The sequence below is a fragment of the Novosphingobium sp. BL-S-34 genome (assembly GCF_056857015.1).
In genome coordinates, this window is the sequence record NZ_JBXEPV010000003.1 from 1 (window position 1) to 838,471 (window position 838,471).

General features: G+C 61.0%; 697 protein-coding genes and 48 pseudogenes. 364 read left to right on the plus strand and 381 right to left on the minus strand.

Annotation, left to right across the window (positions count from 1 at the left end; all coding sequences use genetic code 11):
* Nucleotides 1-6: 6 nt before the first annotated feature.
* The 4 genes from AC1VV3_RS22895 (at nt 7) to AC1VV3_RS22910 (ending at nt 2,626) form a co-directional block, all read left to right on the plus strand.
* Nucleotides 7-486 (plus strand): hypothetical protein, encoded by a 480-nt coding sequence (locus AC1VV3_RS22895; RefSeq protein ID WP_482963379.1) that lies wholly within the window; start codon nt 7-9, stop codon nt 484-486.
* A gap of 192 nt (nt 487-678) precedes the next feature.
* A complete protein-coding gene (locus tag AC1VV3_RS22900) occupies nt 679-828 on the plus strand; it encodes a hypothetical protein (RefSeq protein WP_482963380.1) in 150 nt (49 codons plus the stop codon).
* Nucleotides 829-999: 171 nt separating this feature from the next.
* Nucleotides 1,000-1,260: a hypothetical protein gene (locus tag AC1VV3_RS22905; protein ID WP_482963381.1), complete on the plus strand. Its 261-nt coding sequence runs from the start codon at nt 1,000-1,002 to the stop codon at nt 1,258-1,260.
* Between the two features lie 322 nt (nt 1,261-1,582).
* Nucleotides 1,583-2,626, plus strand: coding sequence for an IS30 family transposase (locus AC1VV3_RS22910; protein ID WP_482963382.1), 1,044 nt, complete (start codon nt 1,583-1,585; stop codon nt 2,624-2,626).
* A gap of 26 nt (nt 2,627-2,652) precedes the next feature.
* Here AC1VV3_RS22910 and AC1VV3_RS22915 read toward each other — a convergent pair whose 3' ends face one another.
* Entirely contained in the window at nt 2,653-3,000 is a 348-nt protein-coding gene (locus AC1VV3_RS22915; RefSeq protein WP_482963383.1) for an alcohol dehydrogenase catalytic domain-containing protein, read from the minus strand.
* Between the two features lie 12 nt (nt 3,001-3,012).
* Here AC1VV3_RS22915 and AC1VV3_RS22920 point away from each other — a divergent pair, with 12 nt between their 5' ends.
* Nucleotides 3,013-4,863, plus strand: coding sequence for a HipA domain-containing protein (locus tag AC1VV3_RS22920; protein ID WP_482963384.1), 1,851 nt, complete (start codon nt 3,013-3,015; stop codon nt 4,861-4,863).
* A 278-nt stretch (nt 4,864-5,141) separates the two neighbouring features.
* On the opposite strand, the pseudogene AC1VV3_RS22925 reads toward AC1VV3_RS22920, so the two are convergent.
* The 3 genes and pseudogenes from AC1VV3_RS22925 to AC1VV3_RS22935 form a co-directional block, all read right to left on the minus strand.
* Nucleotides 5,142-6,032, minus strand: a pseudogene (locus tag AC1VV3_RS22925) (IS256 family transposase); the annotation flags it as partial.
* Between the two features lie 293 nt (nt 6,033-6,325).
* On the minus strand, nt 6,326-7,489 hold the full coding sequence (locus AC1VV3_RS22930; protein WP_482963385.1) for an IS110 family RNA-guided transposase: 1,164 nt from the start codon (nt 7,487-7,489) through the stop codon (nt 6,326-6,328).
* 78 nt (nt 7,490-7,567) lie between these two features.
* A pseudogene (locus AC1VV3_RS22935) lies at nt 7,568-7,879 on the minus strand (transposase); the annotation flags it as partial.
* A gap of 544 nt (nt 7,880-8,423) precedes the next feature.
* On the opposite strand from AC1VV3_RS22935, the gene AC1VV3_RS22940 reads away from it, so the two are divergent.
* The 3 genes from AC1VV3_RS22940 (at nt 8,424) to AC1VV3_RS22950 (ending at nt 14,858) form a co-directional block, all read left to right on the plus strand.
* Nucleotides 8,424-9,656, plus strand: a complete 1,233-nt coding sequence (locus tag AC1VV3_RS22940) for an exonuclease SbcCD subunit D (protein ID WP_482963386.1) — start codon at nt 8,424-8,426, stop codon at nt 9,654-9,656.
* Nucleotides 9,656-13,366, plus strand: coding sequence for an AAA family ATPase (locus AC1VV3_RS22945; RefSeq protein WP_482963387.1), 3,711 nt, complete (start codon nt 9,656-9,658; stop codon nt 13,364-13,366). Before AC1VV3_RS22940 ends, AC1VV3_RS22945 begins: the two co-directional genes overlap by 1 nt.
* 1,234 nt (nt 13,367-14,600) lie before the next feature.
* On the plus strand, nt 14,601-14,858 hold the full coding sequence (locus AC1VV3_RS22950) for a hypothetical protein (RefSeq protein ID WP_132270440.1): 258 nt from the start codon (nt 14,601-14,603) through the stop codon (nt 14,856-14,858).
* 2,791 nt (nt 14,859-17,649) lie between these two features.
* Here the strand turns inward: AC1VV3_RS22950 and AC1VV3_RS22955 are convergent.
* Nucleotides 17,650-18,849, minus strand: a complete 1,200-nt coding sequence (locus AC1VV3_RS22955; protein ID WP_482963388.1) for an MFS transporter — start codon at nt 18,847-18,849, stop codon at nt 17,650-17,652.
* A gap of 1,355 nt (nt 18,850-20,204) precedes the next feature.
* Between AC1VV3_RS22955 and AC1VV3_RS22960 the strand changes: the two genes are divergently transcribed.
* A complete protein-coding gene (locus tag AC1VV3_RS22960) occupies nt 20,205-20,654 on the plus strand; it encodes a hypothetical protein (RefSeq protein ID WP_482963389.1) in 450 nt (149 codons plus the stop codon).
* A 540-nt stretch (nt 20,655-21,194) separates the two neighbouring features.
* On the opposite strand, the gene AC1VV3_RS22965 is transcribed toward AC1VV3_RS22960, so the two are convergent.
* Nucleotides 21,195-21,464, minus strand: coding sequence for a hypothetical protein (locus tag AC1VV3_RS22965; protein ID WP_465128296.1), 270 nt, complete (start codon nt 21,462-21,464; stop codon nt 21,195-21,197).
* A gap of 593 nt (nt 21,465-22,057) precedes the next feature.
* Between AC1VV3_RS22965 and AC1VV3_RS22970 the strand changes: the two genes are divergently transcribed.
* The 5 genes and pseudogenes from AC1VV3_RS22970 to AC1VV3_RS22990 all read left to right on the plus strand — a co-directional run bounded on the left by AC1VV3_RS22970 (nt 22,058) and on the right by AC1VV3_RS22990 (nt 28,884).
* Nucleotides 22,058-25,387 carry a S41 family peptidase gene (locus AC1VV3_RS22970; protein ID WP_482963390.1) on the plus strand — a complete coding sequence of 1,110 codons (3,330 nt, stop codon included), beginning with the start codon at nt 22,058-22,060 and terminating at the stop codon, nt 25,385-25,387.
* A gap of 810 nt (nt 25,388-26,197) precedes the next feature.
* Nucleotides 26,198-26,572 carry an IS66-like element accessory protein TnpA gene (tnpA, locus tag AC1VV3_RS22975; RefSeq protein WP_482963391.1) on the plus strand — a complete coding sequence of 125 codons (375 nt, stop codon included), beginning with the start codon at nt 26,198-26,200 and terminating at the stop codon, nt 26,570-26,572.
* A pseudogene (gene tnpB / locus AC1VV3_RS22980) lies at nt 26,569-26,915 on the plus strand (IS66 family insertion sequence element accessory protein TnpB). The gene tnpA and the pseudogene tnpB overlap by 4 nt, the downstream one beginning before the upstream one ends.
* A 62-nt stretch (nt 26,916-26,977) precedes the next feature.
* Entirely contained in the window at nt 26,978-28,588 is a 1,611-nt protein-coding gene (gene tnpC / locus AC1VV3_RS22985) for an IS66 family transposase (RefSeq protein ID WP_482963392.1), read from the plus strand.
* Nucleotides 28,588-28,884 carry a hypothetical protein gene (locus tag AC1VV3_RS22990; RefSeq protein ID WP_482963393.1) on the plus strand — a complete coding sequence of 99 codons (297 nt, stop codon included), beginning with the start codon at nt 28,588-28,590 and terminating at the stop codon, nt 28,882-28,884. Before tnpC ends, AC1VV3_RS22990 begins: the two co-directional genes overlap by 1 nt.
* Here AC1VV3_RS22990 and AC1VV3_RS22995 read toward each other — a convergent pair.
* From AC1VV3_RS22995 to AC1VV3_RS23010, 4 genes are all read right to left on the minus strand, one after another.
* Nucleotides 28,862-29,980 carry an amidohydrolase family protein gene (locus AC1VV3_RS22995; RefSeq protein ID WP_482963394.1) on the minus strand — a complete coding sequence of 373 codons (1,119 nt, stop codon included), beginning with the start codon at nt 29,978-29,980 and terminating at the stop codon, nt 28,862-28,864. The genes AC1VV3_RS22990 and AC1VV3_RS22995 overlap by 23 nt on opposite strands.
* Nucleotide 29,981: 1 nt before the next feature.
* Nucleotides 29,982-31,955 (minus strand): S9 family peptidase, encoded by a 1,974-nt coding sequence (locus tag AC1VV3_RS23000; protein ID WP_482963395.1) that lies wholly within the window; start codon nt 31,953-31,955, stop codon nt 29,982-29,984.
* An 86-nt stretch (nt 31,956-32,041) separates the two neighbouring features.
* The gene (locus AC1VV3_RS23005; protein WP_482963396.1) at nt 32,042-34,777 is read right to left on the minus strand and encodes a TonB-dependent receptor domain-containing protein; all 2,736 of its coding nucleotides are present in this window, start codon (nt 34,775-34,777) and stop codon (nt 32,042-32,044) included.
* 428 nt (nt 34,778-35,205) lie between these two features.
* Nucleotides 35,206-35,565 carry a PilZ domain-containing protein gene (locus AC1VV3_RS23010; protein WP_482963397.1) on the minus strand — a complete coding sequence of 120 codons (360 nt, stop codon included), beginning with the start codon at nt 35,563-35,565 and terminating at the stop codon, nt 35,206-35,208.
* 205 nt (nt 35,566-35,770) lie between these two features.
* Between AC1VV3_RS23010 and AC1VV3_RS23015 the strand changes: the two genes are divergently transcribed.
* Nucleotides 35,771-35,959 carry a hypothetical protein gene (locus AC1VV3_RS23015; RefSeq protein ID WP_132269420.1) on the plus strand — a complete coding sequence of 63 codons (189 nt, stop codon included), beginning with the start codon at nt 35,771-35,773 and terminating at the stop codon, nt 35,957-35,959.
* Nucleotides 35,960-36,249: 290 nt separating this feature from the next.
* Here AC1VV3_RS23015 and AC1VV3_RS23020 read toward each other — a convergent pair.
* Nucleotides 36,250-36,612 (minus strand): annotated as a pseudogene (locus AC1VV3_RS23020) (transposase); the annotation flags it as partial.
* A 449-nt stretch (nt 36,613-37,061) separates the two neighbouring features.
* Between AC1VV3_RS23020 and AC1VV3_RS23025 the strand changes: the two are divergent.
* Nucleotides 37,062-37,859 carry a hypothetical protein gene (locus AC1VV3_RS23025; protein WP_482963398.1) on the plus strand — a complete coding sequence of 266 codons (798 nt, stop codon included), beginning with the start codon at nt 37,062-37,064 and terminating at the stop codon, nt 37,857-37,859.
* The gene (locus tag AC1VV3_RS23030; RefSeq protein WP_465128825.1) at nt 37,859-38,605 is read left to right on the plus strand and encodes a class I SAM-dependent methyltransferase; all 747 of its coding nucleotides are present in this window, start codon (nt 37,859-37,861) and stop codon (nt 38,603-38,605) included. The genes AC1VV3_RS23025 and AC1VV3_RS23030 overlap by 1 nt, the downstream gene beginning before the upstream one ends.
* Before the next feature lie 116 nt (nt 38,606-38,721).
* On the opposite strand, the pseudogene AC1VV3_RS23035 reads toward AC1VV3_RS23030, so the two are convergent.
* From AC1VV3_RS23035 to AC1VV3_RS23055, 5 genes and pseudogenes are all read right to left on the minus strand, one after another.
* A pseudogene (locus AC1VV3_RS23035) lies at nt 38,722-38,802 on the minus strand (DUF2274 domain-containing protein); the annotation flags it as partial.
* 737 nt (nt 38,803-39,539) lie between these two features.
* Nucleotides 39,540-40,142, minus strand: coding sequence for an ankyrin repeat domain-containing protein (locus AC1VV3_RS23040; RefSeq protein ID WP_132269542.1), 603 nt, complete (start codon nt 40,140-40,142; stop codon nt 39,540-39,542).
* 215 nt (nt 40,143-40,357) lie between these two features.
* Nucleotides 40,358-40,570, minus strand: a complete 213-nt coding sequence (locus AC1VV3_RS23045) for a hypothetical protein (protein WP_465128823.1) — start codon at nt 40,568-40,570, stop codon at nt 40,358-40,360.
* A 387-nt stretch (nt 40,571-40,957) separates the two neighbouring features.
* The gene (locus AC1VV3_RS23050; RefSeq protein WP_482963399.1) at nt 40,958-41,422 is read right to left on the minus strand and encodes a hypothetical protein; all 465 of its coding nucleotides are present in this window, start codon (nt 41,420-41,422) and stop codon (nt 40,958-40,960) included.
* A gap of 293 nt (nt 41,423-41,715) precedes the next feature.
* A complete protein-coding gene (locus tag AC1VV3_RS23055) occupies nt 41,716-44,073 on the minus strand; it encodes a TonB-dependent receptor plug domain-containing protein (RefSeq protein WP_482963400.1) in 2,358 nt (785 codons plus the stop codon).
* A gap of 326 nt (nt 44,074-44,399) precedes the next feature.
* On the opposite strand from AC1VV3_RS23055, the gene AC1VV3_RS23060 reads away from it, so the two are divergent.
* Nucleotides 44,400-45,056, plus strand: a complete 657-nt coding sequence (locus AC1VV3_RS23060; protein WP_465128820.1) for a DsbA family oxidoreductase — start codon at nt 44,400-44,402, stop codon at nt 45,054-45,056.
* A gap of 602 nt (nt 45,057-45,658) precedes the next feature.
* On the opposite strand, the gene AC1VV3_RS23065 is transcribed toward AC1VV3_RS23060, so the two are convergent.
* On the minus strand, nt 45,659-46,720 hold the full coding sequence (locus AC1VV3_RS23065; protein WP_465128848.1) for an SDR family oxidoreductase: 1,062 nt from the start codon (nt 46,718-46,720) through the stop codon (nt 45,659-45,661).
* Nucleotides 46,721-46,824: 104 nt separating this feature from the next.
* Between AC1VV3_RS23065 and AC1VV3_RS23070 the strand changes: the two genes are divergently transcribed.
* Nucleotides 46,825-47,205 carry a winged helix-turn-helix transcriptional regulator gene (locus AC1VV3_RS23070; protein ID WP_132269424.1) on the plus strand — a complete coding sequence of 127 codons (381 nt, stop codon included), beginning with the start codon at nt 46,825-46,827 and terminating at the stop codon, nt 47,203-47,205.
* A 45-nt stretch (nt 47,206-47,250) separates the two neighbouring features.
* Here the strand turns inward: AC1VV3_RS23070 and AC1VV3_RS23075 are convergent, their stop codons facing one another.
* Together AC1VV3_RS23075 and AC1VV3_RS23080 are read right to left on the minus strand one after the other, a co-directional pair.
* Nucleotides 47,251-48,441: an FAD-dependent monooxygenase gene (locus AC1VV3_RS23075; protein ID WP_482963401.1), complete on the minus strand. Its 1,191-nt coding sequence runs from the start codon at nt 48,439-48,441 to the stop codon at nt 47,251-47,253.
* 254 nt (nt 48,442-48,695) lie between these two features.
* Complete coding sequence (locus AC1VV3_RS23080; RefSeq protein ID WP_465128818.1) at nt 48,696-50,414, minus strand: alpha-L-fucosidase; 1,719 nt, start codon at nt 50,412-50,414, stop codon at nt 48,696-48,698.
* 679 nt (nt 50,415-51,093) lie between these two features.
* On the opposite strand from AC1VV3_RS23080, the pseudogene AC1VV3_RS23085 reads away from it, so the two are divergent.
* The 3 genes and pseudogenes from AC1VV3_RS23085 (at nt 51,094) to AC1VV3_RS23095 (ending at nt 55,627) form a co-directional block, all read left to right on the plus strand.
* Nucleotides 51,094-51,380: pseudogene (locus tag AC1VV3_RS23085) on the plus strand (co-chaperone GroES).
* Nucleotides 51,381-51,441: 61 nt separating this feature from the next.
* The gene (gene groL, locus AC1VV3_RS23090) at nt 51,442-53,043 is read left to right on the plus strand and encodes a chaperonin GroEL (RefSeq protein ID WP_482963402.1); all 1,602 of its coding nucleotides are present in this window, start codon (nt 51,442-51,444) and stop codon (nt 53,041-53,043) included.
* A 1,018-nt stretch (nt 53,044-54,061) separates the two neighbouring features.
* On the plus strand, nt 54,062-55,627 hold the full coding sequence (locus AC1VV3_RS23095) for a hypothetical protein (RefSeq protein ID WP_482963403.1): 1,566 nt from the start codon (nt 54,062-54,064) through the stop codon (nt 55,625-55,627).
* 394 nt (nt 55,628-56,021) lie between these two features.
* Here the strand turns inward: AC1VV3_RS23095 and AC1VV3_RS23100 are convergent, their stop codons facing one another.
* From AC1VV3_RS23100 to AC1VV3_RS23110, 3 genes are all read right to left on the minus strand, one after another.
* Entirely contained in the window at nt 56,022-56,861 is an 840-nt protein-coding gene (locus tag AC1VV3_RS23100) for a transporter (protein WP_482963404.1), read from the minus strand.
* Between the two features lie 1,139 nt (nt 56,862-58,000).
* A complete protein-coding gene (locus tag AC1VV3_RS23105; RefSeq protein WP_482963652.1) occupies nt 58,001-58,288 on the minus strand; it encodes a transposase in 288 nt (95 codons plus the stop codon).
* 199 nt (nt 58,289-58,487) lie between these two features.
* The gene (locus AC1VV3_RS23110) at nt 58,488-59,078 is read right to left on the minus strand and encodes a hypothetical protein (RefSeq protein WP_482963405.1); all 591 of its coding nucleotides are present in this window, start codon (nt 59,076-59,078) and stop codon (nt 58,488-58,490) included.
* Between the two features lie 731 nt (nt 59,079-59,809).
* Here AC1VV3_RS23110 and AC1VV3_RS23115 point away from each other — a divergent pair.
* Entirely contained in the window at nt 59,810-60,814 is a 1,005-nt protein-coding gene (locus tag AC1VV3_RS23115) for a SphA family protein (protein WP_482963406.1), read from the plus strand.
* A 55-nt stretch (nt 60,815-60,869) separates the two neighbouring features.
* Entirely contained in the window at nt 60,870-62,045 is a 1,176-nt protein-coding gene (locus tag AC1VV3_RS23120; RefSeq protein WP_482963407.1) for a BamA/TamA family outer membrane protein, read from the plus strand.
* A gap of 469 nt (nt 62,046-62,514) precedes the next feature.
* Here AC1VV3_RS23120 and AC1VV3_RS23125 read toward each other — a convergent pair whose 3' ends face one another.
* Entirely contained in the window at nt 62,515-63,210 is a 696-nt protein-coding gene (locus tag AC1VV3_RS23125; RefSeq protein WP_465128809.1) for a DUF3313 domain-containing protein, read from the minus strand.
* 203 nt (nt 63,211-63,413) lie between these two features.
* Here AC1VV3_RS23125 and AC1VV3_RS23130 point away from each other — a divergent pair, with 203 nt between their 5' ends.
* Entirely contained in the window at nt 63,414-64,283 is an 870-nt protein-coding gene (locus AC1VV3_RS23130) for a Na+-dependent transporter (RefSeq protein WP_465128808.1), read from the plus strand.
* Nucleotides 64,284-64,571: 288 nt separating this feature from the next.
* Here the strand turns inward: AC1VV3_RS23130 and AC1VV3_RS23135 are convergent.
* Nucleotides 64,572-64,823 (minus strand): annotated as a pseudogene (locus AC1VV3_RS23135) (SUMF1/EgtB/PvdO family nonheme iron enzyme); the annotation flags it as partial.
* Between the two features lie 29 nt (nt 64,824-64,852).
* Between AC1VV3_RS23135 and AC1VV3_RS23140 the strand changes: the two are divergent.
* Together AC1VV3_RS23140 and AC1VV3_RS23145 are read left to right on the plus strand one after the other, a co-directional pair.
* Nucleotides 64,853-65,197: a hypothetical protein gene (locus tag AC1VV3_RS23140; RefSeq protein WP_482963408.1), complete on the plus strand. Its 345-nt coding sequence runs from the start codon at nt 64,853-64,855 to the stop codon at nt 65,195-65,197.
* 141 nt (nt 65,198-65,338) lie between these two features.
* Nucleotides 65,339-65,497 (plus strand): annotated as a pseudogene (locus tag AC1VV3_RS23145) (DUF2092 domain-containing protein); the annotation flags it as partial.
* Between the two features lie 338 nt (nt 65,498-65,835).
* Here the strand turns inward: AC1VV3_RS23145 and AC1VV3_RS23150 are convergent.
* On the minus strand, nt 65,836-66,759 hold the full coding sequence (locus AC1VV3_RS23150) for an SDR family oxidoreductase (protein ID WP_482963409.1): 924 nt from the start codon (nt 66,757-66,759) through the stop codon (nt 65,836-65,838).
* Between the two features lie 96 nt (nt 66,760-66,855).
* Between AC1VV3_RS23150 and AC1VV3_RS23155 the strand changes: the two genes are divergently transcribed.
* Together AC1VV3_RS23155 and AC1VV3_RS23160 are read left to right on the plus strand one after the other, a co-directional pair.
* Nucleotides 66,856-67,692, plus strand: a complete 837-nt coding sequence (locus AC1VV3_RS23155) for a helix-turn-helix transcriptional regulator (protein WP_482963410.1) — start codon at nt 66,856-66,858, stop codon at nt 67,690-67,692.
* Nucleotides 67,693-67,828: 136 nt separating this feature from the next.
* Complete coding sequence (locus AC1VV3_RS23160) at nt 67,829-68,152, plus strand: hypothetical protein (RefSeq protein WP_482963411.1); 324 nt, start codon at nt 67,829-67,831, stop codon at nt 68,150-68,152.
* Nucleotides 68,153-68,385: 233 nt separating this feature from the next.
* Here the strand turns inward: AC1VV3_RS23160 and AC1VV3_RS23165 are convergent, their stop codons facing one another.
* Nucleotides 68,386-69,954, minus strand: coding sequence for an amidase (locus tag AC1VV3_RS23165; RefSeq protein ID WP_482963412.1), 1,569 nt, complete (start codon nt 69,952-69,954; stop codon nt 68,386-68,388).
* 132 nt (nt 69,955-70,086) lie between these two features.
* On the minus strand, nt 70,087-71,136 hold the full coding sequence (locus AC1VV3_RS23170; protein WP_482963653.1) for an ornithine cyclodeaminase: 1,050 nt from the start codon (nt 71,134-71,136) through the stop codon (nt 70,087-70,089).
* Nucleotides 71,137-71,277: 141 nt separating this feature from the next.
* Here AC1VV3_RS23170 and AC1VV3_RS23175 point away from each other — a divergent pair, with 141 nt between their 5' ends.
* Together AC1VV3_RS23175 and AC1VV3_RS23180 are read left to right on the plus strand one after the other, a co-directional pair.
* Nucleotides 71,278-71,718, plus strand: a complete 441-nt coding sequence (locus tag AC1VV3_RS23175; RefSeq protein ID WP_465128804.1) for an Lrp/AsnC family transcriptional regulator — start codon at nt 71,278-71,280, stop codon at nt 71,716-71,718.
* A gap of 145 nt (nt 71,719-71,863) precedes the next feature.
* A complete protein-coding gene (locus AC1VV3_RS23180; protein WP_482963413.1) occupies nt 71,864-75,118 on the plus strand; it encodes an amidohydrolase family protein in 3,255 nt (1,084 codons plus the stop codon).
* Between the two features lie 211 nt (nt 75,119-75,329).
* On the opposite strand, the gene AC1VV3_RS23185 is transcribed toward AC1VV3_RS23180, so the two are convergent.
* Complete coding sequence (locus AC1VV3_RS23185) at nt 75,330-78,089, minus strand: TonB-dependent receptor domain-containing protein (protein WP_243654437.1); 2,760 nt, start codon at nt 78,087-78,089, stop codon at nt 75,330-75,332.
* A gap of 223 nt (nt 78,090-78,312) precedes the next feature.
* On the opposite strand from AC1VV3_RS23185, the gene AC1VV3_RS23190 reads away from it, so the two are divergent.
* Together AC1VV3_RS23190 and AC1VV3_RS23195 are read left to right on the plus strand one after the other, a co-directional pair.
* The gene (locus tag AC1VV3_RS23190) at nt 78,313-79,941 is read left to right on the plus strand and encodes an amidohydrolase (RefSeq protein ID WP_482963414.1); all 1,629 of its coding nucleotides are present in this window, start codon (nt 78,313-78,315) and stop codon (nt 79,939-79,941) included.
* Nucleotides 79,938-80,540: an FMN-binding negative transcriptional regulator gene (locus AC1VV3_RS23195; RefSeq protein WP_482963415.1), complete on the plus strand. Its 603-nt coding sequence runs from the start codon at nt 79,938-79,940 to the stop codon at nt 80,538-80,540. Before AC1VV3_RS23190 ends, AC1VV3_RS23195 begins: the two co-directional genes overlap by 4 nt.
* Nucleotides 80,541-80,556: 16 nt before the next feature.
* On the opposite strand, the gene pdxR is transcribed toward AC1VV3_RS23195, so the two are convergent.
* Nucleotides 80,557-82,017 (minus strand): MocR-like pyridoxine biosynthesis transcription factor PdxR, encoded by a 1,461-nt coding sequence (gene pdxR, locus AC1VV3_RS23200; protein ID WP_465128799.1) that lies wholly within the window; start codon nt 82,015-82,017, stop codon nt 80,557-80,559.
* Nucleotides 82,018-82,496: 479 nt separating this feature from the next.
* Complete coding sequence (locus AC1VV3_RS23205; protein ID WP_132269462.1) at nt 82,497-83,399, minus strand: LysR family transcriptional regulator; 903 nt, start codon at nt 83,397-83,399, stop codon at nt 82,497-82,499.
* Nucleotides 83,400-83,514: 115 nt separating this feature from the next.
* Between AC1VV3_RS23205 and AC1VV3_RS23210 the strand changes: the two genes are divergently transcribed.
* The 7 genes from AC1VV3_RS23210 to AC1VV3_RS23240 all read left to right on the plus strand — a co-directional run bounded on the left by AC1VV3_RS23210 (nt 83,515) and on the right by AC1VV3_RS23240 (nt 89,156).
* Nucleotides 83,515-84,315, plus strand: coding sequence for a type 1 glutamine amidotransferase domain-containing protein (locus tag AC1VV3_RS23210; protein ID WP_482963416.1), 801 nt, complete (start codon nt 83,515-83,517; stop codon nt 84,313-84,315).
* Nucleotides 84,316-84,386: 71 nt separating this feature from the next.
* A complete protein-coding gene (locus AC1VV3_RS23215; RefSeq protein ID WP_482963417.1) occupies nt 84,387-84,680 on the plus strand; it encodes a putative quinol monooxygenase in 294 nt (97 codons plus the stop codon).
* Between the two features lie 10 nt (nt 84,681-84,690).
* Complete coding sequence (locus AC1VV3_RS23220; protein WP_279388337.1) at nt 84,691-84,825, plus strand: hypothetical protein; 135 nt, start codon at nt 84,691-84,693, stop codon at nt 84,823-84,825.
* Between the two features lie 124 nt (nt 84,826-84,949).
* Nucleotides 84,950-86,095 (plus strand): alkene reductase, encoded by a 1,146-nt coding sequence (locus AC1VV3_RS23225; RefSeq protein ID WP_482963418.1) that lies wholly within the window; start codon nt 84,950-84,952, stop codon nt 86,093-86,095.
* A gap of 50 nt (nt 86,096-86,145) precedes the next feature.
* Entirely contained in the window at nt 86,146-86,904 is a 759-nt protein-coding gene (locus tag AC1VV3_RS23230; protein ID WP_482963419.1) for an alpha/beta fold hydrolase, read from the plus strand.
* A gap of 56 nt (nt 86,905-86,960) precedes the next feature.
* Nucleotides 86,961-87,701, plus strand: a complete 741-nt coding sequence (locus tag AC1VV3_RS23235) for an SDR family oxidoreductase (RefSeq protein WP_482963420.1) — start codon at nt 86,961-86,963, stop codon at nt 87,699-87,701.
* A gap of 39 nt (nt 87,702-87,740) precedes the next feature.
* Nucleotides 87,741-89,156, plus strand: a complete 1,416-nt coding sequence (locus tag AC1VV3_RS23240; protein ID WP_482963421.1) for an NAD-dependent succinate-semialdehyde dehydrogenase — start codon at nt 87,741-87,743, stop codon at nt 89,154-89,156.
* Between the two features lie 204 nt (nt 89,157-89,360).
* Here the strand turns inward: AC1VV3_RS23240 and AC1VV3_RS23245 are convergent, their stop codons facing one another.
* The 3 genes from AC1VV3_RS23245 to AC1VV3_RS23255 all read right to left on the minus strand — a co-directional run bounded on the left by AC1VV3_RS23245 (nt 89,361) and on the right by AC1VV3_RS23255 (nt 93,478).
* Entirely contained in the window at nt 89,361-90,299 is a 939-nt protein-coding gene (locus AC1VV3_RS23245) for an HAD family hydrolase (RefSeq protein ID WP_482963422.1), read from the minus strand.
* A 43-nt stretch (nt 90,300-90,342) separates the two neighbouring features.
* On the minus strand, nt 90,343-91,905 hold the full coding sequence (locus AC1VV3_RS23250; protein ID WP_465128792.1) for an arylsulfatase: 1,563 nt from the start codon (nt 91,903-91,905) through the stop codon (nt 90,343-90,345).
* Between the two features lie 343 nt (nt 91,906-92,248).
* Complete coding sequence (locus AC1VV3_RS23255; protein ID WP_482963423.1) at nt 92,249-93,478, minus strand: MFS transporter; 1,230 nt, start codon at nt 93,476-93,478, stop codon at nt 92,249-92,251.
* Nucleotides 93,479-93,584: 106 nt separating this feature from the next.
* Here AC1VV3_RS23255 and AC1VV3_RS23260 point away from each other — a divergent pair, with 106 nt between their 5' ends.
* The 6 genes from AC1VV3_RS23260 to AC1VV3_RS23285 all read left to right on the plus strand — a co-directional run bounded on the left by AC1VV3_RS23260 (nt 93,585) and on the right by AC1VV3_RS23285 (nt 99,881).
* On the plus strand, nt 93,585-94,199 hold the full coding sequence (locus AC1VV3_RS23260; protein WP_482963424.1) for a TetR/AcrR family transcriptional regulator: 615 nt from the start codon (nt 93,585-93,587) through the stop codon (nt 94,197-94,199).
* A 486-nt stretch (nt 94,200-94,685) separates the two neighbouring features.
* Nucleotides 94,686-96,869 (plus strand): arylsulfatase, encoded by a 2,184-nt coding sequence (locus tag AC1VV3_RS23265; RefSeq protein WP_465128789.1) that lies wholly within the window; start codon nt 94,686-94,688, stop codon nt 96,867-96,869.
* Nucleotides 96,870-96,936: 67 nt separating this feature from the next.
* The gene (locus AC1VV3_RS23270; protein ID WP_465128788.1) at nt 96,937-98,340 is read left to right on the plus strand and encodes a DUF1254 domain-containing protein; all 1,404 of its coding nucleotides are present in this window, start codon (nt 96,937-96,939) and stop codon (nt 98,338-98,340) included.
* 76 nt (nt 98,341-98,416) lie between these two features.
* Complete coding sequence (locus AC1VV3_RS23275) at nt 98,417-99,178, plus strand: SDR family oxidoreductase (RefSeq protein ID WP_482963425.1); 762 nt, start codon at nt 98,417-98,419, stop codon at nt 99,176-99,178.
* 101 nt (nt 99,179-99,279) lie between these two features.
* Nucleotides 99,280-99,564, plus strand: a complete 285-nt coding sequence (locus AC1VV3_RS23280; RefSeq protein ID WP_482963426.1) for a hypothetical protein — start codon at nt 99,280-99,282, stop codon at nt 99,562-99,564.
* Between the two features lie 32 nt (nt 99,565-99,596).
* The gene (locus AC1VV3_RS23285; RefSeq protein WP_482963427.1) at nt 99,597-99,881 is read left to right on the plus strand and encodes a hypothetical protein; all 285 of its coding nucleotides are present in this window, start codon (nt 99,597-99,599) and stop codon (nt 99,879-99,881) included.
* Here the strand turns inward: AC1VV3_RS23285 and AC1VV3_RS23290 are convergent.
* The gene (locus AC1VV3_RS23290) at nt 99,844-100,512 is read right to left on the minus strand and encodes a cation efflux transmembrane domain-containing protein (RefSeq protein WP_482963428.1); all 669 of its coding nucleotides are present in this window, start codon (nt 100,510-100,512) and stop codon (nt 99,844-99,846) included. The two genes, AC1VV3_RS23285 and AC1VV3_RS23290, sit on opposite strands and share 38 nt — an antisense overlap.
* Nucleotides 100,513-100,578: 66 nt before the next feature.
* Here AC1VV3_RS23290 and AC1VV3_RS23295 point away from each other — a divergent pair, with 66 nt between their 5' ends.
* On the plus strand, nt 100,579-100,983 hold the full coding sequence (locus AC1VV3_RS23295) for a MerR family transcriptional regulator (RefSeq protein ID WP_482963429.1): 405 nt from the start codon (nt 100,579-100,581) through the stop codon (nt 100,981-100,983).
* 113 nt (nt 100,984-101,096) lie between these two features.
* On the opposite strand, the gene AC1VV3_RS23300 is transcribed toward AC1VV3_RS23295, so the two are convergent.
* Nucleotides 101,097-102,077, minus strand: coding sequence for an aldo/keto reductase (locus AC1VV3_RS23300; RefSeq protein WP_465128782.1), 981 nt, complete (start codon nt 102,075-102,077; stop codon nt 101,097-101,099).
* 69 nt (nt 102,078-102,146) lie between these two features.
* On the opposite strand from AC1VV3_RS23300, the gene AC1VV3_RS23305 reads away from it, so the two are divergent.
* The gene (locus tag AC1VV3_RS23305; RefSeq protein WP_465128781.1) at nt 102,147-102,545 is read left to right on the plus strand and encodes a MerR family transcriptional regulator; all 399 of its coding nucleotides are present in this window, start codon (nt 102,147-102,149) and stop codon (nt 102,543-102,545) included.
* On the opposite strand, the gene AC1VV3_RS23310 is transcribed toward AC1VV3_RS23305, so the two are convergent.
* The 6 genes from AC1VV3_RS23310 to AC1VV3_RS23335 all read right to left on the minus strand — a co-directional run bounded on the left by AC1VV3_RS23310 (nt 102,533) and on the right by AC1VV3_RS23335 (nt 107,290).
* Nucleotides 102,533-103,579, minus strand: a complete 1,047-nt coding sequence (locus tag AC1VV3_RS23310; protein ID WP_465128780.1) for an NAD-dependent epimerase/dehydratase family protein — start codon at nt 103,577-103,579, stop codon at nt 102,533-102,535. The two genes, AC1VV3_RS23305 and AC1VV3_RS23310, sit on opposite strands and share 13 nt — an antisense overlap.
* 43 nt (nt 103,580-103,622) lie before the next feature.
* A complete protein-coding gene (locus AC1VV3_RS23315; RefSeq protein WP_132269493.1) occupies nt 103,623-104,177 on the minus strand; it encodes a TetR/AcrR family transcriptional regulator in 555 nt (184 codons plus the stop codon).
* Nucleotides 104,178-104,533: 356 nt separating this feature from the next.
* The gene (locus AC1VV3_RS23320) at nt 104,534-105,544 is read right to left on the minus strand and encodes a tetratricopeptide repeat protein (RefSeq protein WP_482963430.1); all 1,011 of its coding nucleotides are present in this window, start codon (nt 105,542-105,544) and stop codon (nt 104,534-104,536) included.
* Between the two features lie 17 nt (nt 105,545-105,561).
* Nucleotides 105,562-106,455, minus strand: a complete 894-nt coding sequence (locus AC1VV3_RS23325; protein ID WP_482963431.1) for a surface-adhesin E family protein — start codon at nt 106,453-106,455, stop codon at nt 105,562-105,564.
* 37 nt (nt 106,456-106,492) lie between these two features.
* On the minus strand, nt 106,493-106,834 hold the full coding sequence (locus AC1VV3_RS23330) for a hypothetical protein (RefSeq protein WP_482963432.1): 342 nt from the start codon (nt 106,832-106,834) through the stop codon (nt 106,493-106,495).
* A gap of 6 nt (nt 106,835-106,840) precedes the next feature.
* On the minus strand, nt 106,841-107,290 hold the full coding sequence (locus AC1VV3_RS23335) for a lysozyme inhibitor LprI family protein (RefSeq protein WP_465128776.1): 450 nt from the start codon (nt 107,288-107,290) through the stop codon (nt 106,841-106,843).
* Nucleotides 107,291-107,409: 119 nt separating this feature from the next.
* Here AC1VV3_RS23335 and AC1VV3_RS23340 point away from each other — a divergent pair, with 119 nt between their 5' ends.
* Nucleotides 107,410-107,793, plus strand: a complete 384-nt coding sequence (locus AC1VV3_RS23340) for a hypothetical protein (protein ID WP_482963433.1) — start codon at nt 107,410-107,412, stop codon at nt 107,791-107,793.
* 281 nt (nt 107,794-108,074) lie between these two features.
* Here the strand turns inward: AC1VV3_RS23340 and AC1VV3_RS23345 are convergent, their stop codons facing one another.
* From AC1VV3_RS23345 to AC1VV3_RS23355, 3 genes are read right to left on the minus strand one after another with little or no spacing between them, the layout of a single operon-like run.
* A complete protein-coding gene (locus tag AC1VV3_RS23345) occupies nt 108,075-109,391 on the minus strand; it encodes an oxygenase MpaB family protein (RefSeq protein WP_482963434.1) in 1,317 nt (438 codons plus the stop codon).
* Between the two features lie 23 nt (nt 109,392-109,414).
* The gene (locus tag AC1VV3_RS23350; RefSeq protein WP_465128774.1) at nt 109,415-110,257 is read right to left on the minus strand and encodes an oxygenase MpaB family protein; all 843 of its coding nucleotides are present in this window, start codon (nt 110,255-110,257) and stop codon (nt 109,415-109,417) included.
* Nucleotides 110,257-111,321 carry a cytochrome P450 gene (locus AC1VV3_RS23355; RefSeq protein ID WP_482963435.1) on the minus strand — a complete coding sequence of 355 codons (1,065 nt, stop codon included), beginning with the start codon at nt 111,319-111,321 and terminating at the stop codon, nt 110,257-110,259. Before AC1VV3_RS23355 ends, AC1VV3_RS23350 begins: the two co-directional genes overlap by 1 nt.
* A 154-nt stretch (nt 111,322-111,475) precedes the next feature.
* Between AC1VV3_RS23355 and AC1VV3_RS23360 the strand changes: the two genes are divergently transcribed.
* Nucleotides 111,476-112,054, plus strand: coding sequence for a hypothetical protein (locus AC1VV3_RS23360; RefSeq protein WP_465128772.1), 579 nt, complete (start codon nt 111,476-111,478; stop codon nt 112,052-112,054).
* 257 nt (nt 112,055-112,311) lie between these two features.
* Here AC1VV3_RS23360 and AC1VV3_RS23365 read toward each other — a convergent pair whose 3' ends face one another.
* A complete protein-coding gene (locus AC1VV3_RS23365) occupies nt 112,312-113,349 on the minus strand; it encodes a serine hydrolase domain-containing protein (protein ID WP_482963436.1) in 1,038 nt (345 codons plus the stop codon).
* A 17-nt stretch (nt 113,350-113,366) separates the two neighbouring features.
* A complete protein-coding gene (locus AC1VV3_RS23370) occupies nt 113,367-114,071 on the minus strand; it encodes a GntR family transcriptional regulator (protein ID WP_165921526.1) in 705 nt (234 codons plus the stop codon).
* A gap of 177 nt (nt 114,072-114,248) precedes the next feature.
* Here AC1VV3_RS23370 and AC1VV3_RS23375 point away from each other — a divergent pair, with 177 nt between their 5' ends.
* A complete protein-coding gene (locus AC1VV3_RS23375; protein WP_482963437.1) occupies nt 114,249-116,618 on the plus strand; it encodes a TonB-dependent receptor in 2,370 nt (789 codons plus the stop codon).
* 16 nt (nt 116,619-116,634) lie between these two features.
* Nucleotides 116,635-117,927, plus strand: coding sequence for a hypothetical protein (locus AC1VV3_RS23380; protein ID WP_482963438.1), 1,293 nt, complete (start codon nt 116,635-116,637; stop codon nt 117,925-117,927).
* Between the two features lie 128 nt (nt 117,928-118,055).
* Here AC1VV3_RS23380 and AC1VV3_RS23385 read toward each other — a convergent pair whose 3' ends face one another.
* From AC1VV3_RS23385 to AC1VV3_RS23395, 3 genes are all read right to left on the minus strand, one after another.
* Entirely contained in the window at nt 118,056-119,654 is a 1,599-nt protein-coding gene (locus AC1VV3_RS23385; RefSeq protein WP_482963439.1) for a bifunctional AfsR/SARP family transcriptional regulator/alpha/beta hydrolase, read from the minus strand.
* A 792-nt stretch (nt 119,655-120,446) separates the two neighbouring features.
* Nucleotides 120,447-121,103 carry a DUF6766 family protein gene (locus AC1VV3_RS23390; protein WP_465128845.1) on the minus strand — a complete coding sequence of 219 codons (657 nt, stop codon included), beginning with the start codon at nt 121,101-121,103 and terminating at the stop codon, nt 120,447-120,449.
* 177 nt (nt 121,104-121,280) lie between these two features.
* The gene (locus AC1VV3_RS23395) at nt 121,281-121,406 is read right to left on the minus strand and encodes an isochorismatase family protein (protein WP_465128766.1); all 126 of its coding nucleotides are present in this window, start codon (nt 121,404-121,406) and stop codon (nt 121,281-121,283) included.
* Nucleotides 121,407-122,048: 642 nt separating this feature from the next.
* Between AC1VV3_RS23395 and AC1VV3_RS23400 the strand changes: the two genes are divergently transcribed.
* Together AC1VV3_RS23400 and AC1VV3_RS23405 are read left to right on the plus strand one after the other, a co-directional pair.
* Nucleotides 122,049-122,753: a murein L,D-transpeptidase catalytic domain family protein gene (locus AC1VV3_RS23400; RefSeq protein WP_482963440.1), complete on the plus strand. Its 705-nt coding sequence runs from the start codon at nt 122,049-122,051 to the stop codon at nt 122,751-122,753.
* 61 nt (nt 122,754-122,814) lie between these two features.
* Nucleotides 122,815-124,266 (plus strand): L,D-transpeptidase family protein, encoded by a 1,452-nt coding sequence (locus AC1VV3_RS23405; RefSeq protein WP_465128764.1) that lies wholly within the window; start codon nt 122,815-122,817, stop codon nt 124,264-124,266.
* A 225-nt stretch (nt 124,267-124,491) separates the two neighbouring features.
* Here the strand turns inward: AC1VV3_RS23405 and AC1VV3_RS23410 are convergent, their stop codons facing one another.
* Together AC1VV3_RS23410 and AC1VV3_RS23415 are read right to left on the minus strand one after the other, a co-directional pair.
* Complete coding sequence (locus AC1VV3_RS23410) at nt 124,492-126,057, minus strand: sulfatase family protein (protein ID WP_482963441.1); 1,566 nt, start codon at nt 126,055-126,057, stop codon at nt 124,492-124,494.
* Between the two features lie 12 nt (nt 126,058-126,069).
* Nucleotides 126,070-129,072 (minus strand): TonB-dependent receptor, encoded by a 3,003-nt coding sequence (locus tag AC1VV3_RS23415; RefSeq protein ID WP_482963442.1) that lies wholly within the window; start codon nt 129,070-129,072, stop codon nt 126,070-126,072.
* 367 nt (nt 129,073-129,439) lie between these two features.
* Here AC1VV3_RS23415 and AC1VV3_RS23420 point away from each other — a divergent pair.
* Both AC1VV3_RS23420 and AC1VV3_RS23425 read left to right on the plus strand, forming a co-directional pair.
* Nucleotides 129,440-129,925: pseudogene (locus AC1VV3_RS23420) on the plus strand (site-specific integrase).
* 213 nt (nt 129,926-130,138) lie between these two features.
* The gene (locus AC1VV3_RS23425) at nt 130,139-130,516 is read left to right on the plus strand and encodes a hypothetical protein (protein WP_482963443.1); all 378 of its coding nucleotides are present in this window, start codon (nt 130,139-130,141) and stop codon (nt 130,514-130,516) included.
* A 658-nt stretch (nt 130,517-131,174) separates the two neighbouring features.
* On the opposite strand, the gene AC1VV3_RS23430 is transcribed toward AC1VV3_RS23425, so the two are convergent.
* Together AC1VV3_RS23430 and AC1VV3_RS23435 are read right to left on the minus strand one after the other, a co-directional pair.
* Complete coding sequence (locus tag AC1VV3_RS23430; protein WP_482963444.1) at nt 131,175-131,642, minus strand: hypothetical protein; 468 nt, start codon at nt 131,640-131,642, stop codon at nt 131,175-131,177.
* A 653-nt stretch (nt 131,643-132,295) separates the two neighbouring features.
* Nucleotides 132,296-133,030, minus strand: a complete 735-nt coding sequence (locus AC1VV3_RS23435) for an SDR family NAD(P)-dependent oxidoreductase (RefSeq protein ID WP_482963445.1) — start codon at nt 133,028-133,030, stop codon at nt 132,296-132,298.
* A gap of 87 nt (nt 133,031-133,117) precedes the next feature.
* Here AC1VV3_RS23435 and AC1VV3_RS23440 point away from each other — a divergent pair, with 87 nt between their 5' ends.
* Nucleotides 133,118-133,492, plus strand: coding sequence for a winged helix-turn-helix transcriptional regulator (locus AC1VV3_RS23440; protein ID WP_482963446.1), 375 nt, complete (start codon nt 133,118-133,120; stop codon nt 133,490-133,492).
* A gap of 486 nt (nt 133,493-133,978) precedes the next feature.
* Here the strand turns inward: AC1VV3_RS23440 and AC1VV3_RS23445 are convergent, their stop codons facing one another.
* Nucleotides 133,979-134,875, minus strand: a complete 897-nt coding sequence (locus AC1VV3_RS23445; protein ID WP_482963447.1) for a LysR family transcriptional regulator ArgP — start codon at nt 134,873-134,875, stop codon at nt 133,979-133,981.
* Nucleotides 134,876-134,947: 72 nt separating this feature from the next.
* Between AC1VV3_RS23445 and AC1VV3_RS23450 the strand changes: the two genes are divergently transcribed.
* Nucleotides 134,948-135,568: a LysE/ArgO family amino acid transporter gene (locus AC1VV3_RS23450; protein WP_482963448.1), complete on the plus strand. Its 621-nt coding sequence runs from the start codon at nt 134,948-134,950 to the stop codon at nt 135,566-135,568.
* 448 nt (nt 135,569-136,016) lie between these two features.
* Here AC1VV3_RS23450 and AC1VV3_RS23455 read toward each other — a convergent pair.
* The 5 genes and pseudogenes from AC1VV3_RS23455 to AC1VV3_RS23475 form a co-directional block, all read right to left on the minus strand.
* Nucleotides 136,017-136,935, minus strand: a pseudogene (locus AC1VV3_RS23455) (carbohydrate porin).
* A 253-nt stretch (nt 136,936-137,188) separates the two neighbouring features.
* Nucleotides 137,189-137,956: an SDR family NAD(P)-dependent oxidoreductase gene (locus AC1VV3_RS23460; RefSeq protein WP_482963449.1), complete on the minus strand. Its 768-nt coding sequence runs from the start codon at nt 137,954-137,956 to the stop codon at nt 137,189-137,191.
* A gap of 11 nt (nt 137,957-137,967) precedes the next feature.
* Nucleotides 137,968-138,753 carry an SDR family NAD(P)-dependent oxidoreductase gene (locus AC1VV3_RS23465; protein WP_132269672.1) on the minus strand — a complete coding sequence of 262 codons (786 nt, stop codon included), beginning with the start codon at nt 138,751-138,753 and terminating at the stop codon, nt 137,968-137,970.
* 5 nt (nt 138,754-138,758) lie between these two features.
* Nucleotides 138,759-140,063 (minus strand): acyl-CoA dehydrogenase family protein, encoded by a 1,305-nt coding sequence (locus AC1VV3_RS23470; RefSeq protein ID WP_482963450.1) that lies wholly within the window; start codon nt 140,061-140,063, stop codon nt 138,759-138,761.
* 44 nt (nt 140,064-140,107) lie between these two features.
* Nucleotides 140,108-141,172 (minus strand): phosphotransferase family protein, encoded by a 1,065-nt coding sequence (locus AC1VV3_RS23475; RefSeq protein WP_482963451.1) that lies wholly within the window; start codon nt 141,170-141,172, stop codon nt 140,108-140,110.
* A 137-nt stretch (nt 141,173-141,309) separates the two neighbouring features.
* On the opposite strand from AC1VV3_RS23475, the gene AC1VV3_RS23480 reads away from it, so the two are divergent.
* Nucleotides 141,310-142,191 (plus strand): helix-turn-helix domain-containing protein, encoded by an 882-nt coding sequence (locus AC1VV3_RS23480; RefSeq protein ID WP_482963452.1) that lies wholly within the window; start codon nt 141,310-141,312, stop codon nt 142,189-142,191.
* Between the two features lie 425 nt (nt 142,192-142,616).
* The gene (locus AC1VV3_RS23485; RefSeq protein ID WP_482963453.1) at nt 142,617-143,561 is read left to right on the plus strand and encodes an alpha/beta hydrolase; all 945 of its coding nucleotides are present in this window, start codon (nt 142,617-142,619) and stop codon (nt 143,559-143,561) included.
* A gap of 91 nt (nt 143,562-143,652) precedes the next feature.
* On the opposite strand, the gene AC1VV3_RS23490 is transcribed toward AC1VV3_RS23485, so the two are convergent.
* Together AC1VV3_RS23490 and AC1VV3_RS23495 are read right to left on the minus strand one after the other, a co-directional pair.
* On the minus strand, nt 143,653-143,853 hold the full coding sequence (locus AC1VV3_RS23490) for a hypothetical protein (protein WP_482963454.1): 201 nt from the start codon (nt 143,851-143,853) through the stop codon (nt 143,653-143,655).
* 108 nt (nt 143,854-143,961) lie between these two features.
* Entirely contained in the window at nt 143,962-144,921 is a 960-nt protein-coding gene (locus AC1VV3_RS23495; protein WP_482963455.1) for a hypothetical protein, read from the minus strand.
* 515 nt (nt 144,922-145,436) lie between these two features.
* On the opposite strand from AC1VV3_RS23495, the gene AC1VV3_RS23500 reads away from it, so the two are divergent.
* Nucleotides 145,437-145,640 carry a helix-turn-helix domain-containing protein gene (locus AC1VV3_RS23500; protein ID WP_482963456.1) on the plus strand — a complete coding sequence of 68 codons (204 nt, stop codon included), beginning with the start codon at nt 145,437-145,439 and terminating at the stop codon, nt 145,638-145,640.
* Nucleotides 145,641-145,892: 252 nt separating this feature from the next.
* A pseudogene (locus AC1VV3_RS23505) lies at nt 145,893-146,171 on the plus strand (HU family DNA-binding protein); the annotation flags it as partial.
* 369 nt (nt 146,172-146,540) lie between these two features.
* Here the strand turns inward: AC1VV3_RS23505 and AC1VV3_RS23510 are convergent.
* The gene (locus AC1VV3_RS23510) at nt 146,541-148,037 is read right to left on the minus strand and encodes a carbohydrate porin (protein WP_482963457.1); all 1,497 of its coding nucleotides are present in this window, start codon (nt 148,035-148,037) and stop codon (nt 146,541-146,543) included.
* 597 nt (nt 148,038-148,634) lie between these two features.
* On the opposite strand from AC1VV3_RS23510, the gene AC1VV3_RS23515 reads away from it, so the two are divergent.
* Nucleotides 148,635-149,237: a nitroreductase family protein gene (locus tag AC1VV3_RS23515; RefSeq protein WP_482963458.1), complete on the plus strand. Its 603-nt coding sequence runs from the start codon at nt 148,635-148,637 to the stop codon at nt 149,235-149,237.
* Nucleotides 149,238-149,350: 113 nt separating this feature from the next.
* On the opposite strand, the gene AC1VV3_RS23520 is transcribed toward AC1VV3_RS23515, so the two are convergent.
* The 7 genes from AC1VV3_RS23520 to AC1VV3_RS23550 form a co-directional block, all read right to left on the minus strand.
* Complete coding sequence (locus AC1VV3_RS23520; protein ID WP_482963459.1) at nt 149,351-150,976, minus strand: sulfatase family protein; 1,626 nt, start codon at nt 150,974-150,976, stop codon at nt 149,351-149,353.
* A 52-nt stretch (nt 150,977-151,028) separates the two neighbouring features.
* A complete protein-coding gene (locus AC1VV3_RS23525; protein ID WP_482963460.1) occupies nt 151,029-154,151 on the minus strand; it encodes a TonB-dependent receptor domain-containing protein in 3,123 nt (1,040 codons plus the stop codon).
* A gap of 56 nt (nt 154,152-154,207) precedes the next feature.
* Nucleotides 154,208-155,272, minus strand: coding sequence for a FecR family protein (locus AC1VV3_RS23530; protein WP_482963461.1), 1,065 nt, complete (start codon nt 155,270-155,272; stop codon nt 154,208-154,210).
* Nucleotides 155,269-155,787 carry an RNA polymerase sigma factor gene (locus tag AC1VV3_RS23535; RefSeq protein WP_482963462.1) on the minus strand — a complete coding sequence of 173 codons (519 nt, stop codon included), beginning with the start codon at nt 155,785-155,787 and terminating at the stop codon, nt 155,269-155,271. Before AC1VV3_RS23535 ends, AC1VV3_RS23530 begins: the two co-directional genes overlap by 4 nt.
* Nucleotides 155,788-155,866: 79 nt before the next feature.
* Complete coding sequence (gene def / locus AC1VV3_RS23540; RefSeq protein ID WP_482963463.1) at nt 155,867-156,406, minus strand: peptide deformylase; 540 nt, start codon at nt 156,404-156,406, stop codon at nt 155,867-155,869.
* The gene (locus tag AC1VV3_RS23545) at nt 156,403-157,314 is read right to left on the minus strand and encodes a TauD/TfdA dioxygenase family protein (protein ID WP_482963654.1); all 912 of its coding nucleotides are present in this window, start codon (nt 157,312-157,314) and stop codon (nt 156,403-156,405) included. The genes def and AC1VV3_RS23545 overlap by 4 nt, the downstream gene beginning before the upstream one ends.
* On the minus strand, nt 157,311-158,255 hold the full coding sequence (locus tag AC1VV3_RS23550; protein ID WP_482963464.1) for a choline sulfate utilization transcriptional regulator: 945 nt from the start codon (nt 158,253-158,255) through the stop codon (nt 157,311-157,313). The genes AC1VV3_RS23545 and AC1VV3_RS23550 overlap by 4 nt, the downstream gene beginning before the upstream one ends.
* Nucleotides 158,256-158,344: 89 nt before the next feature.
* Here AC1VV3_RS23550 and betC point away from each other — a divergent pair, with 89 nt between their 5' ends.
* From betC to AC1VV3_RS23615, 13 genes are all read left to right on the plus strand, one after another.
* Entirely contained in the window at nt 158,345-159,886 is a 1,542-nt protein-coding gene (gene betC, locus AC1VV3_RS23555; RefSeq protein WP_482963465.1) for a choline-sulfatase, read from the plus strand.
* 59 nt (nt 159,887-159,945) lie between these two features.
* Nucleotides 159,946-162,261 carry a TonB-dependent receptor gene (locus AC1VV3_RS23560; protein WP_482963466.1) on the plus strand — a complete coding sequence of 772 codons (2,316 nt, stop codon included), beginning with the start codon at nt 159,946-159,948 and terminating at the stop codon, nt 162,259-162,261.
* A gap of 4 nt (nt 162,262-162,265) precedes the next feature.
* Nucleotides 162,266-163,468: an MFS transporter gene (locus AC1VV3_RS23565; RefSeq protein WP_482963467.1), complete on the plus strand. Its 1,203-nt coding sequence runs from the start codon at nt 162,266-162,268 to the stop codon at nt 163,466-163,468.
* A gap of 619 nt (nt 163,469-164,087) precedes the next feature.
* Nucleotides 164,088-164,762: a GntR family transcriptional regulator gene (locus AC1VV3_RS23570; protein WP_482963468.1), complete on the plus strand. Its 675-nt coding sequence runs from the start codon at nt 164,088-164,090 to the stop codon at nt 164,760-164,762.
* Between the two features lie 208 nt (nt 164,763-164,970).
* Nucleotides 164,971-167,118, plus strand: a complete 2,148-nt coding sequence (locus AC1VV3_RS23575) for a TonB-dependent receptor (RefSeq protein ID WP_482963469.1) — start codon at nt 164,971-164,973, stop codon at nt 167,116-167,118.
* 49 nt (nt 167,119-167,167) lie between these two features.
* Nucleotides 167,168-168,268, plus strand: coding sequence for an ABC transporter ATP-binding protein (locus AC1VV3_RS23580; RefSeq protein WP_482963470.1), 1,101 nt, complete (start codon nt 167,168-167,170; stop codon nt 168,266-168,268).
* Nucleotides 168,265-169,347, plus strand: coding sequence for an extracellular solute-binding protein (locus AC1VV3_RS23585; protein WP_482963471.1), 1,083 nt, complete (start codon nt 168,265-168,267; stop codon nt 169,345-169,347). Before AC1VV3_RS23580 ends, AC1VV3_RS23585 begins: the two co-directional genes overlap by 4 nt.
* On the plus strand, nt 169,344-171,041 hold the full coding sequence (locus AC1VV3_RS23590) for an ABC transporter permease subunit (protein ID WP_482963472.1): 1,698 nt from the start codon (nt 169,344-169,346) through the stop codon (nt 171,039-171,041). The genes AC1VV3_RS23585 and AC1VV3_RS23590 overlap by 4 nt, the downstream gene beginning before the upstream one ends.
* A complete protein-coding gene (locus tag AC1VV3_RS23595) occupies nt 171,038-172,372 on the plus strand; it encodes an MmgE/PrpD family protein (RefSeq protein WP_482963473.1) in 1,335 nt (444 codons plus the stop codon). Before AC1VV3_RS23590 ends, AC1VV3_RS23595 begins: the two co-directional genes overlap by 4 nt.
* Nucleotides 172,369-173,079, plus strand: a complete 711-nt coding sequence (locus tag AC1VV3_RS23600; protein ID WP_482963474.1) for an NAD(P)-dependent oxidoreductase — start codon at nt 172,369-172,371, stop codon at nt 173,077-173,079. Before AC1VV3_RS23595 ends, AC1VV3_RS23600 begins: the two co-directional genes overlap by 4 nt.
* Nucleotides 173,076-173,597 (plus strand): nuclear transport factor 2 family protein, encoded by a 522-nt coding sequence (locus AC1VV3_RS23605; protein WP_482963475.1) that lies wholly within the window; start codon nt 173,076-173,078, stop codon nt 173,595-173,597. The genes AC1VV3_RS23600 and AC1VV3_RS23605 overlap by 4 nt, the downstream gene beginning before the upstream one ends.
* On the plus strand, nt 173,597-174,121 hold the full coding sequence (locus tag AC1VV3_RS23610) for a nuclear transport factor 2 family protein (RefSeq protein WP_482963476.1): 525 nt from the start codon (nt 173,597-173,599) through the stop codon (nt 174,119-174,121). The genes AC1VV3_RS23605 and AC1VV3_RS23610 overlap by 1 nt, the downstream gene beginning before the upstream one ends.
* Nucleotides 174,118-174,753 carry a short chain dehydrogenase gene (locus AC1VV3_RS23615; protein WP_482963477.1) on the plus strand — a complete coding sequence of 212 codons (636 nt, stop codon included), beginning with the start codon at nt 174,118-174,120 and terminating at the stop codon, nt 174,751-174,753. The genes AC1VV3_RS23610 and AC1VV3_RS23615 overlap by 4 nt, the downstream gene beginning before the upstream one ends.
* Before the next feature lie 129 nt (nt 174,754-174,882).
* Here the strand turns inward: AC1VV3_RS23615 and AC1VV3_RS23620 are convergent, their stop codons facing one another.
* Nucleotides 174,883-175,230 (minus strand): winged helix-turn-helix transcriptional regulator, encoded by a 348-nt coding sequence (locus tag AC1VV3_RS23620; protein WP_482963478.1) that lies wholly within the window; start codon nt 175,228-175,230, stop codon nt 174,883-174,885.
* Between the two features lie 103 nt (nt 175,231-175,333).
* On the opposite strand from AC1VV3_RS23620, the gene AC1VV3_RS23625 reads away from it, so the two are divergent.
* Entirely contained in the window at nt 175,334-176,365 is a 1,032-nt protein-coding gene (locus AC1VV3_RS23625) for a zinc-binding alcohol dehydrogenase family protein (RefSeq protein WP_482963479.1), read from the plus strand.
* On the plus strand, nt 176,358-176,657 hold the full coding sequence (locus tag AC1VV3_RS23630; protein ID WP_482963480.1) for a putative quinol monooxygenase: 300 nt from the start codon (nt 176,358-176,360) through the stop codon (nt 176,655-176,657). Before AC1VV3_RS23625 ends, AC1VV3_RS23630 begins: the two co-directional genes overlap by 8 nt.
* 10 nt (nt 176,658-176,667) lie before the next feature.
* Here the strand turns inward: AC1VV3_RS23630 and AC1VV3_RS23635 are convergent, their stop codons facing one another.
* Complete coding sequence (locus AC1VV3_RS23635; protein WP_482963481.1) at nt 176,668-177,609, minus strand: GlxA family transcriptional regulator; 942 nt, start codon at nt 177,607-177,609, stop codon at nt 176,668-176,670.
* A gap of 112 nt (nt 177,610-177,721) precedes the next feature.
* On the opposite strand from AC1VV3_RS23635, the gene AC1VV3_RS23640 reads away from it, so the two are divergent.
* The 6 genes and pseudogenes from AC1VV3_RS23640 (at nt 177,722) to AC1VV3_RS23665 (ending at nt 184,366) form a co-directional block, all read left to right on the plus strand.
* A complete protein-coding gene (locus AC1VV3_RS23640; protein ID WP_482963482.1) occupies nt 177,722-178,528 on the plus strand; it encodes an SDR family NAD(P)-dependent oxidoreductase in 807 nt (268 codons plus the stop codon).
* Between the two features lie 27 nt (nt 178,529-178,555).
* A complete protein-coding gene (locus AC1VV3_RS23645) occupies nt 178,556-179,098 on the plus strand; it encodes a carboxymuconolactone decarboxylase family protein (protein ID WP_482963483.1) in 543 nt (180 codons plus the stop codon).
* Between the two features lie 29 nt (nt 179,099-179,127).
* Nucleotides 179,128-179,893 (plus strand): annotated as a pseudogene (locus AC1VV3_RS23650) (SDR family oxidoreductase).
* Nucleotides 179,832-181,787, plus strand: a complete 1,956-nt coding sequence (locus AC1VV3_RS23655; protein ID WP_482963484.1) for a sensor histidine kinase — start codon at nt 179,832-179,834, stop codon at nt 181,785-181,787. The pseudogene AC1VV3_RS23650 and the gene AC1VV3_RS23655 overlap by 62 nt, the downstream one beginning before the upstream one ends.
* 82 nt (nt 181,788-181,869) lie before the next feature.
* Nucleotides 181,870-182,250 (plus strand): response regulator, encoded by a 381-nt coding sequence (locus tag AC1VV3_RS23660; RefSeq protein ID WP_482963485.1) that lies wholly within the window; start codon nt 181,870-181,872, stop codon nt 182,248-182,250.
* 478 nt (nt 182,251-182,728) lie between these two features.
* The gene (locus tag AC1VV3_RS23665) at nt 182,729-184,366 is read left to right on the plus strand and encodes a Na/Pi cotransporter family protein (protein ID WP_482963486.1); all 1,638 of its coding nucleotides are present in this window, start codon (nt 182,729-182,731) and stop codon (nt 184,364-184,366) included.
* Here AC1VV3_RS23665 and AC1VV3_RS23670 read toward each other — a convergent pair.
* Nucleotides 184,306-184,806, minus strand: a complete 501-nt coding sequence (locus AC1VV3_RS23670; protein WP_482963487.1) for an NUDIX hydrolase — start codon at nt 184,804-184,806, stop codon at nt 184,306-184,308. The two genes, AC1VV3_RS23665 and AC1VV3_RS23670, sit on opposite strands and share 61 nt — an antisense overlap.
* A gap of 761 nt (nt 184,807-185,567) precedes the next feature.
* On the opposite strand from AC1VV3_RS23670, the gene AC1VV3_RS23675 reads away from it, so the two are divergent.
* From AC1VV3_RS23675 to AC1VV3_RS23685, 3 genes are all read left to right on the plus strand, one after another.
* A complete protein-coding gene (locus tag AC1VV3_RS23675) occupies nt 185,568-186,599 on the plus strand; it encodes a TIR domain-containing protein (protein ID WP_482963488.1) in 1,032 nt (343 codons plus the stop codon).
* 568 nt (nt 186,600-187,167) lie between these two features.
* Nucleotides 187,168-187,494, plus strand: coding sequence for a helix-turn-helix domain-containing protein (locus AC1VV3_RS23680; protein WP_482963489.1), 327 nt, complete (start codon nt 187,168-187,170; stop codon nt 187,492-187,494).
* Nucleotides 187,454-188,422: a reverse transcriptase family protein gene (locus AC1VV3_RS23685; protein ID WP_482963490.1), complete on the plus strand. Its 969-nt coding sequence runs from the start codon at nt 187,454-187,456 to the stop codon at nt 188,420-188,422. Before AC1VV3_RS23680 ends, AC1VV3_RS23685 begins: the two co-directional genes overlap by 41 nt.
* 51 nt (nt 188,423-188,473) lie before the next feature.
* Here AC1VV3_RS23685 and AC1VV3_RS23690 read toward each other — a convergent pair whose 3' ends face one another.
* Entirely contained in the window at nt 188,474-189,010 is a 537-nt protein-coding gene (locus AC1VV3_RS23690; RefSeq protein ID WP_482963491.1) for a hypothetical protein, read from the minus strand.
* A gap of 469 nt (nt 189,011-189,479) precedes the next feature.
* Here AC1VV3_RS23690 and AC1VV3_RS23695 point away from each other — a divergent pair, with 469 nt between their 5' ends.
* From AC1VV3_RS23695 to AC1VV3_RS23715, 5 genes and pseudogenes are all read left to right on the plus strand, one after another.
* A complete protein-coding gene (locus AC1VV3_RS23695) occupies nt 189,480-189,761 on the plus strand; it encodes a hypothetical protein (RefSeq protein ID WP_482963492.1) in 282 nt (93 codons plus the stop codon).
* Complete coding sequence (locus tag AC1VV3_RS23700) at nt 189,754-192,228, plus strand: AAA family ATPase (RefSeq protein WP_482963493.1); 2,475 nt, start codon at nt 189,754-189,756, stop codon at nt 192,226-192,228. Before AC1VV3_RS23695 ends, AC1VV3_RS23700 begins: the two co-directional genes overlap by 8 nt.
* Nucleotides 192,229-192,323: 95 nt before the next feature.
* Nucleotides 192,324-194,642 (plus strand): nSTAND3 domain-containing NTPase, encoded by a 2,319-nt coding sequence (locus AC1VV3_RS23705; RefSeq protein WP_482963494.1) that lies wholly within the window; start codon nt 192,324-192,326, stop codon nt 194,640-194,642.
* A 135-nt stretch (nt 194,643-194,777) separates the two neighbouring features.
* Nucleotides 194,778-195,002, plus strand: a pseudogene (locus AC1VV3_RS23710) (iron permease); the annotation flags it as partial.
* 38 nt (nt 195,003-195,040) lie between these two features.
* Nucleotides 195,041-195,340, plus strand: coding sequence for a hypothetical protein (locus AC1VV3_RS23715; protein ID WP_482963495.1), 300 nt, complete (start codon nt 195,041-195,043; stop codon nt 195,338-195,340).
* Nucleotides 195,341-195,726: 386 nt separating this feature from the next.
* Here the strand turns inward: AC1VV3_RS23715 and AC1VV3_RS23720 are convergent, their stop codons facing one another.
* The 5 genes from AC1VV3_RS23720 to AC1VV3_RS23740 all read right to left on the minus strand — a co-directional run bounded on the left by AC1VV3_RS23720 (nt 195,727) and on the right by AC1VV3_RS23740 (nt 204,573).
* Complete coding sequence (locus tag AC1VV3_RS23720) at nt 195,727-199,779, minus strand: hypothetical protein (protein ID WP_482963496.1); 4,053 nt, start codon at nt 199,777-199,779, stop codon at nt 195,727-195,729.
* 544 nt (nt 199,780-200,323) lie between these two features.
* Entirely contained in the window at nt 200,324-201,148 is an 825-nt protein-coding gene (locus tag AC1VV3_RS23725; protein ID WP_482963497.1) for a hypothetical protein, read from the minus strand.
* A 122-nt stretch (nt 201,149-201,270) separates the two neighbouring features.
* Nucleotides 201,271-202,074, minus strand: a complete 804-nt coding sequence (locus tag AC1VV3_RS23730) for a hypothetical protein (protein WP_482963498.1) — start codon at nt 202,072-202,074, stop codon at nt 201,271-201,273.
* A 151-nt stretch (nt 202,075-202,225) separates the two neighbouring features.
* A complete protein-coding gene (locus tag AC1VV3_RS23735) occupies nt 202,226-202,726 on the minus strand; it encodes a hypothetical protein (protein WP_482963499.1) in 501 nt (166 codons plus the stop codon).
* Between the two features lie 389 nt (nt 202,727-203,115).
* Nucleotides 203,116-204,573, minus strand: a complete 1,458-nt coding sequence (locus AC1VV3_RS23740; protein ID WP_482963500.1) for an SEFIR domain-containing protein — start codon at nt 204,571-204,573, stop codon at nt 203,116-203,118.
* 249 nt (nt 204,574-204,822) lie between these two features.
* Between AC1VV3_RS23740 and AC1VV3_RS23745 the strand changes: the two genes are divergently transcribed.
* The gene (locus AC1VV3_RS23745) at nt 204,823-205,254 is read left to right on the plus strand and encodes a hypothetical protein (protein ID WP_482963501.1); all 432 of its coding nucleotides are present in this window, start codon (nt 204,823-204,825) and stop codon (nt 205,252-205,254) included.
* Between the two features lie 126 nt (nt 205,255-205,380).
* On the opposite strand, the gene AC1VV3_RS23750 is transcribed toward AC1VV3_RS23745, so the two are convergent.
* The 13 genes from AC1VV3_RS23750 to AC1VV3_RS23810 all read right to left on the minus strand — a co-directional run bounded on the left by AC1VV3_RS23750 (nt 205,381) and on the right by AC1VV3_RS23810 (nt 217,538).
* Nucleotides 205,381-205,614, minus strand: a complete 234-nt coding sequence (locus tag AC1VV3_RS23750) for a helix-turn-helix domain-containing protein (RefSeq protein ID WP_482963502.1) — start codon at nt 205,612-205,614, stop codon at nt 205,381-205,383.
* Entirely contained in the window at nt 205,611-205,829 is a 219-nt protein-coding gene (locus AC1VV3_RS23755) for a DUF2274 domain-containing protein (protein WP_482963503.1), read from the minus strand. Before AC1VV3_RS23755 ends, AC1VV3_RS23750 begins: the two co-directional genes overlap by 4 nt.
* Nucleotides 205,826-207,100: a TraB/TrbI/VirB10 family type IV secretion system protein gene (locus AC1VV3_RS23760; protein ID WP_482963504.1), complete on the minus strand. Its 1,275-nt coding sequence runs from the start codon at nt 207,098-207,100 to the stop codon at nt 205,826-205,828. The genes AC1VV3_RS23755 and AC1VV3_RS23760 overlap by 4 nt, the downstream gene beginning before the upstream one ends.
* Nucleotides 207,097-207,927: a P-type conjugative transfer protein TrbG gene (gene trbG, locus AC1VV3_RS23765; protein WP_482963505.1), complete on the minus strand. Its 831-nt coding sequence runs from the start codon at nt 207,925-207,927 to the stop codon at nt 207,097-207,099. The genes AC1VV3_RS23760 and trbG overlap by 4 nt, the downstream gene beginning before the upstream one ends.
* Nucleotides 207,924-208,766 (minus strand): conjugal transfer protein TrbF, encoded by an 843-nt coding sequence (trbF, locus tag AC1VV3_RS23770; RefSeq protein WP_482963506.1) that lies wholly within the window; start codon nt 208,764-208,766, stop codon nt 207,924-207,926. The genes trbG and trbF overlap by 4 nt, the downstream gene beginning before the upstream one ends.
* Before the next feature lie 3 nt (nt 208,767-208,769).
* On the minus strand, nt 208,770-210,074 hold the full coding sequence (gene trbL / locus AC1VV3_RS23775) for a P-type conjugative transfer protein TrbL (RefSeq protein WP_482963507.1): 1,305 nt from the start codon (nt 210,072-210,074) through the stop codon (nt 208,770-208,772).
* A 154-nt stretch (nt 210,075-210,228) separates the two neighbouring features.
* Nucleotides 210,229-210,975, minus strand: a complete 747-nt coding sequence (gene trbJ / locus AC1VV3_RS23780; RefSeq protein WP_482963508.1) for a P-type conjugative transfer protein TrbJ — start codon at nt 210,973-210,975, stop codon at nt 210,229-210,231.
* Nucleotides 210,976-211,004: 29 nt separating this feature from the next.
* Nucleotides 211,005-213,449, minus strand: coding sequence for a conjugal transfer protein TrbE (gene trbE, locus AC1VV3_RS23785; RefSeq protein WP_482963509.1), 2,445 nt, complete (start codon nt 213,447-213,449; stop codon nt 211,005-211,007).
* Nucleotides 213,443-213,715 (minus strand): VirB3 family type IV secretion system protein, encoded by a 273-nt coding sequence (locus AC1VV3_RS23790; protein WP_465128841.1) that lies wholly within the window; start codon nt 213,713-213,715, stop codon nt 213,443-213,445. Before AC1VV3_RS23790 ends, trbE begins: the two co-directional genes overlap by 7 nt.
* Before the next feature lie 8 nt (nt 213,716-213,723).
* The gene (locus AC1VV3_RS23795) at nt 213,724-213,993 is read right to left on the minus strand and encodes a TrbC/VirB2 family type IV secretion system protein (RefSeq protein ID WP_482963655.1); all 270 of its coding nucleotides are present in this window, start codon (nt 213,991-213,993) and stop codon (nt 213,724-213,726) included.
* 76 nt (nt 213,994-214,069) lie between these two features.
* Nucleotides 214,070-215,020 carry a P-type conjugative transfer ATPase TrbB gene (gene trbB / locus AC1VV3_RS23800; protein WP_465128840.1) on the minus strand — a complete coding sequence of 317 codons (951 nt, stop codon included), beginning with the start codon at nt 215,018-215,020 and terminating at the stop codon, nt 214,070-214,072.
* A gap of 44 nt (nt 215,021-215,064) precedes the next feature.
* Nucleotides 215,065-215,463: a CopG family transcriptional regulator gene (locus AC1VV3_RS23805; protein WP_482963510.1), complete on the minus strand. Its 399-nt coding sequence runs from the start codon at nt 215,461-215,463 to the stop codon at nt 215,065-215,067.
* A 2-nt stretch (nt 215,464-215,465) separates the two neighbouring features.
* The gene (locus AC1VV3_RS23810; protein WP_482963511.1) at nt 215,466-217,538 is read right to left on the minus strand and encodes a conjugal transfer protein TraG; all 2,073 of its coding nucleotides are present in this window, start codon (nt 217,536-217,538) and stop codon (nt 215,466-215,468) included.
* A 269-nt stretch (nt 217,539-217,807) separates the two neighbouring features.
* On the opposite strand from AC1VV3_RS23810, the gene AC1VV3_RS23815 reads away from it, so the two are divergent.
* Nucleotides 217,808-221,242: an AAA domain-containing protein gene (locus tag AC1VV3_RS23815; RefSeq protein ID WP_482963512.1), complete on the plus strand. Its 3,435-nt coding sequence runs from the start codon at nt 217,808-217,810 to the stop codon at nt 221,240-221,242.
* A 136-nt stretch (nt 221,243-221,378) separates the two neighbouring features.
* Complete coding sequence (locus tag AC1VV3_RS23820) at nt 221,379-222,539, plus strand: Ros/MucR family transcriptional regulator (protein WP_482963513.1); 1,161 nt, start codon at nt 221,379-221,381, stop codon at nt 222,537-222,539.
* Between the two features lie 114 nt (nt 222,540-222,653).
* Here AC1VV3_RS23820 and rlxS read toward each other — a convergent pair whose 3' ends face one another.
* The 9 genes from rlxS to AC1VV3_RS23865 form a co-directional block, all read right to left on the minus strand.
* Nucleotides 222,654-224,621, minus strand: a complete 1,968-nt coding sequence (gene rlxS / locus AC1VV3_RS23825) for a relaxase/mobilization nuclease RlxS (RefSeq protein WP_482963514.1) — start codon at nt 224,619-224,621, stop codon at nt 222,654-222,656.
* Between the two features lie 279 nt (nt 224,622-224,900).
* Nucleotides 224,901-225,260, minus strand: a complete 360-nt coding sequence (locus AC1VV3_RS23830) for a hypothetical protein (RefSeq protein ID WP_482963515.1) — start codon at nt 225,258-225,260, stop codon at nt 224,901-224,903.
* A gap of 326 nt (nt 225,261-225,586) precedes the next feature.
* Complete coding sequence (locus AC1VV3_RS23835; RefSeq protein WP_482963516.1) at nt 225,587-226,228, minus strand: lytic transglycosylase domain-containing protein; 642 nt, start codon at nt 226,226-226,228, stop codon at nt 225,587-225,589.
* Nucleotides 226,216-226,800, minus strand: coding sequence for a S26 family signal peptidase (locus AC1VV3_RS23840; RefSeq protein WP_482963517.1), 585 nt, complete (start codon nt 226,798-226,800; stop codon nt 226,216-226,218). The genes AC1VV3_RS23835 and AC1VV3_RS23840 overlap by 13 nt, the downstream gene beginning before the upstream one ends.
* Entirely contained in the window at nt 226,797-227,027 is a 231-nt protein-coding gene (locus tag AC1VV3_RS23845) for a DNA-binding protein (RefSeq protein WP_482963518.1), read from the minus strand. Before AC1VV3_RS23845 ends, AC1VV3_RS23840 begins: the two co-directional genes overlap by 4 nt.
* Before the next feature lie 129 nt (nt 227,028-227,156).
* Nucleotides 227,157-227,363 carry a cold-shock protein gene (locus AC1VV3_RS23850; protein WP_482963519.1) on the minus strand — a complete coding sequence of 69 codons (207 nt, stop codon included), beginning with the start codon at nt 227,361-227,363 and terminating at the stop codon, nt 227,157-227,159.
* A 128-nt stretch (nt 227,364-227,491) separates the two neighbouring features.
* Nucleotides 227,492-228,391, minus strand: coding sequence for a HEPN domain-containing protein (locus tag AC1VV3_RS23855; protein ID WP_482963520.1), 900 nt, complete (start codon nt 228,389-228,391; stop codon nt 227,492-227,494).
* A gap of 74 nt (nt 228,392-228,465) precedes the next feature.
* Nucleotides 228,466-229,371, minus strand: a complete 906-nt coding sequence (locus tag AC1VV3_RS23860) for a HEPN domain-containing protein (protein ID WP_482963521.1) — start codon at nt 229,369-229,371, stop codon at nt 228,466-228,468.
* A 97-nt stretch (nt 229,372-229,468) separates the two neighbouring features.
* Nucleotides 229,469-229,789, minus strand: a complete 321-nt coding sequence (locus AC1VV3_RS23865) for a DUF736 domain-containing protein (protein ID WP_482963522.1) — start codon at nt 229,787-229,789, stop codon at nt 229,469-229,471.
* Between the two features lie 880 nt (nt 229,790-230,669).
* On the opposite strand from AC1VV3_RS23865, the gene AC1VV3_RS23870 reads away from it, so the two are divergent.
* Entirely contained in the window at nt 230,670-230,900 is a 231-nt protein-coding gene (locus AC1VV3_RS23870) for a hypothetical protein (protein ID WP_482963523.1), read from the plus strand.
* A gap of 227 nt (nt 230,901-231,127) precedes the next feature.
* Here AC1VV3_RS23870 and AC1VV3_RS23875 read toward each other — a convergent pair whose 3' ends face one another.
* The 5 genes from AC1VV3_RS23875 to AC1VV3_RS23895 form a co-directional block, all read right to left on the minus strand.
* Nucleotides 231,128-231,352: a hypothetical protein gene (locus AC1VV3_RS23875; protein ID WP_465127135.1), complete on the minus strand. Its 225-nt coding sequence runs from the start codon at nt 231,350-231,352 to the stop codon at nt 231,128-231,130.
* 157 nt (nt 231,353-231,509) lie between these two features.
* Nucleotides 231,510-233,417: a ParB/RepB/Spo0J family partition protein gene (locus tag AC1VV3_RS23880; RefSeq protein ID WP_482963524.1), complete on the minus strand. Its 1,908-nt coding sequence runs from the start codon at nt 233,415-233,417 to the stop codon at nt 231,510-231,512.
* A gap of 98 nt (nt 233,418-233,515) precedes the next feature.
* Nucleotides 233,516-233,923 carry a DUF2958 domain-containing protein gene (locus AC1VV3_RS23885; RefSeq protein ID WP_482963525.1) on the minus strand — a complete coding sequence of 136 codons (408 nt, stop codon included), beginning with the start codon at nt 233,921-233,923 and terminating at the stop codon, nt 233,516-233,518.
* A complete protein-coding gene (locus AC1VV3_RS23890; RefSeq protein WP_482963526.1) occupies nt 233,920-234,960 on the minus strand; it encodes an ArdC family protein in 1,041 nt (346 codons plus the stop codon). The genes AC1VV3_RS23885 and AC1VV3_RS23890 overlap by 4 nt, the downstream gene beginning before the upstream one ends.
* A 535-nt stretch (nt 234,961-235,495) precedes the next feature.
* Nucleotides 235,496-236,380: a DUF6771 family protein gene (locus AC1VV3_RS23895; protein ID WP_482963527.1), complete on the minus strand. Its 885-nt coding sequence runs from the start codon at nt 236,378-236,380 to the stop codon at nt 235,496-235,498.
* Nucleotides 236,381-236,626: 246 nt separating this feature from the next.
* On the opposite strand from AC1VV3_RS23895, the gene AC1VV3_RS23900 reads away from it, so the two are divergent.
* Entirely contained in the window at nt 236,627-237,217 is a 591-nt protein-coding gene (locus AC1VV3_RS23900; protein ID WP_482963528.1) for an SOS response-associated peptidase, read from the plus strand.
* 160 nt (nt 237,218-237,377) lie between these two features.
* On the opposite strand, the gene AC1VV3_RS23905 is transcribed toward AC1VV3_RS23900, so the two are convergent.
* Nucleotides 237,378-237,758, minus strand: a complete 381-nt coding sequence (locus AC1VV3_RS23905) for a hypothetical protein (RefSeq protein WP_482963529.1) — start codon at nt 237,756-237,758, stop codon at nt 237,378-237,380.
* A 275-nt stretch (nt 237,759-238,033) separates the two neighbouring features.
* Here AC1VV3_RS23905 and AC1VV3_RS23910 point away from each other — a divergent pair, with 275 nt between their 5' ends.
* The 4 genes from AC1VV3_RS23910 (at nt 238,034) to AC1VV3_RS23925 (ending at nt 240,068) form a co-directional block, all read left to right on the plus strand.
* Nucleotides 238,034-238,354, plus strand: a complete 321-nt coding sequence (locus AC1VV3_RS23910) for a hypothetical protein (protein WP_482963530.1) — start codon at nt 238,034-238,036, stop codon at nt 238,352-238,354.
* A 266-nt stretch (nt 238,355-238,620) separates the two neighbouring features.
* Nucleotides 238,621-238,929: a hypothetical protein gene (locus AC1VV3_RS23915; protein ID WP_482963531.1), complete on the plus strand. Its 309-nt coding sequence runs from the start codon at nt 238,621-238,623 to the stop codon at nt 238,927-238,929.
* A gap of 164 nt (nt 238,930-239,093) precedes the next feature.
* Entirely contained in the window at nt 239,094-239,393 is a 300-nt protein-coding gene (locus tag AC1VV3_RS23920; RefSeq protein WP_482963532.1) for a hypothetical protein, read from the plus strand.
* A 357-nt stretch (nt 239,394-239,750) separates the two neighbouring features.
* Complete coding sequence (locus tag AC1VV3_RS23925; protein ID WP_482963533.1) at nt 239,751-240,068, plus strand: MucR family transcriptional regulator; 318 nt, start codon at nt 239,751-239,753, stop codon at nt 240,066-240,068.
* Here AC1VV3_RS23925 and AC1VV3_RS23930 read toward each other — a convergent pair.
* Nucleotides 240,046-240,387, minus strand: coding sequence for a DNA -binding domain-containing protein (locus AC1VV3_RS23930; RefSeq protein ID WP_482963534.1), 342 nt, complete (start codon nt 240,385-240,387; stop codon nt 240,046-240,048). The two genes, AC1VV3_RS23925 and AC1VV3_RS23930, sit on opposite strands and share 23 nt — an antisense overlap.
* A 196-nt stretch (nt 240,388-240,583) precedes the next feature.
* A complete protein-coding gene (locus tag AC1VV3_RS23935) occupies nt 240,584-240,832 on the minus strand; it encodes a transcriptional regulator domain-containing protein (protein WP_482963535.1) in 249 nt (82 codons plus the stop codon).
* A gap of 203 nt (nt 240,833-241,035) precedes the next feature.
* Between AC1VV3_RS23935 and AC1VV3_RS23940 the strand changes: the two genes are divergently transcribed.
* From AC1VV3_RS23940 to AC1VV3_RS23970, 7 genes are all read left to right on the plus strand, one after another.
* Complete coding sequence (locus AC1VV3_RS23940) at nt 241,036-241,809, plus strand: autoinducer binding domain-containing protein (protein ID WP_482963536.1); 774 nt, start codon at nt 241,036-241,038, stop codon at nt 241,807-241,809.
* A gap of 53 nt (nt 241,810-241,862) precedes the next feature.
* A complete protein-coding gene (locus AC1VV3_RS23945) occupies nt 241,863-242,489 on the plus strand; it encodes an acyl-homoserine-lactone synthase (protein ID WP_482963537.1) in 627 nt (208 codons plus the stop codon).
* Nucleotides 242,479-242,727 carry a hypothetical protein gene (locus AC1VV3_RS23950; protein WP_482963538.1) on the plus strand — a complete coding sequence of 83 codons (249 nt, stop codon included), beginning with the start codon at nt 242,479-242,481 and terminating at the stop codon, nt 242,725-242,727. The genes AC1VV3_RS23945 and AC1VV3_RS23950 overlap by 11 nt, the downstream gene beginning before the upstream one ends.
* Nucleotides 242,724-243,314: a GntR family transcriptional regulator gene (locus AC1VV3_RS23955; protein WP_482963539.1), complete on the plus strand. Its 591-nt coding sequence runs from the start codon at nt 242,724-242,726 to the stop codon at nt 243,312-243,314. The genes AC1VV3_RS23950 and AC1VV3_RS23955 overlap by 4 nt, the downstream gene beginning before the upstream one ends.
* A 107-nt stretch (nt 243,315-243,421) precedes the next feature.
* Nucleotides 243,422-243,541, plus strand: coding sequence for a benenodin family lasso peptide (locus tag AC1VV3_RS23960; RefSeq protein ID WP_465128701.1), 120 nt, complete (start codon nt 243,422-243,424; stop codon nt 243,539-243,541).
* Nucleotides 243,542-243,606: 65 nt separating this feature from the next.
* Entirely contained in the window at nt 243,607-244,278 is a 672-nt protein-coding gene (locus AC1VV3_RS23965) for a lasso peptide biosynthesis B2 protein (RefSeq protein ID WP_482963540.1), read from the plus strand.
* A complete protein-coding gene (locus AC1VV3_RS23970; protein ID WP_482963541.1) occupies nt 244,275-246,020 on the plus strand; it encodes an asparagine synthase-related protein in 1,746 nt (581 codons plus the stop codon). Before AC1VV3_RS23965 ends, AC1VV3_RS23970 begins: the two co-directional genes overlap by 4 nt.
* On the opposite strand, the gene AC1VV3_RS23975 is transcribed toward AC1VV3_RS23970, so the two are convergent.
* The 5 genes from AC1VV3_RS23975 to AC1VV3_RS23995 all read right to left on the minus strand — a co-directional run bounded on the left by AC1VV3_RS23975 (nt 246,007) and on the right by AC1VV3_RS23995 (nt 253,445).
* On the minus strand, nt 246,007-248,145 hold the full coding sequence (locus AC1VV3_RS23975) for an Atxe2 family lasso peptide isopeptidase (protein WP_482963542.1): 2,139 nt from the start codon (nt 248,143-248,145) through the stop codon (nt 246,007-246,009). The genes AC1VV3_RS23970 and AC1VV3_RS23975 overlap by 14 nt on opposite strands.
* Nucleotides 248,139-250,643, minus strand: a complete 2,505-nt coding sequence (locus tag AC1VV3_RS23980; protein ID WP_465128697.1) for a TonB-dependent receptor domain-containing protein — start codon at nt 250,641-250,643, stop codon at nt 248,139-248,141. Before AC1VV3_RS23980 ends, AC1VV3_RS23975 begins: the two co-directional genes overlap by 7 nt.
* A 216-nt stretch (nt 250,644-250,859) precedes the next feature.
* Nucleotides 250,860-251,768: a HEPN domain-containing protein gene (locus tag AC1VV3_RS23985; RefSeq protein ID WP_482963543.1), complete on the minus strand. Its 909-nt coding sequence runs from the start codon at nt 251,766-251,768 to the stop codon at nt 250,860-250,862.
* Nucleotides 251,769-251,860: 92 nt separating this feature from the next.
* Nucleotides 251,861-252,835 (minus strand): FecR family protein, encoded by a 975-nt coding sequence (locus AC1VV3_RS23990; RefSeq protein ID WP_482963544.1) that lies wholly within the window; start codon nt 252,833-252,835, stop codon nt 251,861-251,863.
* Between the two features lie 28 nt (nt 252,836-252,863).
* Nucleotides 252,864-253,445, minus strand: coding sequence for an RNA polymerase sigma factor (locus AC1VV3_RS23995; RefSeq protein ID WP_465128694.1), 582 nt, complete (start codon nt 253,443-253,445; stop codon nt 252,864-252,866).
* Between the two features lie 1,051 nt (nt 253,446-254,496).
* On the opposite strand from AC1VV3_RS23995, the gene AC1VV3_RS24000 reads away from it, so the two are divergent.
* A complete protein-coding gene (locus AC1VV3_RS24000) occupies nt 254,497-254,724 on the plus strand; it encodes a DUF7079 family protein (protein WP_482963545.1) in 228 nt (75 codons plus the stop codon).
* Between the two features lie 201 nt (nt 254,725-254,925).
* Here the strand turns inward: AC1VV3_RS24000 and AC1VV3_RS24005 are convergent, their stop codons facing one another.
* Nucleotides 254,926-255,678 carry a hypothetical protein gene (locus AC1VV3_RS24005; protein WP_482963546.1) on the minus strand — a complete coding sequence of 251 codons (753 nt, stop codon included), beginning with the start codon at nt 255,676-255,678 and terminating at the stop codon, nt 254,926-254,928.
* A gap of 69 nt (nt 255,679-255,747) precedes the next feature.
* Here AC1VV3_RS24005 and AC1VV3_RS24010 point away from each other — a divergent pair, with 69 nt between their 5' ends.
* Nucleotides 255,748-256,866, plus strand: a complete 1,119-nt coding sequence (locus AC1VV3_RS24010) for an alpha/beta fold hydrolase (protein WP_465128691.1) — start codon at nt 255,748-255,750, stop codon at nt 256,864-256,866.
* Between the two features lie 210 nt (nt 256,867-257,076).
* On the opposite strand, the gene AC1VV3_RS24015 is transcribed toward AC1VV3_RS24010, so the two are convergent.
* The gene (locus AC1VV3_RS24015; RefSeq protein ID WP_465128690.1) at nt 257,077-257,982 is read right to left on the minus strand and encodes a LysR family transcriptional regulator; all 906 of its coding nucleotides are present in this window, start codon (nt 257,980-257,982) and stop codon (nt 257,077-257,079) included.
* Nucleotides 257,983-258,096: 114 nt separating this feature from the next.
* Here AC1VV3_RS24015 and AC1VV3_RS24020 point away from each other — a divergent pair, with 114 nt between their 5' ends.
* Entirely contained in the window at nt 258,097-258,849 is a 753-nt protein-coding gene (locus tag AC1VV3_RS24020) for an SDR family NAD(P)-dependent oxidoreductase (RefSeq protein WP_482963547.1), read from the plus strand.
* Between the two features lie 346 nt (nt 258,850-259,195).
* On the opposite strand, the gene AC1VV3_RS24025 is transcribed toward AC1VV3_RS24020, so the two are convergent.
* From AC1VV3_RS24025 to AC1VV3_RS24045, 5 genes are read right to left on the minus strand one after another with little or no spacing between them, the layout of a single operon-like run.
* The gene (locus AC1VV3_RS24025) at nt 259,196-259,648 is read right to left on the minus strand and encodes a universal stress protein (protein ID WP_465128688.1); all 453 of its coding nucleotides are present in this window, start codon (nt 259,646-259,648) and stop codon (nt 259,196-259,198) included.
* Nucleotides 259,638-260,093, minus strand: a complete 456-nt coding sequence (locus AC1VV3_RS24030) for a hypothetical protein (RefSeq protein WP_482963548.1) — start codon at nt 260,091-260,093, stop codon at nt 259,638-259,640. Before AC1VV3_RS24030 ends, AC1VV3_RS24025 begins: the two co-directional genes overlap by 11 nt.
* Nucleotides 260,090-261,658, minus strand: coding sequence for an efflux transporter outer membrane subunit (locus AC1VV3_RS24035; protein ID WP_482963656.1), 1,569 nt, complete (start codon nt 261,656-261,658; stop codon nt 260,090-260,092). Before AC1VV3_RS24035 ends, AC1VV3_RS24030 begins: the two co-directional genes overlap by 4 nt.
* A 26-nt stretch (nt 261,659-261,684) precedes the next feature.
* Nucleotides 261,685-262,755: an HlyD family secretion protein gene (locus AC1VV3_RS24040; RefSeq protein ID WP_482963549.1), complete on the minus strand. Its 1,071-nt coding sequence runs from the start codon at nt 262,753-262,755 to the stop codon at nt 261,685-261,687.
* Between the two features lie 11 nt (nt 262,756-262,766).
* The gene (locus AC1VV3_RS24045) at nt 262,767-264,344 is read right to left on the minus strand and encodes an MFS transporter (protein ID WP_482963550.1); all 1,578 of its coding nucleotides are present in this window, start codon (nt 264,342-264,344) and stop codon (nt 262,767-262,769) included.
* A gap of 298 nt (nt 264,345-264,642) precedes the next feature.
* Between AC1VV3_RS24045 and AC1VV3_RS24050 the strand changes: the two genes are divergently transcribed.
* The 4 genes and pseudogenes from AC1VV3_RS24050 to AC1VV3_RS24065 form a co-directional block, all read left to right on the plus strand.
* Nucleotides 264,643-265,554: a LysR family transcriptional regulator gene (locus tag AC1VV3_RS24050; protein WP_482963657.1), complete on the plus strand. Its 912-nt coding sequence runs from the start codon at nt 264,643-264,645 to the stop codon at nt 265,552-265,554.
* 518 nt (nt 265,555-266,072) lie between these two features.
* Nucleotides 266,073-266,384 (plus strand): annotated as a pseudogene (locus tag AC1VV3_RS24055) (transposase); the annotation flags it as partial.
* A 78-nt stretch (nt 266,385-266,462) separates the two neighbouring features.
* The gene (locus AC1VV3_RS24060; RefSeq protein WP_482963385.1) at nt 266,463-267,626 is read left to right on the plus strand and encodes an IS110 family RNA-guided transposase; all 1,164 of its coding nucleotides are present in this window, start codon (nt 266,463-266,465) and stop codon (nt 267,624-267,626) included.
* A 293-nt stretch (nt 267,627-267,919) separates the two neighbouring features.
* A pseudogene (locus tag AC1VV3_RS24065) lies at nt 267,920-268,810 on the plus strand (IS256 family transposase); the annotation flags it as partial.
* A gap of 317 nt (nt 268,811-269,127) precedes the next feature.
* Here AC1VV3_RS24065 and AC1VV3_RS24070 read toward each other — a convergent pair.
* The 8 genes from AC1VV3_RS24070 to rpiA form a co-directional block, all read right to left on the minus strand.
* Nucleotides 269,128-270,417: a glycoside hydrolase family 130 protein gene (locus AC1VV3_RS24070; RefSeq protein ID WP_482963658.1), complete on the minus strand. Its 1,290-nt coding sequence runs from the start codon at nt 270,415-270,417 to the stop codon at nt 269,128-269,130.
* Nucleotides 270,418-270,499: 82 nt separating this feature from the next.
* On the minus strand, nt 270,500-271,342 hold the full coding sequence (locus AC1VV3_RS24075; RefSeq protein WP_482963551.1) for a Cof-type HAD-IIB family hydrolase: 843 nt from the start codon (nt 271,340-271,342) through the stop codon (nt 270,500-270,502).
* A 4-nt stretch (nt 271,343-271,346) separates the two neighbouring features.
* Nucleotides 271,347-272,813 (minus strand): glucose-6-phosphate dehydrogenase, encoded by a 1,467-nt coding sequence (gene zwf / locus AC1VV3_RS24080; protein WP_482963552.1) that lies wholly within the window; start codon nt 272,811-272,813, stop codon nt 271,347-271,349.
* Nucleotides 272,810-273,790 (minus strand): phosphogluconate dehydrogenase (NAD(+)-dependent, decarboxylating), encoded by a 981-nt coding sequence (gene gnd, locus AC1VV3_RS24085; protein WP_482963553.1) that lies wholly within the window; start codon nt 273,788-273,790, stop codon nt 272,810-272,812. The genes zwf and gnd overlap by 4 nt, the downstream gene beginning before the upstream one ends.
* Nucleotides 273,791-273,805: 15 nt before the next feature.
* Nucleotides 273,806-276,580: a bifunctional transaldolase/phosoglucose isomerase gene (locus tag AC1VV3_RS24090; protein WP_482963554.1), complete on the minus strand. Its 2,775-nt coding sequence runs from the start codon at nt 276,578-276,580 to the stop codon at nt 273,806-273,808.
* Nucleotides 276,577-278,664, minus strand: coding sequence for a transketolase (gene tkt, locus AC1VV3_RS24095; RefSeq protein ID WP_482963555.1), 2,088 nt, complete (start codon nt 278,662-278,664; stop codon nt 276,577-276,579). Before tkt ends, AC1VV3_RS24090 begins: the two co-directional genes overlap by 4 nt.
* Nucleotides 278,665-278,995: 331 nt before the next feature.
* Nucleotides 278,996-279,667: a ribulose-phosphate 3-epimerase gene (rpe, locus tag AC1VV3_RS24100; protein WP_482963556.1), complete on the minus strand. Its 672-nt coding sequence runs from the start codon at nt 279,665-279,667 to the stop codon at nt 278,996-278,998.
* On the minus strand, nt 279,652-280,362 hold the full coding sequence (gene rpiA, locus AC1VV3_RS24105; RefSeq protein ID WP_482963557.1) for a ribose-5-phosphate isomerase RpiA: 711 nt from the start codon (nt 280,360-280,362) through the stop codon (nt 279,652-279,654). The genes rpe and rpiA overlap by 16 nt, the downstream gene beginning before the upstream one ends.
* 830 nt (nt 280,363-281,192) lie before the next feature.
* Here rpiA and AC1VV3_RS24110 point away from each other — a divergent pair.
* Together AC1VV3_RS24110 and AC1VV3_RS24115 are read left to right on the plus strand one after the other, a co-directional pair.
* Entirely contained in the window at nt 281,193-282,317 is a 1,125-nt protein-coding gene (locus AC1VV3_RS24110) for a Fic family protein (RefSeq protein WP_465128676.1), read from the plus strand.
* A 188-nt stretch (nt 282,318-282,505) separates the two neighbouring features.
* Entirely contained in the window at nt 282,506-282,790 is a 285-nt protein-coding gene (locus tag AC1VV3_RS24115) for a hypothetical protein (protein WP_465128675.1), read from the plus strand.
* A gap of 754 nt (nt 282,791-283,544) precedes the next feature.
* Here AC1VV3_RS24115 and AC1VV3_RS24120 read toward each other — a convergent pair.
* Nucleotides 283,545-283,835, minus strand: coding sequence for a helix-turn-helix domain-containing protein (locus AC1VV3_RS24120; RefSeq protein WP_482963558.1), 291 nt, complete (start codon nt 283,833-283,835; stop codon nt 283,545-283,547).
* 644 nt (nt 283,836-284,479) lie between these two features.
* Nucleotides 284,480-284,818, minus strand: a complete 339-nt coding sequence (locus tag AC1VV3_RS24125; RefSeq protein WP_132269607.1) for a response regulator — start codon at nt 284,816-284,818, stop codon at nt 284,480-284,482.
* A 387-nt stretch (nt 284,819-285,205) separates the two neighbouring features.
* Here AC1VV3_RS24125 and AC1VV3_RS24130 point away from each other — a divergent pair.
* The 5 genes and pseudogenes from AC1VV3_RS24130 to AC1VV3_RS24150 all read left to right on the plus strand — a co-directional run.
* Nucleotides 285,206-285,412, plus strand: a pseudogene (locus AC1VV3_RS24130) (transposase); the annotation flags it as partial.
* A 1-nt stretch (nt 285,413) separates the two neighbouring features.
* Nucleotides 285,414-286,067: a PDDEXK nuclease domain-containing protein gene (locus AC1VV3_RS24135; RefSeq protein WP_482963559.1), complete on the plus strand. Its 654-nt coding sequence runs from the start codon at nt 285,414-285,416 to the stop codon at nt 286,065-286,067.
* On the plus strand, nt 285,970-286,659 hold the full coding sequence (locus AC1VV3_RS24140; RefSeq protein WP_482963659.1) for a PDDEXK nuclease domain-containing protein: 690 nt from the start codon (nt 285,970-285,972) through the stop codon (nt 286,657-286,659). The genes AC1VV3_RS24135 and AC1VV3_RS24140 overlap by 98 nt, the downstream gene beginning before the upstream one ends.
* A gap of 308 nt (nt 286,660-286,967) precedes the next feature.
* Nucleotides 286,968-287,162, plus strand: coding sequence for a hypothetical protein (locus tag AC1VV3_RS24145; RefSeq protein ID WP_482963677.1), 195 nt, complete (start codon nt 286,968-286,970; stop codon nt 287,160-287,162).
* Nucleotides 287,163-287,429: 267 nt separating this feature from the next.
* Complete coding sequence (locus AC1VV3_RS24150) at nt 287,430-288,698, plus strand: MFS transporter (protein ID WP_482963560.1); 1,269 nt, start codon at nt 287,430-287,432, stop codon at nt 288,696-288,698.
* Nucleotides 288,699-288,755: 57 nt separating this feature from the next.
* Here AC1VV3_RS24150 and AC1VV3_RS24155 read toward each other — a convergent pair whose 3' ends face one another.
* The 8 genes from AC1VV3_RS24155 to AC1VV3_RS24190 form a co-directional block, all read right to left on the minus strand.
* Complete coding sequence (locus AC1VV3_RS24155) at nt 288,756-289,649, minus strand: substrate-binding domain-containing protein (protein ID WP_482963561.1); 894 nt, start codon at nt 289,647-289,649, stop codon at nt 288,756-288,758.
* Nucleotides 289,650-289,666: 17 nt separating this feature from the next.
* Entirely contained in the window at nt 289,667-291,220 is a 1,554-nt protein-coding gene (locus AC1VV3_RS24160; protein ID WP_482963563.1) for an acetolactate synthase large subunit, read from the minus strand.
* 2 nt (nt 291,221-291,222) lie between these two features.
* The gene (locus AC1VV3_RS24165) at nt 291,223-292,080 is read right to left on the minus strand and encodes an HpcH/HpaI aldolase family protein (RefSeq protein WP_482963565.1); all 858 of its coding nucleotides are present in this window, start codon (nt 292,078-292,080) and stop codon (nt 291,223-291,225) included.
* 127 nt (nt 292,081-292,207) lie between these two features.
* On the minus strand, nt 292,208-293,206 hold the full coding sequence (locus tag AC1VV3_RS24170) for a DODA-type extradiol aromatic ring-opening family dioxygenase (protein ID WP_482963567.1): 999 nt from the start codon (nt 293,204-293,206) through the stop codon (nt 292,208-292,210).
* Nucleotides 293,207-293,337: 131 nt separating this feature from the next.
* The gene (locus AC1VV3_RS24175; RefSeq protein ID WP_482963568.1) at nt 293,338-294,636 is read right to left on the minus strand and encodes an MFS transporter; all 1,299 of its coding nucleotides are present in this window, start codon (nt 294,634-294,636) and stop codon (nt 293,338-293,340) included.
* Between the two features lie 45 nt (nt 294,637-294,681).
* Entirely contained in the window at nt 294,682-295,536 is an 855-nt protein-coding gene (locus tag AC1VV3_RS24180) for an amidohydrolase family protein (RefSeq protein WP_482963569.1), read from the minus strand.
* Between the two features lie 296 nt (nt 295,537-295,832).
* Nucleotides 295,833-296,858 (minus strand): amidohydrolase family protein, encoded by a 1,026-nt coding sequence (locus tag AC1VV3_RS24185; RefSeq protein ID WP_482963570.1) that lies wholly within the window; start codon nt 296,856-296,858, stop codon nt 295,833-295,835.
* A gap of 192 nt (nt 296,859-297,050) precedes the next feature.
* Complete coding sequence (locus tag AC1VV3_RS24190; RefSeq protein WP_482963571.1) at nt 297,051-298,040, minus strand: ABC transporter substrate-binding protein; 990 nt, start codon at nt 298,038-298,040, stop codon at nt 297,051-297,053.
* Between the two features lie 452 nt (nt 298,041-298,492).
* On the opposite strand from AC1VV3_RS24190, the gene AC1VV3_RS24195 reads away from it, so the two are divergent.
* On the plus strand, nt 298,493-299,737 hold the full coding sequence (locus tag AC1VV3_RS24195) for a LysR family transcriptional regulator (RefSeq protein ID WP_482963572.1): 1,245 nt from the start codon (nt 298,493-298,495) through the stop codon (nt 299,735-299,737).
* Nucleotides 299,738-299,821: 84 nt separating this feature from the next.
* Here the strand turns inward: AC1VV3_RS24195 and AC1VV3_RS24200 are convergent, their stop codons facing one another.
* On the minus strand, nt 299,822-301,693 hold the full coding sequence (locus tag AC1VV3_RS24200) for a hypothetical protein (RefSeq protein WP_482963573.1): 1,872 nt from the start codon (nt 301,691-301,693) through the stop codon (nt 299,822-299,824).
* A 327-nt stretch (nt 301,694-302,020) separates the two neighbouring features.
* Between AC1VV3_RS24200 and AC1VV3_RS24205 the strand changes: the two genes are divergently transcribed.
* Nucleotides 302,021-304,300, plus strand: coding sequence for a TonB-dependent receptor (locus tag AC1VV3_RS24205; protein WP_482963574.1), 2,280 nt, complete (start codon nt 302,021-302,023; stop codon nt 304,298-304,300).
* A 36-nt stretch (nt 304,301-304,336) separates the two neighbouring features.
* Here the strand turns inward: AC1VV3_RS24205 and AC1VV3_RS24210 are convergent, their stop codons facing one another.
* Together AC1VV3_RS24210 and AC1VV3_RS24215 are read right to left on the minus strand one after the other, a co-directional pair.
* Entirely contained in the window at nt 304,337-304,705 is a 369-nt protein-coding gene (locus AC1VV3_RS24210; RefSeq protein ID WP_482963575.1) for a glutathione S-transferase N-terminal domain-containing protein, read from the minus strand.
* 11 nt (nt 304,706-304,716) lie between these two features.
* Nucleotides 304,717-305,862, minus strand: a complete 1,146-nt coding sequence (locus AC1VV3_RS24215) for a lactonase family protein (RefSeq protein WP_482963576.1) — start codon at nt 305,860-305,862, stop codon at nt 304,717-304,719.
* A 298-nt stretch (nt 305,863-306,160) separates the two neighbouring features.
* Here AC1VV3_RS24215 and AC1VV3_RS24220 point away from each other — a divergent pair, with 298 nt between their 5' ends.
* The 3 genes from AC1VV3_RS24220 to AC1VV3_RS24230 all read left to right on the plus strand — a co-directional run bounded on the left by AC1VV3_RS24220 (nt 306,161) and on the right by AC1VV3_RS24230 (nt 312,734).
* The gene (locus tag AC1VV3_RS24220; RefSeq protein ID WP_482963577.1) at nt 306,161-309,025 is read left to right on the plus strand and encodes a TonB-dependent receptor domain-containing protein; all 2,865 of its coding nucleotides are present in this window, start codon (nt 306,161-306,163) and stop codon (nt 309,023-309,025) included.
* A 158-nt stretch (nt 309,026-309,183) separates the two neighbouring features.
* Nucleotides 309,184-310,443, plus strand: coding sequence for an alpha/beta hydrolase family protein (locus AC1VV3_RS24225; protein ID WP_482963578.1), 1,260 nt, complete (start codon nt 309,184-309,186; stop codon nt 310,441-310,443).
* On the plus strand, nt 310,341-312,734 hold the full coding sequence (locus AC1VV3_RS24230) for a carboxylesterase family protein (RefSeq protein ID WP_482963579.1): 2,394 nt from the start codon (nt 310,341-310,343) through the stop codon (nt 312,732-312,734). The genes AC1VV3_RS24225 and AC1VV3_RS24230 overlap by 103 nt, the downstream gene beginning before the upstream one ends.
* A gap of 349 nt (nt 312,735-313,083) precedes the next feature.
* Here the strand turns inward: AC1VV3_RS24230 and AC1VV3_RS24235 are convergent, their stop codons facing one another.
* The 5 genes and pseudogenes from AC1VV3_RS24235 to AC1VV3_RS24255 all read right to left on the minus strand — a co-directional run bounded on the left by AC1VV3_RS24235 (nt 313,084) and on the right by AC1VV3_RS24255 (nt 319,099).
* Nucleotides 313,084-313,716, minus strand: coding sequence for a tyrosine-type recombinase/integrase (locus AC1VV3_RS24235; RefSeq protein WP_482963580.1), 633 nt, complete (start codon nt 313,714-313,716; stop codon nt 313,084-313,086).
* Between the two features lie 464 nt (nt 313,717-314,180).
* Nucleotides 314,181-316,190: an alkyl/aryl-sulfatase gene (locus AC1VV3_RS24240; RefSeq protein WP_482963581.1), complete on the minus strand. Its 2,010-nt coding sequence runs from the start codon at nt 316,188-316,190 to the stop codon at nt 314,181-314,183.
* A gap of 132 nt (nt 316,191-316,322) precedes the next feature.
* Nucleotides 316,323-318,026 (minus strand): arylsulfatase, encoded by a 1,704-nt coding sequence (locus AC1VV3_RS24245; RefSeq protein WP_482963660.1) that lies wholly within the window; start codon nt 318,024-318,026, stop codon nt 316,323-316,325.
* Nucleotides 318,027-318,570: 544 nt separating this feature from the next.
* Nucleotides 318,571-318,858, minus strand: coding sequence for a BrnA antitoxin family protein (locus AC1VV3_RS24250; RefSeq protein ID WP_482963582.1), 288 nt, complete (start codon nt 318,856-318,858; stop codon nt 318,571-318,573).
* Nucleotides 318,855-319,099, minus strand: a pseudogene (locus AC1VV3_RS24255) (BrnT family toxin). Before AC1VV3_RS24255 ends, AC1VV3_RS24250 begins: the two are co-directional and overlap by 4 nt.
* Nucleotides 319,100-319,610: 511 nt before the next feature.
* Here AC1VV3_RS24255 and AC1VV3_RS24260 point away from each other — a divergent pair.
* Nucleotides 319,611-321,299, plus strand: coding sequence for a GH35 family beta-galactosidase (locus AC1VV3_RS24260; protein WP_482963583.1), 1,689 nt, complete (start codon nt 319,611-319,613; stop codon nt 321,297-321,299).
* Between the two features lie 211 nt (nt 321,300-321,510).
* Here the strand turns inward: AC1VV3_RS24260 and AC1VV3_RS24265 are convergent, their stop codons facing one another.
* Nucleotides 321,511-321,963, minus strand: a complete 453-nt coding sequence (locus tag AC1VV3_RS24265; RefSeq protein ID WP_482963584.1) for a carboxymuconolactone decarboxylase family protein — start codon at nt 321,961-321,963, stop codon at nt 321,511-321,513.
* A gap of 170 nt (nt 321,964-322,133) precedes the next feature.
* Between AC1VV3_RS24265 and AC1VV3_RS24270 the strand changes: the two genes are divergently transcribed.
* The 4 genes from AC1VV3_RS24270 to AC1VV3_RS24285 all read left to right on the plus strand — a co-directional run bounded on the left by AC1VV3_RS24270 (nt 322,134) and on the right by AC1VV3_RS24285 (nt 325,693).
* On the plus strand, nt 322,134-322,895 hold the full coding sequence (locus tag AC1VV3_RS24270) for an SDR family oxidoreductase (protein ID WP_482963585.1): 762 nt from the start codon (nt 322,134-322,136) through the stop codon (nt 322,893-322,895).
* Nucleotides 322,892-323,335 (plus strand): hypothetical protein, encoded by a 444-nt coding sequence (locus tag AC1VV3_RS24275; RefSeq protein ID WP_482963586.1) that lies wholly within the window; start codon nt 322,892-322,894, stop codon nt 323,333-323,335. Before AC1VV3_RS24270 ends, AC1VV3_RS24275 begins: the two co-directional genes overlap by 4 nt.
* Nucleotides 323,277-324,221, plus strand: coding sequence for a sigma-70 family RNA polymerase sigma factor (locus AC1VV3_RS24280; protein WP_482963587.1), 945 nt, complete (start codon nt 323,277-323,279; stop codon nt 324,219-324,221). The genes AC1VV3_RS24275 and AC1VV3_RS24280 overlap by 59 nt, the downstream gene beginning before the upstream one ends.
* A 1,043-nt stretch (nt 324,222-325,264) precedes the next feature.
* Entirely contained in the window at nt 325,265-325,693 is a 429-nt protein-coding gene (locus tag AC1VV3_RS24285) for a twin-arginine translocation pathway signal protein (protein ID WP_482963588.1), read from the plus strand.
* A gap of 89 nt (nt 325,694-325,782) precedes the next feature.
* On the opposite strand, the gene AC1VV3_RS24290 is transcribed toward AC1VV3_RS24285, so the two are convergent.
* From AC1VV3_RS24290 to AC1VV3_RS24300, 3 genes are all read right to left on the minus strand, one after another.
* Nucleotides 325,783-326,310 (minus strand): hypothetical protein, encoded by a 528-nt coding sequence (locus AC1VV3_RS24290; RefSeq protein WP_482963589.1) that lies wholly within the window; start codon nt 326,308-326,310, stop codon nt 325,783-325,785.
* Nucleotides 326,311-326,502: 192 nt separating this feature from the next.
* Nucleotides 326,503-327,486 (minus strand): sensor domain-containing diguanylate cyclase, encoded by a 984-nt coding sequence (locus AC1VV3_RS24295; RefSeq protein ID WP_482963590.1) that lies wholly within the window; start codon nt 327,484-327,486, stop codon nt 326,503-326,505.
* A gap of 561 nt (nt 327,487-328,047) precedes the next feature.
* Nucleotides 328,048-328,323: an HU family DNA-binding protein gene (locus tag AC1VV3_RS24300; protein WP_482963591.1), complete on the minus strand. Its 276-nt coding sequence runs from the start codon at nt 328,321-328,323 to the stop codon at nt 328,048-328,050.
* A gap of 723 nt (nt 328,324-329,046) precedes the next feature.
* Between AC1VV3_RS24300 and AC1VV3_RS24305 the strand changes: the two genes are divergently transcribed.
* From AC1VV3_RS24305 to AC1VV3_RS24315, 3 genes are all read left to right on the plus strand, one after another.
* Nucleotides 329,047-329,622, plus strand: coding sequence for a DedA family protein (locus AC1VV3_RS24305; RefSeq protein WP_482963592.1), 576 nt, complete (start codon nt 329,047-329,049; stop codon nt 329,620-329,622).
* Nucleotides 329,623-329,922: 300 nt separating this feature from the next.
* Nucleotides 329,923-331,434: an ATPase domain-containing protein gene (locus tag AC1VV3_RS24310; RefSeq protein WP_482963593.1), complete on the plus strand. Its 1,512-nt coding sequence runs from the start codon at nt 329,923-329,925 to the stop codon at nt 331,432-331,434.
* A gap of 1 nt (nt 331,435) precedes the next feature.
* A complete protein-coding gene (locus AC1VV3_RS24315) occupies nt 331,436-334,813 on the plus strand; it encodes a PAS domain S-box protein (protein WP_482963594.1) in 3,378 nt (1,125 codons plus the stop codon).
* 529 nt (nt 334,814-335,342) lie between these two features.
* On the opposite strand, the gene AC1VV3_RS24320 is transcribed toward AC1VV3_RS24315, so the two are convergent.
* Nucleotides 335,343-335,492 (minus strand): hypothetical protein, encoded by a 150-nt coding sequence (locus AC1VV3_RS24320; RefSeq protein WP_482963595.1) that lies wholly within the window; start codon nt 335,490-335,492, stop codon nt 335,343-335,345.
* Between the two features lie 90 nt (nt 335,493-335,582).
* The gene (locus tag AC1VV3_RS24325; RefSeq protein WP_482963596.1) at nt 335,583-336,572 is read right to left on the minus strand and encodes a cation diffusion facilitator family transporter; all 990 of its coding nucleotides are present in this window, start codon (nt 336,570-336,572) and stop codon (nt 335,583-335,585) included.
* A 328-nt stretch (nt 336,573-336,900) separates the two neighbouring features.
* On the opposite strand from AC1VV3_RS24325, the gene AC1VV3_RS24330 reads away from it, so the two are divergent.
* Complete coding sequence (locus tag AC1VV3_RS24330) at nt 336,901-337,131, plus strand: hypothetical protein (RefSeq protein WP_482963597.1); 231 nt, start codon at nt 336,901-336,903, stop codon at nt 337,129-337,131.
* 225 nt (nt 337,132-337,356) lie between these two features.
* On the opposite strand, the pseudogene AC1VV3_RS24335 reads toward AC1VV3_RS24330, so the two are convergent.
* From AC1VV3_RS24335 to AC1VV3_RS24345, 3 genes and pseudogenes are all read right to left on the minus strand, one after another.
* Nucleotides 337,357-337,578, minus strand: a pseudogene (locus AC1VV3_RS24335) (UBP-type zinc finger domain-containing protein); the annotation flags it as partial.
* 69 nt (nt 337,579-337,647) lie between these two features.
* Nucleotides 337,648-339,285: an FAD-dependent oxidoreductase gene (locus AC1VV3_RS24340; protein WP_482963598.1), complete on the minus strand. Its 1,638-nt coding sequence runs from the start codon at nt 339,283-339,285 to the stop codon at nt 337,648-337,650.
* 96 nt (nt 339,286-339,381) lie between these two features.
* A complete protein-coding gene (locus AC1VV3_RS24345) occupies nt 339,382-340,218 on the minus strand; it encodes an alpha/beta fold hydrolase (RefSeq protein ID WP_482963599.1) in 837 nt (278 codons plus the stop codon).
* A 185-nt stretch (nt 340,219-340,403) separates the two neighbouring features.
* Here AC1VV3_RS24345 and AC1VV3_RS24350 point away from each other — a divergent pair, with 185 nt between their 5' ends.
* From AC1VV3_RS24350 to AC1VV3_RS24365, 4 genes are all read left to right on the plus strand, one after another.
* Nucleotides 340,404-341,042, plus strand: coding sequence for a sensor histidine kinase (locus tag AC1VV3_RS24350; protein ID WP_482963600.1), 639 nt, complete (start codon nt 340,404-340,406; stop codon nt 341,040-341,042).
* A 77-nt stretch (nt 341,043-341,119) separates the two neighbouring features.
* The gene (locus AC1VV3_RS24355; RefSeq protein WP_482963661.1) at nt 341,120-342,679 is read left to right on the plus strand and encodes a sensor histidine kinase; all 1,560 of its coding nucleotides are present in this window, start codon (nt 341,120-341,122) and stop codon (nt 342,677-342,679) included.
* Nucleotides 342,676-343,302, plus strand: coding sequence for a response regulator transcription factor (locus AC1VV3_RS24360; RefSeq protein WP_482963601.1), 627 nt, complete (start codon nt 342,676-342,678; stop codon nt 343,300-343,302). Before AC1VV3_RS24355 ends, AC1VV3_RS24360 begins: the two co-directional genes overlap by 4 nt.
* 61 nt (nt 343,303-343,363) lie before the next feature.
* Nucleotides 343,364-343,726: a response regulator transcription factor gene (locus AC1VV3_RS24365; RefSeq protein WP_482963602.1), complete on the plus strand. Its 363-nt coding sequence runs from the start codon at nt 343,364-343,366 to the stop codon at nt 343,724-343,726.
* A 107-nt stretch (nt 343,727-343,833) separates the two neighbouring features.
* Here AC1VV3_RS24365 and AC1VV3_RS24370 read toward each other — a convergent pair whose 3' ends face one another.
* Nucleotides 343,834-344,361, minus strand: coding sequence for a Dps family protein (locus AC1VV3_RS24370; protein ID WP_482963603.1), 528 nt, complete (start codon nt 344,359-344,361; stop codon nt 343,834-343,836).
* Nucleotides 344,362-344,532: 171 nt separating this feature from the next.
* On the opposite strand from AC1VV3_RS24370, the gene AC1VV3_RS24375 reads away from it, so the two are divergent.
* Complete coding sequence (locus tag AC1VV3_RS24375; protein WP_482963604.1) at nt 344,533-345,573, plus strand: cupin domain-containing protein; 1,041 nt, start codon at nt 344,533-344,535, stop codon at nt 345,571-345,573.
* Between the two features lie 351 nt (nt 345,574-345,924).
* Here AC1VV3_RS24375 and AC1VV3_RS24380 read toward each other — a convergent pair whose 3' ends face one another.
* The 8 genes and pseudogenes from AC1VV3_RS24380 to AC1VV3_RS24415 form a co-directional block, all read right to left on the minus strand.
* Nucleotides 345,925-346,329: a thiol-disulfide oxidoreductase DCC family protein gene (locus AC1VV3_RS24380; protein ID WP_482963605.1), complete on the minus strand. Its 405-nt coding sequence runs from the start codon at nt 346,327-346,329 to the stop codon at nt 345,925-345,927.
* On the minus strand, nt 346,326-347,558 hold the full coding sequence (locus AC1VV3_RS24385; RefSeq protein ID WP_482963606.1) for an FAD-dependent oxidoreductase: 1,233 nt from the start codon (nt 347,556-347,558) through the stop codon (nt 346,326-346,328). The genes AC1VV3_RS24380 and AC1VV3_RS24385 overlap by 4 nt, the downstream gene beginning before the upstream one ends.
* Before the next feature lie 143 nt (nt 347,559-347,701).
* Nucleotides 347,702-347,965: pseudogene (locus AC1VV3_RS24390) on the minus strand (transposase); the annotation flags it as partial.
* A gap of 419 nt (nt 347,966-348,384) precedes the next feature.
* Complete coding sequence (locus AC1VV3_RS24395; protein WP_482963607.1) at nt 348,385-349,965, minus strand: serine hydrolase domain-containing protein; 1,581 nt, start codon at nt 349,963-349,965, stop codon at nt 348,385-348,387.
* Nucleotides 349,966-350,002: 37 nt separating this feature from the next.
* Nucleotides 350,003-351,307 (minus strand): MFS transporter, encoded by a 1,305-nt coding sequence (locus AC1VV3_RS24400; protein WP_482963608.1) that lies wholly within the window; start codon nt 351,305-351,307, stop codon nt 350,003-350,005.
* A 92-nt stretch (nt 351,308-351,399) separates the two neighbouring features.
* Nucleotides 351,400-353,607, minus strand: coding sequence for a TonB-dependent receptor (locus AC1VV3_RS24405; RefSeq protein WP_482963609.1), 2,208 nt, complete (start codon nt 353,605-353,607; stop codon nt 351,400-351,402).
* Nucleotides 353,608-353,945: 338 nt separating this feature from the next.
* On the minus strand, nt 353,946-354,623 hold the full coding sequence (locus AC1VV3_RS24410; RefSeq protein ID WP_482963610.1) for a helix-turn-helix domain-containing protein: 678 nt from the start codon (nt 354,621-354,623) through the stop codon (nt 353,946-353,948).
* 91 nt (nt 354,624-354,714) lie between these two features.
* Nucleotides 354,715-355,728 carry a dipeptide epimerase gene (locus AC1VV3_RS24415; RefSeq protein ID WP_482963611.1) on the minus strand — a complete coding sequence of 338 codons (1,014 nt, stop codon included), beginning with the start codon at nt 355,726-355,728 and terminating at the stop codon, nt 354,715-354,717.
* Nucleotides 355,729-356,076: 348 nt separating this feature from the next.
* Here AC1VV3_RS24415 and AC1VV3_RS24420 point away from each other — a divergent pair.
* Nucleotides 356,077-356,457: pseudogene (locus AC1VV3_RS24420) on the plus strand (tyrosine-type recombinase/integrase); the annotation flags it as partial.
* A pseudogene (locus tag AC1VV3_RS24425) lies at nt 356,450-356,779 on the plus strand (transposase); the annotation flags it as partial. The pseudogenes AC1VV3_RS24420 and AC1VV3_RS24425, both read left to right, overlap by 8 nt.
* A 673-nt stretch (nt 356,780-357,452) precedes the next feature.
* Here the strand turns inward: AC1VV3_RS24425 and AC1VV3_RS24430 are convergent.
* From AC1VV3_RS24430 to AC1VV3_RS24445, 4 genes are read right to left on the minus strand one after another with little or no spacing between them, the layout of a single operon-like run.
* The gene (locus AC1VV3_RS24430; protein ID WP_482963612.1) at nt 357,453-358,133 is read right to left on the minus strand and encodes an isochorismatase family protein; all 681 of its coding nucleotides are present in this window, start codon (nt 358,131-358,133) and stop codon (nt 357,453-357,455) included.
* Nucleotides 358,134-358,135: 2 nt separating this feature from the next.
* Nucleotides 358,136-359,059 carry an alpha/beta fold hydrolase gene (locus AC1VV3_RS24435; RefSeq protein WP_482963613.1) on the minus strand — a complete coding sequence of 308 codons (924 nt, stop codon included), beginning with the start codon at nt 359,057-359,059 and terminating at the stop codon, nt 358,136-358,138.
* Nucleotide 359,060: 1 nt separating this feature from the next.
* Complete coding sequence (locus tag AC1VV3_RS24440; protein ID WP_482963614.1) at nt 359,061-359,753, minus strand: alpha/beta fold hydrolase; 693 nt, start codon at nt 359,751-359,753, stop codon at nt 359,061-359,063.
* Nucleotides 359,754-359,804: 51 nt separating this feature from the next.
* Complete coding sequence (locus tag AC1VV3_RS24445; protein ID WP_482963615.1) at nt 359,805-360,779, minus strand: alpha/beta fold hydrolase; 975 nt, start codon at nt 360,777-360,779, stop codon at nt 359,805-359,807.
* A 255-nt stretch (nt 360,780-361,034) separates the two neighbouring features.
* On the opposite strand from AC1VV3_RS24445, the gene AC1VV3_RS24450 reads away from it, so the two are divergent.
* On the plus strand, nt 361,035-364,121 hold the full coding sequence (locus AC1VV3_RS24450; RefSeq protein ID WP_482963616.1) for a sensor histidine kinase: 3,087 nt from the start codon (nt 361,035-361,037) through the stop codon (nt 364,119-364,121).
* A complete protein-coding gene (locus AC1VV3_RS24455) occupies nt 364,118-364,732 on the plus strand; it encodes a response regulator (RefSeq protein WP_482963617.1) in 615 nt (204 codons plus the stop codon). The genes AC1VV3_RS24450 and AC1VV3_RS24455 overlap by 4 nt, the downstream gene beginning before the upstream one ends.
* Here the strand turns inward: AC1VV3_RS24455 and AC1VV3_RS24460 are convergent.
* The 5 genes from AC1VV3_RS24460 to AC1VV3_RS24480 form a co-directional block, all read right to left on the minus strand.
* A complete protein-coding gene (locus AC1VV3_RS24460; protein WP_482963618.1) occupies nt 364,719-365,267 on the minus strand; it encodes a winged helix-turn-helix domain-containing protein in 549 nt (182 codons plus the stop codon). The two genes, AC1VV3_RS24455 and AC1VV3_RS24460, sit on opposite strands and share 14 nt — an antisense overlap.
* A 206-nt stretch (nt 365,268-365,473) precedes the next feature.
* Complete coding sequence (locus AC1VV3_RS24465; RefSeq protein WP_482963619.1) at nt 365,474-366,457, minus strand: proline iminopeptidase-family hydrolase; 984 nt, start codon at nt 366,455-366,457, stop codon at nt 365,474-365,476.
* A 523-nt stretch (nt 366,458-366,980) separates the two neighbouring features.
* Nucleotides 366,981-367,211, minus strand: a complete 231-nt coding sequence (locus AC1VV3_RS24470; RefSeq protein ID WP_482963620.1) for a DUF924 family protein — start codon at nt 367,209-367,211, stop codon at nt 366,981-366,983.
* A 122-nt stretch (nt 367,212-367,333) separates the two neighbouring features.
* Nucleotides 367,334-367,951: an isochorismatase family protein gene (locus AC1VV3_RS24475; RefSeq protein WP_482963621.1), complete on the minus strand. Its 618-nt coding sequence runs from the start codon at nt 367,949-367,951 to the stop codon at nt 367,334-367,336.
* A gap of 55 nt (nt 367,952-368,006) precedes the next feature.
* Complete coding sequence (locus AC1VV3_RS24480; RefSeq protein ID WP_482963622.1) at nt 368,007-368,825, minus strand: pirin family protein; 819 nt, start codon at nt 368,823-368,825, stop codon at nt 368,007-368,009.
* Nucleotides 368,826-368,921: 96 nt separating this feature from the next.
* Here AC1VV3_RS24480 and AC1VV3_RS24485 point away from each other — a divergent pair, with 96 nt between their 5' ends.
* On the plus strand, nt 368,922-369,800 hold the full coding sequence (locus AC1VV3_RS24485) for a LysR family transcriptional regulator (RefSeq protein WP_482963623.1): 879 nt from the start codon (nt 368,922-368,924) through the stop codon (nt 369,798-369,800).
* 223 nt (nt 369,801-370,023) lie between these two features.
* On the opposite strand, the gene AC1VV3_RS24490 is transcribed toward AC1VV3_RS24485, so the two are convergent.
* Together AC1VV3_RS24490 and AC1VV3_RS24495 are read right to left on the minus strand one after the other, a co-directional pair.
* Nucleotides 370,024-370,830 carry an SDR family NAD(P)-dependent oxidoreductase gene (locus tag AC1VV3_RS24490; RefSeq protein WP_482963624.1) on the minus strand — a complete coding sequence of 269 codons (807 nt, stop codon included), beginning with the start codon at nt 370,828-370,830 and terminating at the stop codon, nt 370,024-370,026.
* A 74-nt stretch (nt 370,831-370,904) separates the two neighbouring features.
* Nucleotides 370,905-371,666, minus strand: a complete 762-nt coding sequence (locus AC1VV3_RS24495; protein ID WP_482963662.1) for an SDR family NAD(P)-dependent oxidoreductase — start codon at nt 371,664-371,666, stop codon at nt 370,905-370,907.
* Between the two features lie 133 nt (nt 371,667-371,799).
* Here AC1VV3_RS24495 and AC1VV3_RS24500 point away from each other — a divergent pair, with 133 nt between their 5' ends.
* On the plus strand, nt 371,800-372,675 hold the full coding sequence (locus tag AC1VV3_RS24500; RefSeq protein ID WP_482963625.1) for a LysR family transcriptional regulator: 876 nt from the start codon (nt 371,800-371,802) through the stop codon (nt 372,673-372,675).
* A 536-nt stretch (nt 372,676-373,211) separates the two neighbouring features.
* A complete protein-coding gene (locus tag AC1VV3_RS24505) occupies nt 373,212-373,418 on the plus strand; it encodes a DsbA family oxidoreductase (protein ID WP_482963626.1) in 207 nt (68 codons plus the stop codon).
* 15 nt (nt 373,419-373,433) lie between these two features.
* Here the strand turns inward: AC1VV3_RS24505 and AC1VV3_RS24510 are convergent, their stop codons facing one another.
* From AC1VV3_RS24510 to AC1VV3_RS24520, 3 genes are all read right to left on the minus strand, one after another.
* Nucleotides 373,434-373,802, minus strand: a complete 369-nt coding sequence (locus AC1VV3_RS24510) for a nuclear transport factor 2 family protein (protein ID WP_482963627.1) — start codon at nt 373,800-373,802, stop codon at nt 373,434-373,436.
* A gap of 40 nt (nt 373,803-373,842) precedes the next feature.
* A complete protein-coding gene (locus tag AC1VV3_RS24515) occupies nt 373,843-374,478 on the minus strand; it encodes an SRPBCC family protein (RefSeq protein WP_482963628.1) in 636 nt (211 codons plus the stop codon).
* A 130-nt stretch (nt 374,479-374,608) separates the two neighbouring features.
* Nucleotides 374,609-376,102, minus strand: coding sequence for an aldehyde dehydrogenase family protein (locus AC1VV3_RS24520; RefSeq protein ID WP_482963629.1), 1,494 nt, complete (start codon nt 376,100-376,102; stop codon nt 374,609-374,611).
* 125 nt (nt 376,103-376,227) lie between these two features.
* Here AC1VV3_RS24520 and AC1VV3_RS24525 point away from each other — a divergent pair, with 125 nt between their 5' ends.
* Nucleotides 376,228-376,692 (plus strand): GbsR/MarR family transcriptional regulator, encoded by a 465-nt coding sequence (locus AC1VV3_RS24525; RefSeq protein WP_482963630.1) that lies wholly within the window; start codon nt 376,228-376,230, stop codon nt 376,690-376,692.
* A gap of 394 nt (nt 376,693-377,086) precedes the next feature.
* On the opposite strand, the gene AC1VV3_RS24530 is transcribed toward AC1VV3_RS24525, so the two are convergent.
* The 6 genes and pseudogenes from AC1VV3_RS24530 to arsC form a co-directional block, all read right to left on the minus strand.
* The gene (locus tag AC1VV3_RS24530; RefSeq protein ID WP_482963631.1) at nt 377,087-379,831 is read right to left on the minus strand and encodes an exo-rhamnogalacturonan lyase family protein; all 2,745 of its coding nucleotides are present in this window, start codon (nt 379,829-379,831) and stop codon (nt 377,087-377,089) included.
* A gap of 14 nt (nt 379,832-379,845) precedes the next feature.
* Nucleotides 379,846-380,532 carry a DUF6250 domain-containing protein gene (locus tag AC1VV3_RS24535; RefSeq protein WP_482963632.1) on the minus strand — a complete coding sequence of 229 codons (687 nt, stop codon included), beginning with the start codon at nt 380,530-380,532 and terminating at the stop codon, nt 379,846-379,848.
* A 23-nt stretch (nt 380,533-380,555) separates the two neighbouring features.
* Nucleotides 380,556-383,393 (minus strand): TonB-dependent receptor, encoded by a 2,838-nt coding sequence (locus AC1VV3_RS24540; RefSeq protein ID WP_482963633.1) that lies wholly within the window; start codon nt 383,391-383,393, stop codon nt 380,556-380,558.
* 930 nt (nt 383,394-384,323) lie between these two features.
* Nucleotides 384,324-384,829, minus strand: a pseudogene (locus AC1VV3_RS24545) (NAD(P)H-dependent oxidoreductase); the annotation flags it as partial.
* A 27-nt stretch (nt 384,830-384,856) separates the two neighbouring features.
* A complete protein-coding gene (locus AC1VV3_RS24550) occupies nt 384,857-385,393 on the minus strand; it encodes a GNAT family N-acetyltransferase (RefSeq protein WP_132269829.1) in 537 nt (178 codons plus the stop codon).
* Nucleotides 385,390-385,804, minus strand: a pseudogene (gene arsC, locus AC1VV3_RS24555) (arsenate reductase (glutaredoxin)). The gene AC1VV3_RS24550 and the pseudogene arsC overlap by 4 nt, the downstream one beginning before the upstream one ends.
* A 703-nt stretch (nt 385,805-386,507) precedes the next feature.
* Between arsC and AC1VV3_RS24560 the strand changes: the two are divergent.
* Together AC1VV3_RS24560 and AC1VV3_RS24565 are read left to right on the plus strand one after the other, a co-directional pair.
* A complete protein-coding gene (locus AC1VV3_RS24560; protein ID WP_482963663.1) occupies nt 386,508-387,608 on the plus strand; it encodes an ATP-binding protein in 1,101 nt (366 codons plus the stop codon).
* A gap of 3 nt (nt 387,609-387,611) precedes the next feature.
* A complete protein-coding gene (locus AC1VV3_RS24565) occupies nt 387,612-387,791 on the plus strand; it encodes a hypothetical protein (RefSeq protein ID WP_482963634.1) in 180 nt (59 codons plus the stop codon).
* 93 nt (nt 387,792-387,884) lie between these two features.
* On the opposite strand, the pseudogene AC1VV3_RS24570 reads toward AC1VV3_RS24565, so the two are convergent.
* Nucleotides 387,885-388,366, minus strand: a pseudogene (locus AC1VV3_RS24570) (integrase); the annotation flags it as partial.
* Here AC1VV3_RS24570 and AC1VV3_RS24575 point away from each other — a divergent pair.
* Together AC1VV3_RS24575 and AC1VV3_RS24580 are read left to right on the plus strand one after the other, a co-directional pair.
* Nucleotides 388,301-388,831, plus strand: a pseudogene (locus AC1VV3_RS24575) (type IV toxin-antitoxin system AbiEi family antitoxin domain-containing protein); the annotation flags it as partial. The pseudogenes AC1VV3_RS24570 and AC1VV3_RS24575 sit on opposite strands and share 66 nt — an antisense overlap.
* A gap of 418 nt (nt 388,832-389,249) precedes the next feature.
* Entirely contained in the window at nt 389,250-389,684 is a 435-nt protein-coding gene (locus AC1VV3_RS24580) for a hypothetical protein (protein WP_442045117.1), read from the plus strand.
* 13 nt (nt 389,685-389,697) lie between these two features.
* Here AC1VV3_RS24580 and AC1VV3_RS24585 read toward each other — a convergent pair whose 3' ends face one another.
* From AC1VV3_RS24585 to AC1VV3_RS24605, 5 genes are all read right to left on the minus strand, one after another.
* Nucleotides 389,698-390,657, minus strand: a complete 960-nt coding sequence (locus AC1VV3_RS24585) for a hypothetical protein (protein WP_132269820.1) — start codon at nt 390,655-390,657, stop codon at nt 389,698-389,700.
* Nucleotides 390,654-393,149, minus strand: a complete 2,496-nt coding sequence (locus AC1VV3_RS24590; protein ID WP_465128611.1) for a fimbria/pilus outer membrane usher protein — start codon at nt 393,147-393,149, stop codon at nt 390,654-390,656. The genes AC1VV3_RS24585 and AC1VV3_RS24590 overlap by 4 nt, the downstream gene beginning before the upstream one ends.
* A 4-nt stretch (nt 393,150-393,153) precedes the next feature.
* Nucleotides 393,154-393,924 (minus strand): fimbrial biogenesis chaperone, encoded by a 771-nt coding sequence (locus tag AC1VV3_RS24595; RefSeq protein ID WP_465128610.1) that lies wholly within the window; start codon nt 393,922-393,924, stop codon nt 393,154-393,156.
* Between the two features lie 80 nt (nt 393,925-394,004).
* Complete coding sequence (locus AC1VV3_RS24600) at nt 394,005-394,619, minus strand: hypothetical protein (protein WP_132269814.1); 615 nt, start codon at nt 394,617-394,619, stop codon at nt 394,005-394,007.
* Between the two features lie 155 nt (nt 394,620-394,774).
* The gene (locus tag AC1VV3_RS24605; RefSeq protein WP_165921546.1) at nt 394,775-395,419 is read right to left on the minus strand and encodes a hypothetical protein; all 645 of its coding nucleotides are present in this window, start codon (nt 395,417-395,419) and stop codon (nt 394,775-394,777) included.
* Between the two features lie 563 nt (nt 395,420-395,982).
* On the opposite strand from AC1VV3_RS24605, the pseudogene AC1VV3_RS24610 reads away from it, so the two are divergent.
* Nucleotides 395,983-396,420: pseudogene (locus AC1VV3_RS24610) on the plus strand (IS110 family transposase); the annotation flags it as partial.
* A 219-nt stretch (nt 396,421-396,639) separates the two neighbouring features.
* Here AC1VV3_RS24610 and AC1VV3_RS24615 read toward each other — a convergent pair.
* The 3 genes and pseudogenes from AC1VV3_RS24615 to AC1VV3_RS24625 form a co-directional block, all read right to left on the minus strand.
* A pseudogene (locus tag AC1VV3_RS24615) lies at nt 396,640-397,771 on the minus strand (IS3 family transposase); the annotation flags it as partial.
* Nucleotides 397,772-398,398: 627 nt separating this feature from the next.
* On the minus strand, nt 398,399-398,716 hold the full coding sequence (locus AC1VV3_RS24620; protein WP_465128607.1) for a type II toxin-antitoxin system RelE/ParE family toxin: 318 nt from the start codon (nt 398,714-398,716) through the stop codon (nt 398,399-398,401).
* A complete protein-coding gene (locus AC1VV3_RS24625; RefSeq protein WP_132270574.1) occupies nt 398,713-398,961 on the minus strand; it encodes a ribbon-helix-helix domain-containing protein in 249 nt (82 codons plus the stop codon). Before AC1VV3_RS24625 ends, AC1VV3_RS24620 begins: the two co-directional genes overlap by 4 nt.
* A 372-nt stretch (nt 398,962-399,333) precedes the next feature.
* Between AC1VV3_RS24625 and AC1VV3_RS24630 the strand changes: the two genes are divergently transcribed.
* Nucleotides 399,334-399,738, plus strand: coding sequence for a winged helix-turn-helix transcriptional regulator (locus AC1VV3_RS24630; RefSeq protein WP_482963635.1), 405 nt, complete (start codon nt 399,334-399,336; stop codon nt 399,736-399,738).
* 134 nt (nt 399,739-399,872) lie between these two features.
* Nucleotides 399,873-400,244, plus strand: coding sequence for a cupin domain-containing protein (locus tag AC1VV3_RS24635; protein ID WP_482963636.1), 372 nt, complete (start codon nt 399,873-399,875; stop codon nt 400,242-400,244).
* 43 nt (nt 400,245-400,287) lie between these two features.
* Here AC1VV3_RS24635 and AC1VV3_RS24640 read toward each other — a convergent pair whose 3' ends face one another.
* On the minus strand, nt 400,288-401,181 hold the full coding sequence (locus AC1VV3_RS24640) for an AraC family transcriptional regulator (protein WP_482963637.1): 894 nt from the start codon (nt 401,179-401,181) through the stop codon (nt 400,288-400,290).
* Nucleotides 401,182-401,315: 134 nt separating this feature from the next.
* On the opposite strand from AC1VV3_RS24640, the gene AC1VV3_RS24645 reads away from it, so the two are divergent.
* Genes AC1VV3_RS24645 through AC1VV3_RS24660 form a run of 4 tightly spaced genes read left to right on the plus strand, consistent with a single transcriptional unit; the run spans nt 401,316 to nt 404,032 of the window.
* Entirely contained in the window at nt 401,316-402,059 is a 744-nt protein-coding gene (locus AC1VV3_RS24645) for an SDR family NAD(P)-dependent oxidoreductase (protein ID WP_482963638.1), read from the plus strand.
* 14 nt (nt 402,060-402,073) lie between these two features.
* On the plus strand, nt 402,074-402,469 hold the full coding sequence (locus tag AC1VV3_RS24650; protein ID WP_482963639.1) for a VOC family protein: 396 nt from the start codon (nt 402,074-402,076) through the stop codon (nt 402,467-402,469).
* A 1-nt stretch (nt 402,470) separates the two neighbouring features.
* On the plus strand, nt 402,471-403,460 hold the full coding sequence (locus AC1VV3_RS24655; RefSeq protein WP_482963640.1) for a saccharopine dehydrogenase family protein: 990 nt from the start codon (nt 402,471-402,473) through the stop codon (nt 403,458-403,460).
* Nucleotides 403,461-403,480: 20 nt separating this feature from the next.
* Nucleotides 403,481-404,032 (plus strand): DNA-3-methyladenine glycosylase I, encoded by a 552-nt coding sequence (locus AC1VV3_RS24660; RefSeq protein ID WP_482963641.1) that lies wholly within the window; start codon nt 403,481-403,483, stop codon nt 404,030-404,032.
* 13 nt (nt 404,033-404,045) lie between these two features.
* Here AC1VV3_RS24660 and AC1VV3_RS24665 read toward each other — a convergent pair whose 3' ends face one another.
* The 8 genes and pseudogenes from AC1VV3_RS24665 to AC1VV3_RS24700 form a co-directional block, all read right to left on the minus strand.
* The gene (locus AC1VV3_RS24665; RefSeq protein ID WP_482963642.1) at nt 404,046-404,477 is read right to left on the minus strand and encodes a nuclear transport factor 2 family protein; all 432 of its coding nucleotides are present in this window, start codon (nt 404,475-404,477) and stop codon (nt 404,046-404,048) included.
* A gap of 68 nt (nt 404,478-404,545) precedes the next feature.
* Nucleotides 404,546-405,022: a nuclear transport factor 2 family protein gene (locus tag AC1VV3_RS24670; RefSeq protein ID WP_482963643.1), complete on the minus strand. Its 477-nt coding sequence runs from the start codon at nt 405,020-405,022 to the stop codon at nt 404,546-404,548.
* Between the two features lie 112 nt (nt 405,023-405,134).
* Nucleotides 405,135-406,049, minus strand: a complete 915-nt coding sequence (locus AC1VV3_RS24675) for a LysR family transcriptional regulator (protein WP_482963644.1) — start codon at nt 406,047-406,049, stop codon at nt 405,135-405,137.
* A 279-nt stretch (nt 406,050-406,328) separates the two neighbouring features.
* Nucleotides 406,329-406,631, minus strand: a complete 303-nt coding sequence (locus AC1VV3_RS24680) for a type II toxin-antitoxin system RelE/ParE family toxin (protein WP_132270567.1) — start codon at nt 406,629-406,631, stop codon at nt 406,329-406,331.
* A 2-nt stretch (nt 406,632-406,633) separates the two neighbouring features.
* The gene (locus AC1VV3_RS24685) at nt 406,634-406,879 is read right to left on the minus strand and encodes a type II toxin-antitoxin system ParD family antitoxin (RefSeq protein ID WP_482963645.1); all 246 of its coding nucleotides are present in this window, start codon (nt 406,877-406,879) and stop codon (nt 406,634-406,636) included.
* Between the two features lie 327 nt (nt 406,880-407,206).
* A pseudogene (locus AC1VV3_RS24690) lies at nt 407,207-407,311 on the minus strand (IS110 family transposase); the annotation flags it as partial.
* Between the two features lie 53 nt (nt 407,312-407,364).
* Complete coding sequence (locus tag AC1VV3_RS24695; protein ID WP_243654516.1) at nt 407,365-407,748, minus strand: response regulator; 384 nt, start codon at nt 407,746-407,748, stop codon at nt 407,365-407,367.
* Nucleotides 407,749-407,888: 140 nt separating this feature from the next.
* The gene (locus AC1VV3_RS24700; RefSeq protein WP_482963646.1) at nt 407,889-410,243 is read right to left on the minus strand and encodes a PAS domain-containing protein; all 2,355 of its coding nucleotides are present in this window, start codon (nt 410,241-410,243) and stop codon (nt 407,889-407,891) included.
* 647 nt (nt 410,244-410,890) lie between these two features.
* Here AC1VV3_RS24700 and AC1VV3_RS24705 point away from each other — a divergent pair.
* Both AC1VV3_RS24705 and AC1VV3_RS24710 read left to right on the plus strand, forming a co-directional pair.
* The gene (locus AC1VV3_RS24705) at nt 410,891-411,178 is read left to right on the plus strand and encodes a hypothetical protein (RefSeq protein WP_482963647.1); all 288 of its coding nucleotides are present in this window, start codon (nt 410,891-410,893) and stop codon (nt 411,176-411,178) included.
* A 68-nt stretch (nt 411,179-411,246) separates the two neighbouring features.
* Nucleotides 411,247-412,027, plus strand: a pseudogene (locus tag AC1VV3_RS24710) (IS5 family transposase).
* Nucleotides 412,028-412,039: 12 nt separating this feature from the next.
* On the opposite strand, the gene AC1VV3_RS24715 reads toward AC1VV3_RS24710, so the two are convergent.
* A complete protein-coding gene (locus AC1VV3_RS24715) occupies nt 412,040-412,708 on the minus strand; it encodes a hypothetical protein (RefSeq protein WP_482963648.1) in 669 nt (222 codons plus the stop codon).
* Between the two features lie 594 nt (nt 412,709-413,302).
* On the opposite strand from AC1VV3_RS24715, the gene AC1VV3_RS24720 reads away from it, so the two are divergent.
* Nucleotides 413,303-415,726, plus strand: a complete 2,424-nt coding sequence (locus tag AC1VV3_RS24720; RefSeq protein WP_482963649.1) for a TonB-dependent receptor — start codon at nt 413,303-413,305, stop codon at nt 415,724-415,726.
* A gap of 9 nt (nt 415,727-415,735) precedes the next feature.
* Here the strand turns inward: AC1VV3_RS24720 and AC1VV3_RS24725 are convergent, their stop codons facing one another.
* Nucleotides 415,736-416,770 (minus strand): FecR family protein, encoded by a 1,035-nt coding sequence (locus AC1VV3_RS24725; protein WP_132270350.1) that lies wholly within the window; start codon nt 416,768-416,770, stop codon nt 415,736-415,738.
* Nucleotides 416,767-417,234: an RNA polymerase sigma factor gene (locus AC1VV3_RS24730; protein WP_482963650.1), complete on the minus strand. Its 468-nt coding sequence runs from the start codon at nt 417,232-417,234 to the stop codon at nt 416,767-416,769. The genes AC1VV3_RS24725 and AC1VV3_RS24730 overlap by 4 nt, the downstream gene beginning before the upstream one ends.
* A gap of 229 nt (nt 417,235-417,463) precedes the next feature.
* Between AC1VV3_RS24730 and AC1VV3_RS24735 the strand changes: the two genes are divergently transcribed.
* From AC1VV3_RS24735 to pip, 5 genes and pseudogenes are all read left to right on the plus strand, one after another.
* Nucleotides 417,464-419,815: a TonB-dependent receptor gene (locus AC1VV3_RS24735; protein ID WP_482963651.1), complete on the plus strand. Its 2,352-nt coding sequence runs from the start codon at nt 417,464-417,466 to the stop codon at nt 419,813-419,815.
* A gap of 81 nt (nt 419,816-419,896) precedes the next feature.
* On the plus strand, nt 419,897-421,360 hold the full coding sequence (locus AC1VV3_RS24740; protein WP_482963178.1) for an amidohydrolase: 1,464 nt from the start codon (nt 419,897-419,899) through the stop codon (nt 421,358-421,360).
* Between the two features lie 90 nt (nt 421,361-421,450).
* Nucleotides 421,451-422,701: a dicarboxylate/amino acid:cation symporter gene (locus AC1VV3_RS24745; RefSeq protein ID WP_482963179.1), complete on the plus strand. Its 1,251-nt coding sequence runs from the start codon at nt 421,451-421,453 to the stop codon at nt 422,699-422,701.
* A 309-nt stretch (nt 422,702-423,010) separates the two neighbouring features.
* A pseudogene (locus AC1VV3_RS24750) lies at nt 423,011-423,125 on the plus strand (IS110 family transposase); the annotation flags it as partial.
* A gap of 307 nt (nt 423,126-423,432) precedes the next feature.
* The gene (pip, locus tag AC1VV3_RS24755; RefSeq protein ID WP_465128829.1) at nt 423,433-424,389 is read left to right on the plus strand and encodes a prolyl aminopeptidase; all 957 of its coding nucleotides are present in this window, start codon (nt 423,433-423,435) and stop codon (nt 424,387-424,389) included.
* A 167-nt stretch (nt 424,390-424,556) separates the two neighbouring features.
* Here the strand turns inward: pip and AC1VV3_RS24760 are convergent, their stop codons facing one another.
* The 7 genes from AC1VV3_RS24760 to AC1VV3_RS24790 form a co-directional block, all read right to left on the minus strand.
* On the minus strand, nt 424,557-425,189 hold the full coding sequence (locus tag AC1VV3_RS24760) for an SOS response-associated peptidase family protein (protein ID WP_482963180.1): 633 nt from the start codon (nt 425,187-425,189) through the stop codon (nt 424,557-424,559).
* A 104-nt stretch (nt 425,190-425,293) separates the two neighbouring features.
* A complete protein-coding gene (locus tag AC1VV3_RS24765) occupies nt 425,294-425,554 on the minus strand; it encodes a hypothetical protein (protein ID WP_243654493.1) in 261 nt (86 codons plus the stop codon).
* A gap of 31 nt (nt 425,555-425,585) precedes the next feature.
* Nucleotides 425,586-428,849: an error-prone DNA polymerase gene (locus AC1VV3_RS24770; RefSeq protein ID WP_482963181.1), complete on the minus strand. Its 3,264-nt coding sequence runs from the start codon at nt 428,847-428,849 to the stop codon at nt 425,586-425,588.
* Nucleotides 428,846-430,381 carry a Y-family DNA polymerase gene (locus AC1VV3_RS24775; RefSeq protein WP_482963664.1) on the minus strand — a complete coding sequence of 512 codons (1,536 nt, stop codon included), beginning with the start codon at nt 430,379-430,381 and terminating at the stop codon, nt 428,846-428,848. The genes AC1VV3_RS24770 and AC1VV3_RS24775 overlap by 4 nt, the downstream gene beginning before the upstream one ends.
* A 187-nt stretch (nt 430,382-430,568) precedes the next feature.
* Complete coding sequence (locus tag AC1VV3_RS24780) at nt 430,569-431,330, minus strand: ImuA family protein (protein WP_207913161.1); 762 nt, start codon at nt 431,328-431,330, stop codon at nt 430,569-430,571.
* A 689-nt stretch (nt 431,331-432,019) separates the two neighbouring features.
* Nucleotides 432,020-432,787 (minus strand): VC0807 family protein, encoded by a 768-nt coding sequence (locus AC1VV3_RS24785; protein WP_482963182.1) that lies wholly within the window; start codon nt 432,785-432,787, stop codon nt 432,020-432,022.
* The gene (locus tag AC1VV3_RS24790) at nt 432,765-434,216 is read right to left on the minus strand and encodes an 8'-apo-carotenoid 13,14-cleaving dioxygenase (RefSeq protein WP_482963665.1); all 1,452 of its coding nucleotides are present in this window, start codon (nt 434,214-434,216) and stop codon (nt 432,765-432,767) included. The genes AC1VV3_RS24785 and AC1VV3_RS24790 overlap by 23 nt, the downstream gene beginning before the upstream one ends.
* A 22-nt stretch (nt 434,217-434,238) precedes the next feature.
* On the opposite strand from AC1VV3_RS24790, the gene AC1VV3_RS24795 reads away from it, so the two are divergent.
* Nucleotides 434,239-434,811, plus strand: coding sequence for a TetR/AcrR family transcriptional regulator (locus AC1VV3_RS24795; protein WP_279388349.1), 573 nt, complete (start codon nt 434,239-434,241; stop codon nt 434,809-434,811).
* Nucleotides 434,812-434,964: 153 nt separating this feature from the next.
* On the opposite strand, the gene AC1VV3_RS24800 is transcribed toward AC1VV3_RS24795, so the two are convergent.
* Nucleotides 434,965-435,228 carry a hypothetical protein gene (locus AC1VV3_RS24800; protein ID WP_482963183.1) on the minus strand — a complete coding sequence of 88 codons (264 nt, stop codon included), beginning with the start codon at nt 435,226-435,228 and terminating at the stop codon, nt 434,965-434,967.
* Between the two features lie 1,238 nt (nt 435,229-436,466).
* Here AC1VV3_RS24800 and AC1VV3_RS24805 point away from each other — a divergent pair.
* Nucleotides 436,467-437,591 carry a dipeptidase gene (locus AC1VV3_RS24805; protein WP_482963184.1) on the plus strand — a complete coding sequence of 375 codons (1,125 nt, stop codon included), beginning with the start codon at nt 436,467-436,469 and terminating at the stop codon, nt 437,589-437,591.
* A gap of 233 nt (nt 437,592-437,824) precedes the next feature.
* Here AC1VV3_RS24805 and AC1VV3_RS24810 read toward each other — a convergent pair.
* From AC1VV3_RS24810 to AC1VV3_RS24830, 5 genes and pseudogenes are all read right to left on the minus strand, one after another.
* A pseudogene (locus AC1VV3_RS24810) lies at nt 437,825-438,654 on the minus strand (IS5 family transposase).
* A 197-nt stretch (nt 438,655-438,851) separates the two neighbouring features.
* Nucleotides 438,852-439,184, minus strand: a pseudogene (gene mazF / locus AC1VV3_RS24815) (endoribonuclease MazF).
* Nucleotides 439,184-439,425, minus strand: a pseudogene (locus tag AC1VV3_RS24820) (AbrB/MazE/SpoVT family DNA-binding domain-containing protein). The pseudogenes mazF and AC1VV3_RS24820 overlap by 1 nt, the downstream one beginning before the upstream one ends.
* Before the next feature lie 802 nt (nt 439,426-440,227).
* Nucleotides 440,228-440,788: a helix-turn-helix domain-containing protein gene (locus tag AC1VV3_RS24825; protein WP_482963185.1), complete on the minus strand. Its 561-nt coding sequence runs from the start codon at nt 440,786-440,788 to the stop codon at nt 440,228-440,230.
* A gap of 215 nt (nt 440,789-441,003) precedes the next feature.
* Nucleotides 441,004-441,600 (minus strand): RNA polymerase sigma factor, encoded by a 597-nt coding sequence (locus tag AC1VV3_RS24830; protein WP_482963186.1) that lies wholly within the window; start codon nt 441,598-441,600, stop codon nt 441,004-441,006.
* A gap of 247 nt (nt 441,601-441,847) precedes the next feature.
* On the opposite strand from AC1VV3_RS24830, the pseudogene AC1VV3_RS24835 reads away from it, so the two are divergent.
* Nucleotides 441,848-442,079: pseudogene (locus AC1VV3_RS24835) on the plus strand (recombinase family protein); the annotation flags it as partial.
* Here the strand turns inward: AC1VV3_RS24835 and AC1VV3_RS24840 are convergent.
* Together AC1VV3_RS24840 and AC1VV3_RS24845 are read right to left on the minus strand one after the other, a co-directional pair.
* On the minus strand, nt 441,980-442,276 hold the full coding sequence (locus AC1VV3_RS24840) for a type IV toxin-antitoxin system AbiEi family antitoxin domain-containing protein (RefSeq protein WP_482963666.1): 297 nt from the start codon (nt 442,274-442,276) through the stop codon (nt 441,980-441,982). The pseudogene AC1VV3_RS24835 and the gene AC1VV3_RS24840 overlap by 100 nt on opposite strands.
* Nucleotides 442,277-442,339: 63 nt before the next feature.
* Nucleotides 442,340-442,708: an AbiEi antitoxin N-terminal domain-containing protein gene (locus AC1VV3_RS24845; RefSeq protein WP_482963667.1), complete on the minus strand. Its 369-nt coding sequence runs from the start codon at nt 442,706-442,708 to the stop codon at nt 442,340-442,342.
* A 294-nt stretch (nt 442,709-443,002) separates the two neighbouring features.
* Here AC1VV3_RS24845 and AC1VV3_RS24850 point away from each other — a divergent pair, with 294 nt between their 5' ends.
* Nucleotides 443,003-444,670 carry a glycosyl hydrolase family 79 N-terminal domain-containing protein gene (locus AC1VV3_RS24850; protein WP_482963187.1) on the plus strand — a complete coding sequence of 556 codons (1,668 nt, stop codon included), beginning with the start codon at nt 443,003-443,005 and terminating at the stop codon, nt 444,668-444,670.
* Nucleotides 444,671-444,842: 172 nt separating this feature from the next.
* A pseudogene (locus AC1VV3_RS24855) lies at nt 444,843-445,320 on the plus strand (IS110 family transposase); the annotation flags it as partial.
* Between the two features lie 821 nt (nt 445,321-446,141).
* Here AC1VV3_RS24855 and AC1VV3_RS24860 read toward each other — a convergent pair.
* Entirely contained in the window at nt 446,142-446,615 is a 474-nt protein-coding gene (locus AC1VV3_RS24860) for a hypothetical protein (protein WP_482963188.1), read from the minus strand.
* Between the two features lie 478 nt (nt 446,616-447,093).
* Nucleotides 447,094-448,491: a Na+/H+ antiporter NhaA gene (nhaA, locus tag AC1VV3_RS24865; protein WP_482963189.1), complete on the minus strand. Its 1,398-nt coding sequence runs from the start codon at nt 448,489-448,491 to the stop codon at nt 447,094-447,096.
* 374 nt (nt 448,492-448,865) lie between these two features.
* On the opposite strand from nhaA, the gene AC1VV3_RS24870 reads away from it, so the two are divergent.
* The 6 genes from AC1VV3_RS24870 to AC1VV3_RS24895 all read left to right on the plus strand — a co-directional run bounded on the left by AC1VV3_RS24870 (nt 448,866) and on the right by AC1VV3_RS24895 (nt 455,128).
* A complete protein-coding gene (locus AC1VV3_RS24870; protein WP_482963190.1) occupies nt 448,866-449,972 on the plus strand; it encodes a PAS domain-containing protein in 1,107 nt (368 codons plus the stop codon).
* Nucleotides 449,969-450,418: a response regulator gene (locus tag AC1VV3_RS24875; RefSeq protein ID WP_132270472.1), complete on the plus strand. Its 450-nt coding sequence runs from the start codon at nt 449,969-449,971 to the stop codon at nt 450,416-450,418. The genes AC1VV3_RS24870 and AC1VV3_RS24875 overlap by 4 nt, the downstream gene beginning before the upstream one ends.
* A gap of 349 nt (nt 450,419-450,767) precedes the next feature.
* Nucleotides 450,768-451,352 carry a DUF4142 domain-containing protein gene (locus AC1VV3_RS24880; protein WP_482963191.1) on the plus strand — a complete coding sequence of 195 codons (585 nt, stop codon included), beginning with the start codon at nt 450,768-450,770 and terminating at the stop codon, nt 451,350-451,352.
* Nucleotides 451,353-451,430: 78 nt separating this feature from the next.
* A complete protein-coding gene (gene amyA, locus AC1VV3_RS24885; RefSeq protein ID WP_482963668.1) occupies nt 451,431-452,918 on the plus strand; it encodes an alpha-amylase in 1,488 nt (495 codons plus the stop codon).
* Between the two features lie 558 nt (nt 452,919-453,476).
* A complete protein-coding gene (locus tag AC1VV3_RS24890; RefSeq protein ID WP_482963192.1) occupies nt 453,477-454,244 on the plus strand; it encodes a histidine phosphatase family protein in 768 nt (255 codons plus the stop codon).
* Nucleotides 454,241-455,128, plus strand: a complete 888-nt coding sequence (locus AC1VV3_RS24895) for an NAD(P)H-hydrate dehydratase (RefSeq protein ID WP_482963193.1) — start codon at nt 454,241-454,243, stop codon at nt 455,126-455,128. The genes AC1VV3_RS24890 and AC1VV3_RS24895 overlap by 4 nt, the downstream gene beginning before the upstream one ends.
* Before the next feature lie 331 nt (nt 455,129-455,459).
* Here the strand turns inward: AC1VV3_RS24895 and AC1VV3_RS24900 are convergent, their stop codons facing one another.
* Together AC1VV3_RS24900 and AC1VV3_RS24905 are read right to left on the minus strand one after the other, a co-directional pair.
* Nucleotides 455,460-456,275 carry an alpha/beta fold hydrolase gene (locus tag AC1VV3_RS24900; protein ID WP_482963194.1) on the minus strand — a complete coding sequence of 272 codons (816 nt, stop codon included), beginning with the start codon at nt 456,273-456,275 and terminating at the stop codon, nt 455,460-455,462.
* Nucleotides 456,276-456,892: 617 nt separating this feature from the next.
* Complete coding sequence (locus AC1VV3_RS24905; RefSeq protein ID WP_482963195.1) at nt 456,893-459,010, minus strand: histidine kinase dimerization/phosphoacceptor domain -containing protein; 2,118 nt, start codon at nt 459,008-459,010, stop codon at nt 456,893-456,895.
* A 459-nt stretch (nt 459,011-459,469) separates the two neighbouring features.
* Between AC1VV3_RS24905 and AC1VV3_RS24910 the strand changes: the two genes are divergently transcribed.
* The 5 genes from AC1VV3_RS24910 to asd all read left to right on the plus strand — a co-directional run bounded on the left by AC1VV3_RS24910 (nt 459,470) and on the right by asd (nt 463,708).
* Nucleotides 459,470-459,910: a Ros/MucR family transcriptional regulator gene (locus AC1VV3_RS24910; RefSeq protein ID WP_482963196.1), complete on the plus strand. Its 441-nt coding sequence runs from the start codon at nt 459,470-459,472 to the stop codon at nt 459,908-459,910.
* 105 nt (nt 459,911-460,015) lie between these two features.
* Entirely contained in the window at nt 460,016-460,447 is a 432-nt protein-coding gene (locus tag AC1VV3_RS24915; protein ID WP_132270464.1) for a DUF488 domain-containing protein, read from the plus strand.
* Nucleotides 460,448-460,833: 386 nt separating this feature from the next.
* Entirely contained in the window at nt 460,834-461,094 is a 261-nt protein-coding gene (locus AC1VV3_RS24920) for a hypothetical protein (RefSeq protein ID WP_465128573.1), read from the plus strand.
* A 167-nt stretch (nt 461,095-461,261) separates the two neighbouring features.
* Complete coding sequence (locus tag AC1VV3_RS24925) at nt 461,262-461,420, plus strand: hypothetical protein (protein WP_482963197.1); 159 nt, start codon at nt 461,262-461,264, stop codon at nt 461,418-461,420.
* Nucleotides 461,421-462,856: 1,436 nt separating this feature from the next.
* The gene (asd, locus tag AC1VV3_RS24930) at nt 462,857-463,708 is read left to right on the plus strand and encodes an archaetidylserine decarboxylase (protein WP_465128867.1); all 852 of its coding nucleotides are present in this window, start codon (nt 462,857-462,859) and stop codon (nt 463,706-463,708) included.
* A gap of 213 nt (nt 463,709-463,921) precedes the next feature.
* Here the strand turns inward: asd and AC1VV3_RS24935 are convergent, their stop codons facing one another.
* Entirely contained in the window at nt 463,922-465,778 is a 1,857-nt protein-coding gene (locus AC1VV3_RS24935; protein ID WP_482963198.1) for a glycoside hydrolase family 15 protein, read from the minus strand.
* A complete protein-coding gene (locus AC1VV3_RS24940; RefSeq protein ID WP_482963199.1) occupies nt 465,775-466,890 on the minus strand; it encodes a Gfo/Idh/MocA family protein in 1,116 nt (371 codons plus the stop codon). The genes AC1VV3_RS24935 and AC1VV3_RS24940 overlap by 4 nt, the downstream gene beginning before the upstream one ends.
* A 374-nt stretch (nt 466,891-467,264) precedes the next feature.
* On the opposite strand from AC1VV3_RS24940, the gene AC1VV3_RS24945 reads away from it, so the two are divergent.
* The 3 genes from AC1VV3_RS24945 to AC1VV3_RS24955 all read left to right on the plus strand — a co-directional run bounded on the left by AC1VV3_RS24945 (nt 467,265) and on the right by AC1VV3_RS24955 (nt 471,415).
* Complete coding sequence (locus AC1VV3_RS24945) at nt 467,265-468,347, plus strand: catalase family protein (RefSeq protein ID WP_482963200.1); 1,083 nt, start codon at nt 467,265-467,267, stop codon at nt 468,345-468,347.
* A 55-nt stretch (nt 468,348-468,402) separates the two neighbouring features.
* The gene (locus AC1VV3_RS24950; RefSeq protein ID WP_482963201.1) at nt 468,403-470,688 is read left to right on the plus strand and encodes an FdhF/YdeP family oxidoreductase; all 2,286 of its coding nucleotides are present in this window, start codon (nt 468,403-468,405) and stop codon (nt 470,686-470,688) included.
* A gap of 274 nt (nt 470,689-470,962) precedes the next feature.
* Entirely contained in the window at nt 470,963-471,415 is a 453-nt protein-coding gene (locus AC1VV3_RS24955; RefSeq protein WP_465128568.1) for a PA2169 family four-helix-bundle protein, read from the plus strand.
* On the opposite strand, the gene AC1VV3_RS24960 is transcribed toward AC1VV3_RS24955, so the two are convergent.
* Together AC1VV3_RS24960 and AC1VV3_RS24965 are read right to left on the minus strand one after the other, a co-directional pair.
* Nucleotides 471,393-472,793, minus strand: a complete 1,401-nt coding sequence (locus AC1VV3_RS24960) for a glycosyltransferase family 4 protein (RefSeq protein WP_482963202.1) — start codon at nt 472,791-472,793, stop codon at nt 471,393-471,395. The genes AC1VV3_RS24955 and AC1VV3_RS24960 overlap by 23 nt on opposite strands.
* 746 nt (nt 472,794-473,539) lie before the next feature.
* Complete coding sequence (locus tag AC1VV3_RS24965) at nt 473,540-473,881, minus strand: DUF1488 family protein (RefSeq protein WP_132270385.1); 342 nt, start codon at nt 473,879-473,881, stop codon at nt 473,540-473,542.
* A gap of 366 nt (nt 473,882-474,247) precedes the next feature.
* On the opposite strand from AC1VV3_RS24965, the gene AC1VV3_RS24970 reads away from it, so the two are divergent.
* A complete protein-coding gene (locus AC1VV3_RS24970) occupies nt 474,248-474,670 on the plus strand; it encodes a hypothetical protein (RefSeq protein ID WP_465128566.1) in 423 nt (140 codons plus the stop codon).
* Between the two features lie 145 nt (nt 474,671-474,815).
* Here AC1VV3_RS24970 and AC1VV3_RS24975 read toward each other — a convergent pair whose 3' ends face one another.
* The 3 genes from AC1VV3_RS24975 to AC1VV3_RS24985 all read right to left on the minus strand — a co-directional run bounded on the left by AC1VV3_RS24975 (nt 474,816) and on the right by AC1VV3_RS24985 (nt 475,855).
* Nucleotides 474,816-475,142 carry a hypothetical protein gene (locus AC1VV3_RS24975; protein ID WP_465128565.1) on the minus strand — a complete coding sequence of 109 codons (327 nt, stop codon included), beginning with the start codon at nt 475,140-475,142 and terminating at the stop codon, nt 474,816-474,818.
* Between the two features lie 87 nt (nt 475,143-475,229).
* Nucleotides 475,230-475,622, minus strand: coding sequence for a GFA family protein (locus tag AC1VV3_RS24980; RefSeq protein WP_132270382.1), 393 nt, complete (start codon nt 475,620-475,622; stop codon nt 475,230-475,232).
* A gap of 5 nt (nt 475,623-475,627) precedes the next feature.
* Nucleotides 475,628-475,855 (minus strand): DUF3072 domain-containing protein, encoded by a 228-nt coding sequence (locus tag AC1VV3_RS24985; RefSeq protein WP_132270380.1) that lies wholly within the window; start codon nt 475,853-475,855, stop codon nt 475,628-475,630.
* Nucleotides 475,856-476,608: 753 nt separating this feature from the next.
* On the opposite strand from AC1VV3_RS24985, the gene AC1VV3_RS24990 reads away from it, so the two are divergent.
* The 3 genes from AC1VV3_RS24990 (at nt 476,609) to AC1VV3_RS25000 (ending at nt 480,533) form a co-directional block, all read left to right on the plus strand.
* Nucleotides 476,609-478,051, plus strand: coding sequence for a DUF7125 family protein (locus tag AC1VV3_RS24990; RefSeq protein ID WP_482963203.1), 1,443 nt, complete (start codon nt 476,609-476,611; stop codon nt 478,049-478,051).
* A gap of 46 nt (nt 478,052-478,097) precedes the next feature.
* Nucleotides 478,098-478,451 carry a response regulator gene (locus tag AC1VV3_RS24995; protein WP_243654498.1) on the plus strand — a complete coding sequence of 118 codons (354 nt, stop codon included), beginning with the start codon at nt 478,098-478,100 and terminating at the stop codon, nt 478,449-478,451.
* Nucleotides 478,452-478,532: 81 nt separating this feature from the next.
* Nucleotides 478,533-480,533, plus strand: coding sequence for a PAS domain-containing sensor histidine kinase (locus tag AC1VV3_RS25000; protein WP_482963204.1), 2,001 nt, complete (start codon nt 478,533-478,535; stop codon nt 480,531-480,533).
* A 195-nt stretch (nt 480,534-480,728) separates the two neighbouring features.
* Here the strand turns inward: AC1VV3_RS25000 and AC1VV3_RS25005 are convergent, their stop codons facing one another.
* Nucleotides 480,729-481,073 (minus strand): hypothetical protein, encoded by a 345-nt coding sequence (locus AC1VV3_RS25005; protein WP_482963205.1) that lies wholly within the window; start codon nt 481,071-481,073, stop codon nt 480,729-480,731.
* 488 nt (nt 481,074-481,561) lie between these two features.
* Between AC1VV3_RS25005 and AC1VV3_RS25010 the strand changes: the two genes are divergently transcribed.
* Both AC1VV3_RS25010 and AC1VV3_RS25015 read left to right on the plus strand, forming a co-directional pair.
* Nucleotides 481,562-483,661 carry a bifunctional diguanylate cyclase/phosphodiesterase gene (locus AC1VV3_RS25010; protein WP_482963206.1) on the plus strand — a complete coding sequence of 700 codons (2,100 nt, stop codon included), beginning with the start codon at nt 481,562-481,564 and terminating at the stop codon, nt 483,659-483,661.
* Nucleotides 483,662-484,117: 456 nt separating this feature from the next.
* On the plus strand, nt 484,118-485,194 hold the full coding sequence (locus AC1VV3_RS25015) for a YihY/virulence factor BrkB family protein (protein ID WP_482963207.1): 1,077 nt from the start codon (nt 484,118-484,120) through the stop codon (nt 485,192-485,194).
* A gap of 709 nt (nt 485,195-485,903) precedes the next feature.
* Here the strand turns inward: AC1VV3_RS25015 and AC1VV3_RS25020 are convergent.
* From AC1VV3_RS25020 to AC1VV3_RS25065, 10 genes are all read right to left on the minus strand, one after another.
* Complete coding sequence (locus AC1VV3_RS25020; protein WP_482963208.1) at nt 485,904-486,785, minus strand: glycosyltransferase family 2 protein; 882 nt, start codon at nt 486,783-486,785, stop codon at nt 485,904-485,906.
* Nucleotides 486,767-487,354 (minus strand): SAM-dependent methyltransferase, encoded by a 588-nt coding sequence (locus AC1VV3_RS25025; protein WP_482963209.1) that lies wholly within the window; start codon nt 487,352-487,354, stop codon nt 486,767-486,769. The genes AC1VV3_RS25020 and AC1VV3_RS25025 overlap by 19 nt, the downstream gene beginning before the upstream one ends.
* Complete coding sequence (locus tag AC1VV3_RS25030) at nt 487,351-488,031, minus strand: PIG-L deacetylase family protein (RefSeq protein ID WP_132270369.1); 681 nt, start codon at nt 488,029-488,031, stop codon at nt 487,351-487,353. The genes AC1VV3_RS25025 and AC1VV3_RS25030 overlap by 4 nt, the downstream gene beginning before the upstream one ends.
* Nucleotides 488,025-489,152, minus strand: coding sequence for an acyl-CoA dehydrogenase family protein (locus AC1VV3_RS25035; protein ID WP_482963210.1), 1,128 nt, complete (start codon nt 489,150-489,152; stop codon nt 488,025-488,027). Before AC1VV3_RS25035 ends, AC1VV3_RS25030 begins: the two co-directional genes overlap by 7 nt.
* Nucleotides 489,152-490,210 (minus strand): glycosyltransferase, encoded by a 1,059-nt coding sequence (locus tag AC1VV3_RS25040; protein WP_482963211.1) that lies wholly within the window; start codon nt 490,208-490,210, stop codon nt 489,152-489,154. The genes AC1VV3_RS25035 and AC1VV3_RS25040 overlap by 1 nt, the downstream gene beginning before the upstream one ends.
* The gene (locus AC1VV3_RS25045; RefSeq protein WP_482963212.1) at nt 490,207-491,163 is read right to left on the minus strand and encodes a glycosyltransferase family 2 protein; all 957 of its coding nucleotides are present in this window, start codon (nt 491,161-491,163) and stop codon (nt 490,207-490,209) included. Before AC1VV3_RS25045 ends, AC1VV3_RS25040 begins: the two co-directional genes overlap by 4 nt.
* Nucleotides 491,156-492,274, minus strand: coding sequence for a glycosyltransferase family 4 protein (locus tag AC1VV3_RS25050; RefSeq protein WP_482963669.1), 1,119 nt, complete (start codon nt 492,272-492,274; stop codon nt 491,156-491,158). The genes AC1VV3_RS25045 and AC1VV3_RS25050 overlap by 8 nt, the downstream gene beginning before the upstream one ends.
* Before the next feature lie 76 nt (nt 492,275-492,350).
* The gene (locus AC1VV3_RS25055) at nt 492,351-494,603 is read right to left on the minus strand and encodes a catalase (protein ID WP_465128553.1); all 2,253 of its coding nucleotides are present in this window, start codon (nt 494,601-494,603) and stop codon (nt 492,351-492,353) included.
* A 289-nt stretch (nt 494,604-494,892) separates the two neighbouring features.
* Nucleotides 494,893-495,171, minus strand: coding sequence for a hypothetical protein (locus AC1VV3_RS25060; RefSeq protein WP_482963213.1), 279 nt, complete (start codon nt 495,169-495,171; stop codon nt 494,893-494,895).
* A 16-nt stretch (nt 495,172-495,187) separates the two neighbouring features.
* Nucleotides 495,188-495,550 (minus strand): nuclear transport factor 2 family protein, encoded by a 363-nt coding sequence (locus tag AC1VV3_RS25065; protein WP_132270509.1) that lies wholly within the window; start codon nt 495,548-495,550, stop codon nt 495,188-495,190.
* 248 nt (nt 495,551-495,798) lie between these two features.
* Between AC1VV3_RS25065 and AC1VV3_RS25070 the strand changes: the two genes are divergently transcribed.
* Both AC1VV3_RS25070 and AC1VV3_RS25075 read left to right on the plus strand, forming a co-directional pair.
* A complete protein-coding gene (locus tag AC1VV3_RS25070) occupies nt 495,799-497,034 on the plus strand; it encodes a sulfotransferase family protein (protein WP_482963214.1) in 1,236 nt (411 codons plus the stop codon).
* Between the two features lie 238 nt (nt 497,035-497,272).
* Nucleotides 497,273-497,449, plus strand: a complete 177-nt coding sequence (locus AC1VV3_RS25075) for a hypothetical protein (RefSeq protein ID WP_165921592.1) — start codon at nt 497,273-497,275, stop codon at nt 497,447-497,449.
* Nucleotides 497,450-497,517: 68 nt separating this feature from the next.
* On the opposite strand, the gene AC1VV3_RS25080 is transcribed toward AC1VV3_RS25075, so the two are convergent.
* The 4 genes from AC1VV3_RS25080 to AC1VV3_RS25095 all read right to left on the minus strand — a co-directional run bounded on the left by AC1VV3_RS25080 (nt 497,518) and on the right by AC1VV3_RS25095 (nt 502,525).
* Nucleotides 497,518-498,300 (minus strand): SDR family NAD(P)-dependent oxidoreductase, encoded by a 783-nt coding sequence (locus AC1VV3_RS25080; protein WP_465128551.1) that lies wholly within the window; start codon nt 498,298-498,300, stop codon nt 497,518-497,520.
* Nucleotides 498,301-498,311: 11 nt separating this feature from the next.
* The gene (locus AC1VV3_RS25085; protein ID WP_132270504.1) at nt 498,312-499,502 is read right to left on the minus strand and encodes a zinc-dependent alcohol dehydrogenase; all 1,191 of its coding nucleotides are present in this window, start codon (nt 499,500-499,502) and stop codon (nt 498,312-498,314) included.
* Nucleotides 499,502-500,062: an SRPBCC family protein gene (locus AC1VV3_RS25090; protein WP_132270502.1), complete on the minus strand. Its 561-nt coding sequence runs from the start codon at nt 500,060-500,062 to the stop codon at nt 499,502-499,504. Before AC1VV3_RS25090 ends, AC1VV3_RS25085 begins: the two co-directional genes overlap by 1 nt.
* A gap of 207 nt (nt 500,063-500,269) precedes the next feature.
* Nucleotides 500,270-502,525, minus strand: coding sequence for a hypothetical protein (locus tag AC1VV3_RS25095; protein WP_482963215.1), 2,256 nt, complete (start codon nt 502,523-502,525; stop codon nt 500,270-500,272).
* Between the two features lie 143 nt (nt 502,526-502,668).
* On the opposite strand from AC1VV3_RS25095, the gene AC1VV3_RS25100 reads away from it, so the two are divergent.
* The 11 genes from AC1VV3_RS25100 (at nt 502,669) to AC1VV3_RS25150 (ending at nt 514,413) form a co-directional block, all read left to right on the plus strand.
* Complete coding sequence (locus AC1VV3_RS25100; protein WP_132270498.1) at nt 502,669-503,553, plus strand: 3'-5' exonuclease; 885 nt, start codon at nt 502,669-502,671, stop codon at nt 503,551-503,553.
* Between the two features lie 59 nt (nt 503,554-503,612).
* Nucleotides 503,613-503,870, plus strand: coding sequence for a hypothetical protein (locus AC1VV3_RS25105; RefSeq protein ID WP_243654511.1), 258 nt, complete (start codon nt 503,613-503,615; stop codon nt 503,868-503,870).
* Nucleotides 503,871-503,969: 99 nt separating this feature from the next.
* The gene (locus AC1VV3_RS25110) at nt 503,970-504,227 is read left to right on the plus strand and encodes an OB-fold nucleic acid binding domain-containing protein (protein ID WP_243654510.1); all 258 of its coding nucleotides are present in this window, start codon (nt 503,970-503,972) and stop codon (nt 504,225-504,227) included.
* A 341-nt stretch (nt 504,228-504,568) separates the two neighbouring features.
* Nucleotides 504,569-505,240, plus strand: coding sequence for an SOS response-associated peptidase (locus AC1VV3_RS25115; protein ID WP_482963216.1), 672 nt, complete (start codon nt 504,569-504,571; stop codon nt 505,238-505,240).
* Nucleotides 505,241-505,500: 260 nt separating this feature from the next.
* The gene (locus tag AC1VV3_RS25120; RefSeq protein ID WP_465128545.1) at nt 505,501-505,911 is read left to right on the plus strand and encodes a response regulator; all 411 of its coding nucleotides are present in this window, start codon (nt 505,501-505,503) and stop codon (nt 505,909-505,911) included.
* Nucleotides 505,912-506,267: 356 nt separating this feature from the next.
* Nucleotides 506,268-507,950, plus strand: a complete 1,683-nt coding sequence (gene kaiC, locus AC1VV3_RS25125; protein ID WP_465128544.1) for a circadian clock protein KaiC — start codon at nt 506,268-506,270, stop codon at nt 507,948-507,950.
* The gene (locus AC1VV3_RS25130) at nt 507,947-508,228 is read left to right on the plus strand and encodes a circadian clock KaiB family protein (RefSeq protein WP_465128543.1); all 282 of its coding nucleotides are present in this window, start codon (nt 507,947-507,949) and stop codon (nt 508,226-508,228) included. The genes kaiC and AC1VV3_RS25130 overlap by 4 nt, the downstream gene beginning before the upstream one ends.
* Complete coding sequence (locus AC1VV3_RS25135; RefSeq protein ID WP_482963217.1) at nt 508,225-509,685, plus strand: sensor histidine kinase; 1,461 nt, start codon at nt 508,225-508,227, stop codon at nt 509,683-509,685. The genes AC1VV3_RS25130 and AC1VV3_RS25135 overlap by 4 nt, the downstream gene beginning before the upstream one ends.
* 365 nt (nt 509,686-510,050) lie before the next feature.
* The gene (locus AC1VV3_RS25140; RefSeq protein WP_132270493.1) at nt 510,051-510,629 is read left to right on the plus strand and encodes a PAS domain-containing protein; all 579 of its coding nucleotides are present in this window, start codon (nt 510,051-510,053) and stop codon (nt 510,627-510,629) included.
* 38 nt (nt 510,630-510,667) lie between these two features.
* Nucleotides 510,668-514,066, plus strand: coding sequence for a chemotaxis protein CheB (locus tag AC1VV3_RS25145; RefSeq protein ID WP_465128864.1), 3,399 nt, complete (start codon nt 510,668-510,670; stop codon nt 514,064-514,066).
* An 11-nt stretch (nt 514,067-514,077) separates the two neighbouring features.
* Nucleotides 514,078-514,413, plus strand: coding sequence for a response regulator (locus AC1VV3_RS25150; RefSeq protein WP_465128541.1), 336 nt, complete (start codon nt 514,078-514,080; stop codon nt 514,411-514,413).
* A gap of 202 nt (nt 514,414-514,615) precedes the next feature.
* On the opposite strand, the gene AC1VV3_RS25155 is transcribed toward AC1VV3_RS25150, so the two are convergent.
* On the minus strand, nt 514,616-516,760 hold the full coding sequence (locus AC1VV3_RS25155; RefSeq protein WP_482963218.1) for a catalase: 2,145 nt from the start codon (nt 516,758-516,760) through the stop codon (nt 514,616-514,618).
* 1,235 nt (nt 516,761-517,995) lie between these two features.
* Between AC1VV3_RS25155 and AC1VV3_RS25160 the strand changes: the two are divergent.
* The 4 genes and pseudogenes from AC1VV3_RS25160 to AC1VV3_RS25175 all read left to right on the plus strand — a co-directional run.
* Nucleotides 517,996-518,827, plus strand: a pseudogene (locus AC1VV3_RS25160) (IS5 family transposase).
* A 366-nt stretch (nt 518,828-519,193) separates the two neighbouring features.
* Nucleotides 519,194-519,949, plus strand: a complete 756-nt coding sequence (locus AC1VV3_RS25165; protein ID WP_482963219.1) for a Crp/Fnr family transcriptional regulator — start codon at nt 519,194-519,196, stop codon at nt 519,947-519,949.
* Nucleotides 519,950-520,539: 590 nt separating this feature from the next.
* Nucleotides 520,540-520,875 (plus strand): hypothetical protein, encoded by a 336-nt coding sequence (locus tag AC1VV3_RS25170; protein ID WP_465128538.1) that lies wholly within the window; start codon nt 520,540-520,542, stop codon nt 520,873-520,875.
* 357 nt (nt 520,876-521,232) lie between these two features.
* Nucleotides 521,233-521,772, plus strand: a pseudogene (locus AC1VV3_RS25175) (IS5 family transposase); the annotation flags it as partial.
* 20 nt (nt 521,773-521,792) lie between these two features.
* Here the strand turns inward: AC1VV3_RS25175 and AC1VV3_RS25180 are convergent.
* Nucleotides 521,793-521,996 (minus strand): ComEA family DNA-binding protein, encoded by a 204-nt coding sequence (locus AC1VV3_RS25180; protein WP_465128863.1) that lies wholly within the window; start codon nt 521,994-521,996, stop codon nt 521,793-521,795.
* A gap of 148 nt (nt 521,997-522,144) precedes the next feature.
* Here AC1VV3_RS25180 and AC1VV3_RS25185 point away from each other — a divergent pair, with 148 nt between their 5' ends.
* The 3 genes from AC1VV3_RS25185 to AC1VV3_RS25195 all read left to right on the plus strand — a co-directional run bounded on the left by AC1VV3_RS25185 (nt 522,145) and on the right by AC1VV3_RS25195 (nt 524,301).
* Nucleotides 522,145-522,432 carry a hypothetical protein gene (locus AC1VV3_RS25185; RefSeq protein WP_482963220.1) on the plus strand — a complete coding sequence of 96 codons (288 nt, stop codon included), beginning with the start codon at nt 522,145-522,147 and terminating at the stop codon, nt 522,430-522,432.
* Between the two features lie 940 nt (nt 522,433-523,372).
* Complete coding sequence (locus AC1VV3_RS25190) at nt 523,373-523,609, plus strand: hypothetical protein (RefSeq protein WP_482963221.1); 237 nt, start codon at nt 523,373-523,375, stop codon at nt 523,607-523,609.
* Between the two features lie 182 nt (nt 523,610-523,791).
* Entirely contained in the window at nt 523,792-524,301 is a 510-nt protein-coding gene (locus tag AC1VV3_RS25195; protein WP_482963222.1) for a DNA-deoxyinosine glycosylase, read from the plus strand.
* A 648-nt stretch (nt 524,302-524,949) separates the two neighbouring features.
* On the opposite strand, the gene istB (AC1VV3_RS25200) is transcribed toward AC1VV3_RS25195, so the two are convergent.
* Both istB (AC1VV3_RS25200) and istA (AC1VV3_RS25205) read right to left on the minus strand, forming a co-directional pair.
* The gene (gene istB / locus AC1VV3_RS25200; RefSeq protein WP_482963223.1) at nt 524,950-525,693 is read right to left on the minus strand and encodes an IS21-like element helper ATPase IstB; all 744 of its coding nucleotides are present in this window, start codon (nt 525,691-525,693) and stop codon (nt 524,950-524,952) included.
* A gap of 10 nt (nt 525,694-525,703) precedes the next feature.
* Complete coding sequence (istA, locus tag AC1VV3_RS25205; protein ID WP_482963224.1) at nt 525,704-527,230, minus strand: IS21 family transposase; 1,527 nt, start codon at nt 527,228-527,230, stop codon at nt 525,704-525,706.
* Between the two features lie 813 nt (nt 527,231-528,043).
* On the opposite strand from istA (AC1VV3_RS25205), the gene AC1VV3_RS25210 reads away from it, so the two are divergent.
* From AC1VV3_RS25210 to AC1VV3_RS25235, 6 genes and pseudogenes are all read left to right on the plus strand, one after another.
* Nucleotides 528,044-528,244, plus strand: a complete 201-nt coding sequence (locus AC1VV3_RS25210) for a hypothetical protein (protein ID WP_482963225.1) — start codon at nt 528,044-528,046, stop codon at nt 528,242-528,244.
* Nucleotides 528,245-528,320: 76 nt separating this feature from the next.
* On the plus strand, nt 528,321-529,046 hold the full coding sequence (locus tag AC1VV3_RS25215; protein WP_482963226.1) for a hypothetical protein: 726 nt from the start codon (nt 528,321-528,323) through the stop codon (nt 529,044-529,046).
* Nucleotides 529,047-529,246: 200 nt separating this feature from the next.
* Nucleotides 529,247-529,495, plus strand: coding sequence for a DUF6894 family protein (locus AC1VV3_RS25220; protein WP_465128531.1), 249 nt, complete (start codon nt 529,247-529,249; stop codon nt 529,493-529,495).
* Between the two features lie 144 nt (nt 529,496-529,639).
* A pseudogene (locus AC1VV3_RS25225) lies at nt 529,640-529,931 on the plus strand (transposase); the annotation flags it as partial.
* A 97-nt stretch (nt 529,932-530,028) separates the two neighbouring features.
* On the plus strand, nt 530,029-531,192 hold the full coding sequence (locus AC1VV3_RS25230; protein WP_465128521.1) for an IS110 family RNA-guided transposase: 1,164 nt from the start codon (nt 530,029-530,031) through the stop codon (nt 531,190-531,192).
* Nucleotides 531,193-531,485: 293 nt separating this feature from the next.
* Nucleotides 531,486-531,670: pseudogene (locus tag AC1VV3_RS25235) on the plus strand (transposase); the annotation flags it as partial.
* Between the two features lie 654 nt (nt 531,671-532,324).
* Here the strand turns inward: AC1VV3_RS25235 and AC1VV3_RS25240 are convergent.
* Entirely contained in the window at nt 532,325-533,341 is a 1,017-nt protein-coding gene (locus AC1VV3_RS25240; protein ID WP_132270555.1) for a ParB/RepB/Spo0J family partition protein, read from the minus strand.
* Nucleotides 533,342-535,349: 2,008 nt separating this feature from the next.
* Complete coding sequence (locus AC1VV3_RS25245; protein WP_279388353.1) at nt 535,350-536,531, minus strand: AAA family ATPase; 1,182 nt, start codon at nt 536,529-536,531, stop codon at nt 535,350-535,352.
* Between the two features lie 713 nt (nt 536,532-537,244).
* Between AC1VV3_RS25245 and AC1VV3_RS25250 the strand changes: the two genes are divergently transcribed.
* Nucleotides 537,245-538,618, plus strand: coding sequence for a replication protein RepA (locus AC1VV3_RS25250; RefSeq protein WP_165921597.1), 1,374 nt, complete (start codon nt 537,245-537,247; stop codon nt 538,616-538,618).
* Between the two features lie 1,196 nt (nt 538,619-539,814).
* Here the strand turns inward: AC1VV3_RS25250 and AC1VV3_RS25255 are convergent.
* Entirely contained in the window at nt 539,815-540,291 is a 477-nt protein-coding gene (locus AC1VV3_RS25255; protein ID WP_482963227.1) for a Crp/Fnr family transcriptional regulator, read from the minus strand.
* 506 nt (nt 540,292-540,797) lie between these two features.
* Nucleotides 540,798-541,064 carry a GlsB/YeaQ/YmgE family stress response membrane protein gene (locus tag AC1VV3_RS25260; protein ID WP_132270146.1) on the minus strand — a complete coding sequence of 89 codons (267 nt, stop codon included), beginning with the start codon at nt 541,062-541,064 and terminating at the stop codon, nt 540,798-540,800.
* Nucleotides 541,065-541,452: 388 nt separating this feature from the next.
* On the opposite strand from AC1VV3_RS25260, the pseudogene AC1VV3_RS25265 reads away from it, so the two are divergent.
* The 4 genes and pseudogenes from AC1VV3_RS25265 to AC1VV3_RS25280 form a co-directional block, all read left to right on the plus strand.
* Nucleotides 541,453-542,372, plus strand: a pseudogene (locus AC1VV3_RS25265) (NAD(P)/FAD-dependent oxidoreductase).
* A gap of 782 nt (nt 542,373-543,154) precedes the next feature.
* Nucleotides 543,155-543,466, plus strand: a pseudogene (locus AC1VV3_RS25270) (transposase); the annotation flags it as partial.
* A 78-nt stretch (nt 543,467-543,544) separates the two neighbouring features.
* Nucleotides 543,545-544,708: an IS110 family RNA-guided transposase gene (locus AC1VV3_RS25275; protein WP_465128521.1), complete on the plus strand. Its 1,164-nt coding sequence runs from the start codon at nt 543,545-543,547 to the stop codon at nt 544,706-544,708.
* 293 nt (nt 544,709-545,001) lie between these two features.
* Nucleotides 545,002-545,892: pseudogene (locus tag AC1VV3_RS25280) on the plus strand (IS256 family transposase); the annotation flags it as partial.
* A 1,406-nt stretch (nt 545,893-547,298) separates the two neighbouring features.
* Here the strand turns inward: AC1VV3_RS25280 and AC1VV3_RS25285 are convergent.
* Nucleotides 547,299-547,871 carry an opacity protein gene (locus AC1VV3_RS25285; RefSeq protein ID WP_465128862.1) on the minus strand — a complete coding sequence of 191 codons (573 nt, stop codon included), beginning with the start codon at nt 547,869-547,871 and terminating at the stop codon, nt 547,299-547,301.
* Nucleotides 547,872-548,633: 762 nt separating this feature from the next.
* Entirely contained in the window at nt 548,634-548,846 is a 213-nt protein-coding gene (locus AC1VV3_RS25290) for a hypothetical protein (protein ID WP_482963228.1), read from the minus strand.
* Nucleotides 548,847-549,255: 409 nt separating this feature from the next.
* Here AC1VV3_RS25290 and sciP point away from each other — a divergent pair, with 409 nt between their 5' ends.
* The 3 genes from sciP to AC1VV3_RS25305 all read left to right on the plus strand — a co-directional run bounded on the left by sciP (nt 549,256) and on the right by AC1VV3_RS25305 (nt 552,002).
* Nucleotides 549,256-549,564 carry a CtrA inhibitor SciP gene (sciP, locus tag AC1VV3_RS25295; RefSeq protein ID WP_132270138.1) on the plus strand — a complete coding sequence of 103 codons (309 nt, stop codon included), beginning with the start codon at nt 549,256-549,258 and terminating at the stop codon, nt 549,562-549,564.
* 727 nt (nt 549,565-550,291) lie between these two features.
* Nucleotides 550,292-550,474, plus strand: coding sequence for a hypothetical protein (locus tag AC1VV3_RS25300; RefSeq protein WP_482963229.1), 183 nt, complete (start codon nt 550,292-550,294; stop codon nt 550,472-550,474).
* Nucleotides 550,475-551,633: 1,159 nt separating this feature from the next.
* Nucleotides 551,634-552,002, plus strand: a complete 369-nt coding sequence (locus tag AC1VV3_RS25305; RefSeq protein WP_132270128.1) for a hypothetical protein — start codon at nt 551,634-551,636, stop codon at nt 552,000-552,002.
* A 255-nt stretch (nt 552,003-552,257) separates the two neighbouring features.
* On the opposite strand, the gene AC1VV3_RS25310 is transcribed toward AC1VV3_RS25305, so the two are convergent.
* The 3 genes from AC1VV3_RS25310 to AC1VV3_RS25320 form a co-directional block, all read right to left on the minus strand.
* Nucleotides 552,258-552,593, minus strand: coding sequence for a hypothetical protein (locus AC1VV3_RS25310; protein ID WP_482963230.1), 336 nt, complete (start codon nt 552,591-552,593; stop codon nt 552,258-552,260).
* Nucleotides 552,594-552,822: 229 nt separating this feature from the next.
* Nucleotides 552,823-553,032: a hypothetical protein gene (locus tag AC1VV3_RS25315; RefSeq protein ID WP_465128519.1), complete on the minus strand. Its 210-nt coding sequence runs from the start codon at nt 553,030-553,032 to the stop codon at nt 552,823-552,825.
* 667 nt (nt 553,033-553,699) lie between these two features.
* Nucleotides 553,700-553,885: a DUF6771 family protein gene (locus tag AC1VV3_RS25320; RefSeq protein ID WP_132270126.1), complete on the minus strand. Its 186-nt coding sequence runs from the start codon at nt 553,883-553,885 to the stop codon at nt 553,700-553,702.
* A 519-nt stretch (nt 553,886-554,404) separates the two neighbouring features.
* On the opposite strand from AC1VV3_RS25320, the gene AC1VV3_RS25325 reads away from it, so the two are divergent.
* Nucleotides 554,405-554,983 (plus strand): PAS domain-containing protein, encoded by a 579-nt coding sequence (locus AC1VV3_RS25325; RefSeq protein ID WP_465128861.1) that lies wholly within the window; start codon nt 554,405-554,407, stop codon nt 554,981-554,983.
* A 101-nt stretch (nt 554,984-555,084) separates the two neighbouring features.
* Here AC1VV3_RS25325 and ispH read toward each other — a convergent pair whose 3' ends face one another.
* Nucleotides 555,085-556,956: a 4-hydroxy-3-methylbut-2-enyl diphosphate reductase gene (ispH, locus tag AC1VV3_RS25330; RefSeq protein ID WP_482963231.1), complete on the minus strand. Its 1,872-nt coding sequence runs from the start codon at nt 556,954-556,956 to the stop codon at nt 555,085-555,087.
* Nucleotides 556,957-557,088: 132 nt separating this feature from the next.
* Between ispH and AC1VV3_RS25335 the strand changes: the two genes are divergently transcribed.
* Nucleotides 557,089-558,561: a phytoene desaturase gene (locus tag AC1VV3_RS25335; RefSeq protein WP_482963232.1), complete on the plus strand. Its 1,473-nt coding sequence runs from the start codon at nt 557,089-557,091 to the stop codon at nt 558,559-558,561.
* Between the two features lie 282 nt (nt 558,562-558,843).
* Nucleotides 558,844-559,242, plus strand: a complete 399-nt coding sequence (gene uraH, locus AC1VV3_RS25340; RefSeq protein WP_132270120.1) for a hydroxyisourate hydrolase — start codon at nt 558,844-558,846, stop codon at nt 559,240-559,242.
* A 369-nt stretch (nt 559,243-559,611) separates the two neighbouring features.
* On the opposite strand, the gene AC1VV3_RS25345 is transcribed toward uraH (AC1VV3_RS25340), so the two are convergent.
* Together AC1VV3_RS25345 and AC1VV3_RS25350 are read right to left on the minus strand one after the other, a co-directional pair.
* On the minus strand, nt 559,612-559,788 hold the full coding sequence (locus tag AC1VV3_RS25345) for a hypothetical protein (RefSeq protein WP_165921562.1): 177 nt from the start codon (nt 559,786-559,788) through the stop codon (nt 559,612-559,614).
* A gap of 699 nt (nt 559,789-560,487) precedes the next feature.
* Nucleotides 560,488-561,210, minus strand: coding sequence for a YegP family protein (locus tag AC1VV3_RS25350; RefSeq protein WP_482963233.1), 723 nt, complete (start codon nt 561,208-561,210; stop codon nt 560,488-560,490).
* Nucleotides 561,211-562,637: 1,427 nt separating this feature from the next.
* Between AC1VV3_RS25350 and AC1VV3_RS25355 the strand changes: the two genes are divergently transcribed.
* On the plus strand, nt 562,638-562,994 hold the full coding sequence (locus tag AC1VV3_RS25355; protein WP_482963234.1) for a hypothetical protein: 357 nt from the start codon (nt 562,638-562,640) through the stop codon (nt 562,992-562,994).
* Nucleotides 562,995-563,810: 816 nt separating this feature from the next.
* Here AC1VV3_RS25355 and AC1VV3_RS25360 read toward each other — a convergent pair.
* Complete coding sequence (locus tag AC1VV3_RS25360) at nt 563,811-565,352, minus strand: ArnT family glycosyltransferase (RefSeq protein ID WP_465128514.1); 1,542 nt, start codon at nt 565,350-565,352, stop codon at nt 563,811-563,813.
* Nucleotides 565,353-565,812: 460 nt separating this feature from the next.
* Between AC1VV3_RS25360 and AC1VV3_RS25365 the strand changes: the two genes are divergently transcribed.
* Nucleotides 565,813-567,669 (plus strand): AsmA family protein, encoded by a 1,857-nt coding sequence (locus tag AC1VV3_RS25365; RefSeq protein ID WP_482963235.1) that lies wholly within the window; start codon nt 565,813-565,815, stop codon nt 567,667-567,669.
* Between the two features lie 35 nt (nt 567,670-567,704).
* Here AC1VV3_RS25365 and AC1VV3_RS25370 read toward each other — a convergent pair whose 3' ends face one another.
* Complete coding sequence (locus tag AC1VV3_RS25370) at nt 567,705-568,919, minus strand: DUF2252 family protein (RefSeq protein ID WP_465128860.1); 1,215 nt, start codon at nt 568,917-568,919, stop codon at nt 567,705-567,707.
* A 222-nt stretch (nt 568,920-569,141) separates the two neighbouring features.
* On the opposite strand from AC1VV3_RS25370, the gene htpG reads away from it, so the two are divergent.
* The gene (gene htpG, locus AC1VV3_RS25375; protein ID WP_482963236.1) at nt 569,142-571,028 is read left to right on the plus strand and encodes a molecular chaperone HtpG; all 1,887 of its coding nucleotides are present in this window, start codon (nt 569,142-569,144) and stop codon (nt 571,026-571,028) included.
* A 635-nt stretch (nt 571,029-571,663) separates the two neighbouring features.
* Nucleotides 571,664-572,887 carry a hybrid sensor histidine kinase/response regulator gene (locus AC1VV3_RS25380; RefSeq protein ID WP_465128511.1) on the plus strand — a complete coding sequence of 408 codons (1,224 nt, stop codon included), beginning with the start codon at nt 571,664-571,666 and terminating at the stop codon, nt 572,885-572,887.
* Between the two features lie 449 nt (nt 572,888-573,336).
* On the opposite strand, the gene AC1VV3_RS25385 is transcribed toward AC1VV3_RS25380, so the two are convergent.
* Together AC1VV3_RS25385 and AC1VV3_RS25390 are read right to left on the minus strand one after the other, a co-directional pair.
* Nucleotides 573,337-573,465 (minus strand): hypothetical protein, encoded by a 129-nt coding sequence (locus tag AC1VV3_RS25385; protein WP_465128510.1) that lies wholly within the window; start codon nt 573,463-573,465, stop codon nt 573,337-573,339.
* Between the two features lie 372 nt (nt 573,466-573,837).
* The gene (locus AC1VV3_RS25390) at nt 573,838-575,976 is read right to left on the minus strand and encodes a TonB-dependent receptor (protein WP_465128509.1); all 2,139 of its coding nucleotides are present in this window, start codon (nt 575,974-575,976) and stop codon (nt 573,838-573,840) included.
* A gap of 783 nt (nt 575,977-576,759) precedes the next feature.
* Between AC1VV3_RS25390 and AC1VV3_RS25395 the strand changes: the two genes are divergently transcribed.
* Nucleotides 576,760-579,072, plus strand: a complete 2,313-nt coding sequence (locus tag AC1VV3_RS25395) for a TonB-dependent receptor (protein WP_482963237.1) — start codon at nt 576,760-576,762, stop codon at nt 579,070-579,072.
* 81 nt (nt 579,073-579,153) lie between these two features.
* Entirely contained in the window at nt 579,154-580,638 is a 1,485-nt protein-coding gene (locus tag AC1VV3_RS25400; protein WP_465128507.1) for a flavin monoamine oxidase family protein, read from the plus strand.
* A 73-nt stretch (nt 580,639-580,711) separates the two neighbouring features.
* Here the strand turns inward: AC1VV3_RS25400 and AC1VV3_RS25405 are convergent, their stop codons facing one another.
* From AC1VV3_RS25405 to AC1VV3_RS25425, 5 genes are all read right to left on the minus strand, one after another.
* Nucleotides 580,712-583,039, minus strand: a complete 2,328-nt coding sequence (locus AC1VV3_RS25405; protein ID WP_482963238.1) for a TonB-dependent receptor — start codon at nt 583,037-583,039, stop codon at nt 580,712-580,714.
* Between the two features lie 206 nt (nt 583,040-583,245).
* Entirely contained in the window at nt 583,246-584,631 is a 1,386-nt protein-coding gene (locus AC1VV3_RS25410; protein ID WP_482963239.1) for an MFS transporter, read from the minus strand.
* A gap of 30 nt (nt 584,632-584,661) precedes the next feature.
* Entirely contained in the window at nt 584,662-585,243 is a 582-nt protein-coding gene (locus AC1VV3_RS25415) for a cupin domain-containing protein (RefSeq protein ID WP_465128504.1), read from the minus strand.
* Nucleotides 585,240-586,106 carry a phytanoyl-CoA dioxygenase family protein gene (locus AC1VV3_RS25420; RefSeq protein WP_465128503.1) on the minus strand — a complete coding sequence of 289 codons (867 nt, stop codon included), beginning with the start codon at nt 586,104-586,106 and terminating at the stop codon, nt 585,240-585,242. The genes AC1VV3_RS25415 and AC1VV3_RS25420 overlap by 4 nt, the downstream gene beginning before the upstream one ends.
* Before the next feature lie 154 nt (nt 586,107-586,260).
* Entirely contained in the window at nt 586,261-587,223 is a 963-nt protein-coding gene (locus tag AC1VV3_RS25425) for a LysR family transcriptional regulator (RefSeq protein WP_482963240.1), read from the minus strand.
* A 164-nt stretch (nt 587,224-587,387) separates the two neighbouring features.
* On the opposite strand from AC1VV3_RS25425, the gene AC1VV3_RS25430 reads away from it, so the two are divergent.
* The 3 genes from AC1VV3_RS25430 (at nt 587,388) to AC1VV3_RS25440 (ending at nt 590,504) form a co-directional block, all read left to right on the plus strand.
* A complete protein-coding gene (locus AC1VV3_RS25430) occupies nt 587,388-588,575 on the plus strand; it encodes an LLM class flavin-dependent oxidoreductase (RefSeq protein ID WP_482963241.1) in 1,188 nt (395 codons plus the stop codon).
* Nucleotides 588,576-588,590: 15 nt separating this feature from the next.
* Nucleotides 588,591-589,142, plus strand: a complete 552-nt coding sequence (locus AC1VV3_RS25435) for a cupin domain-containing protein (protein ID WP_465128500.1) — start codon at nt 588,591-588,593, stop codon at nt 589,140-589,142.
* A 141-nt stretch (nt 589,143-589,283) separates the two neighbouring features.
* The gene (locus AC1VV3_RS25440; RefSeq protein ID WP_482963242.1) at nt 589,284-590,504 is read left to right on the plus strand and encodes an alpha/beta hydrolase; all 1,221 of its coding nucleotides are present in this window, start codon (nt 589,284-589,286) and stop codon (nt 590,502-590,504) included.
* Nucleotides 590,505-590,556: 52 nt separating this feature from the next.
* Here AC1VV3_RS25440 and AC1VV3_RS25445 read toward each other — a convergent pair whose 3' ends face one another.
* Nucleotides 590,557-592,770 carry a beta-glucosidase family protein gene (locus tag AC1VV3_RS25445; RefSeq protein WP_482963670.1) on the minus strand — a complete coding sequence of 738 codons (2,214 nt, stop codon included), beginning with the start codon at nt 592,768-592,770 and terminating at the stop codon, nt 590,557-590,559.
* Nucleotides 592,771-592,996: 226 nt separating this feature from the next.
* On the opposite strand from AC1VV3_RS25445, the gene AC1VV3_RS25450 reads away from it, so the two are divergent.
* The 4 genes from AC1VV3_RS25450 (at nt 592,997) to AC1VV3_RS25465 (ending at nt 597,036) form a co-directional block, all read left to right on the plus strand.
* A complete protein-coding gene (locus AC1VV3_RS25450; protein WP_482963243.1) occupies nt 592,997-594,397 on the plus strand; it encodes an MFS transporter in 1,401 nt (466 codons plus the stop codon).
* A gap of 70 nt (nt 594,398-594,467) precedes the next feature.
* Entirely contained in the window at nt 594,468-595,517 is a 1,050-nt protein-coding gene (locus AC1VV3_RS25455; protein ID WP_482963244.1) for a DUF3089 domain-containing protein, read from the plus strand.
* A gap of 188 nt (nt 595,518-595,705) precedes the next feature.
* Nucleotides 595,706-596,107: a c-type cytochrome gene (locus tag AC1VV3_RS25460; protein ID WP_482963245.1), complete on the plus strand. Its 402-nt coding sequence runs from the start codon at nt 595,706-595,708 to the stop codon at nt 596,105-596,107.
* Nucleotides 596,108-596,139: 32 nt separating this feature from the next.
* Complete coding sequence (locus AC1VV3_RS25465; RefSeq protein ID WP_482963246.1) at nt 596,140-597,036, plus strand: alpha/beta hydrolase family protein; 897 nt, start codon at nt 596,140-596,142, stop codon at nt 597,034-597,036.
* A 67-nt stretch (nt 597,037-597,103) separates the two neighbouring features.
* On the opposite strand, the gene AC1VV3_RS25470 is transcribed toward AC1VV3_RS25465, so the two are convergent.
* Nucleotides 597,104-598,663 (minus strand): FAD-binding oxidoreductase, encoded by a 1,560-nt coding sequence (locus AC1VV3_RS25470; RefSeq protein WP_482963247.1) that lies wholly within the window; start codon nt 598,661-598,663, stop codon nt 597,104-597,106.
* Between the two features lie 180 nt (nt 598,664-598,843).
* Here AC1VV3_RS25470 and AC1VV3_RS25475 point away from each other — a divergent pair, with 180 nt between their 5' ends.
* From AC1VV3_RS25475 to AC1VV3_RS25490, 4 genes are all read left to right on the plus strand, one after another.
* Nucleotides 598,844-599,434, plus strand: a complete 591-nt coding sequence (locus tag AC1VV3_RS25475) for an ureidoglycolate lyase (protein WP_482963248.1) — start codon at nt 598,844-598,846, stop codon at nt 599,432-599,434.
* A gap of 19 nt (nt 599,435-599,453) precedes the next feature.
* On the plus strand, nt 599,454-599,798 hold the full coding sequence (locus AC1VV3_RS25480; RefSeq protein WP_482963249.1) for a hypothetical protein: 345 nt from the start codon (nt 599,454-599,456) through the stop codon (nt 599,796-599,798).
* Between the two features lie 86 nt (nt 599,799-599,884).
* On the plus strand, nt 599,885-601,069 hold the full coding sequence (locus tag AC1VV3_RS25485; RefSeq protein WP_465128491.1) for a class I SAM-dependent methyltransferase: 1,185 nt from the start codon (nt 599,885-599,887) through the stop codon (nt 601,067-601,069).
* A 122-nt stretch (nt 601,070-601,191) separates the two neighbouring features.
* Nucleotides 601,192-602,286, plus strand: coding sequence for an LLM class flavin-dependent oxidoreductase (locus AC1VV3_RS25490; RefSeq protein WP_482963250.1), 1,095 nt, complete (start codon nt 601,192-601,194; stop codon nt 602,284-602,286).
* A gap of 63 nt (nt 602,287-602,349) precedes the next feature.
* Here the strand turns inward: AC1VV3_RS25490 and AC1VV3_RS25495 are convergent, their stop codons facing one another.
* The 8 genes from AC1VV3_RS25495 to AC1VV3_RS25530 form a co-directional block, all read right to left on the minus strand.
* Nucleotides 602,350-603,315 (minus strand): alpha/beta fold hydrolase, encoded by a 966-nt coding sequence (locus AC1VV3_RS25495; protein ID WP_482963251.1) that lies wholly within the window; start codon nt 603,313-603,315, stop codon nt 602,350-602,352.
* Nucleotides 603,312-603,713, minus strand: coding sequence for a Cap15 family cyclic dinucleotide receptor domain-containing protein (locus AC1VV3_RS25500; RefSeq protein WP_482963252.1), 402 nt, complete (start codon nt 603,711-603,713; stop codon nt 603,312-603,314). Before AC1VV3_RS25500 ends, AC1VV3_RS25495 begins: the two co-directional genes overlap by 4 nt.
* On the minus strand, nt 603,710-604,690 hold the full coding sequence (locus tag AC1VV3_RS25505) for an alpha/beta fold hydrolase (RefSeq protein WP_465128487.1): 981 nt from the start codon (nt 604,688-604,690) through the stop codon (nt 603,710-603,712). The genes AC1VV3_RS25500 and AC1VV3_RS25505 overlap by 4 nt, the downstream gene beginning before the upstream one ends.
* A 68-nt stretch (nt 604,691-604,758) precedes the next feature.
* Nucleotides 604,759-606,174 (minus strand): MFS transporter, encoded by a 1,416-nt coding sequence (locus AC1VV3_RS25510; protein ID WP_465128486.1) that lies wholly within the window; start codon nt 606,172-606,174, stop codon nt 604,759-604,761.
* 2 nt (nt 606,175-606,176) lie between these two features.
* The gene (locus tag AC1VV3_RS25515; protein WP_465128485.1) at nt 606,177-607,184 is read right to left on the minus strand and encodes a phosphotransferase enzyme family protein; all 1,008 of its coding nucleotides are present in this window, start codon (nt 607,182-607,184) and stop codon (nt 606,177-606,179) included.
* Complete coding sequence (locus tag AC1VV3_RS25520; RefSeq protein WP_465128484.1) at nt 607,162-607,995, minus strand: alpha/beta fold hydrolase; 834 nt, start codon at nt 607,993-607,995, stop codon at nt 607,162-607,164. The genes AC1VV3_RS25515 and AC1VV3_RS25520 overlap by 23 nt, the downstream gene beginning before the upstream one ends.
* Before the next feature lie 71 nt (nt 607,996-608,066).
* Complete coding sequence (locus tag AC1VV3_RS25525; protein WP_482963253.1) at nt 608,067-609,467, minus strand: MFS transporter; 1,401 nt, start codon at nt 609,465-609,467, stop codon at nt 608,067-608,069.
* Nucleotides 609,464-610,336 (minus strand): alpha/beta fold hydrolase, encoded by an 873-nt coding sequence (locus AC1VV3_RS25530; protein WP_465128482.1) that lies wholly within the window; start codon nt 610,334-610,336, stop codon nt 609,464-609,466. Before AC1VV3_RS25530 ends, AC1VV3_RS25525 begins: the two co-directional genes overlap by 4 nt.
* Nucleotides 610,337-610,456: 120 nt before the next feature.
* Between AC1VV3_RS25530 and AC1VV3_RS25535 the strand changes: the two genes are divergently transcribed.
* The 8 genes from AC1VV3_RS25535 to AC1VV3_RS25570 all read left to right on the plus strand — a co-directional run bounded on the left by AC1VV3_RS25535 (nt 610,457) and on the right by AC1VV3_RS25570 (nt 619,185).
* Nucleotides 610,457-611,758, plus strand: coding sequence for a M24 family metallopeptidase (locus tag AC1VV3_RS25535; protein WP_465128481.1), 1,302 nt, complete (start codon nt 610,457-610,459; stop codon nt 611,756-611,758).
* The gene (locus tag AC1VV3_RS25540) at nt 611,755-612,603 is read left to right on the plus strand and encodes an LLM class flavin-dependent oxidoreductase (protein WP_465128480.1); all 849 of its coding nucleotides are present in this window, start codon (nt 611,755-611,757) and stop codon (nt 612,601-612,603) included. The genes AC1VV3_RS25535 and AC1VV3_RS25540 overlap by 4 nt, the downstream gene beginning before the upstream one ends.
* A complete protein-coding gene (locus tag AC1VV3_RS25545) occupies nt 612,603-613,829 on the plus strand; it encodes an LLM class flavin-dependent oxidoreductase (protein ID WP_465128479.1) in 1,227 nt (408 codons plus the stop codon). Before AC1VV3_RS25540 ends, AC1VV3_RS25545 begins: the two co-directional genes overlap by 1 nt.
* Nucleotides 613,826-614,821, plus strand: coding sequence for an alpha/beta fold hydrolase (locus AC1VV3_RS25550; protein WP_482963254.1), 996 nt, complete (start codon nt 613,826-613,828; stop codon nt 614,819-614,821). The genes AC1VV3_RS25545 and AC1VV3_RS25550 overlap by 4 nt, the downstream gene beginning before the upstream one ends.
* A 140-nt stretch (nt 614,822-614,961) precedes the next feature.
* Entirely contained in the window at nt 614,962-616,170 is a 1,209-nt protein-coding gene (locus tag AC1VV3_RS25555; protein WP_482963255.1) for an FAD-dependent oxidoreductase, read from the plus strand.
* 50 nt (nt 616,171-616,220) lie between these two features.
* Nucleotides 616,221-616,511: a DUF1330 domain-containing protein gene (locus AC1VV3_RS25560; protein ID WP_465128476.1), complete on the plus strand. Its 291-nt coding sequence runs from the start codon at nt 616,221-616,223 to the stop codon at nt 616,509-616,511.
* A 118-nt stretch (nt 616,512-616,629) separates the two neighbouring features.
* Nucleotides 616,630-618,093 (plus strand): MFS transporter, encoded by a 1,464-nt coding sequence (locus tag AC1VV3_RS25565; RefSeq protein ID WP_465128475.1) that lies wholly within the window; start codon nt 616,630-616,632, stop codon nt 618,091-618,093.
* 30 nt (nt 618,094-618,123) lie between these two features.
* Nucleotides 618,124-619,185, plus strand: a complete 1,062-nt coding sequence (locus AC1VV3_RS25570; RefSeq protein ID WP_465128474.1) for an LLM class flavin-dependent oxidoreductase — start codon at nt 618,124-618,126, stop codon at nt 619,183-619,185.
* Between the two features lie 73 nt (nt 619,186-619,258).
* Here AC1VV3_RS25570 and AC1VV3_RS25575 read toward each other — a convergent pair whose 3' ends face one another.
* Together AC1VV3_RS25575 and AC1VV3_RS25580 are read right to left on the minus strand one after the other, a co-directional pair.
* Nucleotides 619,259-619,633 carry a hypothetical protein gene (locus AC1VV3_RS25575; RefSeq protein WP_465128473.1) on the minus strand — a complete coding sequence of 125 codons (375 nt, stop codon included), beginning with the start codon at nt 619,631-619,633 and terminating at the stop codon, nt 619,259-619,261.
* A gap of 5 nt (nt 619,634-619,638) precedes the next feature.
* Nucleotides 619,639-620,868, minus strand: a complete 1,230-nt coding sequence (locus AC1VV3_RS25580; RefSeq protein WP_465128472.1) for a class I SAM-dependent methyltransferase — start codon at nt 620,866-620,868, stop codon at nt 619,639-619,641.
* A 191-nt stretch (nt 620,869-621,059) separates the two neighbouring features.
* Between AC1VV3_RS25580 and AC1VV3_RS25585 the strand changes: the two genes are divergently transcribed.
* Both AC1VV3_RS25585 and AC1VV3_RS25590 read left to right on the plus strand, forming a co-directional pair.
* The gene (locus AC1VV3_RS25585; RefSeq protein ID WP_465128471.1) at nt 621,060-622,091 is read left to right on the plus strand and encodes a DUF1838 family protein; all 1,032 of its coding nucleotides are present in this window, start codon (nt 621,060-621,062) and stop codon (nt 622,089-622,091) included.
* A 159-nt stretch (nt 622,092-622,250) separates the two neighbouring features.
* Entirely contained in the window at nt 622,251-623,306 is a 1,056-nt protein-coding gene (locus AC1VV3_RS25590; protein WP_482963256.1) for a Gfo/Idh/MocA family protein, read from the plus strand.
* Between the two features lie 111 nt (nt 623,307-623,417).
* Here the strand turns inward: AC1VV3_RS25590 and AC1VV3_RS25595 are convergent, their stop codons facing one another.
* The 9 genes from AC1VV3_RS25595 to AC1VV3_RS25635 form a co-directional block, all read right to left on the minus strand.
* The gene (locus AC1VV3_RS25595) at nt 623,418-625,673 is read right to left on the minus strand and encodes a TonB-dependent receptor (protein ID WP_482963257.1); all 2,256 of its coding nucleotides are present in this window, start codon (nt 625,671-625,673) and stop codon (nt 623,418-623,420) included.
* Nucleotides 625,639-625,905 carry a hypothetical protein gene (locus AC1VV3_RS25600; RefSeq protein WP_482963258.1) on the minus strand — a complete coding sequence of 89 codons (267 nt, stop codon included), beginning with the start codon at nt 625,903-625,905 and terminating at the stop codon, nt 625,639-625,641. Before AC1VV3_RS25600 ends, AC1VV3_RS25595 begins: the two co-directional genes overlap by 35 nt.
* Nucleotides 625,906-626,344: 439 nt before the next feature.
* Nucleotides 626,345-626,662 (minus strand): SDR family oxidoreductase, encoded by a 318-nt coding sequence (locus AC1VV3_RS25605; protein ID WP_482963259.1) that lies wholly within the window; start codon nt 626,660-626,662, stop codon nt 626,345-626,347.
* Between the two features lie 445 nt (nt 626,663-627,107).
* Nucleotides 627,108-627,743: an isochorismatase family protein gene (locus tag AC1VV3_RS25610; protein ID WP_482963260.1), complete on the minus strand. Its 636-nt coding sequence runs from the start codon at nt 627,741-627,743 to the stop codon at nt 627,108-627,110.
* On the minus strand, nt 627,740-628,369 hold the full coding sequence (gene leuD / locus AC1VV3_RS25615; RefSeq protein WP_482963261.1) for a 3-isopropylmalate dehydratase small subunit: 630 nt from the start codon (nt 628,367-628,369) through the stop codon (nt 627,740-627,742). Before leuD (AC1VV3_RS25615) ends, AC1VV3_RS25610 begins: the two co-directional genes overlap by 4 nt.
* Entirely contained in the window at nt 628,369-629,775 is a 1,407-nt protein-coding gene (leuC, locus tag AC1VV3_RS25620; protein ID WP_482963262.1) for a 3-isopropylmalate dehydratase large subunit, read from the minus strand. Before leuC ends, leuD (AC1VV3_RS25615) begins: the two co-directional genes overlap by 1 nt.
* Nucleotides 629,776-629,860: 85 nt before the next feature.
* Entirely contained in the window at nt 629,861-630,862 is a 1,002-nt protein-coding gene (locus tag AC1VV3_RS25625; protein WP_482963263.1) for an alpha/beta fold hydrolase, read from the minus strand.
* 79 nt (nt 630,863-630,941) lie between these two features.
* The gene (locus AC1VV3_RS25630) at nt 630,942-631,799 is read right to left on the minus strand and encodes an alpha/beta fold hydrolase (protein ID WP_482963264.1); all 858 of its coding nucleotides are present in this window, start codon (nt 631,797-631,799) and stop codon (nt 630,942-630,944) included.
* Between the two features lie 109 nt (nt 631,800-631,908).
* The gene (locus AC1VV3_RS25635) at nt 631,909-632,586 is read right to left on the minus strand and encodes a hypothetical protein (RefSeq protein ID WP_482963265.1); all 678 of its coding nucleotides are present in this window, start codon (nt 632,584-632,586) and stop codon (nt 631,909-631,911) included.
* A gap of 91 nt (nt 632,587-632,677) precedes the next feature.
* On the opposite strand from AC1VV3_RS25635, the gene AC1VV3_RS25640 reads away from it, so the two are divergent.
* The 5 genes from AC1VV3_RS25640 to AC1VV3_RS25660 all read left to right on the plus strand — a co-directional run bounded on the left by AC1VV3_RS25640 (nt 632,678) and on the right by AC1VV3_RS25660 (nt 638,613).
* On the plus strand, nt 632,678-633,262 hold the full coding sequence (locus AC1VV3_RS25640) for a VOC family protein (RefSeq protein ID WP_482963266.1): 585 nt from the start codon (nt 632,678-632,680) through the stop codon (nt 633,260-633,262).
* A gap of 209 nt (nt 633,263-633,471) precedes the next feature.
* On the plus strand, nt 633,472-634,881 hold the full coding sequence (locus tag AC1VV3_RS25645) for a flavin monoamine oxidase family protein (RefSeq protein WP_482963671.1): 1,410 nt from the start codon (nt 633,472-633,474) through the stop codon (nt 634,879-634,881).
* A 140-nt stretch (nt 634,882-635,021) separates the two neighbouring features.
* On the plus strand, nt 635,022-635,945 hold the full coding sequence (locus AC1VV3_RS25650) for a polysaccharide deacetylase family protein (RefSeq protein ID WP_465128460.1): 924 nt from the start codon (nt 635,022-635,024) through the stop codon (nt 635,943-635,945).
* 44 nt (nt 635,946-635,989) lie between these two features.
* Nucleotides 635,990-637,114 carry an FAD-dependent monooxygenase gene (locus AC1VV3_RS25655; RefSeq protein WP_482963672.1) on the plus strand — a complete coding sequence of 375 codons (1,125 nt, stop codon included), beginning with the start codon at nt 635,990-635,992 and terminating at the stop codon, nt 637,112-637,114.
* Entirely contained in the window at nt 637,111-638,613 is a 1,503-nt protein-coding gene (locus AC1VV3_RS25660) for an aldehyde dehydrogenase family protein (RefSeq protein WP_482963267.1), read from the plus strand. The genes AC1VV3_RS25655 and AC1VV3_RS25660 overlap by 4 nt, the downstream gene beginning before the upstream one ends.
* Before the next feature lie 82 nt (nt 638,614-638,695).
* Here the strand turns inward: AC1VV3_RS25660 and AC1VV3_RS25665 are convergent, their stop codons facing one another.
* The 5 genes from AC1VV3_RS25665 to AC1VV3_RS25685 all read right to left on the minus strand — a co-directional run bounded on the left by AC1VV3_RS25665 (nt 638,696) and on the right by AC1VV3_RS25685 (nt 645,681).
* Nucleotides 638,696-639,490, minus strand: a complete 795-nt coding sequence (locus AC1VV3_RS25665; RefSeq protein WP_147220805.1) for an IclR family transcriptional regulator domain-containing protein — start codon at nt 639,488-639,490, stop codon at nt 638,696-638,698.
* 222 nt (nt 639,491-639,712) lie between these two features.
* Nucleotides 639,713-640,831, minus strand: coding sequence for an alcohol dehydrogenase catalytic domain-containing protein (locus AC1VV3_RS25670; RefSeq protein WP_465128455.1), 1,119 nt, complete (start codon nt 640,829-640,831; stop codon nt 639,713-639,715).
* A gap of 3 nt (nt 640,832-640,834) precedes the next feature.
* Nucleotides 640,835-641,707 carry an isocitrate lyase/PEP mutase family protein gene (locus AC1VV3_RS25675; protein ID WP_482963268.1) on the minus strand — a complete coding sequence of 291 codons (873 nt, stop codon included), beginning with the start codon at nt 641,705-641,707 and terminating at the stop codon, nt 640,835-640,837.
* A gap of 22 nt (nt 641,708-641,729) precedes the next feature.
* The gene (locus AC1VV3_RS25680) at nt 641,730-643,619 is read right to left on the minus strand and encodes a hydantoinase B/oxoprolinase family protein (protein WP_482963269.1); all 1,890 of its coding nucleotides are present in this window, start codon (nt 643,617-643,619) and stop codon (nt 641,730-641,732) included.
* A 13-nt stretch (nt 643,620-643,632) separates the two neighbouring features.
* Nucleotides 643,633-645,681, minus strand: a complete 2,049-nt coding sequence (locus AC1VV3_RS25685) for a hydantoinase/oxoprolinase family protein (protein WP_465128452.1) — start codon at nt 645,679-645,681, stop codon at nt 643,633-643,635.
* 180 nt (nt 645,682-645,861) lie between these two features.
* On the opposite strand from AC1VV3_RS25685, the gene AC1VV3_RS25690 reads away from it, so the two are divergent.
* The 3 genes from AC1VV3_RS25690 (at nt 645,862) to AC1VV3_RS25700 (ending at nt 649,576) form a co-directional block, all read left to right on the plus strand.
* Nucleotides 645,862-647,367 carry an aldehyde dehydrogenase family protein gene (locus AC1VV3_RS25690; protein WP_482963270.1) on the plus strand — a complete coding sequence of 502 codons (1,506 nt, stop codon included), beginning with the start codon at nt 645,862-645,864 and terminating at the stop codon, nt 647,365-647,367.
* 202 nt (nt 647,368-647,569) lie between these two features.
* Nucleotides 647,570-648,787, plus strand: a complete 1,218-nt coding sequence (locus AC1VV3_RS25695; RefSeq protein ID WP_465128450.1) for an FAD-dependent oxidoreductase — start codon at nt 647,570-647,572, stop codon at nt 648,785-648,787.
* A 45-nt stretch (nt 648,788-648,832) separates the two neighbouring features.
* Nucleotides 648,833-649,576, plus strand: coding sequence for a maleate cis-trans isomerase family protein (locus AC1VV3_RS25700; protein WP_482963271.1), 744 nt, complete (start codon nt 648,833-648,835; stop codon nt 649,574-649,576).
* A gap of 86 nt (nt 649,577-649,662) precedes the next feature.
* Here AC1VV3_RS25700 and AC1VV3_RS25705 read toward each other — a convergent pair whose 3' ends face one another.
* The 9 genes from AC1VV3_RS25705 to AC1VV3_RS25745 form a co-directional block, all read right to left on the minus strand.
* On the minus strand, nt 649,663-650,862 hold the full coding sequence (locus AC1VV3_RS25705; protein WP_482963272.1) for a CaiB/BaiF CoA transferase family protein: 1,200 nt from the start codon (nt 650,860-650,862) through the stop codon (nt 649,663-649,665).
* Entirely contained in the window at nt 650,859-651,779 is a 921-nt protein-coding gene (locus AC1VV3_RS25710; protein ID WP_482963273.1) for a hydroxymethylglutaryl-CoA lyase, read from the minus strand. Before AC1VV3_RS25710 ends, AC1VV3_RS25705 begins: the two co-directional genes overlap by 4 nt.
* The gene (gene leuD / locus AC1VV3_RS25715; RefSeq protein ID WP_465128446.1) at nt 651,776-652,381 is read right to left on the minus strand and encodes a 3-isopropylmalate dehydratase small subunit; all 606 of its coding nucleotides are present in this window, start codon (nt 652,379-652,381) and stop codon (nt 651,776-651,778) included. Before leuD (AC1VV3_RS25715) ends, AC1VV3_RS25710 begins: the two co-directional genes overlap by 4 nt.
* Nucleotides 652,378-653,745: a 3-isopropylmalate dehydratase large subunit gene (locus AC1VV3_RS25720; protein WP_482963274.1), complete on the minus strand. Its 1,368-nt coding sequence runs from the start codon at nt 653,743-653,745 to the stop codon at nt 652,378-652,380. The genes leuD (AC1VV3_RS25715) and AC1VV3_RS25720 overlap by 4 nt, the downstream gene beginning before the upstream one ends.
* Nucleotides 653,746-653,773: 28 nt before the next feature.
* Nucleotides 653,774-654,796: a zinc-binding dehydrogenase gene (locus AC1VV3_RS25725; protein ID WP_465128444.1), complete on the minus strand. Its 1,023-nt coding sequence runs from the start codon at nt 654,794-654,796 to the stop codon at nt 653,774-653,776.
* Nucleotides 654,793-656,430 carry an FAD-binding oxidoreductase gene (locus tag AC1VV3_RS25730; RefSeq protein WP_482963275.1) on the minus strand — a complete coding sequence of 546 codons (1,638 nt, stop codon included), beginning with the start codon at nt 656,428-656,430 and terminating at the stop codon, nt 654,793-654,795. The genes AC1VV3_RS25725 and AC1VV3_RS25730 overlap by 4 nt, the downstream gene beginning before the upstream one ends.
* 95 nt (nt 656,431-656,525) lie before the next feature.
* Nucleotides 656,526-657,935, minus strand: coding sequence for an FAD-dependent oxidoreductase (locus tag AC1VV3_RS25735; RefSeq protein ID WP_482963276.1), 1,410 nt, complete (start codon nt 657,933-657,935; stop codon nt 656,526-656,528).
* On the minus strand, nt 657,932-658,291 hold the full coding sequence (locus AC1VV3_RS25740; RefSeq protein WP_465128441.1) for a hypothetical protein: 360 nt from the start codon (nt 658,289-658,291) through the stop codon (nt 657,932-657,934). Before AC1VV3_RS25740 ends, AC1VV3_RS25735 begins: the two co-directional genes overlap by 4 nt.
* Complete coding sequence (locus AC1VV3_RS25745; RefSeq protein ID WP_465128440.1) at nt 658,288-659,532, minus strand: class I SAM-dependent methyltransferase; 1,245 nt, start codon at nt 659,530-659,532, stop codon at nt 658,288-658,290. The genes AC1VV3_RS25740 and AC1VV3_RS25745 overlap by 4 nt, the downstream gene beginning before the upstream one ends.
* A 101-nt stretch (nt 659,533-659,633) precedes the next feature.
* Here AC1VV3_RS25745 and AC1VV3_RS25750 point away from each other — a divergent pair, with 101 nt between their 5' ends.
* The 7 genes from AC1VV3_RS25750 to AC1VV3_RS25780 all read left to right on the plus strand — a co-directional run bounded on the left by AC1VV3_RS25750 (nt 659,634) and on the right by AC1VV3_RS25780 (nt 665,418).
* On the plus strand, nt 659,634-659,942 hold the full coding sequence (locus tag AC1VV3_RS25750; RefSeq protein WP_482963277.1) for an REDY-like protein HapK: 309 nt from the start codon (nt 659,634-659,636) through the stop codon (nt 659,940-659,942).
* Nucleotides 659,939-660,760, plus strand: coding sequence for an SDR family NAD(P)-dependent oxidoreductase (locus tag AC1VV3_RS25755; protein ID WP_482963278.1), 822 nt, complete (start codon nt 659,939-659,941; stop codon nt 660,758-660,760). Before AC1VV3_RS25750 ends, AC1VV3_RS25755 begins: the two co-directional genes overlap by 4 nt.
* A 34-nt stretch (nt 660,761-660,794) precedes the next feature.
* Complete coding sequence (locus tag AC1VV3_RS25760) at nt 660,795-662,138, plus strand: MmgE/PrpD family protein (RefSeq protein ID WP_482963279.1); 1,344 nt, start codon at nt 660,795-660,797, stop codon at nt 662,136-662,138.
* Nucleotides 662,139-662,269: 131 nt separating this feature from the next.
* Nucleotides 662,270-663,160 carry a VOC family protein gene (locus tag AC1VV3_RS25765; RefSeq protein ID WP_465128436.1) on the plus strand — a complete coding sequence of 297 codons (891 nt, stop codon included), beginning with the start codon at nt 662,270-662,272 and terminating at the stop codon, nt 663,158-663,160.
* A 2-nt stretch (nt 663,161-663,162) separates the two neighbouring features.
* Nucleotides 663,163-664,008, plus strand: a complete 846-nt coding sequence (locus tag AC1VV3_RS25770; RefSeq protein ID WP_482963280.1) for an alpha/beta fold hydrolase — start codon at nt 663,163-663,165, stop codon at nt 664,006-664,008.
* Between the two features lie 3 nt (nt 664,009-664,011).
* Nucleotides 664,012-664,674: a hypothetical protein gene (locus AC1VV3_RS25775; protein WP_482963281.1), complete on the plus strand. Its 663-nt coding sequence runs from the start codon at nt 664,012-664,014 to the stop codon at nt 664,672-664,674.
* 15 nt (nt 664,675-664,689) lie between these two features.
* Entirely contained in the window at nt 664,690-665,418 is a 729-nt protein-coding gene (locus tag AC1VV3_RS25780) for a DUF3108 domain-containing protein (RefSeq protein ID WP_465128433.1), read from the plus strand.
* A gap of 38 nt (nt 665,419-665,456) precedes the next feature.
* On the opposite strand, the gene AC1VV3_RS25785 is transcribed toward AC1VV3_RS25780, so the two are convergent.
* Genes AC1VV3_RS25785 through AC1VV3_RS25795 form a run of 3 tightly spaced genes read right to left on the minus strand, consistent with a single transcriptional unit; the run spans nt 665,457 to nt 670,056 of the window.
* Nucleotides 665,457-667,037: an FAD-binding oxidoreductase gene (locus AC1VV3_RS25785; RefSeq protein WP_482963282.1), complete on the minus strand. Its 1,581-nt coding sequence runs from the start codon at nt 667,035-667,037 to the stop codon at nt 665,457-665,459.
* Nucleotides 667,034-668,365: an MFS transporter gene (locus AC1VV3_RS25790; protein ID WP_482963283.1), complete on the minus strand. Its 1,332-nt coding sequence runs from the start codon at nt 668,363-668,365 to the stop codon at nt 667,034-667,036. The genes AC1VV3_RS25785 and AC1VV3_RS25790 overlap by 4 nt, the downstream gene beginning before the upstream one ends.
* The gene (locus tag AC1VV3_RS25795) at nt 668,362-670,056 is read right to left on the minus strand and encodes an alpha/beta fold hydrolase (protein ID WP_482963284.1); all 1,695 of its coding nucleotides are present in this window, start codon (nt 670,054-670,056) and stop codon (nt 668,362-668,364) included. Before AC1VV3_RS25795 ends, AC1VV3_RS25790 begins: the two co-directional genes overlap by 4 nt.
* Before the next feature lie 276 nt (nt 670,057-670,332).
* On the opposite strand from AC1VV3_RS25795, the gene AC1VV3_RS25800 reads away from it, so the two are divergent.
* Nucleotides 670,333-671,496 (plus strand): MFS transporter, encoded by a 1,164-nt coding sequence (locus AC1VV3_RS25800; RefSeq protein ID WP_482963673.1) that lies wholly within the window; start codon nt 670,333-670,335, stop codon nt 671,494-671,496.
* 11 nt (nt 671,497-671,507) lie between these two features.
* On the plus strand, nt 671,508-672,305 hold the full coding sequence (locus tag AC1VV3_RS25805; RefSeq protein ID WP_482963285.1) for a GntR family transcriptional regulator: 798 nt from the start codon (nt 671,508-671,510) through the stop codon (nt 672,303-672,305).
* Between the two features lie 55 nt (nt 672,306-672,360).
* Here the strand turns inward: AC1VV3_RS25805 and AC1VV3_RS25810 are convergent, their stop codons facing one another.
* From AC1VV3_RS25810 to AC1VV3_RS25835, 6 genes are all read right to left on the minus strand, one after another.
* Entirely contained in the window at nt 672,361-673,374 is a 1,014-nt protein-coding gene (locus tag AC1VV3_RS25810) for a zinc-dependent alcohol dehydrogenase family protein (protein WP_465128427.1), read from the minus strand.
* The gene (locus AC1VV3_RS25815; protein WP_465128426.1) at nt 673,371-674,285 is read right to left on the minus strand and encodes a polysaccharide deacetylase family protein; all 915 of its coding nucleotides are present in this window, start codon (nt 674,283-674,285) and stop codon (nt 673,371-673,373) included. The genes AC1VV3_RS25810 and AC1VV3_RS25815 overlap by 4 nt, the downstream gene beginning before the upstream one ends.
* Nucleotides 674,282-675,172: a polysaccharide deacetylase family protein gene (locus AC1VV3_RS25820; RefSeq protein WP_482963286.1), complete on the minus strand. Its 891-nt coding sequence runs from the start codon at nt 675,170-675,172 to the stop codon at nt 674,282-674,284. The genes AC1VV3_RS25815 and AC1VV3_RS25820 overlap by 4 nt, the downstream gene beginning before the upstream one ends.
* Complete coding sequence (locus tag AC1VV3_RS25825; RefSeq protein WP_465128424.1) at nt 675,172-675,852, minus strand: isochorismatase family protein; 681 nt, start codon at nt 675,850-675,852, stop codon at nt 675,172-675,174. Before AC1VV3_RS25825 ends, AC1VV3_RS25820 begins: the two co-directional genes overlap by 1 nt.
* Before the next feature lie 119 nt (nt 675,853-675,971).
* Entirely contained in the window at nt 675,972-678,188 is a 2,217-nt protein-coding gene (locus AC1VV3_RS25830) for a TonB-dependent receptor (RefSeq protein ID WP_465128423.1), read from the minus strand.
* A gap of 93 nt (nt 678,189-678,281) precedes the next feature.
* On the minus strand, nt 678,282-679,562 hold the full coding sequence (locus AC1VV3_RS25835; RefSeq protein WP_482963287.1) for an MFS transporter: 1,281 nt from the start codon (nt 679,560-679,562) through the stop codon (nt 678,282-678,284).
* 177 nt (nt 679,563-679,739) lie between these two features.
* Between AC1VV3_RS25835 and AC1VV3_RS25840 the strand changes: the two genes are divergently transcribed.
* A complete protein-coding gene (locus AC1VV3_RS25840) occupies nt 679,740-680,033 on the plus strand; it encodes a DUF1330 domain-containing protein (RefSeq protein ID WP_465128421.1) in 294 nt (97 codons plus the stop codon).
* Nucleotides 680,034-680,083: 50 nt separating this feature from the next.
* On the opposite strand, the gene AC1VV3_RS25845 is transcribed toward AC1VV3_RS25840, so the two are convergent.
* On the minus strand, nt 680,084-680,608 hold the full coding sequence (locus tag AC1VV3_RS25845) for a DUF3598 domain-containing protein (protein ID WP_465128420.1): 525 nt from the start codon (nt 680,606-680,608) through the stop codon (nt 680,084-680,086).
* A gap of 560 nt (nt 680,609-681,168) precedes the next feature.
* Nucleotides 681,169-681,380 (minus strand): annotated as a pseudogene (locus AC1VV3_RS25850) (hypothetical protein); the annotation flags it as partial.
* A 516-nt stretch (nt 681,381-681,896) separates the two neighbouring features.
* On the opposite strand from AC1VV3_RS25850, the gene AC1VV3_RS25855 reads away from it, so the two are divergent.
* From AC1VV3_RS25855 to AC1VV3_RS25895, 9 genes are all read left to right on the plus strand, one after another.
* On the plus strand, nt 681,897-682,634 hold the full coding sequence (locus tag AC1VV3_RS25855; RefSeq protein ID WP_465128419.1) for a DUF1838 family protein: 738 nt from the start codon (nt 681,897-681,899) through the stop codon (nt 682,632-682,634).
* A gap of 913 nt (nt 682,635-683,547) precedes the next feature.
* Nucleotides 683,548-683,814 carry a translation initiation factor IF-1 gene (gene infA / locus AC1VV3_RS25860; protein WP_482963288.1) on the plus strand — a complete coding sequence of 89 codons (267 nt, stop codon included), beginning with the start codon at nt 683,548-683,550 and terminating at the stop codon, nt 683,812-683,814.
* 258 nt (nt 683,815-684,072) lie between these two features.
* Entirely contained in the window at nt 684,073-684,273 is a 201-nt protein-coding gene (locus AC1VV3_RS25865; RefSeq protein WP_482963289.1) for a hypothetical protein, read from the plus strand.
* 197 nt (nt 684,274-684,470) lie between these two features.
* Nucleotides 684,471-684,680 (plus strand): cold-shock protein, encoded by a 210-nt coding sequence (locus AC1VV3_RS25870; RefSeq protein ID WP_465128416.1) that lies wholly within the window; start codon nt 684,471-684,473, stop codon nt 684,678-684,680.
* 77 nt (nt 684,681-684,757) lie between these two features.
* Nucleotides 684,758-684,970, plus strand: a complete 213-nt coding sequence (locus tag AC1VV3_RS25875; protein ID WP_482963290.1) for a hypothetical protein — start codon at nt 684,758-684,760, stop codon at nt 684,968-684,970.
* Nucleotides 684,967-685,224 carry a hypothetical protein gene (locus AC1VV3_RS25880; protein WP_482963291.1) on the plus strand — a complete coding sequence of 86 codons (258 nt, stop codon included), beginning with the start codon at nt 684,967-684,969 and terminating at the stop codon, nt 685,222-685,224. The genes AC1VV3_RS25875 and AC1VV3_RS25880 overlap by 4 nt, the downstream gene beginning before the upstream one ends.
* A 1,130-nt stretch (nt 685,225-686,354) precedes the next feature.
* Complete coding sequence (locus tag AC1VV3_RS25885; RefSeq protein WP_482963292.1) at nt 686,355-687,677, plus strand: MFS transporter; 1,323 nt, start codon at nt 686,355-686,357, stop codon at nt 687,675-687,677.
* Complete coding sequence (locus tag AC1VV3_RS25890) at nt 687,674-688,486, plus strand: alpha/beta fold hydrolase (protein WP_482963293.1); 813 nt, start codon at nt 687,674-687,676, stop codon at nt 688,484-688,486. Before AC1VV3_RS25885 ends, AC1VV3_RS25890 begins: the two co-directional genes overlap by 4 nt.
* A 46-nt stretch (nt 688,487-688,532) precedes the next feature.
* Nucleotides 688,533-689,441 carry a LysR family transcriptional regulator gene (locus AC1VV3_RS25895; RefSeq protein ID WP_482963294.1) on the plus strand — a complete coding sequence of 303 codons (909 nt, stop codon included), beginning with the start codon at nt 688,533-688,535 and terminating at the stop codon, nt 689,439-689,441.
* Here the strand turns inward: AC1VV3_RS25895 and AC1VV3_RS25900 are convergent.
* The 6 genes from AC1VV3_RS25900 to AC1VV3_RS25925 form a co-directional block, all read right to left on the minus strand.
* Entirely contained in the window at nt 689,438-690,373 is a 936-nt protein-coding gene (locus AC1VV3_RS25900; RefSeq protein WP_482963295.1) for an alpha/beta fold hydrolase, read from the minus strand. The two genes, AC1VV3_RS25895 and AC1VV3_RS25900, sit on opposite strands and share 4 nt — an antisense overlap.
* A 30-nt stretch (nt 690,374-690,403) precedes the next feature.
* Nucleotides 690,404-691,774 carry an LLM class flavin-dependent oxidoreductase gene (locus tag AC1VV3_RS25905; protein ID WP_465128409.1) on the minus strand — a complete coding sequence of 457 codons (1,371 nt, stop codon included), beginning with the start codon at nt 691,772-691,774 and terminating at the stop codon, nt 690,404-690,406.
* Nucleotides 691,775-691,792: 18 nt separating this feature from the next.
* Nucleotides 691,793-693,136: an MFS transporter gene (locus AC1VV3_RS25910; protein WP_482963296.1), complete on the minus strand. Its 1,344-nt coding sequence runs from the start codon at nt 693,134-693,136 to the stop codon at nt 691,793-691,795.
* Nucleotides 693,126-694,298 carry a M24 family metallopeptidase gene (locus AC1VV3_RS25915; RefSeq protein ID WP_465128407.1) on the minus strand — a complete coding sequence of 391 codons (1,173 nt, stop codon included), beginning with the start codon at nt 694,296-694,298 and terminating at the stop codon, nt 693,126-693,128. Before AC1VV3_RS25915 ends, AC1VV3_RS25910 begins: the two co-directional genes overlap by 11 nt.
* A gap of 17 nt (nt 694,299-694,315) precedes the next feature.
* The gene (locus tag AC1VV3_RS25920) at nt 694,316-696,052 is read right to left on the minus strand and encodes an N-acyl-D-amino-acid deacylase family protein (RefSeq protein WP_465128406.1); all 1,737 of its coding nucleotides are present in this window, start codon (nt 696,050-696,052) and stop codon (nt 694,316-694,318) included.
* Between the two features lie 89 nt (nt 696,053-696,141).
* Nucleotides 696,142-698,622, minus strand: a complete 2,481-nt coding sequence (locus AC1VV3_RS25925) for a TonB-dependent receptor (RefSeq protein ID WP_482963297.1) — start codon at nt 698,620-698,622, stop codon at nt 696,142-696,144.
* A gap of 336 nt (nt 698,623-698,958) precedes the next feature.
* Here AC1VV3_RS25925 and AC1VV3_RS25930 point away from each other — a divergent pair, with 336 nt between their 5' ends.
* The 3 genes and pseudogenes from AC1VV3_RS25930 to AC1VV3_RS25940 all read left to right on the plus strand — a co-directional run.
* On the plus strand, nt 698,959-700,311 hold the full coding sequence (locus tag AC1VV3_RS25930) for an LLM class flavin-dependent oxidoreductase (RefSeq protein WP_465128405.1): 1,353 nt from the start codon (nt 698,959-698,961) through the stop codon (nt 700,309-700,311).
* 5 nt (nt 700,312-700,316) lie between these two features.
* Nucleotides 700,317-701,543 carry a M24 family metallopeptidase gene (locus AC1VV3_RS25935; protein WP_465128857.1) on the plus strand — a complete coding sequence of 409 codons (1,227 nt, stop codon included), beginning with the start codon at nt 700,317-700,319 and terminating at the stop codon, nt 701,541-701,543.
* Nucleotides 701,544-701,734: 191 nt separating this feature from the next.
* Nucleotides 701,735-702,055: pseudogene (locus AC1VV3_RS25940) on the plus strand (autotransporter domain-containing protein); the annotation flags it as partial.
* A gap of 134 nt (nt 702,056-702,189) precedes the next feature.
* Here the strand turns inward: AC1VV3_RS25940 and AC1VV3_RS25945 are convergent.
* Nucleotides 702,190-702,387 (minus strand): hypothetical protein, encoded by a 198-nt coding sequence (locus AC1VV3_RS25945; RefSeq protein ID WP_482963298.1) that lies wholly within the window; start codon nt 702,385-702,387, stop codon nt 702,190-702,192.
* Between the two features lie 112 nt (nt 702,388-702,499).
* Here AC1VV3_RS25945 and AC1VV3_RS25950 point away from each other — a divergent pair, with 112 nt between their 5' ends.
* Complete coding sequence (locus AC1VV3_RS25950; protein WP_132270106.1) at nt 702,500-703,816, plus strand: NAD(P)/FAD-dependent oxidoreductase; 1,317 nt, start codon at nt 702,500-702,502, stop codon at nt 703,814-703,816.
* Nucleotides 703,817-703,866: 50 nt separating this feature from the next.
* Here the strand turns inward: AC1VV3_RS25950 and AC1VV3_RS25955 are convergent, their stop codons facing one another.
* Both AC1VV3_RS25955 and AC1VV3_RS25960 read right to left on the minus strand, forming a co-directional pair.
* The gene (locus AC1VV3_RS25955; protein ID WP_165921560.1) at nt 703,867-704,031 is read right to left on the minus strand and encodes a hypothetical protein; all 165 of its coding nucleotides are present in this window, start codon (nt 704,029-704,031) and stop codon (nt 703,867-703,869) included.
* 34 nt (nt 704,032-704,065) lie between these two features.
* The gene (locus tag AC1VV3_RS25960; protein WP_465128856.1) at nt 704,066-704,218 is read right to left on the minus strand and encodes a DinB/UmuC family translesion DNA polymerase; all 153 of its coding nucleotides are present in this window, start codon (nt 704,216-704,218) and stop codon (nt 704,066-704,068) included.
* Between the two features lie 521 nt (nt 704,219-704,739).
* Here AC1VV3_RS25960 and AC1VV3_RS25965 point away from each other — a divergent pair.
* The 12 genes from AC1VV3_RS25965 to xdhC are packed head-to-tail and all read left to right on the plus strand — an operon-like array spanning nt 704,740 to nt 718,339.
* On the plus strand, nt 704,740-706,104 hold the full coding sequence (locus tag AC1VV3_RS25965) for an AtzE family amidohydrolase (protein ID WP_465128403.1): 1,365 nt from the start codon (nt 704,740-704,742) through the stop codon (nt 706,102-706,104).
* Nucleotides 706,105-706,112: 8 nt separating this feature from the next.
* Entirely contained in the window at nt 706,113-707,693 is a 1,581-nt protein-coding gene (locus AC1VV3_RS25970; protein WP_482963299.1) for a gamma-glutamyltransferase family protein, read from the plus strand.
* Nucleotides 707,687-708,991, plus strand: a complete 1,305-nt coding sequence (locus tag AC1VV3_RS25975) for an allantoate amidohydrolase (RefSeq protein WP_465128401.1) — start codon at nt 707,687-707,689, stop codon at nt 708,989-708,991. Before AC1VV3_RS25970 ends, AC1VV3_RS25975 begins: the two co-directional genes overlap by 7 nt.
* A gap of 4 nt (nt 708,992-708,995) precedes the next feature.
* On the plus strand, nt 708,996-710,219 hold the full coding sequence (locus AC1VV3_RS25980; protein ID WP_465128855.1) for a pyridoxal-phosphate-dependent aminotransferase family protein: 1,224 nt from the start codon (nt 708,996-708,998) through the stop codon (nt 710,217-710,219).
* Nucleotides 710,216-711,115: an allantoinase PuuE gene (puuE, locus tag AC1VV3_RS25985; RefSeq protein ID WP_132270098.1), complete on the plus strand. Its 900-nt coding sequence runs from the start codon at nt 710,216-710,218 to the stop codon at nt 711,113-711,115. Before AC1VV3_RS25980 ends, puuE begins: the two co-directional genes overlap by 4 nt.
* Nucleotides 711,112-711,492, plus strand: coding sequence for an AtzH-like domain-containing protein (locus AC1VV3_RS25990; protein WP_482963300.1), 381 nt, complete (start codon nt 711,112-711,114; stop codon nt 711,490-711,492). The genes puuE and AC1VV3_RS25990 overlap by 4 nt, the downstream gene beginning before the upstream one ends.
* The gene (gene uraD, locus AC1VV3_RS25995; protein WP_132270094.1) at nt 711,489-711,929 is read left to right on the plus strand and encodes a 2-oxo-4-hydroxy-4-carboxy-5-ureidoimidazoline decarboxylase; all 441 of its coding nucleotides are present in this window, start codon (nt 711,489-711,491) and stop codon (nt 711,927-711,929) included. Before AC1VV3_RS25990 ends, uraD begins: the two co-directional genes overlap by 4 nt.
* Nucleotides 711,926-713,368: an FAD/NAD(P)-binding protein gene (locus tag AC1VV3_RS26000; RefSeq protein WP_465128399.1), complete on the plus strand. Its 1,443-nt coding sequence runs from the start codon at nt 711,926-711,928 to the stop codon at nt 713,366-713,368. The genes uraD and AC1VV3_RS26000 overlap by 4 nt, the downstream gene beginning before the upstream one ends.
* Entirely contained in the window at nt 713,365-713,694 is a 330-nt protein-coding gene (uraH, locus tag AC1VV3_RS26005) for a hydroxyisourate hydrolase (protein ID WP_132270090.1), read from the plus strand. The genes AC1VV3_RS26000 and uraH (AC1VV3_RS26005) overlap by 4 nt, the downstream gene beginning before the upstream one ends.
* A gap of 7 nt (nt 713,695-713,701) precedes the next feature.
* On the plus strand, nt 713,702-715,126 hold the full coding sequence (gene xdhA, locus AC1VV3_RS26010; protein ID WP_482963301.1) for a xanthine dehydrogenase small subunit: 1,425 nt from the start codon (nt 713,702-713,704) through the stop codon (nt 715,124-715,126).
* Nucleotides 715,119-717,428, plus strand: a complete 2,310-nt coding sequence (gene xdhB, locus AC1VV3_RS26015; RefSeq protein ID WP_132270087.1) for a xanthine dehydrogenase molybdopterin binding subunit — start codon at nt 715,119-715,121, stop codon at nt 717,426-717,428. The genes xdhA and xdhB overlap by 8 nt, the downstream gene beginning before the upstream one ends.
* On the plus strand, nt 717,425-718,339 hold the full coding sequence (gene xdhC / locus AC1VV3_RS26020) for a xanthine dehydrogenase accessory protein XdhC (protein ID WP_132270085.1): 915 nt from the start codon (nt 717,425-717,427) through the stop codon (nt 718,337-718,339). The genes xdhB and xdhC overlap by 4 nt, the downstream gene beginning before the upstream one ends.
* A 424-nt stretch (nt 718,340-718,763) precedes the next feature.
* On the opposite strand, the gene AC1VV3_RS26025 is transcribed toward xdhC, so the two are convergent.
* The 3 genes from AC1VV3_RS26025 to AC1VV3_RS26035 form a co-directional block, all read right to left on the minus strand.
* Nucleotides 718,764-718,964, minus strand: a complete 201-nt coding sequence (locus AC1VV3_RS26025) for a hypothetical protein (protein ID WP_132270083.1) — start codon at nt 718,962-718,964, stop codon at nt 718,764-718,766.
* Nucleotides 718,965-720,581: 1,617 nt separating this feature from the next.
* A complete protein-coding gene (locus AC1VV3_RS26030; protein WP_482963302.1) occupies nt 720,582-720,767 on the minus strand; it encodes a hypothetical protein in 186 nt (61 codons plus the stop codon).
* A 1,749-nt stretch (nt 720,768-722,516) separates the two neighbouring features.
* On the minus strand, nt 722,517-723,056 hold the full coding sequence (locus AC1VV3_RS26035) for a lipocalin family protein (protein WP_482963303.1): 540 nt from the start codon (nt 723,054-723,056) through the stop codon (nt 722,517-722,519).
* A gap of 171 nt (nt 723,057-723,227) precedes the next feature.
* Here AC1VV3_RS26035 and AC1VV3_RS26040 point away from each other — a divergent pair, with 171 nt between their 5' ends.
* Nucleotides 723,228-723,446 carry a hypothetical protein gene (locus tag AC1VV3_RS26040; protein ID WP_482963304.1) on the plus strand — a complete coding sequence of 73 codons (219 nt, stop codon included), beginning with the start codon at nt 723,228-723,230 and terminating at the stop codon, nt 723,444-723,446.
* Between the two features lie 35 nt (nt 723,447-723,481).
* Here AC1VV3_RS26040 and AC1VV3_RS26045 read toward each other — a convergent pair whose 3' ends face one another.
* The 5 genes and pseudogenes from AC1VV3_RS26045 to AC1VV3_RS26065 form a co-directional block, all read right to left on the minus strand.
* Complete coding sequence (locus tag AC1VV3_RS26045; RefSeq protein ID WP_482963305.1) at nt 723,482-723,742, minus strand: hypothetical protein; 261 nt, start codon at nt 723,740-723,742, stop codon at nt 723,482-723,484.
* 28 nt (nt 723,743-723,770) lie between these two features.
* A pseudogene (locus tag AC1VV3_RS26050) lies at nt 723,771-723,974 on the minus strand (Gfo/Idh/MocA family oxidoreductase); the annotation flags it as partial.
* Nucleotides 723,975-724,126: 152 nt separating this feature from the next.
* Nucleotides 724,127-725,161 carry a zinc-binding dehydrogenase gene (locus tag AC1VV3_RS26055; RefSeq protein WP_482963306.1) on the minus strand — a complete coding sequence of 345 codons (1,035 nt, stop codon included), beginning with the start codon at nt 725,159-725,161 and terminating at the stop codon, nt 724,127-724,129.
* A complete protein-coding gene (locus AC1VV3_RS26060) occupies nt 725,158-725,667 on the minus strand; it encodes a nuclear transport factor 2 family protein (RefSeq protein WP_482963307.1) in 510 nt (169 codons plus the stop codon). The genes AC1VV3_RS26055 and AC1VV3_RS26060 overlap by 4 nt, the downstream gene beginning before the upstream one ends.
* Nucleotides 725,664-726,470: an SDR family NAD(P)-dependent oxidoreductase gene (locus AC1VV3_RS26065; RefSeq protein ID WP_132270299.1), complete on the minus strand. Its 807-nt coding sequence runs from the start codon at nt 726,468-726,470 to the stop codon at nt 725,664-725,666. The genes AC1VV3_RS26060 and AC1VV3_RS26065 overlap by 4 nt, the downstream gene beginning before the upstream one ends.
* 114 nt (nt 726,471-726,584) lie before the next feature.
* Between AC1VV3_RS26065 and AC1VV3_RS26070 the strand changes: the two genes are divergently transcribed.
* Nucleotides 726,585-727,499, plus strand: coding sequence for a LysR family transcriptional regulator (locus AC1VV3_RS26070; RefSeq protein ID WP_482963308.1), 915 nt, complete (start codon nt 726,585-726,587; stop codon nt 727,497-727,499).
* A gap of 398 nt (nt 727,500-727,897) precedes the next feature.
* On the opposite strand, the gene AC1VV3_RS26075 is transcribed toward AC1VV3_RS26070, so the two are convergent.
* The 3 genes from AC1VV3_RS26075 to AC1VV3_RS26085 are packed head-to-tail and all read right to left on the minus strand — an operon-like array spanning nt 727,898 to nt 731,674.
* Nucleotides 727,898-729,922 carry a M3 family metallopeptidase gene (locus tag AC1VV3_RS26075; protein WP_482963309.1) on the minus strand — a complete coding sequence of 675 codons (2,025 nt, stop codon included), beginning with the start codon at nt 729,920-729,922 and terminating at the stop codon, nt 727,898-727,900.
* Nucleotides 729,915-730,730 carry a transglutaminase-like domain-containing protein gene (locus AC1VV3_RS26080; protein WP_482963310.1) on the minus strand — a complete coding sequence of 272 codons (816 nt, stop codon included), beginning with the start codon at nt 730,728-730,730 and terminating at the stop codon, nt 729,915-729,917. The genes AC1VV3_RS26075 and AC1VV3_RS26080 overlap by 8 nt, the downstream gene beginning before the upstream one ends.
* Before the next feature lie 5 nt (nt 730,731-730,735).
* Nucleotides 730,736-731,674, minus strand: a complete 939-nt coding sequence (locus tag AC1VV3_RS26085) for a transglutaminase family protein (RefSeq protein WP_465128391.1) — start codon at nt 731,672-731,674, stop codon at nt 730,736-730,738.
* Nucleotides 731,675-731,688: 14 nt separating this feature from the next.
* Between AC1VV3_RS26085 and AC1VV3_RS26090 the strand changes: the two genes are divergently transcribed.
* From AC1VV3_RS26090 to AC1VV3_RS26145, 12 genes are all read left to right on the plus strand, one after another.
* Nucleotides 731,689-732,531: an N-formylglutamate amidohydrolase gene (locus tag AC1VV3_RS26090; protein ID WP_132270308.1), complete on the plus strand. Its 843-nt coding sequence runs from the start codon at nt 731,689-731,691 to the stop codon at nt 732,529-732,531.
* 392 nt (nt 732,532-732,923) lie between these two features.
* Nucleotides 732,924-734,009, plus strand: a complete 1,086-nt coding sequence (locus tag AC1VV3_RS26095; protein WP_482963311.1) for a serine hydrolase domain-containing protein — start codon at nt 732,924-732,926, stop codon at nt 734,007-734,009.
* A 13-nt stretch (nt 734,010-734,022) separates the two neighbouring features.
* Nucleotides 734,023-734,499 carry a nuclear transport factor 2 family protein gene (locus tag AC1VV3_RS26100; protein WP_465128854.1) on the plus strand — a complete coding sequence of 159 codons (477 nt, stop codon included), beginning with the start codon at nt 734,023-734,025 and terminating at the stop codon, nt 734,497-734,499.
* 542 nt (nt 734,500-735,041) lie between these two features.
* On the plus strand, nt 735,042-735,269 hold the full coding sequence (locus AC1VV3_RS26105) for a hypothetical protein (RefSeq protein ID WP_465128388.1): 228 nt from the start codon (nt 735,042-735,044) through the stop codon (nt 735,267-735,269).
* Nucleotides 735,270-735,297: 28 nt separating this feature from the next.
* Nucleotides 735,298-735,738 carry a nuclear transport factor 2 family protein gene (locus tag AC1VV3_RS26110; RefSeq protein ID WP_482963312.1) on the plus strand — a complete coding sequence of 147 codons (441 nt, stop codon included), beginning with the start codon at nt 735,298-735,300 and terminating at the stop codon, nt 735,736-735,738.
* A 530-nt stretch (nt 735,739-736,268) separates the two neighbouring features.
* Nucleotides 736,269-736,769 carry a helix-turn-helix transcriptional regulator gene (locus tag AC1VV3_RS26115; RefSeq protein ID WP_482963313.1) on the plus strand — a complete coding sequence of 167 codons (501 nt, stop codon included), beginning with the start codon at nt 736,269-736,271 and terminating at the stop codon, nt 736,767-736,769.
* Nucleotides 736,766-738,061 carry a HipA domain-containing protein gene (locus AC1VV3_RS26120; protein WP_482963314.1) on the plus strand — a complete coding sequence of 432 codons (1,296 nt, stop codon included), beginning with the start codon at nt 736,766-736,768 and terminating at the stop codon, nt 738,059-738,061. Before AC1VV3_RS26115 ends, AC1VV3_RS26120 begins: the two co-directional genes overlap by 4 nt.
* 342 nt (nt 738,062-738,403) lie before the next feature.
* Nucleotides 738,404-738,697: a hypothetical protein gene (locus AC1VV3_RS26125; protein WP_482963315.1), complete on the plus strand. Its 294-nt coding sequence runs from the start codon at nt 738,404-738,406 to the stop codon at nt 738,695-738,697.
* A gap of 221 nt (nt 738,698-738,918) precedes the next feature.
* Nucleotides 738,919-739,506, plus strand: coding sequence for a hypothetical protein (locus tag AC1VV3_RS26130; protein ID WP_482963316.1), 588 nt, complete (start codon nt 738,919-738,921; stop codon nt 739,504-739,506).
* 632 nt (nt 739,507-740,138) lie between these two features.
* Nucleotides 740,139-741,383: a hypothetical protein gene (locus tag AC1VV3_RS26135; protein WP_482963317.1), complete on the plus strand. Its 1,245-nt coding sequence runs from the start codon at nt 740,139-740,141 to the stop codon at nt 741,381-741,383.
* A 136-nt stretch (nt 741,384-741,519) separates the two neighbouring features.
* A complete protein-coding gene (locus AC1VV3_RS26140; RefSeq protein WP_482963318.1) occupies nt 741,520-744,348 on the plus strand; it encodes a hypothetical protein in 2,829 nt (942 codons plus the stop codon).
* Nucleotides 744,349-744,357: 9 nt separating this feature from the next.
* Nucleotides 744,358-745,380: a cellulase family glycosylhydrolase gene (locus AC1VV3_RS26145; protein ID WP_482963319.1), complete on the plus strand. Its 1,023-nt coding sequence runs from the start codon at nt 744,358-744,360 to the stop codon at nt 745,378-745,380.
* Nucleotides 745,381-745,473: 93 nt separating this feature from the next.
* Here AC1VV3_RS26145 and AC1VV3_RS26150 read toward each other — a convergent pair whose 3' ends face one another.
* Complete coding sequence (locus AC1VV3_RS26150; protein ID WP_482963320.1) at nt 745,474-745,677, minus strand: HU family DNA-binding protein; 204 nt, start codon at nt 745,675-745,677, stop codon at nt 745,474-745,476.
* A 139-nt stretch (nt 745,678-745,816) separates the two neighbouring features.
* On the opposite strand from AC1VV3_RS26150, the gene AC1VV3_RS26155 reads away from it, so the two are divergent.
* On the plus strand, nt 745,817-749,215 hold the full coding sequence (locus AC1VV3_RS26155) for a DEAD/DEAH box helicase (protein ID WP_482963321.1): 3,399 nt from the start codon (nt 745,817-745,819) through the stop codon (nt 749,213-749,215).
* Between the two features lie 559 nt (nt 749,216-749,774).
* On the plus strand, nt 749,775-750,965 hold the full coding sequence (locus AC1VV3_RS26160) for a GAF domain-containing sensor histidine kinase (RefSeq protein ID WP_465128376.1): 1,191 nt from the start codon (nt 749,775-749,777) through the stop codon (nt 750,963-750,965).
* A gap of 392 nt (nt 750,966-751,357) precedes the next feature.
* Here AC1VV3_RS26160 and AC1VV3_RS26165 read toward each other — a convergent pair whose 3' ends face one another.
* The 8 genes from AC1VV3_RS26165 to AC1VV3_RS26200 all read right to left on the minus strand — a co-directional run bounded on the left by AC1VV3_RS26165 (nt 751,358) and on the right by AC1VV3_RS26200 (nt 759,471).
* The gene (locus AC1VV3_RS26165; RefSeq protein WP_482963322.1) at nt 751,358-751,945 is read right to left on the minus strand and encodes a flavodoxin; all 588 of its coding nucleotides are present in this window, start codon (nt 751,943-751,945) and stop codon (nt 751,358-751,360) included.
* The gene (locus tag AC1VV3_RS26170) at nt 751,945-754,203 is read right to left on the minus strand and encodes a molybdopterin cofactor-binding domain-containing protein (RefSeq protein ID WP_482963323.1); all 2,259 of its coding nucleotides are present in this window, start codon (nt 754,201-754,203) and stop codon (nt 751,945-751,947) included. The genes AC1VV3_RS26165 and AC1VV3_RS26170 overlap by 1 nt, the downstream gene beginning before the upstream one ends.
* The gene (locus AC1VV3_RS26175; RefSeq protein ID WP_482963324.1) at nt 754,200-755,153 is read right to left on the minus strand and encodes an FAD binding domain-containing protein; all 954 of its coding nucleotides are present in this window, start codon (nt 755,151-755,153) and stop codon (nt 754,200-754,202) included. The genes AC1VV3_RS26170 and AC1VV3_RS26175 overlap by 4 nt, the downstream gene beginning before the upstream one ends.
* A complete protein-coding gene (gene paoA, locus AC1VV3_RS26180) occupies nt 755,150-755,788 on the minus strand; it encodes an aldehyde dehydrogenase iron-sulfur subunit PaoA (RefSeq protein ID WP_482963674.1) in 639 nt (212 codons plus the stop codon). Before paoA ends, AC1VV3_RS26175 begins: the two co-directional genes overlap by 4 nt.
* A 17-nt stretch (nt 755,789-755,805) precedes the next feature.
* Nucleotides 755,806-756,972: a (R)-mandelonitrile lyase gene (locus AC1VV3_RS26185; protein ID WP_482963325.1), complete on the minus strand. Its 1,167-nt coding sequence runs from the start codon at nt 756,970-756,972 to the stop codon at nt 755,806-755,808.
* A 33-nt stretch (nt 756,973-757,005) separates the two neighbouring features.
* A complete protein-coding gene (locus tag AC1VV3_RS26190; protein WP_207913077.1) occupies nt 757,006-757,542 on the minus strand; it encodes a nuclear transport factor 2 family protein in 537 nt (178 codons plus the stop codon).
* Nucleotides 757,543-757,609: 67 nt separating this feature from the next.
* Nucleotides 757,610-758,467: an aldo/keto reductase gene (locus AC1VV3_RS26195; protein WP_132269073.1), complete on the minus strand. Its 858-nt coding sequence runs from the start codon at nt 758,465-758,467 to the stop codon at nt 757,610-757,612.
* A 20-nt stretch (nt 758,468-758,487) separates the two neighbouring features.
* On the minus strand, nt 758,488-759,471 hold the full coding sequence (locus tag AC1VV3_RS26200) for an aldo/keto reductase (RefSeq protein WP_132269204.1): 984 nt from the start codon (nt 759,469-759,471) through the stop codon (nt 758,488-758,490).
* A gap of 142 nt (nt 759,472-759,613) precedes the next feature.
* Here AC1VV3_RS26200 and AC1VV3_RS26205 point away from each other — a divergent pair, with 142 nt between their 5' ends.
* Nucleotides 759,614-760,510: a LysR family transcriptional regulator gene (locus AC1VV3_RS26205; RefSeq protein ID WP_482963326.1), complete on the plus strand. Its 897-nt coding sequence runs from the start codon at nt 759,614-759,616 to the stop codon at nt 760,508-760,510.
* A 485-nt stretch (nt 760,511-760,995) separates the two neighbouring features.
* On the opposite strand, the gene AC1VV3_RS26210 is transcribed toward AC1VV3_RS26205, so the two are convergent.
* A complete protein-coding gene (locus tag AC1VV3_RS26210) occupies nt 760,996-761,514 on the minus strand; it encodes a lysozyme inhibitor LprI family protein (protein WP_482963327.1) in 519 nt (172 codons plus the stop codon).
* 164 nt (nt 761,515-761,678) lie between these two features.
* Here AC1VV3_RS26210 and istA (AC1VV3_RS26215) point away from each other — a divergent pair, with 164 nt between their 5' ends.
* Nucleotides 761,679-763,205 (plus strand): IS21 family transposase, encoded by a 1,527-nt coding sequence (istA, locus tag AC1VV3_RS26215; protein WP_482961681.1) that lies wholly within the window; start codon nt 761,679-761,681, stop codon nt 763,203-763,205.
* 10 nt (nt 763,206-763,215) lie between these two features.
* On the plus strand, nt 763,216-763,956 hold the full coding sequence (gene istB, locus AC1VV3_RS26220) for an IS21-like element helper ATPase IstB (protein ID WP_482963328.1): 741 nt from the start codon (nt 763,216-763,218) through the stop codon (nt 763,954-763,956).
* A 470-nt stretch (nt 763,957-764,426) separates the two neighbouring features.
* On the opposite strand, the gene AC1VV3_RS26225 is transcribed toward istB (AC1VV3_RS26220), so the two are convergent.
* The 3 genes from AC1VV3_RS26225 to AC1VV3_RS26235 are packed head-to-tail and all read right to left on the minus strand — an operon-like array spanning nt 764,427 to nt 766,071.
* The gene (locus tag AC1VV3_RS26225; RefSeq protein ID WP_482963329.1) at nt 764,427-765,059 is read right to left on the minus strand and encodes a hypothetical protein; all 633 of its coding nucleotides are present in this window, start codon (nt 765,057-765,059) and stop codon (nt 764,427-764,429) included.
* Entirely contained in the window at nt 765,019-765,588 is a 570-nt protein-coding gene (locus tag AC1VV3_RS26230; RefSeq protein WP_482963330.1) for a hypothetical protein, read from the minus strand. Before AC1VV3_RS26230 ends, AC1VV3_RS26225 begins: the two co-directional genes overlap by 41 nt.
* Before the next feature lie 15 nt (nt 765,589-765,603).
* Entirely contained in the window at nt 765,604-766,071 is a 468-nt protein-coding gene (locus tag AC1VV3_RS26235; protein ID WP_482963331.1) for a hypothetical protein, read from the minus strand.
* Nucleotides 766,072-766,253: 182 nt separating this feature from the next.
* Here AC1VV3_RS26235 and AC1VV3_RS26240 point away from each other — a divergent pair, with 182 nt between their 5' ends.
* Nucleotides 766,254-767,453, plus strand: a complete 1,200-nt coding sequence (locus AC1VV3_RS26240) for a tetratricopeptide repeat protein (protein WP_465128363.1) — start codon at nt 766,254-766,256, stop codon at nt 767,451-767,453.
* 115 nt (nt 767,454-767,568) lie between these two features.
* On the opposite strand, the gene AC1VV3_RS26245 is transcribed toward AC1VV3_RS26240, so the two are convergent.
* Nucleotides 767,569-767,796 carry a hypothetical protein gene (locus AC1VV3_RS26245; RefSeq protein ID WP_132269060.1) on the minus strand — a complete coding sequence of 76 codons (228 nt, stop codon included), beginning with the start codon at nt 767,794-767,796 and terminating at the stop codon, nt 767,569-767,571.
* The gene (locus AC1VV3_RS26250) at nt 767,793-768,290 is read right to left on the minus strand and encodes a lysozyme inhibitor LprI family protein (RefSeq protein ID WP_482963332.1); all 498 of its coding nucleotides are present in this window, start codon (nt 768,288-768,290) and stop codon (nt 767,793-767,795) included. Before AC1VV3_RS26250 ends, AC1VV3_RS26245 begins: the two co-directional genes overlap by 4 nt.
* Nucleotides 768,291-768,337: 47 nt before the next feature.
* Here AC1VV3_RS26250 and AC1VV3_RS26255 point away from each other — a divergent pair, with 47 nt between their 5' ends.
* From AC1VV3_RS26255 to AC1VV3_RS26280, 6 genes are all read left to right on the plus strand, one after another.
* Nucleotides 768,338-768,835: a hypothetical protein gene (locus tag AC1VV3_RS26255; RefSeq protein ID WP_482963333.1), complete on the plus strand. Its 498-nt coding sequence runs from the start codon at nt 768,338-768,340 to the stop codon at nt 768,833-768,835.
* 49 nt (nt 768,836-768,884) lie between these two features.
* Nucleotides 768,885-769,376: a hypothetical protein gene (locus tag AC1VV3_RS26260; RefSeq protein WP_482963334.1), complete on the plus strand. Its 492-nt coding sequence runs from the start codon at nt 768,885-768,887 to the stop codon at nt 769,374-769,376.
* The gene (locus AC1VV3_RS26265; protein ID WP_482963335.1) at nt 769,373-769,906 is read left to right on the plus strand and encodes a lysozyme inhibitor LprI family protein; all 534 of its coding nucleotides are present in this window, start codon (nt 769,373-769,375) and stop codon (nt 769,904-769,906) included. The genes AC1VV3_RS26260 and AC1VV3_RS26265 overlap by 4 nt, the downstream gene beginning before the upstream one ends.
* 13 nt (nt 769,907-769,919) lie before the next feature.
* The gene (locus tag AC1VV3_RS26270; protein ID WP_482963336.1) at nt 769,920-770,288 is read left to right on the plus strand and encodes a hypothetical protein; all 369 of its coding nucleotides are present in this window, start codon (nt 769,920-769,922) and stop codon (nt 770,286-770,288) included.
* 166 nt (nt 770,289-770,454) lie between these two features.
* The gene (locus AC1VV3_RS26275) at nt 770,455-770,868 is read left to right on the plus strand and encodes a hypothetical protein (RefSeq protein ID WP_465128355.1); all 414 of its coding nucleotides are present in this window, start codon (nt 770,455-770,457) and stop codon (nt 770,866-770,868) included.
* A 4-nt stretch (nt 770,869-770,872) separates the two neighbouring features.
* The gene (locus AC1VV3_RS26280) at nt 770,873-771,538 is read left to right on the plus strand and encodes a hypothetical protein (protein WP_465128354.1); all 666 of its coding nucleotides are present in this window, start codon (nt 770,873-770,875) and stop codon (nt 771,536-771,538) included.
* 5 nt (nt 771,539-771,543) lie between these two features.
* Here AC1VV3_RS26280 and AC1VV3_RS26285 read toward each other — a convergent pair whose 3' ends face one another.
* The gene (locus AC1VV3_RS26285) at nt 771,544-772,317 is read right to left on the minus strand and encodes a hypothetical protein (protein ID WP_132269044.1); all 774 of its coding nucleotides are present in this window, start codon (nt 772,315-772,317) and stop codon (nt 771,544-771,546) included.
* 131 nt (nt 772,318-772,448) lie between these two features.
* Here AC1VV3_RS26285 and AC1VV3_RS26290 point away from each other — a divergent pair, with 131 nt between their 5' ends.
* Complete coding sequence (locus AC1VV3_RS26290) at nt 772,449-773,132, plus strand: lysozyme inhibitor LprI family protein (RefSeq protein WP_482963337.1); 684 nt, start codon at nt 772,449-772,451, stop codon at nt 773,130-773,132.
* On the opposite strand, the gene AC1VV3_RS26295 is transcribed toward AC1VV3_RS26290, so the two are convergent.
* From AC1VV3_RS26295 to AC1VV3_RS26320, 6 genes are all read right to left on the minus strand, one after another.
* Nucleotides 773,119-773,874, minus strand: a complete 756-nt coding sequence (locus tag AC1VV3_RS26295; protein WP_132269040.1) for a hypothetical protein — start codon at nt 773,872-773,874, stop codon at nt 773,119-773,121. The genes AC1VV3_RS26290 and AC1VV3_RS26295 overlap by 14 nt on opposite strands.
* 37 nt (nt 773,875-773,911) lie before the next feature.
* A complete protein-coding gene (locus AC1VV3_RS26300) occupies nt 773,912-775,684 on the minus strand; it encodes a DUF4153 domain-containing protein (RefSeq protein WP_482963338.1) in 1,773 nt (590 codons plus the stop codon).
* A gap of 102 nt (nt 775,685-775,786) precedes the next feature.
* A complete protein-coding gene (locus AC1VV3_RS26305) occupies nt 775,787-776,239 on the minus strand; it encodes a hypothetical protein (protein WP_132269035.1) in 453 nt (150 codons plus the stop codon).
* A 10-nt stretch (nt 776,240-776,249) separates the two neighbouring features.
* Nucleotides 776,250-776,657: a hypothetical protein gene (locus tag AC1VV3_RS26310; protein WP_465128350.1), complete on the minus strand. Its 408-nt coding sequence runs from the start codon at nt 776,655-776,657 to the stop codon at nt 776,250-776,252.
* 29 nt (nt 776,658-776,686) lie between these two features.
* The gene (locus AC1VV3_RS26315; protein WP_482963339.1) at nt 776,687-777,520 is read right to left on the minus strand and encodes a hypothetical protein; all 834 of its coding nucleotides are present in this window, start codon (nt 777,518-777,520) and stop codon (nt 776,687-776,689) included.
* A 7-nt stretch (nt 777,521-777,527) separates the two neighbouring features.
* Nucleotides 777,528-778,013 (minus strand): hypothetical protein, encoded by a 486-nt coding sequence (locus AC1VV3_RS26320; RefSeq protein ID WP_482963340.1) that lies wholly within the window; start codon nt 778,011-778,013, stop codon nt 777,528-777,530.
* A gap of 294 nt (nt 778,014-778,307) precedes the next feature.
* Here AC1VV3_RS26320 and AC1VV3_RS26325 point away from each other — a divergent pair, with 294 nt between their 5' ends.
* The 7 genes from AC1VV3_RS26325 to AC1VV3_RS26355 all read left to right on the plus strand — a co-directional run bounded on the left by AC1VV3_RS26325 (nt 778,308) and on the right by AC1VV3_RS26355 (nt 783,690).
* On the plus strand, nt 778,308-778,865 hold the full coding sequence (locus AC1VV3_RS26325; protein WP_482963341.1) for a TetR/AcrR family transcriptional regulator: 558 nt from the start codon (nt 778,308-778,310) through the stop codon (nt 778,863-778,865).
* Between the two features lie 115 nt (nt 778,866-778,980).
* A complete protein-coding gene (locus AC1VV3_RS26330; RefSeq protein ID WP_482963342.1) occupies nt 778,981-780,120 on the plus strand; it encodes a 3-oxoacyl-[acyl-carrier-protein] synthase III C-terminal domain-containing protein in 1,140 nt (379 codons plus the stop codon).
* Nucleotides 780,117-780,794 (plus strand): iron-containing redox enzyme family protein, encoded by a 678-nt coding sequence (locus AC1VV3_RS26335; RefSeq protein ID WP_482963343.1) that lies wholly within the window; start codon nt 780,117-780,119, stop codon nt 780,792-780,794. The genes AC1VV3_RS26330 and AC1VV3_RS26335 overlap by 4 nt, the downstream gene beginning before the upstream one ends.
* Before the next feature lies 1 nt (nt 780,795).
* Nucleotides 780,796-781,689 carry a DUF6999 family protein gene (locus tag AC1VV3_RS26340; RefSeq protein WP_165921514.1) on the plus strand — a complete coding sequence of 298 codons (894 nt, stop codon included), beginning with the start codon at nt 780,796-780,798 and terminating at the stop codon, nt 781,687-781,689.
* Complete coding sequence (locus AC1VV3_RS26345; protein WP_482963344.1) at nt 781,686-782,117, plus strand: hypothetical protein; 432 nt, start codon at nt 781,686-781,688, stop codon at nt 782,115-782,117. Before AC1VV3_RS26340 ends, AC1VV3_RS26345 begins: the two co-directional genes overlap by 4 nt.
* Nucleotides 782,114-782,752, plus strand: coding sequence for a hypothetical protein (locus AC1VV3_RS26350; RefSeq protein ID WP_482963345.1), 639 nt, complete (start codon nt 782,114-782,116; stop codon nt 782,750-782,752). Before AC1VV3_RS26345 ends, AC1VV3_RS26350 begins: the two co-directional genes overlap by 4 nt.
* Before the next feature lie 41 nt (nt 782,753-782,793).
* The gene (locus AC1VV3_RS26355) at nt 782,794-783,690 is read left to right on the plus strand and encodes a hypothetical protein (RefSeq protein ID WP_482963346.1); all 897 of its coding nucleotides are present in this window, start codon (nt 782,794-782,796) and stop codon (nt 783,688-783,690) included.
* A gap of 61 nt (nt 783,691-783,751) precedes the next feature.
* Here the strand turns inward: AC1VV3_RS26355 and AC1VV3_RS26360 are convergent, their stop codons facing one another.
* Nucleotides 783,752-783,997 carry a hypothetical protein gene (locus AC1VV3_RS26360; protein ID WP_132269014.1) on the minus strand — a complete coding sequence of 82 codons (246 nt, stop codon included), beginning with the start codon at nt 783,995-783,997 and terminating at the stop codon, nt 783,752-783,754.
* Between the two features lie 63 nt (nt 783,998-784,060).
* On the opposite strand from AC1VV3_RS26360, the gene AC1VV3_RS26365 reads away from it, so the two are divergent.
* The 3 genes from AC1VV3_RS26365 (at nt 784,061) to AC1VV3_RS26375 (ending at nt 785,196) form a co-directional block, all read left to right on the plus strand.
* Nucleotides 784,061-784,201: a PepSY domain-containing protein gene (locus AC1VV3_RS26365; protein WP_132269202.1), complete on the plus strand. Its 141-nt coding sequence runs from the start codon at nt 784,061-784,063 to the stop codon at nt 784,199-784,201.
* Between the two features lie 76 nt (nt 784,202-784,277).
* Nucleotides 784,278-784,667, plus strand: coding sequence for a hypothetical protein (locus AC1VV3_RS26370; RefSeq protein WP_482963347.1), 390 nt, complete (start codon nt 784,278-784,280; stop codon nt 784,665-784,667).
* Nucleotides 784,668-784,770: 103 nt separating this feature from the next.
* Nucleotides 784,771-785,196: an ATP-binding protein gene (locus tag AC1VV3_RS26375; protein ID WP_482963348.1), complete on the plus strand. Its 426-nt coding sequence runs from the start codon at nt 784,771-784,773 to the stop codon at nt 785,194-785,196.
* Here AC1VV3_RS26375 and AC1VV3_RS26380 read toward each other — a convergent pair.
* The 3 genes from AC1VV3_RS26380 to AC1VV3_RS26390 all read right to left on the minus strand — a co-directional run bounded on the left by AC1VV3_RS26380 (nt 785,174) and on the right by AC1VV3_RS26390 (nt 786,804).
* Nucleotides 785,174-785,608: an NUDIX hydrolase gene (locus AC1VV3_RS26380; protein WP_132269008.1), complete on the minus strand. Its 435-nt coding sequence runs from the start codon at nt 785,606-785,608 to the stop codon at nt 785,174-785,176. The two genes, AC1VV3_RS26375 and AC1VV3_RS26380, sit on opposite strands and share 23 nt — an antisense overlap.
* Nucleotides 785,609-785,692: 84 nt before the next feature.
* The gene (locus AC1VV3_RS26385) at nt 785,693-786,496 is read right to left on the minus strand and encodes an acid phosphatase (protein WP_482963349.1); all 804 of its coding nucleotides are present in this window, start codon (nt 786,494-786,496) and stop codon (nt 785,693-785,695) included.
* 122 nt (nt 786,497-786,618) lie between these two features.
* On the minus strand, nt 786,619-786,804 hold the full coding sequence (locus AC1VV3_RS26390; protein WP_482963350.1) for a hypothetical protein: 186 nt from the start codon (nt 786,802-786,804) through the stop codon (nt 786,619-786,621).
* A 313-nt stretch (nt 786,805-787,117) separates the two neighbouring features.
* Between AC1VV3_RS26390 and AC1VV3_RS26395 the strand changes: the two genes are divergently transcribed.
* Entirely contained in the window at nt 787,118-788,485 is a 1,368-nt protein-coding gene (locus AC1VV3_RS26395; protein ID WP_482963351.1) for a CoA transferase, read from the plus strand.
* Between the two features lie 83 nt (nt 788,486-788,568).
* Here the strand turns inward: AC1VV3_RS26395 and AC1VV3_RS26400 are convergent, their stop codons facing one another.
* A complete protein-coding gene (locus AC1VV3_RS26400) occupies nt 788,569-790,029 on the minus strand; it encodes a carbohydrate porin (RefSeq protein WP_132269002.1) in 1,461 nt (486 codons plus the stop codon).
* Between the two features lie 67 nt (nt 790,030-790,096).
* Entirely contained in the window at nt 790,097-791,410 is a 1,314-nt protein-coding gene (dctA, locus tag AC1VV3_RS26405) for a C4-dicarboxylate transporter DctA (protein ID WP_482963352.1), read from the minus strand.
* A 301-nt stretch (nt 791,411-791,711) separates the two neighbouring features.
* Here dctA and AC1VV3_RS26410 point away from each other — a divergent pair, with 301 nt between their 5' ends.
* Nucleotides 791,712-792,986, plus strand: coding sequence for a LysR family transcriptional regulator (locus tag AC1VV3_RS26410; protein ID WP_465128335.1), 1,275 nt, complete (start codon nt 791,712-791,714; stop codon nt 792,984-792,986).
* Between the two features lie 873 nt (nt 792,987-793,859).
* Here AC1VV3_RS26410 and chrA read toward each other — a convergent pair.
* Complete coding sequence (gene chrA, locus AC1VV3_RS26415; RefSeq protein ID WP_482963353.1) at nt 793,860-795,053, minus strand: chromate efflux transporter; 1,194 nt, start codon at nt 795,051-795,053, stop codon at nt 793,860-793,862.
* Nucleotides 795,054-795,576: 523 nt separating this feature from the next.
* Here chrA and AC1VV3_RS26420 point away from each other — a divergent pair.
* Nucleotides 795,577-796,353, plus strand: a complete 777-nt coding sequence (locus tag AC1VV3_RS26420) for a hypothetical protein (RefSeq protein WP_482963354.1) — start codon at nt 795,577-795,579, stop codon at nt 796,351-796,353.
* 987 nt (nt 796,354-797,340) lie between these two features.
* Complete coding sequence (locus tag AC1VV3_RS26425) at nt 797,341-797,796, plus strand: hypothetical protein (protein WP_132268993.1); 456 nt, start codon at nt 797,341-797,343, stop codon at nt 797,794-797,796.
* A gap of 684 nt (nt 797,797-798,480) precedes the next feature.
* Here AC1VV3_RS26425 and AC1VV3_RS26430 read toward each other — a convergent pair.
* Nucleotides 798,481-798,861, minus strand: a pseudogene (locus tag AC1VV3_RS26430) (transposase); the annotation flags it as partial.
* Nucleotides 798,862-799,213: 352 nt separating this feature from the next.
* Here AC1VV3_RS26430 and AC1VV3_RS26435 point away from each other — a divergent pair.
* Nucleotides 799,214-799,888, plus strand: a complete 675-nt coding sequence (locus AC1VV3_RS26435; RefSeq protein WP_482963355.1) for a DUF6088 family protein — start codon at nt 799,214-799,216, stop codon at nt 799,886-799,888.
* Nucleotides 799,888-800,938 (plus strand): annotated as a pseudogene (locus tag AC1VV3_RS26440) (nucleotidyl transferase AbiEii/AbiGii toxin family protein). The gene AC1VV3_RS26435 and the pseudogene AC1VV3_RS26440 overlap by 1 nt, the downstream one beginning before the upstream one ends.
* A gap of 663 nt (nt 800,939-801,601) precedes the next feature.
* Here the strand turns inward: AC1VV3_RS26440 and AC1VV3_RS26445 are convergent.
* Entirely contained in the window at nt 801,602-801,784 is a 183-nt protein-coding gene (locus tag AC1VV3_RS26445; protein WP_132270602.1) for a hypothetical protein, read from the minus strand.
* A 712-nt stretch (nt 801,785-802,496) separates the two neighbouring features.
* Here AC1VV3_RS26445 and AC1VV3_RS26450 point away from each other — a divergent pair.
* Nucleotides 802,497-802,706: a cold-shock protein gene (locus AC1VV3_RS26450; RefSeq protein WP_482963356.1), complete on the plus strand. Its 210-nt coding sequence runs from the start codon at nt 802,497-802,499 to the stop codon at nt 802,704-802,706.
* A 977-nt stretch (nt 802,707-803,683) separates the two neighbouring features.
* On the opposite strand, the gene AC1VV3_RS26455 is transcribed toward AC1VV3_RS26450, so the two are convergent.
* Nucleotides 803,684-803,833 (minus strand): hypothetical protein, encoded by a 150-nt coding sequence (locus AC1VV3_RS26455; protein ID WP_207913195.1) that lies wholly within the window; start codon nt 803,831-803,833, stop codon nt 803,684-803,686.
* Between the two features lie 351 nt (nt 803,834-804,184).
* On the opposite strand from AC1VV3_RS26455, the gene ligD reads away from it, so the two are divergent.
* From ligD to AC1VV3_RS26475, 4 genes are read left to right on the plus strand one after another with little or no spacing between them, the layout of a single operon-like run.
* Nucleotides 804,185-805,870, plus strand: coding sequence for a DNA ligase D (gene ligD, locus AC1VV3_RS26460; protein ID WP_482963357.1), 1,686 nt, complete (start codon nt 804,185-804,187; stop codon nt 805,868-805,870).
* Nucleotides 805,867-806,676 carry an exodeoxyribonuclease III gene (gene xth / locus AC1VV3_RS26465; protein WP_482963358.1) on the plus strand — a complete coding sequence of 270 codons (810 nt, stop codon included), beginning with the start codon at nt 805,867-805,869 and terminating at the stop codon, nt 806,674-806,676. The genes ligD and xth overlap by 4 nt, the downstream gene beginning before the upstream one ends.
* Nucleotides 806,673-806,918 (plus strand): cupin domain-containing protein, encoded by a 246-nt coding sequence (locus AC1VV3_RS26470; protein ID WP_207913194.1) that lies wholly within the window; start codon nt 806,673-806,675, stop codon nt 806,916-806,918. The genes xth and AC1VV3_RS26470 overlap by 4 nt, the downstream gene beginning before the upstream one ends.
* 50 nt (nt 806,919-806,968) lie before the next feature.
* A complete protein-coding gene (locus AC1VV3_RS26475) occupies nt 806,969-807,184 on the plus strand; it encodes a hypothetical protein (RefSeq protein ID WP_482963359.1) in 216 nt (71 codons plus the stop codon).
* Nucleotides 807,185-808,496: 1,312 nt separating this feature from the next.
* Here the strand turns inward: AC1VV3_RS26475 and AC1VV3_RS26480 are convergent.
* Entirely contained in the window at nt 808,497-808,868 is a 372-nt protein-coding gene (locus tag AC1VV3_RS26480; RefSeq protein ID WP_482963360.1) for a DUF6950 family protein, read from the minus strand.
* A 139-nt stretch (nt 808,869-809,007) separates the two neighbouring features.
* Here AC1VV3_RS26480 and AC1VV3_RS26485 point away from each other — a divergent pair, with 139 nt between their 5' ends.
* The 4 genes from AC1VV3_RS26485 to AC1VV3_RS26500 all read left to right on the plus strand — a co-directional run bounded on the left by AC1VV3_RS26485 (nt 809,008) and on the right by AC1VV3_RS26500 (nt 811,042).
* Complete coding sequence (locus AC1VV3_RS26485; RefSeq protein ID WP_482963361.1) at nt 809,008-809,439, plus strand: DUF2213 domain-containing protein; 432 nt, start codon at nt 809,008-809,010, stop codon at nt 809,437-809,439.
* Nucleotides 809,385-809,765 carry a major capsid family protein gene (locus AC1VV3_RS26490; RefSeq protein ID WP_482963362.1) on the plus strand — a complete coding sequence of 127 codons (381 nt, stop codon included), beginning with the start codon at nt 809,385-809,387 and terminating at the stop codon, nt 809,763-809,765. Before AC1VV3_RS26485 ends, AC1VV3_RS26490 begins: the two co-directional genes overlap by 55 nt.
* A 67-nt stretch (nt 809,766-809,832) precedes the next feature.
* Nucleotides 809,833-810,201 carry a hypothetical protein gene (locus tag AC1VV3_RS26495; RefSeq protein ID WP_482963363.1) on the plus strand — a complete coding sequence of 123 codons (369 nt, stop codon included), beginning with the start codon at nt 809,833-809,835 and terminating at the stop codon, nt 810,199-810,201.
* Nucleotides 810,202-810,877: 676 nt separating this feature from the next.
* Nucleotides 810,878-811,042, plus strand: a complete 165-nt coding sequence (locus AC1VV3_RS26500; protein WP_165921594.1) for a hypothetical protein — start codon at nt 810,878-810,880, stop codon at nt 811,040-811,042.
* 750 nt (nt 811,043-811,792) lie between these two features.
* On the opposite strand, the gene lysC is transcribed toward AC1VV3_RS26500, so the two are convergent.
* Nucleotides 811,793-812,047: an Rz1-like lysis system protein LysC gene (lysC, locus tag AC1VV3_RS26505; RefSeq protein WP_482963675.1), complete on the minus strand. Its 255-nt coding sequence runs from the start codon at nt 812,045-812,047 to the stop codon at nt 811,793-811,795.
* A 1,231-nt stretch (nt 812,048-813,278) separates the two neighbouring features.
* Here lysC and AC1VV3_RS26510 point away from each other — a divergent pair.
* Nucleotides 813,279-814,172 (plus strand): SDR family oxidoreductase, encoded by an 894-nt coding sequence (locus tag AC1VV3_RS26510; RefSeq protein ID WP_482963364.1) that lies wholly within the window; start codon nt 813,279-813,281, stop codon nt 814,170-814,172.
* A gap of 241 nt (nt 814,173-814,413) precedes the next feature.
* On the opposite strand, the gene AC1VV3_RS26515 is transcribed toward AC1VV3_RS26510, so the two are convergent.
* Both AC1VV3_RS26515 and AC1VV3_RS26520 read right to left on the minus strand, forming a co-directional pair.
* Nucleotides 814,414-817,548, minus strand: a complete 3,135-nt coding sequence (locus AC1VV3_RS26515; protein ID WP_482963365.1) for a DEAD/DEAH box helicase — start codon at nt 817,546-817,548, stop codon at nt 814,414-814,416.
* A complete protein-coding gene (locus AC1VV3_RS26520) occupies nt 817,545-818,102 on the minus strand; it encodes a PRC-barrel domain-containing protein (protein ID WP_132270529.1) in 558 nt (185 codons plus the stop codon). The genes AC1VV3_RS26515 and AC1VV3_RS26520 overlap by 4 nt, the downstream gene beginning before the upstream one ends.
* 590 nt (nt 818,103-818,692) lie before the next feature.
* Here AC1VV3_RS26520 and AC1VV3_RS26525 point away from each other — a divergent pair.
* From AC1VV3_RS26525 to AC1VV3_RS26545, 5 genes are all read left to right on the plus strand, one after another.
* Entirely contained in the window at nt 818,693-819,220 is a 528-nt protein-coding gene (locus AC1VV3_RS26525; RefSeq protein WP_482963366.1) for a hypothetical protein, read from the plus strand.
* Nucleotides 819,221-819,395: 175 nt separating this feature from the next.
* Nucleotides 819,396-819,587 carry a hypothetical protein gene (locus AC1VV3_RS26530; RefSeq protein ID WP_132270524.1) on the plus strand — a complete coding sequence of 64 codons (192 nt, stop codon included), beginning with the start codon at nt 819,396-819,398 and terminating at the stop codon, nt 819,585-819,587.
* A 505-nt stretch (nt 819,588-820,092) separates the two neighbouring features.
* Nucleotides 820,093-821,133 (plus strand): AI-2E family transporter, encoded by a 1,041-nt coding sequence (locus tag AC1VV3_RS26535; protein WP_465128322.1) that lies wholly within the window; start codon nt 820,093-820,095, stop codon nt 821,131-821,133.
* Nucleotides 821,134-821,532: 399 nt separating this feature from the next.
* On the plus strand, nt 821,533-824,124 hold the full coding sequence (locus tag AC1VV3_RS26540) for a GAF domain-containing protein (protein WP_482963367.1): 2,592 nt from the start codon (nt 821,533-821,535) through the stop codon (nt 824,122-824,124).
* 181 nt (nt 824,125-824,305) lie between these two features.
* A complete protein-coding gene (locus AC1VV3_RS26545; protein ID WP_482963368.1) occupies nt 824,306-825,148 on the plus strand; it encodes a type 1 glutamine amidotransferase in 843 nt (280 codons plus the stop codon).
* Nucleotides 825,149-825,394: 246 nt separating this feature from the next.
* Here the strand turns inward: AC1VV3_RS26545 and AC1VV3_RS26550 are convergent.
* The 5 genes and pseudogenes from AC1VV3_RS26550 to AC1VV3_RS26570 all read right to left on the minus strand — a co-directional run.
* Nucleotides 825,395-825,728 (minus strand): annotated as a pseudogene (locus tag AC1VV3_RS26550) (transposase); the annotation flags it as partial.
* A 193-nt stretch (nt 825,729-825,921) separates the two neighbouring features.
* Nucleotides 825,922-826,794, minus strand: a complete 873-nt coding sequence (locus AC1VV3_RS26555; protein WP_482963369.1) for an SGNH/GDSL hydrolase family protein — start codon at nt 826,792-826,794, stop codon at nt 825,922-825,924.
* 308 nt (nt 826,795-827,102) lie between these two features.
* A complete protein-coding gene (locus tag AC1VV3_RS26560) occupies nt 827,103-827,711 on the minus strand; it encodes a class I SAM-dependent methyltransferase (RefSeq protein ID WP_482963370.1) in 609 nt (202 codons plus the stop codon).
* A 151-nt stretch (nt 827,712-827,862) separates the two neighbouring features.
* Entirely contained in the window at nt 827,863-828,651 is a 789-nt protein-coding gene (locus AC1VV3_RS26565; protein ID WP_482963371.1) for an SDR family oxidoreductase, read from the minus strand.
* Complete coding sequence (locus tag AC1VV3_RS26570; protein ID WP_482963676.1) at nt 828,648-828,977, minus strand: Cif family virulence factor; 330 nt, start codon at nt 828,975-828,977, stop codon at nt 828,648-828,650. Before AC1VV3_RS26570 ends, AC1VV3_RS26565 begins: the two co-directional genes overlap by 4 nt.
* Nucleotides 828,978-829,073: 96 nt before the next feature.
* On the opposite strand from AC1VV3_RS26570, the gene AC1VV3_RS26575 reads away from it, so the two are divergent.
* Together AC1VV3_RS26575 and AC1VV3_RS26580 are read left to right on the plus strand one after the other, a co-directional pair.
* On the plus strand, nt 829,074-829,979 hold the full coding sequence (locus tag AC1VV3_RS26575; RefSeq protein ID WP_465128316.1) for a LysR family transcriptional regulator: 906 nt from the start codon (nt 829,074-829,076) through the stop codon (nt 829,977-829,979).
* Nucleotides 829,980-830,064: 85 nt separating this feature from the next.
* The gene (locus AC1VV3_RS26580; protein WP_482963372.1) at nt 830,065-831,177 is read left to right on the plus strand and encodes a DNA alkylation repair protein; all 1,113 of its coding nucleotides are present in this window, start codon (nt 830,065-830,067) and stop codon (nt 831,175-831,177) included.
* Between the two features lie 143 nt (nt 831,178-831,320).
* On the opposite strand, the gene AC1VV3_RS26585 is transcribed toward AC1VV3_RS26580, so the two are convergent.
* Nucleotides 831,321-832,232: an AraC family transcriptional regulator gene (locus tag AC1VV3_RS26585; RefSeq protein ID WP_482963373.1), complete on the minus strand. Its 912-nt coding sequence runs from the start codon at nt 832,230-832,232 to the stop codon at nt 831,321-831,323.
* 114 nt (nt 832,233-832,346) lie between these two features.
* Between AC1VV3_RS26585 and AC1VV3_RS26590 the strand changes: the two genes are divergently transcribed.
* On the plus strand, nt 832,347-833,174 hold the full coding sequence (locus AC1VV3_RS26590; RefSeq protein WP_482963374.1) for an oxidoreductase: 828 nt from the start codon (nt 832,347-832,349) through the stop codon (nt 833,172-833,174).
* A gap of 319 nt (nt 833,175-833,493) precedes the next feature.
* Here the strand turns inward: AC1VV3_RS26590 and AC1VV3_RS26595 are convergent, their stop codons facing one another.
* Both AC1VV3_RS26595 and AC1VV3_RS26600 read right to left on the minus strand, forming a co-directional pair.
* Nucleotides 833,494-833,985 (minus strand): MarR family winged helix-turn-helix transcriptional regulator, encoded by a 492-nt coding sequence (locus tag AC1VV3_RS26595; RefSeq protein ID WP_465128312.1) that lies wholly within the window; start codon nt 833,983-833,985, stop codon nt 833,494-833,496.
* Entirely contained in the window at nt 833,982-835,163 is a 1,182-nt protein-coding gene (locus AC1VV3_RS26600) for a serine hydrolase domain-containing protein (protein ID WP_482963375.1), read from the minus strand. The genes AC1VV3_RS26595 and AC1VV3_RS26600 overlap by 4 nt, the downstream gene beginning before the upstream one ends.
* Before the next feature lie 482 nt (nt 835,164-835,645).
* On the opposite strand from AC1VV3_RS26600, the gene AC1VV3_RS26605 reads away from it, so the two are divergent.
* The 3 genes from AC1VV3_RS26605 to AC1VV3_RS26615 all read left to right on the plus strand — a co-directional run bounded on the left by AC1VV3_RS26605 (nt 835,646) and on the right by AC1VV3_RS26615 (nt 838,327).
* Nucleotides 835,646-836,404 carry a hypothetical protein gene (locus AC1VV3_RS26605; RefSeq protein WP_482963376.1) on the plus strand — a complete coding sequence of 253 codons (759 nt, stop codon included), beginning with the start codon at nt 835,646-835,648 and terminating at the stop codon, nt 836,402-836,404.
* A gap of 336 nt (nt 836,405-836,740) precedes the next feature.
* The gene (locus AC1VV3_RS26610) at nt 836,741-837,595 is read left to right on the plus strand and encodes a hypothetical protein (RefSeq protein ID WP_482963377.1); all 855 of its coding nucleotides are present in this window, start codon (nt 836,741-836,743) and stop codon (nt 837,593-837,595) included.
* Nucleotides 837,596-837,646: 51 nt separating this feature from the next.
* Nucleotides 837,647-838,327, plus strand: a complete 681-nt coding sequence (locus tag AC1VV3_RS26615; RefSeq protein WP_482963378.1) for a hypothetical protein — start codon at nt 837,647-837,649, stop codon at nt 838,325-838,327.
* Nucleotides 838,328-838,471 lie beyond the last annotated feature (144 nt).

Genomic DNA, 838,471 nt, shown 5'->3' on the forward strand with positions numbered 1-838,471 from the left:
GCGCGGATGACCATCAGTCCCTCGGTGGAAATGGTGTATCGGGGACCCCTACAGCAGGGCGGCTGCTCTGCGCCCATTGTCGCCATGGCGACCTCCGCAAGCGTGCGAGCGCTCCGTTTTCGCGCCGCTTTGCGAGGTGGTCATAGTCACGTGCGCACGCAGCATGACCTCAACCTCGTCAGCATCACGATCACGGGTCAACGCAAGATCGGCGTAAATGGCAACGCCCTGCTGGCCGGTCCGCGTAGTTCCTACCCCGTCACGCGGGGCTGGGCGGAAAAAATTCACGTTGTCTGCCCGTCCGCCGAAGGTCTCTATTATACGTCCTACCAATATGGTCCCGAGTTCGCGGTGCTCCTGTTCGGCGATCGTGTGCCGGATGATATCCTCGAGGGCTTGAGCAAGCGCGATATCGCGGATCCCATCTGCCATGGTGAAATCCAGAAGCTCGCGGTCAGCCTCTCGATCGACTACGAAGGTGTCTGAGCCGCAGCGGGAAGAAGGACGATGACGTCCGGTTCCGACCGACTATGATTCAGTGCGGGCCGCGCTGGCGCTGCTGATCCCGATCGCGATGACCGACACCGGGCAGTCGAAACGCGTCGCCGATTTACTGATGGCCTAGTGGAGCGGGCCCGACCTTGGGCACTCCAGATAGCCGACATCTTCGGGCTCGACGTGGCGATCGCCAATGACATCACGACCGTCATCGGCTTCCTGGGCCAGACCGATCGCGGTGCAGTCTATATCGACAGCCTCGGATTTGCCGAGGAGATGCAGGACATCATCGCCCTGTGGCGCTCGCCGGCGGCACGGCCAGGGGCCTGATACCCCGGGACAGCTCAAAGATGACCCAAAGCCAACCGACGGTGCCGCAGTGGCGCCCGTTGGAGCGGCGCTGGCGCGCCTTACTGGGCCGAACGGCCGAGGAGAGGAGGGGGGTGGCTGTGCGACGCGCCTGTGCCGATGGCGCGGCGGGATGCTCGCCGTCGATCGACCATGGAGGCGGTCCGCGCGGAGCTAGCCGAAACACTTCCGATCGATCTGGCGGAAGCTGACAGAGTCCTCGAAAAAAAGGTTCGTGAGCGGATGCGGCGCTCCGGACGGTGCAACGTGAGCCGTGCGGTTTCGGATCTCTGCAGGGTCGGGCTACTGCGTCGCAATTGTCAGGGCTTCCGCGTCGATCATCAGAACCGCGGCGCGCAGCGTGAAGCGGTCTATACCGTGATGCCCGAGGCGCTCGCGGTGCTCCGCCGCTGATCGTCAGCTGGCAAGAGAGCCGGCTTCCAATCCGCCGCTGCGACGATAGCTTCAGCTTTGGCCGGAAAGGATTCCGCCGAGCTGATGGAAACGCCGTTGGGCAGCGCAATCCTTGCCTGAAATCCATTGCCCTTGGGCGCGGCGCTCAATGGGACTTCCATTTACCGTCTCCGCAGCGATATCAGGCTCCGCATCGGCATAAATCATCGTTATTTAACATAATTCCTATTATCTGTTTTTTACGGTTGTAAGCCGGTGGGGTCTAGATTGAAGTGAGAATTCCGAGGATTTCTGGGCTTTGTGCCCTCTCGGAGGAAAGTCTATGACGAACAGCTATCGCCATCTACGTTACGATGAGCGTGAAGCTTTGGCGAAAATGAGGGATGCCGCCGTCCCGGTTTGCGAGATTGCAGCTCGGCTCGGACGGCATCGATCTACTATTTACCGGGAGCTGCGCCGCAATTTCATGCACGATGAGGAAGCGTGGTATCGTGGCTATTTCCCCAACGTCACACACAAAAGAGCCCGCCGTCGCCGGGCTGCTGGTCGTAAGCTTGAACGCAACATGGAGTTAGCCGCGGATGTCGTCCAAGGCCTTCGGCCGCGTTGGTCTCCAGAGCAAATTGCTGGACGGATGCGCCTGTCCGCCCAGCAACCGCGCGTCAGCCATGAGACAATCTACCAATACTTCTATGGGAGGGAAGGTCGACGCCTAGGGTTATCCCGATTGTTGCCGTGGGCGCGTCGTCGTCGTCGCCCGCGTGGTGGCCGCAAGCCTCAAGGGGTGCAAATCCCGCTGGTCAACGGTATCAAGCACCGCCCCCCCGACATCGCGCTGCGCGCCGCATTTGGCCATTGGGAAGGCGATCTCGTTGCTTTCCGCCAGATCTACGGCAAAGCCAACCTCACCTCCCTGGCCGAGCGAACGAGCCGGTTCGCGGTGCTTTGGCGAAATCCGGATAGGGGCTCAGTTGCGATCATGGGAGGGATTTGTCCCCAACTTGGCCCCCTTCCCTCTACGCTTCGTCAGACTATCACTTTTGATCGAGGCACGGAGTTTGCAGCCTACAGGAGGCTCCGGACCGAGCTCGGAATCGAAAGCTATTTCTGTGATCCGAAGACCCCTTGGCAGAAAGGCAGCGTTGAGAACTTCAATGGCCGTCTGCGACGATATCTGCCATCAGATACGGACATTGCGGCGATGGACGAGATGGTGATCCAGGCGGTCTGTCACCAGCTGAACAACACTCCGCGGAAATGCCTGTCCTATCGGACACCCCAAGAAGTTTTGACGGAACAGATCGGGCTATGGGCGCCGGGGTCGGATGTTCCTTGGGTGGCGTTCGCCCCACCCAAGGAACAATGATACTCAGCGCCAAGGAATGTCGCGCTTCAACTGGAACTCGCAGCCCCAGATAGAAATGACACCCCTCCGCTAGATAGAAATGACACTGCCTGGTGTGGTGTGCGGAATGTCGGCTCGGGGCCCAAGACTGCCGGCAGCGGGGTGCCGAAATCCGCCTCGGCGAGATGGAGGTCGGAATGGCACAGGCCGCTAGCCTTCACCTGGACGAGGACCTCGCGCCCCTTGGGCCTTTCGATCGCAATTTCCTCGATGTCGAAGCGACCCTCTGGGCGATCCAACGCCCCCATACCTCGGTTGAAATTTTCACGCATTTCAAATGCGTCATAATGGTTGACATAACGACGCTTTCGTATGAAATTATCCGCATCTGACATGCGGAATAATTTATGACCCTCTATCTGGTTGGCGAGAATATAGATGCTCAGACCGCCTTTCGACGGGGGCGAGACGGCGATATCCTCCAAGTCTATCGCGGTATCTACGTGGATGCAGAAGCGAACGCCGACGCCCTTCTGCGTGCGCACGCTGTCCGTATAGCCCATTACCTGTACCCCGCCGCCTATCTGAGTTCCGCCAGCGCGGCCTTGCTTGGCCCGACCCTCGACGGCCGACTTTTCCTGGGAGGTCGGCGCAACCAGCGAACGCGGCTGCGCTCGCTCGAAATCATCCAGACTCAGGCACCACCCAGGCCCTCGCTCGACAGGGCAGTCATCGGCGACTCGCTTGGCGATTTCACCCTTTCGGTCTCCTCGCCCGAGCAGCGCATGCTAGAAGCCTTCCGGCTGCGCAGCGAGCAGGCAAATGCACTCAATGAGGAGCAGCGCCGCGCGACGGCCGAGCGGCTCATCGCGGAATATGGTTCGAACGACGCAGTGGCAGACGCTCTGTGGGTGCTAGCACGCGCAAATGATTGGTTCCGCGAGGGTGAGAGTGCCGAGCGCTATCTGCGAGGGGGCATCGATAGCGCGGCTCCTGCGATCAACCACGCCGCGTTCTCTCTGCTCGTGGCCTGGCACGGTAGCCCCCTCGGCATGCTCGCTCATGACGGCCATGAATGGCGCTGGTCGCCCGGCAAGATTACGACCCCACCGCTCATCCGCGAAACGCTACCCGGTACGCTGCCGCCATTTATCGAATCCCTGTTGCCCGAGGGGTGGCTCGCCCACGTGTTGCGTGATGAAGACCAACGCTCGACTCTGCGTCACGGCAAACGGTACATGTCGAATATCACCATTGGCGTAGACGCTCATGAACTGGCCTCACTGCCAGCGGATATTCTTGCGGGGCGCCTTGGTGACTTCAAGGAGCACGGCATGTTCACCGGAACCTACGGCGGCCCTTCCCGCGGAGCGTTCGAGGAAAGCTTCGAGACCAATCTCGCACGGATTTTCGCCACCGGTACAACGCCGCGCTTGTCGGGAGTCCAGATCAAGGCACCGATGCATCTGCGCCACGACGGTACACTGCTGCCCGCGACCGATCTACCCTTCACTCATATTCTCAAACCCGCTGGCACTTCGGGATTCGAACAGATGCCGGTAGTGGAATGGTTATGCATTGAGCTTGGACGAATGGCTGGCTTCACGTCAGCCGAGGCCGCGCTCACTGTCATGCCGGACGGGATGGCACCGGCGCTGGTCGTCGAGCGTTTCGACATTCGTGAGAATGGCAGCGATCCGCGCCGGCTCGCCATGGAGGATTTTTGCTCGATCTTGGGCGTACCCGCGGAAGACAAGTACAAAGGTACTATCGAGCGCATGGCACGCGCGCTTCGCGCCCTGTCGACGGATCCCACCGAAGACATCGCGGAGCTTTTCGGGCGCGCGCTTTTTTCTTGGCTGATTGCCGACGGTGACATGCACTTGAAGAATATCGCGATGCTCAAAATCGCGGCACCGCGCGCACGGGTGTTTGAGAGTGTCCGGATGGCACCGCTCTACGATGCCCTTACCACGCGCGTCTTTCCGGGGCTGCACAACGATCACATGGCCTTGAAGCTCGCCGGCAAGGACGACCGGTTGCATCTGGCTGACTTCGAGACGTGCGCGCGAACGATCGATCTCCCGCTCCGCAAGGCCCGCGAAATCATCGAAAATTTACTGGCGGCGCTTGGAGAGGCCATGGACGTGATCGCATTGCCACCGATAGTGCAGGAGTCCGCATCGGCGAGCGAAACGGCCGAGGCAGTTCTCCAGATTGTGCGATCGCGTCATGCTGCACTCGCTGCCGAACTATGATGAACCTGCGCGACCAAGGCGAAGGCGCCAAAGACCGCTACAATTTCAGCTTATCAGAAGGCGGTCTGGCAGCACACGCTGGAACCGGTCCTTCGCCAGTCGTACGGCTGCCGGTCGGCTACGCGCCCATTCGCAACCTTCAGCGGTCGTTTTGGCATTCCGAGATCCGGCTTTGCTTACCAGGTTCGTTCGCGGCTGAGAGGGGTGGTTAGATCGTGTCCCGAGAGGTGGTGTAGCTTTTCTGGACCACCTTGCTTTTCGGCCTCAGCCTGAGCCGATCATGAGCCGGGTACTGCCGACAGCATGACAATGGGATTGTCGCTGAGCGGGGCCATCGTTTCAAGCGTCATGTACCGCGCGCGCTGGACGGCCCATTCGTCGGACTGTTCCATGAGGATGGCTCCGACGAGGCGGGTGATGGCGGCTTCGTTCGGGAAGATCCCAACGACCTCGGTCCGCCGTTTGATTTCGCCATTAAGGCGCTCGATGGGGTTTGTGCTGTGTAGTTTGGCGCGATGCTCGCGCGGGAATGTCATGTAGGCCAACACATCGGGCTCAGCGTCGTCCATCAGCGTGGCTAGCTTGGGCAGTTTGGGCCGCACTTGGTCGGCGATCGAACGCCACTGCTGGCTCGCAGCTTCTGGAGTTTCCTGGGCGAAGGCGGTGGCGATGAAGGCGGAGACGACGCGCCTGCCGCTCTTGCCGGCATGGGCGAGTGCATTGCGCATGAAGTGGACGCGGCAGCGCTGCCAGGTCGCGCACAGCAGTTTGGAGACCGCCGCCTTAATGCCTTCGTGCGCATCGGAGATGACCAGCTTAACACCGCGCAGTCCTCGGCGCGTCAGTTTGCGCAGGAAGGCGGTCCAGAACGGCTCGGCCTCGGAAGGACCGATATCCATGCCTAGCACCTCGCGGCGGCCATCGCTGTTGACGCCCACCGCGACGATCACCGCCACCGAGACGATACGCCCGTTCTGCCGGACTTTCACGTAGGTGGCGTCGATCTATAGGTACGGCCAGTCGCCTTCGATTGGGCGCTCGAGGAAGGCACCGACCTTCTCGTCGAGTTCCTCGCACAGCCGGCTGACCTGGCTCTTCGAGATCCCATCCATACCCAGCGCCTTTACCAGGTCATCTACCGAGCGGGTGGAGATGCCCTGGATATACGCTCACATGACGAGGACGTCGGTCAAGGTTTAATGTCGTGACAGCATTGGCCGTCTCCTTGGCAATCGGATCCAGGCTTTGCCCGTTGTATGACGCGGACCGACGAATCGACCCATATCCAGCTCACATGCGGTCGCCGTCCGGAACGGCTGCACCATTATCCCGCTTACGGCGGGACGGGCTGAGGTAAGCGAGACCAGTCTTCCTGGCGGCGGTGAACGCCAACTTATATCTCGGTTCGCTTCCTGGATCCGCGGAGCTGATCAGGCTCCAGGGATTGGTGTAGGGTGTTGCGTCAGGCGGCCTTCACTATGGCTCCCTCGATCACCACGCCCGCAGTCGCATATTTCCACAAGGCGACGAGGAGCTTGCGGGCGAGTGCTACAATCGTCGGCTTTTTGAGACGGCCGCCGTTGTGTTGCACGCGTTCATGGAACCAGCGCGCAAGCGCGGAGTCCGGCTGGTATCGCAGCCAGAGCCAAGACAACTCGACCATGGTCGATCGCAGCCGAGCATTCCCGGTCTTGGAGACGCCCTGCTCGCGTCGGATTGATCCGCTCTGCCATGGTGTGGGCGCCAAGCCAGCATAGGCAGCAAGCTGTCGTCGATTGTCAAAATGCCGGAATAGACCTTCCGAACACAGAACGGCGGCGAACTCCGGTCCGATGCCCTTGACGTGCATGAGCATCGTGACCGGAGTGTCGGTTGCTTCCTCTTTGACCAAAGCATCGCGTTCCACCTCGACGGCTTTGATCTGTTGCATGATCAGCTCGAGGCGATCGAGTTCGCGGTGAATCTGCCCTTCGACATGCCGAGCGAGGGGCCGGCCATCGCCCGTTTGCATATCCTTGAGCCGATCGCGTCGATCGCGACGCATCGGCTCGTAACCCGTGATGCCTTGCGTAAAGAGCAGACCTTTGATCCGATTGACGTGGCAGGTGCGCTCGTTGATCAGAACCTTGCGCTCACGACAGACGCGGCGCCGGTCCTCCTCTTCCACACTCGGCGGCCGAACCATCGCGCACACCCGTGGTTCGCCTCTCTTATACGCGAGCAAGGCGCGCACCAGCGCTTCGCCGTCGATCTTGTCGGTCTTCGCTCTCCGCCGTCGCCGTGACGTCGCGATTGATGCGGGATCGACGACATGGCTTTCGATGCCCTCCCGTTCGAGTACGCGGTGAATCCAGAATCCGTCGAGACCGGCCTCTTGGATGACGATTACGCCAAAATCCTGGCCAGTCCTCTGGGCCGCCTTCGTGCGAAGCTGCGTGAACCGGTCCATCAGGCCGGCGATGTCGCCAGCGCGCACGACATGTTTCGACATCCGCTCGCTAGCACCTGGTGACAGCGACGTAATTAGCCACGTCGATTTACTCAGTTCCATCGAAACGAAGATGGCGCCAAGATCAATACGGATAGCGGCCGGCGCATGGGGTCGATCAGTTGTAGCTGCAAGCATGGTTGCCTCCACGGAGTTAGGGTCAGCAACCGCACTCTGCCAGAGCGCCAGCCGCTATCCACCTCTCGCCATGGGATCTTCCTGGATCACTGCGGTCAGCGCCCGCTCGGCCATGCGACGGGGTTCGAGGAAGCCGGGGAAGTAGCTTCCCTTCCTGAGCTTGGGGATGCGTAGTTCGACCGTCCCCGCTCGCGTCTGCCAGTCGCGCTCGCGGTAGCCGTTGCGCTGGACCAGCCTCGCCGCAGATTTCTCGCCGTGGCCGGCTCCGGTCAGGTTGCCGACTTCCATCTCCATCAGCCGCTCGGCGGCAAACGAAATCATCTCGCGCAGAATATCTGCATCGGGGGCCTTCTCTACCAGCGAACGCAAGTGCATCATCGGATCGGTCATCGTGATTCCTTCCGTCAGGTTTGAGCTTCACAACCCAAACCTACCCGAAAATCACGGTGACCACCTCAGCCTTCAGCTACACCACGTCCTGGGACACGATCGTCTGCGACGATATCTGCCATCAGATACGGACATTGCGGCGATGGACGAGATGGTGATCCAGGCGGTCTGTCACCAGCTGAACAACACTCCGCGGAAATGCCTGTCCTATCGGACACCCCAAGAAGTTTTGACGGAACAGATCGGGCTATGGGCGCCGGGGTCGGATGTTCCTTGGGTGGCGTTCGCCCCACCCAAGGAACAATGATACTCAGCGCCAAGGAATGTCGCGCTTCAACTGGAACTCGCAGCCCCAGATAGAAATGACATCCTCCGCTAGATAGAGATGACACTGCCTAGTACTACTTGACATACGGTTTTCCGAAGGTGGATCGCAAGCACGTTTCAATCTGAAAACCCTTACCGGCGGCAGCCAGATGGCTTAGCACCGAGTTCTCCCAATCTGGCGCTTGCCTCGGGCCTAAGCGCAGGCAATGAGCAAATGATGTCGCAACGCGCCCAAACGCTCACCATTTGTCATACATCCGACTGGCACCTTGGCCACGAACTCAATGGTCACGCCCGCGAAGCGGAGCACGATCTTTTCCTCCAATGGCTGCTTGATCGCCTCGAAGCGGAGGCTGTGGATGTGCTGCTCGTCACGGGGGACGTATATGACGTCGCCAATCCGCCAGTATCTGCGATGCGCCGGCTTTTCCGGTTCCTCAACCTGGCGACCACGCGGCTCTCTGGACTTCAAGTGGTAGTCATTGGCGGCAATCACGACAGTGCAGCTCGGATCGACCTTCCCGCCGCACTACTCGGGGAAGGCCGCGTGCATTTCATCGGCGCCTTGCCGCGAAAGAATGGAAGCCCCGACTTCGAGCGCCTGCTCCTGCCGCTGTTTGGCCCTTCCGGCGATATAGGGGCATGGCTTGCCGCGGTACCCTTCTGCCGTCCCGGCGATCTCGGCTCCCACGACCTCCCCTCGCTTTACGACGCCGTCGCGGAAGCGGGCAAAGCGCAAGCTGGTGATTTGCCGATGATCCTCACCGGCCATCTCCATGTCGCCGGCGGCGAGGTCTCGGAGCTATCCGAGCGCCGCATCGTAATCGGGGGCGAGGAGGCGCAAGCAGCAACGCTTTTCGACGCGAGGGCGGCCTATGTCGCACTCGGACATCTCCACCGCCCTCAAGCGGTCGCCGCGGAGACCACGGTTCGGTACGCCGGCTCACCCTTCCCACTCTCGAGCGCCGAACGCGACTACCGCCATTCAGTGGTGATCGTTAAGGTTCAAGGCAGCGAAATGCCGTGCCAGGTCGAATTGCTGCCGATCCCGCGTCCCGTCGACTTTCTTGCGGTCGGGCCCGCCCCATTGGATACCGCCCTGGCCGCCATCGAAGCGCTGCAACTCGACGCCGAACTGTCGGCCGCCAGCTGGCCTTTCATCGAAATCGCAATTGAGATCGACGGACCCGAGCCGGACCTTCAGTCGCGCATCCTCGCGGCGATCGAACCGTTGCCAGTGCGGCTCGTGCGCATTGCAACCATTCGCCCACAAGACGCCGGCAGTAGCTGCGATCCCCTCGTCGGCGCTGAACTTGCCGATCTCGATCCCGAAACAGTGTTCGCGGCGCTCTTCAACCGTGAATATGGCGGTGACGGCCCTCCGGACGACCTCGCGCGCGCCTTCGCCACGCTCCTGATCGAAACCCAAGCTGCCGAGGAACCCGCCTGATGCGCATTCTTGCGATCCGGGGCAGCAACCTCGCCAGCCTGACCGGCGAATTTGAAATCGATTTCGAGGCGGAACCGCTGGCCGGCTCGGGCATCTTCGCCATTACCGGGCCGACCGGCGCTGGAAAATCCACGCTTCTTGACGCCGTTTGTCTCGCGCTCTTCGCGGAAATCCCTCGCTTACGCGCTGCCCCGACAAGCGGCAGCGTTGGAAACGACGAAAACGGGATCGCCGCGCGCGACCCGCGTTCGATCCTTCGTCATGGCACCGCCGATGGATACGCCGAAGTCGATTTCGCAATGCCTGCTGGCGGCGTCTACCGCGCTCGCTGGAGCGTGAGGCGGGCAAGAGGCAAAGCAGAAGGTCGCTTGCAAAACCACGAGCACGCTTTCGAACGCCTCGACACCAGTGAGCGGATGGGCGGCACTCGCACGGAAACTCTGCGCGCCATCGCAGCCGTGATCGGATTGACCGCCGAGCAATTCACGCGTGCGGTGCTGCTTGCCCAAGGCGATTTTGAGGCATTCATTCGTGCTGACGCCAATGAGCGGGCTGCGCTCCTGGAACGGCTGACCGGGTCCCAAATCTACACCCGCCTGGGCCGGGCTGCCTACGAGAAGGCGCAAGGTCTGCGCGCCGGGCTGGACTCGATCCGCCAACGCATTGCCGCGCTCCACGGTCTCGATGACCAAGGCCGCGCCGTTGCCGAAGCCGAATTGGCGGAGGCAGAGGCGGCTCATGCGGCTGCCTCGGAGGCTCTCGAGGCACTGGGAGCCCAGAAGCGCCGGGCGGCACGCGCACGCGAGTTGGCAAATGAAATCTCGACCGCCGAGCAAGCGCTCGACGCCGCAAAAAATCTTCAGGCCCTCGCTGCGGATCGACGCGACGCGCTAGCCCGCAATCGTGCCTTGCTGCGGTTCGTGCCACTCTGGACGGCCCGCGAGAATGCCAGGTCTGTATTGCAGGAAGCCGACGACAAGCGCACCGCAGCGCAGAATGCGCTTTCTAACGCCAATGCGCAGCTCGAGATGTCCGCAGCAGCAGCACGGACCGCAGCGAATGCCTTGAAGCAACAGGAGCGGGAAGCCGAAGCTCTCACCCCTGTGTTGGCGGCCGCACGCGCCCTCGACCGCCAACTTGCAGACACCAGCGAAGCGCTCATGCATGCTTCGCGAGAAGCAGATGCGCTCGCCAAGCATGCCAATGAGGCAGAGGAATCCGCCGCGGCGGCCGAAGGATCCTTCGCACAGGCGCAAACCCGGATCGCCAATGCCGCTGCGTGGTGCACCAGCAACGCCGCACTTCGCACCCTCCATGAACGCGAAGAGGAGCTCTCCGAGCTCATCGCCGCCCGCGCATCGTCGCATACCCAATCCCAAGAGGCGCAGGGCCGCCTTGTCGAACTGGAGCGCGAAGAGACACTCGCCCTCGCCCGGCATGCGACAACGCTAGACGCTGTGCGCATAGCGCGCGAAAACCTTGGCGCGGCAACACGGCATCGCACGGAAGCCGAAGCCGAAGCCCCCGCCGAAGCGGCTCTTGACGCACTCTCGCGGGAGATCGACTTGCTGGCTACAGCCGAGCTGCGGTCGGTGGAATTCGCGCAGGCCAGCCGTGATGTCACGCAGGCCCAAGCCGCATTGAAGGAAACGCGCGCCGCACAAGCCGACGCGGCTTCGCGTCGTACGACCATCGTCCAACGCTTGGCGGAATACGAAGCCTCGCTTCCGGATCTGGAGACGCAGGTCCGGCAAGCCCGTCACGTTCTGGCGCAGTCTGTTGCGGCGTCGGGCAAGGCCGCCGAATTCATGCGCGCGGAGTTGGTGGACGGTGAGCCCTGCCCGGTCTGCGGCGCGCAAGAGCACCCGCTCTCCGCCCTCGAAACGCTGCTCGGGACACATTTGGAAAGCAATCGTAGGCACGCAGAGGCCCTCGAGCAGGAACTCTCCCGGCAACGAAGCGAACAGCAATCCCTTACGCGCGAACGCGAAACGCTGTCCGCGCGCGAAGAAGCGCTAACCCAGGAGGAGAGTTTGCGCGCCGAAGCGCTGATGCCTCTGCAGGATAAGGCCGGTGAGGCAAATCGGACCTTGCGCGCTGCGTTGCTGGATGTTGGTCTCGATAGCTCCGCCCTTCCCAGTCGTGAGGACCTCGCCCGCCACCGCGATGAACGGGTCCAGAAGCGCCAGGATGCTCTCTCCGCCCGGCAGATCGCGTCTCAAAGCCGTGATGCGCAGGATCTCGCGCGCAAGGCGCTTGATGATATGCAGCAGAGCGAGGACGCCGCGCGCATCGCGCTGGCGGCTCGTGCCCAGGCTCTCAGCGAAGGTCGTGCCATGACCGACCGGCAGAACGCAGAAATGCAGAACAACGATCGCGCGCTCGATCGGGCCCTCGCGGCGTTCTCGGAATGGCGGCAATTGCCGGACGCAGGAAGTTGGCTGCGTAAGCAGGCAGAAACTTGGCGGTCCTACACGGCCGAGCAGAGCGAAGCTGAAACTGCCCTGCCCGGCCTCGATGCGCAACGACACGAGGCCGTACGTACGCACGATCTCGCGCGCCTACAGGCTAAGGCTGCTGCCGCAACAAAGCTCAATCTTGCCAATACACGTGCCCTCAAGAGCGCCGAACGCTCTGAACTGCTCGAAGGGCGCAGCGTCGCAGAGGTCGAGGAAACAACAGCGCGGGCCTCGGGCGAAGCGCGACAGGCGAATGAGGTGGCTCGACAGGTTAGCGAAAATGCGGCGCGGCTTTTTGCCGGAAGCGAAGCTGCGCTGAAGAGCGCGGTTGGAAACCACGATGAGGCCGACGTTAAATATTCGTCCGCATCGGCGGCGCTCGACGCGTCACTTTCCAGCATGGAAGTCGCCGAGCATCAACTCGCTCAGCTTGCCAAAGCCGGTCAGGAGTCCATTGATGCGGAGGCACAGGCGCTCGCGGCGCTGGACACCGGCGTCGGTGAAGCCTTGGCTGTCCTGAGCAAGTGCCATGCCGACCTTGAACGTCACACCGCCGAAGCACCGGAGAATGAAGAGCTCACGCCCGAGTTGCTCCCTGACGCTCTGATGCAAGCGAAGGGCGAACTCGAGGGCGCCAATGCCGCGCGAGAACAGGCACGCCTGCGCATTCTGCAGGACGATCAGGTCCGGGCGCGCACCTCGTCATTGCGCGCGGAGCTTGAGGCGGCCACGTCCCAAGCCGACGTCTGGCTGCGTCTTTCCGACCTCATCGGCGACCGAGAGGGCAAGGCATTTCGACGCTTTGCGCAAGGGCTGACACTCGATCGACTGCTCGAACACGCCAATACCCGGCTTGCAGAGCTGAAGCCGCGCTACGCTCTGGAGCGAGGGACCGGCGGCGAAATGCTCGTCCAGGTCGTGGACAATGACATGGGAGGGCAAGTGCGTGGACTACACAACCTGTCCGGAGGCGAGCGCTTCTTGGTCAGTCTCGCCCTCGCCCTAGGTCTCGCCGAAATGTCGAGCGGACGCGGGGTCAAGATCGAGAGCCTGTTCATCGACGAAGGCTTCGGGGCGCTCGATCCAGCCAGTCTCGGCCAGGCCTTGGCGCTCCTCGAACACCTTCATGCGAGTGGCCGCCGGGTGGGCGTCATCAGCCATGTGGAGGAGTTGAAAGAGCGCGTGCCGGTCAAGATCGAGGTGACGCCTACTGGGCGCGGCACCAGCACCATCGGGATTGCATACGGGTAGAAATGCCCGATTTGCGTTTTCTCACCCCAGACAGACCAGCGATGGCATTGCGCCTTCTTTGAAGACGCAATGCTATGCTTAGGCCCCGCAGGCTAGGCACTGCCCGTCAACCTTCTCGCGGCAAGCCTATACAGTGCTAGCTCGCGTTGACAAAGTGTGGCAGCCATTTGCGGATTGCGGCGAGGTTTAGGAAGCTGGCGAAGGATAGGGCAGTTTTGTCGTAGCGGGCATAGACGCGTTGCAGCACGCTCTGACTGACCTTGATGTTAAGGGGATACGGCCTATCGCTAGGCGGTCTTCCCCGCCGGCGGAACACCATCGGATATGTGCTTGCAGCACTTTGACCCTGAGCGCTCATCGACATGGATGGGGCCGAGGCCTGTGGTATTGGGACGGTCTCTACGTGCTAAAGCGATGGCGCTTCAGGCTGCGGGGCTGCAACCGGTGGGGCAGAATCCGTCTGTGGTGCCGCGAGGTCGCCCCCCGCCCCTGTCCCGGCCGGTTCGGCCGGATCGCGGGACAGAAAGCCGTGCTCTTCGCTAACGTTGTGCAACTCGTCGAGATTGGGTCTCGGACGCTTTGGTCGCACTGCCAGGTCATCGAATTGCAGCTTCGTGCGTTCGCTCATGCGGCTTCCTCCTTGTCCGCTTGCTGACGATACCTGCCATCAGATAAAGACATTGCGCTGAACGAGATGGCGACCCAAGTGGTCTGTCACCAGCCAAACAACACCTAGCGCAAAATGCCTATCCTATCGGACACCCCAAGAATTTTTGACGAAACAGATCGGACTATGGGCGCCAAGGAAGGATGCCTCTTGAGTAGGCTCGCTCCACACATGGAACAATGAAACTCAGCGTCAAGGAATGTCGCGCTTCACTGGAACTCCCGGCGCAAATTAGAAATGTCCCATAGCGATAGGCATTCGTAGTTGGCGATGATCGGCGGGATCCGTAGCGCCGAAACTTGGTGGCCTGCTAAACCTGTCGAGCGCTTTGGTACCAGTTTGATGAGGCGGTCCGGTCCAAATTCGCAGAGCCTTCCTCGAGGCTCATCCTTCGCGCGTCTCCGAGCCGATTTCACGGAACCTCGCAGCTGCTCAGGACTTCAGGTTAACTCCACCAAACTGCATCGCCGTGCGACGCATCCAGCTTGGAGTTTCGAATGCCCCGTTACCTGAAACTTGGAGTGGCCCTCTTGATGGTCGCCAGCACCGGACTTGCCGCGTGCACTGATGACCGCCCAGGCCGCTACCGCCCGCCGCACGGAGACCGGTATGATCGTCATGATCGGGATCACGACCGGGGCCGTCACCGCGGCGATCATCGTCGTGATGGTGATCGCGACCGGGGGGAGTGGAATCGCCCGCGCTGAGGGCGGTATTACCGGGGCGGCGGATGATTTGGCGCCGCCCGCTCTTTGTGACAATCAGTTCGATCAGCATTTGTCAGTGTTTTTCTTGACCGCGTCAGCAGCTGCAATCGGCTCGTGAAGCCCAGCGAACCGGCACGGCCATGCAGTGACCCAGCCCTTTGTGTGTCATTTGTGGTGAATTGCGCGCTCGCCAGGATCAGCGTCTGGGATTCGGTCAAGTGGTTCGCTCTTCAGCGGCGTGCCAAGGCGAGCGGCTTAGCAGTGCCATCGCGCGTACATGCGAAGTACTGACAGTTCTCAGAGTGCCTCGCCGGCTGCGGTCAATGCGACTGTTCGTCATTGTCAGGTCACGACGCCAGCGGTATGCCACTGACAATACACAGAATTTCCACTATGGTTGTCCCTTACAGGCATACCGTTTTCGCGCTCAGGGATCAAAGTACCGCGGCAAGGGCGGGGCTGCTTTGTTGAGATCATCTCGCAATTATGAGAAACGCGCAACTTCCGCCCTTCGCAAGCGCTATCCTCCCACTCGGGTGAGAACGACCCACGTCTCATGCAAGGAGGCGCACCCGATCCAGTTGATGGATTGCTTTGAAAAGCCATCAGTCTGCTTCGGCCAGACCCATCACGCTGAACCTCAGGTCCCGCGGCCGAATACACCTCTGCGGGACCTCTTTTATTATGCGCGCTTTACTCCAGGCCGGGTTTCTCACCGGCTGTCATATATTTCTGACGAAGCCAGACTCACCGTAGTCGTTACGTGAACGGCATCTGTGCTGCCGCCGCCGGCGGTGATCGTATTGCGTTGGCACCGCGGGACTAACCCATCCCTCGAGATTAGCTTTAAGCATATTTGTATCCTGTAAATACAGCCGATTTACAGCCCACCCCGGTTATCGAGATTGCGTCCCGTCCGGGAGGCGGATGTTTTAACAGGTAGCGATCGCGCAAGCTTCGCAATCGGAGTCTTTCTTCCCACTCTACGCTTAGATCGCAGGCGTCGAAGCTTTTTAAGTCAGTCAAAACCTGATGAACGCCGATCGACAGCATCGGCCCGATGCAAGTAATATTGGCGCGCAATCCAATCTATTGGACGGCGTGTTTTTTCGCAACCTATTGCCCAGGATATAGAGTTCCGATCTTTGTCGTGCTGCGTTGAAGCTATTTCGCTTTTTCTCTAGGAACCGATGCCAATCTAGCCTCGTTGCCGTAATCGGATCTGTAGACGGATCAAGTTCGGCGGCATGGCTCTCTCCCAAGTTGCCCTATGCCGAGCGGTGAGAAGGGGGCGTTTCTCGATATCGAGAATATGCCCCCTTCGATCTGATCCTGTTCCGTAAGGACTTTGAGATGTATGGCGTACCGATATTCGAAGATCGCCAGATGATTGGTAAAGAAGCATGGATTGGCCGTCCACTCGAAGGCGTGATTAGGCTTGTCCATAACACCTGATTGGCGGGCATATAATCAGGGCTGTGACTGTCCGCAGGCATGATGGCCGCATCGTCTTCAGAGCTCCATCGCTTATCTCGTCGATGTCCCTTAAAGCGCTTGCAAGTTAGGAACTATGCAAGGCGGCGCTGCCGGAAAACCGATCTTATCTATCGAGGGGTTGGTGACAGCGCCAATGCTCCTGATGCCTAATCAATATCGGCCAGCACACAAGTTCTCGCGGGGGCGGCCTGGCCAACGAACGCACTGCGATTGAGCCGGGACCCTGCCGCTCCTTTGGCGATCAAATCCGGATAACATCTGCGATTGACAGGTTAACGCGCCCTGCCCTTTTGATCGTTGCGGACGTGCGGCACGGCAATAACCGGTGGGTTGCTTGGTGAGTTGCCGCGTCTGCCATCACTTTGATTGCTTGGGAAGCGTCCGCTAAGTTAGCGCTTGAAGTTTGCGAGCGTTGAACGAGTAGAATGCCTTACGTTCTTACTGCTGCGAATATGACAACGGCCGATAGTCTTGAACCGAACGACAAGCCGTGGTCCGCAAGCGGCGAGGAACCAAATGCCATGAAGGCCGGACCTTTGACAGCCCGACCCTCCTTTAGACAACCACATCTGGACTGAGTTTAGCGGCAGACACGGACCTTGTGGTGATGGCGCCATTCCGTCCAACAGCGCCGATCATTTCCGCGATAGCGGTGGCCGCTCCAATGCCGCTGGCGATCATAGCGGCGGTGATCGCGATAGTGATCGCGTCGCTCCTCGTACCGGTGGTGATCGCGAGGGTGTGCGTCTGCCGTCGCTGCCGCGCCGAGGCTACCGGCCACTCCTGCAAGTACCAGCAATAATTTAAAAGTTTTCATAGTCGCCTCCTTATGCGTGAGGCCATGAGACGGTTCGCTGGATGAATTGCCGATGTACGCTGCGACGACCTGTGGCAGGTGCGCTGCAACAAGCGGCGTTGGGCCTCAGTTCGGGGATCGCTTTTACCCGCCTCCCCAAACCATCACCGCGACCGGATCAACTTGACCTCAAGGCGCGCGGCAACGCGTGGGCTAAACTCTAGGCCGAGCTCGCTCGCAGCAACGCGGCCATGGTCCGTTCGGCGTCTCGGGCAGATTTGCGCTCGTGCTGGTAATGCGTCTGCGGCGGCGGGGATTCTGGTCAATAGCTCCGAACGCATGCGACATGATGGTCCCGCGCAATGGCTCGTTTGCGTGAGCGCGGACAAGATCGCGCTGGTCAACAAGCTCATTCGCCAGCTGGCCGATCAGCAGCGTCTGCGCGGAAAGCCGATTTTGGAAATCCGTCGACAGAGGTCGCCTAGGTCGGCCCCATTGCCGCCGCCCTCCACCGAGAGTTCACGAGACAAAACGGCGTAGGAGGCTGAACTGGTAAATGGAGGGAAGGTAGGTTGGATAAGGATTCCTTGGTTTGATCTGAAATCCGGTGGGTAATTCACCTAGCCCTATACCTGCCCAATGAGGCGATCAGCGCCTGGACGCCGATTAATCCAAGGCCACAGACCAGCAACCCCAGATCAGCGCTGCCGGTCGAGTCAATGGCTGCTCCGAAAAGCGGCGGCCCGAACGCTGCGCCCAAGCTGAACAAACCCAGCACTAAACCGTAAGTGGCCCCGTAATTCTCCAACGCGGCATAGCGACTGGTGAAATAGGCTAGCATGTCGACTTCCGCGCCTGCGGCAAGGCCCAGCATAAGCGCGGCAGGAACAGCAGGGCCTTCCATCCAGAGAATGACGCATGCGATGATGGGTGATGTCAGGAACAGGCAGGCCACTCGCGGAGCGTGAAAACGATCGAACAGCCAGCCGACCACCAACCGCGAGACCAACACTGCCATCCCAACGAGGGCCGCCATGCGCGCGGCCTGCGCGGGGGAGGTACCCCGGTCGATCAGCATCGGCACGAGATGGACGATCAGCGCTGCCACGATCACACCCAGCAGAAACCCAACCAGCGCAATGCGGCCAGTGGCAAAGTTGATTTCTATCTTTCCGCGATCGTGCGCTTGCGCCCTAAGGTCGGACGCGGGCTCCTCGCGACCGGTCAACAAGCTGACAGGAATGCCGATGGCCGCCACGATTGCGGCGAGCGCCGTCAGCCCGGCGCGCCAACCATGGGCGGCTATGAACGGGCCGAGCAGCGCAGGGGCGAGCATCGCCGCCGTTCCAGTGCCCATCAGCATCAGTCCCAGAGCCAGACCGCGATGGTGGTCGAACCGCAACGAAACCACGCGAGCCCATATTGCGGGCGTTGTACCACAGCCCGCCAGCGACACGAGCAGCCACAGAGCATACCATGCGGTCAGCGAAGGGCCGGTTTGAGCCAGCGCCAGAAAAGCCAACGGAGTTGCAATATAACTGGCAATGGCGATGGTACGGTTGCCAACGCGATCGGCCAATCTTCCAATGATCGGCGCAGACATGAAGATGCCTAACTGTTGAAACGTCGCCGCGCCGGAAACCTGCGCTCGCGTCCAGCCGAACTCTGCCTGAAGCGGGGTCACAAACAGGCCCAAAGAATAGAAGCCAACGCCCATCATGCCTACGCCAATTGCCAGCGCCGCGCCCAGGATCGTCGGCCACCCGCCTCCAAATTCAGAGTGAGCGGAAAAACGTGTGGTTGTAACTTTTGTCATCCTTTCACGCTGACACAGCTATGCCCGGTGCGCACTCGCCAGAATGAGCGCATTCGCAGGACGGATATCAGCCCGCTCTTGATATATCGGATCGCGTGTAGCCGCCCCCTTCCCGTCGTTCAGCGGTCAATTTTATGGTTCAGGGTTCAGCCTGTACGCTTTCCTCCTCTGCGTGATCGACTAGCCAGATCTCCGGTTTTCGATAAGGTCGGATGGCGGATCACTTCGACCTTTGCGATGCCTGTCCGGTCAAGGGCCGGTTAGCGTAGCTCGTGCCTGCAATATCTCCATGATGCGTGCCGCCGCCATTTGCGCAGAATTCACTATCCCCAGAAGGGCGAAGGTACCGCCGAGCATGAAGATGCAGTAGCTGCGGACGGTGGCGACAAGCGAACTGGTCAGCCGCCCGCAAGAACGGGTATGCGCCAAGGTTTCTGAGTGCGGTCGACTCGGTCTTCCAGCCCATCGCACCGGTGCCGGAAGGCCTGCGCTCCGATCGGCATCACCATTTCGCAGACGTTGAGAATTTATAGATCAATTGTCTTAGAAACAAATTCGGAGGGTAATGAAATTTACCTGGAATTGAAGCTATCTTTTTTAGTAGACAGGTTTATATAAAAAATCCCGGAAGCGTATTGACGTTTATTGGCGCTTTGCGGCTCCTGTTAATCGGCCCTCGATGTGCGCCGTCTATGGCAAGCGTTTGTAGCTGCCACCGGGTTGGAGAACATACTCATGGCCGTCAAAGACGATTATCTTGCACGTGCCGCCGCTGCGCTCGCAGAAGCGGAAATGGCTGGCCTTCAGAACGTGAAGGAAAGATGCTTGCGCTCTGCCGAGGCATGGAACGCGATGGCGACAAGGGGCGAGCATACCTGGTCGCTTCGCTCTAACCGGGAAGCATAGCCTCACGGCCACAGCTCGCATGGCCGAGCTCTTGGTAGCGGATAAGGCTTCGGCACTGTCGGCATGTAATGGCTAAGGGTCAGGTTCGAGGCAACAAGGTAGCGCACAAACCGAAAAAGCCCTTCCTCCCAAACAGGATGCCGCGAAACCTTCCACAAAAGAATTGGCAGTATCTTCAGAACCGAAGCCATAGTGAAGTGGGCTCAGCGGACTGCCTGTATTGGAGGCTTTGATGCATCTGGTGTCCGTTCAAAGACGGGCTTCTGGCTCCTGCTCACGCAGTCTCGACCGGCGCGGCCCCAAGTTTCGTTCACTCGTGTTCTAGCGGAGAAGCGCTTCGTGAAAGGTATTGGGAAAAGTTCAACGGTGCAAGGTACGCTCACTGTCGTCAGAAGCAGTCTCTTCGCCAGTAAATGACCGGGTAATTCCGACAAAAAAAGGATTCTGCGATGAAAATGTCTGGCAAGGAATTTGCGTCAAGCTCGAATGGTGACCGCTGGCTCCTGGCGCGAGACGATATGGACGGCGCAGGCTATGTGATACATGAGGCTAACAAACCCTCAGGCGGGGCTGTCACGCGCATCGAGATTGGTGATTTTCTCAAAAGCTCACCAGCAGCGTCTGAGCATTTGGCTCTGCTCAGTCTGATCGGCGCGGTGGCAGCGCACGGTCCGTCAATCCTCAAAGACGAGCATATCGGCATGAAGATGCTTCGCCGCGCCTCGGAGGATGACGCGGATAAAGCCCTGTTTGGCGCAAAAGTGGCATTGCCCCTGACGACGAGCTACGAAGCGCTCGAGTTCTTTAACTGCATGCTGGATGTGCTGTCGGGTCAGCGAGAGAGCGACGAAGCCGCCGACGCCTTGCGCATGCCGGTGGGTTTTGGCAGCACTCACTGAGTCGCTGCCGGTCCGAGTAGCGGCTCTTCACGAAATTCCAGACCTGACAAGCATGGATTTGCAGACAGCTAATTCGCACATCGGTTTCCGGTTCTGCACGACCTGGCTTTCGCGATTTGGCTGGCGTGACGTGCAAAATCCCATTCAGTTCGAGCCTTCGCTGGATCGGATAGCCGTTATCTCCTGAGAAAGGCTCCAGTCAGGACGCAGCCGAACTGGTAATCGGGATGTCAATGCGGGAGGCGGGGACCTCCTTAAACCGCTTATTGGGAAATCGGTCTTACCCGGCACCCTCCTTCGCGCTCTTTTTCTAACGAGATGAACCGGCCGCCCCAGCTACGGAGATCAGAGCTATAGCGACGTTATACCACCCAACGTAGTCACTGGGGGCCTGGCGTCTGCGATGCATGTGGCAAGGAAGTCCGGGAGGCTTCGGTATCCTACCGTCTCGGCCTGCGCGGGCGAACAGCCGCATAAACTCTCCATGCATGGCCTTGAAGTATTTATCATCTTTCAGCGCCGAAGACAGCAGCCATCCTATCAGTGAATGGTGGCCGAGCCGCCATTATCATCGTCGAGAAAGGCTTCGATCCCCTCCTGCTCAACTGCGCGCTTAAACGCGTTTAAAGCTGTCATGTCGCTATCGAACGGCTCTTCCCAAACGGTGGAAGTGCCAGCTTCATTGACCACCTCCAAGGTCCAGCCCTCGTCCTCCTCAAGTTTGAAGATCACTACTCTGAGAGTAACGCCGTCCTGGATAAAGGTCTGCGAATGCGGGGAATCTATGATGGGAGGGTCAATTTCAAACATGTCCGTCTCCATGGGCGTTCAAGATGGTATACGCCAGCCCGCAGCTCGTTGGTAGGCAAAACGCGAAAGGTCCCCTCGGGGCGGCTGAAATCAAGCACGAACAAGCAGGAGAGTTCATTAGCTCCAGTTCCAACACGCGATGAGGTGGTAGGACACTGATCTTGGTGCGGTGCACTGTGCCTTCATGAGCGTGCCAAGCTGACGCGGCCCTTCGGCTCCGGCGTGGTCGATGGGCACGGCTTCTGAGCGGGCGGTATACCTGAAAATAAACATATTGCTTGGAGACTTATGTCTCGGTGAGGCATAGACGGTTCTGCCTATGGTCCGTGGCCCAGCGGAAGGCTTATAGCGGCCATCCCAATCAACAGTACAGTCCGACAAAAATCCGGAACTTGACCCCGCGGTACATAAGCAATCAGCACCCCCGGCAGAACTCGCGGTAATCCTGCGAACCGGCTGCAGACCTTTCTATACCGCTTAGACCAGCAACCGAAACGGATATAACTTCGCTGCTGATGATCGCCGCGCAGGTTGCGCTGCGCTCCCCAGATGGGCCATGATCGCTTCAGGTGTTCGACCAGGGGCTCTCTAATATGAATCGTTTTCGCGCGATCGCGACCAGCTTGTTCGCTCTGGCGTCTTCTGCTGCCTACGCAGAACAAGGCTACTATCAATATCCGAGCGCTCGCGCGGACGTGCTTGTTTTTGCCAGCGAAGGCGATCTTTGGCGCACCAACCGAAACGGCGGGACTGCCACCCGACTGACGAACCATGTTGCCGAGGAAAGTGACGTTCATATCTCACCGAACGGCACATTGGTAGCTTTCACTGCCAGTTATGACAGTGACCAGGACGTCTATGTCATGCCGATCGGCGGCGGAGCGCCCCGCCGCCTTACGTTTGAGGGAGGTATGCTGCGCACGGTAGGTTGGACGCCCGAGGGCAAGGTTATTTACGCCTCTCGCATCACTGGTGCGGGTCAAGGGGAAATACTCTACACCGTCGATCCAGCTGGCGGAGAAGCCACCCCTATTCCGCTTTGGCGCGCCAACGATGCGACATACGGTCAGGACGGCCAGACCCTGTTCTTTAGCCGCCGGGGCTTGACCGCCCGCGCGCGTGACAATGCCGTTCTCTACAGGGGCGGCGGAATGGAACAACTTTGGCGTTGGCGGACCGGCACGGCTGTGGAGGCAGTCCAGCTGCTGGCGGACTTCGATGCACCAATTCGCTTCCCGATGGCTTATGCTGGCCGGGTTTACTTCATTTCGGACAAGAGCGGCGCCGATGCTGTCTGGTCAGTGAACGAGGATGGCAGCGGTGTAACCAAGCTCTCCGCCGAAATGCCGTTCCCCGTGCTTCAGGCCAGTCTCGATACAGGAGATATCTTTCTACAGAACGGGGCGGACATTCATGTCTTCTCCTTGCGGGACAATAGTCTGCGCAAGCTCTCCATCGACATTGTTACCGATCGCGAACAAACGCGACTGCGTTCGATCGGCGCACCTTTGAGCCAGTTGGAGGGCGCCCGGATATCGCCGTCGGGCGAAAGCGTGGCTGTAACGGCGCGCGGGCGGGTAGCACTGGGTGCGCCCAAACAGTTGCGCCGGGTGGACTTCTCGGTGCCGCTGCAGGCTCGCGCCCGGCAGGCGGTTGCAGGGCCTAAAGGCGAGCGCGTATTCATGGTCCTGGACCAGGGAGAGCGCGGCGACATCTACACCATGCGATCGGACGGTTCAGGAGAACCCGCCGCGATCACGCACGGCTATGACGCCTACATTTGGTCCTTTGCGCTCTCGCCCGATGGGAAGGCGTTAGTCTTGTGGGACAAGCAGGCCCGATTGCAAAAGGTGGATATCGCCACCGGCCGCGTCACCCTGCTTGCTACAAGCGATGCCGGCGATGACGAGCCCTTTCATAACCTCGTCTTTTCGCCAGATTCAACGCACATTGCTTATGCGGAGGTCTCTCGCCGCAACAATGCCAACACCACCGACATTTTCCTGCAAAATATAAATAGCGGTGCGCGCGTGAAGGCGACCTCAGGCAAGTACAACGACTATGCGCCTACCTTCGCTCATGACGGGGCATGGCTCTATTTCCTGTCCGACCGCAATTTCGAACCGACACCGGGCAGCCCTTGGGGCGATCGCAACATGGGTGTGGCATTCCCAAATCGCGGTGAAATCTATGCGCTCCAGCTCGATCCAGCGTCGGAGTTCCCTTTTCGCGAGGACAACGAGCTAAGCCGAAAGCCCGACGAAGAACCCGAAAGCGATGAGGAACCTTCTTCGGACAAGGAAAAAAAAGGGGATAACGGAAAGAAGGACGAGAAACCGAAGGCTGCGCATATCGTAATCGATGGGGTATCGGAACGTCTTTACAAAATTCCGACCGAGCCGGGGATGAGCGAGATGCTGCTCGCTTCCAAGGACTTTTTGTATAGCCTGAAAGATGACAAGCTTGTCTCGATCGCGATCGACAAGAGCGATCCAAAAATTGAGACTTTCGCGGACAAGGTCCAAAGTGCCGATATTTCCGCAGATGGCAAAACTCTCCTGGTGGTCGCAGGGCCCGCGAAGAAACCGGCGCTCATGCTGGTGCCCGCCAAGAGCAAGTTACCTGAAAAGACCGAGCCGGACACCGTTAGGCTGGACGACTGGCGTCTTACGGTTGATCCCGCCTCGGAGTGGAAACAGATGTTCGTCGACGCCTGGCGGCTTCACCGTGACTTTGCCTACGATCCGGCCATGCGCGGTGTCGACTGGATTGCGGTGCGGACGCGGATGGAACCTCTTCTGGCCCGCATCGGGCACCGGGCCGAACTCAATACGATCCTCGGCCAGATGGCCTCACAACTGGGCATCCTGCACAGCCAGGTGCGCCCCGGTGACTTGCCAAAGGATGACGAGAACAGCGCCATGGCTTTTCTGGGCGCGCGTTACACCGCTGTTGCGGGAGGGCTGCGCGTGGACAGTATCTTCCGGGCAGAGGCAGACCTCGTTTCCAGACGTCCTCCGCTCAGCCGGCCAGGCGTCGATGTTCGGGTTGGGGACGTGATTCGCCGTGTCGACGGCCGACCCGTTGCCTCACTTAGCGCTCTCCGGCTCGAACTGGCGTCGAAGGCCGGCCAGGAAGTTCGCCTTGATGTCACACGAGGGACCCGTGCTCTGAGCGCTATCGTCGAGCCGATGACCTTTGATGGCGAAGTAACCGCCAGCTACCAAGACTTCGTTGAAGGTAGGCGCCTTGCTGCGCAGAGACTGTCGGGAGGAAAAATCGGGTATTTGCATCTTCGCGCCATGGGATCGGACGACGTCGCCAGTTTCGCGCGCGACTACTTTGCACAGCTCGACAAGGACGGCCTCATCATCGATGTGCGAAACAACAACGGCGGCAATATCGACAGTCTTATCATCTCGATGTTGATGCGCCGCCCATGGGCATTCTGGGCCAAGCCCGATGGCACCGGCGTTCCAACGACGAACATGCAGAATGCCTATCGTGGCAAAGTCGCCGTTCTTATCGACGAGAGGACCTACTCCGATGGGGAGACTTTCGCCGCCGCGATCAAGTCGCTCGGCATCGCTCCGCTGATCGGCAAGCGCACGGCGGGGGCAGGCATCTGGTTGTCCGATCGCAACCGGCTGAGCGACGATGGGGCAGTCAGAGTGGCCGAGAACGCGCAATATGCAGCCGACGGTACCTGGATTGTGGAGGGACACGGCATAGGCCCGGACGTCGAAGTGGAGAACGGACCGCATGCGACTTTCGAAGGCCGGGATGCCCAACTTGAAGCGGCAGTTTCGCTCCTTCAGCAGGAGATCGCAAAGGACCCTATCCACCCCCTCATACCCAAGCCATTACCGCCATTAGGCGTGCCGGCAAGCGACGTGACCCGGTCGAATTCAGACCTGCGGTAAATGCCGCTGCCGGCGGCGCCTTTTCCGCTGCCGGCAGCACACGTGATGCAGCCCCTGTTTATGCGGACAGGCAAAAGGCGTTTTACAGGGGCTATGAAATAAATTGCGAATGGGCGAATAAAGTATGGTTTTAGCGACCGATGCCGCGGCAGGGTCACACTGTCAGCACGGCAGAAAGGCAGGTGTGAATACCCGTGGCTATTGCCCGCCTGAGCAGTGCACGGTGGCCAATCCTGTGGGACGCCGCTGATATTTTTCTCTTGTGGAACTATTTTTCTCTTGTGGAACTCAGGGGTAATGCCGGGACGGGGGGGATGTCTTTATCGCATGGGCAGCGCTTGCGCCGGATTATTCGCAAATATTGCGGTATTGCTCTTTGGTTTTAGTTCAATTCTGTCGTCCAAAACTAATATAGTTTACTTATAAATCCAGTCGAATTTTCTTTTACCGATATCTCGTCATATCTATTTTATTCAATAACACCTCCGCAAACGCGGCGAACATCCTGAAACGTCCTATGATTGGCGGGCCTGGTGCGCAGGGCGCCTCCTAGTTTACACTTGGCCAAGCCAGCGATGGCGGCGTACCTGCATCGTCAGCTTCATCAAGGCTGGTGAGCCAATTGCAAGTTTGACTGGTCACGCATTTGCATCTTGGGGGATACCTCGCACAAAGCCGGTGTCTTGAAGAGATGACGCTTATCGAACGAGCGTAACCGTCCGATCGGGACCGCCTGCCTGATGGCGCGATAATCTCTTAAGAGACGGTCATAGCGACGTCGCTAACGACGTCTCTTGATCGGGGATTGCAATGAGGGCGGAGATACTGGGTCAGGAACGTCGGCGCCGGTGGACCGATCAGCAGCGGCTGGAGATCATCAGTGCCGTTGGCGTGAATGGCGCGACGCTGGCAGAGGTAGCCCGGCGCCACGATGTAACTCGACAACAGATTTATACGTGGCGACATGATTTGAAGAAGCGCGGGTTCTTGCTAGCCCCACCGGAGCCAGTCTTTCTGCCTGTGGAGATGCCTGCCGCTCGGAGCCCTGAAGTTGCCCACAGCGCTAGCCCAGGCGGGACGTGCATGGTTGAGCTGCGCCTGACGCAAGGCCGGACTTTGCGATTTGGAAGCGACATCGAGGCCATCGCCCTGACCGGGCTCATCCGCTGCGTGGAGGCGGCGTGATCGGGCCGGGAACTGGCGTGCGGGTTTATCTGGCCTGCGGCGTCACTGATATGCGCAAAGGCATCTCTGGCCTTGGTCAGCTGGCCCAGACGGTGCTGCGACAAAAACCGACAAGCGGCGCGGTGTTCGCTTTTCGAGGACGTCGCGGCGACAGGGTGAAGCTCCTGTACTGGGATGGGCAGGGATTTTGCCTGTACTACAAGGTCTTGCAGCGTGGCCGTTTCCTTGGCCCTCTGCGGCGGACGGGACTGCGCGGCTGACCTCGGCGCAGCTCGCGATGCTCTGGGAAGGCATCGACTGGAGGCGCCCAAATTGGGGCGCACCGCCTAGCCATGTGGGCTGATTTTTCTTCCTGAATCTGGCTGTTTTCATGGATATTCCTGCCGCTGGCTGGTAAGCAGGATCATGCTGAGCGCGGCGCAAAACCTTCCCGAAGACCCAGCTTTGCTGAAGGCGATAATCGCCGACTTGCAGGCGGAAAACGCGAAGCTGGCGGCAACGGTCCGTGCACATGATCTGGTGGTTCAGGCCCTGCGTCTGCGCATTGCAAAACTGAAGAAACAGGCCTTCGGTAAATCCTCGGAAAAGATCGAACGCGAGATCGAGCAGCTGGAACTGGCCCTAGAGGACATTCTGGTCGCCGCGGCACAAACCGTCGCTTTGCCGAGTGATGTCGAAGAGGATGAGGCCACTGCGCACGTAGACAGCGCACGGGCCATGGCCCGGCGCCCGCGTGTTGCGCCTGACACCCCGCGCGAGCGAAAAGAACTCGACCCGGGCGCCGCTTGTCCCGATTGCGGGGGCGAGTTACGCCTTGTCGGCGAGGACGTGAGCGAAATCATCGAAATGATTACCGCCAAGCTGAAGGTGATCGAGGTAGCGCGGCCGAAGAAGTCCTGCCGCTGCTGTGAGAAAATGGTGCAGGTGCCGGCTCCGAGCCGCCCGATCCCCGGCAGCATGGCCGGAAGCAGCCTGCTTGCCTACGTGCTCGTCTCAAAGTTCGACGATCACTTGCCGCTGTACCGGCAGAACGAAATCCTTACCCGCATGGGCGCTGACATTCCCCGCAGCACGCTGGCTGACTGGTGCGGCAAGGCGATGCGAACCCTGCAGCCCCTGATCGAGCGTATTGAGGCATCGGTCCTGGCCAGCACCGTCATCCACGCCGATGATACACCGATCCAAGTGCTGGATCACACAAGGCGGGCCCAGGGGCTCGGTAAGGGCGTGAAGCAAGGCAGGATCTGGGGTTATGTCTGCGATCAGCGCCCGTGGAATGGGCCGGCACCGCCGGGTGTGGTCTATCGCTTTGCCTCCAACTGGAAGGCGGAGCACGTGCAAAACCACCTTTGCAAAGCGAGCGGCATTCTCCAGGCCGACGCCTACAAGGGATATGCGAAGCTCTATGAGCCCGGCGCAGACGGCGAACCGCGCTTCCGGGAAGCTGCCTGCTTCGCCCATTGGCGGCGTGACTTCCACGACATCTGGAAAGCGAACAAATCCCCGATAGCGCGAGAAGCCCTCGATCGCGTCGGCCAGTTGTACGACATCGAGCGTGAAATCGCCGGGAAGCCTGCCGATGTTCGGCGTGCCGTGCGCCAAGAGCATAGCAAACCCAAACTCGAGGCATTGCGCGCCTGGGCCGAGCAGCAACTCACCCGCATCCCCGTCAAGGGCGACCTGGCCAGCGCCATTCGTTATGGCTTGGGTCGCTGGCACGCCTTCTCACTGTTCATCGAAGACGGGCGTGTCGCCATTGATAACAATGCCGCTGAGCGAGCCGTGAGACCTATCGGTCTTGGAAGACGCAACTGGCTCTTCGCGGGCTCCGAAGCAGGCGCTGAAACCCTGGCACGGGCCATGACGCTTATTGAAAGTGCCAAGATGAGCGGACTCGATCCGCAGGCTTATCTCGCCGACGTGCTCGGCCGTATCCATGATCATAAGATCAACCGGATCGAGGAATTGCTGCCTTGGCACTGGGTGCCCTTGGTGACGTTGGCGGAGGTAGCCTGATGGCCACGATCACCCATATGCACACACTGGCCTATGCTGCCGAAATGCTCGGCGAGGACGTGGAGCTGTTGCAAGCCATCATCTGGAGCGGCGACAATCTGACATACGGAGCGATCATCAGCGTTTACACTGGCCCGGATGAGACCATTACGGCGCTCACCGACCATGGCGTCGACGAATTGTCAGATATGCTTCGAGAAGCGCGCCGCACCACCCAGACCTGGCACTGCTTCCTCGATGACTTCGTTGACGATCCCGAACTCGCCACTCGCTTCAAGGCCCAACCACCGCGGTAACAATCGGACGGTTACGAACGAGCAATCTTTGTTTGTAATAATCCGCTTGGGCGTAAGCGGGTTGGTTGGACTGGATCACAGCCCATTCAGCCGGCGTCAAAGGGAGGCGGGGGTAGAGCGCCCCGTAATAGCGGGCAAGGTCGCCGCTGAATGGGTAATCTGAGGCTGGCACGAAATGAGAGAGGCCGATCCGGCGCATCACGGTAGCCATGGCCACCAGGTTGGCGTCAGAGGTGTCGGCCCCCCAAACTTCGGCGAGATCGAATGTCAGATGCTCGGCGAGCAAGGGTTGCGTCTCGAGCGCCTTGGCGAAGGCAGCAAGGGCAGAAAGGGTCTGCGGGTCCGTCCCCCCCCACCCCGCAGCGTGAGCGATCTGCACTGGGGTATTGCCGGCCGCCGGCAGAACCACACGTACAAACGATTCTACGTCCCTTGCCCCGTAATCCGGTGCCCGGGTTCGCATGTGGATCGTGATCGCGAGGTGGGAGCGAGCAGCAGCACGCAATACCTTCGCTAGTTTGTGGGCCTGGGCGGGATCGCGCAAATCCACGCCTGAGTTGGTGAGATGGATCTTCACTCCTGTCACATTGGGGTCTGCGCCCCAATACGCGATCTCCGACAAGGCAGTGTCGGTCATCGGGTTCACGCCGATATAGACGCCGAAGCGCCCCGGATACTTTCGGGCTTCGGCCACAGTCCATGCATTCGCCGCGTGCAAGATATTGGCGTGATCCGGATTCTCCGGCACCATCATCGGGCTTTCCGCAAGGTAAGCCGTGGACATGATAAGACCCCGCCGAATTCCGGCTTTGTCCATCTGCGCGATGAGTTCGGCCATTCCATAGGCCCGGGTAAACGCTTCAGGGCACTTGCCAATCCTGCCGGGACTGGAGCAGTAGCCCGGCAGGAACGCGAGGATCGCGGGAGAATGAACATGAAGGTGATGGTCCACTGCCACCGACACCTGCGATCCGGCTGCAGCAACAGTGGGGGCCGAAGCGGGCGGCGTCGACCGCGCGCGGGCAAAGCCGGGGTCCACTGCCGGCAGCACTGAGGCGGCCAGGAGGATCACGGCGATCAGGCGCCCGCTTCGCATCCTACTGCCCTTCCGAAAGCAGTGTACGCTTCCAAAATTCCACGCTGGCCTGGAAGTAATATTCCTCGTTTTCCTTCTTGTGGAACCCGTGCCCTTCGTTGGTGGCATTTAGGTACCAGGTGGGATTACCTGCCGCCCGCAGAGCCTTGGCAATCTGCTGGCCTTCGGAGGCGGGAACGCGCGGATCGTTGCCGCCCGTCGCAATGAACAGCGGGATGTGGATTTTCGAGATGCTGGTGAGCGGCGAGATCTCCATTAGCTTGGTACGCTGCTTGGGATCGCGCTCGTCCCCATATTCCGGTCGACGCAAGTCACGCCGATAGCTCTGGGTGTTCTCAAGGAACGTCACGAAGTTTGATATTCCGACATAGCAGCTCGCACTTTTCAGCTTGTCGGAGAAGTGTGTCGAGGAGGCATAGCACATGTATCCGCCATAGCTGACGCCTGTCACTGAGAAGCGGCCGGCATCGAGCGTGCCGTCTTTTGCGAAGTGATCGAGGAAGGCTCCGACGTCCTTGACCGAATCCTCCCGCTTGAAGGGACCATTGTCGAGATTAACGAAACGCTTGCCGAAGCCCGAGGAGCCCCGAACATTAGGAAAGAACAGTGCGATGCCCAGTTCGTTCAGGTAATAGTTTTCCGCTCCAAGGAAATCAGGGCGGGTCTGCCCTTCGGGCCCCCCATGGATGTCGAGCAGTAGCGGGCGCTTGCCGGGGAATTTGGCTTGATCGGGACGGTAAAGGAAGCCGGTCACGGTCTCGCCGTCGAAGCTCTTGATGGTGACGAGTTCGGGCTCTACATTTTTTGCTGCGTCAAGCCCGCCTGTCTCGCTTGCGGTCCAGCGGGTAACCGCCAATGTCTTGGGGTCGACTGAAAAGGCATCGCCCGGGACTTTGGCGGAGGACAGGCTGAAGCCAATGGGTCCCCAAGGCGCGATCTGAATGGCAGGGCCGATCGCCCAGGGGATGACCCCCGTCGGCAGCCCTGTGACCTTTCGGATTGTGCCGCCGGGCATGTCCATCACATGAAGTACGCTTACGCCCGCCTCGTTTGTCGCATAGGCGATAAAGCTACCATCTCCGGCCAGCGCGTAGTCGCTGACGTCCCACTTTTCCCGGGTAATCGGCGTGAATTTGCCGCTCTTGGAATCGAGCTTGCCGAGCTGCGTGAAATCGCTTCCGCCAGCATCGCTCAGCACCCAGATGGTGCCGTCAGCGGCGTATTGCGGGTCGATAAACGAGGCTTCTGCCTTGGCATCGGTCAGCGCGTTGAGCTTGCCCGAGGCAAGCTCCACTTTGTAGACCACGGATTTGTTGATCGACAGGCGATTGACGGCCAGCGCGGTTCTGCCGTCGGGCGCAAAAGCGGCAAAGGTGAAGCCACCGCCGCTAACCTGCGCAACGAGGCGGTCGCTCTTCGGCTCCCGCGGATCGATGACATAGAGGTCCATGTCGGTACCGTTGCGGCGTGTGGAGGTGTAGCCCATCGTTTTGCCATCCGCGCTCCAGGCACCGAGCCAGTTCCGGCTCTTCCCATCAGTTATGCGCTCGAGCCGCCCATCCGCGAGACGATAAAGCTGATAGAATTCATCCCCTCCGCTATCCTGCATGACCACCGTGAGGTGGTCCTTCGCAGGCGACATCGAGGAGGCCAACACTGGTTCCTTGCCGAAGCTGATCTGGGTCCGCGCGCCGCCCGGCGCCTTCACGACGTGAAGCTGGTTAGTCGCACCGAATCGAGTCTTGACCAGCATAGAGCGGTCGGTGGTATTCCAACCGAGGAAATCGGCACGGCGGGATTCCAGGTAGGGGCGGGTCGCAGAGACCACAGAATCGGGAATTGCGGGAACGTCCTCGATGTCTATAGCGGCCGGCTTTTCGGCATCGGCGTAGGCGGGGGTGCCAACCAGGGCCAGCAGCGCCAATGCGCAAGCGGAACCTGCGGAAAGGCGATGGAGCGCGGCAGGTGATTTCATCAGGCGGTCCTCATGGGAAATTGGGGAAATGACAGGAAGGATCGGCGCGGTCCTTCGCGGACCGCGCCGAAGTGATACCACAAGCCTTACAGCGCGACGCGGGCGCCGATCGTCACGTAGCGTCCCACCACGTCATAGTAAGGCGAGTAGAGCGAGCCGACTGGCGGATCTTTGTCGAAGAGATTGTTGACATTGGCATAAAGCTCGAGCTGCGGGCCGGTATCATTCTTGATCCTCACCTTCATCTGCGCATCGAAGTAGGTATAGGCTTTGATGTGGTTGTTCGAGATCGCCAGCGTCGAGTTGTACTCGCCGGGCGAGATATAGCGAGCGCGCACGAGACCCGACAGGGCCTGGCTCTCATAACCAACCGTGGCATTTACACGCCACTTGGGCACGCCGAGACCGAAGGAATAGCCCTGCGAACGGACATATTCGATCTGCGAGACACCGTCGTTGGTAGTCAGACTGTCGATCCAGGTACCGACGAGACCGAGCCGGACCTGTCCCTTGCCAGAGCCGAAGACTTGGTCAAGCGGTAGGACGTAATCAACCTGGGCATCGATACCGTTGGTCTTGTAGTTCGACAGATTGACGTAACTTGACACGGTGCGGGTGATTTGCCCAGCTGCGTTGCGCTCAACGCGGCCGCACAGTTCGTTATTGCCGTTGTAGCACCGCGTCACCAGATCTTGAGCCGAGATTGTGGTGATCACGTCGTCGATAGTGATGTCGAAGTAATCGAGCGAGAGATTTAGGCGGGGGATCGAGGGCGGGTTCCAGGTCGCCCCGAAGGTCCAGGTATCGGCCTTCTCCGGATCGAGATCCGGATTGCCGCCACCGTTGCTGAGTACGTATTCGGTTTGCCCGTTCCAGGGGTTTACGATATTATTGTAGCCCGTCGTCGACTGCGTGAAGAGTTCCGAAAGATTGGCCGAGCGGATGTCTCGCGAACGCGTGATGCGGCCACGGAAGCCTGGAAAGAATTCGTTCGTTGCGCCCAGCTTCCACGACCAGATTGAGCCAGAGGTATTATAGTCCGACAGGCGGACTGCGCCGTTGAAGTCAAACCGGCGCAGAAGCGGGGTGTCGTGGACCAGCGGAACCAAAACTTCAGCGAAGGCTTCCTTCACGTTGAAGCTGCCAGATAACGGTGAGAAGCTGAACGTTCGATAGGCGCCAGCGGCATCGAGGTCGCTCACGGTCTGCCGAATCGATTCCTTGCGCGCTTCGGCGCCAATAGCGATCGAGACTGGGCCCGCAGGAAGTTGGAACGGCTCGCCGCGAAGGCTGATGCCGCCGACATCAAGCTTGGACTTCGCGCGCATCGAAGGGGTGCCGGTGACGTAATCGATGGCATCCTGTGAGGGGGAGCCTTCTCCGAACAGGTTAAGCGGTGCGCAGCCGGAGTTTGCATTGGTCAGGGCCACGCGGCACACGGCAGCGCCACTGGCCGGATCGATAACAGCATCAACAGCGTTCGCGAAATTTTGCGTAAGCAGGAAACCGGGGGTGTCGATGTTGTTCTGGTACTCACCGTGGCTGTAGTAAGCGCTGTAGCGCCAATCTCCGCCGAAAGTCCCATCAACCGCGAGCGTACCCTGCGTAGTCTTGCGCTCAAAATCGATGCGAGAGAAGGACAGGTCGTTGTTGAAGCGGCCCATGTAAAAACCGGTCTGGCCTGCGCTTGCCAAGGTGTCCTTGATGCCCTGCGACAGGAATGCGTTTTCTGCACTGATATAGACGCCAGAGCTTGCCGAACCCTGCACGTTATCACCGAACCAGGTGTAGTTGTTGTACATGCGCGAGTGCCGCAGTTCAGCCGTAACAGTCAGTGCGGGGCTGACTTCATAGCTGAGGCTGGCCATGCCCGAATAGCGGCGCTGCGGTGTGACAAGTGGGCTCAGGTCGTCGTTCGAAGGACCCTCGCCGCCGGCCGAATAGCTCCCCGAGACGGCATTGCCATAGTCATAAGGACGCAGCGATCCGTTCGAATTGAAGGCTTGCCCCCTCAGCGCGCCCGACGTGATGAGGCCGCCGTAGGCCATGTTCGCATAGCCAACATCCGGCGTCATCGTTCCGTTGAAGACCGCCCAGCGGCCCACGTTCGGGCGGCTGACCTTGGGCACCACGCCTTCACTGTCGTAGAATTCGCCGCCTACCACGAAGTGACCGCGACCGTCTCCAAAGGATACCCCCGCCTTGCCTTCGAAGCGATATTCGAAATCGTCATTGTAGCGCGACAGGCCGGCAGAGGCTCCCAATGTAGCGCCGGTGTACTTGCTGTCAGTCTGGAGATTGACGACACCAGCCACTGCGCCCGAACCCCAGGCCGCCGAAGCGCCGCCGGTGACAACGTCGACGCCCTTCAGCATGATCGATGGCACAGTATTCAAGTCGTTTTCGCTAGAGAAGCGGCGACCATTCATGAGCACGAGCGTGCGGTTCACGCCGAGTCCGCGAAGATCGACCGGTGCTTGTCCAGCGCCTGTATTCGTGCCGGTCGTCTGGGGCGAGGTGGTTGCGCGAAACTGCGGCATGTCGTTCAGCGCCGCAGCAACGTTGGCGCGCTGGCCGACCGAAAGATCGTCGGCGCCGAGATGCAGTGTCGGCGTAGGCGCGTCGAAGCCGGAGGCATCAATGCGGGTGCTGGACACGACGATCTCACCCAATGGCTCGTCGGGGGCAGCCGTGTTGTCCTGTGCTAGTGCCGGGAGCGCGAACGCCATGGCGGCGGCAAGCACACTGGCGCTGCCGGTCAGCCGGTTACGAAAAGATTTCATTAAGAAGCTCTGTTGCTGAGCCTCATTTCCTGAGGCCATTTATGTTGGTGGCCTCCCCCATGAATATCTATCAATGAGTGTTTGAACGCGCTCCGCTGTCACCGCCAAGTATAAGGCCGCGATCGATGGATATTGCGTTTATGTTGAGGTGCGACCCTCTAGTGTCTCATTTTTATTGCAAAGGTTTGTAACAATGGCGCCGCGATACACAACAACAATTTTTGCACTTGAGCAGACGCAAAAATGTTGCACCCTAGTGCAGCCCTTCCACGCTTCGCACCCTATCGATAAGATCTGCACTGTGAAATGCTGCCGATTGCCGCGATATACGGCCTGAAGATGATCAACGGATTGTGCAAACGTCCAAAGCGGCTGACCACATGTCGATCCGCCATAGACACCATTTGTAACTCATCGCACGGGCCCCGAAGAAGTCTAGTCGATCCTGTCTAAAGTTCATCGATCCATCAAATGGCTTGCGGTCGCTCTGCGATATCTGCAAGCAGTTGATTCAAGTCTTTCTCTCGGATTACTCTCTCGAACTGAAATCCCGCCTGGTGTCCATGTTGCCAGACTAAATGGGCATCGATCCGGCCAATGAACGGAAGGAGAAGCTCAACACGTTCGCCGAGCTCAAGAGCAATCGTGCCCTCGTTCATGAAGCCTTGCGCTGAAAGATTAATAATATGCAAGGCCATGTCGCCCAGCCGGCGATTGGTTCCAACCGTCTGAAAATCGACCCGGTGTCGCAGGGCTTTCCGTGCATCCCTCACCGACAATTTAGCTCGCATTGTCACTGCGCCAATTCTCCGCACTTCGACGACCAAATTAGACACAGATAGTTAAATTTATGCTAAGTCCAATCACCATATTCGCGGAGCGCTAATTAAATACACGTCAAAATGATGAACTTTCATTCATCTCATATCCATTTTGAGGGATGATTTTATTTTTCGCGTAAGGGATGCCGATAGCTCTCAATGACAGCATTGTAATGGCGAGCGGCGTCGATTTGCGGTGTATGTTAAACAGATGCAGAAAAATCTCAATTCTTCAGTGCAACTTTTTTCAGCCGTCCCGGCTCCTCGCATCGAGCATGTTTTCATGACCTTATCAACCGCAGGTTTTTCTCAATGGCCTCAAGACGAGGAAGACCTTTTAAGGTTTTTCACGTTTATGCTTGATTTACTTCAGGCTGGTGATTCAACGCCGAATCATTGAGTTACCCAATCCCGGGCTGTCTGCGAAAATCTGGGCAGCAATTGTTTGGAACTAAGGCGTGGTAAGGAAGGTCTGTCGGGATGTGCACAGACTGCTCGGCGCGTCATTTGGCGGGCTTCACCAGCCCGTCCTATTCATGGAGCGCCTGCATTCCCGAGCGCGCACCTGCTTGCGGATTTTCCACGTAATCAGGTCGAGCGGGATCGTAGCGTCTTTTTCATCGCGTGGGATCGAGAGGTTTGCTGGGTTGAAGGGCGGGGTGTGAGCGTTCTGCGGCATGGCCGCCCAAGCTAAGTCGGGGTTATCCTGAGCGCGGCGGCCATGGCCTGGAACACGGCGGCGTCGGGACAGGCGGAAGCGAAGGCGACACGAATGCGGGTGGCGGTTTCGATGACGCGGGCGGCGACCTTGAGGAGCCGCAGGCGCAAGGTGGCGAACTCGGCGGTGGCAAGAGCGGAGGCCCTTGGGATGGCCCGCCGGATGCGCCACATGATCCAGAACGCGGCGGTGTGCAGGATGAGCTGCATTTGGTTTGCGTTGGCCGAGCGGCACGAGGTGCGATCGCTGGCGAGTTGCGTCTCGTGCAGTTTGATGAGGTTTTCGGCTTGGCCACGGGCACAGTAGAGGCTGTCGTAGATATACTCGGCGGAGCCTTATCCAGCCTCTAAAACAACCTTCAGTCGAGAACGCTTGGATGTAACGAGATGAACAGCCTTGTAGCGTGCCAGATGCTTTGATCATTCGCTGTTCCGAGCTATCGCCGACGTTCCAAGCTAGCCGGATCAACTCAATCGTCAGGGCTTATTTACTCGATATGGCATTAATTACAATAACATAGCTAAGAGATGGCACCGCCTTTCCCTTAACGACTTCTTACCATAAATCAGTACCCAGACGCGCAGACTAACGGCAATCGCGCACGCTATCTCCTACCCATTCTGGATAGATTGACCGCGAATTTTTATTCTCTACCTTTTTGGTTGAAAAGGTGGCGCTTGCGGAAGCGCGCCTGTTTCGAAGCCTTGGCGCAGCCAAGCTCTAAACCTCCTGGCTCAAGGATGTGAAGGTGAAGCACCTATCCATTCCCAATGCAGTGCCGCCCATGGCGATATCCTCGGTCTTTCCCGGATCCGAGCGGCAAGTCGAATTCGTCGGTCCTCCGGGAGTTGGAAAGTCAGCTATCTATCAAGCGGTGCATGCTCGATTGGGGCGGCAGCGAGTCTATCGCACGGTACAGGAAGGCAGGTTTCTGGCGGCGATGGCAAACCTGGATCGCGTTAGTCCATTGCGCCGTATCTCCTATCGATCAGCCTTCCGGCTCCCACGAATAGGGGACGTATACGCCCGGCGACTGGCGATAACTGCTTCGGAAGTTTCATTCCGGCAGACTTTGCACGATCAAAGCGCCTTCCTGGAGTGCTGCATCGAATTGGCCCGGACAGGGTTTGGAGATGCGTTCTCCCAATTCTCCAGGCTACCGATCATGTTGGAACATCTGCGCGACCTGCACCTTTGGAACCGTCTTCCTCCTGCCGTACAAATTCTCCAACAGGACGCCCTTGTTCAAAAGGGATGGGCCTGTGACCGCCCGCTGAGAGAGGCGTATTTTTCTTCGGTGCCAAAGCCCGGAGCGGTCGTAGTGGTCGCGGCGCGGCCCGACGTGATTGTGGAACGCCTCCGCAGCAGGGACCGACGGATCAATGCCCACATCGATCTAAGCCCGAGCGAGCTTCATGCCGCCACCGTAAACGCCGCAGAAGCCTTCGATCTTGCATCTGACATCATGACGCGCCGTGATGTCCCCGTGCTCGAAGTGGACGGCGAGGCGGACCTTGCGGATGCGGCAGAGCAAGTTGCAGGTTTCCTGCAAGACAGGATGCTTCAACAGGAGATCAATTGATGGATTTTCAGACATTAAGCACCGCATACACGGGCGCGGCAGCAACAGGATATGATGCCCGCCGCGCGCCGACCACGAAGTGGCTTGGAGAAGACAGCGCGGTTGACGAACTTCTGCGGGTCGTCACTGCCGGCTCCACCGTGCTTGACATGCCGGTTGGAACCGGGCGCTTTCTCAAGCTCTACCGCAAGCGCGGCATGACCATCGTTGGACGCGACATTTCTCCCGACATGCTGAAAGCCGCGCGCGCCAAGCTGGAAGAAGTCGACGAATTGGAAGAACTGCACGGAAACGGCGAAGCGGGCTGGACGGACTGCACGCTCCAACTCGGAGATATCCGCGCCATTCCGGATGATGATGACACTTACGACTGCGCACTCAGCAGTCGTTTCCTCAACTGGGTCGACGCTCGCGGTCTTGAGGAAGTCCTGGGCGAATTGCGCCGCGTTTCAAAGCGCTACCTGATCGTGGGCATCCGCCACCAGGTTCCAACCCGAGACTTGCTGCTTAACGGGCCAAAAGGCTTGCGGCGTTTCGTGACAAGATATTTGCTCGATTTCAGGCGATCCCTGAGGCGACTGTTGAGACACCCCAAGGCGAACGCCCCTCACACGATCCAGCATGACAGGGATGTGATATTCCAAACTTTCCGTAAGCTGAAACTTCGCATCGATACCCGAATACTTGTCGAGCACGGGCGTGACGGCACGGATTACTACTTCTACCGCCTCATAAAGGAGGCATAACGCCAGCATAACCGCCAACGGCACGTTCGTCGGCCTAGCTAGCTAGATGCCGTAATTGCATTGCACTGTCACGCGTGTCACAAAACGCGTGACGGGCGCGCACCTCACGCAACGCATTATTTCCCACTACGGCCGCGCGATCTAGAGAACGCGCGATCGCTGCTCAGAAATGCTTCGAGCATCGCTGGAACTAGAGTAGAAAAAGCCTCTTTGCCCTAATCCTTCGCATCCCCAGGTTTAGCGGCAGACATGGAACTTGTGGTGGTGGCGCCATTCGGTTCAGCAGCGTCGATCGTTTCAGCGATAGCGGTGGCCGCTCCAATACCGCGGGCGATCATAGCGGCGATAATCATGATATTGGTCGCGTCGCCCTTCGTAGCGCTGGTGATCGCGAGGGTGTGCGTCGGCCGTAGCGGCTATGCCGGGCCGCCAGCTATTGCCGAAAGTACAAGAGGTTATTTAAGAATTTTCATAGTGGCCTTCTTATGGTGGAAGCCATGAGATGGCTCGGTGGATGGATTGCCGATGTACGCCGCGACGACTTGTGGCTCGTTCACTGCAACTAGGGGTGTGCGCCCTTATGTCCGGGATCGGGCATCTCCCCCCTCAACCGGGCGATTAAGGTTGACCTCGCCGTCGCCGAAACCAGTCGATGCAAAGAGCATCATCTGTTCGGCCTTTCACCCGACGTGAGCGATCTCTCCCGAGGCCGCTTCGAGCTTTAAGAAATGGGAGCACCGCCGGTTTCGCCGCAGTCTTCGGGAAGATGTGGCCCACCTGGCGGCTTATCATGAATACGCATCGCTGTGTTCAGCGGAAAGCCTCTTTCGACAAGAGACGCAGGTCATCATCGCCGGGGCATTCGTAGGCCATCGTAATTGGTTGTGCATGGTTCGCTTCATATCGCGAAGTCGCAGGACGCTCCGAAACCTCCCTAAGGTCCGAGTTCCAAGAGCCAGGACGCCATCTCTTCGTTGCCTTGGGCCCGGGCTAAGCTGACAGCATCGTTTCCCGCAGCGTCAATCGCTCGCAGATCCGCGCCGTTGGAAACAAGCAAATCGATAATATCGCGGTGACCAAAAAGTGATGCCATCATCAGTGGCGTTTGACCGGCGGAATTGCGCTGGTTGGCATCAGCTCCTGCATCAATGAGTTTTTTCGCAATCCTGAGGTGGCCCTTAAAACACACTCCCATTAACGGGCTCCCGCTCACCGTGTCACCATCGGCCGCCGCGCCCAGCTCGAGGAGCAATCCGGTTGTGCTCTCGTGACCATTGTACGTTGCGAGTACCAGCGCCGTATGGCCTTTGATATCGTGGGCTTCCAGATCCGCGCCTGCGTCGATCAGGGGGGTGATCATATCGTCCCGTCCGATTCGCGCTGCTTCAAACAGCAGCTCTTGGATCCTTTCGGGCGATGGCAGGGACGAGTCATTTACAGATCCCGGGGGGCCTTGGTCATGGCGCTGGTCGTCAACGGATTGTTGATCGGGGCGGTTCGCATTGGCTTTCCCGCGAGTATCGTTCGATCCTGTCATGTGCCAAGCTCCGGCGTTCCCAAAAAGGGACATTGTTTGGGCCCGCGCCCATTCATTCACCACAACATCGGTTGTATCGATGAGTTCCGAAAGTTTCGCGAACGCTATCAAGCGATCGGTTAATGGCAGCCGAGGCGGAGCAATCCAGCGGGTGTAAGCGGTAACCGCGAATCGCGGACGTCGCCAGGTTGTGGTGCCCTCCCCTTCCTGTTGGGCTATTCCCTGCTTTGTCGGGCTGCTTGTTGTTCGCTGTCATCGCCGCCGAGATCGAGTGACCATTTGATTATCTGCTCTTCGGTGATCCGGGCTAACAGGTTCAATTTCTGAGCTTCTGCCGGGTCAGAAGACGGCGCTGTTTGCAGCAGGTCAATCTTTTGCAAGAGGCGGCTTCGCTCGATATTAAAATACTTAAGGCATTTTTCGAGCATGTCCCCGGACCCCCAAATATATGGACTTACGTGCCCGGTGGATTTCGAAGAAAACGCCGAGATTGTTTGCGGATCGCCGCAACGAAGCGGACTGAACTGGCGGTTCTAGGCAGGAGTGCTGGCGGTTATCGAAAAAATTAGCAATAGGCGGGATGATCATTGTTCACATCCGGTCTACAATGCTTTTCTCCCTGCGAGAATGCCACCGCGGTTTAAGTTAAGGCTGTAGATGGGAATATTCAATTCGCCTGACGATGTCGGCCAGCGGCAAGGCTCACCCCGCGCGAGCATCGCAAGATGAGCCCGAGTCTGTTCAAAAATAGAATGATACTTGCAGGTCGGGAAATCAAGAATTGTGCGGCGGCTAAAATTAGCCGCCGCATAGTTTCATTCTTCGTTATCTAGGCCTTCGTCCTCGACCATGCCTTCGATCGATTCATCATCGTCTTCAACATCTACATACTCCAACGGATTGAGACCGAGCTCAGCAGCAACCTCGAGTTCGGTCGCAACCACCTCAATCTGGTCTCCATTTTCGAGTTCGATTATCGTCACTTCCGGTTCCTCACCGGCCGCAAGATGCACGACATCATCGCTGTCGATCTCAACGTCATCACCATCGACATTCTCGAACGTTGCTTTTGGCATAAAGCTCACTCCATGGGGGTCAAGCCACAACACCGTGTCCATTGATTTGGTTTCGGTTCCGGGGTTTTTTGCTGTTCCGCTGGGCTTTCGAGGGCCTGGGCTTAATCGAGATTGATAAGCTCCAAGCTGGCAACGTAGCGAGCCGCCGGATATCGGAGATGGGTTCTTTGAAAGGTTTGGGAGTTCCGCGCGGATTGGCGTCACGCAAAACTCCCAGCGACACAAATCCGATGGTGTGCACCGGTTCTGCGGAGCCCATTCGAGTCTTCCAAGGATGCTACGCCAAGTTGGGCGGCGCTATCGGGAAAAACCCGGACCCAGCAATGGAATACATATCTTAGAATGGCGCGCCGTCCATCCGCTGACAGAAAGATCATAAAGCCAAGAGTCCGACGGTTCGCGCCGCGGAAAGTCTGCTGTCGCCGATTTGAACGAGATCGAAACAGAGAAGACCGGAGATCTTAGAATCCTCCGGTCTTCCCATTTGGAATAATGATCTACCAGTTTAGGCCGGCCCGAATATAGAGGTAACGCCCATTGAAGCCAAACGGCGAGTAGTACGGGAATGCGGTCACGCCCGTACTGTTGAGAGCTGCCGGAGTTTGTCGGGGATATACGTCGAAGAGGTTGCTAGCACCAACTGCCAGATCTAAAGCAGAAGCATGGGGCTGATAGCGTACTTCCAGATCGGTGATTGCACGCTTTCCGGTATTAAGATCGCTCGTGGCCACAGTGCCGGGTTGCAGCACATCGCCGTAATATGTGACGCGCGCCGTCGCCCCGAGATTGTTGCCAGTCCAGACGAGCGTGCCTGACACCTTTTCACCAGGGGTGCCGTCTTCGATCGTCAGGATCCGGCTACGAGCAAACAGGGTCGACAGCTCGCTGGTGGGGACCTTGGTGACTTTGATGTTGTTGAGGTTGCCCGCAACCGTGAAATCGAAAGTGCCTGCGGCGTCTGTAAGCACCTTGTAGCTTGCGACCGCGTCAACACCTTTGGTGGTCGTGGCCAGTCCGTTGAGGAAAAAGCGGGCAGCGGACACGCCCTCGATACCGGTGACCGGGATATTTTCCGAAAGCCCGATCTGGTTGCGAACGTGGATGCGGTAGCCGTCCACGGTGAGCGAGAAGCCGCCGGCACGCACAACGAAACCGGCCGACAGGTTGGTGGACTTTTCTGGTTCCAGCGGTTGACCCCCCAGCGATACGGCTTGGGAAGAAGTGGAAGGGTAGGTTCCTGTGCTGAGCGGATTACCGTTCTGCACGACCGTAGTGATAGACGTATAATACTGCTGGATGAGACTGGGAGCACGGAAGCCGGTCGAGGCCGTGCCGCGAATAGCGAACGCGGGAGCAATGTCATATCGCACTGAGAGCTTGCCGGTTCCGGTCGTGCCGAAATCCGAATAGTCCTCCCCGCGACCCGCTAATCCGATCAAGAGCTTATCGGTGACTTGAGCTTCGAGGTCTAGATAGACGGAACCGTTCTGACGGTGCCTGTCAACCACGTTCTGCGGCCCGAATCCGGGGAAGCCCTGTGCGCCAGGTGTTGCGCTGGGAAAGGCCGTGCCATAGCCATAAGAAGCGGGTTCGCCGGCCTTTATCTGGTAGCTTTCGCGGCGCCCCTCTGCGCCCCATGCCACGTTTAGCGACTTGAAGACATCAAATTGCCTGGAAAAGTCTACCCCAGCGACCCATTGGTCATAGATCGACGCACCGTCGTAGAAGTCGGTCGGACTATCCGCGCCGTAGGTATAATTCGCGGAATCGCGCGTCCAGTAATCGATGCGGTTGCGGCCATAGCTGGCGTTGAAGTCGGCTTTCCAGCCAGCGATTTCGCCGCGCAGCCCGCCGGTCACTGTCAAGTCTTTGGAATGAGTGTTGATCTTTGGAAGGAACCCTTCAAGGCCGTAAGCCCCCGCTCCCGTGGTGCCTTGTGTCAGGCGCGGGAACGCGGCCGAACTGGTGTCACGGTACTGATAGCCACCGAAGGCGTAGATTTCCCAGGTCTCGCTAAGCGGCTTAGCCGAGTTGACGTAGATGGAGTAGCTGTCGACCTTTGGATCGCCGAAGCGGTTGTCCACGACCGGGATGGCCAGGCGCGGGTCGACGTCGCCGCGGCTGGTTGGATTGCGGTGGGTATATTCGCCCGACACCGTCAGGAAGCCATCTTGCCCAAGCTTGATGCCCTGCCATCCCGCTGCAGTGACAATACTTTCACCAATGACGTGGCGGCTGTCCCGCGCGGTGTCCACCTGCGTATCGTAGAGACCGTAAGTCACCGTGCTGCCGCCGCCGTGATCGGCTTCGCGAAGGCGCAAGTTCACGACGCCGGCGATGGCATCCGAGCCGTATTGTGCAGAAGCGCCGTCTCGCAGCACCTCTATGGAACTGAGCGCAGTGGATGGAATCGTGTTGAGATCCACCGCCGCGGAACCGCGCCCGACCACCCCGTTGACGTTGAGAGAGGCCGAAGTATGAGCCCGCACTCCGTTTATAAGCACAAGCGTCTGGTCAGGGCTCATCCCGCGCAAGATCGCTGGGCGGATCGCGTCGGTGCCGTCGTTTGCGGCAGGGCGCGGGAAGGAAATCGAGGGAACCGAGCTCGCAAGTGCCGTTGCCAGTTCTGTCGTGCCTTGCTGTTTAAGCTCTTGGGCCGTCACCACGTCCACTGGCGAGGCACTATCAAGCTTGGAGCGTCCCGCGGCACGTGTACCGGTCACGACAATATCATCGCTGCTGCTGTTATCGACCGCTTCCGTATCGGCGGCAGCTTGCTGTGCAAACGCGGTCCCGCTCGTGACCAGTGCACCGCCGGAAACGGCAGCAAGTAACAGAGCAGTTTTCAACGTCATCATATTCTCCTCGCGCGTGAAGACGGGACGTTCTTCTCGCGGTATGTCCTGAACCTTGTTGTGCTGTCTCCCGCAGCTGGTGGTACCAGCGCGGAAGGATGCAGCATCACCGCCTGGTCTTCGTTGATGACGGAAATGGCACGAAAGCGTGGGATGTGTCTGTTTAGTTTTTGAAATATGACACGAAGTTCTTCTTGCAGAAGGAATGTGCGCCGCCCCTTTTTAGCCCAATGTCGGCCGCGCCCCCTCCCCGCGCAGCGACACCTCTCCTATTTATACCCAGATCGAATGGTTGAGCCGGCCAAAAGCACAAGAAGGATTTGTCGATGACGCAGCGTATCAAAATCGACTTCGTTTCCGACATTGCCTGTCCTTGGTGCATTATCGGCTTGAAGGGGCTTCAGATCGCGCTTGACCGCCTCAAAGGCGAAGTTTTGGCAGACATCCAGTTTAGGCCCTTCGAACTCAATCCGACGATGGGCCCCGAAGGTCAGGATCTGGGAGAACATATTGCAGAGAAATATGGATCGACACCCGAGCAATCGGCCGCCAATCGTGCTGCGATCCGCGACCGCGCGCAAAGCGTCGGCTTCGCGATCAAGATGACGAATGACAGCCGTATCTTCAACACTTTCGATGCCCACCGGCTTCTGCACTGGGCAGGCGAGCTTGGAGATCAAACCGCACTGAAACTTGCATTGTTCGAGGCCTATTTCACGCAGGGTGCCAATGTTTCGGATCATCATGTGCTAATGAGGGCGGTCCAGGCGGCGGGCTTGGACAGCGAGCGCGCGCGCGAGGTTCTCAAGAGTGAGCATTATGTGGAAGCGGTTCGGGAGGAGGAAGCTCTCTGGCAGTCGCGCGGGATAAACAGCGTTCCGGCAATCGTGGTCGACGATCGTTATCTGATCAGCGGAGGGCAGCCGCCTGAGGCGTTCGAGCAGGCACTTCGCAGTATTGCAGCTCAGGCGCCGACCGAGTGAGCATCACAGCGTGGGGGTTAAAACTGATCGCGCGGGGGAAACGCCAGAAGGTCGATGCAAGAGGCGTTTCGTTTGGGACACCGCCCTTCCGGTGTATTCGCCCATTACCCGTTGCCCGTTGCCCATTGCGCCCGCTGCGGCGCGATAGCCCAGCTGGCGAGCGTGATAAACAAAACAATACCGATCCCGCTTGCCAGCACGCTGTGTGGCCGGCGCAAGCGTCGGCGGGCGTACGCCCGAGCAAACCTACTTTGACAATCTGCCGCAGGCCGTGGCAGCGTGAATTGGCCGCGACTTGCGGGGCGTCGCTCCGGCCAGCTACGCTCGCCCTCCATGACGCAGCGTGAACAACCAACCCGCAGACGATCAGCCTATCAGGCGTCAAGGCTGTTGAGACAAACCCGGGCACTTCTCAGAGCCGAACAAGTTGGGCCAGGATAATATCTTCGTTCATGTAGCTTAAGGCTGATGGCAGTTCCCGTGGAAGCTGCCAGCAGCGGCCGGCGTTGGGAATGGCTTTGATCCGACCAATTGGCGTTTAGCCTTGGAATACCCGCGCTTCCCCAATTCAAGACTTGAATGTCTCTCTTTCGGGCGATGCCCTAGGGAATGAGACGATCCAAACGAAGCCGTTCGAATAACGCGAAAAAGGCGTCATCGGTGGGTTGATAGGACGTAAAGCCAAGTCGCCGGCTTTTCGACATGTCTGTCACCACCTCGATCGGTCGGCCAAGATCTGCGTCGGTGTGCCAAGGAGATGCGAGACGGGACAAATCAGGCTCGGCCAAGCCTTCCCGATCGGCAATCTTGCGCCAGACCTTGGCATCATCCGCCATCTGCATTTCCAAAGGCCGCACAATCCCATCGAAAGGTACAGGCTCGATGCCGAACCAATCTGCAATGCGGCCCCACATCCACTGCCAGCGGAATACATCGCCATCGACCACGTTGAAGTCTTCGTTGTGCGCAGGTTTGGTCTCGCTCGCCCAAAGGAGATGGCGCGCCAGCTGCCGAGCATCAGTCATGTCGGTCAAGCCGCTCCACTGGGCCGCGGAGCCCGGGAAGGTGAATGGGCGTCCCAACTCCCGGCACAAAGCCGCGTAAACCGCCAGGGTCGTTCCCATGTTCATGGCGTTGCCGACCGCCTTACCTATGACGGTATGGGGACGATGAATGCTCCAGGTAAAACCATCGCGCCGAGCCGCGGCGAAAAGCTCATCTTCTTGAGCATAGTAGAAGTTTTCGACATCGAGCCGGCCTTGCTCCTCGCGGAAAGGCGTCTGGGGCAGGATGCCTTTTCCGTAGGCCTCGAATGGGCCAAGGTAGTGTTTGAGGCCAGTAACCAGCGCTACGTGACGGGAGCCGGACGCCCTCGGTAAACTGGCGAGCAGGTTACGAACCATGTTCGCATTCACCCGTATGTTTTCCGCCTCGCTGTCTTGGCGTAGCCAGGTAGTGATGAAGATTGCGTCAGGATCAATATCCGCAAGCGCGGCACCGGTCGCTTGCTCGTCCTGCAGGTCGGCGGCAATGGGGATCACGCCGTCCTGTTCGATCGGCCGCCTGGCCAGCCCATATAACTTCCAACCTTGCTCGACTAATAATGTCGCCGTTGCGTTTCCAACGATCCCGCTTGCCCCCACTACCAAGGCCGTTTTCACCATCTTCATTTCCTTCGTCTCGTGCATGGGCAAATCAACTAGGCACGAAGCGCGTTTGCTTCTAGACGGCACCAAATAGGTCACTAGGCACCAAAAGGTTACCAGCTATGTTCCCAGGTACGGCTGAAGAAGAGTGGCGCGAAGACTGCGCCCCGCGCCGGGTGCTCTCGTTGTTCGCAACCAAATGGACCAGCATGGTGCTGCACACCTTGCACGCTCGTCATGGTGGCACTTGCCGCACTGGCGTACTGCAGCGAAGCCTTCCAGGCATCTCGAAGAAGATGCTGACGCAGACCCTACGAGATATGGAAGAGATCGGCTTGATTAGCCGCCATGTCCAAAGCGATATGCCGCCAGCGGTGGAATACCGCCTTACAGAACTGGGCGTGCGTTTCGTTGAGCCGGTTGAATTGCTCTACGCATGGGGCCGCAGCAATCCCGATGCTCTCGAGCAACTTGGCACCAGAGCAACGAGCAGAAGACGCTGACATGCCCGGCCGCTTTTCGAGCGACGCCGCGTTGGAACTTGCCGATCACACTTCGGGGTAGCGAGATAGGTCGACTTCCTTGCCTGGGCCGCTGAACATCTTGGCGGAGAGATTGCGGACCGGGTCAAGACTAGCGAGACCGAGCATGCCATGCAACAACCGAATACCCAGGCGGGTTTGAGGATGCATCAAACGCGGTCCGATCTTGGGGACGCCCTGTCCATCCTCCACCATCGGCCGCATCTGCGTTTCATAGGCAGCGAAAGCTTCTGCCACGGCATCTGCGCGCGCAAGTTCTCCGGCAAGAACATAAGCGCCGGTCACGGCAAGTGTAGCTCCTATCCCTGCCAGTGGGGTTGCACACCAAGCCGCATCGCCCGTCAACACCGCACGTCCTGAAGACCAGCGCGGCATCTTCACTTGGCGCAGCGCATCGAAGTAGAAGTCTTCGGTGTGGTCCATGGCTTCGAGAATGCGCGGTGTTTCCCACCCGGCATCCGCAAAGCAATCGCGCAGGAAGGCTTTCTGACGCTTTGTATTCCAATCCTGCGCGCCATCGGCTTCTTTAAAGATCGACAACATCGCGCGTGCCGTGCCGTGGCGGTCTGGGCGCAGTGATACGCTGCGTTTGCCAGGCGCATTGTACCACCGCCACATTCGATCATCGTCCGGCGTCCGGGGAATAGTGAAATAGGCGATAGTCAGGTCCATCCAGCGCGGCTCGTTCTCACCAGGAAAGACCAGTTCTCGCGTGCCTGACCCAACGCCCTCCGCGATAATCAGCGCATCAAAATCGCCGGTTGCGCCACTTGCGAATGTAACTGAAATGGCCTGATCAATCTCGTCAACCCTGACAATATGATCGCCGAAGCGGAAGCGCGCGTCATGTCTGGCTGCATCGTAAAGCAAGCGAGCCAGGTCGCCCCGCAGGATTTCCATTTCAGCCGTTGGGCCGTCTCCTTCGATCTCGCTGACAAGGAAGCGTGCAGCCTCGCTCCCGTCAGCATTGACCCATGCTGTCCCTTCCTCACCTGTACCTTTCTTTAGCGCCTCGGCCTCGAGACCCATCCGCTGAAGTACCTCGCGCCCGACCCCGCGAATATCAATGTTCTGGCCTCCATCACGAAACTCGGGTGCGCGCTCCACAACGGTTATATCGAACCCACGCCTCATCAATGCGAGGGCGGCTGCGTTACCAGCGATGCTCGCGCCGGTGATCAGTAGGTGCTGTGGCATAAGGTCGCTTCGGCCATGATCCGGTCCTAAGGTTCATTCCAAGAAACCCATGCATCTTGGTAGCGTTCCCCGTGGATTTATGGCCCCCGCTCCGCGAAGTCTCCGCTACATCTCACGAAACCTTGAATCGTGTTCCGTGGCCGATTCAGGCGCGCGACTTTCTGCCCTCCAATCCGGGAAGCGGAAGTTCGTGGAAGACTTCGGTCAAAGGCATAGGGAAACCGGATGCTTCGAGCGCCATTCGCAGCTCTCAATTACGTTGCCAGTCCGGTGCCGTTGATGACAAGAGCGAGTCCGATAGAGTTGCGGCAGGTATCGGGCACACGAACTTCGAGCGCGTCGGCCGATCGCGTGAATGGAAGAGGTAGCTCGCTGCCAGGCAGCGTCACGCGAGATACTTCGCCTCTACCAACGGGATTACTGCTTCCAAGCAGCGTTAGGCGCACTCTGCCTTCCTCAGGCCAACCCAGGATCAGTGCGTGAACCGCACCATTGCGCGTCACATATCGCACGTCTTTTGCCGTATAGATGGAGGTCTGACCACCCTCCGAGAAAGCTCCGCCGCCGTTCACCGCTGATCCCTCTCCATGCAAACGCCACGGGCGGGTGCCGTAGATTGCCTCTCCATACCGGCCCATCCACGTCGCGATCTCTTCGACGATCTGCCGCTCCTTTTCATCGATAGTACCATCCCCCCGGATTGGCACGCTCAGCATCAAGTTACCGTTCTTTGAAACTACATCACACAAGGTATGAATGACCTTGGCTGGGGTCTTGTATAGGTTTTTGCGATAATATTCCTCGCCGTAGAACCAGTTTCCGAGGCATGTTTCCGTTTGCCAGGGAAACTGGTCGATATAGCTCTTCTGGCCCCGCTCGACGACATCGACGAGACCCATCCGCCGCTGCGGAGGCGTTTCCTTGGCTGTGACCACACCCTCGAGGTGCCCGCCGTTCCACTCCATGTTCCGGTTGTAAAAATACGCGGCCATGTCGAGCCCAGCCTGTTGCAACGGCAGGTCATGGTTGTCGAAGTAAAGCATATCGGGCCGATACTTGTCGATCAGCTCTTGGCATCGCAGCACCCACCGCCGCACAAACTCAGGATCGGGCGGCACGCCCTCATTCCACAATCCATCTGTCGCGGCATGCCACGCGTCCGCCTCAGCAATTGAAGTGATGCCATCTGGCATCGCCATGCTCGCCCGCGTGTAGAGTTGCTGCGGATCCAGTCCCTCCCACCAAGTACCGCGCCCGGAGGCCTTTGTCAGTCTGGCGGCATCGTAACGCTGTCCCTGCCGCGATCCCTCGGCATCATAGCCGTAAGCCGCCTGGTTCCAGTGCCAGGCATGGCCGGAATGGTTTGATACGGCAAAACGCAGCCCACGCTCACGCGCAAGCTTTTCCCACGTACCAATGACATCCTTGCGCGGTCCTATTCGAACCGAATTCCATTCATGGTGAGAGGAGGCGAAGCAATCGAGATTGTCGTGATGATTGGCGATTGCCATAAAATATCGAGCGCCGGCTCGCTTGTAGAGATCAAGAAGTTCCGCTGGATTCCAACGCTCTGCTCGCCAACGGTTCTGGATTTCCATGAACCCGCTATCTGCAGGATGTCCGTAATTCTTCAGATGGTGTTGATATGATGGATGCCCCTGAAGGTACATGTCCCGGGCATACCAGTCGTCGCCTGCGGCCGGCACGGATGCAGCACCCCAATGCGCCCAGATACCGAATTTCGCGTCACGGAACCAGTCGGGTGCGCTATATCCTGCCGTTAACGAAGCCCAGTCCCCTACGAATTTTTGCGGGGGCGGCACCTTCACCGACCGCACCGTCGATGCCGCATTTGAAATTCCGGTAAACAGCGATGCAGCCGTTCCGGCAAGGCCTACACCCAGGATCGTCCGTCTCGTCGGCCGCATGTTCTTCCCCCCCAACAACGTCGATGTACCGATACCGTCTTTCATTGGTAAAGGTTACTTCCACCAATGCCAGAGCCTAATTCGAGCATCGTGTTTTTTTTCGGTTTTGACCGGCGTTCCAAAGGCTCTCGTTTTGGGGATGGCGACAGCGCTTCGGAATTTGGCTATCGTCATCCCCCAAAGCGGCGCCTCGGCCTTGAGCATTGCAGAGGTTGCTAGCGACTGATCTCTGATAATAGCATGGAATATCTTCTGTAGCCCTGCTGGCCATCGCAATGATGTTTCGGAGGAAGCGCGCGGATTCCGGGGTTGTCCCGGCCACACGGGGGGAGTGAGGAGCCGCAGTAACGATTAAATTCATGCAAGCTTCACTCTGAAAGCTTTGTTGCGAATATTCCGCAATCGGAAGCCTTAGAGGCAACCTATAGCTTTATTGGGGCCCTGAAAGATGAAACAGGTCCGGCTCATGCGGGCGAGATTGGTGAAAAGCTATGGGATGGTTCAGGGAAAATGCGCCTAATCGTCCGAAATTTCTGATCTCATCCGCCAGAATGGTCGCTCTGAGCTTCGGCAGAGCGAATGCCATACTTGATTTGAAATCCGCCCTGCCCATATACAAACAACTGGCACTCTTTCATCGTGACTGCCAGATCGCAACGCGCGGCGCTGGCCTCTCTTGTGAAAGCGACGCCTAGTCGCGGCCCAGCGACAGGATCGCTCCATCATGACATTGCGCCCCTTGGATGACCGCGTTCTCGGACGCCGGCTAAAAGCACCCAAGAGGGCCGCCGTCGGCATCATCGTTCCTGACAATGCCCGTGAAAAGCCGCAGGGAGGCGAGATCGTGTCCGCTGGCTCGGGCACCAGAGGGGAAGACGGGACGATTATTGCGCCTGACGTCGAGGCGGTTGCCGCATCTTGCTCGGCAAATGGTCCCCCACTGAGTTCAAGGTGGGCGGCGAAGACCCCGTTATCATGAAGGAAAGCGACGCGCTCGGCATTCTGGGCTGAGTTGTCAGCGGGCCGGCGCTTCCCGGCGAAGTCGACATCTCCACCTAGAAGGATAACGACCATGACCGCCAAAGATGTACGATTTTCGCGCGATATCCGCGAATCTCTCAGCCGAGGCGTTGATACTCTCGCCAATGCTGTGAAAGTGACGCTTGGCCCCAAGGGCCGCAACGTGCTGCTGGACAAAAGCTACGGCGCGCCCCGTATCACCAAGGACGGCGTCACCGTCGCCAAGGAAATCGACCTCGTCGACAAGTTCGAAAACATGGGCGCGCAGCTGATGCGCACTGTGGCATCGCGGACCAACGATCACGCGGGCGATGGGACGACCACCGCCACCGTGCTCGCGCAGGCGATCGTCCGCGCGGGCATGAAATCGGTCGCTGCACAGTCCAATCCGATCGACCTGAAGCGCGGCATCGACATTGCGGTCAAGGCAGTGGTCGCCGAACTCAAGGCCCGGTCCAAGCCCGTGGCGGGAACGGACGAGGTCGGGCAGGTCGGTACCATTTCGGCCAACGGAGATGAAATCATTGGCCGCAAGATCGCCGAAGCTATGGAAAAGGTCGGCAAGGAAGGCATCATTGCGGTCGAGGAAGGCTCCGGCGTCGAATTCGAGCTCGATGTCGTCGAGGGCATGCAGTTCGACCGCGGCTACCTTTCGCCCTATTTCGTGACCAACCCCGCGAAACTGACGGTTGAACTGGCCGATCCGCATATTTTGCTGTTTGAGAAGAAGTTGGGAGCGCTTGCCCCGATCCTTCCCTTGCTCGAAGCCGTCGTCCAGTCCGGACGGCCGCTGCTCATCATCGCCGAGGACGTCGAGGGCGAGACTTTGGCAACGCTAGTCGTCAACAAGCTGCGCGGTAGCCTGAATGTTGCCGCGGTAAAGGCACCAGGCTTCGGTGATCGCCGCAAGGCCATGCTGGAGGATATCGCGGTCCTGACGGGCAGCGAAGTCGTCTCAGAAGATCTCGGGATCACGCTTGAAAACATCACGCTCGCCATGCTGGGCACGGCCAAAAAGGTGACGATCGACAAGGATACCACCACCATCGTCGATGGCGCCGGCACCGCCGATGCGATCAAGGGACGCATCGCGGCGATCCGAGGGCAGATAGAAAACACCGCCAGCGAGTACGACCAGGAGAAGCTTCAGGAGCGCCTGGCCAAACTCACTGGCGGCGTCGCGATCATCAGGGTCGGCGGCTCAAGCGAAGTCGAAGTGAGGGAGCGCAAGGACCGGGTCGACGACGCCCTCTTCGCGACGCGTGCCGCCGTCGAGGAGGGGGTCGTGCCGGGCGGCGGCACCGCACTGCTCTACGCCTCCAAGGTGCTGGCCGGGATGAAGGGCGCGAACGACGACCAGACCCGCGGCATCGAGATCGTACGCCGCGCCTTGCAGGCTCCGGTCCGCCAGATCGCGGAAAACGCCGGACACGACGGCAGCCTCGTTGCCGGGCGGCTGTTTGAGGGTGGCGATGAAAACATTGGCTTCAATGCCCAGACGGAGCGCTATGAAAACCTGTTTCAATCCGGCGTCATCGACCCCACCAAGGTTGCCCGCTGCGCCATTCAGGATGCGGCATCAGTCGCGGGAATGGTGATCACCGCAGAAGCGGGTATTGCCGACCTAGTCGAAAATACGTCATCGAAGGCCTGATCTACCTGTCACCATAATTCTCCGTCCTCGAACATCGATTATCCTTCCGAGGTTACAAAGGTAATTTCAATTTCATTCTGGTGATCGGTAGGTTCCTCTAGAACAGGCCGCTCGCCTAAATGATAAATGCCGTGAGCTAGTTGGAATTCGACGCCGCAGGAACGTCGGACATGCTCGCATTTCCATTCTGAAGCGGACATTCGTCAATCGGCCATCTTTTGTGTGTGGAAGGGAAAGGCGGACGGGCAACAGCTGCGACCGGAATATTGGTGGCTGATCGTCTGTGAATGATAACGTGACGGCTCTCGAACCCTCCCGCAGGATGACCAGCGGATGAGGCGGAAGAGAGCCGGGATGGGAACAGCCATGACGATAGGTTTGGATCTGGCGAAGAACGTGTGCCATTGCACGGTGTGGATGCTGATGGTGCAGCGGTACTGCGCCAGCAATTGACGCGCAGTCGCGTCCTGACATTCTTCGCGAAACTGCCGCTTTGCTTGATCGGAATCAAGGCGTGCGCATCAACAGACTTCTGAGCGCGTACAACTCATCGCCCTCGGTCATGATGAAGAGTTGATGCCCGCGCAGTAATGTGACCGTTCGTCAAACGCGGGAAGAAAGATGCAGCGAACGCTGAGGCGATCTGCGAAGCAACGCGGCCGACCATGCGGTTCGTTGGAATTAGGTCACCAGAGCAACAAAGTGCGGTGATGCCGCATCGTGTTCGCCTAATACTTAACCGTCAGCGAACCCAGTTATCGACCGCCTTGCGGGCGCACATAGCGGAGTTCGGCATCGTCGCCCCAATCGGCAGGGAAGGTGGCCGACTGGCGACTGTCAGGTTCGGAGCGATTAACGGCGATCAGCCGCCCTTCCCGAAAATCTGATCGAGCGATTGCGATCGTTCAATGCCCCGCGCTTTCCTCCACATGGGGAAGCCCCCTCGGCTTTTACCGTAAATACCCGATGGTGGTCAGAGAGAATCTCGTCAATCGTCATCCTCAAATGGAGGCGCCCTATGTCAGACACTCATGAAAAGCTTGCAGCGAATATGCCCGCACCCAACCCGTGGCTGACGCCGAGCGTCTATCCTACATCCCACTTCAACCCAGGCGCGACGGATTCCGTGGCCATTGCAGGCCCGATACAGGGAAAGACCCTCGTAAAGGGCGACGATGCAAAATTCGTTCGCAACTTCATGGCTTCGAACCCCACTTTGAAGAAGATCGGGAGCGATACGGTTGCGTTCGCCAGCGGCATGTTCGGCCTGCGAAAGCTATTCCTCACTGGCAAGGCGATCGAATCGATTTCCTACATGGCCTATCCCGGCTTCGAAGAGGTGTTTGAAGGTGCCGACGAGGCAACGGTCGAAGGTCTACTCGCGGAATGGGACAAGGCGCGCCGAGAGGGCGACGATGCGAAATTGATGGAGGCCATCCGCGGCGTCGACGACATCGGCTTCACTCACGCCATCGGTATTAACGGCGTCTACAACCTGTTCGACCGGGACGGCTTCCACTATTGCGTATTCGGCGGCACGCGAGTGCTAAAATGCACTGATGACAACGAGGTCCGCTCGCCCGCCCGCATCGTGAAGGTGGCCGACGTGGCAGCGGCCGTGCCCCCAGACGTCGCACAGTCGGTCAGCCGCATCATCGCGCTGAGCATGACGTATGACGGCTTCCTGGTCGCCGCCGCTCCCGGCGCGGTGATCATTCTCGATCGCGATCTTGCCGTGAAGTCGTACGTGGCCTTCTCGGGCGAAGCCGTCGACAATGCCGTCCCTGTCGACGAGTACGGCGGCATCTACGTCGTAACCTCGCGCAGGATGCTCAAGGTCGTCTGGAACGGCAAGAACCTCTCTTCCGAAGAGGAGGATGGCGCCTGGGAATCCGGCTACGAATGGATGCCTGACGAAAAAGCCTTCGCGCTGGGATCGATCTCGCGAGGATCTGGGACGACGCCCACTCTGATGGGATTCGGCGACGACCCGGATAAGCTCGTTGTTATCGCGGACGGAGCAGAGGGCGGCACCAACCTCGTCGCCTTCTGGCGCGACGACATTCCCGAGGATTTTGAGCAGAAGCCGGGCACTAAGTCGCGCCGCATCGCGGATCAGGCCAGGATCGAGATTTCGAAGGCTACCATCGAACCGTCGCCCAACGTTCTCGGCTACGGCGTGGCCGTCGTCAACAGCACTTATCCCGAGCCGTTCCCCGAGCCAGGCTTCCATAATGGCTTTATGGCGGGGGTCACCCGCCCGGCCCCAAAGGGCATCCAGAAGTTCAACTGGAATCCTGCGACGCGCCGGTTCGAACAAGACTGGCTTAACGCCGAGATCGACAACAGTGATATCATGGTGCCAGTCGTATCGGCAGCGACAGGCCTGCTGTATGCCGCCAACAAACGCGGCCTAACCTACGAATATGCCGGTCTCGACTGGGTGACAGGCGAGGTCAAGGCACGCTGGGTGTTCCCGGACGACAGCGCCATGTGGAATGCTTTCGGCGGCATCACCACCATCCTTGAAGACGGTGACCTTCTAATAGGCGGGGCCTTTGCAATCAAACGTATCATCGGCTGAAAACCCGTTATCGCCCGCATTCACCCTTGGATCGCGATATTCGGACGGTTCCGGAGCGAATCCGTGCCCACCAGCAGCTTTTCTCTCGCTAGGTTTGGGGGTCTTGAAGGAACGACCAATTCCAAATATTTGAGTTGGGCGGCCGCACGGCGATAATGGGCGTCGAGCCACTGGCATACACCGCTGCTTGAGAATAATGCGCTCGTCAAGCAACCCCGCCCCATAAACACCACGGTCACCGTAGCCGAGGTTGTCGGCGAGGATGAAGAGGATGTTGGGGCGCGAAGCGCGAGGTCATGTGGGGACGGGCATCGGTGCCCCCATCATCAGGCCCGCCAAGCCTCCGGCTGCCAGCAGAGCGAGGACGTTGCAGCCACTTGAGACCATTTTATGGTCAGAAAAAGAAGCCGATGCGCAACTCTAGTTGCCAGTCGTACTGTTTGTAGTCGTTCACCAGCGCCACATCGCCTTGCAGCGACATCACCGTCGTCGGATTGATCTTCTTGCCGATGGTGGCGTCGAGCGGGAGGAAAAGCCGCCAGTCGTCCTTGGTGTTCAATTTCGCCTCGGGACTGAACGTGACGAACCACTTCTCCGGCAACTGCCAGTTGAAGATCGGTTGCACGCTGACCACGTTGATGTCGGCCCGGTCGTCCTTCCCCGCAAAGCTGAAGGTATCCCGTACAATCAGGCCGACAAAGGTACCGCGGCTGATGTCGGGGAGTTGGTAAATGATGGCGGCTGTCGGAACGAGCTGCCACTTGCCAGTGGTGAACCGGTCGTCAGTCCCAGTCGGGATGATTAGCTGCGTCCCAAGGGCCATGGTCGCAGGTCCGCGCGGGGGCGCGATGAAAAGGGCTTGTGTCAGGACATCACCCAGGCCGACCTTGTGATTGCCGTCAGGATCGGCCAGCGTCAGTGCTTCGTTACGGACGATGGGTATGTCGCCGCGCGTGCTGAGCTTCCAGCCTCCGCCAAGCATGAACGGTTTGTCCGCGCGAAGGGTCAGTGTCTCCGCATCAAGGCCATTGGGCTGGTTCTGGTATTTCAGACGAACGTCGAACCTGGTGACCGGCCTGGTGGGGTCTTGTCCGCTGTTTTCTTCGTGTTCGTCTGCAGCTTGAGACGCCGTAGCCTGTGCTGATGCTGAAAGCGGGACCGCGACGGCGGCTAAGCATCCAAGCAGGCTCCAGGCTCGATATGTCCACGATGGTACCGTCTTTTCACGAAACACACGATTCCCCAACATGAATGCGCACTGCATAGAGGTGCTAGTGAGGAGGACGCTAGGCCGCGCTTAACCCGGTTAGGATCGGGAAAAACTGAGTATCATTGGCGATTGTCTCAAGGACGTGATCCACAGCTTGCCTACCTTCAGACTTTCGGGATAGCGCGCGCACGGGGCTCCGCGCCCCATTCCGCATGTCCTCGTACGCGGATCCCGGTCGGCCGTTGCTGGCTATCTATTTCAACTTCGATCTCCTCTCGGTGCCGAGATAGCCGACGCAATCAACATGCCGGACATGCCGCATCGCCGTGAGCAAGCGCTTAGTCTGGTGTCGAGTCCGATGGACCCATCCGTCCGCGATGTTTTTCGACGATTGCTGGAGAAGCTTTAGGCGCCGCAGGAATGCACTGTCCTAGGCCGAGGCCTCCTTCGCGAACTGCCGTTCCCCGCGATGTTATGGCCGCAATCCAGGCCATTTGTGGCTGCCTTATAGCGCGCGGGAACGGCAGGTCGGATCGTGAAGAGTTTGTCCATGATCCGCGAACGCAACCACGAAGGACTTACCGCGCGCGCCCTCGTTCAGGCAGCGGGGACGAGCGTGGCTTCATACAATATTGAATTCTAAGCCCTTACCGAAGGTTCGGCCATGCAGTACATCAAAGCCGTGCCCTTGCACGAGGATCGCACGTAGTGAAACGTCCACCACGGCAGTCTCAATGCAGGTTGCTATGCCAGGCCAGCGCCGTTCAGCCGCAACTTCAAACGCCATTTCCGTCGCAGTCTTAGCGATGAGGCCCACTGGCCTCGCCCGGGCCTCGGCGAGTTTTCGTAAAGGGCGTCGCTGCTATCGATCTTCGATCCGATGCGGTGGTTTTAGCACTTGCAGAAACATCTTCGCACTTGCAGCATGCTCTAGCCTTTCAGGCATCTTTTCCAAACTATCAGGCCGATCTTGACTCGGCCTTTTTTCGTGATTGGCGAAGGTTTCTCGCGCTGATCTATCTCCCGCAAAATCCACCCGGGCCCGTTCCATGCGTCCGACATCGACCGTCCAGCATTTGGGAAAAAAGAGACGTAAGTCTCATCACGGGAACCTCTCTCGACGCCAGGATCACCGAAAGGAGAGACTGACAGTTCGAGGTCTTTCAGAATTCAAAGACATATTGCGCCGCGACGCCAACCGCGTAATCGCCCTTCTTCGATAATGCGGCATCGTCAATCACCACATAGGTCGCGTTGTCTGCCGCCAAACGATCAACTTCCTGCAGACGAACGGCCTGTAGTGAAGGGCTGCTCCAAAGCCCTTCTGTAACGAAATGATGAATTTGATCAAAGCCAAACTCGCCATCGCGAGCCGCCATCGGTTGCACGCTCTTGCGATCCGCGGGCCTGATCAATCCTGCGATATAGCCCGGACAGACCCGCTGACGCACCTTATGGCGTAGCGGAGACAAAAATGGCGCCTGCTCGTCGCCCTCGAGCTGCGCTAGTCACACAACCATGGCAGGTAGAGAAAGTTGAATTTTAATTCGTCTACGGCCGAATGACAAGCGGACGATTACGTCGTTCGATGCCCTAATGCTGAGTTGGCGCACCGCAGCGCAAAACAACCTTCGGATAATAGGCGGCGCATCAGTGGTGCCTCTGCCTAGCAGCCTCCGCCAAGGCAGAGGAGAGATCGGAATACACGTAGGGTCCGACGGAATATACGTTCGTGGTTCTCTTCGTAACGCCATGCGGCAGTCCAGTCGCAGGGGCGTCCAAATGCCCTCCCTCATTTTCCCAGCCGTCCACGTCTTGTGTGTTGCTTAAATCCGGCGAACCGTTTTGCTCCGTGATATCTTGCTGAGAATGGGCATCGATAGCCAGTAGGTCGGCATGGATAAGAAGCAGTTGATCGGCGATCATTTCCAACGCCAGGACCTTCCGCTCTTCCGTGGTTCCGCCATGTCTGGCAGCGGCAAGACTGATCATTTCAACTTCCTCGAGTGAAAGCGCTGCCTCGTCGGCTTTGACGGCGGCGTGAGCTAAAGGCGATCTCAGCTCATCCGCGACCATAGTTTCAGAATACTGCTGGATATGGCGACGACTGCGATAAGCGTGCAGTCTTGCTGCGTAATGGGCTACGATCCTAGAATAGGCTTCCCGATTCTCACCGGGATGTGAAGCCCTCGCGTTTATAAGCGCCAGCTGATGCTGGTAGAGTAACTCGTTGAGGTCCATGGTTTAATTTCCAAATAGGAGTAAGATGTCTCTTGATATTTCTCCGGCTTATGGATTTATCAATATTTTATCTTAACACACCTGCAATTGATAAAGTATTTTATTTGGCTGTATCGAGAGGAAATTGCCTCTTCTTGGCAAGCGAGGCCGGTACCCTTGATGGCCGAAACACCCGAGTCGAAGAGTGGTCTCCTCGGCCCGGCCCAGGATGAGTGTAGGGGTGCAGCCGCCTAGAGCGGCGAGCGAATGGGAGGTGGTACAGGCTCAGCACCGGGCCGGTATTTGTCAGTGGGTTTAGACCATGGATCGCAGCAAAGGAGAAAGCGGTGGCGACAAATGACCCCCTTGACCCTGAACTCCTCATGTGAGGAGGGTATGGCACAACAGTCGGCGAGACGGGGCTGGAAGAACCAGTGAACGGCAGAGCGCAGTGGGCAAGGCGCCGGCGTCTCTCGGCAAAGGTAATCAAAGCGGCCCCATGCGCACGCCCTTGGCACGCCTCGTGACGTCAGTGCAGGATGGCCTAGCCGAATTCTGAGGCGATACTTCGGGCGCCGCTAGGCTGCCTGACGGGCGTGAGACCATTCGGCGGTCCCCAGCTTGTTCCGGAATAACCCGCAGGTCCGACCGGCCATGCGGATAGCCCGAAGCGAATCCGCGGGAAATCACCAGTTCAGCCCCGTCCCCCCCTGTCGCAATCTGTCCGCTCCAGCAGCGGACCGAGAGCCCCCATGAACAAAAGGATATCGAAGCGTGGCATGCTGAACGTCATGGCCGTGGCCGCCTTGAGCGGCCTGGCGTTCCTTAGCCAACCAGCGAATGCCGCCGAGGGTGGCAGCTCCGTCTACCTGCTGGGATCGGGAGGGCCGGAGGCGGCCCTGCTGCCTCCGGTGGAGGGATTGTTCCTCGACAATACCTATTACTACTACGACGGCGACATCGGGGCGGATCGCAGCTTGGTGGTGGGCGGCAAAGTCGTTCTGGGCCTCGATGCGACGATCGTGGCGCAGTTCACCACCGCCTTGTGGGTTCCTTCGACAAACTTTCTTGGCGGGACGGTAGCATTGGGCTTGGCCCTGCCCATCGGCGCTCCCATGGTCGATGCCTCTGCCGTCCTGAGCGGCCCGCGCGGGCAAGTTTTGGAAGTGTCCCGGCACGACAGCACACTGACAGTAGGCGACCCGCTCGCCACAGCTGAACTTGGCTGGAAATGGGACAACCTGCACGTCACCGCCAGCACCCTCGTCAACGTGCCCGTCGGCCATTACCGCGAGGATCAGCTCGCCAACCTCTCGTTCCATCGCTGGGCTGCCGACGTCTCGCTGGCGGCGAGCTGGCACGACACAAAGTCGGGCTGGGACGTCAGCGCCAAGGCGGGCGTGACCTTCAACGGCACTAACAGGTACACCGACTACGACAGCGGCAACGAATTCCATGTGGAAGCGGCGATCGAAAAGACCTTCTCGCCTAAATTTTCTGCCGGCGTGCAGGGCTACTACTATAACCAGATCAGTGCCGACAGCGGCCCCGGCGCAGTGCTCGGCCCCAACGAAGGCGAGGTGACAGGCGTTGGTGTCACTGCCGCCTACAACACCGTCATGGGCCGCAGCCCCGCCACGTTCCGTGTCCGGGCCTTCAAGGAATTCGACGCCAAGCGCCGGCTCGAAGGGAGCGCGGTAATGGTCAGCCTTTCGCTGCCGCTGAAGATGATCATGCCTCCGCACGGGGCCGAATGACAAAGGGCCGGAGCGATAACGGCTGGAGCGCACGCGCACTGTAAGGAGAAAACGAATGTCCAAGGTCGCGCACACGAGTTCGGCCCGATTGGGTGTACTTCTTCCCATCCTCGCGATGGGCCTGCCGACGTCAGCTCTGGCGCAGAACCAGGTCGCGGAGATGGCTACTGGCTCCGTCACCGCTTCTACCGCGCGAGCCGCCGCGGAAGAAGACCCGGAAAAGCTAAAGACGATGAAGCCCGAGCTGCTGGTTGTGCCGATCCCGCTAACAAATCCAACCTTGGGCGCTGGTCTGATGGGAGCGGCCGTCATGTTCTACAATCCGAACGGAAGCGACTCGCCCTGGGTCACGGGTGCGGGAGGTCTCTACACCAGCAACAAGAGCTGGGGGGGCGCTGCCTTCCACAGCATGTCACTCGCGGATGACCGGTTCAAGGTCCTGCTGTTTGGGGGCTATGCCAACATCAACATCAATTTCTACGGCATCGGTGGATCGGCCGGTGACCGTGACGTGTCGATTAAACTGGTCGACAAAGGTATCATGGGACTGGCGCAAGGCCAGTACCGCGTCGCGCCTTACCTTTATGTCGGCGGGCGGTACCAGGTGATGGACCTCGACAACGAGATACGGCGCGAGAACCCACTGTTTCCCGATGCCGACCTGCCACTCCCCGAGTTCAAGAGCATGATTTCCGGAATCGGCCCCTCGATCACTTACGACAGCCGGGACAATCAGTTCGCCCCCCGCACCGGAACCGACATCACGCTGGTCGGCACATTTAACTTCAAGGACCTTGGCAGCGATTTCACGTACAACAAGTGGCAGTTCGCGGCGAACGGCTACTTCCCGGTGACCTCGACGGGGACCTTGGCGGTCAATGGCACGGTATGTGCGGTATCGAAGGGCGGACCATTCTACGACTTGTGCATGTACGGTCAGGCTGGTGAACTGCGGGGCTACGAGATGGGACGCTACCGCGACCGCGCCTCCTGGGCGGCGCAGCTTGAATGGCGCCAGAAGCTCAACGAGAAGTTCGGGGCGGTATGGTTTGCCGGTGTCGGCGGCATCGCCAAAAGCCTCGGTGATCTGGCGGATACCACCATGCTACCCAGTGCCGGCATGGGCGTGCGCTATAAGGCGTCAAAGGAAACTGGCATCAATCTGAGGCTGGACTTGGCGATAGGCAAAGACTCGCAGGCAATCTATTTCGGCATTGGCGAGGTCTTCTGAAGCCGGTTTGGTCCAATTTTGCGTTCGTCATTCCATTGATGGCGCGGGGTGCGAGCGCAAGGTCATACCTATGCCACCCATGCAGCTCAATCGCACCGTTCGCTGGTGGCCGTGCTTCACATTCAGTTTCCCGAGACGTTTCCCATATGTCCCAGGCCGATGATCGTCGCGTGCCCCGTTCTAGTGAACCATTGATCCTTGAAACTCAACATTGAGGAGGCGGATCCTAGGCCGAGGCACTGCAGCGCAGTGCACAGCCGCTGCCTCGCCAGCGATCCAGCATCGCCTTCGGTCCTCGCGCATCCGCCACGGAACGAGGCTCATTCTCACCTGCTCGCTTCGCGTGTCCGCGATCTTGGCCGCCGCAAAGGCATGGAACGGTGGCCATTTATTTTTCGGCCCAACGGGGCAAATATCCCTCGAGCGCATACCAAGAATTTTCTTCGCTCATTTCCTTGTTTAGGAAGGGTTAGCGACCTCCAGGGGCGGCGGACTTCGCCGCAGCCAGTCGCGCGCGCAGCTTGTCAGCCACTGCCGAGGCGACCGCCTTTACGGTGTCAGTGGTGGAAAGCGTGGCGGTGATATCGAGAGCGTCGGGTGCTTCGCGCCGTACGGCGGCGGCCAGCAACTCTCCAGTCTTGGAATCGAACAGCTCAAAGGCCAGTAAGACCGAGCCGGAGAAGCTGCCTTTCTGCCCGGTGATGCTCTTGTAGGCATTGGTCAGCGCACCGATCGGCATGACCGAGGACACGGTGCCCACCCCCGTGGTCGTCTTTGTTGCCCCGACAATGGTGAACTTAAGACGCATTGCGTCGGCCGCGGGTGCACCCACGACCTTGAACGACTTCACCATCTTCTCCTTCAGCGCCTCGGTCAGGATGCCAGCGAACTTCTCGCGCTCCGCCATCGGGATGTTGTCGAACTGCGCATCGGGCCCCTGATAAACTTCTGTGGGCACGATTTGGATGGCATCGTACTTTCCAAGGCTTAGGTCGGGCTTGATGTAGGTCCACGACTCCTTCTTGTCGTGTTTCAATTCCTCGGCCGATTTTAGCTCTGCTGGTGCATGGTCGTTAGTTTGCCCCCACGCACTCGAGCCTGGTGAACTACCGCTTATGGCCACGAGCGAGACCCCTAGGGCTACGCTGACCGCTATTTTTTTCATGACTGCCTCCTTGTCCGGGCATTTGTGTAAACCGGTCAGGAAGCGTGCACCGAGTAGCCGAACCCCGCCACTGGGGATGTTCCTGATGGGGAATAAAGGATTATCCGATCTGCAGGCATTTCGCGGCCATGCTGCGGGGTTTCCCCGATGAAAACCCGGCGGCGGAACCCGGATGATGGCGCCTTCTCGAAGAGGAGCCGCCCATGGAGATTCTCAAGCACCTGCTGCCCATCCTACTGACTGTGAGCCTGGCCCTACTCGTCGTCGCGGCGGGAATCGCGTCCTCGCGCGGGGACTTCGCTTCCGTCGTGGCCCACCCCTCCCTGCTGGCCCGCGCTTTCGTGGCCATTGTCGTCATCCCGGTAATTACTGCGATCGCGACCGTGTCGGCCTTTCCGATCTCCAATGCCGCCAAGGCCGGCATCTTCCTGATGGCGATCTCCCCGGTTCCGCCGCTGATGCCCGGAAAGGCGATGAAGTTGGGCGGCAACGCAGGCTACATTTACGGACTGCAGGGCGCCGCCGCGCTGATGGCGCTTCTAACGGTGCCGGCGCTCGGCGCGCTGGGCGCCCGGCTCTACGATGTCCACGCACAGTTCCCCATCGGCATCGTGGCGCGCAACATCTTCGTCGGGCTGGTGGTACCGCTCGCGATTGGCCTCGCCATCGGTCGCTGGCTGTTTCCGAAGGCCTCGCCCGCCCTGCCGCGCACTGTCCTCCTTGTCGCCAACGTCCTGCTGGTGGTTGCATTCGTGCCCCTGCTGATTGGCGTGGCCCCCGAGATGGGCAAGCTGATCGGCGACGGCACGATGGTTGCAATGGCCATCGTCGTCGTCATAGCGCTGGCAGGAGGACACTTCCTGGGAGGGCCAGCGGACGAAGACCGGCCGACGCTCGCCGTCGCCGCCTCGCTGCGCCACCCCGGCATCGCTTTGGCGCTGGCGGGCGCCAATCACGCGGCCAAGCCGGTGACGGCGGCCGTCCTCCTGTTCACGCTGGTGGGGATGGTGGTGCTGATCGTCTACCAGTTGGCAATGAAGACGCACCGCCCGGCACCCGCCTCTCAGGATTAGGCGGCCGGCCTTGCCTCGCACCGAAAGCGGATATGCGACGTGGACGTATCGACTGGATGTGCGAGGCGGACCGACGGGCGGGAACGCCGCCGAGAGCTGGGAGCGCACAGGTTTGACCCGCCCTTCAGAACGTGGCGGGAGATGGCGGGGGGATCGGCAGGATCGACGCTGATCGCCTCGCCGCCGTCGCCGGGCCTCTGGCCACCGCAGCAACTCCCACCGTAGGCTTTCCCGCCGCCGGGGCTGCGACCACCAGTCGACGGTCCATTCCCATACGTTGCCGATCATATCAACAAGGCTGTAGCCGTTGGCCGGATAGCTCCCCACGGCGGAGGTTCGCAGCCAGCCGTCGTCCCATGTATTGGCGTAAGGGGATTGCCCCTGCCACACGTTCGCGTGATGGACGTCGGGGACGAGGTCGTCGCCGCAGGCAAGTTCGGTCCCCTTGCCGCCGGCGCGAGCCGCGAACACCCACTCCGCCTCGGAGGAGAGCGACAGGCCCGTCCATGCGGCGTATGCCTCGACGGGCGAGTGCGACATGGCGGACCGGGTGGTCTGGGAGGGCGTCGATGCGGCTGGCGGACCGGCGGGACGAGGTCAGTCAGCACCGGCGCGATAATCCCAAGGCGCCGCACTCACCGTTCGTGATGCGCGAATACGCCCCTCGCCTCGCGGTCGAGGCCGCGGCGCTTGACAAGCGCGCCGACGAACAGTTCGAGCGGGGCCAGCGCTTCAACGACATCAGCGACGCCTATGTCGCCGCGACGGTGATCTTCGCGCTGAGCCTGTTTATCGGCGGCATCGCGCAGACTTTCGACCGCAAACATCTGGCCGGCGCACTGACGCTGCTGGGCGCCGCCGCCTGCGTATACGGGCTGCTACGCATGGCGATCCTTCCGACCATGTCCTTGTAGCGGCGCCCCCTTCGCGCCCCGCCCTTTCACGGCCTTTACTCACGGACCAAGGGGTTCCCCGGATTTCGTACCAAGGGGTCCGTTGGGATAGACATAGAGGAGAGACTTCATGCACGCCCGTAGGGTCACGGTGACTTCGCGCAGCAGTTCGCATTCCAGGGTCCCGACCTCGACTGGCAGCTCTGGATCGCGCGCGGCAAGATCCCGCTGCCGCTTGAGATCGTCATCACCGACCGCGTTGACAGCATGCATCCTTCATATTCGGCGGAGCTGACATGGAACACCGCGCTGGCGCTGTAGATTTCCGACTTCAAGTTCACGCCCCCCGCCAAGACGATGTCGATCCAGACGTCCAAGATTACCCAGGACCAGTGACATCGAACACGCCAGCAGAGTGACCGTCCTGCTCGGAACCAGTGCGCTGGTCCTGAGCAGTGTCCTCGCCGCGCTAGCCGAGGCGCAGCACCACTTCGGCGGCGGGGCTGCTTTTGAGGTTTTTTAGGTCCATGCTCGATCGCCTTCTGTTCAGTGATGCCAGGATGCCTCCCTGAGTAGGCTCACCGCGGGCTGTCTCGATGGGGACAGACCGCTGGGCGATTAAGCTGCCAGCTTCCATAGGAGCCGCGAAGGAGTGCCTTTCACATTCCAGCGATCGGGGCAATCCTTTCAACAGGCAAGGCATAATCCATGACAGCTAGGTCGGACAACAGGTCTACGCCGTTGGGATTCCATCCAAGACGCTCCCGGGTCCAGGCATTCGTCCCTATCATGTCCAATCCTGCGAAAGGTGCCATCCAGCCAAAGTATCGATTGACTTCCTCGGGCCCAATCGAGCGGACCGGCAAACCGACGCGCAGTCCGATCGCCTCGGCAATCGCCCGCGCAGTGACACCCTCTTCCACTGACGCATTATATCGCGCGCCCGGTTCGCCCTTTTCCAACGCGAGAACATAGAGCCTCGCGACATCGCTGACGTGCGCTGCAGCCCACCGGGTTTGACCATCTCCAAGATACGCTGCCGCTCCCGCCCTGCGCGCTTCGGCCGCCAGCGGCGTGACCAAGCCGGCCTTGAGGGTATTATGCACCTGCGGCAGCCTGATCGTGCGCACGTCGATTCGCTGCGCGGTCAGCGCCGCACCGGCCAGCTCCGTTGCAATGCGAGGATTGGCGTGGCGCGGATTTAGTATGTCTTCGGTCGCTGGGCCGCCGTTCAGCGGGGTACCAATGCCAATTCCCGACGTGATCAGGATAGGCTTGTACGTCCCCTCCAGCGCCGTGCCGATCGCAGCTATATTGCGCGCGTCCTTTTTGGCATTCTCCGCAAAGGTTTCGAAATTATGATCGAACGCGCAGTGGATCACTGCATCGGCCGATGCCGCGCCCTTGGCAAGCGTCTCGGGCTGCTCCAGATCACCACGATGAACCGCTGCGCCGGCCGCCTTAAGCTGGCCGGCGCCAGCGTCCGTACGGGTGAGACCAAGCACCTCATGCCCGGCGCCGAGAAGTTCAGGAATTATGTGGGAGCCAATGAACCCCGTCGCACCGGTCAGAAATACACGCATGATAAGTCTCCTGATTGCCGAGACAGTCTGTGGAAGTTAGATTGAACCTGTTAAAGTAGTGACTTTATCATGGTATAAACGGCAACAGGATCGTTCATGGCCGGCGACAGGTCGAACCGACTAGGCATCTATCTTCGGGATCGCCGCGCGCGTCTCGATCCAGCGGCCTTTGGCTTGGGCGGCGGGCGAAGGCGTACGCCTGGACTGCGCCGTGAAGAAGTTGCAAGCCGGGCAAACATTAGCCCGACTTGGTACACCTGGCTGGAGCAAGGTCGGGGCGGAGCCCCCTCTGCCGACGTGCTGGACCGGATCGCCAGAAGTCTCATGTTGACGGAGCCTGAGCGCGAACATCTGTACATGCTGGGTCTCGGGCGTCCGCCCGAGGCGCGCTATCAGGCGGTCGACGGGATTTCCCGGCGATTGCAGCGAGTGCTCGATGGAATGGCGCTAAGTCCGGCGATCATCAAAAACGCGATCTGGGATGTGTTGGGTTGGAACCGAGCTGCAGCGGCGCTGCTCACGGACTATTCGCTGTTGCCATCGGACCAGCGCAACATCCTGCGTCTGATGTTCACGAATGGCAAAGGCCGGACCCGCAACGAGGATTGGGACAGCGTTGCGCGTTTCGTCGTCGGCGCCTTCCGGGCTGACGTGGCAAGGGCCGGGGCGCAAGAAAGCGTGGATGCCGCCAGGTTGGTCGAGGAGTTAAGTCGGCTCAGTTCGGAATTCCAGATGCTTTGGCAGGATAACGACGTCGTCGCCCACAGCGAGGGCGTGAAGCGGATCCGCCATCCGGTGGCAGGGCTTGTGAAACTAGAGTTTTCGTCTTTTGCCGTCGAGGGCAGGCCGGAGCTCGGAATGATCGTCTACAATCCGGCAACCCAGGCCGACGCGAAGAAGCTTCGAGCTCTAGTAGGTATAGTAGAGAAGTGATCACCGGCCCCTTCCGGTCCTCTAGCGGCGCTTTTTACGCCAAGGTGCTTACGCTCTGTTATCCTGACGGGCTTGCCCTCGATCGCCGCCCTGAAGGTCAAGATCGGGGCTCGGGTAGTGGAAATACAAACGCTGCTTGAGCCAACTCGGCCCGGCCATGGCATCGGCAAAAGCTGTACGCCTCAGGCCTGCGGTGTCGTCCTTCAACGCGGGGCTCGACTGGCGCGCGCCGCGCTTGATCGCAGCGATACCCACTCGCAAGTTCGCCTTCTATGGCGATCTCATGTCGTTTAACGCCGCCGCCGATGTGGCCGGGAAGCTGACCGGTAAAGCGTTCGAGCGCCGGTCGTTTGCCACAGAGGCCAATCTCCGAAGCGTCACGGCGAAAGCCCATCCCGACACCCAGGTCATTGCTCGCCTACTCGACGCGTTCGATTCGACAAATCGTGGAAGCCGCTGAACGAAGCAGCCGCATACCTGCTAAGCACCGAAAAGTTCTTTCCCACGAAGCAAAGGCCGCTTGTTACAAATATATTAGTTGCAGCCTGCTTATCCGCCTCCGCCTAAAGCGCCATGTATAGGATTAGTCTCTTTGAGAACCGTTCTAGAGCGGATCGCAGCGCTTACGTGAGCTGGCTCCAACAGCCTCGACATCTCGATCCTCCGGCGATCAAGTTTGATCTTGATTTGGAATTACCTCGAACCGTTTAGCACCGAGGGCAAGCTTTGCGCGATCCACGGCGACGCCTTCTCGTAAGCATTGCCCACTTGCAGAACAGCCAGATCGGCATGTCGCCTGCCGATGATCTGAAGGCCGATAGGCAGCTTTAGCGCGCCGCCGAAGCCCGCCGGCACCGCCAGCGCAGGAAGCCCGGCCATCGTCGCTGGCAGAGTTACTTCCATCCACCGGTGATAGCTGTCCATGGCCTTACCCGCGATCTGTGTCGGCCAGTGCTCGCTCACGTCGAAGGGAAAGACTTGTGCGGTGGGCAGCACCAGAAAGTCGAAGTGCTCGAACGCGGCATCGAATGCGTTGTAGATGCGGGTGCGGCCTTCGGAGGCAGCGGCCAGCTGCGGGCCGGTCAACTTCATGCCGCCCTCAACTTCCCAGATCGCTTCCGGCTTCATCTGCGCACGCTTAGTGGGATCGTCGTAGAATGCCTGGAGGTCTGCTCCGACCGACCACAGGCGCAAAGTCTTCGCGGTTTGCCACATGTCTGCGGCAGGCTCGGCCAGCCTCGCGGCTTCCACTTGCATGCCGATCGCGTCGAACGCCTTGAGCGCCTTCGTGCAGGTTTCCATGATGCCTGCTTCCATCGGCAGCTCGCCGCCGAGATCCCCGAGCCATCCGATCCTGCCGCCCTTCCAGTCCCGATCGAGAGATCCCGCGAACAGGGCTGGATCGTCTCCAAGCGAAAACGGCGCTCGGACATCGCCCCCGGCTTGCACGGACAGTAGCATGGCAAGGTCGGCCACAGTGCGGCCCAGCGGACCGGAAGTGGCGAAATTCTGCCAGAACAGGTCGCTGTTGGGAACGGATGGAACGCGGCCGAACGAAGGGCGCAGGCCGAAGACATTGTTCCAGCCCGGCGGGTTGCGCAGCGATCCGCCGAAATCGCTGCCATCGGTCACTGGAAGCATACGAAGCGCCAGTGCCACTGCGCCGCCACCGGTGCTGCCACCTGCTGCCTTGCCGTGAGCATAGGCATTGTGGGTCGTGCCGAAGAGCGGATTGTAGCTATGTGAGCCGAGCGCGAATTCAGGAACATTGGTCTTGCCGACGAAGAGCGCGCCCGCCTTGCGCATCCGCGACACGACTAGGCTGTCGGCAGCCGGAATATTGTTGCGCAGGATCGGCGATCCCTGCGTGCTGGCGATGCCTTTTACCGGTGCAGTATCCTTCACAGCATGGGGAAAGCCATGAAGCGGCCCATGGAAGCGACCGGCGGCGGCATCCTCGTCCATTGCAGCTGCCTGTCGCAGCAGGGAATTGCTGTCCACGCGCGAGACGATGGCGTTGAAGCGCGGGTTTAGCCTCTCGATTTGCGCCAGATGGGCCATCATAACCTCGCGGCTTGACAGGTCCTTGCGGTGGATCGCGTCGGATAAGTCGGTCGCGGTCATCATGACGATTTCGTTGCTGACGGCAGCGGAAGCGGCTTTCGCGAAAGCGGGCGCGGCGGCAGTCGTCAGCGCGACGGGCGCCGAGGCCAGAACCTTGCGGCGGCTTACCGTCACGCAGTCAAGGATCGTTTCGCCCATCGTAGTCGTCTCCAATCTCAGGTCAGCCGCTTCTTCACTGCGACAGATGCACCGTAAAGGTCCAAGTTCGTATGGCGGCGCGGGACCATGCCAGCTTATTCCATTCTTTGCCGGCCAAGCCCTGTGGTCAGGTCAGGCCGCGCGCTGCAACATGCCGAACAAGTCGCGCGGGTCGTCGGGATCGGCGATGATGTCCAGTTGCTGGAAGAAATCCGTGCCGTCCAGCTTGCTTAGGAGGTAGCGCAAGGCGGAGAAGTCTTCGATCGCGAAGCCGACGCTGTCGAACAGGGTGATCTGGCGGGCGTCGGTCCGGCCCTGCGCCTGGCCGGACAGAACCTTCCAGAACTCGGTTACCGCGTAAGAGGCATCCATCTGCTGGATTTCGCCCTCGATGCGGGTCTGCGGCTCGAACTCCACGAACGTGGCCGCGCGCCCTAGGATGTCCTGGTGCAACTCGGTCTTGCCGGGGCAGTCTCCACCGATCGCGTTGATGTGGATTCCGGCGCCGACCATGTTGTCCGACAGAATCGTGGCATAGGCCTTGTCTGCCGTACAGGTAGTAATGATCTGCGCGCCTTCGATTGCCTCCTGGGAAGATGCGCAGGCGACAATCTTCAATCCCGCCCCGGCGAGGTTACGCACGGTCTTGCTGGTAGCCTCGGGGTCGATGTCGTAAAGGCGCACTTCGCCGATGCCGACGATTGCCTTCATGGCCAGCGCCTGAAATTCGGCCTGCGCGCCATTTCCGATTATCGCCATAACGCGCGAATCGGCGGGAGCGAGGTGGCGTGCCACCATTGCCGATGTAGCGGCGGTACGCAGCGCCGTCAGCAGCGTCATTTCGGTCAGCAGCAGCGGATAGCCGGTGTCCACACGCGCGAGCAGGCCGAAGGCCGCTACGGTCTGCAGGCCTCTGGCGGTGTTTCTGGGGTGGCCGTTGACGTACTTGAAGGCATAGGCGTCGCCGTCGGAAGTCGGCATCAGCTCGATCACCCCTTCCTGCGAGTGAGAGGCCAGCCGGGGCGTCTTTTCAAACAGCGACCAGCGCAAATAGTCGGCTTCGATCTCCGCGGAGAGGTCACGCAATACATGCTCGATTCCGAAATGATGGATGAGCCGCATCATGTTCTGGACGCTCACGAAGGGAATGTAGGCAAGCGGTGAAGGGGGCGGGGCCATAATCTGTCCTTTGCTGGAATAAGCGAGGCCAGCCTAGACCGGGGTTATGCTGGTAAAAATCGCAAGGATGGCTTGCAGACTGCAAGTTTTTGAGCAATTTTTATCGTATCTTTGCGCAACCTGCGTAGACGGAACCCTCTCGCCTTGTCCTCCCCCGCCAAGTTTATTCCCGACGACCTTGATCGGCGGATCATCGCTCATTTGCGCGCGGATGGCCGCGCGTCGGTGTCCAAGCTGGCAGACGCCTTGGGCGTGGCGCGCGGTACGGTGCAAAACCGGCTCGACCGCCTGACCGACACGGGAACGCTGCTTGGCTTCACGGTGCGCGTGCGCGACGACTATGAGGATCTGTCCGTGCGCGCGGTGATGATGATCGAGATCACCGGCAAGTCGACCACCCAAGTCATTCAGAAGCTGCGCGGTATTGTCGAGATCCAGACGCTGCACACCACTAACGGCAACTGGGATCTGGTGGCGGATATCCGCACCTCCAGCTTGTCCGAGTTCGACCGGGTGCTACGGCAGGTGCGCATGATCGAGGGGGTGCTGAACAGCGAGACCAGCCTCTTGCTAAGCACGGTCTGACACTGGCGCGGCGACTGGACCCGTCACGCTTTCGCCAACTGGATGTTTCGCAAAAGGCGCGGCAACGCGAAAGAAAGCCAGAGCATAAGGCGCGAAAGGTAATGCAGTGAAAACATGGCTGGCGGATACGGCGCTTCTAGCAAGTATGGCACTGTCTGCCAGCATCTTTGCGGCAGGAACCGCGGCGGCGGACACATTGCCGCCGCTGACCGGCCGGGTGATCGAGTACGATACCCGACAAGTCACCTGGCCCGCGCTTGACGTATCACCCGATGGGCGCACCATTCTGTTCGATCTGCTGGGCGACATCTACGCGCTTGCCTCGGAAGGCGGGAAGGCGCGCGCGGTTTTTACAGGCGATGCCTTCGAGACGCAGCCTGTATTCTCTCCCGATGGCCGCCAAATCGCTTTCGTCAGCGATCGGGACGGCCGCGAAAATCTCTGGATTGCCGATGCCGACGGCACGAATGCCCGGCGGATCTCCCAGGAAGAATACGGCGCGCCGCACTACGGCTCGCCTGCGTGGTCGCCGGACGGCAGGAGGCTCTACGTGTCGCGCATGATCTGGGGCGTGCTGGCGTTCGAGCTGTGGTCCTTCGATGTCGCGAGCGGCCAGCACGAAGTGCTGGTGAAAGCGCAGCCTAACGGTGACGACCCCCATCCGCTGCGGCGTAATGCGATGGGCGTTGTCGCTTCGCCGGACGGCAAAAGCCTCTACTACGCCACCAAGGCGGGAACGACGTGGAGCAGCGGCGCCCTGCCCCATTGGACCATTGCGCGCTTCGACCTTGCCACCCGTACGCAGCACGCTGACTTGACGATCCCCGGCGGGGGGATGCGTCCAGTCCTCTCCCACGATGGCCGCCTGCTCGCTTACGTCACTCGCGAGCACGAGCGTACCGTGCTGCGTCTGCACGATCTGAAGACAGGAACCGATCGGAAACTGCATGGCCCGCTCGATCCCGATGGGCAGTCCGGCGGTTACTACGTCGACCTGATGCCGCGCATGGCTTTTGCTCCTGACGACAAGGCCATCTACGTCGGTCTTGACGGCGGCCTGAAGCGGCTCGACGTCACCTCGGGCGCTATCGCAGACATTCCGTTCGAGGCCCATGTGCGGCATGAGATGCCGCTGCCGCTGCGCCGCCAGTATCGGGTGAACACAGGGCCCGTCCACGTCCGGGTGATCCAGACGCCCCGCCTTTCGCCAGACGGCCGACAAGTGGTCTTCGGAGCCGTGGGCCGCATATATGTCGCCGCCAACCGAAAAGGTGCAAAGCCGCGCCGTCTCAACGTGCCGGGCTCCGCGTGGCAGCCAAGCTGGTCGGACGACGGGCGCTTCATCACGTACGTCACCTGGACCGCGAAGGAAGGCGGGCATGTCTGGATCGCGGCGGCGGATGGCAAGACCCTGCCCCGCCGGATCACGACGCAGACGGCATTCTATTCCGAACCCCTGTTCCTGGCTGGCGGCAGGGACGTGGTCGCATTTTCGGCCAGCCAGCGCGACCGCCTTTACCGCACCGCCGAAAGCCTCGGTCCCTTGCCCTCGACGCTGGTGCGGGTACCGGTTGACGGCGGCGAAGCAACCACGCTGGGCGAAGTCGGCGCCGCGATGGACCTGCGGCGCGACCCCGATCCGGAGCGCGTGCGCTATTACTCGGACGGCTGGATATCATCCCGTCCAGTCGTCGGGCAAGGCGGGGCAAGGCATTTGGCGAAGCTGGTGGCCCGTCCCGACAGCCAATATTTTGATGCGCCTGCTCCCCTAAAGAACGCGCAATTGAGCGCCGACGGCCGCACGGCGCTAGTACGCCTCGCCTCGCAGCTATATCTGGTACCCGTACCGCCGGCGCAGAACGGCGCGGCGCCGACTGTAAACGTCAGCGACCCGGCGTCGAAGGCGCGGCGGATCACTGCTATCGGCGCGGACTACATGGACTGGGCTCCTGACATGCGCTCGCTGCTATGGTCCGTCGGCGCCACGGTGCGGCAACTACCTGTGGATGCTGCCCGAAGTGGCGGCCCCGCCGTCATCGAGCAGCGCGCCGGCGGCCATGTCCTGGATGTGGTGTTGCCGCGCGATGTGCCCAGGGGCAGGTTGCTGCTGCGCGGGGCGCGGATCGTCACGATGAAGGCCGAAGAGGTCATCGACAATGCCGATCTGCTAATCGAGAACAACCGAATTGCCGCGCTCGGTCCGTGCGGGACCCTCAAAATACCGGCGGGCACGCAAGTGCGCGACGTGACCGGCAAATTCATCATTCCGGGCTTCATTGATGCACATGCCCACTGGTTCGAAACGCGCCGCCGCATCCTGGACATCGGCCATTGGGATTTTGCTGCGAACCTCGCCTACGGCGTGACGGCAGGACTGGACGTGCAGACCTTTGACCCTGACGTGTTCGGCTATGCCGACATGATCGACGCGGGGCTGATGCCGGGTCTGCGTGCCTTCTCCACCGGCGAAGGCGTGTTTCGCAACAGCCCGATGGACAGCCGAGAGGATGCCATTGCTACGCTGCGACGCTATTCTGATTACTACAAGACGCCCAACATCAAGCAGTACATGGTCGGCGACCGGGCACAGCGCCGCCACTTGATCGAAGGCGCACAGGCGCTCGGCCTCATGCCCACCACCGAGGGCGCCAGCGATTACCGGCTCGACGTCACGCAGATGCTGGACGGCTATGCCGGCAACGAACATAGCCTACCGATTGCACCGCTCCATGACGACATGGTTCAGATGCTGGTGCGCTCCCGGTTGTCAACGGTGCCGACGATGCTTGTGCTCTACGGCGCACCGAGCGCCATGGGCGCGATGGCGGCAGGGCATCAGCAGGATTTCGACGGCAAGCTGGGGCGGTTCGTCCCCGAATTCGCTTTCGCTGCGAAGCGCGATTCCGTTACGTGGAACCGGGCGGACGGGCAAGGCTTCGCACTTTTTGCCAGGCAGGCCAGCGATATCGGCAAAGCCGGCGGGTTGCTCGGTGTCGGCGCGCACGGCGTCGTGCAGGGGCTGTCCTTTCATTGGGAGCTGGAAGCGATGGCCTCCGGCGGCGCAAGCCCCTTACAAATCCTGCACGCCGGAACCATTGGTTCGGCCGAGGTAATCGGGCGGGCACTGGACCTGGGCTCTATTGAGCCCGGCAAGCTGGCGGACCTTCTGGTGCTGGACGATGACCCCACCACTGACATTCGCAACACCCGATCCCTGTCGCTGGTGATGCAGAACGGCCGCCTCTACGATGCCGCGACGCTTGACGAGGTATGGCCGCGTTCCCGCAAGCGCGAGGCGCAGTGGTTCGAGGAGATGAGCCAGCACGATGTCGCTCTCGCGGTTCGCACCGCTGCCGACTTCGATGAAAAGCAGGGCAACGCGGCGTCCTTCGAATACTGAGGCCGCTCCCCTCCTGATATGAGGGGATCCATGCTTAAACGGCGGAGCTGCGCAGGCGAATAGCCGCGTATTGTATGGCGATGCTGGGCGCGCTTGGCCTGCTTCAAGGCCCGTCCATGACGGGGCACGCGATCTCCCGCGTGCCCCGATCCCACATCTTGCAGGCGGCCCCCTCCCCATTTGCGGCGGCGAAAGCGAAAAGCGTGCGGCCTCAGAATTCCAGGCGCGCGCCGATCGTCATGTAGCGTCCAATCACGTCGTAGTAAGGCGAGAAAGCGGAACTAAGCGGAGGATCCTTGTCAAACAGGTTGGCCACGTTGCCGTAGACCTCGAAGGATTTGCCCCCATTGCCGAACGGCACTTTCTGGCTCAGTTGAAGGTCGATATATGTATAAGCAGGAATGCGGTTGTTGGTGATCGGCGTGGCGCTGGTGCGGTTCCAATAGCCCGACGAGATGTAACGCGCACGCACCAGCCCGCTGAATCCATCGCTGGAATAGCCGATCGAGGCATTGGTACGAATGCGCGGCACGCCGTTGACGAAGGCATAGCCTTGCGATTTCACGTACTCGATCTTGGTCGTCCCGTCGTCGGTCGTGAAATGATTCACCCAGGTGCCGACGAGGCGGAAGATCACTCGGCCGCTCGCCTCGTTCTCGACCGGCAGGGTATAGGCAATTTCAGCGTCGACCCCGTCGGTCCTGAACTGCGACAGGTTGACCTGCGAAGACGCGACGCTGGCTATCCGGCCGGTCGCGTCGCGTGTGATGTAGTCGCAGAGGCTGGTGTTACCACCCTGGCAGCGGTCGACAAGGACTTGCGCGCCGATGCTGGTGATGACGTCCTTGATCTTGATATTGAAGTAGTCGACTGAAGCAGTCAGGCCGCGCAGGGGAGCAGTGGTCACGCCGGCGGTCCAGGTGTCCGACTTTTCGGGCTGGAGAGCGGCGTTGCCGCCGCCGTAGACGAGCACGCTGCGGCTGCCTTCATCCGCGAATTGCGGATCGACGACGTTGACGTAGCTGACCGTTCGGTTCGAGTAGAGTTCGCTAATGTTGGGCGCGCGGATGTCCCGCGAACGGGTGACGCGGCCGATCACGCCGGGAAGGAACTCGTTGGTGGCGCCCAGCTTCCACGACCATACCGTGCCGCTGGTGCTGTAGTCCGACACGCGCACGGCTCCGTTCAGCTCCAGCTTTTGAAGCACCGGAACGTCCTTGATCAAAGGCACGATGATTTCGCCGAACGCTTCTTTCACGTCGTACTTGCCGCGAAGTGATGTAAAATAGAACGTCGAGAACGCGCGCGCGGCGTCAAGTTCCCCGACCTTGGTATTCGTCGAAAGGCTGCGTCCTTCTGCGCCGATCGCGATCGAGACGGGCCCGGCGGGGAGGTCGAAGGGCTCCCCGCGCAGCGAGACCCCGTATGTATCCAACTTGTTGAGACTGTTCGAACGCGGCGTGCCTGTGACGTAGTCGATCGCTGCTTGCGACGGCGCGCCTTCTCCGAACAGGTTCAGTGGCACGCAGCCTGCCGCGCCTGAGCGGCAAACGGCATTTCCCGTCAAAGGGTCAACCACTGCGTCGACTGCGTTCGCGAAGTTCTGTGTCAGCAGGAAACCGGGAGTGTTGATCTTGTTGCGGTACTGCCCATGGCTGTAATAGGCCGAGTAGCGCCAGCGCCCGCCACCGAAGCTGCCGTCAAGGGCGAGTGTGCCCTGCACGCTGCGGCGATCGAGATCGATGGTGCTGTAGGCCAGGTCCGCATTATAGCGCGCCATGGTGAAGCTGGTCTGCCCGGCGGCGGCCATTGCCTGCCGGATGGATTCGTTCAAGAACGCGTTGTCCGAACGGATGGTGACGCTGTTCGTGTGGTCACCAAACCAAGTGTAATTGTTGTAATAGCGCGAGTAGCGGAAGTCCGCGCTGAGCTTGAGCGTGTCGGCCAGCTCATAGGAAACCTTGGCAAGTGCGGCGTAACGCTTCTGCGGGGTGATGAGCGGGCTGCGCTCATCGTCCGAGGGGCCCTCACCGCCAATCATGTTAGTACCGACCACAGTGCCGATATCCGGCACGCGCAAAGTGCCATCGGGGTTGAAGCCGTACCCGCGTAGTGCGCCCGAGGTGATGTAGCCGCCGATCAGGCGCGTGGCATGGCCAACGTCGGGGGTCAGCGCATTGCGCACGGTAGCAAAGCGCCCGGTGTTCTTGCGGTCGGTCTTCTTGAGGACGCCCTTGTTGTCGACGAACTCGCCCCCGATCACAAGGTGGCCGCGACCGCCTGCGAAACTTGTGCCGTACTTGCCTTCGTACCTCACCTGCCCGGCATCGCCGCGCGACGAAATTCCGCCTTCCGCGCCGAGGCGGATACCTTCGTAATCCCCATCGACAATCATGTTGACCACGCCCGCAACCGCGTCCGATCCCCAAGCCGCGGAAGCACCCCCAGTCACGATGTCCACGCTTTTGACCATGATCGAAGGGACGGTGTTAAGATCGTTGTCGCTGACAAGCCTGCGACCGTCCACGAGAACAAGCGAGCGAGTCTCGCCCAGACCGCGGATGTTGATGGGAAAGCGGCCCGCCTGCGCGTTGGTCCCAGAGGTCTGCGGTGACTGCGAGGCCTTGAACTGGGGGAGGTCAGCCAGAGCTGCACCAATGTTGGGCCGGCTGACGATCTGCAAGTCTTCCTGAGTTACATGGAGCAGCGGCGTAGGCGATTCATAGCCCGGGCGGTCGATGCGCGATCCGGTGACGACGATGTCGCCTTGTCCGGAAGCGGCACTTTCGCCGGAGCCAGTCTGCGTTTTGGCCTGCGCGAATACCGGCGTGGCAGATGCACTGAGTGCGATGAGAGCCGTACCAGCCAGAATCGACCGGCGGCGTGCGCGGAGAAGCTGTTCCATTATTTGAGATCCCTGATCATGCGGTCGCCCTCGGGAGCGATCTGACTTTGCCTCGCGGCACGACAAAGGATGAAGCGCAAGCGCGGCCCCTGCGGAACATCCACTTTCGTGAAGTCGATGGGTCCAATGCTCCGGGCCCGTCAGTCCCGTTGGACCCTTGGTCCTGTCCGATGTTGGATGTTGGCGGTAGCGAGCCGAGAAGGGATGAGAATGCTCACATGGAAATGGCAAGGGGAACACCATGTTCGATCGTCGTCGGTTTATTGGATCCGGCGCTGCTCTCGCGGCGATGGCCACGCCGTTCGCGCGGCAAGCCTTCGCTGCAGATGCGCCGTTGGACTGCGCGCTGGTCGGCGGCACGGTCTGGACAGGAACCGGCGCCCGCTCGGACGCCATCGGCATCATCGGCGACCGCATCGTCGCGGTAGGGGCGGGAGCGGTGAAGGCGCGCACTGGCGCTTCCACCCGGATTGTCGGCCTGCAAGGCGCCTTCGCCTTGCCAGCTTTTACCGACAACCACACGCACTTCCTGATCGGTTCCAACACGCTGTCACGCCCGGACTTGCTCAATGTGAAAGACCGCGCCGAGTTCGTGGCCCGCATCGGTGCGGCGGTGAAGGCCCATCCCGGCCAATGGCTGCTTGGCGGATCGTGGGACGAACAGCGGATCGGAGGCGACCTGCCCACACGCGAATGGATTGACGCGGTCAGCCCCAACACCCCGATTGCCGTACCGCGCACTGACCTGCACAGCTATCTTTGCAACTCGCTGGCCTTGCGCCTGGCGGGTGTAACGCGTGAAACGCCGGATCCGGCAGGCGGGGTCATCGTACGGGATGCAATGGGCCAGCCGACCGGCGTCCTGAAGGACAACGCCAAGGCGCTCGTCGACCGCGTGGTTCCGCCGCTGACACCCGCCCAACTCGAAGCCTCGCTGCGCGGCGGGATTGCCCATGGCCTGGCGCACGGGGTCGCGCAGGTCCATGTTCCTGATCCGTTCGACTGGCACTGTTTCGACGCTCTGCGCCGCCTGCGCGCCAAAGGCGAGACAGACATGCGCTTCTACAACTTCGTACCGCTACATGACTGGGAAAAAATCGCCGAGCTGGTAAAGGCCGAAGGTCGCGGCGACGACTGGCTGCGCTGGGGCGGGGTGAAAGCACTGGTTGACGGCTCGCTCGGTGCACGCACCGCGCTGTTCCACGATCCCTATACTGATGATCCGCGAACACGCGGTGTTAGGGTGATGCCGCTTGCCGAACTTCGCGAAGCGGTGCTCGCCGCCGATCGCGCGGGCCTCCATGTCACGGTTCACGCCATCGGTGACGAGGCGAACGACGATATCCTTGACGTCTACGCCGAAGTGGAGGCGCTGAACGGCGCGCGCGACCGCCGCTTCCGCGTCGAGCATGCTCAGCATGTGGCACCCACCACTATTCCGCGCTTCGCGAAGCAGAAGGTGATTGCTTCTGTCCAGCCCTATCACGCCATTGACGATGGGCGCTGGGCTGTGAAGCGTATCGGCGAGAAACGTCTGAACGGCACTTATGCCTTCGGCTCACTGATCAAGAGCGGAGCGACGGTGACATTCGGTTCCGACTGGCCGGTCGCCCCTCTCAGCCCCCTGGCAGGCATCCATGCCGCCGTCATGCGGCAAACCATCGATGGCGCCAACTCGGATGGCTGGCTGCCTGACCAGAAAGTTACGGTAGAACAGTCGCTTACTGCCTACACTTCTGCAAATGCCTACGCCGGCTTTCAGGAGGACCGGCTCGGGCGGATCGCGCCAGGTTTCCTGGCTGACATCACGGTGCTCGACAGCGATCCAACCATCATCGATCCGAAAAGGTTGCCGGACGTGGAAGTATTGCGCACGATTGTCGGCGGCCAGGAACGCTACACAGGAGCCGGTGCATGAGCCGTTGGTCCCCGCGCAATGCCGGCGAGATAGCAGCGCTGGTTGCGCGTCACCCTCTTGCATGGATGGTCTCCGCAGCGCCCTCGTTCCACGCGACGCCGTTGCCGCTGGTCGCGGATCTGGCGAGCGACGGAAGCATCGCTGCACTTGTTGGCCACTTTGCCCTGGCCAATCCTCAGGTCGCGGCGCTGCGAGATCAGCCACGCGCGCTTGTCCTGTTCCAAGGAGCCCAGGGGTATATCTCGCCTGAATTGGTGACGCAGCCGCAATGGGCTCCGACCTGGAACTACGCTGTGGCACGCTTCGAGGTAGATGTATGCTTCGCGCCCGAAAGGAACGGCGAGGCTCTCGATCGCCTGATCGCGCACATGGAAAACGATCACCCCGGCCGCTGGACGGTGGCGAGAATGGGTGAGCGCTATGAACCGATGAGCCGCCATATCGTCGCATTCCGGGCCACTGTGCAATCCTGCGATGCGACGTTCAAGCTCGGCCAGGACGAACGTCCGGAAAGTCTTGCCCAAATTATCGCCGCGCATCCCGATGCGGGACTGACGGCGGCGATGCGGGAGGCGAACGAGCCGCCTTCTACATGCTAACCGACGACGAGCTTCCTTAGTCCACCACCGAGCGCATTACATCCAGCGCCCGGCGTGCTTCATGCTGGTCCAGGCTGGCGAATCCGATCCGCAGGCCGCGCGGCGCGCCCTCACGGGTCTTGAACGAGCGAGATGAGGCAAACCGAAGGCCCGCTGCTGCTGCGCCAGCCTCGATCCGGTCCAGCATCGCTTCCGAGGCGAAGCGCAACCAGAAGGCAAGACCGCCAGGCGGCATGTCGTAGCTCACCCGTTCGCCTAGCGTGGCGTCAAGCGTTGCGGCGAACGTGGTGCGCCTTTGGGCGTAGATTTGGCGCACTTTGCGTGCATGTCGACTGAGTTCACCGCTGACGATCAGTTCGGCAGCGGCGGTTTCGGTCAGGGTATTGCCCATGCCGTCTACTAATGAAACCACATGGGCCAACGCCTCGATCACCTCGACGGGCGCGGCGATGTAACCGATGCGCAGCGCCGGCAAAAGCAGCTTGGACAACGATCCCGCATAGATCACACGCCCCGGCGCATAGGCCGCCATCGGCAACAGCGGCTGCGAGGCAAAATGAAACTCGTGATCGTAATCATCCTCTATCACCGCAAAACCGAACTGTCGGGCCAAGTCCAGCAGGCGCAGCCGCCGTTCCGGTCGCAGGGCCACGGTAGTCGGGAATTGGTGATGCGGCGTCACGAACACCGCAGCCACCCGATTGCGACGGCAAGCCAGTACCACGTCTTCAAGGCATATGCCGTCTCGATCAAGGCCCACCGGCACGATCTTCGCGCCGCGAGCGGCGAAGGCCGCGACGGCAGGCTCGTAAGTCAGTTCCTCTACGATCACCGCATCTCCGGGACGGATGAGCAGGCTGGCGGCGAGGAATATGCTGTTCTGGCTGCCGCGCGTGATGCAGATGTTTTCGGCCGTTACCGGCAGACCCCGCTGGCTTTTGAGCATTTCGGCCACGCTTTGGCGCAGCACCGGGGCGCCGCGTGGGTCGCGGTACTGCAGGCCGTTCGTGCGTACTAGCCGCTGGGCGGCCGCGCGATATGCGCGGGAGAGGAGCTCCACCGGGAACAACCGTCCATCTGGCGCGCCCTCGTCCAGCTTCAGACCCGGACCATCAGGCAGTGCCAGAGGGTGCTCTGGACCGCCGATGAAGCGGTACTCGGCGCGGGCGGTCTCGCCGCGGCCCTGGGGAGCAAGGGAATGACCCAGATCAGGCAGCGCGGTTGACACCATCGTACCACGCGTTCCCGCCGACGAGAGCCAGCCCTGAGCGATAAGATCCTCGTAAGCCAAAACCACCGTCTTGCGGTTGATGCCTAAGCTGACGGCCAACTCGCGGCTGCTGGGCAAGTAGCTGCCCGACGTCAGCCGACCGCTTTCGATATCCCTGATCACCGCTTGGATGATCTGCATGTAGATCGGTTCGTTACGTCCGGCGTCGATGCGTTGACTGAGGCTTATTTGCCAAGGACGGAGCATGGTCAGCGGGCGGCAAGCGGACGATTATTCATCCCGAAGGTTTAGCCAAGCCACGCGGCTCTTGGCAACTGTCTGCTCGGCGCAGTCTTGATGGCCTTCGGGTCAAATGCATAGCCTGCCCCGAACATCTGCCATGGAGATCTGGCCCTGAAGAGAATGGACGAAGGCGGCGGGCTTTATCGGAGCCGCACCGCTACTGTGGTGATTTCGCGTGTGAACGGAAGGTCCTAGTCGTGGCGCGACTTGCACGTTGGTTCGATAAATGCTTCGCAATCAACGCGTTCGCGACTACTTCATCGTTGCTTTCCAAGAGCTGTTTTCGGTTCACCAAATTGCGAATGAACCTGAACGACCTAGGTTGGGACAGCTCCGTCGTTCCCACCATGATTTGCGGATGTCGGCTTACGACCAAGGCGGGACACGCACACGAATACCCGTCACATTGATCAGACTGGAGAGGAGCGCTGTAAGGGGGCAACCTAGGCTGACAACTCTCGCACGATCTCGGCGATTAGCCCTCTCAACCAGCGATGGGCCGCGTCCTGTCGGTACCGGACATGCCAGGCCATCTCGACCGGGAACGTGCCCAGATCTACCGGTGCGGGAAGGATCTTGAGGCGATGATCCTGTTGCAGCCGCCTGCAGATCAGAGACGGGAGCGTTGCACAGTAGTCTGTAACGGCCACCATCTCGGCGACCGCGAAGAAGTTGGTCACTGAGATCGCGACCTCACGCTTGAGTTCCTGCTGTGCGAGCGCTTGGAATAGCCCCGCCCGCATCCGGCCTGGCGGTATGATGTTGACGTGCTTGAGCGTCTCGAACTGCACGCGGGTCATCGCATCGCCTACAGTGGGATGATCCGCCCGCACCGCACAGGCGAGGCTCTCGTCCATAAGGTGCTGGACGACGAGATTGTCGGGGGGATCGACAATGCGGCCGAGTACCAGCGCGGTGGTGCCTGACACGATGCCGGTCTCAACCAGATCGTTGCCATAGGGCGTCAGACGAAGCTTGATGCCGGGTGCGACCTGCTGAAGCCGGGCGACAATAGCGGGCACGAGGACGAACTCGACGTAGCCGTTGGGCGCTATCGTGAAGACCCGCTGCGCCTTGGCGGGATCGAAGCCCTGCTGGCCCAGCACCGTATCATCGAGCTTCGCCAGCGCATCGGCGATCGCGGGTGCGAGTTCCAGTGCGACGGCAGTGGGCTGAATCCCGTACCGCTCGCGGATGAACAGTTGATCCTGGAGCATTAGGCGCAGCCTCGAGAGCGCGTTGGATAGCGCCGGTTGCGTCATCCCGACGCGTTCGGCTGCGCGCGTCACGCTGCGCTCCTCCATCAGGGCGACGAAGATCGGGAGCAGGTTGAGGTCGTATCGCATACAGACATGCTCTAGAGCGTATATCTGAAATCAAGACAATAAACTTCTGGAATATGTCGGAATGGGCCACTTTGCACTCGTCCGCAGCGAATGCGGTGAGACAATGGAGGCTCAGATGACCAAGACGAAAGTGCTCTTCCTCGGATCCAACGCCACGCAGATTGAACTGCGCGGCGGGGGCTCGGCTACGATCGGCCAGTACCTCAACGAGACGGTGGTGCCCGCAATGGCGCTGATCGAGGCCGGTTACGATGTCGTGCTCGCCACACCCGACGGCACCAAGCCTCACATCGACGAAGCATCGGATACGGTGCAGCATTTCGGAGGCGACCAAGCCGCCTATGAGCGCGGCCGACACTTCTTTGCCGAGCACCCGGCCATGAACGAGGTTCGCACCTTTGCCTCGGTCATCGAACAGGGGCTGGACAAGTTTGCAGGCGTGTTCGTCCCCGGCGGCCATGCTCCGGCGGTCGACGTAATGCAGAGCGGCGAGGCGGGCGCCATCCTGCGCCACTTCCATGCGGCGGCCAAGCCGACCGGTCTGCTCTGCCATGGCCCTGTCGCGGTCGTTGCCGCCCTGCCCGACCCGGCAAAGTACCGGGCGGCCCTGATCGAGGGCGACGGCGCCAAGGCGGCCGACCTTGCGAAGGACTGGATCTACGCGGGCTACCGCATGACGGTCTTCTCGGCGAGCGAAGAGAAGATCGCCGAAGAGCACCTGCTGAAGGGCGAATTGTACTTCGACATGCCCAAGGCCCTGAGGCTGGCAGGCGGCGAGGTTTCGGCCGCTTCTGAAGATTTTGCCGCCAACGTGGTCGTCGATCGCGAACTGATCACGGGCCAGAACCCGGCCTCCGATCACGCGGTCGCAAAGGCCATGATCGCGGCGCTCGGCGGCCCGCAGACGGCGGCATGAGCACGCGCATGACAGGTGGCGCGCTGCGGATGCGCGCCACCAAGTCCACCCATTCATCAAGGATTATCCCTATGACCAACCCTGTGAAGATCGTCGCCGTCCTGACCGCCCGTCCTGGCGCTGCCGATCAGCTCCGTACCCTGCTCGACGGCATGCTCGTCCCGAGCCGGGCGGAAGCCGGCAACTTGCGGTATGATCTCTGGCAGGACCAGAACGAGCCCACGCGTTTCGTGCTGGACGAGCTCTACGCCAGCTCTGAGGCGGTTGCCGCGCACCGCGCGACCCCGCACTTCCAGGCTTATCTCGCCGCGATCGGCGATCTTGCCGAGCGGACTGCCTTCGTCCTCGATCCCGTTTCGGCCTGAGAAGGCCGCGATGCGCAACCTGAAGCACTGGATCGGCGCCGCGCTGCTCGCGCAGCCCTTCTACGCACAGGAAATCCAGTTGATTGGATTTCTGGCGCAGACATGGCGCCTCGGGTTACCGCAACGCCTGCGATCACGGCGTTAACCGCGCCACCATCCAGCGAGACCGCAACAACCTATCGCCTCCGTCCCGCGCTGCCGGACTGGAAGGAGCAATGCCGCGCGCCTGCGAAAGGCACCGGTTGATCCACGTATTCCAGGAGATCATGATGACCCGCCACCCCGCTCTGTTCACCCCTGTCCCGCTCGGCCGGCACACCTTGCGCAACCGCATCGTGCTGCCGCCTCTGACTCGCCAACGCGCCGCCCAGCCCGGAGACGTGCCGACCGCCCTGATGGCGCGCTATTATGCCCAGCGCGCCGGCGCGGGCTTTATGGTCAGCGAAGGCACGCAGATCGAACCGCGCGGCCAAGGCTATGCCTGGACCCCTGGCATCTACAGCGAAGCCCAGATCGCAGGGTGGCGCGAAGTGACCAAGGCCGTCCATGCCGAAGGTAGCGTAATCTTCGCCCAACTCTGGCATGTCGGACGTGTTTCGCACGCCCAGTTGCACGGCGGAGTGCCGGTCGCCCCGTCGGCAATCCCGGCCGAGAAGGTCAAGGCCTTCATCGAAACAGCGCCCGGCACCGGCGAACTGGTCGCGCCATCTCTGCCCCGCGCGCTCGAGGTTGCTGAAATCCGCGAATTGGTGTCGCTCTACGTTCAAGGCGCCCGCAACGCGATCGCGGCCGGCTTCGACGGCGTCGAGATCCACGCCGCCAACGGCTATCTGGTCAACCAGTTCATCTCGGCGCACGCCAACCGACGCGAGGATGCTTATGGCGGCTCGATCGAGAACCGCTTGCGCTTCCTGCGCGAGATCGTCGCTGCGGTTTCCGACGCGATCGGTGCGGATAGGCTGGGCGTGCGCTTCACCCCGCTGTTCGAAAGCACCGATGTCGATCGCGTCTACATCGGGTTGGTCGAGCCCGATCCGCATCAGACCTATATTGCCGCGATCAAGCTGCTGGAAGAGTTCGGCGTCGCCTATCTCTCGATTGCGGAAGCGGATTGGGACAACGCGCCGGACCTCCCGTTCTCCTTCCGAGAGGCGGTTCGCGCGGCCTTCAGCGGGCGCATCCTCTATGCGGGCCGCTACACCGCGCAGCGTGCCGAGGATCTGATCGCTAGCGGTCTCGCCGATCTCGTCGCCTTCGGCCGCCCGTTCATCGCCAATCCCGACTTGCCAGCGCGGATCGCCCATGACTGGCCGCTCAATCCGCTACGTCCCGAGACGCTCTACGGCGGCGGGGCGGAAGGACTCACCGATTATCCTGCCTACGTTCCGAGCGGCGTCCGTTCGGTCGCCGCCTGATCCTTACCACAGTCAGCCACTCGCAAGATCGGGTGCACCGGAGATGTACGATGAAGAATATCCATGCCTTGCTGGGCGCCGCTGCGTTGATCGCATTCCCGGGCCTCGCCGCCGCCGCACCTGCAACCCCCGCCGTGCACAACGTGGTCCTCGTCCATGGCGCCTTCGCGGACGGATCGGGCTGGCAGCCAGTCGCCGAGATCCTGGAGAAGGACGGCTACACCGTCAGCATCGTCCAGGAGCCCGAAACCTCCTTGGCCGATGATGTCACCGCGACCAACCGTATCCTGGACCGTGTTCAGGGCCGCGCCGTGCTGGTTGGTCACAGCTATGGCGGCGCGATCATCACCGAGGCGGGAAACAACCCGCACGTAGCGAGCCTGGTCTATGTCGCCGGCTTCGTGCCTGACGAGGGCGATACGATCCTCTCGCAGATCCAGAAGAACCCGCCCGCCGCGACGAGCATCGCACCGACCTCTGACGGCTATCTGCTCGTCGACCCGGTCCGCTTTGCCGCCGATTTTGCCGCCGACCTGCCGCCGGCCCAGTCCCGTTTCATGGCAATCTCGCAAGTGCCGTGGAACAAGGCGATCCTGTCCACGCCCATCTCCGCTCCGGCGTGGAAGTCGAAGCCGGCCTACGGGATCGTCGCGCAGCAGGACCGCATGATCAATCCCGACCTTGAGCGCGCGATGTACCGCCACGCCGGCGTCAGCGTGACCGAGATAAAGGGCAGTCACGCCGTCTTCATCTCGCAGCCGCGCGCTGTGGCCGACGTGATCGAACAGGCGGCCCGCGCGAGCCGCTGATCGAACAGCGTGCGGCGAACAGCCGCCCGCAACCCCCATGCAGAGAGGAAAACGACATGAGTGAGGGTATCGCAAACAAGGTCATTCTCATCACCGGTGGCAGCACCGGGATCGGCGCGGAGACCGCGCGCCTGCTCGCAAGCCGCGGCGCCAAGGTGGCGATCGCCGCGCGCCGCAAGGACAAGCTCGACACGGTGGTCGCCGAGATCGCGGCGCAAGGCGGCGAGGCCCGTGCCTACACGCTCGACGTCACCGACAAGGCGCAAGTGGCAACGGTCGTGGCAGATATCGTGGCCGATTTCGGCCGGCTGGACGTGCTTATCAACAATGCCGGGCTGATGCCGATCCGCCCCATGGCCGAGGCCAATACCGACGAGTGGGACGCGATGATCGACGTCAACCTCAAGGGCACGCTCTACGGAATCGCGGCGGCGCTTCCACGCTTCCTTGCCCAGAACAGCGGCCACATCATCAACCTGAGTTCGGTCGCGGGCATCAAGGTCTTCGCGCCGGGCGGCACGGTCTATTCCGGCACCAAGTTCGCGGTCAGCGCGATCACGGAAGGGCTTAGGCAGGAAGTGGGCGAAACGGTACGCGTCACCGCCATCGAGCCCGGCGCAGTGGAAAGCGACCTCAAACTCGGCACCTCGGGCACCGCGACCGATACGGTGATGGACTTTTACCGGCAGGCGATCCCAGCCAGTTCGGTCGCGCGCGCCATTGCTTATGCGATCGAGCAGCCCGCCGATGTTGGCATCAACGCTATCGTCATCCGCCCCACTCGCCAGAATTTCTGACAGCCCTCGCAGCCCTGCCCCCGTCCTCAGGAGCCCACGATGTCCGACACACTGACCAACGCCGCCCAGATCTTCGCATCCGAAGCCGTATCCCGCGACCCCGCCACAGAAGCGCTGATCGCGCGCTACCCCTATCAGAACCCTGATGAGGTCGAGGCCGTCCTCCAGGCCGGCGGCGCCGCTTATCGGCTGTGGCGGGATACCCCGATGAAGGAGCGCGTTGTCACCTATCACCGGCTTGCTGCGACGCTGCGCCAGCGCTCGGAGACGCTGGCCGCTCTCATCACGTCCGAAATGGGCAAGCCGATCGAAGCGGCCCGCGCGGAAGTCGAGAAGTGCGCTGCGACGATCGAATGGATCGCAGACAACGGCCCCGCCATCCTGGCCGATGAGCCCGTGTCAATCGAAGGAGGCGATCTGGTCCACATTTCCTACCTGCCGATCGGCACGATCCTGGCCGTCATGCCCTGGAATTTCCCGCTATGGCAGGTAATCCGGGCGTCCGGGCCGATTATGCTCTCGGGCAACGGCTTCCTCGTCAAACACGCGCCCAACGTGATGGGATCCGCCTTTGCCTTGGAGCAGGCCTATGAGGCGGCCGGCTTTCCGAAGGGGCTGTTCGCCCATCTCAGCACCGATAACGAGACGGTGGCTCGCGTGATCGAGGATCCGCGCATCGCAGCCGTCACGCTGACCGGCAGCATGCGGGCGGGCGCAGCCGTGGCCGCCACCGCCGCGAAGGCACTCAAGAAAAGCCTGCTCGAACTGGGCGGCAGCGACGCCTTCATCGTGCTGGCAGACGCGAACATCGATCTGGCGGTGGAGGCGGCGATCCAAGCCCGGTTCCAGAACACGGGTCAGGTCTGCCTCGCGGCCAAGCGCTTCATCCTGGAACGACCCATCGCCGAAGCCTTCACGGCGAAGTTCGTGGCAGCCGCGCGGGACCTGAAGATGGGCGATCCGCGCGATCCCGCCACGAAGATCGGCCCCATGGCGCGTAAGGATCTTCGCGCGGAACTTCACGGCCAGGTCCAGCGCACCCTTGCACAAGGCGCGACGCTTCTGCTGGGCGGGTACGAAGTCGAGGGAACGGGGAACTTCTACGCCCCGACCGTCCTCGCCGATGTAGCCCCCGGAATGGCAGCGTTCGACGAGGAGACGTTCGGCCCGGTCGCGGCGCTGACGATCGCCGATGATCTTGAGCATGCCATCCTGCTCGCCAACAGCAGCGACTATGGCCTGGGTGGCAATCTGTGGACCGCCGATGTCGCCAAGGCGCAGCGGATCGCCCGTCGGCTCGAAACCGGCGGCGTGTTCATCAACGGCTTCAGCGCTTCAAATGCCCGGATCCCGGTCGGCGGTGTCAAGAAAAGCGGATACGGACGCGAACTGTCGCAATTCGGCCTGCGCGAGTTCACGAACGCCCAAACCGTCTGGGCGAAAGCCCATCGCTGAGGATTGAAGCGTCCCGGGTTTTCCGGAGGCTCCGAACTGTGAGAAGGAGCATCCGGTATGAGCAAGATGGGAAACAGATCCCGCCTGAGTTCCATGACGGCGCGGTGCGAATGGTCGGTGCGGCGTCGTGGGACTTAGACGAGGTTCATTGCCGAGAGCGGAATGGCAACTTAACGCAGCATGCCGAACATGGGACTCTCGAATTCATTCTTCCCGAAACGAACATTGTTCAGCGTAAACTTCGTTCCAGTCATTTTTGAGACTGACCACCGTAATCCCGAACTCTTCCGCGCGATCGAGAGCCTCTGCTAAAGGGCTGACGGCAAATTCCCGATCGTAAGCAAACTCCCGCTCCCCATCGTCGTGGTGAAGCAGGAGAGCCAGTCGCAGGCCGCTTCCCGATAAGGTGTATCTAAGCATCGCGAGATCGCCGTCGGAGTTCCCAAATGCGAAGATAGGCCGGCGTCCTATATGAAGAGCGATGTTCTGCACTTTAGCTTCCCGGTCATCAAAGCTTTGCAGTTCAGCGAGTTTCAGCAAACTCACTTTCCCGTCGGAGACTTCCATTCGGGTCCTGACGCTGGAGCCAACAACCTGCGAGCGAGCGATCCCGTAGACCTCTTCAGAGAAAGCACGAATGAGGTCGATCCCCCCTCCTGACACGATAAAAACGCGGAAGCCATTCTGCCGTAGATATTCCATGAGCTCCAGCTGCGGGCGATACACCAGATCGACGAAGCGTTGCCCGTTTGCCGGATTGCGGGCGTGAACCAGCCAATCGCGCGCATGCGAATGGAAATCGTCTTCGGTCATGCCCGCGTGTGCGATTGACGCGACTTCAAAAAAGCCTTGCTTTCCAAGCTCCTTGATTGTGCCAATATCGTGTTCGAGGAACGCTTTGTATGGCTGGCGCGCTTTCAGGTCTGGATCTTCGTCCGCCATCTTTTGAAGCTGATCCCGCCCAAAAAAGAATTGGGTTTGAAGGGGCTGTTCGCACCACAGAGTGCCATCATTGTCGAACGTCGCGATCCGATCTTCCGGCGGGACAAATTCGCTTCCATCCGGGTTGGTCACGCATGCAATGAACTGAAGGATTGCAGTCTTCGCCGCTCCGTCAGCCCAAGTGGAAAGAGGAGTTGTCATTGGTTTTCTCCAGCCCCGGCTAAAGTGCTAACAGCGGCTGGGGCTAGCCTTGTGCAGCTTCCCCCCCCGCGGCGCCGGCGCCGGCCGAGAGTTTTGCCAAGGCGTCGTCGATAGTGAAGCTGTCAGGGTGTTGGGCGGGAGGGAACTCCGCGAAGGTCATCGCGAATTTCGCCGCAACGTCTTTGATATAGTACATGAAATAGACGTGACGAATGAACCATTCGTAGTAGGTGTTGGATGTCACATCCGCAAATTCAAACGGGTCCGTGCGCAAATTGTAGAGCTTCGGTACGCGCAGCTCGGTGAATGGCTCTGCCCAAAGCTGCATCGTACCCTTGCACCGCTGCTCGAGGAACACGGCCTTCCAATTGTGCGCACGCATGGCAACGATGTGGCCGTCGTCGTCGAAGTAGACGAAGTGCTGGCGTGGCGACTTTTCCTCTTCGCCGGTAAGGTAGGGCAGGAGATTATAACCGTCGAGATGTGCCTTGAACGTTTTTCCGTTGGCCTCAACGCCGCCTTCCTTGAGCTTTTCCTTGATATCAGGATCGCCTGCAGCAGCCAGGAAGGTGGGCAGCCAGTCGTTGTGGCCAACGATCTCGTTGGAAATCGTGCCGGCGGCGATCTTGCCGGGCCAGCGGATCAGTTTGGGAATTCGAAAGGCGCCTTCCCAGTTGGTATCCTTTTCCGACCGAAAGGGCGTCATGCCGCCGTCCGGCCAAGAGTTGCGATGGGGACCGTTGTCGGTCGAATACATGAGCAGCGTATCGTCAGCGAGACCGAGTTCATCGAGGAGGTCGAGCATCTGCCCAACGTTCTTGTCATGGTCGATCATGGTGTCGTGATAGGGCGACTGCCACAATCCCGCCTGGCCCAGGCTCTCCGGCTTAGTGTGCGTGTAGAGATGCATGTGGGTGGTGTTAAGCCAGACGAAGAATGGCTCGTCGGCCTCCTTGGCGGCGCGGATGAACGCGGAAGCCTTGTCGACGAAGTCGTCGTCGCAGGTTTCCATGCGCTTGATGTTCAGCGGGCCGGTATCCTCGATCTTCTGCTTGCCGACCCGGCCGAACCGCTCGTCCTCTGTGGGATCATCGATCTCGGTGGCGAAGGAATGCAGGACACCGCGCGGGCCGTACTTCTTGGCGAAGTTTGGGAACTGCTTGGGATCCGGATAATCGTACATCTCCGGCTCCTCCTCGGCGTTGAGGTGATAGAGGTTGCCGTAGAACTCGTCGAAGCCGTGGACTGTCGGCAGGTATTCGTTGCGGTCGCCGAGATGATTCTTCCCGAACTGGCCGGTGCGATAGCCATGGTTCTTGAGCAGTTCTGCAATGGTGGGGATTTCAGCCTTCATGCCTGCCTTGGCACCCGGGATGCCGACCTTGGTCAGGCCAGTGCGATAGCCGCACTGGCCGGTGATGAACGAGGCGCGGCCGGCTGTGCAGCTCTGCTCGCCGTAGCTGTCGGTAAAACGAATGCCCTCGTTGGCAATGCGGTCGATGTTGGGCGTGCGGTAGCCCATGACGCCGTCGCTATAACAGCTGAGATTGCTGATCCCGATGTCGTCACCCCAGATAACGAGGATATTGGGCTTTCCCTTGGGCATCTCGCAAATTCCATTCGAGTTGTGGCGCTCAATGGAAAGGTGCCCGCCTACCTCGGCTAAAAACATCAAGGAAACCCCTGATGCCCGGCAATGATAATCCTTACATCGATACTACCGGGCGCTGAAGCCCTGGTTGGTCGGCAAGGCAAGCGTATAATTCGGCCCAAGGGACGCTTGCGGTGCGCCGCCTGTCGACTGTTGTAATGTGTTGGAAGCTTAATGGCGACGCACAGCCCCACGTGGCTTCCGCAGCCTCCTATATGGCCGCAATCGACGGGACCTGACACTCAGCACGGCGGGCCGTAACGGCGACAATAGATCGATGGGAGCCGGCGCCGACCGGTCAGTGTCCCGAGGCTGCGCCGGAATGACGGCGCGGCCCTCCGGGGAACCCGTAACCACGCGCCGACCAGGCAATCACCAGCCCGCCGATCAACAGCGTAAGCATCGCCCAGGGGAAACTTGCAGCGCCCAAGTGATCAAGCAGCAATCCGCCCAGCACGCCGCCGCCGGCGATCGCCAGGTTCCATGTCACGACGTTCATAGACAGCGCGACATCGGCCTGATCGCCCGCGGTGTCGGCCAGCGCGGTCTGGAGCAGGGTCGCGGCGCCGCCAAAAGTCAGTCCCCAGATCGCAACCCCAGCGACAATGATGACTGGCTGCGGCGTCACCAGACCAAAAAGCAGCGCAATGATGGCAAAACCGGCCAGGCTGGCAAGCACGGTGGTGCGCAGATGACGATCGACCAGACGACCCGTCATCCAAATTCCTGCAAGGGCGGCGATGCCGAAGACCAGCAGCACGAGATCGACTCGTTCCGCCAAGCCCGCCGGTGCCACGAACGGCGCGACATAGGTATAGAGGATGTTGTGAGCCAGCATCCACGTCATCACTACGCCAAGGACGGGTCGGATGCCGGGCGCTGTAAATACCTTGCCGATCGAAAGGCGCGAGGATGCCTTCCGCCCGGGGTAGTTCGGCACCTTGAGCAAGACCCATCCGACGAGCAGGAGTGCCAGCAGCGACATGATGCCGAATGCCGCGCGCCAACCGACAGCGCCGCCAAGCCAGGTGCCGAGCGGGACGCCCAGCGAGAGAGCGATCGGCGTGCCGACCATCGCGATCGCCATCGCCTTCCCCTGCTGGCTTGGCTCAACCATCTGCCGGGCGAAGGCCGCGAGAAGACCCCAGCCAAGTCCCGCCGCGCAACCCGCAAGGAAACGGGCCGCCAGCGTTACGCGATAGTCCGAGGACCACGCGGTGATCCCGTTGAACAACAGGAAGCCGAAGACGGTCAGCAGCAGCACATGGCGACGGGGCCAGGCGCTGGTCAGGATCGTCAAAGGGATCACTGCCAGCACCGAACCAAGCGCGTAAGCCGTCACGAGTTGACCCGCCAGTGCGGACGAAAGTGCCAGGCTTGCGGAAATCTGCGGCAGGAGGCCGGCGGGTAAAGTCTCCGTCGCGATGCAGATGAAGCCTGTCATCGCCAGAGCCGACAGCGCGCCGACGGGAAGCCTTTCGTCAGCGCGGCTCGGTGAAACAGGCGGGTTATCAATGCTAGAAGCCATGGCCCAACTCGAATTATGGATGATTCGATCCAGAAATCATCGAAAGCGCGGCGCTTGTCAACGACTTCTGGATCGAGTAGTTCAGATCTCAGATTGGAGGAGAAACATGGCCCGCACGGGACGGCCCCGCAGCTTCGATCGTGATGCCGCCGTCACAATCGCCACGCATCTGTTCTGGCAACACGGTTATGAAGGCGTGTCGTTGGACCAGTTACGCACCGCGATGGGCGGCATCTCCTCAGCGAGCTTCTACGCCGCGTTCGGTTCGAAGGAGGCGCTCTATCGTGAGGCCCTGTCGGTTTATCTGGCCACCTACGGCCGGGTAACGGACGCGTTGCGCGACCAGACGCTGCCGCCGCGCGAGCGGATTGAGCATGCCTTGCGCCGCTCGGCCATGATGCAGACGACACCGGGTCATCCCACCGGCTGCATGGTCACGTTGTCGGCAACCATCGGTTCGGATCAGACGACCGCTCTGAAAGGACTGACGGCGGCGGAGCGCCAGGGCAATCGCGAAGCGATCGTTCTTTGCGTGACCAGCGCGATCGAGAACGGGACATTGCCGGCCGATGTGGACACAGTCGGCCTTGCCGCGATGTTCGACGGGCTCCTGCTCGGTATTTCCCTGCTCGCACGCGATGGAATGACAGGGGACGTACTCAATGGCGCAATCTCGAATGCGATGCGCGCATGGGACATGCTGGCTATCGCGCCGCGTTGACCGCCATATTACGCATGAGCATTCGCAGTGAGGTCAGCATGCTTGAGCATCCCGGGATAGCTCTTCCATAGCTGCCGATGGCATGGCGCCGTGGCAGATTACGTGAGGCTAGAGGATGCTTATGGCTCTGCAATAGGCATTCGTTTGGTTTGAGCGTGAGCCGACATTCTTCTCTACGCCGGAACGACGGGTCGTTGTCGCCGGCAGGGTGCCGCCAAGCCGGCTGAGATATTCTTGGCTCGTGCCGGTTCGGACCGCGCTGCGCAATTTTGGGTTAAGTTTTTATCGGGGAGAATCTGACTGATTCTCAGGTGTTACCCTAGTTTGCCTGGGTGTGCGGCCCTTCTAGCGTTGTGCTGAACGTGAAGGAGGTCACCCGTGCCCAGCGAAACAACCCCGGATATTCTCCCTCGACCTGATTTCCATTTCGCAGGGGAGGTTGGGCGAACGTTCAAGGATTCGGATCCCGCTACCTTCCCCCAGCCGGTGGAACCGCCGAAGGGTGCGCCGAACATCGTACTGATCCTGCTGGACGATGTGGGTTTCGGCCAGTTCGCCACATTCGGCGGCGGCGTGCCTTCGCCCACGATGGACCGCCTGGCGGAAGAAGGCCTGCGCTACAACTATTTCCACACCACCGCACTGTGCAGCCCCACGCGCGCGGCGCTGATTACCGGGCGCAATCACCATTCCGCCTCCTTCGCGGGCATCACAGAATTGGCGACCGGCTATGACGGCTATTGCTGCATCCTGCCCCGCAACTGCGGCACTGTGGGCGAAGTGCTTCGCCAGAGCGGCTACATGACCGCGTGGGTCGGCAAGAACCATAACACACCTACCTGGGAAACCAGTGCGGCCGGGCCGTTTGATCGCTGGGCTAATGGGCTGGGGTTCGATTACTTCTACGGCTTCAACGCCGGCGACATGAACCACTGGAACCCCATACTTTACGAGAACAAGAACCTTGTCCCTGCATCGGACGATCCGAACTATCACTTGACCGAGGATCTGGCGGATCGCGCGATCACCTGGGTGCGGCAGGTGAAGAGCATTGCACCGGACAAGCCCTATTTTCTCTATGTCGCGCCGGGCGCCACCCATGCGCCTCATCAGGCGCCGAAAGAGTGGATCGACCAGTTCAAGGGCAAGTTCGACATGGGCTGGGATGTCTATCGCGAACAAACGCTGGAACGGCAGAAGAAGCTGGGCGTCATACCCGCCGATACCGAACTGACCGTGCGTTCCAAGGGGCTGCCGGCCTGGGATAGTTTGAACGACGACCAGAAGCGGCTTTATGCGCGAATGATGGAAGTCTTCGCCGGGTACGGTGCGCAAGTGGACTCGGCAATGGGCCGGGTGATCGATGCGGTGAAGGCGATGCCAGATGCCGACAACACGATCATCATCTACATCGCCGGCGACAACGGATCGAGCGCCGAAGGCGGCCTGGAAGGCTCTCTATGCGAGAATATGTTCTTCAACGGCTTCCCGGAGAAGTGGGAGGACAATATCAAAGCCATCGACGAACTCGGTGGGCCAAAGCATTTCAACCACTTCCCTTCGTCCTGGGCGCACGCGATGAATACGCCGTTCCAGTGGACGAAGCAGGTGGCAAGCCATTTCGGCGGCACGCGCAACCCGATGATCATCTCGTGGCCGGACCGCATCAAGGACAGGGGCGGCTTACGCGATCAGTTCATCCACACGATCGACATCGTGCCGACGCTCTACGAGATCTGCGGCGTAACCGCGCCTCGCGAGCTGAACGGCGTCCAGCAGAAGCCGATCGAGGGCGTGAGCTTCGCGGCGACGTTCGATGACGGCACCGCCGAAAGCAAGCGCAAGACACAGTACTTCGAACTGGGCGTCAACCGCGGGCTCTATCACGAAGGGTGGATGGCTTCCGCTCCGTCGTTCATCCCTTGGGAACCCAACCGTGACGAGGACTGGAGCCCGGACAATCAGGTCTGGGAACTCTACAAGCTGGATGAGGATTTTTCTCAGGCGAAGGACTTGGCCGACCGGCACCCCGACAAACTGCGCGAGTTGCAGGACCTCTGGTGGGTGGAAGCGGCCAAGTACAACGTGCTGCCGCTAGACTGGCGCGGCACGATCCGCATGAATTCCGAACTGATGGGCCGACCCAACATGGTGGGCGATCGGACCAAGGCGATCTACTACGAAGGACAAGTGGCGCTGCCCGATGCGGCGTGCCTGCACATGCTCAACAAGAGTTGGACGATCACGGCGGAGATAGAACTGCCCGACGACAAGGCGGAGGGCATGATCGTGACCCACGGCGGACTAGAGGGCGGCTATGGCCTCTATCTGCGAGGGGGAAAGCCCGTCTTTGTCTACAATTTCCTCTCGGTGGACCGTTCAACTTTTACGGCGGAAGCAGCACTGCCAAAGGGCAGAGCGACCCTCGTGGTCGATTTCAAGTACGACGGCGGCGGCATGGGCAAGGGAGGCACTGTTACCCTTTCTGCAAATGGCGCGAAAGTTGCCGAAGGACGTCTTGAAAAGACGGTACCTATCCAGTTCTCGCTGGGCGAAGGGCTGGACATCGGCATGGATACCGGCTCGCCCATCGACTTCACCTATAAAATGCCGTTCCGGTTCACTGGAAGGGTGCAGCAGGTCGAGATCGAAGTGAAACCCGGAGCTTAGGCCGCCGTCGCGTTCGCGAAAAGCCACATCACCTTGCCACAGAGCATCTTCCTTCAAGGGGCTAATCATGCCGATCAGACTTCCCGCGCTTAGCCTTACCCCGCCTGCAGGCCCCATCGTCGGCACCAAGCTTCCCAAGCCCTATGTTGAGGCGTTGGCGAAGCTGGCGTTCATCTGGGCCTGGCCCATGGTCAACATCCACAACCGGCATCTCGTCTTCTCCAAAGTGCCGGAATGCGGCCTTGGTGACGGTGTGCTCCCGGTTGCGCCGCTCAATCGGCTAACCATGCTTACCGACTACATCAAGCCGGAGGAGCGGGCCGTCGCCACGCCCAACCAGGATGTCGCCTATGGCTTCGGCATATTTTCGCTGGAGCAGGATGCGGTCGTCTTCCAGGTGCCCGATTTCGGTGACCGTTTCTGGGTCTATCAGCTCGGTGACCAGAGGACGGATACACTGGGCGGCGCCGGCAAGATGTACGGCACCCGGCCCGGCTTCTATCTCGTTGCCGGACCCGACTGGGCGGGTGACGTGCCGCAAGGGATCGCCGGGATCTATCGGTCGCCGACCAATATTGCTTACATCATCCCGCGCTGCTTCCTTGACGATACCGATGCCGATCGTGCTGCTATTCGGCCGATCGTAAGTCAGGTGATGGCCTACCCGCTCAGTGAATACGACGGGCGATTCAAGACCAAGGACTGGACTGCAATCCCGGTCCTCGCAGACCCTGCCGGCGGCAGCCAGGGCAGCGGTGGCGAAACGCAATGGGTGCGAGCCGAAAGCTTCTTCGAAGAACTGCCAGCCATACTGGAGGAGGTGCCCCCGCAACCGGGGGAAGAGGCACTTTATGCCTGGTTCGGCTCGCTGCTCGCTGCTGCCAAGGCGGATGCCGCCATTGCCACCGTGATCCGGCAAGTCGCCGTAGACAGCGATGCGGAGATCATGAAGGTGATCCACAGCTACGATTACGCCGGCGTTCCCGTCGGCAATGGCTGGGTTGCACCGATGAACGGAGCCGAATTCGGCACCGATTACTTCAGCCGGGCGGCGGCGGCCAAAGCGAACATATTCGTAAATCCACGGCGTGAATCGGCCTATTTCTCTCAAGAACACGACAACGAGGGCAATCGCTTCGACGGTGGCTCCGCCTACACCCTTACCTTCCCGAAGGGGCAACTGCCGCCAGTGGACGGTTTCTGGTCACTTACCCTTTATGACGAAGCACACTTCTTCGCCCCGAACGCGATCAATCGCTACTCGCTCGGCACTAAGAACAAAGATTTGAAGCACAACGACGATGGGTCGTTGACTATTCATGTTCAGCATGTGCGCCCAATAGAGGACAAAGTATCTAACTGGCTTCCGGCTCCCGAAGGCCCATTTGAACTTTTCCTCCGCGCCTATTGGCCCAGTGTCGCGATACTGGACGATAGCTGGTCGGTGCCGTCCGTACTGAAGGTTGACTGATTTAGCTGTGATGCAATAAAGCGCCGATCCGCAAAGGCTGCTCCAACACGTCAGATCGCGTTCTGGTAACTATGCGGTGGACATCGCTAAGCGCACGCTTTCGTCGAGTGATGAGGCAGGTCAGGGCAAACCTGAACGGCATTTATGCCAAGCCTGCATGCTGCAGCCGTCGTTTCCGAAGGGCCATGAGGTCGTCACCGCTTCACCGAGCACCGGAATCGATGCGCTAACCGGCGCCTGGCTGGCACAAGCGCTGACGGATGCCGCGGTCGTGGTCGATGTCAGCAATGCCCCCTCGTTCGCGGACGCGGCCGCTATCGCTTTCTTGCGCGGCACGACAACCAACTTGCTGGAAGCAGCACGCGACGCAGGCGTGCACCACGTCGTCGCACTTTCGGTGGTGGGGACCGATCGCCTTCAAGCCTCGGGTTATTCTCGCGCCAAGCTGACACTGGAGCAATTTATCGCCGCCGGCGGCATACCCTACGCGATCGTGCGCGCCACGCACTTCTTTGAATTCCTGTTCACCATCGCGGAGGGCTATACGCGGGGCGATACTGCATACCTGCCGGGCATCTCGCTCCAGCCGGTCGCCGCAGCCGATGTCTCGGCGCTGCTTGCCCAGATAACCACCGGCTGCCCCGGCCGGTGGCATCATCGAAGTGGCAGGACCGAAGCGCGGACAGTTGGCCGAGTTGACCGCCAGCTGGCTCGGGGCACGCGGCGATCCGCGCCGGATCAGCGTTACCGCCGAACGCGACTATTTCGGCGCGCCCGCCGACGACCGGACGCTGGTCCTAGGCGACAATCGACAAATTGCGCCCACGCGCTTCGATAAGTGGCTTGCCGCTCAGTCGTAAGAGGGCACAGCACGAGCCGGAATCTTCCGCTCGCGCTGGCCGCAGTGCTGGGTCTCGCGTCCGCTGTGAAAGGCCTTTCATGCTGATCTCACCAGCGAACTGGTATTTTGCTGTGCCCGGCGTGACCACCACCTGCCCGTTCAACCTGCGTTTCATCCGTGACATGGGTTCGATTTTCCTGCTTGTAGCGATCGCAATTCTCATTGGTGTCGCGCGACCGGCATCGCGCGTTCCCCTATGGTGCGCCGCCGCTCTCTGGCTGGCCGGCATGCATTGGTCCATTTCTGGGTGGCGGCGGCCGGCATATGTGAAAAAGGTGCGCTGTCCCGGAATTTTCCTGCTGTGTCCTTACCGGCTATATTGACGGCCGCTCTTTCCATGCATGGGCGCGGCCGCATGGGTATCGAAGCCTATTATACCGGTCGCCAGTCGCTGGACGACAATCCCTATCTTATCCGCAGCCGAGCTTATGTCCAGCTTGGTGCCATGGGCGAACTCGTCCTTGGCAAGGTCAGCTTGTTCGTGAACGCGGAGAACCTGCTCAATGTCCGGCAGACCCATCACCATCCTCTACTTCTCCGTAGTCGCGCGCCGACAGGTGCGTGGATGGTCGCTGCTCGGGCGCCGACTGACGGCTTCGTTCTCAATGGGGGCGTACGGTTCCGGTTTGGCGGGGAGTAGCATGACTGTGGTCAAGGCTTTTTAACTCCAGCCATGCCTGGCGAATGATCTGCCAACCGCCCGAGACGCCAAGACCGGCCAGCACTGCCGCGACGGCGATGTCGGGCCAAGCCGTTCCGGTGCCGAAGACGCCCAGTGCAGCCGCAACCACTGCAATGTTGCCGATCGCGTCGTTGCGCGAGCATATCCAGACCGATCTGCGGTTGGCGTCGCCTTCCCGGTGCCGCCACAGCATGACGGCGCAGATCAGGTTGGCGACGAGCGCGACAACGCCGATGATGCCCATGGTCTCGGCCGTAGGCAGCGTTCCGTGTGCTGCCATCCACGCCGTGCTGGCGATGATCCAGATGCCCAGAAACAGTAACGACAAGCCTTTGGCGAGCGCTGCGCGGGCGCGCCAGCGCAGCGCAAGTCCGGCGACACCGAGGCTGATGGCATAGTTGGCCGCGTCGCCCAAAAAATCGAGCGCGTCAGCCTTGAGCGATGCTGACCCAGCCGTGACGCCAGCGACGATTTCGACGCCAAACATGCCAACGTTGATGATCAGCGCGATCCACAGGGCCCGTCGCCAGACGCGATCGTCTGTCTGTCCGCCATTTTCTGATGTTCCGCTGCAGCAGCCGCCAGCCATGTGCCATCTCCTTTTCTTCTCGATGACAGGCTATATGAGGCCTGTAGCAACTACAGGGTCAAGAGCATGGCGTTGACGATCGGGGAAATGGGCAAGGCGACCAACACGAAGATCGAGACGATCCGCTATTATGAGAAGATCGGCCTGCTACCTAAGCCCTCCCGCACGTCGAGCAACTACCGGGACTATGGGCAGGCTGAACTTGGCCGCCTGTCTTTCATACGACGATCCCGTGACCTCGGCTTTTCACTGGATAAAGTGCGCGCGCTCCTTGGCCTTTCCGACGAAAAAAGCTGCAACTGCGCTGGAATCGACCGGATTGCCAGCCAGCACCTGCTGGAGGTGGATCGCAAGATTGCGGACCTCCGTGCCCTGCGGCGCGAGCTGAAGGCAGTGATCGATTCCTGCGATGGCGGCACTGTCGCTGAATGCCGGATCATTGAAGCTTTGGGGCCAGTCGCATCTACATAATTGTAGGTTTTCGCGCCAAAAGCTGAGGCCATCGCCCGGATTGCCACGTCCGGAGTTGGTCGGGCACTGTCAGCCGCCAAGCGCCCAGATCGGGCGCTTGGCGATAATTTTGATCAGATGGCAATTCCCGCGACTTCGCATGCGAGCGGTTCCAATTCCGCCATGGCGGTCTGATCGAGCGTCAGAGACGCGGCCGCCACGTTCTCCTGCAGGCGCCTGGGGCTCCGCGTTCCGGGTATTGGCGAGACAGCGGCCCCAAGTTCACCGGCCTTGGCATAAAGCCAGGCGATCGCGAGCTGCGCCGAAGTGACGCCCTGCCCTGCGGCGATCCCTTCGATCTTGGCGACAAGGCGCATGTTCGCCTCCCGATTCTCTGCGGAGAAGCGCGGGAAGTAGGAGCGTGCATCTCCTGCGCTCAGGTTTTCGGCAAGGGTCTGGCCGGTGAGCATTCCTCGTCCGAGCGGCGAATAGGGTACGAGCGTGATCCCAAGATTTACAGCCGCAGGCACGATTTCTGCCTCGATATCGCGGGTGAAGATCGACCATTCCGACTGAAGCGCGGCGATTGGGTGAACGGCGTGCGCCTCGCGCAGCTCTTGCGCGCCGACTGCGGAAAGACCCAAGGCACGCACTTTGCCCTCCGCAACGAGGTCCGCCATTGCTCCGATCGATTCCGCGAGCGGCACATCGGTGCTGCGGCGATGCATGTAGTAGAGATCGATGACCTCGATGCCGAGGCGTTGGAGCGAGTTCTCGGCTGCTTGGCGGATGAATTCCGGGCGATTGTCGAGGCTCCAGTTATCCGGCCTCTCAGGCGTCCGGGCATAGCCGAACTTAGTCGCGATCACCGCCCGCCCCCGGTTTGCCTGAATGAAGGACGCCAGGAAGCGCTCGTTCTCACCCATACCGTAGACGTCTGCGGTGTCGAACATCGTGACGCCCAGTTCGAGCGCCAGCTCCAGTGTGGCAAGGGATTCGGTTTCATCGGTATCGCCGTAGAATTCGCTCATGCCCATGCAGCCCAGGCCCTGGATGCCGATGGCGGGACCGCCGCAACCGAGCGGGATCTGCGGAAGACGATTTATGCCAGTCATTGAAGAACTCCAGATATTGACAGGCAGGACCTATAAGTGTGGAGTATGGTCAATGGTCAAGACACCTTCATGCTGATTTCGCAGTTCGCCAGGACGGCCGGACTATCGGTCGACACGGTGCGGTTCTACATCGCCAAAGGTCTCCTGAAGCCCGAGCGCAGTGCGAAGAAGGGCGGCGCCAATCCCTATCAGGTGTTTAGCGCGGACGACGTTACCGCTGCACAGATGATCCGGCTTCAACAGTCGCTGGGATACTCACTCGCGGAGATCGGCGCGCTGGCAGAGGAATACCGCCGGGGCGCCGGCTCGCCGGAGCGGACCGGGGAAGTCCTGCGCAAGCAGATCGTCAGGCTTGAGGAACGCCAGCGCGAACTCGATGCCGCATTGGCGTTCCTCAAGGGCAAACTGGCATGGGTGGAAGCGGGCCAGCCCGGCACAGCCCCCCAGCCCAACACCTACCTTTGCTGATCCCCGCCGGCGGAAGCGAGGCGCTTGAGTTCCGCCATGCCTTCGTCGACCGAAACCACAGGGGTATATCCGAGATCGCGCTTGGCCTTGGTGATGTCGAGCGTCACCTCGACGGCCATCGTCGCCAGATCCTGCCGTGTCACAGGCGGCTTGATACGGCCCCCGGAAAGCCGTGCCGCGAACTCGCCCACACGGGCTACGGTGCCGACCAGCCAGGACGGCACTACCTTTTCGGGGGGATCGATCCCCTGCGTTTCCAGCAAGCGGGAGACAAAGCTGCGGAATGTCGTGGGTTCTCCATCGGTGATGAAGTAAGCCTCGCCCGCCCGGCCCTTCAGCAGCGCCAGTTCGATGCCATGGCAGGCATTGGCGACATGCGTGGCTGACGTCAGGTATTCGCCGCCGTTGATCCAGGCCATCTGCCCCGAACGAGCGGCTTGTGTCAGGATCGGCAAGGCGGTCGTGTCGTCGCGCCCCCAGACGAAGCGCGGCCGCACGATGACAGCCTCGAAGCCATTACCGCTCTGCGCCCGTACGATCCGCTCCGCTTCGGCCTTGGTACGCGAGTAGGCCCCGGGAAAGCGCGAAGGCACCGCCAGGTTCTCATCGACGTTGATCAGCGCCCGGCCGCCCAGAAGAACCGATTCCGTGCTGACATGCACTGCCCGCCGCACACCTGCCTGCCGGGCCATGGCAAATATGGCCCGGGTTCCCTCAACATTGACCTGGACATGCTCGGGCGTCTCTGGACCGTGGCTCGTATGGGCCGCAGCGTGGACCAGCGAGCGGCATCCTTTCATCGCCTCGGTCACGGCCGGGCTGGAAAGCTGGGCGACAATGGGCCTTGCGCCGAGCGCGCGGACCACATCGGCGGACTGCTGCGAGCGAACGAGGGCGACAACCTTGAAGCCCTTGGCGACGAAATGGCGGGTCAGGTTCCGCCCGAGATAGCCGTTGCCCCCGGTCACAAAGAGCGGGGACAGCAGTTCTGGATCGGAGGCGCGATCACCTCCGATGGCTTGAAAGTCTTTCATGGAATTTTCTGCCTTGTAGGTTACGGGCAAAGGCCCGGCACGATCAGCCCGGAGGGCCGGATGCAAGCCAGCGGATATCCTCGAGCAGCGCTTCGCGCTCTTCGATGGACCATTGGTGGTAATCTAAGGTTTCGAGCAACTTGAGGCCCTCGAGCGCGAGATAGGCGAGCATCGGGCCTCTGGACGGCCCCGCCTCCTCGCAAATGCGGTCGATCACGGCGGTCTGGTTCTTCTGGATGGCAGCGCGCAGCGAGCGGTCCTGAGCCAGCGCCGCGCAGATGTTTAGCGCGACCGCGCGAAACTCGTCGGGAAATGGCTGGCTTGCTGCGGATATCCTCCCCTTCATCGTCGCATTGTCACTGCCCTCGAAGGGTTCTGCCGCTGCCTGGTTGAAGGCATTGTCGCGCACGACCGCGCGTTCGACCATGGCCTCTATCAGGGTCTGCTTGGTGCCGTAGTCGTACACCACGCTACCCTTGCTGATCCCAGCCTCCTGAGCGACGCCGTCCAGCGTCAGGCGCGCCGCACCTACCCTTGAAACGACGACTTCGGCCGCATCGAGAATGCGGTTCTGATCGATACTCTTCTTGCGGCCCATTGGCGTCGTCCATTTATATCTGACCGGACGGATATAAATGGACGACGCTCGACCGTCAATTGCAGATTGTCCTGTTTAGGCATCCGGAGGCCCAGTGGCAGCAGGTCAGTTAAACAGCCATGGCCGTAGCACCCTGCTCTCACCGTTCGGAGGCCTGGACAGTTGCCGCTGCTGGATCCAAAGTAGCCGGTCTCCCCTAGAGGTGAAAAATCGGGGATTAAATGACCGATAAGGGTTGGCTGTGGTGGGCAAGGCCCGGGACGTTGCTACAGCTAGCCGCCACTACAGGAAAGTCTGGAAACCCCGAAACCGGTCGTGCGTGTAGACTGCTGTAACGACGGATTCGACGATGAACGTCAGAGACCAGGCTGCCTGGAGCTGTCTATTGCTTTTGAGGCGGTCGCTGCAGCGTACGCATTGGCGAGTGCCTTCTTCGCCTTGCCGGCAAAGGATGCCTGCGGGTCGAGCTTCAGTGATCGTTCAAACAAGGCGATCGCGCGGACATAGTCGCGATCGCGACCACTCCCCTTTTGATAGGCCTTGCCCAGCATGAGGCAGCTCTCCGGATCGCCGAGGCTGCATGCCTTGTCGAACAGGTCGAGGGCATAGCCCCGGTCTTTGGTCACTCCATGGCGCTGATGGATCATCATGGCCAGGTTCCCGCAGGCGCTGGCGTCGCCAGAGCTGCATGATCTGTCGAACAGCGCAGCCGCCTGCCCATAATCGCGAGAGACACCCTGGCCGTCGCGATAGAGGACGCCAAGATTGTAGCATGATTTTTCATCGTCGCCGTCGCAGCCCCGCATGAACAATCGGGCGGCCTCTTTCTGGTCACGAGGCAGACCCTTGCCCAGCGAGAGGGCGGCGCCCAGGTTCATGCATCCATCCGGCGACCCGTTGTCGCAGGCTTGCCTGAAGAGGGCGGCAGCACGGTGCTCATCCTTCGTGACCCCGTCCCCGTGAATATAGGCTAGGCCGAGGTTTGAGCAGCCGTTGGCATTGCCGCCGTCGCAAGCTTGGGCATAATAAGCAGCCGCCCGGTCCATCGACAGCGCAACACCCTGTCCTTGCCCATAGGCGAACCCGGCCATGGAGCAGCTTGCCATATTGCCGAGCTTGCATGCCTTTATGGTCAGGTCTGTTGCCCGAACCAAGTCACGCGCGACATCTCGACCTTCACGGTAGCGGCTGCTTAGTTCGAAACAGCTGCCGGCATCATTCTCTTCGCAGCGGGTGGCGAGGTTCGACGCGGAAGCCGGGGCTTCATCGAGTGGCAAATCGGGATCGGCTTCCTGCGTCGCTGCGGCGGCCTCCTGCGACCGCACAGGATGCGCCGTGGATACGACAGCCAGCGTCAGAACGATCATGGGCGCTATGGCCCACCTCAACCGCCTTCCCCATTAGCTCCGTCGCGGACGAGCCGCGCCTGAAAGCGCAGCGATTGCGGTGTAGCCTGCAGCACTTCGATCATGAAGTCGCCGATTGTGACCGTCTTTTGCGTCTGCGGAAAGCGCATCGGTTGGCCGGAGCCGGCGTGGACAAGGTCGTCGATGCTGTAGCCGCGCTTCTCGAACACCAGCTCGCCCTCCTTCACGCCGAGATAGGCGATGTCGTAGATCTCGCCCACCACATCCGTGTCGTAATCGCTGGACGCCGGAATCTGAACGCCCTTCGCATAATCGCGTGGCGGGACGATCGCATTGCCTGCTAGCGCGGTCTGCGCCGTGCCGAAGGTGTCGACGCCCGGCGCCTTGGAGCGGATGACCGGCACTTTAGGGTCGAGGCGCATCCGTTCATGGAGCGCCGCCGGACTCTCGGAAGCCTGGGTATCAGCGATCAGCGCTTCGGCAAACGCTACCTCGTCGATCTGCAGCGGAAATCCATCGGCTGCCGTGCGGTCGTCGGCGCAAACGAACTGCCATTGCGCCTCCCCGACCGTGCCGGGCACGACTGCCTCCGGCGCATACGAAACCGCGGCCTCGTCGAGCCGCTTGTCATCGGTATCATAGCGCATGGCCAGATCCCACGTCTCGGTGCGCTTCTTGCAGTCCGCCTTCATGTAGACACGAATGAGCGCCGCCGGATTGGCCGGGTCGCGGATCACCTGGCTCGCTTGATAGCGAACGACATCGCCATCGCGCTGGATAGACCCTACATCGACGAACAGTACCCGGTCGGAGCCCTGTGCGACGAACCACCATTGCGAGGATCCCGCCTGTACCGCCGTCGGCGCAGCGCCAAGCAGACCGCATAGGAGTGTACCGATCGTCCTGCTCACCAGATGCTCTCTCCTCGTTGTCATGCGCCTGAGCCTATTATGCATTCGGGGCACCTAATGGCTCAATCGATTTGCTATCTTTCGTACAAGTGAAGCGCGATGCGCGCAGCGGCGCTTTTACGCTGACCGCATCGGCCCGCCAAATCTGCCCCAGGCTCGGGCTGGACGTCGTCGCGCTGCGGTCGATCCTCATCCCCGCCTGAGGGGCCAGCTCGCGCTCGAAAAAGCGGATGCATGCCTGAACGTCGGCATCGGTGATCCCGGGAATCGTGACCTCATCGTCCCGGATGCCGGCCGGCAGCATTCCCGGGATCCGATCGGCCTTCACCACGTCGTGCGGGAGGGGCGTGGCGGCGAGAAGGAATGCTGTTACGATCATGTCGCTCTACCCTTCGATGCGCAGAATTTGCTGCAGATGCTCAAGTTCAATCGCGCGGTCGCGCACTGTGGCGGTTTGACTGGCCGCCTGCATCGGTACGTACATCGTTCCCTTTCGGGTTTCGAACAGGGCCGAAGTCGCCTTGGCATTGGTATCCCGAAACAGGAGCCATGCGCGCTGGGCATCGCGCAGATGGGCGGCGGCGTTGGCGGGAAGATCCCGCATCAGCGTCGCATAGGCCGCATTCATTCGGCGATCATAGGCATTTGCCGCATTGTCTTGGCAGCCAGTCTGACCGGCGGTCGATGCATTCTCAGCATCGTCGAGGCAGCGCTGAAGCTGGCGTTCGGTAGAGTCCATAGCCTCCGCTGCTGAAAGCGCCGCGGGGAACAGCGTTGCACCGAGGAGGATGACACCAAGAGCAAGCCGGGCTTTTGACTGATCGGATAGCCACATAGCGTGATGATCCCTCAGGGCGTTACTGTTTTCAACAACTGTCTTCTGTTCCCGATGTATCGGGGCTGCGGCATTCGACCGTGGCAGGATCCGGCTACCTCATGGGTAACGGGCTTTGCATGACGATCGCCATCCTCCTCTTCGTGACAATCGCACCGCTGCTGTTTTTGGGTATGTTTGTTCTTTCGGGCAGGCTGGACCTCAGGATCGCAGAGCGGATACTTGACTGGACGATCGCAGCGCTGGCTATTCAGTGGCGGCGGGGCAGTGTGCTCAAGTGTCGCAGGCGGCGCAGCACTGGCCGCAGGCGGCGCCTTGTGCGCGCTTGGTTTCGATCACCAGACGCGTTGGATCGCGGCGATCGTGCTGGTCCCTGTCGGCTTACGGCGCATCGGGCGCGGTCTGGGGGCGTGGACCGTTTCGACCCCGATCGCCGTGAACTCGCGCCGGGCATTCACATGAGCGGCGCTGACGATCGCTCGCCTCGGCTGCAGCGGCGCTGACTCGGGTGTTCATATTCGTTGCTGTCGTGTTTGCGACAGGGGTGGTGGCTGTCTTAGCATGGGATAGTCCGGGCATTTAACAAGCGAGCTGAGAGCGACAGGTGCTCGTCGCCTACTGCCGGTTAGCGAACGGAACGCACCAAGAAACGAAAAATTGGCTGCTGAACAAGGGACAAGAGTCGAGACCAACCTCCGGAACAACCCTTGGTAACACCGCCGTGCGGCATATTGACTTAAAATGAAACCACGCGTTTCCAAGCCCCTGCCGTCAAGAGGCAGGCTTATCCGTGGCTCAGCGTTTTCCCGTCGCTTACGAACTCGGCATGTCCATAGCGCTTCAACAAGCCGGACAGCCGACGAACCAGATGCCGATCGGCCACCTCGCGGATCACCGGCACTTCGGCCAGGACATCGAACAGCCTTAGCTGCGTGGTGATGCGCACCGCAGCAGCCAAAGCCAGCTTGCGGTCCAGCACGGTATAGCGGATTCCCATCGCGGCAGCGCGGCCGACGTCTCCCTTGAGGAAATGGCGAATGAAAAAGGCCTTGGCGAAGCTGCGCTCCAGCCGGCTATCGACAAGACCGCGCGGCGTCGGTTCGTGCGGGAGCCGAGCGGCCAGCGTACCTCTTACTAGTGCGCCGCACGTTTCGTCGTCGAAGGCGGGGCGTAATGTGGCCTGACGCGCCACCATCAGTCGCACGATCTCCTCCGGCGTCTCGCCCAGCAGCGTGCGCGGTAGGCCGAGCAGGAAGCAGCGATAGCGCGCGATCTCGATACGCGCTCGCTCCTGCCTGGTGAAAGGGCGCTCTTCACGCAACGCCTGGGCAGCGATGAGCAGCGACCCGATCTGGCCGGCCGGCATTTGATCCACCTGCGGGATCGGCACGCCGTAGATTGCAGGATTCCACTTGTCCGGGCGGCGCGTCACGTTCACGCGCACCATGGAATGCATCAGGCGCACCATTGCCGCGGCGTGGAAGGCCGCGCCATGGCGCTCAAGCGCGCTGGGCATCACCGTCAGCGTGAAGAAAGTGGCTGTCTCGTTCACCCGCTTGGCGGCCAGCGCGTCCGAGAGATTGCCAGTCAGCGCCATCGGCAGCGCCGAATAGCGGTTCATGAACGTCGCCAGAAATGCCCCCCGAATCGCAAAGGGTACCAGATGCGCGTAGTGATTGCGCTCAATCCGGGCCCCTTCGTTCACCAGATCCATGTCGATCCAGTCGGGGCGCTCCTCCATCGCTGCAAGGAACGCGGCCAATTCGGGGGGCGCCTCAGGCACTGAATCGATCCCTTGCGCGCAGGCGGTGCACAGCCATTGCACGAGCTGCCGAAAGCCATGTTCGTCCATGCGCGCGGCATAGGCATCGGCCACGGGATCGCCGGTCAGCGTGTAAGCTGCCATCAACGCCACCAGCGGTTCGTCCGCTCGTACTTGGCCATCCATTGCGGAAAACCCGGGAATGGTATCGCCGGAGTCGCCGAATGCGAAACGTTCCGGCATCGAGGTCAGGTCCAGCCCACCGTAGATTTCGGGCACAAGCTTGGCTTGGCGATCGACGTCCTGCCACAGCTGCGGATGGTGGTTGCGCTGATGCATCAAAATGCTCCTTGGAAGGTTCCTCAAGCGGTCAGACGGCGCCGGGCCTGCGCCGCAGGCATCGTCGGTAGCGGGATGAGGCCCGAAGCGCCGGCCATGGCGCGAACCGCCAGTGCCTCACCGGGGCGAAGCCCCCGACCCCGAAGCTGCGCGAACCTGCGCACGGGTTCGGGCACGATAGAGACGGCAGCGCGCAGCAGCAGTCTCTGGAGCGGGCGCAGTGGAGCGGAAAGGATCGCGGCATCGTTCATGATCGCGAGAAATTCGCTCAGCACATCGGATGGTTCGAGACGCCAGGCGGTGCGGCTAAGGAGCGCTTCCCACCCCGCCGCCGACACGGGCGCATCGCGGGCGCCGTAAAGCTTCGCTGCCGGAGCGCCCTCGGCAAACGCGGCGTCCCACTCCCGTGCGGAAAGCAGACGGACGTAGCGATCGTAAGCGGCAGTGAAGCCGAAAGTCGCGGTGGCCTGCACCCAGTCCAGCAATTCGGGGTTGTTGGCGCGGTAGGCGTCACCATGCACATTCGTGCCGCTTACCCGCTCATGCATGGCGACCACCTGCGCGATCATCTCTCGGGCTTGGGACTGCGGGCCGTAAATCGTCATCATCGCGGCGAACCCGGTCCGGCGCAGGCGCATGGCGGGATCGCGCCGAAAGCTGGAGTGGTCCCACACGCCCGCCCGCACTGAAGGCTCTGCCAGTTCGAGCAGAACCGCCGCCACGCCGCCGATGAACAGCGAAACCGGGTTGGCGAAGACTTTCCAGGCGACGCCGTCCTTTGGTGCCAGCGCGGGTTCCCCGGCCGGGCGGGTGAAATCGAAATCCATGCCCGGCGGCGGGCGAAGCAGGTCGGCAAGCGGTGCCATCACACTGCCCCCTTGTCGATCGCCATGCGGCAGTCGCGCAGTTCATAGCCGGTAACCAGCGGGTTCCAGCCCACTGTGGGCGCCTGCACCAGTTTGATGCCAGGAACGGACAGCAGCCGCCTCAGAAAGATTTCCGCCTCGGCCAGCGCCACGCCAGCGCCGGGGCAGCGATGCTCGCCGTCGCCAAAGGACATTCCCGCACCGCCGACGCGATCGGCGCGCTGGCGGTCAGGGTCGAGGTTGAACGGGCAGGCCCCGACTGCTCCGGGATCGGCATTGGCAGAACGTATGTCGAGCTCCAACGGAGGGCCATCCTCCACCGGGCTGCGATAAAGGTAGCCTACCACCGGCTCTAAGCGCAGGATTTCCTCCAGAATGCCCAGGCGTTCCTGGCGATCAACTGCCAGAAAGCGCGCACGCAATGCGGCATCGTCCAGCAGATGCCAGCCGGCCATGGTGATGAACTCCCGGGTGGTGACCATGCCCGCTGCCCCGTAAGTAAAGCACTCGACCAAAATGTCGCGGTCGCAATAACCTTCCGCGATGAGGTGGGAGATCACGTCCTGGCGCGGGGCCATGCGACGGGCGGCAATTGCAGGGCGCACATCGGCGAAGTGGAAGTGCAGCATGTGCCACTGGCCTTGCAGGAAGGCGGACAAGCGGGCCAGCCACCCCTCGCGCGTGGCCGCTCCGACCGAAAAGAAAGCATCGAGCCTGCGTGCCATGGCAGGCCTGTCGCTCTGCGTCAGCCCCACGATTTCGGCAGCGACGGCCACCGCCAGATCCAGCGCCATCGCATCGAGCTTCGCGGAGCCATCCTGCTTCAGCCGCTCTATCAACCGGTCTGCCTGGTTTTCGATCAGGGGGCGGTGCTGCTCTTCAACCACGCGCGGCGCGAAGAAGCGGGCGGTGGCTGCGCGCTGGCGACGGTGCGCCTCGCCCGAGAGGAACAGGATTGGCGGACGAGTAAGGCTGCCGGATCGCTTGATCAACTCCGCCTTGAAACCGGCCTGCCGCATCCCTTGCTCCCGCAGGACCTGTCGAACGGCATTGAACCCGGTCACCTGATTTGCCGCGGTTACGGCAAGCGCGCTACCTCCAGGAATTGAGCGGCGCCGATCCGCGTCGGCTTGCAAATTATTATGGACCGGACAGAAAGCACTTGGCATCTTTCGTCTCCATATATGACAAGTAACTCGTCATAACGTAGGATCGATCATGCAAGTTGCAACCAGCCCTAAGCGACAAGACGCCCGCGCAGTGCGGTCGCGCGCGGCCATGCAAGGCGCTCTCATCAAATTGCTGCGCGATTTACCGCTTGCCGAGGTCACCGGGGCGATGGTCAGCGAAACAGCGGGAATTGGCTATTCCACCTTCTTCCGACACTATGCCGACGTTCGCGCCCTTTTGGTGGATGCGGTAGGAGAACTGGCTAACGACTTGGCGCAAAAGATGCTGCCCGCCCTGCTCGATGGCCAGGCAGGGCCGGCAGCGCTGGCGCTGATCCAGGAGATAGACCGCCGTCGCGCCGAGGTAACCGCCCTGATGGCCGGTGCGGGCGAGGCCATGCGCGTTGAACTGGCAAGCAGCATCGTGGACCGCTTGGCCGCACTGCCTGACATTTCGCCTGACTGGCTCCCCCAGCACCTCGCCCTGCGCGTCGCTGTGGCCGCCACGATTGAACTGTGCGACTGGTGGTTACTTGAACAACCCGCTACCCCGATAGCGGTGGTAGCGGACATGCTGGACAGGCTAGTCGTCGCGCCCATGACGGCCCACGGAACCGGTACCATTTAAGGCCCGGACCATGGTGCCCGGTAGTGCTCAGTCTCGCTTTTTCATTCCAGTCATCCTGCCACCACAGTCTATTCGTTTATTAGTCGATCTCACCGTTACCCCGATCGAGAAATGGTGATTTCAGTAAGGACCCGATGGTCGTCGGCGCTGTTGTGTGTGCGACAGGATCTGGTCGACACTTGCCACGATTGCGGACCGTCCCACCGAGAGATCGAAAAATAACGGCTGAGCGGCCGATAAGGGTCGTCTGCGAAATCTCATGAGCCAAGCAGAGCTGCGACGCGCCGCCAAACCTCATCGTCAAAATTTGTGTCGCTGGCCGCTGCGCCCGTACGCACGACTATCAGCTTTTTGCTGGGAATGATATAAAGTCGGCGGTCCAACGCCCCGAATGCAGCGACCATGTCCGCCGGTGCAGCGCCTATCAAAGGCCCATCTTTCCGGCCAGAAGCTCGGACTGTGAATGCGCTGCCGTTGAGCCACCACAGCCGTCCATAGGCCGGATTGGCGCCAGACGGCATGAACATCGCGTTGAGCCCGGCCTGCGACACGACGCGCCGGCCATCGGCGCCAATGCCGCCCTTGAGGATCATGGTCCCGAGTGCCGCGAGGTCGCGCGGCGATGTGACGAGGCCCGTGGCATTCCCGACACCCGCAAGCGCACCTGGACGTTGGCGCCATTCGGTATCCTCCATCCCGGTCGGCACCGTCAGCCAATCTTTCGTAATGGCGTCGAGGGGCTGCCCGGAGGCTGACGTCAATATCCGCTTCGTGACGGCGTAGACAGGGGTATTGTAGAAGAACTGCCTCCCCGCAGGCGCGACATAGGCGAACCCTTCGTCCAACCCCGAACTCATGGTGAGAACGTCCAGCACGCGGATGCGCGCTTCCTGATCGGGGGCGGCTCTGGACCACCCCGTCCCCAGATAAGCCGAGACCGGCTTTTCGACATCGATCAGGCCCTTGTCGACGGCGATCGCGACCAGCACCGACACGAAGCTCTTCTGCGCCGAGGCAACGTCTTCCAGAAGACTTCCCTCTTTCGTTCGTTCGTAGACGAAGGATGCAAAAACCTTATTCCTTTCCGGCGCGGGCCAGTTTTGCTCGACGAGAACATGTCCGTCCTGGATCAGAAGAAACCCGGTCGTGTGCTGACTCTCCAGATAGTTAATGAGTTCATGCATCGGGCCTGACATGCCGTGCTCCGTTTTGTCCTGAGTGGCCGGTTGCGGGGCCCGGGCATGCACGAGGCCGCCCGCACAGAGCAGACCGACGAAAAACAGGCCTATCGTCATCTTGCACTTAAACATCGTTACTTTCTCGTGGTGGATACCGCAGTTCGGCCGAACCCGCGAGCAAGCAGGATACGGGACACCGCGTCCTGCATGAAATTGATGAGCCCACGCGCGCCTTGAGCCGCTTTCTCGGCATCACGGGTCAAAAGCGCGGCACGAATGTCATGCCAAAAACTGTACGGACCGCTTCCATTCGCGTTGATGGCCAATGCCACGTAGGAAAAATGCCACCGCGTCTTGCGGCGAATGGATTCGATCATGCGCTGTGCATCCGCGCTGGCGTTGGCCGTCATGTCAGTGAAGATCGCTTCGCTGATGTCCATGATCTCTTCCGCTGCCGCGCCCTGATCGGCGGCCATGAGAAGGCTATCGATCTTGGCCAGCATCTGCGCGATCGCTGTATCCGAGGCTCGCAGGCAGGCGAAACGCGCGGCAAGCCCATAAAGCGCGGCCCTCACTTCATAGAGATCGAAGACTTCCTCGACGGTGGTTTCCGCTACCCGAGCCCCGCGATTTTCCTCCAGTTCGATCAATCCGTCATCTGCGAGCGTGCGCAGAGCCCGGCGCGCCACCGAACGACCGATGCCGAATTCGGCGCAAAGCTTCGCCTCTCGAATCCATTCTCCCGGCGTAATCTCGCTACGTTGAATGCGCAGCCGCAGCGCCTGCGTCACATCGCCGGCGGTAAGCCCGGAATCCGGTTTGGCGGCATCTAATTCCAAGCGTTTCCCTTCCTGCGACATGCCTCAGCGATCGCCGAATGAAGCGCGAGTTTATGGCCGCTCGTAAAGCGCTGCAAGTTTGATTGTCCAGACCACAACCAAAAATTGTCGTACAATAAATTTGACATTGTCCCTCGATATGCGGATGACGCCTTTAGTCAACTGATTTGGTAGAGAATGCAGGGTGGACAGGATTTAATGGGGAATTTGCTCGTCACGACCACAGGATTGGCGCTGCTGGCAGCGACGCCCGCCTTCGCGGAAACCGCCGCGAGCGCTCCCAATACGGCACAGGCGCAACGCGGCGAAAATGACATCACCGTCACGGCGCGAAGGAGAGAGGAAAGCATCAAGGACGTTCCCGGGACCATCGCGGCGGTCACGGCTGAGCAGCTCGATGCCAAAGGCCCGATTGTCGGAACCGCGGATCTGCTGAACACGACGCCCGGGGTCCGGTTCAACGATGTGGCCGCGGAAAACCTTGCCGAACTCTCGATCCGTGGATCGGGCACACAGCGTGCGACCAGTGCCGATTCAGGCGTTGGGCTGTTCGTCAACGGCGCCTATGTCGGCAGCAGCACGCTAGGCGGCCGCAATTTCAAGACGCTCGATTACTTCGACCTTGAACGATTGGAGGTGCTTCAAGGTCCGCAGGGAGGCCTTTACGGACGCAACTCGGAGTTCGGCGTCGTCAATATCGTGCTGGCCAAACCGCGGTTCGAAAACTCCGGTTATGTCCGCGACACGTTCACGGCGGAATCGAACCAGAACCGTCTGGCTGCCGTGGTCAACCAGCGCCTGAGCGACGATATCGCGGTACGCATCGGCGCGGAGACGTACGGCCAGTCGAAGGGCTTCTACTACGATCCCACCAATCGCAAATATTACGACCGTACCAGCGGCTGGACGGCGCGCGGCCAGATTCGCTATCGGGCCGGGCCGCTGGACGCCACATTGCTAATCGACGCGCAGGACCTCGATTTGCCGAGTTTTGTGAACAGCCTTGTCGTTCCCGGCGGCGGCGTCAACGCCCAGTTGCCGCAAGGGTTCACGCAGTCCCGCTTCACGATTGCGCACAGCGGCCAGGATGGGCTGCAGCAAAAAGTCCAGCGCGTGATGCTGCTGGCCGAATACGATCTGGGATGGGCAAAGCTGTCCTCGACGACGATGGGAACGCGCTGGCGTTCAAGCCAGCAATTCGCCGCTGCCGTCGATCTGGCAACCGAGATCGCGTTGCAGCAGTCCGGCCAGCTCGGGATCTATCCCTTCGGCCAGACCACCACCGACGTGAAGGACCGCACCTTCTACCAGGATCTGCATCTGGCGGGCGAGGCGGACGGAGGGCGGCTAACATGGCTGGTCGGCGCGGAAGGGCTGGTCCAGCGCGACACGTATCGCCGTACGGCAGCAACGTCGCCCTGCGTGTTTCGCCTCGGCAGTAGCCTGTGCACCGGCACCCCGACCGAGCCGGTATGCATCAAGCCGCTGCCGACATCGACCAACTGCCCCACACCCTTTCCGAACGCCTTCGGCACCGACAACAATACGCGTCAGCGCGTGAACTCTTTCGCGGCCTATGCGTCGCTTCAATATTCGCTGGGGCCCGTCACGCTTTCCGGCGAAGGGCGCTTCACGCATGACTACAAGCGCTCTGCGCTGACGGTCTATTCGCTTTACACGGACCGGATTGTCGGCACGCCAACGGAATTCTCGTTCAAGGCCGACCAGCCCACCTGGACCTTCACGGCCAGCTACAAGATGCCCGACGCCTCACGCACGCTGCTCTACGCCAAAGTGGGAACCGGCTACCGCGCGGGCGCCGTCAACAACGGCACGTACAACGCGGCCGCGCCCAATCCGTTCGTTGATACCTACGACAACGAAAACACGGTGAGCTACGAGACCGGGGTGAAGTCCAGCATCCTCGATACCGTGTTCGTGCGGGCGTCTGCCTACTTGTCGCGAACCACGGATGCCATCACCAGTATCAACGATGGATGCACCGTCACCAATGCCTGCGGCACGGCGCAGCAGATCTTCAACGTGAACGGCGGGACGATCCATGCGCGCGGTTTCGAGGTCGCTCTGGACGGGCGCTTCGACATTGGGTCCGGGCGGCTCTCGATCGGTCTCAACGCGGCCAATCAGCGCGCCCGCTTCAGCGACGTTCCCACCGGCCTTTCGGGCCTGCCAGTGCAAGGTTCGACGGTGGCGCAGATCCCTGACTGGACGATGTCCGCCAGCGCCGATTTCAGGCAGCCGATCACCGATGAGGTCAAGGGCTTCGTCAATCTGAGCTATTCGGGGCAGCGCGGTGGCGGTCAGGACACGGTGACGATCGCGACGCCTTACATCCCGATGTCCGACTTCGACAATTTCAGCGCGCGTACTGGCCTGGATTTGGGCAATGTCCAGGTCGCATTCTTCGTGCGCAACCTGACCGACCAGCAGGTGGAGGTCCTGAAGTTCCAGCAGGCCGGTTATCCGCTGTCGGTTCGTTACAACAAGCCGCGCACTTTCGGCGGCAGCGTCAGCTATCGCTGGTAATCCGAGGAGAGACATGATGCACAAGACCGACAGGCGCAGCTTTCTTTCGGCAAGCGCTGCACTTTCCCTTGCCGCCTCCACGTCACCGGCCCTCGCTGCGCCGGCCCCGTCGCAGGAAAGCAGGGTCGCAGCGGATCTTGAGCGATACATAGGCTTCGGCAGCAAACAGGCAGGCGGCCGCGGCGACATTGCTTGTGGTAAATGGCTGCTGTCCGAACTCGCAGGGCTCGGCTTCGCCATCGAACGGCAGAGCCTGTCGGTGCCCTATTTCGAAGCACAGCGCAGCGAACTCGTCTGCGGCGAGGCGAGGGCCGCGGTATGGCCGCAGCCGATCGTCACGCAGACGGGGGCTGAAGGGATTACCGGCAGGCTGGTGCGGGTGGATTCCGAAGGGCGAGCGTTCGCCGCCCTTGAAGGGGCGATCGCTCTTGTCGAACTGCCTTTCGGCCGCTGGTCCACGGCGCTCGCCAAGCCGGTGATCACCCCCGTCAGGGCCGCCTTCGCCGCCGGGGCTGTGGCTGTGGTCGCCATCACCAGCGGCCCTACCGGCAAAGTGATCGCCCTCAATGCCGATGGTCGCAAGCCTATGTTCGCCGGACCCGTCGCCCTGATCGCTCCGGAAGACGCGCGCGGTTTCCTTGACGCTGCACACACAGGTGCAAACGGAACGCTATTCATGACCGGGACCGGCGGACAGCGCCCTACGTTTAATTTCATCGGGCGTATCGATCGCGGCAAGCCACAGTGGCTTGCCGTTTCCACGCCCCGCTCTGGCTGGTACGGCTGCGCAGGCGAACGGGGGCCCGGCGTTGCGGCCTGGCTTTGGCTGGCCCGCTGGGCGAGTGCGGCGATCAAGGACTACAACCTGGCCTTTGTCTGCAACAGCGGACACGAGTACGAAAATCTTGGCGCGCTGGAATCGCTAAAAGCCCTTGCCCCCAAACCCGAGGTAACGAAGCTCTGGCTGCACCTTGGCGCGAACGTCGCGGCGCAGGACTGGCACGAGGGAACCGGCCAACCCCTCCCCAGCGTCGACCCCCAGCGGTATCTTTCCGTGAGCCGTTCTTTGCTTCCACTCGCCCGCACTACCTTCGCCGGCCTTGTCGGGCTAGAAGCCCCTTATGCCAGCGATGTCCTGTCGGCAGGAGAATTGAGCGAGGTTATTGCGGCAGGTTATGGAACCGTTGCAGGGGTCTTCGGTACCCATCGCTTTCATCACGTTTCCGGAGACGATGCCCGATGTGTGACGACTGCTAATGTCGTTGAAACCGCCGCGGCGTTTCAACGGTTCCTGACGCAGACGACATGAAGCTGGAGCATTTGTGCGACCAAGCCTGAATGATACGGCAGCCGCTAGCGAGAAAGCAAACAGGCCGCACCTGGCGAAGAGAAAATTGGCGATGAGCGTCTGGGAAGGGTCGGTAGTGCCTTATCTGTCTAGGCATCAGCTTCCAAGAAGGCCCTGATCGCAGCAGCCGCGCGCGGCCAAGCGTGTTCTTCCTCCAGAACCAAGTGGTTTCGAGTATCGAGTTGCACAAATTGGGAATCCGGAATCGCCGCGGCTAATCCTCTTCCCGAGGAAAACGGAATGACCGCATCTTTGTCCGCATGGAGCACCAGCGTGGGTCTTGAGACTTTGGGCATCAGATCTCGAACATCGATCTTGCCGAATGCCTCTTGAAGCCGCACGGCATTCTCGGGCGAGGCGGAAATCCTCTGCAGTTCGTTGAACCAATCTGCAGCCGGCGGCGGCATGTCGGGAAAGAATAGCGAAGTGAACATTTGTCGAAACGCGGCATTGTTCCTGCCCCAACCCGTTCCGGTCAAGGTGATCATGGCCCGGCGCATCGCTACCTCTTGCGGCGTGTCGCGCAATTCCCATCCCAGCGAATAGCCTCCGTAGAGTACCAGCTTGCGAACCCGCTCCGGGTTGCGGACCGCATAGGCGATCGCCACGCTGCACCCTTGCGAGACCCCGAACAGATCGAAGCGCTCCAACCCGGCCGCATCCACCACGCTGGAAAGATCGTCGACGAATGCCTCAAAGCCGATATCGCGGACATTCCAGTCGGACAGTCCGTTGCCCCGTTCGTCGTAGCGGAACAAGGTGCGATATTGTGCTAGATTCCGTATCCAGTGGCTCCACACCGGACTGTCGAAATCGTGCTCGAGATGGTTGAGCCAGTTGGCCGTCTTCACAAGAGGGGGGCCGCTGCCGACGCTTGAATAGGCAAGGCCGGTGCCATCCCTCGCCGCGCAAAAACGCACCTGCTGATACAGCTCTTCGCTGCGCGCGACGGCAGCCGTGCTGGCCGCCGGTCCGATCGGGCCGCGAAGCCCGTTGGGAATGGCGATCTCGGCCGCTTCGAGCGCTCTCACCGCCGCCCCGCGTTGCTGCTCAGCCTCTTGCACGCGCCCGCTTGAACGCAGCAGGTCGATCACGGCTGTACGGGCAATCGCGTCGTAAGGATCAAGCTCGCACCAGCGCCGCGCGAGCGAGAGGGCCTGCGCACGCTTCTCGTCCTGCTCCGCAAACCGGCCGACCAGTTCGCGCAGGATCGTCACCTGCCAGCGCCGGGTATCCTCGCGCATCGCCACAAGCCACGCCTGGAACGCCTCACTGGCGCGGATCTCGGCGCCTTCAAGAAATTCTCCTTCTTGCAGGACACAGGCCTCCAGCAACTCGGCCTTGATCGTGCAGACATTTGCGCCGGCCAAATCGCGCAGGCGGAACCAATCCCCTTCGATATCGGAGCCGTCCAGCGACACGTTCTCCCCTTCCGCGATCAGCCGGACACGATGGACATCGTCTACCAGCGGACGCAGCTTGGAGAGGCTCCAACGCAGCGCACCTCGAGGATCGTCGGGAACCTCCCACAGCAGCGAACACAAGTGTTCGCGGCGCAACGGCCTTTTGGCGATGGCCAGATACGCCAGCAAAGCCCGCGTCTTGCGTGAAGAAGGAAGCGATACCAATTGCCCCTCGCGCCTGAGCGCCAGGGGGCCGACAAGATCAAGGGCAATCCGAGCCTTCATCCACCCTCCATCGCTCGCGCTTCCGATCGCCCCACCGGCGCTACCTTGCCGTGGTAAATTACCAGATGCGCCTTCAAACGCCAATTTCCACGCCGCCTTCCACGCTGGTTCCCATGCAGGGGGCCCACAAGGATCCCACCGGCCCAATCAAGGGCGGCGGGATTAGAGTGAAAGGCACATACTCATGAACAAGTCTCTCCATGCATTCGCACATTGCTTCGCCCTCGCGGTGCTCGCAGCGCTGACGTCAAGCTTCGCCATCAGCACGGCCGTGGGCCCGATCGCACTGGCCTGACCGCAGGCGCGGCCTATTACCGGAAGGCAATCGTATGGACCGAACGTTCTCCTACGGCGATGTGCTCGCATCGTCGCAGCGGGCAGCCTTTCCGCTCGGCGATGTGCTACCGCCCGATGCCGAGCTTGAAATCAGCTCTCCGTGCCTACTCGGAGTGCTGGCTCAAACCGCTTATTCCGGCCTCGCTTCCGGCGAGTGCAGGCATCGCGTTGACCTTTCTTGGATCGGGCATGGCCCATCCACGATTGCGCGAGACGCTTGCCAGGCTCTCGCCCAACGGGGCTGGGAACCCCAGGGAATGGGGGAGCTCTTGCCAAGCGCGCAACGCTGTAATGGATCCGGTCCGCGAACTCCCACGCTGGCCGGCGGCATATGGCGCAGCTTATCGAGACCGGACAGGTGATAGCATATCACGACGTGCCCACATGCCCGATTTACTGCTTGCATCCGAAGGGGCGTCAGATGCTGTTCATTCATCTCCCCGCTCGTTCGATTATTTAATCTCCAGTCTGCGAGTTTGGCGCTGCTACCGGCTTTGATTCAGGGGATCCTCGCTGACGCAGAAATATCGAGAGAACCACCAGCACTGCCGTCGAAAGAAACTCGCTCTGCCAGTTCTGGAACGATTCAAACCACAGCTGCGCATCACCCAGGTACGCAAGCACGGTCTTAGGCGTTTCGCCATGTTCCAAGGCCTCCTGCGCCGAGGCGTGCGCGCTATTGATCCAATGCATTGCGAATGAGGCGACGAACAGGAGGATCAAGGTCAGGCCAAGCGAGCGAGCGTAAAGTGCGCGCCATGGCGAACCTTTGCGCAAGATAGACGGCGCGCCGTCTTCATGGGCCTGCTGGTCCAAATCATTGTCTCGGGGCGGAGCATCCGGATCCTTGGATTCTGCCGATCCACGCTGGACCAGGAAGGCTGTGAGCAGGACGTAGGCCGCCATCTGCAGGAACTCGCTTTCCCAATTCTCGAACACCGAGGACTGGAATTGAGGGCTGACGGCATAGGCAAAGAGTGTCAGCTCGGGTTGGGCATGGCGCCGGGCATCCTCCAGTTCCACATACCAGCCCGAGATCCACTGGCCGAGAATGCAAAAGGCGAAAAGCGCCATGAGGGCGATCGTAAGTCCATTGTCTTTCAGCAGTCGCATCAAACGCCTCTCACCGGATTTCGCCTTGAATTGAAACGCCCGAGAAACAATTGTGTTCGGCAGCCCCTCGTCTACCAGATCAGGCTGGCGAGCCCTTGGTCGGAGCGTTGCTGTCATGAGGCGGCCGTATCTGCCCCCCTGCTCTGCGCCATAATTTCAAGGGCCCATTGTCCCCGTTTATCGCTTTTCCGCAGCGAGAGCATCGTTCGGCACCCACGGGTCGTAATCGCGCATTTGAGCGTCTGCGGCGATAACCAGAACGCAGATGTCAGTCGCAATCCCGGTCAGAACCAGCTTGCTCACGCCCAGCTACGGCTTCAAACGTCCGGTGCATCCAGAGCTGAAGTCGGGCGTTATGCGGTGATCATCTAATAATTTAGGGGATTTTCCATGCGAAACCGCGAGAAACTAGCAGACCTAGTCGCCGGCCAATCGGGTCGGCAGCAGCGTAAGCAGTTCGTTCGATCACTGAAAGAAACTGCAGTTCGCGCGGTGGTGACAGCGTCAGTTACCTTCGCGGTAGGCTGGGTCCTCAAACGGATGTTCGAAAATTCGGTTGCCGACGCAGCGAAAGAGGGTGCGGCGGAGGGCGCTCAGCAAGACGTGGCGGAACAGAATACCGCCGGCAAGGCTTCGCACCCCTAGTTTCAGGCGCTAACATTGCCGCAGGGTGAAAATCGCCCTCTTGCTGTCAAAGGTTTACCTTCTATCAAAGCTCTGTCGCGGTTCGCACCGCGAGAGATCTTTGGGATCTTGTGACGGGATAGTGGACCTACGCAAAGCGTATTCAATGTTGACCGTCAGAAGATTTGTTCCACTCCCAGCGCAGCATTTTGAACATCCGGCCGCAACTTTAGAGCAGTTCACCGCTTAAGTGCAGAAGTGCTCCAACAAGGAGGCGCAGAAACTATTTAAATACAGCTTCATATGCCCATTATAAAAGGCATGCCTAAGCTCAATTTCCGACCCGACCGGCGCGCCGTAATGATTTCAAGTGCGGGGATCGCGCTCGCCGCGCTTTCCGGGCCGGCCGCCAGGCCGTTTTTAAGATCTTCACACCCGGGCCGCCCGACCGCAGTTCCCGCTAGCGCCCGCAATGCCGCGGGTATGCCGCAGACGGCGCTGGATGCAGCGCGCTTTTCTGTGGAGCCGGAGCTTCTGCGCCGGGCTCTCGCCGCGCTCGACCATCACTCCGTTTCGGTCAAGGCGCGCGACCGGATGGCCATCGTCGATTTCACCGCGCCATCTTCCGATCCCCGGCTGCACTTCCTAGATGTAGTGAGCGGCAAGGCTTCGCGCCTACTGGTCGCGCACGGCTCTGGCTCCGACCCAGGTCATACCGGGTTCCTCGAGCGGTTCTCCAACGCCTTGGGCTCCAATGCCTCGAGTGAGGGCGCCTTTCTGACGGGCGATTACTATACCGGCAAGCACGGTCGGTCGCAGCGTCTGGTGGGGCTCGACCCGACCAACAACAATGCGCTCAGCCGCGCCATCGTAATCCATAGCGCTTGGTATGCGAACGACGAGATGATCCCCGTCCATGGCAAGCTGGGACGCAGTCAGGGGTGCTTCGCGGTGGGCGAAAATAAGCTCAGCGATGTGTTCAGTTTCCTCGGCGAAGGGCGGATGGTCTTTGCTGCCCGCGCCTAGGGCAGCATGAAACCTACGAGATTTCCATTAGTTATCATACGGGTCTTACCAGGAGATCCGTGTGCATAGAAGTGTGATCGCTTGCTCGTTGCTGGCCCTGACGGTCGCGCTGCCCGGGTGCCATTCGAAGCCCGACAATACATCCCAGACCAACGAAGCGCCGCCGATCAACATGGACCAGGTGCACTGGAGCGACGGGGCGGTCCGCCAGTTGCGCGACGCAATCGGCCGCCGCGCTGCGCATGGCCTGGACCGGGTGCAGTTCGCTGTGGATGGTCAGCCGGGCAATGCCGAAGGCGACCGCGCCCTGACCCAAAGTGCGTTGCTTTACGCCTCGGCTCTGGCCCGAGGGGTGTCGGATCCGGCCAAGCTCTATGAGGTCTATACCATCGCCCGCCCCAATCCGAACCTGCTGAATGGTCTGGGCGCAGCTCTCAAAGATGGGAACCTAGATAAATGGCTAGATGGGCTGGCTCCGCAGGACGACGGCTACCGCGCGCTGTCGAAGTCCTATCTCGCGCTGCGTAAACAGGGCAATGCGCCCGCTTCCGCGATCCCCGACAAGGGCGAGCCGCTGAAGCCTGGCGCTGCCGACACCCGGGTTCCCGCGATCGCGCGCCAGTTGGTCGCCTCCGACTACCTCGATCGATCTGCTGAGCAGGGTGGCAGCTACAGCCCAGCAATGGTCCGCGCGGTGCAGCGCATGCAGGCCGACTACGGGATCAAGCCGGATGGCGTCATCGGCGCCGACGCTCTCGAAATTCTCAACCTGTCGAATGCGGACCGGGCGCGGACGATGGCCGTGGCGATGGAACGGCTTCGCTGGCTCGACCGCAATCCCGCCCCTACGCGCATCGATGTCAACGTCGCCGCTGGACGGCTGCTCTACTGGCGCGACGGCAAGGTCGCCGACAGTCGCAAGGTGGTCGTCGGCGAGCCTGACAACGAGACACCGCAGTTGGGATCGCCGATCTATCGCCTCGTCGCGAACCCGACGTGGACAGTGCCGCGCTCGATCCAGACCAAGGAGATCGCAGGCAAGGGCAACGCTTACCTTCGCCGCAACAACATGGCTTGGAAGGACGGGTGGGTTGTCCAGCAGCCCGGCCCCAAGAACTCGTTGGGACTCGTAAAGTTCGACATGAAGAACGAGCACCAGATCTACCTGCACGACACGCCCGCCAAGCAGCTGTTCCAGGAAATCCAGCGTCAGCGCAGTCACGGCTGCGTACGGGTAGAAGATGCGTTGGGATTTGCCGAGATGCTTGCGAAGGACGAGGGCATTCTCGGTGAATGGCACCGAGCACGTGCGACCGGCAAAGAGACGTTCGTCAAGCTACCGCACGAGATTCCGGTCAGGCTGCTTTACCAGACGGTGGTGCTCGGCGAGGACGGCGAGCCCGTCATCCGCGCCGATCCCTATAGTTGGAACGACCCCGTAGCGACGGCGCTGGGCTTTTCGTCCGGCCACGCCTACCGCCTGCGCACTTCGGGATCCGACGTAGGGCCTTAAGCCAATACCGACGAAGGATCTCCCGCATGCGGGTACTGGCGGTCCCAAACCGACCGCCCCGTTACGCCTGCGCCCGGCAGTGTCCGCGTTAGTGCTTGCGTGCGTTCGAAAATCAGGAATCACGAAAGGAAACCTGCCATCAACTGGCCGACGGTCGGATCCTGGCAGCAACAGCTGAGGATCTCGGCGCAGAGATGGCAGGTAGTCTATTGCTTCAGACTTTCTTCAAGCTCCACGCTTCTTCTGCGGCACAAAGAACGAGGGCGGGAATGGTGCCTGTCCGGCGCCCGAAGGACTACGCAGTTCGTTACGCCCTCCAGCATCGACGCTGAGCGGTATCTGCATTCCGTCGGTTTCCTCCAGGAGCGCAAAGAGCTTGCCGCTCAACCGTTCGACCAGCGCTTCATGTCCCGGTTGGGCGAGGAGGTTGTTGTTCTCGGCGGGATCATTGGACAGGTCGTAGAGTTCGTCCAGATCCCAGATGCCGTGGAAGTGGACGTATTTGTAGCGGTCCTCGCGAATGGCATGCACCGTCGGCGTCTGCGGGAAATTCCGCTCCCAATAGTATTCGTAGAGCAATTCCTGGCGCCAGGGCGCTTGCTTGTCACGCGCTAGCGGCAGCATGTTGGATCCCGCCATGTAGCTCGGCGCCTCCAGGCCCGCTGCTGCCAGGATGGTCGGTGCGATATCGATATTCGCCACGACGTTCTCGACCGTGGTTCCCGCGTCAAACAGGGAAGGGCATCGTGCGAGCAAGGGAACCCGCATTGATTCTTCGTAGGCGGTGCGCTTGTCGATCAAACCATGCTCGCCGAACATGAAGCCGTTGTCGCCCATGTAGATGATCAGTGTATCGTCCAGTTCGCCGCGCTCCTCGAGCAAGTCCATGATGCGCGCCAAGCCTTCATCAACGGCCAGCAGCGTTTCCATGTAGCGCTTGTAGTAGTCGGCGATGTCGAGGTTGCCATGATAGGCATAGTCCACCCCGTGCCAGCTGTTGCGCTGGTTTTCGACCCACATGGGTCGTCCTGGCACACCCGCCTTCATGTTCTCGGGATAGCGGAACACTTCCTTGTCATAACGCCCCTTGTGCCGTTCGGCGGGCAGGAACTCCGCGTGGACCGCCTTATGCGCGAGGTGCATCATCCAGGGCTTGGATGGATCGCGCTTGTCGATCCAGTCGATCGCGTAGTCGGTCAACTCGTCGGTGATGTAGCCCTTTTGCGGCACCTTGCGGCCATCTACATTCAGGCCGTTCTCGCTGGGCAGGTAGGTCCCCTGCCCCTTGAAGCTCACCCAGTGATCGAAACCCGGCTGGGGGGCGTCACCTTCTGTGCCCATGTGCCACTTGCCGATGAAGGCCGTATCGTAGCCGGCCTTCTGCAGGAACTGCGGGTAGAAGATCAGGTCCGGCGGGATCGGGTGGTTGTTGTCAACGACCTTGTGCTGGTGGGCATAGAGTCCGGTCAGGATCGAGGCGCGCGAAGGCGAACACAGCGCTGTCGTCACGAAGGCGTTGCGGAAATGGCTACCTTCGCGCGCCAAGCGGTCGAGCGTCGGCGTTTCGCCAAAATCCTGAGCCTTCATGAAGCCCATCGCATCATAACGATGATCGTCGGTCAGGACGAACAGGATGTTCTTCGGCTTCACCCCGGGACGGCGTTGCAGACGAAGATCTTGCGCAGCGACGGGCAGGCTCGCCGTCTTGGCACCTGCTGCCCAGGAGTAAAGCCCGAACGCCCCCCCGGTCCCTCCCAGTAATATGCCGCGGCGATCGAAGCTGTCAGCCATGTCGTGTCTCCCTTAGAAAGTCATGCGGACGCCGCCAAAAAGGCGCCGTCCGGAATCGAGGTAGTTCGCTGGCAGTCCCGTGGTGTATTCCACGATCTCGTCGCGATCGAGCAGGTTCACCGCTTCGAACACGATCGACGCCTGCGGGGTCACTCGGAAACTGACGCTCGCATCGAGGGTGCCGAACGCCCGGTTGATCCGTCCCATGGCCGGCGCCACGGCGGCCAAGGCGAGATACTTGCTGCGCCAGGAATAGGAAAGGCGCGCTGCCACGGGCCCTTTCTCGTAGTAGCCGATCAGATTGTAGTTGTGCTTCGATGCGGCCGTAAGCTGCGTGGGATCGCTGTTGTCGATGAAAGTGTAGTTGGCGATCACCCCCAGGCCGTCCAGGGGACCGGGCAACCAGGTGAAGGCCTGCTGGAAGTAGAGTTCCACGCCCTTCAGGTCGACGCCCGATCCGTTGACAAGCTGGCTCACGGTGAAATCCGTCTGGATCGTCGTCGTACCCGTCGTGCGAATGTAGGAGACAGGGAGCGACTGAATGCTGATTTCGCGACGAATCAGGCTTTCGAGGTTCTTGTAGAAGATGGAAGCGCCGACCAGCGCATCCTGCCCGAAGTAGTATTCCACCGTGGCATCGACATTGTTCGCCCTGAAAGGATCGAGATAGGGATTGTTGCGGGTAACGGTCAGGCCGTTGCCATTAGCCGTCGTGGTGGGAGAAATGTCGGCAAGGTTGGGGCGTGTGATCGTGCGGGAGGCGGAGAAACGCAGTTGCAGTTTGTCCGTCACCTCGTACTTCAGGTTCAGGCTGGGCAGGAAATCCCAATAGGAACGCTTGACGACCAGCGGTGCCGCGGCGGGAACACGAGTGGTCATACCTGTTTCCACCTCAACGGTGATGCCGTTGAGATCGGGGCTGACCCCGGACGTGGTCTGGCTGGTCCGGACCGCGCGCAGGCCGATGTTGCCGCTCAACTTGCCGAAAGCCAAATCTGCCCGCCCGTAAAGAGCAAGCGTCTTTTCCTTGACGTCGAGGATCCCGGTAGCGTCGTTTGTGTAGTTGCCAGCTGCGATCAGCTGTTCCTTGCTGAAATTCTTCACAAAGCTTCTGGCATCGGAGCCCAGCCAGTATTGCGGAAACGAAGCGTCGCCGTTGTAGCTTCCCAGGAACGAGCCCGAACCTGCACGGATCGGGATCATAAAGGGAGCTGCGCTGAAGGAGCCTGCCAGCGGTCCTGCCGGAAGGCCGCCATAGAGCTGGGACACGCCGGCAGCGGTGATCGTCAGAGTCTTGTTGTCGGCATAGACGGCGCGGTCGCTGTATTTCACGCCCGCTCGTAGCGACGTCACGCCGCGGTCACCAAGATCGCGGCGTACATCAAGTTTCACATCCCGAAGCCGGTCGCTTGTAACGCGATCGAGTTCACCGTTCAGGCTGAGCAGTCGGAAGTTGTTTGCGTCGAGTTTACGCGTATCGAAGCCGTCGAGATAGGTGATGCTTGGGATCGAATCTCCGGGATTGGCAACGACGCGCACGGTGCCGGTGATGCTGTCGGCAATGTTGAGGGTGTTGCGAACCTGGCGGGAGCGCTGTTCGGAGCCGTCGAGGATCACGGTCCAGCCCTCGCTCTCAAACTTGCCGCCGAAGACGAGGGAGCGGATATAGCCATTGCGATCCTGGTAACGTCCACCATCGCGCAGATCGATATTGCTGACCGTGAAGTCGGTTGCCGTTTCCACGCCGTCCAGAACCTGCGTTTTCGAGGCGATGACCCCGCCCGATCCCGCGAAGTTCTGCCAGTTTTCCTGCCGCACCGCCTCGACCTTGACCCGGGTGTAGAAAGCGTCAGCATAGAGTTCGAGCTGGTCGGTAGGCCGGAACTGTACCGAGGCGATGCCGCTCAGGCGTCGGTTCCGCTCGGTGAACATATCGTGGATAATGAGGCCGGGAATGCGCACGAGTAGGCCTGGATCGATCCGGCCGTCACCGTTCAGATCGTCCGCGCCCCCGCCGAGCGGCACGCCCTGCGCTTCGGTCACGGTGTTCCAGCCGGTCTCGACCTGATGGGTCTGGGGTCGCCGCTCGGTATAGGACCCGCCGAGCGTGATCCCGAGCCTGCCGTCCAGGAAGCTGTCAGCGAACAGTCCCGAAACGCGCGGAGATGCCTTACCGGAGTTGCTCTCGTGCTCCGCCTGCGCCGAGAGCGTGAGCACGCGGCGACCGACATCCAGCGCGCGCGGCGTGCGGACATTGACGGTGCCGGAAAGGCCGCCGTCCTCCAGATCGGCAGTCGGAGACTTGTAGACTTCCAGTGTGCGCACGAATTCGGGTGGCAGGGCCGAGAAGTCGAAGGACCGCGAGAAGCCCGCGAACAGATCGTTGAGCGCATTCGGCACGCTGCGGCCGTTGAGCGTGACCAGTGTAAATGTGTCCGGCAGGCCGCGGATGTTCACGCTGCGCCCTTCGCCGCGCGTGCGGTTGATCTGCACGCCGCTGATACGCTGGACCGATTCCGCGACGTTCACGTCCGGGTAGCGACCGATGTCTTCCGAGCTGATGACGTCGACGATACTGTCGGCATTGCGCTTGATGCGAACGGCCTGTTCGATTCCGCTGCGAATGCCGGTGACAACGATGTCCTGCCCCGGCGCATCGTCCGTGGGGGGTAGCGTTTCCGCGGTTCCCTCAGGAGTCCAAGTCCGCTCGTCGATGGCGTCGGCATTTGCCTCGACTGGGGGCAAGAATAGCAGCGCCGAGACGGCCGCTCCGATCAGCAACCGCGATTGCCGGATCGATTTCACGGCGAAATCGCTGTGCATAGTGCCCAAGCTGGAGCGCGCGGGCGATTGCCTGTATGTGACGGGCGCTGACCAGCGCCCGGCGCGGCGAGCCGCGACGACGGAAAAAGACATGGCTTTCCTTTTGCACGCACCAGGACTCCGGCTTGGAGCCTGCTGTCCAGTTAAGCTGAAGGGAGGAATGTCTGACGCTGTCGTCTCGACAAGCGCCACAGATATCGCAGGAAAATTTCAACTCACCACAGGAATTCTTGTCTTGCGGGAAGCAGTTCTTCCAGCTGGCGATCAGCGATTGAATGACGTGTTTTTACCCGAGCCCAGCTAGATGACCGGGGGAAAGGCGATAGCTTAGGCTGGTTTACATCTGCCGAAAAAGCAGACCGCCAGAGCGTTAAGATCGAAAATCAGGTGCTCGGCATCCAGAAAGGGCGGCCTGCGCTGAAGCGCTCTACCTGTGGCGGTCAGGGCCACAGGTAGATGTGTCATGGGATAATCAGAGTTTGATCCCGCCGCTCGCGAGCGGGTACCTTGGAACGCCGGACGCGAGGTTGAAGCAACCCGGGCGCTCAAATCCCGTCAGATATGGGCAATTCGCTTCTTTCTCGACCAGCATGGGCGGGTCCGCGACCTGCCCTTTTTGACCCCGCCATCGACAGCAAGCTTCGCGGATACGATCTGATGCAGATCAGAATAAGTGTATCGTTTGCGATCGGAAAATTCGAACACGGGCAACGGGTCGTACAGCAGAAGAACGGCTGGCCGGTTCAGTTCGAGGTGATGACCGATGCTCGCGCGAGCCTTCTCAAATGGCTCAAACTCCGAGGTGGATCCTTGGAGGACTTTGCTTTTCCTAGCCGCACCTATCCTGCAGCCCACATTAGCACCAGGGAATATGCTCGCCCTTGCCGATGAATGGGTGACCCGGATCGGGCCGGCCCGGCGAAGACTATGGGACCCACTCTCGGTCCGAATTTTGCTTGGGCACACCAAGATTGAAAGCACGGTCGGATACCTTGGGTTGGACGTGGAGGACGCCTTTACGCTCGCAGAGGGCACTGAAATCTGAAATTGGTTGGCACTTGCCCTGACCCCCAAAAGCGTGGCGGCTGCTCAGCGCTCATTGCCCCCGGACAGGGCGTCGTTCCATTTGTTCGGAAACGGTCATTCGTTCAGGTTGGAGACGCCCATCTGACCCGAGAAAAGCTGCCGTTCTCGAAACGCCCCGTTGCAGACATAAGGTTACGTTGAAGGATTACCCGAAAGCTGCCATGAGGGAGCCATGTTTGAGCGCGTGCTGGCCCAGCAATATGGTAAAAGGCTTCGATTGACGGGGCTATTGCTTATCTGGGCTTCTTCGACGTGGATTGTCGGCCATTTCGCCAACGAATTGAGCAACCCGGCGCATTTTGCAGCGGTGATCCCCTTATGCGCGATCTACATTCTAGAAAAAGCTGGATTGATTTCGTGGTTCTCGGGGATGACGCTTCCCACTTTAGCCTTGGTCATCTCCTCTCACCTGTTCCTTTGGACTGGGCACAAAGTCCCCAATAGCCCAACTTGGGTCATTGTCGGAACGAGCATCGCTATTGCTATATCTCTCTGCTTCCTGATCGTCCGCCTATGGACATGGGGCAGCAGAAACCAGACCGTCTCCTAACCACCCTCGATAGTCGCTCCAGGCGGTCAACGGCATGAGCCACAGCGCATAGCAGCCGGACCGGTTTTAGGTCGCCCGAAACGACGGCCGCCACGACTGCGATGGGTGGTTTGCGGCCGTTCCTTGTGCATGAACAAGCGGCAGCTATTGGGCTTGCTGTGAACGGTCCGTTTCGGCAGCAACGTCGGGGTTAGCTGCCACTCTACCTCGGGCGAGCATACCAACCGATTCCCGATGCACACGCGGCAAGCGCTAAGAACCAAACTATGTAGCCAGCGGTGAATGCAAAACTCAAAGCCCAGGGAATAGTCGTGAAGCCGGCTAGCAACAGAGTTCCGGGGAGCCACCATGCAGCGCGGACAATCAGAACGATGAGCGAAGCCAATGCAAAGACCACGAACAGTACTAGAGCGATTGGAACCCTCGCTAGATCCGGGCGCCAGTCAAGGTTTAAGTAGAATACCCAGACGCTTACCGCCACCAGTGCGGCATAGGTGACGAGGAGTGCTATCCGCTTCATCCAACGATCATTGCAGCCTATCCTAGCGTCCGCAATGTCGGCGGGTCCGGACAGGCAGCTTTTGGATTAAAATCGTGCAATCTTGCCATTCCGGTTTCGGCAGCGCGGCTGCGCGCCGCCTATGACCGAGATGGGTGGTTACCTGATATACGGAGCGATGGGCTGACCATCCCATTGCGAACGGCTCGTAAACGGCCATACACTTAGATCACCGTGTGCTTCCATGGCGGCGTCCATCTTGGCGTTCCTCGCCTTGATGATCCGGTCAACTGGCTTCAACAAGCCCAATGAAAGCGGCACTAAAGCGCCAAGGCCCTCAATACGAATGAAGCTGTCTTCGGGCCATTCGTATGGCAAATCACATTGCAAATAGGCTTGGTATCGAGCGAAAAGCGTCAGTTCGTCTGGACTTGCCGCATCTTTACCCACCGCAAGACGCGGTTTGTGATCATCGTAATGAAGCCATAGCATTGAACCGACAGCGTCCAACGCCCGATCCTCTTTGGATGTGGGCCAGTCCGATTCCAAGTCGTCGCTGTCGATCTCACCGCTGGCAAAGCGTGCGATCAGAGCGGCGGCCTCATCTCTTTTCTGTCGGTCGATCATCACCACATAATGCGCGGTGTTTCTTCGTCTGCAATGGGGCGCTTTCCGCTGGTCAGCTTTGCCGATTAAAATATTGAAAGGCCGTCGTTCCGGTTCCGAGGACCGGCTCGGCATACGCCAATGACCGGGAGGGGAGGGAAGCGGACCTTGACCAGCCCCTCCCGTTCGTTCACCCCATGGCGATGTTCTACGCGGCGTTCGCGATCCTTCTCGGGCTGATCCTGCTCACTTGGGCACGAGAGATAGTTGCTTGGACGACGCGCAGGAGAGCTAACCGGCTTCGCGAGTTGCAGAATGGCCACCCCGAAGAGTTCTTTGAAGAGCGGCGTTCCCTCGAAACATACTCCCTGCGTGTCCCCCCTTCAGCAGTACGCCTTCTTGGCGGCGCATGGGTGATCTTGGGAATCGTGTGGGTGGTGCGCGGGGGGCATTAACGTCCGCTATGGGGCGACTGCCGACCGGCAGGTTTTTCATCCTGCCAACATCAACGCGCGGCACAACGGACAGGCAGCTATTGCCCGTGTCCCAGTGATGAGGCGACAGTCGCCTACCGGCCCAAACCCGTCGCTCGTCTCAAGGCCGCAACTCCCAATTGTCGACGTCCGACACCTATCGGATGGCCGGACGATTAAAGAGGAAAAGCGAAACGCTGCTCAGATCTGCGCGAGCCCGCCGTCGGCGAACACTTCGCTGCCGGTCATAAAGCTGCTGTCCGACGACGCGAGAAAGGCCGCGACCGCTCCGATCTCTGACGGATCACCGACATGGCCGATCGGCGTACCGGCTCCCATCTCGATCATCGCTTCCTTGCCGACTGCCTCGCTCGCAAGCTCGGTCAACGTCGGTCCGGGCGAGAGCACGTTCACCCGGATGCCGGTCCCGCGCAGATCCTGCGCCCAGCTCCGCGCGAGATTGCGCACCGCCGCTTTGCTCGCAGAATAGACGCTGAAAGCTGGCGTTCCCATGACCCCCGTGGTCGATCCGGTCAGGATAATCGAGCCACCCGGTCCCATCAGCGGCAGGCCGGCCTGGACGGTGAAGAGCACGCCCTTAACGTTGACGTCGAAGGTAGCATCATATTGCGCGCGAGTGATCTGCCCCAGCGGCACCAGCTCACCGAACCCGGCATTGGCGACAAGGATGTCGAGGCGGCCATGCTCGGCCCTCACCGCCCCGAACAGCCGATCGAGATCGGACTGCTCGGTCACCGATCCTTGCACCCCGCGGGCCTTGGGTCCGAGCTTGGCGGCCGCCTTGTCCAACGTCTCCTGCCGGCGGCCGGTGATGTAGACGAAGGCGCCTTCCTCGATGAAACGCTGCGCGGTTCCGAACCCGATGCCCGTACCTCCGCCCGTCACCACAGCAACCTTGCCATCCAATCTGTTCATGCTCGTATCCTCTTCGTGATGAAGTTGACCGTAGCTGGCATCTCACCTACCTATCGACAAGTATGCACCTTTTGGTAAGTATTAATTATGGCAACGATACTCGATAGCGTCCCCGGGTTCTCCTGCGGCCTCGACGCGACGCTTAAAGTGATCGCGGGCAAGTGGAAGCCGCTGATCATCTACTTTCTGATCCAGGGGCCTAACCGCTATGGCGAACTCAAACGCGCGGTGCGGGGGGTCAGCGACAAGATGCTTATCCAGCAGCTCAAGGAGCTGGAAGCGGACGGCATTGTCACGCGAAAGGACTATCAGGAGTTGCCCCCACGCGTCGATTATACACTGACGCCGCTCGGGCACAGTCTGGCCAAGGCCCTGGAGCCGCTCTGCAATTGGGGCAGCGACAATATGGGCGCGGTCGCGCAGATCCTCGCCGAGCGCGCGAGCTGGAGCCAGGGCGGCTGACGCCCCGCAATCCTCACAGGTTTGCAGGCGCAACGCCTCGAGTAGCAGCGTGAAGGCGGGCGTCGGGTTCCGCGGGCCCGGCTAATAGAGATGATACCCGAGATCGGGTGCTACCAATCAGCGCGGATGCGCTGGCTTTAACGCGGACGTTGTTCCTTGGCCCCGCTTTTTCGAGTTCCTACACAATAAACAGTTTTAGAGTAAACTGACGTACCTGCTATGGTGCCGGAATGGATAAAATTGCTGCGATCTGCCTTACCTCGAGCGCACGGAAGTAAGACAAAGCAGTTGATACGAAAGCAGCTCCTAAACGACGGCATTCGACAAATCCGGTCGTCTACGTTCTCCCATAAGCAAGCGGAGGCGAGTTATGGAGTTCGGTCGCTGAAGAAGTTAGCGCTGTACCTCTTGCCCGCCGCGCCCGAGATGGAACGTAGGGATACTCCGCCCGATTTCTCAATGATAAAATTCAGCGTGTCAATGTCATCAGGCCTGAAACAGCCGCTCTTTCGCTGTTCCGCGAACGGTGTCTGTAAATGTCTGAAGCGCGGAAGCGTGCAACCGCGTGACGGTCCAGTATAGCTTCACGTTTAGCGGCGTACCAGGTGTCAGTTCGACAAGCAGACCCTCGGCTATTTGAGGTTTTGCTAAAATTTCCGGTTGCAAGCCCCACGCCATGCCTGCAAGTCCGAAGTTCAGGAAGCCGAAGGTCGATGGCACCCAATGCATTGGCCCATCGAGTTCGATCCTGTGCGTTTCGCTAGCCCAACGCGCCTGTAAGCCATCCCTGCGATCGAAACGCAGGCACGGTGCGCGGCGAAGGCTGTCTTCGGAGACGCCATCGGGAAAGTGCAGCTGCGCAAATTCAGGACTGCAGCAAGCCAGATATTGGAGGCTGCCCAATTCGATCGTCTTGCATCCCTGGACAGTGCCTGGATCTGACGAAACAGCGGCAATAACCTCACCGGAACGAAGCCGGTCCGCCGTTTGGGCCTCGTCTTCGATGAGGAACTCCAAAAGATAGCCTGTATCGCGGGCGAACTTGGCAGCCGCCTCGGGAAACCATGTTGCGATGCTGTCTGAGTTGACCGCTACTTTCAGCGTGACGGGGGTCCCCAATTGATCGCCTGCGATCGATAAAACGGGGGCTAAATCCGCTTCCAGAAGCTGCACCTGATCCACATGGGCGCAGAGCTTGCGGCCAAGATCGGTAGGCAGGCAAGGATGCCCTCGCACGATAAGGATAATGCCCAAACGTTCCTCAAGTGCGCGGATCCGCTGGGACACTGCAGACGGCGTAACACCGAGCCTTTCAGCCGCCCGCTCGAAGGTTCCTTCGCGTACGACGGCGGAGACAGCGGCAAGAGCGGGATAATCAAGCATGGATTAGCTATGCTTCATCCGATTAAGAAGAACAAGTTTCCCTTAAACGCATGAAATCGGCATGTGTCTCCAATGCACAGCATCCTGGCAACATTCCTTACCGGCTTCGCCATATCGGCAGCTTTGATTATGGCCATTGGCGCGCAGAACCTTTTTGTTCTGCGCCAAGGCCTGAAACGCGAGCATGTTGGCCCCATCGTTTTGTTCTGCGGTTGCGCTGATGCTCTGTTGATCGCCGCGGGCGTTGGCGGCGTTGGGGCGCTGCTAGGTGCCGTGCCAAAACTGACCATGGCTTTGACCATCGGCGGCGCCGCGTTCCTGGCCTGCTACGGCATCAAGGCGTTTCAGCGAATGATGGCTCCAGAAGCCTTGTCTGTAACGGCGCCGGTGCGGATCACCCTCGGGAGCGCGCTGGGCGCGACGGCAGCATTCACATTCCTCAATCCGCACGTCTACCTAGACACAGTCCTGCTGATGGGCGCTGCTGGCTCCGCGCAGCAGCCCGAACTGCGGCCAGTCTTTGTGGTGGGTGGAGCGACCGCCAGCATCAGCTGGTTCGCGGCTCTCGGATATGGCGCCCGCATCCTGACGCCGATCTTTTCACGCCCTGTGGCTTGGAAGGTTCTCGATGCCATCGTTGGCGTCGTCATGCTGGTGCTCGCAGCATCTCTTGTTGGAAGAATCGTTCCATAACCCAGATCATCTCAGGGACATGCACCTCGTCATCGCTTATCGATCTTCTGGAAGCAGCTTTTGGTCGTGTTCGAAGTTTCGGTAAAGCATCAGTACACTCCTTGGAAGTCCACTGACCGTAGACCCATCTCTCCTTAATCGGAAACGCCAGAATAATCTATGGCGTAGGGCCTCCCGGCATGGCAGTCATCACTGAGATTGCGCGGCGCCCAGCATGAAGCTGGCCACAATCAACGGCACTGGACCAGTGCTTCGACTTTCTTGATAAGCCGATCGACTGCAGCTGGGGACTGAAACTTGCGAGCCGAGCGTCTTATAAGGGTCGGCTGCAGTACTCAGGGGTCATATAAGCCGCTCCGCAGGCCAGATGCCGTTTCGAAGTGTGGGGTCCGACCCCATAGGCGGAGACTGAGGAATATACGGACTAGCAAGGTCGAAGCCCTTAAACTCATTTTGCGGCCGGCAAGCGCACGCCGAACGCCACTATATCCCCTGAGCGGTGCACGGCGGCGGGCCGAGGCAGATTGTCGGGATTCTTTACGTACTGGACGTTCGGATTGATCCTCATCCCCGGCGCTGCTGCGAAACCGTAGTTCATCTCGAACACACCTTCTCCGTCAAGTGCCCGATCGGTTCGCCCCGCCCGCAAAACGAGAGGCCTGAAGAAAGTCGACCTGCCGCGAGCCGAGACGAATGTAGCTGCCGACGAGACCCAAGGTGTCCTTGGGCCGAGAGGCAAAAGGACCGGTGACGATGATGCCCGCGATCGCCTGCTCCTTGAAGGGTAGGTAGCCGTTCGTAGACGCGATGACGCCGCCGAAAACGGTCACCGGCCGCTTGGCATTGCCGCCCATGTGCGCCGCGACGGCATCGCCCATTACATACCGCCCTTCCTGACCGTCATGGACCAGAGCGCTCCCACCCGCCGTAATGCGCGGCCGACCCTCGGGGTTGCGATAGGGATCGGCGGCGTCGGAGGTGTTGTGATAGCCGCCTATCCGCAAGTGAGTTTCGCGCCTTGGGGTCAGACGACTGGGAGCCAGTTCGAATGCCGTCTGATGGCCGGTTGCGTTGCGGGTCGACCAGTCGAACCCGTTGGTTACGTTGAGAGACGGGTTGGCCTCGAAGATACCGGCCTGGGCGTAGACCCCCTTGGTCAGCGCAACCTTGAGGCGTCCGCCCCGGGTCCCATAAGGAAAGAAGCCCAAAGCCCGGTCCTGGATCGGAACGACCGCCAGGTGGAAGCAGACCGAACTGTTCTGGAACGTGCAGTATAGGTTCGACTGATTAAAATAGGTCTGTGGCGATACCCGGCCGCACGGGGGGCAAAGCGCACTGACTGCAACAAGGCATTGGATTGGGCGCATCGGTAGCGGGCGCCTCGGATTGAGAAAGCTGACCGTCTACACCTAAGGATCTAAAACCGGCGGTTGAACGGCCATAATGGGTCGAGGCTGTGTAAAAACGCGGTCGCGGAACGCGCTATTTCTGGGCAAGACGGTCGACCGAGATCGGCCGATCAAGCTCCGATTGCCTCGAAGCGCGGTCGAACGCCGTTGAGACATGGCAGAAGGGGGCCGGGCCGACCTGTCAGACGCCCCTCATCCACGCTATCTCAGGTTATCCGCGTGCGATCAAATGCCCGCCGTCCACTGCAAGACAGGCCCCGGTAACATAGGACGCAAGATCGCTGACCAGATAGACCACGGCGCCAACGATCTCCGCCGGTTCCCCGCCCCGCCCCAGCGGCTGGTTCTTGCGGGCGTGTTCAGCAAAGCCTTTGGAGCGAGACCAAGTCTTAGTCCCGTCGGTATGAAAAGGCCCCGGCATCACCGTGTTGACGCGCACCGTGGGGCCATATTCCTTGGCGAAGCTCTCGGTCAGCGTGTTGAGCCCGGCCTTGGCGGCAGCATAAGGCGCAAAGTATGGCTCCGCCTTGCGTGATCCGCTGGAACTTACGTTGACGATCGCCCCGCCACCGCGCGCCACCATCTGCGCGCCGAACAGTGCCGAAAGCCGAAACGGCGAACGCAAGTTGATCGCAAGGATGACATCGAACGCGGCCTGAGAAGTTTCCAGCGAGGACGGTTCCACCGGCGACTTTCCGGCATTGTTCACCAGAATATCCGCCCCGCCCCAGCGCTCGGTCACTTCGGCGAAAAGGCGGTCGCAGTCTTCCCAGGATGCCGCATCGAAAGCATGGGCCGAGGCGCGACCGCCCAGCGCCTCTATCTCCGCGACCAGCGCCGCGCAGCTTTCAAGTTTCCGGCTGGCCACCGCAACCGCCGCGCCGGCCTCCACCAGCCCGAGGGCGATCGCCCGGCCCAGCCCCCGGCTGCCGCCGGAAATGACGGCCACGCGGCCAGTAAGATCCATGGTAATCGGCATAATTCCCCCCGTCAGACGTTGCGCACGAGCCGGCCGCCATCGATCACCAGCGTATCGCCACTCTGGAATCGGGACGCGTCGGAGGCGAGATAGGCCGCCGGCCCCTCGATATCGGATAGTTCGCCCGGGCGGCCCAGCGGCGTGATCGCGGAGAAGCGCTCTATGATCTGCTTCGTCTCCGGTTTGTCGTCGGTCAGGCCGGTGAGAATGAAGCCCGGCACCAGCATGTTGGCCCGCACGCCGAACGGCCCCATCTCCACGGCTAGCCCCTTGATCATCGCCTGCAGAGCGGCCTTGGCGGCGGCGTAGTGCTCCATGCCCGGCAATCCGTGATAGATCGACAGGCTGCCGCAGGCGACAATGGAACCACCCCGATCACCCTGCCGCGCCCTGGCCTTCATGTGCCGAACCGCCGCGCGCAGGGTGTAGAAGGCACCGTGGAGGTTCACGTCCAGCAGGCGGTGATAATCCGCACTGTCCAGATCGTCGAACCCCGGTGCGCGGTGGCTAATCCCGGCATTGGCGAAAACGCAGTCGATCCGGCCCAGCGCGGCGACGGTGCCTGTGAAAGCGGCTTCCACCGCCGCCTCATCGGTCACGTCCACCGTCTCCACATGGACCCGGCCCGCGCCCAGCGAACGCAGATGTGAAGAGACGGCATCCGCCTTCGCGGCATCGCGGTCCAGCACCGCCGCCGACGCGCCCTGCCGTGCGCAGCCTTGCAGGAAGGCAAGGCCGATCCCGCTCATGCCGCCGGTAGCCAGCACCACCTTGCCGGTAAGATCGAACAGAGACATCGGGCTCAAGCCGCCAGTTCGCGCTCGATCTCGGCCAGTTCGGCGGCATAGCGGGCCTCCGCCTCGGCCGTGCGGGTGGGAATGTGCTCGCTGGGGAACAGACCCTGCGCCGGCGTGGTCTGCTTCAGCAGCGCATTGGCGATCTGCACCTGATGCACTTCGGTCGGCCCATCGGCTACGGAAAGCATCGGCACGCCCATCCACATGCGCGCCAGCGGCGTCTCATGCGTGGTGCCAAGCGCGCCGTGAAGGTGAACGGCCCGCCGCACGATGTCGTGATAGACGCGCGCCATCGCCACTTTGGCCATAGCGATATGCGTCCGCGCGGCGCCGTGCGGCTGAGTATCGATGATCCACGCCGCCTTCAACACTAGCAGGCGGTACATCTCCAACTCCAGTGCGCTGTCCGCGATCATCGCCTTCACCAGTTGGTGATCGCCAAGCTGGCGGCCCTGCGTGCGGCGGGAGACGGCGCGTTCCTGCATCATCTCCAGCGCGCGCTGACACTGGCCGACCACGCGCATGGCATGGTGGATACGCCCGCCGCCCAGTCGCGCCTGCGCCAGCTTGAAGCCTTGCCCGGGTCCGCCCAGCATGGCGTCCAACGATACCCGAACCTGATCGAACCGAAGATAGGCGTGATGGCCGTGATCGACCGGATCGTTCATCCCCGCCACGTCCCGGATATCGACCAGCCCCGGTGTATCCGAGGGGATCAGGAACATCGACATGCGCTCATGCGGCGCGTTTTCGGGATTGGTGACGACCATCGCGATCACGAAGGAGGAAACCTTGAAGTTGGAGGCGTACCACTTCTCCCCCTCGATCACCCATTCGTCGCCCTCCCGCCAGGCGTGGCAGGTAAACTCCTTGGGATCGGCGCCCGCTTGAGGCTCCGTCATCGCGTAAGTCGAGAAGATTTCGCCATCGAGCAGCGGCTGGAGGAAGCGCGCCTTCTGCTCGGGCGTACCGAACATGGCGAGGATTTCGGCATTGCCGGTATCGGGCGCCGCGCAGCCGAATATCACCGGGCCCCATGACGTGCGACCAAGGATCTCGTTCATCAGCGCCAGCTTCACCTGCCCATAGCCCTTGCCGCCCAGTTCCGGCGTCAGGTGGCAGGCCCAGAGCCCCTGCGCCTTCACTTGCGCCTGAAGCTTCTTCGCCATGGCGCGTGCCTTGCGATTGCGGATGTTGAACTGCTCGCTGCCTCGCGAGAACAGAAGGTCCATCGCCTCCACTTCCTCGCGCACGAAGTGGTTCATCCAGTCGAGCTTTTCCTGAAATTCAGGATCGGTAGAGAAGTCCATGTGTGATCCTCATCCTCAAATGTCGTGATTCTGTCGCGCGGGTTTCAAGCCGCGATGATTTGGCGCGCCTTGGTCATTAGCCAGGTGGCATAGCCGTGGACTGATTCCCCCACATTGGCGGGTACCTTTCCGGCCTTGGAAGCGGCGTATGTACCTTCCAGCAGGCAGGCGAGCTTGTAGCAGGCAAGCGCGAAGAACCACGGCATCTCGCTCATGTTCCGTCCGCTTAAAGCGCCGTAGAGTTCCACCATTTCCCGCCGCGACAGGAAACCGTCCCAAGGCCGCACCATCGGCGCCTTGCCTTCGGGATCGCCCGCTTCCGACCAACTGGACAGGATCCAGCCCAGATCCAGCAGCGGATCCCCCAGCGAAACCAGTTCCCAGTCGAGCACACCGGAAATCTTCGGCACCTTCAGCGAAAACATGACGTTGGGAAACTGCATGTCGCCATGGACCAGGCCGATCCGGCGATCGGTCGGCAGGTTGTCGGCCAGCCAGCGGCTCACGTCGGCGACGTGCGGCAGTTCGCCCGGATCGTAGTCTGGCGTTATGGCATAGCCTTCAAGCTGGGATCGCCAACGCTCGACCTGCCGTTCATGCCACTGGTCGGGCCTGCCTAGATCGGCAAGGCCCGCCCTGACGTGGTCGACCGCCCCCAGTGCCGCCGCCGCCTTGACCAGTTCCTCCCCCATGGCACGCCGCCAGCCGGCATCGGTGGCATATTGGCCCGGCAGCTGGCCCGACTGCGCAAATCCTTCCAGCGGTTCCATCAGGAAGAAGCATGCCCCGATCACCTCCGGATCGGCGCACGTCGCCAGCACGCGCGGATGCGGTACGGTGCTGCCTTCCAGCACCGTCAGCACGCGGGCCTCACGCAGCATGGTCTCATTGCTCTTCGGCTTCAGATGCTTGCCGGGGCGACGCAGGATCAGGTCTTCGCCGCCCCGCGTTATCAGGAAGACGCTATTTTGAAGGCCGCCCGCTAACTTGCGGACGGCCGTTACGGGGCCGGTTCCCGGCACATCCTGCGTCGCCATCCATTCGTTGAAGCGTGGCCAATTGATCTGGCCGCCAAAGTCGTCGAGCGTTTCGGCTATCTGCTGCGGCATGGCACCCTCCAGTGTTCTGTCTTGCCGCCAGTCTGGGGATCACGATGCCCCTCCGCAATCGGGTCATGCATCCCGATCTGGACGGGAGGCGGATATTTAGCCAAATTGCGACGCGGTATTAGGCGGGATTTGAGAGCATGGACCAAGCGGCCGAGAAAAGAGGACGATCAAGGGCGGGGGCCGACCTCAGCTTTTCCTCGGCCGAAGTCACCATTGTCCGCGGAAGCCTGTCGAGCGGCGGCGCGGCAACACTGGCAAGCGATCATGCGCTGCTCGACCTCTGCATTACCCCGCGCCCCACCAATGCGCGGGGGGCATTCGCGCCGGACGGATTTGAGAGGCACCGTTTCGAAAGGTTGGGCGATATCGTCTTCGTGCCGCCCGGTCATCCGCTGCGGTTGCGATGGGACGGGGCGGAATCGCAGCATTCGATCCGCTGCGAACTCCGTGGACGGCTGGCACAAAACCGTTTCGGGGAGCGCATGGAATGGACCGGCCCCCGCCTAACCGCCGCGCTGGACATCGCCAGTCATACCGTGCGCCTCCTCCTGCGCCGCCTTGCCGAAGAAGCGCGCGCGCCGCGTCGGGATTCCAAACTGCTGGTCGGCTCGATCGCTACCCAACTGACCATCGAGCTATGCCGTTATTTCGAAGAGATCGCCGAAGAAACCGCGCAGGGCGGCCTTGCCCCCTGGCGCCTGCGCGTGATCGACGAGCGGCTCGAGCGCGATGCCACGCCGCCTTCGCTGGAGGAACTCGCCGCGCTATGCAGTGTCTCGGTCCGCCAGCTTACACGCGGATTTCTGGGCAGCCGAGGCTGCACCGTGGGGCAATATGTCCATCACCACCGGCTGGAAATGGTGAAGCGTCTGCTCGCCACGCAGGAAAGCATCAAACAAGTGGCCGATGCAGTCGGATTCGCCTCGACCTCCAGCCTTGCCCACGCCTTTCGCCGCGCCACTGGCCTCACGCCGCGCCAGTATCAGCAAAGAATCTGGCGTTCGAAAGAAAACGTCTAAAACATTCGCGATCGTAGCGGCGTGCGTCACAACGTTCGGCGATCACAGCGCTGAAGAGTTGCCAGCTTGGTCGACGATTCACTGACAATCTGTACGAAATCAGCGGATTACAAACAACAGCTGACGGTCACCCCGCGGATATAAATATTCAAACTTCAATGCCGCGAAAAGGTCGTTGCTGATCGCTCTCGGCACCCTTCTTAACCCAATCATTCTAATTCCGCTGAACACTCTTGATGGCGACAAAAATGCCAATCCGGATTGGGAAGAGCCATAAGCGATGCGGCGAAACGCCTTTCCTCAGGGTTGGCATGACCGAGACAGCGATCTGATCCACTGCTAATGCTCTGTCATGGCTATATATTCTGACAGCTGAGAGCTGGCGGGATCTAAGTTCGAAATCGTTTAGCCGGGGGGCAGCATTGATGAAGCAATTCCTTTTCATCGGCCTTTGCGCCACCGTGCTCACCGCCTGCACCGATGCGTCTACGGGACAGGCCCAGGCAGAAGAGACGCCCGGCGTTGCGGTGCAACGAGGGGGCGGGCTGCCCTACGAGGTTACGGAAAGCGAGGTGTGGGACGTACCCGATCCCGCATCGCAGCGGAGCTATCAGGTCTTCGTGGCCCTGCCGCCGTCCTATCACACGCAGTCTGAGCGTCGATATCCGGTAATCTATGCTACGGACGCCGATTATGCGTTTTCACTGCTCAAGCAGATCGGGCGCCGTCTCAATGTCGAGGGGCCGACCGTCGAAGAGTTCATCCTCGTCGGGCTCTCCTATGCAAAGGGAGAAGGCGGAATGGAGAGCCGCCGCCGCGATTACACGCCGACGGAAAACGGCCCTGCGGGATCGCCGAAGGGGACGGTACACGGTCAAGCGAGGGCCTATCAAACCTATGTCCGAGACCAAGTCGTGCCTTTCGTAGCTCAGCGCTACCGGACGGACGAGAAGCGGCGGATTTTCCTGGGGCATTCATATGGCTCACTGCTCGGCATGCAGATCCTGCTGAGCGAACCTGGCCTGTTTGTTGGCTACGTTCTAGGAAGTCCCTCGTTCTGGTATGACCAACATTATATGATGAATCAGGCACGTGCCTATACGGCCAGCCATGGCGACTTGCCCGCACGAGTCTACATGTACATCGGCGAATACGAAGAGACGCGCCGAGGCGATGCGCGCTTTTCCAAATCCGCGAATATGGTGACTGATACCAAGGAAATGGATCAGATTCTGCGATCCCGCAAGTATCCCTCCCTGCATTTGCAGACGGAAGTTCTCAATGACGAAGATCACGTCAGCGTCGCGCCGCGCGGCTTCACCCACGGGTTGAAGTACCTGCTTCCAGTCACTGCCGCGCGCCGCCATTAGGATAGCGGCCAGTTGGCTACTGGGAAGGAGAGTTTTAACGCCGAGCGTCTGGAATGGGTCAGCCGCAGAAGCGATGTCGGCGCAGCCTTGCTCAGGCAACTTCGGGTTTGATGAATTTGGCCGCGGTGCTTACCGCCGCGGCAACGTCGCTGACTTCCAGCGCTACGCGCTGGCTCGTCATCACTCTGCCAAGCAGAAAATGAGGGAGCTCGGTGCGCCTGTAGGCCATCGGGAGCAGCCGAAAATTTTGCTGCATTTCATCCGAGGTGGGCAACGCCGTAATAGCCCTCACTTTGCCCGCTGAAAGTCCCGCAGAGAAGCACCGGCAATTTGATCGAATTCCGACTGCACGAGCATCAGTTTAGCCCGCGCGGACAAGGCCCGCGACGGGTTCTACAGCCTAGGCCATGTTATGTGGGAAAGCTCGGTCGCTCTTTTGCTTACGGGCTGCTGCAAGACAGCAGCCCGTACATGCTTCGATCAGAACGTGACCGAAACGCGGCCGCGCACGGCATTGTCTCGCCTGTCCGAGAATCGCTCGCCCTGCCGAAACCGCAAGGTCGAACTTGCGTGAGCCCCTGTGCCTGCTGCGCAGCTCTGCACCTCCAATGGTCTCAAAAAGATCAAGGCTCCGCGGTTTCGTCAGCCGATCGAAGAAATTTCGCGCGGTGGGCCGCCACCAGCTTGCAGCGTCGATCGCAAGTTTAGCGCCAAGATGATCGAGGAAGTTCGCACCTGTTTGCCCGTGGGGAACGGCATGCAGGGTCCGGGCAACGGCCCAGCCTAGCCAAGCCCTCCGCAGGCTTTCTTCCAGGCCGCTGAAGGCGTCATAGCGCTCGCTCAAGGTTTCATGGGCTTGCCAGCTACGGTCCAGCCCTTCGGTGAGCGCCGCCCATTCTGCCGCCGCCTTCGTTTCGCTTTCGAACCCATGGACGCGCGGGCCAGCAGATGAAGCGCTGAGTTCGCTCGGCATCCCTGTCCAGCCCACCAGGGACGACCGATCCGTCATGATGAAAATGGCTCGGTCCAGCGCGAACTGGGGATCATTGGCGACATGCACGGGAAGAAGTTCGGTTTTCATACTGGCAAGTTCGTCAAGCAGGCGCTGGCTGTACGTCTCATGCGCCCCATCATTTGCACGGAGGGCGGCAGCGTCATCATCACAAGTCCCATCGTCCTCGCCTCGGATCCTGTCGCCGGCGTCATCGCTATCGGTTTCTTCGGCATCATCAACGGCTTCGATTGCGAAGTACTCATGATGGAGCTGTGGGCAGCCTGCGCTATTGATAATGAGGTAGGCGATGGCCCCGGCCTTCTGCTCTTGCGTGAGTTCCAGGGATGCCTCGACGAGATTTTCCATCTCCTCGTTGAGCGCGTCGAGTTCTTTGCTCTGCTCTTGCGTATAATTAGCGCTCCATGTTTGCGTCGAGACGGTTTTTAGGTGAGACGATTGAGATTATTGTCTATTTTTAATAGTTTATGAAATTCGTGCAGAATCAACAGCGACGCCAAAAGAGAGCTGGGAGCCATATAGGAGCCACGCGTGGGAATACCCAGGCGTTCTCTTGCGCAAAGGACTAAGGTACCTGCTGTTGGCGCTCATCGCTGCCTCAGGCGCTCCCGCAATCGTCAGCTCCGGGGAGATGGTTAAAATTCTTCTCGACCCTTGCCCATGAATTCCATGCCAAAAAAAGCGCGGGCATGAGTTTCGGGCTCGCCTAGCCATCTGCTCGCCTGAACACACCAAAATCTTGATCCTGTCGTGTTCAATGCATCAGAAAGGCGGCTTGGTGCACTCGAACGTATATTTCCCAAGTGGCTGTCCGGTGACAGCTTAGCGGTTCGTCTTGTTTCGCGGAAGAAAGCTCTTGAACTATGACGAAGCCAGCCAACGTGCATTTGACAAATTCTGAGGCCGCCGAGTATCTACGCCTTTCACCGCGCATGCTTGAAAAGCTGCGGGTTGTCGGTGGCGGCCCACCCTTTCGGAAATTCGGGCGACGCGTCGTCTATACCTTCTCCGAACTTGAAGCATGGGCTAACGACCGATCATTTGACAATACAAGCCAAGTGCATTGACCCCTGAGTTCGCCTGGCAAAACCGAGAACTGCAAATCTGCCGGATCTTAGAAGCTCAAAGCGCGGGCTGGATTTGGCCGATCACGACATTCGCTTACTGCCCAGATCTAGCCATCTTGGGCCTCAATGAGACAGGTCCGGCCAACGAGCGTGGGTGAACTGTGCACAGGCGTTGGCGACATGACATTGCCGACCTGTATGGCCAGCTATAATTCTCTCGGCAGAATTCAATCATAACCGCAGGAGAACACGACAATGAACAATTCTGACCTCGCCGAAAAGCTGGCTTCTGAAACCGGCGTAACGAAGGCTGATGCCAAGAAGGCGGTCGATGCGGTGTTCGCAGCAATTGCCGAAGCAGCGGCTGCCGGCGACGAAATTTCGCTGAACGGTTTCGGGAAGTTCAAAGTGAAAGATTCTCCGGCTCGCGAAGGCCGCAATCCTTCGTCCGGCGAGACCATTCAGATCGCGGCCTCGAAGAAGCTCACGTTCGCACCCGCCAAAGCCATCAAGGATAAGTTGAACGGCTAAGACAGCACTTCGAAATTGGATGGCGCGCCGATATCGGTGGCGTGCCGTCCTATTCCATTGGCTTGCGGCATCGGCACCACGGAATCTTGTCGTGAAATTCACCTTGCCGTCGTCAAACTCCCTAAGATTTCGACGCTCGACAAGCTTGCCCGGCGGTTACTCGCGGAAATAAACCTCGCTGTCGTGAGCTTTCGCCGACATGGCGGTCGCAGACCACGTCATCTCGCCCCCTGACGGCTGCCGTCGGTTCACCGAATTATGGCTGAACCTAAACGCCGTGTCGTGGGACGATCCCGCCGTTTCCGATGCAACCGTAAATGACAGGTTCCGCCGGAATCCGTCATTGGTAGATACGCTCTACAACACAGATCAGCGTTGCGCCGGCATTCCCAACAACGACGCGAAATCAACCGACAACCTTGCGCCAAAAACCAGGATATCCTTCGACTGCCGAACCGCACGAGGACGAGGCAAATTGTCTGGGTTCATGACGTACTGGATGTTGGGGTTGAGCCTAATTCCCCTTGATATTGCAAATCCATAATTCAGCTCGAAAACGCCTTCTCCACCTCGCACGCGATCTGTCCCCCCTGCCGCGGTCCGTGATGCCTGCAGGAAATCCACTTGGCGGGAACCAAGTTCGATATAGCTGCCGACAAGACCGAGCGTGTCGTTCGGGCGACTTGCGAATGGGCCGGTGATGATCGCCCCGGCAATGGTCTGCGCCTTGAAGGGAACATAGTTCTCGGTAGATCCGATCGCACCCCCAAATAGCGTGATCGGACGCTTGGGATTACCACTCATGTGGCCAGCGACCGCGTCACCCATTACGTACCAGCCTGCCTGCCCCGCATGTGTCAACGCTTCTCCGCCGTTCGCCAGGCGTGGTCGCCCGGCAGCATTGAGGTATGGGTCAGTGACGTCGGCTGTGTTGTGGTATCCGCCAATGCGCAAATGCCAGGGGTATTTGGCCTTGGGTGATGCCGACTGGAAACCGAATTCCACTGCGGTCTGGTGCCCGGTAGCGCCACGCGTCGACCAGTCGAATCCGTTGGTGGAGTTCAGAGATGGGTTGGCCTCGAACACGCCGGCCTGAACGTAAAAGCCTTTGGTTGGGGCGAGTTTGATGCGCCCACCCCAGGTCCCATACGGGAAGAAGCCGAGCGCCCGGTCCTGAATGGGCACCACCGCCGGATTGAAGCAAACCGAATTGTTCTGGAAGGTGCAGTAGATATTGGATTGGTTGAAGTACGTCAGCGGTGACACCCGCCCGCCGGAAATATTCATTTTCCCATCGAACAAGTTCTGTTCAATCGCCAGCGCAGCAAGCCGCAGGTTTTGAAACGCCTTGTAGCGAGTCTGGAAACTGATCGCATTACCCGTATGGTCTGCCGTCAGTGACGTTCCTTTGGACACGTTCATCGATACATGCACAAATGCGCCTTTCAGGCCCACCATATTGCCCAGATCCACATCCGCCCCAAAGGGTAAGGCATAAGAATTGCCGACCCCTCTGCCTTGGCCGCCTGTCACGTTTCCGGCAAATTCATCGACGGCAAGAACCCGCAGATAAAGACCGTGCTCCGCCAAGGTTTTACCGAAAGCGCTCAGCGGACCATTCGCAGATGGTCCTGCCTTGCCGATGAACGGCGGCTGGATCAGTTCGACCTGCGGCTTTGGCCCGTTGGCTGAGGTTATCCTTATAGGCACTGCAACAGGTTTTGGTACCGGATTTGACGCCATCGTCACCGGAGCCGGTGCTTGCGCTTCCTTCTCCGAGCTGGTCGGCCCAGCTTCCTGCGCTTCCACATTTGCGGTAACGACCCACGAGGCAGCCACCAGCGACCAAGCAATCTGCTTGCGCATTTTCTAACATCCTCTTTGCGAAGGGCGGCATCTGTCGTGCCGCTTCTTCAATGTTGTCGTAAGGAGAATGGGTCGGCGACGCAGCAGGGCGTCGCCGACCACTAGAGTATCAGGGCGAAAGCTCTTCCAGAGCCTTGCCGCTGGTTTCCGGAGCCCAGCGCAGGACAACCAGACCTGTGACGCCAGCGACGACTGCAAAAGCGAGGAACACCGGCGCAATCGACCCGCCCCCTTTTTCGCGCCACGCTTGCCCGTCTTCGTCCGCCAGAATGGTCGACCGTCTCGGTGGCGGTGATCATCGCGGTCGGCGTCAACAGCGATGTGGTCTGAGAACACCGGTTACCCGTTCTCAGCGAACTGCATCGATAAACGGCCGATAAAGGGCTTTCTCGAGTTTGCCTGAGAATTCTCAATCATTTCAGTAGACATTCAGACCGATAAAATCGATGAGGGATCAGAGGCCCCGCCCCGAGCAGACCAACTGCAGGGACACTGGAACCAATTCTGGTCACCGGTACTGCTGTCATCGCAAGGTTCGCCCTGTCCCGGGCGGCGTAGCGGCAGGCCCGCATGTCCGCTGCTTGAAATGAATTCTGCATGACGATCCATGTCCTTGACAGGAACACCACACATCCCATCGATCACGACATACTCGCGCGTTGGTCTCCGAGAGCGTTCGACGGAACAGATCTCGACCCAGCGACAGTGAACAGTGTGATAGAAGCCGCCCGGTGGGCACCATCCGCTTACAATGCGCAGCCCTGGCGGTTCGTCTACGCGCTGCGCGGCACGTCTTTCTGGAGAGAATTCCTCTCCGCTTTGCTCCCTTTCAACGCGGCTTGGGCGCAGCGTGCATCCGCCCTGATTTTCGTCCTTTCCGATACATTGATAACGCCGCCCGGCTCGGCGGAGGCTGTACCGGCTCGTTTCAACAGCTTCGATGCCGGCGCCGCGTGGAGTCTTCTGGCTCTCCAGGCCACCAAGCTCGGGCTTCATACGCACGCCATGGGCGGCTTTGACGCTGCCCGCGCTGCCGAGGTCATGGGAAGCGGTGAACGCTTCAGGATCGAGATCGCCGTCGCTTTAGGACGGCTCGGAGATCCAGACCTCCTGCCCGATACCCTGCGCGCCCGCGAAGGGCCCAGCGAAAGGCTGCCGCTTCATAGCATCGCATTCCAGGGGCGGATTACCCCAGAGTAAAACCCTTCTTATTGCGCGTGTCCGGTCGAACGTCCGGAAAAACCCCGGCCCTCGCGATGCCGACCGTGAGAGCCGGCGCCGCGCCCCTAAACGAACGCCTGACCGGCTCTGTGTTACGGACGCTCGGGATCGGGCGTTTCGCGGAATGCATCGGTCGCAAAGGGCAGGTAATCGTGGCTTAGCGCCATCCACTTGTCGAGTTCCTCGCGCAGGCGGGTTTCGATAGCGTTGTACTGCGGCCGCCCAGCCAGGTTCTCCAGTTCGTAGGGATCGAGTTCGATATCGTAGAGTTCGAAAATCGGTCGTGGGCGCTTGAAATAGAGGCGTTCGTGAAGCGCCGACAGCGTCCTCTGCTGGTGAGCGGAAACCACCGCCTTCCACGCCCCCAGCGCCCGATCCAGATCGGTGCGGGCCAGCGCAGGCAGGATCTGCGGTCCCGGCGCCTCGGGCGCAAGGAAACGCCCCCCCTGATCGACAGGCGAATAGGGCTGACCCGGCTGTGCATTGTAGATCAGTTTGTACCGCCTGCCCGTGATCGCGCGGGCAAAGTCGACGCCTTCCGATACCGTCAGCGATCCGGGATGCTCGCCCCTCTCGGTAAAGACATACTCATGCCCCGCTCCGCGGCTACCGCGCAGGATGGGAACCAGGCTCGTCCCGGTCATGCGCGGATCGGGTTGCTGCCTCGCCGCTTCGAGGAACGTCTCTGCCAGGTCGATCCCGCTCACGAGTGCCGAACTGCGCGATCCGGGCTGCACGACACCGGGCCAGCGCACGATCAGCGGCACACGGTTGCCACGTTCGTAGAGCGTGCCCTTGCCGCGATACATCGCCTCCCCGTTGTCGCCCATGAACACGATCAGCGTATTGCGATCGAGCCCGCGGGCCTTGAGCGTCGCCATCAGCGCGCCGAACTGCCGGTCCATGCTGCGCAGGTCCGACAGCAGGTTGGCATAATCTTCGCGTACCTCGGGCATGTCCGGCCAGTCCGGCGGCAAGTGCAGCCGTGCCGACTTTATGTCGCTGTGATCGGTCACGAAGGGGCGGTGGGTCTGGTTGAAACCGAAATAGAGGAAGAACGGCTTGTCCTTGGGGATCGTGTCGAAGGTCTTGTCGAGCCGGCCGACCAGTTGCTCCGGCGACAGTTCCTTCGTACCGAACACGTGCACATAGTCGAAGCGGTCGGAAAGGCGGCTCATCCCGCTTTCAAGGAGTGCCTGCTTGACGTGCGGCGGATCGCCCTCCCGGCCGCCAAGGTGATGGAGGCGCCCCTCAAGCCCCACCCAATAACCCGAAGCACGCAGGATGTCCGAGAAATAGCGAACGTCGAGGCCCGCAGGCTCGGCAAAACGGGTGATGCCGATATCGACCGGATTGCGACCCGCGAAGATCGAGCCGCGCGACGGCGCACATTGCGGCGAAGTATCGTAAGCCCGATCGAAGCACATCCCCTGCCGGGCGAAAGCCTCGAAGTTCGGAGTGACGGCATTGGCCCTCAGATCCTCGGAGGGATGGCAACCGTCATGCGGTGCGCTGTTGTCGTCGGACAGGATGAGGATGATGTTCGGCCGGCCATCCGCAGCGTTCGTTCTGCCTCCGGGATTGGCCGGGATGGTCTGTGAAGCCTGGCTCGGGGCCGGGGCTTGCGCGCGGGCCGGAGCCTGGGGAAGCACCCCGGCAAGCGCCAGTGCCGACAGACTGGCCAGGAGCCTAGCCGCGCGCCTCGATTTGAAATGCATGTGAGACCTTTCACGAATTCCAGGGCGATCCGACGGGACCGGCATTGAGCGCTCAGAGTCCATCGAAGCGCAGTCCAACGGTGAAGTAGCGTCCGATCTGGTCGGCAAAGGGCGCGGCCGGATAGATCAGCCCCGGATTCGACGAACTGGGTTCATAAAGTCCGCCATGCACATTGAAGACGTTGTTGACGTTGGCGAACAGCGTCACCGGAACATCCCGTACCGAGAAGTCCTGCGAGAGGTTGAAGTCGGTCTGGACATAGGCCTTGGACGCCGGATCCGCGACCACCAGCGTCGGATCGGCGCTGTAGCGGAAGCTGGAGAAGTACCGCACCGTCACCGCAGCGTGTGTGCCACCCACCCCATAACTCGCCACGGCGGTGATGCGGTCGGCCGGTGCCAGCGCAGTTCCCGCGGCATTGGTGATCACCGCACCGGGCAAACTCTGGGTCTTGAGAACGGGCTCGTGGGTCCAGCGCACGGCAAGCCCGGCCTTGCCGTCCAGCGCCCGCGTCAGCCCCGCAAGATCGAAGCCGTAGTCCAGGCCCACCACGAAGCCCGAGGAATGCACTTGCGCCACGTTCTCGTTCTGCTTGTAATTCGCCGTCGGGGTGTTGGCGAGGCTAGTATCGGTGATGGGACCCGGCCGAGCGACCAGGTCGCAGAGCGGCGACGATCCGCCCGAGGCTATGCAGATCTTCTCGACCGAAGTGGTCAGGCCCGAAAGCGCGGCGATCGCATCGCGAATCCGGATGTCGTAGTAATCGAAGGACAGCGAAAGCCCCGGGACCGCCGGCGGTTGGTAGCTACCCCCGACCGTAATGTTGCGCGCGACTTCGGGCTTCAGATCGGGATTGCCCTTGCTGATGTTGAGGATCTGCCCGTTGGCGCCGGTGAGATAATCCGTATAGCCGGAAATCGTCGCGGTCTGGCCCTGGTAGAGTTCGTAAAGCGTTGGCGCGCGGATGTCGCGCGAACGTGTCGCGCGCAAATTGAGGCCGGGCAGCGGCTGCCAGTCGAGGCCGACCCGCCAGGTCCCGACCGATCCGCTGGTGCTGTAATGCGTGAAGCGCCCGGCCGCGCTGATGGAGGCCGTGCGGACCAGCGGAAGGTCGCGCAGGATCGGTACGTTCAGCTCCAGATTGCCTTCGTAAACCGACTGGACACCGCGGGTGGCGGCCGCGACGTTCTTCGTCCAGAGCTGGGTGCCGACTGCGGGTGTAGTACCGTTAAGACCGACACGCAGGCCCGTCGCATCGAAGCCGTTGTCCTCGACGGAGGTGGTTTCGTTCAGGCGCTGGTGGCGATATTCCAGACCCGCCGCGAACTTGACCGGCCCGGCCCAGCCGTCGAACAGCGTTCCGCTCAGGTTGCCGCCGAGGTCATGCATGGTGTTCTTCGCCGACCAGCTGGTATTGCCGGTAATGTAGTCGATCGCCGCCTGCGAGGAATTGCCCTCGCCCAGCACGTCGAGCGGCTGGCACCCCGCAAACGCGGCAGGCGAAACGAGGCTGGAGCGGCAGACGACATTGCCGCTCGCCGGATCGACCACGGCATCGAGGGCGGCATAGAAACGTTCGGTATTGACGTTATTCGTGGTGAGCTGTGATGTCTTGCCCTCCCCGTAAGTGTAATATACCTCCCAGTCGAGATCGGCGAAGAGCTTGCCCTGCAATCCAGCCTGTGCCGAAAAGGCAGACGTCCGATTGCGCAGGCCGAGGATATTGCCGAAGTCCTCGTTGTAGCGGTTGAGGTTGAAGCTCGACGTCCCAGTCTGTTCGAGAAGCCCCTGATATTGGGGCAGCAGGTAGGCATTGCCGCTGTAGATCGTGATCGGCGTCGACGAATTCGTGCTGATCAGGTTCTGCTCATGCGAAAGCGTCCGGGTCTGTGCATAGCTGGCCTGAACCCAGGCCTTCGTGCTCCCGCCGAGATCGTAATCGAACCGGCCGAACAACTGGGCGGTCGTCAGCGAAGGCAGCAGGTTGTTGTTTCGCCGGTAGGACCCGTCCCCACCGACCGATATGCCGGAGGTTCCAGTGACCGCGCCCTTGTCGAAGGCAGTCAGGGTCCCATCGGGCAGGAACTGCTGGCCGGCGAAAGGCCCGGTGGTGACAAGACCGCCGAAGGTGGAATTGTTGAGCCTTGAATCGCTCACCTGGCTGAGCGGATTGGCGGCCGTACCGCTTCCCACGATCGAGACCGCGGAATCGCCGTAAGCCCTGTCCGCCGCGGAGATCCCGGCCCTGTGGAAGTATTCCGCGCTCCATTCGAAGTGGCCGCGATCGCCGACCTTGAAACCATGCGCCACGCCCGCTCGGAGGGACTCGCCGTCGCCATGCGTGGACAGTCCGCCCTGGACGAGGCCCTTCACGCCTTCCAGATCCTTGTCGAGAATGAAGTTGGCCACGCCTGAAACCGCATCGGAACCATAGACCGCCGAAGCGCCGCCGGTCACGACTTCGACCCGCTGCACGAGCAATTGCGGCAGAGTGTTGATATCGACATTGCCATCGTAATACGTCGCCGGAACCCGGTGCCCGTCCTGAAGGATCAGCGTGCGGATCGGCCCCAGGCCCCAGAGGTCGAGATAGTTGCCGGTCGGCTGGTATCCCCCGTCCGAAGCGCTGTCGCTGCTCTTGATCGGCGAGAACACCGGCAGTTTTGCAAGCGCCGCCGGAAGGCTCTGTGGACTGAGCTGCGACAGCTCCCGCGCCGTCACGCGCGTCACCGGGTTGGGGCCGCCGGCCTTGCTGCGGATGCGGGTGCCGGTCACCACGATATCGTCGGCGACCTCCACCGCGTTGACGGCCGGATCAGGCGCCGCGTCCGCCTGCGCCGAATGCGGCGCGACGATGATGATGCCGTTAGCACCGGTGCGAGAGGCGAACCGCGTACCTTGCAGCAGCCGGGAAAGCGCCGCCTCACGGGACATGCGGCCCCTGATGGCAGGACTGGTCACGCCTTTCACGCTACCCGCGTCGAAGACGATCTGTTGGCGGGTGACGCGGCCGTAGTCCCGCAGCGCCTTGTCCAGCGGCTGCGCGGGGATGTCGAAATCAAGCGAAGGCCGGGCCTCCTGCGCAATGGCCGCAGGAACCAGACAGCCGGCAGACGCCCCGGAAAATACCAACCCGCCGGCCAGCAATAGCCCGGACTTTCGCAATCTCTTCACGTACTTTCCCCTGAATGGATCGTTCTCAGGAAAATACGCATGAGGATTGGAATACCTCAGTTGCTGGATGGGATAGAACTGCTTCGTCTCCGCAAATGGAAACTTCCATCGGGCATTCTCTCAGCAACGACTGGGGAAACACTGGTAATACCGTCAACGAAGGCTTCGATATCGCCAGCTTCGAACACACCGCTGACCGGTATCGCCGCCGCATCCTTGGCGATGGAGAGCCCAGATCCGGAAAAATAACGGTTCATGCGCGCGGCGACCAGACCAAGCGGCTCGGCGGCGGCCTCGATCCGGCCCTGTTCCCAGGCGCTTGCCGCAGCTGGATCGGGCACGTCTTTGAGCTGAAGCGGCAGCTCTCCCGACGGCACGACAAGTTCGCGCCCCGGAACAAGGCCCGCCTCCGCAAGTTCGCTGCCATGTGGCCCCGGCAGTGTCCCCGGCACGAAGCGCCCGCCAAGCTCGCGCAGGATCGCGACATGGCCCTGATAGAGCAGGACCCGCGTCTGGCCGCCCAGCCGTTCGACGGAGAAACGCGTTCCCGTCGCCACGACCATGCTGTCCTGGCTGGCGACGGAGAACGGCCGCAACGGGTCCTTGGCCACCGCGAATGTCGCCCGCCCCTGTTCCAGCGTCAGCTGGCGCGCGTGATCGCTATAGGCAACGCGCAGGCTCGTCCGTCCATCGAGCGTCACCCGCGATCCATCGGCCAGGACCACGACCCGCCGCTCGCCCGCACCCGTCCGATAGGTTTCCGGCGCATTCCAGAGATAGCCGCCAACTCCGAACATCACGGCAAGCACCAGGCTTGCCGCGATAGCAAAACCGCGCAGTCCCATCCGCGCCGCAGGAGGGGTATCCGCCTGAACCTTGCGCAATGCGTCCAGCGCCTCGCAGCGCAGAGCGACGAGCGAAGGATCAAGCGGCGGACCGTCCATCATGTCCCAGGCCGCCATTGCCTCATCGAAAGCCGCACCGTTGCGCGCGTCCATGCCCAGCCACGCCGCGAAAGCCTCGATCTCCGGGAAGGTCATGTCGCCATGCTGGTGACGCAGCGCCCAGCCGATGGCACCGTCTTCGCCTGTCACGGCCGCCTCGAATGGTGCCCCGCTCACCGCCATTCCTCCCGCAGCGAGACCAGCGTCCGCATGGCCTTGGCGATATGCTTCTCGACAGCGCTGACCGACAGTCCGAAGCTGCCCGCGATATCCTTCCGGGACATGCCCTCGATCCGGTAGAGCACGAAGATCACCCGCGTGCGCTCTGGCAAACCGTCGAGAGCGCCGCGAATCTTGGCCAGCATCTGCTGCCCGGCCAGGACGCGCTCGGGGTCGCGGCTTTCCACGAGCGTATCGTCCGCTTCCAAATCGCGCCGATAGGCAGCCCGGACGCCTTCACGCCGCGCGCGGTCGTGCAGCAGGTTGGCGGCGGCACGAAAGATATAGGCCGAGGCGGTCTGACGCTCGATGCCCGGCGTCGCATACAGACGCGCAAAGACCTCCTGGACCATGTCCTCCGCTTCGGCCGGGTTGGTCGACCGGCGGCGGAAGAATGCCAGGAGGGAAGACCGGTATTGCCGATCGAGGTCCGTCAGCCATTCGGCCGGTCGCAATGAAGCGCTTTGTGCCATCGGTTGGTCAATACGCACGAGTGGACGGGATGCTCACCGGATGCCGGGAAATGAATTTTGGCCGCAGGGCGCGCGGCCGTCAGTCGGCTTCAAGTGCAGCCAGGGGGCTGTCCGGGAACAGTGCCTCGATGAAACCGAACTGCGTCATATCCCTGATCCGGCGAGGATAAAGGACACCGTCGAGATGATCGAACTCATGCTGGAAAACCCGCGCATGAAAGCCGCGCGCCTCCCGTTCGACCTGGGTGCCGTCTTCCTGCGTACCGCCGTAGCGGATATGCGTGAAACGGGGCACGAGTCCCCGCATTCCGGGGACCGAAAGACACCCTTCCCAGCCGTCCTCGACCTGTTCGGTCAGCACTTCGAGCCAGGGATTGATGAGCGTGGTAACCGGCACCGGAGGCTCGCCCGGATAGCGCGGGTTGGCCTCGAAGCCGAAGATCATGATGCGAAGGTCCACGCCGACCTGCGGCGCGGCCAGCCCGACACCGCTGGCGGCATGCATGGTCTGGTACATGTCGGCGATAATGCCGCGAACAGAGGGATCGTCGATGTCCGCCACCGGCCGGGCGACTTTCAGAAGGCGCGGATCGCCCATTTTCAGGATATCGAGGATCATGCACCGGCTTCCTCACCCGTGACCCACCGGCTGGGCGCGCCGTCTATACCGAGCGGCCGCTCCCCGGCGAGCGTGACCCGGCGCATGACGCGGTGCGCGTCGCCGTAGTCGTCGATCGCATAGTGCTGGGTTGCGCGGTTGTCCCAGATCGCCACGTCACCGGCACGCCAACGCCAGCGCACGGTATTTTCCAGCCGCGTGATGTGGGCCTGGAACACCTCGTAAAGCCTGCGGCTTTCCTCCAGTCCATGGCCGACGAACCGCTTGAAGAAGCTGCCCAGGACGAGCGCGTGCTCGCCCGTTTCCGGATGCACGCGGACCAGAGGATGCTCCGCTTCCAACACGCGCGCGGCAAACGTCGCCTGATAGGCATCGAGTTCGGGGTCGGCTGCGGTCTGGTTGGCCGCATAGTCGTAATCGTTGCTGTGCACGCCGCGAAGCGTCCGCGCAAACGCGGAAAGCGATGGCGGCAGGTGCTCACAGGCCCAGACGCAGTTGGCCCAGACCGTATCACCGCCCGCCTTGGGCACAACGACGGCACGCAGAACCGAAATCGCCGGATAGTCGGGAACGAACGTCACGTCGGTATGCCAGCTGTTCGCCTTGCCGCCGCGATGCGAATCCAGCTCCAACAGGAAGTCCCCGCCATCGCCGGGAAGCGTCGGATGGCCTACCGCAGTACCCAAGGTCCGGGCAAAGTCCTCGTGCGCGGCGTCGTCGAGATGCGTCTGCCCCCGGATGAAGACGACCTTGTGCCGGAGCAGCGCAGCACGGATTGCCGCGACCCCGGCCGGATCGAGACTGCCGCCCAGTGTCACACCGGAAACTTCCGCGCCGATGCGGCCGCTGACAGGCTCAACTATAATGGCTTCACGCAACGCTGCTTGCGGACTGTTCATGCTTGTCATTGCCACGTCGATCCCTTGCTGCATTCGCTCCACTCATGGCCAAGCAGCCAGGCGGCAATGGTCTCCACCAGCGGATTGGCGGCTGCGGCCCTCTGCGGGCGAACGATGTGATAGCCGCGTTCGCTCGACAGCGGCGTGTCGCAGAGCCGCACGAGGCTTCCCTCCGCGACCAGATCGTCGATCAAGGGCGCCCAACCGATGCCGACCCCCTGCCCCAGCAACACCGCCTGAAGCACGATCTGGTAATTGCTGAAGACGAGATCCTGGTGCGGCCCGGGTGACGGCACGCCCACACCGGCAAACCATTCATCCCAGTCAAACCAGCGCTGTGGTGCATTGCTGCTGAGGTGTAGCAGGCGCATCTGCGCGATTTCCGCAGGCGTCAACGGCAATGCGCGATCGCCCAGGAAAGCTGGTGAACAGACCGGATAAACCTCCTCGCGAAAGAGCATATTCGATTGGCACCCGGGCCATTCGCCGCGCCCGAAGAGAACGGCAAGGTCGAAATCTCCTGCAGCGGAATCGATTTCGGACTGGGTGGTAACCAGCCTGATCTCCACATCCGACATCAGTTCCGAAAGCGCGGAAATACGGGGCATCAGCCACCATGCGGCAAAGCCGAAGTCGGTAAGAATTTCGATTTTCCGCTCTCCGACCAGGCTTCTGACAGAAGCGACACCTTCCGACAGGGTACGAAGACCGCGCTCCACGCTGTGCCGGAATTGCGCACCGGCGGATGTCAGCGACACGCCGCGATGGCGCCGCGTGAACAGCGCGACGCCAAGGTCGGCTTCAAGCTGGGAGATGTGCTGGCTGACGCCGGCCTGGGTCATCAGCAGTTCCTCGGCAGCCGCCGAAAACTTGCCGTGCCGCGCTGCCGCCTCGAACACCGCGAGGCTCTTCAGAGGCAGCCGGGAGAAGCGCTCAGATATCAGTCCCACTTATCTCACCCTTAAGCAACGAGCGGGTTCACGCCGCCTGCCGCTTATTCCTATCTAATCTCAACCAAATCACTAGACAATTAGAGTCGATGACGAAGAAGCAAAACTTTCTGCTGATCCAGGCTGACCAGCTTGCCGCCCAGGCGCTGCCTTTCCTGGCAAGCTCGCCGGTCAAGGCGCCCCATCTCAGCCGCCTCGCGCGGGAGGGCGTGCTGTTCTCCTCGGCATATTGCAACAGCCCGCTCTGCGCCCCCTCGCGCTTCTCGATGCTCTCGGGCCGCCTGCCTTCCCGCATCGGCGCCTACGACAATGCCTGCGAGTTCGCGGCCAGCACCCCGACCATCGCACACCACCTGCGGCTCGGCGGCTACCGCACCATCCTGTCGGGCAAGATGCACTTCGTCGGCCCCGATCAGCTCCACGGCTTCGAGGAGCGGCTGACGACGGACATCTACCCTGCCGACTTCGCCTGGACCCCCGACTGGACCCGGTTCGAGGAGCGTCCGACCTGGTATCACTCGATGGACTCGGTTCTTTCCGCAGGGACGGCGGCGCGCACCAACCAGCTCGATTTTGACGAGGAAGTAGTCTTCATCACGCGCCGCAAGCTCTATGACATCGCTCGTGGGCGCAGCAGCGATGGCTCCAGTGAGGGCGACGACCGGCCGTTCTTCCTCGTCGCCTCGCTCACCCATCCGCACGATCCCTTCGCAATTCCGCGCAAGTACTGGGACCTCTACGAGGACGCGGATATCGAACTGCCGCGCGTTTCGCTGCCCCTTGACGAACTGGACGCCCACTCGCGCCGCCTGCGCCATGTCTGCGGCAACGACCTCGATCCGGTAACGGAAGACCAGGTCCGCGCTGCGCGGCGGGCCTACTATGCCGCCATCAGCTTCTTCGACGAGCAAGTCGGGCAGATTCTCGAAACGCTCGCGGAAACGGGGCTGGCCGAGGACACCGCCGTCATCATTTGCAGCGACCACGGCGAAATGCTTGGCGAGCGGGGCCTCTGGTACAAGATGAACTTCCTGGAAGGCGGATCGCGCATCCCGCTGATCGTCCATTCTCCCGGCCGCTTCGCCCCGCACGAGGTGGACGCCAGCGTGTCGTTGCTCGACCTGTTCCCGACCCTGCTGGACCTGGCGGGAATCGACGCGAACGAAGCCGCCCCGTTCGACGGACACAGCCTGTTGCCGCATCTCGAAGGCCGCAGCGGCCATGACGAGGCTATCGGCGAATACCTGGCCGAAGGCGCGATCGCGCCGGTGGTGATGATCCGCCGCGAGAACTGGAAGTTCATCCATTCGCCAGTGGACCCCGATCAACTCTACGACCTTTCGAACGATCCGGACGAACTGCGCAATCTCGCGCAGAATCCCGAATATTCCGAACACCTTTCCGCATTCCGCGCCGAAGTGGCGCGCCGCTGGGACCTCACCGCCATCGAGCGCGAGGTCATCGACAGCCAGCGTCGCCGCCGCATCGTCGCCGCAGCCAACGCCACGGGGCGACTCCAGTCCTGGGACTGGAACCCACCGCGCGATGCCTCGCGCGAATACATCCGCAGCCACCTGGACCTCGAAAAGCTGGAAGCGATCGCCCGCTTCCCGAGAGTCCACCCAGTTTGAACAGATACACCGGCCTGAACAGAGAAACGGGCCTGACCAGATAAACGGGGGGAATTTCCATGACACCGACCATCCGCACATCCACCGCCCTTAACGGCAGCCTTGCCGTACTGGCGATCCTGCTGGCCACACCCGCGCTTGCCGAAGACGCCGCGCCCGCCGATACCGACACCCGTGGCGGCGACATCGTCGTCACCGCCACCAAGCGTTCGGCCAATCTCCAGGACGTCCCGCTGTCGATCACCGCGATCGGCGGTGCCGACATCGCCGAAAAGCAGATCCGCGACGGCATCGGGCTGGCCCGCCAGACCCCGAACTTGGCCGCCGAATCCGCGATGGGCGCCGCCATGCCGCGCTATCGCCTACGTGGTATAGGCACCAACGACTTTACCCCCACCGCGACCTCCGCCGTCGGAGTCTACGAGGACGAGGTGTTCATCTCGGCGGGCTCGGCGCAAAGCGAGCCGCTCTACGATCTCGACCGCGTCGAAGTGCTGCGCGGGCCGCAGGGTTCGCTGTGGGGCAAGAACACCACCGCCGGCGCCATCCACTACGTCACCACCAAGCCGAGCGATACGCTGACCGGCCAGGGCCGCGCCGTCTACGGCAGCGACAACACGGTAGAGCTGGAAGCCGGCGTCGGCGGCCCCCTCGCAGACAAGCTGAACTTCCGCGTGGCCGGCGTCTACAAGAGCCGCGACGGCCAGTACCACAACGATTACACCGACAAGAAGGCCGGCGGCTACGACATCTGGGACCTGCGCGGCCAGCTCGGCTACGAATTCACCCCCGATGCGACCCTGCTGGTCAAGGTTCATGGCGGCGTCAGCAAACAGCGCCAGCCGCTCCAGCACGTCGGCCTGTTGGCGGGCGGCGCGGACTCCGACGGCTATGTCGAGCGTGACAGCGAAACCGCGCTCAGCAACAACGGCTCGGACTTCACCCGCGCCCGCCGCTTCGGCACCGACGCCCGGCTCGACGTAAACCTGGGCGGCGTTCGCCTGATCGACATCGCCTCCTACGAGAAGTCCAGTTCGCTGATCTACTCGGACGACGATGCCAACCCGATCTCCAAGTATCACGAGCGCTACGGCGGTTCGTCGGACACCTTCACCAACGAACTGCGCATGGAATCGCCGGATGGCGAGCGCTTCGGCTGGATCGTCGGCACCTATTTCCTGCACGACAAGACCAACAGCTTCGGCCAGCTCGGCCTCTACAGCCCGATCAACTTCGGGGTGGACGGCGCCGCCTACGACTTCGAAACCAAGACCGACAACGTCGCCGGCTTCGCCAGCGTCAGCTACGAAGTGACCTCCAGGCTGAAGCTGACCGCGGGTGGCCGCTACACCTGGGAAAAGAAGTCGATCGACGGCGTGGCCTACGACTATGCGACGCAGGCCGATGACGTCTTCGACACCAGCGTGGTCAAGAACCTCTACATCGACACCGCCAACGGCATCTACCGCAACGGCGGCGTCGGCAGCACCCCGCTCGATCCGGTGCCGGGCAGCCGCTCGTGGAAGAAGTTCACCTGGGACGCCTCGGCCGACTACAAGGCGACCGACGATATCCTGCTGTTCGGCCGCGTCGCGCGCGGCTTCCGTTCGGGCGCGTACAACACCTATATCGCCAGCCCGGGAGACCTGAGCGTCTACAACCCGGAAACGCTCACCTCCTACGAGGCGGGCATCAAGACCAGCTGGCTGGACCGCAAGGTGACCTTCAACGCCACCGCCTTCCACTACGACATCGACGACATGCAGGTCACCGTGCTGCAGACCGTCGGCGCGCAGACCCAGAACGCCGCGACCGCACGCGTCAACGGCTTCGAGATCGAGGCAGCCGCACGGCCTTTCGCGGGGCTTTCACTCAGCGCGGGCTATGGCTTCCAGGATTCGAAGTACAAGAACTTCACCAATGCCTCGGTGCCCACCCCGATCAACCAGGGCAACGAACTCGATCTCTCCGGTCAGTCGCTGGAACGTGCGCCGCGCAATACCCTGAACCTTGCCGGCAGCTACGAGATCGCCGTGGGTTCGGGGACGCTGACGTTCAGCACCGACTGGCGCTACACCAGCCGCTACCGTTTCCACACCTGGTCGGATGCCACCAACAACAACCCCGCCCCGTTCCTCGCCGACCCGGCAACGCGCCAACTGGTGCGCGATACCTTCAGCCAGGACGCCCTGTGGCTGGGCGATGCCCGCCTCGCCTACCGCACCGAAGGCGGCATCGAAGTCGCTGCCTGGGTGAAGAACCTGACCAATGCGTATTATCGCACCAACACCTTCGGGATGTTCTTCAACCGCTCGATGAGCACCTACCCGGGCGAGCGCCGTACTTACGGCCTCTCGGCCGCCTACAGGTTCTGATCCCATGACCCAGGCGCCGCGCAGATCCCTCGCGCTCACGCTCGCCGGCATCGGCGCGGCGACCGGCGCGGCGCATATCGGCAACAATTTCACGACCTATCTGGTCGGAGGCCTCATCGACCGCTTCGGTTTCTCACCGATCCAGATGGGTGTGTGGAGCATGAGCGAAACACTCGCCTATGCCGCCGCCATGTTTCTGGTCGCCCCGCGCGCCCGAGCCGCTAGCGCGCGAACGCTGGCCATCGTCGCGACCCTGCTCGTCGTCGCTGCGCAAGCCGCATCCTCCGGCCTTTCGGGATATGCTCCCCTCCTGATGGGACGTCTGTTCACCGGCTTCGGCTTCGGACTGATGAACAGTGCGGTCAATCTGGCGGCCGGGCGCACCGAACACCCGGCGCGGGCGATATCGGCCGGGATCGCGGTGCAGACGATGCTGTTTGCCGTCATCAACATCGGCCTGCCGATCGTGGGAGTCCGGCACGGCGTCGGCGGCATGTTCGTAGCTCTGGCGGCGCTTTCCTCCGTGTTGGGCCTCGGTTCCCTGCTGCTGCCTGGCTCCACCGGCACCTCGGCGGCAACGGTGCGGAACGTAGCCCCTGGTATCTCCGGGCGGCCGAAGCTGGGCCGGGACGGCTGGCGCGTGCTCCTGGGCATGGCGCTTTTTGCGTTCGGAAGCCTTGCGATCTGGCCCTTCATGGAACGCGCTGCCCATGCGATCGGCCTGCCAGCGACAACCTTCGGACGCTATCAGAGCCTAGCCTCGCTGCTCAGTGCTGCCGGCAATCTAGGCCTGGTCGCTGTGGTCGCACGGTTACGGCGAACGTTGCCGCTCGCGCTCGCCCTCGGCGCTTGCGGCCTTTCCTGCGCTCTTCTCACGACGGTCGCAGACGCCGGCATCTTCGCCGCCGCGCTGGTGCTGTACAACGTCAGCTGGTTCCTGACCTACCCCTTGCTGCTCGGTCTCGCCTACTCGTCTGACCATACCGGAAGGCTTGCGGTCATGACCACAGGTACCTGGCTGCTGTTCCAATCGCTGGGCTCGCTTGGAGCCGGAATCATAGCCGAGGTGTTCGGAAGCTATCAGCTGATCGGCCCGCTCGGCTTGCTGGCCTGCCTGCTCGCGATCGCCGCCACCTGGCCCTTGGCATCGCGGTTCGACCGCCAGCGAACTTCCCCGACGACCACGCACACCGCTGCCGCAATATGATGAAATACTGCAGGGCGTTGAAGTTTGCTCGTGGAATATGGTCGGGTGCGATAACCAGGATGCAAACACTTCGGAGATCGACGGCGAAGTTCCGCGATCCTGGCGAGGAGTTTAGCCGTTTCCCCTAATCCGAAAAACCGCTGACCTCCGAATGCCAGTTTCGTCGCAGTTGATAGGCGGCCGCCAATGAAGCCTCTGGCTCGACGAACGTGCAATCATTCGCTTGAAAAATTTTAAACGAAAGAATGGCGCATATCCGGAAAGGCGGGAGTCGACACCGATAGGGAATTACCGGGAAAAGTCTAATTATATCACGCATTATCAATGATATAAATATTCAGACTGGCGGCTGAGCGACGCGCTTTGAGGCTCACTTCCGCCTTCAATCTATTAGCATGGCAAGTTAGTAGAGAAACTTCTTCAAGCCGGACTATCGCGATCGTCGCGCCCAATCTCAGGGAAAGCGGAGAGCGAAACGCTTGCGCTGGCGGCGCGAGCCTTAGCCTTAGGAGAAGGCCAAAAGCGAATCTTGCATGCACGAAAGGTCTTTTTGCATACACGACCTTTACTCAACCGAATTGGTTGAGTATCAGGATCTCGCAACAGCAGAGGCCAATCCGTGACCGACCGCGATTCCAGGATATCCCAGGCAGACCTCGTCCGATCCGGGATCGAGGCCCGCATCTCGCAGGGCCTGCTCGCCCCCGGCCAACGGATCGAGGAAGTGGAAATCGCCGAACTGTTCGGCACATCGCGCACGCCGGTGCGTGAGGCGGTCTCTCAACTCGTAGCCGCCGGACTGCTGCACAAGACGCCGCGGCTCGGCGCGGTCGTGCCGCGCTTCGATCTGCGCCAGACGCTGGACCTGATGGACTATTCGGCGGAACTGGCAGCGTCGGCAGCGCGCTTCGCGGCACGCCGCCTGCGCTCTGACGAAATCGCCGCACTGCGCGACCATTGCCAGCGGCTGGAAGACTACATCTCCGCCAACGATGTGGCGAACTATGCGTCCACCGCATCGTCGTTCCACTCGATCATCATCGCCGCCTCGCGCAATACCTATCTGATGGAAGCCCTGGAACGCTCGGTCGTCCATCTCGCCCGCTATTTCCGCTACTGCCTGACATACCCAGGGCAGATGCGCGCCGATCTCGACGATCACTGGAAACTCATCGAAGCCTTTGAAAGCCGCGACATAGAGGGCGCCCGCGCGCTGATGCGCCGCCATGCCCTGATCGACCCCGATATCATTGGAGACTACGTTGCCGACATGGAGCACGGGAAACCTGAATAGCATTCTGCCAAGTTTTTGATTTTCCGCGTTTTCCGAGCCATCAGCCAAATCGGCCTGATCGGAAGGCGCTCCCAGAAGTTCGTCTAACAAAGAAACCAAGCGCTGGACACCTCGAGGTGACAGGCTTTCCTCAACAGTAACGCCGCAGCCGCTCCTCCCCCGGAGAGCGAACCAATTCATGCGGCCGTCATTCCCGAAAGGAAACCTGATGATCACCATCCGTGGTGGGCAATCGCCCTCCCCTGTCCGCCGCTACGCTGCCGCGCTGCTCCTGTCCGCCAGCATGCTGACCTCGGTTATCGCGGCGCCCGCCGCCGCGCAGGAGAGCGGTCAGGACTACACCCAGACCAACAAGGACGCGCGCCCCGAAGACAACTCCATCATCGTCACCGCCGCGAAGCGCGGCCACGGCGCGCCGATGGTGCTGTCCAACAGCCCGGCAGCGAACCCCGCCTCGGTCACCGTCATTACCCAGGACGATATCGCCAACAAGCTGACGACGACGGCGGGCGACCTGCTGCGCGGCAGCAACGGCGTGCAGGTATCTGACTATGGGCAAGTCGGCGAAACGCAGGGTATCACCATGCGCGGCTGGTCGAACGGCTACGATTCCGCCTTTCTCGCCTATTATCAGGACGGTATCCAGCGCAACGCCCCCTCGCACATCAGCGTCAACGGCTATGTCGACCTGAACCCGCTGATCCCCGAGACGATCAACCAGTTCACCATCGTGCGCGGGCCCTTCGACACGCGCTACGGCGGCAATTTCGCGCAGGCCGGCTCGGTCGTCGCCACCACGCGCGACTACATTCCTTCGGGCTTCGCATTGACCGGCGGTTCCTACGGCTTCGTGCGCGCCGTCGCCTCGCTGGGGACGCAATGGAACGAGGGCCGGAGCAGCTTCTACACGATCGTCGACGGCCAGCGGCAGGACGGCTACCGCGATCGCAGCGGCGGCAAACTGGTCAAGACCTTCACCAAGTTCGCCACCCCGCTCGGTGCCGGGCGTTTCACACTCGGCCTCGAAACCTACAACAACAAGTTCCAGCAGCCCGGTTACATCGATCTCGGCCTCATCAAGGACCGCTCGATCAGCGCCAAGTCCGCGATCAGCGACAGCGATCACGGCTCCGCCCAGACCTACACGCTAATCGGCAACTACCTGCTGGGCGATTACGACCAGGGCCTGGAGGCAAGCGCCAGCGTGGGCCACAGCGCGCTCAATCGCACCTCGACCACCTATCCCTATCCGCAATACTATCGCCGCGACGCGCGCTGGAACTATGCAGGCAGCCTGGAGGCACATCGCCGCTTCGAAGTGGCCGGTATCGATGCCCTGCTCCTGGGCGGGGTCAGCGTCCAGCGTGCCGACATCGCCCTCACCGAGCTTCCCTCCGAAGATGGTGACAAAATCACCGGCCTCGACCCGCTGGACGCCTACTTCTACCAGCGCGAACAGGTGAACGAGACTACCAGCTCGGTCTACGCCTCGCTTCAGCTGAAGCCTGCAAGCTGGCTGAAGATCACCGCCGGCGGCCGCTACGACCACTTCACCATCGACGTCGACAACCAGGATTACGACGCGGCGGCGAACGCCTATTACGAGCAGTCGTTCAAGACCAAGACCGGACGCTTCAGCCCCCAGATCGGCGCCGCCATCAACCCGGTGCCGGACGTGACGATCTACGCCAACTACGGCGAGAGCCCACGCTCCCCCAGCGCGTTCTCGGAACTGACCACAAACCCGGACCTCAATGTCTCGCACCTGTCGAGCAAGGAAGCGGGCATCGCCTACGATCCATGGGGCCGTCGCCTGCACTTCCAGGCGAACTTCTACAAGACGGTGAACTCGAACGAGGTCGGTCAGGTCGGCTATACTTACGTCAACCTCGGCACATCACGCCGCAAGGGCCTCGACCTCGAGACCTCGCTGGAACTGGTGAAGAGCGAAACGGTCGACCTCAAGCTGACCGGCAACTACTCGGTGGTGAAGGCCCGTCTCGCCGATGGCGGCTATGTACCATACGTCGCCAAGTGGCTCGCCGCCTATGGCGCACGGGTAGACTACCGCCTGCCCGGCAGCGACGGCGAAAGCCTGCGCTTCGATCTCGATCACGAGTTCTTCGGACCGCAGAAGCTGGATTCGCTCGGCACCTACAGCGCCGGCACCTACAACCGGCTGTCCGGCAAGGTCCGCTGGGTTCTGCCCGAGAAGAACAACCTGAACCTTTGGGCAGGCGGGATCTGGTATCCGGGCTCGGCCTACAACGAGTTCGGCTTCGCGCTCAGCGACCGCATCTACGTGGCCCCCAAGCCCAAGCTTCAATTCCAGGTCGGCGCTTCGGTCAACTTCTGATCGTGTGATCCGGGGGCGGACTTTCCATCATGCACAAGGACGACCTGACATGATCCTTTCCAGGCAGGCCCGCCCCGACCCGGCCTCCATTCCTGCTCCGCTCGATATACAGGCGGTAAGCAAGAGCTTCGCCGGCTCGGCAGTGCTGAACGGCGTGTCGCTGGCGATCGAGCCGGGCGAGCGCATCGCCCTGCTCGGCCCCAGCGGCTCCGGCAAGTCTACGCTCCTCAATCTGGTCGCCGGGTTCGAGCAACCGGATCAGGGTGATATCCGCATCGATGGGCACAGCATCGTCGCGCTGCCCGTCCATGCTCGCCAGATCGGCATGGTGTTTCAGCACTATGCGCTGTTTCCGCATCTTAGCGTGGCTGAGAACATCGCCTACCCGCTGGTCCGCCGGCGCGCCTCCCGTGCGGAAATCCGCGATCGGGTGGATCGCTTGCTTGCATCGGTCCGCCTTCAGGGTTTTGCGGATCGACGCATTCACACCCTGTCGGGCGGCCAGCAGCAGCGCGTGGCGATCGCCCGGGCACTGGCGGCCGAACCCACCGTCCTGCTGATGGACGAGCCCATGGGTGCGCTCGACCGCGCGTTGCGTGAGCAATTGCAGATCGAACTCAAGCTGCTGCTACAGCAAACCCGCTCCACCGTCATCTACGTGACCCACGATCAGCGCGAGGCATTGGCTCTGGCAGACCGGATCGCGATCATGAATGAGGGCCGTCTCGAGCAGGTGGGCGCCGTGGAAGACATCTACGGCAATCCTGCCAGCGCCTTTGCCGCAGAGTTCCTTTGGGCGGGGGCCAACCGCCTTGGCGCCAGGACGGGTCAAGGCGGAAAGGTTCACCTGTGCGGCGTGCCCCTCGACGCGCGCTGGCCCGGACTGCCGCCGCTGGCGGGTTCCAACGCCGCCCTCGTAGTCCGTCCCGAGGATCTCTCGCTCCACGAACCTCGCGAGGGAGCGCTGGCCGCCACGGTGCTCACCGCGCTGTTCGCCGGCACGCATCGCATCGTGCAATTGGAACTGCCCTCGGGCGAACAGCTCAACGCGGTCCAGCCGATCTCCGACCTCGCACCGACACCCGGGACGGCAGTCGGCGTGACGATCCACCCCGGCGCCGCCTGCGCCTATCCGGTGGGCGCACGATGAGCCGCCGCTTCGATCGGCGCGGCGCGCTTGCTTTCGGGCTGGCAGCGGCCACAACTGCCTGCGCGCCATCGCGCAAGGGCGCCGAGGTCATTCTCTGCGACGGCGGCAGTTTCTGGGGCCGCGCCCAACGACGGGCCTTCTACAAACCGTTCGAGCAGGAGACGGGCATCCGCGTGCGCACCGTGCCCTTCGTCATGGCGGGCAAGCTGCGCACCAGCATCGAACAGGGCCGCCCGGTGATCGACGTGGCCGACATGTCCGGCGCCGACCTTCCCCGCTTCGAGCGCGACGGACTTCTCACGCCCATAGACTTGCGCGGTTTCGATCCGCAGGACATCGCCGCACTCAGCCCCCGCAAGCCGCGCAAGCATGCGCTGCCCTCGTTCTACGCCTCGACCGTGCTGGCCTATCGCCAGGAACTCTTCCCCGATCGTGAGCCCACGGGCTGGGCGGACATGTGGGACACCGGGCGCCATCCGGGCGAACGCATGCTCGGCTCTGGCCTGATGGGGCAAATGGCAGCGACTTTCGAGATCGCCCTGCTGGCCGACGGCGTCCCCGCAGACCGCCTTTACCCCCTCGATTGGGACCGTGCGATCCGCGCCCTGCGCCGCATCCGCCCATCCATTGCGCGTTACTGGCTGTCGAGCGGCGATGCCTTGCAGATGCTGAACGAGCAGAACGTCGTCATCGGCAATATCTGGAACGGCCCGGTGGACACGCCGGAGGCTCGGGACGCCGGATCCCTGTTCACATGGAATCAGGGCATACTTCAGGGCGGCTATTGGGCCATCCCGCGCGGCGCGCACAACCATGCCAATGCACTGCGCTTCATGGCCTTTGCGCTGCGGCCCGACCGGCAGGCGCATTTCGCCCAGCTTATCGGCTACAGCCCCGCCAACCAGCGGGCCCTTTCCCTTCTGCCGCCGGATAGGGTCGCGCACCTTCCCACCGCGCCGCAGAACCTGCCAAGGCAGATCATGCAGGACGACGACTGGTGGGCGAAAGAAGACCGCCCCGGCCTCAGCAACGTCGCGCTCAGCGTCAAGCTGTGGGAAACCGAGGTGGTGGGCAAATGAGCGCCGCCGCATCGCCGCGCACCAGCGCACTCATCTGGCTGGCGTGTCTTCCGGCGCTGGCGATCAGCCTCGGCCTGCTGTTCGCGCCTTTCGGGCTTTCGCTGTGGCGATCGGTGTTTCCGGGCGGCGCGTTCGACCTTTCGGCCTACGCCGGCATCCTCGACAGTTCCTTCCGCGCCGTGCTGGGCCACACCCTGCGCTTTGCGGCGCTGGTGACGCTCGCCTGCCTGCTTCTGGGCACGCCCACCGCCTATGCGCTGGTGCGCTACTCCGGATGGGAACGACGGGTGATGTTGGTGGCGATGGGCCTGTCCTTCACCATCGGCACGCTGATCCGCAGCTATGCCTGGCTCGCGATTCTGGGATCGCGCGGGCTCGTCAACTCCGCACTGCACGTGCTGGGCTGGGCGCATCCGGTGAAGCTGGCCTTTACCGACGGCGCGATGCTGCTGGCCAGCGTGCAGGTTACACTGCCGCTGTTCATCCTGCCGCTCTACGGGGTGATGCAGGGCATCGACTTGCGCATGTCGCGCGCCGCACGCAGCCTGGGCGCGGATCCGGTAACAGCCTGGTTCACCGCCGTCCTGCCGCTGGCCCTGCCCGGCATCGGTGTCAGCTGCGCGCTGGTCTTTCTCACCTGCCTCGGATTCTACGCCATCCCGACGCTGCTCGGCGCGCCCGACAGCTATCTGCTCTCGCAGGAATTGGAAGTACGGATCAACACGCTGGGCGACGATGCCGGAGCATCCGCCCGGATCGTCGTCATGTTCGCGCTGGTGCTGCTCTCCTGCGGCCTGGCCACGATCCTGCACGGCCATGCGCAGCGGGCCGGTGCGGGCCGCCTCTCAGCCCGTCTACTGCGCGGCCTTGAACCGCTGGCGCGCGCGGTTGCACCGTGGCGCTGGGTTCCGGTCGGTATGATCTTCGTTTTCGTGTTGGCACTGCTGCTGGTGCCGCTGGTGATCCTCGCGCCGCTTTCACTCAGTAACGACTTCTACTTGCGCTTCCCGCCGCGCGCCTACTCGCTGCGTTGGATCGAGACCTTTCTCGGCGATCCTGACCTGCTCGGGTCGGCCGCGTTCACGCTGCGCATTGCCATAAGCGCCGCCGCGATCGCCAGCCTCACCGGCGCCATGGCCGCACTCGCGTCGCTGCGCCTGCCTGCCCGCCGGGCGCGACTGGTAACGCTGGCGGTCGCCGCGCCGCTGGTCGTTTCGCCCATCACGGTGACGGCCGCGCTCTACCTTGTGGCGCTGCGCTGGAGCGGCATCGAACCGTCGGCGCTGTTCGTGGTAATCTACGCGGTGACTGGCTTGCCCTACGGCTTCCTGCTGGTCGGAGCCGCCGCCCGCCGCCTGGATCCCCACCTTGCTCGCGCCGCAGCCACCCTCGGCGCCGGGCCGCTGACAAGCGCGCGCACGGTTACCATGCCGCTGCTTGCCACCGCCTTTGCGAGCGCCTTCGTGTTCGCGTTCCTGTTGGCGGTGGACGATATCAGCGCAGGCCTGTTCCTCAGTTCATCCGACGCGATGCCGCTGGCGCTGCGCCTCTGGGAAAACCTGAAGGCCGCGATCACTCCGCTGCCCGCCGCCATCACCATGCTGGCCGCGCTCATCGCCATGGCCATCTATGGCCTGGCGCGACTGGCAGCCGCCATGTCCCGCCGCGCGAAACGCTGGGATGCTGCCGTATGAACGCCCTGACCATAGCCCATTTCGCCGCATCCTTGGATTGGCACGATCTGCCCGCTGTCGTTCAAGAGCGCGCCGAAATAGCATTGAGGGACACGCTGGGCTGCCTTCTCGCGGGCACCAGCAGTACAGCATTCGCGGCGGCACGGCGCGCGATTGTACTGGATTCAGCAGGCTCCGACGTATCCGCCGCGATGCGCGCCTTCGCCTGGGCCATTGCCGCATCCGCCTTCGACCATGACGATGGCCATTACGAAGGCGGCGGCATCCATCCGGGCTCGACCATCCTGCCTGCACTTCTCGCCACAACCCGGGGCCACGAAACCCGCGAGGATCTGCTCGCTGCGCTGGTCGTCGGCTATGAAGTCGCGATCCGCGCCGGCTATCTGCTCAAACCGGAGATCAGCAGCGGCCCCTATCGCTGCACCGGCGCGGCAAGCGCCATCGGCGCTGCAGCGGCGGTCGCCAGCTACCGAGGCGCCACAGCCGACACTATTCTGAGCGCCATCCATATCGCCGCCGCCCATGGTCCAATGGCCAGCCTGCAACTGCCGATGGTCAAGGAATCGATCGGCCCGGCCGCCGCTGCGGCCGTCACCGCCGCGCTTCTGGCCGAAGCCGGTTTCGGCGGCGCGCCAGCGGAGCCTTTCCTCGGCATCGCGCCCAGCCCATTCGACACCGCACAGGCTGCAAACACGTTCGTATCCAGCATCGGCGAAGCCTGGCACATTCTCGCCACCTACACGAAGCCCTGGCCCTGTTGCCGCGCCATCCACCCCGCCCTCGCCGCGATCGAGACCATCCTCCACGAACAGGAGGAAAATTGGGGGCAGGAATGGAATGCCGGGATGATCCAGCGCATCGAAGTCGAGGTCATGCCTGGCCTAGAAGCGCTGGCCTTTCTGCCGCCACAATCCGCCGACCATGCCCAATTCAGCTTTCCCTTCGCCATCGGCTGTCTGCTGGCAAAGGGTGCCGTCCTGCCGGAGCATTTGCTGGGCATTGGCCTGACCGACCCGGCCGTCCTCGCCGCTGGAGCCAAGGTCACGCTGATCGCCTCGCCCGAAATCACCCAGCTTGCCCCGGATCGCAGCTATCCCGCCGCCGTGACAGTCCACGCGGCCGGCCGATCGCAGCGCCTGCGCATTGACGACGCACCGGGAAGCCTCCGCAATGCGCTCTCGCCCGCCGCGATCGGCAGGAAATATGCCGCCAACGCAGCCCTGGCCGGCCTCGACGGTGAGGAAGCGCGCCAGCTTCCGAACAAATCTCCAGCCGCACTCGCCTCAGCGCTCACCCCTTTCCTCGTTTCCCCCGATAGGAGCATATCATGAAAATCGCTGTCCTCGGCGCCACCGGACGTACCGGCCAGGTCATCGTCGAACAGGCGCTCGCCGCCGGGCACCAGGTCTCCGCCCTCGTGCGTCGGCCCGAGGGTCTGCCGATCCGGGGCGAGAACCTCGAAGTCGTGATCGGCGACGCCCGCGACCCGGCCATCATCGAGAAACTGGTTTCGGAGAACGACGCCGTCATCTGCAGCCTGGGCATTCCCGCCGCAGGCAGGAGCCGAGCGGAGATCGACGATTCCGCCTCGGTCGACGTCTGCCTCGTCTCCACCCGCCTGCTGTTCGATGCCCTCCCGCGCCACGGCAAGCGCCGCATCGTGCTGATGAGTACCCATGGTGCCGGCGGCAGCAACGATGGTTCGCCTTATGTCACCTGGCTGCGCGATCTGGTGAAGAACCGGGTGCTCGACAAGGACTATACGGAGGAGTTCATTGCCGCCAGCGATGCGCCGGTGGACTGGACCGTGATCCGCAATCCTGCCATTTACGAGGGCGAACTGGGCCGCCCCCACCAAGTCTACACCCGCATCGAACTCGACCGTTCCTCTTGCGTGACCTACCAGGACCTTGCCGCATTCGCGCTATCCGAAGTGGTGGCACCCCGCCATGTCGGACAGTTCCTGACGATCACCGAGCCGCTGGAAAATCGCGCGCTGATAGAGGCTGCCGAGATCGCACCGGAAGTTGCTGCATGAGCCTCACGTGGAAGGCACTGCGTGACCGTGCCGAATTACAGGACTGTATGACCCGCTATGCGCATGGCGTGGATCAACGGTCATGGCCGCTCTACGACAGTGCCTTCCACTTGGATGGCCTGGTCGAGGTTCCCGGCTACATGGACGGCGCACTCGGCTTCGTCGCCTTCCGCGAGATGCTGGCCGCAACGTTCGACCCTCTGCGGCTGTCCGGCCAGCACCTGCTCGGCAATCTGCACGCCGAAGTCGATGGCGACAGTGCCCGCACCGTCACCGAATTTCTCGCCACCACGCTCGAACAGGCAGCCGGCGGCGCTTCGCGCGAAGTGACGCCGGGCCTCTATATCGACGACTTTCGGCGCGAAGGCGGCGAATGGCGCATCGTGCGCCACGTCATCGTCCGTAAGGCCGCGAACGGCACGGTGCTGCCCTTCGTGTCGCCCATCGCCGAGGCCGTGCGCACCACACTTGCCACCGCCTGGCTGCCGGGTGCCACTCTCCATCCAGGACATTCCTAATGCCCAAGATCACCGACGATGAACTGCTCGCCCGCGCCGAGATCTCCGACCTGCTGGTCCGCTACGGACAGGCCCAGGACCAGGACGAATGGCGCCTGTACGAAGGTATCTTCACCCAAGACGCGACGATCCACTTTCCCGGTATGCCCATGGAAAGCCGCAGCGCCGCCGAATTCGGGCGCTTCTTGCAGGATTTCAACAAGACGCGCATCTCCGGCCAGCACCTTATCGGCAATACGTTCTACCGCTTCGACGCGGATGGCGAGAGCGCCCATGTGGTAAGCGAGGTGATCTACATCACCCTTCACCCCACCGATACGCCGGGCCGGGTACGCCGCATTCGCGGCAATGCGCTCTATTCCGACCGTGCGGTCCGCACCCCCGAAGGCTGGCGTATCGCGCGGCGCGACATCGCGCAGAAGAATGTCGAGATCGACGAGGGTGACTATGACCCGGCCCTCCTCGCCGCCATCGAAAATGCCGCCGCCGCCCGCTGGTTCGACATTACCGGAGCCACCGCATGACCATCGCATCGAAGCGCGTCTTTCTCATCGGTACGTCCGGCACGGTGGGCAGCGCCGTGCTCCACATGCTACGCGAACGCGGGCATGAGGTGTTGACTGCCGATTACGATGCCGATCCTGACAAGGGCGAACTCCGAATAGACATAACCGACACCGCCTCCATCGCTGCTGCCTATGCCGCAGTCGGCGCGGTCGATGCAGTGGCCTGCACCGTCGGCGTGGTGCCGCTACTTCCACTGCATGATACCACGCTGGCGCATATCGACGAAGCAATCAGGGGCAAGCTCTCCTCACAGATCGACATCGTTCTCCAAGGCTTGCCCCATGTGCGGGAAGGCGGGTCGTTCACGCTGATTTCGGGCATCATGTCCCGTATGCCGTGGCTAGGCGGTATCGGCGCCAGCATCGTCGATGGCGGCATAGAATCCTTCGTGATCGGCGCCGCCGCCGAAATCGGCCGCGACCGAAGGATCAATGCAATAAGCCCCACTATCCTGCAGGAGTCCGTGGACAAAATCGGCACCAACCTGTTGCCCGGCCATCAACCTGTGCCGGCCTCCCACGTAGCAGGCGCCTATCTTCGCTCAATCGAAGGAATCGAAACTGGCCAGACCTTCCAGGTGGGCCATTGATCGACCTTTGGGTGTTGTCTGCCGATAATGCCCTGCCCTTATTTGGGATTCGCCGACGAAACCGACATTTCGCGCGACCAAATGGCAACCCAAAAGCGGTCGTTCCTTAAGCGCCGTCTCAAAACCCTCTTACCTGCGGCCGAACAAGTCCATGTTGGCATCCCCCCAGTCCTTCAGCGCGGTGATGATCGGCGTAAGCGATTGGCCGCGCTCTGAAAGGCTGTACTCCACGCGCGGGGGCACTTGCGGAAAGACCTCCCGCTCGATCAAGCCGTCAGCCTCCAGTTCGCGCAGCTGGTTGGTGAGCATGCGCTGCGTCACTTCGCCGGAGCGTCGGCGCAGTTCGTTGAAGCGGATCGGGCCGTTCTGTAGATGGTAGAGGATCACGGCCTTCCACTTGCCATCGATCAGGCTGACAGCCGCTTCCACCGCACAGCCTGGCGTGCAGTCGAGCCGGGAATGACGGGCCTTGACCATTTCACAGTATCCTTTTTGACACTATATGCGTTTTTTGTGCTTATGACATGAATCGCCCCTGCACTTACATCGAACTTGTCTCTCAATCCAAGGAGCAAGATCCATGCATGCCATTGCCTATCGCCAGCCAGGCCTGATCGACCGCGCCGACGCCCTGATCGATATCGAACTTCCCCGCCCCGTCCCGGCCGGTCATGACATTCTGGTTGCGGTGAAGGCGGTTTCGGTCAACCCGGTGGACACCAAAGTCCGCGCCGCCGCCGCACCTTTCGAAGGCAGCAATGAGCGCATTCTGGGCTGGGATGCATCGGGAATCGTCGAGGCCGTCGGCCCCGAAGTCACCCGTTTCAAAGTCGGCGATGCCGTGTTCTACGCCGGCAATATCGCGCGGGACGGCAGCAATGCGCAGTACCACCTCGTCGATGAACGGATCGTCGGCCCCAAGCCGCAGTCCCTGGATTGGGCCCAATCCGCCGCTCTGCCGCTGACAAGCATCACCGCATGGGAAGCCCTGTTCGACCGGCTTCGCGTGCAGCAGCCGGTGGCAGGTGGGGTTAACGCCATAGTCATCGTCGGCGGGGCCGGCGGCGTCGGCTCTATCGCAATACAGCTCGCCCGCGCGCTGACCGACCTGACCGTGATCGCCACCGCATCGCGTGGAGAAACGCAGGACTGGGTTCGCGAACTCGGCGCCCATCATGTGATCGACCATCGCCAGCCGCTCGCCGCACAAGTAGAGGCTCTGGGCATCGGTGCACCGGCCTTCGTATTCTCGACCACCCACACCGACCGGCATCTGCGCGAAATCGCCGAGCTGATCGCGCCACAAGGCCGCTTCGTCCTTATCGACGATCCGGACAGCCTCGATATCGTGGCGTTCAAGCGCAAGGCGGTTTCGGTTCACTGGGAGCTGATGTTCACCCGTCCCCTGTACGATACACCGGACCTGATCGAACAGGGCACCCTGCTCGACAAGGTGGCCGGGCTGGTCGATAGCGGCAAGATCAGGACCACGCTCACGCAGACCCTCTCCCCTATCAACGCCGCCAACCTGATTGCGGCGCATCGCCAGATCGAAAGTGCAACCACGCGCGGCAAGATCGTGCTGGAAGGATGGAACCCCGCCCATGACTGATCCCGTCGTTCACCTCGTCGCCCGGCTCGTTCCCCAGCCCGGAAAGGCGAAGGAACTTGCCGCCGCCATCACTGCCATTCTCGACGAAGTCCGCAAGGAATCGGGCTGCCTGGCCTACACGGCCCATGTCAGCCGCGACGCGCCGGGGGTCATCATCATGGTTGAGGCGTGGGCCGATCAGGCCGCGCTCGACACCCATGCGCAAGCCCCTGCCTTCACCGCATTGGCCGCCCGCTTCGGTGATCTTCTGGCACAGCCGCCGACGCTGGAACGACTCCAGCTTCTGGGCTGATGCATACCCCTCAGGCGACGCGCGCCATGCGGCGCACGGCCTGCGGCGGCTGCCCGTACTGCCGGATAAAAGCCTCGCGCATACGCCGCAGGTCGACGAAGCCGGTTTCTCGCGCCACGGCCTCAAGGCTGTGGCGCGTATCTTCCAACAGAAGCCGCGCCGCTTCCAGCCGCAACTGCTCGACCGCCTTGGCCGGTGACTGTCCCGTCTCGGCGCGGAACGCCCGGCTGAACTGACGCGGAGACAGCGCCGCCACGCCCGCCAGCTCTTCGACCGTCAGCGGATTGGCGAGATGCCCCCGCGCGTGGATCAGCGCCTTCTGAATACGATCGCTTCTCGGCGCCAGTTCCAGCAGTTCGGAATGCTGCGACTGGCCGCCCGCGCGGCGATGGTGCATCACCATCCGCCGCGCGACCGCTTGCGCGATGTCTGCTCCCAGATCCTTCTCGACCAGCGCCACCGCAACATCGAGGCCGGCCGTCAGCCCTGCCGAAGTCCAGACCGCCCCCTCGTTGATGAAGATCCGGTCATCCTCCACGCGGACCCCGGGGAATTCTTCGCGAAGCTGCCGGGCATAGGACCAATGGGTCGTGGCCCGCTTGCCCTCCAGCAAACCCATCTGCGCCAGCAGGAACGCGCCGGTACAAAGCCCGGCCACCCGGCGCGCAGATTGCGCCGCCTCCCGCAGAGTCTCAAGCATTGCCGCGTCCTGCACGGGCGGCGGCACCAGCCCGGCCATCAACAGTAGCGTATCGACCTGCCCAGCCTTGGCGAGAGGTTCGGTCGGCACGGCAAATCCGCTGGACGACATCATCGGCACACCTTCGGCCGAATAGAGGCCGAGCGAATAGAACGCCTCACCGGCAACCGTGTTCGCGAGTTCGAAGGCAGCCTGCGCGCCCAGAGCGAGAAACTGGAACCCCGGCGTGAGCACCATGGCGACTTGCGGCATCCGAAATCCTTCATGTCCTGAATGCGTAATTTATACGTCATTTGAGACATTGGGCAATGCGATCATATCCGGCCTGCCACCCGGCAACACGCATCGCAAAGGGCATTCGACCATGACCACGCAGACTCCCGGCACCGCTCTCATCACCGGCGCATCCGGCGGCATCGGCGCCATTTACGCCGACCGTCTCGCCCGCCGCGGCCACGACCTCATCCTTGTTGCCCGCAATGGCGACAAGCTTCAGCGCCTCGCCTCCAGCCTGTCCGACCGGACCGGACGCGCAGTCGAAGTTGTCGTTGCTGACCTCGAAAATGCGCAGGATCTGGCCCGCGTCGAAGCCATTCTGCGCAGCGATGCCAGCATCACCACTCTGGTCAACAATGCCGGCGTCGGCACCCACACCGCGCTGCTGGACAGCGACGTCGACCGGATGGAAGCGATGGTCCGCCTGAACGTGACCGCGCCGATGCGCCTCGCCTACGCCGCAGCGCCTGGTTTCGTCGCACGCGGACGCGGCACCATCATCAACATCGCCTCGATCGTCGCGATCACGCCGGAAACGCTCAACGGGGTCTATGGCGGCTCCAAGGCGTTCGTGCAGGCCTTCTCAGCCTCGCTACATCACGAACTGGCGGTCAAGGGCATCCGCATCCAGTCCGTCCTGCCCGGTGCCACCGCCACCGACTTCTGGGAAACCGGCGGGCTACCTCTGGACCATCTGCCGGAAAGCATCGTCATGCGCGCCGAAGACATGGTCGATGCCGCGCTCGTCGGCCTCGATCGCGGCGAAACGACGACTATCCCGGCGCTCGAAAACGCCGGCCTCTGGAGCGATTTCGAAGCCGCTCGCGCCGCCCTCGGCCCTGAGCTTTCGGCCAGCCGCCCCGCCGCCCGCTTCGGCATCGTTCACGCCCACTGACTTCCCCAGACAAACAAGGAAACCATGATGTCCACGATCCCTCTCATTGCCAACGCCGATGCCACAGCGGATTCTGCCGCCATCTTTCGCGAAGCCCGCGCCCGCATGGGCAAAGTGCCCAATTTCCTGCGCGTAATGGCCCAGGCCCCGGCCGTGCTCGATGTCTACTGGGATGGCCGCGCCGCCCTTGCCGACGGCGTACTTCCCGCCCCTGTCCAGGAGCAGATTGCCATCGCCGTCGCTACGGCCAACGGCTGCGACTATTGCCTTGCCGCACATACCGGCGCGGGCCGCTTTGCGGGCCTTTCGAGCGTCGATCTGGCAAAAGCCCAGTCCGGAGAAGCCGCCGATCCGCACGTCGCCGCCATTCTGGCACTCGCCCTGGAGGTCAACGCCGACCATGGGCGCGCTGGCCCTTCCGTGCTTGACCGCGCCCGTTCGGCCGGGCTCGCGGATGCCGAAATCCTCGAAACCATGGCCCACGCCGCGATGAGCATCCTCACCAACAGCATCAATACGATCGTCGGCACCGCGCTCGACTTCCCCCGCGTCGAGCGCGTGGCCGCCTGACCGTTTTGCCCTCTCGAAGGACACGAACCATGAAGCTTACCGGAAACACCATCTTCATCACCGGCGGCACCAGCGGCATCGGCCGGGGCCTTGCCGAGGCCCCTGCACGCGCTGGGCAACAAAGTGATCGTTTCAGGACGCAGGCGCGCCTTGCTCGATGAGGTCACCGCCGCCAACCACGGCATGGCCGCGATCGAACTCGACATAAATGACCCCGCCAGCATCGAGCGCGCTGCCGCGATCATTCGCCGCGATTTTCCCGAAACCAACGTGCTCTTCAACAACGCCGGTATCATGCCCTTCGACGACACATCGGCGCCTGTCGACGATGCCGCCGCGCAAGGTGTGATCACCACCAACCTGCTCGGCCCGATCCGCATGACCTCGGCGCTGATCGAGCACCTTAAGACCCGGCCCGAAGCGACAATCCTCTATACGAGCAGCGTCTTGGCATTCGTTCCGTTGGCCACCAACGCGGTCTATTCGGCGACCAAGGCCGCGCTGCATTCCTATGCCCTGACCCAGCGTTTCCAGCTGCGCGACACCAGCGTGCGCGTGCAGGAAATCGCGCCGCCGTGGGTGGACACCGACCTCATCTACAAGAGCGGCGATCCGCGCGCCATGCCGCTCGGTCCTTTTGTCGAGCAGACCATTACCCCGCTTGCCAAAGACGATCCTGAAGTGATCGTAGACGCCATCCGCCCGCTGCGCGACAACCCGGGTGCTGACGAACATGCCCTGGTTCACGCCTTCAATCAAAGCATTGTCGACAACCCCATTCCCATCGGTCACTAAAAAACTGAAGGAGGCTGTGGGCATCGCAGCCTCCTTCTTCGCCGACAGACCGGTCATTCGCAACCGTGTTGCCAGATCCCGAGAGCAGCCGTTCGTTCAGCCTTTCTCGATGAAGCTCACGCTGACGGAAAATGCGATGAAGCGAGACAGGTGCCCAAGATCAATTGGTACATTCAAAGCGCAGGGTAACTCCCGCTGTGATACATGGCCACGTCTATCCTACCTTGAGGCTTCTTTGGACTCGCTTCTCCTTCCGCTAGATCGCGCTGCCGAAATCATCATCACCGAAGAGCTCGCTCTCCGTGCTGATCGAATGCCTGATCTTCGTCGCGAAGCCGAAGCCTTCCACCGGATCAGCGCTGAGATTATCGCAGATCCACGCTCCGCCATTCAGCGTTTCCTCGAAGCAGCCATCGACCTTTGCAGCGCCGACGCCGCTGGGCTCAGCATGCCCGAGAACGATCGCGGCAAGCCCGTCTTCCGCTGGGATGCATTGGCCGGTGTCTACGCAGACTTCGTCGGCGGCACGGTCCCGCGTGACGACAGCCCGTGCGGACTGGCTCGAAGCCGACAGCAGAGCATTGTCGTGTCCAGGCCAGGCCGGGTCTTTCCCGAATTCGCCGCCGTCGATCCGGCGATCGAAGAGGGTTTGATCGTTCCCTTCTTCGACAATGGCCATCAGTTTCTCGGCACCATCTGGGTCGTGCATACCCGCCTTGGCCGGCAGTTCTGTGCCAATGACCTGCGGGTGATGGAGCAGCTTGCCGTGCAGATGGTTCTGGCCATCAAAATGCTGGGCGAGCAGTCCGGAGCGCAAAAGATCCAGCAAATGCTGACGCGATCACTGGATGAGCAGTCTTTCGGCGAATTCGAGGCCCAGACCGCAAGGCCTGACGATGCCTCGCTGTCCGCCATCGAAACGCTGCGCAACGATGTGTCCCATCTGGTCGAAGCCAGCGCCTTCCTCAACAGCGTGCTCGCCTCATCGAGCGACTGCATCAAAGTTCTCGACCTCACCGGGCGGATCGAGTTCGTGAACGAAGGCGGCCTGCGCTTGCTCAAGGCGCCGGATATCGACGCGATGCGCGGCCGGATGTGGCAAGATGCGTGGACCGGGAAAGAGAACTTGGTCGCGCAGGATGCCGTCGATTCGGCGTGTGAAGGCAAGACAGTTCGTTTCCTTGGAACCTCACCGACTTTTGCCGGAGAGGAGAAGTTCTGGGACGTGCAGCTCACGCCGATCCGTCACAATGGAAATGGCATCAGCCATCTTCTGGCCGTCTCTCGCGACGTCACCGACCAGAAGCGCGTCGAGCAGCAACGCGAGATCCTCGCAAACGAGCTCGACCACCGGGTCAAGAACATTCTCGCCATGGTCACGGCCATCGCATACCAGACACTGCGCGAACCCGCGACGCTCAAGAGCGCCGCTGAAGCCTTCTCGGCCCGCATTGCGGCACTGGGACAGGCGCAATCGATCCTGACCAATTCGAGCTGGGAAAGTGCTGAGCTTCGGGTTGTCGTCGAAGGCGCGCTCGCCGCACATCGCGCCGATGACAGCGATCCACGCTTTGAACTCGATGGACCACCGATCCAGCTTTCTGCCAGCAAGGCCTTGTCGCTCGCGCTCGCTATCCATGAGCTGGCGACCAACGCTGCCAAATACGGCTCTCTATCCAAGGACGGCGGAAAGGTCGTCATCCACTGGGCGGTCGCTGACGGTGAGCTGCGGTTCGAGTGGACAGAGTCCGGTGGTCCGCCCGTGGTCGAACCGAAACGCCGCGGCTTCGGCTCCAGATTGGTCGAAAAAGCGATGGCCTCGGAATTTCGTGGCCAAGTGAGGATAGAATACGCCAGCGAAGGCGTTAAATGTAGACTAGCCGCGCCCATCTAGGGATCTTCCTTCGCGACTGCCTGAGTTTGGGACGTGCCTGTCCAATCTCCCGAACGCTTCTTCAGGCATTTGGAACTGAAGCGTGGCCTCCGAAATGGTAGAAGACAGCCGAGCTGTCCTTGTCGTCGAAGACGAAGCGATAATCCGCATGACGGCGGTATCGCTTGTGGAAGATGAAGGTTTCCGCGTTTTCGAGGCGGCCAGCGCTGACGAAGCTATGGTAATCCTGGAAGCCCACCCGGGAATTCGGTTAATATTCACGGATATTCAAATGGCGGGATCGATGGATGGTCTCCAACTGATCGCCTATGCGCGCCGGCGGTGGCCACCTCTGCAGTTCATTGTCGTATCCGGCGAGAAGTCGCCCACCGCCCTCGAGATGCCTGAGGGATCGAGGTTTTTCTCAAAACCCTATGATGTGGCGCAGATCACCGGCACGCTGCAAAAGATGATGGCAGCGTAAGGCAATCTCCGCTGACAAAGCCGTCATAGCCCGCCCTGACGGACCGAATGCCGACTGAAATGTGGGATCGGGCGAGCTTCGTGTCAAAAATGCTGGGTATCAGGCGAAAATCTTGTCACTGACTTGTGACAGATTCACCCTATGTCCCGGCTAATCTTGCCCGCTGTGACAAAAGTTTGCCCGCGCCGAGCTGTGCAGGCTGCTCTCACGATCTCCCCTCATCAACGCTAGCAAGTCAAAACCCCGATGTCAGAGCCCCTGTCCGAGGCCGAGATTATGGCGTGAAGTGGGAACCGTCCGTTCATGAGCGGATCAATTAGCGGCAGGTATTGGTCAAAACGGCCGTTTGCCAATCTGTAAAGGGCAGCGACAGGACGACACCCAGTTCGTTGCAAAGGGTGACATTCGACGATCGGCGGCCTAAAATCCGCGGCCAGACTGAATAGTAGGGAGATGCAAAACGAGCATCACACTGACTTTGCTCGATCTGGCGGGAACCGTGGCGCTCCTTTTGTGGGGCGTACATATGGTGCAAAGCGGCGTGCTTCGCGCGCTGGGTCCCCAATTGCGCTCGTTCCTTGCTCGGCGTCTGTCTAACCGCTTTTCAGCGTTTGCCGCGGGCCTTGGGATCACGGCGCTGCTTCAAAGCAGCACCGCGACCGGTCTCATGGCGACCGGTTTCGCTGCGGACGGCTTGCTGACGCTCGGTCAGGGACTGGCAATCATGCTTGGGGCCAACGTCGGCACTACTCTAATCGTCCAGCTTCTTTCATTCGATGTCGCGGTTGTTGCTCCTATCCTTGTGCTGGCAGGTTATCTGCTCTTCCGTCGGGCGCGGGCGGGAGCCCGGGATTTCGGGAGGGTCTTCATCGGGCTGGGCCTAGTCCTCTTTGCACTTCACCAATTTCTGGTCCTCTTGGAACCGCTCACGGCAAACGAGGCCGTGCGCGCATTTCTGACAGGCCTGTCGAGTCATATCGTCTTCATCGTTCTGATCGGCGCGATCCTGACCTGGACAGCCCATTCGAGCGTGGCTGTGGTGCTACTGGCCATGTCCCTCGTGTCCAACGGCGTGCTGACGGTTCCAGCGGGAATTGCTCTTGCCTTGGGTGCCAATCTCGGCACGTCCCTCAATCCGGTTCTCGAGGGAGCGGCGAAGGACACAGCAGCCAAACGGCTACCACTGGGTAACCTCCTTGGCCGCATTGGGGGGGTACTGCTAGTCCTGGCCGTCTACCCTTTCGTCGCCCCTTTGACACAGGCAATCGAAGCAACTCCTGCGCGCGCGGTCGCCAATTTCCACTTCCTGTTCAATGCAGGGCTGGCCATTCTGCTTTTCCCGTTGCTCTCACCTTACGCACGGATTCTTGAGCGGCTCATGCCCGTCCGCCCCGAAACGGATCAGCCAGGAGCGCCAAAATACCTGCCTTTGGTTCGCGACGACGCTCCGTTGGTGCAACTGCTCGCTGCTGCGACACGTGAAGCCCTACGCCTCGCGGATGTCCTGGAGGCGATGCTGACGGGTCTTCGCGCGGCCCTCGAAAATCCCGATCGACGGCTTATCGAGGATTTGCGCAGGCTCGATGACCAACTCGACCAGCTCAACAGGGCCATCAAGGAAAAGCTTGTCGCTATCAACCCGGCCGCGGTGGATCAGTCGATCAACGAAAAGGCGGGGCGCATCCTCGCCTTCTCCATAAATCTTGAACAGGCAGGCGACCTGGTCGACCGCAGCTTGCTCGGCATCCTTCGCCGGGCCGCAAAACGTGGAGTTCCATTCTCCCGCGAAGGCAAGGCTGAGCTCATTGCGCAGATCGACCAGCTGATCGAAACCTTGCACATCTCGACCTCTGTCTTTCTGGCTGAGGATCGCGAGGGCGCACGCACGCTGGCAGCCTCCAAGGAGAAATTTCGCCGGATGGAGGAAGAGGCGACCGCCACACATTTCGAAAGGCTGCGCTCTGGCAACATCGAATCCTCGGAGAGCAGCGCGCTTCATCTCGATGCGCTCCGCGATCTGAAGCGCGTTAGTAGTCACCTTATTGAGGCGTCAGCCTATCCGATCCTCAAGCAGGAGGGCGATCTTCTGCCTTCGCGGCTGAAGGTTGCCACATGAGCCGGTGAACAGGCTACAGAATTACAAGTTCGGGCCTCTGACACCTCGAGCTCGTTGGCATTGCAGCAATAGGCCTCGGCGAAGAGCATGAGCAGCTCCTGTAGTAGCTTACCGGTCACCTCACTTGCTGCATCACCCGCGATTACCCAGCGCCGACGACGAAAGTTCTTTTCGGGCCAGACATCGAGTTCGGTGCGCACGCGCAGTGGGTATGCGTGGATCGGGATTGCTATGGAATCGCGGTCCTTGACCCTCTTCAGCTGATGATACACCCCGAATGGTGATGGACTGATATCGCCCAAGACCCCAGCTTCCTCCAAGGCTTCGCGCGCTGCGGATGCGTTAGGCAACATTCCGCTTACGGTCCCCTTCGGCAGCACCCGACGTCCCTTGCGGCGAGAGGTGACGAGTAGAATCTCAAGTCCGTTCTCGCGTTGCACCGGTACGGTATCGCTGCGGATTGCACTTTCTTCATTTGCAACCTCGGTGCCAAGGCTCCCTCATCGAGACGCGGATGGGAGGTGCGCCGTCCTTCAGGAGTCCTTGCGTTATCGTAGCGGACTTGGTGACAAAAATGCGGCCCTTATTCCATTCGAAATCGATGAAATGCAGTGCCTGCGAGTTTCAGGTTTCGACACGAAGGGCTGGTTTCGCCACGAGCCGTCATTCCGATTGACAGAGGGGAACGGCTTATGTTGGGTCGCGACCTGCTGCCACCGCCCTCGCCCAATTCTCGCCGACATAGCTGCCATAGAGCACCTCAACTCAGCCTCCTGATAGCTGCCCTCAGTTTACCGGGGTTCGGGTGAACCTGAACGACTTGTCGTGGGACTTTACGGTCATTCCTGCAGCAGGGGCTAAGTGGCAGCTTCCGACAGAAGCCGACGCTTGACCTGCTGCCCGTCTCATGGACACCGGGTTAGGCTACATGAGCCTGCTTCTCGAAGTCCATGGGGCTGAGATAGCCCAGGGTCGAGTGCCTGCGTATAGGGTTGAAGAAGCGCTCGATGTAAGGCCGGCAGAGCACGCTCCGCTGTCTCCGCGTTCCTTTCAGGGCGTTGCGGGGTCGAAGACCTGCGGAAGAGGGCCGGGGTTGACTATCGGCTCACCGGCGGGGGAACATCCCCGACATGAGGAGGTTCAGCGATGTTAATTCCGTCGAGGGTGGACACCGAATTGCCGGCGCGCCAACAGTCATGGCATGGCATCTATCTTCATCAGTCACGCGGTGGCGGACAAGAAGCTGGCAGAGCTGCTGGCAGACTTCCTCAAGCAAGCAATCGGTGTCCCGGTTGCCGAGATATTCTGCTCCAGCCTTGCGGATAATGGCATTCCGTTCGGGACCGATTTCAACACCTATATCCGCGAGCAGATCGAGGCGCCGAAGCTAGTCCTGCTTCTCCTGACCCCGGCGTACCTCGAGAGCGCCTTCTGCATGATGGAACTCGGTGCCGCTTGGTCGCGCGAACACCGCACGCTGCCCATCGTCGTGCCGCCTGTGGCGTTCGATACTGTGACCAGGACCCTGGGCCTCAGGCAGGCATGGGACATTACCAAGAAAGAGGGCCTGATTGATCTGCGGAAAATGATCGTGCCGTTGATCACGCTTGAACCACGCGGCGAGCACGCATGGGATGACAAGCGGACCGCGTGGAAAACCGATCTCAAAAAGGTGCTCCGGTCGCTTGTCCCCGCGCGCAAGATCGATGCGGCAGCGCATCAGGTAGTTACTGAACGGGTCGCCGAGCTCGAGGAAGAGGTGTCCGACCTTGAAACGCAGCTTGACCGTCAGAAGGATCTCGTGGCGGCGCTGGAAAAGGCCAAGGACAGGAAAGAGATAAAGGCTATCAAGGCTGCGCACGCCGGTGAGGACGGTCTGCAGGAACAGTTCGACGATCTGCTCGACGAGGTGAAGTTTGCGCGCCCGGACGACACGCCCAATGTCGTTTTCCGCCATCTTCTGATGGCGCACTATGACAAGGAGGGCACGATCGACTGGCAGGGCGCCGACGCCGAGTTTACGGCCGCCGTCCACCGCAATCTCCTGCGCGCTGACGATGGCTACCCGGTTCGTTGGGATTCAAAAAAGCTGCGTCCGTTGGCAAAGGCGCTTGATAATATCACCGCGTTCCTCGGCAGCGAGGACGGCCGTGAGCTAACCGAACAATGGGACGACAGCATGCCCTGCGAGCCGGATGACATTGATTTCTGGAAGCACCATCTTCCGATCTGATCTGTGCCTCGGCCCCGCCTCGATGTAGGCCATGACGGAACGATATTCGCTGTCAGCGAATATTTGTTGACTCCTGACGACGAATCAGGCAGGTAAGCTGCAGGCATTCGGGACAAAGGCAACATCCCACTAAACTCTGGGTGAGAAATCACCTGCGGGGCAGACCTCGGTCAGTCCTCACACTTGTCAGGAGCTTGAGGCCCCCCGCACGGGGACCGCCCGCGGCACCGATAAGGCGCGTCCCTGTGGACGGGACGCGAAGGGTTTCGGGGGGATGCTTCTTCTCTCGTTGTGATCCTGCTTGTGGAGCTGGTCCCAATTCCGGGGCGAGTGTGCAGGAGAACTACCTATGGGAATCATTCCCTCACCGGATGTCGGGAAGAAGCGTGCGAAGACTAGCCGACGGGGTCATCCAATCCGGGATGCCCTTCTGAAGCCGACGACCTGGAAGGCCGCTGCGGCCGCCTTAGATTTCATTCTGAAGGCGGTGCGTGTGGGCGCGAAGGTCTGGGACATGTTGACGTAATCCCCCCTTAACTCTCCCGGCGGAGGTTGTGGAGGAGACATCATGTACGACAGAGCTTTGAAGACAATAAGACAATATCATCGACTTTCGCAGGCTGATCTGGCCGACCAGATCAATATATCGCGATCCTATCTCAACGAGATTGAGCGCAACCGGAAAGAACCGAGCCTCGATGTCCTCAAAAAATATGCGGAACGGTTTGAGGTTCCATTGTCGTCCCTCATGCTGTTCGCGGAACAGGGACCCGGGACGACGTTCGACAAGGCCCGTGTCTTTGTTGCCGACAAGGTGCTGAAGATGCTGGAATGGGTTGCTGAAGGGGAAGACAGTGAGCGCAGCAAAGAAAGCGAAGCAGCGCATTCCGATTGATCGGTGCCACCTTTACGGGCTCCGGTCGCCGCATGCGCTAGCGAACCGTCTGGGGTGGGACCTGAACAAGCTTGATCAGCTCGCCCGACATGGCGGCTACAGGGTCTACAAGCACAAGGCCACCGGACGTGAGATCCAGGAGCCGGGCGCAGCGCTGCAAAGCCTTCACCGGCAGCTTCACCGATACCTCGCGCGCGTGGAGGTGCCGGAATATCTGCATTCCGCGGTCAAGGGCAGATCCTATCTGTCGAATGCGCGCGCGCACGTCTGTGTCGGAAGCCTGATCAAGATCGACATCGCGAAATTCTATCAGTCGGTGCCGCAGCACAAGGTGATGCATTTCTTCCGGGATGTGCTGTGCTGCGCTCCGGACGTTGCCGGGCTGATTGCGAACCTCATCTGCTACCGCGGCGTGCTGGCCACCGGCAGCTCGATCAGTCCGATCATATCCTACTACACGTTCAAGAGTTTCTTCGACGATCTTGCCGCGCTGGCGGACGGTCATGGCCTGAATATGACCTGCTATGTCGACGACATCACCATGTCGGGCGCAGGCGCGACACGTGCGGTCCTGCACGAGGCGCGCTCCATGATCTTCCGTGCCGGGCTACGGGCGCACAAGGATCGCTCGTTTGGAGAGGACGGGGCCAAGATTGTCACCGGGGTTGTCGTCGGACCACATGGTATAGGACTGCCGTTCGCACGCTGGCAGAAGATCCGTCAGGCGACACGCGAGATTTCAGTCTGCACCGATGTGGCGGAGAAACTGGCTCTGTACCCGAAACTGGTATCCCGTCTCTATGAGGCCTCGCAGATCGATGCCCGTTGCCGCCCGCGCGCCGAGTTTCACCACGGACAGTGGCGCGAGCTCAAGCGAACGGTTGCCGCGCAGGTTCTTCCGGTCGCCTGGATCGAGGAAGCGGCTTAGCGATCGGCGCGTGACACAGCATGGCGTCCAGCCGGCATCGCGCGACACGGTTCACCCGGCGTCGTAACGCGCTGCTGCAATCATCCTTTCGTAGAGCATCTGGATCTCGGCGAAGAGCGCCTTGCGCCCTTCCTCGGCATCAGCGCGGCGTTGAACGAGCGTGTCGTCCTGGGGCATCCCGATCGACCGGACGAGCGGTAGCCTCAGGTTATGATGCTCGACCTGCTTCAGCCAGGTGGCCTGAAGCAGGTCGCCGATCTCGTCGCCGAAAACAGTGCGTCCATCGACCAGGACATGAAAGAGCTGGTCGTTCCGGTCATCCAGTCCGCTGCCGTCATGGTTATAGCGGGCGAGAACGCCTCCGACCGTGCGGATGATTTTCTGGCGGTCCTCAAGCATTTTGATCTGTTGCGCCTGCCGCTCCATGCGGAGCTGCTTGCTCGCGTGCTGGCGCATCCACCGGTTCTGCTGGATGCTGAAGTAAAGGACGGCCGCCGCCACGATGGTAGGTGATGCTACCTTGACCAGCTCGATAAACTGCGGCCAGGTCGGGGCTGCTGCAATGATCGCATTGATAAATCCGTTCATACGGCAATATATCAACGCGTGGCCGCCCCCTCAACGTCACCCGGCAAGACAACGCTCACCAAGCAAACCGGTCGGCTTTGCGAGAGCGCAATGACGGGTTACATCAGCAGCCGACATCCACATCAACCAGGCTGAATGTCTTAAGTTGGTCGGGAGCCGCCGGAAGGTCGTGAGACATTACTGCCGATTGGCGTCGCAGTTGGGAACGCCTAATCACGCTTAAACCGGCCATATGTGGAGCTGCTTTAGCCCCTTCTCTCAGGTCCTGCCTCATGAACTTTTGGGACTGTCCGGACTTCGGCATCAGAAGCGCATAGCGACCCTTCGTACAGCACCTCCCTGCCCGACCGGATTGCTGCGGATACCAAGCGCTTTCGCTTCGCCCCAAATTAACTAGTCTTCCCGCTAGGTTGGAGAGGCGGCACGGTGGTGTCGTGCCTGATTCGCAGGTGACCAGGAGGGGGAATTGGTGGACGAGGACGAGACAGCAGCACCAGAGGAGGCGGTGGCGCTCGACATGATCGCGGCCCCTGCCGCGCCGGAAACGGATGTAGTGGAAACGCCAGAAGGGTTTCTGACCGGCGTCGCCGCTTCGCTCAAGGCCTCCGATGATGCCGATTTGGCCGCGATTCTGACGGATCATCTGCTGACCGTCATGCCGCACGACAATGTCATCGCCAATGCCAAGGCGGCGATCCTGACGCTGGCCGCCGAGCGCGCGACCCCGGCCGAGGGACAGGCTGATGGCTGATCCGACGTTGTTCCACTCGCTGACGCTCGAAGGCTTTCGCGCCTATCTCCAGCCCAAGACCTTCGATTTCAGCAAGAAGCCGAGCCTCGCGATCTTTGCGCCCAACGGCCTCGGAAAGTCGAGTATCATCGATGCGCTCGAATTCCTCTTCTCCGAACATGGCACGCTAGATCGGCTCGGGCAACGTGCGCTTAATAACCAGGCCGGCCCGTCCGCCCTGATGCATAATGGCGCGCAAGCGGCGGGGATCGCGCCAGAGGTCAAGTTCACGACCATCACCGGCAAAGCCACTACCGCGGGAAGCCGCACGGCGGTCGGCAATTCGCGTCCGATCCATGCAGCGGCCACCGCGATGAAGGCCGGGTTCGTTGTCGCGCCGATCATCCGCGGCTATACGCTGCGGACCTTCGTCGAGGAGCAGAAGGCGGAGACCCGCTACAGCGACGTGGTGAGCTGGCTGCAGCTCTCGCCGCTGGTCGAGGTCCAGAAGAATCTCCGGCTGCTGCGCCGCGAGGTCAAAGCCGCGGCCGAGAGCATGAGCGAACAGGTTCGTCTCGCCGGGCTACTGCGCATCGAGACCAAGCAGGCCGTGCAGGTGTGGAACGACGCTGCCGTGCTCGACTTCGTCAACACGAACGTCATTGCGCCGCTCGACCCCGCGTTGATGATGGCGGCGCTCGATGCCGCGGACGCCGGCTTTGTCGATATCGCAAAACGTGTCGCGGCCGAGGAAAACAGCATCGGCCTTGCCGGGCTGCGACAGGTTCGCAACTCGGTTATCGCGCTGTGGCGTAAGACCGTGCCCGAAGACGGCGGCGAGCCGGAATATTCGGGCGCCATTGCCGCATTCGATGAAACGCTGGCGGTGCTGACCGATGCTATGGATTTAGAAGCAGATGAGCGCGACAAGGCGGCGGGCACGGTCTTTCGGTCGGTGTGGAAGGAGGCCGAGAAACTGTTCGCCGAAGATGCAGAGGCTCCTGACGAATGTCCGGTCTGCGCGACGGCGATCGGCGATACCGCCGCCGGAAGCGTCCCCGCTATCCGCGATCTTCTGAAGACCCATCTCGACGATCTGCAGAGCTACAACGATGCCAAAACCGCGCTAGATAACGCCGACAAGGCCAGCACGAAAGCGCACAACCAGTTGATCGCGCGGCTTCCCGCGATGATCGATCATCTGTCCGAGGATGATCCCGACGGCTTCAGGGCAGCACTCATAGCATATCAGGCCGGGGCCGCCGCGTGGCCGGCCGCCGCCGCCCCTGCGTCCGCCGCGATCACCGCCGAGCTGGAGGCGCGCCTTACCTGTCTCGATCAGGAGATCGCCGACATCGAGGACAAGCAGGGCGAACATACCTGGGTGAAGGCCAAGGCGAACATCGACCGGCTGCTGAAGCTCCAGACGGACGTGGCGCTGGCGACACGAACCTCCCAGGAACTCGCCGCACTGCACGAGGCGCTCGGCACCCAGGCCACGCTCGTCTCGGGCAAGATCCGCGAGAAGGTCCAGTCGCTGCTCGCCCCCCTCGCGGCGCCGATGAACGACATCTACAAGGAAATCCAGGGCGACAAGGCGAGGCCGATCCGGCTCGAGCTGCCTAGCGAGGACGAAACTAATCAGCAGCGCATGCAGCTGGTCATCGACTTCGCCGACAATCGTCAGGGCGTAGCGCCAGGCGGCTATCTGGGCGACTCCCAGATTCACTCGGTGGCGCTGGCGCTGCGCCTCGCGGCGATCAAGAAGTTCAATAGGGCCGCCCCGGTGATCGCGCTCGACGATGTCGTTACCTCCTATGACGCTGACCATCGCCGCGCGATCGGCGCGCTGCTCGCCAAGATGTTCACCGATTGCCAGATCATTCTCGTCACCCATGATGAGCGATTCTTCAATCACTTGAAGGATCAGCTCGCAGCGAAGGACTGGCAGTTCACGCGCATCATCGGGCTAGACCCGGCATACGGTCCGCGCTTCGCCGACCATAAGGTGACAGACGAGATGATCGCCGATCGCTGGGACAAGGGCGAATCCGCTGCCAACGAGATGCGTCAGGCCGAGGAGGAATGGCTGCTAGGCATCGCTCGAGGCTTCGGCGTCAACGTTCGCATCCGTCAGCTCGAAAAGGCCTATGCCTACGAACGATCCGAATTGGCCTCTGCGATCGGCGGCTTCCTTAGCGACATTAAATTGACGCCGGCCGACGTACCCGGCGTCAACAATCGCTTCATCGCCAGCTTGGTGAAGGGCGATATCGAGAATTTCGGTAGCCATTTTCAGGACGCCCCCTATGGCGACGGTTCGATCGGCGACGAGAAGACGCGCTGGGATGAATTTAGGGCGTTCCGGAGGCAATTCGAATGCGTGTGCGGCCGAACGAAATATCAGAGGCCATTCGGTCTTAGCAAGCCCCTCTGTGCTCACAATAAATGCGAGACACAATTCGAGTTCAAGCCGCTTGTCGTGTGAGGAAAGCGAGATTGGAACGCTCCGCTATTGATGAGGAAAATCCAGGGAATGCCGAACTATTTCTTCACTGGGGGCATGGTTAGGGTGTGAGAACCGTGCACGGTCAAATTGAAACTGCGGAACGCGACCCACGTCGCGCGCATGGCCCTTGGAGCGATCTCGCGCTTCACACGATCGGTTGGCGCGCCTTTCAGGACCTTTGCTCGCAAGTCTGCGAAGTGGTCTTGGGGCGTCCTGTAGAAATATTCCGAGAGGCGCAGGACGGCGGTCAGGACGCGGTCTTTCTCATCCCCTCGCCAAATGGCGAGCAGCCTATCGGCACGATCCAGTGCAAGCACACGTCGGACGCCGGCAAAGCGTTGAAGGTCAGCGACCTCTCCGCTGAAATCGGTAACGTCGAGGAACTCGTCAAAGGCGGCCAGGCAGACACATACGTCTTCATGACCAACATGAGCGTGGATGCGCCGGTTGCGGCCGCCATGCGTGCCAAACTGCGCGATTTCGGCGTTCGCAAGCCGCATATCCTGGGCCGCCAATACATCGTTCGGGTCATCAAGAGCAACGCACGCCTCCGCGCCCTCGTCCCTCAGGTTTACGGTCTAGGGGATTTGACCGCGATCGTCGATGAACGACTCAGCGAGCAGAGCCGCGCGCTGCTCGATAGCTGGATTCCGAAACTTCGTACTTATGTTCCAACTCAGGCGCATCGCAACGCCGTCAACGCCATCTCGGACCACGGCGTGGTGCTTCTGCTCGGCAATCCTGCGAGCGGCAAATCGGCGATCGGTGCGATCGTTTCAACGATCGCTTCGGAAAATCCCGACAACACCGTACTTGCGCTGACCAGTCCACGCGATTTCGAGGCTGGCTGGAATCCCAACGATCCCGGCCGCTTCTTCTGGATTGATGACGCTTTTGGCTCGAACGTGCTGCGCGACGACTACGTACAGGATTGGGCGTCGGCCTTTTCGAAGCTGCGCGCGGCGATCAAGCACGGCAACCGCTTCCTGCTGACTTCACGCAAGCATATTTACGAAGCAGCTCGGCGCCGACTGGGTCAGCGTAATCTAGCCCAATTCACCGATGGCAGCGCCGTGGTCGACGTTGGTGAACTGACCTTCGAAGAGAAGGCACAAATCCTCTACAACCACATCAATTTCGGCGAGCAGAGCCAAAGCTGGCGATCGAACGTCAAGCCGCATCTAGCCGCCGTCGCCGCCGTCGACGAGTTCCTGCCCGGAATCGCTGAGCGGCGGCTGGGCGACCCGAACTTTACCAAGGGACTGGCGCCGCGCGAAGGTTCGCTCGTCCGCTTTATGAAGGAGCCGACCGAGCACCTTATCGACACGGTCAGCGCACTGGACGAGCAACTCCAGGCCGCGCTCTACCTTGTCTATGTCCATCAAGCGAGCTTCGATCCTAGCGATCATGATGCGGCGGCAGCGCAGGCGGTTGCGGACTTGACTGGTTTCACGCTGGCCAAGATCCAAGATTGCTTCGCCGAATTGAAGGGGTCCTTTCTCAAGCTGTCCGGTGCCAAATGGACCTTCGCGCATCCGACAATTTCGGATGCACTGACGGAAGTTCTTCGGCAAAAACCCCACATGATGGCCGCACTCATCCGCGGCGCACCAATCGACACGATCCTCGGCAGCTTCACCTGCGAGGGATCGCCGCTCATTCGCGATGCGTTGGTGATTCCGCACACGCTGGACGAAGCCTTGGTAGCGCGCCTCAGCTACACGCCGGACGAAAATCATCGAAATTGGATGCTGTTTCACTTCCTGTCCTACAGGGCGAACGACGCGGTTTTCGCCAAAGTAATCGGACAGTTTCCGGAGCTACTTCGACGCTATTGCTGGCAGACCGATCCCCTCGCCAATGACCCTCGGTTTCATACCTACGCCCGCGCCCATCAATTTGGTCTGCTCCCGGATGACTTGCGGCGCGAAGCCAGCACTAAACTCGAGTTTGCCGCGCTCACAGACCTCGACATGTCCTTCTTTGCCGAAAAGGGGATGCTCGCACTCATATCGCCGCTTCATCTCGTCGGATTGGGCCTGGCGCTGCGAACCAATGTCATGCCGACGCTTGAGGAGAAGATTGACGAGATCGCCGCAGATGCCGACTTGGACGAAGAGCCCGACAGCCACTTCAAGAAATTGCTCGGTGCCCTCGATTGCATCGAGGAGATCGGAGTAGAGCTGGATGACGATGCGGTTGGCTTGGTCGACGACGCGCGGGATCAGGTGAAGCGAGCGGTCGACGAACTTGAAGAACGCAAGCGGGAGCGCGACGAGGAGACTGAAGACGACACCGACTGGACCCATATCGTCACGCAGAAGAAAGAAGAGCCGTCCCCGCCCGAAGCTGCGGCTACGAAGCGGTCGGTCTTCGACGATGTCGACAAGTGACGATCACAGAGGGTTCGATCGGATACAAGCGTGAAGCATCCACAACGTCGGCGGCTCCCCCCTACCTCGTTCGTGTCCGCGTATACCTGCTGTAGGTTCTGCGGACTGGCCACCCTGTCGGGAGCGACCAATGGCAAGCGGACGATCGGACAATTCTTCACCTACAGCTCTTGGCTGATGGCCGTGCTGACGGTGGTGCTGGCCGGCAAGGGCGTCTCGGCGCTGCAAGAGGCCGGCATTATCGACATAGCACCGTGGTCGGCTGTTCCCCGCTTCGAGCTGCTGGGCCTATTCCCGGCCGTTCAGACCGTCGCCGCACTGTCGGTCATCGTGTTTGCGATCATGGTGGGGTTCAACTAGAACCGGCGCAAGGCGGGCGCGGGCATGGGGGAGCCGGCATGACGCCCGTGATGCTGCGCCATCACCGCGAAGGCGGCCAATTCGCGATCTGCTTCGCGGCCGTGGTGCTAGGCGTGATCGTCGCGCTGTTCCTGCCCGGCACGTCCTTATGGGACGCGGTGCCGCTACTGCTGGCGGTGATCGTCGCGCAGACGCGGGTTGAGCTGGTTGCGGAGCTGGCGTTCATTCGCGTGCTGCCCGGCTTGATGCGCGATCCGTGCCGAACCGATCCCTCATCATCCCTTCCAGATAAGGGACATGTTGCGAGACGCCCGGTGCCAGTGCGCGCGGCAGGTTGAGCTTGACCCGAAACCTGCTCCCCATCTTGATTTCTAAATGGAATATCGGAGATGGAGAAGCGGGACGGCCGCGCATTCCCATAACGCCCTGTTTCGGGAAGCCATGGCGATCGATTGAACGATAATGTCTGGGCGGCTGCCGACCGGCGACTTTATGATGCTCGACCGGCGGCTCCTGTCAGATCCGGACGTTCAGTTTACCACCGGGGAACGGCGATAACTGGGTCGCAACCTGCCTAAGCCGTCGTGCCCCGCCAGGGGATTCCGCCGACATAGCGGACCTTACAACACCTCATCTCGGCTCCCCGATGGCGGCCCTCGGTTCACCGATTTGCGGTTGAACCTGAATAGCTTGTCGTGGGACAAACTTGATGGGTTGGACTCTTTCATGCTTTTGGCTCCGTGGGGTTGAGCCAGCGCAGGACCTCTTGGCAGACCGCCGGGTCGCCCAGATCCTTGATGAGCTCATCATTGGCAATCGTCGCGGGGCCGCTCCGAAGCCAGGCGATCGCTGCATGGTCTGTGGGTAGGAGCACCTCCAACGCCTCAGCCAATTCGGGGCGCTCTTCGCGAGTTACCCAGATCGCAAGTAGGACGAGCACACGCCGCTTGGGGCGGGCTGCTAGGTACTGGGCGAACTCGATGACGAATTCGCTCGGGCCACGACAGGCCGCGACAAGCACGAGCGAAGCCGCAACGCTCGGCATGCGAGTCGCGACTGTCGCCGCGTCGATGTCGGCGACAACGGCCGCATCTAGGCTCTCGGATTTGAAGACGAGGGCATGGGCAGCCGCACGTCTCACCGGCGCGCGACCTGGCGAGTAGGCGCGATCTAGCAGGCGCTCCTGCATCGCTCGCCCGCCATGCGTCACGAGCAATTCAAAGATGTCGTGGCGAAGTGTGGGATCCGTGGTCTCGATCCCAAGCGCGTCGAGACGCTCGAGATCATCGTCTGCCAGGCTTCTCAGAGCCGCAAGCGCGGCAATCGCCTGATGGGCGATGGGGAAGTGATCGTCTTCTTCGTACAGCCGATAGGAAGCAGACCACTGGTCGTGAGCCAGCGTCATCAGCGTCGGAACGTGGTCGGGGTGTGGCTTTGCAACCAAAAGCGCCACTAGAGCTTTGCGGACCGGACTTCCCTCCGCCTTTGCCAGTTCGAGCAAGCCCGCAGGCAGTGGGGCCTCCAAGGGATCACCGACCGCTTTGAGCGCTGGTGCGACGACATCGGCGAACATGTTATCCAGCGCGTCCTCAACGATCGGGGTAAGACCAAGCGCGATTGCAGCGGCTATCGCCTCGGCACACGGATGCGCATCCTCCCAGGTGACCCTGGCTTCAGCAAGCGTTGCCTCAATGTCTCGCGCGACATCGGCTCCCAACACCGCGTGCTGCTTGATCCGCAGCCGCCTAACGTCGGGGCGTGTTCCGGGCGTAGCGGTCAGCAACGCGGCCGCTGGCGGCGGAAGCGGAACGATCTCGGCCGCATTGCTTCGCAGCGCGCGAGCCGCGTATGCGATAGCCGCATAGTCCGCAGGCAATAGGTTCTTGGCGGCGTCGGCTTCATCTTCTTCCGGGTTCGGAGCGTCATCGTCCGGCTCATGGAAGGGCCCGCGCCTGGCACGCTGAGCGAGAATGTGGCCGAGATCGATTGCGAGTTCGACCGCTCGCTCCTGTTCACCCGCAGCGATCAGGCCATCGAGAATTCGCGGCAACTCTTCCCGGTGATGGGCGATCAGACATGACAGTGCCGCCGTCCTGACATCCCTGTCGTCGAGCCCCTTCCGGATTCGCTCGATAAGGCGATCATGATAGGCATCGTCCCAATGATGACGAAGCGCATGCCAGATCGCATCTTCGTTCTCGCCGTCTCGGACGATTGACCAGGCACCACTAAGCTCCTCCGAGCTGGGCGGCGTTCCTTCGCGGGCGTCGGCCGCGAGCGATCGCATCCAGTCCGCCTGAAGGGCTTCAGCCTGAGGATGCTGGGCCAGCCGCTGCCAGCCTTTGACCTCACGCACCTTATCGACATAGGCGTGCAGGAGTTGCTGAGCAGTGTGTCCGTCGCCTCGATCGGCGAGATGCTCCATATATTCGTCGGAATAGACGCTGTTGATGTAGGCGAGGCGTTCCTTGCGGTCCGTCTCGGGATCGCTCGGCGTGGGCGCAAGCTCAGCGACAGCGGCGTCAACGATGGTTTCGAACCCGTCGAGATCGCGCAAGGCTCCTTCGGCCAGCGTATCGACGACCGGATCGAACCCATTTCGAACGATCCCGGCGGTCGCCTCGAGATAAACAGGGGTCAGATCGGGCGCGAAGCGCTCGAGATCGGCCACGAGCGTGGGACCGTAGCCGTTTCGATCATTCGGCAGCATATCGCGGACAAACCGTGTCGCGATCGTCGGCATCTGCGGTGCATGAGCCATTCGATCGTACCAATCCTGGCCGTGCCCCGGCGAACTCCAGTGCATCAGGTTGGCGAAGGTCCTGTCGGGGCGATGATTGATGTATCGCGCGAATTCCGCGCCAACCGACGCCTCCGATCCGACAGCGGCTGCGATCCGAAAATGTTCAGGAATGCGCGTTGTGGGATCTGAGAATTGTTGATCGATCCAAGTGTCGATCGCTTTTTGCGCGGCTGGTTTCGCCGATACAGCCAACTCCTCCACGCGACCCGTCGCTTCCAGGATGCGTGCCGCGATCCCCGATCCCCAGGCAGCCCCAGGGCCGTCTGGATCCGTCAACACGTCGATAAGGGCCCGAAGCGCGACGGAGGAAGGAACGGGCTCGCGCTTCAGCGCTGCCTGAATGCCGGCTTCCACGCGAGGGTGATAATAGGTCGCATCACCTTCGCCGACGCGCAGATTGCGTGCAGCCGCGAAGAAATCGATAAGGGGTTGGACTCCCTGGTCGAAGCGGTCACTGCGTTCCGCCAGATCGACTTCAAGCGATCGAACGATCCGGATCGACAGCTTCTCGCTCGCCTTCAGGAGCCCCCAAATCACGGCTGCGGCTGCGACGTCTTTCCGTTCCCGAATCTGCTCGACGACCGTTAGCTCAATCGACTCCTCATGCGCGCGACCCATCGCCGCTTTGATGAAGCCACCGCCATTATTGGGCTCGGACCGCCCGGACGTTCGCATGGCATCAAAAAACTTTTCGATTTCGAGCGGTGAGGCGAGCTCGTCGAGCACCTGCTTTTCAGCATCGGCGGCGAGCATTTGCACATCGCGAGGCAACGTGCTGATCCGGGTTCGATAGAGCTTACTGCGCTCCTTTGGGCCGTAATGCTCGACCTCTAGCGGTACCAACCATGGTTCGATGGTGCTCAGTGCGCCCGCCGACACACCCACGTCGCGCCGGGTCGTGACGACGATACGCCGATCATGCGTGGCTCCGGCTAGAAAGCGGGCAAGCTGGTCGTTCCAGGGCCGGCTGGCTGGCTCGAAATCGAAACGGCCCCACGGGTCCTCGATGTCGTAGAGGACGGGACGATCGGTCTTGTCGTCGCGAAGTTGTTGTGGGCCTTGCCGAATCGGCTTTGACGCCATGCCGGGATTCTCAGCTCGCAACTCCTCGTAGAGCTTTTGTGTCGCGAGTGTCTTGCCGGTTCCCGACTGGCCGATGATTACGGCGGCGTATCGGGGCGAGCCCATCGCCTCGCGCAGCGCCGCCCAGTTCTTGGGATGGACATAGTTTTCCAGCTGCAGCGATGTCGCGAGATAGCCGTCATGTTCCCGGATGATGTGTGCCACTTCGTCGCGCTGCCATCGGCCACCGCCGACCCGCCGAACGCGCATGCGCGCTTCCTCACGCAGCTTGTGGAGGCACTCTATCCAGCGGGAATAGGGAACCCCAAAGCGTTCGATCAGCAGACGCTTGATCTCCCCGACTACCTTGTCCTCGTCGTGGTTGGCTATGATGCCCACCCGTCCGGCAGCTTTGGCGGGAAGGCTCGAAACCGTTGTCGCTGGCATCCCACCTGGTTTGGGCCAGCTCCCTGCTCGGCCGACGCGGAGACCTCGCGTTTGACCGTTCAGGCCAGCGCTGGTGATCAGAAGGTACCGAACATCGGAGTCCGCGAGGCGTCGTGCCGCGGAGAGCCGGCGCACGCCCCCATGCTTCAATAGCGCATTGATACCTGCAACCGTCCAAGCATCGCCGCCACGAAGCTTTGCCTGCACGACAAGCTTGTAGCCGTCGGCGGAAACTTTCGTCGACAGGCGGCCGGGTTCGTTATCAATGAGCTCTGCCTCGATATCCTCCTCAGTGGCGGGCTCAAGCTCGATTGATTGCGCAATCTTGTTCGCCAGCAGGAGATCCAGCGCGAGCCATACTGACACGTCGACCTGGTAATCATATCCAGCAAGGGAGTGGGCTCCCGATCCGGCGCCGTCATCGCCTTCTTCGACCGGATGCGAGAGCGTTTCGCCGTCAGTCATGCAGGTGGCCCTCGCCATTCATGGCAACCAGCCCAATAGAGTTTGAGTATGCGCACTTCATGCGAAACAATCTGCCATCTGGTTCAGGCTTAGCCAATCTGAGATGCGCGATCGGAACGTCGGATTTCAAAAAAAATCAACTCTCGCATCAATGACGCTGAATGGCTTGAATTGGTCGCGACGAGGCATTGACGAGGCTTTATCGCCCTGTCCCGCCAAGGAATTCTGCCGACATAGCCGTCATCGAGCATGTCATTGCGGCTCCCTGATAGCCGCCATTCATTCACCAACCCTCGGGTAAACCTGAACGACTTCAAGGGGGGACATACCCGCCGTTCACAATTGCATTTAGGAATGGTTGGTTTCGGTCGGAGCGGACATTCGCGCAGCTGAGCAGATCGCCTATCGTTCGAGTACGGTCGATCACGACAACATGCGTGAGCGTGGCGCCCGGCGAACCCCGACCAGCCTGCTTTCGCGTTCTGAAGCCTGGAAAGTTGCGCTTCCGCTCGAAGTGCAGGCTCTTGCTATCTGGTGAGGTCCATCAGAACTTCTGCTTTTGTTCGGCAAGGGCGATCATTTCCGACGTGATTACCAGCGGTCCGGCATCATACCACCCGGCGATCTTTTCCAGGTTCTGGATGGCCATTTCGTCGAGCGTGAAGGTTACGCCGAAATCGCGCTCGAATGCCTGGGCTGCTATCCGGGCATCCGCAATGAGCGCTTTCGGCACGTTGCGTTCGGCCATGTCCTGCAACATGTCGCTGGTTTCGAAGGTGATAGCGCGCTGCTGAGCCAGCCGCGCGCTATGTCCGGCGGAATCCCTGATCGGATTTGGATGCTCCCGCTGGATCATCTTGTAGACCTCAGAGTTGGCCGTCTGGAATGCCGACCTCAGTATTGATGCCTGCGCGTAAGCCATGTCGAACAGAAAAACCCTGTCGACCTGCTTTTTGAGGTTGCTGAAATCGATCGCCTGCCCGAGCTCACCGTGCTGGGCGACGAGTTCATTGAAGAGGGCCCAATTGTTTTGCCAGTTGGGTCCTTTGCTCATCCGGCCTCGCATGACCTGGCTCATCACCACTTCGCGCGAATAGATCGAAACGACGTTCTTCAGCCGGTCGATCAGATCCGCAGCTTCCTTCTGCTTGTCTTCCCACAGCTCGGCTTCGAACCCGAGGCCCTTGAAGCGCTTGAAGCGCGCAAGGTTGGAATAGAAAAAGCTGAAGAAAGCGAGTGCAAACACAGCGGATGCGGCTGTGACGTTTCGCGCTGACAGGAATGTGAAGCCGAAGCCAAGGCACGCCAGGCCAACAAGCGCGAAGAGCATGCGTTCCCAGTTCTTCGCAAGATATTTCAATCCGGTCATGGCTTTAGGTCCCGCATTGCTGGACGGAATGCAACAGGGATTCGTGAAGCACAGGAAGGGTCCGGACAGCGCGATGCTGCTGCCCGGAGGGCTGGCTTACGAGACTTGCGAGCTCTTGAGGGCTATGTGCGCTGCGTCTGCGCGACCTTGGCATTTTCCAGCTGGATGATCGCTTGCATGTCGGAAAGACTGTCAGCCATCGCTTTCGATCCCGACATCACCCGCGTCGCCTCGTGAAGGAATTCCCCTTCGATGCGCGAGAGAGTGGCGGCAAGCCCTCCGATTGAAGCTTTTCCGAGCCTGGCAATTTCATCGGCTGGCAGGACGCTCGAGAGAAGGTGGTCGATGCCTTTGTCGGTGCGCCAGTTCTGGTAAGTTTGCTGGCGATAGGATTCTGTGATCAGGTAGGCAGCGCGAAATGTGACGGCGCGGTAGATATAATACAGCAACCAGGGCCGATCGCCGCAGAAAAGCCGATGATTCTCGGGCTTCTCCGCCGCATATTTTTGCAGGAGCCGGGGGCCGTACGTTTCGTCCTCGAAATCTTGCACATACCGCAGAGCTTTGGCGGCTTCGCGAGCAGAAAACATGTCCTGCGCTTCTTCCGCCAGGATGATCGAATCGAAACCGATTACCCCGGAGCAATCCTCCCGCATCCTGTTCATCTGATCCCAGAGCGCAGTGACCGCCTCGATGATGTGCGGGCGCATGCCGGAATTGCTGGCGTTCAGGGTATCGACCGATGTTTTTACCGACGAATAGGCGCTCTGCAGCTCGGCCTTCAGGGCTTCGAGTTTCGCGTCGCTGCGGCGATCGATCTCCTTCTCGACGTACCGAGTGAGCGAGGCTGGCAGGAGTTTCAGAACCAGCCATGAAGCAACCGGAGGCCAGGCGATGGTGAGGGCGGTGAGGGCGACATTCTCCATTGGCGGAGCCTAGCGGTCGCCGCCCTTCGCGGACAAGGCAATTTCCGTGCTGGCGCGGGTATTTGAGCCTAGTAGTCCTGGGTTCACTCCATTCCGCCAAGGGCGGCCTGCGGTCCCCGCTGAAGGTCCTGCAAGCCGCTCCGCCGATAGCTTACTCTACCTCCTGCAAAACCTTTTCCTTTTCCGGCGTGTCGGTCGAAGTTTGCTCTACCGGCTCTGGTTCCTCCAATGTCTTATCAGCCCTGGTGATGTGCTCGCTCGGGCGGGCGATTTCGGAGATCTTGAAGATCCTGTCGACGACCGGGACGTCATTGCGGTTGGTGAAGTGCGTCCGCACCTCTTCCGCACGCCTCACGGTCCTCCTGCTCTGCAAGCAGCACAGCATGCCTGCTGCGAAGAGCACCAGCGATATGCCGCAGAAGTAGTAGAACCTGTAGGTATCGTCAGGGTTTTCGATCAGATCGTGGAGAGAATTGGCAAGCCCTGCGCCCATTGCGAGCATGCCGGCAAGGCAGGTCATCATGACGGCACGCAAGTCGCGCGCGCGGCTGTCGAGGGTGGCGTAGATCTGTGACCAGGACATCTCTTCATCGGGTGCCGGCTGGCTTGGAAGCAGTTCTGACATATCTTCTCCGCTTTTGACTTCGGTCATCAAGTGGCTGAAACGTTGAGATAAGAATTATAGAACGAGTGTGCCCTGCGTGGTCGGTAACGCTTGGGTCTGGGGCCCGTCCTGGGGGCGGTGTCCCGCCCTTGGCATTGGGGCCGGGAGCTTGGCAGGAGGGCAATGTCCGGGGCCCACCGGCGCGGCCGCGCTCCATGCCGCACGGCCGACGGGCTGATCGCCCCTGGGTCCTCGCGCGAGACACCGCGCCCCGTACGGGTCTCAGCCTGTCGGCCACGATCGCTGGCGCCGGGAGCTACAGGCGACGCCGCTTACGGCACCAAGACGGTGCGGATCTATTCGCTGGAAGTCGCCATAAGGTAAAACAAGAGCTTTAAACCAAGCTGCCTGGCTGGCGTGAATTCAGTGACGCCAGCTCAGGGCCTCACACCTAGATGTTTGACATTGGCGAGCGAATTGACAGGGAGTCCGCCCCGTCGAAACAGCCCGTAGCCAGGTTGTCTGCCTTGCAGTTTTGCGAGACTCGTCGTGAATGCGTGAAGGTCGGGCTCGCCGATCGCGACCAGAACACGGTCGAGGAATTGGCTGGATTCAGCGCGGGCAAAAATTGGAAACGGCGCAAATCGGTTCGTCGCGTAGATAAGCATTTCCGGATACCAGTAGCTGTATTCGCCGAGCGTCGTCCCTCGAATATGACAGAGGAAGTCTGCCTGCATCACACTTTCGAATTCGGGCAGTGCGCCATTGTCATGCGCTTCCTTCACAAGGTCGGCAAACAGGCTCATACGGTTCAAGCTTAGCCGACTGTTGCGGTGATCAAGTGACTCGATATGCTGCGCGAATGCAGTGAAGTCCGAGGTCGAGCGCTCGTTGGGCGCCCCATAAGGGTTGCTGACCAGCCAGACGCGCTTGAACAGGCGATCGGCAAGGTCAAAACGTTCTTCATCGAGCGCGATAGCCAGGGTCGAGAGAAATGCATCGTGCGCTGCCATTTTGACTGAATCGAATTGCCAGGGGTGCCAGCTACGGGTGCCCCGCGGTGGAACTGTAAGTTGCAGGAGCTGCTCCAGAATTCCAAGCAGGCGTTCCCAGGTTTCGGTATCCCTGCCAAAGCGAGCAACGGAACGCGTCAGCTCGGCAAGTTGATGAAGGTAGGGCCGGATCGAGGCGGAAGTGGCGAGGATCGTTTCGTCAATCTCCTCGCCGCTCTCCAATACCGGCAGAAGCCCGCCCAGTTCGCCAATGAGCGTCTCACCGAAACCCCTCACGTGTGCGGCCGCCTGCGGGACGCCGTCCTCGACTGCCCGGATTGCGCGTTGGTGCGCCGAACGCGTGCCCGTGGCCGCCGGGCGCGTTTCCATGATGTGATCTGGCAGCTTTCCGAGCTTCGGCTTCACGAACTGGGGCCTGTCTGCCAGCCAGCGCAGAAGCTGTTCATAGCTCTCTTCGTAGCGATCGCCCGATCGAAAATCGAAGAATATGCGGCCGCGGTAGAACACAGGGACATGAGCGTTCCCGTCCTCGTCCTGATCGGTCATCGCGGCAGCGTATTTGTCCTGACTGGTCTTACCGTAAAGCTCGGGCGAGATGATCTGGCTTTCGGTGCCGACGCCGCCCGCGCGCTTGTCGGCCTTCGCAGCGTAGACCTTGTCACAGACCATCAGCACCTTCGTGACCGCCGGGTCTGTGACCATCGATTCCATGAAGGCGTAGGAATCGTGTCCGGCAAGCAGGTTCCACTTGTCGAGCTTTACGTCGATTCCGTCCTCCACCAGCCGTTCCGCCAGTTGCAGGACCCAGGCCTCATGCGTTGGCGTGCTCCAGGAGTAGGAGATGAAGACGCAGGGTGGTTGCGGTGCTGGATTGCTCGACATTCCAGAGATATGAGAGACCGCTGAAGCATCTGCAAGCGGGTGGAACATGATTGGATAGCGGCCTGTGCGTAACTGCGCGTTCGTGCGAGTAATTACCTGTCACAGGTGAGATTACGACGAAAAACCCTAAATCAAAGCGATCCAGTTTTCCGGGATCAGATCACTCCCTTCTTCATCCACCCTGAGGGCGGATCCAACCGTGACTACTGGTTACTTCACCTCTCGAAGCACCACGCTGCCCGTGAGGAAATGGGTAAGATTCATTGGTCGATGGAAAACACGTTTGAGCATTTCGGGCGCGCGGGCTTCAATTCGCTCGGTTTCGATCCGGATGAGGACGTCCGGAAGGATATGCTGGAATTCGATTTCAACGATAATGCCCGCATTAGATCAGAGAGTGCGGTTGTCGATCAGCTTGCTCGGGTGCTTCACTCTCGTGCAGCCGCCGATTTGAGGCCTTTAACGAAGAAAGAATTGTTTGCGTCACACTGCAATGAGACTCCGGTTATTGGCGACATCGTGGATGCTGCGTTGGTTGAACTGCGCGCGGCCAAAGATGTGGTCATAACTGCCCCGGACGGAGCTCTGAGACGATCGATCAAGAGTTTCACTTGGGACGATGGAATCAAGTTATCACGCGAGCCAGGCTTTTTTTCGATCTTCGATCAGCACGCTGCTTAAACGCCCTGCTCTAAGGCAGGCGCGCTAGGGTATGAACGAACATCAGCTTAGGCACAACCGGCTCGCGGAAGGAGACGTTCCGGATCGTCCGACGAAGCCGCCGAGATCGATGCGGCTGCCCGCTCTTCAGGAGCGCGCCCGGATATGACGAGTTCGTTTTGACCCAACAAATTCTCGCAAGCTGGACGCAATGATGACGGTAGATCGGCCGATCTTTGCGACCTCCAGATCACCATGCGAGATCAGCTGATAGAGTTTGGTGCGGCTGAGCCCGGTCAACCGCACAGCATCTGAAATTCGAACGCGGATCTGCTCCATCCCAGCAGCCGGCCCTCGCGCGTCATACTCATGCTCGATCATGACTTACCCTTCCGTTGCTGCTGAAATCCACGATCTCCATCGAGAAAGGCAGCCAGGATAGCTGGCACCAGTTCCGGGATAGGCACATCCGCGCCGTAGACGGCGGCGTACATCTGCGCATAGTCCTGCAGATTCTGATGGAGATCAGGCGTCACAGTGACGGCCAGTTTTACCGGGGTCTTGTCGGGCAGCTTTGCCAGTTTGATCGAGATCATCGGGCGTTCCCTCCTTTCCATGGCTCAAGAAAGAGATCCTGACGCACAACCAGTCTGACCGGCGCCCCGGGCCGCACCGTGATCGTTGGCTGGATGTCGAGATTGCGCTGGGTGATCTGATCGCCTGCCCGTGAAGCGCTGGTCTGCGAAGACTCCCGGATTGCTTGCACCAGATCGCTCTCGCCGTTGATCGATAGCTCCGTACCGACGCCTAGCAATGTCGCGATCGCCACTCCCTTCAGCAATCGGCCGGTATGGTAGTCGACTTTGTCCACGAGACCTCCGTATCCCGACGGATCCGCCGCCGGCATGTTGTCGAGGCGCAGCGACGACCCGTCAGGCATCACCAGTCGCTGCCACACGACCAAGGCCCGGCTTTGGCCGTAGGCAACGACACTGTCGTAATTGCCGATCAGCCGCGTGCCCTGTGGGATAAGCAGCACTCGTCCGGTCGCGCTGTCGAACACGCTCTGTGTTACCTGGGCGACGACCATCCCCGGAACATCGGAATTTAGCCCAGTGATCAGGCTGGCGGCGATAACGCTGCCAGCCATCAACACGCTTGTAGATGATGGCGGCGTGACACTGTGAGGGTTGATGTCGCCCGTCCCGTCCAGCTTTTCGGCGAACTGTTTTTTGCGGTCCGTGGCCGACGCATCCAAAGCCGGGGCATTGCCGCCGGCTACCGGCCCGAGCACCGGCACAGGGCTTTCGACCCCAGGCGATGCCGTCGTGACGAATCGAACCCCTTGAGCAAGCAGCGCCGACTGACGAGCGTTTTTGAGCTCGTCGGAATGCCGTTGCCGATCCTGGTCGACCACGCTTGCGTGCTGGTTCTCGGTCGGGGCAGTTACGCCAAGGTCTCGCTGCTGCGCACGCAGGATCGGACGCCCAAGATCTCCAGGAAGCGGAGGCCCCAGTTTGGGAACATCGCCATACCCCTTCGGCAAAGCATTCAGCGCATCGTTGGTGGCCTGTTTGCCGGGCTGGGCCAGATCACTTGGCTGGACCGTACGCCCGGTTAGCCGCGGGGACAGCGCAAACCACGCGATGCCAAGAAGGGCGAAGGTAGCGACGGCCGTGCCGCCGATAATTACCTCATTTCTAAAACGTGTCGCGCGCGGAGGCCTGGCGCGAATGGCGAGAGTTTCCGGGTCGACTTTCTTGACCGGGCGCGCGGGAGCTTGCGCTGCAGGCTCATTCGCTGGGTCATCCGGGTTCGGCTGTCGCAAAGGCTGCGCTCGCCCGCCCTCGTTCATCTCCTCGCTCATGACCGCCCCCTCCCCTTGCCGCCGCCACGCGTGATCCGCACGACCTGTTGCTTCCTGGTTCCGAGCCGCAGCTCGGCCACATCGAAGATGCGATCGACGACGTAGAACCGCCCGCGCATGCGGTAATTGACCAGTTCCGCCGCACCGTCGGTTCCGATCAGGAACAACGGCGGCGCCTCGTCGACACCGATCGTCGCCGGAAACTCGATGAAGGTCTGGCGACCGTCATCGAAAGCCCGCACCGGTCGCCACGTCGGCTGATCGCCGGTGATCTGGTAGCCGAAGTACATCTGCTCGATCCCGAGCCCCGCAGCGACGGGCTTGGCCGCCTCGGCGGCGGCCCCGGCGCGCTTGACCGCGACCATTTCGTCGAGCGGGTAGTTCCATGCCAGCGCAGCCATTCCGCCCATCGGGCCGCTCGACAACACGAGATGGTAGGTTCGCTTGTCGGTGGTGATGACGAGATTGGTCGAGAGCCCTGTGCTGAACGGTTTCACCAACACGTGCGTGCGCTTGTCCTCGCCGCTTCCGCTTGTGGTATCGCCGATCACCCACCGCGCGGTATCGCCGGCGGCGACCGCGATCAGCGCCTCGCCCGGCTGCAGGGCAATGTCGGTGATCATGCCAGGCTGCGTATAGACGTGATAGATCGCCCCATCCGACCACAGGAACACCTGTCGCGCGTTCACCCACGAGGATGGCGACGGCTCAACCGAGCCGCGCTGGCCCAGCGAAGCGGTCGGCCCGGACCGCACGGCATGCGCCGCTGGCAGGATCGGATGGGCGCCGACGGCAAAGGCCGCGGCGGTCAGCAGCACTCCATTCATGGCAGAAATTCCTTGGATGCGAGGGGATCGGAAAGCGGGATGGTTGCAGCGCTCGCGGAAGCAGGCGTGGTTGCGGAGCCGCTTGCAGAAGTGGACTCGGCCCCGGCCTGCCCCGATTGTCCGGCGGTAGGCAGACTGGCGGATGACTGGTCCTGAGGCTCAAGCTCGCGGCTCCAGTCGATGGCGTCGACGTAGATGCCGAGCGGGTTTTTCCGCAGCGTGTCGGCGTCCCGCGGTGCCTTTTCGACAAGCGTCACCATCGCGGTCCACTGCGTGGTGCCCACCGCGCTGCCGCGCTCGAAGGCGTTCTCGATCCATTTGACCTGGAAGCTGGTGTCCGAAGCGCGCACCACGCTTGTCACTTGAACCGAGACGGTACGCTCGCCGATCTGGCTGAGAGCACCCGAGGCCCGCGCATATTCGCTGAGGAAGCGCGAGCCGCGCTGCGTCGTGAAGTCATAAGCCTCGAGCCAGCCTTCCCGCATCACCACGGGGTCGAGCGAGACCCCGCGGACATGGCCGATGAATTTGGAGAGCGCCCAGGCAATCTGCGGATCTGTTGGCCGATAGCTCGTTTCCGCTTCGCTGAGCGCACGCGGCTCGCCAAGCTTGTCGACCGCCACGACATAAGGGACGACACGGCTCTGGAGCGATTGCCATAGGAGACCGCTCGCCATCGCGCCGGCGAGGCCAAGGCAGCCGAAGGCCATGATCCGCCAGTTGCGCGCCTGGACACGGGCGGAGCCGATCCGATCGTCCCAGAGCTGCCCTGCCCGCTGGAACGGGGTTTCGGGTTCGGGTGTGCGCCCGTAAGCCTGGACGCTGCGTTTAAATCGCATGGGTCAGTCGTTCCTTTCGCTAATGTCGGGGGAAGCGCCGCTGCCACCGCGGTCGCCTTGCTGGACGGCATGGATCGCAAGTTGCTGGCGATGGCGGGCGGTCTGCTCAGCGCGTAGGGCTTTGGCCCAAGCCGGTGGTCCGTCGCCGTCGCTACTTTCGCCGCCGTGAGCCGATTGTGTTTCGGGGGTGGCCTCGTGAGTAGCCCGCGCATGGTTCGTCCCCCCGCTGGATGGGTGCGAGGCATGATCGGTATGGGGAGCCGCACCGGCTCCGCCTGAACCGCCCTGCCCGCCGCTGCTGCTGCCGCCGCTTCCGGGAGATGGATGGCCACCGTGACCGCCAAGACCTTCGGCAGCCGAGGCTCCGCCACCCATCGAGCTTCCGGCACGCACACTGGCAAGCGCAGTTCCGGCAAGCCGCGCACCGCCGACGGCAGCGCCGCCGACAAGCATGGCGGCGCCGCCGGCGCCAACTACAGTTCCCACCGCCGCGCCGGCGCCGAGCTGCGGCGCGCCCGACCCAAGGCCGCTGGCGACCGAAGGCGCAAAGATGCCGAGCCCGAGCAGCGCGAGGCTGGCCAGCACCAGGCTCATGGCCTGCCCGACATCGGGTTCCTGGCCCTGAAGCGCGGCGATGAACTGGTCGAAGAAGTTCGATCCGATGCCGACAATGACTGCCAGCACCATGACCTTGATGCCTGAGCTCACGACATGGCCCAACACACGCTCGGCAAGGAAACTGGTTCGGTTCCACAGCGCAAAGGGCACGAGGATGAAACCGGCAAGGCTGACGAGCTTGAACTCGATGATGCAGACGAACATCTGCACGGCAAGGATGAAGAACGCGAGGATCACCAGCAGCCAGGCGATCAGCAGCACCGTGATCTGCAGGGCGTTCTGGAAGAAGCTGGTGACCGTAAGCAGCTTGCCCGCCTGTTCGAGCAGCGGCCAGGCTGCCGAGAAACCGGTACCGGCCAGACGTCCGGGCTTCAGGAGATCGTCGGCCGTGAGGACCCCGCCCCCGGCGGTAAGGCCAGCCTGCGCAAACGATCGGTAGATGATGTCGGCGAGCGTCTGGAAGCTGTTGATGATGAAGGTGAAGGCACCGACGTAGAGGATCTTGCGGATGAAGCGGCCGAGCACATTGTCCTCGCCTGCCAAGGTCCAGAACAGCGCCGCCAGGGTCACATCGATCGCGATTAGCGTTGCCGTCAGGAAGCGCACATCGCCGCCCAACAGGCCAAAGCCGCTGTCGATGTAGCGGATGAAGGCAGTCATGAACTGATCGATGATGTTGAGGTCACTCATGTACGGGTTCCTCGAAAACAGGCGCGCGTCAGGGTGCCGCGGGGCACGGCCGGGGATGGAGCACGTGCCCCGCGGCGCGGCGGCCGGGTGACCAGTCCGCCGCCGCAAGCCGCCTCGAAGAGACAGAACCCGAGGCGGAAGCGATCGAGTGAAGCTAATTCGGCGTGTAGGCCGTTCCGGTGCCAAGGAACTTGGCGGTTGCCACCTGTGCTTCGGCGGCAGCCTGCGCACGATTGGCCTCGGTGATCGCCTGCGCGCGGTACTGTGCGGCCATCAGCTGCTGGATCTGGAACTGTTGCTTGGCCGTCAGCGCCAGGAGCTGGTTGGTTGCCTGCTGGGCCTGGAGCGATCCCTCGGCGCCCTGGCTGCGCTCGACGAGCGCATTCAGCGTCGTCATGTCCGCCTCTACGTTTTCGGCGATCTGCGCCTGCATCGTCACGGTATGCTGGTAGGAAGAAACCTCGGTATCGAGCCGCGTGCGCGCAGCGGTAACCTGCTCGTTGAGCTTGAGCGACTGGCTGAAGGCGTCGGGGTAGAGCGCTGCGTACTGCTGGCTTGCGCTCGAGACCTTGAACTGGATGCCTTGTGCCTGCCCCATCAGGACGTCGATCTTCTGGAGCGTCTGGGTCAGCGCCTGAAGCTCGGGAAAGCTCACTTTCGTGAGGTTCTTCGCCTGGTTGGCCAAGCTGGTCGCCTGGTTCTGCAGCGACTGGATCTGGTTGTTGATCTGCTGGAGCGCCCTCGCCGCCGTCAGCACGTTCTGCGCATAGTTCGAGGGATCATAGACGATGAGGGCCTGCGCCGGCTGGCTGCCGAGCGTCAGGTCTGCAGCGATCCCGCCAGCAGCCAGGACGGCAAACGCTGCCAGGCCGGGCATGGATTTACGAAACTTCTCCTTCATGGTGCTTCTCCTCAGTTTGAGAGGGATATTCAGACGGCGAGCTGTGCTTCAGCGCCCGGGAATGAGCTGATGAAATCGGTCGCCCATCCGGCCGGCGTGCCGGCCAGGAAGTGGGCGAGGAAATCGTCCGGTCCATGCTCGGCCAGGATCGCGTCGATCCGCTTCTGGGCCGCAGGATCGGACGATCCGCACAGAGCCAAGGCAAGCGGCCCCAGGCCGAGCTCGAACAGCCGGTTTCCACGCGCGGATTGCAGGTAGTAATCGCGCTTGGGCGTCGCGCGGCTGATGAGCTCGACCTGCCGGGCATTCAGACCGAAACGCTCGTAGATCTCTCGGATCTGCGGCTCGATCGCGCGATCATTGGGGAGCAGGATGCGCTGCGGGCAGCTTTCGAGGATGGCCGGCGCGATGGGAGAATTGGCAATGTCGGACAGGCTCTGGGTGGCAAACAGCACCGATACATTGCGCTTGCGCAGGACCTTGAGCCATTCCCGGATGCGTGCCGCGAACAGTGGATGGTCGAGGAATATCCAAGCCTCGTCGAGCACCAGCAGTGTCGGCCGGCCATCGAAACGCTCCTCGAGCCGGTGGAACAGGTAGGTCAACACCGGCGCGACAACACCGGCATGGCCCATCAGCGCCTCGGTCTCGAAGCACTGGACATCGGCGAAATGGAGCGCGCTTTCCGAGGCATCGAGCAGGCGGCCGTATGGTCCCTCGATCGTGTAGGGCGAAAGCGCCGTGCGCAGCGCATTGGATTGCAGCAGCAGGACGAGGCCGGTGATGGTCCGCTCGCCGCCCGGCGCGGTCGAGAGGTTGGTGAGCGCCGACCAGACCTGATCCTTGACGTCGGGAGTGACGATGACGTTTTCCTGCGTCAGCAGGGCGACGATCCATTCGGACGCCCAGGCACGCTTCGCGACGTCATCGATCTCACGCAGCGGCTGGAAGGCGAGACCCTGCCCGGCATCGGTACCAAGCCCGAGCGCATGGTGAGCACCGCCGCAGGCCAGCACCGCTGCGCGCGCTGACAGCCCTTTGTCGAAGATGTAGACCTGCGATCCGGCATAACGGCGGAACTGGAGGATCATCAGCGCCAGCAAAACCGATTTGCCGGCGCCGGTTGGCCCGGCGACAAACATGTGGCCGACATCGCCGACATGAGTGGAGAGCCGGAACGGGGTCGAGCCCGACGTCCGCACATGGAGCAGCGGGCTCCCGCGCAGATGGGCATTCTCCGCGGGTCCTGCCCAGACCGAGGAGAGCGGCATCAGATGGGCAAGGTTGAGCGTATGAACCAGCGGCTGACGGACATTGGCGTAGACCTGCCCCGGCAGCGAGGACAACCATGCCTCGACCGCGTTGACGCGTTCGCGAATGGTGGTGAAACCGAGGCCGCCGAGGATCCGCTCGATCTGCCGCATCCGGCCCTCGACCACATCGCGGCGCTCGTCGCTGACCGTGATCGTCGTCGTCAGATAACCGAAGGCGACATGATCGCCGCCCAGCGCCTGAAGCGCGAGATCGGCATCGACGACCTTGTTGTCGGCATCGCTGTCGAGGAGCTGGGCCGGGCTGTTGTAAAGCACCTCTCGCAACATGGCGGTCAGCGACTTGCGCTTGTTGAACCATTGCCGGCGCAGCGAGGTCAGGACCTTGGTCGCCTCAGCCTTGTCCATGGCGATGAAGCGGCTGACCCAGCGGTAGGGAAAGTTCTGCTGATTGAGGGCATCGAGCAGCCCCGGGCGGCTGAGCGGGGGAAAGCCCAGCACCGAGATCGTGCGCAAGTGCCGGTCGCCGAGCATTGGCTCGAGCCCGCCGGTGAGCGGCGTGTCGACGATCAGGCCGTCGAGATACATCGGGGTTTCAGGCACGCGGACCGGATGCCGGCGGTCCGAGATAGTCGCGTGCAGGAACGTCAGCAGTTCGCCGCTGCCCAGCCCGCGAACCTCCGGCATGAAGCCCGCAAACAGATCGAGCGCCCTATCCGTCTCGCCAATGAACCCGCCGAGCGCCTCGCGCCAGTCGCGGCCCTTGGCCTCGTCGGCGCGGTCGACCAGCCGCCGCCCCGCCGCGTCCTGGCTGTCAGCAGGCGGCATCCAGGCGAGCGTCAGGTAAAAGGCGCTCTCAAAATGCTGGCCCTCGGCCAGGAAGGCCGCACGGCGCTCGCGATCGACGAGCCACGAGGCCGGATCGGGAAAGGCATCGTCGGGGTAGGCCATCGCCTCGCGGCGCTCTGCCTCGAAGAACAACGCCCAGCCCGATCCGAAGCGGCGCAGCACATTGTTCGCGCGTGCTGCGATCGAAACGAGCCCGGCTTCAGTCGAGGATTCGAGATCGGGTCCGCGGAAAGCCAGCACCCTGAGGAAGCTGCCGTCCTTGTTGAGCATCACGCCCGGCGCCACGAGCGCGGCCCAGGGCAGATGGTCGGCCAGGCGCCCTGCCCGGCTGCGGTACTCGGAAAGGTTCAGCATGAAAGGTATCCCCGCTGGCGCAGATGGCGCAGGAGCACGGGCGCGAAATCGGGATCGCGCCGGGCTGCAAGGACGGCGAGGCTGTGCCCCGCCGCCCAGATGACAAGGCCGGCCAGCCATTGCTGGAGCCCGAGACCGACCGCCATGGCGAGCGTGCCGTTGACGATGGCGATCCCGCGCGGCGCACCGCCGAGCAGGATCGGCGCGCCGAGGCTGGCATGGATCGGGACCTCGAAGCCCTCGATGGGCTGGCCGGCGCCCATCATCGAGATGGTCATGCGATCAGGGCTCCGCCGCCGAAGCTGAAGAACGAGAGGAAGAAGCTCGAGGCGGCAAAGGCGATCGAAAGACCGAAGACGATCTGGATAAGCCGCCGGAACCCGCCGGCGGTCTCGCCAAAGGCCAGCGTGAGGCCAGTGACGATGATGATGATGACCGCCACGATCTTGGCGACGGGCCCCTGTACCGATTCCAGCACCTGCTCGAGCGGCTGTTCCCAGGGCATGCCCGAACCCGAGGCCCAGGCAGAGGTCGTAAGCGACATCGATGCAGCGACCAGCACCGCCAAAGCGAGCGGGGTATCCTTCGGAAATCGGCTAATCTGAAACGACTTCATGGCGTCATTCTCCTTCTGGCAGTGAGGGGGCAAGAAGCTGGGTGAGCCGGTATTCGCCGCTGGCGGCATCGAAGCCTTCGACGCGGGCGATCTCGGCAATGCGTCGGGCAAGACCGCGTCCGGAAATGAAGACGATGAGATTGATCGACTCGCCGATCAGCCGGTGTGGGACGGTAACGACCGCCTCCTGGATCAGGCTCTCGAGACGGTGCAGCGCTGCCGCTGCCCCATTGGCGTGGATCGTGGCGATCCCGCCGGGATGGCCGGTATTCCAGGCCTTGAGCATATCGAGCGCTTCGGGCCCGCGGACTTCGCCCACGATGATCCGATCGGGCCGCAGACGCAGCGTCGAGCGCACGAGATCGCCGATCGTCACGTGCCCCGCCCGCGTGCGCAGCGCGACGGTATCGGGCACCGGGCTCTGGAGTTCACGCGTGTCCTCGATCAACACCACGCGTTCGTCGAGCTCGGCCATCTCGGCGAGGAGCGCATTGGCAAGCGTGGTCTTGCCGGACGAAGTTCCGCCGACCACCAGCAGGTTGAGCCTGCCCAAGACCGCGCCGCGCAGCAGCCTCGCGGCGCCCTCATCCATGATGCCGTCGGCGACATAGTCGGCGAGCGTATGAATGCGCGCAGCAGGCTTGCGGATCGCAAAGCATGGGGCATGCGCCACCGGGGGAAGCACACCCTCAAAGCGTTCGCCGCCGCCGCCTTCATGCGCAGGAAGTTCAGCCGAGACGATCGGCCGGTCGCCATGGACTTCGGCGCGGGTGTGACTGGCCACGAGCCGGACAATCCGCTCGACCTGATCGGCGGGCATGCGGATCTCAGTGTCGACCCGACCCCCGCCCAGGATATCGACACGGAGCTTGCCATCGGGATTGACCATGATCTCGATGACGCGGGGATCGCCGAGTGCCGCCTCGATCGCCGGCCCCAGCGCGGTGCGCAGCATTGCATGCTTGCGGGCGGCGGCTTCTGCGCCGTGTGTATGGCCGCTCACAGCACGCTGTCCTTGTCGAGCGTGCGCTTGCCGATCGCCAGCTGACGCGCGACCTGAGAGAGGAAGGCTTCGAAGCGCGCCGCAGCAGCAGCCCGGCCGGCGGCATCATTATCGGCAAGCGGCGGATTGATCGCCAATTCGTAGCGGATGAAAAGCGCCAGCGTCTCAAGCTCGATATGGCTGTCGCGCAGGAGCCGGTCGAGCAGTTCGGCGATCCGATCGAGGCGCCGCGCAAAACGGTCCTCGAGTTCGCCTTTGCCGCGCTTATCGAGCCAGACCGTCAGCGCCTGCACGAGGATGTCGGATTTGGTGACACCGGGCCGGCTTGCCTCTTCAAGGAGGCGCGCGCTGAGCGATTGCGGCAGGAATAGCTGATAGCGAACTTTGTCCGTCATGATCAGAGCTCCAGATCGAACTGGTCGGCGCGCTGCACCGAGCCGAGGGCATATGTGACGCGCACGAGCCGCTGCTGCGCGGCCTGGTCGATGACGCGCTTGTCCGCGGCCGGATCGTCGACATCGGCAACCAGACCGAGCGGATCGGTGGCAACTTGAGGCTCCTGTGCGGGGACGTCGCCCTGGACGTCGGCCTCGACGGCGGGCGCCTGATCCATTCCGCCCGTAGCAACCGGCTTGCCCGTCGTCTCATCGTCCTCGGCCTCAAGATCGGCGGTCGGCGGCGCCAGCCTGTCGTCGACTCCGCGAACCTGACCGGACCAGTCGTTCTTGCGGGCAGCCGGCGCATCGGCGTAGCCCTTTGTGCTGAGCTTCGGCGGCTCGATTGCTCGCTCGGCAAAGACCGGTTCTTCGAAATAGCGCAGCTTCGTCGCCCTGATCGGCGGTGCACCGGATGCGAGCACCAGTTCTTCGCCGGGATTGAGCTGCATGACTTCGCCCGGCGTCAGCAAGGCGCGGGCTGTTTCCTGCCGGCTGACCATGACGTGCGACAGCCAGGGCGCAAGGCGGTGCCCTGCATAGTTGCGCATGGCGCGCTGCTCGGTCGCCGTGCCCAGAGCATCGGAGAGCCGCTTGGCGGTCCGCTCGTCGTTGGTAGCAAACGCCACACGCACGTGGCAATTGTCGAGGATCGAGTTGTGCTCGCCGTACGCCTTCTCGATCTGGTTGAGGCTTTGGGCGATGAGGAAAGCACGAACACCGTAGCCGGCGAGGAATGCGAGGCTGGTCTCGAAGAAGTCGAGCCGGCCGAGCGCGGGAAACTCGTCGAGCATCATCAGCAAACGGTGGCGACTTGCACCCGCATGCCCGGTGCCGTCCTCGAAACGCAGTTCCTCGGTGAGGCGCCGACCGATCTGATTGAGGATCAGGCGGATCAGCGGCTTTGTGCGGCTGATGTCTGAGGGCGGCACGACCAGGTAAAGCGATGCCGGGTGTTTTCCGTCAACCAGATCAGCGATCCGCCAGTCCGATGCAGACGTTACGGCGGAGACGGTGGGGTCCCGGTAGAGGCCGAGGAACGACATGGCCGTGGAGAGTACGCCCGATCGCTCGTTGACGGACTTGTTGAGGACTTCGCGCGCTGCCGAAGCCACGACCGGATGAACCAGCGGTGCTTCCATCGTGCCGAGGTGGTTCGTCGACATCATGGCATGGAGCGTGTTGGCAAAGCTGCGCGCCGGATCGGACAGAAACGTCGCGACCCGGGCGAGCGTCTTTTCTTCTTCGGCATAGAGGATGTGCAGGATCGCGCCGACCAGCAGCGAATGGCTGGTCTTTTCCCAATGGCTGCGCCGCTCAAGCGCGCCTTCGGGATCGACAAGGATGTCGGCGATATTCTGGACGTCGCGGACTTCATGAACGCCACGCCGCACTTCGAGGAGCGGATTGTAGCGCGCCGACCGCGCATCGGTCGGGTTGAAAAGCAGGCAATGCGAGAAGCGCGCGCGCCAACCGGCCGTGAGTTGCCAGTTCTCGCCCTTGATGTCGTGAATGACCGCAGAGCCGGACCAGCCCAGCAGCGTCGGAACGACCAGGCCCACGCCCTTGCCCGAACGTGTCGGCGCGAATGCCATGATATGCTCGGGCCCGTCATGGCGCAGGTAGTCGTCTCCGAACCGGCCGAGGAATACGCCCTGCTCCGCCAGGAGGCCGGCTTTGCGAACATCCTGACGCGTTGCCCAACGGGCAGAGCCATATGTGGTTACATTGCTGCGCTGACGCGCGCGCCAGACTGAACCGGCGATTGCCGCGCCGCAGCCGACGAGGCCGCTGGACGCCGCGATACCACCGGCCTTGTCGAAGACGATCGGCGCATAGGCGTCAAATTCGAACCACCAGACGAAGATCGCCCAGGGCGCGTAAACGCGAAGGCCCGCGACTTCGCACCACGGGTCACCCAGTTCAGGCTGGTAGGCAAGCTCGGCCGCCGCCCACTGCGTTGCCAGCCAGACACCGGCGAGGACGATCGCAAACACGATCGCCATCTGTCCGATGAGGAGTTTGGTCGGTGTCATGAAGGTCTCCGCCCGCCCCGGGACGCATCCTCGGGCGCTCGGCGAAGACTCTCGAAAAAGGGCGCCGGTTCACAGACCCCGTCTGGTGCACCGAGATGTCTATCGGATGCATTTCAAATTGGAGAGCAAGACTTTCGCGCTCCTGTTACCGACTAAACGAGCGATGAAGACGGCCAAACTCAAACCACATCGGACGATTCGTTGGACGGGCGATTGATTACTCGATTTTAATCATGACAATGCCGCCCTCCAAAGGCATGCGGCACATCATGACGAGCGATACTGAGAAGGTTACGAAGTACTGGCGCAACTCGCTGGCGGATGGAGAACTGGGCCGCGGCACCTTCCGTCTGGATGATCTGAACAAGTTTCGAACCGTCGATCACGACAGCCTCAATGCCGGCCGCCTGCCTCATGAGCTCGCTGCAGCCCTGTTTTCACGCGATGGCGGCCCCGACGACACGCGCGCCACTATTCTGCGCCCGTTCGCCTTTGCTTCGCGTACCGAACGGGGCCAGAAGCGCGGCAGCCTTCCCGAAGTAGTGACGCCGATCGCAACGCGCATGACCGTCACCCGCGACGGCCGGCTCATTCGCCCCGTCAGCAGCGTGGTCCCGCGAGACATTCTCGAACCGCTGCATCGCATGGCCTTTACGGTCAGCACGGTCGACGCGCTCGACACGTTCATCACGACGAACCCGCTCTCCGACGATTGCGAATGGCAGGACTATGCCGCGCATTGCGAAGCGCTGATGGAAACCGTGGCGTCAGCGCTGGAGGAGGATCCGCGCTTCGAGCTGCTCCCGCACGGATATGTCCAGGAGTCGAACGGACACGGCAGCATATCGGCCAATGTCCTGGCGCTCTATGACCAGATCGAGCGCGACGGTGCGCACGGGCCGCTTCTTGCCACTTTTGCCGGGCAGAAGGACCAGCAGACCGAGCCATGCCTTCCGGAAAACGCGCGCTTTGCCGACCGGCTCGGACACTCCAGCGATACCTATGCATTGGCGCCGGCGCAGCGTGACGCGCTCGCCCATCTAACGGTATCGCAGGACGGTGAAGTTCTCGCCGTCAACGGCCCGCCCGGCACAGGCAAGACTACGATGTTGCTCTCGGTCATCGCCACGCTCTGGGCAAAAGCCGCGCTCGAACAGGGCGATGCGCCGCTGATCGTCGCAACCTCGACCAACAATCAGGCTGTGACCAACATCCTCGATGCTTTCGGCGCCGACTATGCAAGGGGCAAAGGGCCCTTCGCCGGCCGGTGGCTGCCGGCGCTCCGCAGCTTCGGAAGTTACTTCCCCTCCAAGCTGCGCGAGGCAGAGGCCGCTAGGAGCTATCAGACCGCAGCCTTCTTCGACCGCCTGGAGGAAGGCGATCAGGTCGAGCAGTGCCGCCTTTCCTACCTCGACGCGGCAGCGAAGGCATTCCCTCACCTCGAACACATGACTGTCGGCGCCGCGGTGGCGGCACTGCACCAGCGCCTGGTCGAGCAGGCCGGCATGCTGAGTAGGATCGAGCAGGCTTGGCAAGATCTCGTCGAGAAGCGAGCCACGCTGCATGCGGAACTGGGACCCGACCCCCGGCAAACGCGCGCCGACCGCGCCAGCGCTCTCGAAGGCGCGGAAAGCGAGTTGCACAGGGTCGAAGCCCTCTCGAGCCTGTGGGATCAGCATCAGGCATCCGAGTCCATGCTCCTTGCCCTGCTTGGCTGGCTTCCCGCGATCGCAAAACGCAGGCTCGCCGGAGCCAGAGCGGCTCTGGGATCAACCTGGCCTGGCCCACTGCCGGAATGGGAACATTTGAGCGAGATCACGGCATCGGTGAGGAAGCATGTCACTGAGGCGCAATCTGCAGTGAGCGACAGCCTTGCATCGCTCAGCCACGCCGATGCCTTGGTCTCGCAGGAGTCCTCCGCGCTCGGGAGCTGGGCCGAGGCGCTGTCCGTTCTCTCCGTCACTGCGGAAACAGCGGCGAGCATGACGCTCGCCGATGCCGACGAGGCAGCGGACCGCTTGCTCCGCTTCCCGATCTTCCTGACCACGACGCATTACTGGGAAGGTCGCTGGCTGCTCGACATGGCAGCCGATCCGGATATCCCGGCCAAGCAGAAGAAGACCGGCAGGATCCCCATGACCGCGCGGTGGGCGCGCCGCATGAAACTGACGCCCTGCGCCGTCTCCACATTCTACATGCTGCCACGGCTGCTCTGCGCGAGCCGTTTCCACGACGGCGATTTCTTGCCGGACTACCTCTACGGTCAGATCGATCTGCTGATCGTGGATGAGGCGGGCCAGGTCACCCCCGAAATTGCCGGAGCATCGTTTGCCCTGGCCAAACGCGCTCTCATCATTGGCGACACCGCACAGATTGAACCGATCTGGAGCGTGCCGAGCCGGATCGACGTTGGCAACCTGCGCCAGGTCGGGCTCATCGGCGCCGATGACAATGGCGCGGATGTTGCAGCGTTCCTCGAGACCGGGCGCGCCTCCTCTTCCGGCAGCGTCATGCGGATCGCCCAGCACACGTCCCGCTACCACCAGGATGAAGACCTCGAACGAGGGTTGATGCTCTATGAGCATCGACGGTGTTTCGACGAGATCATCGGCTACTGCAACGACCTCTGCTACCGCGGAAAACTGCAGCCAAAGCGCGGCCTGAAATCAGAAGCGCGCGCAAACGACGGCCTACCCGCGATGGGATATCTCCATATCGACGGGCGCTGCGATACCATTCCCGGCGGCAGTCGGCGCAATGCCCTAGAGGCCGAAACGATTGCCCGCTGGCTGGCCGAGCGTCATGCGGAACTGCTGGCGTCATACCCCGGCAAGCGTCTGGGCGAGATCGTCGGCATCGTAACGCCGTTTGCGGGACAGGCCCGGGCGATCACATCGGCGCTGGGACGCCAGGAAAGCCTGGCGGGTGCCGACATCACGATCGGCACGATCAATACCTTTCAGGGCGGCCAACGGCCGGTAATCCTGTTTTCGCCCACATACTCCAAGCATGCCGATGGTAATTTCATCGATGGCAAGGCCAGCATGCTCAATGTCGCGGTATCGCGGGCCATGAACAGCTTCCTGGTGTTCGGCGACATGGACTGCTTCTCATCAGCGACACCGGGCAGCCCGCGCGGCCGCCTGAGGCACCGGCTTCTCGCCCATGACGGTAATCGCCTATACTTCGATGCGCCTGCACGCCCCGATCTTTCGCGCGAGGCCGGGCTAGTCCACCTCACCGATCTCGATGCGCACGATGGCTTCCTCCGCGATGTTCTCGAAGAATGCCGCAAGGACATTCACATCGTCACGCCCTGGCTGACCGACCGCGGTCTGCAGGGCGCAAGAATTGTCCCCCTCATCGAAGCTGCGGCAAACTCAGGGATTGCGGTCACGGTCTACACCGATCGCGCCTTGAACGAATGGCGCGGCAAACAGGACAAGGGCGCTCTGGCCAGCTTTGCCAGTGCCAAGCAATACCTCGAAGGAGCCGGTGCTACAGTCATCGAGGTGAAGGACGTGCACAGCAAGATCGTAATGGCGGACAACAACGTCTATTGCGTGGGCTCCTTCAACTGGCTCAGTGCGGCCCGTGAAGGGAGTTTTGTCCGGCACGAGACCTCGCTCGCCTATCGCGGTTCCAGCGTCTCATCTGAAATCGAGACCATGAAGGACAGCTTGAGGAAGCGCGCGATCGTTTGACCACGCGAAACTACCCAGACAATGCCGTCTAGCGACGAGAAAAATGGTTCAGAACGACCACTATAAACCGCTTTACTTGACGAAAGAATGGGAAGACAAAGGCGCCCCTCACAAAAGCCCATAAGAGGGACCTTCCATGCCCGAGAACGAGCAGTCTGAGCTCGCCCGCCTCACAGTCGAACTGCTGAGCGCCTTCGTCTCCAAAAACGCTGTTGCCAGCGAAGATCTGGCTGGTCTGATCGAGACCACGCGCGCAGCGCTGGCCGGAAAGACCACCGCCACGGCGGTTGAGACGCCGGAATACAAGCCGGCGGTATCGATCGAGGAAAGCCTCGCCTCGCGCGATCATATCATCAGCCTGATCGACGGCAAACCCTACCGGGCACTGAAGCGGCATCTGGCCAACAACGGCCTTACTCCGGAAGAGTACCGCGCACGGTACCACCTTCCGGCCAACTACCCGATGGTTTCGCCAAGCTATTCAGAACAGCGCCGTGCCTTTGCAAAGGCATCGGGGCTTGGCGGTAGCAGTGCTGCAGCAAGCAAGGCTCCAGCCACATCCAAGGCCCCGGAAACCCCTGCGCCGGCAGCGGCAAAAGCTGGGAAGCCCGCCGCCAAAAAGGCGGCATCACCGAAGACTGCGCCGGTTGCCAAGACCGCTGCGAGGGCGGCAAGCAAGACGGCCGGCAAGGCGGCGCCCGCAGCTGCTCCTGTGGTAGCGGCTTCTGCTGCCAAGGCCACGACCTCGAAGCCCACCAAGGCCGCAGCGAAGCCCGCTGCCAAACCAGCCCCCAACCTTGCCGTCGCGCAGGATGTAAAGCCCGACGCTGAGAAGGCAGCCGAGACGAAGAGCAAGACGGCTGTCCCGGCAAAGGCTGAAAGCAAGCCTGCTCGCCGTATGGCACGCCCGCCCGCCAGCGCTGCGCCGAAAGCCGCCGCCAAGAACGCCACCCCGTCGAAGGCAGCAGCCTCTGCCAAGACACCCGCCAAGGCCGTCAAGAAGGCGGCAGGCACTCTTGCAGCAGCCACTGCAGCAATCGCGGCTATCGAACCTGCAGTGAAGGTCCCAGCGGCAAGCGAGCCTGCGGAGGCGAAGGCTGCCAAGACGGCAAAGCCCGCCGGGGAAAAGCCGGCCTCAGCCAAGACCAAGGCTACGACCGCAAACAAGGCAAAGTCGACGGCACCGAAGAAGAAGCTGGGGATCAAGGTTCCTGGCGTCGAGAAGCCTACGGACGCACCGGCAGCGACCGCACCCGCTGTATCGGCAGAGCCGAGCACTGCAGACACGCAGGCCTGAAGTCCAATGCATACCGACGCTCGGTTGTTGGTCTGAAACACAGTCGGGGCGGTCATCCAATGCTGGATGGCCGCCCCGGTCGTTTCCGCTATCGGAAATCCACTTCCCCGCAGATCATGAAATCTCCGGTCCCGGCCGGCCCCGGCCGAACTGCCAGTTGATGCCGGCTTCGCGCATGATCCCGCCCGCCTGCTGCCCAAGATGCTTTTCGAGGACGGCCCGCCAGGGGACCAAGGTGAATTCGTGACTCCGCTCGATGAGCGCGAAGCGACCGGACACGCCTTCGATCCGCCGGCTTAGTTTGCCCTGGATGCGGTCTCCCGACTTTGCTTCCGAGAACTCCTTGCCAAGTTCATCGGTAAGGCGCGCCGCAATGCGGAGCAGTTCGCGTCTCTGCAGCAGGGCGAGCGTGTTCTGCCTTAGCCGAACACTGGTTGGCGAAACGTCGGCCAGATCCTGCTCGACCAGCCATTGCCGGCGCTGATCCAGCCCCGCGCGGACCTCGCGCCCAAACCCCGCGTCCCTGAGCGTCAGACCGGATGGCGCTGCGAGTTCTCGATCAAGCCAGGTCGCCCCTTCTGTTCCCGCCATTCTCCCGATGTCGCCAGCGCCCAGCACTTCGATAGCGACGGGCCGCCCCCGCACATCCCGCCCTTCGAAGCGCTCGGCAACCTCCAGGTGGTCGGGCGAAATGCGCCATGATCCATCCAGTTCGCGGCTGACGTCGAGCCCCGCTCGCCGCATCGCTTCAAGCCTGCGTACATGCGTTTCTGCGAATGCAGGACTTGCGCTGCGATCCTGGCGTTGGTGCAAGGCAGGCGAGTATCGCCCGTCATTCGCCCGCGAGACCTCCAGCACGGTCCGATCGATATCGCGCACTTCGGCAAATCGCGGCATCACGCGAACGATCGCCTGTCGCGGCAACTGCTCGACCGCATTCGCCGTGCCGATGTCGACAAAGTGCGAGCGCCCGTCGATACCGTCGACAAGCAGATAGTGGCGATCTCGGTGTTCATCCGCCAGCCCTCGGCAGATCACTCTTCCCACAATGGGCCCGGCTTCGGGCGAATAGATGCGCTGCTCGCTGCGCTCGAGCTTTGCGCGCGTGACCTCGCGCTGCATCAGGCGGATGATGTCGCCGCGCTCTCCCATTGCGCGCAGCGTATCTTCCATCCCACCGGCCAGTCGCCAGCGGCCATCGCCGAGGTCCTCGGCCAGATCCATTCGCTTTAATGCCTGAAGGCGCCCGGTCTCCAGTGCCTGGAAAAGCGGGCCGCGGTCGTGGGGGGAAACGCATCGCTCGAGATCCATCCGGCCCACAAGACGCCGATCGAGACCGGTGAAGCGTTCGTGCTCCATTTCCTGGCGCAGCCGCGCCTCGATTTCATGCGTAGTTCGCGGCCCGAGATCGAGCGACATCAGTTCGACCGCGCGCTCGCGAAGACCGTGCGAAATGTAGTCGCGCGCGATGACCAGGTCCTTGCCCTTATCATCCATGCCGCGCAGCACGATATGCGTGTGCGGATGGCCCGTATTATGGTGATCTACCGCGACCCACTCGAGCTTAGTTCCAAGGTCCTTTTCCACCTGGCTCATCAACCGGCGAACGAACGGCTTGAGGTCGCCGTACTGGTCGCCGTCTTCGGCCGAGACGATGAAGCGGAACTGGTGGCGATCGTCTTTCGAGCGTTCCAGAAATTCGCTGCCGTCGGCGCGATCGTTTTCCGGGCCGTATAGTTCGCCGCGCGCGCCCTCCTTCGTGACCCCGTCGCGCTGAATGTAGCGCAGGTGGGCCTTCAGTGCCCGCGCGCTACCGCTGCGCACTTTGACCAGCCTTGTCTTTACGACCACACGCCGGGCCCTGTATCCGGCAAGTCCGTCCCGGCTTGACAGGGCCCTGCCGACAGCGGCTCCTCGCCCGATCCGGCTGCCAATGAATTTGCGGCCTCCCTTGGCGCCCCCGATCAGTCCGGCGGCGATCGCCACGCGGCTCGCATACCGCATAGCCTGCTTTCCCGCCTTCTTGCTACCGGCGTTACCTTGTCGACCCAGGCGCGGCTCGAAATCATCGTCGAAGTCCATGAAAGGCCTCCTCCAGCTACCGTCTCGCGGCAGTCTCGCCGGCAATACGACCGTCTCGTGATAAAATGATGTGTAGACAGAGAGTTAAGCGTGTCGCGAGACACGCCTTCTATCTTGTTGTACCGCCGACCTCCGCCACTTACCCGCCATCAAGCCCATATCCCCGCACTTGGGCCGCCTTCTGACTCCGGTACAGGGAACGCCGCCCTGAACGCAGACAATGGCCGGGACGCTGGTACCGGATCACCCACGTCCCGGCTGCAACTTCTCGCGCTGCCCTCATCGCAAGGATGCGTAGGCCGCGTGCGCTTCACCCTCGCTTGCGCAATTGCGCCGCGCAACGAGCCCCTGCGCTCGCCCCCCGCCATCCACAATGCTCACCGCTGCGAACCAGCGCCCATCGAGCCGCCCCAGCACGGCCACCCGATCGAGCTCGCCATCCTCCTCCTCGCCGTATTCCCAAGCGCCTAACCAACGCTCGCACACCCGCGCATCCCATACAAAATCGCTCTCCTCCGCTCCGAGAAACCGCGCCGCTAATGCGCCTGCCGCACCGCGCCCGAACTCGATTTCGAGCCCTGCCACCAGCTTCGCCATGACCTGATCCGCCGCAGCCGAGATGTTCACGTAAGCAACCATGATAGTCTCCTTCGCCTAAGCATCCCCGCCGTTCGAGGACCCTCCCCGGACGACGGTTGGCGCGGCGGCTGTCAGGGCCGCACCGGCTTGCCGGTGCGCCGCGAAGCGGCGGCGGAGGAACCGATTTTGTTGCAGGAAAACAAACAAACTCGCGCGCGAAGCGCGCTCATTCTCTGCAGCAAAATTGGAGGGGCCGCCGGCCTTTACAGCCGTCGCACAGACCGTCACGCTGGTAAATCCGAGAGAGGTGTTGACCTCTCGGCCTCGCGCATGATTTGCAGACAAGCTCTGTCCGACAAGACCAGCGGCCTTCCATCACGTAGCGATCAGGGCACTGCGCGGACCGCAAACATCGGATCGACGTCCGGCCCGGTGTCGTCCGCTGTCACCCTGCCGTCCGAACCACCTCTGCCAATGGCGATGAACATCGTATGCCGGGCGGGAGCGTCGATCCGGGGGCTCGGATCGATCGCGGCGCCGTTTACCCCCGCCGCTATTTGCGCAAGATAGCTGCGCGTCTCTGCGGGAAGCGACTGCACGCCTGCAAGGTACTTTTCGTACCGGGAGGGTCCCGCATTGTAAGCCGCAAACAACCCGGGATAACCGAAGCGATCGTATAGTAGTCGCAGGTAGAACGTGCCTGCCAGAATATTGTCGCGTGGGTCGTCGGGATCGTTTCCGAGCCCGAGACGGGCCCGCATCTCCGCCCAGGTCCTGGGCATCAGCTGCATCAGTCCCATAGCGCCTTTGACGCTGCGGATCGGACGGCCTCCCAGCTGTGTGCGCCCCCGGCTTTCGGCACGCATGACCTGCGCGATCCAGCTGGATGGCACGCCGAACCGGGTGGACGCCTCGGCGATGTGGGGAGCCCAGCGCACGATTTCCTCGGCGCCCGCGGCGCTTGCGGGGCAGGCCGGACTTGCCGCAACGATCGCTGCGAGGGCGATCAGACCTTTTAGCGCGCCCATATCCGCCTCGCCGGTCCGATGATGTCCGCGCTGCCCGTGATGCCGAAATACCGACCGTCGAAGGAGTCCGGACTATCCTTCATCAGCAGGAAATACTGACCGTGACGCAGCCGCCAACATCCTTCCCACCAAGGCATCGGACGACCCTGTCCGTCGCGCAGCCGGCGCTCGACAGTCGGCGCCCCATCGATGAAAATCAGGCGCCCCACCGCGCAGACTTCGTGGCCCTTCGAAGCGGCGACACGCTTTACCAAGGGAACGTTGCTGGGCAGATAGCGACGGGTTGCGGCAAATTCCCGCCAGGCATAAGGCATGCGCGCAATGACCGTCTCCCCAAGCTGGACATCCCGTTTGCGATTTACCCAATAGAGCCCCATTGGGGCACTTGGGCTGGCATTCCAGACCAATAGCGGTGCCGGTGGCAACGACGCCGATCCGCCGAGAGCTCCTACCCAGAAGCCGGCCAGCACGGCTAAGATCAGGCGCCTCCGGAAGCGGCGCTTCTCGGCGCGTTCCTGCGTTCCCAGCGGCTTCAGCGCTGCCTCGCTGCGAGGGGTCACCAGCCCGCTCACCGGCGGAATGCCCGGCCGGAGTTGGCTTCGCTCCAGGCATCTAGATCGTCGATGTGGTACTGGATGAACCGGCAATGTCGGCGGTAGATCGGGCCGCCGCCGCACCGCCTGAGCCTGAGCAGAAGGCGGATGGATATTCCGAGATAGTTGGCAGCTTGGGGCGTGTTGAGGAACGGGGAGCCGCGCTTTGCGCGCTGCGCCCGATCGATCTCGTCAGATTTTTCCATGGTGTCCCTTCCATGCATCGGGCGACACCGGGCCGCCCGTCAGGGACACTCAAATGAAGGACAATCCGCCGGTCAGGCAGAGTCGAAAACGGCTATAGGCAAATTCGACTCCCGAGTGCTCAGCGGCGCTCAGTCCTCCACCAGATTGATCGCGGACACCTTTCCGTTTCGCGCGACCAGGACTTCATAGTAAATGCGCTGGCCGGCCGTCAGTGTCGTCAATCCCGACGCCTCGACCGCCGACAAATGGACGAAGAAATCGGCGCCGCCATCGTCTGGCGTGATGAAACCGTAGCCTTTTCGCGCATTGAATGTCGCTACCCTGCCCTTTGGCATGCATGCCCCCTATTACGGGAGAATGGTTTTCCAGATGGCCTTCTGCGTCAACCCGGTGGCGCGCGCGACGCGGGGTCGTGTAACAATCCGGCACACCGGCAGTCGCAGGAAGGAAGCTAGGAACCAAATCAGAATTCAGACAATCGCTTTTCCGCGATGGCTTGAACTGCTGCTTGAAGTGCCTGCACCCGATCGAAAGTCCAATCCAGTTCGGCATCGTTGATCGCGTAGTGGGGAGAATATCGGCCTTTGATGTAGGCCAAGTGCAGGAGCTCGAAGCAGCGCTTCGCAAATTGGTCCTCGCGAGGCCAGATCGGGATCAGATCGCGCGCAACATTCTCGGCACGACCGCGCAGGAATTTGAGGTGGTGCGACAGCGGGCAGTGAAGCGTCTTGACCGCCAGGATAGCCTGATAGGATTGCTCGGCAGCCTGATGAAGCTGGAACGCCGCATGGTTGTTCGCTCTCCGCGACAGGGCGAAATCCGCCATATCGAGGAAGATCTTGGCACTGTCGAACCACTGACGATAAAGCTGCTGGGTTTGCAGGCGAAGTTCATCGCGACCGATCTTTCGGGGCGTTGGGAACTGCATCGAGCCGCATTGGTAGAGGGCAATTCCCCTGCGCAATACGTCGACAAAAAACGGGCGTCCGTGTCCGAGTTGCCGGTTGAAGTCTTCCAGCGAGTGAACGATCAGGTTTGGGTGCGCCGATAGGCGCGTGGCAATCGAATACTCACGCGCGAGTGCGTCCTTCGCCTTGCTCCATTGATCGACTTCGTCGGCTAGCCGCTCGTGATTGACAATGACCAGGATATCATAATCCCATGCATGACCGGCCATCGGGCGGGCATCCCAGTCGGCACCCGCATAAGCACCATAGAGAATGACACTCAGGATCCGGCCCCGCCTTTTCCAGGGCTGTGTTGCGCGCGCGATGAGGTCCTCGAATTCCGAGAAGATGATCTGGACTATCCGGTCGAGGTCGCTTCGCTTCTGTCCGGGTAAGTGGCCAAGATCAGTCTTCATAATCACCTCGCGTCAGAGCGTTCGGTGGGAGACTCCAGCCACCGATGAATACCCTACGCAGGAGACCACTCTTTTCAGTCCAGCGCTTTGCCCAGGTGCTTCTCACAGATCGACCTGACCTCGGTTTCGAGCAGTTCGATGCGCTCGACCAACCACTCGAGTTCGACGTCGCGTATGACGTAGTGCTCGGAGTATCGGCCTTTCACGTAGGCTTGATAGAGCAGTTCCCAGCAGCGGTTACCGAACTTTGTATCACGCGGCCAGACTGGGATGAGATCGCGGGCAATGTCTTCGGCGCGGCCGCGCAGAAACTTCAGGTTATGCGACTTAGGACTGTAGAGTTTAAGCACCAGCAGCACTGCGTGGTAAAAGTTTTCCGTCGCCTGATGCAGAATGAATGCAGCTTCATTTTGCATACCATCCGAGACGGCAAACCTCCCCATCTTCAGGTAGTTGGCGGCACTTCCAAACCACTTTTTAAAATGGTTCTGCGCCTCGATATGGGCAAGACCTGTATCAAGGGGCTTGGGCATTTCGAACTGCTGGGCTTCCAGTTCGTACAGCACGATGCCCTCGCGCACGATGTCGACGAAGAACGGCCGTCCGCGCGCAAGCTGGAAGTTAGCGTCCGCCATCGAATGGATGGTGAGCCCGACAGGTGCGGAGATCACTTTGGTAATGTCGTATGCGCGATTGAGGTGGTCCTTGGTCTTGCCCCAATACTCGGCTTCATCGGCAAGGCGCTCGTCGCTGACCACGACGAGAATGTCGTAATCGGAATAATACCGGCCGACTGGATCTGCGACCCAATCGCCTCGCGCGTACGAACCGTAGAGGATCACTTTCGTGATCCGACCCTGCTTCTTCCAGCCCTGGGTTGCCAAGGCCAGAACGTCCTCGAATTCATGGAAGACGATCTCCACCACACGCTTCAGGTCTGCGCGCTTTGCTTCCGGGAGATGGCCTAGATCTGTCTTCATAATCACCTGATTCTAGACGAGTTCGGGGCGAGAACAACACTTGTGTTGGGCCCGAAAAGAAGAAATCCCCGCGCCGGATCGGCGCGGGGACTGGTTATCAGTCGGCCGGATTCCAGATGATCGCGAAGGTGTCCTCGTCGTCCCGGCCTGCGGCTCGCCCGAGATTGGCGTAGAGCCGGCGGGGACCGAATTCCGGTGCCGCCAGGCTTAGCGAAACGTAGTCGTTGCCTGAGCTCTCGCTGCGGCGCAGCCACCCGGCGCCGACCTCGACCCCGCCCGAGGAAACCCGGTAGTCGGGCTGTGCGTCGCTGGTCTTGCGCGGGTTGGGGGTGATCTCGATCTCGGCGCGGATCGAGAGGGTGCGAAGCTGGCCCTTGAAGCTGTGACCATCGCGCGTGACATATCCGATTGCTGGCATTGTTCGTCTCCTGACTGGGTCGTCCCGGACCTATTTCCCGGACGATGGCAGACCGGCAGGAACGGCTCGCCAGGGTCCGCGAACCCTTGGGGCGAAGCGAATGCGAAGGACCGGAGCCGGCAGCTTATTTGCGAGCGAAGCGGCCGCGAGGAGACCGCCCTGCGGTCGGGGAAATAAGTTGCCGGGCGATGGTTTCGACGGGACCGCGACCGCTTCCAGGTCATTGCCTTTCGGATCCGGAAATGGGTGCGGACGCCCGGGCTCGGGAGCACAAAAGAATGCCGGCAATCGGATAAATCTCTTGCGCACGGCCAGTCAGCTTCGGCCGGCTTGCAGCCGGCGTTTTCGCGTCGATCGATTACCCCCCAACCCGCGCAACGCTAGGCGAGGCACAGACCTACCGCATTCGTTCGGGCAGAGTCGAGGTCGGCGGCGGGTGATTGCGCCCGCGGGATAGCACCAGGACACAGCACCTGTCGCTCAGCCTCGTGGCGGACGCGAATTACGCTTCCCGCGCGCTGCCCATCTTCAGGGCACGCGAAACGGGCTAGGACGACGGGGCCTGCGGAGCAGTCAGATCGGGATCCGGCCGACTGATAGCCAGTCCCTGCGGTTTCGGTCGGGCATCCATCCGCAACGCCGGGCAGGTTCATTCGGCAGAGGTGAAGCGGGCGCCCGCGGCCTGGGGCGTCATGACGCCGCATCGTGGACCGCGACAAGCGACGGCAATGCAGCGCCAGGTTGGAACAACGCAGGATGCGAAGCAGAACCCGCCAGCCTCACCCGAATTGGGTATCGCGAAGTTGCCACAGAACAATGCTATTCGGCGCGGGCGCGACCAAGTCGGGAAACACGACGCAAGGGGCTGGAGGAGCCTGAAGTGGACATCTATACCTTGAAGTTCCCCGGTGACGGGAATGCGGCCGCCTTGCGTCTCGACTTCGATGCCGAAGACGCCGCCGAAGCGCCGGTAACCGCCCACCGGAAGGCGAGCGATGTGAGGGCCGGGCGTGCCGCCGAACTGTGGCAGGGAACTCGCAGGCTTTGCACCATCCAGCATGGATCGAACCCGGGCGAAAAACCGCCATCAATGCGTTTTCAAACGGCCTGATACGCCAGACCGGCGAGCGCTGCCATTACGGGAAAGACCGCCCCGGGGGGCATTGGGGCGGTCCCCCTTAAGGGTTGTTGCGATCCGGGCAAAACGAGGCGCCCGATCGCATCCGCGCCGCTAGCCACGCTGCGGCTCCGGCAAAACAGGCTTTCGATCAACTGTTGGCCTGACGGGGCGATCCGCTTTTCGCATCGCTGCCCTGACCTAGCGCCTGTTGCGTTGCGTCAGTGCCGGCGGGTGACGAGGCGCGTTTCGCCGCAGAGGCTGCACGCGCCTTTACTGCGCTCGAAGCGATTGGCTCCGACCAGTTCGCGGGCCACCTGTTCCACATGACCTGGCGGCGACAGATCCAGCGTCTGGGCGATGCAATCATCGCAGACAGGCTCCGGAGCGAGACGCGAAACCAGTTTTTCGATGGCTTGAAGTGCGCTTGTTTTAACTTCGGTCATTGCTTTCCATGGGTGCCATCGGCGGGGCTCGACGGCAATGAACCTTTGCTATCAGCGGCGAGGCCGCGCCTGCCAGGGCGCGGCCTCGCCGCCGAAATTTTTTATGGCCGCAACAAGATCCGCCGGAGGCGGAACGGTCCGCCTCCGGCCCATTTCGTCAGGCAGCTAGCCGGGAGCCATCGCCCTCCCTCTCCCCGTCACGCTCATTGCTATCGGCAATGCCGGAGCCGTGCTCGCCCGAATGAAATTCGTCCTCGCCAGGATCCGGGGCGGACACCTCGAACGCCCGGCGATGCGCGTCCACCGTGCCGACACCGCCCCGCTCGGTGTATTGAGAGGGCGGAAACGCCATCCAGCGCGGCACCCAGCCTTCGCGCTTCACGCGCCCGTCTGTGCCTGCAAGGTGGTCGCGGATGATGCCTTTCAGGGTCTTGCCCTTCTCCCTGCCGTTCGCGCTCGCAACTACCTCGCCCGCAACTTCTCCCACCATCGCGAGCAGGACTTCACGGTCGCGCAGTGTATCGAGGAAGGCCGCATCCGCCTGCCACCAACCCGCCATCGGGACAGTCATCTCCATGCCGACCGTTTCCACTGCCGCACTTCCCGCCGCAAGGCTCTCGCCCATCACCACGGTCAGGATTTCCATGACCATCTCGTCGGGAAGCTCGATGAGCCGTGCAAACAGGCGGCACAAATGCCGCGGCGATCCGCGCATGCCGTAGCAGGTTCCACCGGTCACACCCCCGCCAATAACAGTCGGCTCGTCGTCGGGCAGGTTCAGCAAGGCGAGCACGCTGCGGCGCGCGGTATCGAACACCGCTTCTGCCCGCGAGGTCTCGACGCTTTCCCTGACCGCGTCGCTTTTCACTGCCTGCGGTTCAGAGACGATCCGCCAAAGCGGCGATCCGGCGATGGCATGGGCTACCATGAGGCGGAGGGCAAGGCCCGGACGGCCCAGCAGTTCGGCGCGCACGGCGGCGTGGCGGTGCAGGTCGATATAAGTCTGGGTGATCGAAGTCAGTTCGGGACGCGCCGCCTTGCCAGCCGCGCCTTCGTCATTCCCGGCGCCACCATTTTCCAAGCTGGCCTTGGCAAGCCGCACGGCCTCCTTGCGCGAGAGATACCCCTCATGAATGACGACTTCGCCATTGGCGCGCACGTCGAGGTAGACCCGCCCGCCCCTGCGCTTTGCGGTCTTCTCATGCTCCCACGAATGGAAGTGACTTTCGGGAGGAAGCACGACAGCATCTGCCCAGCCAGCCTCGAGGTAGGCCAGCCGCCTTTCTTCGATGGCGGCGTTCTGGAGGTCCCAGAATGCTCCCGTATCAACGAAATAGGCATCGTCCCCGAACAGGTCAGCGATGGTGGAAAGCCCGCTGGCTTCGACATCGAACAGCGCATGGCCAGTGGGCACTGATTGCCCCCCGAAGAGAAATGCTTTCAGCTGGAATCCGCGAGGAGCAAAGGCATCGGGATCGTCGGCGATGGCAAGCCATGTCTTCTGCTGCGCCTTCGAAGCCAACGTGAGGTGACGCACGGTCGCTGCGTCGATTTCCCCGGCGCGGTACATCTCCCGAATACGCGGGAGGAGATTGCCGAGTGCGAGAATGCGCTTCACCGCCAGATCGGGGAGGCCGAAGGTCTGGCCGATCTCCGCAATGCTGCGCCCTTTGCTCACCAGCCGCGTGAAGCAGGTCCAGCGCGAGACTTCATCGGGATCTAGCCGGGCGATGTTCTCGATCAGCGAGGCCTCGACCGCGCTCGCATCGTCGGCATCGTCCAAAATCGCACAGGGCAGCAGCGTCGCCTCGTGCTCCGGCTCTCCGGCCGCCGCGCAGGCCGCGAGCCTTTCGGCTGCGACCAGCTGTGCGGCATGAAACCGGCGGCATCCGGCGACGATCTCGTAATGGCCGGCTTCACAGCCCGGCCGGACGAGAACGGGCTGCAGGACGCCGCGCGCCCTGACGGTCGGCAAGATGTCCGACACGTCGGGGGCCTTGCGCGCGTAGCGCATGTTGGCTTTGCTGACGGCAAGGTTGCCAAGCGCAATAAACTCGAGTCTCATGGTGGCACTCCATATGTGAGTGCCGGTCCGTCCTTCAGGTGGAATGGTCGGGCGGACCGGCTTAGATCGGCGGGAGACGCCCGCCAGCGTCTTCCCCCTCAGCGGGGCGAAAGCCTGATGGCCGACGGGTCCTCACGCATGAGGCGGTCCAGCAACAGAGCGGCATCCGGGATCGATCCCACAAGGCGCGCTGCCTCGGCCCAGACCGACAAGCGGTGCCGGGTGGAGAAGCCGGTATCGCGCTCGATGGTGAGCCCCATGGGCAAGCGGATCGCCTCGACTTCGCGAAGCGAGCAGATGCCCAATTCCGGACTGCCAAGGCCAAGGTCGGCCAGTCCATAAAGGGTGTCGTTGTCGGCATAGAGTTCGGTAATCAGCCAGACCGCCCGGCCCATCGGATTGAACAGGCGCACCAGCGGTACCGGATCGAACTTCGGATTGGCTATACAATGCTCGAAGTTGGCACTGAGCATGGCGCGCGCCGCGCCGCGAATAAGGGTGGTCATGCCTCGGCCCTCCCCCCATTCGCAGGCAAGTCGGCGCTGTCCATTTCCTCGCCAAAGGGAATCCGCGCCCTATCGGGAAGCGATGCCTCGTAGCGGGTAAGGAGCCATTCCGCCGCCTTGCTCGCCATACTGGCCGCGCGGAAGATGGCGCGGTTGTCCTCACGCAGCACCTCGAGCCACGCCCCAATATAGTCTGCATGGCGAACCGTCGGTACGATCCCGAGCGAAGCGCACAGGAAAGCCGAACCCATCTCAGCGACCATTTCCTCACGGGCGTAGTCCTTGGAACCAAAGGCACCTGTCAGATTACGATTGAGACGGGAACTATGGCCGACTCCGTGGGTCAGTTCGTGCAGCGCCGTCCGATAGAAGTTCACCTGATCGTGGAACGCCTGCTGCGGCGGCACTTGGATGAAGTCCTGACCGGGCGAATAGAACGCTTTCCTGCCTCCGATGCGAAATTCGATTCCGCTTGCGGCAATGACGGCTTCTGCCACCGGCACGATTTCGCGCTCGGGGAGTGCCATCGGCGAACCAAGAAAATCGTCCGGCAGGCCTTCGCACTGCGCGACATTGAAAACCGTGAAGCGCTTCAAGAAGGCAATCGAACGGGCATCGGTGCCGCTTTCCCTCGCCCGTTCCTTTTCCGCCTCGGGCGTGAAGCGGTCGGCATAGACCACTTGCGTCCCATGCTCGCCTTTGCGGACATTGCCACCAGCGGCCAGCGCCTGCTTGAAGGTCAGCCAACCTTGAGAGGCCCAGCCGCCCGCGATCACCGATCCCCAAAGAATAAGCACATTAATTCCGGAATAGGCACGCCGGGTCAGCGCATTGACGGGAAGTCCCGCGACGGGAGAAATTCCTCCCGCGACTTCATTGCTCCACGGCTGCACCCATGGCACCCGGCCTGCTTCCAGTTCGGCAATGATCCGGGCCGTGACCTCGTCGTAGAGCGACGCCCTGACTGATGCATTGGCGTTTCGGTCCTGATCCGATTGCGGCCTCGCGCATTGCGGGACCTTGCGATTGCTGCGCATGTCTCACCTCCTGCACTGCCCGAAAAACCCATCATGGGCCTCCCCCGAAAAGGCGGGGGGTGGGCGGCCCGGACGACCGACAGGGCCCGCATCAAGCGGCGCATGCACCCGAAGGGCCGGAACGGATGTGGAGGAGCCGCGACGAAGGAGCGGCTTGCAGGGGCCGATGGCGGGCCCAGACGGTTGTCGAGCCCGCACCCCGACTTTGATCGGGAGAGGCTCACAACTGATGCCGCGCGCGGGCGTAGCCTGCGCGCGTCTACATCGAGGCGGGGTATGCCCCGCCGACCGCCCCTTCCCCCTTGCGCGCCAGCGATGGAAACCGACAGGCCGAGACCCTCAAGCTTGCGAGGGGCTCGGTGCCCTGCGCGCGGAAACGAGGGCGATCAGCCCTTCAGCGCGTTGGCGTAGAGCGCGGTCACGCCGCTGGCGTGAGGCGCCCCGGTCTGTTGTCGGAAAATAGCGTTACACCGAAGGCGCAAGGAGCCCCTGTCTTGCTGAACCTTCGCCCAGTTGCGCTGCCCCGCGAATGCCTTCAGAGCCTGTTGGAGGCCTTTGTCTCGAAGAAAGTGTGCGCTTCGTACAGGGAAAGCCACGCCCGCTCGCGCACGTTCATTTCCGACCAGCTGTCCCACTCCTCCTTCACTATCAAGGCATAGACCTTGGCGCGGCTTGGATACATCAGGGCAGAAGTCGCAATCGGCTGGCTCGACGCGGTCTCGAGGACGCCGGGTTCCTCGAAGGTCTCGGTTGCGGCATGCTGCGACGCTGTTTCGCCCGGCTCTATCTGGCACTCTGGAAGGATCCATCTCCCCTTGCGCTGAGACGTCACCAGAAGGACCTCCCGGTATCGCCATTCAAGCGGTAGGAAAGAGCACTGGATTGAGCGGGCGTCCCTCGACTCTTCGCGGATGATGACAATGCAATCGGGCGCTCGAGACCCTATAGGTCCGGAGAAAATTTGGACGCCGCGTCGCAAAGGTCTGGACTTACAGGCATCGGTTTCCGCGCGCGCCGCCCGATCGGCAATCCCAAAGGGTATCGCAAATATCTTCCATTCGCCGCCCGGACCGAAAACGGAGACGCACAGGGGAAGAGCATCCACTGATCGGGTCCGGAATGGCGAATAGTCGGCAAGCCGCTCGATGATCTTTAGCGCAAGTTCTGCAGCGGCTTTTGGTCGCATCCGCTCGTCACGCATGGTCACGCCGACACGCGCCCAGGCAGGCGCCCTCAAGATGGCATGCGATAGGCGCTGAAGGTGGATCCCTTTTACCCAAAGAGAATGGATCACATATAGAACAAGGCGCGCCTCTTGCATGCCGCCGCCACCCGCGACATGACCCTTAATCGACAGGACAGAGGGTTGCATGAGCGACACGTGCGGAAATTGCGACGCGTAAATCACCAATGGCGGCATAATCAGGGGGCCCAGCCGGCGATACGGTCCGTCATCGCTATTCAACCTAAGAACCGAGCCATTTTCCCGGCACCGCAAATGTGCATCGAAACCGAGACTAAAAGTGGGCGGGGAAGGCGGAGGATTAAGCGCGCGCTGACGGGGTGCCGCGTCGTGTCGCGGTCACGCAATATTGTTAGTTGATCGAGATGACGCCCCCTCTCCCATCGGATTGATCGCGCGACAAGCGAGGCGCAGGATCCCCGCATGTGCAATCTTTATCGGATGACAGCGCCCGCCGCCGCCGTCGCAGGGCTGTTCCGAGCGACGTCGAACGCTGCGCCGAACTTCGCGGCCGAGATCTTCCCCGGCTATCCCGGCCTCGTGGTCGCAGACGGCATGGTCCGCTCGATGAACTGGGGCTTCCCCCTCGTCCTCAAGAGCAAGAAAACCGGCGCGCCGCTCAAGCCCAAGCCCGTCAACAACACGCGCGAGGACAAGCTGCACACCGGCTTCTGGGTGGACAGCTTCCGCAAGCGGCGGTGCTTGATCCCCGTCATCGCGTGGGCGGAAGCCGAGGGCGCCAAGGGCGCCATGACGCGCACCTGGTACTCCCTCCCCGATCAGGAAGTCTTCGCGGTCGCGGGCGTCTGGCGGCCGACCGCTGAGTGGGGCGACTGCTACTCGATGGTCATGGTCAACGGGTGCGAGCAGATGGCTGACGTCCACGATCGGATGCCGACCATCCTTGCCCAGGAGCACTGGGACCATTGGACCAACGGCGATCCTGACGAAGCCTTCGCGCTCTGTCGCATCTATGACGGGCCGCTGATCATTGATCGCACAAGCGAGCCTTAGTTCAGGCGAACCAGCCCACCACCTGCGCCACAAATGCCACCGCCATCAGCAACGCTACTATGATCATCTCGGCCTGTTTCAGCATCAGCGGTTGATCCTCGGCCGCGAGACCAGATGCAATGCGGGATAGCTCCGCGCTGGATCAAAAAACGGCCGGACCTCAATAGCTCAGCCAGTCGAGTTCGGCTTCATCGACCGCCTCGAACATGTCACCCTCTGCCTGACCGACGCTAAGCCGCTGCCGTACCGCCTCGGGATCGCCGTCCTTCGGAAACCCGCGATCCGCCACTGCGCACTTCGCCAGTTCGCCGACCAGTCCGCCTCGGCCGGTCTGCATGAGCAGCCAGCGGCCAAACGCCCCGCGCTCGGCAGGCGCATTCGTGCGCCCGGTCGGGCGAAGACGCGCGTCGGGCGCTGCGGGAACGAAAGCCCGAAAATCGGGGCCCTTGGTGATATCCTGAAATGAGCCGCCTCTGCCGGCTATCCTGCCGACTTCGCGGCGCAAGTCGTCGAGTGTCGGTGTGCCGGGTGGCTGTTCCATGGCAATCCTCGCTGTCGAATCGATAGCGCGAGCCTATCATGTTCTCTATATGTTCCCACCATGAGTCGATGTGTGCAAAGCACCCCGGAGAAGCAAAAGATGGAACAGATAAAGGAAATCCGCCATGCGGTGGCAACGGCACTTGAGACGCGGCCTCGATAATCGGGAGTTCCTGCGGCAGATACGGTCAGGCGAGCAAGACGACGGCCCTTACATGACCGGCGCCCTTGCCTGCGCCGCCGTGCTGACGAAGCAGTCGGCGCGCGGCTGATGCAGTGCGCTACGTTGACGGACTGAGGATACCGACGCGGCTGTTCGAAGCCGCCGCCTGGCATTACCCGAACAAGGTGACGTGCGCGTGCGGCCGGTCGGCCGTCTTCGATCCCCATGCGCTATGGTATCTCTTCGAGCGCAAAGGATGGAATCCCAACTTCACCAAGGCGCAGGGCCGGTTCTACTGCAGCGAATGTTGGCGAATGAATTTCCGGAAGCTGGCGCCGGGGAAATTCGAGACCTGCCGCGAAGAGCCGACCGTGCGCCTGCCAATGCCGGATGAGCGGGCGTGGAAACGCGCGGTCAATCGGTTTCGAAGCTGATGGCGGCGCCCGCCCCTGACCTCGCTGGAGTCAAGCCGAATGACCGGAAGGGGTCGGAAGCGGAAGTTTGGGCTGGCATCTTCCAACAGCCGCTTAGCGCCCATTGCCGCCGGACAGGGCGTCGTTCCATTTGTTCGGAAACGGTCATTCGTTCAGGTTGGAGACGCCCATCTGACCCGAGAAAAGCTGCCGTTCTCGAAACGCCCCCATTGCCGCCGTATGCAGGTCCGGATACCTATTGAAACGTCGGCTCAATAGGTGACCTTATGCTTAAAGGCGTCATGGCCTTATCTCTTTTGATGGCAACTACGATTGCCGAGGCTACCTCGCCGCAACAGCCAATCGCCGAAGGGCCATTTGAAAGCGTAACAAAGGCTACAGAGGTAGCTCGCGAATGCGGATTTCGAGAGCTTCGCGTAGTCGTGAGACCGACGAAGTCGCAACTGTTCATTGATGGAGAAATGCCGAGCATGGAAGTCCAACAGTGCTTTTCAGCTTGGATGACACCGCAAGGCAAGAAGATGAAATTTTCTCCCCGGTGGTGGAACGACGACTTTACTCGTGATCATTCGTGATGTCTGAAATCCACCCTCGATAGCCGCTCCAGGCGGTCAACGGCATGAGCCACAGCGCATAGCAGCCGGACCGGTTTTAGGTCGCCCGAAACGACGGCCGCCACGACTGCGATGGGTGGGAAGCTGCCGTTGCTAGAATACCGACTATAAAGCATCCTGCTTACATGAACATCAGCCGCACTCACTATGTTCCGGTCATCGGCACCGCGATCCTGTTTGCTGGCCCCTTCTTGTTCTCATATCCGTTCCTTGCGGCTTGGAGCCGCACAAGCAGCAACGTGAACTCGCTAAACGTCTGGCTTTTTCCGGTGCTGGCGCTGTCGTTGGTCTTTGGTTGCACCGGCTTCATCATGATCCGGTTCCGAACGTCTACAAAGCTGCTCATGCTTCTATTTTATGTTCCAGCGGCGGCTCTCACATTGTTCGCTTGGTCGTATTCCTGGTGCCGCCTTTGCGATTTCTGACCATGGCGTGATGTCCGCCCTGGGGCGACTGCCGACCGGCAGGTTTTTCATCCTGCCAACATCAACGCGCGGCACAACGGACAGGCAGCTATTGCCCGTGTCCCAGTGATGAGGTGACAGTCGCCTACCGGCCCCCGGCTGCCATCGGAGAACACGTTATCGAACGTCAGAAAGCGGGCGTTTTCTGCCGTTTCTCGGGCGGGTACCAAGCGTTTGATGTCAACTACTAGATAGGTGAAGTGCCTGCTCGGGGTCGAACCGAGCTCGTAGCAGACGGAAACGTCCCTATCCGGCAGCTGGGCTCGTGTTGCTAGGTTCTGCAAGAAGCTGCGCAGGAGCTGGGATTGCATAGGCAGCGTGGATGCGTCCCGAACCCAGCACAATCTTTCACCAGAGGAAAACCGTACACGCTGGAAACTGCCGACCGAGTATCCGATGGTCTCTCCCGAGTATGCCGTAGAGCGCTCGGAAGTGGCATTCCAGATCGGGCTCGGTAGCACTGGCGGGCGGAAGAGGTCAGTCAAGGGAACAGACACTGCCGAAAATGGGACCGCCGTGACTGAAAAAACGAAGGCCTCTGCAACTGCTTCGGAAACAGGCGCAAGCTGGGCATCAAGGCGGGCTGAAATGGCAGCCTTTGAATTGCCCAGGCTCAGGAATGTCCCTTGCGCATAAGCGAACGATATCCGCCCGCCGCCATCGACCGGGCTTCGCGGATCAGGCGGCGGGTCCTGGATTTCAGGGAAGTCGAACCTCGTCTGGTATCGAGATCGAGGAATTCGGCACCGAACAGTTCTTCCGTGATAGTTGTTATACTGACGCCGCCCATAAGTGCATCGTGCACTCTAAGCGCCTCGACCCAGCGTACCATCCTCGGATCCGGCGGAAAGAGCGAAGCGATGAAGCGCTTGTGACTGCAGAACGCCAGTAGCCGGCGAAGCGGCAGCATTCTGGGCTGTGCGGATTGCGTCCCTGCCAGACGGTAGTGAAGCACGACCGGCCCTCTCCTCACCGATCCGGCCAGAACATCGAGGCGAATTCGCCGGCGCCCATCGGCAAGCACGGCGTGCTCATGCCCGCCTGGCCCTTCGACAAGTTTTAGCCAAGGGCCGAACCAGGCCGGATCGACGGCGTCCGGATCGTCAGGGCCTGCCGCACATGCGTCGACTTCGAGCGCCCCGGGATCGAACTCAGAGCTCCAGATGAGATTTGCCCCGCAGGCGTCGACTGCGGGGTTCTCGGCGAAAGTGCAGTCCCCATTTTAGGGCTGCCTCCCCGTCCCATCCCCCTCGCGTCGCTTCGCTCGCCTGAGCATACCATTCTGCATAACCGGCACTGCGGCGCAGCCATTCCCACATCAGGGCTGCGCGGTCGAGGCGTGCAAGCTCCCGGTAATTGGCCGAATTGCGCCAGTCTATCGCCGTTTTTCCATCGGTCATGCGAGATCCGGCGACCGGACGATGTGTGACGACTGTGTGACAAAGATCACATCACAGCGTCGCGATCCATGGGTAGTATGCGTGCTACGTAGAAACGCGGATCGACGAGGGAATGAGGGCCCGAAGCGATTTCGCCCGCAAGCGGAAAGGACGGCTCGACGCGTCCTGGCGGCTTGAGACGCCGCGAAGAGCCGTGTCAGCGTATGGGCGTCAAAACTGCATATCAAAAATTCAGGGACCTTGTTCGGGCAACCAAAGATCTCGCCGAGCTTGATCTTGCCCTCAACCAGATCACCCAGGCGGTCGGTTGCAACTACTATGCGATAGGCCACCACATCGATTGGGGCACAGGCAAGCCGCAAGCGTTCCGCCTGCTCAATTACCCAGAACCCTGGATCGACTTCTACGACCGAAACGGTTTTGTCGGCCGGGATTTCGTGCACCGCGCATCCGGAAGAACCCAGAACCCTTTCCTTTGGCGGGAAGCGCACGAACTCGTGGAATACAGCGCCTACGACGAGCACTTGCTCGAATTGGCCAGGCAGCACGGACTGCACGACGGATTCACGATACCCTCGAACGTCCCTGGGGAATTCCTCGGATCGTGTACTTTCGTTACGGCACCCGGCCGGCCGCTCGACGAGGACGGCCTCATTCTCGCCAGGCTCGTCGCGCCGGAGGTCTTTGCGGCAGCGCGCCGGCTGGTCGGCCTCGCCGAAGCCATGGAATGTATCGGGTCTGCGCTGCTCACCAAACGCCAGCGCGAGTGCCTGATCTGGATGATGGCCGGCAAGAGCGATTGGGACACCGGGCAAATCCTCGGGATCAGCGAAGCGACAGTCCGGCGCCATGTCAACGACGCCTGCAAAAAGCTGGGAGCGCTGAACAGACCATTGCTGGCTTTCCTCGCATGTCGGAACGGAGTGATCAGTTTCCCTGAAGTGCCGGCAGGCTCCTATACACGGAACCGTGAATAGCCCGAGGGCTATCTCCGAGGGACATTTGCGAACCTTTACAAAGGAGGTTCGCAATGATCCACTGCCTGTCCAACGCCCCCGCTGTAAGCGAGCATTCTGTTCTTCGAAACATGTTCGAGGCGCGCAAGCGCGTCTTTATCGATCTTCTGCGCTGGGACCTGCCGGCCCTTGCCGGCCGGTTCGAGCTCGACCAGTTCGACAACGAGGCGGCCATGTACATCGTGCTGTCCGACAAGGACGGCGCCCACCGCGCATCGGCGCGCCTCTTACCGACGACGCAGCCGCATATCCTCGACACACTCTTCCCCACGCTATGCGACGAGGCGGTTCCGTGCGGCCCGACCACTATGGAAATCACCCGGTTCTGCCTGGAGCGCAAATCGTCGGCGGCCGAAAGACGCGAGGCCAGGAACGAGCTCGTCCATGCGCTCGTCGCCTTCGCGCTCGCCAACGGCATCGAGCGTTACACAGGCGTGGCCGACCTACCGTGGCTGCGCCAGATCCTGACATTCGGCTGGGGATGCCGCCCGCTTGGCGTGCCCAAAGTGGTGGACGGAAATACCTTGGGCGCCATGCTCATCGAGATCGACGAGGATACGCCAACCCTGCTCGAACGCGGGGGCATCTGCGCGCCTGCCCCGGCGCTGGCACCGCGTGGGGAGGCCGCCCATGTTCACTGAGCCTTTCCCGCGCAAGGCGAGCCGGATTTCGGCGGAATTAAGCGAAATCGGATACTGCGCGGTGCGCGGCGCGGTCCCGGCAAAGGCGGTCACCGCAATCGACCATAACCTTACGCCCCATTCCGCAAGAGTGCCGTTGAAAAGCCTCGATCCCTGCAGGGGCGCAGACTTCGATATCGAAGACATCCCCTGTTTAGCGAGCACTGCCACCCCGGTCAGCCGGAGCCTGTTTCCATGAACGCGGGCACCACTGCGGAACGGGTCTACGACAGGCTGAAGCGGGCGCTCGCCAACGGCACATTCACGCCAGGTGCGCGGCTAGAGCCCGCGAGGCTAACCCAGGAATATGCCAGCAGCGCAACGCCGATCCGCGATGCCCTGCATCGCCTCGCAGGAGAGCGTCTTGTCGAGACCCGCTCGAGCGACGGGTTTCATGTGCCTGCCGTCAACGAGATCGGTCTGCGCGATCTCTACCGCTGGAACGACGAACTCGTGCGTACGGCCCTGCGCATGAGCCGGGGAATACACATCCTCACCGATAACCAAACCGAACCGATGGACGCCGCCGACCTCTTCTCGTTCATCGCCGCGCGTTCCCGCAGCGCCGAGATCGTCATGCAGGTTGCTTCGGCCAACGCCAGACTTGCCTACATCCGCCAGATCGAATCGGCTGTCATCGAGAACGCCGTCGACGAGATTCGGACTATTGCTGTTTCGCTAGAGCAAAGCCCAAGATCGACTAAAATGCTCGTACAAGAGTATCACAGGGCGAGATTGACGATCGTTCCCAAATTAATAATCGAAATCTTTCAGAACAGCAGATAACCGAAATAACATTCGCGCTATATGTTCAATATAAAATTCAAATGGCCGCATCGACGTCATAAAATCCTCGTTGCCGCAATGTCGCGGTGATTAACGAGGAGACTGTCATGGAACGGAATGATGACGTGATCGAGCTGGGCACTGCCAGCGTCGAAACCCAGGGCCTCGGCGGGCAGAACCCCGACGTGGGCATCGGCCAGGATGTCGCCGGCCTCTCCGACGACTGAGCAAGGGGGATGCGCGATAGGGTCGCGCATCCCTTTTGTCGGTCCTCCATTGTCGGAATATCGCCATGGCCTATGCACTGCGCGGCGGCCTGTCCTTCTGCATTGCCGGGGACAGGCTCGTCTTCCTCGATCTATCTTCGGATCGGTATTTCTGCCTTTCACCGCAAATCGAGGCTGATTTCCGCGACCTCATCGAGGGGCGATCACCAGGCGGATCGGCTTCGAGCGGGCTGCAATCCGGTAACCTGCTGATCGCCGACGCAAGGGCGAACGACATTACGCCGTGCATCATGCCTGAGGTCACCGGCGAACTCTGCGGCGAGCCAAGGAGCTTGGCTGCGCTGGATGGCCTCGCCGCTGTCGGCTGGATTCTGAGAAGCCGGACCGAGCTCAGACTACGCGGACTTGCGGCAACGATCCAGCATCTGGTCAATCGAAAGGCGTCTATCCGAAGGCCGCACGCGATGCCTGCTGCTCCCACTGTTCGGGAGCGGGACCTCATTCGCGTCGCCGGGTCCTTCGCGGCGGCCTCCGGGATCATCGATACGCATGGTCGATGCCTGCCCTGGTCGCTTGCAATTGCGCATCGGCTGCTATCGCTGGGGATCAACCCGCTGCTGATCCTCGGAGTACGGCTCACACCGTTCGCTGCCCATGCCTGGGTGCAGGTGGGCGGGACCCTGATCAACGAACATAGAGAAAGGACGGATGTGTTCACGCCGATCCTCGTCGTATGAAGCATGATCGGTTTATCGCCGGGATCTGCCTTCCCGAAGCCGACCGCGCGCAGTTGCTTGCTGCAGCACGTCAGAACGAGCTCACAGCCGCATTCGAAACGCCGGAGGTGGTCGTCGCGTGCAACGATCCAGCCGCGAACCTTCATTTAGATGACGATGGCCTCGTCATCGGACCGGTTTATCAGTCCGGCAACCATCAGCGCCTGACAGCGCTATCCGACGACACCCGCCGGGCGATCCTTAAATCCGCTGGAACCCGGTTATTCGAGGCATTCTGGGGCGCCTATGTCGGTATCCTGCGCACCCCGAATGGCGCGTCGCTGGTACGAGCCCCCTTTGGCCGTCTGCCTTGCCTGTTTCAGCGCAAGGGTCCCGGGACCATTGCCGCGTCGGATATCGACCTCCTCCGGTCTGCGAGCGGCACCCCGTTTATCCTCGATTTCGAAGAGATCACGCGACAGTTGGCCCTTGGCGACATGCGCCTTGTGACGACTTCGCTCTCCGGGATCGAGGAGCTCCGGGGCGGATCGCGGCTGCTCGTCGAGCCGGCCGGGATGCGCCTTGAGAACGTGTGGTCGCCCTGGTCTTCCGTCGCGGCCGGGAAATCCATCGACAATGCAGATGATGCGGTTCGCCGGCTACGCCAGCAATGCATAGCCTCGGTCGCGGCCAGAACCTCTGACCTTTCTAACCCACTGCTGATGCTGTCCGGTGGGCTCGATTCCTCGATCCTTGCGGCAAGCCTGGCCGCCGATGACCGCACCTTCTCGTGCCTCAATCTGGCGACCCGGGACCATGCAGGCGACGAGAGGGAGTTTGCACGCCGGGTCGCGCAGCACGTCAAGCGTCCGCTCGAAGAGCGGAGGATGGCGGTCGCGGAATACGATTTTGCGCGCATCGGCGCCGTTCGCACGCCCCGGCCCGTAGCCAGAGGTTACCAGCAGCTGGTTTTCGAGATGGCATCTCAGGTCGCAGGAGAATTGGGCTGCGATGGCGTCGTCGATGGCGGCGGCGGCGACAATGTGTTCTGCTCGCTGCGCTCCGCCGCATTCGCTGCCGACTGCCTCATCGATCCCGATGGCATCCATCATTTTCGGCAAGTGCGCGACGACATCGCCCAGCTCGCCGGCGCGGCGAGATGGCGGGTAAGCTGGAAAGCGCGGCGGCGCGCATGGCAAGGCGTACGACCATACAAGCTGCAAGGTGACAGCCGCCTTCTCGCGCGGGATGCGCAGACCCTCGCCGACAAAGGCGCGGTTCACCCATGGTTGGCACCCCCAGAGTTCGCACTGCCCGGACGCGGTGCGCACATCGCGATCCTCATCGCGGCGCAAGGCTATGTGGAGGATGGTCCGCATGGCACGAAGCAGAACTGTATCGCTCCCTTGGTTAACCAGCCCCTGATCGAGCTGTGCCTAGCAATTCCCAGCTGGCACTGGTTTGGGCGCGGCAACAATCGCGCCGCGGCAAGGACGGCATTCGAAACTCTCCTGCCGCCGGAAATCGCCTGGCGCCGGAGCAAGGGTAATCCCGAAAGCTTCCTGTTTTCACTGCTCGAGCGAAACAGAGCCGCCATCACCGATTATCTCCTGGACGGCATTCTGGCGAGCGCGGGCGTGATCGACACGACCGCGCTCGCCAGGGCGCTCAGGGACACAGAGCGCCTCACGGGAACGACCTACGGCAGGATTCTGTATCTGCTGGACGCAGAAACCTGGGCACGGGGAATCATGGAGAATTGACAGCGCGCGCCTTGTCTCGCAGCGTGCGAAGCCCATCCCACCGGGCATATTGGTCCTGCTTCGCCGGATCAGGATCGCGTGTCCCCCGAAGCCAATACAAAAACCAGTCGATGCCGCGCTGATAGACCGCCAGTCGATGCGCCGGCTGCCACTTGTCATGGTACTCGTCGGGATAGACGAACATCTCGGCCGGCTTGCCAGCTTCCCGGAGCGCCCCGAACGCAGGCAGAGCAAGGAGGGTTTCGCGATCGGCGAGCTGCATGAGGATGGGGGTGTCGATCTTGCGCGCGTTCACCGAAAGCGAGACCGGACGCCAATAGTCGCGATCGTTATCGACCGAAGGCGGCAGCCCGATCTTGATATTGTGCTCGCCCCACGCGAAGCCGCCGAGCACCATGGAGCTGAGCATGTCGTCGCAGCAGGTGCTCATGGCTGCCGCCGCAAAGCGCCGGGAATTGACGAGCGCGAACTCGATCGTCGAGGCACCGTCGCTGAGCCCGGTTATGCCAATGCGGCCAGGATCGACGAAGCCCGTCGCGACGGCCTTGTCGATACCGCGATCGAGCGAAGAGAAAATGCTCCGCCGTTCGGCCCAATCCTTGAACTGCACCCTGAGGGCTTCGTCCCAATCGGTCACGCCCGGAGTGATCGATGAAACGGTCGGTGGACGCTCGAAGCTCAGGACAGCGAAGCCTTTGGCGGCGAGCGGAAAGACCGGATAGTCGTCGCCCGTCCCGCCCCGCAAGAAGCCCTTACTATGGTACTGCGTGATGACCAGAGGCAGACGCGACTTTCCATCGTATCCCGGCGGAAGCACGAGGTCTCCCCAGGCCGAAAGACCGCGTTCGTTGATCCAGCGCAGTCTCTGGACCTTTCCCAACCGAAATTGGGCGAATTCCGGATTGGGATCGAACACCATACGGCTCTTGCCCGAGCGAAGATCGATTGCGACTACCCGTCTCGGCATGATGGCGTTTTCCCGGCCGCAGATCAGCTCCTTGTCCGCCGGCAAGCACCCTGTCAGCGCATCTCGGGTCTTGGTAATCAGAGCCAGCCCATTCGTCCCCGGCGACCAGCGGTAGAGCGCCCAGACCTCCCTGTTCCATCCCTGTCGGCGGAGGAACACGACAGAGGTGCCGGCACTATCCCACCAGGTCTGAACGATCCGTCCCGAACATTCGGCGTGCGCGCAAGCCTGCTTCTCCCTGCCCGGCAGCGTGGCCCAAAGCCTCTGCTCACTTTCCGGGCCGCCCCCCAATCGCTGCGTCCACGCTGTTGCTCCATTACCAGCACGCGCTTCCATTTCGTAGGACGTCCCGGTCGGAGGCGCCGGGATGACGCGCAGGCGCTCATCCTCGGTTGCCGCCCGCGCTGCTCCCGTCGACAGATCGACGGTGAACGCGTTGAGAGGAATGTCCTTTGCCCAGGGACGCGGGTCCAGGGACTCGTTGGGGAGAACGCTCGAGTCATAGAGCCATCCGGAGCGACCAGCCGCTTCCGTCCTGCGCCTAGACTCGAGCTCTCCTGGCCTAGCGAGGTAAGTGAATTGCGACCCGTCGGGCGACCAGGAGAAATCTTCGATATCCGTCTCGGAACGTGTGACGGCGGCAGCTCCGCTGCCGTCCACGTTGACTTGGGTGACCTGCACTATGCCGCTGACCGTCTTGCGATAAGCGATGCTCTTGCCGTCGGGCGACCAGACCGGTGTTATCAGCGCGGGAACACCGGATTTGATGAAAAGACCGCGATAGACGCCTCTCGAGAAGGGAAGAGCGCCGCCGATATCCAGGACACGCGGCCGTACGTTTCCCCCGGCGATGTCGCCATCCAGCGGCACGACTACAAGCGCGCTACAGATCGTATTGTCGGTAGGCTCTGCGCGTGTGACCACGAAGGCAATGCTGCGTCCGTCCGGTGAAAGCGCGGAAGGACTGACCTTGCTGGATACGACCTCTGGAAATCCGATATCCCGAAGTCGCACCAAATCCGCAGGCGATATATCGCGGCGCTCCTGCGCCGCCACAATTCCCTGCTTTGGCACCACGTCGTCACAGACAGCGAGGGCAGTTTCCGCTCCTATGCTTGCGGCCACAATCGCGAGCAGGCTGGCTATCGTCCTTACCATTTCTTAGTCACCGAAAGGCTGACGACGCGGCCGAACGGCGTGTAGTTGGTACTGTCGTAGGCCGTGTCAGTGAACGCCGTCGTGGCGATCGTATCCGGCTTGTCGTTGAAGGCGTTCTGCAGCGAGAAAATCACATCGATGCCGCCAAGCGGGCCGCCTTCCTCACCGGTACGGTACCGCACCGTGAAATCGACCGGCATCATGCTGCCGACTTTCACCGGGACCGCCGTGCGCTTGTCCTCGATCGAACCGATGTAGTTCATTGCGGCGGTGAGGGTCACGCCGCCCTTGCCCCAGCCGAGTTCTCCCCGACCGCGGAAATGAGGCGGATTGAACAGTGTACCGGCAAGCTGCGTGAATGCCTGCCCCGATTGCAGTTGCTGCTCGCTGTGGAGATAGCTGCCGTTAAGCGCGGCGCTCAGACGTCCGTTTGCAAGGTCGAAGCTGTAACGGCCAAGCACGTCGATGCCGTAGATGTTCTGGCGCCCGGCGTTGATGTTCGAGTTGTCGATGATCGCGACCACGGTGCCGGGATCGTAGGCGGTGGTCGTCAGATTGGTGAACGACACCATCCGATCGATGACCGAATTCTGGGTGGCTGCGTCGGGATCGAGAGTGACGTAGTCCGCGTAGGCCGAATTGGTCAGTGCTTGGCGAGGATAGGCCATCGGCGTGACGATGCGGTCCCGGTAGCGGATGTTGAAATAGCTGATCTCGAGTTCGGCGCCTGGGAGCGCCGCCGGATGGAATGCCATCGTCGCTGACCAGTTGGTCGATCGCTCAGGCTTCAACTCCGGATTGCCGCCGACGACGTAGATGACAGTACCCGTCGTGCCGCCGAACGTAGTCGCGTTGTAGAGATAGCCAGGCATCGGCATGTACTGTTCGTAGAAAGTCGGCGCGCGGAACGACTTCCCCCAGCTTGCCTTGAGCGTGACATCGGAAACCGGCGCGTAGATGAGCCCGAGCTTGGGCGTCGTCACCGACCCCACATTCGAATAGTGTTCGTACCGCGCAGCCATGCTCAGATCGAGGCTCTTGCCGAGCGGCGATCCCTGGTCCGGTGAGATCACCGGCACGCTGAGCTCGCCGAAGGCGTAGAGGCTGTCCCTCATCCGATCGACAAATTCCGTAAGGCCCCGGTAGGTCTGCCGATTGAACATGTCGCGGCGAAATCCGGCGCCGACGGCGATCTTGGCCGCACCGGCCGGCAGGTCGATAAGCTTGCCGTTGCCGCTCAGTTCCACGTTTGCGGTCTCGTTGCGGTAGAAGCCGTAGCCGGCATTCGTCGCAACCGTGCCGTACGTGGTGTCAACGCTGTAATAGACCTTGTTCCAGCCATAGCTGCCGGCCAGAGAAACCTGCCACTCGGCGGGCAGCTCGAGGGTTAGCGATGGTGCGACCGCCCAGGATTCGGTTCGCTGGAACGAATCGTACCGGCTTACCGAAAGATCGCCGGCGGCATTGAGCGGCAGTGTCTGTTCACGCCGACGCTTGTTGTAGATGCCATCGAGATCGAGTGTCAGGCCAGGCACCAGCTCCTGCCGTAAGGTAACCGCAGCGTTGTGATGGCGCATGGAGGGGTAGACCTCGACGCCCGGCGTGCGCTCCTCGAGATAGGAGCGCTGGCTCGACCAGATACCGGAATTGCTTCCATATTCGGCAGAAACCACAGCACTGCCGGATGACCACACCTTACCAATTGTCGCGCCGTACTGCTGCTGGAAATACCCGCCGTCGGTCGAGCTGCCGATCCGTTCCGTCGTCTCAAGTCCGTCAAATTTGCGGCGCAGTACGATATTGGCGACGCCCGCTACGGCATCGGAGCCGAACAGGGCCGAGGAGCCGTCGGGAACGACATCGATCCGCTCGATCGCACCGAAGGGAATGGCGGAAACGTCGACGCTCTGAATAGCCGCGTCGAAACTAAGGCGGCGGCCGTCGAGCAGCGTGAGTGTGGCGTCGCTACCCAGCCCGCGCAAGTTGATCGACGAGCCGCCTCCCATATCGACGCTCTTGCCGCCTGTGACATTGGCCCCGACGCCCGGATTCTGTCCCCCAGAGAAGTTCTGCGGGATTGCGCGGATGACATCGGCCGCACTCGCTTGTCCCGCGTTGCGCATCTCTTCGCGGTCATAGGTGAGCCGGGTCGAGGCGACCGGTGCCCCTCGAATGCGCGAGCCGGTCACGACGATGCCGCCCTCATCCCCATCACCCTCCGCCAGCTTGCCGACGACGACCCCACCACCGGAAGGGCTGAATTTCAATCCGGTGCCGGACAGCGAGGCGGCGACTGCTTCCTCGAACGTCAGCTTGCCATCGACAGGCGATGCCATCCGATCCCGGACCACCGCGTCATCCGCGACCACATTGCGCCCGAAGATACGCCCGATATCCCGTAGCGACGCGGAAAGCGGCTGGGCCGGCAGGTGCACTTCAATTCTCGTATCGGCCTTGGCCGAAGCAGGCGCACAGATCATCGTCGCGGCCGCAGCCATGCTGCAGCACGCCAGTAGTTGGTAACGCACTTGTGAACCTCCATCCCCGAGGCCTGCTCTCAGCAGAACCCTTCAGCGGCGGATCGACGGCGATTGGAAAACACCCTACGCTGTGCGCAAATATTTTTCCTGACTGCCAAACAGGGCACAAATCCGCGTTATTCACCGTCGCGACAGCGAGCCTGTCCGTTCGGGCACCTGCCTTATGAGGGCCTGCTACTTGCCGCCCGACTTACTCAGGTGACTTTCGCAAATTGCCTGCACTTCCGTCTCGAGTAGTTCGATCCGCTCGACCAGCCATTCGAGTTCGATATCTCGAATGACATAGTGCGGGGAGTAGCGGCCCTTCACGTAGGCCTGATACAGCAACTCCCAGCAGCGGTTTGCGAATTTGGTGTCGCGAGGCCAGATCGGGATCAGATCGCGCGAAATGTCTTCCGCGCGCCCCCGCAGGAATTTCAGGTTATGGGATTTGGGGCTGTAGAGCTTCAACACCAGAAGCACAGTGTGGTAAAAATTCTCGGTCGACTGGTGAAGCAAGAATGACGCTTCGTTGCTCCAGCCTTGGGAGATATAGAATTTCGCACCGGCCAAATGACGGCTGGCAGTTGCAAACCACTTTTTGAAATGCTTCTCCGCCTCGACATGAGCCAACCCAGTATCCAGCGGCCTTGGCAGCGCGAACTGCTGGGCTTCAAGTTCGTAGAGCACCACGCCTTCGCGCACGACATCGAGAAAGAACGGTCGCCCTCGCGCCAGCTGAAAATTCGCGTCTGCCATGGAATGCACCGTCAGTCCGACGGGCGCCGAGATAACATGGGTAATGTCGTACGCGCGGTTGAGATGGTCCTTGGCCTTGCCCCGATACTCCGCCTCGTCAGCCAGACGTTCGTCGTTGACCACGACGAGGATGTCGTAGTCCGAGAAATAGCCGCCGACCGGATCCGCGACCCAGTCGCCGCGTGCATGCGAGCCGTAAAGGATCACTTTCATGATCCGTCCCTGCTTCTTCCAACCCTGCATCGAGAGCGCGAGGACATCCTCGAACTCTGCGAAAATAATCTCGACCACCCGCTTCAGGTCGGCACGCTTTTCTTCGGGAAGGTGATCAAGATCGGACTTCATAATCCTCTGATTCTAGACAAGTTCGAACAAGGGACAACACTTCATTGCGCGAGACCTCATGCTGGCGACGCGGCGGCCCCGGGCAGTAGGGTTCATCTGTGTGAGGACGGACCGTCAACAAGTGCCAGGCTGCCATCGTCGTGCTCTTCCAGGCCGAGCCCGAAGGTTGCTGCCAGTTGCCGTGCGAAGCCTTCGGGATCCGATCGTCGGAACACGCCGGTGACTTTCATCGCCCGAGCCGACTTCAGCTCGACGAGAACAGGTCTCGGTGCGGTCCGATTGAAGATCGCGACAGCGTCATGGATTTCCGCCCCGTCGAGAACGAGCATGTCGTCGGGCCATTTGCTTTGGCCGGCATCGATCCGAAAAGGCTTTCCGACCGATCCACCCGCGATCGCAGTCCCCTCGCCCGCCGACAGCTCAAGCCTCTTGCGGCCGTGCCCCGCACCAACGTCGCGTACTTCCACCGCGCCCTGCAACAGGGCCACGCTCACCGAATTCTGCATCAGTTCGACATCGAACAGCGTACCATGAGCGATCACTCTTCCCGCACCGGCCTCGACAACGAAAGGTCGCGCACTCTCATGGGCAACCGCAAAACGCGCTCTTCCCGCCAGCAGGCGCAGCCGGCGCCCACGTTTATCGAACGAGATCTGCATACGGGATCCACGGTCGAGGATCACCGCAGACCCGTCGGGAAGGGCAACGCGTCGGGGCGCATCGTCCAGCGAAGCCACTTCCATTCGCGAAAGCACCTGGGCCGATCCCCAGCTGCGCTGCATTACGAGCAGCACCAGTGCCCCTGCCAGCATCACGCCGATCGCCGCTGCGGCGTATCTCCTGAACGAGGTCCGCAGCAGCCAGGGTTGTGCCGCCTCGAGGTCCCTGTTCCTGACGGTTGCGGTGCGGGCCAGGAACATGATGGTGTCGAAAGATCTGGCCCTTTGCGCATAGGCTTCGGCATGCGCAGGCACGGCATACCATGCGTCGAACTGCGCCTGCGCGGCGGCAGCGTCAGGTCCGCGCATCCGGACGAACCAATTGTCGGCATCCTGCTCGAGGCTCATTCGCTGCTCACGACCTTCCTGTCTCTCGTCATTGTTCCAGACGCCGCGTCAAATGGCCGATCGCGCGGGTCATATGCTTTTCGACCGTCTTGACACTGAGGCCTGTCCGCGCGGCAATCTCCGTGTAAGTATAGCCATCGAAGCGATGAGCCAGAAAGATTTCGCGGGTTCGCGGCGCAAGCTCTGCCATGATCTCCTCCAACCTCGCAAGCATGTCGCGCGCCTCGGTCGCCGCGACAAGATCGCCTCCCGCGATCGGAACGTCGTCGGCGCAGACATGAAGGTTGGCGCAGCGGCGGCGGCCATACCGTGCCTCGCTACGGATCAGGTTGATCGTCGCCTGCCGCAGATAAGCGTCCGGAGCCTCGACCTCCAGCGGATTGCCCCTGCCCCTGACGGCAAGGCGAGCGAACAGCTGCTGCACGACATCGGAGGCATGCTCCGGCTGAATGTGCCGCATCGCAAAGCGTACCAGCTTGTCGCGCTGCGATCTGTACAGGCGGTCCAGCCAATCGCCCTTGCTGCTTCGGACACGGTCGTCCGGGGGCAAGGGATCACCTTCGTCAAGACCACGTTCTGCCGAACGAACGGCATCAATCTTCAGGCGCATGGCGGTACCCCGCCTGCAGCCTGACGAATTACGCGCACTCCAGGCGCGCTCATTTTGCCCAGGATCACGGGCAGCTCTCCGGACGGAGACCGCCCAGCCAAAGCCGAGCGGGCCAACCACTTGGAATCGATTACCGGCGCCTTTAGCCCGAAGGCCTGGACATTCGCGCCAGCGGCCCGGATGCAAGCACCGAGCGATTTTTCCTGAAAAGGCGGTTGGCTCACCTTCACGCCGAATATCGGCGCAACTAAAGCTTACGGATGAACGCCGACAAAGCAAGAAGGCGTTTCTACGAAGAAGCCCGGGCGTGAGGGAGTTACCAATGGCTTGAGCCATGGGCCGAGACCTTTAGTCGTGTTGACCTGGACATTCGCCTCAGCCACCCGGACAGGTCCCAATTCACCGGCCACGACGATGCAGGAACGACGGGCGCTGCTGCATGGATTGTGTACGGCTGGTTGGTTCCGTCGTGTTGAACATCGACTGCCGCCACAATCCCGGGAAGTATGTCACATGCTTCTGCGCAAAGGCCCATTAAAATATGTACACACCGGCTCCTTTCAATAAGCGCTTCGCTAAAATTGAAAGCTATCCAGTCTGCCGCAGAGATAGCCATGTGAGCCTCAAGGATTGTAGCAGATGGCCGGGGTGGGGTTCCTCGTTGAGATCGACCATTCCAGGCCTGCGGCCAGCAGGCAAAATGTTAGGATCTGATACCGGGTCTCCACGATCTGGAAGGTGAAGCGGCCGATCGCGCCGAATTGTGCATCAGAGCCTCATGGCGCAATTCGTCTGCAGGGCAAGGTAGGCCAAAGACCTGGTTCCGCCATGCGTCTGCCGGAAGCGATACTGCTGCAAAGATAGGGGCGGCGACAGGCCGAGGGTCTCTAACGCCGGCGCCTTTGCTGAGTCGGGTCGCACCTCCCAGCCCCTGTCCCTTCACTGAAGAGGGCCACTATGGACTGGTCCCGGGATTAGGCAACGGACCAAAGGGATTGTATGCCGGTAATCAGATCCGGCATTGCTCTGGTGTGCACCGGGCAGGTCAGGCATGTTCGGATTTATGGGTGAACGCAGTCTCGTGGACGAGAAGCTGCCGGTCTGGACAGCGTTCAGCGAGCTTTTCCGTGATACCCAGCTTTCCAGGAACGACATTGCACGGATCCCGATGTCATGGCTGCTTCCTTACGATTACGCTATGCTCGAGGGCATCCTCATCGGCGAGGTCCTGCCGGTCTTCGGGGCTAGCCGCCAAAGCCCTACCCTGCCCCCCATCTGAAGCCGCCGACAGAGCCGCCATTCAGCGCCTCCTAAGAGCATCTCCGAAGCGGTCATTCGTTCACGGAGAGACCAGCCACGATGAACGGCCGGGAATGTTACTTTGCGCTCGGTCCGGTTTGGAGCGCTACCGCCCAAAAAGTGGACGTTCGCGGGTTGCTCGAACGGCTGCACAGGTGCAACGAGGCCTCCGGGGCTACCCCTAGGGTTTCGTCCCGAGATGCTCCAAATTTGCAACGTATCGCATGGGCAAGCCTTCGCGATTGAACAGGCTTGAGTTGCGCTGACTGCTGTCGGTTCGCGTGATCAGGTTCTGAAATGCGGCAAGGTCGCTCGCGCCGAGAACCGGTAGGAGGAGGCCGAGGTATTCAGCCGATTCGGAACGGGCAAACACCGCAAAGGGAGTCCATCGATCCGAAGCGTAGACAAGCGTTTCCGGATACCAGCCGTAGTATTCGCCGAGGCTCTGGCCTCTGATGTAGCAGACGAGATCTGCTTGCATGATGCTTTCGAAATTTGGAAGTGCACCGTGATTGTGCGCGTCTTTGATAAGATCTGCATGAACACTGATGCGTCTCAGGTCCAGCCGTTGGTTGCGATGTTCGAGCGACTTCAGGTGCTCACGAAAGGCTGTGAAGTCCGTTGTCGATGAACGTCGACCATTGTTTGATGGTTTCAGGAGCCAGGAGCGGTCGAGCTGTCGCGCGGCCAGATCGAAACGCTCTTCGTCAAGAGCGATCGCGAGGACGGAGAGAAATGCGTCGTGCGCCACCATTTTCGCCGCACTCGGCGCCGCCGCCGTGATATTCGATCGCCTTTTCTTCTGAGGTGCGATCGCCGCTAATTGGCGCATGGGAAGGTCCGGGTTTTGCTGACCGCGATCCTTTATCATTACTAGCGGAACGACCTGACCTAATCGGCCGATGCCGGAATTTCGTGGGTCATGTTGGCCCAATCGATGATGGACGGGCGGTCACGAAATTTGGCAAGCTGACAGTCCGATACCAAGCCGATTGGACAGTGTATGAAAAAGCTCGTTGCACTAGCCGCGATTGTCGCCGCTCTTCCTGCAGCCGCCCAACCACACCAGCAAGGTTCCGTGGGGCCGCACAACAGGGCGGAAGCTGTCAAAATCATTGCCGATCTGCGGGAAATCGTCAGCCCGCAGGGTTTGCAGGCGATTGAGACGGTGCCGATCGGCGGCATTTCCCAAGCCGTATCAATCCGCAGCCAGGATTTGCAAAACCCTGTGCTGATCTACTTCCATGGCGGTCCCGGGTTTGTCGAGATGCCTCTCGACTGGTGGTGGGACCGCGGGTGGGACGAGTATTTCACTGTCATCCATTGGGACCAGCGCAACGCTGGCAAGACGTATACATTGAGCGGCGCGAGCGATCCTGCCACGCTAACGCCGGAGCAATTCCAGGCCGATGCCGAAGAGTTGGTGCAGTGGGCACGCAAGCGGTTCGGCAAGCGCAAGGTGTTCGTGCTCGGGCACAGCTGGGGCAGCATGTTAGGACTGAAGCTTGCGGCAGCGCATCCTGAATGGCTCCATGCCTATATCGGGATGGGCCAGCTGACGGACGGACTGGAGAGCGAGCGGCGCGGTTGGCAATGGACAATTTCTAAGGCGCGGGCCGACGGTAACGCGCAGGCCGTGCACGAAATGGAAGCAATCGCCCCCTATGGTGCCCCTGGCCGTCAGCTCACGGTTGCCGCTATCCTGACGCAGCGCAAGTGGCTGAACTATTACGGCGGCGCGGCCTGGCGCCGGGCGGGCGGCGATTTCGAGGCAGCCGCGTTCAAGCTGGCTCCGGAATACAGCGACGAGGATGTCCGCAACGCGTTCAAGGGTCAGGAACCGGTCACCCAGGCGCTGCTTCCCAAGGTTTTGGCAACCGACCTCTCGACGATACGGCGATTGGATGTGCCGCTAGTGCTCCTGCTTGGCCGGCACGACATGAATGTGTCGAGCGAGGTGGCAGCCGAGTGGTTCGCGAGGGTGCGCGCGCCGTCGAAACGTTTGATCTGGTTTGAGCGATCGGGCCATCACATCACCAGCGAGGAGCCGGGCAAACTGCTGACGACGCTGGTGACCGAGGCCCGGCCAATCGCTGCACGTGCCGGCGATTTTGCCCCGTAGATTATGTGAGTTCGGCAAACGTCCTTGGCGCCTGCCTAAAAAGCTTCCGCTCGGGTTTTCGAGATTAGCAGTCATGCCCTCATCTGACGAACGGGCTAATTTGGTCGACACCTGCGGGGAGACCGGACGGTCAGCACCGCGAGAACGAAATTCAGCCGCTGAGCGCCGTCAAGGGTCGGCCATACTCTTGCGGTCTGCCTGAACTCTAACTCAGGGTATCAGCTCTACGACCTCGCGGGGAAACCCTACCGCGAGATGATCGATCAACGCTCGCACGGATGGCGGCAGGCCCCGGCGGGTGGTGAAGACAAGGTGTACAATGCCTTGGAGCCCGCGCCAGTCGGGCAGCACGTGGGCCAGCTTGCCGGCGATCAGCGCCTCGCGGCAAACGTGGTCGGGCAGTATCGCGATGCCGAGGCCGTCGATGGCGGCGTTGCGTACCGCGACCATGTCGGTGCAGCCCATGCGCGGAGCGGTGCGGATGGCATGTTTGCGGCCATCCTCGGTCTCAAGGTGCCATTCGAGATCGTCCGCGGCGTCATCCGTGGCGAGCGTCGGCAGGTTTGCGAGCTGCTCCACCTGCTTGATCTGGCTTGCCAGTTCGGGGCAGGCGACGAGGATGCGCGTCGATCTGCCTAGCGAGCGCATGGTGAGCGCGGCATCGCTGGTCAGCGCGGCGCGCACGCGCAAGGCAAGATCGATCCGCTCCTCGATCAGGTCCACCGGGCGGTCTGTCGCGACGAGCTGCAGGCGCACCTTTGGATAGCGGGCGAGGAACGCGGATATCAGCCCCGAGATGGGCTCGACCATGCCGGTGGGACAGCTGAAGCGGATGCGGCCATGGGGTTCGGTCTGTGCCTCGAGTACCAGCGCCTCGGCCTGCTCGGCCTCGGCGAGGATGGCTCGGCACCGCTCGTAGAAGGCAAGGCCGGTGTCGGTCACACGGAAGCGCCGACTGGATCGTTCGATAAGGCGTAGGCCGAGGCGCTCCTCCAGCCCGGCGATGCGGCGGCTCAACTTGGACTTGGGCTCCCGGAGCGCGCGCCCCGCTGCGGCAAAGCCGCCGTGCGCCACCACTTCGGCAAAATAGGCATAGTCGTTCAGGTCGATCCGCATCATCGTTCCTCCAGTGGAACGCTAAGTGCCATATCTGCTGTCTACACGCATCATCGTTCTGATGCCATCTCATTCGGGCAACGGCGGTTCGCCGAAACACGAAGGAGAAAGACAATGACGAATAAATTCAATGGCAAGGTGGTGGTGGTGACCGGTGGCACCAGCGGGATCGGTCTCGCGACGGCCAAGGCCTTCGCGGACGAGGGCGCATCGGTGTTCATCACCGGGCGGCGGCAGGAAACGCTCGATGCCGCGGTGAAGGCAATCGGCGGGCGCGTAACCGGCGTCCAGGGCAACATGGCCAAGCTCACCGACATCGACCGGCTCTACGACGCGGTCCAGCAGCAGCATGCGCAGATCGACGTGGTCTTCGCCAATGCCGGCGGCGGCGAGATGATGCCGCTCGGCGCGATCACCGAGGAGCACTACCAGAGCACTTTCGACACCAACGTGAAGGGCGTGCTGTTCACCGTCCAGAAGGCGCTACCGCTGCTCAAGGACGGAGCCTCAGTAATCCTCACGAGTTCGACAACGAGCATCTCAGGCACGCCTGCCTTCAGCGTCTATTCGGCGACCAAGGCGGCAGTGCGCAACTTCGCGCGCAACTGGATCCTCGACCTCAAGGATCGCCGCATCCGCGTCAACGCCGTCAGCCCCGGCGTAACCGAGACCGCCGGGCTCGACCATCTTTTCGGCGGCAGCGAGCAGGCGGCGGACACCAAGGACTATCTCGCCAGCCTGATCCCCGCGGGCCGGATCGGTCAGCCCGAGGAAATCGCCAAGGCCGTGCTGTTCCTCGCCTCCGACGATGCGAGCTTCGTCAACGGTGTCGAACTCTTTGTAGATGGCGGCCAGGTGCAGATTTAATCACCAAGCCCTAGGGGCCGGATGGTTTGTCGCCTAGGGTGGCAAACCGTCTGGCCGTTTGGCCGTCGCTGAGAGAAAACCGAACTGGCCGAAACTGGGAAAGAGAAATGGGCGGCTGAACGGGAGCAAGGGGTCCGCTGTGATGGGCCGGGCCTGGGACAAACCCGAGATTCGCAACCATACTGGGAGCGGCATGTTTGGGTTGAAGCGGACGTTTGCGGTTACGCGGTAATCGCCTTGGAACAGGCACTTCCATGGCCAGCAAGCTACCACGACCCAGTAGCGCCTGAGATGATGCCACCACTGTCCGTGGCGGCACCTTATCGTCATCCTGGAAGCAACTTGCCTAGCTAGTAGGAATTACCAATACCGGTATCGACGACTGCTCGAGCAGATCGTGGCAAACTGACCGATCCGTCATCCGTCCCAGCCACGTTAAATGACGATGCCCGAGCACAATGGCATCGCATTTGAGCTGGAATGCTGTTGTTAAGGTCGCCTGGACCGGCTCACCGCCAACTACCATGCCAGAAGCCTCTAAGCCTTTAGTCACAAGCTCTGCGACAACTTGCCGGACCAAATTGTCGGCTCTCTCTCGCTCGCTCGCGGCTGCAGGATAATCTAATTCGTCGGTGCGGCTCGGGCGGATGCCATTCGCCTCCTCGAGAAAATAAGCCGGATCCACCGCGCAGAGAATATGCACAGAAGCGCCGGCCGCCAACGCGAGGCTGGCGGCTGCGTTGACGATGACTTCCGTGCGGCGCGATCCATCGATCCCTACCAGGATTCTATGAAACATGGCCGGTCCTATCCGCCCCGGCTATGTCGCCTGGGTCATAGTGTCCCGCGCAAATCGTACCGGCCCGGATCAGGGCCTCCTCGATCGTGGACGCGACTTCGGTGGGAACGCCGAAAGCCCGTTGTGTCCCGGTGGATTGCTGCAAGACCTTTGTCCGTCTCTTCGCGTCCGGTTCGACCCGTATCACCGCCTTGCAGTGCGCCGCCAACCGCTCCCTATTGACCTTCATCCAGATGCCACGGAGCTTGAAATCTTCCTGGTCCTCTTCGGGCAGGGTTTCGCAGTAGAGCAATACGAACGGTGTCGCGGCGGAAAGGAGGTCTTCCATCTCGCGTATCCAGTCCGGCCCGTAGCCCGGGTGCACGGTGCTGGCGCGGGCCCGCACGACGGGAAACTGCGAGATATCGTGAATTCTGAAATGACGCGCGCCGGTAAATTCGGTCACGACGCTGCTCCTTTGCTGTCGTTTGTTGAGAGCGGTAGTGGTATAGACTCGGAAGATGGGGAGGCCTCGGGGAAGGCGGTCTCCCAGCCCCCACCGAGCGTCTTGAACAGAACGACGAGATCGCTCGCCGCCTGTCCGTTGCTTGCGGCAAGATCGCTTTCCGCATCGAGCAGCGCGCGCTGGACCGAGAGCACGTTGAGAAAGTCGATCGCGCCTTCGCGGTAACGTCGCTGCGCGACGTCCAGCGCTGCCCTGTTATGGCGCACCGCCTCGGCCAGCCGATCGCGCCGCCGCTGCTGCGCATCGTAAACGGAGAGGGCATCGTCGATCTCGTGCCAGGCCTTGAGCACGGTCTGCTGGAACCGGATCGCGGCTTCCTGCTGCTCCGCCTTGCGCAGCGCAAGCGTGCCCTTGAGGCGGCCGCCCTGGAAGAAGGGCAGCGAGATCGACGGACCCGCAACGAACTGATGCGATGCCCAACTTCCGAGATTGGAAAGCGCCAGCGCCTGCGTGCCGAGGCTGCCGGTGAGCGAAATGCTGGGATAGAAGTCCGCCTTGGCGATACCGATCGCAGCGGTCGCGCGGTGAAGCTCGGCTTCGGCGCGCCGGATATCCGGCCGCCGCCGCGCGAGTTCGGACGGCAGGCCGACCGGCACCGCGGCAGGCAGGACGGGAATTTCGCGCTCGCTTGCCAGCTTCCCGGCCAACTCCCCAGCCAATGCGCCGGGCTGCAGCGCCAATAGCAGCGAGAGCGCGTTGATCAGGGCATCGCGGCGTGTTTCGAGCGCAGGAATACGCGCCTCGATGGTTGCGACCTGGGCTTGCGCATCGGCCACATCGAGGTTGGTGACGACCCCCTGATCGAACCGCAACCGGGTAAGCCTGACGCTGTCACGGGCCACATCGAGATTATGCCGTGTGATGGCAAGCAAGGCCTGGTTTGCCCGCAGGTCGATATAATCGCGGGCCAGTTCGGTCTGTGCAGACAGCAGGATGGCACGCCGGTCTTCCAGCGATTCCTGCAAGGCGGCATTGGCGGCTTCGACGCTCCGGCGCACGCTGCCCCAGAGGTCCAGCTCCCAGGATGTGTCCACGCCCGCCTGCCATAGGTCATAGGGTGGTGAGCCGTCCGAGCCGGGCAGGCTGGATACCCCGAACGGCGCAGCCCCTGCAGCCGACTGCTGCTGCGTTGCCGCCGCCCCGGAGCCCATCAGCGAAAGAATGCCGTTCGGACTGGCCCGCTCGCGATAATAGGACCCAGCGGCGCCAAGGCTGGGGTATTCCCGCGCGCCTGCAACCCGGCGCTGCGCCCGGCTCTGGAGCAACCGCGCGGCCGCGGCCTTCACGTCGAGATTGGCGTCTGCCAGACGGGCTTCGAGCGAGGTGAGGGTTGGATCGTCGAACAGGGTCCACCATTCGGCGACGACCGGCACCTCTACGGGGCGGCTCGGGGCCACGGCGCTGTTCGGCCGGCCATAAGCGACAGGCACGGCGACTTCGGGTCGCGTAAAGTTCGGGCCGACCATGCATCCGGTGAGAAGCGGACTGGTCAAGCCGAGCGCCATCAACGCTCGCAAGGAAGAAGCGATGTTCACCGCTGTGCCGCTCCCGAAACGGGCGCATCGCCGGGGGCGGTCACGTCTACCGTCGGCACGACCGAGAGCCCTACATGCAGGCGCGCGGCATCGGCCTGCCCCGGATCGAGGGTGAGCTTGACCGGCAGGCGTTGCACCACCTTGGTGAAATTGCCGGTGGCGTTGTCCGGCGCGATGGGCGCAAGCGCAAGTCCGGTAACCGGCGCAAGACTATCGACATGCGCCTTGAGCCTGACTCCAGGCAGGCTGTCGACGCTGATCGTTGCGGGCTGTCCGATCCGCATGTTGGCGAGCTGGTTTTCCCGGAAATTGGCCAGGACATAGACTTTTGTCAGCGGGACAACGGCGAGCAGCGGCGTGCCTGCCTCGACGATCGCGCCGACCCGGATGGTGCGTTGGCCAACCAGGCCGTCGATCGGCGCGCGGATCTCGGTGTAGGAAAGGTTGAGCCGCGCCTGGTCGAGCGCCGCCTGCGCGTGGCCGAGCGCGCCGACCGCCTTGGAACGTCCTGCTTGCAGAACGCCCAATTGCTGCTGCGCGGCGGTGAGCGCCGAACGGTCCTGGTCGCTGGTCGCCAACCGCTCGGCGAGCGTGCTGTCGGCCTGCTGCTTTTCCTGCGTCGTGCCCGCGCCGCCTGCCGAAAGGTGGCGATAGCGTACGGCATTGGCCTGCGCAAAAGAGGCGGCTGCCCGGTCCGCGCGCAGGGTCGCTTCCGCCTGCGCGACTATTGCGGGATGGCGGGCAATCTCGGCATCGAAATTGGCGATGTCTGCCTGGGCGACGGCAACGTCCGCCTCGGCGCTGGCCAGCGCTGCGCGGAAGTCACGATCGTCGATCTTCGCCAGAAGCTGACCGGCTTTCACCTGCTGATTGTCGTCGACCAGCAGTTCGGCGATCTGTCCGGGCACGCGCGGTGCCGCGATAGTGGCGTCCGCACGGACATAGGCGTCGTCGGTCGATTGCTGCCCGGCGGGCGCGGCGAGCCGGGCGCCGCCCAGCGCCATACCGGCGATGACCAGTACGGACGTGGTGAGGAGGACATGCTTGCTGGAAGGGCGATAGGCCATGTTCGTCGCTTTCATTGGGTCTTGGCCGGGGCGGCGGCGCGGGGCGGATAGATGCGGGTAGGCATGATCGGGATGAGCAGGATCAGGCCGCAGGCGATACCGGCCATCACCATGTAGAGGTCGGCGGACATCAGCACTGCCGCCTGGGTGCGGATGCGCTCGGCCAGTTCGGAAAGTGCGGCGGGGTCGCAGCTGCCCGTCATGCCGCCTAGCTGGCCGCCCAGCCGGTCGACCAGCATCTCCGAATGGTAATGTTCGCGTACGGTGCCGAGCCCCTCGACAAGGCCAGTGCCAAGGGCAGCAGCGAAGCCCTTGACCGTGTTGAACATGGCCGAGGCCCACGGCCCCTCGACGGGAGGAAGGCCGGTCGTCGCCAGCATCAGCAGCGGGATGACGGCCATCGGCTGGCCCATGATCTGGAGCGCCTGTAGCAGGTAGAAGTTCTCCCGCACCCAGTCGGCGGTAACGAAACTGCCGAGCGCGCAGGAACTCGCGACCATCCCGAGCCCGATGGCCAGAACCCAGCGGCAGTCGACACGCTGGAGGTTGAGGATGGCCGCCGTGAGCGGCAGGGCGACGAGCTGCGGCAGCGCCACGATCAGCGCCAGCGGTGTGGTTTCCAGCGGGCGATAGCCGCCCGTTTCGGCCAGATAACCGCCGGGTATTACGATTACGCCGAGGAAAATCACCAGCACGCCTGCCAGAGTGATAAGCGCATGCGAGAAATTGCGCCGTCCCAGCATTTGGAGCTTGAAGAACGGCAGGGGGTGACTCCACTCGTTGACGAGGAAAAGCAGCAGGAGCAGTCCGCCGCCGCCGAACAGGGCGCAGATCAGGGGCGATTGCAGCCAGCCGAACCGGTCGCCCTGCTCCAGCGCAATCACGAGCAGGGCGATAGCGGGAAAGCCGGTGACGAGGCCGATCCCGTCGAACGCCTTGAACCGTTCCAGTCGGAGCGGGTCCTGCGGAATACCCCAGGCTATGGCCAGCGCGCCCAGCAGGCACAGCGGCACGACCTGCCAGAACACCATCTGCCAACCGACGAAATCGGTCCAGAGCGCGGCCAGCGGTGTACCGAGGCCGGGGCCGAAAGTCGCCGTCAGCGCGTAACCGGCCAGTCCGTAGATCTTGATATTGGCAGGAAGGTACCGCAGCGCCACAGTCATCAGCATCGGCGGCAGGCACCCGCCCGCCAGACCCTGCAAGGCGCGCAATACATAGAAAGCGCTGACATTCGGTGCAAACGGACACAGCAGCCCCAGCAGCGCAAACGCGAGAACCGCGCCAATGGTGAAGCGCCGCAGCGAGAGAGTCACCGAGAACCAGGGCGCGAAGGCCATCGCGGCGACGTTGGTTGCGCCATAGAGAGCGGTGAGCCAGGTCCCTTCGTCATGGCCGATGCCCAGGACTCCACGCACGTCGACCAGCGCAACCTTGGTGACCTGTTCGTTCAGGCCAGCGGTAAGGGACACGAGGAGTACGCCGACCAGTCCCGTCGCGAGGCGCCGCCCGAACACTGGCAAAGCGGCCGCTGGTGGTGCCGTAGAGACGGGAACCTGGGTCAATGGAGCTGCGGCGATCGTTGTCACGATACGCTGCGCAGAACGAGAAATCGGTCAATTGGCATGGCAAGTCTCGCACGTCTTCGAACGGTGGCGAGTTCGATACCGCTGCAAATGCTGCTCAGAAATCGACTGCGCTGCACTTCATGAATGCACCAGACGCACTGGTCGAGAGCGCGAAACACTGCAAAATCGGATACTTGTCCGTCTTGGCATTTTTGGAAGGAAGCAGAAATTGCCTCTCGTCGATTACGCGAATTCCGGGCAGGAACATTCAACAATAGCGCTCGGCATTGCGTCAGGCGTCATGACTGGACGGCCTGACGTGGAATATCCCGATCTCAACCTGCTGATTGCTCTCGACGCCCTGCTTATGGAGGAGAGTGTCGTCGGCGCAGCGCGGCGCATGAACCTGAGTGCGCCGGCAATGAGCCGCACACTAGCCCGCATACGCGTGGTACTCGGCGATCCGATCCTCGTTCTCGCGGGGCGAAAAATGGTGCCGACCCCTCGCGCGCTGGAGCTACGCGATCCGATCCACAGTCTGGTGAACCAGGCGCTTGGGTTCATGCAGCCGGCGGGCGAACGCGCGATAGCAACTCTCCGCCGCTGTTTTACCATCCGCGCCAACGATAGCTTCATCGTCGCTTTCGGTGCGCAACTCGCCCTGCGTCTGAGAAAAACGGCACCCGGTGTGACTGTTCGTTTTGCGCCGGAGGTCGGCGATGACGATGATGCCTTGCGCGAAGGCCATATTGATCTGTTCATCGGTGCGACCAATGCGCTCGATCCGGAAGTGCGGGTTCAGGCACTGCTAAAGACGGCAATCGTCGCAATCGCGCGGGAAGGACATGCGATCTTTGCCAACGAAATAACGGCGGAACGTTTCGCGGCGGTCGATCAGATCGTCGTCTCGCGTCGCGGCAGGTTGAGCGGCCCGATCGATGCGTCGCTCGCAGCTCTCAATCTGCGCCGCAGAATCGCGCTGACCGCCCCGACCTTCTCGACGGCACTGCTGCTGCTGCCAGGAAGCGAATTGCTGCTGCCACTACCCGATCTCTATCTGCTGGGCGACCAGCACCTACCCACAGGAATGCGTGCATTTCCCATCCCGCTCGACTTGCCCCCAGTGACATTGCGTCAAGCTTGGCATCCTCGTTTCGAGAACGATGCCGCCCATCGCTGGCTTCGTGGAATAATTCATGAGCTTTGCGGTGGTACACCTCTAGCGAGATGACCATGGTTCGCTTAATTTTTAAATTGGGATTGCCCCAAGCACCCAGTTTGCGCGGACGCGCGAGAAATCGTGGCCATCGTGGTTTTGAGGTTTATCTCATGCGGCAGGCAGCGACGTCCAGTATTGGGGCCTGCTCATGTTCCGGATGACGACAATAAGGGCCCTCACCGACTGGCTGCTGTCAGAGGAGCGAAAGGCGGCTTTTGTCAAATTAGACCGTTCGCACCCGCACACTGAATGTCTTGAGCTGGTCGCGACCTGCCACTACCGCCCTCCCCAGCCCGCGATGTGCGCCCTCATAACGGTCATTCCCAAGCTAAAATCAGGTTTCCGATTTCGGCCGGCCGATCATCGCCTGTAGATGCGACATCTCTACCGTTTTGAGCGATAGCGCAGCAGCTTTTTGACACGGGCTGAAATCGTGTCCCAGGACGTGGTGTAGCTGAAGGCTGAGGTGGTCACCGTGATTTTCGGGTAGGTTTGGGTTGTGAAGCTCAAACCTGACGGAAGGAATCACGATGACCGATCCGATGATGCACTTGCGTTCGCTGGTAGAGAAGGCCCCCGATGCAGATATTCTGCGCGAGATGATTTCGTTTGCCGCCGAGCGGCTGATGGAGATGGAAGTCGGCAACCTGACCGGAGCCGGCCACGGCGAGAAATCTGCGGCGAGGCTGGTCCAGCGCAACGGCTACCGCGAGCGCGACTGGCAGACGCGAGCGGGGACGGTCGAACTACGCATCCCCAAGCTCAGGAAGGGAAGCTACTTCCCCGGCTTCCTCGAACCCCGTCGCATGGCCGAGCGGGCGCTGACCGCAGTGATCCAGGAAGATCCCATGGCGAGAGGTGGATAGCGGCTGGCGCTCTGGCAGAGTGCGGTTGCTGACCCTAACTCCGTGGAGGCAACCATGCTTGCAGCTACAACTGATCGACCCCATGCGCCGGCCGCTATCCGTATTGATCTTGGCGCCATCTTCGTTTCGATGGAACTGAGTAAATCGACGTGGCTAATTACGTCGCTGTCACCAGGTGCTAGCGAGCGGATGTCGAAACATGTCGTGCGCGCTGGCGACATCGCCGGCCTGATGGACCGGTTCACGCAGCTTCGCACGAAGGCGGCCCAGAGGACTGGCCAGGATTTTGGCGTAATCGTCATCCAAGAGGCCGGTCTCGACGGATTCTGGATTCACCGCGTACTCGAACGGGAGGGCATCGAAAGCCATGTCGTCGATCCCGCATCAATCGCGACGTCACGGCGACGGCGGAGAGCGAAGACCGACAAGATCGACGGCGAAGCGCTGGTGCGCGCCTTGCTCGCGTATAAGAGAGGCGAACCACGGGTGTGCGCGATGGTTCGGCCGCCGAGTGTGGAAGAGGAGGACCGGCGCCGCGTCTGTCGTGAGCGCAAGGTTCTGATCAACGAGCGCACCTGCCACGTCAATCGGATCAAAGGTCTGCTCTTTACGCAAGGCATCACGGGTTACGAGCCGATGCGTCGCGATCGACGCGATCGGCTCAAGGATATGCAAACGGGCGATGGCCGGCCCCTCGCTCGGCATGTCGAAGGGCAGATTCACCGCGAACTCGATCGCCTCGAGCTGATCATGCAACAGATCAAAGCCGTCGAGGTGGAACGCGATGCTTTGGTCAAAGAGGAAGCAACCGACACTCCGGTCACGATGCTCATGCACGTCAAGGGCATCGGACCGGAGTTCGCCGCCGTTCTGTGTTCGGAAGGTCTATTCCGGCATTTTGACAATCGACGACAGCTTGCTGCCTATGCTGGCTTGGCGCCCACACCATGGCAGAGCGGATCAATCCGACGCGAGCAGGGCGTCTCCAAGACCGGGAATGCTCGGCTGCGATCGACCATGGTCGAGTTGTCTTGGCTCTGGCTGCGATACCAGCCGGACTCCGCGCTTGCGCGCTGGTTCCATGAACGCGTGCAACACAACGGCGGCCGTCTCAAAAAGCCGACGATTGTAGCACTCGCCCGCAAGCTCCTCGTCGCCTTGTGGAAATATGCGACTGCGGGCGTGGTGATCGAGGGAGCCATAGTGAAGGCCGCCTGACGCAACACCCTACACCAATCCCTGGAGCCTGATCAGCTCCGCGGATCCAGGAAGCGAACCGAGATATAAGTTGGCGTTCACCGCCGCCAGGAAGACTGGTCTCGCTTACCTCAGCCCGTCCCGCCGTAAGCGGGATAATGGTGCAGCCGTTCCGGACGGCGACCGCATGTGAGCTGGATATGGGTCGATTCGTCGGTCCGCGTCATACAACGGGCAAAGCCTGGATCCGATTGCCAAGGAGACGGCCAATGCTGTCACGACATTAAACCTTGACCGACGTCCTCGTCATGTGAGCGTATATCCAGGGCATCTCCACCCGCTCGGTAGATGACCTGGTAAAGGCGCTGGGTATGGATGGGATCTCGAAGAGCCAGGTCAGCCGGCTGTGCGAGGAACTCGACGAGAAGGTCGGTGCCTTCCTCGAGCGCCCAATCGAAGGCGACTGGCCGTACCTATGGATCGACGCCACCTACGTGAAAGTCCGGCAGAACGGGCGTATCGTCTCGGTGGCGGTGATCGTCGCGGTGGGCGTCAACAGCGATGGCCGCCGCGAGGTGCTAGGCATGGATATCGGTCCTTCCGAGGCCGAGCCGTTCTGGACCGCCTTCCTGCGCAAACTGACGCGCCGAGGACTGCGCGGTGTTAAGCTGGTCATCTCCGATGCGCACGAAGGCATTAAGGCGGCGGTCTCCAAACTGCTGTGCGCGACCTGGCAGCGCTGCCGCGTCCACTTCATGCGCAATGCACTCGCCCATGCCGGCAAGAGCGGCAGGCGCGTCGTCTCCGCCTTCATCGCCACCGCCTTCGCCCAGGAAACTCCAGAAGCTGCGAGCCAGCAGTGGCGTTCGATCGCCGACCAAGTGCGGCCCAAACTGCCCAAGCTAGCCACGCTGATGGACGACGCTGAGCCCGATGTGTTGGCCTACATGACATTCCCGCGCGAGCATCGCGCCAAACTACACAGCACAAACCCCATCGAGCGCCTTAATGGCGAAATCAAACGGCGGACCGAGGTCGTTGGGATCTTCCCGAACGAAGCCGCCATCACCCGCCTCGTCGGAGCCATCCTCATGGAACAGTCCGACGAATGGGCCGTCCAGCGCGCGCGGTACATGACGCTTGAAACGATGGCCCCGCTCAGCGACAATCCCATTGTCATGCTGTCGGCAGTACCCGGCTCATGATCGGCTCAGGCTGAGGCCGAAAAGCAAGGTGGTCCAGAAAAGCTACACCACCTCTCGGGACACGATCCGGGCTGACCATTCATCGTTTGCCTGACCGGCATCGTATAATGGCAGAAAGGGGGCTTTTCGGACTGGCCGCTTGTCGGCGGTCAAACGCGAAGCGTAACTGCTTCTGGTATATTAAAGCGCGCTGAGCGCTGCCAAGGCTTTGAAGTGCCGGTGGAAGGCCGAGACACTGAGCGCGGTCAATTTCGCCCATAGCTCTGCCCGGAGCAGCCGCGTGCATCTACGACTGCGCGCGAGCTGCGCATACGACGTTAGATTTGGACCATTGCGCCCAGCAAATCATCGAGATCTGCGACGGCAAAACATGTGGACTCATCGCCGACGCCATAGGGTAAAAGCACTCGTCTTTCGTGTACCAGTGCCCCGCAGCTGTATGTTACGTTGGGAACGTAGCCGCCGTGCTGCTCGGCGCTAGGGAAAATGAGGGGCGCGCTGGTGCGGGCCAGCACACGAGAGGGATCTGCCTTGTCGAGCAGGCACGCACCTATGCAGTAACCGCGCACCATGCCGACCCCATGGGTGAAGACGAGCCAGCCTTCCTCGATCTCGATCGGCGATCCGCAGTTCCCTAGCTGCACGAACTCCCACGGGAACTGCGGAGCCATGATGATGGAGCCCTCTTTCCAGACGTACAGGTCGTCGGAGCGCAGGAGCCAGATGTTTTCGCTGTCCTGCCGGCCGAGCATCACAAACTGGCCGTCGATCCGGCGCGGGAACAGCGCCATGCCCTTATAGCCCGTCATGGCGCCGGCCAGGGGGCGCATCTCGAAGGTGCGAAGATCGACGCCGCGCATCATTTCCTGCCGGGCGTTGAGCCCGTCATAGGCGGTATAGGTGCCGATCACGAGTTCGCTGCCGTCATCGTCGGTGAAATTGACCATCCGCAGGTCCTCGACGCCCTGGCGTTGGGATGGCAGGACGGGGAAGATGACGGTTTCCGAGATATCCTGGCTGTCGTCGCACAAGAGGCGGACCCAGCCTTCGTGGTCGCTCTCGATCCGGGGCGGGACGCTGTATTCGCTGGGTGGATCGATGGTCAGGGCCTCACCGCCCTCCCAAGTGCCGGTACGAAACGTAACCGAGGATATATGTCCTTCGCCGATGCCCCGCAGCGAGAGCAGGAACCGAATGCCGCTGCCTCCAACCTCGTTTTTTCCGGGCATACGCACGATGCTCGGGTTGAAGAGTGCGGCGGATTCGAAGGCGTATTCCTGGCTGAAATAAGCGCCGATGAGCAGGCGATCGCGTTCGCTGACGCCGCTCAGGTCGCCCAGTTCGTCACCAAGGGCCTCCAAGTGGCGCAGGAACGTGCCCTCGACGTTGCGGTGGCGTTCGCGCATGGGACCCGCGATGAAGTCGAACATCCGCTCGCGCACCCCGTCATCCAATGAGAGGATGCGTTGAACGACGACGTGCGGGCGGGGCGGGCGGCCTTCGGCGAAGGCTGGCGGATAATTAAAGGAGAACGGCCGGACCACCGTTCGGGAGGGATCGGGCCTGAGTTCCAGGTCGAGCTTGGTGAATACCTGCGCAGCTTCCATGCCCGTGTCTCCCATGGCAACGACATGCCGCGCCTCGCGAAACGAACGCGGCAGCGGCGACAAAGTTCGGATAGGGCCCGTGCTATCCTGGAGCGCGACGTTCCAGTGCCGCTGCGCCGCGAGCGGCGTAGTCTCCATTCAGCAGCGCTTCGATCGCTTGGGCGACGCCATCATCGTCGCTGCTCGCCGTCACGTGGTCGGCATGGGCCTTCACCTCGTCGGTGGCTTGCCCCATGGCGATGGAAAGACCGGCGCGCGAGAACATCGGCAGGTCGTTGGCCTGATCGCCGAGCACCGCCACATCTTCGGGTGGCACCCCAAAAGCCGCGGCGATGCGGCTGACGCCGTCGCCCTTGTTCGCCTGCGGGGCGGTTACGTCGAGGTAATAGGTCTGCGAGCGAGCGATGGTGGCGCGGACGCCCGCGAACTCCCTGGCAGCTTCGGCCAGCGCCGTCAGACAATGATCGTCGGGGCTGACACCGACGATCTTGTCGACGCGGCCAAGCAGCGCGGTGAAATCCTGCGTGATGACCGGCTGGACGTTGGCCGCCTTGACCTCGCGCAGGTTGTAGGGGTCGTCCGCCCTGTTCGAATACCACAATCCATCGGCAAAGACCCAGCAGGTGATCCCGGCTTTGCGCACCAGTTCGATGACCCGGCGCGCGACTTCGGGCTCCAGGCCATGGCGCTCGACGACCGTACCGTCGCGCATGAACACGGTGCCGCCGTTGAATGCACCGAACGGTCCCGGGAGGCCGATTTCCTCCGCGATCCACCCGATGCCAGACGGCGGACGGGCGCTGATGAGACTCATCGGCACCCCCGCCGCAACCAACTTGCGCGCCGCAGCAACGGTGGCCGGTGCCAGTGACTTGTCGGTGCGGACGAGAGTGCCGTCGATGTCGGAAACGAGGAGGCGGATCATATGCTCATCCCAGGGAGTTCCAGTGCCGGCCGTCGCGCGCCAGCAAGGTTTCGGCGCCGGCAGGCCCATCGCTGCCCGCTTCGTAATCCTCGGGCTGTCCGGCTGTCTGCCAGCTTTCGAGCACCGGCTCCATCGCAGCCCAGCCTGCCTCGATCATGTCCGCCCGTTGGAACAGCGTCTGGTCGCCGATGAAGGCATCGTAGAGCAGCGTCTCGTATCCGGTGCGATGACCCATGGAGAAGGCATCGGCATAGGCGAAGTCCATGCTGACTTCGGCGGTATCGACCAGCGGTCCGGGCTTCTTGACAAGGAAGCGGAGCGACATGCCCTCCTGCGGCTGGATCTGCAGGACCAGCCGATTGGGCGGTAGCTCGCCGACGTCGGTGTCGCGGAAAAGGGCGAACGCCACCGGCTTGAACTGCAGGACGATCTCGGTGTCACGCGCCGTCATCGCCTTGCCGGTGCGCAGGTAGAACGGCACCCCGACCCAGCGCCAGGAATCGATCTCCACTTTCACCGCCGCATAAGTCTCGGTGCAGCTGCCGGAGGCGACATCGGCTTCGTTCAGGTAGTCCGGCACATCCTTGTCGCCCGCGCGCCCCGCCACGTACCGGCCCCGCACGGCATAGGTCTCCACCTCGGCGGCGCGCGGACCACGCACCGCCGCCAGGACTTTCCCCTTTTCGTTGCGCACCGCTTCGGCATCGAACGAGTTGGGCGGCTCCATCGCCACCATCGCAAGGAGCTGGAACAGGTGGTTGGGCACCATGTCGCGCAGGGCGCCGGTGGCGTCGTAGAACTTGCCGCGCGTGTCGATCGAGACGGTCTCGGCCGCAGTGATCTGGACATGGTCGATATAGCGGTTGTTCCAGATCGCTTCGAACAGGTGATTGCCGAAACGCGCGACCATGATGTTCTGGACCGTCTCCTTGCCCAGGAAATGATCGATCCGGTAGATCTGGCCCTCGGGAATGCAGGCAAGCAACCTGGCATTGAGATCCCGCGCAGAAGCAAGATCACGGCCGAACGGCTTTTCCACCAGGACCCTGCGGAAGCCTTCGTCCTCGTCCAGCACCTTGGCTGCCGCCAGTTTCTCCACCGCGGGACCGAAGAACTGCGGCGCGGTGGCGAGATAGAACACCGCGTTGCCGCTCACCCGCTTCGCCAACTCGGCATAAGTCGTGTCCTGTTCGAAGTCTCCCTGCAGGTAGCCGATCCGGCGCCGGAGCGATTGCCAGGCATCACCGCCGCGCTCCTCCTCCGGGATGAAGGACTCCAGCTCGCCGCGCAGCTTCTCGTCGTCGGCATCGTGGTGGCTCACGCCCAAGACTGCGAAGTCTTCGGGGATCAAGCCATCGCGCACGAGGTTGAAAATAGAGGGCACGAGCAGGCGCCGGGCGAGGTCGCCCATCGCGCCGAAGATGACGAGCGTGGCCGCCGGTGCCACCGCCGGCCCCGCGCCGTCCGTCACTGCGGCATCTCGACGTGGCCGCCGAAGCCGAAGCGCATGGCTGACAGCAGCTTGTCGCCGAAGGTCGTGTCGACGCGGCTACGGTAGCGCGCGAACAGCGCGGCAGACAGCACGTAGACTGGCACCGCCTCCTCCATCGCGGCATCGATCGTCCAATGGCCTTCGCCGGAATCCGCGACGCGGCCGGTGAACTGCTCAAGCATGGGATCCTTGGCAAGACCGATGGCGGTGAGGTCGAGCAGCCAGGACGAGATGACGCTGCCCCGCCGCCAGACCTCCGCGACGTCGGGGAGGCTTATGTCGAACCGCTCATCCTCGGGCAGTTTGTTGGAAGCGCGGCCCTTGAGCACGTCAAACCCCTCGGCATAGGCCTGCATGAGGCCGTATTCGATGCCGTTGTGAACCATTTTGACGAAGTGGCCCGCTCCCGCTGGCCCTGCATGGATATAGCCCCGCTCGGCGCGGTCGTCGGGCGCATCACGCCCGTCGGTGCATGGGATCGTGCCGTAGCCGGGCGCCATGGTGTCGAAGATCGGATCGAGCAGGTCGACCGTCTCCTTGTCGCCGCCGATCATCATGCAGTACCCGCGCTCGAGCCCCCAGACGCCGCCCGAGGTGCCAACGTCGACGTAGTGCAGGTCCTTCTCGCGGCAGGCCTTGGCGCGGCGGATGTCGTCCTTGTAGAAGCTGTTGCCGCCGTCGATGAGGATGTCACCCGGCGAGGCAAGATCCATCAGCTGGGTGATCGTGTCTTCGGTCGGCGCGCCCGCCGGGAGCATGATCCAGAAGATGCGGGGGCCGCCGTCGAACTTGCCGATGATGTCGGACACCGAGCTGGCGGCTATCGCCCCCTCTCCCGCCAGTTCGGCGACGGCGGGTTCGTTGCGGTCGAAGGCGACGATCTCGTGGCCTCCGCGCATCAGGCGGCGGGCGATGTTGGCTCCCATTCGGCCCAGGCCGATCATGGCGATACGCATACTTGGTGATCCTTCCTAGAAAGTCGCGGCCGAGACCAGCGCGGCTTCCAGCGCCGACACGTCTCCGGTCTTGAGATGAACGCGCAGCGCCCGCTGTCCGCGCTCAACGAGCACGTCGAAATCACCGCGCGCCTGCGCTAGTTGCACGGTGCCGAAGCTGGCCTTCCGCCCCGGCACGGCAAGGTCGCGGCTGGGCATTCGGGTGACTTCGATGAACGTACCGGTGACCGGGCCGCCCTTGTAGGCTTGCCCGGTCGAGTGCAGGAACCGCGGCCCGAAGCCGCTGACCGTGGCGACCTTCCTGGCATCACGCACCGCCGTGCGCATCCGGCCAAGCGCCGCCTCGTTGTCGGCGTCCCGCTCGATATAGGCGAGGATGCCGAGGTAGCTGCCGACTTTGAGCTGCGCCAGATGGCCTGCAAGGACACCGGCAAGGCTTGTCTCGTCAAAGGTGGTACCGGCAGGTGCGAATACAGCGACGGTGTCGTCCTCCCATACGGGCGTCTCGGGTTCGAGCGCGCCCGATTGCTCGTAGGCGTCGACCAGCTTGCGGGTTGCGATCTTGGCGTCCTCGACATCCGGCTGGTCGAAGGGATCGATGCCGATTACTGCCCCGGCGACGGCGGTGGCGATCTCCCAGCGGAAGAACTCCTGCGCCATCTGCAGGCGATCAGGCACGGTAATCGCGATGACCGGGTGCCCGGCCGCCGCAAGCGCATCGAGCCTGGCCTCGAGATCGGGATCCTGGTCGCCCGCGAGGTGCAGGTGCGCGAACATGCGGTCGGTGCCGTAGACTTCGGGTGGGCCCAGCGGCTCCAGGTCCACGGGCACGATGCCCCTGCCCTGCTTGCCGGTGGATTCGGCAATCAACTGCTCCAGCCACGAGCCGAACGGCTCCAGCCCGGCCGAGGGCACGATAGTCAGCTTGTCCCTGCCCGCCAGCGCCGCTTCGCCCAGGATCGCGCCGAGACGCAGCCCAGGATTGGCGGCGGGCAGCACGTCCTCGCCGCAGGCCAGGACCATCGGCCGGGTCGCGGCGAACAGCGCTTTCACGTCGATACCGATCGCGGCCGCCGGAGCCATGCCGAACACCGAGAGGACCGAATAGCGCCCACCGATCGCCGGATCGCCGTGGAACACTTGGCGGAACCCAGCTTCGCCCGCCAGTGCCTCCAGCTTGGAACCGGGATCGGTGACGGCGACGAAGTGATCGGCCTGCTCGCCCGAGGCGGCGAAGAAGTAAGCGCGCAGCAGTTCGGGCTCCATCGTCGAGCCGGACTTGGACGAGACGATGAACAGCGTCTCCTTCGGATCGATCTGCGCGGCGACTGCGCCGATCTGCTCCGGGTCGGTGGTGTCGAGGACGTGGAGCCGGGGATATCCCGGCGCCGAGCCGAGCACGCGCGAGAGCACTTCTGGCCCCAGGCTCGATCCACCCATGCCCAGCAGTACGGCGTCCTTGAAGCCGCGCGCGGCCTCGGCAAGGTCCGACAGCTGCGCGAAGTCTACCTGCTTGCCTTCGCCCGCAGCCAGCCAGCCGAGCCATTTGCCCTCGTCGCCCCCGGTCCAGATCGACGCATCGCCTGCCCATAGCCCGCGCGACCACCCTGCCTCGCGCGCCGTCTCCAGACGCGCCTCCACGGCGCTGGCGAGTGTATCGGGCAGCCGCTCGGTCATCGCGTTCAGCTTGTCGCCGAACCATTTGGTGCGCCCGGACGCCACGCTGCCGAGTATTTTGTCGAACGAGTCGGCGAATGACGCCAGCCCTTCGGTGAGCAGAATTTCGGTGACGCCCGGCAGGTCCAGCCCGAGCGCGTCGGCGTCGGCCAGCACTTGCTTTGCGGCATCGACATCGGCGGTGAGCGTCTGCGCGGTGGTGCCGTGGTCGCGGAAGCCATCCATCGTCTTGGGCGGCATGGTGTTGACCGTATCGGGCCCGATCAGGCTATCGATGTAGAGCGTGTCTGGGTAGGCCGCGTCCTTGGTCCCGGTCGAGGCCCAGAGCAGCCGCTGCAGCTTCGCGCCCTTGGCCGCCAGCGCCTGCCACCGCGAGGAGATAGAGGTGGCAATAAAGCTCTGGTAGGCCAGCTTGGCATTGGCGATCGCCACTTTGCCGCGCAGCGCCTCGAGCCGATCGCTCTCGGCGTCGTTGTTGCCGATCCGCTCGTCGATGGCCTTGTCGATCTGCGTGTCGATGCGGCTCACGAAGAAGCTGGCGACACTGGCGATGCGATCTATCGGCTCGCCCTTGGCGACGCGCGCTTCGAGGCCGGTGAGATAGGCCTCGGCCACCTGCTCGTAAGCGTCGATCGAGAACAGCAGCGTCACGTTGACGTTGATGCCGTCCTCGATCAGCTGCCGGATCGCGGGAACCCCGGCGGGCGTGCCCGGAACCTTGACCATCAGGTTCGGCCGGGCGACCACGTCCCAGAGCCGCCGCGCCTCTGAAATCGTGACGTCCGTGTTGTTCGCCGCGTAAGGCGAGACTTCGAGGCTCACGAAGCCGTCGCGCGCGTCGAGACGATCATAGACCGGTCTGAGCAGATCCGCCGCGCTGCGGATGTCGGGGATCGCCTCGCTTTCGTAAATGGCGCTGGTGCTGCCGTCCCCATCGTCGACGGCGCGGCCGGCCAGTGCCTTTTCGAAGATCGAAGGGTTGGAGGTGACTCCGGTCAGGGCGTCCTCGTCGATCAGCTTGGCAAGGCCACCGCTGGCGATGAAGTCTCGTTCGATGAAATCGAGCCAGACTGCTTGCCCGGCGGCGTTCAGTTCTGCGAGACGACTGGTCATGACGCGGTCTTTCCGATGAGTTCACGAGCCATTTTCACGGCGTTGTCGACCGTGAACCCGTACTTGGCCTGAAGTTTGGCGAGCGGCGCGGAAGCACCGAAGGTCGACATGGTGATGGTCGCCCCGTCGGACCCGACATAGCGGTCCCAGCCCAGCGAGCCGGCCTGTTCGATCGCGAGCCTCGCCCGCACCGAGCGTGGGAATACGCTGACGCGGTAGGCATCGTCCTGCTTCTCGAACGCATGCCAGCTCGGCATCGAGACCACTCGCGAGCGCACCCCGTCCGCCGCCAGCCGATCATGCGCGTCCAGTGCCAGCGAAACTTCGCTGCCGGTGGCGATGAGGATGACCTGGGGATCGCCGTCAGCCGCGTCCGCCAACACGTAGGCCCCGCGCCGCAGCCCGTCGGCACCGGCGAGGCGCGAGCGGTCGAGCGTGGGCAAGGCCTGGCGGGAGAGGACAAGCACCGTCGGTTCGTGCGTGGATTCCACTGCCACCTTCCACGCTTCGGCCACTTCGTTGGCGTCGCCAGGGCGGATCGTGTTGAGGCCCGGTATCGCCCGCAAGGTGGCAAGATGCTCGATCGGCTGGTGGGTGGGGCCATCCTCTCCGACGCCGATCGAGTCGTGGGTGAAGACGAAGATGGTCGGCAATTCCATGATCGCCGCCAGCCGGATCGGCGTGCGCATGTAGTCGGCGAAGACGAGGAACGTCGCCGTGTAGGAGCGCAGGTAGGACAGGGCCATGCCGTTCGCGATCGCGCCCATGGCGTGTTCGCGCACCCCGAAGTGCATATTGCGTCCGCCCGGCGTGTCGGCCTCGAAAGTGCCCGCGCCCTGGAACGTCAGGTTGGTCTTGGTGGAAGGGGCGAGGTCGGCGGCGCCCCCCATCAGCAGCGGGATGTGCGGGGCGATGGCGTTGAGCACCTTGCCGCCACTATCGCGCGAGGCGATGCCCTTGGCGTCGGTTTCGAACACGGGGATATCCTTGTCCCAACCCCCTGCCGCCTTGCCGGAGCGCAAGTCGTCGAGTTCGCCCGCGAGTTCAGGGAACTGGGCGCGATAGCGATCGAACAGGGCGTCCCACTCCCGCCGCGCCTTGCCCCCGTTAGCGTCCAAGGCGGCGCGGAAGGTATCGGAGACACCGTCGGGCACCAGGAACGAGGAATCCTCAGGCCAGCCATAGGCCTTCTTGGTGAGGCGTACGTTCTCTTCGCCGAGCGCCTCTCCGTGCGCCTTCTCGCTGCCGGCCCGGGGCGAACCCCAGCCGATCACGGAGCGCACGATGATCAGCGTGGGGCGGTCGTCGGTTGCGCGGAAGGTCTCGAGCGCACTGGCGACGGCGGCGGTGTCGTTAGCATCCGCCACTTCGAGGACGGCCCAGCCATAAGCGGCGAAGCGCTTGCCGACGTCTTCGGTGAAGGCGATCTGGGTCGACCCCTCGATCGAGATGCTGTTGTCATCGTAGATCCAGCATAGGTTCGACAGGCGCAAGTGCCCGGCGAGCGAGGCCGCTTCGGCCGAGATACCTTCCATCATGTCACCATCGCCGCACATCGCGTAGACGTCGTGGTCGAACAGCGTGAAGCCGGGCCGATTGAAGCCCGCGGCAAGCGCGCGCTCAGCGATCGCCATGCCTACCGCGTTGGCGACGCCCTGGCCCAGCGGGCCTGTCGTCGTCTCGATACCGGTGGTCATGCGGTATTCGGGATGGCCCGGCGTCTTGGACCCCAGCTGGCGGAACTGCCGGATATCGTCGAGGCTGACCGCCAGCTGGCCGGTCTTGCGCCCATCTGCGTCGATCTCCTCAACCCCAGCGAGGTGGAGCAGGGCGTAGAGCAGCATCGAGGCATGGCCGATCGAAAGCACGAAACGGTCGCGGTTGGGCCAATCGGGCGCGGCCGGATCATACCGCAGAAAGTCGCGCCACAGGGTATAGCCGACCGGCGCCATGGCCATGGGCGTGCCCGGATGGCCGGAGTTCGCTTTCTGGACTGCGTCCATCGCCAGAGTGCGGATCGTATCGATCGCCTGCCGCCTGGCGTCGGCATCCGAGGCGAGAGTGCGCGTGTCTAGGCTGGCCATGAGGCTCTCCTGTCAGCTATTTCAGAGCAATTACGTATCGCTAATGCAACACCGTCCGGCGCGCTCCCGCACATGGGCAGTGGCTGCGCCGGGCAGCCCTCGCCGCGGGCGGAATAGAACGTCTGTCCGGCCGCCAGCGATGCGATAACCATGACAAGGTTTTCAAGGGCTCGCCCGATGTGGCCGAGTCATCTCTCGTGACGGGAGGGCGGGTCTTGCGTCCGATCCGGGTTCGGTGGCCATCGTGGACTCCGTGATGCACCTCCATAACGGCAGCGGGCGCCTATTGTTTCTGGAATGTCTAAAACGCTTCAGAAAAGGATTCCGGGCCTTAACCGGCGGCGGCGAGCCTGAGGGAAGCGACGGCCTGCCCGTAGTCATCGGCACCGAAGATCGCCGTGCCGGCGACGATGACATCCGCGCCGGCCTCGATCGTTTTGCGCACGGTCAGCGGGTCCTGCCCGCCATCTACCTCGATGTGCGGATCAAGGCCGCGTTCCCGGCAAAGGCGGCTCAGGTCGGCGATCTTAGGAAGCATCTCGGGCAGGAACCGTTGGCCGCCGAATCCGGGGTTAACCGTCATCACCAGGACCACGCCGACGAGGTGCAGTACTTGCTCGATCCAGGCGATCGGTGTCGCCGGGTCTACGACAACGCCGGGCTGACTGCCCAGTTCGCGAACCTGACTCAAGACCCGGTGGAGGTGAACGGTCGAGCCCGGCTCCGACTGGATGAGAATATGGTCAGCGCCGGCCTTGGCGTAGCGCTCGATCGTACGCTCAGGCTCCACCACCATCAGGTGCACGTTGAGCGGCTTTTGGGTGGAGCACCTGATCGCTTCGACGACTGTCGGCCCGATCGAGATTTCCGGCACGAAAAGGCCATCCATGATGTCCACGTGTATCCAGTCCGCGCCCGCGCGGTCGACGGCCCGTACTTCCTCGCCCAGCCGCGTGAAATCGGCGGCGAGCACGGAGGGCGCGATTTTTATGTCCCGGGCCATGCAGGTGCCGGCCTTTCCAAAAGTCGCACGCGATCACCCTCGGCCAGGTAGACGGCGTCTATTTCGTTTGCGAAGAAACCGTGCCCCATGATCCCGGGGATGGCCTGCAAGTGGATCGCGAAGGCCTCGAGATCGAAGCCAGCGGGCGCAGTGCAGTCGAGCACGAGATTATCCTGGTCGGTCCGGTAGGGTTTGCGTGCCTCGATCCCGCGCAGGTTTGCTGTGGCACCCAAGCATTCGATCTGGTTCGTTACGAAAGCCTGGGCGAACGGTAGAATCTCGACAGGCAATGGCCCCGGCGGCAAGCGGGACACATGCTTGCTGGCATCGCAGATTGCAATCATGCGGGCGGCGGCTTGCGCCACGATCTTCTCGCGCAGCATCGCACCGCCCGCACCCTTGATCGCACGCAGGCGTGGGTCAATCTGATCCACACCGTCTATGGCAAGGTCGACATGCGACACCGTGCTGAAATCCAGTACCTCGATGCCTGAAGCCTTGGCAGCGTGCTCGGTGCGCAGCGAGGTCGCGACTACCCGAACCGAAAGCCCTTCCCGGCAGCGCCGCGCCAACGCCGCGATCGCAAAGGCGACGGTGCTACCCGTGCCAAGCCCGACCATCATCCCGTCAGCGACTTCGCCCACCGCCGCCTGAGCTGCAGCTCGTTTCTCGTCATCAGAATCACGCAGGTCCATCCCACCTCAAACGCGCATAGCGCATAACGGCTGCCTAGGTCGGCGGAGGGGCTCGCGTCATTGCCGGGCGATAACTCCTCCAGAAACGCGAACTTTCAGGTCCCGCCGACGAAGCCGACATAGACCACGTCATCTCGGCTCCCTGATAGCTGCCGTCGGTTCACCAATTTGTTGATGGACCTGAGCCGGACGTGGGATTAGCGGCCATATTCGTGAGCCGCTACTGTAACCTGCAAACTTCGATGCATGCACTTCATGCATAGCCTCAATCAGTCACGACCTTATGGGAGGAGCCGCCCGTGCCGCCCAATCCATCGAGAGTACAGAACCTCAGTCAGTGGCTTGTTTGCACGGGAGCGTGCCGCTCCGAAACTTCGGTGAGTGGATAGGACGACCTATCTCGAATGGAAGACTTGGCAGCAGCCCCGTCCACAAACATGGGGATTTGTTCGATTCCAAAGTTTTGAAGTTGCTGCTGGCCTGGATGATGTCGCCCTCAAAGTTTAGGTGACCGTTAGCAAGCTCGTTCGAGCCTTCGGGTGTGATACCGACAAAAGCAATCGACGAGCTTCCCTTCCCGCTCAGTACGTCCGACGTTCCGGGAAGCGTCAGGCTGAGAATGCCGCTGTTGGGTGACGACGGGACTGCTGGCACCTCGACGGCTTCCGCCGGCAGGACGGTGAGTTCGCCGTTCGTGAACGATGTGCAACCATTCAATCTGCGCTCTCGGATGCGGTGATTGATCCTATGTTCGCCGCATATTTCGCGGCGAATATCGTTGCGCTACGCAGTGAATGATGAATATATTCACCGCATAAGGAGCGGTGTTTGTGCCCTATATCCATGAACTGACAGACTGGCCGAACCTAATCTGGAACGAGCCAGAACTCTTTCAACCACTTGCTGCCGTGCGTCACCGGCAAGGGCGATTGATCGGGCATATGGAGGCATTGGGCTTTCCTCTGCGTGAAGAAGCTGTGCTTCATGCGCTTACCGAGGATGTCCTCAAATCCAGCGAGATTGAAGGAGAGATTCTTGACAGGGAGCAAGTGCGCTCCTCTATCGCCCGCCGGCTCGGAATGGAGATCGGCGGACTGGTCGAAGTGGATCGTGATGTCGACGGCGTCGTGGAAATGATGCTGGATGCGACCCAGAATTATGCTCAACCTCTGACCGCTGAGCGCCTTTTCGACTGGCATGCGGCCCTATTCCCTACGGGACGAAGCGGGATGAGCCGCATTACGGTAGGTGCCTGGCGAGGTATTGAAGGTGGCGCGATGCAGGTCGTCTCCGGGCCGATTGGCCGTGAGCGCATACACTACCAAGCTCCATCATCGGATTTGATGGATCGGGAGATGTCCCGCTTCCTTGCGTGGTTCGAGACTGCCAGGCTCGATCCCGTTTTGAAGGCCGGCGTTGCGCACTTGTGGTTCGTGACGATCCATCCGTTTGATGATGGGAACGGACGCATCGCGCGCGCGATTGCTGATCTTGCGCTAGCGCGTGCGGAAGGAACGGCGCAACGCTTCTATAGCATGTCGGCTCAGATCCGTGCTGAGCGGAAGACGTATTATGACATGCTGGAAACGACGCAGAGAGGCGGGCTGGACATTACGGGGTGGCTGCTCTGGTTCATTGACTGCCTCGATCGTGCTTTCGATAGGGCTGAGTCGATTTTGGCCAACGTCATGCGCAAGGCGAGGTTTTGGGATTCAATGGTGGGCCAGTCTCTTAATGACCGACAGCAAAAGGTTCTCAATCGTGTCCTAAACGGTTTCGAGGGCAAACTGACCAATGCCAAGTGGGCAGCGATGACCAAGACATCCTCCGACACGGCTCTTCGCGACATCAATGATCTGGTTCGAAGAGGCATTCTGCAGAAGGATTCCGCCGGTGGACGCAGCGCTGGCTACTCGCTCGTAGATGAGGTCAAAATTTCGAATCGTAGCGCCTGAGTTCTATCAAGCGAGACCCGCAAACCGGGCGGGCTGCACTTGGAATCGGAAATCACCGGCCGAACGACCGACAAAGGTCGGGCGCTGAATGGCCCCTACGTGCACTCGGTGGGAATGGCGGCCAAGCGCCCTTTGCGGACATTGCTGCGGGGCACTAAGAAGTGGTTATGCCTCCCGCTAAACCACCAATGCCGCCACAGATGCCATGTGAACTTACCCAAGAGCAGGCTTCCTTCATTCGCGAGGCCGCACGACGCATTTTCGGAGAGGACGCTGTCGTGCGAAATTACGGCACCGATCCTAATGCTCTTGCAATTCACGTCGAAACCAGTGGCGTCCAGCGAGCTGTTTCCGGCTTCATCGGCATTCTCATGACGCGTCTCGACCATATACCGGCTGTGTCGATCACGGAACGCGGAACCAAGGCGCAAGGCAACGCAAAGGTTGCTTACCGACAGGGCAAAGTCCTGTAGGGCTAGGTCCGCAATCCACCCATTGCGGTCATCGCTTCAAGCCTCTTTCAGAGATTACTGATCGGCCCAGAAGGTCACAGAGCGACAATCATTTTTGAACGTAACGCAACATGCCTGCTCGGAACTTCTGGAAATCGGCCCCACATGGCATGAGAATTTGCGCTGTGTTGATGATGATAGTGCTTATACTATCAGGCCTAAATTATTATTTAGATCTGGGTTGGTTTGGTTCATATGATCGAATGGTCTACTATCCATCGGCAGTTTTCGGCCTCATCTTGGCTCATCGGGTCAAGTTCTGGCATGATGAAGGACGATGACCCCAGCGTCCGCAAACCACCCATGTCGGCCTTTCCGGAGCGGAGATCACTCGCCTGGAACTGGACGTTGACTGACCCCATCAATCATCGGCGGGCGAATGACCGCTAGCAGTGAATCTCGCCGTTCCTCCGGCGAGCGAAGAACGACCGGGCCTGGTCGGCACCTGCCGGGATAGCGGACCGTCCGCACCCAGGGAGGTGAAACGAGGTGGCGAGAGTCCGCAAAGGGTCGCGACCTGCCGATACCCCCTGCCCTGCTCAGCCGACATAGCTGCCGCTCCACACCTCACATCAGCGCCTCCAATGCGGATAAACCGAGTATCTTCAAATGCCTGCACCAGCCTACAACATACGCTGGCGGCCAGAGTGTTCGGGGCAGCGGTAGTGGGTGTTCCGCCAAGGCGATGGCATGGATGCATGCGACGGGCGCCCATTTAGTTGTACGCCTCAATTTGCGCGCGCAAGATCACCGATCCGAAAGAGCTAACTGCTCCTCTCGCCGCCATTGTCGCCAACGCGCCGGCGTCATCCCCCGTCGCTTCACGAATGTTCGCGTTAAGTGGCTTTGGTCGGAAAAACCCACAATCGAGCGCGATTTGCGCCAGTGGGAAAACGGAACTGTCGATCAAGGAACATGCCATGGCAAGCCTCTGCTCAATCAACCAGGCATAAGGCGCTATGCCCACTGTGCTGCTAAACGCCTTGATGAAATAGCTTGGCGACATCATCGTGATTCCTTTCGTCAGGTTGGAGCTTCGCAACCCAAACCTACCCGAAATCACGGTGACCACCTCAGCCTTCAGCCTACACCACGTCCTGGGACACGATCTAGCCTGACTCAAAGCGAATGCCTCGAGCCGTGACTGGTTTGTTACCTGAGGGCGCGACTCAATGAGGTTAGATGGACAACTACCGCTTGCACTTCCTCGTTGGGGGCCGGCGCGCAAGAGACTGATTTCGGCGATGAAGGCGTTGCAGGAACACTGCAAAGAGCTCATTAATCGCGGACAGGTATGTTCAGCATACGCCGCCGGGCTGAGACAAGGATCCCGCAAGATTTGCGCTTTCCACGGTTACACGAGCGTTCCGCTCCGGATTTCGGGGCGCGTCGGTATCCGATCTCTTTGATAGGCTGTTTCGAGCGAGAGATAATGACCGCGCCGGGCCGTCCGCCGTTAAGGGGCGAACCATGCCCACGCCTGCGCTTATTCACAGGCGAGCTGCATGCCGCCTGAGGCTCACGCACGACATCGGGGTAGATACCTGTAGCAAGAACAAACGGCCAAGCCACCGGTCGCCTGCTCCTCATGACGGAGCGCCGAACCATCGAGCGCGCCGTTGCTCCGAGCGTTATGAGACTTGCACCCGGTCATAAATCGACAGCTTGTCGCACGAAATTCATCAAATCCGCGGGCTGACTGGGTTTGGCGCAAAACCGCGCGCCGGGATAGCGGTCCAACAGCTCATCGCCGGCCGAAGTGCCAGAGTGAAATATGAGAGGAACCCCCGCGTCTTGTAGAAAATCCGCGACAGGGAAGACCGGGCCGTCGGCAAGTTGCACATCCAGAATGGCGCAAGCAGGCGTCCAGCGATTGACTTCCCCTAACGTTGCAGAAACAGATCCGCACGGCCCAATGACCCTGAAACCGGCAGCCACTGCGGCGTCTTCCAGATCGAGAGCAACGAACGGGGCGTCGTCGACAATCAATATAGCAGGCTTCATATCCCAGCGACTGGAACGCTTAACCCTTTCGTGCTTCACATCACCACCTAGCATTATCCCGCCGCACCTTTATCTCTCCGGTTTCGTGCACCGCTTCTTCGCCTATGAACGCACGCCGCCGCTTCGGTTCCGAGTCTGTGCGTATCAGCACACGCCGTTCGAATAGCTCAACTTCTTATCAGCGTCCTTGGCCTTTTATTTCGCGGTCGTGAGATGGTGTGCCATCCGGCATCTTCAATGTCCGCTTAAACCGAATTAAGAACGTTTCGCCGCGTCTGGGCGTCTCTGTTAACTGTAAGAGCCATCCCGAAAGTTGTTAAGCAATGCCAGCATGTTGTGATTCACGCCGTCCTGCGAGAGATGGAGTGATCGATGGCATGGACTGGTATTGCCCAGCAGGAGCATAGCCGGAAAGGGTTGCGCTATTCCAGCCATATGACGGCCAGGGAGTGGGAATTGGCCGCGCCGTTTATCCCACCAGCCACGCGCAGAGGTCGGCGTCGCACCACGGACATGCGCGAAGTGGTGAATGCCTTGCTTTGCATTGCGGCAAGCGGCTGCGCCTGGAGGCTCCTCCCAAATGAAGCTTCGGATCCGCACCGCACGGCTGCGGGCAGCGGTTGCTGTCAACGAGGAGCTGATCTTGCTCTATTGGGGGATCGGCCGCGATATCTTCGAGCGTCAGGGAGTTTCCGGTTGGGGCGCAAAGATCGTCGATCGTCTGTCGGTGGACCTGAAGCGCGACTTTCCGGAAATGACCGGCTTCTCGCCTCACAACCTTAAATATATGCGCGCATTGGCCGAGGCGTTCCCCGATACCGAAATCGGCAACAGGTCATTGCACAATTGCCATGGGGCCATGCAATCACGCTCATGGAGGCTATCAAGGTATCCGATCAGCGTATCTGGTATGCCAAGCAAGCGCGGGAAAACGCGCTGGAGCCGAAACGTCCTCGCCCGCCAGATCCGCAGCGATCTTTTCGCTCGGCAGGGCAAGGCCATCACTAACTTTGCAAGAACGCTACCAGCTCCACAGTCGGATCTGGCACAGGCGCTCATGAAAGATCCCTACAGTTTTGAATTCCTAGGTCTTGGCGCGGACATCTCCGAGCGAGAACTGGAGCGCAGCTTGCTCGATCACCTGCGGTCGCTCTTTCTCGAACTCGGCAAAGGCTTCGCATTTCGTAGGGGGCCAATACCATCTCGAGGTTGCAGAACAAGATTATTACCTTGATCTCCTCTTCTACGATTTGCAACTGCGATGCTTCGTGGTGGTCGAGCTGAAAATTGAAGAGTTCAAGCCTGAGTTTGCAGGCAAAATGAACTTCTACCTCTCGGCAGTTGATGACCTTCTGCGGCATGCCGACGATGCACCGACAATTGGTATCATTCTATGCCAAGGCAAGAACGCCGTCATAGTAGAATATGCGTTGCGGGATTCCATTCAACCGCTGGGAGTTGCGGATTATAAGCTGTCGGCGGCCCTCCCTGCCCCCCTTCAGGCTGCGCTGCCAACCGCCGAAGACCCGGCCCGCGAATTTCCAATGATGACGCTCGTCAAGCTCCGCATCGATATAGAGCGCGAACTGCGCGCTCTGATCGAGGGCGACGGCGTCGAAAGCGACCGCCCACCAGTATTAAGCGAAATGGTGCGTCTAAACGAAGGGGTGCGCGATCTGCCCTCCACGAAAGATTTCATCGGCATCGTCAGCAGTCTCAACAAGGCCGCGCACGGGATCGACATCCCGGCAGAAGAGGCCGAACGAGCCTCAGCGACTGCCAATCGCTTCCTGTTTGATATCCGAGCTTATCGCACATCCACATAGCGGGGAGGGCAGCAGGAACGATTAGCTACGCCGGAATGAACTGATTCGGCAAAACGTAAGCCAGTCCCCGACGGATCCACTCCGAAAGGCGCAAGGCGGACAATCAGGAAGCCAACTCGGAACGGCGAGGATTAGGTCGCGGCCTGCTGGCCGCCGCCTGTCGTAGCTCAGCCTTCGCCGACAAAGCCGTCATTCAACACCTCCTGTGAGCTTCTGCGAAGCGGCCATTCGATCATCTAAAGGCCAGCCACGATGAACGGCCACAAATGAGAGATAATATTGAAAAACTCTGGCTTGAAGTAGCCTGCGTGTTTGATTCACTGTTCTATCAGGACGGACACAGGTCGATGTCGGGCAAGTCGACGATATCGCAGGGGGCGCTGTTTTACAGCTTCAACGTGGAACGGCACGTGCTCGCAGGCCATCTGCTGCGATCGAATGACAGGTTCGTCGATCTGTCCGGCATCTGCGAGCAATTGCAGTCCGAGACTTCCTCCCGATAATTTATTCATAATCTATCGTATCCGACTGGAGCCACCCGGATGAATACGCCAGAGTTCTGCAATTAAACGTAGATTTATTTAATTCAATTCGGTAATCGGATTGTTTCTGCAAATGAGCACAATCGCCGCAACTGCTCGCGTGCATCGTAAACCTATCGCCCGCTCCACGCCTTCGATAGGGCTACCTAGATCGCTTGCCATAGGGACCGCAGTCGCGGCCAAAAATCACGGTGGACACGATCGGCCGAAGACGGACTGGATGATTTCATGAGCAACATGCATCTCGGGCGCAGCGCCTTTTCCTATCGCAACTTTCGCTTGTTCTGGATCGCGCGTATGGCCTCCATGCTATCGCAGAGCAGCCTGGTCATCGCGCTGGGCTGGCTCGTTTACGATGTCGCGCGGCGGTCCATGGACGTGCGGGAAGCTGCTCTCCAGCTCGGGCTGATCGGGCTCGTTCAGTTCGTGCCGATGTTCGTGCTCACGCCGCTGACCGGCTGGATGGCAGACCGCTATGACCGAAGGCTCATGGCCGGCTGGTCCTGCGTGGCGCAGCTCGCCGGAGCGGCTCTCTTGGCATGGCTGGTCCATGACGGCAGGGGAACCCTGATAGTCTACTTCCTGATCGCCACGCTCACCGGGGTTACCCGCGCCGTCTATCGCCCCGCCATCACTGCGCTCGCGCCTAATACGGTGCCCCGCGCATTACTGCCTCGCGCAGTCGCCGCGAATGCAGTAGCAGGACGCATCGGCGCCATCCTCGGGCCGGTACTGGGCGGCTATGCCTATGCCGTTGCTCCTTATCTGGCTTTCGCGCTGAGCGCAGCGCTCTTGCTGCTGTCGTCCTGCGCTCTCTTCGCCATGCGGGGGATGGAACGACAGCCGTTCGATCGCAATCGTCATCCGCTGCGACAGATGATGGACGGACTCACGTTCGTCATCCGCCACAAGTTAGTGCTCGGCGCGATAAGCCTCGACCTCATTGCCGTGTTGCTGGGCGGCGCAACCGCGTTGCTCCCCGTCTATGCGCGCGACATTCTCCATGTCGGCCCGGCGGGCCTCGGGAATTTGCGGGCGGCGCCTGCCATCGGAGCATTGGCCTCAGGTCTCTGGCTTTCGTGGCGGCCGCTTCAGGGACAAGTGGGCATCAAGATGCTTGCTTCAGTCGCGATATTCGGCATCGCAACGATCATCTTCGGCCTGTCCCGATCACTGCTGCTCTCGCTCGCCTGCATGGCGATCCTCGGCGCGGCCGACATGATCTCGGTCTATGTGCGTCAGTCGCTGATGCAGATCGCCACGCCGGACGAGATGCGCGGAAGGGTCGGGGCTATCTCCTCGCTGTTCGTTTCGGCCTCGAACGAACTAGGAGAGGCGGAGAGCGGCTTCCTCGCCGCCGCGGTCGGCCCGGTCATGGCGGTAGTACTGGGCGGAGTGGGCACACTGGCAGTGGTCGCGCTCTGGGCGCGGTGGTTCCCAGCCCTACGCAACGCCGACAGCTTCGATCACGAACCGGCACGCGCGCCCGTCAGCTGAACGCAAAAAGGGGGCCGAGCAATCTGCCCGGCCCCCTTTGCGTCAGCACCTTCGGCGTCAGGCCCCCAGGCTTGCCGTCACGTCATCGAACAGCTCGTCGACAGTGATCTTACGGGGGATGATCTTCTGCTCGAAAGCCCAGTCGATGGCCAGTTCGATCCCCTTGCGATTGGCTTCCAGCCCCACCGGCGGGAACGGATCGGGCAGGCCGCCTTCGGTCAGGTCACGGCTCTCCACCACCATGCGGTAAAGTTCCCGCACGACATCGGGGCGGCTCCTGGTCAGGTCCTGATGCACCACGAACATGTGGTTGATCGGCACCACGCCTTCCCGCGCGAACCAGTCCTTGGCAGCGTTGAAGGGATCGGGGATCAGCCGTTCCACGCGCGGGTCCTTGGGCAGATCGACGCCCTGCAGCGTCGCCGCCAGTTCCCCGTCGAGCATCATCTGGCCGATGTCCGAACCCTTGGGCAGGCGCACGCAGTTGGCCGGATCGGTGTATTCCAGCAGGTGACCGGCACCCACGGTCATCCACGTCACCTTGTCGAGATCGACGCCGTATTCATGCTGGAGCACGCCGCGCACCCACAGGCCGGTGGTCTGCGCATAGGTCCGCACGCCGACCTGTTTGCCCTCGATATCCTTGGGGTCGAGATGACCGAGGTCACGGTTGAAGCCCGCGCAGTGGTGCTGGAAACGGCCCGAGATCGGCACCGGCAGCAGCACGAAAGGCTTGCCGTAGATCTTCGCCTGCAGGCAGGTGACGATGGCCAGTTCGCCGCAATCGAAGGCATTCTCGCGCAGCATGGCCTTGAAGCCGTTGTGCGCTTTTTCCGGTCCGCAGAAATCGAGGCTGACGATATCGGACGAAACCCGCCCGTCCTTTAGCGCCTTGGTCTGCGGATAATCCTGTACGTTTGCCCTGAGTGTCAGGACGTCGGTGGTGGTCATGGTGATCCTTCTCCCGATCAGTAAAGTTTGACTTCGATCAGGCAGGGGCCGTCCATCTCGGTGGAGCGTGCCATCGCCTTGTGGAAGTCTTCGGCATTGTCGACCTGCACACCGGGCACGCCCATGGACTTTGCCATGGCCACCCAGTCGATGGTCGGACGGTCGATATCGATCATCGCCATGGCCTGAGGGCCGGGCTGCTGGCCCGCCCCCATATTCGTGTATTCGGCCTTGAGGATCGCGTACTGATTGTTCGCGAAGATGATCGTCGTGATCGGCAGCCCTTCGCGCGCCTGCGTCCAGAGCGACTGGATCGTGTACATGGCGCTGCCATCACCCACCATGCAGAAGGTCCGCCGGTCCGGGCAGGCCATAGACGCGCCGGTGGCGACGGGGGTGCCGTAGCCGATCGATCCGCCCATGTTGTTGATGAGGTCGTGCGGACGCGCGCCCATTGTCAGGCCCATGGTCTGGCGGCCAGTGGTGAGCGACTCGTCGACGAGGATCGCGTTCTCCGGCAGCGCTGCCGAAAGGGCCTGGGCGATGCTTTCGGGGTTGAGCGCGCCGCTGGGCACGCCCGCCTCGATCCGTTCCTGCACCAGCGGCGCGGCGCCCTTCAGGCCCAGCGCGTCGATCAGCATTTCCAGGCCGAGCGCACTGTCCTCGTCATCCGCGACTAGCGAGTGGACCACGGTGCCCGGCGCCTTCAGCAAGCTGGGCTTGTCCGGATAGGCGAAGAACGCCACCGGTTCCTTGGTCTCCAAAGTGACGATGTGCTTGAAGTCCTTGAGGAAGGCCTGCCCCAGCGGCACCGCGTAGGGAATGCGTTCCAGCGGCGTGCGGCCCGCGCCGCGCTCGATCCGCGCGGTGAAGAACTGCGAGCCGAGGCGGCAGCCGGTGCCGGCTGCAACCGCGCCGGCGAGGTCCAGCGCGCGGCCGCGCGTGGCCTTTTTGCCAAGGATCAGCAGCGTCGGTTCGCCCGAGCGCAGCACGCGCGCCACTTCATCCACGCGCGCCTGATCCGGTGCTGAGCGAGCGCGGGTCAGGCCCTGCGGCACGACCGGCATTCCGGCGTCCTTCCATGCAGTGTCACCCGGCAGGATCAACGTGGCGATCTGGCCGGGATGTTCGCTGGCCTTGGCGCAGGCGGTGGCGGTGTCCCAAGCAATCGTCGTCGCGGACTCGGCACGGCGCACCCAGTGGCTGAGCGGGCGAGCAAGGCCTTCGATGTCCGACGTCAGCGGCGGATCGTACTTCAGGTGCGACGCCGAATGTTCGCCGACGACGTTGACCATGCCGGACGAGGCGCGCTTGGCGTTGTGGATGTTGGACAGGCCGTTGGCGAGACCCGGGCCCAAGTGCAGCAGCGTGGATGCCGGCACGTCCTTCATCCGGTACCAGCCATCCGCCGCGCCGGTGCAGACGCCTTCGTAAAGGCACAGCACCGACTTCATGCGCGGATTGTCGAGCGCCGCCAGGAAGTGCATTTCCGAAGTGCCGGGGTTCGCGAAGCAAACCTCCACACCGTTGTCGACCAGCGTGTTGACGAGGGTTTCTGCACCGTTGGCCATGATCAGTACCCCGCCAGTTCGCGGCCCTGCCCGACGACGCCGTAGCTGCGCGTCGGCGCGGACATCAGGAAGCGATAGCCCTCACCGATCAGGCGCTCGACGTTCTTGGCATTGGTGTGCGGGTTGCCGACGACGACGTTGTGCTTCTTGCAGACCTCGACGATCCTGTTCATCGCGCTGACCACTTCGGGATGGTCGTACTGGCGCGGGTAGCCGAGGGCCTGCGACAGATCGCCCTCGCCGATCAGCACCAGGCCGATGCCGGGGACATTGGCGAGAATGTCGTTCAGGTTCTCGATCGCCTCCGGGCTCTCGCACATCATGCCGACCAGGAGTTCGCCATGCGGTGCCAGCGGCCAGACGTCGGCCTTGGCGTAGTAATCAGGCTGCGAGAGACCCCAGTAGCGCGCGGCAGTGGCCGGACCGTCGCCGCGAACGCCCTTGGGCTCATAGAGCGCGGCGCCGGTCGGCTTCGCATAGCGGGCGGAGGCGACCATGTTGTAAGCCTGCTCCACGGTCGAAACGTGCGGAGTGATCACGCCGTAGACGCCGCGATCCAGCACTTGCTTGGCTTGGAACTGGTTCATCTCGCCGCCGTTCGCCGGGATGCGGGCGATTGGCGTGACCGCAGGCGCAACCGAGCCGCTCTCGGCGATCTTCTTGCGATTGAGCATATACTGGAGCGCATCGCCCAGCGCGGCGACGTCGTAGGGGTTGTGCTCCATCTCGAAGACGATGCCGTCATAAGGGGCATCGGTCAGTTCCTGCGCGGTCAGCTTGTCGACCTTCGAGAAGCAGGTGAAAACGGGCATGCCGGCTTCGAGAGCACGGATGATGCCGTTGAGGCGCGTCTGGGTCATTGCTTGGATCTTTCCTTTCGGGCGTGCTTTGCCCGTACCTCTTCCCGGACGGTCGCACCCGATTGATCCGGCGACCGCCGTCATCGAAAACCGGCCCGCCTTCAGGAAAGACGGGCCAGTTCGCAACTCACTCTTCAGGCTGCCAGTACATGAAGCCCATGCCCTCGCCGGTTCCGGCCTCGGTGCGCCAGCAAGGCACGTAGTCCACCAAGGTCATTCTCGCGCCGGTGTGCTGAAGGGCCATCATCACGATCGAGTAGATCTTCACCTCGCTCGTGCCCGACTGGTAATAACCGTCAGGGATCGCGGCGAGGCCTTCGTAATCGTAGCTCGCCAACTTTTCCATCACGTCGCGGTCAAACTCCTCGTCATTAACGAAGTGCGACAGACCGCCCGAAGCGATCACTGCCACGCGCACGTCTTCCGGCCAGGCCTCGATCGCCTCGCGCAGCACGCGGCCGAATTCGATGCAGCGCGCCATGGAGGGCTGCGTGGGCGGATAGAACAGGTTGAACAGCACCGGCACGTGGCGCGGCACGTCGTCGCCCATGATCTGGTGATAGACGAAGCTGTAGGCATGCGGGACCACCGGATAGTCCGGCGCATAGCCCTGCCGCGATTCCATCCAAGTGTTCTGCGGCCACTTCTGCAGGTCGTTCAGATCGAAGTTGTGGCCCTGGAAGGTCTTGATCAGATACGTCGCGAAGTCCGGATAGGCCTGATGCACCACATGGTGGTCGGGCGCATAGACCGGGCGCTGCGGCGGGCCATTGTGGACGTCTTCACCGGTGTAGATGGTGATCGAGGGCGACTGGTCGGGCCAGATTTCCTTCTGGTCCTTGCCCAGCACGATGGCAACATCGACCTTGGCGCGCTTGTAAGCCTCGGCCATCTCGTCCAGCGCGGCCCGGCAGCGGCCGGCCCGTTCGGTACGTTCTTCCAGCGTCAGGAACGGAGCGAAAGCGGCGCCGCGCTCGGCTTCCAGTTCCGGATAGGTCCAGGTGCGACCCTGATACCAGAGCTCCGGGTTCTTGCGGTCGCGATCGCCATTGGTCAGCCAGTCCTCAGGGGCTTGACCCAGCATTCCGCTGTGCGGAACGGCCATGCCGAATACGATCTGCGCCATTACATCCTCTTTCAATCATCTGTTGCGAGCGTGTCGCAGATCTAGGCCGCCCCCGTCGGGCCGACCAATCCAATCTACGCTCCAGGCGATTGCAACCCGCCCCACGGGGTGCTTCCGCCCGGTGCGCAGCGTCATTCGTCTGCTGCGAGGGAAATCTTCGGTGCCCATTCGGGACGCAGCACCAGCCACGTCGTCAGCGCACCGATCACCAGGAAGACGAAGATCACCAGCATCGGCAGGTCGTAACTGCCGGAGATGTGGAGCAGCCAGCCCGAAAGGCTCGCGGCGACACCGCCTGCAAGGCTGGTCGCCACCTGCTGTACGCCGGTGACGAGACCCACGGCGGGCGCCGGGATGAGGGTCAGGCGGCAGAGCGCGAGGTTGTTAGCCGTGGCAAGCCCCAGGAACGATAGCGAGAAGACGTTCCAGAACAGCGCCGCGTTCAGCGATTCCGCCTTGGCGCCCAGTAGCACGGTGCAGGCCCCGATGAAGCCAGCAATGACGAAGGCCTTGCGCACGAACACCGGATCGCCGCCGCGTGCGATCAGTTTATCGGCCGTCCACCCGGCAATCAGCGCGACGATGGCAATGCCCGCAAAGCTGAAGAACGTGAACAGGCCAGACTTTTCGAGGCTCAGCCCGCGCTCTTCCACTAGATAGCTGGGCATCCAGGTCATGCAGAAGAACGTGAAGTAGCCATAGCAGAAGTTCACCACGAGGGTGCCCCAGACCAGCGGGCTGGAGAGGATGCTTGCGAACGTGATGGAAGACGCCTTGCGCCTGATTGCAGCCATGTCTTCACGGCGCGGCAGGTCGTTCTTCACCAGGAACATCCACGGCAACAGCCAGACCAGCCCGACCGCGCCGGTGGCGATGAACATTACGCGCCAGTCATAGGCGGTGATCAGCCAGGCCGCGATCGGTGCGCCGATGGCAGGCCCGAACTTGTTGCCCATCGCGAACAGGCCGACGGCGGTGCCGCTCTGACCTTCCTTGAAGTTGTTGCGGATCCAGCGATAGCTGGCCGGCATCACCACCGCTTCCGCCGCGCCGACGATGAAGCGCATCAGGATCAGAGCGAACATGGTCGAGATCAGACCGGTCACTGCCGTCGCCAGACACCAGAGCACGAAGCACACCGTGTAGGGCGTCTTCACGCCATAGCGATCGACGATCCATCCGGCGGGAATCTGGATCAAGCCGTAGGACCAGAAGAACGCTGCGTTCACCCAGCCCCGGTCGATGTCGGTCATGCCGAAGTGCTGGATGAACGGCCCATCGGCGAGAGCCGACGAGATGCTGGTGCGGTCGACGAAGGCGATCATCACGCCCAGCGCCAGCAGCAGCAGCACCGCCCAGGCGGCTGCGCTTGCGGGTGCGGCGGTACTCGCCCCCCTGCTTGCCCCGCCCCGTTCCAGTGCCTTGTCCATCTCGTCTCTCTCCACGTTTATGTCACCTATTGTCGCGTCTGGCGCTTAGTCGTCCAGAGCGGGGTAGAGTTTCTGCGCCGTCTTCGCGAAGATCCATTCGCGGTCGGCGTCGGTCAGACAAGCCAGGCGGGCCTCTGCTGTCGCCTTGATCTCCGCCAGCGTGCCGGGCGAAGTCGGGTAATTCGAGCCCCAGGCCATGCGCTGCGCGCCGAACACGTCCACCAGCTTGGGGAACAGCGTCTCCGGCGTGGCCTCGCCCTTCGCCGAATCGCCCATGATGCGCGGGGTGAGCTTCAGATAGATGCTCTCGATCGGCGCGAGATCGAACAGGCTCTGCGCATTCGCATAAGGCGCGCCGTCGGTCACATCCGGACGGCCGAGGTGATCGAGGATGATCGGCACATTCGGAAAACGCTTGGCTAGCGCGGTCACGGCGGCAAGGCCGACCGGGCCGGTCTGGATGCACATGGTCAGGCCCAGCTCGCCCAGCAGTTCCCACGCCGCATAGGCGCGCGGATCGTCGAGTTCGCTGGGATCGAATTCCTTGGTCGATCCGCCGGTGAACACGCGCAGACCCTTGAGGCCCCGGTCCACCCACGAACGGATCGTATCGACGGCATCGGGCGCCAGCACGTCCACCGAACCCACCGCGATCAGGCGATCCGCATAGCGGTTGCAGGCATCCACCACGTAGCTGTTGTCGAAGCCATACGTGGTGGAGGAATGGACGACGGCGGCCTTTGCCACGCCGGCCTCATCCATGGAGGCGATCAGCGTTTCCACCGTGCTCGGCCGCTCCTGCGACCAGTCGGACCGCTTTCCGAACAGCGGCGCGGGCGGATAAGCGCCTTCGTCGTCGGAAATGACGTGGGGATGGATATCGACAAACTTGGACGTCATGCACCTGTCTCCGCTGCCGGAAGCGGTCCTTCGCTGCCGGGCCTCTGTTCTGGTTGCTGTCAATTTGCGGGGTGGGCGGCGGCGGCGGGAGTTGATTGTCAGCCGCGAGGCATAACTTCCGCCGCTGTCGTAGAGTGCAAGACCGACCTATCCTAAACCACTCCGTCGCCTCCCGCGCAGGCGGGGGCCCCGCTTTCGTCTGCCCACAGCGCGAGGCCCGAAGAACAAGCGGGATCCCCACGTGCGCGGGGATGACGGAATTTATGGTAGCAAGGGCAGCGGTCGGGTCAGAGCCCTTAAAGCCCCTTGGCCTTCAGCCGCGCGTCGAGGCGCGGATAGACCTTGCGGGCATTGCCTTCGTAGATCGCGAAACGGTCATTATCCGACAGCGCGTCACAAGCATCGACGTAGCGCTTGGTGTCGTCGAAGTAATGCCCGGTGTTCGGATCGGTGCCACGCACCGCGCCGATCATTTCCGAGCCGAACAGCACGTTCGACGTCGGCACCACCTTGGTCAGCAGCTCCACGCCGGGATGGTGATAGACGCAAGTGTCGAAGTAGATGTTGTCCAGCAACCCTTCCAGCGGGCGGTCCATCATCTCCAGCGACATGCCGCGATACCGGCCCCAGTGGTATGGAACCGCGCCGCCGCCATGCGGGATGACCAGGCGCAGCGTCGGAAAGTCCTTGAACAGATCGCTCTGCAGGATCTGCATGAACACCGAGGTATCGGCGTTCAGGTAATGCGCGCCGGTGCCGTGGAAGTTCGGATTACACGACGCGGCCACGTGGACCATGCCTGGCACGTCCAGATCGCACATAGCCTCGAACAGCGGATACCATTCCTTGTCGGTGAAAGGCTTGCCGGTCCAATAGCCGCCGGTGGTATCTGGGTTCACGTTCACGCCCACGAAGCCCAGTTCCTCCACCACGCGGCGAAGCTCGGGAATCGAGTTCTTCGGCAGCGCACCGGGGCTCTGCGGCAGCATGGCCACCGGCACGAAGTTATCCGGATACATCTCGGTAACGCGGTAGACGAGGTCGTTGGAGACGCTCGCCCACTCAAGGCTGGTGCGCTCGTTGCCGAGGTGATGGCTCATTAGGCCGGCGATCGGCGAGAACAAGGTGAGGTCGCTGCCGCGCTCCTGCTGGAGCTTGAGCTGGCCGCCCTCGATCCCTTCGCGGATCTGGTCGTCGCTGACATGCGCATCGGCGACGAGCGGCGCGTTCGCCACATCGTCCGCCGCCGCGACTTGCGCGCTGCGCCATTCGCGGAAATGCTTGGGGACCGTCGTGAAGTGACCGTGACAGTCGATAATCATGGGATTCTCCGTGGAATTTTATGGCTGACGGACAGGGTCAGTCGAAATTAAGCAAGTTCGCTCGCCAACCTAACCCGGTCGCCCGCGCGAAGCCGGGGTCCCGCTTCCTGTTTGTATCCCGGCGCAACGCCGGAAGAACAAGCGGGGCTCCGCCTGCGCGGGGACGACGAGGGTGCTATTTCAGCGTCGGACTCAAACGCGCACCGGCGCCTTGGCCGGATCGACGAACAGTTCTTCCATCGTCATCCGGCGCGGCGTCAGGCCCTGCTTGAAGGCGGTCTGCTCCAGCGCTTCGATCGTCGCGCGGTTTTCCTCGATGCCATAGGGCAGCGGATCGGCGCCGACGATCTCCTGAAGCGCGCGGTACTTGTCCGCACCCTTGCCGGTCGCCTCGCCCGAGTTAAGCTTGGCCAACCATTCGTCCTTGGCGCGGGTGAAGGCGTCGTTCAGCGAACGCGCGATCCACGGGTGCTCCGCAAGGATCTCGTCCTTGACGACGATGGTACCGTGCATCGGATAGACGCCGGTGCGGGCATAGTATTCCGCCTCGGCCTCGGCCGCATCCGGGATCAGGTCGACATACATGCTGGTGTCGACTTCCTGCCAGCCGCCGGTCGGCGCACCGGTGCGGCCGATGCCGGCGGCAGCCTCGACGCCGGCCTGGATCTGGTCGCTGGCCATCATGTCCGCCAGCGACACGCCTTCGGGGGTGTGCTGCACGTTGGCGGGGAGCTGGAGCTGGGTCACGTGCTCCTCGTCATCGACGATCCAGGTGACCTTGTCGTTATCCATGCCGTATTCGTCGATGAAGACCTGGCGGATCCACACGCCGGTGGTCACGGAATAGGCGCGCACGCCGACTTTCTTGCCTTCCAGATCCTTCGGGTGGCGGATGCCCGAATCCGGCTTCACGAGCATGCCGCCGTGGTGGAAGCGGCGCACCACGAAGATCGGCAGGCCGACGAAGGGCGCGCCATAGGCGCGGGCAATGATGTAGGTGGTGGGCGCCAGTTCGCAGACGTCGAATTCGACATCGCGGACCATGCGGCGGAAGGCGCCGATCTGCGGCTTCACCGTCACGAATTCGGCGTCCACGCCCTCGATCTCAATGCTGCCGTCGCGGATCGCGGCAGTGTGCGGATGGTCGGCAATCGCCAACTTCAGGCGGACTTTCTGGCTCAAGGTCGCTCTCCTCGGGAATGAGTAAAGACGGCTATCGGCGTTTGCTGCAACGTCCGATGCCGGTTGCCCCCCGAAAAGCGCCCAGCCCGGTTCCAAGTCAACGCGGCCCCCTCCCGAACCGGTCGGCGCGAGCACACAATTTATAGAGGCTAACCTCTTGGCACCGGGGCCATGTGATAGAATTTGCGCCGCCCGGCATATAAATCCAGCGCCGGGCGTAATAGGTTCGCTGACAGGACTGTCGCAGGATGATGCGGTGCGGACTCCGCCATCATCCAAATGATCCGCAACGCAAGAGGCTGTTTTGCAACACTTCTTGTCAGTATATCCGGCGTTCGGACGTGAGCCACCCCTCCTCTTCTGTCGCAACCGCGAAGGCCGGGGTGATAGCTGCACCCATTGCAGCTCTGATAAATTTCGCGCTAGGTCCGCAGTGGAGAGAGGATCAAAACATGACGCAAACGAGTCACAAGACCTCGGGCCACGAACGCGCCCAGAGCCTGAGCTTTCGCCAGCTTCGCCTGTTCGAGGCCATCGGCGATCTCAAGTCCGTGCGCCGCGCATCGGAAGCATGCAGCCTGTCGCAGCCTGCCGTCACCCAAGCCCTTGCCAAGATGGAAGCGCAGCTTGGCGCCACGCTGGTCGACCGGCGCGCCAGCGGCAGCTACCTCAACGAATTCGGCATGGTGTTTCATGCCCGCGTGAAGCGTTTCTTCGAACAGACCGAGCGCGCCGTGATCGAGATCGGCGCCGCCGTGAATGCCGACGGCGCCCGCGCCATCGTCAACCGCCTCACCCGCTCGCAACTGCGCACCCTGGTGGGCGTGATGGAGCACGGCTCTTTCGAGCAGGCGAGCGATTGCTTCGACATTTCCGCCGCATCGCTCCAGCGCGCCGCGCGCGACTTGCAGGGCAACTTGCGGGTCTCTCTGTTCTACCGCACGGCAGCAGGCATGCTCGTCAGCCCGCAAGGCATGAAGCTGGGCCTGATGGTCAAGCTGGCGCTGCAAGAGATCGAATGGGGCGTGCGGGAGATCGACTCCGCGCTGGACGGCACCGCGACGCCGGTGGTGATCGGCGCCATGCCCTTTGGGGGCAGCGTGCTGTTGGCCTCGGTGCTCGATCGCTTCCTCGAACGCCACCCCAGCGCCGACATCCGCATCATGAACGAAAGCGCGGTGGAGATGACCAAGTGCCTGCGCGGCGGCGAAGTGGACTTCGTTGTCGGCCTGCTGCCGGCGGAAACCCCGGCCGAACTTGTTTGCGAGCCGCTGATCGAAACGCCTTATGCCGTCGTCGCCAGGCAAGGCCATCCGCTCACCCGCGCGGGCAAGGTCACGGTGGAGGAGCTCATGGCCTACGACTGGATCACCGGCACGGCAGGCTCCAGCCGCCGTGCCTGCTTCGACCGGATTTTCGAGGGTACCAAAGGACCGCAGACCCACGTTGCCACTTGCGCCCTGCCCGTCATCCGCCACCTGCTCAAAGGGAGTGATCGCCTGACGCTGATGACCTCCTACGAGATCAGCTTCGAGAAAGGCCTGCGAAGCCTGCACTGCGGACCGATTGAGCCGGTCCCCGCCATCGGCATCACGACGCGCGCCGAGTGGATGCCGACACCGGTGCAATCCGCCTTCATCGAGGTGATCCGCACGCACGTCTGCGCGCCGCCGCCGCTGCTTCGACAAGCTGGCTGAACCAGACCCTTGCTTGACGAAAAACGGGGAGGATGCCGAGGCGGCATCTTCCCCGAAGGTTGTCCCGTCAGGGGAGAGAGCGGGTCAGAGCAAGGATTTGTCGATATAGAGCGGCATCGAATCCTCCCATTTGCTGTCGGTCAGCAGGCGCTTGTTGCGGCCATCGGCATCCATCACGTAGATCTGACCATATTGCTGGAAGGTGTTGTCGTAGAGTGCCGCCTCGTCGCGGAACCCGTGCTCGGACCCCGACCACATGACGCGGCCATCCGGCGCCCAGACGGCGTGACCATCGCTCTGCTTGCCAGTGGTTAGTTCCTTGTAGTCGCTGCCATCCGGCCGGATAGTGGCGACCTGGAACGTCGTGCCGTCGACCTTGCGTGTAAAAACAATGCGTTCGCCGTCGGGCGACCAGCCCGGCAGGTTGTCCAGCTCGCGCGTGAGGACCCGGACCTGCTGCGTTTCCAGGTTCAGGATACGGAGGCCACGCTCTCCGTCTTGGCCCCAAACCCGGAAGACGAGTTCCTTGCCATCTGCCGAGAAGCTGGGGAAGCCCGAATGAACGCTGCCGTCGGTCAGAGTTTCCAGTCCCGTGCCGTCCTTGCGCACCCGCACCACCACGGCCTTCGAGTGAGACCGCTCGCCGAACCAGGTGCCGACGCCGAACGCGAGCCATTCGCCATCGGGCGACCAGCAGGGCTGGAACGCCCCGGCCAGCCCCTTCCTGACCATCTCCGGATCGAGCCCGGATTTTGTATTGTCGAACACCACGCGCCGTTCGGTTCCGTTCGGGCGGCAAGTGACGATGGAGGAAGAGCCAGTCTGCTTCTCGGTGAAGGCCATGATGCCCTGACGCGAGAGGATCGGGAAAACGTCCATGAAACGGTAGTCGTAGGCCGGGTCCCAACTGAACAGAGGCTTGTCGAGCTTGCGCACCGGGCGGAACGCCTGCACCTCGTAGATCACCGATTTGCCGTCCGCCGTCCAGAACGGCGCCCGCAGGCCCTGTCTCTTGAAGCCGAGCCGACCGGAAGTATAGGCGATGCCCTCGTCCTGGCCGCCCTTCACGACATAGCCGATCTCGTCGGCGTCGATCCAGTGCGGCGAGACCTTCAGCCCCGGTGAATCGGTGTGCTCGATCCTGTCGCCCGTCTCGACGTCGACCGAGACGATCTGCGAGGTCACGCGGCCGATCCATTCGGGACGGCGCGCGCCCCAAGTCGCCTCGGTGGAGAGTTCGTAGAAGGCGATGCGCTTGCCGTCGGGCGACCAGGTGGGCGATCCCTGGCACCACTCCTTGCGCGCGGAAACTTTCGCAAAGCCGGTCCCGTCCGGACGGATCCGATAAATGGCCAGTTCCTGGGTATGTTCCCAACCGTGCCCCTCATCATGCCCGCGCCAACTGGTGTTTTGATCCGACGAGAAGGCGATCCACTTGCCATCAGGTGACCAGGCGGGTCGGAAGTAGGTGTCGGGACTATCGGCCGCACCCTTCACTTCGCCGATACCGGTCAGCTGCTTCAGCTTGCCGGTATCGATGTTCATCAGCCAGATATTCGCCCTGTAGCCGTTGCGTGTCGAAACAAAGGCCAGCCACTTGCCATCCGGCGACAGGGCGGCGGCATCGTCCACGCTCGGTCCTCCGGCGATCGCCCTGACGCCGGTGCCGTCCCCGCTCGCCGTGAACAGGCTGGAGTTGCCATCGCCCAGTCGCTCCGAGGTGAACACCATGCGGGCGCCGTTGCGCGACAGCGCGACGTTGTAGTCGTAGGCGCTCTCGGCCAACACCTTGCGTTCTCCGCTACCGTCTGTGGCGGCGACGTAAAGCTCCGAAACCGAAGGGGCGATGCGGTTCATCATCATCACGCCCTTTTTTGCCGGAACCGGCTTGGCGATCCCGATCTGACTGATGAGGACGGATGCGGGGACGGCCGCCAGGAAATCTCTACGCTTCACTTCACTCTCTCCCCGCCAACCCGGTTCGCGTTTTTGGACAAGTTGCTTTCCCGGTACGGCCCCTTGCAGAGCCGTTTCCTGTGCAGACACTCGTGTTAGGCGACGCTTCGGTTCATTGCATCAGCGCCGTCGCCGAAATTATCGGCGCAGGTCGAGTGCCTATATCCGCAGGTTCCGCTTCCCGGACTACATCGAGGCCATACCGCAATTGCGCCCTGTGCGCCGGTCAGACCGGCACGCCGGTTCTCGGCATCATGAGGCAGGGCGGCGATTGATCGGGGGGGAAATTGTCCGATCCAATAAGGGTCGGAACCTGGGAGGAAAACCGTGAAGCATATCTCGAGATCGCTATTCGTTTCGCTGCGCCAAGCGCTTCTATCGGGCGCCGCTTTCGCCGCCTGCGCGCCGCACACTGTCGCAGCGCAGTCGGCGGGGCAGCAGACCGCCGATGCGGGCGGGGTGGAGGAGATCATCGTCACGGCCCAGAAGCGCGACGAATCCGCCCAAGACGTGCCTATCGCCATTACCGCACTCGGCGGCGAGCAGCTGAAGAGCGCCGGCGTGACCAGCACCCTGGACCTCAAGGCGGCCGTGCCCGCCCTCAATATCACCACAGGCACGGGCGGCATCGGACTCCCCCGCATCCGCGGCATCGGCGCCACCGGCCAGGGACCGGGCATCGAGAACCCGGTCGCGGTCTATGTCGACGGCGTCTATTACGGCGCTTCGTTCGGTATCCTCCAGAACTTCTTCGACACCGACCAGGTGACAGTGCTCAAGGGCCCGCAGGGCACCTTGTTCGGGCGGAACGCCACCGGCGGCCTGATCCAGATGTCGACTCTCGGCCCCGATTTCGACTGGAACGGCCAAGCGGAGATTGGCTACGGCAACTACGATACGGTCCATTCGGCTGCCTATGTCTCGGGTGGGCTGACCGATACCGTCGCGATCAGTCTCTCGGGTCAATACGACAACCAGCAGGACGGCTACGGCAAAAACCTGTTCACGGGCAACGACATCCAGACCAGCAGGTCGTGGGCTGGGCGCGCCAAGCTGCTCTGGAAGCCCAGCGAACTCACCAAAGTAACGCTCTCCGGCGACTTCAACGGTCGCAATGCCGCAGCGCCGGCCTTCCGCAACTTCACCACCAATGCCCTTGGCCAGAATGTGCCGGCGCAGATCGAGGCACTCGGCGGCGATCCACATCGCGACATCCTGGCGGACGTCGATCCCAACATGACAACACGGGCCTGGGGCACCAGCCTGCATGTCGAGCAGGACCTTGGCGGCGTTTCGTTCAAGAGCATTACCGCCTACCGCCATTCCGAATTCAATTACAACTTCGATCCAGACGGCACGACCGTGAAGCGCATCGTCGTAGACAACCATCTCTACGACAAACAGTTTACCCAAGAAATCAACCTCGTCTCCGAAGGTGACGGCCCGTTCAAATGGGTGCTGGGCGGCTTCTACATGCACGGTAACGCCGGTAACGATGGATCGCGCACCACCGGCCTCTTCACTTTCGGCAACAACGGCTATGTCGACGATTACAATTCGATCAAGCTGGACAGCTATGCCGGCTTCGCGGAAGGAACCTACAGCTTCGGCGAGAGCACGCACCTGATCGCCGGCATCCGCTACACCAGCGACAAGCGCAACCTCTCGGCCTACGACGTGTCGCTCAACGGCAATGTGCCTCCGGCCGGACTGACGACAACCAGCGACACGGTCAACGAAGGCAAGACGTTCAGCAAAGTCACCTGGCGCCTTTCGCTCGACCACCGCTTTTCGCCCGAACTGCTTGCCTATGCCAGCTATAACCGCGGCTTCCGGTCGGGCACTTTCATCACCCAATCCGATCCTATCGTCCTGCTCCAGCCGGAAATCGTCGACGCATACGAGTTGGGCCTGAAATCCGACTTGTTCGGCCGCCGCGTGCGCTTCAACGTGTCCGGCTATTTCTATGACGAAAAGAACATCCAGGTGATGCAGGTAATCTCGGGTGCACAAACCGTCTACAATGCCGACGGCGCGCATATCTACGGCATCGATGCCGACCTTACGTGGCGAGTGACCAACGATTTCCGCCTGTTCGGTGGCTTCAACTGGACTCATGCACGCTATACAGACTTCGATACGGCCGTGATCACCACGCCTTATCCACTGCCGACCGGCTTCACGATCCCGGTGGGCCAGACCTGCCTTGGCACCAATGGCAGCCCATATGCCCAGTTGGGCGGCAATTGCCTGCTGATCGGGGACGCCTCGGGCAACCGCCTTCAAAACACGCCCACTTTCACCGCCTCAGTGGGCGGTGCCTACGACTTGCGGACCGGTATCGGCAAATTCACCCTTGCCGGCAATTTCTACCACAACTCCGGCTTCGTCGGTTCGCCGGATGAGCGCGTAAAGCAGAAGTCGTACGAGACGCTGGATGCCTCGCTGACATGGCGACCCGCAAGCGAAAATCTCTTCGTGCGCCTCTGGGGCAAGAACCTGACCGATACGTTCTACTGGAGCCAAATCGGAGCCACCAACAGCGGCGACAACGGCACTTATGCAGCACCGCGCACTTACGGGGTAACGGCAGGCTTCGAGTTTTGAGGAACGGAGGGGGGACCGGCACGGTCCCCCCTCACGTCAGGCATCCTGCTTCAGAGCAGTCAATTGCCGGCGGGTTTCCATGTATTTCGGCAGCACGCCTTGTGCATAGGCGGCGAAGATCGGCAGCCCTTCGACGTCCACCCCTGCCACCGCCGCGTAATGGGCGATGATAGCGTCGGAATCCTTCATGAAGCGTCCCGGCTCATATTGGACGGCCGGAAAAGTGACCTTGTCGAAATGAGCCGCAAGGTCAGCGCGGATCGCAGCTTCCGCATCGTCTCCCTGGGTGAAGATGCGCTGATCGAACCGCTCCAGCAAGCCGGCTTCCAACAGGAATATCCGCAGCTTGAGACAGTGGGGACAAGTGGACTTGAGATAGAGGACAGGTCGGAATGCTTCGATCATGGCAGGTCCTTTCAACGGTCCGTAAACGACACTGAGGTCGGTTTGCCAAGCTCCAGTCGATTGCCGGTTGCCTTCAGACGACCACTGGACCTGTTCACCGCGAAACTCGCTAGGTTCCCCGATCCCTGATTGGCCACCACCAGCCATTTGCCGCTGCCGCTAAGTGCGAACCCCCAAGGCACTTTCCCGCCGCAATCGATACTCTGCACCAGGGCGAGCGCACCGCTACGCGCTATCGCATAGACCTGGATGCGATCCGCCGCACGGTTGCCGGCGTAGAGGAAGCGCCCGTCGCGGGAAACCGCCAGTTCGGAGCCGCTGGGCGGGCCGCTGTAACCGGCATTATCGAGGGGCTTTCGCGACAGTTCCGTCAGTTTGCCCTTACCCGGCTCCCAGCCATAACTGAAGATCATGCCCGTTATCTCGGCCATGAGGAACGCGAGGCGTCCATCCGGCGCGAAGACAATATGCCGAGGTCCCGATCCCGCCGGGAGTTGGACGAAGGGGGCATCGGCAGGCTCCAGCTGGCGTGGTCCAGGCTGGACCCGATAGACGAAAACCCTGTCAGCACCGAGATCAGGGGACAGAAGATAGCGCCCGGAAGGATCCAGCGTCACGCCGTGCGCATGCGGACCTTTCTGCCGGCGGTTCGGCCCGGTGCCGCTATGTGCGGCGATGCTTGTCGGTGCTGTGGCCAGCCTCCCGTCGTTGCCGACGGAGATCGCCGCGACTTGCCCAGTGCCGTAATTGGCCACGAACAGGGTTTCACCCGCAGCACTCAGGGCCAGGTGCGTCGGTCCCCCGCCGCCTGATGCGCCTTGTCCGTTCGCTCGCAACATGCCCGTTTCCTGGTCGTAGGAGAAAGCGAAGACGGCGCCGTCGCTTTTGCCGTCGTTGCCCACCTCGCTCACCGCGAACATGCGCCGATGCGCCGGATCGGCCAGGACCCAGGTCGGCTTGTCGACTTGCGCCATCACGCCGAGCGACTTGAGGGACCCGTTCGCGGCATCGAGCCGGATCGCGACCACCCCCTCGCCCGGCCCGCTCGCCTGGGTGCCGACATAAGCCAAAGTCTGCGCGACCGGCCCCGACTCCAACTGACAGCCGGAGAGCAATAGCCCTGCAATTCCAGGGACCAACAAAGACTTTGGTTTCATGGCGCCTCTCTCCGAATGCAAACTGTTTGAATCGCCAAAGGTAAACCACCACCGGAACCGTGGACAGGATCGTACTCTCGAAACCTATCGGAGGGCGCTCGATTCATAGCGCCTGAGGAAAGGCCTGCGGCCGATTTAACAAGCCAGAGTTACAATTCTATAATGCTGATCTTATTCGGCGCCGACCAAAACTGATATCCGCAGACATCCTGGACCATGCGATCAGCGTCTCGAACGTTCGGGACGGAACGACGCGCTGCAAGGGCGCGCGCCGCGAACGATATCGGGAAGGAATATGATGAACACCAGAATCCTGACGTGCGGCCTGCTGGTAGGCGTGAGCACCCTGGGCCTGGCAATGCCTGCTCTCGCACAATCGGGCGCCGCTTCGGAAGGCATTTCCGCAGAAGTCGAACCCGCGTCGGAACCGGCCGCTCCCTCCGCTGCCGACATCATCGTCACCGGTTCACGCGTATTACGCAACGGTTCGGCCAGCCCCACGCCGCTGACCACGGTAACCACTGACGCGCTTATGGCGGCTGCGCCTTCAGGCTCGATTTCGGACGCGCTGAACAACCTCCCGGTCTTCTCCGGCTCCCGCAATTCCTTCAGTAACCCAGGTTCCAATGCCACGGGTGTGCAAGGCGGTAACGGCGCGGCCAACGTCCTCAACTTGCGCAACCTTGGCGCCTATCGCACGCTGGTGCTGTTCGACGGCCATCGCATTCCGCCTACGCTCTACAACTCCACCGTCGATGTCGACCTTATCCCTCAGGAACTGATCCAACGCGTGGATGTGGTAACCGGCGGTGTTTCGGCCGTCTACGGGTCGGACGCGGTCTCGGGCGTCGTGAACTATGTGCTTAACCGCAAATTCAACGGATTCCAGGCCCATGCCGAAGCGGGTATCTCGCAGCGCGGCGACGCCGCCAACCGGGATTTCGGCGGCGCCCTGGGCTTCGACGTCGGTTCCCGCGGGCATTTCGAGGCAAGCGTCCAGCACCGCGAGAATGACGGCATCCTGAACCGCGCCACGGCGCGAAACTGGGACAATCTGGCTGCATTGCAGGGCGCTGGGACGGCCGCCAATCCCTATACGCTCGCCACGAATGTCCGCCTGAGTAACTATGCCTTCGGCGGCTACATCACGTCCAAGGGCGCATTTTCCGGCCAGCAGTTCGCGTCCGACGGCGTAATCGGCGCTTTCGACAGGGGTACTGCGACAGGGTCGTCCTGTTGCCAGATCGGCGGCGACGGCGCCTACCAGAACAGTTCGATGATCTCCCCCTTCCAGGGCACCCAGATTTTCGGCCGCTTCGACTATGATCTGACCGACGATGTTCATGTCTATGTCCAGGGCGCGGCGAACCTGAAGAAGAATACCTCCTACACCGGATGGAATCAGCTTCAGGGCCTAACCTTCAGCGCCACCAACGCCTACCTTGCGCAAGACTATCAGGATGCCTTCGCGGCGGCAGGCCAGTCGACTTTCACGATGAACGAGATCTGGAACGGGGCGCCGCGTATCCAGGCTATGTCAAAGACCCGGCAAATTTACCTGAATGCCGGGATTGAAGGCAAACTGGGCGCCTTCGACTGGAACGGCACTTACACCCATGGCACCTCGCGCCTGAAGACCACGATCAGCAACCTGCCCAATGCCCAGCGCCTTGCCGCCGCGCTCGATGCCGTCACCGATCCGGCGACCGGCCAGATCGTCTGTCAGGCCAGCCTGATCAATCCGTCTGCTTATGGCGGCTGCGTGCCGCTCAGCCTGTTCGGCCCGACCGCCAGCAGTGACGCCGCGCTGGACTATGTGCTGGGCAGCGTGGGCTTCCTCACGCACACGAAGATGGATGCGGCCGACGCCTCGATCAGCGGCCCGGTGTTCGACAACTGGGCGGGCCCGGTTAACGTCGCACTTTCGGGAGAATGGCGCAGGATCTCGTTCGACGCCGCCAGCACCACTTCACCCACCGACTATGCCGACTGCACGGGTCTGCGCTACAATTGCACCTCTACCACGACGCTTTATCCCACGACCTTCCCGAACAGCGACACCGTCTCGCAAAGCGTGAAGGAAGCCGCGATCGAGGTGGAATTCCCACTGTTGCAGGACGTCGCCTTCGCCAAGTCGCTCGCGCTGAACGGCGCCGCCCGTTATACCGACTACAGCACAAGCGGCCACTACACGACGTGGAAGCTCGGCGGCGTGTGGGAAGTGAACGATGACCTGAAGTTCCGCGGCACACTCTCCCGAGACATCCGCGCGCCCACGCTCTACGACCTGTTCCAGCCGGAAACGGTGGTCACCGGGTCCTTCGTGGACACGTCCACCGGGGCGACCGTCTACGTGCCGTCCATCAACAACGGCAACACCGCTCTGAAGTCCGAAGTGGGGCATACCTATACGTTCGGCGGCGTCTACAAGCCCCATTTCGTGCCGGGCCTTACCCTTACGGTCGATTACTATCACACAGTCGTCGACGACGCGATCACCACTGTTCAGGGCTTCAACGCCGCGATCCAGAACGCCTGCTACTCCAGCAATGGAACCTCGCCTTATTGCTCGCTGATCCAGCGTGACGCAGCGGGCAACGTAACCGCCTTCTATATCCAGCCGCAGAATATCGCCAAAGTCCGCACTTGGGGTATCGACGGAGAACTGGACTACAACACGTCGCTGGCCGGCCGGTCGCTCGGCCTGCGACTCCTGGTGAACTATCAGCCGCACATCTATTATGATCAGCCGGGGGTTGCCACGATCGATCAGGGCGGCGCGGGCTGGGGCCAGAACGGACTTATGCCAAGCCCAAGCGTGCAACTGGCCGGCTTCCTCAGCTATCAGGTGACGGACGGCGTGAAACTCGACCTTTTCGAGCACTATCGCAACAAGTTCCGCCGCAGCGGCGTGGCCACGCAGGTGTTCACGGACCCTTACGTCAAGAGCTATGCCACGACCAACCTGACGCTGACTTTCGACACCGGCTCCGCCTGGAAGATCGCCGACAGCTCATTGTACTTCAGCGTCTCCAACCTCTTCGATGCCAAACCACCGCTCAGCGGCTACTACAGCGGAACCACTTCGGCGGGACAGTCCTACGAATTCTCCGACGACCCCACCGGCAGAGCGTTCGTGATCGGGTTCAAGGTCAAGGGTTGAGACCTGCCCGCGCAGGCGAACAGGAGGCGATCATTCGCGCTATCTCGAACATAAAGGCCGCCCTCGGCGGGGCACTCATCCTGCTGGCGTGCCAGCAGGGTACCGCTGCACGTGCCGAGGGCCCGGAGACAGCCGCGCCCCGCACCGCTTTCGTACACTTGGCACGCGGTGTGCCGGCCGTGCTCTACGAGCCTGCCAATATCGGCCCCAAGGCCGAAACGGCGGTGTTCGTGATGCACTCTTCCGCTGACTACCTGAGCTTTTCGGCCTGCACCCAACTCTCCCGGCGCGGGTACCGCGTGCTTTGCGCCAATAACAGTACGAGCAAGTCCGGCATTTCCAACGACGGGATGCTCGATCAGGTCCTGCTGGAAGCAAAGGCAGGTATCGCCTGGCTACGCACCGTACCCGGCGTGAAGCATGTCGTGCTGTTGGGCCACAGCGGAGGCGGCACGGTGATGAGCGCTTACCAGTTCATCGCGGAAGGTGGCACGAACGCCTGCCGATCGAAAGAGAAGATCTGGAAGTGCCCGGATGCCCTGGCGGACCTTCCTCCAGCGGACGGGCTCATGCTGATCGATTCCAACTGGGGACTGGCAGCGATGACGCTGTTCAGCATCGACCCTGCCGTGCGCGGCGAAGATGGGGGGATGGCCACCGATACTCGGCTCGACATGTACGCGCCCGCCAACGGCTTCCGGCCGACCGGCTCTGCGTATGGTCCCGTCTTCACGCGGCGGTTTCTCCAGGCCGAGGGTGCTCGAAACATTGCCCTGCTATCGGAAGCCGAAGGCCGGCTGGCCGCCGTCGCCGCTGGCAAGGGGCCCTACGAGGATGACGCCCCCTTCGTCGTGCCTGGCGCAATCCTGCTCGGCAGCAACAACAAGCTGTTCTCGCAGGATGTCGCGCTCATGGCGCATACCCGCAGGGCCTGGCCCCTGCTTCATGCCGGCGGCCGCGAGACGACCGAGATCGTCCATACCGTGCGCGTGCCCCAGAACACCCGCAGCCAGACTCCTTCGCTCATGCAAGGCGCCTTGAAGACGACCTTGCGCAACTACCTCAATTCCTATGCAATTCGAACTGGACCCGGCTTCGGCTACGACGAGACAGGCGTGCACGGTGTGGACTGGACTTCCACCTATGCCAGCCCGCCGGGGAACGTGCAGGGTATCAAGGTGCCCCTGCTGGTGATGGGCATGACCGGGCACTGGGAATACCTTGCCAGCGAGACGCTCTACCAACTCTCGCATAGCCCGGACAAGTCGATCGCCTTCGTGGAAGGTGCGACGCACATGTATGACACCTGCAAGGAATGCGAGCGCAGACCCGGCGAGTTCGGCGATACCGAAAAGACGACTTACGATCATATCGACAGCTGGTTGAGCAAGCCCGGCCGCTTCGCAGCGGTGCATTGAGGTTCCAGCCACGGAAGAACAGGAATATGAAGATAACCATGAAAACCGGTCGTGCCCTAGCGCATTGCACTGTTCTGGCAGCGGGAGGTTTTGCTCTGGCGGTTTCCGGCGTGGCGTGGTCTCAGGACGCTTCCACGCGGCTTTCACCAGACGCTGCATCGACCATCGGCCACGACCCGCAGCTTCTGATCGCAGCGGTCCCCGCCCGGGTCGGCGCAGCCTTGAAAGTGACCAGTCCGGCATTTCCAGCCGATGGGAACATTCCCTTGATCAGCACGCAATATGGCGAGAACCGCTTTCCCGGCCTTTCATGGTCGAAAGGCCCCCAGGGTACGCGCTCTTATGTCGTGGTCATGCAGGGCATGCCTGCAGAAAGCGATGCGGGCCGTGCCGTAACCAGCATTCACCTCGTGCTCTACAACCTCCCTGCTGGAACCACGACGCTTTCCGAGGGCATGACGCAGGCACCTGCCGGCGCGGTTTACGGGCCCAATGTTCACGGCCCCGCCGCCGCTTATGCCGGCCCCCACACTCACGACGCCAACCGTCACGCCTATCACACGCAAGTGTTCGCGCTCGACATCGTCCTTGCCCATGGGGACGGCCAGAGCTTCTCGGCGCTCAAGGCAGCCATGACAGGGCATGTGCTGGCCTCGGGTGATCTCGTGGGCTACGCCGCGAAACCGGCGATGGCAGCGGCTCAGACCACGGGGAAGCCGATCCGGGTCGAGACCGGCCTTCTCAGCGGTATTCCTGGCCGCGATCCCTCGATTTCTGTCTACAAGGGCATTCCCTATGCCGCCCCCCCGGTCGGGCCGCTGCGCTGGCGTGCGCCTGCTGCGCCCCTTGCCTGGCAAGGCATACGCAAGGCCGATGCCTTTGGGCCGGCCTGCCCGCAGCCCGGCGGAGACATGGCGCGGGGCATGGCACAGAGCGAGGACTGCCTTACGCTCAACGTCTGGACGGCGGCCGCGCCGAGCAGCGGTGAAAAGCGGCCGGTCTACGTCTGGATCTATGGTGGCGGCTTCATCGGCGGTACCGGAGCAAGTCCTGAATTCGACGGCGAAGGGCTGGCGAAAAAGGGCATCGTGGTCGTCACCCTCAACTACCGTGTCGGGGTTCTCGGCTTCCTTTCGACGCCGGAACTCAGCCGGGAATCCGGGCATGGCGCCTCGGGGAACTACGGATTGCTGGACGACATCGCCGCGCTCCAATGGGTGCAACGCAACATAGCCGCTTTCGGCGGCGATCCTGCGAAAGTGACGATTGGGGGGCAGTCCGCAGGGGCGGGATCGGTCGGTTTCCTCTCGATGTCACCCCTCGCGAAAGGCCTTTTCCGCGCCGGGATAGCCGAAAGCCATGCCCGCTACCCCCGCGACACCGAGCTACGCTATCTGTCGGTTTCCTGGCGCTCGCTTGCCTCGGCAGAAAAGTCCGGCACGCAGTACGCCGCGCAGCACGGTGCCAGCACCCTTGCAGCGCTGCGCCAAATGCCCTGGCAGCAACTGATCGAGGGCAGTTCCGCGATCGATCCCGACGTGGAGACCGGCAGCGACGGCAAACCACCGCTTTTCCGGCCGGTGGTCGACGGTTGGGTGATCCCAAAGTCCTATTGGGATACGTATCAATCAGGCAGCCAGAACAAGGTTGCCTACGTGGCGGGCAACAATAAGGACGAGACCGGCGCGGTCCCCGAAACCGCCTTCGCCGTGCTGCGCGCCCGCACGACCCTGCCTCGCGCTGGCATGCCCCAGACTAGCGTCACGGTCGCTCAGTTCCAGGCTGCGGCGCGTCGCAAGTTCGGCCCCCTCGCCGATGATTTCCTCAAGCTCTATCCAGCCTCCACGGATGCGGAGGCGGCGCTGCAGAATAATGCTTCGGCAAGGGACAATTCGCGGATCTCGACCTGGCTTTGGGGCACCTTGTGGCGCCAGACCAATTCTCTGCCCCTCCACACTTATTTCTGGACCCACGCCCAACCCGGACCGACCCACGATACGCGCGGCGCCTTCCATGGCTCTGAGATCCCCTATGCCTTCAACAGTCTGGATGCGGTCGACCTCCCGTGGACGCGCGAAGACCGCCAGATCGCGGACACGATGTCATCCTATTGGGCTAACATTGTGAAGACTGGAAATCCCAACGGTCCCGGGCTCCCACAATGGCCGGCCTGGAGCGCCCAGCTGCCACTGGTCATGGAGTTGGGAGATCATTTCGCCCCAATGCCTTTGGCGTCTTTAGAAAAGATCGACTTCTGGAAAAGGTTCTATGCGACCCAGACGCCTTGGTAAGCTGGCCGACGAATTGGAAGCGGCAGCCTGATTCGGGCTATAATTCGACTATTTGATATTTGATCGTCCCGCTATCTGGTCATGGCCCACCGTGGGTGGTGTAGGAATCGTCGATGACAATGAAGGACAGTTTACCGGGCGCAGATCAATCGCCTCCATCAGGGTAAGACTGGCGAGGCCCCACCGGATAGCCCAAAGGCGCTAGCGATAATCGTGGGAAAGCCTGTAATTGTGAGTGAATTCGCCGTTATAGCCGCCCTCCAACGTGCCATGACGCATTGCCGTTGCCTGCCGACCGTCAATGTCGGCATGCCGGCCCCTTGAAATAGTCGCGGAGCCGGCATGCTGCTCAGATTTCGTTACGCTCCGATAAGGTGAGCGCATCATCGATATCCACGCCGAGGTAACGCACGGTATTCTCGATGTTCGAGTGGCCTAGCAAGATCTGCACCGCTCGCAGGTTACCAGTCGCCTTGTAAATGAGCGAGACTTTTGTGCGCCGCATCGAGTGCGTGCCGTATTCCCGCTTGTCCAAGCCGACCGTCGTAACCCATTCGTCGATGAGGCGCGCGTACTGCCGCGTGCTCATGTGACCGAGATAATCGACACGGCTCGGGAAAACAAAGTTGTCTACGTTCCAACCGCGGCTGTCCAGCCAAGCCGTCAGGCTCCTTCGCGCTTCCGTCATGATCTCGAACTCGACGGGCTTTCCGGTCTTCTGTTGGATAATCGTCGAGCGGCTACGAATGCTCCCTCGACTAACAATATCACCAATCTTGATTTTCACGAGATCACAGCCGCGTAGCTTGCTGTCGATAGCAAGGTCAAATAGCGCACGATCCCGCAGTCGCCTATTCTCGTCAAGGTAAAACCGGATGGCCCAGATGTCGCGTAACTTCAGCGGACGTTTTGGCCCCACATTCTGGCCTGCGTTCCAAGGGCGCCGCTCATGAACGGCAGGATCTAAGTCTGAATGTCCCATGGCGCTTCTCCATTGGCATCAACTGCCAGCCGGAGTATACTCCACCGAAGCATGCCTCGCGGGCCAAAAGCACTTATTCCGCCGACAGAGCGGTAGTAGAGCACGTGATCTCGGATCCCTGATCGCTGCCGTTGGTTCTCCCCGTTATGGATGAACCTGAACAACCCGGCGTGAGCCCAAACCGTCGTTCGTCAGTCTGAACGCGAACCACGAGTCTTGGCTAGCGAGCCGTTCGCGATCATAGCGGTAGACAGCCAAGAAGCGGACAGTTTTATAATATTTTGGTCGGGTAACTCTTCTCAACAGTGAGTAATAGCGTCATCAAGCCCTCCTTGGAGCGAACTTATCGCAACTCCATCATGAGCATGTTTCGGCTCAGTGCGAAGATGAGCGTTGGCGGATAAAGGGCTTATCCGCCCCATTCGGCTCATCGTAGTCGAACAACCTGGAGATCGCTCCAATACTCACGGCGTAACAATTGGGAAGTTGCCCAAAGGCCCGTCAAACAGGCCGGCGAAGCGCCGCACCAAGGCGTAATCGTCTGACCCAAGGATGGAATGATCATCACCTGTCAATTCCGCAAAGAACTGAGCGGCTGAAAGCTTCAAAATCGGCGCGCCGCCAAGCGGCGCGTCGGCCTCTTCATGGATAAGCACCGAGTTGCGCACTTGCACGATCTGTCGTTTTCCAGTCGCCGGGTCGACGATGGTGAAGGCAAGCTTCACGCCTTTTGCCCGCTCGGGCACCAGTCGCACCGCGATGGTATCCAGCAACAGATCGGTCGGCAGACCCTGTAGCCCGGCGAAAGGCGAGGCCCGTTTCGGCTCAAGCGGACCGCGTCGCAGTTCGACTGCGGCCTCGAGATAGCCGTTGCGCCAGGTTGCACTCTCCGCCTGATAGGCAAGTTGCTCGTACAGATCGGCCAGCACGAGCTGGGCATTGCGGTTTTTCGGATCCGCGAATACCAGCTTGTTGAGCAGTTCGACCGCCCAGCGATTGTCGCCCTTGTCGATCGCGGCTTTGGCCAGTGCCAGAACGTGCGCATCGCCGCCGAGCGCATCGATATAGTGGTTAGCGCCTTCGGTCAGCGTCATGGGATCGAGGTTGGCCGGATTCCCGTCATAATAGCCCATGTAGCGCTGGTAGACGGCCCGGGAATTGTGGCTGAGCGTGCCGTAGTATTCGTGATTGTACCATTTGGCCGCAAGGCTATCGGGATACTGGAGGGTGCGCGCGATCTCGGGCCCGGTGAGGCCGTCGTTCATCAGGCGAACGCTCTGGTCGTGCAGGTATTCGTAAGCGTCGCGCTGGTTGCCCAGGTAATCAACGATCTTCTCCTGTTCCCAACGGGGCCAGAAGTGCGAGGTGAACAGAACCTCGGTGCGACCACCGTAGCGGCTGATCGCCTCTGTCAGTGCATTTGACCAGCTCTTGGTGTCGCGCACCAGGGCGCCGCGCGCAGGCAAGGCGTTGTGCAGCGTACCGTTGGCATCCTCGGCCAGGCACAAGGCTTTGAGCTCGGGTAGATAGAAAAACATCTCCGCCGGAGCCTCGGTATTCGCAGCCATCTGGAACTCAAAGCGCAATCCGTCGATCGTCAGCGTTTCGCCGGTCTGCTTGATATCGTGGTTGGGAATGATCGGCAGGCGAGCGCGTGGTGTGGCAGGAACCTGCCCCGGCTGCGCCTCGACCGGCTTGATCTGCGGACCGAGACCCAGGTTGACGTTGCCGGTAGCCGTAACGGGAAGTCCAAAGCCGAACTGGAAGGCAGCCCGACGGATCATCGCCGGGCCTGCGATGACCGCTTCCCCAAGAATCTCCTTGATGAAGCCTTCCGGTGCAATCACCGGCACGTGCCGGGCCGCGACTTCCTCATCGGATATCACCGCACGCACGCCGCTATAGTGATCGGTGTGACTGTGGGTGTAAATGACGCCCGTGACCGGCTTTTTTCCGAGATGCTCGTAAACGAGTTTCATCCCCGTGTAGGCTTCAGCGTCGTATCCCGGGTCCACGACGATATAGCCCGTATCGCCTACAATCACCGTCATATTGGAGATGCTGAATCCGCGGATCTGATATATCCGTTCAGCCACTTTGAAGAGACCATGCTTCTGCAGCAATTGCGCGTTGCGCCAAAGGCTGGGGTTCACCGTATCGGGCGACGCTTGACTGAAGAAGGCGTCGCTATCCAGATCCCCGACTACTTGACCATCCGGATTGCGCAGCTTGCCATCCGCCACGGTCGCAATGAAGCCGCGCTGGACCAGATCATAATCTTCGCGATCGCTCGTCGGTAGCGTCTGTGCGAAGGTGCTGAGACGCTCACGGGTCACGGCGCTGGCCGGCTTTCCAGCGTTCACCGTAGCCCCAACTTCGGGCGCGCCACCGGGCGCGGCTTCCTGAGACAGGGCAGGCACCGCCAACAGAGCAAGAACGGCGGTTGAAACGGCACAAGCACTGCGATTACGCATGATATCCTCTCGCATTTTCAAGCAATGATGGAAGACCGGTTGACGGCGGCGAACTCAAGGTAAGGAGAGGCGCGCCGTGCAATCGGGCCCGCCTCTTCCACACTCCGCTTGCCGGTAGAATTTACGCGGAAATCAGGGCTTGGACGATTGACCCGTGGCCGCCTCAGGAATTGCCACGCCTTTCTGCGCGGCATAACGGCCCCAGTCCGCAACAAGCTCTTCCAACTTGTCCGGATATCTGACGGCCAGATCCGTGCTTTCTGCCGGATCGGTCGCAAGATTGAACAACTGCCATTTGCCCTCGCCCACGCCGTCACGAGGATAGGTCGAACCGGAAGTCGGCAGGTAGACGGCTTTCCAGTCTCCCTTCCGAAGCGCCCGTCGGAAGAAGAGTTCGGTGCCGACAGGCTCGTCGGGGGTTCGAACCTCGGCAGATTTCTCGGCGAGCACCGACACCAGGCTATGCCCCTCGAACGGCAGGATCGCGCGGCCCTTGAACGTTGTCGGCTGCGCCAGCCCGGCGAGGTCAAGCAGCGTTGGCGCGATATCGGTGACACTCAAATTCCCACGGGCGATACGATTGCCGACGACGCCCTTGCCAGCGGCAAAGGCACTGACCCGGGTACCGCCCTCGGTCGGATAGCCTTTGACCAGCCAGGAAGGGGTACTGTTTGCCTGCGCCCATCCGGCGCCGTAGCCCACATATGAAGTGGCATTCCCGATATTCTCGAGACTATTGTCGATGCCCAGCTTTTTGGCCCCGCCGGGAACTCCGCGAACCTGAAAAGGCGCATCAATCTCACTGCCTTCCGGGCCGTTGTCCGATAAGAAAACGATGACGGTATTCTCGTACTGGCCGGTGCGCTTCAGCTCAGCAATCACGCGGCCCACATTCTGGTCCATGCGATCGACCATGGCCGCATAAACTTCCATCTTTCGCGCCTCGAGCGCCTTTTCGTCGCTCGTCAGGCTGGCCCATGGCTTCACTCCGTCAAGGGGATGGGGCTGCTGGTCGAGTGCGACCAGGCCGAGCTTCCTCTGCCGCTCAAGACGTTCGGCGCGAAGCACATCATAACCGGCATCGTAGCGGCCCTTGTACTTCGCGATCGTTTCGGCCGGGGCCTGCATGGGCCAATGCGGTGTGGTGAACGTAAGATAAGCGAAGAAAGGACGTGCATCTTTCGCACCGCCATCCAGGAAGGAGATCAGCTGATCGGCGAAGTAGTCCGCGGAGTAACGTCCGACGGGAAACCGGACCAGCTTTCCATCCTGCCGGTAAAGCGTGTTCGCCTTGGCCTTCTTCCACGCGCCGTCCTGATCGGCCCCGAAATGATTGCCCAGCCCCTGCAGCAAGGCAAAGGAATGTTCGAATCCGCGCGCCGCCGGGCCGCGATCCTCGGTCAAGCCAAGGTGCCATTTGCCAGACATCAACGTGCGATAGCCGCCCTGCTGTAAAAGCTCGGCTATCGAAGCTACGCGGTCGTTCAGATAGCCTTCGTAGCCCGGCCGGCCCGCAAGTGACGGCGATAGCGATTCCGCCATGGTGCCGATCCCCGCTTCATGATTGTCCACTCCGCTCAGCAGCATGGAGCGGGTGGGCGAACACGTCGGCGCGGTATGGAATCCGGTGAACCGAACGCCGCTGGCGGCAAGCGCATCGAGGTTCGGGGTTGCGATTTCACCACCAAAGGCGCCCAGATCCGACCATCCGAGATCATCGGCCACGATCACCAGGAAATTGGGCCGTGAAGCCTCACGTTGGGATGAAGATCCGCTCAAGGGCGACTGATTTACCGGTTCCGCCGGGCCCGCTTGCGCCATAGCGATGGGAGACATCAAGGTGCTCACGAGAGCTGCGGCGATCAAGGCGGACTTTCCGGTCACGTCGGTTCCGTTCTTAGCTATGTATGACGCGGCAACCCTAACCACGCGCTGCACGGTAGCCTAAAAAGATTTCTCAACTAAATTAGTAGAGAAACTTCTCCAAGCCCGGCTATTGCGATCCTCGCGCCCAATCTCAGGAAATGCGCCGGGTGAAACGCTTGGCGCTGGCGGCGCTTGTCCCAGCCTTAAGGGACGACCAAGAGAGAATCTTGCATACACGAAAGGTCTTTTTGCATACACGGCCTTTACTCAACCAAATTATGGCTGAACCTAAACGCCGTGACGTGGGACGATCCGGAACGTCTCCTAGCAAGCCTTAGGTAACCTGAAGCCGCCGTTTGTTCAGATGCGTGACGCGCTTGCTTTGGGAACAAGATGCCGAGGCAGCTGCGTTGGGCGATCCAGAAGGGCGCCTTTGCAGACACGAACGCGGGATGGCGGCCATTCCGACGCCCCGGCGTCGGCTTCCGGTGCCGACCCATGGGGACAATCGCCGTCAGTGCGCAGCAACCCAATCCTTGAGAACTGCATCGATCCGCGACTGCCAACCAGGGCCGCTGGATTTGAAATGCTCGATCACCTCGGGCGAAAGCCGCAGTGTGGTGCTGACCTTTTTCGGGGCCTTCTGCGGACCGCGTGCACGAATCGTCTTTGTGAGGTCCGGGAAGGCCTCAGCGAAAGGCTTTGCCTTCGCGAAGTCCTCGGCTGTCCATTCAGGGTTATTGCTGACCGCATCCATATCGGCTTGGGTGTATCCGGGAGCGGCATGTTTCGGGTCGGTCATGACAGGAGCCTCCGTTCCGTAATGCTGGCCGGGCGGGCAGAGATGATCGAAACGCCTTCGGTGCCAGCACAGCGAAAATCACCGTGATCGTGCCGTTCATCTCACCAATGGCGGCAAAGCGTCCGTCCTTCGCAGGGGTAACCAGATCGGAGAGGAAGAATCCTTCACCCACATCAGCAAAGTCGATCCCGTGCTTGACGAGGTTCGCTTGCCGTTTTGGCTCATCCCAAACGATGATCATAGCTTTTTGTAGCTACAATTTGATCTGTGGTCAATCGACTCCCGTAACTGCAATTCGCTCTTGGCGTCACGATTTGAAGCCCGACTGCGCCCGCCGACAGAGCGGACATTCGATGCCCCATTCACGTCCCCTGACAGCTGCCCTTCGTTCACCGACGCGTTAGCGACGGTGAACGATCAGCCTTGGGACTTTCTGGCCGTTCCCAAGCGGAATGATGAGGGACGGGTTTCTGTCGAAAAGGACATTCGCCAATCGGTGCCGGTTTGCCTCTAAACAATCAGCGCTGGCCGTTACGAGGCCGACCAGATTTCGTACCGAGGTTAAAATAGCTGCCCATCATGAGCTCCTCAATATGCGAGCCTGAGCTGCCGTTTGCGGCAAGTCAGCGACAGCGAACATTGAGCTAGTTCATCGGGATGCAGGCGCAACGCTAGCCCTCCGCCTTATGGGTTGCGTAATATGAATCATCATTCTAATATTTGCCCGCAACGATACACCGTGGGGGAATGCTGTGAGAGATATCCTGTGCCGCCTGGCACTGTCTGCGGCTGCCATTTTGGCAGTGAACCCCGCAGCAGGTGCCCAACAGCTGCCTGTGATTAAGGACCACCAGCTTCTGGTGGATGGTAAACCCTACCTCGCGCTGGGCGGTGAGTTGCACAATTCCAGCGCCTCCAGTCCCGAATATATGCAGCCGATCTGGGACAAGCTTCAGGCTATGCATGTTCGCACGGTGATCGGAACGGTTAGCTGGGAGGACTTCGAGCCGAAGGAAGGCCAGTTCGATTTCCGGGCGGTCGACGCGCAGATCGCAGAGGCCAGAAAGCGCGACATGCGCCTTGTCCTGATCTGGTTCGGGGCATTCAAGAATGCGGCCTCGACCTACGCGCCCAGTTGGGTGCGCAGCAATGACCGGCGCTTCCCCCGTGCCATCGCGCAGGGCACGATGTCAGAGGCATTCACCTACAAGGGCGCCATGCCAAAGCCGGTACTGTCTGTATTTTCGCCTGAATTGCTGAAAGCCGATCGCACCGCCTTCGTGGCACTGATGAGACATCTTGCCGAAGTCGACACGGATCACCGCGTGATCATGGTGCAGGTCAACAACGAGACGGGGATGCTGCGCGACAGCCGCGACCGTTCGGCGTTGGCAGAGAGCGCATGGAAGGCCCCGGTACCGCCGCAACTTCTCCAATACCTCGCTGCCCATCGCTCAAGCCTGAAGCCGAAACTGGACGCGGTCTGGAGCCGTCAGGGTCGTCGCGCTTCGGGCACTTGGTCAGACGTGTTCGGCACCGATTGGCAGGCTGAGGAAGTCTTCATGGCCTGGCATTTTGCCAGCTACATGGAAAAGCTTGCTGCTGCGGGCAAGCGGGAACTGGCCTTGCCGATGTACGCCAATGGCTGGCTCGGCCCGCAGGACGGTCAGCCCATGGCCGGCCAATATCCCAGCGGCGGTCCGGCAAAGCGGGTGCTCGACGTCTGGCACGCAGCGGCTCCATCGCTCGACATGCTGTCGCCCGACATATACGCCCCCAACACCAAGGAAGTGCTGGCGGACTACGACCATGCCGGCAATCCGCTGTTCGTCCCGGAAGCACAGTTTCGGACAGGCGACATCTTCTGGGCGCTCGGCCAGCATCGCACGATCGGTTATTCCGTCTTCGGTATCGAGGATGGACGGATCGATGGACAACTGGCTCAAGCCTACGCCGAGTTGACCGGCATGGATCTGGTGATCACAAAGGCGCAGGCCGAAGGACGCATCGCCGGCGTTCTGCTGGATGATGGCAAGCCCGTGGTCATCAAGCTCGGCGGCTACAGCATCACCGTTCAGGAAACGATGGCGCTCCTCAAGCAGATGCTGCTCGACGTTGGATTGCAGGCACCGCCGCCGCCGCCGCCTTTGCCCAGCGAAACCGAAGGCCCCGGCACGCGCCCAGCCCCAGGAGACGGCCGGGCATTCGGCCTAGTCATCGACGAAGGCCACGATACCTTTCTGATCGTCGGGAAGGGTTTCACGGCGGACTTCGCCATCGGCTCGAAGCTGGCCGAAGTTGATCGAGTGGAAGAAGGGCGTTTCGATACGCAAGGCTGGAAAGTAGGCCGCGTCCTGAACGGAGACGAGCGGCTTAGCATCGTTCCGACCGATCGCATCGGCGCAATCCGTATCAAGCTGATGCGCCCGCGACCGAATTAGCGGAAGTCAGGGTGTTTTAGCTACAGAGCCAGCTTCAAGGAAAGCAGCCTGACGCCTGGCAAGACTGCTCTGGCGATTGTCCACTTCAACCGGTCCGATCGGCCGCTTTACAAGCGAGACCGGACGTGCACCAGCGCGGATGGGAGCGACTGGGTCTGGTCGCGTGCTGCCGAAAGGGGGAAGCAAGGGCATGCTCCCCCATCTTACGAGCCTATGGCTTCGCGGCGACCGGCAGGCGGAATGGCGCGCCGAGGCGATTGAACGCGTTCATTGCCGCGATCACTAGCGTGAGATCGACCAAGTCCTTTTCAGCAAAGACGGCGGCAGCGGCGGCATAGGCTTCGTCCGAAGCATGGGTCGTGCTGACATTGGTCACTTCCTCCGCCCAAGCCAACGCTGACCGATACTGGTCAGAAAACAGGTGCGGCACCTCCGCCCAGACGGGAACGAGGGCAACCTTGTCGATCGCCATGGTCTTGAGCAGATCGCGCGTATGCATATCGATGCAGTGGGCGCAGCCATTGATTTGCGACACTCGTAGAAAGACCAGATGGATCAGCTCTTCAGGAAGATCCGTTTTGGTGACATAATGATGGATACCGAACAGAGCCTTGGCGCCCTCGGGCGCGATTTCCGACCAGTTTAAACGCTTTATCTCGGTCATCCTGCTTTCCTTATAATCGGCGCCGAGCCCGGCGCTCGCTGACTTGACGAGGTACGCCGGTGCATCGTGACATTATGGCGCAGATATTTTTCGTTCCCGCCGACGTCCCATGTCACACCGGAGGCGGCCATCTCGTCATGCAGGAAGACACCTGCATTGGAGACATGGACATGAAGATCGTTATCATTGGCGGTACCGGACTGATCGGTCGGCCCCTCGTCGGACTGCTGCGGGCCGAGGGTCATGAGGTCGTCGCCGCATCGCCCAGCACCGGCGTCGATGCCCAAGCCGGCACAGGTCTGGCTCGGGCACTAACGGATGCTGCGATGCTAGTTGATGTCAGCAATGCTCCTTCGTTCGAGGATGCGGCCGCTCTCGCCTTCTTTCGCCGCACCACGGCGAACCTGCTGGAAGCGGCCCGCGACGCCGGGGTGCGCCACTTCGTCGCGCTCTCGGTCGTCGGCACGGATCGTCTCCAAGCCTCGGGCTATTTTCGTGCCAAGCTAGCTCAGGAACAGCTGATCGCCGCTGGCGGCGTTCCCTACACGATCGTGCGGGCCACCCAGTTCTTCGAATTTCTGTCGACCATCGCGGACGGCTATACGCAGGGCGACACCGCGCACTTGCCGGGCATCGCGCTACAGCCGGTCGCCGCCGCCGACATCTCGGCCCTGCTTGCCGAGATAGCCACGGCTGTTCCGGCAGATGGCATCGTCGAAGTCGCGGGACCCGAGCGCGCACCGCTCGCGGAATTCACCGCCAGCTGGCTTGGCGCGCGAGATGATCCGCGCCGGATCTTCGTCACCGACGATCGCAACTATTTCGGCGCCCCCGCCGACGACCACACGCTGGTACCTGGAGAGGACGCGCGGATCGCGCCTACGCGTTTTGATGCATGGCTTGCCGCTCATTTGCAGGGGCAGGCGGCATGAACAGGCGCCTTCCTATCGCGCTGGCCGTAGCGCTTGGTCTCGGAGCCATAGCCAATGGCTTGTTCATGCTGATCTCGCCTGCGAACTGGTACTTCGCGGTCCCGGGCGTCACCACCACCGGCCCGTTCAACCAGCACTTTCTGCGCGACATCGGGCTGATCTTCCTTCTAGTCGGTATCGCGATGCTGGCCGGTGCCGCGCGGCCGGCGACACGCGTTACGCTGTGGTTTCTCGCTGCGCTCTGGCTTGGAGGCCACGCGCTGTTCCATTTCTGGGAGGTGGCGGTGGGCATCTGCGGGACGGGCGCGCTGGTTCAGGATTTTCCTGCGGTGACGCTTCCGGCTATACTGACGGCCGCTCTCGCCCTGTGGGCGTGGCGCGATGCGGCAGGCGGCAGTCGCCGGTCGCATCCGGTGGAGGACTCTCGTGCCACGCACTGACGGACGCCTCGCTGATTTCGAGGCCGAGCGGCCAAGACTGCTGCGTCTTGGATATCGGATGCTTGGAGCGGTCAGCGAGGCGGAGGATGTCGTTCAAGAGGCCTGGCTGCGATGGGCGGCAAGGGCGGAGAGCGTTGACACGCCGTCGGCGTATCTGACCCGCATTGTCACGCGTCTCTGCCTCGACCAGCTCAAGTCGGCCCGCGCGCGCCGGGAGACCTACGTCGGGGCCTGGCTGCCCGAACCGCTCATGGGAACGACCGAGGCGGAGGAGGCGATCGCCGATGACGTGACGCTCACTCTGATGCTCGCCATGGAGCGCCTGTCCCCGCTGGAGCGTGCTGCCTTTCTGCTCCACGACGTGTTCGATATGGCGCTGACCGATGTCGCGACGACATTGGGGCGCGAGCCTGCAGCCGTGCGACAGCTTGCCTCGCGCGCACGCAAGCACGTGCAGCATGCGCGGCCACGTTTTACCGTAGAGGCGACGGAGGCCGATCAGATCGCGCGAGCCTTCTTTTCTGCTGCCCGCGACGGTGACACGGTCGCATTGTCTACACTGCTGGCGCGCGACGTCGAGATCCATTCCGATGGCGGCGGCAAGGTCATCGCTTTCCGCAATGTGGTGCGTGGGATCGACCGAGCGCTTCGTTTGTTTGCCGGGCTGCGTCGGAAGTATACCTCAGCGCCGACGCTGCTACGCACTGCGACCATTAACGGCCTGCCCGGCTACATCAGTATCGATCGAGGCAACGTGCTCCAGACCACTGCGCTTGATGTACGCGATGGCCGCATCATGGGGATCTATATAGTTCGTAATCCAGACAAGCTCCGCCATGTGGCGGCAGCTTTCGGCACAGACGGTCATCCGCAGCACAGCCACTGAAGGTCGTGAATTGGTCGACACCTGCCAGATTGCGGACGGTCCGCACCTGGAGCACTGAAAACAGGTGCTGAGCGTCCGAAATGGGTCGGCATCGGAAGCGGACGCCGGGGGCGTTGGAATGTCCGCTATCCCGTTTTCGTGTCTTCGAAGCTGCCGTTCCGGACTGTCCCACCCCACGTCGTTTAGGTTCATCGGCTACTTGGTGAACAGACGGCAGCCATCAGGTCTTCGAGATGAGGTGGTCTGCGTCCGCTCCGTCCGACACTGCCGACTTCGGAACGGATCAATTCGAGGGAACGGTGAGTAGGTGCCCAACTGCATCATTCTTTATTCTCCGTCAGCACCCGTCCATTTGCCTGTCGCCATCGAACTGGTGTGGTCCCTCGCCGCTTTACGAAAGTCCGGGTGAGGTGATGCCGGGCCTTCAATGGTGAAGTCGCAAGCGAACGAAACCCCAGCGTCGTCTAGCCCAACCAGGTAGCATGTGCACGGTCCACCATCTCAGATTAGCTTAACATCCGGTGCGTGAACCGGGACCACTTCAATTCCAGGCCGGCATATGAACCGTCGCATGCGGAATGGACGTGGATCAACTTAACGACGCGCTTCCAACGGGGCCGGGCGAGGCATAGGCAAGGCATAAGCGGGGCAGTCAGGTGCCCAGCGCAGCGGCGAACGGTATGCTCAGCGCAGTACATCGGCGGCATCTATGTACTGCATATGACTTTTCCCACTGGCCCAGTTGCCGCTCATTTGGAATGCAGGCTCGACACGGGCAATTTCTCCGGCATTCCCACCGAGCGGCGAGCAGGGTACAAAGTGAGGAGTAGAAATTGAGATTTGGGATCGCAGGTCCGGCACTGGCATTTTGGGCCCTGACGCTGACCGGATATCCGGCACTCGCGGCCCCATCACCAACGGATTCGGCTGCCAGAGCGGCTCCAAACGTAAGGCCACTCTTAGTACCAGCGGATTTCAAGGTGCCGCATTCAGCCGAGGCAGAGGGCTTCAAGCTCGTTCCGCTCGGTCCGTCTTTGGTGGGCATGGATTTCGACGCCTACATGTCATCCATCGAGCACCTGCAAAAAACCTTCAGCCGCAGTCCCAACTGGCCTCACAAGGGCATCTCGAGCGTCGATGCCCTGCGTGACATGGAAAACGAAGAGGCCCGATTTAAGAACCGCCAATCGTTTGCCTACGCCGTGCTTACGCCGGACGGCAGCCGCGAGCGCGGTTGTGTCTACATCGCGCCGAGCGCAGTAAACGGTTACGATGCCGTTGTCCGGATGTGGGTAACGAAAGCCGACTACGACGCAGGCTTTGACGCGGAGCTTTACAAATGGGTGACCGATTGGATCCAGACGGCTTGGCCTTTCAAAACGGTCGCCTATCCCGGACGCGCCGTCGATTGGGCGACCTGGGATGCCCTGGTCGCCGCGAACAAGGCGGCCTCGAAGACTGAGGCACCCTGAAGACTCGAACTGCCGCATAAGATCACGCGCTGGTGATTGGGAAGCATGGCCACCTGTCAGTGAACATCGTGCGACTTGAACCGCACAACCTACTCCCGGTGGCGGCCATCGGCATGCGGTGACCAGGAGCTGTTCGTTGGCTTCGGGCTCCAGCCTTTGCCGCCCCGGCCGCGGGCGCCGCTGCTAGAGGCGCCTTCACCCCGGCCGGTGCGGTTCGGGAAGGACATCTCGCCGACGCGGTGCAGGAGGTCGCCATGATCGATGACGATCCGGTCGCAGATGACGTGAATCACTACCTCGCCATCATCCAACAAGGGACAGCGCAAGAGCGCGTTTGCACGGGTCATTGCCAGGAACAGCGTCGTTTCCGCTGTATTGAGCACCAGGGCGTTGGGACTGAGAGCGCCGTTCAGGAACAGTTTCAACTGGCCCGTCCCCGCGCGGACGCGGAACAGGCTGGCATTGGAGTTCTGCCAGGCGGACTGGGTGGAAGGTCCCCAGTCCTCAGACCACGCTTGAAACCCGAAATCCGCGTCCCACCCTAGGTCGGTCCTGCACTGGCTCTCATGATCAAAATCATGCGAAATCAAGCGGCCTGGGCTCAAGCAGGCGTTCATGCGACGGTACACCTACCAACAACAATGGACCGTCGTGCCTACTGGAAAACCGCCGTTGCGATTGTTGTACTTGCGAGCGAGAACCAGGCTTCCTTATTGGCCTTGCCTTTCAGGCATCCTCTCCCAAAAGCCTATAAGTCACCCTTCGCGCCAGCTTTTTTTGATCGGCAGCATCGGATGCTGCGGAAACGCTCAACCAGCTATCTCACTTCGATTTCGCCCTAGTCGTTTCGCTGCGTATAGCGGCTTATCTGCGGCAGCGAGCCACTCCTCCACCGACAATATGCCCGGCCCCACCTCAGCGATCCCGAAACTGGCGGTGACCATCAGCATCTTGTCGCCCGGCAGCGAAATCGGGTGATCTTCAAGCTTCCTGCGAAACCGTTCGACTGCAACATGTGCCGCGTCCACGTTCGTTTCCGGCAGCAGCACGGCAAACTCCTCGCCGCCGAGCCGTCCCAGGATATCCGCATCGCGTTTCAGTTCGGTCACAAGGCGGACAACTTCGCGCAGAACGCAGTCTCCCGCCGCGTGGCCATGTGTGTCGTTTACCGCCTTGAAGTGATCGAGGTCTGCCAGCACAAGCGTACTAGGGCGGCCAAAGCGATGAAATCGGTCGACCTCCACCAGCGCGCGCTCGGCAAAAGCTCGCCTGGTAAGAGCCCCGGTCAAGACATCGCGCTCAGCGATCCGGCGCAGTTCCAGCTGCGTTTCGACGATCCGCGCGAGGCTCTTCAGCATCGTCACTTCGGTTTCAGTGAAGTGTCTCGGCTGCTGGTCGATGGCGCATAGCGCCCCGACGTTATAGCCTTCTGGCGTTGTCAGCGGAATGCCGGCATAGCTGCGGATGTTGGGATCCCCGGTCACCAAGGCATTGCCTGCAAAGCGCGCATCGTCGAGAGCGTTCTCGATCAGGAAAGGCTGCGTGTCCTTGATCGTGTGTGAGCAGAACGAAAGGCTGCGCGGCGTCTCGCTGGCATCGAGGCCGGCCCTGGCCTTGAACCACTGGCGATCGGCATCGATGAGTGACACGGCGGCAATGGGGACATTGAGTACCGAGCGCACCAGGGAGACGATGTGCTCGAACGGCTCTTCCGCTTTCGTGTCGAGTATCTCCAGGCGCTGCAGGGCCGCAAGCCGTCCAGGCTCATCCTCGAGGATCGGCACACCCGTCATGCCCTCGTCTCCTTCATCTCCAGGTTTATCCTGGCTTACAAACTAAGGGCATCATTGCCGAGTTCCAGTCCGGATCGGCTGTGTCGTGCTTCGCTGCGGGCCGCTTCAACAAAAGCGCTACCTCGCCCACGGGCTGGACGACCTGCCGGGTAGACGCCGTGCCGCCGCTATGAAGGACACACTGACTGCCCCGATCCTGCATGCCGTCGAGCGCGCCCCGCAATGGGCGCGCCGCGACCTGGATGCAAAAGACCCTGCCCTTTCGCGGCCCCGCTGAAGAGACCTTCGCGGCCATGATCTCCAGCGCCGTACGCGCTGTTGTCAGTGCCCGCGGGAGAGATGAAGATGGACGGAACGATAGCGCGGGTTGAAGCCGCCTCTTCATGGTGCCGCGATCTTGGCCCAGCATCGCCGCCTCGTTGGCGGCGGATGGCGGCATTGGCAAGCCAATTGCAGCCGCCTGCCACGCTCCGGTTGGTGCCCACTCGCTTGGTGCTCACAAGGCAAGCGGGCTAAACGGAAGCCGGGCGACGCCGGCTCAACCGATGCCGCCCTTCCCCATCACCCGTTAAGCTTGTCCTTGACCGCCTTGGCGACGGTGAAGGTGAGCTTCTTCGAAGCCTTGATGGTCATGGCTTCACCCGTCGCTGGATTACGGCCTTCACGCTCCGGGCTGTCCTTGACCTTGAACTTGCCGAAACCGTTAAGCGAGACTTCCTCGCCCTTTGCAGCTGCATCGCCGATCGCCGCAAATACTGCGTCGACGATCTTGCGAGCGTCGGTCTTGGCCATGCCGTGGTCGGCAGCGATGGCGTCGGCGAGATCGCTGTTGTTCATAAAAAGTTCGTCCTGCTGATGTCTGTTCTAGCACCGCGACCCATTCAAAGGCCGGATCGGCGCTGTTCCAACATGGCGCAAGCCCCTCAGCGTTCAAAGCCGCACACTTCATCCAAACCTTTGCTCAAGGCAGGTTGTCCACAGCCTGTCGTTGAACGGCGATACAGCGCGCCCAATGCCGCTAGCCCCGCCGCTCGCACTCAAGATGGGCCACCAGGGCGTCCAGAACCCGTCGCAGGCCGTCGCTCATCACCCGATCCCGCGCATCCGCTACAAGCAAACAGCCACGCACGGCGCCGCTCGCGCATCTCGGGCCATGCGGCTCGTTCCTCGACGCCCTCAAGCGGAAAAACTGTGGGTCGGCTGAGGTCGGCAGGCCTGCGAGCAAGAAGTGGACGCCTGGCGATATGGCCGATTACGCCGCCTTCCTTGAAAGCCTCGGCAGCAGCACGTTCGGCAGCCGTTTCTCCAGCCTCGATCTTCCTCGTCCATGACCCATTTGCCCCCGCGGCGCGATGTTACCAGCAACACCTCGCAGGTGCCGCCAACCAACCGATATGGCAAAGCTCAGACCTGGCTTCGCATCCTCCTTCGCAGGTCCATTCTCATTTGCCCAGGTCGGCGCTGCGGAGCCGATCGTGAGATCACGGCGTTCATGGCAGCATGGCGGGAGCGAGCGGCCAATAACGTGGAGCATGATCGTTGACCGAGTGGATAACACAAATGATCGAGGACATGGGTTATCTGGGCATCACGCTTCTGATGTTCCTGGAAAACGTGTTTCCGCCGCTGCCCTCGGAGGTCATCATGCCGATGGCCGGTTTTACGGCAAGCGAGGGCAAGCTCAGCCTCCCCGGCGTACTTATTGCCGGAACGGCTGGCACTCTTCTCGGCGCCGGCTTCTGGTACGTCGTGGCGCGCACCTTGGGAGACGAAAGGCTGAAACGCTGGGCCTGCAGGCATGGGCGCTGGATCACGTTGTCGCCGAAGCAGATCGACGAGCTCGAACAGCGCTTTGAGCACCACAGCCGCTGGGCGGTCCCGCTTGGTCACCTTATTCCCGGCATTCGAACGCTGATTTCTATTCCAGCGGGGATCTTTCGGATGGACCTCGGCCGCTTCCTGTTTCTCACTGCGCTCGGCGCCGGCATTTGGACGAGCGCGCTGGGCACCGCCGGATATGTCCTCGGCCGAAAGTTCGATGAAATCGACCGTTACCTGGGTCCGGCGAGCACCGCCATTATGCTCGCGATTTTCATTGTCTACCTCTACCGGATAATCCGGTTTCGAAAGGCCTGAAAGCCACCTAATGAGGTCGTGGTTCCTGTAGCCCGAGCGCGCTGGCGGACCGTTGCCGCGCCCGAATAAAATCCATTCATTGCTCGGTGGTTGCCGCTCCTCTACCGTCCCCTGCCTCCAGGCTCAGATGCTTTTCCAAAGGCTGCGATGCTTTGATTCCTATGCGTAAAAATGTCTGATTTCCAAGATCCACAGGATGGAATAAACACGTGGCGAGAAGCAAACGCTCCAAAGGGCGGCTGGCACAAATGCGGCGGCGGCGGGTTGTCTTGTGCATGCGTCGCAGTCAAGGAGATTTAGGTGTCGTCAGATGAGCAGCCGTCCCTTCTCGCCTCAACAGGCATTTCCGGGCTCGACGCTGTACTGAATGGCGGCCTAACGCCTGAGCGCATGTACCTGGTGGAAGGTACGCCCGGCACTGGAAAGACAACGCTGGGCCTCGGCTTCCTGCTCTCGGGCGCCGCCGTTGGTGAGCTGGGCCTCTATATCACGCTGGCCGAAACCGAAGTCGAACTCCGTGCCGTTGGAAAGTCGCACGGCTGGTCACTCGACCAGTTGCACCTGTTCGAAATGGTTCCAGCGGACGAGTTTGCCGAGGAACATGAGCAGACATTGCTTCATCCTAGCGAGGTCGAGCTGGGCGAGACCGTTCGCAACATCATGGCGAAGGTCGATGAGGTTCGTCCTGCGCGGATCGTACTGGACAGTCTCTCCGAACTGCGTCTGCTTGCTCAAAGTCCGATCCGCTACCGGCGTCAAATTCTGGCCCTCAAGCATTTTTTCTCGACCCGTGCGTGCACCGTTCTGGTGCTCGACGACCGCGGTGCGAGCGGAAGCGATCTGCAGTTGCATAGCATTGCGCACGGCGTAATCTCGCTGGAGCAGACGCTGGCCGGGTTCGGTGGACAGCGGCGGCGGCTCAACGTCGTCAAGATGCGGGGTGTAAAGTTCCGTGGCGGCTACCATGACTTCGAAATCAAGCGCGGCGGTCTTTGCGTTTATCCCCGCCTGGTCGCCGGAGACCATGACACGGTTGACGGCGGGGCGACGATGACGACCGGCTCGCCAGAGCTCGACACATTGCTCGGCGGTGGGCTCGTGCCCGGTACCGCCACCTTGCTGACGGGGCCCGCTGGTGTTGGCAAGACGACGACCTCAGTGCAATGCATGGTGGCAGCGCTAAAGAGAGGAAGTAAAGCCGCCTATTTCCTGTTCGATGAACGTGTGCCCACGCTAATGACACGAAGCGCGGCACTCGGCATGGACATTCGGCCCTATCTCGAAAACGGGCAGTTGCTGCTGCAGTCGATTGATCCGGCAGAAATGTCGCCTGGCGAATTCGCCGGATCGGTTCGCGCCGCGGTCGAGGAGCATGGCGCCAGCGTTGTCGTGATCGACAGCCTCAACGCTTATCTCCAGTCGATGCCGAACGAACAGTTCCTCATTTTGCAGATGCATGAAATGCTGAGTTACCTCGGCCAGAAAGGTGTGGTGAGCCTCCTTATCCTTGGCCTGCACGGCGTGACAGGTGATGTCCGTTCGGATGTCGATCTGAGTTATCTCTCGGACACCGTCGTCCAGCTACGCTATTTCGAAGCGCACGGCGAAGTCCGCCAGGCGATTTCCGTCATCAAAACGCGGACCGCCAGGCACGAACGGACGATACGCGAGTTTCAGATAGGCAGCAGCGGGTTGCAACTTGGCGAACCGCTCCGGCAATTCCAAGGCGTGCTGACCGGCGTGCCAACCTTCTCGGGCGAGGCGAAGACACTGATGGCAAGCCAGACGGATCCGGACAGTTCGCGGGGATAGGATGAGCCAGCTCGTCCTGATCCTGGCGCCGCGCGGCCGCGATGCGGCGATCGCGGCCAATCTGTTCGCACGCCATTCGATCGCGGCGCAAGTCTGCGCTGATGCGGGCGAGCTTGCTTGTCGGCTGGAGGATGGTGCAGGCGCCGTCCTACTCACCGAGGAAGCGCTCGTCGGACCGAACGCTCACGAAATCGCCCGCTGGGTCGCTGGGCAGGAAAGCTGGTCGGACATTCCCTTCGTGGTACTTGCCAACGGATCGCGGTCGCCCCGGACAGTGGCAGCAGCCGATCGCCTTTCCGAATTGGGCAACGTCGTCCTGCTGGAGCGACCGCTTCACGCCGAGGCTATGCTTGGCGCCATTCGCTCCTCGTTGAAAGCCAGGGCCCGGCAGTTCGAAATACGCGATGCCGCGCGGCTGAGTGCGGCACAAAATCGGGTCCTCGCGCTTGCGGTCGAGGCGGCGCCGCTGAGGACCACTCTGAATGCCATCGTGCTCGAAGTGGAAGCTCTGTCGACATCAGGGGTCCTCGCCTCGATCCTGCTGATGGATGAGGATGGCCGGCACCTGCGCCACGGCGCCGGCCCAAACCTGCCGGATGCGTATAACGAGGCAATCGACGGCATCGGGATCGGACCTGCCATCGGTTCCTGCGGTACCGCAGTTTACCGTAAGGAACCTGTATTCGTCGCGGATATAGCATCTGACCCGCTTTGGGCGGACTTCCGCGATCTGGCGCTTTCCCACGGCCTTAGGGCTTGCTGGTCTCTCCCGATTGCTTCTGTGGAGGGCGAAACTCTGGGCACGTTTGCGATGTACCACCGCGAGCCGCGCGCGCCCATCGCAGCGGACCTCGCCATTGTCGACTTCGTGGTCCGTACGGCCGGCATCGTCATTGCGCGGGCGCGGACCGAAGATAAACTTCGCGCGAGCGAGGAAAGATATCGGCAGATTGTCGAAGGCGCCGAGGACTTCGCTATCGTGACGCTTGACCCCGAAGGGGTGATTACCGGGTGGAATAGTGGGGCGACGCGGATTATTGGCTTTGCCGCGCAGGAAGCGCTTGGTCGGCGCGGAGACATGTTCTTTACACCTGAAGACCGGGCAGCCAATGCACCGGCGGATGAGATGAAAAGGGCTGCTGCCCAGGGCCGGGCGGTCAACGAACGCTGGCATGTTCGCAAAGACGGCCAACGGTTCTGGGGATCGGGCCTGACCATGCCGCTCGCCCAACGTGACCGTGGTTTCGTTAAAATCTTCCGCGATCGCACGGCGGAACATGAAGCGGAGGCAGCGCTGCGGGAAAGCGAAGCGCGTCTGCGCTTTTTTGGGACGTTGGAGGAAAGGCTGTTCGGCGCCGCCACGGCGACCGAGGCGATGCGGGCGGCGGCCGAGATGCTGGGACAAAAGATCCACACCTCACGATGCGCCTACGCTGACGTCGATGCTGACAACGACCGTTTCTGGATCCGGAACGATTATACCGCGCCCGGCACGGACAGTTCGGTCGGGACCTATAGCCTCGATCTCTTCGGGCCACGCGCCGCTGCCGACATGCGGCTTGGGCAAACGCTGGTCATCAATAATGTGGCAGATGAGCTCGAGCCCGAGCAGGGTCGCGCGATGTTCCAGTCGATCGGTATCGAGGCGATCGTTTGCTGTCCCCTGGTCAAGTACGGCCGGCTGGCTGCGATGATGGCCGTACATCAGGACCGGGCGCGAGAGTGGGCGCCGAACGAGATCGCGTTGATCCGAGAAGTTGCCGAGCGCTGTTGGGCACATGTCGAGCGGGTCGGTGCCGAAGCGCGTCTTCGAGAGAGCGAGGAGCGGCTGCGGCTGGCCGTCGAAAACGCCGAAATCGGTTTCTGGGATGTCGATGTCGTCAATGACCGGCTCATCTGGCCGGCTCGGACCAAGGCCATGTTCGGCATCTCGACCGAAGTCCCCATCACGATGGAAGACTTCTACGCCGGTCTCCATCCCGATGACCGCGCCGCCACGATTGATGCCTATCTGGCAGCCGCCGATCCCTCGGTGCGTGCGCTCTACGATGTCGATTACCGCACTGTCGGCAAAGAAGACGGCGTCGTGCGCTGGGTCGCTGCCAAGGGCCGAGGTATGTTCGATGCCTCGGGCCGATGCGTGCGCGTCGCCGGGACCGCACTCGAGATCACGGCGCGCAAGGAGGCCGAGAACGCACTTCGGGAACTGAATGCAACGCTTGAGTCCCGAGTTCTGGAAGCTGTTGCGGAACGCGAAGCTGCGCACGATGCCTTACGCCAGAGCCAGAAGATGGAGGCAATGGGCCAACTGACCGGCGGCGTTGCACACGATTTCAATAATCTGCTCACACCCATCGTCGGCTCCCTCGATATGCTGCAGCGTAGAGGCGTCGGAAACGAGCGTGAGCAGCGTCTGATTGCCGGCGCCGCGCAGTCGGCGGAGCGCGCGCGAACGCTGGTGCAGCGTCTTCTCGCGTTTGCCCGGCGACAGCCGCTCCAGTCCGTACCTGTCGATATCCGTGAGCTGATTGCCGGCATGGGCGATCTCGTCGCCAGCACGACCGGGCCGCAAATCAAGGTCGTGGTGGAAGTGGCGGAGGATTTGCCACTTGCCAAGGCCGATCCAAATCAACTTGAGATGGCACTGCTCAATCTGTCCGTGAATGCGCGTGATGCAATGCCGGATGGCGGGACGCTGCGGATCTCAGCGATATCCGAACGCATAAGTGCCAGGCATCATTCCAGGCTGCCCCCTGGTGAATATATCCGCATCTCTGTCGCCGACACGGGCATCGGAATGGATGACGCAACGCTCGCTCGTGCAATCGAACCATTCTTTTCGACGAAGGGCGTGGGCAGAGGGACTGGCCTTGGTCTATCCATGGTGCATGGCCTTGCCTCGCAACTTGGCGGCAGCCTTGCCATCAACAGTCGGGTTGGGATGGGCACAAATATAGAGCTGTGGCTTCCGATCAGCACGAAAATTGCCAAAGAACCGTCGGACATCCAACGTCCGGCATTCGAGGCCGAACATCGCGGCGTGGCACTGCTGGTCGATGATGAAGAGCTCGTCCGCATGAGCACGGCAGATATGCTCGCGGACCTTGGTTATGTTATCGTGGAAGCCAATTCCGCAGAGGACGCTTTGGCCGTGCTGGAGTGCGGCCAGCCTGTTGACATCGTGGTTACCGACCACCTTATGCCCGGTATGACAGGGACAGACCTCGCGCGACACTTGCGACTTACCCGACCGGCATTGCCCATCTTGCTCGTATCTGGTTATGCCGAGCTAGAGGGCATAGATGCCAAAATACCTCGATTAACCAAGCCCTTCCGGAAAGATGAACTCGCAGCAACCCTTGCTTTCCTCGTAAAGTAAAACTTAACAACCGCTTGGCGATTGAGTGACTTAAGTTCTGCATTAGCGGGGAACACCAATCAAAAAAATTGCATATTTTCTTAAAAACCAGTACATTCCCGATGCTGACTTGAGGCTCTCTGCACAGAGGGATCGATTGAATCGCGAATAGCGCCAAGCTCGTCCAGGTAACCGCGCAAACGCCCATCGCCCAGTTCGGTTCTTCGGGCCCGAGCTCCCTTCGCAAGTTCGTCTAGGCGCAGCTGCGCCTCTTGCCTGGAGACTTTCGTCAGAAGTGCGGACAGAAGGTGGCGCATGGCAAACTGCGCACCCTCGCTCTCGATCATGGCGCGCTCGAGAACCTCCATGCGCCTTTCTATTTCGTTGGACATAGCTGCAAGACCGCATCGCTGCTGCAAAGAAAAAGCGATTTTTGGCGACCTAGGAGACATTGCGAGAGTAGCCGATCTATTGCGCGGCTATCTTACGCGCCCAGACTGTGCGTTCTAGTCATCTGGAATACAAGCGATAAATCTTTCAGACATCGCATTTACATGAGGCTAGGGCAGAGCGGCAAATGGTTCCTGTCGAACACAACGCCGTGCGACACAGGAACCCGCTTGCCGCTATCTTGGTTGCGCAACTGCTGAACATGGGTGGTGCCGATGGCTGCTCCGCTGACGATCGTCGTGTTCGTCATGACCAACGAATCTAAGTCAAATCCATCCTCGAGAAGGCTCTGAAGATGGACCGGGAATGATGAAGTGACTGAACCGGGCGTCCGACAAGTTCAGTCCTCTTCTTCATCATCCTCCCGCTCGAGGGCGTCGACATCTTCGCCGATGTCCTCCAGCGCTTCTCGGTGACGCATGGTGGACTGCGCCTCGATGTAGACACGACGGACTTCGGGGAACTCCTCTCGAATGCCATCTTCCACGTCGGAAACGATCCGTTCGACGGTGCCCGCAAGCGTATCGTCCACGAAGTCTGCCGAGGCCAGTACCAGGACTTCGGAAGGCCCGAAATGCATCGTGCGGACCTCGTTCACCTGCTCAATCGGCTTCACTCTTGCGAGGATTTCGCGAAGACGTTCTTCGATTGCCGGGTCTGCCGATTGCCCGGTCATCAGCACATAGCAGCGCCGAGCCAGGCTCAAGGCCGTGATCGCAAGGATCACGCCGATTGCAATCGACGTCCAACCGTCGATGACCGGCATGTCGAGCAAAACCGCCAAACCGATGCCGAGAAGCGCTGCGCCAAGGCCGGCAAGGGCAGCAGTCTCTTCGTAGACGACAGCGAAGATCGTGGGGTCTCGGTGCGTCCGGATCGTTTCCAACATTCCCAGCCCGCGCCGCTTCGCGTCGGTCCGCACTTCGCCGAGCGCGACCCTAAGCGAAGAGCCTTCGAGGGCAATGGCGACCAGCAGAATAATGATGTTGACCCATGCGCTCTGGATCGTGGTCGGATGAACGACCTTCTCGGCGCCCTCGTAAATGGCAACCCCTGAACCCAGAGCAAACACGGCCATGGCCACCACAAAACCCCAGAAATAGAGCCGCAGGCCATATCCGAACGGGTGCGACGCATCTGCCGGCCGGCTCGCATCCTTGATGCCGTAGAGCAGCAATACCTGATTACCCGTGTCGACGAGGCTGTGAATGCCCTCCGAAGCCATAGCGGATGATCCGGTGTAGGCGGCTCCGCAGAACTTGGCGATTGCGATCCCGGCGTTAGCTGCAAGGGCTGCATATAGGGTGCGTTTGGAAGCGTGTGCGGACATGATCGCCGCTATGGCCCACATGAACCCATCTCGCCAGCACTACCACTGATGCCCGTTTCAAGCACCTATCAGGGATGTTTGTAAATCGGCTACAAAGCCTCAATTCGGGATCGTTGGCAGCTTTTGGAAAAATCTCCCGTTTTCGACCTCGTCAAAAACTACCGAATTTGGTGGCAGCCCGCCGCAATCGCGCTGCCTCGGTTCAGGCGACGCCGTCAGAGCCGGCGTATACTGCTCCGCGGCTGATCCTCGAAGCCTGCCGGTGATCCATAAAGCGAGCCCAAGAAGCACAGCTTGATTGGCCGCCAACAAAGGCTAAGCAGTGGCTATGACGGCATCCGATCTCGAACAGCTGCTTATCGCCCGCCTTGTCCGGGAAAGAGGTGGCTCTTCGCAAACATGGCGGCGGGCGCTTGGCAAGGTCATCGTGCGCGACACGAAAACGCATCCCCATTGCAATTGGGATGTCAGGCTTAGCGGGACCGATACGCAGCGCGCTGCGATCGAGCGACTGCTCGACGACGTGCGACTTGAATACTCGATCGTGGTAGCCGGCTGAACCCAATGCGATATATCGCTGGCAAAGCGGCGGTAAAACAGCGCATTTCGGTGCCGTGACAGTTGCTGTCCGTTCACCGAACGCGTTAGCCTGAACGGCCTACCGCAGGCTTATCCGGCCGCCTAAATTCAAAATGGTGAACGGCCGCTTCAACCAGAAGACGACGCCTTCGCCCCTTGCTCCGGCGGAGCTCCGGGCGGCGGAGGCTGCAAATCGCTCGGGCTGGTAATAGCGAGGTACTGGACCGCGCTGCGGAGTTCGGCCAGGCAAATCGATCATTGTGTCGTCTATGTAGCTCCAGCCCCATCCGGCGGGTCACACCCTTCGATGTTCGGGTGGCCCATTGTATGAAAATGGGCGGCCGGCGTGCCGGTGCGGCGACTGGTCGGAGCTGCCGACATGGCCGCAGCTAAGGCAGATGCGCGGGTGCAGCCATAGGCTGCCGATTGGAAGGCACTCCTCGCAGCCGCGCGCTGGGCGTGACGCGCTATATGGCGCTTCGCTGCTTGCACGACGTCATGGCCGCTCTCCCTTCATTTCAGCGATTTTTATGTGGATCTGGGCGATGACGGCCGCCCCTTCACCGACGGCCGCGGCAACCCGTTTCGTCGAGCCCTTCCGAACGTCGCCAATCGCGAATACGCCAGAAAGGCTGGTTTCAAGCGGCAGGGCGCTGCTGCCGGTCTCCACAAACCCTTTTGCATCAGTCACCACGCAGCCGCCAAGCCATGCCGAATTCGGGTCGGCGCCGATGAACAGAAACAGGTGCCGGATGTCACGGCGGTGGAGAGTACCGGTCGCAAATTGCCTGAAGGTCGCAGAGGCAAGCCCTTCCCCATCGCCCGAAAGCGCAACCACTTCGCTGCCCACATGGATCTCGACATTGGGCAGAGCCGCGATGCGTTCGATCAGGTAGCGGGACATTGTCTCCGACAGGTCCCGCCTGACGAACAAATGCAACCGCTTCACTTGCGGCGCCAGGAAGACGATAGCCTGTCCGGCCGAATTCCCGCCTCCGACGAGCGCCACTTCCTCTCCAGCACAGAGCCGGGCTTCGACCGGCGATGCCCAATACGACACACCGCGCCCCTCGAAACCGGCAAGATCGGGAATGTCCGGCCGGCGGTAGCGTGCGCCCGACGCGATCACGACAGTGCGTGCCTGGAGGCGCCGATCGCCGGCAAGCTCCAGCGCCGGCACAGCGGAAGAGCAGTCCAGCTTCTGCACGCCAACCGGCACGGCAATCTCTGCACCGAATTTGAGCGCCTGGTTGAACGCACGCCCGGCGAGTGCCTGCCCGGAAATCCCGGTGGGGAAGCCAAGATAGTTCTCGATCCTGGCTGACGATCCGGCCTGCCCGCCCATCGCGCGCTCGTCCAGCACAATGGTCGACAGACCTTCCGAGGCTGCGTAGACGGCTGCAGCAAGCCCCGCAGGGCCGGCGCCTACAATCGCAACATCGTAGACTGTCGAAGGGTCCAGATTGGGGGTCATGCCCAGGCACGCAGCAACCTCCACATCGCTGGGCCGGCGCAGCATGTTTCCATTGGGACAGACGACGAGCGGCAGTTCTTCGGGCAATACGCCGATCCGCTCCACCAGTGCCTTGCCCTCCTCATCGGATGCAGCATTCAAGACAAGGTTGGGATAGCCGCTACGCGTCAGGAAGCCCTGAAGCCGTACGATCTCTGCGCTATCGGGCACACCGATCAGAATCGTCCCGGCGCCCCCTTCGGCAATGAGCGCAACCCGCCGCAGGATGAGCGCGCGCATCACCGTCTCGCCCACATCGGCAGAGCCGACCATGAGTGCGCGGAGATGCGCGGCATCGAACGGCAGTGCCGTGCAGCCGTCCGGCCCTGCGTATCCGGCGGCGATCGATGGCCGTCCGGCAAGCTGGTTCACCTCTCCCGAGAACTGCCCCACACCGTGCGTGGTGATCGGCGCCTCGTGGCTGAGACCATCACGTCGCACGACCTCGATCGTGCCCTCTAGCACGAGCCAGGCCGGTGCGCCCTCGGCGCCGATCGCATAGACTTCCTCGTGCGGCTCGAAGCGGCGTTCCGGCCCGCTGCAAAACCGGCGCGCAATCGCGATCTGCGCATCGTCCAATACGGGAAACATCTGATGTTCGCGGGTACCCAGCGTGTTCATGTCGCGTCTCGCTTGCAATGGCCAGAACCCGGCCGCCCACCTTGTCATCCAAGGATCATCCACCGGCGGCGCAGTATTGCGCCGCCGGCGCGACGATCAACTACGGACGAATGCCAGCAGATCGGGATTGATCACGTCGGCGTGCGTCGTCAGCATTCCGTGCGGATAGCCCGCATAGATTTTCAATGTGCCGTTCCGCAGCAATTTGATCTGCTGCAAGGCTGCATCCGTATAGGGCACGACCTGATCGTCATCGCCTTGGAGGACAAGCGTGGGCACGGTTATCGCCTTTAGATCTTCGGTTTGATCGGTCTGCGAGAACGCCTTGATGCCCTCATAGTGCGCCAGCGCGCTGCCGCTCATGCCCTGGCGCCACCAGTTGCGGATGACCGCGTCCGGAACTTCGGCGCCGGGACGGTTGAAGCCGTAGAACGGACCCGATGCGACATCGAGGAAAAAGTCCGCGCGGTTCGCGGCGAGGGCACTGCGGAAACCATCAAACACGGCGATATCGGTACCGCCGGGATTTTCCAGGGTCTTCAGCATCAGCGGCGGAACCGCGCTGACCAGCACGGCCTTGGCGACCCGGCCCTGGGGCTGGCCGAAGCGCGCGACGTAGCGCGCAACCTCGCCGCCGCCGGTCGAATGTCCGATGTGGACCGCGCCGCGCAAGTCGAGATGCTCGGCCACGGCGGAAGCGTCCGATGCATAGTGATCCATGTCGTGACCGGCGCCGACCTGCGCCGAGCGGCCATGGCCCCTGCGGTCATGCGCGACGACGCGGTACCCCTGCTGCAGGAAGAAGAGCATCTGGGCATCCCAGTCGTCCGAGCTCAGCGGCCAGCCATGATGGAACACGATTGGCTGCGCGTCCTTGGGGCCCCAGTCCTTGTAAAAGATTTCAACGCCGTCGTTCGTCGTGATGGTAGCCATGTTGTCCTCCATTGGCAGGCGGACACTGGCGGGGGGCCGGTCCGACCGTTCCGATATCGGCGCGGCGTGACCGCCCCGATATCATACGCAGGTTTGGGTGCTCCCTGATCGCCCCCATACCTGCGTATGATGGCCCGGCGGACCGCGATCGGGGATCAGCGGGTCACACAATCGAGGAAGAGACGATGACCACCGCGCATCACGCCGCTTTCCCAGAAACCGCAGCCGTAGCCGTGCTTCCCCCCGTTCCCGAGCCAAGCGCGATGGACGAGGTCAATCACCGCGTAGCCAACAGCCTGCAACTTGTGGCGGCCATGATGACGCTTGAGGCGCGCCGGATCGCGGACCCGGCGGCCCTTGCGGTGCTGGCTGCGATAACGCTGCGGATAACGGCGATCGCCGGGGTTCACCGTCAGCTCTGCCGGGAACGGTCGGCCGGGCAGGTCGATCTGGGCGACTATCTGGAGCAGCTTGGCGCAGGTCTTGAGGCGGGTTGCGGCGATGCTGGTGCCGGCCGCCCGATCCGCGTCGCGGCCGAGACGGCCAGTTCGATCGGCGTGATCGTCTCTGAGCTAGTCGGCAATGCTTGCAAGTACGCCTATCCGGTGGGCTCTCCCAGCGCTGTTGACATCTCCCTCTGCGCGAGGCCGATGGGCGGCTTCGTGTTGGAAGTGGTCGATCGGGGCCGAGGTCGCGCAGCGCGCGCGGCGCCGGAAGGAAGCGGACTGGGCAGTCAGTTTATCTCCATGATGGCGCGTCGTCTGGGAGCCCGGTACGGCTGGTCGGATGCGCGGCCCGGCACGCGCTTCACGTTGTGTGCCTGATACGGACGGGCGCCCGCCTCCCCCGAAGCATGCCAGCTTACCCGTTGCGATCATGGCCGTTCTCGTCCAGCTTGGCCATGCTCCCGGTCGCCTGGGCCGTGGGGCTACGCGAGGCGATCATGCGCGACGGTGCGGGCGGTAGAAGGTTGACGGGAAGACTCCACGGCGCGGCGGCGCTGGCGCTGGCGCTCGCCGTCTTTGCCCTCGATGTTCTGAGCCCTCTTCAGGGTGCCGTTGCCGTCTTGTACACGGTTGCCATTGTCATGTCCTCGCGCAGTCATGACCGCCGGGTGATGCTGGCGACCTGTGCGGCCGTGCTCGCGATGGCAGTGGCGGGTTACTTCATCAGCCATGGGGGAGAGCCGCTGGGTTCGCCGGCCATGCGGCTTGCTGTCAGCCTGATCGCGATCCTGATCGCGACACTGCTCAGCATCCGCAATCTCGCGGTAGCCGAACAGCAGCGCAAGTCGGAGGAGCGTTACCGCACGATCTTCAATGCGGCGGGTCTGCCGATCTGGGAGGGCGACTGGTCGACGGCGCATGCACTGCTGGCAAATGGCGGCTCCGCAACGCCAGAGCAGATCGATCACATCGCCCGTACCGCGACCATCCGCGCCGCCAACGACGCTGCGGGACGCCTGTTCGGCCTGCCCGATGCCCGCGCGTTGATCGGCGGCACGCTCATTCCCCACCACACGCCCGCCGCCGAGGCCACGCTCGGCCGCATTCTTGCTGCACTCGTGCGCGGCGATCCGGCGATCGAGGAGGAAACCCAGTTTCTCGCCGCTTCGGGGGAGACGATCGATGTGGTCCTGCGCGTGACCGTTCCCCCCGGCGCCGATGGCTGGAGCCGGGTACTCATCATGGCCATCGACGTTACCGAGCGAAACCGAACGCAGGCGCGGCTCGCCCAGTCCCAGGCCGAACTTACCCATGTCTCTCGCGTAACGACGCTGGGGCAACTTGCCGCATCGATCGCCCATGAAGTCAATCAGCCGCTCTCCGCGATCATCACTTATGCGAAATCCGGTCGCCGCTGGCTGGCGCGCGAAGCTCCCGATGCGAAAGAGGTTGGCGACTGTCTGGACCACATCGCATCGAACGGCACCCGTGCAGCAGACGTGATCGCCCGCACCCGCGACCTGGCCCGCAATGTCGAGCCGCGCCAGGACGTGCTGGCCTTGGGCCCCCTGATCGAAGAGACCGTCGCGCTGCTCCGCCGGGACCTCCAGACGAACGACGTCGCGATCACGCTCGACATCGGCGATAGCCTCCCGCTGGTGCGAGGCGATTGGGTGCAGATCCAGCAGGTGCTCATGAACCTGATGCTCAATGCCGAGCAGGCGATGGCTGAGACCCCGGCCGATCAAAGACAACTCTGCGTCAAGGCGGTACATGCCGGCGCAACCGTCAACGTGGAAGTGCGTGACTGCGGGACGGGCATTTCCGCCGATCCCGAAAGCCTGTTCGCGCCATTTTTCACGACCAAGAGTACGGGCCTGGGAATGGGCCTGTCGATCTGCCGCTCGATCGTCGAGCGGCACGGGGGCACGCTCGTCGCATCGAACAATGCGGCACTCGGCGCCACTTTCCGGTTCACGCTTCCGGTCATTGCGGCCGGGAGGGAGGCAGCATGACCGTCTTTGTGATCGATGACGACCCCGAAATCCTGGGATCGCTGGGCAGCCTGTTCCGCTCGACCGGGCTGGATGTGGCGCTGTTCCAAAACCCCGAGGAATTTCTGGCCGCAGAAAAACCGACCACTGCGTCCTGCCTCGTCCTGGACGTGCGGCTTCGCGGGCAGAGCGGTCTGGACTTTCAGGAGCGCCTCGTCGCGGAAGGAATAACGCTTCCGGTGGTTCTCATTACCGGGCACGGCGATATCCCCATGACCGTGCGCGCGATGAAAGCCGGTGCGGTGGACTTCCTGCCCAAGCCATTCCGTGAGGAACAGATGCTTGCCGCCGTCGGCAGCGCGCTTGAGCGCGACGAAGAGCGCCGCGAGCAGGCCGCCGGGTCGGACGCACTCCAGCTTTGCTACGACCGGCTCACGCTAAGGGAGCGCGAAGTCATGAGTCTCGTCGTGGCCGGTCTGATGAACAAGCAGGTCGCGGCGCGGATGGAGCTTTCGGAGATCACGGTGAAGATCCACCGCGGCAACGTCATGCGCAAGATGGAAGCGCAGTCGCTGGCGGACCTGGTGAGAATGGCCGAAACACTGGGCATTCGCGATGACACGATTCACCGCTTTAACATCTGAGTATGATGGCGCGGCACACGGTGCAGGCCCATCTGGGGGATGTGAACCAGGAGAAATGTGCGTGCCCGCTTCCCCCATCATCGCCATCGTGGATGACGACCCCGGCGTTCGAGGGAGTATAGACAGCCTTGTAAGATCGACCGGCATGACCCCGTGCAGCCTTGCCAGCGCCGGCGAATTGCTGGCAGCGGGAGATGAGGCTCTGGCGTGCATCGTGACCGACCTGCACATGCCGGAAATGACAGGTCTCGAACTGCAGGCCGAGATGCAGCGGCGCGGCTGGGCCGTGCCACTGATCGTCATGACTGCTTTTCCGACCGATGCCGCCAGAAAACAGGCGATGGGCGCCGGCGCGCGGGCATTCCTGACCAAGCCGGTCGATCCGGATTCACTGCTCGACGCCATCGAGGCGGCAATCCGCTGAACAAAAAAGGAAGGCGCCACCGCGAGGTAGCGCCTTTCTCGTCTTGTAGTCCGGTACGGACTTCTTTGCACGGCGGCGCCCCTGGGGATGGAGCGCCGCTCGATCCCTCAGCGGATAGCGTGGCCACGGCAGCTTTCGTACAGGAACCAGCTGCGGCGTTCGGTTTCGTCGATCCACACTTCCAGCAGGCTTGCCGTGGCGACGTCGGAATACTCGTCGCACAGTTCATGAACCCGGCGCATCTCGGCCACCAGCTGCTTGTTGTCGCCGTGCAGTTCGGCGAGCATGTCCTTGGGCTCCACATAAGCCGCATTGTTGTCTAGGATGCGCTGGCGAGCGGCGATGTCCGAGATCGAGCGGATGGTGGTGCCGCCGATCTTGCGGGCGCGCTCGGCCATTGGATCCGTCATGGCAAAAATCTGGTCGCCCTGGTCGTCCAGCAGCAGATGATAGTCCCGAAAGTTCGGGCCGCTCATGTGCCAGTGAAAGTTCTTGGTCTTGAGGTAGAGTGCAAACACGTCGGCGAGCAGGCCGGCCAGCCCGGCCGAAATGTCACGCGTTGCGTCGGTCCCAAGATCGGTCGGCGTGCCGAGAAACCGGTTGGCGATCGAGACGGTGGTGGTGTCAGTGGTCATCGTGCTTCTCCAGGTCGGGGCGGCACAGCGCCGTCCGATGCCCTAGAATTACGCGTCTCGTCATCGCCGCCTATCCACACCAAGGTTTGTATATCTTGGTATGGATAGGCGCGGCGCATGCCAGTCCATAGCTTTTGAACGTGTTCGACTTCTTCCGAAAGGACCCGTTCCATGACCGCATCCCGCCATGTCCGTTCGCTGATCACCACACCGCCAAGCTACGAAGGCAGCCTCGGATCGGTACGAGGGGCGGACGGCGAAGATTTTCCCATCCTGAAGGGCATGTCGATGCGCCGCCTGTTACTGGCGCCCGGCGCGATCCGCGAGCCGCACTGGCACGCCAATGCCGATGAATTGGCGTGCTGCCTATCGGGCGACCTGCTGGTCTCGGTGCTCGATACCGGCGACGTTTTCGGCGCTTTCACGATCTCTGCGGGAGAGATGTTTTACATCACCGTCGGCTCGCTCCACACGATCGAGAACGTCGGTGACGTCGATGCCGAACTTATCATCGTCTTCAGCCACGAACGACCCGAGGAGTTCTCGCTGCATGGCGCTTTCGGGGCAATGACCGACGCAGTCCTGGGCAACACGTTCACCCTGCCCTCTTCCGACTTCGCAGCGCTCAAGCGCGATACCTCGTCCGCGCTGCTGGTTCACCGGAACGGCCCTGCCAAGGTGCCCGCAAGCGCGGCGTTTCCGGATCCTCACAAGTTCGGCATCGCCAGCGAGACTCCGCCGATCGACCATCCCTACGGCACAGCGCGCGTTGCGCGCTCACAATTCTGGCCGGCTCTGAAGAACCTGGCGATGTATTCGATCCTGATCCCCGAAAACGGCATGCGCGAGCCGCACTGGCACCCAAACACGGCGGAGATGGGCTACGTCCACAAGGGCCGCGCGCGGATGTCTATCCTGGACCCGGACGGCAGCGTGGACACTTACGAACTGCAGGCGGGCGATGCTTATTTCATCCCACGTTCCTATCCTCATCAGATCGAGGTAATTGGCGATGAGGAAATACATTTTCTGGTCTTCTTCGACCAGCCGATGCCCGCGGACATCGGCTACCGCACATCGACGTCTTCGATCTCGCGCGAAGTTCTCGCCGCGACGTTCGGAGTAACAACCGGCTCCCTTCCAACACTACCTTCGACAGTTGATGATCCGCTCATCGTGGAACGCGTGAATCCTCTGGATCGGCCGTCGTGAGTAAGTCTCTTTTCGCGCCGAACGAGAATGCAACGGCGGCCGATATCCTGCCCAGGACGATCGTTCCAATCTGGATGCCACCGCTGCCGCAGGCTGCCCCGCTTATGTTTGGGACACGGCTTGCCGGAGCATTCTGCAGATGTCTGAGACAGCTTTTGTGCCGATCATTGAAACAGGTATCGGGCGGCAGGCCTCAAAACTCGAACTAACTTATGCGCCGATTGCCCATAACTGAAACGTCATTGTCAGTTGTCAATTGGCGAACGCTCGATGAGAGACGATCTTAGCCGCCCGCCACTATGGCACCGACCGCAAGGAGGCCGCCATCCCTGCCAAGGAGCAGGAAGCGTGTCACAGGATGCGAGCCGCGTGCTCGGCCGTCGGTATCCAGCATGCGGACCTCTTGCCGAACAAGCGGTAGCGATGCCGCGCCACCCAGCGATAGGTGGGATCACGCAACTTGCGCGGTACGATCCGCAGCGCCGCCAGGGCGTTCCAAGGACGATCGAGGCCCGCCCATATGGCCAACACCGCATCGCTGTCCCGCAAGAGATTGTCGCCCTCGACGACGATCAGTGTTTCCGGATTCGCCGGGTCGATCCCGAACCGGCGATAGAGCGCGGATCCGGCCTCACCCTGCATCGACGCCAGCCGGAAACGCCCGGCCCTGTCATGCCGCAGCACGAAGGCGGCATTGGCGGAGCAGAGCACGCACATCCCGTCGAAAACGATGATAGGTCCGGAAGCGGCGGTCATGCCGCTTCCACGCCGGGTCGAGCCATCTGACGCTCGCCCTCCAGCCCCAACGGTCGCAGCGGATTTCCGACCAGTCCGCTCACCATCGATGCCTGTATGGCGGTGGCCGGCCATAGCTTGGATAGAGGGCCGACAATCCGGTCGCGGATCAGTGGCAGCAGGCGGCTGTCGGACTGATAGACGGGGGTGAACAGCGCAGTGAGCCATTGATAAGTGAGAACGTGGCGACGGCGTAGCCGGATGCCCTGCCGAACACCCTCGTCGACGCTGCGCGCATGGTCCAGACCGCGGGCCAGCGCCCAGGCGTCGAGTAGCGCCATGTTGGCGCCTTGCCCCAGTTGCGGACTGGCGGAATGCCACGCATCGCCGATATGGACGAGCGCCGGTTCGGCCGGCGAAGCCAGGGTACGATGCGCGTAACGAGCGAAGGTCAACTGGCTTGGATCGGTGATCTGGTCGAGCAGCGTCCCGCAATCAGGCCAGAGTGCGCCGACCCGCTCCTTCCAGGCGGTCAGTCCAGCCTCGCGCCAGTCGTCCAGCCGATCTGCCCGGAGCGACCAGAAGAAAGCTGCCTTGGACACGGTCGCGCCGGGCGGTGTCCCGATGGGCAGAACGCCGGCCATGATACTTGCCCGGTTGTAGCGCTGCGCAAGAGCGTGGGGATCGAAGCCGGCACCCCCGGGCCAGTCGAGGCTGGCCCATAGCGCTCCATATGCCAGCTCCCGCCCCGTCGGCGGAGCGAGTGGTGTCCGCGTGCCGAGCGCGTCCACGACGAGATCGTAGCGATCGCTTTTCTGTCCATCGGCAAACCGCAAAGCACGTTTCGTTCCCAGCAGCGTCGTTCCCACCAGTGTGCGCCCGCAATGCAATGGAATGCCTGACCGCAGCACGGCCTCGTGCAGGACAGCAAACAAACTGGCGCGGTGTATCCCTATGCCGAAAGTGTCCGGACGGCCCAGCGAGGCATATTCCACGTCGAGCACGACCCGCTTGCCCGCCATGCCGAACAACTTATCGATGCGCGCGCCGCGTGCCAGGGCTGCGTCCAGCAAGCCGAGCTTGGCGAGAACCGCCATCCCCGTGGGCTGGATCATCAGTCCGGAACCGATAGGCTGGGGCTTCTCGAACCGCTCGAACAGGGTGACATGATGCCCCGCCTCGTGAAGCAGCAGCGCTGCAGCCAGCCCGCACGGCCCACAGCCGGCAATCGCGATGTTCAGCCCCCGCATCCCTGCTGCCTAGCCCATGATGGAGATCGGTCCAATAGGGCGAGCTTAAATGGCCGCGTAGAAGCCGGCGATGTTCGGCGCCCAGCGGGCCGGGGCCATGAAATGTCCGAGGGAGAGGATTTGAGCGCTCCGAAAGGGACTACCAAGGAAGCCGGGAAGTAGCTTTCCTGCCTGAGCCTGGGGATGCGCAGTTCGACTGTCCCGGCGCACGTCTGCCAGTCGCGCTCACGGTAGCCGTTGCGCTGGACCAGCCTCGTCGCAGATTTCTCGCCGTGGCCGCCTCCGGTCAGGTTGCCGACCTCCGTCTCCACCAGCCGCTCGGCGGCAAACGAGATCATCTCGCGCAGAATATCTGCATCCCGGGCCTTTGCTACGAGCGAACGCAAGTCCATCATCGGATCGGTCATCGTGATTCCTTCCGTCAGGTCTGAGCTTCGCAAACCAAACCTACCCGAAAATCACGGTGACCACCTCCGCCTTCAGCTACTCCACGTCCTGGGACACGATCCCGGCGCGCAGTAAGTAATGTCGACAATGGGGCGACGAGCTGCCAATAACGCCTGCCCCACCGAGAATTTCCGCTGGCACACCCCCCGTTACCGGTCAAAGAATGCCCGCGCAAAAGCGGTCAGTCTTTCACCAAACATCCTCTGGAAACCTATATACGGTCACGATGTGGTCTGCGAAGCCCGTCTCTTTCGGCGTTGAACCCTACGGTATCCGCGGATGAGCGATGTGAATTGTTGTAGGCTCGCCGTAAAAAAAACAGACTGCGCGACTGGAAGGAGGAACTAGGGACACCGCGCTCCTCCTTCCGCCCGCCTGCTCATTGCAGGCGGGTAAAGCGCATCCCTTTCATCCGCCCGGCCGCGAACTCGAATCCGCACCGATCGTCGGCGAAAGTCAAAATTCCGCCCAGCATTGCGAATGGTCCCAGAGACGCCGCCTTCCATGTCGTGTCGGTGATCGGAGACAGGCCATATTCTGCCCGTCCATGGCGCCCCTCGATTTTCAAGCGATAGACGTCGCCCTCTTCGATAATCGCTGCGGTTGCCGCCGCGGAAGGCGCCGCAAAGTGTCCCACCCGGTCGCCGACGTGAGCATCCGGTTTCGGCGTAACCGGAACGAGCCGATCCTCATTGCCGAAATCGGTAAAAACCAGATACCTCCCCTCACTCCTTGCCGACTGGCGGATGAAGGACATGATCTCAGGAAGCCGCAGATTACCTCCCTCATCCGCAGTCACCGGAAGACCGGGCGCGCCATCTATCCCCATCAACTGCATTTCCCCAAGGGACTGCAGTTCGATCACGCGTCCATCAGCGGGGGACACGAAGACACCGTCCAATTTTTCGAAAGGTATGTCGACCACCGGATCCAGTCCCTCGGTGCAGGCGTCGATAATCCTGTTGGCAAGGTCGGCAGCGTTCACGTCGGCGCGGTTCACCGCGATCGAGATATCGAGCCCGGCGGCGGGCACTTTGATCATCTGCGAGTTACCAGCTATCACGCCTCCTGCGTGACAAATCGTCTCGACACCGCGATAGTTTCCGATGACCAGCCCCAGACCGTAACCCGTGGACGTGCCGTTCGCCAGACGGTGAGGTTCTTTCAGCAGCCGCCAGCTTTCAGCGGATCCCACACGGGGTGCGTCCATATGCCTCAACCAACGCAACATGTCGTCCATCGTCGAGACCACGCCGCCGGCACCGCTCACTTCAGAACCCATGTAGTCACGCGTGAAGCGACCATCCGTCGCGCGGAAATGCAGCGCGGCGCTGTTGGCCACGAAACCGTCGTCCCAGCGTCGGAGCATCGTGTCGTACATTCCCACGGGTTCAAATATCCGCTTTCGCAGCACCGTATCGAGCGTCTCACCAGTGATCCGCTCGATCGCGGCGGTCAGGAGGACGTAGCCGCCGTTGTTGTAGCTCCAACTCGTCCCCGGCGTGAAATCCACGTCCTCGATCGTTCGATAGTAGGCCAGGATATCCGCGTCGGTCACTTTCGTGAGCGCGCCATTGGTCAGCATCGACACCGTCATCGCATCGCGAATGCCCGAAGTATGCCCCATTAACTGGCGCATCGTGACTAGGCGGCTGGCAGCGTTGATTTCATTGACGTGCTTACCGATCGGATCATCGAGCGAAGCGCTCCCCTCCTCGCACAGGAGAAGATACGCCAGCGCCGTAAAATGCTTGGTCGTCGATCCGATCCGCATGCGCATGGCCGGGCCGAGGACCACCGGCAATTCCATATGGGCAAGGCCAAAGCCACGGCGATAGACGGGGACGCCGTTTATCGCGATACCGACCGCCGCGCCGGGCTGACTGCATTGGTCGATTGATGCGAAAATCGCATCAATCTGGGCTTCCTCGAAATGCGTTGCAACGGTTCCTTGGGTCATATGCTCTGTCCCTGATACGAGGTTGCGGATGCGGCATCTAGGCTGCGGCAGGCACTGGCTGCGCAGAAAATTTCCTTCCGCGAGAGGCCCACCAGAAACAGGCCGAAGCCATCAGTGCGAAGGGAGCGCCCACCGCCGCCATGCCATGGCCCAGCATCGCATCGCCGCCGAACGCCGCGCTGGCCATGGCGACAAGCGGCGCCGCAAAGGCACCGCCCAGCGAAACCGTCACGACATAGAAGCCCATTACGACGCCGCGCAACTCATTGGGAATCGTGAAGCTTATGGCGACCATCGGAATGGTGATCGCGACCGCGAAAGCAACGGTAAAGCAGATGGCCGCCACGGCGAACCAGACGAGGTTCGGCATCATCGCGACAAAAGAGGCCGGCGCACATGCGGCTGCTGCAAAGGCTGCCGGTCGCATAACACTGCCCTGCCCTTCGCGGTGGCGAAAATATTCGCTCAACCTGCCTCCCACGACCATTCCTACCAGCACCGAGATGAGCGAAACCGTACCGAACCACCCGGCAAAATCGCCGGGTTGTTGACCGTAAATGCGCGTGAGCGCGGGCGCCATCCAACTTACCACCCCGGTAGACATCCCTGATAGGAACGTCGTTCCTGCAAGCAGCGGAACGAGAAAGCGGCGGTACGCCCACAGTTCACGGATGCTGCCGCCACCTTCTTGCCGAACTTCCATGCGATCCGGTTCGCGGAGTGAGAGGATCGCCGGAATGAGCAACAGCCCGGCGGCGGCGAAGCCCAGCGACACCAGTCGCCAGGGAGTAAACCCAAAGAGTAGCTGAGATCCACTGGCAGCCAGATGGGTTAGCGCGCCCAGACCGAAACCGCCGACGAAGATCGCCCCGGCCTGACCGATACCCTGGCCGATGCCATAGGAGGTCGTCGCCATTGCCCGTCGTTCCGGTGCAAAGTAGTCGGCAAGCAACGACATGGCCGTGGGCAACGTGATTGCGTTAGCGATCCCGAGCACCGCCTTGCTAGCGACCAGCAGCCATACCCCCTTGGAAAGCGCAGTGAGCACCAGGCCAAGACACCATAGCAGCATCGCCGCCGCCATCATCCGCACCCTGTCCGAACGGTCCGCCAGCAGCCCCATAGGAATGCAGAACAGTGCATAGGCCCCGTAGAGGACAGTGGTGTTGGCAAGACCTACCTCGATGTCGGTCAATCCAAGCTCATGTTTGATTGGTTCGACCAGGAGCGAGATCACGTAGATGTCCATAGCCGTGAAGAAGGCGATGGCGACGATAATGACCTGCGAACGGCGCGCCTTCGCTAGGTTGGGGTAGGCCGTCTGGCTGAACTCTGCAGACATGCACGTTTCCTCGAAAGGCTCGCGGGGAAGGATGGCTATCAACCGCAGGTGCGGCGGTGCCGCCCCGCCGCCGGCAGTCTCGCGAGTGGGTCCTAGAAGTGCGCGCTAAGTTGCAGTCCGACCGTGCGGGGCCGCAGGATCAGCACTTGCGCGGGACCACCCAGTTGGGACAGGACCGTCTGCCCGGCCAGTTGGCCCCGCGTATCGAACAGATTGCGGACATATATCTGCGCATCGACGGGTCCCAAGGCCATACTCGCGCGCAGATCGAGGGTTACGTAATCGGGCACGTCGTACTGCCGCAACGCCGGGCTGGCGTCGAAGCTTGCCGTGCTGTCGGAAGCAAAGCGCAACGTCGCGCCCAGCCCCGGCTTGAGATCGCTGTCGGGCAGGACATAGTCGGCATTAAGCGCGGCCGTGAAATGCGGCGTATTCGGCAAGCGTTCTCCCTTGCGGGCGCCGAGCAGCGGCACGTCCTGCGTCAGATAACCGTCGTTGTAGGCAAAATTCGCCGCCGCGACGAAGCCCGGCCCCGGACGTGCGGTCAGCGCCAGTTCGGCACCCTTGATATGCGCGCCCGGCCCGTTGGTGAAATTGCTAACGCCGGCAACCGGGCTGAGAAGCTGGATATCCTTCCAGTCGATGTAATAGCCTGACAGATCCAGGCCGAAGCTGTGATCGGCAGTCTCCGCCTTTATGCCCAGTTCGTAGCTATCCAGCGAATCCGAATCGAAAGTGGCGGGCGACGGTTCCGCGGTGGTCGGGTCTATTACGCGGAAGTTCGGGCCGCCCGGTCGATAGCCCGTAGCGAAACGGGCATAGGCCGTCACGTTGCGGCTGAAGCGGTAGCGGGCATTGGCCAGATAGGTGACGACGCTTTCGCTGGAACTCGACCCCGGCGCCGATACGACGAAGATGCCCGAGGCGTTCTGCGTGAATTTCTGCCGGTTGTGCGCATAACGGATGCCGCCGCTGACATCGAAAGCATCGGTCAGGTGCCAGGTGAGGTTTCCAAAGGCAGCATATTCCTCGTAAGTGCTGTCAATCTCGGCCGTTACCGCGTTCACCTCCGGCAAGGGAACAAGGCCTGCGCCGTATGTATCGGCAACCTGCTGCAAGAGGCTCTTTTCGCGCGTGTAGAATCCGCCGATCAGCCATTCGAAAGTTCGGCCCGTCGGCGAAGCCAGGCGGATTTCCTGCGCGAATTTGCGGGTCCTTGCCAGTTCGTTGATCGCCACCGCTTCGGCGGGGATATTGGCCAGTATCTGGAGATACGGCGCATAGACGGCCGATCCGTCGGTCGACGCGTACGTCTTGTTCTCCTGATAACTGGTCACCGACGTCAGCGATGCGCCGCCAAAATCGTAGTCGATGGTTGCGCTGCCAAGGCGGAAGTTCGACCGGAAAGGCTCATCCAGCGGATGCACCTGGTCGAGATATCCGGCAACCGGCACGCCATCCAGCCTGATATTGGCATAGCTGCCGCCCTTGCGCCGGATATTCTGCGCAAAGCCGGTGAGCCGGATCGACAGATCCTCCACCGGCGTGAACAGCGCATCGATCCTTCCGCCATAGACTTTGCCGCGATCGACATTTTTTTCGCCGGTCATGGCATTGTCGAAGTAGCCGCCGTCACGGGAATAGTAGCCGCTCGCCCGTACTGCCGCTTTATCGGCGGCGAGCGGAGCATTGACCACGGCCGACGCATCGTAGCTGGTTGCGCCATGCGCCGTCGTCGAGATGCCCGCCTGCGCCTTGGCCTCGAATTCGGTCAGCGACGGCTTGGCCATCACATACTTGAGAACGCCGCCCATCGAACTGGCGCCATAAAGAGTGCCCTGCGGTCCGCGCAGCACTTCGACACGGTCGATATCGAAAAGCCCGGCATCGAGCGCACGGCGCGGGCCGTTGGCGAATGCCGAACTTGAACCATAAGGCACTTCGTCGACATAGATGCCGACCGTCGATGACACATCCGCACCGCTGGTAACCCCGCGCATGCTGATCTGCGACGTACCTGCGCCCTGCGAGGTATATTGAAGCCCGGGAACCATATTGGCGAAGTCGACAAACTGCCGCGCGGCAATCCGCGACATGTCATCCGAGGAAAGCGCAGTGATCGACTGGGGCGTATCGATCAGGCGTTCGGCGCGCTTTTGCGCGGTAACGACGATCTCGCCCGGATATGCGCTGTTGGATGCACCAGAATTGGCGTCCTGCGCGGATGCGGAAGGGATGTAGGATAGCGCCGTACCGGCGGCGAGCAGAAGTCGCAGTTTGCCTCTCGGAATTGTCCTCATGCGAATACCCCTTGTTTGGCAAGCACGGCGGATTGCGCCGCATTTCGATCGGCGTGGGCGCGGGAACGTTCGGGAATGCGGTCGTCACCCCCGGCTGCGACGCTGTAAAGTCGGGGGAAGTTCGATACGGCAGATCCGAACGGTCGGACCGTTCTGCTGCCCCGCGTTTCTGCCCTACCGACCGTGAAACCCCATTGCGCCATAATGCGCCTGCCCTGTCCACATATTTTGCACTTAGTGCAATATATGTTTCAAACTTGCATTTCAAGCAAAATATGAAGGTGCGCGATGGTAGCTAGAACTTGGCGCTATTTCTCCACCTTGTGGCCAGAAAAGGATCAGTTGGTTTGAAGCGCAGCCCAGCTTTCGGGCGTGAAAACCTGCGTTTCGAAGAGCCCTTGGTCTGCATCGGGGCCGTGATAATAGGTAACCAGAAGCTCCGCCGGAGGGCCATGTGCGGCGACGGTACTGTGCCACATGGATCCATCCATGAAGAGCGCATCACCGGTTTCCAGAACGAGCGGCGCATGCCCTTCGCAATATATCAGAACGTCGCCGCGCAGTACGTAGATGATCTTTTCGCCGGGATGGCGCACGAACTCGGATTCCCAGATGCTGATCGATTCTATCGCGACCTGCATGCAATCCAGCGCACGGCTGCTGTCGGGCTCGAAAAGATGCTTGAGATTAAGTTCGCGGTAGCTGCTTGCCTTGCTGCCGCGCGTCCGCTCGCGATCGACGGCAAGGCGCCGATCGTTGATCCTGCGCGGGCTCTTGCGACCGCCCCCATCAACGCCACCGCGATCCGGGGCGGCCTTGCGGGCGACCAGATCCTCGGGCGCGATTTCAAGCGCCTTGGCAAGCAACTCCACCTTCTCGATCGTCAACCCCAGCTGGGTATTCTCGATCCGCGAAAGCGACGATACCGATATGCCGGTCAGTTCGGACAGACGCTCAAGCGTCATTTTCCGGCGCTTTCGAAGGGTACGCAGCAATGCGCCGATCGTGTCCGGCATTTCGCCCGCCTGCCTGCGCCCGTCTTTGACGATGTTCATGTATGCCTGTTAATCCCTGCCTCGGGGCTTGGCTAGATCGGAGCAGCGGCGATCAGCCCCACAGTTCGGGGGTGAAGCGATGCAGGCACCGGCCGTCGTGATGCACGCCGGCATCGGCGCGGTCCTTGACGATGAGCGGCACGTCGAGATCGACGACCTCGCAAAGCGATGCGACCACATAGGCCGGCGCCATCGCCAGCCCGGAACCCAGCATGCATCCCACCATCAAGCGGAATCCTCTGGCCCGTGCCGCATCGGCTAACGCCAGGCCTTCGGTAAGGCCGCCGGTCTTGTCCAGCTTGATGTTGACGTATTCGTACCGGTCAACCAGCCGGTCCAGGTCAGTGCGATCGTGACAGGATTCGTCCGCGCAAAGCCTGACGGCATGATTGTATTCGTCGAGCAGATGATCGTCCTGCGGCGGCAGCGGCTGCTCGATCATGAACACCCCCGCATCGGCAAGGCGGGGAGCCATTGCGTTCAGCCGCTCCAGCGTCCATCCGGCGTTGACGTCGACGAACAGTGGAATATCGGGCAACACCGAACGGACAGCCGCCACGCATTCCAGATCGGCTTCGCCGCCCAGTTTCAGCTTGATCATCGACGCGCCTCGAAGCGTCGCCGCGAATTTGGCGGTCGCCTCGGGCGCCATGATGCCGATGGTGACATCGGAAGTAATCTTGCTCGGGGCACGCAACCCGGCGTTTTCCCAAACCGAGCGCCCCGATCTCTTCGCCTCCAGATCCCACAGGGCGCAATCTAGCGCGTTTCGTGCCGACCGCCCCGGCATAGCGCTCTGCAGGGTCAGCCGATCCAATTCTCCGTTTTCCAGCAGGGGGGCAATCGCCTCGATCTCGGCCAACGTCGAGTCCGCATCCTGGTTATAGATGCTCATCGGGCAACACTCTCCGCGCCCGATCACTCCGCAGTCGGAAGCGTCGACCTCGACCACATCAAGCCCGGAAATCGTGCCGAATGCGACCCGGAAAGGCTGATCGAGCCCAATGAACCTCTTTCGGGCCGAAATTTTCATGCCGCATCGCTCCATATTTTGCGTCTTGAGCAATATGGAAGCATATTTTGCATTTGAAGCAAATCTGTTTTTGCAAATCTCCAATCGCTCTTACGTTATGCCCGCGCCGTGTCGGAAGAATCCGCTGGCGCGGGCGGGTCGGGTGGGCGAAGTCGCGAAGTAGAGTAGGATTTTCGGTAGGCTATGGTCGCAGTCCCAGCATGGAGTTCCCTTCAAAGAGAGGAACCTGCTATGCCTACGCCATCGACCGAAGCCCCCCTCACTCCGCGGCGTCGGCGCATGCTGCACGATATGATGATGCGCGGCCTAGTGCTGCGTACACCGGACCGGTAAATCCGGCACGTGCGGCGTTTCGCAGCCTACCTCGGCCGCCCGCCCAATATGGCAACGGCGGAGGATCTGCGTAATTTCCAGATCCACCAGCGCGAGAGCGGCGCCGACGCCGGCACCATCAATGGCGCGGTGTCGGCGCTGCGCTTCCTTTACACCGTCACGCTCCGGCGCCGAGACCTGGCGCGCGCGCTGGTCGCGACACGCCGCCCGGACAAGATGCGCGAAGTCCTCAGCGTCGAGGAGGCCTCCCAGTTGCTCGAAGCGGCACCTGGCATCAAGTACAAAGCCGCGCTTGGCGCTCCCTATGGTGCAGGCCTGCGCGTTTCTGAGGTCGCCCATCTCCAGGTCGACGATATCGATAGCGAGCGCATGCTGATCCGGGTTGAACAGGGCAAGGGCGCGCGCGATCGCAGCGCCATGCTATCGCCGCCCCGAACGTCAGCGCGTGATGACGCTCGCGACCCACGAGTTCATCCGCTGCTTCCTGACGCACGTCCTGCCTCGAGGCTTCCATCGCATCCGCCATTCCGGCCTGCTCGCCGGCTCCACACGCAAGGCCATGCTTGGCCTGGCCCGCCACCTTCTCCACGTTGCCACGCCGAGCGAACCACCGCCCGAGCAGACGCAAGACTATCGGCCGCCATGCCCCTGCTGCGGCGGGCACATGCTCGTCATCGAAGCCTTTCCCCGCTGGCACCAACCTCGCGCTCCGCCGCCACCCACCATGCCCATCCGGATACCCGCGCCATGAGCCGGCATGGCTTGATCTTCTACAAGGTCCGCGCCTCAACGCGCTGGGCAACGCCCCGCACGCCCTTCACCTTCCTGCTGCGTGGTGCGGCGCTCTGCGAACCGCCTCCACGTGCCTCCCGGCTGCCCCGGGACCCCGGAGAACATCGGCTCTTGCACCACAGCGCGTGCGCACATCCCGACCACACCCTCCTGAAGCACAATTCTCGATAGCTCGGCGCAAGGCGCCCGCGGGTTCTTCCATTGCGCGATTTCGTACGCTCAAGCGCCCGAAATCCTTCGACTAGGCGGTCGTAGAGCGCCCTGATCTCGGTTCCTTGATAGCTGCTGTCGATTTCACCAAGTTGAAGCTGAAGCTGAACCTGAACGTGTCGTGGACTTTACTGCCGTTCAGCCGCAGGGCTGCCAGCGGCCGCTTCGTTAACAGAACCGGACGATCACATGGACGGCCTCAAGCGGCAAAGAGCCGTCCGGGCGTTGCGAGACGAGCCACTCCGGACACGCAGACTTGGCCGACGTCAGCGATAGCTTGCGGGCCTTCGTCGGCGGCACTGGGCCAACTATGAATGAAGCCGCTTAGAAACGGCCGCGGTCTTCGGATCGGCAGCGCGCCAGAATGGCAGCAACACCAATAGAGCGCCGAAGACAAGCGCTTGGGTTCGGGCGTCCAGCGCTCAAACGATTGCTTGGGCGGCTTTCTGCGCCCGCACATAGCTTTCCACCACCGCTGCATAGTTCGGTGCAACGAGGCCATAAAGATGGACCAAATCGGCCGCCTCCGGACGTGCCCAGGTGCGGTGAAGCTCCGAAAGCAGGGCGTTGGTCGATGTCGGCTTGACGCCGCCCTGGACGAACCGGGCAAGTGATGTTCGCGATGCCATTTCGCTGGGATCGCCCGAAGCGTCAAGGACCGCATAAACGTCGTAGCCGGCGGCGACGGCATCCAGCGCCGGGAACATCACACAGACGCTGGTCCAAACGCCCGCCATGACGAGAGTCCTGCGGCCGGTGGATTTTACCTCTGCCACGAAATCGTCGTTGTCCCAGGCGTTGACTTCGCCCTTGCGAGGCACATAGACCGCATGCGGCGCGTGACAGTGGATCTCCGGCATGAGCGGCCCGTTGCTGCCCGCAGGTTCGGACGCCGTGGTGATCACCGGGATGTGCAGCAACGTCGACAACCTGGCGATCATCTCCACGTTGCGCCGCAGGTCGGCAACCGGAATGTCCTTGACGGTCTGGAACAGCCCGGACTGATGATCGAGCAGCAGGATCAGCGTGTCGGCCGGCTCCATGAGCGCGGCGCCCCCGCCGGAGGGAAGAATGCTCGACTTGGCACGCATTGGAGTCTCCATGGTCATGCTCCTTCTTTGGTACAGACGGATGTTAGCGCCCCGGTGATGGGCTGGCGGCCCAGAAAATCTCGGATCAGGGGCACCATTTCGTCCGCCTTGTCCTCAAGTGCGAAGTGCCCGGTGTCGAGCAGATGCAGTTCAGCACGCGGCAGGTCCCGCAGGAATGCCTCCGCGCCTTCAACGGAAAAGATCGGATCGTTCCGCCCCCACAAGATCAGAGTAGGAGGCTGGGAAGCGCGAAAGTAGGCATGGATCGCCGGATAGAGCGCAACATTGGTGCGATAGTCGTAGATGATTGCAAATTGGATCGCTTGGTTTCCCGGGCGATCGAGGAAGAGCTGATCGTGCAGCCATGCTGCCGGGTCGATCCGGGTTTCATCCCTTATCCCGGCCACGTACTGAAAACGCGTACTCTCTTGCGTGAAAAAAGGGAGCATGGCGGCCCGGTTGGCTTCGCTGTTGTCAGCCCAAAGCGCGCGTGTCGGCGCCCAGAAATCCTGCATGCCTTCTTCGTAGGCATTGCCGTTCTGGACGATCAGAGCCGTGACCCGATCGGGGTGCTTGAGCGCCAGTCGAAAGCCCGTCGGCGCGCCATAGTCCATCACATAGAGGGCATATAGGTCGACGCCCAACGCCGCTAGCAGGCCGTCCACCACGTCGGCAAATGAAGCAAAGCTGTATTCATAGCTGCCGGGGGGCGGCGCGGCTGATAGTCCAAAACCAGGAAGGTCCGGCGCGATGACGCGGTAAGTGTCCGCGAGCGCCGGGATGAGGTTGCGGTACATGTGCGAAGAGCTGGGAAAGCCGTGCAGCAGGAGCAGGACCGGCGCGTCGGCTGGCCCCGCTTCCCGGTAGAAGATTTCAAGGCCGCCGATCGTGACTGTACGGTGGTGGGTTCCAGGGCGAGGTGCCGATGCAGAGACCATGTCAGGCCACTGTCTGCGCAGCTGCGGAAATGAAGGCGGCGACCTCATGCGGGTGGGTGAGCATCACGGCATGGCTACTGTCGATTTCGGACAATCGAGCGCCGGCCCTCTCCGCCATACGGCGCTGGGCGCTGGGGGGCACCATGCGGTCTGCGCTGGTAAGGAGATAGAAAGTCGGGCGAACCTTCCACCCCACGCGGGTGACTGGTGCGGTAGCAGCGCCGAGCCACCAGGGCACCTGCGCTGCCGCCATGAAGCGGGTGATATCGGGATCGACATCGGCGGCGAACGCTTCGGGAAAGTGCGCCGCATCGACGACAAGGTAGCCATTCTCGGGCGGCAGTACCGGCGCTTTTGCCTCACCCTCCTCTGCTGGGGCTTCGCTCAACGCCGCCACCGATTCCCCGGCTTCGGGGACGAAAGCCGCGATAAAGGCGATGGCTTTGACTTTGGGGTTGTCACCCGCCTCGGTGACGACGGCACCGCCATAGCTGTGGCCGACAAGGACCACCGGGTGGCGTGCCTCGGCAATCGCCCGCTCCGTCGCCGCCACATCGCCCTCCAGCGTAATCGCGGGGTTCTGCACGACCAGCACTTCATACCCTTCCGCCGACAGCAGCGTGTACACCGTCTGCCAGCCGGAGCCATCGACGAACGCGCCGTGCACGAGCACAACCGATAGGTTCTTGGACATATCTGGTCCTTTCGAGAGAACGCGCGCCGCACCGCCGCGCGTTCCCGGTTGCTATTCGCAGATCTTGCGATCGAGAAAGTTCCGGATCAGCGGCGCCATGACATCCAGCCGATCCTCAAGCGCGAAATGGCCGGAATCGAGGATATGGATCTCGGCATCGGGGAGATCGCGCAGATATGGGTGTGCGCCGGCTTCGGGGAAAATCTTGTCGTTCTTGCCCCAGACGATCAGCGTCGGCGGCTTTCGCTCGCGGAAGAAGGCCTGGAATTGCGGATAGAGCGGCACGTTGGAGCCATAGTCTCCCAGCATATCGAGCTGGACGTCGCGGTTGCCCGGCCGGTCGAGAAGCGCTTGGTCGTGGACCCAGTTATCCGGGCTGATACGCTCTACATCGCCCATGCCATCGGTATATTGAAACTTCGTGATCTCCAGCGTGACCAGGCCATTCAGCGCATCGCGATTTTTCTGCGAACGGTCACGCCAATAGACTTTGATCGGATCCCAGAAAGGAGACTGAAGGCCTTCCACATAGGCATTGCCGTTCTGGACGATCAGACCGCTGACGCGTTCGGGATGCTTCAGGGCCAAACGATAGCCAATCGGTGCTCCGTAATCCATGACGTACATCGCATAACGACTGGCGCCGATCTGGGTCACCAGCTTGTCGACGATGTCCGCTTGATGCGCGAAAGTATAGGCGAACTTCGTATGGTCGGGCGCGTCGCTCTGCCCGTATCCCGGATAGTCCGGCGCTATGACGTGGTAGCGATCGGCCAGAAGGGGAATGAGGTTGCGGAACATGTGAGACGAAGTCGGAAATCCGTGCAGCAGCAGCAGAACCGGCGCCCCGACCGGCCCCGCTTCGCGATAGGAGACTCTCACCCCTTCGATCTGCATGGACATGTAGTAGATGACGGGGACGGGGCGTGCGGCGGATTGCTGCGCGGCTGCCGGGCAGCCCGTTTGCGCGGCAGCCGGTACGGCCAGCATCGCGCCGGCCAGTGCTATGGGGATCAGTCGTTTCATGCGTCGTTCCTCCGTCGGGGCAGATTTGCCGGGACAGTGTCACCGCCTCGCCATGACATTGTGCGTCCGGAGTATCACCGCGGCGCCAGCCGACAGAGTAAAGCGCGGTAAGATGGCGTAGTCGTTCGAGTGGCGCGCACGGCAAAGGGTTGCTAGTCCGAGTGCCTGCGGGCAAAGTTTTGGACGGGCGTGGGTGTCACTAACGGTTGCAGCGCCCCCCGGCCTGTTCGAGGTACGGACTATTAGGGGGCAAGCATGCAAGCGGAGTTTGGCCGTTTCCGCACATCCGTCGCGATCCTGCGGCTGTGGCTCTGCGTCTTGCTACTGCCCGTGGCCATGCTGGTCGCCGGCACGGCATGTCTAGCGCGCGATGGGCAGTTCGGACTGGCCCAGTTCAAACATACGCGCTGGACGATTGATGACGGCGCCCCAACCAGCATCACCGCGATTGCACAAACCCCGGACGGTTGGCTTTGGCTCGCCGCGTCAGAGGGTTTATTTCGCTTCGACGGCGTCACGTTCGAGCGTGTGCCGCTGCCCGCCGGGTCACGGATGGAGCGCGCCTCCCCGTCCGCGCTCCTGGTTTCGCGGACCGGCGAACTGTGGGTAGGCTTCGCGCAAAACGGCGGTGTCGCGATCTATCGCCGAGGAATGCTGCACGCAGTGTCGATGGGAGAGCCGCCTTCCCGAATACTGGGCTTCTCCCAGACATCCGACAAAGCGATTTGGGCTGCCGCGGGCGTATCCTATCATGAGAAACGCCTGTATCGTTTGGCTCACGGCCGGTCGGAGGCGGTGGATGAGCGCCTTGGGCTGCCGGCGGGTTTTCCGGGCCCACCGTGCGCAACCGCAGATGGAACCTTGTGGATCAGCCTGGAGGCGGAGCACAAGAACCTGCTGGTTTCCTTACCTCCAGGCGCGGCACGCTTTCGGGCCAGCCCCGCTCGTATGGAAATGACTGCCGCCTGCTCGGTCGATCGGGCGGGCCGGCTGTGGATTTCCGATAAGGGCGGCACGAGAATGGTGGCTGGTTCCGACGGCCAGACGATCGCCCAGCCCGTCGCCTACCCCGCAGTTCCCAGCTCCGAGCACACCGCCTTGGCATTCGACCCTGCTGGCGGGCTATGGGGAAGCACCAGTTCGGCCGGGGTCTTCTACGTAGCGGATGCGGGCGGTGTGCATCGCACGGCCGCTTCTCCACTTGAGCGATTCAGGGCCGCCGACGGTCTTACGTCGGACGTGATCCGAAGGCCGTTCGTCGACCGGGAAGGCAATATCTGGTTCGGGAGCGAGCTGGGCCTCGACCGGTTTCGCGTGGCGAGCGCTGTGCGGGAATCGCGGATGAGGGGCGACCCTGGCTTGGGTTTTGCCATGAGCGCTTCGAAAGATGAGATCTTCGTGTCGACCGACCATGCGGTATACCAGATCACGCCTGCAGGCCCTCGAAAAGTCCTCGATGGCGGGCTCCTGGGCATATGCCCTGCGAATGGCGGTGGGTTCTGGGGCGTGCTGGATTCCAGGATCACCCATTGGCGCGGCGGCGTCCGGTCGGTGTTGGCTTCGCCGCCAGGGCAAGCCCTGATCGGAACCTGCGCTCAGGACCGTTCCGGCCGCCTCTGGGCCGGGATCATGCCGGGCGACGCGATGTGGCATGACGCCAGCGGTTGGCACCGCCTCAGCAAGTCCGGACCGGTAATGCAGGAGCCTGATCTCGTCGTCACCCCGGCCGGCGACGTCGCCTATGTGGCGTCGCGAGCCCTCGTCCGGCTGAACAGCGGCGGCGCGACGACGACCGACCTGAAGCCGTACGACCCTGGGACCATAAGCAAGATCGCCGTCGGCCCCAGCGACATCTTCATCAGCGGTAACAACGGCCTTTTGCGAATTCGAGGGAGCCATATCACCCGCATTGATGCGCGGCGTTTTCCCTGGGTCGCCCGGCTGAGGGGACTTGTCCAGACAACGCGCGGGGAAACCTGGCTGCGGAGCAACCATTCCATTTCCCAAGTAGCTACTTCCGCCCTGGACCGCGCATTCGAGGATCCGCACGCACCGCTTCCCCGCAGATACTACGATTTGCGCGATGGACTCAGCCCTTCCCAGAACGCGGCGTACCCCGGCCCGCAACTCGGCGGCGGCAGCGATGGAAGGATCGTGCTGCTAGAGCGCCCCGGCGTGTCTTATATCGATGCTTCCAGGCTCGGGAATAACGCGGCGCCTCCCCCAGTCGTGATCCGTTCACTGTCGAGCGCGGGGAATGTCTATCGCGATCCCGCCAAGCTGATGCTGCCGGCCGGCACCCACTCCCTCGACATCGGTTATGCGGGGCTGAGCCTGGCGGCGCCACATCGCATCCAGTTCCGCTACCGCCTCGAAGGTGTAGACGACGACTGGGTTTTGCCTGGCACGCGAAGACTGGCTTCCTATGCCAATCTTGGTCCCGGCGTGTATCGCTTCATTGTGAGCGCGGCAGGCAGCGACGGCCTGTGGAATGCCCATGAGGCGACGCTCGACATAGAAATCCCGCCGACCTTTTTGCAAAGCTGGCCTTTCAAGCTCATGTGCGGGCTGATCGTGCTTGGCTTGCTCTGGCTGGCCTATGCGCTGCGGTTGCGCGCTGTCGCCAGCCGCATCCGCATGCGCATGGCAGAGCGGGTCGAGGAGCGCGAAAGGATTGCCCGCGATCTGCACGATACACTTCTTCAATCGGTGCAAGCGTTGACGCTGCGGTTCCAACTGGTGGTTGACGAACTTCCGATTGAGGAACGCGCTCGCCCCGCACTGGAAGCAGCGATCGATCGCGCGGATCAGGTCATTGCGGAGGGGCGCGATAGGGTCAAGGAACTGCGGTTGCCCCGAGACGGTAACGATATTGCGGAAATCATGGCCAATCTGGTACAGCAGGAGGGCTTCGATCCGCTGACCGCCGTGTCGATCGAGACGGTAGGAACGCCGCGCGCCCTCGACCCGCTGGCGCTTGACGAAATCGCGCGCATCGCCGGGGAGGCAATATTCAACATCCGGCGCCACGCGCGGGCAACCCGTATCGCTATAGAAATCCGCCATCAATTCAACTTCGCCATCTCGTTTGCTGACAACGGCGTGGGGATCGACCCAGACGTTATCGAAGCGGGTAGCAGAGACGGCCATTTCGGCCTGCCCGGGATGCGTGAACGTGCGCGGAAGCTCGACGGCGATTTTGTCATTCGTCGCATCGCGGAAGGTGGCACCCAAGTGCTGCTCGCCATACCTGGCAGGATTGCGTATAAAACCCAGAGGCCCAGTTGGTTTTCGCGCTGGTGGAAGTCATTGACGCGGCCGTCCGGGGACCTGACGACATGATCCGAGTCCTTATCGTCGATGACCATCCGATCGTTCGCGAGGGGATCGCGGCACTGATCGAACGACAATCCGATATGGTCGCCGTCGGCGAAGCCGCAAATGGCGAGGAGGCAGTCGAGCGCTTTACCGCGCTGCTGCCCAATGTAGTCCTGATGGACGTCCAGATGCCTTGCATGGACGGCATCGCCGCAGTGGAAGCCATTCGACGCCTATCAGCGGATGCGGCAATCCTGATGCTCACTACCTATCCCGGTGACGCCCAGGCCGTCCGCGCGATACGCGCCGGAGCGGCAGGCTATCTGCTGAAGAATAGCATACGAAAGGAACTGCTTGACGCGATCCGTTCGGTACATGCGGGCCACCGGACGATTAGCCCGGACATCGCCCATGCCTTGGCGGTCCACGCACTGGATGAACAACTGAACGCGCGTGAGTTGGCGATCCTGCCACTGCTGGCCGAAGGTCAATCGAACAAGCAGATCGCCTGGCATCTCAGCGTCTCGACGGACACGATCAAAGCCAACCTGAAGCAATTGTTTGCCAAGCTAGGCGTGGACGATCGCACTCATGCGGTCACGGTAGCGGCACGGCGTGGTTTCATCGAACGCTAGTTCTATGGCGAGAGGCATTCTCAAAATGCCGCCACTCCTCTGCCGATCCGTGCGGCGATCCGGCCATGATGTGCTGCAACTCCAGCCGGATCGCCTCGACTGCATCGATCAACCCCACTATCTGCTCTACCCTGGCCGTGTTGCCGCCCTCGGCAAGGCAGGTCGAAGGCCGTACCGGCGCAATGAAGCGGTAGCCCCGTCCTACAACTGTTGCGATGTATTGCGGCGTACTATGACTTTCCCCTAGCGCGCGGCGCAGGCTGGCCATAGTGACCTTGAGATTGGCTGCGTCGACAAAGGTCGTTGGCCAGACGCAGGATACGAGTGCTTCCTTGTCGACCAACTCACCGGCGCGTTCGACCAACGCCGTGAGAAGGTCGAGCGCCCGCCCACCGATCCGCACGGGCTTCCCATGGCTGAGCAACAACTGCCGCTCCGGCTTTAGGACGAAGGTCCCGAAAGCGAAGGAGCGGGAGGAGGAACGCTCCCCTTCGCCCATGAGCGTACCCGAAATCCGGACAGCGGCGATCGTCATCGATTGACCTTCCTGCTGCGCCTCGCGAGGCATCAATCCGGCACGCGGCTCGCATTGTGCAACGCGGGCGACAGCCGATAACCCCTTGTAGAGAAACGAGCGCTGCAGCGCGCCCCCCACATGGGTCCAGGCTTATACCCGATCGGGTAATTGCGCTATTTTATCGGGCGGAAGGACGCGGCGTCAGCCACTGTACCTTCTTGCCGTCACGTTTCGTTGAGGAATCGGCGCATCAATGCGTTATATCGCTCGGGCTGCTCGACCATCGTCATGTGAGAGCAGCCCGCCATCACCGTCAGGCTCACATCTCCCGCGATGCTATCTCGAATGGTTTCATGACAATCTATCGTGATTTCATCAAACTGGCCGGTAGTGATCAATGTCTTCTGGTTAATCGCTTTCAGGTCCTTGCGCCGGTCCCAATCCTTGATTTTGCCCACGATGGTGAATTCGTTAGGACCGTTCAACACGCGATAGGCGATTGATCTGGAGATCGCGTCGAAGCTGACAAGGGCGTCGGCGGACGGCCTGGTCCGCAAAACGAAACTGTCATAAAATATTTGAGTAAGGCCCGAATACTCCGGCGTGCCGGCCTGGCCTGCCAGTTCCAGCGCCCGCAGCTTTGCGGCGAATCCGTTGGGCATTGCGGCAATCAATCTTTGTAGCCCAGCGACCACTTGGGGAACGCTCGCCAATGCACCTGCCAGGATGAGCTTTTCCACACCGGCGCCTCTAGCCTGGCAGAGATATTCAATTGCCAGAAGTGTCCCCCACGAATGCCCGTAGAGAACCACACGATCAAGGTTTAGCGCCTTCCGCACCGCTTCGACCTCCTTGATCGAGCGCTGAATGGAGTAAATGCTCTCGTCATCGGGAGAGTCGGCGTTCCCGCAGCCCAGTTGATCGTAGAAGATCACGGGGCGCTCATCGGCTAGCGCTGCCATGGACAGTAGATAGTTGTTTGCGGCACCTGGGCCGCCATGCAACATCAGCAATGGCGTCTTATTGCCGGCCCCAAACCTGCGCCAATACACCTTGCCGCCTGGCACTTCGGCATAGCCAGAGGAGGAGGACGACGACGAAGGAAAACTGACCGCACGCGCCATCGAACTGGTTGTGGCGGCCGTTCCGATAAGCCGTGCGCCGCATGTCAAAACTGTGCAACGTGTCCAACCAGTGCTGGTTTTCATTCTTAGCTCCACAATATGCCGTTTGGCTCTGCCGTTGCTGGAGCAATCAGAGAAAACGGCTGACAAGGGGAGGCATGTGGTCCTGTTTTTACCACAATTGACCTACCCGCCTTTGGTCCTACTGGCACGACGCTTGGAAATGCGCCTGGCTGCGATCACGTCGTGGCCTTTCTACCTCTGCCGCCCACATGGACGAACCCGCTTCCGTGGGAGGGGTGCGTAGTAACAGGTAGGGGTAAATCATGAGGTTTTGGTAAGGGTGAGGTTGCCGTCCGAGCGTGAAGTTCCCTTGAACGAGAGGAACTCACTATGGATACGATCTCCGCTCCCGCCCCGATCGGCCCGCTCCGCCAGCGCATGCAGCACGACATTATGATGCGAGGCCTGCTCCCGCGTACACAGGAGCAATACGTTCCGCATGTGCGGCGCTTCGCCGCCTACCTGGGCCGACCACCCGATACGGCAACCGCAGAAGTAAGTTAAATTGTACCCCGTATCGCTAAATTTAATTGATTCTACGAGCCTAGTGCGCGGTATCGCGGTAGATGTGCCGGGAAAACTGGTCGAGTACGAGTATCAGCGCAAGGCGGCCCAGAGGGGTCGCCTTCCAATCATCCAGAAGTCCAGCAGAGGTCTCATCATGCAGATGGTCGAACCGGCTACGTACGACCGGGTCGATGGTGGCCGGCTGCGAACCAACTGTCCGGGGGCAACTCGCGGAACCAGAAATCCAGAACTTCGATCTGTCGTTCATCCATCTCTGTTCTTCTCATTCGCGCCGCTTACAACGTCCGGCACCCGATCTGACGTTCGCAGTATGCCAAAAAAGGCCGGATCACCGCCTGCTTTAAGCTGACCCGGCCTGCATGGGAGGCGTCAGGCGATGCCAGCGCCGAGTGCCGGGAACACGTCGCTGAAAAGCAGGCGGATCAGTTGCTGGCCGTCCGGCGTGGACCAGTCTTGTGCGATTTCGGCCATCAGGGTATTGGTCGCGGTGAGCACCACACCGGCGTCATGCATGCGCTGGCGGGCCAGTTCCTCGGACAGGTCGCTGGGCGAGCCGGAGGCATCAAGCACGGCCTGAACCGAAAAGCCTTCGAGGACGGCGTCGATCGCCGGGAAGATCAGGCACACGTCGGTGGTAACACCGGCCATGATGAGGTTCTTGCGGCCCGTGGCAAGTACGGCGTCGCGAAAGTCTGGATAGGCCCAGGCGTTGACGACGCCGGGACGCTTCACGCGTGCTTCGTAGGCCTCGGGCAGAATCTCAGCGATCTCGGGCAGGATCGGCCCCTGTGCGTTCTCTTCCTGGCTAGAGGTAATGACCGTCGGCAGGTTCAGGATCTTTGCCATCTTGGCGAGCGCAATCGACTGCTTGGCGGCGAACCCTGCATCGATGTTCTTGATCAACTGCATGGTGCCGACCTGGTGGTCGATCAGCAGCAGCGCGGTGTCTTGCGCGGTGAAGCGGTCGGGAATGGACGAGGTGGTCATTGTAGGTTCCTTTCTGGTCGATGTTCCGGGAATGGCCCTGGGGCCTTTGCTTGGGTCAGATAGAGAGGTGCGATACGCGCCGCTTGGCATCATCCAGAGCTGCGGGCGTTGCGGTCATGAGAGGGCCATGGGCGTAAATCGGTTGCTTGAGCTGCGCGCCGCAGATCAGGACGACTCGAGCCGCAGTATCCAGCGTTTCGATCCGAATGCGGTCGCACTCGTCAGATGCGAAGCCTATGGCCTGGGTCTGCGAGAGGGCGGTCGCGCCGATTATTGCCGCGCCTTCGAGAACAATGAGAATTCCGCCCCACCCTGCCGGTACGTCGAAGTCGTGGGCCACACCGGCTTTCAGCGCCAATTCGGCGATCCGGACCGGCGAGGGTAATGCATCTTCGGCGGCCCCCAGGGTTGTCCCATCAACGGCTGTCCTGCTTGTCCAACCTTCGCCCGAAGCGTCCTGGACCATTGCGGCAGGAACGGCGAAGGCGGCTTCCGGATCGGCCTGGCTGGCGGCGGGAAGGTTTACGAAGATCTGGAGCCCCCGCGCCGGCCCGCCGCCCTCGATCGGCGTTTCCTCGTGCATCATCCCGCGCGAGGCCCGGCTCCAGTGCAGGCCGCCGGGAAGGATATTCTGGACATCGCCGAGACTGTCTCGATTGACGAAGCCGTTAGGCGAGTCTGCGAAAACGTAAGTCACCGCAGAGAAACCGGCGTGGGGATGCGGCGGAAAGGTCGGCCCGTTCATCTCGAACCAGTCGATGTTGATGACCGGGTCGATCAGGTTGCCGAAGGCGTGGCGCGGATACTGCCGCGCCGAAAAGACGTTGCCGTGACGCATCAGCGTCGGAGAATGGATGGAGGAGAACTGGATCATGGCGGTTACTCTTGCTTGCGTTGAAACCTATATGCGCCTGTTCGTGCGCTCCGATAATCCTTGCAGTTGGGAAGGCATTGTTCCATTTTCGGGACGATGAAACCTTCCCTCGACGATTTGGCGTTGCTTGTTGCCATTGCCGACCAAGGCGGGTTCACGGCTGCGGCTAAGGAACTCGGCATTCCCAAGTCGACGGTTAGCCGACGTCTTTCGGACCTCGAAGCCTTGCTGGGCACGTCGCTGTTCCGTCGTTCGACGCGCGCACTTTCCCTCACGGACGAAGGGCAGCGGATCTACGAAATGGCCAAGCCTGCTATCCTGGCGGCCGACGAAGCGGCGCGGGCCATCGCGACGCGCGGGCGCGTAGTGGGAGGCCGGGTGACGCTGACGACGACCGCCGCATTGGGACAGTATCTTGTCGCGCCGCATTTGGTCACGCTGTCCGAGAACTACCCCGATCTCCAGGTCGAACTGCGCCTGACCGAACGGCGTGTGAACATCGTGAGTGACGGCATCGATCTGGCGGTGCGTATGGGCGCGCTGGAGGACAGTGATCTGGTTGCCCGTCGCCTTTGTCTGGTAACGCGCCGGCTCGTGGCCTCACGGGCCTATCTCGAACAGGCGGGCCTGCCTACCGCGCCGGCCGACTTGGGCGCTCACAAGGCAATACTGACCAGCGCGGCCCTAAATACCTGGCGTTTCGAAGGCGGATGGGACTGCTCGATGCGTTGGTCGATCGCGGCAGGCAACATGCTGGTTGCGCACCAGCTGGCGCTGATGGGCAACGGGATCGCTTTGCTTCCCGACTTCATGATCGAAGCGGATATCGCCAGGGGCGATCTGACGGTCGTGCTGAACGAGTTTCCGATGCCGGCAGCCGATGCCTGGATTGTCAGCACGTCGCAGCGGTACAAGTCGTTGGCAGTCCAGACTGTCCTCAACGGTCTGGTGGATGCCGTCGGATCGTACCGCTGAATGCGCGGCTCCACGCCTGATGTGTTGGCTTGCCCTTTCGATTGCGCCGATTACGCCAATGCAGGCCATAACGGCAAAATATCCAGGCAAGCTGACATCGTTGCATGCTGAGTGAGTAGTGGGGAGACGAGCCCGTTCGCGATGCCCTGCGCTTGCGACCCGGATAGAGGGCGGACGCGCGGGTTGGGTTTTCATGGCGTCCCCCTCCTGTTCCGTTGCCGCGTCAGCGAGCGAGATCGCCGCCATCGACGGGAATGATGGTGCCTGTGACAAATGCGGCGAAATCGGAAGCGGCGAACAGCACAACGCGCGCGATGTCGTCGGGAAGGCCAAGCCTGCCAAGTGGCAGGGCGGCGCCATACTCGATGAGCGCATCGTCAACTCCAGCGCCTTCCTTGCGCTTGGCGGCGACGCCTGGTGTTTCAGTGAGGGTTGGTGCGACGCCGACGGCGCGGACGCCCTTGGCGCCCAGTTCAACGGCAAGGCTCTTGGTCAGCCCCGCGACGGCGTGCTTGGAAGCGACGTAATGCGCAGGGTTGGCTCCGTTGCTGGCGTTGAATGCGGCGGTCGAGACGATGTTTACGATCACACCGTGATTGGGCTCCATCCGCAGTGCCGCTTCCTTTGCGCCGAAGAACGTGCCGCGCAGGTTGACGTCGAGAACAAGGTCCCATTCGGCGTCGGCGATTTCAAGGACCGGACGCGAGGGGTAAATCCCTGCATTGTTGACCCAGATGTCGAGCCGACCTGTCTTGCTCACGGCGAGGTCGGCCAGTGCTGATATCGATGCATGGTCGTTGACGTCGAGCTTGGCACCGATGTGATTGCCGCCCTGCGCCGTGAACGCGGCGGCGGTCTCGATTGCCTTGGCTTCGTCGAGATCGCCGATGACGAGCGTGGCTCCCGCTTCGGCAAGGCGGCTGCAGATCGCATGGCCGATGCCGGCAGCACCGCCGGTCACGACGGCAGTACGTCCGGCGAGCGAGATCAGGTCGGTCAGCGGGCTCTGGGAAACATCGATATAGGGCATGGTCTTGTCTCCTTGGCCAGACGCTAGAAAGCGCCCGGCAGTACTTGGGATATCGGGTCAGTCGCCTTGTGCGATTACCAGGCGCTCATGCCGCCATCGACCAGCAGGTCGGCTCCGGTGACGTAGGATGCTTCGTCCGAGGCAAGGAACAGCGCGACAGACGCCACTTCCTCGGGATTGCCGAGCCGACCGGACATGATGCGGCCCAGCATGTAGCCGGCCCACTCCTTGTCTTCGAGCAGCGGCCGCGTCTGGTTCGACACGATGACGCCGGGGGAAATTGTGTTGGCGCGGATGCCGAATGGCCCGCCCTCCATCGCGAGATGGCGCGTCATCGCCAGGATGCCGCCCTTAGCTGTGCTGTGGGCGATGCCTGGCAGCGGCTTGAGGCCCTGCCAGCCCGAAATCGACGCGGTGTTGACGATGGCGCCACCGTTCTGCTTGAGGTGCGGCCAAGCAGCTTTGGTCAGCAGATAGACGAGGTTGATCTCCTCGTTCATCGTCTTGTTCCAGTCGTCGTCGGAAAGCTCGCCAAACCATCCGAAATAGGCCATCGCCGCATTGTTGTAGAGGACGTCGATGCGGCCCCAGGTATCGATCGCGAGGTCCACAAGTGCCTGGCACTGGACCGGATCCGTAAGGTTGCAGGGATGAAGCGAAACCATTTCGCCGCCGGCCGCCCGAACCTCTTCGACGATCGATTCAGCGCCAGCAGGATAGACATCGCATCCCACTACCTTTGCGCCTTCGCGGGCAAACATGAGTGCCGCGGCGCGGCCCATGCCGCCGCCGGTGCCGGTGATGATGCAAACCTTGCCTTCAAGTCGTCCGCTCACGTTTCTTTTCCTTTTTCCGTAGACGGCGATGTTGCCACTCAGACAGCAAAGCCGTTGCTGTCCAAATATGTATTCCCTCTGCTGGGATAACCGGGCAATATTGGAATTGATTAATCCATAGGTGGAGCAATGCGTGGAACTGCTGAATGACATGGCGCTATTCGTCGAGGTGGTGAAAGCGCGTAGTTTTCGGGGCGCTGCGGAAGCTGTCGGCATCCCGAATTCGACTTTATCCCGGCGGATCAGCCTGCTGGAAAAAGCCATCGGCCTGCGCCTGCTTCACCGCACGACACGCAAGCTCGAACCGACCGAGGCCGGGCAGATCTACTACGAACGATGTCGACGGATCGTTGATGAGGCCCGTCTTGCCCACGAACAACTCGGCGATTTGCTGGAGTCGCCGACCGGACAGTTGCGCGTCTCTCTTCCGGTCGATTTCGCGAATGCCTATCTCACCCCGCTGATCAGCCAGTTCGCGGCGCTGTATCCGGGCATCACCTTCGATCTCGACCTTACCCCGCGCAGGGTCGATCTGGTGGCCGAGCCGTTCGACCTTGCAATCCGCATGGGCGAGCCCGAGGCTTCGCACATGATCGCTCGGCCGCTTGCCCGCCTGAAACCGTACATCTACGCTTCGCCGGCGTATCTGGAACGGCACAGCGAACCACGTCACCCGGATGACCTGCGCAATCACGAATGCCTGTTCATGCCGGCATTCAGAATCTGGAGCCTGCAGTCCGGCAAGGAAACGGTGGAAGTCCCGGTGTCCGGCCGGTTCAGGATCAACAGCGTCGGCATGATCCGTGGTCTGGCTGCGCTCGACAAGGGCGTCGCATTGATCTCGGAAGAGATCGTCGCGACCGAAGTGGCGCAGGGACGGCTCAGGCGCATCCTGCCCGAGTGGCATGGTCAACCGACACCCATCTATGCGATCACGGAAACGAGATTGCTGCCGGCAAAGACGCAGCGTTTCATCGAGTTCCTGAAAGAGCACTTGAAAGACAATTGAAGAGGTTTGATCTGCTTGCTGGGCGCGATCACGACAATAGCCCGGAAATCTCATCGCCCAACCTGACCGCTTCTTAAATTCCGGGTTCACGCCAGTGCCAATGCAATTGCAGATGGAGTTCATGTCCGACGAGGCATGCCTGTGGTGCGTAATTGGTCGCAGATCGCTGGAGGAGGCGCTGGTCCGGGCCAGAGACGAGGTGACCGCCGATATCCCCTGTCGCCCTTCGAACTCAACCCGCAGATGGCCGCTGAGGGACAGGACATGGTCGAGCATCTTGCGCAAAAGTATGGTACGACGCCCGGGCAGTTCGCCATCGACCGCGAAATGATCCGGTCGCGCGCCGCGGAATTCGGCTTCGCGATGCGGATGGCCGAGGGTGACCGGTTCTACAACCCGTTCGATGCGCACCGCCTGCTCCACTGGGCTGCCATCGAAGGCCGGCAGGTCGAACTCAAGCACGCGCTGTTCGAGATGTGCTTTTCGCACAGTCGCAAAACCGCCGACCGGGAGGCCCTGCTTGATGCCGCGACATTGTGGGGCTGGATTGCGGCGAGGCGAGCGACATCCTGTCGTCCGGTCGGTTCGCCGACGACGTCCGCGCCACCGAGGCTCTATGGCAGTCGCGCGGCATCTCGTCGGTGCCCGCCGTCGTCATCGCCGGCAAATATCACATTTCCGGAGGGCAGCCGGTCAACGCGTTCGAGCAGGCGCTGCGCGCCATTGCCCGCGAAAGCGCCTGACCGGCAAGGGAGACCTTAGGATGCCGAAACAGCGGTCGCCTGATGGGCGATGTTAATCCATGCACCGTCCCGGAGGATGTATCCACGGATATGCCGCGCGTCCTTCACCGGCTGCAGGCCGGCGGGTATCTTGATCCTGTTGTAATAGCTGCCAGTCACGATCCCGGTTTTACCATGGATGGCGACGAAGTTCTCAAACCGGTATTCGGCCGCACGCAGCCCGTCGAGAAACTGCGCTTTGCTTCGCTTGGTTCCGTTGATTTCGACATGGACGTACTCGTCGCCGGTCATGCGCGAGAGGACCGCAATGTCACCTTCGAGCATGGCCTTGAGGCTAAGCCCCTCCATGGCAAGGACTTCGTCACGAAAAGCTTCAACAGTCATGGTTCGTCCCAGGGTTCATTTATGATAACGCCGAACGTGCTTAAAGTTCGCCGCTCGCAACCATCTGCCGAACGCGGTCGAGTGTAGCCGCAACGGCTCCCACGTAGGCGCCACGCATACCGTCGCCCTTTGCCTTTTCCTCTGCGCTGCCGGCTTCGATGTCCGGAAAATTGATACCGAAAGTGAAGGACAGGATTAGGCCTGTTTCGGAATCACTGATCGTGTTGTCAATCCAGCCGGTACCGTCGGTCCGCTCGAACCGCACCTTTACCGGCTCGTACAATGTGATGGCCTCACGGCTTTGGGCGCCGTTGAAAGTGATCTCACGCAAAATGGTGTTTCCGTCGCGCTCGATCACATCACACTGAGTCATCCCATCGACGAAGGGAATGGCGTTTTCCGCTTTCATCTCGAGCCCCTTCCAGACCTGCTCGCGAGTCAACTGGGGTCCAGTGTCTTTGGAATTCACAGGGATTGCGTAGGACAACGTATACATGGAAAGTTCCAACTCCTCTTCCAGCCGAACGGAGAATTCCGCTGCATCTGCCAAGACGATCGGACCCTCACGGGACCGATCGTCCAAGATCGCAGGTATGATGACGAAAGTGCTTTGATAACCTAACGAATTGGAATTGATTGGTCCATTTGCGGGACAATAACCATCGGGCTTGCCCATTCGTTGTAACCGGCAATGACCGCCGTGTTTTAAGGTGTCCTTCTTACTACGCTTTGGAACGTCGTGAAGTGGTCGTTCTTCGACAGGGCACGGGAACCGGCGGACATGCTATGCCCGCCGGGCTCTCGGTTCACGCGGGCCAGGAAACCATCTTTGTCTCAAGATATTCTTCGATACCCTCTACGCCCCATGCGCGGCCTATGCCGCTGTGCTTGTAGCCTCCGAACGGGAGATCGCCGTTGATCGGCACGCCTCCATTGATGCCGAATGTGCCGGTGCGAATGCGCTTGGAGATGGCATGCGCGCGGTCGAAGTCGGCCGAAATAATTCCGCCCGAGAGGCCGTAGACGCTGTCGTTAGCGATGCGAATGGCATCCTCGTCATCGTCATAGGGAATGACGACGAGCACCGGACCGAATATTTCCTCCTGCGCGATCCTCATTTTGTTTGTGACATCGACGAAGCAGGTGGGCTCGATGAACCAGCCGCTGCCCTTGTCGGGACGCAGATTGCCCCCCGCAAGAAGAGTGGCTCCTTCGGCCAAACCGATATCGACATAGCTCTTCACTCGCTCGAGCTGCTTCTTCGATACGACTGGACCCATGGAGCAGGCCGGGTCATCGAAATGGCCCCATTTGTCGGCGAAGGCATCATAAGAGGCCTTCAGCGCGGCGACGGCCTCCGCATAACGGCTCCGGGGCACGAGGAGGCGAGACTGGACGGCACATCCTTGACCCGCATGAAACACGAGGATGGACTGGGCCACCTCCTGCGCGAAGTTGGGGGCGTCATCCAGGATAATCTTCACGGACTTGCCGCCCAGTTCCAGGAAAGCGCGCTTCATCGTTTCAGCCCCTTGCCGCATGATGTGCTTGCCGATGGCCGTCGAGCCGGTGAAGGTGATGAGATCGACCCGGGGGTCGGTGACGAGCATTTCACCCGCTTCAGCCGGATCGCTCGCTGTGATGACGTTGATGACACCGACAGGAAAGCCTGCCTCGGCGGCCAGTTCCCCGAAGATCGTGCCCGCCAGCGGTGTGTCGGGCGCCGGTTTCAGGATGACTGTGCAGCCGGCCAGAAGCGCTGAGACAACTTTCTCCGCGTTCACATAGAGCGGGAAATTCCACGGCGTGATGGCTGCAACGACGCCGATCGCTTCATAATAAGCAGTTCGCTGGCTCTTGCCGAAGGACGTCGCGCGGACGCCATAGTCCTTCTCCCATTTCAACTGGGGATAGATCTCCATCAGATCGCGCCAACTGTTGAGGCAGTTCGCCACCTGTGCACGGTTGACGGCCATCATCGGCGCACCGACCTCGTGCCTGGCGATGGCGACAAGCCGGTCCGTATTGGCCACGAACAGGTCGTGGAGCCTCTGGACGAGGGCAAAGCGCTTCTCATGGTTGGTGGACCAGTCTGTGGTGTCGAACGCGCGGCGGGCGGCGGCGATCGCCTGCTCCACGTCGGTGGCGGAAGCATCGGCGGCAACACCGACGACCTCACCGGTCCAGGGGCCGATATTGTCATAGGTTCTGCCACCCTCGGCGCGGCGAATCTCACCATCGATGAACAGCAGGCCTTCGGGCAGGACAGTCGTCTGTGTGGTTTCCGTAAGCACGGTCATGCAAGCTCTCCTTCAAGCTTTCTCGAGCGGGTGTCCTGCCCGTTGTTTGCGGTTGATCCGATTCAAAACAAACGCCATACAGGACTCATATACTCTGTATACGCTATATCCAGTAGATTGAAGATATGTCAACCACCCGACTGACGCCTGAACAAATCCGGTTCATCGATAGCCTCGCGAACCTGCTGGGGACGTGGAGCCTTTCGCCCAACGCGGCGAGGCTCTACGGCTACCTCCAGATCATGAACGAGCCGGTGAGCCTCGACGATATCGCTCGCGATCTGGAAATCAGCCGCAGCCATGCACATACGGCTACAAGGATGCTGGAACCCTATGGCAACGCCAAGGCTCTGGCCACGCGCGGCAGCAAACGGATGGTGTATGTTTGCGGTGACGATCCCGGCACGCCTCTGAAGCGGCAAGTTGCCACGCTGGGCGATATGTCAGATCTTATTGCGGCATCCGTCGCTGAAGTTGCCACTGGCGAAGCCGCACTACGTCTGGCGCGTCTCAGCGACTTCCACGGACGCCTTCAAAAGGCGATGCATGAGGTGATCGATACCTCTCGATCGAACCCGATCGATGAGTGAAGGGAACCAATTGGTCAGCCTTTAGGAACTCGACAGTAAAATAGCCGCCCGTCCGCTGTTGGGAATGAAAATTTATGCCATAAGTGGCGGGAATAGGTCCCCAGCTGCCGTCGACGCACCGGCCCGCAACCGGATCGCAAACAGAATTCTCGGTCTTTTATCCGATATCAGGCGGGCATGATAGCGTCGATCCGAATTTGGCAGTTTCGCGCAAGCTGACCAGATTGCGATATCGATTGCGATTGCCCCGTCCCGTCGACCCCCGGGGGGTGACTACCCGGCCAATGCATTACCAGGATATGCCTATGCCGGTGGGACCATTGAGCGGTAACGGTTTCGCAGAAATGATGGAGGCACTCCGCGGTGTGGGGGCTCTAGGAAACCAGCAGCTCCGCTACCCGCCGTGCTCCATCGCCTCGACAACACTCGGCGATAAAAGGGCCAGGTTTTGAATAGCCGCCAACCCCCATTGTGCGGCACTATTGGTGGAAAGGCCATCTATCTCGACTTGCCCCTCCCCGACCCGCCGTTCCCTCACTGTGTCGGAAAATTCTCCTTCGTGGAATTCGCGCCACGCCCGTTCCGCCAAGGCTGCATCGCCAAGCGCATGCGCAGCATAGGCGGTGAGGCGCGAATGGGCCTGTCGCAAGTTGTGTCCGCGCGGAGGCTCTCCAAAGCGGCGCTGCCAATCGGCGGCGGGAGCGTTGTACCAAGCGCAGTAGTCGACCCACACCGCGCGGTAGCGGGGCGCGTCGATCAACGGCAGGACTTCGGCCATGATCTCGACCACGCCGAACACGGCATTGAGGTGGCTGACGCTGATCTGATCACCGCCTGACACGAAGCGGCCGCTTGCGAGGTCGAAATTCGCGCCGCCCGCCCACCACTGCCGCGGCAAACTGACAATGCTGTCCATGCCTGCTACGATGCGGTCGCGCCAGCGGCGGTCTCCGGTACGCTCCCACTCAGTGAACCACGCGGCGACAAGGCTGCCCCAGCTGGTGCCGAACTGGAGCTGGATCACGCCTTCGGGCAGGCCCTGCGGCTTCGTGACGGCCGCGATGCCGCCGGGTGGCAGCGATTCCAGCGCGCGATCAGCCACCTTGCGGCCGATATCGACTTTCTGGAGCGCACGGTCGGAATGGACAAGCGCTCGCATCAGGTCGCCGACGCGCTCGTCGCCGGTGAGGTAGTAATAGATGCGGCGATAGGCGGCGTTGGAGACGCGGGGCTGTTTTGAACTGTCGCTCCAGTGTTGGACGCCGTGGCGGGTTCCGAGCCCGGCCCATGGCCCGGCGTGATAGACGTCGACCTCACCTGTGTGGCGCGTCATCGCCTCGGCCATGCGGAACAGGTCGGCGCGGCCCGTGCGCAAATAGCTGTACCAGAGCCAGAGGTCGGTCGAGAGTTCGCTGTTGTCCCAAGCATAGCCGCCGATGTCGTAGCGCCATTGGTGCCGGTCGGCATCGTAAGTGTGCATGACGTCGCCGTGATTCCAGAAACCGTACCAATGGCGACGCTCGATCTCGCCCTGGTAATGGCCCAGCAGGAGGTCGTTCTGGCGCTCCACGGCCTCGGCCGCCGGGCCTCTGGCGATGGGCAGTGCCCAGTCTCCGAACACTCCGGCGGCGCGGATCTGCGCGGGGCTCGCCTGAAGGCGTGGCGGGCGGGCGACATGGGCGGCGTAGCTTTCCAGTTCGGTCGCGTCGGGCGTCGCGGGCAGCGCCCAGACCCAGAGTTCGTTAGTGCGTGCGATGCCCTGTGCGGAATCCCAGCCCGGCTCGTAGTCCTCGTAAGTCACGTCGAGGCCCCGGTTCTGCGCGGGGTAGTCGGTCATGCCCAGAACGCCGCGGTAGGAGCGCATGTCCATGGCCGGGGCATCGGGCGCCCAGAGCCATGCGGTGAGCTGGGCCTCGTCGCCGCTCGCCCCGACAATGTCGAGCTGGACGGGATGACGCTTCCAGAAGTCCGCCATGCCGATCGCCGCGCCGCCCTGAGGGGAGCCGACATAGGCCAGTCCGCGTGCGCGGTGGCCCTCAATCGACTGGATCGAAGCGCGGCCTTTCGCGGTGCGCTTGGTCACCACGAAGCCTTCCGACGTGCCTTGGAAGAGACGGAAGTCGCCCCAGGCGGGGATGCTTTCCAGCAGCGGCGCGAACTTTTCGGGCAGGGTGGCCACATCGGGCACGGCGCGGCCATCGATCTGCGCCTGCCGGAACGCTTCGCCGGGATCGCGGCGCAGGCCGGTCAGAGGACGCACGGCTTCGGAGAACAGGCCGGTCTCGGTCGCGAGGCGGACGTGACGGTCATGCAGCTCCCCGCGCATCGGTACGGTGGCCTGGATGCCCAGACCGGAGAGGAAATCATGGGCGGAATCGCCGTCCCAGATGAAGCTATGGACGATCCGCACCGCGTCGCTGCCGCTGGTGAAATAGAGGCGCAGGCTGAACGGCAGCCAAGAGCGCGCAGCGCCTGCGTGGGTGCCGTCGATTTTCAGCACCGCGCGGACCGGGCCGGATTGCTCGACGGTGACGCTCTCGATCCTACTGGTGAAGCGGCGCTGGGAAAGCGTGTCCGCTTCCTCGGCTGAAGCGGCATCCTGCGCGCGGGCGACTAGTAAGACATCGCGCAGCAGCACGCGGCCGCCGCGTTCGGCAGAGGCAATCACGGCGCTACCTTGCCGGGGAACGCGCCAGCGCGTGAGGCCGACGTTCACCTCGATGGCTTCGGCGCGCTGGTCGACGGTGACGCAGTCGGCTGGGGCGGCGGCCGGGGTGGCAGGTTGCCCTGCAGCGATCGTCACCCGGTTCACCGCATGTTTTCCGGCGGCAAGGGCATGGCCGCTCCACTTGACCGAACCGTCGGGCCAGTAGGCGAGCGGCCAGCTCTGTATCGGCAGGGCTATGTTTCCGGCATGTGCGGCGAGGCGGTCGACATGGCGCACGGCGCCGCGCGGCCAGGGCATGCCGAAGCTCTGCCCGCCATCCCAGGCAGGTTCGGCGCCATCGAGCCAGTGCAAGTCGCTGCCCGCTGCCGGAGATGACCCGGCGAGAACGCGGCCCGGCAGAGAGATGGCGGCACCGCCGAGAAGACCGGCGCGCAGGAGGGCGCGACGTGAGCAGGGCATCGGGCGAGGCATGGAAATTCCTGAGTTCAAGCGAGGCGGGAGACGGCGAAATTGCGCAGGCGCAGATGGCTGGCAGTGGTTCGCAGGGCGAAATGGCCGCTCGTCAGCGGCGCGGGGTCTTCGAAAGCGAAGAGTTGCCGGTCGTCGCGGAAGAAGCCGATCCGGGCGCCGTCAGCGATCAGGCGAATGCGCTGCCAGCGGTTGGCGACCAGCATGTCCGCCGCGCCGCGCCGGTCGTTTTCAGGCAGCAAAGGCCGCACGCCGGGCTTTCCGACATAGCGGCGCAAGCGGGTGGTCGAATTGCCATTGCCGCCGAGACCGACGTAGTAGGTTTCGAGATCGTCGTAGTCCTCAAACTTCCCCGAGCGCGGGCGTGCGATCGCATTTCCCTCCGGAGCCGCTCGATCCTGCGCCATCCAGAAGCAGTTGAGATCGCTTACCCGGTCGTTCGCACCGCCTGCCAAGACGGCCTGCGCCTCGTATTCGATGGCGATCCGGCCTTCGAGGCGCGGCAGGAACCAGAGCGTGAGCCCGGCAGGCGCCTCGATATCGAGCACATCCCGTTCCGCCGAGACGTGCGCGGGGGCCTCAGCCTCGATCCGCCACTGACCCAGGCCATGGCGGAACGTGTCCGTGAACAGGCGGCGACCTTTGTTTCGCCCGAAAGTCGGAGCCGGCAGGAGATAGGCTCCCGCCAGACCCGCGACCATCATGCGCCGGGAAAGTCCCGGCTGCGTCACAGCTTGGCCCGCACGCCGAAGTAGATCCGGCGACCATAGGTCTCGATCACGTTGCGACGATAGACGCTGTTGGCGTTCTCGATCCGGGTGGAATCGGTGAGGTTGACGCCTTCCAGGAACACCGAGACATTTGGGTTGATGATGTAGCTGGCCGAAGCGTCGAACTGACCGAAGGCCTCGCCGAACGAGGGGTTGTTGCCGCGATCGACCGCGTTGATCAGATAGCGGCTGCGCCAGTTGTACGACCCGCGAATGGCGAAGTGCCCGTCGTCATAGAATACCGAGGCGTTGTAGCTGTTGCGGGAGACACCGGGGAACGGCAGCGAAGCGTCAGTGAAGTAGTCCCTCCCTTCGTAGCCGCTGTCGGTGTTGAACGTGTAGTTCGCGGTCACACCGAGATTGCCCAGCAGGCCCGGCAGGAAGTCCAGCCCAAGCTGCGCGCCTGCCTCGAAGCCCTGGATGGTGACGTGCTGGGTGCCGTTGATCGGCATCTTGATCGTATAGACCTGCCCGTCGATCTCTTCCTCTTGGCTGGCAGTGTCGATGAACGACTTGATATCCTTGCGGAAGCCGGTGATCGACACGTAATTTGTGCGCGAGATATAGTACTCAAACCCGAGATCGTACTGCCACGCGCGGTAAGGCTTGAGTGCCGGATTGCCACGTGATCCTGTAAGGCCGACCGAGTCCAGCTTGACGTTGGGCGCCATCTGCGACGGTGCCGGGCGGGCCAGCACATCAGATGCGGTGGCGCGCACCACCAGCTTACGGGGAATTACTTCGGCGCGCAGGTTCAGCGAGGGCAGCAATACGGTATATTCGCCGGTGTACCGCGCGGGCGTGATGACGCCATCAGTGCTCTGGCTACCACTTGAGACGGTGCGCGTGTGAACGAGCCGCGCGCCGACAACGCCGGTCAGCTCGAAGCCGAGATTGGCCTTGAAGGCACCCTGGAAATACCCCGCGATCGTGCTCTCGCGAACCCGGTAGGTGTCGAGCGGCGAGATGCTGGTGTAGGGATCGGGAATGCCCACGGCTTTGGCGAGATTGTCGCCCAGGTTCCACCACCGGTCGATGCCGGAAAATCCGAGATCGCCGGTCTTGAAGAAGCTGCCGTCGCCCATGCCGCCGTAGGTGTTCAACAGGTCCTGGATATTGGTGAGCTGTGCGGCCGGGGCCGTCGTGCCCAGGACCTGGGTGCCGGTCACGCCCGAGCGGGTCAGCGTGGTCTGGCCGGTGATGCCGTTCAGCGTATAGACCGCGTTCTGGAAGCGGCTGCTGGAGACCAGCTGGTTCAGCTCAACGCCGCTCTTCAGCGAGGTCAGGACGCCGCTTTCGTCGGGCTTGTATTCGGCATCGAACTTGGCGCCGGTCTCGCGCTGCTTGTTGAGGCGCGGGCGGGCCTCGACCGCGAGGCTGTTGATACCCTGCGTGGTCGTAGTGTCGATCGGCAGGATGATGTTAGGTGCGTTCTGCGGGTTGTTGTAGTCGATCGTGATCCACGGCAGCGCGGTCTTGCCGGAGACCGAGGCGGTGACGTCCACCTCGTCGTTCAGGACACGCGAGGCCGCGTAAGTGCCGCGCGCCGAGAGCTTGAACTTGCCGGTGGTCCACTCGGCGCCAAGAATGCCGTTGAAGGTGCGCCGGTTAAGGCTGCCGATCACGCTGCGATAATTGACGCTCGGGCCGGAGCCGGCGTTGGAACCGTTGACGAAGGTCACCGTCTGCGCGGTTTCGTCGCGGATGACGACGCCGGTGGGGTCAATGCCGCCGTTCGCCACCGACTGGGTGGTGCTGAGCTGCAGGTATTGGTCGTCAGATGTCGTGTCGCTGCGGGTATAGGTGCCTTCCACGTAGGCGCGAAAATCGTCGCTCGGGCGCCATTCTATAATGCCGTTCAGAGCATAGCGCTTGGTCGGTTCGGTTGAGGTGATGTAGCGCGGGATGTCGGGGTAGAAATCACCGAAACCGCTACCATCAAGATCGACACAGCGGGCCTGATTCCGACCCGAAAGGCAGTTCTGCGCGGCAGGCGTCGCAGGCTGTGTGGTCTCGACCTGCCGCCAACCGGTGGTGCGAGCCTGATCGTAGCGAATAGTGCGACTCTCGTACGTGCCCGAAAGCAGCACGCCGATGGTGTCATGGGCGAAGAGCTTGGAACCGATCAGTGCGAACTTGGGGTCGACCTTGTCCGCCAGTTCGTTGTAGATCCCCTGAGCGGAGCCCGCGAGGTAGCCATCCTTGCTGTCGAACGGGCGGCGGGTGATGATGCGCACGGTCCCGCCAAGTCCGCCTTCGGTCATATCCGGCGTTGCGGACTTCAGCACTTCGAGGCGTGAGACGAATTCGGCGGGCAGATCGCGGAAATCGACCGCGCGGTTGCTGCCGTTCCCCGCTGCCGCCGCAATCGAGGTGGAAAGCGCCGACTGGCCGTTGATCTCCACGCGGTTGAGCGAGGGATCTGCACCGCGAATGGTGATTGCCGAACCTTCGCCGCCGCTTCGGGTGATTTGCACACCGGTCACGCGCTGAAGCGCTTCGCCGATGTTTTTGTCGGGGAATTTACCGACATCCTCGGCCGAGATGGCGTCAACGACTTGGGCAGAGTCGCGCTTCACCGCCAGTGAATCTGCCAGGCTCTTACGAATACCAGTGACCAGAATCTCCGCGCTCTCGCGACTTTCCTCGCGGGATTCTGTGGAATTCTGTACATTCGCTTCCTGCGCCAAAGCGGACGTGCTGGTGAGCAGGAGCACAACTGCTCCGGTGAGACGTTTCAAAACACGCACCCCTTTTTGTCGGACTAATCTGCGGAAAGCATGGCTAATCTCCACCAATTTAGTTGACAATAAAGTTTTGCTATTTCCCTGAAAAGTTTACGAGCTCGGCGCGCCGACCAGTGCCGTAAGCCCCAACAATGTGGCCGACCACCTGTCGAACTTGTCGCTCCGGTTTGTCCGGTTTCTCCGGCGGGTACCAAGCGTATGATTTTGCCCACTAGCCGTTCCAGCGGCGGTCTGAAGACGACCCGAAGGGACAGAACTGCCGATAGCTGCGCCCCAGGTCGACAAGGTTTGGGAGGCACATTTTGTCCTGAGCTGAGGGACGACGGAACACTGGCTCGGACCCGTCGCCGCCGTGTGATTGTCACGATCGTACCGAACGACGGTCCCCCAATAAGTCCTTCTGAATCCGAGATAACGCGATCTAGGACTGAGTTGCTGGCGGTCGCAGACTTGGAGGCGGCCGATTAGAGAAACGAGATAGCTTTTCAAACCGAGGACGGCAGAAAACCGCGATCTCCGGTCGAGCGTCCAGCGCTCAGGGTCGCCGTGTAGGAAAGCGCTCGCCATCGCCAAGTCGAGACCGGGTGCGTGGCTGATCGGCTTGCCGAACTGCGGCCACAACATGTTGAACGAGCGCGGTAACGATCTCGTGCGGCTAATGTCGGAATTCATCCTGCGGACGTCGAAGCAACGCTAGTCCGCATGCCCGACCTACAGTTGCAACGAAATAAGCGGGCTCCACCGCAGCTTCACTTGCGACAACGGCACCATCTCTGCCGTTGCGACGGTCAGATATCTCGAGGTGGACGTGTTGACGCTCGCAGAGGGGACTGAAATCTGAAACTGCGCTGGGTCCTTGCCGTTGCAAGAACCTCGGAATTACAGCAGAGCGGCGGCTCTGGGCCTTATCTCAGATATTCACCCCCATTGCGCTTAGATCCAGACCGGTCATTCGATGGCACAGGCCGGCCATCAGGATTAAGGCGCGATTGCAATTGCGGAGTGATCTGCTGCACTATCGACCGGAAGCCCAGCCTCCTTGCGTTCGGAACAGCGTTCGACGAGATGCCCCGAGTGCGGCCGCATCGACACCGTGAAGCGCACCAGTTCCTCCAGCGCTCGTAATAACTCGACGCTCGCATCCGTCTGGCTTCGTCAAATTCCCTATAGGCCATCGCAATAGAGGACTAGTTGCGGCGTAAACTTTCGCATCCAGCGACCTAGCAGGCGCCACGAATTGACCGCATTGAACGATTGCGAGCCGCCGGACACCTGCATGACAACAAGCGTCCCTGCGTCGCCAGCATCCAGAACATTTGGAGCGGCATATGATCACTCTGCGTCTTCTTGATGCCGCTGATTTAGCCGCGGCGCTCTGGGCTGCACCAGACCATGCCTTCCGACCAGAGCGCGTGCTCGCGCAATTCATGCACAGCAGAGTGATCGTCTCTTGCTATTTGATCGGGCAGCGGCAGGTCGCTGGGGATAACGCTCGAACAACGACATGGCCGTCAGTCCGTGCCGGAAGCACCGGGCCCGGTCGCGATGCCGCTGCCCAAAGCGATCTGCATGTAAACCGTGTCGAGCCAGCGGCCCGCCTTCCAGCCCATGCCTGTCAAGCGTCCAGCGTGCTCAAAACCGCAGGAACCATGGAGGGCTACAGAGGCAGGCTCCGCCCCGCCGATGACCGCAACCATCCGCCGGAACCCGTGGGCCTCAGCGGCTTCCAGCAAGGCCTCGAGCAGCCGCTTGCCGATGCCGCCACCGCGCCGGTCGTGCGCCACGTAGATGCTGTTCTCGCAGGCATAGGCGTAGGCCGGTCGATCCCGGAACTGCGTGGCGTAGGCATAGCCGACCACCTGACCGCCATCGCAGGCGACAAGGAAAGGCCAGCCCCGGCCGGACACCGTCAAGATCTTCTCAACGGTCTCGCCCTCGGTCGGCGGCAAGACTTCGTACGTCGCCGTGCCGTGCAGAACATGATGCGCGTAGATGGCGGCAATGGCGCGCGCATCGTCGACCGTTGCCCGGCGAACCAAGATGCTCATCGCCGGCTTGCTTCCAAAACTTCGCAGTCTCCCTTGACGAAAGTGCCGCGCTGCTCGGTCGGCAGGATATCCAGCACTTCTTCGGAAGGGCGGCAAAGCTCTACGCCCAGCGGCGACACCACCAGAGGCCGATTGATGAGAATCGAATGCTTCATCATCGCGTCGATCAGGGCCTCGTCCGTCAAAGTCTCGTCGCCGAGGCCGGGTTCGGCACAGGGCGTACCCGTCTCGCGCAGCAAAGCGGGTGGCGTAATGCCGGCCCGCTCAATGAGTTCCACCAGCAGCGAACGGTTTGGCGGCGTCTGCAGGTACCTGACGGCATGAGGCGCAATGCCCGCATTCCTGATCATGGCCGAGCCATTACGAGAGGTCCCGGAAAAGGGGGTTATGGTAGATCACGACATCGGTCATCGTTGCCTCTTAAGCAGCAGGTAAGTTCGGCCAGAAGCGGGTCGCACAGTTCGGCGCGCCCCTGGCAGCAATCCTTGGCCAGATAGGTTCCGCCGAGCAAGCGTCATGCTGTCGGGATAACTCGCCAGCGGAAAGCAGCATCGCGCCTTCCGCCTTAGCCGATTTGGCCGTAATCGTCGCCATTCGGCGGAAAGTTTCTCGTGCGCTGGCCATCTGCGCCTCATCCAGTGGCAGTGCAGCACACCCGCCCACCCCCGGCAGGATACGCGCGTATCCGTCCGCGCGCGCCCTCAGCAGTGACCATGCTCAACTTGCGCTGACCTCACCTGCGGGCATGCCGCGCCAGTTCCGTCTTGTCGTCGATCCAGCGGGAATGACACGAACGGAGCGCGATGGCGACACTGGGGTCGATTCATCATCAATTGCCGCAAATGGAACGACGGAGGCTGCGTCGCCTGCCTGGCGACGTCTCTGAGCACCTGATTTGCGGTCAGGCGGCATGGCCACCGACCGACCGTGCGATCCGTCTCCCATATTTGAGTGGAAGCCACAACGGCGGGCCTCCTAGCGATGTCTATCAAAGTCTAGCAATTTTTGATAGTCGGCCCTATAAAGCGCTAGACACTTCTGACAGCCGACGAAAGACAACACGGATCCCTACCGTAATCCGTTTGCGCCCGGCGCCGGCAGCCGTCCTCCCGAGCTGGCAGGCCGAGACGCGATCCTGGAGGCAGCGCGGATTTCCTCTGGGCGAGCGATCAAGGGACGAAGTGCCCGGTCGATCATGCTGCTGGGCTTGCGGGGCACCGGAAAGACCGTGCTGCTCAATGAAATCGGCCGAAACGCGGAACGCGAAGGCCTCCTGATTTCGCGGGTCGAAGCGCCGGAAGGCGAAAGCCTTGCCCGCCTTCTTTATCCCGAGATGCGCAAGGTCATGCGCTCGCTCTCCGGGGTGGAAACGGCCAAGCAGCTTGCAACGCGCGGCCTCAAGGGTCTGCGCAACTTTGCCTCTATCTTCAAGATCGAGATAGCAGGCGTCGAAGTCGGCGTCGATCCTGAGCCGGGTCTCGCCGATACCGGCGACCTTCAGCCGGATCTCTTCACGCTGATCGGGAAAGCGGCGCAGGCTGCAGAACGTGGCTGGGTCCTGTTGATCGACGAAGTTCAGTATCTTTCCGAATCTGACCTCTCGGCACTCATCGTCGCGCTGCACCGAATGTCGCAGGAAGGCTTGCCCGTTCTTCTTGTCGGCGCCGGCCTGCCGCAGATCGCCCGCCTGGCGGGCGAAGCAAAATCCTATGCCGAGCGGCTGTTTCAATATCCTGCGGTGGGGCCGCTCGATCCGCCCTCAGCCGGGCAGGCGATAGAAAAGCCGATCGTCGAAGAAGAGGCCAGCATCGCCCCTGAAGCGCTGCAGGCCATCGTTGAACGTACCAAGGGCTATCCATTCTTCATCCAGGAATGGGCATCGGTCGTGTGGAACAACGCGGATGGGCCAGAGATAACTCTTGCCGATGTCGACCACTCCTACGCCGAAACGCTGGCGCTGTTAGACGAAGGCTTCTTCAAAGTGCGGATCGATCGCCTGACCAAGGCGGAAGTCCAGTTCGTAAAGGCGATGGCCCAACTCGGCGATGGCCCCTACGCGATGGCCGACATTGCCCAAGCCATGGACCGCACTCAAAAATCCCTGGGACCGGCCAGATCGAGCATCATCTCCAAGGGCATGATCTACAGCACCGATCACGGCTATCTCGATTTCAGCGTCCCGCTGTTCGCCGAGTTCATGCGCCGCCAGGGGTAATCCATGCCTGACCTCGAAAGCCGGGACGAGCCAGCGATGGAGCAAGCTTCACCCTCGCAAGGCGAAAGGCCGATCGTGCTCGATCCGCGGCAACTCAATCGTATCGAATCCGTCCATCGCGGCTTTCTCTATCAGCACCTTTATGTCGCCAATTGCCTCCTTCGCGCGGGGAGGCCGGCGTGAAGCGGTCGTGGCGAAAAGCGATTAGGACGCCGAGCTGCAGACGGCCGACGTTCGCTTCTATGTCCAGGTGATGACGCGGATAGGAACGCTAGCGGTGTCGTAGGCCACCAACAGTAGCGCGCGGTCGCGCAGCCCCGGAATATCGTCGGGACAGCTGTCAAGCAGTGCAATAATGTTGAGCCCGCGCGGCGCATCACTCGCAATGTCCCGCACCGGCCCCTTGACTCGCAGCGGCCGCGCCTGGGTCTGCGCCACCCCCTTTGCTTTGTTGATGGCTGCGAGCTGCAGCCTGACCAGCGGCGCCGGGTCCGGTCGGCGATGCCAAGCAGCTTATGCACCCGAGCGATCGAGGCCTTGTAGCGCGAGAGCGACGCCGGCTTGCTGCCCTCCTCTGCCCGCGCATCGAGATAGTCCGCAATCACCTCGGGCGTGGCGGGCTGCGTTATGCGGCGGGTGCGCCGGCACGACAGGTCAACCGCCTCAAGGTCGGACCGAAGCGCGCAGAGCGTGTGCGGCGAGGGTGCGGCCTGGAACGCGGTGATGAGGGATTCGTTGATAGTGAGCCGTGGGATTATTTTCTACGGATCGCCGGCGCGGAGCGGGCAACGGTCGAAATGTTGGAAGGCCTACCAAATAGCCCGACATTTGATCACGCCGACACGATCTTCGAGTGTCTGACGACACGGAAGCCCAGGCTGCTGACGCATCTCCTGGAAGCCTGCTTGACCATACTCAAATGGCTCGAATTCCGAGGTGGATCCTTGGAGGACTTTGCATTTCCTAGCCGCACCGATCACGCAGCCCACATCAGCACCCGCCGATATGCTTCCTTTGTCGACGAATGGGTTACCGGTATCGGCTTGTCCGGCGAAGATTACGGCACGCACTCTTTGCGCCGAACCAAGGCATCGATCATCTACAAGGCGACTGGAAATCTCCGGGCGGTCCAGATTTTGCTTGGCCACATGAAGATTGAAAGCACGGTCAGATACCGGGGCGTGGACGTGGAGGATGCTTTGACGCTCGCAGAAGGCACTGAAACTGAAGCTATCTGGCTCCTCGCTACAGCGAAGAGCCAGACCCTACCCGGTGGAGGCGCATCTGCGCCCGTAAACGACCTTCAGCGGACGTTTTTCCGTTGCCGACCACAGTCAGCGACGCTTGAAATGGGTCCGAGTGTAAGCTCATCTGGCCGCTGCAATGACCGATGGAGGAAGAAGGCGAAGCAAGTGCTGAGATGCCGCTCTCAAGCTTTCAGAAGCGCCTTTCGTGGCAACGTGTTCATACGAGCATTAGGATGCTCCTGGCTCGGAGCGCAGCTTTGGCAGGACTTTGTGCTGCCCGAACGGCCAAGGTTGCCCCTGATGCGGACTTGATAGCCAAAAGGACTTGTTAACTAAGCCGCTTTACGTCGATTTCAGTTCGGCACGCGATTGTCGATTTCAGCAGGAGGGTAATATGCTCACGTCTGGAATGAAACGTTGCGCGTTGGTGGGAGTTTTGCTGCTTTTTCCCGCAGCTTCCGCCACCGCTTACGACGGCGCTTCGATTGCCGTTACCGGCCGCGTACCCACGGTCTGCCAGGTCAGCATCTCCGCACCGCCCGCGCATGCCATCCAAACCGGTGCCAACGATCTCGGAACGATGCGCGAACTGTGCAACAGCCTCGCCGGCTACAAAATCACGCTCAACCATCCTGCCGGACTGGTGGATGCCTGGGTGGATGTCGGCGGCGTTCGTGTACCGCTCTCACCGACGCAGACGCACACGGTAATCGTCGATAATCGCACCCCCGCCTATCGGGAGCGCCAACTCCGGCTTGTCCTGAACCAGGCGCCGGCCGTGGATATGGACTTCAGTCTCGAAGCCGAACCCAAGGGCGCAGTGTTTTAAGCTGCAAGGCCTATCAGGGGCGGACCGACGAGCATCCCTCGCCCCCCGAAAGCCCAAGGCGGGGTGAGAACGTGAGCGTGACGACGTCCGCATACTGACCTGCCGGCAGGCGATGCAAATCGTTTCCGGCAAGTTCCACCTGCACGCCATGGCTTCGCCCACCCGGAGCCGGCGTCTGGCTGCAAGCGATCATCGAGCGGTCGGCCACCGGGAAACCCGACACCTTCAGCGCGTAGGGAAGAGCGGCGTCATCCCCGGCAAAGCGCTTCATGGTGCCGCGCTCCTTGTCCACCTGGATTTCGTAAGGCACTGTTGACTGGGCAGTCACCGTGAGACCGCGGATGACGTTGCCGCTGGAGCCGTCCACATCTCCGAAATCAATACGTCCGCGCTGCGTACCCATCGATCCGACGAACGTGGCGATACGTTCCGGCACTGTCAGATCTACCGCGACCTGGCTGCCAAGCTGCATGCCGCGGTCAAGTTCGTCGCGGCCGGCAAGGCATACGAACCGCAGTTCGAGCGGCTGATAGTAGTTTCCGGCGACGATCCCCTGACCGGCCGGTATCTGGATGCGGAAGCTTTCGTTGACGTTGTCTCCGCTGGCGCCGGCACCGAACTGAACAACCGCCCCGTTGGTCGGGTTGGGCTGTTCCGCGCCGGAGATCAGGACCATGCGGCCAGCATCGCGCACCCAGCGGATATCGTAGCGTACCGAATCCCTCCGCCCCAGCGCCGCGCCGCGATTGATCGCGCCGGGATTGGCAAGCACGAGGCGCACGGCTGTGACGCGCGGATCCAGGCGCCGGACGTGAATGGTGAAGTTCCGCTCGATTTCGGCCGGATTGAACGGATCGTAGTCGAGGGTGAGTTCGCTCGCGGAGGCGCGGAAATCGGCGCAGTTGGCCCTGGCCGCCCCAGGCAGAACCAGGGTGAGGACGGCGCAGGTCAGGAGCGTGGCGGCGATCTTCATGGGGTTCCCTCGGGCTTCAATGCACCGCCGCGCTGCAATGCGGCTTCGGTTGTCGTCACGTCGATCATGTAGACGAGCTTGCCATCGTTCATGGGCATCTCGATGCGCCATTTGCCTGGACGCAGACCTTGCACAGCGAATTGGCCGCTGCGGTTGGTGAACATCTGTACCGGCTTGCGATCAGGCGCCGCGAGTTCGAAAGCGTTCCCGCCCACCAACTCGAGCGGCGCGCCGCTCGGCATCAGCAATTGGCCGGTATAAGTGACGAAGTAGTCCGACCCGATCTCTACCAGATGGCCTGAGCGATAGGGCGGCCTGAACTGGACGATACCCGATCCGATATCGTAGCCGGCTGGCGCATCGGGCACGTCATAAGTCAGCAGCCGGGGAGAATAAGACGTCAACTGCGACATGACCGCGCCGCCGAACGTGCCCGACCTGGCGACGTACTCGTCCTTGCGGGGATCGATGTAGACGGATTTGCCTTCCAGTGAGGCATGGGGCTTCACGATTGCGAAACTGTCGTAGATCGGGCGGGACAGGGCAACACTGCCGCCGGCATAGGCCACCGAGAAGGCCGTGCGCAGCGATGTGCGCTGGTCGATGATCGCGCCGCTGTTCGAAAACGATGTGTTGTGGGCCGCGCCGAGTTCCGCGCGGTTGAGGAGCACGTTCGCAGCGGCATTAACGCCTACCGAATCCTCGACCCGGTCGATGTTTGCCGAGGCATTGTAGGATCCGACGCCGGTGCCGCTGGAGCGCTGGTAACTGAGGCGGGCACGCTCGCGCTGGCTATCGAGATCGGCGGTGACGCTCGAGCTCCGGTCGAAGCGGTAGATCAGGGAAACCCGGGCGCCCGGGCCGGACCTTCGTTCGCTGCTCTGGTAGGATGCTTCCGCAGTCAGCAGCAGACGCTGGTTGGGCCGCCACCCGTACGTGGCGCGGGCGGTGGACTGATCCTTCCGATCGCCGCGAGCAACCGAATAGAACCCGTCGAGGCTGAAATAGTGGTCGGCGCCGAGGGATTGGGAGTACGTTGCGCCCAGATCCAGAGCGTAGGGGTTGCTGGCGGAGAGGCTGTCCGGCAGCGCGAAGTTCCTGCTGGTCGCCTGGATGGAAGCTGTCAGCGAGCGGGCGTTGCCGCCCGTGCCAACGCGCGAAAGCTCGTAGCCGACATTGACGGCATAGCCGCTGCCGACGTCTTTGTTATGCGAGCCGGCGAGGTTGAGGGCCAGGGTGCCGACGGGCGAGGCCCAGACAACCTCGGCGCCGCCTACGCCGCCCCGGCGCTGAAGCTGGAAGTTTCCTCCGACCGTCAATTCCTCGGTCAGGCCATGGCGATAGAAGCCGGAAGCGATCGGATCGTCGCTGTAGCGGCGGCCGCCTGTACCGAACGGCGCTTTCACGCCGCCATAGAGCCCGAACTCGCTGAGGCCGGCGGCAAGCAGGGTCCGATCGAAATTGATAGAAAACGAGATCACGTTCTCGCGGCCGCTGTCGTCACGGACGATCAGCCTCACGTCGTTGGACCCTTGCGCGAAGGGAAAGTCGCCAATGTCGTAAGTACCAGGATTGAGCCGGGTCACCTGCACCGATTGCCCGTTGACGATCGTTTCCACCGTGGAGGCACGGGTAAGGGTGAACGACCTTTGACCGCGCGGCTGGATGTTGCGCTGCGGATCGAGGTCGGCATAGACCCGCGAAAGCGAGAGACCAGCCATCGGGCTGGATCCGGAAAACCCGCGCGATACCGGTTCCAGATCGCCTGCGGTATATCTGGCGGTGCCTCGCGCATCGTCATAGACGATACGGGTGCCTTCACGCCGGAAGCTGTCCTGGATACTGCCTTCGTTCTCGAGCACGAAACCGCTGACCCGTATCGCGCTGTCGAAGACGATGTTCGGGGTCTGGAACCCGGTCCGGCTTCCCTTGTGCACGTAGTCGCTGTTAACGAAGGCGGTGAGATAGGCAGAAACATCTTCAGCAGGCTGGATCGGCCCTGCCACGGGGTCGTAGCCCATGACGCGGATCGATTGTCGCACGCGAAGGGTTGGGTCCAGCGTCATGAGCAGGCCGAGGCTGGCCTGGTCGTAAGCGAGACCGATGCCTAGCGCCTGCATGTCGCCGGTAGAGATTGCAGCCTTGCTTTCGATGCCGGCGGCAACCCTTGTCCACGCCTCGGTGGAGAGGACGCCGCGCAGCAGGGCAAGCAGCTCCTTGGTGTCGACTAATATACGGTCGTCTGCGGTCAGCGTGTAGGACACCTCGCCCAGGACGAAGCCGTTGTCGGACAGCGGCCCTCCCATGGGGATGTCGCGCCCGGTTCGGTTGAGGCGCTCCGGGGAAACGGCGGGGTGTTCGCCCGGCGTTGTCGGTTTTTCGGCCCGCGAGGGCACATTCGTCTGCGCATAGGCAGCGAGTGAACCGAACAGCGTCAATCCCGGCGCCAGGCCCGCAAGGCCTAGGAGATAGAGGGAACGGCGGTTCGCCACGGCGTCATTTGCTTCCGGCTGAATTCAGTTCGACCGAAAGGGTGCCGCCGGCATCCGGGAGTTCGACGTTGATGGGAAAAATTCGACTGGCTTTAGAAGGCACCAGTCCGAGGCCCATGCTCTCGCGGATCTCTTCGGGTTCGAAAGTCTTGCGATAAGCCTCGGAACCGTCCCCGCGCCGCTCGATCAGGGTCATGCGGTTAGTGGCGACGTAGCCGTAATTGGCACCATCGTTGGCGATCGTGATGACCGGCTGCGGTTTCCCGGCCGCATCCGTGCCGACCTTGGCTTCGACGATCTTGAGCGAAGGCACTTCGTCGTTCGTCCCGACGCTGACGAGCACCTTGAAGCGGTGGAGGACCTGAATCGCGTTCTGGCTTTCCGGCATGGCAACCGGAAGCTGGGCGATGGTCACATAGAAATGACGGCTTTCGCCTTCCAGCGGCTGACCGATCCACTGGACGCGGAACGCCTGGGACTGGTTGCCGCCAAGGGTCGCTTGGCTGGGGAACACGAGGACATCGTCGCTTTCGACGTCCTCAGCTTCGCGCAGTTCCCCATTCACGACATTGACCGGGTGGACCGTCACTTCGACGGGCACGGTTTCGGGGAAGGTGTTCTGCAACGTGACGATGGCCGAAGTCCGGCGACCTGCCGTCTGGAGGTCGACCACGACGGGCTGCACGTTCAAAGCCAGGCTGGGGACGGTGGTCGCCATCAGTGCGAGGAACGACAGCAGCGGGCGCAATGCGCGCCGGGGAAGAGGCGTGGTCATGAGCGGGTCTCGGGAAGCAGGGCCAAGGGCAGGGGCAGGAGAAGCTGGAGGCGGACGCAAGCGTCCGCCTCCGAGCAACATCAGGCAGCCGGGGTCAGCTCGATCGAGACGTAACCCGAGTAGTTGCCGGCAGCCAGCCGACGATCGGTCAGCGACGACCAGTTGGTGGCGGTGCGGCTGGAGCCGTTCGACGAGGCGACAGCGGCGCCCTGGCTGGCAGCCTTGACGAACTGGACGCGGGTAGCGGCCGAGCTGAGGCTGTCGTGGCCGCCGAAGCGCTGCGCCACGGTCGAGCCTTCGTCGGTCGAGGTCGAGTCGAGGGCCAGGCCGTTGATTGAGGTGTCGAGGTTGTAACGGATGAACTGGGCGAAATCGCCCTGGGCGAGGCCGGTGCCGGAAGCGCCGTCAAGGGCGAGCACGGCGCGGGCGACGCGGACGTTGCTGCCGCCGTTGTTGCAGAAGGCAACGACGCGCGCGTCGGTCAGCTTCTGTGCGATTTCTTCGGTAACGGTCGAACGGACCTTGGCATTGGCATCGGTCAGATCGCCCAGGGTGATCGACGAAGCCTGCGAAGAGATGCCGCACTTGCTGTCGACCTGCGCATTGATGTCGATGCGCGTATCGGCGGCGTTAGCCGAACCGGCGGCGACTGCGAAAACGGCTGCCGCGCTGGCGGCGAGGATCGAACGCTTCATATTCAACTCCTTGAGTATTTTGACGCAGGAACGCGTCGGAGAATTGAAGACCGCTTTCGCGGGTCTTGCGACTTGCACCGGCTACCGGGACAGGCGGCCGATGGTTGAGCGGTGCGTCGACCCAACGCTCCGCCCTCCGTGTGGCTGGACTGCAATTATGCGCGTGGCCCAACCACCAGAATGAGGGTGTCTTTGTAGCGGCCCGCCGCAAGGCGGGGCTGGTTCAGAGCTTGCGCCGCCCAGTCGATCGAGATCACGGCATTGCGACCGACACTGATGCCGGCGCCGGACTTGAGGCCGCGTCCGGGAACGAGGCTTGCGAAAGCGCACCGTCCGCCATCCGCCATCTCGTCGGACGCACAGGGCGCACTGCGAACGGCGCCCTTGTCGGTTTCGAGCATGACCGAAACCCGGTAGCGCTTGCTGAAGGAAAAGCCCGAGCCGTCGTCGTTCGCATCGACATTCGTCAGCGCGCCGCGCTGCGACGTTACGCCCAGGGCATAAGGTGTGTTGCAGTCGAGCCCAACTGCCAGAGAGAAGTTGGCGGCGCCTTCGAGATCGCGCGGCGCGGTGATGCTGGCTGGACCGTTGGCGGCGAAGCCGCACCGTTCCTTGATGCGGGCAACGACATCGATCGCCACGGACTCCGTGGCAGCCTTTGCTGGCTCGATGACAAGCAACGCGGCAAGCAATAAGCTGCCGGCCTTGATGGCGGCAAGCGACAGCCGCCATGAATAGTCAATCATCATCAAGCCCCCGCTTAATGTGTGAACGGCATGAGTAGCCCCTGTCGTCCACATCAGTACGCCCCGCACCGGGCGCCGTCGGGGGCTTAGAAAGCCTAAGCACCGTAAGCAATTGCTAAATGTTAGTTAACGACAGCTTTGCTCATTTTGGGACAGTTTGTAGGATGACTATGAAGGGAGTTTCGCGAATATGCGCCGAAATCCATCGGCTTCGCCACTCTTGGCTGATCGCTGGTGAGATCGAATCCCGCGTCGCCCTGCGGTATGTTAGCTAAAATGCACGCCTGCGTTACGCGTTTTCACGCTGGCCCAAACCATCCAGTCTCGTGGGGCCCGGAGTTGAAGCCGGAAGGCCTCTGTGCATTTGCCTGACCCAATCGATTACCCTATCCCGACGGCAACATTCGCTGCAGGTTATAAGATGAGCTGGCTTTAGCCGACACGCACCGCATACCGGACCGTCTGCAGATTGACTTCGGATTTTAGCGTCTGAATGGCGCCAAAGAGTCGTTTCGACAAACGCGCAACGCCTTGGGTTAGGACACCGCGTAATTGATTTAGCCACCCTCGTGCATGGTACGAAGTCGCCTTGGCGCTTCAATGCTGGAGGATGACCGATGTCGATCTACGCAGGATTGGATGTGAGTGACAAGACGACGCATATCTGCGTGGTCGACGTCGACGGGAAAGTGTTGCGGCGAGATGTTGTCGAGAGCGATCCCGATGTTCTGGCCAAATGGCTTAACAAACATTGCAGCGATCTGACACGCGTGGTGCTGGAGACGGGAACGTTATCGACGTTCCTGTATCATGGGCTGGTCGAGCGTGGTGTCGCGATAGAATGTATCTGCGCCCGGCACGCGAAGGGCGTCCTTTCTGCCCGCGTGAACAAAAGCGATGTCCATGACGCGGAAGGGCTTGCCCAGCTGGCGCGCACGGGCTGGTACAAACGCGTCCACATGAAAGCGTCGGCCACGCATACAGACAGGGCGGCCCTGCGTATCCTCGCCCAGCTCATCAACGCACGGACATCCATGGCCAATCAGCTGCGTGGCCTCCTGAAGCTGTTCGGCCTGCGTATGGGCACCGCCAGAACGCCGGGCCGGCGTACCGAACGCCTGATGGCGTTCTATGCACAGCGTCCCGATTTGAAGGCCCTGTTTGCTCCGCTCATTGCGTCCATGGAGACGATCGAGGAGCAGTTGCGGGCATACAATCGCCTTCTCACTGACCGGGCAAAGGCGGATGAAGTTTGCGCCCGGCTGATGAGCGTTCATGCCATCGAAGCAATCGATGATGGGGGAGAGATATACCTTGCCGGCCGGGATCTGGAACTCCGTAATGTCGGTGAGCCATTTTTCGTTAGGCGGCTTCGCGTGGAAATCGCGATTGATCAGGTTCTCGGGCGCAGGACTGATCTCGCCCAAGTACGAGCCAAAGTGCCGCCGTTTGGGCTTGGCGACGAAAAGCATTCCTCCTTCATCAACCGCTGCACAACCTTCTCCGAGATTGTCACGCTTTGTTTGGCCAGCGACGCCTGTACTCTGCAATAGCCGTAGCAGCGGTGATTGGCTTCGAAGATTGCGGTAATGCGGCGCCGAATGACATCATACTTGTCAGCGAGGTTCACCCGGGCGTGATGGTAGAAGTAAGAGCTTCGCGCCAAACCTATCTGGGTGAGCAACTCCGGCAGCCGATAGATATCTTTGAGGGCGTCAACCAGCTGTGTCTTCTCCCGATTTCCCAAGAGGTGCAGATCGACGCCCAGGCCTTTTTTAAGAGTTCGTTGGCCTTATTCAGGAGGTCATGCTCAAGTTGCAGTTGATGGATATCGCGTTGCAAGGCTTCGAGTTGGCGTTCAAGCGCCTCGCGCTCCGACGCTGGCGGAGAGGTATTGCGGTGCTTCATAGCTGACAGAGCCTCATGACTCAGTAACTGGCTTTTCCGGTTGTACAATGTCGGTCGGCAAACGCCCAGACGATCCGCTACCTCTTGCGCCTTTTCGTCTCCACAGCATAACGCGATGACACCGGCCTGCTTTAAGGCTTCGGGATACGCGGGACGCCAGGATCGACCGACCATGGATGCCCTCGCATCCGGAAACGCCTCTCGAACCCACGCCTTTAAGGTGCCACGACCGGGATAACCCAAGGCTCTCATCGTCGATGCAATGCAGTGATCGTGAGTGCGGTAGTGCTCCAACGCCGCCTGCTTGTCAGCCTCGGAATACTTCGGCGATCGAGGCGCGCAGCGCTCTCGCAAATCCTGCTGCTGCTCGTACTCTCGGCACCAGCATTTAAGCGCATTCTTGGTAGGATAACCCAGCTGGCGAATGGTCGCCCTAATCCGCTTGCCGAGCTTGAGATACAACTCAACCGCCCGGATCCTGTCTGCGTAGGAATACATGAACTACCTCCATGGTGGTCCAAGATTTCGTCCGAATCCCCCCCGGGGTCACTTCTCAGTGGTAATCAACAGGCAAGAGGGCTATAAAGCCGGCATTAGCCGAAAATGCTAAATATCGCTCGAAATCGACGCCATCCTGCAATCGCAGCGACAACGATGATGCTGCCGAGAAAAGCCGCGCGCGTTACATAGACCGCAAGCGCCCTAGTCTCTTCTGGAGCTTCGATCATAACTGGTACAGGGTAAACCACCGCAAGCAGAAGCCATACAGCAGTTAAAATTGCAGAACCGGAGCGCATGAGGCGCAGTCTGCGGTGGTCCTGATATTCTGGAAGCAAAACGACAGACAGAATATTGCAGATGCCATGTTCGTGATCACGTCTGCAAAGTCTTGCACTGTGGCTTCACCTCCTGGCTCGGGACCTACAGGCATTTGGTATACTCCGCAATCTGACCGTACGATCTGATTTACGGGAAACGGCACCAAGTGACGGTCAATCTCTCGGAACCTGACTTTCGCCTCCCGGCCCTTTTGAGCAACGAAGATGCGAAAGCGGACGGGCGGCAGATGGGATCGGAAAATCGGGGGCTGAGTGTCCGTAAAGGGTCGACAGCAGAAAATGGCAATCATACGCCAATTGAAGAGCTTCGAAGAATCGGTGCCAGGTCACGAAAAGCATTGATGACACGCTGGATGGTGACGACCTTCCCATCTACATTATACGCTATTATTAAACGACGCTCGAATGTCAGCGTTCGCAGGCCTACCACTAAGTCATCACGGGGCGACCCGCGCTGCGGGAAATCGCCCAACGCTGCGATGCGGTTTTCAATTCTGGTAAGATAGCCGTCTGCCGTGGGAATATCAGCTTCCACGCTCACCCATTGGTGAAGTGCAATCAAATCCTCGATCGCCAATGCCGACAGCTGCACATCATAGGTCATGCTTTGGCGATCGAGGCCCTAACCTGCGCAAATGCCCGGTCGAGCGGCATCGGGGGACGGGGGTCAGCTAGGGCTTCCGCAACGCGGACGCGCACTAATTCATCCAAAACTGCCTCTTCGCGATCCAGCGCGCGTAAACCCGCTCGCATCACTTCGCTCATAGAAGCATATCGGCCAGACGCCAGATGGCGCTCGGCGTGCGATGACATTTCGCCAAGCGTTACCGTTATTGCCTTCGCAGCCATACCGCCCTCCGTTCAAATATGATTTTATCATATCGCATCTTGTGTGCGGATGCTAGTGCCCGGTTAGCGGTAATGCGCCGGAAGTGGGTCCAGGAATGGGAAAGCGGACCAGCCGCAGATAGGAGTGAAAAATCAGCGGCTGAACGGCGAATAAGGGTCGGTTTTGCCGCGCGCCAAACGCCGCGATGTGGGACATTGCGGCCTTTCCCATTGACCTGCCGAGGTGACTGTATCCGCCATAAGCGGTCATCCGCAGCGACACTTTAAAACTAACGCACTTTTTGTTCGTGGCGTTTGGTGATAGCTATCACGGCGCGGGCGGGATGCAGCGCTAGATGTCCGAGATAGTCCACAACGCAGGTGCGAATGGCAATGTCAAAAGCCCAAATCTTGGCGTCGGCCATTCCCCCTATAGACCCAGAGGACCACTCAGGCTGCCGCGCGCTGTTGCAGGTCCTCGACAGGATTGGCGACAAATGGACGGTGATGGTTGTCGGCGTGCTGGCCAATGGTCCGACGCGGTTCAATGCCATTCAGCGGGCGATCAACGGCATCTCCCATCGAATGCTTACCTTGACGTTGCGCGGCCTCGAACAGGATGGCCTTGTCGAGCGCCGCGCCTTCCCGACCATTCCGCCTAAGGTTGAATATGAACTGACCCTGCTGGGCCGATCCCTAATCGAGCCGCTCGACACGCTGATGGAGTGGGCGCAGTCCAATCGGCCAGAAATCGAAAGTGCGCGTACTGAATATAATGATCGGCAGGAACCCGCCTGATCAGGTGCTTCTTCACGAACATTTCTGTTCCCTACGACCCAATCTGACCGTTCTTGTGGGGTATTAGGCGCTGCCTATCTCTCCATTCTGCCCAGTAAATTCACACCGGGACGCACAGAACAGGAAATCCCCAAATGTCAGACCAGGTCATCATCGAAACATTCCAGACTGTCGAATGGAAGGATTTCCCGAATGCCCCCGGCGTCCAATATGTGGATGTCGAAGGAAGCATTTCATCGCCGGGCCCATTTCTGGCGCGGGTTCGGTTCCCCGGCGGCATCGATACGCCGCCGCATATGCACAAGGCGCCCTTCATTGATCGTAACACGGTAATTTCAGGGACGCTCTATGTCGGCATCGGCGACACCTTTGACAAATCCAAGGGCATTGCAGTGCCGCCGGGTGGTGTCGTCGCCATCCCACCAGGCGTCGCGCATTTTGCATGGTCGGAGGAAGAGACGGTCGTCCATGTTCACGGGGAAGGCCCTTGGATAGCCGCTGCCTGATAGCGGAAATATAGCAGGCCGGCCTTCCCGCCGCAGTGGGTAATCAAGCCACTGCGGCGTGGATCCCCCGCACGATCTGGAGCGAATCTTTCGACGGGGGCAAGCCAAAGAAGCGGGAATATTCGCGGCTGAACTGGGTCGCGCTCTCATAACCGACACCGAAGGCGACCGAGGTCGTGTTGCCCTCTCCCGCGATCAACAGCGAACGGGCGTGCAAAAGCCGGATGCGCTTCTGATACTGAAGCGGGCTGAGTGCTGTCACCGCCTTGAAGTGGCGATGGAACGCGGAAACGCTCAGGGCTGCCATAGCGGCCAACGCCTCGACCTTGAGCGGCTTGGTGAAATTCTCCCTGATCCATTGGATGGTGACGCCGATGCGCGAGAGATTGGTCCCGGGGGCCGCGATGTCGCGGAGCATCCAGCCATGTGGGCCTTGCAGGACGCGATATAGAATTTCTCGCTCATAGGCCGGGGCTAACGCTGGAATGTCGCCAGGGCGTTCCATGAGGCGTAGCATTCGCGCCCAGGCATCGAGCAGCTCGTCGGTAACAGGCGCAACGGAGAAGCCGGAGCTGTATAGCTCGCCCCCGGCAGGTTTAGGCAGATCAGCGAGCAGGCTGGCTACGATGGTCGGCTCCAGCGTCAGGCTTACCGCAAGATAGGGCTCGCCCGTCTCTGCCGGATGGACCGCACCGACTGCCGGGAGGTCCACCGACATGACAAAATAGGTCGCGGGGTCATAGCGAAACGTCCGACTTCCCACTGTCATCGTCTTCGATCCAGTCAGGATGAGGTTGATCATCGGATCGTAGACTGCCGCCAGTTCATGTTCCGGGATCGCTCCTTGAACCATTGCCACGCGCGGGATGCCGGTTTCGGTTCGCCGGTTTTCAGCATGGGCGGCAAGACGCCGGAGTTCTTCGAGGGTCGTGTTCATGCGGAAGAGCATCTCACGCGAGATCGTCTCGGCCAAGCCAAAAGCAGAATCAGGCAGGTATCAGAGAGGATCGAGAGAGCGGCGTCCAAGGGGCGGGTGTATCCAATGGACAGCAAGCAACATTGGAGGTTTCCTTGAAAATTGTCATCATCACCGGCGGAAGCCGTGGCATCGGCGCCAGCGCCGCCAATCTCTGTGCCAAGAGCGGCATGGGCGTCGTCCTCACCTACAACAGCAATCCGGCCATGGCGGACGCCGTTGTTGCCGAGATCGAGGCTGATGGTGGCAGCGCCGTCGCGATCAAGCTGGATGTCGCCGACACATCCTCGTTCCCGGCGTTTCGCGATGCGGTCAGCACTGCGCTGAAGGCGACCTGGGATCGCTCCACCTTCGACGGCCTCGTCAACAATGCGGGCTATGGCCTGTTCAACCCGATCGTCACGGTGACCGAAGAGGAATTTGACGGGCTGTTCGCCGTCCACCTCAAAGGGCCGTTCTTCCTCACCCAGGCACTGCTGCCGATCATGGCCGATGGCGGCCACATCCTGAACGTCGCCAGCGCCACATCGCGGGTCGCGACAGCCGGCGTGGCGCCCTATGCGAGTTTCAAGGGCGGCCTTCAGGTGCTGACGCGCTATATGGCCAAGGAGTTCGGTGATCGCGGTATCCGGGCCAATTCGATTGCGCCGGGGCCGATCCGCACCGATCTGGGCGGCGGCCTCAATGACGAATTCGAGGCATTGCTTGCATCGCAGACCGCGCTCGGTCGCGTGGGCGAGCCTGATGATGTCGGCGGCGCCATCGCCAGCCTGCTGTCGAACGAAAACCAGTGGGTCAACGCGCAGTCGATCGAGATCGCCGGCGGTTACATCATCTGAACGGGAGAATACTTATGCTCGACCACGTCTTCCTCTCGGTCAGCGATCTCGATCGCTCGATCGCCTTCTATACCGCTACGCTGACGCCGCTCGGGATCACGCAGCGGGTCGACTATGACGGCAAGGATGGCCCTCCGGGGCATCCTGATCTGAAGGGCTTCGGCGCGAACGGCCGCATGTTCTTCTGGCTGCGCCCGGGTATTGTCGAAGGCGGGGCTGCGCATGTCGGCTTCGTCGCAAACTCGCAAGACGAAGTGAACGCGGCCTACGCAGCCGCAATGGCCGCAGGCGCGACCGATAATGGCGCGCCCGGCACCCGGCTTCACTATGATCCCCGCTACTATGCGGCGAACGTGCTGGATCCGGACGGGTACAGCCTCGAATTCACCTACAAGAGTTGGCAGCACTGATATGACGAAACTGATGATCTATGGCGCGGCGGGATATACCGGCCGCATGGCCTCAACCAATGCCAAGGCTCACGGACTGGACTTCGTGATCGCAGGCAGACCGCAGGACGAGGATCGCCTGGCGGCGTTGGCGGCAGATCTTGGCGTGGATTACCGGCTTTTTGCGGTAGATGACCAAGGAGGCGCCCGGAGGGCACTGAAAGACATCGGCGTCCTGCTCAACTGTGCTGGTCCTTTCATGCGAACCGCAGAGCCGCTGATGCGCGCCTGCATTGCCGCCGGCGTCCATTATCTCGACATCGCTGCGGAACTGGATAGCTATCGGCTCGCCGAAACGCTGGATGCAGAAGCCGAGGCCGCCGGCGTCATGCTGCTGCCGGGCAGCGGCGGCAGCGTCGCCATGCTGGGCTCGCTGGCCAGCCACGCGGCCAAGCGTGTTGCCGCGCCGCGCAAGCTCAGCATTGCTCTGCACGTTGCCGGCGGCTTTTCGCGCGGGTCGGCAGTCAGCGCCAGCGAAAACCTGACGACGGAAACACTGCACCGCGTCGGTGGCACGCTTGTGGCCCGCAGCCCCGAGGAGGTGCGGACGTTCGACTTCGGCAGTGGGCCGGCGACGTCTTTTCCGGTCACGCTCCCTGATCTCATCACGATCTGGCGTGCGACGGGCATCCCCGACATCGAGACATTCGTGCATGTGACCGAAGGGGCATTCCCGGAGGGCGATCTCGCGGCGATGCCGGACGGCCCGACGCTGGAGCAGCGGGAAGCCAATCGCTATCACGCTGCGGTCGAGGTGGTCGGAGAAGATGGCACAGTCGCCCGCTCTGTTCTGGATACCGTTAACGGCTACACCTTCACGACAATCGCTGCGGCTGAAGCCGCGCGGCGCGTCCTGGGCGGCGAAGTGCGGGCCGGTTTCCAGACCCCTGCCGGCCTGTTCGGGGACGGTTTCGCCGAGACGATCGCCGACACCAGCATCGTCGATCTGTGACTAAGCAGGAGAGCCAGGCCATGAACGATCGGCATCGCTGCAGTTGGGCGGAATCAAACCCCCTGATGCAGCACTACCACGACACCGAATGGGGCGTGCCCGAGCGCGATTCCAGGGCACTGTGGGAAACCCTGATGCTCGAGGGGTTTCAGGCCGGGCTCTCCTGGGAGATCATCCTGCGGAAGCGGGATGCCTTCCGGGAGGCTTTCGCCGGCTTCGATCCGAAGCAGGTCGCCGCGTTCGACGAGAACGACATTGAGCGCCTTATGGCTAATCCCGGCATCGTTCGTGCCCGCGCCAAGATCGAGGCGACGATCCGGGGCGCGCAGATATTCAATGCGATGCAGGACCGCGGCGAGGACTTCGCCGCCTACTGTTGGTCGTTCACATCGGGCCATCCAATCATGGGCGACGTCCATATAGCGCAGACCACGCTATCGGCCGCCATCTCGAAAGACCTGAAAGCGCGCGGGTTCAAGTTCGTCGGCCCGACGATCGTCTATGCCTGGATGCAGGTGGTTGGGATCACCAACGACCATGAGGCATCCTGTTTTCGGCGGCAGGCTGTGTAGAGTTAGGGATGCGTCAGAGCCAGGTTTCTTCGACCCTTATCCGGGTGACCACGCTCTTGCGGATCTTCCATTGCCCGGCGATTTTCACATACTCGTCGTGGTAGTAACCCCACCCCCTGAAGATGCAGTGGGGCGCCAGAAGATAGTCATGGAGCGCCCAAATGCCGGTGGCGGTCGTATCGCTGGTGATCGTGATCTCGGGCAATGAAAGCTGATGGATTGCCTCGATGGCTGAGATCATCTTTTGGGCATTGGCGACGAAGGCATCGGCGCCGCTGACGGCATAATCTGCCGGGGCGTCGGCTGAGGCGCGAGGGGTGCCCTCGACCCTGCAATGGAAGTCATCGCTAAGGCATTTGCGAAATTCGGCCCAATCCTTCGTATCGCCGAAGCGGGCATAACGCGCTTTCAGCATCTGGATTTCCAGAATGTCATTCATCGTCATGCGATCCTTGGCGGCAGCAACAGTAGGAGGTGGACCGCCGCCTGGAGGCGGCGGTCTTTCTCACGCGATCAGATCGAGCCGAGCACGCCGATGTCGCCCGAGCGCCAGACGTTGTCGATCGTCACCCGCTGGATCACCCACAGATCGCCGTCACGGACCAGCTCGACATCGTACCGGTTCTTCATCAGGTAATGTTTCGAGGGATCGCTAGTAGGGACGTGTTGGGCTTCGACCAGCGCGTCCAGACGGGCCTTATCGCCGTCGACGCTCACGCGCGGATTGCTGACGGTGTGCGTGGTGTCGAGACCAGTGAGGGAGGTCGATAGAGCCGTAACGATGGTGTCGCGACCTTCGACAACGGGATATTCAAAGCCCGCCTTGGCAGCGGCAGGCCGAAAATCCGATACCGCATCGGCCGCGAAGGACGAAGCCAGCAAGTTGTTATCCCGTAGATCGATGCCGGCAGCGAAGCGGTACAGTGCTTCGACCACTCCAAGCTTGTCGGCAACGGAGGCAGGAGGTGTATCGGTGTTGAGGTTCGTCATGATCGTACCTTTCTGATCAATCGCATTCGCGAGGTCAGCCCAATCTATGGGTCCACACGTCAATCAGTAGGCAGGCATGGCGACTAGCTACCATTCCTTGAAGGAATGCTTGCTATCGAGGAGCCAGACCGGGATCGGTGGCAAACGTCGCCGCCAGGAAATCCATGAAGACGCGAACGCGCTGGGCCATCTTGCGTCCGCCGGTGCTGACGAGATTGATTGGCACAGCCTCGGGCGTGAACTGCTCAAGGACCTGAACGACCCTGCCGGCGTCGAGGTCGGCGCGAAGGAGCGCCGAGGGGCCATGTAGAATGCCAAGTCCAGCAAGGACTGCCGCTCTCAGATCCTCGCCATCATCAGAGCGTAAAGCGCCGGCGGGCGTGACCGTAAGGGCCGCGCCCTCATTGCTGAATTGCCAATCATGGGTGGCGCCGCCTGTGTGGCCCGCGATTAAGCTGTGCCCGTCAAGGTCGTGGGGGTGATGGGGAACGCCACGAGCAGCGAGATATTCCTCGGTCGCGACGGTCAGCATCTCCATGCTGCCGATCTTGCGCGCGATGAGATTCGATGATTTAAGCGGCCCCACTCGCAAAGCGACGTCAATGCCTTCCTTGACCAGATCGACCGTCCGCTGAGCGACCGAGAACTCAACTTCGATTTCCGGGAATTGCGCAAGGAAATCAGGTAGACGAGGGATGATAAACATCCGTCCCAACGCTGGCGGCGTAGCGACCCGGACCAGCCCTGCCGGACCTGAAATTCCGTTCCGGACGCGGCTTTCGGTTTCTTCCAGGTCGGCGAGCAAACGGACCGCCGAATGATAAAGGTCCAAGCCCGCTGCGGTTGGTTTCAATCCGCGTGAGGTGCGTTCCAGCAGGCGGACGCCAAGGCGGGCCTCCAGCGCCGCTACCTGCTTACTGACCGCAGGCTGGCCCAAGCCGCTTTCTTGGGCCGCGCGGGTGAAGCTTCCGAGCTCAACGATGCGTATGAGAAGCTGTAAGGTTGAGAGGCGATCCATATTCTGCATTCCAAACGGGAATGTTCATCGTGAACGCTGTTGCCTCACCGTGCAACGCGTATCGCCGTATGAAGGTCCGTTGTATGCGATTTCTGGCAACCAGCAGCAACGGCCGCTTTCAGCAATACCTGCTGTTCGCGACCTCGTGCATGGACGGCAAGAGTTGGTCGGTTCCGCTGCAAGCCGGCCTGCCGCCAGAACGGGCGCTCAGGCCCCCTGGCCGCGGCATCGTTAGGAGAAATGCCGCAAAAGGATCTACAGAATGGCGTATGCATTACACAGCCACGGCTAGCCGTCCTCTGTCGGGGATATCCAATCTTCCTGACCATGCCGGACGCGCAGAATGATGACCTCACCCTCATCCCCCACATCATAAATGACCAGGTGGGCCTTGTAGGGATGCACGCGGGCAGGAGGCGAGATTTCCTCTCGCAAGCGCGCGGCATGGGGATAATCAGCGAGAAACGCGAAAATCGCGCTCGGCCCTTCGTGATAGGCTTCGGCCTGCTGCAAGCCAAACTGCCCTATGCCTTCGAGAGAGATGGCTGTCAGATCGTCGGCTGCGGCGCGTGTTAAGCCAAAACGTGGCACGGTCAGGTTTGCAAGCCATCTTGGCTGATCGCTCGCGCCCGGATGTCGGCCATCGTTTCGTCACTCAGACCGCTGGCTCGCGCTTCATCGACAAGGCGCTGCATGGCGGCGACCTTGTCGGCGCGTTCCTGGTCACGGCGGATGAGATCGCGAACATAGTCGCTGGCATTGCTATACCGACCAGTGTCAGCTTGCGCTTCCACCCATTGCTTCAACGGATCGGGCAGTGAGATATTCATTGTAGCCATGGCAACCTCCAAGGCAAGGAAAGCAGCAAAGATTGGCAAAGTTTGTCAATTGATGCTCAGCCATGGTCTGCCCCTCCCGAACAGAGGCCTTTCTGCAGCCGACGCCTTCTACAACCCCTTAGCAATACTTGCGCCAAGTCTTACAAATTTCCCCCGGAGGGATGCAGTCGTTCTTCAGAATGGCCAATTTTGGCCAATTGGAGAATGATCATGGAAATGACTGAAACCGTGAATGCTTCCCCCAAGCGCCCTGTCTGGAATGCAGGGGGCACTTTCGGTGCGAAGCGGGCCCTGAAGCCCAGGCAAATTTGGGAGATCCGTTTTTATGGGGACAGCGAGACAAAAGGTCTTCATAAGGCCGCGGATCTGATTGGATAGCTCAACCATGATCTGTACCAATCGCGTGCGGGCTGCGACCAGCGCGCGCGTCAACGAGCCCGCGTTACGCCCAAGCAATTTGGGGCGAACTTAGGTAAGAAATCCACTCATCTCTTGGCGGGAAGAGCGACGATCGCGCGCACCTCCGACACGAGACGAGTGAGTTCGTAGGGCTTGCTTACAAAACGACCGCCATCCGGAATCTCTTTGCTTGATAAAACAACGTGGCCCGAGGTCACCAACAACCGCACGTCGGGCCAGTGCGCGTGCACGAACGCTGCCAGCTCCAGTCCGTCCATCCTTCCAGGCATTCTGATGTCAGTGAATACGAGTTCGACGTGGTCGGCGGCTTCCATGATCGCTATGGCCTCATCGGCATTCTGCGCTTCAAGAACGTGAAAACCCGCTTCCGTCAGGATATCGGCGCTTATCATTCGGATCAGCGCCTCATCCTCAACAACCAGGATCGTGGGGCCGTTTGTTTCGCTCAAGTGCGCTTCCTTATCGTCCTGAAAGACGTAGCGGCCGGGCGCGGACATAGTTCCACTGCGGTCGCCCTCCCCGTGCGTGCGAGCTACCTTCTCTACCGCTGGTTATTGTTCCGGAAGAATTGCGCGTTCCCAAGCGCGCCTCATACTTCAAGCATCTGCCGCACCTTTGTCGCCAGAGCACCCATGGCGAACGGTTTCGTGATCATCTCCATTCCCGGCTCGAGAAAGCCGGAAGCAAGAGCGGCATTCTCGGCATATCCTGTCATGAACAGCACCTTCAGCCCGGGCCGCAGGACGCGTCCGGCATCGGCCACCTGCCTGCCATTTATGCCGGGCAACCCGATATCGGTTACGAGCAGATCAACGCGCCGCGCGGACTGTAGGATTTCGAAGCCACCGGGCCCATCGATAGCTTCAAGCGTTGCATAGCCCAGTTCATGCAGTTCCTCGATGATCAAGCTGCGGACTACATCATCATCCTCTACTACCAGCACCGCCTCGCCGGATTCGCTTGCCGGTATGTCGCTGGGCAGAACCGAAAGGTCGCACTCTTCATCACCATCTTCACCGCGATACCGTGGGAGATATAACTCGAATCTCGTTCCCTTGCCGATTTCGCTGTGGACCTGCGTATGACCTTTGGATTGCTGCGCGAAGCCATAGATCATCGAAAGGCCGAGGCCAGTCCCCTGTCCGATCGGCTTGGTCGTGAAGAACGGTTCGAATGCCTTCGCGATCGTATCCGCACTCATTCCAGTGCCGGTATCGGTCACGCTGACGCAGATGTATTCCCCGGAAGCGCCGCCCGGGCCACTCGCTTCCTGGGCGTCGCGCTGCCGGTTGGCCGTTTCAACTGTAAGCCTGCCGCCATGGGGCATGGCATCGCGGGCGTTGATCACAAGATTGAGTACCGCGTTTTCCAGCTGGTTAGGATCGCAGCGCGTACGCGACAGACCCTCTGCCAGATCAAGCACCAGGTCGACGCTCTCCCCGATCGTGCGGCGAACCAGATCTTCCATCGACTTAAGCAGCGCATTCACATTTACTGGCCGCGGGTCAAGAGGTTGCCGCCGCGAGAATGCCAGAAGGCGATGGGTAAGCGCAGCCGCCCGGTTTGCTGCAGTCGTCGCTCCACTCACGAAGCGGTCCAGTCCGGCGAACCTTCCTTGTGCGACCCGCTTTTGGATAATCTCCAGGCTGCCAGTGATCCCTTGAAGAAGATTGTTGAAATCGTGAGCGATCCCGCCGGTCAACTGACCGACCGCTTCCATTTTCTGCGATTGACGAAGCTGCTCCTCGACCAGCCGCTGTTTTGTCGTTTCGACGCCGACACCGGTGCGGCGCACCGGCTTGCCCACGTGGTCGAAATACGTATGTCCTCGCGAGAGCACCCAGTGGACCGACCCGTCGCGGTGAACGATCCGATATTCGAGTTCCAGATCTCCAGCGTTGACAAGACCGCCCGCCATCGTGGCGCGAAGCGCAGCCTGGTCGTCTGGATGGACGTGGGCCAGGAAGTCGGCTCGCTTGATGCCGTTTGCACCTTTCACCGGATCGATGTCGTACAGCCGCGAGATGTTGTCGTCGCAGATGAAGCAATCGGTAGCAGCATCGAACGTCCAAACCCCGACACCCCCAACCGCGGACAGGGCCAAGCGCGCGAAATCCATCGAATCCCGCAGCTCGCGGGTCCGCTCCTCCACGCGGTGTTCGAGCTGTTCGTTCAACGATCGCAACATGGCGATAGCCCGATCGCGCTCCGCCTCTATCGCGCGCCGCTCATCCACATTGATTAGCACGCCCGGAAAGCTGCGCGGCGTGCCATCAGGGTCATGGTCCACCCGTCCATTCGCTTCAATCCAGTAGTAGCAGCCATCCGCACGGCGAACGCGGTACTGGTGCGCATAGGCGCCTCCGCGCTCGATGACGTCCTCGATCGCCGCAACAAGGCCATCGCGATCATCGGGATGAACCGTGGCAATCACCTGCTCCAGCGGGATCCCAGTCCTGCCGAGCGCCGGATCCAGGCCGAAACTTTGGGCAAATGCTGGATCAACGGCGAAGCTGTCATTTGGAATATCCCAGACCCACGTACCGATGATTGCCCCGGCGCTGAGGGCAAGCCGAACCCTTTCCGCGTTGGCCCGATCACTATGCTGCGCGGCAATCAAGGCGGTGGTCTCAGAGGCGACGTCAAGAAAGCCGACGATCCGGCCTCTCTCTCGCAGCGGGCTGTACGAAAAGGTCCAATAGGTGTCCTCCACGAAGCCGTTTCGCGTCATGACCAAGTGCATATTTTCCAGATGCACAGTTTCGCCCGACATCGCCCGTTCGATCAATGGCTCGATGTCCTTCCAGACGTCAAACCACACCTGTTCAATGGGCCGACCAAGCGCGCTGGGATGGCGTTCGCCCAGGAACGGTATGTAGGCTTCGTTGTAGACGAACGTCCGCTCGGGTCCCCAAACCGCACACATCCCGAACCCACTGGACATTATGATGTCGTAAGTCGTGCGAAGCTCCGGCGACCACCCTGCCATTGGGCCCAATGGGGTTGTTTCCCACGCGAACTCTTCCAAATCCAAAGACACCATTGCCCCCACACCGCCGCTCCAATCTTGCCGGCAATGCCTAGAACGCAAAGCTGAGAAAATGGTAGCTCGAAATACTCACATTCTTTCGCATCTGCGACATCGCATCGCAGGACCGGCGCGACCCGCCGCCCCATCCCCACCGCTCCTTGTCGGAGGCCGACCTAGCGCGAAGCAACGCTCGCGCACTTCGGACCTGCAAAGACATCATACCAGCATCTCTCTGACGCCACGACGATCACCTCAGGCTCGGTCAGTGGTATGAAAGCTTCGAGAAATCGGCAAACACACGGCGGGCTGTGAAGAAAAGCTGCGCTCGCCGCGCATGGGCGGCATTTGCCTCAGCGCGCAGGGCAGCCGGAATGCTGCATCAGCAAGCCCGCCGGATATGACCGTCACCCTTCCCGACCGAACCCGTTTGAGGTTCGGTCGCTGTCAGGCGATAGAGCGGCGCTCCCACAGGAAGGCGCCTGATTCTTGTGTTAGGTCGTAAACTCATAAAACGAGATGGGCTGTTGCGGACGGCGCGGGCGGCGAGCTAGCTTGGCCCAATGACGACTGACCTTCTTATTGATGGCATGCTTTCGGGTACGGGCGTGCGTGATGCGGTCGCGGGCGGATATGTCGCGCCCGATGCCATAGGCCTGTCTGCACAACTGGCTGCGGATATAGCTGTTAGGCAGCGAAAGTATGAGGAGGCCCATTTTGCAGGGTTTCCCGACAACGACGTGGCCTTATTGGACGACGAAGGCCTTACGCTCTCATCGCGCGTGCGCGGGGAACTTAGCGATAGAAGGATCGGCTACTTCTCGAACGGACGAATGGAGCGGCTGACCTAAGCCAGGTTCGAAATGATTGAGGTTTTGAGGCTGACGTGATCCAGCGTCTCCATTGAGATGGAGGCTTGATGACATGGTGGCGATACGAACTTACCGATAGGGAATGGGCGATCATCGGGCCACTTCTGCCGAACAAACCGCGCGGGGTTCCCCGTGTTGATGATCGGCGGGTATTGAACGGTATTCTCTGGCGGTTCCGCACCGGCTCGCCTCGGGCGGAGATACCCGAGCGCTATGGCCCTCCGACGACCTGCTACGACCGGTTCGTCCGCTGGCGCACGGCCGGGGTGTGGGATCGACTGCTCGCTACGGTTTCCGCCGCCTTTGAGGGTGAAATTGTAATGATCGGCTCCACCTGTGTCCGCGTCCACCAGCATGGTGCGACGGGTAAAAAAGGGGAGCCAGTGATCGCGGCATGGGAGGTTCCCGAGGCGGCTCACGAGCAAGATCCATGCCCTCATTGATGCTGACGGCCGTCCCGTTGCTCTGCGACTGACCGGCGGACAGGTCCACGACAGCCAGGAAGCCGAAGCCCTACTTGAGGCCATGCCTGAAGGCGCTACATTGCTGGCCGATAATGGCTATGACAGCAATGCCATCCGTGAAGCCGCCGCCAGTAAGAACGCTTGGGCAAACATCCCCCCGCGCTCCAATCGCAAGCAACGCTTCCCCTTCTCGGGCTGGGTCTATCGCCAACGCAATCTCGTCGAGCGGTTCTTCAACCGCATCAAGTACTTCCGCGGCAGTGTACGCCGCAACCATTACGACCAATGCGGACGCCGCCGAGATTGTCACATGCATCGCAGTTCTACCACTTCCCTGCCAGAACGTCAGAGCTGCCTACAATAGGCTAGGCCTCGGCTAGTGGACGATGATTGCGGCGAGTACGAACAAGGCGATGCTGCAGAGGGAAGCAACGCAAGCGTCGCCGACGCCGACGAGAAACGGCACGTCCAATTTTCGTGCGAACCAGCGGGCCTGGGTAACGAAATACCATAGGGTACCAGCACCAATCACTCCGGCCGAAATGATACGCGTGCCTGCTAACGGCAGATTCGGTGCCAAAGTGCCTATCCCCAACATCAATGCGAACGGGGACGCCGTGTAGCACTGCGCGTAAAAGGGACGGCGCAGGCTCGCTTGGTTCAAGCGTGTGTGCTGGCGACGCAAGAGGCGGACCGCCATCATTAACGGAAATAGGCTGAACAGCAGCATCCTGAGCGTCAGCAACCCCAGGTCGCTGTCGACCAAAGCCGCCAAGCCGCGCGTGTCAGATAGAATTGGGTTGCGCGCAACCGTTGCAACTTCGAGCCCGTGGGAAATGAGCAACGTCAGAAACAGGAAAAGTGGTGGACGGATCGCGTCGTCATACTGCTCTTCCGGCCGATCAGAGACTTCGCGATCGGCATAGTCCATCATCCTCTGAGGTTGGACGATCGTTCGCCAAAGGGTTATTGGATAGAAAATTAGCCAGCTCATGACGCTGTAGAGGGCTTCATCGAGCGACTCGATGATTTTCATGAAATCCATGCCCATAGCTTCGCGCGTGCGCCTCAGCCTGTCGAGTGGATTACATGAGGACGATCGATCGAAGTCCCCAGCTAGAACAGCTGCAGCCAGCTGGCTTCATGCAGGCCTTAGGCGGATCCTGTGAGATTTAGACGTTTCGCCTGACAGGGAATCGCCGAGATTAGATCGCGCTCTGCCACAAAAGCCGACGGGCCGGAACGGCGCCTCGGAATTTCCAGCGTTAACGGCAGCAATGGGTGGACACAAGCTTGGCTTGGGACAAAGCCACCATTCGTGACTGTGATCGCGAACGACAGTCTTTTCCGAGAGCGATCACTCCACCGGGCGCCAGGCGATTTCTGCCAATGGATTATGCGGTCGGACAAACCATTCAGAAAACTAACGTGAATATTTTCCAGCGGCTTTGGCCTCCCCTTGAAGCAAGACGCTAATCCCGATAGCTTCGCGCCAACAGGGAAATTCATATTTCAGTTACTGGGAAGACATCGATTGCGTGCTTGCATCGCGAAAGCCATCGGTGCGGTCGCAGTTCTTACTTCGTCGAGTGTCGGTGCGCGAACGCAAGCGCCAGAACTGGACGTTCCAGCGCAGCCCTTGTCCAACGCAATCGCCATCCTGGGGCGGCAAGCTGCAGTCGAAGTCTTGCTAAACGCGCCGGGAGCGGAACGGCGGCGCACAAACGCCATACATGGCCGCGTATCGGCGGGTGAAGCGCTGGCCCGGATGATCCAAGGCATGGGGCTGTCCGTCCGCGCCGTGGCACCCGGCGTCTACCTGATCGTCAAAGCCCAGCCAAGCATTCGTAAAACGCTGCGGGTGTCCTCGCTTCCGGTCGAGAATGCACCGGAAATCCTCGTTTCCGCCCGCCGCCGCCCGGAGCGCGATCTTGACGTGCCGCTGCTGGTCAACCACCTCAATCGTACGGCGCTGGAAAGGGGGGCTGTGCGAACGCTGGCCGATTTGGCGCGCATCACCCCCGGTTTCGTCGCCACCGGGCAGACAAGCAGCGCCACCCCGCTTCTGGTGATGCGCGGCCAGCGCCGGTCGATTAGCGACGAAAATCGCCTGCCCCTTGTTGTCTATCAGGACGAAGTGCCCTTGCCCAATCAGGCCGCGCTTTCGCCTTTATTCGATATGGCATCGGCAGAAGTTCTGCGCGGTCCGCAAGGTACTCTATTCGGTCGCAATGCGACAAGCGGTGCAGTCCTGCTGCGATCAGTGCAGCCGGGCTCTGGTGTGCCGTCCTATATCGAGGGTGAGGGGGGAAATTACGGGCTGAACCGGCTGGAAGGCGCCGTTGAAGTGCCTCTCACACAAAGCCTGACCCTGCGCGTTTCCGGCCAGCGGGTTCGGCGGAGTGGCTATACGCGGCTGCATTCCGGTGAGCGCACCGACACTGTCCATAGCGATGCGATGCGGGCCATACTGGGGTTCGATCCCAATGGTCCGTTACGCTCGACGACGACATTAGATCTGTTGAACGCCGATGAGATGGGCGCTGCGCTGATCCTCACCGGGGTCTACAGCGGCGGCAGCGTGCGCAATGCGCAGAACGCGCCTTACTTCGACTGCGGCGCCGGAGCCTGCGACATCGACAGTTACCTCGATTTGCAGAAAACGCTGGCGCGGCGGACGTCGCAGTCTAGCGTATTTCCGCAATTCCAGCGCCGATTCCGAGGCATCGGCAACGTGACGGAATTCGGCGACAGCGATCTTCTGGTCCGCAACATCGTCGGCCTTCGCACGACCCGCGTGAACTATGCCCTTGACGGCGACGGGACACCGCTGCCGATCTACGATTCCGTAATTTCCGCACAATTGCGGCAATGGACCGAAGAACTGCAAGTTCAGGGCCATGCCGGAAAACTGCGCTACATCGCCGGAGTTTTCTATCTGGAAAGCGCGCCGGACGGGCCGGTTGTGCAAAGCGTCTCCCGCTTGACCCGGCCCGACAATCCGCCGTCGCACGCGGTCAGCTACCAGACGTTCCGCAGCGCTGCTTTGTTCGGGCAGCTCACCCTGCCGATAGCGGCACATACCACCGCCGATGTGGGCCTGCGCTACACGGGGGAGCGCAGCAGCGGCTGCGCCTTGCGATCCGCCACCGTTGCGCCGCTGTCCGAACAGGAATGCCTAGCCAACTGGGGCACCAGCGCACAGGCGCGGTCGGGCCGATTAACCTGGACTTTGGCCCTGACCCGCAGGATTGGGGACCATAGCGTCTACCTTACCAGTCGGCGCGCTTTCCGGTCCGGAGGGTACAACACGCCGGCGCTGGGTGGGACGCTGAAGGTTTTTCAGACCTTTAAGCCAGAAACGCTGACGGACTTCGAACTGGGGGCGAAAGGGCGCATCAATGTCGCGGGAATCACCGGTTCTTATGCAGTGTCGGGCTACCTTGGCCTCTATGACGACGTGCAGCGCGCACTGTTTCCCGACGTAAATTTCGATGGCGATCACGATCTGGCGACCGATCCGCTGACTCTTTACATCAATAGCGCTAAGGCCCGGATTGTGGGGCTGGACGTTGATTTTTCACTCGATCTGGGGGCGCGGACTCATCTGACACTGACCGGATCGTGGATCGATCCGCGTTACACCCGGATCGATGCGCCTTCTGTGCTGACCGCATTGCTGGGTGGTGCCCCCTTGAACAACCGGTTTACCTACACGCCGACCTTCAGTGGGGCGCTGGCCCTGTCGCGCGAAATCGCGCTGCCGGGAGCGCTTGGCAACCTGGGGCTAAGCGCCGATTATGCCTACGTCAGCAGCGTCCGTCTGACCGAGCGACCAACCGAAGCCTTTGCCCGCCAATCGGCCTATGGACTGCTGGGCGCCAGCGTGACTTGGCGCAGACCCGGCGGAATTCCGGTCGAGTTCGAGCTTTGGGTCCGCAATCTGACGGACCGCTTCTACGCCAGCGGAGGCGGAACGTTGAACCCGGCCTATACCGCCGCGACGATCATTCCGGGGCCGCCACGCACAATCGGGGTACGTATTCGCTACAATTTCGACTGAAAACGCGATTTACGGCGCCACAAGTTCCGCGCGGGTTGCGCTTTCATTCTCCACGCGCGCCACCCCGGCCAGTTCCAGACTCTGAAGGAATCCGCGTGTCACGCCGATGCGGAACGTGCCGCTGATCGGATGGCTTGCAATCGCCGGACTCGAGACGATGATCTCTTGCGGACTGTAGCGATTGACCTCCGCCACGGCCTGCGCCAGCGGTACGCGGTCGAAGGCGATGACGCCGCTACGCCAGGCAAGCCGCCGCTCCACCTCCGCCGCTGCGGTCCGATAGCTGCGACCGTTCCAGACCAGTTCCTGACCGGGCTGCAGCACCGTCGACTGCGCGGCGCGGCCGTCGGCTGCAGGCATATCAACGCGGACCTGTCCTTCGGCCAGCGTCACATCCACCCGGCCCTCGACTGTGCGAACTGCGAACTGAGTGCCCAGCGCGGTCACCGTAACTCCGCCGGCCGTGACCGTGAATGGCTTGCGTGGGTTTTTAGCGACTTCGAAGAATGCCTCGCCTTCGCGGATCGTGGTGCTGCGGCGCGTGTCGCTTTCCGCCACAGTCAGAGCCGTGGCAGTATTCGCGGTGATCACAGAGCCATCGGTCATGCGGAAGGTGCTCTGCTGCCCTACGCCTGTGGAGATCACACGGCTGTCGGCAACCGCCTGCGCCACTGGAGCGGAGGCTTCGCGGTGCCGCTGGACAGCCACCGCGCCGCTGACCATCGCAAGCGCCAAACAGGCCGCCATTGCCGGACGGACCCATGCCTTGCGGCCACGGCGGTTAGCCAGAGCACGTTCGCGGATCTCAAGAATGCGGGCTTCTGTCCGCATCGCCGCAGAGCCTTCCCAAGTCCGTTCCACGCTGGCCCAGGCGATGCGGTTCGCCTCGTCACGGGCGTGCCAGCTTTCAAAGTCTTCGTAATCTCGTTCCGTCGCACGCGGCGAACGAAAAACGCTGAAATAGGCCGCTGCCGTCGCTTCGGGGGAATCGATCTTTTCCAGCGCATGCGCATCGAAAGGCCGTGGGTCTACCGCCTTGGTCATGGCAGGTCCCTCGCCGCCAGAAAGCGCACCGCCTTCATGATGTGGCGCCCCACCGCGCTGGTCGATATGCCAAGATGCTCCCCGATCGCGTCGTAGGACATTTCCTCGAACCGATGGAGCACGAAAGCATCGCGCGTCATCTCGGGCATTTCCTCAAGGGCGTTGGCCAGCCGCCCCACATCCTCGCGCCCGCGCAGCAAACGCTCCGGCGTCAGTTCGTCGACGGGGTGGAAGGCTTCGGTCATTTCGTGATGGGCGCTGCGATGGCGCACGGTGTCGCGGCGGGCACGATCAGTCAGAACGCTGGCCGCGACCTGAAACAGATAGCCTTCCACATTGGTGATGGGATCGGCCTGTCCACGCACGTGCATCCGCACCAGCACGTCCTGCACGAGATCATCGACATCCCCCGGCTGCGCCCTCTTGGCGATGTACCGGCGCAATGCGGGCACGTGCGCAGACAAGTCCAGAGCATGGGACCGAGCCTGCTCCTGCCTGTTCGGCGATGTCCTGCGCAGCGTAAAAATGAGTTCGGCCTTCCCTGACGAATGCCCGGCCTTCTTAGCCTTGGGCCGCCATCGCCGTCACCCGGAATATTTTTTCGGACGAAACGAATGATCTGCGATCGGCTGCGTCTTGCAGATATCGGCCTGCGATCAGGGACAGGTCGACATAACATGGGGTAACAAAAAAATGACCTGTCGCAGCCTTTCGGCTCTGCTTCTCGCGTCCACCGTTCTCGCCACCGCCACTACCGCCGCTGCCCAATCGGAAGAACAGGCCCCCTCGGCAGTTCAGGCACAATCGCTCGATCAGCCCGGCGGCGACATCGTCGTCACCGCGCGCCGCCGCGAGGAAAGCGCCCAGACCGTTCCTGTGTCGGTCACTGCGTTCAATGCCGAAATGCTGCGCGAGAAGGCCGTCGTCAGCACGCAGGACCTAACCTACACGACGCCGGGCCTCAACGTCGCGCCGCAGACATCGCGCGATACGCCGTCCATCGTCATTCGCGGTCAGCGCCGCGCAACCGCAGGCGCCTCCGCGCCGTCGGTCGTGACCTACTTCGCCGACGTGCCGCTGCCCAACGAAGGCAGCATCGTGCCGACCTTCGACATCAGCTCGATCCAGGTCCTGAAGGGCCCGCAGGGCACTCTGTTCGGCCGCAACACCACCGGCGGCGCGCTGCTGCTCTACCCCGTCGCGCCCAGTCACGATCTGGAAGGCTACGGGCAGGCCACGCTCGGGTCTTACAACGAGACGACGTTCGAGGGGGCGGTGAACCTGCCGATCGTCGCCGACCGCGTGGCACTGCGCGTCGCGGGCCAGATCGCCCGCCGTGACGGCTACACCAAGAACCATGGCACGGGCGGCGACCTCGACGATCGCCACAACGACGCCTTTCGCGCTTCGCTGCTGCTGGAGCTGATCGATGGCCTGAAGAACACAACCGTGTTTGACTGGTATCGTGCGCGTGAAAACGGCACTGGCACCGTGCTCAACGGCGTCTACCCGAACCCCGCCGTCAGTGGCGGCGGCACTGCCCGTACGGCTGCGAACCGTCCTTACTTCGACTGCGGCGTTGCCGGTTGCGACATCGACATCGCCTTAGCCGAGCAACAGGCGGCAGGCGTTCGCGACGTCAGCACCAGCATCGATCCCTATTCGCACCGCACATTCTGGGGCGTTGCCAACACTACCGAACTGGAAGTGGGCAAAGTCACGTTCAAGAACATCTTCGGCTATCGCCGCAGCAAGATTGCGGCGGCTCGCGACATGGATGGGACATACCTGCGCCTTTACGATGGCGTTTCCAATACCGACGTCGAGCAGATTTCCGACGAGTTCCAGATCCTCGGCTCCTTGCTGAACGATCGTCTGGATTGGATCGTCGGCGCTTTCTACCTCAAGAGCGACCCGACCGGGGTGAACGGCAGCGCGACCTATTCGGCCGTGATCCCGGGCAGGACCTTCACCTACAACGAGAACTACAACACATCGACCAGCAAGGCGCTGTTCGGCCAGATCGGCTATGCCTTCGGCGGTTTCGCAGAAGGTCTGCGTTTCAACGGCGGCTTCCGCTACACCTGGGACAAGTCCAGCGGCTGCTCGGTCGCGGCATTGGACACGGCGGATCGCATCGGCCCTGATGCCTGCGCCTCGCGCGGCGGCAAGACCGGTTCCGAGAGCTCCAAGGCACCGACCTGGACCCTGGGCTTCGACTACAAAGTTAACGACGACCTGTTCCTCTACATCACCAACCGTCGCGGCTACCGCTCGGCTGGCTTCAACCAGAGCGGCATGTCGCCCTACTTCGACGGTTTCGAGACGTTCCAGCCCGAGAAGGTCACCGACTACGAGGCGGGCATCAAGAGCAGCTGGGAATTGGGCGGAGTGAAGGGCCGTTTCAACATCGCGGCCTATACCAGCAAGTACAACAACATCCAGCGCTCGATCTTCCCCGGTGCCGACTTCGACGGAGACGGCAATTCCGCCAACGACCCCAGCAGCCTGATCATCAATGCCGCCAAGGCGACGATCAAAGGCACCGAGTTCGACTTTTCGATCACGCCGACGAGCGGTTTCACCCTGTCCGGGTTCGGCGCCTACACCGACGCCAAGTACGACGAGTACGACGCACCGGCCGCTTTCATCCCGTTGCTGGGCACCAACCCGGTCAACAACAAGTTCTCGTACACACCCAAGTGGACGATCGGCGGCGGCGCACGTTACGCGACCTATCTTGGCGACTTCGCGGAAATGGTGTTCAACGCCAACTGGTTCCACAGCACCAAGGTCTGGTACGTGGAGCGTCCGCTGGACACCAACGGCATCCAGAAGGCTTATGACACCGTCAACCTCAAGCTGGACTTCAACAATATCGAGGATCGCGGCATCGACCTCGGATTCTTCGTGCGCAACCTGTTCGACGTCACTTATGCTGCTGCCGGTGGCGTCGTCACGCCTTCGGTGACTTCAACCACGCTCGTCTACAACGAGCCGCGCGTGTTCGGTGCCCAGTTGCGCGTGTCGTTCGGCAAGCGCTGATCCCCTACCCGGCCTACGCGGATCGCCTGAGATCCGCGCAGGCACTCTTTCGATGTGCCTTTTCGACGAGGATGTAGCCCGATGAAATCCCGCCTTCGCACTGCTTTGTTTTCTTTTTCCGCACTTCTGGCCCCCACCCCCGCTCTGGCCGAGCCGCTCGCCGATGCCGATCGCAAGGAGATCCTTGCCGAAGTTGATCGCGGATCGCCCGCAATGGCGCGCAATGCGCTTCAGATCTGGTCGTGGGCCGAAGTCGGGTTTCAGGAGACGAAAAGCTCCGGCCTGTTGCAAAAGGACCTAAAGGCTGCCGGTTTCAAGGTGGCTGCCGGGGTCGCCGGGATGCCAACCGCCTTCATCGCCAGCTACAGGAACGGGGACGGACCGGTAATTGGCATTCTCGCCGAGTACGACGCCCTTCCTGGGCTCGCCCAAGCAGCAGAGCCGGAGCGCCGCGTGATCGACGGCATTGCCGGTCATGCCTGCGGCCACAACCTGTTCGGTGCGGCTTCGGTGGCCGCCGCCATCGCCACCAAGAACTGGATGGTCGCTCATGGCATCAAGGGCGAATTGCGAGTCTACGGTGCACCTGCCGAAGAAGGTGGCTCGGGCAAGGTCTTCCTCGTTCGTTCGGGCCTTACCAAGGACGTCTCCGCCATGCTGCACTGGCATGCCGGTGACGGCTATAGCGCGATGCAGGGTCATGCCCTCGCCAACGTCAGCGCCAAGTTCCGCTTCCACGGCCTCGCCTCCCACGCCGCCGCGGCGCCCGAGCGTGGCCGCTCCGCTCTCGATGGGGTGGAGGCGATGGACAACATGGTCAACATGATGCGCGAACACGTTCCGCAGGAAACCCGCATTCACTACGTCATCACCGATGGCGGCAAGGCGCCCAATGTCGTGCCGGATACGGCAGAGGTCTACTACTACGTGCGCCACCCCGACCAGCAGCAGGTCGCCGACATCATGGAGCGCGTGAAGAAGGCCGCTGAAGGCGCTGCGCTGGGCACGGGCACCACCGTGGAATACGATCAGATCGGCGGCACCTTCGATCTGTTACCCAACGATACGCTGGGCCACATGATGTACGACAACCTGAAGCAGGTTCCGCTGCCCACATACACGGCCGAGGAACAGGCGTTCATCGACAAGATCGCCACTACGCTGCCCAAGGGTGGCCGTAAGCAGGTATCAGGCGTCGCGCCTTATTCGAGCGGCGAGATTATGTCAGCCTCCACTGATGTGGGCGACGTCAGCTACACCACACCCACCGCGGGTCTTTCGACGGGCACCTGGGTTCCCGGCACGCCGCCGCACAGCTGGCAGGCCGTTGCCGCCAGCGGCGCCAGCATCGGCACCAAAGGTGCAGAGGTCGCCAGCAAAACGCTGGCGCTGACTGCGGCGCAGTTGTTCCAAAGCCCGGAAACGCTGGCAGCCGCGAAGAAGGAACTGGACGAACGACGTGGTGCGGACTTCGTCTACCACTCCCTGCTTGGCGATAAGGCGCCTTCGCTGGATTACCGCAAGGCCCCTGCCGCAAAGAACTGACCGGACCCATCCTGAACCCGGTTTCGCCCCTCCGGCGGAACCGGGTCCTTTTTCGGTCCTGACTACCCCCCCTTCCGAAGAGAATTGCCTATGTCACGTCGCCTGACGACCTTCATCGTCGCCGGGATGGTTTCCGGCGTCTGCGCGGGATTTGCCGCAAACCAGCTTGTCGGCGACACGCCTGAAACAGCAAAGGAGGTCGCGAGCTACTTCCACCTTCTTGCCGATGTGTTCCTGCATCTGATCAAGATGATCGTCGCCCCGCTGGTCTTTTCGACACTGGTGGCAGGCATGGCCCATATGCGGGACAGCACGGCGCTGGGCCGCATAGGCGGGCGGGCAATGGCGTGGTTCCTGACCGCCAGCCTGCTTTCGCTTGCGCTGGGCCTTGCTTTGGTGAACCTGCTGGCTCCAGGCGAAGGGCTGCATCTGGTCCGCACCGGCGGCGCGGCGGCGGTCGATGCGCAGGCGCTGAACTTCCGCGACTTCGTGTTGCACGTCTTCCCCACGTCCATGGTGGGAGCGATGGCGGAGAACTCGATCCTGCAGATCGTCGTCTTCTCGATCTTCGTGGGCTTAGCCCTCACCGCGATCGGAGAGGATGGCAAACCCATCGTCATACTGATCGAAGCGATGGTGAAGATGATGCTGACCGTCACCGGTTATGTCATGCAGATGGCCCCGCTGGCCGTATTCGGCGCATTGGCGGCGGCGGTGACTAGCGAGGGGATCGGCGTGCTGGCCACGTTCGGTAAGCTTGTCGGATCGTTCTACCTTGCGCTGGGTTCGCTATGGCTTCTGCTGATCTGCGCGGGCAGTCTGTTTCTGGGACGGCAGATATTTGTTCTGCTGCGCCATGTGCGCGAACCGGTACTGCTGGCTTTCTCCACCGCGTCGTCAGAGGCCGCCTACCCCAAGATGCTGGAGCAGCTTGACCGGTTCGGCGTGCCCCGGCGTATCTACAGCTTCATCCTGCCACTGGGGTACAGCTTCAACCTCGACGGTTCGATGATGTATGCCACATTCGCTACGCTGTTCATCGCGCAGGCTTACGGCATCTACCTGCCGATCATGACGCAGATCACGATCCTGCTGGTGCTCATGGTGACCAGCAAAGGAATCGCCGCCGTACCCCGCGCATCGCTGGTCGTCGTGGCGGCCACATTGGGGCAGTTCGACCTGCCTGTGGAAGGGATCGCCTTCATCCTTGCCGTCGATCACTTTATGGACATGGGCCGTACCGCCACCAACGTGCTGGGCAATGCCATCGCGACAGCTGTCGTGAGCAAGTGGGAGCTGAAACGCCAAGGCGAACGATTGGCTGACGCATTGTTAGCTTAGCAAAAACGAGAAGAGAAATGCTTTCGCGCCCGACTGAATGCACCTTACTCCACAACGAGTCCCGCAGAGTTCCGGTCCTACAAGCCCATTGCGCGGACTTACCGATAAATCAGACCATGGGTTATAGAAGCGATTATCGCCAGCGAATGGCGGCTTTCCGCGGGTTCGGGCAGTCCTTCCAGGAGCTGTGAACAGCGCAAGCTGGCCGCCAGCTGCCGTAACCGGATGAGGTGGATGGCTCCCGCTCGCGGCATCTAAGTGCCAAGATGGGTTTGCTGTCATGCAACCCGAGCAGAGGAGCCACCCGCCATGGAAATTAGCACGATCGGCCTCGATTTGGCCAAGAACATTTTTTCAGGTTCACGGTATCAGCGCGACCGGCGAGGTCGTCATTCGCAAAGCGCTGCGGCGATCGCAACTGCTGCGACCTGGTGAAGATGAGGATAAGCGACATCGCTTGGGACCGCAAATTTCGGACACGGGCAACGATGGTTCAGCAAAAGACCGGGATTGCACGCTGGCGCAGCGGCGATGCCTATCCGAGGCAACAGAATCAGCGAGCTGGCCGAAAGTGCTCTCATCCTCTGCACAGTCAGAACATCGCAAACCCGTCCCGTGTCAATCTGGTGCAGACGTCTTTCGCCGGCTGCATCAGGCCAGTCCCAGGCGATTTTTGGATCGGCGCGGCAGCCCCGCTTCCATTCACCGAAGAAGTGGGCAACAAGAGCGGCATGCTGCGCACACTCTATCCGCCGATCGAACCCTATGCCTCCGGAACGCTCGACACCGGCGAAGGCCACAGCATCTATTATGAGCGGTGCGGCACGCCGGGCGCAAAGCCTGCGGTCTTCGTGCATGGCGGCCCCGGCGGCGGGATTTCGCCGGCGCATCGCGGATTGTTCGATCCGGACCTCTACGATGTCATCCTGTTCGACCAGCGAGGCTGCGGCCGGTCGACGCCGCATGCATCGCTCGATGCCAACACGACTTGGCACCTTGTTGCAGACATCGAACGCCTGCGGGAGCTAGCGGGCGCCGAGCAATGGCTCGTGTTCGGCGGCTCCTGGGGCTCCACGCTTTCGCTGGCGTACGCACAAACGCATCCTGAGCGGGTGAGCGAACTGGTCCTGCGAGGCATCTACATGTGCTCCCGGGCTGAACTCGACTGGTTTTACCAGTTCGGTGTGTCACAGCTGTTTCCGGACAAATACGAGCGCCTGGTGGCGCCGATCCCCGAGGCCGAGCGAGGCGAAATTCTGCGCGCCTACCACCGGCGCCTGACAACGGGCTCGATGGAAGAGCAGATCGAGGCCGCGCGCGCGTGGAGTTTGTTCGAAGGGGAAGTCATTACCCTCCTACCCGACGCTGCGACCTCTCGGCAGCATGACGACGGACATTTCGCGCTCGCCTTCGCCCGGCTGGAGACCCACTATTTCGTGAATGACTGCTGGCTCGAGCCTGATCAGCTCTTACGCGGCGCGCATAAGCTTCGCGCTATTCCCGGGACGATCGTGCATGGGCGCTACGACATGCCCTGCCCCGCGCATTACGCATGGGCGCTGCACAAGGCCTGGCCCGAAGCCGACTTCCATCTGATCGAAGGCGCAGGTCATGCCTATTCCGAGCCGGGCATCCTGGACCGGCTGATCCGCACCACGGATCTGTACGCGAACAAGGCGAATGGCTGACCTCGGGTGCCCCCCATCTGAGCCGCCATCCTGGACGATGCGCGAAGCCCGCGTGTCGGCCAAAGATGATATTGGAAAAATCGGCAAACTCGCTTCAGGTCGCAGTTCGCCTGCCGATCCAGAACCGCGGCGGGGCGGCTATCGGGACGGTGACGTCCGTCAGTACGTCAACGCTGATCCGTCCGTGTAGGGAAAACCGGCCCGCGCACGGTCATCCGCGTCTCGTCATACGGCCGCTGCAGCGCCGCGATTTCAGCGTAGGATCCGCGCAGCCAGAAATCGATGTCCCCGGGTTCCAGGATGGTGATCATCGCCTTGGGATGGATCGGCCTGACCAGCGCATTGGCGTAGCAGGTGACCATCGCGAAGCTGCCCCCGATCTGCGTCCGTTGCCAAAACCCCGCAACCGCGAACACGGGCTGATCTTTCACAGAAAACCACATCTCGCCTTTGAGCGGCGGCTTGCCGTCGCCAAGATCATGCTTGTCCGGGGTAAACTCACAGAACTCGGTCAGCGGCACGACGCAGCGGTTCTTCGGATCTGCGGCAAGCCGCTGCCACTGCGGCAAGCCGAGATTACGCACATTCGTCATCGGCCAGGCGCCCTGACCGCCCAGAACGTCCCAGCTCATCACGTCCCACCCTCGGACGCCGCCCTGCTCGCGGATCACGTAGGCCCGTCCCTTCGGCCTCAGCTCCTGCGGATCGAAGCGATTGTCGCGCGGCCTCTCGTCAAAGAGCGCAGCTACCGATCCCCACAGCGTCTCCGGCTCTCCCTTGAAGCGGGCACGGTTGCACATGGCATGTCTCCTGATCGATCGCTCCAGCTCGAGCCGCCCGGCAAGCTTATACCTGGCGCTGCTTCCGGCAAATGGAACGGCCAAAGAATTGCTCCCACGCCGCGCTACGCCGGCCCGCTCTCTTCATACCGCCCGGCAAGCCGCAGCTGGCGGACAATCCCGTTGAAGGCGGCCGTCACTCCCTGCGCCCTGCCGATTTCATTGTCCTGGCTGGCAGCATCCCAGTAGAGCTCGAGCGGCCAGCGCTCGCGGCAATGCGGAAGCAGACATCTCAGCGCCAGGCGAACCTCTACTGTGTCGACGCGGCCGTCGCTGCAGCGCGTGACACCGCCGCGCAGGATATGCAGCGAGAGCGCGATGATCACGCGGTGGTGTTTGGGAAGCGCAGCCACGGGTTCAATGGAAATCGTGCGACCTGAACCGCACGACCTCTTCGGGGTCGCGACCTTCGGCATGAGGCGGCCAATAGCTGTTCATCGGTTTTGGGGCCCAGGCCCGGTCGCCGCGATCGGGGCTGCCGGCATGGCGCGCGCCGTCACCCCGGCCGGTCCGGTGCGGGAAAGACATCTCACCAACGCGGTGCAGGAGGTCGCCGTGATCGACGATCCTGTCACAGATGACGTGGATCACCTCGCCTTCCTTCTGGACCTGTCCCTTGAGCCCGACCATCGAAGCGGACATCACCGTGCGGCGCTGCGCTTCGAAGCGGTCGGGCCAAAGAATGCCGTTAGCGATGCCCGTCTCGTCCTCGATGGTGATGAACAGCACCCCCTTGGCCGATCCCGGCTTCTGGCGCACGAGGATGATCCCAGCAACTTCAACCCTGCGGCCGTCGCGGATGTTCACAAGATCCGCGCAGCGGGTCACGCCGCGCCGCGTGAGCTCATCGCGGACGAAGGTCAGTGGGTGCGCCCGCAACGACAGCTGCAGCGAGCGATAGTCCTCGATCACTTCACGCCCATCTGCCAGCGGGCGCAGGTCCACTGCCGGCTCTTGCGCCTCGGCGCTGATCGCCTGCGCGGCCCGGTCCGCAGCGACGAAGAGCGGCAAAGGCGCTTCGCCAAGCCCCCTCACCTTCCACAGCCCTTGACGGCGATCGGCGCCGAAGGCGTGAAAGGCATCGGCATCGGCGAGCTTCTCGATCGCAGCACGGGGCACGCCCGAACGGCGCCAGAGGTCTTCGACGGATTCGAAGGGTGCGAGGCCGCGGGATGCGACTATCGCCGCGCCGTCCGCATTGGAAAGCCCGCGCACCTGACGCAGACCTAGACGCACCGCATGGTACCGGCTGTCCGTAGCCTCCAAAGAGCAATCCCACCGGCTGGCATTGATGCAAACCGGCCGTACCTCCACCCTGTGCTGACGGGCATCGGTGATGATCTGTGCCGGGGCATAGAAGCCCATGGGCTGCGCATTCATCAGCGCGGCGCAGAAGACGTCGGGATGGTGATGCTTCATCCAGCTCGAGGCATAGGAGATCTTCGCGAAGCTCGCCGCATGGCTCTCGGGAAAACCATAGGAGCCGAAGCCTTCAAGCTGGCGGAAGGTGCGCTCGGCAAAATCGCGCGGATAACCGCGTCCAACCATGCCCTCGATCAGCTTCTCGGAAAAATGCGAGACGCCGCCGGTCAGCTTGAAGGTGGCCATCGCGCGGCGCAATTGGTCGGCCTCTGCCGGGGTGAAGCCGGCGCCGACAATGGCAACCTTCATCGCCTGCTCCTGGAACAGGGGTACGCCAAGGGTCTTCTCCAGCACTGCACGCAGCTCGGGACGCGGATACTCGGGCTGTTCCTCCCCGCTGCGGCGGCGGAGGTAGGGATGGACCATCTCACCCTGGATGGGGCCGGGCCGCACGATGGCGACCTGAATGACGAGGTCGTAGAAGCGCTGCGGCTTCATGCGCGGCAGCATCGACATCTGCGCGCGGCTCTCGATCTGAAAGGTGCCGAGCGTATCGCCCTTCTGGATCATGGCATAGACGTCCGGATCATCGCCCTGCAGATCGGCAAGGCCGATGTGGATCCCCTTGGCCTCGCCGAGCAAGTTGAAGGCGCGGTTCATGCAGCCGAGCATGCCAAGGCCGAGGACATCGACCTTCATCATCTTCAAGGCATCGATGTCGTCCTTGTCCCACTCGATGATCTGGCGATCGGCCATGGCCGCAGGCTCGATCGGCACCAGGTCGTCGAGCCGGTCATGGGTGAGAACGAACCCGCCGGGATGCTGGCTGGACTGGCGCGGCACGCCGATCAGCTGACGGGCGAGATCAAGCGTCAGCCGCAGCCGCCGGTCCGACATGTCGAGGTTGAGTTCCGCCGCCTGCTTCTCGCCGACGCCTTCGGCCGACCAGCCCCAGACCAGCCCTGCCAGCGAGGAGGTCAGATCCTCCGGCAGCCCCAGCGCCTTGCCGACATCGCGCACGGCGCCGCGCGCACGGAACCGAGTGACGACGGCCGTGAGCGCCGCGCGGTCGCGGCCGTAGGTCTCGAAGATCCACTGGATGATCTCCTCGCGCCGCTCGTGCTCGAAATCGACGTCGATGTCGGGCGGCTCGCGCCGCTCGCCTGAAACGAATCGTTCGAACAACAGCTCGTGCTTGATGGGGTCGATTGAGGTGACCCCCAGCACAAAGCAGACGCAGGAATTGGCGGCAGAGCCCCGGCCCTGGCAGAGTATCCCCCGCCGCCGGGCTTCGCTGACGATCGCATGGACCGTCAGGAAATAGGGCGCGTAGTTCAGGTCGGCAATGAGCTTCAGCTCATGAGCGATCTGGTCCCGGTAGGCGGAAGGCGGATCACCGCCGAACATGGCATGGAGCGCTTCGTACGCCATCTTCTCCAACGCCTGCTGCGCGGTCAGCCCGTCGATCAGGCGCTCCTGCGGGTAATTGTAGGTGAGTTCGCTCAGCGCAAAGGTGCAGGCCTCCGCGATCTCGACGCTGGCGCGCAGGGCTTCAGGATAAGCGGCAAAGCGGCGGACCATTTCTTCAGCGGACTTGAGGGCGCGGTCGGCGTTGACTTCCCGCCGATAGCCGAGTTCGTCGACGATGCAGCCGTGGCGGATCGCGGTAACCACGTCCTGCAGGAGGCGGGCGTCCGGCGCGTGGTAGAGGACATCGCCGGTAACCACCGCCCGGACGCCTGCTTCTGTGGCCTGCCGCGCAAGGGCATCGATGCGCAGCGCATCATCGGGCCGGCGGCGCTGGGACAGGGCCATGTAGCCGCGTTTGCCATAGACCTGGCGCAGATCGGCCAGCGCAGCGGCATTCTGCTCGCCGGCTTCATCTGGAAGCAGGATGGCGATCATCCCTTGCGACCAGGCTTCAAGGTCGTGCCAGTGCAGCTGGCATTTGCCCTTGCCCGCCCGGCGCTTGCCAATGGTGAGCAGGCGCGTCAGGCGCGACCAGGCGCGCTTGTCGGTCGGATAGAGCAGCAGGCTACGCCCGCAGCTCAGATCAATCCGGCTGCCGGCTATCAGCCGCACCCCGGTGACCTTCGCCGCTTCCCAGGCACGTACCACGCCCGCCACGCTGCCGAGATCGGCAACGCCCAAGGCCGGATAGCCGAGCATGGCCGCAGCAGAGAACAGCTCGTCCGGGCTTGAGGCTCCGCGCAGGAACGAAAAATGCGTGAGCACCTGAAGTTCGACATAGTCGCTCACGCGAAGACCCCGTGCATCCACCAGGTGAGATCGCCGGTATTGCTCTCCATGCCGTCGCCGCGGCGAAATACCCAGTAGCGCCCGCCATGCTCGTCCTCGACACGGTAGTAGTCACGCACGGCCCAGACTTCGGCATCGCGGCGCCACCACTCACCGTGGATCCGTTCGGGCCCGTCACCTGCCACGACCTTATAAGCGCGGCCGCGCCATTCGAAGCGGCGGGGCGGCTGATCGGGCATCAGCGCCATGACCCGGTGCAAAGGTTCTGGCCGCGCGAACAGGCGTACGGGCCGCTGCCAGGACGGCCAAGTTCCGGGTGCCTCGATGGGGTTTACCGCCCTCACCGCCCGCTCCGGGACATGGCTCTCGGCAGGCGCGAGCCGGAATACACTTGCCGGGCCGATCCGGCCCGACACCACGTCAACGAGCCGGGCCGGATCACGCAGCGTAGTCTCACCGGTAAGGATGGCGCCAAGGTTTTCCGCGTCGAGCGCTTCGGTATGCGGCGCAAGCAGCCTGAACTGTTCCAGGCCGAGCCCCGGATCGATGCGGTCAATCCTGAGCTTCAGTAAGCGCAGCAGATGGGCGGCTTCGCGCGTCGGCCGCGAGGTGCCGATGGCGACGGTCTCCTCGCCGCCGTCGATCCGCAGCGCGATCAGGCGCAGTGAACGGGCGCCAAGCCCCCTGCTTTGGAGCAGCTGGGCCATGTCGGCCAAGAGGTCCTGCATGACCTGCGCGATCGCCTCGGCAGTGCCGATAGGCTCGAGCAGGCGGCGCTCGACCACAGGAACAACGACATCCTCGCGCGGCGTGATCGGCTCCGCCTTGCCGCCCAGCGCCTGATCGAGCCGCTCGATCGCGGCCATGCCGAGGCGTCGCGCAAGCGGACCGCGCGCGACAGGGAGCAGGTCGGCGATCGTCTCGAACCCGAACTTGCGCGCTGCACCCAGCGCGGTTTCCTCGAGCCGCAGCGCCGCCACCGGCAGCGGTGATAAGGCGCGCAGCACGCCGCCCGGCGGGGAGATGACGATATCCTCGCGGCCGTAGCGCGCGAGCGCATGGGCAGCACCCAGGGTATCAGCGATCGCGATCCGCGCCGTGAACCCGGCGCGGCGGCAGAAGGCCTGAAGCCGGCGGCAAAAGCGCGCCTCGCCGCCATGCAAGTGCGCCGCGCCGGTTAGATCCAGACAGATGCCATCCGGCGGCGAGACGGCGACGATCGGCGACCACCGGCGGATCCCGAACAAGGCGAGCCGATCGAGCAGCGTTGCGTCGGCACCCGGCTCGGCAGGGCGGAAATCGAGATCGGAGACCAGGGCACGGGCATGGGTCGCAGCCATACCGACCCGGATCCCGAGCGCGCGCGCTGCCGGGCACGCCGCGACGATCTCGTCCCGGCGGCCGACCTTGCCGATGAGTGCCAGCGGCTCCGCTGCGCCATAAGGAACAATGACGGCTTCGCCGGACGACGGGGGCGCCGGGCGCTTGAAGGGATGCTCGGCGGCTTCCGAGCGCCGGCCAAGCTCGCGCATGGGGGGCTGCGCGTGCAGCGGCAACGCGGCGATCTCCCGCACGACATCGCCGCGCGTGCGTGACTGTCCGCCCTCCCCGCCCTGCCCTTCTGCCCGCGCCCAACGCGCACCGGGCCGCCACCCGCCGCCACGCGGGACAGAGCAAGCACCGGGGTTGTCATCGACGGGAAGCTGGAGCGCGCGGGGTTCAGGCCGCGGAGCGGCGAACCAGTCCTGCCGTCTCAGCCGTTCGATGGCCAGGTACGGCAGGAACAGCGAGACGGCCCGTCTCATCGCATCCCTCCAAGATCAGGGAAAAACCCTCGCCGCCGCGCTGGCGGGCGAGTTCGACAAGCCAGCGGCGCCGGCCGACGCCTGGGACACCGAGCCGCTCGGACGGCGCACTGGCAATGCGCCAGCGCGTCCAGGCTGCCGAAGGTTCGCCGAGCGGATCCCGGTTACGCCCGCGGTGACGCCGCAGCAGCAGCACCGGGATATCGGCTTCTGCCGCCGCCAGCTGCAGGCGGCGCGTCGCCACCATCGATACCTTGCTGGCCTCAGCAACCACCGCCGCCGGGGTGCCGTCCCGAACCGCGTCCTCGGCGACGGCAAGCAGCGCAGCTTCATCGCGCGGCTGCGCATGGATGACGTCAGCCGCGCGAAGTCCGGCCTGTTCCAGGCCGGGTGCATAAAGATCGTTACGGCAGCTGATCCACAGTACCGGCGCCGCTGCAGAGCGAGCCTCACGCGCTGCTATTCCCGCAAAAAACAAGGTGGCGGCAGCATCGTCGACAAGCGAGCAGGTGAGCGCTGCAGCTTCGTGCAGAGCGCCGGCGCGCAGGCCTGCGCCCATCAATCGGCCGTCGAGATCCTCGAGGCCGAACGGCACCGTGCGAAACTCCGCAAGCGGAGACGCCAGGGTGCGCAGATGCTCGAGGCTGGGCAAGGTCGATGGTGATACCGGCTGCATGGACAATCTCGAGAATCAGGCTGTGTTCCCACTATGTTCTCACTCGGCGGGCGGCAGGGTCAAGGCGTTTGCGATGCGAGGAACCTACCTGCTCCGGGACAAGCCTGTGGATAGAGCTGTGTAACGACGGCCAGGCAGATGCCTTGATGACCTACCAACCGATTCCTTTTGTTCGATATTTGTTCTGATCGTGATACGCTCGCACCATGGGCGATTCAGCCATCAGAAAAATTATCCACGTCGACATGGACGCATTTTTTGCATGGGCGGCCAGAAGCGCGAGCTACGCCCTAATAAGTATTCTATTTTAATAAGATTACCTGCGAATTCCACTTCACGGGAGTAACGTCACGCAAACCTGCGCAATCGCAGAGCAATCGCGGTGCGACTGCGACGCGCCACATGTCTCGGTTATTGGATGGCTAAAATTGCGCTTTCAACCATATAAGCCAGCCCAATCTGCTGCGACGATATCGGTACAAAGGCCATATTCTCTGGTTTGCGAATGTGCCGAATTTTGGCGGCGACATGGCTGTATCAGGCCTTGAAAGCTTAATTCCTCTATTGTGGCCCCCGAGTTGGAAGCCCCGAGCGCCTGCAAGGTTCACGCACGCCTGGAACGCCGCCCGGATCCCAAGCCCCGTCGAAACCGACTTTGTTTGAAAGCAGAGCGGACGGGGCTAACTGCGTCAGGTAGGTTCTGGCTGAGGGCAATCGTTATCGTCCATGGTTGCGCTGGCGGCCGCTTTGGCGCGAACGGCATCGGCGTGCCGGGTACGAGAACGACGGTAAAGGACCGTCCAGATTATCATGCCCCCTACCGCGACATAGCCGAGGATCGGTCCCACCACGAGGTACTGCTCGATCGTGAGCAGATAGATCAGAGCCACCGAGACGGCAAAGTCCGCCAGCAGGCCGATCCCCCAGACCAGCGTCATCACCATCACCGTGCGGCGCACCAATGCATCCTTACCCTTGGCATCGAATTCCGCCAGGGCCTGCTCCGATTGGCGCGCCATTGTCGCGCGGGCAAGCGGATAGATCAGGGGTTTGCCGATGGCCGCCGAGCCCAGGAAGGCAAGGGCGATTACGAGCGTCACCAGTTTCTCGCGCAGCTGCAGCATCTGTGCCGATCCGCCCCCAAAAAAGGCAAGGGTCGAAAGGGCGATGCCGGCCACTGCAAGCACTGAAAGGGCATCGACCCGGCGGCTGCGCAGGAAGCTGCCGATGCCCCATAGCAGCGGCGGTATCGAGGACACCAGCAAGGCATTGATTTCGCCCCAGGGGTCCCGTGTCTGATGATAGATCGCCAGCGGAGCCGCGATATTGACCGCGCAGTCGAGCGCGAATGCAGGCCCACGGCGGCGGATCCAGTCCGAAATTCTTGTGCGGTTCATGAGGCTCTGCTCGATCGATCTGGGGGACAGGCGGTGCTCACTGCGCAGCGCCTTCGCCAATCCAGTTACCGTGAAATCCTGGCGGTATCCGATGCGGAAGATGAATGCTGGCAACCGGCGGCTCGGCGAAACGGCGGGCATCGAGAATCACGAGATCCGTCTTCTCTTTAGGCAGATCGACGACCAGGCCGATGAGCCAGCCGTGTCCTTCAGGCGCCTCGGCACTCTGCGGAACGAAGACGAATTCGCCGGGGAAGCGGCCCGGGCCGAAGTCGTGGACCTCATGGTCACCGGTCAAGACATCGTGAGCGAGAATGCGGGTGGCGCCGATGAACTGTCTGTGCGGAATTTGCGGGGTTGCGATGCTCCAGGTGAAGCGGTGAGGCTGGCCGAAGAAACGCTCGTCGATCCGCGGAAACTCCTGCGCGGCGGTGTCCAGCGTCTGAACGTTGACGCTTCGGCTCGCCGGATCGACCGTCCAACGCTCCAAGCCGCGGCAGCGCGAACTCGGCCCTGCCGCGCCGTCATCGAACATGCTCTCGTAGACGCACAGGTCGATGACGACTTCACCACTGGGCGCGTCATACGCGTTGGCGACGTGAAATGCGTAGCCAGGGGCCACTGGACACCAGATGATATCGTCCTGGGTGCCGCTGCGAGGCATAAGCCCCACGCGGGCCTGATGACTGGAATTCCAACGGTATGGGAAGCCATGACCTTCGATTAGCGTCTTCATGGAGAAGGTGACCGGCAAGTCGAGGATTACCACAAAGCGCCTCGTAATCGCGCAGTCGTGGATCATCGGCCCATGCTGCACCGAAATCGGCTCTTCGCGAATGACCGTGCCGGCGTCACTGATCACGACATGGCGGATCGTGCCCGGGTCGCGGCCATCATAGCAGATCGCGTGGTTCTCGCCCGTGCAGGGATCGCGATGGGGATGAGCGGTGAAGCTGCCTTTCAAGGATCCGTCGAAGGGATTGTAGGTCTGGTCATCCAGATCCTCGCCTAGTTCGACGGGAAAACTGCCGCCCTCCACCAGCGCAAACGTTCGGCCGGCGATCTCGGTCACATTCGTGTTCACCGTATCGAACCGGTGCCGGGGTCCCGGCGCAGGTGTCGTCCCGAGCGCCTTGGCAACGGCGGTGGAACGGATCCAGCGATTGCGATACCACAGAGCCTTGCCGTCCTCGATGGCAAGACCATGCACCATGCCGTCACCGATGAACCAATGATAGGACGCCGGATCGGGTTCGACAGGATTGGGTCCGATGCGCAGGTAGCGACCGTTCAAACCCGACGGAATGGTACCCGTCACCGCCAGTTCGAGCAGCGTCAATTCCTCCTTCATCGGTGCGTGAATACCGGTGAGGAATGGATTGCCGTTAACCGGCGCAGCCAATCGCTTGCGGTTGAAGGCTGCGAGTGTTTCCACCCCTTTGGCGACGGTATCGCGGATCAAGGTTTCGATAGGGCTTCCCATGATCACCTCCAATGTTTACGCTGTTATCATGAGCAGAAATAGTAACAGTGTCAACATCGAAAAAAAGCCTTACCATCATGGTGATCTGCGCCAAAGCCTGATCTCGGAAGGGTTGCGGATGCTCGGCGAACGCGATGCCGATTCGCTGTCCCTTCGCGAACTCGCACGTGCGGTCGGGGTGAGCGCCACTTCGGTCTACCGCCACTTCCCGGACAAGGAAGCGCTGATGACGGCCCTGGCGCTTGAGGGCCTTGCGCAGCTGGGCGCGGCGCAGCGGACCGCCTCGGAGGCCGTCGGTGGCGGCGCCGCCGGTTTCAGGGAAACTGGCCGTGCCTATGTCCGCTTCGCGCTGGCCAATCCGGCACTCTTCCGCCTCATCTTTGCCTCACCAGCGCTTCTGGTCGGCGGCGTGAAGAGCGACCTTGGTTCCGAGGCGCACGATCTACTGCAGGCCAACGCCGCCGCTGCCGCTGCGCGCGGTGGCGGCAAGCCGGAGGTTCAGGCGGTACAGGCCTGGGCGCTTGTCCACGGTCTCGCCATGCTCATGCTCGATGGACAAGTGGCAGTCGACGATGAACTCATAGACAAGGCCATCTGCTGACGCCGGCCCACGGGGCTGAATTCAGTGCGGCCAAGGTTACCCCCCCGACAGCGGTTTGTCGGCGCGCTTCACTCGGCGATCCGTTCAAGAAAAGCTTCGCGGGCGAGCGCGTCATCGAGACCATCGATCGCCTTGGCGAGACTTCCTGTTTCATCACCGAACGCTCGCGCCGCTGATGCCAAAGAGGTCGTAGAGCCGTGACCAACGCCTTGCCGCTTGCAGTGAGGTAGATCGTTCGTCGCCGACGGTCAGCTTCGTCCGCTTCCAGTGAAACGAAGCCGGGCGATCCCGAGACACTTTTGCCTGAACGACAGCGGCGTGCGCGCTTCCCCGCGACGATGCGATTTCGCCGACCGAAAGTGGTCCGTAACGGTCGACAAGGTTAAGCGGGCCGAACCAGCGCTGTTCGAAGTCCACTCCGTGCCTTCGGTAAGAAAGTAGGACATCGCGATCGATGGCCTCGGAGAAGCGGCACGGCCACGCACCAAGCGCGGCACCTTTGCAGCTTCGCGCATAATTCCGAGGGAGACGGGGGGCCTGGCGGCAGCGGCACAACCGGAAGCGCCGCCACGTGAAATGGTGATAGACTTGGCAGGAGTGAAAGCCCTCCATCGCAGGCAGGTCGATACATGCCTCGCGCTGCTCGAGCCCAACCATACGCTGTTCCTCGGATCGTCGAATGCCCTGTGGAGCCTTGCGTCAGCCAAGGTCCTTGGCCGGAAGGAAGCGGCACGGTAATTCTATACGGCTTATCCCGTCAAAGAGCCGGGAGAGGCAAGCGCATTGCGAGCACTCTTGGAGCTGGGTTGATCCCTACTCCATGGTACGCCGCGCCCAAGCCGAAATGGCACATAGTCCCAATGCCGTTAGCCTTCTTGCCGTGAAGCCCTGAGGACACAGCTCCCGGGCACAGATCCCAAACGCATAGCGCAGGCGCCGCACGGGCCCATTCCCCGGAGCCATGAGGGCACAGCGCCGGGACGGCCTCTGGACGCGTGCGCCGAAGCCCAACGTCCCTCGCTGGGGCCCGCTGTTCGACGACGGTCGAAACTCAGGAAACCACAGCGCCCCCAAGGCATGAAGGCGATTGGTTCGTCGATCGCAAAACCGTGGTTCTCTAATCCACTTTTCGCCCGGTACCGCTAATCGGTCCGCGGCTCCTCATTGTCAAAAGGAACCGTCAGAGCCGCACCGCCCGGCTGCGTAGGCGAAGCGCCCAGCCGAGAGACGCCGCAGCCCTCCCCTGCCCTTCCGTTTTAACGCCTCTTAAATCACCCTCTCCCCAAGCCGCCCTGAAATCCTTGACGAGCGCAAGCAAACTACCCAAGCAATGGCTTCTGCTTCGCATCCGGCCGAACATGGTAGCCAGTCGAAAGCCGAAACCGTAGACCGGTCATGCGCCGATCTTACATTATGCAACACATATGATAGCATCTATCAGGTCCGCACGCCCGGATATCCGCCCGTCAGGTCCCGCACCTTTGCTCGGATAGCACTTCCAACATCAGCGATGGACGCCGGTCCCCCCGGTGGCTGAGCGATTACGGACGAAATCTCGAAATCCGTTCCGTCGATCCAGAACGCCGCCGGTCGAAGTTGAATTGCGCGAAGCGATACCCTTCCGCCAAGTCGGGCCGCGCAATCGGGAGGAAGAAATGGATCGTCGTCAAATTCTTGGCTTTGCCGGAGCGGCATTCTCCGCCGCGGCATTCGCGCCCGTACACGCCTTTGCCGAAGCCGCCAAAGGCGCGCAGGTTGCAACCGGAGGGTTGCTCATCGACGGCAACTTGATGCCTCCCCTTGATCCGGACGCCCCTCTCGACGATGCATATGCCGCGCTCGTCCGCTCCTCGGGTCTCACCGCCCTCAAGATGACGCTTGGAGGAAGCGGAAATCTCGACAAGGCACAGACCGATGTCGATATCGCCGATATCGCCAAGGCCATAGATAAAAACCCGCAGCTATTTACGCGCATTCGGTCTTTCTCCGACTTCGGTGAAGCCAAGCGGACCGGAAAAGTGGGCATCATCTTTTCCTTCGAGGCCGGAGAGATGCTCGAGGGCAAGATCGAAAACATCGACCACTTCCGGCAGGCCGGCGTGCTCGTGATGGGTCTAACCTACAACCGGGAGACCCCATTCGGCTCTGGGGTGCTGGCCAAGAACCCGAAGGGCCTGACGCGGCTCGGGCACGAGGCGGTCGCGAGGATGAACGCACTTGGCGTGTCGATCGACATCAGCCACTGCGACGAAGCGACCAGCTTCGCAGCCATCTCCGCATCCCGCGTCCCGGTACTCGTAACCCACGCAGCCTGCGCTGCAGTGCACAGTCACCCCCGCAATAAATCGGATGCTCTGCTTCGTACGCTAGCCAAGAATGGTGGAGTCGTCGGCATATACGAGCTGAGCTTTCTCGTTCCCTACCCCGAACAGCCCGATATCGCCGCGTACATCGCGCATCTCGACCACGCCTTGAGGGTCTGCGGGGAGGATCATGTCGGTATCGGCACCGATGGTTCGCTGACGCCGTTCGACACGTCCCCTGAAAGCATGGCTACCTGGAACGAGGAAATCGAGAGGCGCAAGAGATCAGGTGTATCCGCTCCGGGGGAAGGTCCGCCGCCTTTCGTAATTGGGCTCAACCGGCCAGACCGCTATTCGGTGATCGCGGATGCCATGGCAGCGCGTGGCTATCGCGCTCGCACGATCGAGAAAGTCCTGGGCGAGAACTTTGCGCGAGCTTTTGCAGATACGTGGAAGGCTGGTCCGCAAACCGTCTGACGAGGGGCGAGCGCGTCAATTTCATGAATTGCAACCAGATCGAGCAATACTGGTTGCACTCCTTGCATTTGCGAAAACGCGCCGCGACCGACATATGTGCAGTGCCTTTCAGGCATCCTCTCCTAAAGACTTTCCAAGCCGGCCCTTGTGGCCGGCTTTTTTTCAGCGTTCCGCCTAGCCGCCTGCTTGGCCGTATCGCCGCCGTGGGCCTTAGTGCCTGACTCCGAAGTTTCTCAAACGTAGCAATACCTTGCGGTTCTGGGTAAGCATGCGGATAGAGGCTATCGTCGCCCATGCCGTGAAGGATGCGATGGTGGTCTCCCAGTCTTTGGCAAGGCGGCGGCATCGGCCAAGCCATGCGAAGGTGCGTTCGACGACCCATCGGCGAGGGAGAACCTGAAAGCCCTTCGCCTTGTCCGAACATTTGATGATTTCGATCGTCCAGGCACCTGATCCGGTCAGGGCGGCACGAAGCTTGTCGCCGGCATAGCTTCCATCTGCAAAGACGTGGCGCAGCCAAGGGAAGCGTTTGCGCACGGCCTTGAGGACATCCACGGCACCGTCGCGGTCCTGAATGTCGGCGGTGTGGACGAGGATGAAGACGAGAAAGCCGCAGATGCCGTCATGATGTGGCGCTTGCGGCCTTTGATCTTCTTTCCAGCGTCATAGCCGCAAGGGCCGCCGCTTTCCGTTGTTTCACCGACTGACTGTCGATCACACCGGCGCTCGGAGAGGCTTCGCGTCCCTCGATCTGCCGCAGGTTCATCACCAGCACCGTGTTCATCGCCTCCATGAGGCCGGTGTTGCGCCAGGCATAGAAATAGCGCTGGACCCTAGAAACCGGAGGAAAGCATTTGGGAAGGAGCCTCCAGGCGTAGCCCCTTGCCGCAATGTACAGCAAGGCATTCACCACTTCGCGCATGTCCGTTGTGCGACGCCGACCGCCGCGCTTGGCTGGCGGGATAAACGGCGCCGCCAATTCCCACTCCCTGTCCGTCATATCGCTGGAATAGCGCAACCCTTTCCGGCTATGCTCCTGCCGGGCAATACCAGTCCATGCCATTGATCACCCCATCTCTCGCAGGACGGCGTGAATCACAACATGCTGGTATTGCTCAACAACTTTTAGGGCGGGCTCTAAACCATCATCTCGTTTTAGGGTTACTTTCAAACATAAACCCTTGATATAGTTCAATTTTCTTGATTGTCTTACGGCGAAATAATGTGTATATTAAAGATATAACTTGCCGAATTGATCAATTAGTAAGTAATGCGGCAATTTTTTGCCTTAACTTCCTCAATTACCGAAGCCGTAACAGTCCCCTTTTTCTTTTCCCCACGTACTTTCCAATCCAGACTTTTCACCTGATCAGACAGCACGGCACTCGCTGAAGACTGTGACACGATGACCTCAAACGGATAGCCCTTGATCTGGCTAGTCATCGGGCAGCAAATCATCATGCCCCGCATCTCGTTGTACGCCGATGGAGAGAGCACCAGTGCAGGGCGGTGCCCCGCCTGCTCATGACCTGCCTAAGGATTAAACTGAACCCAAACAATATCACCGGTATCGGGAACGTAGGCGCTCTGCATTAAAGAAGCTCGTTACCAACGGGGGGCCCAAAATCAACAATCTCGGGGAAGGTCTCTGGCTTCATTTCAGCAAGCAAGGCTTCCAGAGTGAAGACCGGCTTAGAGACAGGCTCGATGATGAGTTTCCCGTCTTCTCGCGCACTTCCACCTCCTGCCCGACACTTAGTGCGGCTGCCGCCATGATGGCTGAGGGAATTCGGATTGCTGCGCTATTCCCCCACTTTCTGACCTGAACTCCCATATCGAACTCCTGTGTATCTACAATGGTGATACACTATCAGAGCCACGACACGTGTCGACAAATGTATCTACGTCTCTGCGAGAAAGGGGTAACGCTGTTGAGTTTCACTGAAAACTGCCCGGATCCTGTCTGCGTAAGAATACATGAACTACCTCTATGGTGATGCAACATTTCATCCGCGTCCTCCGGGTCAGTTCTCAGTGAAACTCAACAGTAATATAATTAGCAGGTCGAGCGGACTTGCCGCGTTGAATGCGCAAGGCAGGAAACAGGCGTCGGAAGGCAGATCGTCTGAACAATTCGAGGGAATAATGACAGCCATATCGGCCTTCGCCCGTAACGACGCGCCAAGACGAGCGGCGACAGGCGTCTGCGCTCGAGAAACGTGCGCGCCGGCTTGGAGTTTCGGTCAGACAGGTCCAGCGGTTTTGGCAGATTCAGATTAGAAGAAGGATCGCGGGAACCGCGACACTGCTCAGGCACGCAATTGCCATGCACATGATGCAAAATTCACCGACACGACATACGGATTCCGTTCGTCCCATTCCCTTCTTCAATTTATCCGCTCTTTGGCGGCCGCGTGGAGGCAAACATATCGATGACCGGTAAAGCAAAGATCGCCGCTACGGCAGCCGGTTATCCAGACATCGAGCGCGCGATGGGCCAAGGATGCTTCGCCTATCTGTACCGGACGGCGGAAATCCGACCTCCAGAGCGGAAAAATATGGGTAAAGGCGCGCAAACGCCTGCCGATGCAAACGCCGCCGCACAGGCAGGAAAGCAAGCCGCGACTGAGGAGCCGCTATCGCGGGTGAACCTCGGAACCGGTGCCAAGGCAGGAACGCGACTGTCGCCATCTGGCAGGTGTCGTTCCCAATCGCTTGGCAAATGTCCGCGTAAGATGGCTTTGATCGCAGAACCCGCAGTCGAGCGCAATCTGGGCAAGCGACATGGATGATCCGTCGATCAAGTAACAAGCCATCTCAAGGCGCCGATCTATCAGCCAGGTGTAGGGCGTGATGCCGACCGTGCCGGTGAACGCCTTGATGAAGTAGCATGGCGAGAGACCGCAGGCACCGGCGATTTCGGCGATTGCGACAGGCTCGTTCAAGCGAGAGCGCAGGAGGCGTTTGGCAGTGTCCACTTGCCAGGATGCCAGAGTTCGGCGGTGCCGGCCGGTCACGGCACCTTTGCCCTGGGCAGAAGAAGACGCCCGTTCGCCGGTGCCGGGCATTTTCACTGTCGGCAGGCTTGTGCCGCAAAGGCCGGCATCTGCCAGTGCAACGCCGGACAGCCCATTGGCGCACGCGCCTGCATCGAAAAGGCTCGCGCCAGGCACATCTGCGCGTCGGCCCGCGTTCATGCGTTCCCAGCCGCTCAGGGCGACCTCCTATGGGTTGCGGGAACCCGGCCAATCGCTCGCAGGATCCGCTCTGCAAGCATCCGGCCCGGCACCCTGCGGCCACCACCTGCCGATGTCAGGCGATGATCACCCGAACCCGCTGAGGAGGAAGCCCTGTTGGTCCCACATCCAGACACCCGGGAAACGAAAAGGCGTCCCCTGCCTCAAAATAAATCTCAGCAGGCGTCGTCGCCCTGTGCTTCGCCGCCATTCTCCAACCGGCGACGAAGGAAATCAGCAGCGCGTGCCAATTCCTTCTGGACGGTACGGCGGCGCAGGCCGAGCCTTCCCGCGATCTCGCCGGTGGAGAGATCATCGACCCACCTCAGGAAAAATATGGTGCGCCTTTGCTCAGGCAAGTGCTGCGCGAATGCCAAGGCGCGGGCGAGTTCGTTGGCGGAAGCAGCCATGCGCTCAGGATCGGGGGCCTCGTCGGCCACAGTGTCCAGAATGAAGCGGTCTACAGGCACGCTGCGGGAGAGCGAGCGCCGCCTGTTCTGGCCAAGATTGAAGGCCATGCGCCGCAGATAGGCGCGCGGGTTATGGACCGCGCCGATGCGGGCGCCGGCGGCCAGTTTCGCGGAAGCATCCTGAAGCGCATCGAGAGCCGCGTCGCGCGAACCCCACGTCCGCTCAAGTCCAACCGCCAGTTCCCGGTAAATCGCGATCAGTGCCCGCTGCAGCGCGTGCGCCTCGTCAGTTCTGTCGTCTGCGGGAGCAGGCCCGGTATCTGCCTCTTGGGATCCGAAACTGCGACCGAGGTCCTCTTTCATCTGGCTTCAAATCCATGGATGCCGCATCCCGGATAGCCGCCTTTCCGCCCGGCAAACGTGGTTCTGATCCGCGTGATCCTGATTCCTTTCACGCGCGCGGCTTGTGGCCGTAGCGCAGCCATGAAGCAACACTGACGAAGACCGCCAGTCGTGTATATGCTTACTGGGTTAAAAATTTGTCATGGCGCCTACAAGGCCACAATTTTAAAGTAATTGCGCCAGAATGTCGCGAAAATACCAATCAAGGATAGAGGCTCTCCATATCGGGTTGAAGGGCACGATGAATACGCTCTTTCTGAAAGACCTCGCTGACAAGACCCGCAGAGGCCTCCGGAGACGCGTGGAGCAGGGTAAGTCCGGTGGAGGCAACCTCCTATGGCTACGAGGTCGTCAAAAACCTGGACGGGCGTGGAGAGCACATCCGTGGGAGCCGGACGATCAATCCGGTGGAAGCAGCGGTCGCTGAGCGTATCTTCAAGATGCTGGTGCAGGATGCCAGCTGGACCTGCAGGCTGCGCGGACTGAGGTTCGCCGAGCCCTGCATCAGCATGTCGACCTGGTGGAAGGTTTCGCGGCCCGGCAGTTCGTCGAGAAGCTGGAACAGGGCCCGTTCGGCGCTGGCGAGGCGCAGGCCCCATTTGGCTGTTCCGCCACTGATCAGAAAACCGCCCGGCAGGAAGTGAAGCGGCTAATCGCTCGACCGCTCTGTGCGTCATCGGATTGCGTGACGACCGGATTATCAGGAAACAGCCGCCGGCTGTTGTGCCAGACAAACTCGACCTCGAGGGGCAAGGCAGCAAGCCAGCCGGGCGGCCTTTGCGCGCCATAGAGGTGAACCTCCCTGCGCCGCCCCAGAGTGGCCGTACCCCAGTTTCTCCAGCGCGCTTCGCCCGCCCACGGTCACGTCGCTCTCGAGGAAGGTCTGGAGGGATATGATGGCCTCACGCCAGCCGAGCGGACTGTTTCCGCGGCGATATACGCGTGGAGCCGGCTGATGGAGCCATCCCGCCTTGACGTACTGGCTGCGACGCGAGGAGGAGTAGCCGCCGCGCTCCAGCCAGGCCGCATCGACAAGTGCGCCATCCGGCAGTTGCTGAAGCTGGTTCAGCTTTCCTCAGTTTCCGGCAGCCATACTAAGGCTTATAGCGCTAATTCAAACCAAAGGAAAGTTTGGAACTTCCTGTAAAACCCTAGCATGACTTAGCATAGTGACACCGCTTCAAACCCGGTGTTCGAAAGTAATGCGCCTTTGCAGGTACCACCAGCCGTCATGCAGCGATAACAGCCAGCAATCCTTTCCCGCCTTCGGGGCCAGCCTGATCCGTGACGAACCACCGCGCCCGGCCAGGCGCCAATCCATAGGCTATTGCTATGGGTTATTAAAAAATCGCGATTTGACGGAATGGTTTCGCAAATGCTTTCTTTGCTTGAAAAGGGGTGTGATATGCGGGAAAATTCGGCTTTGGCGCAAAAGGCACAGAGGAAAGCGACTTCCAGTCAGAAAGTACCGCTGACCATTATGGTTGCAATGCTGCTTACATCGGCAACGTTGCACGCGCGGCCTTCATTAGCCGACCAGATCGATGTCGCTTCGCTTCCGCTAGTTGGTAGGGTGGACGGCCGCTTTCAATCCTACAACATTGAAATGGCACAGGTGACCGGAGGCCAGTTTTGGAAGCCCTATCGGCCGGAATTTACCGGGGCAATAAAGGTCCGTGAAACCAGTCCGTTCGAGTATCGCGCTCCGATCGATTTATCCAATCCAAGGCTTCGTAAGCTGTCTCAGGCGTTAGGCCCATTCTATCTGCGTGTAAGCGGGACTTGGGCGAACACCGTATATTTTCCGGACGAACAGAATGATTATGTTTCGTCTCCCCCGCCGGGTTTCAAGAGCGTCCTTCATCGCTCGCAGTGGCGCGGTGTGATAGAGTTCGCACGTGCGATCGATGCGAAAATCGTGACGTCGTTTGCCATTGGAGATGGTGTGCGTGACAAGAGCGGCGTGTGGACGACGGATCAGGCGGAACGTTGGGCGAAATACACCCATTCGCTCGGCGGAAAGATCGCAGCTGCCGAGTTCATGAACGAGCCGTCGATGGCAGGGATTGGTGGGGCTCCTGCAGGTTACACGGCGGCAGACTATGGTCGTGACTTCCGGATCTTCGACAAATTCGCCAGGCTCAATTTACCGGAAATGAAAATTCTGGGCCCAGGCTCTGCCAGCGAAACTCCTACCTCTTGGGGAATGCCGCATGTTCCGGGCTCGCTTCCCACCGCCTCGCTGCTCGCGACCATGGGTGATGGAATTGACGCATTCTCTTACCATCACTACGGCGCCGCCTCGATGCGGTGCGCGGCAATGAAGATGCCGCAAACCAGCGCTGCGGATGCTCTCTCCGAGGAGTGGCTTTCCCGCACCAGTCTGACCAGGGCGTTCTATGAAGAATTGCGGGATCGATATGAGGGCGGCAAACCGTTGTGGATGACTGAGGGCGCGGATGCCGCCTGCGGCGGTAACCCGTGGGGAGGAACGTTCCTCGACAGCTTCCGCTACCTCGACCAATTGGGGCGATTGGCAAAGGAAGGTGTACATGTTTCTATCCATAACACCTTGGCCGCCGGTAGCTATGGCCTCCTCAATCAAGACGACCTCACACCTAAAGCAAATTATTGGTCAGCCTTGCTCTGGCACCGGCTGATGGGGCCGACAGTGCTTGACGCTGGTAATCCGCTGACAAGTGGAATCCACCTCTACGCACATTGTCTTCCTAATCGGGCTGGTGGAGTCACGATGCTTGCGATCAATAACGGCGCTTCAGCAAAGCAAATTCGCATAGGCAAGCAGAGCTTGCGATACACCCTGTCGTCTCCAGGCTCCAAATCTAGCAGTGTAAAACTGAACGGTCGGTTGCTTCGCCTGGGCGCTAACGACACGCTGCCGGACCTATCCGGCAGTGCCCAACTTGCCGGAGATGTTACTCTCTTGCCAGAGACGATCACCTTTCTCGCCATTCCCGGCGCTGGCAACGCGGCTTGCAATGAGATATCCGCCAATCCGACCCTACACTGAGTAACGGAGACAGCTTCAAATTTTTAACGTCAGCAAACTTGCACACGTGAGTTAGGACGCCGTGATCGGGTGCCAATTGATCTCGCGGTGACGTCATGCGATGGACGACCTCCGCAGCAGCGTAACTGTGCGATGATGTGGTGATTGTAGGTCCACGGCTAGCACTTGTTCCATGAAGCAAGAGATTGTCACCGTCGGATTGGATCTGGCGAAGAATGTGCTCCAGTTGCACGCCATCGCTGCTGATGGCGCGGTGCTGATCCGACATGAGCTACGCAGGGCCGAGGTCATTCGGTTCTTTGCGGAGTTGTCGCCTTGCCTGGTCTGTATGGAAGCCAGCGCGTCTGCGCATTATTGGGCGCGGGAACTCATCGCGATCGGCCATGAGGTACGCCTGATGCCGCCAGCCCATGTTGAGCCATATGTGAAACCGAGGTAAGACCGATGCGGCGGATGCAGAAGCGATCTGCGGAGCGGTCACCCGCCCGACGATGCGCTTCGTCGCTGTGAAGTCGGTTGAGCAGCAAGCGGTGCTGATGCTCCACAAAAGACGCGGCCTGATGGTCGGACAGCGCGCCATGCTGATTCATGCGCTCCGCAGCCGCTCAGTGGAGTATGGGATCGTGACGGGTCTGGGCGTTACTTCGGTGGGCCGGCATTCGGGTTGGCAAGCAATGATTCAAGACGATCCTCGGCGGGACGGTGTTGCAAAAGAGCACGACCAAAGGGATACGGAGACCGATACCTTTCTGGCCTTCCGGCAGCAAACAGCAGGCCCGAACCAAGACGCGACCTGACCAGAAGCGATGCCGAGATGGCAGCACTTCGCCCTACAGGTCGCAGCGCGCGAATGGCCCATCCAGACAACGCGTGGGCTAAACAGCGCGCGCGGCAATCGCATATGTGATGCCTCGCCTCTCCGCGGCCATGGAGAAGCGAGAAAACTCCAAAGCGTCAGGCGTTGATGGTAGCTGGATCATAGCACACGCCGGTGGGTTTTCCACCCGGAAGCGACTGATATCTGCACAATTGAGCGGTAAGGGGGCGTCTTGAGCAATGCCGCGATCAATTCGGACTAAAAGGCATCCAGTATCCTGGCGACACTGATCTGCTCCCTGCGCAAGAAGAACATCTTCAATCACGCCGAGTATCGAGGGCCTGCTCGTCGGGTTGAAAACGACTACCCGCTAGGCAGCAAGCCCAAACGCCCGAGCGAAGCAGCCGTCGCCGGCCAGGATTCCGGACCGGACGGCAATGCTGCTGGAGATTCGTCGCCGGGGGTAAGCCGTACAGGAAGCGTGAAGCTGGCAAGACTTGATGCGAGAACTGCGCTTTGCCTTGCTCCCTCATTGTGCGGGATTTTGACGAGGGTGGTACCGCGCCTCCTACGTCAAATGGGAGCCTGCCGGAAAAGAAGTGCAGCTGCGAAGTTTGCCTGGCATCGCAGGAAATTGGTCGCGCAGCGGCTGCGCTAGATGACGGCTGACCCTGCGGGAAATTCCTTATCCTGAAACGCTGACTGCCAATTTTTCCGAACAACTATTAGAAAAAAGCCCCGCTTTCCACTGGATTGGATCGCGGGGCATAGGTACGGGTTGATCGCATGCAGTTGCCCTCCCATGAGGGTAGGAGAGCAGCGACCGGAGAACAGCGACCGAGATGCCGTAAAGTTCCAGGTCTTTGCAAAAAAAAATCTTCTGCCAAAGCCGAAGACTGGCTTGCGCATGGAAACGTTCTGTCGCGCTACCTCAGCAGCCTTTTGCTCTATTCCACCTGGAACCTGATAAAGCCCGCGCTTGAGATAGCCCGCCGTTTTAAACTTATCCTCTAATGCACGCCCACGTGCTTGCCTGGGAGGTCGATATGTTTTGTAAATTGCCAGCCGCAGATAGCTTGTTCGCGGGCCAGACACGCGGTTCGCCATGAACGACAGCGCCTTCGGCATGGCGACTGTGACACGGCTGCTTCTCAAAAAGAACCGAAACGCATGTACGCGTTTCGGGCCAAGTCGATGGTTCGCGCCGCGTGGGAGCGCGGCAGCGAGCCAGTCGGACAAACAGGCCCTGTTGCTCACTAACGCAGCAAATGGGACAAAAGAAAATTCTCGCTAATAAAAAAATCTATACCGGCTTAAATTAGAACTTTGACAAATTTGTTGCTAAATCACTCTGCCTAGAGACAAGCCATTGAAATTTTGACTTTAATGCAGAAGCCGGGTTCTAAGCAAATAATACTCTAGCCTTCGCTAAGGGCTCAAACTTTCACACATATCGATAGCCCAATGGCCACAGCTGATTTCCGTACCCCAGGAAAATTTCGGCAATGGATCGCTCTGCGCGCTGGTATGCCCACCTGATCGCGCGCGTCGGTGCGCCGAAAAACAGCCACATGGCCGCTTTGCTGCGAGCGAAATACTCTCAAGCTTACCCGGGATCCTCGCCAAGATTTCTCCTGGCAGCGATGGCAAAGAACAAATAGCCGATCACCGCGGACAGCAGGGAGGCACCGCAAATGGCAAGACCCGCCATTTGGCTTTCCTCCGACTTGTCAAAAGCAAGGTCTGCAATGAAAATCGAGAGAGTGAATCCGATGCCCGCCACGCCGCCGATGCCCGCCATGGCAATCCACGTCAGCTCCTTGGGCAAAGCTGCCAGACGAAGCCGGATCGCCAACCAGCTGAAAAGCAAGAAGCCTACTGGCTTTCCAAGCACTAAGCCCACCACGATCCCGGCTGCCAGAGGGGAGTGCCAAGCTTCATAAAGCACGTGTTCCGAGAAATGGATGCGGATATTCGAGAGAGCAAAGAGCGGAAGAACCAGATAAGAGATCCAGGGCGTCAGGATACGAATTAGCCGAGCTGCAGCTTCATCGGTTGCAGCGGCCATTTCGTGAATATAGCCCAGGCTCCGCTGAGCCTCTGCACGATGTTTATCGGCTGCCTGGTCATCCTCGATCTGGCTTGCTGCTACCGCCGCACGCTTCACGTCCTTTATCGGATCTTGCACGCGCTGAACGAAACTTTCTTCCGATAGGCGAGACGCGGTGGGAAGTAGAAGGCCAATGGCCACGCCGGCAATGGTCGGATGGATGCCGGAACCAAGAATGCCTATCCATACGCCCAGGCCTAAAATCACATAAGGAGCCGAACTGACGGACTGCAGCTTTTGCAGTCCCAAGATACCCCCGTACGCAGCTCCAGCAAGCAACAGAAATCCCGGGTTGAAAGAAGGCGTATAGCCTGCCGCGATGACAAGGAGGCCAAACACATCGTCGATAGCCGCAAAGCCGAGCAGGATAGCCCGGACAGCCGAAGGTAATGTCCTTCCAAAAGTACCGACGACCGCCAGGCTGAACGCGGTATCCATCGCGGCGACAATTCCCCATCCGTGCCGCGTTGGCTCATCAAAATTCAGCGCGAAGAAGCATGCGATGGGAACGATGAGACCGCCGACCGCTCCCGCAAAGGGCAGGACCGCAGTCTCCCTGGAAGCCAGCGATCCCTTGGCAAATTCTCTTTTTACCTCGGTACCGATAATGAGAAAGAAAAGCGGCATTAAGCCATCGTTGATCCACTCCGCCAGCGGCTTGCCGATATCGAACCTGCCGTAACTGATCCTAAGCGGAGCCTCCCAGAGGCTCTCGTAAGTCGCGCTCCACGGAGAATTAACGGCCGCAAGCGCAATCAAAGATGCGAGCAGGAGCGGTCCGGCCGACACTTCGTCCAGCGCGAAAAGGTTGGAGAACCGCTGAAAAAACGCCGGTCCGGGCGCGTGATGAACACGCGCATCCGCCCGGCCGGATCTGCGCGACTTCAGCGACATTCCGGACGTCTCGCGCAATCTGGTGCCTGAAACTGGTTTTGCACGGTCATACTACGATCGAGAACGCCTTTCGTTGCCCTGGCAGGCAAGCGAATTCAGGATTACCAGCTAAGGCGCCTTTTATTTTAGCGGTCCGGCCGTAAATCGATCAACGGTCTGCCTACCTGGATCTGACAGGCATCCGGAGACTCCAGCGCTACGCTTTAAGCATACTCCCCGGGCTATTTTGCCAGCCCTGATCTTCGACATCGCGTTGCGCCGCTAAAAGAAAGCGCGGCTCGTTGCGACGTTAACGCCGGAGCGGAGGGGAACCAAGCTCGATAGCCGCTGTTCTCCAGAGCAAGTGCTGCAGTCGGTGGTCGTTGGAGGTAATTTTGAAGCAAAGCGACGACTGGCATCTCACAGACGCCTTGCATTATGACCAAGGCCGCGGCGATCCCTTCGCCGCGGCGGTTCGCGCTACCCGCATGCCCATGGTCATTACCGACCCGGCGCAATTCGATAACCCGATAGTGTTTTGCAACGAGGCGTTTCAGCAACTCACGGGGTACGACCGCGAGGAGATAATTGGTCGCAACTGCCGGTTTCTACAAGGACCTGATACTGATGAAGCCTCGATTTCTCGGGTTCGCGTGGCAATCCAGAGCGGTCATGACGTCGAAGCGGACTTGTTGAACTATCGGAAAGACGGTTCGACGTTCTGGAATGCGCTTTATCTCTCTCCTGTTCGCGACGAATCGGGGATCATCAGGTTCTTTTTCGCTTCGCAAATGGACGTTTCGGAGCGTGTCCTGACCCAGCAGGCCATAACTGACAAGAAGGTTATGGTCGAGCGCGAAGTCGATCGCCGTACCGCAGATCTTAGAGCTGCTCTGGAAGCCAAAACGCTTCTTCTGCACGAAGTCGATCACCGCGTGAAAAACAACCTCACCATGATCGGCTCGCTCCTGCGCCTCCAGGTACGCACCATCGACGATCCTGATGTCGCAGCGAAGCTCGATTCCATGCTGGAACGGGTCGATGCCTTGGCTGTTGTGCATCGACAATTATATCAGTCATCCGACCTGGCCCGCTTCGATCTGGGCACTTTCGTGCATAATCTGGCCATCGACGTCGTTGGAGCTAGCGGCCGTACGGACATACATTTGCATCTCGACACCCGGCAGCTCTATGTGGACGCGGCGCACGCTTCAGCGCTCGGGCTGATCCTCAACGAGATCCTCACGAATGCTATCAAGCATGCGTTTGATAATGGAAAATCCGGCCGTCTTAGCGTGGTTGTCGATGGCCAATCCAGCAGGGGCATTATCAGTATTTGCGACGACGGGCCTGGTATGCCTTCAACCAAACGAACCCGCAGTATCGGCACTTCACTGATTACCCGGCTCGCCCGCCAGGCTCGGGCTGAAGCGACCTGGAGTGACAATGCACCTGGCACGTGCGTGACAATTACATTTCCCCGCAGTGAGACGGAAACATGAATAACGCGATGAATGTGTTGATAGTTGAGGATGAAATCCTTCTTGCAATGGATATAGAAGCCATTGTGGAAGATAGCGGGCATCGCGTGCTGGCCGAAGCAGCAAGCCTAAGAGACGTAAAGGATCTGCCCGACGATCTTGATCCTCACCTCGCATTTGTAGATATTCACCTCGCGAACGGTTCGAATGGTCTCGATGTTTCCAGCATGATACAAGAGCGGTGGCCAAATGCCCTCGTGATATTTGTGACCGCAAATGTCGCGAAGATTCCGGCCGATTTTTCCGGCGCTCACGGGGTCATTGCCAAACCCTTTTCCCATGCTGGCATCACGCACGCGCTGAGATATCTCGCTGACGGTGTGTATGATCCCCCTCCGAGCCATCCCCGTCCCCCGAGCTTGATATCATCGCCGCACCTTGAGCAGCGCTGGGCGCGCGCGCAATAGCGGAACATGATCGGCATTGCTATCGTGAGTGCGCGCTTCGCGCCCTCCAACGGACTCCCGCACGAACAGGGGATTTTCATTCCCCGACGGGAGCCCTCAACGCGTACTGCGTTGGATGCTGGCAATCTGTCCTAGAGCAATCCGCTCAGTATAACGCCGTTTTCGAGCGATTTTTACTAGGGCGTGGATTTACGCAAATGATATTGCGCAATACCTCGATTCCGTAGGGACCATGTAATAGCGAAATTATCCCATTAGAGATTTTTATAATCTTTACTTTTCTTGTGAAGGAACCAATGCTGCGCAAACTCATTTCATGCTCGTCAAACTAATTATTTGGAGCATCTGAATGCGTTATATGATTTCTGCCGCAGCCGTGGCTGCTGCTCTTCTCTCGCCTCTTGCTATGGCTCAGACTGTTTCTGGGATTGCGCACACAAATGCGGCTGGAGAAACCACGACTGTCTTTTCTGTTCAGCCGCGGACACAGGTCTCTGCAACTGACTATGTAAAGATGAGTGCCGACGCCCTTAATTATCGTATGGCCGCATCGACTCTCGCAGCGCGCAAGGCCGAGCGCGGCGACGTCAAAGCCTATGCAAAAGCTGACATGGCTTCGGCAAAAAAAGAACGCGATGCACTTTATGCTGCCCTTTCGAACAAGGACCGTAAAATTGCTCGTCCGACGACGGCAGTGTCTTCGCAATACGCATCGTCACTTGAACTTCTGAAAAAGAGCGGCTCGAGCTTCGACAACCTTTATTTGACTCAGATGGCAGAAGCTGCACCCGCGATGTGGGCTCTTCAGAAGGGCTATGCGACGACAGGCAGTGATCCGGCGCTCAAGCAGGTCGCCATGCTCGCAGTTCCGTCTCTTGAGACGGGTTACACTGCTGCGCGCGGGCTGACGCCGACCGCAGTTGCTGCAAATTAAGCTCATCTAAAACCAAATGGCATGCTCGCTGCGCAAACGGCGGGCATGCCCGCACTAGCTCCTGTCCAAAGGTTTCCCATGCCTGGCCGAACACTCATTCAGTTTTTTCACTGGTACACTCCAGAGGGCGGCACATTATGGGACGAGGTTGCCGGAGAGGCCGAAAACCTTTCGCAGATGGGCGTTACCGATGTTTGGCTGCCGCCTTCATACAAGGGCGCCTCAGGGCCATCGTCAGTAGGCTATGACACTTACGACCTTTTCGACCTGGGTGAGTTTGACCAGAAAGGGTCCACCGCGACCAAATACGGAGACCTCTCCAGCCTTCAGACCGCGGCTAAGCGCCTTCAAGAAGCTGGGCTCGGGGTCATTCATGACGTGGTTTTCAACCACAAGATGGGCGCGGACGAAACGGAGCGCGTGTTCGTACGCCGAGTTAACGCTGATGATAGAAATCAGATAGACGATGAAATATTTGAAGCGTCGGCCTATACGCGTTTCACTTTTCCAGGACGAGACGGGCACCATTCCCAATTCATTTGGGACATGAAGTGCTTTAGCGGAGTTGATCACCTGCTAGATCCGGATGAGGACGGCCTTTTTCGAATTGCCAACGAATATGGCGATGGTGAATGGAATACTGAAGTCGACGAGGAGCTAGGTAATTTCGATTATCTAATGGGCTCTGACATTGAGTTTCGTAACACCGCGGTCTATGAGGAATTAAAATATTGGGGACGCTGGTTTCCCCAACAGGTAGGCTGCACTGGGTTTCGCCTCGATGCTGCCAAGCATATACCGGCCTGGTTTTTCAAGGATTGGGTCGGCCATGTCCGGGAGAACGTTAATCCGGACCTGTTTGTCGTGGCAGAGTACTGGCATCCTGACATGGAAGTCCTTCAAAGCTACCTCGATAAGGTCGACAGACAGCTGATGCTCTTCGACGTCGCATTGCACCATCGCTTTTTTGACGCTTCCAACGCAGGCGGCGCCTTCGATCTGCGCACTATCTTCGATGGGAGCCTTACCGCTTCCATCCCCGATCATGCCGTTACCCTGGTCGCGAACCATGATACCCAGCCTCTGCAGGCGATGGAAGCTTCGATACAACCATGGTTCAAGCCCCTCGCCTACGCGCTGATCCTCATGCGCGAACAGGGAACGCCATGCGTTTTCTATCCGGATCTCTACGGTGCCACGTATACCGACCGGGGCGGCGACGGCGAGCTGCATACAGTGCAAATGCCTGCTATCGCCGCGCTACCCAAACTCATCGAGGCTCGCAAGCGCTTCGCCCACGGCGCACAAACAGATATCTTCGATGACCCGCAGTGCATCGCCATCCTCCGGGAAGGTACTGCCGAGTTGCCGGGAAGCATAACTATCCTGTCCAACGCCGAGCAGTCGACGAAAAAGGTATTTGTTGGTGAAGTGCATGCCGGACTTGAGTTTCGCGATTATCTGGAGCACTGCAACGAGAAGCTCGTCTGCGATGAGGCGGGCTATCTCGATCTGCGGGTGAACGGCGGCAGCGTGAGCATATGGGTGCGCAGCGACGCTATCTGATTTTCGCACAGTCGCATTGCGGGAACCGAAACGGCGGCGATCTGCCTGCGAAATTCCTGGCATAATGCATCAGCTCGAAAAGGCGGAGCCGCCGCCCAGCGTCAGCAAACCGGTCACCCTTCATGACGACTTATTCTGGACCATAGCTTGAATGCTGCCCGTTCCGGCAATGGTTATGGTGCAAACGAATGGGCCGCCGAGGAAGAAATCCGATTTAGCCCGGATCCTCCGCCAAAAATTCCGGTGACACCGGGCACCTTTGGGCCCGCGACGCGGTTAATACCAATAGCGCATCCGAAAAACCGGTGTTGCATGTACTGTTGGAACGCCCAAGGCGCACTTGCACGGATGAAATCGAGGAGAGAATGGATGTCAGGTTCGACGCTCCCATCAGGTGCCGCATCGCGATTTTTACGAACGGCCATTTGCCGTTGCGTAGTCCAGACATACCTCTGATCTAGTGAACGCCCGCGCCCCGACGCTTTGCTCAAACATCTCAGCGATCGCACGACTGACGTAGTGGGCCGGTCCTAGAGTATCGAACCGGAGAACCAGCACGTGGCTTCCCTGCATTGGCCCTCTTCGCTTTTCGTCGTTCGCCATGGCCAGAGCGCCGGTAATGTCGCCCGCGACCTCGCCCATGAGGCAAAGGATGAACGGATTGCCTTGACATCCCGCGACGCCGATGTGCCGCTCAGCGACCTGGGATGTGAGCAGGCAAGGGCTTTGGGCCGATGGTTTGCCGACCAGCCGGTCTCTGGGCAGCCTGATGTCCTGCTCTCCTCGCCGTACTTGCGCGCATGTCAGACCGCAGAACTCTTTCGCGAGCAAGGCGGCTGCCCGGCGACCACGCCGATCTGCTTCGATGAACGGCTGCGCGAGAAGGAATTCGGCATTCTCGACGGACTGACAAGCCTGGGAATCGCATCTTCATATCCGGATCAGGCGGAATTCAGGCGCTTACTGGGGAAGTTTTATCATCGCCCCCCGGGCGGCGAGAGCTGGTGCGACGTGATTTTACGTCTCCGTTCCGTCATGGACACGATCTCGCTTCATTACGCCGGCAGGCGGGTGATGATCTTTTCGCACCAGGTGGTCGTGCTGTGTATTCGCTACATTGTCGAAACGATGGGAGAAACAGAAATCCTGGCGATCGATGCTTCTGGGGATGTCGCTAATTGCGCGATTACAGAGTACCGGTTCGACCCCTCCTGCGGAACCTCCGGAAGCCTGGTTCTTGAAAGATATAACGTGACCGCTCCTCTCGATGAGGAAGCGACGCCTGTAACTCATGCGCCTGACCAGATAGCAGGGGCGCGGGGATGATGGAAACGATCGATGAACGCTGGCTCGTGCGCAATCCCTTACCGACGCTTGATGGTACGGAAGACAAAAACGCGCGCGGCCGGGTGCTGGTCGTCGGCGGCGCGGAGTTCGTTCCCGGCGCGATCCGCCTGACCGGCGAGGCGGTGCTGAGAGCTGGCGCTGGCAAACTTCAACTGGCCACAGTGAGTTCGGCCGCTACAGCACTTGGTGTTCTAGTCCCCGAAGCCGCCATGATCGCGCTGCCAGCGGATCAGGATGGCGAAATAGCATTGGAAGCCGCTGCGCTTCTGAGCGAGCGCATACGCCGATGCGACACATTGGTCGTGGGGCCGGGAATGTCGGTTGGCCCCCGCACAGACCAGTTGGTGGCCAGTTTGCTGGCTGAGCCGGACAACTCCCGCACCGTCGTGCTCGATGCCGCGGCGCTGACCTCTGCACGCGATCTTCCTGATCTCATTGCCGGGCACGAGGGACGGGTCGTGCTGACGCCGCATCATGGCGAAATGGCTCACCTTGCAGGAATAACCGCAGAAGAGGTTGCCTCGGCGCCGGAAACCATCGCCTTGAAGACAGCGCGGCGTTTTGGCTGCATTATCCTCCTCAAAAGCCGCTCAACGCTACTTGCCGCCCCCAGCGGAGAGTTGCTCCGTTATGAAAGCGGATGCGTCGGGCTCGCCACCGGTGGTTCCGGTGATGTTCTGGCCGGAATTGTAGGGGGGTTATGTGCTCGGGGCGCCTCACCGCTCACCGCCGCAGCTTGGGCGTGCTGGGTCCATGGCAAAGCAGGACGCACCCTCTCCCAGCACGTCGGACGCGCCGGCTTCCTCGCGCGCGAACTGTTGCCCTTATTGCCGAAGCTCCTGGATGGAACGGCCCCAGAATAAAGCTAAGCGGCAAGATCGAAGCAGGATCCGGTTCCTTTAAGCGCCTTTTCCGGTTCATGACGCATACTTACCTATGACAACACGCACTCCTTACATTCGTGGTGCAGCCTGAATTATACCTTACGGGAGCGCGTCCTGGTCCTAGAGTAATTTCGCTTTCGATTGCACCGAAACCAATTTTCTAGGATTTTGACGTATCGCATCTCTGAAGATCACCGGACGATACCTCCGGATGGGAAAAATTCGCTAAGTACCAATTTATGCGCTCGTGAAAAATTCAATATCGGAGAGGTAACGCGCCACCTCACATGGCGCGGTACCGAAATCGCGTTTAGCCAAGGAAAGCCAGGAGATCTGCGTTCAGGCGGTCAGGCGCCGTCGCAAACAATCCATGTGGTTCTCCTTCATATTCGATGTATTGCGCTCCGGAAATTGCCGCAGCGGCGGCCCGCCCGGCCGGTTGGATCGGCACCGTCTTATCCGACGTTCCGTGAATTATCAGCGTTGGCACATCGAATGCAGCCAGATCGGGTCTAAAGTCAGTTCGCCCGAACGCGTCGACGCACTCTATGGTGGCTTTCGGGCTTGCCATGATTGCAAGCGCAAACGTCCAGTCCAGAAGGGCGCTGCTTACCGGCCGAGACACCAGCCCTATTCCGTAAAACGTCTTGGCGAATGTCTGAAGGAAGTCGAACCGATCTTCTCGAATCCCCGCTTTCATCGCGTCAAATACAGTCTGCTCCACACCTTCGGGGTTACTTTCATTTTTCAGAAGGTATGGGACAACCGATGAGATCAGGGCAACCCTGTCGATTTTGCCCGAACCATACCGCGACAAGTAGCGGGCAATCTCACCGCCTCCCATGGAGAAACCTACCAGCGAAACAGATGCATCACCGACATGATCGATGACGGCAGCCAGATCCTCGGCAAAAACATCATAATTATAGCCTGAAGAAGGGTGGCCGGACTGGCCAAAACCGCGCCGGTCGTAGGTTACGACGCGGTAGCCGGCCTCGAGCAGGGCGAGTGTCTGATATTCCCACATGTCACCGTTAAGCGGCCAGCCGTGGATCAAGATCACCGCCGGGCCTTCGCCCATCTCTTTTACATGGAGCGAATGGCCGCCCGCTGTCTCGATATGCATGAAATCATCTCCTTGGACGGCCCGGTTCTCGAATGGAGCGTGCACCAGAGCCTCTCAAGCAACTACGAGTGAAACGGTTTTGGGTTGCCTGTCGGACGCTGAAAAGATGCCGAGCGCGCGGATATTGAACTTCGCGCCGGTAGAATGATGTCCCGGATCTGCGCGATCAAAGCCGCGATCCGGTGACATGGCACTTGCGCAAGTCAGCTTGCTGCAGCGGCTGCGCTTGGCGTCGTGGCTTTTGAACTTGAGACTTTCGCCAAGTCTGCGCCGTCCTCGGGCTTTGCGACGTGGGAAACGGACGCAGATGCCTTATGTTGCGGCTGAGCGTACTTTCTCAATGATGCCGGGCCGCGCCACTCTTCAAGGCGCAGTGTTGGCAGAGCGCCTGGCACAACGAAGCCCCCAGGGTCAAAGCAGCACCGGCAAGCCGGCCGCGATCTTGCCGCCCGGGCCGGAGCCAAAGACACCCGAACCCGGCATGGTTGGCAGCGGCGAAGCGAAGGCTTCAGGCCCTCGCGGTCCGGTCTCGCCGCCCTTCCCCCAGAAGCTGGCCCGTCACTTAATCTCAGGCGGCCCTTTTCCTCAATTTTGGGAAGACGCGGAACAAATATCGGTCAAATTTGCGCCCGTTCGGACGTGGCGCCAGTCACTTTGAGCGGTGCAGTTAGGACCACTCGCAGTCCGTCAAGATAATCGTCATCCTCCAGGATACCCGATAGCTGACTGACCATAGCCTTCATTACCCGCGATCCAAACCCGACCCGCTCGCTTCGGCGCCCGACTCCCCGGTCGGAAACAATTAGCCGAAAACGCGAGCGATGCTCCTCCAGCCGCACCGAAATCGGTCCCGGGTCTCCGCCATATGCGTATTTTTGCGCGTTGATGACCAGCTCGACCAGAACCAGCCCGACATGGACGGCGCTATCCGCAGGGATCATAACCGGGGCCAGGTCGACGCTGAGATAGTCGGACCATTGATTGCCGATCGACGACTTCAGGTCGTCGATCAGCTCAGCAAGGTAGCGCGACAGGTCCACGAGTTCGACATTGTCGTCGGCATAAAGCCGGCGATGGACGAGAGCTACAGCAGCAAGGCGGCGCTGTGCTTCTTCAAGGCTTTCTCGCGCTGCGCCGTTTTCCGTCGCCCGGGACTGCATATTCAAGAAGGCCATGATCAGTTGTATGCTGTTCTGGACCCGGTGGTTGACTTCGCGCAGCAAGGTATCCTTTTGCGCGATCAGTCGATCCTTGTCAGCAACAGCGACGTGCAGGCTCTCGGATAGATCTCGAATTCGGGCATTCTGGCGGATCTCATAGAGTTTGGCCAGGAAACGCCGCGCCCCTTCAACTTCGGCCGCTTTCCAGGCTCTCGCTTTACCGCGAACAGTTTCGGTCCAGTCTTCGAATGAAGCACGCGGCGTCAGGCGTTCCCCCGCCTTCAAGGCTCGCGCCTCGTGCGGATTACCCGCCCAGGTCTGAACCTCGACTTCTTCTGCGCGGAACCACATCAGAACGGTGGGGACCTTGCTCGAAACCGTCACGGACAGGAGGCCTGAAGCCGCGGCGCAATACGCAAGAGCAGGTTCGTAAGCACCGGACAGCGTGTCCGTGACGTAAGGTCGCGGCCCCTGCCCTTGGACCCAATCGGCTAACGCCAGGATCCCGTGTGCTTCGGGTGAAGAACCCTCGGCGTAAACCTTGCCTCCATGAACGACGGCAAAGCCATCGGCGGAAAACAAGCGGCATATTGATGCGCTCGCGCCTTTCAGCATCTCGAAGAGATCTCCGCTTTCCGCGAGTTGCCCGTAGACCGCATCCTCTTCCGTTCGGATCTGAAGCCGCTCACGGTAGGACTGAGCTTCTTCCTTCGCTGCAATCTGCCGGGCAAGCCCTGCAGCGACAAGAACGGCTGCCCGCCGTTTCGTCATGTCCAGCAAGCGAGGTTCGCTGTGATGACAAGCAACCAGGCCCCAAAGCACACCGTCCCGCACAATCGACATCGATGCAGATGCTTGCACACCCATGTTCTGGAGATATTCGATGTGTACCGGCGATACGCTGCGCAGATCGATATCGGACATGTCGAAATTAGCGTGAGCGGCCGGCCGAACCGGCTGGGGCGTATAATTCACGTCCGGAATGACCCTTACGCGATTTCTGACATAAAGCGCGCGCGCCTGCCTTGGAATATCAGAGGCTGGAAAACGATGGTTCAGGAAACTCGCGGCGGCTGCGGAACGAGCTTCGGCAATGACTTCGCCTGCCTCCTCGTCCACGAACCGATAGATCATCACCCGATCGTAGCCCGTCAATTCCGCGAAGCTGTGAGCAGCCCGATCGCAGAGCTCCTTCAGATCAGCCGACCGCTCGAACTGCAGACCGACTTCATGCATCCATCCAAGCACGTCGCTTTCCGGCATTTCCTCAGCGGCCGGTTCAAGCTGCACCAGCCAATGCGCACCGCTACGAAAGGCAACACCCTCCATCGCCGCATGGGACAAGCGGCCCAGCTCGCATTGGCGCCGCGTGCAAGAGTTCAAACGTTCAGCGGCGGCCTCTCCAATAAGCAGGCCCACCGGCAATCCAAGCCAATCGCTGCGCAACCGGTTCTCGATTTCACCGGCGCCTCCGACTATTTCCCCGCTTTCGGCGGATACGATGAGAAGCAGCCCGTGGGGCTGGATCGATCCGGGAATGTGGATAGGCTCGTTGTCGCATGCATTCAGCTTCATGGCGTCCCGCTTACGCTCGTACGAGGCGCTGAGCCATATTTTTGTGCCAAAGCTCGCCTGCAAGCATCAGCGCCGGCTCACAAGCCGGCACCGGTTGCAACGTATAACATCGCCAGGGCCAATCGGTGCCGCTGAAAAAAATAGAAACTCTGATATGAAATGGCTTGTACGCAGCGTGGCTACAAGACTATCAATAATAAACATGATTCCTTCTGCTTACATCTGATACCGTCGCCAATAGAAATTCCGCGTCTTAAATGGCAAGGACTTGCCCCGATAAAGTCAAGTATAGAATATAATTATTTTTCACTTATCGTAGGCGGGCTTATAACACAATACATGAACCTATTGGTCACCTCAACAACACTCTGTTATGCAAGTTGATACTTCGGCAGGCATCGTTCGCAAGGGGTAGCAAAGGTCGAATCGGGTGCGAACCGCAATATCCGTTGCATATTCATGGAGCAGGTCCAAGGATGTCGCCATAGCCAGTCGCAAAAATTGGGTGAGCTACGCGCGATGCCAGATAAGTCACTCTTGCCCCTTGGTGCCGAAATCATCTCGGCTTATGTGAGCAACAACGCGATTTCCGCAGATGATTTGTCTCAACTGGTCACTGCGGTCTACGATTCCCTCGCCAACCTCAGTCAGATACCCGAGGCAAGCACGTTGCCGCGCAATCCGGCCGTACCCATCGGGGATTCGTCAAAATCAGATGGCATTGCCTGCCTTGAATGCGGCAAGAGCTTCAAAACGCTAAAGCGTCATTTGCTGACCAAGCATCAGCTGACACCAAGCGAATACCGCGAGCGCTGGAGATTGCCGGGCCATTACCCGCTGATTGCTCGCAATTGCCTAGAAAGCCGTGCGGACAGCGTCATAAAAGAGGCCAATATCTAAGTACATCGGGCCAGGTAGATACGGGGAAAGTCAGATCTGACCAGGCATAAGCCGGACATTGTTCGCACCTATTTTATTCCGCCACATCTCACCTATATCGATACAATGCATATTTTCACGATAGGTTATGAAGGGGCAACCCAATCAGCGCTCATTGACGCTCTGAAATCAGCGGCCGTTACGCTGCTGGCTGACGTCAGGGCAGTTCCGCTCTCCCGCCGACCAGGATTTTCAAAGAACGTTCTGGCGGCTGGATTGCGGGAAGCAGGGATTGACTATATCGGCCTAAAGGCCCTTGGCACGCCCCCCGAAGGCCGCGAAGCCGCGCGGAAGCATAATTTCCAGAAACTTGCCGACGTATACGCAGGCCAATTGGAACTGCCGGAAGCGCTGGCCCAGATGGCGCAGCTGCGTGCTTTGGCGGTGGAGAGACCCACCGTGCTCCTGTGCTTCGAGAGAGATCCAGCTTGCTGCCATCGCTCTCTTCTCGCCCACGCGGCCATGCCCGAAGCCAGGATCAGCCACCTATATGCTTGAGCGGGACTTTCAAATGTTGGGTCTCGGCAAGGTAGCTCCCGCGAGAGATCAAGCCACTATCGCTGGAGGAGCTTCCGACTGGGATAGGATGAGACGGCAGAAGATTTGACTAGCGGGCGCGGCAAGTTGGGGCTTTTTCAGAGGTTATCTTACCACCAAGCCCGTTTCTAGACTAGCGAGCCCCATTGTCTCATCCGCTGGAGCGCCTAGGTAGGTAGGCGCGGCAACGATGAAAACTTTGTAACAGAGTAGTGCCGTTGATCCATGATAACGATTGTTTAAACATATTTCCTGTAATTTTCAAAAAAACGTCGTGGTCGCAAATTGTGCAGTAATGTTCATACGGGCGGGATACGATAGATATGAATACGTATATGAATTCGCGAGTGGATAATCTGGAAAGGGCGGCGCTTGAATTTGAGGGTGCCCAGTTTGCTATCCGCCATATCCTGGCAAACTTGCTATCGCGGCTCGACCGGCACGACGCCGAGGAATGTTTGCGCGAGCTCCAATTCACGGGCCGCGAACATGGGATCGAACTCGGCGATGCGCGGCTTAAAGGCTATCTGTCGGAACTAGATGAGGTCAAGGCCTTTAGCGGGATCGCGAACGATCATGCCGTCAAGCAATTGAGGCTCGTCCGCTAACGGTGCGGCCATCAAGCAAGATAAGCGCTTTTCGTATGAAAATTTGCAAGGATGGGGATATCGAGGCCAAGACGGCGTCTTGTAACCAATAGGCAAGTCCGAAAAGGGCCGCGTCATGTGGATACCCGGACGAATTCGTACACTCGAGCAAAAGAAGCACCGGTCCGATGTCCGATTTCGCCACGGCAACGTTGATGTTAGCGCTTGTGCTGCGCGTAGCCGCAGCGCTGTACATGAGCGAGACCACGCGGGCACATATTCCAAGGGTCGCCGATGGCGTCGATTTGCACGCCAGCATGCCGCTCGATGCGCGCTGGCCACGATAAGCCCACCGTTCGCAGCGCCCTTGCAATAAATTTCGAAGGGCGCCTCGAAAGCCGCAAAGCCAAGCGATAAAATGGGCATAACCTAGCAACTCGCCGCGAACTCTCTTGTCCCATGCGGCCGATTGGCAAATAGCACGCGCCGTGCAGCGGCCCCCCAGCCGCTGCTCAGTGCGAGTCACCTTGGCGAGATTAAGAAATTTTGGCAGTGACATGCGCACGGCGAATTGTGATCCGCCGTAGAAAGGCCGAGAAGAGCGCCCCCCGTGATTCTCGGCCTTTTTCATATTGCTGATGAATGCATACTGTAACCTATCTGTCGGCGAATTTCATTGTCCATTAACGTGTTTGGGGCACTCGAAGCGTTCGGTAGGAACGCGTCGTTGGTAGTCTCCACCAGTGCAGTCCGACGCGCTCTAGCGAATGGGCCGCTTTCCGAAAGGAAGGCGGCCCTCCCAGACTGAACACTGCAAAAGGCTTTATTACCCGCTCGGCGGACTGTCACGCAGAGTCGGGAGATCGAGCGAGACGGCGACGCAGCTGTAGGTCTGCGCTTCGACGATGAACCGCACCTGCAGCGGCACCGGGATAGGGCAGAACTGCGGCCTGCGCACGGCGTTGATTATTTGAAAAGTCGCCAGTGCGGGACGGCTCCGCAGCGTCCAAATGTCGCATCATGGTTTGCAGTACATGCGAGCTGGGCTTCGGCCTCAGCTTCCGTACCTGGAGCGCAGCGCCGTGTTTCTAACAAGCTTACGGAGGAACCGATCGCGAACCCACGTCGTTGCTGATCTTGGATCTGGATGGATCAAGTTTCGCAGCATGGCTTTCTCCCGCGTTCGCGGTGCCGAGCGGTCAGGGGGCCGCTGCCTTTGAAGATCGGAGCGGCCCCCGCGGCTCCCAAAATGTCATCAAGGTCGTTTGAGATGTACAGGTTGCTGTTTTTCAATGATCACCAAGTCGTGGCCGAGGAGACCTGGGCCGGCCGCTCACTGGAAAGCGTGATAACCCATGCTCATAATGCCCTGATACGGGGGCCCGCGACCAGATTCGAGATTACCCGGCGAGCAGATGGCCACGTCGTCTTCAGGGGGCCGTCGATTTTTATCGCACCCGGCAACAGCAAACCCTCGGTAAATATATAGGCATCTGCGAAAGATGGCAAAGTCGGTTCAGACACGAAATCGCAGGGCCTCATAACGTTTGTGAGGTGCAGCGCGGCGATCCTGCGTACTTGTGAAACTTGAATGCCGTCAAAATCTCGTTCGATCAATCACGGCTTCTCGCCATTCGGTCGTTCGCAGGGGTCACGCGAGATCGCCGTCGTCAGCTGCGTAAATTCAGCCTATGCCCCAGATAGAATCACCTGTTCATCCCGGGATGCCGATCCATCTCAGGAACTGCAAAAATTAGCTGCGAGCGCAACCCAGAGGCTTACCTTGTCCGACCGCTTTAACCTATTGCTACAAAATCTCCTTCCTAAGCAGGCGATTACAAGTGCTGCGGGCCGCGTCGCGGGCGCAAGCGCCGGTCGGATCACGACCCGCTTGATCCGCTGGTTTGTAAAGAAATACGGCGTGGACATGACCGAAGCTGCAAATGCAGACATCGGAAGCTATAAAAGTTTCAATGACTTTTTCACCCGGCCACTGCGTCTCGGCGCCCGTCCGCTTGCGCTCGCGGATTTCGTCTGTCCGGTGGACGGCGCGATCAGCCAATTCGGAGCGATCGACGATCATCAAATCCTGCAGGCCAAGGGACATCGCTTTACGACTGCGGAGTTGGTTGGGGGAGACAAAGAGCTTGCAGCCAAATTTCGTCATGGCGCATTCGCCAACTTATATCTTTCGCCCAAGGACTATCACCGTCTTCACATGCCATGTGACGGGTGGTTGACTCGAATGATCTATGTGCCGGGAACACTTTTTTCGGTCAATCCGGCCACTGCAAGAAGCATTCCGAACCTGTTTGCGCGCAATGAGCGCGTGGTATGCGTTTTTGAATCGAGGCACCACGGTCCGTTTGTAATGGTGCTGGTAGGCGCAACAATCGTTGGCAGCATTGCGACAACCTGGCACGGGGTGGTGAACCCAAAACGCGTCCAAAACCCGTCTGAGTGGACCTATCCCGAGCCGCGTATCCTTATAAAGCAGGGTGACGAGATGGGCCGCTTTCTGCTTGGTTCCACTATCGTCATGCTGTTCGTTGAAGGCGCGATCGCCTTCAACGAGAATTGGGCCCCGCAGCGGCCGGTTCGCCTCGGCGAGGTGATGGGCAGCAGCAAGGCCTGATATACTAATCACCTACCGCTCCCGGATTTTACGACCCAAATGCACCCGCGTTCTTCGCCTTTGCCGACCGTCGTCACGAAGGCGCCGGGGCAGATAGCTGCTGGCCGCAAGATATCTTTATCCTATTCAGGTGACCTTCGCTGCGCGGATGTGCTTCTTCATGCTCGTCGGATCACTTTTTAAGGCATTCATCGGGCGACATGATGCAGTGTGCTAAGCTGGTTGAAATGCCTCGCCCTTCGACGGTGGGCTAGTGCTAAGAACATCCATTGTCATGACATACGCGAGATGCGACAGGCCTTGCGGCAAATTGCCGAGATAGGATCCGTCCTGAGGGTCGATCATCTCGGAAAGAATGCCTACACCTCGGTTCAATGTAGATTCCAATTTGGTTAGCATTTCATGCGCGCGGCCCTGCCGCCCCAGAAGAAGATGTGCCTCGATGATCCAGAAGGTACAGGCCAGGAAACATCCTTCTTCTTTTTCAGCCCCGCTGTAGCGGTAATGCCAACTGCCGCGGCCAAGTTCGCTCTCGATTGCGTCAATTGTTTTGGCCAGTCTTTTACGGCCTTCGAACCCAAACCGCACCATGAGGGCAAGCGAAGCATCGAGCCGTTCCGATCCAGGATGAAGGACATAGGCCTGACGCTTTTGAGACCAGCAATTCTCATCTATCCACGATGCTATCCGGTCCCGTTCGCGCGCCCACCGGTCCCGGCAGGTAGTAGGTAGCTGCCCCGCGTCAGCAAGGCATACTGCTCGAGTGAGGGCTTGCCAGCAGCTGACCTTCGACATTGTGTAATGCTCGAGGGTTTCGAGTTCCCAAATGCCGGAATCTTTTTGCCGCCAGCTATCAGCGCAGCGATCAGCGAGGTGAGAAAGGGTTTCCGCACTCGACGCATCGAGGATGTTACCGCACTCCACAAACCGCGCTGCGGTTTCGAAAATGTCTCCATAGACCCCGTGCTGAGCTTGATCGGTTGCAATGTTGCCAACCCTGACAGGGCGCGAACATCGATAGCCACTGACGTCAATTTCTCTCACATCGGGCACTATGCCTCCCGCAAGAGTATAACAGACGCGTTGGCCGTGTACTTCCAGCCGTTTAAGCAACCAGGTAAACGCCGCCTTGGCCTCCGGCTGAGCTCCGGCTGCGAGGAAAGCCTTTATCGTATAGCCGGCATCGCGCACCCAGGCGTAACGATAGTCGTAATTCTTCGCGCCGCCGATCCCTTCAGGCAGCGAGCTTGTCGCGGCCGCCGCAATCGCCCCGGAGGGCGAAAACAGCAGCAGCTTGAGGACGAGTACGCTACGGATGAAAGCTGGCCGGTTTTGTCCGCCATATGCGACGCGCTCCGCCCATGCTCGCCATTCGGCATCGGAAACATCTATTCGCTCGTCAATGTCTTCTACGGGCGGCACTACCAAGGGTTCACCTTCGCCTGCGATCACTGCAATGACCTCACGCTGGCCTGAGCGCACGGCAAATGAGCCTACTACCACCTCGTCGCTGCGATCTACTGCCACTCCGCCGGAATGAAGAAGAAGTCCCAAAACGTCGCCAACATGAAACACCGAGTGGCGCCCGATCTGCGACTGGTATGGACTCGCCGCCCGGCCCCTGCGGCCCGGCCTCATTTCCAGCTGGAAACGCACAGTGCCATTGATTCCTTCGATCCGGCGGGCAAGTTCTGCCCACGGCAACCGACCTGCGGTACCGCTGTTAATCGACTCCGTGAGTTTCGCGGATCCCGAGGCCGTCGTAAACACCGTCTCAAGTACGTTGCTGTCTGGAAGATACCGCCGTTCTGTCTCGTACGGCTCGTCGGGGGTAATCACAAAGCGGCCGCCCTCCTCGGCATCCAGCAGTCTGTCGAAGAGGGGCGGCGAATCCAGATTGGGAACGCACCACCAATCAATCGAACCATCAGCTCCGGACAGCGCAACCGTACGGCCATCGCCCAGCGCACCGTATGCTTCCAGCGGAAGATACCCATCTCGGCGCAGGCCTGCTCCCGAGCGAATGCCGGCTACCGATCGTACCTTTGTCAGCAAGCCCGTCACGGTCATGCAGATTGCGGTATCACGCTTATCAGCTCCTCTTCGCCAGGCTCTCTCGCCGGCTTCAACTGAAGAGCCTGATCCGGCGTTATTTGCCGGCTGCGACGCACCGGCTCAAGCATAACGACACTGCCGGTTTCCAGCGAGCGCTCGACAGCGTCGAGAACCCGCATATCCATGTATCCCTCCTCCGCGTCAGCTTCAGGCTGACGATCGTTCAAGATGCAATCAGAAAAGTACTGCGTCTCGTTGCCAAACTGCTCGACAGGTTCGAAAGCGTGAGTCTTGCTTCCTTGCGCCGTGGTTTCCTTATAGGAAATGCCCACTTTCGGGCCAAACATGAAGCATGGCGAGGCCTCGATCGTTGCCTTGGTTCCGATAAGGGTAAAGCTTTCGGCCGGTGCAGTGGCGTAGCTTACTGTGAACTGAGCCAAACGATCGCCCGGGAAAGTGAGCGTCACGGCAACAGTATCGTCGAAGTTAAAGCCGCGGCCCAGGGTTCTTGTCCCCACTGCATGTACCGAGGTGGGTTCATCACCAAACAAGTTGCGGACCGCATTGAGCGGGTAGGTTCCCATATCCGGCACCGGCCCCCCCCAATATCCATTGTGCCCACGTGAGTTCTCTTCCGCGACGTCTTGTGTGAAAATTGCTGTGAACGCGCGAAGATCGCCAAACTCACCCCTTCTGGCCCGCGCCACCATTTCCACGGTTCCAGGCTCGTGATGAAGCCTGTAGGCAATCATCAGCTTTGCCCCGGACCGCTTTTGCAAGGCCATGATTTTCTCGGCATCGGCAAGACTGGCCGCAGCGGGCTTTTCCAGAAGAACATGAATACCAGCTTCCAGAGCGGCAGTTACAAAATCGGTATGCAGCGCGTTTGGCGTCGCAATATAAACCGCATCTATCTCGCCCGAGCGAAGAAGCTCGCTGTATTGGTCATAAGACCAGGCCTTGATCTTGTATTTTCCAGCCAACCTCTCCGCTTTTATCGGATCGCCAGTTACCAGTGCGGCGAGCTTGGAATTGTCCGTGCGCCCGATCCCGGGCATGAAAGCCTGCTGGGATATCTGCCCGCCCCCGACGACGGCGTACCGCACCTTTTCCTTGCTCGCGAACATGCAGAACTCCTGTGCTGAAAGGGATTGCAAAGCTAACGTTTGCAATTCCGGATTGGTTGCGGTGCACAATAAGGTGCGTTCTCAAATCCAAACTCACACGCGAACGCTGACCCGGCACTTCCTGCCGCTCCAAAATGGCGCCCCGGAGTTGCTTCGAAAAAATAAAGTCCGGGGCTCGAACTGTCGGACGAGTCGCTGAAATCTCAATTGCAGAGCGCGCGATTGCGACGTTGCGTGCTGCGAGAGCGCCGACCACCTTACCTGCGGAAGTTCTATGGGAGCCAAGCGAGAGCCTGAGGTGTTTTCATGTCATATCTGCGTTCTTGAAAGCGCGGTCCCTCGCCTCGTTTTGATCATCCAGTGGAGTCCCCTTTATGGCTCTTGCGTCTCCTATCCCCTACTCGCCATCGCTCGAAACCTACCGGCCGGACGAAGATCAAACGATCGACAAAATTAATGAAACCTTCGACGAGATCATGGAGACCACCGCGCAGGACTATGGTCATGCAGTACGGTCGGTTCATGCTAAGGCACATGGGATTATCAAGGGTACGTTGACCGTCGTCGAAGGATTGCCGGGCGAACTTGCCCAAGGCCTGTTTGCAAATCCTGCCACACATGATGTTGTGATAAGGCTTTCGACAAACGCCGGCGACTTGCTGCCGGACAGTATCAGTCTGCCGCGCGGTATGGCGATCAAGGTCCTCGATGTTGAGGGCGAGCGGCTGCCTGATGCCGAAGGTACAACGCAGAATTTCGTATTGGTCAATGGGCCTGTATTCCAGACACCCACGGCCGACAAATTCCTCGGAAATCTAAGGCTACTGGCGAAGACCACTGACAAGCTGGAGGGAACCAAGGAAGGCCTCTCACGCGTCCTACGCAGCGTTAACGCAGCCTTGGAAGCCATTGGCATCGCGAGCCCCAAGGTGCAATCGCTCGGCGGGGCGCCGAATTCGGATCCACTGGGGGAGACATATTTCAGCATCACGCCATTTCGGTACGGCGATTACGTCGCCAAATTCAAGTTAGTGCCGGTCTCGCCGGGCCTCACGGCCAGGACAGGGATGACAATCGACGCCTCCCATAGCCCTGATGCGATCCGTGAGGCCGTACGCGCAGGGATGAGAACGCTGGAAGCTCAGTGGGAGCTACGCGTCCAGCTCTGCCGTGACCTCGAAAAACAACCTATCGAGGATCCGACAGTCGAATGGCAGGAATCCGAAAGTCCATTTGAGACGGTGGCTGTTCTTCGCGCCGACCCCCAAGACAGCTGGGATGAAACTTTGGTCTCAGCTGTCGACGAGCGGATGCGCTTTTCAGTTTGGGTAGGTCTTGAAGCACATCGCCCGCTTGGGAATATCAACCGGGCGCGTAAAGCGCCCTACGAGCATTCAGCCGCATTTCGCTCGCGCTTCAACGGATGCCCGATCCACGAGCCTTCCGGGCGAACATAAGTGAATTTCACCAAAGCCGACTTTGCGTCTGCTCGAGCTTGGAGGGTCGTTTAAAATGGCTGAGGATGAAAAAGGCACGGTCCACTACGAAGGGACCGAAGGTGGCTGGGGATCCCTTCGCGGGATGGCGGAGATCGCCTGGCGGGAGAAACCAACGCTGGCTGCCATCAATACTCTTCGGCGTCAGAACAAAGTCAAAGGGTTCATGTGCGTGTCCTGCGCATGGACCAAGCCGGCCAATGCCCACCCGCTAGAATTTTGCGAAAACGGCGCCAAGGCCACGCTATGGGAGCTGACCAGCAAACGCTGCACCCCGCAGGTTCTTGCAGGTCTTCGTGTAAGCGAGCTGAAGACCTGGAAAGACTACGATCTGGAGCAACTCGGGCGCCTAACCCATCCCATGCGCTACGATCGGGCCACCGACACTTACCTGCCCTGCGACTGGCAGGAGGCCTTTACCGCCATTGGCCGGGAGCTGAAGACGATAGATCCAGGCGCAGCAGTGTTCTACGCCTCCGGCCGCGCGAGTCTTGAAACCAGCTATCTTTACGCGCTCTTCGCACGGCTATACGGCCACAATAATCTGCCCGACAGCTCGAACATGTGCCACGAGACGACCTCGGTCGCATTGAAGAAATTGATAGGCTCCCCTGTGGGAACCTGCGTCTTGTCAGATTTCGAACTTTGCGATGCGATCTTTTTTTTCGGACAGAACACCGGTTCGAACAGCCCGCGCCTTCTTCACCCTTTGCAGGAGGCGGTCAAACGCGGGGTCAAGATCGTTACCTTTAACCCGATCCGCGAGAAGGGACTGGAGGTCTTCAAAAATCCGCAAAGTCCCGCTGAAATGTTGACACCCAAAAAAACCCAGATTTCCACGCTGTATCTGCAAGTAAAGGCGGGCGGGGACATCGCGGCGATAACTGGCCTGATCAAGCATGTTCTGGCGGCAGAAGAGAAGAAGTGGAACGAGGAAAAACTCCACGTTCTCGATATCGATTTCATTAAGCAGCATACCACTGGCTTTGAAGCGATGAAGGCGCATGTCGAAGAAACAAGCTGGCAGGAAATCGAGCGGGAGAGCGGTCTTGCCCGCGCTGATCTGGAGGAGGCTGCACAGATCTATGTCGAGGCAAAGCGTTCGATCGCCATGTACGGCATGGGGCTCACCCAGCATGTCCATGGCTTTGACAACCTCGCGGCTCTGACTAACTTGTGGCTCTTGAAGGGCAATATTGGCCGCGACGGCACCGGCATTTCACCGGTCCGCGGGCATTCCAACGTTCAGGGCCAGCGAACGGTGGGTATTTCCGAAAAGCCAGAGTTGGTGCCGCTCGACAAAATTGCCCAGCAGTTTGGGTTCGAGCCGCCGCGCGAAGAAGGCATGAATACCGTCAAGGCTTGCGAGAAAATCATATCGGGCGAAGTGAAGGCGTTCATCGGTCTCGGCGGCAACTTCATTCGCGCTATTCCCGAACGCGAGAAGATGGAAGCGGCCTGGCAAAAGATGCGCCTGACCGTGCAGATCGCCACCAAGCTCAACCGCAGCCATCTCATCAATGGTGAAATCGCCTACCTCTTGCCCTGTCTTGGCCGATCGGAGGAAGACGAGCAGGAAAGCGGCGCGCAGGCTGTGACGATGGAGGATTCGCTCTCTTGCATCCACGGTTCGCTTGGCAAGAACAAGCCGGCATCCGAGCATCTGTTGAGCGAGGTGGCGATTGTGGCAGGCATCGCAAAAGCAACCCTGCCCCCTAATCCCAAGGTCACGTGGGATGAATGGACGGCGAGCTATGCCACGATTCGTGACAATATCGAGGAAACCTACCCCGAGCAGTTTCACGATTTCAACGCCCGCGTCTTCACTCCCGGCGGCTTTTACCGCGGTAATTCCTCACGCGAGCGGGTCTGGAAAACAGAAAGCGGCAAGGCGGAATTTTCTGTTCCCAAGTCAATGACATCAATCGGGTTCACGCCGGCTGTCGGTCGTTACCGGCTCGTTACCTTGCGCTCGAACGATCAGTTCAACACGACGATCTACGGCTATTCAGACCGGCTGCGAGGCATTGAAGGCACCCGCGACGTCGTACTCATGAACCCCGAGGACATCGCGGCCTCGGGCCTCACCAATGGTCAAGTCGTTTCACTTGCGAGTGACGCCGGTGACGGCGTGCATCGTCAGGTCGACGGGCTTACCATCACTCCGTTTCTACTGCCTCGCGGCTGCATCGCTGCCTATTATCCAGAGATGAATCCGCTCATTCCGCTCTGGTATCACGACGAGCACTCGAAAACGCCGGCTGCCAAAGGGGTCCCGGTCCGCATAGTGCTTGAGCCCTGACGCGCGCGCAGCACTCCTAGCATAGAGGCAGTTTTTCGCGTGCCGAAATCAAAACGCGGGACTTTGGAAAGACTTGCCGCAAACGCTGCCGGCGGGAAACTAAGATCAGGACTGATCATTTCAGGCTGCGGAACGGCAGGTGACATGCACTACACTTATGAGTTCCAGTAAATATATTATTTTCTCCTGAAGCAAATCAGTCTTCTGGTCGTTTAGCTGTCGTCCCGTCTCTGCTCGTGCGAGTTTACGGGTTTCATATCCGATAGGAACTACTATGTCCGACAATAGTCACGATATTTCGACACTGAATAGCCTGATTGCAACGACGATCGACAGCGTTGACGGCTATACAGAGGCTGTCAAAGATAGTGAAAATGCACGTTTCACGTCGCTTTTCACTAGCCGAGCTGGTGAACGCCGCGAAATCGCCTCGCGCTTACAGCAGGAAGTCAACAAACTGGGTGGCAAGGCCGAAGACGATGGCACCGTTTTGGCAGGGGCCCACCGCATGTTCTTGAATCTCAAATCTGCCGTAACCGGACGTGATGACAAAGCTATCATCAATGAGGTCGAAGCAGGCGAAGATCACATCAAGGCCAAGTTCGAGGATGCCCTGGCCGACCGCGAGCTTTCCCCCCCAGTGCGTCAGCTTATTGAAACCTGCTTCGTCTCCGTCAAAGCAGGGCATGACGAGATGCGCGACATCAAGCACTCGATGGAACGTTAAAAGCCTTATTGCGGGGGGCTAGCTGCCCCCCGCGCCGCTTCGCAGCTGGTTGGTTCCCTATAGAAGGCATGCCAATGAGCGCCGTGCCAGCTTCGCCAAATCGTTCCCGGTGATTGTCACAAGTTTCCTGACTTTCGCCGCGGATACGCAAGGCACGCTTCTCTCTCACGGCCCGGCCGATTAGACCCGCGCAATGCTGGGCGAAGCGGGGCCAGATGGTGGAACGCCCCTTGGTGTAGGCGCTACGCTTTAGCTGAGCCATCGCCTCGGGAAAAGTGAGAATGGCATCGATCGCCTCGGCAATAGCCGCCGGCTCTCCGACGGGCACCAGTTCGCCTACTCCGCCGGCAAGAAGTTCGCGCGCATGGATGTACGGCGTCGAAACAACAGCCTTGCCGAGTGCGACTGCGTAGCTAAGCGTCCCGGAGGTCGATTGCTGCAGATTGGGATAAGGCGTCAGATAGATGTCGCAGGCTTCTATCTGGTCGAGTAGCTCCTCCGTCTCGAGGAATTTGTCATCCCAAGATACATTGGCTGTTACGCCCAGCTCCCCGATGCGCGCTTGTAGCCGTTCGCGGTAAGCCTCTCCCTGCTCCTGCACAAGATTGGGGTGGGTCGCGCCCACGATCCGATAAACGACCCCCGGATGCCGTGCAGCAATCGCAGGGAGCGCTTCGATTGCATGTTCCAGCCCCTTGCCCGGCCCTAAAAGCCCGAATGTCATAAGGACAGGCCGGCCTGTCAGTCCGAGCTTCGCCTTGAACGTCCCTTCCCGACCGAACGGGCGATCAGGGGCTCCATGGGCAATGACAGATATACGTTCAGGGTCGGCGTCGTACAGTTTTACGAGAAGGTCGCGGCCGTCCTGGGACATCACCATAATCTGCTCGGCCCGCTGCAGAATGCGCTGAAGCACCGCCCGCTGATTGGGCGAGGGCGACGACAGAATCGTATGGAAAGTAACAACGAGAGGCACCTCGAGGCGGTCGACCAGTTCGCATATCAGCTCGCCGTCCGGTCCTCCGAAGATGCCATATTCGTGCTGAAGCCAGACCGCGTCTGGTTTCGATAGGTTGATAAGTTCTGCCGCCGCGCAGTAAGCGTCCCGTTCACCCGCAGGTATGACGCGAATGTCCGGATCGTAAAGCGCCAGTGCGTTACGGTGGTCGAGCGCAAAGACATCAAAGGAAATGTTCGGGTAATGCGCAGCGACATGCGTTTTCAAGTCCTCGGTAAACGTCGCTATGCCACATTTTCGCGGAGCGAACGTCCCGATGAGCGCAACCTTGAATGTATCCGTGAAAGATGGGCTTTTGTACCTCTTGTTGTCCGTGAACGAAGCCGCATGTCTGGAGAAGGCGTTTTGCGCGTGAAACATGCCGGCACGGATCCTATGAGGGGTTTAATTTAATAACGATAGTCCAGCATGGTCGTTCCCCATTGATCGTACAACTTCATAGATTCATTGGGGCACCACGTCATAACAAAACGGCAGGGTAATCAAAAAAACTCTAACCCACTATGGTTAAACCTGATCTTTACTTTCAACCTCATCAGCCCGTACGCGTTATTTTGGGCAGCTGGTTTCTCAAAAAAGCGTTGATTTAGATATCTGCAAAATGGCTTCGAAATGCCTGTCTTTGTTGAGTGGTCCCTTGCCATGGCTACTTTCGGTCGCCACGAATCTTCATTTTCCAAGAGGAATTTATTCACAGAGATTTCCATGACACGCGCCCTGCTCGCTATTGCGGTTACAAATAGGAGCGCAGCAGTACGCTGCGCAGTCCCTTGGCCCTATGGTTGTCCGTCCAGCCAAGGGAAGCACACGGAAAGGTCTCCGCTGCTTGTCGACGATTTTTTTAGCGGGTGTTCAATTTTTCTTTCGCTGCGCCGCTGACACTTGGTGCCGAAGTTTCATCCGGGGCTTCCGGCCGCTTCTTCGGCATAAGCTGGGCGCGGCGTTCGTACCGGGGCACCCTGCGCCGGCTTGCGAAGCATCGCGAATTTCTGCAATTTAATATGCTTTAGTTTGGCACGGCAAGTCGCAGGAAAAGATTGATAATGGCACTTTTTCCCGTCTGGCACGACTGAACTTATCTCCGGGCGGTCCAGAGCCCTCATCGCTCAGTTTTGGCCAATTTCCGGATTACCTCCGCTTTGCTCGAACAATCCGGGATGATCCTCGCGAAGCGATTGCAGGACTGAGACGTTGATAACGAACTCGCTTTGCCCCCGATCGCCCGCAAGCCAGATCCTGTGCGCAGCTGGAAGGATAATACCCTTATTTTCGTCGAATATATGCTCAGCGCTGTCTTCGATCGATACACCGATTTCGCCAAGCGATCGCAGCGCATCAAAAGTCACGTAAAATCGGTAAGTTTTTGCTTCCCACTGCCCGATGAACTCGACGGCTTGTCGGCGCGGCACCCAATTTCGCACAGCTGACGTGAAGGTTAGGTCAAGCATGCCGACGCCTCCTGATGGGCCTTAAGTTTAAACGCCCGGTGAGCAGAAGGTTCCCGCAGCCCTGGGGCAGCAAGCGGCCGGGCACGGCGGCTTGTGCCTCACCTCGGGCAGGGTCTTTTTCGGCGTTCTCGCGCGCAAGGATGATGCCGGGCGAGCCAACGCGCAAACGGGTTCACAGATTGGCACGTTCCGGCGGGCGCTACAGTTTATAAATTGTTGATTTTTTGTGCTTCCTTTTTCGCCTCACCAAATCCGCTCTTCGTATGTCTGGCACGGCCTGCCTTCCTCGCCGAAACATTGCTGGCTGATGCAAATTTCACCGTGCGGGCCGCGACTTAGTGTCCAGATTATCGAGAAGGAATGGAAATGAAGCACCTTGCAAGCGCTCTGGGAATTATCGCTGTGAGCGTTTCAGTGGCCGCGATGCCGGTAGAGGCGCAGCCCTACCGTGGCGGCGACCATGGCCGAACCGGGTCCAGCCACACGCAACGACCTGACAATCGGCAGTGGCGCGGCGACCGGGACAAAAATTGGAATCCGGCAGCAAGCTACCATCAGGGCAATTACAAGGAGCGGCGTCTTGGCCGCAATGATCGCATCTACCGCGGGAAGGACGGACGCGCTTATTGCCGCCGATCGGACGGCACGACGGGCTTGGTGGTCGGTGCGCTGGGCGGAGCGGTTCTTGCCAAATTGGTCGGCGGCAATACCCTAGGCGCGCTGGCGGGTGGTGCCGGAGGCGCCCTGGTTGGCCGTGAGATCGATCGCGGCGGGGTAAAATGCCGTTGACGGCAAAGTATCCATTGAATTGTTAATTTCGGGAGGGGCGCCGCTAGCGCCCCTCCCTATCCTGCATTGTCATTGGCTGTAATAGGCGAGCAAGTACTCGATCCAAGCTTGCTGCAGAAGTAGCGATTTGCTGGGGCGGGTCCGGTCAAGCAGCCTTCGGATTAAAATCGTGCGAATTGGCCATTCCAGTTCGGTAGGTCGGCTGCGCGCCGCCTATAACCGGGATTTTTTGGGAAGTGGTCGTTCCGTCCGCACACCGTATTTTCTTCGACAACCCCAGACCGCACGAAGGCTTCTCGCACCTGTGCTTCATCTTCGGATTGTCGCCGAATACGAAGGTCAGAGCTAAAAACTTATACGCTTCGCGCAATCGAGCAATACCGTCTTTGTCGAAGGCTGACATTTCCGCATCGTCAATCACACCGAGGAGGCTATTCAAGAAAGCAGCGTAGTCCCAGAGCGAAGTAGCCATAACCGGACCCTATGAACGTCCGCGAATGACCGCAAGGGGCGGTTTCTGCGGCTTTTTGGTCGGGTACCAAGCGTGCGATGTCGACCACTAGGTTTCAGATCGCAGATCACTTTCTCGATCTTTCTCATAATGTTTGACGAGCGGAAACGCCGGCAGCCATTGCTCCCGCCGGACCATCCAGTTCTCATATGTCGGGATGAACTGGTCCGGCGCATCGAGCGAACCCAGATGTACTTCAACCTCATCCTCGTGGCGCGCGAAAACCGATGATCCGCAGCATGGGCAGAAGTGTCTGCCTGCATATTCGCTTGTTGCACCCTCTATGGTGACGGCGCTGCTAGGGAAGATGGCAGCCGCGAAGAACAGGGCTCCGTGATGCTTACGGCAATCAAGGCAATGGCAGACGCCCACACGATAGGGCTGGCCATGAGCCATGATCCTTACGGCTCCGCACAGACATCCGCCGCTTACCCGCTCCACGCAGCTCAGTCCCGACCCAGCGCCGCCTTCAGCGCGTCGATCCGCTGCGAGGCTTCAGCTTTACTGAGGCTTTCGGGCGGCAAGTCCTCGCCTGCTTCCTCGCAAAGCGTCGTGAGATAGGACGCCTGTGCGCCGGTCATCGGATCATCGCCCGAGACCCAGTTGGACGGATCTTTTTCGGTGTTCGATCCCGGATGATCCTCAAGCTTGGGATTGTGCATTTCCTCGGACATGCGCCTGCTCCTTGTTCGCTGTTCGTTCCTGAAACAATCGAATCGCCGGCTTGGTTCCCCGCATCAGCGCAGCGCGAAGGATGTTATCGCTCGGCTCAATGAATTCTGCCAGCTCACCTTCCGGACAGTTTGTCGGCAGGACACAGCATCGCGTCCTTGTCCGGCTGCCATCCCAGAAATCGCGCGCCATTCCGAAAACGGCCAGCCGTGACCTGATCATAAACGGCCTCAACTCCAAGTCCGTCCGCTAGCGCCACGTAGTCGCCGCTCTGGTTGGCCTGCCATCAGCCCGAGCCGCTTGGTGCGCGGCCGGTGAACCCTGGCCCGCCTCATAGGGTTTGAGTGTTTTTGCCAGCGCGGCCCATTCGCCTGCAGGGCATGCCGAAACGAAGCCGACGAGGCCCAAGGACCCATCGGCCCCATAGAAATCCAGAAGCAACAAAGCCACACCTCCGTCGCTCTTGCGTATCCTCCCACCACACAATCGGCGGTCCTCTGTTGCTTGACCGGTCCGCCTGAGGATCGAGCAAAGTCTCGAGCGCTCGAGATTTTAACTCCGTTTCCAGATAATCTGGTACATGCCTGCCGCGTCATTTGATACTCGAGGCAATATGAAGTGGGGGCAGCGTGGGAGGCTGAACGCATTTGACCGGCATGGGAGCCGCCGCGAAGGGAAGACGCCGGCCAGCGACCCTGCTAAGAGGCCGGCGATTCATATCTTCAAGTCGTTCAGCTCTTTCGAAGGAATTTTCAGTGACGCAGCAGCTGCCTCGGCTATCGACGGGGGTGCCAGGCCTCGATCCCATCCTCGGCGGCGGCTTTGTCGAGGGCGCGTCGTATATTGTGCAAGGGCAGCCAGGTGCCGGCAAGACGATCCTGGGCAATCAGGTGGCGTTTGCGACCGCCTCGTCGGGCAGGAAGGTTCTGTACGTCACGCTTTTGGCCGAGACACACGATCGGCTGTTTCAGTCGCTTTCAACCCTCTCGTTTTTTGACAAGGCTCAGCTGGGCAGCCGTATTTCCTACGTCAGCGTGTTCCAAACGCTCAACAAGGAAGGCCTCGGCGCCGTGGTCGATCTCTTGCGAAAAGAGACCAAAAGACAGGGCGCCTCGCTGATCGTATTTGATGGACTCCTCAACGCAAGAGACCGCGCCGAGACCGATCTCGACGTCAAGACTTTCGTTGCCGAAGTGCAAAGCCAGGCGGCGTTCGTCGGATGCACGGTGATGTTCCTAACCAGCGCCCGCACGCATGACGACAGCCCCGAACATACCATGGTGGACGGCGTAATCGAAATGCATGAGGAGCTCGTAGGTCTCAGGACGGTCAGGCGCCTGCGCGTGCGAAAATCCCGCGGAAGCGCCTCGCTTGGCGGTTTTCATCAATATGAGATCGCCGAGCCGGGTATCAGCGTCTTTCCCCGCATAGAAGCAGCGCTTCGCCTTCCCTCCGTGAGCGACCAGCCCGATCTGACACCGCTGACCTCGGGGATCGAAGGTCTCGATGTGCTCACAGGCGGAGGCCTTCCAAGGGGATCCACGACTTTGGTAGTCGGGCCCTCGGGCAGCGGCAAGACGTCATTCGGGATAAACTTTCTGGCAGCCGGCTCCCACAAGGAACCCGGTCTTCACTTTGGCTTTTATGAATCGCCGGACCGTCTTCTTTCGAAGGCCTCGGCGCTTGGCCTCGATTTGCGGCGAGCTGTCGATAAGGGAGAGCTCGAAATTTTGTGGCACCCTCTGACGGAAAATCTTATCGACAAGCTGGCATACCGCCTGCTGGACGCTGTAGCCGCACGAGGTGTCAAACGGCTCTTTATCGACTCGTTGGGAGGATTCGAGCGCGCCGCGGTCCACGGCTCGCGCATGGTTGAGTTTTTTGCCGCGCTGACGAACGAACTTCGTGCACGCGGGGTCACGACGGTTGCCACCTGGGAACTTCGGGACCTCTTCTCCTCGCAGGTTTCAGCCCCAGGTCCTGAAATATCAAGCGCCCTCGATAATCTTATCCTGATGCGTCAGGTAGAGATCGGTGCGCACTACAAACGCCTGCTGTCCGTTCTCAAGGTCAGGGACCAATCCTACGCCGCAGCGCCCCAGGAAGTCATAATAGACGGTCACGGGCTCGCCATTTCGGGCCCGTTTGAAGAAGCTGTCGGTATATCGACAGGCCTCGCCCGGCCTCTTGGTGCCTGAAGCTCATGAAGCGTGATCTCCTAAAGGGCGCCTCATGAACATAGTCGTGGCTGAAGACGAGTTCCTGATCGCGGATATGCTGGTGGTTAGTCTTGAAGAGGCGGGCCACAGAGTTCGCGATGCGCCCCACGGTGCCGGAGCACTCAGGCTGATCCAGGAAGAACGGCCGGATCTGCTCATAACGGACTTCATGATGCCGCTGATGACTGGCCTCGAGCTCGCGGAAGCCCTGCGCGCTGACGACGGTTTGCGCGACATACCGATCGTGCTAGTCAGCGGAGCCCAAGGTTTGATCGCGCGCGAACGAAGTGATCTCTTCGACATTGTCATCGACAAACCGTATCGTATCGAGAGGATACTCGAGGCCCTTGCTCGATTGATCGCGAAGCCCATCGATTAAACCAGAGCCGCCGTCGTTGGCCCTGTCTTTCTAGCAATTTTGCGGCGTGACCTGCCTCTCGAAGTCGCCTAGCTTTCAGCTATGAAAAACGAGAAGGGCATATCAGGGGCGAACATGCAGCGAGAAGACGGCAACGGCGGAGCGATGGGGCAGCTTGTCGCCGGCTTGCCACAGCTTGCAGGTGATCCAGCGATCCTGGGACAAATCATCGAACACCTTCCTCTTCCTGTTTATACCGTTTCGTGCGAGGGCCTGATCACCGCCTGCAATCGCGCGGCCGCAAAGCTCTGGGGCCCAGCTGCCGAGGCGGAAAAGGTCATGTGGTGCGGGTCGGTGCACCTCTACACGCCTGAGGGACGCTGCATTGCCCACGAGCAAAGCGCCGTTGCGATCGCGGTAAGGAACGGCAAGCCGCAGACCGGGATCAAGGCAATTGGCGAGCGCCGAGACGGCAGCCGGTTCAGCTTTACCGCTCATGCAATGCCTCTCCTCGACGGCACGGGTGCGGTGGTCGGAGGCGTGAACGTCTTGTTTGACGTTATTGACGGCGAGAATAGCGATATCACTGCTCACCGCCTCGCCGCGATTGTCGAATCTTCAGACGACGCTATCATCAGCAAGACGCTCGACGGAACGATCACCAGTTGGAACGCGGGCGCGGAGCGAATCTTTGGTTATGCGGCTGGCGAAATTATTGGCAAGTCGATCCTGAGTCTCATTCCGCCCGAACGCCACAGCGAGGAAGACGAAATCATTCGCCGCCTGAAGAACGGCGAGCGGCTTCAGCACTTCGAGACCGTGCGCCTGCGCAAGGACGGCGAGTTTATTCCTGTATCGCTTACCGTTTCACCCATACGCCGGGCCGACGGCGTTATTGTAGGCGCATCGAAGATCGCCCGTGACATCACCGAGCGCAAAGTCAAGGACGACCTGCTCGCCCGCCAGACCGCAGTGCTCGAAACGCTGAACCAGGTCGCTGCCGTCATCTCGCTCGATCTTGATCTTGACAGGATCGTCCAGTCGGTCACTGACATCGCCACCGAATTGACCGGCGCCAGGTTTGGCGCTTTCTTCTACAACGTCACTGCCCCGGACGGCGAGTCCTACCAGCTTTTCACGCTCTCCGGAGCACCACGCGATGCTTTCGAGAGCTTTGGCATGCCGCGCAATACAGCCGTCTTCGCACCGACCTTTGCTGGAGAAGGCGTAGTACGCTCGGACGATATCCGGTCCGATACCCGTTATGGCCGTAACTCGCCTCACCGCGGCATGCCGCAGGGCCATCTTCCGGTGGTCAGCTATCTTGCTGTGCCTGTTAAATCGACGTCAGGCGATGTGCTGGGCGGACTGTTTTTCGCCCATGACGAGCCAGGGAAATTTTCTGAAGATACCGAGGCTTTGATTTCGGCCATCGCGTCTCAGACTGCCGTTGCCATGGATAACGCGCGACTGCACAAAGCGGCGCAGGCAGAGGTGGAGCAGCGACGCCGGGCGGAAGGCGCCAAGGAATTGCTTCTCCATGAACTGAAGCACCGCGTGAAGAATACGCTTGCAACGATCCAGGCTATCGCCTCTCAGACATTTCGCCAAGCACCGAAGGAAGAGCTGAGCGCGTTCATTTCCCGTCTGCTGGCGCTCTCGACCGCCCACGATCTCCTGACTGAAAAGGACTGCGAAGCAGTCGGCGTCGCCCATATCGTCGCGCGGGCTCTCGGTCCTTTCCTCGATAGGGATCGTGAACGTGTGGAAATTGCTGGGCCGGCCGCCGCTGTCCCTTCGGCAAAAGCGCTCACGTTGGCGATGATACTTCACGAGCTTGCAACGAATGCTGTTAAGTACGGAGCATGGTCGAACGAAAGTGGCATCGTTACGATCAGATGGCATATCACTGAAAACGAAGCAAAAACGGTTTTGGGGCTTGAATGGTCAGAAGCGGGCGGCCCTCGTGTTTTTTCGCCTAAAGAAAAGGGTTTTGGGTCACGAATGATCCAGCGAGCCCTACGAGGCGAAGGCGATCAGGCGCAGTTCGATTTTCGGGCAGATGGCTTGGTGTTCTCGATGAATATCGAGTTAGTGGATTAAGTGGCCGGATCCTACTGGCGGCACCTGCCGTACGCTCCCTGCGTACAAATGTGCGCCGCTAACCCGCAGCGAAGCGTACTCCCCAAACGTTTCGGCAGAAAATACGTTTGCCAAAGCAGCAACTATAATCTGATATCATACGCGCTTGCATTTTAGCTGCTTGGCTATGTCGACGGCCTGACGCTCAACGCTATCTCAGGCTTCGAGAGGCTTTTCCTGACCTTTATGAATTTGGGTTAATATCGACATTCTGTCATGCCGAATTCCGGGAGGCGTCGGTGATGTAGGCGCTATTAGAAACTGAGCCAGCTTTGCGGAGAGACGCTGCTCGGCCTCGATGCGATGCCGCGCTAAAGCCTGACAAAGCGGTCCATCGTCGTCGATACGGTGCCAAAACCCGCTATTATCCGCAAGGGTCACGCGCAGTTCCTTTGCGGCTTCTCGATCGGCTGCGGTAATCCCATTCATCGCGACAACGCTTTTCCCTGCATGCTTTTGCTGGATCCGAAACCGCCAATGTCCTGCCTTGGTTCCGTACAAAAAATTGGCAAAGGTCTTATCCGTCTTGGTCCGGGCGCCTTTCCCAAGCCTTTGACCAAAATGCACAGACCCGGCCGGACTTAGACACCCTCATCGCGATCGTGGAGCGAGAAAATGGCGAGGTGCAGAGGTCATCGGCGGCATTGAGGCCGCAAACCACCGCCTAACCTCAATGCCCAATCGGTGAAAAAAATTAGCTTATGAGCTCTCACCCGCTTTGTACGTTCGGCTGGCCCACCTTCTCAGCAAATCTCCCTTTTTCGATATCGGTTCTACTGATAGCCCTAAGGGCGGCTAGTGATGGGCAATCCGTTCACCTTATTTGGCTACTTTTGAACATATCGAACACAATTGTTTATGGCTGGATCAAGCTGCAGTTAAAACCAAAATTTAATTGATATGTCGCATAACGCCGAGATATGTCGCTATCGCTCTTTCCCGCTATCCGACTCTTGTGCAGGACCGTCAACGCCAGGCATTTCTGGCCGGTGGTTGTTCTGCTGTTGGCATGCTTCGGCGCTGTTCTTGTTGTCCTTGCCGTCACCACCAGGGCTCAGGATGACCTTCAAGCTGCGCAAGAAACGCAAGCCCTCCAAAATGCCGTTCAGTCCCTGAAATACAACATCCGTCATGACCTGCAAGACTATGCGAAGTGGGATGACGCAGTCCGCCATATCAGCAAAAATCTCGATGCTGATTGGGTCGATGACAATGTCGTCGCTTACTTGGGACGCCAACAGGGATACGAGCAGATTTTAGTTCTTGATGCGCGAAATCGTGCAATATTTGAATTCGCGAGAAATCCAGCAGAAGTTTCGGAAGCCAAAATTGTCTCCGACCCCGAATTGCTACGGTCCGCCAAACGCGTGCGCAATATGCCCCGAACCGGAAGTCCAATCGAAGCAGGCTTCAGCCGGGTCAACGGCAAATTGATAAATTACGCAGTCGCGGCGGTTGTCCCACTCACGTCAAAAGTGACTATTCCTGCTAATCTTCCTTCCCACATCCTGATCTTGGCTGACACCGTCGACAATGGCAAGCTTGCACACCTTAACGAAAACCTCAGACTTTCAGACTTTCGTTTAACGCTTGGCCATCCCAATGCCGCCCTGCGGTCACTCGCGCTGACGGACACCGACGGGAGCGTGTTAGGCTGGCTGCAATGGACTCCGAGGCGGCCTGGAACCGACCTTTTGAGGCGGGTCGCCCCGATCATCATCGGCCTTGCAATTTGTTCGGTCCTGGCGGCATTGCTCATTCTCCAGAACGGGCTTCGAGCAGTTGAAGCTGTCCGGCAAAGCGAACTTCGCGCACGGCATCACGCTGATCACGATGCTCTGACCGGCCTTCCCAATCGCCGTGCGTTGCTATCCAGGATCTCCGCGCAGCTTGCGCTGGGTGATGACCCTACATTGCTGTTCATGGACATGGACGGCTTCAAGGATGCCAATGATGTCTATGGCCATGCCGCAGGCGACTTGCTGCTCAAAGAGGCAGCAGCACGGCTCTTGCTTTGCACCCAGGGCGCATTTGTTGCACGCGCCGGCGGCGATGAGTTCGCTGTCTTGCTTAGCGGCGACAAGTCCCACGAGGCAGACACCATCTGCGAACGCATCATCGACGCCGTTCGCTTACCCTTTTCCATCGGGCACTACACGGTGACACTTGGGATCAGCATCGGTTGCGCAAGGGGTGAAATGCTCGGCGCCGAGGGCCAGGATGAACTGATCCGCCGCGCGGACGTAGCGATGTATTGCGCTAAAAACGATGGCAAAAATTGTAAGCGCACATACGCACCAGCACTCGATGAAGGTCATCTATTGAGGATGAAACTGGAATCGGATCTTCGGGCCGCGATCGAGCGCGATGAACTATATGTTCATTTTCAACCCATCGTGTCCGCCGCGCATAACATTATGGTGGGAGTTGAAGCGCTTGTGCGCTGGCGTCATCCTGAGCACGGTGATGTCCCACCTGACGTTTTCATTCCGATAGCCGAGCTAAGCGGCTTGATTAACGCGGTCGGCAAGCACGTTCTTCGGCATGCCTGCCTCTCAGTACGAGAGACGGCGTTGGAACTGGCCGTTAACATTTCACCGGTGCAGTTCTGGGACCGCAACCTCCTGGACGATGTTCGCGATGTCCTGCAAGAAACAGGGTTTCCGCCTGAGCGACTCGAACTGGAAATAACGGAAAGTCTTCTTTTGAGACGTCCTGATAAGGCTGCAGAAGTTATCAGCGGCTTGCGGAGCTTAGGCATCCGGATTGCCTTGGACGACTTCGGGACCGGTTACGCCAGCATCGGCTACCTCCAGCGCCTTAAGCTGGATCGTATCAAGATCGATAAGGCCTTCGTTGCCCCTTTGGGCAACGAAGAACGGGCCTGCGAAATGATATTGTCCATTGTAGCGCTCGCCAATGCTTTCGACGCTCAGGTTACTGCCGAAGGCGTCGAGACAGAAAGCCAAGCGCAAATTGCCAAAGTAGCCGGATGTAGCAGGATGCAAGGTTGGTACTTCGGGAAGCCTGTCGCGGCCGGCAAGCTCATGACCCTGCTCGATCCTCGTTTGATATCCAATGTTGCGTGATCGCGTAAGTTACGACGATTTAAAATTGAGCGCCGGGCGCTGAAATCTGCCGCCGCCCACCGCCAGTTCGGCGAACCCGGTAAAGTTCCCTGACAAGCTTGGCGAGACAATTGCACGGCGCGGCCGCCTCTGCAGAGTATATAGGCACTCTAATCTGCGCGGTGAGCAGACTGATAGCGGCCGTCCGAAACCCTTTAACGACCCTTGCTTCTACCTGGTCTCAGGCGGCGCCTTTGTCGTCTCATCCTGCGCTTTGTCAGCCAAACGACGAGAACATGTTACAACCCTGGCCCATTCATACGAAAAGCGGTGTGTGCTTACAGATCGACGGCTCCGGGTCGGGGCCGGTCGATCCACTGTTAACGCGGTCGAAACAATGTCGCTGCGTCCGAAGGATCACTCTCACCGGCGCCTGGCGTCCAGGCTGCTGCGTTCATGGACAAAACCGGATGGCACATGAGCGACAAGCTCGAGTTTCCCTCCCGCATCGATTTTGGGGGGAACGCGCGGGATAGCCGCAGGTTAGGCTTGCAGACAGGGAGCATTGGCATGGACGAGCGGATTTCGGATGCGGTGGGGGCAGGGGCTGCACGCCCAAGTGAAATTCCGGCCAAAGGTTGGAAACAAGTTATCTTGCGGGCTTGGAGCGAAGCGAGCGCCGACAATCTGGGGCTTATTGCATCGGGGGTGGCATTTTGCGCCGTCCTCGCCCTCGTGCCCACTCTTGGCGCGATCGTTTTGACCTATGGTCTTCTAGCCTCTCCGGAAACAGTAGCCGCCAACATCTCCTCCCTGACTTCGATGATGCCCGAAGACGCCGCCCGGCTCATTGGCGAGCAACTCGCCAATGTTGTTAAGACCTCGGACGGCAAGAAGGGGTTTGGCCTGCTCATTGCCCTGGTGATTGCACTCTACGGTGTGATGAAGGGTGCAACCGCTCTGATAACTGCGCTCAATATCGCTTACGACGAGGAGGAGACGCGGTCCTTCATCAAGATCAACCTGACCGCGCTCAACATAGCTGCCGGAAGCGTCCTTGTCGCAATATTGGCAATTTTGGCGATTGCCGCGATGGCGAGCCTGGGCAAGCTCTTGCCCTATGCACCGGCCTATCTGGCGCCGCTGGTTACTGTGTTTACCTATCTCGTTGTCGGCGTCACCGGAACCGGTCTTGCTGCTGCAGTCTATCGCTTCGGTCCCAACCGCGCACACGCCAAATGGGTTTGGCTAAGCCCAGGGTCGATTTTCACATCCGTTTCCTGGATGGTGATCACGCTGGGATTCGGCCTTTACGTTGCAAACTTTGGAAATTACGATGCGACTTATGGTTCCCTCGGCGCAGCGATGGTGCTTTTGACATGGCTTTATCTCTCGGCATTCGCATTGCTGCTCGGCGCTGAGCTTAATTGCGAGCTGGAACGACAGACAACCCGCGATTCCACAACCGGGGATGAGCGTCCGCTAGGGAAACGCGGCGCTTATGCCGCCGATACCGTTGCTTATGAAGCTCCCCTCGTACGCAAAGATGTATGATTTTAAGCGCCAGCTGGAGGCTCTGATATCCAGCGCGAAAACGAGTTAAGCAGCGCCGCGCAAGCGAACCAAGCTGCGAGGGTAATCCTGCTGGACCTGCCTGCGCCTTGGCAAGAAATACGTATCGAAGCTCTCGCTTTTGGCCCGCCACCTTCTCACTATATATTGAGCTTTTTATATATTGAGCTTTTTTTCGAACTTCGCGGCAAGATTTCGTCGATCATCCATCATCTGAAAGCATTTCATTGTCAGGAGCAGCCCCTCCAAGCGCCACCGTGACTGAGCGACTGTTTGCTGGATCAGGTGAGATCCGCCGCCTCGCTCGCGCGGTCGATTGGGCAGAAACGCCGCCTGGTAGGATCTATAGCTGGTCTCAGAGCCTAAGAGCGACAGTTCGTCTTTCGGTCACACTGTCTGAAGCAGGCTCTCGAAAACGCAATGGGTCTGAGCTTACCGACGAGCCCGTCTTGAGATAGTGGTAGTTTAGACGCGTTGAAGGGTGAGCCGCAGTGCTGATCCAAGCCAACGTTTTTGGCAGTTGCGCGCAGAGCCTAATAAGCTGGTAATCGCTTCCTTCTGCCAAAGCAGGATTTAGCCGGAACGCCGTTCTGCTTGTTTTTGACCCCAAATAGAACCGCACGCGGTACGAGGGCCCAAGTTGTCAGCGCGACGCCGAACCGAAGATCCTCGCCGGCCCGGCGGGTAGCGTTCAGCTAAATCCCTTGTCCCTGTCCTGATTGACAAAGGCGCCGCGAAGCTCCTGCACATTCGGTTTGCGCTTCAATGCGATCTTTCCATTCTGCCATTCGATCAGACCCAGGTCTTCGAAAGCAGACAGCCAACCGTCCATGGGCCACTGTCCCCATCGCTTGTAGAAGACTTCGGCATTTCGCACGACGTCTGAAAAATGCTGCAGGGGAGGATCGAAAGTGTCGTGGTATTGATGGAACGCCCCAACCCCGGCGCCGCCCATGAACAGCATCGAGATCCCTGCCGCTTTGCTGCGGAAGCCGAAATCCGTATCCTCGGCGCCATATCCAGTGTACGCCTCGTCAAAGCCGCCCAAGCAGAAAAAGCGCTTGCGGCGAATTGCGAAGACAAGAGACCAGAACAGTCCAGCGTTGTCTTCCTCGCGGAGACCTTCTGCCGGAAAATCGCGAACCGGATGGGGAGAAGCTGTTCTCTTGAGATCAGCCTCGCTCCACTCCCCCCTTGCGTCTTCCGGTTTCAGGTAGAAGACCTCCGCGCAAATGAGCGCATCGCGTTGAACCAAGAGCTTTTCGGTTAGTCCCAAAAGCCTGCGCATGGGAATGCAGTCGACATCGAGGAACAGCAATGTCTCTTCTCTTGCGGCCCGTGCTGCCGCATTGCGGGCAGCGGCGAGCGGCAGGCCCTCAGCTTCCAGCCGCAAGACCCGTGCGGGAAACGGCAGCGCAGGGAGGACGACGGGGGGCTGGCTCCCCATGTCGGCAATTATCAATTCGCCGGGCACTGCCTCGCTGCGGCGTAGACCCTCGATGAGCTGCGCCAGATGATCCGGACGGTCCTTGACCAACGTAAGGACGCTGAGGCTCATAGCGTTCCTCGCCATAAATCGAGACGGTAATGAGGGCAGCGTTCCTCCAGGACTATCTCGGTTTTGTCTCGAAGCGCGGCCTGAAGCTTGGCGACCGCTTCGTCCCCTGTCTGGGGATAGTCTGTCTCACCCGTCCAGTGAACAAGCAGGAGGTCTCCGCCCGGCAGCAAATGGCCATCGATCCAGCGAGCAGCGCGCTCAAGATCGCCGTCGTCCCAGTAATAGGCCACTTCGGACAATACGGCGAGATCGAATGTCTCCTCCGGCGCGCTGCCGGGAAAGGCCATTTGCGCAAAGGATACCTGCGGCGCCGTGGCGCAGCGCTTCCGCGCAGCCCGTAAAGCTGTGGCACTGACATCAATCGCCAGCAAGGCTTCGCACGCAGCTGCAAGCTTGCTTGTAAGAACGCCCTTGGCACAGCCGACCTCGAAGCCGCGGCGATAGGACCTTCCTCCCAGAGCACGGACCGTATGGTCAAACTTGGAACGTTCATAGGCGCTTGTCTCGAGGTCCCAAGGATCTTCGTCGCCCTGGAACATCCGTTCGAAATAATCGGGCTCCAAACTCGACGACCGGCGGTTCATGGTTTTCTCCGCACATAAAGAGTATCATAGGCTGGCATGCGCAGCCGTTCTTTGGCCAACCGAAACCCGGTGCCGTGCGAACCTGTCAGCTGGCTGCGGTGAGCGCGAAGCGCATGACGCCGTCTTCCCCCCGGCAGCTTGGCTGTCCGCAGGACCTGGTTTTTATTGCGCGCTGGCGCGTCTGCCCAAACAACGTATTCAGCAACGATCAAACGCCGTCTCGCTCTTGATTGAACAGCGTAGGCAAGGCGCGCAGCTGCGGCGTGGTCGCAGTGGGGTTCACCGAGCGCTGTCACTGCTATTGCATCGACCCTGCAGCGACGGCAGAGCGCGGACAGAACGCTCGCCGATCGATCAAAAATGGGCTCACCGGGAGCGGCGGGCGAAGCGTCTTTCCAGTCAAGGTGAAACCGGTTCAGCGCGCGGCTAGCTGTAAGGCGAAACAGAGCATGCCCCGCCTCGGCCTTTCTTCTTGCGGCCAGACGCAGAGGGGTGATGCTGTCCGCCTCGTGGGAGCCCGATCCGTCGGTAAGGTAAGCGATCCCTGCCAGAGTTCCTGCCGCCCAGGCCTGCGCGATAAGCGCACCTGTCCCGAGCGTCTCGTCGTCAGGATGAGGGGCCAGTACGAGCCATCGTCGGCGCCGCCACGGGTCTGCGTTTAGAAACATGCTTACCATAAACCGTCCCCATCACCCCACGCATCTCGCTCCAGCCAGGCTATCGCTGCCTGATCGCGTGCGTAGTCCGGACCCGCCTGGCGTAGATAAAGCGAAAGATCGCGTATGATCTTGTCGATCCGCTGCCCGTCCATCGCACTGCGCGTTCCCACGATCCGGGCGGTTAGCTCCATCACATCAAGCGCGGCGCGTTCCACGATACCCCGGGTCATGCGTGCAAAAGCCGGACCATCCGGGTCGTTTCTGGCAGCCCGCATGGCGCACTCGCGAACCCAAAGGTAGGCCGTGCGCGTGGCCGCGACGCTATGCGCGAACTTGGCGCGCTGAAGCGGATCTTCGCGAGCGGTTTGGGACATGGCGGTACGGGTCTCTGTCAATAGGGCTTCGATTCCGCCTAGCTGCACCGCGGTGAAGCGCCATGCCCCTGTCGTGAACCGGGGGTCCCGATCATAGTCGCCAGGCCCGCCCAGCAGGGCGGCAGGATCAGGTTCCAGCCCGGTCACGTCGTAGCAGCCGCTTACGCTCGCACGCATCCCGCGTACGCGCCACTGTGACAAGTCGGCCCGCGCAGCTTCGTTGGCTCGAACCACTACCATTCTACGCTCGCTTTCATGGCCCTGCACAGTGATGACACAGTGAGCCAGTCCCCCTGCCCCGCTGGCAAAAGTCTTGCTGCCTTCAAGGCAAAGCCGACCTTCCCCATCGCTATTCAGATGCACGCCGGGCAAAGGTTCGGTGGCCCATACGCCGTAGAAGGCTCCGGTTCGCAGCTCCTGGCAAAGCCAGCTATGCTGGCCAGCTGTACCATACCAGTCGAACAAGGCCATGGCATTGACATGTCCCTCGTAGAGCCGCCCGACGCTCAAATCCGCCCGGCCAACAGCGCGAAGGACATCGAACATCTCGCGGTGCCGCTCCTCCTCACTGGCAAAGATCATGCCGCCACTCGCCTGCGGAGCGAAATCCTGATGAAGCCCGGCGGATGCAAGTTCCTGCATGCTTTCCGACGGAAACATGGGTTCTGCATCGTACCCCGCACCAAGATGCTCAAGCCGCGCCGAGATAGCCGCTACACGCCGCGCGGGGCCTTCATCCGATGCCGGTGAGAATATTCTCTCCATCACTTTTTACATTCCTGCTGCTGCATGACGTTGGCGGCACATTGCGCAAGCCACGTTGCCGCCTTGCGGGCGCCTTCCACGTCGCTCAGCAGCGCGCGCGCAGCCGGCCTCAGTGCCACCCCCTCTTCCAAAAGCTCGGGCCAGCTGGCCGGGTGAGGCCATTGCTGCAATACAAGCGCAGCACCAAGGGCGGAAAGGCCCTGAGCGGTCACGCGCTGCTCTTCGTAGGGCCTGGTCTGCGGTATGCAGATGAAAGGTTTGTCCGCAGCCATGACCGCTCCCACGACACCGTCACCGGCAGCGCCCACGACAATCGACGACTGCGCTATTTCGCGTTCAGGTGCTTGCACCCAGCCTGCAAGAACGAGATTGGGCGGGCATTGCAACGGTGCAGTGACGGGGCCAATGGCGCGCCATTCCCAGTCCGGACAAGCTGCCGCCGCTTCTGAGAGGAGTTGCCCGTCGCCGGGCGCCCCACCCTTACCGAAAATTACCAAAACCCGCCGAGCATCCTGGCTGTTGGCGGGACCGGGGGATGTTACCGGCGGCGCAGCGATCCCAGGGCAATAGAAGCTTTTGTTGCGAACCCAGCTTGGTATCCCGCTCGGCTCCAAGGATTGGTGAAAGGGTGTCAGCAAGCCCGTGGCACCGCGAAATGCATCCAGGTGAGCAACATCGTTTCGCCTGCCGTTCAAGCGCACGTAAATTGTCGGGACCGATGCGAGCCGCGCCAGCATCGCCACTTCAGCCGAAACATCGATGATCATCATGACAGGCCTTTGCGCAGCAATCCAGGAAGTCATCCTCGCTACGCGTTCGCGCACTCCCCGATGATCGATGGGTGCGTAATGAAGTGCATCCGGCCTGGATACGGCGTCGTCGGCCCCGTCGAACTGCTTGGAGCGGGGCCGGTCGTCAGGTAGGTCGATCCCGGCACCGCCGATCCCTGTTCCCAGCAAAACCACCGGCCAGTCGATGGCGCTGGCTATGGCATCAGCGCGGGCACGGTGGCCGGCGCCGTGATGGTGGACATAATAGCCAATCGGGCGCAGCCTCATGGAGATAACTCCAATACCATGTCGTGAGGCATTGGCGCCAGGAACGGCTCCTCGGCAGCGATCCTTTCAGCGCCGCCTGGCATAGCCCGCAGGTGACGGCGCCATAATGCCCGTTCACGCCAGTGCTCGAAAGCCGGCGCGAGCGGCTTTTCTCCTTTGCCTGCCAGCTCGAACAGCTCATTCATGGCAGCTGCCATTCCCCCGCTTGCCCTGCCCTCACGCCGCGGCGAAACGAAAGTATAGACATTCAACGGGTGCGCGAGCCTGGCGCCCTTGGAAAGGGCGGCATTGACCAGTGCCTGGTCTTCGCCTGTCTTCAGCAAATGCACACCGCCGCACCGGACGTAAAGATCCGCGCGAATAGCCAGTGATGCTCCTGTGTGATCGCCGTGGCGGGGAGGTGCATCCCAGGCGACCGGGTCCAAGGCATCTTCTATCTTGCGCACGGTCTCCCAGTAGCGATCCCAGGCGCTGCGAAGCCTGCTTACGGGGCCTGGAAGGGCCTCATTGTCCTCGATGATGATCTTTCCGCCAACCATATCGGCACCTCGCCGGAGGGCTGCTACGATATTGGCGAGCCATCGCGGCGGCGGCCGGGTGTCCGCGTCGGTGCTGACCAGGACACCGCGTGAAGGGTCCCCGAGCAGCGCAAGCCCGGCATCCATCGCGCATCGACGCGCAGAGCCTGCGTGTGCCAGCTCTTCTGGAAATGTGACGTCAAGCGTATGAACGTCGATCCGGCCCTCATGAAGGCGCTGCGCCTGGGCAATCGCCTCAAGGCTTGCGTCCTGCGAATTGTTGACGGCGATTACTATCCGCACCGGCACCGCCCAGTCTTGTGCCGCCAAAGCAGAAAGCAGGATGGGAAGTCGCTTCGCCTCATTGCGAGCCGGTACGCAGACGCACAGTTGCAGGTTTTGAGACTCTTCCCCCATCCCGGTCCATTCAGGCATGACGAGCAGCAGGCGCGGTCGGCTGGCAAGCGGCGAAAACTTCAGCCGGTCCCGGATGACGCAGCGAAATGCGGTGACGATAAAGCGCCTCATACCCATCGACCATCCTGGCCGCGTCGCATGTTCGCTCCGCGCGCTGCCGACAAGCGCTCCGTTCCAGCCGAAGAGCTGCCAGTCCAGCCTCGGCGAGCGATGCCACATTGTCAGGCTCGGCCAGGGCGCCGCAGCTTGCATCCAGGATTTCAGGGATGGCGCCGCGCGCGAACGCGGCGACAGGCACACCGCAGGCCAAGGCTTCGGCCACTACCAGGCCATAAGGCTCGTCCCACAACGGTGTGCAGAGGAACGCCCGCGCGCCGCCCACCAGACGTGCAAGCTCGGTATGGTCAAGATGGCCGACGTGGATGATATTGGCGTCAAGCTGGGGCGCAATGTGCATCCGGTAATATTCGCGGTCAAGAATGGGTCCTGCAATCCGCAGCGGTAATCCGATCTGGCGGGCCGCCTCAATCGCAAAATGCAGACCTTTTTCAGGCACAATCCGGCCGTACCAGACCAGATAGGCGTTAGGGTCAGGCTGACGTTGATACGAGAATTTGTCGAGATCGATACCGTTGAGAATAACTTCTTCGGCTTTCGCGACATGTTCCCATAACTGACCAACGGACTTTGATACGGCAACGAATGCATGATCGTTTGCCTTGCATAGCCGGATGCCGCTTTCCAGCCAACAGAACGGCGGCGTGTGCAAGGTGGTAACCATCGGCATAGGCAGCGTATCAGCCAAGGTAACGGGCAGATAATGCAGTGAATTATTATGGATGATGTCGAAATCGCGATCACGTAGCCCATTCATGAGGCTGAGATAGGCATGGTGCTCCTTGAAAAAGGCAACATCCGTTGCCTCGGCGGTACCCACATCGTCCAGCGACGTCTCGGTGCAGATTGCTTCCAGTCCGAGACCAAATTCCGAGCGAACCGATGCAAATACTGTGACCGCGTGCCCGCGGTCACGCAAAGTTCTCGCCAGAAGGTGTGTGTGCATCTCCAATCCGCCCGCGAAAGGTTCTGCTATCGGATACTTGAGATGGGCGATGATGCCGATCCGCAGGGGCGAGTTGTTCGCCCCTGCCAGACCGATCGGCACGGCGACCGCACGTCGTCCCAAGCAAGGCCCCAGTAGGGCGTCAGGTTGCGGGCCGTGCATCCAGGTCGACCTCCATTTCGCGCGGCCAGTGACGCAGCGCGCGGCAGGCCTTGAGGAAGGCGCCGGCATCCTTTGCACCGTCCAGTTTCAGGCAGGCCTCGTCGAGATCGCCGGCGATCCCGGCCTTGGCGAAGATCGCCTCCGCCGCGCCGGTGTAACCGATGAACTTGCAATGCGCGAAGGCGTCAGTGACGAAATCCTTCGCCGCCGCATCCATCGCGAGCAGCCCCGCGCCCTCCCCGGACACCACCAGAGCCACGGCATCGAACAGCACCGAGGGGCCGCCGTCGATCTTGTGCTTGGCGGCCAGACGGGTCCCGTCCGACAGCGTCACGCCGCCGACTTTGGGTGCAACCACCTCATAGACGGCGCCCTCGGCCTCCACCGCTTCGAGCAGGGCAGAGAGCACCGCCGCGTCGGCGCCGTCACTCACGAGGATGCCCAGCTTGCGGCCCTTGAAGTCCGCTGGACCGTTCTTGACGATGCTCAGCTTGTCCGAAGCGGGAAGGTTCGCGATCGGCTCGCGCGCCGCGACCGCGGGATCGGGCAACGGCAGGCCCAGCCCATCGGCCACGGTGCCTGCCAGCCCGGGGTCGATGCGGATCAGGTGGGAGACGGTACGCGCGCGAATGTCCGGGCGCTCCACTTTCGACAGCTCGAACACGAGGGCATCAGCAATGTGCTTCTGCTCGACGGGCGTCTGGCTCACGAAGAACTGCCGTGCCTGGCTATAGTGATCGGCGAAGGTTTCCGACCGCACCCGCTGCTTCGGGCCATCTGCCGTCTCGGCATAGCTGGTGAAACCGCGCACGGGATCCTCGCGCGGGCCGCCCTGCTCGGCGCCCCAGCTGTTCGGTTCGTAATTCGCCCGACCCTTGGGATTGCGCATGGCCATGTGCCCGTCCTGCTGGAAATGAGCCATGGGGCACTTGGGCGCGTTGATCGGAATATGCGTGAAGTTGGGTCCGCCCAGCCGCTTGATCTGGGTGTCGAGGTAGGAGAAATTGCGGCCCTGAAGCAGCGGGTCGTTCGAGAAATCGATCCCCGGGGGCACGTTCTGGGTGCAGAAGGCCACTTGCTCGGTCTCGGCGAAGAAGTTGTCCACCACCCGGTCGAGCACCAGGCGGCCGACGACGCGGATCGGCACGAGTTCCTCGGGGATGAGCTTGGTGGCGTCGAGCACGTCGAAGTCGAAGCTGTCGGCAAAGGCATCGTCGAACAACTGGACGCCCAGTTCCCATTCGGGGAAGTCACCCGCGTTGATGGCGTCCCACAAGTCGCGGCGATGGAAGTCCGGATCGGCGCCGTTGATCTTGACCGCCTCGTTCCAGACCACCGATTGCAGCCCCTGCTTCGGCTTCCAGTGGAACTTGACGAACGTGGACTTGCCCTCGGCGTCCAGCAACCGGAAGGTGTGCACGCCGAAGCCTTCCATGGTGCGGAAAGAGCGCGGAATGGCGCGGTCCGACATGGTCCACATGATCATGTGGAAGCTTTCCGGCGTCAGGCTGACGAAGTCCCAGAAATTGTCGTGCGCGGTCTGGGCCTGCGGGAAATTGCGATCCGGTTCGGGCTTGGCGGCATGGACGAGATCGGGGAACTTCATCGCGTCCTGGATGAAGAAGACCGGGATGTTGTTGCCTACCAGGTCCCAGTTGCCCTCCTGGGTGTAGATCTTGACCGCAAAGCCGCGCACGTCCCGCGCGAGGTCGAACGAACCCTTCGATCCGGCCACGGTGGAAAAGCGGACGAAGGCGGGCGTGCGCTCGCCGACGCGCTGGAACACGTCGGCCCGGCTGACATCGGCCAGGCTATCCGTCAATTCGAAGTAGCCGTGAGCGCCGTAGCCGCGCGCGTGGACGACACGCTCGGGGATGCGCTCATGGTCGAAGTGGAAGATCTTCTCGCGGAAATGGAAGTCTTCCAGAAGCGTCGGCCCGCGCGCGCCCTGCTTCAGGCTGTTCTGGTCGTCCGAAACCGGCACGCCCTGCTGGGTCGTCAGCGCCGCAACGCCCTCCCCGGCGCTCTGGCGGGTTTCTCCGCCGGATCCTTGCGTCTCGGCGTAGCTATGGGAGATCGCGGCGTCAGCCGGAACCGGGTCGGCCTTGGCGGGCGTTTCGCCGCCGATATCGGCGGCGGTGACGTCGGATGGGGCCTTCTTCGATGGCGTCTTCGACGGGCTCTTCTGGGCAGGTGCACGCTTCGCGGAAGCTTTCGTGGGGGTCTTGGCCATGGGTTATCCTGTCGATTGAATCGAAAGTGCAACTCGAAGCCGAAGGGCAAGTTGCATAACAAATTCGTTCGTTAACCTATGTAAATCACTTTATCGCTTCGATGACCCGCCATTATCGCGGCATTTGTAGCCGGCATGCGTGAAATAGCCCGCGCCAAGAACCACCAGAAAAATGAGTGCGAACTTTCGGGTTATTAATCCAGCGCCCCTAAGCCCTATTGCTTCAAACTCCTCGTTTTGGAGCGTTCGGCGTGGCGCGAAAGCATCTGCCAAGCCGAACGCCCCGACCTCATACGATACGCAAGGCGCGGCGTACGTCATTCCCGCGGTTCTCGTCGTTGATGTCGACCGATACGCGAATACCCCCGCCCAGCTTCGTATCAGAACGTCCTGCTTCCAGCTTCGTGGCATAGTCGCCGCCGCTTGCCGCGCGCCCCGAACTGTTGGTTTCGCCTTCTGTCTCGACAAAAATGTCAGTCCGTTCGATGCCATGCTCCTGCACCAGGTGTTCGATGGCGAGGTCAGCTTCCTCCCGGGTGGCGAAGATTTGCTCGATAGTTTGTGACATGATTATTCCTCCGATGTCATGCGCTGGCGATAAGCGGCGGAGTTTGCTGGTGCTGGACCACGCGCCATTGCTCGTGTCCAAGGCGCCGCAGCGTCGAGGAGCAATTTGCCTCGTAATCATCCCCATCCGATCGAACTGCCTTGGCTTTGTAGCCGATGACGATGAGCCCTTCTTCGGGCCGCGCTACATGCTTTTCTGAAAACTCGACTGCAGACCAGCGCGGCGTCTGGGCCATGGCTTCAACAGCTTGGCGTCCTATATGGATGAAAGGGGGCGAGGGAACGACGAGAATTGCCTCATCATCTATGAGCTCAGCATAAGTTTCCGTCGAACCCGTCCAAAGCTGCGCTTCGAACTTCCAGATACGTTCATCGTCCATACCGATCTCCAAACTGTCCAATATCGACGTCTCACCGCGACACATGGTTCCCGTCTCTTCACTTGATGCCGGAATAAAGCTGCCGAAAGCGTGATCATTTGCGCTGGAGCGTTATGCTTGATACCTGCCCTCCATAATTCGTTTAAACCTATGTTATAAATGCGTCGTTGTATATGTCGCCTTACGCAAGACGTCCTTAAGAATTTTTTGCAAAAGGCACCTAACTTCGCCTCATTTGTTCAATCCGGATGGCAAGTCTTGCTGATCAAAGTTTAGTCCCGCATCCCGCGCCCGCCGGTGCTAGGCGACGCGCTCTTATCAATAAGGCGTTGGCCGGCGCCTGGAAGAATGGCCGCCTTTCCAAACCGAAGCTCGAACCTGGCAGCCTCGTGGCAACCGCCCGGGAAATCTCGCAGCTGGATGACTTCGGCGCGGAGATGGGATGGAGAATACGTCTTGAGCAGCTTTGCCGTGCACTGCACGATACTGCGTCGCTCAATCCTTTAGGTATAACCCTTGCCTATGGCCAAATTATTTCGGCTCTGCTGCATCGCCTGAGAGCCAACGCCCTTTGGATGCGATACCCGCAAATCCTGTCTCTGCGAATCCCGCCGCCAATCTTGATAATCGGCCAGATGCGGTCCGGTAGTACTCGAATGCAGCGATTGCTCGCCTGCGATCCCGCCTTTGCACACACTCGTTTTTTCGAAAGCTGGAATCCAATTCCCGCCAAGCCACACTCCTTTCCGGACGAGCGTATTTTAAAGAGCTGGATAGCCCTCCAAGTCGCCCATTTCCTTAATCCCGAGTTCAAGGCTATCCATCCCGCAAGCGCTTGCCTCGCGGACGAGGAGATCGGCTTTCACAATTACTCCTTTTACGGCTCGGCGCTGGAGGCGCAGTGGCGCATACCCGCATTTGCCCGCCACTGTGAAAATGCGGGCAATGAAGACGTCTATCGGGAATTCAAACAACTTTTGCAGACGATCCTCTGGCTGCGCGGTTCCGCTCCTGAAAAATCCTGGGTGCTCAAGGTGCCTCAGTTTTCTCAAGATCTCGGCGCCCTTCTATCAGTGTTCCCCAGAGCCAAGGTCATCATTCTCGATCGAGATCCGGCCGACGTTGTCGGCTCATCCGCTTCGCTCGTCTACAACCAGATGTTGCTTCAATCCGGCGCTGCGGATCGCGCCTGGATTGGGCGGGAATGGCTGCGTAAGAGCCTGCTTCGCCAAAGGATCATGGACGGCTTCCGGCAACAGGCGGGCTCCTCTTGCATTGTGATAGATTATCGCACGATGCAGGACGATTGGCGCACGGGCATGAAAGCCGTCTATGGATTTTTCGGCCTCCCGCTTACAGACAAAGTGCAACGACGCATGACCGATTTCATCGGCAGGTCCTCGCGCCTTGCGCTGCATCGGCATCGGTACGACCTGACTGATTATGGCCTGACCGCCACGCAGATTCGCGAAGCCTTTGCATGAACTGAACAAAGTCCTGCCATTGCCCGCTTGGCGGATCTTCCTGAATGGGCATTTCCTTTTGCGAGACGAAAGCGATGGCCATGCAGCTGCCCGGGCAGTGCCCGGGTGACCGCGCGGCGCCCGCGCTCCGTCGCTTCACGGGAACGTTAAAGTCACCCTGAGCCTTTCATAGACAGCGGCATTGGCCCACGTGATCCAGCCGAACGGAGCCTCGCTGCTTTTCACCTAGGAGGTATCTATGGCAGAAAATGATCCGGAAAATCCGACAGGACCTTTGGGAGATGCGAGACCGGACAAGGCGGATCCGCACAAGCAGAACGAAAGCGGTCAAAAGCCGGAAAAGCTTGAGGATCGGCCCATGGTCAGTACAGTTACACCCGAAGACTACCCGGAAGATCAGCGCGCCAAAGGCTGAGCGCGGCTCATGCTAAAAAAGGGGCGGCCTTAACGGCCGCCCCCAAAGACATTCACCAATGGACAGACTCAGTTGTCAGAGCCAGGCTCCGCCATTTTGCGGTGCTGTTCGGCAAGCATGCTGGCAGGCGTGACATGGGCAAGCGTCGCCTGAAGCTTGTTCTTCCAACCCGACACGACGTGCGCCTCGCCTGCCATGAGCGCCTTCCACCCGTCACGGGCAACGTCTGCAGGGTCGCTTTTATGCTGCGAGGTACCCACGCTAGTATCGAGCATGTCTGCCCGCGCGAAGAATTCAGTCTCGACCGGCCCAGGCATCAAAGTCGTGATGGTAACACCGCTTACTTCCTTTATCTCGTTTCGGATCGCATCTGTGAAGCTGTCGACGAAGGCTTTGGTGCCGTTGTACACGGCCTGGAAGCTGCCAGGTATGAACCCGGCGATCGAGCCGGTGACAAGCACTTTCCCGTCATTGCGAGAGACCATGTCTTTCAGAACCCTTTGAAGCAGATAAAGGGTGCCTGTGATGTTGGTATCGATCACGTGCCGCCAGTCAGTCACCGCCTGGTCGAGAAACCCGTGCCCGAGCCCGCGTCCGGCGTTCGCGCATAACAGATCTATCGTCCTGCCATTTGCCTTGGCCAAGACCTGATCGACACCTTCCAGCGTCGAAAGATCCGCATCGAGGAAGGTGATCGTTGTACCAAATTGTAGGAGATCTGCAGCAGCGGCTTCTATCAGCGGTTCATCGGCGACGACAAGCACGTCATAACCGGATTGGGCGGCCAATGTCGCCAATTCGAAACCGATGCCTGTCGAAGCGCCAGTGACCACTGCGAATTTTTCAGCCATGGGGCTACCTCCTATTGCGCCGCGACGGCAAGATCGGGCTTCAGCACGACCTTCGTCACTTCGTTCTGATTATCGTGGAACATCTTGTAACCTTCGGGCGCCTGCTCAAGCGGCAGGGTATGCGAGATCAGGAACGTAGTATCGATCTTGCCTTCCACGATGGCATTGAGCAGCGCAGGCATGTAGTGCTGCACATGGGTCTGCCCTGTCTTCAGTGTGAGGCCTTTTTCCATGAAAGCTCCGAGTGGGAACTTGTCGACAACGCCGCCGTAAACCGCAGGCATCGACACCCGTCCACCTTTACGGCAAGCTACGATAGCTTGCCGGATGGAGTGCGTCCGGTCGGTTCCCATGAAGGTCGAGGCCTTGATCTGGTCGATCACATTGTCGACAAAGAAACCGTGCGCCTCAAGACCGACTGCATCGATGACCGCGTCCGGTCCTATGCCGCCTGTCATCTCCATCAGTGCTTCGTAAGTCTTCGACTCTTCGAAATTGATCGTCTCCGCACCGAACCGTTTCGCCAGTTCCAGCCGCCGAGGGAAATGATCAATAGCAATGACACGGGAAGCGCCCAACAGGAACGCTGACTGCACTGCGAACAATCCTACCGGACCGCATCCCCAGACAGCCACCGTATCGCCTGGCTCGATTTCCGCGTTCTCCGCGGCCATCCAGCCGGTCGGCAATATGTCCGACAGGAACAGAACCTTTTCGTCCTCGATATGCTCCGGTATGACAATTGGCCCGACATCGCTGAAAGGCACACGGACATATTCTGCCTGGCCGCCTGCATATCCCCCGGTAAGGTGGCTGTAGCCGAATAGCCCCGACATGGGTTGACCGTAAAGTTCTCGTCCTATGTCCTGATTTTCTGCGGGATTACCGTTGTCGCAGGCCGAATATTGATGCTTGCCGCAGTGATAGCAGCTGCCGCACGCGATGGTGAATGGCACCACCACCTTCTGGCCTCGCTGGAGCGTGCTCCGGCTGCCAGTTTCCACGACTTCGCCCATAAATTCATGGCCGAGGATGTCACCTTTCTGCATAGTCGGGATATAACCGTCATACAGATGCAGATCAGAGCCGCAGATGGCCGTTGCCGTGATCTTGATGATCGCATCGCGCGGATTGAGGATCTCCGGATCGTCGACCGTATCAACCCGAACGTCGTGCTTGCCATGCCAAGTGAGCGCGCGCATCAGCCGTTATCCTTTTCCAGTTGAGCCTTTGTCCGGGCGGCCGTGGCTATTTCGCCGGTTTCCATCAGCTGTTTGAAACGCCGCAAATCGCGGCGAGTTTGAATGCGCGGTTCGCGTTGAAACAGCTTTGCTATAAGTTGACCCACCAGACCTGCGGGTGGGTCATAGGCAATTACCGCCCGCACGACCGTTCCGCGCGCGCCGGCATCGCGGAATTCGATCCGGCCGCTGTTTGCAACATCCGCGCCTTCGGCAGATTGCCAGGTGATCTGCTCGCCCGGCACTTCATTGGTGATCACAGCTTCCCAGCTGACTTCGCGACCCGCAGGTGCCTTGACCGTCCAGCGCGAACGCACCTCGTCAATAGGTTCAATGCTGGCGATATTTTCCATGAAACCGGCAAGGTTGGCCGTGTCGCGCCAAAAATCGTAAAGTTCGCGCGAAGGCCTATTGATCGTGACCGCCTCTGCTACCAGGGTCCGATCGGATCGGAATTTTTTTGAAGTCGTGACCGGTGCATCGTCGTGCTGCGGCCCATCCGGATCTACTTCCGTAGCCATCTTGTCGCTCCTGCTAATATGCTGATCGAACTCGTCTGGTGTTCGGCTAGTTCCGGCATATTGTGCAAAGGCAAAAATCGCTTGGATGAAACGAGATTTAAACGCGCCCGGCCGGCCCCTTGCGGGCGATCGGGTCCAATATTCCGAAACCGACTTATCTACTACATAGAACAGCTCTCTTTAGAGAAAATATTAATCCACGTTAATTCAAGAACCATCGTCCGACCACGTGATGATCAGCCGCCCCTGAGCAGGGACATTGAAGTCGACGCGCGCGTTGTCATGGGAATGGCCCCGCGGCATATCGCCGCCTGCGGTGGCGACTTTGATCCGGGGGAGTCTGCGACGCTCCTCGCGCACGAAGTTGAGAGCGGCCATACACGTCTCGCCGCCGTCGAGGACAATACTGAGCGAGCGATCGCCGGTCCTTTCCCAGCCCCGGATGAAATGGTCGCAGAAAATTTTGAAGGGCGCACCCTCTACGACATGAAAGCTGAGGGCCGCGAATACAAGCGCGGCCCCGGCGCCGTAGACCTCCTGACCTACTTGGCCCGGCGCCTGGCCGTCTGGATACAAGTCTTCAAGAGGGAACGATAAAGAACGATCAATGTGCCCGTTCCTGTTCTGCGTCGCCAGAATCTCTTTGGGCAAGGCGTCCGGATAGTAATACCAGGCCCGATCAAGAGCATATTTGCAATATTCCGCTACCAGCATTTTGACCGCCGGCTCCAGATCGGGTCCGCTGTCGTCGAGGTAGGCAGCAAAGGCCGTAAAGGCGTCGAAGCATTCGTAAATGGCCATATACGGCGCATCCTGCAGGCAGGTCGCTCCCAGGAAATTCTTGTAGTGAACCGCGTGCTCGAGCCCGCTCTCCCAAATCTCACAGTTGTGGAAGAAGCTGGCAAGATAGACGTAGCTTTGCTCCGCATAGACGATATCGTTCGTTATGCGATAAAGCCTCATGCAGGCGGCGGCGCCCCAGGCGGTAAGATTGGCCTGATAATTGAGGTTGAAGCGCATGCCCATCGCGGCGTCGATGGCCGCACGCGCTTCGTTCAAAAAGCGTGGATCATCGGTCAACTCGTGGGCCTGGAGCATGACTTGCGCATAAAGACCGCCAACGTCGGTCTGCCCTCTCTCGTCATTTGCTGTCGCAGTTATTACCGAAAAATCGGTTATATCATACTGTATAGGCCATCTGTATGAAAAATGATGAGCGGCTTCTATACAAAATTCGATACATTCCATGAAAAGTTGTTTGGAGGAATTGTCTCCCTTCAGCGCCATTCGTGCCAAGTTTAGCATGGGATGGTACAAGTACCAGCTGTCGACCGCATTGGCATTCTTGTCTTTGCCTACGTTCGGCAAATAACGCCTGAGCGCCTTCATCTTTGGGTCATAAAATCGGCGCAGGCCCGCCCGGAGCGCTGCTTCCAGTGAGTGAGGCTGACCTCTCCAGCGTCCCCAGTCGAACACGGCTGCCAGTATCGAAATCTGGACCATTGAATCCGGATATTCGCTGGCCGTGTAGGGATGCACATAATGATGGCCGTATGCCTGGACCTTCGCCTCGGGAGCATTCTCAAGATCTGCCAGCGTCCTATCGGCCCGCTCGACCCAGTCCCGATACTCGGTCCGGGGCAAATCGAGAAGCTTATAGGCTTCTCCCAGCATCTGCAGGAACTGCCTCGCCGACTCTCGCTCATGCGGCGGAGCGTGATGGCGCACTACGAGGATGCCATCTGACAAGGTTATTTCTTCCCCTGCGCGAAGCGGGTGGGATGGCGGCGTTCCCGACTGCGCGGGCGTGGGCGGCAAGTACCCAAGCTCTGGCCACAAGCCACCAACCGCGCCGTCCGGACTGGTTTTGGTAGCCCGGTAGTAATCGTTTATCGCCGTCAGATTCTGGAAATACAGGACGTTCCCGAACATGGGGTCATCTATTCGAAAATAGAGTACTCCGCTGTTAAGTCCCCGCTGCGCAGCCTCGACATGGCCGTGAGCCCCAAGCGGGTTGTCCTTGGCATCGAGTGGATAGAGATCGCGCGGCAGGAACGGGATAAGCATGGGAGACAGGGGTACGAACCTTACCGTCAATCGAAGATGCTCAAGCGCGTCACCTCCGGCTGCAAGCGTAATTACGTGCTTGCCGAGCACGCTGTCGAGCCGCAGCTTGATCTGACCCTTCTTGGTAGCTTCAAGCCGGCATTCGTAAGGCACCGCAAGGTATGCGGCTCGCCAGGCAAGGCCGCCCGCACCCGGTCGGCGGATCAAGACCCACAACGAATCTTCGGCCGCAAGAATTTCTCCGGTCAACTCGCCGAATGTGAACCTCTTTACGCTGCGGCCCGCTTTCACGCTCAAAGCGTACTGGAGAGCAATGACCTGCCCGCTGGCCGGCAGTGTTTGGCCTAAGCGTTCATGGCGCGCCGCTCGCTGCTTCGATTTGGCGATCTCGGTCATCCTGGATCTCCCTCGTTGTTCGGCAACGGGCTAACTGCTATTCAACGACGGGGCCTGCCGCCCGTTCCTGGAAGAGATTTTCGCGTCAAATAACCCTTCCCGATCTGCTTTCGCGAATTCTTGGCAAAGGCTAGACGTCACGCATGACCGACTGCTGCCTCGATGATCATGCCGCTGCTGCGCTTTCGCTCGCGCGTCATCCCGATTACAGAGTTCTACGCCGCCTGGAGCCGGTCGAGCGTTTTCAAGCCCCGTTACCTATAGGAAACACCCGGATAGGCGTCGTGCTTGACGTAGAGACGACCGGCCTAGATCAGGAGAACGACCGCATCATCGAGCTTGCAGTGCAGCGCTTCCGGTTCGACGACGCTGGCCGGATTGTGCAGGTTGGGCAGCCAAGGGTCTGGCGCGAAGATCCCGGCACCCTGCTCGATCCGCGCATCGTCAAGCTCACTGGACTTACGAATGAAATGCTCGAGGATCAGGTGATCGACGAAAGTCTCGCATTTGATATCCTGTCATCGGCGGATCTGATCATCGCCCACAACGCCGCGTTCGATCGTCCGTTCGTCGACCGCAGGCTACCCGCCGTGCGCGGAAAGCCTTGGGCGTGCTCAATGGCTGAGCCAGACTGGCTCGAGCTGGGTTTTGACGGGCGCGCCCTTGCTCACCTCGTGTATCAGTGCGGTTGGTTCTACGAAGGGCATCGCGCCGAGAATGATATTCTGGCGCTGCTCTACCTGCTGGCACATGGCCTCCCCGGCGGCGTCACAGTGCTTGCAAAACTCCTCGAGTGCTCGCAGCGCCCCAGCTACCAGGTCAACGCCATCGATGCCCCTTTCGAAGCAAAGGACCTGCTGAAAGCACGAGGCTATCGCTGGAACGCGGCGATGCGGTTCTGGTCCCGCGAAATTGCGCAAGCGGATCGGACGGGCGAGACCGCTTGGCTTATGAGCGAGGTCTATGCGGGATACGGTGAACCTGCCCTGATCCCCGTCAGCGCATGCGAGCGGTACGTCCGCGCCTGAGCGCCAACGCCCGCTAGTCCGTAAGGTCTGCTCGCGGCCTGTCCGATGTGCACGGCGCCATGATCGTTGCGGCCCGCAGCGAGGCGCCTCACGAGAGCCTCGAAGCCATCTGGCGGCGTGCCGGCGTCCCGCCGGCCGCGATCGAGAAGCTGGCCGATGTGGACGCTTTTCACAGTCTGGCCCAGACCGCCGCCAGGCAATCTGGCGGGTCAAGGGTCTCGGCGACAACCCCCTGCCCCTTTTTGCCGCTGCGGATGTGCGCGATGGAGAGTCCAGTTCGGAAGCTGCCGAACCGCTGGTTACCTTGGAGCCGCTGAGCGAGGGGCGCGAGGTGGTGGAGGATTACCGCACCATCCAGCTTTCGCTACGTGCCCATCCACTGCAGTTTTCTGCGCGCCGATCTCCAGCGCCGCGGCATGAAGTCGGCGGTCGAGCTCGATCAAGCAAAGGACGGAAGGCATGTCGAGGTGGCCGGAATCATTCTTGTACGGCAGAAGCCAGGCTCGCCCAAGGGTGTGCTGTTCATCACCATCGACGATGAGACCGGCACTGTGAACGGTGTCCTCTGGCCCGGCCGCTTCGAAGCGCAGCGTCGCTCCGTGCTATCGGCGGCCATGGTCGGTCAAGGGAAGGTTGCAGCGCGAGGGGATCGTCACGCACATCATTATCGATAAAGTTATCGACTATATGCCCCTGTTTCGTTCAATCGGCGAGCGAGAGTTTCCCTCGCTGCCTTCACCGGCCGATGCGGCCCGAAACGGCGGCGGTCCGGACCCTCGCGGCAAAGTTGGTTACACACCTGACAGCAATTCCCATGGCCTGGCTGTTCGCTCCCGTGACTTTCGATAGCCTGCGTGCGCGTTCGAGAACCGCTCGAGCGATCAGGTATCCGCTTAGAGGCGACGCTAAAGCCCTCTCGGGTCACACCCTTTTTGAGAGTGAGCGCAATTCATTTCGAGGCGGCGCACGCGAGCACGCGCGCTGACTCTTGGAGTGCTGTTCAAGGCTGCCTATCTTGGGTCATACGGAAAGGAATTTCGCAATCTGCAATCTCTATCGGCTTACTACGCCTTTCGACGCCGTCGCCGCGTTGTTCGGTGTCAAGACGAAGGGGCGGCCCAATCACTCCGAAATCGTATCTCCTACCGGCTCCGGTCTGGTCGTAGTGAAAGACGAAGTCCGCGCTATGCATTGGGGTTTCCCCCGCGTCGTCGTCAGTCACATGAGCGGGGAGGCTTTGAAACCCAAAGCAGTGACAAATACCCGAAGTGACAGGATTGGCTCACCGTTCTGGCTCAAGAGCTTCAAAAGCAGGCGATGCCTGGTTCCTGTTTCAGCCTGGGCGGAAGCGGCCGGTGAAAGAGGCCGCATGACGCGAACATGGTTTTCCCTTCCTGACCAAAGCGCCTTTGCCATCGCCGGAATCTGGCTCAATTCACCAGAATGGGGACACGTCTTTTCGATGCTCACCGTGGAGGGGCATGCCCAGATGGATGCTCTGAACGACCGGATGCCTGTAATCTTGCGCCAGGAAGACTGGAGAACCTGGACCGACGGCTCACCTACAGCAGCCCATGCGCTGTGTCGCACCTGGAGGGCTTCTCTGATGGTTACCCCTACTGACCAACCCTGGTCCGACCGGATCTCGCCTGCAGCGGCGCAAACGCAGCTTTCCTGGCCTCTGTAACTGGAAGCTCCCGAGCCTTTGACGGGGGTTTTCGGCGCGATACTGGAACTGCGGAAATTGTCGGCTTAAGGCCGGCCACTTCGCGATAGCCACGCAGCCGAATTTGCCGCCAAGGTCTGGGAAAGAACCTCGCGCCGGTTGTTGACAACGCCTCTTTCGCGAATGCGCCAATGGCTTCCTCTTCAAGCCTCTTCGATCCGCCCTCTTCAGGATCATTCGGATCACCGAGGTGTTAGTCAGCCAAGCTGCTGGAGCAATCGATGCCCGAAGAGATATTTCCGTTTGCCGTCGTTGCCGACGATGATGCCCTTGCGCGTATCAGTTCGGCCGATATTCTCGAAAATGCTGGCTTTCATGTTCTCGAAGCGGCCGATGTGAACCAGGCCCTTCAGATCCTGGAGTCGAACGGTCAGGACGTGACCTTGCTCCTTACCGATGTACGGATGCCGCCCAACGACCGTACCGGCTTCGAACTGGCCCGCGAATGCGCAGCCTCTTGGCCCCACATCAGCATTCTCGTAGCCTCGGGCGTTGCAGAGCCCTCCCCCGGCGATCTTCCCGACGGCGCCATCTTTATCAGAAAGCCCCTCAGCTCACAGCGCATTTACGATCGGCTGCAGGAGTTGTTACCTCTTAGCGCCCAGCCCGCGCTTTTAAAGGCGGCCGTATAGTCTGCCACGCCGCACACTTGGTGGGTTTCTATATACTGGATGCAAACGCCTTGCGTTCGTGGGACTTCGCGGTTGGCAAGGCCCATGCCTGACAGTCAGCTTTGGTTTTTCGGCAACGGTGCGCATGCTGCATCAAGGGCCACGGTCAACTTCTTTCCGACCTGTCACGCCGCGGTTCGCCGGGTTCCTTTGCATGTTCAAATGTAGCGGGAGCTGGCAGCGCACAAACCTCGCCGAAATCTTGGGAACCGGCACTGCCGATAGGAGTTTGCTTCCGATCGGCCGGAACATTTCGGCCGATTGCCTGCCCATGCCGCCTCGATTGAGCCTGCCGTGCGCTACAACCTGGAAGATAAATGACTGCTGGAATCGAAAAGGCCGCGACCGGAATAGAGGGCTTTGACGACGTTACAATGGGCGGACTCCCGCGCGGCCGGCCCACGTTGGTCTGCGGCTCGGCAGGCTGCGGTAAAACACTTTTCGCCTCGACATTTCTGGTAAACGGCGCTCGTGCGGGTGAACCGGGCGTTTTCGTGACCTTCGAGGAAAGACCTGCGGACATCATCGACAATGTCGCCTCCCTGGGTTTCGAACTCGATGCCCTTGTCGAAAAAGGTCAGGTGGCCATCGAGCACATTGCCATTGATCCATCCGAGCTGGCGGAAGTTGGTGATTACGATCTGGAAGGATTGTTCCTTCGGCTCGAGCTTGCGGTCGAAGAGGTCGGCGCGAAGCGGATAGTACTCGACACGATCGAAAGCCTGTTTTCTGCCTTCCAGAACCCGGCGATCCTGCGAGCGGAAATTAGGCGGTTGTTCGACTGGTTAAAGGAAAAGGGCCTCACGGCCGTGATCACAGGCGAGCGCGGTGACGGCACTTTGACACGGCAGGGGCTTGAGGAATACGTTTCCGATTGCGTGATCCTTCTTGACCACCGCGTCCATAATCAGATTTCGACGCGCCGCATGCGGATTGTGAAATATCGAGGCACCGCTCACGGTACCAACGAATACCCATTCCTCATCGGCGAGGATGGATTCAGCGTGCTTCCCGTCAGTTCTCTTGGCCTTGCGCACAAGGTCTTCGAAGAGTGCGTGTCGAGCGGCATTCCAGATCTTGACGAAATGCTCTCCGGTGGAGGCTTTCACCGCGCGAGCAGTGTGCTTCTCTCCGGGATCGCAGGTTCCGGTAAAAGCTCGATCTCGATGAGCTTTGTCGATGCCGCCTGTCGCCGCGGCGAAAGAGCACTTTGTTTCTCCTTCGAGGAGTCCTCCGATCAGATAGTCAGGAACATGCGCTCGATCGGCCTCGACGTGGCGCAGTGGTTGGACAACGGGTTGCTGCGCTGCGTATCGGCACGCCCTACCTTCTACAGTCTCGAGATGCACTTGGCGATCATGGTGCGCGAGATTAGCCGCTTCAAGCCCTCTCTCGTTGTCCTGGACCCGATCTCGGCGTTCCTTGACAGCGGCGAGCAGCTCGAAGTCCAGTCGATGCTGCTGCGCATGGTCGATTACCTGAAATCGCAGGGAATCACCGGCATCTTCACGCACCTTGCGCACGACCAGACGAAAGCAAAGACGGACGCGGGGCTCTCGTCACTGATGGATGCCTGGCTGCTGCTCTTGAACCGCGAAGTCAACGGCGAGTTCAACCGCGAGCTTTATCTGCTCAAGGCACGCGGCATGGCCCACTCCAACCAGGTGCGCGAATTTGTCATGAGCGACCAGGGCATCCGGCTGATTGCTCCGTATCTTGGCGATGACGGCGCTCTGACCGGATCAGCGCGGCGCTTTGCCGAGGCAAGGGATCGCCGGGAAGAAGTCGCCCGCCGCGCCGAAGTTTCTGCGCTGGAGACAAGACTGGTCCAGCGGCGCCGCAAGACCGAGGCCGAAATTGCGATATTGCAATCTGAACTGGCTGCGGACGAGGCTGATCTTGCGCGGCTGGCAAGTTCGGAACGTATGTACCGCGACCAAGCTGCGGCCGATCTTGCGGAACTTGCGGCGAGCCGAAGCGCTAAAGGGGCATGTGCATGACGAAGCCCACCGAGCTTACTCTATACGTGGCCGGACAAACGCCAAAATCGGTGGCGGCGATACGAAATCTAGAGCGTATTTGCGAAGAGCACGCCGAGGCGAACTTCGTGGTGAAAGTCGTTGACCTCAAGGAAAACCCACGGCTTGCCCGGGAGCATAACATCGTCGCGATACCGACATTGGTCCGCCAGCTTCCCGTGCCGATCCAGAAAATCATCGGCGATCTTTCAGACACCGACAAGGTTCTTGTCCATCTCCAGCTCGGTGATGCTGCGTGAATGACGAAGCGGCGCTATCTGCCCTTCCCTCGGAGGAATTGCGCCGCCGCCTGTATGAGGCAGAAGAGATTCTTCGCGCCATCCGCGAAGGCGAGGCAGACGCCCTCGTTGTACGCGCGGCCGACGAAGAAACGATCTTTGCCCTGGCCGGCGGCCAGGACAGCTATCGTGCGATCATGGAGGCGTTGGACATCGGCGCCGTGGCGCTTGATGACCAGGAGCGGGTCTTGTACGCCAATGCCGCGTTCTGTGCCTTGCTCGGCTGCACGCCTGGTACCTTGCAACGTGAAGGCATGTTTGCAAAGCTCACGCCTGGCTCGGCCGACATCGTGCGCAGCACCATTAATCAGGCCCGCCGCGGCCGGCACCAGACGCAATTCGTAGAGATCCATAACGGTGCCGACAGGCACCTGATGGTGACCGCCGCGCCGTTACCGCTTGCGTTTGGAAATGGCAGTGCGCTGACTTTTACCGACGTCACGGCGCGCGTGGAAGCTGCAACAGTCGAGCAATCCGAGCGCATAGGCCAGGCGGTCATCGCCTCGGCCAACGAAGCTGTGGTGGTGTGCGATCCTTGCGGGGTCGTTCTTCATGCAAACGCAGCTGCAGCCGCAATCGCCGGCAAGGATCCGGCGTGCTTGGCGTTCAAGGACGCTTTCCCCCTCGCTTTCCCGATGGGCGGAGCCGTGCTCTACCCGGAAGACCTAGTAATGATGGCCTGCGACGGAGCGGCAATCAAAGGTCTTGAGGCATCCGCCGCGTTCTCTGATCCACCAAAGGACCTGCTTGTAAGTGTTGCGCCTCTTCGCCTCGCCGGCGAAACGGTTGGTGGCTGCGTCATCACGCTGGTGGACCTTTCGGAACGCAAGGCGGTGGAGAAACGCCAGACCCTGTTAATGCACGAGCTCGACCACCGGGTGAAGAATACGCTTACGATGGTTCTATCCATCGCGGGTCGTACGCTTTCCAGTGCCGAAAGCCTTGCCGATTTTAGGGACCGTTTCACGCGCCGGATCCAGGCGCTGGCCGCCACCCATAACCTGCTCGCTGACGCGGCATGGACCGGGGTCGACCTCGCCGCGCTGATCAAATCCGAGGTAGCGCCCTATGTCTCGCCAACCGGTCCCAAGCTTGAGGTAAGCCATCTGGACCATACTGTCACACCGGACGTTGCCATCGCCTTTGGTCTCGTCGTACACGAACTCGCCACTAACGCTGTGAAATACGGCGCGCTTTCATGCGAGACCGGCCGGGTCGTGGTGAAGGGGCGAACCCTTGAGACCGGTAACTACGAAGTAGTCTGGAGCGAAAGCGGCGGTCCGCCTGTCGAGATGCCCACCCGGAAAGGTTTTGGCCAGACGCTGATCACCCGCAGCCTAGCCCGCGGTGCTGGAACCGGCGCAATTGTAAATTTCGCACCTGGCGGCCTTATTTGCCGGATGGTTATCCCGCTCTAGCGAACAATCGCGGAAAAGGCGCTGTGCCGGAATTCGCTGTTGAACAGTTGGGCCGCTTGGCGACCTGCCGAGGCGCGGAATATCTTACCGAGGTCAGACCGGATCAAGCGTAAAGGCTCGCGCAAATGTCCAGCTCATAATGGCGAAAGCCGCAGTCAGGCAGCATTTTCAACAAATTTGGGATGCTTGAGAGCGATGGTGTATCGGCAAGCTAAACGCGTTTTTTTGCATCGGTGCGTATTTGCAATCCCGAAAGCGAAAGCTAGGGTACCGATCTGAGCGAGCCCACGGGCAAACAGGTCGTATCAGAGTGTCCTTGCTACACTCGTAAAGTTGTAAAATGGCGCGCGGATCTTCGACGTCTCATGCGCTGGAGAAAATACGTGCAGGAATTGAATGTGCCAGACGACCTTAAGATCTTCATCGAAGGGTCGCCAGTGGCATTAGCGTTGGCACTTCCCGACGGCGACCACCCGCTCGCCTTGGTAAACCCGCGTTTTTCGGAACTGACAGGCTATTCTCATGCCGAACTCGTCGGGCGCAATTGTCGACTGCTCCAGCGCGATGCCGATGACCGTGATGCCCGGGCAAAGCTCCGGGCTTTCCTGGAAGACGACGCAGCGCCAAGCGTGCGCACCCCCATCCTCAATTTCAAGAAAGATGGCACGCCTTTCGTCAATCTTCTTTACATGTCCCGCCTGCGGTCGTTGTCGGGGCCGACGCGTTTCATCTTCGCTTCACAGTACGACGTGAGCCGGGCACAGCCGGAACGACTACAAGATTATGATCAGGCACTTGGGCAAACTTTGACCCGTCTTACCCCCATTGCCGCCGAAAGCGGCATAATTGTTGAAGGCACGCTCACCACGATCGCACATTCGGCAACGACGATCGCCCAAGCGAAACTAACGCTTGCCGATCTCGATGAAGGGTCGATGCTTTGACCGGCGAAACGGACGCTGCCGGACTTTCCTCGGCCGCTATGCCCGTCATCGGCATCGGAGCTTCGGCCGGCGGCCTTGAGGCTTTGCGAGAAATGCTTTCCGCAGCCCGCATGCCCACGAACATGGCTTTCGTGATCGTCCAGCATCTTGATCCGAACTACGAAAGTATGCTTGCCCAGCTCCTCGACAGAGCGTGCCCTCTCGATGTCCTGCAATGCGAAGGCGGGGAAGAGCTTCTCCCGGAACGGGTTTACATCATCCCTCCGGGGCGCGGCCTGGCTCTACAAGATGGCAGACTGCAACTGACCGATTTTGCGCAGCCTCGGGGTCTCAGACGGCCGATTGACGACTTTTTCATATCCCTGGCAGCCGATCAGCAAGCAAACGCGGCTTGCGTCATTCTGTCCGGAACGGGCGCGGACGGATCTACAGGGCTACGCGCCATAAAGGAACATGGCGGAGTTTGCGTCGTCCAGCAGCCGCAGAGCGCGCGCTATGACGGAATGCCAGTGGCGGCGGTGAACACCGGCCTTGTCGATTACGTGAAGCATCCAGGCGAAATCATCGACTGTTTAGCCGCATTCTTCGATCGTCGTTCCGGCAGTCCCCGCGAAGACGAAGCTGAGGTAGTGGCCGACCATCTCGACGATTTGTGCGGAACATTGCGCACCGCAGTGGGACACGATTTTTCAGGGTACAAGCGCTCGACGCTAGTGCGCCGGGTTGAGCGGCGAATGCACGTGCTCAGTATCGCTTCTGCGCGAACTTACCTTAATCGCGTACGCAGCGATCCCGCGGAATGCGAGGCACTTTTTCGCGACTTGCTTATCAATGTTACCCGCTTTTTCCGCGACCCGGATATGTTCGAGGCGCTGCGCATCAAAGTTATCTCTGCGCTGCTGGAAAACCGCGAAAACGATGACGATATTCGCGTCTGGGTGCCGGGTTGCTCCAGCGGAGAGGAAGCATATTCCATCGCGATGCTCTTCGAGGAAGCGGCACGTGAAACCGGAGTCGCAAACCCTGTCCAGATTTTCGCTACCGATATCGATGAGCAAATGCTCCAGATCGCCCGCGAGGGAAGCTATCCGGCTTCCGCCCTGGCGGATATCCCGGCTCCCTTGCGAGAGCGTTGGACCAATCCTCACGGTGAACGGTTTACGATTGCGAACCAGATACGCGACCTCATCCGTTTCTCGAACCACAGCGTGGTCAAGGACCCACCGTTCTCCAGGATTGATCTGGTTTCCTGCCGCAACCTCCTGATCTACTTTGATGACCGGCTGCAACAGTCGGTCATGCCGATCCTGCATTATGCAATCCGGCCAGGCGGATACCTCTTCCTCGGACCGTCCGAAAGCATTGGCCGCTTCGACCACTTATTCCCCCCTGTTGATCACCACGCTCGCATATTCGAGAGGGGAGCGGGAACCCCCGCCTACCCTATTGACCTTCCTGCCAGCGACCGAAGCGGACAACGGCCGCGATCGAACTTGGAAAAATCTGAACGCGGGCGAAGACCAAGCGAGAGCGACGTCGCCTTACAGCGCCTGACCGAAATCTATGCGCCTCCTTCCATGATCATCAATCAGGATGGAGCTGTACTGACCGCTTACGGCAAATTGAGCCGCTATTTTGACTTCCCGGTAAGCCGCTCCGGTGGGACCAACGCCATCTCGCTGGCCAAGCCTGGTCTACGGGACGTTCTTGGTCCTCTCGTTCGCCAAGCGCGCGACGGCAAGAAGCGGACGGTTGCCCGTGAAGTCGAGGTGAAGTCCGATTACGGGGTGCAACCGGTTGAAGCCGTCTGCGAGCCATTGCCCGACGCGACCCTGCTACTCGTGTTCCGGGACCGGGGACCGTTCCGGCCGTTCGACGAGCCCGACGCTGCGGAAATCGCTGACGGCAACGATCATATGGAGTTGCTGGAGGAAGAACTGCGGCTGACCCGACACAAACTGAGAACAGCTGTCGAGGAGCTGGAAACGGCTAATGAGGAACTCAAGAGTTCCAACGAAGAAATGATGTCGATGAATGAGGAGCTCCAGTCGACCAATGAAGAGCTCTCGACGGTCAACGACGAGTTGAAAAGCAAGGTCGATCAGCTCACGGTTGCCAATTCCGATCTCAGAAACTTCTTCGAATCCACCGAACTGGCGGTAATCGTCCTCGACGGCGGTCTCCGCATCCGTAGCTTCACCGAAGCGGCAACCACGATCTTTCCATTGCAGACAGGCGATCGCGGCCGTCTTCTCGCCGACGTTGCGACCCAACTGGAGGATAATGCCTATCTCGCGGATGCCCGCCAGGTTGCAGAAACCGGAGAGCCACTGCAGCGGCGCGTTCATACGCGTGAACGAGGACGCACATTCTCGCTGCGCGTGCTCCCCTATCGCACCCAGCACGGCTTGGTCGACGGCGCTACCCTGGTCCTGACCGACATAACGGCGGCGCTGGTGATGGAACATGATCTGGCAGCAGAGCGCGAGCGACTGGATCTTGCCATCACCGCTGGAGGAATCGGCGTCTGGGAATATTGCGAGGCGAACGGGCGATTGATGCCCGACAGCATCAATCGCAAGCAGTTGGGATTACCGCCAGCAGGGGAGATCACCGTCTCGGATGTTCTGGCGTGCATTCATACCGACGATCGCGGCGCCGTCGCGCGGGCTTTGAACCGAGCGGCGAAGGGCCAGGACGATTTTGCAATTACGTTCAGGGTTCCGCACAGTGATGTCAAAGGCCAGATCTCCGATCGCTACTTGAAAAGCTTCGCGCGCACCATCCACGGCTCCAGTCCCAAACGAATGGTCGGGGCAGCTATCGACATGACTGCCGAATATGCGCTCGCGGATGCCCGCGGCCTGATGCTGCGCGAAATGAACCATCGGGTCAAAAATCTCTTCGCGGTAGTGAGCGGCATGATAACGGCTGCCGGCCGCTCGCATGATGATGTATCCAGCCTCGCTTTCGATCTTAGGGAACGAATAGCAGCGCTGGGAAGCGCGCATTCCCTGGCGGCCCCATCGGGAGAACCTCAGGCGATCATGCTGCGCGATTTGATCGAGGTGACAGCTGCACCTTACATCGGTCAAGCCAATATTACCTTGAAGGGTCCCGAGATAGTGATCGAGCGCAGCTGCCTTTCTTCGCTGGCGCTGATCCTTCATGAATGGACGACAAACGCAGCGAAGTACGGGGTGCTGGGTCCGCGTGCTGGAAACCTTTCTTTGCGATGGTCGTTTAGCGGCGAGGCCATCGTGCTTGAATGGATCGAAACCGGAAGCGAAGAGATAGACGTGACCGATAGTACAGGATTTGGAACATTGCTTGTCGCCACCGCGGCACGGCAACTTGGCGCCGAGATTACCCGCCAGGTCTTCGGTACCAGGCTGGAGCAACGCATTACGCTCCCCTCTTCAGTGCATGTCGGATGACAGGCACGGTTATGATCGTCGAAGACGAGCTTTTCATTGCCCTCGATCTTGAAGATACGGTCAAGGCGGCGGGTTGCACAGTTTCCGCCACTTGCGGAAGCTTGTCAGCCGCAATGGAAGCAATTGAAAATCAACTGCCGACCTGCGCCATACTGGACGTTCGTCTTCCCGACGGAGAAGTGTTTCCGGCAGCAGATCGCCTGCGGAACGCCGGCGTAGCCCTCATTTTCCATTCAGGACACGCCGATGAAAGGCAATTGAAGGAACGCTATCCGGAGGCGGATGTCTACTCCAAGCCGTGTTCACCTTCTCGCCTTCGCGATGCTGTGATGCGCGCTGTCGCCTGAACTTTCCCACAAATTGTCACCGCCTGTTTCTGGTCGAACCCCGGGCCGTCAAGCTGCAAGCGGGCGGTAAGGAATTCGAACGGCTTGAATTCGCCTGCATTTGGACAGGGCCTGTGCAGGTTCTCAGGCTATCCTGAACGGTAGAGCGGGAGCAGAATGTAGCTGCTTCCACCAAACTACCTTCGCTAAAGCCCACCCAAAGTCAGCCTCGCGTTGCTTCAATAAAAGCGGCTGCATCAAGGTCGATTTTAAGCTCGCGGTTCCAGACGCGCACGGCCGCGCAGGCATCGAGGAAAGCCTCGATGTTTGCTGGCTCCGTGATTTGAACCACGCCCTCGTCATGGTCGCTTTCCAAAAGACCCGATCTTTCAAACAGCGGTAAAGCTTCCGCATTGTAGGCTATGAATTTCCCATGCCCGAAGGCATCGCTGACGAAATCCTTGGCGGTCTTGTCTTCGGCCAACATGGCAGCGCCCGCCTTCGAGACTACGACCGCCACCGCGTCGTACAGCACCGAGGGACCGCCGTCGATTTTTTGCTTGCCTTCCGCGAATGTGCCATCGTCAAGAACGACGCCGCCCACTTGAGGAGTGACGAACTCGTAGATGGCCGGCAAGGCTCCGAGAGCATGTACGAGCGCTTCCACCACGTTACCCGGCGCACCATCGGTTACCAGGATCCCGAGCTTGCGTCCCGCAAACGATACGGGTCCGCGCTTCACAATACTCAGCGCATCTGACGGCGGCAAATCCGTTCGTGTGGGAACGGCGGCGGGATGTGGTGGTGGCAACTCCCGTAACCCCAGACCGCCCGCTACAACGGCTGCCAGACCCTCGTCGATATTTCTAAGATGTGCAACCATACGTTCGCGAATTTCGAGACGCTCGCATTTTGACAGTTCAAATACAAGCGCATCTCCGATGTGCTTCTGTTCAATCGGGAGTTGACTGACAAAGAACTGGCGGGCCTGACTGTAATGATCGGAGAACGACCCCGATCTGATTTGAGCCTTGCGACCCATCTCTTCCGCCGCGTGGTGTCGATATCCGCGAACCGGATCTTCGCGCGGCCCTCCCCAGCTGTTAGGCTCATAATTTACCCGGCCGCTTGGATTGCGCATCGCCATATGCCCATCCTGCTGGAAGTTGTTCACAGGACACTTGGGTGCATTTATCGGTATCTGAGTGAAATTAGGGCTACCCAGTCTTTTCAACTGCGTGTCAAGATACGAGAAGTTGCGGCCCTGCAGCAAAGGGTCGTTGCTGAAGCCGATACCCGGCACGACACTTTGCGTACAAAACGCGACTTGCTCGGTCTCGGCAAAAAAGTTGTCGACGACCCGGTCGAGAACGAAACTGCCGATGCGGCGTACTGGGATCTGTTCCTCCGGAATGATCTTGGTTGCATCGAGCACGTCGAATTCGAACGCATCTGCAAATTCGTCGTCGAACAATTGAACACCGAGCTCCCATTCGGGAGGTGTTCCCATCGTGATCGCGTCCCACAAGTCGCGCCTATGGAAGTCGGGATCAGCGCCATTGATTTTTACAGCCTCGTTCCACATGACCGACTGAAGCCCCATCGTCGGCTTGAAGTGGAATTTGACGAATGTGCCTTTGCCTGTTTCGTCGATAAGCCGGAACGTATGGACGCCAAAACCATCCATGAAGCGGAAGGAGCGAGGAATTGCCCGATCCGACATCACCCACATGATCATGTGCATGGATTCCGGGGTGAGGCTTATGAAATCCCAAAAATTGTCATGCGCCGTCTGGGCCTGGGGAAATCCGCGATCGGGTTCCTGCTTGGCGGCATGTATGAGGTCAGGAAACTTTATAGCGTCCTGAATGAAGAAGACAGGGATATTGTTTGCAACCACATCCCAATTACCTTCTTTGGTGTAGAACTTGACCGCGAAGCCTCGTACGTCGCGCGCAAGATCGGCAGACCCCTTGTTGCCCGCCACAGTCGAAAAACGGACGAACATGGGGGTCTGCTCGCCGACTTCGGTCAACATTTTCGCAGTGGTATAATCGGCGAGACTTTCATCGAGCCTGAAAGTTCCATGCACGCCGAAGCCTCGTGCGTGTACGACACGCTCCGGGATGCGCTCATGGTCGAAATGAAAGATTTTCTCGCGAAAATGAAAATCCTCGAGGAGCGTTGGGCCCCGTTCACCGATCTTCAGACTGTTCTGGTCGTCCGCGATCGGAACGCCCTGCTGCGATGTTAGCGTACCCGTTGCTGATGAAGCCAGTTGGTGGAGTTCTCCGCCGGGTCCGGTTTCGGTCTCGAAGCCGGCGGCGTGGGATTGGGCGCCAATGTCCTTGCCGATTGGGGTGTTCATGTTGTCCTCCGCTACAACTGATATTGCCCGCCGCATGCATCGGGCATGGTCCGCAGCCCGAAGCGCGGATTGCACACCTAACATCGCTTGCTTTGGGATAGTTCCGGTTGGGGTTCGCCGGCTTTCAGCCTTGCCAAAACGGCAAATACCTGAATGCATGAGGCTCAAGCGGGCGTCCAATTCGGTCCGGGGTCTGGAGATGAAGGAAATTTCAAAAGCATTTCTGATCGTTCACCGTACTATCGCATGCCGCAATGCAGTGATCCGGATAAAATTGCCTATCGGATTGCGCTGTTTTTACTTGTCGGATCGGTGAAAATCTTACTGACTGATCAGCGGAACTGCGCTTAAAAACTTTTCTCCCTCCCGCAAGCTTGATCAGGGTTATAAGCGGTCGGCGGCTTTCAGGGCATCGCGCCGCCTCATGCGCTTTCGTTCTTCCTTCAGAGGGTAGATGCCTGGGAAACGAAAGAACCGAATGGGCAGACCGGCACGCCCCAAAGAACTGAGGGGCCCTGCCAGTTCAACGATCTCGGCCCTATATCGGCCGAAGATAATGCGGGACGGTTCGGCGACATCGGGACCTCGATGGCCCATTAATCAGTGACAAGTCTCTGCTTACTTGCATAAAGCGGATGGCGTCGCGGCGGCCTTTTATCCCCGCCAGGCGCTTCCACGCAACTTCGCCGGCGAATTTCCGGAGAGGTATTAGCGGCCAACTCGAGCAGCCCTGCCAAATCCTGATCCTCGAGACGCCAGCGAGCACTCCGTATGAACCCGGTCTAATCCAAGCTGCTCATGGTCCTGTTCCATTGCACGGTCGATAGCCCGAGCAGATCGCCCATATGTTGCCGAGCGAGGGAGAATTCGAAGCTGTTGAAATTACAATCCGGCCGCCTTTAATCGCTTTTGAAGATCCAGCAGGAATGCTGGCATGCGCTCATCGCCGATGTCGCTCCGATCCACGATAATTTCTCGATACGGCGACCCGACTTTTTCTGCGTGCCTGGAGATCCGGAACCCATGCGGATGACATCGTCCGTCCACCATTTACATGGGTTAAAACGGGTATAGGCCGACAATTGTACCTTTTCGGCCTTAGCAGAACTTCCTTCGCCGAGGCTTCCTATAGCCTTAACTTCGAGCCGGGCAGCTCCTTAGCGCCCGCCCCAAAAGTTGTTGAGCAATACCAACATGTTGTGATTCACGTCGTCCTGCGAGAGATGGAGTGATCAATGGCATGGACTGGTATTGCCCGGCAGGAGCATAGCCGGAAAGGGTTGCGCTATTCCAGCGATATGACGGACAGGGAGTGGGAATTGGCGGCGCCGTTTATCCCGCCAGCCAAGCGTGGAGGTCGACGTCGCACAACGGACATGCGCGAAGTGGTGAATGCGTTGCTGTACATTGCGGCAAGCGGCTGCGCCTGGAGGCTCCTTCCCAAATGCTTTCCTTCCGGTTTCTACGGTCCAGCGCTATTTCTATGCCTGGCGCAACACCGGCCTCATGGAGGCGAACAACACGGTGCTGGTGATGAACCTGCGGGAGATCGAGGGACGCGAAGCCTCTCCGAGCGCTGGTGTGATCGACAGTCAGTCGGTGAAAACAACGGAAAGCCGCGGCCCTTGCGGCTATGACGCGGGAAAGAAGATCAAAAGGCCGCAAGCGCCACATCCTGACGGACACCTGCAGCTTTCTCATCTTCATCCTCGTCCACAGCGCCGACATTCAGGACCGCGACGGTGCCGTGGATGTCCTCAAGGCCGTGCGCAAACGCTTCCCTTGGCTGCGCCACGTCTTTGCAGATGGAGGCTATGCCGGCGACAAGCTTCGTGCCGCCCTGACCGGATCAGGTGCCTGGACGATCGAAATCATCAAACGTTCGGACAAGGCGAAGGGCTTTCAGGTTCTCCCTCGGCGATGGGTCGTCGAACGCACCTTCGCATGGCTTGGCCGATGCCGCCGCCCAAGGACTGGGAAACCACCATCGCATCCTCCACGGCATGGGCGACGATAGCCTCTATCCGCATGCTTACCCGCAGAACTGCAAGGCATTGCTACGGTTGAGAAACTTCCGAGCCAGGCACTTAGACATTGAAGCGGCCTTTGACATAGATAGGAGATACGGCCTCTGCATCCCTTTGTTTGCACAGCGAGCCAAGCGAACTTACTCTGCGAGCTAGGCTAAATTCGGAAACCACAACCCGTTTAATCAAGCACCACGAAACTGCGTGGAAGCAGATTGAAAGTTATGCGTCGCGCAGTTCGATCAAATCATTCTGGAAGCTTGCGTCGGCAAGATGCCTCAAGCGTTGGCCGGACTGTTATCCTGAACTCGGAACGCTAACTCATGTGAATGAGCCGCCAGCACCAGAGTGAAAGGTTGTTAACATCCAGCACACGATTCGGTGTCCTGGCTCCGGAGACCCTGTCATGTGGTCCGAGCCGCAAAACGATATCGCTTCTCCGCCAGCCTATCTGCCGCTGAGGAAGAGCTTATTGGGTTTCGCTTCCCAACTGAGGCAACGCACTTACCTGCCTCGACAGACTGTTTTAAGTCAAGGAGATCGCACCGCCCATATTGTAATTATCGTCGGTGGTTGGGCTGAACAGGCGATCCATATTCCCGATGGTCGTCGCCAAATCGTCGGATTTGGAATGGCGGGTGACGTCTGTTGCAGCGACCTGACGAGCCACTCAACAGTCGGGCAATCAATTACCGCACTGACGTCTCTTACAGTTGCCATCATCGGTAAGCTGGAGTTTAGCGCGGTGTTGATGCGCAGTGCGGGCCTCTCGCGTGCTTTCTGGCGCAGCCAAATGCAAGCTTTGGCCATCCAACGCCGCTGGACTTCTGTCATTGGACTGCTCGGTGCTAGAGAGCGGGTTGCCCATCTGCTTTGTGAACTTTACCTGCGACAGCAGCAAATTTCCGCAATGCCCGATGGCATTTGCGCATTCCCCCTAACGCAGACGCAGGTCGCCGAAGCGTGCGGTCTCACACAGGTCCACACCAACCGCGTGATCCAGGATTTAAGGCGAAGCAATCTGATCGAGCAATCTGGCAAACGCCTTACCATTCCTTCCCTCCAAAAGCTTATGACTATGGCCCAATTCGAGGGTTCTTATCTGGGCCTGGAGGAACTCGACAGCAACCCGGCCGATGTTCAACCACTTGTAACAGCATAGTTTTTTATGCGTGCTTATAGTCATGAAGGCTACCATGAAAATTATGCTATTCTAAATGAACATATCTTTAGAGGTATGCCGGAACCCCGGTCAGCGACAGACGCTTTCCTCCAACCTTGGACGATCCGCGACCCACGTCTCAATGAAGAGGCGCGTCCGGGGCAGCAAATGGACCGCCCGACAAGGGCGGTCTGTCTATGTCGGCTAGACCATTATGCTGAACCTGGACCCTGCAGCCGACTCCGCTCTGCAGGGTCTTTTTTTCTCGTGATAGGTGGCCCGAGGGGAGACTTGACCTGGAACCCGGGTCATGGCGCTAAACGTAACAACTTTCTGATACGAAAAAAAAGTGCTCCCCGGTGCCTCGATTGCGGCCGAGGCCCAATTTAACATCGCTTCTTTAGCAGCGCACCCAAGGCTTTTTCGATTGAGCCGCGCGAAACTGGATACGAGCCTCTTGCCAGACGTTCAAACAATAACCGCTCTCGTTACCTTTGCGCCGACGAAACAGAATCGCAGGTCACGGTGGCGAACCGTCAAATGCAGAAATGATTTGTCACGGGGGCTGTTCAAGAAACAGGAGCAAGCAGATGTCAATTATTCTCGATGTGACTTCACCCAGTACGCACCATCAGGAAATCGAAGAGGGCCGATCTGCTGACATCCGCTTCGCCCCTACTGACGATAGCGTGATTATCGACATACGCTTTGTCGACCGAGCGCATGAGGCAAACAGCGTCATTGTCTGCGAGGTCGTCTTCCACGATTCCATGCGGGTTCCTTTGAAATCCGTCAAACTGTGGAGCGATGGGGGGAATGGCGTAGATGCAATCACGGAAATATCAGAACAGTCCTCTGTCGTTCAGTTTTCACCGCAAGAGATGTTGGCAGTTAAAACCGCGGAACTGAATTTCTCCTTTGAGTGATTTATACAATGCCGCGTGAACAAATTGCCTAAGCGGAGTTTACCCGGAGGTCGCGCGTTTCGCACGTATCCACCTGAAGGAAAGCCAGCCAAAATCTATAATCATCCGCACTAAGCCCAGCAGAAGAATTCAGCTGGAAATGTCGATGTTTTTGAGCAGACGGTGGCTTGCGACGAAAAACCCGATGCACAGAATCACCGAACCGAGCGCTATCAATGACTGTCTAGCATCTTCCGTCATTTCATCGAAAGAAGCAGGTGAAAACGCTCTGTTGGAGCATCGGAAGCAGTCATCCCAGTATCCATGCACCGACGTCGGGACCTCTCCTTGATTCAAGGCTGCTCTTTGGAGGCGGGCTTGAGCAGGCGCGATCTCTCCGAAGCAGAATGGCGCGTTTTCAAGGGCTTGTTGCCAATCGAGCCTGAGAACCGGGGCCGAGGTAGGCTGCCCGAGCAAAACCGCTCAATCATCAGCCGCATTCTGTGGCGGCTCCGCTGTGGAGCTCCGTGGCGAGACGCACCACCCAAATATGGCAATTGGAACTTCAACTATCGTCGGTTCCGGCGATGGAGTGAAGCCGGGATCTGGGAGTCCGTTGCCGTGACGCTGGCCGAAGTCATGGCAAACAGCGCCTACTGCAGCATCAGTGGCACCACAGTTCGCGTCCATGTCTCGGCAGAGCGCGGAAAAGGGGAACTCATCGACGTGCTCTTGGCCGCTCGCGGGGCGGGTTCAGCAGTAAGCTTCGCTAGCCGGCTGACGCCCTCGGCCGACCACTCGCCGTCTATCTGACGGTGCGCGAGACGGCAGATTGCAGGGCCTATGACGTCTTGATTCGACCTGCCTGAACGCGCACCCGACGCTTTGCCCGAAGAAAAGGGCTGCGACGCAGATGCAAAATCTTCTGGTCGGTTGGCTTAACTGTTCCTTGCTCTGTCCGTGGTCACCGTTAACGGTGCGGCCTTGTCCACTTTTCCAGAAAGTCCGGGAACCTCATTCAATTGGCGTATATCTGTAAAGGATCCTCGCTCCTCACGGTAACGAATGATTTCGAATCCGTGGCCTTTAAGACAGTCGACAGTATCCAGTTCGTGCGCTGTGGCAGTATTGATATCGATCATATCGCTCATGAATGTTCCAGTTCGAGTCGGGATTTTGCTCTAAACGAGCTAAGCGGTTAAAGGTTCTGCTCCTGCAGCAGCGCATTTCAAAAACGTCGGCGTATAATTTGGCTTGTAACATAGGTGGAGGCGGCCGGCTGGTTGAGCAGTGATCCCATCGAAGGCATTCAAAGGGGCTTTGAATAAAAAGACTTTTCCGGGGTTTTCCATACGGTTGATCCCGCTTTCCTTGGCTTCGCCGCGCGAGGTGCACGGACCTGTCATGAAAAAACCATCACTTGAGTCATTTGCGTCTCAAACGGGTCCCCCAGACCATATGCGCCGTAAAATCCTTTCCAACACAGGCAACAATGGCCAGCGCACCTCGGAACGAGAGGTCAAAACACAGCCCGACGCGGCGCGGCGCGGCAAACGCTTTCTCGGCAGGAAGCTCTGAATTTGGGCGACAATAGTGGATTGACGCGCGAACTGAACCGCCCTGCATCGGAAAGCCAGGGACTTTGGCTGAAATTGCTATCAATCAGAGGAGTTGAATGGTCGCAGATGGTCGATCTGACCTTGGCACGAGGCCTTATGGCCTTAACCCGTCCTGCCATAATCCGAACTCTAACCGCCGCAGAGGAGATGGCAAAGCAGGCGGCGAAAAATAGAATCAAAAGAGGCTCTGTCTGATTTAACCGCAGTGGAATATTTGATCTTATCCGACATACGGGACCACTCCGCCAACTATTTTTGATAAGATTTTTATTCAACCTTGTTGGGTTATATTTCAAATTTCTCCGCCAGCAAGCTCCACTAAACATCATTCGGTACATTTTTTGAAATGGTCGGGCGCATCAAGTGAGTGCGAAAGCGTGGCCTCACTGGCAACTAATCGAGCCGAGAAGCGTTTCTCCCTAGCTGCGAGGAAGACGTGGCCGATTAGAACTCTTGTCCTTTTGGAGCATTCAAGTGGATATCCGCACAAAGCGCAGCGACCGGGTTTCCGGTGACCAAGCCGGAAAGTCTCTCAAGGTGCATCTGCTCTGCGATTCCGTCCGCGCCGCTGGTCAATTCCAACGGTCTGCGCTTGGACATCTGGATCATGACCATTGGCTTTCGCGGGTAAGGTCGGATGGACAAAAGCTGATGGACCTCTTGTCGCAGATGGGATTTGAACCAAATTCCACTCCGAGATCTGCTCAAGGCGCCGTCCACCAGCCACAAGCAGCGGCCCGCTGCTTCGCAACTTCGTCGCAAAAAAACTGATGCCAGATTCGGAAGAAATCTACGATCCAGCGGGCGCACTGACGTTTTCAGGCGTATTTGCGGATCAAGTTGTGAAATAAATCTACTTTTGTCAGCACAGCATCACTCAGAATGAATGGGAGCGTGAAATGGGCAGGCTGCTTAAACTAGGAATTATCGCAGGGCTGGGCTACCTCTGGTATTCCAGGTCGAAACCAGTTCCAGTGCCTAGCGCCGAAGACGACCATGGGCCGGTAGGGTCTTCAGGGATTGTCCGCAACGCCGGCCCGGAGAGCCAGTCCGGAATAAAAAATTCCGATTGGGATCAAGTCGACGAGCAAGTTGATGAGAGCTTTCCGGCGAGCGATCCGCCGGGCAGTTATTAAATTCCTGTCCAGTTAGACCAGTTGGACCAGCAAATCGACCTGCCCGCTAGGGTTTTCCTAATTGCCTAAAGCTTGAACGATCGGCCTTATTTGGGGCTTCGGGGCTGGTTCGGCTAACAGAACATTTCCTCACGCAGCGGCTATTGATGTGTGCCGGGTCCAAAGGCCATAGGCAAGATTCAATGCAAAAGAACGCTTTTCCCGCTGTGGTCGACGAGAGGACGCGCGTCGTCATTCTAGGGAGCTTACCGGGCGATCGGTCGTTGATCGAGCAAAAGTATTATGCCCATCCTTCGAACGCATTTTGGTGGCTGATTGGCGAAACGATCGGAATCCCTTCCTTTGCGTCAACCCCGTATTCTGAAAGAGTCGAGCAGATTTTGCGAAGAGGGGTCGGCTTATGGGACGTCGTCGAAAGCGCAAGCCGCCACGGCAGCTTGGATAGCGCAATTCGCGATGCACGTCACCGGGACTTGCTGAGTTTTTCGAATGGTTTTCCCGAATTGAGAGCTTTTGCGTTCAATGGCGGTGCCGCGGCTCGCCGGGCGCGGGCGCAGCTTTATGGGCAAAAGCATATCAAACTGATCGATCTTCCTTCATCCAGTTCAGCATTCGCGAGGGTAAGCCGGGAAACCAAGCTTACGCTATGGCGCGATCGGCTTTCACCTTTCATTTACATTGACCGAGTTTGAATTCACCAACTTCTTATGAATAGCAGCGATGTCTGCTCGCCGTACTCGGAGCGTTCAGTCTGTTTCGATTGATTTGGAATGGCCATAAGCCAGGACGGTGATCATGAGGCTGCCTGCCGGATGCCAATCGAAAGAGATTGGCTTCGCCTCCAGCACACCCCGTCTGGCTATCGACCTGACCAGCCTTCTGCCCTTAAGTCTCTTCGGTCGGGTCGTTCGACTTTTTTTTCCAAGCTTAGCTGGCTTCTGATCCATGCCGCATCTCCTTGTAGCCTGAACTGGAAGCGTACTGATTTCGCTTCAGACGCCGATGAGGATGTATGAAGACGCGGATATAGGAGCAATGAAAGGTCCACGTCACTCTAAGTCCGTGATGGCGACTTAAACACGGAACATATCCCCCCTGCCCGCCCGATGACCGCCGCGTCGATTAAGTTTTGAGCGAGGTCCAAAACAGCAAAATTATTCCGGCCAGGGCTATCGTCATCCGTGAAGGACGCAGCTGAGCAAAATGATGGGCCGCCGAGTGCGGATTGCGACAATCGCGCGCAGGCATTCCGATTTGATGCCGCGCAGCGTTCCGATACGATCGCGCGCAGTTGAAGGCCTGATCGTTGGTCGTGGATGTCACCTATGTTGGCGCCTTGGTCAAGCGGCGGCAGCTGCGGGTCGACGCATGGATTCACCCTCGAGTTCGAGCCGGTGTGCGTTGTGCACGAGGCGGTCCAGGATGGCGTCGGCGTAGGTTGGATCGTTTATGGTCTGATGCCAGCGGGCCACGGGAAGCTGCCTGGTGACGAGCGTTGAGCGCTGACCGTAGCGGTCTTCGAGGATTTCGAGCAGATGGTTCCGGGCGTTGCCGTCGAGTGGCTGACGCCCCCAATCGTCCAAGATCAAGGTCAGCAGATCGACCCGGGCAAGGCTTTTCATGCGGGCAGCGATACGGCCGTCACCTTCGGCCAGCGTCAGTTCGTCGATCAGGCGCGGCAACCGGGTGTAGAGAACCGAACGGTTATCGCGGCAGGCCTTGTGGCCGATCGCACAGGCCAACCAACTTTTCCCGATGCCCGTAGGTTCGATGATGGCCAAGTTTTCGTGCCTGGAGATCCATTCGCCGGCCAGCAGCGTCTCGAAGAGCCGGCGGTCAAGACTGCGGCGCGTTCGGTAATCAACGTCCTCGGGCACGGCGCGGTGGCGCAGCTTGGCATGTCGCAGGCGCAGAGCGAGGCGTTTGTCATTTCGGTATGTGGCGTCATGGTCGAGCAGCAGCGCCAGCCATTCGGCATGGCTGAGGCTCGCCGCGTCATCGTTGCCTTCCATCTCGGCGAAGGCCTTGGCCATGCCGGCCAGGCCGAGCTGGCCCATGAGGTCCAGAGTGGGATGCTTCAGCATTCTTGCTCCTTCAGTTGTAGTAGCTTGAGCCGCGGATGTTGGAGTGGATGATCGGCTCTTGCTCGGGGGTTTGGGGAACGGGCACCTGATCGAGGCCCTTTTCGAGGTTCGATTTGACCGACGGAAAATTGCGCGCCTGGATCTCCAGCGCGCGCAGCGCCGCGGCTTCGAGCCGCTGGGCACCGAAGCGTTTCTCGAGCCCGATGATGCCCAGACAGGATCGGTAGCCCTGTTCGGGATGGGGTTTTGCCTCGATGACCTTCTCGACCAGGAGAGATAGCATTGGCCCGATCCGGCTTGCCTCTTCGCGGATCTTGGCCGGCGTCCATTCGCCGTAGCGCCGATGGCTGGAGGGCATGTGCTCGGGGACGGTGGTGTGCCGGCCATTGCCGCTGCCGCGCATGTGCACAGCGATGCGCTCGCCTCCCAGGAAGATCTCTACCGTGCTGGCAGTGAACCGAGCTTCGACCTCGCGGCGGGCGAAGCGATGCGGGACGGAGTAATGATGCCGATCGATCGCGATATGATAATCGAGCCTGACGCGGCAGCGGCGCCATTCGGCATGAACCCACGGCTCTGCCGGCAGCGGCTTGAGGTTTGGAACATCGACTTCGTTGAACAGCTGGCGGCGTGTCTTGCCGAACTGGCGCAGCACCCGCCGATCATTGAGATCGGCAAGGCATTCGGCGATCGCTGCGTTCACCTCGGCGAGGCTGTAGAAGATCCGATTACGTAAGCGGCCCAATAGCCAGCGCTCGACGATACCGACGCAGGCCTCGACCTTGGCCTTGTCCCGCGGCCTGCGCGGCCGGGTCGGCAGGATCGCCGTGCCGTAATGCCGGGCCATGTCCGTGTAACTGCGGTTCACCTGAGGATCGAAGTGACAGGCCTTGATCACCGCCACCTTGGCATTGTCGGGTACCAGCAACTGGGGCACGCCGCGGAAGAAGGCGAAGGCAGCATTGTTACCCGCGATCCAGTCAGGAAACTGCTCGGTCCACGTCGCCAGCGCAAACGACAGGCTCGATCCGCCCATCACGGCGACGAAGATGTGGGCACCGCGGACTTCTCCGGTCCGCCGGTCCACCACGACCGGCACCGTATCGCCAGCGTAATCAAGGAAAAGCTTCTCGCCCCCGGCATGGCTCTGGCGCATGACCAGCGGCAAGCGGCCTTCCCAGCGGCGGAACAGATCGCAGAATCTCGAGTAGCGATACCCGTCCGGACGCTCGGCCCGATACTCCTCCCAGAGCACCTGCAGCGCCACGTGTTTGCGCTTCAGTTCGCGCGCTACCACCGGCCAGTCCGGCTCGGGCAGCTTACGCCGCCCCGGTTTGGCGCCGGGAACCCCGTACAGCCGCTCCTCCAGATCCGCGTCGCCAATCTCGGGTGGAAGCGGCCAAGATAGCCCGGATCGAGTAAACCGCCTGAGCGTGTCGCGAACCGTGGTCGCCCCGGTTCGAACATGCTGCGACATTGCGCGGGTCGATAGCCTGGCATCCAGGCTCAGCCTCAGTATCTCGCGCACATGACGCATCATTACCCTCCTTGTCGGCATCCAATCCTCCTAGCTGCTCAGCCAGGGAATGGTCCCAACGATCAGGCTTCCGTCATCCCAAACTGCGCGCGATCATCTCGGAATGCTGCGCGGGTAATTCGCGGAACGGTGCGCGCGATGCCCCCGGAATCCGAACGCCGAGCCGGTCTGCACGGCCGAAGGGTAATAAGAATCGAGCGAACGTATCCAGCGGCCGTGACTGCGGACGGTCTTGGCAGCGGCAATACAAATGCGCTTGCGCCGGAGAGGAAACGCCACGCTATTATGCTGATTTGCGAAAACGGCGCCCGTCCCGGTATGGAGCTGTAAGCAGCGGCAGGAACGCCAGAGCCTCCACCGCGTTGAGAACATGCCACCATAACGAGAGTGGTATGAAGGCCCTCCGTCCCCCTCCCCCGTCTCGGATGGGCCAAAACTAAAGGCCGCCCCGGCGGCCTTTTTTATGGCTGGCCGCGCTGCTATGAATGATTTTGATGGCTAGCTGACACAGCTGCAAGCCCATTGTCTCGCAGCAGCACCCCCTCGGCCCGCTTTTAAGATGAAGAACAGCGCCGATTCGCCCATCAATCAAAACGTCCTTGCTGCCCCGATACGGAAGCCCCCTTGCGAGCGGCAAACAATCGGAATTTGCCACGATAGCCCGTTTGGAACGGTGCCGGCCAGGATTAGGGGGAGATGTAGGAAAGCGCTCGATTCTAAGCAAACGGGATGCGCCGGATACTATCCTGCCATGTTCACCGCCCGCTATTGAACCGAAACGTTTTACCTCTAAAACTTGCACGAGCCATTGCTATGCAGGTTGCTGCCGGCTTCGTTCCACACGAGGTGGAGTCATCCACCGCCGGAACGCCCTCGTCGGATCAAAAAGCCGTGTGCTGGCTCTTTCAATGTGAAAACGATAAGCCGTTCGACTTAGAGGAGCGCTTTGCAGTCGAGGCACTTGTTCGCGAACTATACAGCGAATTTATGCCTTCTCAATTCCAACGTCCCTGACGTTGTCGAGCTTCGCCCGAGGCTGATCTGCGGTTTCTAATGATGCCAGATGGGACGCGGATGCAAGGAGAGCATCATGCTCGGCAAATACACGCTCGATTTCCGCCCTCTTGTCGAAGATCATCCGGGCCACCCCGCTTGTCATCCCGCCTTCCTCGCCCACCCTGCCAAGCACATTAGCGAGATCTTCGAGCGTCGCTTTCTCGAGGCTGCTGTGAAGAGCACCTTTGGAATCACGATAAGCAACGCATTCGACCGCCATTACCACCTCCGCTTGAACCATCCTCGTATTCTTATTGCCACTAATCTTGAACCCGCACGATTTTGGAATTCACTGACCCCGTGGTTGCACGTCGCTCCCGGTCAATCACCTTTCTCGGCAAACAAAAGTCCTTTTCACCTGACAGGGAAAGTCATCGCGGCGCCCGAGATATCTCATTCGCCAGATGGTACCGGCGGCTTCTTGATGAAACCACCACACCATTCGATCCCTCCCGCATCGGGTGCGTCTTGCTCGGTCTTAGAAACTATCTCGAGATCCTCGCTTTTGGCCGTCGTCACGCCTCGGACGCCGCCGGTGCTTTCGCTGATATTTTTGTCCGCGCTAAAATGGAGCCATCCAGCTCAAAATCGAGAGCATTTCTTTCATCGGGCATCGTCGGTCTCCATACTCACGAAAACAATCCTGCACGTCAGCCGTTCCTCAACTCGCCAAAGTTCGGCGCGGACCTCCCTGGGAGGCAACCGCGCGGCTTCTTGCGAGCAAGCATATCGCTTAAGCGTGGCTGGATGTGTTTCTTGAAGACGGAACTTTGCCGCAGATAGCTTCAAGGCCCCTTCCTGGAGCGACAATTGGCCTGAGATCTCGAAAATCTTGTCTTTCAAGTTAACAAAAATCACACGGCCTAGGCCCCCCGGAACCACCAGCGGTTTGTCCTCATTACCATCGAAGCGGCTTATTCCTCACCAGGATACGTTGAGCCATCAAAAGCGGAGAGCGATTTGCCCATTTATCATTTTGACACCTTCAACGGTGAAGAAATTCATGACCTAAAAGGCATAGACATCGAAAACATTGGCGATGCGAAGACGATGGCTGTACGGTATCTGGGTGAGCTACTGAGGGAAAAGGCGGAAGGGTTCGGTGATGCCGGTGACTGGCGAGTAGAGGTCAAAGACGATACCGGATTGATACTTTTCTGTGTCAATCTTTCATTGAAGATAGTTCCCCCCGTGTCCTCGAGGCAATAGTGCAGTCCCATCGCGGTGGAGCCAGCAGCGCGATTCCCTACGGGATTTTGTGCCAGGACGTGGTGTAGGTAAAGGCTGAGGTGGTCACCGTGATTTTCGGGTAGGTTTGGGTTGCGAAGCTCAAACCTGACGGAAGGAATCACGATGACCGATCCGATTATGCACTTGCGCTCGCTGTTAGAGAAGGCCTCGGGTGCAGACATTCTGCGCGAGATGATCTCGTTTGCCACCGAGCGGTTGATGGAGATGGAAGTCGGCGACCTGACCGGAGCCGCCCATGGCGAGAAATCCGCGGCAAGGCTGGTCCAGCGCAACGGCTACCGCGAGCGCAACTCGCACACGCGAGCGGCGACGGTCGAACTGCGCATCCCCGAGCTCAGGAAGGGAAGCTACTCCCCCGGGCTTCCTCGAACCCCGCCGCATGGCTGAGCGGGCGAGGAGCGGTGATCCAGGAAGATCCCATGGCGAGAGGTGGATAGCGGCTGGCGCTCTGGCAGAGTGCGGTTGCTGACCCTAACTCCGTGGAGGCAACCATGCTTGCAGCTACAACTGATCGACCCCATGCGCCGGCCGCTATCCGTATTGATCTTGGCGCCATCTTCGTTTCGATGGAACTGAGTAAATCGACGTGGCTAATCACGTCGCTGTCACCAGGTGCTAGCGAGCGGATGTCGAAACATGTCGTGCGCGCTGGCGACATCGCCGGCCTGATGGACCGGTTCACGCAGCTTCGCACGAAGGCGGCCCAGAGGACTGGCCAGGATTTTGGCGTAATCGTCATCCAAGAGGCCGGTCTCGACGGATTCTGGATTCACCGCGTACTCGAACGGGAGGGCATCGAAAGCCATGTCGTCGATCCCGCATCAATCGCGACGTCACGGCGACGGCGGAGAGCGAAGACCGACAAGATCGACGGCGAAGCGCTGGTGCGCGCCTTGCTCGCGTATAAGAGAGGCGAACCACGGGTGTGCGCGATGGTTCGGCCGCCGAGTGTGGAAGAGGAGGACCGGCGCCGCGTCTGTCGTGAGCGCAAGGTTCTGATCAACGAGCGCACCTGCCACGTCAATCGGATCAAAGGTCTGCTCTTTACGCAAGGCATCACGGGTTACGAGCCGATGCGTCGCGATCGACGCGATCGGCTCAAGGATATGCAAACGGGCGATGGCCGGCCCCTCGCTCGGCATGTCGAAGGGCAGATTCACCGCGAACTCGATCGCCTCGAGCTGATCATGCAACAGATCAAAGCCGTCGAGGTGGAACGCGATGCTTTGATCAAAGAGGAAGCAACCGACACTCCGGTCACGATGCTCATGCACGTCAAGGGCATCGGACCGGAGTTCGCCGCCGTTCTGTGTTCGGAAGGTCTATTCCGGCATTTTGACAATCGACGACAGCTTGCTGCCTATGCTGGCTTGGCGCCCACACCATGGCAGAGCGGATCAATCCGACGCGAGCAGGGCGTCTCCAAGACCGGGAATGCTCGGCTGCGATCGACCATGGTCGAGTTGTCTTGGCTCTGGCTGCGATACCAGCCGGACTCCGCGCTTGCGCGCTGGTTCCATGAACGCGTGCAACACAACGGCGGCCGTCTCAAAAAGCCGACGATTGTAGCACTCGCCCGCAAGCTCCTCGTCGCCTTGTGGAAATATGCGACTGCGGGCGTGGTGATCGAGGGAGCCATAGTGAAGGCCGCCTGACGCAACACCCTACACCAATCCCTGGAGCCTGATCAGCTCCGCGGATCCAGGAAGCGAACCGAGATATAAGTTGGCGTTCACCGCCGCCAGGAAGACTGGTCTCGCTTACCTCAGCCCGTCCCGCCGTAAGCGGGATAATGGTGCAGCCGTTCCGGACGGCGACCGCATGTGAGCTGGATATGGGTCGATTCGTCGGTCCGCGTCATACAACGGGCAAAGCCTGGATCCGATTGCCAAGGAGACGGCCAATGCTGTCACGACATTAAACCTTGACCGACGTCCTCGTCATGTGAGCGTATATTCAAGGCATCTCCACCCGCTCGGTAGATGACTTGGTAAAGTCACTGGGTATGGATGGGATCTCGAAGGGTCAGATCAGTCAGCTGTGCGAGGAACTCGACAAGAACGTCGGTGCTTCCTCGAGCGCGCAATCGAAGACGACTGGGAGTACCTATGGATCGACGTCACCCACGTGAAAGCCAGTTGGATAATTACAGAATTCAGCTGGCTGTAACTCTCCTTCCGATATTAAGTTATAAGTTTCCAAACTTCGTTCAATTTTGCAAACCTGCCGGCGACTGAATTAAGCCGCTCTCCCCCTCGTCGCTATTATGTTGCAAATGCACGATGGCGTCTCATCGTTTTCTTAGCGGCTTAAAAGTCAGACTAGTCGTGGTCTATGGATGTAACCCTGACATGGCACGCCGCCGAGCCGGCTACACCTTCACCCATATTTTGTAAGATTATCGATAGTGCGCGCAAAAGCCATTCCGGTAGGTGTAAACTTAAGTCAGATTAGCTTTTTCACCACCTAACCCTCTGCGCTAAAAAGGTTTTTTTAGGACGCGATGTTTGGCTATTTGATGATGCGCGCGTTCATTCGCTTGATCAACGAAAAATGGGCTAATTCGGAACCACCACTTTACGGGATAGGACGGTCGCGCTCTTCGATGCGCTGCTAGAATCTGAGAAAATGGGAGGCATTTTCGCCGTAAAAAAAGTCCCCTCAGAAGCTTTCTCAGCGGAGAAAAGCACCATCAACGAGCCAAACCCCGCAATATTGGCGCTTGCGCTGTAAGGGCTGCTCTAGGCGATAATTGAGCGGTTTCCCGCTTTGTTCTATCTTGGGGTGTTATGAGTTTTCGAATATTTCGTCGATGAGGATTGCAAAAGCATCCTCAACCTCTTTTCGCTTTGCAGACAGCTTTACCGGGAGAGTGACAGTCATCCCGCGCTTTTTTGAAGCTCGCGTATAGGTGAGAATTTGGCTGCCGTCGGCAGCGCACAACGTGTAGGAAGTATTTTCGACTATCTGAGGCCGGGGGGGTTTTGCAGCCTCTTTGAACCTGCTCAAAACTTCCGCTGGCGCGAGCAGCGGCTGACCTTCTCGACGCAGGCGCGCCTGCTCTTCCGCAACCCTCGAAGCCTCAACCCTAACTCGTTCCGCCGGTTCACCACCCTCCTTGATCAGCGTAGCGATAGTCCTTGGATGCGATACTGTGATTGCCTTCGAATCGCCGAACGCGGCGATAAAGTCCTGATCAAGATCGGCCAGCGCAAGATAACGGTAGACGGTGGCGCGCGCCATTCCCAGCCTCTCGGACATCGATGTGACATCGCCCTTGTAATGTGTCTTCAAGGCCATCGCGTAGCTACGCGCCCTCTCAAGGTCGGAGACATCCTCCCGGGCGCGGTTTTCAAGGTCGCTGAGACGAAACGCGGCTTCGTCGTCGAGCTTTTGAACGTCGACGAGATACCGGAATTCGGGATAGTTGTTTGCTCGCAGCCAGGAGATTGCAAAATGCCGCCTGGATCCAGCTACAATTTCATAAGGTACCGCAGGATCGTCGGTGCGGCGCACTACCGCCGCCATGCGCTGGCGTCCCTCCGATTTTATCGACTCGATGAGGTCAGCACATTCGCTATACGTTAGATCATCGTAATGCCGAGCGTTTTGTTTGGACGGTCGGCAAAGAGCGGGATCAATCCACTCAAACTGCTCATACAGGACGTCGGCGCCAAGGCGTGATATAGCTTTTCCGCGGCTCGCGAGAACGTCCCCAGACGGAAGTTCCGGCGTTTCCCCGCTATCGAAAGCATCCACGACTTCCGATGCTATCGAGGCGCCGAAGCCAGGTTTACGAGCCATCAAAGTTCACCTTTTTCTGAACTTGGTTGCCTATCGATGCGAACCAAGACGCTTGTTTGCAGATTCCCACAAACTTACTTGAGCATGCTGTGTGATTGCAACCGTTCGCCTAGCGCTATGCGCAGGGCAATCGCAAAGGCTTTCGAAAACGGGCTGGGCTCGCCAGGACAGCGGGCAAGCAAAATGTCGAATATTCCTGTTTGCCAGGCGATCTCATCTTGCTGATGTATGCCTTCTCCGCCCTTTGCCCTACCTTACCCTACCCTACCCTACCCTACCCTACCCTACCCTACCCTACCCTGCCCTGCCCTGCCCTGCGTGGCTGGGCACGCCGAGTCCGAAATGGTCGGCTTGGTCTCGCTCCGCTGGCTTCTGCCCGCCCGCGCCGGCTCGCCTGTTTAACGCAGCTTTGGGGTCCGATCCCTTGTGAACGCCCGGTCCACTTGTCTTTCGAGCCCTGCTTTAATCGTACCCCTTACGCGTTCATCCTACCTGAATGAGCAATCCGATCGCTGATGCCGCTTTCCTTAGCTCACCAGCACCTTCTTTCCCGCGCTGCGGGTTGAAGCGCATCCTCTTTCCTAATTAGCGGGAGCGGGCCGAGTTCATTTTAGGCATGCCAACACCAAACCTGACAGGTGGATCGGTTGCGAATATATTCACAAGCGGCGCTTGGGATCTTGCCAATCGAGCGGGTTTATCAAAGCTGCGGTCATCAAATCTTAGCTCACCGGAAAAGGGTTTCGAGACGGGCACGCCTTAGAGGAATTCAGCCTAAATTTTTGAGCCTCGGCGCAAGTCTAGGCCCCATGCACCATCAAACTGAACGCATTACGAAACCGAGTGAGCCGTTTGCGCAGTTGAGATTAAGTGTGGTGCTTGCCGTGCGCGTCGACCTTCCAGCACCGCCGGCCCGCCATCGGTCTGCAGAGACTACAGGCGCCCAGCCAAGCTTGTCTCCATTGGAGACTTTCCGCAGATCGCTGCGGCGTCATGATAAGACGCGGGTCCTCTACACGACAGGTTGTCTTTGTCTCCACTGGAGACTCATGGAATTCGCGCATTCCTTAAGGCTTCTCGAGCAGACTAAAAAAACGCCTGTTGGCAAGAAGATTGCGGGCGACCGGAGTTGCATAATCTTGTCTCCACTGGAGACAGCCAGTCCATGCGGGTGGAATCGATGGAAAGGGATGGCGCATCGCCTTGCTTAGGCTCTGGATATGGCCATGAACCGGGGCGCATAGAGCGCGCTGCATATTACGCACAACGTTGTCTCCAGTGGAGACGGCCATAAATCGGAAAAGATTTGTGCGCGAAAGCCCTTGGTTGCCGTTCGGACGAGGCGCAAAAAATGGACCAGATTGACTTGGAAGGCCATGCTTAATCTTGTGGAATGCGTCATGGGTTTGTCGGTGCTACGGGCTTTAGAGACATTAATAAAATTGGTGCCAAGCCTTCCGACATGACCAAGCCTGTTATTGCTTTTTGCTCAGCGGCATGCCGGCCGATGTGCTGACCAAGCCTTTGCCCCCATAACCGCAGGACTTCAAACATGGATAGCGACAATTCGACGGGTCGGTGCGTACCAGTATGCAGCGCCTAAACGTCTCTACTAGACCTGCAGGGATCGGTCCCTCGGTGCAGCGATCGAGTTTTGCAAGATCCTCATCCCAACTTTAATCGGCGCGTTTTTTAGCGAGAGCGAGCAGGGCAGGGCAGGGCAGGGCAGGGCAGGGCAGGGCAGGGCAGGGCAGGGCAGGGCAGGGCAGGGCAGGGCAGGGCAGGGCAGGGCAGGGCAGGGCAGGGCAGGGCAGGGCAGGGCAGGGCAGGGCAGGGCAGGGCAGGGCAGGGCAGGGCAGGGTTGCCCGATTGTCAATCCCCGGCAAGAGTTGTTCCCGATGGCAGGATCGAAAAACTACATCTTGGTTTGCAAGCGGAGCTGATCCGACCAAAAAAAAGCCCCGATCTTTCGATCAGGGCTAATTCAACGGTAGGAACTACAGGCTTCCTAAATCTCATCCGCTTTGGAGGGCCAAAGCTTCCTAATATTCTGCTCGAGCTCGCGGCCGAGGTTGTTAAGCTGATTCAAACAACGCGTACGTACCGCATGGTTCGTGGTCGATGATGTCATGTCAAAAACGGTCTTGAGCTGGCTTGCCGCATTGTTGAATTCAGCGGACGTTTTCAGTTCCTGAGCGAACACGCTTCTGCCGAAAACCGTATTGGTAATATCCACGATCTGCCGCTGCGATTCAATATTCGCATCGCTCTTTGAGATGACCATTCCGACGAAGCCATACTCCGGCTGAATGTTATGTTCGTTGAGAGCGCCCATCGTCTCATCGAGCATGCTGAGAAAGGCCGTAGTCGAAGCAAAATCTACAATGCTGGGTGGTACTGGTATCAACAGCGCGTTGGCGGCATACATAACCGATAGCGACACCATGCCGAGGGCTGGTGGAGGGTCCATTATGATGACATCATAATTGTCAGCGATTTTATGAATGTCACGCGCGAGCGTCGTGAGGACGCTGAAACCATGGACACTTATGCGTGCCGCTACCTCATATTCCGCATTATAAAGCTTCAGGTTGGCCGGGATGAGGTCGAGATTGTGGAAATGTGTCTTGCGAACGATCTGTGCTATTCCGCGCTCCGGCTTACCTTGGAGCAAAGCGTAGATGCTGTCGAATTCATCGAGATCCTGATCGGGTATGTAACCAAATTGCATAGTAGCGGAAGCTTGGGCATCTGCGTCCACGAGCAAGACGCGATACCCGTGAATAGCCAAATATTGCGCCATATGGACTGCAATCGTCGATTTTCCCACGCCGCCTTTGAAGTTTTGGCAAGCGATCACTGCTGGCGGATCACCTTCTTGCCGCCACGGACGGGTATCGAAAACCTGCCGCATGGTGTCGAGGTCTCTAAGGGTATAACCTTTTCGGCGCCCCGCCATGTTTCGCTCTTGATGAGGCAGGCGGCCCTCTGCTTCGGCTATTCGAATAGCCGAGGCCGAGCGGCCAACTAATGCGGCTGCCTGCGATATAGTGAACATAGGTCCCGTACGTGGCGGCGTGTGCTGTATGTTGCGCTCTTGCAGTTTCCTCAGGACCATGCTCGCCATTTGATAATAGCGTGTGATCAGATCCTTGGTGCTACTGCCCAGCTCGGATGGGAGGGACGCCATGATAGTCCTTCTACCTGTCAGTTTGCTGCCTCAGTTGGCAGACTTGTCAATTTTCCTTAGATAGAACGCGAAAACTCGACAACCAAAAATTCACCTGTCTCATCGATTGGCGACTTTCTGCCCGTCGATTTCTGGCATCGATACCGCAATCAGCGACCGGTTGGCGGTATTTTGCTGCATACTACGGAAAATCCGACAGGCTGGGCGAGTCGATTTCGCGTGTCGCTGATTAAAGTACGGAGCTCAGCGATGGAAGGGATCGCACCGCTGCTGTGTAAGAGGTTTTTTTCACATATACCTTTATCAGCGAGCCATTCGCGAAATCTCGACGCGCGAACGAGAAAAAGCGAAAGGAATATTTCCGATCGCACTGTCCTGCATCTCGGAGGTTCGATGATAACCTGGAGGCGCTGCTTAAGGTACGGGTTGTCGCTGATAACGGTACGAAAGGTCGCTGGCGAAGGTATGTTCGGTCGCTGATTAAGGTAGGCGATCTAACCTACTAAAGAATCCTACTCCCTCTGGGAGAACCTTCCTTCGGTAAGGATGGGTCAAAAAAATGATTTTAGAACACCAGAATTTGCGATGTGTACCTTTACCAGCGACTGGTTGGCACTTTTAGCACTCGTCGAGCCAAAAAATCGCCAATGTCTTGCTTTCCGGTTCAAATTCGCCACAATCCTCGGCGGACGATATCAACCAGGGGTGATTCTGTGGCCAGGCGGAAAACAGGAGATGCAGACGCTCAGATAGCGTTGCCGCTTGGCGCTCGCTTCGTCGATGCTCTCACAGCGAGCCCTGCGGAGGAAGTTCGCGCGCTGGCCGAAACCGCCGAAGCAAAGCGCATCTTTGACGCTGTGCGTTACGTGATGGAAGAGGAATCTCTCCCCAACTTCATGCATTCGGCTTTGTGTGCCATGTCTTTGCCGGTTAAAGCACCCAAGGACCCTACAGCGCCCGTCATTCGGCGAGACGGCAATATCTCCTTGATCATTCAGCCAATGGAGAGACAGGAGCCGAATGGCCCGGGCGGCGAATTTGTGTCCGTTAACCGGGGTGTGCCGTATGGCAGACATGCGCGTCTTATCATGATCTATATCATGACAGAGGCTGTCCGGACGAGAACACGCGAGATCTATCTAGGAAGTTCTTTCTCGAGCTGGCTGCGGCGAATGGGCATCACGAATACCTCGTCTGGCGGTAAGCGTGGTACCCGTACGAGCGTTCAGGATCAGATTGATCGAATCTTGAACTGCCAGTGGACAATCCGTTGGGACGATGACGTGGCCGACGGGCGGGGCAAGCGAAACGATGGCCGAAAAGCGGCCGTTCAAAAGGATCAAATGCGGGCATTCGCTGTCAATGACATGCGCATTGTGAACCAATATGCTGGCTTAAGAACCGGCGAGGGATCCTTTGTCTCGCATTTTGTTTTGTCCGAAGAATTCTACAATGAACTCCTCAAACATTCGGTGCCGTTCAATGAACGGGCCATCGTCGCCCTTAAAGACAGTGCTACCAAGCTGGATCTCTACACTTGGCTGGCCTACCGTCTGCCTCGAATACCTCAGGGAACGGAGGTCAGGCTCAGCTGGCAGGATCTCGCCAAGCACCTCGGCAATCAGTCCAGCACAATGACAAAGTTCAGGCAATCTGTGCGCGCTGCATGGGAGGAAGTATCAGGCGTTTATCAGCAGGCACGTCACTCAGTTGATCTCAGCGATCTCATCATCAAGCTGCGGCATGCTGAAAAGCCTATAAAGGGAATGCTTCTTGTCCAAGCTGAACAGGAAAAGGCAAAAAAGACCGTGCCAAGCTTGATCGAAGAAGCCGGAATGCTCCGCTTATACAGTTCAGGAAAAACTGGCGAATCCAGCAAGCCAATCAGGTTCCCGGCAACGGGTTCTTTGGAATTTTCTGAGCCTGAACTCTATCGCATCGGCCGTGACTATGGTTCGAACAACTCGGTGAGCATAATGGCCGATGCTTTCAGGCGAGCTTTGGGAGGTCAGATCGACACCCTGGAAGGCGATGTGCTTAAGGATCGCTGGAAAAAGTACGTCGAGCGTTGGAAAGCGCCGTCTTAAGTGGACTGTCTCCATTGGAGACTCGGTTAATGTTCATCTTGAGGGTGCCTTCGGACCGGCAGGATCGCTAACGCCTCCCTGGACGCCTTGGCGTACCTTAATCAGCGACAATGCATATCCCGCTCCGTGCTCAATCAACCGTCAGTAGGCCGCTTCGCAAGCCCCGCGCCAACCCTGAGTGAGACCTCTCGGCTTCGCTGATTGAGGTACGATAGTTGGGCGGGGGGAAGCTGCTGCTTCAGTCTGATGTCACGGAGATGTCTAGACAGCGTACCTTAAACAGCGATGATGTCGGATGTCCTGACTGCGGTCATTGGGACCTCGCTGTTTACGGTACGCCAGGTATTAGCCGCGATAGCGAATGCGCTATTCTTCAAGTTTGCGGGCGGTGGCGTACCTTTAACAGCGATAAGGATTACGAGGTTTTTGCGCGATCGCGCGATCCGCCTGCGCTGAGATGCAAAAAAATTCCGCAGGTGGTAAAAAAGGTCGGTCCCGCCCTGTTAAGCAAAGCACCAGCCTTAAGGGATCACACGGGGGCAGTGATCTGAATTTGAGGGAGAAAGCCCTGGACGTGCGTATCAGTGTGCCACGTGACACCGCTCCGGGCTCGCGGCGTTCGTGTGGGATTGCGTGCACGGTAGTTCTAAACCGTAATTATCCACGAGTTTGGACGGGACACGGTATTTGTGCGGGGGCAGGCGAACTCGCCCGACATTAGCTTGCCTTTCGACGACACCGAGCATTCGACTTCCATGCCATAGTTCAACACGCCGGCTACCTGCTTCGCGATGAGCGATTACGAGAGCAGAACTCATATCTCGCGCTTTGAATTCTAAGCGGCGCGCAACGCCAAACGCGTCGTCGGAGAATCGCAACGTGTAAACTTCCATCTTGGTCCTCCAGGCGGGATATGTCTCGGTAACGAGTCGGCCCGGTCATCTGTCCTTATCCTGGAAACTAAGGCAAATTCTTGGCAATTTGTTCCCGGCGCTACCTCTTGTTGAGCGAAATCAATCTGCAATCGATGTGGGAAACAAGAAAGCCACGCCGCAGGCGAAGCATCTTTTCGAATCCAGCCACGCAGAGCACGCCGGCTTGGCAGAGTAAAATCGCGGCTTTGGGCAGGGAATAAAAGCGGTGGCTTTAGTCGGTCCGGCTCTGACGTCGCTGAACGGTGGCTACTCGATGAGCCGCTACCGGCTCATGAGAAGATAGCTGTCGTCGAAATTCGCGTAAGACGCCATTACATTCCAGTCCCTGACCATGACACGCCCCTTTTCGATGGAAAGGCCGCAGGCTGCTCGAAGCACTGCCATCGTCCGATTGACATGCACAGTGGTCAAACCGACGGCATCGGCGATCTGCGCCTGGGTGAATGCGAGGGGGAAATCGTCTTTGGCGGCCATCCCTTGAAAAGCCATGCGAACGCCCAGTTCGCAAAAAAGGTGCGCTATGCGCGTCGTCGCATCAGCTCGTCCAATGTAAGCTGTCCACTTCGCGAGTATGGAGGCGTCGACCACTGTGTCGCGCCAGAAGGCGATGGCAACGTCCGGATGTGAGTCAAGCACACGGCGCAATCGCTCGTGAGGAATCTGGAGAGTTGTAGACGGTACAAGTGATTGGATACCCCATGACGGGGTTGGTATGGGCAGCGAATGAAGATCAGCCATGTCGCCGGGAATGTGAAGGGCGGTTATCTGACGTTTGCCGTCCAGCATCTGATCGAAGCGACCCAGAACGCCGCGAACTACTAGAGTTGAATATGAGACTGGGTGCCCAGGTAGAATTAGGTCCTCGCCTCGCTGGACAGGCACCAAGCGGCCGTCGAGGTCCAGAAGAGCAGAGATGGAGGGCCTCTCCAATTTCGACCGTGAGGTAAGGCGCCGAACGAACAATTCAACGGCTGAAAGGTATTCCATTGTAATGCCTTAACCGGAATGGCTTAGGTAAATATAAGTCGGCTTCGGATATCTAACTAATTGCAAGGCTAGGAGTATTTTCTGCCTAACCTGGTTGTGTTTATGTTTGCGGTCACAAGCAACGAGCGCTGTTCGGGGCGCCCATATGGCGCCCATATTGCGTAGCACATTGCCAGCCAGATTGCGAATGCGTCACTGACGGCGGCCGGAGCACTTCGGCGAGGATACCCTGCCGAAGTGCGCTCACTGGCTGCTGGTTAACGCAGGCGACTACGCTGAAAGAAATTGACGATCGCCAGCAGTACGACAGCACCGACAAAAGCAATGATCAGGCCAGTGACCGAAAATTCCTGAACGCTGCCACGGATACCAAATAAGGGTCCGGAAAGGGCATTGCCGATAACGGAACCGATGCAGCCGACTACAATGTTGAGGAAAATGCCCATAGATGCATCTCGGTTCATCACCAAACTGGCCAACCAGCCAGCGATGCCGCCGACGATAAGCGCGACGATCCAACCCATATTCTGTCTCCGTGTAATTTAAGGGGGCGTGTTCACGCGTTACAATTCATCAATCGGTCAAAAGATCCTCTTGTTGAAATTGACGGGCCAGCGATGAAGAACGGCGGCAGGATACCCCCGACATGGCTACCAGATCTGTGCTTGAGCAAAGGCTTTATCATGACCAGGACTGGTTGTGAGACCAGACCGGCCGACGGGGGCATATGTCTCCCGATCTGATCTCATAACCCCTTTCACGATATCAGGGTTATGACGCAAAGGCTCTTTGGGGCATTGCGGATACGTTCGAGATAATCCACTCGGGAAAGACGGACATGTTAGCGTCCACTCGAGACCTTCTCTCCGTCGCAAATTGGAACCGGATGGTACCGATTGTCTTGTGCTTAACATGACAGCACCTCTTGATTGCCTTGTGATTGGAGCGGTCCCTGCGGGACTTACCGCGGCTATCTATCTTGCCCGGTTTCACCTCACGGTTGAAGTTGTCCACGGCAATGACAGCCGTGCTGCACTGATCCCGCGCACACGAAATCATGCAGGCTTTCCTGGTGGGATCGCCGGCTCAGATTTGCTTGAACGAATGCAGGCGCAGGCGAGTGAATTCGGGACTCACTTCGTCAAAGGCATTGTCGAGGATTTGCGCCGAGAGAAGGATCTCTTTGTCGCACGGAGCAGCGATAACCGTTGGAGCGCACGATCTGTTCTCTTGGCAACAGGCGTGGTAAATAACTGCCCCAATATGCCCAAGAAGCTTCACGACGAGGCTCTGGCTCTAGGACTGCTTCGTTATTGTCCCATATGCGATGGTTATGAAGTTACAGACCGGAGAATAGCCGTAATCGGTACGGGGGAACGCGGCGTGAAGGAAGCAGTTTTCCTCCGGATGTACTCTAGCGATGTCAGCCTGATCTCCTTAGATGGCGCGCATGATCTGACCGCAGAGCAGCGTAAAACGCTGGAGAATGCCAATATCGCTCTTCATGAAGGGCCGTGCTTGGCATTCGGCATAAGAAATCAGCAGCTTGCCGTTTCTATACCCGAAGGTGATTTCGCTTTTGATGCTGTCTACCCGGCGCTTGGCTCCGTCATCAGATCCGAGCTCGCTGTTCTTCTGGGCGCGAAACGAGTCCGGAAGGTTGCATCATCGTGGATCCTCATCAGCGAACGACTATACCTGGTCTTTATGCTGCTGGAGATGTTGCAAAGGGGCTGGATCAAATCAGTCATGCGATGGGGGAGGCCGGCGTCGCGGCGACGGCTATGCGCAACGATCTGGCATGCACCCGCCCTTTGCTTCGGCCTTCATAGCCATTGCGACCCAAGCGCCCCAGCAAGCCATTCATCCACAAGCCGGTAAATGGCATCATCTGATACATGACTCTGAGAGAGACACAGCATCCCAGCGCCTGGTAATCCTTCTTTCTCAAGTCACCTTGCATTTCCCAGCCGCGGTGCATTCACCGCGTCAAATCGAACGCCTTGACGCGCATAGGGTAAAATGATGGCAAGCGAGAGTGCTTATCATAAAAGACTGTCTTTTCGGAGGCAAACGCGTCGATCGCGGACGGGTGGTAAGCGCGAACTTTAACATCGCCCAGTGGCCATAACCTTCGACTGAAGGGCTGGACCGGTCCAAATCCCTGCTTTCGGCTTTTTCTGCGAAACTTGCGACCCCGTCATGCGTATTCCCACGGTCTGCGGCAGTTTCCGCGGGACCTCATCCTCATGCCATATGGACACCAAGCACAGATGAAAGCACCGATATTCGATCTATCCTGGGGCCTGGCGCAAATTCAAATGGTAATGCCGCATAGGGAACCTGCATTCACCTACCGCGTTATAGACGGCCCTGGGGCCGGAACAAATCTCGAAGCGCTTCCTGGTCTGCCGGTTTCCATGACCATGGAGCAGGTCCGGCCATGTGATGGATCGGTGGTAACCTGACCCCGTTTAACCGGGTCGAGAACTTACACCCGTGGGGCCCGCGTGGATCGTGTCCCAGGACGTGGTGTAGGTGAAGGCTGAGGTGGTCACCGTGATTTTCGGGTAGGTTTGGGTTGTGAAGCTCAAACCTGACGGAAGGAATCACGATGACCGATCCGATGATGCACTTGCGTTCGCTGGTAGAGAAGGCCCCTGATGCAGATATTCTGCGCGAGATGATTTCGTTTGCCGCCGAGCGGCTGATGGAGATGGAAGTCGGCAACCTGACCGGAGCCGGCCACGGCGAGAAATCTGCGGCGAGGCTGGTCCAGCGCAACGGCTACCGCGAGCGCGACTGGCAGACGCGAGCGGGGACGGTCGAACTACGCATCCCCAAGCTCAGGAAGGGAAGCTACTTCCCCGGCTTCCTCGAACCCCGTCGCATGGCCGAGCGGGCGCTGACCGCAGTGATCCAGGAAGATCCCATGGCGAGAGGTGGATAGCGGCTGGCGCTCTGGCAGAGTGCGGTTGCTGACCCTAACTCCGTGGAGGCAACCATGCTTGCAGCTACAACTGATCGACCCCATGCGCCGGCCGCTATCCGTATTGATCTTGGCGCCATCTTCGTTTCGATGGAACTGAGTAAATCGACGTGGCTAATCACGTCGCTGTCACCAGGTGCTAGCGAGCGGATGTCGAAACATGTCGTGCGCGCTGGCGACATCGCCGGCCTGATGGACCGGTTCACGCAGCTTCGCACGAAGGCGGCCCAGAGGACTGGCCAGGATTTTGGCGTAATCGTCATCCAAGAGGCCGGTCTCGACGGATTCTGGATTCACCGCGTACTCGAACGGGAGGGCATCGAAAGCCATGTCGTCGATCCCGCATCAATCGCGACGTCACGGCGACGGCGGAGAGCGAAGACCGACAAGATCGACGGCGAAGCGCTGGTGCGCGCCTTGCTCGCGTATAAGAGAGGCGAACCACGGGTGTGCGCGATGGTTCGGCCGCCGAGTGTGGAAGAGGAGGACCGGCGCCGCGTCTGTCGTGAGCGCAAGGTTCTGATCAACGAGCGCACCTGCCACGTCAATCGGATCAAAGGTCTGCTCTTTACGCAAGGCATCACGGGTTACGAGCCGATGCGTCGCGATCGACGCGATCGGCTCAAGGATATGCAAACGGGCGATGGCCGGCCCCTCGCTCGGCATGTCGAAGGGCAGATTCACCGCGAACTCGATCGCCTCGAGCTGATCATGCAACAGATCAAAGCCGTCGAGGTGGAACGCGATGCTTTGATCAAAGAGGAAGCAACCGACACTCCGGTCACGATGCTCATGCACGTCAAGGGCATCGGACCGGAGTTCGCCGCCGTTCTGTGTTCGGAAGGTCTATTCCGGCATTTTGACAATCGACGACAGCTTGCTGCCTATGCTGGCTTGGCGCCCACACCATGGCAGAGCGGATCAATCCGACGCGAGCAGGGCGTCTCCAAGACCGGGAATGCTCGGCTGCGATCGACCATGGTCGAGTTGTCTTGGCTCTGGCTGCGATACCAGCCGGACTCCGCGCTTGCGCGCTGGTTCCATGAACGCGTGCAACACAACGGCGGCCGTCTCAAAAAGCCGACGATTGTAGCACTCGCCCGCAAGCTCCTCGTCGCCTTGTGGAAATATGCGACTGCGGGCGTGGTGATCGAGGGAGCCATAGTGAAGGCCGCCTGACGCAACACCCTACACCAATCCCTGGAGCCTGATCAGCTCCGCGGATCCAGGAAGCGAACCGAGATATAAGTTGGCGTTCACCGCCGCCAGGAAGACTGGTCTCGCTTACCTCAGCCCGTCCCGCCGTAAGCGGGATAATGGTGCAGCCGTTCCGGACGGCGACCGCATGTGAGCTGGATATGGGTCGATTCGTCGGTCCGCGTCATACAACGGGCAAAGCCTGGATCCGATTGCCAAGGAGACGGCCAATGCTGTCACGACATTAAACCTTGACCGACGTCCTCGTCATGTGAGCGTATATCCAGGGCATCTCCACCCGCTCGGTAGATGACCTGGTAAAGGCGCTGGGTATGGATGGGATCTCGAAGAGCCAGGTCAGCCGGCTGTGCGAGGAACTCGACGAGAAGGTCGGTGCCTTCCTCGAGCGCCCAATCGAAGGCGACTGGCCGTACCTATAGATCGACGCCACCTACGTGAAAGTCCGGCAGAACGGGCGTATCGTCTCGGTGGCGGTGATCGTCGCGGTGGGCGTCAACAGCGATGGCCGCCGCGAGGTGCTAGGCATGGATATCGGTCCTTCCGAGGCCGAGCCGTTCTGGACCGCCTTCCTGCGCAAACTGACGCGCCGAGGACTGCGCGGTGTTAAGCTGGTCATCTCCGATGCGCACGAAGGCATTAAGGCGGCGGTCTCCAAACTGCTGTGCGCGACCTGGCAGCGCTGCCGCGTCCACTTCATGCGCAATGCACTCGCCCATGCCGGCAAGAGCGGCAGGCGCGTCGTCTCCGCCTTCATCGCCACCGCCTTCGCCCAGGAAACTCCAGAAGCTGCGAGCCAGCAGTGGCGTTCGATCGCCGACCAAGTGCGGCCCAAACTGCCCAAGCTAGCCACGCTGATGGACGACGCTGAGCCCGATGTGTTGGCCTACATGACATTCCCGCGCGAGCATCGCGCCAAACTACACAGCACAAACCCCATCGAGCGCCTTAATGGCGAAATCAAACGGCGGACCGAGGTCGTTGGGATCTTCCCGAACGAAGCCGCCATCACCCGCCTCGTCGGAGCCATCCTCATGGAACAGTCCGACGAATGGGCCGTCCAGCGCGCGCGGTACATGACGCTTGAAACGATGGCCCCGCTCAGCGACAATCCCATTGTCATGCTGTCGGCAGTACCCGGCTCATGATCGGCTCAGGCTGAGGCCGAAAAGCAAGGTGGTCCAGAAAAGCTACACCACCTCTCGGGACACGACCCCCGCGTGAGATCGCATTGCGAGACAAAGCCCGAGAGAGTGTTACAGATCCGGGCGTCTCGCTTCGGACAATGATCTGTGGGGTGCGCCGCTTGTTACCCGGATTTGTCAGTTCCCTTACGGCAGACAAATGTGGCGGATCAGGCCTATCGCTTTGCTTCCGCTGGTCTATGGCCGATCATTAGCAATCGCGGCGATAGGAACTTGGCAGGCCAGACCGCCGTTCTATAACATAAGTTATTGCTGGACCCGGGTATTCTTGCAGTTTCTGCGTAATGGACCCAGCAACGTCTCAGCCGCTTGTCACCCTGCTTATAAGCGGCTTTTTGCTGGTCATCGCCAGCATATTATCGGACGGTTTATTCTATAGATGGATCCGAATTATCGGCGGACTTGTGGGTTTCGCGATTATCGGAGCGGGCCTCCTTTTCTTTTAGAGCACGCGCTGTCGCTTGATCCATGCCGCTGACTGCCATTATGCCGCGGGATCCGGGAACTCAGGTGATCCTGCTTACCTGCGGATGCCGTGTAGTGATCGGAAGCTGCCCCCGCGACCCTCCAGGAGAGTGGACACAATCGAGCCCTTGTGAATGCGAGATGGGTCGCCTCATGTCGAAAATCGACTATGTACGTCGGGACCGCGCTTGCAATCGGCTGTTCTGTCCCCAGCCTCTAAAAAAATGAACGGGCTCCAATTGTAGAGCCTGAGACCTGGCAAGCTGACGGGGGAGTACCGGGCGGTGTCTTACATCTATAACTGAACTATAGAGTTAGGGGCATGTGCGACTATTGCACCATGGCGCCGTTCTCTCAGGTATCAGCTAACCAAAAAACAGAGGAGCAGGCATCCTATCGAAGGGGTCACCTTGTATCTGAGGCCAGGGGAGATCCAACTGACGAAAACGATAATCAGGATCATGATCCCGAGCGGGCAGGGGTAGACGAACGTTCCCGTTGCGGAGCAGGGTCTCCACTGCGGTGCGGCACAAGTCCAAGATACGAAGGAGGCAAACCTACCCCAAAGATCGCCGGATTTTCGCGGATGCCGTGGAGATAACTGCGCGAGCTGTCTTTCAGGGCCGGACGCTTCTATTTGCGATGAGGGCGCATGCATTAATCTTTGCTGCGGAAGCAGCGAAGCCGATGGTGGACTGGAAGAATAAAGGAGCCGCTGACCGCGATAGGGCATTTCACTCCACACCACATTGTGCGTGGACAGCGATGCTGCGGCCGCAGGTTTAAAATGCCAAGCCCTGCTCCACGCTGAGAAGAGACCTTCTTCGCGGAAACAGGGCGGCATTTCGAAAGACCGAGAAACCCGATCAAACGTTCAATTCAATTTAGAAATGCATGATCACGCCGGCCATAGGGCGAATGCTGTCGAAGTCGTAGGTGTCTACCTCGAGGCGAAGGCGCACACCGCTGTTTCCAGTGACGCCGCCCAAGCCGATGTCCTTGGGGCCAACTTCCACACCTACGCCGTAAATCCAGTCGCTGTGATCTGCATAGGCCCTGCGGCCATTGACCCATTCGTATCCGGCCGACGCGTAGACCATGCCGCTGTCGCCCGCACGGGCGCCAAGGCGGCCCTTCACGCCGTACTCCCAGTCAATGTCGTTGAAGCCCTTCGCAACGTTACCTTCAGCGCCCACGAAGACGGGACCCAAGGGCACGTTGATACCTGCAACACCCTGAACCAGTCCGCCGTTCATTTTGCCCCCACGCGGGGAGCCGAATTCGCTTCGGCGATCGTAGCTATCGTAACCGCCCATCACACCGATATACGGTTCAATACCGAAAGCCGGAGTTCCATCTGGGGCAGTCGCGGTTTCAGACGACGTAGTGGTGTCCTGAGCGTGTGCAATCGCCGGCATGCCTGCAACAAGCGCTACAGCAAAGATGGCTTTCTTAATCATTTGGTTTTGTCCTGTAAAAGAAATATCTATAAAAAATAATACTACAATGGTATAATCTTCAGCGCCGATATCGCCCGTTTCATCAAGATTTATTTACATATCGAATTTGGGCGCTTGTCTGAAGTTCTGTCCATTTCGCGTTCAAAAGTGATTTGCTGGCAGGAGAGTTCCAGCGTCAAAGCGATCATAAAATCTATGTGGCATTCATGTGACACTTGGGTTCGGGGGACGAGCGAAATCAAAAGCATCCGTTTGACGCGTTGGGGCAGGATGAATGATGGGCGATTGGACATCGCGTATTGCGAAATCAGCTTGAGCTTTTGCCGCTACGGCCATCCAAACCATGAACCGCGGGAAGATTGTGTGCAGATGCGTGCAGGGTGCTGTGATTTGCGCGGCAGGTCTTCGCTTTACCAAAAGGATGCCACCGCTTGCTTTGCTGGGGGTGATGCCTTCAGGGTCCTGCGAGAGAATTTGGCAAACTCTGGCGAAGGGCGATATGCGAAAAAGGCAAGATGCCGCCGCCTTAGATCTAGCACACGATTAAGGCGTAACGGCTGAGGGAAGTTCATCGTACAAGGAGATGAACCAAACATCGGCGCGTGTTTTGCCGGCTTGTCCGATGGCAGTCACCACTGCGTATCGTTCAAGGAATTACGCTCGGCCAACGGAGCCGGGCGGCGCGGGTATCGAGAGACAATCCGCCTCCTAGCCTAGCCTTGGCCTGATAAGGTGACGAAGAGGGTAACTTCAGACGGGTCAGTCTCCAATCAGGCCTTTGCGCTGTTGAGCGCCAGTCTTTTCCTTGTTCATCTCGTCGACATGGGAAATGTTGTACCCCACGAATATAGCCACAATCATCGTTACGACTGCGGCCACCACGACCAATCCGGCTTTGCTCTTCCGCTTGGTGCTTGGCTCATCCGGTCCTGTTTGGCTTTGCGGCATCGTCCTATTCCTTTCCTCTGCCACGGCGCACGAACTGCAGCGTGCTGCGTCTTGTTCAATCGTGAAGGCTGTGATCGGCTGATTGTTCCCTGCGACGAGCGTGCCGCCCTGCGATCCTCAAGCATGGAGGAATGCGAACGGGAGAAGTGGCGGCAGCCGAGCCGCCGTGTGCGTTCGGTCAAAGCGAAACTTGATTGTTTGGCGGCAAGAGATCGCTAGCCCATGCTCATGCGCGCAATCGAATGCATAGCCTGCCGTGCGGATGGTACATCTCGACATGCCCGGCTCTTGAAAACCGTTAGGCGCAGGAGGGAGTGAACAACTGGGAAGTGCGGCAATATGGCCAAGACCATCAAATTCATACAATATCTTAACAATGATCAGCTATTGAGCTCGAAAGCGTTTTGACGACCCCGCCTGCTTAGAGATTGAGATGATAATCACCGAATTGAAAAATGGTCGCCCGGAAAGTGTTATCGGACCGTTAGGTGAACCTCTGACCCTTAATACGCTTCCTCCCAAGAATGCCCGTTGGGTTGTCCGCCGGAAAGCGGAAGTCGTAGCTGCAGTCGACGGAGGATTGCTAACTATGCCCGAGGCATGCGAGCGGTACAGTCTTACGATCGAAGAATTCGTGACGTGGCAGCGCAGCGTTGAGCGATCCGGTCTCAGGGGCTTGCTCGTATCTAGGATACAATTCTACCGAGATAAGTACGGCCAATCTCAGCGGCGCCATGGTTAATGGGTGCGTCGCCTAGCAGTGGCGGTTCAAACCGAGCAGCCTCCGATCGAGAGCTCGGCGCCATTGTCTCAAGCGACATCGGAAAGAGCCCCCTTTGCGCCAACGGAAACTGCCCCAATCGCTCCTAAGTATTTTCCTGTTCCAACGGGGCAGCGGACTTTTACAAAAGTCCGCCGTGCCGTTTCTCGCGTAGTCTGTAGAGCGCAGCCGGCCGTGGGTAGCGCGTTCGCAGCTGCCGGAAGACGCTCGCAAGACTTCGAATTGGTTGCCCGTTTGTGATCCGAGGATGACCCCATACTTGGATTTGTGGTACGGATCCGAATGCTTGGCGTTGCTAGGCCCAGACGTTTGTGGAATTGCCCGGACCAAGAGCAATTCAGCGGAATCGGGAACGGCCCACGCGTACGACCAATCGGCGGAGGAGGCCGGCTGGCAGGCCGAACCACACCGGATCAATCTCGCACTTGAACCGGTTGACTTTCTGAAAGGCATCCACCGGCGAAAAATCGAACAAGCCGAGCAAAGCGAGGCGCATTTCCGCAAACAAGCGGCACGCGTTCAATCTCGAGAGGCGTAGGCGCTGGCGGCGCAATCTGCTTTTTTCGGATCAGTAGTTTGGTTCTTGTCGAGACCATTGTTTTGTCTTGGGTGAAAAACTGCCGCGTTTGAGAAGCGGCTTTTTGCGATTTTGCTGATCTCCAGTGATGCGGCGTGGAGGCGCTTATCAGTGAATATGACCTATGGCGAACTTATCGAACATGCGCAGCTGCTGCACCGGCTGGCAATTTTCCGTGGCGGCACTCCCGCAGACCATGTGCTCGTCCGCGACCTAGTGCCTCAGTTGATCGAGGCTGTGCGCCATCTTTCGGAAGAGGGCACCTGCGATGAAAAGCGAAAAACCGCGCGGTAACCGGCGACACAAAAGCGCCGGGATTCACTGAGAACCGGTGGGTACGAAAGACCGGCGGCAGCAGGCAAGAGCCGAACTGCCGCCGGCCAGCGGAACATCTTTTGCATGCTCAGCTCCACCCCCGTGAAGCCGGCAGTCTATCGAAAATGAAGTGTCGTCACAATAAATAACAATAGGTAGTCCTGTGATCGAGACAACTTCCCAAATAGCTTGGCACGATCCCAAGGTCATCGTTGCTCATCATACAGCCAAACGAACACGAAGTAGGCGCTGTCCGGCCAGTCGTCCTCAAGCGGTCATTCACTCGTGGGATTACTCCCGGCTGCGCGGCAGGCCCCCAATTTTGATTCTCGCGTTGTTTTGTTTGCCTTGTACGACCTGCCCAGCCTGGCAAGGCAGGGACAAGCCAGCGTACAGGCAGGCAATAAACGGCAGAGAGCGCGGGGCGGCGGGCAAAAGGACCGCGTCTTTTCAGCGAATCCTTATCTTCTGGGTACGTCGCGCCGATGGCTCAATCTTCCATGGGTTTCGTTTTCCAACCATTTTACTTTCAAACCGGTGGTATGATTGATAGGGGGTCTTTGAGTGCGGCGTATCTTTCAACGCTTTTGCGACCGTTTTTTGGAATCGCCGTACTCACTTTTCCGAAACCCACAAAGATAGACTGCTTGCTTCCGGCAAGGCCAAGGCCTGTGCTTTTAAGCGCTGAGGCGCGGGGTTCTTGTTCCATCCGCTCATTGAGTTCTTCGTGACCGAGCCCTCGTCATTACCTACCGGCTTTAGCTCACGCGAACCGACCCACCTGGTTGGCCGCCATGGCACTGCCATGCTCCATCTTCTGGCTCACCATGTCGTCCTGGAAACGGCGAAGTAGCCTGCCGTTCCAATAGCTCCGCAATGCTCGGTAGAACTTGCGGAGATAAGCCGGCCAGACTCGCAGTTGCCAAAAGATTTGCCCGCGCAGCGTGTGGTTGTTCGACGGAAATTTCGGCGAGCCTGGCAGTGGCAGCTGCAAATCTGCGCGATAAGAAATGTATGAAAGTGAGAGGGGACGCCAGGGGGCGGCAAGTGCTCACGTGCCTGATTCCATAAATTACGCCTCAGAGCCTTATTTCGTTCTGTCCAAGGAACGGGCGAGGCCATGAGATGTTCATCATTCATGAAAACGATGTACCTTACGACCGTCCTCGTGGTGGCGCTGGCCTGCGCTGCATGCGATGGTCCGCAAAAAAAGGCCGGGGCTACAAAAGATGAGCAGGCTGCCAAAGCTGCTGGGCAAGTGTACGAGGGGGATGGCCCGGCTGAGCGCGCCGGAGCGGCGGAAGACCGTATAAATCGCGCGGAGAGCAAGGCCAGGAAATCCCAGGCGGATGCTCTTGAAGATCAGGGCCGCGCTCTGCGGGCCAAGGCGGACGCGGATGCCAAAAAACTAGAGCACCAGGCGGATGAACTCCGGGCTGCCGCAAAGACGCAGGCAGATGCTCTAAAACAGCAGGCGGACAAGCTTAAGTCGGGCGCGCGTCAGTAGCTGCAGCTTTGCTTCAGTGTTACGGTCCTGCCACCTTGCTCAAAGCGACGGGCATAGAGGTCACGCAGCTTGCCCGATCAATGGAACAGTCTCGGCAGCTTGTCGATCGTTTGCCGGCGATTGAGACACGAAGTCATGGGTGGTCGACGATGAAGACCTTGTGAGGGCAAGCTCGGCCAACATGTTGATCGAGCTTGGGTACCGCGTCGTGGATGCGGCATCGGGCGAAGATGCCGTGCGGATGCTGAACGAAGATCAGAGTATCGACTTGCAGGCACGGATCATCTCATGCCAAGCATTACGGGTACCGATCTTGCCGATAGAATAAGGGACGCGCTGTCCCACATCCGCATTCTCGTTATTTCCGGCTACGCCAATAGCATCGGCCTTCCGCCGGACGTTGCGCGGTTGACCAAACCTTTCAAACAAAGCGACCTGGCCTCGAGCCTCGCCCGGCTTTGAATGATCGTTCTGAAGAACCCAGGGCAGCGCAAGGCGACCGGCATCGGTCCATCTGTACTGGATGGATTCAAAATGATTTTCAGGCACAAGAGTGCCAAATTTGCGCAGCACCGAGTTTTCAAGCGCCAAAGTGGCGTCCGCAGGTTTCCCCTAATCATTGCTTGAAGAGCCCGCGATCAGGGAACCCGGCCTTGCTACCCGGCTTTACGTTCCTGATCGCACCGGTCAGACAGGACACGATTTTGCCGCCCGCGAAGATCGAAAAGGTTCACGTTTGTCTCTGCATTGGCGGTGCGGCGTGAGCGCAAAAAGAGCCGCCGCCTCGCTGAATGCCGGCAAATACGAGGACGTGCTGGTCTCAAACGCCCGGCCAGACGAACTGAACCCTTGTCTCGCATTCTATTAGCTTGAGCGTTGCAGCGGTAATCGCGGAAAGGACGAAGCTGTGAAAATGTTGTCGTACCTTCTCTTTGCCGCCGCCACCTTCGTGGCAGGCTGCGCAGTCTTGGGTTACGGTTTTCTGACCAGTCTTGCGTGCGGCTACGCGCCGAGCGCCGATGGTTGCCATGGCTACCCCTGGCAGCTTAATAGCGACGATCAGCTATGGCTGGTAAAAATTCCGGCTATTCTTATCATTTGTCTCGTTGCCGGCGGTGTCATTGCTCGGCGCCAAGCTCGGCGCGGCGCCGACAACGACCGATAGGCGCCGGATACCGTGGCAGCCGGCCTGGCGAATTTGAAATTTCCTGTTGACCTGCGGCCTGCAGGCGTCGCCGCCGATCTTTGTTAAGCGTGAGGGCATCGCGGCAGCCTCGCTTCGAGCAGGATTTCGCGTGGAGGCTATAGCCGGGCAACTGTCCGCTATTGTTCTCTCGAACAAAGCATCGTCGGTTTCATTTTGTGGGTCATGATAATGTCCCAGGGACCAAGGCAATTTCAGCCAGTTTAAAACCTATTGGCTAGCTGGGAGATCGCCGCCGTGGGTTCGGCGCTTAGGTTCATAGCCGCGCTGCCGTTCTGGGCGGTAGCGGTCTTGCTGTCCATCCCGTACTGCGTGTGCATGTACACGACGGCTTTCATTCACAAGGAACAATGATCATGCCTTGGCTTTTTCGCCCAGGGCTTCCTCGGACGAAAGGCCGCCCGCGAGCCGCTTTGTAGGCCGAATTGATAGCTGGCGGTGAACAGGCATGGTAAGCGGACCCGCTGTCGCTCCAGCGAGAAAGCGTATTTGCCTACTCGGCTGCGCGGTTCGCTTCGGCATCCGAAGCACGGTCTTCCAGGGCTCTGGCGATCATCGCGGCAAGCGTTTCTTCAGCGCGAATACGAATTGCAGGGTCTTTCGCCTCGAGATCGTGACGGATCCATTGGGGTGTCCGTTCCAAGACCTGCGAAATGATCAATGTTATATCGTTGTCCATGCCGCGCCTATGGCGAAGTCAGAATCGCATGTCCAGATTTGGTGCTTTTTCGGGCGGCGCCCGGCGGCCAGCCTGGTCCAATAAATCTCGGCTTTTGTTGCCGCAGCTCCCAGCGCCAGGACCGGCAAGTGGAGACGTCTCGCATTTTTTTCAAGGCCTGCAGGGATATCCGCGAGCCAACGGGAGGGCCTCGAAGCAAGACGGTTCGCATCCATGCCCACGATCGCGTCCGCAAGAAGAGGGCCGGCGCGGCGGGCGAATTGGCAAAAGTTAACCTGGATCGAGGTCCGCCAGAAACCGGCTGGCTTGTTCGATGGTGGCGGCTTGGTCTTCAACAGTCTGGCGGTCCCATGTCGCGCAAGGCATTGCGAGGCGATGATTGTTTCGCAGCTTTTCGCGATGGCGTAGGGACAAGGATCTTCCTAGGAAATCCGAGGGAAACTGCAGGTCTTCTTCTAGGTTTCCCTGATGCCCATTGCGATATGGCCTAATGTGAAGCGAAAGATGTTGCCCGAGGCTATGGATCCGAATTTTCTTATATCGAACAGCCGGGTGGCGGCAGTGGTCAGTGATCCCCGCCTGACGGACAATCCGATCGTGGCTTGCAATGCGGCTTTCCTGGATTTGACGGGCTATGGCCGCCAGGAGGTTGTGGGCCGCAACTGCCGCTTTTTGAGGGGCGCTGGCACCGAGGCTGAACAAACCCAGCGCTTGCGTGATGCGATAGCGGCCCACCGCCCGGTAATGGTCGAACTCACGAACTATCGGAAGGATGGGTCTGCCTTCTGCAATGCGGTCATGGTTGCGCCGCTATTCGATGCATCGGGAAATTTGCAGTACTTCCTGGGCTCTCAGATGGCCATCGACGGTACAAGTGGCAGCCGATTGGAGCGAGCGCGGGACCTGATGGAAAGCTTGTCGCCTCGCCAGCGGCAGATCTTGGAAGCTTTGGCGCGAGGCCAACTCAACAAGCAGATAGCGTTTGATCTGCAATTGACGGAGCGTACAATCAAGATGCACCGCGCCGCCATGTTGCGAGCGCTAGACGTTCGCACTGCCGCCGAAGCTATCCGCATCGCTGTGGAGGCAGGCTGCTAGAGCATCTTCCCGTCCGGTAAAATTACCTGCCGGCTCGAAAAAATTGCGATCAATCGGAACGCTTGAGCAGGGGATCCCCCGCAATCGGATAGTTAAGTGAGCTAGTGATCGCGCCGCGCGGCAAATCGGGCAATTTCAAGAAGCGGCGCTGCCGCGGGGCCAAATGGAGCCAAAGCCTCCGCGCATTGTGTTAGCAACCGTTCGGCTTCGCAGGCGGCCCCCTCCAAACCCATTACCGACATGGCATTTTGCCGTCCCCTTGCCGCATCCTTGTGCAAGGCCTTTCCGGCAACAGCAGGTTCGCCGGTCTCATCGAGAATATCGTCCTGCAACTGGAACAAAACTCCCAGGTTTTGCGCGAATGAGTCGAGGCGTCGACGCTCCTCCTCCCCGCAGCCCGCCAGAGCCGTTCCTGCCTCTACTGCAAACCGAAAGAGGGCGCCGGTCTTGCGGGACTGGCACTCGGTAAGCTGCTTCCGGCTGATCGTCCCGCCAGGATAGAGATCCATCATCTGGCCTCCGGCTAGGCCATCCTGCCCGATGGCGCGGCTGAGTGAGAGGACCAGACCGGCGCGCACGGCGCCATCTTCGTGCGTTCTTGGATCGGCCAATGTCTCGAAGGCAAGCGCAAGCAGGGCATCGCCGGCCAGAACGGCGGTAGCCTCGTCGAAGCGGCGGTGCAGGGTCGGCCGTCCTCTTCGAAAATCGTCGTCGTCCATGCAGGGAAGATCGTCGTGAACCAGTGACTGCGCATGGACGCATTCGATAGCGGCACCGGCGCGCAGTGCCTGCTCGCGCGATCCGCCTAGCATTTGCGTAACCGTCAGAATGAGCATGGCTCGAAAACGCTTGCCGCCTCCCATCGCCGCCAGCCGCATGGCCTCAGCGAGCCTGGGGCTGCGCCCGGGAGCGCGGCCTATCGCATCCTCGAGGACCGCGTCGATTTGCTTTCGCGCCGCGGCGAATGCGCCAGCGAAAGATTTGGTCACGTCCGTCTCCAGCGAAGCCAGGGAGACAGGCTTGAAGCGTATATGCTCCTCAACGCCGGGCGTTTCCACCAGCGAGAAGCCCTTTGCCTCAAGCCAACTGCAGACCTGCGTGATGGCCTCCTCAGGCGCCGAAGCGGCCGCGCTCAGCCCCACCACAGTAGCAGCATCGATCATCTGACCGGTGAGATCGGCTGCGTCTTCGATTAGATAGGATTGTTTTGCGCCAGCCCCTCTGGCTGTCTCGGTAAGACGCCGGGCATTCGAAGAGGTCCGGTCTCCCACGATGAGCATGATATCGCAGCGCGATGCGATTTGCACGACGGCGGCTTGCCGGTTGGTCGTGGCATAGCAAATGTCGCTCGACCGCGGGCCTTGGCAGTCGGCAAAGCGCAGTTTGATGGCACCGACAATTTCCGCGGCATCCGAGACCGAGAAGGTAGTCTGGATAGCGTAAGCGATTGCAGTATCCTTCTCCAGCAACAAGGCTTCGACTTCCTGCGGTGTCGCCACGACCGATATCGACCCTGCCGGCACTTGCCCCAAGGTTCCGGTTATTTCAGGATGTCCAAGATGGCCGACAAGAACGATATGCCGTCCCAGGCGGTGCCAGAGCGCTACTTCGGAATGGATTTTGGCGACCAGCGGACAAACAGCATCGACAACGCGCAGCCTGCGCCTTTGCGCTTCATCCTTGACGCCCTGAGCACTGCCGTGCGCGGAAAGGACAGTCACCGCACCTTCCGGGATGGCGCTGATGCCCTGCACGAAGATGGCGCCCCTTCGCTCCAGTCGCTCCACGACCTGCCGGTTGTGAACGATGGCGCGGCGAACGTAAACAGGCGGTCCGTATGTTGCGATTGCATCTTCTACAGCTGCGATCGCTCGCCTAACGCCCGCGCAGAAGCCGCGGGGATTTGCAAGCAGCACGGTACGCGGAGCGCCGGCGAGGCCTTTCGAGATCTCGTCGTGCTGGTCAGCTGGCATTTTTCGATCCTATCACAATTTATGATCCCTGCTTTTTCAAAGTGTTTCCACCCTCCCTTTTGGACAGGTTGCCGAATGCATGCAGCTGCGTAGCGCTGCCTGGCAATCGAAAAGAATACGGCGGATTCATTAATGCCTGCTGCGACTTCAGCTATTGTCATAGGATCCGGTTTCGGCGGCTTGGCGCTGGCGATCCGGCTTCAGAGTGCCGGCATCGCAACCACAATCGTGGAAGCGCGGGACCGGCCAGGGGGCAGGGCTTACTGCTGGAAACAGGATGGGTACACCTTCGATGCAGGCCCCACTGTCATAACCGATCCGTCGTGCCTGGCCGAATTATGGGCGTTGTCGGGCCGCTCAATGAGCGATGACGTGGTCCTGCGGCCCGTCGACCCGTTCTACCGGTTGATCTGGAACGATGGGACCTGCTTCGACTATTCCAGCGATCAAGCTGCTCTAGATGCCGAAATAGCCAAGCTGAATCCCAATGACGTTGCAGGATACCAGCACTTTCTTGCCTATTCGCGCGCCGTTTACGACGAAGCTTACGTAAAGCTTGGAACGGTCCCGTTCCTGAGTTTCAAGAGCATGATTGAGGCAGCCCCCGCACTTGCCCGTTATCAGGCGTGGCGTTCGGTATATTCGGCAGTTTCCAGCTTGGTTCATGACGAAAAGCTGCGCCAGGCCCTTTCGTTTCATACCCTTCTCGTCGGCGGCAATCCCATGACGACAAGCAGCGTTTATGCCCTCATCCATCACCTGGAAAAGCTGGGGGGCGTCTGGTGCGCGCAGGGAGGTACCAATGCGCTTATCGACGCGCTCGCAGTGCTCTTTGAAAAGCTAGGGGGGAGGCTGGTGCTGAACGAGAAGGTGGACACCATCACGCATTCGGGCGGCCGCGTCACCGGTGTAGTTACCAAGTCCGGGCGCTGCTTCGAAGCAGACCAGATCGCCAGCAACGGCGATGTGGTGGGCACTTACGCATTGATCGCAGATTCCAGCTACGCCGCTCGCCGGGTGAAATCCCTCAAGCGCAAGCGTTTTTCGCCGAGCCTCTTTGTCGTCCACCTGGGGCTAAAAGGAACGTTTCCCCACATTGCGCACCATTCGATCCTGTTCTCGGATCGCTACGGCCCCTTGCTGAAGGACATTTACTGCCAGGGCAAAGTTCCGCAGGACCCATCGATCTATCTGCACAATCCGGGGGCCAGTGACGAAAGTCTTGCTCCTGCCGGCAAATCCGCGCTGTACGCGCTTGCGCCGGTGCCGCATCTGGGATCCGCGCCAATCGACTGGAGTCTTGAAGGAGACGAGTACCGCCGTATCATCATCGATCGCTTGCGGGCCACTCTCATTCCCGACATCGATCAGCGGATTGAGCTCTGCTTCCATTATACCCCCTGCGACTTCCGCGATGACTTGGGAGCGCATATGGGAAGTGCTTTCAGCTTGGAACCGATCCTGACCCAAAGCGCCTGGTTTCGCGGTCACAACCGGGACGATCACTTTCCCAACCTCTATCTGGTGGGAGCTGGCACCCACCCCGGTGCCGGCATTCCAGGGGTCGTGGGAAGCGCTAAGGCCACGGCCTCCTTGATGGTGTAAGTTTTTGCCAAGACATATTTGACACAGGGGCTGCCCTGCAGACGGCGAACATCGAATAGCTTGAAGCAGTCTGAGTAGCTCCATACTGCAGAAACAATGGGCGAGGATGGGCACGCAGGAAGTTTTGGGACACAGGAACAGCGGATACCGCGCCGCCGATAGGCCAGGATGGGCTTTGTCAGCGCCGCTGGAAGATGACGTGCATGATAGTGACAGCTGACCGCGAACCGCTTTCGAGCTTGATGCGCCAGTGCCTGCTGAGAACAAAAAGGATCGCGAATAATGAAAGCCCTATTTTCAGTCCTGATCATGGGAGCAGCACTGACACCATTGCCGGGGCTCGCCGCCGAAATTTCGACGCACATTCTGGACTTGACCCGCGGGGCAGGGGGCGCGGATGTACCAGTCGTGCTCTATCGCTCCGATCGGCAGGGGACATGGGTCGAAGCTTGTAAGGCAAAAACGGACAGCGATGGCAGGGTGCGTTCCTTTGGCGACAAAGAGCAGTTCGCACCGGGCGTCTACAAGCTCCAGTTCGATATGCGGGGCTATAGGACCGCAGGCGCAGAGCCGTTCTTTCCGGAAATCGACGTCGTGTTTCGCGTTACGGATGCAGCCGCCCACTATCATGTGCCAGTGGCGGTGAGCCCTTATGGGTATTCGACCTACCGGGGGAACTGACCGTTCCTAGAAGCGGCTCTAACATTAGGGCGCTGTTCCGAGAATAAAGCGCGCCGATGCTGAGCTGCCGCCAGTGCCTACGAAACCGGGCCTGTTGGCCATAGTCAGCGGTGCACGGCGAAGAGCCCGGTTCCATTCCCAGAAACCAGGTTGGGCGAGAGTTCGAGGCCGCAGCCCTCTTCCGTCCGCCGCACAGGCAGTGCGTTTGAGCGGCCGCACGATTGTTTGTCGCAGAAGCGGCCTTACCAGACGCCCGTGCGGCCTGATGCCCCCCTATCTGTCGGTGCCGCTAAAAACGGAAAAGGATCATGCCGCTTGCGGCATGATCCTTTTCTATAGAAGAAACCTCCGCCGAAGCGGAGATTGTCTTTAATTTCCAGTGCCGGGCTGCGAGCCCTTGGGAGCCTTGCCGTCCTCGATGCGCCCTTCGTTGCGAAGATCGCGGCCTTCCTGCGCCTTCTTCTGGCTCTCAGGGGACTTGCCATGCTCGTTGAGCTCTTCCTTGACGTAACCGGCGGCTTCTTTTGCCTTGCCTTCGATGCTCATGATCCTCTCCTTTGCTGATTTGATGATACGGTTCTATCCTTGAATATCGCACCAGCCTCAACAACGGTTCCCGTAAAGCTATGATCCGGGCACCGGAACCGATTTGAAATGCGCAGTTCGAGGCAAGCCTCTGCCCGGAATATTGCGTGGAAGGCCGAACGATCAAGGGGTTAAACGGAGCGCGCAAGTCAATAGACGGCGAGCGCAGGGTAGACCCTTCTGCAGTTCCCTGATGTTTCTATCGGACCCAATCCTCCGGCAGATTTCATGCAGGAAGGTTTCGAAGAGCCGGCAATTGCATGGCCCTGTGCCTGAACATTTGCCCTACGGCCGTGCCATTCCGCCCCGCTTCCCCGGCCCCTTCGGTTTCTCTGCCAAACAGGCGCAAAATTGCCGATGATCAGCTCATTGACTTCTTCGCCTCGCTCGAGATCGTCCTCGTCGTCTAAATGTCCCTGATCTCGAATGCCGAGAAGATCTCGCGCACCGCCAACGTATTTGAATCGAGAGAAGGAAGTTACCGCGCGCGCCGGCCAAGATCGCCGCCAGGCGCTCGAAGTCACCTCTATCGAACGCGCCGGCGCCGTAGCCGGTCGGCCACCCTCAGTGGCCGGATCGAGTTAGAACAGTATGCCCGCCCAGCCAAAGCGTTCGATGACCAAGAGCAGATGCTGCAGATGTTAACTAATATTCGAGAAATCAGTCGATGAAGATATTGGCGTTTTGACTGTTCTCTTTTAGAAATTTCACTGCTGTTAGACACTCTGTTTCAGTCCGAAAGCCAGACCCTTGGGCTATCAATACGCCGTTACTCGCCCGGAGGTTCCATCGCCAATCACCCCCAGCGAGCCGGGTAGAAGTTAGCATGACGCGTTCAGCTCGGAAAATACTGAAACAGGCCTTTCTTGGGGGCGTCAAAGAAAGAGTGAAGGAGCCGCCCTCATTCTCCCACCGCTCCCACTGATTGCCATCCGAAGGTATTTGTAGCGCGCCGTGATTGTTCAAGCGGGCGACGTTATGTGACTTCGAAGCTGAGACGACGTCAGGTACGGACATACGTCGCGCCGCATGACGCTGTTCGATACTACGGAGGAAATGTTCGCAGTAGTGGCCTGTTGTTACGTGATCTTGCTCGTAAGTTCCAAGATCATGTCCATTTCCGAAGCGAGCGTTTAATCGCTCGAAGATTGCAGGGTCATCGTCAGCCAAGTCGCAGATAAGCGCTTGTAGGATTCGTTCATGAGCAAGTACGCGACGCTCCAGTGTGGTTTCTTCACTTGGCTGGGCATTAGCGCCGCAAACAGGCGATTTCACTAACTCAGCGTCCTTCTCTCGGGGAGCGCGTACGAATTGCTCAGCCTCATCGCTTGCCGAAAAAAAAGCTGAAAAGGGGCTGCTTTGGTTTCTAGATTTGCTGGTCATTGGAGTCACCGCTTGAGCGGGAGCACTCAACTCTCGGTCGCCTCTTGCTCAAAAAAGGAAATGGCGATGTTTCGGATATGGGGGTTTTGGAACGATTTTCAAGATGAGTCGTAAATACTAGGCCGCTAAAAAAAAGAATATATAAATCATTATCCAGTAATTTTATTCATGACAAAATTTCAACATTTTAACATCATACTGTTCGATGTAAGTTCAAAATGTTGTGCTTTTCGCAAAGGTGGAGATCTAGCATTACGGCTGCGGCGCGCCATCGCCAACCCCCTGGCTGGTGCTTAGCTTATGCGGCTGGCGACATAAGTCTCCCCCAACGGGTAAAGGGTTTATGGACCGCTTTCCATTAGGGCGAATCTGCGGATTCATTTCCAGCGCGGTGCTGCCCACAGGGACATGTGCGTAACATGCTCCCTCGACGGCGGTTTCGACGGCAACGCTCGGTACCGCGACCCGAGAGACCGGGTGCTTCCCCAAACCCCCTTTCCAAGCATCTGCGCGCGAACTTCCGACCGCTCATGACGGCGAGCTTCGCCAGAAGCGCGATGGAGGCGCCGGTGCAACCCCTTTCGCCGGTCGCCCGGCACGAAACGAGCGTTTTTTTTGGATGTTGGCAGGACCTGTGACGAGCTCTCGGCTTGAATTTGAGATTTCTGGTTGAGCTTTAAGGCTGGCGTTGCAACTGCGCCAAAGGAGCTAGTGCGGTACAAAAATACGTTGGAAATTCAAGGCGCAAGAGATGCAGAGTTCTCAAATGCCGCGGTGCGCCGGCACCGGCGTTCGGGAGCTTGCGAAGAATATCGGATGCCAGCCTCGCCTCGGGAACTGGAGGTCGGCTCACCGGAGGCGAGTTTTCCACCAACACGCCTTATTGCCAGATGCCTGAAACAATCTCGCTTTCGAGGTGTTGAAACTTAGACTGTGTGTCCCCACGGTAGCTTGGCAACCGGTGCCCTCCGGTTCTTGAGGCCGCTCCTTCTTGTGGGGGCGGCCTCTTTAGTTTGGCAAAAGCGCAAATTTTCGTTTCCAGCTGGAACTATTCACAAAGGCTTACGATTAGTTGGGCAGGTGTCGGCGCTTTGCGCACTTTCGCGAGGAGTCGATGAAAACCGGTGCCGAGCGCCGGATTCACGAAAGAGACGAGGCCCTGCAGCGATGAAGCTGCAGGGCCTCTTTGCTGGCCGTGACACCGTTCGAAGCAGAAATTATCCGGCCGCTGCGCATAACAATCGGGGGAAGGGTCGCATGACCCTGCAGGGACCTGAAACTATTGCGTCAAGCCATAACAGCCGAGGCTGGGTGAGAACCGTCGCAAGAGTTTCTGGAGGACGGGTTGAATAACCGGCGGGATAAGGCTTTTCAGCTGGCGGAACTTTGGCTTGGCGGGGACCGTTTCCTTTTAAAGGAGACCGAACGTGAAGGTTCAAACACCGAGCGAAGCTTCGCAACCCAAGGCGGCGGCTGGCGAAGACCAACAGGATAAACACGCCGCGAGCGTCCCAGAAGCCCGTGGCGCGGACCAGTCGGACGATGGCGGCCGGCCCGATCGCAGCAGCGGCGAACCGTTGCAGCGCGACGCGGACGCGGATTCCAATCTCCAGGCCAAACCGTCCGTGAAACAACGCGGCAATATCGCCGTGTCATCGCAGCCTGCAGACGATCCCAATCAAAAAGATCCGAATGAGCGAAGTGACATGATCTCCGAGCGCCGAAATCCTGGCCAGCATGGCGGCGGGGGCGACCCCGGCTGGAAACCGAGCGGGCGTCCATAGTTGGCCGCGGCACGCAGGGCAGGAATTTGCTAGCCCAAAGCAGGGTTCGAGTACGGAAGCAGCGCCGCCGGCCGTCGCTCCCATGATGCTCCCGAAACCGCTGCCAGCCCAGCGCGCAAGGTAACCCTGTTTTAAGAGGGCGGCGGAGAAGACAATTGGTGAGCTACTCGCCCCGCGCGCGGTCGTGCTGCGTTCGAAGAATGCATATTGTCAGCCGAACTGCCGCCGCAAGACTTTACGCCTCAGCCGCTGCGGGTAGCTGCGCGTCGGTTTTTTCACAATTCAACGCGCGTAGGCGAAAACGAAACGATTGCCGGAGAACCAACTTTGCTTGCCGCATTTTGATGGGCGAATATTGCTCTTGATCCGCTAAGCAATTGGTGCACCTCGATAGCACGGCTGACTGCAAGGCTGAATTCAAGAGTAGCTGGGGCGCTGAAGTAAGCCGGCTGCATCAAGACGCCTGAAACGATGCACCTGCTTGATGCAACCTATGAGCCCTGGCGCAACCGATGTGGAAGTCATTAGCCGTTTGCATGCGGTCGATAGGGCCTTGGGTGACCTTGCCTACGGCAAGATCGCCAAGATGCAAATTGCGGCCCCTATGAATGCCTGTGCTTCGATTTGCACGGCGGCCCACGGTGTCCGTGTCGTTTGCATTCTCGGCTCGCACCTATTCCCCTGAAGGTTCCTGTCGGCGGATATAAAAGACATAAGGCGGCTTTATCGCGAAAACACCAGATTCAGGCATGGCCGGCCCAATTCTCCATTATTCCCTCTAGCGCCGGCGTCTCGTGCTCGTCTATCCGGTGATAGCTAGCTGAAGTTCCTCAGCTCCGGCCAGAGCTGTTCGAGCGGAGGCCTCACTCCCTCGCACAGTGCAATAACTTTACCGTTTTCGTAGGCCATCGCATATCGTGACCAGGTCCTGTCAAGCAGCGTTACCTTTTCGCAATACGGTTCCAGTCCCGCCAGATCGTCCTGAACGACTACCAGATGGCGAGGGCGCTGGCCGCGCATTCCCCATAGGAAATATTGATTATGACCGCTGAGAACGGGCGGCAAATGCCTGCCGTATAGGTCGAGCGCTGCAGCTTCGCCGTAATTGTCGACTTTAATGCCCGTTTGCGCGCGCAGCGGGGCGGGAAGGTGGTGCCACGCTGTCTCGACCTGATCGGTGAAATCGTGCCAGCCTAACTGGTCCGCGAAAACCTGCGGCAGAACGGTGCCTTTAAAGCTGCGTTCCTGCTGCTGAGGGGCGATGCCGATTCTGCCCATGTAAGCCGCGAGTGCGGCTGGCGAAAGGATTGGGAGCGCCATCGGCGCCAGAGCGGCGGAAATGATGACTGCTGTTAAGATCCCGAGGCCTGCGATGACCTTGCCCGGCCCGCCTTTTGCAAGAGGCGCCAGGCTGACTGCGCCGATAATGAAAAGCGAAGGGTAGAGGGGGGCCAGGTAGTAGTCCTTCCCGTGGCCAAGCCTGACGATGATGAACACGGTGACTGCCGCTATGGTAACGAAACGCAGGTCCCTGACCCGGCCCAGCACGAAGGGTGCGACAAGCCCGGCGGCGCATAAGGGTGCTAGCAGCAGGTTCATCACCAAAACCTGGTTTGCCAGGAACGGAAGAAGGGCCACATCTGCGTTTTTGCCTCTGGCAGCCGCGCCCAGCTCAAGGAAGGGAAAGCCGTGCGCCAGTTGCCAGACGAAGGAGGGTGCTGCGATCGCTGCTGCAAGAGCCAGGCCCTTCCATAACGCCGGGCGCAGCAAAATGCGCCGCTCTCGTGTCAGGAGCACGCCAAGGGTCAATCCTACCAACCAGAACGCCATGGCGTATTTGATCTCGAGCGCCGAACCGGCGACCAGCCCGGCAAGCAAGAGCGCCCGGTCGTCCCCGGATCGAAGCGCTTTCGTGAGCAAGTAGGCGATAGCGGTCCATCCCAAAGGATCGAAAGCCGATGTGTTGAGAGTGGCGGTAAGACCCATCAGCATAGGCGAAAGCGCACAGGCAACCGCCGCAAGCGCCATGGCGAGGGAATTTCCACCCAGGAGCCGAACAAACCGCACGGAAAGCCACACGAGCAGCCCGGCCGCGATCATGGCAGGAAGCCGCACCCCCCAGGCGCCAAGTCCCAATTTGAACAGCCCTGCGGCCATCAGGGGCACCCCCGGTGGCTGGTCGACATAACCCAGTGCTGGGTGCTGACCGCAGACGATGAAGTAAAGTTCGTCACGGAACAGATCGTATCTTGCGCCAAGAGCGGCATGTGCAAAGAACACTAGCAGCGCCGGTACGCAGGCCGCCAGGTCGACAGGCGCCCGATCAGGTTTAGTCGTTATTGCCATGTCCTCGGGCACTGCCTTTTCCGAAACAACCTATATCCCGGAATTGCATAGAAAAGCAGCTTATCTCAAGAGCCAGGCAAGGAGCACGGCGAACATAGCTTCGGGTAATGCATTGCATCTACGCCAGCTTCCCCTCAGGAGGCCTGCCGATGGTTCGGACGTGAACGCAATTGCGTTGTTCTGCTTGCGAATGCGTCGAAAGGGTGCGGCGGGTTTGGGTGCAACGCGCGCCGCTGCAAAATTCGGCCCGAGCTGCGAGCGTTCTTGAGTATTCATGAAGATCGTGATCGTCGCGGGGATATTATGCCCGGACTGGTCCCCGCTGCCGAGACACTCAATTCAATCCCGGGCCGTGCGCCAGCGGCAAGCGGGGATCATCCGTCATGTTCGCTCAGGCTCTCGGTAGCTGTGCTGTCTTAAGGTCGGTGTGCACCGCGCGGGAACATTTCGCGCTACCACTCGTCCACAGACGATGACCCGCGGCTCTGTAAAACGCATCGCTTTCAAGATCTCCCTCGCAGCATTGGCCGCGTTGATCGCACTGCTTGTGTTGGTTGCATCATTTCCGGTCTCGTGGCTCAAGAACCCGGTCGAGCACTTGCTCAGCGACAAGATAGGGAGGCCGGTCACAATCGCGTCGATGGACCGAGAAAACTATTTCTCCCTGAACCCGGTAATGCGAATGGCAGACATTCGCGTGCCGCAGGCCCAATGGGCAGGTTCTGGAGAAATGGCGACGATCGGCCTCCTGCGGCTTAGGCTGCATGCCATGTCACTGCTGACCGGGAAGATCGACGCTGACATTCTCTCGGCGCGAGGCGTCAGGATGAACCTGGTGCGCCGCGAGGATGGGCGAAAGAATTGGGAGCAGCCGGGGTCGGGCGCTAAGGCGGGAAATAGCACGGGAATGACCGTATCGAACGTCGAGGATGGGCTAATTACCTACCGCGATGGTCTTCAAAAGCGCAGCTTTTCCATTTCGGTTCAAGTCACACCAGAGAAGGGGCTCGCGGCAAAAGGCACCGGGCAAGTGGACGGCGCGCCGGTGCGGGTGGCGATCCAGGGCGGGGTAATGGATACCGCGCAGCCATGGCCCTTCGATGCGAGGATCGAGGGCACGGCGCTGGCTATCCATGCTTCAGGCAAGATGGCCGGGCCGCTTCGCTTCGATGACATGGATTTTCGAATGACGGCGCGGGCGGACGATCTGAAGCGGATCGACCGGATCATTGAGGCGGGTCTGTTCGGTACTCAAGCGGTCGATCTCGCCGCGGACGTTACTCATAGAAACAAGACCTGGTCTGTCCGTTCCCTGCGGGGAACTATCGGAACGAGCACGCTCACCGGATCTGTGACCGCGCTCAAGCAAGACGAGCGAACCAAGCTCGATGGTCGCTTGCGCTTCGCCCGCCTCGACTTTGACGATCTGGCAAGCAATGAAGGTCATGCCAGGGCCCTGCAACTTGAACAGGCGCAGGGTTTGCGGCTGGTTCCGAACACGCGGGTCAATATCCGGAAAATTGACAAAACCGATGGCCGTATTGCGGTCAACATCGATCGTGTGGTCGGCGGACGACGCCCATCCTCAATCACCGATCTCTCGGCCGTCCTGACCTTGGACAACCGGTTGTTGACAGTCGAGCCGCTACGTATCGGCATGAAAACCGGGGAGATCACCGGCAAGGCGATCGTCGATCAGAGAGACGGCAGGCCAGTCCCGCGCGTGACGCTCTCCCTCGACTTGAAGCACAGCGACGTTTCCGCGCTCGCAGGCGGGGGAAGCGCGGAGGTGACCGGACGAATAGACGGGCGGGTTCGGTTGGAGGGAAGTGGCAGCACGATCCGGGAAGTGGTGGGAAATGCCGATGGCTCGATCGGGTTGGCGGCACAATCGGGATCGCTTCCCTCCAAGATCGCCGCTTTGATCGGCTTCGATATCGGCAAAGGAATACTGGGCAGCGATGCCGGCCGTTCGTCCTTGCGCTGCGGCATTCTCAAGCTGGATATGCGCGGCGGGCGAGGAACTGCCAATCCCTTGCTGATCGATACCAGCGTAAGCCAATCGCGTGGAACCGGCACGGTTACGTTCCCCGACGAGCGCCTTGCCCTCACCTTGGAGGGCACACCCAAGACCGATGCCGGGCTGCGTTTTCCAGGCCCGATCAATGTGAGCGGAACGATCCGTGATTCTGAGATCATCGTGCCCAAGCAGTCCAAATCGGTGGGGGCAATCGTCAAGATGATCGGGCGCGCGATCAGCGGAAAATCCGGGCCTATAGCGCCCGATGCCGATTGTAGCAGCCTGATCCGCGCGGCACTGGCAAAGTAGACGGCCAACTGTATCGCGGACCTGGGAGTGGCCCTTCAGTTGGCCAAAGCGTAGACCCGGCAATGCTCAAGGTAACCTGCCTCATGGCGGGCGGCGAGTTCGACAACGGAACGCCAGAGCCAAGACGGCGCATCAAGACCCGAAAAACGACCTTTTCTCAAAACATGCAGCCAATCGCTGCGCACCCCATCGTCCATCTGGCGCGCATGGGCCTTGCCCACGACATGCGCGAGATAGCGTGCCGCCTTCTGCGCCTCGGTCCGCGAGAACTGCTCGACCTCGATCTTGAGGTCTTGCGGCATCAACTCCCTGACGAACATCGAATGACCAAGCAGCCGCGCCGTGGCCATACGCTCACCGAGATGGGGTGAAAGCGCAAGAGCAGCCGCAAGCACGCGCTGGGCCGGTTCGCTTGGCATCGTTGCACCGGGCGCCGCGGGAGCGATAGGATCGACTGCTTCCTTGAGATCGATCAGCGAATAATCGATAGTATCGCGCCCCTTGAGCCCGACAATTGCGGCGAACCGAAGCAGCCCGAGCGAACTACATCCTTTCATCCAGTAAGCCGCATCCGCCATGAACGGCTTACGGTCCTCTCCCTTGCGGTCGAGCGAGAGTATCATGCGGCTGACTGGCGGGTGGATCACGATCTCGCGCAAAGCGTCCCGCTCATTGTCGTCTAGCGGCCAGAAACGCTTGCCGATCGGAATGGCCGGCTCGACATCCTCCAGGCGCTCCTTCGCGAGATGCCGCCACTTGCGACTGATGGCACGGCGGCGGACCGTGCGGACGACTTCCGGCTCCTCCTCGCACACCATTCCTTCATCGTCAGGGGATACAAAGGCGCGTTCATAGCCTTCGATCATCTCTTCCATCATTCGCGCCGTGATCACGCCTGGGAGGTCCGAACCGCGCGCAGCGGTTGCCAGCGAAAGACCCAGACGGATCAGATCGTGGGCGGGATTGCCGATCACCGCTTGATCGAGGTCGCGGATCTGGATGGCGACCTTGCCTTTGCCGTCAGCGATCGGGCCCAGATTGCCGAGGTGGCAGTCGCCGCAGATCCACACCGGTGGCCCTTCGGGAATGACCCGTGCAGACGCTGTGTCCGCCAGCCATTCATAGAACCGCAGCGTGTTTCCTCGAACGTATGCATGTGCAGAGCGGGCCATCTTCAGATCCCTGCGGGCGTGCAGGATGGAAAGGCGTTGTGCTGGGTCAAAATTCTTCATCGCGCAATGAACGAGCAACAAAACCGCTAGTTCCGCTCGCCTCAGAGCCGGCTGGAGAACCTGGGATATTTAGCTCATCCCCGGCTGACTCAAGGCGGCAGTCCGAACGCACGCCGCCGATCGCAGGTAATCACGGAGACCTCGGCCCCTGGCAACAGCATAACCGAGCGCCCCTTGAACGAGAGCAGCGTTCGATCCATCTGGCGCGGGCAAGTCTTAAACATGCGAGCTAAGGATACGATGACCACAGATTCAGCTATCGCCCCTGAAACCCGCGCCTTTGAGGCGGACGTTTCCAAGCTCCTGCACATGATGGTTCATTCGGTTTACTCGGACCGGGACGTTTTCCTGCGCGAGCTGATCTCGAACGCTGCCGATGCGTGCGAGAAGCTGCGCTACGAAGCGATCGCGGAGCCATTGCTTCTTGGAGAAGATCCGCAGCCGCGGATCACCGTGACGCTCGACAAGGAAGCAGGCACGCTGACGATTGCGGACAACGGCATCGGCATGACCGCCGCCGACATGGGCGAGACGCTCGGCACCATCGCGCGCTCCGGTACCAAGGCTTTCATGGACCGACTTTCTGCAGAAAAGGGCGCTGAAGGGCAGCAACTCATCGGCCAGTTCGGTGTCGGTTTCTACTCTGCCTTCATGGTGGCAGACAAGGTCGAGGTGGTATCACGCCGAGCGGGTGAAACCCAAGCGGCCACTTGGTCTTCCGATGGCCTTGGCACTTACACTATCGCACCGGCAGATCCTGCACAGGCTCCGACGCGAGGGACGCGGGTGACGCTGCATCTTCTCGAGGACGCAGCGACCTATGCAGAGCGTTACAACATCGAGCGGATCGTCAAGGCCCAGTCCGGCCACGTTCCGGTTCCCATCTTCATCGAAGAAGCCGGGAGCGAGGAGGAAGCAGCCCAGGTCGCGGATGGTGTAGCGCTATGGACGAAGTCCAGGTCGGAGATCAGCGAGGAAGACTACATCGATTTCTACCGCAGCGCGGCGGGTCAGTTCGACAAGCCGGCTTTGACACTTCACTACCGTGCCGAAGGCCGGCACGAATATTCAGTGTTGACCTTCATTCCGGAGAGCAAGCCGTTCGATCTGTTCGACGCCGATCGAGGCGGACGCATCAAACTTTACGTGCGCCGGGTGTTCATTACGGACGAGGCGGAGATCCTGCCCCGCTATCTTCGCTTCGTGCGAGGACTTGTTGATTCCGCCGATCTTCCCCTCAATATGTCGCGCGAGATGATTCAGGACAGTCCGGTCCTGGCTGCAATCCAGAAGGGGGTAAGCAATCGAGTCCTGTCCGAACTCGAAAAGCTCGCCGCTGCCGAGCCCGAGCGCTACCAGGCAATCTGGGACAATTTCGGATCCGTGCTGAAGGAAGGGCTGTACGAGGATTTCGCGCGGCGCGAGACGCTGCTTGGTCTCGCCCGTTTCAAGACTACCGCCTCGGAGGGCCAATGGCGTTCGCTGGAGGACTACGTCGGTTCGCTGAAGGAAAACCAGACAGCGATTTTCTACGCGGTGGGCAATGATATTGAGCGGATCGCGAATTCCCCGCAGCTCGAAGGCTTCAAGGCGCGCGGCATCGAAGTCCTGCTTTTGCCCGACCAGGTCGACAGCTTCTGGACAACGATGGGCGCGGACTACAAGGGTAAGCCGTTCAAGTCAGTTACCCAGGGCGCGGCCGATCTTAGCCTCATTCCCCTGGCGCAGGGCAGCAGCGAGCCTGAGGATATTGGCGAAGACCTTGCCGGTTTCATTGCCTTTGCGAAGGAAGCTTTGGGAGACCAGGTGTCCGATGTGCGCGTTTCGGACCGCCTCACCACCAGTGCCGTCTGCATAGTTGCACCTGACAACGCGATGGATCTCCAGCTTGAGAAGATGTTGGCCTCGGCAGGCCGGGCACCCGAGAGGGCGAAGCCCGTGCTCGAGGTTAACGCAGGTCATGCCTTGATCGCGAAACTCGCGCGGACGGACGCTGGCGCCGATGAACGGCGTGACCTTGCGTTTCTCCTGCTGGACGAAGCACGGATCGCGGAAGGCGAGGCGCCGGCCGATCCGCGAGCGTTCGCGCAGCGACTCGAGCGCCTGATGACCAGAACCCTGGGCTAACGAGGGAGGGGAGCCGTCTGGCTCCCCTCGTTTGTCCGCCTGGCGTTCGGCGCACGTAAAATGGCAGCCGGCAACGCGAGAAGACGCAAAGCGGATCCTGGCCATGGCCGGATGTAACACTCGGGCGCCCGGCGCCCGGGCGAAGTGAATATGGTGCTGCAGGAAATTGCCTCACATCCGGCCTCGCTCGGATGCACACCCCCGGAAAGAAACTTGCCTCGACACGTTTTGAGCGCTGCCCCTGCGCGAAATCGGGCCAGATCTCCGGCGCGTGCCCGGCGCACGGATCTAGGCCTTTCCGGCAAATGGCAGCATCTTCACGGGCGATCTGCGAGCTGAGACATAGCCTATGCGAGCGTGAAACCGCCGTGGCCTTGATCGCATGCGCCGCCGGATGGATAGAGCGCCAATAGCTTCGGGGTACCGACGACAAACACAGGCCGCGACCCTTGTGGCTGTGCAAAGATGCATCCTCCCGCACCATGAGGAGCTAGCCCGGTTCCTGCCGCTTGCTGCGACCAGCAAAAGCTCTGCATTTGCGCGAAGCCAGTCCATCCTATATCGGTGCGGGGGCCTTCGAGACACTAGCCAATCAGGCATCTCAATCTCGAGCATAAAGCGCGGAACAATTATAAGTGCAGCAGGACGTAAAAACAGCGATAGTCGAGGGGTTTGCAAATCCGGCAGATGCATTGAAAGGGTCGATGCAAACGATTGCCCATATTCTGGCAGTCGATGATGTCCCCGCCAATCTGGTCGCCCTAGAGGCAATGCTGAAGCGAGACGATGTTGTAATCCGCAAGGCCAGTAGCGGGGAAGAAGCTTTGGAGCTGCTGCTGGAACATGAATTTGCCTTGGCACTGCTGGACGTGCAGATGCCAGGAATGAATGGCTTTGAACTGGCCGAGCTCATGCGAGGCACCGAGCGTACGCGCCAGGTGCCGATTATTTTCTTGACCGCTGGTGACGCCGACAGTCGGCGTCAGTTTCGCGGGTATGAGGCAGGCGCAGTCGACTTCATCCTCAAACCCGTTCAGCCCGATGTACTGCGGAGCAAAGTACAGGTCTTTGTCGATCTCTTCCTTCAACGCCGCAACGTTGCGGCTGAGCGCGACGGACTGGCTGATATCGCCGTGGCTTTGGCCGAGGCCGACGACGCCAAAGATCAGTTCCTCGCTATTCTCGCGCATGAACTGCGCAATCCGGTAGCCGCTTTAATGAGCGGCCTCGATCTGCTCGACCGGCCGCGCACCGAGGAAGGCTCGCGCGAGATCCGTTCGCAGATGCGGCGCATGGTCTCTCACCTTGGACGTCTGGTCGAGGACCTGCTCGATGTCTCTCGGATCAAGGAGGGTAAGTTTGCCCTGCGATTGGCTCCGCTAGATCTGCGAGATGTCGCCGCACTCGCGCTCGAGGGCAGCGGGCATGCCGTGAGGGCTGGAGGCCACCGCCTGATGCTCGATATTCCGGATCGGCCGCTGGAGATGACAGGGGACTTTTCAAGACTAGCCCAGGTGCTGGCAAACCTCCTCGTCAACGCAGCCAAGTACACGCCGACCGGCGGCAACCTTTCGCTGAGTATCCAGGATGCCGGCGAAGCTTACAGCATCTCGGTAAGTGACGACGGTGTGGGCATTCCTCCAGCCATGCAGTCGCGCATCTTTGAAAAATTCGCGCAAATCGAACGCGCTGGCTCTAGCTTGCAGGGAGGCTTGGGCCTCGGATTGGCGCTGGTGAGGCACTTGGTGGATCAGCATGGCGGAACGATTTCGGTTATAAGCGAGGGGGAGGGCAAGGGTGCCAACTTCATTCTGACCTTGCCCAAGCATCCCTTGATTGCGGTCGATCCTGCGGCGTAAGTATTTGCCAGCTTCGGAGCCAGGCCTGGTATATCTCTGGCGGTTCCGTCAGTGGATGATTGCTGGGCAGGGGGGATGAAGCTGAGTTGCGCCAGGCGCCAGGATCGCTCTTTTTCCCGGGGCCTTTAGCCGCGTGGATGCCGGCGTTCCGCCGGGGGCGAACGCCGTGTCCCTCTGCCCTGATCAGGCGCCCGGTTTCACTGAGCCGAACGTTGGCTTGCGGCAAGTCGCTGCAAAGCCGCTCCTCCAGCTTCAATGCATCTGGCGAAAGTTTGGGGCTCGACAAGGCCCTCGGCGAGCCCTCGACCAGTTCGGCGCTCGACGAGCGAAGCCCCGTCACGCCGTCGCTGATAATGTCGGTCGAGATAACGGCAGAAGCAATGGAATCCTCCCGCCACTACCCGAGCCCGACAATACCGGCAAGGCCGGCAGCGCCGGTCAAGCCCCGGTCAGTAAATTGGCCTCGTTTCCGGGCTCATCGGTGTGCAGAAGCTATCATTCAGCTTTTCCGCGAGCGGCAGCTCCTTGCGGCGGGCCAGCATGGGCGGGACAAGGAAATAGAGCTGGGCGGCGATCATCAGCCAACCGCGCCAGACTTAATGGCTATACGGCAGGCAGGGACACGAGAGATGCCAAAACTATTCGAAAGTCGTACGGCGACTGTGTAATGATCCGGGAATATGGCTACTTTCTATCTGCAGAATGGCGGCCAGATACGGATTGAAGGGTGAAGCTGAACGCTTACCACTCACCACTCACGGGCTCCCAATATGAGACTATAACGTGAGTGGTGCCAATTCCGTTAGGCGGCGTGGAATTTGTTCACGCCTCCTAACGGAATTGGTCGGCATAGTTATCAGTCGGCTGAAGGGGTTATCCATTCCTACCGCGAGGTGGTGTTCTTCGCCTGTCACCTAATTTGTACGTGTAAAGCGACAGGCGCCTCTTTTTTAGAAACTGTATTTTGCCGTACCAAGGACCGTGCGGGGATTGGCCATTATGCGGGGGTTGATCACTGAAAAGCCGAAGCCGGTCGTCCAGTAGGTCTGGTTGAACAAGTTTTTACCGGCGATCTGGAAGTTCCACGGTCCCACGTCGTATCCCGCATAGGCGTTGAACAGCTGGGTCGCCTTTACATGGCCGACCTCCAGATTGTCCGGCGTCGAGAAGTACTGGCCGCGGAAGGCGGCGTCGGCGCCGAGTTTGGCAGTACCCGGACCGACCTGCAGGGAGTAGTCCACGCCGATGGTGCCTTGGTATTTGGGCAGCGAAGGCGGGTTCTTGCCGATCAGCGAACCGACGGTGGAGTCGGTGGAGAGGTATTTGCCCCGGTTGATCGAGCCGTTGCCCCATATCTGGAAACCAGTGAGCGGGCGCCAGGCCAGTTCGGCCTCAATGCCGGAAATCCTTACGTTGTAGTTCTCGACAAGGAAGCCGCCGTCATTGAGGTTCACAGTTTCCTGACGGTCCGTGATCTTGTTGACGAAGCCGGCAATGGAGCCGCGAATGGTGCGGCCGATATCGGCCTTTACTCCTGCCTCCCAGGCTTTCGTGGTCTCCGGGCGATAGGCGGTCGCCAGTTGCACGGCGGTGGAGGCGAGGCCGTTATAGCCGCCCGACTTGAAGCCGACGGTGTAGGAGGCATAGAGCAGCATGTCGGGCGAAAGCTTGAAGTTGACGCCGAGTTTGGGCGTGAACTTCTCGTAGTGGTCGCGGCTTATCGCTGGCGTGCCGGCCAGCGTCGCGTCCAGGCTCTTGTCTTCCAGTGTATACCGGCCGCCAGCCACCAGCGCGAGCTTGTCCGTCACGTTGAAAGTGAACTGACCGTAGCCTGCCCAGGCATTCGTTTCGGCATGGAACCGGGTGGTCGAGGGGGCGAAAAAGATCGTGGAGTTCATGTCCTGATCGCCCTGCTCGTGGAAGTAGTAGAGTCCGACGACATAGTTCACCAGATCGTCCGCCACCGAACCGGCGAACTGTGTTTCCTGGCTGGCCTGCCATGACTTGGAGCGGCTCTCGCGTTCGAACAGCGAGATCGGCGTGTCACCGTTGCTGCCGATCATCGAAGGATAGACGCCGCCGGAAAAGTCCTCTCCCCAGCTGTCGTTCAGGCGCGAATAGGCGGTGATCGAGGTGATGGTGCCGCCCGGATAATCGGCGGAAAGGCGCAGCGATCCCCCCTTCTGTGTGACGGTGGTATAGGACGGGAAGGGCGAGAGCACGGTGCGGTATGAGCCGGAGAGCGGCACGATCGTGCCGTTTTCGCCAGTGACGGTGTTGCTGGCCCACTGGCCGTCGCTGTTGAGATGAACATAGAACAGATTGAGCCGGCCTTTGACGACGTCCCCCTTGTAGGCGAGATCGAACTGACCGCCCTGGAAGTCTTCCTTGCCGACCTCCCGGTCCAGCGTGGCATTGTACTGGCGGCCGCCGTCGCGCGCGCGGACGATGCCGTTGAGTGAGAAGGCCCACTTGCCGTCCTTGCTGAGGGGAACGGAAAGGTAGCCCTTCACGCGGCGTTCGTTCCAGGTGCCGTAGCCGACCTGCACATTGCCGGTCAGCGTATCGGCGGGCTGCTTGGTAATGATGTTGATCGCGCCCGCCGCCGCATTGCGGCCATATAGCACGCCTTGCGGGCCGCGCAGCACCTCGATCCGCTCGATCTCGGCGAAGTCGAGAAGGGCGGCCTGCATGCGGGCATTGTAGACGTCGTTCACGTAAAGTGCGACTTCCGGTTCCGACATGATGTAGCCGCCGTCCGTCACGCCGCCACCGCGGATATAGGCAGTGAGGCCGGCGCTGCCGCCGGTCACCGAACTCAGGTTCACGTTGGGGGCGAGTCGGCCGATATCGGTAGGGGAGAGCACCTGACGCGTCTCGATCTCCTCTGCGGTGATGGCGGTTACCGAGACCGGAACGTCCTGAAGCCGCTGGTCGATACGCTGGGCGCTGACCACGATGTCTCCGAAGCCCTGTTGGGGAGCGTCATGATCCGGCCCTGTTTGCGGTGCCTGCTGCGCCATGGATACGGCAGGAAGCGTTGTGAGTGCCGTTGCGACTAGCAGCACCCGCATGACAGACTTCTTCATTTGAAAAACTCCGATTTGAACCCTGAACCTTGCTTTGCGTCACCGGACCGCTCTGCGTCGGCTTGGTGCGGCACCTACTTCCCGGGCCGCGGGCGGGTGTTCCCCTGCCTGCGATGTCTTCCTGCAATTCCCGACAGGGCCGGGATGCAGCAGGAATGCCCTGCGACGATCGCTATCCATGCGGATCACCGATGGTCGGACATGAAGCGGTGCAGCACCTGAATGTCGCGATTGATCGTCAAGGTCCATGACGATCCGCGCATGAGTTCATGGTGGGACAAATTTTTTTCACCCCCTCATCCGACAGGCGAACAGGGTGCAGAATCAGCGCCGATGCGACGGTGAAAAAGTAAACCTCATGGGCATGGACAAGCGCTCGATCGTTACGACGAAGCAGCTTGCGAAGCGGTTCACCCCGCAGCCGGATACGCAAGTACTCCGACCTTTGAAGACTGGGACATGCCAAGGAGGGTTTCCTCCCAGCGGTTCCGTTCTTTTTTCGATGGAAGCTCGTCTGGAACGAAACTCCTGACCTGTTCGGGTCAGTCCCTCCCGCATGTCGATGTTCGACAGGGAACTTCTTCGGGTACGCGCCGTGAGAGCGCGCGGTCCGGACAACATCGAGGGGCTACCATGATCAGAAACAGTCACATTTTACGATTCACGACGGCGATTTCCACTGCGCTCGCATGTGGGGCTATTCCGGGCTTTGCCCAGTCGGCCCTCGCCCAGTCGGCATCCGGGCAGTCCGCACCGGCGCAGGCCACCTCGGGGGCCGGGGAAATGGCTCCTGGCGACATCGTCGTCACTGCACGCAAACGGGAGGAGAGCCTGCTAAAAACGCCGGTCACGGTGACCGCGATGACTTCGGAAACGCTGGAGGCCAAGGGCATCGTCTCGATGCAGTCGCTGGCGAGTTCGACGCCGGGCATCAACATCAACAACAGCTCTTCCGGTCATGCCGACCGCTCCTTCCAGCAGATCTCGCTGCGCGGCTTCACCCCGGTGACGACCAATGCGACGACGACCTCGATGTTCATCGACGGGGTTCCGGTCGCCTCGCCTTCGCCGTTCACTTCGATTAGCGATCCCGAACGGATCGAGATCCTCAAGGGGCCGCAAAGTGCCTATTTCGGCCGCAATACCTTTGCCGGTGCGATCAACTTCGTGAACAAGGAGCCGGGTGGCGAGTGGCACGGGCAAATGACGGGAATGATCGGCACGCGCGACAATTGGCGCCTGCGCGGCTCGGTCGAAGGCCCGATCATCGGCGACGTGCTGACATTCCGGATAACCGCGGATGCGTTCGACAAGGGCGGATCGTGGAAGAACAGCTATGACGGCGGCACGCTGGGCGATGAATCGACGCGCAGCGCGAGCCTCCTGCTCGTCGCCAAACCGAGCGACCGGCTCACCGTCAAGGCGTTCGGTATGTGGACGCGCGACGAGGACGGCCCCTCAGCGCAGACCCGGCTCGTGGCGACGGACATCAAGACGCCGGGCGGCACCCTGATCCAGAGCAGCCAGAGCAATTGCACGACGCCGGGCGGCGATGCCTTCATCTGCGGCACCGCGCCAGGACTTGTTAATCCGGTGAGCGCCAACACCAGCTTCACCAGCCAGCTCAGCAATTGGCTCGAAAATCCCACCGGACGCCTGCTTTCAAGCGGCGAAACGGTCGATCACTATGGTCTGCTGCGCAATTCCATCCACGCGCACCTTACCGCCGACTACGAGATCGACGACCATTTCTCGATCTCGCTGCTGGCTGGGCACAACGAGGAGAAATGGAGCACTCTGGTCGATCTCGACGGGTTCGACAGTTCGTCCTTCACCGGCACGAGCTACTGGAACACCGCCTATTACGACTTTCCCTACCTGATTGAGCGCGAGATGCATGACTACTCGGCGGAAGGCCGGGTGAATTACGATTTCGGCGCCGTTCACGGCGTGGCCGGGGTGAGCTATCTCGAAGCGTGGAACCGGGTGGGCAGCGGCACGCCTATCTACGGCGGCCGCCCCGGCACCACCGGACGCAACGAGAGCGAGACCCTGGGTATTTTCGCAGGCCTCACTTACGACATCACCGATCGCTTCTCGATAAGCGCGGAGGGCCGCTACCAGAGCGACCGGATCGCCACTTACGCCAACAGTAACCTGTCTATCGCTGATTCTATCTATGTTCCGGCGGGCACTTATACGGCGGGTAGCAAGCTGGCTTCGGACAAGTTCCGCAACTTCACGCCGCGCGTGATCGCCAACTTCCAGATCGACCCGGACTTGATGGTCTACGCCTCCTATTCGCGCGGGGTGAACCCGTCGCAGTTCAACGCCTTCTTGCTGGCCTCGACGACGGACTCGGGGGATCGGGCGCTGGCGGCGCAGCAGGGCGTACCGCTCACGGTGCAGCCGGAGAAGCTGACCAACTACGAACTGGGCGTGAAGGGCAAGGCGCTGAACGGCAGGCTGACTTATACGGCGGCTGGCTATTACGCGAAATGGCGCAAGCAGATCACGTCCTATTCGTTCCTGCTCGACGACGGCACCCTGTTCACCGGCGTTGCCAACTCCGGTTCCACCAATCTTTTCGGGCTTGAGGGGGAGACGCATCTGCGGCTGGGCGATCTCGTCACCATCGATGCGGCGGGCGCCTATACGGGCACGGACATAAACAGCTTCGTCAATCCTTCCGTAACCGCCTATTCCGGTATCACCGACTTCAGCGGCAAGGACATGGCGCGTACCTCCAAGTGGTCTGCGAACCTGGGCGTGCAGTTTGGCGGGGACCTGCGCGGGATTGACGATGCCGGCTGGTTCGCGCGGGCGGACTACAGCTTCAAGTCGGGCGTTTGGTCCGACCAGGCGAACCTCATCAAGACGCAGGACCGCCATCTGGTAAACCTGCGCACCGGCCTTTCGCGTGGGAAGGCCTCGATCGAGCTATTCGTGAACAACGCCTTCAACAACAAGGCCTATACCAGCATCGACGATAACTGGGCGATCGCGCCGGGCTATTCGCTGGCTCGCTACAACGCCGTACTTGTCGGCCTGCCCGATCTGCGGACCGCAGGCGTGCAGCTCAAGCTGGGCTTCTGATGACAGGCAGCCGTTGCCGGATGGCTGGTCCGTCCGGCAACGGCCGTTCCGAACTTCCTTTTCAGACTGGAGACAGTTTTCATGTTCACTCGCCGTAAGATTCTGGGCGCGGGCGCTCTGGGCGCTGCCACGCTGGCGCTTCCGCGCATGGCCTTCGCTGCGGAGAAGGCCGATGTCGTCATTATCGGCGCGGGCCTTTCCGGCCTGCATTCGGCCGAGCTACTGCGCGAGATGGGGATGAACGTGCTCATCCTCGAAGCGTCCGACCGGGTTGGCGGGCGCGTACAGACCGTGCAGACGGTGGACGGCCCCATCGACGTGGGTGCCAGCCAGATCGGCCGCAGCTATGCCCGTGTGCTGGACGCCTGCCAGCGCTACGGGCTCAAGCTTGTTTCGGAAGACCGCGACCTGCTTTCGTTCGGCGGTCATATCCAGGACACCTGGATCGACCCCAAGACGTGGGACTCGAACCCGCTCAACCGCACCGTCGGAGATGAGCGCAAGATCAACCCGATCCTGATGGGACAGGCCGTCACCGCGAAGTTCAACCCGCTCAAGGAAGTGGACGACTGGCTCGATCCGCGCTTTTCCAAGTACGACATCTCGCTGCGCGAACTGATGAAGCGTAACGGCTACAGCGAGGCGGCGATCGAACTCGCAAGGTTTTCGGCGCCTGGCATCGGCATTGACGAAACCTCGATGCTGCGCATGTGGCAGGAGGAGACGCGGGGGGGCGTCGATCGCCGGACGGGCCAGTCGCCGGCCCCGCAGGCGCGGGACCATCCTTTCGGGGAGGCCAACGACCACAACATGATCGACGGCCTTGCCTCCACCAACAACATCGTGGGTGGCTGCCAGCAGCTGCCGCTGGCCATGGCGGCGAAGCTGGGTGACGCCATCCGCCTCGGACGCAAGGTGGCGCGGATCGAGATGACGGACAGCGGCGCTACCGTGACTTGCGCGGATGGCAGCGCCCTTTCGGCGCGGTTCGTGATTTCCGCCGTTCCGTTCTCGGTGCTGCGCCGTGTCGAAATCGTGGCGAGGAAGGACAATCCCCTGCAAAGGCAGGCGATTTCTGCGATGCCCTATGCCAATACCGCCCGCATGTACCTCACGGCCGAGAAGCCGTTCTGGAAGGAAGACGGACTGCCGCCCTCGTTTTCCACCGATGGTCCGATCGGGATGTTCTGGGCGATTGATAATCATAGCGGAGAGGGGCGCCACCGGGCGATGGTGGTCATGGTTGGCCTTGTCGCGCAGGCCATCGCGAAGATGGAGCATGCCGAGGCGGAAGCCTTCATCCAGAACGAGATCGTCCGCCTCCGACCAGCTGCGAAAGGGCTCCTGCGGTTGGCCGCCTACAAGGACTGGATGCGCGATACCAACCAACTCGGCTGCGGGTTCAGCCTAGCGCCAGGCCAAGTCAACGGCTTTGCCCGCAAGATGACCGATCCCTGGCAGGTCATGCACTTTGCGGGCGAGCATACGCGGAGGCTCGATTTTGGCATGGAATCCGCGATGGAAAGCGGTGAACGCGTTGCCGTGGAGATCGGCGCGCGGGACTGATTTTCGCGCGTGACGAAACGGCAAAAGGCCCGGCAGGCGATGTGCCTGCCGGGCCTTTTTGTTGTGGGCCGGATTAGAAGCGTAGGATGGCTTCCATGCCCCATTCGGCCGGACGGGGCACCGAGGCATAGAGGCACTGCTGGTTGGAGCCATAGGTGGCGGTGTCGCGTTCCACGAAAATGCAGGTCGCGGTGGCCCCGGCGAGGCCGGAGCCGGTCGGGCGCTGGTTGTTGAGAATGTTGCGACCGAACAGCGAGAAGTCGATGGCATCGCTGGCGAAGTTGATCCGTCCGTCCACGGTCCAGGCCGAGCGGCCTTTCACGGTATTTGCAAGATTGGCATACCAGCTGCCGCGATAGGCGCCGTCCAGGCGAAAGCTGGGCGAAAAACCGCCCATTTCCGGTAACTTGTATTCGCCGCCGATGAAGCCGTTCCAGTCCGGCACGTTGGCCTGAGTGAGCCCGTCGAGCACGATCGAGTTGTCTGCGCTGGCGGGGAAGCCGTAAGTTGAACTGGTGCTGATAATGAGCGGGGTCTTGGTCGTGAACTCCTGGTGAGCATAGCCGACCGAGCCGCGCAGAGTCAGGCGCGGCGTTAACCGGAGGCTCGCCTCGCCTTCGAAACCGAGTATCTTCGAGGCGCCGACATTGCCCACCGTGGCGATGTTGACGATGTTGCCGTTGACCGTGCGTTCTTGCGTGGAGACGAGCTGCTGGTCCTTCACTTCGTCATAGAACGCGGCGAGGTTGAGGTTCAGGCGGCCGCCGAAGAAGGTGTTCTTGCTGCCGATTTCGTAGTTGAACAATTTCTCCGGTTCTGCGGCGAGCCCGACATAGTCTCCGCCGACATTCACGAAGCTGTACCGCGCGCTTTTTACGCCTTTGGAGAACAGCGCATAGACCATGTTCTCACCTGTGACCTTGTAGCTCAAGGTGATCCGCGGGCTGAAGTCTTTCGAGATGTTGTTGTAATCGACCGTGGTCGGATAAAACACGCAAGTCGGGCAGGCGGGGGAGGACACTTTCTCGCGGGCGTAGCGTCCTTCGCCGCTTAGAGTCAGCGCCTCGGTGATGTCCCAGTCGAACCCGCCCAGCACCGCCATGTTGGTGAGGTGGTCGTTGCGGGTCATGCCCTTGGGATTGGCGGTGGTGCCGTAGCCAGAGAAGGCCGAGAGATCATTCTCCCAGAAGTAATAGAGCCCCGCACGCCAGCGGAACGGGTTACTTCCGGGCGAGAGTAACATGAACTGGTGGCTTGTGTTCTCGAAAGTCTCGGTCGAGGGGAAGGTGCCGAGCACCGAGGTGCGCACGGTCACGGTGCCGTTGGTTATCAAGTCGCCGAACACCGGGTCCTGTCCGGGCTGTACCGCGCGGGGAACGGTGGCGACATTGGCCCAGCGCGATTCCTTGAAGTAACCGCCGCGGTAGCTCAGCTCGTAGTCGCCGAAGGTCTTGGCGATGACGGCGCTGGCGAAGTAGCGGTCGCGTCCGTAGCCGGTGGCGCCCTGCGTACCGATGGTGTCAAGGTCGCCGTTCGGCAGGGAGGCGGGGAAGAACGCGCCGTTGCCGCGCGCGAAAGGCGCCACCGCGACGCCGGCCGCCAGCCATTCGCGCGGGTGCTGCACCGCTTGTGCGGGCGGGGAATCGCGGTCGTGCTGGTACATGCCGCGCAGCTTGATCGAGAAGCTGTCGCCCGGCTTGAAGAACAAAGTGCCCGAGGCGACTTGCGTGCGCTCGCGCCCTATCGGGGTGCTGTCGTCAACCGACTTCCCGAAGGCGCCGTTTTGCATCAGCGAGCCGGAAACGGAGAACCACAGCGCATCCTTGACGATCGGGGCGGCGAGGGTGCCGCCGAAGTAGTAGCTGGCGTCCGGCGCGTTGTTGGTGAGGCTGCCACGTGCCTTGGCGAAACCGGTCACGGCGTCGCCCGAGGGATCAGCGGTGACGTAGTTGATCGCGCCGCTATAAGTCGCGCGGCCGAAGGTGGCGCTCTGTGGACCCTTGATGATCTCGACGCGTTGGAGGTTCTCCAGATCGAGTGAGGCGAGCTGCCCGGACAAGGCCACGCCGTCGATAAAGATCGAGATGCCCTGATAGCGCTCGTCCGAAGTATTGGGAGCGAGGCCGCGCAGTGAATAGGCTGAGGGGTCATTCCGCCCTGAGCCGGCGAAAAGGCTGAGGTTCGGCGTGATCTTCTGAAGGTCGCGCGCGTCGCGGATCTGGGCACCGGCGAGATCCTGATCGCTTAGCGCGGTGATCGCCAGCGGGACGTCCTGAAGGCTTTCCTTGCGGTTCTTGGCGGTGACGACGATGGTATTGCCGCTCTCTGCGTCATTGGCCTGCTGGGCCTGCGCGGGGAGCGTCGCCAGCATGGCGGCGGTGGCGATCAGGCTGGTCGTCAATACTTTTCGTTTCAAATCGCTGGTCATGGACACTTTCCCTCATGTTTTCTGTTCTTGAGGGGGCATGCTGTCGCAGTCAGATGAGTATTCGTCTGAAGTATTTATCCTATCCGATGTACGGATAAATAGAATATCGCGGAGACGACTTCAGGTGGTGGGGCTAGGCGCGCCCACTCTCCAAGGTATTGGAACTTGTATTATTACTTTCAGCCTGCAGTGTTTTTCAGGACAATTAATTTGGATGCTTCGGGCGTCTGCGCGGCGTTCGGGAACTGTTCGGATGCAGCCTCGCCGGGGAGCCGATAGCGCAGCATGATGAGGCCTGCGGCTACCGCGGCGAGCGAGGGTACGACGGAGAGCGCCACGATGATCCCAAGCCGCACGCTGGGGGACTGCGTATCCGCGCCGTTGCCGTTGGAGGACACGAACCCGACCCAGGCCATGGTCATGCTGAACACGAAGGTTCCGAAGGCTGCAGTGCCTTTCTCGACCATGACGAAGACGCCTGCGAGCATCCCGGCGCGGCTGTCTCCCTGTGCCTGGCGCGAATAGTCCATCGTGTCGGTCAGCACGGTGTAGAGGCCGAGGAAGATGCCGCCGGTGGCCATGCCGGAAACCAGCGCGCAGAGATGGACGAAGGGTTCGGGCCGGGCAGCGGGAACAAAGAGCCAGCTGAAATAGGCCAGGGCGCAAAGCGCGCTTGCGCCGAGCAGCGCGTTGCGGCGGCCGTGGCGCGCGGCAAGGCGTACCCACAGGTATTGGGAGCCCATCATCGCCAGCGTCTGCACGAGGAAGATGGAACCCAGCGTGCTGTCGGCCACGCCCAGGACGTGGCGCGTGTAGAAGGGGATCGCCGCCATGTGAACGGTAAGGCCCGAGAACAGCACGAGCTTAAAGCCGATCAGGCAGAGGAACGGCCGGTTGCGGCGCAGGGCATCTACGGCCTCGCGCAGGGAGCCGTTGCCCGAAGGCGTGCTGTGCGCCGCTTCGCCTTCGCGCAGCAGCGCGAAGGAGGCCGCCCCGCCAAGGGCGATGAGCACGCCCAGCACGATCGCCACTATGCCGTGTCCGGCACGGTCGCTGCCAATGCGCGAAAGCAGGAACGGCGCCGCGGCGGTCGCGGCCATGTTGCCGAGCGAGGAGCCGTAGACGCTGAAGGTCATCAGCTTCGAGCGTTCCTGAAAGTTGGAGGTGATCGCCCGTCCCAGCGCCAGATAGGGAATGCGGAACAAGGTATAGGCGGTGGAGAAGAACAGCAGCGTCATGCCCACCCAAACCCAGAGCCCCGTGCCCGAAAGCGCCGCAGGCACGTTGAACAGCATGACCATGGAAAGCCCGGCCATCAGCCCGCCGCCCAGCAAATAGGGGCGGTACTTGCCGAAACGGGTGTGGGTGCGGTCGCCGATGTGGCCCATCAGCGGGTCGCAAGCGGCATCGTAGATCTTGGAAAGGACGGTTAGCATTCCCGCCAGCCCGATGGCGAGGCCGAGCGAATCCGTCATGAACCGCAAGTGCAGCAAGCCCACGGCGCTGACCAGCGCCGAGGAGGTGAAGGAGCCGATCGCCCAGCCGAGATATGCAGTCTTCTTCACGCGTCTTCCTTCAAGCGAGGGGCTATGGGCTCAGCGGGCTTGGTCGGACCAGATTTTCTTCATGTCGGAACTGCCGGACAGGGGGCAGCCATCGCCAGGAAGCTGCACCGCGACCATGAACGAGCCATCCGGCCCGGCTTTCGAAATATGGCCTTTGCCGCTGCAGTCCTCGGCATAGGCGAGGTCGCCGTGGCGCAATTCGTATTCTGTGCCGTCATGAAGGCCGATCGTCATCGACCCGAAGATCGGGATCAGCAGGGTCGGCTGGCTGGCGACGTGGAAGCCGAAACCGGCACCGGGCTGCGATCCGCCCAGGGTGACGCGCGCGGCGGTGCGGCGCAGCAGAGTAGCGATGGCCTGGCCGCGCGGCTCCACCACTTCAAGTTGTTCGGCCCGGGTCAGCCCGTCAGGGCCGGAATAGAGGTGAAAAACCCGCTTCAGCCAAGGAACCGTACCGCCGCTGCCGGGAAATTCCATCGGCAGGTTCGGGCCCGGGATAGGCTCGACCAGAATACTGGGAGTCTTGCCCGCCACCGCCGGTCCGGCGATCCCCAGCGCCGCGAACAGCGCCGCGCCGCCAAGGAATTCGCGCTTGCCGGGATCGAAGGTCATGCTGCCCGTGCCGCTGGGGCGGGGCGCGGCGTAAAGGCGCGGGGTTCGTCGTCCGGGCGGTGCCAGATGAGCGGCAGCAGTTCGCCGGGCTCGGGATGAACACCGTCGGGCTGGCTCATCAGGTCCATGCCGTGGACCGGCATCAGCCCTTCGCGCGGGCACCAGTAGCAGTCGTCGCCGATCATCCGCATGGCAAGGCCGGTGCGGGCGAGCGTATCGGAATCGTTGCCCTTGGAAAAGTGCGGGATATCTACATGGAACAGCACAGCGTCGCCCGGCTGGAGATCCCAGGTGACGAAACGGAACGGGAAATCCGGATTGCCGCGCTCGGCTTCGAAGTCTGGGAAGCGGAAGGTGCCGTCTCCGGCCGGGCCAAAGCGAGAGCCCGTGTCGATGCAGAAGCGGTGATAGCCCGCGACGAATTCGATCCGGCCGTTCTCCTCGTTCACCGGCGACAATGCAACCCACAGGTTGGGGATCATGGTGCCGGTGAAGGGCCAGAGGTGATCGGCATGCCACTGCATGATCGCGGGGGATTGCGGTGGCTTGCGGAACAGGTGATCGTGAAACATCTGTACGTTGTCCGCCTCGATCACGCGGCCCACGATCTCCCCCGCGGGCGAGTTGAAGGCGAAGTCGCGGAATGTGCCTGGCTTGTGCCAGAGGTGCGAAACCGAGATCATGGCGCCGTGCGAGGGGCCGGTAAGGCCGTGAGCTGCGGGATCAGCTGAGACTTCGAGCGCGGCTTGCTGGAGACGCTCGATCCATTCCGCGTCGAACATCTGGCGCAGGCAGACCACGCCGTCGCGGCGATAGGTCTCGATATGCTCGGGCGTGATGGGGTTGAGGGGATGCTTGTTCATCGCCGGACTCGCAGAGAGGAAAAAAGGGGCCACGGTGAGCGACTGGAACCCAGCGCAGCCAGTGGCGGCATGTTGCTTGGGCTTGTCAAAGCGAAACAGAGAACTAATTTTGACCTGTGATAGAGCACCTCTATCACCCGGGCAGTAGCGGCCATCATGCCGCGATCTTTGGGGCGGGCAGCGCCTTGGGATGATCGGGAACTTGCATCGTGCGCAGCAGTGATTTCAGCCGGCGCATGGCCAGTGTCTCGTAGCAGCCATCAATCCACAGCAGGCCGAGCGGCGGACCCTCGATGTTGGAGCCGGGCACCTGACGCACGGTGCCGCCCTGCAATTCAGTGGCGAACTGGCTTTCAGGGACCATGCCCAGCAGGCCGCCGTCAATGACCATCCGGCGGATCAGGTGCATCGAGGCGGAACGGATCGCCACCATGTTCTCGGTCATTCCGAAGCGCGCGAGCAGTTCCAGCACTATGTTGGTATTGCGATCGCCGCTGCTGGCGGTCACCTGCCGCGCGCCGACATTGGGCGCGTCTGCCTGCGCCCAAGCGTGTTCGGTGATCGGCCCGCCGCTTTCGATCTGTGCGAAGATCGCGTGATCGGGGCGGGCGAAGATCGAATAATACTGGCGCAGCAGCGGCTCGAAGGCGATTTCGTCGGCCTCCTCGTCCTCGGGGGGCGCGGCAGAGAAGGCTAGGTCCAGTTCGCCGCGTTGCAGGCGGGCGATGAGGTCGGCGCTATAGGCTTCCACCACGCGCAGGGTAACGGCGGGCTCGCGCTCGCGAAAAGCGGCGATGGTGTGGGCGAACTGGCTGTTGAGCAGCACCGGGTGGACGCCGATTACGATCACCTGCTGGCGATTCTTGCGCTCCACTTCGGCGAGCAGGCGGGCATGTTCGCTGACGATCAGACGTGCGCGCACGATCAGCGTCTCGCAGGCCTCGGTAGGGCGGATGCCGGAAGGTCCGCGTACAAACAGCGAGAGGCCGAGGCTCTCCTCCAGCTGCCGGATGCTCCAGGTGAGCGCGGGCTGCGACATGCCGAAACGGCGCGCCGCCTTGCGGAAGCTGCCTGCCTCGTAGACGGCGATCATGCGTTCGAGCTTGACGATGTTCATCGGCAGGGGGCCTTCCTGGTTGCCGTTGCCCGCGAAAGTTCGATCAAGCTTCTCTCGCAGGGTAATAGATTTCTTGGATTATTCGCCTCTCGGTCACCTGCCAGTTTTTCGGGGTCAGAATTGTAGCCGGCACGCATCGTGGTCCGGCCTTGGGGAGGGCCGTCATGTCGCTCGAAATCCTGGGAGTCCTGCTCCACCGCAATGCTTCGGAAGTGTCGCCGCCGGACGGGCCGAGCTTCGATGTGGAGACGATCGGCACGCTGGCCCGCGCCTTCGACGAGAACGGCTTCGACCGGGTGCTGATCCTCCAGAACTCCTACGCGCCGGACCCTTTCGCCATCGCCAGTTACGCGGCCGCGATCACCCGGCGGCTATCCTTCATGGTGGCGCATCGGCCTGGCTTCATCGCGCCGACCATGGCCGCGCGCATGTTCGCCACGCTCGACCGGCTGAGCGGCGGGCGTGCCGGGGTCCATGTCATAACCGGCGCCAACGACCTCGAACTGGCCTGCGACGGGGATTACCACACCAAGGACGAGCGCTACCGGCGCAGCGGCGAATATGTGAAGATCATGCGCAGGGTCTGGGCTGCGCGCGAACCGGTGAGCCATGTGGGCGACTGGTATCGGTTCGACCGGGCGCTGGCGGAAATTCGGCCGGAAGGCGGCGCCATCCCGGTCTATTGGGGCGGGGCATCGCCGCTGGCGCTGGACGTGGGCGCGCAAGTGGCGGATGTCTACGCGATCGGAGGTCTCAAGCCGCTGGAGCAGATGAAGGAGACAGCGGCGCAGGTCAAGGCGGCCTGGGCGGCGACCGGCCGTCCTCTGCGTCTGCAGACATCGGCGCGGGTCATCCTCGGCGATACCGAGGAACAGGCCTGGCAGGCGGCGCGCGCAGTGATCGAGCAGCTTCGCGAGACTGCAGCGGTCCAGCAGGCGAAAATCTCCGAGGCCGATGCCGGAAAGGGGGATGCGACCGGCACCGCCATGCGGCTCGACCCCAGGCTGGCCACCACGCGCGGCAGCTCGGGGCGCAAGGAACTTGAGGCGCTGGCCGGCGGCAGCGAACTGATCGACAAGCGCCTCTGGACCGGGATAACCCGCGCCTCGATCGATTTCTCGACGCCGATGCTGCCGCCTGCGCTGGTGGGTACGGCCGAGCAGGTGGCGGATGCGTTAATGGACTATTATGCCATGGGCATCGGAGGGTTCCTGCTGCGCGGGTTCGACCTGCTGGGCGATATCGCGGTCCACGGGCGCGAACTAATCCCTCGCCTGCGCGAACTGTCCGCCCGTCATGACCAGAAGTCCGGCGCCGTCTTCGCCGCCGCCGGTTCCCACGTCAGTGCCTGAAGGAGAACAAGGGGCATGAGACTGTTTGTTTCGTTCGCCGCCGTGCTGGCTTTTGCGGCGCCCTCGCTGGCCGATCCGGTGCCCGTCACCCCGCTTTCGGCTGCCGGCAAGGCCATGCGGATGATGCACATGTACGGCGGGGAGGACGGCGAATCCCATCTCGAGATCATCGACCTGCCGCTCACGGGCGGGGGGGACGGGCGTTCGGTTCAGTCGCGGCTGCGCGCCACCGATGTGGAAATCGGCGATACGCTGCCCGGCGGCTTCATCGATTTCCACGGCGTTTCCACCCCGCGTTTCCTGATCGTCCTGTCCGGCCAGCTCGAAGTGGGGCTGGGCGACGGTTCGAAGCACATCCTTTCCAAGGGTGACATCGTTCTGGCGGACGACGTGACCGGGCGCGGCCATACCTCGCGCATGATCGGCACCGAGGCGGTGCGCATCCTTACCGTTCGTCTGCCGAAGGACAGCGCTCTCGTGCCCAAGACCGAGAGCTGCCCCGATGGCATGCCCGCCGACCAGTGCGTAGCGGCGCGGCTGGGTAAGCAGGTCGAAGCGCGCAAGTGAAAGCGGCCCCGGGCAGTTCCGGTAAGAGCGTGCTCACCGCTCCGCCAGTCGGATAGACGCGATGGCGGCGTTCGTTCCCCGACCGGCAACAACGACCTTTCGTGGCAGCAGCGCTCGCTGTGTCCGCGAAAGGATTTCTGCATGCTTCGCCGCAAGATAGCCTCCTCCGCTGCGCTGCTGGCGGTCTTATCCGCCTTCGCGGCGGCGCTGCCGGCGACGGCGCAGATGCAGTCGCCCAGGCTCGATCCCTCCACTTGTGTGATGCCGCCGTTCTACTCCGGCCCCGCGCCCTACAAGTCGGTGGAGCAGCTTCCCGATCGGCGCGTGACCTTCCGCCTCTGCGCGCCAAATGCGTCGGAAGTGCTGTTGACCAGCACCGATATCGCGACGGTCATTCCCATTGGCTTCCCGACCGGTACGCCGCAGGGTCTTGCCATGGCGAGAGAAGCGACCGGCCTTTGGACCGTCACCACCCCCGGGCCGGTGCCAGCGGACACTTATCGCTTCGCGTTCCGCGTGGACGGAGTAAAGATCGTCGATCCTCTCGGCAGGACCTTCTCCGAGGAGCTCAAGGGCATCAATTCGACTTTTGAGGTGCGCGGCCCCGAAGGCGATTTCCAGACGACGAACCCGCAAATCGCGCATGGCGCGGTATCAACTATCGAATACTGGTCGAAATCGCTGGGAATTGCCCGCCGCGCCCATGTCTATACGCCGCCCGGCTACATGAAGAACGGCCGCAAGTATCCCGTACTCTATCTTGTTCACGGTGCGGGCGACAGTGACGACAGCTGGACCAGCGTGGGCCGGGCCAACGCGATCCTGGACAACCTGATCGCCGCCGGAAAAGTCTTGCCGATGATCGTTGTCATGCCGGACGGGCATACCCCGCTGCGCGAAGGGGTGATGACGCTCGACAACCCCGACTTCGGCGCCGACCTGATGGGCGACCTGATCCCCTATGTCGATTCCGGTTACCGCAGCGACGCCCGTCCCGAGGCGCGGGCCATGGCGGGTTTGTCGATGGGCGGATCGCATACCCTGCGAAACGGGCTGACGCACCCGGACCAGTTCCGCTGGATCGGCATATTTTCAATGGGGCTGAGCAAGGGCGGCGCCTTCAACGGCGCGGAGACTTTCGCTGCCAAATACGATGCCGAACTGAAACGCAGCGCGAAGGAACTCAAGCTTGTTTACTTTGCGATGGGCAAAGAGGATTTCCTTCACGAAACAGTCGCGCCGACGCGCGCGCTGTTTGTTCGGTACCACATCGCGCACGTCTATCACGAAACCGGCGGCGGCCACGAATGGGTGAACTGGCGGCGCTATCTTGCCGATTTCGCCCCGCGCCTGTTCCGCTAAAGGCCAGCCCCGCCGCCTTTGCGCTACAGAGCCCGCCTTCGGGCCAAAACCTTCAGTCCTTCCAACGGCGTGCCTTCATCATCACCGTCACCGGCGCACCCAGGTGCTCGGCATCCGTGCCCACCGCAAAAGCGTAGCGGCCCGCCGGGATCGTCCAGCTGCCATCCTTCCAGTCCGCCAGCAGGCGCGGGTCGATTGTCATCGCCACTTCGCCGGCGGCGCCCGGCGCCAGTTCCACGCGGCCGAAGCCGACGAGGCGGCTTTTTATCTCTCCCGCGCGGTCGGTCAGGTAGAGCTGGACCACATCCGCGCCGGCCCTCGCGCCGGTATTGGTCACGGTCACGCGCACAGCGGAACCCCTGATAACCGGCTTGCCTTGCGCGAACGAGGTATAGCTGAGGCCGTGGCCGAAGGGGAACAGCGGCCTCTCCGCCTTGCGCGCGAACCAGCGATAGCCGAGGTCCGAACCTTCGATGTCGTAGTCTGCCGGCAGCTTGTCCTTGCCGCCCTTGGGATTTCCGCCGAAGTCCGGTTCCACCCAGTCGCTGCCGTCCAGGCGGGGGCGGGGAAGCTGGCTCTCGTCGGACGGGAAAGTGATTGGCAGGCGGCCCGAGGGGTTGGTTTCGCCGAACAGCACCGAAGCGATCGCCTCGCCGCCGCGCGCGCCGGGATACCAGGCCTCGATCACGCCGCTGACCTTGCTCAGCCAGGGCATCTTCACCGGGCCGCCGGTTTCAAGTACGACGATGGTATTTGGATTGGCGGCGGCGACTGCCTCGATCAGCGCATCCTGTCCGCGCGGCAACGACAGGTCAGGTACATCCAGCCCTTCGGTCATCCACTGGGTGGCGAACACGATGGCCACTTCCGAGCGAGCGGCAAGTTCGGCCGCATCCTTGATGTACTGGCCCTGGCGGTAGAGCACGGTGGCGCCCGGCGCCTGTGCCTTAATCGCCGCCATTGGGCTGGAGCGATGGTAGGATTCCGAGATGAACCCGGCCCAGACGCCGGAACCCGCCACGGGCAGCTTCACGGCCGGGCCGCCTTCGCCCATGACTTGGCTCGACCCGGCGCCGGAAAGCACGCCGCCGTCGGCATAGCCGCCGATGACCGCGATGGACTTCGCGTTCCTGGCCAGCGGCAGCACATGACCGTCGTTTTTCAGCAGGACGATGCCCTGCTTCGCCACGTCCTCGGCGATCGCGGCATGTGCGGCCCAATCTATCGCGCCCCCGGGCTCGGCGGGATGGCTGTCCAGCCCGGTGGCGTAGACGGCGGTCAGGATACGGGTGTTCATGTCGTCGAGCCGTGCGGCCCATGCCGGCTCAGATGCGGCCTTTTCGGCCAGCTTCGCACCAAAGAACACGCCTGGATCGAGTTGGTCGCCTGACTGCTGGTCGAGCCCGTTTATCGCCGCGTCGATCGAGGGCACGGCCCCCCAGTCCGACATGACGAAGCCCTTGTAGCCCCATTCTTGCTTCAGCACATTGTTAAGCAGCCAATCGCTGGCGCAGGCCTGCGCCCCGTGAACGCGGTTGTAGGCGCACATGACTGAGCCCGGCTGGCCCTGTTCGATGCCGATCTGGAAGGCCAGCAGGTCGCTTTCATGTGCGGCAGCGGGCGCGATCTTCACGTCCACGTACTTGCGGCCGGTTTCCTGCCCATTGAGCGCGAAGTGTTTGATGGTGGAGATGATATGGTTGGATTGCACGCCCCGGATCGCCGCGCCCGCCAGCACGCCGGACAGGAGCGGGTCTTCCGAGAAGTATTCGAAAGTCCGGCCGTTGCGCGGATCGCGGACAAGGTTCACGCCGCCGGCAAGGAGGACGTTGAAGCCCTTGGCCCGCGCTTCCGCGCCGATCATCGCGCCGCCGCGCTCGACCAGTGCAGGGTTCCAGCTTGCCGCCTGCGCCACGGCCGAGGGCAGGGCGGTGGACCAGTCCTTGCGCGCGCCCATCACCCAGCTCACGCCGAGGCTGGCGTCGGTTTCCCGCAAGGGCGGAATGCCGAGCCGGCCGACGCCGGGAATGTAGCCCGCGCCAATGATCGCTTCGGGCGGGATATCCACTTTCGGGCCGCCGCCGGGCAGGGGCATGATGCCGTGCGTGATGACCACCTTTTCCTGAGCGGACATCCGGGAGACCGTTTCGGCCGCGCGCTTCCGTGCGGCCGCAAGGTGGATGGCGCGGCTGTCGCGTTCGGCGGCGGGTGCAGGTGCGGCAATAACCAGTGAGACGGCTGTACAGGCGAGCAAACGGGAAATCATCGCGAAAGTTCTCCAGAAGAGGGCCGGTAGCCCCGAAGTTCGGGGCTTCGCGGCCAGCATGGTTCGCCGCCGAAGGGTGTCCACGCAGCGGACCGCTACGTCCGTCTGGTGGATAAACCGCGCAATTGCCGCGATGCGGCAAAGCTCAATGGCATCAATATGCCATGGACGGAGCCCGCGCTCTGTCGCATGTTGCAGTGCAGCAATAACAAGATTCGGGAAGCGCATGGCCACCATGATCGAGCAGACAATTCTCCCGCATGCATCCGCGGGGCACGACGACAGGGTCGGCACCTCCGTCCTGTTGCGCTATGGCACCGGTCAGCTCGGGGCGCAGATATTCCGCGATACTCCGGCGGTGCTGCTGCCGCTGTTCCTGACCACCATGCTCGGCGTTGAGGCCTGGCTGGCGGGGCTGGTCGTGCTCATCCCCAAGCTCTGGCTGATCGTCTGCGATCCGCTGGTCGGTGCCTGGTCGGATCGGCTGCGCGGGAAGCACGGGCGCGCGCCCTTCCTCGTCGCCGGAGCGGTTCTTACGAGCCTTGGCTTCGTGGCGCTGTTCACGCTGACCCAGAGTTCCAGCCCGCTGCTCTCGGCGGCGATCACCTGCTTCCTGTTCTTCCTCGCGTCCACAGCTTTCTCGATGTTCTCCGTGCCCTATCTCGCGATTGCGGCGGCGCTGTCGCATGATCCGCACGAGCGCACCCGCATCATGGTATGGCGCATGATCTTCTCGACGCTCGGCGTTCTGGTGGGCGTGGGTGTGGCGCAGCCGCTGATCTATGCGCTGGGCGGCGGCGCGCATGGCTGGACGGTCATGGCGCTGGTGCTGGGCGCGGTGTGCCTCGGCACGATGCTTGTGACTGCGCTGGGTCTCGCCCGCGTGCCGATGATCCGCGACGATGCCGCGCCCGGCAGCCTCCTGAGCCAGCTTGGCGCGATCAAGGGCAACCGCCCCTATCTTGTGCTGCTGGCAACCTGCCTGATCCAGAATATCGGGCAGGCTTCGGGCTATACCGTGATCGGCTTCATCTATCTCTATGCGATCCAGGCGATCTGGATCGTGCCGCTGTTCATCCTCGTCATGGCGATCGCAGGCATTCTTGCGCAGCCTTTCTGGCTCACGCTGTCGCGCAGCTGGGGCAAGGAGCGCACTTACATCGTCGCTTCAGCCGCATGGGCGATGGTAACGGTTACCTGGTTCTTCGTCCATCCGGCCACCGACGTGCTGGTGAACATTCCCGGCGTCGGCCCGTTGGGCACGCAGCACGTCCTGGTGCTAGTGCGCGGCGCGGTGATCGGCGTGGTGAACTCGGCGTTCGTCATGCTCTCGCTCTCGATGCTCACCGATACGATCGATTATGAACGCCGCCGCAAGGGCATTGCCAACGAAGGCGTCTTCGCCGGACTGTTCTCGGCCATGGAAAAGCTCTCCTTCGCGCTAGGGCCGGTCGTCGCAGGCCTTGTGATGAGTGCGTTCGGCTTCGTATCCTCGACCGGGGGAGCAGTGACGCAGACGCCCCATGCGATTACCGGCATCGTCCTGCTTTACAGCCTGATCCCGGCCGGAACCCAGCTCGTCAGCCTTCTGGTGTTCTCGCGCTACCGGTTGCCCGCCGATGGGTGAGCGCGGCCGGGCGGCAGCGCCGCGGAGAAAGCTGGCGGCAAAGTCGGCGGCAAAAACCGCAGCAGGCCTCATGGCGGTGGTGATGTGCTGGTCAGGTCCGGCCCGGGCCGCACCGCAGGATGACATCGCCGCACTTGCGCCCACCGCACCCGATTACGCTGTCGCCGGGGCCTGGGCCGCCGGTCCCGCTGGTCCCGGCCCGGCGGCGGCCTTGCCCGAGGGCGCCGCGCCGGTCGCGCAGTCTGCGGAGGTGGATGTCTTCTATGTGCATCCCACCACCTTCCGCAGCCAGACTGCGTGGAACCAGGACCCTGCCGACGCCGCGGCCAGCACTTGGACGGACGAGAGCGCGGTGGCCCGGCAAGCCAGCGCGTTCGGGGCCTGCTGCCGGATCTGGGCGCCGCGATACCGGGCGGCCAGCTACAAGGCGCTGATGGAGCCCGCCCACCGGGATGCCGCCTTCGCACTAGCCTATTCCGACGTAGAGCGGGCGTTCGACTGGTTCCTCGCCCATGTCAGCCAGGGGCGGCCCTTCATCATCGCCGGGCACAGCCAGGGCGCCAAGCACATCGCGGACCTGCTGGAACGGCGGATCGACGGCACGCCCCTGCAGCAGCGTATGGTGGCGGCTTACATCGTGGGCATCAATCTTTCGGAAGGCGAGTTCGGCCTGCGGTACAGGCACGTCCCCGTTTGCGATAGGCCTGCGCAGACCGGATGCGCGTTGCAATGGAACGCGGTCGCCGCGGGCGCGAACCTTGCGCCTATCATCGCCGCATACGAAAAGTCCTTCGTCGACAGATATGGCGACGTTCCGGGCAAGCGCCCGCTTTGCATCAACCCAGTGACTTTCGACCGGTCCCGCCCCGCAGCGCTTTCAGCGCAGGCACGCGGCGCGGTTCCGGGCGAGCCCGGTTTGGGCGCGATGAAGCCGCTGCGACCCGGCGCGGTAGCCGTGCGGTGCGAACAGGGGCTTGCCGTGACTTATCCGGCGCCGGGGCTCGATATCAGGCCGATGGCAGGCGGAAGCCTTCACTATTACGATTTTGCACTTTTCTATGCGGACATTCGCGCCAATGCGGCCCTTCGTGCGTCGGCTTGGCTCAAGGCGCATCGCTGAACGGCCTGTCCGCAAGGCGGATAATCGGCGCCGCGCATCGGGTAGAGTTCGCGTTTAAGACTAGGCTCGGGGATGACTGGAAAAAACGGGCCCCGGCGGACCCGATGGGCAGCCTTCCAAGCAGAGATGGCGTCCGGATATCCTGGCCGGAGCGACAATGACGCATTCCAAAGGGTAGGCAGTTAGACATGACCAGACAGATCATCCATCCGGCATTGGCCGCGGCCGCCTTCGCTGCCATGGCGGCGGTTCCGGCAAGCGTTTCGGCCGGGCCGCCGGCGACCGATGCCGCAGCCGGCAAGCGCATCTTCATGCGCTGCATGGCATGCCACACAGTGAATGCCGGCGGCGCGAACAAAGTGGGGCCGAATCTGTCGGGCGTGGTCGGCAAGAAGTCCGGCGCGGTGAAGGGCTTCCGCTATTCGGCGGCCATGTCCAAGTCCGGCGTGACCTGGAACGATGCCACGCTCGACAAGTGGCTGACCCGTCCGGCCAGTGTGGTTCCCGGCACCTCGATGGTCTTTGCCGGCCTTCCCAAGCCCGAAGACCGCAAGGCCGTGATCGCCTACCTCAAAAAGCCGGCGCCCTGATCGTGACGCGGATCGTGGGGACCGGCCTTGCAATGTCGCGCAGGTCGCTGCTGGCGGGTTGCGTCGCGGCGGCCGGACTGGCCGTGGCCGGACGCGCGCTGGCGGCCTTGCCGCCAAGGCCAATGCCGCAGCCTGCGGTCATCGAGCTGAAGACGCCGGAAGGCCGCGCGGTTTCCATCAGCGAATGGCGGCCGCAGGGCACTTCGCGCGGGGTGATCCTGTTCTCGCACGGGGCAGGATCGGCCCCTGCATACTACGATCCGATCATAGGGCCCTGGGTCGCAGCGGGGTGGCAGGTGCTCGCTCCGCTTCACGTCGATTCGCGCGAGCATCCGCAAACCGCACAGTACCCCGGGCTGGCAAGCTGGAAGGCGCGGGTCGAGGACATGCGCGCGCTCGTTTCCCATATCGGCGAAGCACCGTTCGTGGCGGCGGGACATTCCTACGGCGGCCTCGTTGCCACGATGCTGGGCGGTGCGCAGCCGGTCTTGCCGGAAGGGCTGCAAGCACCGCTGGTGCCGCGCCTTGCAAGGGCGGTGATCGCCTTCTCGCCCCCGCCGCCGATCCCGGTTCTCGTGACCGAGTCGGGGTACGGTGCGCTGTCGGTGCCCGCGCTGGTCCAGACGGGTACGCTGGACCTGATGCAGGGCATGGCCGCCGATGGCTGGAAGGGCCACCTCGCGCCGTTCACTGCCGCCGCGGCGGGGGGCGATCGCTATGGCCTCGTGCTCGAAGGGGCCAACCATTACTTCGGCGGCGCCATTTGCGATTTCTCGCAGCCGGGACCGCCGCAACTTGTAGCCCTGAAGCTGGCGGTCGAGCATGCTGCGCTGTTTCTCGAAGGCTTCGGCGCAGGTAGCGCAAAGGCACGCCGCCGTCTCGACAGGCTGGTGACGCAAGCCCTGCCGGCGCGCCTCATGAAGCGCTGAGGCCCGTTCCCATTTCTTGAACGCCCCGGAAAGCGCTTTCCGGGGCGTTTTCGTAATTTCAGCCCTTTTAGAACCCTAGCGCGCCGGGGTTCATCAGTCCCTTCGGATCAAGTTCCCTCTTTACCGCGCTCAATAGGGAGAGCGCCTGGGGAGATAACCGCTGACGATAGGGATAGGCCCGGCCGAGCTGGAAGTGCCCGGCGCCGTATTCCTGCATCAGAGCGACAATCGCCTGCTTGAGATCGTCCGCATAAGCGCGCGATTCCGCGTTGGCGGGGAACTGCGGTTGCCGGGAGAGGTATTCCTCGCCCAATAACGTGTGGTGATAGGCGGTGCGGTCGTCGGGCCAGTACAGCGCCACTTCGTAAAGAAAGCCGGCGGCGCCGACCGGGGAGAACATCGTGCCGGTCCAGATGCCGAGGCGGTCCATTTCCGCCTTGCGTCCGCCGATCAGTTCCTTGAACGCGGCGTCGAATGGCACGGCCTGGTCGTGGGCGAGTACGCCGTGGATCGGCACCCAGCGCTCGCCGCCCGGACCCAGCACGTTGAACAGCGGCGCGAAGGGCACCGAGTGGACGAAAGTCGGGATCGAATTTGCGATCTCGCGGCCGTGCCGGGCCAGCATCCGGCGCAGGATCTTCGCCTTATGCGCCGCCTCATCGGCGTCGAACCCCTCAATGATGAAGTGGCACATGTAAGCGCCCGCGCGCATCGGGTTCTCGCCCGCCAGCGCCATCCGAACGAGCTGGGCAAGTCCCTTCATCTTGTCCGGTGCTTTGCGCATAACTTCGGCGGCGATCTTAAGGCGCGCGCCCATGCCGTCCTGGCGGCCGATCTGCCCTTGCGACAGGGCAAGATCGAGGCCGAAGTGCGAATCGTCCAGCCGCGCCATGGCCGCCTCGCGCGAGGCGGCGTGATAGTCCGCGAAGCTTTCGAACGCGAAGCTCAGGCATTCGAAATGCGGCAGGACCGGCAGCAGCGGCAGGCGAATGCGCGCTTTGATGCCGAAAATCCCGCAGTCGCCCGTGAACAGGCCGGTGAGGTCCGGCCCGTAGAAGCGCATGGCAGAACTGGCGCTGGTCGAGAGCATTTCCCCGCTCGCCAACACCACGTCCATCGATAGGACCGACTGTGCCGAGATGCCGTGCGCAGTGCTGCCGTGGCTCAGCGTGTTCTGGCTCATGCTGCCGCCCACGGTGGCGGCGATGCCGGAAAAAGGCCCCCAGAACGGCGTGCGCAGACCTTTGGCGTCCAGCGCGGTCTTGAGCGCCATCCACGTGACCCCCGCGCCGACAGTGACCACGGCGTTGCGTTCGTCGATCTCGATCGTGTCGAGCGCGCCGGTGTCGATCAAGACATGGCCGCCCTCGGGCAGGAGATAGGCATCGGTATAGGAGGCGCCGCCGCCGCGCGGAACCATGGCGGTCCCGGCTGCCGCACAGATGCGCACGGTTTCTTGAAGCGCTTTCACATCGGCTGGGCGGACAATCGCCTTGGGCGCGGCACCGCCGCGATAGACGTCGTTCGAGAAGTAGGCGAGCGCTTCGCCCTCATGGATCACGGCATCGGCTCCCAGTGCCTTCACCAAGGCCGAAACCACTTGTTCCTCGACAATCGCGCTGCTCATCAGAATACCCGAATTTTCCACATAGTCCGCTAGACTTGACCATTCCCGCCAGCCTCGCGACCGGCCGGCACCAGCCTATCCACCCTGCGGCTATCCGGCCAGCGATCAAACAGTTCGATCCCCGCTCGAATCCTCTTCCCGGCATGCATGATCTGGCGGACAACGGCGGCAGAGGTATCCATGACCACGCAAACCGGCTTTTCCACGCGGGAATGCACCGTGATCGAGCTTGCGGTCGAACCCGCCACGCCCCAGGCGCTGGCGCTGTTCGGCGCGGTGATCGGCCGGGATGCGCCGGTAAAGCCGGTTTCGGTCGATTTCTACAAGGGCGCGGTGAAAATGAGTTATCCGGCCCGCTTCCTCTGCGAACATCCGGTGGAAGTCACGCTGGCGCAGATGGATCGGCGCCCCGGCGAAGTGCGCTACCTGGAGCGTCATTTCCAGCACACGCAGGCTTTCCTGCCGCTTGGCGGCAAACCTTTCGTGGCGGTCATGGCACCACCGAGCGATGGCGAGCTGCCCGACCTTTCGCAAGTCCGCGCCTTCCGTTTCGACGGGACGGCGGGATTCGCCATGCACCTTGGCACTTGGCACGAGTTTCCCTTCGCGGTGGAAGACGGGACCGACCTCGTCGTGGTCCTCTCCAGCCAGACCGGTTACGACCTCAAGGCAAAGGACGCTGCGACCGAAGAGGCCCATGGCCCCGATCTCGACAAGAAGGACATCGTTGCCCGTACCGGCAAGGTGTTCCGTTTCGAACTGATGGAGTGACGTGACGATGGCAGAGCGCATGAACCTTGACCGCAAGGCGCGGTCGAAGGGCAGCCAGCCGGTGGTTTTCGAAAGCGAGACGGTAGACGCCCTCGCGGGGCTAGTGCTTGCGCTGTTGGGCGAGGTCGTCGTGCTCAAGGACCGGCTCGACGCGAACGAGCGCCTGCTGAAGGCTGCAGGCTTGCACGGCCCCGCAGACATCGACACATTCGCCCCGGACGCCGAAGCGCGCGCCTATCGCGGCGCCTATCGGCAAGGGATCTACGAACGCGTGCTGGGCACTGCCCGCGACAAGCTGATGCCAGAGGCACTGGCCGACCAGCACGACTATGAAGGCGTCCTTGACGCCGTGACCCGCGATTAGAGCGTTTTCTAATCAGGTGGAATCACCTGATGACCCGGAAAATGCGACAAACCAGAAACTTTGACCCGGAAGGGGAGCGCGAAGACATGGAACAGTACCGCCAGGAACATTTCGGTCATGCGGTCATGCCGCAGTCCAACCATGACGAGCAGGCAATGGAAGACCACTTCCTCGCCATGCGCGCCTGGACCAGCCAGAACATGGACCCGCTCGATCGTCGTCTGCTGGACGAAGTTATCGTTCCCGAGATCGAGAAGAAGACCGGCAGCAAGCCAACCTCCAGCACCCAGGTTCGCGGAGCGCTGGAAGCCCATCCGCTGCACCAGTACTGGCTGACGCTCTCGCTTTTCTACCAGGACCGCATCTGGCTTTCGCTCGACGGTGCAATCGACCGCCAGTTCGACGAGCTTTCGGCAAAGGTCGAGGCGCAAGTGGCAGACCCCAAGGGCAGCCTGCGCCTGAACCCGGATCTTGTCATTCCGCGCTACATCTCGTCCTTCGATCATCACCGTATGCCGGGCAGCTACACGGTCGATACCGCAGAAGGCGATTTCCGGGCCGGCGCGCTCTACGACCGCTTCGCTTCCACCTACTTGCGCAACCTCAACGGCGGCTGGAAGAACGACGGGCGCGGACACACGCTCGCCAGCCATCTCCAGGACTTCTATCCTGACTTCAAGCCCCGGCGCATCCTCGACCTCGGCTGCTCGGTCGGCCACTCGACGGTGGCGATCGCGCAGGCTTTCCCAGACGCGGAAGTCTATGCCCTCGACGTGGGTGCGCCGATGCTGCGCTACGGCCATGCCCGCGCCGAGGCGATGGGCACGGCGATCCACTTCAGCCAGCAGGACGCCGAGCATACCGACTTTGAGGATGAGAGCTTCGATCTCGTCTGCTCCTCGGCTGTGCTCCATGAGACCTCGGCCAAGGGCATGCGGGGCATCTTCAAGGAGAGCCACCGCCTGTTGCGCAAGGGCGGAATCATGTGCCACGTGGACGTGCCGCCCCGCCATGAGCATCTGTCGCTCTGGGACCAGATGCGCTGCGACTTCGAGAGTCACTACAACAACGAACCCTTCATGACGTCGCTCGCTCGTACCGACTGGCTGAAGGTTGCCCTGGACGCTGGGTTCGATGCCGCGGACGTGCTGGTCGGGTACCGCAAGGGCACGTTCTTCCTCAAGCCCGATCGGGGGGACTTCTTCACCGAAGGCCATCCCGAGGGCCGGGCGATGATCGGCAGCTGGTACGCTTGCTCGGCTACCAAGTGACCGTTTCCGGCAGGTGAGACAGCTTCGTGCCACCTGCCGGATAACAAAAAAGGCGACTTTCGGCCGATACAGCCGGGCATAGACTTCCGCCTTCAGCACTATCAGGGAGGGCCTCGAGCCTCATGCCGGTCGAGATCAACGGTCTGCTCAACCACAACATTTCGAGCGAAACCCATCCCGTTTCCTTCGAGACTTTCGATCCCGAAGGCATAGCGCGAATGGCGCGGCTCCATGATGCATGGGGCTATGACAAGGTGTTGGTCGCAAATGCCGCGATCATGCCCGACAATTTCACCATCGCTGGATATGTCGCCGCAAACACGAGCCGGCTCGGCGTTATGCTTGCGCACCGGCCGGGCTTCATTCCGCCGACCATGGCCGCGCGGATGCTGGCGACGCTCGACCGGTTGATGCCGGGCCGCGTCGGCGTCCATATCATTACCGCTGCCAGCGACGAGGAAACGCAGGCCGACGGCGACTATCGGACCAAGTTGGAGCGCTACGACCGCGCGAAGGAATATATCTCGGTGCTGCGCCGGATATGGACCAGCGAAAAGCCGGTCGATCATGAGGGCAAGTGGTTTCACTTCAATGGCGGTTTTGCCGCGATCAAGCCGACGCAGGGCACGGTGCCGGTCTATTTCGGCGGCATGAGCCCGGCGGCGCTCGAAGTGGCGGGCGAGTATTGCGATACTTTCGCCACGCTCTCCGATACGGTTGCAGGGATGACCGAAGTGGTCGCCAAGGTGCGCGAGGCTGCCGCGCCGCATGGCCGCTCCCCGCGCTTCCTGATGTCGATCCGCATCGTCATTGCCGATAGCGAGGAAGCGGCCTGGGCGCGGGCCGACGCGATCCGCGAGGCGGTGGCCGCCAACATGGGCAAGCTGGCGCCGAATACTGCCGCCGTGAAGGCCGACGGGTTCAAGCGCACTGCCGAACTCGCCGCGCGCGGCGACAGGTTGGAGAAGTGCTTCTGGAACGGCATTAACCAGCTTCGCGGCGGGCAGAGCAATTCGGGCACCTTGGTCGGCACGCCTGCCCAGCTCGCCGACGCGTTGATGGACTATTACGATGCCGGGGTTTCGGCGTTCATCCTGCGCGGTTTCGATCCGGTGGAAGACGTGATCGCCATCGGGCGCGACCTTATCCCGTTGCTGCGTGCAAAAGTGGCCACGCGCGATGCCGAACTTACGGCGGCGGAACCCGTGCTGGTCTGACCGGCGCCTTTGAACTGAGGTATTGAAGGCCGCGCCCTTTCACGGGAACGCGGCCTTCTCCTATCACCTGGCGGTGCGGCGGAGGAAGGGCATCATGCGTTCGAGAGCCCGGTCCGGGCAGTCGAACGGCATCATGTGGCCGCAGCTGTCGACGACTTCGAGCGACTTGTCGGCGCTGCCAAGCAGCGCGAGCGCCTGTTTCCCGTCCCTCTCCAGCGTGGTTTCGTGGTCGTCGGCGGACCAGAGCAGCAGCGTGGGCGCGGTGATCCGCCGTAAGTCGTCCGGCGTTCTTGCGAAGGAAGTGGACGCTGCCACCGCCTTGCCGATGGCGGGATCACGCAAGGGGCGGCTGTTGAGATCGGTCCATTGCGCCACCAGCGCGGGAGTTATCCGCGCGGGATCGACGACGTTGGCGAGCAGGATCTGTCGCCAGTATTCCGGTGCATGCCAGCCGGGGTGCAGTCGGTCCTCGGCCAGCGTTGCCTTGAGCGTGGGGGGCAGGCCGTCGAGGTCGAACTTCACCGGCCCCACCGCGATGTTGTTAAGCACCAGCGCCTGCACCCGTTTTGTCTGGGCAGCGGCATAGGCGGCGGCAGGCAGTCCGCCGCTGGAGGTCGCGACCATTACGAAGCGGTCTGTCTTGAGCCGGTCCATCAGTCCGTCGATCACGCGGATACGGTGCTCGATCGTATAGTCGCCGGCGGGGCTAGGGCCTGAGAGTCCGGCGGGAGACTGGTCGTACCGGATTACCCGGTAATGGCGCGAGAGCTTCGCGGCCCAATTGTCCCACTGGCGCAGGCTGGCGTAGGAGCCGTGGATCAGCAGGATCGCCGGACCCTTGCCCTCCACCATGTAATGGACGCTTTCCCCGTCGATCTTGGCGAACTGCGAGCCGGGCAGCGCATAACGGCTGCGCAGGGCGGCATCGTCGAGTCGGGGAGGCTCGGTCTGCGCGGCAGCGGGGGACAGCGCCAGGGCGCCCAGCGAAAAAGCGCAGATACGCAGTCGCCTGAACAGGGGCGGCCTCACGTCCGTTCCTCCCGCTTGGCCTGCAGTTCCATGACGACGTATCGGCCGTTGTAATTGCATGAAGTGCCCCGCGCGCTTGCAAGGTCCGGCGCGAAGGTGAGCTGCGAAAGGCCGAAAAAGTTATGGCTTGCGGTGGCCAAATGCTCCGGGTCGGCCTCGTAACCGTAGCGCAGGTGCCACTCGCCCGAGGGTAGGGACGTGAGCTTCTCGGCGAAGCTCACTGAGCGGGAAGTCTTAAAGCCGCAGGTTTCGATGGTGACGGTGAAGGCATGACCGCCGCGAACGAGCGTCATCCTGCCGTCCCATTCGTAAAGCGTATTGCCGTCGGGACCGAGTGTGGCGCCGTGGAGTGCCCAAGTGCCGGCCAGATCGGGCGCGGTCCGATCGGGACCGCTCATTGGGTCACCGTCCGGTCGAGCCAGGCGCGCAGGTCCTTTGCGGTTTCCCTGGGCAGTTCGAGCATCGGGTAGTGGCCGAGATCGGGATAGTGGATCACGTCCACTTTCGTGCCGGAGAACTCCTTTACCGCATCGGCTGCGAGGTATTTCGGTAGGACCGGATCGGCGTCTCCCCATTGCAGCAGGATGGGCGCCTTGACCTGCGCGGCGTCGTCGCCTGCGCCCTTGGCCCAGACCGCCTTCTTGTTGGTTTCGTAGTAGTCCTTCACACGGGCGAAGCCGCCGGGCAGGGTGTTGGTCTGGTAGTACCAGTCCACCGTTGCGTCCGTGAGGCGTTCGGGTTTTCCGTAGAGCTCGGAAAGTGCGCGGCGATAGTAGAAGCGGGGGTAGTAATTAGGCACCAGCGTCTCGTGGGTCCAGACCATCGCCCACATCAGGCGGCTGAAATCACTGGGCGGCGGGGCTTTCAGCGGCAGAGCGGAGAGCGCCAGCGCCGTGACTTTCCGGGGATACTTCGCAGCGTAGAGCGTCGAGACGGTGGCCCCGCTGGATGTGCCGACAAGGGCGAAGCGCGTGACACCCTTCTTCTCCACCAGCTTTTCCAGCAGCGTCACCACGCCGGGCATCCCGGTGGAGGGGGCGCTGTCCGTAGAGAGGCCGTAGGGCGGCCAGTCGAACCGGATCACCCGATATTTGTCCTTAAGCGCGTCGGTCCAGCCGTCCCATTCGCGCAGGTTCGTCATCGAGCTGTGGAGCATTACCACGACCGGGCCGTCGTGCGGACCTTCGTCGCGGATGTGGAGATTGGCAGTGCCGATGCGTTCGAACGTTGAGGGCGCCGTGGCCTGCGCGGCCTTCACGCTTTCGTAGGACGGGTTCCACCAACCCAGTCGCATCGTCAGCAGCACGAGCGCCAGCAGCACGACCAGAGCGAGGACCGCGCCTCCCGCCGCCTTGAGAATTCGACCAACCGTCATCCCTGTTCCCCCTGGGTACTCCGCCATGGCCGGGCGATCGCGTCCGGCCTACGGCATGTGTGTTCGGATCAATTGGCGCCGCTGGACAGCAGGCCGGCGCATTCGCTGTCGCCCCGCGCGGCGGCGCGGCGCATCGCGCGCCCGGCTCCGGCGTAGAGTGCGGCGCCCAGCAGCAGGAACGGCGTGCAGACCATGGCAATCGACCAGCCCACTTGCGCCGGGTCGTGCAACACGCGCTCGGTCACGCTGGCAACCATAAGCGGGCCCAGGCTTGCGCCGATGATGGTGTTGAGCACGAGAGTGAGCGAGATCGCGCAGCCGCGCATGCGGGGAGGGACGAGGGACTGCAAGGTAGCGAACATCACCGTGCCGATCACCGAGAACACGGCATTCGACGAGGCTACCAGCACCGTGGCCAGGTGAAGTTCGCCTGCCAGCACCGCCAGGACCGAGGGTAGGGCGAACAAAGGCGCGAACGCCAGGATCGCGAAGCGCGCCATCGTCCGGCCCGAGCGCATCGAGCGGTCCAGCATGGTCCCGCCGATCAGCGGGCCGATGGCGGAGAACAGGATCGAAAGCGGCCCAAGCCACTTGCCGAGGAAGGCGGCATCGGCGCCGTAGCCGCGCAGAAGCATCGTCGGCGCCCAGGCGGAACCGCCGTAGGCCACCGTGAAGCAGGTCGCGAAGCCGAAGTAGAGCGGCAGGAGCACGCTGCGATTGCGCCAGAAATAGGCCGCTTCGGCTGCGCCGGGCAAGCGCGGCACGGATCCGGCGGCGGCCTGGACCTGCCGGGCGGGCTCTCGCGTGAAGGCAAGCAGCCCCAAGGCTACCAACAGCCCGCTGGCGCCGAACACCACGAAGACGATCCGCCAGGGCACGAGGTGGCCGATCAGTGGCAAGCCGAGGAAAGCGCCTGCACCGGCGGCCGTCACCAGCAGGCCGGTCAGCGAGATGGCCACGCCGTTCGCGAGCCCCTGTCCCATCATGTAGAACGAGATCGGCCGTCCGCGGCGCGCCGGTGAGAACAGGTCCGCGATCAGCGAGATCGCGGCCGGTCCCAGCGCGGCCTCACCCAGACCCACCAGCAGACGGGCGGTGAACAGCGAGCCGAAAGTCTGGGCCAGCCCGCTGCCGATCGTCGCCACGCTCCACAGCGCGATCCCCGCGACGATCAGGTTGCGGCGAGAGATGCGATCGGCGAGCAGGCCCATCGGCAGTCCCATGAAGGCATAGAACAGCCCGAAGGCGAGGCCCTGCAATAGCCCGATCTGCTCGTCCCCGATGCCGATGTCAGCGCGCACCGGGTCGACCAGGATGTTGAGCGCCGCCCGGTCGATGACCGAGAGAACCCCTGCCAGGAACAGCATGAAGACCATGATCCACGCGGACTTGCCGCCCGGCCACGAGCCTTCCGCCACCGGGCGGGGGCCGGACGATGACATCGCCGCAGCCTCCGCCCTGTCGAGCGCGATCGGGCCGTTCATGGTCAGAGCAGGCCGCAGGCGCGGGCGCGGGTCTTCACATAATCGCCCAGCCAGTCGAGATTGCGGAAGCGCAGGGTGCCGCGCCCTACCGCCGTCGAGCTATGGGCCATGCCCGCGATCAGGCGAAGAGCCTTCGCCATCAGAAACAGCTCGGAGTTCTCGGTCTCTTCCTTGGTGAAGGGCCGCACCGACTGGTAGCCGTCCTCGAAAGCCTCGCCGATCTTCGGGTCGAAGCCGTAGAACAGGTTGCCCCAGACGAAGTTCTGCACGTCCTGCATAAGGAAGTCTTCGCCCGCGGCGTCGAAGTCCAGCAAGGTGATGCCGCCGTCCTCGGCGACGTGGACGTTGCTGGGGTGAAAATCGCGATGGCACACGCCCAGCGGTACTTTTCCGGAGGCGGCAAGTTCGTCGAGCCGCTTGTCGAGGTTGGCGGCGATCACCGGATAGTCGCGCAAGTCATCCGGCCGGTCGTAAACGAAGTCTATAAGGGCCGGCATGCAGATGTTGTAGTCCTTGGCCGTTTCGGTCGAGAACCGGTGCTCCGGCCCGGCCCAAGCATCGCCAAGCAGGTGCATCCGGGCCATGGCGGCGCCGATGCGGAAGGCGGTCTCCTCGGACAGACGGTCGCCGAACTTCACGCCCGGCGCCCAGTCGTAGAGCGCAATGGCGCGTTCGCCCTCGGGGGAGAGCACCTTGAAATAGAGCTTGCCATCATGCTGAGGCACGCCGACCGAGGCGGGGAAGCCCTGCTCGCGCAGGTAATCGAGGAAATCGAGTTCGTAGGCTACGTCGTCAACGTGGCGGTAGGTCTTGCGCCAGACGCGCAGGGCGTACTTAGCTTCCTCGTCCTGGACGAGGTAGACGTCGTTCATGCCCCGGTAGAGCAGAAAACAGGTAAGCTCGCCCTTGACGGGATAGCGGCGCGCCACTTCGGCGGCGATGAACTCGGGATGGAGGACCGAGTGCGAAACCTCGGCTACCGGTAGGTCAGAGGCGGTCAAGGAAGTCACGCAATTCATGGGCAATACGCTCCGAGGCAAGATCGAAAATGTCTTTGTTGAGATCGAGAAGCTGGACCGTGCGGCAGTCCGGCATGCGCGCGGCGGCCTGGAGAGACACTTCGAGAAGGTCTTCCCCCGTCTGCACGAGCACGGCCGGTTGGGTGACGAGACCGAGGCGCGAGAAATCCCACGACCAGACGCCGCTGTAGGCCCAGGTAAACCGGTGGAGCACGCGCGACTTGTCGGCGAAGTTCCAAACCGCCTTGTCGAGCGGCTGCGCAGGGTTGCGGTTGGTGACGATGTAGCTCCAGAGCCTGCCGAGCAGGCCCAGAATAACTTCGCCGCTTTCGTCCGGCTCCGGGAAGTTGCGCGCCTCTTCAAGCTTGGCCGCAAGCGTGGCTGGATCGAACATCGGAATGCCGGTCAGCCCGAGCGCGCGGACCTTGTCCGGACGGGCGATGGCCAGTTCGCAGGACAGCAGCGTGCCGGTGTGGAAGCCGTAGAGATCGACCTTGCCGGTCAGCACGCCCTCGGAATCAAGCGCGTCGAGCGCGTCCGAGAAGGCGGCGGCATAGCCTGCCATCCCCGGCGGCGCGGGCGGCGCGTCGGACATGCCGTAGCCCGGCGTGTCGAGGGAGACGACGAGACGGTCGGTCGCCAATTCGCGGATCAGGGCCTCGTACTCGTAGGAGGACGAAGGGTTCTGGTGCAACAGCACGATGGGCGTGCGTCCGGCCTGTGCAGATCCGGCGGTGCGGTAGTGCATCTGACCGTGGCGGCAGGTGGTATAGGCGCGGCGGATCGAGGATGTATCGGTCATGAAGGCAGAATGCTCGCTGCTTTGCGCACCTTGCACGTCCAAAGCGGAATCTCCGCTGTTCGGGGATCGGTTCATGCCACTGCGTGCCCGAGGCCTTCGGCGGTTTCCAGGCGAGCGGCGGTGAGCTTGTCCTCGTCAAGGTCGTAGGCCCAGAGGAACAGGCCGTTGATTGCGAACATGACCGCCGGGATCACCGAGAATCCGAGCTTGAGCGCCAGCATGGCGCTAGCGGGCTGAGCAACGATGGCGCCGCCGGTGGTCGGAACGTAGCCCAGCGCGTGGAGGAACACGCCCAGCACTGCGACGCCGAGGGCGAAGCTGACTTTCTCGATCACGGCGATGGCGCTGGAGAGAAGCCCCTCGCGTGCCTCGCCGGTCAGCAGGCGGTCATAGGCCTGGGTATCGCCCAGCATCGAGATCGACATCAGAATGATGGCGCCTGAGCCAAGGCCGCCGCCGATGCCGCGCAGGACGATACCGGTCGTGGTGATTGAGTGGTCGGCCAAGAGCCAGCTCAGCGTGGTCAGGCAGAACAGCACGACGCCCGCCAGATACGTGCGGCGCTTCCCGAAGCGCTTTCCGGTCCAGACCCACAGCGGCATGACCAGCGCGGTGACGACGTTCTGGGTCACGGCAAAGGCGATCTGGCCGCTGTAGCCCACGCCCACGACGTTGAGCATGAACAACAGCATCGTCGAGGCAACCGAGGCGAATGACAGGAACTGGAACACCTTTGCGCCGAGCAGCATCATGAAAGGCCGGTTGCGGGCGATTGCGCGAAGCTGTGCCGGACCGGGCAGGTGCTTGCCGGAACCCGGCGCGGTGCCGTGGTTCACCGGGACGGCGAGCGCCGTCGCCGTCATTGATCCGCCGATGATGAGCGCCATGACCACGCCCATGGTGGCGAAGCCGGAACGGCCGGCGCCGCCGCTCTGGATCAGCCACGCGGTGCCCGCCATCGCCAGGAGCTGGCCGATCGAGACGAACACGGTGCGGAACGAGATCAGGCGCGTGCGTTCGTGGAAGCCGTCGGTCAGTTCGGCGGGCAGGGCCATGTAAGGCACGTTGAACAGCGAATAGGCGGTGGAGTAGATCACCAGCCCCGCGATCATCCAGAGCAGCAGCGCTCCTTCGGACAGGACCGGCGGCGCGAACAGCATCACGAACGAGACGGCCGAAAGCAGCGCTCCTCCCATGAGGAACGGCTTGCGCCGGCCCCAGCGGGTGCGGGCGCGGTCGGACAGGCTGCCGATGGCGACGTCGATCACCGCGTCGGCCAGCTTGGAGATCATCAGCAGGTAACCGGCGATCTCGGGCGACTGGCCCAGCACCGTGGACATCAGCGCGGGAAAATATGTCGTGACGGTGTTGAGCATGATCGACACGCCCACCGTACCGATCCCGAAGCCGAGGCAGGTCCTGACGCTCAACCGGGCATCGGCCCGGCCATCCTTCGAAACCGACATTTTCATGCTATCTGCCTCTTGAGGAATTTGGCCATGGCGGCGGCCTTGGCTGCGGGCGATCCACCGGTAACCGCCTCGTGCCCGTTGGCCAGCAGGCCGAGTGCGGTCTTCACCGAAGCATTGAGCAGGGCGAGTTCGGTCTCGGGCTTGAGCAGCAGCGTGGGCGCGGTGATCAGGGCCATGCGCTCGAAAGCGCGGTAGCGGAACGCGGCGATGTAGGGCTTGGGATAAGTGTCGAGCGCCTTGAGTACGTCCAGCGTGATCCGGTGCAGCACCTGCGGCGGCGGCATCGGCACGGAAAGCCGGTGCTCGGCGTCTTTCAGGAAATGCGGAAAGAACAGCGCCTGGTCGCGGCAAAAGTTGAACGCCCAGACCAAGTGGCGGCCATACTCGTCCGGCTCGACCACCGGGGCGTAATTGGCGATCACCGTTTCGCGCAGCTCGTCCTCGTATTCGGTAATGCCATCCAGCACGAGGCAGCGCACGCGGGCGGGATAGCCGGCGGCAAGCTCGCAGGCGATGCGGGCGCCGGTGTGAGTGCCGTACGCATCGACCGCCCCGAAGCCCAGCGCGTTGCAGAGGCGGTCCATGGAATCCGCGAAATAGGCGATGTCGGGCTCGGCAGGCCCAGGGGCGGCGGAATCGCCGTTGCCGAGCGTATCCGGCGCGACGATCTCGCCAAGGAATCCCGCCGCGCGAAGGGCCGTCATCAGGTCCTGCATGAACCATGAAGATGCGGGCGAGGCGTGAAGCAGGAGCAAGGGCCGGTGCGCGGCGTCGGCCGCCGGCAGGCGGCGCAAGTGAACCTGCCCCTCATCGAGCCGGACGAAGGCACGCTCGATCTGAAGGGTATCGGGAATCTCGGGTTCGTTCATGAGGGCCGAGGCTATCGCAGGCCGGACACGCGCCGCCCCTCCATGCAAACTTGATCGGCAGGCGAATAGTTTTATCCCCCCACCCCGGATTGCTAAGCGGCCAGGTTCATAATCGCCGTCATGGACACATCCTTCCTTCCTGACGACGGCGCGCTTCTGGCGGCGCTCGAGCACGAGGGGCCGATCAATCTGGCCCGTGCGATCGCTGTGATGGAACGACACGATCTGGCGGGCCTGGTGCTGGGCGATCCGGTGAACGTGTTCCACGCGTTGGGGCACTGGCCGCAGATAGGACGGACCCGGCCCGGACAACCTCCGGGGACTTTCGCACTGCTAGCGCGCGAGCGGCCCGGACAATGGGGCCTCGTTACCAGCCGTTTCCTCCATCACTATAGCTGGGCCGATGGACGCTCCCGCAGCGACGTGGCCGTCTGGCTCTACGACGCGCTCGGAGACGCGGGCGACGACACCCCGGCGCAAGTGCCGGACACGTCCGTCCTGCCGCGCCGAACCAGCAGTCCGCTGACTGGCGCTGAGGCTCATCGCGAGGCAATTTCCGCGCGTGAGGCCGGGGCCATGACGGCGCACGGGGATGCCGGGGCGGCTATCGCGGTGGCCATGCGCGGTCTTGGCTTGTGGCAGGGACGGATCGGCTATGACCACGCAGTCATTGCCGAAGTCGCCCTGCGCCGCGAGCATCCCGGCAAACTGGTGCAGGCCGACAATATCCTGCGCGAGATCCGCCTCGTGAAATCGCCCCTGGAGCACGCCTTGATGGCCCGCGCGGCGAAGTCCAATGTCGATGCGCTCAATGCCGTGGGCCGCGCGATCCGTGCCGGTGCCGGCCATGCTGAGTTGCAGGCCCTGTTTCGCATGGAAACCGCCGCGCGAGGCAATACGGCGGTCTTCCTCAATGTCGACCGCGTCTCCTCGGACCTGTCGCGGATCGAGGTAGCAGATGGGCAGACGCTGATGCTTGACGGTGTCAGCCAATACCTTGGTTACCACGGCGATTTCGCCCGCACCGTCTTCGTCGGCGAGCCGACCCGCGCCGCTGCCCGCGCGGCTCAAGCGGCCGCCTTCGGCTGGCAAGCGGTACGTGAGAAGCTGCGGCCGGGCCTGCGCTATTCCGAGATCGCGATGCTGGGCGAAGCGGCCATCCGCAAGGCCGGATACGAGGCTGTCATAGGCTTCGGTCCGCACAGCGTCGGCTTGGCCCATACCGACGAGCCGGGCGAAGTCCACGGCGGTTTCTGGCGCAAGCCGGACATCGTGCTGGAGCCGGGCATGATCCTCTCGGTCGACTGCCCGACGCTGGATATCGGCATCGGCGGCTCGGCCCATTGCGAAGACCTCGTGCGCATTACCGAGACCGGTTGCGAACCCATCCATCCCCTTCATGAACCGGTGATCATCGTATGACCAGACCTTTCATCCTCTCCGCCTCGATCGCCGAGGCCGCCTTCGCCATTCCCGAAAGCGCCGCGCCGATCCTGCGCGCAGCCGAAGCGGCCGGTCTCGACCTGCTGGTCATGGGCCGCTCCGGCGCGCGTCCCTTCGATGCGCAAGTGATGCTGGCATGGGCGGCGCCGCTGACCTCGCGGCTCGGCCTGGTCGCCACGGTTCCAGCGTCGAACGCGCACCCCTTCCACGTTGCCCGGGCGCTTTCAGCCATCGATTTCCTGAGCGCGGGACGCACCGGCTGGTCGGTGGTATCCGAAGGCGCGCCGCAAGGCATGGGCGAGGACATGGTCGCCGCCGCCCGCGCGCTGTGGGATGGTTGGGGCAGCGATACGCTGATCCTCGACAAGGCAAGCGGGCGCTATCTCGATGCGTCGAAAGTCACCGCCTCGAACTACGCAGGCGCGTTCTTTAAGGTGGCCGGTCCCGTCAACGCCATGCGCCCGCCGCTTGGCCATCCGCTGCTGGTGGTGGACGGAGACGCGCCACTCGCCGTAGCCGATGCCGATATCGCGCTGTTTGCCGATGGACAGCCAGTGCCTTCGGCAAGCAAGCGCTTGCTCAAGGTTGCGCCGGATGCCGATCTTGCAGAAACGGTAGCCCGTTTCGAGGCCGGTGAGATCGACGGCCTGCACTTTACCCTTACCCAGGCCCTGTCGCAGCTTCCCCTGATCGGCGCGCGTTTCGGCGCTCTCGTTTCGGCGCGCTTGGCCGAGAGCGGCGACCTGCGTGCGCGGCTTGGCCTGCCAATCCCTTCCACCGCATCCAACCAGCCCGACGGCGCCGTGATCCCGGAGAACGCATGATGGACAAGCAAATTCACCTCTGGGCCTTTCTCCAGGGCATCGGCTTCTTCCCGAGCGGATGGATGCATGAACGCGCGAACCCGGCGGGCGTGTTCTCGATGGACTACTACGCCGGCGTTGCGAAACTAGCCGAACAGGGCATGTTCGACGCGATCGTCTTCGGCGATCAGCTCCAGTCGCGCGGGGCGGGTGGTCGCACGCCGGAGCGCATGGCAATGCCGACGCTCGATCCCGTCAGCCTGCTGACCGCGATGGCGGCGGTGACGAAGCATGTTGGCCTCGTCGCCACGGTTTCAACGACATATAACACCCCGCAAATGCTCGCCGAGCGCTTCGGTACGATGGAGCGTATTTCCGGCGGCCGTGCGGGCTGGAACATCGTCACCACCGCGCATCCCGACACCGCCCCTAATTTCGGCGAAGACGATCTCCCGCCGAAGGATGAACGTTATCGCCACGCCAAGGAAGTCGTCGCCAAGGCCTGCGAACTCTGGTCGGCGATGGACCGCGAAGGGCCGATGCTCCCCCAGGGGCGCCCGGTCCTCGTCCAGGCGGGCCAGTCGCCCGACGGGCGCGATTTCGCGGCGCGCACGGCCGAGGCGATCTTCTGTCCGGCCGCCAATATCGAGGCCGGCGTGGATTTCCGTAGCGACTTGCGCACCCGCATCGCCGCTGTGGGCCGCGATCCCGACGGCGTGCGGATCATGCCGGGCCTGTCCTGCGTACTGGGCGGCACCGAGGAAGAGGCGCGCGCCGCCCATCTCGCCATCCTCGACCTTGCCGACGATGCACTGGCCATCGAATATCTCTCGGAATCGCTGGGCTGCGACCTGACCGCCTTCGATCCTGCCGGCGCGATCCCGGTGGACACGATCCTCGACCGAACGATCCTGCCCAAGGCCGACATCGCCCGCGCCATCACGCCTGCGCAGGAAAAGGGCACCCCGCTCGGCGCTTTCGCGGCCAATTTCATGCGCCATCCGCGCGGTCATAACGTGTTCCTCGGCACGCCCGATCAGATGGCGGACATGATGATCGCCTGGCGCGATGCCGGTGCCTGCGACGGTTTCACCCTTCAGCCCAGCTATATGCCGGGCGGGCTTGAGGACTTCGTGGAACAGGTCGTGCCGCTGCTCCAGCAGCGCGGGCGTCTTCGGACCGAATATCCCGGCAGTACCTTGCGCGAGACGCTGGGCCTGCCCGTACGAGAGCCGGTGGCGGCATGAAAAAGCGCCATATCCTTCTGGGCGCGCTTGGCGCGCTGGTACTGATTGGCGGTGGAAGCGTACTGGCCCTGCGGGCAGGAGCCGGTGAGAGCGACCGGGCGAAACTCGAAAAGCGCTGGGCCGACGGCCCCTCGCGTTTCGTCATCGTGGACGGTGTGCGGGTGCACGTACGCGAGGAAGGCCCGGTGGGAGCGCCGGTCGTGGTCCTGCTTCACGGTTCGATCGTCAACCTCCACGAATGGGACGGCGTCGCCGAGCGGCTCAAGGACAGCTACCGGGTGGTCCGCTTCGACTGGTCGCCTTACGGGCTGACCGGCCCCGATCCTTCGGGCGTCTATTCCACGCCGCGCTCCGCTCAGCTGATGGACGGGCTGATGAAGCAGCTTGGGCATGACAGCTTCGCGGTCGTCGCGACGTCCAACGGATCGAACGTCGCGCTTGAGTACAACCGCGCCTATCCGGGACACGCTACGGCCATGGCGTTCTCGATGCTGCCTCTGGAACGGCCGAGCCAGACCCGCAAGGTCGATCCGCGACTGGCGTGGATGCTCTCGTTCCACAAGGCAGTGCTTCCAAACTGGCGCTCGCACTGGTTCTGGAAGCTGATGCTGGAGGACACCACTCCTCCTGGCTTCGTGCCGACCGATCGCATGGTCGATCAGATTTACGACATGAACAACCTGCCGGGCGCGCTGGGCCGCCAGGCGCAGTACATCCAGGCCAACGTCAAGGCGTTCAAGACTTCGGATGTCGGAGCAGTGGCGGAAACGGTGCGCGTGCCGGTGTTGCTGCAATGGTGCAGCTATGACGACGTGATCTCGCAAGGGGCAAAGGCCTCTGTCGCCCGCTTTACGCATGCGCCCGTCGAACTCATCGAATATCCCGACCTTGGCCATTTCCCGATGTGGGAGAATCCGGAGAAGTTCACTCGCGACCTCAAGCGCTGGCTGGACAAAGTCACGCCTGCTGCCGTTCCGGCCGCGAAGTCCTGAACAGGTCCACCCAAACGTCTCCCTAAACATCGAAGCCCCGATCCAGCTCACCGCGCCTCGGATAGAGTCACGGTCGGCGCCGCAAGCCCGGACGGCAGCTTTTAGGCCTGTCGGCCCCGTTGAATGGAGTTTCATCGCAAATGTCAGTGAAAGATCGTTGCCAGGTAGCGATTGCCGGTGCCGGCCCTGTCGGCACGGTCATGGCGACGTTGCTGGCGCAGCAGGGTATCTCGGTGATCCTGCTCGAAGCCGGACAGGACTGTGCGCAGGATTTGCGTGCTTCGACCTTCCACCCGCCGACGCTCGAAATGCTGGACGATATCGGCATCACACCGATGCTGCTGGAAACCGGCCTCAAGGCTCCGGTGTACCAGTGGCGCGACCGCGCTTCGGGTGAAGTGATCGAATTCGATCTCAGCGAGTTGCACGACGTCACCCGCTATCCCTTCCGCATCCAGTGCGAGCAGTACCACCTTTCCCGTGCGCTGGCCTCGGGGCTGGACAATCATTCCAATGCCGATGTTCGCTTCGGCAATCGCCTGCTTTCGTTCGTGCAGGACGAGAGGGGCGTGGACCTTGCCGTTGAGACGATGATGGGTATCGAGCGCATCCGCGCCGACTTCCTGATCGGCGCGGACGGCGCGAATTCGATCGTGCGCAAGTGGCTCGGCACTCAATTCGACGGGTTCACTTATCCCGAGCGGTTTTTGACCCTTTCGACGGAAACCGACCTCTGCCAGTTCTTTCCCAACCTTTCGCTGGTGAACTACGTTTCCGACCCGCAGGAATGGCTGGTGCTGCTGAAGGTGCCGTCCGTCTGGCGCGTGCTGGTGCCGGTGAACGGCGCGGTGGACGAGGCGGAACTGACTTCCGAAGTCAACAAGACGGCGATCTTCGAGCGTCTCATGGGCGACGGCGCCTCGGTCGTCACGCATCACCGCACGCTTTACCGGGTCCACCAGCGCGTGGCCCAGTCATTCCGCGAGGGCCGCGTCATGCTGGTAGGCGACGCTGCCCATCTCAACAATCCGCTCGGCGGCTTCGGCATGAATTCGGGCATCCACGATGCCTTCAACTTGTTCGAGAAGCTGCTGCCGGTGCTGAAGGGACAGGCGGCGATCGAGCCCAACCTGGCACTCTACGACCGCCAGCGCCGCGAAGTGACGCATAGCTTCACCCAGGCCCAGACCAAGCAGAACATGGCCTTCATCAGCGGTGGTCGCGGATCGGCACACGATGCGCGCCGGCGCGAGTTCCTGGCGATCAAGCAGGACGATGAACGCCGGCGTGCCTACCTCATGCGCCAGGCGATGTTCCAGAGCCTGGAGGACGCGGCTTTGATCCGCTGATCGGCGTGGAACCGGACTTTCCGGTCCGGTTCTCATTTCGGAGACAGAACATGCCTGCCTGGTTCGTCATCACTACGAAAGTCCACGACCGCGAGGCGTTCATGTCGGGCTATTCTCCGGCAGTTGCCCGGCTCGCCGAGGAATGGGGTGCGCGCTATGTGCTGCGCGGACGGAACGGCCGGGTGCTTGAAGGCGAGGGCCATGAGGGCGGCGGTGCGGTCGTCATGGAGTGGCCCGATGCCGTAACCGCCATGGCTTTCTGGGAATCGGCCGAATACGCCGAGGTGAAGAAGCTGCGCGATGGCATTGCCGAGGTCAGCGTGACACTCGTCGAAGGGTGATCCCGCTCGGCTCTCCGCTCTGCGGAGACTGCGCAGAAACGGCGCGGCAGGCGGCTGCCCGCAGGCACCTTCGCAAGGGACGGCATCGACTGGGATGCACGGCAGGAGGGCAGCAGGCTTGACCAGCGAACCAACCGGCGCGGGAACGATTTCGCGCGCCATCGATATTCCACAGACCATCGCTCCGCCTGCCGGTTCCAAGCCATCAGGCTCGAGGACATGGCGCATCCGGTTCGGCTCGCTTATGATCCCGCTGGCACATGCTGCGGGGCAGAACGTCGTCACCGTGCTGGGCCTGCGCTTCATGACCGACAGCCTTGCCATCTCGGCAGGGGCGGCGGGCCTCATCTTCGCGCTGGTCAAGATCTACGACGGTTTCCTCGATCCGGCGGTCGGTGCCTGGAGCGACCGCGCGGTGACGCCCTGGGGGCGCCGCCTGCCGTTCCTCTTCGCGGGTGGCATCGCCATGCCGCTGGGCCTCGCGCTATTGTTCGGGGCGCCGGACATGGGCTCTATCCTGCTAGCGCAAGTCTTCGTCACGCTGGCGCTGGCGATTCACGCCACCGGCTATACCTTGCTGACGATCCCGGGCTTCGCGATGGTGGTGGAAAGCTCGTCCGACCCGCACGAACGTACCCGGCTCATGGCCTGGCGCACGTACGGAAATGCCATCGGCACCTTGATCGGATCGACGCTTCCTGCGTGGCTGCTCGGCCTGACCGGGCCGACGCGCGGCGGGCATCTGCTGCTGGCGATGGTCGTGGGACTAGTGGTCCTGCTGGCAACAGTGGTGGCGGTCCGTCTGCTGCGCGACGCCCCGCGGACACAGGCGCGTGCCGCCACTGGGATCGTGCGTCGCAATCCGCTGGTTGCACTCGGCCGGCAGGTCAGGCTCGCCTGGGACAACCGACCTTTCCGCATTCTGGCCATCGCGCATGTCTTCCTGCTGTTCGGCACCGCGATCGGGTCGGCTGCGCTTGCCTATTTCACCCGTGTCGTGCTCGGGCTGGGCGATGAAGTGCTGGGTACTTACTTCATGATGGCGACCGTGATGATGGTGCTGGGCATGACCGTATGGGTCTGGCTTTCCGGCCGGGTTGGCAAGAAGGCCTGCTACATGGCCTCGCTGGCACTGTTCGGACTGGTGCAATTAAGCTGGCTCGCCGCCGCGCCAGGCGAGAGCATGGTGCTGGTCTCTGCGCGCGGCCTTGTCAGCGGCTTTGCGGGCGGCGGCATGATCCTGTGCGCCTATGCCCTGCTGTCCGATGCCGTGCGCTATGACTACGTGCAGAGCGGCGAGCGGCGGGAGGGCGCGTTCGCGGGCTTCACGACGCTGTTCGACAAGCTCTCCTCCGCCGCGGCGCTGGCTGCGATGGGGGCGTTCCTGGGGGCGATGGACTACGTTCCTTCGAGCAGCGGACAGGCGGCCGTTCAGGGCGAGCGGGCGATTCTGGCAATCATGCTGTGCGAATCCGCGATCCCCGCGGCGGCCATGCTCTGTGCCATGGTCGCCCTGTGTTTCTACCGCCTCGATCCCGCGCAGCTTCAGGCGCTGGAGAACGGGCAGCATTCGCAAGCCTGAACTTCAGGCCCCATTCCGGGAACTCATGCCATGTCACGCAAACCCATCGAACTCGTCGGCCTCGTCTCGCCCTATCGGGGCTGCGAGGCGAGCGTCGAACCCGCCGTTTACGACCCTGCCTTCGTTGCCCAATGCGCGCGCGCCTATGAGGCTGCGGGCTACGACCGGGTACTGATCGGCCAGAACGCAAAGTCGGCCGACAGCCTCGTCACCGCGACGTGGGTGGCGGCGGCGACAAGCCGCCTCAAGCTGATGGTCGCGCATCGTCCCGGTTTCATCGCCCCGACTATGGCCGCACGCGCGTTCGCGACGCTTGATCAATTCTCCGGAGGAAGAGCGGGCGTCCACATCATCACCGCGTTTTCCGACATCGAAACCCGCTGTGACGGCGATTACCACTCCAAGCAGGAGCGCTATAACCGCAGCCGGGAATATGTGCAGGTCATGCGCCGGATATGGGCAGGAGAGCACCCCGTCGATCATGAGGGAGACTGGTATCAGTTCGAACAGGCGGGCAGCGAAGTGCGCCCGGTGAACGGCGGCGTACCGGTGTTCTGGGCCGGAACTTCGGAACTGGGCTTGCGCTACGGCGCCGAACTGGCGGATGTCTACGCGCTCGGGCCGGGCAGTGTGGCGCAAGTCGGCGAACTGGTCGGCAAGATAAAGCGGGAGGCTGACGTCCACGGCCGCGATCCGCGCTTCTCGATGTCGATGCGCCTGGTGGTGGCGGACAGCGACGAGGCGGCATGGGATCGCGCCCGCGACCTGCTGCGCGGCGTCGAGGCGCGGCAGGCCGAGTACGGGGCGCTGGGCCGCGATCTTGGCCGTGCGGCACAGGATGCGGCGGAGCGCGCAGTGGAGGCGGACGATGCCGCGCTGGACCCATGCCTGTGGACCGGGCTCACCAAAGCGACGCAAGGTCGCCTTCAGGTCATGTGCCTTGTCGGATCGCCCGGAACCCTAGTGAGGGCCCTGATGCGCTACCGCGAGGCGGGGATCGACAATTTCCTCGTCACCGGGTTCGATTGGCTGGCCGACACACACCGCGTTGGAACCGAAATCGGCCCGGAACTGCGGCGCCTGGCGGATTGAGGCAGACGGGAGGCACCAAAAAGCCGCCGATGCGTGAGGCACCGGCGGCTTTTTCGTGCCTCCCGACAGCGCCCTACTGCTGCGCGATATCGGCGATGGTCTGGTTATAGGCGGCCTCGGTCTGGGCCTTGGCCGCTTCGTCGGCATCCTTGAGCTGAAGATAGAACAACCGCTGGAGGAAATCCTGGCGGCGCTGCTCACGCTCTTCCAGGGCATCCTGGTCAAACTGGAGCGCCTCGATCCCGGCGGCAAGGTCAAGCCCCGAGGCCTTGGCGACACGCTCGGCGGAATCCAACCGGTCGCGCAGGACGCACATCTCGTTGGCGAGCACCATTATCATCGACATGGCCGCATCCAGACCGGGCGTGTCGTAGAACTGCGGGCGCTTGCCCGTGGCGTGGCGGATGACGTGCGGCCGTTCGGCGGTGGTTTCTTCAGTCATGGTCATGTCGTTCACGCGGCGAGGGCCTTTGCTTCGGGCTTGCGGGCAATGAGAACTTCCCAGCCACCGCCGGGTGCGAATTCGCCGGCAGTGAAGTCACGCTCGGCAACATGCTCGGAGGCTTCCTGGCTGTAGCCCTCGGCGGCGGCCGCGAACTCCATCACGGCCATCGGCGCGGTATCGAAACGCACATCTGCGCGGTCGAACCCTGCCTTCTCGGCCAGCGCGATCTGGTCCATATCGCGCATGGCGCCCCAGAACGGCTCGTTGTTATACCAGGTCTCGTTATCGAGAATGAACTGGGTGAACGGGTCCATGAGGTCGAAGGGAGGAAGGTCCGCGTGGATCATCAACCCGCCTGGAGCGAGCACGCGGTGCGCTTCCTGGAAGATCTTGGGCATGGCCTTGCCGCTGGTCTCGTGCAGCAAGATATGGCTGACCACGAGGTCGAAGTGGCCATCGGGGAAGGTAGTCTGCTCGGCGCTCATCTGCGCGAAGTTGACTTCCTGTCCCATCGCGGCGGCGCGGGCATGGGCATAGCGCACAACTGGCGCGCCGACGTCGATGCCCCAGACTTCGGCCTCGGGGAACAGTTCCTTGTAAGGTAGGGTCGAATGGCCGACCGTACAGCCCATGTCGAGGATGCGGCGGGGCTTGAAATCAGGCCGGTTGCGCTTGAGGTAGTTGACCACCGAGCGGCCCATGTCGTCGTTGTCGGGGCCGGTGTAGCCCATCGCATAGAGGTAGACGCCCCGGTCGTAGAGCGCGCCCACCGAAATGTCCTGCGCGCAGACTTCCGAGCAGTAGCCGCCGGGCATGCAGTGGATGTCGAGTGCGGTGACATAGCGGGGCGGGACGAAATCGTCGGGAATCTGGAGCTTTGCCGGGGTGGATGCGGAAAGTTCCTTCGCCTTTTCGAGCAGTTCGGGAAGTTGGCGGTCCACCGAGCCGTTCACCGATTCCCACAGCAGTTCCTGCGCGATCCGGTTCGCGGCGGCATAGTGCTGGAAGTAGAGGTCGCCCACCATGCCGGTGCGAATGTCGCGCCGGTCGGCAGGAACGCGGCCGTGCTGTTTCTCGAAGGTCTGCGAGACACGGGTCTGAAAGACCGGGCTGAGGCCGGGCAGCAGGCCCGACTGAATGAAGCCCTTGAAGCTTTTGGCGAATTCCTGGCGTGACGCTTCGTCGGCCGTGGCCTTGGGCAAGGCGGCATGCGCCGATTGCTGGAAAGTGTTGAGCATGGGTGCAACTCCGGCTTGATCCTGTGCGCGGGTTTGTTTCTGCGGCGTCTGGGCCTCGATGGCACTCGGGCGCCGCCGGCTATCCGCGTGGCGAACACCGCACCCTAGCGCGATGCCGCTGGCTTTCGAAAGCGCAAAAAACCGATCAGCCGGATCGACCGGGATATTCGAATCCAACAGGGGACCATCGAATGGACGACATGAAGTTCTCCCGCCGCGAAAGCCTTGGGCTTGCGGGGCTCGCGGCCGGCATGGCGGCCGCGCCCTCGCTGGCCCAGGCCGCGGCCGCTCCCAGTGCTGCCACGCCGGCGTTCAAGACCAAAATCGATTTCAAGGACCCTGAGTGGAACCGCGACGTCTACGTCCGCATCGACGCCGACATTGATCCGACCAAGGAAAAGTGCGGCTGGCTGAAAGGCAAGGCCTATGGCGTGCGCCCGAATGAACCGGTGCGACAGCTTTTCGGCGTCGAAGGCTTCAGCTTTACGCGCACCAAGCGCCTCGAGGATGGGTCCTACCGCCGCATGCTGCGCGAGATCGTGTTCTATCGCGATCTGGAAACCGGGGAAATTCTCAAGACCTGGAACAATCCCTATACCGGCGAGACCGTCAAGGTCGTGCCGATCGCAAACGATCCGTTCAACTTCACGATCGGCCAATGGGCGCCGGAGCCCCCGTCCTATGGCGGTCTCAACAAGGATAAACCGGCGCGCAAGCCTTTCCTTCAAGACTGGCAGGAAGGCCCCAACGGCACGCTGATCCTGCGCACCGACATCGACATGCAATATCCCAATGCGCTCGATCCGGCGAAATGGGTGCGCGAATCTTCAGGGCCGATGAACCGCGTGTCCGAGCATTTCATCTATACGGTGAAGCGCGAGGATGTCGAAAATCCGCGCCTCACTCATATTCCGCACATCGGCGCCTGGAGCCGTATCACGCCCTGGCTGCCGTGGATGCTGATGGGCCAGGCAGAAGGCCACGTCGACTACTTCACCCATTTCCAGACCATCGAGGACGGCGTGAAGGGTCTCCCTGCCGATCTCGTGGCGGCCGCCCGTGCGATGGACGAGAAGTGGCTCCATGCCCCGACCGAGGATTACGGCCCCTCGCTGTCGAGCCTCGAAAACTACGCCCGTGAAGAGAAGCCCTCGCCGGTTCCGGCAGGCTGGACGCCGCCCAAGCCGCCACCGGCACCGAAGGCGTTGGTGCGAGGAAGCTAGGCGTTCGCGCAAGACCGTTCTAGCTCGTAAAGCGGCTGGCGGGGATGACCCGCCGGCCGTTTTCTTATCCGACCTTCGGACAGATGCGCGCAACACGTGTCATCGTGGGAGCTGCGGCGGACTCCTGGCGGGATCATCAAAAAACGACGGAACGCGTGCATGACCGACCTGACGAATTCAGCCCGAGACTTCCCCCCGCTGGGGATCGCCGTGATCGGCTGTGGTCGCATTTCCAGCGCACATCTTGCCGCTGTCGCTGCGCTGCCGGGGCAGCTTCGCCTTGTCGCAACCGTGGATGCCGATCTTGCCGCCGCGCAGGTCGCTGCTGCGCCGCTTGGCGCATTGGCGCTCCGCTCTCTGGAGCAGGCTTTGGCATTGCCTGAGGTGGACGCGGTGCTGATCGCCACACCCAACGCACTCCACGCCGAGCAGTCGCTTGCGGCGCTGTGGGCAGGGCGCCATGTCCTCGTCGAGAAGCCCGTGGCCGAAACCGGCGACGAGGCCGCCATGCTGGCGCGCGAGGCCGAGGCGCGGGGGCTGGTGCTGGCGGCCGGGCATACCTTCCGCCATAACGCTGCCGTTCGCCATATCACTGACAACCGCGAGCGCTTCGGCCGCCTGCGCGCAGTGGAAGTGTCTTCCTGCGTGAAGTGGGACGGCCCGCAGGCGCCCTGGTGGGCAGAGCGCAAGCCCGAGGAAGGCTTGATCCTTTCGCTTTTCGCGCCGCATTCGCTCGACTTCGTTCAGCTTGTCATGGGGGACGATGATCCGGTTCGTGTCCATGCCGAGGCTGCGCGTCACCAGTCCAGCTGGCAGGGCGAGGATGAGGCGATGATTCTCATGGCCTATCCTGGCCGCCGCATGGCGAGCGTCCACATTTCTTACAATCAGCCTTCGCTGCTCGATCGCAAGGTGCTCCATTTCGATAAGGGCGTGCTGGAGATCGAGCACGGCGAGATCCTCAGCTGGAACGGGGAGGTGCTCGTGACCCCGCCGGCAGGCGTACTGGTCAATCCGCGCGCGATGGGCGGGCGGGCGCTGGGGCACTATTTCACGGATCAGCTCGTCGAATTCGTGCGGGCCGTGCGCGGGGAGACCCATCGCTGCCCGACCGGGCACGACGCGGCCCGGCTGATAGCGCTGATCGACCGGGTCAAGGCCTCCGCCCGTGCCAATTCGGCGACCGATGCGATCGATCCACCCCCGCCCGCCTGAACGGGGATTGCACAGTCAGCGCCGGTTGTTTGCACCGTATTACGAACGAACGAGAAAGAGCCGGGTGCTTTCGCACCCGGCTCTTTTCCTTTCATTCAGCCCTTTTCGGGATCAGAACCTGATCTTGGCCTGCACGCCTGCGGTGCGCAGCTCACCCAGACCCAGCATCAGCGCCGAAGTCCGCGCCGAGTAAGGGAAGCCGGGCGAAAGGACGTAGTTGTCCGAAACCGTAAGGGGTGTCTTGTTGTTGAAAATGTTGTTCACGAACACCTCGAGCGAGATGTTGCCGTGCTTGATGCCCGCGCGACCGTTGAACAGGTGAAGGTCGGGCGTACGCGCCAGGTTCGCCTCGTTCGACCAGACGCCCGACTTGAAGTTCCAGTCGCCCCGGACGAACCAGCTACCGTCGTCCCACCCGGAGATTTCGGTACCGACCTGGATGCCGACATTGGCCGAGTACTTGGAGGTATTTTTCATCTCCTTGCCGGAATAGTCGTAGATGCCGGACAGAGAGCTGACTGTGGAACTGGCGAACGACTTGATGTCCGAGTCGTTGATCGCACCGGCGGCGTCGATCGTCACGAAATCGGTTGGGCGCCAGGACACTTCACCCTCGATACCACGCAGATTTACCGAACCCGCATTCATCGAAGCGGTGACGAAGCTGAAGCCGGTCGGTTGCGTCGCATCGGGTGCAACGATGATGGTCGAATTGATCTGGTTGCGCCACTGGGCATAGTAGGCAGCGAAGGAGTAGCGCACGGTCGATCCGATGCGGCCCTTGAGACCGATCTCGTAGTTCGTGATCTTTTCCGGCTCGATAGCCAGCTGCCCGCCGGCATCGGCCGCGGCCTGCTGAACGGATGCGGCCTGCGACAGGATATTGGTGTTGAACTGTGCCGGGTTCACACCCTTGGCCCAGGATGCGTAGACCATCGTGTCGGGATTGATCTGCCAGTTGACGATCGCGCGCGGAGTGAAGTTCTTGTACTTCGCGCTCGCGACCAGGGAGCCGCCGGTATAGAAGCCGGAGGGGATGAAGGCGCTGGAAAGCACGTTCAAACCGGCAGGACGGGCGAAAGCCTGTAGCTGGTCGATCTGATAGCGGCCTTCGAAGCTGGCCGAGATCGTGTCGGTAAGGTCGTAGGTCGCACCGAAGAAGAACCCCGTGGTCTTGTTGCGGCTGAGGCCACCCGGCGACAGACTTGCCGCAGTGAGAGCTCCGGTACCGCCACCCAGGCCCTGGAGCTGGTCGGCGCTGAGGTAGCTTACGCCCGCGACGCCGCGGAACCGACCCGAGGTGTAGGACAGGCGCCCTTCGACGGAAAAGTCGTCGATCTTGCGCTCGATCAGGTAGGGATAGTCGAAGTAACCCTGGCCGTAAGGGCCGGTCAGCGCTGTGCCGTCGTATCCGTCCAGATCGATCAGCGTGGTCCAGACTTCGCGGTTGTAGCCGGCGAGCGCGGAGGCGGTCAGGCCATCGGTGATGTCCCAGTCCAGCGTGGCATGGGCATGTTTGGTGCGGCGGAGCAGGCCGTAGCCCTGGACGCCCTCGGACGGATCGACGATGCGGTTGGTGCCGATGTTGAGGAACTGGCGAATGAAGTCGGTGTTGGTGACGTTTGCTGTGACCGGGTTGGCCATGGTCGGGATGGTGCCGCAGAAGTACGGGTTCTGCACCGGCGCTCCGGCGGGCAGGCCGGTCGCGGGGTTGAGCACGCCGCGCGTGTCGCCGGTTAATGTGCAGTTCGACTGGCTTTGCACGACGGTGGACCCATCGGCTGCCTTCACGTCATAGGCATAGAGGCGGGTCTGGGCGGCCGGGCCGTCCTTGTCCTCGCTAAGCATGCCGAACAACTTGATCGTGACGTCCGGCGAGGGAGTGATCGCAAAGAGGATCGAACCGCTCTTGGTCGACTGGTCACCCAGCGTCACGCCGTCCTGGTTCTTCCACGAGCCGTTCTTGGAATATTTCTCGCCGCTTACCCGGAACGAGATCAGGTCTTCGATGATCGGCCCTTCGATCGATCCGCGCAGACGCCAGTTGTCGCGTGTGCCGAGCATGCCAAGCATTTCGCCGCCCCACTCGTTGCCGGGCACCTTGGTCACGACGTTGATCGCGCCGGCGAAAGTGTTGCGGCCGAAGTAGGCGCTCTGCGGGCCCTTGATGATCTCGACGCGCTCGGGATCGCTGATCGCGCTGAGCTGCGAGGGCGAGGAGACGGCGACACCGTCGATGAACATCGACGTCGTGGTGGCCAGTGTCGTCGAGGGCGTCATGCCGCGCATCACGACCTGCTGGAACGAGCGGTCGGCGTGGCCGGAAGAGCTGTTATTGACGTTGATGCCAGGGGTTGAGGCGGCCATGTCGGTGACCGAGACGATGCCCTTGGCATCGAGAAGTCTCCGAAGTGATCGCGGTCACCGTGACGGGAACCTTGAGGATGTCCTCGCCGGTCTTGCGGGCGGTGACGATGATGTCGCCGCCGGCGCCTTCGGGCGCGTCGGCGAGGGCCGGTGTCGCCCAGGTCATGCCTGCGACGAGCGCCATGGTGGAAAGCGTGGAAGCGAGACGGATCGTTGAAGAATTGCCAGTCATGTTTTCCCTCAATGCTGATCGAAGGACGCGCGGGGCGCGTCGCTTCAAATTGAGTCCCTGCTGCTTTGAACGGTTATTTTTTAGGCATCGGGAAGGCGCGTATGCGTCTCGTTATAATTAGATGCCGAAATCGCTTTATTTTATTTTCTTGTATTTCGTGTATATTGTAGGTGTTCGGTTGAATCGCCCTTGTTTGGCGAATCTTCCGTAAAAAATCTCATCCCTTGTTTGTTTGTTTTTATACGCTTGGGCGGTTTGCGACTTTTTTGTCAGTGATAGATTTACTTGAGTCTCGTCAGAATGACGCCGAATTTGATGCGTGTTCGCCTGTCGGATGTGGGAGGGTGCCTCAGCGGCCGCCCGCAACGTCGAGCGTGGTGCCGGTGACGTAGCTGGCCTCGTCCGAGCAGAGGTGGGGCAAGGCCCCGGCCACCCTCGCTCACAGGCCTGGACGGCGCATGGGAACCGTCCGAAATGGACTGTAATCAAGACCCTTCGCCTCTATGCGGCGCAAGAAAGGGCCGGCCAGTTCGGTATCGATGGGGCCGGGCGCGACCGCGTGTCTGGTGACGCCGATGTCCCCCAGTTCGATGGCAAGATCGCGCACGAAGCGTATGACGCCGGCTTTAGCGGTGGAATAGGCGCAGGCGCGCATGTGCAGTGCGTTCCACACCGCGCCGTTGCACGCGCCGGACGAGAGGCAGGCGATCTGCCCATAGCCGCGCTCGATCTGCCGGTCAGGAAAGCGTGGGTGCACAGATACATCGCAGGCCGAGGCGCATGGTGGGACCCTTGTCGTCGACCGAAAGCGCTCATATCCGCCCCGCCCGCCCGCCGCCCACATTTTGGTCGAGAATCTCTACCGGCCTGAAGGCATGGACCGCAGCCGCGAGCGTGGTGACGGCAGGCTCGTTCGTCACGTTGGCGGGATGAAGCCGGACCTCGCACGCGGGGCGCGATCATGGCGCGAGTACGGGCGAGGCGGTCGGCGTCGATGTCAGTGAGGACAAGCCGCGCGCCTTCCTAGGCAAAGCGGATGGCGCAGGCGCGGCCGATGCCGAGCCCGGCACCGGTGACGTGGCCGGTACGGCCCGCAAGGCGGTCTGTCTTGCAAAAGAGTTCGGTCATGGCCCGACGCTAAAGGGCAATCATCCCCGCGCGAGCAGGCCGGGCAGCGCTCTGTCCACCCGGTGGAGAGCCTGTCAGCCTTTCAGGCTGTCGATGAAGACCAGGGCTTCCTCCTCGCTGACGACATCGGCATACTTGGCATTCATGTCGAACAGGTTGGCCTCGTGCGGGGCGGCATGGCGGTCTCCGCAAGCTTCGGCGACGACGGCGGTGCGGAAACCATGGCTCATGGCATCGACACAGCTTGCCCGCACGCAGCCGGAGGTGGTGAGGCCGGTCAGGATGACGCTGTCGATCCCCGCCGCCGTCAACGTGGAGGCGAGCGAGGTGCCGAAGAAGGCGCTGGGGTATTGCTTGGAAACCACCAGTTCGTCGTCGAACGGTTCAAGCCCCGGCCCAAAGGCGCCCATCGGGCTGCCCTTGAGGAAGTTCTTCAGCGGCATGGCCTTCTCGAAGAACCTGCCGCCGTCGAAACCGGTGGGATGGTAGACCACATTGGTGAGCACCACCGGTACAGCTGCCGCGCGGGCTGCGGCGCGCAGGCGCAGGGCCGATTCCAAAGCCGCGTCCACTTCGGAATAGAGCGCATTGCCGGGCTCGAAATAGGCCTGGCAGAAGTCGATCAGGATGAGCGCGGGGCGGGATCCGAAGCCTACCCGATTGTCGTATGCCTTGCGGTAGTTGGCCAGCAGATCTTCATCGCTGCTCATCGATTGGGTTCCTCTTGGTAAAGCCACGGTTGCGCGCTGCGCTGGCGCTGTTCGAAGGCGTCGATATCGGCGCTGTACTGGTTGACGATCTGGTCGGTCTCGTCCCAGCCCTTCAGCATCGCCATGCGGCGTTCGGGCGGGACTTCGAAGCTATAGAGTGGCTTCCCCTCGACGCGCAGTTCCTGCGCTTCGAGGTCGACGGTGAAGGTGGCGCCACTCTCCGCCGCGTCCATCAGGGGGGAGACATCCGCTTCGGGCAGCAGGACCGGGACCACGCCGTTGCGCAGGCAATTGGAGTAGAAAATTTCGCCGAAGCTTGACGAGATCACCGCGCGGGTGCCGCGCCCCAAGAGTGCCCAGACCGCCTGTTCGCGGCTAGAGCCCGAGCCGAAGTTGGCGCCTGCCACAATCACCGGCGCATCCCGGAAGGGCGCGGCATTGAGCACGTAGCCCGGCACTTCGACACCGCTCGCATCGAAACGGCGGTCATGAAAAGCATAGTCGCCGAGTCCGGCGCGCGCCGTGATCAGCAAGAAGCGTGCGGGGAAGATGATGTCGGTGTCGATGTTTTCCTCGCGCATCGCGGCGGCAAGGCCCGAGACGGTCGCGAAAGGTTGCTGGGGCATCAGGCGAAGTCCCTCACGTCGGCAAGATGGCCGGAAACGGCGGCGGCGGCGGCCATAGCCGGGCTCATCAGGTGCGTGCGTCCGCCAGGGCCCTGCCGTCCCTCGAAGTTGCGGTTGGAAGTGCTGGCACAGCGCTCACCAGGTGCGAGGCGGTCCTCGTTCATGGCCACGCACATCGAACAGCCGGCGAAGCGCCACTCGAACCCGGCATCGCGGAACACCTTGTCCAGTCCTTCGGCTTCGGCTTGCGTGCGGGTGGCGGCGGAGCCGGGCACGACGAGGGCGCGCACGCCGGCGGCCACCTTGCGGCCCTGCGCGATGCGGGCGGCGGCGCGCAAGTCTTCGATGCGGCCATTGGTGCAGGAGCCTATGAAGACATGATCGATGGCGATGCTGGACAGCCGCTGGCCTGCCTCTAGGCCCATGTAGGCAAGCGCCTTTTCGGTCTCGCGCCGCTCGGAGGCGTCGGCGATGGTGGCAGGGCTGGGAACACGCGCGCCGATCGGCAGGGTCTGGTTGGGACTGGTGCCCCAGCTCACCTGTGGTTCGATCCGTGCGAGGTCGAGCGTGACAACGGCGTCATAAGTCGCACCCGGATCGCTGGCGAGTGTGCGCCAATAGGCCGTGGCGGCATGCCAGGCGTCGCCTTTAGGCGCAAGGCGGCGGCCTTCGAGGTAGCCGAAAGTCACGAGGTCCGGTGCCACCAGTCCCATGCGGCTACCCGCCTCGATGGTCATGTTGCACAAGGTCATGCGCTCGGACATGGCCATGCCGGCGATCGCGGGGCCGACGTATTCCACTGCATGGCCGACCGCCCCGTGCGCTCCGATCTTCGCGATCAGCGCGAGCGCGATGTCTTTGGCGTCGATCAGCGGGTGCCGCTCGCCCACCAGCTCGACTTTCATCGTCCGCGCCTTGCCTTGCGGGAGGGCCTGAGCCGCCATGACGGTGCCTTGCTCGCTCGCGCCGATTCCGAAGGCCAGCGCGCCGAAGGCACCGTGGGTGGTCGTGTGACTGTCGCCGCAGACCACCGTGGTGCCGGGCAGGGTGAAGCCGGTTTCCGGACCAATGACGTGGACGATGCCCTGTTCCGGTCCATCGAGGTCTGCATAAGGCACGCCGAACGCGGTGACGTTGTCTTCCAACTCGGCCACTTGCGCGCGTGCCTGCGGATCGGGAATCTCGCCGCCGCGCATCCGTGTCGGCACTGCGTGGTCGGCGACACCTAGATGGGTTTCCGGGCGGCGCAGCTTGCGGCCGCTCTCTCGCATGGCGACGAAAGCCTGCGGGCTGGAAACTTCGTGGACGATGTGGCGGTCGATGTAGAGCAGGCTGTCGCCGCCGGGCAGTTCGGCGACGACATGGCTGTCCCACAGCTTTTCGTAAAGCGTGCGCGGTGCGGTCATGGTCACCGCTTAGGCTGAATGGAGCGCGGCGAGGTCCTGCGGCGGCACAGTCTCCGAACAGCGGCCATTCGCACACCCGTTTCGGTTACTGCGCCAGCTTCGGTGTTCCGGCCTCGACGTAGGCGGCGATGAGCCGGGCGAAGCGGTCCGGTACTTCCAGCGGAGGATAATGGCCGACGTCCGGCATGACGATCTTGGAAATCTGCGCGTGCGAGAGATAGCGGGTAATCGCGGTAACCGCCGATTCCGGCAGCAGCGGATCGGCGCCGCCCCAGATCAGAAAGGTCGGCTTGTCGACCTTGGCCATTTCGATCGCGGCCTGCTTGCCGTCGCCGATGCGGGCGATGAGCGCAATCAGGTTCTTCTCGGGGACGCGGCGATAGAAATCGTAATATTCCTTGCGCGTCTGTGCGGAGATGCGGGTGGCATCGCCTGCGAAGTAGCTCAGGAACTGGTTCCAGAAGTCTTGATCCCGAAAGCCGGTCTCCTTGGCGCGTGCCTGCGCGTCGAGAAAAGCCTTGGGCATGACGAGGTGGCTGGTGTCGACCGGGTCGGAGGGCGTGTTGGACAGAATTAGCCGCTCGACCATATCCGGCCGCCGGGCCGCCAAGTACATGCCCATGGTGCCGCCGCTGGAGACGCCGATGAAAGTGACCTTCTTAATGCCCAGCTTATCCAGCAGCGCGATTGGCACGTCGGTGGGAACAAGCGCCTTTGCCGCCGCATCGGTGGCCCCATCAGAGAGGCCGTAGCCCGGCAGGTCGAAGCGTATTACGCGGTAGCGGGCCTTGAGCGCTTGCGTGATCCGGTCCCAGGTGCGCAGGCTGCTTTCGGAGCCGTGGACCATGAGCAGCACCGGCGCGCCGCGCGGGCCTTCGTCCTTGTAGTGGATGGAAAGGCCGCCCACGGTCGTGAAGCGGCTCTGATTGTCGGAATAGAGTTTGCGCAGCTGAGCGACCGTCAGCCAGGGATGGGCCGGCGCGGTCGCTGCAGGAGAGGCGGCGGGCTGAGCGGCGGCAGGTGGTATCGCCGCGAGAATAAGTGTCGCTGCAAGAGCGGCGGGGCGAATGCGGCGCAGTGACGGCACGTCTTCTCGGTCCTTTCACCAGGGGGCGGCATGACAGCCCAGGCTCCCTCGTAACAACGCGGGTTCGGGCGTCCGTAAATCAGGCCGGACTATCCGCCAGGAGACCATTTCCCAGCGAGGCGAGGAACGCCGCCACTGCCTCGGCCCAGACTTCCGGTTGCTCATCGACAATATCCACTCCGCTGCCTTCGAGGGCCGCGTAAGCGAAGTCTGGGCGAAGGGCATGGGCGGCAGGCGCGTGGTCGTGGATCACATCGCCGGTATTCGTGAGGATCAGCGCGGGCTGGGTGACTAGCGGCAGTCGCGCGGCCTGATCGTATGTGAAAGCCGCGTGGTGGCCCCACCAATAGGCACCCCGGCCAGCCAGCGCCTGTACCGCATAGTCGGTGAGGCGCTCCGGTGGGATCGCGCCTTTTGCCATCCAGTCGCGCACCTTGAAGATATGGACGATATGGCGGGCTTCCGGTTCGGCATGGAAAGCCTTCTCGCTTTTGTGGAGGCCTTCCATGAATTCACGCAGGCCGGCCTCGTCGACCAGCAAAGGACCGTTGATGACGAGGGCGCTGACACGCGAGGGAAACAGCACGGCGGCTTCGGTCGCGGCGAGCGCGCCGGTGTGGTGGCCCAGGATCGCCGCCTTCTCCAGTCCCAGAGCATCGAGCACGGCCGGCACCACTTCCGCATAGTCGGCGATAGTGGGGGTGTCCGGTGTCGGATCGGAACCGCCGAAGCCGGGCATGTCGACGCCGATGGCGCGCAAGCCCCGCCGGGCGAGCGGTTCGTAGACGTAATCGAACTGCGAGGACGTCATCGGTGCCTGGTGGAGCAGCAGTAGCGGTATGCCTTCGCCGAAGCTCTGAAAATGCACCTGCCCAAACGGCCCGTCGGCATAGCCGCGCCGGGTCACGGGCTTGGGGGGGAACTGGCAGGGGGTCATGGGTCGTCACCTCTTGGGGGCAGGGCGTGTCTTGCGTCATGTGCCTGCCAAAGGCCAGCGAGATCCTTGCCGCATTGCCGGGCTTTGTCCGCCTGCCGGTGACCTGCGGTCAGGTATCCTGGGAAAGCTCAACGAGTTCGTAGCGGGCGCCCACCATGTCCCAGCTCAGCTGGACAAAAAGCGCCTGCGGGCCGCAGACCCAGAGGTTCGCGGGCGGCCAGTCGGGATGCCAGCGCAAGGCATAACGATCCGCGTCGAACGTGCCGGCCGGGACGGTCACGTTCTCTCGGCCGAGCCAGGCCGCGTCGATCGTCACAGGCATGGCGTGAAGCCCCTGATCGCCATTGGGCGAGATCGAATTGGTCACGCCCTGCACCGGCAGGAATTCGCCGTGGCGCGAGGCCCCCCGGCGCGGCGCGACGAGGGCGTCGCCCACTAGCGGGTGAAGGCCGAGATAGGACGCCGGGCCGTTAGAGGGCCACGTCTGGGAGAGGCGCCCAAGCGCATTGGTGCGCGCTTCGCAGTGGACGGCCGTGTCATCGCAAAGGAACAGGGCAGTCCCGGTTACCGTGCCATGGGTGGTGACCCGGCAGAAGGCGTCCAGCGGTCGCAAGCCACTGTCGAGGAAATAAGTGACGTCGCGGGTGAGGCCGACGTCGTCCATTTCGCAGTACGCCCGCAGGGTCACCGCATCGGTGCCGGCATGCGCGATACGCTCGAACCATTCGCGTCCTGTCTCCACGCCTTCGCGCAAGTAGGAGATCCGGCCCTTTATCCGGCGAACCATCGAAAACTCCTCGTTCAACCTGGAACGTGTTCTGCGCAGCAGGGGATGCCGGACTCAAGCCATGAGTGAGCCTGCTCTCCACCTGTCGGCCATGCGCGTCGCCCAGGCTGTGTCGGCGAACGTGTCCGCGTCAGACCGGGAGGAGCCAGCAAAAGAGGATTTTTCGGTTATGCAGGATCATCCCGGTTCCGCCCTCATCCGGGCAACCTTGTTCGTCCGTGATCTTGACCGCGCGACCCGGTTCTACCGTGCGATCGGCCTGACGGAGACCTATTTCGAGGGACGGCTCGATCATCCTTCGGCGATGGCAATCCTTGGCTTCGACGATCCGCGCCCTTTCGACATTCGCATCGTCAAGCGTCCGGGACCGAACTTCGGGATGATCGGCCTGTTCCAACTCGCGGACGGTATCGCGGCCGAAGAAGTGCCGCTTGCGAGCGGTCCGGCGCGAATCGGCGAGGTGGCACTGGTATTCTACGTCGCCAACATTGCCGCGACAGTGAGCGAACTGCGGCACCTGGGCGCGATCTGGGCGCCGGAGCCGAGTCTTTTCACGATGGAACACCGCGCGCAGCTTGAAGTCTGCATTCGCGATTGTGACGGGGTCTTCGTCAATCTTGTCGAGACCGACCCGGCCGAGCAGGAACGCACCGGTCCCGAACTGCCTCCACGTTGAGCGTTTTCGGACAGGACTATCCGCCTGATGGGCATCCCTGCCGATCCGTCGCGAAGGCTCGTGGCCGTCTGTATCGATGAAGCGTTCGCCGATCCGGCCGATTCCGGCTTCTTGCCCTGGGACCGGCCGATGACGAAGAGGAGCAGGCACGCATGGTGATCGACAGGCGCAAGTTCACGCTGGGTGCGGCGGTGTTCGGTTTGGGAGCGATGGCATCCGGCCTGCCGCTGGGGGCCGCCGCGAAGCCGGCGAGCGGGAAGGTCGGTGCGGCACGGGCCGGTGAACCAGACGTGCTGATCCTGGGCGCCGGCATTTCCGGGCTCCAGGCGGCGTGGCTGCTGGAGGAACAGGGCCTCAAGGTGACCGTCATCGAAGGCCGCAATCGCGTCGGCGGGCGGATCATGACGCTGCTGGATCAGCCCGGCTATCCCGAGATGGGCTTCAATTCGATGGGCGAGGGCTACGGCCGAGGTCTCGATATCGCAACGCGCGCGGGTGTCGCCATGCAGGAAGTGGGCGCGCGCTATCGGATCGGCCCGCCGAGCCTTCTCTTTATCGGCGATACCGCGCTCACCCGTGAGGAATGGGCGAAGTTTCCCAGTAATCCTTTCCCCGAGGCTTTGAAGTCGGTGCTTCCCAGCGAACTGGTGCCGATGCTGGTCGCACAGAAAACCCGGCTGGCGGACTGGAACTCGTGGCATGACCCGGTCAATGCGAAGCTCGACATTTCGCTCCACGAGTTTCTGCGTCAGCAGGGACTGTCGGATCAAGCGATCCACCTCGCTTACGATATCGCGCCCTATTACGGCATGAACGCCTACGACGTCTCGGCGCTGCTCAGCGAGTACAACGACGGTTTCGTAAAGGCCCAGATCGCTGCGGGGCCGAAGTCATTTGCGGTCAAGGGCGGCAACCTGCTGATGCCGATGGCACTGGCCAAGCAGATGAAAGGCGACCTGTTGCTCGGCCGCGAGATCGTGGCGATCCGGCAGGACAGCGGCAAGGTGACCGTCCACTGCGCCGATGGTTCTGCGTTCTCGGCGCCCAAGGTGATCTGCTCGCTGCCGTTCTCGGCCCTGCGCAACGTAACCGTCGAGCCCGGCCTGTCCGGCATTCAAGCGCAGGCGGTGGCGCAGCTTGGCTATCAGCCTATCTCGATGGTCTTTGTTACGGCGGAAAGCCCGTTCTGGGAACAGGACGGGCTCTCACCGGGCATGTGGACCGATGGTGTGCTTGGCAACGTCATCCCCCAGCGTTACGGCGAAGATTCACAGCAAGTCACTGGCTTCATCGTCCAGGCGCGCGCCAACCTTGCCAATTATTGGGACCGCATGGGCGCCGAGGCTGTCAAAGCGATGGTAGTCGCCCGGATCGAGACACTGAGGCCCGCCGCAAAGGGAAAGCTCGCTGCGCATTCGTATTTCAGCTGGTCGCAGGAAAAGTTCAACATAGGCGATTTTTCCTACATCGCGCCGGGGCAGGTCGGCTGGATGGACCAGATGGCAAAACCGGCCGGCAACCTGTTCTTCTGCGGGGAACACACGGCGACCGGCGCGCGCGGCCTGGAAGGGGCCTTGGAATCGTCCGAGCGTGTCGCTCTTGAAGTCCTTGGTATGTGAATGCCATGAAGTGCCGTCCCTGGTTTAACCGAACCCGACATGTGATTGATCGCAAGTCGGAGATTCGCGGCGCGGGGGTGGGGATGGATGCCTGGACTATGGTTCGGGTCCTGTAACAAGTCGCAAGCGAGAATTGCCCCATGGAATATGATTACGTTCCCCTCCCGCAGCGCCAGCCTCTCAAGTGGCCGAACGGCGCGAGGGTCGCTCTGATCCTGACATTCAACCTGGAAACCTGGGATCTCACCAAGGATACCGACAAGCCCTATTACGCAGGCGGCCCTGCGATCCTGCCTGACGTTCTGCCAGGCAATACGCCGGATTTCCCGAACTTCACCTGGCGTGAATACGGCCAACGCGTCGGCATCTGGCGCCTGTTCGACCTGTTCGACGAATTGGGCGTACCGGCAAGCTGCACGACCAATGCCGTGACTTTCGAGCGACGCAAGGCGATGACCGATGCCGTGCTCGAACGCGGCTGGGAACTGCTGACCCACAACTGGGAGCAGGGTGAACTGCTGACCAACTTCGCGCATCACCCCGAAAAGGAGCGCGACATCGTCCTGCGCAGCCTTGAACAGTTCGAGAAGTACACCGGGCGCAAGTCGAAGGGCTGGCTTTCCTCGAGCCTGCGCGGCACGATGCAGACTGCCGACATTCTCGCCGAGCAAGGCTGCACGTTCTACTGCGACATCATGAACGACGACCAGCCGTTCCTGCTGCGCACGCCTAACGGCCCTATCGTCTCGGTCCCCTATTCGAACGAGATCAACGACTTCACCTTCATCACCCGCAAGAACTTCACCACCGACCAGTTCCGCGATGCGCTGATCGAAGAACTCGACGTGCTCTATGCCGAGGGGGCCAAGACCGGGCGGATCATGAACGTGGGCCTGCACCCGCACGTCTCGGGGCGCGCCCATAGGGTGCGCGCACTGCGCGAGTTCATTGAGCACGCCAAGTCGCTCCCGGACGTCTGGTGGGCCACCCGCGAGGAGATTGCCGAGTGGTATCTCCAGAACCATGAGAGCCACATTCCCGGCCAGCTCGAGCCCAAAGGCTGATCGTGGTGCGCCGGGAAACCACTAGGCCCGAGACGATCGTCGTTGTGGGCGGCGGAATAGCGGGCATGACCGCGGCCGCCGCGCTCGCGCAGGAGGGCTTCAAGGTCACCCTGCTCGAAAGCGCGCGCGAATTCGGCGAGATCGGGGCGGGCGTTACGCTTTCCCCGAATGCCATGAAAGGCCTCGATTTCATTGGCGTTTGCGAGGAAGCCGCGAGCGCCGGCGTGGAGCCCAGCCGCCAGCGCATTCAGCATTGGCAGGACGGGCGCACCATCGTCGCAAAGGACCGCTCGGACCAACGTGACAAGTACGGCGCGCCTTACGTGACGATCCACCGCGCCGACCTACATGAGGTGCTCCTCGGTGCCGCGCGGCGCGCCGGCGTGGACTTGCGCACCAGAGCGGGCGTGGTTTCCAGCGAGCGCAACACCGTAACGCTGGTCGATGGTTCCACGGTCACGGGCGACCTCATCGTCGGCGCCGACGGTGTGAAATCGGTGATCCGCGAGCGGTTCGAGACCACGCCGCCGCACTTCACCGGCCACATCGCCTGGCGCTGCCTGGTGCCGGTGACGCCGGAATTACAGGACCTTTCCGACTTTCCCGGCATTGTCATCGGGCCCGGCGCGATGATCACGCGCTACAACATCCGCGGTTCGACAGCGATGAACCTGGTGTTTTTCTTGCGTCAGGACGGCTGGAACGAGGAGGGCTGGACCACGCCCGCCGATCCCGAGGAAGTCCGCAAGGCCTATGAAGGGTGGTGCGACGATGCCCAGAAGCTCATCGCGGCTGCATGCGAGCAGCCGATGTACAAGTGGGCGATCAATGCCCGCACCGCGCTGCCCGGCTGGATCATCGACGACAACGTGACCCTGATCGGCGACGCCGCCCATGCGATGACTCCGTTTCTTGGCCACGGCGCGGCCTGCGGCATCGAGGACGGCATCGTTCTCGCCCGCGCGCTGGCGGCGTCGGAGAGCATCGGCGAGGGCCTGAAGCGTTACGAAGCCGCGCGCCATGAACGCGCGACTTTCATCCAGTCCGAAAGCAATGCCAACGCCGACCGGATGCAGGGCCAGAACACCGACTTCTTCGGCCTCGAAGGTACCAAGGACGAGGAATCGCTTGGTCTGTTCAACTACGATTGCAGGACGGTTCCGGTATGAGCGCACTTCGTTTCGATGGTCATGCCATTGCGCCCGAGACCGAGGCTTTCCTTGCTGCCACCCACCAGCTTCTGATCGGCGGCGAATGGGTAGAGGGTAGCGGAGAATTGGTCAGCCGCGACCCGGCGACGGGCCTCGAACTCACCCGCGTCCAGACTGGCGGCGCGGCGGAAGTCGACATTGCGGTGGCCGCGGCGCGCCGTGCCTTCGAAGGGCCGTGGGGTCGCATGACGGTGGCCGAGCGTACAGCGCTCATGCACCGGTTGGCACGGATCATGGAGCAGAATGCCACGCTGCTTACCCAACTCGACATTCTCGACAACGGCATGCCGGGCTTCATCGCCGGGTTGACCACGTCGAACTGCGTCGAGATGGTCGACTACTATGCCGGCGCGATCATGCGGATCGAGGGCACCACCACGGCCCCCCCACGTCACATTGCCGCCGAGACTGAGGCGCTGACCTATACCTTACGCGAACCGGTGGGCGTGGTCGGCCAGATCGTGCCGTGGAACGTGCCGCTCTCGACCGCAATCCTCAAGCTCGCGCCGGCGCTGGCGGCGGGATGCACGGTCGTGGTCAAGCCTTCGGAAGAAACACCGCTTTCGGTGCTGGCGCTGGGGCAGATGGTGCTCGACGCCGGCTTCCCGGCAGGCGTGGTGAATATCGTCAATGGTCTGGGCAGCGATGCCGGGGCGGCGATCGCAGCACATCCGGGGATCGACAAGGTGTCCTTTACCGGCTCGACGGCGACCGGTCGCCGGATCGTCTCGGCAGCGCTGGGCAATCTCAAGAAAATAAGCCTGGAACTGGGCGGCAAGAGCCCCGTCGTGATCATGCCGGACGCGGACCTTACGCTGGCGGTGCCGGGCACGGCAATGGCCACGTTTTTCCTTCAGGGCCAGAACTGCATGGCCGGCACCCGGATATTCGCCCATGCCGATGTGCATGACGAACTGGTGGCGGGGCTCAAGGCTTTCGCGGAATCGATGACACTCGGTCACGGGCTCGATCCCGCGACCATGCAGGGTCCGATGATTTCGGATGCTCATACTGCCAAGGTCATGAGTTATATCGAAGGCGCCGAAGCGGCCGGGGCAAACCTAGTGACGGGGGGCGAGAGGCTGGACCGTCCGGGCAACTTCGTGCGCCCGACGATCTATACCGATTGCCGGCCCGAGATGGCGCTGGTGAAGGAGGAGATCTTTGGTCCGGTCATGGCGGTGATGAAAGTCGAGACGAGCGATCTCGACGAACTGGCAGCCATGGCCAACGATACGCCTTACGGCCTTTCGGGTTCGGTCTGGACGAGGGATATCTCGACGGCGCATCGGCTGGTCCGGCGTATCCGCTCGGGCCATGTCTCGATCAACTGCCACGGCGCGGTGGGGACGAACATTCCCTTCGGCGGCTATGGCCAGTCGGGGTGGGGGCGCGAGTTCGGAAAGGAAGGACTAGACGGCTACCTCGAGACCAAGGCGGTTACCGCCCGGCTCTGAAACTGGCTTATGTTCGTGGTGGGTACGACCTTTAACAGGAGGTCCGCCGGACCTCCCGTTTTATGTTCAGGCCTCGGTCTTTTCAGGCATGTCCCATTGGCACGGGGTTCGACAGATCGTGGCTGATCGCCGCAGCGGTGCCCTTGAGATCGTCGAGATAGAGTTCGAGTGCCTGCGACAGACGCATGGCGGCCACGAAGAACACCATGGTCATCGCCGCTTCGAAATGCCCGTTGCGGAAGATCGGCACCGAGACCGAGGAAGTCTTGCCCGGCGTCAGGTTGAAGTGATTGCGGCCCTGAACGGCGTAGCCTTCGGCGCGGATGCGGTCGACGTCCAGGCTGACTTCGGCAGTGGCGAGGTAGTTGAGATCGATGTCCTGGGAAACGCGCATGAAACGCAGGATCATCTCGCGCTCGTCATCGGGTGCATAGGCCATCGACACTTTGCCTGAGGCGCTGTCGAGGATCGGCAGAGTGAATCCGGGATAATAGTGCTCGAAGGTCAGCGACGAGTTGGAGTGGGTGGAGTCTCGTAGCATCATCTCGCGGCCGACGCGGATGGCGATGGAGACCGGCCAACCGACCCGCTTGGTCAGGCCAACGATGTGCGGCCGGGCGAGCCGGACGAGCTCGTCGTCATGCTGGAATCCCGTTGCCAGTGTCTGGACCATCGCAGTCGCGCGGTAGCGCTTGCGCGCGGGTTCCTGTTCGATCAGCCCTTCGTATAGCAGAGTTTGAACGATGCGGCACGCGGTCGGATAAGGCACTTCGGAAGCCTTGGCGATTTCCATCATGGAGAGCGAGCCATGCCGGTTGATCGCCTTAAGCGCTGCGATGGACCGCGTGATAGAGCGAATTGGAACCCCTTTTTCCATTGTCAGACCCCGTCCGTTTTTGTGTTATCGGAAGAGTGACAAGAGAATGACGCTTGCTCGAAATAATCAAGGTTATATCCGCCTGTCGGATATTTTTGCCGACAGGCGGGAGTCGCGAGCGATCAAAGTTTTCACCTCGCGCCATTTCTTTTGATCGTTGTGCGAAAAATCTGCCGCTGATGCTGCTGCCTTGTTGGCTAACGGCGAATCAGTGTCCGGCCGTCACCACCCTGGCACGATGACCTGGCGGATCGCTTCGCCGGACGCGAGCTTGTCCATGGCCTCGTTGATCTCCTCGAGCGGGCCTACCGAGGTCAGAAGTTTTTCCACCGGCAAGCGTCCCGCGCGCCAGAGCTTGATATAGCGGGGAATGTCGCGGGCGGGGATGGAGGAGCCCAGGTAGCTGCCCATCAGTGTCTTGCCGTCCGCCACCAGTGAAAGCGCATTTATCGCAAGGTCTTCGGAAGGGTTGGGAAGGCCTACCGTCACGACCCTCCCGCCGCGCCGGGCTGACCGATAAGCATGGGCGAGCACGGCCGCCTTGCCCACCGTTTCCACCACGACGTCGCTGCCCATGGCCGCCTCGTCCTCGCCGGGTGGCGAGGCTGTTGCGGCGCCAAGTTCCAGCGCCAGTGCCCGCTTTGCGGGGGAGGGGTCGACAGCATGGACCGGCTGCGCGCCGGCCGCCAGGGCACCGAGCAGGGCCGAAAGGCCGACGCCGCCAAGGCCGATGACGGTCACGCTCTCGCCCGGCTGAACTTTTGCCGTGTTCATCACCGCGCCTACACCGGTCAGAACGGCGCAGCCGAACAGGGCGGCGGTCTCGGAAGGGATGTCGGCGTCGACCTTTACCAGCGAGCGCCGGTCAACGACGGCCTGCGTCGCGAAGGCGGAGACACCGAGATGGTGGTGCACCGTCCCTGCTTCGCAGGAGAGCCGGCTGCCGCCGCGTATCAATTCGCCCTTGCCGTTGGCGGCGGCGCCTTTCGCGCAGAGATAGCCCTCGCCCGAAAGGCATTGCACGCATTGTCCACAGCTCGGCAGGAACACGAGCACCACACGGTCCCCCACCGCGAGGTCCGGCTCGTCTGGATCGCCGAGTGCCAGGACGGTTGCCGCCGCTTCGTGCCCCAGTGCCATCGGCATCGGCCGGGGCCGATCGCCGTTGATGACCGAGAGGTCCGAGTGGCATATCCCGGCCGCGTCGATCCGCACCAGGACTTCGCCCGGCAGCGGATCGTCGAGATCGAGCGGGCGGATCGCCAGCGGCTCGTTCTCGGCATAGGGGCGAGGATGGTCCCCGGAGCGGGAAAGGACGGCGGCGGCGATCCGGCGCTTCATCGCTTATTGCACCTGAGAGGGAGCAGGCGCCCACTGCTTTTCGAAATCCCAGACTTCGTCGAAGCCGATCAGCGAGCAGAACTCCTTGAAGTTGAAGATGCCCTCAGGCTCACCGATGCCATGGTCCTTTAAGTCGCGCAGGCACTTCTCGATGGCTGTGGCGGCAACGAGGCTAGTGAGCGAGGGGTAGATGGCATAGGCATAGCCGATCTCTTCCAGCACCGGAGCGAGCGGTATCGGGGTCGATCCGCCGTTCGCCATATTGGCCATCAACGGCTTGTCGAAGGCCGCACAGGCCCTGGCCATCTCCTCTTCGCTTTCCAGTGCTTCGGGGAAGAGGACGTGCGCGCCAGCCTTGTCGTAGGCCTCGAGGCGGCGCATCACGCTGTCGAGTCCTTCGCTCTGGCGCGCATCAGTGCGGGCGATGACGAGGAAGTCCTCGCTCTCGCGGGCGGCGACCGCCACCTTGATCTTCTCGACCATGTCCTCGACCGGGATCACCCGGCGGAACGGCGTGTGACCGCACTTTTTGGGAAATTCCTGGTCTTCAAGCTGGATTGCGGTGACGCCGGCGGCCTCATAGCCCTTCACGGTGTGATGGACGTTGAGCAGCCCGCCGTAGCCGGTATCGCCATCGGCAATGACCGCTGCATCGCTGGTGCGCACCAGCGTTTCCATGCGGTTCTTCATTTCGGTATAGGTGGCGATGCCGGCGTCCGGCAGGCCCCAGGCCGAGGCAGTAAGCCAGTAGCCGGTGCCGTAGACAAGGTCGAAGCCGACCTTGTTGGCGATCACCGCGGTGATCATGTCCTGGATGCCGGGTATGACGAAGAACTTGCCGCTCTCCAGCTTCTGGCGGAAAATCGGATTGGCCATGTGGTTCTCTCCTGCGTTCTGTTTATTCGGCGGCTTCGGCGAGCGCTTCGGCGGGCATATGCGCCCATTGCGGCGGGGTGGGCGCGGGCAGGCCGGTTTCGGCAAGGCAGTTGGCGCGCAGTGTCTCGATGTCGGGGCCGAAGTTGAACACGCCAATTTCTCCGCGGGCCTTGCGCATTTCGGCGCGCATGGCCTGTGTGGCGGCTTCGTCGACTGCCCCGTCTACCAGCACCACGCCGTAGTCCTTCGCGCCTTGCACGGTGACGAGGCCCTGCTTCAGTTCCTTGGCCAGCAGTGCGGGATCGCGGTCGAGCGGATCGCCCCAGCCGCCGCCGCCCCAAGTGATGAACTGAAGCTCGTCACCCGCCTCGACCGGATAGTCTTCCAGCTTGTTGCCGACCACGATCTGCGTGCCGTCCGCCTTGGTGAGAATCTTGCGCGCCCGCTTGCCTGGAAGGCCGCCGTTGACGCCCCAGGGCGGCACGAACCAGCGGTCGTCATGGATGGCGATCACGCCCGCTTCGAGGAAGCGGTAGACCATGTTGATGCCGTTGCCGCCGCGATGCAGTCCGGCGCCGCCCGAATCCGCTACCGTTTCGTACTTGACGATCTCCAGCGGGAAATAGCGTTCCAGGAACTCGTTAGGGACGTTGGTGAAGCCGGGGAAGAGCGAATGTCCGTCCGGTCCATCGCCGAGCGGGCGGCCGGGGATGCCGCCAAAGCCAATCTGGAAGAGCTGGAACCACTTACCGGCTTTGTCATGGCCGGCATAGAACAGGTGCGGGCTCGACGAGAAGCCGGCGGCGTTCAGGAACTCCGGTGTCTTCTGGCCGAGCAGGCCGCCCAGGATGTCGAACAGACGGCCCAGCACGTGGGTGCGGCCCGAAAGCGCGGCCGGGAACTTCGGCTTGAGCAGCGAGCCTTCCGGGATGCGCACGTCGATCAGGTCGTAATACCCGTCATTGAAGAGGATCTGGGGATCGAAGATCATGATCATGTAGATGCCGAAGAACATGCGCATCATGTTCTCGTTCAGCAGCATGTTGATCGAGGCTTTGGACTGCGGATCGGTGCCGTCGAAATCGAGCACGACGCGGCCGTTTTCGCGCCACATGGTGCACTTGATTCGGTACGGGCCATAGCCCATGCCATCGTCGCAGATGTAGTCCTCGAACGTGACCTTTTCCTCGCCGATGGAGGTTTCGATCAGGTGCTTCATCGCGCGGTGGTTGCGTTCGAGAAGCATGTCGGTGGCAGAGACGAACACATCGTCGCCGAAACGCTCGACCATCTCCACCACGCGGTGTGCAGCAACGCGGCACGAGGCGATCAGGGCGTTGAGGTCCGCCTTGCACCAGTCCGGCGTGCGGGACTGATGCATGACGAGCTTGATCAGGTCCTCGTTGTACTCACCGCGCTTCCAGATCTTGACGGGCGGGATGCGTACGCCTTCCTGGAAGATTTCGGTGGCGTGGATCGGCATCGAGCCGGGGACCATGCCGCCGATGTCGCTCTGGTGACCGAACATCGAGGTATAGGCGATCAGACGTCCGTCCTTGAACACCGGCAGCAGCACCAGCCAGTCGTTGGAATGGCTGATGGCGCCGCCCACCGAATAGGGGTCTGACAGGAAGATCAGGTCGCCGTCCTCGACGGTGCCGTCGAAGCCTTCGAGGAACGGGCCGATATAGCTGCCGAACTGCCCGACGATCATGCGGCCCTGGTGGTCGGCGATCAGCGGGAAGGCGTCTCCCTGTTCGCGGATGCCCGGCGACATGGCGGTGCGCACGAGCGTAGCGTCCATCTCGATGCGGGCATTGCGCAGGGCGTTCTCGATGATGTCGAGCGTTACCGGATCGACGGGTACAGTCTGGAACGGGGCCTCGTTGGCCTGGATGATACGTGCGGACATGTTGGTTTCCCCCTCAGGCGAGGTTGATGAGGATGTTGCCGGCGTGATCGACGGTGCCGACGCAGTCGGCCTCGATCAGCGTGGTCGAGTCCATCTCGGTGACCACGGCGGGTCCGGGGATCACGTCTCCGGCGCGCAGTTTCGCGCGGTCGTAGATGACGGCGGCCTGCATTTCGGTACCGGTCCACAATTCGTGGTCGCGGATCTTGGCGCGGATCGGATCGCCGTCGCCTTGCTCCAGCGGCGGCGAGGGCAGTTCGAGCGCCGGGCCCATGGCAACGGCGCGCAAGTTCACCAGTTCATGGGCGCTATCCATGTTGAAAGTGAATAGGCGCAAGTGCTCGGCATCGAAACGGGCCGTGACGCCGGCAAGACCGTCGACCTTGAGCGTTTCCGGGTCGATCGAGAGCGGCACTTCGAAGGCCTGGCCTTCATAGCGCACGTCGAGTTCGAACTGGCTGGTGATGTCCGCATCGGCGATGCCTTCGGCGGCGAGTTCCGCGCGGGTCTGGGCAGCCATTTCGTCCAGCAGGGCAAGCACATCGCCCTCACTGGTGTCCGCCACGCGCTGCGAGAACGAACGCGCCGTCTCGGTGCGCATGCGGGTGGTGGCGTCCCCGAGTGCGCAGAGCACGCCCGGCGAAACCGGCGAGACCGCAGGCCACGATCCCATGAGTCGCGCGACCGCGTTGACGTGGAGCGGCCCGGCGCCGCCGAAACCCATCACCGCGAAATCGCGCGGATCGTAGCCCTGCTGCACTGAAATCATGCGCAGCGCGCCGAACATGTTCTCGTTGACGATGTCAATGATGCCACGCGCGGCTTCCATCAGGCCGATGCCGAGCGCGTCGGCAATGGTCTGGACCGCCGCCTTGGCGCCTTCGCGGTCGAGCTTGAAGGTGCCGCCGAGGAGGTTCTCCGGCAGGTAGCCGAGCACGACATTGGCGTCGGTGACGGTGGGCAGAGTGCCGCCCTTGCCGTAAGCGACGGGGCCCGGCACGGCGCCTGCCGACTGCGGGCCGACGCGCAGGGCCTTGGTCAGTTCGGGCACGTAGGCGATCGAACCGCCGCCCGCGCCGACCGTCTTCACGTCCAGCGCCGAGGCGCGGACCGAGAGGTGGCCGACTTCGGTGGTGCGCTGGCGGCGAGCTTCGAGATTCTCGATCAGCGCAACGTCCGTGGATGTGCCACCGACGTCTAGCGTCAGGATGTTCTTGATGCCGGCATTGCGACCGACCCAGATCGCCCCGGTCACACCGCCGGCCGGACCCGACATCAGCAGCGAGACGGGGTGTTCTTCCGACTTTTCGGAACTCATGAGCCCCCCATCGGAGCGCAGCAGTGAGAGCGAACCCGCCATGCCGGCGCCGCGCAGGGAAGCGCGCAAGTTGCGGACGTACTTGCCCACGACCGGGCGTACCGCCGCATTGGCGACCGTGGTGAGGGTGCGTTCGTATTCCTGCATTTCGGGCAGGACCAGATGGCTGAGGGAGATCGGCACTTCAGGCATGATCTCTGCGGCCAGCTCGGCCACGCGGAGTTCGTGGCCGCCGTTGAGATAGGCGTTGATGAGCGCGACGGTCAGCGCCTCGACACCCGCGTCCTTGAGTGCTTCGAGTGCGGCGCGGATCTCGCCCTCGTCGATGGCGGCGGTTTCCTCGCCGCGGGCGTTCATGCGGCCCTTGATCTCGAACGTGTCTTCCAGCGCGGCCAGCGGCTCGGGCTTGGGCCAGACGATCCAGCCGGCCAGGCCGCCGGGAACGAAGGAACGCGCGATCTGCATGACCTGCCGGTAACCGTCGGTGGTGATGAGGCCGACGCGCGCGCCCTTGCCTTCGAGCACGGCATTGGTGGCGACCGTGGTGCCGTGGAGGAAGAACTCGACGTCGGACGGTGCGATGCCACCCTTCTCGCAGACTGCGGTGACCCCGTTGAGGATGCCTTCGGAACTGTCATGCGGGGTCGAGGGCGTCTTGTGACGCCAGAACTCGCCGTTGTCCTGGTTGAAAAGAAGCAGATCGGTGAACGTCCCTCCGACGTCCACACCCAGGCGATAGGTCATGCTGTCCCCGATCGTTGGTGCGCGGCGGGAGTCGCCGCTGGTTCTGTCTCCGTGCCTATCGGAGCGAGGGCCCATGGCTGTGGTTTCGGGCAGAGTTATCCGCCAAGCGAATTTTTGGGGTGGCGAGGGGCCGCCGCGCCGTCCACCACATTAAGAAAGGTCGCAACAAAGGAGACAACCATGCCACTCGACTTCAGCACGCTTCGCCCCGGCACGAAGGAGTTCCTCGCACGACGCGCGAGCGGGCAGGGGCTGCTGATCGGCGGAGAGTGGGGCGCGGCTGCGGAGGGCGGTACATTCGCCACGCTCGATCCGGCGACCGGTAGTGAGCTGGGGCAAGTCGCCCGCGCGGGCGCGGCCGACGTCGATGCCGCCGTTTCTGCTGCCCGCGCCGCGCTGGCGGGGTGGAGCGCGACCGTTCCGGTCGAGCGCGCGCGCATTCTCTGGAAAATAGCAGAACTGATCGAGGCGAATATCGACGATCTGGCGGAGTTGGAAACGCTTGATCAGGGCAAGCCGCTGTTCGTCGGGCGCTGGGCGGAGATCCCCGGCGCCGTAAACCAGTTCCGCTTCTTCGCGGGCCAGGCCATGGCGATCGAGGGCAGCACGCTGGAAAGCTCGATCAACTACCAACCCCAGGGCAAGCAGATGCGCACCTGGACCGTGCGCGAGCCGGTCGGTGTGGTGGCGGCCATCGTGCCGTGGAATTCACCCTTGGTACTAACCGCGATGAAGCTGGCGCCGGCGCTGGCAGCGGGCTGCGCGGTGGTGCTCAAGCCCGCCGAAGACACCTCGCTCACGGCTCTGCGCCTCGCCGAGCTGATGGTGGAGGCAGGCGTTCCCGCGGGCGTCATCAACATCGTCACCGGGCTTGGCGGGGAAACCGGCGCGGCGTTGGCCTCGCATCCCGGAGTGGACAAGATCGCCTTCACCGGATCCACCGCCACGGGCCGCGCGGTGCTCGATGCCGCCAAGACCAATTTCAAGCGCGTCACGTTGGAACTGGGCGGCAAGTCGCCTTCTATCGTCATGCCCGACGCCGACCTGTCTCTGGCAATACCGGGCGTGGCCAATGCGATCTACTTCAACGGCGGCCAGGTGTGCATCGCGGGATCGCGGCTCTATGTTCACCGCTCGGTCCACGACCAGGTGGTCGAAGGCGTGGCGGAGTATGCCAAGGGCTTGAAGCTCGGCCACGGCCTTGCCGCCGATACGCAGATGGGCCCGGTGGTCTCGTTGCGCCATGCCGAGCGGGTTGAAGGTTTCCTCCAGCGCGCGCGGGCCGAGGGGGCAACGATGCTCGCGGGCGGCGAACGCACCGGCGAGGCGGGGACTTTCATCACGCCCACCGTGGTCGTCGACGTAAAGCCCGGCATGGAGATCGTGCGCGAGGAAGTGTTCGGCCCGGTGCTTGTCGCGCAGGCGTTCGACGATGTCGAGGAAGTGATCGCCGCCGCCAACGACAGCGAATACGGCCTTGCCGCCAGCGTCTGGACGGAGGGGCTATCCAATGCCCACCGCATGTCGAGCGCGATCAAGGCGGGCACGGTGTGGATCAACTGCCACGCCATGTACGATGCCACGCTGGCGATCGGCGGCGTCAAGCAGTCGGGCTGGGGCCGCGACAGCGGGCGGCAGGCGCTGGAGAATTACCTCGAATGGAAGACCGTCTGCGCGGTCGTCTGAGCCGAGGTTTTCGTTGTATGGAGGGGGAGGGGCGCGCCGTTAGGCGCGCCCCTTTTCGTTGTGCTGCGGCGCTATGCCCGGCCTGTTGCTCGCCATCCGATCATTCCTCCCCGAACCTCGGATAGTTCGGCGACTTGGCCGATTGCTTCCCACCAATGGGTCCATAGCCGAAACCTGCAACAGGAAATGGAGTCTGCTCGATATGACGGCAGTTGAACGGTGTCAGGTAGCAATCGCGGGGGCGGGGCCGGTCGGAACGGTTCTGGCGACGCTGCTGGCCCAGGCAGGCATCGACGTCGTGGTGCTGGAGGTCGGAAGCGACTGCGCGCAGGACTTGCGCGCCTCGACGTTCCATCCTCCGACGCTGGAAATGCTCGATCAGATCGGAATTACGCCGATGCTGCTGGAAAAGGGACTCAAGGCACCTGTCTACCACTGGCGCGATCGGCATTCGGGCGAAGTGATCGACTTCGATCTTGCCGAAATCGGCGACGTGACGCGCTATCCCTTCCGCATCCAGTGCGAGCAGTATCACCTCTCGCGGGCGCTCGCTTCGGGTCTGGAAAAGCTGGGCAATGCCGATGTGCGCTTCGGCAGCCGGCTGCTGACGTTCGAAGAAGACGCAAGCGGCGTTGACCTCGCCATCGAAACCATGACCGGAATCGATCGCCTGCGCTGTGACTACCTGATCGGTGCCGATGGCGCGAATTCGATCGTGCGCAAATGGCTGGGTGTCGAATTCGACGGATTTACTTATCCCGAACGTTTCCTCTGTCTTTCGACCGCCTTCGACATTGGCCAGCACCTGCCGAACCTGGCCTGGGTCAACTACGTGTCCGATCCCGAGGAGTGGCTGGTGCTGTTGCGGGTGCCCACGCTCTGGCGGGTCCTGGTGCCGACCGACGGTTCGCTTAGCGATGAGGAACTGCGTTCGGACGCGATGAAGGATGCGATCTTCAGCCGCCTCGTCGGCGATGGATCGATGGTGGAGACGCAGCACCGCACGCTTTACCGTGTCCACCAGCGCGTCGCCCAGTCGTTCCGGCAGGGCCGCGTGATGCTGGCGGGGGATGCGGCGCATCTCAACAACCCGCTGGGAGGTTTCGGCATGAACTCGGGCGTGCATGACGCCTTCAACCTGTTCGAGAAGCTCCTGCCGATACTTAACGGCAAGAAGACGGGCGGGGCGGCCGACGAGAACCTGGCGCTCTACGATCGTCAACGCCGTGAAGTGACGCATAGTTTCACGCAGATGCAGACCAAGGAAAACATGGCGATGATCCGCGGCGGGCAGGATGAGGCGCACCAACGCCGCCGCGAGGCCATGCTTGCGATCAAGCAGGACGATACGCGCCGTCGCGCCTACATGCTGCGTCAGGCGATGTACGAGAGCCTGTCGCAGGCGGCGGCGATCGGCTGAAATATATCCCGGCACCGTAATTGGTCCGCAACAGGAGTATTCGCAATGGGAGACGTTCTTGGTTGGCGCAAGCTGCTGGGTGTCATCGCCCCCTCCACCAACACCGTGGTCCAGCCCGACATGGAGCGGATGCGTCCGGAAGGCGTGACCAACCATTTCTCGCGCATCTATGTGGAGGACCCCCTGGCGCTCTCGAACGAGGATTTCATCGCCGGGACCACGGCGATCGCCGAGAACACGCTGGATGCGGTGCGCTCGGTCATGACGTGTCGTCCGGACTACCTCGTGCTCGGCATGTCGGCGATCACCTTCTACGGCGGCGTCGAGGGTAGCCGGAAATGGAAGAAGCAGGTCGAGGATCTGGCCGGCATCGGTGCCTCCACGGGCGCGGAATCGGTGGCGGCAGCGCTCGATGCCTATGGTGCCAGCTCGGTGAGCTTCGTCTCTCCCTATTACCCGGTTGCCAATGCCGAAGTGCGCAACTTTCTGGAGGAATCGGGCTTCACCGTGAAGCGCGACGTGCCGCTGGAATGCCGGCGCTGGACCGATATCGCCAAGGTCGGTACGGATAGCCTGCGCGAAGTGATCGCTGAGTTGGACGGTGACGACGTCGATGCCATCGTCCAGGTCGGCACCAATCTCTCGATGGTGGACCTGGCTGCCGAATACGAGGCGAAGCTGGGCAAACCGGTGATCGCGATCAACACCGCGACGTACTGGCACGCGCTGCGCGCGCAAGGTATCACGGACAAGATCGAGGGCATGGGACGACTGCTCGCCGAGTTTTGATTTTCACACATTGGGCTGGACGAAAAAAAGAGGGGCGGATCGCAGGATCCGCCCCTCTTTTCCAAGGAGCGAGCGAAGCGGGGCGTTCAATCCGCGCCGACCGCGCCTTGTGCGACAAGGGTGTCGATCCGCTCCGACGGATAGCCCAGGGCCGCCAGCACCGCGCGGCTGTCGGCACCGGGGGTGGGAAGCGTGACCGGGGCGCCGGGGCGAAGGCCGCCCATCTGAAGCGGTATTGTCGGCAGGCGGGTTTGCTCGCCGGTGTCGAGCACGACCGGTTCCAGCCCGCCTTCGGCAAGCTGAGGATCGTCGAACATGTCCTCCGGCCGGGCGATCGGCGCGAACGGCAGGCCGGTGCCTTCCAGCTTCGCCACGATCTCGTCCCGCGTCATTGAGGCGATGAGTTGGCGGACTTGCGGCAGGATGCGGTCGCGGGCGAGGACGCGCTGGTTGTTGGAGCGCAGGCTCTCGTCGGCCCAGAGCTCGTGCAGTTCGAACAACGCGCAGAACTTCTCCCAGAGCACGTCGCTGACCACGCCGATGAAGACGGGTTCGTCGCGGGTCTCGAACACGTCGTAGATCGCCCAGGCCGAGATGCGCGCGGGCATCGGCGCGGCGGCCTTCCCGGTGACGGCGAACTGCGCCATGTGCTGGCCAACGAGGTAGATCGTCGTCTCGAACAGGCTGGCGACGACCTTCTGGCCGCGCCCGGTGCGGTGGCGTTCTTCCAGCGCGGCTAGGATGCCGATCACGCCGAACATGCCGCCGGTCACATCGATTACGCTGGAGCCCGCGCGCAATGGGCGTCCCGGCGGGCCGGTCATATAGGCAAGGCCGCCCATCATCTGCGCCACTTCGTCCAGCGCCGTGCGCTGTTCGTAGGGGCCGGGCAGAAAGCCTTTTTCCGAGCAGTAGATCAGTCGCGGATTGACCTTCGCCAGTTGTTCGTAGGACAGGCCGAGCCGGTCGAGCGCGCCGGGGCGGAAGTTCTCGATCAGCACATCGGCGCCCTCGGCGAGGTCGCGGGCGACCTGCAGACCTTCCACCGACTTGAGGTCGAGGCAAATCGACTGCTTGCCCCGGTTGTACATTGGGAAATAGCCTGAGCCTGAGCCCAAGAGGCGCCGCGTCTGGTCGCCGCCGATAGGCTCTATCCGCACCACTTCGGCACCGAGCCCGGCGAGGATGTGACCCACGGCGGGGCCCATGACCATATGCGTGAACTCGACGACGCGGATTCCGGCCAAAGGCTGCGGGACCACGGGTTGTGCCACGTTCTCGCTCATCGGGCGATCCTTTCGTTGTAGTCGAGCATCGGCCCGGCATCGGGGGTGAAGCCGTAGAGCGGTTCGCCGGGCAGGGCCGCGACCAGAATCTGGCGTACTTCCAGCAGGCGTTCGAGGTCGATGCCGGTATCGAGCCCCATCGCATTGAGCATGAGCACGAGATCCTCGGTCACGAGATTGCCCGAGGCACCCGGCGCGGCGGGGCAGCCGCCGAGTCCGCCAAGCGAGGCATCGAGCGTGGTGATGCCCTCCTCCAGCCCGGCCAGCGCATTGGCGAGGCCGAGCCCGCGCGTGTTGTGGAGGTGGAGCGTGGTCAGCATGTCGGCGCCGACCGCCTCCTTGACCTTACGGACGAGCCGTTTGACCTGTGCGGGATCAGCATAGCCGGTGGTGTCGGAAAGGCTGAACTCCTGCGCGCCCGCTTCGGCGGCCGCAAGGGCGAGACGCACCACGGTATCCTCAGGCACCGCGCCCTCGATGGTGCATCCGAATGCTGTGGCAAGGCCGACGGCGAAGTGCACGCCCGCCGCCTTGGCGATCCCGGCGGCTTCCGTGATTTCCGCCAGCATCGCCGGATGGTCCTTGCGCACGTTGCGGATCGAATGGGTCTCGCTCATCGAAAGGGGGATCGACATGGCGTGGACGCCGGCATCGACGGCGCGCTGCGCGCCCTTGGCATTGGGCACGAGGGCGACGACATTGAGTCCCTCTATCCCGCGCGCGAAGCGGACCAGTTCGGCAGTGTCGGCCATCTGCGGCAGGAGGCTAGGCGGCACGAAGCTGCCCACCTCGATCTCGCGCACCCCGGCGGCGGCTTCAGCGGTAATCCAGGCCTTCTTGGCCTCCAGCGGCATCATCGCCTTGATCGACTGCAACCCGTCGCGCGGGCCGACTTCGGAAACGAGGATCTGCGTCATTGTGTCTTTCCGAGGTAGACCCAGGGCCTTGCTGACCGGTCGGAGGAGGTCCAGTCCTCGATCTGCGGCAGGGCCTTGAGCGTGAGGTCAATGGCGTCGAGCCCTTCGAGCAGCATCTCTCGCGGCTCGGGCTCCATTTCGAAGCGGTAGAGAGCATCGCCGCAGCGCACGTCCTGTGCGGCGAGGTCCACCGTTACGACCTGCCACGCCAGCGCGGCCACGACCTGCGGCGGCAAGGCGATCGGCAGCACGCCATTGCGGATGCAATTGGCGCGGAAGATCGGCGCGAAGCTCTCGGCGATCACGCAGCGGATGCCATATTCGGCGAGCGCCCAAACGGCGTGTTCGCGGCTCGATCCGCAGCCGAAGTTGGCTCCGCCGAGCAGGATCCGGGCGCCCTGCGCTTCGGGACGATTGAGCGGAAATTCCGGATCGGGCGTGCGCGCGGCGGCGTCCAGATAGCGCCAAGGAGCGAACAGCCCGTCTGCCAGCCCGGTTCGCCCGGTCGTCTTCATCTCGCGGCTCGGGATGATCGCGTCGGTATCAACATTGTCGCGCAGCAGCGCCGCTGCGCGCGAGATGAGGACAGTGAAAGGGGTCACTTCGCGATCTCCCGAGGATCGGCGATCGCGCCGGCGATCGCACTGGCGATTACGGTTTCGGGGCTCGCGAGATGCGTGCGGATGCCCGGGCCCTGCCGTCCCTCAAAGTTGCGATTGGTGCTGCTGATCGTTCGGCTGCCCTCGGGAAAGCGCTCGCCGCCGGCAAAGAAGCATAAGGAACAGCCGCTCTCGCGCCATTCGAACCCCGCCGCCGTGAATACCGCGTCGAGCCCCTCGGCCTCGGCGGCGCGCTTAACCGCCGAGCTGCCGGGCACGACCATGGCCTTGCGGATCGACGGCGCGACATGGCGCCCTTTGACCATCGCGGCGGCGCGGCGCAGGTCCGAGAGGCGGGCATTGGTACAGGACCCTATGAAGGCCACGTCGATGGGCGTGCCCAACAGGCGGGCGCCGGCATCTAGGCCGATATAGTCGTGCGCGCGCGTCGGTCCTTGCGGTACGCTGCCGCCGATCGGCATCGCATGTTCGGGACTCGTGCCCCAGCTCACCATCGGCGAAAGCGCCGAGGCGTCGATGACGATCTCGCGGTCGAAGCGGGCGCCTTCGTCGGTGCGCAGCTCATGCCAGTAAGGATCTTCGAAACCCTCCGGCGCATAGCGGCGGTCTGCGAGATATTCGAAAGTCTTCGCGTCCGGTGCGACGATACCGGTCATGGCCGCGAATTCGGTGGCCATGTTGCACAAGGTCATCCGCGCCTCGATATCGAGCGCGCGCACTGCCTCGCCCGCAAACTCCACGACATGGCCCGCGCCGCCGCCCGCGCCGTGAGCGGCGATCAGCGCCAGCGCCATGTCCTTGGCGGTAACGCCGGGCGACAGGGTGCCGGTATAAGAGACGCGCATCGTTGCGGGACGGTCCATCCGCAGAACGCCGGTGGCCATGGCATGTTCGGCCTCGCTCGACCCGATCCCCCACGCCCACGCTCCCAGCGCGCCTTGCGTGCAGGTATGGCTGTCGGGCGCGACGAGGGTGACGCCGGGCAGGACGATGCCGAGTTCCGGCGAAATCACATGCGTGATGCCCTGGTCGCGATCGTTCACGTCGAACAGGGTGATCCCGGCGGCCCTTGCAGCCGCGCGGGTCTCGGTAATGAAGGCCGATCCACCTTCCATCAAGGTGCCGTCGCCGCGCCCGGGCCGAGTATCGACGATATGGTCCATCACGGCGAAGACGCGCGCCGGATCGCGCACGGGCCGATTGGCCTGTGCCATCGATCTGAGCGCGGCCGCCCCGGTGCGTTCGTGGAGGAACACGCGGTCGATCGCGATCAGCGAGGCGCCGGTCGCGGTGCCAGCGACGCGGTGCGCCTCCCATATCTTTTCGAAGAGTGTCTTTTCTGTCATCTCTCATCCTACCCGGGCTAGCGCCAGTTCAGGCGCTCTGCTGGGTGGCAAGATCGACCACGACCTTGCCCATGGAGCCGCCGGAAAGCAGGCGCTCCACGGCTCCGAAAACGCCCTCGATGCCCAAGTTGGGCTGGTCGTCGAAATGCACTCTCAGCCTGCCCTCGGCGTAAAGCGCGAAGAGCCTTTGGCGCGCCTCGGCCCAGTGGTGTGTGAGCAGCCCGTTCATGAAACCGCGCACCGAGGCTCCTTTGTAGTAGATGGCATGGGCGATGCGTGGGCCGGTGACGACCTCGGGGCGGCCTTCCAGGTCAGAGGCCGCGCCGCCGACCACCAGACGGCCGTGGTTGGCGAGATGAGCGAGGAAGGCATCGAAGATCGCTCCGCTCACGGTGTCCACCGCCACGTCGAGCCCGCCGGGATACTCGGCTGCGAGCACTGCAGCGACATCCTCCGACTTGTAGTCGATCACCCGCTCAGCCCCCAGAGAGGCGACGAAATCGCATTTGGCCTTGCCGCCCGCGACGCCGATCACGCGCGCGCTCTTGAGCACGGCCAGCTGGACGAGCAGGTGGCCGAGGCCGCCTGCGGCCGCCGAAATGGCAATGGTCTCGCCCGCTTTCAGTTCGCCGATTTTCTCCAGCGCAACAAGAGCGGAAACGCCGGTGGAGGCCAGTGCCAAGTATTCCCGCGTCGGCGCCGGGGCCTTGGCGAACTGGCTGGCGGCGCCGACATTGGCCTCGCGGTATCCGCCGGTGAAGCGCACGGTAACCGCCGCGTCGCCGGGCAAGAAATCGGTTACGCCCACGCCCACTGCTTCCACGATTCCGATCGCCTCGACGCCGGTGAAGGTGGGCAGGGCGACCTTTACGTAATCTACCGCGTTGCGGGCGATCTGGGTGTCGAAGATGCCGTTGACGCCGCAATGCAGGTTGCGCACGCGGATCTCGTCCGGGCCGGGCGCGGCAAGCGGCAGTTCCACGATCTCGCTGCCCCCGCGGAACGAAGACGCGACGCGTTCGAGGCGGATGGCGCGGTAGGTTTCGCTCATTGCGCGATCTTTCCCTGCGGGAAGCCAAGCCCGCCCGGATTGAACAGGCCCTTGGGGTCCATTACGTTCTTCACCGCGTCCAGCACGTCGAGGAAGGCGGGATCGCGCGTCTCGCGGTAGGGGTAGGCGCGGCCGATCTGGAAATGGGCAGTGCCGTACTTCTTGCAGATCGCTTTCACCTGCTCGCGCGCTTCCGCGACGAGGGCGGTCGCCTCTGGCGCAGAGCCAAGCTGCTTCAGGCGCTTTAGATGCTCGGGCTCAACCATGGATTTGTGGACCGGGCGATAGCCTTCGGGCCAGAAGAACACCGGCTCGATGACGATGGCATTGGTGGAGAGCGAGGAAAACAGGAAGCCGTTGTGAATGCCCAGCGTATCGAAGCGCGCCTTCATGGTATCGAAGTAGGCGCGGATTTCGCCGAACATGGCGGGCGCGGTGGACAGCGAGGCTTGCCCGTGGACCGGTACCCAGCTTTCGCCTTCGGGGCCGAGGATCGAGTTCGGCGCCGGGAAAGGCATGGCGCGGATCACCTTGGCGATGGAGTTCTCCACCTCGGTGCCGCCGAAGCGCTTGGCGATCTCACGGGCGGCGGCGATGTCGGCCGCCACGGATTCCTTGCAGCGGCCTTCCGCGGTGATGTGCAGTGGATAGTCATCCTCGGGGATGAAGTCGCGCCCGCCCATGGCGATTTTCGCGGCGGCCAGGAGGCCCTTGCCGAGCGATTTCTCCTTGGCGACGACTTTGCTCAGCGTCTTCACGTCGCTGGCAAGCGACATGCGGCGCATACGGACCTTGGTGAGACCGGGGTCGAAGCCGCAGCTTTCCGAGGCGATCCCGGCGCGGGTCATTTCCGCCAGCGCCTCGATCATGACCTTGCCGTCAGGGAACGAGAAGGAGACCGAATCCTCGAACCGGGGCGCGCGGATGAGGCGGAAGGTGACTTCGGCCTTGAGCCCAAGCGTGCCGGAATCGCCGCAGAACAGGCCTGCAAGATCGGGCCCGAAGTGGCGGTAATGCGGGGTGTCGCCGTCAGGTCCGCGCGCGCCGGTGCGCAAGGTGCGTCCATCGGCGAGCACCATGGTCACCGCAATCACGCTCTCGCTGGAGGTGCCATGATGCCCGGCGCCGAACATCGCATTGAGCTGAGAAAGACCGCCGCCGATGGTGGAGTAGATGCCTGACATCGGCCCCCAGAACGGCGTACGCAGGCCTAGCGGTTGCAGCGCGGCGTTGAGCGAGCGCCAGGTGCAGCCGCACTGGACGGTGACGGTCATGTCCTCCGGGCTGATCTTGAGCACCTTGTCCATGCGGGTTGTGTCGATGGTCACGGTGTCGTCAGTGACGGGCAGGTAGCTTTCGGTATAGCTCATGCCCGCGCCGCGCGGGGCAATGGCTACGCCGGCCGCATTGGCAGCCTCGACGACGGCAGCAAGTTCAGTGGTGGTTGCCGGGGCTACCGCCAGCATCGCGACGTGATCGGCACGGGTCCAGACGTCTTCGCTGAACAGGCGCAGGCGGGCCTCGTCGTCGCTCACGTTTTCAGGCCCGACGATAGCCGCGAAAGCAGCGCGAAGGTCGGCCGGGCAGGGGCTGATGGAGGTCGGGGTCTGTTTGGAGGCAGGTTTGGCGGACATGGTCTCGTTCCCGGACACTGGAAGCCGTGATATGGCTTGTTGTTAGGTCAATTGTCCGGACGGGTCGGCCTTGCTCGCCTGTCGGACATGCGTGATCACTTGGCGGACACTTTTGTTTCGGTGGCGGCCTGCGCAACCCGCGCCGCGCCGAGGCCTGCAAGCCGCCCGAACGTCACTGCTGTGGCGAGGCCCATCGCAGGCAGGTAGCCCCAATAAGCAGGGCCCGATACTGAGCGCGCGGCGCCGCCGCCAGCAAAGAGGTTGGGGAGCAGGGTACCGTCTTTGCGCAGCACCCGGGCATCGCCGTCGATCTGGAGTCCGCCCTGTGTATGGAAGATTGCCCCCACCACCTTGAGCGCGCGGTAAGGCGGAGCCGGAGGCAGGTCGTCGCCCCACAGGCGCTTGAACACGTCCGCTTTGCGCTCGCTTTGCGCCGTTCGTGCTGCTTTCAGTGTGGCTTCGAGCGTGACGGACGGAACGCCTATGGCATCGGCCAGTTCGGCAGTGGAATCAGCTTGCTTCAGAGCATTGAGGGCCTGCAACTGCTGCATCTCGGGAATATAGTCGGCGGCGGCCTCGATCCGCGCGTCGAACACCACCCAAACGTGATCTCCCGCCTGCGCCAACACCGGATGGACCATGCCGGCGATGTCCGCCGTCTCATTGACGAAGCGCTCGCCGGCCGTGTTGACGAGCACGCCGCCTTCGACCGGAACGCACGGCGGCACCGGGATGCCCTGAGGGTGGGTGAGCATGGCGTAGCCCTGGTAGGCCCCCATGTCGCCAAACGCTGCGCCCAGCTGCTTGCCGATGCGCACGGCCGTTCCCTGACTGCCTTCATGGCCATTATTCCGGGCATGGGCCATGTCGGGCATGTGGCGCGCGACCATGGCATGGTTGGCCGCGAATCCGCCGCATGCAAGCACCAGCGCGTCACAGCCGACGCGCTCTACGGTGCCGTCCGGCCGGGCGAGAGAAACCCCCAGGATTCGACCAACTTCATCGGCATGGACTTCGGAAAGCCGGGTACCCAGCATGACGTCCACCCCGGCATCGTCGAGCCGCCGGTGCAGCAGGTCCACCATGTCCTGCCCCGAATGCCCGCGCCACCCATGAACGCGGTAGGTGCTGTTGCCATATGCGGGGCGGAAGCCGGTATCGAGCTGCCAAGGCATGTGGAGGCTGTCCACCATCCAGTCTACCGTTGGTCCGGCATTTTCCGAGATCGCACGCGCCAGGGCCGGGTCGGTCTGCCCCCGCGTTTTGGCAATGATGTCCGCGTAATACGCTTCGGCATCGTCGGTAATATCGTTCTCGGCCTGAGACCTGGTCCCGGCGGCGCAGATCAGCCCCTGCGACATGCCGGTCGAGCCCATCGGTCGCTCGTCCTGCTCGATCAGCAGGACTTGGGCTCCGGCCTCGCGGGCGGAAAGCGCGGCGATGCAGCCGCAGGCGCCGCCGCCCACCACAAGCACCGGAATGCTGAATTCGAAAGCTTCGCTCATCCTTCGCCTGCCAGTTCGTCCCCGACATCGCCGGAGGCTACATCCTGTGCCTGCATGGCGGCCTCGTTCTCCTGCTGCACGATGCGCAGGATGCGGGCGATGTATTCCTGGTTCCACATCTGTCGTTCCGCCGAAGCGTCAGGGCTCGGTGCGAAGGCGTCGATCTCACCCTTGGACAGTACGCCCTTTTCGAGCAGCAGGCGTTCCAGCGTATCGGCCCGCTGGCGGGTGACCGCCAGTTCCTGCGCCACCGCCATGGTGATCGCGAGGACGCGCTCGACTTGCGGTTCCAGGAAATAGGGGCGCTTACCAGCGGGCTTGGCGCCGGCATGGTTCAGGGCATCTGTAAAGCTCATGCCACGGCTCCAATCACGTGCCAGGCCGCCTTGCGGCCGTAATCTTCGGTTTCGTCCTCGGCTGCATCGGGGAACAACTCGCGGTCAACGACACCGAACACGCCGCCGTGGATCAGACTGTCAGGCGCGAAGCCGGCGGCGAGCATTTCTGCGTCGAGGTCCATCTCGTGCATGCGGCTCCAGAACGGCTCGTTGTTGTAGAAGGCGTCCCAGTCGCGCATCGCCTGCTCAAACAGCGGCATTTCAGGGGCGTACTGCGGCTGCTCGACGTGAAGAACCACCCCGCCAGGGCGCAGCAAGCGATGCGTTTCGGCAAAGATGTTGCGCAGGGCCTTGGTCGACAGCTCGTGCAGGAACATCGTCGTCTGTATCCAATCGAAGCTCTGGTCCTCGAAAAGCGACAGATCTTCGCCGCTGGCCTGCACGAAGCGCACGTTCCCGACGCCGAGCGACTTGGCGCGGGCGAGGCCGTAGCGCAGCACCGGTGCACCCAGGTCCGCGATGGTCAGTTCGGCATTGGGGAAGGCCTGCGCCAGGGGCAGGCTGGAATGTCCCACGGTGCCGCCGATTTCGAGAATCTTGCGAGGCTTGAAGTCCGGCAGGTTACGCTGGACCCATTTTACCACGGCATGGCCACCGCCATCCGAATACTTGCCGAGCAGGCCGCTGGTGGTGACGAATCCGGCGTGGTCGTAGTTGGCGCCGTTGGTGACGTCTCCTGGGAAGTATTCGGTATGGTAGCTGCCTGGCATGCAATGGTGGTCGACCGCCGAGACATAGCGCGGGATGGCGACGGCCGGGTCGAGGCTCAGCCGCGCGTCACCCTCGGTGAGATCGGCGGCGATCCGGGCAAGCCGCTCGCTCTGGCGAAGAGCCGTCCAGCGCCCGGCCTGCTGGCGTTGCTCCATCGTCATGCGGCGTAGCGCCGACCAGGTCTGGAACGCCGGGTCTTCGAGCATGGCCTTACGCGCCTCGTGCCGATTAGCGAGCGGGCGGTCATTCCCCGCCTCGAAGCTGGGCACCACACGGTTGTCGTAGGCCGCCTTGACGCCTGGAACCACGCGCGCGGCGAGGTGCCGGTTCATTTGCGCCAGGAAGTTGATCCGTTCGATCTCATCATGGCTGGTTTCGGGGAAAACCGCGTGGCGGCCAATCACCCGATAGTCCGGCGGGCCATCGTAGCCGACGCTAGGATTGCCATTGGAGGGCGCGGCTGAATGGGGCTTCTGAGACGTCTTCACGGCCTACCTCATTTGTTATAGAAATATAATATATTGACCGTGCGCCAGAAGCAAGCATGCTTGCAGGCGATGACCGGCAGGCGACAAGGAAGGGAAGACGAATGCTGATTTTCGCGCTGTTCAATCTGAAGGCGGGCGTTTCGGTGGCAGACTATGAGGCCTGGGCCCGAGAGTCGGACCTGCCCACCGTCAATGCGCTGCCTTCGATCGAGAGCTTCCGCGTGTTTCGCACGACCGGCATGCTGGGCAGCGATGCGCCGCCGCCGTTCGGCTACATAGAGGTGCTCGACGTGAAGGACATGGACAGGTTCGGCACCGATGTCGCGACCGCCGCGATGCAGGAAGTGGCGGCCGCGTTCCAAGGCATGGTCGAAGTGACGTTTCTGACTACCGAGGAAATCACGGCATGAGGTTCGCGGGTAAAGTTGCGGTCGTTACTGGCTCGGGCCGTGCGGGCGGGCTGGGCGAGGCGATTGCACGGCGACTGTCGGAAGAAGGCGCGAAGGTCGTGATTTCCGACATCGGAGGCTCGCGCGATGCCGCGACGCCCGGTGCGATGATCGGCAGTTCGTCCGAGATGCAGCAGGTGGCGGCGTCCCTGCCGACTCATGCCTCAACATTTGCCTGCGATGTGCGCGATCCGGTCCAAGTCGCGGCGCTTGCCGACCATGCGGTCGAGAGGCATGGATCGCTCGACATCTGGGTGAATAACGCCGGCATCGGCTATATCATGAAGCCGCTAGGCGATGTGTCTGCGGAAGATTGGCGCGCCGTGATCGACGTCAACCTGACCGGCGCTTGGTTCGGCCTTCAAGCCGCTGCCGAGCGTATGATCCGGCAGCGGCGCGGCGGGCGGATCGTCAACATCGCCAGCCAGGCGGCAAAGTCCGGGTTTCCGCATGCCCAGGCCTATACGGCGTCCAAGCACGGACTCGTCGGACTGGTGCGGTCGGCCTCGATCGAACTGGGGCCGGAAGGCATTACCGTCAACAACGTCTGCCCCAACCACGTCACCACGGGGCTTGGCAAGTGGCAGAACGAGCACTTCGCCGAACTCCAGGGCGTCTCGGTGGAGGAGTACTTGCGGCGCATGGCAGCGCGCATTCCGATGGGACGGCCGGGCCTGCCACAGGATACGGCCGGCGCGGTCGCCTTCCTGTGCTCCGACGAGGCGGCTTATATTACCGGTGAAAGCATGAATGTCTCTGGCGGCGAGGAGCCGCACTGAAATGAGCGCGGCCGAAGCGGAAAACCCTGCGCATGTGCTGATCGACCATGCGCTTGCGCTGCGTTGGGAGTGGTTTTCGCATGACGTGCGGTGCATGACGTCGGCGTTCCTGCACGATAGTCTTGCGGTCGGGGTCGCCGGGCGGAACGCCGCCCACGCCGATGCGGTCCTGGCAATGGCGAAGGGATGGGGTGATGGTTCCGTAGCAGGCGTGCTCGGTCGTCCGGGCAGCAGGCTTCCGGCGCCTTCGGCCGCATTCGTCAACGCCTTTCAGATCCATGGGCAGGAATACGACTGCGTGCACGAGCCCGCCGTGCTTCATCCGCTGGCGACGGTGCTGGCGGCCCTGCTGGCCGAGGCCGAGCGCGGCGACCCGGTCAGCGGCGCGCAGTTTCTGGCGGCGCTTGTTGCGGGCGTGGACGTGGCCGTGACGCTGGGTATCGCCGCGCCGGACGCGCTCCAATTCTTCCGCCCGGCGACGGCCGGAATCTTTGGCTGCGTGGCGGCAATCGCCGCCCTGCGGGCGATGCCGCGCGAGACGACGCTCGATGCTTTCGGCCATGCGATGGCTTTCGCCTCGGGGACGATGCAGGCGCATTTGGAGGGGAAGCCAGCACTACCTGTGCAGGTCGCCAATGCGGCGAGGAACAGCCTGGTGGCCATCGACCTGGCGCGCGGCGGGATGCCGGGCGTGGCGCATCCGCTCGATGGGCCGTTCGGCTATTTCGCGTTGATGGAAAAGCGCGCGGAACTGGTGGCTGCGCTCGCTCGGCTGGGGCAGGGACACCGGATCACCGAAGTCAGCTGGAAGCCGTTTCCCACCGGCCGGGCGGGACACGGCGGCATCGTCGCCGTTCAGCGCCTGATGGCGCATCAGGGCCTTGCTGCCGAAGTCGTGGAAAGCCTGGAATATCATGCCCCGCCATTGATCCACCGACTGGTTGGGCGACCCGCGAAGTCGGGCATGGAGCCTGGCTATGCGCGGCTTTGCCTGCCGTTCCTGGCAAGCGTGACGTTGCTGCGGGGAACGGTTTCGCTTGCCGATTTCCAGCGCGAAACCCTGGATAATCCGGCGGTGCTCGCGCTCGCGGCGCGCATTAGCGTGGTGGCGGACGACAATCCCGATCTTGCCGCTTTCGTACCCGCGCATGCCGTGGCCCGCACGACCGACGGGCGGCAGTTAGTCGAGAATGTGACAGCGCAGTTCGGCTCGCCCCAGTGGCCGCTCAGCGACGTGGAGCATCTGGACAAGATGCGCGGATGCTTGGCGTTCGCCGGGCTGGAAGATCGCCATGCGGCGCTGGCAGATGCAGTAGCCTGCTTGCCGGCAGCACCGGATGCGATGGCGGTACTGCACAGCAGCGGCGTGATCGGCTGAAGCCGGTCTCTCCGCGGTACGGATATCCTTGCCGCTGGACAGTCAGCCAGCCGGGCAAAGGTGCACCTTTCTCTCTTGCAATATGACATATTATTATATCAAATAAACCGACAGGCGGGCAGGGAGCCGAGATGACCTTACTCAAGTGTGCCACCCATGTCGTCGCGGACATTTCGGCGGCGATCGAACGGTACGAAACCTGGATGAGCTACCGCCTGGTGGATGAGGGCGTGGTCCCTGAAGACCTTGCCGCTGCTTGGCAGGCTCCGGCGAGCGCCGGCAGGGCCTACGCGGTGCTTCAGCCGGCGTCAGGAGAGGCTGTTTTCCTGCGCTTCGTCGAGGGCGAACCGGTGCCGGGCTATGCACCGATCCGCAGTTACGGCTGGGCGGCGATAGAACTCTGCGTTTCCGATGTCGAAGCCGTGAATGCGAAGATGATCGAAAGCCCGTTCGAGGTGATCGGTCCGCCCAAGGCGCTCGACGGCTTCGCCACGGTCAAGCCGATGCAGGTGCGCGGCGCCGATCTCGAGACGGTCTACCTCACCGAGATACTTCAGCCAGGGCCGGATACCGGCCTGCCGCAGCCGCGCTCGCTGGTCGATCGGCCCTTCATCATGGTCCTGGCTTGTCCCGACTTGCGCAAATCGGCGCAGTGGGTGGAGGAGGTGCTGGGCCTGCCGGTTATCGATCCGGTCGCAATCCGCTATTCGATGATCACCCTCAGCTTCGGTCTCGACGAGGATGCGAAGACCGAACTTGTCACGGCCAAGGGCGCCGGGCAGGTGTTCCTCGAACTCGACCAGTATCCTGAAGGTGCGAGCGAACGGCCGCGCCATCCCGGTGCCTTGCCGCCGGGCGTGGCGATCACGACAATGCTTCATCCCGACTTCGCGCGCCTCGAAGCGCGCTGGGCCTCGCCGCCGACGGTGCGCGAGGGGCCGCTCTACGGGGGGCGGCGCACAGGCGTGTTGCTGACACCCGAGGGGGCTTTGTTAGAAGTGATCGAAGGCGGAGCGCTTTGACGATGGCTACTCAAGTCCGCATCCGCCGCGGTTTTGCCGATCTTTCCCATGGCCAGACCCACTACCGCAGCGCCGGGGACAGGGGGCAGCCTCTGCTGATCCTTCATGCGTCGCCCGGCAGTTCGCGTCAGCAAGTGCGACTGATCGAGGACTTCGCCGGCGAGGCCATGGTCTTCGCACCCGATACGCCTGGCAATGGCGACAGCGATGCAGTCTCGGCCGAGGAACCCGAGATTACCGCGCTTGCCTTTGCCACGTTGGAATATCTCGATGCCATGGGCCTCGACCAGGTGCGCCTCTACGGTTCGCACACTGGGGCTGCCATCGCCGCCGAATTGGCGATTCTGGCCCCCGAGCGCGTCAGCCACCTCGTGCTTGACGGCGTAAGCCTGATGGAGGGGCCGGAGCTGGAGGAAGTGCTGGCGACATATGCCTTCCCCTTCGAGCCGGATCTGGACGGAGCCTACCTTGCTCGGTTGTTCCAGTTCTGCCGCGACCAGTACCTATTTTTCCCCTGGTATCGCCGCACCCGCGGGGGGCGCCGCGATGGTGGGCTGGGCAGCGCTGAGGATCTGCACGCCTGGGTCACCGAAGTGATGAAGGCGAGCACTACCTATCACCTCAACTACCGCGCCGCCTTTAAGTGGCCCGCCGACAAACGTCTGCCCCTTTTGCGCTGCCCGGTGCTGGTGACGGCGGCAGTCAACGATCCGCTCTACGAAGTCAGCGTGGGCCTGGCTCCGCTGCCGGCGGGAGGGCGCTTTCTGGAACTGCCGCGCTTCGACGATCCCGGATTCCGCGCCGCGCGCCACGATGCGATGGCCGCCTTCTTCGCAGGACATACCTGAGCCATGGATATTGGTCTTTCGCTCCTTACGCTTCTTCATATCCTGATCCCGGTTTACTGGTTGGGCGGGGACCTCGGTGCCTTTTACGGGTCGCGCTTCATGGTCGATCCGAAACGCTCGGTTCCGGAGCGGATGATGGCGCTGACCATCCTGAACAACATCGACATGGCCCCTCGCACGACGCTGATCCTGGCCTTTCCGACCGGCTTCGGCCTCGCGATCGCCAAAGGGTGGCTGGACCTGCCGGTAAGCTGGGGGATCGTGGCCGGGTTGCTGGGTCTGGCGTGGCTGGCGCTTGCCTGGGCCGTGCATCTGAAGCACGGACCGCAAGGGCAGGCGTTCAAGCGCTTCGATATTCTCGTGCGTTATTTCGTCTTGGCGGGGCTGGCGGCCACCGTCATTCTGGGCCTCGCCGGCCAGATCGCGCTTCCCTTGTTCATCATCCTCAAGATGTTGGCGCTTGGCGCCTGCATTACGCTCGGCCTTGTCGTGCGCCGCCAGCTAGTCCCCCTGTTTCCGGCAATCATCCAGATGCGCGAAAGCGGCCCGACGCCGGAAACTGACCGCGTGATCGCGCAGGTCAACGGCCGTGCGCGCATCAGCGTCCTCACCATCTGGGGACTGGTGCTGATCGCCTGTTTCCTCGGCATTGCCACCCCGCTTTGAGCTTACGGAGAAACCATGCAACAGCATCGCACGATCAGCGGAAAGATCCTCTACACCTCCCGCAAGCCCGGCCGTGAAGGCCAGGAACGCGGACGCGAATGGTTCACCTTCACGCATCATACCGACGGCAAGCGCTCCTTGCGCGCCCGCTGCGAAATCGACGAGCCCGCTCCGAGCGTCCACCGCGACGTCGTCTACAGTCTCGACGAGAACGACCGGCCGATGGACTGCTTCGTGCGTCTTACGATCGGCGATAGGTTCATGGGAGCCGGCCTCTTTATCATCGGCAAGGATAGCGTGGAGTGTGAAAGCTACGGCCCTTCGATCGGGCGTATCTCGCAGACGATGCCCCTCGGCGGCGACTTCGATGGCTTCGGCACGCATCCGATCTCGGGCGACGCCTATATCACCAAGAAGATGGACCGCTCGCTCGGCTTGCATAAGCGCAATTTCCGCTGCTTCCTACCTTCGCCTGACCACCGCGGCGCTACGCCGCCGCTGATCGCAGAATCGAACATTGATCTTGGCTATGTGGGCGAGGAAACCGTTACCGTCGCGGCGGGGACGTTCGATTGCTACAAGTACCAGTTTACCGACGATGCCGGCGGCATGATCTCCGTCGATGGTCATGCACACCCGCCTTACGAGCTGTGGGTGACGGCAGACGAGGACGCGATCTTCGTGCAGGGCGGCGTCGGGGGCTACATGCAGACCTGGTACGAGCTGGTCGAACTAAGCCGCTGAGGCGGTTGACCGGGGCGGGCTGGGGAGGCTTCTCCGGCTCAGCCCAGCTCCAAGGCGCCCGGATTCATCAGGCCCTGCGGATCGACCGCGCGCTTGAGCGCTTCTAGCAGTCCACGCGCCTCCGGACGCAGAACCGAGGCATAGGGATAGGTCCGCCCGATCTGATTTGACGCTGCGCCGAGATCGGCGAACAGCGCGATCAGTTCGGCGCGCACTTCCATGACCACCGCACGCGCGTCCGGCGCGGCGGGAGGCTCGGTCAGCCGAGGGGAGGAACCGAGCACGTCGCGGTGCAGCGGCAGCCAGGCATCGCGCCAGTTGAGGACTGGTTCGTAGCTGAAGGCATGAGTTCCCATGACTGTCAAAAGGCGCGATACGGTGATGCCATGGGCGTCGAAAGCGAGCTTGTGGCGCGCGAGCAGGCTCTCGACCGCTTGGGTCAGGCGCATCGCCTCGCTGTGCGGGACTTTGGCATTGAGGGCGATCCAGCGATCAGCCTCGGGGCCGAGTATCATTCCCGCGACGGGCGCGAACAGGTCGGCCCTGCCAGCGCGGGGGATGGAATCGTTCAGTTCGCGGCCCCCGAACCGCGTGGCGATATCACGCGCGGCGGCAGTGTCCGCCTTGACCGCCGCGTGGCTGCGTCCGGCGAGGACGAGGTGCAGCGAATGGCATCCGGCATCGATGAATGTCCGCCCGGCCATCGCCAGTTTCGCGCCTGCTTTCAGGCCCTCGACCAATCCGCGCTCCTGCCGGACGACTTTGCCGAGGACCCGGGCATCGCGGGCGAGGTCGGCAGGCCCGGAGAGGGCAATGCGCGTCTTGTCCGGGTCCATCAGGTAGGCGTCCTCGGCCAGGTCACCGCGTGCGATTTCGCAAAGTGCGGCGATGCCGTCTGCCTGACTCCTAAAACCGAAAGAAAGGTAGTCCTTATGGCGCGGTGCGCGGATTAGCCGCAAGCTCACGCGGGCCTTGATCCCGAGCGCGCCGGCATCGTGTACGAAAAGGCCCGTCGTGTCTGGGCCGAAAGTGCGCAGGAAAGGAAGCGGCGCCCGCGCCACCGACTGCTGGCCCGTGTGGAGAATAGATCCGTCTGCCAGCACGATTTCCATGCCGACGACTGCCTCGGCCGCCGAGACATGGCGTGCCGTGCCTAGGAACAGCGCGCCGTTGGACAAGCCACCGCCCACCGTGGCGCGGCTTCCCGAGAAGGTGCCGAAAAACGGAAGGCGCAGGCCGAGCGGCGCCAGAGCTTCGTGGATCTGCTTCCATGTCGTCCCGGCCTCGACGGTCACGATCATGTCCTCTTCGCTCACCGAGAGAACGCGGTTAAGCCGGGAAAGGTCGATCGCAGCGAAGCGGCGGCTAGCGGGCGTATAGCCGCGCACATAAGTCAGACCACCGCCGCGCGGGGCCATCGCGATTCCGGCCTGTCCGATAAGGCCAACCGCCTCCGCCAATGCCTCTACCGTGTGCGGGCGCACCACGATCGCGCAGTCTGCGCCTTCGCAAAGCAGGTCCGAGCCATGGAGGCGCAGGTTTTCCCTATCGGTGAGCAGACCCTCGTTACCCAGGACGCTTCGGAGTGATGCCAGCAGCGGTGCGAGGTTGGAGGTCATAGGGCAGGCTCCGATACGGCGAGATCAGCGGCGGCTTCACGGAAGCTGCGCCGCGCCGCCATCAAGATCAGGAACGCGCCGAGACCACAGACGAAGAACACACTGCCAAGCGACCAGGCGATGCCGGTTTTTTCGGTGAAAATGGTGTCGGACAGGAAGCCTACAATGAAGTTGCCCGCTGTCAGCGCGACGAGGCCGGAGGCGATCGTCTGTAGCGCCATGACTTGCGCGCGCAGGGTGTTAGGGGTGATCTGCGCGAAACCGGAATAGACTGCCGAGGTGTTCCAGTTGAGGAAAAGCGCGTTGAGAAGATATCCAGTCAACGCAAGGCTGCCGCTGGGCGCCAGGCAGGCGAGCGTGCCAAACACGGCCATGGAGGCGGCACAGCCCATGGCGCAGAGGATCGGGGCGTCCCTGTGGCCCCGCCGAGCCAGCCAGGCGATCACCCAGCCGCTGTTCACCGCCGCGAAGATCGACACCGGCAATCCGTAAGTGCCAAGGATCTTGCCCGTTTCCGCCGCTCCCCAGCCGTGGACGCGGATGAACAATGCTGGGAACCAGCCGACGATGGCGTAGACGCAAACGAGGTTGAGCACAGACCCGAGCATGAACAGCGCAAAGGCGCCGGGGCGCTCGGCAAACAGGCGCAGGATCGGGCGCAGGCTGAGCGGTTCGGTGATGCGGGCCCCGCCCTGCCGCAGTGGTTCGCGGGTGCTCACCAGGAGGACCATTGCCAGTATCAAGCCTGGTGTGCCGCAAAGTACGAACACGACCTGCCATGGCTGCATGTTACCAAAAAATGCCGGCATCCCGGCGATCAGTTCGTCTGCCCAGTCGAGGAACATCCCGCCCAGCGCCATCGCTGCCGCCGTGCCGAGCGAACTGCCGGTCACGAACAGGCCGTAAGCCTTGGGACGCACGCCGGGGGCAAAGTAGTCAGCGATCAGCGATGTCGCTACCGGTACCAGCGCGGCCTCGCCAACGCCTACCATCATGCGGGCCGCGAAGAGTTCGTGGAAGGTGGTGGCGAGCGAACAGCCGATCGTCGCCAGGCTCCACAAGGCAAGTCCGCCGACCAGGATCGGCACGCGGCGGGAACGGTCGCTGAGCATGCCGAGCGGCAGGCCCAGAACGCTGTAAACCACGCTGAAGGCCATGCCCTGGAGTAGCCCGAACTGGGTGTCGTCGATGGCGAGTGACTCTTGCAGTGGTTCGATAAGCAAGGCGATCGACACCCGGTCGAGGATTGCCAGCGCATAGGCCAGAGTGAGGAGGGCGAGGACGGACCAAGCGTAGGACCGACGCGGCCAGACGACCTCGGCGCTCACCGGGTCACCCCGACCGGCGCAGCGACGGGCCTGGCGAGCGCGGCTGCCAGCACAGGGGCGGCCTCCGCGCGATTGGGGGGAAGGGCAACGGTGCGGCTGCTCGGCACCTGTTCGGCGATCTTCTGCGCCTCGCGCTGTGCCGGGTCGTCACCAAGACAGAACAGCGTGGGCACGCCGACTTGGGCCCAATCGAACGCGCTTGTAGCACCGAGGGCAGCGATAACGCTGTCGCCATAGGACCGCCGCTGCTTGAGGATGCCGGTGAGCGCGGCTTGCATCGCTTCGGGTTCGGGGAGAACGGCGTTCTTTCGCGCGGCGGCCTGCGAACGGTCGAACCACGGCCACTGGATCTGGCTGTCGCGAAGCATGTGCCAGATGCAGTGGAGGTGCGTGCCGGCCTGAGGGTCGAAGGCGATGTCCGGGCAGATCGCGATGGCAAGGGCGTCGTCGCGATCCAGTGGCGGCGCGCCGTGGATCGCCAGCGTGCGCACCCGCGCGGGATGGCGTGCGGCCAGTCTGGCACCGATGGGGGCGGCGAGATCCACGGCGAGCACGTCCATTGGGCCCATATCCGACCCCTCGATCAGCGCGGCGAGGCTGTCTGCCATGGCATCGGCGCTGGGGTCCGGAAGGGGGGCGGAGTCGCCGAAGCCCGGCAGGTCCGGCACCAGTATCGGCCGATCGACGCCCAGCGCCCGCGCCCACTCCATCGCTTCGAGCGTCGAGGGCGCCGATAGCACCAGCAGCGGTCGGCCAGTCGCGGCGCCGCCCTTGCGCCAGTGGAGCTGGCCATGCGGCAGCTCGACATATCCGCGCGCGGTTGAAATGTCCGGGCACGGTCGATCCCCCGCTTCAAGGCATGCGGCTTTCGCCAGCGTGGTCACCAGCCAGTCGAGCCATTCGCCCCGGTCGCTGCCGAGGCGCTTGACTGAAAGCATCGGATTGTGCGCCAAGGGCACTTGCTCGAGGGAACCGTAAAGCACGTCGTCGCTCTTGGCTGCGACCAGCGTAGGCACCTTGACGGCCAACAGGTCTTCCATCGGGCTCCAGCGCATTGCGGCGGCATAGGCGTCCGAATAATGCGGTCCGGCGCTGAACAGATCGATACAGTAGTCTTCCAGCCATTCGGCGCTCGGCGGGTCCATGGCAATGCGGGCTTCTGCCTTGCGTGAGAACCACGGGAACCAGCGCAGCATGTCGCGGAGGTGGACCCATTCGGAGGCGAGATAGGCTCCATCTGCATCGGGCCGGAAGGGACGCATATAGGCCTGAATGAAACTTTCGGGGGCCGGCGCTGGCGGAATTGCGAGGCCGTCCAGTACAAGGAGTGGCATCTTTCCGCCGCGCGCAGCCAGCGCCAGCGCGATCTTGGCGCCGGTGTGGGGGGCGTAGAGCGGCGCGCGTTCCAGTCCGAGTGCCGCCAGCGTATGTCCCAGGGCCTCGGCAAAGTCGGGGATCGTGGGGTCGCAGCCCGGCAGCGAGTCCGAATTGCCGTAGCCTGGCGTGTCGAGCGCGAAGACTCGAAACCGGCTGGCGAGCATTTTCATCGCAGGACTGTGCAGGCGCGAAGATCTGGGAGAATCGTGCAGCAGGACCACCGCTGGGCCCTCACCGCAAACCCGGTAATGCATTTGCCGGCCGCCTGCGGTGACGTAGCGGCATGCGATAGCCGTGGCGGTCGTGGTGGTCATGCAGCCCGTCCTTCCTTCGGCTGCTGCTCAGGGTAGCAGCATGTCAATATGTTATATGAATATAACCAATACTCTGTCAGGATCACCGCGAAGTCCAGTGCCAGGCACACCCCGTCCGACAGGCGAGCAAGAGTGAGGTCGAACACGATGCCAACCCCTTCCCCGGTTTTCGCGGCAGCACCTTTGGACCAGGCGGGGAACGCTTCAGCGAGCCTTCCCGCGCGCGACAGTGCGGCCGGTTGGGTCGTGGTCTTTGCAGCAATGATCGGATTGGCAATGGGGCTGAGCCCGCTGCCTTTCTATACCGCGGGCATGTTCGCGCCGGAACTGCAGGGTGCTTTTGGCTGGAGTTTCGCCTCGTTGATGGGCGCGATCACCGTGCAGTCGCTGGTGGTCATGGCGACTGGACCGCTGGCCGGTCTTGCGGTCGATCGCCACGGACCGCGACCGGTGGCACTGGTCTCTCTGGTACTGTTCGGGCTGACGTTCATGAGCCTTTCGCTCAGTAACGGCAATCTCTGGGTCTATTACGCCCAGTGGGTGCTGATGTCTGTTGTCGGAGCGGGCACGCTGACGGCGACCTGGATGTATACGGTCAACGGCTGGTTCGAGAAGCATCGCGGTCTCGCGATCGGCGTCGCGAGCACCGGAACCGGCATCACCGGCTTTCTGGTCAAGCCTTTTGCGGCTTGGCTCATCGGCAGTTTCGGCTGGCGCGGTGCTTTCGTGGCGATCGGTGCGCTGCCTATCGTGATCGGCGTGCCGGTGGTGGCGATGCTGTTTCGCGAGCGCGGTGTCCGCCCCGCCGCCAGGACCGCCACCTCCGACATGACAGAGGTCGGAATGACGCTGCGAGAAGCTCTGCGCGAACGTCGTTTCTGGAGTATGGCCTTCGCGTTCCTGCTGATCGCCTTCGCGCTGACTGCGCCGACGCCTAATCTGGAAAACATCCTCAAGACACGCCATTTCGCGCTGGCGCAGATTGGCGCGATCACAGCTGGGTTTGGCCTTTCAGTAATAGCCGGACGCGTGATCGGCGGCTGGCTGCTCGACCGTTTCTGGGCGCCGGGCTGCGCGCTCGCGATCCTGGCGCTACCGGCAACCGGCAGTTTCATGCTCGCGCATCCGCAAATCGATACGACCAATGCCGTGCTGTCCGTCATCGCGCTTGGCCTTGGCGCGGGGTTCGAATTCGACCTGCTGGCCTATCTGATTGCCCGCTATTTCGGCCGCCGCAACTACGGGACGATCTATGGCTGCTTCTATACCGTAATCGCGTTCGGGGGCGGGCTTGGACCGGTGGTCTATGGCTGGGCGTTCGACACGATGGGCCGCTACGATGCCGCGCTGATGGCCGGGGTCGGTTGCCTCGTCGTGGGCGGAATAGCGCTGCTGGGAATGGGCCGCTATCCGCTCTGGAGGGAAGCCGCTGCGCCTTGACTAAGCGGAAGTTGGCTCCGAAGAGCAAGAACGGCGCCGCCCGGCCCGAAATCGCCTCGTGGGGGAATGACGTGCTCGATCGCGATGCGGCTGTGCCGCTCTATCACCAAATTTACCTGATGCTGCGCGACGAGATTCTCAGCGGCCAGCGTCCCTATGGCAGCGCCATGCCCACCGAGGCGGAGGTTTCCGATCTTTACGGCGTGTCGCGCATCACCGCCCGCCGCGTGCTGGGCGATCTTGCCGAGCAGCACTATGTCGAGCGCAAGCGCCGTCTCGGCACGCGGGTGATCTTCAAGTCCCCGGCCAAGCCGCTGGAGGCGAACATCAATCAGGCGGTGGATTCGCTTTTGGCGCTGGGCGAGGGAACGACCGTCAATGTCATTTCGGTCGAGACCCGGGAAGCGACCGCCACCGTCGCCAGCGCTCTACACTTGGACATGGGCTCCCCAGTGGTCCGGGCGGTCCGCGTGCGCTGTCTGGACGGTGTGCCGATCGGCTATGTCGTCAGCTATGTGCCCGGGGCGCTGGGTTCGATCATCAACGAAAGCTCGCTGGTGCGTGCGCCGATCTTGAAACTGCTCGAAGAGGCCGGCCACCGTGCCAAGCATGCCGAGCAGACCATCGGTGCCATGCAGGCCGACGTGCTGTGTGTCGAACGGCTTCACGTCGAACCGCTCTCCGCCATTCTACGCATCACCCGCACGGTCTATGATGCCGAGGACAAGCCGTTTCTGCGTACTTACGCGCATTACCGCTCGGACCGCTTCAACATCCGAATGGACCTGCAGAACCCCGGCGCCGATTGAGAAAGGCGCCGGGCCGCTTAGGCGGACCGGCGCCTTTCCGGGATCACTTGCAGACTCAGGAAACCCGGATCAGGACTTTGCCGAGATGGCTGCCGGACTTGAGGTATTCGCAGGCCCCCAGCGCCTCGTCGAACTCAAATACCCGGTCCACCACCGGAGCGAAGGGATTGGCCTCCATCGCTCGCAGCAGCCGCACGAGCATGCCCCGGCTGCCTGCCGCTATGCCCTTGATGGTGAGGTTCTTGCCGATGATCGCGCCGTAGTTGGGCAGGGGGCCGTCTCCCGCGCCGGCACCGATGACGACGATCCGGGCATTGACCGCGCAGGCGTTGATCGACTGAGGCAGGGTGTGCTGGCCGCCGGTCTCGACGACCACGTCCGCCCCGCGGCCGCCGGTCTGCTTGGCCAGCTCCGCAGCCCAATCGGGATGCTTGGCGTAGTTCACGGTATAGTCCGCGCCCGCCTTGCGCGCCAGTTCGAGCTTTTCGTCGCTGGAAGAGGTGATCGCGACGAAGGCTCCGTTGGCCTTGGCGATCTGGAGCGCTGCCATGGCGACCCCGCCGGTGCCGAGCGCGACAATGAGGTCGCCGGCCTTGGCTTGGCCGATCTCGACGACTGCGTGCCACGCCGTGAGCGTGGCGGCGGCCAGCGGGGCGGCCTGCTCGTCGGTCAGGCTGTCCGGCACGCGGATCAGTGCCGAGGCCGGAACTTTCAGGTATTCGGCCATCCAGCCGTCCTGCGTAATGCCGACATCGGAGCCGAAATAGCGCATGTCGAACGGGCCGTCGTGCCAGGCGATGAAGTGCGAAAGGACCGCGCGGTCGCCCACGGCGATCCCGGCGGCACCTTCGCCCAGCGCGACGACTTCGCCGATCCCTTCGGAGAACGGCACACGCTCTTCCGGCTTCTTTGCGCCGTAGCGGCCTTCGAGTATTTGCAGGTCGCGGTTGTTGAGCGAGACGTAGCGGACCTTGAGCACCGCCTCACCGGGCCCTGCCACGGGATCGGGGCGGGTTACCGGGGTAAGCGAGGACAGGCCGTCCTGCGCGCCGAGTTGATAGGCTTTCACATCTGGCTCCTGAAGCTGTCGAAAATGTCCGATCCGCGCGCGAACCACGTTTCCGGGCGTACGGCGAGGTCTGCCAGCAGGCGCTCCAAAGCGTCCATGCGGTAAGGCAGGCCAATGATATAGGGCGTGAGATGCAGCGGGAGCAGGCGAGCGCCCTGGGTCCTCGCCTCGGCGCTCAGCCAGTCGTGGGCGTCGAGCACCTGCTCGGCATAGCTGTCGACCGACTGTTGCTGGACGTTGAGAATTTGTCGGTCCGACAGTTCGTGGTTGAGCGGTAGATTGACAAGGCCATTGGCGAAAGCCCAAGGCACCTCGTCGTTCGCCCAGTCGCAGCAATATTCGATTCCCGCCTCGACCAGCAGGTCGGGCGTGGCGAAGCTCTGCGAACGGGCGACCGAGAGCCAGCCGCGCGGGGCTGTGCCGGTGACTTCGGAAAGCGCGGCGATGCTGTCGCGGATGAGGGCGCGTTCGTCCTCAATTGGCAGCGTGGAGGCGATCGTCCCGTTCATGTCGGTCGAATGAGCGATGACCTCGTGTCCGGCGTCCACTACGTCTCGAATGATCGAGGGATAGCGTTCGGCGATCGCGCCGTTTGCCGCGACCGAAACTTTCACGCCGGTCTTCGCAAAAGCGTCGAGTAGGCGGTAGAAACCAACCCGCGTTCCGTATTCGCGTGAGGTGTAGTGGCGGTAGTCCGGATAGGCCGTCTGCATGTGTCCCGGTGCGCGGAACGGGGTGTCGTTCGGCGTGATCGGAAACCATTCGAGGCTGACGACGATCCATGTCGCGACGCTCTTGCCGCCGGGCCATGCCAGCGGCTTGCGGCTGGGCAGCATGCTGTAGGGATAGAGATCGTGGTCGTAGCCAAGGCGGCGCGCGGGATATTCGAGATAGTTGGGGTCGAGGGTCATACGGCCGCCTCCCTGGTCTGAACGGCTCTCCACGCATCGGCAATGTCGCCTGAGCGCGTGATCCAGGCGCGGCCGTCCGCGGCGATGTGGCGCAGGACTTCCTCGAAAGGACCGATGCGGTGTGGCTGGCCGATGAGATAGGAGTGCAGGGGGATGCACATCACCGTGCCCGAAGGTTCGGCGGCGAGCCGTTCGTACTGGCGGATCAACGTGTGCGCGTACTCGCGCGGGCTCATGTTGTAGATGAAGAAGCCGTAGTGGTCGTTGACCTCCAAGCTGTAGGGCATAGAGATCAGGTCGCCGCTGGCCGTGTTCACGCGCTGGGGCTGGTCGTCATGATAGAGGTCGCAGGTATAGTCGAGCCCGTATTCGGCGATAAGGTCCAGCGTGCGCGGGGTATGTGTAAGCGCCGGGGCGAGCCATCCGCGGATCGTCTGACCGGTGGCCTCGCGCACGGTGCGGATCGAATCCTCGATGATCGCACGCTCCTGCGCCTCGTCCAGGCCGTAGGAATAGCGCGTGTTGTAGATGCCGTGACTGAAGAATTCCCAGCCGCGCGCATGGGCGTCCGCCACCACCTCGGGGTGGTGCTGACACAGCGCCACCGAGAGACTGACTGAGCCGGGAAAGCCGTGCTTGGTCATGACTTCGGCCATACGCCAGTGACCAACGCGGTTGGCATGGTCGCGGTGGGAATAGCCGACAACGTCCGGATGCGGCTTTGCCCAGGTCTTGCGGTGGGGGTTCACGGGCGGATCGATCTCGTAATATTCGAGATTGGGCGAGATCCAGACGGCGACTTTCTTCTCCCCTGGCCATGAGTATGGCGTCCGGTCGCGATAGGGCGCGAAGTCGTAGAGCCCGGGGTCGGCTTGTCCCTCCTGCATCAGCGGGCCTCCAGCCAGTCGATCACGGCCTGCACGGGCTCCACGTCCGCATATTTGAGTTGGAGGTCGGTGAGATTGGCAAAGTGGTAGCTCTCGTGCTTGTCAGCGCAAGTCTCAATCGGGACGATGGTGCGGTAGCCGCGGCTCAGGCTGTCGACCGCAGTAGCGCGGATGCAGCCCGAAGTGGAGCCGCCGGTAATCACCAGGGTATCTACCTTGTGCCAGACGAGCAGACTTTGCAGCGGCGTTTCGAAGAAGGCCGAAGGCATGCGCTTGGTGTAGATCATGTCGGCGGCATCGATCTCGCAGCGCTCGTCGAAAGCGTGGCGACGGCTGTCGTACCTAATGTTCTGGAGCGAATCCGGCGTGTTCGTGCGTGTGCCCCAGACACCGGCATCGCTGGCATCCTGGGTATAGGCGACGTGGGTCCAGATCACCGGCATGCCCTTGGAGCGTGCAAGTGCCGAGATCGTGTTGGTATGCTCGATCTGGCGGGGATCGGTCTCGTAGGCGGTCTTGAACTCGTCGATCCGGGTATAGGCGTTCTGGAAATCGACGTTCACGATCGCCAGTTTCTCGCCGAAGCCGAACTTCGTGCGGGCGGGGTTCGCCATGACTTCCTCGAAGATCTGCCGCGCGGTCTTGCCGTCGCTGACCATCCGGGTGCCGACGATGCTCATGGGAAAATACCTCGTTCTTGGGGAAGGACGCCCCCGCGATAGGAGCGTGCCAGCCGCGCGGTGTCCGCTGGGAGGACCAGCCTGTCCGACCTGCGGACACCGCGCGGTGATGCTGAGCGTCAGATCTGGAACTTGAGTCGCACCGTGTAGCGGCGCGGATCGCCCGGGAAGAGCGAGATGAAGTTCGCGGTGACCGTCTTCTGGTCGGTGAGGTTGGAAACCTCGAAGGCGATCTTCATCTTCTCGTCCATCGTGGTGTAGCTTACGGCAGCGTCGATATAATCTTCGGTCTGTGTCGTTGCAGTGTTGAGCACGGCGATCCAGTAAGGTGAATTGTGCCGCCATGTGGCAGAAGCGCCCAAGGTTCCGGCCAGAGCCTCGACCGGCACGTCATAGGCCGCGCCGCCGCTGAACTGGAACTTCGGCACGCGCACCGGCCTGAAGGCGGTGGTGAGAGTGGTCGATGTCGGAACAATGTAGGTGTATTCGCCGTGCATCAGTGACGGATTGGCGAACAGGCTGAGATAGCCAAACTTCGCCGTGCTCTCGATTTCGATGCCATAGGCTTCGAAAGTGCCGGCATTGAAAGGCAGCTGGGAGATCGTGCCGGTGATCGGGCTGGTGACGGCAGCGGTGACCTGCAGATCCTTAGTCTTCGCGTAGTAACCCGTCGCGTTGAAGCGCAGCTTGCGATCGAACAGTTCGGACTTTATCCCGCCTTCGAACGACCAGGTCTTCTCGGGATCGAACAGCACGGCGTTGAAAGGCGCCGCCGCGCCGCCGTTCCAGCCGCCCGACTTGAAGCCATTGGTGGCAGAGGCGAAGATCATGACGTCGGGATTGATCTTGTAGTTGACTGCCAAGCGCGGCGTAAACTTGCGGTAAGTGCGTTTGAGCGGAATGCCATAGGCGGAGACGGCGGCGCTGTCATAGCCGAAGCCCGGAAATTCCTCGGAAGCGAGATATCCCACCTTCTTGGTCTCGATCGTATAGCGTCCGCCGGCCGTCAGGGTGAGCTGATCGGTCAAGTCGAAGTCCGCCTGTGCGTAGACAGCGCCGGTTTCGGTCTTTGGCAAGAGATGCTGATCCTGGACCAGCCGGAACGCGGTGCTCCCACCAGAGAAGCTGGTCTGGCGGTCGTCCGACTTTTCATTGAGGTAGAACAGGCCGGTGACGAGATGAACGCGGTCGCCGAAGAGGTCGGCGTTGTATTTAAGTTCGCTGGACCACTGCTCATGCGTGCCGTTGTCGGTGATGATATAGCCGGCGTACTTGTTGGCTGCGCTGGCATTGTACTCGGTGATATAGCCCTGATCGAGATGGCGGTAGCCGAAGATGTAGGTCAGTGAGCCGTTGTCGAGTTCGTAATTCGCATTGGCGCTAATCGCCACGTTCTCGGAAAGGTTGCAATTGCCGGCGCCCACCGAGAGCAGTGTGGCGACATTGTTGTCGGTGCAGCTCGTCGTCGGCAAGCCCGAGGCGGATTCGTAAAAGACCGGGCGCGTGGTGGCACCGGCAATATAGGGGTTCGTGCCTGGGACATTGCGAAGGCCAGTGTAGGTTCCCGAATTGCGGGTATATTCGGCGGCGAGGTCGATAGTCAGGCGGTCGGTCGGCAGCAGTCGCACGTCGCCGCGCAGTCCGTAGCTGCTTTCACCATTGAACCAGTCGCCGGTGGTGATGTTTTTCAGATAGCCCCGGTCCTGCACGACGTAGCCCGAAAACTTGGTGAGGACCTGGTCAGTGAGTGGCAAGTCGGCGGTCGCCTTGACGGTGTAGCGCTCGTAAGAGCCGCCGGTCACCTCCATCTTCATGCCTGCCGTGTCGGATGGCTTGCGCATGATGACGTTGATTGCACCGCCCGTGGTATTGCGACCGAACAGGGTTCCTTGCGGACCACGCATGACTTCCACGCGCTCGGTATCGAAGAAGGCATAGTTATTGGCGTTCTGGCGGGCCACGTAGACGTCGTCGACGTAAGTCGTCACTGGGGCATCGAACGTGGGGGTCGACTGGCTGTTGCCCAGTCCCCGCAAGTAATAGGCATTCGCGGATGCAAGGCCGGCGTTGTGCTGCGAGACCATGCCGGGAACGAACTTGGACGTGGAGATCGCGTCGTTGACGTTAAGGCGCTCCAGCATGGCCTCATTGAACGCGGTGACCGTGACCGGAACGTCCTGCAGCTTTTCCTGGCGGCGCTGCGTGGTGACGACGATGTCTTCGAGCCCGCCGGTCTTTGCGCCGGTTTGCGCGGGTGCTTCCTGGGCCGCAGCCTGAGCGGAGATCAGGCTGAGCGGGATGAGTATCGTGGAGAGGAGCAGTCGGTAATCGGTCATGGCGATTCCCTCATGGAATGGCGACCATTCGCCGACGCATATTGGTATATTCATATAACAATATGTCAATTGGTAGGCGCGGCCGTGTCCAATTCAGGAAAATCGCGGATATCGCCCGAGTAGAAGGAAGCCGGCGGCACTGATGGGCAGGATCGCGGCGCACGTCACAAGCGCAGGATTGAAATTGTGAGCAGCGTCGCGAATCATCCCGAAGACAAGCGGCGCGAAGCCTGCTCCCACGGTGAAGCAGACGTAGAACAGCCCGTAGATCGCGGCGTAGGCTCGCATCCCGAAGTATCGCGCGGTTAGATAGGCGACGACGTCGAATTCGACGCCGAGAGCAAAGCCGATGAGGAAAATCGCGAAGCCGGCGGTGGTCGGTTCGAGATGTCCGGCCGACAGGATCAAGCAGGATGCCACAGGAACGCTGAGGATAACGAAAGCAACGGCGGGTGCCCAGAACCGGTCGAGCAGGAAGCCGCCGACAAGCCGACCGCTAATTGATGCCAGACCGATGAGCGGCGTAAGCCGGACGATAGTGGCAGGGTCGAGGCCCTTGTCGCTCAGAATCGATTCGAGGTTGGGCGGCGTGCCCGCCAGCGCGAATGACAATGGGATCAGGAGCATCGCGATCAGCCAGAAGCGCCACTGGCGCAGCGCTTCCCCGCGTGTAAAGCCGGAAACGGGGGCGATCGGCGCGCCACTACCGCTCCGGCGGTGGTCGGTACCGGATGGATCGCGGAACAGCAGCACCGTCACTGGCGTCGCGAAAAGCAAGGGCAGGCAACCAAGCGCTGCATAGCCGGTACGCCAGCCATAGTCGCCGATCACCCAGGCGAGGATCGGCTTGCAGGCTATGCCGAACAGGCCGGTGCCCATCATGGCGATGCCAAGAGCCAGCCCGCGATTCCGGTCGAACCATCGGTTCACTGTGCGGGTGAAGGTGATCGGCAGGCTCCCCGCGCCAACGGCAGCGGCTAGGCCCCACGTGACGTAATACTGTGTTAGCGAGCCGTTCAGCGTGGCGAGGGACAGGTAGGACAGCCCGAACAGGGCGAGCGAAGTCGCTGCAACGGGCCTTGCGCCGAAGCGCTCGCACAGCAGCCCGGCTACGGGGGCAGCCACGAGGAGTGCGAGTGTCGTGATCGTCAAACCACCCATGATCTCGCCCATAGACCACCCGAATTCGCGGGCCAGATGCGGGGCGAAGATGCCGAAGGTGTAGAACGGCAGCGAAACCAGGCCGCTGCCTATGCCGATCAATGAGGCCAGCAGGATCGTCCAGCCCCGGGCGAACTCGCCATCGATACCGGTCTCGGCACTTGTCTCGTATCGAGGTGCGAAAGCGGCGTGTTCGATCCGGTCTGTCTGCAAGTCATGCCTCCATGAAATCCGCGATGGGGCAGGGAACCGCGTCTGCCTGGGCAATTACAGCACTGGCACGTGTGCATCCGCACAGCGGATAGCGTGGAACGCACAGTGCCACATGGCATGCGATGGAGGGACTGTCGGCGGGCAATCACTCCGCAATCAACACAAGGAGATAATTCCATGCCCGCCTGGCTTGTCGTTACCGCCCATCTGAAGGACCGCGAGGCATTCATGTCCTGCGGCTATGCCCAGGCCGCCGCCGAGGCGCTGGTCAATTATGGCGGAAATTATGTCGTGCGCGCACCAGGCGGCACGGTTCTGGAAGGCGAGGGTCCGGACGGTGGTTCGATCGTAGTCTCCGAATGGCCGGACCGTGCAAGCGCGCTCGCATTCTGGAATTCGCCGGAATACACCTCGGCTAAGAAGCTGCGCGAGGGTTTGGCGGACATCTCGGTCACGCTTGTCGGCGCGTGACACGGAAGCCGCCCCTGCCGGCAGCGAGCCGGCAGGGGCGAGAGCGTCCGTCAGATGCCGGGCGCGTCGTCGTTGGTCCAGTTCTGCCAGTCGCGGGTCACGAAGACCTCGTCGATCAGCGTCCGCTGGTAGCACTTTCCTTCACGGAACCACTGCCAGGTGCGTGCGCGATGGGTACGCTCGTCGTTGTTCTGGATCATCTCGTATAGATAGATACCGGGCTCGTCGGTGCGGGTCCAGTTCAGGCATGTCGAACGATTGAAATCGTCGGGTTGCATCGCTGCAGCCCAGCCTTTGATGAGGTCGTTATCCCACCAGATCCGGCCGTTCTTGTAGACGGCAGGAAAGTCCCGCACTTCGACGCGGCCATCGTCCCAGAAATAGTAGTTGGTCTGGTGATAGTGATCGACGCCGTCCTTTTCAAACAGGCGGCAGATCAGGCGCGAGCGGTGCTGGTCCGTCAGTTCGCCGGTCTTCGCGTCATAGTAGCGGTACCAGCCCTCCCAGACGCCTTCGTTCGACGCGAGCAGTGGCATCGCATCGCGAACCCCGGGCTCGTTCATCAACTCGGACATGATATCTCCTTGCCTCCGCAGGTCTGAAACAGCAGGAGTTACCCCCTGTTTCGCAAGTTTGCGCGGTTATCGAGGAACTGGTGGACGATGGGTCGAAGCTATCCGTTATGCGGATAGAGGCGGTAGGTCCCGCAAGGCCTTCAGGAAGCTATAGCGACGCTTGAGGTGGTCCTGGCAGCTCAAATGTCCTTCAACTTCATTATGGTCATGAGAAGGTGGGCGCGATCGGTTCGGACCTGTAAGCAGGATCTTCCGTTGATGAGTGGCAGCTAAACCCACCTAAGATAATCGGACACGTTCTAGGAAGTGTGCCGTGTTGAGATCGCGGCGATCTTCAGGAGAAAGCTTACCCTGGTTTGGACATCTCCGATAATCCAGAAGTCAGGTGCTCAGGCACGAAATCCGGCCGCGCTAGCTTCTGCCATCTCACCGCTGAAAATCAGCTGCATAAGGTGGGGAGCAAGGCCTTGATCGTAAAGCGCCAATGACCGGGCGAAGTCAGAAACAGCAATCATGAGGCGGCGATCAGGAAATAACATTTTTGTCGGAGGAGCGTCCTGTCGTGCGCTGTCGAAAATCATCCCGCCATCAGGCGTCAGACGGTAGCCAGTGACGAACCGAGCATCCTTGCCGGCGAGAAACAGCACGGCGGCTGTCAATTTTTCCTCTGGCGATCCGTAGCGGCGGAGCGGAACGTTAGGGGTGGGATGTTGCCCGCTCCCCAAATGTCTGCGATCGATAGAACATTGTTTACGATGATATTGTCGGCGCCCATTCAGGCGACTCTGCAACGCGAGCGTGTCTGTCCATGTCGGCGTTTATCATCAGTTAGTGGTCAAAATCTGACGCTTGGTACCCGTCTGCCCAGATTCTTGAATGGCCAAGGTGTGTGGGACGGCGATGTTCGAGCTGGCATCGTCAAACAGCAGCTTTGCGCCGATTGTCGCCGTCGAACAGCGCCGTTCGTTTACTCAGAAGCGGTCATTCACTAAGATTGCACGGGCCCATCTGACGTGAGCACAGTTGCCTGACAGCAGCCCCCTATCCGAAGCGCGATCAATTTCTGTGTGCCGTAATGTAGGCAGCACGCCTGAGAACAAGCTGCGTTACGAAAAGCAGTATCGAGGGGGATAAGATGATAGAGAATTGCCAAGCGGCAGGGCTGGATCGCCGCAGCGCCCTGCGGCTCGGCGCGATCGCGCTGGCGGCAGCCACTATGCCCGCGAGTGCCGCAGCGGCCAGCCAGGTGAAGAAACGGACGCTCGATCCCGCCAACCCCGCCGATACTTTGCTCATCTATCGCAAGCTGCGTTTTCGGACCGACGACGGGCTGGTCTTCTCCTGGCTCAAGGGGCCGTACTATGCGGCCTATCAGGGCGATCTGATTCCGGTCTATGCGCTCAATCTGGGCTCGATCCAACGCGTCACGCAAAACCCTGACGGCAGCTTCAGCCTCATCGACCTGGAGATGAGCTTCCGCGTCGACGTGGAAACCGGCGAGCGCCTCTCCAAACTGCGCAACCCGATCACCGGCGAGATAGTGAAAGTGGGAGGGCGCGGCCCCGTGCCGTTCCCGGTGCGTTTCACCGCCACGAACGACGCCGAAATCGCCAAGCTGCCCGGTCAGCCGATATACGAGCACACACATCTGCCGATCAAGCCGTTCGACATCGGCAAGACCGATATCGCGGTACGCGACCGTTCTCACGCAAAAGTCACCGCGCCCGACGGGTTTATTTCGCACCTCAACGAAGTGTCGACTTTGTCCGCGCCAAAAGCGCTCGCGCTCGATCCCTCGGTTCATTACCTGGAAGCGCGTGTTCAATCGAACGACGTGCGCAGCTGGCCCGATTGGCTGAAGATGGGAGACCGGCCTGGCACGCTCAACCTCTTCGCCAACGGCGCCAAGGTTAGCCGGTTTGAAGATCTGCCCGAAGACTTCCATGCACTGCTGGAAAAGCACTATCCCAAGATCGCCGCCGATCCCATTGCGGCGCTCGACGCGAAGCCCTCGGTCGCGGGCTGACCGGGGACTACACTCCGGTACGCCCCCAGAGGTGCCTTCTCCTTCGGGATCGCCCTGTCAGGCACCAATGTCCCGGCGGGATGGATTCTACGCGCGATACGCTGCTGGGCTAAGTAGACACCTGTCTCCCGTGCGCAGGTGCGCTGGCGCTACTGGCGAGAATGCCGTAGCCGCGCCTGACCCTGCTCGTGTGTAGCATAGTCCCGCTACCTTCTGCGCGGCTTTGCGCCCTAATCGGTCATTCCTAGTGTGATCGGCGGCCCCCGAAACCTGTCGGTTCTGTATCCATTGGCAGTCGGGTTCGTCAGCGGCAAGATGGGTGGTAGCCAGTTAATCAGGTTTGCCACACAAACTTTTCACGGCTGCGAAGAGAACGGCGATGGAATTCATTCGGTATCAGCGGCGCATTGGGCTGTTCCCACCGAGCGTAGCTGTCATGGTTTCGCACCATTCGCAATTTATCACCGAATTATCAGTTGATCCCAATTTCATTACATAGGCCTCCCGCCAATTTTATTTGACCCAAAACCACTTCTCCGCATAAGAGTTCCGATTGTGAGAAGCAATTGCTGCCGATGCGAAAGATTCCAACAGCCGCCGCTGGCCGTTTGCGATGAGACCGCATTGCGCCGACCCATGCTATTCGACAGCGGTTGCGCCTTGGCCGGGACATTTAAGGACCGCGGTTCAAGCAAAAAAGCCGATTGGCTGTGAAGCAATAACGACTGACTCAAACCATTTGAGGCTAAAGGCTTGCAAATATTATGCATGGCTATATATAGAAATAGCTAAACGTCGTTTGCGACGGAATTTGATAGCCGCTTTTTCGGCCTACCTCTTCCTTTTCAATCTTCATGGCTCCGTGACGGGACACATCCGATCGCGGACGACTATTTGTACGCAAGGAACTGGTTTGGCGAACGAAGAGCTCATGACAGTGGGAGGCAAGATCAACGAAATCTCGCCTGACGGACGCTTCGGCGTGACACTCGATAATGAGCATCGGATCATCGCTTACACGGCGGGGAAATTGCGCCGTCACCGGATTCGCTCGGTCGTTGGAGACCACGTACACATGGAAATGAAGCCTTACGATCTAACCAAAGGTCGGATCATCTATCGCGGACAGACCCTCGGGCAAGGTCCGGCCGGCGTCCGGCGCCGTGTGATCAGGCGCTGATCCGATTTCAACAAAAAGGCGGCGGCAAAACCGCTGCACGCAGGAATATAATGAATTGTATGAATGCTGGCGCTGCTTGGCGCCACACTACCTCGTCAAGTAAAAGCTCGGCGGGCAACGAACCTAGGGGGCGGCGCCCGTCTTTCTCCGCCATGCTTTCGACCCTCGAACTGCGACGGCTTGTCGCTGCGATGGTCGACTGAACAATAAAACTGGCGGTCGAGCCGAGGCATGACCGCATCTGGCAGGAGATTGCCCTTGGATATCAACAAAGAATACGCCGATCACCAGCATGCCCTGATGCGGGCCGATAATTCGGCGTGCAACGACGATCGCCGGGCGCATCTCGCCCAGGCCTTGTCTATAGCCAACCGGATCAGCGTCTTTCAGCGTGAACTGGGCGCGGCAGCGGCCGGCGCCTGGAGCATGGCCCAGACCGCTGGGCGTGTACGCGCCTGATAGCACTCCGCCAGCCTAATGCTGGTGCCTCAATTCTGCTCTTGTTGAAGTTCGACCGGTATCGACGATTTGATTTCAGAACTGGAAAATCCGTTTCCATTCCTGCAAGACGACGACTTCCTTTCAAGTAACAACTTGACGCAAGACACCGTCCGCAATCGCTGACGGCCACCCCCGTTTCTTGAAAGGAAACGTACATGACTATCGGAACCGTAAAATTCTTCGACGAAGGCAAGGGCTATGGTTTCATTCAGCCTGATAACGGCGGGAAGGACAGCTTCGTTCATATCTCCGCCGTGCAGGCGGCTGGCCTGGGTATTCTGAGCAGGGACCAGCGCGTGTCCTATGACGTCGAGACCGGCCGCAACGGCAAGGAATCGGCGATTAATCTTAGCAACGCCAACTGATCAACGCTTGTTCCGGCATTCCATTCGGGGTTTGCCGGAACACCTGATTCCATGCCCCGTACCAGGAGTGAATGCTTATGGCACTTTCCTACGAATTCCTCATTGAGCGCGCGGAACAGGCGGCGCAGGAAGCAGCATGTTCCGTGCTGGAAAAGGTGCGGGAACGCGCATTGCGCTCGGAAACAGCATGGCGGAGGATGGCCAACCAGGTGCTCGAAGTCGCTCGCACCCGCGAGCTTGCCGCGCAGAAGAGACTTGCCGAAGGCCAATGGATCGGCGTTCCGCAATGACTGAAAACCTGACCCTTACTGCGAAGACCCTGATTGAAGCTCATGAGGCGTCTGACGTTTCCGCGACTAATGGGATCGTCTGCCTTTCCAACATTTTGCGGAAGCGCGGCTTACTGACTGACGCAGAGACTTCGGCAATGTATGACAGTATGAGCCTCCCGTTCGGCCTGCCGAAATACGCCGGAAACCGTGCCGTTCAGGAGTTACAGTTGAACCTCGATCAGTTGTTTGCTGTCGTCGTTGCGCCGAAGTAGCTGGGGCCAGTAGGGATCAGGCTCGTGCCTAGACTTCTGTCATTTTGGTTGAGCCGAGAAGCGCCATTGGTGGGTTGTGGTAGTAGCGGCGCTTGATACGCTAGTCTGCGAACATCTGGAAGTGGTCGGCAGCCTATTCCGATTGCGTGTCAGTTATCCCCGCTACCCGGCTCCGGACCGGACAGTCCTTATCGGCCCGTGGCTGCCATTGGGGAATAGGTTGTTGAACGTCCGAAAGAGGGCGTGTCCGGAACAGCACTTTTTTATGTATCAGTGCCAGATAGCTGATGGGTCGTCTAATCGCAGCTCGCTGGCAAGCAGATTTTGAGCTGACCGTATGCCGGGTTCAGGGTCGTCTTCGCGGTCGCCATGGGCCGCCGCGCGGTGGGTCTTCGGCGGACGGAACCTTCCTATGTGAACGTCGCACTCGGCAAAAGCCGGTCGCGCTAGCTAGCAAGATGGCGCGCATGATCTGGGCGTTGCTCACCAAGAACGAAGATTACAGAGCTCCGACAGCTGTCGCGGTGTAAGCCAAGACTGCGGTCAGAGGCGTCGGGGACGTAGGCGGTCGAAGCAGGGTATGGCACAACGGTCGGCGAGACGGGGCTGGAAGAACCAGGAAATAGCAGAGCGCTAGCCAAGCGCGTAAAACTGTAATGGATCCAGTCCGCGAACTCACATACTGGCCCGCAGCATATGGCGCTGCTCATCGAGGCCGGACAGATGACAGCATCCGACAACGTGCCAACATACCCCGATTTGCTGCTTGCATCCGAAGGGGCGGCCACAGATGCCATTCCGACACCTCCCGCGAAATCTGACATAGGGCGTTTTCTGCCGTTCTCCGGCGGGGACCAAGCGTGTGATGCGGATCACTAGCCGACAGACTCGTTGCCGCGTTGATGACTTCAACGACCACCAGGAGCCTCGATTAGACCCGTCGTGGCGCTGCTCGGATGCCTAAACGGCTTTATCCCAGTTTTGCTGAATAGTCCGATGTTTTGGACCTTGCGGTGAGAGACGGAGCTGCCGTGTACCACGGGTTGTCGTCAAGCGGATAGTCGCCGGCACTTGCATGACCGGAGTTAGACACACGATAAGCTTTGCCCCAAGCGCCAGAAAGGAAATGCATGGCCCACGGGCAATACGCCAAAAACCAGACTATTGGCCCGGCCATAGCCTGGATTACGGTCGCAACATTGTTCATCGCGCAGATCGTTTCGACGGTGGATCGCGGGATGCTTGCGCTTGTTATCGATCCGGTACGCCGCGACCTGAACATCAGCGAAATGCAGATCGCACTGCTTCAGGGCTTTGCCTTCTCGATCTTCTACGTCACGGTTGGCCTGCCCCTTGGCGCCGTGGCCGATGTCGTGAACCGCCGTAGGCTCTTGATCGCCGGCATTCTCGTCTGGAGCGCGGCAACCGTTGCGGGTGGTTTCGCGCAAGGGTTCGGCTCGATGTTTGCCTCGCGCCTGTTCATTGGCGTGGGAGAGGCCGTGCTCGGGCCTTGCGCGGTCACGATGATAAGCGATCTGTTCCCGCCCGAACGGCGCGGACGTCCCATGGCGCTTTACGTGTTCGGCAGCATGATTGCGTACGGTTTGGGTTCGCTGATCAGCGGGGTTATCCTGGATCTTGCACCCAAAGGCATCTTTGCGAACCTGCCGTTCATCGGACATCTTGTCCCCTGGCGCATTGCCTTTGCGTTGGTCGGCGCGTCGGGGCTGTTGATAGTGGTGCTGTTGTTCCTGCTTCGCGAGCCGGTGCGGCAGACCGACGGGGGCGATGGCGATTCCAAGGTTTCGTTTGCCGAGGGATTGGCATTGCTGGCCGCGCAGCGTGCGGTCTTTCTGCCGCTTTACGGCTCCTTGGCCCTCTTCGCAATGGGTGGCTCGGTCGCCACCGGCTGGGGGGCGGTGTTCCTGACGCGGGCATTCGGATACCCGCTCGGTGCGGCCGGAAAGGGGCTGGGCATGAGCCAGGTCTGTTGGGCGGTGGCAGGTGCGATCGTTGCCGGGATTGTGGTCGACCGGGTCGGCGCACGTTCCGGCCCGGGAGGCCGCATGCGCCTTGCGGCGGGCATCGCGCTCTTGGGAATTCCCTCAAGCCTGCCGCTCCTTGCAAGCAGCGGGACGGCGGCGATGGTCCTGTTGGGTGAGGTCATGATGGTGAGCGCGATCTACGGCACCACCATGCTTTCGGTGATTTCCGAGATTTCCCCGAACAAGGTCAGGGGTTTTGCCGTGGCGCTCTATGCCTTCGTGATGACGATCATCGGCGGATCACTGGGTCCGCTGGCTGTCGCCTATCTCACCGAGTCCGTTTTCGCCTCACCGCTGGCGGTGGGCCACTCGATGGCCGTGGTGGGAATGGCGGCTCTCCTCATCTCGGCGCTGCTCGCATTGCGCGCTGCGTCACGCATTTCCTCCCAAGTACGGAACCTGCCATGACCACGATCACGCGCGGCTATGCCAAGAGTCGCTTTGGCCAGCTTCACTACCGCCTTGCGCATAGCAATGGTGCGGGGGTGCCGCTGCTTTGCCTGCACCAGACCCCCAGTAGCAGCGCGGACTGGCTGCCGGTGATGGGACCGCTTTCCACCGGTCGCACGGTGATTGCGGTGGACACGCCCGGTTACGGCATGAGCGACGCACCGCCGGAACCCGCGAGTATCGAGGACTTCGCCGAGATAATGGCGCAGCTTATGGCGGACCTGGGTGCACAGGGCGTCATTGCTTCCGGCTGCTTTGATGTCTTGGGATTTCACACCGGCTCCCTCATCGCGACGCAGCTTGCTCGCAGCCTGCCAGATAGGGTGCGTAAGGTCGTCGTCTTCGGACTAGCTGCCTATCCCGCCGAAGTGCGTGAGGACAAACTGGCCAATCTGCTCAAGGCTTTCCCGCCGCCGGGGCCTTCGCTCGACCATGTCGAGAGGCTCTGGTCGATCATCGGCGAACTGAGCGATCCGCGCATCTCCTGGGAAGAGCGCCATGTCAACATGGCCGAATGCCTGCGTCTGGGCGCGCGAATGCCCTGGGGATATATCTCGGTTTATCGCTACGATTTCCTCGGCGCTATGGCGCAGGTTGAGCAGCCGGTGCTGGTGATGAACCCGGAAGACGACTTGTGGGACGTGACTTTGGCCACCGCACATACTTTCCGGAACGGTCGGCGCGTGGATCTGGCAGACGTGAAGCACGGTGTACTCAAACTGGAAACAGCGCGCGTGGTGAGCGAGATCGCAGCGTTTCTTGGCTAATCCGCACGAACATGCGATCCTGTGGTTTTAAGGAGCAAAACGCTTCGTGAACCTGGTGCAGCTCAAGCGAATGATCGCGATTTACGAGAGCGGCAGCCTGCGCAAGGCATCCAAGTCGGTCGGTGTCACCCAGCCCGCGCTGACGCTCAGCATCCGGCAGCTCGAGGAAGAGTTCAACACTAGCCTGTTCGAGCGGGGTCCGACCGGCGTGCGCCCGACCGAAATGTGTGAAAAGCTGGTCCAGCGCGCCCGGCTGATGCTGATGGAAGAGCAGCGGATCATAAACGATCTGGCGACCGCCAACCGCGTTCCCAAAGTGGCGGTAGGAGTTCATCCGATCATCATGAACGACATGATGAGCCGAGCCATGCGCCAGTTCGTCGACCAGTCGGGGCCAGTCAACATGTGGGTGCGCGAAGGGTACACGACCCAGCTTCTCGACCTGTTGTCCGCCGGCGAACTGGACTTCGCTTTCTGCGGGTTGCCCGACGGATACAGCAGCGAGACGTTCGCGTTCGAACCCCTGTTCAAGCGCGAATATGCGGTCGTGGCGGTGCCCGACCATCCGGTGTTCGCGATGGACGAACACGATTTCGCGGCAGGGACCGATTTCGTTTGGGCTCATGTCAGCGCTTACGAGACCGCCGATCCGATAGACAACGACGATGTCGTCACGATCCTGCGCAAGTTCGGCTATTCGAAGCAGTGCAAGGCAGTGAAGGCGTCATCCACCACTTTCGTGAAGAGCATGATCCTTCACTCGGGGATGATCGGTATGGTTGCCTGCGAGGCCGTGGCTGACGAACTGGCGAGCGGGTCGCTCCGGCGCCTGCCCGGCTCGGAAATTCCAGCCCCCGCGTTTGGGTTCATTACCCTGAACGAACGTTACGAAAACCGAACGGTGCGGCAGCTCAAGGCGATCGTTCGCCATTGCTGCGCGCATCGGGCCGGCTAGAGGTCAAAGTCCCCTACAAAGGATTTGAGAACTTTGCCGGTTGCAGGCGGATTGTCCTGCATCACGAACGCGCCCGCGTTCTTGATTACGGCAGTGCGGCTGCTTTTCAGCGCGGCTTCGGCGGCGGGACGGAATTTGGGATAGGCCTTGTCACGATCGCCGTAGACCAAGAGCGTCGGCGCCTGGACGCGCGCCAGCGTTCCGGCGATATCGGTCACGGCGACGCCGCGCTCGGAAGGCTGGATCCAGCGGCCGGCGGCTTTGCGGCTGAGCACGCCATCGGCATTGATCGGGCCGGTGTTGATGATGCCGAAGATCTGCGTCAGCAGTTCGGGCGGCGTTGGCAGGGGATCGCCGTTCTTATCGAAAAGGGCACCCTGCTTGTCGTCCACCGCGGCCTTGACTTCGGACAGCGAACGCCGCGGGCCAAGCGCGCACGAAACTAGCGCCAGCTTGCGTACCCGCTCGGGCCAGAACGCAGCGAGCGGTACGGCAAGGCAACCGCCTAGGGACGTGCCGATCAGGTCGACCCGCTCCAGACCAAGTTCGTCGAAAGCACCAACGAGCAAGGCGGCCGTCTCGCCCAACGTCTGGATGTAGGGCGCGGTGCCATCCCAGCGCGAACCGCCGTGGCCTGGGAGGTCAAAGGCGATCACCTGCCGTCCTTCGGCCAGCATCGGCGCCACGAAGCGCCAGTCGGAAAGCCAACCACCGAGCTTGTGCAACAAGACGATCGGTGGCTTGCCGGTAACCGCTTCTCCGATAACGGCGTGGTGCAGGACGCCGCCCGCGCGGCGCAGATCGCCCTGGCGCGTCCATGGCCCGGCGGGAGGAACGACGGTGGGGCCGGCACTGTGCGCGGCCTTTACGGGAAGGGCGCCCATCGCACCGGCAATGGCCAGCATTTTGGCGGCATCGCGACGGTTCAACATTCCTCTATTCCTTTTCGACGTTGGGGACGGTCAGGCCCATATATCCGGCTCGCGACCGAGGCCGGGATCGGCGACGAATGCGTTCTCCGGTCTGGGCAGGCCGAGATTTTCGCGAAGCGTATCGCCTTCGTACTCGCGGCGGAATAGTCCGCGTTTCTGCAGGATGGGTATGACCTGGTCCACGAAGTCCTCCAAAACGCCCGGCTGGTAATTCGGCGAGAGCGAGAAGCCATCGGCGCTGCCCGCGCGGAACCAGTTTTCGCAGAGGTCCGCTACCTGTTCTGGGGTGCCGGTATACGAGAAGCTCGCGCGCGAGACGACGACGCGGCGGGCGAGCAGACCGATCGGCAGATCCTCTTCTCGCGCCATGCGCAGGATCTGCTGCTGCACCCACTTACCGCCGTTGGTCTCCGGCAGGTCGGGCAGGCGATCGTTTACTGAGAGGTGCGAGAGGTCGACGCCAAGTTGCAGGCTCAACGTGCGCAGTGCCAGCGCTTCGGGCACGAGATCGAGCAGCTCCTCGTCGGCGCGACGTGCCTCGGCCTCGCTGGCACGGACCATGAGCTGGACGGAGGGGATGACTTTGACGTGATCCGGGTTGCGCCCGAAGGCGGCGGCGCGGCCGCGCATGTCGGCTCGAAATTCCCGGGCCACTTCCAGCGAGCTGGCGGCAGTGAAGATCATGTCCGCCGTGCGTGCCGCTAGTGCCCGTCCCGGCCCGGAGCCGCCGGCCTGGACGATAACGGGATGACCTTGCGGCGGGCGAGCGATATTCAGCGGACCGGCGACGGCAAAATGCTCACCCTTGTGGTCGAGCTGATGGACTTTGCCCGGATCGAAATAGCGCGCGGCCGCGCGGTCACGCAGGATCGCGCCGTCTTCCCAGCTGTCCCAGAGATTACGGACTACGTCGACGAATTCCTCGGCGCGGGCATAGCGGGCGCTGTGGTCCATGTTGACGTTGCGGCCAAAGTTGCGTGCCTCGCTGTCGCTGGCCGAAGTCACCACGTTCCAGCCCGCACGGCCCTTGGAGATATGGTCGAGCGAGGCATAGCGGCGGGCGATCGCGTAAGGCTCATTGTAGGTGGTGGAAGCCGTTGCGATCAGGCCGATGTGCTTCGTCACGACTGCCAGCGCTGCCAGCAGCGTGGTCGGCTCCAGCTTGCCGCCGTAGTCGGTGGCGGCGAAGGCATCGCGGCCCGATATATGCGGAAATCCTTGGGAATCGCCCGAAAAATAGCAGTGCATCTTGCCTCGCTCGGCCGTCTGGGCGAGTTGGGCGTAATGCGCGAAGTCGTGCTGATCGGCCGCCGGGGCTCCCGGCCAGCGCCAGCCGCCAGGATGGGCGCCGCTGTTATGTATGAAGGTGGCGAGGATCATTTGCCTGGGGGCGTCAGTCATTGTTGAACTCCGGGAAAATCAATTTTGGCTGGCAGCGATGACGCGCGCCAGTTCTCCGTCCGCGGGCGCGGTACGAAAGGCGCGAGCGGCAAGAGCGAAGCACGCCGCTGCCAGCATGAGGCAGGGCAGGACGACGCAGACGAAGGAGGCGGCGATATGCGAGGGACCGCCCAGAACGTTTTCGGATACGAGGGCGATGGCGAAGGGGCCGCCGGCACCGGCCGGCAGCGCGGCCACGACACTGAGGAAGGCATAAGAGAAGCCCCGCATGTCGTTGGGCACGATCTCTTGCACGGTCGCGTTCATGGCGACGTTAAGCATGGGCGTGGTGAGGCTGATCGTGGCAAGCGCCGCGATGGCGAATCCGAGGCCCGGGGCAAGTCCCGAAAAGGCGGCCGGCAGGGCAAGGATCGGCAGTACGACCATCAGCCCGATCCGGCCGGACTTGCGTGCCTTGGCACGGCTATCTGCAGCAAGACCGCCCAGGACATAGCCGCTGATACCTGCGATCAGCATGCCCAGGCCCAGCAGGTTGGCGATCTGCGGAAGGGTGAGGCCATATGTCCGCATCAGCAGCGGCGCGGTCCACGACGTCACGCCTACGAAGGCGACGTAATAGAGGCAAAAGCCTCCGAACAGTGGCGCGACCAGCGTACGGTGACGCCATAGGTAGGACAGCTTCTCGCCCACTTGCGCCGGTACCTCTGCCTCGCAAGTCTGGCTGGCGCCGATCCCTCGACGGGCGGGTTCGCGGATGGTCAGAAAAGCCAGGCCGACGAGGGGTCCGATGGCGCCGCACAGCAGGAAGGCACTGCGCCAGGGAATGACCAGTCCATAGCCCGGCAGCGCGATATGCAGGTTGGCAACGAGGATCGCTCCAGGAACGACCGACGACAATGAAGTCCCGATGGTTGCACCGATAAGATAGGCGCTGAGCGCTCGCCCGCGCCGCTCCGGCGGGAACATGTCCGCGATTAGCGACATCGCCGCCGGGGCGATTGCCGCTTCGCCGAGGCCGACCAAGGCGCGCAATACGAAGAACGTCGCAAAGTTCGGGGCCAGGCCGCCAAGCGCGGTCGACAGGCTCCAGACAATGATCGCGCCGCCCAGAACACGCTTTCGTACATGCCGGTCCACCAGGGAGCCGAGCCATAGGCCGCACACGCCGCTCAGCAGCGAATAGGCAAGGCCCATGAGGAGGCCCATGCGGATATCGTCGATGCCGAGATCCGCCTTTATCGGCTCTGCCAAGACACCGACGATCGCCTTGTCGATGCTGTAGAAGTTCGCGGCAAGAAACAGCAGCAGCATCGGCCAGAGCGTCTGCCGGACCGGCGGGAAAGGAGAGGTATCAGTCGACACGGACAGTGCGTCCATCGATGCAGGCCAGCAGGCGGCCGTCTGCATCGTTGAGGATCTCGACCCTGTCGCCGTCGAGATAGATGATATCCTCGAAATGGAACTTGCCGATTTCTGGGCCGATCCAAGGCAGGTCGCAGCTCAGGACCATGCGGTCGATCAGTTCGAAACTGTGCATGCCGCCGCCGGGGTGGGGATGATCCGTGTGCTCCAGCCCCACCGAGTGGAGCCCGCAGGCCCGGAACTCTGGATTTCCGTGGGCCTGGATCGAGGCGACGACAGCCTGCTCGACATCGGTGGACAGCCGGCCGGCGCGAAATTCCGGCAGCGCGGCTTGCCAGCCCAGACGCGTGGCATTGTAGCGCTTTAGTTGTTCGGCGGAGGGTTCGCCGATCACGGCGGTACGGCCGATATCGCTGGTGTAATGGGCAAATTCGGCGGTTGCGTCGAAAGTCACCATGTCGCCATGTTGCAGTTCGGTGGTCTTGGCCAGACGGCCGAACCCGGGGCGGTAGGGGGTGATGAGCAGGAACACCGGGCGTCCGCCCGCGAGTGCAGCGGCGGACCAGAATACCCGCTCGGCCTCGGCGCAAGTGGCGCCGGCGGCCAGGGCTTCGGCGGAGATCTGCAAGGCCAGTTCGGTCTTGCGGGCGGCGGCACGCATATTGCCTATTTCCGCCGGAGTCTTGACCATGCGCATGTCGCGCAGAAGATCGCGCGCAGGGAGCACCTGGATGGTGCCGCCCAGGAGGGCGTTCACGTCAAGGCCTAGTCCGCGATCCTCGAAGGCGATGCGGCCCTTGTCCAAACCGAGCTCGCGCAAGTATTGGGCCACCGCCTCCTGATGGTTCTGCGGCAGGCCCTCGGCGGTGAGCACACCTTGTACGCCGCCGGCGCCGATGCCGGGCTTGCGGGCATAGCCGCGGACGATCATCCAGGTGCCCTGCCCCTGCTGAGGCTGGCCCATGTCTACTTCGACGGTGAGCACGGCGGCGTCGCGCGAAGGGTCGCGGGGCAGGAGCGCCAAGGCAAGATCGCCAAAGCCCCAACTGGCGTCGGTCGCCCAGCTGGAGAGGTAGTAGGTGTTGATCGGACTGGATGCGACGACGAGATCGATGCGATCCCGGTCCATCAGGGCGTCGGCGCGTTCACGATTCAGGAGCAAGGGCATTCTCGATCTGGTCAGTTGGGGCGAGGAGAGGAGCGTCGTCCGCGCACAAGACGCCCTGGCAGCGCGCCGGTGGGCCTGTCGTCGCGGGCGGTGACGAGGCCAGACACCACGGTGGCGGCATAGCCGCTGGCGGTCTGGGTCAGGCGGCGGCCGCCGGCGGGCAAGTCGAAGCTGGCGCGCGGCGCGGCGAGGGAGAGCTTGTCGTAGTCGATCACGTTGAGGTCCGCCTTGAAGCGCGGTAGGATTAGGCCGCGATCGCCGAACCCGCCTACTTGTGCGGTATGACGAGTCATCCGCCGCACGGCTTCCTCAATAGGCAGGCGCTCGCCCCTGCGGTCTCGGGTCCAGTAGGTGAGCACAAAGGTCTGCATCGAGCCGTCGCAGATCGCGCCGACATGAGCGCCGCCGTCGCCAAGGCCGAGCACGGTTTCCTCGCGCGTCAGCATATCGTGGACGACGTCGAGGTTGTAGCGGGTGAAATTGCGTGCTGGGAAATAGAGGATCGCCTGGCCGTCATCCTCCAGCAACGCGTCGTAGGCCACTTCCGCAACTGTGCAGCCGCGCTCGCGGGCCAGGTTGTCGAAGCGCTCGCGTTCGGGAGGTGCATAATCGGGGGTGCCGCCCATCGCGTAGCAGCGGGCGATATCGCGCATGAACGCCGGATACTTCACAGGATCGAGCGGTAGCTCCATCTCGGCCAAGATCGCCGCGCGCACCTCGGACTTGCGCATTTCGGCGGCGCGGTTCGCGACAGGCAGGTGCTCAATGCGATCGTAACTGGGACAGCCTCGGAATGGGTTGAGACTGAGTTGCAGTCCGTAGAGCACGCCAACGGGACGGCCGACGATTTGCCCATAGATATCGAGCCCGCGCTCGCGCTCGGCGGCGCAAGCCTCGGCAATCTCCTGCCAGCGATCCGGGGCCTCGTTGTATTGGAGTAGTGGGAACGTCACCGTATGGCCCGACGCCTCGGCGATACGGGCGAGCATGCGGAATTCGGAGGAGAAGCCGTTGGCCGTGTCGAACTCGGACGCCGACATGAACAGGTGCTGCCCATGCGGCTTCATGGCCAGGGCGATGGCCATGAGTTCGTCCTCGCTCGCGGTCGTTACAGGAAGCTGCTCGCCGCTGGCCGTGCGGTGACCGACCACCCGTGTGGTGGAAAAGCCGAAAGCGCCCGCCGCTACGCCATCAGAGACGAGCGCGGCCATGGTTTGCATATCGGCGGGGGTGGCCGGTTCGCGCGCGATCGCGCGCTGGCCCATTGCGTGGACCCGCACTGGAATATGGGGAACTGCCACGGCGAAGTCGGCATCCATCTGCCGCTGCGCGATGGCATCCATGTATTCCGGGAAAGTTTCCCAATTCCAGGGAAGGCCTTTGGCCATGACGATGCCGGGGATGTCTTCCACGCCTTCCATGACGTCGATCATCTGTGCGCGCATCTCGGGCCGGCAGGGCGCAAAACCGACGCCGCAATTGCCCATCAGCACGGTGGTGACGCCGTGGTTGGTCGAGGGCGAGAACTGCGTATCCCAAGTGACCTGGGCATCGTAATGCGTGTGGATGTCGACGAAGCCCGGCGTAACCAATTTGCCGCGCGCGTCGATTTCCTCGCGCCCCGAACCGGGGACGGCCCCGGTCGCGACGATATGCCCGTTCGCTATAGCAACGTCGCCGTCCCACAGCCCGGCACCGGTGCCATCGGCCACGGTGCCGCCGCGAATGACGAGATCATAGTCGCTCATCGCCGTCTCCATTTCTGCAGGGCAAAGAGGCCGGGGCGCCAGAGGGAAAAATAGGGCGCCCCGGCAAGAGGTTCGAACCAGCCTGGGGCTCAGAACTTGATAGTGGACCGCACGCCGAACGTCCTGAGATCGCGCAGTGCCACGGCTACCGCCGAGAAGGGCGAGAGGTAGGCGTTGGTGCGTTCCAGCAACGTGAAGTCGGTGGCAGCCTGATAAGCCTTGTTGTTGAACAGGTTGGTAACGAAACCTTCGAGCGTGTACCGCTCATTGCCGAAGCCGAGCCGCAGGTTCACTTGCGTCATGTCAGGGGTCTTCGTCAGGTTCGAGGCATTGGTGTAGACGCCCGACTTGTAGCTGAAGTCGGCGCGGGCAAAAGCTTCGACATCGCCGCGCAGAGGTACGGTGTAGTTGACCGATGCCGAAGCGTTGTAACGCGAAGCCAACGGGTTGTGGTTGCCGCTGAAGTCCGTGATCCCGGTCAGAGCGGTGACCGTAGGAGCACTCAGCTTGCTGATATCGCTCTCGTTGTAGGAACCGTTCACGCCGAGCGTCAGGCGTTCGCCTACAGCGAACGAGACGTCGCCTTCAAGGCCGTACATCTTGACCTTGCCGGTGTTGAGCTGGGCCTGGATATTGTAGACCACGCTCGTCGCCGGATCGACTAGAGTGATGACGTTGGCGTTGAGCTGGTCCTTCCAGATGCCGTAATAGGCGGCAAACGTGTAGCGCATGCGGTTGCCGAAAGCGCGGCCCTTGGCACCGATCTCGAAGTTGTCGAGCTTTTCCGGCTCAACTGCGATGCGGAGCCCGGCATTGGCCGCCAGCACTTGCGCCGCGGGGCTCAGGTTGGAGAGGAACACGGTGTTGAACGCCGCCGGGTTTACCCCCTTCGAATAGGAGGCATAGACCATCATGTCCGGGGTCACGTCGTAATTGACAATCACACGCGGGGTGAAGTTCTTATAGGTCTGTTTGGCGAGGATCGTACCTTCCTCGTAAAATCCCGGCGTCGCGAAGGCGGCGGAGGCGATCGTCTGGCCGCCGGGACGGGCATAGGCGTACATCGTGTCGATCTGGTAGCGACCGTCGAAGTTGACGCTCAGCTCCGGCGTGATCTTGTAACCCAGGCCGAAGAATGCACCGAACGTGCGATTGCGGGTCTTGCCGGAGACGACGCTGAACTGGCTGATCCCGAGCGCGCCGTTGTTGCCGCCGCCGCCGCCCTGGAAGGTGGCGTTGAGATAGCTGCCGCCCAGCGTCGCCGAGAACGGGCCGCCGTCGTCAAAGCTGGCACGCAGTTCCTGCGAGAAGTCCTTGCTGACGGCCTCAACGAGATAGGGATAGTCGAAATAGCTCGGCGCGCCCGGCGCGGTGCCGACCGCGTTGTTCGAATTCGGCGCGGTCGTGTTGTAATAGAGATCGAGGTCCGAAAGCTGACTGCGGCGCTCGTTGTTGTAGCCGGTGAGGGAGGACAGCGTCACGCCGCTGCCGACTTCCCAGTCAACATTGAAATGCAGGTGGTAGAAGCGGCTGCGCAGGCCGTAGCCCTGCACGCCGTCCTTGGGATCAATCAGCCGGCCGCGCGGGTTGGCGAGGAAGTCCTGGATGAACGGCGTATCGACCGTATTCATCGAAGGGGCGCCGGCGGGCAGGCTAGGTAGGCTGCCGCAGAAGTAGCGGTTGTTGCCAAAGGCGCAGTTCGAACTGTCGGGCACGATCACCGCGCTGTTAGCCGGATTGGTGACGGCGTGGGCTGCGAGCAGCCCGGTGGCGTTGGGACCGTCATTGTTTTTCGAAATCAGGCCGAATGCCTTGGCCTTGAGATTTGATGCAGGGGTGAATTCCATAGCGAGGGTCGCGGCCCGGGTGCGCTGGTCACCGAGCGTCTGGCCGGGGACGCTCTGGTTCTTCCACGATCCGCCTTTCGCGGTTTCTTGCAAGGTGGCGCGAAAGCCGACGAGGCCCTCTATCAACGGCGCGCCGATCGACGCTTGGAGCTCGTGATTGTCCCTTGTGCCGATCATGCCCGAGAAGCTGCCCTCGAGCCGTTCGGGTGTCGCCTTGGTGACGACATTTACCGCACCAGCGAAAGTCTGGCGGCCGAAATAGGCGCTCTGCGGACCTTTCAGCACTTCGATGCGCTCGGGATCGGTTATCGCTTGGATGCCGGTGGCTGTGGAAACCGGCACGCCGTCTATGAAGATCGAGGCGGTCTGCACCGAGGCGCTGGAAGGCGTGAAGCCCCGGATGATGACCTGCTGGAACGAGCGGTCGTTGCGGCCGGAGGAACTGGAGACGATCTTCATGCTGGGCGTGAAGGCGGACAAGTCAGTTACGGACTGCACACCACGCGCCTTCATGTCCTCGCCGGAAAGCGCAGTCACCGAAATCGGCGTCTTGAGAATGTCTTCTCCCCTCTTGCGCGCAGTAACAACAATGTCGCCGGGTAAGCTGGTAGCCGCGCTTGGCGTAGAATCCTGTGCCCTGGCCGAGATGGCATTGCCCGCGTTCATGATGAGCGATGCGCAGGACAATAGAAGGGCGCTGCGGAGCCCGGAGATGCTTGTCATGTTTCTTCCCCGTATCGATCCCCGACCGTTATTGGCCTGAGTCTTTGAGATCGTTCTTCCTGCGAGCGTGCTTTTTATCTGTTGTAATTCAGATTTTCGCTGTTCAACGAAACCCTGTTGTCATCGTTCCGTCGCTCTATGGGTGCATAGTATCATCGCTATTTTGCGTCCCGGGCATCAGAAGCGCTTATCACCTCCAAGAATTCCTGATTGGCGCCCGGGACGAGGCTGTGCTTGTTAACAGGCCCATGCCAGCGGCGGCACGGCAGCCTTGGGCGTCTTTCCGTGCCGCTTCATTCCGCACCAGTTCCTTAAAGGCGAGGCGAAAACGACGTCATGAAACTGCTTGCCTTCCTGATGCAGACCGGCGGCCATATCGCCGGCTGGCGCCACTCGCGCGCGGCCACGCGGGCCTTATGCCACGCCGACTACTTCCGCGACTTGGGCCGCACGGCCGAACGCGGTCTGTTCGACGGAGTGTTTCTGGCAGACTATCTCGGCTATCACCCGGTCAAAGGCGCGGACGTGTTCGCCGGACTGGAAACACCCAAGCTCGACCCTATCGCGGTACTGGCGACGATCGCGGCGGAGACCAGCAACCTCGGGCTGATCGGAACGGCTTCCACCACTTATAGCCAACCCTACGACCTTGCGCGGCGTTTCGCATCGCTCGATCACCTGAGCGCAGGCCGTGCCGGCTGGAACATCGTAACTTCGACGATGGAAAACGAGGCACACAATTTCGGTCTCGAAGCGCATATGGGGCATGCTGAGCGCTACGCCCGCGCCGATGAATTCGTCTCCATTGCGCGCCGGCTGTGGGACAGCTGGCAGGAGGGGGCGGTGCTCGCCGACAAGGCCAGTGGTCGCTACACCGATCCGGCCCGCATCAGTGCGCTGGATCATATCGGCGAGCACTTTCGCGTCGCCGGTCCGCTTACCGTACCGCGTCCCCCGCAGGGGTATCCCGTGCTGGTTCAGGCCGGCGCTTCGGCGACAGGGCGCCAGTTCGCCGCCACGCATGCTGAGGTCATCTTCACCTCCCATCCCTCGATCGAGACGGCGAAGGCATTCCGCTCGGCCATGCACGAGCAACTCGCCGTGCTGGGCCGCCTGCCGGGAAGCCTGAAGGTCATGCCGGCCGTCACCCCAGTCATCGGCCATTCGCGGCGCGAGGCGGAGGAACTCAAGCGCGAACTGGACGACTTGATCCCGGCGGCGGTTGCGCTCTCGAAGCTGGAAGCACTTTTGGGCAACATCGATCTGTCGCAGGCTGATCCCGATGCGCTTTTGCCGTCGCTGCCCGAAGCGGCGTTGGCGGGGCAGAACTCCACCCGTGACCGTGTTTTGGAATTGGCTGCACGTGAGCGCTTGCCAATCCGAGAACTTGCGCGCCGCGTTGCGGCGGGGCGCACCGGGCACACGATCGTTGGCACGGCTCAGGATGTCGCCGACACTTTGATACACTGGGAAGGCGAAGGCGCGGCGGACGGTTTCGTCATTTCTCCTCCGTTTCTTCCAGGCGGACTGGAAGACTTCGTCGACCACGTCGTGCCCGTACTTCAGGAGCGGGGGCATTTCCGCAAGTCTTACGAAGGGACGACTTTACGTGAGAACCTGGGCCTCGACGTTCCCGAGAACATGTTCGGGACGCATCCGGAATTGCGCTGCAAGCCGGAGGTCTGGTGACGGGCATGTCGGGATTGGCCCCGCTGATCAATCGCGCCGAGGCGCAACGGGTGATGGGGGAGCGCGGTGTCGGTGCGCTCGTTTTGGCAGATCCCACCAACATTTATCACGCAAGCGGTTTTTGGCCGCAAACGGTGGCCATGGGGCAGACCGGCGCGGCATTCGCGGTCGTGCCGGCAGACGCCGCCCGGCCGGTAACGCTCATCACCAGCCAGTTCATCCATTATCTGCATGACGTCGATGATGCCGCCGACGAAGGTGGGCTCGAGATTCTGCTCTATACCGCGCCCGAAGGGCTTGAAGGCGATGCCGCCGCGCCGGTTTTCCTGGCTGAACCGGTTGGCGGCCGGGAGGATCCGTGGGACGGGTTCAGCCGCCGATCCACGCTTAATGTTCTCGCGCGCACTTCGGCTTATCCCGACGTCGCCTCGGCGCTCAAGGCGGCCACTGCCCCTTTTCTGGGAAGCCTCTGTGCCGACGCGCCAGTGGTTGGGGGCCTGCTTAGTGAGGCTTGCCGTTCGTTTGCCGCCGAGCCCCTGCTTCGCCGGATACGAATGGTGAAATCTCGGCGGGAGATTGCACTGATGCGTCACGCGGCGCGAAGCAATGCCGAGGCGGCACGCGCGGCTATTTGTTCGATCTCGGCGGGCAACACTTACGAGGAGCTGCGAAGAGCATTCTTTGCGGAAACCGGCAGGCGCGGAGGAATTCCGCTGTTCATTTCCACTGACAGCATGGCTATGCGCCAGCGCGATGGTGTGATCCGTGAGGGACGCAGTTTTCAGGTCGACGCAGTCAGCCACTATGCGGGCTATCATGGCGACTATGGCCGAACGGTATTTGTTGGTGAGCCCGACCCTGTAGTTCTGCGGATGGTGGAAGCGGCCAGCTGCGCTAATAACGCTATTGCGCAAGCACTTGCACCGGGTCTGCGCTATTCTGACGTGCGCCGGATTGGGAAGGAGGCGGCGCGCGCAGCGGGCCATGACGTCGATATAGCTTGTACGCCCCATAGCGTTGGCCTGTACCATACCGATGAAGCCTTTGAAGGCGACACGATCCATTTCAACAAGGCGGATCATGTTATCGGCAAGGATATGGTGCTTAGCGTGGATTGCCCTGTGCTGCATCTGGATGCTGGCGGAAATGTACATCTGGAGGATCTGTGGTTGATTACCGAAAGCGGCTGCGAGCCGCTTAACGCTCTGGATGCTCCGTTCTTGCGAATTTAAGAGCTCGGGCAAAAACTCCTTTAAGCGAGGTGCGCGGCTGATGCGCTGGATGCCACCCTTCGTCGGTATTCGAGCCTTATCAGAAGCTGGTCAGGCCATAGTCGCGCAATGCGACGCGCCGCTGAGGCCAGCGTAGCGGATAACGACATTTTGATCGACCGCTCCGTGGCTTTCGCCGCTTCAGCAGCAAGGAGGGCGATGACTATCAAGCCACCGCCGCTCAGGTGTTCGGCGAAGCGAGCCATCCGATCGGCCTGAAGGAGGGGGCATTGAAGCCTTTCGTAGGTCTGTCCTATGCCTATCTCGGCGCGTGCAGCATCAACGAAAACGGTTCGGCTGTGTCGCTAACCGGTAAGGTGTCGAACGCCGATGCACTGTTCTCGTCGCTGGGCATCAGGGCGCAAGCGCGCTTCGAAATGGGCGAGAACTCGGCATTGCTGCCGCACTTTGCAGCACGGTTTCGGGGACCTGCCTGCCGATGGCTCACTGGGCTTCGACGGGCAGGCGCCTAACTTTGCGGTGAAGGGTACGCCACTTTCCCGCAACTCTGCACCGATCGGTGTCGGCCTCGATTTCGCAGCGGGCTGGTCTGGTAGGTGCAACGGGATGAAAACCCCTGAGTTGTAGCAGGAGAGAAGCGGCGAATTTAAGTGTCGAGAAAATTGTGCGTTTGGGTTGACGTCACGCAAATCGATTTCAACGCCTTAACTTGTGCAGCGGCAGCCAGATGCTTTTTACGGATGGTGCGGGATCGCTCACGGCGCCCGAGGATAAGACCAGGAACATCGCTTGCGTTATTTTCATCGCTCAGCGCTAAATTTGCACTTGTGCTGCGTTGCAGCATGACGGAACATCGAAGCGCCTTTCAGGCATCCTCTCCCAAACTTTTCAAAGCCGGCCCAAGTGGCCGGCTTTTCTTTTTGATAAAACAGCGCCTCAATTTCCCGGAGTAGATAATGAAGATCGGCAAGACGCAGATCGTGATCGTCGGAGGGGGCGCGGCGGGGCTCGAACTCGCCGCCAAGCTGGGAAGGCGCTACGGGCGTAAGCACCACGACATCATCCTGATCGATCGCAACCGCACGCATATCTGGAAACCGCTGCTCCATGAAGTTGCAACGGGGTCGCTCGATGCCAACATGGACGAGGTAGGCTATCGCAGCCACTGCCATCGCTGGGGCTATCGCTACTTCTACGGGACGCTCTCCTCAATCGATCGCGCGGCGCGCCAAGTCCATCTGGCCCCGGTCAACGACGACACCGGCAGGGAAGTGGTTGCCGCCCACACCATTCGCTACGACTATCTGGTGCTGGCCTACGGATCGGTTACTAATGATTTTGGCACTCCGGGTGTCGCAGCGAACTGCACCTTCCTGGACAGCCACAAGCAAGCAGACCGGTTCCGCGATCGGCTGCTCGACCAGTGTTTGCGCGTATCGCGCGAGATGACTGCTAATCCGGCAAGCAACGCGCGAGTTCGGATTGCGATCGTGGGCGGCGGGGCTACCGGCGTGGAACTGGCGGCCGAACTGTTCAACGCGGCAGATGCGCTGGGCTTCTATGGGCTTGAAGTGTTCGACGGCAGCCGCCTCGAAGTGACGCTTATCGAAGCCGGGCCGCGCATCCTGCCGGCCCTGCCCGAACGGCTTGCGGCCGCTGCCCATCACGAACTGGAGGCGTTGGGCGTGCGCGTGCTCACCGATACCCAAATTATTGCTTCTACAGCCGAAGGTATGGTGACGCGCGGCGGCGAGGTGATCGCTGCGGATCTCCAGGTCTGGGCGGCCGGCGTTAAGGCCGCACCCATCGCCGGTGGACTGGATGGATTAGAATTGGCTCGTTCGGGCCAGGTCGTGGTACGTCCCAGCTTGCAATCAACTAAAGATGAACGTGTCTTCGCTATCGGTGACTGTGCATTCTGCGTGTTGGCGGGCCAGGAACGTCCTGTGCCTCCGCGCGCGCAGGCCGCGCACCAGATGGCCGACGTAGTGTTCCGCAATCTGGGCCGCCTTATGACCGGCAACGCGACGGTTCCGTTCGTTTATAAGGATCACGGATCCTTGGTGTCACTCAGCCGCTTCTCGACGGTGGGATCGCTGATGGGCAATCTGGTCGGCGGAAAGTTGGCCGTCGAAGGCCGGCTGGCCAGGTTCCTCTACATGTCGCTGTATCGCATGCACCTGATTGCAATTCACGGCTGGATTAAGGGCGCGGCACTGATCGTCGTAGGTCATGTGAACCGCATCGTCCGGCCGCGCCTGAAACTGCATTGACGCGACCGCCGCTGCTTGTCCACTGCTGTCTGAAATGCGCATGACTTCTTCTAACGGCCTTGGAAACAGGACGGCTGCTGGTCGCATACGCCGATGCGGCCGAACAGCGCCCGTTTCTCTGTTTCGTGGATGACAATCGAGCCGGGTAGCAAGGCAGGGAAGGGCAGGGGGCCGAACAAAATCAGGCATAATGCCTCCTGCTCGGCTTCGCGCATCGGCGGAGCTATAACTCCTGCGGGAAGACGGCTGCTAAGGTTCACACCGTGACGTGAACCAGCCGAGTTCCTTTGCAGCGTGCAGCAGAAGCTCCTGCCTTAGCATCGGTTTTGTTTGGCTGCGACTGCGGGTGATTTGCTTGGAGTCGGGGTATTTAATTTTCACCTTAACGGTGTGACTGAAAATCTGCCGAGGCGCGCGCCAGCGCTAATGATGTTCGGCATCCTGACAACGCCAGCCTTGATCTCTTCAGGAGCTGTGAGGCTGCGGTCAGACATTGTCTCGGATTCAGAAGAGTTACGACCCCGGTTGGGATTGACCGGTCTGTGATCTTCGCAAAATGAACCCCGAATGGTGCAGCTCGATGCCGCCAAGAGGCTTCGAGAGACAGCCGCCCGCATTTCTCGAACGGGGCGTGTGCCAATATGATATAGACCCGGTCGGGAGTGCGCCTAAGGTCGTGGAGCGATCCAAGGTCGCCAATTCGCCGCCTTGATTGCCGGCCAGGCAGGGGTAAGCACGATACCTGACTACAAGAACCAAACAGATTTAGCCCAGCTTCCTCTGACAGATGAGCAGATTGCAGAAGCGGCGAGCGCACAGGGCCTTACAGTTCCGGAAAGGTGCCATGCCGGATTGAAGGATAATCTTGAAATTATCTCCAGGCACGTTTCGACGATGCGGGGGATTTCCGGAAAGAACCGGCATTGAGCCCGGTCCGCGACATCGCTTCTGCCGTTCTTTCCAGGCGTATTTCCGCTATCGACCTGTTGGAGAAATGCCTTGCCGCGTTGCCGGATCCATCACGTGATTCTCTCCATGCAATAACTCGCCTTTTGCCCGAACGCGCCCGAGCCGAAGCGCGGGCTGTGGACGCATTAGTGGCAGCTGGCGCGGATCCGGGGCCTCTGGCGGGTGTGCCATATGGCGTCAAGGATCTGTTTGACATTGCAGGTTTGCCGACCACCGCAGGTTCTACAATCTATGCGGAAGCGCCGCCGGCCAAAGCCGATGCCGAGGCCATCGCCCGGCTGCGCAACGCCGGTGCGATCCTGGTTGCGACGCTCAACATGGACGAGTTTGCCTACGGCTTCGCGACGATCAATGCGCGCCACGGCACTACTCGCAACCCACACGATCAGAGCCGGTTGGCAGGTGGTTCGTCAGGCGGGTCTGCGGCAGCGGTTGCCGGTGGCATGCTGCCATTTTCGCTCGGGTCGGACACAAATGGCTCGGTGCGCGTTCCCGCCAGCCTCACGGGTATTTACGGTCTGAAGCCCTCCCATGAAGGTTTGCCGCTGACAGGCGTCTTTCCATTTGCAAAGAGTTTCGATGATGTCGGGCCCTTCACCGTCAGCGCGGGCGATATGGCGCTGGTATGGGAAGTTCTTTCGAGCAGAGACGCCGCGCCCTGCGGCCGCCCGCTAAGAGTAGCGCGCCTTGGAGGACGGTTTCGCGAGAACGCCGATCCCGAGCAGCTTGCGGCGATTGACGTCATCGCAGGCGGCACGCCGTTGGTCGAGTTCCCGGATGTCGGCCGTGCGCGTTCCGCTGCGTTTCTCATGACGGCCTTCGAGGGGGGGAGCCAACATCGCGATGCTCTGTCGGAACAGGCCATGGCGTTTGATCCGGCGACGCGGGATCGTCTTCTCGCCGGAGTATTGTTGCCTCGTGGTATCTACGAAGAGGCGTCCAGGTTCAGGCGGTCGTTCCTGCGCGAACTCCAAAAGGTAATGGCCGATTTCGACGTACTGCTCGCGCCGACCACGCCTTGCACGGCGCCTTTGATCGAAGACCCGCGGATTCTGATCGACGGCGCACTTTCACCCGCCCGCGCTGACCTCGGGATCCATACTCAGCCGATCACCTTTGCTGGGTTACCTTCGCTGTCGGTTCCGCTGCGCCGAGAAGGAAGGTTACCGATCGGATTGCAATTGATCGGCAAGCCCGGCGGCGAGCCCGACTTAATGCATTTTGCGGCGAAGCTTGAGGACGACGGCATTACCGGCTTCGTGGTGTCATCCGCCGCGGCTATGCCAGCGTGGTTCGATATGCAATGGACGGCGGCGTGAACCGTTGCATGACCGCGGCCACAAAGGCCTCTCACGGTATAGTGACGGCGCCGCATCACCTGGCGGCCGAGGCTGGGGTTTCAGTCCTGCGCGACGGGGGCAACGCGGTGGAAGCCAGCGTTGCTACCGCCGCAGTCCTTTCCGTGGTCTATCCGCACATGACAGCGATCGGGGGAGACGGTTTCTGGCTGATACGTGAGCCCGATGGTCATGTTCACGCTGTTCATGGCTGCGGAGGCGCTGCCGCCCGTGCCGACCTGGCGCTCTACGACGGGCTCGAAGCAGTGCCTGCGCGCGGGCCTCTGGCGGCGAACACAGTGCCAGGGACGATCTCGGCCTGGGCCGCAGCCCTCGGCACAGGAGGCGGAAAACTCTCGCTTGAACGGCTGCTGCTTAGTGCGATCCACTATGCCGAAAAAGGAGTGCCCGTCACCGCAGGGGGCGCAGCCATCGCCGCTGGCAAGGGCTATGAGCTACGCCTTCAGCCGGGGGCCTACAGGTCCGTTTTCGAGCCCCGCGGCCGTCCATTGGCCAAAGGAGACATTCTGTGCAATCTTGCGCTTGCCCAGACATTCAGAACGCTTGCAGCGGACGGGCTCGACAGCTTTTACCGGGGCGGCCTTGCTGCACGCATAGCTGAGGACCTTGCCGCGCTTGGCAGTCCGATTTCAGCTTCGGACCTCGCCGCTCACGAGGCGACCCGTCCCCAACCGCTTACAGCCAGGATAAAGGGCGCACGCCTCTTCAACACCGCGCCGCCAACACAGGGTTTCGCCTCTCTCCTAATCTTGGCATTGTTTGACCGCCTCGGCGTCGATGCGCCGGATGGTTTCGCGCACGTCCACGGTCTGGTCGAGGCGACAAAGCAGGCATTCCTGCTGCGAGACCTGCATGTGGGTGATCCGGGCCACACGCGGTTCGACTTCCAGGGCTTGCTGAGAGATCCGGACGCTGTCGATGCGCTTGCGGCGCGAATCGAGCCTGACAAGGCGTTGCCTTGGCCCCAACCGCCGCAATGGGGCGATACGTGCTGGTTCGGAGCGGCTGACAGTGAAGGCCGGGTGGTCTCTGCCATACAGTCGACTTATTTCGAATTCGGCTCCGGGCTCGTCCTTCCGCAGACCGGGATAATCATACAGAATCGGGGAAGTTCGTTCCGGCTTGCCAGAAGTGGCTGGAATGCATTGAAACCTGGCCGCAAACCTTTCCACACGCTCAATCCGGCGCTGGCCGCCTTCGACGACGGGCGAGTAATGGCCTATGGCACCATGGGCGGCGAGGGCCAGCCGCAGACGCAGGCCGCGCTGTTCAGCCGCTATGCCCGCTTTGACGTCGATCTTCAGCAGGCAATCAGCGCCCCGCGCTGGTTGCTCGGTCGCACATGGGGTGAAGTCACGACTTCCCTCAAGCTGGAGGAAGGCTTTAGCGAGGCGCTTTATGCTGAACTTGCCGAGGCCGGGCACGATCTTCAGCGCGTCGGCCCGCTTACTCAGATGATGGGCCATGCCGGCGCCGTCGTGCGCCTGACGGACGGTACTTTCGAAGGCGCCAGCGATCCGCGCAGCGATGGCGCGGTGGCGGCATGGTAGGCGGAGCCCGCGCGGCGGCCCGCTGCGACGTCCTTGGACGTGCGCCCTATAGCGAGTTTGAGCATGGCCTGTACCGGGGCTATCTGACGCCTGCCCATCATACCACTTTGGACCTCGTCGGTGCCTGGATGGTGGAGGCGGGAATGCATGTGGACCTCGATCCTGCGGCGAACCTCCTGGGCCGCTATGAAGGCCAGAACCCTGGAGCGCCGGCGCTGGTGATCGGCAGCCATCTCGATTCTGTCCGCGACGGCGGACGCTATGATGGGCCGTTGGGGGTGCTGTTGGGTATCGAATGCGTGGCCGCGCTGAACGATCAGCAGCGCCGCTTGCCTTTTGCCATAGAAGTCTATGGTTTCGGGGACGAGGAAGGCTCGCGTTTTCCCGCCGCCATGTTGACGAGCAGGGCAGTGGCAGGGACGCTGGACGGCGACCTTGCCCGGATAGCCGATGCCGATGGCGTTTCGCTGGCCGCCGCGCTTGCCTCGTTCAAAACCGATTACGACGTGGTTACCGCCAGCACGCCTACTCGCAGGCTTGATCTGAAAACCTTCGAGGCCGCGCGACGCTCGCCCGGTGAGATCGTCGGCTATCTTGAGGCCCATATCGAACAGGGCCCTGTCCTCGAAGCCGAAGGCCTGGCGCTGGGTATCGTCACCGGCATCGCCGCGCAGCTGCGCTATGCGGTTACGCTGCGAGGCGCGGCAGGCCACGCCGGCACCTCCTCCATGCCGCTACGCCGGGACGCGTTGGCAGGTGCCGCCGAGATGGTGCTAGCCGTCGAGCAAGTAGCGAGGAGAGACGCGTCGGATCTCGTGGCCACTGTTGGCAAGTTTGAAGCGGCTCCCGGAGCTGCCAACGTGATAGCAGGCGAAGTGCGCTTTTCGATCGATATACGTGCCGGCGAGGCGGCACGGCGTGACCGCGCTGCCAAGGCAATTGAGGAAAAACTGGAGCTACTTGCCTCGCAGCGAGGCCTGGTTCTCGATCTTGCGCTTGTTCACGATCTGCCTGCCAGCCCCTGCGATGCCGCCCTCATGCAATTGCTGGAGAGCGCCATGGCCGAGGCTGGGCAGCCGCTCCGGCGCCTTGTTTCAGGAGCGGGGCATGATGCAATGGTCATGTCCGCACTGTGCCCTGCTGCCATGCTGTTCATTCGCTGCAAGGATGGCGTCAGTCACAATCCGGCCGAGCATGTCGAGCCTGGTGATGCCGACGTTGCGCTTGAGGTCATGCTTGGCTTCATTGAGCGACTGAACCGGAAAGTTTTGGGAGAATCGCTTGCCGATCGAACTTGATCCGATGCTGTTGCTGGGAGAGATCGATCCGCCCCAGCGCCTGCTTATGGGGCCGGGCCCGATCAACGCTCATCCACGCGTCCTGCGAGCAATGAGCGCCGACCTCCTCGGACAGTTCGATCCGGAGATGACTGGTTACATGAATCAGGTCATGGCGCTGTACCGGCCGATATTCGGCACCGCGAACCGCTGGACCATGCTTGTCGACGGCACTGCCCGGGCGGGAATAGAGGCGGCATTGGTCAGCCTCGTAGCACCGGGAGACGTGGTTCTGGTGGTCAATTTTGGTCGCTTCGGCCTGCTGCTTGGCGAGATCCTCGCTCGTATCGGCGCGGTCGTCGAGACCGTCGAGGCTCCTTGGGGCGAGATCGTATCTCTCGATGCCATTGCGGCGGGCATTGCACGCTGCCAGCCGAAAGTGGTCGCGACGATCCACGGCGATACCTCGACCACCATGGTCCAGCCGTTGGATGGGTTTGGCGCGTTATGCCGCGCAGCGGGCGCGCTCAGCTACGTCGATGCTACCGCCACCATCGGCGGGATGGAACTGGCAGCCGATCGCTGGGAGGTGGACGTGGTGAGCGGCGGTCTGCAGAAATGCCTGGGAGGTCCCTCGGGCTCAGCACCGATCACCATTTCCGACACGGCCGCCGAACACATAACCCGGCGCCGTCATCTCGAGCAGGGCATTCGCCGCCCCGACATTGCAGACGGGCAAGGACCGCGCATCGTGTCCAATTACTTCGATCTCGCCATGGTCATGGACTACTGGTCGGACAAGCGCCTTAACCATCACACCGAGGCGACCTCGATGCTCTATGCGGCGCGGGAGTGTGCGCGCATCGTGCTGGAGGAGGGGCTGGCCGCGCGTTATGCCCGCCATGAAGCCGCGGGGAGGGCGATGACGGCAGGCCTTCGCGCGATGGGACTCGAGATCTTCGGGGAGGATGCTCATCGCATGACCAACGTTACCGGCGTGTTCGTCCCGAAAGATGTCGACGGCGAGACAGTACGCCTGGCCATGCGGGAGCAGTTCGAGATCGAAATCGGCACTGCCTTTGGCCCGCTTGAGGGCAGGATCTGGCGGATCGGAGCGATGGGATACAATGCGATGAAGCACAAGGTGCTACTTACGCTGGCGGCGCTCGAGGCTTGCCTTGGCATGCAAGGCTACTCCCTGCCGCCGGGCACAGCAGTCCCCGCCGCCATGCGGGCTTGGGACGCATGAAGCCTCGCGACCTCGTTGGCTATGGCCGTACTCCGCCGGATCCGCGTTGGCCCGGCCGCGCGCGTGTAGCCGTGCAATTTGTCATCAACTACGAAGAGGGCGCCGAGAACTGCGTCCTCAACGGTGATGCACGGTCGGAAGCTTTCCTTAGCGAGATGGTTGGCGCGGCGAGCTACCCGGACCGGGCGATGGCAATGGAGAGTTTGTATGAATATGGTAGCCGCACCGGGTTTTGGCGGTTGTACCGCCTTTTCCTCGAGCGCGAGCTTCCCGTTACCGTGTTCGGGGTTGCCAAGGCTATGGAGATGAATCCCCAGGCCGTGGCCGCCATGCTTGATGCAGATTGGGAGATCGCCAGCCACGGGCTGCGCTGGATCGACTACCAGTCCGTGCCGGAAGCCACCGAGCGGGCGCACATCGCGGAGGCCATCTGCCTTCACGAAAAGCTGACGGGCAGTCGTCCCCTGGGTTGGTATCAGGGCCGCACCTCGCCGCGCACCGCGCAGATCGTGGCGCAGGAGGCCGGCTTTCTCTATGACGCTGATTCCTACGCCGACGACTTGCCCTATTGGGACAACCGTTATGGTAGGCCGCAGCTCATCGTTCCCTACACGCTCGACGTTAACGACATGAAGATCGTTGCGCTTAACGGCTTTACCGAAGGCGAGCAGTTCTTCCGCCACATGCGCGACACGTTCGACCAATTGCGCGAGGAGGGCGGCCGAATGATGTCGGTAGGGTTGCACGGCCGCATAGCCGGAAAGCCCGGCCGCGCCCGCTGGCTGGCGCGTTTCCTCGACCATGTCACGTCCAGCGGAGAAGCTTGGGTGGCGCGTCGTATCGACATAGCCCGGCACTGGATCAGGCACCATCCTTATCAGGGAGCAGGGGCTTGACGATCGAGGCCCCCCGGTTCCACGCCGAAACAAGCGCTGCATTTCATCCATATGAAAGTGCTTTGATGGCGGACGACATTCCGGCGAAGGGCGCGCTGGTCCATGAGGTCGTTACCAAGAACCGTTACCGCGGTGGCGAGGTGATTTACGAGCTCGAGGAAACTCCTGCGTTCCGCGAGGTTCCAAGGGATTCTCCGCGGCAACTGCTGGGCCGGGCCGTGATCACCGTTGATGGGGATGGGTTCGTTACCGTCGAAACCGAGCTCTTGCGCGACGGCTCCGAGCACGTGGATCTTCAGACACTTACCTGGGTTCGCTTCGGCGATGGCTGGAAGGTTGTTTCCGGGAATGTCAGCCCTGAAGATGGCGTTTCGTGACCTCGCTGTTCGAACACAGTCCATGGCTCGAGGCGCGCGCAGATACCAGGCCGTCGTCGGGCGATCGTCATGCAGATCTGCTCGCGGTGATGTACGAGGCCGATATCGAGGAACAACTTGGGCTGATCCGCGCGCACCCGGAATTGGGCGGCAAGGCAGCGATCGACGGGACTCTCACCAAGGCTTCCGCCATCGAGCAGGCGAGCGCCGGGCTCGACAGGCTTAGCCCGGAGGAGTTCGCACGCTTCCACGCCATGAACGCGGCCTATCGCGCGCGCTTCCACTTTCCCTTCATCATCTGTGTGCGTCTGAACGACAAGAACAGCATTCTGGCGGCTATGGAACGTCGCCTCGAGAACGGTAGGCAGGAGGAAATCGGCGCTGCGCTCGAACAGATCGGTGAAATCGTGCGCCTGAGGCTGGAGGATCCGACATGAGCGCGATAGGCCTGACAGCACTCGAAGCGCAGCTTGCGCGCGAACTCGAACTGATCGGCCACAACCGTCCCGAATGGGTGCGCCCTCGTGACTTCGAAGGGGCACGGGTTCTTGATGTGGCCGTAATTGGCGGCGGCCAGTGCGGCTTGTCAGTCGCTTTTGGTCTGCGTTCGCAGGGCGTTCCGCATGCGATGGTTTTCGATGAGAACCCGGCCGGTTTCGAAGGGCCATGGGAGAACTATGCGCGCATGGTGACACTGCGGACGCCCAAGCATCTCAATCCCATCGACTTCGGCATTCCCTCGCTGACTTTTCGTGCCTGGTGGGAAGCGCAGCATGGGGCGCAGGGCTGGGCCGGCGTCGACAAGATTGCCCGCCGAGACTGGATGGAATATTTACGGTGGTATCGCCGCGTGCTCGCGCTACCCGTGAAAAATGACGCGAAACTGGTGCGGATCGAGCCTCTGCAGGCGGAAGGGCTGCACCGCCTGCACTTCACCGAAGGCGCGCCGGTTCATGCTCGCAAGGTCGTTCTTGCAACGGGTATTCAAGGCGGAGGCGAGTGGTATACACCGCCGGTGGTTCGGGAAAATCTGCCGCGGGGGCTCTGGGCCCACACCAGCGAACCGATCGACTTCGCTGCTCTTCATGGCAAGCGCATAGGCATTCTAGGCGGCGGTGCTTCGGCCTTCGACAATGCTGGCTTTGCGCTTTCTCAGGGTGTAGCAGCTGCGGAAGTCTTTATCCGCCGCAAGGACTTGCCCCGCGTCAACCCGATCCGTTTCATGGAGCGCGTAGGGTTTACCGCCCGCTACCCGGCGCTCGACGATGAGACCAAGTATGCAGCGATGCGCTGCTTCCTCGGGCACAACCAGCCTCCCACGAACGATTCCTTTGAGAACGCCTCTGCCAAGCCCGGCTTCGCGCTTCATCTTGGCGCGCCTTGGCTCGATGTGGCCGCGCGCGATGGGCTTATTCAGGTGACTACGCCGCAGGCAAGCCACGAATTCGATTTTGTGGTGGTTTCGACAGGGTTTATAAGCGATCCGGGACTACGCCCTGAGTTGGCCGACGTGGCCGATCTTATCTTGCGTTGGGGTGAGCGTGTGACGCCGTCTGGCCCGCGTCATGCCTTGATCGATGCGCATCCCTACCTTGGACCAGCCTTTGAATTTGTTGCGCGACAGGGCGCGGATCCTGCGCGGATCCACGGCCTGTTTGCGTTCAATTACTCCGCGCTGGTCAGCCTTGGACTATCGGCCTCGGCGCTTTCGGGGCTGCAAAATGCCTTGCCGCGCCTGTTGAAGGGCTTGGCCAATCAATTGTTCCTCGATGATCGCGATGCCTTGATGGCCGAATTCCTGACGTACGATGAGCAAGAGTTTCTGGGCAGCTGGCCGGCGCCAGACCAGTTGCCGGGCCAGGGGGAAGCTGCATGACGGGTTTGTCGACCCATGTCCTCGATACGACTTTCGGTTGTCCGGCCGAGGGAATAGCGCTGGAGCTTGCCGCGGCCGATGGCGGTGTGCTTTTCACCGGTGTAACCGATGCGGATGGACGGTGCCCTGGCATACCGAGGCTCGGGCCCGGCTCCTATCTACTGACCTTTTCGGTCGCGGACTATTTCCGGGCAAAGGGCATCGTTCTGTCGCAGCCGCCGTTCCTCGACCGTGTGCCCATAGCTTTCGGTGTGGCGGGAGCGGGGCATTATCATGTACCTTTGCTAATCTCGCCCCACGGCTATTCGACGTATCGGGGGAGCTAGGTCCGCCATGACAGTCCGGTTTTTACTTAACGAGCACGCCTGCGAATTGACCGAGTTTGATCCCGGCACGACGCTCCTCGATTACCTGCGCTATTCCTGCAGACGGACGGGAACGAAGGAGGGATGTGCCGAGGGGGATTGCGGGGCGTGCACGGTGCTGGTCGGCGCACCTTCCAACGGCCAGATTCAATGGCGCGCTGTCAATTCCTGCATCCAGTTTCTACCCATGCTTCATGGTAAAGCAGTGCGGACGGTCGAGAGTCTATCAGCCGATGGCCGGCTCAATCGCGTACAGGCCTGCATGGCGGCCAATGGTGCATCGCAATGCGGCTTTTGCACCCCGGGAATCGTCATGTCGCTGCAGGGAAAGGCCATCGGCGCGCTTGGATGCGACCTGCCGGTAGCCGATATGCTTTCTGGCAACCTGTGCCGTTGTACCGGTTATGGGCCCATCATCGAAGCTGGCGAACAAGTCCAAACGCGTGTTCTGGATGAGGCCCCCTTGGCGGCGCGGCTCAGTACCATCGGTGAAGGCGGAACCAAGGGCGAATGGCGCGGCCAACCGTGGTTTGCCCCGCGCACATCGCATGAACTGGCGATACTTCTTGCGGACCATCCCCAGGCAGTAATGGTGGCAGGCGCAACCGATGTGGGCGTGTGGGTAACGAAGGGGCTGAGGGATCTCGGTGAGGTGATCTTCCTCGGCGATGTGGCCGACCTGAGCGAGATAGACGAAGGCCCATCGAACCTGAGGCTGGGTGGCGCGGTCCGTTATGCCGAGGCGCACGGGCCGATGGCGCGACTTCATCCGGACCTTGGAGAACTGGTGCGGCGTATCGGCGGATTGCAAGTGAGGAGCGCTGCAACCGTGGGCGGCAACATTGCCAATGGCTCGCCGATTGGCGATGGGCCGCCGGGGCTCATCGCCCTGGGAGCGCAGCTGACACTGCGCTCGCTTTCCGGACGCCGGACAATACCGCTGGATTCCTTCTTCCTAGATTACGGCAAGCAGGACCGCCGGGCCGGTGAGTTCGTAGAAAGCATCAGCATCCCGCGTCCCCAGCCGGAGGACGTCATACACATCGCCAAGCTTTCGCGCCGTTTCGACAGCGATATCTCGGCAGTTTGCGGCGCGATCAAGCTAACCCTCGACCAAGGATTGATCGTCGATGCGCGAGTCGCTTTTGGCGGTATGGCAGCGACGCCCCGCCGTGCTCGAGGCTGCGAGGCTGCTTTGATCGGCGCGCCATTCAGCGAGGCAACGCTCGCATTTGCTGCCGAGGCGTTGCGCGCCGACTTCGCACCGCTCAGCGATGTACGTGGTTCGGCGCGCTACCGTCTCGATGCCGCGGCTATGCTGCTGCGCCGCCTCTGGCTTCGGGAACAGGGCGCCGGCATTTCCGTGCTGCAGGTGGAAGCCGTAGATGGCTGAACGTGATCACACCTGGAGCGCCGGCTTGAAGCCAGACAATCCGCATGATTCTGCTCATCTGCACGTCACCGGTCTTGCTCGATATGCTGACGATGCGCCTGAGCCATCAGACATGCTTCACCTCGCTTTCGGGCAGGCGAGCGAGACTAGCGCGCGGATCGTATCTATGGACCTATCGGCAGTGCGCGCGGCGGAAGGCGTGGTGGCGGTCTTTACTGCCGCTGACATCCCGGGAGAAAACAACACTGGGCCGGTTCGCCATGATGAAACCATGTTGGCAGATGGAGAAGTGGTGTTTCCTGGCCAGCCCTTGTTCCTTGTTGCTGCAACCAGCCAGCGCAGCGCGCGAAAGGCTGCGCGGCTTGGCAAGGTGGTCTACGAGAAACGGCCCGCTGCCGTTTCCATTGCTGAAGCGCGTAAGGCAGGCAGCCGTATCGAGGAAACTCAGCGCATGGCACGCGGCGACTGCGCCGCGGCTCTGGCGGCGGCTCCACAGCGCATCTCGGGCGAATTTGCGATGGGAGGGCAAGATCACTTTTACCTGGAAGGCCATATCTGCGTGGCAACCCCGGGGGAAGATGGACAGCTGCACCTGCTGTGCTCCACGCAGCATCCCAGCGAGGTGCAACATCTGGTTGCCAACTTGCTGAACCTTTCTTCTGCCGATGTCACGGTGGAAGTGCGGCGGTTGGGTGGCGGCTTTGGAGGCAAGGAAACGCAGGCGACCGGCTTTGCAGCTGCCGCGGCCTTGGTTGCTGCCAAGACCGGGCGACCTGCGAAGTTCCGAGTCGACCGTGACGACGACATGATCCTTACCGGCAAGCGCCATGAATTCGAGGTAGCTTATCAGGTCGGGTTCGACGCGGCCGGACAGATCCTGGCACTTTCGCTGCATCTCGCATCGCGGTGCGGCGCGAGCCAGGATCTTTCTCCTGCGATCAACGACCGAGCGATGTTCCACGTCGACAATTGCTATTTCCTGCCAGACGTCGAGATCGTTTCTGAAAGGCTGAAGACCAACACCGTGTCAGCCACGGCGTTTCGCGGTTTCGGGGGCCCGCAGGGTATGCTCGCAATCGAGCGGATCATCGATCACGTCGCTATTGCGCTGGGAAAAGAACCATTAGAAGTTCGCGTTGCGAACCTCTACGGCCCGGGCCGGGACGTTACGCCCTACGGGATGATGGTAAGCGATAACATCGCCCCCGCGTTGATCGCCCGGCTGCGCAGCGACACAAACTACGATGCGAGAGTGAGGGCGATCGAAGTATCCAATGCTGCCAGCCCGGTGATCAAGAGAGGCATTGCGCTGACGCCGGTGAAGTTCGGGATCAGCTTCACCACGACGCATCTCAATCAGGCGGGAGCTCTGGTCCACCTTTATGCGGATGGTTCGATCCAGCTGAACCACGGCGGCACCGAAATGGGGCAGGGCCTCTATGTGAAAGTGGCGCAGATCGTTGCCGACGTCTTTGCGGTGCCACTCACACAGGTGCGCGTCACGGCAACCCGAACCGACAAGGTTCCCAATACCTCGGCCACCGCGGCCAGCTCGGGGGCGGACCTCAACGGCATGGCCGCGCATAATGCGGCAATGACCATCCGCGAGCGGCTCGCTGCTTTCCTTGCCCGCCTGTATGGATGCAGGCAAGGGGACGTTGCGTTCTCTCTCGAGGGTGTAACGGCTGGCGAGGAAAGAATGACTTTTGCGGAAGCTGCTCGCAAGGCGCACATAGGGCGTATCTCTCTTTCTGCCACTGGTTTTTACGCAACACCGGGCATCCAATATGACCGTGCAGCCCATCGAGGCAGACCGTTTTATTACTTCGCTTACGGCGCTGCGGTTTCAGAAGTGGCGATTGACACGCTCACCGGCGAACACCGAGTGCTGGCAGTCGATATCCTCCACGACGTTGGCCGCTCGCTTAATCCTCTGATAGACAAGGGGCAGATCGAAGGCGGCTTTTTGCAAGGGCAAGGCTGGCTGACGACTGAGGACCTCGTGTTCGACCACGAAGGTCGGCTCCTTACCCATAGTCCGGCAACCTACAAGATCCCTACGGCGTCCGATCGGGCCAAGCATTTCGTTGTGAACCTGTGGGACGGAGAAAACATCGAACCCACCATTAATCGATCGAAGGCGGTCGGCGAACCGCCTTTCATGCTGGCCATTTCGGTGTTTTCAGCCCTTAACCGTGCCATTGCAGCAGCTGCACCCGATGGCCGGGAAATGGCGCAGCTTGATGCACCGGCTACGCCCGAGCGGGTTATGGCAGCCATAGCCCAATTTGCCTCACCGTGACGCAATGGATTGACTGGCTTGGCCGCCTGCCAGATGAACCTTGCGCACTCGTCACTATTTTAGCCACCGAAGGCTCCGCGCCGCGCGCGGCCGGCACGCGCATGGTAGCGACGGCAGGCGGCCAGTTTGGCACGATCGGCGGCGGCCAATTGGAATACCGGGCACTCGAACAGGCCCGGGCCGTACTGTCCTTGCCAGTTGGAACCTGGCGGGTGCAAGACTATCCGCTTGGTCCGCTGCTCGCCCAGTGTTGCGGTGGGCGGGTGCGACTGCTGATCGAGCACCTGGACCCCGGCGGGCTTGACTGGCTGCAGGATGCAGAACCAGGCCACATGCTGGTGACGACACTAGGACAAAGTCGTATCGAACGCGCCGTCTTCCGGCAGGAGACGGCAACGCATCAGTCTGCGCGGGGCGAAAGGCCCGACATCGGCGCCCGCATCGTTGAGCCGGTAGGCCAGCGACTCCGCCCGTTCTATCTTTTCGGGGCAGGACACGTCGGTCAGGCAATCGTGCGGCACATGATTGGCCTCCCCCTACAACTTGCATGGTTTGATACGAGGCCCGAAATGGCGGCCATCGACGGGGTCACGGTGATGCAGGAGACGGAGATATTGCATTGTGTGGCAGAAGCACCGGCCGATGCTGCCCTCGCTATCCTCACACACGATCATCCATTGGACTACAGTCTGACGCTTGCGGCTATGAGGCGCTCGCCTTTGTCTTTCGTGGGCCTGATCGGGTCGTCGACCAAAATCGCCCGATTCCGGTCAAAGCTTCTGGCTGACGGGGTGCGTGAGGATGCCCTCGCCCGGCTCACGGCGCCTATCGGTATTCCCGGTGTGACAGGCAAAGAGCCGGATGTGATTGCCATCTCCGTGGTCGCGCAGCTGCTTCAGATCGAAGGCTAGACTTTTTTGAAAGCGAGCAGGCAGAAACACAGTCTCAAATACGGGTTTGGGAAATTGATTTAGGCCGCGTTTGGACAGTAATCACCGCCGGGGGTTGGCAGGGTTTGGATGGAATTGCCTTTCAATAAGAATGTCCTAGCCAGCAGCTCTTGCTTGCGGAGGAGGGAAATTAAAGATGGAAGGGGACAGATGTGACGGATAGTCAATGCAGAAGCGTGATCGTGGCTTACTCTGCGCTGCGGTGAAACTAGTTCCTACGGGATGCGATTGGCACCTGAGAAGCGACGGTTCATGCCGAGCAGGCTGGGCTGCGACAGACCGGCCAAACGTCGTCCGCGCTCCGCGCCTGTGCCCGCGTCCCAGGTTAAGCAGAGATGCGTCCCGGTGATGAGCCGGAGTTCAGGCCTCCGGCTCATCTCTGGAGTTATGCGGCTTGTTTCAACCGCTGTGGATCGGTGCCATAAAGGTCTCGCATCCAACTGCAGATTTGCTCATTCACTATCCTATGGAGCACTTTCATGCGCTTCACTTCGGAAGGATGTGCTTTTTCAGCTTCTGCTTTCGCTATCGCTCTTTCCAAGCGTTTGCGCTCTTGGCGCAAGAGGGTGAATAACTGCTCCGACATGGTCACGCCTCGTGAGCATCAGCGCTGCGCATAGCAGACGTTTTGTCGACAAGCCGGTTGACCTGCGATCCGCCAGGCGGACGCCTCAGATCGGGGCGGTTTTCGGCTGCGTGAGCGTCGCAAATCCAAGACGCCAGAATCGCACGCTTGACCTCCGGCTCGAGCTGGGGACGCCCCATAAACTCGAACGGATGATGAAATTTGGAGAGGGACATTGCTTTGCCTCCTTTCTTCCAACTCTCCTCGCTTTGGCGGTGATTCCGCCGTCCAATATATTTTGCATTTCCGCTCTCGAGGTCAAGGGCCTGCATGCTGTTTCGGCGATCTGACCCTAGGCCGTTCCGGATATAAAATATGGTTATCCAGCATGAAACACCAGGTGAAGTGGCTGTTTTCCGCAGTGGTCATACTGATATCTTGCTGCTTAGAGAGCGGGGAGGCTATCCGTGGCACCGCCCGCGAACCACGATCGGGCGCCTCACAGGATATGTGAAGAAAAGAGGCCCCGGGGACCGCTTGAGATCTGCCCGGGGTCTAGTCTGTCGCATGCGCCGCAGCGCGTTCAGGGAGGGCAGAGCTTCTGTGAGGGTACAGGAGCGCCCCCGCGGCATCATCGCTCAGCGGCGCCAACATTTCCATCGCTTGCAAGAAGTTAATTCTGATCCGAACGGCTTTGGAGGAGTGAGGCCGTCCCCCGCTAAAGGGACGGCCTCTGACGGTGTAGCCGGGGAGGGTCCGCCACCGTGGCGCCATCGCGAGATGACGATGAGATAATACTTCAAAGGGATAGCAGTTCCGAGGTGCCGCGCTCCCCGCGTTCGGCGGGTACCTCAAACCCTTCGTGGAAGTTGCCATACGTCCCTGTTCAATCAGGAGAGATCTCCAGTCGCAGCGCCTAACCAGACGATAGCAAGCATCAGTGCCCGCCACTATCTGTGGCGATGAGCCCGCTCTCAACGGTCTTGCGCCTTAAACCCGGCGACAAAAGAGCATGTAGCGAGGCCATCCCTGGAAAAAATAGTATTTTTACAAAGTGGCATAGCGCCGGAACGGTCAAGAAACACGGCCGTGCAAGGTTACAGCCGATGCCATAGGAATCGAGCAAGGTCGGACGCTTCCGGCCGATTGTGGCCAGCGGCAGCAAAGGTATGGAAGCGCTGCCACCAGCTCTGAACGTGGGTCGTATTCGTTCAGTACCCCCGCCGGACACCATGTAGTTAGCTAACCGAAACGATTTGCGGAATACCCTGAACGAGATAGGCCGACCTTGTCGCAAAATTGGAGGGACCGTGGCACTCGCTGACACCGCGGCCCCTCCGCGCCATCTGGGGGCATTTGGGGATCCCAGTCGACGCTCGCAGCAAACGCTCGTTTAGAGGCGACGCTGCAGGTCGTTCCCTAAGGCCTCAAACCACCGAAAGGCAACAGCCTGCGCATAAGGTGGGTTGAGTAAAGGGTTGGCCGCTGACCGCTTCGATCCTACTTGAGCTTGACCTCAAATCGCGGGATCACTGACTTGGCTTCCAGGTAAGCCGTCGCGCTGTGCCTCGCAGCTACCTTTCGAGCTGAGCATTTGATAGGGCTCGCGGATCTCTGAACTTTCGCCGGCACCACACTTTACCGATGCTGGCGCGCAAGTTGGGCCAGTTTCTCCCCATAATGAGTGCCAGTATCCGGATGGCGAGTTTCACCGAGCCATTCAAACAGCCCGATAATGGCCCGTCCTTGAGGATCGAGGCGCATTCCGAGGTAAAGCAGCATGTCGTGAAATCTCACAAACCGGCGAGACCCGGCTTCAGTCATGGCGCGCAATGTATTCAACCTATTGGCTTTGTCATCCTGAAACCTTGCATAGAAAGGTCTGTGACGACTTATTCAAGATGCGGGCTTCAAGATCTTCGGCAAGCGCGGCAACCCCGCCTGGCAAGAAGTCCGCGGCGACTCTCGTGGAACCGTGAACCAAGTTGAGGTCACGCTGTCACTGCAGATCCAGCATTTGGGCGTTAATCTTGGACTTGATGTCGAGTGCGACCAGATCAGCGGTCAGGAAATCGGCCGCGTCTTGTGTCAGTTTCTGAAATCTTCGGGTGCGCAGGCCTCGGTTCTTAGCCTGGGCAACATCCGGTGCATCGGGGCGCGTTAAATGCTGAATAAGTTATTTCATTTGCGCGATTGGGAAATCAGCGAAAACGATGCTGAAATGCGCTGGGGCGATTGCCCGCAGCATGCCATCCTGAAACCTGCAGGATTGCGCCGGTGGTGCCTTGGGCACGCACCGGCGCCCCCTTGGTGCGACCCGACGGGGTAAGGGCCCAATATAGAGCTGCTTGTGGGGCTTGAAAACGGAATCGTTGTATCAATCGTGTATTTGTGCACACTCGACGTGATCGCGATAAAAAATACCCGGCCTGCAGAGGCCGGGTAGTTATCCAGAGAGTCGCTCACGCTCATCTCTTTCGGGTCGCGAGGTATTGCTGCGCCAAACAAAAGTGGATGACAAGCGATTCTCTCGCTTCGTCCGAAAGAATGTGTGTTCGATCGCGGGCTGGGAACTTACGGACTTAATAGGCGTTTGAGCGCCCCGCGCTTCAAGGTTTGGAGGAGGAGGTTGCGACGACGAAGATAGGCAGCCACGCCGTTTCCCCAATGCAATTGTTTACCTGGGCGCATTCATCTTCGGCGCTTCAACCGGTTCGGGGAGTGGAGGTCTTATGAAGGCATGCTTTGTCTAGAGATCAATTTTGGTGCTGACGTACTACGACACGCCGGTGCGAAAAGCACATGCGCGAACAGCCATAGCGCCAGCTACTATTCGGGGAGCGTCTAGGGTGAGGCCGTTGCGGAATTGCGGGTTCCCGATCCTATGAATCTGGCCTTGACTGTTTTGCGGCTCTCGTTTTTCCTGCGAATTCACTTCTGATGGGGAGGATGATCATGTCGATTCATGGAGGTAAATGTCCCAAGTGCGAAAACACGATCGCGAATGTTTATATTCAGCCGGTCGACGCTAAGGTTCCGTTCTCAACGGAGGGATTTAAGGCCGTGTCGTATCAGTGCCCGTCTTGCCGGACTATCCTCAGCGTTCAAATGGACCCTGTCGCGCTAAAGATAAGTACGGCCGATCTGGTCGCGTCCAGGCTCTCTGGCTAATCGACCCTACCACCGTCTGCTAGCGGCGCCCCGAGCAAGGCAGTTTCCCGGCAAACCCTGCCGGGCAGCCTCATCGGTATTGCTTCCCCCGCGGGCGCGGTAATCCGCGCTCGCCGCGTGACTTTAATCTGCTTGGATTGACCAAGAGGAATGCCGCGGTGGGCCGCTTGGGGCTTGGCATTTCAGGGGGCGATCTCGGCGGGCAGATTCGCGCTTCCGCCAGCCAAGTTTTCAAGCGCGATCCTTGGTGTTAAATTGAACTTTGGGGGCCCGAACATTTACAAGGGACTCGTGCCCCGCCGATGCCATCTGAAGATTCAGATAATTCCGGCGATCAACAGATGATGGGTTGATGGCAACAATAGATCCTGCATGTCGCTCTTTATCAACCTTGCTCCAATATTACTGTTTGGTGCGACGAACCATCGACCAGTCGTAACCCAGCGTCTTCACTCGAGCTTCTAATCTGGCGAGCAAATCAGCGTCAGGCCGGGCTTCCCGAGTAAGTACCCACAAGTAGCGCCCCGAAGGCTCTCCGACGATGGACCAATCATAATTTTCACCGTGATCCAGCACCCAGTAGTTGCCATAGAGAGGGCCGAAGAACGACACCTTAAGCTTGGCACTCATAGCCGCGTCGACTATCTTGGCCTTGCCAGTTGATTCCTTCCACTTGTTATTTCGGCGGCCCCTGTTCACTACTTTCAAGGTTCCGTCATCATTCAGTGAGTAGTCGGCAGTGACGTCATCCATATCTTTCTGGAATGAGGCTTCGTACCGGTATTGCTCGTACCAGCGGCCCAAGTAGCGCTCCAGGTCTACCGCCTTTGAGGGCTGCGGAACTGCAGAGTTGCCCACTGGGCCAGGCCGCGGGATCAAGGCGCAGGCCCCAAGCACCATCGTGGTGCCGGCTAAAGCGATGGCGATCGTCGATTTCTTCATGACAGCTCCTGCAAACTCAAACGTGATAAGCCATTTGAGGCGATGTGGTTGCAGGCTCCCGCAAACACAGATATCGACATCGGCGCAGACACGGATCCGGATCCGCAGTGGTTTCCGGCGGTTTCGTGCGGCGATACCCATTCCATAATAGCCCCGAATTCACTATGAAGCGTGTCAATCATCTCGTCAGGCCTCGCACCCGGCGCCACGCTCGGAAAGGTCTGGTCGTCGGGGAGTGCGACGATTTTCGGTGAATACGGGAGTAATTCGGGGATCTGGTCGCGCCAGCGCTCCTACCTCAGGGACACCTCTTTCGGTTTCGAGATCTTTCCCGCGATGCACCATTACAATGCGGCGCTGACGTTTCGGCAGTATCTGGATCCGCTCTGACCGGTCCTAGTAGCTGGATCAGATGCATCAGGTGGCTACAGTTGTTGCGTATCGAGGACACACCGAGGCCGGCCTGCAAGAACCAATTGCAGGGGAAGGTGGGCAGGGCGATTGAAGAGGCCCATGTTGAACCGGCAGCTTCCGCCCAGCGGCTTGCCGATATAGCCAGTGCCGGGCATTTCCTTGCCCTTGACGAGCGCGGGAATCCACTGCGAAAACGCATCCACCCCCGCGACGGCGCCGGCGGTCCGCCATGCGCGATACATATCCCGGCCATCGTCGATGTCCCTGGCCATTGACGATGCCATTGTAGATGTGCTTGCCGTTGCGCAGCGCCGTCAGCCCCATAGCGTGGCGTAGATCTGGCCGCGTGCCGATGTCGATGATATCGAGGTCGGGGTCCGCCGCCATCTCCTCGGCATTCCAGAACGCGCGCGGGATGTTCAGGCGCGCGCTGACGGCTTCGGTGGTTTCGCGGCGCGAGGTGCAAATGGCGGTGACCTCGACCCCATCGATCGCTTCCCATGCGGGCCTGTGGGCGTAGGCGCCTCAGTTCGCGCTGATGATTCCAACCCTAATCATTGGCCGTTATCTCTCTCGGCACTTCCCGCTGTCCTGGCACGCCGTGCTTTTGCGAGCCGGCCATGCGAGTGCCATCGGGGAAGGTGTACTCGCGTGGTCTACAGCACGCGCGGATCGACCACTGTGCGGATCGGCGCAATCGGATTGGACATGTCGCTCATCGCGGAGGCAACGCCGTTCAACCCGATGCGCGTTCCCAGCCAAGGACGGACGTCTACCCGCCCGTCTGCGATCGCGCGCAAGGCAAGCTCCATATCCTGCGGTTCTTCGCCCCCCGGGAACTGGATGTTGAGGCGTTTGTTCTGGGCCGCGAAGACGAGTAGCTCCTCCGGCTCCATACAATAGCCGCCCATCACGATCCGCGCCCCGAAGCCGGCGCCACTGATGACCTGTTGAAGCAGCCCCGGCAGGCCGACGCACTCATAGATAAGGTTCGCCCGCCGGTCGCCCAGATCCACAAGTGGACCATAGGGGGATAGCTCGCGCGGATCGACGACGATATCCGCGCCCATCGCGATGGCCAATTTGCGCCGCCCTTCGTGGAAATCGGCGGCGACGATAGGCGCGATGCCCATCAGTTTAAGACCGGCAATGACGCCGAGGCCGATGGCCCCACAGCCCAGGACAAGGACGACATCGTCCTTGTCGGGCCGGCCCCGCCGCGCATGCTCCAGGCCGACTGCCAGCGGCTCCGTCATCGCGGCCAGATCGTCCTCGAGATCGGTGGGCACCTCAAGCATCATGTCCTCGTCGAGCAGCATGTACTCGCCGAAACCTCCGGGGCAGTCATGGCTGAAGCCGACGATGGAGTGGGAACCCGACTGGCGCATGATCGGGATGGACGTGACCTTGCGCCCCGGTTTCACCGTTTGCTTGCTTCCGGGACCATAATCGACGATCTCGCCGACATATTCGTGGCCGGGTACGAAGGGACGGCTGAAGTCGAGCCCCGCGTAGGGTCCGCCATGAACCTTCGACAAACCAATGATCGTCTCGCCGGAATGGAGAAAGTGGGCTTCGGATGCGCACATGCCGCAGCGGTGGGTACGCACGAGTGCCTGGCCCGTTCCGGGAATCGGGTCTGGCATCTCGCCGACATGGACTGCGCCGTTCTGGATGTACGCTGCTTTCATGGCATATCCTGTGGTTTTAGATGAAGCGCGGCATAGGAAGGATCGGCATGGTCGCGACTGCCCATGTCCGGCTGACTCAGGGCGGTCACCGGGCGGACCTCGTCGAAGTCGCGGATCGCAATGCGATGGTCGAGCCCCCAGCGTCCGGCCCGATACGACCAACGGTCGACATAGCGGGTCCACACGCTCATCTGCATCAGCGTCTCGCCGCGTTGCAACCGCAGCGTTGCGGTGCAGTAGGCCTCGCTCCCGGCGCGATCGTCGTCGACCTTGATGAGGATGTTGCCGATCTGGTGCGAGTGGGCGAGCAGCCCGCGATGAGAGGCGCAGATCTTGTCGATCACGTCCCTCCCGGTTCCCTGATGGAAGCTTTCACCGTAATCGGCGGTCGCGCCTTCGTTCCAGATGCTGTGACCCAGCGGCACATCCAGCCTGTCCACCGAACGGCAGTAGAGGTGGATCAAGTCGGTGATGGCTTGCCTGTCGTTCTGAAGCGAGCGGGTCATACCTGGGCGGGCTTCAAGTCTTGCATCGCCGCCTCCATGGCGAGGATGCGGTTCCGACGAGCGGCAGCCGATTGGGGCATGCGCCCCGCGTCTTCGTCCTCCAGCCCCCAGTTGTGTACGGGGCCATACGGCAAGCGCTCCAAGCCGACACGAGCCACATCTTCCGCGTTCGCGACATCGCTGGGCATCGACGCTCCACGGCTTTCAAGCCAGCGGCGGAATTCTGGCGTGTCAGTGCGGCCCAGGATAAGGTTCAGCACGTACACGCCATGAGTGCGCAATTCGGCCCAAAGCCCCTCGCCAAAGCAGAGGTCGAACGCCTTGCTGCCCGAGTAGACGCCTAGTCCCGACGCGCCGCCATAGCACGCGCCCGACCCCACAAGGATGATCCCACCACGCTTGCGCTCGCGCATCTTGGCGCCGAGCAGGTGAGACGCCTGCATTACCGTGACCACATTGCGCGCGACCAGATCGGTCCATGCCTTGATATCAGTCTTGAAGAAGGCGGTGCCATTGGGATCGCCGCCCGCGTTGCTGATATAGAGACCCACCTCGCGGCCCTCGGCGACCACCGCGATCCGGTCGATCGCGTCTGGAGCGGCTAGGTCGATGGAGGCGGTAACGGTCTCGGTGCCGTAGGCGGCCTGCAACTCGGCTGCCAGCGCGGCCAGCGGTTGCTCGCGGCGGGCGATCAGGATGATGTTCAGCCCCTCGGACGCGAGGCGATGGGCAAAGGCTGCCCCGGTTCCTTCCGATGCTCCGGCGATCAGGGCCCACGGTCCATACTGCTCGTAAATGCCCATATCCCGCTCCTCGATTTTTTTATCTGCCGAAGCAGATGAACAATTATTCGCTATGCCGCCATTTCAATTTCCGCGTGCTATCATATCGAGATTGGATAGCTCGCGAGGTGGCGCATGGAAATCAGACGGCTCAGCTATTTCGTGCGGATTGCGGAGGATGGTTCACTTACCCGCGCGGCGGGCATGGTGCGGGTGGCCCAGTCCGCTCTCAGTCGGCAAATGCGTTTGCTGGAGGAAGAACTGGGGGTGACTCTTTTCGAGCGCACGGCCCGGGGCATGCGCCTGACTGCCGACGGGGAGAGGCTTCATTCCTCGGTCGCCGCGCCGCTGCGCGAACTGGAACTGGCGATTCAGGGAACACGTTCGGGGGCTTCGCGCGGCGCGGCGGATCTTGCCGTGGGCCTGCCGCCCAGTATTGCCGCACTGGCGGGTCGGTCGTTGGGGCTTCAACTGCGCTCGGCCTTTCCAGATATCCGCTTCCGGCTGATCGAGGGGCCGACCGGCGGGTTGGGCGACTGGCTCGCACGAGGCATGATCGACTTCGCGGTTCTCGAGGAGGTTTCCCGCAACGATCTTCTTATCGAACAGAAACTCCTGTCCCTGCCCTTCATGCTGGTTGGCCCACCTGGCATTGAAACACCGTACGACTCCTCTGTCGATATCGAAGAGGCGTTGGCATTGCCCTTGATCGTGCCATCCCATCACCTAGGCGTAAGGGCCGCAATCAACGATGCAGCGCACCGGAGCGGCGTGAGGCTGAACATTCAGATGGAGGCTGACTCGACGAGGCTTATCCAGGAATTGGTACAGTCGGGCATCGGCTACGCGCTATTGCCGGAAAAATATGTGATGGAAGCGGTCGGTGCGGGCGATTTACGGGGCTGGGCACTCAGCGGTCCAGCGTTGGCGCTCGATATCCTTTTCTCCTCGCGCAAAGCCAGCCAAAGCGCGGGACGACAGTTTGCCAGCGTCGTCGACTTTATAGTACGAACAATCGGGGAAGCTTTGAGATTGACGCCAAACACATGATTGTCGACTGGCGGCAGGCAATTCCGCCGGGAGCGTACCTTGCGCACCGTCTTTGGCCGCGCACCTAGAGGCGGATGCGCGATAAACTCTGTCGGATTGGGAAAGTGTCGCAAAGCCCTCCAGGCAAGGTGTTCTGACATGGCTTGTCGGCAGCTATAGACCCCTCCGCTCCAAAGCCGACCGTCGCATACTGGCCCGTGTTGGGTATCCAGACGAGGAAAGCGGGCGGACTGCACATTGGGGGCGTAAAACTGGCTATTGAATGACCGGGAGGGTTCGGTCCTCCTACGGACCCAGTTCATAATATCTAACGTTTCCCGAAGTTTTTTCAGATCCAGCCGCCGCACTTCGCTGGCACCTAATTCAATTTGATCCAGCCCGGAGTGTAGTTCGGCAGTTCAAACGTCTACCAGATCTCGTGCCCGCATAAGAGCCTTCGGATCGGGGGGTCTGCCAAGCAACGCAGTGAAGGATTCCATTGGGTCGCGAGTGTCGCCGACGCTCAAGATTTCCTCACGGAACCGCTTGGCCAGTCGGGCGTCAAAGATGTCGCCTGAGGCTACGAAAGCTTCAAAGACGTCTGCGTCGAGCGCTTCGGACCATGCGTAGCTGTAATACGCACTGGCATAGCCGCCGTCGAATATATGCGTAAAATACGGGAAGCGATGCCGCAGCCCGACTGCTGGCGGCATGCCCAGCCGCTCAAGCTCGGCCTCAACGAAGGCGCGGGGATCGGCGGCGGCCTGCGGTGAGCCATGCACGGCAAGGTCGATCAGCGAGCAGCCGATGAGTTCCACCGTCGCGAAACCCTGCCCGTAGCTCGCGGCGTTCCGGATCGCGGTGATCAGCGCTTCGGGTACGCCGAATCCGGACAGGACTTCCCCGCTTACGATCCAGTTTTCCATCAACTTGCTCGGAAACTCGACGAAATCTCGGGCCACCGCGGTGCCGGACTGGCTGGGATAGGTGACGCGAGAAAGCAGGCCATGCAAGGCATGACCGAATTCGTGGAACAGCGTGCGCGCCTCGTCGATGGAGAGGCGCGTGGCTCCGGTGTCCGGCGGCGGCGCGCCTGCGAAATTGGCGACGAGGTAAATGACCGGAAGCACCTCGCCGTCCATCGATTCCTGCACGCGCAGGCTGCCCATCCAAGCCCCGCCGTGCTTTTCCGGCCGGGCGAGATAGTCGGTGAACAGCAGCCCGACAGGGCCAGCTCCCTCGTCGCGCACTTCCCAGGCCCAGACATCGGGATGATAGCCGGGAATATCCGCGCGGCGCGTGAAGGACAGTCCGTAGAGTTTGGCGGCCGTATCGAAAGCGGCCTGCCGGACGGCGTCCAGACGCAGATGCTGCGCCACCGCCGCGCCGTCCAGCGCATAGCGCGAACGGCGCACCTGCTCAGCGTAAAAGCGCCAGTCCCAAGGAGCCAAGTTGAACCCGCCGCCCTCGGCATCAATCAGCGCCTGCAGTTCCGCCGCCTCATCGGCAGCGCGGCGCTTGCCGGGCTCCCATAACTGCTGCAGCAGATCGAGCGCGGCGGCAGGCATGTGGGCCATGCTGTCCTCCAACGCGTAATGCGCATGGTCGGCGTACCCTAGCAAGGTTGCCCGCTCATGCCTGAGCGTGAGGATTTCGGCTATGACCGGCCAGTTGTCTTGCGCCCCACCGTCGCAACGCTCGGTAAAGGCGCGCCACAGTTTCTCGCGCAAGTCGCGGCGCTGGGAGAAGCCCAGGAAACTTTCATAGTCGGTGCGATCGAGGCTGACGTGGAATCGGCCCGGGGCCCCTGCGGCTGCGGCGCGCGCTGCAGCGGCGTCACATTGTGAGGGGGGCAGCCCGTCGAGGTCGTCCGCGCCGAGGTCCAGTACCCAGTCGGCCGTCGCCGCCAGGACGTTGTGGCCGAACTGGACGGAGAGCGCCGAAAGCCGTGCGTCTATCTCGGCAAAGCGTACCTTCTGCTCGGGGCGCAGGGCCGCTCCGGTTCGACGGGCGCCGGCGTAGCTGGCCTCGACCAGACGTACCTGCGCGGGCGTTAGGCCAGCGGCATGGCGTGAGGCATGGACGGCGGCAATGCGCGCTGCAAGCGCGGAGTCGTGGTTGATCGCGATCGAATGCGCGCTGAGCAGCGCCGAAACCTTCCCTTCGATCGCGCGGACGGCAGCAGTTCCCTGCGCCGAGGACAGCGTCCAGAACAGGCGGCGAACCCGGCCCAGCACTTCGCCTGACCGTTCCAGGGCGGCTATCGTGTTCTCGAACGTCGCCGCTTCCGTCTGCCCGGCGATACCCGCCACTTCCGCGCGGTGCCAAGCGGTGGCGGCCTCGAACGCGGGCAGGAAGTCCTCGGCCCGCACCTGCGCAAAGGGCGGGGCGCCGAGCGGACCGTCCCAGGGACGCAGAAGCGGGTTAGTCAGCGGATCATTCAAGGGATTGGACCTCGTCGGTGTAGACGTCGAACCGCACCAGGTTTGCCGGGCCGAACGCGGTCGTCAAGGCAACGTCGGTGGCATCGCGCCCCCGTGCCATCAGGATACGGCCGATGCGTGGCTTGTTGTGGCGGGCATCGTGCGTGTACCAGCTGCCATCGATATAGACGTCGAACCAGGCGCTGAAGTCCATCGGCGAGTCTGAGGCGGGCACCCCGATGTCACCGAGATAACCCGTGCAGTAGCGCGCTGGAAGATTCATGCAGCGGCACAGTGTGATGGCGAGATGAGCGAAATCACGGCACACGCCCTGCTGCTCCTGATAGCCGTTCCAGGCCGTCTTGTCGGGCCGGGCATAGTGGTAGCCGAACTCCATATGGCGGTGAACGAAGTCGACGATCGCATCCACCCGGTCGCGGGCGTTGCTGTAATGGCCGAAGTTGCTCCAGGCCACGTCCATGAGGCGGTCGGTTTCGCAGTAACGGCTGCCCAGCAGGAATGGCATGACGAAATCCGGAAGGTCCTCGACCGGCATCTGCAGACCGTTGGCAGGGCGCATGTCCGGCTCGCCATTGTCTTCGATGACAAATTCGCAGGACAGCGTCACGCCGCCTGCCGGTATGCTGAGGCGCGTGGCGACGTTCCCGAAGGCGTCCTCGAACTGATAGAGCGGAATATCGGGGTCGGCCAGCAGGCGCTGGGGCGTGCGCAGGTCCTGATGGCGCGAGGGGTGAAGGCTGAGCATCGCCATCATCGCGGTCTTTGTTTCGGTTTCAAAGCGGATATCGTAGCCGCAGCGGATCAACATGAGTATCACTTTCCTGAAGCGCCGGAGTGGCGGCTGTTTACGGCCCCATGACCGGTGGAGGGGAATTGTTCGGGATCGGCCCGGTGGACGTCCACCGTCACGTCCATCCCAAGGAAGCTGGCGGGCAGGCCGAACCAGGTGCCGGACAGCGGCAATGCCTGGTAGGGATCGCGCGCCACCGCGACGCGGACGAGCCCGCGATTGCCGATGATGCCGTTGGTGGGATCGAATTCGACCCAGCCGGAGCCGGGAAGAAAGATGCGGACCCAGGCATGGGTGTTGCCGCCGCCGACCACGCCCTCTGTCTTGGACGGATTGTAGACGTAGCCCGAGACGAAACGCGCCGCAAAGCCGAGCGCGCGAACCGCCTCGATCATCAGGACGGCAAAGTCGCGGCAGGTCCCCCGGCGCTTCTTCAAAGTCTCGATCGGCACCTGGGTGCCCTTTTCATGACGCGGAACATATGTGAAGTCCCGTTTGATGCTGGTTGCCATCTCGGTCAGCAGGGAAATGGTCCCGGTGCTTGCATCGTCGTTGAGAAACGCGCGGGCCCAATTGTCGACGATGCGCTCCGGGTCGAGGTGCTGCCGCTCAATCGAGCGCAGAAGGTCAGACATGTCCTCTGCTGAATAGGTGAAGGGAAACAAGCGCGCATAATTCTCAACGTCCACCTGCGTCTGATCGAGCGGGGCATGCTCAAGCGTCGCCTCGCTGGTAATTGTCAGGTCTGCAGTGCGGCGCTCGAAAGAGGCGACGGCGACCGAATTGCCGAATACGTCGTGCAGCCAGCGCAGTTCACTGGGCTCAGGGTCAATGATGAGGCGCGCGGACAGCAATCGCTGGTCAAACGCTTCGCGCGGACGCATCATGATGCGATGTTCACCGAGCGAAACAGGCTGTTGGTAGCGATACCGCGTTTTGTGGTGGATCGTCAGCAACGGCATGGAAAGGTTTCCTGATGAGCGGGCGCACGGCGGAGAAGGTGCTGGGTCCGGGAGATCCGGCGCCGTTTGTGGTGTTCAACGCCGCAGGAAACTCGCCGTTCCTAATAATCGGCGACCACGCAGGATCTGCAGTTCCGCATCGCTTGCAATCCCTTGGTTTGCAACGCGATGATCTGAGGCGCCACATAGCAATCGACATCGGAGTGTTAGGTCTCGGCCAGGCCTTGGCGCGTCTGCTGGATGCGCCTTTCGTGCATCAGGCCTACTCGCGTCTCGTCATCGACTGCAATCGCCTGCCCGCAAGGCCCGACGCTATCCCGGAGGTTTCGGACGGTACCCCCATTCCCGCAAATCGGCATCTGAGTGATCGGGCACGCCATGCCCGGAGCGCCGCGATCCACGGACCTTATCATGCCGCGATCGCAGTGATCCTTGATACTCGGCGTACTTCCGTCGAGGAGACTATCCTACTGTCGTTGCACAGCTTCACGCCGAAGATGGACGGATTGACTCGTCCTTGGGACGTCGGGGTACTGCACGGTACGGGACGGACGGAATTTGCCCTTGGACTGCGCGATGCACTTGCGGCGCAGGCTGACCTGATCGTTGGCGATAACGAGCCTTACGCCATGGATGAGACCGATTACACTGTTCCGTTCCACGCGTTCCCGCGAAACCTCCCCTATGCCGAGATCGAGGTGCGACAAGACCTTGTCGGCAACCCGTCTGGACAAGAAGCGTGGGCGACGCGTCTGGCTGATGCGGCACGACTAGCCGCTGAAATATCGTCGATGCGTGAAGGCTCAGAGCAAGCTCCCACTCCTGGCCATGAACGCAGTCAGGGGGGCATGGCTTGATAAGCATCCCCTGAAAGGGCCGGCCCTCATCGGATCGATCCTGCGCTCCTCAGTAAGGCCGCTATCCGAGATGATCGCGCTAAGCCCGCCGGTCACCTGACTGACCTGAGGCATCCGAAATGGAAAAGCTGACGGACCGCTGCTGTCAACGGAGAATCAGCGACTGAAGGTCTTCGATGGGACGGTTTCACTAGGCACGATCGTCGGAAACGGGACAAACATGTAATCCACAGCGGCCTCGCCGACCGGCAGGTTCAACCGAGAGCCGCCGTTCGCGAGTATCCTGGAAAGGATGCCATTTCGGAATTCTCATACGGGTTCTCAGGTCTGTCACATCGTTGGCAAATGCGGTCAAGGTTGCGGACAAATTTCAGTGCCGCTAACTGTTGCACATGAATAATACAGTTGGCGCGTTGAAGCGAAAAATTCGCGTCGGCATGGTCGCATTGATGGCTTGCGCCTCGATGGCGGACGCTGAGACAAAGACCCCGCTGCCGGATATGACCGCAACCCTCCGCGAACAGCGCGTGGAAAGCGCATCGATTGCCGTGATCCGCGACGGACAGATCGTCTCTACTGGGGCTTGGGGTATAGTGGGGGCGAACCGTACGGCGACCGTCTCCACACCATACAATCTCGCTTCGCTGACGAAGCCGCTGACGGCGGAGGTCATTCTGCGACTGGTGTCGGCTGGCAAGCTGTGCCTTGATGAGCCGATGGATCGCTACTGGAGCGATCCCGACTTGTCGCGCGAACCTCGGCGGATGAAACTGACGGTCCGCATGGCGTTGAGCCATCGCACCGGCCTGCCGAACTGGCGCGACGCGAAGGGACTGGCGTTCGATCATGATCCCGGCACGACGACTGGCTATTCGGGCGAGGGGTATCAATATGCGGCGCGCTACGCCGAGCACCGCATCGGGCAATCGTTCGAGACGCTTGCTGGCCGCTGGCTGTTCGCACCCGCCCACATGAACGGCTCGGGCTATGTGTCGGCGCAAGGCAAGACGGTGCCGATCGCCGTGCCATACGACGACGCAGGCAAGCCGCTGCCGGTCGAGCGGGTGACGCGATACAACGCTGCCGATCTGGCACACGCGACGGCGCGTGATTATGCGCGCTTCCTCATTGATGTCCGCAACGACCGGCATCTGGTCGCGTCTTTAGCGGCGGAGCGCAGCAAATCGCAGGGCGACCTGACGCCCGAAATATGTGCCGGATCGAAAGCGGCCACCTGTCCGCCCTGGACTGGCTTCGGACTGGGCTGGCAGCTCCTCGGCTTCCCCGACGGCACGACGATGCTCCACACCGGCAAGGATGCAGGGGCCTTCACCTTCGCCGCGATCGATCGCCCGAGCGGCGACGGCATCGTGATCCTAACCAACAGCGACAACGGCTGGCGGGTCATCCTGCCTATCCTCGAACGCACGGGGAGCGATCCGAAGCTGATCGCCTTCCTCCGCGGCCAGATGAACTGACAGGGCCATGAGCATGATGACCGCCATCGCCGTTGCCGCAGCTTTGCTCGCCACGTCCGTGCCGCCCCCCGCCGATCTGTTGACGACGGAGATCGGCGCGCTCGATGCGAAGGTGTTCGGCGCTTACAACCGCTGCGACCTGCCGACTTTCTCCGGCTATTTTGATCCGAAGGTCGCCTTCTACCACGACACCGGCGGTGCGACGTTCGAGCGTGACGCGATGGTCGATGGCGTTCGCAAATACATTTGCGGAAAGGTGAAGCGCGAGCTGATCCCGGCAACGTTCCGCGTCTATCCGATCAAGGACTATGGTGCCATCGAGGAAGGCGAACACCGCTTTTGCGAACTGGCGACGGGACGATGCGAAGGGATTGCCAAATTTGTGATCGTCTGGGCGAAGCAGGATGGCGCCTGGCGGATCACCAGCGTCCTCAGTTACGGGCACCGCGCGGCGACGCCTGCGGAGCAGCGAAGCGCCACTGACAGATAGCTCGCGGGCTGCTTCCCGATTGGAAACGTGACGCGGGGCGGCAAGTGGCTGCAGGCGCTGGCACCAGGTGGCACGCTTGGCTTTGCCTAAATCGCGCATCGGAGCGTAGAGATGGGGCGGTCCGCCATTCTCTGTGGCCGGTTTTGAGAAGCCGTGGTGATCCATTTAGCGGCAATGTCGGAGACGCTGCTGTCCGGCGGCTCAAGGCACCAGATCGGCAGGTTTAGGCGGATCCGGCCGTTCGCGTCCTAAAGGCGAACGGCGAGAATTGGTCGGGACCGACAAACGTCCAGGTCATCTAGAACTTCCGTATAAAGTGGTTTGCCATCCTGCGAATATGAGATGCGAGCAAAAGACTGCTGTCGTCCAAAACGACGGTATTCTGAGCCCGCTAGGCCGAACCGGAGGCTTGCCGCTCACACGAGGTTTAGGCGCGACGCTTCGCCCAAACCGCAGCAAGGGTTGCCAGTTTAACCGTTCCTGATCGTCCTTCCGGATGTCTGCTGGTGCTGTGGGGCGCGGGCGGAGATGGGACGGCGCAGATGGTACTTCGGCAGGCCCGTCAGAGGCTGCGTGATGCACTGCAAGTCCGTCTGAATGAGGGCCAACGTCTCGGTGAAGTGGCCTTGAACGCGGACCTGTCGGCGCTATCCGCCACGATCATGACTTTCCTTAACGGCATTTCCATCGAGCGGGCCGACGGCGCTACGAAGAAAGAACTGGACGCTGCGATTGATATGTTGCTCGCCTGTTGGCCGGGTCGACAATGAAGCGACACGAGCTCATCCGGAATCCGCGATGACGACGAGCGAGGGGGAAGTTCGGCGGTTGCTTGCGCTGGATGAGGCCAGGGCGCGTGCGCTCGTCGAGGTCGACATAGATAGCCTCGATCGTGTCACCGACGAGGCGTACGTCCATGTCGAAAGCTCGGGCAAGAGGCGCACAAAGACAGAATTCATCGATGGATTGCGGAAGGGCATATATCGTTTCGAAAGATTCATCATCGACGAGAATGTAGCCACGATCTACGGCGACACCGCTGTCCTGACCGGGCGTTATCATACTGACATTCGCACTGCCGAAGGCCTGCAACCGACCAAGCATGCGCGTCATATGCGCGTGTACGCGCGCCGCGGCGAAGGCTGGATCAACGTTGCGCACCAGGCCACGGCGATCGTCGCGCCTGCGTCAGACAATTACGGAGGCGAACTGGCATCCGACAACGAAGCGGGCGCCTAGAACCTGATCCGCTGCTGCCAAAAGGGATCGCGCTTTGTGATTCTCAGGGCAGCGGGCCGAACTGAGAAACGGCTCGCAAGTCTGATTTATTAACGTTGATGCTGGCACCACGAGAGAAAGCTCGTCGTCTTCGATTCCAAGTGGTTGGCCCGCTCGGCTTTGGCTGGGCGGTCTCCGTCCGGAGAGCAGCCCGTGATCCTGGGCAAAATGAGCGCGCCTCGAATGCGCGTAATCCGTCAGGCTGCAGGCGGGGTAGCGCAATGCGCCTGAAGATTGATGCCGTTCGTTTGGCAGAGCGGGGTCTTGACGAAGGTGATTCCTTGCCCCCGGACGACCGTGTCCGAAGCAGGAAGGGCGGTTGGCTGGGCTGCGCCATGATCCCGCTCGGGAGCAATGGTTGCTCAGCAACGTTCCCAACGCATTTTTGATCCCGTTCGGGACGGAATCTCAGGATCAGTTGATCCCGTACGGGCACTTTGAGGTTGCATGGCACCAGCACATCCGCTATATGATCCCGTACAGGATCAGAGATGAAAACACCAAAACACCAGTCAGCGATTGATCGTGCGGCTCGCGGGAAAGGCTCGTCCGAGGATTTGCTGCGAATCAGCTTGCCCAAGAATAGGCAGGAACAGGCTAGGATCGCAGATATAATCGCTGGCCGCGACTCTACCGACCAGGATATCATGCCCGTACGCGCTTCGCCCGGTGCGGGCGTGCCCTATCCATCTCTTTCGCCTGCATCGGCCCCTTCCTTGGCAGTCGGTTCCGTCCCGCGCAGCGTCGGGAGAGATAGCAACTTGCAGGTAACAGAGAACTTCATCACTAGCACTGTCGACATCGGCAATCTGGTGAGGGATTCCCGCAGACGGCTTGGTATGTCGCAGCAGCGTTTCGCAGATCTGGCGGGCGTGGGCCGGCGATTCGTATCGGAACTGGAGGCTGGCAAGCCCACCATCGAGGTCGACCGCATGCTGCGATGCTGCTTGGCCGCGGGTATCGACATTCTTGCCTTACCACGCAACCGATGAGTGTTCTCGACGTCTGGCTCGAAGCCTTTGACGAACCTGTCGGCAGGCTTGAAACCGGCGAGACGGACCGGCTCAGCTTCGCATATCGCGACGCCTACCTGAGCAATAGCGCAGCTCATGCCATTTCGCTGTCCCTTCCTTTGCAGGAGGTCTCACTGGGCGATAGCGTTGTTCGTGCCTTCTTCCAGAACCTGCTTCCAGAAAACAATCTGCTCGACCAAGTGATCGTGCGCGAGCGCCTCGAGCGTCATGATATCGGCGGTATTTTGCAGCACTTGGGGGCAGATCTTTCCGGTGCGATCTCCTGTCTTCCCGAGGGGGCTGCGCGCGTTAAATCCCCCGGCGTTCTTGCCCGTGACTACATGCCAATCGACGACGAGCAACTCATCGATATCGTGCGCCGGCTTGGAGAAAATGCGCCTCTCCCGAATGAGCTGCGAGACCCTTCGCCAGTCTCTGGATATCAGCGAAAGATTGCTGTGACACTGATGCCGGACGGGCGCTATGCTGTACCGCTGGCGGGGACAGGCGCACCCACCACACACATCCTCAAGGTTCCCGAGAGCGCTTTTCCTAGGGAGGCCTATTATGAGGCGAACTGCGCAAGTCTTGCTACCCATTCAGGTCTGGATGCCGCCCAATCGCACTCGAGATGGATCGGTCAATATGAAGCGATAATCAGCAGGCGATTTGACCGGCGAATTGCTGATGGCGCCGTATTCCGACTTCATCAGGAGGACTTTGCCCAGGCTCTCGGTTTCCCACCGCGTCTCAAGTATCAGCGGGAGGGCGGCGACGATCGCCGCTTTGACGTGGGGGCCATTTCCGCTGTCCTGAAGCGGACAGAGAGCCCTGCTCTTGCCGTTGATCACTTCCTGCGTGCAACAGTCTTTAACCTCGCCATAGGCAACACCGACAACCACGCAAAGAACCATGCGCTTTTATATGATAGGGGAGCCGTCCCGCGTTTGGCTCCGCTCTATGATCTTGTGCCCATCACATTGAGCCACGTGCACACGCACGAGCTGTCCTTCACAATTGGGAACGCACGGTACCCGGCGGAAGTTGGCGCTGAGGACTTGAGGGCCTTTCTAGCGGCATTCGGCATGGAAGGTCCTTCCGTAAGCCGGTTCGTGAAGTCACGACTCTTGCCGATTATCGAGCCGCTCTCTGAAGACCGGCATGTCGAAGGCGAATGGGCCGAGCGCTTCAACGCGGAACTGACGGCAAACAGCAGACGCTTGCTCGAATCGCTTCGTCCACTCACAATTCCCGTCGCTACCCGCAGGTGAGGTATATCGGCAGGAAGAGGGCCGGGTTTTGCACATGGCGGATTTCGACATACTGGATGCGATCAACAAAGTTTCCGACGTGGTTCAGAACCGCCCCCGACCCTTAAGGAATTTCGACCAAATCTACATGAAAACTGGCGACATGGTCCGTCAGAGCCAAGTGGTCGCAGCTTGGGCGAATGATTGCCGCCTTGCATTTATCGGTGACGGCGATGCGGTCAGCGTCTGCGTAGCCTATCTTTACAAGGGCGGCGTGTTCGACTTCGGGCCTACCAAGATAACGGTTTCGATTTCGACGAACGCATCGTCAATGCCGTCAGGCGCTTTGCTGACAAGGAACGCTTGGACTACATTCTTGCGGCAGAGACCTACAATGTTCTCGACCCCTTTCCGGAGCCTGGTCGTTTTGATTGCTTTTACACCAACCCTCCGTGGGGTGAGCACAACCACGGCGGGAGCGTAAATGTTTTTGCACAGCGTGGGTTCGAGGCGACCGGATACACCGGAGACGGCCTGTTGGTGATTGCGGACGACGACGAATCGCCATGGGCGGAAGAAGTCCTTGCCAATTCGCAGGGCTTCGCCGCTGCGCATGGCTTCAGGGTCTCCCAGCTACAACCTTGCCGGCATCATTAACACCTGGACGTTGAAATACTGTCGTGCAATTTGTTCTTGCGCGCAGTCCCGGGGAACATTGCGCCGCATGCGCAATCGGAACGGATTGCGGATCACGGTCTGGAACATTTCTATGGACTTCACCAACGCCCCACCGTGCACTACGTGCGCGAGCGCAAACGTCCAGATTACGGCAAAGCGGACGAAAGTGAGTACGAATTGGAATATCTGGAGAACCGACCGTGACCTTCCCGTTGGTACCCGGCACCGGTATTTTCTTCATGCGGGTGGGGACACATGCTGGGGAAACACTGACCGACATTGTGACGCGCAAGTCACGGGAAATCGACCAATTAGGGAACACATTCTGGGGCTACGGAGGCAACGTTTTCAATCCGCTAACCACGGTCCAGCCTTTCGCGAAGGATAGGGCAGCTGCAGGCATGCCTGTCTACCTCTGCATGGAGGAAATGGTATCTGAACGCTATTTCGGCGAATCCCTTGCTGCCGCCGAATGCTTGAGCGACGGTCGTAACTGGAATTGTGTTCCTAGCGGCATAGAGGTGCTCGGTTCGCGATATGCACTCAAAATTACCGATCTGAAAGCCACCGCGTTCGATCTTCATCTTGAGGGTACTCGGGTCCCGGTCGGCCCTGGGTTTGGACGCGCGGGCAATCGCTTCGTGCGCGATACCGTAGACAAATCCTGCCTCGTGATCGAACCTAACGCCGGGACCGCCGACGATCAGAGAGGGCGCCGCATATCGCTTTGCGCCACTGTGCTTACGCCTCATGCATTTCTTCTTGGAAACTATCGACCGCGGCCATAGGTGACGCCATTCCGCCCGCGGAATGAGGCGAGATGGCGCTCTGAAAAGTGGGTGCGTTCGCCTGCTGGCATGGGAATGTTGGGATCCCGCCAAGACGAGCAGACCAAGGGTCACTTCGTATTGGATGAGACACGCTAGCAACGATCAAATCACAGTCGTTAGCAAATGTCGGTATTGGCCAAATCCAGCCCTCGCAATCATGGCAAAATGCAAAATATCGGCAGAATACCGGCTCATCACACAGCACATCCTTTCCTGGATTTTTTGTTTTGTAAGGCAATCGTCAGGGTTTCAGCGAGGTTGGCCCGCAACGACGAGTTCGTCGCTTTCGAGGTTGAGAACCACCCTTCGACGAGGGAGCGGATCATCTCCGCAGCATTGGGCGGCTGCAATCGTCTCCGTTCGAGAGCACGCTGGCAAGTGGTTCAGTAAGGCGAAACTTAGCGGTTAGCCCCCCTGTAATACGGTGTCATAAGCGCCGTGATGCGCGGGATTGTGAGCAGGACCGCAAGCGGAATCGCGGTGCTGTAGGTGCTGAGCGAGCCGGAGTGGATGCTTGCTGCGGCGGGCCGAGCGTGCCTTCCGGCGCGCAATCCTGTAGGATGACTACCTCTTCTAGGGCAAAATCGGAAATGGGCAGCTTTACTGGCTACGGCGATTTTCAGTTTCCCTCGGATGACTACGATGGTCTCCGGACGGGTGATGCTCTTGCGCTTGAGCCGGACGGGTCGCCAGTTCATGGCCAGCTTGCATTTGCACCTGATGGAGCGGGGGGCGGAGGATCGGGCGGCGCTGGTGGCGGGATCACCGGCGGGGGCGGAACGATCACTCAACCACCGCCACCGTCGCCCTATCCGGCGCCGGCCAATCCGGGGCTGGTCGATGCCGCCAAGAACAGCAAGTTGCATAAGGCGCTCCATCTCCTCGCCAAGAAGAAGCCTTATCTCAAGCTCGCACTTGCCGACCTCACCGGCATCAAAAGCAGTGACGCGCCGTATGTCGGCTTCAAAGACCACGACCTCACTTTCGTTGGGAGTACCGACAAGATTTCGCTTATCCTGCCGGCCTTCCATTTGAGGCAGGCAGCGCGCGGCGCCGCTGCGAGCATCATCCCCCCACCGGTGCCCGCCGATTTTCTCGCTATGCTCGAGAAAGCCTGGTCCAAGGATTTCACGCGCGGGTTCTTGGGCGGAGGCGCGAAAGACACCAAGCCGAAGCTTCGCGCGATACTGAGCGCGACGCGGGCGTCGGGCAAGAAGACGCTGAAGATCGACCTGACCACGCACCAGCACAAGGTCCTCTCCAAGGCTGGTTTCCGACCGCGCCTAATCCTTGCAGAACAGCTCTCGGTGAACGCGGCGGCCGCTTTATGCATCCGCGACCTCGGTTTTCCTTTCATTCATGAGGCTCACCGGGCTGCCGGATTGGAAAAGGACGGGCTCAGCCTGGGACTCGATTACGGCGGCAAGGCCTGGGGTGGTTCGATGCCACGCAACGAGCATGCCAAGGCCCGCTGGCTTACGGAACTCCTTATGCTTATCGCGCGCGACCGCCTCGTCGCGCCCGGGCTAGCGCCCGATATTTATGATGTCATGGCCACCGATCAGGAAGATCTCGCGATCGGCATCAACAATTACCTCTCTGCCGACGAAAGTCTGACGCTGACCCAGCAAGGCAAGGTCGGCTACATCGAGAAGAAGGGGCCTTTCGCTGATTGTGGGATTATTCGGCGAACGACCGCCAAAGGCACAAATCTTGTCTACGTGGCCGTCGCCTTGAATGGGAAGAGCCACGCGGACATCCGAGAAGTGGGCGCGGCGCTCGACGATTGCATTCTCGCCGCGCACGGCGAGCCGCTCAAACAAACTTCCCGATGAAATGAATATCATGAATATTTTGCGAAACGACTCGATTTACATGAGCGCAATTCAAACAGATGGTAGTGATTGAGTCTTGTTCTGAAGGATAAGGGCGCCGAAATACAACCATAGTCTTGGTGTGGAGGGGATACTGATGCCTGAGCTCAGTCGATTCCAAATGTTGCGTCCCGCACAGCGCATTACCGAGGAAAGTAAACGGCACCTCGGACTCGGGCTCTACGGCCTCTCCCCGCTGACGCCGCTCGCCGTGCAATTGCTCGCCGCCGAGAGTGCGGAGGAATACGCATCGTTGGTGGAGCGGTTTGCCGAGAGTGGCAAGGGTGCCGATCTCGTGACCCGTCACCCGCCCGATCCAGACCTTCTGCGCCTATACGATTGGCTCTCTTATAAGGCTCAGCCGGTCCGGACGAAGGACTTTGAGACGTTCCTGGCCGGCTGGGAGGCTTCTGGATCGCTCGATCTCGAAAAGGAGTGGGCCCGGATCGCCGACAACTACGTGATCTCCATTCTTGCCCCGCAGTTCGATCTTGGCTGCAAATACGATTTTCAACTGCTCATACGGGCACTTTACCTGCTGCTGCTGGCGCTGAAGGCTTGCGAAGGCGGCAAGACCTTCGTGCTTTCCGAGCAAGCGAGTGATGCCCTGCTTGCGCGCATCATGACGGCGCAGATCCTGATCCCCGCGCTGCTGATCCGCGACAGATGCGCGCGCAAATGCCGTTCGGCGACCAGGCCGGTTGATCAATCGGCAACCGTTTCCACCCTCTTGCGCGGTGACCCGAAATGCAGCTGCACGTGTGACGAGCGTTGCCACAACCCAAGCGGCTTCTGCATCTGCATCAGGCCGTACGTTGCCGATCTCTACCTGATCAGGGAGGAGCTCGCGCGGTACGAGGCCGGCGATATCGCCGACATCCAGAACATCCTTGCGGGCGAAAAGAAGGTCAGGAACCACCGGTTCCTCAGCCGCAAAGAGCAGAGCAACGAGACCGACCAGGAGACCCAAACCAGTGAGGAACGCGATCATCAGGTCGGCGAGAAGTCGGCTCTGCAGTCCGAGGTCAAGAAGACCGTCGACAAAAAGGTGAATGTCGATGCCGGCGTGACCGCAACGCTGAAGTACGGCAATTCGATCACGATCACGCCGCATGCCAACGTGACTTACACCAATGCCAAATCGCAGTCCTCGAGCCAGGCCCGATCCTACTCGAAGGACGTGGTCGACCGCTCCGTTTCAAGCCTGCAGACGAAGATCCGTACGGTTGCGACGAGCAAGATACTCTTGGAAACCGAGGAGCGAAACAAGGGCTCGATCGACAATACCGTTGCGGGCAACGACCACCGCTCGGGGATCTTCTACTGGGTCAACCGCGTCAGTCATGCTCAGGTTTTCAACTACGGCAGGCACATGATGTTCGACATGATCGTCCCTGAGCCGGCAGCTCTGTTCAAGGCGCTCTACGACGCCAAGATGAAGGGGGACAAGGAAGCAAACGAGCCCCCCAAACCCAAAGTCGACATCCCGGGCATCACGGTAACGACGTACAGCGGTCTCCTAAACCAGTACGCAATTGCGACGACCGACGATATCGCGCCGCCCGACGAGGAGATCACGGTTTCGATCGCAATTGCCGTAAACGTTTCGGAAGCGGACGGAGATAAGTCGGTGGGCTTCTCCTCGACCGACGGCAAAGTGGACATTCCCGAAGGCTATGCTGCGGTGCACGCCGACTACGATATTCGGGCCTATACAGGCGAACCCGGCAGCACCGGTCCGCTGGACGAAGTTGCCGTCTCGATCAATCTCGGCAATCGCTACCTGCTCAAGGGCATGATGGACGAATGGTCGCAGGGAGGCCAGGACGCTACACCTTGGGCCGCGGTCGGCAGCATTACGATGCAGAAGGAAACGGGGACGCTTGCGGCTGCGGTGGCAGGGTATTCCTCAATGGCGTTCTCGCTCACCGGATCGATCAGCATCCGCTGCAAGCTGACGGATTCGCGGCGCGCCGTCTGGCAGGCCCAGATCTACAATCTCATCATGACAGACTACGGCCGGAAGCTGGCGGCGTACCAAGCAGTCACGGCTCAATCGACGGATATCGTCCGGATCAAGGGGCGCAATCCGTTCCTCAACCGCGAGATTGAGCGCAACGAGTTCAAGCGCCACATTATCGCGATCCTACTATGCAACTATTTTAACGGTATGGGCTCGATGATCGATCACGTGGCGCCTTGCGGCTACCCCGAATTCGACTTCGAGAAGCTCGGGGCCGACATGCCGATCATCCAGTTCTTCGAACAGGTGTTCGAGTGGGAATACATGACCTACCTGTTCTACCACAGCATGTGGGCTCGCAAGTGCAAGTGGCCGGACTTGATCGACGCCGATTCGGGTGATCCGCTCTTCGACAAGTTTCTGATGGCGGGCGCCTCGCGCGTCCAGGTGCCGATCCGCCCAGGGATGGAAAACGTCTTCCTGTGGTACTTGAAGCGCCACGAGATCTGGGGCGAGAGCGGGGAGCCGCCGCTGCCGGGCGATGACGACTACGTCTCGATGATTCAAGAGATGAAAGAGGCAGAGCAGGGCGATTATGCCGACCGGCCGGGCCTGATCGCGGCCAAGACGGACAGTGAAAGGCTCGAGCTGTCTGGGTCTACGCTTTACTGGGACCTCGTAAACGATGTGCCGTCCGCGCTTGCCATCGACAACGACATCGATCGCGAGATCCTGGTGCAGTACAAGGTCTACCGCATTGTATCGATCGAGGATGCGGGCGCGGCCGATCATTCCAGCTGGAGGTTGACGATCGATCCGCCGTTTGGCGGTGCTGACGCGGTGAACCTCAAGCATGCAGTTGGTGCAGTCTTCGTTGGCGCGCCTTGGGAAGTGGTTGTGCCGACTGAACTCGTCTACTTGCGCAACAAGACCGACCTGCTTCCAACCTATCCGCTAAGCTAGGAGCGGGACGTGAGCGGAACAGAGGGCGGCGGATCGGGCTACAGTCAGTCACAGCAGCCAATATCGCCTTACGGCGCGCAGCGTGGCGATTACAGTGCTTCGGTTCCTGGGGCGGGGAGCTCCCGTGCTTATGCGCCATACACCACCCCCGATCCCGGAAATGGGCGGGGAAGCAACAGTAAGCCGGCAAGCCGGATCTTCGGCAACGGAATAAATCTTCAGCCATCCTATCAGGCGGGCGGGGAGGTTGATCTCGGCTGGAGCCTCATGAAACCGCTTTCTGCCATTCAAACACTTCGCCTGGAAATTGAGGACTTCGCCGTCGATGCCGCTGCGCGCTGGATCTACGAGGCGTCGACCCGCGGCTACACGGTCATTGCCACCTATCACAGCTTCAAAGCGATCGATCACCCCTCGCCTGCAGACGATGCCAAGCACATGGCCCGTGCGATCCAGTTCTGGAATGCCAACTACAAGAAGCTTGCGGAAGCCGGGCCTTTCATTATCAACGTGGTGAACGAGTGGGGGCACAAGACGATCGGCGCGAAAGCCTACGCCGACCAGTACAACCAGGCGATCGCTGCCATTCGCAGTTATTACAGCGGCCTCCTCATCATCGATCTGCCCGGCTACGGGCAGCTGGCGCGCGTCGCCGCCGACGCGGTCACCGGCGCAGGCGGCATCACCCCGATCCAGGATCGCAATGTCGTGCTATCGATGCACGTCTATCCGCAGACGTGGAATGGCAAGGGACCGCTGACCGTTGCGGATCTCGATCTACTCGCAGCGACCGGTCGCCCGTGCATGATCGGGGAATTTGGCGAAAGCAACGAAGCGCCGAATACCGACTGGCGCGCGATCGTGAGCTACGCGCGATTGCTTTCCTGGCCGGTTTTTGCCTGGTGCTGGGACGGGGACGGCGGCGTGATGAACGTCATGCTTCCCGAGTTCCAGCCGTTCGTTCCAGGAAAGACTTTTCCCTATTACATCAATGCGCGGTACGCGAATCTCGTGCTACCTTTCCTGTTGTGAGGTTTTTTGGCGTTAGCGCGGCGCTCGGGCTGCACAAGGCAATTCCTGCGCGGAGCCACGGGTGACCCCAGGTGGCTCAGGCGCTTCAGCCGTTCAACATTCCTTGTCCGTCTTGGCAGGAGCGAACGTGAGTTTCTCCGCCGCGGCGATCTGGATGGTTTCGCTCGTCGCAGGATTGCGGCCATCGGATGCTTTCGAGGTCCTGGACCAGGTATTCGTGATGAAGAAACGACATCCCTTCCGGAAACATATCATACCGCCGCAGCCGGTCCGGACCTCGGGCAGGGTCATCGACATGAGGTGGTCGTTGAACGTCAATGCTCCCCCACACGCCGCCGGCGGTTAGATAACCGCGCGCGAGGGCAGCAGGCTTGAAAGAACGCCATGTACCACGCTACCGCTTACCAATACGTTGTAAGCCAGGAAAAACGGCGACATGATCCCCGCGCTTTCGGAAGACATCCTGTATTTTACCATCCAGTCCGACCGCATGGTCGAGGCAGGGAAGCGTTATTTCCAACAAGGGCGCGTGTCGGATCTGCGGATTGATCAGCCGTTCGACACGGTTTCGGCGCTGGTGCGCGGCAGCGGCAAAATCCATTATGTCACCTCAATCATTTTTGACGAAGACGAAGAATTCGGCGGTCTTCCAGCCAGCGAATGCACATGTCCGGTCGGCATGGGATGCAAGCACGTCGCAGCGGTACTCTTTGCGCTGCAGGCATCGGAAGCTGCCGGACAGCTAGAGCGCGAAAGGCCTCGCTTACGCATTCAGGCACAGAGACAGGGCGTGCCGGCTGTTACCGGTCCATTGGCCGAATGGCTCGAGGCGGCCGTTGTCGACGATCTCGCCGTGCGCGCCAAGCACGAAGAGCTGCGCTTCAGTCTCGAACCAGTCCGCATCTTCAAGCAGGGCAAGCGCCCGGGCAGGGGGATGCCCGCCTCGGTGCTCCCCGAGCGATATTACCTTCAGGTCCGCGCCTGGAGGCGGTGGCCCCACGAGATTACGTGGCGTGCTGCTCATCCGTGGGAAGTGCAACACGCACGGGGCAGTCTCCGGCCGGCGGCAGGGCGGCTCCTGTCACGCATGTCCCATGCTGCCGGCGGCGACTTCACGGCGAACCGAAGCCCCACTGGTCCAAACGGTTGGAGCTGGCTATGGGAAGCCAGTGTTGAGGGGCTGCTGCGTTGGAAAGGACCCGATGGTCCTGCGGCTACCGTCAGGCGGGAACACTTCGCGTGCAAGCTTCGTTGGGAGACCCTGGCTGATGGCCGGCAGGTCGTTGGCCTTGACGAGGATGGTCACGAGCCCGCCGGGCACATGATCTTTGCGGGCGATCCGCCGATCCATTATGATCTCGGCACAAGCGAGCTCAGGCTCATCGACGCGGGCAATCCAATGGTCGTCGGCCGCTTGTTGGCCATGCCGCCGGTCGCCTCCCACGAGATCCCGGCGCTGGCCGCACGTTGGCAGGACATTGCCTACGACATGCTGCCGGCGCCGGAACTGATATCGTCGACATCGCTAACGGACATAGTTCCGCAGCCAGTGCTGCGCTGTCTGGTCGATAAGGTCGGGCGTCCGTATTACGATCGGGGCTGGCGAGGACGCTCGGCATCGCAAGGTCTTTTAGTAGCGCGGCTCGAGTTCAATTACGGCGCGCACCGGGTTGGTCCGCTCCATACCGCAACCGAAGTGATCGTAAGCGGCACCGAAGGCGTCATACGTATCGTGCGGGATATCGAAGCCGAGCAGGCCGCAGTTGACCGTCTGGCGCAGACGCCGCTGGTGCCTCTTGTTTTGACCGGACGCTATGAGACAAAGCCACAGCAAGGCTGGGATCATGCTTTTAACGATGAGGATGATGAGCATGACCAGCGTTTCTGCGAGTTCCTCGTCAACGATGCCCAGGCCTTGCGGGATGAGGGCTGGCTGATCGAATTCGCGCCGAAGTGGCCGCACGTCCTCATCCCGCCTGAAGATGGCAGCTTGCAGGCGCCGGGTATCGAGGTTTCGCCGCGGTCATTGCCGGCAGTAAACGGCAATGCAATCGACTGGTTCGATGTCGAGCTGGCCGCGCGCGTGGAGGGCGGCCAGCGCATCGATGTGTTGCCGGCACTGCGCCGACTGCTCGCGGGTGGCGTTGATCAAATTCTCGAGCGAGACGACGAATACCGCATCCCGTTGCCGCTTGGCGGCGGCAGGTTCACAGCACTTCGTCTCGGCGCCGTGCGTCCTCTCATAGAAACGATCGTGCGCATGGCGCTTGTCGATCGTGGTGCGACGACCCTGAAGCTCAGCAAGTTCGATCTTGGGGCCGTTCATGACCTGGCCAACGCGGGATTGTCATGGGCATCGAAAGATAGCCTGCGTGCCCTGGCAGCCAGACTGAATTCGCCCGGGGGAGAAACCTTCGTGGCGCCGGCAGGTCTTGATGCGCAGTTGCGTGCCTACCAGGCAACCGGTTGCGGATGGCTTTCAGCTTTGCGCGAAGCGGGCATGGGGGGCATCCTCGCCGACGACATGGGCCTGGGCAAGACGCTCCAGGCAATCGCGCATATTCTGGTCACTCGCGGCGGTACCGCCGCGATACGCCCTGCGCTGATTGTCGCGCCTACCTCGGTGTTACCAAACTGGCAGGCCGAGATTGCCCGCTTTGCGCCCGGTCTAACTTGCCTTTTGTGGCATGGCGCGGATCGACGCCACTTGCATGGCGATGACTTTACAGGCGCCGATATCGTGCTCACCAGCTATACGCTGTTGGCCCGCGACAGCGGTCTTTTGAGCTCGCGCGATTTTGCGCTGGCCATCCTTGACGAAGCTCATGTGCTTAAGAATCCCAAGACTGCGGGGTTCAAGGCAGCGGCGATGCTGAAGGCCGACCAGGTTGTCGCGCTGACCGGCACACCGGTCGAGAACCGTCTCACCGACTTGTGGTCACTGGCGAGCCTTACCAATCCGGGACTGCTCGGCACCTATGAAGGGTTTCGTACGAACTACTACACGCCGATAGAAAAACACAACGATCCGTCTGCTCGCGCGGCGCTGGCGCGGCGGATCAGGCCATTTATGCTGCGCCGGACCAAGGATGCCGTCGCCGCTGATCTTCCACCCAAGACTATCATCCCCGAGCGCATCGATCTAGCGCCCCCGCAACTGAGGCTCTATGAAAGTCAGCGTCTGCTGATGCATAAGCGAGTGCGCGACGAGATCGACCGGGTCGGGCTGATGCGCTCGCAGATCATCGTGCTCGACGCGATGCTCAAGCTGCGCCAGATTTGTTGCGATCCCGTGCTGCTGCCAAATGATCTTGGCGCCGAGGTCGCATCCGCCAAGCGGGAGAGGCTGAGGGAGATGGTCCCCGAACTTATTGCGGAACACCGCCGGATCATCATCTTTAGCCAGTTCACCACAATGCTCGATCTCATAGCGGTCGATCTCGAGCGTACCGGCATCCCATTCGAGCAACTGCGCGGCGCAACCAGGGACCGGGGACGGCCGGTTCGGCGCTTTCAGGAAGGCGGTGTTCCGATTATCCTTGTCAGCCTCAAGGCGGGCGGCGCGGGTGTGAATCTTACCGCAGCTGACACTGTGATCCTTTATGACCCTTGGTGGAATCCGGCCGTCGAGGCGCAGGCGATCGACCGGGCTCATCGGATTGGTCAGTCTAAGCCGGTATTCGTTCATCGACTTATCGCGACCGGGACGATCGAGGAGAAAATACTAGCGCTTCAGGAAAGGAAGCGGGGACTTGCCGATATGCTGTGGGATGAGGAGGCGAAGCCTGGTTCGACCAGTCTGACAGATGCCGATATCGATTTCCTACTCGGGTAGGTGTTGGCGCTCACAATATGAAGCGGGCTGTGATGCACCGCCCTGGGATTGCCGGAGGCCCTGTTTCCTGAGAGAATGGGTCTACAATGAGCAAGACGAAAAACAAGTTTGCGCCGTACCCATCCGCTGAGCGGAGGCAATGGAAAGCGCGAGCGGCTGGGACCTGCACCAAATCGTCGCAGACCGGGTGTTTGGAGCAGATGCAGAAGTGAAGCAGGTTGAGAACGGCTTGCCTTTCTTGTTAGGGCCGTCACCGGCGCCGCCCTGCAAACGGCCGCATCATCTAGAACCTGCCGTTCGCGATGGTGTTTGGGAACGGCAGGATTGTCCCAAGGCTACCTTCACTGTCGCTAGTGAATCGATGAAAGAAGGCTGCTAGACCTGCCGTTCGCCCCACGACCCGAAGTGGGCGCTAAGCTTTGATGGACTCTAGAGACGATGCTTGGGTATGACAAAGCGATTGCTGTGGTTCGGGTCACGATCCTGAGGGCGTATGGCTGCCGCTCAGCGGTTTTTGAACCGACACAGATGACTATTCGATTGAGGCGCGACCGACTGCATGAACCGGGATTTTGCTCAAGACATTGAACTGATCGAGGGCATCAAATCTGTCCCGACAATTCTCGACGTTGTTTGCCAGACGACAGGCATGGGATTCTGCGCAGTCGCGCGAGTGACCGAGGAGCGGTGGGTCACTTGCAGTGTGAAGGATGACATTGGTTTTGGGCTAAAGCCGGGCGATGAGCTGAAAATCGAAACAACCATCTGCCATGAGATCAGAGAGCATCGAGAAGTCGTCGTCATCGACGATGTGTCGAAAGACCCTGTATACTTTACCCACCATACCCCTAAGCATTACGGCCTTCAGAGTTACATCTCGATGCCGATCATATTGGCCGATGGGACATTCTTTGGCACGCTTTGCGCGATTAGCCCGAAGCCCGCGACTGTGAAAAAGCCGCATATCGTTTCGATGTTCAAGCTCTTTGCCGACATGATCGCGCATCAGATTGAACTCAATCGCACGCTGAAAGCCAGCGCGTCGGCTTTGCTGAATGAGCAGGAGACATCTGCGCTGCGAGAGCAGTTCATCGCGGTCTTAGGCCATGACCTTCGCAATCCGTTGGCCGGAATCTCTGCGGGCATGAATTTGCTCAGCGGCGAGACGCTGAGCGATCGTGGAACGTCCATCCTCGGGATGATGAATCATAGCGTCAGCCGCATGGCTGGTCTGATCGATAACGTCATGGATTTTGCTCGTGGACGTCTGGGTGGAGGCCTGACCCTTTCTCGAACCCTCGCGCCGCTGACGCCTGTCTTGCAACAAGTCATCGATGAACTGGTATCTGGTCATCCTGACCGGGTCATCGAGGCTGACCTCAATTTACCCGAAGTGGTAAACTGCGACCCAGTACGCGTCGGGCAACTGCTGTCGAATTTGGTAGGCAATGCATTGACTCATGGTGCGCCCGATTTCCCGGTGCGGGTGAATGCTGATGTCGCCGGAGCCCTCGTCGAGCTGAAGGTCAGCAATGCAGGCGAGCCAATCCCAGAGGCTGCGAGAGCCAAATTGTTTGCGCCATTCTCACGCGGTGAGGTCAGGCCGAGCCTTCAAGGCCTTGGGTTAGGGCTGTATATTGCCTCGCAGATCGCCAAGGCGCATGGCGGTAGCCTGAGCGTCGCGTCTAACGAAGTCGAGACGACCTTCTTGTTCCAGATGCCATTAGAACAACCAGCAATCGCTCATTGATTTTTGAGCATTGATACGGTTTCTGCGCGAAGTGTTTGAAGCACGACGCTGTGGGCATCGGAACCTCTGGAAGGACTCCAAACTAACCCTCACGAGTGCCAGGATAATGGGGACTAGCCCGCAGTTTCGGGGTAGATATTCCTTATACCCCGCCTTTCGGCATGCAGGAAGGTTGTCAGGCGAACGTCTGCTCCATGTAAGAGTGGCCCTCCATTGCCTCCAGCGGATATCGGCAAAGTCACACGATGTGGCGATCGCTTTCGCCAGTTAGCGACTACATCAGGACATCTGGCCATGCTAACGAGAACCACCGGATCTGACGAAAACAGCCGCTCAGAGCTTATGAGGCTGCTTTAGGGCTTCGCTTCAAAGCCAGTTTGCCGGAAAGCAATTCAACTCTGTGAGCTATTGATTTGGCCGAGCCAGTCGCGGACATGATTGAGCGTGCGCCGTTCCTGGTCTGCCTCCATGACGAAGGCGTCTTCGATTTTTGCGCCGGTCGCCTGGGTAGCCAACACCGCGAGACTAGCGCCAACACCATATCCGCCGTGCGTAATGAACGGGCGGAGCGTCTTCCCAGCTAGATCATGAGCCTTGAGGAACGAGCGGATTGGCGGAGGTGCTGTTTCCCCCCAGATGGGGAAGCCAAGAAAGACGGTGCCATATGCGCCAATGTTGTCGACCTTGGTCGTCAGTGGAGGTTCAAACCCGCTGTCACGCTCGCGCGTTGCCTGCGCGACATGCTGCTCATAATCATCCGGGTAGGGTCGCGCGGGACGTATTTCGAAGAGATCAGCCCTTAGCGTGCGTTGCAAGGTTCCTGCGATCACGCGCGTGTTGCCCGAGCGGGTAAGGTACGCGATCAGCGTCTTGCCGGCGCTAGGCTGCTTTAGCTCCTCCACACATGCCGTGCCACCCAGTGACAGCATCGCCGAGGTCGCTAGGACGTCCCGGCGGGAGTACCGCTCCGCACCCTGCATCACACAATCTCCGGCAGCTTTGCCAGATGCTTGTCGAGCGTGATCGGATATTCCCGGACCCGGACCCCGGTCGCGTTATAGACCGCGTTGGCAATGGCGGGGGCGACGCCGGAAATACCAAGCTCGCCGACGCCCTTCGCCTTCACCGGCGACATTGTGGGATCGGTCTCCTCAAGGAAAATCACCTCCTGATGTGGGATATCGGCATGGACCGGCACTTCGTATCCGGCGAGGTCGTGATTGACGAAGAAGCCGAACCGCTTGTCGACCGCCAGCTCTTCCATCAGCGCCGCGCCCGCACCGCCGACCATGCCGCCGATAACCTGGCTGCGGGCAGTGATGGGATTGAGGATACGTCCGGCCGCGCAAACGGCGAGCATCCGCCGTATGCGAATTTCGCCGGTGTAGGCATTGACCGCGACCTCGCAGAAATGGGCACCGAAGGTTTGCTGCTCGAACTGCTCTGACAGGTCGCCATATTCCATCCTGTCTTCGGCGGTGATCGCACCATCCTTCGCGGCCTGTCCAAGCGGGGCACGTCGGTTGCCGGCACGGACCTCGCCGTCAACGAACTCGGCGTCGGCAGAGTTGAAGCCGAGCTTCATCGCCACGGCTTCGCGCAGTTTGACGCACGCGGCGTAGGCACCGGCCGTGGCAGATGCGGCACCACCCTGTCCGCCACCCCCGAACGCTTCAGGAAAATTGGAGTCCGCTAGCTTCACCACAACGCGGTCGAGGGACAGGCCCATCATCTCCGCGACCGTCTGGCCGATGATGGTGTAGCTGCCAGTCCCCATGTCGGTCATGTTGCTTTCGACGGTCACGATCCCCTTGCCGTCAAGCGTAACACGTCCGCCGGCCGGAATGATCGGGGCACCGCGGATCGCGGAGGCCATCCCCATGCCGATCAGCCAGCGGCCTTCACGACGACTGCCGGGCCTGAGGCTTCGCTCCTTCCAACCGAAGCGCTCGGCACCCGTGCGCAGGCATGGGACAAACTGCCGGATGGAGAACGGTCGCGGCCCCTGTTCCGGCTTGCCCTGATTGCCGCTTGCCGATTGCGGATCAGCGGGTGAGACGCGACCGGGGTCACCTGGTACGACCTGGGTATCGTTGATGACGCGCAGCTCCACCGGGTCCATCCCCAGCTTCTCGGCCAGCTCGTCCATCGCCACTTCAAGCGCCATCAGGCCCGACGCCTCGCCCGGTGCGCGCATCGCATTGCCTTCAGGCAAGTCGAGGGTCGCGAGCCGGGTCAGGTTGAGGCGGTTGGCACCGGCATAGAGCAACTGCGTCTGTGCAGCCGCGATCTCCGGACCGCCTCCCGGCAGATTGCCCGACAGCGTTTCGTGGCCAACCGCGACCAGCTTACCGTCGCGACCCGCCGCCAGACGAACGCGCTGGATGGTGGCCGGACGATGGGTCGTGTTGTTCGGCATTAGCGGGCGAGGCAATGCCACCTTCACCGCGCGGCCGACAGCGCGAGCGCCAAGCGCCGCGAGGATCGCGTCCGAACAGACGCTACCTTTTCCGCCGAACCCACCCCCAATGTAGGTCGCGACGACACGGATCTTGTCCTGAGGGATACTGAGCTTGTTGCCGAGGTCGCGCCGCGCCCAACCGACAATCTGTTGAGCGGACCAGATCGTGAGGTGATCGCCCTCCCAGCGCGCGATCGTGGCGTGCGGCTCCAGCATCATATGGCTGTGGTCAGGCGTGGTGTAGGTCGCATCGACCTTCACGGGTGCCGACGCGAACGCCTTTTCAAAGTCACCAATGCGGATGTCCGGTTGGCGCTGATGCGGTTTGGCACCCCCGCGCGCAGCGGCCAGGTCGAATGCGCCTTGCGCACGCGCGTAATCGACCCGGATCAGCGAGGCGGCATGACGCGCCTCCTCGAACGTCTCCGCGACGACCAGTGCAATAGCCTGATGGTAATGCTCGATCTCCGGCCCCGCGAGCGGCTTGGCGACGTAGAACCCCTGCTTCTTGATCGGCCCGGCATTATCAGCCGTCACGATTCCGAGGACACCCGGCGCGGCCTTGGCCTCGCGAACGTCCATCGACGATATTCGCCCCTTCGCGATACCCGAACCGACTACATAGCCATAGGCGGCGTTCGGCGCGGCCTCTTGGTTCTCGTAGGAATAGACCGCGCGTCCAGTTGTCTTCAGCGGCCCCTCGATGCGCGGGTGCGGCTTGCCGACGACCTTTTCCTGATCGATTGGGTTGATGCCTGCTGGCGTGTCGAACTTCATGCTGACTTGCCCTCCGCGATGGTGGCTGCAAGCGCCCGCGTCGCGAGCGGTATCTTGAACGCATTGTTCTCTGTAGGTCGGGCGTTCGCGAACGCTCTGGCCGTCACGGCTGCGGCCCCTTGGGTCATCACGGCGTCGGCTGCTTCGACTCGCCACGGCTTGTGTGCGACCCCGCCGAACGCTGCACGTCCACTCCCGTCCTTCTGGATCACGGCTGCGACCGAGACGAGCGCGAAGGCATAGGATGCTCGGTCGCGAACTTTCTCATAATGGTGCGTGCCGCCAAGCGGCCGGGGCAGCGTCACCGCCGTAATCAGCTCGCCGGCTTCAAGGTTGTTGTCGAGGTGAGGCTTTTCGCCGGGCAGACGGTGGAAATCAGCGATCGGGATAGCGCGGCTCGTGCCATCCGCCTTGACCGTCTCCACCATCGCATCCAGCCCGCGCATCGCGACTGCCATATCGCCGGGATAGGTGGCGATGCACTGGTCGCTCGAACCGATCACCGCGAGTTGGCGCGAATAGCCGCCGATCGCAGCGCAGCCCGACCCCGGCTTGCGCTTGTTGCAGGGCATGTTGGGGTCATAGAAATAGGGACACCGGGTCCGCTGGAGCAGATTGCCCGCCGTGGTCGCCTTGTTGCGAAGCTGGCCTGAAGCTCCTGCCACGATCGCGCGGGTCAATACGCCATAATCGCGACGGACGCGGGTGTCGGCAGCCAGCGCGGTGTTCGTGACCAGCGCGCCGATCCGCAAGCCGCCATCCGTTGTCGGCTCGATCCGGTCGAGCTTCAGGTCCTGGACGTCGACCAGATGCCGGGGCGTTTCGATTTCCAGCTTCATCAGGTCGAGCAGGTTGGTGCCCCCGGCAAGGAACTTGGCTCCGGGCTGACGGGCAACAGCGGCAGCGGCTTGCGCCGGCGTCTTCGCGCGCTCATAGGTGAAGGGCTTCATGCCCCCATCTCCTTGACCGTAGCTCCCGCGACTTCCGCCATCGCCTCGGCTATGTTGGAATAGGCTCCGCAACGGCAAATATTGCCGCTCATTCGCTCGCGCATTTCAATGTCGGTTGGTTGCGGTCGCGCAGAAAGATCGGCTTGGACGTGGCTCGGCACGCCGCGCTTGATCTCGTCCAGCACCGCGACGGCCGAACAAATCTGGCCCGGCGTGCAATAGCCGCACTGGTAGCCATCATGACGCACGAATGCGGCCTGCATGGGATGGAGCTTGTCGGGTGTCCCCAGCCCCTCGATCGTCTTCACCTCGTCGCCCTGATGCTGGACGGCAAGGCTAAGGCAGGAATTTATCCGCTCGCCATTGACGATGACGGTACAGGCTCCGCATTGCCCGTGATCGCAGCCCTTCTTCGTGCCGGTGACCTTCAGATGCTCGCGTAGCGCATCGAGCAGCGTCGTGCGCGTGTCGAGATTGAGGTCACGACGCTTGCCGTTGATGGTGAGTGATACCGGCATGATCGCAGGCGCAGGTGCCTTTGCGGGTTGTGCTTCCGCAGGCGGGGCCGCTGCCAGCGCAGCCGCTGCGGCGCTGCCAGCAAGGACACCGCGCCTCGACATTTCGATTTCCGACATCATCGCCGTCTCTCCCGTTACAGCTTGTTGTATAAATCGTCGGCGACTGGTTCGAGCCACGTCACGGACGTACCGTCCCGCGCTTCCGACACCGCCACATGCGTCATCACGCTATTTCGCGCCGCGCCATGCCAATGCTTGACGCCCGGCGAGATAAACACTGTGTCGCCCGTCGCGATCGGCTTCGCGGCCTCACCCTCGACCTGGACCCATCCGTGTCCAGCAGTGACGATCAGCAACTGTCCCAGCGGATGCGTGTGCCAGTTCGTATGCGCACCTGGTTGGAACGTGACCGTCGCACCGCCAAGGCGCGCCGCGCCGGTGCCTTTGAAGGGCGATGCGACCGACACGCTGCCGGTGAAATAGTCGGCCGGCCCAGCCTTCGGCTCCTGCCCGGGACGGATAACTTGAACCTGTGACATGGTGGCAACCTCTTGTCTGGCGAACACCTTGCCTGCGACGCCGATGGCGGCATTCGCCTTTGGCCACCCTGCGTAGAAAGCGAGGTGAGTCAGGGCCTCAACGATCTGCGGCTGCGTTAGCCCGTTTTCGAGGCCACGTTGGACATGGAAGGCGAGCTGATCGCCATCACCGCCTGCGGAAAGCGCGGCGATGGTAACGAGGCTGCGGTCGCGCGGCGATAAGTCGGTGCGCCGCCACAAGTCGGCGAACACGACGTCGTTGGTAAGCTGCGCGAGCTTGGGGGCGATCGGGCCAAGCGTCCTGTTGACGGCCGCGGCACGCGCGGGATCGGAGCTGGAGAGCGGTGCAGTGGCCGGAGGCATCGTCGCAAGAGACCTTAGATCGACATCGCGTCCAGCAAATACCTTCTCGACCTCGTTCAAGGCCGACACGGCATTCGGCCACCCGGTATAGAAGGCAAGCTGCGTCACCATGCCGGCCACCTCGGACGGTTTGATGCCGTTATCGAGGCCACGACCAAGATGGCCTGTCATCTGCGCGGTTTTGCCGGTTGCAATCAGCACCGACAGGGTGACGATGCTGCGGTCGCGCGGAGTCAGCTCCGGCCGCACCCACACGTCGCCAAACAGCACCCGGTCGGTATAGCCGGCAAGCGCGGGAGCGATCGCCTGCATGTTCTTGGGCGCGACCGACGGACGCTCCTGCGCCTCGACCGGCACGGCCATCGCCAGCGCGGCAGCAGTTGCATAAGCGACCTTCATCGTCTCGTCTCCCATTCCGGTCCTCGACTAGGCTCAATTGCTGCCAGCGTTCGCCTTCACGGGTCGAACGAGGCGCGAGAATGTGAGCTGGGCCAAGCGCCACTTGCCAGCCTGCCTGTTGTAAACTTCCGTGACCATGAAGGGGTTGGTGACGGTGCGACCGCCCACCACCGCCTCCAGATCGAGGTCTTCCAACACGATCGCGGTGTTGCCGAACACCCGTACATCAACCGCGTAGATCGACGCCTTCTTGTACCAGATACCGCCGTTTTGAATGGTGGCGAGTTCCTGGGTCTTTCCCCAGGTTCCGCCCATGTGGGTGAACATGGCCCGATCGTCAAAGAGCGTCTCGAGAGAGTCGACCTTCTTGTCCGCCATCCAAGCCCATTTGGTCTTCGACAGGTCGATGACCTGCTGCTCTGTCGGGGTATGAGTGGCGGCCGTCTTGATAGTCTCGGCGGGAGGAGCCGGCGTTTGCTGCGCAAGCAAGGGCTGCATAGGCGGCACCGACAAGGCGACGGCACCTAGCAGGCAAAGCCGCTTCATTCCCTGGGTCGATCGAGTGTCCATCACAACTGCTCCCGTTTGAGTTTGAAAGGGGCAGGCTGATGCCGTAACATCAGCCTGGCAATGACGATCAGAGCTTCCTTTCGCCGAGCCACTTCACCATCGCCGGATCTCGGTGGTCGAAGAAGCTGCTGGCGTTCTGATCGAGCTTGGCGATGGCATCGAGGTCGCCAGCGTCGAGGTCGAAATCGAAGATGTTGAAATTCTGCGCCATGCGCTCCTTGCGCACCGATTTGGGGATCGCGACGATGCCCCGGTCGGTCAGCCAGCGAAGCACGACCTGGGCGATGCTCTTCCCATGCTTGTCGGCGATCGGCTGCAACACCTCGTTCGTGAACAGGCCGTTCTTGCCCTCCGCGAACGGTCCCCATGCCTCTGGCTGGACTCCGTATTCCTCAAGGATCTTCACCGCATCGGTCTGCTGGTGAAAAGGGTGGATCTCGATCTGGTTGACCGCCGGCTTCACCTCGTTATGCAGCACGAAGTCCACGAGGCGATCGGGATAGAAATTGCTGACGCCGATCGCACGAATGCGTCCGGCCCTATGCAGTTCCTCCATCGCGCGCCACGCGCCGTACACGTCACCATAGGGCTGATGAATCAGCCATAGGTCGAGATAGTCGAGCCCGAGCTTATTAAGCGACCGCTCGAAGGCAGCCTTTGCCCCCTCGTAGCTGGCATCCTGCAGCCAGAGCTTGGTGGTAACGAACAACTCGCTTCGATCGATGCCGTGGTTCTTGATGGCGGCGCCAACCGCCTCCTCGTTACCGTAGGACGCGGCTGTATCGAGCAGGCGATAACCGACGTCGATGGCATCGCGGACGCTGCGCTCGCATTCTACGGGATCAGGCACCTGAAACACGCCGAACCCGAGGATCGGCATCTTCACGTCGTTGTTAAGAGTGACACTGGGAACGTTGCTGGTCATGGGCTTGGTCCTCGTTCGGTTCAGCGATTCACGAACTGCTGATGCGAAGCCGCATAGCGCTCGCCTTGGACTTCGATCCCCGACAGGGCGTCAGCCATGCGCACCATGTCCTGATCGGTCAGCCCCAGATCGGCACTGCCCAGGTTTTCCTCTAGCCGGTGGAGCTTGGTGGTACCAGGGATGGGCACAATCCACGGACGCTGTGCAAGCAGCCATGCAAGCGCGACCTGCGCGGGCGTGGCCTCCTTCTCGCTGGCGATCGTCGTGACCAGATCGACGAGCGCCTGGTTCGCCGCCATCGCATCGGCCTGGAAGCGCGGCACAGTGCTGCGGAAGTCATCGGCCGCGAACGTCGTGCCCGCCTTCAGCTTGCCGGTGAGGAAGCCCTTTCCGAGCGGTGCGAACGGCACGAAGCCGATCCCCAGCTCTTCGAGCAGTGGCAGGATCTCTGACTCCGGCTCGCGCCAGAACATCGAATACTCGCTTTGAAGTGCGGCCACGGGCTGCACCGCGTGGGCGCGACGGATAGCGTCCGGTCCGGCTTCCGACAGGCCGAAATGCTTGACCTTGCCTTCTGCGATAAGGTCGCGAACCGTTCCAGCTACGTCCTCAATCGGCACATTGGGATCGACGCGGTGCTGATAAAAAAGGTCGATGCGATCGGTACGCAGCCTGGACAGCGCCTCGTTCGCGACCTGCCGGATACGCTCGGGACGGCTGTTCAAGCCATCACCCGGTTTGCCGTTCTCGAATCCGAACTTTGTAGCGATGACCACCTGATTGCGAACCGGCGCCAGTGCTTCGCCGACAACCTCTTCATTGTCCCCCGGCCCATAGGCTTCGGCCGTGTCGAAGAAGGTAACGCCGCGATCGTACGCGGCGCGGAGTAGTGAAACCGCTTCTGTGCGATCGGTAGCTGGACCGTAGCCAAAGCTAAGACCCATGCATCCAAGCCCAAGAGCCGATACCTCAAGGCCGCTGCGGCCTAATACGCGCTTCTGCATCATCAAAATCCTCGTTCGGCCCATCGTCACAAGCGGGGCTAGGATGATCAAAAGGTAGCGCGAAGCGGTTCTGATAATTAGACAGGGCAAATCGCTTGGGTCTATGACATGAAGTCATGAAACTTGATCGGTTAGGCTGGCTATGAAACGTGAAGAATTGGGCAATCTCGCGATGTTTCTGGCCGTCGCGGAAGAACGTAGTTTTACCAAAGCCGCAGCAAAGCTCGGAATTTCGCAATCTGCGCTGAGCCATACGGTGCGACGTCTGGAAGCCAGATTGGGGCTGCGGTTGCTTACCCGCACGACACGCAGCGTCGCACCCACGGAGGCCGGTGAACGTCTGATTGAGACGCTGCGACCTGCATTCGATACGATCGATGACAAGCTGGCGACGCTGACGGAGCTTCGCCAACGTCCCGGAGGAACTGTTCGAATTACTTCCAGCGCTCATGCGGCGCGTGCGGTGCTGTGGCCGGTCATCAACCGCCTGACGGGCGAAAATCCTGACTTGAACATCGAAGTCAGTATCGAGGGTGGCTTCGTAGATATCGTTGCCGATCGATATGATGCTGGGGTTCGCCTTGGTGAAGCGTTGGAACAGGACATGATTGCCGTGCCAATCGGTCCCAAACTCCGAATGGCTGCATTCGCTTCTCCATCATACCTGGCTCGCGAGGGAACGCCCTTGACGCCTTATGACCTGGCAAACCACAATTGCATTAGTCTGCGCATGTCTTCGTCCGGCGGACTATATGCCTGGGAATTTGAGCGCGGGGGCAAAGAGCTCAGAGTTAAGGCTGAGGGTCAGTTAGTATTCAACGATGCGCAGCTCATCATAACAGCAGCGCTTTCCGGACATGGCATTGCCTTCATGATCGAGGATCATGTTCTCAATCACTTTTCTGACGGATCCCTTATTCGGGTGCTCGACGAATGGTGCGAGCCTTTCGATGGATATTATCTGTATTACACCAGTCGCAGACAGCCCTCTCCTGCGTTCCAGATCGTGCTTGAAGCGCTTCGTTACCGGTCCCAATGATGTTCTCGCCTCTCGATTAAATGGCGCGTTTCGCTACGACCTGACTATGAGGGGTGATGGGAAACGGCAGCTTCGTCCCACCATGCGGCGTTCCGCATCCGGCTGCGAACGAGCTTGGCGAAGGCCGTGATCATCGGAGTGAGACCCATCATTGTCCTGGCTGAAGCTAGGCCGATCAGAGTTTTGATGCGGCCGCGCTCCTTTTGCCGAACCCGGCGGCCCTCTCGGCAAGATCAGGACCTGGACGGACAAGCCGATCGACGAGAACGGCATCCGTTTGAGCCCGCGCACGATCCCGTGAAAATTGCAAAGCACCGATCGTGCTCCGCCACGGCGCCGATAAGAAACCTTTAGAGCGAAGCGATGCGTGCCCGATCAGGATCGAGGATGCGCAAACGGCCTCATTACTAATTCGTGCGGATCTGTGTTGAAGCGCGGTACGGACGGTAGGAGGACGAAGTAATTCTAAGTCTCAAAGTCAAACGCTACGGACGATAATTCTTCAGATAAAGCGTGCGCTTTATCGTTTCGTCCAGGAAGCAATTACTATAAACGATTGCGGAGGCCGTGCCTCCGCCAAGTTCATCCATAGCCGCATGGCAGGTACTCTCGCGCTCTTCGAGCCAGGAACGCTGCAGCCCGCGCAACGTGGCTTTTCGTGGCGCGTTGAGCCCGCCCATGACCACTTTGTACGTGTGGTTAAGGCGGGCATCCTGGCGTATATTTTCGCGGCCTAGGCAATCCATAACGCCAGCGGTGACACCTTGTGCCGCGTCGCCGCTTTTCATGCAGCGATCGAACAAAGGTGTGTAGGCCGCCGAAACCTCGGCGTCAGACTGCGCGAGCACCGGCATCGCAGCGATCGTGCCTGCGGCGACGATTGCGATTGCCCAAACTTTCATCATGACCGCCTCAGTCGTTCTGCCATCTTGCCTCAAGCTAGCACTAAATTGAAAGATGGCTATATTTTTATTAATCGCTGTGTATGCGGATTCCGGGGTCATCCCGGCCACCATTCCGATTTGATCCCGGCCGGGATTCCGAGATGATGCCGGCCACCATTCCGAGCAATTCCCGGCCACCTGGGAGGGAGTGAGAAGCCCGATCGTTGGGTCCATCTTATCGGCGCAGCAGCCGGAGGATGGAGATGCCGACGAGGAGGCCGAAGATGCGCCATGTGCGCGAAGTAATGAGAATGCATCGCGAGGCTTGTGTCCCGATGCGCGAGATCGCCCGACTGACTGGCGTCGCTCGGTCTACAGTGCGCGACATGATCGTGCGCTTCGATCGCTCGGGATTGGCGTGGCCGGTTCCGTCGGAGATCGGCGACATAGATCTGGAGGGACGCTTGTATGGCGCCTCCGGCGTAAAGCCGGGACGACGCAAGCTTCCGGAGCCGGACTGGCCGGTGGTAGCGCGCGAACTGAAGCGCAAACACGTGACGCTGCAGGTGCTCTGGGAGGAGTATCGGGCCGAGCATCCGGACGGGTATCGCTACTCGAGATTCTGCGATCTGTTCCGCCGCTGGGAAGGCCGCTTGCCGCTGGTCATGCGCCAGAGCCATGCCGGGGGCGAGAAGCTGTTCCTTGATTACGCTGGCGATACGGTGCCGGTCGTGGTGGACCGGCGGACCGGGGAAGTCCGCGGTGCCCACATCTTCGTCGCCGTGATGGGCGGATCGAGCCTGTCGTTTGCGCTGGCGACGTGGACCGAGCAGTTTCCTGACTGGATCGCGGGTAACAATGCTGCCTTCGCCTTCTTCCGCGGCGTGCCCCAGTTGCTGGTACCCGACAATGCCAAGGTGGCGGTGATCAAGGCCTGTCACTTCGATCCTCAGGTGAACCGCAGTTACACGGACATGGCCCGGCATTACGGCACGGCGATCCTGCCGACCCGGCCGCGCAGGCCGCGGGACAAGGCCAAGGTCGAGGCCTGCGTCGGTATCGTCGAGCGCTGGCTATTAGGCCGCTTACGTAATCGGATCTTCTACAGCCTCGCCGAGGTGAACGCAGCGATCGCCGAATGCCTTGCCGATCTCAATGATCGGCGGGTGCTGCGCCAGTTCGGCAAGACACGCCGCCAGCTGTTCAACGAAGTCGATGTTCCAAACCTCAAGCCGCTGCCGGCAGAGCCGTGGGTTCATGCCGAATGGCGCCGCTACCGCGTCGGGCTCGATTACCATATCGCGATCGAGCGGCATCACTACTCCGTCCCTCACCGCTTCGCCCGCCGCGAGGTCGAAGCTCGGTTCACTGCCAGCACGGTAGAGATCTTCCTGGGAGGCGAGCGCATCGCCGTGCACATGCGCGGCAGCGGGAATGGCCGGCACACTACAGTCCCCGAGCACATGCCCTCCAGCCATCGGCGCTACGGCGAATGGACGCCGGCAAAGATCCGCGAAGAGGCAAGCCGGATCGGGCCGATGTTGTCCCTATTGGTGGAGAAGGTCATCGAGGCGAAGCCCCATCCCGAACAGGGCTACCGGTCATGCTTGGGCATCATCGGGCTCGAGAAACGCTTCGGTGCCCAGCGGCTCGAAGCCGCGGCGCTGCGCGCCCTGGAAATCCAGGCGCGCAATTATCCGTCGGTCAAATCGATCCTCGAGAAGGGGCTCGATCAGGTGCCCGTTCCCCAATCTCCCGAGCAAGAGCCGATCATCCACTCCAACATCCGCGGCTCAAGCTATTACAACTGAAGGAGCAAGAATGCTGAAGCATCCCACTCTGGACCTCATAGGCCAGCTCGGCCTGGCCGGCATGGCCAAAGCCTTCGCCGAGATGGAAGGCAACGATGACGCGGCGAGCCTCAGCCATGCCGAATGGCTGGCGCTGCTGCTCGACCATGAGGCCACCTACCGAAATGACAGACGCCTCGCTCTGCGCCTGCGTCACGCCAAGCTGCGGCACCGCGCCGTGCCCGAGGACGTTGATTACCGAACGCGCCGCAGTCTTGACCGCCGGCTCTTCGAGACGCTGCTGGCCGGCGAATGGATCTCCAGACACGAGAACTTGGCCATCATCGGACCTACGGGCATCGGGAAAAGTTGGTTGGCCTGTGCGATCGGCCACAAGGCCTGCCGCGATAACCGTTCGGTTCTCTACACCCGGTTGCCGCGGCTGATCGACGAACTGACGCTGGCCAAGGGTGACGGCCGTATCGCCGCCCGCATGAAAAGCCTCGCCAAGGTCGAGTTGCTGATAATGGACGACTGGGGTCTTCAGCCGCTCGATGGCAACGCCCGGCATCATCTCCTCGAAATTCTCGAGGACCGCTACGGTCAGCGCTCAACGCTTGTCACCAGCCAGCTTCCCGTGGCCCGCTGGCATCAGACTATAAACGATCCGACCTACGCCGACGCCATCCTGGACCGCCTCGTGCACAACGCACACCGGCTCGAACTCGAAGGTGAATCCATGCGTCGGCCTGCACAGCAAACCGCCGCTTGACCATCACCAATCCCCAATGCCATCAGGCGACACGATCTGGCTTCTGCCCGGCCGGGATCAAATCGGAATGATGGCCGGGATCAGATTGGAACAGGCGGCCGGGATCATCGGAATCCGCACTGTGTAATTATCGGTATTCCTGACTCTAGGCTTCCCGCCAGTTTGCCATTGCCCTAGTCGTCGTCGCAGCCGCAGGTGTGGGCCAAGTTCCGACCCCACCGCCGCCTACCCCAACCCAACCCAACCGGCCGGATCATGCCCGGCATTGCCGAACTTGGCGTTACCATGGAGCGCGGGCCACGCTCTCGACAAAGCTGAGGAGCATCGCGAAGCTGAGCGTCAATGGCGCGAGGCTATAGATCTGCGCATCGCGCTGATCGGAATCGACAGTTCGCAGATGGCCACACTAGCGGTTTTCAAACGAGGAAGGACACGTATTCTTTCATCGCGTTTCGAGACGCCATAGCGGATTACTTTGTCGGGTCCCAGTTCTCGGGCAAATCTTCGAATCCTTCGAGTGCGTAGCCTTTATAGCTTGACCCCGTCTGCTCTTCACGATCGCACCGCATAAAGGTTGTCTCGTAACTGTAGCTTGTGATGATCTGGCGGATTTTCAGATCCGGCCGGCGGAAGCTCCAGCCTTCGGTCACCTTGTAAGTCGCAATCTTTGGCGAAGTGGCGACGACGCCAAGGCTATCAATCAGCGTCTGGCTGCTTCCGTCATCGACGCGAATCGTTCTGCGATCTGCTTTTTTCAAGTCTGCCCGATACCGATCTTTCAGGAACGCCGAGCATTTTGCGAAGCTGGAAAAGCGGCGCGATTCCATTGGTGAGGGGGGTAGCTGGCCACTAGCCAATACCGGTGAAACGCAGTTGGCCATCGCGACCATGCCGACAGCGCAGTGACGATAGCCATTCATTCCGGCCTTCTTTGTCATCAAATTAGATCGAGGAACGCCCATCTTGAAACCTCCCTCCATGGCAGCTGGCCGGTCGCGGCACCCAAAATAGTGGCACCAATCGCGATCAACCGGCTGCTTCCCAGGCATCAGCGATACAAACTTACCCAGCCGCAATCGGCACAGCGGGATAATCTTCAGCATCCGAAGGGCACTTGCCTTGTTTCATGAGGCTGGGCGTGCCCGGTTCGAACCATTGCGAAGACTGGAAGTCTTCATCGTAGCCCAGCCCGCCGTATATACATACTTCGGGTTCCGACCCATCGGGTGCGAGCACTACAGCCCAGTTCCTATAGTCCTCGGCGTGGTTCTCGCCGCCCCATATCAGCAACCGGCCGCCCTTGACGCGTTTGATCGGGATCCCCAGTTCGCCGTCCTTGTATCGGACGACCGCACGAACCTTCGCGTCTGGCACCGAAGCGGCGATCGCGGCCTTCACCACCGGGTTATCAAGGAAGCGATGCCCCTCCACGACGTCGAAGGGATACTTGCCAATGTAAGGCGTCAGATCGACCGCAGGCGCGATGGAGGGCTGGACGACGGGAGTGGCGTTCGGCGTGGCGGTCTTCGCCGTGATCTCGGGGCCTTGGGTTTGTTCATCGGACGTGCCTGCCGTCTGCCTGCATCCTGCAAGGGCCAGCAAAGCCAAGCCCGTCAAAGCAACCACCTTCATGTCTTCTCCTTGTCTTCATTTCGCGCCAGCTGCCGGGGGTAAGTTGCCGGCCTTACTCAGCCGCCAGCAGCCATTCTTCCATGCGAAGTCGTAGGACTTTGGCATGCCGATCCTGCGCACAAGGGTTCGGCCGTCGCCTTCGCCGTCATCCTGAAAAATCCCGGGCAGGTAAGTTAGGCGACTACCCTTGCCGGGCAAGTCCGTCACGTCGACGGCAAGTTCGCGGAAACGCTTGTTTGGATCTGGATTGGACAACGCGACCGAGGACGGATCGAGGTAAGCATAATCGACTTTGCCGATCCGGAAGGGTTCGGAGGGCGCGTCGCGGTAGCGAGCACGCACTGCGCCGGAGGCGATGAAGGCTTCCAAAAATTCGTAGAACTCACCTCGCCGGCAGGCGCTGGTCGCCTCCCTCAGAAATTCCTCGGTTTCGGCAGGCGAGGTCGGCTCAGCAGTGGCGGAATACGCAGAACCCGCGAGCATAATTGACGCGCTTGTGCAGATGGATATCCGGCGGAACGCTGAATGTCGCATAGGGCCCTCTGACTGTCCGTACGGAAGGAAGACTATCCAAAAATAATCAATGTGCAATTGTAATTTGAACGGCGATTAATTTTCGGTATGGTGACGTCCAATCCAGCATTTTGGCAACGGAAGGAATTACGATGGTTTCCTGCAAGCCTGTGGCTTGCGCCGCGCTCGGCGCGGCTCTTGCTATCCTCGCTCCGGGCGTTCAGGCGCGGGAACCGACTGCCAAGCAAGTCGCCGCTGTCGATACCGCCGTCGCGCGGCTTGGCGAAGCGATGCGAAAAGCGGACGCTCTTGAAAAGCAGGGCCGCTTTGTGGACGCCGAGCCTGTTTGGCGCGATGCGCTAAACCAACGACGGCGCCTATTGGGAGAGCGTGATCCGATGGTTGCAGCGGGCATGCAGCGGCTTGCGCGCAACATCGAAATCCAAGGCGACTACAAGCGGGCAGAGCCAATGCGCCGCGCCATTCTAAAACTGCTGCAGACAGATGCGGACTCCGCGCCGATTGTACCGGAGGCCTACTCGGCGCTGGGCTACAACCTGACCATGCAGGGCAAGCTGCATGAGGGCGCGGCGCAAAGCTATAAGGCGCTGGAACTCTTACGGACGGCGGGCAAGGCAGAGGCGCCCGAAGCGGCGCACGCCCTATCGATCGTCGGGCTGACCCTCGACAAGCAGGGGCTCCCCGCCAAAGCCGAGCCGTTCTATCGCCGCGCGCTCGATATCCGGCGTCAGGAGTTGGGCGAGAACGATCTGGATACCGCGACAAGCTACAACAATCTGGCGGCGGCGCTGAGCGGGCAGGGACGCTTCGCCGAAGCGCAAGGTTTGTTCGAGACGGCGCTGGCCATCCGCGAGGCGGATGGCACGGTGCCGGATTTGGTCGCCCAGAATGCACTCAACATTGCGCTCAATCTCGATAGTCAGGGCCAGTCCGGCAAGGCGAAGATGATGTACGGCATCGCGATCAATATGTGGACGAAGCTGTATGGCGCAGAGCACGTCACGACCGCCAGCGGCTATAACGGTCTGGGGATGAACTACTACCGCCAAGACATGTTCTCGATGGCGGCTGTGCAACTAGGCCAAGCCCTGAAGCTGCGCGAAGCGGCACTCGGGCGCTATCATCCCGACACGGCGGAAAGCTACGGCAACCTTGGCATGGCGGAGCGGGCGATGGGTCATGAAAAGGAGGGCAAGGCGCTGATTGCCACGGCGATCGAAATAGACGAGCGCACGCTGGGCGCGAACCATCCGTCCACGCAGGCCCTGCGCAAGGCGCTCGCCTCGGCGCCGCCGGTGCTCAAGACCGAACCGGTGGTGGTGGATTATTGAGGGCTTCCTAAGCCGGACCTAAGCAGCCTGGGGGGCGACGCGCGGTTAATTCGGGCCTACGAAAAAGTAGCCGACGGACAGCGATCGGTTGCGGCCGCAGTAACCCGGTTTGTTGTCACTCTGCGTGATTGTCAGCGGCGGTCTGGTGCGGACCAGTGAGATGGCTGGCCGTCGGCTCAGTGATCTGTGCGGTCCAGCGGCCATGTGCATCGCTGGCGGTGTTGCCCTGGGCATCGCAGACCCGGCGCCCCACCGACGGTTCTGACGTGTTCGCCGCGAACGAGGCGGTTCCGGACAGGCGACGGCGGATCTCGCCGGAAACGTTACGCCACTTGCCGATCAATCCGGCGGGCGGGGACAGCCGGATCGCGTTAGGAAGGCAAGTCGGCGGCGCAGGGTACTGGCGAGGTCCTTGGCCGAACGCGGGCCCATGCAGGTGTCGTCGCGGCGGCCAGTCATGAACCATTGCTGATCCTGGTTCAGCAGCTTGGCGGAGGCGCTGTCGAACTGTGTCAGCAGCCTCCTGTACCGTGCGGCGATCTGGCGGTCGAGCGAGGCCAGCCCAGAATTGCGCAGATCAGCTTCTTGTTGCACGAGGACGCCTTGCGGCAATCGAACGAGGGCGCGGCGGCCAGGCAGGGTTGACGGTGGGCAGCAGGCGGCAACGCCGATGGCCACACATGCGCTCAGCATCCGGACGGGCATGATCGCTCCTCCAGGATCGAAAGGCACCTTCATGAAGATGAAGTGGTCATATAGAACGATGTTTCGTAATCTTGCGGCCACCACGCTCTGCAAAAATGATCGCTGTCGATTTTTAATTTGAACGGCGATCATTTTACGCTAGGTTGCCCCCGTTATCATGGATATCGAAGAGGTTCGTCATGGCTTTCGCTAAGCATGCCGCCGCCGCTGTCATGCTGATCGCGTCGACCTTCGGAGGAACGGTTTCTGCCCGCGCGGAAGAGGTCACCCAGATCCATGCAACGCTGAACGGCTTGTCGCGGGCCGACCTTGCAGGGCCGTCACCGCGTTTCTTGGCTATCCTGGAGCGGTGGTTTCCCAAGTACACTGAGCAGGGTCCCTGCGGGCCCGGCGCCGACCTGATATCATCAGATGCCGTCTGCGAATGGCGTGCGCCGGGGGCGAACACCAGCGGCGCGATCCTGCCGGACATGTTCGTGTCGCTGTCTCGCCGCAAGCTCGACAGCGTCGTGTTCTGGGGCGAAATGCCGCTCAACACCCGCAACTGGCAATGCAAGCGGGTGCTAAACAGGGAAGTCTCCACGATCTGCATCTCGCTGGTAGTGCCGGCCGAGCAGCGCACGCGGCTGATTGCGGACTGGGAAGCGCTGCTCGCCCGTATCGCGCCGGGCGCGTAACACCGACTTATGTGTCTTTGCATCCGATCGGAAAGGAACCGCAATGAGAATGCTTCAATTGGCGCTGCTGGCGGCCGCCGCAGCGCCGATATCCGCCGTTTGGGGCGCTGCGCCGCCGCAGCACGACTGGAATACGTACGGCAATGCGCGGTTTGAATTTCTGATCTGCTTCCCGGCGGACCTGCTGACCCCGCAGCCGGAGGCGGACAACGGCGACGGGCGCGTGTTCGTTGCGGCGGATGGAACGCGACTGGAGGTATGGGGCACCTTCAATGCGCAAAACCTCACGCCCGCGCAGGTGCTGGCGGCGGAAACCGCGCACATCACCGGTGAGCATGGAACGATCACCTACAAGGCGTCGAAGCCGCGCTGGTACGCCTTGTCGGGAACAATGGATGGCAAGGTGTTCTACCAGCGCGGCCTGTCCGATACGGTGCGCTTCGCCAGCTTCCGGTTAGTCTATCCTAAGGCGGCTGCGGCCACCTGGAATCCTGTCGCCGCCCGCATTTCCGAGTGCCTGAAGGGAGCGGAAGGAACATGATCGGGCTGAACAGAGCGGGCGGCGCGGCGATGGCACGCGTCCTCGCGGGGCTTCTGCTGGCCGGTCAGGCCTTGCCTGCCGCAGCCGTCGTGGCTGCGCCCGATCCATCAAGCGAGGCCCCGGCGAGGCAGACCCAGCCGATGGACGATCCGGCATGGCTGACGCAGTGCGTGAAGAAGGCGGAAGCCGAGGGCGAAGGCACCACGTTGGGCTGGGGGCACTGTATGGTCGACCACCGCGAAGCGCTCAAGACCGCGCAGGCGGGGATCGTGGCGCGCATTGGCAAGGCCCTGGAAGGCAAAGGCCCTGCCGGAACCGATTACTCCCGCGCGGCAGCCTCTTTCGCCGAGGCGCAGCGGCACTGGACGGCCTTTGCCGAGGCCGACTGCGGTATCATCGACGATGTGTTTGGCTATGGCACTGCGCAAGGGCTGGCGGGGGAGGATTGCGTGATCGCGCACTACCAACGCCGCAACGAGGAATTGCGGGAATTGGAGAAAGCCTACTTCAGCAGCACAGGCGATCCATAAGGACCAGCATGCAATGACGATAGGACAATGGTTGCACGCGCTGATCAGTGGCAATTTCGAAGGCAGCGGAGCAGATGGCAAACCGACCGGGCGCATTACGGCGGAGCGCCTGGACGCTATATTCTCATACGCCAGAGGTACGACGGTGGAATCGATCGGCGCGCTGCACCATGCCCCCCGTCGTCTGAAGTTTAACCTGCATTTTCATCCCGACCCGTTCGAGATCGACATGCGCTGTGCGGATGCCCTATCGCCGCGACGAGATCATCGTCCATCCCGCTCACCTTGCCTTTTCGTACATGCCCTGCTTTGCCAAAATCTCGCTTGTGGATGGCTGCGTGCAATAGCGCTGGAGCGAGACCGGGCAGGTGCGCTGTTATGACTGTCCGTAACCCGGGATTCCGCGCGGATCGCACTGACCGACGATGCCTTCGAGCTGTGGGAGGCTAACCAGGAGGAACGGCGCATCGCGGACGCCGCCCGCCCAGTTCATGCCGGTCCCGTCGACCGGACCGTCCCGATGGCACTCATCCGCCATTACATCGCGCATGCCGATCTACATTACCTGTTCGATGTGCTCGCCAGACACCGACGAAATCGTGCTGTGGGTCGACCGCGGCGAGGAGGAGGATGAGATCGCGACAAAATGCCCAGCGTTGCTGGGCTTGCCGGCGCTGTCCGCGCGCTTCGATGACTTGTGGCTGGAGATCACGCGCGAAGCGGCGCTTACGCGCATTGATTACGGAGGCGGGGATGCCGATCGCGCCGAGACTCTGGCAGCGCTTGCCGAGGTGCTCCGCCTGGACTTCGAACTGCGCAATTGCAAGGACAGTCAGGGCAATAGCGATGCCGCATTCCTGCCTTTGCCGCGCACCGACTGGGAGATGCTGGAACGTGACTACCCCGCGGAGGTGGCCCGGCTTTTCACGCCGGCCCTGACAACATTGAAGATTTTTCGATAAAGGAATGGCTGTGGTTCGTGTACGTTTTCTCGCTTTGACCTTGTGCCTTACTGCCGCGCCTGCCGCTGCATCCACCACCCCTGATCGCCAATCAGCCATGACTGCGGAGGCGGACAGGGTAGCGGCCACCCTCGATCCAGTTTCCGCCGAGGTGCTACGCGGTAACCAGAGGGCGTGGAAAATTTGGGCACAGGCGCTCGCAAAAAGGGCGGCTGTCATGGTGCGGGAAGGCAAGGCGAGCGCGCAGGATCTGGAGGAGGTGACGGCATCGCTAAAGGATCAGCGACACCAATTCCTCTCCAGCATCCGGCCCGGCGACTGGCAGGGCATGAAAGGCGGCTGGAGCGATGGGATGAAGGAAGTCCTGCTCGACCTGAACGATAGAGGCCATGCCAAGATAGTCAGCATTTCCCATACCCTTGATAGAGGCAAAGGTATCTGCGTCATCGAGGGATCTGCGGCTTCGGCGGGTGATGGCATCGTAGTGACGCCAACAGATAGCTCAGGCCATGTCATCCTTATACGCCGCCTAGGTATCGCGCTGGCGATCGAGGACGAGAGCGTGCGGCCGGGCAGTTTGGCGCCCTACTGCCAGCTCGGCGGTGCGCTGGTGGGACAGTATTTCCGCATCGAGGGGGCCGACAAAGTCATACCCTGGCTGCTTTACTGAAAGCGTCAGGGCACGGGGAGAGTGCGGCGCTTGAGTCCTTCCGGGGTGTTGGCAGCGGTTGCAATCATGACTTTGCGCAGACAACTGCTTTCCATGTCCCTCCCGCTCGGCAGCCCGCCCTCCTGCCGATCGAGCGTGAAGGTCATGATGCGCCCTTCCGGCCCGCGATAGAGCGGGTAGCCCGGGCCACCATCGGTCACGAACGTCTGGGAAACGGTGGTGAGGTCCTGCCACCCCGCACTCTTCGCCGCTGCCGCCAACCGTGCGGCGGTCAGGCAGCCATCGGGGCCGGTTGCGCCGTTCTTAGTCTCGAGCGTCAGATCGATCTCGACATCGAGCTTGTCCAGGCCGACGAGCCGGCGCGGATCTGCGCCAGTCTCGAAGACGGCGGGCTGGTCGTCGCCGAGCGGGAAAGCCGCCTCACGGACGGCAATTAGCATCTTCCAGTCCTTACCACTTGCCATTGTCGCATACGCAGTCATGCGGCGTTCGCTGCGGATCGGCTTGATCCCCGGAAGCCCGAAACTCAGTGCCAAGCCGACATGCTCTATGCGAGTGCCGCTGGCACGCTCGATCAGATGTGCGATGCGCCCGCCCAGATCGGTTTCGTCGTAAGGGCAGGTCGCGGTACCTAGCGCCTGCGTCTCCAGTTCGGCGCTGGGCATGTCCGAACCGGGGCGGCACAAAGTCAGCCGCGTGGCCGGTTCGGGCTGCGCGACCGCCGCGGGGGCCCAAGCTGCAAGCAGGACAGCGACAAAAACGGGGGCAATCTTGCGCATGGGTCTGAATCTCCATCGTGGCGAGGGGAAGGTGCGACATAAATAGACATCAGTCAATTATATATTGAACATTGATTATTTTGTGGCAAGTTAGGTTCCTGACCCAAGATGCGATCAAGGAAGGACCGTTCATGACCGTCACGAATCTGGGCTACGCCATCGCTCTGGCCCTCGCGGCAACCACGGTTGCATCGGCTCATGCGGCCGAGCGTGGCGACCCGTCGTTGGATTGCGCTGCAGCGTACATGGACGAGGTATCGCGCGCGATCTGCGCTGACCCGGCAAGCGCTGCGCTTGACCGCAGGATCACGGCTCGCTTCGAAACCGTGCGCCGGGACCTTCCCGAAGATGCAGCCATGGCGCTCGCCGATGACCAGCATTACTTCGAGGAACTGCGCGGCCTCGCCTATCGGGCCTCGGGCGGCAACGCGGCAGCCTTGCAGGCGGTGCTGGCTGAGCGTGCGGCGTTTCTTGACGCGGTGGTTCTCGGCGGGCCCCAGTTGCGCGCGGGAACCTGGCGCAACTTCACCGGAACAGTCGCGGTGACTGACGACGGCAGCGTGATGATCGTTGAGGCGCAGCCTGCCTACGGGCAAAGCATCTGCAGGGTTACCGGCAGGCTGGGAGGATCAGCGATGGCGGGCAAGGTGACGCTGCACGGGCAACCCCGTCGCAGCGTGAGGCTTGAACGGTTTGGCACCGTCATGGTCGTCACCGACAGCGCCATGTCGGCGGAAAGTCCCTGCGCGCTGGGCGGTGAGCCATTCTTCCGGGTCGCCGTTCAGCCTGAGGCGGACGGCGTCACGGAACCGTGAAATCCTCGCATGGAGGCAGCGGCACGTTGGGTCGGTAGGCGTGGGCCGCAGCATTAAAAGTATAGCGGCGACTGTACGTACAGATCTTGTCGGTTTCCTCGACGAGGTCCGTTTGGGTTAGCGCGGGCATCTCCAGCGAGTCCGCCTGACGGCTCACCCCGCGCGGAAAATTGGTGGCCTTCACCACCAGGATAAGGTCGGGCATGCCGCTTTGCGTGCCCCCGTGAGTGCTGGGCGCGGACGCCAGGGTGCTCGTCAGAGTATATTGATCGGCGCAGGCATCGAGTCGCTGCTTCATGTCTTTTTCGTCAAAGCAGGCCCGGATCGAGATGTCGCTGCTGTAGGGCGCCTCCATTACTGCGACCGGTTCACTCCCCTGCTTTTGGCCCAAGCGCACGAGCATCAGGCGTTGAAAGATCACTTCAGCATTGCCGCCGGAATACATTTTGCTGCGCTGCACGCCGACCCCGACGAGTACGCCGCTGCCGTCGCTCAGGCGCAGCACCGAGGGAAGGGGGCGGAACCGATCGTCGTCCTGCTCCTTCTTCGCGGTCCATTGCGCGACGGGCTTGCCTTTGCGAGTGACCACGAAGGCACCTTCTGGCGTGCCGGTGACACACAGGCCGCCTTCTTCGGTGCAGAGCGGGGCGTCCTTGCTGGCCTGCGTCAGCGCCTCGAAGCTTTGACCTATCGCAGTTGGGGAGGCGGCAAGGGCGGCGGCCATCATCAGGATAGGGGGCATGGGTTTACCTCAAACTGCTTTGGGGAAGGAATGTGGCTCACTCGAAATTCGGGCCGACCGGCAGGCCGTCCACGTAAACTTGGCGGCGTGTCACGGTGCGCACTTCCACCTTGCCGGTGGCTAGACCATTTTCGATCTGGCGGTTCTGTTCTGCGGTGCGCACCGGATTACGCTCATTGGGGCCCCAGGCTCCGTTGCTCAGATGGTAGCGCGTCGATCCATTGTTGGTCACAATCACCGCCTCGCGACTGCCCGGTGCGTACCAGACCACGCAGGTGGCGCTGGTGTAGCAGGCCGAATAACTGCTGAGCTGGTCGTAGAGAGCGGCAGGTAATTGCGCGCCGCGGGGAAGAACGATGAGATGATCGCGATTATATGGTTGCGGCTTGCCTTCTGCCAACTGGCGTGGTTCCAGCGCATAACGGCTGTTTTCCTTGAGCGCATAAGCGGCCGCAGTGCGGATCTCCTTCGTGCGGCCTTGCTTCGCCAACCGGGCCACGGCGTCTTTACCGGCCCGGCCGAAATCGAAGCGCAGTGCGGCCCAGTCGAACTGCTTAAGCGGAACGCGGCCGCTTTCCAGCATTGCCACCTGATCGCGCGCGGACATCGCGCCGAAGTTGAGCAGCGGGGTAGCCAGCACCAGCGCCAGCACCGCAAGGCCCATCGCAAGGCGCAGGTTGGCGGCGCGCAGGTACGGCGCTGCCCCAAGCCGGCGATGCGCCAGCGTGACGATGTAGGCGAGGCCGTAGGCGCAGGCGATGCCGGAGAAGATCACCGCCCACAGCCGGTCGGGTGTCAGGCCGTACTGGTGGAGGCGCAGGCCGATCGAGAGCGCGGCGATCAGTGCCAGCGGCAGCATGCACACCCCTAGCGCGCCGACGCTTGCGCGTAGCAGGGGGCTGCGCGCTTCGTGCGGCTGTTCCTCGCCAATCACCGCGTTGGCAAGGCAGAGCGCGCCGACGATGCAGCTCAGCAGGATCGGACTTGTCGAGCGCGTTGCGCCCCACAAGGGTGCAAGGCCGGTGAACGGGATCGCCGCGAGGAAAACTAGCAGGCCGATCGCCAGCAATGGCGCGAGGACCGAGAGGATTGTCGTCACCACCCGCTGCATGAGCGCAAGGATATGATCGCGGTCGCGCAGCATGGCGATGCCCGCGCCGAGCGCGGCGCCGCTCAGCGTCAGCATCATCCAGGCATCGTTCAGCAGTTCGGCAAGGATCACGATGCCGATCAGCTTGAACAGCTGTCCCAGCAGCGTCGCCATTGCCCAGACCACGCCAACGAAGGCCCATGCTGCCAGCCACAGCACCACGTCGCCCCAGGCGTGGCGATATGCCTCGGGATAGGGGATCGCGCGGCTCAGCGGCCCTTCGGACGGCTGCGCCCCGCGCCAGGCCTGGAACAGCGGGGTGCAGATCGCCACCGCCAGCGCGGCACACGCTACCCGCCAGGCATCCTCTCCTTCACCGAACGGACCGTTGAAGTAGACCGTCAGCCCCACCAGCGCGCCGCCGACAATCGCGAAAGCGATGTTCCAGCCCAGTTTCCCGCGTTCGACCACGAAGCCGAGCAGCACGGCGGCGATCGCGATGAAACTGGCCGCCGCCGCCCGCAGGTCCGCGTGATCCAGGTTCGGCAGGTACTTGTCCGGCCGGATGATCCAGTAGATTAGCAGACCGGACAGTCCGCCTAGCAGTGCAAGGCCCCAAGCACGCAGCGGCCAGGTTGGGTTTTGCGTTTCATCCGGTCCAGCAAAAATGTTCATGGCCGTTTTCGAGGCTCCGCTTGTCTGGTGATCTGCGACCGCCATGCCGCTTTGCCATGGAACGTTGCCGTGCAATCCGTCTTCGGCACCAATATGCCGGCCAAATATACATCGATCAATTCATAATTTGATCGATGTTCAAAAAATTCAAGAATAGAAAGGCACCCGGCTTAAGACATAGGTGCCGTTCTTGGGCGAGAATACCAGCTGGTTGGCGAATTCCGGTGAATCCAGCAGGTATTCGCCCTTGACGATCGGCCCGGGGGCCTCGCCGTCATCGCTGCCGGGTTTGAAGGCGCGGACTTTGCCAGCACGGATCGCGGCGATCACGGAAGGGGTGAATATCTGGTCGTACCGGACGAGGAACTGCGCGCGCGTGGCGGCGCTGCGGTCAACCTCGCCGCCCGCGAAGTCCTTGAACGGCAGGGCAATCATTGCAGCGACCTTTGCCTTGTCTCCGGCCAGAACCGCAGCTCGGAAGCCTGCGAAGAAGCGGTCGAAGCCCTGCCGCGCCGGGGCGGCGATGGCCTGCGGGGCGGGAAGCGCCGGCGTAATCGAGACGGCTAGAGCAAGCGCGGCGGTGGTCATTCGGTAGTGCATGGCAGGCTCCTCACATCGATTCGTCAGTCATCGCGGACAACTGCCAGCAGTCGCCGACCGGCTGGAATTGGTAGCGCAGCTGATACCCGGTATCCGGCTTGGCCAGCACGACCTCGAACTTTCCGCCGCCTTTGGGGGCGGTGCGCATTTCAAGCCCATCGCGGCGGCGCTCCGCACCCAGCGGCATTATCGGAAAGCCGAGCGCCGCCTTGGGCAAACTTGACGTAACCATGCGCGGCTCCGGTTCAGCTTCCGCATCGATCCGGCCGGAAGACAGCGGATCCGCGACATGGGCGCGCTGAATATCCGCGTTGGCGGCGAACGCTGCGAGGAAGGTGTTGAAGCTCCTGCCGGGGCAAGCGGGCGCCGCAGCCATTGCGGGCGCGGCGGAGATGGCGCCGGCCAGTGCTGCGATCATCAGGGAAGTTCGAATCATTGGGGGCTCCGTCATCGGGTGGAATCGGTTTCATAGGCGTGGCTGGCGGCACTGAAGCGCCACACCGAGCCGTCGGCGGGCTTGGCGCGCCGCGCCTGGCCATCAGGTCCGGGCAGCGTGCCTGTCTGCGTGGACTGCAGTTCCGGCCATCCCGCCACGGTCTTGCCGGTCAGCGCCAGCTTGCCCCAGGAGCGATAGCATTTCTCCGGCGCGGTTTCCCGGTCACAGTCGTTCCAGTTGTCGGAGGCATCGACGATCTCGCCGCCGAAGGACCACGTGCCGGGCTTCGCCGGGTCGGAGCGGAACAGCACATGGCCATGCAGGTTCACGCCGCCACCAGCCATCGTCACGGTGGGATAGCCGACCAGTGCGCTGCCGCCCTGCAGAGGCTGTTCCAGGTAGGCGGCATCGCCGTCGTCGTCGGACATCGAGGGGTTGCCGGTATTGTTGACGTAGACCTCGCCCAGATCGATCTGCCGTCCTATCAACGTCCAGGCGTTGTCACGCAGTCCGTATGTGACTTGTGCGATCGGCATCTTCGCGGTCGTGCCCAACAGGTCGCTGACGCCATCGCGCGGGCGGCCTATGGCGACCACGGTGTACGTCTTCAGGCCTGTTAATTCGGTGGTGAAGCTGAACCAGTAGGACCATTCCCGGCCGCCGAGTGTGCAGGCTTGGTCTTCCGCCACTGAGCGGCATACCGCACCTATCGCCTGGTTATAGTCGGGCGGGAAGGGATCGCGCGCGGCCCGTGCGAAGGCCGAAGGCGCACTGGATGAAAGCATGAAGGCGACAAGGCCGAGCGTACCACTCATCACAGGCTTGGTGATCGCGTTTCTGGTCATGGGCGCCTCAGTTCATGGCGTTCAGGAAGGCTCGCCAACTGGCTGCCCAGTGCGCGCGGTGCGCCGGGGTGGCGGACTGGACGCTGCACACGTTCAGGAAGTTGTCCGGATTGACCGGATCGACCGGCTCGCAGGCCCAGATCTGCGCGTCGAGCTGGCGCGGCCAGGATGTGACCACACTGACGAGCGCGTGGTCCTCGATGCCAATGAGCAGGTCAAAATCCTCCTCGTTGTCGTCCGTGGACCACATGCAGGCGCCGTCGAAATCCGGGTTCTGGCCCGCTGGCAGCGGACAAGGATCGCTCTGGCCTGGAAACAGCGAGGCGAGGAAGGCGTTGCCGGGGCCGTTGTTCACGTCCAGATCCAGCGGTCCCAGCGTGCCTAGCGCCAACACGGCCCGGTCGGGGGGCGGCGTTGTCAGGGCGGAGGCGCTGCCGCTGCCTGCCAGCAAGGCGGCTGCGGCGATCGCGGTGTAGCGAGATATCTTTCGCACGACGGGTTTTCCCCTTTTCCGACTTTGCGGTGAACCGGGCATGGATAGGGTGCGCGACCATCGCCGTTCCGATGATTCGGCTGTCCACGATGCGGCATGCCAGAGCGGACACGTTAGTAGACCTGGCGGGAATCACGGACATGGCGCATCCAAGCTGTTGATTCTGGCCAAAGGTCTATAGGGGAATTGATCGACGATCAATTAAAAATTCGACGATGTACATTTTTGAGTTGTTTGTTATGGTGAACGCCTATGGGTCGCAGATCAGATCACAGCCGCAAAGAGCTGGAGCACATGCTCATCGTTGAAGGCCACAAACACATGGCTGACGTGGGATTCGCGCGGTTTTCGGCGAGGGAAGTCGCCAAGCGGATCGGATACTCGATCGGTACGCTGTATAATGTGTTCGGAACGTATGATCAGCTTATCATCGCTATCAATACACGCACGTTTGTCTTGTGGACAACCTACATCCGCAATGCGTTGGAAAAAGGCGGAGAAGACCGCATCCGTGCGTTGGTGGAAGGTTACTTTGGCTTTGCCCATACCAACCGCAACGCATGGATGGCGATCTACGACCACCACTTGCCACCTGACGTGACGATGCCGCCCGAGCATGACGTGCTCCGCGGCCAGTTGACCGACGTTGTAGTGGAGGAAGTGCGCGCCGCCCTCCCGGCCGCCTGTCAGGCAGAGGCGCCGCGTTTGGCGCGTTCACTTGTGGCGACGGTGCACGGCCACTGCATGTTCGACATCAACGGGTCCTTCGCGCTTATGGGCGAAAAGGCTCCGATGGCGTTGGCGCTTGCCCGCGTTCGCGAAAGCCTCTCGGCCGCTCGCACAAGCTGTTGAAAATGCTCTGGCTGCGGGGAAATTAATCGCCGTCCAGAATTATATTGAACACCGATCATAATTTTGCCATCACCGGCTTTCCGATGATTCGTCCTAGACTTCGGGAGCGTGTTGAATGCGGGCCTATGTTACCGGATCGGGGCAGTTCCTGCCTGGAGAACCGGTCTCCAACGACGCGATGGCTGATTATATCGGACGCCTCTCGCTTCAGGCGGCGCGGCTCGGCAGGCTGACGCTGCGCCGCAACGGCATTCGCAGCCGTCACTATGCCATGCGGCCGGACGGGACCACCGACTGGACACTGGCCCGGCTGGGCGCGGCGGCGCTGGACGATCTGTTCGCCCGTTCCGGACTGGACCGGCGCGCGGTGGGCTACCTTGCCACCGCCACTACGCAGAACGACCTGATGGTGCCGGGGCTGGCCAGCGGACTGCATGCCCAGTCCGGTTTGCCGCCGGTGGAGATCGCCAGCATGCAGAGCGTCTGCGCGAGCGCGATGATGGCGCTCAAGTCCGCAGCCTTGCAGGTTGCCGCAGGCGAGCACGCGGCGGCGCTGGCGGTGGGGGCGGAGTTTTCCAGCCGCTACTTCCGGCCCGGCCACTATCACGGCACCGCCGCGATGAATGCCGACGGCACGCTGCCGGGCGATGCCGAGTTCCTGCGCTGGACGCTGAGTGACGGTGCTGCGGGGGTGCTGGTGGAGGACCGCCCTGCGCCGCGCGGGCTCTCGCTGCGGATCGACTGGATTTCTTTGCGCTCCTTCGCCGATCGGTTCGCGCCGTGCATGACCGGTGGCGCCGCGTTGAACGAGCAGGGCGACCTTGTGCCCTGGAGCCATTTTCCCACGATCGCTGAGGCTGCGCAGGCGGGTGCGTTCCAGCTGCGGCAGGATGTCGAGGCGCTGCACCGCATGCTGCCAGTATGGCTTGGCGAACTGATGCGCCTCGTCGACGAAGGGCGGGTCGATCCTGGCGGGGTGGACCATTTCCTCTGTCATTTCTCCGCCCGCAGCTTGCGCGACGAGATGGTTGCGTTGGCGCGCAAGGCCGGGTGCCTGATCCCCGAGGACCGCTGGTTCACCAACCTTTACGAAAAGGGCAATGTCGGCGCGGCCTCGCTGTTTCTGTTGCTTGACGACCTGCTGCGCTCCGGCAGGCTGGCGGCGGGCCAGACGGTGCTCTGCGCCGTGCCCGAGAGCGCTCAGTGCGTTATGGCCTATGCGATGATGACGGTGGTGGACGGAGATGAAACATGACCGAGGTACTGGACATTGCGCACCTCGAGTCTGTCCATCGCGGCCTTGCCCGTGCGTGGATCGAGTTCGAGAGCGGGCTGGCGGCAGTTCCGGTGATCGCCCGCCTGCTTTCGGGGCGCCTGCGGATAGAGGATTATCGCAGCCTGCTGTTCAACCTGCGTCAGCAGGTTGTCGACGGCGGCCGCTGGATCAGCCGCGCCGCTTCCAACCTGGAGCATGAGGAGCTGCGCTCGCTGTTCATCCGCCATGCCGCCGCCGAGCACCGCGACTATCGCATGCTGGAGGACAACTATGTCGCCGCCGGCGGCATGCGTGAGGAGATCCGGGGCGGGGTCAAGAACATCGGTTCAGAGGCGCTTTCGGCCTTCATGTTCCACGCGGCGTCGCAGGCGAACCCGGTCGGCCTGCTCGGCGCGATGTTTGTGATCGAGGGGCTGGGCAACCGCATGGCCGGGCCCTGGGCGGAGGCAATCCGCATGCAGCTGGCGCTGGACGAGGATGCCGTCAGCTTTCTTGCCTATCACGGCGCAAACGATGAGGACCATTTGGCGATGTTCGACCGCGCGCTGGCGATGGCCGTCATCGATGCGGCCACGGCGACGGCGGTGGTCCGCCATGCCCGCATTGTGGCGCGGCTCTACCGGCTGCAGCTGGAAGAACTCGACAATGTCTGACATGCGCGGGCCTGACATCCCGGACATTGCAGACTGGGACCGCAGCGATCCCGATCCGTGGCTGGCGCTGTCGATGGACCGTTCGCTGCCGATCGCGCCTGCGGCCAAGGCCGCGCTGATCCGCGACCAGCGTTCACGCAGCCGCCAGTTCCTGCTGCCGATCGTGCGTCCCTTCGCGCGGATGTGGATCGTCGCCGCGCAGCTTGTCCATACTGTGACGCCGCGCTGGCCGCATGCGCCGCGCTTCCTGCACGCCAGCATCGCCTTCGGGATGAAGCACTTCCTCACCCCCGACGCCAACCGGCTGATCCTGCGCCACTTTCATCTGGGCGCGCAGATCCTACGCTTCATCTCGGACAATGCGACGCCGGGCTTTCACCCCCCGCTGGAGCCGATGACCCCGCGCCGAATCGACGACGTGCGCGCCAACCTGTTCCTCAACCACGACCTCAACATCTACAACTACCTGATCGGCCTGAACGCCGAACTGGATCGTCGCGGCAAGGACATCGACAAGGTGGAGCGGATTGACTTCTCCGCCATCACCGAGGACGTCGAACTGGAGGAACTGCCGCGCGGTCGCTTCAACGTGATCGACCTTCAGACAGCCATCGAGTGCTACACCCCCGCTTACGCGATGTTCCTGACCGACCGCGATTTCTGGCGCGCCACCAATTCGCTGCAGCTGGACGAGACCATCGGCCTTTATGCTGCCCGGCTGACGGGGGAGGAAAAGCACCTCGCGATGATCGTCAACGGCCATCCGCTGGTGCCGCACTCTACTTTGCGCGCGGGCTTCCGGCTGATGCTGCACGGCCTGTCGACCGAACTTCTGCACGGCTTCCTCCTGCACATGAAGCGCAGGCAGGCCGAGATGGAAGGAACCGGTCAATGATTGCCACACGTATCGCTCTCACGGCTCTGACCTGCTTCGCAAGCGCTGCCGCCCCTGCCGCTCCGCCTGCAAAGGCGCCGCCGGTGGAGGCCTATGTCGGTAAGTATCCTTTCGACAAAGTGGACGGCGTGAGTTTTCTCGATCACCCGGCGGTTCGCGCCGCAGTGACGCGCGGGGTGAGCGATCCCGAGGCGCGCGCTTGGCTGCTGGGCGCCAAGGGCAGCTCGTTCCCGCAGATCCGGCGCGAGAACGGGGAACTTATCGTCATCGGTTGCCAGCAGCACGCCTGCGACCGGCGCAACTGGGCGATCTACTTCAATCCGGCCAGCAACCTTGCGCGGGTCTGCTATTCGGCCACCGGCGCACAGTCACGCAGGTACGACGGCAAGGGTGGTTCGCGCGTCCTTGCCGGTTCGTGCCCATCATGATCCGGCTCGCCACGATTTCAGTGACGGTGATCGGGCTTCTCGCAGCGCAGGCCCCGGCCTCGGCGCGCAGGCTCGGTCCGCTGCCGCCGCATGCGAAAGCGCCGACTGGCCCCACGCAGTGCGCGTTCGGCGCATGGCAACGCTGGGAGGGCGGGGCAGTGCGCGTCATGGCAGCGCCCGACGACAGGTCGGCGCTCCTCGGCACGCTGCCCGTCCATGACGAGAAACGAGACTATCCGGTATATCTCGATGTGATCGGCACCGAGCCCGGCTGGCTGCACATTGCCCATGCGTCCGATGCGCCGAACGATCAGGCCGGCCATCCCCGCCGCGAGGTCTTCGCGGGCGAGGGCTGGGTATCGTCCGACACCGTGAAGATCGGGGTGCAATCCGCGCGCGGCTACCTGCTGCCCGATGCCGCGTCGCCGCGCATCGTCGACCTTGGTGACCGATGGCTGACCGAGGTCTACCGGATCGGCGAGATTCATGGCTGCAGCGGCGACTGGGTGCTTCTTACCTATCACGACGACAGCGACGTTCGCGACATGATGACCTTCGGAACCGCCTGGTTTCGCGGTGTCTGCGCCATTTACGAAACCACCTGCGACATGAAATCGGTCGATACGCCGCGGTGATCCGGCTCTTCCCCCCGATCGAAGTGAAAGGCACCCTCTCGATGAAGCAACTATTTCTTCCGACTGCGATGAGCGCGCTGGCCATGCTGGCGGCCTGTTCCTCAGGCGACCATGGTCGCGGCAGCGATGCAAGCGACACCGCATCCGAAGCCGCCACCGGCGTCATGTCTGAGGCGGCTATGGCCGAGAAAAACGCCGGGTTCACTTCTGAGGTCAGGGCACTCGCCTTCGATCCGGTGTCGCAGCTCCCCAAAGCGCCCGCCAGTGCCGCGAGCAGGTCCGAATGCGCCGGGCAAGTCATCGATGCAAAGTCCGCCGCGGCCCGCGAGGTCGCCAAGGCGGGCTGGGGCGTGACCGGAGAAGCGAAGCTTGGCGCTTACCAGTTGGTCAGCTTCGCCGGTTCGTTCGAGCCGGGCACTAGCGGTTCGTGCTTCGTGAGCAAGGGCAACATCGGCGTATTCGAGGGCACTGCGCTGCGCGCTATTGCCTACGCCCGCTCGAGCAGCAAGGAGACGATCGGCCGCATCCAGCCGTTCGGCAAGGACGGCGCGCGCATCTGGCACGGCGACATCGTCCCTGCGCCGATCGCGGACATTCGCCGCAGCGCGCAGGGGCTGGTGATCGGCAAGCTCGCCGCTGAGGAGAAGACTTGCGGCGGCGCAGTGCCGACGATCAACGACATGCCCATCACTCACGCCCGCAAGGCGCTGATCGCGGCAGGCTGGACGCCAGCGAACCACGGCGTCCCCGATGACCACATCGATGAGCGCGAACAGGCACTGGCGCTGCTTGGCGTAACCGAGGTGGAGAGCTGCTCGGGCACCGGGTTCGGCTATTGCAGCTTCGATTATCGCAAGGGCAAGGCAAAGCTTAGCGTAACCACTGTGGGCGACAACGAGGATCCCACCGTGTCCGACTACGGCGTAAGCTGCGACTGAAGGGGCCGCGATGCGCGGTGACAGGGCGGTTTGCTTGCTCCGTCACCGTGCATGGTGATCCTCAACGAGCGTAATAGCGAGATTCGCCGCCGAGACTGTCGTTGGTGTGGCGCACGAACACCTCCTTGACGCACTGTACGTTCCGGCAGGCGTCACGCTCCTTGATGAACGCCTTATCGCGCGGAGGATCGTTATGATCGATCTCGAAGGTCTTGCCGCTGGCCTTGAGATAGCGGCGATAGGCTGAGTTACCGAACAGAGCCTTGTCGGCCTTCTTCGGCTGGGTCTGAACGCCGCCTTCAGCCAAGCGTATGACCCTCGCGATATCTAGGCTGCCGTTAAAAGGGGCGAGGTTCTACCACTTCCGCGCATTCTCGACCTTGCTCAGAAGCACGTGCCAGGCGAAGTGCTCGAAGTGGAATTGGAAGAGGATGACGGTAGGTTCGTGTATGGGGTCAAGATGCTGACACCGGACGGACGGGGGCGGGAGGTCAACCATCTGGAGCTTTAGGCGCATCGATCAGCCATTCGGGCATCGCCTGATCGTCATTTCCAAGCTTATCCGACCGGCCGGAAGCAATGAGCCGGTGCTTGTCCAGTTCGCCTCGGATGATGATGACCTGGCGCTATCGTTGCGAGAAATCCGCAGTGAAACCGCGTTCGCCGTAGCGATGCTTTGGATCGTGCTTTTGGTCGCTACCGGCGTGCAAATCAGGCTTGGATTGTGGCCGCTTCTGCGCGTTCAGGGGGAAATCGAGAGGCTGCAGAGCAATCCTTCCGCTCGGCTGGCGAATGACCACCCTCGTGAGATCACCCGCCTCGTCGAGGCGATCAACGCGTTGGGTGACGTCCGGGCGGCTGACGTGCAATGGGCATGTCACCGGGCCGCGGACCTCGCCCACATCCTCAAAACGCCGCTTGCTGCCATGGCCGCGCAGAGGCGCCGGGCGCGCAGTGAGGGCGCCGGATGCCGCTGATGCCATCGATGGTACACTTGCCGTCGCCCGTGCCGCGCTGGAAACCGAACTTGCGCGCGCCTGAAGTTTATTGGCGCGTGGATCGAACGGGGAGACCGCCGATTTGGCCCGTGTCGTCGATAACGTCATCTCGGTGCTGGAGCAGACTGAGAAGGGCGGAAGTCTAGTCTACGGTGTCCACATCGACGACGGCTTTGTAGTTCCCGTGGCTGCGCCGGAAATGACGGAAATCGTCGGCGCCTTGATGGAAAATGCGGTCCGGTTCGCACGACAGGGGATTGCGATCAGCGGCATTGCAGAGGGCGGAACGATCTGCGTCTTCATTGACGACGATGGCCCGGGCATGGAGGCTGGACGGATCCATGATGCGTTGGCACGCGGCGGGCGCCAGAATGAAGCGGTTTCCGGACATGGCTTCGGGCTCGCCCTCGTCAAGGAACTGGTCGATGCGACCAGGGGCACGATGGAATTTGCCGAAGCCTCTATCGGAGGCCTGCGCGTCGCTCTCAGTTGGGCGTCGGAGCCCTAGTCGCTGGTGTCGCAGGGCGGGCATCTTCGAACACCGTCGCAGCAAAGGCAGTGAGCGCTCGAAGCAATCCCGCATCTCGCAATCGTGCCCGTGCTTCCGGAAGCGAGAACCAGGCACGCTGCCGTACGCCCATTTCCGGCCACAGCTCCAGTTCTTCCAGAACTGCGAGAGGATAGATCTGGGCCTGACTGGGGTCTGCCAGTGAGGATGCGAGCAATGGCTCTGTTGCAACGGTGCCACGTACCCCGGCTTCCTCAAAAGCTTCTATGGCGGCACGTTGCGCCGCCGTCTCTCCCGCCTCGATCTTACCTTTGGGCAGGATCCACTTTCCCTTGCGGCGAGACGTCACCAGCAGGACTTCGAAGCCGTCGCCTGTCAGGCGGTAAGGAAGGGCATGTGTCTGAAGTGGCATTTTCCAGCTCGATAAGCACCGCTGACGTAACCCTAAGCGGGTCAAGTCAAAGGAGGCAACAACGAAGCAAATGACAGCGCGCCTTCAAAAGCGCGGCATTACCCGCTGGTTCAGCAACGAAGCCTCTGCTTCGCATGCGGTGGGTTGCTCGCCGCTTTGGCGCAGGGCGTCGAGTTCCGCTTTCGCGGCCTCGCGATCAGCCTGGTATTCCGGCTTGGTCTGCACCACAGCCATCGTGGCTGTCGCCGACAGCATTCCCGCCTCGACAGCACTTTCGTTATGGGCGCCGCAGACAAAGCGGCTGTCGCCATAAGCACGCCCGCGTTCTAGGATCTGCTGCGCACGATCGGGTGCGATGCTCGAGAGGACGAGAGCCCAGGTCCACCCCCAGGTCGTATGACCGGAGGGATAGTCATAGCTCATCCGTTGCTTCTTCTCGTCGTAAAGCTCGGATTCGGGTTGGCATATCCGGCCCTTGTCAATCGTGAAAGGACGATGCCGCTGGTAGACCGCTTTTGCCTTGCTCGACTGTACACCGGTATCCGCGCCCGCGCGCTCGATCAGCATCATGAGCTTCGGAGCATTCTGAGGCGTGAGCTTGACGCCCACGGCGCAGCTGAAATCGCGCGCCAGCGCCGGCACGGTATAGTCGGCATCCTCGGTTGCAAGCTTCCATCGCGGAGTGTCGACGAGCTTGCGTGTGGCCTTGAAAATCTTGCGATCGGTTTCGTAGCGCGGATCGCCTGGCCGCGGCGCCGGTTCGATGACATGCGTCACGTCGAATTCGTCTGGCGCGAGGTAGCCCTTGGGTCTTTCGCTCGAGACCGCCGATGCGGTAAAGAGCACGGTTGCAGTGACCGTAGCGGCAATCGATAGTCTGACCTTCACGCCTGTTCTCCAATCGCTGACGAGCTAGTCTCTCTATCTACGCGGCGTCAATATGACGCTTATGTGACAATCCAGATTCATTGCGAGCTACGAACGTCCGCCACCATCCGTGAGCAGCGTGATCATGCCTTGCAGCGATATTCAGCCAGCGTCTTCAGCAGTTGCCTGTTCGCGTCGACGACACCGAGGCCAATCCCAGTCACTCGGCCCGCAGCGCGCGGCGGAAGGGGCGCCGCATCTGTCATATAGTTGCCCAGGTCTGGGCTGCGATCATTCGCAAGCAGGCTTACATGCGGATCAAACTGCATGAACCCATTCGGCGATCCATAGCGTTCGATAGCTGGGAGCTTTGCTGAGTATTCCCTCTCCCAGGACTGTGCAGATAGGTTCTGCGATTGAAACGCTCGCAATCATGGTTGACCACGAATGGTCAGGGGAGGGGGTATCATCCATCCTGGCATCTCTTGGCAAAACTTGCGCCCCCGGGGTCTCCGCTCGCAAAAGGGAAGCGTGGATCTCTTTTTGCTCATAGAATGTGCAGAAAATTCACGTTCGTCCGCCGCACAGCAGCACATGTAATCTGGTAGGAGCGCATTCAACGTTACCGAGACAAGGCCGTACATGATTGCATCGGAAATCCAACAGGCCCTCGGCACAAGCATCGCTGCGGACATAATCGGCGATGTAAGCTTCGCATCCTGTTACGCGGTCAGTGATCTTCTCAGTGCCTCGATCGGTGCGGTCGGAAGTGCTGCGAGCGCGCTCCTGTCATCGCTTGGATTAGCGCCGTCACCTCCTGCTGTTCGGGTCGATCGACGCCTGGCATTGCTATGGTCAAGTCGATCAGTCCATCCCATTGGATGGGAGCTACCGCCAGTCTGGGATATTGTTGCGGGGGACTATCGGGCGCGTGATGGCTGGATAAAACTGCACACCAATTTACCGCATCATCGCCGTGCGGCGCTCAAAGTCCTCGGGGTTGGACCCGATCGCGCAAACGTCGCCTCGGCTGTGGCGCGGTGGGATGCCGAAGCCCTTGAAACCGCGATTGTCCTTGAGGGCGGCGTGGCCGCCATGATGCGTTCGCGTGCGCAATGGACTTCGCATCCTCAAGGAATTGCCATAGCTTCCGAACCGCTTGTATCCTGGCGCGCAGAAGCTTCGGCATCAATCGATAGCTGGCACGGGACGCGGGCCAGACCCCTGGCAGGTCTGCGGGTCCTGGATCTCACCAGGGTGATAGCCGGTCCGGTCGCCACTCGCACATTGGCCGGTCTCGGGGCGACAGTCCTGCGGATCGATCCTCCGCTATGGGAGGAGCCAAACATCGTTCCAGATGTGACGCTCGGAAAGTGCTGCGCCAATTTGCGTCTGGACACGTCTGAGGGCCTCCATGCGCTGAAGGACCTTCTTGCAAGCGCGCACGTGCTTGTTCATGGGTATCGACCAGGCGCCTTGGATGGGCTTGGACTGGGCGCCAGTGTGCGTCGGCAGCTCAATCCCTCTCTCGTCGAGGTTGCGCTTGATGCATATGGCTGGACTGGGCCTTGGTCGCAGCGCAGAGGTTTCGACAGCCTGGTCCAGATGAGCAGCGGAATAGCCGAGGCGGGAATGACGTGGCGAGGGCGCGCCGAACCGACGCCGCTTCCTGTTCAGGCGCTCGACCATGCGACTGGGTATCTCATGGCTGCGGCGGCGTTGGTGGGTCTGGACAGGGCGATCCAGGGACAAGAAATAGCCTCGGCCCGTCTATCCCTCGCCCGAACAGGGGATTTGCTTACCCGTCATCCGGCGGTTGCGCAGGGCAATCTGGGCTTGCAACCCGACGACGCTGATTTCTTCCCCGCGATCGAGCATACGGTTTGGGGAGATGCGCGGCGGCTTCGCTCGCCGCTCGATATCGGAGGGACGAGGCTGGCCTGGACAACGCCCGCAGTCGAACTCGGGACCTCTATCGCGAGGTGGCCGATGGAGGGCGGGCCCTCCTGATCAACGGGCTTGTGTGATTCGCATGGGAAAGGCCAAGCTCGCCGGAATCGGTGGAGATCCGAAGAGCTTGGCCCTCTTAGCGATTACTTCCCGAAGAACTGCGCGAGCTTGAGATCGAGCCGGACGCCGAGAACCAGGGCATTGGGAATGTCGGTCTTGCGGCTGGTCGCGTAAATTGGATCCGGATTTATTGCATACTGGATATTCGGCATTATCCGAAGGCCCGGAAGCGCCGCGAACCCGTAATTGAGCTCGGCGATGATTTCATTGGATTTCGGAGAACCTTTGCCACCTGCCTTAGCGCGAAGATCTCGCAAATAAGCAATCTGTTGACCGCTGAAATGGGTGTTCGATACGATGAAGCCGATGGTGTCAGCATCACGGTAACGGAAAGTCCCGGTTTTTACAAATCCGGCGGAGGCAAACCAGTCCAACTGCTGGGTATTGCCGACATTTAGAAATGCGCGGGCAAATAGTGCCAGATTGCGTTTACTGGACCCGGAGGCGCGCAGCACCGTCTGATCCAGCAGGCCGTAGATCCCGACGCGGTTGCCATCCAAGCCCGTGCGGGGGAGTCCGGTTTGGGCCGCAGACCCATGGTTCGCGTCGTAGTACGGGCTCTGTCCGCCATCTGTATTCAGGTAGAAACCCACTTTGTACAAACCTGGAAACCGGGACTTTTTTGCATCGCTTTCGTATCCGAATTCCCCGGCAATAAGCGTTCCCGAGCCTTTCCCGAGAGCGAAGTCGAGCCCGGCTTTTCCTTTGAGGTTCAGGTCGTTGTTGTAATCAAAGACACCGATTTGGAAGTAGGCTTCCTTGGAGAATGAATACTGCACCTTTGCCGCCCAGGATGAGTTTGGGAATGCTGTAATTCCGATGTCACTGATGCCGCCATATGCGGTCAGGCATGACGTGTTCGTCATGAACAAACAGTTCAATGGCGAGTTGTTAAAATAGCTGTTCACCGCCGCGCGTCCGACAACGACGTTCAAGCGTCCGAAATCGCGCTCGATATTGAACTGCGTCAACCGTGGTCCCGGAACGGGGCGCCAAGTTTGCTGAAAACTGATCGAGTTGCCGATGTAGCTGCGTCCCAGACTTTCTCCGCTGAACCACGCGCCTTGCACATGCAGCTTCGTGTCAGACCAGCCAAGTGCTTTTTCGAGGTCCACGTTCGCGGCTGCACTCACCCAGTGCGATTCTGCAAACCCGTTGCGATTTCCGCCGATGGGATTGCCGGCGATGTTACCGACAAAATCGAGAGAAAGGTCTATTCCTTTCGTCTTCAGGGCGCGCAATTGCTTCCCGATTATATTGTCTTTTTGCAAGCGCTCAAATTTGGACAGTTGAGGTGCAGACGGACCGGCCTGCACCGCAGTAACTTCTACATCCCGATCCGCTTCCTGAGAAACCGCAGGTCGGTAGGACCCAGCGGGCAAGGAGGTTGCAAGGGACGGCTCTGATGCGGCCGTCTGGGCAGCTGCTGCGGGGGAATAGACCTGCAAGGCCAGTACGAGGGCCAAGGCTCGGCTAATGGACATGCGACTCTCCACACCCGGCCGCGTCGTTGCGCGGCCGGTCTTCTGATTGGATAGGTATTGACTTCGGTTAGTGGGCGATGCCCAAGCGTTGACGGGCTGCTTTGGTGCCCACGGCCGCAGCCAGCGTGTGCTCGTCGAGCTTGCCTTCCCACTTCGCGATCACGATCGTTGCAACCGTGTTTCCAACGAGGTTCACGAACGTCAGGCCTTCCGCGAGGATCCGGTGGATACCCAAAATCAGAGCAATGCTTGCAACTGGGATCGTTCCGGTCGTGTTCAGTGTCGCGGCCAGGACGACAAAGGCTGCGCCGGCGACCCCGGCTGCGCCCTTCGAGGTAAGCAGCAATACCGCGATCAGTCCAAGCTCGTGCCACATGGTGAGGTGCGTATTTGTCGCCTGGGCGAGGAATACGGCAACGGTCGTCAGATAAAGGCAAGTACCGTCAAGGTTGAACGAATAGCCGGCCGGCACGACGAAGCCGACGACGCTTTCATCGCAGCCAAGCGAACGCAGTTTTTGGATGATGCGGGGCAGCACGGTTTCGGTCGAGGTCGTCGCGGCGACAATGACGATCTCATCCCAGATGTAGCCCAGCAGGCGAAGGAGGTTTACGCCGCACCACCAGGTGATTGCGCCCATTACGATCGCGGTGAATGCGGCGCAGATCACGAAGAATTCGAGGATCAATTCTCCGAGAGAGAGAAGCGAGGCCGTCCCAAACTGCCCGACCGTAAACGCGATCGCGCCAAATGCGCCGAGAGGGGCGAAGTACATGATGTAGCCGATGATCCGGAAAAGCCCCTGGGAGGCGCTCTCGATTACTTCCATGACCGGCTTGGAGCGCGCACCGCCAGCGGCCATCGCAAGGCCGAACAGGACTGCAACCAGAAGGACCTGGAGAACGTGGCCCTCCGTCAGGGCACCGGGAAATGTATCCGGGATGATGGCCATGAGATAGGCAGAGATCGACTGGTCATGCGCTGTTGCGACATATCCCTGGATGGACGCCGTATCGATCGAGGCCGGATCGATGTTCATGCCAACGCCTGGCTGCCACAAATTCACTCCGATGAGGCCGAAAACGAGCGCCAGGATGGTGATCGCCTCGAAATAAATGATGGATTTCAGAGCGACGCGGCCGACGCTCTTCATGTCGTTCATTCCGCCAATGCCGTGAACGACAGTGACGAAAACGATCGGACCGATCATCATCTTGATAAGTTTGATGAAGGCATCGCCTAGCGGCTTCATCGCAACGCCTGCCTGCGGTGCGAAATGGCCAAGCAGGATGCCGATCAGCGTGCCGGCGAGGACCTGGAACCATAATTGGCCGAAAATGCCAAAACGCCCTTTGGGCTTCTTCTCTTCCAATGCTTTCATGGCTTTTGTCTTGTCTCATGTTTGCGGCCCGTCATCTGCTCGGAGTAGAGCCTTGCGAGATGAGCGAACTCGACGTGAGAATGCCAAATTGACGGTACTGCGATAGCGAAGGGGAGACGCACGCTGTCTGAAATCTGCCGCCCGTTGGCGTGACCCTCAGGTCATCCGTGCTTTCGTTACCATAAGTCCGAGACGCAATTTGATCGTATCCTCAACCCTTGTGTTGTCCTATCTACACGCTCTGTAGCGCCTTTCGGCAATGTGGAAATGCGAACCAACCATAAGCAATGCTGAAGTTCATATGATCGACCCAATGGGACTCAACCTGCGGCACCTGGACACGTTGGCTGTCGCGGCCCGTCTAGGGACCTTGAGTGCAGCGTCCAAGGAGCTGAACCTTTCACAGCCTGCAGTCACCCAGGCCGTTGCCAGTCTCGAAGCCCAGCTCCGCCATACGCTGCTCGAGCGCCAGGTCACCGGTGTCCGTCCGACCAGGGCCGGATCCCAATTGATTGCCAGGGTGCATCGGGCCGTGGCTTATCTGGAGCGGGGCGGTCAGGCGCTACGACGAAGTGCCCGGTTGCCCGCATTGCCCCATATCTCCCGGCGGGTGACCCTCAATCAGCTGCGCGCCTTGCTCGCGGTCGATGAAGCGGGAAGTTTTGCGCTGGCCTCCGCAAGGACGCAGCTCTCGCAGCCTGCACTTCATCGCTCTGCGCGCGAGCTTGAAGAGCAGCTCGGCGTCCCCTTGCTGACGAGACAGGGGCGGACCGTCGTCAAGACACCGGCCGCCGCCCATTTCCTTCGTTACGTCAGCTTGGTCCGCGCGGAGCTTGAGGCCGGGGTCGATGAGCTTGAAGCATTGCGCTCTCAGGGAGGAGGGCGCCTGAGGATCGGCACGATGCCCGTCGCGCAGGCGGTCCTGCTGCCGCAATCGCTCGCGCGATTTGCGCGTTCGTATGGGGATGCGCATGTGAACATCGTCGAGGGCCCATATCCCGAACTGCTCAGTAGCCTGCGGCACGGTGAGCTCGACATCCTTGTCGGAGCTTTGCGAGATCCGTTGCCGGTTTCCGATGTCACGCAAGAGGGGGTTTTCTCGGATGATCCCGTAATTGTCGCTAGATCCGGCCATCCGCTCGCCCGGCGCCCATTCGGTTTTGAAAAGCTACTTGAATACCCCTGGGTAATTTCCGCCAGCGGGACGCCGGGCCGCCGGCGATGGGAAGAAATGTTCACATCCCATGGTTTCGAGCCGCCGAAGCTACGCATAGAATGCGGCTCGCTCCTGGTCATTCGCGGTTTGATGCTGGAGGGCGATTGGCTCACGCTTCTGTCGCCGGATCAGTTTCTGTTCGAGGCTCGCGCCGGACTGCTGACGCGCCTCGACGAACCGGGTTTGAAACTGCGCCGCCGCCTCGGCATCACGACGCGAAGCGACTGGCGTCCGACAGAATTGCAGGCAGCGTTCGTCGAAACCTTTCGAGAAGTCTGCCGGGAGTGGGGAGCGGAGAAAACTTCCGAGTATCAGCCGTTTCGCTATGGGGAGGGCGGTGCGATCCAATTGGGCGAGTGATGTCGAGCCGGTTGCCCATCGTGTAGGCTGCGGCCCATATGGCTGGTACAGCGCCGACAGGCGCGGGCTGATACGCGAGCCATAGTCACCGTGACCGTCCCACTGTGCGCTTCCCGCAAGGGTCAGCCTGTCTGCCAGCTTTTGCTCAATCTGAACGGAGAGCGAGGGCTCAGCGTAGCTATAGCCGAAGGAACAATATGTCCTTGAACGATAGTCGTCCACCTGGATGGCAGCGCCCGCCGGCCAAGTGGTCGCGCCAGCCTCTCCGCCAATCGATGCTTCCCCCGGCCCGGTCCTGTGCCGGTCATTCTCAATGATGTCGCCAAAGCGATGGCGATGGGGCGGATCCACGCCTGATGTGTGCAGGTGAAACGTGCCGATACCTTCGAGCGGCGTCTCTGCCGTCAGGCCGACATCATATCGACGGATGCTCTGTGCCTGAACGAAAGGCTACCCATCCGGCGCGGTGGCGCCCGGCATCGCGCCCCCCTTGCACTGTTCGGCCATCGCGCCGACGGTCAGCAGCCCCCTCGCCCCGTCAGCGCACTCCTAGAAGGAGGGGGGCGAACGGCGAATCGCTCAAAACTGGGCATGTCCGCCCAACCATTATCGTGGAGGTCCTGGCGTCTCTGCCGATCAAAGCCTGATGTGATCGACGGGCTTAGCGTCTCGCTTATCGAGGCCCTTTATCGTAACGGCGCAGAATTCGGCTAATTGTTTCGCTGGGCCGTTGGCGGCATCGACCCTTTGTCGTCATTCAGACGTCAAAATTCTTTGTCCAGGTGCGGTCCGTCCGGGTTCCTACAACTCGCGGTCATTGATATCAACTGTAACTCATATGGCGACGAAAGCGTCCGCCGCATCCGTGCGGCTCTACCATAGTGAACTGGCGGCACCGACCAATGCGCCAAAGACCAGTATTGCCGGCGTCACCCACATTCCCTTCAAGCGCCATGCGGCGATCAAGGCGAAGCAAAACAGCGTCAACGCCATTGGCAGTGAGGGTACGCGCAACCACGCTGCTTTGCCTAGTTGTAGGAAGGTCGCGGCGATGATGCCGACCACTGCTGCCGCAACGCCTTCCAGTGCCCTTTGAAGCGCAGGATGATCGACGATCGCTTCCAACCGCTCATAAAAAATCAGCGAGAAAGCGAACGCAGGAAGGAACATCCCCGCCGTGATCGCAAGCGCGCCGGGCAGCGCGCCCGAAACATAGCCCACGAATGTTGCAAAAATCACGAGCGGGGCAGGAAGAATCCCTGCCAGCGCGATCCCGTCAAGAAAGGTGGCGTCGCTCAACCATCCACGGCCCACCGTGTCGGCGCGGACATAGGGAATTGCGGTGTAGGCACCGCCAAATGTCAGCAGTCCGCCCTTTAGGCCGGCAATGAAGAGGGCAATGACTGTTGACGGCTCATGAGAGATAGTGAGGGCCGCTTGTCCGCCAGGAAGCATATAGAGACAGGCGGCGAGGCCCGCGGTGAAGATAGCTACGGCAATGGCCAGATAAGGCCTTTGCGCAAAGGCATAAATTGCCGCGGCTGCAATGAGCGGCAACCAAAACGGCATATTAGTCAGCGTGAGCAGTGCGCTTATCAAGGCGATTGCCCATGTAAGACGATCTATAAGGATATGTTCGCCGATCCGGAAAACGGCGCGCAGAATGATCGCGAGTACAGCGATCTGGACGCCCAGAAGCGGCCCGCTCCACAGTCCGTGTCCCGCTATCCAAGTGACATAGATCCAGCCAGCGAGCAGCATCAAGGCGAAACCGGGCAGCATGAAGCCCAGCCCCGCCAAAAGCCCGCCAATCCGGCCCCGCGCAACGATGCCGAAGTGGACGCAGAGTTCGTGGGCTTCAGGTCCTGGGAGCACTTGCAGAATCGCGAGCAGCTTGTTGAAGCGGGAGCGGTCAATCCACCGCTCCTCCTCGACCAGTGCCTCACGCAGCATGGCAATCTGGGCTACAGGCCCACCAAAGGCGAGGAAGCCAAAACGAAGGAATTTCAGAAAAAGTCCGGAAAGGCTCATCGACGGGGGGTGCTTGCCAGTAGCCGTGTAATCCATAAACGCTCCTTGGCCGCAGGCGCGGCGAATGGAGCGGACTTGGACGGATGCCGTCTAATCGGGCGCCGCACTGCCCGATGAAAACTTATCGTTGAATGTAGATGCCGCGTCAATGGTCGCATCTCAAACCAATTTTGCCTTTCCTCCGTGCATTTGAGGACGGCAAAAATGCCGTACGATGTGGCGTCCGGCCCAGGTGTGAACTTCCCTTTGGGGCCGCTCGGTCGCAAATTTTCGAGTTCCAACTCCGAGCGGCTTGGCTTTTCTTGCCAATGCCCTTGCTGAATGCCGCCCCGACGATGCCTCTCACGATACGCTAACGGTCATTGGAAAAAAGCGCTCTAGGATGATTGCGGCTCATCCTCCATAAACGTCGTAGGATATTGCTGTGGAGAGCATTTAACCCCTTACTCATAATATTTACTATGATGGCGCTCGTCACGTCCATCTGAATAGCTTTTACACGAACGGGAAAATACTGTAATATTTTGCCGTGGCAGATTCAAGCTACGGGACGGGTGGGATGGATTCAGCAATTTTGAGACAGCGGTTCTTCGTAGCCGAGACGCGCTTTTTTGCCATCACTGCAATCGTCATGGCGCTCATTAATGTTGGCGCGTTCTCGTTCTTTGCAGTGATGGGCATATCGTCGTTTCGTGCTCCCGTTTCGGTGCATATCCACGCCATATTGTTCATGGGTTGGGTCTTGCTGTTCGTCTCGCAGGTGTCACTCGCCGCGACCGGATCGATAGGGCTTCATCGCAAATTAGGTTGGCTAGCCCTTGGCTGGGCTCTGGCCATGGTGGTCGTCGGCACACTGTCGACGGTATGGAGCGCCCAAAAGGCGGCAGTGCCATTCTTCTTCCTACCCGCGCAGTTTTTGCTGATGAACCCGCTCAGTGTAATGCTGTTCGCGGCATTATTGATCGGTGCCGTGTTAAAGCGGCGCGACCGTGAGTGGCATCCACGCTTGGTCATATGCGGCATGGCGGCTATCATGGGTCCCTCATTTGGAAGGCTGCTGCCGGCCCCGCTGTTCATGTATTCGATGCTGACGGCAGTCTTCGTTGGCATGATCGCGTTCCCGGTGGCGGGCATCGTGCGGGACAAGCGGCGCTACGGAAAGGTGCATCCGGCCTGGTGGTTGGGCCTTACTTCACTTCTGCTTCTACAATTAGCCACTGAGACGTTGGGCCGCAGTAGGTTCGCTGCATCCATCTATGAGCATGCGGTGATCGGGACGCCCGGTGCGCTTGTCCCACCGCTTGTCTACCAGTCCCCGCCGTTCCCAACCTCTTAATGGTAGTGTAGCTGGCCATGAGGACTAAGCCCCTCGAAATTGACGAGCCGTCTCGGCCGTTCCGTCATCGAATTTCTGCTCCCAAGCGCGGTCCATCCGTTTACCCATTCATGGGCTTCGATGAGAGCCGATTCCAGAATTTCGGGCTGCTCGGGAAAGCGTAGAAAGTTGCCCGTCCGGTAATTGCACGTGCATGTGATCGGCCCAAAAGCCGGGAGCGACGCCAAGCTATAAGCAAAATTTAACACGCAATACGCGGTAAAGCGCACATGCGCGCGGGCACGATGCCTGCGCACGCAATAAAAATGAGCATAATACAGCGATCTAATTTTTCCGTGCGCGCGACGGCTATTTATTGCGCTTATAACAAGCCTTCCATTGAAATATAAATTTCGTTCCCTACATACCTATAATCGCTGGTATCGGAGAATAAGCACCGGCGGCTGAGAGACCATAGTGCTCCCGCTTGTAAGAAGGGGTGTTGTCATGGATCTCAACCATCAGTATTTCGAACACCAGTTATCGCTTATGCGCGCAAGCGCTGCTGGAACGAGTCTTGCAAGAACGCGTCACCTCGCCGCAGCCGGCATTAGGGCGTATCGGATCAGCAACCATCAGTTCCGCATTGGTGCATGCGCAGCAGACGGCTGGGTCAGAAGCTCGCACAACCTTGACTTGTAGCCTGATTGAGATCTGAGGATCGCATCATAGCCGTCTGCTCAACATTGATCTCCCGCAGGCAAACGTCGAACGGCAAAGCGGCGAGCACAACGTTTCAATCAGTAGGGGCGAGCCTCTTCCGAGGGGCGGCACGCATTGTGTTTGCGTTAGGCCGGGAAGATGCCGAGGAGATGCTTTAGGTTTTCTCGGACAAGCTGATCGCGGACATCGTCCGGCAGTACATCTTTTAACGCGTACGAGGGCGGTGGTTATGACGAACGAACCCACCCAGCGTTACCTCGTGGCACTTGCGGAGTTGAATTTGCCATGACCCATCCGATGTTGCTTTTCTCCCTCAGCTCCAACGGCGACCAGTGGTATCTGGCCCGTGGAAACGGCACCGATAAAACCACGGTGGTGCATGAAGCGAACCGCTCATCAGGCGGCGCTATCTCGAAAATCTCGATTGAGGACTTCCTACGTGCAAATCCGCAAGCGCCTGAGCGGCAGGACTTCGTGAGTCTGGTCGCTGATCTGCTTGGTAACGAACTTGATGACAGCAAGGCCCGTGCGGAGGTTCTGCTGATACAACTTCGCGATGCGACCGAAGAAGACGCGGCGAACGCCTTGCTCGGCGCAAAAGTGCAACTGCCACTTACGACGCCTTACGAAGCCTTGGAATTTTACAACTGCATGGTGGACGTAGTGACGGGTCAGCGTGCCATTGACGTAAAGGAAGATGCTCATCGCATCCGTCCCGGTTTCGGCAGCACTCACGTGTAATTTAGGAACGCTGGATAACGCACATCGCCAGTGTTCGCTCATGAGTATTTTTTTTGGCGGGCTGTAGGGCGCCAACATGCGCATCGCCGTCATAGGACCGGTGGCAAGCTATACGCTGGGAGCCACGGCTTTCTTGAGTCGCACGCTTAGAACCGGAGGGGATACAAGGTCCCACGAAATGTTGTTCAGGTTCATCCTTAATCGAGTGAAACGGCGGCCGCGATCAGGGAGCAGCCGAAACGACGAGGGTGCAACGTCCCGTTTGTGGGCTCTCGGCTTGAGAGAATGACCTCTCCCAGTCCGCGCTACAATACCGCCGCTCGCTCTTCAGAAACACACAGTGCTCGGACCATTTCGCGCAGCCAGCGATGTGCTGGATCGTTCTCGAAGCGCCGGTGCCAAGTGTGGAGCCGCGTCGTCTAATAGCGGCTCTCATGGCAAGGGCTTTCTGGGTTGCAGCGGCGATTGCCGGGATCACGGTCGTCTTCGCAGTCGATACAAGTCGCTGCATGATGGGTATTTCGCGGAGCGGCCTTTCCAATGTGCAAAAACGCACGCGCCAATTCGGCTGACGGTGCAACGCCATCTCACGGAATGGGCCACCTCACGCAATGGGCCACCTCACGTCCCGGCAGGGACGCCTGGCCGCGCTTCTCTACCGCGCCGCCAGAAAAAAACTGCTAGTTACGCGGCGGCGTGCTGGTTGAATTTCTTCCCGGACTCTAACATGGGGTGCATGATAATGGCCAGCTTGCGCGCGACGGCAACCGCAGCTCGTTTGAATCCAAGTTTCTCGCGAAGTCTCAGACCCCGCGTTCTCAGATCACTTTCCGCGTGAGTTCGAGATAAGATTACCGAGGCTGCTTCATAAAGCAGAGCTCTCAGGTTCGCGTCGCCGCGCCTGGAAATATGCCCATCATAGTCCACTTCGCCGGACTGGAAGCGCCTGGTCGTAAGGCCCACCCACGCTCCAACGGAACGCGATCTGGCGAAATTGGCCGGATCCTCGATCGCTGTCGTGAAGCCGGTAGCGGTGGCCACACCTACCCCGGGGATGGTCATCACGTATTTCGGACAAAGCTCCAACCCGCCCAATGCCCCAGCGGACTCGAACCGCCCTGTCCATTCACGTCCAGCCTTTTCCACGAATCAGATCGTGCTATGAATGTTTCAGGCGAGTTCGTAAGTTTATGATTTGGCGGTCAAATCAATCGCTTAGGCTGCCCGGACGAAAGCTCTTCTGAGTCCGTGTTCATCCATCATCGTTTCCATTCGTCCCGCCAGTTCCAACATGGCGCTGCGTTGCAACGGCGCCTGTTTCTCGCGTAATTTGTCAGAAACACGCATCACGAATCTGACAAGTTCACCTTGTGATTTGTCAGAATTGCGTATACACGCTTCTGACAAAGGAGTGGCTATGCGTGGACCGGGCCTCGATCTCAAAAGTGCCATATCGGACCGAATGGTCTCCGGCGGCGCGCATTCAGTCTGGACGCCGCAGGATTTTCTCGATCTCGGTTCTCGCGATGCCGTCGACCAAGTGCTCCATCGAATGACACGCAATGGTGCCGCCCGCAGGATTGCCCGCGGCCTTTATGACAAGCCGAAACTTAACCCCCTTACAGGCAAGCCCACGCACCCCGATCCCCGGGCCGTCATCGATGCGCTGGCTCGCCGGGACCAGGCCCGTGTGCTCGTCGATGGCGTGACCGCAGCCAACGATCTAGGACTATCCGATGCAGTCCCTGCTCGTATCGTCGTCCACACGGACGCAAGGTTGAACCCCGTCACGCTCGGCAACCTCAAGATCGATTTCAAAACCACTGCGCCAAGTCGGCTTCATTGGGCTGGGCGGCCAGCGATGCGGGTCGTTCAGGCCTTGCATTGGTTGCACGACGCCGGGGGCGATACCGATCCGGATGTTGCCAAGCGTCTGCGCAACATCTTCGCCCACCCCGATCACGGCGCCGACATCGTCAACGACCTCCAGGCCGATATGCTGACGCTCCCCCTCTGGATGCAAAATATCCTGCGCGATACGATGCCGGCTACCGCGTCAGCCAACCGTCTTATAACCAAGCGTGCATCATAATGAATCCCGCTTACGCCCAGTTCCTTGCGGCCGACCCGGCGGATCGACGGGATGTGTTTATCGGCGCCGGGCAGCGGCTCGGCACTGCGCCCCAGAATATCGAGAAGGATTTCTGGGTTTGCTGGACCCTTGATGCGCTGTTCAACGGTCCGGCGTCCCACGGCCCGCGCTTCCTGTTCAAAGGGGGCACGTCACTTTCGAAGGGCTTCGGCCTGATCCAGCGTTTCTCCGAAGACATAGACATCACCGTGTTTCGCGAAGACATCGGCCAAGATGCAAGCGTCGAGGCGCTGGAGGAGATGTCCGGTAAGAAGCGACAGGCAAAGCTCGACGATCAAGGCGGCATGCCAGGCCTTCATAGGCGGAGACCTGATTGCCCAGCTATCGGAGACGCTAGTCAGTGCAGTCGGCGAGGGCATGGCGGGCGCGAAGGTCGAACTCGATCAGGACGATGAAAGCGCCCAGAGCCTTCTCCTGTGGTATCCAAGCATGACCGCCGAGTCGGATGGCTACATCCGCAAAGCCGTCAAAATGGAATCCGGGGCAAAATCCGCTCTTGATCCTCACGCCCGGCATAGCGTCGTTCCCTATCTCGCCGACGATCTACCAGCCCTCGATCTGACAGTCGCCAACGTGACTATCGTCGACGCGGAACGCACTTTCTGGGACAAGGTCGTCATTTTGCATGGCCTCCGCCGTTGGTTCGATGCCCGTCAAGTTCTGCGTGTGGGCGGCCAACGTGTCTCGCGCCATTATTACGACGTGCACCAACTGATGATCGCCGGAGCGGGCGCTTCAGCGATGGCTGACCCAGACCTAGGCAGGGATTGCGTCGCGCACGCCCGTATGTTCTTCAACAGCCGCGACCTCGATCTTGCCCATGCAGAGCCCGGCAGCTTCTCCATGATGCCGACCGATGCGATGATCGCTGACCTCCGTCGCGACTATGCTGCTATGGCGGGCATGATCTTCGGCGATGTGCCGGACTTCGATGCCATCCTCGCGACCGTCGATACGCTCCAGCGCTCATTGAATGAGTCAGCCGCCTAATTAACACCCATGGCGTTCCTCTTGTTCGAAATTCGTAAATGTATTCCTGACATGAGCAGCCGGATGTCTGAAGGACTCGAACCATCCCGTCATGCGGGCATAAGCTCGTTCAACGGCGTGCAGAAACCCAAAGATTAAATGGTATAGTAAGACCTCGCGATAACTTTCCGATGCCTTCATTAGCGTCGGCCTCGCACCGGCTTCCGGCTAGGTGTGCTTGTCTTGACCGCAACGGATGGCTCGCTCGCCATTTCCTTTCTGCGAGGTGCACGCAAAGGCGGTGCAACGCCGAAGCCTTCAGTGCCGGCCTTGGCTTCCTCATGGAATCCGGGTTCAGGTGCCGATCGCGTGGTGATCCTAAAGAGGTCTGGAATTTCCCGGCCACGCATGTGATTATCGCCGCACTGGATCGCAGATGTCCGGGACATAGGAATCATGAGGTGCGTATAGATGCGTGAACGAAGGGCGCTGGCGCGTCGTACCCCGATATCGAATCGGGCCGGACAAACGCTCCTACGGGTCGCCGTCGTTGCCTTGACGATCCTGATCGCTGTCTATGCCGCGGCGAATGTCGTGCATATCGAAAAACATCCGAGCGTGGCTGCCGTCAAGCGGTAAGCTGCGACATCAGAGCTCGGTCTGGGGCGGCTGCCGTGTAAAGGCTCAGTTGCGAAAGAACGGTATCGGAAGCGACGTAACCCGGCCTGCCGATCTGCGCCGTAAGCGATCGGCATCAGCGGCCTTTTGCTGCGCTTTTGCCAAGCTGTCCGTCTCGCAGATCTCGTCCTCAAGCCCGCGCGACGCCAAATCATGGCGCATTCCATCACGGCTATCCAGCTCGCGCATCGATTTCTCCTAGTTGGCAAGCGATATTTCAGGTGTATTTGCGCTTATTCCGTTCGCTGCCCCTATCGGTAATAACACGGATTTTCAGATTTGTGAAAGCTCTGTGAGAAGATGTGCCGGTTTCTATTATGGGGAACGATTAGGTATTGGCGCTTTTTGAACTTGGGTTGTTCCGTTATGTTTTACTCCGGGAAACACGACAGGGTTTTCGAATTTCGAGAGCGCCCGGTATCCAGGGTATTATGGCAGCGCTGTTCCAGCGCCCAAATGGACACGGCGCGGATGTGCGGTGATGTCACCCTAGACGCGGTTCGGAGCAACCGGTGCCGGTGGCGGTCAGCGGCCCGGTCCGCCGAAAATCCAACCGGCTCTTCCTGCTGTTGTTTGCGGCGCCGACCGGCCCTTATTTCCTCGCCTGCCGGGGGAGGCTCCTCGCGGCCAATTCCGGTCCTGCGCTTCGCTACGGCCTGGCGGTTCGGGTGCCCGCTGAAACCGTTCCTCAAGGTCTGCCTATCGCCCGGAAATGGCTCTGCGAGGAGCACCGCCAGCTGAAGTCAAAAGGAGCTGCTGCGCGCCGACCAAGTACAAAACAACTTAGTGTTCATAAGTGAACACTAAGTTGTTTCATTTCGAGAAATCTGAAAAGTTAACTGCGTTGACCCTCTAACCATCCTCGCGCAATGGATTGCTACGAATTGTTCGGGGGGCAACAATGCCAACGGGTCGTGTAGCATTCTTCAATGCTGCGAAAGGATATGGCTTTATCTCGCCGGATAATGGCGGGGGCGACTGCTTTGTTCATGCCGATGCGCTGGGAGCTTCCGGCCTAACCAATCTTGTTGCAGGCGAGGCGGTGGCTTACCAAGTGCTGACGGCGCGGAACGGCAAGCGATCTGCTGTCAATATAAGCCGTTTGGGCTGATAGCATTCTGTCACGGGGGCGAGCATGCTACCGATATCGCAAGCAGTTATATCGGGTCTCGGGGAGCAGCGAAGCATTTCTGAAATGACCAGAAAGGGCTCGCGGGATCGAAGGTGGAACGCGGCTGCGCCGGGACCGCCAGTCGCGCCATTTCCGCCGCAAATTCCCGTTTGACGCTCTCTCCGCCGCCGCTTTCGGAGTAGCTTGTAGTCAGGTCTCGCGCGGGGAATATCGCGGGCAATCGCAGGGTTCATTCATAGCAGATCCCCGGTGGGGGCGGCGGCTTCGTGCCGGGCGTTGCAGGTGTCCACGGCACATAACCACGGGGCTTGAAGATGTCCTGTTCGAGCGAGGCGAGGTGTTCTCATTCCTGTACGCTAATGGTCCCAGCCGGCGATGCCCCGCTCCTGCTGGCAATGGAAATGACCGCGGAAGCTAACGGTTTCTTCTCGATCTGCACCCTTGGCATGGCCAGCATGCGGTAAGGTTCTTCAAGCAGCATTTGCCATGCTTCCCCTTGTTCACCAGCTAGGTTCTCGGCGGGTCCGACACCGGCCTCGGTCAGCAGTTTCGTTTCAAAATCACTCTGCCGTTTATGCGCCGCCTCGAGAGCCGAGCGCTGTTCCCGAGAGCTGTTCGGAGCCGGAACGGAGGCGGGCGCGGCTACTGGTATCGCCAGGGCAAAAGAGGAAAGAAGAACTTTCGTCTGACAAACTGGTGGAGGCTACGTCGATAGCAAATCGGACCGAGTTTCGAGTGAACTCGAGAGGGGGGCCAGAATCGGCTATACGCGTTTCCTACCGTGCCTGACCGGGGAATTGTGCTCCAAATCGAGTGTCCCTTGAGGGCGGTTGGTGCTGTCCAGAGCAACGTGACAGGGATATCATGGAACTGTCGAGCAACGTTGACCGGGCGCAGCTTGCAAAGCGCGGCTCCCCCTTCCTCAACACCGGCCAGGCAGCGGCCTATCTCAAGATTTAAGCCGCCTTTTGAAGCAGCTTCGCCGCAAGCGCGGACCGATCGCCGTCGACCACTTCAATACGGGTCATCGCCATGCCGATCTCGTGCAGGGCGGCATGGACGATCAAGGCAAAAATCTCGTGAGCGCGCGCGAATACATTGCTCATGGGTTTCGCGACAGGCTGCCGAGATCGTGTCCCTCGAACTGGGGCCTCATACCGAGCATGAGATCGCAGTGGGGCTCAGCGGTTCTGCGGCCCGCGATCCGTCTTGTCATCTGCTATTTCTCTTCTCCTTCATTTGTGACCTAAGTCGGCGACGCCTCGGTCCAAATGCAGTTTCCACGATCGATGAGACTCATAGCGGCGGACGGCAAGCCGAGCCCGAAACGCGATGGAGCGAGTCGGTCGCTCCCGCACTTTTGTTGTTATGACGAACATCGGCCTTTCATCATGGCGCGAGTGATCCCAGCGTGCAGGAAAGCAGCTTCGACTAGCAGTGCTCCGCCCGTTCGTGCGGTGAAGCTCGCAACGCTGGCGGACACCGTTCCTGCTGGCAAGCGCTGGCTGCACGAGATGAAATATGATGGTTACGGCGTGCTGCTGAGCGTTGGCGGCGGCGAGGCGGTGGTGCTCGATACCGAGGGTCGCTCCAGCTTTCAGGTGCTGCAGAATGCACTGAAAAGCGCGCCCGGCTCGATCGACTATTTCGCGTTCAACCAACTGGAGTCCGATGGCGAGGACCTGACCCAGCTGGCACTGACCGAGCGCAAGCCGGAGCTCGCGAAGATCCTCCCTCAGGGTAAGTCGCGTTTTCCCTATTCGGATCACATTGCGGGCAATGGTGAGAACTTGCTAAACCAGTTCCGCGCCGCGTGCCTCGAGGGAGTCATCTCCAAGCCGGCCGATGGCCGGTACGTCGGCTCGCGATCGGGAGGCTGGCTCACGACCAAATGTATCAAGCGTCAGGAATTCGTCGTGGTCGGATGGACGCCGTCGGACAAGTCGCGGCTTTTCCGATCGCTGATCCTGGGCGTCTCCGAGGATGGAGTGCTCCGTTACGCCGGCAAGGTCGGCACCGGTTTTGACAACCAAGAGATCATCGGCCTGATGGTGGTCATGGCACCGCTCGAACAGGAGGCGCCGGCGGTGAAGGCGCCGCGCGCAGAGGTTCGTGGGGCGCACTGGCTGCGACCCAAGCGGGTGGCGGAGATCGCGTTTAGCGAGATGACCAATGTGGGAACGCTCCGGCATCCCTTCTATCTGGGTCTACACGAAGACAAGAAGCACGAGGCGGTAGTGATGGAAACGGAGGCGCCGGTGAAGGCGGCGACGATACCGGCCAGGTCGGTCGTCATCAGCAACCCCGACCGCGTCATCTTTCCCGAGGGCAAGATGAGTAAGGGCGAGCTGGCGGATTACTACGCTCAAGTTGCTCCGATCATGCTGCCCTGGGCTGGATCCGGACCGATCAGTCTTATGCGCTGCCTCCAGGGCCGCGCTAAAAAATGCTTCTTCCAGAAGCATGACGCGGGCAGTTTCCGAGATGCCGTGCGGCATGTCGCGATTCGTGAAAAGGACGGGCATGATGAGCCCTATCTCTTCCTCGACACAGCAGAGGGTCTGTTCACTTGTGTGCAGATGGGCACGATCAAGTTTCATGGGTGGGGTTCGAGGATTGAAGACGTGAAGAAGGCTGACCGCCTCGTCTTCGATCTCGATCCCGATGTCGGCCTCGATTTCGAGAATGTGCGCAGTGCCGCCTTCCAGTCTTGCGACATCCTCAAGACCCTGGGCCTCGAGACCTTTCCGATGCTGACCGGCGGCAAGGGCGTGCATGAGATTGCGCCGCTGGTCTCGGAGGCGGAGTGGCTGGAAGTGAAGGACTTTGCGCATCGGCTGGCGCAGGCAGTTGCCAAGAGCGACCCCGAGCATTTCACCGCCGCCTTGCCAAAAGTGCAGCGCAAGGGCCGCATATTCGGCGATTATCTTCGCAACCAGCGCGGGACGACGGCGGTCATGCCCTTTGCGGTCCGCGCGCGTGAAGGCGCACCGGTCGCAGTACCGATCACCAGGAAGGAAAAGGAGATGATCGACAAGCCATCGTACTGGAGCATCCGCGATGGTACCGATCTGGTAAAGCGGGCCGGCTCGAAGGCGCTCAGCGGTTGGGGGCGCGCCGACCAGACCTTGCCCGACCTATGAAAATCGCCAGCTACAATGTGAATGGCGTAAATGGCCGGTTGCCGGTGCTGCTGCGCTGGCTCGAGGAAGCAGAACCCGATGTGGTTGTGCTCCAGGAGTTGAAAGCGCCGCAGGAGAAGTTTCCGGAAAGTGCCATTCGCGACCTTGGCTATGATGTCATCTGGCATGGACAAAAGTCGTGGAATGGGGTCGCGCTGCTAAGCCGCGTCGGCCATATCCACGAGACGCGGCGCGGACTTCCGGACGATCCTGACCTGGGTCAGAGCCGCTATATCGAGGCGGCAGTCAACGGCATCCTGGTTGGCGGGCTCTATCTCCCCAATGGCAATCCGCGGCCCGGCCCCAAGTTCGAGTACAAGCTGCGCTGGTTCGACCGGCTGATCGAGCATGCCGCCGGGCTGCTGGAGAGTGGGTTGCCGGTGATCCTGGCGGGTGACTTCAATGTCATTCCGACCGATCTGGACGTCTACAAGCCGGAGCGGTGGCTTGATGATGCGTTGTTCGCACCCGAAGTGAAGGCGGCCTACTTCCGGCTGCTGGACCAAGGTTGGATCGATGCCCTGCGTACGCTGCATCCGGGTGCCGTGATCTACACATTCTGGGACTATTTTCGGAACGCCTATGGCCGCAATGCCGGCCTGCGCATCGATCATCTGCTCCTCAGCCCCGCGCTCGCCGACCGGTTGCTCGATGCGCAAGTCGACAGCCATGTGCGCAGTTGGGAAAAGACCAGCGACCATGCACCTGTCTGGATCGAGTTGGCCGACAAGCCGAAACGAAAGCGAGCCCGGAAAGCGAAGGCGTGATGAAGATCGAGAGCTTCCTGCTCAGCGAGAAGGGCTGGGTACCGAATAATTCGCGGCTGCCGGTAGTCTTCTACCGCGGGGCACTGGTTGGTGATGCTAATGGACTGGCGGACCAGTTCGAGGCCCTGTTCGAAGGTCACGGTGGGTCCCCGGACTGGCGCGACAGCGTGTTCGATTATCACCACTATCATTCGATCGCATATGAGGCTTTGGGCTTCTTTGCAGGCGAGGCGACGCTTTAGCTTGGCGGGCCAGGTGGGCGCAACGTTTCTGTAACAGCTGGCGATGCGCCATGCTGCCGACGGCGACCGGTCACCGCGCGGTCTCTGCGAGCCAGGATTTCCAAGTCGTGAGGCCTAACCGCAGGGGCCGGAAAGATTGGCGCTTTCCGCGTGGCGGCGATATCGAGGCGGCAAGAAAATGGCTTCAGGATAGCAGCGCCCGCGGCGATGATTGGGAAGCGCTGGAGGATGCAGAACTGGATTATCAAAAGCCGTATGAGGCTTGAACGTTTTCGCATCGCCACATTCAAGGGTTCCCGCGCGGCGGTGCGGCGTCAGCACAGGCCAAGCTATTTGCTGGCAATTGTGCGCATGCCGCTCCGCACCTACCACCGTGATAGAAGCAGCCGCTGCGGCAGCGCGGATGGACGCGCCCTTATGGGCTGAAGAGGGGGCGGACGCGTGGGGGCGTTTGCCAGCCGGTGTCGAACCCGGTCCGCAGCTACACTACGGCGACTTCACGCGAGGTTCCGATGCGCCTTCTATTGAAAGAGGCCGCCCCTCGCGGAAAGGGCGACCTCTATAACCGGGGGGCACCGATTACCCAGCAACTTTAGATAGCTGACCGTGATCAGCTCAATATCTCGATGGGATTTTTGCTTTGCCTCTTTAGTATGCAAAGAGACCAACAGGAGGGGATCGGCGCTTAGCCGCCCTAATGCCGAGTGCCTTCCTTCGATCCTGAAACCCGAGCTCTGACGCGCCTGAAACCTGGTAAAACCAGAACGTCGTCCAGATCCATCTCTGTTTCCTACACAAACGTAAGTCAAAGGCCGTTCTTATCCGGGATGACCAATGCGCAAATGTCACGCGCACCTTCAAAAATGGAAAAATCCAACGTCTCCATTTCTGGAGGGTTCAAAGCGAAGACTAGCTTTCGCTGATTGTGAATATCCATGTTTAAAGGCTATATAGAGCATGAGCCCGGTAAATCATTAGATTGATTTTGAATGCGATAGCGAGTGCGAAAAAACCCGAAACACCCAAATGGGTATTCCGGGTGAGGTGTTGGGTCGCGATACGCCGGAGCGTATCTGATGATCAGCCGGAAGGGAGGAAGGTGACCAGCCGAATCACGCGAAGCTTGCGATGGCGCTGATGATTTTGCGAATGAAAAATGCTGTCATCCCGGCATCAGCAATACTTACTGTCTAGTGGACGGTTGGAGCTTCGGCGTCAGGCGATCTGATTGCATTGAGCTTCGCGGCGCACTTCTCGAAGCCGTCCTTATAGAGGTTCCGGCTCGTCATGATGCCGTGACCATATCCACGTCGTTCACCGTACAGCGGCTTATCAGCCCTGCCGGGATGCCTTGGTAAGCCGGCGGGGGCGGCGCCGAGGTGACCTCACATTTTGTGGAGCAGGCGGCGCAGGTCAGCAGGGATCGGGCGAGACCGATATTCCTTAACCTCGGCATTGGTTGCCTCCATTGCTTGAGCTGCGTTGCTGCGGCGGTGTTGCGCTGTTCGATGAGGGAAGCTTGTGCTGAAGCCGTAGGACGTTCCTCTGCTCAAGAGCGCGGAGGAGGTCCTGCTCCGCTTATCGCGTAGACCAGCCCTTATTTGCGACCGCGAGATCGCCATCCCGTCCGTCCAATGTCTCGATCTGATCGTGCTGCCGCTGGATGTGAAGATAACCGATCGGCTTCGGGGGCAGGAGGGTGTCGAACGTGGCCTTGAGATCGGCAACGCTGCTGCGCTTGAGCGCGCGGGCCGGCTCGGCCGCTGAGGAGTATTTGCCACGGAAGGGGGCCGCTATGTCTTCGCCGGTCATGGCAAGCACAGCGTCGGCCGCGACTAGGGCGCAGTCGGTCTGCACCATACCATCACGGCCGGCCGCTATCTCGACCGTTTCGAACGCCGTGACGGGCCGTGTCCCATAACGGCGCCAATCATTGGCAATTAGCCTCAATTACGGCAAAGGCAGTCGATGTTCCTTCGTAAATTGATCGCGGCTGCCATCATTCTCCTGCTCGTCGCCGCCGTTGTCATCGTATGTGTCATATCGATGGCCTCGGAAAGCGGCACTGCTGACGCGCTTTTCAAACCGCATGCCAACGCGACTCGTAGTAACTAAGCTAACGCGGTACTGGCGCCGTGAGGCGGATGATCCGACGGCGGTGAAACCATGCCTCGCGCGCGAATACCGTGCGGGGCATGTGCAGCGCTGCGACACCCTCGACGCTGCCACGACTGCCCGCATTTGCGCGGACGGCAGCTTTGTTGCCGAAGTCCGTGGTGCTCGCGTCGGCGTCCAAACATATCTTCCTGACGAAGCCGGAGTCCCTAAAGATTTCAAGGGCTCGGTCGTTCGCGCTTATCGCCCGGAAAATGAAGTTTTCAGCCGCAATAGCATGGCGCCGTTCGCGGCGACCGTTTTCACTATCAATAACCCGCCGAGTTGGTCGACTCTCGCCATTAGGACACCTTGCTGCTACCGGACACGGCCGTCGATTACATGGTCGGCACCCCCTACGGCGTGACGAAACCGAACCAGACCATCATGCAGTACATCGCAACGAACAACGAATACACCCGCCGCACCGGAAAGCAGCTCAAGATCCGTTCGCTCGAAGAACTGAAGAACAAGGCCAGCGCCGACATTCCCGGCGGCGGTCGAGCGGTTGCCTCCCGCTATGACGCGAACATGCTAAAGCCCTGGATGCCGATGCCGTATCGCTTCCTGCCGGTCTACCAGGACGGTCTGCCGAACTTCACGGTCCCGGGCATCGCCCGCACCGGGCCGCCGGACGTCATGTGCCCGAACGCCATCAGCTACGGCGGCGCAGTTACCCCCGCTCCGGCCTGATCGGGCAAGGCCTGAACGAGATGAGGTCCGTCTTTAACCGGACGGACCTTTTCGTTGAAGACGATAGATGCACGAAATCAAGAACGTGACCAATTTGCCCTACCAACTTGAAACACTGGACGGGCCGACGCGGCTTCCAGCGATGGGGTCCTTGCCCGGCCGCTTCGGCCCGGTGTATCTAGAGTCTTTGCCCGGGATTGGCCTTTACCAGGTGCGTGAGGTGGAAGAGCTAAAGGCGGCGCTGCCGGGGCGCAAAGCAGGTGCCGACCTTACCAAGCAAACCGAAACGCTGAAGAAGCCCGCCAAGCCACCCGGGGCGTCAGCGACATACAGGGCCGGCTCGCATCGTCGTGGCGGCCCAAAGTCGTTAAAATCGAGAGCGTCAGCCCCATTGACTTACAAAACCCAAAGGTTACCGCAGGCCAATCTCTATTAATTTCCAAATATCGATCAATTTGATCTCTTGCGATCTATGCCATATAAGCCCAATTGGCACATGCGACCCGATGGGAAATCTAGTCATAACTTTCCTATCATAACTTACCCGGCCCAATTATTTGGGGCGGGTATTTTTTTGCTATTTTGCGATCTGGCGAGGGCGCGTACTGATAAAATCAAGGTACAAAAATTCCATTTGCAACCGTCATAACTGGTTCTATAAATGACACTTAATCCTTCGGGTCGCACGAAGGGCTCTGGTGAGTACCTTAGGTACACTGGCACAAACCTGTCAGCTCGAAGCGGTAAGGTGCGGGCGGTTTTCCCTGCACTTTGAACCATGGCTCACGCTCGCCTCCCGCTAGCCCAATTCAAAGCAATTTACCTCGAGTTCTCCAGGCTGGACCAAAGAACCGTATGCCGCATGGGCCGCGAGGGCCGAGGCGTACGTCGGCCAGAGCTATGGCGAGGAACAGCAGACGCGGCCGAGCTGCCGACTCGGACCTGCTGGCCGTAAATGGCGTAGGCTTGTCGCAGGGTACCTAAGTTCACGAGGGACAGGATCGCGGGCTAAGCGCCATTGATATTTGGTTCCTCAGTTTTACATATTTTAATCAGAAAATTCCCCGAATTTGTTATTGAGATCAAACGCAGGAATCGATTGAGGAGGCTTAGTGGTCGAGATTAATCATCTTCATGCCCTGCTTGCCGCGATTGTTCTCGGCATCGGGCTGGTTTCCGTAGGAATCTTGGCAGATGGGGTAATTGGCCGGCAGGTCCGCAGGGCTGTGGCCGCGCTCGGCTGCTGTGTAATTCTTTTGAGCGTCGTCGCGTTCTGATCATAAGAAAAGAGCCCGCCCCTCACAAAAAGGAACGGCCTCGGGGCGACGTGCCGAGGGGTCTAATTGGCCACCGCAGCGAGCTAATATTCGGCAAGGGCTATGGTTCCGTGGTCGGTGCAGGTCTGCGCCGGCGTCGGGCCGGCTCCTCGCTGGCAATTATGCGCATGCCGCTTTGCACCTACCAACTTGATATACAATTAGCAGCCGCGGCAGCGCGGAGGGACGCGCCCTCATAGGCTCAGCAGAGGGGGTGGACGCGTGGGTGTTCGCCAGCCGGTGTCGAGCCCGGCCTTCAGCTAACTATTGTTCTGATTTTTGAAGGGCCGTTCTCCAGAGTGGAGAACGACCCTTCCGGTAAATGCGCCGGAGGCACGGGTGGATACTCTTCGCGGCGCGATCTACCGCATCAGCAGAGATGAGGGGCCACCCTCAATTGCCGTCACGATGGCCCCTGTGAAACAGTCAAGGGATTACGGCCCTGATCCGATACCAGCAGCTAAGACAGGTTTAAAGGCTGGAGTTGCATGCCCGCTGTGCGGCGTCACAGCGTCCAGGCAATGGCGCTCCCCTAAGCTTTTGGCTTGGAAAAGGCCCCGGGGCGCACTCGAGGTCGCGCTCCGGGGCCAGGTTGCATTCCAAGCGCAAAAGCACGCTAGGGGAGGTCAGCGGCACGGCAGGAAGCGCGCAGCCAGCCTATCGTCCGAGGGATAGCAAACAAATGTGAAAGTCTTCTTGAAGCTGGGCGCACTAGTTTGTGACTGCGCGAGACCTCGCTATCGCGTCATGTTCTCGAATTGCATCCACTTCAGCCGCGCACTTCTCGAACCCCTCCTTGTAGCTTTTTCTGCTCGTGGCGATGTCCCCGGTCGTGACCATATCGACGTTGTTTACCGTGCAGAGGCTCATCAGCCCGGCCGGACTGCCTAGGTAAGCCGGCAGGGGCGGCGCCGAGGCGACCTCACTTTTTGTCGAGCAGGCGGCGCAGGTCAGCAGAACAAAAATCCGGGCGCGCTAAGCTCGCCCTCGGTGAGTGAGGCTTGTGGCATTTTCAGCTTTGAACAGGAGAAGGTGTAGAGAGCCACTTCTATTCTAGGACAGTGCCATACGCTACTTCCGCCATCCCCTCGAGCTCTACGGTGAATAACCGCGACTAACCCTCGGAGGCGACAATAATCGCCTTAAATTGTTACTCCTCAGCTATTCACGCGCACCTGCTTCGGGCTTCGGGCTTCGGCTCGTTTGCAATGCTGGCGAAGCGCTGCGGGAACATTCGTTAGCCGCAAAGCTTATAGCGCCAAACGACTATCGGCTCCGAGCGCGCTCGAATTGCGGGAAAATAATTATGAACCGACCTGGAAACTTTCACGGACAACGGCCGATTGCAAACCGCGTTCCGCAAAATATGCTCCGTTCTGCGGTTATTGCCCTAACTTTTGTCACAGCAGTCTATGTTTTAGCGAATGTGATATACATCGATAGCCATCCCAGCGTAGCGACTGCTCGCTGACAGCAGCGGCCGATCCGCCAAAAGCTTAAAAGCTTGCCGATTTTTTCAGCGTAGAGAAAAAACCAAGCTGATCGCCGACCGGATATTCGATATTGCATTCCGCCATGTCCGACGCTTGAGGCCGAAATCGATAAAGCCGCCGCTTCAAAGTTGATTTCTGTCGCCAAAGAAAAAACCTCGCAGCTTGCTCGAAGCTGCGAGGTAAAGGTAAGGTTTGTTCGGGACCGTTTCCCGCGGTCGCAGTAGCTTGTGAGGGCAAGACGCGGCTGCAACGTATAATAAACGGTCTGCGCACAAGGAACGTTCCTCGGTTGCCAAATTTTTCGCTGCAATCATCGCAGATAAGCTTCGTCGGCCGTGATTTTCGGTTATCGCAGCGCTCAGAAAGAGAGTCAGCTTGGCCGAATAAGAAGATCGGCAACTATAAGTAGCTTCGCAGACTGCAATTTATCGACACATTCTACTTGAGCCGTCGTTCAGGATAAACGCATTTTATCGCCTATGGGGTCAGCCTGATCCGCATCCGCTGCGGCTGATCGAGAAAATCTGCGAGCTGTCCCCCGGGGCCCCAAACCAGCGAGCAGTCTGTGGCCTTTAACGCCTATTTTCAATGGAGGCTTGCCACGGGGACCAGCTCGGTCCCGATTGGAACCAGATCAATCCTTCTCCCTTTGTAGAGTGGGCCCGGCTTTTGATGCCGCGTTATTCCAGCTTACAGGAGAATTCATGGCTGACCGCCTTTCGCTGCAGGACCCTTGCACTCAATATCCGCAGCCTCCATTTCCCGAGCAGCCCCAACCAGCGCCTGGTGCTGCGGCGAAAATGGAGCCCAGGCCCGATCATGGAGAAGAAAGCTATGTGGGCGCGGGCAAACTCAAGGGGCGCAAGGCGCTGATTACCGGAGGCGATTCCGGGATCGGGCGCGCCGCGGCGATAGCCTATGCCCGCGAGGGTGCTGATGTCGCCATCTCTTACCTTCCAAGCGAAGAGAGCGATGCCCAGGAAGTTATAGCGCTTATCAAGGCAGAGGGACGCATCGCAGTTGCTCTTCCCGGCGACATCACTGACGAGGCCTGGAGCAGGCAATTGGTAGCGGAAGCCGTCGAACGTCTGGGAGGGCTGGATGTCCTCGTCATTAACGCTGGGCGGCAACAATTTCGCGAAAGCCTCAGCGAGGTGAGTTCAGAAGACTTCGACAAGACGCTGAAAACTAACCTCTATGCCCTGCACTGGATTTCCCAAGCCGCAGTGCCGCATCTTCCCCCAGGGGCTTCGGTGATTACGACAGCCTCGGTCCAGGCCTATGAACCGTCAGATATTCTGTTGGACTACGCCACCACCAAGGCAGGCATTGTTGCTTATACCAAGGCCCTTGCCAAGCAGCTGATCGAAAAGGGTGTCCGGGCTAATGTCGTGGCGCCGGGACCGTTCTGGACGGTGCTTCAATCCAGCGGCGGGCAACCGCAAGACAAAGTGGCCAAATTTGGAGAGCAAAGCCAATTCGGCCGTCCAGGCCAACCTGTTGAGATTGCGCCTGTCTATGTGCTGCTTGCTTCGCAGGAAGGCAGCTACATTACCGGTGAAGTCTACGGGGTAACCGGCGGAGCCGGCATCGCCTGAATCGAGACGGCCCGGCCGTACCGGCCGGGCCGTTAGTTTTGCTCCAATCAATGGTCTCTGAACGCGTCGCAGCAAATTGGCCGATCAGCATCTATAGCCGCGCCGGTGCGGGTAAGGCGGCGACCAGCGGATCGAGACCAGGGGTAACAAAGGCTATCAATCGGCATGGACCATCTGGCGAACCTAAGCAGGCCGATAGGTCCGCGCGCTCGCGGGCGAGGATAGCCACGCATGGCGAGCATCAATTCTCGTCCTCAAGCAGAGTTTCAAGAACTTCGCGCACTCTGACAAGGCGCGCTGCGTCCGCGATTTGCTCCTTAAGAATCCAGCGGCCATCTTTTTTTGCAAAGCCATGTGCGCAAGGACACGCAGGCCCTGCCGATCTAGGGGTCAACGCCACGGCCGCAGGGCCTGCATCGACCTTCTCGATGCCCGCCGCTCGGGCGAGAATGTTGATTCTTGCGGCTTCTACGAGCCGTTCTGCGTTCGGCGGTAATGGCCCGAACCGGTCTGCAAGTTCCTCCTCCAGCGCATCGACCTCAGCGCCTTCTGTCAGTCGGGCTAGCCTGACATAAAGGCCGAGCCGGATATTTTCATCCGGAATCCACGTTGCTGGTAATCCTCCTGCATCTCCTACGTTCAATTCCGGGTGCCAAAGCCCTGCGTTTTCGCCGCGCGCTTTCCTTAGGGCCGCCTCGAACAGATGCTGATAGAGATCGACACCGATAAGCTTCATATGACCTGCCTGCGCATCGGCCAAAGGATCGCCTGCTCCTCTTTGGTCGAGGTCGGCAGTGCTAATTCCAAAGCCGGAGCCTAGCTGGTCATAAGTGGCCAGAGTGCGTAGCCGTTTCATCGTGCGTTCGGAGATTTCCTGGCTTTCGGTAAGGAGGAAAACCTGGCCGCGGCGGTTCCCGCGGCCTACGCGGCCGCGCAATTGATGAAGCTGAGCCAGACCGAAACGATCGGCATGCCAGACAATCATGGTGTTTGCGCGCGGGACATCCAGTCCCGCCTCGATGATGTTGGTCGCCAGCAAAACATCGCCGCGCCCATCACCAAATCGAACCATTGCATTATCGATCTCGGCGGCTTGCATCTTGCCATGGGCCTGGACCACCTCAAGGCCTGGTACGAGACGGTCGAGGCGATCCGCTAAGGGCGCCAGGTCCTCGATCCGGGGAACCACTACGAAGCTTTGGCCGCCTCTCGACCTTTCCCGTAAAAGCGCGGTTCGAAAGACTGCATCATCGGGTCCCACGAGACTGGTCCGGATCGGCTGACGCTGCGCGGGGGGCGTTGCTATGACCGAAATCTGCTGTAGCCCGATCATTGCACGGTGCAACGTTCTTGGGATCGGGGTTGCGCTCATAGACAGCAGGTGAACCTCGGGATGTCGGCGCAGCTCCCGTTTGGCGGCAGCACCGAAACGCTGTTCCTCGTCAATTATGACGAGCCCAAGCTTGGCGTAATGCACATCCTTGGCCATGACAGCCGCGGTACCGATAACGATGTCGATCGCACCATTTGCAAGCCCGGTCTTGGCGGCCGCTTTTTCCGCCGTGGTTGAAAGACGGGATAATCCGGCGATCTTGATCTTCATCCCCGCAAAGCGCCGCTCGAAAGTCTGAATGTGTTGCCTTACCAATACGGTAGTTGGTGCGGCCAGAATAACCTGAAAGCCGGCAAGGGCCGCCAGTGCCGCTGCCCGCAGTGCCACTTCCGTTTTGCCATAGCCGACATCGCCGATCACGAGCCTGTCCATTGGATGTCCGCTGGCAAGGTCCTCGCGCACCGACTGAATTGCCCGTGCCTGGTCGGCGGTCTCATTGAATGGAAACGTACCAACGAAGCGTTCGTAGGCTGCGCTGTCAGGTTCCATAATTGGTGCCTTCAGTTGCTCTCGCTGCCGAGCCAATTGAAGGAGATCGCGTGCGCTGGTCGCGACGGCCTCGTCGATGGCTAGGCGGCGTTTCTGCCAGCTAGAGCCATTTAACCTATCGAGTCTCACGGCATCTTTATCTGCCCCGTACCGCCAAAGTCGGCCGGCTTCCTGTGCAGGCACCAACCTACGATCGCCTTGTGCATACTCGAGAACAATGAGTTCTGAGTTTGCTTCGCCCGGCGCAGCCTCCAACCCGAGCACGCGAGCTACGCCGTGATCCTCATGGACAATAAGGTCATCAATCTGGATTTCGCGGCCGCCCAGGGCGGACCCTGACGATTTTCCCTCTTGGTGATCCGGGCTGAGCGCGCGGCTGCCCAAAAGGTCGCCGGCAGCAATCATCACTATATCGCCGAGCACGCCGCCCTGATCGAGAGGGGCTGAAATTGCTGCAATGTTGGCGGGCGGCAATTCGCGCAGTGCGTCTATCTCTTCAATGAGCGCAACTTCAGCATCGAGAACCCGGCCAACCTTGCTTCGCAGGAAACGGATATCCCGTTCCGCCCCGACCAGTAACAGCCGCTTGCTCTCTCTGAGATGGCCTGAGGCAAATTTCTTCAGTGTTTGCAGAGGCGAGCGATGCGCGGCAAAACGCGGGACCGGCGCTGTTTCAGGAAAATCCGAAACTTCCAGCGCCGACGCATTAAGATCCCTTTGCCAGAGAGCTTCGGAGGTTGCATCAAGGTCCTTGCGGCTTGCAGATGCAGCCTCACGCGCCAGGCGGATGAAGCGCTCGCGGCGCTTGTTGGCAAGCGCCGAGAAAAAGATCCGGCCGGAAGGAAGATGAGCAATAATCGTTACACGTTTATTGGAAACAGGCTCGGCCGCTCGCCCGATCGCGAGAACTTCGCAAGTCTCTTCTGAGAGCTGGGTAGCCGGATCGTAACGCCTGATGCATGCGATACGCCCATCGGCCACATCTATCCTGGCGGGATGGCCGGCGTCGGCAGGGTAGATGTCGATAACGTTTCCTCGAACGGCCACTTCACCGGGTTCATCGACGCGGTCATCGGTCACATAACCTAGCGCCTCCATTTCCAAGGCAAATGCCGCAGGGTCGAGCGGATCACCTATTGAAAGAAGGGGAGGGGCCTCCTCGAAGACACGAGGCTCGGCATACAGCCTTGCTGCGGCCTCACCGCTCATCACAGTGACTAGATGGGATCGCTCGCGCAGCTGCGAGATGCGGCGCAACGTGCTCAGCGCCGAAACACGGCGACCGATATTGGCTGGTGAGGCAGGTGCGCTATCGCCCGGGAGAGTGTCGCTGGACGGTAAGTGGATAACATGAGCTTTTGGCATGAGGGCGGCCAGCGCTCCGGCGATAGTTTGTGCTTGTTGCTCATCGTCCGCGAGATAAACCAGATCTCCCGCTCGCAGCTGTTCGGCCAAGGCCAGGACAGTCTCACCGGTGCTCTTTGCAACGTTCATGACGCTGCGGCCCCTTTGGTTTCACCCGGGTATGCGGGCCATTCTCCATCGCTCAACGCGGGTAGATTTTCGTAGAAGGCGCGCGAATTGCGAACGATCAGCCGGTCACAGGCGAAAGTAAGGTCTGCACGGGCTACGGCACGCAGATCCTCGCCGATACCGCCTATCCCGTTCGACGAGACCACGACATAGCTGATATTCCCGTCATTGCAGGTGATCAGTGCCTCGACCGCTTTGCCGAGCCGATCGCCAGTCTCGTCTTCGACCGGCATTCCTGAAATCCCAGTGGCCATGAACAGCGTTGGTGCCGCGGAGCGGCGGCTCGCCTCGGTGGCCGACTTACCACCGTCTTCATATGCGCGCTGTTTGCCCAACCAGCGCCAGATTCCGATAAGATTGATCAAGGTTAGAAAACCGTTGGTGGCCAGGAGATTGGTCTGGCCCGTTGAAAGCCCCACGATGGACCAGGCAATCGAGCCTACAGTGAAGACAACGAAGCCCCAGCCCGTAATGCGCGCGCCCAGGTTTGCCGCCGTCATCATCGCCGCTATCATGGTGGCCACTGGCGCGATCCAACCGGCTGCAATTTCCAATTCAAACTTCCTTGTCTAAGCGTTGAGTGACCAGAACGCGCAGCAGCCCACTTTGGTGGCCTTGCAGCGAACAACTTCTCCCGGGTGTGCCCAGCGATACAAAGCAATCACGCCGGATCTATCGAGAGTATGCGGAAGCCATCGCCGCCTTTCATCCCAGAGCGTTCTAAGTGCTTGCTGCTGTCTTCAGTATGTCATCATAGGCAGCACAGGCCCCAGGCGAATGGGGGACTGCCCGGCATCCCGCTATCGCCCGGCATGATCTTGCAGATTGCTGATCGAATGAGGCGGTTTGGATGAAGGCTCCGCGTTTGCGTTGCATAGCATTGCGCAGTTCGATGCCGTCAGGAAAGGCAGCTTCATCTTAAGGGGCGTACCCATCAGGGTAGATCGAGATCGGTGCTCTGCGGCTTACTTTCCGTAAGCGATCTTCAAAGTGTCACCTATGGCACTTTACCAGCGCTTTGCCGGTAAAGTGCCATAGGTGGAAAATATACGCCTGACAAAATAAGGGGATTCACCTTACGCCGCGTTCGCGCTAGATTCGTGATATGTTCTATCAACTCGATCTGTTCGCTCCGCAGCCAGCCAAGGAAAAGAGGCTGGACATGCCGGCCGTCGTCGACAAGATCATGGCCGTTTCGCCGCGTCCTCGCTATACCTTGCTTGTACTCAATCTGCTCGCGAAGGCGGCAAATCCCAATGGAGTCGCCGGCCCGTACATCTTCGAAGAAGGGCAGGCGGTGCCGGTACGAGACTGGTTGGGACGCGCTCTGATTCCGATGGCGCGGCGACATCATCGCCGGCAGGACATTCGGCGCAAGATCCTGGATGAAATGAAGAAGAAGGCGCCTTTACCTGCCGATCAGGCCGAGCTTGACCAAATTCTGGACGCTCACGTTCAAGATCGTTTGCAACAGTCCGCTCGTTGCGGAGTTAGCCGAGCCGTCTCCGATCTGGTTCGGGCAGGATTGGTACATCGGCACTATCAGGGCTACCATGTCGACCACGAGAATCGCGGCGCCCAAAGGGAAGCTGTTTACACGCTTCTGCCGGGTGTTCGCGCAGCCTTGATTTAGCGGATAGAGCTTCCACCATTTTTTGGGACCGCACTTACGTTCGCGTCAATTGTCGCAGTAGGGATCTACAGCAGGTTCAAATTGTCTGCGCTCTACGTGGAACCTCCTCAGACCGTCGTCGTTTGCACGTCGGCTGCGATGTTTCACAGGCACGTGCTCGCAGCCACCCCTTTTCTTGAAGGCTCTGCTGGAGTTGTCAGCGTGGCGGTTGCCGACCGCCATCCTGCGCAAATCGCCCATTCCTTGGTTCTGGCTGTCACAAGCCATGCCCGCCGCTTCAAAAAATCATTTCTTTAGCCCTGATCTGGGCTGTAAGCCCGCCCGCAAGCTCGACGAAGGTGCCCAGGCTTCCCCACTGCAAACATGATGTGAGCTGAGCTTGCCTGAGAGAGAAGCGAACGATACTTCGTTCGCTTTCACGCAATTGGTCCGTTCTGAATTTCAATGTGTTGCTAACGGAACTTTCAATCCGTTCGGCCGCTCCAGCACGAAGTTGCACAGGAGCGATTTTTTTATGAAAACCAAATTTGTAAGTGGGCTCGTCATGATTCTTGCTGCAGGCGCTGGCCTAGGAGGATGTTCCCATGGGGCGACCCGCGGCGGATTGATCGGGGGTACCGGGGGCGCGGTTGTCGGTAGCGCGACTGGATTGGGCACGGCCGAAGGCGCTGTGATCGGCGGCACGGCAGGTGCCGTGATCGGCGATAAGTAGAAATTGTAAAAAAGGCAGGGCGGCCGGGGCTTAGCTCCCGGTCGTCCGCGCCGGCATTTGGAAAAATTCCGAAATGTGACCGGCTAGAAAAACTTCGGGCGGTCGTGATGCTTAGCCAGGCCGGTGAGCAACTGGAGCAAAGGAAATACGCTTGGAGCCAATGACGGTGCGCGACGAGGGGAAATACTGGACATTAGGGCGGATCGCACTTGCCACTGTTGTAGTAGCTGCGATATTTGGCGTTTTCCTTTTACTGGTCAAACTTTCCAGCTTTCTCTTGCTGCTTTTTGCAGCCGCCGTACTGGGCGTCGTTTTCGATGCGATTGCGCGTGCCATATGCTCTCTCGTGCCCGTGGGGCGAACGCTAGGGCTGGGAACTGCCGTTATTCTCCTACTCGGGATCTTCATTGGTGCGCTCATTCTATTCGGCGCTCAGCTGACAAGTCAGTTCGACATGATCCGTCAGAACCTGCCAAACGGCATCGAGCAACTCCAGGCTTTCCTCAGTCGGGCCGGGCTGGGCGATGCTGCCAATGGCATCCTCGAAGGGGGGAAGGGTGCCTTCTCTGGCGTCGTATCCAAGATCGGGACTTACATGTTGGCGATTGGAAACGGGCTGACCAACCTGGTCCTCGTGATCTTCGGCGCAATATTTTTCGCAGCAGACCCAGGCCTCTATAGACGCGGTCTGCTTTTGCTCGTCCCGCAAGGCGGGGTAAAGGTTGCAGGGGCCTCCCTTGATGACGTCAGGCGCGGCTTGAACGGTTGGATGAAAGGGCAGGCCATCTCTTCCGTCGTGGTTGCTTCCCTGACGGCGGCAGGACTTGCGCTCCTGGGCGTGCCTTCCGCGGGTGGCTTGGGGGTTATCGCTGGATTGCTTGACGTAATTCCGATGGTGGGGCCGGTTATTTCAGGAGTGCCGGCAGTTCTGCTGGCCTTCACGAAATCGCCCGCTACTGCGCTCTGGACGGTAGTTCTATTCCTAGTAGTGCAGCAACTTCAGGGCAATTTCTTACAGCCCATGATACAAAAGCAGGCGGTTGATGTTCCACCTGCGGTATTGCTCTTTACGGTCCTGGCGGCTGGCATGTTGTTTGGTTTGCTTGGGGTTCTTCTGGCGGCTCCTTTAACCATTACAATCTTTGTCCTGGTTAAGCGGATCTATGTGAAGACCATCCTTGGAAAAAACATCGAAGTTTGAAAGCATTGACCGTTTCTTGACAGTGTTTCCCTTCAGGGAGATCATAACGAAATTGCGAAAAGAAGGGTGCCCGACAATCTTCTGCTAAATCCGGCGGGTGATGTCCATCGACATTGGGGCTTGCAAATAGCGGGCCCGTCAAACAGGTACGGTTTGCCTCTCAGGCTGGCACCGCGGGACCGGGAAAGGGGAGTGGCTTGCTGTATCATGGCAATCCAGGGTGCCCTGCAAGCAACCGATATTCCTGGAAGGTGATATCCCGAAACGATGGTCCCGCAACCGCAGGCGAGCTAAAGCGTTTTGGGTTACTCGATCTTGTCATCAGACCCGCACTTCGGATGTTACATTGTTTTACCTCGGAATTCCTATCGGCACGGCGCTTAGCGTGCGAATATCGCTGTGAGCGACAGGCAGGTGCCCTTAGAATGGGACGAAGAAGCGCGGATTGACGCTCTCCTCGAGGCCGAGGTGCTTGATACGGCTCCCGAAATTGCATTCGACGAGATCGTATGGCTTGCCAAGACACTATGCTCGGCGCCTATCGCGCTCGTCAGTCTCGTTGATACAGAACGTCAATGGTTTAAAGCGCGTGTCGGTGTGACTGTGTCGGAAACGCCCATCGCGACCTCCGTGTGCGCGCTCGCTATTCGTCATTCGGGGGTTTTCGAGGTCCCGGATCTTTCTTGCGATCCGAGAACGTCGGCCTTCTCACTCGTCACTGAGGCACCACAAATCCGGTTCTATGCGGGGGTCCCTCTTGTCGGCGAGAACGGTATGCCGCTGGGGACGTTGTGCGTCATTGACACAGTTCCCAGACCCGGCGGCCTGACCGAAGAGCAGCGCCGGGGACTGACTATCCTTGCTCAACAAATCATGGCTTTGATTGAGCTGCGCCTCCTCCAGCGCAAGCGCGATGCGATGCTCGTGGCGGCTCGTTCCGTCGGCACGTGGGACTGGTCTGTGGACGATGATCTCGTGGTGTCTGATGCCGGCTTCGCTCGCCTGTACGGCGTTGATCTCGGGCGCGCTTCACGCGGCGCACCGATCAGCGAGTTTTTTGCGAACATCCATCCCGATGACCGTCCGCGGGTTACCGCGCAGATCGATAAGGCGGTAGAGACCTCAGCTCCGTTTTCGGCAGAATATCGCCTCGTGCAGCCGGATGGTTCATTTCGATGGGTTGCCGCAGAGGGTCAGTGCACCGTATCAGATAACGGTGAACGGCATTTTCCGGGCGTAAGCTTTGATATTACCGAACGACGCAGCGCAGAAGCACGACAGGCAGCCCTTCTCGAATTGAGCGATCGGCTGCGCGATATGGACGACCCGTCCGATATTGCATTTGCCGCTTCCGAAATATTGGGTCGTACGCTTGGCGTGAGCCGAGCCGGATATGGCACAATCGACCCTGTCAAAGAGACGATCACAGTAGAACGCGACTGGAACGCCCCGGGCGTCAAAACGATCGCCGGTACACTGCACTTTCGCGAGCATGGCAGCTACATCGAGGACCTGAAGCGGGGCGAAACCGTGATGTGTGTCGATGCCGATGTCGATGAACGAACGAGAGCCACCGCAGATGTGCTGAAAGCTATTACTGCGCACTCCTTCATCAACATGCCGCTGCAGGAGAACGGCGCGTTTGTCGCGTTGATCTACGTGAACAATGCGACGCCGCGGGTATGGCTGGCCGAAGAACAGGAGTTCATGCGGGAAATTGCCGCGCGAACTCGCAGCGCTACCGAACGTCGCCGAGCCGAACATGATCTTGCAAAACTCACGGCTTCGCTCGAGGAGCAGGTCGAAGAGCGTACCGCGAGCCTCATGGCTGCCGAGGAGCAATTACGGCAGGCGCAGAAAATGGAGGCAGTTGGACAGCTCACCGGTGGTCTTGCCCATGATTTCAACAACATGCTGGCTGGGGTGGTCGGGTCTTTGGAAATGCTTCAAATCCGCATCGCGCAGGGGCGTATCGGCGAACTTGAGAAATATGTGACGGCGGCTCAGGGAGCATCGCGCCGAGCGGCTGCTTTGACGCACCGCCTGCTGGCCTTTTCGCGGCGCCAGACGCTCGATCCCAAACCAACGGACGTAAATCGCCTGATAGCGGGCATGGAAGATCTGGTTCGCCGGACAGTCGGGCCTGGAATACAAGTCGAGGTCGTGGGTGCCGGCGGATTGTGGTCGACGCTGGTCGACCCTAATCAACTCGAGAATGCGCTTCTCAATCTGTGCCTCAACGCTCGCGATGCGATGCCTGATGGCGGACGCATAACCATCGAGACGGCGAACAAGTGGCTAGACGCCCGGACGGGCCGTGAGCGCGATCTCCCTGAGGGACAATATATCTCGCTCTGCGTCACCGATACCGGAACTGGCATGACTTCGGAAACGATCAAGCGCGCGTTCGATCCGTTTTTCACCACCAAGCCGATTGGCGAGGGGACTGGTCTGGGGCTGTCGATGATCTACGGCTTCGCTCGACAGTCCGGCGGGCAGGTTCGCATTTATAGCGAACTCGGCATGGGTACAACGTTATGCCTCTATCTGCCGCGCCATTACGGCGATGCGCTTGGGGAAGAGGTTTCGCATGTAATCAATGATCTGCCAAGCACGGGAAAGCGTAGCGTGCTGGTTGTCGACGACGAGCCGACCATCCGGATGTTGGTGTGCGAACTTCTCGAAGATATGGATCATGCGGCGCTGGAGGCCTGCGACGGGCCTTCAGCGTTGGCTGTGCTTAATTCCGACACGCATATCGATCTGCTTATCACAGACGTGGGCTTGCCGGGCGGCCTTAATGGAAAGCAGATTGCCGATGCGGCGCGCGCTAGGCGGCCTGGCCTCAAGGTGATTTTCATCACCGGGTTTGCGGAGAATGCGGTCGTGGGCAATGAACAGCTTGAGCCTGGTGTGCGGCTCGTCACCAAGCCTTTCGCGGTGGACCTTATTAAACATCATATTACCGACCTGCTGAGCCTCGACGGATGATCTTTTTTTAATCTGGAGAAAAGTGCAAACTGTTCCAGCACCCCTATTCCTCCGTTCGATTATGCGCATACGCTTCGCCATTTATCGCCGCCTGACTAAAGCAACTCCAAATTTTCTGTCAGTTACGTGATCTGAGAAACTACCCCAAACGTTTGACTCCGCTCGCCTCAGAAAGATTTTGATGCCTTCATACTTGGTTGCCCAAAGTGAACTTCCCGATGAACGCGAGAAGCGCCGCGAAAGGGCCGGAAAGAGCGCAGGGGAAACATACAAAGCAACACTGAAGCAGCTTCGGCCAGCAGCCAGAATAGACATTGTATCTCCCGCAGACGCGGATTCCCGGCGATTGAAACCGATCGACCTGGCAAAATATGATGCCGTGTTTCTGACTGGTTCTCCTATGCATGTCTATCGTGAGACAGCCGAGGTAGATCGCCAGCTTGATTTCATGCGCGCCGTTTTCGCGTCCGGAGTTCCTTCATTCGGTTCCTGCGCGGGCCTACAGGTCGCGACGGCCGCAGCGGGCGGAAAAGTGCGCCGAATGCCTAGGCGCATGGAAGCGGGTATCGCGCGTCGCATCAGTGCGACCGAAGCGGGCCGAATTCATCCCCTTCTTGCTGGCCGCCCCGGTAGCTGGGAAGCGCCGGCTATCCATGGTGATGAAGTGGAATTGTTGCCAGATGGCGCTATATTGCTGGCCTCGAACGGAATGACGCAAATCCAGGCCGCCGAGATAAGGTATGATCGAGGCATCTTCTGGGGGGTGCAGTATCACCCGGAGCTAGCTTTGAGAGAGATAGCAATTGCGCTTCGGGCGCAAGCTAGCGATCTGGTAGAGGCTGGTCTTGCCAGCACAGACCAGCAAGTTTTCTCGCGAGCCGACGAGATAGAGGCCATTCACGAAGATCCCGAGGACCAAACGCTTCAGTGGCGTATCGGTATCGATGGTGAGTTCGCGCATGAACAACAACGCCGACGTGAGATCGTCAATTTTCTAGGCTACGCTCCGCACTTGCGGCGGTAGAGGCATCTGGGTTAAGCGCAATGGCATAAATACCCATTAGACCTGTCCTCAGCCATCGCCGTCAGGTCGAGCATTTACGGAGAGCGGTTTGCGCCGCTTGATCCGTCCGCGCTGAGACAAGGCGGCGGCGGAGAGGCGCTGTCCGGTTATGTCATTGGCGGGATCGGCGAGCGTTCCAAGGCCGCCGAAGAGCCACATTGCTTGGAGGACCGCGGCGTAAATGCCGATCCCGACAACGGAATCGTCAGCCTGTTCGGACTGCGGCTCGCTGGGCGCGAGAATATCGAGGAGGTGACGGGCCAAGGCAAGCGAGGTCTTGCGCGCGGAGCCGGCAAGCAGGCCGTAGTGGCGATGCGATGGAAGCCCCGAGGCAGGACGTGGGTCAGGAACCGCCGGATAAACTCGTGGGTCTCGTGCGTCATCACGCGCTGACGGTCGGCACCGTCGCGGCGGTAATCCTTGACGCGGAAGGTCACCCCATTCTCGTTGAAGGCGATGAGGTGGGCTTCGAGATGGCGACGCGGTGGGTGTAGCGCGCGAGATAGGCGAGCACCGCTTCGGGACCGGCGAAAGGACGACGCACTCAAACCCCGGGTAACACTACGCTACCTCACTCCAAGCGACAATCACGCGAAGCGGAGGCGTGCTCTGGTCCGGATCGGCCGTAGCGGCTCGACCGGTTTGGAGCTGGATTGCGGGGATTGCGTTTCTGTACAGTTTTGGAAATGCAGATGCGGGGTCGACAGTGCGGCGCTGGACCTCCCCGCAAGCGATTATGGTGTTCCAGGAGCGGTGACAAGCCGCTGCATTAGCACGTCAGCAATAGCGGTCATGCCGCTTTTATTGGGATGATAGGGTACGAAACCCGGTGCCGATCTCTCCGTCGGGAAACCCGTAACCCATGGATCGCGGCTGCAGGCACTGTGGTGGGCTGACAATGTCGATGCCTGGATCACGTCGGCCTTAGTTTCTGCTGCCACACGTTCGGTGAGCCGCGCAAGCCTTTGCGCGACCGCCCTAATGCTCCGGGCCTTATCCAGCTTCATAGGAGCGTTACCGCATGTCCCCATTGCAGGCAGGACAGACAGATAATCCACGAAAACCAGTCTTGCGGTAGGCGACCGGCGATGAACTTCAGCAGCGATCTGTCGCATACCGACCTCAACCTTTCTCCATGCATCAGCCCCTGCCGGGGGCGAGGGGCATTGGAAGTTGCGCGATGCGGCAGGCAATGGAGCCGTAGTGCAGGAGGCAGACCACAGCATTGCGAAATAACCGACATCATTACCACCGATTGTCGCCGTGACTAGCTTGGTGTCGACAGTCAGTGCTTCGATCTGAGGTGGCAGTTCTTTCCACGGCCCGAGGACATGTTCGGTTGTAGCACCGCTACAACTCACATCGAAGAGCCGCAAATTTAGCTTTCGAGCCAGGATATGCGCGTAGTTGTCCGTCGACCGGGCGCACCGGTTCTGCGGTTCATCCGCTGAAGTCGTGATGCCAGGCCCAGCGGCGTAAGAACTCCCCAACGCAATATAAATTGATGCTGGCGCGATCGGACTGACGTGCGGGGAACGCGGTGTTGCACAGGCGGCGATGCTCAATAAAATGAGCAGGCAGCCGAAATGCCATTTCAAATCGCGCAAGTGTTCAGTCCTTCCGATGCCATGCCCAATCCAAGGCTTACGAAGGGCCTACCAGCGGCCCTCAATCTTTGAAGATTGAATTTTTGAATGACCGAAGTGCGGTATGACCGCACTTGACGAACTAGCTGCTATCGAGATCCCACATCATTGACCTGAGCAGTGGAATGGCGCGTATGCGTGGACGGAAGGGCGCTTTTATTCGCGGACGGCGGCACCTGACAGGTTACTATCGGTCGCGGCGCTCACGCGGGGTAGCGCAAACGGGTGCCGAGCGCAGCGGCCGCCACGGCCAGGGCTGCCGCTCCTAATCAGATGTTTTTTTGGGCCAGCCAAATGGTGCGGTCGCCACACGCTGCATCTTTTGCGGCGTGCGCGATGACTGAAAAGCCAGCGTTGGCAAGCAAGCTTCGGTATTCCTCAGGATCGAGGCTGCCATGATAGAGAGGGGCGCCCTCCAGTTCGCCAATCGCCTCGCCTTCGGCATCTCCGCTGGTAAACATCAGGACGGCTCCCAGGGCGGCATGTGCCTGGAAGCGCGGGATCATGTCTCGCTGTTCCTTGGGTGAGAGATGGAAGAAACTGTCCCACGCGAGCAGTCCGGCGAACCGTTGCTCAAGGGCGAGGTGTCGCATATCGGCAAGTTGCGCTGTGACCCCTGGAAAATTACGCTGGAATTGTGCCAGCATCGTCGGCGTGCCGTCCACGCCAGTGATGTCAAAACCGCGCTGGATCAGCTCGCGTGCGAGCGGCACGCCAGAACCGCATCCTATGTCGAGCACCGCTGCCCCGGCAGGGAGTCGTGCACAGAAGCGATCAAGCCATGACGTCTCGACTAAAGTATCACTCCGCAGCCTCGCCCAGGCCACGCCGTGGCGCTGATAGACATCGATTACGGAATCTTCAGCGCCGCTGGTCATGCTCTTCTCCCGCGAACAGCATACCTTTAGTTTCTAGCCACCGCTACCAGACAGCATGCGATGTGGCTTGAATGAGCCAACTGGCGGAGCGGGACGAAGGTCGTTCAGTCTGTCCCAACAGGCTTCCGTAGGCGAGCGGCGAATGGCACCGTTAGACAGTGCGGATGGTTCCGCCATCGATCACGAACTCCGCGCCGTGGATCGCTGAAGCACGGTCTGCGGCGAGATAGGCGATGAGGTCGGCCACCTCTTCGGGTTGGGCTCCCCGTCCAATCGAGATCCCGCCCAACGTGTCGAGCACGGACTGGCGCGCGTCCTCGATCGTTCCGCCATTTGCAGTCCGAAGCATTTCAAGGAAGTCTCCGGTGGCCTCCGTCATGATCCAGCCGGGCGAGACGGCGTTGACCCGCACACCTTTAGGGCCAAGCTCCTTCGAGATCGATTTGCTGTAGGTCCTCAGCGCGGCCTTGGCGGCCGCATAGCCAGTAGTAGATTCGGGCAGCGGCAAGACGGACTGGATCGAAGTGATGTGAACCACGACGCCCTCGCCCCGTTCAAGCATCTGCGGGATCAGCAGCCGATCGAGTCGGACCGTCGCCAGCAGATTGAGGTTTAGCTCTGCGAGCCAGTGATCGTTCGTCAGCGCGGCAAAGCCACCCGCTGGCGAGGCCGAACCGCCGATGACATGCACGAGAATGTCGATGCCTCCCAGCCACTCGATCGCCGCTTGGGCCACCGCTTCGCCACCCTCCGCAGTCGTCAGGTCCGCCTGCACATAGTCGACCCCTTCAATGGGATCCTTGATCGTACGGGCGGCGGTGACGACCCGGGCTCCGCCGGCCAGGAAGCGCTCGACCGTTGCTCTGCCCAGCCCCTTGGTCCCACCGCTGACGAGCACGCGCTTGCCGGCGAACTCTGTGGAATCTGCCTTGATGCTCATATCGTAACCTCCAAGGTTTTGATGGCGCCGTGCGCTGGCGTGAATCGATAGGTGAAGCGGAGCGGGCTGCCCGGGAAGTCTCCATGGGCTGGACTTTCAACCACGATGTTGCCGTCTCCCTCCCTAACGCTATCGGGCACGAAGATTGTCTTCATCGGAACCACTTCTTCTTTGAGCAGCTCGCGGATTGCTCGATGCCCTTCGAAGCATTTTCCGTTGTCGATGAAGACGGCGTCGCGAATAAATGGCTTCAACATGCCATCAACATCGAGACCGGCGTTTGCCTCGACATAATCGGCTATCGGCTTTGGAAGATCGATTGGCATTTTCATCTCCTTGCAGGTGATGAGATCCATTTAGCGATAGACATTTCTCCTGATAATCGAGACAAATCGGCATGCAGTATCACGGGGATCGGGATAATGAGTCGCCAGTCGCTGATCGAGCTCGAGGCTGTTATCGCGATAGTGCGATGCGGCTCGTTTCGAGCAGCAGCACTTGACCTTGGCATGTCGACCACCGCCATTAGCAATGCTGTGGGGAAGCTCGAACGGGACCTAGCCGTACGATTATTCAATCGCACCACGCGCAGCGTGTCGCTCACTCATGCGGGGCGGATCTTTGTCGCGCAGATCAAACCAGCGTTCGAAGGCATCCAGAAGGCGATGGATACGGCGCGGTCGCAACAGGAGACACCATCCGGAACCTTGCGGATCAATGCGTTCGCAACGGCCGCGCGGGAGATCATGGTGCCGCTGGTTCTGACCTATATGCAGCGCTACCCGCAGGTTCATATCGACTTAGTCACCGAGGGGCGACTGGTCGACGTCGTGGCGGCGGGGTTTGATCTGGGTGTGCGACGTGCGGATCTCGTGCCCAGCGACGCGATCGCTATACCACTGGGTCAGATGCAACGTATCGCGGTTGTCGCCTCTCCTGACTTTTTTAAAGACAGAGCGATTCCCCAAATGCCGCTGGAATTGCTTGCGTACCCCTGCGTTCGCGGGCGGCTTCCCAATGGCGCTTTGCTCCGATGGCGGTTCGAGAAGGACGGCGAATCACTTCAGCTCGACGTCGAGGGGCCGATGACGCTCGACGAGGCCTTCCTGACGCGCATTGCTGTCACGAATGGCGTCGGCATCGGCTATCTCATGGAACCCGATGTCCGTGAAGACATCGCTGCGGGTCGGCTTGTGCGCATTCTTGAAGACTGGACGCCTACGCTTGCGCCCTTTTGCCTCTACTATTCCAACCGGCGCAATTCGTCCGCGGCTTTCCAGGCCTTTATTGCGCTCGCGCGCGACTTCGCTGCCGGACGGCTCACGTAGTCAGAAGCCGGTACCAGCACGTCAGCCACGCTGCAGGCATGCCATCACACAACCCAGCGACAATCAAACTGAGATCGGCTTTGCAATGACGGACAAAACCACCCCTGCCTTGCTTAAAGACATTCTCGGTCCGCAGGCGCTTGCCATCATCGCCGATGCTGGAACGTCAGTATCGTCGCGCTTCGATCACGCGGGTTTTCTCAGCGCTGCGTCAGATGGACTCGACACGCTGTCGATAATGGAGCGCGTGCGCCATATCGCCGATGCCCTCTACGTCGCACTGCCTCGCCAGTATATGGATGCACTTGAGATCGTCCGCGCTATGGTGCCAAGCCTCACCCATGGCTTCCAGGCGGTCGCTGTCACCGAGTTTGTCGCACGATATGGCCTGGACGACTTCGACAGATCGCTAAGCGCGCTCGCTGATCTAACTCGCTTCGGATCCGCCGAGTTCGCCATTCGTCCGTTTCTGCTTCAGGATACTGAACGTACTCTCGCCGTGATGGAGCGCTGGACCAGCAGCGCCGACGAACATGTCCGCAGGCTCGCAAGCGAAGGTAGCAGGCCAAGGTTACCATGGGCATCGCGCATCCCGGCACTAAGGGACGACCCAACGCTCGCTGCGCAGATCCTCAAGGCGCTCAAGGCGGACCCCAGCGCCTACGTGCGCAAGTCTGTCGGCAATCATCTCAACGATATCGCAAAGGACCGTCCGGACTGGCTGCTGGATTGCTTATCCGAATGGCCGATCGATGATCCTCACACTGTCTGGATCATCCGTCATGCATTGCGGACCTTGATCAAGAAGGGCGAACCTCGGGCTCTTGCTCTCATCGGCGTCAAACACGGAGCCTCGGTAATGGTACGCCGCTTTTCGATTGAGCCTCACATAGTTCGGCTAGGCGACACAATCGTGATCGATGCCGAACTGACCTCCACCTCCGCACAGGATCAACGCTTGGTCGTCGATTATCGCATCCATTACGCGCGTGCCGGCGGAAAGACTGCGGCCAAAGTCTTCAAGCTCAGGACATTTGACCTCCCTGCCGGACAGATCGCCACGCTGAAAATTCGCCAGGCCATTCGCGATTTTAGCACCCGGCGCCATCATCCCGGCTGCCATGAGGTCGAGCTCATCGTCAACGGGCTTACGATGGCGAACACTGTTTTTGAAATCGCGAGCGATCCTTCTGACTAAGAAACCAGCGACGCTGCCGCAAAGACATAGCGAACTGGAGGAGAATTTGGCTTCAAGGTTCGTAGAGCGGAACGGGCTTGCAAGTTAGGTGAACGGAAGGTCTTGGCATGGGCTGCCGTCCACACGACGATCAGTGAACAGCGTCATCTGGTCGCAGTTTCCCATACCTGCGAGGCCTCGCCGATGTGCTCACGCAGCCAGAGGGCCTCATCGCTTGGATTGCGATGGAAATGACGTTTGAAATCCCGGCTGAACTGCGCTGGGCTGGCATAGCCGACCTGCATCGCGACCGTCGCTATGGGAGCTTCGCGCCGCGCGATCATCATGCGCGCCTCGTGCAAGCGCATGGCCTTGATGTACTGAATGGGCGAACTTCCGGTGAGAGCCTTGAATCCGGAATGGTACGAAGCAACACTCATCCCCGCAGCCTTAGCCAGGGCGGGAACGGTAAGTTTCTCGTGAAAGCGTTCGCGGATCTCTGACAGGCTCTTCACGACCCGGTCCGCCGCCCCTTCGTGGTGAAGTGCGGCCAATAGCGGCCGAGCTTGCGGCCCCGTCATCACGCGAAAATGCAATTCACGGATAAGCCCGGGACCCAGGATAGCGCACTCCTGCGGGGAGTGCAGAGCCACCAGCAACCGTCGCAGTACATCGCGAATGGAGGGCTCCATTGGACTTGAAACCAGACTGCGTGCTTGCTCGCGGGCGTGCGACGCGTCCGCCTTGGCCATCACTGCAGCGATCTCGGCCGCGAGAGGAAGGTCGAAATCGAGATAGAGGGCGAGCAAGGGGCTGCCTGCATCCGCCTGTGAGGCCATGCGAAATGGCACGGGCACCGAGATGGCGAGGTAATGATCGGCATCGTAGCGATACACATTGCCATCGAGAAATCCCTGCTTTGATCCTTGTAAGACAAAGACGGCTCCGGGCCGGTAGAGCACCGGCACGTCCTCAAGCATGGCTTCCGAACGTAGGATGCGCAGGCCGGGAAGGCCAGTCGAATTGTACCCATGCCGCGGCGCGAGCTCGGCCGCAATTTCGACAAGATCAGTCATGTTCCGGGAATCGTATCATAGGATTGAGCAAGAAACTCGGAGAAACTGCCGTTTTCGAATGAGGACGATTGTACCATTTGGCAAAGCAGAAACGCAACCAGCAGGAACAACGCCATGTCGCGACACACTTTCTTCATAACCGGAGTAAATTCCGGATTCGGCTTTGCTATCGCCCAGGCCGCGCTGGAGGCCGGCCATCGGGTAATCGGCACGGTTCGATCCGAGGCAGCACGAAATTGCCTGGCTGCGCGTCTGCCCGAGGTCGTGACGGTCTTGTGCGACGTTACCCAGTTCGAGACGGTTGCCGGAATTGTCGATCGAGCCGACAGCGATCATGGTCCGATCGATATTCTCATCAATAACGCGGGCTATGGCTATGAAGGTGTAATCGAGGAATCCCCGCTCGAGGAAATGCGCCGTCAGTTCGACGTCAACGTCTTCGGAGCGGTGGCGGTCGCCAAGGCCTTGCTGCCGAGCTTTCGCGAACGTCGCCGCGGCTTCATCGTCAACGTGACTTCCATGGGCGGGATGATTACCATGCCGGGGATTGCCTACTACTGCGGCAGCAAGTTTGCTCTTCAGGGCATTTCCGAAGTGATGCGCGCGGAAATGGCTCCCTTTGGCGTCCATGTCACGGCCCTGTGCCCAGGCTCCTTCCGCACAGATTGGGCGGGACGATCGATGGTCCGAAGCTCCCGTGTGATCGCCGACTACGACGCCCAGTTCGATCCGATCCGGGCTGCGCGCATGGAGAAGAGCGGTAAACAGGTGGGCGATCCAGCCAAGCTCGCCCAAGCTGTCCTCGCCCTGGTCGATGCCGACGCGCCGCCACCGCAGTTGCTGCTGGGTAGCGATGCCCTGCGCCTGGTACGCGAACGATACAAGCACATGGAACGTGAGATCGATGAATGGGAGGGCCTGACCCTGTCGACGGATGGCTAAGCCAACCGCCGAGCAAGGACAGCCTTCGCGGATAAGCGGGACGTCCCCACCTGGGGAGTAGAAATCGGCTTCGACAGTCTGGAAGAGTCGACTGACGAACGGCAATTTGTCGCTCGCCAGTTGACGGTTGGATGCCAGCGTACGGCTGAGAGCGGCCCTGCACACCATCTCGCCACTTTTTGCCACCCGACGACGATTTTCCAGTGCTCGGAATGAGAAATCCCAGCGCTGATTGCACCAAGCCAAATCCGATTGCCGAGCGGGTCAAATTCCTTCGCCAACCGGCCCGTCGCTCAGAATAGGAAACCACGGCTCATATCTAAACGCCGAGGCGAGCAGCGACGCGGTCCGATAGGGCGCGCGCATCGAGTGCGTCTTCCAAGCGGTCCAACAATGGCACGAGATGGCCAGCCTCGGCATCCAGTTCCTTGGCGCTTTCACTCAGAGCAGCCCAGAGTGGCGCCAGGGCGGCGACCAGAGCATCGCCCTGGGCAGATAGAGAGATGAGGCGACGCCGCGCATCGGCCTTGTCGCCGGCCATCTGGATCAAACCGGCGCTCTCAAGCGCCCGTCTCGCTTGGCTCACCGATACATGGGTGATGCAAAGCGCCTCTGCGATGTCGCCGACTGTCATCGGCCCATTCAGAACGATCTGATTGAGAACACCGAACCATCGTTGCTCGAAACGAATGCCTCGCGCGACATAAATCTCCGCCGTTTCACGATCAAGTCGTTCGGATAAGCGGCGTAGGCGCGCACCCAAGGCGGCCGCGCCCGCGGCACGGCTATAATCCTTCCGCTTCTCTGTCATGCAAATGGTCTTGTCAGAAGATGCTCGGCTATACTCTTAATGGCGTTCTTGCTCGCAGGAGTGGCCGACATGTTCGTGAAGATCGCCACACCGGTGGTTGTGACGGGGTCCAGATAGACGGCGGTGAACACGCCGGGATCGCCGCCCCAGTGATTGATCAAGCGCTTGCCATGGCTATTGGATTCCATCCAGCCCAGTCCTTGCCCACTCACCCAGGACGGCAGGCCGGACGGAACTGTCATGGTCAGCATTTGGGCCTGATTGGCGGACGACAAGATCCGGGCCTTGTCGGACGCTCCGCCATTTGCCGCCGCCGCAACGAAGGGCATGAAGCTGGCGATGGAGGCGCGGAGCATGCCCACCGGATAGTCCGGGAAGCCGACGGCTGGGGTGGCGACTGCCCGACCATCCACGACCTCGTAGGGGGTGGCGGCTAATTGTGGAGGCACATCTGCAATGCGCCAGGAAACGGGGCGCATGCCAAGGGGCGTGAACATTCGCTCCTGGGTGAATGCGCGCAAATCTTGGCCCGCGACTTTCTCCACAATATAGCCCAGTAGCGCGTAACCAACATTGCAATAGTCATAGACCGCGCCTGGGATAGCCGACGAAAAACAGCCGGCAGCTGTATAGTAGGCGCCCCCAGATACGAGATAGTCCGTCAAAAAAGCCCTGAGCGGTAGCGGCGAATCCATCCCGATCGTCCGGAAATCGACTTGGTAATATGTTTGATCGGAAAGGCTCGACACATGGGTCAGCAGATGCCGAACTGTAATCGCGGAATCGGGATGAGCCGGATTGATGACCTTGAAATCGAGATAGCCGCTGATCGGCGCATCAAGATCGATATGGCCTGCCTCAACGAGCATCATTATCGCCGTGGCCGTCACAGTCTTGGTCACGGAAGCGAGATGAAACATCGTATCGGTAGTGACTTGCCGATGCTGCGCAATATCAGCAAAGCCATAACCCCGCATCAGCGTTACTTCGCCTGCCTTGGCGACACCTATCGCCATGCCGGGGATCGCGGCACCTTCCAGCTGCTTCTTGAGAAACCGTTCCAGTGGGTCGTTATCCGCCTTCGCCAGCGCGGGGGCCGCAGCACCGAAGATGGAGGCCGCGAGCATTGTTCGCCGGCTTATCGGTGCACCGAGAATAGGAAGATCAAAACTTGCCATAAGGACCACCTTCGTGAATTTATGTAGGCGCCTACCTTATTGGATGCGACGGCGCAAGGTGGGAGCGTTTCCACACCGTTAAATGAATGGTTTGGCAGATAACCGCCAATCACCGTGGTCTACCGGACCGACGTGAGTTGGCCGACACCCACCGTTTTCGGACCTTACCAAATCGGAACGCAATATCGACGCCTGACCAACCGCTCCATGTTGGGAGGCCTTTCCGACATCGGGCTCGAAAATAGCGGGCGAGCTGGGCGCGCCGGACAGTTCGAACAGGGTGAACCAAAGTCCGTCGAGTGCCAACCCAGCCATGTTCGAGATTTCCGGCCAATGTCTCGCAACTCCTTCCTGTTGCAATACGGCGTGCGGCCTTTGCGCATTTTCGGGCATATTGATGAGGAACGATGGCGGCTTCCATGACTTGCACGCATATCCCTCGGTCAATCGATCGCAATGTTAGGGTTGGAGCCGAGCCGAACATGAAGCAACTTGCCGAGAACTTCTGGAATTTCCGAGGCTCGTTCAAGATCGCCAGGATCGTCGAAGTGGGCACGCAAATGTCATTGGTGCGCCGGAACGGCGGGCGTTTCACGTTGATCGACAGCTATGGTGTCTCAGGCGCTGACCGCGAGGCACTGCTGGAAATAACCGGAAACGGCGCCGAGATTGACACGATTATCAACGTTCATCCCTTTCACACTCTGCATTGCACGGCCGCCCATGAGCTGGCGCCCCGCGCGAAGTTGTTTGGCACGCGGCGGCATCGCGAACAGGCACCGGAACTGCCCTGGGAAAAGGAGACCATTGAGGACGTGGCAACCCAAGCTACGTTCGAGGATCTGGACTTGTCGATTCCTGCCGGGCTTGATCTCGTGACTAGCGACGACAGCGTGCATGCGGCTTCGGTTCTCGTCCGGCACCGACCGAGTAGTATCGTCCACGTCGACGATACGCTTATGGTGCTTGCAATGCCCGGCTCGCTGGGCAGCGTTCTTCCCCAGTCGCGGCTCCGATTTCATCCTATGCTGGGAAAAGCGCTGCAGCATCGTCACGGTGCCGTCGACGATTTCGTCGCATGGACACACGATTTGGCTGAAAAGTGGGCAACTACTTCGATTGTCTGCGCCGCTCATTCCGCCGTGCGTCACTTGCCGCCAGACGGATGGAGCGATGAACTGCGCCGCGCGCTCTCAGCGATCCAAAAGACACTCGACCACCACCGGGCGCGACACGGTTGATCCCTGCAAATACCTCTACCAATCGATGGGAAGCACCCACCCATGAATGACCACAGAGCCTAGTCGATAACTCTGCGGACAGACGTTGCGGTGATGGGCGCAGGGACGGCCGACCACGCTGCCGAACGTGCTTCGCGCAAGTACGGAGCTTCGAACTTGCTAATCGAGCTTGCTCGTAGCCGCACTACAATGTGCGCAGGGGGGATGCATGCCTTGCGATGATGGTCAGCGCGGGCACCTGACGATCATGGATGGTGTCATACCGCTTCCATGATATGGAGCGTTTAAAGGCGCGAGTGCTTTAACAACAAATATAAAAGTTGGAAGGCGACAAGAATGAGCAGGGCAATCATTTCCGCTTCGGTATTCGTGCTGGCCAACATGATCGGGATCGCGCAAGCGCAGACCCCTTCTGCATTGAACGATCTGGTAGGCGCACGAGCTGCGGGTGCCGAGACCCAGATGGCGGCGCGTGGCTATACCTTCGTCAAAACCCAAAAAAGCGATGATCGCAGCTACTCCTACTGGTGGAACTCCTCCAGCCGGCAGTGCGTCACCGTTGCGACGATGGATGGGCGTTACGATTTGATCACATCCTCGCCCGCCCCGGACTGCGGCCAGCGTGAAGAGCACCGCGGATCGAGCGAGGGCAGCAGCTATCGTCCCACCCAGAGCTACTACTACGGGGGGGCATCCTCCAATCAACGCCAGTCTCCCAGCTATGTGGAAGATCGCGACCGCGGGCAGGGCCGATATCAGGTTGATGGCCAGAACGTCGATTTGGGCCTCGTGTGTTTCGGCGATGGGCAGCGGCCGGGCTTTGCCACGACCTACGGATATTCGTGGAACAGCCGTACCGAGCGCTATGATTACGGTAACCGTACGGAGATGACCGGACAGCAGTTCGACGCTTCGGTTTCGCTGCAGTTCTGGCCAGGCGGCGGGCATATCCGCCTTCCCAAGAAGCTTGTCCCGCCGATCAACAGCCGGGGTAACGATGGCTGGTGGGACCTGTACGACGTCGAAATGGGACCCGATGTCATCCGGGCGAAGTATCGGCTCAATGGCATGAACAAGCCCACCGTCACGATCAACCGCCGGAGCGGCCAGATCAGCATTCGCGGGCTCGATCCTTACGCATTCAGCGGATCTTGCGACCTCATTGACGGCGACGATCACCGCCGCTTCTAAGACTCGGCCCGGACCGGTGTACCCGGCCCGACTGGCTTTGGGAGAATGCTCATGAAATGGAAGCATGGAGCCATCGTTGCCCTCGCGGTCGTGACCGCAGCTATGCCCGTCACGGCGCAATCGCCAATAAGGAGCGAACGCGTCCAGTTTGCCAGAGGTGCCACCTCGTCGACCATTCGCGGTTCCCTAAAAGGCTACGACACTGTGGATTACATCGTCGGCGCGCGTGCCGGCCAATCCATGTCCGTGTCAATGCAAACGAGCAGTACGTCGGCCTACTTCAATGTTCTGCCCCCGCGCTCCGAGGAAGCAGTTTTCAACGGCTCTATCACAGGCAGCCGGTTCGACGGTCGGCTCAAGGACTCGGGCGACTACCGCGTCAGGGTTTACCTGATGCGCAGCGCCGCGAGGCGAGGTGAGCGGGCGACGTTCAGCCTTACGGTCGGCGTGAAAACCCGGCCCGGTAGCGTCGGAACCGCACCGGGGCCAGTCGGCTCGGGTGCGGCGATATCGGCCGGCAACAGGCCGGCTTATTGCCGAGGCGAGGCCTCTCAGCAGTACGGCGTGCGGCCCAATTACATCCGGACCAGCCCCGCCATAGCGAACGCGGCCGGTATCATGATCGACGGGACAGCCGATCAGGGGCGTAACGGGATCAAGCGTTTTCGTTGCAGGTTCGATGCGCGGGGACGCTTCATCGACGTCATGGCCATGACCCGCGACGGATTCTGATCTTTTGCGTAACTGACGCGCCAGGGTGGCTTTGTCCCCCTGACGTGTCAGGCTCCCTTTGTTCTACCCCACCGATACGAAACGAAGGGGCGCAACCCCTTATCTTCCTTCGGCCATGCGGCGACGAGGAGCTGTCCTTGTGAG

What these genes read in the sequence shown, in the direction of transcription:
- AC1VV3_RS22895 (WP_482963379.1), top strand. Translation starts at nt 7, where the DNA reads ATGACCATCAGTCCCTCGGTGGAAATGGTGTATCGGGGACCCCTACAG.
- AC1VV3_RS22905 (WP_482963381.1), top strand. Translation starts at nt 1,000, where the DNA reads ATGGAGGCGGTCCGCGCGGAGCTAGCCGAAACACTTCCGATCGATCTG.
- AC1VV3_RS22910 (WP_482963382.1), top strand. Translation starts at nt 1,583, where the DNA reads ATGACGAACAGCTATCGCCATCTACGTTACGATGAGCGTGAAGCTTTG.
- AC1VV3_RS22915 (WP_482963383.1), bottom strand. Translation starts at nt 3,000, where the DNA reads ATGTCAGATGCGGATAATTTCATACGAAAGCGTCGTTATGTCAACCAT.
- AC1VV3_RS22920 (WP_482963384.1), top strand. Translation starts at nt 3,013, where the DNA reads ATGACCCTCTATCTGGTTGGCGAGAATATAGATGCTCAGACCGCCTTT.
- AC1VV3_RS22930 (WP_482963385.1), bottom strand. Translation starts at nt 7,489, where the DNA reads ATGCTTGCAGCTACAACTGATCGACCCCATGCGCCGGCCGCTATCCGT.
- AC1VV3_RS22940 (WP_482963386.1), top strand. Translation starts at nt 8,424, where the DNA reads ATGTCGCAACGCGCCCAAACGCTCACCATTTGTCATACATCCGACTGG.
- AC1VV3_RS22945 (WP_482963387.1), top strand. Translation starts at nt 9,656, where the DNA reads ATGCGCATTCTTGCGATCCGGGGCAGCAACCTCGCCAGCCTGACCGGC.
- AC1VV3_RS22950 (WP_132270440.1), top strand. Translation starts at nt 14,601, where the DNA reads ATGACCGCCCAGGCCGCTACCGCCCGCCGCACGGAGACCGGTATGATC.
- AC1VV3_RS22955 (WP_482963388.1), bottom strand. Translation starts at nt 18,849, where the DNA reads ATGACAAAAGTTACAACCACACGTTTTTCCGCTCACTCTGAATTTGGA.
- AC1VV3_RS22960 (WP_482963389.1), top strand. Translation starts at nt 20,205, where the DNA reads ATGAAAATGTCTGGCAAGGAATTTGCGTCAAGCTCGAATGGTGACCGC.
- AC1VV3_RS22965 (WP_465128296.1), bottom strand. Translation starts at nt 21,464, where the DNA reads ATGTTTGAAATTGACCCTCCCATCATAGATTCCCCGCATTCGCAGACC.
- AC1VV3_RS22970 (WP_482963390.1), top strand. Translation starts at nt 22,058, where the DNA reads ATGAATCGTTTTCGCGCGATCGCGACCAGCTTGTTCGCTCTGGCGTCT.
- tnpA (WP_482963391.1), top strand. Translation starts at nt 26,198, where the DNA reads ATGAGGGCGGAGATACTGGGTCAGGAACGTCGGCGCCGGTGGACCGAT.
- tnpC (WP_482963392.1), top strand. Translation starts at nt 26,978, where the DNA reads ATGCTGAGCGCGGCGCAAAACCTTCCCGAAGACCCAGCTTTGCTGAAG.
- AC1VV3_RS22990 (WP_482963393.1), top strand. Translation starts at nt 28,588, where the DNA reads ATGGCCACGATCACCCATATGCACACACTGGCCTATGCTGCCGAAATG.
- AC1VV3_RS22995 (WP_482963394.1), bottom strand. Translation starts at nt 29,980, where the DNA reads ATGCGAAGCGGGCGCCTGATCGCCGTGATCCTCCTGGCCGCCTCAGTG.
- AC1VV3_RS23000 (WP_482963395.1), bottom strand. Translation starts at nt 31,955, where the DNA reads ATGAAATCACCTGCCGCGCTCCATCGCCTTTCCGCAGGTTCCGCTTGC.
- AC1VV3_RS23005 (WP_482963396.1), bottom strand. Translation starts at nt 34,777, where the DNA reads ATGGCCTCAGGAAATGAGGCTCAGCAACAGAGCTTCTTAATGAAATCT.
- AC1VV3_RS23015 (WP_132269420.1), top strand. Translation starts at nt 35,771, where the DNA reads ATGCAGAAAAATCTCAATTCTTCAGTGCAACTTTTTTCAGCCGTCCCG.
- AC1VV3_RS23025 (WP_482963398.1), top strand. Translation starts at nt 37,062, where the DNA reads ATGGCGATATCCTCGGTCTTTCCCGGATCCGAGCGGCAAGTCGAATTC.
- AC1VV3_RS23030 (WP_465128825.1), top strand. Translation starts at nt 37,859, where the DNA reads ATGGATTTTCAGACATTAAGCACCGCATACACGGGCGCGGCAGCAACA.
- AC1VV3_RS23040 (WP_132269542.1), bottom strand. Translation starts at nt 40,142, where the DNA reads ATGACAGGATCGAACGATACTCGCGGGAAAGCCAATGCGAACCGCCCC.
- AC1VV3_RS23045 (WP_465128823.1), bottom strand. Translation starts at nt 40,570, where the DNA reads ATGCTCGAAAAATGCCTTAAGTATTTTAATATCGAGCGAAGCCGCCTC.
- AC1VV3_RS23055 (WP_482963400.1), bottom strand. Translation starts at nt 44,073, where the DNA reads ATGACGTTGAAAACTGCTCTGTTACTTGCTGCCGTTTCCGGCGGTGCA.
- AC1VV3_RS23060 (WP_465128820.1), top strand. Translation starts at nt 44,400, where the DNA reads ATGACGCAGCGTATCAAAATCGACTTCGTTTCCGACATTGCCTGTCCT.
- AC1VV3_RS23065 (WP_465128848.1), bottom strand. Translation starts at nt 46,720, where the DNA reads ATGGTGAAAACGGCCTTGGTAGTGGGGGCAAGCGGGATCGTTGGAAAC.
- AC1VV3_RS23070 (WP_132269424.1), top strand. Translation starts at nt 46,825, where the DNA reads ATGTTCCCAGGTACGGCTGAAGAAGAGTGGCGCGAAGACTGCGCCCCG.
- AC1VV3_RS23075 (WP_482963401.1), bottom strand. Translation starts at nt 48,441, where the DNA reads ATGCCACAGCACCTACTGATCACCGGCGCGAGCATCGCTGGTAACGCA.
- AC1VV3_RS23080 (WP_465128818.1), bottom strand. Translation starts at nt 50,414, where the DNA reads ATGAAAGACGGTATCGGTACATCGACGTTGTTGGGGGGGAAGAACATG.
- groL (WP_482963402.1), top strand. Translation starts at nt 51,442, where the DNA reads ATGACCGCCAAAGATGTACGATTTTCGCGCGATATCCGCGAATCTCTC.
- AC1VV3_RS23095 (WP_482963403.1), top strand. Translation starts at nt 54,062, where the DNA reads ATGTCAGACACTCATGAAAAGCTTGCAGCGAATATGCCCGCACCCAAC.
- AC1VV3_RS23110 (WP_482963405.1), bottom strand. Translation starts at nt 59,078, where the DNA reads ATGGACCTCAACGAGTTACTCTACCAGCATCAGCTGGCGCTTATAAAC.
- AC1VV3_RS23115 (WP_482963406.1), top strand. Translation starts at nt 59,810, where the DNA reads ATGAACAAAAGGATATCGAAGCGTGGCATGCTGAACGTCATGGCCGTG.
- AC1VV3_RS23120 (WP_482963407.1), top strand. Translation starts at nt 60,870, where the DNA reads ATGTCCAAGGTCGCGCACACGAGTTCGGCCCGATTGGGTGTACTTCTT.
- AC1VV3_RS23125 (WP_465128809.1), bottom strand. Translation starts at nt 63,210, where the DNA reads ATGAAAAAAATAGCGGTCAGCGTAGCCCTAGGGGTCTCGCTCGTGGCC.
- AC1VV3_RS23130 (WP_465128808.1), top strand. Translation starts at nt 63,414, where the DNA reads ATGGAGATTCTCAAGCACCTGCTGCCCATCCTACTGACTGTGAGCCTG.
- AC1VV3_RS23140 (WP_482963408.1), top strand. Translation starts at nt 64,853, where the DNA reads ATGCGGCTGGCGGACCGGCGGGACGAGGTCAGTCAGCACCGGCGCGAT.
- AC1VV3_RS23150 (WP_482963409.1), bottom strand. Translation starts at nt 66,759, where the DNA reads ATGCGTGTATTTCTGACCGGTGCGACGGGGTTCATTGGCTCCCACATA.
- AC1VV3_RS23155 (WP_482963410.1), top strand. Translation starts at nt 66,856, where the DNA reads ATGGCCGGCGACAGGTCGAACCGACTAGGCATCTATCTTCGGGATCGC.
- AC1VV3_RS23165 (WP_482963412.1), bottom strand. Translation starts at nt 69,954, where the DNA reads ATGGGCGAAACGATCCTTGACTGCGTGACGGTAAGCCGCCGCAAGGTT.
- AC1VV3_RS23180 (WP_482963413.1), top strand. Translation starts at nt 71,864, where the DNA reads ATGGCACTGTCTGCCAGCATCTTTGCGGCAGGAACCGCGGCGGCGGAC.
- AC1VV3_RS23190 (WP_482963414.1), top strand. Translation starts at nt 78,313, where the DNA reads ATGGCCACGCCGTTCGCGCGGCAAGCCTTCGCTGCAGATGCGCCGTTG.
- AC1VV3_RS23195 (WP_482963415.1), top strand. Translation starts at nt 79,938, where the DNA reads ATGAGCCGTTGGTCCCCGCGCAATGCCGGCGAGATAGCAGCGCTGGTT.
- pdxR (WP_465128799.1), bottom strand. Translation starts at nt 82,017, where the DNA reads ATGCTCCGTCCTTGGCAAATAAGCCTCAGTCAACGCATCGACGCCGGA.
- AC1VV3_RS23205 (WP_132269462.1), bottom strand. Translation starts at nt 83,399, where the DNA reads ATGCGATACGACCTCAACCTGCTCCCGATCTTCGTCGCCCTGATGGAG.
- AC1VV3_RS23210 (WP_482963416.1), top strand. Translation starts at nt 83,515, where the DNA reads ATGACCAAGACGAAAGTGCTCTTCCTCGGATCCAACGCCACGCAGATT.
- AC1VV3_RS23215 (WP_482963417.1), top strand. Translation starts at nt 84,387, where the DNA reads ATGACCAACCCTGTGAAGATCGTCGCCGTCCTGACCGCCCGTCCTGGC.
- AC1VV3_RS23220 (WP_279388337.1), top strand. Translation starts at nt 84,691, where the DNA reads ATGCGCAACCTGAAGCACTGGATCGGCGCCGCGCTGCTCGCGCAGCCC.
- AC1VV3_RS23225 (WP_482963418.1), top strand. Translation starts at nt 84,950, where the DNA reads ATGACCCGCCACCCCGCTCTGTTCACCCCTGTCCCGCTCGGCCGGCAC.
- AC1VV3_RS23230 (WP_482963419.1), top strand. Translation starts at nt 86,146, where the DNA reads ATGAAGAATATCCATGCCTTGCTGGGCGCCGCTGCGTTGATCGCATTC.
- AC1VV3_RS23235 (WP_482963420.1), top strand. Translation starts at nt 86,961, where the DNA reads ATGAGTGAGGGTATCGCAAACAAGGTCATTCTCATCACCGGTGGCAGC.
- AC1VV3_RS23240 (WP_482963421.1), top strand. Translation starts at nt 87,741, where the DNA reads ATGTCCGACACACTGACCAACGCCGCCCAGATCTTCGCATCCGAAGCC.
- AC1VV3_RS23245 (WP_482963422.1), bottom strand. Translation starts at nt 90,299, where the DNA reads ATGACAACTCCTCTTTCCACTTGGGCTGACGGAGCGGCGAAGACTGCA.
- AC1VV3_RS23250 (WP_465128792.1), bottom strand. Translation starts at nt 91,905, where the DNA reads ATGCCCAAGGGAAAGCCCAATATCCTCGTTATCTGGGGTGACGACATC.
- AC1VV3_RS23255 (WP_482963423.1), bottom strand. Translation starts at nt 93,478, where the DNA reads ATGGCTTCTAGCATTGATAACCCGCCTGTTTCACCGAGCCGCGCTGAC.
- AC1VV3_RS23260 (WP_482963424.1), top strand. Translation starts at nt 93,585, where the DNA reads ATGGCCCGCACGGGACGGCCCCGCAGCTTCGATCGTGATGCCGCCGTC.
- AC1VV3_RS23270 (WP_465128788.1), top strand. Translation starts at nt 96,937, where the DNA reads ATGCCGATCAGACTTCCCGCGCTTAGCCTTACCCCGCCTGCAGGCCCC.
- AC1VV3_RS23280 (WP_482963426.1), top strand. Translation starts at nt 99,280, where the DNA reads ATGCTGATCTCACCAGCGAACTGGTATTTTGCTGTGCCCGGCGTGACC.
- AC1VV3_RS23285 (WP_482963427.1), top strand. Translation starts at nt 99,597, where the DNA reads ATGGGTATCGAAGCCTATTATACCGGTCGCCAGTCGCTGGACGACAAT.
- AC1VV3_RS23290 (WP_482963428.1), bottom strand. Translation starts at nt 100,512, where the DNA reads ATGGCTGGCGGCTGCTGCAGCGGAACATCAGAAAATGGCGGACAGACA.
- AC1VV3_RS23295 (WP_482963429.1), top strand. Translation starts at nt 100,579, where the DNA reads ATGGCGTTGACGATCGGGGAAATGGGCAAGGCGACCAACACGAAGATC.
- AC1VV3_RS23300 (WP_465128782.1), bottom strand. Translation starts at nt 102,077, where the DNA reads ATGACTGGCATAAATCGTCTTCCGCAGATCCCGCTCGGTTGCGGCGGT.
- AC1VV3_RS23305 (WP_465128781.1), top strand. Translation starts at nt 102,147, where the DNA reads ATGCTGATTTCGCAGTTCGCCAGGACGGCCGGACTATCGGTCGACACG.
- AC1VV3_RS23310 (WP_465128780.1), bottom strand. Translation starts at nt 103,579, where the DNA reads ATGAAAGACTTTCAAGCCATCGGAGGTGATCGCGCCTCCGATCCAGAA.
- AC1VV3_RS23315 (WP_132269493.1), bottom strand. Translation starts at nt 104,177, where the DNA reads ATGGGCCGCAAGAAGAGTATCGATCAGAACCGCATTCTCGATGCGGCC.
- AC1VV3_RS23320 (WP_482963430.1), bottom strand. Translation starts at nt 105,544, where the DNA reads ATGATCGTTCTGACGCTGGCTGTCGTATCCACGGCGCATCCTGTGCGG.
- AC1VV3_RS23330 (WP_482963432.1), bottom strand. Translation starts at nt 106,834, where the DNA reads ATGATCGTAACAGCATTCCTTCTCGCCGCCACGCCCCTCCCGCACGAC.
- AC1VV3_RS23335 (WP_465128776.1), bottom strand. Translation starts at nt 107,290, where the DNA reads ATGTGGCTATCCGATCAGTCAAAAGCCCGGCTTGCTCTTGGTGTCATC.
- AC1VV3_RS23340 (WP_482963433.1), top strand. Translation starts at nt 107,410, where the DNA reads ATGACGATCGCCATCCTCCTCTTCGTGACAATCGCACCGCTGCTGTTT.
- AC1VV3_RS23345 (WP_482963434.1), bottom strand. Translation starts at nt 109,391, where the DNA reads ATGCATCAGCGCAACCACCATCCGCAGCTGTGGCAGGACGTCGATCGC.
- AC1VV3_RS23350 (WP_465128774.1), bottom strand. Translation starts at nt 110,257, where the DNA reads ATGGCACCGCTTGCCGACCTGCTTCGCCCGCCGCCGGGCATGGATTTC.
- AC1VV3_RS23360 (WP_465128772.1), top strand. Translation starts at nt 111,476, where the DNA reads ATGCAAGTTGCAACCAGCCCTAAGCGACAAGACGCCCGCGCAGTGCGG.
- AC1VV3_RS23365 (WP_482963436.1), bottom strand. Translation starts at nt 113,349, where the DNA reads ATGACGATAGGCCTGTTTTTCGTCGGTCTGCTCTGTGCGGGCGGCCTC.
- AC1VV3_RS23375 (WP_482963437.1), top strand. Translation starts at nt 114,249, where the DNA reads ATGCAGGGTGGACAGGATTTAATGGGGAATTTGCTCGTCACGACCACA.
- AC1VV3_RS23380 (WP_482963438.1), top strand. Translation starts at nt 116,635, where the DNA reads ATGCACAAGACCGACAGGCGCAGCTTTCTTTCGGCAAGCGCTGCACTT.
- AC1VV3_RS23385 (WP_482963439.1), bottom strand. Translation starts at nt 119,654, where the DNA reads ATGAAGGCTCGGATTGCCCTTGATCTTGTCGGCCCCCTGGCGCTCAGG.
- AC1VV3_RS23390 (WP_465128845.1), bottom strand. Translation starts at nt 121,103, where the DNA reads ATGCGACTGCTGAAAGACAATGGACTTACGATCGCCCTCATGGCGCTT.
- AC1VV3_RS23400 (WP_482963440.1), top strand. Translation starts at nt 122,049, where the DNA reads ATGCCTAAGCTCAATTTCCGACCCGACCGGCGCGCCGTAATGATTTCA.
- AC1VV3_RS23410 (WP_482963441.1), bottom strand. Translation starts at nt 126,057, where the DNA reads ATGGCTGACAGCTTCGATCGCCGCGGCATATTACTGGGAGGGACCGGG.
- AC1VV3_RS23425 (WP_482963443.1), top strand. Translation starts at nt 130,139, where the DNA reads ATGTTTGAGCGCGTGCTGGCCCAGCAATATGGTAAAAGGCTTCGATTG.
- AC1VV3_RS23430 (WP_482963444.1), bottom strand. Translation starts at nt 131,642, where the DNA reads ATGATCGACCGACAGAAAAGAGATGAGGCCGCCGCTCTGATCGCACGC.
- AC1VV3_RS23435 (WP_482963445.1), bottom strand. Translation starts at nt 133,030, where the DNA reads ATGAACAGATTGGATGGCAAGGTTGCTGTGGTGACGGGCGGAGGTACG.
- AC1VV3_RS23440 (WP_482963446.1), top strand. Translation starts at nt 133,118, where the DNA reads ATGGCAACGATACTCGATAGCGTCCCCGGGTTCTCCTGCGGCCTCGAC.
- AC1VV3_RS23445 (WP_482963447.1), bottom strand. Translation starts at nt 134,875, where the DNA reads ATGCTTGATTATCCCGCTCTTGCCGCTGTCTCCGCCGTCGTACGCGAA.
- AC1VV3_RS23450 (WP_482963448.1), top strand. Translation starts at nt 134,948, where the DNA reads ATGCACAGCATCCTGGCAACATTCCTTACCGGCTTCGCCATATCGGCA.
- AC1VV3_RS23460 (WP_482963449.1), bottom strand. Translation starts at nt 137,956, where the DNA reads ATGCCGATTACCATGGATCTTACTGGCCGCGTGGCCGTCATTTCCGGC.
- AC1VV3_RS23465 (WP_132269672.1), bottom strand. Translation starts at nt 138,753, where the DNA reads ATGTCTCTGTTCGATCTTACCGGCAAGGTGGTGCTGGCTACCGGCGGC.
- AC1VV3_RS23470 (WP_482963450.1), bottom strand. Translation starts at nt 140,063, where the DNA reads ATGGACTTCTCTACCGATCCTGAATTTCAGGAAAAGCTCGACTGGATG.
- AC1VV3_RS23475 (WP_482963451.1), bottom strand. Translation starts at nt 141,172, where the DNA reads ATGCCGCAGCAGATAGCCGAAACGCTCGACGACTTTGGCGGCCAGATC.
- AC1VV3_RS23480 (WP_482963452.1), top strand. Translation starts at nt 141,310, where the DNA reads ATGGACCAAGCGGCCGAGAAAAGAGGACGATCAAGGGCGGGGGCCGAC.
- AC1VV3_RS23485 (WP_482963453.1), top strand. Translation starts at nt 142,617, where the DNA reads ATGAAGCAATTCCTTTTCATCGGCCTTTGCGCCACCGTGCTCACCGCC.
- AC1VV3_RS23495 (WP_482963455.1), bottom strand. Translation starts at nt 144,921, where the DNA reads ATGGAAAATCTCGTCGAGGCATCCCTGGAACTCACGCAAGAGCAGAAG.
- AC1VV3_RS23500 (WP_482963456.1), top strand. Translation starts at nt 145,437, where the DNA reads ATGACGAAGCCAGCCAACGTGCATTTGACAAATTCTGAGGCCGCCGAG.
- AC1VV3_RS23510 (WP_482963457.1), bottom strand. Translation starts at nt 148,037, where the DNA reads ATGCGCAAGCAGATTGCTTGGTCGCTGGTGGCTGCCTCGTGGGTCGTT.
- AC1VV3_RS23515 (WP_482963458.1), top strand. Translation starts at nt 148,635, where the DNA reads ATGACGATCCATGTCCTTGACAGGAACACCACACATCCCATCGATCAC.
- AC1VV3_RS23520 (WP_482963459.1), bottom strand. Translation starts at nt 150,976, where the DNA reads ATGCATTTCAAATCGAGGCGCGCGGCTAGGCTCCTGGCCAGTCTGTCG.
- AC1VV3_RS23535 (WP_482963462.1), bottom strand. Translation starts at nt 155,787, where the DNA reads ATGGCACAAAGCGCTTCATTGCGACCGGCCGAATGGCTGACGGACCTC.
- def (WP_482963463.1), bottom strand. Translation starts at nt 156,406, where the DNA reads ATGATCCTCGATATCCTGAAAATGGGCGATCCGCGCCTTCTGAAAGTC.
- AC1VV3_RS23545 (WP_482963654.1), bottom strand. Translation starts at nt 157,314, where the DNA reads ATGACAAGCATGAACAGTCCGCAAGCAGCGTTGCGTGAAGCCATTATA.
- betC (WP_482963465.1), top strand. Translation starts at nt 158,345, where the DNA reads ATGACGAAGAAGCAAAACTTTCTGCTGATCCAGGCTGACCAGCTTGCC.
- AC1VV3_RS23560 (WP_482963466.1), top strand. Translation starts at nt 159,946, where the DNA reads ATGACACCGACCATCCGCACATCCACCGCCCTTAACGGCAGCCTTGCC.
- AC1VV3_RS23565 (WP_482963467.1), top strand. Translation starts at nt 162,266, where the DNA reads ATGACCCAGGCGCCGCGCAGATCCCTCGCGCTCACGCTCGCCGGCATC.
- AC1VV3_RS23575 (WP_482963469.1), top strand. Translation starts at nt 164,971, where the DNA reads ATGATCACCATCCGTGGTGGGCAATCGCCCTCCCCTGTCCGCCGCTAC.
- AC1VV3_RS23580 (WP_482963470.1), top strand. Translation starts at nt 167,168, where the DNA reads ATGATCCTTTCCAGGCAGGCCCGCCCCGACCCGGCCTCCATTCCTGCT.
- AC1VV3_RS23585 (WP_482963471.1), top strand. Translation starts at nt 168,265, where the DNA reads ATGAGCCGCCGCTTCGATCGGCGCGGCGCGCTTGCTTTCGGGCTGGCA.
- AC1VV3_RS23590 (WP_482963472.1), top strand. Translation starts at nt 169,344, where the DNA reads ATGAGCGCCGCCGCATCGCCGCGCACCAGCGCACTCATCTGGCTGGCG.
- AC1VV3_RS23595 (WP_482963473.1), top strand. Translation starts at nt 171,038, where the DNA reads ATGAACGCCCTGACCATAGCCCATTTCGCCGCATCCTTGGATTGGCAC.
- AC1VV3_RS23600 (WP_482963474.1), top strand. Translation starts at nt 172,369, where the DNA reads ATGAAAATCGCTGTCCTCGGCGCCACCGGACGTACCGGCCAGGTCATC.
- AC1VV3_RS23605 (WP_482963475.1), top strand. Translation starts at nt 173,076, where the DNA reads ATGAGCCTCACGTGGAAGGCACTGCGTGACCGTGCCGAATTACAGGAC.
- AC1VV3_RS23610 (WP_482963476.1), top strand. Translation starts at nt 173,597, where the DNA reads ATGCCCAAGATCACCGACGATGAACTGCTCGCCCGCGCCGAGATCTCC.
- AC1VV3_RS23615 (WP_482963477.1), top strand. Translation starts at nt 174,118, where the DNA reads ATGACCATCGCATCGAAGCGCGTCTTTCTCATCGGTACGTCCGGCACG.
- AC1VV3_RS23620 (WP_482963478.1), bottom strand. Translation starts at nt 175,230, where the DNA reads ATGGTCAAGGCCCGTCATTCCCGGCTCGACTGCACGCCAGGCTGTGCG.
- AC1VV3_RS23625 (WP_482963479.1), top strand. Translation starts at nt 175,334, where the DNA reads ATGCATGCCATTGCCTATCGCCAGCCAGGCCTGATCGACCGCGCCGAC.
- AC1VV3_RS23630 (WP_482963480.1), top strand. Translation starts at nt 176,358, where the DNA reads ATGACTGATCCCGTCGTTCACCTCGTCGCCCGGCTCGTTCCCCAGCCC.
- AC1VV3_RS23635 (WP_482963481.1), bottom strand. Translation starts at nt 177,609, where the DNA reads ATGCCGCAAGTCGCCATGGTGCTCACGCCGGGGTTCCAGTTTCTCGCT.
- AC1VV3_RS23640 (WP_482963482.1), top strand. Translation starts at nt 177,722, where the DNA reads ATGACCACGCAGACTCCCGGCACCGCTCTCATCACCGGCGCATCCGGC.
- AC1VV3_RS23645 (WP_482963483.1), top strand. Translation starts at nt 178,556, where the DNA reads ATGTCCACGATCCCTCTCATTGCCAACGCCGATGCCACAGCGGATTCT.
- AC1VV3_RS23655 (WP_482963484.1), top strand. Translation starts at nt 179,832, where the DNA reads ATGCCCTGGTTCACGCCTTCAATCAAAGCATTGTCGACAACCCCATTC.
- AC1VV3_RS23675 (WP_482963488.1), top strand. Translation starts at nt 185,568, where the DNA reads ATGGCATCTATCTTCATCAGTCACGCGGTGGCGGACAAGAAGCTGGCA.
- AC1VV3_RS23680 (WP_482963489.1), top strand. Translation starts at nt 187,168, where the DNA reads ATGTACGACAGAGCTTTGAAGACAATAAGACAATATCATCGACTTTCG.
- AC1VV3_RS23690 (WP_482963491.1), bottom strand. Translation starts at nt 189,010, where the DNA reads ATGAACGGATTTATCAATGCGATCATTGCAGCAGCCCCGACCTGGCCG.
- AC1VV3_RS23700 (WP_482963493.1), top strand. Translation starts at nt 189,754, where the DNA reads ATGGCTGATCCGACGTTGTTCCACTCGCTGACGCTCGAAGGCTTTCGC.
- AC1VV3_RS23715 (WP_482963495.1), top strand. Translation starts at nt 195,041, where the DNA reads ATGACGCCCGTGATGCTGCGCCATCACCGCGAAGGCGGCCAATTCGCG.
- AC1VV3_RS23720 (WP_482963496.1), bottom strand. Translation starts at nt 199,779, where the DNA reads ATGACTGACGGCGAAACGCTCTCGCATCCGGTCGAAGAAGGCGATGAC.
- AC1VV3_RS23725 (WP_482963497.1), bottom strand. Translation starts at nt 201,148, where the DNA reads ATGACCGGATTGAAATATCTTGCGAAGAACTGGGAACGCATGCTCTTC.
- AC1VV3_RS23730 (WP_482963498.1), bottom strand. Translation starts at nt 202,074, where the DNA reads ATGGAGAATGTCGCCCTCACCGCCCTCACCATCGCCTGGCCTCCGGTT.
- AC1VV3_RS23735 (WP_482963499.1), bottom strand. Translation starts at nt 202,726, where the DNA reads ATGACCGAAGTCAAAAGCGGAGAAGATATGTCAGAACTGCTTCCAAGC.
- AC1VV3_RS23740 (WP_482963500.1), bottom strand. Translation starts at nt 204,573, where the DNA reads ATGTCGAGCAATCCAGCACCGCAACCACCCTGCGTCTTCATCTCCTAC.
- AC1VV3_RS23745 (WP_482963501.1), top strand. Translation starts at nt 204,823, where the DNA reads ATGGGTAAGATTCATTGGTCGATGGAAAACACGTTTGAGCATTTCGGG.
- AC1VV3_RS23750 (WP_482963502.1), bottom strand. Translation starts at nt 205,614, where the DNA reads ATGATCGAGCATGAGTATGACGCGCGAGGGCCGGCTGCTGGGATGGAG.
- AC1VV3_RS23755 (WP_482963503.1), bottom strand. Translation starts at nt 205,829, where the DNA reads ATGATCTCGATCAAACTGGCAAAGCTGCCCGACAAGACCCCGGTAAAA.
- AC1VV3_RS23760 (WP_482963504.1), bottom strand. Translation starts at nt 207,100, where the DNA reads ATGAGCGAGGAGATGAACGAGGGCGGGCGAGCGCAGCCTTTGCGACAG.
- trbG (WP_482963505.1), bottom strand. Translation starts at nt 207,927, where the DNA reads ATGAATGGAGTGCTGCTGACCGCCGCGGCCTTTGCCGTCGGCGCCCAT.
- trbF (WP_482963506.1), bottom strand. Translation starts at nt 208,766, where the DNA reads ATGCGATTTAAACGCAGCGTCCAGGCTTACGGGCGCACACCCGAACCC.
- trbL (WP_482963507.1), bottom strand. Translation starts at nt 210,074, where the DNA reads ATGAGTGACCTCAACATCATCGATCAGTTCATGACTGCCTTCATCCGC.
- trbJ (WP_482963508.1), bottom strand. Translation starts at nt 210,975, where the DNA reads ATGAAGGAGAAGTTTCGTAAATCCATGCCCGGCCTGGCAGCGTTTGCC.
- trbE (WP_482963509.1), bottom strand. Translation starts at nt 213,449, where the DNA reads ATGCTGAACCTTTCCGAGTACCGCAGCCGGGCAGGGCGCCTGGCCGAC.
- AC1VV3_RS23790 (WP_465128841.1), bottom strand. Translation starts at nt 213,715, where the DNA reads ATGATGGGCGCCGGCCAGCCCATCGAGGGCTTCGAGGTCCCGATCCAT.
- AC1VV3_RS23795 (WP_482963655.1), bottom strand. Translation starts at nt 213,993, where the DNA reads ATGTCGCTTACGACCTCTGCCTGGGCCTCGGGTTCGGGCATGCCCTGG.
- trbB (WP_465128840.1), bottom strand. Translation starts at nt 215,020, where the DNA reads ATGCTGCGCACCGCGCTGGGGCCGGCGATCGAGGCGGCACTCGGCGAT.
- AC1VV3_RS23805 (WP_482963510.1), bottom strand. Translation starts at nt 215,463, where the DNA reads ATGACGGACAAAGTTCGCTATCAGCTATTCCTGCCGCAATCGCTCAGC.
- AC1VV3_RS23810 (WP_482963511.1), bottom strand. Translation starts at nt 217,538, where the DNA reads ATGACACCGACCAAACTCCTCATCGGACAGATGGCGATCGTGTTTGCG.
- AC1VV3_RS23815 (WP_482963512.1), top strand. Translation starts at nt 217,808, where the DNA reads ATGACGAGCGATACTGAGAAGGTTACGAAGTACTGGCGCAACTCGCTG.
- AC1VV3_RS23820 (WP_482963513.1), top strand. Translation starts at nt 221,379, where the DNA reads ATGCCCGAGAACGAGCAGTCTGAGCTCGCCCGCCTCACAGTCGAACTG.
- rlxS (WP_482963514.1), bottom strand. Translation starts at nt 224,621, where the DNA reads ATGGACTTCGACGATGATTTCGAGCCGCGCCTGGGTCGACAAGGTAAC.
- AC1VV3_RS23830 (WP_482963515.1), bottom strand. Translation starts at nt 225,260, where the DNA reads ATGGTTGCTTACGTGAACATCTCGGCTGCGGCGGATCAGGTCATGGCG.
- AC1VV3_RS23835 (WP_482963516.1), bottom strand. Translation starts at nt 226,228, where the DNA reads ATGGGCGCGCTAAAAGGTCTGATCGCCCTCGCAGCGATCGTTGCGGCA.
- AC1VV3_RS23845 (WP_482963518.1), bottom strand. Translation starts at nt 227,027, where the DNA reads ATGGAAAAATCTGACGAGATCGATCGGGCGCAGCGCGCAAAGCGCGGC.
- AC1VV3_RS23850 (WP_482963519.1), bottom strand. Translation starts at nt 227,363, where the DNA reads ATGCCAAAGGGCAGGGTAGCGACATTCAATGCGCGAAAAGGCTACGGT.
- AC1VV3_RS23855 (WP_482963520.1), bottom strand. Translation starts at nt 228,391, where the DNA reads ATGAAGACTGATCTTGGCCACTTACCCGGACAGAAGCGAAGCGACCTC.
- AC1VV3_RS23860 (WP_482963521.1), bottom strand. Translation starts at nt 229,371, where the DNA reads ATGAAGACAGATCTAGGCCATCTCCCGGAAGCAAAGCGCGCAGACCTG.
- AC1VV3_RS23865 (WP_482963522.1), bottom strand. Translation starts at nt 229,789, where the DNA reads ATGCCAGCAATCGGATATGTCACGCGCGATGGTCACAGCTTCAAGGGC.
- AC1VV3_RS23875 (WP_465127135.1), bottom strand. Translation starts at nt 231,352, where the DNA reads ATGACCGAAGTTAAAACAAGCGCACTTCAAGCCATCGAAAAACTGGTT.
- AC1VV3_RS23880 (WP_482963524.1), bottom strand. Translation starts at nt 233,417, where the DNA reads ATGAGACTCGAGTTTATTGCGCTTGGCAACCTTGCCGTCAGCAAAGCC.
- AC1VV3_RS23885 (WP_482963525.1), bottom strand. Translation starts at nt 233,923, where the DNA reads ATGACCACCCTTATTCGCGGCGCGGCGCGCGCCATGCTCAGTGCCAAC.
- AC1VV3_RS23890 (WP_482963526.1), bottom strand. Translation starts at nt 234,960, where the DNA reads ATGCGCAGCAATCGCAAGGTCCCGCAATGCGCGAGGCCGCAATCGGAT.
- AC1VV3_RS23895 (WP_482963527.1), bottom strand. Translation starts at nt 236,380, where the DNA reads ATGCCGCCATTGGTGATTTACGCGTCGCAATTTCCGCACGTGTCGCTC.
- AC1VV3_RS23900 (WP_482963528.1), top strand. Translation starts at nt 236,627, where the DNA reads ATGTGCAATCTTTATCGGATGACAGCGCCCGCCGCCGCCGTCGCAGGG.
- AC1VV3_RS23905 (WP_482963529.1), bottom strand. Translation starts at nt 237,758, where the DNA reads ATGGAACAGCCACCCGGCACACCGACACTCGACGACTTGCGCCGCGAA.
- AC1VV3_RS23915 (WP_482963531.1), top strand. Translation starts at nt 238,621, where the DNA reads ATGCTTAAAGGCGTCATGGCCTTATCTCTTTTGATGGCAACTACGATT.
- AC1VV3_RS23920 (WP_482963532.1), top strand. Translation starts at nt 239,094, where the DNA reads ATGAACATCAGCCGCACTCACTATGTTCCGGTCATCGGCACCGCGATC.
- AC1VV3_RS23935 (WP_482963535.1), bottom strand. Translation starts at nt 240,832, where the DNA reads ATGACCGATGGAAAAACGGCGATAGACTGGCGCAATTCGGCCAATTAC.
- AC1VV3_RS23940 (WP_482963536.1), top strand. Translation starts at nt 241,036, where the DNA reads ATGGGCGTCAAAACTGCATATCAAAAATTCAGGGACCTTGTTCGGGCA.
- AC1VV3_RS23945 (WP_482963537.1), top strand. Translation starts at nt 241,863, where the DNA reads ATGATCCACTGCCTGTCCAACGCCCCCGCTGTAAGCGAGCATTCTGTT.
- AC1VV3_RS23950 (WP_482963538.1), top strand. Translation starts at nt 242,479, where the DNA reads ATGTTCACTGAGCCTTTCCCGCGCAAGGCGAGCCGGATTTCGGCGGAA.
- AC1VV3_RS23955 (WP_482963539.1), top strand. Translation starts at nt 242,724, where the DNA reads ATGAACGCGGGCACCACTGCGGAACGGGTCTACGACAGGCTGAAGCGG.
- AC1VV3_RS23960 (WP_465128701.1), top strand. Translation starts at nt 243,422, where the DNA reads ATGGAACGGAATGATGACGTGATCGAGCTGGGCACTGCCAGCGTCGAA.
- AC1VV3_RS23965 (WP_482963540.1), top strand. Translation starts at nt 243,607, where the DNA reads ATGGCCTATGCACTGCGCGGCGGCCTGTCCTTCTGCATTGCCGGGGAC.
- AC1VV3_RS23970 (WP_482963541.1), top strand. Translation starts at nt 244,275, where the DNA reads ATGAAGCATGATCGGTTTATCGCCGGGATCTGCCTTCCCGAAGCCGAC.
- AC1VV3_RS23975 (WP_482963542.1), bottom strand. Translation starts at nt 248,145, where the DNA reads ATGGTAAGGACGATAGCCAGCCTGCTCGCGATTGTGGCCGCAAGCATA.
- AC1VV3_RS23980 (WP_465128697.1), bottom strand. Translation starts at nt 250,643, where the DNA reads ATGGCTGCGGCCGCGACGATGATCTGTGCGCCTGCTTCGGCCAAGGCC.
- AC1VV3_RS23985 (WP_482963543.1), bottom strand. Translation starts at nt 251,768, where the DNA reads ATGAAGTCCGATCTTGATCACCTTCCCGAAGAAAAGCGTGCCGACCTG.
- AC1VV3_RS23990 (WP_482963544.1), bottom strand. Translation starts at nt 252,835, where the DNA reads ATGAGCCTCGAGCAGGATGCCGACAATTGGTTCGTCCGGATGCGCGGA.
- AC1VV3_RS23995 (WP_465128694.1), bottom strand. Translation starts at nt 253,445, where the DNA reads ATGCGCCTGAAGATTGATGCCGTTCGTTCGGCAGAACGTGGTCTTGAC.
- AC1VV3_RS24000 (WP_482963545.1), top strand. Translation starts at nt 254,497, where the DNA reads ATGTTCGGATTTATGGGTGAACGCAGTCTCGTGGACGAGAAGCTGCCG.
- AC1VV3_RS24010 (WP_465128691.1), top strand. Translation starts at nt 255,748, where the DNA reads ATGAAAAAGCTCGTTGCACTAGCCGCGATTGTCGCCGCTCTTCCTGCA.
- AC1VV3_RS24015 (WP_465128690.1), bottom strand. Translation starts at nt 257,982, where the DNA reads ATGCGGATCGACCTGAACGACTATGCCTATTTTGCCGAAGTGGTGGCG.
- AC1VV3_RS24020 (WP_482963547.1), top strand. Translation starts at nt 258,097, where the DNA reads ATGACGAATAAATTCAATGGCAAGGTGGTGGTGGTGACCGGTGGCACC.
- AC1VV3_RS24025 (WP_465128688.1), bottom strand. Translation starts at nt 259,648, where the DNA reads ATGTTTCATAGAATCCTGGTAGGGATCGATGGATCGCGCCGCACGGAA.
- AC1VV3_RS24035 (WP_482963656.1), bottom strand. Translation starts at nt 261,658, where the DNA reads ATGGCGCTCGGCTTGACCAGTCCGCTTCTCACCGGATGCATGGTCGGC.
- AC1VV3_RS24040 (WP_482963549.1), bottom strand. Translation starts at nt 262,755, where the DNA reads ATGGCCTATCGCCCTTCCAGCAAGCATGTCCTCCTCACCACGTCCGTA.
- AC1VV3_RS24060 (WP_482963385.1), top strand. Translation starts at nt 266,463, where the DNA reads ATGCTTGCAGCTACAACTGATCGACCCCATGCGCCGGCCGCTATCCGT.
- AC1VV3_RS24070 (WP_482963658.1), bottom strand. Translation starts at nt 270,417, where the DNA reads ATGGAAGCTGCGCAGGTATTCACCAAGCTCGACCTGGAACTCAGGCCC.
- AC1VV3_RS24075 (WP_482963551.1), bottom strand. Translation starts at nt 271,342, where the DNA reads ATGATCCGCCTCCTCGTTTCCGACATCGACGGCACTCTCGTCCGCACC.
- gnd (WP_482963553.1), bottom strand. Translation starts at nt 273,790, where the DNA reads ATGCGTATCGCCATGATCGGCCTGGGCCGAATGGGAGCCAACATCGCC.
- AC1VV3_RS24090 (WP_482963554.1), bottom strand. Translation starts at nt 276,580, where the DNA reads ATGACCAGTCGTCTCGCAGAACTGAACGCCGCCGGGCAAGCAGTCTGG.
- tkt (WP_482963555.1), bottom strand. Translation starts at nt 278,664, where the DNA reads ATGGCCAGCCTAGACACGCGCACTCTCGCCTCGGATGCCGACGCCAGG.
- rpe (WP_482963556.1), bottom strand. Translation starts at nt 279,667, where the DNA reads ATGGCCCGGGACATAAAAATCGCGCCCTCCGTGCTCGCCGCCGATTTC.
- rpiA (WP_482963557.1), bottom strand. Translation starts at nt 280,362, where the DNA reads ATGGACCTGCGTGATTCTGATGACGAGAAACGAGCTGCAGCTCAGGCG.
- AC1VV3_RS24115 (WP_465128675.1), top strand. Translation starts at nt 282,506, where the DNA reads ATGCCGCCACAGATGCCATGTGAACTTACCCAAGAGCAGGCTTCCTTC.
- AC1VV3_RS24120 (WP_482963558.1), bottom strand. Translation starts at nt 283,835, where the DNA reads ATGTCGCCAAGCTATTTCATCAAGGCGTTTAGCAGCACAGTGGGCATA.
- AC1VV3_RS24135 (WP_482963559.1), top strand. Translation starts at nt 285,414, where the DNA reads ATGAAGCTTCGGATCCGCACCGCACGGCTGCGGGCAGCGGTTGCTGTC.
- AC1VV3_RS24150 (WP_482963560.1), top strand. Translation starts at nt 287,430, where the DNA reads ATGAGCAACATGCATCTCGGGCGCAGCGCCTTTTCCTATCGCAACTTT.
- AC1VV3_RS24155 (WP_482963561.1), bottom strand. Translation starts at nt 289,649, where the DNA reads ATGACCACCACCGACGTCCTGACACTCAGGGCAAACGTACAGGATTAT.
- AC1VV3_RS24160 (WP_482963563.1), bottom strand. Translation starts at nt 291,220, where the DNA reads ATGGCCAACGGTGCAGAAACCCTCGTCAACACGCTGGTCGACAACGGT.
- AC1VV3_RS24165 (WP_482963565.1), bottom strand. Translation starts at nt 292,080, where the DNA reads ATGACCCAGACGCGCCTCAACGGCATCATCCGTGCTCTCGAAGCCGGC.
- AC1VV3_RS24170 (WP_482963567.1), bottom strand. Translation starts at nt 293,206, where the DNA reads ATGGCGCAGATCGTATTCGGCATGGCCGTTCCGCACAGCGGAATGCTG.
- AC1VV3_RS24175 (WP_482963568.1), bottom strand. Translation starts at nt 294,636, where the DNA reads ATGGACAAGGCACTGGAACGGGGCGGGGCAAGCAGGGGGGCGAGTACC.
- AC1VV3_RS24180 (WP_482963569.1), bottom strand. Translation starts at nt 295,536, where the DNA reads ATGACGTCCAAGTTTGTCGATATCCATCCCCACGTCATTTCCGACGAC.
- AC1VV3_RS24185 (WP_482963570.1), bottom strand. Translation starts at nt 296,858, where the DNA reads ATGATTATCGACTGTCACGGTCACTTCACGACGGTCCCCAAGCATTTC.
- AC1VV3_RS24195 (WP_482963572.1), top strand. Translation starts at nt 298,493, where the DNA reads ATGACGCAAACGAGTCACAAGACCTCGGGCCACGAACGCGCCCAGAGC.
- AC1VV3_RS24210 (WP_482963575.1), bottom strand. Translation starts at nt 304,705, where the DNA reads ATGATCGAAGCATTCCGACCTGTCCTCTATCTCAAGTCCACTTGTCCC.
- AC1VV3_RS24215 (WP_482963576.1), bottom strand. Translation starts at nt 305,862, where the DNA reads ATGAAACCAAAGTCTTTGTTGGTCCCTGGAATTGCAGGGCTATTGCTC.
- AC1VV3_RS24220 (WP_482963577.1), top strand. Translation starts at nt 306,161, where the DNA reads ATGAACACCAGAATCCTGACGTGCGGCCTGCTGGTAGGCGTGAGCACC.
- AC1VV3_RS24230 (WP_482963579.1), top strand. Translation starts at nt 310,341, where the DNA reads ATGCGAGCGCAGACCCGGCGAGTTCGGCGATACCGAAAAGACGACTTA.
- AC1VV3_RS24235 (WP_482963580.1), bottom strand. Translation starts at nt 313,716, where the DNA reads ATGGGACATTCAGACTTAGATCCTGCCGTTCATGAGCGGCGCCCTTGG.
- AC1VV3_RS24240 (WP_482963581.1), bottom strand. Translation starts at nt 316,190, where the DNA reads ATGCGTAATCGCAGTGCTTGTGCCGTTTCAACCGCCGTTCTTGCTCTG.
- AC1VV3_RS24245 (WP_482963660.1), bottom strand. Translation starts at nt 318,026, where the DNA reads ATGTCTCCCATCGCTATGGCGCAAGCGGGCCCGGCGGAACCGGTAAAT.
- AC1VV3_RS24250 (WP_482963582.1), bottom strand. Translation starts at nt 318,858, where the DNA reads ATGACCGACCCGAAACATGCCGCTCCCGGATACACCCAAGCCGATATG.
- AC1VV3_RS24265 (WP_482963584.1), bottom strand. Translation starts at nt 321,963, where the DNA reads ATGACCGAGATAAAGCGTTTAAACTGGTCGGAAATCGCGCCCGAGGGC.
- AC1VV3_RS24270 (WP_482963585.1), top strand. Translation starts at nt 322,134, where the DNA reads ATGAAGATCGTTATCATTGGCGGTACCGGACTGATCGGTCGGCCCCTC.
- AC1VV3_RS24275 (WP_482963586.1), top strand. Translation starts at nt 322,892, where the DNA reads ATGAACAGGCGCCTTCCTATCGCGCTGGCCGTAGCGCTTGGTCTCGGA.
- AC1VV3_RS24280 (WP_482963587.1), top strand. Translation starts at nt 323,277, where the DNA reads ATGCGGCAGGCGGCAGTCGCCGGTCGCATCCGGTGGAGGACTCTCGTG.
- AC1VV3_RS24285 (WP_482963588.1), top strand. Translation starts at nt 325,265, where the DNA reads ATGGATTTCGACGCCTACATGTCATCCATCGAGCACCTGCAAAAAACC.
- AC1VV3_RS24290 (WP_482963589.1), bottom strand. Translation starts at nt 326,310, where the DNA reads ATGAACGCCTGCTTGAGCCCAGGCCGCTTGATTTCGCATGATTTTGAT.
- AC1VV3_RS24295 (WP_482963590.1), bottom strand. Translation starts at nt 327,486, where the DNA reads ATGACGGGTGTGCCGATCCTCGAGGATGAGCCTGGACGGCTTGCGGCC.
- AC1VV3_RS24300 (WP_482963591.1), bottom strand. Translation starts at nt 328,323, where the DNA reads ATGAACAACAGCGATCTCGCCGACGCCATCGCTGCCGACCACGGCATG.
- AC1VV3_RS24305 (WP_482963592.1), top strand. Translation starts at nt 329,047, where the DNA reads ATGATCGAGGACATGGGTTATCTGGGCATCACGCTTCTGATGTTCCTG.
- AC1VV3_RS24315 (WP_482963594.1), top strand. Translation starts at nt 331,436, where the DNA reads ATGAGCCAGCTCGTCCTGATCCTGGCGCCGCGCGGCCGCGATGCGGCG.
- AC1VV3_RS24320 (WP_482963595.1), bottom strand. Translation starts at nt 335,492, where the DNA reads ATGACGAACACGACGATCGTCAGCGGAGCAGCCATCGGCACCACCCAT.
- AC1VV3_RS24325 (WP_482963596.1), bottom strand. Translation starts at nt 336,572, where the DNA reads ATGTCCGCACACGCTTCCAAACGCACCCTATATGCAGCCCTTGCAGCT.
- AC1VV3_RS24330 (WP_482963597.1), top strand. Translation starts at nt 336,901, where the DNA reads ATGACGGCATCCGATCTCGAACAGCTGCTTATCGCCCGCCTTGTCCGG.
- AC1VV3_RS24340 (WP_482963598.1), bottom strand. Translation starts at nt 339,285, where the DNA reads ATGAACACGCTGGGTACCCGCGAACATCAGATGTTTCCCGTATTGGAC.
- AC1VV3_RS24345 (WP_482963599.1), bottom strand. Translation starts at nt 340,218, where the DNA reads ATGGCTACCATCACGACGAACGACGGCGTTGAAATCTTTTACAAGGAC.
- AC1VV3_RS24350 (WP_482963600.1), top strand. Translation starts at nt 340,404, where the DNA reads ATGACCACCGCGCATCACGCCGCTTTCCCAGAAACCGCAGCCGTAGCC.
- AC1VV3_RS24355 (WP_482963661.1), top strand. Translation starts at nt 341,120, where the DNA reads ATGCTCCCGGTCGCCTGGGCCGTGGGGCTACGCGAGGCGATCATGCGC.
- AC1VV3_RS24360 (WP_482963601.1), top strand. Translation starts at nt 342,676, where the DNA reads ATGACCGTCTTTGTGATCGATGACGACCCCGAAATCCTGGGATCGCTG.
- AC1VV3_RS24370 (WP_482963603.1), bottom strand. Translation starts at nt 344,361, where the DNA reads ATGACCACTGACACCACCACCGTCTCGATCGCCAACCGGTTTCTCGGC.
- AC1VV3_RS24375 (WP_482963604.1), top strand. Translation starts at nt 344,533, where the DNA reads ATGACCGCATCCCGCCATGTCCGTTCGCTGATCACCACACCGCCAAGC.
- AC1VV3_RS24380 (WP_482963605.1), bottom strand. Translation starts at nt 346,329, where the DNA reads ATGACCGCCGCTTCCGGACCTATCATCGTTTTCGACGGGATGTGCGTG.
- AC1VV3_RS24385 (WP_482963606.1), bottom strand. Translation starts at nt 347,558, where the DNA reads ATGCGGGGGCTGAACATCGCGATTGCCGGCTGTGGGCCGTGCGGGCTG.
- AC1VV3_RS24395 (WP_482963607.1), bottom strand. Translation starts at nt 349,965, where the DNA reads ATGACCCAAGGAACCGTTGCAACGCATTTCGAGGAAGCCCAGATTGAT.
- AC1VV3_RS24400 (WP_482963608.1), bottom strand. Translation starts at nt 351,307, where the DNA reads ATGTCTGCAGAGTTCAGCCAGACGGCCTACCCCAACCTAGCGAAGGCG.
- AC1VV3_RS24405 (WP_482963609.1), bottom strand. Translation starts at nt 353,607, where the DNA reads ATGAGGACAATTCCGAGAGGCAAACTGCGACTTCTGCTCGCCGCCGGT.
- AC1VV3_RS24410 (WP_482963610.1), bottom strand. Translation starts at nt 354,623, where the DNA reads ATGCCGGACACGATCGGCGCATTGCTGCGTACCCTTCGAAAGCGCCGG.
- AC1VV3_RS24430 (WP_482963612.1), bottom strand. Translation starts at nt 358,133, where the DNA reads ATGGAGACTCCAATGCGTGCCAAGTCGAGCATTCTTCCCTCCGGCGGG.
- AC1VV3_RS24435 (WP_482963613.1), bottom strand. Translation starts at nt 359,059, where the DNA reads ATGGTCTCTGCATCGGCACCTCGCCCTGGAACCCACCACCGTACAGTC.
- AC1VV3_RS24440 (WP_482963614.1), bottom strand. Translation starts at nt 359,753, where the DNA reads ATGTCCAAGAACCTATCGGTTGTGCTCGTGCACGGCGCGTTCGTCGAT.
- AC1VV3_RS24445 (WP_482963615.1), bottom strand. Translation starts at nt 360,779, where the DNA reads ATGAAACGACTGATCCCCATAGCACTGGCCGGCGCGATGCTGGCCGTA.
- AC1VV3_RS24450 (WP_482963616.1), top strand. Translation starts at nt 361,035, where the DNA reads ATGCAAGCGGAGTTTGGCCGTTTCCGCACATCCGTCGCGATCCTGCGG.
- AC1VV3_RS24455 (WP_482963617.1), top strand. Translation starts at nt 364,118, where the DNA reads ATGATCCGAGTCCTTATCGTCGATGACCATCCGATCGTTCGCGAGGGG.
- AC1VV3_RS24460 (WP_482963618.1), bottom strand. Translation starts at nt 365,267, where the DNA reads ATGACGATCGCCGCTGTCCGGATTTCGGGTACGCTCATGGGCGAAGGG.
- AC1VV3_RS24465 (WP_482963619.1), bottom strand. Translation starts at nt 366,457, where the DNA reads ATGAAAACCAGCACTGGTTGGACACGTTGCACAGTTTTGACATGCGGC.
- AC1VV3_RS24470 (WP_482963620.1), bottom strand. Translation starts at nt 367,211, where the DNA reads ATGAACGACAGATCGAAGTTCTGGATTTCTGGTTCCGCGAGTTGCCCC.
- AC1VV3_RS24475 (WP_482963621.1), bottom strand. Translation starts at nt 367,951, where the DNA reads ATGACCACCTCGTCCATTCCCGACCGCTTCACCGCGCAAGACACCGCG.
- AC1VV3_RS24480 (WP_482963622.1), bottom strand. Translation starts at nt 368,825, where the DNA reads ATGATCCAGTTCTCCTCCATCCATTCTCCGACGCTGATGCGTCACGGC.
- AC1VV3_RS24485 (WP_482963623.1), top strand. Translation starts at nt 368,922, where the DNA reads ATGAAACCTTCCCTCGACGATTTGGCGTTGCTTGTTGCCATTGCCGAC.
- AC1VV3_RS24490 (WP_482963624.1), bottom strand. Translation starts at nt 370,830, where the DNA reads ATGCCCTATATCGATGTTTCCCAGAGCCCGCTGACCGACCTGATCTCG.
- AC1VV3_RS24510 (WP_482963627.1), bottom strand. Translation starts at nt 373,802, where the DNA reads ATGACTGTTGAAGCTTTTCGTGACGAAGTCCTTGCCATGGAGGGGCTT.
- AC1VV3_RS24515 (WP_482963628.1), bottom strand. Translation starts at nt 374,478, where the DNA reads ATGGGCAAGCCCGATGGTTATTGTCCCGCAAATGGACCAATCAATTCC.
- AC1VV3_RS24520 (WP_482963629.1), bottom strand. Translation starts at nt 376,102, where the DNA reads ATGACCGTGCTTACGGAAACCACACAGACGACTGTCCTGCCCGAAGGC.
- AC1VV3_RS24525 (WP_482963630.1), top strand. Translation starts at nt 376,228, where the DNA reads ATGTCAACCACCCGACTGACGCCTGAACAAATCCGGTTCATCGATAGC.
- AC1VV3_RS24530 (WP_482963631.1), bottom strand. Translation starts at nt 379,831, where the DNA reads ATGCCTCGCCCGATGCCCTGCTCACGTCGCGCCCTCCTGCGCGCCGGT.
- AC1VV3_RS24535 (WP_482963632.1), bottom strand. Translation starts at nt 380,532, where the DNA reads ATGATGGTCGCGGGTCTGGCGGGAGCCTATCTCCTGCCGGCTCCGACT.
- AC1VV3_RS24550 (WP_132269829.1), bottom strand. Translation starts at nt 385,393, where the DNA reads ATGAGCATCTTGGTTCGCCGGGCAACGGTCGACGATGCGCGCGCCATT.
- AC1VV3_RS24565 (WP_482963634.1), top strand. Translation starts at nt 387,612, where the DNA reads ATGCCTGACCTCGAAAGCCGGGACGAGCCAGCGATGGAGCAAGCTTCA.
- AC1VV3_RS24580 (WP_442045117.1), top strand. Translation starts at nt 389,250, where the DNA reads ATGCTCACGTCTGGAATGAAACGTTGCGCGTTGGTGGGAGTTTTGCTG.
- AC1VV3_RS24585 (WP_132269820.1), bottom strand. Translation starts at nt 390,657, where the DNA reads ATGAAGATCGCCGCCACGCTCCTGACCTGCGCCGTCCTCACCCTGGTT.
- AC1VV3_RS24595 (WP_465128610.1), bottom strand. Translation starts at nt 393,924, where the DNA reads ATGACCACGCCTCTTCCCCGGCGCGCATTGCGCCCGCTGCTGTCGTTC.
- AC1VV3_RS24600 (WP_132269814.1), bottom strand. Translation starts at nt 394,619, where the DNA reads ATGAAGCGTTCGATCCTCGCCGCCAGCGCGGCAGCCGTTTTCGCAGTC.
- AC1VV3_RS24605 (WP_165921546.1), bottom strand. Translation starts at nt 395,419, where the DNA reads ATGTGGACGACAGGGGCTACTCATGCCGTTCACACATTAAGCGGGGGC.
- AC1VV3_RS24620 (WP_465128607.1), bottom strand. Translation starts at nt 398,716, where the DNA reads ATGACCTATGATGTGCAGCTGTCGGCATTGGCGATCGAGGATTTGATT.
- AC1VV3_RS24625 (WP_132270574.1), bottom strand. Translation starts at nt 398,961, where the DNA reads ATGGCTGCGAAGGCAATAACGGTAACGCTTGGCGAAATGTCATCGCAC.
- AC1VV3_RS24630 (WP_482963635.1), top strand. Translation starts at nt 399,334, where the DNA reads ATGTCAAAAGCCCAAATCTTGGCGTCGGCCATTCCCCCTATAGACCCA.
- AC1VV3_RS24635 (WP_482963636.1), top strand. Translation starts at nt 399,873, where the DNA reads ATGTCAGACCAGGTCATCATCGAAACATTCCAGACTGTCGAATGGAAG.
- AC1VV3_RS24640 (WP_482963637.1), bottom strand. Translation starts at nt 401,181, where the DNA reads ATGAACACGACCCTCGAAGAACTCCGGCGTCTTGCCGCCCATGCTGAA.
- AC1VV3_RS24650 (WP_482963639.1), top strand. Translation starts at nt 402,074, where the DNA reads ATGCTCGACCACGTCTTCCTCTCGGTCAGCGATCTCGATCGCTCGATC.
- AC1VV3_RS24655 (WP_482963640.1), top strand. Translation starts at nt 402,471, where the DNA reads ATGACGAAACTGATGATCTATGGCGCGGCGGGATATACCGGCCGCATG.
- AC1VV3_RS24660 (WP_482963641.1), top strand. Translation starts at nt 403,481, where the DNA reads ATGAACGATCGGCATCGCTGCAGTTGGGCGGAATCAAACCCCCTGATG.
- AC1VV3_RS24665 (WP_482963642.1), bottom strand. Translation starts at nt 404,477, where the DNA reads ATGACGATGAATGACATTCTGGAAATCCAGATGCTGAAAGCGCGTTAT.
- AC1VV3_RS24670 (WP_482963643.1), bottom strand. Translation starts at nt 405,022, where the DNA reads ATGACGAACCTCAACACCGATACACCTCCTGCCTCCGTTGCCGACAAG.
- AC1VV3_RS24675 (WP_482963644.1), bottom strand. Translation starts at nt 406,049, where the DNA reads ATGCAGAATATGGATCGCCTCTCAACCTTACAGCTTCTCATACGCATC.
- AC1VV3_RS24685 (WP_482963645.1), bottom strand. Translation starts at nt 406,879, where the DNA reads ATGGCTACAATGAATATCTCACTGCCCGATCCGTTGAAGCAATGGGTG.
- AC1VV3_RS24700 (WP_482963646.1), bottom strand. Translation starts at nt 410,243, where the DNA reads ATGTCCAGTGGGTTCGGGATGTGTGCGGTTTGGGGACCCGAGCGGACG.
- AC1VV3_RS24705 (WP_482963647.1), top strand. Translation starts at nt 410,891, where the DNA reads ATGACGACTGACCTTCTTATTGATGGCATGCTTTCGGGTACGGGCGTG.
- AC1VV3_RS24715 (WP_482963648.1), bottom strand. Translation starts at nt 412,708, where the DNA reads ATGGATTTCATGAAAATCATCGAGTCGCTCGATGAAGCCCTCTACAGC.
- AC1VV3_RS24725 (WP_132270350.1), bottom strand. Translation starts at nt 416,770, where the DNA reads ATGACCAAGGCGGTAGACCCACGGCCTTTCGATGCGCATGCGCTGGAA.
- AC1VV3_RS24735 (WP_482963651.1), top strand. Translation starts at nt 417,464, where the DNA reads ATGACCTGTCGCAGCCTTTCGGCTCTGCTTCTCGCGTCCACCGTTCTC.
- AC1VV3_RS24740 (WP_482963178.1), top strand. Translation starts at nt 419,897, where the DNA reads ATGAAATCCCGCCTTCGCACTGCTTTGTTTTCTTTTTCCGCACTTCTG.
- AC1VV3_RS24745 (WP_482963179.1), top strand. Translation starts at nt 421,451, where the DNA reads ATGTCACGTCGCCTGACGACCTTCATCGTCGCCGGGATGGTTTCCGGC.
- pip (WP_465128829.1), top strand. Translation starts at nt 423,433, where the DNA reads ATGCTGCGCACACTCTATCCGCCGATCGAACCCTATGCCTCCGGAACG.
- AC1VV3_RS24760 (WP_482963180.1), bottom strand. Translation starts at nt 425,189, where the DNA reads ATGTGCAACCGTGCCCGCTTCAAGGGAGAGCCGGAGACGCTGTGGGGA.
- AC1VV3_RS24775 (WP_482963664.1), bottom strand. Translation starts at nt 430,381, where the DNA reads ATGCGCGAGCTTGGCCGGCGCTCGGAAGCCGCCGAGCATCCCTTCAAG.
- AC1VV3_RS24780 (WP_207913161.1), bottom strand. Translation starts at nt 431,330, where the DNA reads ATGCAGCCGGTATCACCATCGACCTTGCCCAGCCTCGAGCATCTGCGC.
- AC1VV3_RS24795 (WP_279388349.1), top strand. Translation starts at nt 434,239, where the DNA reads ATGAGCAGAAATAGTAACAGTGTCAACATCGAAAAAAAGCCTTACCAT.
- AC1VV3_RS24805 (WP_482963184.1), top strand. Translation starts at nt 436,467, where the DNA reads ATGGATCGTCGTCAAATTCTTGGCTTTGCCGGAGCGGCATTCTCCGCC.
- AC1VV3_RS24825 (WP_482963185.1), bottom strand. Translation starts at nt 440,788, where the DNA reads ATGAACGCGGGCCGACGCGCAGATGTGCCTGGCGCGAGCCTTTTCGAT.
- AC1VV3_RS24830 (WP_482963186.1), bottom strand. Translation starts at nt 441,600, where the DNA reads ATGAAAGAGGACCTCGGTCGCAGTTTCGGATCCCAAGAGGCAGATACC.
- AC1VV3_RS24850 (WP_482963187.1), top strand. Translation starts at nt 443,003, where the DNA reads ATGGTTTCGCAAATGCTTTCTTTGCTTGAAAAGGGGTGTGATATGCGG.
- AC1VV3_RS24860 (WP_482963188.1), bottom strand. Translation starts at nt 446,615, where the DNA reads ATGCCGAAGGCGCTGTCGTTCATGGCGAACCGCGTGTCTGGCCCGCGA.
- nhaA (WP_482963189.1), bottom strand. Translation starts at nt 448,491, where the DNA reads ATGTCGCTGAAGTCGCGCAGATCCGGCCGGGCGGATGCGCGTGTTCAT.
- AC1VV3_RS24875 (WP_132270472.1), top strand. Translation starts at nt 449,969, where the DNA reads ATGAATAACGCGATGAATGTGTTGATAGTTGAGGATGAAATCCTTCTT.
- AC1VV3_RS24880 (WP_482963191.1), top strand. Translation starts at nt 450,768, where the DNA reads ATGCGTTATATGATTTCTGCCGCAGCCGTGGCTGCTGCTCTTCTCTCG.
- amyA (WP_482963668.1), top strand. Translation starts at nt 451,431, where the DNA reads ATGCCTGGCCGAACACTCATTCAGTTTTTTCACTGGTACACTCCAGAG.
- AC1VV3_RS24895 (WP_482963193.1), top strand. Translation starts at nt 454,241, where the DNA reads ATGATGGAAACGATCGATGAACGCTGGCTCGTGCGCAATCCCTTACCG.
- AC1VV3_RS24900 (WP_482963194.1), bottom strand. Translation starts at nt 456,275, where the DNA reads ATGCATATCGAGACAGCGGGCGGCCATTCGCTCCATGTAAAAGAGATG.
- AC1VV3_RS24905 (WP_482963195.1), bottom strand. Translation starts at nt 459,010, where the DNA reads ATGAAGCTGAATGCATGCGACAACGAGCCTATCCACATTCCCGGATCG.
- AC1VV3_RS24910 (WP_482963196.1), top strand. Translation starts at nt 459,470, where the DNA reads ATGGAGCAGGTCCAAGGATGTCGCCATAGCCAGTCGCAAAAATTGGGT.
- AC1VV3_RS24915 (WP_132270464.1), top strand. Translation starts at nt 460,016, where the DNA reads ATGCATATTTTCACGATAGGTTATGAAGGGGCAACCCAATCAGCGCTC.
- AC1VV3_RS24925 (WP_482963197.1), top strand. Translation starts at nt 461,262, where the DNA reads ATGTCCGATTTCGCCACGGCAACGTTGATGTTAGCGCTTGTGCTGCGC.
- AC1VV3_RS24935 (WP_482963198.1), bottom strand. Translation starts at nt 465,778, where the DNA reads ATGACCGTGACGGGCTTGCTGACAAAGGTACGATCGGTAGCCGGCATT.
- AC1VV3_RS24940 (WP_482963199.1), bottom strand. Translation starts at nt 466,890, where the DNA reads ATGTTCGCGAGCAAGGAAAAGGTGCGGTACGCCGTCGTCGGGGGCGGG.
- AC1VV3_RS24945 (WP_482963200.1), top strand. Translation starts at nt 467,265, where the DNA reads ATGGCTCTTGCGTCTCCTATCCCCTACTCGCCATCGCTCGAAACCTAC.
- AC1VV3_RS24950 (WP_482963201.1), top strand. Translation starts at nt 468,403, where the DNA reads ATGGCTGAGGATGAAAAAGGCACGGTCCACTACGAAGGGACCGAAGGT.
- AC1VV3_RS24955 (WP_465128568.1), top strand. Translation starts at nt 470,963, where the DNA reads ATGTCCGACAATAGTCACGATATTTCGACACTGAATAGCCTGATTGCA.
- AC1VV3_RS24960 (WP_482963202.1), bottom strand. Translation starts at nt 472,793, where the DNA reads ATGTTTCACGCGCAAAACGCCTTCTCCAGACATGCGGCTTCGTTCACG.
- AC1VV3_RS24965 (WP_132270385.1), bottom strand. Translation starts at nt 473,881, where the DNA reads ATGCTTGACCTAACCTTCACGTCAGCTGTGCGAAATTGGGTGCCGCGC.
- AC1VV3_RS24970 (WP_465128566.1), top strand. Translation starts at nt 474,248, where the DNA reads ATGAAGCACCTTGCAAGCGCTCTGGGAATTATCGCTGTGAGCGTTTCA.
- AC1VV3_RS24975 (WP_465128565.1), bottom strand. Translation starts at nt 475,142, where the DNA reads ATGGCTACTTCGCTCTGGGACTACGCTGCTTTCTTGAATAGCCTCCTC.
- AC1VV3_RS24985 (WP_132270380.1), bottom strand. Translation starts at nt 475,855, where the DNA reads ATGTCCGAGGAAATGCACAATCCCAAGCTTGAGGATCATCCGGGATCG.
- AC1VV3_RS25000 (WP_482963204.1), top strand. Translation starts at nt 478,533, where the DNA reads ATGAAAAACGAGAAGGGCATATCAGGGGCGAACATGCAGCGAGAAGAC.
- AC1VV3_RS25015 (WP_482963207.1), top strand. Translation starts at nt 484,118, where the DNA reads ATGAGCGACAAGCTCGAGTTTCCCTCCCGCATCGATTTTGGGGGGAAC.
- AC1VV3_RS25020 (WP_482963208.1), bottom strand. Translation starts at nt 486,785, where the DNA reads ATGGCGAGGAACGCTATGAGCCTCAGCGTCCTTACGTTGGTCAAGGAC.
- AC1VV3_RS25025 (WP_482963209.1), bottom strand. Translation starts at nt 487,354, where the DNA reads ATGAACCGCCGGTCGTCGAGTTTGGAGCCCGATTATTTCGAACGGATG.
- AC1VV3_RS25030 (WP_132270369.1), bottom strand. Translation starts at nt 488,031, where the DNA reads ATGGTAAGCATGTTTCTAAACGCAGACCCGTGGCGGCGCCGACGATGG.
- AC1VV3_RS25035 (WP_482963210.1), bottom strand. Translation starts at nt 489,152, where the DNA reads ATGGAGAGAATATTCTCACCGGCATCGGATGAAGGCCCCGCGCGGCGT.
- AC1VV3_RS25040 (WP_482963211.1), bottom strand. Translation starts at nt 490,210, where the DNA reads ATGAGGCTGCGCCCGATTGGCTATTATGTCCACCATCACGGCGCCGGC.
- AC1VV3_RS25045 (WP_482963212.1), bottom strand. Translation starts at nt 491,163, where the DNA reads ATGCCTGAATGGACCGGGATGGGGGAAGAGTCTCAAAACCTGCAACTG.
- AC1VV3_RS25055 (WP_465128553.1), bottom strand. Translation starts at nt 494,603, where the DNA reads ATGGCCAAGACCCCCACGAAAGCTTCCGCGAAGCGTGCACCTGCCCAG.
- AC1VV3_RS25060 (WP_482963213.1), bottom strand. Translation starts at nt 495,171, where the DNA reads ATGTCACAAACTATCGAGCAAATCTTCGCCACCCGGGAGGAAGCTGAC.
- AC1VV3_RS25065 (WP_132270509.1), bottom strand. Translation starts at nt 495,550, where the DNA reads ATGGACGATGAACGTATCTGGAAGTTCGAAGCGCAGCTTTGGACGGGT.
- AC1VV3_RS25070 (WP_482963214.1), top strand. Translation starts at nt 495,799, where the DNA reads ATGGCAAGTCTTGCTGATCAAAGTTTAGTCCCGCATCCCGCGCCCGCC.
- AC1VV3_RS25075 (WP_165921592.1), top strand. Translation starts at nt 497,273, where the DNA reads ATGGCAGAAAATGATCCGGAAAATCCGACAGGACCTTTGGGAGATGCG.
- AC1VV3_RS25080 (WP_465128551.1), bottom strand. Translation starts at nt 498,300, where the DNA reads ATGGCTGAAAAATTCGCAGTGGTCACTGGCGCTTCGACAGGCATCGGT.
- AC1VV3_RS25085 (WP_132270504.1), bottom strand. Translation starts at nt 499,502, where the DNA reads ATGCGCGCGCTCACTTGGCATGGCAAGCACGACGTTCGGGTTGATACG.
- AC1VV3_RS25090 (WP_132270502.1), bottom strand. Translation starts at nt 500,062, where the DNA reads ATGGCTACGGAAGTAGATCCGGATGGGCCGCAGCACGACGATGCACCG.
- AC1VV3_RS25095 (WP_482963215.1), bottom strand. Translation starts at nt 502,525, where the DNA reads ATGACCGAGATCGCCAAATCGAAGCAGCGAGCGGCGCGCCATGAACGC.
- AC1VV3_RS25100 (WP_132270498.1), top strand. Translation starts at nt 502,669, where the DNA reads ATGACCGACTGCTGCCTCGATGATCATGCCGCTGCTGCGCTTTCGCTC.
- AC1VV3_RS25105 (WP_243654511.1), top strand. Translation starts at nt 503,613, where the DNA reads ATGATCGTTGCGGCCCGCAGCGAGGCGCCTCACGAGAGCCTCGAAGCC.
- AC1VV3_RS25110 (WP_243654510.1), top strand. Translation starts at nt 503,970, where the DNA reads ATGAAGTCGGCGGTCGAGCTCGATCAAGCAAAGGACGGAAGGCATGTC.
- AC1VV3_RS25120 (WP_465128545.1), top strand. Translation starts at nt 505,501, where the DNA reads ATGCCCGAAGAGATATTTCCGTTTGCCGTCGTTGCCGACGATGATGCC.
- kaiC (WP_465128544.1), top strand. Translation starts at nt 506,268, where the DNA reads ATGACTGCTGGAATCGAAAAGGCCGCGACCGGAATAGAGGGCTTTGAC.
- AC1VV3_RS25130 (WP_465128543.1), top strand. Translation starts at nt 507,947, where the DNA reads ATGACGAAGCCCACCGAGCTTACTCTATACGTGGCCGGACAAACGCCA.
- AC1VV3_RS25140 (WP_132270493.1), top strand. Translation starts at nt 510,051, where the DNA reads ATGCGCTGGAGAAAATACGTGCAGGAATTGAATGTGCCAGACGACCTT.
- AC1VV3_RS25145 (WP_465128864.1), top strand. Translation starts at nt 510,668, where the DNA reads ATGCCCGTCATCGGCATCGGAGCTTCGGCCGGCGGCCTTGAGGCTTTG.
- AC1VV3_RS25150 (WP_465128541.1), top strand. Translation starts at nt 514,078, where the DNA reads ATGATCGTCGAAGACGAGCTTTTCATTGCCCTCGATCTTGAAGATACG.
- AC1VV3_RS25155 (WP_482963218.1), bottom strand. Translation starts at nt 516,760, where the DNA reads ATGAACACCCCAATCGGCAAGGACATTGGCGCCCAATCCCACGCCGCC.
- AC1VV3_RS25165 (WP_482963219.1), top strand. Translation starts at nt 519,194, where the DNA reads ATGTGGTCCGAGCCGCAAAACGATATCGCTTCTCCGCCAGCCTATCTG.
- AC1VV3_RS25170 (WP_465128538.1), top strand. Translation starts at nt 520,540, where the DNA reads ATGTCAATTATTCTCGATGTGACTTCACCCAGTACGCACCATCAGGAA.
- AC1VV3_RS25180 (WP_465128863.1), bottom strand. Translation starts at nt 521,996, where the DNA reads ATGATCGATATCAATACTGCCACAGCGCACGAACTGGATACTGTCGAC.
- AC1VV3_RS25190 (WP_482963221.1), top strand. Translation starts at nt 523,373, where the DNA reads ATGGGCAGGCTGCTTAAACTAGGAATTATCGCAGGGCTGGGCTACCTC.
- AC1VV3_RS25195 (WP_482963222.1), top strand. Translation starts at nt 523,792, where the DNA reads ATGCAAAAGAACGCTTTTCCCGCTGTGGTCGACGAGAGGACGCGCGTC.
- istB (WP_482963223.1), bottom strand. Translation starts at nt 525,693, where the DNA reads ATGCTGAAGCATCCCACTCTGGACCTCATGGGCCAGCTCGGCCTGGCC.
- istA (WP_482963224.1), bottom strand. Translation starts at nt 527,230, where the DNA reads ATGCGTCATGTGCGCGAGATACTGAGGCTGAGCCTGGATGCCAGGCTA.
- AC1VV3_RS25210 (WP_482963225.1), top strand. Translation starts at nt 528,044, where the DNA reads ATGCAGGTTGCTGCCGGCTTCGTTCCACACGAGGTGGAGTCATCCACC.
- AC1VV3_RS25215 (WP_482963226.1), top strand. Translation starts at nt 528,321, where the DNA reads ATGCTCGGCAAATACACGCTCGATTTCCGCCCTCTTGTCGAAGATCAT.
- AC1VV3_RS25230 (WP_465128521.1), top strand. Translation starts at nt 530,029, where the DNA reads ATGCTTGCAGCTACAACTGATCGACCCCATGCGCCGGCCGCTATCCGT.
- AC1VV3_RS25240 (WP_132270555.1), bottom strand. Translation starts at nt 533,341, where the DNA reads ATGGCTCGTAAACCTGGCTTCGGCGCCTCGATAGCATCGGAAGTCGTG.
- AC1VV3_RS25245 (WP_279388353.1), bottom strand. Translation starts at nt 536,531, where the DNA reads ATGGCGTCCCTCCCATCCGAGCTGGGCAGTAGCACCAAGGATCTGATC.
- AC1VV3_RS25255 (WP_482963227.1), bottom strand. Translation starts at nt 540,291, where the DNA reads ATGGCTGATCTTCATTCGCTGCCCATACCAACCCCGTCATGGGGTATC.
- AC1VV3_RS25260 (WP_132270146.1), bottom strand. Translation starts at nt 541,064, where the DNA reads ATGGGTTGGATCGTCGCGCTTATCGTCGGCGGCATCGCTGGCTGGTTG.
- AC1VV3_RS25275 (WP_465128521.1), top strand. Translation starts at nt 543,545, where the DNA reads ATGCTTGCAGCTACAACTGATCGACCCCATGCGCCGGCCGCTATCCGT.
- sciP (WP_132270138.1), top strand. Translation starts at nt 549,256, where the DNA reads ATGATAATCACCGAATTGAAAAATGGTCGCCCGGAAAGTGTTATCGGA.
- AC1VV3_RS25305 (WP_132270128.1), top strand. Translation starts at nt 551,634, where the DNA reads ATGAAAACGATGTACCTTACGACCGTCCTCGTGGTGGCGCTGGCCTGC.
- AC1VV3_RS25315 (WP_465128519.1), bottom strand. Translation starts at nt 553,032, where the DNA reads ATGGCAACCATCGGCGCTCGGCGCGTAGCCGCACGCAAGACTGGTCAG.
- AC1VV3_RS25320 (WP_132270126.1), bottom strand. Translation starts at nt 553,885, where the DNA reads ATGGACAACGATATAACATTGATCATTTCGCAGGTCTTGGAACGGACA.
- AC1VV3_RS25325 (WP_465128861.1), top strand. Translation starts at nt 554,405, where the DNA reads ATGGATCCGAATTTTCTTATATCGAACAGCCGGGTGGCGGCAGTGGTC.
- ispH (WP_482963231.1), bottom strand. Translation starts at nt 556,956, where the DNA reads ATGCCAGCTGACCAGCACGACGAGATCTCGAAAGGCCTCGCCGGCGCT.
- AC1VV3_RS25335 (WP_482963232.1), top strand. Translation starts at nt 557,089, where the DNA reads ATGCCTGCTGCGACTTCAGCTATTGTCATAGGATCCGGTTTCGGCGGC.
- uraH (WP_132270120.1), top strand. Translation starts at nt 558,844, where the DNA reads ATGAAAGCCCTATTTTCAGTCCTGATCATGGGAGCAGCACTGACACCA.
- AC1VV3_RS25345 (WP_165921562.1), bottom strand. Translation starts at nt 559,788, where the DNA reads ATGAGCATCGAAGGCAAGGCAAAAGAAGCCGCCGGTTACGTCAAGGAA.
- AC1VV3_RS25350 (WP_482963233.1), bottom strand. Translation starts at nt 561,210, where the DNA reads ATGACCAGCAAATCTAGAAACCAAAGCAGCCCCTTTTCAGCTTTTTTT.
- AC1VV3_RS25365 (WP_482963235.1), top strand. Translation starts at nt 565,813, where the DNA reads ATGACCCGCGGCTCTGTAAAACGCATCGCTTTCAAGATCTCCCTCGCA.
- htpG (WP_482963236.1), top strand. Translation starts at nt 569,142, where the DNA reads ATGACCACAGATTCAGCTATCGCCCCTGAAACCCGCGCCTTTGAGGCG.
- AC1VV3_RS25385 (WP_465128510.1), bottom strand. Translation starts at nt 573,465, where the DNA reads ATGATCGCCGCCCAGCTCTATTTCCTTGTCCCGCCCATGCTGGCCCGC.
- AC1VV3_RS25390 (WP_465128509.1), bottom strand. Translation starts at nt 575,976, where the DNA reads ATGAAGAAGTCTGTCATGCGGGTGCTGCTAGTCGCAACGGCACTCACA.
- AC1VV3_RS25395 (WP_482963237.1), top strand. Translation starts at nt 576,760, where the DNA reads ATGGCTCCTGGCGACATCGTCGTCACTGCACGCAAACGGGAGGAGAGC.
- AC1VV3_RS25400 (WP_465128507.1), top strand. Translation starts at nt 579,154, where the DNA reads ATGTTCACTCGCCGTAAGATTCTGGGCGCGGGCGCTCTGGGCGCTGCC.
- AC1VV3_RS25415 (WP_465128504.1), bottom strand. Translation starts at nt 585,243, where the DNA reads ATGACCTTCGATCCCGGCAAGCGCGAATTCCTTGGCGGCGCGGCGCTG.
- AC1VV3_RS25420 (WP_465128503.1), bottom strand. Translation starts at nt 586,106, where the DNA reads ATGAACAAGCATCCCCTCAACCCCATCACGCCCGAGCATATCGAGACC.
- AC1VV3_RS25425 (WP_482963240.1), bottom strand. Translation starts at nt 587,223, where the DNA reads ATGAACATCGTCAAGCTCGAACGCATGATCGCCGTCTACGAGGCAGGC.
- AC1VV3_RS25430 (WP_482963241.1), top strand. Translation starts at nt 587,388, where the DNA reads ATGTCGCTCGAAATCCTGGGAGTCCTGCTCCACCGCAATGCTTCGGAA.
- AC1VV3_RS25435 (WP_465128500.1), top strand. Translation starts at nt 588,591, where the DNA reads ATGAGACTGTTTGTTTCGTTCGCCGCCGTGCTGGCTTTTGCGGCGCCC.
- AC1VV3_RS25440 (WP_482963242.1), top strand. Translation starts at nt 589,284, where the DNA reads ATGCTTCGCCGCAAGATAGCCTCCTCCGCTGCGCTGCTGGCGGTCTTA.
- AC1VV3_RS25445 (WP_482963670.1), bottom strand. Translation starts at nt 592,770, where the DNA reads ATGATTTCCCGTTTGCTCGCCTGTACAGCCGTCTCACTGGTTATTGCC.
- AC1VV3_RS25450 (WP_482963243.1), top strand. Translation starts at nt 592,997, where the DNA reads ATGGCCACCATGATCGAGCAGACAATTCTCCCGCATGCATCCGCGGGG.
- AC1VV3_RS25455 (WP_482963244.1), top strand. Translation starts at nt 594,468, where the DNA reads ATGGCGGTGGTGATGTGCTGGTCAGGTCCGGCCCGGGCCGCACCGCAG.
- AC1VV3_RS25460 (WP_482963245.1), top strand. Translation starts at nt 595,706, where the DNA reads ATGACCAGACAGATCATCCATCCGGCATTGGCCGCGGCCGCCTTCGCT.
- AC1VV3_RS25465 (WP_482963246.1), top strand. Translation starts at nt 596,140, where the DNA reads ATGTCGCGCAGGTCGCTGCTGGCGGGTTGCGTCGCGGCGGCCGGACTG.
- AC1VV3_RS25470 (WP_482963247.1), bottom strand. Translation starts at nt 598,663, where the DNA reads ATGAGCAGCGCGATTGTCGAGGAACAAGTGGTTTCGGCCTTGGTGAAG.
- AC1VV3_RS25475 (WP_482963248.1), top strand. Translation starts at nt 598,844, where the DNA reads ATGACCACGCAAACCGGCTTTTCCACGCGGGAATGCACCGTGATCGAG.
- AC1VV3_RS25480 (WP_482963249.1), top strand. Translation starts at nt 599,454, where the DNA reads ATGAACCTTGACCGCAAGGCGCGGTCGAAGGGCAGCCAGCCGGTGGTT.
- AC1VV3_RS25485 (WP_465128491.1), top strand. Translation starts at nt 599,885, where the DNA reads ATGGAACAGTACCGCCAGGAACATTTCGGTCATGCGGTCATGCCGCAG.
- AC1VV3_RS25490 (WP_482963250.1), top strand. Translation starts at nt 601,192, where the DNA reads ATGCCGGTCGAGATCAACGGTCTGCTCAACCACAACATTTCGAGCGAA.
- AC1VV3_RS25500 (WP_482963252.1), bottom strand. Translation starts at nt 603,713, where the DNA reads ATGAGCGGTCCCGATCGGACCGCGCCCGATCTGGCCGGCACTTGGGCA.
- AC1VV3_RS25505 (WP_465128487.1), bottom strand. Translation starts at nt 604,690, where the DNA reads ATGACGGTTGGTCGAATTCTCAAGGCGGCGGGAGGCGCGGTCCTCGCT.
- AC1VV3_RS25510 (WP_465128486.1), bottom strand. Translation starts at nt 606,174, where the DNA reads ATGAACGGCCCGATCGCGCTCGACAGGGCGGAGGCTGCGGCGATGTCA.
- AC1VV3_RS25520 (WP_465128484.1), bottom strand. Translation starts at nt 607,995, where the DNA reads ATGACCGATACATCCTCGATCCGCCGCGCCTATACCACCTGCCGCCAC.
- AC1VV3_RS25525 (WP_482963253.1), bottom strand. Translation starts at nt 609,467, where the DNA reads ATGAAAATGTCGGTTTCGAAGGATGGCCGGGCCGATGCCCGGTTGAGC.
- AC1VV3_RS25530 (WP_465128482.1), bottom strand. Translation starts at nt 610,336, where the DNA reads ATGAACGAACCCGAGATTCCCGATACCCTTCAGATCGAGCGTGCCTTC.
- AC1VV3_RS25535 (WP_465128481.1), top strand. Translation starts at nt 610,457, where the DNA reads ATGGACACATCCTTCCTTCCTGACGACGGCGCGCTTCTGGCGGCGCTC.
- AC1VV3_RS25540 (WP_465128480.1), top strand. Translation starts at nt 611,755, where the DNA reads ATGACCAGACCTTTCATCCTCTCCGCCTCGATCGCCGAGGCCGCCTTC.
- AC1VV3_RS25545 (WP_465128479.1), top strand. Translation starts at nt 612,603, where the DNA reads ATGGACAAGCAAATTCACCTCTGGGCCTTTCTCCAGGGCATCGGCTTC.
- AC1VV3_RS25550 (WP_482963254.1), top strand. Translation starts at nt 613,826, where the DNA reads ATGAAAAAGCGCCATATCCTTCTGGGCGCGCTTGGCGCGCTGGTACTG.
- AC1VV3_RS25555 (WP_482963255.1), top strand. Translation starts at nt 614,962, where the DNA reads ATGTCAGTGAAAGATCGTTGCCAGGTAGCGATTGCCGGTGCCGGCCCT.
- AC1VV3_RS25560 (WP_465128476.1), top strand. Translation starts at nt 616,221, where the DNA reads ATGCCTGCCTGGTTCGTCATCACTACGAAAGTCCACGACCGCGAGGCG.
- AC1VV3_RS25570 (WP_465128474.1), top strand. Translation starts at nt 618,124, where the DNA reads ATGTCACGCAAACCCATCGAACTCGTCGGCCTCGTCTCGCCCTATCGG.
- AC1VV3_RS25575 (WP_465128473.1), bottom strand. Translation starts at nt 619,633, where the DNA reads ATGACCATGACTGAAGAAACCACCGCCGAACGGCCGCACGTCATCCGC.
- AC1VV3_RS25580 (WP_465128472.1), bottom strand. Translation starts at nt 620,868, where the DNA reads ATGCTCAACACTTTCCAGCAATCGGCGCATGCCGCCTTGCCCAAGGCC.
- AC1VV3_RS25585 (WP_465128471.1), top strand. Translation starts at nt 621,060, where the DNA reads ATGGACGACATGAAGTTCTCCCGCCGCGAAAGCCTTGGGCTTGCGGGG.
- AC1VV3_RS25590 (WP_482963256.1), top strand. Translation starts at nt 622,251, where the DNA reads ATGACCGACCTGACGAATTCAGCCCGAGACTTCCCCCCGCTGGGGATC.
- AC1VV3_RS25595 (WP_482963257.1), bottom strand. Translation starts at nt 625,673, where the DNA reads ATGGCCGCCTCAACCCCTGGCATCAACGTCAATAACAGCTCTTCCGGC.
- AC1VV3_RS25600 (WP_482963258.1), bottom strand. Translation starts at nt 625,905, where the DNA reads ATGACTGGCAATTCTTCAACGATCCGTCTCGCTTCCACGCTTTCCACC.
- AC1VV3_RS25610 (WP_482963260.1), bottom strand. Translation starts at nt 627,743, where the DNA reads ATGAGCAGCGATGAAGATCTGCTGGCCAACTACCGCAAGGCATACGAC.
- leuD (WP_482963261.1), bottom strand. Translation starts at nt 628,369, where the DNA reads ATGCCCCAGCAACCTTTCGCGACCGTCTCGGGCCTTGCCGCCGCGATG.
- leuC (WP_482963262.1), bottom strand. Translation starts at nt 629,775, where the DNA reads ATGACCGCACCGCGCACGCTTTACGAAAAGCTGTGGGACAGCCATGTC.
- AC1VV3_RS25630 (WP_482963264.1), bottom strand. Translation starts at nt 631,799, where the DNA reads ATGACCCCCTGCCAGTTCCCCCCCAAGCCCGTGACCCGGCGCGGCTAT.
- AC1VV3_RS25635 (WP_482963265.1), bottom strand. Translation starts at nt 632,586, where the DNA reads ATGGTTCGCCGGATAAAGGGCCGGATCTCCTACTTGCGCGAAGGCGTG.
- AC1VV3_RS25640 (WP_482963266.1), top strand. Translation starts at nt 632,678, where the DNA reads ATGCGCGTCGCCCAGGCTGTGTCGGCGAACGTGTCCGCGTCAGACCGG.
- AC1VV3_RS25645 (WP_482963671.1), top strand. Translation starts at nt 633,472, where the DNA reads ATGGCATCCGGCCTGCCGCTGGGGGCCGCCGCGAAGCCGGCGAGCGGG.
- AC1VV3_RS25650 (WP_465128460.1), top strand. Translation starts at nt 635,022, where the DNA reads ATGGAATATGATTACGTTCCCCTCCCGCAGCGCCAGCCTCTCAAGTGG.
- AC1VV3_RS25660 (WP_482963267.1), top strand. Translation starts at nt 637,111, where the DNA reads ATGAGCGCACTTCGTTTCGATGGTCATGCCATTGCGCCCGAGACCGAG.
- AC1VV3_RS25665 (WP_147220805.1), bottom strand. Translation starts at nt 639,490, where the DNA reads ATGGAAAAAGGGGTTCCAATTCGCTCTATCACGCGGTCCATCGCAGCG.
- AC1VV3_RS25670 (WP_465128455.1), bottom strand. Translation starts at nt 640,831, where the DNA reads ATGAAGCGCCGGATCGCCGCCGCCGTCCTTTCCCGCTCCGGGGACCAT.
- AC1VV3_RS25675 (WP_482963268.1), bottom strand. Translation starts at nt 641,707, where the DNA reads ATGGCCAATCCGATTTTCCGCCAGAAGCTGGAGAGCGGCAAGTTCTTC.
- AC1VV3_RS25680 (WP_482963269.1), bottom strand. Translation starts at nt 643,619, where the DNA reads ATGTCCGCACGTATCATCCAGGCCAACGAGGCCCCGTTCCAGACTGTA.
- AC1VV3_RS25685 (WP_465128452.1), bottom strand. Translation starts at nt 645,681, where the DNA reads ATGACCTATCGCCTGGGTGTGGACGTCGGAGGGACGTTCACCGATCTG.
- AC1VV3_RS25690 (WP_482963270.1), top strand. Translation starts at nt 645,862, where the DNA reads ATGCCACTCGACTTCAGCACGCTTCGCCCCGGCACGAAGGAGTTCCTC.
- AC1VV3_RS25695 (WP_465128450.1), top strand. Translation starts at nt 647,570, where the DNA reads ATGACGGCAGTTGAACGGTGTCAGGTAGCAATCGCGGGGGCGGGGCCG.
- AC1VV3_RS25700 (WP_482963271.1), top strand. Translation starts at nt 648,833, where the DNA reads ATGGGAGACGTTCTTGGTTGGCGCAAGCTGCTGGGTGTCATCGCCCCC.
- AC1VV3_RS25705 (WP_482963272.1), bottom strand. Translation starts at nt 650,862, where the DNA reads ATGAGCGAGAACGTGGCACAACCCGTGGTCCCGCAGCCTTTGGCCGGA.
- AC1VV3_RS25710 (WP_482963273.1), bottom strand. Translation starts at nt 651,779, where the DNA reads ATGACGCAGATCCTCGTTTCCGAAGTCGGCCCGCGCGACGGGTTGCAG.
- AC1VV3_RS25720 (WP_482963274.1), bottom strand. Translation starts at nt 653,745, where the DNA reads ATGACAGAAAAGACACTCTTCGAAAAGATATGGGAGGCGCACCGCGTC.
- AC1VV3_RS25725 (WP_465128444.1), bottom strand. Translation starts at nt 654,796, where the DNA reads ATGAGCGAAACCTACCGCGCCATCCGCCTCGAACGCGTCGCGTCTTCG.
- AC1VV3_RS25730 (WP_482963275.1), bottom strand. Translation starts at nt 656,430, where the DNA reads ATGTCCGCCAAACCTGCCTCCAAACAGACCCCGACCTCCATCAGCCCC.
- AC1VV3_RS25735 (WP_482963276.1), bottom strand. Translation starts at nt 657,935, where the DNA reads ATGAGCGAAGCTTTCGAATTCAGCATTCCGGTGCTTGTGGTGGGCGGC.
- AC1VV3_RS25740 (WP_465128441.1), bottom strand. Translation starts at nt 658,291, where the DNA reads ATGAGCTTTACAGATGCCCTGAACCATGCCGGCGCCAAGCCCGCTGGT.
- AC1VV3_RS25750 (WP_482963277.1), top strand. Translation starts at nt 659,634, where the DNA reads ATGCTGATTTTCGCGCTGTTCAATCTGAAGGCGGGCGTTTCGGTGGCA.
- AC1VV3_RS25755 (WP_482963278.1), top strand. Translation starts at nt 659,939, where the DNA reads ATGAGGTTCGCGGGTAAAGTTGCGGTCGTTACTGGCTCGGGCCGTGCG.
- AC1VV3_RS25765 (WP_465128436.1), top strand. Translation starts at nt 662,270, where the DNA reads ATGACCTTACTCAAGTGTGCCACCCATGTCGTCGCGGACATTTCGGCG.
- AC1VV3_RS25770 (WP_482963280.1), top strand. Translation starts at nt 663,163, where the DNA reads ATGGCTACTCAAGTCCGCATCCGCCGCGGTTTTGCCGATCTTTCCCAT.
- AC1VV3_RS25775 (WP_482963281.1), top strand. Translation starts at nt 664,012, where the DNA reads ATGGATATTGGTCTTTCGCTCCTTACGCTTCTTCATATCCTGATCCCG.
- AC1VV3_RS25780 (WP_465128433.1), top strand. Translation starts at nt 664,690, where the DNA reads ATGCAACAGCATCGCACGATCAGCGGAAAGATCCTCTACACCTCCCGC.
- AC1VV3_RS25785 (WP_482963282.1), bottom strand. Translation starts at nt 667,037, where the DNA reads ATGACCTCCAACCTCGCACCGCTGCTGGCATCACTCCGAAGCGTCCTG.
- AC1VV3_RS25795 (WP_482963284.1), bottom strand. Translation starts at nt 670,056, where the DNA reads ATGACCACCACGACCGCCACGGCTATCGCATGCCGCTACGTCACCGCA.
- AC1VV3_RS25800 (WP_482963673.1), top strand. Translation starts at nt 670,333, where the DNA reads ATGGGGCTGAGCCCGCTGCCTTTCTATACCGCGGGCATGTTCGCGCCG.
- AC1VV3_RS25815 (WP_465128426.1), bottom strand. Translation starts at nt 674,285, where the DNA reads ATGACCCTCGACCCCAACTATCTCGAATATCCCGCGCGCCGCCTTGGC.
- AC1VV3_RS25820 (WP_482963286.1), bottom strand. Translation starts at nt 675,172, where the DNA reads ATGCAGGAGGGACAAGCCGACCCCGGGCTCTACGACTTCGCGCCCTAT.
- AC1VV3_RS25825 (WP_465128424.1), bottom strand. Translation starts at nt 675,852, where the DNA reads ATGAGCATCGTCGGCACCCGGATGGTCAGCGACGGCAAGACCGCGCGG.
- AC1VV3_RS25830 (WP_465128423.1), bottom strand. Translation starts at nt 678,188, where the DNA reads ATGACCGATTACCGACTGCTCCTCTCCACGATACTCATCCCGCTCAGC.
- AC1VV3_RS25840 (WP_465128421.1), top strand. Translation starts at nt 679,740, where the DNA reads ATGCCCGCCTGGCTTGTCGTTACCGCCCATCTGAAGGACCGCGAGGCA.
- AC1VV3_RS25845 (WP_465128420.1), bottom strand. Translation starts at nt 680,608, where the DNA reads ATGTCCGAGTTGATGAACGAGCCCGGGGTTCGCGATGCGATGCCACTG.
- AC1VV3_RS25870 (WP_465128416.1), top strand. Translation starts at nt 684,471, where the DNA reads ATGACTATCGGAACCGTAAAATTCTTCGACGAAGGCAAGGGCTATGGT.
- AC1VV3_RS25875 (WP_482963290.1), top strand. Translation starts at nt 684,758, where the DNA reads ATGGCACTTTCCTACGAATTCCTCATTGAGCGCGCGGAACAGGCGGCG.
- AC1VV3_RS25880 (WP_482963291.1), top strand. Translation starts at nt 684,967, where the DNA reads ATGACTGAAAACCTGACCCTTACTGCGAAGACCCTGATTGAAGCTCAT.
- AC1VV3_RS25885 (WP_482963292.1), top strand. Translation starts at nt 686,355, where the DNA reads ATGGCCCACGGGCAATACGCCAAAAACCAGACTATTGGCCCGGCCATA.
- AC1VV3_RS25890 (WP_482963293.1), top strand. Translation starts at nt 687,674, where the DNA reads ATGACCACGATCACGCGCGGCTATGCCAAGAGTCGCTTTGGCCAGCTT.
- AC1VV3_RS25900 (WP_482963295.1), bottom strand. Translation starts at nt 690,373, where the DNA reads ATGTTGAACCGTCGCGATGCCGCCAAAATGCTGGCCATTGCCGGTGCG.
- AC1VV3_RS25905 (WP_465128409.1), bottom strand. Translation starts at nt 691,774, where the DNA reads ATGACTGACGCCCCCAGGCAAATGATCCTCGCCACCTTCATACATAAC.
- AC1VV3_RS25920 (WP_465128406.1), bottom strand. Translation starts at nt 696,052, where the DNA reads ATGAGCGACTATGATCTCGTCATTCGCGGCGGCACCGTGGCCGATGGC.
- AC1VV3_RS25925 (WP_482963297.1), bottom strand. Translation starts at nt 698,622, where the DNA reads ATGACAAGCATCTCCGGGCTCCGCAGCGCCCTTCTATTGTCCTGCGCA.
- AC1VV3_RS25930 (WP_465128405.1), top strand. Translation starts at nt 698,959, where the DNA reads ATGAAACTGCTTGCCTTCCTGATGCAGACCGGCGGCCATATCGCCGGC.
- AC1VV3_RS25935 (WP_465128857.1), top strand. Translation starts at nt 700,317, where the DNA reads ATGTCGGGATTGGCCCCGCTGATCAATCGCGCCGAGGCGCAACGGGTG.
- AC1VV3_RS25945 (WP_482963298.1), bottom strand. Translation starts at nt 702,387, where the DNA reads ATGCTGCAACGCAGCACAAGTGCAAATTTAGCGCTGAGCGATGAAAAT.
- AC1VV3_RS25950 (WP_132270106.1), top strand. Translation starts at nt 702,500, where the DNA reads ATGAAGATCGGCAAGACGCAGATCGTGATCGTCGGAGGGGGCGCGGCG.
- AC1VV3_RS25955 (WP_165921560.1), bottom strand. Translation starts at nt 704,031, where the DNA reads ATGCGCGAAGCCGAGCAGGAGGCATTATGCCTGATTTTGTTCGGCCCC.
- AC1VV3_RS25970 (WP_482963299.1), top strand. Translation starts at nt 706,113, where the DNA reads ATGACCGCGGCCACAAAGGCCTCTCACGGTATAGTGACGGCGCCGCAT.
- AC1VV3_RS25975 (WP_465128401.1), top strand. Translation starts at nt 707,687, where the DNA reads ATGGTAGGCGGAGCCCGCGCGGCGGCCCGCTGCGACGTCCTTGGACGT.
- AC1VV3_RS25980 (WP_465128855.1), top strand. Translation starts at nt 708,996, where the DNA reads ATGCTGTTGCTGGGAGAGATCGATCCGCCCCAGCGCCTGCTTATGGGG.
- puuE (WP_132270098.1), top strand. Translation starts at nt 710,216, where the DNA reads ATGAAGCCTCGCGACCTCGTTGGCTATGGCCGTACTCCGCCGGATCCG.
- AC1VV3_RS26000 (WP_465128399.1), top strand. Translation starts at nt 711,926, where the DNA reads ATGAGCGCGATAGGCCTGACAGCACTCGAAGCGCAGCTTGCGCGCGAA.
- uraH (WP_132270090.1), top strand. Translation starts at nt 713,365, where the DNA reads ATGACGGGTTTGTCGACCCATGTCCTCGATACGACTTTCGGTTGTCCG.
- xdhA (WP_482963301.1), top strand. Translation starts at nt 713,702, where the DNA reads ATGACAGTCCGGTTTTTACTTAACGAGCACGCCTGCGAATTGACCGAG.
- xdhB (WP_132270087.1), top strand. Translation starts at nt 715,119, where the DNA reads ATGGCTGAACGTGATCACACCTGGAGCGCCGGCTTGAAGCCAGACAAT.
- AC1VV3_RS26025 (WP_132270083.1), bottom strand. Translation starts at nt 718,964, where the DNA reads ATGTCGGAGCAGTTATTCACCCTCTTGCGCCAAGAGCGCAAACGCTTG.
- AC1VV3_RS26030 (WP_482963302.1), bottom strand. Translation starts at nt 720,767, where the DNA reads ATGACTGAAGCCGGGTCTCGCCGGTTTGTGAGATTTCACGACATGCTG.
- AC1VV3_RS26035 (WP_482963303.1), bottom strand. Translation starts at nt 723,056, where the DNA reads ATGAAGAAATCGACGATCGCCATCGCTTTAGCCGGCACCACGATGGTG.
- AC1VV3_RS26045 (WP_482963305.1), bottom strand. Translation starts at nt 723,742, where the DNA reads ATGGCCAGGGACATCGACGATGGCCGGGATATGTATCGCGCATGGCGG.
- AC1VV3_RS26055 (WP_482963306.1), bottom strand. Translation starts at nt 725,161, where the DNA reads ATGAAAGCAGCGTACATCCAGAACGGCGCAGTCCATGTCGGCGAGATG.
- AC1VV3_RS26060 (WP_482963307.1), bottom strand. Translation starts at nt 725,667, where the DNA reads ATGACCCGCTCGCTTCAGAACGACAGGCAAGCCATCACCGACTTGATC.
- AC1VV3_RS26065 (WP_132270299.1), bottom strand. Translation starts at nt 726,470, where the DNA reads ATGGGCATTTACGAGCAGTATGGACCGTGGGCCCTGATCGCCGGAGCA.
- AC1VV3_RS26070 (WP_482963308.1), top strand. Translation starts at nt 726,585, where the DNA reads ATGGAAATCAGACGGCTCAGCTATTTCGTGCGGATTGCGGAGGATGGT.
- AC1VV3_RS26080 (WP_482963310.1), bottom strand. Translation starts at nt 730,730, where the DNA reads ATGTTGATCCGCTGCGGCTACGATATCCGCTTTGAAACCGAAACAAAG.
- AC1VV3_RS26085 (WP_465128391.1), bottom strand. Translation starts at nt 731,674, where the DNA reads ATGCCGTTGCTGACGATCCACCACAAAACGCGGTATCGCTACCAACAG.
- AC1VV3_RS26090 (WP_132270308.1), top strand. Translation starts at nt 731,689, where the DNA reads ATGAGCGGGCGCACGGCGGAGAAGGTGCTGGGTCCGGGAGATCCGGCG.
- AC1VV3_RS26095 (WP_482963311.1), top strand. Translation starts at nt 732,924, where the DNA reads ATGAATAATACAGTTGGCGCGTTGAAGCGAAAAATTCGCGTCGGCATG.
- AC1VV3_RS26100 (WP_465128854.1), top strand. Translation starts at nt 734,023, where the DNA reads ATGATGACCGCCATCGCCGTTGCCGCAGCTTTGCTCGCCACGTCCGTG.
- AC1VV3_RS26105 (WP_465128388.1), top strand. Translation starts at nt 735,042, where the DNA reads ATGGTACTTCGGCAGGCCCGTCAGAGGCTGCGTGATGCACTGCAAGTC.
- AC1VV3_RS26110 (WP_482963312.1), top strand. Translation starts at nt 735,298, where the DNA reads ATGACGACGAGCGAGGGGGAAGTTCGGCGGTTGCTTGCGCTGGATGAG.
- AC1VV3_RS26115 (WP_482963313.1), top strand. Translation starts at nt 736,269, where the DNA reads ATGAAAACACCAAAACACCAGTCAGCGATTGATCGTGCGGCTCGCGGG.
- AC1VV3_RS26120 (WP_482963314.1), top strand. Translation starts at nt 736,766, where the DNA reads ATGAGTGTTCTCGACGTCTGGCTCGAAGCCTTTGACGAACCTGTCGGC.
- AC1VV3_RS26135 (WP_482963317.1), top strand. Translation starts at nt 740,139, where the DNA reads ATGGGCAGCTTTACTGGCTACGGCGATTTTCAGTTTCCCTCGGATGAC.
- AC1VV3_RS26140 (WP_482963318.1), top strand. Translation starts at nt 741,520, where the DNA reads ATGCCTGAGCTCAGTCGATTCCAAATGTTGCGTCCCGCACAGCGCATT.
- AC1VV3_RS26150 (WP_482963320.1), bottom strand. Translation starts at nt 745,677, where the DNA reads ATGTCGATGACCCTGCCCGAGGTCCGGACCGGCTGCGGCGGTATGATA.
- AC1VV3_RS26155 (WP_482963321.1), top strand. Translation starts at nt 745,817, where the DNA reads ATGATCCCCGCGCTTTCGGAAGACATCCTGTATTTTACCATCCAGTCC.
- AC1VV3_RS26160 (WP_465128376.1), top strand. Translation starts at nt 749,775, where the DNA reads ATGAACCGGGATTTTGCTCAAGACATTGAACTGATCGAGGGCATCAAA.
- AC1VV3_RS26165 (WP_482963322.1), bottom strand. Translation starts at nt 751,945, where the DNA reads ATGCAGGGTGCGGAGCGGTACTCCCGCCGGGACGTCCTAGCGACCTCG.
- AC1VV3_RS26170 (WP_482963323.1), bottom strand. Translation starts at nt 754,203, where the DNA reads ATGAAGTTCGACACGCCAGCAGGCATCAACCCAATCGATCAGGAAAAG.
- AC1VV3_RS26175 (WP_482963324.1), bottom strand. Translation starts at nt 755,153, where the DNA reads ATGAAGCCCTTCACCTATGAGCGCGCGAAGACGCCGGCGCAAGCCGCT.
- paoA (WP_482963674.1), bottom strand. Translation starts at nt 755,788, where the DNA reads ATGTCGGAAATCGAAATGTCGAGGCGCGGTGTCCTTGCTGGCAGCGCC.
- AC1VV3_RS26185 (WP_482963325.1), bottom strand. Translation starts at nt 756,972, where the DNA reads ATGAAGGTCGCTTATGCAACTGCTGCCGCGCTGGCGATGGCCGTGCCG.
- AC1VV3_RS26190 (WP_207913077.1), bottom strand. Translation starts at nt 757,542, where the DNA reads ATGGACACTCGATCGACCCAGGGAATGAAGCGGCTTTGCCTGCTAGGT.
- AC1VV3_RS26195 (WP_132269073.1), bottom strand. Translation starts at nt 758,467, where the DNA reads ATGACCAGCAACGTTCCCAGTGTCACTCTTAACAACGACGTGAAGATG.
- AC1VV3_RS26200 (WP_132269204.1), bottom strand. Translation starts at nt 759,471, where the DNA reads ATGCAGAAGCGCGTATTAGGCCGCAGCGGCCTTGAGGTATCGGCTCTT.
- AC1VV3_RS26205 (WP_482963326.1), top strand. Translation starts at nt 759,614, where the DNA reads ATGAAACGTGAAGAATTGGGCAATCTCGCGATGTTTCTGGCCGTCGCG.
- AC1VV3_RS26210 (WP_482963327.1), bottom strand. Translation starts at nt 761,514, where the DNA reads ATGACCCCGGAATCCGCATACACAGCGATTAATAAAAATATAGCCATC.
- istA (WP_482961681.1), top strand. Translation starts at nt 761,679, where the DNA reads ATGCGCCATGTGCGCGAAGTAATGAGAATGCATCGCGAGGCTTGTGTC.
- istB (WP_482963328.1), top strand. Translation starts at nt 763,216, where the DNA reads ATGCTGAAGCATCCCACTCTGGACCTCATAGGCCAGCTCGGCCTGGCC.
- AC1VV3_RS26225 (WP_482963329.1), bottom strand. Translation starts at nt 765,059, where the DNA reads ATGCTGAAGATTATCCCGCTGTGCCGATTGCGGCTGGGTAAGTTTGTA.
- AC1VV3_RS26230 (WP_482963330.1), bottom strand. Translation starts at nt 765,588, where the DNA reads ATGAAGGTGGTTGCTTTGACGGGCTTGGCTTTGCTGGCCCTTGCAGGA.
- AC1VV3_RS26235 (WP_482963331.1), bottom strand. Translation starts at nt 766,071, where the DNA reads ATGCTCGCGGGTTCTGCGTATTCCGCCACTGCTGAGCCGACCTCGCCT.
- AC1VV3_RS26240 (WP_465128363.1), top strand. Translation starts at nt 766,254, where the DNA reads ATGGTTTCCTGCAAGCCTGTGGCTTGCGCCGCGCTCGGCGCGGCTCTT.
- AC1VV3_RS26250 (WP_482963332.1), bottom strand. Translation starts at nt 768,290, where the DNA reads ATGATCGCCGTTCAAATTAAAAATCGACAGCGATCATTTTTGCAGAGC.
- AC1VV3_RS26255 (WP_482963333.1), top strand. Translation starts at nt 768,338, where the DNA reads ATGGCTTTCGCTAAGCATGCCGCCGCCGCTGTCATGCTGATCGCGTCG.
- AC1VV3_RS26260 (WP_482963334.1), top strand. Translation starts at nt 768,885, where the DNA reads ATGCTTCAATTGGCGCTGCTGGCGGCCGCCGCAGCGCCGATATCCGCC.
- AC1VV3_RS26265 (WP_482963335.1), top strand. Translation starts at nt 769,373, where the DNA reads ATGATCGGGCTGAACAGAGCGGGCGGCGCGGCGATGGCACGCGTCCTC.
- AC1VV3_RS26270 (WP_482963336.1), top strand. Translation starts at nt 769,920, where the DNA reads ATGACGATAGGACAATGGTTGCACGCGCTGATCAGTGGCAATTTCGAA.
- AC1VV3_RS26275 (WP_465128355.1), top strand. Translation starts at nt 770,455, where the DNA reads ATGCCGATCTACATTACCTGTTCGATGTGCTCGCCAGACACCGACGAA.
- AC1VV3_RS26280 (WP_465128354.1), top strand. Translation starts at nt 770,873, where the DNA reads ATGGCTGTGGTTCGTGTACGTTTTCTCGCTTTGACCTTGTGCCTTACT.
- AC1VV3_RS26285 (WP_132269044.1), bottom strand. Translation starts at nt 772,317, where the DNA reads ATGCGCAAGATTGCCCCCGTTTTTGTCGCTGTCCTGCTTGCAGCTTGG.
- AC1VV3_RS26290 (WP_482963337.1), top strand. Translation starts at nt 772,449, where the DNA reads ATGACCGTCACGAATCTGGGCTACGCCATCGCTCTGGCCCTCGCGGCA.
- AC1VV3_RS26295 (WP_132269040.1), bottom strand. Translation starts at nt 773,874, where the DNA reads ATGCCCCCTATCCTGATGATGGCCGCCGCCCTTGCCGCCTCCCCAACT.
- AC1VV3_RS26300 (WP_482963338.1), bottom strand. Translation starts at nt 775,684, where the DNA reads ATGGCGGTCGCAGATCACCAGACAAGCGGAGCCTCGAAAACGGCCATG.
- AC1VV3_RS26305 (WP_132269035.1), bottom strand. Translation starts at nt 776,239, where the DNA reads ATGCACTACCGAATGACCACCGCCGCGCTTGCTCTAGCCGTCTCGATT.
- AC1VV3_RS26310 (WP_465128350.1), bottom strand. Translation starts at nt 776,657, where the DNA reads ATGATCGCAGCACTGGCCGGCGCCATCTCCGCCGCGCCCGCAATGGCT.
- AC1VV3_RS26315 (WP_482963339.1), bottom strand. Translation starts at nt 777,520, where the DNA reads ATGACCAGAAACGCGATCACCAAGCCTGTGATGAGTGGTACGCTCGGC.
- AC1VV3_RS26325 (WP_482963341.1), top strand. Translation starts at nt 778,308, where the DNA reads ATGCTCATCGTTGAAGGCCACAAACACATGGCTGACGTGGGATTCGCG.
- AC1VV3_RS26330 (WP_482963342.1), top strand. Translation starts at nt 778,981, where the DNA reads ATGCGGGCCTATGTTACCGGATCGGGGCAGTTCCTGCCTGGAGAACCG.
- AC1VV3_RS26335 (WP_482963343.1), top strand. Translation starts at nt 780,117, where the DNA reads ATGACCGAGGTACTGGACATTGCGCACCTCGAGTCTGTCCATCGCGGC.
- AC1VV3_RS26340 (WP_165921514.1), top strand. Translation starts at nt 780,796, where the DNA reads ATGCGCGGGCCTGACATCCCGGACATTGCAGACTGGGACCGCAGCGAT.
- AC1VV3_RS26345 (WP_482963344.1), top strand. Translation starts at nt 781,686, where the DNA reads ATGATTGCCACACGTATCGCTCTCACGGCTCTGACCTGCTTCGCAAGC.
- AC1VV3_RS26350 (WP_482963345.1), top strand. Translation starts at nt 782,114, where the DNA reads ATGATCCGGCTCGCCACGATTTCAGTGACGGTGATCGGGCTTCTCGCA.
- AC1VV3_RS26355 (WP_482963346.1), top strand. Translation starts at nt 782,794, where the DNA reads ATGAAGCAACTATTTCTTCCGACTGCGATGAGCGCGCTGGCCATGCTG.
- AC1VV3_RS26380 (WP_132269008.1), bottom strand. Translation starts at nt 785,608, where the DNA reads ATGCCACTTCAGACACATGCCCTTCCTTACCGCCTGACAGGCGACGGC.
- AC1VV3_RS26390 (WP_482963350.1), bottom strand. Translation starts at nt 786,804, where the DNA reads ATGCAGTTTGATCCGCATGTAAGCCTGCTTGCGAATGATCGCAGCCCA.
- AC1VV3_RS26395 (WP_482963351.1), top strand. Translation starts at nt 787,118, where the DNA reads ATGATTGCATCGGAAATCCAACAGGCCCTCGGCACAAGCATCGCTGCG.
- AC1VV3_RS26400 (WP_132269002.1), bottom strand. Translation starts at nt 790,029, where the DNA reads ATGTCCATTAGCCGAGCCTTGGCCCTCGTACTGGCCTTGCAGGTCTAT.
- dctA (WP_482963352.1), bottom strand. Translation starts at nt 791,410, where the DNA reads ATGAAAGCATTGGAAGAGAAGAAGCCCAAAGGGCGTTTTGGCATTTTC.
- AC1VV3_RS26410 (WP_465128335.1), top strand. Translation starts at nt 791,712, where the DNA reads ATGATCGACCCAATGGGACTCAACCTGCGGCACCTGGACACGTTGGCT.
- chrA (WP_482963353.1), bottom strand. Translation starts at nt 795,053, where the DNA reads ATGGATTACACGGCTACTGGCAAGCACCCCCCGTCGATGAGCCTTTCC.
- AC1VV3_RS26420 (WP_482963354.1), top strand. Translation starts at nt 795,577, where the DNA reads ATGGATTCAGCAATTTTGAGACAGCGGTTCTTCGTAGCCGAGACGCGC.
- AC1VV3_RS26425 (WP_132268993.1), top strand. Translation starts at nt 797,341, where the DNA reads ATGACCCATCCGATGTTGCTTTTCTCCCTCAGCTCCAACGGCGACCAG.
- AC1VV3_RS26435 (WP_482963355.1), top strand. Translation starts at nt 799,214, where the DNA reads ATGCGTGGACCGGGCCTCGATCTCAAAAGTGCCATATCGGACCGAATG.
- AC1VV3_RS26445 (WP_132270602.1), bottom strand. Translation starts at nt 801,784, where the DNA reads ATGCGCGAGCTGGATAGCCGTGATGGAATGCGCCATGATTTGGCGTCG.
- AC1VV3_RS26450 (WP_482963356.1), top strand. Translation starts at nt 802,497, where the DNA reads ATGCCAACGGGTCGTGTAGCATTCTTCAATGCTGCGAAAGGATATGGC.
- AC1VV3_RS26455 (WP_207913195.1), bottom strand. Translation starts at nt 803,833, where the DNA reads ATGAGCAATGTATTCGCGCGCGCTCACGAGATTTTTGCCTTGATCGTC.
- xth (WP_482963358.1), top strand. Translation starts at nt 805,867, where the DNA reads ATGAAAATCGCCAGCTACAATGTGAATGGCGTAAATGGCCGGTTGCCG.
- AC1VV3_RS26475 (WP_482963359.1), top strand. Translation starts at nt 806,969, where the DNA reads ATGCTGCCGACGGCGACCGGTCACCGCGCGGTCTCTGCGAGCCAGGAT.
- AC1VV3_RS26485 (WP_482963361.1), top strand. Translation starts at nt 809,008, where the DNA reads ATGCCAACGCGACTCGTAGTAACTAAGCTAACGCGGTACTGGCGCCGT.
- AC1VV3_RS26495 (WP_482963363.1), top strand. Translation starts at nt 809,833, where the DNA reads ATGCACGAAATCAAGAACGTGACCAATTTGCCCTACCAACTTGAAACA.
- AC1VV3_RS26510 (WP_482963364.1), top strand. Translation starts at nt 813,279, where the DNA reads ATGGCTGACCGCCTTTCGCTGCAGGACCCTTGCACTCAATATCCGCAG.
- AC1VV3_RS26515 (WP_482963365.1), bottom strand. Translation starts at nt 817,548, where the DNA reads ATGAACGTTGCAAAGAGCACCGGTGAGACTGTCCTGGCCTTGGCCGAA.
- AC1VV3_RS26520 (WP_132270529.1), bottom strand. Translation starts at nt 818,102, where the DNA reads ATGATAGCGGCGATGATGACGGCGGCAAACCTGGGCGCGCGCATTACG.
- AC1VV3_RS26525 (WP_482963366.1), top strand. Translation starts at nt 818,693, where the DNA reads ATGTTCTATCAACTCGATCTGTTCGCTCCGCAGCCAGCCAAGGAAAAG.
- AC1VV3_RS26535 (WP_465128322.1), top strand. Translation starts at nt 820,093, where the DNA reads ATGACGGTGCGCGACGAGGGGAAATACTGGACATTAGGGCGGATCGCA.
- AC1VV3_RS26545 (WP_482963368.1), top strand. Translation starts at nt 824,306, where the DNA reads ATGCCTTCATACTTGGTTGCCCAAAGTGAACTTCCCGATGAACGCGAG.
- AC1VV3_RS26560 (WP_482963370.1), bottom strand. Translation starts at nt 827,711, where the DNA reads ATGACCAGCGGCGCTGAAGATTCCGTAATCGATGTCTATCAGCGCCAC.
- AC1VV3_RS26565 (WP_482963371.1), bottom strand. Translation starts at nt 828,651, where the DNA reads ATGAGCATCAAGGCAGATTCCACAGAGTTCGCCGGCAAGCGCGTGCTC.
- AC1VV3_RS26570 (WP_482963676.1), bottom strand. Translation starts at nt 828,977, where the DNA reads ATGCCAATCGATCTTCCAAAGCCGATAGCCGATTATGTCGAGGCAAAC.
- AC1VV3_RS26575 (WP_465128316.1), top strand. Translation starts at nt 829,074, where the DNA reads ATGAGTCGCCAGTCGCTGATCGAGCTCGAGGCTGTTATCGCGATAGTG.
- AC1VV3_RS26580 (WP_482963372.1), top strand. Translation starts at nt 830,065, where the DNA reads ATGACGGACAAAACCACCCCTGCCTTGCTTAAAGACATTCTCGGTCCG.
- AC1VV3_RS26585 (WP_482963373.1), bottom strand. Translation starts at nt 832,232, where the DNA reads ATGACTGATCTTGTCGAAATTGCGGCCGAGCTCGCGCCGCGGCATGGG.
- AC1VV3_RS26590 (WP_482963374.1), top strand. Translation starts at nt 832,347, where the DNA reads ATGTCGCGACACACTTTCTTCATAACCGGAGTAAATTCCGGATTCGGC.
- AC1VV3_RS26595 (WP_465128312.1), bottom strand. Translation starts at nt 833,985, where the DNA reads ATGACAGAGAAGCGGAAGGATTATAGCCGTGCCGCGGGCGCGGCCGCC.
- AC1VV3_RS26600 (WP_482963375.1), bottom strand. Translation starts at nt 835,163, where the DNA reads ATGGCAAGTTTTGATCTTCCTATTCTCGGTGCACCGATAAGCCGGCGA.
- AC1VV3_RS26605 (WP_482963376.1), top strand. Translation starts at nt 835,646, where the DNA reads ATGAAGCAACTTGCCGAGAACTTCTGGAATTTCCGAGGCTCGTTCAAG.
- AC1VV3_RS26610 (WP_482963377.1), top strand. Translation starts at nt 836,741, where the DNA reads ATGAGCAGGGCAATCATTTCCGCTTCGGTATTCGTGCTGGCCAACATG.
- AC1VV3_RS26615 (WP_482963378.1), top strand. Translation starts at nt 837,647, where the DNA reads ATGAAATGGAAGCATGGAGCCATCGTTGCCCTCGCGGTCGTGACCGCA.